The following is a 691,269-nucleotide window of genomic DNA, read 5'->3' on the forward strand; positions in this document are numbered from 1 at the left end:
TGGGTCGTTAGCTCAGTTGGTAGAGCAGTTGACTTTTAATCAATTGGTCGCAGGTTCGAATCCTGCACGACCCACCATTCTTTAAGAATGGCTGCGATAGAGAATCGTAAAGGATGAGAACCGTAAAGGTTCGAGTCTCGCGAAGCGAGACAACATCACTCCGGTGATGGCCCGCAAGGGCGAGGCCAAAGGCCGAGTTATCCTGCACGACCCACCATTCTTTAAGAATGGCAGCTTCAGAATCGGTTTGATGTGGCAAAGTAAAGGTCCGAGTCGAGTACCCGTCGAGTTGTCCTGAACATCCCCATCCTTGTTTTCCGCGAGTCGGTTTTTGTAACCTATTCGCCATCAGCAGTAAACCACATCAGTGGGTCGTTAGCTCAGTTGGTAGAGCAGTTGACTTTTAATCAATTGGTCGCAGGTTCGAATCCTGCACGACCCACCACTCTTTGATAGAGCAAGGTGTTAAATCGTCAGGATGAGAACCGTAAAGGTTCGAGTCTCGCGAAGCGAGACAACATCACCCCGGTGATGGCTCGCAAGGGCGAGGCCAAAGGCCGAGTTATCCTGCACGACCCACCACTCTTTGATAGAGCAGAATGTGAAAAATAGCAGTACCACAGCAGTGGGTGATTAGCTCAGTTGGTAGAGCATCTCCTTTACACGGAGGGGGTCGGCGGTTCGAGCCCGTCATCACCCACCACACTGCGGGTCGTTAGCTCAGTTGGTAGAGCAGTTGACTTTTAATCAATTGGTCGCAGGTTCGAATCCTGCACGACCCACCAATTCAGAAAAAAGCGCCTTTTGGCGCTTTTTTCGTTTCTGTAACATCCAAACCTGACCTCATCTTCTCGCCAACATGGTCACCGAGTCGTGCGGGTGAGATCCTGCGTTCAGGTTCGAGCATCGCGCAGCGATACGACAACGCGCAGCGTTGCCCGCAGGGTGAGGCCACAGGCCGAATCAATCCTGCACGACCCACCCATTCAGAGAAAAGCGCCTTTTGGCGCTTTTTTCGCATCTGCAGCACCCCAACCTGAATCCCTGCTTTCTCGTTTCAACTCTGCGCCAATCGGCATCCGGGTCTTCCCTGGGCGTTATGCGTCTTCGCCAGGTCATTATCCGCTGTGTTCTGCGCGACTCATTCCAGTGTTTTTAATCTATTAAACACTAAGTGCGCAAATTTGAAAATATCAGCGGACTTTTCGCGCAATTTTAGGTATTTTGTTTAGTATATAAAACTAAGGGCGTTGCGGCAGGCGATATTCAAATGGCAGGCGCCCAGCCTAGCATGAGATTGCAGCGATGAGTGAAATGTTTGATGTCAACGCGGCGGTGTATCCTTTCCCGCCCAAACCGGTACCGCTGAACGTAGCGGAAAAAGCCTTTTATCGCGAAAAGATCAAAACCTTGCTCAAGCAGCGCAATGCGGTGATGGTCGCCCACTACTATACCGATCCGGAAATCCAGGCGCTGGCGGAAGAAACCGGTGGCTGCGTGGCGGATTCGCTGGAAATGGCGCGCTTCGGCAGCGCCCATCCGGCTTCCACGTTGTTGGTGGCCGGCGTGCGCTTCATGGGGGAGACCGCCAAGATCCTCAGCCCGGAAAAACAGGTGCTGATGCCGACCCTGTTTGCCGAATGTTCGCTTGACCTGGGTTGCCCGGAAGAGGAGTTCCATGCGTTTTGCGACAGCCATCCCGATCGCACCGTGGTGGTCTATGCGAACACCTCGGCGGCGGTCAAAGCGCGCGCCGACTGGGTGGTGACCTCCAGCATCGCCGTCGAACTGATCGAGCATCTGGATAGCCTGGGCGAGAAAATTATCTGGGCGCCGGATCGCCATCTCGGCAGCTACGTGCAGAAGCAGACCGGCGCCGACGTGCTGTGCTGGCAAGGCGCCTGCATTGTCCATGACGAGTTCAAGACCCAGGCGCTGCGGCGCATGAAGGCGCTCTATCCGCAGGCGGCTATCCTGGTGCATCCCGAATCGCCTCAGGCGGTGGTCGAGCTGGCGGATGCGGTGGGGTCTACCAGCCAGTTGATTCAGGCGGCGAAAACATTGCCGCATCAACAGCTGATCGTTGCCACCGATCGCGGTATCTTTTACAAGATGCAGCAGGCCTGTCCGGACAAGGAGCTGTTCGAAGCGCCGACCGCCGGAGAAGGCGCAACCTGCCGCAGCTGCGCGCATTGCCCGTGGATGGCGATGAATGGCCTGAAGGCGATTGCCGAAGGCCTGGAGCAGGGGGGCGCACAGCATGAGATCCACGTGGATGCTGCGTTGCGTGAAAAGGCGCTGGTGCCGCTGAACCGCATGCTGGATTTCGCCGCTCAGCTTAAGATGCAGGTTAAAGGCAACGCTTAACCGTTTAAAAGGATGACTTCATGAGCTTCTTCAGTACCAGCAATATTCTGGTGCACATTCCGCTTGGCGCGGGCGGTTACGATCTGTCGTGGATCGAAGCCATCGGCACGCTGTTCGGATTGCTGTGCATCTGGTACGCCAGCAAGGAAAAAATCGTCAACTACCTGTTCGGCCTGATCAACGTCACGCTGTTCGCGGTGATTTTCTTCCAGATCCAGCTGTACGCCAGCCTGCTGCTGCAGCTGTTCTTCTTCGGCGCCAATATTTACGGTTGGTATGCCTGGAGCCGCCAGACGCAGGATAATCAGGCTGAGCTGCAGATCCGCTGGCTGCCGCTGCCGAAAGCGTTGGCCTGGGCGGCGGTCTGCGTCATCGGCATCGGCCTGATGACCTTCAACATCGACCGCGTGTTCGCCTGGCTGACGCAGATTGCGGTGGCGGTGATGCAAGGGCTGGGGCTGAACGTGCAGATGCCGACGCTGCAGCCGGACGCGTTCCCGTTCTGGGATTCGGCGATGATGGTGCTGTCCATCGTGGCGATGATCCTGATGACGCGCAAGTACGTGGAAAACTGGCTGCTGTGGGTGGTTATCGATGTCATCAGCGTGGCGATCTTCGCCTACCAGGGCGTGTACGCGATGGCGCTGGAGTATGTCATTCTGACGCTGATCGCCCTGAACGGCTCCTGGCTGTGGATCAAGAGCGCCGGGCGCAACCGTTCCAATCCGCTCTCTTCCGCACCGTAACAACGCAGAGGGCGCCGTGATGGCGCCCTCGTGGCTTAGTGGCGATGCCCCAGGTGCGAATGCGCTTCGGCATGTGAGTGTTCACTCGGCTCCGGCGCCCGGTTGATACCGCAGTCCGGCGTCTCGCAGTGCCGGTACTCCATCTGGATGGTCACGTGGCCGATCTTGTAGTGTTCCAACAGATAAGCCTGGATGCGTTGCAACAGCCCATCGTGGTCATGCGGCGGGATCACCTGCGCATGCAGCGTCATCAGCTTCTGTTCGCCGATCTGCCAGACGTGTACGTGGTGGATATTGCGCACTTCCGGGATGTTCAGGCACAGGTCTTTTTGCAGCTTGGCGATATCGACCTCCTGCGGCGTGCCTTCCAGCAGCTCGTGGAAGCTCTCCTTCAGCAGCCGCCAGGCGCTGCGCAGCACCAGACAGGAGACCAACACCGACAGGATCGGGTCAATCGGCGTCCAGCCGGTGGCGAGAATAACGATGGCCGCGACGATAGCGCCCACCGAGCCGAGCAGGTCGCCCAGCACATGCAGCGCGGCGGCGCGCACGTTGATATTTTTCTCTTCGCTGCCGCGATGCAGCAGCCAGAAGGCGAACAGGTTCGCCAGCAGCCCCGCTATGGCGATGATCAGCATCGGGGTACCCATCACCGGCTGCGGTTCGAAGAAACGCCGTATCGCCTCCCACAGGATGAATACCACGATCACCAGCAGCGCCGCGGCGTTGAGGAAGGCCGCCAGCGTGGTCAGGCGCAGGTAGCCGAAGGTGTGGCGCGCGTTGGGTTTGCGCTGGGAGAAGTGCACCGCCATCAGCGCCACCAGCAGCGCGGCGGCGTCGGTCAACATATGGCCGGCGTCGGCCAACAGCGCCAGCGAGCCGGACAACAGGCCGCCGACCACCTCGGCCACCATAAAGACGGCGGTGACTAAAAAAGCGGTCAGTAGGCGTTTACTATTACTGTTACTGTCTTTCGGCAGGTGTACGTGTGGAGTGTCCGACATTATTCATCCTTATGCATAGCGAAAGAGGGGGCGGCGGCGAGCAGAGCGTCCAGCTCCGGTTCTATCTGCGCCACTAACGCCTTTAATTTAGTATAAGCGGCGGCGGCAAGCTCGCCCCGACGTGCGGTATCCACCAGCTGTTGGCACAGCTGCGCGGCTTCCGGCAGCTGCAGCATCAGCAGGCTGCCCTTGATGCGGTGTGCCGCCTGCTCCAGGCGAGGCCAGTCGTTCGCGGCGACGGCATCCGCGAGCCGCTGCCGGTCTTGCCGCAGCGTATCGCCTAGCGTCTGCGCCAGCCGCTGCAGCATGGCGCGATCGCCGCCCGCCATTTCGGCCAGCGTTTGCCGTAGGTCAGTAAGGACTGACTTTTCTTCCTGAGCCTGCGGTTGCTGAGCCAATACCTGGCCGATCGCCGTCAGCGAAATCGGCTTGGTCAGGAAGTGATCGATCGCCACCAGCCCCGGCGGGATGCGGGTAAACTCCTGCACGTCCGCCGAACAGAGCACGATGCGGCAAGGCGGGCGCTGCAGCCGCTGTTCGTCGCGCCGGATCAGCCTGGCCAGCGTCAGGCCGTCCGGGCGCGGCATGTTATAGTCGATAAACAGCAGGTCAAACGGCTGCCGTCGCTGGGCCTTCAGCAGCGCATAGCCTTGTTCGAAGCGGGCGGGTTGCTGCCCGAAGTGGCGCAGTTGGCGTTCCAGCAGCAACAAATTGGTGGGATGATCGTCGATCAGCGCGGTACGCAAGGCGGAAGACGGCAGAGCAAAGGTGTGTTCCTCCTGCGCGCCAGCCGGCGCGTCGCCGCTCAGCTCGACCGGTATCACTACCTCGACGCGGGTGCCGACGCCCGGCTGCGAGTGCAGCTCTATGCGGCCGCCCATCTGTTCGACGATTTCTTTGCAGATAGAGAGGCCCAAACCGGTACCTTGCACCGAGATGCGTTGCGCGCCGCGCGCGCGGTAAAACGGTTGAAACAGCTTGCCTACTTCATCGGCGGCGATGCCGCAGCCGCTGTCGTTCACCGTTAACTGCAACTCTCCCCGTCGTTCATCCTGCGCGCGCCAGCCGACCTCGACCTGAATGGTTCCGCGCGTCGTGAACTTTATCGCATTGTTTATCAGGTTGTTAGCCACCTGAAGTAAACGCTCACCATCAATGACCACCGCCTCCGGCAGCGCCGGATCTGCCGTCACCTTCAACGTCAACGGCCGTTCGCCGATAAGCGGCCGGTAAAGGGCGTCAATGCGCGCGACCCAGGGGCGCAGCGCCACCGGTTTTGGCGCCAACGTCAACGACCCGGTTTCCAGTCGGGCGTGATCCTGCAGGTCGTTGAGCAGGTTGAGCAGCGATGAGGCCGAACTGTAAATCACCGGCAGGCCTTCCGGCGCCGGTTGGCGTTTGAGCTCCAGTTCCAGCAGGCCAAGGATGGCGTGCATCGGCGTGCGCAGTTCATGGCTGACGGTGGCGAGGAATTTGCTCTTCATGCGGTTTTCCGCTTCGGCGCGGCGGCGCGCCTGCTCGAGCTCTTCGCGTTCGCGTTTTTCACGGCGCTGCAGCATGAAACGGCGCAGCGTCAGCGCCAACAGCAGCACGGTGGCGGCGGCCAATAGCGCCAGCAGCCAGGTGGTCTGCGGCGGCATGCGGTTGTCGTTCACCGCGTCGATAAGGTTGCTGCGGTCGACGATCCACTCGTCGCGCAGCGATTGCAGGGTATCCGCCGGGATCTGCATCAGGTTCTTATCGAGGATCGCCAGCAGCAGCGGCTGATCGCGGCGTACGCCGAAGGCTACCGGATAGGGGATGTTGTTGGCGGCGAAGGCCAGTTTGATGGCGCCGGAATAGCGCGACAGCGCCAAAAAGTTGGCGGAAATGACGTTATCCACCAGCGCATCCAACTGGCCGTTGGCCAGCGCGTCGTACATCGACTTGCTGTCGGCGAAGCTGACGGTCTGTTCCTGCTCCGGCACCAGCCCCTGAGCCAAATCGCCCTGCAGCACGCCGATGCGCTTGCCGGCCAGATCGCTCCAGGTCGAGACACCGTTGGCATACTGGCCGACGTAAACGCCCCACAGCGAACGGTGGATCGGCATGCTGGCGCCATAGCGCGCCTTGACGCCGCGCGCCAGCGGCAGGGCGGCGCGGAAGCTGGCCTGGCCGGATTGCACCAGCTGATCGGCCTGCTCGGCGTTGCGCGCCCACAGCGGCGCGAAACGCAGCCCGGTGTTTTGCGCGATGATGTTGAGAATATCGATGGCGTAGCCGCGCGGCTGGCCGTCGGAACCGCGGTAGGCGAACGGGAAGTTGTTCTCGATGGCGGCATAGTAAACCACGCGGTGGCTCGCCACCCAGTTTTTCTCCATCGTCGTCAGATCGGCATTGCCGGTGTCGAGGTAGCTGGGGATCTTTTTGCTCCAGCGGCTCTGCAGGGCATTCATCAGTTCCATCGGCGCGTCGGCGATGGCGGTGTCCAGTGTGTCTATCAGGCGCGGGTCGGCGGCGGCGAACACGAAGGAGAGGTTGCCCAGGTTCTCGTTGCTTTCAATTTGATAGAGCTGGCCGAGCTGCAGTTGGTCGATGATAAAGCTGGCGCTGGCCTCGTCGGCGATAAAGTAGTCGCTGCTGCCGTTGAGCAGCGAATAGACCGCCTGCAGGTTGTTGTCGTAGCGCTGGATCTGCGACGCCACCGCCTGCAGGGCGCCGCCGGACTGCATGTCGGTCAGCGCGCCGATCGCGACGCGGGCGTTGGCGGAATTGAGCATCACCGGCCTATCGTTGCTGCGATCGCGCAATACGCGCAGGTTGCTGATGTAGTAAGGCTGGGAGATCTCCAGCCCGTGCAGCGCTTCGCTCTGCGGGATGCCGTACAGCAGGTCGACCTTGCCGTCGTGCAGCGCCTGTTCCAGCTGGGTCAGATCGGCGAAGCCGTAAATGGCGAAGCGGATGCCGGTCACCTGCTGGATATAGCCGAGGTAGTCGGCGTTCAGCCCATACAGATCGTCGTCCACGATGATGTTGTACGGGCTGGTGTTCTCACTGATGATACCGACGCGCAGCGTGCGATCGCGCCAGGGATTTTTCTCGCCGACGATCAGCATATTCTCGGGGGTATTCAGGTTGCTGACCAGCTGATAGCGCACCGGCTCCGCCGCCTGCGCCAGGCCGCACCACAGGATCAGCAGCAGCAGGGCGCGGCGCATCATGGCGCCAGCTCTTTAAACACCGCCACCAGTTCCAGCAGGTTGCCGGCGCCGGTTTTGCGCTGGATGTTTTTTTTGTGCGTGCTGACAGTCTTGTTGCTGATGTGCAGCCGGTCGGCGATCTGCAGGTTGGACAGCCCCTGGCTCAGCAAGCCCAGCACCTCGAGCTCCTTAGGGGTGAGCAGCCCGCCGTCCGCCGTCGGCGCCTCTTCGGCCAGCGCGGCGGCGGGGAAGCTGATTTCACCGTCCAGCACCTGTTCGATCGCCTGCACCAACTCCGCCAGCGAGCTGCCTTTATTGACGAAACCGTCGGCGCCGGCGGCATGCGCCATGCGCGCATAGACATCGGCTTCCTGCGCGGTATAGATCAGGATCTTTTGTTGCGGATAGCGGCGGCGGATTTTTTTCAACAGCTGCAGCCCATCGACCTGCGGCAGGCCGATATCCAGGATCACCAGGCCGAAAGCGGCCTCGGCCAGCAGAGCCAACGCCTGGACGTCGTCCTGCGCCGCCTGCAGGCGGTAGGGGCGGGATGATTTCATTAGCGCCGCTTCCAGTGCGACATGAACCACCGGGTGGTCATCAACTAATAACAGAGAAGGCATGTTCAACTCGGGTCGCTGTATATTCCGATCGCTAGCATAGCGAAAAAGGAGGCTCTGCGCTCCCCTGATGAAACAGCACAATCTGCTGTTAATTTGGCGGTTCCAGCGGCGGGGGGCAAAGGTGATTTACAGCGCCATTCTCACAGGCTAGATTGTTGGGATCTACACCGTTACGCACTGCGAAATACCCCACGATACCGAATGGAAAAGCTATGAATTACCAAAACGACGATTTACGCATTAATGATATTAAGGAACTCCTGCCGCCGGTGGCTTTGCTGGAGAAATTCCCGGCCACTGAACGCGCGGCAAAGACGGTGTCCCAGGCCCGCAGCGCAATTCACAATATCCTCCGCGGCAGCGACGATCGCCTGCTGGTGGTGATTGGCCCTTGCTCCATCCATGATACCCAAGCCGCCAAAGAGTACGCGGGGCGCCTGCTGGCGCTGCGTGAAGAACTGAGCGGCGAGCTGGAAGTGGTGATGCGCGTGTACTTCGAAAAACCGCGCACCACCGTGGGCTGGAAAGGCCTGATCAACGATCCGCAAATGGACAACAGCTTCAACATCAACGACGGCCTGCGCCTGGCGCGCAAACTGCTGGTGGAGATCAACGACAGCGGGTTGCCGGCCGCCGGCGAATTCCTCGACATGATCACGCCGCAGTACCTGGCGGATTTGATGAGCTGGGGCGCCATCGGCGCGCGCACCACGGAATCGCAGGTGCACCGTGAACTGGCCTCTGGTCTCTCTTGCCCGGTCGGCTTCAAGAACGGCACCGACGGCACCATCAAGGTGGCGATCGACGCCATCAACGCCGCCGGCGCGCCGCACTGCTTCCTGTCGGTGACCAAATGGGGCCACTCGGCGATCGTTAACACCAGCGGTAACGGTGACTGCCACATTATTCTGCGCGGCGGCAAAGAGCCGAACTACAGCGCGGCGCACGTGAAGGACGTCAAAGCTGGTCTGAGCAAAGCGGGGCTGCCGGCGCAGGTGATGATCGACTTCAGCCATGCCAACAGCAGCAAACAGTTCAAAAAACAGATGGACGTGAGCGCCGATGTTTGCGGGCAAATTGGCGGCGGTGAAAAAGCGATTATCGGTGTAATGATCGAAAGCCACCTGGTGGAAGGCAACCAGAGCCTCGAAAGCGGCGAGCCGCTGGTTTACGGCAAGAGCGTCACCGACGGTTGCATCGGCTGGCAGGATACCGAAACCGTGCTGCGCGATCTGGCGGCGGCGGTGAAAGCGCGCCGCGGTTAATCGCGTAAAGAAGGGGCTCGTCAGCGGGCCCTTTTTCTATTTACCTTAAAATTTTATATCTCCTATCAATTTAAGGCCTACAGTCAATAGGCTTATTAAATCTTTAAGCGGCCGTATTCGCATTATTCCTATTTAATAAAAGAATAATTGTCACCGCTCTCGGCATTGTGCTTATATAAGACGCTTTTTTATTCCACAAACTCCGCATGACGAATAAGCGGGGAGTGGTATGACCTATTCCTTTCAGGACGAAAGAATTATGACAAACAATACCTCGCAGCCGCTGGGGCTGCACCGGATTAAATTCCATGGGAAAGGTGGTGAGTACTTCGCTATTTGGTTAGTCAACGCGTTATTGACCGCTCTGACCCTGGGCATCTATTCCGCCTGGGCGACGGTGCGTCGTCGTCGCTATTTTTACGGCAACACGGAATTGGACGGCGATCGTTTCGATTATCATGCGCAGCCGCTGCAAATTCTGAAAGGACGGCTGTTGGTGATCGGCGGCATCATTGTATTTTATTTCCTGCTGGCGGTGACGCCATTGCTGGGGCTGTTGGCGCTGCTGGTATTGCTTGCCCTGTTGCCGTGGATTGTTATCCGCAGCTGGCGCTACAATGCGATTATGTCGAGCTATCGCGGCGTGCGCTTTAATTATGTCTGCCGCACCGGGCGCGCCTATTGGGCTTTGCTATTCTGCCCGTTATTGCTGATTATCGGACTGTATGTCGGTCTGATCGTCTTGCTCGGCATTGGCAGCGGTCTTGGCAGCATCAACGCCATCGCATTTATGCTGGTGCTGACGCTGATTTTGGCTGTGCCGGCATTTGCGGCGGTAAACGGCATTATTAGCGCACTGCAGCATGATTTGTACGTTAATAACCTGTTTTTCGGGAACACGCCGTTTATTGCCGAACTGAAGAAATCGGCCTTTATCAAATTTGCCTTGATCGGCCTGCTCATATTCCTGCCGTTCATGTTGGTCGCGCTGGTGTGCATCGGTTCGTTCTTCTTTACCCTCTATCAGATGGTGTTGATGGGCCTGTTGACCAACGAAGCCATCGATGTGCTGGTGCTGGACAATATCAGCAGCCTTCTGCTGATGATGGTGGTGCTGCTGATCGGTGCCCTGGTGGCCAGCAGCTACCAGGTTGTCGCCCAACGCAACTACCTGTTTAACCAGGCAAGGCTGAACGGCGACATCAAGCTGCATTCCTCAATGAAAACGCTGCCGTACATGGGATTGTTGATCACCAATACCCTGATTACCCTGTTCTCGCTCGGTTTGGCGGCGCCGGTGGCGGAAGTGCGTCATGCCCGTTATCTGGCGGCGTGCACGGCGGTTGAAGGCGATCTGGCGCTGCTGGACATTACGGCGCATCAGGAAACCGCCAACAGCGCGGTGGCCGAAGAAGCGGTGCAGGCGCTGGATCTGGGCGGCAGCTTCTGAGGCGCCGATGATCCTTGAAGGCGCTTATCAGTTGCCGGGGCGGGCCGCACGTGAGGCGGCTCGTCTGCTGGTGAACGAAAGCGGCGAAGGCGTGACGTTGCAGCGGCAGGATGAACAGCGTTACATCCCGCTGACGGACATCACCGTTTCTGCCGCGCTGGGCAATATTCCGCTGACGCTTACCTTCAAGGGCGGCGGGCGTTTTGTGCCCGATGACGACGCGGCCTTTCGCCGCTGGTTCTATCAGCGCCGTTCGCCGGGTTGGGTGCATCGCCTGGAACGCCATAAACGCGGCGTCGCCCTGGCGCTGCTGATGACGCTGCTGGCGGTAGTGACTTACGTTTACGTGGTGCTGCCGTGGGCGAGCAGCGAGATCGCCATGCGCATCCCCACCTCGGTGGAACAGAAGCTGGGCGAACATACGCAGACGTTCTTGGAGCAGAGTGGCTTCGCGCCCTCGGCACTGCCGGCCGAACGGCAACGGGCGCTGCAGCAGCTGTTCCGGCAGGTGATGCCGGCCGACATGCGCCAAGAGCGCACGCCGCTCTCGCTGAAGTTGATGGCGGCGCCCGGCGCGCCGAACGCCTTTATGTTGCCGGATGGCACGCTGGTGCTCAGCGATAGCCTGGTCACCTTGTCGAAAAACGACGATGGCTTGGCGGCGGTGATGCTGCACGAAATGGGGCATCACGCTTATCGCCATCCGATGCGCATGTTGGTGCGCTCGTCACTGGTGGCATTGACGCTGATGTGGATGACGGGTGACGTCAGCGGCATCGGCGACACGTTGCTGCAGTCCGCATCCTTCGTAAATGAGATGCAGTTTTCTCGCGGGATGGAGCGTGAGGCGGATGCGTTTGCGATAGCGGAAATGCAGCGCCAGGGGCGTTCGCTGGCGGAAATGGCGGCGATCTACCGCGCGTTGGCGCAGGCGCCTGAACGAGAAAAGACCGATGACTGGGCGCTGCCTGCCTGGCTCAGCACTCATCCGGCGATGCAGGAACGGCTGGATGCGGTAAATGAGGCGATGGCGCAGCAGAAATAAAAAAGCCCCCGGTGAAAACCGGGGGCTTTTTCGTGAACCGGCGAAATTACTTCGCTTTACCCTGGTTCGCCACGGCCGCCGCTTTTGCAGCGATCTCATCGGCGTTACCCAGGTAGTAACGTTTGGTTGGCTTGAAGTTCTCGTCGAACTCATACACCAACGGCACGCCGGTTGGGATGTTCAGCTCGAGGATTTCGTCTTCGCTCAGGTTATCCAGGTATTTCACCAGCGCGCGCAGCGAGTTGCCGTGCGCCGCAACGATCACGCGTTCGCCGCTCTTGATGCGTGGCAGGATCTCTTCGTCCCAGTAAGGGATAACGCGATCGATGGTCAGCGCCAGGCTTTCGGTCAGCGGCAGCTCTTGCTCGCTCAGCGAGGCGTAGCGCGGATCGTGGCCAGGGTAACGTTCGTCTTCTTTGGTCAGCTCCGGCGGGGTCACCGCGAAGCCGCGACGCCATTGTTTCACTTGCTCGTCGCCGTATTTTTCAGCGGTTTCGGCTTTGTTCAGACCCTGCAGCGCGCCGTAGTGACGTTCGTTCAGCTTCCAGGATTTTTCGGTTGGCAACCAGGCCTGATCCAGCTCGTCGAGGATGTTCCACAGGGTGTGGATCGCGCGCTTCAGTACGGAGGTGTAAGCGAAGTCGAAAGTGAAACCTTCTTCTTTCAACAGCTTGCCTGCTGCTTTCGCTTCGGTGCGGCCCTTGTCGGACAGATCAACATCATACCAACCGGTGAAGCGGTTTTCTTGGTTCCACTGGCTTTCGCCGTGACGCACCAGAACCAGCTTAGTTACAGCCATAGCTTAACTCCTTAATAATCTGACATTTCAATGATAACGAAAATCATTATATTGCCGCGGGCCGGGGCTCGGCAATCGATAGTGTCTAACCATAGCCAATTTCTTGCCGCAAAGTAAGGGCTGGAGAAAGGAAAAAGCTGAATCGTTCAGGCTGGGGCGGAAGGGGGAGAAACGGCGCGTCGGAATCGCTTCGGACGCGCCGTGGCAGAGGGAAAATCAGGCCGATTTTTTCAGGCAGTTGCTCATGAAGGTTTTACGCGCGTCGCCCTTCAGATCCTTGGTCTTGGCGTCGGCGTTGCAGCTTTTCATCTTCTGCTGCTGCGGCGTCAGGGTTTTGCCCGTTGCAGCGGCGCCTTCGGATTTCAGACAGGTGCTCATAAAGGTGGAGCGGTCCGCGCCTTTCAGCGACTTGGTGGATGCCTGCTGGTTGCAATCGGTCATGCGTTTCTGTTGGGCCGCCTGCGCCGGCGAAGGCGTTTTCGTCGCCGTCGTCGCGTCGGCCGCCATCAGATTGGTGCTCAGCATTAAGCCCGCCAGCAATGGAAGTGCAGTAATCAGACGCATAGGTGTTCCTTCAGCTATTGATTGGCCGCCATCGGCCGAAAATTGTGACGTTGCACAAGGCGTTGTGCTTATCACGGTAGCCTGAGTGTAGTGCGCGCTTTGGAATAAGGGAAGGTGGGCGCCGGCGGGGGGATAGGGCTAAAAGGTAAGCATTTATAACAAATCGCCCCCGGCCGTACGGCGAGGGGCATGGCGGGTTAGATAGGATAAAACTGATAATGCGTGGCGCTGCGGTAGCGGCTCCCCGGCTGCAGCCAGCAATCCGGCTGCGGCCACTCGGGATGGTGCGGGCTGTCCGGCAAAAACTCGCTTTCCAGCGCCACGCCGGCATGGTTGGCATAGCTGCCGCCGTCGCGCGCCGGCGTGCCGGCCAGAAAATTGCCGCTGTAGAGTTGCAGCGCAGGTGCGTCGGTGAACACGCTCATTTGCACCTGCCCGTCGGCGGACCATAAATGGGCCGCCGGGCTTTCCAGCGCGCCGCAGATGCGGTGCAACAGAAAGGCGTGATCGTAGCCGTTGACCCGCTGTTGGTCGCGATCGCGCAGGAAATCCTGCAGCAGCGTTTTCGGTTGACGAAAATCCATGCCGCTGCCGTCCACCGGCGTCAACTCGGCGCAGGGAATGCCCTCGGCGTCGACGGGCAGATAGCGATCGGCGAACAGCTGCAGCCGTTGGGCGCGGGCGTCGGTGCCGGGGCCGTCCAGATTGAAATAGGCGTGGTTGGTCAGGTTGACCGGGCAGGGGCGATCGGCCTGCGCCAGATAGCTGATTTCCAGACGATTATCGGGGGTCAGGCGGTAGCAAACCTGCACGTCGAGATTGCCGGGGAAGCCCTGATCGCCATCCGCTGAATGCAGCGCATAGCAGACCTGGTGCGCATCCTGCTGTACCCGGCGCCAGCGGCGGGCATGAAAACCGTCGGGGCCGCCGTGCAACTGGTGCGCGCCCTGATTGGCGAGCAGCGCATGGGATTTACCGTCGATGGGCAGGCTGGCATTGGCGATGCGGTTGGCGTAACGGCCAACGGTGGCGCCCAGATAGGCGCCCTGACGTTGATAGTCCGCGGCGCTGCGGCAGCCGAGCAGCAGCTCGCGTTTTTCGCCGGATGTGAGCGGTAATACCGCGGACAACCAGGTGGCGCCCCAGTCCATCAGGGTGACGGTCATGCCGCCGGCGTTTTGCAGCCGCGTCAGCTGGTAAGGCTGCCCATCGGGCGCCGCTTCCGTGCTCACCGTCAGCATGTGCCGGCCCCCTGCGAAGCCTGGCAGACGTAAAACGTTTCCCGCAATCCGCCGGTTTGCAGCGGATACTCGTGCGCCACGGCGGCGCGCACCGTTTCCACGAGGTCCTGTGGCATCAGCGCGACGATGCAGCCGCCAAAGCCGCCTCCGGTCATGCGCACGCCGCCGCGCGGGCCGAGGGTCGCTTTGACAATCTCGACCAACCGATCGATTGGCGGCACGGTGATTTCAAAGTCGTCACGCATCGAGGCGTGAGACTCCGCCATCAGCCGGCCCATGCGTTGCAGATCGCCGGCCGCCAGCGCATCGGCCGCCGCCAGCGTGCGGGCATTCTCGCTGATGACATGGCGCGCGCGTTTGGCCACCAACGGATCCAACTCATGTTGACGCGCTGCAAACTGTTCGGGGCTGACGTCGCGCAGCGCCTTGACGCCGAAGAAACGCGCCGCTTCTTCGCACTGTTTGCGGCGGGTGTTGTATTCGCTGTCCACCAGCCCGCGTTGCACATTGGAGTTGATGATCACCACCGCCACGCTGTCCGGCATCGGCACCGCGCGGGTCTCCAGCGAGCGGCAGTCGATCAGCAGAGCGCTGTCGCGCCGGCCGAGCGCGGAGATCAGCTGGTCCATGATGCCGCAGTTGCAACCGACGAATTGGTTCTCCGCCTCCTGGCCGTTCAGCGCCAGCGCCACGCCGTCCAGCGGCAGCTGATAGAGCGCCTGCAGCGCCTGGCCCACCGCCACTTCCAGCGCGGCGGAGGAGCTGAGCCCCGCGCCCTGCGGCACATTGCCGGCGATCACCAGATCCGCGCCGCCGAAATCGGCGTTACGGCGCTGAAGGTGCTTCACCACGCCGCGGACATAGTCGGACCAGCGCTGGTCGGGATGGCTGACGATCGGATCGTCGAGCGAGAATTGATCCTGCTGATTCTGATAATCGGCGGCCAGCACGCGGATCTGACGGTCGTCGCGCTTGGCGCAGGCGATAACGGTTTGGTAATCAATGGCGCAGGGCAGCACGAAGCCGTCGTTGTAATCGGTATGCTCGCCGATCAGGTTCACCCGCCCCGGCGCCTGGATGGTCAACGCCGGCGCGTAGCCGAAGTGTTCGGTAAACAGGGAATGGGTAAGCGGTTTCAGGCTCATGCTTGGGCTCCGGCTTCACGGTAATGAATATCGCTGACGGCGCGCAGACGCTCTGCGGCCTGTTCGGCGGTCAGGTCACGCTGGGTTTCCGCCAGCATCTCGTAACCGACCATAAATTTGCGCACGCTGGCTGAACGCAGCAGCGGCGGATAGAAATGGGCGTGCAGCTGCCAGTGCCGGTTGTCGGCGCCATTGAACGGCGCGCCGTGCCATCCCATCGAATAGGGGAACGAGCACTGGAACAGGTTGTCGTAGCGGCTGGTCAGCTTCTTCAGCGCCAGCGCCAGATCGCGGCTTTGCGCCGCGCTGAGATCGGTGATGCGCTGCACCGCCGTTTTCGGCAGCAGCAGCGTTTCAAACGGCCAGGCGGCCCAGTAGGGCACCACCGCCAGCCAGTGTTCGGTGTTCACCACGATGCGTTCGCCTGCGGCCAGCTCGCGCTGCGCATAGTCCAGCAGCAGCGGGGAGGCATGTTCCCGGAAATAGTCGTGTTGCAGGCGATCTTCGCGTTCGGCCTCGTTCGGCAGAAAACTGTTGGCCCAGACCTGCCCGTGCGGGTGCGGGTTGGAGCAGCCCATCGCCGCGCCTTTGTTTTCGAACAGTTGCACCCAGGGGTAGTGCTTGCCCAGCTCCTCGGTTTGCGCCTGCCAGGCGGTGACCACCTGCTCCAGCGCCGGCAGCGTCAGTTCGGGCAGGGTCTTGCTGTGATCGGGAGAGAAACAGATAACCCGGCTGACGCCGCGCGCGCTCTGGCTGCGCATCAACGGATCGTGGCTGTCGGGCGCCGGCGGCGTATCGCTCATCAGCGCGGCGAAATCGTTGGTAAAGACATAGGTGCCGCGATATTCCGGATTGCGATCGCCGGTGACGCGCGCGTTGCCCGGGCACAGGAAACAGTCGGGATCGTGCGCCGGCAGCGTTGCCGTGGGGACGCTCTCCTGTTGGCCCTGCCAGGGGCGCTTGGCGCGGTGCGGTGAGACCAGCACCCACTGGCCGCTCAGCGGGTTAAAGCGGCGGTGCGGATGGTCGATAGGGTTAAATTCCGTCATACGGTTCCTTTCTTGGCGTCGACGAGGGTGTAATCGCTTCCAATTACCGTCTTGATACGCCCATTGCTGAACAGGGAGTGGTCAATGCGCAAAAAGATAGCATGGCTACAGCGATAAAAAGGTGATCCAACGCGAAAAATGGAATCGTTTACACTTCGGTGAAAAGCGCCGGACAGGCGGCGTAAAGCAGCATGCAAAGCGGTTGATGGCGGGGCGGTGAGGCGCTTGTGATAGCGTTTTCATCCAGCCACCGGCAGAGAAGCGCTCTCTGCCGGCGTCAGACGTTAGGGATGCTGATACAGCGGGTAGGTGAAGAACAGCAGATGGGTCAGGTTCAGTCCGAAATGGAACAGAATCGGCACCCACAGACGGCCGCTCCACATCCACGCCAGGCCGTAGATCACCCCGGCGAGGGTCGCGAAGATCACCATCAGCGTACCGCCCGCCAGATGCGCGGCGCCGAACACCAGGGAGGCGACAATCAGCGCCGGCCAGGCCCCCAGCCACTGGCTGAGGCGCTGCTGCAGGTAGCCGCGAAACAGCGCTTCTTCGGCCATGCAGACGAAGAACAGGTTCGCCATGACGAAGGGCAGGATCCAGGCAGGCGCATGCAGCTCGATTTTTAAGCCGCCCAGCGCCACCGCCAGCAGCAACAGCGCCGGCACGGCCAGCAGCAGCGCAATCCAGCCCGCCTTGCCGCCGTTGCCGCCGCGTTCGGCGGAAAACAATGTGGGCAAGCAGGCGAACAGCAGGAACGGCACCATCGCCTTGTCGAAGTTGTAATACATGGTGAACGGTGCGCTGAGCGGGCCGGCTTTTTCGCCGTCGATCATCAGCTGGTTGTGGATGCCAGGCACCAGATGCAAGAACAGCGCCACGCAGCCGGCGATCACCAACCCTTCGAGCGCGATCGCCAGATTACGCTGCGCGCGAAAATAATGACGTAGACCCGCCAGCGCCACGATGGCCAACAGGCAACCCAGGCTGAGTGGCGTCAGCACCCCATGATAAAGCCCCATGCCCGCCGAGGCGGCCAGGATCACCCAGGCTATCAGCCGGTTAAACGGCAAGAAAAATAACGAAGCAGCCAGTACGCCCCACATAATATGTCCCTTTAAAATATGTACACGGCGCTCAGCGCCTTTGCGGCGTGCGATGATGGCGAAATTGAGCGCTAAAGCGGATAGTAGCACACCAGAATGACGCTAAAGGTCGGGGCAGTGATGCATTCGTGCATTATGCCGGCCGACACAACCGGCGGCGATGCAGGTTAACCTCTCATCCAGGCCTGCGAACGGGTGATTTCGGCCAGATTTTGCAGGGTATCCAGACTCTGCTGGTGGATCTCCTGCGTAGGGGCTGCGCACAGATCGTGCAATACGGTCACCTGAAAGCCGGCGTCGTGCGCCTGACGCGCGGTGCTTTCGATGGCGAGCGGCGTGCTGATGCCCGCCAGCAGCAAATGGTGGCACCGATGTTGCCGCAGCCAGGCTAACAAATTGTTACCGGAGAAGGCGCTAACCGCCGTTTTTTCAAACTGCAGATCGGTCTCTTCCCGGTGCAGTTCGGGCACCCAGCGGCATCCCGGGCCGTTTAGCCGCAGCGCGCCGATCTGCTTGAGATGGTTGAACAGCGGCGAGTGAGGCGGGATGTCATGATAATCGTCGGCGAATCCCACCCGCACCCAAATTACCGGGATTTTTCGCACCCGCGCATAGGCCGCGGCGGCATTGACGTTGGCGAGCAGGTGGGTCGCCGCCACCTGTTCACGGCAGTGGTTGGCGCGGCCTTTGGGCCCGATAAGATCCTCGATCAGGTCGATGATAATCAACGCAGCGGACATGGCGTCTCCAGAAAATGGCCTTCTTTCTTTCTATGATAAAAGGCCAAATGTGATGTGCTGCGGTGAAGTGTTGCCGGATATGTTTACGCCGCGTTTCAGACGGAGGCTGCCTCCAGCCGCTGGTGTTGATAGCCGTAGCCGCCCTCGCCGTCGGGCACGAAGCTGAGGCGATGGGTGATGCACTGCGGCGCATCTTCGGCATGGTGCGAAACGAACAGCAACTGCGTGGCGCCCTGGCCGATCAGCACGTCGATGAAGCGGCGCACCAGCTGGCGATTGAGCGGATCCAGCCCTTGCAGCGGTTCGTCGAGGATCAGCAGCGCCGGGTGTTTCACCAGCGCACGGGCGATCAGCGCCAGCCGCTGTTGGCCCCAGGAAAGGCTGTGGAACGGGGCGTCACCGCGCGCGCCGTTGAGCCCGAGCAGCGCCAGCCATTGCTCTGTCAGCTGCCGCTGGCGATCCGAGACCGCCTGATAAATGCCGATCGAATCGAAGAACCCCGACAGCACCACGTTGCGCACGCTGGTGTTGACGCGATAATCCAGATGCAGGCTGCTGCTGACGTAGCCGATATGGCGTTTGATTTCCCAGATGGTTTCCCCGCTGCCGCGGCGGCGGCCGAACAGCGTCAGATCGTTGCTGTAGCCCTGCGGGTGATCGCCGGTGATCAAACTGAGCAGGGTGGATTTGCCGGCGCCGTTTGGGCCGACGATCTGCCAGTGTTCACCAGGGTTAACCTGCCAGTCGAGATGATTGAGGATCGTCCGATCGTTATAGCTGACCACGCCGTCACGCAGGACGATCAGCGGACGATCCGCCGGCAGGGCCACTTTATGCGCCGGATCCTCCGTTTCCGGCAGCGCCAGCCCGCTGAGGTTTTCGCTGTGCGCAAGCTGCGCCACCAGCGCGTCCGCCATCACCTGGCTGCGCGGCCCGCGGTTGGTCAGGGTGCAGTCCGCCAGCACGCCCACCTGCCGGACAAAATCCGGTATTTCGTCGAACCGGTTGAGCACCAGCACCACGGTTTGGCCCTGGGCGGAAAGCTCGCTCAGCAACGCGGCGAGCTGCGCGCGCGAGTGCACGTCCAGCCCGTCGAAGGGTTCATCGAGGATCAGCAGGTCGGGCTGCGGCATCAGCGCGCGGCACAGCAGGGTTTTGCGCGTTTCGCCGGTGGAGAGGTATTTGAAGCGGCGCGTCAGCAGGGCGGTAATGCCGAACTGCGCGGCCAGTCGCTCACAGCGCGCGGCGTCTTTCACCTCTTCCTGAATGATCTCCGCCGCGGTACGGCCGGTGTCGTCTTCGTCCGCGCTGAGCAGATCGGTATTGTTGCGTTGCCACTCGTCGCTGACCATCTTTTGCAACTGTTCGAAGGAGATGCGCACCGCATGCTGAAAGTCGCTGCGGCGTTCGCCGCGCAGCAGAACCAGTTCGTCGGCCAGCGCGCGCGCCAGGGCGGATTTGCCGCTGCCGTTGGCGCCGACGAAGGCCCAGCTTTCACCGGCCTGGATCGCCAGCGCTTCCAGCGTCAGGGTGCGGGTATCGCTCAAGCGGAATGAACCTTGCGAAATGTGCAACGACGACATCACCTGTTCCTTTTTTTGCAATTATTTTCCTTAGAAATAGGCGCATTGCAGGGTGATGTCAATCAACAAAAACGCAACATCACGTTGCGCTTAACACAACGTGGCGACAATCACCCGATCGGCGTTGAACAGGGCGTATACGGCGTCGCCGACGCTCAGCTGCAGGCGCTGCAGCTCCGCCGTCGTCAGGGTGGCGCACAGGGTTTCGCCGCCCGCCAGCGTCACCAGCACCTCGCTGTGTTCGGCGCCCGGCTGAATGCCGGCCACCACGCCCGCCAGCGCATTCTCCGCGTCGGCGTTATCGGCCGCATCGACGCTCAGACGCACCCAGGGCGCCTTGATCAGCGCCAGCACCTCTTTGCCGGGCGTCAGCTGCAGCCGATCGGCGCTTTGCTGGGTAATGGCCGCCGTCAGGCGAGTGCTGCCGTCGTTCAGCAGGATCGCCAGATGCTGCTGTACCTGCTGGTGGTCGCGTTCGATCACGGTGCCGAAAAACTGATTGCGCGCGCTGGTTTGCAGCGAGAAGCGCGAGATGGCCGCCAGCAGGCTGTCGAGCGGCAGATCGTCCTGCTGCAGCACGTCGAAGGCTTTTTGCTGCACCTGGCCCAGCAGATCGTACAGCTGGATCAGCCGTTGGCCGTAGTGCGTCAAATGCGCGCCCCCGCCGCCTTTGCCGCCGGTGGCGCGTTCCACCACCGTTTGTTCCGCCAGTTGGTTCATCTCATTGATGGCGTCCCAGGCGCTTTTGTAGCTGATGCCCGCCAGTTTGGCGCCCTGGCTGATGGAGCCGGTGTGCTGCACCTGTTTCAGCAGCGCGATGCGGCGCGGATCGGCGAACAGCTTTTGCTGGAGTTTGAGAGTCAGAAGAATTTCGGCCTGCATAGCGCATCCTGTCGGCGGCAAAAATCGTATTGTCGCCGATTTGGCGGCAAAGCGCCAAACGCAGTGCGGTGGAGCGCGGGGCAATAAAGACTGGCATTGCAATATTGTAATAATATAACATAACAAAAAACGATAAAGCTTTATTCCGGCTGCGGCCGATTTTTATTTCACCACAGGGATGCTCCACATGAGTACGACACGCCAGCGCCTTCGCGCGCCCAGGAAATATTTATGCCTCGCCGCCGCTTGGGTCGGCGGCGCACTGGCGCCGCTGGCTTTCGCCGCCGACTGCGATAAAGCCCGCAATGCCACGGGATGTGAAGAACAGCTCACCGTGGAAGCGGCGGCCTCCGCCGGGCGCTACGATGCGTTGAGCGCCGTGAGCCGCAGCGCTTCGCAGCTCGGGCTGAGCGCTCGGGAGACGCCGCGCAGCGTCGATATCATCAGCGCGCGGGCGATCCAACAGCGGGGCGATCGCTCGCTGGCCGCCGCCGTCGAGCATGCCACCGGTCTGTCTGGCGTCGCTTCGCCAACGTTGTCCAACAACTTTTCCGCGCGCGGTTTTCGGCCGATCGCCTGGCTGTATAACGGCGTAGAGATGCCCGGCAGCACGCTGCAACTGGGCGATCCGGCGCATTACGACAGCATCGAGGTACTGCGCGGGCCGGGATCGGCCTTGAACGGGCTGAGCGCCGCAGGCGGCAGCGTCAACCTGATCTCGCGGCGGCCGACCTTCAGCCGCCAGCCGCTCGAGCTTGATTATGGCTTCGGCAGCTACCGCAGCCAGCGTCTGCATCTGGGGGCCGGCGGCGCGCTGGTGGACGATGCGGTGGCGTACCGGTTGGACGTCAGCGGCAACGACAGCGGCAGCAACGTGCAGTATGAACGCGATCGGCAGAAGCGGGTTTCCGGCTCGCTGCTGTTTAAATTGACGGACGAAGCGTTGCTGACGCTGAGCCTGGACCGCATGCTCAACCGCACCAACAACCCTTACTACGGCACGCCGCTGCTGGACGGGCGCATTGCCGGCGAGCTGCGCGACATCAATTACAACAACCTGACCGACAGCCGCATCCAGAGCAACGCCACCGCATTTCAGGCCAGTCTGGACTGGTTTATGACGCCCGAAGTGGAATGGCATAACCAATTCTATTACTACAGCGGCTTTCGCGAATGGCGCAACGTCGAGCGTTTCCGCGTCGCGGCGGCGGCCCGGCCCGGCGACGTCAACCGCGACTCCTTCGGCGCCCTGGCGCACGACGACGATCTGATCGGCAACCGCAGTTCGCTGGTGTTCGATCGCGCCATCGCCGGTTTCGATAACCGGTTGCTGGTCGGCTTCGATCTGAGCAAGCGGCATTTTCAGTACTACTCGAACGGTTTCCCTGGCTCCGAAGACGTACCGCTCGGCGCGCCGCCCAGAGAGCCGTTCGCCCAGGGTACCGACCGCCAACGCGCGCCGGTGCGCCACGTTACCCAGAACCAGTATGCCGCCTTTCTCGAGGATCGCTTCAGCCTGACCGAGCGTTTAGCGTTGCTGGGCCAGCTGCGCTACAACCATATGAACATGGACTGGCGCTTCCAGGGGCCGCAGGAAGAGAGCCGCGCGCACACCTATGTTTTCAGCACCTGGAGCCTGGGCCCCAGCTATGCATTGACCGATAACCTCACGCTCTACGCCAACTACACCACCGGCCAGGAGCCGGGCAACGATTTGTTCTTCCTCAGCCCGGCGCAGACCGATCTGCCGCTGACGCGAGCGCGTCAGTGGGAGGCCGGTGCCAAAGGGGGGTTTTGGGATAACAAGGGCGAGGCGACGCTGGCGCTGTACGAACTGCGCAAGGACAACCTGTTTGTGCCCGACGTGCAGCGGCCGGATGCGTTGAACGCGGTAGGCAGGCAGACGTCGCGTGGCATCGAGCTTGGCGTGGTGCTGCGTCCCGACGATCGTTGGGAGCTGGCCGGCAATGCCACCTACACGCACGCCCGCTACGACGACTATCGCGGCGGTAGCCCGCTGCGCAGCTACAACGGCAATCGCCCGGCCTATATCCCGGACTGGACCGCCAACCTCAGCGTGCATTATCAGGCGACGGCGCGCCTGGGGCTGGCTTCTTCGCTGCGCTACGTCGGCAGCAGTTATAACGACGACGCCAACCAGCGCAAGATGCGCGCGTACACCACGCTCGATCTGGCGGCGGACTATCAGCTGACGCCGATCATCGATGTTGGTTTCCGCATTCGCAACGCCACCAACCAGCTGTACGCCTATCAGCGCACCTACCCGGATCAGGCGCTGATCGCGCCGCCGCGCAGCTATGAAACCTTCGTGTCGGTCAGGTTCTGACGGCGTGAAACGATCGCTCTATCCGTTGTTGTGCGCCCTGGGATTGGGCGGGGGCGTGCCGCTGCACGCTGAGGCCGTCGGCCTGCAAAATTGCGGGGTCATGCGCGATTACCCGCAGCCGCCGCAGCGGGTGCTGGTTTATGCCAATCCGGCGCTGGAAAACCTGCTGGCGCTAGGACTGGCTGGCCGCGCAATCGGCGTGGTCGGGTATGACCGCGCGCGCGATCCCGCGCCGACGGCGTCGGTCGATGCGCTGCGGGTGCCCGTCAGCCCGGCGCCGCCCACGGCGGAAGCGTTGCTGCTGATGCGGCCGGATTTTGTCTATTCGGCCAGCTATTACTGGCTGCACAGCCCGGAAACGCCCGATCGGGCGCGGCTGGCGGAATGGGGCATCGGCACTTATCTCTCTCCCGGCGCCTGCAGCGGCCAGCAAAGCGCGATCGCCGCCGCGCTGACGTTTGAAGACATCTTCACCGAGCTGCGGGAGCTGGCGCGCATTTTCAACGTCAGCCGCGCCGGTGAAGCGCCGATCGCGCGGCTGCGTGGGCAACTGCAGGCGTTTGAGGCGCGCCGCGCGCCGCTGCCGCATTTACGTCTGCTGTGGTGGTATGCCGGCACGCAGACGCCCTACGTGGCGGGCTGCTGCGGCGCACCAGGTTTGCTGAGCCGCAGCGTCGGCAGCGAGAACCTGTTCGGCGATCGGCCCGAGCTGTGGCCGACGGTGTCCTGGGAAGTTATCGCCGCCCGCGATCCGGATGCGATCGTGCTTGGCGATCTGCCGCGCGGCGGCCTCGGCGACAGCGCGGCCGACAAAATCGCCTTTCTGGAACATCACCCGCTGACCGCGACGCTGCGCGCCGTGCGTCAGCGGCGCTACGTGATCCTCCCCGGTTACGACATGGACCCTTCCGCCCGCACCGTGGCGGCGCTGGGCCGTTTGATTCGGGGCCTGGCGGCCTTGCCGCCGCAGGCGCCGACTTTTTCCAACAAGGAACCTTGATATGACTGCCGTTTCATTCTCTTCGCTGCTGGACTCCTGGGATCGCCAGCAGGCGGCCTACATCGCCGAACGGGAAGCGCGTTTTAACGCCCAGCTGGAGGTGCTGGCGCTGGCCGCCGGCCAGGATTTTCACGTGGTGGATCTGGCCTGCGGCCCGGGATCGCTGAGCCTGCGCATTTTGCAGCGCTTTCCGCAGGCCAGGGTGACCGCCATCGATCTCGATCCGCTGTTGCTGGCGGTGGCGCGCGGTGCGCTGGCGGAGTACGGCGATCGGATCCGCATTCTGCAGGCCGATCTGGCGGATCCGGCCTGTTTTGCCGCGCTGTCCGGCCCCGCGCCGCAGGCGGCGGTGTCCAGCACGGCGCTGCACTGGCTGATGCCCGAGCAGCAGCTGGCGCTGTACCGCAACGTTGCCGGGCTGCTGGCCGACGGCGGCGTGTTCCTGAACGCCGATCATCAGCGCTATGACCAGCGTCAGCCGCGGCTGAAAGCGTTGGCGGAGCGGCACGACGAGCAGACCCAACAGCGCGCCTGGGACAACGGCGTCGAGGATTGGGATCGCTGGTTTGCGGGCGCGCTGCAATCGCCGGCGCTGGCCGCTTATCAGGCCGAGCGTGAAGCGCTGTTCGCCGGCCGCCCGGTGCCGCCGCCGACGCCGGTGGATTTCCAGCTCGCGGCGCTTAGACAAGCCGGTTTCAGCGAGGCGGGGACGGTGTGGCAGCTGTTGGACGACTATGTGATCGCAGGCTGGAAATAGCATGATCCGGGGGTTACTGCCCGGCCGTAAGGCCGGTTGGCTGCTGTTGCTGGCGGCGGCGCTGCCGCTGGCCCTGCTGGGCGCCACCCTGTCGGGACCTGCGCCGATCGCGTGGCACGACGCCTGGCGCATCGTGTTCGGCGTCAGCGGCAGTGCGGCGACCGACGCCGAGGTGTATCAGCGCATCATCTGGTCGCTGCGGATGCCGCGCGCGCTGTTGGCGGCGCTAGCCGGCGCCGGGCTGGCGTTGGCGGGCACCGTGCTGCAGTCGCTGACCCGCAACCCGCTGGCCGATCCCTGGGTGCTGGGCATCTCCTCCGGCGCCGGCGTGGGGGCGGTAACGGTATTGGTATTGGGGCTGGGGGGCGGCCTGCTGTCGGTGTCCGGCGGCGCGTTTATCGGCGCGCTGGGAGCATTTGCGTTGGTGATGCTGCTGGCCGGGCGTTCGCTGCAGGGGGAGTCCACGCTGTTTATTCTGGCCGGGGTGGCGGTGACGCAGCTGCTTTCTGCGTTAACTTCGCTGATCACCCTCTGGCAGGCGGACGCCAACGTCACGCGCGGCGTGATGTTCTGGCTGCTGGGATCGTTCAGCGACGCGCGCTGGCCGCAGGTCGGGCTGTGCGGGCTGGCGCTGGCGGCGGCGCTGCTGCTTTGTTGGCTGCGGGCGGGTGAGCTGGACGCGCTGGCGTTCGGCGGCGTGACCGCCGCTTCGTTGGGGGTGGCGGTGGCTCCGCTGAAGCTGCTGCTGTATGTGGTGACTACCGCGCTGACGGCGGCGATCGTCGCGTTCAGCGGCGCGGTGGGATTTATCGGGCTGACGGTGCCGCATGTCGCCCGGCGGCTGGTCGGCTCGCGGCATCGGCTGCTGTTGCCGGCCAGCGCGCTGTGCGGCGCGCTGTTCGCCGTGGCGGCGGACACGCTGGCCAGAACGCTGTTTGCCCCGCGCGAGCTGCCGGTCGGCGTGCTGACGGCGCTGTTGGGGGTGCCGGTATTCCTGCTGTTGTTGTATCGGAAGGTCAATGCATGACGATTGAAAAAGCGCGATCCGGCCTGCGCGCCGAAGCGGTGAGCTGGCGAGCGGGCGAACGCACGGTGCTGGAAAATCTGGATTTCTGCGCCTTGCCCGGTGAGGTCACCGGCGTGCTCGGCGTCAACGGCAGCGGTAAATCCACGTTGCTCAAGCTGCTGGCCGGGTTGCAGCCTGCCGCCGGGGGCCACGTTTGGCTGGAAGGGCGCGAAATTACTGCGTTTTCCGGGCGGGAGCGCGCCAGGCGCATCGCCTTTCTCGAGCAATCCGCCCCCGGCGCCTTCGCGCTGCCGGTGAAGGAGGCGGTGCTGCTGGGGCGCCTGGCCCATATCGGCCGCTGGCGCGGTTTCGGCCCCGAAGATCGCCGTCTCGCCGGGCAGGCGATGGAGCAAGTGGGCATCAGCCACCTGGCCGATCGCGATTGGCAGCGGCTGTCCGGCGGCGAACGGCAGCGGGTGCACCTGGCGCGCGCGTTGGCGCAGCAAACGCCGTGGCTGCTGCTGGATGAGCCCGCCAACCATCTGGATATCGCCCATCAGCAGCAGTTTATGACCTTGCTGCGGCGGCTGAAGCTCAGCGTGGTGGTAACGCTGCACGATCTGAATCTGGCCGCCTGCTATTGCGATCGGGTGGCGCTGCTGCAGCGGGGCAGGGTCTGTGCGGCAGGTGCGCCGCGGCAGGCGCTGACGCCGGAGAACATTCGCGCGGTGTACGGGGTGGAGGCCCGGCTGGCGGCGCCCGCCGGCTATGCGCCGCCGCTGATCTATTACCCCGCACCGGCATGAGCCCGGTGGAAAGGGCACGTTTAGCCGATCACAATTTCGCCCCGCTGGCTAAAATAACTCCGGTTTTACCGATTTTTTTGGGTTAGAATAACCCGATATGCGGTGAAAGGCATTTGCCGCTCAATGGGCAGTTAAGCGAGGCTATCATGTTGGAATTATTGAAAAGTCTGTTGTTTGCCGTGGTCATGGTGCCGGTGGTCATGGCGCTGATCCTCGGCCTGATCTACGGTTTTGGCGAAGTGTTCAACGTCTTCTCCAAAGTGGGCCGTTCGAAAGAAAATCGCACCCAGCACTGACCGTTCCCCATCCTGATACCCGCCGGCATCGCCCGGCGGGCATTCCTCAAGTTATCTCACGCTTTGCCGATAAACCGCATGACAAGCTTTCGCGCAACGTTATATTATTTTTTATATAACGAAGAGTGATAATGCACGTTAACTTGCGGAGAAAAACAATGAAACAGCAATGGACCAAATGGGTTGGCGGGATCGTGTTGGCATCGGGCCTGGTGGCACAGGCTTCGGCGGCGGAAAAGATCACCGTGTTCGCCGCCGCGTCGCTGACCAACGCGCTGCAGGACATCGCCACCCAGTATCAAAAAGGCAAGGATGTGCAGGTGGTTTCCTCCTTTGCGTCCTCTTCGACGCTGGCGCGCCAAATTGAGCAGGGCGCCCCGGCCGATCTGTTCATCTCCGCCGATCAACAGTGGATGGATTACGCCATCGACAAGCAGCAGATGGTGAAAGACACCCGCTATACGCTGCTGGGCAACGAACTGGTGCTGATCGCCGCCAAGAGCGATAAGCAAGATAAGATCGCCATCGACAAGCAGACCGACTGGACCAAGCTGCTCAACGGCGGCCGTCTGGCGGTGGGCGATCCGGATCACGTGCCGGCCGGTATCTACGCCAAAGAGGCGCTGGAACACCTGGGCGCCTGGAGTGCGCTGGAGCCGAAACTGGCGCGCGCCAACAACGTGCGCAGCGCGATGGCGCTGGTGGAGCGCGGTGAAGCGCCGCTCGGCATCGTTTACGGTTCCGACGCGGTCGCCAGCGACAAGGTGAAAGTGGTGGGCGTGTTCCCGGAAGACAGCCACAAACCGGTTGAATATCCGATGGCGATTGTGAAAGATCGTCAAAATCCGACGGTCAGCGCTTTCTATACCTATCTGAAGGGCCCGGAAGCGGCCGCTATTTTCGAACATTATGGATTCACCCCGCGTAAATGATTCTGAGCGAGTACGAGTGGCAGGCGGTTGAGCTGAGCCTGAAAGTTTCCGGTTTGGCGGTAGTCTGCAGCCTGCCGTTCGGCATTCTGATGGCCTGGGTGCTGGTGCGTTGCCGTTTTCCCGGCAAGGCGCTGCTGGATGGCGTCATTCACCTGCCGCTGGTGCTGCCGCCGGTGGTGGTGGGTTATTTGCTGCTGATCGCCATGGGGCGGCGCGGCGTCATCGGCGAGTGGCTGTACGACTGGTTCGGCTTCAGCTTCAGCTTTAGCTGGCGCGGCGCCGCGCTGGCGTCGGCGGTGGTGGCGTTTCCGCTGATGGTGCGCGCTATCCGGCTGGCGCTGGAGGCGGTGGATACCCGGCTGGAACAGGCGGCGCGCACGCTGGGCGCCAACCCGTGGCGGGTGTTTTTCACTATCACGCTGCCGCTGTCACTGCCCGGCGTCATTGTCGGCGTGGTGCTGGCCTTCGCCCGTTCGCTGGGGGAGTTTGGCGCCACCATCACCTTCGTCTCCAACATTCCCGGTGAAACCCGCACCATTCCGCTGGCGATGTATACGCTGATTGAAACACCGGGGGCGGAGGCCGCCGCCGCGCGTCTGTGCGTGATCGCCATCGTGCTGTCGCTGGCTTCGCTGATGGTGTCCGAATGGCTGGCCCGCTGGGGCCGCAAACGGATGGGGGTGTAAATGCTGGAGCTGGATTTCTCGCAGCAGCTGGGCGACCTCAATCTCAACGTCCGCGCCGATTTGCCGGCGCAGGGCATCACCGCGATTTTCGGCCTGTCCGGCGCGGGTAAAACTTCATTGATCAACGCCATCGGCGGCCTGACCCGTTTGCAGCAGGGGCGCATCGCGCTCAATGGCCGCACGCTGGTGGATACCGCCGCGGGCCTCTGCCTGCCGCCGGAAAAGCGCCGTATCGGCTATGTGTTTCAGGATGCGCGCCTGTTCCCGCACTATCGGGTGCGCGGCAACCTGCAGTACGGCATGGCGGCCGGCATGCGCGCGCAGTTCAACACCATCGTCGAGCTGTTGGGCATCGGGCCGCTGCTCAATCGGCTGCCGCTGACGCTCTCCGGCGGTGAAAAACAGCGGGTGGCGATCGGCCGCGCGCTGCTGACCGCGCCGGAACTGCTGCTGATGGACGAACCGCTGGCCTCGCTCGATCTGCCGCGCAAACGCGAGCTGCTGCCGTATCTGGAGCGGCTGGCGCAGGACGTCAACATCCCTATCCTCTACGTCAGCCACAGCCTGGACGAGATCCTGCGCCTGGCCGAGCAGGTGTTGGTGCTGGATCGCGGCGAGGTGCGCGCGTTCGGCGGGCTGGAAGCCGTCTGGGCCAGCAGCGCGCTGCGGCCGTGGCTGCAACGTGAAGATCAGAGCAGCGTGCTGCGCGTCAGCGTGATTGAGCATCATCAACGCTATGCCATGACCGCGCTGGCGCTCGGCGATCAAAGGCTGTGGGTCAGCGGCATCGATGCCGAATTGGGCACTCAGCTGCGCATTCGCATCAATGCCGCCGACGTCTCGCTGGTGCTGCAGCCGCCGGTCAACAGCAGCATTCGCAACGTCTTGCCGGCCAAGGTCAGCGAGTGTCTGGACGTGGACGGGCAGGTGGAGGTGAAGCTGGCGGTCGGGGAACACGTGCTGTGGGCGCGCATCACGCCTTGGGCGCGAGACGAACTGGCGATCCGCCCCGGGCAGTGGCTGTACGCGCAGGTGAAAAGCGTGTCGATCAGCCGCGAGAGCCGTTAAGGCGAGCCCTCCCGGCGGGAGGGCGAAAAGACTACAGCACGCGGGTGCGGATCACCTCGGCGATGCCCGGCTGCAGGTTATCGGCGATCACCAGATCGGCGCGTTCCTTGATCGCGTCATCGGCGTTGCCCATCGCCACGCCCAAACCGACCGCTTCCAGCATGCTGATGTCGTTGTAGTTGTCGCCGAACGCCACCACCTGATCCATGCTCAGCCCCTGCGACTCCACCCATTGGCGCAGGCGTTTGCCTTTGCTGTTGCCGCCTTTGGCGATATCCACCTGATCGTGCCAGGACCATTCGCACGCCAACCCCAGCTCTTTTTCCACCGTGTCGGCAAACTCGCGCAGCGCCGGAATATCGGCGTGCGAGGTGGCGAATTTCCAGATCGCCTGCGCGTCGTCGGCCGCCTGCGCCAGGCTGCCGACCTGCAGCAGCGTCGGGCGCTGCGCCGCAGGCAGGGTTTCGGCCCAGGCCAGCGAGCGAGTCACGTGGCCGCTCGGTTCCTGATACAGCATGGCGTCGTCAACGTACATCAGCCCGTGAATGTCGGTCTGTTTGAGCATCTGCAGCACCTGTTTGGCCTGCTCCTTCGCCAAGGGATCGGCGGCCAGCACTTTTTTCTGCTGAAAATCATATAGGTAAGTGCCGTTGCAGCAGATGGCCGGCGTGTCAATCTGCAGCGCCTGGTAGAACGGATGGATGGCGACGTGATGGCGGCCGGTGACCACCACCACCTGGACGCCGGCGGCGCGCGCCTGCGCCAGCGCTTCCAGCGACTGCGGTAAGATGCGTTTTTGATTGTCCAGCAGGGTGCCGTCAAGATCGAGGGCGATGACGCGGTAGCTCATAGGATTCTCGTTATCGTTAGCCATAAAATTAATCCGATGGTACACCGGATAGCCAATGGAGAAAACCGCGTGAGCTTCCGGTGCTAAGCAGGGTTGCCATGCGACGGATGTGCGGTAAGCTAGGGACAAGCGAACGGCCTGAAACCGGTTCCTCTTTTACCCTTTGCAAGGAGAACACATGAAGCAAATCGTTTATGTCGCCAGCCCGGAGAGCCAGCAGATCCACGTCTGGCAGTTGGACGACGCTGGCGCGCTGACGCTGCTGCAAACCGTTGACGTGCCGGGCCAGGTGCAGCCGATGACCCTTCATCCGGACAAGACTCACCTGTACGTCGGCGTGCGTCCGGCGTTCGGCATCGTCAGCTACCGCATCGAGGCGGACGGCACGCTGCAGCAGGCCGGCATGGCGCCGCTGCCGGGCAGCCCGACCCATATCTCCACCGATTTGCAGGGGCGTTACCTGTTCTCCGCTTCCTACAGCGGCAACTGCGCCAGCATCAGCCCGATCGGCCACGACGGCGTGGTCACGGCGCCGATCCAACAGATCGACGGCCTGAGCGCGCCGCACTCCGCCAACATCGATCCGACCAACCAGCTGGTGCTGGTGCCGTGTCTGAAAGAAGACCGCATCCGTCTGTTCAACCTGAGCCTGGCGGGCCAGCTGACGCCGCACGCGCAGGACGCGGTGGATATCGCCGCCGGCGCCGGTCCGCGCCATATGGCGTTCCACCACAACGACAAGTTCGCTTACTGCGTCAATGAGCTGAACGGCACGGTGGACGTGCTGGCCATTTCGGAAAACGGCGGCAAATACACCGTGACGCAAACGCTGGATATCATGCCGGACGATTTCGACGGCACCCGCTGGGCGGCGGACATTCATATCACGCCGAACGGCCGCTTCCTGTACACCAGCGATCGCACCGCCAGCATTCTGACCCTCTTCAGCGTCTCCGAAGACGGCGGCACGTTGAGCGTGGCCGGCTATTATCCGACCGAAGCGCAACCGCGCGGTTTCAATATCGATCACAGCGGCCGCTTCGTGATTTCGTCCGGCCAGAAGTCCGATCACATCGCGGTGCATGAAATTGATCAGGCCAGCGGTCAGCTGACTATGTTGGCGCGTTATCCGGTGGGCAAAGGCCCGATGTGGGTAAGCGTGCTGGCGAAGTAATTCGGCGGGCAGAGCAGAAAAGCGCGGTTCGGTTGAGCCGCGCTTTTTTATGGGCGGAGATCAATCAGTTGAACATCACCGTCAGCGTGGCGCTGCCGAGGCTGTGGAAATGCACGTTAAAGCCCACCAACGCGCCGCTGGAACCTTCATCCACCTCAATGCTTTCCACGTCCAGCGCATGCACGGTGAACTGATAGCGGTGGCGTTCGCCATTCGGCGGCGCGGCGCCGCCGTAACCGGCCGAGCCGAAGTCGGTGCGGGTTTGCAGCGCGGCGCTCGGCAGCGGCGCTTTGCCGGAGCCTGCGCCCTGCGACAGCTCGCGCACGTCGGCCGGAATATTGGCCACCACCCAGTGCCACCAGCCGGAGCCGGTCGGGGCATCGGGATCGTACAGGGTGACGACGAAGCTTTTGGTGCCGGCGGGCACGCCGTCCCAAGCCAGGTGCGGCGACAGGTTATCGCCGCGGTAGCCCATGCCGTTGAAGACCTGCGTCTGCGGCATTGTGCCGCCGTCCTGCAGATCGTTGCTGTACAAACGAAAAGCCATAATGACTCCCAGTTGTCGATAAACACGGACCCTTAAGCTAGATCTTTTCGGTGGAACAATACAACCCCTTGCGCCAGCGGCGGACGGTTGATCTCGACGGTGACATGCACCAGTTCGGGATGCGCGGCCAACAGTTGGCGCACCCGATCGGCGGTGAGGGTACGATCGGCGCTGCTCAGGGCGAGGACGCAATGATATTTTCCTTTGCCGATGCGGCCTACATGCAAATCGGTCAGCGTGAGCGCGTGGCCGGAAGCGGCCAGGGCCTGGCGGATCTCTTGCGCCACCGGGGCGTCCATTTCGGCATCCAGCAAAATCTTTCCGCTATCGCGCATCAGGCTATAGGCCCAGGCGGCCACCATCGCCGCGCCGACGATGCCCATCAGCGGATCGAGCCAGGCGGCGCCCCAAAGCTTGCCGCCGAACAGCGCGACGAGCGCCAGCACCGAGGTGGCGGCGTCGGCGAGCACGTGAACATAGGCGGAACGCAGGTTGAGGTCATGATGAGTGTCGTCGTGGTCATCCCCGTGATGATGATGGTGGCCGCCGCCGCGCAACAGCCAGGCGCAGAACAGGTTGACGGCCAGCCCGATCGCGCCGATGGCGATGGCTTCGTTGTAATGAATCGGGCTGGGATTCAGCAGCCGCTGCCCAGACTGAAACAGCATCAGCGCCGCCACCAGCACCAACAACACCGCGCTGGTGTAACCGGCCAGCACTTCGATCTTCCAGGTGCCGAGGCTAAAGCGGCGATCCTTGGCCAGCCGGCGTGCGGCGCCGTAAGCCAGCACCGACAGGCCCAGGGCCAGCGCGTGCGAACTCATGTGCCAGCCGTCGGCCAGCAATGCCATCGAGTTAAACAGCCAGCCGCCGGCGATCTCGATAGCCATCATACTGGCGGTGAGTATCACCGCCCATCTGGTGTTTCTTTCGGCCAATGGGTTACCATCGTCAAAAACGTGGCTGTGCTCGCGGTGCAAAACGGGCGCGTGAGACGTCATGGTGAAGTTCCTCAGCAAAAGATAGTGTGCTGAAATATACTATACCCCAGTATAGTAAATAACAATCAGGCGGAAATGATGAGCCATACCCACAGAGATCAAAAGAAGCTGTTGGCGCGGGTACGCCGCATTAAAGGGCAGGCCGAAGCGCTGGAACGCGCGCTGGAGAGCGGCGGCGAATGTTCGGCTGTTCTGCAGCAGATCGCGGCGGTGCGCGGCGCGGTCAACGGTCTGATGGCGCAGGTGCTGGAAGGGCATGTGCGCGAACATCTGGCTGCCGCGGACGCTACGCCGCAGCAGCGCGAGCAGGACATCGAGCAATTGATGACCGTTTTACGTTCTTATATGAAGTAATCATGATTTCACTGAAAAAACGCACGCCGTGGTTCGGCTGGCTGCGCCGTTGGGCCAAAGGCATCAAGCGCGATATCTACGCGCTGTGGCTGGCCGCCCGTGATAAGCGCACCCCGTGGTACGCCAAGCTGATCGCGCTGCTGGTCGCCGGCTATGCGATCTCACCGATCGATCTGATCCCGGATTTTATTCCGGTGCTGGGCTATCTGGACGATGTGATCATCGTGCCGTTGGGCATCATGTTGGCGGTGCGGCTGATCCCCAAACCGCTGATGGCCGAGCTGCGCGAGAAGGCGCAAAAGCGCGTCGATAATCCCACCGGCCGCATGGCGGCGGCGATGATCATTTTACTGTGGCTGCTGTGTTTGGGATTGCTGGCCCGCTATCTGGACCAGCATTGGTAAGGCATTAACGCGCGGCGTCGGCCACGGCGGCGGTCAGGCGGCTGAGCTGTTCCGCTTCGATGATGTAAGGCGGCATCAGGTAAATCAGCTTGCCGAACGGCCGGATCCATACCCCGCGCTCGACGAACCCGCGCTGCAGCTCGGCGACATCCACCGGTTCGCGCATCTCCACCACCCCAATCGCGCCCAGCACCCGCACGTCGGCCACCTTCGGCAGCGCCGCCAACGGCAACAGTTCCCGCTTCAACTGGGTTTCGATGGCGCTCACCTGCGCCTGCCAGCGATTTTCCGCCAGCAGCGCCAGACTGGCGTCCGCCACGGCGCAGGCCAGCGGATTGCCCATAAAGGTCGGCCCGTGCATAAAGCAGCCGGCCGCGCCGTTGCTGATGGTCTCCGCCACGTGGCGGGTGGTCAGGGTGGCGGAAAGGGTCATATAGCCGCCGGTCAGCGCCTTGCCCAGACAGAGAATGTCCGGCACCACCTGCGCGTGCTCGCAGGCGAACAGCTTGCCGGTGCGGCCGAAACCGGTGGCGATCTCGTCGGCGATCAGCAGCACCTGATGGCGATCGCACAGCTCGCGCACCCGCTTGAGGTAGGTCGGATGGTAGATGCGCATGCCGCCGGCGCCTTGCACCACCGGTTCCAGGATCACCGCCGCCACTTCACCGGCGTGCTGCTCCAGCAGCGCGGCGAACGGCGCGATATCCTCTTCACGCCATTCCTCGTCGAAGCGGCACTGCGGCGCGGTGGCGAACAGGTGCGGCGCCAGATACCCCTGATAGAGGCTGTGCATCGAGTTGTCCGGATCGCAGACCGACATCGCGCCGAAGGTATCGCCGTGATAGCCGTGGCGCAGCGTCAGGATGCGCTGCCGGCGCTCGCCGCGCGCCTGCCAGTACTGCAGCGCCATTTTCAGCGACACTTCTACCGCCACCGAACCAGAGTCCGCCAGGAACACGCACTGCAGCGCTTCCGGCGTCATTTCCACCAGCCGACGGCACAACGAGATGGCGGCCGGATGGGTAATGCCGCCGAACATCACGTGCGACATCTTCTCCAACTGCTGGCTGGCGGCCTGATTCAGGCGCGGATGGTTGTAACCGTGGATCGCCGCCCACCAGGAGGACATGCCGTCCACCAGACTCCGGCCGTCCGCCAGCTGCAGTTCGACGCCGCTGGCCGATTCGATCGGGTAACAGGGTAACGGGCGGCTCATGGAGGTGTAGGGGTGCCAGATATGGCGTTGGTCAAACGCCAGGTCGGAAGCGGTGACAGACATTGTTGTAAACCAAATTGGATTAAGATTGGTTGACAGTATATCCACAATATTTAAACTGGCGACACTTTTTCGTTTTGGAGACGCCATGATGGCCGACCGCATTCACTGGACAGTAGGGCAAGCCCAGGCCCTGTTTGATAAACCGCTGCTGGAACTGCTGTTCGAAGCGCAAACCGTACACCGCCAGCACTTCGACCCGCGTCAGGTGCAGGTCAGCACGCTGCTGTCGATCAAGACCGGCGCTTGCCCGGAAGACTGCAAATACTGCCCGCAGAGCTCACGCTACAAGACCGGCCTGGAGTCGGAGCGGCTGATGCAGGTCGAGCAGGTGCTGGAATCGGCACGCAAGGCCAAGGCGAACGGTTCGACCCGTTTTTGCATGGGCGCGGCGTGGAAGAACCCGCACGAGCGCGATATGCCTTATCTGCAGCAAATGGTGCAGGGCGTGAAAGCGATGGGCATGGAAACCTGCATGACGCTGGGCACATTGGATGGCACCCAGGCCGAGCGGCTGGCGGAGGCCGGGCTGGATTACTACAACCATAACCTCGACACCTCGCCGGAGTTCTACGGCAGCATCATCACCACCCGCAGCTACCAGGAGCGCCTGGATACGCTCGACAAGGTGCGCGACGCCGGCATCAAAGTGTGCTCCGGCGGCATCGTCGGGCTGGGTGAAACGGTGCGCGATCGCGCCGGGCTGCTGGTGCAGCTGGCCAACCTGCCAAAGCCGCCGGAGAGCGTGCCGATCAACATGTTGGTGAAGGTGAAAGGCACGCCGCTGGCGGATAACGATGACGTCGATCCGTTTGATTTCATCCGCACCATCGCGGTGGCGCGCATCATGATGCCATCTTCTTATGTCCGTCTCTCCGCAGGCCGCGAACAGATGAACGAACAGACGCAGGCGATGTGCTTCATGGCCGGCGCCAACTCGATCTTCTACGGTTGCAAGCTGCTGACCACGCCGAATCCGGAAGAAGACAAAGACCTGCAGCTGTTCCGCAAGCTGGGGCTCAACCCGCAGCAGACCGCAACCGAACACGGCGACAACCAGCAACAGCAGGTGCTGGCCAAGCAACTGCTGAACGCCGATACCGCCGAGTTTTACAACGCGGCGCCGTGATGAGCTGGCAGCAACGCATCGAGCAGGCGCTGGCTGAGCGGCGCCTGAACGCCGCCTACCGCCGGCGACAGACCACCGAGGGCGGCAACGGCCGCCAGATCCGGCTCGGCGATCGTCTCTATCTGAACTTCTCGGGCAACGACTACCTGGGCTTGAGCCAGGATGCGCGGGTGATCGCCGCCTGGCAGCAGGGCGCGCAGCGTTACGGCGTCGGCAGCGGCGGTTCGGGCCACGTGACCGGTTTTAGCGCAGCGCATCAGGTGCTGGAAGAGCAACTGGCGGCGTGGCTCGGCTATCCGCGCGCGCTGCTGTTCATCTCCGGCTACGCCGCCAACCAGGCGGTGCTGGCGGCGTTGATGCAAAAGGGCGATCGCATTTTGGCCGATCGTCTCAGCCATGCCTCGCTGCTGGAGGCGGCGGCGCAGTCGCCGGCCGAGCTGCGCCGGTTCCAGCACAATCAACCGCAGGCCTTGGCGGCTCTGCTGGCCAAACCTTGCGACGGGCAGCGGCTGGCGGTGACCGAAGGGGTGTTCAGCATGGATGGCGACGGCGCGCCGTTGGCGGAGCTGCATCGCTTAACCCGTGCGGCGGGCGCCTGGCTGATGGTGGACGACGCCCACGGCATCGGCGTGCGCGGTGAGCAAGGCCGCGGCAGCTGCTGGCAGCAGGGCGTGCGGCCTGAACTGCTGGTGGCGACCTTCGGCAAGGCGTTCGGCGTCAGCGGCGCGGCGGTGCTGTGCGATGAGGCGACCGCCGAGTATCTGCTGCAGTTCGCCCGCCATCTGATCTACAGCACCGCGATGCCGCCGGCGCAGGCCTGCGCGCTGCAGGCGGCGCTGGCCCGTATTCGAGAGGGTGATGACCTGCGCGCCCGGCTGCAGGACAACATTCGGCGTTTCCGTCAGGGCGCGGCGCCGCTGGCGCTGACCCTGACGGATTCCGACACCGCCATCCAGCCGCTGCTGGTGGGGGACAATCAGCGCGCGCTCGATCTGGCGACCCGCCTGCGCGAGTGCGGCCTGTGGGTGAGCGCCATCCGCCCACCGACTGTGCCGCCGGGCGGCGCGCGGCTGCGCATTACCCTGACGGCGGCGCATCAGCCGCAGGACATCGATCGCCTGCTGGAGGTGCTGAATGACGTCAGCCAATGACACAGTGAACAAACAGGCGGTCGCCTCGGCCTTCAGCCGCGCGGCCGGCAGCTACGATGCCGCCGCCGCGCTGCAGCGTGACGTTGGCGAGCGCTTACTGGGGATGGGGAGTTCCCACCCGGGCGAACAGCTGCTGGACGCCGGCTGCGGCACCGGCTATTTCAGCCGTATGTGGCGTGAGCGCGGCAAACGGGTGACCGCGCTCGATTTGGCGCCGGGCATGCTGGACGTCGCCCGCCAACGGCAGGCGGCGCATCATTATCTGCTGGGCGATATCGAACAGGTGCCGCTGCCCGATGCGGCGATGGACATCTGTTTCAGCAGCCTGGTGGTGCAGTGGTGCAGCGATCTGCCCGCCGCGCTGGCAGAGCTGTATCGCGTGACCCGTCCCGGCGGCGTGATCCTGTTTTCCACGCTGGCGGCGGGCTCGCTGCAGGAATTGGGGGACGCCTGGCAACAGGTGGACGGCGAACGTCACGTGAACGCCTTTTTGCCGTTGACGCAGATCCGCACCGCCTGCGCCGCCTATCGACACGAGCTGGTGACGGAGTTGCGCACCCTGAACTACCCGGACGTGATGACGCTGATGCGTTCGCTCAAGGGCATCGGGGCGACGCATTTGCATCAGGGGCGTGAGGGCGGCCTGATGTCGCGTGGCCGCCTCGCCGCGCTGCAGGCGGCTTACCCGTGCCGGCAGGGGCAGTTCCCGCTCAGCTATCATCTGGCTTATGGAGTGATTTATCGTGAGTAAACGTTGGTTCGTGACCGGCACCGACACCGAAGTGGGGAAAACCGTCGCCAGCAGCGCCTTGCTGCAGGCCGCCAACCGGGCGGGCTACCGCAGCGCCGGCTATAAGCCGGTGGCCTCCGGCAGCGAGATGACCGCCGAGGGGCTGCGCAACGGCGACGCGCTGGCGCTGCAGGCCAACAGCGGTGTGGCGCTGGATTACGACGAAGTGAACCCTTACGTATTTGCCGAACCGACCTCGCCGCATATCGTCAGCGCCGATGAAGGCCGGCCGATCGACGCGGCGCGGCTGTCCGACGGCCTGCGCCGGCTGGAGCAGCGCGCCGACTGGGTGCTGGTCGAGGGGGCCGGCGGGTGGTTTACCCCGTTGTCGGCGGAGTACACCTTCGCCGACTGGGTGCGGCAAGAGCAACTGCCGGTGATCCTGGTGGTGGGCATCAAGCTGGGCTGCATCAACCACGCGGTGCTGACGGCCCAGGCGGTGCAACAGGCCGGGCTGACGCTGGCCGGTTGGATCGCCAACGACGTGGCGCCGCCGGGGCGGCGGCATCAGGAATACCTGGCTACGCTGCGCCGTATGCTGCCCGCGCCGCTGCTGGGCGAAATCCCGCACCTGCCGCAGGCCGAACGGGCGCCGCTGGGGCAGTATCTGGATATCAGCTTGCTGGCGCAGTGAGAGGTTCTGGCTGATGAATCACAACGCCGGGCCTTATGACCCGGCGTTGGCTTTTACATAGCGGTAATACAGGCGTTATCGAGATAAAGCACGCCATTTTTCGCCAGGGCAAACAGGTTGAACGTCAGGATGACATGGGTCGCCCAGACCGGGACTTTTCGTCGATTGGCGTTGAAACGATATTCGGTGTACTCGGCGTAAGCATCGGCTTTCAAGGCGGCGTCCCAGGCTGCCGGCGCGGCTTTGGCGACGAGCGAGACGCCGTTGTCCGCATGGTCCTGGATACAGGCATATTGCAGCGTCGCGAACAGATTGCCGGTACCGCCGTTGACCGTTTTCAGGGTAAAACAGGCGCCCAGCTGCTCATATTGTGCGGCGGGCACGATCACTCTCACTCCGGCGTTGGTATTGGCGTTGCCCAACTTGGTCACTTTCAGGGCATTGCTGCCGTTGACGCCCGCGCCGGCTTCGATACTGATAGTCACTGCGTCTGAGGTAAAGGGCTCGCTGATCGTGCCGCCTGTCACTTCCCAGCCAAACGGCTTAGCGGAAAAGGCGAACTCACCGTCTTTTAACTTGTTATTCACGGCGCCGACCAGCGTCTGGATCCCGGCGCCACCCCCACCGCCATCCAGTCGGCTATTGACGATGACAAAGTCGCCGGTACCGCTGAAATAGCGGCCGCTGGCGGTTCGTACGCCATAGAACTTCACGCTGTCGACGATAATCCCGCTACTGCCGGCCTCGGCGTAAAACAGCGACGCTTGCGCCAGTCGGCCGCCGGCGACGATGATTTCGCCGCCGTGAATCAACAGCGATGCATTTTGATTGGCGCTGCAACGGAAGGGAATTTCCGTGAGCGGACTATTACCGTTGTTGAATTCCATATGGCAGCCATGCAATTCAATGCTACCGGCCTCAACGTCGGCAATCGAGCCGGCATAGTCGATCGAAGTGCCGAACAGGCGGAAGGCGCCGTTGGGGTTAGCGTTGCGAACGGCCAGCCCCTGGGAATTGCCGAGGGTGCCACCGAAGAAGTTGATGCCTTCGCCGAAGTTTTGGGCGCCGCTGTTCGTTGAAGGCATATGCAGGCACTCAAAACAGCGAATGACTTCACAGGCGTAGTGGTGGGCGATATAGGCATTGGTACCGTAGTACAGGCCGTAGTAGAAGCCGGAAATATAGACGTTATTGACGGAAAAGTTGCCCTGCGGGCCTTCAGGCGAATCGAAACGGACGCCGTCGATATAGGTGTATTCGATCGTCGTTTCATCTTTGCTGTTGTTAATCCTGGCGCCGATGCCCTTTACGGTGAAATCTTTCATGATAGGCGCCGGGCGAATAGGAACGTTGTTATCCAGCGCGCCGTTGCTGGTATAGCAGCGCAGGAAATAGTTATGGTCGCTTTCCGTGCCGTTGGGGATCTCGGTAGTGACGTTGACGCCGTTGCCGTCGATATAGACGAATCCGACATTGATATCGGTTTTAGGCGCCGTCCAAAGGGCAAAAGGCGCGGCGAATCTGACAATCGCAGGGCGTTTTAACGTTTTGATGATAAAGTCTTGTGCGCCGACCAGTTCGTCGCGCGAACTGACGTAAATGCCTTCAATATTAAGACGTTCCTGCAGGCTCCAGTTTTTGTTGTGCAAATCCGCGTATTGAATAAATGCCGCGTTGTTGTCTGTCATGCTTACATCCCTCGATATTATGGTGTCGGTGTGACCCCTATCGAGTATGAAAAGATGGCCGGCCCATGCCTATTGGGCGCAGACCGGCCGTGACTGATACAACAGCAACCTAATCGCTAACCCGAGCACTCACTCCGCCAGCCCGGCGCCGATCAGCGCCTCATCCAGCTGCGCCAGCGCGCCGTGCGCCACGGTGCGCCCGCTATCGAGCAGACAAAAACGATCCGCCACCCGGCGCACGAACGGCAGCTGATGCTCTACCAGCAAAATGGTCATGCCCAACTCATCGTTGAGCCTGCGGATCACGTTGCCGATGTCGGCGGCGATCGAGGGCGGTACGCCCGTTGTCGGTTCGTCGAGGATCAGCAGCGCCGGCTCCTGCGCCAGCGCACGACCAATCGCCAACTGGCGCTGAGCGCCTTCGCACAGATCGCCGGCGCGGCGGGTGCGCATCTGGCGCAAATTGGGAAACAGGCTGTAGATCAGCGGCGGAATGCGGTAAGGGGCGCCGCGCACGGCCATCTGCGCCACTTGCAGATTCTCTTCCACGCTCAGCTGCGAGAAGAGTTGCCGCCCTTGCGGGACGTGGCTGATGCCGAGTGCGGCGCGGCGCTCCATCGGTTGCAGCAGCAGGTTTTGCGGCGGCTGATCCGCCGGCTGCCAGGTCATGCTGCCGCTCACCACCGGCAAATGCCCCATGATGCAGTTGACCAGCGTGGTCTTGCCCACGCCGTTGCGCCCGAGCAGCACGGTGCACTGGCCGCGCGGCAGCTCCAGGTTGATGTCCCACAGGGTATGATTTTGCCCGTAAAATTGATTGACCGATCTCAGACTCAGCATGTGGCATTCTCCTCATAGACATAGGCGCCCGTTCCACTCGTTGGTGGGGTGCTGCAAAGGCCGCATTGGCGGTTGATTTCCCGAGTGTGGCAATGTCCGGAACAAAATGCCGTCCCTCCGATTCACCTGAGCAATGTCTGCGGTGGACGGAAAGACAGTCAATATGTCGTGAAAAACGACGTTTATGACGACTTGGTGTCGTTCTCGCGCTTTTACGAGGCATAGCCAGGCGGCGGTTGCACGCCGCATTCGGCAGCGCATTATGCTGTCGCGCCTCGTTCGCACGCGGGAAGATAAAGCAACTCCCAGGCCAGTTTTGCCACTGGCCGAAAAGGGGGAGTGTTATCGCTTTGTTAACCGCCTGTCAGGCCCGACGCGCTCTGCCGCGGCGGCCTGAAAATACGCCGGGAAGTTAACCCGGACGTTTTTTGCACTCTTGTGGTGCTCTCCGGTGTGGGCGTGGTGCAAGGCGTTGCGCCGCCGTCAAGCGCGATCGGCGTGAAAGGGGGCAATGCGATTTTGGCAATGGGGATTTTTAGTATTAATCGGCATAAACAAAGCGATATTTTTATGAAAAAATAACTAAAAAAGCCATTTTGGCGAGTGTAAAGGGCGAAAAGCTTTCTTTCTGTAACTCCCGCCACGGGCGGGGCGGTGAGAGTTATCCACTATTCCTGTGGATAACCTTGTGCATTAGATTTAGAAAAACGCTGTAAAGCGAGAGCCGACGCGGGTTCTGTTCGCTTTGTCCGCAATCTCGTCTTTTTATTAAAACTATTAATTATCAATAAATTAACTAAAATCAAGACGCCAGGGCATTGATCGGGTTTCTATGTGTGATTTTTCGCCGCGGTGCTATCAATAAGTTAATTTTCGGCAAGTTCTGGGGATAAATCTGTTATTGACAATAAAAATGTCACCCCGCTGTAACCTCACGGTGCAACGGCGTTGCCGCGCTGCCGGGCGCAGCGACGAATCCGCTTGAAGCTGGTTTTATATCCAGTATCATGGGCACTGGCGCAAATCGCCGACACTTTCCATAATTAGGGGCCACGTCCGGCGCAGAGCCGGCTGGCCGCCTGAGCGCGCGCATCTCCACAGGGTAGCCGAGCAATGAGTAAACTTTTCAAACTGCATTCTGATTTCAAACCGGCCGGCGATCAGCCGGAAGCCATCCGCAAACTGGAAGAGGGGTTGGAAGACGGCCTGGCGCACCAGACGCTGCTGGGGGTAACCGGCTCGGGCAAAACGTTCACCATCGCCAACGTGATAGCCGATCTGAATCGGCCGACCATGGTGCTGGCGCCGAACAAGACGTTGGCGGCGCAGCTGTACGGCGAGATGAAAGAGTTTTTCCCGGAGAATGCGGTGGAGTACTTCGTCTCTTACTACGACTACTACCAGCCGGAAGCCTACGTGCCCAGCTCCGACACCTTCATTGAAAAAGACGCTTCGGTGAATGAGCACATCGAGCAGATGCGCCTTTCCGCCACCAAGGCGCTGCTGGAGCGGCGCGACGTGGTGGTGGTGGCGTCGGTGTCGGCGATCTACGGCCTGGGCGATCCGGATCTTTACCTGAAGATGATGCTGCATCTGACCAAGGGCATGATCATCGATCAGCGCTCCATTTTGCGCCGGCTGGCGGAGCTGCAGTATTCCCGCAACGATCAGGCTTTCCAGCGCGCCACCTTCCGCGTGCGCGGTGAGGTGATCGACATCTTCCCGGCGGAATCGGACGAGCTGGCGCTGCGCGTTGAGCTGTTCGACGACGAAGTGGAGCGGCTGTCGCTGTTCGATCCGCTGACCGGGCAGATTGAGCAGGTGGTGCCGCGTTTTACCATCTACCCGAAGTCGCACTACGTGACGCCGCGCGAGCGGATCATTCAGGCGATGGAAGAGATCAAGGTCGATCTGGCGGACCGCCGCAAGGTGCTGTTGGCCAACAACAAGCTGCTGGAAGAGCAGCGCCTGACGCAGCGCACCCAGTTCGATCTGGAGATGATGAACGAGCTGGGTTACTGCTCGGGCATCGAAAACTACTCGCGCTACCTTTCCGGGCGCGCCGAGGGCGAGCCGCCGCCGACGCTGTTCGATTACCTGCCGGCGGACGGCCTGCTGGTGGTCGACGAATCCCACGTCACCATTCCGCAAATCGGCGCGATGTTCAAGGGCGACCGCGCGCGCAAGGAAACGCTGGTGGAGTACGGTTTCCGCCTGCCATCGGCGCTGGACAACCGCCCGCTGCGCTTCGAGGAGTTCGAGGCGCTGGCGCCGCAGACCATCTATGTTTCCGCCACGCCGGGCAAATATGAGCTGGAGAAATCCGGCGGCGATCTGATCGACCAGGTGGTGCGCCCGACCGGGCTGCTGGATCCGATCGTGGAAGTGCGGCCAGTCGCTACTCAGGTGGACGATCTGCTCTCCGAGATCCGCAAGCGCGCGGCGATCAACGAGCGCGTGCTGGTGACCACCCTGACCAAACGCATGGCGGAAGACCTGACCGAATACCTGGAAGAGCATGGCGAGCGCGTGCGCTACCTGCACTCGGATATCGACACCGTGGAACGCGTCGAAATCATTCGTGACCTGCGTCTGGGCGAGTTTGACGTGCTGGTGGGCATCAACCTGCTGCGTGAGGGGCTCGACATGCCTGAGGTGTCGCTGGTGGCGATTCTGGACGCCGACAAGGAAGGCTTCCTGCGTTCCGAACGTTCGCTGATCCAGACCATCGGCCGCGCGGCGCGTAATCTGAACGGCAAGGCGATCCTGTATGGCGATCGCATCACCGATTCGATGGCCAAAGCGATCGGTGAAACCGAGCGGCGGCGTGCCAAGCAGCAGGCTTACAACGAAGCCAACGGCATCGTGCCGCAGGGGCTGAACAAGAAGATCGGCGACATTCTGCAGATTGGCCAGCCGGTCAACCGCGCCAAGGGTAAAGGCAGGGGCAAGGCGGCGGACAGCGGCGCTCAGCTGCAGAACCTCACGCCGAAAGCGCTGGATCAGAAAATCCGCGATCTGGAAGCGCAGATGTATACCCATGCGCAAAATCTGGAGTTCGAGCAGGCGGCTGCGCTGCGCGACGAGATCCACCAGCTGCGCGAGCAGTTCATCGCGATTTCCTGACCGTTGGACGGCGCCCGCGCTGTGGGCGTCAAAATTCCTTGTCGGCCGTGTCAAAGCTGTTATGGTGTGCGGCCCGATTTGACCACGAAGAGTACCGAACATGAGCCAACACCAGTCTAAAGACCCGCTGCACAGCGTGACGTTGGAGCAACTGCTGAATAAACTGGTGGATCACTACGGTTGGTCCGAGCTGGGCGCGCGCATTCGCATCAACTGCTTCCGCAGCGATCCGAGCATCAAGTCCAGTCTGAAATTTTTGCGTCGCACGCCCTGGGCGCGTAAAGAGGTGGAAGATCTGTATATCGATATGGTCAGCCATCCCGCCCCAGCCAGCGATAATCCCTGGCTGCGCGGGCGAGACGGTTAAATTCGGTTAGCGGCGGTCGGCCAGCTCTACCAGCGCTTGATCCAGCGCCTGGCGCAGCAGCTGGCGATCGTGGCGATAAGGGATGTCGCTCGCTTCCAGCGGTTGCTGAATTACCACCCGATCCTGCACTTCACTGGCGTCCACCGCCGGGCCGACGATCAGCGCATCGATCATCCGGCGGCCGATCTTCTCTTCCATCAGCGTCAGCTTGTCCTTTAACGACAGCGCCGCGGCGGCCACGCTCAGCTCGCGGCCGAGGTTGCCGATATAGATCATGCTGGCGCTGCTGCGGCGCAGCGCCTGGGTGAGATCGTCGAGCAGCAGCAGCGGCATCAGGCTGGTGAGAAAACTGCCCGGCCCAATCAGGATCACGTCGGCCTGCGCGATGGCGTCCAGCGCTTCGCGCGTGGCGTTGACCGGGGGAGACAGCATCAGCTCCTGCGGCATATGAGTCAGTTGGTCAACATTCACTTCACCGTAAACATGGTTGCCTTCGTGATCGTGCGCCATCAAATCCACCGGCTGTTCCGACATCGGGATCAACGCCGCGTCCACCTTCAACAGGCTGCGCACCAGGTTGATCGCTTCCAGCGGGCGCACGCTCAGGTGATCCAGCGCTTTCAACATCAGGTTGCCGAGGTTATGGCCGGCCAGTTCGCCGTTGCCGCTGAAGCGGTATTCGAACATCGCCGAGGCGACGCTCGGCTCGGTGATCAGCTGGTTGAGACAGTTGCGGGTATCGCCCCAGGCAATGCCGCCTTCCGAACGGCGGATGCGGCCGGTGGAACCGCCGTTGTCGGTGGTGGTAACGATGCCGGTCAGGCGGGAGCCTAAGGACGACAGGGCCGACATCACACGGCCCAGGCCGTGTCCGCCGCCCAACGCCACCACGCGGTCGAGATCGGCCAGGGTACGATTACGCATAAATTTCCTTACAAAGGGGCTGAACTGCCCGCATAAGGTAGCGGATCCGGCGTAAAAACGCGATATACCCGTTATCCTTGACGTTGCCTCTGGGGGGAGCGGGCTTGCCGTCGGGAGGCGACGCCCATTATTTAGGGGATAAAGAGTGCCATTTGCGTGATTCTGGTCAATTCGCCCGCGTAAGCGATGTTTATCATGGTTTACCCGATTACGCGGCGTCTAAAAACGCTGTATAGACAGTTATATAGCGAATTAACGCGTTGGCTATCGTTGCCGATTAGCGCTAGAATTCTGCTGAAAACCACGGTTTCATTCCGGCTACTCAAGGTAGCGGGAAGAGAAATCAAACTCCTAGCCCCTGCGCCTACGTTGTTCATCCGGAACGATATGGCGCTTGGGCCGTGGCGAAGTCAGCCACCAGGGTGCAGAGGGGAAACGCTCGCATCTCCCGACTTTGGAAAGGTGTTATGGTACCGCAACTCATTGATGCTTATGAGCGCAAGTTCTATTACCTGCGCTTGTCGATCACCGACGTGTGCAACTTTCGTTGCACCTACTGTCTGCCCGACGGCTACAAGCCGAGCGGCAGCCCGAAAAGCTTCCTGTCGCTGGATGAAATCCGCCGCGTCAGCCGCGCGTTCGCCGAACTGGGCACCGAAAAGGTGCGCCTGACCGGCGGCGAGCCTTCGCTGCGCCGCGACTTTACCGAGATCATCGCCGCCGTGCGGGAAAACCCGGCCATCCGTACCCTGGCTGTCACCACCAACGGCTACCGTCTGGCGCGCGACGTCGCCGCCTGGCGTGACGCCGGTCTGACGGCGATTAACGTCAGCGTCGACAGTCTGGATCCCCGCCAGTTTCACGCCATTACCGGTCAGGACAAGTTCCGCCAGGTGATGGACGGCATCGACGCCGCCTTCAGCGCCGGTTTCAGCAAGGTCAAGGTCAACGCCGTGCTGATGCGCGACGTCAATCACCAGCAACTCGGCGCGTTTCTCGCCTGGATCAAGGATCGGCCGATCCAGCTGCGCTTTATCGAACTGATGGAAACCGGCGAGGGGGGCGAACTGTTTCGCAAACACCACGTTTCCGGCGAAGTGATTCGCCTGCAGCTGGAGCAGCAGGGTTGGCAGCGCCAGGCGCGTGGCCGCAGCGACGGCCCGGCGCAGGTGTTCAGCCACCCGGACTACCAGGGTGAGGTGGGTCTTATCATGCCGTATGAAAAAGACTTCTGCGCCAGCTGCAACCGGCTGCGCGTTTCTTCCATCGGCAATCTGCATCTGTGCCTGTTCGGCGAGCAGGGGGTGCCCCTGCGCGATCTGCTGGCGGACGACGGCCAGCTCGACGCGCTGAAGGCGCGCATTCAGAGCGGGCTGCTGAGCAAGAAGCAGACCCATTTCCTGCATCAGGGCAACAGCGGGATCACCCAGAACCTGTCGTTTATCGGCGGCTGACAGCCAATAGGAGCTTATTGAACCATGAGCCATGCGAGCAGCGAGTTTATTCCGGCGCATATCGCCATCCTGACCGTGTCCGACAGCCGCGGCGCGGCGGAAGACACCTCCGGCCAATATCTGCAGGAAGCGGCGCAGGAAGCCGGCCATCAGGTGGTGGATCGCGCCATCGTCAAAGATGACATTTACCAGATCCGCGCACGGGTTTCCGCGTGGATCGCCGATGACAACGTGCAGGCGGTGCTGATCACCGGCGGCACCGGTTTTACCGCGCGCGACAACACGCCGGAAGCGCTGTTGCCACTGTTCGACAGAGAGGTGGAAGGGTTCGGCGAACTGTTCCGCATGGTGTCGTACGAAGAGATCGGCACCGCGACGATCCAGTCGCGCGCGCTGGCCGGCCTGGCCAACCGCACGGTGATTTTCGCCATGCCGGGCTCCACCCGCGCCTGCCGCACCGCCTGGGAGCGGATTATCGAAGAGCAGTTGGACGCGCGCCATCGCCCGTGCAACTTCCAGCCCCATTTGAAGAAGCCCTGAGTCATGACACAGCTAACCCACATTAACGCCGCCGGCGAAGCCCATATGGTCGACGTTTCCGCCAAGGCCGAAACGGTGCGTGAGGCGCGCGCCGAAGCCTTCGTCGACATGCTGCCCGCCACGCTGGCGATGATCGTCGACGGCAGCCATCACAAGGGCGACGTGTTCGCCACGGCGCGCATCGCCGGCATTCAGGCGGCCAAACGCACCTGGGAACTGATCCCGCTGTGCCACCCGCTGATGTTGAGCAAGGTCGAAGTGCAGCTGGAGGCGCAAACGGAGCACAGCCGGGTGCGCATTGAAACCTGCTGCCGGCTGACCGGCAAAACCGGCGTCGAGATGGAAGCGCTGACCGCCGCCTCGGTGGCGGCATTGACCATCTATGACATGTGCAAAGCGGTACAGAAAGACATGGTGATCGGCCCGGTGCGCCTGCTGGCGAAAAGCGGCGGCAAATCCGGTGATTTTAAGGTGAACGCATGATCGATATTCTTTTCTTCGCGCAGGTGCGCGAACTGGTGGGCACCGGCGCGCTGTCGATGCCGGCGGATTACCCGACCGTCGAGGCGCTGCGTCAGGCGCTGTGCGCGCGCGGCGATCGCTGGGCGCTGGCGCTGGAGTCCGGCAAACTGCTGGCGGCGGTCAATCAGTCGCTGGTGGCGGCGGATCACCCGCTGCGCGCCGGCGATGAAGTGGCCTTCTTCCCGCCGGTTACCGGGGGGTAAGCATGGAAAACACCCGCATTCGCGTGGGCGAAGCGCCGTTCAACGTCGGCGACGAGTATCAGTGGCTGGCGCAGTGCGACGCCGACGGCGCGGTGGTGACCTTCACCGGCAAGGTGCGCAACCATAACCTCGGGGACGACGTCAGCGCGCTGACGCTGGAACACTACCCCGGCATGACCGAGAAGGCGCTGGCGGAGATCGTGGCCGAGGCGCGCAGCCGTTGGCCGCTGCAGCGCGTGACGGTGATCCACCGCGTCGGCGCGCTGTATCCCGGCGACGAGATCGTGTTCGTCGGCGTGACCGGCGCGCACCGCGGCATGGCGTTCGCCGCCAGCGAGTTCATCATGGACTACCTGAAGACCCGCGCGCCGTTCTGGAAGCGCGAAGCGACCGGCCAGGGCGATCGTTGGGTGGACGCTCGCGACAGCGATCGTCAGGCCGCGCAGCGCTGGCACGACGCGGCTAAATAACGCCTCAACAGCGGAAACAAATCAAGACCTTTGCCGCTTTCGCGCGGCCTATTCTGTGGTACGCTTATAGCAGGCGAAGCCCCGTTTACGGGGCTTCGGAATCTTGTTTACAACGCAAAAGGTAACCGTCATGGACCGATATCCACGCTCTAATGGTTCAATCGTCGAACGTGCCAACAGCGGCATTCAGGCCTACATGGCGCAGGTTTACGGCTGGATGACCTGCGGTCTGCTGCTGACGGCGTTCGTTGCTTGGTATGTCGCACAAAATCAACAGCTACAAGCAGTTATATTCTCTAGCCAGCTTATTTTCATCGGTCTGATCATTGCTCAGCTGGCGCTGGTGTTCGTGATTTCGGGCATGGTCAACCGCCTGAGCGGCACGGTGGCCACTTCGCTGTTCATGCTGTACTCGGCGCTGACCGGGCTAACGCTGTCGAGTATTTTCTTGATGTATACAGGTGTCTCAATAATGAGCACCTTCGTGGTCACCGCCGGCATGTTCGGCGCCATGAGCCTGTACGGTTACACCACCAAGCGCGATCTGAGCGGCTTCGGCAGCATGCTGTTCATGGCGCTGATCGGCATCGTGCTGGCCTCGCTGGTGAACATCTGGCTGAAAAGCACCGCGCTGATGTGGGCGATTACCTACATCGGGGTGGTGGTGTTCGTCGGCCTGACCGCGTACGACACGCAAAAACTCAAGGCGATGGGCGAGCAGCTGAACGCCGATGATAAAGACAGCTTCCGCAAGTACGCCATCGTCGGCGCGCTGACGCTGTATCTTGACTTCATCAACCTGTTCCTGATGTTGCTGCGTATCTTCGGCAACCGTCGCTAAATCCATGGCCTTTCAAGCAGTAGCTTGAAATCCACAGGACTTACCGGGCTCTGCATGTGACATGCAGAGCTTTTTTTATGCGATCTTGCGGCGGAACAGCGCGTAGGCGGCGCTGCCGGTGGTGGCAGTGATCACCAGCAGCGGCCACAGGCTGCGCCAGATAATGCTGAAGCTGGCGTCCTTCAGGTAGATCTGCTTGGTGATGTCGGTGAAGTGGCGTATCGGATTCACCCAGGTCAGATCCTGCAGCCACACCGGCATATTCTCCACCGGCGAGACGTAACCCGAGAGCAGGATCGCCGGCATCATGAACACGAACACGCCGATGAACGCCTGCTGCTGAGTGGCGCACAGCGACGAGATCAGCAGGCCGAAACCGACCAGCGACAGCCCGTAGATCAGCATGGTGGCGTAGAACAGCAGCAGCGATCCGGCGAACGGGATCTGGTACAGGAAGATGCCGATCAACAGCACGATGCTGGCCTGGAAGCTGGCGACGATCAGCGCCGGCACCGCCTTGCCGATAAAGATTTGCCAGGTGGTGAGCGGCGAGACCAGCAGCTGTTCCAGCGTGCCCTGTTCGCGCTCGCGCGCCACCGACAGCGAGGTGACGATCAGCACGCCGATGGTGGTGATCATGGCGATCAGCGACGGCACCACGAACCATTTGTAGTCCAGATTCGGGTTATACCAGTTGCGTACCACCAGTTCGCTGTTGTTGGGTTTCGCGCGGTTGCCGAGCAGCTCGTTCTGATATTCCTGCACGATCTGCTGCACGTAGTTGGCGGCGATCTGCGCGCTGTTGGAGTTGCGCCCGTCGAGCAGCAGCTGCAGCGGCGCGGTGTTGCCGGTGGCGATATCGCGCGAGAACTGCGCCGGGAAGCGGATCAGCAGCAGCGCCCGCTGGTTGTCGATGGTGGTCTTTATCTCCTGCGGATTGCGCAGCAGCAGGACATGGGAGAAGGCTTTGGCCTTGGCGAAGCGCTGGGTCAGCTCCACCGAGGCCTGGCCGCTGTCCTCGCTGTAGACCGCGATGGTGGCGTTGGTGACTTCCAGCGTCGCGGCGAACGGGAACAGCAGCACCTGCAGGATCACCGGCATGATCAGGATGGCGCGGGTTTGCGGATCGCGCAGCAGCGCCTGCATTTCCTTGATGATGAGCGTCAACAGACGATGAAACATCGCTCTTTCTCCTCAATCCAGCCGGCGCTGGGTTTTCCAGGCCGTCAGGCCGATGAACACCACGGCGGAAGCGATCAGGAACAGCAGATTGATCGCCAGCACGGTGCCGACGTTGCCCGCCAGGAACAGCGTTTGCAGCGTGCTGACGAAGTAACGCGCGGGAATGATGTAGGTCACCGCGCGTACGATGGCCGGCATGCTGTCGATCTGGAAGATGAAGCCGGACAGCATGATCGACGGCAGGAAGGCGGCGTTCAGCGCCACCATCGCCGCATTGAACTGGTTGCGGGTGAGGGTGGAGATCAGCAGGCCCATGCCGAGGGTGCTGGCGAGGAACAGGCTGCTGATCAGCAGCAGGATCGGCAGCGAACCGCGATAGGGCACGCCGAGCACCCAGACCGCCACCGCCATGCACAGCGCCATGGCGATCATGCCGAGGAAGTAATACGGGATCAGCTTGGAGAGCAGCAGCTCGCTGCGCGTCACCTGGGTGGAGAGCAGGGCTTCCATGGTGCCGCGCTCCCATTCGCGGGCGATCACCAGCGAGGTGAGAATGGCGCCGATCACCGTCATGATGATGGTGATGGCGCCGGGAATGATGTAGTGCCGGCTGATGGCCGCCGGGTTGAACCAGTAGCGCATCTGCACGTCAATCAGCGGCTTGTCGTTGCTCCCTCGATCGGCGGCGCGCTGCTGCTGCCAAACTTGCCATACGCCCTGGGCATAGCCCTGCACGAAGTTGGCGGTGTTCGGCTCGCTGCCGTCGGTGATCACCTGGATGGGGGCGCTGTCGTGCGGGCGCGCCATGCGCTGGTCGAAATCCACCGGGATCACCACCAGGCCGCGGATCGTGCCGGCCTGCATCTGCTGGATCAACTGCCGGCGGTTGTCGCTGATGGTCGGTTCGATATAGGGCGAACCGGCGAACGCCTGGGCCAGATCGCGCGCGTCTTCGCTCTGTTGCTCCATCAGAATGCCCAGATGCAGCTTGCTGGAGTCCAGGTTGATGCCGTAGCCGAAGATAAACAGCAGCATCAGCGGGATAACGAAGGCGATCAGGCCGCTGCTGGGATCGCGCAGTATTTGCCGCGTCTCCTTCAGGCACAGCGCGCGCAGTCGGCGCCAGGAGAAGCCGCCGTCGTCGATTGGGGCTCGGTTGTTGCTCACCGCGGTTCCTCCTCGTCGTAGCCCTGCACCAGTTCGATAAACGCCTGTTCCATCGAGGGGTTGGGGTTGTCGTCGCGCGCTACCTGTTGTTTGAGATCGTCCGGCGTGCCGGCGGCGATGATCTTGCCGCGATACACCAGGCCGATGCGGTCGCAGTATTCCGCCTCGTCCATAAAGTGGGTGGTCACCATCACCGTGACGCCCTTGTCGACCATGCCGTTGATGTGCAGCCAGAACTCGCGCCGCGTCAGCGGATCGACACCGGAGGTCGGTTCGTCGAGGAACAGAATATCCGGTTCGTGCATCAGCGCGCAGGCCAGCGCCAGACGTTGCTTGAAGCCGAGCGGCAGGGCATCCGGCGTCTGATCGAGGATCGGCGCGAAGTTGAAGGCGCGGGACATCTCGTCGATTTTGTCGCGCTGCGCCTTGCCGCTCAGGCCGTAGACCCCGGAGAAGAACTTCAGGTTCTGCGCCACCGTCAGGTTGCCATACAGCGAGAATTTTTGCGCCATGTAGCCGAGGCGTTGGCGCGCCTTGCCGGAACTGGTCTTCAGATCCATCCCCAGCACCAGCGCCTTGCCGCCGGACGGCACCAGCAGGCCGCACATCATTTTGAAGGTGGTGGACTTGCCGGCGCCGTTCGGGCCGAGCAGGCCGAAGATTTCGCCGCGCCGTACCTGAAAATCGACGTGATCGGTGGCGGCGAAATCGCCGAATTTCTTGGTCAACTGCACCGCTTCGATCACCGTTTCACCGCCTTTGCCGTCAACGGTCGGCATGATCTCCGCCAGCGCCGAGCGATGGTTGGGGCCGCCGCCGAGCAGATCGATAAACGCATCCTCGAAGCGCGGATCCGCTTCGTCCAGTTCGGCGTCCGGCAGATCCAGCGTCTGCAGCAGCTGCCGATGATCTTCGCCTTCTTTCAGGATCAGGCGCAGGTACTTGCCCTGGATCACGCCGTCGGTGACCGCCGGCAGGCAGATCGCCCGCTGCAGCAACGATCGATGGCTGCCGGGCGGCGCGGCGATCAATACCGTGCGTCCGGCCATGCGCTGGGTCAGATCCTGCGGCGCGCCGCTGAACAGCAGCTCGCCCTCGTTGAGCAGCAGCACTTCGCGACACTGCTCGGCCTCGTCGAGATAAGAGGTGCTCCACAGGATCAACATGCCGTCATTGGCCAGCTCGTGCACCATGCGCCACAGCTCGCGGCGCGAGATCGGATCGACGCCGACGCCCGGTTCGTCCAGCAGCAGCACCTGGGGTTCGCCCACCAGCGTGCAGGCCAGTCCCAGTTTTTGCTTCATGCCGCCGGACAGCTTGCCCGCCAGACGCCCGGTGAAGCGGGTCAGATCGGTGAATTTCAGCAGCCGTTCGAAGGTCTGGCGGCGAAGATCGCCGGTGACGCCGCGCAGATCGGCGTACAGCGTCAGGTTCTCTATCACCGTCAGATCCTCATACAGCCCGAATTTCTGCGGCATGTAGCCGAGGATCGCATGCAGTTGGCGATCCTGGCCGATCGGATCCAGCCCGGCGACCCGCAGTTTGCCGCTGCTTGGCTTCAGCAGCCCGGCCAGCATGCGCAGCAGGGTGGTTTTGCCGGCGCCGTCCGGGCCGACCAGCCCGATGACCGCGCCGCTGCGCAGGGTGGTGGTCAGGCTGGCGACCGCCGGTTTCTCAAGCGACGGGAAGCGCTTTTCCAGCCCTACCAACTCGATGGTGTGCGCCTGTTCCATGGCCGGCCTCAGGGTTTGGCGAAGCGCAGGGTGACCGGCATGCCCTGACGCAGCGCATCGTCGGCGTCGGTGACGATCACCCGCAGGCGGTACACCAGATCGGTGCGCAGATCCGGCGTTTCAACGCTTTTCGGCGTGAATTCCGCGGTCGGCGAGACGAAACCGATCTTGCCGTGGTAAGGCTTGCCGGGGCGGCCGTCGGTGTAGATCTCCAGCTCGGTGCCGGGCACCGCCTGGTTCAGGCTGGTTTCGTTGACGTAGGCGCGCACCCACACCGGCCGGGTCAACGACAGGGTGAACACCGTGCCGCCGGCGCCGAGCATGGTGCCCGGCTCTACCGCACGGGTCAGCACCGTGCCGGCGGAAGGGGAGAGCAGCGTGGCGTCTTGCAGGTTCAATTGCGCCTGCGCCAACGCCGCTTCGCTTTGCGCCACCTCGGCCTTGGCCTGTTCAATCTCTTGCGGGCGATTGCCGCTGCGGTATTGCGACAGTTTGTCTTTCGCCGCTTGCAGGTTGGCCTGCGCCTGGTTGCGGGCGGTGCGCGCATCCTCCAGCGCGTCGGCGGAGGTGGCGTTTTTCGCCCACAGCCCTTGCTGGCGCTTCAGGAAACTGTCGGCGTAGGCGAAAGCGGACTGGCGCTGCGCCATTTCTGACTGCACCTGGGCTATCTCTTCGCTGCGATAGCCGGCCTGCAGCAGCGACAGTTTGGCGCGCGCGCTGCCGACGTTGGCTTCGGCCTGTTGCAGCGCGTTGCGGTAGGGAGCATCGTCCAGTTTGCCGAGCAGCTGGCCCGGCTGAACGGTATCGCCTTCATCCACCGTCAGCGACGCCAGGCGGCCGTCGACGCGAAAGCCGAGGTTGACCGTGCGGATATCGACGTTGCCGTACAGCGTCAGCGGCCGCTCTTGCTGCTGTTGGTAATGCCATACCCCGTAAGCGACGGCCGCGATCAGCAGAATCAACAACACGATCAAGGCACTGCGTTTTTTGTTCATAACACTCCCTGCCTGAATTTACGCGCCGTGACGTTGGCGCAGCCCAATAACTAAAATCTCGATATGCTCGCTCAGCACCGCCGCGATTTGCGCCGCTTCGCCCTCACCAATCTCTTGCCAGCCGGCCTGACGGCGGATGGTCTCCCGCGCTACGCGGAACGACAGCACCTCGCCAATCAGCGCATGGGTATGCAACACGAGGCGGGCGGCGCGTTCGTCGATGCCGGTGGCGGCCGACAGCAGGCGGCACAGCCGTTCGTGCATCGGCGCGATCACCTGGCGGTGGATCAGCGGGTAGGCGTCGGTTGGGGCGAGCTGTTCGCGCGACATGATTTTGCTCAGATTCAGCGTGTGCGGCTGGGTCATCAGCTCGCTGAAGGCCAGTAGGCCACGCTGCAGCAAACGCAGCGCCGCGTCGGGCGATCGCTGTGCGGCAGGCTGCTGCCCAAAGCGATCGACCTCTTCGGCCAGCGGGGCGAACGCCTGCTGGATGAAATCGGCGAGCGACTGCGCCACGGCCAGATACAGCCCCTCTTTGGAGCTGAAGTAGTAGGTGATGGCGGCGATATTCTGGCCGGCGCGCTGGGCGATATCGCGGGTGGTGGCGCCCTGCAGGCCATATTCACCGAACAGGTCGGTCGCCGCGGCGAGCAGTTGCCGGCGCGTTTGCTCGCCGCGCGCCCGGCTGGCGGCCTGATGAGGGACGGAAGCTGGCATAGGTCACGCTCAAAGTTAATCAATCATATGATTAACTTTATGCCAGATTGTTTAAAACGCAACCGCTAACCACAATGAGTTATGTGACCGACTTCAGATAATGCTGAATTTACGGCAGATTGTGCTCTCTGCACGTAAAAGTGCTTTTTATTGCGCGACTTCTGTTACAATCGCCGCCTGGTGCACTGCAGTTTGTGCCAATCCCTCGTGGTCATGCTTAATGCCCCGTCTGATCATCCTCCCAGGAAACTGCACCGAACACTGTTAGGTTAGGGGGGATCTGGAGTTTTTCTCTTTATGTCATTTGAAACCCTCGGCTTAAGTGCTGAAATTGTGCGCGCTGTTGAAGAACAGGGCTATCGCGAACCGACGCCAATTCAGCGTCAGGCTATCCCTGTCGTGCTGGAAGGTCGTGACCTGATGGCCAGCGCCCAGACCGGCACCGGTAAAACCGCCGGTTTTACCCTGCCGCTGTTGCAGCTGCTGAGCAAGCATGACCATCCGGTCAAAGGCCGTCGCCCGGTGCGCGCGCTGATCCTGACGCCAACCCGTGAGCTGGCGGCGCAGATCGGCGAAAACGTCGATGCCTACAGCAAACACCTGCGCCTGCGTTCGCTGGTGGTGTTTGGCGGCGTGAGCATCAACCCGCAGATGATGAAGCTGCGCGGCGGCGTCGATATCCTGGTGGCGACGCCGGGGCGTCTGCTGGATCTGGAACATCAGAACGCGGTTGACCTGTCCAAAATCGAGATTCTGGTGCTGGACGAAGCGGACCGCATGTTGGACATGGGCTTTATCCATGACATCCGTCGCGTGCTGGCCAAGCTGCCGGCCAAGCGCCAGAACCTGCTGTTCTCCGCCACCTTCTCCGACGACATCAAGGCGCTGGCCAACAAACTGCTGCATAACCCGGCCTCGGTGGAAGTGGCTCGCCGCAATACCGCGTCCGAGCAGATCGAGCAGAGCGTGCACTTCGTCGACAAGAAGCGTAAGCGGGAACTGCTGTCGCAGATGATCGGCGAAGGCGACTGGAAACAGGTGCTGGTCTTTACCCGCACCAAGCACGGTGCCAACCACCTGGCGGAACAGCTGAACAAAGACGGCATCACCGCTGCGGCGATCCACGGCAACAAGAGCCAGGGCGCCCGTACCCGTGCGCTGGCCGATTTTAAAGACGGCCGCATCCGCGTGCTGGTGGCGACCGACATTGCGGCGCGCGGTCTGGATATCGACCAGTTGCCGCACGTGGTGAACTACGAGCTGCCTAACGTGCCGGAAGACTACGTGCACCGCATCGGCCGCACCGGCCGCGCGGAGCGTACCGGCGAAGCCATCTCGCTGGTGTGCGTGGATGAACACAAGCTGCTGCGCGACATCGAGCGTCTGCTGAAGCGTGAAATTCCGCGCATTGCGTTGCCGGGCTACGAGCCGGATCCGACCATCAAGGCCGAGCCGATCATCAACGGCCGCCAGGGTGGCGGACGCGGCGCGCCGCGCGGCAACGGCGGTGGCCAGCGTTCCGGTAACGGCGGCGGTCAGCGCAGCAGTAACGCCAACGGCGGCCAGCGTGAAAACCGTGGCAACGGTAACGGCAACGCTCGCCCGCAGGGTGACGGCCAGCGCCGTTCCGGCGCGCCGGCCTCGCGTCGCCCGCGCAACCGCAAACCGGCCGAATAAGCCCGATTGCGCAAAAGCAAGCCGCCTGTATGGGCGGCTTTTTTTTTTGCCTGGCGGAACGGCATTTTCGTACTAGGCTGGACGGTGGCTACCCCTACATTCCAGGAGACGGAGATGAAATTGAAGTGCGCAATTCTTGATGATTACCAGCAGGTGGCGCTCAACATGGCGGATTGGTCAGCGCTGGCCGATCGGGTGGAGGTGTCCGCCATCAGCGCGCACTTTACCGATGAGGCGGAGCTGGCGGTGCATCTGCAGGAATGCAACATTCTGGTCATCATGCGCGAGCGCACGCCGATAACCGCCTCGCTGCTGGCGCGGTTGCCGCAGCTGAAGCTGCTGATCACCTCCGGCATGCGCAATGCCGCTATCGATTTGGCCGCCGCCGCCGAGCGCGGCGTGGTGGTGTGCGGCACCCGCAGCGGGTCGGCGGCGCCGATGGAGTTGACCTGGGCGCTGCTGCTCGGGCTGGCCAAGCATATCGTGCCGGAAAGCGCCGGGCTGCGGAACAACGGCCCGTGGCAGCTGGGCTTGGGCGTCACGCTGCAGGGGAAGACGCTGGGGCTGCTGGGGCTGGGCAAGATCGGCGGCCAAATGGCCAGGGTGGCACAGGCGTTCGGCATGCGGGTGTTGGCCTGGAGCCAGAACCTGACGGCGGAACGGGCAGCGCAGGAGGGCGCACTGCTGGCACCGTCCAAACGGGCGCTGTTCGAGCAGAGCGATTTTGTCTCCATTCACCTGGTGCTGAGCGATCGCAGCCGCGGGCTGGTAGGGCGGGACGAATTGACGGCGATGAAACCCACCGCTTACCTGATCAACACCTCGCGCGCGGGGATCGTCGATCGGGCGGCGCTGGTGGACGTGCTGCAACAGCGGAAGATTGCCGGCGCCGGGCTGGACGTGTTCGAGACGGAGCCGCTGCCGGCCGACGATGTGTTTCGTCAACTGCCCAACGTGCTGGCGACGCCGCATGTGGGTTACGTGGCGGACGATAACTACCGCGCCTACTTCACCGAGGCGGTCGAGGACATTGCGGCGTTTCTCGCCGGTCAACCGATCCGTCGGCTGGGCTGATGGCGTTTTTAATGCCCGCAGAGGCTTGTCTGGCGCGGGCATTCACCCGTATTATTGCGGGTCTTTTTTTAGCTGGGATTGGTCATGCGCGTATTATTGGCTCCGATGGAGGGCGTTCTCGACTCTTTGGTGCGTGAGTTACTCACCGAAGTGAACGACTACGATCTGTGCATCACCGAATTTTTGCGCGTGGTCGATCAGCTGCTGCCGGCCAAGTCGTTCTATCGGCTGTGCCCGGAGCTGCGTCACGCCAGCCGCACGCCGTCGGGCACGCTGGTGCGGGTACAGCTGCTGGGGCAGTACCCGCAGTGGCTGGCGGAGAACGCCGCGCGCGCGGTGGAATTGGGCTCTTACGGCGTCGATCTCAACTGCGGCTGCCCGTCCAAGCTGGTGAACGGCAGCGGTGGCGGGGCGACGCTGCTCAAAGATCCGGAATTGATCTACCAGGGCGCCAAAGCGATGCGCGCGGCGGTGCCGGCCCATCTGCCGGTCACGGTGAAGGTGCGCCTGGGCTGGGACTCTTCCAATCGCAGCTTTGAAATCGCCGATGCGGTGCAGCAGGCGGGCGCCAGCGAACTGACGGTGCACGGCCGCACCAAAGAGGACGGCTATAAGGCGGATCGCATCAACTGGGCGGCGATCGGCGAGATCCGTCAGCGGCTGAGCATCCCGGTTGTCGCCAACGGCGAGATCTGGGATTACCAGAGCGCGCAGGATTGCCTGCAGACGACCGGCTGCGACGCCATCATGCTGGGGCGCGGCGCGCTCAACGTGCCGAACCTGAGCCGGGTGGTGAAATATAACGAACCGCGCATGCCCTGGCCGCAGGTGGTTGAGCTGCTGCAAAAATACGTCCATCTGGAAAAGCAGGGCGACACCGGCCTGTATCACGTGGCGCGCATTAAACAGTGGCTGGGTTATTTGCGTAAAGAATATGATGAAGCAACTGAACTGTTCAGCGAAATACGCGCGTTGACGACGTCCGGGGATATTGCGCGCGTCATCTGCCGCAGCTGAAAATAAACCCGCGCGTGGCGGGTTTATTTAAATCGGCATTATCAGGCGGCTTTATCAAGACGGTTTAATTCTATCTCGATATCCTGAATGGTTTTTTCCAGTCCTTCCAGACAGGCGCCCTGTTTATTCAATAGGTCGTTAATGGCTTCGGCGAATGCCTTATTTTTGCATTCCCCCTGATCGAAGGCCAGCCAGTGTGCGGAGAGCGTCTCGATATTCGACTGCGCGTAGTGGCGCATTTCCTTCAGCTGGGAAGCGACATTGCGTAAATTATCCAGCTGCGCCTGTGCATTTGCATTGTTGCTCATGAATTTCTCCTTGAGTTGGCCGTTAAATAATTTCGACTGCGGGATCAAGCTTACCCTATTTAAATAAAAATATCACCCTGAGTGGTCTGGGTGGTTATTTTTGAGTGGGTGTGGCTATATTTATTTTTCGGCTGAACAAGGACTTGGGTGGAATTGTAAAAATAGATAAATACGGTGTTTTTGGCGATTATTTTCGGCCATCCCGTTCGGGATGGCCGTTATTCTACCCCTTAAGCGTGAGGCCGACTATGCCGCGTCCGCCAGCATAAACATGCCGTAGGGGTGAATTTCCAGATAATACTGCTCGCCGACGTTCGGTTGCAGGCGGGTGGCGTTAACCTGCAGCAAAATCTGTTGCCCGTGCCACGCCACCGTCACCTCATACTGCGGCCCCATGTAGGCGACATGCTGGATCTCGCAGCGCTGGCTTTCATCGCCATGCTCGCTCAGCGTGATCGCTTCCGGCCGCACGCCCACCGTGCCGGCGCCCTGGGCGGCAAAGTGCGCCGGGCTCGGCAGGCGATAGCCGCTGATATCGACATGATCGGCGCTGAAGCTGGCCGGGAACAGGTTGGCGTCCCCCATAAAGCTCGCCATAAAGCGCGAGGCGGGCTGCCGATAGAGATCCTGCGGCGAGCCCATCTGCATGATATGCCCCTTGTTCATCACCAGTACGGTGTCGGAGACTGCAAAAGCCTCGCTCTGATCGTGGGTGACGTACAGCGACGTGATATCAAACTGCTTTTGCAGCTCGCGGATCTTTTCGCGCATGCTGCGGCGCAGGTTGGCGTCGAGGTTGCTCAACGGCTCGTCGAACAGCAGCACTTTCGGCTTGAGGATCAGCGCGCGCGCTAGCGCCACGCGCTGCTGTTGGCCGCCGGAGATCTGATCGACATAGCGATCGTCGAACCCCGCCAAGTCCACCATCGCCAGCGCTTCCTGCACGCGCGCTTTCACTTCGGCGCGCGGAATGCCGAGCATCTTCAGGCCATAGCCGACGTTCTCCCCCAGCGACATGTGCGGGAACAGGGCATAAGACTGGAATACCATGCAGATGTCACGCTGCTGGATGGAACGATGGGTGACGTCTTCACCATCAATGAATATCTGCCCGTCGCTCGGTTTTTCCAGCCCGGCGACCAGGCGCAAAATGGTGGTCTTGCCGCAGCCGGAAGGGCCGAGCAGCGTCACCATTTGCCCCCGTGGGATGGTGAGCGTGATGTTATCGATTACTGTGTTGCTGCCGAACCGTTTGGAGACGTTACGCAGTTCAACGAAATTTTTCTGGCTCATCATGGGCTCCATTACGCCTGGTTTTTGGCTTTTGAACGGGAGATGCGTGCCTCGCCGATCAGCCAGTCAAAGAGGAAAATAATCGCCAGCATCACCACGATCAGAATTGAACCGTAGGCGATCGCCACGCCGTATTCGCCGTCTTCCACGCGGTTGAGGATGTAGGCGGTGGCCACGCGGGTATCGGGGGTGACCAGGAAGACGATGGCGCTGACGGTGGTGATGGCGCGCACGAAGCTGTAGATCAGCGCCGACAGGATCGCCGGGCGCAGCAGCGGCAGCAGGATGTGCGTGATGGTGCGCAGCGAGCCGGCGCGCAGGCTGAGCGAGGCTTCGTCCAGCGATTTGTCTATCTGGCCCAGCCCGGCGATCCCGGCGCGAATGCCCACCGGCACGTTGCGCATCACCATCGAAATAATCACGATGGCGGCCGTCCCGGTGAGGTACACCGGCGCGCCGTTAAAGGCGAGAATGTAAGAGACGCCGGCCACGGTACCCGGCACCGCAAAGCACAGCATGGTGGTGAACTCGATGGTCTTTTTGCCCTTGAACTGTTGGCGCACCACGATCCAGGCGATCAGCAGGCCGAACGCGGCGGTGATCGGCGCGGCGATCCCGGCGTACAGCAGCGTGTCGAGCAGTGAAGGCCACGCGCCGTCGCTCATGCCCTGGCCGAACAGTTTGATGAAGTTATCCAGCGTCAGCGTGTAATCCACTCCCCAGTTGACGGTGAAGCTGCCGTAGAAAATGCTGCCGTAAAGCAGGGCGTTAAAGGCTACCCACACCGCCAGCAGCGCGATCACGCCCCACACCAGCGTGACCGGCAGCGGCTGCACGTCGCCGCGATACGATTTGCCGGACACGGTGACGTAGGAACGTTTGCCGATCCACATATACTGGATGCAGAACACCAGCAGTGAGAACAGCAGCAGGAAGGCGCCGAGGGTGCTGGCGGCCTGATAATCGAGCTGCGAACCGGTGATGTAAAAATAGATTTGCGTCGCCAGCACGTCGAAGTTGCCGCCGAGCACCAGCGGGTTGCTGAAATCAGCCAGCGATTGCACCACCACGATCAAAAACGCGTTGGCCAGCGCCGGTTTCAGCAGCGGCACGAACACGCCGTTAAAGGTTTGCCAGCGGCTGGCGCGCAGGGTGTAGGAGGCCTCTTCCAGCGAAGGATGAATGGTCTTGATCGCGCCGTCGAGGATCATGAACGCCATCGGGGTGAACGCCAGCACCTGCGCCAGCCAGATGCCGGTAAAGCCGTACAGCCAGTTGGTGTTGGTCAAACCGAACCAGGCCACCATCCACTCGGTGACATAGCCGGAGCGCCCCATCATCAGCGTGACCCCCAGGCCGACGACGAACGGCGGCGTGACGATGGGCAAGATGGAGAAGATGCGGCCGATAATGGCGCTGCGCTTGGCGATGCGGGTAGTGTAAATTGCCAGCACCAGGCCGAAAAAGGTGCAGCCGGCGCCCACCGCGATCGACAGGGCGATGGAGTTGAGGATCACCTGAATGATATGCGCCTGCGACAGCACGTTCATAAAGGCCAGCGGCGCGAAAGCGCCCGTCTGGTCGGTGAACATCGGAATGAAAATCGCGATGCTCGGCCAGACGATGAAGACGCCGATCAGCGCCACGATGGTGACCAGCGCGCCGATAACGAAACGGTCGCCGCCCAGCCAGTCGAGGCGGGTCAGCGCCAGCGTCATGATGGCGCCCAGCGCGGTCAACTGCACCAGGGTGGCGTAGCCTAAACCGCGTCCCGCCACCGTGGCGCTGACAACGATAAAGGCCATGCACAGCAGCGCCCAGCCGGCATCGAACGCGTGGCGGCGCCGCTGCTCACGGCCCGCCGCAGCGTAAGGGCGCAACAGCAGCAGGCTCGGCAGCAGGCACCAAAGCCAGCTGATATTGCGGTGTGACCAGCCGTAGGCCGCGAGGATCTCTTCGCCGGTGGACTCCAGCAGGCCGTAATCCAGGCTCCAGCTCGGCAGCAGGGCGAACGCCAGCCAGCCAAGCAAAACCCAAAGGGATATCGCATCTCGTTTTTTCACGAGATGGAGTGCATGTGTATGTGACATAAGTTTCCCGGATGTTCAGGCCGGGCAAGCCGTGAGGCTTACCCGGCAACAGGCGCAGAATGTGGGCTTATTTACCCATCTTGACTTCGCTGACCCATTTATTGATCAGCGCCTTGCGGACGTCGGTCGAACCGTACTTGTCCATGTCGTAGTTGATCAGCTTCAGGTCGTCGAGCTTCAGCGAGTTCGGCGAGGTATCGGCGGTGGTGTTGGTCAGGATCTGATAGGACTTGCCTTGCTTCCACGCCAGCTCCTGCGCCTCTTTCGACAACACCCAATCCACGAACAGCTTGGCGTTGTCGAGGTTGCGCGCGCCTTTGAGGATGCTGACGCCGCCGATTTCGTAGCCGGTGCCTTCACACGGCGAGATAAGCTCAAGCGGCGCGCCCTGTTCCTTTTCGAGCGAGTAATCATGCAGGAAACCGATGCCGATCGCCGTTTCGCCGCGGGCGGCGTTGCGCGCCGGGGCAATGCCGGACTTGGTGTACTGCGAGACGTTGGCGTTCAGCTGTTTGAGGTAAGCGAACGCCTGATCGTCTCCCCACAGCTGGGCAAAGGTCGCCAGCGCGGTGTAGGCGGTGCCGGAGCTTTGCGGATCGGCGATTTGAATTTCGCCTTTGTATTCCGGCTTGGTCAGGTCTTTCCAGCACTTGGGCACCGGCAGGTTTTTCTCTTTCAGGCGCTGGGTATTGACGCCAAAGCCGAGAATGCCGACGTAGACCGCCGAGGAGTAGTTGCCTTTCAGCTTGGCCGGATCGCGGAATTGCGTCATCACCTGGTCGAGATTCGGCGATTTGTACGGCTGCAGCAGCCCCATTTCACCGGCCTGGGATTGCGGATCGAGCGTACCGCCGTACCAGACGTCCGCCTGCGGGTTCTTCTTCTCGGCGTCCACTTTCGCCAGCGTACTGCCGGATCCGTTGCGGATGAACGCGGTTTTCACGTCATATTTCTCGCCGAAGGCTTTGGTTTCCGCTTCGCACATTTCATTGGTGGCGCTGCAGTAGACCACCAGGCGGCCCTTGGCGTGCGCGGCGCCGCTCAGGGTCGCCAGCGCTATGCCGGACGCTATCAGGGTAGTGACCCACGTTTTTTTCATTGTTTTATCCTTCTCTCGGTAGAGGTGGTAACGCTCGCCATCAGCAGCGGCATCAGCAATAAACCCATAAGAACGGCGGCGATCGACAGCAAACTGAACATGCCTGACCAGCCGTAGCCTTCGATGACCCGCGACAGCGGCCAGCCCGCCAGCGCCGCCCCCAGATAGGCGAACAGGCCGAGAAAGCCGGTGATGGAGCCCGCGGCGCCTTTGTGCCCGCATTCCACGGCGGCGAGGCCAATCAGCATCTGTGGGCCGAAGACAAAAAAGCCCACCGTAAAGAAACAGCCCGCCAGCAGCGCGTAGTGGTGCACCGGCGCCAGCCACAGCGCGGCGACGGACACCATCAGCCCGAGCGTGAACAGCAGAATCATCGGCGCGCGCTGCCCGCCGAACAGCACATCCGAGCCCCAGCCGGCGAACAGCGCGCCGAGCAGGCCGCCTATCTCGAACAGCATCACTGTCGCATTGGCGCTGAGCAGGTTGACGCCGTGGCTTTCCGTCAGCCACAGGTTGCCCCAGTCGTTCAACGCAATGCGGATCAGGTAGACCAGCACGTAAGAGACGCCGAGCAACCAGATCATCGGGTTCTTCAGCATCGTGGTGCGCAACATTCGCCACAGCCCCATCGGCGGGCTTTGCTGTTCCTGGCGCAGCTCCAGCGGATCGTGGCGCCACTGGCCGACCGACGGCAGGCCTTCTTCCTGTGGCGTGCCTGTCAGCTGCCGCGTGAGCCAGATGCCCAGCACCATGCTGACGGCCCCCGGGATCAACATCGCCGCCTGCCAGCCCCAGCGCTGGGCGGCGAAGGCGCTGATCAGCGGCACAATCGCGCCACCGAGGTTGATCGACATATTCCAGCAGCCCCACCAGAAGCCGCGCTCGTTGCGCGAATACCAGTGGGTCAGCAGCCGCGCGCAGGGCGGCCAGCCCCAGCCCTGAAAGAAGCCGTTCAGCGCCCAGACCGCCAGCAGCAGCGTCAGCGATTCGCCGAAGGCGAACGCCACGTTCAGCAAACCGGTGGCGAACAGGCCGATCCCCATAAACCCGCGCTGCCCATGGCCGTCGTGCCACAACCCGGCGACGAATTTCGACAGGCCGTAGCTCAGATAAAACAGCGAGCCGAGCAGGCCGATGTCTCCTTTATCCAGCCCCAAATCCGTTTGCAGCGCCGGCAGCACGTAATTCACGCTTTTGCGCGTCAGGTAAAAGGCGGCGTACCCGATGACCATGTACAGCAGCAGCCGCGGGCGCAGCGCGCGGTAACGATGATCGATTTCAGATGCTGAGCGTGCTTGCATAGCCGCCTCCCTGGTGCTGACTATAAGAAGGTGAAAAGGAAAGGGGATGAGATAAAGTCCGGAGTGGCTAAGACTTTTTCCTAGTTAGTCGGCGGTTTGTTGCAAATTTGTGGGCAGGTTAACAATTACCCGGGTGCCGCGCTGCGTTTCCAGCGTCAGTTCGCCGCCGAGCGCGCTGACCCGTTCGCGCATTCCCTGAATGCCGAAGCCCGGCGCGTTGCCCGCATGGATGCCGACGCCGTTGTCCCGTACCTCGAGGTGCAAAATGGCGCCTTGCTGATACAAAACGATGGCGACTTCGCTGGCCTCGGCGTGTTTGCACACGTTGTTGAGCAGCTCTTGCAGCAGCCGGTAGAGGGTGAAGCGCACCGTCTCGCCGGCGGGCGTGTCGGTCAGGCGGTAGTCGAAACGGCAACGGATGCCCCGTTCGCTAAAGGCGAATTCGCTCAGCAGGTGGTGAAGCGCGTCTTTGAACGCCAGCTCGTCCAGCGCGGGCGGGCGAAGTTGGCGCAGCAGCTGGCGCGTGGAGTGATGAATGCGCCGGGCGAGATCGCCTATCTGGTTCGCGGCGGCCTGGGTTTGCGCCGGATCGCGCGCCCGCTTGACCAGCTGCGACTGAATTTGAATGGCGGTGATGTTCTGGCCGATTTCATCGTGCAGCTCGCGCGCCAGGTTCTTTCGCGTGTCTTCTTCGGTGTGGATCAGTTTTTCGGTCAATGCCCGCCGCGCCGCCAACTCTTCTTCCAGGCGTCGGCGATAGTGGTGCAGGTTTTGCGCCAGGTGCTGCTGACGGCTGATGGCAATGCCCAGACCGATGCCGAGCAGCGCCTGGGTCGCCAGAAAGATTTCCAGCTCGACCAGATTGCCGAACCCCACGCCGACCTGCCGCGCGAGGGTGATCATCATGCTGCCGAGCAGGCCGGACAGCACGCCGCCCTGCCAACCGAACTTCCACGCCATCACCACGTTCGGCAAAAACACCACGATCAGCAGCAGGCGCTCGATTTCCGGCGACAGCACCATCTGCGTACCGATGCCGATAACGAAAAACAGGCTGCACCAGATGATTAAGGACGCGCGCAGCGGCGGGTTGGCGGTGTCCAGCCCCAGCAGATGGTAGCGGTGCTGCTGGCGCAGAAATTCAAAGATCAGGTAGACGAACGGGGTCAACAAAACACCGCCGGTAAACGACGCCAGGCCGAGCAGCATCGCCGGGCTCTGCGCGAAAGGCGACAGCAGGGCGGTATTGAGCAGCGAGGCGGCGGTCACTGCGGCCAGCAGCAGCGTCAGCCGTTGCCAGTAGAGCGGAAAACGGCGCCAGACCCGTTGCGCGAGCGCGGCCGGGATCAGGGTGATGAACGGGGCGGCCAGCAGGCCGTAGCCGCTCAGCAGGCGTTCGCCGTGCAGCCAGAACAGCAGCAGCACCGGCGGCGCTATCAGGGCGGGCCAATAGCGCCGCCCCAGCAAGATCAGCAGCGCGAGATAGACGCCGTGGGGCAGAAACAGCGCCGCCTGATTGCCGTTGTGGGTCAGATAGAAACCGAGCGTCCACAGCATCAGCCAGCCGCTGCCCCAGGCCAACAGGATAAACAGCGAGATAACCCAGCGCCGTGAGCGGAGTGACATCAATGCCCCGCCAGCAGCTGATGATCGAGGGCGAAATGCACCAGCTCGATGGTGCTGTTGCACTGCAGCTTGCCCAGGACGTTGGCGCGATGTACGTGTACCGTTTTATGGCTGAGATCGAGCTTGAAAGCGATCTCCTTTACGCTGTCGCCTTTGACCAGCAGCTCGAAGATTTCACGCTCGCGCGGGGTCAGCACTTCCAGCGCCGTGGCCGGCTGCTCGCCGCCGCGCAGCGCCCGCAGCGCGTCGGCGCACAGGTAATGGCCGCCCATATCGACGGAGCGCACCGCCTGCACCAGCTCTTCCGGCCCGCAGCGTTTGGTCAGATAACCGCTGGCGCCAGCATCCAGCGCGCTCTGCACGAAGGTGGGGGAGTCATAAATGCTGAGTATGATCGCGCGAAACTGCGGCTTCTGCGCCCGCAGGCGTTTCAACAGGCTCAGGCCGTTTTCATCCGGCATGGCGATGTCCATCACCGCGACGCTGACGTCGTCGCGCAGCAGCGCCGGCCAGGCCGCCGCCGCGCTGCTGTATTGCCCCGCCACGTCGATGTCTGCTTCGAGGCTGAGCAATTGCGCAAAGCCGGAGCGCACCACCACATGGTCATCGACCAGTATCACACGGATCATTTTTCGCACTCTGTTGCCGAATCATGATCCTATGATGCCTGCCGCCGCGATGCTGGCAATCAGCCAAGCGCGGTTATGCAATCGATGTAACAGAATCGTAATAAAAGGACGCCGCCCGCGCCGTCAACGATCCACATCGATGGCGAAATGCCGCCACAGCGCGGCTCGCCGTTCCTCTTCCGAATGCAGCGTCGTTTCGTGGCGTTGATGATCTTCGGTCACGATCAGCTTCATGTCGCTGAGGGTCACTCGGCCCAGTTCGGTCGGCCGTGAACACACCAGGCGCTGGGTGAAGTGCGACTGCGGCGAGGTGCTGTGGAAGTGGCACATCTCATCGAATTCATGCGGTTCGCGCGGCTGAACGGTAAAGCGATACAGGGTTTTGGCATGCGAGCGCTGGTCGCCGTTGCGGCGTTCCAGCAGGTAATATTCGCCTTCCCGCTCCAGGTGGAAGGTGCCGCTGGCCTGCGGTTGCGGCTCGGCAACGACGATTTTGAGCGGCGTCAGGAAGGAATCGCCGAAACCGACGTCCACCAGCCAGGCCTGGCCCGCCAGATCCACCCGCAGCGCCAGATGGTCGTAGGGTGGGCCGAAATGGCCGTCGCGCGCGCGGATCTCGCCGGAGATAAAGCTCACCCTGAAACCGATCTCCCGCAGCAGCAGGGCGAACAGCGTATTCAGCTCATAACAGAAACCGCCGCGGTTACGCTCGACCACTTTGCTGAACAGCGCTTCGGGCGCCAGCTGAATACCCTGATGATAAATAATGCTCAGGTTCTCGAACGGCACGCTCAGCATGTGGCGATGATGCAGCTGTTGCAACGTGGGGAGATCGGGGCGGGCGACGCCGGTAAAGCCGATATGCTGCAGGTAGCGTTGGGTGTCCACAGGGTGTCTCGCATGAGAAAAAGTAGGCTTAAAATAGCGGGCTTTGTGGCGTTTGTGAGCGCATTACGTGCTGCGCCTCGGCAGCCGGATTACTTTCCCGACGGGCGTCTTAGGTAAAGCGCCGGGTTCAGTGAGCGCAGATGCATTTTCAGTACGGTACCCCGTTGAAAGAGATAGTTGAGTACGGTCAATGACAGCAGTTCGGTCAGCAAGGTGCTGTAAGCGGCGCCCATCATGCCGTATTGCCGAATCAGGCCGTATGACAGAGGAATGTTAATGATAAACACCAACAACATTTTGCGGGAAAGGAAGCCGTAACCGGAAAACAGCACGATGTATTTATAGGCCACGGTCCCCAGGGCGGAGAGCAGGGTGGCGACGGCCAACACCCCCATGGCGGCATAGGCCGCCAGGTATTGCTCGCCGTACAACAGTGCGATGACCGGTTTGCCCAGCCAAACGATCCCGGCGACGATGGCTAAGGCGATGGCCAGCACCAACCCATTCAGTTTGGCCGCGGCGCGCATCGCGTCTTCGCGCCGATAGGCGAATATTTTCGCGAAGAACGAGGTGATGACGGCATCGGTAACGAACATCCAGGCGGTCGCCAGGGTAATGGCGACCGAGTAAATGCCCAGCACCGCGGCGGAAACGAACCACATCAAAAACAGCTGCGCCAGCCGGGTATAGATGGCGATGGAAACATTGGATACCGCCAACGGCAGGCCGCTGGCGAGCAGATAGCGCACATATTTGCGCCGAATACGGCCGGGGGCCGAAAAGCCCGGATGGCGGCGATGATAAAGGTGATGACGGATCAGATAGGGGATGAGGTACACCATCACGATAGGGATGGCCAGAAAGTACAGGTGCAGATCAAAAAACACGATCAGCCAGCGAGCCAACAATGCGCTGGCTAAGCCGGCCACGTTGGCCAGGGTATTGAAACGCGATTCCAGCCGGGCGTCATGGTAAATGGCGAAGACGTCTTTGAGTGAAAAAAACGAGGCCAGGAATGTGGCGGCGCAAAAGTAAAAGGTCGTGAAGTCTTCCCGCAGCCCGGTATAAAGCAAGATGATCGCAGAAAAGGCCAGGAAACAGGCTTGCCTCAGCCGGTTGGTGGAGAACATCAGCGCTGCGCCGGAGCGCGGATTACGGCTAATGCGTTTGAAGAGGATGGTGTCCGACCCCAGCAGCGCCAACGTTTGGGTAATGGCGAAAATCGCCGTGGCAAAGGTAATCTTTCCGAAGCTTTCCGGCCCAATATATTTGGCCATGTAGGCGGTGATGAATATAACGCCGAGGATTGATACCGTCTTTTCCGCTATCATCCAGGAAGCGTTTCTTATTATGCTGAAGTCTATGATCTTTAGTTTCACTGACGCTTCCCTGAATACCTTATGATATAGGATTATTCCGTTTTTTATCCTTTAATAATCACCAAGGCTTTTTTTATATTTTACAATTGAAGTCAATTGCATTTAAACTTTAGCTGGGTCTTTTGTTATGTTGGATTAATGGATGAATCAACGGAATGAGAAAATTCGTAAAATACTTCTATAAGGTTTCGCCTGACTTTATTTATTATCAGCTGTCGCATTATTTTGCTCACGGAAGCTTTGTCAACTTTTTGAATCCTAAAAGTTTTTCCGAAAGGATTTACCACAGAATGCGCTACCCGCGCGAAGAGTTCAGCCTGTTGGCGGACAAGGTGGCGGTGAGGGATTATATATCCAGTCGCGTTTCGGAAAAATACCTAACGCCGGTCATCATGATAACGGAGAACTTCACTGAGCAAGACTATTTGTCGTTGCCTCAATCTTTTGTTATCAAAACAAATAATGCCTCGCAGCAAGTTAAGATTGTCAGAGATAAAGCGCGAGTGAGTTATGATGAGATTGCAAGCACTCTCAAGAAATGGTCAAAAATAACGTATTGGAAGCGCTTTCGTGAGAAGCACTATGCGAAGATCCCACTGCAAATTGTGGTTGAAAACCTGTTGGACATCGAACGCGACGGTGAATTGATCGACTATAAAGTGCATGTTTTTAACGGCAGCCAGCCTTATCTGTTCGTGGAGTTGCTGCGGGGCGGCCCGGAGCCGACGTCGCTGGAGTTTTTGGACCGCCATGCGCATCACTGCTTTTTTACCCAGAAAGATATTCCCCAGATCAACACGTTGCACGCGAAGCCTGACTTTTGGGATGAGATGATTGAAGTCGCCCAAGCCGTTGCCGCCGATCTGGACTACTGCCGGGTCGATTTCTACCTGACGCAAGACAGGCTCTATATCGGCGAGCTGACGCTCACCCCCGGTGCAGGCAATGAAGTGTACCAACCGCGCGCCACGAACCTGCTGCTGGGCGAGCTGATGGCCAAAACCTGAACGCTATGCCGAGCGTTGGGCCAGTTCCCGCAGCCAGCCCAAAAACGCCGCGGCGTTCCTCTTCGAATGCAGTGTCGTTTCGTGGCGCAGGCGATCTTCAGTCATGAAGCGCATCCCAAGTTGGATGCGTTGAAAACAGGACAGGAAAGAAATAGCGGGAAAGCCACCGGCGCGTTCTACTGCATCGACGGCGGTTATTCCACGCATTAACAAAAACAGGCCCCTGATGGGGCCTGTGCAGTTACCAGGATTTATGCGGGTTGCGGGAGACGATGTCGATCTTTTGACACAGCAGTTTGGTAATGTCCACCGAGGTTGGCTGAGCGGCGCTGCCGACAAAGTTTTTCAGCACGATGGCGATGCGGGCGTAATTAACGTAGCCCTCAGGCAGCGGCAAATACTCGGCAACGTCGAGCGCGGTAATGCGATCCGAGGTCATCGTTGCTGAAGTGGTCGGGGTGACTGTGCCGGTGCGGCCCCACTGACAGACTTTTTCCAGCAAGGTGGTGACGCCGGCATCGCCGTTCAGCACATACTTTCCTTGGTAGGTGCCGATTGTGACATCAAGGCTGTTCTGGCCTTTTAGGTTTGCCAACGTGGCGCGCCACAGCACCAGATCATTTTTCGCGATCGGGAAGTAGATCTCGATGCGCTTGTCGGCCGTTGTCGCCGTTTTGGTGGTGGCGGTGAGCACGCCGTTTTGCAGCGTTACTGCCAAATCGGCGGTTTCCGTTTGCGAAACGCGTGCGCCGCCGAAGGCGTAGACATTATTCAGCGCCAGCGCACTGCTCTCTTTCCAGGTGGGTTCCGGCAGATGGTTGACGCCATCGCCCAGATAGAGCAGACGCCACATGTTGACATAGCCAGGCGCGACGATCTTTTTCATTTCGATGTGGTTGTTGGACCAGCCTTTTTTAATGTCGGCGTTCACCAGATCGAACCCATCGATATAACATTTTCCGCTCAGATCGCTGGATTTATCGAAGTAGAAATATTCAACGTATTGATAAGGCACCTTGCTGCCGGTATCGGTGTTGTTAGTCATCACGCTGTGCCATTGGCTGTCTTTGATTTTTACCGTGCCGCCGTTGTCGCTGGTAAATACCGGTCGATAGTTGCGGCAGTTGGCGTTGCCCCATTCGAAGTGGCAGTTTTTAAAGTCAAGCGTGCCGCCTTTGAGATCAAACAAGCCGTAATCGGTATTGGCCAACTGTTCGGTTTCATTGTTAAAGCCGCTGTAATCGAAAGAGCAATCTCGGAAGGCCAAAGTATGCACGCCCTGATAGTAGTTTCGGCTGTCGCCGAACAGGCATTTGTAGAAGACGATTTTTTCGCCGGCGTTGGCGGTGGTTTCCGACCAAATTGGCCACACACAACCGCGCACCATGATGCTGTGCCAGCTCTGAATATAGGCGTTGTTGCCGAAGACGATGCCCTTGTGCAGGTTAGTCAGCCAGACGTTTTGCACCAGCAGTTGGCAGGCCGGCAGGCCGTGCATGTTCGAGGCATCGCTGTAGACGCACAGGCCGCGCAGATTGGCCGCCGCGCCGGGCGCTCCGACGATGCGCAGGTTGTAAATCGCCGGCGCACCCAAAGAGTATTGCACGCGTACGCACTCGATATTGGCCGCGCTGCTGAAATCAAGAATGGTGCCCTTAAAATCGACGGCGTTTTTCCATAGCTTCAGGTTGGCGGTGGTTTTACAAGGGCGTACGCCGCCGGGGCCGACCAGAGTAATCCCCGCAGGGGTCGTCGGGATCGGCAGTTGCCACCACTCTTCGCCTTTGACCTGCAAGAAGTTGCAAGCGCGGGTGATGGTCAGAGAGTAATCCAGCTCATCGCCCGGCAGGTGCCACCAATCGATGCTGTAATCGCCGTCATTGATGATGCGCTTCCAGCGGCGGTTTTGCGCGTCGACGAGCAGGGTAACACCGTTATCCTGACTGGTGGAATCCGCGTCGTCTCGGGTAAATACGCCATGGTGGTAGCGGTTTTCGAGCATCACTGCGGTTTCGCTGCCGGCATAGTTGCGCAGATTGGCATAATCATTTAATGAAATCATGGAATAACCCTCATTTGGTACGATAAGAGGCCGATGCAATATGTGGCAGTTGCAGAGGCGGAGGCTTAAGTAAGTGGCATTGTGACCGAAGAGGGAGCCCGTTCATGATCCCGGTCGGCAGGAATAAATTAACAGGCTAAGGCGAGGGCATTAAGCGTCCAGGGTTGTGTCTGACGCCAGCAAACATCACGTTGCGGATTTTAGGTGCTGGCGGCGAGGGCGAGTGCTTGCAGCCAGCCCAAAAACGCTGCGGCGCCGGGTTTTTCCAGCGTGCGCGGCGGGTAAACCACGTAGTAGGGTTTGCTGAGCGGCAGCGCCGGTTCGGCCAGGGTGACCAGCCGGCCTTCCGCCAGTTCACGGGCGATCAGCCGCCGCTGGCCGAGCAGCACCCCGCGCCCTTGCACGGCGGCGTCGATAGCCAGCGAAGTCAGGTTATAGGTCAGCCCGCGCCGCGCCGGCGGCATTCGATCGGCGGCGGTGAACCACTCGTGCCAGCCCGGCAGAAACTGGCTCTCCTTGCCCCAGTCGACGTGGATCAGCGGTAGCTGCGTCCAGTCGCCGCGATCGCGCAGCGCCGGGCTGCACACCGGCTGCACCCGATCCTGAAACAGCCGCACCTTTTCCAGCAGCGGATAGTCCTGATCGCCGAAGCACAGGGCGAAGTCCGCCGCCGAATGGGCGAAATCGACCGCCGCATGGGTCGCGTGCAGCCGCAGATCGCCGTCGGGGCACTGCGCCAGCCAGTCGCCCAGCGCCGGGTTCAGCCACTTGGAGGCCAACGCCGGCAGGGCGAATACCGTCAGCGCCTGTTTGCCGCGCTGGCGCTCGACGTGCTGCTGCGCCACGCGCAGCGTTTCGAACGCCTCCTGCACGTAGGCCAGGTAGTCCGCGCCCTGTTCGGTCAGCGTGACGCCGCTTTTGGCGCGGATGAACAGCGTGATCCCCAGATGTTGCTCCAGCTGGCGGATCTGCTGGCTGACGGCGGCGGCGGTCAGCGCCAGCGTATCCGCCGCGCGGGCCAGGCTGCCGGTGCGGGCGGCGGTTTCGAACGCCAGAATGGCGCTCAGCTTGGGCAAGCGCGCACGGGACGGTGAGTGCATGAGCAGGGCTTATCGCTAAGAATTCGTTAGCTTATCCATAACGTATTTTTGTTATGGCGGCAATGCGGCATTCGCTACAGTGGGAGGCATCCGGCTTTCGCACACGAGGGGAACGTCATGCCGCAACTTGCCGATATTATCGATCTGTCAGCCCACCCCATCGACGACGCCGCGTTCCGCGTCCGCTGCCGGCAAACGCTGGCGCGCGCCGGCGCGCTGGTGCTGCCGGGATTTCTGCGCGAAGCCGCGCTGGCGACGGTGCGGCTGGAAGGCGCCGAACAGCACCATGCGGCGTTTTACGCCACCAGCAAACACAACGTGTATCTACGGCCACAGGACGACGCGCTGCCGGCCGACCATGCGCGCAACCGGCTGGTGGTGTCGTCCAAGGGCTGTATTACCGACGAGGATATTCCGCCGCAGTCGCCGCTGCGCGCGTTGTACGACGCTCCGGCGTTTCGCGCGTTCCTGTGCGCGGTGCTGGATGAGGCGCAGCTGTATCCCTACGCCGATCGGCTGTCGTCGATCAACCTGCATTACGCCCACACCGGCCAGGAGCTGGGCTGGCATTTTGACAACTCCTCGTTCGCCATCACGCTCCTGATCCAGAAACCGCAGGCGGGTGGGCGCTTCGAATACGTGGAGAACCTGCGCGACGCCGATCGCGGCGAGATGAACTATGCCGGGGTCACGCAGGTGCTGGACGGCGAGCGGGCGGTCAAACAGCTGGCGATGGAGGAGGGGGATTTGGTGCTGTTTCGCGGGCGCAACGCCATGCACCGGGTGACGCCGACCGAAGGCGACACCACGCGCATGCTGGTGGTGCTGGCCTACAATGCGCAGCCGGACGTGATGCTGTCGGAAAGCGCCAGAATGACGTTCTACGGGCGGTTATAGCGGATAAAAAAACCGCCCCGGAGGGCGGTTTGTCGATTCAGTGCGGGTTCTGCTCTTCGTGAGCCTGCTGTTCCAGCTTCACTTCCTGCGCGCGTTTGCGCAGGCCGAACCAGCCCAGCGTCAGCAGCACCGCCAACACAGGAATGGTGGCGATGGTCCAGGTGCCGTTCGGGTAGTCGAAGGCCATCATTACCACCACGATCAGCAGGAACGCCAGCGTTAGCCACGAAGTGAACGGCGCGCCCGGCATTCTGAACGACACCGGCTGAGCGCGGCCTTCGCGCACGGCTTTGCGCAGGCGCATCTGGCAAACGATGATAAACGCCCAGGAGGCGATGATGCCCAGCGAGGCGATGTTCAGCACGATCTCGAACACCTGCGACGGCACCAGGTAGTTGAGCACCACGCCGATCACGTAGATGCCGCAGGTGACCAGGATGCCGGCGTAAGGCACCTGCTGGCTGCTCATTTTGGCCATCAGCTTCGGCGCGGAGCCGCCCATCGCCAGCGAACGCAGGATGCGGCCGGTGGAGTAGAGGCCGGAGTTGAGGCTGGACAGCGCGGCGGTCAACACCACGATGTTCATGATGGTGCCGATGTAAGGCACGCCCAGCTTGCTGAAGAAGGTGACGAACGGGCTTTGGCCGGCCTGATAGGCGTTCCACGGCAGCAGCAGCACCAGCAGCACCACGGAGCCGACGTAGAACAGACCGATACGCCAGATCACGCTATTGATCGCTTTAGGCATCATTTTGGCCGGATCTTTACACTCGCCGGCGGCGGTGCCGATAAGCTCGATGCCGGCGAAAGCGAAGATCACCCCTTGCACCAGCACCAGCGCAGGCAGCAGGCCGTGCGGGAACATGCCGCCGTTTTCGGTGATCAGGTGCATGCCGGTGGTGTGGCCGGCCACCGGCGTGCCGGTACCGAGGAAGACGACGCCGACAATCAGGAACAGCGCGATGGCGGCGACCTTGATCAGCGCGAACCAGAACTCCATCTCGGCGAACCACTTCACGCCGATCATGTTCATGGTGGCGACGATGCCGAGCGCGCCGAGGGCGAACAGCCACTGCGGCACGTCGGCGAAGGTGCCCCAATAGTGCATGTACAGCGCCACGGCGGTGATGTCGACGATGCCGGTCATCGCCCAGTTGAGGAAATACATCCAACCGGCGACGTAAGAGGCTTTTTCACCGAGGAACTCGCGAGCGTAAGAAACGAAGCTGCCGCTGGAAGGGCGATGCAGCACCAGTTCGCCCAGTGCGCGCAGGATGAAGAAAGAGAAGATCCCGCACACCAGATAGACCAGCGCCAGCGCCGGCCCGGCCAGTTCGAGACGGCCGCCGGTACCGAGGAACAAGCCGGTGCCGATGGAGCCGCCGATGGCGATCATTTGGATTTGCCGGTTGCCCATGCTTTTGTGATAACCGGATTCATGAGAGTCTAGCCAGCGTCTTCTGGCGGCGTGTTTTTCATCCGCAGACTGTTTTTGTGAGTGCATTATCCGTCCTGTTTACCTGTCTATGTTAACCCTGCTCTTAGCGAGAGCAAACGATTGCTATGACCAATCGTCATGAGAATGAGGTCGTGGCATCATTCCGCTGTTTATTGTGTATACAGCCATCATTAAAATAACGGCGAAGCATGCTACCTTTTCTCCGTAATGGTGGCAAAAAATACTGCGCATAAAACGTGAACAAGTGTGTTTATTTTTTAATCCAAATATAAAAGGATATATTATTCAAAAAGATGTGATGTTTTATCAAGACGGAAATATCGAGGAATAAAAAGTGATTAAAATCACAAAATAATAATTACCGTGCAAATTACAGGGTGTTGTTCTTATATTTCGCGGTGAGAAATAAGGGGAAAGGAAATGGCGACCCGCGCAGAAAATGGCATCAGCAGCGGGTCGGTGGGCGCGTAACGAGTCTTAGGCCGATTCGCTGGCCGGCAGAGCCGATGCGGGCAGGCCGAACAGCTTGTCGAATGCCCAATTGAACACGAAGGTATAACAGGGAATGATGACGATCAACGCCATATCCAGCAGCAGCGCCTGCCACAGCGTGATGCCCATCCACCAGGCGATCAGCGGGATCAGATACACTACCAGCGTCAACTGAAAGCCGACGGCGTGCAAAATGCGGCGTTTGAGCGTGCGGGCGCGCGACACCTGGCGGCTTTCCCACCACTCGAATACATAGTTGTAAATAAAGTTCCAGCTTACCGCGATGGTGGTGATCACCACTGCCAGCGGCCCGGTGCTGCTTGGCGCATGGCCCGACAGCAGCGCCAGCCCCAACGCCGAGATCGCCATGCCGATGATTTCATAAGCGGTGACATACACCAGTTTGCGTTTGACGCCTTGCATCGTTTTCTCCCGATCTGTTTTTAGTTGCCTCTGTGGCGACGGCGGCTAAGATAACGTCAATCACATTGATAGAAAAAGTCAGGAGTTGTCAGTTAATCTGACAGGTTGAACAATGAATTTTTCCAGCGACAACATCGAACTGTTTTTGGCGGTGCTCGATCGCGGCTCGTTTTCCGCCGCCGCCCGCGCGCTGAGGCGCGTGCCCTCCGCCGTCAGCATGGCCATCGCCAACATGGAGGCGGAACTCGGTTTCGCCTTGTTCGACCGTTCTCACCGTGAACCGACGCCGACCGCGCTGGCGTTGGCCCTGGCGCCGCACGCCCGCCTGATCGCCGGGCAGCTCAAGCAGCTGCAGGTGCATGCCATCGAACTGTCCCAGGGGCTGGAGAGCCGGCTTTCGATCGGCGTGGCGTCGGATATCAACGGCGCCGGCCTGCTGGCAGCGGTGAAAACGCTGTCGCAACGTTATCCGCTGCTGAACATCGAAGTGCTCAGCGCGCCGCAGGACGACGTGTTGCACATGCTGCACGAGGGGCGCATCGGCGTTTGTCTGGCGTTCGGCGGGCTGAACGTCAACAGCGCGGAACAGTTCCACTTCGTGGGCGCGGAATCGCTGGTGGCGATGCTGTCGCCGCAGCACCCGGCGCTGGACGGCGCGGCGGGCGAGCTGTTTCTCGAAGATCTGGTCAACGTGCGGCAGATCATGGTGGCCAGTCGCGATCTGCCGATCGGCGATCTGCGTCCCCAGGTGGCGGAGGCTTACTGGCGCACCGACAGCCTGCCGATGGCGCTGAACATGGTGGAAGCGGGTCTGGGGTGGGGCAATTTTCCGCTGTCGTTGGCCGAGCCGCTGCTGGCGCAGGGGCGGTTGGTGCGGCTGAAGTTCAAAAACACCAAGAACGAGCTGCGCTTGCCGATGCATTTGATCTGGCTTAAGAATCGTCCGTTGGACAAAGCGGCGCGCGAACTGGTCGCGCTGATGCGCGAGGCGCCGCAGGAAAGCTGACGCCCGCTGTGTTTGCTTACTCCGGGTGGCGTTTACGCCACCAGAAACGCACCAGCAGGATGGCGGCGATCGCCAGCGCGACAAACAGCAGGCTGGAGAGCTTTTTGTCGAAGCCGGTAACGAAGCGTTCGAGCGCCTGGCCGCCAAAATAACCGAGCATGACGAAGATCGTCGCCCATAAAATGGCGCCGAGGATGTTCAACGGCACGAAGCGCGACGGCGGCAGACGGCTGGCGCCGATCAACACCGGGCCGATGATGCGGAAACCGTACATGAAACGCACCCCGATAACGAACAGCATCGGGTGGCGGGCGATCAGCCTTCTGGCGCGCGCGATGCGCTTTTCCTGTCCCTTGAGCCGCGAGATGACGCGGCCTTCAAACCGGCGGCCGGCGAAGTACAGCAACTGGTCTCCCATCATGCCGCCCAGCGCCACCACTGCGATCACCCACGGCCAGTGCAACAGCCCTTCATGAGCGGCGATGCCGCCCAGCAGCGTGATGGTTTCCCCTTCCGCCAGGCAGCCGATAAACAACGCCCAGTAACCGTAGTCCGTAATATAGTGGGCTAAATCGGTCATTCCTTACTCCTTATGTGGCTGACGCATAAGGGCAAGTATACGCCCGATTGCTAACCTTGGGCGATCTGGGCCACCAACGCTCTGCGCCGCTGAAGGCTCTCCGCCATCTGCGCCTGTACCCTGGCGTAAATGTGCGGCGGGGCCAGTTCCGGCGTGCCGCCCTCGAACGGCGGCGCCGGGGCGTATTCCAGATAGAGCTGGATCATTTGGGCGGTCTCTTCGCCGTGCAGTTCGGCGATCAGCGCCAGCGCGAAATCGATGCCGGCGGTGACGCCGCCGCCGCTGATCACATTGCCGTCGCGCTCCACGCGCGCTGAGCTCGGCACGGCGCCGAACAGCTTCAGGCTGTCGCGCATCGACCAGTGGCAGGCGGCGCGTTTGCCTTGCAGCAGACCGGCGGCGGCCAGGATCAGCGAACCGGTGCACACCGAGGTCAGGTAGCGGGCATCGGCGCCCAGCCGACGGATCTGCTGCATGAAGGCCTCATCTTGCAGCGCCTGGGTGCAGCCGCTGCCGCCCGGCACGCACAGCACGTCGCAGCGCGCGATCTCCGGCAGCGGGCGCAGCTGGGTGAAGTGCAAGCCTTCCGACTCGACATCCGCGCCGTCTACCGAGGCGACGATGATTTCCGCGCCCGGCATGCGGCGCAGGAACTGCAAGGGGCCCGTGAAGTCGAGCTGGGTGACGCCTTGATAGATGGGAAATACAATCACGAGTGATTCAGACATGATATTCGCCTCATTTTTATCGTTGGACCTGGGTCATAATAGCCGCCCTATTTTTGGCTGATATGACAGATAACCCTCAAAAAGCGCCATCATGAAAACGATCGGTTTTGTGGTTTTTCCCGGTTTTAACCTGCTGGACTTTGCCGGGCCGCTGGCGGCGTTCGATAACGTCAGCCAGTTCACCGACCCGCCGGCCTACCGCTGTGTGGCGATCTCGCCGCAGGGCGGCATGGTCGCCAGCTCGGCCGGGGTGGAAATCGCCACGCAGCCGTGCGGCGACGAGCGTTTCGATACGTTGGTGGTGGCCGGCGGCAGCGGCAACGTGATGGCGGCGCAATCACCGGCGCTGGCGGCGTTCCTGGCCAACCAAAGCCGACGAGCGCGGCGCATCGCCAGCGTATGTACCGGCGCGTTTATTCTGGCGGCCTGCGGGCTGCTGGACGGCAAGCGCGCCACCACTCACTGGTATCACGCGGCGCGGCTGCAGCAGAACTACCCGCGCATTCGCGTCGACAGCAACCGTATCTTCATTCGCGACGGGGATATCTGGACCTCGGCCGGCATCAGCGCCGGCATCGATCTGGCGTTGGCGCTGATCGAAGACGATCTGGGCGCCACCCTGGCGGCGGCCGTGGCGCGGCAGCTGGTGGTCTATCACCGCCGCCCCGGCGGGCAGTCGCAGTACTCACTGCTGCTGGCGCTGAATCCGTCGTCGGATCGCATGCGCACCGCGCTGTCGTACGCGCGCGAGCATTTGCATCTGCCGCTGTCGGTGGCGGATCTGGCCGACGCCGCCTGCCTGAGCGAGCGGCAATTCGGCCGGCTGTTCCGCGCCGAAACCGGGCAGACGCCGGCCAAGGTGATCGAGCAACTGAGGGTAGAGGCGGCCAGAGGGCGTATTGAAGAGAGCGCCGAACCGCTGGAGGCGATCGCCCGCTCGGTGGGGTTCAGCGATCCGGAGCGTATGAGGCGGGCGTTTATCCGCGTATTTGGCCTGTCGCCGCAGGCGATCCGCCGGCTTGGCCGCGCGGGATAACTTTTTTGCCACGCCTGGCGGCGGGGCGCATCAGAGGAGCAACGGATGTATCAGGATTTTGAGAGCGAATTGAGCTGGGCGATGCGCCATATGCCGCGCACCCGGGCGGCGGTAGCGGCGTTGCCGGACCTGCACGGGGTGCGGTTGGCGTGCAATATGCACCTGGATCTGAAAATGGCGCCGCTGGTGGCCGGCCTGCTGGACAAGGGCGCGGCGATCTTTCTGACCACCTGCAACCCCACCACGGTACAGAACGACGTGGTGGCCTGGCTGGAACGGCGGGGCGCGCAGGCTTACGCCTGGCGCGATATGAGCGCCGGCGAATGGTCGGAATCTTTCGATCGCGCGCTGGCCTGGCGGCCGACTCACCTGTGCGAAATGGGAGCGGATCTGACCACCCGTCTGCACCAGTCGCCGAACGGCCCGCAGATCGTCGCCGGGCTGGAGGCCACCGGTTCAGGCATCAGCCGGTTGAACGGCGTGGCGCCGCGCTACCCGATCTTCAATTGGGACGATCTGCCGGTGAAAGAAGGGTTGCATAACCGGCACATGGTTGGGCTGACCGCCTGGCATACCTTCTTCCAGACCACCCATTTGACGCTGCACGAGAAGCGCGTGCTGGTGATCGGTTACGGCCTGGTCGGGCAGGGCACGGCGGCCGCGGCCAGAGCCTACGGCGGCCAGGTGATGGTGGCGGAAATCGATCCGGCGCGTGCGCTGCAGGCGCGTTATGACGGCTGGCAGGTGGTGGATCTGGCGAGCGCGGTCGCGCAGGCGGACGTTATCGCCACCGCGACCGGCGCGAAAAACGTGCTCTCGGCGCAGCATCTGCAACAGGCGCAGGACGGCGTATTTATCCTCAACGTCGGCCACGTGGCCGAAGAGATCGATGTCGGCTTCCTCAAGAGCCTGCCGCACCACGAGCCGATGCCTTATGTGAATGCTTACCAACTGAATGAAAAGACGGTCTATTTGCTGGCCAATGGCTCGATGTTCAACCTGACCGCCGGCTATGGCGACAGCCTTAACGCTTTCGACGTCACGCTGGCGGTGATGGCGGCCGGCATCGGCCATATCGTCGGCGCGGGAGCGCGGCAAACGCCGGGGCTGTACCTGTTGCCGCAGTCGGCGTGGCAGCCGGCACTGTAACTTTTTCCCCGCGGGCGTTCATCCCAGAGCGCCCGCGGGCTGTACCGATTTTCGGCCGACAGAATTTGTCACAAATCCGCCATACAATCCCAGTGCCAAGCGCTGAACCCTCACATATAATTCGCTGAATTCAAGCCCCCATTTCAGAGTAATGCCTGTGAAAATACGTGTTTTGGTTCTGACTCTGCTCGCTTTGCAGGCGGGCGCAGGCTTTGCGCCGCGCGCGCTGGCCAGCGACAACGCCGCCGCCGTGCACGCCACCCAGCCGGAGCTGGCTTCCGGCAGCGCGATGGTCGTCGATATGCAAACCCATAAGGTGATGTACGCGCGCAACCCGGATGAGGTGGTGCCGATCGCCTCGATCACCAAGCTGATGACCGCTATGGTCACGCTGGACGCGCACCTGCCGCTCGACGAGATGCTGTCGGTGGACATCCACCAGACGCCGGAGATGAAAGGGGTGTATTCGCGGGTGCGGCTGAACAGCGAAATCAGCCGCAAGGATATGCTGCTGCTGGCGCTGATGTCGTCGGAAAACCGCGCGGCCGCCAGCCTGGCGCACCACTATCCGGGCGGCTACAACGCCTTCATCAAAGCGATGAACGCCAAGGCCAGGGCGCTCGGCATGACCAATACCCATTATGTGGAACCGACTGGGCTCTCTATTCATAACGTGTCGACGGCGCGCGATTTGACCAAACTGCTGATCGCCACCAAGCAATATCCGTTGATCGGCCAGCTCAGCACCACCACCGAACGCATGGCCAGCTTCAAGGATCCCAACTACACGCTGCCGTTCCGCAACACCAACCACCTGGTGTACAACCCGAAATGGAACATTCAACTGACCAAGACCGGCTTCACCAACCAGGCGGGGCACTGCCTGGCGATGCGTACCGTGATCGGCAACCGCTCGGTGTCGCTGGTGGTGCTGGACGCCTTCGGCAAATACACCCACTTCGCCGACGCCAACCGTCTGCGCAGCTGGATTGAAACCGGCAAGGTGACGCCGATCCCGGCCGCCGCCCGTGACTATCGCCGCCAAAAAGACGCCCGTCTGGCGAAGAACGACAGCGAATAACCCGCCTGGCGGTCCGCCCGTTTGCGGCGGGCCGCTATCGGCCCTCGGGCCGTCTGATGACAAATCCCCGCTCGCGATCGCCGTCGAAGCCCGCTTTCAGGTAGAGCTGGTGCGCGCCGGTGCGTTGCTGCCCCGACAACAGCATCACCTTGTAACAGCCTTTGCGCCAGGCCAGCTGCAGCGCGTATTCGATCATGGCGAGCGCTACGCCGTGGCCGCGGTAGGGCTCCGCCGTCACCACGTGTTCGATGACGCCGAACGGCTGCGCCTGATGCGCCAGCCCTGGGATCAGCGCCAGCATGCAGGTGGCGATCGGGTGTTCTTCTTTCGCCGCCACCACCAGACGGATCGCCGGATCGTCCAACAGGCGTTGCAGGGTACGGCGCGCATCGTCGGCGCGCAGCGGCGCGTCCTGCGGGCGCAGCTCGCGATACAAGGCTAACAGGCCGTTGAGATCGTCCGGCTGCGCCAGGCGATGAATGATGCTCATGGTTGCTCCTTTCCGCCGCTTCAACGGTAATCCGCTATCCTCCATTAATACCACAACGTTTGCCGGAGGGGATGTTATGAGTCAGGTTTCGACCTTTGTCATGTTCCAGGGAGAGGCGCAGCGGGCGATCGATCTCTACAGCCAGGTGTTCGAGCGTTTTCGGCTCATGCAGGTGCAGCATTACGATCCGACGCCGGACGGCCGGCGGTTGATCAAGCATGCGTCCATCGATTTTGATCGGCAGAACCTGGTGTTTACCGATAGCCCGATCAGCCATGACTTCAGCTTTACCCCGGCGGTGTCGCTGTTCATCAACCTGCCTAACGAAGAAGCGTTGGAGCGGGCGTTCCACCGGCTGGCGGAGGGCGGCAAGGTGCTGATGCCGCTTGATGACTATGGCTTCAGCGCCCGTTTCGGCTGGCTCAACGATCGTTTCGGCCTTTCCTGGCAGCTCAATGTGCCGGCGGGCGATCTGCCCTGAGCTCAGCGCGCGGCGTGCAAAAGGGATGGTAGCGCCTACTGTTGTTTCATATGCTTATCGGCATGGCGGCAGGGCTCTCTGCCGTGGGCAATACCGATAACATCATGGAAAGGTGCGCTTTGATTGATTTTGACCGCTATGTTGAGCAAGCGAAGTCTTACGGCGAGTGGCCGGGCGGGCATGTGGACATGTCGTCCGGTTGCGTCGAGGGGTTGAGCTATCGCCTGTATCGGCACACTGCCGAGAGTGAAGACGCGATCGTGATTTATCACGGCGGCGGGGTGAACAGCGCCGCCGGGTATGACGTTCTTGCGCGCCAGCTGGCCGCCGAGCCGACGCTCGCGGTGTGTCTGGTGGATATCCGCGGACATGGCGATTCCACGGGAGAGCGGGGGACGGTTGAGCGGCCTGAGCGTATTTGGCGCGATGTCGATGTCATCCTGGCGGAAATGCGCCGCCGGTTTCCGTTGGCGCGCAGGCACCTGCTGGGCCATTCGAGCGGCGCCGGCATGTTGCTCAACTACCTGACCCGTTACCCTGGCGAACAGCAGGCGGACAGTCTGATCATGCTGGCGCCCGAGCTGGGGCCATTTTCCGGGATGGCCCGCGATCTGGCGGCGACGGCCCGTTTTGCGCAGGTGCGACAATGGCCGTTTGTCGCCAATGCGCTCAGCGGCGGGCGCTGGTTTGGGCACGTTCGGGCGGTCAGCCTGAATTTTCCCCCGGCTGTGCTGGCCGCCGCCCCCGATTTTGTCTGCCAATACAGCGTCAATATGGCTAACGCGTTGACGCCTCGCGCCCCGGCCAGGCAACTGGCGGCGCTGCGATTACCGACCTTGCTGCTGGCGGCAGCGCAGGATGAGTTGTTCAATGCGCAAGCGATGCAGCGCTTCGTCGAACAGCATGGCAACGCCCAAACCGCCTTTGGTTTGCTTGAAGGCAGCACGCATTTATCGTGCGTATTTGATGCCCATCGCCTTGTCCTTCAACATATCTCGCGTGCGGCCGCTACCGGATCCGATGAGGGGCCGGCGGGGGAGGGGGCTTAACGTCGGCGCGGGGCGGCCATTGCTGGCCTGGCGTTTTCCTCTCTCATCCTATATCCCTGCATGGCGCTTAACCGCTATGCTAAACAAATAATAAATGTGAATGTAAAAGGATGAATCATTTTGGCAGGAAGTAGCTTACTCACTCTCATCGACGACATCGCCTCATTGCTGGACGATGTCTCTTTAATGAGCAAGATGGCGGCGAAAAAAACCGCCGGGGTGCTGGGGGACGATCTGGCGCTCAACGCGCAGCAGGTCACCGGCGTTAAAGCCGACCGCGAGCTGCCGGTGGTGTGGAGCGTCGCCAAAGGCTCGCTGATCAACAAGGCGATCCTGGTGCCGTTGGCGCTGCTGATCAGCGCCTTCGCGCCCTGGGCGATTACGCCGCTGCTGATGGTGGGCGGCGCCTACCTGTGTTACGAAGGGTTCGAAAAGGTGTTCCACAGCCTGAGCCCCGGCAAGGCGGCGCAGGAGGAGGCATCGGACGGGCCCGGCGCCAATGAGGACGCCGCGGCCTATGAAAAACGCAAGGTGAAGGGGGCGATACGCACCGATTTTGTGCTGTCCGCCGAGATTATCGCCATCACCTTGGGCACGGTCGCCGGCGCCACCTTCAGCCAGCAGGTGATCGTCTTGTGCGGCATCGCCGTCGTGATGACGCTCGGTGTGTACGGCATTGTCGCCGGCATCGTCCGCCTGGACGATCTGGGGCTGTATCTGAGCCGCAAACGCAGCGCGGTGGCGCGCTCCCTCGGCGGCGGCATCGTGCGCGCCGCGCCTTATTTGATGAAAACGCTGTCGATCGTCGGCACTGTCGCCATGTTTATGGTCGGTGGCGGTATTCTGACCCACGGTTTGCCGCCGGTGCATCATCTGTTCGAAGACTGGGCCTCGTACACCACTGTGGTGCCGACGTTTGGCCATCTTTTGCAGGGGGTGATCCCGGCGCTGTTGAACGTGGCGTTCGGGCTGGTGGCCGGCGGTGTCGTGCTGGCGGTGGTGTCGGCGCTGGGCGCCGTGCGCGCGCGTTTCAAGGCTTGATGAAAAGTCTCGCCCCGGGAGGGGCGGGACGTATCAGACGAATTAAAAGATCAGTTTGAGAACGCCGGTAATCGTCAACAAACCCACGATGAAGATGATGGCGACAATCCACAGAATAATTTTCATTGGCTTCTTCCTTACCGGTTAAAGGTGGGGCGCGATTGGCGCTAACTTAATGAAATCATTCTTCACTATAGACGCTATCTCTCTATCGTGCGTCGTCATGCCTTCACGGGCGGCGCTTGTCGCCCGCGCCCAGCGCGCGCTGCATAATCTGCGTGTCGCGCCATTCCCCCAGCTTGAACCCCACCGCTTTTAACGTCCCTGCACTGGTGAAGCCGAGTGACTGATGCAAGGCCAATGAGCTGCGGTTGGCGGCGGAATCGCCGACGATCGCCAGCATCTGGCGCCAGGGGCCTTGTTCGCAGCGGACGATCAAGGCGCTCAGAAGCGCGCTGCCGATGCCTTTACCCTGTTGCCCTTCGGCGATGTACACCGAGTCTTCCACGGTAAAGCGGTAAGCCGGCCGGGGGCGATAAGGCGTGGCATAACAGTAACCCACAATGACGCCTGCGCTTTTCGCCACCAGCCAGGGCAGGCCGGCCTCCCGCACCTTGCTCAGGCGCAGCTGCATTTCCGCCAGCGTCGGCGGCTGCTCTTCAAATGAGGCCGCGCCGTACAGCACGTGCTGGGTGTAAATACGCAGCACGGCGGCCATATCGTCCGGTGTGGCGTCAAGAAGGCTGAGTGCGGGGGCGGAGAGCGTTGTCACGTGTCTGTTTACCTTGAAAATCAGCGGATAAACGCCATTATGCGCGCCGCTTGCCGCCGGGATAAATCGGGTTTTCTTATGGTGGGATAAGAAAAGGCGATGATGAGCGGGAAGGGGCTCTTTGGGGAGAGCCCCTGTGGCGCTGCGCCTGGTATTACCAGCCTTTCACCGCGCCGCCGTTGAAGATTTTCTCGGCGGCCTTGGCGACTTCGTCCGACTCATAGGCCTTGATGAAGTTCTGCACGTTCGGCGCGTCCTTGTTGTCTTCGCGCGTGACGATGATGTTGGTGTACGGCGAGTCTTTATCTTCGATGAAGATGCCGTCTTTGGTCGGCGACAGGCCGGTTTGGTTGATGTAGGTGGTGCTGATGACGGCGACGGTGACCTTCGGATCGTCCAGCACATGCGGCAACTGCGCGCCTTCCAGCTCCATGATCTGGTAATGATGCGGGTTGGCGCTGATGTCCAGCGCGGTAGGCAGCAATCCTTTGCCAGGCTTCAGGCTAATCAGCCCGGTTTTTTCCAGCAGCAGCAGGGCGCGTCCCAGGTTGGTCGGATCGAGCGGAATGGCGATCACCGCCCCGTCCGGCAACTCTTTCAGCGATTTTATCTTTTTGGAGTAGCCGGCCATCGGGAAGACGAAGGTATTGCCGACCGCCACCAGCTTATAGCCGTGATCTTTGTTTTGCTGTTCGAGGAACGGGCGGTGCTGGAACACATTGGCGTCCAGTTCGCCTTTGTCGGTGGCGTCGTTCGGCAGCAGCGAGCCGCTGAAACCGACCAGTTCGACGTCCAGCCCGTATTTCTCTTTCGCCACCTGCCTGGCGACTTCTGCCACGTCTTGTTCCGCGCCGTTGATGACGCCGACTTTGATATGGTTTTGGTCGGTTTTTTGATCGCAGCCCTGAAGCGCCAAGACGGCGGCGAAGGCCGCCGCCAGAGGGGTGATACGCCAGCGTAAGGTCATCGAACTCTCCCTGAAAAGAACAATAAAATCAGTTGGTTTTTGTTCTTACAGCTAAGCCTGAACCGCCGATGAAGTCAAACGCTCGTTCAGCATAAACGGCTATAGCTTATAGCCGTTATGCGATGGGGGATTATCGGCTGAGCGAACGCAGCACCACGATGCCCGGCGTGGCCATCACATAATCCATAAAGGGTGAATCGACGACCTGCATGTTGGCCTTGCGCGATGAGGCGTTGCGCAGCACCGGGCCGTTGTCGGTCATGACGAAGATGCCGGTATGGGTCACGTCCAGCCCGGCGAGGTTGGTGTAAATGCCGATGTAGTCGCCGGTGCGCAGCTGAGCCAGCACCTTGTCGTCGACGCGGTCGCTGGGAATGTAGGTCACGCTGCGCTGCACGACGGGCAAGCCGGGCAGGTAGCTGCCGCCGTCGGCTTTCTGATTGAGGTTTTTCACGAGGCTGACGGCGTGCGGGCTGAGCTGGGCGGTGATGTCTTCGGCCACTTTTTTCGGCCGCTGCGCCCAGTCGGTGAAGAAGTGTTTGCGCTGCGGGAAGGCGATTTTGCCGTCGACATAGCGGATGTCCACCAGGCGCTGAACGAACTCGGCTTCGCTGCGGGCGGTGCTGAGCGCTTCGACATAATCGATGTAGGTGAAGCAATCCAGCCCGCGGAAGTCGATCACCAACTGCTCGGGCGTGCTCTGCGAACCGATCAGGCGGTTGGCGAGATAGGGCGTGCCGAGGAATTCACGCGAAATCAAATCGACGGTGCGGCCATGCGGCTGCGCGGCGGGCCAACCGGCGCGCAGTGCGAGGATCTCACGCAGCTTGCTGCGGGTGCTGTCATCCATCTGCGGTTGCAGGTTCGGCGGCGAAACGGCGGCGTCGGTCGGCGGCGTTGCGGGGGTGACGGCGGTGGGGCGATCGGCGCATCCGCTCATGGCGATAGCTAACATCAGTAAAACAGCCTTGTTCTTGTTCATACGGCCCTCCATGGGTGTCGCTGGTTTATCAGAGTAAGTGATAACAGTTCTCATCCGATGGTAGGGGTTAAAAAGTAAACATAACCTCAATGGCAATCGATAAATCAGTAACCGATTTCGCTATTGAACGGCAAATACCAGAACAGCGCGATTTCGTGATCGGCGATCTCCGGTTCGGCGCGGTACAGCAAGCGATCGATGCCGCCGAGGATAAACCCATAGTGCTGGTAGCAGCGGCAGGCCGCCAGGTTGTTGTTCTGCGTTTCGAGCATCATACCTGAGGTTTCCTGCTGCCGCGCCCACTGTTTGGCGCAGTCCAGCAGCGCCCCGGCGATGCCTTGGCGGCGCGCGTCAGCGCTGACGGCGATCTCGTCGATCAGGGTGTAGCCGTTCCAGTTTTTGCTCAGCGTGATGTGGCCAACGGCGTCGTTCTGGCGATAAGCCAGGAAGGTCACGCTGTCTTCGTTGGCGAACGGCGCCAGGGGATAGCGTTTGCGAAACGGCGCCACCGGGCGGGTTGGCCAGCTGTCCACCGGGCTGTCGAACTGCGGCAGGGCGTAACAGGCGATGGTGAAGCTGAAATCGCCGCGGGCCAGATAATCGTCGGGCAACGTCTCAATGGCCGCGATGCGGATGGCCGGGTTCATTACGGCAGCTCCCGCAGCAGACGCGCCGGGTTGCCGGCGTAGATCCCCTTGCGGGTGATGTCGCGGGTCACGACCGCCCCGGCGCCGATCACCGCGTCGCTACAGATCGTCACCGCCAGGATCGTGGCGCCGGAACCGATGGACACCCGATCGCCGATGCAGGTGCGCCCCCAGCTGGCCGGATCGGCGTTGGGCGCGCCGTCTTTGAACAGATCGTTGGCGAAGGTGACGCCGTGGCCGACAAAGCACGCTTCGCCGAGGGTAACGTATTCGCAGATAAAGCTGTGCGACTGAATTTTACTGCGCGCGCCGATGCTGACGTGGCGCTGGATCTCGACGAACGGGCCGACGAAGACATCGTCGCCGAGCCGGCAGCCGTAAAGATTGCAGGGTTCTACCACGGTGACATTGCGCCCGGCGTCGACGTCGACGATCCCCGCCTGGCGGGTGATGATAGCGGATGACATAACCTTCCTCACAGCCTGGGTTTAATGGGGGGAGTATAAGACAAAGCGCCGCGCCTTTCGCTTTCCGCACGTTTTTTCGCCAAAAGACTATAATTAGTACAGGGGAGAGAGCCCCGTGGCCGCAATCCTCGCACGGGTAGCTGTCCGTCAGAGGTGTGAAATTCGTTCGCCGATCGCGGCCTACGGCGAGATAGGAGGTGTCTCATGGTCAGTCATGTTTGGGGACTTCTGGCGCATCCCAGCGCCGAGTTCGAACAGATCAAAAGCGAGAATGAAAGCGTCTCGCACCTATACACCCATCACGTGTTGCTCTTGGCAGCAATCCCGGTGGTCTGCGCCTTTATCGGCACCACCCAGTTGGGCTGGCTCTCCGGCGAGGGACATGCCATCAGGCTCGACATGTTTACCGCGTTTTATACCGCCGTGGCGTTCTACCTGCTGATGCTGGCAGGCGTAGCGGCCATGGGGAAAGTCATTCACTGGATGGCGCGGCGTTATGAATCGCGCCCAAGCCTGCACCGCTGCATGGTGTTCGCCGGCTACGTGGCGACCCCGATGTTCCTCAGCGGGGTAGTGGCGCTTTATCCGGTCGTCTGGCTGTGTCTGTTTGTCGGCATTATCGGCCTGTGCTATTCGGGCTATCTGCTGAATCTGGGGATCCCGCACTTCCTGAATATCGACAGTAAGGAAGGGTTCATCTTCTCCAGCTCGACCTTCGCCATCGGCATTCTGTTGCTCGAGCTGCTGCTTGGGGTGACGGTGCTGCTGTGGGGGTACGGTTCCTGGTTGTTCTGAGTTAACGGTTGTTGTTATCGCCCCCGCGCCGGTGGAACGGCGCGGGGGCTTTTGTTTTTAGGCTATGCGCGGCGGAAAACCAGCATCACGCCGAGCACGATGCCCGCCATGCCCAGCAGGCTCAGCGCGGCCAGCGCGTGGCCGAGCAGCAGATAATCCAGCAGAGCGGTGACCGCCGGGATCAGGTAGAACAGGCTGGTCACCTGCACCAGGTTGCCGCGCTGGATCAGCCGATACAGCAAGAACGTCGCCAGCACCGAGATCACCACCGCCATCCACAGCAGCGGCAGCACGAACTCAGGCCGCCATTCGACCCGCAGCGGCTCAAACGGCAGCGCCAACGCACACATCAACAGCCCGACGGCATACTGCAGCGGCAACACCGCCAGCGGCGGCTGCGTCATGCCCTTTTGCAGCAGAGTGCCGGCGGTCATGCAGCCCAAGGCGATAAAGGCGAACAGCATGCCGCTCAGCGAGAAATGGGCCACCATCAGGCTTTGGTACACCACCAGCGTCAGCCCCGCCAACGCCAGCGCCAACCCGAGCGCGCGCAGCCCGGCGCAGCGCCGTTCGGTAATGAACTGGGTCAGGATCGGCTGTACGCCAAGCAGCGTGGCCAGCACGCCGGGGGTAATGCCCCGTTCGAGGGCCAGCAGATAGCAGATCTGATAGCTGCCGATCATCAGCACGCCGATCAACGCGACGCGCCGACGGGTGCCGGCGGCGGGCAGGCACTGGCGCTGCCACAGGCCGATGGCCAACAGCACCGCCAGCGCGATGGCGCAGCGGAAGAACAGAAAAGCGAAGGCGGAGGCGTGCTCCAACCCCCAACGGGAGAAGATCGCGCCGCTGCTCCAAAGCAGGACGAACAGCGTAGCCAGGCCGGCATTGGCCCAGAGAGAAGGTAATCGCATATCAATTTCACCTGTCGTGAAAATTACAGGCTCCGGCGCGCGCGGCGGTCTACGCCTGAACGCAATAAATCAACATAAGCCGGAGGTAAAAGTCGGTGTGGCTTAGCGCACGACCACAAGGCGTGGCGGGTAAGCGGCAACCGCGGAAACGACAGAGAAAACGGCGGGTGGAGCGGAGGAAGCACACAGCAAAACGACGGCCGGAACGGTCGCGTTTGTCGGATCTGTGCTGTGCGCCAGGTAGGTCATGTGAGTTCCTGAAAACCGTGAATGAAACCAATCGCTTCAAACATAGCCAAGTTCAGCGGGGCGCGCAACCGAAAATCACAGAGGCTTAAACGATAATGAAAATCATTATCATTAAATTGAAGGTGTGCTATGTTGCTGCAAAAACGCAGTTTTAACGCCAGCGCGAGGCGCAAGGGGGTAGGCTCCCCGCCGCCGTTTCCCGTCATGCGTGCGGCGAGAGACTTTACGATTCGTTTTTGCAGAGGGCGCGCATTCGTGATAAAAATATTGATATGTTATAATATAACAATTAACGCATGATGAATTCAGCTCACGACATCCTCCATGTTGATGGGGTTAGCCTGACCGGCCACGGCGGGGCCTCGATACTCTACAACATCCATTTCACGCTGCGCGCCGGTGAGAAGCTGGCGGTGATCGGCCCTAACGGCAGCGGCAAATCCAGCCTGTTGCGCACGCTGATCGGCGAAACGCGGCCGGACAGCGGCGAGATTTACTGGCGAGGGCGCGCTTTGTCCGGCTTGTCGGCGGCGGAACGCGCCAGAAGCATCGCCTTTCTGGCGCAAAACGATCTGCCGGATTTGCGGCTGTCGCTGGAGGACTATGTGGCGTTAGGGCGTTTGCCGCATGGCGAACGGCCCGCGGCGGGAAAACGCATCGTTGACGAGATCATCGGGGAAACCGGCCTGGCGCCGCTCAGGCACCATCCGTTGGGGCGGCTCTCGGGCGGCCAGCGTCAGCGCGCTGCGTTGGCCCGGGCGTTGGCGCAGACTCCCGACCTGTTGTTGTTGGATGAGCCGACCAATCACCTCGATCCTCCCGGGCGTTCGGCGCTGCTGTCGTTAGTAAAACATAAAGCCATCGCCGTGATTGCGGTGCTGCATGACCTGCCCGTGGCGGAGGCGTTCGCCGATCGGATCCTGGTGCTCAACGAAAGCCGCCAGGTGGCCTGCGGCTCGCCCGCGGCGGTGTTGCAAACCTCGGTAATTCTGCCGGTGTTCGGCATGCACAGTTTCAGCGTGGCGCATCCCGTCAGCGGGAAAACGCTGCGTATTTTTGAAGTTCCCCATTGCGCTTGATAAACCAGAGAGAAACATGAACATACGCGTATTCCCCTTGCTCCTGCTGTTGGCCGGCGGAGCGGCAGCGGCTGAAAAATTTCCCGTCACCGTAGAAAGCTGCGGGAAGCCGATCACCTTCAATCAGGCGCCGCAGCGCGCCGTCATCAACGACATCAATATGGCCGAGATGGCCTTTGCGCTTCATCTGCAGGATCGGATCGTCGGGCTGACCGGCATCACCGGCTGGTACAAATTGACGCCTGATTTCAAGGCGGCGATGGGCGCCATTCCCGAACTGGCGCCGAAGTATCCCGCTCTGGAAACGTTGCTGGCGGCGCAGCCGGACTTTTTCTTCGCCGGCTGGAATTACGGCATGAAGATCGGCGGCGACGTCACGCCGGAGACGCTCGCGCCGTTCGGCATCAAAACGCTGGTGCTGAGCGAGAGCTGCGTACAGGCCGGCGGTCGGCCGCAGAAGGCCGATATGAACCTGCTGTATGACGATGAGCTGAAGCTCGGCAAGATTTTCGGCAAGCAGCGAGAGGCCGCCGAGCTGGTTGAGGGCTGGCGCCGCCGGTTAGCCGCGCTGCCCGCCAGACCGGCGGGGCAGGCGCCGCTCAAGGTGTTCGTGTATGACTCGGGAGAAGAGAAGCCTTTTACCAGCGGTAAATACGCCATGCCGACGGCGATTGTCGAAGCGGCGGGCGGCCGCAACGTGATGGACGGTTTGGCGGCGAGCTGGACGACGGCATCTTGGGAGGCGGTGGCGGCGGCGGAACCCGACTTCATCATTCTGCTGGATTATCAGACCGGGTCAGGCGCCGAGGCGCTGCGGCGTTTCCTCGAGTCTCATCCGTTGATGAAGTTGACGCCTGCGGTACGGCACCATCGTTATCTGAAACTGCAGTATGCGGAGCTGACGCCGGGGCCAGCCAACATCGGCGCGGTGGAAAAGCTGGCGCGGGCGCTGTACGCGCCGGAGGCTGAATGAACTCGCCGACACGGCGGTTTATGCTGCTCGCGCCGCTGGCGCTGTTGACGTTGTGCGGATTAATGGTCTGGAGCCTGCAATTGGGCAGCGTCGCGCTGTCATGGCGGCAGGCGTTGGCGGCGTTAGGGATAGATTCGGCGCCGCTTTCCGGCATGCTGGACACTATCGTCGTGCAACTGCGCGTGCCTCGGGCCTTGTTGGCGGCGTTGACCGGCGCCGGGCTGGCGATGACCGGCGCGCTGCTGCAGACCACCACCCGCAATGAGCTGGCCGATCCTTTTTTGTTTGGGCTCTCCTCCGGCGCCGCCGCCGGCGCGGTGCTGGTCATCACGCGATTCGGCGATGCGCTGGGCGCGCTGACGTTGCCGCTGTCCGCTTTCGTCGGCGGCATTCTGTCCGCGTTGGCGGTGATGATCCTGTTTCGCGTCAGCCGGGTCAGGCGCGCCGAGCAGCTTATCGTCTGCGGCCTGGCGGTCTCATTTTTGTTCAGCGCGCTCACCAGCTATCTGGTTTTTTCCGGCGATCAGCGGGCGGCCGGTTCAGTGTTGTTCTGGTCGCTGGGCGGCTTGGGGTTGGCGCGTTGGGATAATTTGTTCATTCCGCTGGTGAGTTTCGCGCTGCTGGCCGGGTTTACGGCGCTGCGTTGGCGGGCGCTGGACGCGCTGCTGGCGGGTGAGCAAACCGCCCATTCGATGGGAGTCAACGTGGCGCGCCTGCGCACCGAGACCTTTTTGTGCTGCGCATTGTCTACAGCGTTTCTCGTTTCGCTGACGGGCGTGATCGGTTTTGTCGGGCTGATGGTGCCTTATCTGGCCCGGCGCCTGGTAGGTGTGCGCCACCGCTTGTCCGTGCCGATGTGCGGCCTGCTGGGGGCGATGCTGCTGACCGGCGGCGACATGCTCAGCCGCAGCCTGATCCCCAATCAGGAGCTGCCCATCGGCATCATTACGGCGGGGCTGGGGGGCGCGTTCATCGTCTCCTTGCTGCTGCGCGCGGAGCGGTGAACGCCGCCCTGTCTCAATAGAGCTCCAGGTGCAGCCGCTGCTGCTCAATCAGCGTCTGCCACAGGTTTTCCGTCCCGCAGGCGTGCTCCAGCGCCGTCGCCACGGCATGTTCCAGATACTGGCGATTGCCGCACAGGTAGACATGCGCGCCCCGTTGCAGCAGGCCGCTGACGGCATCGGCGTGATCGTCGATGGCGTGTTGCACGTAATACTTGTCGGCGGCGTCGCGCGAGAATGCCGTGATGAGCCGTGTGAGTACGCCCGTCGCGTTCAGCGTGACCAACTCCTCGCCATACAGGAAGTCTTCATCGCGCCTTTTCTCACCGAAGATCAGGACGGTTTCACGCCGTTCGCCCTGGGCGGCCATTTCGCGCAGTAAGCCAATCAACGGTGCGATGCCGGTACCGGTACCGATAAGCAGCACCGGCAAGGCGGTGTCGCGCGGCAGGTAAAAGCCGGGGTTGGCGCGGCAGAAGAGGCGGAAAGGACCGGGGTGCTTGAGCAGCCAGCCGGTCGCCGTGCCGCGCCGGGTGCGGCCGCCGCGTTCATAATGTACGTCGCGCACGCACAGATCGAGGCTCTCTTCCCGCGTTGCCGAAGCGATGGAGTAGGCGCGCGGCAGGCAAATGGGCAGCAGCGCCAACAGGTTCTCCAGCGTGATCGCGTGCGGCGGGCAAAAATCGTGCAGCACGTCCAGCAGATCGGCGCCGTATAGATAACTCTCCAGGGATTTGCGCTGACGGATCTTGAGCAGGCTTTTGAGCTCTTCGCTGTCGGCCAACTGCGCCAGTTCGCGCAGCGTCGTTTTGCTGATCTGGCGCAGCTCCCGGCGCCGCAGTGCGTCGATGGCCTCCGGCCTGCCGAGCCACTCTGCCAGCCGGATCAATAATCCTTCGTCGTTCTCCGGCAACAGATAGACGGTATCCCCTGCCCGGTAAACGATGCCGCTGCCGGCGATATTCAGCCGCAGATGCCAGGCTTGCGGCGTGCGTGCGCTAAGCGGCCGCCGTTCGAGGAGGGCGGCGTTGAACGCATGGTCTTCACCGTAGGCGGTCACGCGCAGATGCAAATCGCGGCCCGCCTGGGCATCGCCGGCCAGCACCTTATCCAGCGTCGTTAGCCAGGTGGTGAAGAACCGTTCGACGTTAACGTCGGCGTCAACGCGATTGATGATGGCACGGGAGCCGTATTGCGTCAGGCGCGCATCCAGCGCCTGGGTAAACCCGCAGAAATGCGGGTAAGCGGTGTCGCCGAGACCGAAGATGGCGTAGCGCAACCGGTGGCGATCCGGCCATTGCGCCAGCGCGTCGGGGAAACGTTCGGCGTTGGCGGGCGGTTCGCCGTCGCCAAATGAGCTCGAGACGATCAGCAGGGCATCACGCTCGCCCACATCGGCGGGCTGGATGGCGTTGAGTTCTTTCACGACGGGGCGGTAGGGTTGCAGGCTGCTTTGTTCACCCAGGCGCATCGCCAGCGCCCGGGCGTTGCCCGACTCCGAACCGTAACCAATCAGGATGCGTTCGATAAAGTCGGCCATGGCGGTTACTTGTCGTAGTGGTTGTCGAACTGTTCTTTGGCGAATTCCACCGATTCGAAGTCGGTCATCAGATCGTTGATCACGCGGCGGATGCTGATATAGGCCTCGATATTGCCCTGGGCGTCATACAGCGGCTGCACCGTGGTGTCGACCACGTACAAGACGCCGCCCTTGCCGACGTTCGGGATGATGCCGGTCCAGATGCCGCCCGCCTTGATGGTGTCCCACATCGCTTTATAAACCGCTTTCGGCACGGAAGGGTGACGCACGATGCTGTGGGGCTGGCCCACCAGCTCTTCCCGGGAAAAACCGGTCAGCTGGCAAAACAGATCGTTGACGTAGGTGATGGTGCCCTGCAGATCGGTGGTGGAGATCACCATCACTTTATCCAGAGCGGCCAACAGCTGGGCGGAATCGAGGGTCTGACTCATGGTAGGTTCCTTCTCATTAACTTCGCGGTGAATGCCACGGCGGACGTCATGTATCCGTCATGACAGTTTTGTAATTGATTCTCATTTGCGATGAATGGTAATCGGGAATTTTATAAGTTGCAATAAAAATGCATCTTTAAGGGCGCAGAAAGATCGCGATGAGGCAGGCTGGGGGGAGGAAGCCCGCGCCGGGTGCGGCGGCGGGCCTATCGGGCGGTCTTAGCGGGGGTCTTCGGCCCAGCCTTTGCGTTTGCTGGTTTTGCCGATGCCGGGGTTGAAGCTGTTGGTCGGATCGGCGGTGCGGTAGAACGCCTGCAGATCCGCCTTGGCGTGGTACAGGTGGCCGACGTTATGCTCCGCCGGGTACTCGGCGCCGCGCCGGTTGAGGATCTCGAGCATCTTTTCTTTCAGTGCATGGCTGTCCACGCCTTTTTTCACCACGTAGTCCTGGTGGAAGACGTGGCACATAAAGTGGCCGTAATACAGCTTATGCACCAACTGACTGTCGATTTCCGGCGGCAGCGTTTCGAACCAGTCGGTGTCGTTGCGGCGCAGGGCGATGTCCAGCGCCAGAATATCCTCCACCTTGTCGGCGTGCACCGCGTGGTAGCGCACGGCGGCGCCGGCGGCGGCGAAGCGGTGCAGGAAAGCCTTTTTGCCCTCGTCAGGCGTGCAGGCGAAGAAGGCACCTTCGGCCTGGGCGAAATAGTCGGTCAGGTAGCGCTGGGCCTCTTCCACGCCGGGGCCGGCCATCTTCAGCAGCAGATGGTGTTCGAAACGTTCGCGGTATTCCTTCATGCGTTTCGGCAGGTGGCTCGGCGCCAGATGGCTCAGGCCCTGCATCAGCCGATCGGTCAGGTTGTGCGGCAGCAGCGGCAGCTTGTTGAGGCTGGCGTCCATTCTGCCCTTCAGGGTGAAGAAGCGCGGCATCTGATCGGTGCCGAGCTTGTCGATCATCATGAAGGTGTCTTTGCCGTACACCTCGGCGATGTCGAAGATATCGCGGTGCATGTATTCACCGGCCACCGGCAGGTTTTCGAATTTGCTCAGCATGTGGCGGCGCAGTTCGGTCAGCACCGCGGTGTCGTTGGTGCCGATATAGAACACCTGCTCTTTGCCCTCTTTCTCGAAGGTGTCGAGCCGCACCGCGAACACCGCCAGTTTGCCGGCGCAGCCGGAGGCTTCGTACAGGCGGCGTTTGTCGGCGTTGAAGCGGGAAGGGGTGTTGGCGTCGACGTCGCGCACCCGGCTGGCGTACTCGTTATCCGAGGCGCGCAGCTCGCCGTATTCGACGTCGCTCGGGCGATAGTCGCCTTTTTCCAGCCGGGTGAGGATCTCTTCCGGCGTGTCGCCAAGCCGGATGCCCAGATGGTTGACCAGGCGCAGCTGGCCGTCTTCCCCTAACTGGGCGTACAGCGCCATTTCGGTATAGGCCGGGCCGCGTTTCACCAGCGAGCCGCCGGAGTTGTTGCACACGCCGCCGATAACCGAGGCGCCGATGCAGGAAGAGCCGATCACCGAATGCGGTTCACGGCCGTAGGGCTTGAGCAATTTCTCGAGGTGGTGCAGGGTGCTGCCGGGGAAGCCGACCACCTGCTTGCCGTTGTCCAGCACCTGAATATGGTCGAGGCGCAGGGTGCTGACGATGACGATATCGCGATCATAGTCGTTGCCGCTGGGGGTTGAGCCCTCGGTCAGGCCGGTGTTGGCGGCCTGCATGATGACGATTTTATCGGCGGCCACGCAGGCCTGCAGAATGCGCCACAGCTGCAGCAGGCTAGTGGGAAACACCACCGCCAGCGCCTGGCCTTCGCCGGAGCGGAACCCTTTGCGATACCGTTCGGTGTTGCGATCGCCGGTCAACAACTGCGGGCCGCCGACGATGTCCTTAAGCTGGTTGAGAAACGCCTGATTGCCTGACTGCATGCTGCCTGTCTCCCTGTCATCCCCGTCGCTTTAACCGCGGCGCCGGAGTGCCGCGCAGTCAGCTAAGAGGCTATCAATTAAATAACTTATCAAGCAATTAGCTTATTAAGCTAATGGCTTGCGGATTTAGTAGCGTTCGGCGTAACCGGCCCGACGCTCTTCGTCGCGCAGCGTCAGGATTTCCACGCCGTCGGCGGTGACCGCTACGGTGTGTTCCCACTGCGCCGACAGTTTTCTGTCGCGCGTCACCACCGTCCAGCCGTCTTTCTTCTGCTTGATGCGGCGGTCACCCTGATTGATCATCGGCTCGATGGTGAACACCATGCCTTCCTGCAGCGCCATGCCGCTGCCGGGTTGGCCGTAGTGCAGCACCGCCGGCTCTTCGTGCATGTCGCGGCCGATGCCGTGGCCGCAATACTCCCGCACGATGCTGTAGCCGGCCTGCTCGGCGTGGCGCTGGATGGCGTGGCCGATATCCCCCAGGGTCGCGCCCGGTTTCACCGCGCGAATGCCCTGCCACATCGATTCATAGACGTTGTTCACCAGCCGTTTAGCCAGCGGCGTCACCTGGCCGATGCAGTACATCTTGCTGGAGTCGGCGATGTAGCCGCCGTTTTCCAGCGTGATGTCCACGTTGACAATCATGCCGGAACGCAGGATTTTGCTGGCCGACGGCACCCCGTGGCACACCACGTCGTCTACGGAGGTGTTGAGCACATAGGGGAAATCATACTGCCCCTTGCTGGCCGGGCGCGACTTCAGTTCTTCGACGATAAACGCCTCGGCGCGGTCGTTAATCTCCATGGTGGAGATACCTTCGACGATGACCTCATCGAGCATAGCAAACACTTTAGCCAGCAGAGCGCCGGAATGGCGCATTTTGGCAATCTCTTCCGGCGTTTTAATCACAATCTGTTTCACCCGACAATCTCCTTCAGCGTCAGCGCATTATCTTTCATCATTTTTTTTACCAGTTGCGGGTAGGTCAGTTCCGGATGGAACTCCGCCAGCATGCCGATCTTGATCCAGTACTCGGCCTGCGCGTTGATCGAACGCGTCATGGTCAGGCTGGCGAGGCGCAGATCGTCATGCAGCGCGTCCGAAATTTTTACGATGCCCATCGGTGTCTCCATAAATGAACGATATACGAAGTGTATACGCTTTGGATGGTCGCGATGTGGCATTCTGTGGCGTAAGAAGATTCTGGCAACAACGATTGCCGCCGCCAGGCAATGCGTTTATTGTGATGAACGACTTTTTTGCCATGATTTTTCAGAAGGATTTAAGGCGTGACTAAACTACGTGTTGGGGTGATTTTTGGCGGTAAATCGGCGGAGCATGAGGTGTCGCTGCAGTCGGCCAAAAACATTGTGGATGCAATCGACAAAGAGAAGTTTGACGTCACGCTGCTGGGGATCGACAAACAGGGGCAGTGGCACATCAACGACGCCTCCAACTACCTGCTCAACGCCGAGAACCCGGCGCTGATCGCGCTGAACCGCTCGAACAAGAACGTGGCGCTGATCCCGGGCCAGGAAAAACAGCAACTGATCGAAGCGGGCAGCGCCGGCGCGCTGGGCCAGCTCGACGTCATCTTCCCGATCGTGCACGGCACGCTGGGGGAAGACGGCTCGCTGCAGGGGCTGCTGCGCATGGCCAATATGCCGTTCGTCGGCGCCGGCGTGCTCGGCTCGGCGGTCAGCATGGATAAAGACGTGACCAAGCGCCTGCTGCGCGACGCCGGGCTGGCGGTGGCGCCGTTCGTCACCCTGACGCGCGCCAACCGCGCCGGGTTCACGTTTGAGCAACTGAGCGAGCGCCTCGGCCTGCCGCTGTTCGTCAAGCCGGCCAACCAGGGCTCGTCGGTCGGGGTCAGCAAGGTGGAGAACCGCGCCGAGTTTGACGCGGCGGTGGCACTGGCCTTCAGTTTCGATCATAAAGTACTGGTGGAGTCGGCGATCGTCGGCCGCGAGATCGAGTGCGCGGTGCTGGGGAACGACGATCCGCAGGCCAGCGTGTGCGGCGAGATCGTGCTGAGCGACGCTTTCTACTCCTACGACACCAAATACATCAATGAGCAGGGCGCTCAGGTGGTGGTGCCGGCGGCGATCGCGCCGGAAGTGAGCGACCACATCCGTGAGGTGGCGCTGAAGGCGTTCCGCGCGCTGGAGTGCTTCGGGTTGGCGCGGGTGGATGTGTTCCTGACGCCGGATAACCAGGTGGTGATCAACGAGATCAACACGCTGCCGGGCTTCACCAACATCAGCATGTATCCCAAGCTGTGGGCCGCCAGCGGCGTCAGCTACCAGGCGCTGATCACGCGCCTGATCGAATTGGCGCTGGAGCGCCACCAGCAGGATCGCGCGCTGAACAGTTCGGTGTTCGATCGCTAAACGCGGCAGGGGGCGGCGGTGCCGCCCCCGTCCATCACTTCACCGTCACGTCGATATCGCCGAAATACTTCTTCGACAGCGCCGTCACCGTGCCTTGTTGTTTCACTTTGGCGATGGCGGCATCCAGTTTCTTCTTCAGCGCCTCATCCCCTTTACGCAGGCCGAAGGCGATGCCTTCACCGAGGATCTTGTCGTCGCGCACCGCCTCGCCGACGAAGGCGAAGCCTTTGCCGTCCGGCTGTGACAGGAAGCCGCTTTGCCCCGAGGGCGCCATCACCAGCGTGGCGTCGAGCCGACCGGCCGCCAGATCGAGATACACCTGATTCTGATCCTGGTAAGACACCACATCCACGCCCGCCGGCGCCCAATGGGTTTTGGCGTAAATCTCCTGAATTGAGCCTTGCAGCACGCCCACGTGTTTGCCCGCCAGCGCTTTGGCGTCCGGCAGCAGGCCGCTGTCGGCCTTGGCGATCAGGCGGTTCGGCACCTGATAGATGGCGTCGGTAAAGGCGATCGCCTGGCGCCGCTGTTCGGTCACGTTCATCGCCGAGTTGATGGCGTCGAACTTGCGCGCCTGCAGCGCCGGGATCAGGCTGTCGAACGAGGTTTCCACCCAGCTGCATTGCAACTGCGCGGCGGCGCACACCGCGTCGCCCAGTTCAATGTCGAACCCTTCCAGTTTGCCGCTGGCGGATTTGGATTCGAACGGCGGATACAGCGCTTCCAGACCGAAGCGCAGGCTGTTTTCCGCCGCCAGAGAAGAGCCGGCGGCCAGCAGGCATCCGGCGGCGAACAGCGTTTTCAAAGCTTTCATAGGCAGTACCCCTTTCCCATGGTCGGACAAAAAATTACGCCTGGCTCAGGCGGCGCGCGCCTTCCAGCAGGGTCTCGTTATCTTTGGAAAAACTCAGCCGAATAAGGCCGGTATCGGTGCCGTCGCTGTAGAACGCCGAAAGCGGGATCGTCGCCACCTTCGCTTCGCGGATCAAGCGCACGGCGAAATCATTGTCGCTTTCGTGACTGAAGCCGCTAAAGCGGGCCAGCATGAAGAAGCTGCCGCGGCTGGGCAGCAGCTCAAAGCGCGAATCCTGCAGGGCGCTGGCCAGCAGATCGCGCTTTTGCTGGTAAAACGCCGCCAGCCCCAGGTAGCTCTGCGGGTTGGCGAGCGCGGCGGCGAAGGCGTGTTGCATCGGCGTATCGGCGGAGAACACCATAAACTGGTGCACCTTGCGGATCTCGTCCATCAGCGCCGCCGGCGCCAGGCAGTAGCCGACGCGCCAGCCGGTGACGTGGTAGGTTTTACCGAACGACGACACGATCACGCTGCGTTCCGCCAACTGCGGGTAGCGCGCCATGCTGTGGTGAATATCGCCGTCGAACACCACATGCTCGTAGACCTCGTCGGACAGGATCACGATGTCGGTGTTGCGGGTCAGGGCGGTCAGGCGGTCGATATCCTGCGCGTCGAACACTGCGCCGGTCGGGTTGTGCGGCGTGTTGACGATGATCATGCGCGTTTTGCCGTTGATGGCGGCGGCCACTTCATCCCAGTCGACGCGAAAGTCCTGCAGCGACAGTTTGATCGCCACCGGCGTGGCGCCCTGCAGGCGTACGATCGGCGCATAGCTGTCGAACGCCGGTTCGAAATAGATCACCTCGTCGCCGGGATGCACCAGCGCGCTGATCGCCGAGTACAGCCCTTCGCTGGCGCTGGCGATCACCGTGATTTCTTCGTCGGCGTCATAGCGCGCGCCATACAATCGTTCAGCTTTTTCCGCCAGAGCAGCACGTAACGCCGCCACGCCGCTCATCGGCGCGTATTGGTTATGACCTGCGCGCATGGCTTGTGCCGTTGCCTCGATCAGCTGCGGGTCACCGGCGAAGTTGGGCGCGCCCTGAGACAGGTTGAGGGCCTGATGTTCGGCGCTGAGTTGGCCAATGACGGTGAAGATGGTGGTGCCGACGTCCGGCAGCTTCGAGCGGGATGAGCAGGCGCTCTGCATGATGGGCTCCAGGCAAACAGGGAAGTGTTGAGCGATTAAGCATCAGGCGGCGTAGGCGGACAAGGGAAAGTTTGTCATACTTGCCATGCACTACGATCATACCTAATCGAGGCACGCTATGCCGATATCCCTGCCGTCGCTCGACGTATTGAAAACCTTTGTGGTGGTGGCGCAACGCCTCAACTTTACCCATGCCGCCCGGCAGCTGCACCTGACGCAGGGGGCGGTCAGCCGGCAAATTCTCGGGCTGGAACAGCGTCTGGGCTATCCGCTGTTCAGCCGTCAGGCGCGCGGTTTGGCGCTGACGCCGCAGGGCGCGCAGCTGCTGGCGCCGGTACAGCAGGCGCTGGGGCAGTTGGATGAAGCCCTGACGCGGGCCGCCGCTCCGCCGGGGGCGCTGCGCATCAAATGCCCGACCTGCGCCATGCGCTGGGTGCTGCCGCGCATCATTCGCCTGCAAAATGAACGGCCGGACATGCATATCGAGCTGACCGCCTCGGTGTCGCACGGCCTGGATTTCAGTACCGAGCAGTTTGACGCCGCGGTGGTATTCGGCCGGCCGCCGGGTAAAAAGCTGACCGCGCACTTGCTGTTCGACGAAATCCTCACGCCGGTCTGCACGCCGACGTTCCTGCCGCCGGCAGCCCGGTTGACGGACTTGACGGACAAAACCCTGCTGCACCCGACGCGCGATCGGCGCGACTGGCTGCGCTGGCTGAAGGCGGCGGGCGCCGATGCGTTGCCGTCCGGCAAGGCCCAGCATTTCGATACCCTCGATCTGGCGATGAGCGCCGCGCTGCAGGGATTCGGCATCGCCATCGGCGATCTGTGCCTGCTGGAGGAGGATATTCAGGCGCAGCGCATCGTAACGCCGTTCCCGCTCTGCGTCAGCAGCGGCGCGGCCTATTATTTGGTCTATCCTGAACGCACGGTGGCGCCGCCGACGTTAACCGCGCTGATCGATTTTCTGGCGACGGAGGCCGCCGACAGCCGCGCCCGGCTGCAGAATTACCTGCCGATAACCTGTAATGCTTTGTAAACATTACCGATGCGAATTCCCTTGGCGATGAAACAGAGTGTGGCAAACTGTTTCTTCACTCCGATTAAACTCCGCGGCGTTGGCGGCGGAAACACGCCTGAGATAAAACAAGATGAAATGGCTTTGTGTGGTGAGTATGTTGTCCGGTCTGGCCCTCAGCCCGGTTTTTGCGCAGGAAACGCCGATAACGCAGGGCATTCACGCCCAGCAGCGCGACGCCTTCGTGTCCAATTTGATGAAGCAGATGACGCTGGAAGAGAAGATTGGCCAGCTGCGGCTGATCAGCGTCGGGCCGGATAACCCGAAAGAAGCGATCCGCGAGGGGATCCGCAAAGGGCAGATCGGCGCCATCTTCAATACCGTCACCCGGCCGGATATCCGGGTGATGCAGGATCAGGCGATGCAGCTCAGCCGCCTGAAAATCCCGTTGTTCTTTGCCTATGACGTGGTGCACGGCCAGCGCACCGTGTTCCCGATCAGCCTGGGGCTGGCGGCCAGCTTCGATCTGGAAGCCATCGCGCTCAGCGCCCGCGTGGCGGCGCAGGAGGCCAGCGACGACGGCCTGAACATGACCTTCGCGCCGATGGTCGATATCACCCGCGATCCGCGCTGGGGCCGGGTCTCCGAAGGCTTCGGCGAAGACACCTGGCTGGTCTCGAAAATCGCCAAGGTGATGGTCGATGGTTTCCAGAACGGCGATCCGGCCAAACCCGGTTCGGTGATGGCCAGCGTCAAGCACTTTGCATTGTACGGCGCCGTCGAAGGCGGCCGCGATTACAACACCGTCGACATGAGCCCGCTGCGCATGCATCAGGACTATCTGCCGCCTTACAAAGCGGCGGTGGACGCCGGCAGCGGCGGAGTGATGGTGTCGCTCAACTCGGTGAACGGCGTGCCGGCCACCGCCAACCCGTGGCTGCTGAAAGATCTGCTGCGCGAGCAGTGGGGCTTTAAAGGCATCACCATCAGCGACCACGGCGCGATTAAGGAACTGATTAAGCACGGCGTGGCCGCCGACGCGCGCGACGCGGTGCGCCTGGCGATCACCTCCGGCGTCGACATGAGCATGAGCGACGAGTTCTACGACAAATACCTGCCGGGTCTGGTGAAAGACGGGCTGGTGCCTGAAAGCGATATCGACCGCGCCTGCCGCGACGTGCTGAACACCAAGTATGACATGGGGTTGTTCACCAATCCTTACGTGCATTTGGGCCCGGCGGGTTCCGATCCGCAGGACACCAACGCCGAAAGCCGTCTGCATCGCGCCGAAGCGCGGGTGGTGGCACGTAAAACAATGGTGCTGCTGAAGAACGATAAGCAGACGCTGCCGCTGAGCAAACAGGCGACCATTGCGCTGGTCGGGCCGATGGCCGACAGCCAGCGCGACGTGATGGGCAGTTGGTCCGCCGCCGGGGTGGTCAAGCAGTCGGTCACCCTGCGCGAGGGGCTGGAGCGGGCGGTGGGCGATAAGGCGCGCATTCTGTACGCCAAGGGCGCCAACGTCACGCAGGATAAAGGCATCATCGACTACCTGAACGAGTATGAGCCAGCGGTGGCGTTCGATACCCGTTCGCCGCAGCAGATGATCGACGAAGCGGTGCAGGCGGCGAACAAGGCCGACGTGGTGGTGGCGGTGGTGGGCGAATCGCAGGGCATGGCGCACGAGGCCTCCAGCCGCGCCGACATCACGATCCCGCAGAGCCAGCGCGATCTGATCGCCGCGTTGAAAGCCACCGGCAAGCCGCTGGTGCTGGTGCTGATGAACGGCCGCCCGCTGGCGCTGAGCTGGGAGAGCGAGCAGGCGGACGCGATGCTGGAAACCTGGTACAGCGGCACCGAGGGCGGCAACGCGGTGGCGGACGTGCTGTTCGGCGACTACAACCCGTCGGGCAAGCTGCCGATGACCTTCCCGCGCTCGGTCGGCCAGATCCCGATGTACTACAACCACCTGAACACCGGCCGCCCGTTCGGCAAGGAGAATCCGGGCAAGTACACCTCGCGCTACTTCGATTCGCCGAACGGCCCGCTGTATCCGTTCGGTTACGGCCTGAGCTACACCACCTTCAGCCTGTCGGATCTGAAACTGTCCAGCCCGACGATGGCGCGCAACGGCAAGCTAACCGCCAGCGTCACGCTGAAAAATACCGGCAAGTACGACGGCGCCACGGTGGTGCAGCTGTATCTGCAGGACGTGACCGCGTCGGTCAGCCGGCCGGTAAAAGAGCTGCGCAACTTCAAGAAAGTGACGCTGAAGGCCGGTCAGTCGCAGCAGGTTGAGCTGCCGATTAGCGAAGACGATCTGAAGTTCTACAACGCCAGCTTGAAATGGGGGGCGGAGCCGGGCAAATTCAACGTGTTCGTCGGCCTGGACTCCGACAACGTGCAGGCGCAAAGTTTTACGCTGAAGTAACCCTGTCCCCCTCGTTCGCCGCGCTGAGCGAGGGGGCATCCATTCCCGCTAACGTCATCGGAGCTTGCCTCATGAAACGCTATCTGGACTGCAGCGCCAGCGATCTGGCCGATATCGGCAAAGCCGACCTGCTCTACGCCATCCGCGCCAGCGAAGGGCGCATTTTGGTCAGCGAAACCATCGCGGTCACTCAGCCGCTGCTCAATAACGTCACCAATGCCGAGCTGGCGGCCAGCCAGGGCGCCGACCTGCTGCTGCTGAACCTGTTCGACGTCGACCAGCCGCACATCGCGGGCCTGCCTGCCGACGTGCCGCCGCAGGAGGCGCTGCGCACGCTGCAGCGCCTGACCGGGCGGGTGATCGGGGTGAACCTGGAGGCCGTCGATCCGGCTTTCGCCAGCGAACATAACGACTTTTGGCAGATGACGGCGGGCCGCGCCGCCACCGCCGAGAATGCGCGCAAGCTGTATCAGCTCGGCGCGCGCATGCTGGTGCTGACCGGCAATCCGAACAACGGCGTCAGCAATCAGGCGATCGCCGCCGCGCTGAAAGCGATCCGCGATGAAGTGGGCGACGAGATGGTGCTGGTGACCGGCAAAATGCACGGCGCCGGCATTGTGCGCGAAAGCGGCAGCCAACTGATCGGCGAGCAGGACATCGCGCTGTTCGTGGAGAACGGTGCGGACATCGTGCTGTTGCCGGCGCCGGGCACCATTCCCGGCATGTCGCAGGAGAAAGTGGCGGCGCTGATCGCCTTTGCCCAGCGGCAGGGGGCGCTGGCGATGACGGCCATCGGCACCTCGCAAGAGGGGGCCGACGTGCAGACCGTGCGGCAGATTGCGCTGATGAGCAAAATGGCCGGCGCGGATCTGCACCATATCGGCGATACCGGCTATTTGGGGCTGGCGCTGCCGGAAAACATCTTCGCCTACAGCGTAGCGATTCGCGGCGTGCGCCACACCTACAGCCGCATGGCGCGTTCAATTAACCGCTGAAATGGCTGCCGCTTGCGGGCTTTTCTTCCGATAGGCAACACTCGCAACGCATAGCCTAATAACGCCGGCAGACAAAGGTCGGGCTTTGAAGCGTACTGACCACATACAGATTGCCGAGTACGTGTTCGACGGCGACATGGTAGGAGATTCGGGGATCTTCCGACTGCAAAAAGGTCGCCCAAAGGGGGGCGGGAACCGTATCTCCGGCATGTTTACGGTCGGCGGCGAATCGCAGCGTGTACCCATCGCCGCCGCCAACCTCTTCAGCCGCCTCGTCGCCGGGGGTGTCATACACATAGTGAAGTTCGCGGTTCAGCACATAGGTTTTTTCTTGCCGCTCGATAAAACCATTGAGCCTGATAAAGCCAGTGCCGTTGTGGTAGAGGAAAAAATACATCTTTGCTTTTAAAACCGCGGCGGGCTCCATGGCTGGGCCATAGCGGTTGCGCGCGGTGATCTCCGCTTCGCAACGCAGTAAGGTTTTAGGATGGTGCGACAGCTGGGCGACCTGGCTTGCCAGGGGCGCCATCAGCAATAACAAGCCGACGATAAAGCGTGTTTTTTTGTTCATGGCGTCATACCGTCGGTGTTTTTGATCGTGCGGCACCGGCCATATTGACCGGGTTGCGCCAGATTGCAGATGGCGATGAAGGTGACCTGAAAAGGAAGATTGGGGTTGGCGATTTTGGTGTAGAACAGATCGGCGGGCGTTGTGCCGCAGTCGGTCGCTTCAGCTTTCAATGCAGCGGCAATTTGCGCTTGCGTTTCACGCCGGTCGTTCAGCGCGGCGGTTTCCAACGTAAAAACGTTGCACTGCTCATGGCGATAAAAAAAATCGACCTGGGCGTTTTTGAACGCGTGAACCGGCCGGTTGAACCACAATAAAGCGCAGACGAGGCTAAAGCACGCAATCATCATCAATGCTGCGGCAAGGGGCGCTTTATTTGCCTGGCAGATATTCCCACGCCGTTTTAACAGTGCGCCGGCCCGGGTCAACAGGGTGGGAATAACCGCTTTTTGGTTTTCCGGTGAGCGCATGTTTTCGCATGAGGTAATTTCCGCTTCAAGAATGAACCCCAGTTTGGGGATGGTAATAATGATTTGCGGATCCAGCGCCAGCGATTCAAACGCTTTTCTTATCTCACTGATGCAACCATTCAGATTATTGTTTGAACCCACAAAACCATTATCTTCCCAGACCCGCTGCATCAAATGCCTGCGGGTGAGCATCTCTTTATGATGGGTAACCAACTCTAACAACAAGCGGGTGGCAGGGTTAGATAACGGCATAAAAGATTCCCGTTCATTGATGATGAACAATGCGCGTTCGGCAGGTGAGAAAATAATCATCTGATTAATGACGTATTCCATAATGTGCTGCTTGCCCTTATAGCGACGGCGAAATTTAGCGAGGACAGAGTTATCTATTATTTTTCACCCGTCAAGATGATGGCGATTTTTTCATGTTGTGAAATTTTTGGCGAAAGTTCAAACGTACGGGGGGCGCCAGTTTTATAATATTAGGTTTTCTTTGTTTTGGTTTTTAATTCCTTATTTTTATTATCTTTAGGAATTAAAAACTGTTTTTATGGTTAAATTTAATACATATATCTTGATTTTGGCTGCGGCGATACTATGGAACTCGCTGGGAAATGCGACAGGATTTTGCCGGTAATCCACGTTTAAATTGCGGGCTTTCTTTGCTTGAAGCCTGAATGGCCAAGAGGAAAAGGTATGTTTAAAAGAAACTGGACGCTTTTACGCTACAGGCGAAAGCTTTTTGAAACTATTCAATCTGTCGGGATTGTGATGGCGATAATTACCGGGCTGGTGTTGCTGACAGGCATTTCTTTTATTGCAATTGAAAAATGGCTTAGCCTTTTCTGATGATTTTTCAGATAGATATTTTGGGATGAAATTATTATGTCTATTCCATGTTTAAAGTTCATGGTGATGGTCTATGTCAGCGTATTGCTTTTGTTGGGTGGCTATATTTATCACTATGATATGAACTATTTCTCGCTGACGTTTCCATATTCTCTTGTGATTGGGATTGTGCTGTTTGCTTTATTGGGCGTCGGCGGCGCGCTCCTTTTTTTGCGAAAAGCGTGGGGGATGACCCCCGCGTGTTTTTTCTTTGCGCTGGGCGCGGTGATATTGCTGCTGCCCCTTTTTTATTCTCGTGCCGAGTGGGGCGTGCTTACCGTCGGGCGAATGGCCTGCCTGTTTGGCAGTTGGATTATTTACTTTATCCTATTGCAATATCGGGTCATGCAGCACGTGCGTATTGCGTTTATCTATACGCTGGTATTAGCCGCAGCCGTGGGAGGCATTTGGCTTTTTTCCTTCCCGGCCGAGGCGGCGGCAGGCTATGCCGGCAGCGGGGGGCGTTGGCCGGATGCCGCGAGCAGTTTATTGGCGAGCGGATTATTGGCGGGATGGGGGCTGACGGTGTTGCCTCGGTTCCGCATGTTGCGCCGAGATAGCGAGCGATGGCGTATTTTACTCTTGCTGCCGCTCTTGATCGGTTTATCCGCCGCGCTGGGCTGGGGGGCATCGCAGACCGTTTGTCTCAGCGTGGTATTGGGTGCCGCGCTGTTGACCCTGATGTTTGTGCGCAGATACCCGCTGCATTGCGTGCTCGCGCTGCTGATGACGGCATTGGGATTCTGCCTGGCGATATTGGCGGATGAATTGAACGCCGGCGTTCGTTTGTCGAACGCCGCGCCGTGCTGCGATACGCTGCTTGATTCGCTGGCGCTGGTGGTAGAGCGGCCCTGGTTAGGATGGGGCTATGGCCGATTCGAGCATGGCTTTGAGCATTTACAGGCCCATGCGCTGCCCGCGGTGGCGCGGGCAGGCGCAGCGCGGCAACCCTATAATGAGCTCCTGCTGTGGTGGATAGAAGGCGGCGTCGTTGCGTTGGCGGGCATGCTGTGCCTGCTGGCGGGCGTGGCGGCGCTGGTGCACCAAACATGGCGACGGGAGCGCATCGCCGCCCGCTTGCACAGCCCGGCCGCCGGGGAAGAGGCCGCGTTGGCGACGAGCGGCATTCCCTTGCTGCTGTGCGCGCAGTTTTCCTACCCGTTCGGGCTGTCGCTCATCCAATGGGCGGTTTTGACGCTGCTGCTCGTTACGTTGGATGGGCGCAGCAGGCTCAATGCCGGCCGGTTTTGCCGGTTTGTTTTCGCGCGGAGGGAAACGGCGTGAACACGGTCATCAATATCGCCTTCCTGGATATCGACTGCTTTTTTGTCGCCGGGGCGTATCGGGCGTTGAGCGACTATTTTAGTGAACGTGGCATCGAGGCGCGCTGCAGCGAGCCGATGAATGCCGACCTTGTGTTCCAGGCGATCGCCAAAGGCGACATGGCGCGTTTTTGCCATCCTCCCCATGCTCCTCACGCCCTTTATCTCGCCGTTTACGATCTCAGAGAAGCTCGCATTCGCGCCATTTCGGGGTGCCTGAGGGAAGCGGGGAGGGTGTACCGCAATGAAGGCGTCGCAAAGCTGTTGCACACGGTAGCGCGGGTGATAAAAGGCCGAACCGGCGGCGCCTGCGGTTTTTCTTGTTGCGCCTGGTGCCAGCCGTTGCCATTGACGCCGCAGGAAAAACAAGTGATGCGTTACCTGAGTTGGGAAATGACGCCGACCGCCATTGCCCGTCGGCTTCGGGTCAGCATCAAGACGGTGAGCACGCATAAACGGGCGGTGATGAGAAAGATGCATTTTCAGCGCGATGCGGAGCTTTACCGCTGGTTGCGTCTGGGGGAGTTCGGTCAGGGAAATGGCGATAGCCACGTCGTCTGAGCGATGGTATAGCAGGTCCGGGCCTGGCGGCCCGGAGCGACTTACCAAAACAGCGGCGTGGTGCTTTCGGCCAGAAACGCCAGCAGCGTTTCATTGACCGCCGCCGGATTTTCCTTGTTGCTGATATGCCCGGCGTTGGGGATCAGCACATGTCGGCAGCCGAGAAGATCCGCCATGCGCTGGCCTTCCGCCGGCGGGCGCGGCTTATCCTGCGCGCCGGTGATGACGATGCTGGCGGCGGTGATGTGTTCCAGCAGCGCCAGCTTGTCGGGGCGGCCGAAGATCATCCGGCCCAGCGGCACGATGCTTTCGCGCAGGCGCTCGGCGGGCAGGCTTTGCAGATGGGCCAGCAACGGCTGCGACAGCGCAGCGGGCACTTCGTCGGAATAGAACTGCGCGGCGATATATTCCAGCAGCGGCGGCGTGATGGCGCCGGCCTGTTCCACGGCGGCCAGCATGCCCATATAGCGCTGCCGCGCCTCTGGAGTTTCGTCGCCCAGGTAGCTGTCCAGCAGCGCCAGCACTTTCACCCGCTCCGGCGCCAGCGCCGCCAGTTCGGCGCCCCACATGCCGCCGACGGACAGGCCGACGATGCCGAACTCTTCAATATCCAAATGATCCATCAGCGCCAAATGATCGGCGGCGATATCCGACAGGCTGTTTCGCCCGGGTGGCAGCGCCGGTGAATCGCCGTGGCCCCAGAGATCCGGTACGATCAGGCGGTAGCGTTTAGCCAGCGCTTCGAACTGCGGCGCCCACATATTCAGATCGAACAGATAGCTGTGGCCCAGCAGCAATGGAAAGCCTGAACCTACGTCGAGATAATGCAGGGATTTGCCCATCGTTGGCATCTTATCGGTTCCTTATATAAAAAGAGTCCCGGCTGCTTATATCACACTCATATTCAACCCACGGTATTAATTTACCTTAAATTACTCAGGTGGAGGCTTATTTTTAATTATCCATTGCTAACAAGACGTCAATAAAAGGTGACATTAAGGATAATATTCTGGTCGATGCCGGAGCCTTGGTTTATGCTGGCGCTCCTTTCGGTATGGAATAGATAAACAGGGAGTCGCGATGAAAAGACTTTTCAGACTATTAATTATTTTGCTTGTCATTTTGCTGCTGGCGGCGGTGCTGTGGTGGTTCTTCGGGCGCGGCAATCCGAATGCGCTGTGGCAGATAGTCAGCCAACAGTGCGTGCCCAATCAGCAGCAGAACCACGATCCTGCACCCTGCTTAAAGGTGGATTTAACCGAAGGATATGTGCTGTTTAAGGACAGCAAGGGCCCTTACCACGATCTGGTGATGCCGACCGAAAAGGTCAGCGGCATCGAGAGCCCGATATTGCAAGCGGATCGAACGCCGCCTTATTTCGCCCAGGCCTGGAATAACCGCGAACATATATCCAGCGAGCTGGGTAAACCGTTAAAAGACGCATGGGTTTCTCTGGCGGTCAATTCGAAATATGGCCGCTCTCAAAATCAGTTGCATATTCACGTTGCCTGCTTGCGCCAGGATGTCTATAACGCGCTGGAGGAACAGGCTGAGCAATTAGATCAACAGTGGCGGCCGCTGGCGGTGAAATTGGTCGGCCATCAATATCTGGCCAGAAAATTGGCGGGCACCGATTTAACCCAGGAAGATCCTTTCCGCTTGTTGCAAAACTACGTGGTCGAGCAGGGCGACAGCATCGGCAATTACGGCCTGGCGCTGGCGGTCAGCCCGCAGGGCGAGATGCTGCTGTTGGCAAACCGTTTGAAGTTGACCGATCTCAACCTGGGGTCGGCCGGTGAAATTCAGGACTACCGGTGCGAGGTCGCGGGGAACTGAGTTTTTCTTATCGCTCCCCGTCGTTGGGGAGCGTACGCCGTGCGATACAAACTAACCAAATGTATTAAATCGCTTTTATTTTATTCTCCCTCCTCTGCTTGATCCTGTTCTCATGTTCGATCTACTATTTGTTTGCACAAGCAAATAAATAATCGAGAGTAACCCGACATGTCACAACCACGTAAACTTCCTGCTGCACTGGGCATCCATCTGGATGTGACCAATCGCCTGTGGCGCACGGCGATGGACCAGTCGGTGAAAATGACCAATCTGACGCGCCCGCATTGGCTGGCGCTGAGTGCGATTGCCGATCTGGGGGATGGCTGCACGTTGAAAGACGTTTCGCAGCATTTGAACGCCGAAGTCTCGACGATGTCGCGCGCGCTGCTGTTTCTGGAAAAAAATCGGCTTATCGCTCGCGATGCTCTGTCCGAAGATAAGCGCGCCAAAGGGGTGAGAATGACCGAGTCCGGGCAGGAGATGCTGGCGCAGTTGGATCATTCCAGCCAGCAAGCGCGGGAAAAACTGCTCAACGGCATTTCGGCCAACGATCTGGAGGCTTTTTACCGCGTATTGTTTGGCATCAAGCATAACGCGATAGCGATGCTCGAACAGGAAAATCTGTTGCCGGACGAGTTTGCTCTTCTGGCGGAGGAGCGAGCGGGTGCGATGAAGCCGGAAGGTGAAGCGTGAACGGCCGCTGGCGGAGAGCACAACAGCTGTGCGTTATCGCGTTGGGGATCTTCTCCTGCTCGGTCTTCGCCAGCCAGAATGACCAACAGGTCATCGCACGGGGAAAATATCTGGCTACCGCCGCAGATTGCGCGGCTTGTCACCGCGGCAGCAGTCAACAGGACGCCCCCTATGTCGGCGGTTATGCCATCGCGTCGCCGATGGGCGACATCATCGCCAGCAATATCACGCCCGCCAAAGGAACCGGCATTGGCGACTACAGTGAACAAGAGTTTCGCCGCGCGTTAACGCAGGGCATTCGGCGGGACGGCCAACCCTTGTATCCCGCCATGCCTTATACCGCTTATCGGGGGCTGAGTGATGACGATCTGCACGCGCTGTATCGCTATTTTATGGCCGGTGTCGCACCGGTCGATCGTGCGGTGCCTGAGACCCAACTGACGTTCCCTTTTTCCTGGCGTTATGCGATCCACGGCTGGAACTGGCTGTTTCTGAAAAAGACGCCCGTCGATGCAGACGAGAGGAAGGCGCGTGGCCGCTATCTGGTGGATGTGTTGGGGCATTGCTCGGCGTGTCACAGCCCACGTAACGGGATGATGGCGGAACGCGGCGATCGCTATCTGGCAGGAGGAGAAGCCGGCGGTTGGATCGCACCGAATATCACCTCGGATCCCGTGAGCGGCATCGGCGGCTGGAGCCAGAAAGAATTGGTGCAGTATCTGCGTACCGGCCGCAATGACAAAGCTCAGGCTGCCGGCGGCATGGCGGAGGCGGTGGAGCATAGCCTGCGTTTCCTGAGTGACGACGACCTCGGCGCCATCGCCGATTGGCTTAAACAAACGCCGCCGATCGTCACCGTACAAGGAACGAAAGCGGCCTATCAATATCAGGGGGGCGGTAAAGGCCGTGCCGCCGGACAGGCGCTGTATGCCGTTTCCTGCGCCAGCTGCCATCGTCTGGGCGGCGAGGGGGCTTATGACGGCCATTTCCCTTCTTTGACGCACAACACCACCGTAGGCAGCGAACGGGCCAATAACCTGATCATGGTGATGCTGTATGGCGTGCAGCGTCAGGGGGAGACGCTGCAGACCTGGATGCCGGGGTTCGCCGATAGTCTGGATGACCGGCAACTGGCTGAATTGGGCAATTACGTATTGCAGCAATTCGGCAATCCGGCGGTCAGGATAACGCCGGAGCAAGTGGCTCTGCAGCGGGCGGGCGGTGAAAAACCGCTGTTGATTACGTCATTGCCTTATGTGTTCTGGGGCGGCGTATTGCTGGTATTGATCGTCATTGGGGCGTGGGTGAAACGTCGGGTGAAGCACTGATCCAAGAGAGGATGGCATGAAGTTCAATCTGAACGGCCAGGCGGTCGAATTTAACGGCGAGCCGGATACGCCGCTGCTGTGGGTGATCCGAGAACATTTTAAATTAACCGGCACCAAGTTCGGCTGCGGTATCGGCGCCTGTGGCGCTTGTACGGTACATGTCGACGGTAAGGCTGTGCGTTCATGCTGTTATCCGCTGCAATTGGTGCGCGATCGGCAGGTGACCACCATCGAAGGGCTGTCCATCGATCGCCGTCATCCGGTGCAGCAGGCCTGGATTGCGGAGGACGTGCCGCAGTGCGGCTACTGCCAATCAGGCATGATCATGGCGGTCAGCGCGCTGCTGGCGGAACACCCGAGTCCGGACGATCGGCAGATAGATACGGGCCTGACCAATCTGTGCCGCTGCGCCACTTACCACCGGATCCGTGCGGCGGTGCACCGCGCCGCCGACAAGGGAGAACCCTGAGTATGGCGATCACCCGCAGAACCTTGATAAAAGGCAGCGCGTTGGCAGTGGCCGCCATGCTGCTGCCGATATCGACGCGCAGCCTGGCGGCCGTGGTTTCACAGGACGTGGCGCCACCGGACTGTCAGTACGAATTGAACGATTGGATCTGGATCGACCGCGACGGCCGCATCGTTATCGGCGTGTCGCAATGTGAAGTCGGGCAGGGGATTTATACCGGCCTGGCCGAAGTGGTGGCGGCGGAGATGGATGCCGATTGGGCGCAGGTGACGGTGAAATTCGTCACCGGCCGTGACGCTTACCGTCAGGTTGCCGGGGGCGAGGCTTTCGCGCAGTTTGTCGCCGCCTCAACCTCCATGACCAAATTTTATCAGCGTGCCCGGCTGGCCGGCGCGCAGGCGAGAGATTTCTTTCTGCGGGCCGGCGCAAAACATTTCGCGCTTTCACCGTCGCAGTGCCTTACGGAGAAAGGCTGGGTGCTTGAGAAAGGCGGGAAGCGCAAGGTCGCCTACGGCGATCTGGTGCGCTATGCCGCTGAGCTGCCGTTGGATCCGCAGCCTGCTTTAAAGAGTGAGGCGCAAGAGCGAGAGAGTGTCATTGGCAAGCCGCTGTTGCGGGTCGATACGCCGGAGAAAGTAGATGGCAGTGCGATTTACGGTATTGATATCGACTTGCCGGAGATGCTGATCGGCGTCCCCTGGATGGTGCCCGACCTTAGCGGAAAGCTGGTCGCCGTGCGTAATGAACGACAGATTCGGGCCATGCCGGGCGTGGTGGATCTGGTGCTGACCCGGCAGTGGTCGATGAACAACATGGTCGGATTGGATCATGATATGTCGCTCAATACGGTGATCGTGGTGGCGGCGAGCTACTGGCAGGCCAAAAAGGCGGCTGATTTGCTGGAGGTCGACTGGCTGCCGGGCGCAGGAAAAGCGCTGACCGATAGCGCGATTGCGGCAGAGAATCTGGCGATGCTGGATGGCGATACACTGGTGCCGGCGGTCGATCGCGGCGAGGCGTCGGCGTTGATTCGTGGCGTTGAACAAGGTTCGCGCTTGCATGAGGCGCGTTACAGCGCACCTTATGTGGCGCACGCCACCCTGGAGCCTTGCAATGCCACCAGCCATTACGGCGAGGGCCGTATCGAAACCTGGGGCCCCTTCCAGGGGCAGGACATGGTACGCAACGTTCTGGCGAAAATGTTCGGGCTGAAGCCGACGGATGTGGTGGTGAATACGACCTATCTGGGGGGCAGCTTTGGGCGCAAATATCTGCCGGATGCCGTGATGCATGCTACCGCCGCCTCCCGGGCGGTGGGGAAACCGGTCAAAGTGATCTATCCGCGCGAGATCGACATGCGGCATGAATACTATCGTCCGGCCTGCATCAGCCATTATCGGGCGCTGTTGGATGAAAACGGCTACCCGCAGGCGCTGTGGGCGCGCTATGCCGGGCAGTCGCTCTTCTGGCAAATGCGGCGCGAAACGGTCAACGAGGCCGGGGGATGGGATGAAAGTATGGTGGAGTGCGTTTACAGCACGCCGTATCGCATCCCTCATCTGAAGGTGGAGGCCGGCATCGTCGAACAGCCGATCTCCCTGAGCTATCTTCGCGGTGTCGGCAGTGTCGCCAGTCTGTTCTTTTTGGAAAGCTTTATCAGCGAACTCAGCCATAAGGCCAACCGGGACGAGTATTCGTATCGGCGGCATCTGTTGCAGGACAGCCCGGAAGCGTTGCGCGTCCTGGACGCCACCGCCACGGCGGCCGGTTGGCAGCATGAACCGCCGTCGGGCGTTTCTCGCGGTATGGCGTGCAATATTTGGGTCGGCCGCAATAATGCTTTCACCACCTACGTCGGTTTGGTGGTTGAAATCGCCATTCAGGAGGGGCGACTACGGGTGCTGCGCGCGGTATGTGCGATTGACTGTGGCAAGGTGATAAACCCGAACCTGGTGCGCGCCAACGTAGAGGGCGGCATCGGCTTTGCGCTGACCACCTGTCTGCACAGCGAGCTGCATTTTGAACGGGGCGGCGTGGTGGAAGGGAATTTCGATCGCTATCCGCTGCTCGCGATCGCCGAAATGCCCAAGGTGGAGGTCGTGATACTCGACAGCGCGCGTGCGCCGCAGGGATGCGGGGAAGTGTCGACTGCGGTGGTCGCCCCGGCGATGGCCAGCGCGCTGCATAAGGCCACCGGCAAAACCTATCGTACTATGCCGTTCCCACGCGAGTTCTCGTCGGTGTAACGGCCCGCCGGCTCGATCAGCCGGCGGCTGCCGTGCGGTCAGAGCTTTTTCAGCAGCGCTAGCAGTTGCGCTTCGCTTTTCTCCGCCAATCCGTCGATCGCCAGTTTGATGATGTCGGAGCGGGTGATACGCACGATGCCGTTGCGCGCCGCCTGCACGATCACTTCATCGATAGCCTCAATGTGGTTGTCCGTCAGGCTGACGGAAATCGCCTTATAAGTACGCTTGCGGCCGGCCGGCTTGGCTTCCGGCGCGGGAGCCGCAACCGGCAACGTATGCGAGGTGGCGCTGTTGATGAATTCGTCTTCCGACATGCGGTGGGTGGGGGTGCGTTTCTTCACAGGATCACCTCTTTCACCAGGCATTCAATTTCGGTCTGCGCCTTTTCATTGTTCGCTTCGTGCACGGTGATGGCTTCACCCCAGGCGTCGCGGTAAATCTTGCGGTCGCACAGGCGATTGCTCACCAGGGTGAACTCCGGGTATTCACTCAGCACCTGCGCCGCTTCGTTGGCTTCATTAATGAAGATATTGGTCGGGCACATGTTCAATACGATGTAGCCTTTGACCTTCTCGTTGTATTCCTGCGCGGTGGAGAACATCTCCGACAGATAGCCGATGGTGTCGAGATCCATCTGCGAAGGGCGCAGCGGCGATAGGAACAGATCGGCGGCCAGCAGGCCGGAGCGCAGTTCGGCGCTGTCGCGGCCGGCGGTATCGACGATCACGTAGTCGTAATGGCGATCGAGCTCCAGCAGCGTTTCCTTGATTTTACCCGACGCGGCCACCACCGGAATGTGCGGCAGCCCCTCGACGTTCTGACGGTCGTTGTACCAGGTCATGATCGATTTCTGGTCGTCGGCATCGACGATGATCGCCGTCTTGCCTTGCTTAAGAATCAGATACCCGGCGATATTCACTGCTTTCGTCGATTTGCCGACGCCGCCTTTTTGCGAGCCAATCAGAACAATCATGCTGCCATCTCTCAAGTTATTAAGCGGGTAACTTATTAAGTTAATGTGCTTATTAGGTTGATAATCAAACAGGTTAACAAGAACAACTCGCGAACAATATGCACCAACTGCGGCGGCTTGCCAAGCCAGTATGTTGTTAACTGCGCAGCTTATTTTGCGGTGAATGGACCGGATGGGTAAGTAGGAATTCTCTGGGAAGTGGCGGAACGGAAGCGTCTTTTGTTAGTTTAACAGCTTAATAAGTTAGTGGCTCATTAAGCTGTCGATGGCGTTACTTCTTCATCATCGCCTTCAGGTTGGCGAACGGGTTGTGGGTGGCGACGCCGATATCTTTTTGCGCATCTTCACCGGCCACCACCGTCGAACCGTATTGATCGGCCTCGGTGTATTTCGAGTGTTCGTGGTCGTGGCAATACAGACACAACATTTCCCAGTTGCTGCCGTCTTCCGGGTTGTTGCTGTGATCGTGATCGATGTGGTGCACCGTCAGCTCGCGCAGGTTGGAATAAACGAATTCGCGCGAGCAGCGCCCGCATACCCAGGGGAACAGTTTCAGCGCTTTTTCGCGGTAGCCGGTTTCCAGCTTCGCATAGTTTTTGGGGATATAGGCCATGGTGGTCGTTCGTCGGAAATCAATATGCGGCCAATAATACCACAGTGCGTGCGGCTACAACGTGCGGCTCATCACCGTGACGGTTTCACCGGCGACCTGGCGTTGCTCCAGAGGGCGCCAGCCGAGTTTCTGATACAGCGTCTGCTGGTCGGGCGTATACAGATACAGTTCGCTGATGCCCTGGATTCGGCCGTGCTCGATGCAGCGCGCGATCAGGTTGCGGGCAATGCCTTGGCCGCGGTGCTGCGGGTGGGTAAAGACTTCGCTCAGCCAGTATTGGCGCTCCGGTTTATCTGTCAATTCATATAGCGTCAAACTGGCGGTGCCGACGATCTGTTGCTGTGGCGACAGCGCCAGCAACACGACGCCTTGGCTCTCGGGTGCGCAGCGTTCAGCCAGCCGCCGGCTGATGGTATCGCGGCTGCTCCACTGCGCAAAGGCGCCCCATTCCTGGTGCAGCAACGCGGCCAGTTCCTCAATGCGCCGGCGATGGGCGAGCAGCGGTTCGATATGCATGATTTGCCTATTTTTTTAAAGTCGGGAAAAAAGCCGCTCCTGCCTAAGCGGCCGGTTAATGAAACGTCTCCACCGCCCAGTCGATGAACGCCCGCAGCTTGCCGCTGAGGTGGCGATTGGACGGGTAGACCACGTACATCTGCTCCGGCGGCGGCTGCCAGTCGTGCAGCAGGCTGACCAGTTCGCCGCGCTCGAGGTGCGGCTGCGCCATAAACCGATAGATCTGGATGATGCCCAAGCCGGCCAGGCTCGCCGCCAGCAGCGCGTTGCCTTCATTGATGCTGACCGGGTAGCGCTGTTGGATGGCGATCTCTTTGCCGCGCTCGACATAGCGTTGCGGATGGATGCGGTCGTTGACCGGATGGCGGTAGTGCACCATCGGAAAACCCTGTTCCAGATCGCACGGATGGCGCGGGGTGCCGTGGCGCGCCAGATAGGCCGGGGTGGCGCAGCTGACCCAGTCCAGATCGAACAGACGCCGGGCGATCAGGCTGGAATCGGCCAACGGACCGCTGCGGATCACGCAGTCAGCGCTGTCGCTGATCAAATCGATAACGCGATCGCCGATGCTGAGATCGATCTGGATTTGCGGGTAGCGTTCCAAAAAGCCGGGCAGCGCCGGCAACAGCAGTTGGCGGGCGGTGCCGCTGCCGGTATCGATGCGCAGCACGCCCTGCGGAGAATTCTGCGACTCGGTCAGACAGCCCTCCATCTGCTCCAAATCCGCCAGCCATTTCACCGTATTCTGGTAATAGCATTCGCCTTCGCGGGTGACCGACACGCTGCGGGTGGTGCGCTGGAACAGTTTGGTCTGCAGGTGATCCTCCAGATTTTGGATCAGCTTGGTGACCGTCGCTTTCGGCATGCCCAGCGAATCGGCGGCGCGGGTAAAGCCGCCGGTTTCCACGACGCGGTTAAAGACCCGGATAGCGAGCAAATGATGGTCCATAGGTTCTCAACGCCATGCCCCGGCGGTGGCCGGGGCATGTTTCTGCAGATAGATAATGATTAACACTGTTTAGCGCCAATCGCGCCGGAGCGCAAGCTGAGGCCAAATACCAGCGTGGCGGAGAGGATCAGCGCGCCGCCAAACAGCATGGCGCTGCTGACGCCCTGCCAGTCCACCACCTCGCCGCCCAGCAGTGCGCCGGAGGCCAGCGCGATCTGGATGACGCACACCAACAGCGCCTGACCGGCTTCCGGCGCCTGCGGCACGGCGGCGAACATCCAGTTGGTGGCGCAGACCGGCACGGCGCCAAAGGCCAGCCCCCATACCAGCACCATCAAAGTGGCGCCGGCGAGGCCGCTGAGCAGCGGCGAAACGATCAAAATGCCCGCCAGCATGGCGGCGATCAGTATGAAGGTGGCGCGCAGGCTGTGTTCCGCCAGACGCTCGCCGAGAAAGGTGCCCAGCAGGCCGATGGCGCCATAGGCCAACAGCTGCAGCGAGATCGCCGATGGGCTGAGCACGAACACCTGCTGCAGCAGGGGCCGCAGATAGGTATAGGCGGCGAAGTGGCCGATGAACAACAGCACGATGGCGATCAGGCCGATGCGCGCCATCGGCAGGCGCAGCGGCAGCACCAGATCGCGCGGCGTGACCGGTCGGGAAGGCGGTACCGACGTGAGCAAACGCAGCTGCGCCAACAGTACGCCGACTGCCAGCGCCGCACCGCCGAAGAAGGCGGCGCGCCAGCCGAACAGATCGCCGATCAGCGCCCCGGCCGGCACGCCGCATACCGCGCCGACCGAGATGCCGCTGAGGATCAGCGCAGTGGCGCGGCCCTGGCTGGCTTCCGGCACCAGATGGCGGCCGTAGTTGGCGGCGAACGACCAGAAGCCGCCGACGCAGATGCCCAGCAGCACGCGGCCCAGCAGCATCATCGGGAAGTTGATGGCCAGCGCCGCCACCAGGTTGGACACCATCAGCAGCAACGACAGCCCCAGCATCAGCAGGCGTCTGTCCAGCCGGCCGGAAGCCAGACTCAATACCGGCGCGGCCACCGCCGCCACGATGCCGGGCATGGTCACCATCAGCCCGGCGGTGCCGGTGCTGACGCCGAGCGAAGGGGCGATGTTGGTCAGCAGGCCGATCGGCAAAAACTCGGTGGTGACCATGACAAAACAGGCGACCGTCAGCGAGAAGATCGCCGGCCACGGGGATGATGCAGGGTTATCTTTATTATTCAGCATAATGCCGCTCTTCTCAGGTGAATGCGCAGGCCGCGCTCGGGGCGCGGCGTGATCAAAGTCACAATCTACGGCAGGCTGAAGGCGCAGATAAATCCATCTGCGGTGGTTACACTGTTTCTGAGGGGGAACAATGACGGCAGCGAGTTAAAACGCGGCTTGCGCCGCGCCGAGGGGAAAGGAATAAAACGGTATAAGGTTATGACCGGGCCGCGCGCGGCGCTAGAGCCCAGGCGCTTTCCACAATGAGGTGGTCAGGCCGCTATCCACCAGCGTCAGCTGATCGGCGTAAATCCGCCGCCAGTTTTCTTTCTGTTCCTGATACCGCGCATGGTTGGTGAGATCCGGCTGATGCTCGCGCTCCCAGCGCACCAGCTGCTCGCCGGTTTCGGCCAGCGACGCGTAAAGCCCGGCGCCGACCCCGGCGGCGATCGCGCAGCCCAGCGCGGTGGCTTCTTTCACCACCGGCACCCGCACCGTCAGGCCGGTGACGTCGCTGAGGATCTGGCTCCACAGTTTGCCCTTCGCACCGCCGCCGGCGAACACCAGCGAGCGGGCCTGCACGCCGGAGAAGGCGGCGATCTGCTCCAGATTACAGGCTGAGACGATGGCGGCATTCTCCTCCAGCGCGCGGAACAACGTCTGTTTGTTGCAGCGTTCAGGATCGATAGACATGTTGATGAATGACGGCGCCGCGTGATACCAGGTTTTGAAATGCATGGCGTCGGAAAAGATCGGCATCACGCCGTAGGCGCCCGGCGGCACCCTGGCCGCCATCTCTTCCAGCAGGCTGTAAGCGTCGATCCCCAGTCGCTCCGCCAGCAGTTTCTCTTCGGCGCAGAAAGCGTCGCGGAACCAGCGCATGGTCAGGCCGGTAAAGAAGCTGATGGATTCCGCCTGCGCCATGCCGGGAATGACATGAGGGTTAATGCGGATGTTCATTTCCGGATCGATGGCCGGTTCCGGCAGGTTGACGATTTGCTGCCAGAAGGTGCCGCCGAGCACCGCCGTCTGCCCGGCGCGCACGATGCCGAGGCCCAGGCTGCCGAGCTGCACGTCGCCGCCGCCCATCACCACCGGGGTGCCGCGCAGCAGCCCGCTCTCCTGGGCCGCCTGCTCGGTGACGCGCCCCAGCACGACGCCGGTCTCTTTCACCGGCGACAGAATATCGGCGCGCAGCCCGGCCATATCGAGCAGCGCCGGCCGCCAGTCGCGGCTGGTCAGATCCAGCATGCCGGTAGTGCCGGCGTTGGAAGGATCGACCGCCAGCTCGCCGCTCAGCATGTAGGCCAGCCAGTCGCTGATCATGGTCAGCGTCGCCGCCTGGCGATAGATGTCCGGCCGGTGGTGCGCCAGCCACAGCAGGCGCGGCATGGCGCTCAGCGCCAGCGTCTGGCCGGAGTACTGGTAGACCTCACGTTCGAAGCCGTGGTTGTGCAACTCTTTCAGTTCGCTGACTTCATGGCTGGCGCGCGCATCGACATTGGCGCAGGCCCAGATCGGCACGCCGTTGCGATCGTACAGAACGATGCCTTCACGCATCGAGCAGCAGGCTACCGCACGGATCGCCTGCGCGCTCAGCCCCGCGCGCTGCAACGCCTGGCGGATGCACTGGCAGGCCAACTGCCAGTTGCGGTTGAGATCGAATTCCATCGAGCCGGGCACGCCCGGCACCGCGAGGTGTTGCCACTCGGCCTGGCCGTGCGCGATCTGATTGCCCGCCAGATCGAAGATCACCGCGCGAATGCTGCCTGTTCCTGCGTCCAGCGCCATCAAGTAGTTATCCATAGCCTATGCTCTCAGGGGGAGGAATAGTAACTATAGATGCCGCCGTCTTCCCTCGCCGGGGGCGGGGTGGGCATCGCCGGTGCGATTTGTGAGCCAGGCGGCAAAATTGCCGTTGCGGCAGGGCAATCGACGGGAATAAACCTATGGTTGGAAAGCGCCATGCTGCGGCGCGCCGTTTAAACAAGGAGCTGTCATGCACGTCACATTGGTAGAGATCAACGTTAAACAGGACAAGATCGACGAATTTATCGACGTTTTCCGCGCCAATCATCTGGGGGCGATCGAAGAGCCGGGCAACCTGCGTTTCGACGTGCTGCAGGATGAGCATATTCCGACGCGGTTTTACATCTACGAAGCCTATCGCGACGAGCAGGCGGTAGCGGCGCACAAGCAGACCCCACACTATCTGCAGTGCGTGGAGAAGCTGGAAGCGCTGATGACCGGCCCGCGCAAGAAAACCACCTTCATCGGCCTGATGCCGGAATAAACGCCGGCGTTTGCCGGTGTCCATGCGCCCGGTTTGGTTGTAACCTGCAAGGCAAAGCGAATTTTCAATGGGATAAGCGGGGCGAGGATGACATTGCGCGATCGGCTGTTGGCGCTGTTGGTGGTGGTGATCTGGGGCGTGAATTTCGTGGTAATCAAGTTCGGCCTGCAGGGGATGCCGCCGTTCCTGTTGGCCGGGATGCGTTTTTTACTGGTGGCGTTGCCGGCGATCTTCTTTATCCCGCGCCCGACCATCCCGTGGAAATGGCTGTTGCTCTACGGCATGACCATGAGTTTCGCGCAGTTTGCCTTTCTGTTTGTCGCCATCAAGGTGGGCATGCCGGCGGGGCTGGCCTCGCTGGTGTTGCAGGCGCAGGTGTTCTTCACCCTGCTGTTGGGTGTCGTGCTGATGGGCGAAAAGCTGCGCGTCAATCATTTCGTCGGCATCGCCATCGCCAGCGGCGGCATGCTGGCGCTGGCGCAGGCCAGCCTGCATAAGCCGGGCAGCGGCGCGGTCCCCCTGGCGGGCCTGTTGCTGACCCTGGCGGCGGCGTTCTCCTGGGCGCTGGGCAACCTGACAAACAAGAAGATCCTGGCCGGTTTCCCGCAGCGCAATATTTTGTCGCTGGTGGTGTGGAGCGCGCCGATCCCTGTACTGCCGTTCCTGATTTGCAGCTGGCTGTTCGACGGCCCGCAGGCGGTGCTGGCCAGCCTGAGCCATGTGCAGGTCGGCACCTGGCTGGCGGTTGCCTATCTGGCGTTCGCCGCCACGCTGTTCGGTTATTCGGTGTGGGGCAGCCTGCTGGGGCGCTACGAAACCTGGCGCGTCGCGCCGCTGACGCTGCTGGTGCCGCTGGTCGGGCTGTTCGCCGCCTGGCTGCTGCTGGACGAAGCGCTGTCGCCGGCGCAGTTCGGCGGCGCGTTGCTGGTGCTGGCCGGCATGGCGGTCAATACCTTCGGGTTGCCGCGCCGACGGGCCGTCGCGGTGCGCTAAACCTAACAGGGCAATTCTGTTCAATACGTTGTCGGCGCGGCCCGGCATTCTGGCGCCTGTGAATTTTTCCTCAGGTGCCCTCATGAATAATATCTACCTTTCCATGGCCGCATTTGCGCTGGCGGCCTCCATCACGCCCGGCCCGGTCAACATCGTCGCATTGAGCGCCGGGGCGCAGTTCGGCTTTGGCGCGACCCAGCGTCACGTGTTCGGCGCCACGCTGGGGTTTACCCTGTTGCTGGTGCTGCTGGGTTTGGGCATGCACCAACTGCTGATCCTGTGGCCGGCGTTGACCCGCTTGATCCAATGGGCCGGCGTGGCCTTCCTGCTGTTTATGGCCTACCGGCTGGCGTTTGACGACGGTAGGCTGGGCAACGGCGAGGCGCAGGCGCCTTCCTGTTGGTACGGCGCGCTGATGCAATGGCTGAACCCCAAGGCGTGGCTGGCGTCGGTGGCCAGTCTCGGGGCGTTTGTCGGCGACGGTGACATCCGGTTGCTGTGGCAGTTCGCCGGGCTCTACTTCGTGATTTGCTATGCTTCGGTGGCCTGCTGGGCTTACGTTGGCGCGATGTTGCGCGGCCTGCTCAGGCAGGCGCGCAACGTACAGCGTTTCAATCGCGCGATGGCGGCGTTGCTGGCGGCCAGCGCCTGCTATCTGTTGGCGGAGGGTTTTTGATACTGGCCGGGTGTCGCGGCCAGCAGCTGTTTGAAGGTGCGCTGGAAGTGCGCCTGATCGGCAAAGCCGCTTTCGCTGGCGGCTGCGGCGATCGGCAGGCCGCTTTTCAATAGCCGATGGCCGTGCTGCACGCGGCGATTGACCAGATAGGCGTGCGGCGTCATGCCGTAGCGCTGGCGGAAGGCGCGGATCAGGTAGGAGGGCGAGAGCGCGGCGGCGTGGCAAATGTCTTCCAGCGTCAGCGACTGAGTGCAGTGCGCGTCGATAAACGCCGCCGCCGCTTCCAGTCGGGGGTGCGGCGGCGTCTCCGGCTGGCGGCCGCTGCCCAGCGCGAGCTGCAGGGCGCTGAAATACTCCACCAGGGCGATCTGTTTTTCCAGCGCGCCGCACTGCGCGTTCGTCAGCAGCGCGTACAGTTGGTTCAGCCCGTTGAACAGCGCCGGATCGCGGCTGAGCGGCCGGCTGAAGGGGACAAAGCGGTCGCCGTCGCCGCCCATCATTTCCTGCTGCAGCGCGCCGAGCCAGGCGAGATCGAGATAGAACATGATGTATGACCAACGGCGGTCGGCGATCGGGTTGCAGGCATGCGCCTGCTGCGGATTGATGATCACCACATCGCCTGCGCCGACCTGCATGCGCCGCTCGCCGTTGACATAGGTGCTGACGCCGCCGGTGATGGCGCCGATGGAAAAGAATTCGTGGCTGTGCAGGCTGTAGCACACTTTGCGGCCATCATTGATGGCGCGCGCTTCGACAAAAGGCAACTGCGGGTCGCGCCAGAACTGGGGCGTTTTTTCACTCATGCGCTTTCCTTTTCACTGCGGCGGCATCACAGTGTTATAGCCTGAAAGCGACGAAAAGGGGAATGGCGGATGATGATTTTTAACGTGTTCGGCCGCCTGGTAGGCGTGAAGCGTATCGGGGACGAATGGCGGCTGTTCCGCGTGACGCTGCCGGAGCGCAAATATGCCCCCAGCTACGATATCGTGTTGCCGGCGGATCTGCGCGAAGAGGAGATCGCCGGCTATCTGGGGGATATCTATCACGAAGCCGCGACCCCGCAGCGGCCGGACGTGTTTCGCGTCGAGTAGCGCGGGCGTTACTCTTCCGCGTTGCGCGCCATGAGGCGGCGCTGATGTTCCTCGCTGGCGGCCTGGATCTCTTCCAGCACCGAGCCGACGTCGGCGCGCTTCTGAATTTCGCTGAATCGGCCGCTGAGGACGCTGTCCGGCGTCAGCGTGCCTTCCTGATACAGCGCCCAGATCTCTTTGGCATATTGGCTGTCGCGCAGCTCCGGCGCAAATTGGCCGTAATATTCCGCCAGATTGTCGATATCGCGCTCGAACATGCTTTTGGCGTGGTTGTTGGCGGCGGCGTCCACCACCTGCGGCAGATCGATGATCACCGGCCCGTCTTTATCCATCAGCACGTTGAATTCCGACAGATCGCCGTGCACCAAGCCGGCGCACAGCATGCGCACCGCGTAGTTCATCATCAGAGCATGATCGGCGCGCGCCTGTTCCGGCGTCAGGATGACATCGCTCAGACGCGGCGCCACCAGGCCTTCCTCGTCGGTGATCAGCTCCATCAGCAGCACGCCGTCCAGGCAGATGCCCGGCTGCGGCACCCGCACCCCGGCCCTGGCCAGCAGATACAGCGCGTCCACTTCGGTGTTCTGCCAGGCTTCTTCCTGTTGCTGACGGCCGAATTTGGAGCCTTTGCTCATGGCGCGCGCGTCGCGGCTGTTGCGCACCTTGCGCCCTTCCTGGTAGTGCACGGCCTGCTTGAAGTTGCGCTTCTCGGCTTCTTTGTACACTTTGGCGCAGCGGATCTCATCGCCGCAGCGCACGATAAACACGTCGGCTTCTTTGCCGCTTTTCAAACGGCGGATGACTTCGTCGATTAATCCGTCATCCACCAGCGGCTGGAGTCGTTTTGGAATTTTCATGCAGCCTTGTACCCTATTTAGGCTCCGGTGTGAATGGCTTGCGCAGTTGATAGCGTAAGTTAGACCCGAAAGGCAAACATTAGTTTTGCCGCCGCGGCATCATTGCGCGGCGGCGGGCGTTCACAGGCTGCCTGTCGGCACCCAGACGCTGACGCTGCCGGCGTTGACCGGGAAATGGGCGCTGCCCTGGTCGTCGGTGGTGATTTCCTCCTGGCGGTTACCGAGGAAATCGCGCCAGGCGGTGCGCGCCAGATCGGCGCCGAGCGCGACCGTCTTGCCGCTTTCGCCGCCGTTGGTCAACACCACCACGCAGCCGGGGGCGTCGGCGGTGCCGGCGCGGCTGAAGGCCACGCAGTGGCTGTCGTCGAAGTAGTCGGTTTGCGGGCCGTTGGCGAAGCGCTGGCGGGCGGCAATCAGCTTCTCCAGCTCTGGGATCGCCGGCATGTCAATCTGGTACTCGCCGCCGTCACGCCCTTTATCGCGGTAACTGGCGCCATAAAGGTCGGGGTAAAACACGCAGGGCACGCCCTGTTCGCGCAGCAGGATCAGCGCGTAGGCCAGCGGTTTGAACCAGGGTTCCACCGGCGCCTCCAGCGATTGCAGCGGCTGGGTATCGTGGTTGGCGACCAGCGTCACCGCGTGGGCCGGATCGGCGGCGGTCAGGGTATCGGTGAAGATCTGCGCCATGTCGAAGCCGTCGCCCTGTTTTGACGCCTGATGAAACTTCAGGTGCAGCGCCACGTCGAACAGCATCACTTTGCCGTCCACCAACTCGATGTATTGTTGCAGCGCGCTGAGATCGTGCGACCAGTATTCGGCGACGATAAACAGATCGCGCTGCGCGCTGTCGCGCACGTGATCCGCCCACTCTTTGAAGAACCAGGCGGGAATGTGTTTGGCGGCGTCGAGGCGGAAGCCGTCGCACGGCAGCGTGTCCAGCAGCCAGCGCGCCCAGTATTTGAGCTCCTCCGTCACGGCGGTATTGCGGAACTCCACGTCGGCGCCCATCAGGTAGTCGTAGTTGCCTTTCTCGTCGTCGACCTGATCGTTCCAGCCGTCGTCGCCGTAGTCGTTGGCGATTTTAAACACCCCTTTATCGTCCGGCTGCTCAACGTAATCGACGCCGCTGAAGCATTTGTAATCCCAGATAAACTCGGAATGCGCGCCCTGGCGGCCGGGGAAGGTAAAGCGGGTATAGGCCAGCGCGTCGAAGCCCTGGTCGTCAATGTCGTTGCGGTTGTTGGCGTCCACCTTGAACACGTGCACCCGTTCTTTCTCGTCCGCGCCGAGCTTGTGGTTGAACACCACGTCGTAGAGCACCCCCACGCCGTGTTCGCGCAGCGCAGTGGCGGCGTGTTCGAGCGCCGCCTTGTCGCCGTATTTGGTGGCCACGCTGCCTTTCTGGTCAAACTCGCCCAGATCGAACAGATCGTAGGTGTCGTAACCGACGGAGTAACCGCCGGAAGCGCCTTTGTAGGCGGGCGGCAGCCACAGATCGGTAATGCCCAGTTCGGCGAGGTGCGGGGCGCGTTCGGCGGCCTCCTGCCACAGTTTGCCGCCGTCGGGGTAGTACCAGTGGAAGAATTGCAGCAGGGTGGTTTTTTTCGTCATGAGCCAGCGTCCCGGTTAGCCAGAAGGAAAGGAGCAGTTAAAGCATGGGCTACTTTTGGCAAAAGGGACAAGTTTGGCATAGGCGGCCCGAGAAGGCCGCCCGAGAGACTGCTTAACGCTGGCTGGCGTAATGAGGCGAGCGCGGGCCATAAAGAATGGCGCCGTTCTGACCTGTTGCCGACAGGAGGCGAGTGTTGGCGATGGCACCAATGTCGAACCCTTTGTCGCTGATGGTATCCGCGATTTGTGAAATCGCGGCGCTGATCACCATGCCCAGCAGGCCACCGGAATTGTTGTTGCCTTCGTTGCTGGATGCGGTGGCGGTGCCGGCCCACAGCTGTTTGCCGTTGCGCAGGTCAACCAGGCGAGCGGCTACGGTAACGCGAGTTTCGCTGCTGATCACCATGTAGCTGGTACCGTATTGCGTGACATCCAGGTACAGCACGGTGTCGGCGCCGAAAATCTGGTGCAGTTTTTTCGGACTGACGGCGCGGATGTCGTTGGCGTTGGTTAGACCGTTTTGCAGGAAGGTTTCCTCCACTACAGCGACCGGCAGCACATAGTAACCGGCCTCGGCCAGCGGTAAGGTTGCACTGGCGAGCACGCTGTGGCTGGCTTTGACATCCGGCGACTGATTAACCGGCGGCAAGACCAGGATCGACTTCGGCTTGCTCTCATGGAATGCCGCATAGTCATAAGGCGTTTGCTTGGCACAGCCGCTCAGCAACAGGATGGCGGTAACGCTGAGGAAAGTGAGTACACGCTTCATTTAAAGCTCCCCTTATCCTTGGCCATCAGGAAATTCATAAACGGTGCCGATTCCGGGAACAGCGCTTTTTCCGTGTTGAATTCACTCATGGCTTGTCCGTCGTTGCCGGTTTTGCTGTACAGCAGCCCCAGTTGCGCATGCAGCCCCGGCGGTACGGCTTTATCCTTGGCGCGGGATTTCTCGACGATCTCTTTCAGCGTAGCGATCTGCTGCTCAGGGCTTTGCCCATCCTGCTGGTAGTATTGATAAAGAGAAGTTTGGTAGCCATCCCAATTGTAAAGCGTTTTCGGCGCGGCGCAGCCGGCCAACAGGGTCGCTGCAAACAGCGCCCCGCCCATTTTTTTAGTTATCATCTTTCTGCTTCTAGTCCGTTAGTTAGCAGGGCGCCATGCGCCGTTTTCGAGACCGGTAACCAGGTTATTGACGGCTTCACGCACGGCCAGATCCAGCACCTTGCCGTTAAGGGTGGAGTCGTAGCTGGCGGTGCCCCCGAAACCGATGATTTCGCGATTGGACAGTTCGTATTCACCGGCGCCCTGAGAGGAATAGACGACTTCTGAGGTCTGTACGTTCACGACGTTCAGATTAACTTTGGCGTAAGCGACCTGTGATTTACCCCGGCCCAAAATGCCCCACAGCTGATGATCGCCGACTTCTTTGCGGCCGAATTCAGTGACATCGCCGGTAATCACATAGTTGGCGCCTTTCAGCGTTTGTGCTTTCCCTTTAATGCCGGCTTCAGTTTTCAACTCTTCCATGTTGGCGCGATCCAGCACGTTGAAACGGCCAGTCTGCTGCAAATGCGTGATCAGGATAGTCTTGGACTGATTGCCCAGCCGATCGACGCCATCGGAGAAGATGCCATTCATGTAGCTGGAGCGGTTGTCGAATTTACCGACGGCGATAGGGCTGCGTGGGCCCTGATAAGTGGTGTTGTAGGAAGCCACTTTCGGCACTTCCAAAGAGCGGGAGGATTCGGTCGCGCAGCCCGCCAGCAAAGTGACGGAAAGGGCGACGGAACAGACGGCGAGTGATTTTTTCATTGGCATGCGATCTCTCCATGAGCATAAAACGGCGCGGGAGCAACCCGCGCCCGATGTTTCCATAACGAGCATTGTCGCCGTTATGGAAGCGCCGCGATCCTGCCATGAATATGTAACAAATTACAACAAGATATCGGCATTAATGCCGCTATTAACATTGTTGTAACCTATTGTAATGCAATGAATTGATATCGATTTCTTCTCTCATTCGCAGATTTTTTCACGATTGTATGTTTTTTAACTGGTTTATTGTTTTATAAACATTAAATTAATGAATTTTTATTCTGATTTTTTTGAATTAATCAGTTTACTGTATTGGGTAATGTAACGTTTTGCATCAGCTCCTCTGTTATACCGGGGTTCATGGCGGTTTGATGATCCGTTAAGGTAGTGAGAATTAGGTAACACTATCAACTAAATCTCATTTTTTATCGGTAGCTAATTGGGGATATCAATTGTGAACATCAGGGATTTCAGAGCATTGGCGCGCAATTTGGTCAGAGAATTCGGCATGTTGAACAAGCAGAGCAACGGCTCGCGCTTTTCGCCGCTGCAGATCCATCTGATGATCGAAGTCAGCGAGCAGCCGCTGGGCGTCACCGAGCTGGCGGCCCGGCTGTGCATCGACAAGGCCAGCGTCAGCCGGGCGCTGCGCAGCCTGGTGGCCGCCGGCGTGATAGAAACGGTGGATCATCCGGATGACAGGCGGCACAACCTGCATCGGCTGAGTAAACAGGGCGGCAAGACACTGGCCGGCATCGAGAACGACGCCGACGGCTTTATGCAGGCGGCGCTGGCGCAGTTGGACGACGATGAGCTGGCGAGCACCACTGCGGCGATGAAAAAGATGACCGCGGCGCTGCGCAGCGCGCGCAAACAGCGCGACGCCAATCTGCGGGTGCGGCCGATCGCCGAGCGCGATGATGCGGTGATGGCGGCGATCATTCGCGAGGTGTTTCGCGAGTACGGCATGGACAAGATGGAAGGCGTCAGCCTGCACGATCCCGATCTCGATCGGCTGACTGGCCTGTATCGCGACAACGGCGGCCGCTACTGGGTGCTGGAGCGGGACGGGCTGGTGGTGGGGGGCGTCGGCATGGCGCCGCTGGCCGGCGAAGAGCCCGGCTATTGCGAGCTGCAGAAACTGTTCTTCAAACCCGGCGCGCGTGGGTTGGGCATGGCGCGCTATATGGTGGTGCAGGCGCTGAAGGCGGCCCGGGCGGCAGGGTATCGCTATTGCTATCTGGAAACCACCGAACAATTGAAAGAGGCGATCGGGTTGTATTACGCGTTGGGTTTCACGCTGCTGACGGAACGGCGTGGCAATACCGGCCACCACGGCTGCAATGTGTGCATGCTGAAAAATCTGCAGAACGACGATATGTGAGCGGTTTCAAGGTTAACGCCCGCGCCTTGTGTCACCCTGTTAACCGTTTGATAACAATCACAACGTTTTATCAGGGAGGAGAATTATGTTGGGGGATCCCATGGCGCTGTCTGCGCTGGTCACGCTGGTGGTCATCGCGCTATGGGCCAGCGCCCGTTTGCCGGAGTATTTGGTCGCGCTGCTGTTCTTTGCGGCGGTGATGGTATTGCAGCTGGCACCCGCCGCGGTGACCTTTTCCGGTTTCGCGTCTTCCGCATTCTGGCTGGTGCTCAGCGGTTTCGTGTTGGGCACCGCCATCCGCAGCACCGGCTTGGCGGATCGCCTGGCCAACCGGCTCTTGCCGCATCTGGCCGGTTCCTGGCCGCGCCTGGTGGGCGGCGTGGTGGCGATAAGCTACGCGTTGGCGTTTGTCATGCCCTCCAATATGGGGCGCATTACGCTGCTGATGCCGATCGTCATGGCGTTGGCCGAGCGCGCCGGCCTGGCGGAAGGATCGCGCGGCCGCATCGGTTTGGCGCTGGCGGTAGGGTTCGGCACCTTCCAGCTTTCCGCCAGCATCCTGCCGGCCAACGTGCCTAACCTGGTGATGAGCGGTGCGGCGGAAAGCGCCTACGGCAGCCACTTCGCTTATCTCTCTTATCTGCTGTTGCACGCTCCGGTGCTCGGGTTGGCCAAAGGCGCGCTGCTGACGCTGTGCATCTGCGGCCTGTTCCGTGCCCGGCCGCAGCCGGTGGCGACCGAGGCGGGGCAAACGCCGCTCAGTGCCGCCGAGTGGCGGCTGATCGCGCTGTTGGGCATTACGGTACTGCTGTGGATGACCGACAGCTGGCACGGCATCGCCCCGGCCTGGATAGGGTTGGCGGCGGCCTGCTTCTGCCTGTTGCCGCGCATCGGTTTTCTCAACGGCGAGCAGTTCGCCGCCGGGGTCAACGTGCGCACCTGTATTTACGTGGCGGGGATCCTGGGGCTGACCGCATTGGTCAGCCACTCGGGGCTCGGCGATCGGTTGGGCGGCGCGCTGCTGGCGATGATGCCGGATCTGCACGGCAAGCCGTTTACCGCATTCGGTTCGCTGGTGGGGATCACCGCGCTGTTGAATTTCGTGGTGACCGCCAACGGCGTGCCGGCGCTGTTTACCCCGCTGGCGCAGGCGTTGTCCGCAGGCAGCGGCTTGCCGCTGCTGACGGTGCTGATGACCCAGGTGATCGGTTACGCCACGCCGCTGTTGCCGTATCAGGCCTCGCCGATCGTGGTGGCGATGGGGATGGGCAAAGTGCCGGCGCGCGAAGGGCTAAAGCTGTGCCTGCTGTTGGCCGCGCTCAGCTTCGCACTGCTGGTGCCGTTGGACTATCTGTGGTTCAGGCTGCTGGGGTGGATCCCGTAAACAGCCCCGCGCCGCCGGCAAAGCAGTCTTCGTCCAGCGTCAGGGTGGCGATTTTATGCACCGGTCCGCGCATGCTGACCTGAAAATCGCCGCTGAAGGCGATCTGCAGTTCGCCGCCCGGCATCCGCACACTAACCCGCTCGCCGACTCGTCCCAACTTGCGCATCACGCTGGCGGCGGCGCAGCTGCTGCTGCCGGAGGCGAGGGTAAAGCCGGCGCCGCGCTCCCAGATGCCGATGCGCAGCGTCTGGCGATCGACCACTTCCACCAGTTGTACATTGGTGCGTTTCGGGAACAGCGGATGGCGCTCAATCTGCGGTCCGAGCCGATGCACCTGCGCCAGATCCAGTTTTTCCACCGGCACCACGCAGTGCGGGTTGCCCATCGACACCAGCGAAACGCTTAACGTCTCCTCCTTCAGGGGCAGCGGATAGTTCAGCGCCTCCGGCAGATCGATCAAGGCCGGCAGCGCCGCCGGGCTGAAATTGGCGCGCCCCATCTCCACGGTTATCTGATGCGCGTCTTCCGCCACCTGGCAACGCACGTCGCCGCCGGCGGTGTGCACCAGAAACGGCTGATGCGCCACGCGCTTGCTGTCGAACAGATACCGCGCGTAGATACGCAAGCCGTTGCCGCTTTTCTCCGCTTCGGAGCCGTCCGGGTTGATGATGCGCAGGGTGGGATTGACGGCGTCGCCGCTGTCGATCAGCAGGCCGTCGGAACCGATGCCGTAATGCGGGTGGCACAGCAGGCGGATTTGTTCCTGGCTCAGGCGATCGGCGACCGAACGGTGGCATACCAGGTAGTCGTTGCCCAGACCGTGATATTTGTGAAACAGCAGGGGAGTCATGGCGTTGCTCGGCTCAGCGGGAAGAGGTCGCTACAGCTTACAACAGAACGTTGGCGTTAAAGCAAACAAAAGGCGGCCTGAGCCGCCCTTTTGCACGATTGCCGATCCGGCCATTAATTGTAGATGATCGCGGTGCCGTGCAGTTTGTTGTCACCGGTAGTGGCGATGATCTGGAAGGATTTGGCACCCGCCGCGTCGGCTTTGGCCGCCAGTTTGTTTTCCAGGCTGCTCAGGTCGGACGCGCCGCTGACGGTAACGACGCCGGCTTTTTGCAGGTCGGCGGGTTGCGTGTTAACCAGTTCGGCGGCGAAGCTGCCGAAGGAGGCGGAAGCCAGTGCGATGGCTGCGATGGTCATTTTCAGGTTTTTCATGGTCTTATTTCCTATCAGTGTTCTTTACGATGTTTGTTTTGTAAGGTCGTTAAATTAATTAACGATCGATAATTTAATCTTAGATGCCGGTTTGACGGATTGCAAGTATTTTTTTAATGCTCGTTAATTAATTTTTTTTACGCCCTGGCGTTGTGAGCAATAAGGATATGCAGTCCACAGGCTTAATGCTTTGTTATTGATAGATTTCTGCAGTGCCATGCAGCTGGTTGTTGCCGCCGGCGCTGGTGATGCGGAAGGATTTGGCGCCGGCCTGATCGGCTTTGGCGGCCAGGCTGTTTTCCAGCGAGGTCAAATCGGATGCGCCGCTGACGGTGATGACGCCCACTTTTTGCTGGTCGGCCGGTTGGCTAGTGACCAAATCGGCGGCGAAGCTGCCGAAGGAAACGCTGGCCAGAGTGAGGGCGGCTAAGGTTAGTTTTAAGCTTTTCATGATGTTAATTCCTTTTCGATAACGGTCAATAGAGGGTTTTAATCCGGTTCGCTAATTTTTATTAACGATCGATAACTAAATGCTAATCGGTTCTCGACGAGGGCGCAATATTTTTTTATAATGATCGTTAAGTTATTTGTGCTAAGCCTGCTGTGGAGCGGGATAGGAGAGGAACGATGAGCATCAATGAAGCGGTCTGCGGCAAGAAAAGCCGTGGCAGACCCAAACAATTTGATCGCGACCGGGCGTTGGAAAGCGCACTCGATCTGTTCTGGCGGCACGGGTATGAAGCCACCTCGCTGGCCGATCTGGTGGAAGTGACCGGCGCCAAGGCGCCGACGCTATATGCCGAGTTCGGCAACAAAGAAGGGATGTTCCGCGCGGCGGTGGAGCGCTATCTGCAAAAATACACCACCTGCACCAACCAGCTGTTGGAACAGGATGTGCCGGTGGCCGAGATCGTCGAGGCTTACGTGCGTTCTTCGGTTCAGGTCTTCACCGATCCCGATACCCCCTCCGGCTGCTTTATGGTGTGCGCCTCCGCTGCGCTGTCGTCCGCTTCCGACGACGTCGCCCAGATGCTGCGCAAAAAGCATCATGCGCAGGAAGCGGCGCTGAAGGCCTGCTTCGATCGCAAGGTGCAACAGGGCGAGCTGCTGGCGAAAACCGATACCGCGCTGCTGGCGAAATACGTGATTTGCACCATTGAAGGCATGTCGGTGCAGGCGCGAGAAGGGGCAAGCCGGGACGATCTGTTGCGGTTGCTGGAGGCGCTGATGCTGGTGTGGCCGCGGCTCAGCCAGATTGGCAATAAGGTGTAGAAACAGGCCCGGTTTTTACCGCAATGCTGATCAGTTAATCCTGAGTGGCATTTTTTTATCCAGCTTCTGGGCGTTCTGTGCAGGGGAATTGCCGTAAATGTCCTGCATTTCTCTATGGCCAACATGAACGGCAATTGGAGGGGCCGATGGCGCGGCCCCTCCACCCGCGCCTTTGCTTAACACCGTCTGTCCGCTATGCGGATACCCTCGCCGCGCCTGCATTGTCGGGCGGGTCGGCTGCGACAAACGTCCCTGTTAGTCTCGCCTCAACCGGCCTTCCCTGGCCGGTTGCCCCTGACAACGCCGTCTTGCTCGGCAGCCGGTGATGCGCGCCCAAGGTCAACACCTGAGCTGGCAGCTACCGGGAAATCTGTCGCTTATGAGGTTGTGGTAGAGAAGTTGGAGATGAGCGCGGTGTTGGGCGCCCTTGAAGACGCCGAACGCAGACGTAGCGCATTAGGCGAAACCGCCATGGACGGCGGTTTCAGGTGAGACAGGCAGGGACGCCTGTCGCAACCGGCCTCAATGCGGTATGGCGGAGGGAGGGGAGTTGGCAAAGCCAACCGTCTGACAGGGCAAAGGCGCGGGTTGCCAGGGGCCGCGCCTTCGGCCCCTGGCTCGGTCGAGGTGTGGGAGCCACATGGGGCATCTCACTTTTATCGACCGAAAATTTCACGAACGCCTGCATAAAAACGCTAACTGACCAGCATTACGGTTTTTACCGGGCCGTATACAGCGTCACTGGTTGACCGGGATCACCGCGCCCTGGTATTTCTCGCGGATAAAGTCTTGAATCGGCTTGGAGTGCAGCACTTTCACCAGCGCCACGATCTCCGGCTTGTTCACGTCGGCTTTGTGCACGGTGATGATGTTGGCGTACGGGTTGTTTTCGCCGCTTTCGACCGCGATCGGATCCTTGGTCGGATTCAGCCCGGCGTCGATGGCGTAGTTGGCGTTGATCACCACGGCGTCACCTTCGTTGTTGTTGTACATCTGCGGCAGCAGCGCGCCTTCAACGTTAGCCTGGAACTTCAGGTGTTTCGGGTTTTCCACCACGTCGGCGATGCGTGCATCCACCTTGCTCACCCCTGGCTTCAGCTTGATCACGCCTTCCCGTTCAAAGATTGACAGAATGCGGCCTTCTTCCGCCACCGCGTCGCGCATGATGATTTTGCCGTTTTCCGGCAGATCTTTCAGGCTCTTGTACTTCTTCGAGTAGATGCCGATAGGCTCAATATGGATCGCGCCGGCGCTGACGAAGTCGTAGCTCTTGTCGTCGGCGTGGTCTTTCAGCACCGAGTTCAGGTAAGGCACGTGCTGGAAGTAGTTGGCGTCGATGTCGTGGCTGGCCAGCGCGGTGTTCGGCAGGATGTAGTCCTGGAAGCGCTTGATCTGCAGATCGATGCCTTCCTTCGCCAGTATCGGTTTGGCCTGTTCGAGGATCTCGGCGTGCGGCACGTTGGAGGCGCCAACCACCAGCTTGGTCGCCGCGGCGGCGCCGTAAGAGGCGAGGGTGGCGACAGAGGCGAAAGCCAACATCAGTAGGTGCTTTTTCATCATCGTTTTCCTTGGTTAATTAACGTTTATCGAGCGTTCTTGTCAGGGTGTCGCCAATGAACTGAATGACGAAAACGATCAGCAGGATCGTCAGCGTCGCCACCAGCGTCACGTCACTGTGGTTGCGTTGGAAGCCTTCCAGATAGGCCAGGTTGCCCAGGCCGCCGGCGCCGATCACCCCGGCCATCGCGGTGTAGCTCACCAGCGCGATCAGGGTAACGGTGATGCCGGAAACCAGCGCCGGCGAGCTCTCCGGCAGCAAGACGCGGAAAATCAGGGTGCGGTTTTTGGCGCCCATCGAGCGCGCCGCTTCGATTACCCCTTTGTCGACCTCGCGCAGCGCGATCTCCACCAGCCGGGCGTAGAACGGCGCAGCGCCGACGATCAGCGCCGGCAGGGCGGCGTCCGCGCCGAGAATGGTGCCGATCAGCGACTTGGTGAACGGGATCAGCAGCACGATCAGAATGATGAACGGAATGGAGCGGAAGACGTTGACCAGCACGGAGATCAGGGTGTAGACCGTGCGGTTTTGCAGCAACTGCCCCTTCGAGGTTAAAAACAGCAGCACGCCGAGCACGATGCCCAGCACCAGCGTGGCCAAACCGGCGATGCCGGTCATGTACAGCGTTTCCCAGGTGGCGTCCCACAGTTGGTCCAGACGCAGGTGGGGGAACAGGGATTCAATCATGTTGGATAACCTCGACGGCGATGTCTCTTTCGTTCAGCAGGCTGAGCATGTCGGCGACGTGTTGTTCGTTGCCTTCGGCGTGGATGTACAGTTCGCCGAACGAACCGTTGAGGGTGTGGCTGATCTTGCCGTGCAGAATGTTGACGGTGAGTGGGTAGCGCCGAATCACCTCGGCGATCACCGCCTGATGAGTTTGTTCGCCGACGAAGGTCAGCTTGAAGATCGCCCCCGGCAGGTGGGCGGTGAGCTGCGGGTTGAAGCTCTCAGCCGTGTCCGCATACTGCGACACCTGTTTGACGAACTGCCGAGTGATCGGCTGCTGTGGCCGGGTGAACACCTCGAGCACCGGCCCCTCTTCGACGATGCGGCCGTTTTCCATTACCGCCACGCGGTGGCAGATTTTGCGCACCACGTGCATTTCGTGGGTGATCAGCACGATGGTCAATTTCAGCTGGCGATTGATGGCCAGCAGCAGGTCGAGAATGGCGTCGGTGGTTTGCGGATCGAGCGCCGAGGTGGCCTCGTCGCACAGCAGCACGCTCGGGTTATTGGCCAGCGCGCGGGCGATACCGACGCGCTGTTTCTGGCCGCCGCTGAGCTGCGACGGGTAGGCGTTTTCGCGCCCCTGCAGGCCAACCAGCGCGATCAGTTCCGCCACGCGCGGGGCAATCTGCGCCTTGGGGACGCCGGCTATCTGCATGGAAAAAGCGATGTTTTGGCTGACGGTGCGCGACCACAGCAGGTTGAAGTGTTGGAACACCATGCTGATTTTCAGCCGCGCCTGGCGCAGGTGGCTGCCTTTGGCGCGGGCGATATCGAATCCGCCCACGTCAATGCGGCCGCTGGTGGGCTTTTCCAGGCCATTGAGCAGGCGGATCAGCGTGCTTTTGCCGGCGCCGCTGTAGCCGATGATGCCGTAAATTTGCCCGGCTTCTATCGCCAGGCTGACGTCGTCAACCGCCACGACGCGGCCCTGTGCGCTGTCAAAAGTTTTGCAAACGTTCGAAAGAACGATCATAGCGAAGCGGATCCTTGTTGATACATCACAGCATTCCGTCCGGGGCGCGTCGCGCCGGACAAGGATCGTTCGGCTTTTCGGCGGGGCACAACCCGGCGGGAAGTGACGGACGGAACCTCTGTTGCGGGTGAATACCGGGCAATCCTACCGAGGGTTGATAGTGACAGGAAGAATGTAAAATCTATTACTTATTCTGATTTGATATATTAGATAGCGGGCGAGAGAAGGGGGAGAAAACCGGCCGCAGGGCGGCCGGCGGGGGCGGACTAGCGTTTTTCCAGCTTCATGTGCAGCAGCGGGAACGGGTTGCCCTGGCCGTCGAGCGGTGAGCGGCCGGTGATGACAAAACCGTAGTGGCGGTAGAAGCCGCTGGCCTGCGGATTTTGCTCGTTCACGTCCAGCTGCAGCTCATCGTGCAGCGTTTCCGCGTGGGTGAGCAGCGCTTTGCCCACGCCTTTGCCGCGCTGATCGGCATCGATAAACAGCATCTCCACCTTGTTGCCGTTCAGACCGATAAAGCCGCAGGGATGCCCCGGCTGCTCTTCGGCCACCCAAACGTTGACCGCCGGCAGATAGTCGTTCAGCACCAGCGGGAACAGCTGTGCGATGTTGTCTTCGGTTAAAAAGTGGTGAGTGGCGCGCACCGAACGCAGCCAGATATCTGCCAATTGCGCGTTGTCTTCCGCCGCGCGTGCTCTGATGGTAATCATCGAACTCTCTGCTATCTAAGTTGAAGGAAAAGAAACTAGATAGAGGTTTTGTGGGGTTAGTGCCGAATTAACGTGGGTTAACGCCCTGCAAAGCGCCTCTGCAGTGGATCGAATAGGCCCGCCTGGTTGCAAGCGGTATAACAACTGTAATTCAGTAAGTTAAAGCTTTCAACCGCCGCAGGGCGCAATGAGGCGCTCGCCGCGTGATACACTGGCCGCTGAATGAGCAAGAGGGCGGCAGGATGGAAGCGGTACGCGCAGCGATAGAAAAACAGGTGCTCAGCCTGACCGGGTTGGCGCTCGGCGGCGTCGATTTTGAGAATCCGCCCGGCGATCCGGGGCTGTTCGGCCCGCAGTCTGTCATCTGGCAGGTACACCGCGATTTCACCCCGATGCTGTGCGGCGGCGTCAGCGCCTTGCTGTTGCAAATGCTGCACCCGTTGGCGCTGGCCGGCGTATGGGATCACTCCAACTTCCGCGACGATATGATTGGCCGCCTGCGCCGCACCAGCCAGTTCGTGTCGGTCACCACCTTCGGCCCGACCGCCGAGGCGGAGCGGCTGATCGCCAAAGTCAAAGCCATCCACCTGCGGGTGACCGGCGTCGGCAGCGACGGCACGCCCTATGCCGCCAGCGATCCGGCGCTGCTGACCTGGGTGCACGTGGCGGAGAGCAGCCGTTTTCTGGCCAGCCACCTGCGCTACCGCAACCCGCATCTTTCCCGCGATTTGCAGGATCAATACTATCGCGAAGCGGCGCGCGTGGCCGCCGCGCTGGGGGCGACCGCTATCCCTCAGTCCTGCGCGGAGGTAGACGACTATCTGCAGGCGATGCGGCCGCAGCTGGTCTGTGACGAACGCACCCAAGAGGTGGCGCGCATTCTGCTGAAGGCGCCGGCGCCGAGCGCGTTGGCGCGCCCGCTCGGCGGGGTGGTGATGCAGGCGGGCATCGATCTGTTGCCCGATTGGGCGCAGCGGCAGTTCGGCTTTCATCCGGGCGCATTGCGGCGGCGGCTGGTGCGAACGGGGGCTGCAGGCCTCGGCAAAGTGCTGGGCGCGTCGATGCGCAACGGTTCCTATCAGCGCGCGGTGCGGCGCATCACTCAGGCGTCATGAGCCGCAGCCGCTATAATTAACCTTTGTTTATCTTCGTTTACGGCCGTTTTTGAGACTTTTACGGGTGATCCGGCCAGTAATGCGTTTTACACTTGAGGGCAAAGCCACATTCCATTTTTTGCGCGCAGCCGATTCTGCCGCGCCCTGACCCTATTGAGGTGATATGAACGAGTCATACGTACTTGCTGAAGTCAGCAATGAGAACCAGACGCTGGTCGCGGTGGTTCAGCAAGGGAGCAGGGCAGCCTATTTTTACATCTATCCCGCCGAAGCCTACAGCGATCGCTATCAGGTGCGCGCCTGCTGGCTGCGCAATCTGGCCGCCGCGCCGTTGCAGGAAGATCGCGCCGCGCTGGAGCAGGGGCAACCGCCGATGCTGGCGGCGGAATTTTGCCGCAACCTGGAAGGGGAAGCGCCGCTGAACCCGGAAGGGCTGATGGTGGTGTGGAGCGAAAGCGACGACGGCGCGGCCCTGTGGTATTACGGCCAACTGCTGGCGGTGATCCCCGGCTGGAGCCTGTATATCGACCATTCGGTGTGCTATTCGGCCAGCTGCATCAAGGAGAGCCCGTTGGCCTATCCGCTCGGTTCGGCCTCGACCAACACGCAATATGCGCAGGCGGAAAGCACCCGCCAGTTTTGGCGCAGCTGGCAGCGTGAAGAGGGCAATCCGTGGCCGAAGATGCAGCGCGATTTTCAGGCGCGCTATGAGCCGCATTTCGGCCCTTCGGTAAAATACTACGCCATCGATCAGGGCAAGTGGCCGCCGATGGCCATCACTCAGCACGAGCGCGACGGCATCTATTACTTCCTCACCATGGGCGTCAGCATTCGGCCGATGCCGTGGGTGGAGATCCTGTTCAACGATGAGGCTTCGCGCTATCGCCGCATGGAGATGGCGATCGCCATCGACAGCCAATACATGACCGAAGACAACGCGGTGCAGATGGCCAGCGCGCTGGCCGGTTTCGCTCACGCCCCTTGGGCGCGGCTGACCTGGATCGGCGAAGGGCATACGCTGGAGTCCGACGTGGCGCCGTTGGGCTATGAAGGCTATATTTTATCGTCGTCCTTCTACCCGCATCACGCGCACCTGACGTTGCCTCAGCAGTATGGCGACCCGGTGAACCTGTTCTGGGCCAGCCCGGTGTTTACCGCCGAGCGCCAGCTGGCGCACACCACGCCGAACGGCGGGCACGATCTGGTGCACAGGCTGCGCGAGCAGGGCGTCGACCATATTTTCCGCCCGCGCCAGCCGGTGTGCTGACGCGACTTGTCTTGTCTTCTCTTCGGGAGCCGCCATGACCAGCGCGCTGTTGATTATCGATGTGCAGGAAGGGTTGTTTACGCCGCCGCCGGCGGATGCCGCGGGCACCGTTGCGCGCATCAACCAACTGAGCGAGCGCGCCCGCCGGGCGGGCGTGCCGGTGATCGTAATTCAGCACCATACGCCGGACGACGAACTGCCGCACGGCAGCGCCGCCTGGCAAGTGCTTGCGGCGCTGAAGGTGGCGCCGGGCGACCATCGGGTGGATAAAACCACGCCGGACTCGTTCCTGCGCACTTCGCTCGGCGCGTTACTGATCGCCAACGGCGTATCGCAGTTGGTGGTTTGCGGCTACTCCACGCCGTTTTGCATCGATACCACGGTGCGCAGCGCGGCGGCGCACGGTTATCCGGTGACGTTGGCGGCGGATGCGCATACCTGCCACGACAAATCCTATGCCGACGGTTTGCTGATCCGTACCCACCATAACGAGACGTTGTCGAATATCGACAGCTTCGGCGTGCCGATCCGCGCCGTGCCCGCGGCGGACATCGTGTTCTGAGTACGGAAAACGGGGGCCAACGCCCCCGTTCGTTATTTCAGGCCCGCTCGTCGCGCCGCTACCTTGGCCAGCGCCGCCCAGTCCAGATCCGCATCCCCCTGCGCCATCGCGTCGAGGAAATTGTCTTTCAGCACCCCGGCGAACGGCATCGGCGTATGGCTGTCGGCGCCGGCGGCCAGCGCCAGCCCGACGTCCTTCAGCCCCAGCGCCAAGCGGAATCCGGCGGGTGAATACTTCTCGGCGGCGATCAGCGCGCCATAGCCCTGATAGGCCGGGGCGGCGAAGACGGTACCGCTCAGCATCTGCAGGTAGTCGGCGCCGGAAACGCCGTAGTTGCGCACCAGCGCGCTGCCTTCCGCCATCGCTTCAATGGCGCTGGCCAGGGTAAAGTTGGTGGCGATTTTGACCACGTTGGCCTGCGCCGGGTCGGCGCCGAAGTGCCAGGTTTTCTGGCCGAGGGCATCGAACAGCGGCTGCGCTTGCTTCAGTAGCTCGCTATCGCCGGCCGCCAGAATATTCAGCTTGCCGGCGGCGGCCACGTCGACCCGTCCCAGCACCGGCGCGGCGAGATAGCCGATGCCGTGTTCCGCATGCAGCGCCGTCAAACGCTGGGCGAGTTCGACCGAGATGGTCGCCATATTGATATGCAGCGCGCCCGGTTTCATCCGCTGCAGCAACCCGCTGTCCACCACCACCTGTTGCGTGGCGGCATCGTCGGCCAGCATGGTGATCAGCACGTCGGCATCGGCCAACTGCTCCGGCCGTTCGGCCTGCCGCGCGCCGGCACTCACCAGCGGCTGTGCCGCCTGCGGCGAGCGGTTCCATACCGTTAAGGTGAAGCCCGCCTGCAACAGGTTGGCCGCCATGGCGCTGCCCATCCTACCCAGTCCGGCAAATCCGATCTTCATCATGCGCTCCTTTTTCAGGTTGAAGGTTTTACCCTAGCGCGCCGGGCCAGGAACGCAAATGCCGGAGTGTAACGCCGTCTTACGCGCCGGCGGCGGGCTATTGACGCGCTGCCGCTGCGGGTATACCTTGATGGCATGAATATATCGATGCACTCCACCCACAATCAGTCATGGTGGCGCCTCTTCTGAGGCGGCACGAGTATTCACATCTCTTTTTAATGCCGCCGGTTTGGCGGCATTATTTTTTGTGGCGTTGATCCGGCGGTCTACAGACCTTCAGGAGCACTGTCATGAGCTACACCATTCTTACCGGCGATCGCGCCACCGGCCCACTGCATTTAGGTCACTTCGTCGGCTCGCTGCGCCAACGCGTCGAACTGCAGCACCAGCATAACCAAACGGTGATGGTGGCGGATCTGCAGGGCCTGACCGACAACGGCAACAACCCGCAAAAAATCAGCGCCAACGTGCTCAACGTCGTGGCCGACTATCTGGCGGTCGGCATCGATCCGCACAAGACTACGATCTGCCTGCAGTCGGCGCTGCCGGCGTTGGCCGAGTTGACGATGTACTACCTTAATCTGGTCAGCGTGGCGCGGCTGGAACGCAACCCGACGGTGAAAAGCGAAATCGCCGAGAAGGATTTCGCCCGCAGCCTGCCGGCCGGTTTTTTGATCTATCCGGTCAGCCAGGCGGCGGACATCACCGCCTTCGGCGCCACCCACGTGCCGGTCGGCGAGGATCAGCTGCCGATGCTGGAGCAAACCAATGAGATCGTGCGGCGTTTCAACCACATCGTCGGCCAACCGATATTAACGGAGTGCCAGCCGCTGTTGAGCAACGTCGGGCGTCTGCCGGGGCTGGACGGGCAGGGCAAGATGTCGAAATCGCGCGGCAACGCCATCCAGCTTGGCGCCGGCGCCGACGAGGTGCATAAGGCGGTGATGAGTATGTTCACCGACCCCGGCCATCTCAACGTCAGCGATCCCGGCCGGGTGGAGGGCAACATGGTGTTCACCTACCTGGACGCCTTCTGCGAAGACGCCGCGCTGGTGGCGGATCTGAAGGCGCACTATCGGCGCGGCGGGTTGGGGGACGTGAAAATCAAACGGCTGCTGGAGGATTGCCTGCAGAGCCTGCTTGAGCCGATCCGCACCCGCCGCGCCGAGTTCATCGCCGATAAAGGCGAGCTGACGCGCATCCTGCAGCACGGCACCCGCCGCGCGCATCAGGTCAGCCAGCAGACGCTGCAGCAGGTCAAGGCGGCGCTGGGGCTGGACTTCTTTAGCCTGGAATGATGCGTACGCCGGGGCGGCACGCGTCACGCCCCGGCCATAAAACCATCATCCCACTGTCATAAACTTATCCGTTAATAGGTGCCCATAATGATTAGCCACTGAAACCAGAGAAATCATATGGCTCAGGCACTGTTAAAATTGGCGCAGCACGACTTTCCAGGGCAGCACGTCGCCGCATCCCGCAAAGTGTTATCGGTCAAGGGGCTCGGCAAAGCTTACAAAGCGCAGCAGCGCGTGCTGGATGACATCAATTTCGATCTGCACGCCGGTGAATTCGTGGCGGTGATCGGCCGCTCCGGCGCAGGCAAGTCCACGCTGCTGCATACCCTCAACGGCACCATTCCTTCCAGCTGCGGCGAGATGCTGCACTTCGAAGACGATGGCGTGGCGCAGGATATCGCCCAGCTTGCCGGCCGCCAGATGCGCCAATGGCGCGCGCGCTGCGGCATGATCTTCCAGGACTTCTGCCTGGTGCCGCGGCTGGACGTGATGACCAACGTGCTGCTGGGCCGTCTGAGCCACACGTCTACCCTGAAATCCTTCTTCAAACTGTTCGATGACGCCGACCGCGCTCGCGCCATCGAGCTGTTGCAGTGGCTCAACATGCTGCCGCACGCGCTGCAGCGCGCCGAGCACCTCTCCGGCGGCCAGATGCAGCGCGTCGCCATCTGCCGCGCGCTGATGCAAAACCCGCAAATCCTGCTGGCTGATGAGCCGGTGGCGTCGCTCGATCCGAAAAACACCCGCCGCATCATGGACGCGCTGCAGAAAATCAGCGAAGACGGCATCGCGGTGATGGTGAACCTGCACTCGGTCGAACTGGTGAAAGAGTATTGCTCGCGGGTGATCGGCATCGCCCACGGGAAGATCGTGTTTGACGGGCATCCTTCGCAACTGAACGAACGGATCCTGCACCAGCTGTATGGCGAGGAAGCCAATCAGATCCATTGAAGCACTTTTGACCTTTACCCTTTACACACAAGGCACACCTAATGAAAAAAGTATTGAGTCTGACCACCCTGATGGCCGGCGCGATGATGGTATTTAATGCTGCCGCAGCGGATGCGCCGAAAGAGCTGAACCTGGGCATTCTCGGCGGCCAGAACGCCACCCAGCAGATCGGCGATAACCAGTGCGTGAAGCAGTTTCTGGATAAAGAGCTGAACGTCGATACCAAGCTGCGCAACTCGTCCGACTATTCCGGCGTGATCCAGGGCCTGCTGGGCGGCAAGATTGACCTAGTGCTGAGCATGTCGCCGTCGTCGTTCGCTTCGGTTTACATCAAGGATCCGAAAGCGGTGGACATCGTCGGCATCGCGGTTGACGACGTCGACCAGTCGCGCGGCTACCACTCGGTGGTGGTAGTGAAGGCCGGCAGCCCGTACCAGAAACTGGAAGACCTGAAGGGCAAGGCCATCGGCTTCGCCGATCCGGATTCCACCTCCGGCTTCCTGATCCCGAACCAGGCGTTTAAAAAACTGTTCGGCGGCACGGTCGACAATAAATACAACAACACCTTCTCCAGCGTCACCTTCTCCGGCGGCCACGAGCAGGACATCCTCGGCGTGCTGAACGGCCAGTTCGAAGGCGCGGTGACCTGGGCGTCGATGATCGGCGACTACAACACCGGCTACACCAGCGGCGCGTTCACCCGCATGATCCGCATGGATCACCCTGACCTGATGAAACAGATCCGCATCATCTGGCAGTCGCCGCTGATCCCGAACGGCCCGATCCTGGTGAGCAACTCGCTGCCGGCCGACTTCAAGGCCAAAGTGGTCACCGCGATCAAGAAGCTGGATAAAGACGATCACCAGTGCTTTATCAAAGCGATGGGCGGCAAACAGCACATCGGCGACACCACCCTGGCGGAATACCAGAACATCATCGATATGAAGCGCGAGCTGACTAAAGGCGACCGTTAATTCCCGGCTGCCTCGGCCGTCCGAATGAAGGGGTTCAGCGTGCTGAACCCCTTGTTCCATAAAGATGGAAGACCTCTTTTGAATACCGATTTCGCACACTATTACCAACGGATCCGCAGCAAGCAAAAGCGCGAAGCGCTGCTGTGGTCGCTCGGACTGGTGGTGCTGTACCTGGGCGCCGGCAACCTCGCCGAGTTCAACCTGCACACCGTCTGGGTGTCTATTCCGCACTTCTTCGACTACCTGGCCGAAACCATTCCGACGCTGCATTGGCATTTACTGTTCGCCGACGGGCGCACCGAGGGCTCGCTGGCCTACTGGGGTTACCGCCTGAATATCCAGCTGCCGCTGATCTGGGAGACCCTGCAGCTGGCGCTGGCGGCGACCATTTTCTCGGTGCTGGTGGCGACCGTGCTGGCGTTTCTGGCGGCCGGCAATACCTATACTCCGGCCTCGGTGCGGCTCGCGATCCGCACGCTGGTGGCGTTCTTGCGCACCATGCCGGAGCTGGCGTGGGCGGTGATGTTCGTGATGGCGTTCGGCATCGGCGCCATTCCCGGCTTCCTGGCGCTGGCGCTGCACACCATCGGTAGCCTGACCAAGCTGTTCTACGAATCGATCGAAACCGCCTCCAACAAACCGGTGCGCGGGCTGGCGGCCTGCGGCGCCACGCCGCTGCAGCGCATGCGCTTCGGCCTGTGGCCGCAGGTGAAGCCGGTGTTTCTCTCCTACAGCTTCATGCGGCTGGAGATCAACTTCCGTCAGTCGACCATTTTGGGGCTGGTGGGGGCGGGCGGCATCGGCCAGGAGCTGATGACCAACATTAAACTCGACCGTTACGATCAGGTCAGCATGACGCTGCTGCTGATCATCGTGGTGGTTTCCGTGCTCGACTACGTGTCGGGCGAGCTGCGCAAGCGCGTGGTGGAGGGGGCAAAATGACAGCGGGCACTCCGGCATCGGCGGAAACGCTGCGCCAGTTGAAACAGCAGCATCCGGCGATCTTCGCGCAGCAGGGGCGCTACCTGCGCACCGTCGGCCTGATCGCCTTGGCGATCGTGCTGTACTACGTGTTCTTCTTCCTGGTCTTCGGCATTAGCTGGCCGCAGTTTATCAACGGCTGCCAGCAGCTGGGGCGCTATTTCCTGCGCATGTTCGTCTGGCATGACTTCGCCAACTGGCCGTTCATGTACTACTTCCAGCAGATCGGCATCACCATCGCCATCGTGTTCGCCGGCACCATCACCGCGTCGCTGATCGCGCTGCCGCTGTCGTTCTTCGCCGCGCGCAACGTGATGTCGACGCCGCTGCTGCGGCCAATTTCGGTGCTGGTGCGCCGCTTACTGGACGTGCTGCGCGGCATCGACATGGCGATCTGGGGGCTGATCTTCGTGCGCGCCGTCGGCATGGGGCCGCTCGCCGGGGTGTTGGCTATCGTGATGCAGGACGTCGGGCTGCTGGGTAAACTGTACGCCGAAGGCCATGAGGCGGTGGACAAGTCCCCCAGCCGCGGCCTGACGGCGGTGGGCGCCAACGGGTTGCAGAAGCACCGTTACGGCATTTTCACCCAGTCGTTCCCCACCTTCCTGGCGCTCAGCCTGTACCAGATCGAGTCCAACACCCGCTCAGCGGCGGTGCTGGGCTTCGTCGGTGCCGGCGGCATCGGCCTGGTGTATGCGGAGAATATGCGGCTGTGGAACTGGGACGTAGTGATGTTCATCACCCTGATCCTGGTGGTGGTGGTGATGATCATGGACAAGGTCTCGTCGATGCTGCGCAACAAGTACATCATCGGCGAAGATATCCCGCTGTATCAGCAAAAAAGCCAAATCGATTGAGAAACCCCTTGCCGATCCCTATACTGCCGCACATTCAAGGTGTGCGGCCATACCCGTCATACTTGGAGCTGCCTCTTTGTTGGCTGCATTTGCGCGCCCCGGTCACATAGTTAACTATGCTCCGGGGGCTTACAAATTTGCCGCCGCGATGCAACTCCAATTATTTTGGGTATGGGGCATTTTTTTACAATGCGCACGTCCCCGTTAGACAAGTAAAGGCAATGCAATCCCATGATGAACAACGACGTGCTGCGCAGCGTGCGCTATATGCTGAGCATTAACAACGCCAAAATGGTCGAGATTATCAAACTGGACGATTTCGAGGTGGCGGTGTCGGCGATGGACGCTTACGTGATCAAAGAAGGCGAGCCGGGCTACGAGAAGTGCCCTGACGAAGTGATGGCGCACTTCCTCAACGGCCTGGTGTTCTTCAAGCGCGGCAAGGACGACAAGTTCCCGGCGCCGGCGGTTGAACTGCCGATCACCAATAACCTGGTGCTGAAAAAGCTGCGCGTGGCGTTCGAGCTGAAAGACACCGACATGCACCAGATTTTCACCGCGGTGGACTTCCGCATCTCCAAGCCGGAGCTGAGCGCGCTGTTCCGCAAAGAGGGCACCAAGAATTACCGCCCGTGCGGCGATCAGATGCTGCGCTACTTCCTCAAAGGGTTGGCGCAGCGCGTTCGCGGCGAGTAACGCGCAGCGTTCACCGAACATCAGGCGCAATCGCAAGGTTGCGCCTTTTTTATTGTCTCCTCCCTCCTACCTTTGTTGTACTGGCCCTCAGCCACCCGCCATCGATGGAGGGCGTGCCGCCCATCCGGTTACTTTTTCATGGTCAATTCAATCACCCAAACCATGAGGAAAGCAGGATGCCAACCATCACGAAAACCCAATCACTTTACACGTTGACCCGGCCGGTCTGGCTGGATGCGGCAGGCATGAGCAAAGGCATCGATCACGATCGCCAGCACCTGGGCGTCATTCTCGCCGCCGGGCAGGTGCTGCGAGTGCGCCAGACCAACGCGGCGTTTACCGGCAAGCTCACGCTGCGTTTGCTGAATGACGACCGCAAAACGGAGGCGGAATTCAGCGTCGGCGCGAGCTGGGTCGAGGCCCAGGTCAATGCCGTCTCGGTGCCGTTCATCGATACGCCGTATGGGCAGGGCGAGCCGGCGCTGGAGTTCGAGTACCCGGACACGGCGAAAGCGCTGCCGGTTTATCGCCGTGGCGAAAACGAAGCCGCATTCTTTGCCCGCTGGGACGATCGGGACGCCGAGTTTGCCCTGGTCGATGCGGAATACGCAGTGTTGCTGGTGCCGAAAATCAGTAAACCGACGCTGAAGTCGCTGGGCGACGCGAAAAACATCGACGGGCTGATCGCCTACTACGATCGCATTTTCACTTTCTACAATGCGCTGACCGGTGTCTCGTTCGAGGCTGAACACGAATCCGATCGCAATATTCGCAACCGCTACTTTATGAAGGCCGATAAGCACGGCGCCGGCGCCGCGTATTACGGCGGCCGCTGGACGGCGGAAACCAGCAACTCGGTCAGCAGCTTCTGGCTGACGCCGAAAGACAGCAACTGGGGCAGCCTGCATGAGATCGCGCACGGCTATCAGGGGCACTTTATGGGCGACAAATATTTCTCCACCGGTGAGATGTGGAACAATATTTATGCCGCTTGCTATCAGGACGTGATGCTAGGGGAACGCAAATACCAGGAGGGGTGGCTGTATAACTACGGCAACGCGGCCGGCGTCGAGAAGAAAATCATCGATTTGATCGCTCAGGGCACGCCGCTCAACCAGTGGGATCTGCGCTCCAAGCTGTTCTTCGCGATGCTGATGGTCGACAAGGCAGGCAAGAACGCCTTCACGCACTTTAATCAGCAATATCGTCAAAGCTGCAACACGCCGGGCTTCGTGCCGTCGGAACATGCCTTGCTGGATCTGCTGTCGGCAAGCTTCGCCGCGGCCGGTGAGCAGATCGACGTGACGCCGTTCGTCGAGCTGACCGGCGGCGTGATCACCCAAGCGCAGCGCGATCGCAACGCGTTCAGCCACGCCAAGGCGGTGTATCCGCTGTATCAACTGGTGGACGCGCAGAGTCTGCCGGCGGTGCAGGCGCAGCTGAAACTGGATTCCTCGCTGCGGCTGGTCGATTCCTGCCAGCTCAAGGCCAGCGGGCTGAAAGGCGACGTCACCCTGAGTCTGGATATCGATGACTTTGCGCAGATCTACGGTGAAGACCTGATCCTGATGGAAGGGGCGCGCTATGCCCACAAAGTCCGTATCGACACGCCGACCCTGGCGCTGACTGCGCTGCCGATCGGCGTGTATACCTTGCGGTTGCCGACCGGCAAAGATCGTAAATATCGGCCGACGGCGGGTTACCTGACGGTGAAGCAGGGGAAAAACGCGGTGACGCTTCGCTTCGAGCGCAAAGCCGCTTCGCCGATCGTTTCGCAGGAGATCAACCTGTTGGGCCTGAGCGATGCGGTCTTCGCCACCGTGGTCGTCGATCGCGCCAAAGGGGCGGTGGTGGTTGACGTGACCAGCACCACGCCGCACGCCTACTTCCCCGGTGAAACCTATGCCCGGGTGACGTTGCGCGATCGGCAGGGCGCGGTGCGCTTCAGCAAGGAGATTCAGGGCACTCAGGCTACGTTAAGTCATGACGAGCTGCCGTTTGCCGAGGGCGATGACATCGAGATTTACCATGTGGAGCCGAGCCGGGTGCGTTTGAATCCGGCGGCGGCCGACGTCATCGATAACAAAAACAAAACCAACGTACTGCGCATCGAAACCAGCGGGCTGAAAAACCCGGCGTTGCCCGGCGATCCCGAGCAGGCGCTGCTGGCGCGCCTGGAACAGGCGGCGCAGCGTTTGCGTCGCCTGTTGCCGGCTTACTATGCGCCATCGTCGTCGTTCAAGGACGATATTTATCTGGCGATCGGCGCCTTTGCCGAGCCGCAGCGCGAGTCACTGTTGGCGACCTATCGGGATTGCCTGCCGGCCGACAATACGCCGCCGGGCGCTAACGTCGGCAATGCGTTTACCGTGGCGTGCAAAGGGATCGGCGATCGCCAGTTTCTGACCTGCGCCGTCGATCTGGTGAAGAAAACCGTGACCGTGACACTGGCGGCGGGGATTGCTCACCACTACTTTGCCGACAGCTACGCTTTCCTCAGCGTGACGGATGCGGACGGTAATACCTTGCTCAGCTACGACGTCATCGGCAGCCAAAATCAACAGGCTAAAACCTGGGTGCTGCCGCTGTCGGGTTACGGCGGTGAGGTGATCCATCTGCGGCATGAAGAGCCGGACAACCGTCTGACGATCGTCAACGAGATGCAGCACTTGCGGCTGGCGGAGAAGGGCAAGCAACAGACCTACTGCATTACGCCGGTCGGTTTGAAACGCATCAACGACTGATCCCCATCGGCCTGCGGGGCGGCGAGTGTCGTCGCCCCGATTTTTCCTCTGCGTCATCCCGCCATTGCACTCTTTTTGTTCTCCCGCTGCGCGCTGCTGGTGCAGCCCGCTTGCCGCCGCTGTCATAAGTTTTAATTATAATTTATTGAAATCATGAGATTAAAAATTGGCACGCCGGTTGCTCTGTTGAATCCCATCTTGTGTACCAGATGGAATTCAGTCGATGAGCGAACCTGTTGTAGCGTGCGGTTTTACCCTCAGTGAATGGCAACACCATTACCAAACCCGCCCGGCGGGCGAGCGCCTTGCCTGCGTCAGTGCGACGATCGAAACGCTGGTCGCCGGGCTGAACCCAGACGATAACGCCTGGCTGTATCTCGCCACGCCGGCGCAGCGCGAACAGCAGTACCGGCAGCTGGCACAGAGGCTCGAGGCGGTCGCCGGCGATCTCAGCCGCCTGCCGCTGTTCGGCGTGCCCTTCGCCATCAAAGACAATATCGACGTTGGCGGCTGGCCGACCAGCGCCGCCTGCCCGGCGTTCACCTATCAGGCCGCGGCGGACGCCACCGTGGTTGCCCACCTGCGCGCCGCCGGGGCGATCGCCCTTGGTAAAACCAACCTCGACCAGTTCGCTACCGGGTTGGTGGGCACTCGCTCACCGTATGGCGCGGTGGTCAACAGCTTCGACAGCCGCTACGTCAGCGGCGGTTCCAGCTCCGGCTCCGCCTCGGTGGTGGCGCGCGGCCTGGTGCCGTTCGCGCTCGGCACCGACACCGCCGGTTCGGGGCGCGTGCCCGCCGGGTTCAACAACATCGTCGGGCTGAAGCCGACCAAGGGGCGGTTGTCCAACCGCGGCGTGGTGCCGGCCTGCCGGTTGAACGATACGGTGTCGGTCTTCGCGCTGACGGTGGCCGATGCCGCGCTGGTGGCGGAACTGGCGAGCGGCTTTGACGCGGCAGACCCGTATTCCCGCCCCGATCCGCATACCGCGCCGGCGGATATCCCCGCCGCGCCGCGTTTCGCCGTTCCCGCCCAGCTGGAGTTTTTCGGCGATGTTCAGGCCGAGCGGGCGTTTCACCGAGCGCTGGCGCAGCTGCAGGCGGGCGGCGCCACGCTGGAACCCCTCGATTTCGCGCCGTTTCACACTCTGGCGGAACAGCTGTATTACGGCCCCTGGGTGGCGGAGCGCACGGTGGCCATTGAGCAGGTGCTGGAAGCGAGCCCGCAGGCCATCGATCCGGTGGTGCGCGGCATCGTCGGCAACGGCCTCGGCTACAGCGCCTGCGACGCCTACAAGGCGGAATACCTGCGCGCCGAGCTGGCGCGGCAAATCGCCCAGCGGCTGGCGCCGTTCGACGCGCTGGTGGTGCCGACCGCGCCCACTATCCGCACCCTGGCGGAGATGGCGCAGGAGCCGGTGCTGTTCAATTCGCAATTCGGCACTTACACCAATTTCACCAACCTGGCCGATCTGAGCGCGCTGGCGCTGCCGGGGCCGCTGCGTGAAGACGGTCTGCCGGCGGGCATCACCCTGATTGCGCCCGCCTGGCATGACCGGGCGCTGGCGGCGTTTGGCGTGCGCTGGCAACGGCAAAGCGCCTTGCCGCTCGGCGCTATCGGTCGGGCATTGCCGCCGCAGCCTGTGCCTGCGCCGTCCACAGGGCACGTGCGTCTGGCGGTAGTGGGCGCTCACCTTAGCGGCATGCCGCTCAACGTCCAGCTGACACAGCGCGACGCGGTGCAGGTGGAGCAAACCGCTACCGCCCCCTGCTATCGCCTGTATGCGCTGGCCGATACCGAGCCGCCGAAGCCGGGGCTGGCGCGCGCGGCGCAGGGGGCGGCGATCCGCGTTGAGCTGTGGGACATTCCGCTGGCCCGTTTCGGCGAGTTTGTGGCGGAAATCCCGGCGCCATTGGGCATCGGCACTCTGCTGCTGGCGGACGGCCGGCGGGTGAAGGGGTTTATCTGCGAAGCCTGGGCGCTGGAAGACGCCACGGATATCACTGAGTTTGGCGGCTGGCGCGACTATCTCGCCAGCGTTAAGGGGGCATGAACATGTTTACTACCGTACTGATCGCTAACCGCGGCGAAATCGCCTGCCGCGCCATTCGCACCCTGAAACGCCTGGGTGTCACCAGCGTGGCGGTCCACTCCGACGCCGATCGCAATGCGCCGCACGTCACCGAGGCCGACAGGGCGGTGGCGCTCGGCGGCGACAAGGCCGCCGACAGCTACCTGCGCATCGACAAGATCCTCGCCGCCGCCGCCGCCACCGGCGCGCAGGCGATCTACCCCGGCTACGGATTTTTGTCCGAGAGCGCCGAGTTTGCCGACGCCTGCGAGGCGGCGGGCATCGCCTTTATCGGCCCGACGGCGGCGCAGATGCGCGAGTTCGGCCTCAAGCACCGGGCGCGCGAGTTGGCGGCGTTGGCCGGGGTGCCGATGACGCCGGGCACCGGCTTGCTGGAGAGCGTTGAGCAGGCGGTCGCCGCCGCCGCGCGCATCGGCTACCCGGTGATGCTGAAAAGCACCGCCGGCGGCGGCGGCATCGGCCTGACGCGCTGTGACGACGAGGCGGCGCTGCGCGACGCGTACGACAGCGTCAAACGGCTGGGAGAACAGTTCTTCCGCGACGCCGGCGCCTTTATCGAACGCTTCGTCGATCGCGCGCGCCACGTCGAGGTACAGATTTTCGGCGACGGCCAGGGGCGGGTGGTAGCGCTCGGCGAGCGCGATTGCTCGCTGCAGCGCCGCAACCAAAAGGTGGTGGAAGAAACCCCGGCGCCACACTTGCCGGCGGCGACCCGCCAGGCGCTGCATCGGGCGGCGGTGGCGCTGGGCGAGTCGGTGAATTACCGCAGCGCTGGCACCGTGGAATTCATTTACGACGCCGCGCGCGACGAGTTTTACTTCCTGGAAGTGAACACCCGCTTACAGGTCGAGCACCCGATCACCGAGATGGTCACCGGCCTGGATCTGATCGAAGGCATGCTGCAGGTGGCGGCGGGCGACGCGCTGGATTGGGCGGCGCTGCAACGCACGCCGCAGGGTGTGGCGATCGAAGTGCGCCTCTACGCCGAAGATCCGCTGAAAAACTTCCAGCCCAGCCCCGGTGTGCTGACCGAGGTGCATTTCCCCACCGACGTGCGCCTCGACGGTTGGGTGGCGACCGGCAGCGAAGTCTCGGCGTTTTACGACCCGATGATCGCCAAGCTGATCGTGCACGGCGCGGATCGGGCGCAGGCGCTGGAAAAACTGCGCGTGGCGCTGGCGGCGACCCGTTTGCACGGCATCGCCACCAACCTCGATTATCTGCGGCAGGTGATCGCCACGCCGCAATTTCAGCGCGGCGACGTTTGGACGCGTCTGCTGGACGATGTGCGTTTCCAGCCGCACTGCCTCGAAGTGCTGCAACCCGGCACCTACAGCAGCGTGCAGGATTATCCCGGCCGCCTCGGCTATTGGGACATCGGCGTGCCGCCGTCCGGCCCGATGGACGACTTCGCGTTCCGGCTGGCCAACCGCATCGTCGGCAACCACCCGGCGGCCGCCGGGCTCGAGTTTACCCTGCAGGGGCCGACGTTGCGCTTTCACTGCGACGCCACCATCGCGCTGACGGGTGCCAGCTGCCCGGCCGATTTGGACGGCGAAGCGGTCGCTTACTGGCGGCCGATCGCGGTGCGGGCCGGGCAGGTGCTGACGCTGGGGCGCGCCACGCACGGCTGCCGCACCTATCTGGCGGTACGCAACGGCTTTGACGTGCCGGTGTATCTCGGCAGCCGCTCCACCTTCGCGCTGGGCCAGTTCGGCGGCCACGCCGGGCGCACCTTGCGCGTGGCGGACATGTTGGCGATCGCCCAACCGGCGCTGGCGGCCAGCACCACGCCGGCGCCGATCGCCGCGCCGCAGGCGATGGACGACAGCCTGATCCCGCACTACGGCGACCAGTGGCACATCGGCGTGCTGTACGGGCCGCACGGCGCGCCGGACTTTTTCACCGCTGAATCGATAGAGGCCTTTTTCGCCACCGACTGGCAGGTGCATTACAACTCCAACCGCCTCGGGGTGCGCCTGTCGGGGCCGAAGCCCGAGTGGGCGCGGGAGGACGGCGGCGAGGCCGGTTTGCATCCTTCCAACGTGCACGACTGCGAGTACGCCATCGGCGCCATCAACTTCACCGGCGACTTCCCGGTGATCCTGACCCGCGACGGGCCCAGCCTCGGCGGCTTCGTTTGCCCGGTGACCATCGCCAAGGCTGAACTGTGGAAAGTGGGGCAGGTGAAGCCGGGCGACCGCATCCGTTTCCATCCGATCGGCTTCCGGCAGGCGCAGTCGCTGGAGCAGGCGCAGCTCGGCAGCATCGAAGCGCTGGCGGCGGTGAAGGCCATCACCCTGCCGCCGCCGGATCTGGCCCCGGCGGAGACCGTTTCCGCCGCGGTGCTGGCGGCGCTGCCGGCGGCGGAAGGGCGCCCGGCGGTGGCGTATCGCCAGGCGGGGGACGGCTACATCCTGATGGAGTACGGCGACAATGTGCTCGATCTGGCGCTGCGGCTGCGCATTCATCTGCTGATGCAGTCGCTGCGTGAGGGGGCGATACCGGGCGTGGCGGAGCTGGCGCCGGGCGTGCGTTCGCTGCAGATCCGCTACGACAGCCGGCAGATTAGCCAGGCCGACCTGCTGCAGCGCCTGCTGGCGCGCGAACGGGCGCTGGGGGACGTCAGCCGCCTGAAGGTGCCGACGCGCACCGTGTGGCTGCCGATGGCGTTTGAGGATTCGGCCACGCTGGGGGCGGTGGATCGCTATCAACAGACGGTGCGCGCCTCGGCGCCCTGGCTGCCGAACAACGTCGATTTCATTCAGCGCATCAATGGCCTGAGCCGACGCGAGCAGGTGCGCGACATTCTGTTCGACGCCAGCTACCTGATCCTCGGGCTGGGCGACGTCTACCTCGGCGCGCCCTGCGCGGTGCCGCTCGATCCGCGCCATCGCCTGCTGAGCTCCAAATACAACCCGGCGCGCACCCACACCGCCGAAGGGACGGTCGGCATCGGCGGCATGTACATGTGCATCTACGGCATGGATTCGCCGGGCGGTTACCAGCTGGTGGGACGCACGCTGCCGATCTGGAACAAGTTTCTCAAAAACCCGCAGTTCACCGCCGGTGAGCCCTGGCTGCTGCGCTTCTTCGATCAGGTGCGCTTCTACCCGGTCAGCGAGCAAGAGCTGGACGAGCAGCGCGAAGCGTTCCGTGAAGGGCGCATGCAGGTGCGCATCGAAGAGAGCGAGTTCGACTTCGCCGCCTACACCCGCTTCCTGGCCGACAACGCCGAGGCGATCGCCGACTTCCAGCATCGCCAGCAGCAGGCGTTCAGCGCCGAAGTGGCGCGCTGGCGCAGCGATGACGACGAGGCCGAGGCGCAGCTGTTGCCGCCGGAGGAAGAAGACGCCATCGACGGCGATTTGGTCAGCGCCGATCTGAACGGCAGCGTGTGGAAGATCCTGGTGGAACCGGGGCAGGCGGTGGCGGCCGGGCAGCCGCTGATCGTGGTCGAGGCGATGAAAATGGAGCTGGCGGTCACCGCGCCGCGCGCCGGGATCGTTAAACGCATCAGCTGCCGGCAGGGGCGGCCGGTCGGGCCGGGCGACGCCCTGCTGTGGCTGGAAAAGGCGGTCTGAACGGAGGAGCGATGATGCAAATCACCAACGGAGAGCACAAGGCGCGCCCGGAGGGGCTGGCGGAGCGCATTTATCTGCAGCTCAAGGCCGACATCTTCGAGTTTCGCCTGCTGCCGGGCGATCGCTTCAGCGAAAGCGACGTGGCGCAGCGCATGGCGGCCAGCCGCACGCCGGTGCGTCAGGCGCTGTTTCGGCTGGAGCGCGAAGGCTATGTCGAGGTGTTGTTTCGCAGCGGTTGGCAGGTGCGGCCGTTCGATTTCGCCTACTTCGAAGAGCTGTACGACCTGCGCATCGTGCTGGAGCAAGAGGCGGTGAAACGGCTGTGCGAACGCCCGGCCGGGGAAACGCCGGACGCGCTGTCGGCGCTGAGCCGTTTTTGGACCGAAGCGCCGCGCCTGGCGGACGGCAAGGCGGTGTCGCAGCACGATGAGCAGTTTCATCAGGCGTTGGTGGCCGCGGCGGGCAACGGCGAAATGGCGCGCATTCACCGCGAACTGACCGAAAAGATCCGCATCATTCGCCGGCTGGATTTCACCCAGCAGGCGCGGGTGGACGCCACCTACCGCGAGCACGCCGCCATTTTGCAGGCGATCCTGCAGCGGCAAAGCGGGGCGGCGCAAACGCTGCTCGGCGAGCACATCGCCGTCAGCAAGGCAGAAGTGCGAAAAATAACGCTGCACATGTTGCACCAGGCGCGGGCTCAGCAGCCTGCGCGCTCGGCGTAACGATTTTGATTTCATACACATCAGGAGTTTGAACTATGCAACGTCGTCGTTTTATCAAAGCTTTTGCGCTGTCCGCCGCCGCTGTCGGCCTGGGCCTGGCCTGGAGCGCGCAGGCCGCCGACACCATCAAGGTCGGCATTCTGAGTTCGCTCTCCGGCACCATGGCGATTTCCGAGACGCCGCTGAAGGATGTGGCGCTGATGACCATCGACGAGATCAACGCCAAAGGTGGGGTGCTCGGCAAAAAGCTGGAGCCGGTGGTGGTGGATCCGGCCTCCAACTGGCCGCTGTTCGCCGAAAAGGCGCGCCAGCTGCTGAGCCAGGACAAGGTGGCGGCGGTGTTTGGCTGCTGGACTTCGGTGTCGCGCAAGTCGGTGCTGCCGGTGTTTGAGGAGCTGAACGGCCTGCTGTTCTATCCGGTGCAATACGAAGGCGAAGAGATGTCGCCGAACGTGTTCTACACCGGCGCGGCGCCGAACCAGCAGGCGATCCCGGCGGTGGAATACCTGCTGAGCGAGGACGGCGGCGGCGCCAAGCGCTTCTTCCTGTTGGGCACCGATTACGTCTATCCGCGCACCACCAACAAGATCCTGCGCGCCTTCCTGCACAGCAAAGGCGTGCAGGACAAGGATATCGAAGAGGTCTATACGCCGTTCGGCTACAGCGATTACCAGACCATCGTCGCCAACATCAAGAAGTTCGCCGCCGGCGGCAACACCGCGGTGATTTCCACCATTAACGGCGATTCCAACGTGCCGTTCTACAAAGAACTCGCCAACCAGGGCGTCAAGGCCACCGACGTGCCGGTGATCGCCTTCTCGGTCGGCGAGGAAGAGCTGCGCGGCATCGACACCAAGCCGCTGGTGGGCAACCTGGCGGCCTGGAACTACTTCGAATCGCTGGATAACCCGACCAACAAACAGTTTGTCAGCCAGTGGAAAGCCTACGCCAAGGCGCACAATCTGCCGAATTACGCCACTGCGGTCACCAACGATCCGATGGAGGCCACCTACGTCGGCCTCCACATGTGGGCGCAGGCGGTGGAAAAGGCCGGCACCACCGACGTCGATAAGGTGCGCGCGGCGATGGCCGGGCAAACCTTCGCCGCGCCGTCGGGCTTCACGCTGACTATGGACAAGACCAATCACCACCTGCACAAGCCGGTGATGATCGGCGAGATCGAGGGCAACGGCCAGTTCAACGTGGTGTGGCAGACCGAAGCGCCGGTGCGCGCGCAGCCGTGGAGTCCCTATATCGCCGGCAACGACAAAAAACCGGATTACCCGGTGAAAGGCGGCAAGTAACGTCACTCAGCGCCGGCGCGGCTCGACGCGCGCCGGCCCAACAGAAGAGGCAGCTGATGCAATCTCCGTTTTTATCCTCTCTGCGCGCCGGGCTGTGGCTGTTGTGCGCCTGGCCCCTGCTGGCGCAGGCCGGGCCGGCCGATGAGTTCGCGGCGGCCACTCGCGCGCAGCAGGCTAAACTGCTGCAGGCGTGGGCGGCCGAGCCGGACGCCGCGCGCCTGCCGTTGCTGCAGGGGCTGCAGCAGGAAACCGTGGTGATCGACGGGGCGAAACGCGCCTTTATCCGCCAGGGCGACCGCTATCTGCCGCTTGAAGGTGAGGCGGCCCCGGTTGGCGAGCCGAAGAAGGTGTGGCTGAACAACCGGCTGCGCATTCTGATCGCCAACGCGTTGTCGGTGCAGCGGTTGGTTAGCGCGGACGCGGCGGTGCGGCTGCAGGCGGCGACCGCGCTGCAGCGCGAGGCGCAGGGCGAGCAGTTGCCGCTGTTGACCCGGCGGCTGGCGCAGGAGAAAGACCCGCAGGTACGCGACGCGCTGAGCATTGCGCTGGCGAACCTGCAATTGGCCGACGCCAGCCCGCAGGTGCGCTTCAATGCGGTGCGGCTGCTGGGGGAATCGGGCGAGCCGGAAACCCGCGCGCGGCTGCAAGCCTTGACCGACGCGGCCAATGAGCCGGACGCCGCGGTGCGCGCCGAGGCGCAGCGCAGCCTGCAGCGCGTGCAGCACCGCCTGATGATCGGCGATCTGCTCGGCCAGGCGTTCAGCGGCCTGTCGCTCGGTTCGATCCTGCTGCTGGCGGCGCTTGGCCTGGCGATCACCTACGGCCTGCTCGGCGTCATCAATATGGCGCACGGCGAAATGCTGATGCTCGGCGCCTATTCCGCCTATCTGGTGCAGGGGTTGTTTCAGCAATTTGCGCCGCAGTGGCTGGCGCTCTACCCGCTGGCGGCGCTGCCGGTGGCGTTCGCCATCACCGCCGGGATCGGTATGCTGCTGGAGCGCACGGTGATCCGCCACCTGTACGGCCGACCGCTGGAAACCCTGCTGGCCACCTGGGGCATCAGCCTGGTGCTGATCCAACTGGTGCGGGTGCTGTTCGGCGCGCAGAACGTCGAGGTCGCCAACCCGGCGTGGCTGTCGGGCGGCGTGCAGCTGTTGCCGAACCTGGTGTTGCCGTGGAACCGCATCGCGGTGATCGCGTTCGTGCTGCTGGTGCTGGCGTTGACCTGGCTGCTGCTGAACAAAACCCGGCTCGGCATGAACGTGCGCGCGGTGACGCAAAACCGCGCGATGGCGGCCTGCTGCGGCGTGCCCACCGGGCGGGTGGACATGCTGGCCTTCGGGTTGGGATCCGGCATCGCCGGGCTTGGCGGGGTGGCGCTGTCGCAGTTGGGCAACGTCGGGCCGGAGCTGGGGCAAGGTTACATCATCGATTCGTTCCTGGTGGTGGTGCTCGGCGGCGTCGGCCAGCTGGCGGGGACGGTGGCGGCGGCCTTCGGCCTCGGCATCGTCAACAAGATCCTCGAGCCGCAGATCGGCGCCGTGTTGGGCAAGATCCTGATCCTGGTGCTGATCGTTCTGTTTATTCAAAAGCGTCCGCAGGGGCTGTTCGCCCTTAAGGGCAGGGTGATTGACTGATGAGCCAACCATTGACCGTAACCGGCGTGCAGAAAGCGCCCCGGCTGGCGTTGAGCATCGGCGGGCTGGCGTTGCTGGCGCTGCTGGTCATGCCGTTCATGACGTTGTTGCCGGCGGGTCATCCGCTGGCGGTGTCCACCTATACCCTGACGCTGGCGGGCAAGATCCTGTGCTACGCGGTGGTGGCGGTGGCGCTCGATCTGGTGTGGGGCTATGCCGGGCTGCTGTCGCTCGGCCACGGGCTGTTCTTCGCGCTCGGCGGCTACGCCATGGGCATGTACCTGATGCGGCAGGCGGCGGGAGACGGGCTGCCGGCGTTTATGGCGTTCCTCTCCTGGAACGAGCTGCCGTGGTTCTGGAGCGGCACCCAGCATTTCGCCTGGGCGCTGTGCCTGATCGTGCTGGTGCCGGGCCTGTTGGCTTTCCTGTTCGGCTACTTCGCCTTTCGCTCGAAAATCAAAGGGGTGTACTTCTCGATCATGACCCAGGCGCTGACCTATGCCGGCATGCTGCTGTTCTTTCGCAACGAGACCGGTTTCGGCGGCAATAACGGCTTTACCGGTTTCACCACGCTGCTCGGCTTTCCCATCACCGCCGCCGGCACGCGGGTGGCGCTGTTCCTGGCGACGGTGCTGCTGCTGGCCGCCAGCCTGGCCATCGGCTTTGCGCTGGCGCGCAGCAAGTTCGGCCGGGTGCTGACCGCGGTGCGCGATGCGGAAAACCGCCTGACCTTCTGCGGCTACGATCCGAAGGGCTTCAAGCTGTTCGTCTGGACGCTGTCGGCGGTGCTGTGCGGGCTGGCCGGCGCGCTCTATGTGCCGCAGGTCGGCATCATCAACCCCGGCGAAATGTCGCCGACCAACTCGATCGAGGCCGCCATTTGGGTCGCCCTCGGCGGGCGCGGCACCCTGGTGGGGCCGCTGCTCGGCGCCGGCATCGTCAACGGCGCCAAGAGCTGGTTCACCATGGCCATTCCCGAATACTGGCAGTTTTTCCTCGGCCTGATGTTTATCGTCGTCACGTTGTTTCTGCCCAAAGGGGTGATTGGCCTGCTGCGTCGGAGGAAATCCTCATGAAGGCGATGCAAGTGACCGACGAACTGTTTACCCATCCGCTGCCGGCGGACAAATACCGGCAGCAAACCGATCCGGTGTTGCAGCTCGACAACGTCAACGTCAGCTTCGACGGTTTTCGCGCGCTGACCGATCTGTCGCTGCGCATTGGCGTCGGCGAACTGCGCTGCGTGATCGGCCCCAACGGCGCCGGCAAGACCACGCTGATGGATGTGATCACCGGCAAAACCCGGCCGGACAGCGGCAGGGTGTTTTACGACCAGACCGTCGATCTGACCCGGCTGGCGCCGATGCAGATCGCCCATGCCGGCATCGGCCGCAAGTTTCAAAAACCGACGGTGTTCGAGGCGCTGACGGTGTTCGAAAATCTGGAGATCGCCCAGAAAACCCGCAAGTCGGTATGGGCCTGCCTGCGCGCCCGTTTAAGCAGCGAACAGCGAGACCGCATCGACGAGATGCTGAAGACCCTGCGGCTGGGGCACGAGCGCCACCGGCCCGCCGGGCTGCTGTCCCACGGGCAGAAACAGTTTCTCGAGATCGGCATGCTGCTGGTGCAGGAACCGCACCTGCTGTTGCTCGACGAGCCGGCGGCCGGCATGACCGACGCTGAAACCGACTACACCGCCGAACTGTTCCGCGAGCTGGCGGGCAAGCATTCGCTGATGGTGGTGGAGCACGACATGGGGTTTGTGGAAACCATTGCCGATCGCGTGACGGTGCTGCATCAGGGACAGGTGCTGGCGGAAGGATCGCTGGCGCAGGTGCAGGCCGATGAACGGGTGATTGAGGTATATCTGGGGCGCTGAGGAGGCGTAATCATGCTGCAGGTAGAGGAATTGAATCAGTATTACGGCGGCAGCCACATTCTGCGCGGCCTGTCGTTCGAGGCGCGCATCGGCGAGGTGACCTGCCTGCTGGGGCGCAATGGCGTGGGCAAGACCACGCTGCTGAAATGCCTGATGGGGCTGATCCCGGCGCGCAGCGGCAGCGTCCGTTGGCGGGGCGAAACCATCACCGGTAAAAAGCCGCATCAGCGGGTGCAGGCGGGCATCGCCTATGTGCCGCAGGGGCGGGAGATTTTTCCGCGCCTGACGGTGGAGGAAAATCTGCTGATGGGGCTGGCGCGTTTTTCCGGCGCCGACGCGCGCGCGGTGCCGGATCCGATCTATGAACTGTTTCCGGTGCTGCGGCAAATGAAGGATCGGCGCGGCGGCGATCTTTCCGGCGGGCAGCAACAACAGCTGGCGATCGGCCGGGCGCTGGCCTGCCGGCCGCAGCTGTTGATCCTCGACGAACCGACGGAAGGGATCCAACCTTCGGTGATCAAGGAGATCGGCGCGGTGATCAAACAGCTGGCGGCGCGGGGCGATATGGCGATCCTGCTGGTGGAGCAGTTCTATGACTTCGCCGCCGACCTGGCGGACAGCTATCTGGTGATGTCGCGCGGCAGCATCGTGCAGCGCGGCGCCGGCAGCGCTATGGAACAGGACGGCGTACGCGGGCTGGTGGCGATTTAACGTTGGGTCAGCTGAAAAAGGATTGGCTGAGCGGATCGCGGGAATGATGCAGCACTCTGATGATATTCACCTCCCGCCTGTGCTGTCGAGAATAAATCAGGTGGTTGGCGACGGGCAATACCCATAGGCCGGGGCCGATTGCATCGATGTTTTTGCCGAGTTGGTGGTGGCTAAGGTTATCGAAAGCCTGATGCAGGCGGCGCAGATAATCTTCGGCCACCTGCAAGCCAAAGTGCGCCAACCCGTAAAAATAGATCTCTTCCATATCGTCCAACGCTTTTGGACGAACGGTTACTCTCCTGCGCATCCTTTTGCTTTGCTCCGTATTCTTTCCATGAACACATCACGATCCCATTCGACGGCTTCGCCGCTGTTCTCTCCTTCGGCGATCAAGCGCCTAAGCTCTTCCAGTTTTGAGGCGGCGGTACGTTCGCGCAAAGTGCGCACGGATTCGCGGATGACTTCGCTGGGCGTTCGGTAATCGCCGCTGGCCACCAGGTCTTCGACGAAGCTACGCAGTTCGTCACCCAGATCTACCGTTAGTGTTCTGCCCATTGTTCCTCCTCACTTTCGGCTATGCTGCGTCATTGTAAGATTAGTTCTTACATTGTGCACGTCAAACTATCAGGATCTCAATAGCGGTCCCGTCATGAGGACGGGAGCCACCCGTTTATTCATTAAGGATAACCATGAACGAAATCACTGTGTCACGCCTCGGTTGCATCGTCCTGTCCCTGTTTCCGGCCCTGTGGGGGCTGTTCAGTCTGTTGAACAATACGGCGGATTTCGCCGGCACCGCGCGCAATGCGGTGGGGCCGCTGCTCGCCATGCAGGATACTTATCAAACGCCGGGGCTGATGTGGCGCGCGATCAGCGCCGACTGGGCCTGCATGTTGGGGTTGGCGGTCATCACCGCGCTGGAAACGCTGGCCGGCCTATTCGCGACGGCGGGCGTGGCGCTGATGATCGGGCGATTGAAAGGCCCTTACGCCGCTTTCGCCAAGGGCAAAGCCTGGGCGATGCTGGGGGCGCTTTGCGCGATAACGGTGTGGGGCGTCGGCTTTATGGTGGTCGCCGGCGACTGGTTTATGGCCTGGCAGGCCAAGAAGGATCCGCTGGCGGTGCAGCTGGGGGCGCTGATCTACCTGGCGCCCAATGCGTTTGCCTTGCTGTTCCTGATGCTGCAGCGGGAGCCGCGCTAAACGACGGCGGAGCGGGGCGCGGTTACAGCGCCTTGCTCATATACCAAATGCCTATCGAGCCCTGGGCGCTGGTGTAGCAGGTCTCGCCACAAATGCTCAATCCTTGACGCTGATAAAAACGTTGGGCGCGGGTGTTGCGTTGCAGCACTTCCAGCCACAGCGTTTTTTGCCGACGGTCGATAGCCCGCTGCTGCACCTGTTCGTACAGGCGCTGGCCATAGCCGTTGCCGGCATGGCCCGGCAGAAAATAGATTTTCTGCAGCTCTGCGCCGATGTGCTCGGTTGGTGCCAGCAGGCTGTCGAAGTTCACCCGCGCATAGCCGACGAGGGCGTCATCCTCATGGGCCAACAGCCAGCACACGTCGGGATCGCGCAGCGTCCGTTCCAGCGCGGAGACGGAAAAATCCTCCGCCAGAAAGGCCTCCAGCTCGTGCGGGTAGCGCCACAGCTCACCGAAGTGGGCGCGGTAGGTGCGGATGCCGATATCGCGCACTTGCGTTAAATCTTCCAGCAATGCCTGACGAACGGTGAACATCAGTGCCCCTTTGAGTAAGAAAAATTACAGCCGTTGTTCCAGATGGCGGTGAGGCACCATCGCCTGATGCAGAATGGCGAGAACGGTGATGCCGGCAGGGCGGTTGCGGTAGTAGATCCTATGGCTGGCGTAAGGAAAACTGCGTATCTCTTCGCCCAGATCGTGGAAGTGAGCTTTACCCGCTTCCGGCATATCTGCCAAATGATGCATGACCTCTCTCAACTGCTCAAGATAGCGGCGAGATTGCGCTTGGCCCCAGTGCTCGATGGTGAAATGACGAATAGCCAGCAGATCTTGTTGGGCCTGCGGGGTGAGGCGAAACGCGGGTATCTCAGTCTGTTTCATCGGTGAGCAGACGGTTGAAGAAGGCATCGCCGTCTACCGCCTTACCGGCGTCTTCCTCGGCGGTAGCCTGCGCGATTTTTTGCTGCAGTGCGCTTAATTTGAGATCTTCCAGCGCCTGGTAATCTTCTACAGACATGACGACGGCGACCGGTTTGCCGTTGCGATTGATTTGCACCGGTTCACGCTGCGCCTTGAGCAGCAAATCGCCGAATTGGGTTTTGGCCTCGTTCGCGGTGAGTGCGTACATTTAATCGCTCCAGTTAATTAAATCGTTCGATTTAACCATTATACGGCGCGATGAAAAAATCACCAATGCTATTCCGGCGGGCAGGTTTCGTTGGACAGATGCCGCGGTGTTTCACGGCGAAAACCCAGGCCGATGATGCGGCCGAACAGGCGCGGCAGCCAGCGGCTGTTGCCGACGCGGGCGATCAAGCGCGAGCCGCCCGCCGCGCGGCGTTCGCCCGGCTTGCGCTGGCTCATTTTGATCTGCAAAAACTGGATGGCGCGAGTGGGGAATTCGCGCCGGCGCTGCACGCTCAGCAGATGCTTCAGCTGCAGCCGATGCTGGCGCAGCGGCGGGATCAGGGCGTTGGCGGCGGCCACCGCGTCCTGAATCGCCAGGTTGACGCCCACGCCGCCGATCGGCGACATGGCGTGCGCGGCGTCGCCGATGCACAGCACTCCCGGTTTGGCCCAGCGATCCAGACGATCGATGCGAATGCTCAGCAGTTTGACCTGATCCCACTCGACGATCTCCTGCAGGCGATCGTCCTGGAACGGCGCCACCTCGGCGAGGTGCAGCAAAAATTTCTCCAGCCCGCTGCGGCGGATCGCATCGAAGCTGCCTTTGTCGATCGAGTAACCGCACTGCCAGTAGTCGCCGCGATCGATCATGATGAAGTTCTGTTTCGGCCCGGTGTGGCCCATCGACCAGGCCGGATCGCCCGGCTGCTTGCTGAGCTTCATCCACAATACGTCGCGCGGCGCGCCGAAGGATCGGCTGCTGAGCGCCGCCTGTTCGCGCACCACCGAGTTGCGGCCGTCGGTGCCGACCACCAACTGGCTGCGCACGCGGATCGGGCCTTCTGGCGTGTCGGCCAGCACGCCGCACACCTGGCCGCGGTCGTACAGCAGTTGGTGAACCTGCGTTGAGGTCAGCAGCCTGAAGTTGGGGAAGGCGGCGGCCTGCTGGGCCAAAAAGTTGAGGAACTCCCACTGCGGCATAAAGGCGATAAATTTGCAGCGCGTCGGCAGGCGGGTGAAATCCGCCAGCTTGATGTCGCGTCCGGCGACTTCGGCGTGCAGAGATTCCGCGCGCTGATGCGGCAGCGTCAGCAGCTCGTCGAGCAGGCCCAGTTGATGCATGACTTCCAGCGTCGACGGGTGAATGGTGTCACCGCGAAAATCGCGCAGGAAATCGGCGTGCTTCTCCAGCACCGTCACGTCGATCCCCGCCCGCGCCAGCAGATAGCCGAGCATCAGCCCGGCGGGGCCGCCTCCCACGATGCAGCAGGTGGTGGCGTAAGGTGTGATTGGTGATGACGACATGGCGGTTGACCCCGGAGAGCGGCCCGCATCCCGCGAGCCGCAAATGAATATGCAATATTGATAATGATTATCAATATCACATTGAGCTGTCAACCCGCGGCGCAGTGTGGTCAAAGGGAGCGGACAGAGGGGCGGAACCGGCGGGCAGGGTAAAACGGTATTGCATCGCGAGTATAAGGATTCTCCGGAAAGACATTGACCCGGAGAGCGTGACACGCCATCTTTATCAGTAAAATCGGTATTATTTTGATTGATGGTTCAGAAAATCAGGATGGTCAGCATGGGGCGGATAACGTTCGATCTCGAGGATTTGCGCAGCTTCGTCACCGGCGTCGAGCTGGGCAGCTTCGCCAAGGCGGCTGAACGGCTGGGGCGTTCGACGTCGGCGGTCAGCGCCCACCTGAAAAAACTGGAACAGCAGGTTGGCGCGCCGATCCTGCGCAAGGCCGGGCGCGGCATGGTGATGACCGAGACGGGGGAAACTCTGCTTGGCTACGCGCGCCGCCTGCTGGAGCTTAATGACGAAGCCGCCGCCGCGGTGCGCGGGCTGGATCTGCAGGGCACGGTGCGGCTGGGGCTGCAGGAGGATTTCGGCGAGACGTTTCTGCCGCAGGTGTTGGGCAGCTTCGCGCGCGCCAATCCAAAGGTGAGGATCGAGGCGCGCATCGCGCGTAATGCCGAGCTGATCGACTGGGTGCTGAAAGGCCAGCTGGATCTGTCGCTGGCGTGGGATGGCGGTCTGAGCACGCCGTTTCATCAGGCGCTGGGGCAGCGGCAGTTGCACTGGATCGCGTCGTCCGGCTTCGCGCTGGCGCCCTGGCGAGAAGGGGATGAGCCGCTGCCGTTGGTGATGTTCGACGCACCCTGTCTGATGCGCAGCGCGGCGACGCAGGCGCTGGATCGCGCCGGCATACCCTGGCGCATCGCCTTTAGCAGCCGCAGCCTGAACGGCGTGTGGGCGGCGGTGAGCGCCGGGTTGGGCGTTACGGTGCGCACGGCGGCGGGCTTGCCGCCCGGCCTGTCGCCGCTGGCCCCCGATCTGCTGCCCGCTCTCGGCCAACTCGGCGTGGTGTTGCACCGCGCCGAGGATCAGCCTTCGGCCGCCGTGCAGCGGCTGGCGCAGATCGTGGTCGAGCGGATCGAAACTTAATCTTGGGCGATAGGCTGCTTGCCGCTCAGCTGGCCCCATTCGCTCCAGGCGCCGTCATACAACTTGACCTGCGGCGCGCCGAGCGACAGCAGGCCAAACGCCAGCACCGCCGCCGTCACGCCGGAGCCGCAGCTGGTGATGATTGGGCCGTTGATGTCCACCCCCTTGTCGCTGAAGGTTTGGCGCAGCGCTTCCAACGATTTGAAGCGGCCGTTTTCCAGCAGCTCGCCGTACGGAATGTTGATGCTGCCGGGAATATGGCCGCGGTGCAGGCCGGGGCGCGGCTCTGGCGCTTCGGCATAAAAGCGCGGCGCGGCGCGCGCGTCGAGAATTTGCACCGGTGTGCCTAACGCTTGCTCCACTTGCCGCATATCCACCACCGCGTCGGCGTTGAACCGGGCGTTGAACGTCTGCGGGGCAGGCTGCGCCGGGCCGGTTTCCAGCGCTTGCCCCAGCGCGGTCCAGCCGTTCAGCCCTTCATCCAGCACATAAACGCGCTCGGCGCCGAAATTGCGGAAAGTCCACCAGCCGCGCGGTGCGGAGAACTGGTTGCCCTCGTCGTAAATCACCAGGGTATCGCGCTCGCTGATGCCCAATTGGCCCGCCGCCGCGGCGAATTCCGCCGCCGTCGGCAACATGTGCGGCAGCGCGGTGTTTTTGTCCGCCACGTCGTCGATATCAAAATAGACCGCGCCGGGGATATGGCCGCGTTCGAACTCGGCAAGCATGTCTTTTTTCGGCGTCAGCCCGACCGGCGACATCCGAACGTCGATCACCACCAGATTTTCATCGTTGATATGTTGCGCAAGCCATTGGGGAGTCACCAGAAACGGAGAGTTCATCGTCATTGTTCGCCTGTTGTGAAAACGGATTTTCACTATACACCAGGCCGCGCGGGGATGAAGTATGATGTTCAGTCAAAGGCGATGGGGCGGGAGCGGAGAAATCATGACGGACGAGGCGTTTGGCGGGGCCAAGATCGCGCTGCTGTGCGACGGTCTCTTGCTGGTTTACCAACGGGACGACAAGCCGGGCATTCCGTGGCCCGGTCAGTGGGATCTGCCCGGCGGCGGGCGGGAAAACGGCGAAACGCCGCTGCAGTGTGTGCAGCGGGAAACGCGGGAAGAGTTCGGCGTGGCGATCGCCGAACACCAGGTTGTCTGGCGGCGACGCTACGCCGGCATTTTGCCCGGCTCCCCGCCGACCTGGTTTATGGCCGGCGAGATCGCCCCGGCGCAGATCGCCGCCATTCGCTTCGGCGACGAAGGCCAACGCTGGCGGATGATGCCGGTGGCGCAGTTTATTGAGCATCCGCAGGGCATCGAGCATCTGCGCCGCCGGGTGGCGGAGTATTGGCGGCGGCGCGGTTGATGACGGTATTTCAGCGCGTCGCAAGTTGATTGATCTGCGGCGGCTCCAGGATGCGCAAGGCCGTTTCCCGGCGCGCCACCGCCAGCATCGCCAGCCCGATTCGTTCTGTGCTGCTCACCTGCGCGGGAAACAGTCGCAATGCGCCGAGCCACAGCGGCTTGAACAGCCGATAAATCAGATCGTATGCGCGGACTTTGGAGCGAATGCCGTGCAGCGGCACAATGGCGCCGGGGCGGAACATCACCGCGTGGAACGGCAGCGCCAGCAGCGCGTTTTCGGTGGCGCCCTTGACCCTGGCCCACATGCTGCGGCCGCGTTCGCTGCTGTCGGTGCCGACGCCGGAAACGTAGAGGAAGACCATCGTCGGATTCAGCCTCGCCAGCGGGCGGGCGGCGGCCAGCGTCAGATCGTAAGTCACCGCGCGATACTCGGCTTCGCTCAGGCCGGCGGACGAAATCCCCAGGCAGAAGAAACAGGTGTCATAGCCGGCGAGCTGCGGCTCCAGCGCCGACAGATCACGCAGATCGGGCACAGAAAGCTGGCGCAGTTTGGCGTGGCTTTGCGCCACCGGGCGACGGCCGATGCTGAGTACTTCGCTGACCCGCGGATCGCGCAGGCATTCCCGCAGCGCGCCCTGGCCCACCATGCCGCTGGCGCCGAAGATAATCACTTTCATGCTCTGTTCTCCCACTGGCCGGCGGTGCGCTGCATGCGCCAGCGGCTGGGCGTCAGCGCTTCCCACTGAATAAAGGCGCGGCTGAACGAATTCAGCTCTTCGAATCCCAGCACAAAGGCGATTTCCCCTGGCTCAAGATCGGTCTCCGCCAACAAGCGGCAGGCGGTGCGGTGGCGGGTTTTGTCCAACAACTGCTGGTAGCTGTAGCCGTGCCGTTGCAGACGGCGCTGCAGCGTGCGCGGGCTGAGATAGAGCTCCGCGGCCACGCTGTTGACGCTGGGGCGCTGGCCGCGCATGCTGCGGCCGAGGATCGTCATCACCTGTGTGGGCAAATCTTGCTCGGCGCGCGCTTCGGCCAACTCGGCCTCCAGCTCCGGCAGCAGCAGCGCCAGCATGTCCTGGTCGTGGGTGATGAGCGGCTGCTGCATCAGCGCGCGGTCAAATACCAGCACGTCCAGCGGCGCGTCGAATCGCACCGGGCAGCCGAAGTGGCGCAGCAGCGGTGAGTGGGGATCGCGACGGCGGGTCACTTCAAGCGCCTTGGGCTGCAGCGGTAAACCGGTGCCACGGCGGCACAGGGTGGTGATAGAGGCGAACATGGTGTCTATCAGCAATTCCGGCGTATGGTCCTCGATCATCGTCCAACGCGTATGCAGCCGAACGCTGTCGCCATCTTCCTCCAGCATCAGTTCTTCCGGGCACACCAACCGTTTGTAGCGCGCGACTTTACGCAGGGCCTCGCCCATCGTGGCGGAGTGCAGTGCGGCGACCGACGCGATATCGTAATGTTCCGGCGCGACGTCGCCGCCCAACCGCAGACCAAAGGCGGGATCGTCGCTCAGTTGGGCGAGGGCGCGCCAGACGGCGAAGAACTGGTGGGTGGTCAACCGCACTTTTACGCGCCGCTCGCTGAGCAGCCCGGCGGGCAAGCCGGCTAACTGACCGACCCGTTCGAGATCGACGCCTTGCGCCGCGAGGCGCACCGCCAACGCGTTGGAAACCGGAATTTGATCGCTGCTCATGGTTGTTGCCTGCCAGTGGTAAGAGAAGGCATTACTCTAAAACAGCCTGTCCGTGCGCCGATAATCCGATCGCGTCAAGATTTAATCCGATTGCGCCAAACTGTCGCTCGGCATCAGCGCCTGGATGGTGGCGCCGACCCGTTGTACCGCCTGTTCGATCTCCGTCGTCAGCGTCGGCGCATAGTTGATGCGCAGACAGTTGCGGTACTTGCCGGCGGCGGAAAAAATGCTGCCGACGGCGATTTGCACGCCTTGCTGTTCAAGATGGCGGTTCAGCCGCAGGGTGTCGAACGCCTCGTCCAGTTCGATCCACAGCATAAAACCGCCGCGCGGCCGGCTGACGCGGGTGCCGGCCGGGAAGTATTTCAGGATCAGATCGGTCATGCGGTCGCGGTTTTGCTGGTAGCGGGCGCGCATGCGCCGCAGGTGCTTCAGATAGTGCCCGCCGCGGATGAAGTCGGCGATCGCCAGCTGCGGCTGCGTGGCGGTGGCGCCGGAGCCGATGAACTTCATGTGCAGCACCCGCTCCAGATAACGGCCGGGCGCGATCCAGCCCACGCGCAGCCCCGGCGCCAGCGTTTTGGAAAACGAGCTGCACAGCAGCACGCGGCCATCTTCGTCGAACGATTTGATGGTGCGCGGCCGCGGGTAGTGATAGGCGATGTCGCCGTAAACGTCATCCTCGATGATCGCCGCGTCGTGGCGCTGCGCCAGCGTCAGCAGCCGCTGTTTATGGGCGTCGGGCATGATGTAGCCCAGTGGGTTGTTGCAGTTGGGCGTCAGCAGGACGGCCTTGACCGGCCACTGTTCCAGCGCCATCTCCAGTGCCGCCAGGCTCACGCCGGTCAGCGGATCGGTGGGGATTTCCAGCGCTTTGATGCCCAATCCCTTCAGCGTTTGCATGGTGCCGTGGAAACAGGGGGAATCGACCGCCACGATGTCGCCGGGTTGGCAAACGGCGCGCAGCCCGGCGGAGATCGCTTCCTGACAGCCGGTGGTGATCAGCAACTGATCGGCGCCGATTTGGCAGCCGGAATCCAGCAGCAGGCGAGCGATCTGTTCGCGCAGCGCGGTCACGCCCTGGATGCTGTCGTAATACAGGCTGCGCAAGTCGCCGTGACGGGCGGCGTTGCGCAGGGCGACGATCAGCGGTTTCATCGTCGGCTCGGCGATGTCCGGCATGCCGCGCCCCAGTTGGATCAGGCCCTCGCGCGGCCGGGTGCGCACCAGTTCCAGCACCTGTTCCCATTGCGAAATGTCCACCGGCCGCTGCGTCGGCGCCGTCATGGCGGGCAGCTCGGCCTGCGTGCGCTGCGCATGCACGAAGTAGCCCGATTTCGGTCGCGCTTCCACCAGGCGCCGTTCTTCCAGCAGGCGGTAGGCTTGTTGCACCGTGCTGATGCTGACGCCGTGTTCCAGGCTCAGCGCGCGCACCGAAGGCAAGCGGTGGCCGACCGGATACAGCCCTTGCTGAATGCGTTGGCTGAGAATGGCGGCCAGCGTGGCGTAGCGTGTCATACAGATATCCCTCATCAGGAAAAGTAACCGAAAAACCGGTACAGATGCCTCAAAAGTAAACCATTCAGCGCATTTTGGTATGCAGCTGTATGAAAAAAATAACGCTAACGTGCATCTGTATTGTTTTTTGCCCGGCGCGCATCATCACAACAAGGCGAAAACATCAGGGGGAATAATAAGATGGCTCTGTTTGATGGCATGACGACGTGGCGACGGGGAGGCTGGTCACGCTGGCGTTGGTATTTGTTGCGTCGCAGAACGCGCAGAGAGTTACTGCTGCTGAACGACAGGCAACTGGCGGATATCGGCCTGACGCGGGCGGATGCCTGGCGGGAAGGGTATAAACCGTTCTGGAGAGAATAAGGAAAGCGGATGCTGAAATTATTGGGCAAAGCCTCATCGATCAACGTGCGCAAGGTGCTGTGGACCAGCCATGAGCTGGGGCTGACGCTGGAACGGGAAGACTGGGGCAGCGGCTTTCGCTCCACGCAGGAACCCGAGTTTTTGGCGCTCAATCCCAACGGCCTGGTGCCGGTGCTGATCGACGGCGCACGGGTGCTGTGGGAATCGAACACCATTTGCCGCTATCTGGCGGGGCGGGAAGGGCGCCGCGATCTGCTGCCGCAGGAACCCGGCGCGCGCGCGGCGGTGGAGATGTGGATGGACTGGCAGGCCACCGATCTGAACGGCGCCTGGCGCTATGTGTTCATGTCGCGCGTGCGCGGGCATGCGGATTACCAGGATGCCGCCAGCCTGGCCGCCGCCGAGCGCGAGTGGAATCGGCTGATGGGCTTGCTGGATGCGCATTTGGCGCAGCACGGCCCTTACGCTGCCGGCGCTGCCTTCACGCTGGCGGACGTAGTGCTAGGGCTGTCGCTCAACCGCTGGCTGATGACGTCGTTCGAGCGGCCGGAGTATGCGGCGCTGGCGGCCTATCAGCAGCGCCTGCTGCAACGCCCTGGCTACGTTCAGCACGGTGCCAACGGTTTACCGTAATATGAAATAAATGGTTCATTTTACCTTATCCGAATACGGCAACGCCGCGTTCGGATTTTCCTTTTTGCATCATCCTGTCAACGTTTCATGAACGACATCACGAATCCGAACTTTCTTTTTCCGTGCGCTTGTTATTGAAATTTATATTCCATATAAAACCGTTATCAGCTGGCGCGTTTCACTCAGGGCGCCGGGTTTCAGGCAAGATTTCGGTCACGGGAGAGGATGATGAAACAGGTACGCGTTGGGTTAATCGGCACCGGCTATATCGGGCGTTGTCACGCTATCGCTTATGCGCAGGCCCCCACGGTATTTCCCCTTAAAGGGGATCTGGTGCTGGAGATGCTGGCGGAGGTGACGCCCGAGCTGGCGGCGCAGCGCGCGGCCGAGTTCGGCTTTGCGCGTTCGACCGGCGACTGGCGGCAGCTGGTGGCCGATCCGGCGATCGACGTGGTGGACATCTGCGCCCCCAACTTCTTGCACAAAGAGATGGCGCTGGCGGCGATCCGCCACGGCAAGCACGTGTATTCGGAAAAACCGCTGGCGCTGGATGCCGCCGACGCGGCGGAGATGGTGCAGGCCGCCCGCGCCAAGGGGGTGAAAACGCTGGTCGGTTTCAACTACATGAAAAACCCCACCAGCCAGCTGGCGCGCGAGATCATCGCCAACGGCGAAATCGGCGAGGTGGTGCATTTTTACGGCACCCACAATGAGGATTACCTGGCCGACCCGCGCACGCCGATCGACTGGCACTGCCGCCGCGCCAGCGCCGGGCTGGGCGCGTTGGGGGATCTGGCGGCGCACATCGTCAATATGGCGCACTACCTGGTGGGCGATATCGTGGCGGTCTCTGGCGATATGCAGACCGTGATCAAACAGCGGCCGGATCCGCAAGACCCGTCGCGTATGCATCCGGTGGAAAACGAAGATCAGGCCAGTGCGCTGCTGCGTTTCGCCGGCGGGGCGATGGGCACTATCGAAACGTCGCGCATCGCCTGCGGGCGCAAGATGGGGCTGACCTATGTGGTTACCGGCACCAAAGGCACGCTGAGTTATACCCAGGAACGGATGGCCGAACTGAAGCTGTATCGACACGATGAACCGGCGGAGCGGCAGGGGTTCAAGACGTTGCTGGTGGGACCGAAGCACCCGGACTATGCGGCGTTTTGCATCAGCGCCGGGCACGGCATTGGTTTTAACGATCAGAAGACGGTGGAGATCCGCGATCTGGTCAACGGCATCGCCGCGGGCGATCGCATGTGGCCGGACTTTGAAGAGGGCTGGAAGGTGTCGTGCGTGCTGGACGCGATAGCCGCCTCCGCCGAGCAGCGGCGCTGGCTGGAGATCAACCGCGATTGAAAAGGAAATGGCGCTCTCCGCGGACAGCGCCATTAATTTATTATGTTGCCAGCTTAATAGCTTATTAAATTAATTTTATAACAAGTTATTGGCTTGATAACTTAGAACGAGAAACACGAACAGCCGAACGCGCCCCAGAAGGCATTCTCGTCCGACACCGGGATGCTGGAGCGGCGCGCGATGTCATGCTGGTGCGCGTGCACGCCGCACGGGCCGCAGCATTGGTGCGCCTGGCTCACTACCCCGACGCGGGCCGCCGCCGACGGCGGCGCGGAGCGGTAATGGCCCGGCACCTGGGTGACCGGCGACCACTCCGGCAGCACCGGCAGCGGCGGCGGCGCCAGCGGCGAGAAGCTGCCGGCGGCGTAGACCACCTTGCCGTCCACCACCGTCATTACCGACTCGATGCCTTTGATCTGCTCTTCCGGCACGCTGAAGTAGTCCTGCGACAGCACCGCCAAATCCGCCAGTTGGCCGACCTTGATCTGGCCTTTCTTGCCCTGTTCGGTGGAGAACCAGGCGCTGCCCTGGGTCCACAGCATCAGCGCCGTTTCGCGATCCAGCCGGGCGCTGTCGTCGTACATCGCCATGCCGCCGACGGTGCGGCCGGAGACCAGCCAGTACAGCGCCGTCCACGGGTTGTAGCTGGCGACGCGGGTGGCGTCGGTGCCCAGCCCGACCGGCAGCTCGGCCGCCAACATTTTCGCTACCGGCGGCGTATGTTTGGTGGCTTCGATGCCGTAGCGGTCGGCGAAATATTCCCCCTGGAACGCCATGCGGTGCTGGACCGCAATGCCGCCGCCCAGCGCCTTGACGCGCTCGATATTGCGTTCGGTAATGGTTTCGGCGTGGTCGAACAGCCAGTGCAGGCCGTTGAACGGAATATCGCGGTTCACCTTCTCGAACACGTCCAGCATGCGGCTGATGGATTCGTCATAGGTGGCGTGCAGGCGGAACGGCCAGCGGTGCTCGACCAGATGGCGCACCACCCGCTCCAGCTCGTCTTCGGTGCCCGGCGGCAGATCCGGGCGCGGCTGCAGGAAGTCTTCGAAGTCGGCGGCGGAAAACACCAGCATCTCGCCGGCGCCGTTGTGGCGATAGAAGTCGGTGCCCTGGCCCGGCTTGAGCATGTCGGTCCACAGCTCGAAGTCTTCCAGTTCCTGCTTCGGCCGCTGGGTGAACAGGTTATAGGCGATGCGGATGGTCAGCTGCTTTTTCTCGTGCAGCTCGGCGATCACCTGATAATCCTCCGGGTAGTTCTGGAAACCGCCGCCGGCGTCGATGGCGCTGGTGAGGCCGAGGCGGTTCAGCTCACGCATAAACTGGCGGGTGGAGTTGACCTGCTGTTCCAGCGGCAGCTTCGGCCCTTTCGCCAGCGTGGCGTACAGGATCATGGCGTTGGGTTTGGCGATCAGCATGCCGGTCGGGTTGCCGTTGGCGTCGCGCTGGATCTCGCCGCCCGGCGGGTTCGGCGTGTCTTTGGTGTAGCCGACTACCTTCAGCGCCGCGCGGTTGAGCAGCGCGCGATCGTATAAATGCAGAATAAATACCGGCGTGTCCGGCGCCGCCTGGTTGATTTCGTCCAGCGTCGGCATGCGGCGTTCGGCAAACTGGAACTCGGTCCAGCCGCCGACCACCCGCACCCATTGCGGGCTCGGCGTGCGCAGCGCCTGCTCTTTCAACATGCGCAGCGCGTCGGCCAGCGAAGGCACGCCTTCCCAGCGCAGCTCCAGGTTGTAGTTCAGGCCGCCGCGGATCAGGTGCAGGTGCGAGTCGTTCAGGCCCGGAATGGCGGTGTGGCCGTGCAGATCGATCACCTGGGTTTCCGGCCCGGCGTGTTGCATGACTTCGGCTTCGCTGCCGACCGCCAGAAACTTGCCGTCGCGAATGGCGACCGCCTGCGCAGTGAGGTTTTGGCGGTCAACGGTGTGAAATTTGCCGTTGGTGAGGATCAATGAAGCGTGGTGGTTCATAACATTCTCCCGGCGAACCGCCTAGCGGCGGATCAGCCATTGATGAAAAACGCGAGTCACGATGGGCATCCACAGGTACACCACCAGGGCGACCACGGTGGCGTCATTGAGAAAATGGCCGAGCAGCGTGCCGTTCAACTGCGGCAGCGCCAGCCCCCAAAACCAGGGCACCAGATTGGTGGAAGGGAAGATCACCAGCAGGGTGATGATGAACTGCTTCCACTGGGGCGGTTGGCGCACGCCGGGGTTGGGCGGGGTAAACCAGAACTCCGCGCCGGGGCGGATCTCGATATGGTCATTCTCCAGCAACAGCGGAGTGACTTCTTCGATGTATTGCTTGCGCAGCGGCGAGTTGAGCCAGCGGTAGAGATTATCGACATTGTCGAAGCGGACCAGCACCGTATAGGCCTGTTCGCTGTCGGATGGGCGGATGACGTTGACGCCCAGATGGCCGGTGAAGCCCGCGGCGTCCGGCATGATGCGGTTCAGCCAGGCCTCATAGGCCTGCTCGTTCCCCGGCGCCAAACGGTGGGTGATCACCAGCGTGACATGCTGCGGATGGGCCATAAAACCGACTCCTGAAAATACCCCGGCGCGGGGCCGGGGCAGGGGGAATTATTTCACCGTGCGGGCCGGTGCGTGGTGCACCATGGTGTAAGCGTAGTCGACGCCCATGCCGTACGCGCCGCTGTGTTCGCGCACCAGCGCCATCACCGCGTCGTAGGTGTCTTTGCGCGCCCAGTCGCGTTGGTACTCCAGCAGCACCTGCTGCCAGGTCACCGGTACGGCGCCGGCCTGCACCATGCGTTCGATCGAGCGCTCGTGCGCATCGACGGAGGTACCGCCGGAGGTGTCGGTCACCACATACACTTCATAGCCGGCCTCCAGCGCCATCAGCGCCGGGAAGGTCAGGCACACTTCGGTCCACAGCGCGGAGATCACCAGCTTTTTGCGGCCGGTGGCTTCCACGGCTTTGACGAAGGCCGCGTCTTCCCAGGAGTTCATCGAGGTGCGTTCAATCGGGGTGATTTCAGGGTGTACCGCCAGCAGTTCCGGCCAGATATAGCCGCTGAAGCTTTCGGTTTCGACCGAGGTGAAAAGGGTAGGGACGTTGAAAATCTTGCCTGCCTTCGCCAAACCAACAACGTTGTTTTTCAGTTGCTGACGATCAATATTAGCCACGCCGAAGGCCATTTGTGGTTGATGATCGATAAAAATCAGTGCGGAATTGTCTTTATCAAGCAGTTGAAACTTGGACATAATTTACCTTCCCAGTGATATTTCGGTTGAACATCTGATGAGTGTAACGCCGATAAAACCCATGGTAGGCAGAGGGCGATTTCAAAGATACCGCAGAATTTTTGCCGACTTGTTGAGTTTTTTTATACACGGGAGAAAACATGAGATTAAACCTGGAAGCGCTGCTGATTTTGGATGCGCTGGACCGGCACGGATCTTTCGCCGCCGCGGCCGCCGCACTGTTTAAAACCCCTTCGGCACTGAGCTATATGGTGCAAAAGCTCGAGAACGATCTCGACATCACCCTGCTCGATCGCTCCGGCCATCGGGCGAAGTTCACCGATACCGGCAAGCTGATGCTGGAAAAAGGGCGGGTGCTGCTGCGCGCGGCGCAGGATCTGGAACAGCAGGCGCGCTATGTCGAAAACGGCTGGGAAAGCGAGATCACGCTCGGGATCGACGCCTCCTTCCCGTTTGCCCGTTTGTTGCCGCTGATAGAAGAGTTCTACCGGCAGCATCACCATACCCGGCTGCGCTTCAGCCACGAGGTGCTGGCCGGCTCCTGGGAGTCGCTGGTTTACGGCTGCGCTGACATTATCATCGGCGCCATCTGCGAGCCGCCGTCGCGGGTGGGCTATGCGTTCAGCCGCCTGGGGCAGCTGGATTACGTGTTCGCCGTCGCGCCGCAGCATCCGCTGGCCGCGCTGCCGGAACCGTTGCCGAAGGATGAGATCCGTCAGCACCGGGCGGTGGTGGTGCGCGATACCTCGCGCGTCAACGCGCCGCAGAGCCTGAACCTGCTGGAAGAGCAAGACACGCTGACGGTCTTCGGCTTCGACGCCAAACTGCAGGCGCAGTTGGCCGGGCTGGGCTGCGGCTATCTGCCGCGCGCCTTGGCGGAACCTTACCTGAACAGCGGCGAACTGGTGGCGAAACGCGTCGAATCGGAACGTTGCAACGACATCGCCTACTTCGGCTGGCGGGAAAGCGCCAGCGGCCTGGCGGCCAAGTGGTGGCGCGAGCGGCTGCAGCGTTACGCGGATGACGGTGAGGCTTACCCAGCGGCGCAGTAAGGGCGCTCGATAAAGATTAATCCCCAATAAGGACATAGGGAATGAAAAAGACACTAAGCCTGTTGGCGCTGTTACTGTTGAGCGGCTGCGGCGCGGGCGCCGGGCGTCAGGCCGGCACCCCCTTGCCGTCGCCGCAGACCGAGGCGCCGGTTGCGGCGCCGCTCAGCTATCCGGTGCGGGTGCATAACGCGGTGAGCCGCGAGCTGCGTTTGCCGGAGCATGCGCGCGGCCAACGCTGCACCATCAGCATCCGTTTGCGGCCGGACGGGAAACTGGCGAGCAGCAAGATCGTAAGAGGCGATGCGCCGCTGTGCGCGGCGGCCAACGAGGCGGTGCAGCGCGCGCAGTTTCCGCCGATGGCCAGCGCTACCGAATACGCGCTGTTCAACGCCGTGGTGCTCGATTTCGTTCCCTGAAGGGATGTGACCGACGGGCTGCCTGCGCGGCTAATGCTTGTCAGTTAGCGTTTTTTGAAGTACTCGTGACGTTTTCGGTCGATAAATGAGAGGTGCATCATGAGGCTCCTGCGCCTCGACCGAGCCAGGGGCCGAAGGCGCGGCCCCTGGCAACCCGCGCCTTTGCCCTGTCAGACGGTTGGCTTTGCCAACGTTACTCAGCCCATCCCTGGGCCTCGCCCCTTCGGGGCCGCTGCAAGCAGCGTTCAAATCTGCTCCAGGCAGATTTGTCCTCTCTCCGCCATAGCGCATTGAGGCCGGTTGCGACAGGCGTCCCTGCCTGTCTCACCTGAAACCGCCGTCCATGGCGGTTTCTCCTAATGCACTATGCCTGCGTTCGGCGTCTTCAAGGGCGTCCAATACCGTGCTCATCTCCGATTTCTCTTCTCTGTCATAACCTCATAAGGGACAGGTTGCCCGGTAGCTGCCAGCTCGGGTGTTGACCTTAGGCGCGCATCACCGGCTGCCGAGCAAGACGGCATAGTCAGGGGCAACCGGCCAGGGAAGGCCGGTTGAGGCGAGACTAACAGGGACGTTTGTCGCAGCCGACCCGCCCGACAATGCAGACGCGGCGAGGGCATCCGCACAGCGGACAGACGGTGTTAAGCAAGGGCGCGGGTGGAGGGGCCGCGCCTTCGGCCCCTCCAATTGCCGTTCATATTGGCCGCAAATAAATGCGGGACATTTACGGCAATTCAGGCTACACAAAACACACAAAGATGGGATAAAAAATGCCAGTCAGGTTTAACTGACTGATATCACCGCCTGCGCGGCCCGTTTTTTCGCTTTGACGCGTACGCAACCCGCTGAATTTTCACTTAGCTTTGCCATTTTCGTTATTTTGAACGTCACTGCGGCTCACGGATACTGGGGGAAAATCCCCAACCGCGAGCCGCAGCATGTCCCACGCCCACTATTTGCACCCCGAACAACGCGACCGGATCCGGCGGCTTTATCAGCGTTGGCACTGGCGGCTGGAACTGCCCACCTGGGGGATCATAGCGGCAGTGTACGGCGGCTGGTTTGGCGTGGCGCATTATTGGCAGGCGCTGGGCCCGTGGCTTGGCACGCCGCTGCTGATCCTGCTGACCACCGGGTATATGTCGCTGCAGCATGAGCTGATCCACGGCCATCCGACGCGCCGGCCGCGCGTCAATCAGCTGTTCGGCCTGTTGCCGCTGGCGGTGTGGTATCCCTATGGGCTGTATCGCGATTCGCATCTGCGCCACCATCGCAATGAACACTTGACCGATCCGCACGAAGATCCCGAAAGCTACTACTTCAGCGCCGCGCAGTGGCGGCGTTATCCCCGCCTGTTGCCGCTGCTGGCTGCGGTGCGCAATACGCTGATCGGCCGGGTGCTCCTCGGCCCGGCGCTGGATATCGCCGCGACCCTGGCCGCGACGGTGAAGGCGCTTGCCGGTGGCGCATGGCGCGCCTGGGCGATGTGGCTGGTGCACCTGTCGTTGTTGGCGGCGCTGCTGCACTGGCTGCAGACGCAGGGTATCGGTACGGCGTTTTACCTGTTGGCCATCAGCTATCCGGCGCTGGCGCTGACCAAGGTAAGATCGTTTTTTGAGCATCGCGCCGTGGACGCACCGCAGGCACGTTCTATTATTAATGAGGCGGGCTGGCCGTGGCGGCTGTTGTTTCTCAATCTGAACTACCATTTAGTGCATCACGATCTGCCCGGCCTGCCCTGGTATGGCCTGCGTGAAGTCTATCTGGCGGAACGCGAAGCGTATCAGCGCCGCAGCCAGGGATTTGTCGCGCAAGGCTACGGCGAGTGGCTGCGCGATTACGCGCTGACGCCGATCGACGTCGGCGTGCATCCGCTGAGCGCCGGCGAACGGCGGGAGGAACGCGGTGCCCGGCCGAAGAAAAACTTTATTGCGCGCTGGAAGCGCGTTTCTCAGGATTTTCCAACCGAACTGGCCCATGAGCCGGAAAACATATAACCAGAGGAAAAGTATGGCAATCACCTTATCACGTGGACGTTCCTTTGCCATCGCGCTGGCTCTGCTGGCCACCGGCGGCCTGGCGCAGGCGGCCGACTCGGTACGCGTCGGCTCCAAGATCGATACCGAAGGTTCGCTGCTCGGCAACATCATCGTGCAGGTGCTGGAAGCCAACGGCATCAAAACCACCAATAAACTGCAGCTCGGCACTACCAAGGTGCTGCGCGGCGCCATTACCTCCGGCGAGATCGACATTTACCCGGAGTACACCGGCAACGGCGCGTTTTTCTTCTCCGATGAGAAAGATCCGGCATGGAAGAACGCCCAGGCTGGCTTCGAGAAGGTGAAGCAGCTCGACTACGACAAAAACAAAATCGTCTGGTTGGACGCGGCGCCGGCCAACAATACCTGGACTATCGCCATTCGGCAGGACGTGGCGGACGCCAACCATCTCAAAACGCTGGCGGATCTCGGCAAGTGGATTAACGGCGGGGGCAAGTTCAAGCTGGCGGCCTCGGCGGAGTTTATCGAGCGGCCGGATGCGCTGCCGGCGTTCCAGAACGCCTACGGTTTCAAGCTGAATCAGGATCAGCTGCTGTCATTGGCCGGCGGCGACACGGCGGTGACCATCAAGGCGGCGGCGGAGCAGACCTCCGGCGTCAACGCGGCGATGGCCTACGGCACCGATGGCCCGGTGGCGGCGCTGGGGTTGCAAACGCTGGCGGACCCGAAAGGCGTACAACCCATCTACGCGCCGGCGCCGATCGTGCGCGAAGCGGCGCTGAAAGCGCACGCCAATCTGCCTGAACTGCTGAAACCGGTGTTCGCCTCGCTGGACGGGCCGACGCTGCAAAAGCTCAACGCGCAGATCGCAGTGGAAGGCCAGGACGCCAAACAGGTGGCGGCCGCTTACCTGAAAGAGAAAGGATTTGTTAAGGGATAACGCCGAGGTGCCCCCTCTTGCTACGGGAGAGGGGGAAAACCGATGGCGCCGGAGAGTTTCTTTGACTATTGCCGTAAAACATCGCGTGTTGTTAACGCTGTTCGTGCTGTTGCTGCTGGCCGCCTTCGGCCTGCCGTTCCTCAGTTATGCCCCCAATCGTCTGCTGTCGGGTAAAAGCCTGTCCTTATTCTCCCTGTTGCACGGCCCGGCGCTGTGGCTGCTGTTGCCGCTGGCGGCGTTGGCGATCCTCAGCCTGTTGCCGCCGACGCGGGGGCGTGCGCTGTTGACGGCGCTGGCCGCCTGCGGGGTGCTGACGCTGGTCTTTTGGATCGGCGGACAGGCCGCCGAACGCCTGGCGCAGGAGGGATCGCGCCTGGCGCGCACCTCTTGGGGCAGCGGTGCCTGGCTGACGATGGCGCTGAGCCTGCTGATCGCCGCCGACGCCATGACGCGCCTCACCGCGTCGCATCTGCGGCGAATGCTCGGCAACGCGCTGGTGCTGGTGCCGCCGGCGCTGCTGCTGTTCGGCCATCAGCTCGATCAGCTGTCGCTGCTGAAGGAGTACCACAATCGCCAGGAGGTGTTTGACGCCGCGCTGCTGCAGCACCTGACCATTCTGCTGGCGACGATGGCGCCGGCGCTGGCGATCGGCGTGCCGCTCGGGGTGCTGTGTTTTCGCTCCGAGCGCTGGCAGAGGCCGATCTTTTCCGCGCTGAACATTATCCAGACCGTGCCTTCCATCGCGCTGTTCGGCCTGCTGATCGCGCCGCTGGCGGGGCTGGCGGCGGCGGTGCCCTGGCTGGCGGAACACGGCGTCAGCGGCATCGGCATGGCGCCGGCGATCGTGGCGCTGGTGCTGTACGCGCTGTTGCCGCTGGTGCGCAGCGTGGTGGCGGGGCTGCAGAGCGTGCCGGCCGGGGTGATTGAATCCGCCACCGGCATGGGGCTGACGCGCGGGCAGATCTTCCTGCGCGTGCAACTGCCGTTGGCGTTGCCGCTGTTCCTGACCGGCGTGCGCATCCTGGCGGTGCAAACCGTCGGCATGGCGGTGGTGGCGGCGCTGATCGGCGCCGGCGGCTTTGGCGCCATCGTGTTTCAGGGGCTGCTCAGCAGCGCGCTGGATCTGGTTCTGCTGGGGGTGATCCCGGTGGTCATGATGGCGGTCATCGTCGATTCGCTGTTTAAATTTTGGGTTTCAATCCTGGACGTATCGCGCCGATGATTCACTTTGAGCAAGTCAGCAAAATTTTTCAGGGCAAGCCGGCGGTGGACGATCTCACGCTGCACATCGCCGAGGGCGAATTCACCGTGTTGATCGGCACCTCGGGTTCCGGCAAGTCCACGACGTTAAAAATGATCAACCGCCTGATCGAACACGATCGGGGCAAGATTCTCTTTGCCGGCGAAGAGATCCAGTCGTTTAAACCGCAGGATCTGCGGCGGCGCATGGGCTATGCGATCCAATCGATCGGCCTGTTTCCACATTGGACGGTGGAGGAGAACATCGGCACCGTGCCGCAGCTGCTAAAATGGCCGCGCGCGCGCATTCGCGATCGGGTTACCGAGTTGCTGGAGCTGCTGCACCTGGAACCGGATCTGTTTCGCCGTCGCTACCCGCACCAGCTTTCCGGCGGGCAGCAGCAGCGGGTCGGAGTGGCGCGCGCGCTCGCCGCCGATCCCGAGGTGTTGTTGATGGACGAACCGTTCGGCGCGTTGGATCCGGTCACCCGCGCGGCGCTGCAGGCGGAGATCGCCCGCATTCATCAGATCTCGGGCCGCACCATTGTGCTGGTGACGCACGACATCGACGAGGCGTTGAGCCTGGCGGATCGCCTGGTGCTGCTCGATCAGGGGCGGGTGGTGCAACAGGGCACGCCGCTGGCGCTGCTGACCGCGCCGGCCAACGACTTCGTGCGGGATTTCTTCGGGCGCAGCGATCGCGGCATCAAGCTGCTGTCGCTGGGGACGGTGGCGGAGCGGGTGCAGCCCGGTGTCGCCGGGGGCGAACCGATCGCCGCCGCCATGAGCCTGCGCGAGGCGCTGTCGGTGTTCGTGGCGCGCGGCAGCGACTGCCTGCCGGTGGTGGATGAACGGGGCGAAGCGTTGGGGGTTCTGCACTTCCACGATCTGATCGCCGGGCAGGCGCTGTCATGAGCGGGCGTCTCTGGCGCCTGCTGCGCGATCCGCTGCCCTGGACGCTGGCGCTGCTGTTGGCGCTGGTGTTCGGCATGGATCATCTGCGCGGTCTGTTTGCCGCCTGGTTCCCCGATCTGGACCGGCCCATTTATCAGCAGGACAGCTTTATCGCGCTGGTGGGGGCGCACCTGTCGCTGGTGGCGATCTCCAGCCTGATTGCGGTGGCTCTCGGCGTGGCGGCGGGCGTCGCCGTGACCCGACGCGGCGGCCGGGAGTTTCGTTCGCTGCTGGAAACGGTGGTGGCGGTGGGGCAGACCTTCCCGCCGGTGGCGGTGTTGGCGGTGGCGGTGCCGGTGATGGGCTTCAGCGAGCAGCCGGCGATCATCGCGCTGGTGCTGTACGGCTTGCTGCCGATCCTGCAGGGCACGCTGGCGGGCATCGAATCGGTGCCGCCCGCCACGCGCGAGATCGCCCGCGGCGTGGGGATGAGCGCCTGGCAAATACTGTGGCGGGTTGAACTGCCGCTGGCGGCGCCGGTGATTGTCGCCGGGATCCGCACGTCGGTGATCATCAACATCGGCACGGCGGCCATCGCTTCCACCGTCGGTACCAAAACGCTCGGTTCGCCGATCATCATCGGCCTGACCGGGTTTAACACCGCCTATGTGATCCAGGGCGCGGCGGTTGTGGCGTTGTTGGCTATTATCACCGATATGCTGTTCGAACGTTGGGTGCGTTATCTCACCGCCTGGCGTCAGCAGACGCTGGCGGCCACTCCGGCGGGGTAAGGGGGAAATGATGCAGGTGTCTCTACCGATGTACGGCGTTGGCCGGGAGCAGGCCGACGCTTTCTGGCAGGTCTTGCGCGGCAAGCTGCTGCGGCTGGGGCTGCCGGCGGCGCCGGAACGGCTCAGTTGGCCGGACGATTTGGCGCAGCATTGGCGGCGCGAGGATCTCTTGCTCAGCCAAACCTGTGGTTATCCGTTGGTCAGCAGCCTGCCGCAGGTGCAGCTGATCGGAACCTATCATTATCGGGTGGAAGGGTGCGACGGGCCTAATTACCGCAGCTGGCTGGTGGTGCGCGCGGGCGACTCCGGCGAACGGCTGGCGGATTTTCGCGGCCGGACGGTGGCGTATAACAGCACCGATTCCCAGTCCGGCTACAACGGCTTGCGCGCGCTAATCGCGCCGCTGGCGCAGGACGGGAAATTCTTCGGTGCGGCTATCGCCTCCGGGGCGCATTATCAGTCGCTGAAACTGATCCGCAGCGGGCAGGCGGATATCGCCGCCATCGATTCCATCAGCATGGAACTGCTGCGCCGCGCGCAGCCGCAGGCGCTGGAGGGGCTGAAAATCATTGGCCGCACGGCGGCGGTGCCGGGTTTGCCGCTGATCACCGCAGCCGGCACGCCGCCGGAACAGGTGGACATCCTGCGCGCCGGCGCCCGAGCGATGCTGGATGAGGCGGTCAGCGACCGCCTGCTGATCGGCGATTTCAGCCTGGTGCCGCGCTCGGCTTACCAGATTATCACCGTGCTGGAGCAGCAGGCAGCCGCACAGGGCGTAACGGCGCTCTAGCCGTCGTTACAGCAGGCCGCCGCCGTCGATGTCGATCACGCTGCCGGTGACGAAACCGTTCTCCATCGCCAGCAGGTAACCCGCCGCGACGTCGGCCGCCTGGCCGATCCGGCCGACAGGCAGACTGACGCTCACGCGCTCGAACAGCGCCTGACGCTGCGCGGCGCCCATGCCGCCGTAGGCTTCGGTGGCGGTGATGCCGGGGCTGACCACGTTCACCCGCCGCGGCGCCAGTTCCTTCGCCAGCTGTTTACCGACCGCTTCCAGCGCGGCGTTGATGCCGGTTTTGATCAACTGACCGCCGAGGTATTTGCGCGACAGCTGGCCGGAGGTCAGGGTGATGGAGCCCTGCGGCGCCAGCGTCGGTAGCGCGGCCTGCACCGCGCGCAAGCTGCCCCAGAATTTGACGTTGAAGTCGGCCTGCGCCTGCTCAAAAGCAGTCTCCGCCAGCGGTTTCGCCTGCACCAGCGGCCCGGCGGTGATCACCAGATGGTCGAAAGCGCCGACGGCGGCAAACAGCGCATGCAGCGACGCTTCATCGGTCAGATCGGCCTGCATCAGATGCAGCGCGTCGTTTTTCTCCCCGGCGTGGGGAAGGCGGCGCGAAGCCAGCACCACTTCAGCGCCGCGCGCCGCCGCTGCGTAGGCCACCGCGGCGCCAATGCCGCTGGTGCCGCCCAGGATCACCAGCTTTTGTCGTTTCAGGGGGGAGTCAGGAATTGTCATGTTAAGGCCTCTTTTTAGGTAAGTTTCAACGGGATCTATCTTTCCTGATTGAAAATCACCTAACAATCGGCCTTGCTGACAAACTCTTATTAATATTTTTTAAAGATCATGCGGCGCTAAAGCGGGCGTTTAGCTTCTGATCCACGATGATTTCGAAATCGGTAAACAGCGCTCGGGGTTTCACTGAACGCCCCTGTTTTTCCAGTGCCACCAGGCCGTGCCCGCTCAGCGTTTTCAGCGTGGTGGACAGATTGCTGACCTGGCGCCCCGACAGTTCGGCCAACTGGCTGATGGTCTCGGGGCGGGCAGTGTCGATCAGACGCAGCAGGGCAATATTCTCGTTGCTGAGCACCTGGGCCAGCGCAATCATTGACGTAAACCACACTTTGGGCTCACGTTCCTGTGGCTGATATTCCCCTTTTGCGATCGCCAGTGTGCGCTTGCGAATCAGTTCTTCAGGCATCACGCCAATCAGTGCTTTCATCATCAACCTCGGTTTTCTCTCTTGCGTATGACTTCGTCTATCCGGGTAAAAAATCTTCCACCAACTGATAGGCGGAATGAAACTCGTAGGGTGAGCCTTTGTCCGTCGGGGAGTCATGTTGGTGATCGTAAACGACGCGGCCCGAAAATTTACCTTTGCGGGGTGTTTTAATGGTATGCGCGTTGTCTATGCCAAAAACCCGGGTATTGTGGTTATCATGCAAGGTCAAATTGTAACGGATGCCGTGAGGGATAAAGGCCGTTTGGGTCACGGTCCAAGCCTCGATTTTCCACCAATAGCCATCCTCACGATTGACCCGCGTGCCATGCAGGCTAAGGATGTAGTCCAGTCCGTTGTGTTCATCCATTGATCAAAGCTCCATTTATTATGATCTAATCATAACAATTGGGCGTTTTATCGTCAATCCGATACGCCGTGAATCCGGCTCTCTAAGAAGGGAAATACATGACCTCATTTGTCGATCTCGAGGTGTTTGTCCGCACGGTGGACGGCGGTAGTTTTTCCGCCGCGGCGCGCGCGCTGGATATGACGCCGGCGGCGGCCAGCATTGCGGTGAAAAGGCTGGAGCAGCAGTTGGGCGCGCGGCTGCTGGTGCGCTCCACCCGCAGCCTGAGGTTAACGGAGGAGGGGGCTCGCTATCTCGACAGCGCGCGCCTGGCGCTGGGCGCGTTAGCCGAAGGAGAGCAGGCGATCCGCGAGAAGCATCAGGGGCTGTCCGGGGTGCTGCAGATTTCCGCGCCGTCGGATTTTGGCCGCAATTTGCTGCTCTGCTGGCTGGATGAGTTCCGCCTGCAGCATCCGCATATTCAGCTGCAGCTTCTGATCAACGATCGGCAGGCCGACCTGTTCCGCGAACCGGTGGACGTGGCATTGCGCTTCGGGCCGCTGGCCGACTCTTCGCTGGTGGCGCTGCCGATCTTGCCGCAGCATCGGCGGTTGATCTGCGCCAGCCCGGATTACCTGCGGCGTCACGGCGCGCCGCAAACGCCGGCCGATCTGGTTCGGCACAGCATTCTGGTGTATCAGCCCAGCGGCAAACGGCAGGTAGAATGGCGGCTGTGGCGCGGTGAGGAGGGGGTCGAAGTGCCACTGAACGGCAGCTATTTTACCGATGACGGCGAGGTGGCGCGGCGCTGGGCGCTGGCGGGGCACGGCGTGGTGCGCAAGTCGGCGATCGACGTGGCGGCCGACATTCACGCCGGGCGGCTGGTGCAACTGTTGCCGGAATGGCGCAGCGACGCGGTGCCGATCAATCTGGTCTGCCCGCATCGTTCGCAGGTGTCGGAACGCGTCAGGCAGCTGCAGCGCTTTTTACAGCAGCGCTGCCAGCGTTGGATGGACGATCACTTGGCCTGAAGGGTTTCGGTTTGCGCCGGCGTGGCGGCGGTATCCCCGGAAGGCGCGCTTTCTTCGTGCGGGGTGGTGGAACGGGTGTAGATGTTCAGCCCGGCGAGGAATACGCCGCCCAGAGAACCGAAGGCGCACAGGGCGATGACGATGACGAACGCTTTTTTCAGCATAGGAATAATTTCGCAGGTTGCTTGGAACAGCGGGAATTATAGCCCCTTCGCCGGGTGAAACAAGAATCGTTTTTAACGGCGGCCCGCAGACCGCCCTTTGTGATCACCGCCGTTCGCAGTCGATGGCCTGTACGTTGGCCGGGCGGGCGAACAGGTATTTTCCCAGCGTCACCAGCACCACCGCCGCCACGATGATCACCAGCGCCAGCCACTCGCGCGGCGCCAGCGATTCGCCGGCAAAACCGATGCCGAGCAGCACCGCCACCACCGGGTTGACGTAGGCGTAGCTGGTGGCGACCGCCGGGCGCACGTTCTTCAACAAGAACATATAGGCGCTGATCGCCAGCATCGAACCGAAGACGATCAGATAGCCCAGCGCCAGAAAGCCGCCGGTGCTCGGCATCTGAACGAGGCGCTCGCCGCTCAGCTGGCTGGCTGCCAATAACACCACGCCGGCGACCAGCATCTCCGCCGCGCCGGCCATCGGCCCGGCCGGCAGCGAGATGCGCGATCCCAACACCGATCCGAAGGCCCAGCTGGCCGACGCCAGCAAAATCAGCAGCGCGCCGGTCGGATTGCCCACCAGGTTGTTGCCGGTATTAAGCAGCACGATGCCCACCAACCCGAGCGCGATGCCGGCCCATTCCAGCTTGGTGTTGCGCATGCCCCACAGCAGGCTGAAGCAGAGGGTGAACAGCGGCACCGTCGCTACCATCACCGCCGCGATGCCGGACGGCACGTGTTGGTGTTCCGCCACCGTCACCAGGCCGTTGCCCACCGCCAGCAGCAGAATGCCGATGGCGCCGGCGGCCAGCCATTGCTTCGGCGTCGGCAGCGCGTGGCCGCGCCAGGCCAGGAAACTGAACAGTACGATGCCGGCTATCAGAAAGCGAATCCCGGCCATCATCAGCGGCGGCCACTGTTCGACGCCCAGACGAATGACGAAATAGGTGGAACCCCAAACGATATATAACGTGAACAACGCCCCGATCAACGGCAGGACGCTACGGCTTTGTTGGCTAAGCATAGGATTGTATTTTGCGGGAATGATTATTATTAGAACGCTCAGTAAACCCGATCGGGCAACCGATAAGCAATGGCCTGCGGCATTATTTTTCCGGCGGCCGAAAGCCGTTCAATGGCCTTGCTGTTTCCACTGCCGCCAACTGACGGCCGGCAGATAAATCGACCAGCCGATGGCCAGCAGCAGCAGCATGAACTCCGGCGGCACGCCGGGCAGCAGGGCGTCCAGTTTCCAGGACACGGCGTAGGCGAAGGGGCCGAGGGCGGCGCCCAATACCGCCAGCGGCCAGGGCGCCGCTCTGACCACGTCCAACAGCCAATACCACCAGCAGCCGAAGCCGATCCACAGCGCGATGGTCCAGAGCGGCAGGCCGTGTTGCCCGCTGTAATGCAGCACGCCGCTGTAGCTCCACAGACCATCCATGCCGATGCCGCCCAAGGCGGCCAGGGCGGCGCCCTTGCGGCGGGCGGCGGGGGTAAAGATCAGCGCCAGCGCCGCACCGGCCAGCAGTATGCCGTTGAGCCGATCGCGAGTCAGCAGCGCCAGCAGCCAGCAGACGCCCAGCCCCAGCGTCGCCAGCCAGAATCCGGCATGCGGCTTCTTCATCGTTCAACTCCCGTGGGGTTACTCTGCCGCCGCGCGCGCAGCGCGCCGACGGAGGTGTCAGAACGGGCGTGGGGCCCGTTGTTTGCCTGAATATTCGATAATTCAACCTTAGAAGGGAAGGTGCGGGGTGCACAAGCAGAATAATCTGTACCGGTTGAAAACGCGGGCAAAAACCGGTGTTACAAGAGAGAAATCCGGTAGGCGCAGCGGCGAGAGCCGGCCAGAATGTGTTCGGCGCGCTCCACCTGCGCCTGCAGCACTTCGGTGAAGATGCTCAGCTCAGCGCGGCAGAAGCCCTGGCAGACGGTGGCGGCGGCGCAGATCGGGCAGTGGTTTTCCACCAGCAGATAGGCGCCGTCTTCCTCCTGACGCCATTCGGCCATATACCCTTCGCGGCAGCGGATCTCGGTGAGACGCGCCACGCGTTCGCGCAGATCGGTGGCGCCGATCATCGCCTGCTTGTAGTTGATGCGGTTTTCCTGCTCACGGGTCTCGATCAGCAGGTCGATCGCCTGTTCACCCAGCTTGTCACGCACGGTGCGCAGCAGCTGCACCGTCAGATCCGCATGGGTGTCCGGAAAGCGTGCGTTACCGGCGGCAGTCAAATGCCACAGCTGCACCGGGCGGCCCACGCCGCGCGTTTCCGCGATCGCTTCGACCAGCCCCTCTTTCGCCAGCTTGACGAACTGCTGGCGGGCCGCTTCACCGGTGGTGCCGAGCACTTTTCCTGCGTCTGAGGCTTGCTGCGGGCCGCGGGTCTTCAATAGCGTCAGCAAACGGTCACTGACCGATTGTGCGGTGCTGCCGCCATTTTCCAAGTTTATTCTTGACATATTTCTCCGCCTCGCCCTAACTTATTCCAAGATAACTCTTGTTAAATTTAACGCAATCTCATGACCAACTCAATGCCATTCCTCTGAAAACAGGACAACAACCGTGATAACCCATGATGATAGCCGCTGGAGCGACCTTTTCTCCGGCAAAAATGCGGCCAGTGCGATCGCGCTCTCGCTTGGCGTGGCGCTGCATGCCATCAATATTCTGGTCGCCACCACCATTCTGCCCTCGGTGGTGCAGGATATCGGCGGTCTGGATCTCTATGCCTGGAACACCACGCTGTTCGTGGTGGCGTCGATCCTCGGCTCCGCGCTGTCGGCCCGCTTGCTCAGCGGCTACGGCGCGCGCAACGCCTATCTGGTCGCTTCGCTGTTTTTCATCGCCGGAGCGGGGCTGTGCGCGCTGGCGCCGAGCATGCCGGTGATGCTGATCGGCCGCACGGTGCAGGGATTCGGCGGCGGGCTGATCTTTGCGCTCTCCTACGCGATGATCAATCTGGTGTTCGAGCAGCGATTGTGGCCGCGCGCCATGGCGCTTATCTCGGCGATGTGGGGCATCGCCACGCTGGTCGGCCCGGCGGTAGGCGGCATTTTCGCCGAGTTGCACGCCTGGCGTTGGGCCTTCGGCATTCTGCTGCCGATCATGGCGCTGTACGCCGCGTTTACCTTCCTGATCCTGCCCAAGGGCCAGGCGCAGCAGGCGGCCGCGCCGCTGCCGACCGCGCAGCTGCTGTTGCTGACCGTGGCGGTGCTGGTGGTGTCCGCCGGCAGCCTGGCGCACAGCGTCTGGATCAACCTGGCGGGCATCGCGCTTTCGCTGGCGCTGATGGCCTGGCTGATGAAGCGCGAGGCGCGCTCGCTCGCGCGCCTGTTGCCGCACGGTGCGCTGCGGCGCGGCTCATCGTTGGCGGCGCTCTATATTACGGTGTCGTTGCTGGTGATCGGCATGACCAGCGAAATCTTCGTGCCCTATTTCCTGCAGTTGCTGCACGGCCAGTCGCCGCTGATCTCCGGCTATATCGCCGCGACCATGGCCGCCGGCTGGACGTTGTCCGAAATCCTCAGCTCCGGCTGGCGCGGGGCGGGCATTCGCCGGGCGATCGTCAGCGGGCCGCTGTTCGTGCTGGTGGGCCTGCTGGCGCTGGCGATCCTGATGCCGACGCCCTCCGACGGTCACTGGCAGGCGCTGACCCCGATCGTCATCGCGTTGTCGCTGGTGGGATTCGGCATCGGCTTCGGCTGGCCGCATCTGCTGACGCGCATTTTGCAGGTGGCGCCTGAAGCGGACAAAGACATCGCCGGCGCCTCGATCACCACGGTGCAGCTGTTCGCCACCGCATTCGGCGCGGCGCTGGCGGGGATGATCGCCAACCTGGCGGGGCTGAACGATCCGGGCGGCGCGGCGGGCGCGGCATCGGCGGCGCGTTGGCTGTTCCTGGCGTTCGCGCTGGCGCCGCTGCTGGCGGTATTCAGCGCCTGGCGCTGCGCCGCGATCGCGCCGCCGGGCGCCGAGACGGGCAATTTTGTACAAACCCCGCCCTCGCGCGAATGCTAGAATGGCGCTCATTCAGCGGAGGTAGGCAAGATGAAGGTGGAAGGCGCAGCGCGCAAAGCATCCCGGGAACAGGCCCATTTCATGCACGTCGACGATCTCGGCGGGCTGGAAGTGCTGCAGGCCACCTACCGCCGCCAAACCTTCTCGCGCCACAGCCATGAAGGCTTCTGCGTGGGCGTCATCGACGACGGCGCCCAGCGTTTCTACCGCACCGGTGGCGAACACGTGGCGCCGCTGGGCAGCATCATTCTGGTCAACGCCGACGACATCCACACCGGCAGCTCCGCCACCGAAGAGGGATGGTCGTATCAGGCGATGTACCCGACGCCGGAGCTGCTGGCGTTTTTGTCGCGCGATCTGAAAACCGGCGCCGGCGCGACGCCTTATTTCCCCAACCCGGTGGTGCACGACGTCGGCCTGGCCGGCCAGCTGCGGATGGCGTTCAGCCTGCTGCGCAGCGATGAGAACCGGCTGATGAAAGAGACCATGGTGTTCTCGGCGCTGACCTGGCTGATGCTGCGGCACGGCAAAAGCCGCATCGATCCCACGCCGCAGAGCCGGGCGCAAAGCCAGGTGGCGCGGGTGAAAGCCTTTCTCGACGATTTCCCCGAGGCGGACATTTCGCTGCTGGAGCTGGCGGAGCGAGTGGCGCTCAGCCCTTATTACCTGCTGCGGCAGTTTCAGCAGGCCACCGGTCTGCCGCCGCACGCCTATCAAATTCAGGCGCGGCTGCGTAAAGCGCGCGGCATGCTGAAGGCCGGCAGCAGCGTGCTGGACAGCGCGCTGAGCTGCGGTTTTCACGATCAAAGCCATTTCCACCGCCATTTTCGCAAGTCGATGGGCATCACGCCGGGCGACTACGTCAAATCGCTGAAATAACCGGGCAATCGGGTGCAATACCCGTGTGCGCCTGCGCCGTAAGCTGGCTTCTTCAACCGAAGGAGAAGCCCATGACTGATTCAATCCCCCTCATCACGCCGCCGTCTGCCCGCCTGCGCCCCGCGCTGCAGGGTGGGGTGGCGATCTTGCCGCTGTGCCTGGCGGTGGTACCGTGGGGCGTACTGGCGGGCTCGATGGCCCTGCAAAGCGGCCTGACGCCGGCGCAAGGGCTGGGCATGTCGGCTATCGTGTTCGCCGGGGCGGCGCAGCTGGTGGCGATGGGCATGATCAAGGGCGGCGCCGGGCTGCTGGCGATCCTGCTGTCGACCTTTTTCGTCACCGCCCAGCATTTTCTCTATGCGCTGCGGCTGCGGGAGCGCATTGCGCCGCTGCCGTTACGCTGGCGGCTGGCCCTGGGATTCTTGCTCACCGATGAACTGTTTGCGCTGACCGGCGAACAGGCGCCGGCGCGTTTCGACCGCTGGTATGCGCTGGGCGCCGGGCTGACCTTTTACCTGTGCTGGTTTCTCTCCACGCTGCTCGGCATCGTAGCCGCCGGCAGCGCCGGGGATCTGGACGGTTATGGGCTGGATTTTTCCATCGCCGCCACCTTTATCGCCATCGTGGTGCCGCTGGTGCGCAGCCTGCCGGTGTTGGCCTGCGTGCTGACCGCGCTGCTGCTTTCCATTGTGTTGCACTATTTCCAGACGCCGGGCGCACTGGTGATCGCCACCGTGGCGGCGATGCTGGTCGGGCTGCTGTGCAGCGGGGGGCGCCGATGATCTGGCTGACGATAGTCTTGATGGGGCTGGTGGTGTTCTTCAACCGCTACGGCTTTTTGGCGCCGGGATTGCCACTGCGGTTATCGCCGCGCGTCAAAACCCTGCTGAGCTTTTCCGTGCCGGCGGTGCTGACGGCCATTTGCGGGCCGATTATCGCCTTCAGCGGCGACCAGCTGCGCGCCGCGCCGGATAACCCTTACCTGTGGGGGGCGGTGTTTGCGGTGATATTGGCGTTCTTTCTGCGCAACATGCTGGCGGTGGTGTTGCTGAGCCTGCTGATATTTATCGCGCTGCGCGGCATTTTTTAAAATTCGCTTGCTATATCTCTAATTTGAGATTATTTCTCTTATATGGGATTTTTAAGCGGAGTGTGAACGATGGATAACGGTCTGGACAATGCCGACCTGAGGTTGGCGCAGCGGCTGGCGGATTTGCGCCAGCAACGGGCGTGGTCGCTGGAGGAGCTGGCGCAGCGCACTGGCCTCAGCCGGGCGACGCTCTCGCGGGTGGAGCGCGCCGAGACCAGCCCGACGGCGTCGTTGCTGAACCGGCTGTGCGCCGCCTATGGGTTGACCATGTCGCGCCTGCTGAGCGAGATCGAAGACGAGCCGCCGGAGCTGTTGCGGCCGCAGCAGCAACCGGTGTGGGTCGATCGCGCCAGCGGTTTTCACCGTCGCTCTGTTTCTCCCCCCGCTGCGTTGTATAAGGCTGAATTTATCGAAGCCCGGCTTGATGCCGGCGCGCAGATCGATTACGACCTGCCGTCGATTCCGGCGCTGGAGCACCATCTCTGGCTGCTGTCCGGGCAGCTGGAGTTGACGCTGGAAGGGCGCGTTTTCCGGTTATCATCCGGCGACTGCCTGCGCTACCGCCTGTTCGGCGCCTCCCGTTTCCATGTCCCCGGCGATGAGCCGGCCCATTACACCCTCGTTATTTGCAGGCCATAGCCATGATTGAATTGCAACAGTGGGACGCCGGCGCGGCGCAAAGCGCCATTGCCGAATTGGCCGAAATGCTGCACGCCAGCGTGGCGCACGGCGCCAGCATCGGTTTTGTCATGCCCTTTACGCTGACGCAGGCGCAGGCGTTTTGGCAGGGGTTGCTGACGGCCATCGCGCGGGGAGAGCGTGCGATGCTGGTGGCGCTCGCGAACGGCCGGCCGGTCGGCACCGTGCAGCTGTTACTGGCGATGCCGGACAACGGCCGCCACCGGGCGGAAGTGGTCAAGCTGATGGTGCACCCGCAGGCGCGGCGGCAGGGCGTCGCCCGGCTGTTGATGCAGGAAGTGCAGGCGCTGGCGGCGCGTCATCGCCGCAGCCTGTTGGTGCTGGATACCCTGAGCGGCAGCGCGGCGCAGGGGCTGTACCGTCAATTGGGGTTCGAGGCGGCGGGCGACATCCCGCAATACGCCCGCGCCAGCGACGGCGGGGCGTTGGAGGCCACCTGCTATATGTACAAACTGCTGTGAGGGTTAGCGCCCGCGCCAGGCTTTGATCGCCTGCTGGCGCACCTGCAGCTTTTGCTGCGGCGTCAGCTTGTTGTAGTCGCGAGCCAGGCCGCTTTCCCAGTCGCCGTACATCGGGTTGGGCAGCACGATGAATTCGGTGCCGAACTTGGCCTGGTTCTCGCTGACGAACGCCCGGCGCTGCGCATTGTCCTGGTGGTAAGTCGCGGCGCCGAAGTCGTTCAGGTTGTCGCCCGCGTACACCACGATGTCATAGCCGGCTTGTTTGATGGCGTCGAAGCGCGCCTGTTTATTGGCGGTGTCGGTGCTGAGCAGCACGGTTTTTTCCGACAGGCCGGTGAAACCGAGCTTCTGCATGTTGGCCACCGTGGCGGCGTAGTCGCTCTGTTTACGGTTCGACACGTAGAACATGGTCCCCTGATGGGCGTTAACATAGCGGGCGAACGCCACTGCGCCCGGCACCGCGGCGGCCTGTTCGGCCTGCGTCCATTTGGCCCAAGTCGCGCCGTCGTACGGTCGGCCCTGCTGCGCCTGCCAGCCGGAGTAGGCGCTGTTATCCAGCATGGTTTCATCCAGATCGACCACCACCGCCTTTTTACGGCCTGGCGCGGCCCTGGCCTGATCGAAGGCGCGTTGCGCGCTGTTGAACGCCTGATGTGCCAGCGCCTGGTATTCGCCGGACTGTTGGAACCAGTTGACCGCCAGCACCGATTGATCCGCCAACCGCTGCTGGGCCTGGGCCTGGGCGTCGGTGTGCGGCGGCTGCGCGCAACCGGTCAAGGCCAGCAGCGCGACGCCCATCGCCGCGCCGAGGGTGAGTGTGCGTACCTGTTTTCCTGCCATTGTTATCTCTCTTTTTTATTGTGGACTGTCCAGCAGCATATCCATCTCGAACTGACGCAGGGGATCCTGCCGCCAGCCAAGATGCGTAAAGAAGGGGGCGGCCACCTCGGGCACAAAAACGTTGGCGGTCAGCGGCAAAGGGGCGAACTGCGCTTGCAGAGCGGCCAGCAAGGCGCGGGCATGCCCCTGGCCGCGATGCTGCGGCGGCACGTAGATCAGGCGCAGCCAGCAGTGCTCGGCGCCGGGCATCACCACGGCGTAGGCTTGGCGTTCGAGGGTATAAGCGCGCGGTTTGCCCGGCAGTTTGAACAGCGATTCGGGGGCGATCAGCCAGGGCAGGTCGGTGGCGCCTTCCGCCGTCAGGCGATGGCTGACGGTAAGCGGATCGACCGCCTGCAGCACCGCATTGCCTGGCGGCACGGCCGCCGGCGCCTGATGGCCGGTCAGGGTGCGCACGATGCGCAGCCCGGCGCGGTGGTACAGCGCCAGCGCGGCTTCGTTGCCTTCGATCACTTCCAGCGACAGCCGATGATCGCCGCGCTGACGGGCATCCGCTACTACCCGCTGCATCAGCGCCTTACCCAGCCCCTGACCGCGCATCTCGGGGCGTACGGAAAAGGCCGCGATCCGGCTGTGCCGGCCGCGGCGGGCGATCAGCGCCACCGCCACCGGTTCATTGCGATGGGTGACGATCAGGCTGTCGTTCAGGCTGAGATCTTCGGCGCCGAAGCGGGCGGCGAAGGTCGGCCCGTCGAGGACGAAACGCACGATGTAGTTTTCAAAACAGTGGTTGAGGATGTTCGCCAGTTCGTCGCTGCTGTAGCGCACGGCGTTGTGATAGTTAAACCGACCGTCGTTATGCATGGCTGATTCCGCTCGGGGGAAAGCTATACATGTAGACCCGTTTGTTTGGCAAGGCAAGCGGGGGCATTCGCCGGCGGGGAAAATAAAAACAAAAAAGCCGGACGCAGCCGCCCGGCGAAATAAAACTCTGGGTATCAAGTGACGCTAAAGTTTGCAGTGGTGGTTATTCATTCATCACATCAGAACTGATAGGTCAGGGCGACGGCAATCACGTTGTCGTCTTTCAGACCCAGCTTATTATTGCTGTCGAGCTGGTTGATTTTATAATCCACATAGGTCGACATGTTCTTGTTGAAATAGTAGTACGCGCCGACGTCGATATATTTCACCAGGTCGGTATCGCCGATGCCTTCAATATCTTTGCCCTTCTGCTGAACGTAGCCCAGCGATGGACGCAGACCGAAGTCGAACTGATATTGCGCAACCAGTTCCAGGCCTTCGGCTTTATTGGCGAAGCCGCTGACGGAAGTGGAGCGGTTATTGATGGTGGCGGTGCCGGAAATTGGCGCGATGTTGCGGCTTTCCGAGTAGGTCGCGGCCAGGTAGACATCGTTGTTGTCATACTTCAGACCGGCGGCCCAGATATCGGCCTTGTCGCCTTTACCGAAGGTGCCCGCTTTCTGACTGGCGGTGCGGTTGGAAGAGGCATAGGCGGCGCCCACGCTCAGGCCGTCGATGATTTCATAGCTGGAGGAAAGACCCCAGCCGTCGCCGTTAGCCTTGCTGGCGGAGCGGCCGTCGTTTTCGTTCTTGCCCTGATACTGGACGGCGAATTTCAGGCCGTCGACCAGACCGAAGAAGTTGTTATTGCGGTAGGTGGCGACGCCGTTGGTGCGGCCGTTCATGAAGTTGTCGGTTTTGACGTACGCGTCGTCGCCGAATTCAGGCAGCATATCCGTCCAGGCGCCGACGTCGTAAATAATGCCGTAGTTGCGACCGTAGTCGAAAGAACCAAGGTCTTTATATTTCAGACCGGCGAAGCCCAGACGCGTTTTAGTGTCTTTGGTGCCGTCGGATTCAGAATGGTTAGCGGCGATCTGATATTCCCACTGGCCGTAACCGGTCAGCATGTCATTAATCTGGGTGGCGCCTTTAAAGCCGATACGGACGTAGGTTTTATCGCCATCGTTGCCGGCATCATCGGAGAAATAATGCAGGGCTTTCACACGACCGTAAAAATCGAGTTTGTTGCCGTCTTTATTGTAGATTTCTGCTGCCTGTGCCGCTTGCGCAAGTAAAAGTGCCGGAATAATAACGGCCAGAAGATTACGTTTCATGGGTTACCCTGCTTTATTCGATTAAAAGACGCTATCATCAGTTGCATTGCTGCTTTACTGTGCCGTCCGGTTGTTGGCGGCGGAGAATTTTTACCGTAGTAATGTGATCTATTTATGACAAAAAATTCATTTTCATGTCGAACGATTAAAAAAGTCGCGCAAAGGGTGAATTTTTTCTGCAACCGACGGTCGGCGGCTGGTCTACAGTTACCGATAGCCTGATCGGTTTCCGGAGGAATCATGCACGATACTTATACATTGTTCGGTACGCAGGGGTGTGGCTCGACCATCGTGGCCGCCGCGTTGGTGCTGACCGCGTTCCCCTGGGGCTACGAGGAAGTGGATTACACCCAGGAGGGCCCGGAGCGGGATCGCCTGTTGGCGTTGAACCCGCTGGGTCAGGTGCCCACCTTAGTGCTGCCTGATGACGAAGTGATGACGGAGAGCGCGGCGATTATCCTGCTGCTGCACGATCGCGCACCGCATGCCGAATTGGCGCCGCCCGGCGGCTCGCCGCTGTTGCCGCGCTTTTTGCGCTGGCTGTTGTTCATCAACGCGGAGATTTATCCCACTTTCACCTATGCCGATCATCCGCAGCGCTGGCAGCCGAAAACGGAAGGGGCGGAACAGCTGAAAAACGCAGTGATGAGCTATCGCGAGCGTTTATTGCGGCAGTTGAACGCCGCCGCCGGCGCCGCCGGACCGTGGTTTCTCGGCAAGAGCTTCAGCGCGCTGGATCTGTACGTGGCGGTGATGTGCAACTGGCGGCCGGGGCGCGCGTGGTTCCGGCAACACTGCCCGCGGCTTTACGCCATCGCCGAACGGGTGGAGCAGCGGCCGGAGCTGAATGCGCTGCTGAGCGCCCATTTCGACGGCGTTGCGCCGCTGGAATCGTAATATCTCCCCGCCGTCGGCGGGGAACCCTCCCGTTTTTCTGAACCGAGACTGCCGAAAATCCCGATTTTCACTCGCCTCGCTGGCGGGTAGCGTAAGGCTATCCGCAACTGACAGGAGAGTGTGATGCAATCAGAATCCCGGGCCGGACAACAGGCGTTCGGCGATATCGCCCCCAAGCTGGCGCAGCTCAGCGACAGCGTCTTGTTTGACGATGTCTGGCAGCGGCCAGAGCTGAGCCCGCGCGAGCGCAGCTTGATCACCGTCGCCGCGCTGGTGGCGCTCAACCGCCTGGAGCAACTGCCGTTTCATCTGCAGCTGGCGCAGCGCAACGGCGTCGATCGCCCGCAATTGGCGGAGCTCATCACCCACCTGGCGTTTTACGCCGGCTGGCCCGCGGCGGCGTCGGCCGTGGCGCGCTTGCGCGAGCTGGAACCGGAGGCGCCCCATGCCGTTTAGCCGCATCGCCCTGCACCAGGGCAAATCCGCCGACTACCTGCAAACCTTGTCCGACAGCCTGCATCAGGCGCTGGTGGAGGCCTTCGAGGTGCCGCCGACGGACAGGTTTCAGGCGATCGATCAATACCGCCCCGGCGAGCTTATCTACGATCGCGACTATCTCGGCGGGCCGCGCAGCGCGGATTTCGTGCTGTTTTACATCACCGCCGGGCGGCCGCGCGACAGCGACACCAAGCGGCGTTTCTACCGACGGCTGGCGGCGCTGCTGGCGGAAAAGCTGCGGCTGAACCCCGAGGATGTGATGGTGGTGATCGCCACCACCCAGTTGGACGAGTGGTCGTTCGGCGGCGGGCGCGCCTCAATGATCGATCCGCAGGCGTAACTCGGGCTGACGTCGCCGGCGGTCTGTGGGACAATAGCGCCATCATTTCGTTTAGATAAGAGTTGAATGGCGCTCTCCTCCGCAGTTAAAGATCAGATTGGCCAGTGGTACAAAGCCCTGCAGCAGCAAATACCGGATTTTATTTCCCGCGCGCCCCAGCGCCAGATGATCGCCGAAGTGGCGAAGACGCTGGCCGGCGACTACCCGCGCCATCTGGCGATCGAGGCGCCGACCGGCGTCGGCAAAACGCTGTCTTACCTGATCCCGGGCATCGCCGTCGGGCGGGCGGAGAGCAAGCCGCTGGTGGTGAGCACCGCCAACGTGGCGCTGCAGGACCAGATCTACAGCAAAGATTTGCCGCTGCTGAAGAAGATTATCCCCGATCTGAAATTTACCGGCGCCTTTGGCCGCGGGCGTTACGTCTGCCCGCGCAATCTGGCGGCGATGAGCACCGACGTTAGCCAACAGGGCGATCTGACGCTGTTTCTCGACGACGAGCTGGCGCCGTCCAGCGGTGAAGAGCAGGCGCTGTGTCAGAAACTGACCAAGGCGCTGGCCCGCTTTGAGTGGGACGGGCTGCGCGATCACTATCAGCAGAGCATCGACGATCCGCTGTGGGCCAAGCTGAGCACCGACAAGGCCAACTGCCTGGGGCGCAACTGTCACTACATTCGCGAATGCCCGTTCTATATCGCCCGCAAAGAGATCGAGAGCGCCGACGTGGTGGTGGCCAACCACGCGCTGGTGATGGCGGCGCTGGAGACGGAATCGGTGCTGCCGAACCCGAAAGAGCTGCTGCTGGTGCTGGACGAAGGCCACCATTTGCCGGAGGTGGCGCGCGACGCGCTGGAGATCGACGGGGAAATCACCGCGCTGTCGACCAACCTGCAGTTGGACATGATCGTGCGCCAGGTCGAACAGTGCATGACGCAGTACCGGCCGAAGAATCCGCCGGGGCTGGCCAACAGCGAACGGCTGAAAAACCATTGCGAGGAGCTGCGCGAGCTGGTGCAGATCTTCGAGCATCAGGTCAGCGCCTATCTGCCCGGCGACAGCGTGGCGGCCGAGCACCGTTTTGAAATGGGCGAGCTGCCCGCGGAGATGGTGGAGAGCTGCGCGCGGCTGTTCAAACTGACCGATGCGCTGCGCGGGCTGGCGGAGTTCGTGCTTAACGATCTTACCGAACAGACCGGCAAGCACGACATCATGCGTCTGCACCGCTCGATCATTCAGATGAGCCGCACGCTGGGCTATCTGGAGGCGATGAGCAAGCTGTGGCGGCTGGCGGCGCTCGACAAGTCGTCCAACGCGCCGATCTCCAAATGGGTCACGCGCGAACTGCGCGATAACGTCACCCATCTGTATTTGCACTGCGTCGGCATTCGCGTCAGCGATCAGCTGGAAAAGCTGCTGTGGCGCAAGGTGCCGCACGTGGTGGTCACCTCGGCCACGCTGCGTTCACTGAACAGCTTCGCGCGTTTGCAAGAGATGAGCGGGTTGAGCGAGAAGGCCGGCGATCGCTTCGAAACGCTCTCATCGCCGTTCAATCATGTCGAACAGGGCAAGATTGTCATTCCGCAGATGCGCTACGAACCGGCGCTCGCCAATGAGGCGGAGCACCTTGAGGAAATGGCGCGGTTTTTCCGCGCCGAGCAGGCGAGCGGCAAGCACAAAGGCATGCTGATCCTGTTCAGCAGCCACCGGGCGATGCAGACTTTCCTCAGCTACGTGACCGATCTGCGGCTGATGCTGCTGGTGCAGGGCGACCAGCCGCGCTACCGGCTGGTGGAAGAGCACCGCAAGCGGGTGGAGAAGGGCGTCGCCAGCGTGCTGGTGGGGCTGCAATCGTTCGCCGAAGGGCTGGATCTGAAAGGCGAACTGCTGACCCAGGTGCATATTCACAAAATCGCGTTCCCGCCGATCGACAGCCCGGTGATCATCACCGAAGGCGAGTGGCTGAAATCGCTGAAGCGTTATCCGTTCGAAGTGCAGAGCCTGCCGAGCGCCTCGTTCAACCTGATCCAGCAGGTCGGCCGCCTGATCCGCAGCAACCAATGTTACGGCGAGATCGTGATCTACGATCGCCGGTTGCTGACCAAAAATTACGGTTCGCGGCTGTTGGCGTCGTTGCCGGTGTTCCCGATTGAGCAGCGCGCGGTGCCGGAGGCCGACAAGGCGCATCTGGCGGCGCTGAAATCCGCCGCCGACGCGGCTAAAAAAGAGAAGAAGCGCGGCAACCCGTTCGCCCGCAAACGGCGGCGTTGATCAGAGCAGCGGCGGCAGGCGGCGCTTGACCGGCGTGGTTTTCACGATCGAGGTGTTGCTCTGCGCATGCTCGGCCAGCCGATCGAGGGTGTGGTCGAGCTGTTCCATCGAGTGCGCCACCAGCCGCACGATAAAGCAGTCTTCGCCGGTCACCTTATCGCATTCGACCACTTCCGGGATCGCCTGAATCAGCTGTTCGACCTTCTTCAGCATGCCCGGCAGCGGCTTGATGCGCACCAGCGACTGAAAGGCGTAACCCACCGCCTGCAGATTGACGTTCAGGGTATAGCCCTGGATCACGCCGCTTTCCTCCAGCCGCCGCAGTCTTTCCGACGTGCTCGGCGACGACAGGCCCACCTGCGCGCTCAGCGTCTTCAACGATGCGCGCGCATCTTCCGCCAGAATGGTCAGGATTTGGCGATCGATATCATCCATAACGCCTCCGTTAGGTATTTTCTTTATTGTAGCTGCGAGAAAAAGGCAGTTAAGCATATCTGCCTTTTTTATGCTATGGAAAGCCGCCCTGCGAAGCCGCAAGCTATGTCTCTGGGCAAGCTTTGAGGAACGCAGAATGAATGCAGAGATAAAACGCGGCTCGCTGGAGATGGCGGCGGCGATGCTGATTTCCGGCTCCATCGGCTGGTTTGTGCTGATGTCCGGCCAGCCGGTTATCAACGTGGTGTTTTGGCGCTGCGCGGTGGGGGCGCTGGTGCTGCTGGCAGTATGCGGCGCGCTGGGCCAGCTGCGCCGCGATGCGCTGACGCGCGCCACGCTGCTGCTGGCGATCGCCGGCGGCGTCGCGCTGGTGATCAACTGGCTGCTGCTGTTCGCCGCCTATTCCTATGCCTCTATCTCCATCGCCACCGCGGTGTACAACACCCAGCCGTTTATGCTGGTGGGGCTGGGGGCGCTGTTTCTGGGGGAACGGCTGACCGCCCGCAAGCTGCTGTGGCTGGGCTTGGCGTTCGGCGGCATGATGCTGGTGGTGCTGGCGCAGCCGCGGCAGGCGGGGGAGCAGAGCCATTATCTGGCGGGCATCGCGCTGGCGCTCGGCGCGGCGTTTTTCTACGCCCTGATGGCGCTGGCGGCCAAGCGGCTGAAGGGCACGCCGCCCCATCTTATTGCGCTGATCCAGGTAACGGTGGGGGCGGTGATGCTGCTGCCGCTGGTGGATTTTCATGCGTCGGCCAGCGTGGGGCAGTGGGGGATGCTGGCGACGCTCGGCGTGTTGCATACCGGCCTGATGTACGTGCTGATGTACGGCGCGTTGCAGAAGCTGCCGACCCACCTGATTGGTTCGCTGTCGTTCATCTACCCGATCGCCGCCATGCTGGTGGATCGCCTGGCGTTTGGCCACCGACTGTCTGCATGGCAGCTGCTGGGCGCGGCGATCATCCTGCTGGCGGCGGCGGGCATGAACCTGCTGGGCGAGCGGCGAGCGCGACTGCTGCCGGTCTCGGACGGCCGGCGAGCGGGTTGATGCTCAGTTCGGTTTTTTCAGCCGGCGCCATAAGGTGGTGCGGCTGATCCCGAGCAACCGGGCGGCGGCGGCGTGGTCGCCCCCGCACCGCGCCAGGGCTTCGTGGGCGGGGATGGGCGCCGTCTGTGTCTCGGGCGGCGTGGCCGTCGCCAGCTCCGGCAGCAGCCACTGCAGCGTCTCGCCGCTCGGCGCGGCGCCGGTGCTCAGCATCAGCGCCATCCGCTCCATCATGTTGCGCAGTTCGCGCAGGTTGCCGGGCCAGGCGTAATGGCTTAGCGCGGCGTAACACCCGGCCAGGGTGGCGCGCAGCGGCTCCGTCAGCGGCACGTCGAGCGCCGCCAGCGACTGTTTCAGAAAGTGTTCCGCCAGCATTGCGATATCGTCGCCGCGCGCCCGCAGTGGCGGCAGCTGCAGCCGCAGGGCGCTCAGGCGGTAAAACAGATCGGCGCGAAAATCGCCCTGTTGAATCGCCTGCTCCAGGCGGGTGTGGGTGGCGCTGATGACGCGAAAGTCGACCTTTACCGGCTGTTGCCCACCGACCCGAGTGATGGTTTTTTCTTCCAGCGCCCGCAGCAGCCGGGTTTGCAGGTGCAGCGGCATTTCGCCGATCTCATCCAGAAACAGGGTGCCGCCGTTGGCGGTTTCCAGCAGCCCGCGTCGGCCGCCGCGCCGTGAACCGGTGAAGGCGCCTTCTTCATAGCCGAACAGCTCCGCCTCCAGCAGCGATTCGGCGATGGCGCCGCAGTTGATGGCGACGAACGGCGGTGTCGCGCCCCTGGACGGCGCGCCGCGCCGGGAAAAGTATTCGCGGTGGATCGCCTGCGCCGCCAGCTCTTTGCCGGTGCCGGTTTCGCCTTCGATCAACACCGCCGCCGGCGAGCGGGCGTACAGCATGATGGTGCGCCGGGTCTGTTCCATCTGCGGGGAATTGCCCTGCAAATCGCCCAGCCCATAGCGCGGCTGCAGGGTATCGCGCGCGGCGTAGTCGCCGCCGCGTTTGGCGCCGCCCAGCATCAGGCGCGTCACGTCCAGCGCATCGCTGAAGGCGGCGCGCAGGGTGGCGGCGGAATAGAGAAAAATGGCGGTGAGCCCGGCTTCTTCCGCCAGATCGCTGATGAGGCCGGCGCCGACCACGGCCTGAATACCGGCGGCTTTCAGCTCGGCGATCTGGCCGCGCGCGTCCTCTTCGGTGACGTAACTGCGCTGCTCCAGCGGCAGATCGAAGGTTTGCTGGAACTCCATCAGCGCGGGCAGGGGCGTTTTATAGGTGATGACACCGATCCGATCGGCGGTTCTGCGCGCCTGGCTCAGCGCCTGCAGCAGGTCGAAGCCGCCAGGCTTGACCAAAATGACCGGCACCGACAGGCGGCTTTTCAGGTAGGCGCCGTTGGAGCCGGCGGCGATGATGGCGTCGCAAGGCTCGCTAGCCAGGCGAGAGCGGATATGCTGCACCGCCTCCTCGAAGCCGAGACGGATCGGGGTGATGGTCGCCAGGTGGTCGAACTCGAGGCTGATATCCCGGAACAGATCGAACAGGCGGGTGATGGAGACGGTCCAGATCACCGGTTTGTCCGGCGTGCGGGGCGGCGTGATGTGATCGCTCATGGTGGGTTACCGAATGAAAGTGGCTGCATTAGGTGTAGCCTTGTTTCAGTCATGTTTCAAATATGCCGACTGAAACCGAGATTGAAACGTTAACTGAAACGTTTTTTATCGCTTGGTCTGCCCAATGGCGATGCGAATTTTATAACTCACTTATTTTTATCGCTTTTAATTTTTTCCTCGCCAAAGTGCAACCTGGCCCGCCTCTTGCTCTGTCTGTTCCATCTAGCTAATCGGAGAGAACGTCATGACGCTGCGCTCACCCGGGCTCGCCTTTCGTCAGGCCCTGAGTAAAGAAAAACCCCTGCAAATCGCCGGCGCGATCAACGCCAACCATGCCCTGCTGGCCCAGCGGGCGGGGTTCCAGGCCATCTATCTTTCCGGCGGCGGCGTGGCGGCCGGTTCGCTGGGGCTGCCGGACCTGGGTATTTCGACGCTGGACGATGTGTTGACCGATATTCGCCGCATCACCGATGTCTGCCCGCTGCCGCTGCTGGTGGATGTCGACAGCGGTTTCGGCGCATCGGCGTTCAACGTCGCCCGCACGGTGCGCTCGGTGAGCAAGGCCGGGGCGGCGGCGCTGCATATCGAAGATCAGGTCGGCGCTAAGCGCTGCGGCCATCGGCCCAATAAGGCCATCGTCTCCACCGAAGAGATGGTGGATCGCATCAAGGCGGCGGTAGATGCGCGCAGCGATCCGGACTTCGTGATCATGGCGCGCACCGATGCGCTGGCGGTGGAGGGGCTGGAGGCGGCCATCGAGCGCGCTCAGGCTTACGTGGCGGCCGGGGCCGACATGCTGTTCCCGGAAGCGATTACCGAGCTGGGCATGTACCGACGCTTCGCCGAAGCGACGCAGGTGCCGATCCTCGCCAACATCACCGAATTCGGCGCGACGCCGCTGTTCACTACCGAGGAGCTGCGCAGCGCCCAGGTGGATATGGCGCTGTATCCGCTGTCGGCCTTCCGAGCGATGAATCGGGCGGCGGAGCGGGTGTACCGCGCCCTGCGCGAGGAGGGCACGCAGAAAAACGTCATCGACACCATGCAGACCCGCAACGAGCTGTATGAAAGCATCAACTACTATTTGTTCGAAGAGAAACTCGACGCTCTGTTCGCTCGCCAACGCGACGAATAAGCGCCATTCACGCAGAAGCCAAATGAGGACAGTATGAGCCAAGCGATCCCCCCGCAAAGCCCGACTGGCGTTAAGCCGAAAAAATCCGTGGCGTTATCCGGCGTGCCCGCCGGGAATACCGCGCTGTGTTCCGTAGGGCGCAGCGGCAACGATCTGCACTACCGCGGTTACGACATTCTCGACCTCGCGCGCCACTGCGAGTTTGAAGAAGTCGCCCATCTGCTGATCCACGGCAAGTTGCCCAACCGCGACGAACTACATGCCTACAAGCAGCGGCTCAAGGCGCTGCGCGGCCTGCCCGCCAGCGTGCGCACGGTGCTGGAGGCGCTGCCGGCGGCATCTCACCCGATGGACGTGATGCGCACCGGCGTTTCGGCCCTCGGCTGCACGCTGCCGGAAAAAGAGCAGCACGGCGCGGCCGGCGCGCGCGACATCGCCGACCGCCTGCTGGCGTCGTTGGGATCGATGCTGCTCTACTGGTATCACTACAGCCACAACGGCGAGCGCATTCAGCCGGAGACCGACGACGATTCCATCGGCGGCCACTTCCTGCACCTGCTGCACGGCGCAGCGCCTTCCGCCAGCTGGGAGCAGGCGATGCACGCGTCATTGATCCTGTACGCCGAGCATGAGTTCAACGCCTCGACCTTCGCCGGCCGGGTGATCGCCGGCACCGGATCCGATGTCTATTCGGCGATCGTCGGCGCCATTGGCGCGCTGCGCGGGCCGAAGCACGGCGGCGCCAACGAGGTGTCGCTGGAGATCCAGCAACGCTATGAAACGCCGGACGAAGCGGAAGCCGACATTCGCCGCCGCATCGACAACAAAGAGGTGGTGATCGGCTTCGGGCACCCGGTGTATACCGTCTCCGATCCGCGCCATCAGGTGATCAAAGAGATCGCGCTGCGCCTGTCGCAGGAAGCGGGTGCGATGAAGCTGTATGACATCGCCGACCGGCTGGAAAGCGTAATGCGCGACACCAAAAACATGTTCCCCAACCTCGACTGGTTCTCGGCGGTGTCTTATCACCAGCTGGGGGTGCCCACCGAAATGTTCACGCCGCTGTTCGTCATGGCGCGCGTCAGCGGCTGGTCGGCGCACATCATCGAGCAACGGCAGGACAACAAAATCATTCGCCCGTCCGCCAACTATACCGGGCCGGAAGCGCGAGCCTTCGTACCGCTGGATCAGCGCTGAGCGCCGGTCGTTATCGTGTCGTTTTCACTCTGGAGCCTTTGGGAATCATGATGCTTGAGTCTGCCAATACCCGCCGTCCGCCATTCGATCGCGAAATGGTCGATATCGTCGATTATGTGATGAAAGAGGCCGTCGATACCCCGGCGGCGTACCGCACCGCCCATTATTGCCTGCTCGATACCCTCGGCTGCGGGCTGGAGGCGCTGAGCTACCCGGCCTGCAAGAAACTGATGGGGCCGGTGGTGCCGGGCGCCGAGGTGCTGAACGGCAGCCGGGTGCCCGGCACCCGTTTCCAGCTGGATCCGGTGCAGGCGGCGTTCAATATCGGCACCATGATCCGCTGGCTCGACTTTAACGACACCTGGCTGGCGGCGGAGTGGGGCCACCCGTCGGACAACCTGGGCGGGATCCTGGCGGTGGCCGATTGGCTCTCTCGCCAGGCGGTGGCGGCGGGCAAAGCGCCGCTGACCATGCGGCAGGTGCTGATCGCCATGATCAAGGCGCATGAGATCCAGGGCTGCCTGGCGCTGGAAAACGCCTTCAACCGGGTAGGGTTGGATCACGTGCTGCTGGTGAAGGTGGCGTCCACCGCGGTGGTGGCGCAGCTGCTCGGCCTGAGCCGCGAGGCGATCCTGAACGCGGTGTCGCTGGCGTGGGTGGACGGGCAGTCGCTGCGCACCTACCGCCACGCGCCGAACGCCGGCACCCGCAAATCCTGGGCGGCTGGGGATGCGACCGCCCGCGCGGTGCGGCTGGCGCTGATGGCCGCCACCGGTGAGATGGGCTATCCCTCGGCGCTCACGGCGCCGACCTGGGGATTCTACGACGTCTCGTTCAACGGCAAACCTTTCCGCTTCCAGCGGCCGTACGGCGCGTATGTGATGGAGAACGTGCTGTTTAAAATTTCGTTCCCGGCGGAGTTCCATGCCCAGACCGCCGTGGAGGCGGCCATGACGCTGCACCGCCAGATGCAGGCCGCCGGCAAAACCGCCGCCGACATCGCCGCAGTGAGCATCCGCACTCACGAGGCCTGCCTGCGCATTATCGACAAGCAGGGGCCGCTGGATAATCCGGCGGATCGCGATCACTGCATTCAGTATATGGTGGCGATCCCGCTGCTGTTCGGCCGGCTGACGGCGGCGGATTACGAGGACCGGGTGGCCGAAGATCCGCGCATCGACGCATTGCGTAGCAAGATACATTGCCATGAAGATCCCGCCTTCACGCGCGATTATCACGATCCGGAAAAACGCTCGATAGCCAATGCGCTGACGGTGGAGTTCGCCGACGGCAGCCGTCTGGATGAGGTGGCGGTGGAGTATCCTATCGGCCATGCGCGGCGGCGCGAAGAGGGCATCCCGCTGCTGATCGAGAAGTTCAAAACCAACCTGGCGCGCCAGTTCCCGGCCCTGCAGCAGCAGCGCATTCTTGAGGTGTCGCTGGACCGGCAGCGGCTGGCGCAGATGCCGGTCAACGAGTATCTCGATTTGTGGGTGATCTGACGCGAGCGGCGCTGACAAGCCACGTCGGCGTCGCTATGATGGACGCTCCATCCCCGTCCGTCTTCTTATCAGGTGATTCATGATTGATGCCGCAACGCTGTTGTTGTTTTCCGGTGCCTGCGTGGCGCTGGCGCTGACCCCCGGCCCGGATATGCTGCTGATCGCTTCGCGCAGCGTCAGCCAGGGGCGGCGGGCCGGTTTCGCTTCGCTGGCGGGCATTCAACTCGGCACTTACTGCCACGCGCTGGCGGCGGCGCTGGGGTTGTCGCAACTGTTCGTCGCGGTGCCGCTGGCTTACGACGCGGTGAGAATGTTGGGCGCGGCTTATCTGCTCTATCTGGCGTGGAAAACGCTGCGATCCGGCAGCAGTCTGCAGGCTTCCGCCGGGTTGCAGGCGGTGCCGACGGCGCGCATTTTCCGACAGGGGCTGCTGACCAACATCCTCAACCCGAAGATGGCGCTGTTCGTGCTGGCGCTGTTCCCGCAGTTTATCGATCCGCGCGCCGGCTCGGTGGTGGTGCAGATGCTGGCGCTGGCGACGGTGCTGAATCTGGTCGGCTTGCTGATTAACGGCGGGGTGATCCTGGCGGTCAGCGGCATGAAAAGCCGTTTCGCCAGTCGCCGCTTCAGCGCCCGCTGGCCGAACTACCTGCTGAGCGGCGTGTTCGCCGGGCTGGCCTGCAAACTCATTTTCGACAGCCGTCGTTAATCCTCGCGCAGCAGCGCTTCAAACGCCGCGCTGGCCGGTTCGTCCGGCAGCGCGCTGTACATCACCAGCCGCAGATGGTTCTCTTCGTCGACGATGAAAGAGGCATGGTCAAAGGTGACCGGGCCGATCTCCGGGACGACGAAGCTGCGCCGCCCCTGACAGCGTCCGTGAATGTCATGCTGCCGCCAGAGCCGGCGGAACGGCGGCGACACCCGCTCCAGCGCCTGCACCCGTTGGCGCATTACCTCATCCTCCGGCGCGCGGGCGTAGTCGCGGCGGAAGCTGGCCAGGATTTGCGGCGCCTGCGCCTGCCACTCCAGCAGGCGCTCATTGAGCTGCGGATCGGCAAACAGCATCCACAACATGTTGCGCTCTTGCGCCGGGCGATCGCCGATGGCGAACAGCCGCTGTGCCGCCGGATTCCAGGCGATGATGTCCCAACTCAGGTTCATGACGTAGGCCGGACGCAGCGCCAAATCGTCCAGCAGACGCCGCACCAACGGCGAAACCTGGCACCACTGATGCCCAACCGGCACCGGCGGGCGCTGATGCGCCAATAAGAACAGGTGGTAGCGGCCGGCGGCGTCGAGCTGCAGCACCCGCGCCAGATTTTCCAAAAACGTCACCGACGCATTGATTTCCCTGCCTTGCTCCAGCCAGGTGTACCAGGTGAGGCCGACGCCGGCCAGCGCCGCCACTTCCTCGCGCCGCAATCCCGGCGTGCGGCGGCGGCTGCCGCTCGGCAAGCCGACCGCCTCTGGCGACAGCTGTTCTCGCTTTTGCCGCAGAAAATCCCCCAGTTCGTGGCGGGTGCGTTCGAGGGTGCGTGGGGGCATATCGGCCGTCCTGTTGCTGTTAGTAATAGTATAAGTGGCTATATAGTAACAGTTTAAACCTTGTTCCATACTGCGGCCATCATAATCTCTGGAGGTGGTATGGAACATTCATTATCTGGTGAGCGGCGAGGGCTGCCCGGCCTGCCGGTGCTGCTGTTGGGCGGTTTCGTCACGGTGTTCGATCTGTTCGTGGTCAACGTGGCAGCGCCGGTGATCCAGCGGCAGTTCGCCGCCGATTTCGCCGGGGTCGGTTTGATCGTCGCCGGTTACGAGCTGGCGTTTGGGGTGCTGTTGATCGCCGGTGGGCGCCTGGGCGATCGCTTCGGGCGTCGGCGCTTGTTCAGCCTCGGCATGCTGGGATTCACGTTGAGCTCCCTGCTGTGCGGGCTGGCGGGATCGCTCGGCCTGCTGATCGCCGCGCGTATTCTGCAGGGGGCGACGGCGGCGCTGTTGTTCCCGCAAATTTACGCCTTGATGCGGGTGCTGTACGCGCCGCAACAGCGACGGCGCGCCTTCGCCTGGCTGGGCATGACGTTGGGATTGGCGGCGATCTTCGGCCAGATCCTCGGCGGATTTATCATCGAGGCCAACCTGTTCGGCAGCGGCTGGCGCATGATCTTTTTGATCAATTTGCCGATCGGCGCACTGGCGCTGTGGGCGGTGCGGTGCATTCCCGAATCGCGGGTGGCGCAGGCGCAGCGGCTGGACGGCGTTGGCCTGTGGCTGGCGGCGACCGGCCTGTCGCTGTTGCTGCTGCCGCTGCTGGAGGGGCCGGCGCGCGGCTGGCCGTGGTGGATAGCGCCGATGTTGGCGTTGGCGATGCTGACGCTGTGGGGCTTCCTGCGTTGGGAGCGGCGTCTGGCGCAGCGCGGTGACGATGCGGTGCTCGATCCGGCGCTGTTCCGCCAGGCGGGTTTCGCGCCGGGCATGGCGGTGGTGCTGGCGATTTATGCCACCGCCTCCTCGTTTTTCTTGTGTTTCGCGCTGCTGCTGCAGGCGGGGGCGGGGCTGACGCCTTTTCAGGCGGGCAGCCTGTTCGCCCCGGCCAGCGCGGCCTTTATGTTGGCCTCGATGCTGGCGCCCCGGTTGGCGCAGCGGTGGGGCAACGGCGTGCTGAGCGTGGGCGTGGCGATTTACGCCGCCGGGTTGGCGCTATTGATGGCGCAGGCGCTGTGGGGTGAGGCGCTGACGCATCCGCTGCGGCTGCTGCCGGGGTTGGTGGTGCTGGGGTTCGGTCAGGCGCTGAGCATGACGCCGCTGCTGAATCTGGTGCTGGGTTTGGCGCAGGAGCGGCAGGCGGGGATGGCGGCGGGTCTGGTCGCCACCGTGCAGCAGGTGGGAGGCGCGTTGGGCATCGTGGTCAGCGGCGTCGGTTTTGTGCCGCTGTTGGCGAGCGGCGGCGCGGCGGAGCGCTATGCCCAAGCCTTTGCCGGCGCCATGGTATTTAATCTGTTGGCGATGGGCGTGGCCCTGCTGTTGTTAAAGCGGATCACTCGAAATAGCCAGAAAGCGGATCTTAAGTAGGCCGCCGGCGGGTGCTTTACTGTTGTCATCATGAGAGCGCGATAAGGAGCCCCACTGATGTTTCAACCCGCCGCATTTCGCGAAGACGATCTGGATGCCCAACTGGCGTTGATCCGCGCCCACCCGCTGGGGCTGTTGGTCAGCCACGGCGAGCACGGATTGACGGCCGACCCGCTGCCGTTTGTGGCTGATGTCGAGCAGGGGCAGCTGCGGCTGCGGGCGCACCTGTCGCGCGCCAACGAGCACTGGCGGCGGTTGCGGCACGTCGCGGAATGCCTGGTGATCTTTCAAGGCCTGGAAGGTTATGTGTCGCCAGGCTGGTACCCGAGAAAACGCCAGACCGGCAAGGTGGTGCCGACCTGGAATTACAGCGTGGTGCAACTGTATGGCGTGCCGACGGTGACGGACGATCCGGCCTGGCTGCGCCGCCAACTGATCGACCTGACGGCGCAACAGGAAGGGCGCCGCCCGGCGCCCTGGCGGCTCGACGACGCGCCGGCCAACTACATCGCCGCGCAGCTTAAAGGCATTGTCGGTATCGAGATCGCCGTCACCCGGCGCGAAGGCAAATGGAAGATGAGCCAAAACCGCAGCGCCGACGATGCCGGCGGGGTGATCGCCGGGCTGCGCGAGGGCGATGACGCGCAGCGGCGACTGGCGCAGGAGGTTGAGCGGCGGCGCGGATAGGGTATGCTAACTGAAGGGCAGCCAGGGGAACCTTCGGATGGATTACACCAAAATTATCAAAGAAATAGGCCGCGGCAAAAATCATGCGCGCGACCTGGATCAACAGACCGCTTTTCAACTGTATCAGGCGATGCTGGCCGGGGAGGTCCCCGAACTTGAGCTTGGCGGCATTCTGATCGCGCTGCGCATCAAGGGCGAAGCCGAAGAGGAGATGCTGGGGTTCTACCAGGCGATGCAGCAGCAGGTATTGTCGCTGCAGGCGCCGCAAGGGCGCCCGATGCCGGTAGTGCTGCCGAGCTACAACGGCGCGCGCAAGCAGGCCAACCTGACGCCGCTGCTGGCGCTGCTGCTGGCGAAAGTGGGCCTGCCGGTGGTGGTGCACGGCGTCCTGGACGACAGCACCCGCGTGACCAGCGCCGAGATTTTCCGCGCTCTGGGGCTGCCGTGGTCGGAACAGGCCGCTCACGCCCAGCGGCGTCTCGATAACGGCGAGGCGGTATTCATGCCGGTTTCCACGCTGTCGGCGCCGTTGGCGCGGCAGCTCGGGCTGCGTTGGCGCATGGGGGTGCGCAACAGCGCCCATACGCTGGCCAAGCTGGCGACGCCGTTTGGCGAACAGGATGCGTTGCGCCTCGCCAGCGTCTCACATCCGGAGTATGTTGGCCGGGTGGCGTCGTTTTTCCGCCAGATCGGCGCCCGCGGGTTGCTGATGCACGGCACGGAAGGCGAGGCCTACGCCAACCCGCTGCGCTGCCCGCAAATTCACCACATCGTCGGCGGCGAACAGCAGGTGCTGCTGGAGCGCACCTTGCCGGATGAAACACCGGCATTGCCGGCGGCGAAAGACGCTGAAACCACCGCGCGCTGGACTGAACGCTGTCTGGCGGGCGAGGTGGCGATCCCGCAGGCCATCCAGCGGCAGGTCGCCTGTTGCCTGGTGGCTGCCGGCGAGAGCGAGACGCTGGAGCAGGGGCTGCAGCGCCTGCGTCAGGCCTAAGCGCGACTATACTGGGATATTTCCTCATCGGCTGAGAAGGACGGTTATGCAACAGGCTCTCGATTACTTCAATCAATTGAACCAGGATTACCTCGACGTTCACCGCGCCAAAGAAGAGCTGTTCTGGCAAAACTACATGGGCACCGGCGATGAAGACGTCTCGGCGCGCTTTTCCGCCGCGGAAAGCGCCTATAAGCGCTTCGTCGCCGAACCGCGCCGGCTGGCCGAGATCCGCAGTCTGCTTGCCGGGCTGGAAGCGTTGCCGCAGGAGGCGCAGCGCGATGCGCTGATCCATGGCCTGCAAGGTTGGCTGCGTTTCTTCGACTGCAACGCCATTGAAGACTCGCAGGCGCAGGCGCTGTTGGATCAAATCATCCACGCCGAGTCCGATCTCTACTCGCGCCGCAAGGGCTATCAGGTCACGCACCTGAACGCCGACGGGCGGCGGGTGGCGGCCTCGCTCGGCGAGCTGCTGACCAACCAGGCGACCAACCCGAACGAAGACTCTCGCCGCAGCTCGCAGCAGGCGCTGCGCGATCTGGAGCAATGGCTGCTGCATAACGGCCTGCCGGAGCTGATCGGCCTGCGCAACCGCTTTGCGCGCCAGATGGGCTATCGCAACTACTTCGATTACAAGGTGAACAAAACCGAGCACATGACGCCGGAGCAGCTGTTCGCCATTCTGGATCGCTTCGAGCGGGAAACCCGCGAGGCCAACGCGCGCAGCCTGCAACAGCTGGCGGCTGACAAGGGCAGCCAGGCGCTGGAGCCGTGGAATGTGCGCTTTGCCAGCGCCGGCGACGTCACCCGTCAACTGGATCCTTACTTCCCGTTTTCTCGTTCGCTGGAACGCTGGGTCGACAGCTTCAAACGTCTGCACATCGGTTTTGGCGGCGCCGAGATGAATCTCGATCTGCTGGTGCGCAAAGGCAAGTTTGAGAACGGCTTCATGCACGGCCCGGTGCCGCCGTTTGTGCGCCAGGGGGAATGGGTGCCGGCGCGCATCAACTTCACCAGCCTGGCGCAGCCGGGGCAGGTGGGCAGCGGCGCTTATGGGCTCAACACCCTGTTCCACGAGGGCGGCCACGCGGCGCACTTCGCCAACATCCGCCAGAATGCACCGTGCTTCTCGCAGGAGTTCCCGCCGACCTCGATGGCCTATGCCGAAACCCAGTCGATGTTCTGCGACAGCCTGCTGGACGACGCCGACTGGCTGAAACGCTATGCGAAAAACGCCGCCGGCGAAGCGGTGCCCGATGCGCTGATTGAGGCCGGCATCGCGGCGCGCCAGCCGATGCGCGCGTTCAACGAACGCCATATCCTGCTGGTGCCGTACTTCGAGTGGGCGTTGTATCAGTGGGATGACGAGCAGCGCACGCCGGAAGCCATCACCGCGCTGGCGCGCGAGGTCGAGCAAAAGATCCTCGGCATCAGCGGCAGCCCGCGCCCGACGTTGGCGATCCCGCACCTGCTGTCGCTGGAGTCCGCCTGTTCCTATCAGGGTTATCTGCTGGCGATGATGGCGGTGGAGCAAACCCGTCACTTCTTCCTGCAGCGCGACGGTTACCTGACGGACAACCCGGCCATCGGCCCGGATCTGGCGCAACACTACTGGTTGCCGGGCAACAGCGTCAGCCATGACGACACGCTGCGCAGCCTGACCGGCGAAGGGTTTAATCCGGACTCTCTGGCGCAGGCCTGCAACCAGACGGTGGCACAGGCGTGGCATGAGGCGCAGCAGACGATGGCCGCCGCGGCCAAGCGCCCGCAGCCGCCAGCAGATTTCGATTTGCAGGCGCACATCCGGGTGGTGGATGGCGAGACGGTATTGGCGGACAACGCTGAGGGTGACGACCGGATGTGCCGCGACTTCGCTGCGGCGATAGAGGCGCGCTTGGCTTAAGGCGGATAATAAAATCCACGCCGCAGCGTGGATTTTATTTAATGGCTAAACCGGACGCTATTTTATTCGAAATAGACGTCGGGATTATCGGCCAAAGACACGAAGCTCTTGGTGTTTCTATCCAGCGTGCGAATTTCGCCGCTTTCGATGTCGTACACCCAGCCGTGCAGGCGCAGCCCGCTGTTGCGCAGACCCACCGCCACAGAAGGGTGGGTTTTGATATTATTTAGCTGAGCAATAACGTTCTCTTCGACCATAGCGTTAACTTTGTCTGTTTCGCTATTCCACGTTTTCTTCTCGACCACCGCTTTGGCCGCATCCGCGTAGTGCAGCCAGTGAGCTACCGCAGGCATGGGGTCGAGGCACTGGCAGGACGCGATAGCCTTCATGGCGCCACAGTTCGAGTGGCCACAAATCACGATATCGGTAACCCCCAACGCCACCACTGCATACTCGATGGTGGCAGAGACGCCGCCCGGCTCCGGGCCGAAGGAAGGGACGATGTTGCCGGCGTTACGGATAACGAAAAGCTGCCCAGGTTCTTGCTGTGTGACCAGCTCGGGCACTAAACGGCTGTCAGAGCATGAGATAAACAGCGCTTTGGGATTTTGGCTGGAGGCAAGGCTGCGGAACAGTTCCTTGCGCTGCGGGAAAATCTCTTTCTGGAAACTGAGGAAACCTTCAATGATATGTTGCATACAACGCTCTCTGCATCTGTAGTCTGCGTAACATGATAATCATCCTCTCCCGTTAGTCCAGCTATGGGCAGGTAAAAAAATGTGTGTGCAAACCCCATTGAATACAGGGTTTCTGCCTGTTGGCGACAGAATTTTCCGGCTCGTTTACGCGTGGGGGCTGACGAAGCGGACGATAGGAAAATAGCTGTCGTATCTATTTAAAACTCGCTATGAAACCGTGTTACGGTTGTTCATCCAAGAGCCGCGTAACCCAAAGGCAATGAAATGAAAAAACTGACTTTTTTATTGGTGCTGGCATTGCTGAGCGGCTGTGTGCAGGAACGTCCCTGGTTCTATCCGGCAAACGTTAGCGTTAAAAACAATCGCGTATGCATTAGTGTGCCGGACGATATTGACGGAAAACGCGAGCTGGTGGGCATCGGAATTTATCAACCGGGGGCCGGAGGGAAGGCGGAATGGTCCACGTCGGTTGCGCCGGGCCAGCAGCCGATAGCGGTCATGCCTGGCGAATGCCTGACGGAGGCTTTCGACGGGTTCAAGATTGGGCATAGCTATTCGGTTGAGATTGCGACGGTCGGCAACGCGTCAAATGAGGCACCGCGCAAATATTGGACTGAATTTACATTGGTTGCTGACAAAGCGGACGGCAAAAAACTCGCTGTCTTACCCATTCAGCGCTAATGCACTTGAACATAAAAAAAGCCCGCCGGGGTGATAGCCGGCGGGCTTTTTGACGTCTGGGGCGGCGATTATTTGTAGATAACCGCGGTGGCGTGCATCAGGTTATTGCCGCTGGTGGAGGTGATGGTGAAAGCTTTGGCGCCCGCCGCATCGGCTTTGGCGGCCAACTGGGATTTCAGGCTGCTCAGGTCGGTCGCGCCGCTGGCGACGATCACGCCGGCTTTTTCGAATTGGGCGGCATCCTGCGCGCTGACGTGTTCAGCGGCGAAAGTGGTGAAAGAAACGGTAGCCAGAGCGATAGCAGCAGCAAAAGTTTTGATGGTTTTCATGTTCGTCATTCCTGTCAAAGCGGATTAGGGAGAAAGGGAGTGCCTTTCGATGGGAAGATTATTGCGCAGGAGAAGACGTGATGAAATCGGAGAGTGTTGATGGTTTTATTCAGATTTTTTGATTATTAATTCCCCCGTTCATCTTCTGCATAAACGGGGGAGACGATCAGCGCGTCGGGCGCGTCAGATCGAAACGGTGCTGCTCGGAAATGCCGTAGTAGGCGCTCGGGCCGCCGGCGCGCAGGATCGGTTCGGCGGCGGCGGTCTGGTAAACGCCGTGTTCATCCAGCAGCGCCGGATCGAGATGCACCGCCACCACTTCGCCCAACACCAGCCAGGTCTCCACCTGTTCCCCGGCGGCGGTTTGCAACTGAATGCATTGGGTCAGGCGGCATTCGAAGTTCACCGGGCTTTCGGCCACGCGCTCGGCTTTGACCCGACGCCCGGGCAGCGGCGTGACGCCGGCGAAGGCGAATTCGTCCTCACCGCGCGGCAGGGTGATGGAACTGTTGTTCATCGCTTCCGCCAACGGTCGCGTCGCCAGGTTCCAGACGAACTCGCCGGTTTCCACGATATTCGCCACGCTGTCTTTCCAGCCGGTGCTGGCGAAACCGATGATGGGCGGGCGGTAGTTGAAGCAGTTGAAAAAGCTGTAGGGCGCCAGATTACGCAAGCCGGCGGCGCTGCGGGAAGAGATCCAGCCGATGGGGCGCGGGCCGACGATGGCGTTCAGCGGATCGTGCGGCAGGCCGTGGCCGGCGGCGGGTTCATAATAATAACGAGATTCACGGCTCATGGGGGCCCCTGTGGCAATCGATGAAGCTTTCATTGTGCCGGGTTTCCCGCCGCTGCGCCATTCCGGGCCGGATGTGTTATCTTACGCGCCGGAAATACCTTCAAGAGAGCCCGTCACGGTGGAAAAAAAGAAAACCTTCCCGCAGCAGAAAAGCGGCCTGCATCCGCGCAACCGTCATCGTTCGCGCTACGACTTCCCGGCGCTGATCGCCAGCTGCCCGGCGCTGGCGCCGTTCGTAAAACCGAACGCCTGGGGCGATGTCTCGGTGGATTTCGCCGATCCGGCGGCGGTGAAAATGCTCAACCGTGCGTTGCTGCAACACTTTTACGGCATCGAACACTGGGATATTCCGGCTGATTACCTGTGCCCGCCGATCCCCGGCCGCGCCGACTATCTGCACCACCTGGCGGATCTGCTGGCGACCAGCAACGGCGGCGAGGTCCCGCGCGGCAAGGGCGTGGCGATCCTCGACGTCGGCGTCGGCGCCAACTGCATTTACCCGATCGTCGGCCTGCGCGAATACGGCTGGCGTTTCACCGGCTCCGAAATCGATCCGGTGTCGCTGAACGCAGCCAAAATGATCGTCGAAATGAACCCGACGCTGCGCAACAGCGTGCGTCTGCGGCTGCAAAAACAGCCTGAGCTGATTTTTAGCGGCATCATCGGCGCGGCCGAGAAATTCGACGCGACCCTGTGCAACCCGCCGTTCCACGCGTCCGAGCAGGAAGCGCGCGCCAGCACCCGCCGCAAGCTGCATAAATTGGGCAAAGGGGAAGTGGCCGACAAGCCGGTGCAAAACTTCGGCGGCAAGAACAACGAGCTGTGGTGCGAAGGCGGCGAAGAAGCCTTTGTGCGCAAGATGGTGGAAGAGAGCGTCAGCAAGGCCAATAACTGCCTGTGGTTCACCTCGCTTATCTCGAAAAACACCACGTTGCCGGCCATCTACCATGCGCTGAAAGTGGCGGGGGCGGCCGAGGTGCGCACCATCGAGATGGCGCAAGGGCAGAAGATCAGCCGCTTCGTCGCCTGGACCTTCCATGACGCCGAGCAACAGGCCGCCTGGGTAGCTGAACGCTGGCGTTAATCTTCCCGGCGCCGGTTATCCTGCCGGCGCCGACAAAAATCCGCATTTTACCTTTCAATTTTCATCACTTACGTTATTCTCAATACAGTTATTCATAATAAAAATCTTAGGTTGTTGGTTTATTTAAATTCGAATAATTACTTTACTGAATAAATAAATTTAATCCGGTTAAGAGCAATAACCAGAAGGATCGGCGCTGCCCGCTCCTTCCGCGATGGCACGTCTGCGTGTGGGCGCGGCATGTGGCCAGACAAAATAAGAAAAGCGCGATCATCTGCCACAAGGACTACACCCTATGCTGTTACAATTCAGTCAGTTAACTACCCACAAAGGCGCCGAGCTGAGCGCGATAGAACACGCCGTTCCCATGATTGTATTCTCGCCCGACGGCACGGTATTGCGCGCCAACGATCTCTTTCTCAGCACGCTCGGATTTCAACGCGATGATGTGATAGGCCGGCATCACCGTATTTTCTGCGATCCGAACTATGTCGCCAGCCCGTTATATCGCGAACATTGGGAGACGCTGAATAAAGGGCAACCCATCACGGACACGATAAAGCGCATCGCGAAAAACGGCGAGGCGGTGTGGCTGCAGGGCACCTATGCGCCGGTGCTGAATAAACAGGGTAAGGTGGTGGAAATCGTCAAGATTGCCAGCGAAGTGACCGAGCGAGTGACCCAGGCGCAGGAACACCGCAGCCTGCTGGCGGCGCTGAATCGCTCGATGGCGATGATTTCTTTCACGCCGCAGGGCGACATTGTCAGCGCCAACGACAATATGCTGGCGCTGATGGGCTATCGGCTGGATGAGGCGTGCGGGCAGTCGCATGCGGTGCTGTGCCCACCGGCGTTCGCCGCTTCCGACGACTATCGGCGGCATTGGCAGCGCCTGGCGCGCGGCGAGTTCATCACCGGGCGTTTTGAGCGCGTCAACCGGCGCGGCGAACGGGTCTGGCTGGAGGCCAGCTATAACCCGATCCTCGACAACGACGGCCAGGTGGTGAAAGTGGTGAAGATCGCCCAGGACATCACCCGGCTGATACAACAGCAGCAGCATGAAGAAGAGATGGTGCGCAACGCGCATCATCTGTCGCTCGATACCGACCGGCAGGCGGCGCAGGGCGCGGTCATCGTGCAGCAGGCGGTGAAGGGCATGCAGCAGGTCGAAGCGGCGGCGCGCGAAACGTCGGACGTGGTCACCGAGCTTGGCAAGTGCTCTCAGCAGATCGGCACCATCGTCGAAGCCATTCGTAAAATTGCCTCGCAAACCAATCTGCTGGCGATTAACGCCTCCATCGAAGCCGCCCACGCCGGTGAGCACGGGCGCGGTTTTGCGGTGGTGGCCAACGAGGTGCGCACGCTGGCGGAACAGTCGCGCAAGGCGGCGACCGAGATCGAACGCATGACCAAGTCTATCCAGCAAGGCGTGGCGGCGGCGATCGCCGGCATGGCGACCTGCGTGGAACAGGCCGGCGGCGGTGTGGCATTGACCCATGACGCCGGAGAAGTGATCAACCAGGTCAACATCGGCATGCATGACGTCGTGAAACTGATGCAGGCGTTTACGTCGGTGAAGCAGGGCGACGCGCTGCACTGAGTTTGCCGGGCGCCGCCCCTGAAAGCGGGGCGGCGTTTGTCTCTTCCCACCGATCTCTGCGCCGTTGAGCCGCGGTTCAATTTTACCGGTCTATGCTAGACTTGAAAGTGAACGAACGTTCGTTCATTTTTTTGTATCAATTTACGGCGCCCAGCGCCCTCATTGCTTCGGGAGCTGCCGATGGGAAACCGAGAAAAGATTGTCGACGCTGCGCTGCACAGCTTTACCCATAAGGGATTTCACCAGACCAGCATGCGGGATATCGCCCAGGCGGCGGGCGTCAGCGTGGGCAACCTCTATAACCATTTTTCCGGCAAGGAGGCGCTGATCGGCGAGATCGCGCTGCTGGAAAACGGCGTATTCGCCGAGTTCGCCGCCGCATTGCGGGCCGAGAAAAAGCGGCCGAAACAGGCGCTGTCGGCCTTTTTCACCGCCTATCACGCTTTTGTCGCCGAACCGGACAATGTGCAACTGTCGGCGGAGATTGTGGCTGAAGTGGCGCGTAACCCGGCATTGGCCGAGCCGTTCAGCGCCAACCAGCGGCAGTTGATTGAGGCGCTGGCGACGACGATCGCTGAGGCTCAGCAAATCGGCGAGATCGCGCCGGCGATAGCGCCCTTGCCGCTCGCGCAGCTGGTGCTGGACGTGATCGAAAGCCAGGCTTGGCGGCAGGCGATCTTCGCGTCGCCTTCGCCGGAGGCGATCACGCCGGTGCGGCTGTTGGAACAGCTGCTCTACCGCCAACCCTAGTCGAGGTTGATATGTTGCACATTGAGCCTTATCGCGACGCTGACCGCCTGCAAACGGCGGCGTTGATCTACGCCGCGTTCTGCGACAAATTCCAGCGCGCGCGCAGTCTGAGCGCCCGCCTTCAGTGGCGTCTGTTCTATCGGCTGTGGCGTTGGCGGCAAAGCGGCAGCCGGGAGCGCAGCTTCGTGGTGAAACAGGATGAACAGGTGGTGGCGGTCTTTGCCCTGAATGCCATCGATGGCGAGAACCGCGCTGGGCCACGTCCGCGCGCCTTGCCGATTTGGCGGCTGTGTCGCCGCTATGGCTGGCTGAACGTTTGGCGTATGTATCTGCAAATTGCGGTGTTGCAGCACACCCCGGCGGCCGATGAGCTGTATCTTTCCTACCTGGCGGTGGCCGAGAGTCAGCGCGGCAAAGGGGTGGGCAGGCGACTGCTGCAGTGGATGAACGACTACGCCGCCGAACAAGGCGCAGGCCGGCGCCTGAGCCTGCACGTCAGCCGGCGCAACGTGGATGCGCAGCGCCTGTATCGGCGCTGCGGTTTTCAGGTGCGGCGCGAAGAACATTACGCCTCGCTGGGCTTGTTGTTCGGCCAGGCCGATTGGGTGTTGATGGAGAAACGCAGCGGGGAGGCGACGTGCGCAGAATAGGGCTGTGTCTCGTGGCGCTGCTCTTGCCGGTGCTCGGCTGGGTGATTTACGTCAACGACTTTCGCTTTGTCACCGAACCGGTCGTGGTGACCGCCGGTGGCAATCGGCTGACCGGCACGCTGGTGCTGCCGGAGCATGCGCCGGTGAAGCCCGGCGTCGTGGTGTTCGTGCACGGCGATGGGCCGGCCAACGCCAGCCGCGACGAAGGCTATTACGGCATTTGGGAGACGATGGCGCAGCAGGGCTATACGGTTTTATCCTTCGATAAGCCGGGCGTGGGCGGCTCCGGCGGCAACTGGCTGCATCAGACCATGGCGGATCGCGCGCGGGAAACCGTCGATATCATCGACTGGGCCCGGCGGGACGGGCGCTTCGATGCGCGCTGCGTGGGGCTGTGGGGCACCAGTCAGGCGGGGTGGGTGATGCCGGAGGTGGCGCGTTTGCGCCCCGACATCGCGTTTACGCTCGCGGTGGCGCCGGCGATCAACTGGCTGCGGCAGGGGCGCTACAACACCCGGGCGGCGATGGCGGCGGCAGGGGACGATGAAGCGTCGATCGCCGCGCGCGAGGCGCACTGGCGCCACATCCAAACGCTGCTCGAACAGCCGGACGGCTACGAACAGTACCGCCGTGAGTCTGGCGCTGCCGCTGCATTGAGCGCCGGCCGCTGGCGCTTTATTCGCGCCAACATGGCCAGCGACGCGACGGCGGGATTGCGGCATTTCGCCACGCCGGTGCACCTGATCCTGGGCGGGCGCGACGTCAACGTGGACGCGGACGAAACCGAGCGCGTGTATCGGCAAACGATCCCGGCCTCGCTGCTGACGGTGACGCGCATCGACGAGGCCGATCATGTGATGGTCAAGCCGCTGTTCGCGCGCCATCCGTGGCTGATCAACGTGGTGGGCCTGTTTGCCCCGCGCTCGGTGCAATACGACGCCTACCGGCAGGACGTGGCGGCCTTCCTGGCCGCTCAGCCCTGCGGGCGCGGGCGCTAACCTCAGATCGCCGCGGGCGGCGCCTGCTCGTCATGCGGCTGCGGCGCGCGGGAAATCTGCATCGCCTGCTGCGGCATGCCGATGCCGGCCCGATCGAAATGGATTTTCACCAGCCGGTCGAGGGCGTATTGCACCACCCACTGTTTCAGCGCCTGCGTGCGCACCGTCACGCGGGTGGTGAACGAGCGATCGCCCAGCGCCACCACGCCGTTGAAGACCGGCTCGCCAATCAGGAAATGCTTCACCTGTTCATCCTGCTTCAGCGCCTCGATGGCCTGATGCAGCACCGCATTGACCCGATCGATGTCCTCGTCGCGGCTGACGGTGTAATTGGCGCGGTATACCCCGAACTCACGCGCATAGTTGGCCAGCGTGGTGATCGAAGAGTACGGCACGATGTGATAGACGCCGTAGTCGTCGCGCAGGCCGATCGAGCGGATGGTCATGCGCTCCACGGTGCCGGTGATGCCGCTGACGGTCACGTATTCGCCGGTGTTCATGCCGTTTTCAAACTGGATGAACACGCCGGTGATCACGTCTTTCACCAGCGTCTGGGCGCCGAAGCTGATGGCCAGCCCCAGCGCGCCGGCGCCCGCCAGCAGCGGCGCGATGTTCAGTCCGACCTGCGACAGCACGATCATCACGGTGATGGTGCTGATAACGATAGCCAACACGTTGCGAAACAGCGTCAGCAGCGTGCGTTCGCGCGCGCTCGGCCGCACGCCGTTGCTCAGCTCCAGCGCCAGGCGGTGCTCGATGATGCTGGCCATCAGCGTCCAGCTAAACACGGCGATCAACAGGATCAGCAGAATATGCACCAGCCCGCCGAGCGTCCGCTGGCCATTTTCGCTGCCCGCCCATTGATACAGGTTGATCAGATGCCACGCATCAAGCAGAAACAGCGTCACTGCCAGCACCACCATCACCCGCAGTATCTTCAACCCGTTGGGGATGTAAGAGTTGATGCGCCGCTCGAGCATCGGATAGCGTAAATTGACGTCGCTCGGCAGCGAAATGCGGCGGAAAATCCAGCGGGTCAGCATGCCGGACAGCAGGGCGCCGACGCCGACCACCAGCAGGCTTTTTACCGTGGCGTTCATCATAAAGCGCAGGCTGTTGCCGATGTCGAACTGGGACAGCACGAACAGCACCAGAAAATAGGCGATCGCCAGCAGGTGCCAGACATGCCCCAGCCCGCGCAGGATCACGCTGAAAAATGCCATCGACCGTTCGGCCAGCAGGTTGATCTGTTGCTGTATCGGTTTGCGGTTGTGCAGGATCAGCCAAATGGCGTACAGCGTCAGCGCCAGCATCACCACCAGATTGACGGCGGCGGCGGCCGAATAGCTGATCTGCACCGCCACCACCGGCACCACCACCATCAGGCCATAGCCGATCAGGCCGCTGAGCCAGGCGAGGCGGGTGTTCCAATAGCGTGCGCTCCGATCGCTGAAGGGGAACGGGCGCAGATAGTCGAAGCTGGGGGCGAAAATCAGCCGCAGCACCGCCTTGAAAAATTCAATTACCGCGAAGGCGCTGAGAAACAGGGTCTGCAGCCGCAGAATGGTGGCGCTGTCGGCGTGGACGTGGCGGGCAAACAGGTTGCCTGCCGCCAGCGCCAGCAGCAGCACCAGCAGATCGATGGCGAAAGCGCCGAGAATGGCGGCGGGGCGCTTATACCACGGGCCGCGCTGCAGCCTGGCGTTGTGCCCCCAACTGCCCATGCGCTTGTACAGCGGCGCGATCAGCCGGCGGATCAGGTGGAACAGCGCAAAGGTGACCGCCACCGTCAGCAGAAAGTAGCCCAGCGCGCGGAAAAAGCCGGCGGGATTGAAAACGCGCTTCGGGCCGGAATCGATCAGCTTTTGCAGCGCGCCGAGCTTCTGGTTAAAGGTGCCGATGCCTTCCTGCGCCAGCGAGTTCAGGCTGTCGCTCAGCGTAACGGGCGTCGATTCCTCCGGCGTTGCCGGCGCGGCGGCCGCAGCGTCGCCGGCGGTCTGTTTCAGGTGGTCGATGAGTTCCGCGCGCGCTTGGTCGTCTTGCAGTAGATCGGCCAGCGCGGCGTAGGCGGCTTTCTGCTGCTCGCTCTTGTCGGCGGGCGCAGGCGGCGCGTTTTGCGCCAGCGCCGGTGGTGCGAAGACGCTCAGGGTCAACAGCAGCAGCAGGAAAAGCAGGTGTTCTCGCAGATGAGAACCTCGTCGGGAGTCTGCGTTTGGCGGCATGGTTCCTCTCTTTGGCGTTCTGTGATCGGCGGATGTCAGAGCAATACGATGAAAAACAATCAATATAGTAGGAAAGGAAGCGCGATGGGGCGTGGGAGAGCGTGCGGAATGAAAGCGGCGGGCGCGTGGCGCGCCCGCCGTTAAACCGCCAGGATCAGGAAACGTGCTGCAGGAATTCCTGCAGACGCGGGCTCGGCGGATGGTTGATCAGATCGTGCGGGTTGCCGTCTTCGGCAATCCGGCCCTTGTCGATAAAGATCAGGCGCGACGCCACTTTTTCGGCAAAGCCGACTTCGTGGGTGACGATGACCATCGTCATGCCTTCCTCGGCCAGGTCTTGCATCACCTTAAGCACTTCGTGGCGCAGCTCCGGATCGAGCGCGGAGGTCGGCTCGTCGAACAGCATCATTTTCGGCTTCACCGCCAGCGCGCGCGCGATCGCCACGCGCTGCTGCTGGCCGCCCGACAGTTCGGACGGGTAGTGGTGGGCGCGCTCAGCCAGACCGACCTTGGCCAGCAGCTCGCGCGCCAGCTTTTCCGCATCGGACTTCTTCGCGCCGCGCACGCGGATCGGGCCGAAGGCGACGTTTTCCAGCGCCGTCAGGTGCGGGAACAGGTAGAACTGCTGGAATACCATGCCGGCTTCCTGGCGGATCAACCGATCGTCTACTTTCGGATCGTTGGCTTTCAGGCCATCGACGATCAGATCGCCGCTGGTCACTTCTTCCAGCTTGTTGATGCAGCGCAGCAGGGTGGATTTGCCGGAGCCGGACGGCCCGATGATCACCACCACTTCGCCTTTGTCGATCTTCAAATCGATGTTGTGCAGCACCTGGGTTTGGCCAAAATGCTTGGAGACGTTTTTAAATTCAATCACAGGATTTTCATCCTTCTTTCCAGACGACGCAGCACGAAGCTCAGCACCAGAGTAATAATCAGGTAGATAACCGCCACGGCGCTCCAGATTTCCAGCGCGCGGAAGTTACCGGCAATAATTTCCTGACCCTGACGGGTCAGCTCCGCCACGCCGATCACGATGAACAGCGAGGTGTCTTTGATGCTGATGATCCACTGGTTGCCCAGCGGCGGCAGCATGCGGCGCAGCGCCAGCGGCATAATGACGTAGCGGATGGTTTCGCGGCGCGACAGGCCGAGCGCCAGCCCGGCTTCGCGGAAACCGTTATGGATAGACAGCACCGCGCCGCGGGTGATTTCCGCGATGTAGGCGCCGGAGTTGATCATGATGGTCACCACCGCCGCGGTGAACGGATCGATGCGCAAATCGGTGAACGCCATCGGCAGGGCGAAGTAGATGAACATCACCTGCACCACGATCGGCGTGCCGCGGATCACTTCGATAAACACCAACGCGATGTGGTTGGCGATCCATCCGCCGTAGGTGCGGGCAAAGCCGGCGACGAGGCCGATGATCAGGCCGCCAATCAGACCGAGGACCGAAATCCACAGGGTCATTTTGGCGCCCTCTAACAAGATAGGAATGGCGGGCCAGATGGCGCTCCAGTCGAACTGCATGATATTTCTCCCGGTGATCCCAAACGTGGGTATCAGATACAACGAAGCGCAGGGGGTTAAGCGACCCCCTGTGCTTAAGTTAATAGCGTGCCAAGTTCACCGCTTACTTAGGTTCGGTGCCGAACCACTTCTTGTAGATTTCGTTATAGGTGCCGTTCTCGCGCAGGGTTTTCAGCGCGCCGTTCACCTTCTCGCGCAGCTCGTCGCTGCCTTTAGGGAAGGCGATGCCATACTGCTGCGCTTCCAGCGAATCGCCGACGGTTTTGAACTTGCCGGCGCCGGCCGTCTTGATGAAGTATAAGATGTTTGGCGTGTCGTGCAGCACCGCGTCGGCGCGCTTGGTGCCCAGTTCCATATAGGCGTTGTCAATGTTCGGGAACTGACGCAGATCCTTGGTTTTGATGTGCTGCTTGGCGTAATCCACCGAGCCGGTGCCGCTTTTGACCGCCACCACTTTACCGTTCAGATCGTCGATGCCTTTCACGCTGTTGTTGTCGGCATTGACCATGACCAGCAGGCCGCTTTTGTAGTAACCGTCTGAGAAGTCGATGGCTTTCTTGCGCTCATCGGTGATGGTGATGCCGGCCAGCGCCAGATCGACGTTTTTGGTCTGCAGCGCCGGAATGATGCCGCCGAAGTCCATCGGTTTCAGGGTGTAGTCCAGCTTCAGCTCTTTGGCGACGGCGGCCCACAGGTCGATGTCGAAGCCGACGTATTTGTCGCCTTGCTTGAACTCAAAAGGAACGAAAGCGGTGTCGGTGGCGACCACCAGTTTGTCTGCTGCGTGGGAACTTACGGCAAAGGCCAGGGAGAGTGCGGCCAGGGAGACTTTAAAAATCGACTTCATGAGAGGAATTCCTGTACAGGTTGCGGATTACCCATTTTTTATATTGCAGTTGGTGCCATGAAAAAATCGTGCCATGTTTTCAACTAATATAAAAACAAAGAGTTACTGCGTGATGTTGTGCCGTGACGGCGAATAGTTATGGTTATGCACCACAATGAGGCACCGAAATGGTGCGTAAGAATTATCTTGGTGCACGGGGCTATCATTAACCAAATTTTGGCTGTGAAACAACCGTTCTTTAACGTTTTTGCTTCAATATTGATAACTAACTCTAACTTTCATGATCCATTGACGGTGCAAGCGTGGCCGCGAGAGGGGAAAAAGGGGAGCAGATAATGCTAGCGCAACTGGCTGTCTTTGCTGCCGCGCCGGTTGTACAGGCTGCTGGCCGCGTGTTTTTTGTCTTGTTCGGCCTGGCAGGCGACACAAAAACGCACCCCCTTCAGCGCCTTGCGGCGCGCCTCGGGGATCGGTTCTCCACATTCCTGGCAATAGCGCTCGCTCTCGCCATGCCCGAGCGCATCACGCGCACGCTGCACCGCATCGTCGACGGTAGAATCAATCTGATCTTGTACGGCGCCGTCCGCCGCCCAGCCGCTGGCCATCATGACCTCCTGACAAGGGAAACCTACCGTTTAATATGGGCCGTTTTTTGCACAATTCAACGGCCGCGCAAAAGAAAACAGGCCGGGCGAAGCCCAGCCTGTTCTGCCCGGCACGACGGGCGGTCTGCAACGCGCTGCGGCGTTATTCGATGTTGGATTCGATGAACCACAGGAACTTGTCCAGATCGCGCGAGGCGGCGGTGAACATGTCGGCGGTGTCTTCGTCTTCCACTTCGGTAATGGCCTTACGGATGTCATTCGCCACCGCGCCGTAGCGATCGGCCAGCGCTTTCAGGTGTTCTTGCACGCTGTGGATATTGGTCGGATAGCTTTTCAGCGGCGTGCGATCGTTCACCACCTGTACGGTGCCCAGCGCCACGCCGCCCAGCTGCACCACGCGCTCGGCGAAGGTGTCCTGGTGCTCGATGATGGCGGTGCGGAAGCCGTCCAGCATTTCATGAACCGCGATAAAGTTCGCGCCACGCATGTTCCAGTGCGCCTGTTTGGTGATCAACGAAAGATCGATGAATTGCACGACCTGATGGTTCAGCGCCTTGATGGCGGCCAGTTTGATTTTTTCGTCCAGATCGTTACGGGTATACAGCAGATCAGAAGATTTCGTTTTCACCAGTTTAGCGGTACTCATATCAGATATCCTCTTGATTAGTCGTTGTCCTATTTCATTACGGGATCAATTATAGCAGGGCTGTTTATTTTTGCCGGACGAAAATGGCTATTGCACAAATAGGGTTAGCCTACGAATAATGGATCTGGTTGAATTTTTAATTAATGCAACACCATGAAAAATATAATTATTTATCATTCGCTGATTTATTGTTTATGGCTGTGAAAATTTACCCTGGTTATTTTATTTTTTCGCCTGCGGGCTTCGGCTAAATATCCGCTTTGTTATCGTAGTGTTAATTTCTCATCCATTCATATTGATAGCGGTAATTGATGCCGCTACAGTAGGGCAATTATCCTCTCTCTTTATAGGCGAATAATGAAAATTAACGTCGTCGGCACCAGCGGCAGCGGTAAAAGCACCCTGGCACGTCAACTGGCGGAACGGCTTGGCGTGCCCTATATCGAGATGGACAGGCTGTATTGGCGGCCCGAATGGCAGGGAACGCCTGATGACGCGTTCCTGGCGCGGCTTGAACAGACGCTGGCCGAAGCGGGGGATGGCTGGGTGCTGGACGGCAATTACAGCCGCACGCAGCCGATCAAGTGGCGCGAGGTCGATTATATTCTGTGGCTGGACTACGGTTTCGGCCGCACGCTGTGGCAGGCCGTGCGCCGCGCGTGCCGACGCGCGGCCGGCAAAAGCGAGCTGTGGCCGGGCACCGGCAATCGGGAAAGCTTCCGCCGTTCTTTCTTCAGCCGCGAGTCGATCGTGCTCTGGACGATCCGCACTTACTCGAAGAACCGGCGAAAATACCTGGCGGAGATGGCTCGTCCCGACGCCGGACGCCGTTTCGTGCGCCTGCGTTCTCCCCGCCAGGCCGCCGATTTTCTACGGGCGCTGCCGCAGGTTCACAGCAGCAGACGGTGATGGATCCTCACCACCGCTTTCTTGATTTGCTGTGGCCGCTGCCACACGCAGCCGGTCTTGTGCGGCTCCATCTGGAAAAAGAGGGCGAACATGCCGTGCGTCATGTGCAGCGTTTGCGGGTGGCGTTTGATGTCCAGCAGCAGCAGATCGCTATTTTCCGCGTGGGGTTGTTCGCGATGTCCGTTGCCCGCCAGACCGTATTCGATGCGCTCTTCACCGCTGATCAGCAGATGCAGCGCAATGTATTCCTGATGCATTTCGGCGCGCTTTTCCGCCGCCGGCGCGGTGGTCAGCGTCATCACGTCCATAAAGATGTTGTCGCCGTCGATCGGGTGATGCCCCAGCGCCAGTTCTGGCAGGTCGCATCGGCGCAATTCGGTCAGGGTTGAAACCAGCGCCGGCGCGAGTCCGCGGCCGAAGCGTGGGTTGAACAGGCTGTTGTGAATCACTGTTATTCTCCATGTGAGCGAAAGTCCAAAGAGCCTGCGATACAGGCTAAGGGGAAGTATGCCGACTTGTCACGAGGAAAACAGTTAACCCGCCTGCATTCCGACGTTGCGGTCTGCAGGCGAGTCGGGTCATCAGGAAAGGCTTTCGAGGCGAGGTTTGGGGCGAATGGTGAGGGCGGAGCCCATGGAGGCGGCGATGATCGCCGCCAGCGCCAGCCATTGCACGCCGCTCAGGTGTTCGCCGAGGAACAGCATGCCGGATAACGCCGCCATCGCCGGTTCCAGGCTCATCAAGGTGCCGAAGGTGCGCGCCGGAATTTTGGGCAGCGCGATGATCTCCAGCGAATAAGGCAGCGCGGTGGAGAGGATCGCCACCGCCAGCGCTATCGGCAGAATCTCAACGTTGAACAGCACGCTGCCGGTTTGCCAGGCGCCGATCGGGCAGAACACCAACGCGGCGATCAGCGAGCCGAGCGCCACCGTGCCGGGGCCGTGATCGCCGCCGGCCTTCTGGCCGAAGATGATATAGACCGCCCAGCAGGCGCCGGCGCCGAGCGCGCAGGCGGCACCGAACGGGTCGATTCCGCCTACGCCGTGACCAAGCGGCAGCAGGAACCACAGCCCGGCGATCGCCAACGCCACCCAAAGGAAGTCAATCGGCCGCCGCGACGAGAACATGGCCACCGCCAGCGGGCCGGTAAACTCCAGCGCCACGGCGATGCCGAGCGGCACGGTGCGCAACGACAGGTAGAACAGGTAGTTCATCGCGCCGAGCGACAGGCCGTAAATCAACAGCGGCAAGCGGCTGCCGGCGGCGATGCGCATGCGCCACGGGCGGAAGATGATGAACAGAATCAGGGTGCCGATGAAAAGACGCAGCGTCGTGATGCCTTCCGCGCCCACGATCGGGAACAGGCTTTTGGCCAACGAAGCGCCGCTCTGGATCGACACCATGGCGATGATTAACAGACAAATGGGCAGCAGCGCGGAGGGCGCTCTGCCGGCAGTAGATAACGACATCCTTAACGGGCCTTTTATGCGCCGTTCCTCAGCCTTGAGAAAACGGTCGAAACGGGGATGCGAGCAGTGTAAATGAAATGGCGAAAATCTGTCTGAGAAAAGCGCGCATCGCGGTGAAATCCGCCGATCCTCGGATGAGATGTGGCGGATTTGGTCAAAAAGTGCGCTTTTTCTTAAGAATTATCTGGATATTAAATAGGTGATTTTTGTCACAGAAAGTCGTAGAATACGGCCGAAAATAGAGCGAAAAGAAGAAGATACACTGTTCTTGAAATCTTCTGTTACACGATATAAAGCATTAGACACTCATTTCAAGGCAGAGTTTCACGCTAATTTTTGTTATATTTTCAAAGCATGAACAAATGGATGTACTTAATAATAAAACGCGTTTGAGGTGGTTATGAAAAAAATTGCATGTCTTTCCGCAGTAGCAGCTTGCGTATTAGCAGTTAGCGCAGGTACCGCATTCGCTGGTCAGAGCACCGTATCCGCTGGCTATGCGCAGGGTGATTTCCAAGGCGTTGCTAACAAAGCCGACGGTTTCAACCTGAAATACCGTTACGAGTTCGACAACAACCCACTGGGCGTAATCGGTTCCTTTACCCACCTGGAAAAGGACGGTTCTCAGGACGGTTTCTATAACAAAGCTCAGTACAACTCTATCTCTGCCGGTCCAGCATACCGCATCAATGACTGGGCGAGCATCTACGGTCTGGTTGGCCTGGGTTACGGTAAATTCACTACCAACGCTCAGAACGGCACTTCTCGTCACGACACCGCTGACTACGGCTTCACCTACGGCGCCGGTCTGCAGTTCAACCCAATCGAGAACGTTGCCCTGGATGTCGGTTACGAGCAGAACCGCATTCGCAGCGTTGACGTTGGCACCTGGAACGTTGGCGTAGGCTACCGCTTCTAAGTGTGTTCGTGCCTGCGGGCATGAACCTGCGGCCTTGTTTGCCGCACCCATAAAAAATCCGCCTCCGGGCGGATTTTTTTTATCTGTCATTCACCGCCGCGCCCCGTCGGCTGCGTCGAAAAGCGCGCGCTGCGGGCATCGCGCTCGTAGCCTTGCGGCTCGGTCAACAACCCGTACAGCTCGGGGCGCCGCCCGTAGATCCAGCGGCGACCGGTGCTGAGCGGGATTAGCGTCAGATCGAGCTCGGCGCTGACCATCCGGTCTTCCGCCGCCCAGGTCTCCGCCACGATCCGGCCGTAAGGATCGAGGATCATCGCGTTGCCGGTGCGTATTTCATCGTCATCTCGGCCCACGCCGTTGCTGAACAGCAAGAACAGCCCGTTGTCGTGAGCGCGCGACGGCAGCCAGCGCATCAGCCAGCCGCGGCCGTGTTCGCCGCGAAAGGCGGCTTCTATCGCCTGCGGATCTTCCACGCGCCGCTGCCACAGCGCCTGCGGGATCGGCTTCATGCCGTGCGGGCTGCGCGAATGGGTGCCGCCGGTCTGGTGCGGGGCGATCAGCACCTCCGCGCCCAGCAGCGCCGTTGCGCGCACATTCTCCACCAGATTATTGTCCCAGCAGATCAATACGCCCACGCGTACGCCCCAGGGGGTATCGAACACCGTATAGCGGTCGCCGCTGGCGATAGCCGGGTGCTCGAAGGCGTGCAGTTTGCGGTGCACATGCAGTTCGCCGTCCGGCAGACAAACGGCATAGGCGTTGTAACACCGGCCGTCATCGCCCAGCTCGATCAGCCCGACGCCAATCGCCATGTTGTAACGCTCAGCCAGCGGGCGAATGCGCGCCAGCGAAGGGCTGCTCACGATCGGCTCCGCCAGCGCCCGCACTTCGGCGTCGGACAGATGGCGCACGTGCCAATAGCCGGTGACGCACATTTCCGGGAAGGCCAACAGCTGTATCTGTTGTTCGGCCGCTTCCGCGATAAAGCGTTCCATGGTCGACAGGTTGTAATTCTTGTCATTGGCGCGATGCTGGAATTGCACCGTGGCGGCGCGTAATGAGGTGGTCATGGGATCTCTCCGGTTGGGGTATGCATTGATTACAGCAGGCGAATTGATTACTGTATAATCAATTAAATTCCTTATTTGATAACCTAATGGAATGGATATAAAACAACTGCGCGCCCTGGTGGCGCTGGCGGAGCAGGGTAACTATCGGCAGGCGGCGAGCCTGCTGTGCATCAGCCAACCGGCGCTGAGCAAGCAAATTCAGGCGCTGGAAGCCCAGCTTGACGTTCGGCTGTTCGAGCGCGGCCGACAAGGGGCGGTGCTCACTGCCGGCGGGCGGCGGCTTTACCCGGAGGCGCAGGCGCTGGTGGAGCAGTATCAGCAGTTTCAGCGGCGCGCGCGGCGGGTGGCGCTCGGGGAAGCGGGGCGGCTGGCGCTGGGGTTTGGCCTGTCCAGTTTTCATCTGGCGCCGCAGCTGGTGGCCGCCTTTCGCCAACGGTTTCCCGAGGTGGCGATTGGCCTCGAAGATCTGCCGTCGGAGCGGCAGTATCAGCTGTTGCTGCAGGGAGAGTTGCAGGCGGGGTTCGTGCGCTTGCCGGTCAATACGCCGCTGTGCGGTGTGGCATTGCTGAGCGATAGGTTGGTGCTGGCCGCGCCGGGCGCACTGGCGCTGCGCGCCGACGATCTGATGGCGCGTTTCAATCAGCTGCCGCTGTTGCAATTGACCCCTAAACGCGGGCGCGGGCTGAGCGATCAGTCGCTGCGGTTTATCGCCGCTCACCGGTTGACGCCGAACGTGGTGCAGCAGGCCGGCGACATCCAGACGCTATTGGCGTTGGTTGCCGCCGGCGTCGGCGTCGCGCTGCTGCCGCACAGCATCACGCATATCGCGCCGGCCGGCATCGACATTTTACCTCTGAGCGGCGAGGAGACGGAGTGGCAGGTCGGTATCGCCTGGGATCCGCAGCGCACCGACGCGCTGCGGGACAACTTCATTCAGACGGCGTTGGCGGTGCAACGCGCTTAGGCATTCAAAGCGGGCAGTGCATCACCACGATCGGGTTTTGATGGTACTCGCTGCGGTGGCTTTCGCTGAAGCCGACCTTTTTCGCCAACGCCAGCGAAGCCTGGTTTTCAGGTGAGATGATGCAGACGGTTTTTTCCCCCGGCAGGTGCGTTTTCCCCCAGGCCAGCGCCGCCCGCAGCGCCTCGGTGGCATAGCCTTTGCCGTGCGCCGAACTCACCAGCGTCCAGCCCATCTCCGGCGCATCGAGCGCCGGGGTGATGTCGCGCAGGAAGTTAGAGAAGCCGATGCTGCCGAGGTACTCGCCGCTCTGCTTGTCACGCACCGCCCAATACCCGTATCCCAACAGCGCCCAGTGGCCAACGTAGCGCATCAGGCGCCCCCAGGAGTCTTCCCGGTCGCGTGGGGTGCCGCCGATATAGCGCACCACCAGCGGGTCGGCCCACAGCGCGGCCAGCGAGTCGAAGTCGTCCAGCGTGTGCGCGTCCAGCCGCAGGCGTTCGGTGATAAGCGTGGGCGCGGTGTTGATTACGGTCATGTTGCTGCTCCTGCACAGGATGAAAGGCGATGAAAAACAACGGCGTTCAGTATGCCAGAGAAATCACGCCGCCAGCCACAACAGCCAGGTGAACAGGAAGCCGCTCAGGCCGAGCAGGGTGGTCAACACCGTCCAGGTCTTCAGGCCATCGGCCACCGACAGCCCCAGATAGCGCGTGACGATCCAAAAACCGGAGTCGTTGACGTGCGAAAGCCCGAGCCCGCCGAAACAGGTCGCCAGGGTTACCAGCACCAGCTGCAGCTGATTCAAGCCGCTGACCGCTTCCGACAACAGGCCGCCGGTGGTCAGGATCGCCACGGTGGCGGAACCCTGCGAGGCGCGCAGCGCCAGCGAAATGATAAACGCGGCGGGCACCAGCGGCAGGCCGATGGCCGTCAGCACTTCCGCCAGCGCCTTGCCGACGCCGGACTCCACCAGCACCTTGCCGAACACGCCGCCCGCGCCGGTTACCAGGATCACCACCGCGGCGGTCGGCAGCGCGGCCCCCATCACGTCGCCGGCGTGTTGCAGGCTCCAGCCGCGGCGCAGCGCCAGGAAATAGAAGGCCAACAGCAGGGCGATCATCAGCGCCACCGCCGGCGAGCCCAGCAGCGACAGCGCGTCGCGCAGCGCCGAGCCGGCCGGCAGCAGGGTGGCGGAGACGGTGCCGAGCATGATGATGGCGATCGGGATGACGATCAGCGCCGCCACCAGGCCGGCGCCGGGCGGGTTGATGCGATCGCTGAGCGGCGCGTGATCTTCCGGACGCGGCTCCGGCGCCGCCAGCTGCAGCTGTTCCAGCACCTCTATCGATAACGGATAGGTTTTGCGGTTGAGGTAGTTGGCGGCGAAATAGCCGATAACGCCGACCGGAATACAGATCGCGAGGCCGATAATGGTCAGCCAGCCGATGTCGGCGTTGAGCAAGCCGGCGGCGGCGACCGGGCCGGGGTGCGGCGGCAGCGCGACGTGTACCGTCAACATCACGCCGGCCATCGGCAGGCCGAACTTGAGCGGCGACACTTTGGCGACCTTGGCGAAGCCATAGATAATCGGCGCCAGAATGATAAAACCGACGTCGAAGAACACCGGAATGCCGAGAATAAACGCGGCGAGGGTCAGCGCCGCGACGGTATGTTTCGGCCCCAGACCCTGGCTGAAACGCTGCGCCAGCGACTCGGCGCCGCCCGATTGTTCGATCATGCGGCCGAGCATCGCCCCCAGACCGATGATGATGGTCACCGAGCCGAGCACGCCGCCCATTCCGGCGGTCATCACTTTCATCACTTCGCCGGTCGGAATGCCGCTGGCCAGCGCCACCAGCAAACTGACCACCAACAGCGCGACAAAGGGCTGCACCTTCGCCTTAATCACCATCAATAACAGCAGCACCACGCCGAGTACGGCAATCAGCAACAGCAGAGAGGTAGACATGAAAAAAGCCTTTCGTTGGGTAAGCGTTGGGCACCGCGATCGCCGCGTGGCGATACGGGTGCGTTTCATTGTTATAAAATCGATTTCCTGGTGTCGGCGTGCGGCTTTAGCGGTAAGGCTTCAGCCAGCCGAGCCCGGCGGCGGTGTCGCCGCGCGGGCGGTATTCGCAACCGATCCAGCCCTGATAGCCGAGCGCATCCAGTTTGTCGAACAGCCACGGGTAATTCAGTTCGCCCTCGTCGGGCTCATGACGATCCGGCACCGAGGCTATCTGGATATGCGCGTAGCGCCCGGCCAGCGTCTCCAGCAGCCCGCTGATATTGCCGTCCACCAACTGCGCGTGGAAAAAATCGAACTGGATGAACACGTTCGGTCTTTCGATCGCCGCCACCGCTTCCGCCGCCTGATGCTGACTGGCGAACAGGTAGTCGGGCTTGACCGGCGGGCTGAGCGCCTCGATCAGCACCTTGACGCCGTGCGGCGCAAAAGCGTCTGCGGCATAGCGCGCATTGGCGATAAAGGTGTCGAGATGACGCCGCCGATCCGCGCTCGCGGGCACCACGCCGGCCATCAGGTGCACGCAGGGGCAGGAAAGGGCGATGGCGTAGGCCAGCGCGCGATCGATATCGGCGCGCGCATCCCGTTCGCGGCCCGGCAGCGCCGCCAGCCCCCATTCGCCGGCGGCGGCATCGCCGGGCGCGGTGTTGAACAGCACCTGTTGCAGGCCGTGTTCGCGCAGTTTCTCGGCCAACAGATCGGCGGGATGCTCGTAAGGGAACAGGAATTCCACCGCGCTGAAGCCCTGTGCGGCAGCGGCGGCAAAGCGATCGAGGAACGGCACCTCGGTAAACATCATCGACAAATTGGCGGCAAATTTAGGCATGGTTCAGCTCCGTAATTCGGCAATTTCATCAGCGGTCAAATAGCGGATCGGACGATCGCCGAGGGTGAAGATCAGCCGCGCCGCATCTTCCATCTCTTCGGTATTGTCCGCCGCCGCTCGCAGGTCTTTACCCGTCACCACCGGCCCGTGGTTGGCCAGCAAAAAGGCGCGGTGGGTCGGCGCCAGGCGGGCCAGATCCTGCGCCAGCCTTTCGTCGCCGGGCCGGTAGTAAGGCACCACCGGCACCTTGCCGACGCGCATCACCACATAGGGGGTGAACGGTTTGATGGCGTTGTCGGCGTCCAGCCCCTGCAGGCAAGAGAGCGCCGTGAGGTAGGTGCAATGCAAGTGCACGACCGCTTTGCATTCCGGGTTGTTCAGATAGAGCGCCCGATGAAAGCTGATCTCTTTCGACGGTTTGTCGCCGGAGAGCCAGTCGCCGTTCAGGCTCACTTTAGACAGGCGATCGGCCTGCAACTCGCCGAGACAGGAGCCGGTCGGCGTCGCCAGCAGCGCGCCGTCCGGCAGCATCAGCGAGAGGTTGCCGGCGGAGCCGGTGGCGTAGCCGCGTTGGAAAAACGAGGCACCCAGGCGCACCATCTCTTCACGCGCCTGCTGTTCAATCGTCATGCTCATACCGGGAACTCCGTTTGCGCGCGCGCGAAGAAGGCTTCATCGCCAAAATTACCCGATTTCAGCGCCAGGGAAATGGCCCGATCGCTGGCGCGCACCCAGGGAACGCCGGGGGAAATGCTGGGGCCGATATGGAAGCCGCGAATGCCCAGCGCCTGCGTCACCACGCCGGAGGTTTCGCCGCCGGCGACGATAAAGCGGCTGAATCCCAACTGGCGCAGTTGCACCACCAGCTCGGCGAACAAGGCTTCCACCGCCTCGCTGGCGGCGGCGCCATGCCGTTGTTGCGTTTGCTGCAGCGACTCCGGCGATGCAGTGGCGTAGATCAGCGGGGCAAGCGTTTCTCCGGCATGGCGCTGCGCCCAGTGCGCCAACTCGACGGCGTAGGCGGCGCGCGTCTGGGGATCGAAGCAACGGTCGATATCGATGGCCTGCGCCGCCGCGCGTTCGCGATAGTGCGCCACCTGCCGGTTAGTCATGACGGAGCAGGAGCCAGACAGCACCGCCGCCTTTTCCCCCTGCGGCGCGCCGGCCGCCTCTGCCGAACGTTCGCCGTTCTGCGCCCATTGCCGCGCCAGGCCGATCGCCAGGCCCGAACCGCCGGTCACCAGCTTCATCGTTTTCAACGCTTCGCCCTGGGTAAGCAGATGCCGTTCGTTGAGCGTGTCCAGCACCGCGTAGCGCACGCCTTCCTGCGCCAATTGCTGCAGCTTCTCGCTGACTGCCTCGGTGCCGCGATCCATTTCCGCCGCCATCACCAGCCCACAGCGTCCGGCGGCCTGGGATTCCATCAGGCGAAGCAGGTTGCTGTCGGTCATCGGCGTGACTGGGTGATGACGCATGCCGGACTCAGACAGCAGCTGTTCCCCGACGAACAGGTAGCCCTGATAGACCGTGCGGCCGTTTACCGGCAGCGCCGGGGAAACAACCGTGAAATTTTCCCCCAGCGCGGCGAGCAGGGCGTCGGTCACCGGGCCGATATTGCCCTGTGCGGTGCTGTCGAAGGTGGAGCAGTATTTGAAGTAGAACTGGCGGCAGCCCTGTTTTTGCAGCCAGGCCAGCGCTTGCAATGCCTGTTCGATCGCCTGCTCTGCCGGGCAGGAGCGCGATTTCAGGCTGATGACGACCGCCTGAGCGTCGACCGGCGTTTCGTCCTGCGGCACGCCGTTCAACTGCACCGTCGGCAGGCCGTTTTGCACCAGAAAGCTGGCGATGTCGGTCGCGCCGGTAAAATCATCCGCGATTACGCCGAGCTGCATCAGAGCGTCTCCTTTTTCTGCGGCAGATCGATGCCGGCAAAGATTTTGATTACCGCGCTGTCATCTTCTTTACCGTAGCCGGCGTTGCTGGCGGCGGTAAACATGGTGAAGGCGGTGGAGGCCAGCGGCAGCGGGAAATGCAGCGCCTTGGCGGTATCCGCCACCAGCCCCAGATCCTTGACGAAGATATCCACCGCCGATTTGGGCGTATAGTCGCCGTCGACCACGTGGCGCATGCGATTTTCGAACATCCAGGAGTTGCCGGCGGCGTGGGTGACGACGTCATACATGACGTCCAGCGGGATGTTGGCGCGGGCGGCCAGCGCCATGGCTTCCGCCCCGGCGGCGATGTGCACCCCGGCCAACAGCTGGTGGATGATTTTTACCGTCGCGCCCAGGCCGATGGTTTCGCCGATGCGGTAAACCTTGCCGGCGATGGCGTCCAGCACGGGTTGCAGGCGCGCGAAGGTGGCGTCGGCGCCGGCGGCCATCACCGTCATCTGGCCTTCTTCCGCCTTGGCCGCCCCGCCGGAAACCGGCGCGTCCAGCATCGCCAGGCCGTAGTCCAGCAGCCGTTGCTCGATCTGTTTGGCGTCATCGGCGGAAATGGTCGAAGACACCATCACCGCCGTGCCCGGCTTGAGCTGCGGCGCCAGGCCTTGCTCGCCGAACAGGATTTGCTTCACCTGCGCGGCGTTTACCACCAGCAGCAACACGGCGTCCAGCTCGGCGGCGAAGTCGCGCGCGCTGGGGGCCGTTTGTTTCGCGCCGGCCTGTTGCAGCGCCGCCAGCGCCTGCGGATTGAGATCGGCGCCGTAGGTGGTCAATCCGGCGCGGAGGCATGAACGCGCGGCGCCCATGCCCATCGCCCCCAGCCCGATGACGCAAACGGCATAATTCCCTGGGTGTGTCATACTGCACTCCTGTTAATTTTAGTGATAATTTGTTTTGTTGTGTTAAATGTAAGCGCTTGTCGGTCGATTATCCGCGATCGTTATCACAATAATTAACAATGCGTGAAACGGATTTTTCGTGCGATTTCTGGCCTAAATCAACATTACTATTATGTTTTTAAATAAGTTTATGTTTGGCTGGCCTAACTGCGCTGGCCGTCACGCTGCGAGAAATAAGGGCTATCGGCGAACGAAAATTGACGTAAAATCACAATTATTATCACCGCAGCAACGAGAGGGAACCGTGATACCTGTAGAACGCCATCAACAAATTCTTGCGCTGGTATCCGAACGCGGCGTCGTCAGTATCGCCGAGCTGACCGAACGGCTGGGGGTGTCGCATATGACGATCCGCCGTGACGTGCAAAAGCTGGAAGAGCAGGGGGCGGTGCAGTCGGTCTCGGGCGGTGTGCAGGCGCCGGAACGGGTGGCGAGCGAACCTTCTCACCAGACCAAAGAGGGGATGTTCGGCCGGCAGAAAATCGCCATCGGTCGGCTGGCGGCGCGGCAAATTCCCGCCAATAGCTGTATCTATCTGGATGCTGGCACCACCACGCTGGCGCTGGCGAAACAGATCGGAGAACGTGACGATTTGACGGTGGTGACCAACGACTTTGTCATCGCCGGGTTTCTGATAGAGCATAGCCAGTGCCGAATCATCCACACCGGCGGCACCGTGTGCCGGGAAAACCGCTCCTGCGTCGGCGAGGCGGCGGCGCAGGCGCTGCGCGGTCTGTTTATCGATCTGGCGTTCATCTCCGCCTCTTCGTGGAGCATGCGCGGCCTGTCGACGCCGAACGAAGATAAGGTGATGGTGAAGAAGGCCATCGTCGAGGCCAGCCGCCGCCGCATTCTGCTCAGCGATACGTCCAAATACGGCAAAGTCGCCACCTATCTGGCGCTGCCGATCGCAGCCTTTGACGCCATCATTACCGATGAGGGGTTGCCCGCCGCCGCGCGGGAGGCCATTGAGCAAGCGGGGATTGCATTGCTGACGGCGGAAAAAGAAGAAGAAGAATAAGAACGAACCGGAATCAGGATGAAAGTTCGGTATCGATGCTACGTGCGGGCGGTTCACTGGCTTCAACGCCGCCGCGTTCACGCCATTCGCGGCGCCTTTGTTCAGCCCATTCTTCGTGGAAGGCTTGCATCTCTTTTTGGTGCCGTTCCTTCATGCTCATAGGGGTTGGGTGGGATTCTGCCGTTAACAGGCGGGATTTCGATGACATATAATCCGTCCTCAATAAGCGCTTGGTTGTGCAAATAATGTACGCGATGCGCGTGTTTTTTCAAGAGCGAGTCATAAATTCTGGCTAACGCTGGCCTGAGCGGTACGCTGAAAACTAATCTTGCTTGGTATTGCGTCACAAAAGTGACGATCGCCAGGCCGATGCCATTAATGAAGAGTTGTTCTCGTTCATACCGGGTGTAAGCCATCCTGGTATAGGTATCAAATAAGGATCTCGTTACTTCGGCGCGATTTTCCAATGCTCTTACATCGTACAGTTCCATGACGTAAGCATTGTCCAATACTTCCGAGGCAGGATAAGCCCCAATAAGCCATTGACGCATCCTTAACGTCGCTTTTTTAAAATCAAGGTAATACGCAGCAACGCTGCTGGCTTTTTTATAAACCGTTATTCGATACCTATACTCCGTGACAGGCCGTGCATTGATCTCCCTCACATCAATATCCATGATAAAATCCTTTTTACTATTATTTTTCCTATAGTTATCCCCTTTGTGACGAACAGATTATTAACCGCGGCGGAGACGATCCTCCAGCCGCCGATGAAGGTTGTGCGCAGCGCCGCGCAAAACTAAATGCCGCTGAACCAGTTGTAGCCCTGATCCTCCCAATAGCCGCCCGGATTGACGTCGCTAACGAAGATCGCGGCGATATGTTTGGCGTTTTTGAACCCCAGCTTGGTCGGCACGCGCAGCCGCAGCGGGTAGCCATAGTCCGCCGGCAGCGCCTTGCCGCCGAAATCCAACGCCAGGATGGTCTGCGGGTGCAGCGCGGTGGCCATGTCGAGGCTGGCGTAGTAACGGTCGGCGCATTTGAAGCCGACGTAACCGGCATTCAGATCCGCGCCGACGTGCTGCAGAAAGGTGCGCAGCGGCACGCCGCCCCATTGACCAATGGCGCTCCAGCCCTCAATGCAGATCAGACGCGTGATCTGACTTTGCTGCGGCAGCCGCTGCAGCTGTTCCAGCGTCCAGGGCGCTTTTTTCTCCACTTTCCCCGCGACCTCAAGCCGGTAGCCGGCGAGATCGATCTCGGGGACGTTGTATTCCGGGTAAAATGCGTTAAAGGGGAAAGGGTGAGTGATCTGGTCCGGCCGGTAAGTTTGCGCCAACCGCTGGCCGCTGAACAGCCAGGCCTGCACCCGGTCGTTCCAGCGCGACATGGCCCACAGCACCTTATCCACCCGATCGCCGTCTTGCAGATTACACCCGGTCAGCATGGCGATGCCGCCCAGCGTCAGCCCGGAGCGCAACATCAGCCGGCGCTGCAGATTGACCAGCTGCTTTTTTTGGTCCGGTTCCAGCGTCGGCGCGGTTGCCCGCTGTTTTTTCTCATTCATGTTTGCCACCCGTTATCATCGCCCACAGGGTTTTAGGCACGACAGCCACCATAAAGACGTGGATCACCACAAACAGGCCGATGCCGGCCATGGCGAAGAAATGCACGTAGCGCGCGAAGTCGAAGCCGCCAAACAGCGCGACCAATCCCTGCAGCTGAACCGGTTTCCAAATCGCCAGGCCGGACAGCACCAGTAATAGGCCGAGCGCCAGTACGCCGAGGTACATCAGTTTCTGAATGGCGTTGTAGCGGCCATGCCGGTGGTGCAGGCGCAGCGTCATCGCCAGCCAGATATCCTGCCGCAGCGCGTCGGCGCGAAGCGGCAACAGATCGCGGCGAAAATGGCCGCTGAACAGGCTCCACAGCAGATAGCAGACGGCGTTGAGCGCCAATAGCCACATCACCGCCAAATGCCAACCAATCGCGCCGCCCAGCCAACCGCCCAGCGTCATCTGCGGCGGAAAGCGGAAATCGAACAGCGGCGAGGCGTTGTAGATTTCCCAACCGCTCATGAACATGCACACCATGGCGAACAGGTTGATCCAATGAGTGATTCGAACCGGCCAGCGATGCACCGGCCGCGACGCGTTGGTTTTCATGGCTTTCCTCCGGTTACATCGGCGGCACGGTGCCGTCTTTGCCGGCGGAAATGCGGGTGGCGATGCGTTCGCCCTTATCGTTGACGGCGGAGAACAGCACAATGTGCACGCCCGGTTTCAGCAGGCTCAGATCGCCCGGATCCAGCGTCACGATCGGCACGTCTTCCGGCACGACGACGGTTTTCTGCTGGTTACCGTAAGTGACGGTCAGGGTGCGGCCGTTGGATTTCACCAGTTTACCGACGGTGCCGTTAGTCATGGTATCCACTTTGCCGTCGGCGGATTCCCAGGCCGAATGCCCTTCGCCGGTGCCGCGCAGGCTGGCGGCGAACACGTGCACTTCCAGTGCCTTGAGCGTGCCGTCCGGCTGCGGCACGGCGGCGGTGCCGATAAAGCTGTCCGGTTTGATATCGTCCAGCGTGGCTTTGGAAACGCTGAGCACTTTAGTTTGATCGTTCAGCTTGACGCTGAGTGTCTCGCCCTTGCGGTCGGTCAGCTGCAGATTGCCGTCGGCAACTTGCGTGATGGTGCCGCGCAGCGGCGCAATCACCTTGCCCGGCGTTTGGGCGGCGGCGGCCAATCCGCTGGAAAGCAGTAACGTGGACAACAGTAAACCGGCTATACGATGACGGGTAATCATAACGTTCTCCTGAAATGAGTTTGCCGGTTAAGCATGGTTGACCTACTGGGTCAGCGCCATGGCCGTTTGATGACATTAATGTCATCAAGTTTGTCCGCCGAAGCTGCTAGTATTTTTGCAGACGTAACGAGGTGGCGAGCATGCGAATACTGGTAGTTGAAGACGATATCGGCACAGGGGATTACCTGAAGAAAGGGCTGGGGGAAGCGGGCTACAGCGTCGATTTGGCGCGCAACGGCACCGACGGGCTGTTTCGCGCGTTGGAGCAGGACTACGATGCGATCGTGCTCGATGTCATGCTGCCGGGGCTGGATGGCTGGCAGATCATCGAGGTATTGCGTAAGAAAAGCGACGTGCCGATCCTGTTTCTCACCGCCCGCGATGGCGTGCAGGATCGCATCCACGGTCTGGAGCTGGGCGCGGACGACTATCTTATCAAACCGTTTTCCTTTACCGAGCTGGTGCTGCGTTTGCGCACCTTGCTGCGCCGCGGGCCGGCGCGCGAAGCCGATCATTACGCCATCGCCGATCTGCAGTTGGACGTATTGCGCCGCCGGGCGGTGCGCCAGGATCAGGTGATCCCGTTGACCAATAAAGAATTCATGCTGCTGCATCTGCTGGTGCGGCGCGAAGGCGAAGTGCTGTCGCGCACGCAGATCGCCTCTCAGGTGTGGGACATGAATTTCGACAGCGACACCAATGTGGTTGACGTGGCCATCAAACGCCTGCGCGCCAAAATCGACCGGCCGTTCGACGTCAAGCTGATCCACAGCGTGCGCGGCATCGGCTATGTTTGCGAGCCGCGCTCGTGAACGTCCGCGCTTCACGTCGGCCGGTGTCGCTGACGCTGCGTACCGCCATGCTGTTCGCGCTGGTGGCCGCCTGCGTGGTGAGCGGGGCGGGCTGGTATCTGTTCGGCGCGATGCGCCAGGAAATGACGCTCCGCAGCGATCTGCAGGTGACCGGGCGCGTAGAGTATTTCCGCCATTTACTGGGGCAGCGCTTTCCTTTGGCGCGCCTGACCGCCAATAACGGCCTGTTCGAAAATATGCTGGGCAATGAACAGGACGTGTTGATTTTCCAAATTCCGGGGCAAAAACCGCTCATCAATGTGAATCCGGCCAGGGTGGCCCTGCCGCCGATCGCGCCGACGCCGCCCGAACAGGCGCAGACGCTGGCCGCCGTGCGCGGCGGGGAGACGGCGCAGGGGGTGCCGCTGCGCGCGGCATCGGCGATGGTGCGTCTGGAAGACGGCAGTTTGCTGCAGATCTCCGCTGCGCACGTCATGGTCAACGAGCAGAAGATGCTGGCGCGTTACCTGTGGCGCATTGTCGCGGCGGTCATTGTGGCTTTCCTGCTGATTGCGCTGCTGGGCTATGGGGTCATGCGCCGGGGATTGAAGCCGCTATGGCGCATGGCGGCGCAGGCGTCCGAGATCGCGCCCAATACATTGTCCACTCGCCTCAGCGAACAGGGGGCGCCGAAGGAGTTGCAGCAGCTGACCCGGTCGTTCAATGCGATGCTCGATCGGTTGAATGAAGGCTATCAGCGGCTGACGCAGTTTTCCGCCGATCTGGCCCATGAGATCCGCACGCCGGTGGGCGCGTTGATGGGCCAGTGTCAGGTGGCGCTGTATCAACCCCGCAGCGTGGAGGAGTACGAAACCCTATTGTCGAACAATATGGACGAGCTGGAGCGTATTTCGCGCATGGTGGAAAACATCCTGTTTCTGGCGCGCGCCGGTGAGGCGCAGTCCGCGCTGAACTACAGTCGTCTGGAGGTGGCGACCGAGCTGCGGCGGGTGGCGGATTACTTCGAAGGGCTGGCGGAAGAACGCGGCATCGCGCTGAGCTGCGAAGGGGAAGGCGCGCTGAAGGCGGACGCGATGTTGTTCCAGCGGGCGCTGAGCAACCTGGTGGCCAACGCGGTACGTTATGCTGATGAAAACAGCCTGATCGTGTTGCGGGCTGAACGGCGTGCCGATGCCTGGTGGGTGCAGGTCATCAATCAGGGGCCGCCGATCGCGCCGGCGCATCTGGAAAAGCTGTTCGATCGTTTCTACCGCGCCGATCCCGCGCGCAGCGCCGGCAGCCACGCCAGCGGCCTCGGGCTGTCCATCGTGCGCGCCATCATGACGCTGCACGGCGGTGAGGTGCGCGCCGAATGTATCGAGCGCGCGCCTGTCGCCAGCCTCATTTTCAGCCTGCGGTTCCCGCTAGCGCAATAACCGATATGCCGGATTAACGCGGCGGAATGGCAAAGCGGAAGCAGGCGCCGCTTTGTGGTTGTTCTATCAGCTGAATGTCGCTGTCGTGCAGTTGCAGAATGCGCCGCACGATCATTAACCCCAGCCCGCCGGCGGGGCGTCGGGCGCCGCTCAGGACAGACGGCCGCACGAACAGATCGGCGCGCAGCGTCTGCGGAATGCCGGGGCCGCTGTCGCTGACCTGCACCATCACCTGGTCTTCCTGCCGCCACAGCCGCACGCCGATGTCGCCGCCGGGCGGCGTATGGCGAATGGCGTTGTCCAACAGGTTGGTCAGCACCCGCTCAATCATGCTGAGATCGGCGAACACCGGCGGCACGCCGGGGGCGATGTCGGCGTGCAGCCGCTGGTTGCGCGCCTCCGCCGCCAGCTCGAACTTCTGGAACACGTCCTGCAACAGCTCGCTGAGGGAGAAGGGCTCTTTCTGCGGCTTCACCACGCCATACTCTAATCGAGCCAGCTCGAACAGCTCCTGCGCCAGCTTGCCCACCTTGCGGCTTTGCGCCAGCGCGATCTCCAGATAGCGCCGCCGATCGGCGTCGCTCAGGGTGGCGGCCTTGACCGACAGCGTTTCCAGATAGCCGTGCAGCGAGGTGAGCGGGGTGCGCAGATCGTGCGAGACGTTGGCGATGAATTCGCGCCGCAGCCGATCCTGCTGCGCCAGCGTTTGCCACTGTTCGGCGAGGCGCTGCGCCATGCGGTGGAAGGCCTGTTGCAGCTGGCTCACCTCGTCGCGCCCGGCCGGCACCGCCGGCAGCGCCGCGTAGGCCTGCACCGCCTCAATGCCGCCGCTGTCCAGCGCATTGACCTGACGGGTCAGGCGCCGGATGGGGCGAGTGACCCAGTAGAACGCGAAACCGCCGGCCAGCAGGCTGAACAGCACCATCACCCCGGAGGTCCACAGCGCCATCCTGGCCGCCGAGTTGAATTGGGCATTGCTGGCCAGCGCCGTGTACTCTTCACCGAGCAAGACCACATACAGATAGCCCTCGACCCGGCCGTCGACCTTCAGCGGCGCAACGCTGAACACCTTGCGCCCGTCCGCGCTGCGCGGATCGTCGCCGTACACCGGCATCTGCGCGCCATCGAGCAGCGCCTGCAGCGGCGCCAGCGCGACCCGCTGCCGCTTCAGATGTCCGGCCGGCGCGGCGTTGCCGATGATTGCGCCCTGATTGTCGAGCAGATAAACCTCAACGCTGGGGTTCACCGCCATCAGCTGATCGAACAGGGTATGCACCGCCTGTGGATCCGGCCCGTTCACCCCCAGCAGCGGATTGCTGTCGGCGATATGCTGCGCCAGGTTGCCGGACAGGCGCTGGATCACCGCCTGGCTGTACTGGGTATTGCTGCGCACCTGCATCCAGCCGGAAAAGGCGCAGCCGATGACGATCAGCAGCGCGAAGATAATCGTGAGGCGTTGCGCTAACGTAAGGTTTTTCATGGCTCACTCTTGCGGCGCGGCCGCGAATTTATAGCCCATGCCCCACACCGTGAGGATGCGCTCGGGTTCTGCCGGGTTGCGCTCGATCTTGATGCGCAGCCGGTTGATATGGGTGTTGACGGTGTGCTCATACCCCTCGTGCTGATAGCCCCAGACCTGATTCAACAGGCTGAGGCGCGAGAACACCTGGCCCGGGTGGCGGGCGAAAAAGTACAGCAGGTCGAATTCGCGCGGCGTCAGCTCGATCGGCTGTTGGTGCAGGCGCACTTCGCGGGCGATGGGATCGATGGTCAGATCGTTGAAGCTGAGCGCGCCGGCGTCCATGCGCAGGTTGCGGCTCATCGCCTCCTGGCGGCGAAACAGCGCCTTGACCCGCGCCACCAGCTCCAGCATGGAAAAGGGTTTGGCCAGATAGTCGTCGGCGCCCAGCTCCAGCCCCAGCACGCGGTGCACCTCGCTGGAGCGCGCGCTGGTGATGATGATCGGCGTGTAGCGCGTCATGGTGCGCGCCCGGCGGCAAATCTCCAATCCGTCTACGCCCGGCAGCATCAGATCGAGGATCAAGGCGTCCCAGCCGCCCTGTTCCAGCATCGCCATGCCCTGATTGCCGTCGGCGGCGTGGCTGATGGCGTAACCCTCGTCACGCAGATGCAGCTGCAGCAGCTCGGCGATGTCGCCGTCGTCCTCGACGATCAAAATTCGTTTTGGCTTGTCCATTCTCATTACCGCTGATTAGCCTGATTCTCTCTGAAGTCTACACAACCGCCACCGGCGGAGTTATCACATTTTATTTAACTTTGCGTGAGGTCTTGGGGAACAAATCCGGGGAATACTCGGTGCATCGCATCGTTAGCTGGCAGGAATCGTTATGAGCCTCACCCTCACCCCGGAACAACGACAGACCGTACATCCGCTGTGGCTGCGGTTAACGCATTGGCTGAATGCGCTGGCGATGCTGATCATGGTGACCAGCGGTTGGCGCATCTACAACGCTTCGCCGCTGTTCAACTTCAGCTTTTTCAACGAGCTGACGCTCGGCGGCTGGCTGGGCGGCGCGCTGCAGTGGCACTTCGCCGGCATGTGGCTGTTTGGCGTCAACGGGCTGTGTTACCTGCTGCTGAACCTCGCCAGAGGGCGCTTCAAACGCAAATATTGGCCGCTCAGCCCGAAGCAGTTTCTCGCCGATGTCGGCGCGGCTCTGCGCGGCAGGCTGCAGCACGCCGACCTGCGCCACTACAACATGGTGCAGCGCGTGGCCTATCTGTCGGTGATGCTCCTCGGCGTGCTGAGCGCGCTGTCCGGGCTAGTGCTGTGGAAATCGGTGCAGTTTCCGCTGCTGCGCACGCTGCTCGGCGGCTATGAGGCGGCGCGCTATATCCACTTTTTCGCCATGTCGGCGCTGGTGGCCTTCGTCGCGATCCATTTGGTGATGGTGGCGCTGGTGCCCCGCACGCTGCTGGCCATGCTGCGCGGACGTTAAGGAGTTCACGATGAAAAAGGATAAACAGATCATGACGATCGTTGAAGGGCAGGCGATCGTCAAAGAAGCGCAGCGCTTGTTGACCGCGTCGTCCCGCCGCCGCTTTCTGCGCAACGGCCTGACGCTGGGCGGTATCGCTATGCTTACCGGCTGCGATCTCAGCGGCAACGCCAACGTCGAGCAGGCGCTGAGCCGTATTTCGCGCCTCAACGATCGGGTGCAGGGCTGGCTGTTCAACGGCGATCGCCTGGCGCCGGTCTACCCGGAGTCGATGATCACCCGGCCATTCCCGTTCAACGCCTTTTACGCCGAGGAGGACGCGCCCGACATCAACGGCGACGACTATCGGCTGGAAGTGGCGGGGTTGGTGCAGGACAAGCGCGCCTGGAGCCTGCCGCAGCTGCATCGGATGGCGCAGGTTAGCCAGGTGACGCGTCATATTTGCGTCGAGGGTTGGAGCGCCATCGGCAAGTGGGGCGGCGTGCCGTTCGCCAACTTTCTTAAGGTAATCGGCGCGGATCTGAGCGCCCGCTACGTCAGCTTTAAATGCGCCGACGACTACTACACCAGTATCGACATGGCCACCGCGCTGCATCCGCAGACGATTATCGCGCTGACCTACGACGGCCAGACCTTGCCGCGCAAGTACGGCTATCCGATGAAGCTGCGCATGCCGACCAAGCTGGGCTACAAGAATCCGAAGCACATTCAGGTGATCGAGGTCACCAACCGCTTCCCGGGCGGTTACTGGGAAGACCAGGGTTACAACTGGTTTGGCGGCAGCTGAGGCGGCCGCCGGCCATTCTCCGGCACTCCGGTGCCTTTGACATGACGGAAGGAAATACCATGAAAAAGTTATTCGCAATGATGATGTGCAGCGCGCTGATGCTGGGCGTGGCCGGCGCCAACGCCGCGGACGGCATGAGTAAAGACGCGATGAAAAAGGACGGCATGAGCCAGATGTCGCACGACGGCATGGCGAAAGATGGGATGAAGAAAGAGTGCATGGGCAAGGACTGCATGAAGAAAGACAAAATGGGCAAAGACGCCATGAAAAAGGATGGCATGGCGAAAGACAGTATGGCCAAAGACGGCATGAAGAAAGACGAGATGAAAAAGGATGCGATGGGGCACTAAGCCGCCTCACCCCGCGGCCGCAAGCGGCAAACCGCGGCGGCTGCGGGCAACATAAGGAGAGAGGACGATGCTGGCGACATGGCTGCGGCGCTTTCGGCGCTCGAACGGGGACGTTATTTTTATGCGCGCGGCGCTGGTGGTGATCTTCGCCGCCTTCGGCTACGCCAAATGGTTTGATTATGAGGCGCAGGGGCTGGTGCCGCTGATCGGCAACAGCCCGCTGCTGAGCTGGATGCATCAGGCGTTCGGCATTCGCGGCGCCAGTTATGCATTGGGCGTCGCCGAATGGAGCTTCGGTTTACTGCTGCTGGCGGGATTCTGGTCGCGGCGTCTGGGTTTGCTGGGGGCGATCGGATCGACGGTGACCTACCTGACCACGCTGACGCTGATCTTTTCCACGCCGGGCGCCTGGGAGCCCTCCGCCGGCGGTTTTCCCGCCATGGCCGGGGCCACCAGCTTTTTAATCAAGGATCTGGTGTTGCTGGCCGGCTCCCTGGTGCTGCTGAAGGCCGATTTGCCGGCCGAGCAGGCATAAAAAAGGGCGTAGCCTGGCTACGCCCTCTGGATATTTCTCGGCCGTCACATATCCGGGAAGGTCAGGGTGCCCCCCGGCGCTTCGCGATGAATGTGCAGGAAGTTCAGGTGCTTCTCGTACTGGTCGAGAATATCGCCAATCACCTGTTCCTTGCTGTAGTCCATCAGGTCGTTGCCCTGGGTGCCTTCCATCAGGAAGGTTTCCAGCCGGTAGTAGTGCGACTTGCCGGAGCGGGCACGGTAGGTGAAGCCCGGCACCGAGTAGCGCATCGGCCAGATCTGATAGATAAAGTTCTGTTCCTCGCCCAGGTGCACCAGCAGCTCCAGGTGGTTCAGGCGTTCGTCTTCGGTCGGCGGCACTTCGCTGAACTCCACTTTCGCGCCGCGCAACTCCAGCTCGCGCGCCACGTCCTGCATCGCCGGACGGCAAACCTTATCCAACATTTTCTGCGTGTACTGCGTGCCCGGGTAGTTCATCACCCGCGACAGACGCTGTTTCCAGTTGAGCACGTCGTGGCTGGAGACCGGCACCGGCGCCAGGGTGCTGAGCGCGCTGGCCTTGCGGTAGTCCTCCACCCGCAGCGATTTGTACAGCCCGGCCATCACGAAGAAGATCACGAAGCTGAACGGCAGGCCCATGATCACCGTGGTTTTCTGCAGCGCCGGCACGCCGTCGGTCATCAGCATGCCGATGGTCAGCAGGCCGATGGCCACCGACCAGAAAATCCGTAGCCAGTTCGGCGCATCATTATTGATGTCGGCCAGGCGCGAGGTGAAGTTACCCAGCACCAGCGAGCCGGAGTCCGCCGAGGTGACGTAGAACAACAGGCCGGTGATGGTGGCCACCGAGGCGCTGAAGGTGAAGCCGGGGTATTGCGCCAGTAGGCTGTAGAAGCCGCGCTCCGGGAACTGCATCACTTCCTGAGCAAACTCGGCGTTGCCGTGGATGATCTGGTACAGCGCGCTGTTGCCGAAGATAGACAGCCACAGCAGGGTAAACACGAACGGTATGATCAGCGTGCCGACCACGAACTGGCGAATGGTGCGCCCGCGCGAGATGCGCGCCAGGAACAGGCCGACGAACGGCGACCACGCCACCCACCAGGCCCAGAAGAACAGCGTCCAGTTGTTCATCCACTCCACCGGCCGATCGAAGGCGAAGCTGTTGAGCGTCATGCCCATAAAGCGGTTGACGTAATCGCCGACGTTAAGCACCAGCGCGTTGAGCAGGAACTCGGTGTCGCCGAAGAACAGCACGAACAGGATCAGGCCCAGTGCCAGCAGCACGTTCAGCTCGGACAGGATGCGAATGCCCTTGTTGACTCCCGAGGTGACCGAGATGGTGGCCATGATCACCGACAGCAGGATCAGCGAGCCCTGCACCGTCAGGTTTTCCGGGATCTCGAACAGCACCTTGAGGCCGTAGTTGAGCTGCACCACGCCAATGCCCAGCGTGGTGGCGATGCCGAAGATGGTGCCGAGCACCGCGGCGATGTCCACGCTATGGCCGATCGGGCCGTTGATGCGTTTACCGAAGATCGGGTACAGCGCCGAGCGAATGGTCAGCGGCAGATTGTAGCGATAGCTGAAGTAGCCGAGGGCGATGCCCATCAGCGCATACATCGACCAGCCGGTCAGGCCGTAGTGGAACAGCGTCCAGACCATCGCCTGGCGGGCGGCCTCCAGCGTTTGCGCGTCGCCTTCCGGCGGCATCATGTACTGGGTCACCGGCTCGGCGACCGAGAAGAACATCAAATCGATGCCGATGCCGGCGGCGAACAGCATCGCCGCCCAACTCATCAGGCTGAACTCCGGTTTGGACTGTTCCGGCCCGAGCTTGATGGAACCGAAGCGCGAGGCGGCGATAAATACCACGAACACGATGTACAGCGTCGCCGCCAGCAGGTAGTACCAACCGAAGGTGGTCGACACCCAATTCAGCGTGCGGGTGATCCACTGCCCGGAGAAGTCGGTGAAAAAGATGGTCATCAGCGAGAAGGCCAGGATCAGCCCCGCCGAGGTGAAGAAAACCACAGGGTTGAGGCGGTCCTGCTGCGGTTTGGAGGAGGTTTCGCGTGTTGTCATCGTCATCCTCTGAACTGAGTAAAATCGTGCCGCTCCGCATTCTGGGGCGCGTTGGCGCATCCGGAAAACGGGCGAATGAAGGCGGCGGCCATCCCCATGGGAATGGCCTGAACGATGCCGCTTTCGCCTGCTTATGAAGCACCGGAGCGCTTCGCGGCGGGAACCGCTTACAGCCACTGATTTTGGTCAGATTCGTTAATTACCTCACAAAAATCAGCCAGTTCCACAACCAGAAAATACATTTTTTTAACCAGGCGGCAATAAAATATATGCAATTTTTATTGAACGTTCAATCAAAAAAAAGTTTAATAGTCCTCATGATGACCTGAATCACGGGCGAAACGGCAGTGAAATTTGCCCGCTGAGATAAGGCCGAAGTCGGTTTTGTGAGAGTCGAAATATGCCAAAGGTAGGAATGCAGCCAATCAGAAGGCAGCAGTTGATTGATGCCACGCTCGCCGCGGTAAACGAAGTGGGAATGCATGACGCCACCATCGCGCAGATCGCGCGGCGGGCCGGCGTTTCCAACGGCATCATCAGCCATTATTTCAAGGATAAGAACGGCCTGCTGGAAGCCACGATGCGCTATCTGATCAGCCATCTGGGCGAGGCGGTGAAGCTGCGGCTGCAGGCGCTGACCGACAACAGCCCGGCGGCGCGGCTGCAGGCGATCGTCGCCGGCAACTTCGACGACAGCCAGATCAACAGCGCGGCGATGAAGACCTGGCTGGCCTTTTGGGCCAGCAGTCTGTACCAGCCGCAGCTCAACCGCTTGCAACAGGTGAACGGCCGTCGGCTCTATTCCAACCTGTGCGCCGAGTTTCGCCGCGTTATGCCGCAGCCGCAGGCGCGGTTGGCGGCCAAGGGGCTGGCGGCGCTGATCGATGGGCTGTGGCTGCGCAGCGCGCTGCGCGGCTCCGCGTTCAATCAGGCGCAGGCGCTGGCGCTCACGACCGAATACATCACGTTCCAACTCCGGGGGCAAACGCCGCCCGGAGGATAACTCAAGGAGATCCTATGTCCCGTTTTGGCTTGCAGAAGCTCTATATTCATGGCGCCTATGTAGACAGCACCGCTGGAAAAACCTTCAACGCCATTAACCCGGCGAACGGCGAAGTTCTGGCTGAAGTCCAGTCCGCCGGCGCTGAAGACGTCGATCGTGCGGTGGCCAGCGCGGCCAGCGGGCAGAAGGTGTGGGCGGCGATGACGGCGATGGCGCGTTCGCGCATCCTGCGTCGCGCGGTGGATATTCTGCGCGAGCGCAACGATGAACTGGCGGCGCTGGAAACGCTGGATACCGGCAAAGCGATGTCGGAAACCACCGCGGTGGATATCGTCACCGGCGCTGACGTGCTGGAGTACTACGCCGGCCTGATCCCGGCCATTGAAGGCGAGCAGATCCCGCTGCGCGATACCTCGTTCGTCTACACCCGCCGCGAGCCGCTGGGCGTGGTGGCCGGCATCGGCGCCTGGAACTACCCGATTCAAATCGCGCTGTGGAAGTCCGCGCCGGCGCTGGCGGCGGGCAACGCGATGATCTTCAAGCCGAGTGAAGTCACGTCATTGACGGCGCTGAAGTTGGCGGAAATCTACACCGAAGCCGGCCTGCCGGACGGCGTGTTCAACGTGGTGACCGGCAGCGGGGCGGAAGTGGGGCAGTATCTGACCGACCATCCGGGCATCGCCAAAGTCTCTTTCACCGGCGGGGTGAAAACCGGCAAGAAGGTGATGGCCAACGCGTCGGGTTCGACGCTGAAGGAAGTCACCATGGAGTTGGGCGGCAAATCGCCGCTGATTATCTTCGACGACGCCGATCTGGATCGCGCCGCCGATATCGCCATGATGGCCAACTTCTACAGTTCCGGCCAGGTGTGCACCAACGGCACCCGCGTCTTCGTGCCGGCGGCGCTGCAGGCGCAGTTTGAGACGAAAATCCTCGAGCGCGTGAAGCGCATTCGCCTCGGTGACCCGACCGATCCGCAGACCAACTTCGGGCCGCTGGTCAGCTTTGCGCACATGGAATCGGTGCTGCGCTTTATCGAGAGCGGCAAAAACAGCGGCGCGCGCCTGCTGTGCGGCGGCGAACGCGTCACCCACGGCGAATTCGGCAAGGGCGCTTATGTGGCGCCGACGGTGTTCAGCGACTGCCGCGACGATATGGAAATCGTGCGCGAGGAGATCTTCGGGCCGGTGATGAGCATCCTCAGCTACCAGAACGAAGAGGAAGTGGTGCGCCGCGCCAACGACACCACCTTCGGCCTGGCCGCGGGTGTGGTGACCCACGATCTGGCCCGCGCGCACCGCGTGATCCACCAGCTGGAAGCCGGCATTTGCTGGATCAACACCTGGGGCGAGTCGGCGGCGGAAATGCCGGTCGGCGGCTACAAGCAGTCCGGCGTCGGCCGTGAAAACGGCCTGACCACGCTGGAGCACTACACCCAGATCAAATCGGTGCAGGTCGAGCTGGGCGAATACGCCTCGGTATTCTGATCTTCCCGTCGTCTTTCGAGCCGCAGCCGCGTTGGCTGCGGCCGACAATCTCTAGAGCGCCCAAATACACAGCCTGTTGCCGAGCCGCGCTTCGCGTCTTTGCCTGACCAGGCCTCTATAAAGTAAGGAGATAATGAATGGAATTTGACTACATCATTATCGGTGCCGGTTCAGCCGGCAACGTGTTAGCCACCCGATTGACCGAGGACGCCGACGTCAGCGTCCTGCTGCTGGAAGCCGGCGGCCCGGATTACCGGATGGATTTCCGTACCCAGATGCCGGCCGCGCTGGCGTTTCCGCTGCAGGGCCGCCGCTATAACTGGGCGTATGAAACCGATCCTGAGCCGCACATGAATAACCGCCGAATGGAATGCGGCCGCGGCAAAGGGCTGGGCGGTTCATCCCTGATCAACGGCATGTGTTACATTCGCGGCAACGCGATGGACTTCGACAACTGGGCCAAGGCGCCGGGTCTGGAAGACTGGACCTATCTGGACTGCCTGCCGTATTTCCGCAAGGCGGAAACGCGCGATATCGGCCCGAACGATTACCACGGCGGCGATGGCCCGGTGAGCGTCACCACGCCGAAGGCCGGTAACAACGAACTGTTCCACGCCATGGTGGAAGCCGGCGTGCAGGCGGGCTATCCGCGCACCGACGATCTGAACGGCTATCAGCAGGAAGGGTTCGGCCCGATGGACCGCACCGTGACGCCGAAAGGGCGCCGCGCCAGCACCGCCCGCGGTTATCTGGATCAGGCCCGTTCACGGCCGAACCTGAAGATCGTTACCCATGCGCTGACCGACCACATCGTGTTCGAGGGCAAGCGCGCAGTGGGCGTCAACTATCTGCAGGGCGACAGCAATCAGCTGACCCATGCCAAAGCGCGCCGCGAAGTGCTGCTGTGCGCCGGCGCCATCGCCTCGCCGCAAATTCTGCAGCGTTCGGGCGTCGGCCCGGCGGCGCTGCTGAAAAGTCTGGACATCAACGTGGTGCACGATCTGCCGGGCGTCGGAGAGAACCTGCAGGACCACCTGGAGATGTATCTGCAGTACGCCTGTAAGAAACCGGTGTCGCTGTACCCGGCGTTGCAATGGTTCAATCAGCCGAAAATCGGCGCGGAATGGCTGTTCAACGGCACCGGCGTCGGCGCTAGCAACCAGTTCGAGGCCGGCGGTTTCATCCGCAGCCGTGCAGAGTTTGCCTGGCCGAACATTCAGTATCACTTCCTGCCGGTGGCGATTAACTATAACGGCAGCAACGCGGTGAAAGAGCATGGCTTCCAGGCCCACGTCGGTTCGATGCGTTCGCCGAGCCGCGGCCGGGTGCAGGTGAAGTCGAAGGATCCGCGCCAGCACCCGAGCATTCTGTTCAACTACATGTCGACCGAACAGGATTGGCAGGAGTTCCGCGATGCTATCCGCATCACGCGCGAAATCATGGCGCAGCCTGCCCTGGACGAATACCGTGGCCGCGAGATCAGCCCAGGGCCGGAGGTGCAGACCGACGAGCAGCTGGACGCCTTCGTGCGCGAGCACGCCGAAACCGCCTTCCACCCGTCCTGCTCGTGCAAGATGGGCGAAGACGAGATGGCGGTGGTCGACGGCCAGGGCCGGGTGCACGGCATGGAAGGATTGCGGGTGGTGGATGCGTCGATTATGCCGCTGATCATTACCGGCAACCTGAACGCCACCACCATCATGATCGCCGAAAAGATCGCCGACCGCATTCGCCAGCGCACGCCGTTGCCGCGCAGCACCGCCGACTACTACGTCGCCGGCGATGCGCCGGTGCGCAAGCAGTAACCGACACGCCCTCTCGCCGTTGAGGGGGAGGGCCGCCGTAGCAAGCAACCCCTCTCCATATGCTCTTCCCCAAGGCGAGGGGGCAACTCTCTTTTTATTCCTTATCCCATCATGCCGCCGGCAGCGAGATTGCCTGATCGAAACTGTTGGGCGTCGCCATGCGCCACATGCGAGCGTAGAACTCGCTTTTGATCTCCGGCTGCAGCAGCGCGCCCGGCTCCAGGTAGTAATAGATATCGGCGTACACCTTGATCTCGGTCGGCGTGATGCGGCGCAGCATATGGTGTGAGGTCAACTGCTCCGGGCGGCTGACGCCGGCCGCCGCCAGCATGTCCGCCAGCGCTTTCACCGTATTTTGATGGAAGTGATAGACGCGTTCCGCCTTGTTCGGCACCACCAACGCCTTCTGACGCAGCGGATCTTGCGTCGCGACGCCGGTCGGGCAGTGGTTGGTGTGGCAGCTTTGCGACTGGATGCAGCCGACGGCGAACATAAAGCCGCGCGCCGAATTCACCCAGTCGGCGCCGAGCACCAGCACGCTGGCGATGTCAAAGGCGCTGATGATCTTGCCGCTGGCGCCAATCTTGATTTGGTCGCGCAGGCCGCAGCCCACCAGCGTGTTATGCACGAACAGCAGCCCTTCGCGCAGCGGCATGCCCATATAGTTGGAGAGTTCGAGCGGGGCGGCGCCGGTGCCGCCTTCCTTGCCGTCCACCACGATGAAGTCCGGCAGAATGCGGGTGTGCAGCATCGCCTTGACGATGGCGACGAACTCCCACGGGTGGCCGATGCACAGCTTGAAACCGACCGGTTTGCCGCCTGACAGCTCGCGCAGCTGCTGGATGAACTGCATCATTTCCAGCGGGGTGGTGAAGGCGCTGTGCGAGGCCGGCGAGATGCAATCCACGCCTTCCGGCACACCGCGGGTGGCGGCGATTTCCGCATCCACCTTCTTCGCCGGCAGAATGCCGCCGTGGCCCGGTTTGGCGCCCTGGCTGAGCTTGATTTCAATCATTTTCACCTGCGGGCTTTGCGCCTGTTCGGCAAAGCGGCGCGGATCGAAATGGCCGTCGGCGGTACGGCAGCCGAAATAGCCGCTGCCCAGCTCCCACACCAGATCGCCGTTGTTTTCGCGGTGATAGCGGCTGATGCTGCCCTCACCGGTGTCGTGGTAGAAATTGCCTTTGGCCGCGCCGAGGTTGAGTGCGCGAATGGCGTTGGCGGAGAGCGCGCCGAAGCTCATCGCCGAAATGTTGAAGATTGACGCGGAGTAGGGCTGGCGGCAGTCGGCGCCGCCGATGGTGATGCGAAAACTGGTGGGATCGGCGGCTTCCACCGGCCGCATCGAGTGGCCGATGCATTCATAACCGGTTTGGTACACGTCCAGCAGGGTGCCGAACGGCTTGTCGCCCATCTCGTTTTTCGCCCGGCGATACACCAGCGTGCGCTGGGTGCGGGAGAACGGGATCTCTTCATTATCCTGCTCGAGGAAATACTGGCGCAGTTCCGGGCGGATGAACTCGAAGAAGAAGCGCAGGCGGCCGATGATCGGGTAGTTGCGGCAAATGGCGTGGCGCTGCTGCGTGAGATCGTAGATACCCAGCACCATCAGGCAACCGCAGGCCAGGGCCGGCAGCCAGAACCACGGATGGTTGTGCATCATGATCAAGAAAACCAGGGTGAGCAAGATGCTCAGCACAAAGCAGGTATAGCGGCTGAATAAGGACGACTTCATAACATCTCCTGATGTTTATTTTTAATCCACACGACATGACTCACGGATAATCCGTGTGCAAATCGTAGCCAACAGGAGAGGATGTTGTGTGTCTGTTGCTGCTTTGTCGCCGGTTGTTACATTAATTTAACTCGGCGAGGGGGCGGGTTGCCGCGCGGCGTACCGCGCAACAAACCAGGGCGTGTTATTTGCCGGCGACGAAGATGGTGCTCATGCTGCGCAGCCGCAGCTTTTTCATCGCGCTGTATTTCTGCGAGAAGATGGTTTTCGGGTGCGTGCCGCGTTTTTCCGCGATATGCAGCAGGCTGTCGCCGCGCAGCAGATTGAAGATCACGTCGCTTTCCGCCGGGCTTAGCTCGCGGGTTTTCTGCACCCGGATACCGCCCGGCTCTTTGCTTTCCAGCAGCCGCTGGATTTTTTCCTGCAGCGAATAAAGCGGAATGCGGGTGGAGACCAACTCGACGGAAATCCCCAGGATCGACAGCAGTTTCACCACGCGCTCGTCGTCATAGAACACCAACAGGCGCGTTTTGCTGTTGTACTGCTGGTGCAGGGACACCAGGCTTTCGATCACGTTGACGCTCTGCTCCAGGTTTTGCGAGGTGAAAATCAGCGCGATATCGTGCTTGGTGATCTTTTCCGCTTTGGCGCCGCCGTGCATGAAATCGGAAAACAGGCGGATATCGTACGCGCCGTAGTGTTTCTTCAACAGCACCGACAGGCCAACATAGCTGTACTTACACTCACTAATCACAAGAACGTTGTTTTTAGACATAGGGCAAACACCAATACCGAGTTAAAAGTATTCAGCTGTAAGAAGCGAGTTCAAATCCTTGATGCTGGATTCCTTCCACAGCTTTCCCTGCAGTGCGTAATATGGCATTTCATCCAGCCATTTCTTGTGTTCGGGAGTTTCAACTCCTTCGATAATTACCTTGTAATGATTAAGGTAAAAGAAGCGCAGTAACGCGCGCATCAAGCCCTCGCCGCCGGACTTTTTCATAAAGTCCCAAAGCAGAAAACGATCGAGCTTAACGAAGCGGAACTGGCTGTTGTACAACGCGGAAAAACCCGCATAGCCAGAACCAAAATCATCGAGCCAAAATGAATAACTATTCAATGACGGATCGCCGTGCACGCGATCTTTCACCAGCCGGGTTGAATTCTCGCTGATCTCAAAATGAATACAGCGCAGGGCATTAATTCTTTCGGCAAAGTGAGTATTCGCCAGCGATTGCAGGGAATAATCGTCAACATTCAAAGTGGCTATCACTTGGTTTTCATGAAACCAGTGTTTGTATTTATCGATCAGATTTATCTGATCCATCAAAATCTCAATCCGGGTAGCGCTGTCGGCATGGCGAAAGAACTGTTCAGGAGAAAAATGGGCATATTCGCTATTAAACGTAAAGCGAGACAGGCATTCAACGGCCAGCAATTGTCCCGATTTCGCGAACATTGGCTGGAAAACATAATTAATGCCGTTATTTTTCTCTCTGAAAGAACCGCTCATTTCCCAATCCTTGGATTGATATTTAACTTGTTGATTTTAAATGATTAAAAAGAAAGTTACTCCGTATTTTTTGGTAAATTTCTTATTTAAAGCGTCAGGATGGCCGAAACGTGTCGACAGACCATTTAACGCGGAATTCGTGCCAAAGTCCAAACGTCGCAATCTGTTACTAAATGTAAATATTCGGGATAATATTCTGATTTTCAGGCCTTAACGCAAAATGTTGAACTCTGCAGCTTTCCCAAACACAGATTATTCCTATTCATATGAATCGTCAACATCGATCGATAGGTATCCGCCGATAGTTTATTCCTATCAAGAGGGGGCTTATGAATGTTTTAAACGATTTAACATTAAGAATATGCTTAGTCTATATTTCGTCCGGCAATGAGTTCATCGAGGCAACGCTCCTTTTCAGCAAGGGAGTGCTATCGCTGAGTGTATGCTCAGTGGCGGCAATATATATATAAGCCCGCCACTGAATCGATTATTTTATTGTTCTATGGAGCTGGAAATGAAAAAAGTATTATTGCCTTTGGCTGCCCTGGTATTGTCTGCAACTGCTTCCAACGCAATGGCAGCAAACGGCAACGTTAAATTCACCGGTGAAATTGTACAGTCCACCTGTAAAGTTGTTGATAAAGACCAGAATAAAGAAGTTTACCTGGGTAAATATCCTACCACCGCTTTCCCAACTGCCGGTTCTACCAGCGGTGCTAAAGCTTTCGATATTAGCCTGGAGAAATGTGAAGCGGGTAACTACACCCTGCGTTTCGACGGTAACACTCCAGCTGGCCACCCAGAGCTGTTGGCTGTAACTGGCGGCGCAACTGGCGTTGGCGTTGAAATTCTGGATAACAACGGTTCTACTCTGCCAATCTCTCAGGAAGTGGCTACCCCAGCTACCGTAACTGTTGCTGCTGATGGCGATAACCCAGGCGCTGCGACTTTCAACCTGCGCGCTCGTTACAAATCCTTCCAGGATCTGGTAACTGCCGGTCAGGCAAACTCTAACGCTACCTTCACCATCGAATACAAATAATTCGCTGGCAGGATAGATAGAGTTATTGGCCAAGGATGGCTAAATTTTGAGAGTTGAGACATTCCGATGAAAAAAATTCTGACTGGTATTTTATTCGCATTCTCTGTTAATGCCTTTGCCGGCATTCAGGTTGATGCGACGCGTGTCATCTATAACAGTGCAAGTAAATCCGCATCGCTCTCAATCAGCAATGACAGCGACGATACCTACATGGTGCAAACCTGGCTGGATACTGGCGACGCAAGCCAGATGCCTAAGAATTTGCCGATCGTGGTGACACCACCCATTTTGAAGCTGGCTGCCAAGAAAGACGCCATTTTGCGTTTTATTTATTCCGGCAGCGGTTTGCCGCAGGACAGAGAATCTCTGCTCTGGGTTAACGTACAGGAAATTCCGCCAACGCCTAAGCAAGATAACGTGCTGCAGGTGGCGATCCGTACCCGTATCAAGCTGTTCTACCGCCCGGATTCGTTGAAAACCAACCTGCAGCAGCAGGCAGAAGCGCTGAAATGGACGCGCCAGGGCGGCAACTTGGTCGTGACCAACGATGGCCCGCTGTTCGTCACGCTGGGCGTATTGAACCTCAAGAGCGGCGGTAAAAGCTGGAAAGTGAACGCCGACATGGTCAAGCCACACGACAGTCTGCGTATTTCCCTGCCTCAGGGGGCGCAATCAGCCAGCAATATGTCGTTTACCTATATCAACGACTATGGCGGTCACACCGAGATTAAAAACGTCGCACTGAATTGATTTGAAGCACTTCAAGGAATGAAAGAAATGGCACACAAAAGAATAACAACCCTCGCGCCAAAACGTTTGGTGAAGCTGATTAATGGTGTAATTTATTTTTCTGCTGTGCCTTTTTCATTCTCACATATGGCCATGGCGGAGGAGCAGTTCAACACTTCCTTCATCCATGGCGATGACAATATCGCCCAGGTGGCGTCGTTGGCCAGCGGGGATGATATTCTGCCGGGTAAATATCCGTTTGATATCTATCTCAACGGGCAGCGTATCGATCACCGTGAAATCGAGTTCAAGAAAGAATCCAAGGACTCTCCTGTCGCCCCGTGCCTGACGGCGGCGGACTATCAGGATTACGGCGTAAAGCTGCCTGGCGATCTGACCACCGCAGGTGCCGAGCAATGCTACGCATTGCCGCAGCAGATCTCCGGCGCCAAGCTGAACTATGACGCCGCCGTACAGCGTATGGATCTGGAAGTGCCGCAGGTGTTTCTGATCCCGCGTCCGCAAGGCGCCATTTCACCGAAAGTTTACGATCGTGGCATCAACGCCGGCTTTGTAAACTATAACTTTAGCGGTACCCATAACCGCTACGGTAATAATCAGAACGACAAGACCTCAGACTATTACTTTTTGAGTCTCAACAACGGCCTCAATATCGGCGATTGGCGCCTGCGCAACAACTCGACGTTGAACCAACAGTCGGGCGCCGGTACGCATTGGAAGAACATTTCCAGCTGGGCGGAAACGGACATCGTTTCTCTGCGCAGCCGTCTGGTGATCGGCCAGACCAACACCAATAACAATGTTTTCGACAGCATTCAGTTCCGCGGTGTGCAGATGTCCAGCGCCGACGACATGCTGCCGGAAAGCCAGCGCGGCTATGCGCCGGTGGTGCGCGGTGTGGCGACGACCAACGCGCGCGTTGAAGTGCGTCAGAACGGCTATACCATTTACAGTACCAACGTGCCGCCAGGGCCGTTTGCGCTGACGGACATTTTCCCAAGCACCTTGAGCGGTAACCTGGATGTGACGGTCATCGAAGCCAACGGTTCGAGAACCTCATTCGTCGTGCCATTCTCCTCGGTGCCGAACATGCTGCGCGAAGGGATTTGGAACTATCAGCTGACCGCCGGTAAATACCACGACGGCACCAGCCGCTATCAGCCCAAGTTTGTACAAGGTACCTTGTCGCACGGCATGTCGTATGACATCACGCCTTACGGCGGCGTGCTGGTGGCGGAAAACTACCGTTCAGCGGTTGTGGGCCTGGGTAAAAACCTGGGGAACTGGGGGGCCGTTTCCTTTGATATGTCCTATTCCGACACCAACCTGGTGAACGGCGATGACAAGCAAGGGGAAAGTTTCCGTTTCCTGTATTCCAAGTCGCTCAACGATTGGGGGACGGAATTCCGCATTGCCGGTTACCGTTACTCGACCTCCGGCTATTATGATTTCTCCGATGCGGTTGCCGAGCGCGAACGCTATGAGAACGGCTATTACCGTAACGATTACTACGATCAAAACGATCGCAACCTGGGCGTGCCGGACTGGGCGGAGTCGCGCCGTCGCAGTTATTATACCAGCCGGTTCAACAACAAACGCCAGCGCGTTGAGCTGTCTGTCAACCAGCGCATCGCCGGTAATTCGACGCTGTACGCCAACCTCAGCAACCAGTCTTACTGGGGCGGGTCCGGCGAAGATCGCACCGTTCAGACCGGTTTCAACAGCAGCTATAAAAATATCAGCTATGGCGTCTTCTATCAGGACAGCCGCAGCAACTACGGCTATAAAGATCGCAGCGTCAACCTGACCGTATCGATTCCGTTCAGCTTCTTCAGCAAGGATTCGTCGGATATGACCGCCAGCTTCAACGCCGGCCACAGCAAGCAGAGCGGCAATACCTACAGCGCCGGCCTGAGCGGTACCGCGCTGGATGACAACCGCTTGAACTATGCGGTGCAAAGCGGCCATGATCGTTATTCGGGCCAAACCAGCTCGGCCAACGTCGGTTACCAGGGCAGCATGGGGAACATCAATGCCGGTTACAGCTACAGCAAAGATTATCAACAATCTTCGTTGGGCGTGGCGGGCGGCATCGTCGCACACTCCGGCGGCGTGACGTTGACCCAGCCGCTGCAGAACACCTTTGTGCTGGTGGAAGCCAAAGACGCCAAAGGCGTTCGCATCGAAAACCAACCGGGCGTCGCCATCGACCGCTTCGGTTACGCGGTAATGACCTCGGCGTCGCCATACCGTCATAACCGCGTGGCGCTGCGCACCGAAGATATCGGCAACGGCCTGGATATCCCGATGGCGGCGCGAGACGTGGTGCCGACTTACGGCGCAATCACCCGCGTGAAGTTTGAAACGCACACGGGCCAAAGCCTGTTGGTGCACAGCAAGATGGCCGACGGCAGCGTACCGCCGATTGGCGCCAACGTCTTCAGTGCGGACGGCAAGAACAACGGTACTGTCGGTACCAACGGCGATATTTATATTTCAGGGGCTTCCGCAGGGGATCGCCTGCTGGTGAAATGGGGCAACGACGCGGGCGAAAGCTGCTCACTGGTGGTGCCGGAATTGAAAGCGGCGACCGAACAGCTGATGGGTTATCAGGAACTTTCGCTGACCTGCGGAAAACCGTAAAAGGAAAGGATATGTCTTCTTTGTTAAAGCACAAGAATCTCGGGTTGGCGGCTGGGCTGCTGGTCACGCTGGGCGCGTTTTCTCAGAGCAGCTATGCGCTGTCTTGTAAGCAGAACGGCAGCATTCGCCAGGATATCGTGCTGGATAAAGCCATCAAGGTGTCGACCGCCAACACCGCGCCGGGCGCGTTGCTGTGGCGTTCGCAGACTTTTACTTCGACCTTCCAATGTACGGATGACTGGAACAACCCGAAAGGGGAGAACGCCTACCTGTACTGGGATCCGCAGTCCCGGATGAGTCAGATCCATAATTCGATCGAAGTGGGTGTCACTTATCAGGGGATTGATGTCAAACCGACTAAAGGCGCACGTCAGGACGTCGGTCCCGGCACGGAATGTCGCCGTTCGGGCAGCCGTTGTTTGTCTCCGGCCAGATCGCTGACGGTAACCGTGTCTTACGCCATCTACATTAAAGCAACCGGCAAGGCGCCGCCGGCCGGCGGCAAGATCAACGACAACAACTCGTACTCGGTATTTCAGGTTGATGGCGTCGGCGGCTTGAACGGCACGCCGAACAGTAACTTTAACGCCTACATTTCCGGGCTGGGCAACATTCAGTTTATTTCCTGCAACCCAAAAATTACTGTGGTGGCCAACAACGGTTCGACGGTGAATTTCGGTACTATCCCGCGTCAGAATGCGGTGGTGGGTAAAATCGAGAAACAGGTACCGTTCTCGGTGGCCGCCAATATGTCCGATCCGACGACCGGACAGGACTGCCAGGGGGAGACGCTGCAGGCCAGCTTCAGCACCACCTATCCACTGCAGGATAACAGCGTGATCCTGCCGACCAGCGACAGCGGTTTCGGGATTTTGATCTCGCAGGCGGCGACGCCGAATACGCCGATCATGATGAACAGTCCGGTCGATCTGGGCCTGGTCAACGGCACCATCGTTGAAAAGAACTTTATGGCCAGCCTGAAATGGTTGAGCACCAACCCGAAAGTGGGGCCGTTCAGCGCATCGGCGAATATTGACGTCACCTTCAAATAATTCGGTGTCTCGTCAATAAAGAAAGGGTTCAGTTCTCGCGAACTGAACCCTTTTTTGTGCCTTTACCATGAGGATTAACGCAGCCCCATCCAGCTGGTGCATACGCCTTCCGGCAGTTTGCCAGCAAACCAGTGCGGTAAGGCGGGGGCGTCGCGGTGTTGCTCAGTCTGCGTCTGCGCCGGCTGCGCCGGCCATTCTGCGACGTCCCAGCGGGTGGTGCGGCGATACACCGCCGGGGTCTTGCCGAACTGTTTCTTGAAGGCGCGCGAGAACGACGGCTGAGAATCGAAGTGGTATTGCAGGGCGATATCCAGGATCGGTCGTGGGGTGGAGCGCAGTGCCTGCGCCGCCTGCGACAGGCGCCGCTCGCGGATATAGCTGCCGAGCGCGTGGCCGGTGGTGCTGCGGAACATGCGCTGCAGGTGCCATTTGGAGTAGCCTGACTTGGCGGCGACGTTATCCAGCAGCAGCGGTTGGTCCAGATGAGTTTCAATCCAGTCTAGTAAATCGTGAATGATATTGACGCGATCCATGGTTTTAGTTCTCCCGCAAAAACGACATTCAGGTCACAGTGACTTAGCTTAATTATCCAAGAATATACTTTGATAATAGGCGTGACTACGCCGTTACGCAAGGGTAAACCGGGGGTAAATAGGTGGCCAAAAATGCTCTTTGAGCGGCAGGGGTATAGAAAAAAGGCCGCATAAAGCGGCCTTGTCAGCAGGAAACCACGGGGAATCAGTTAGTTTCCGGTTTCACTTCAATGTAGTTCAGACCCAGCACGCTGCTGGTGTAACCGCGGATCTTGTTGGTCATCTCGATATCGCCGTTCAGCTTGTGGCCGTAAGACGGGATGATCTCTTTCAGCTTGCTCTGCCATTCCGGCGTCGCCACTTTGTCTTTGAACACGGTTTCCATCAGATGCAGCATGATCGGCGCAGCGGTAGAAGCACCCGGCGAAGCGCCCAGCAGAGCGGCGATGCTGCCGTCTTCAGAACTGACGACTTCGGTGCCGAACTGCAGCACGCCGCCTTTATCCGCATCTTTCTTGATGATCTGCACGCGTTGGCCCGCGGTCCACAGCTTCCAGTCTTCCTGCTTGGCGTCCGGGAAGTACTCTTTCAGCGCGGCGAAGCGGTCGTCGTCGTTCATCATCAGCTGGCCGACCAGGTATTTCACCAGATCGAAGTTATCCAGACCGACGTGGGTCATCGGCATCAGGTTCGAGGTGCTCAGCGAGTGCATCAGATCGAACAGTGAACCGTTCTTCAGGAACTTGCTGGAGAAGGTGGCGAACGGCCCGAACAACAGCACGCGCTTGCCGTCCAGCATGCGGGTATCCAGGTGAGGCACGGACATCGGCGGTGAACCTACGCTGGCCAGGCCATACACTTTGGCCAGGTGCTGGTTGGCGATCTCCGGGTTGGTGGTGACCAGGAACTGGCCGCCGACCGGGAAGCCGCCGTAGCCGTCGGCTTCTGGGATGCCGGACTTCTGCAGCAGGGTCAGGGACGCGCCGCCTGCGCCGATGAACACGAACTTGGCGTTAACGGTGGTTTCTTTGCCGTCGCGGTTCAGATCGGCAACGGTCACGCTCCAGGTCTGGTCGGCGTTGCGCTTGATGTCGCGCACTTCGTGGCTCAGGTTCAGCTTGAACTTGTCGCTGGCGCTAAGCGCGTCAACCAGCTGGTGGGTGATCACGCCGAAGTTGACGTCGGTACCCAGCGGCATGCGGGTCGCGGCGATTTTCTGCGCCGGATCGCGGCCGTTCATCACCAGTGGCGCCCACTGCTTGATCTGCGCAGGATCTTCGGAGTATTCCATGCCGCGGAACAGGGTGCTGTGCTGCAGCGCCGCATAGCGTTTACGCAGGAAGTTGACGTTGTCGTCGCCCCACACGAAGCTCATGTGCGGCACGCTGTTAATGAAAGATTTCGGATCTTTCAGGACATTGTTTTTCACCTGATAAGACCAGAACTGGCGAGAGATTTCGAAAGACTCGTTGACCTTCACCGCCTTGCTGATGTCGATGGTGCCATCGGCTTTTTCCGGCGTGTAGTTCATTTCGCTGAAGGCGGAGTGCCCGGTACCGGCGTTGTTCCAGCCGTTGGAACTCTCTTCCGCTACGCCGTTCATGCGCTCGTACATGTCGATGGTCCAGGTCGGCTCCAGCTCATGCAGATAGGTACCCAAGGTGGCGCTCATGATGCCGCCGCCGATCAGAACCACGTCGACGGTTTTATTCTTCTCTTCAGCCGCCGCCTGTTGCGTAACGCCAAACAGGCTGAGACTGAAAATCAGGACGAGTAATTTTCTCATTGAATTAAATCTCTTGTGTGTAAATTCTACTCATTGCAGGTGAAAGAATTTAGCGGGAGTTACCCTGGAAATAATGAAGCCGACCGCCCGACGAAAGCCGATAGGCAGCAATAATGCCTTTTTGTTAATAGGGTTTTTAACGAAAAGTGAACTATTGCAGGCCGTCCGGATGCAAATTGATCGGTTCACGTTACTGGCGGGGTATTATTGTTTGCGAGAATGTTAAAAACTACTTTTGTAACTAAAAAAAATGAATATAAGCAAAAAACGGCCGGTTGCTGTCGCAGGAATAAACAGAGAGGGAAGAAAGGCCGTATAACCGCGTTATTTTCATGGGTTAATTGCCGCGTAATTAGACGTTATTTCGTTATCACACAATAATTGCGGTTAAATTGCAAATACCTAGCGGTAACCAATAATAAATGGCCGCCGTGGCGGGCGGCCATCGTTCAGGGGTCGGTTACTTGATACCCATCGCATCGCGCATGGTGAAGAACAGATCGGTCTGATCGGTCAGGCCCACTACGTTGGCGGCGTGCGGGCCGTAGGCCGCGACGCGCAGCTGGGTGCCGGTGTGTCCCTGAGATTCCTCTTCAGAGTTGCCGTAGCTGAGGGTCATCGGCGCGCCGTCCTTGGTGGTCAGCTTTTGGGTCAGGCCCGGCGCTTTGGCGTCGGCGGAGACGATCTGGCTGGCGTGCGCGTGGTCGGCGGTGACGATCACCAGCGTGTTGCCGTCGGCGCGGGCGAAGGCCAGCGCTTTTTGTACCGCTTCGTCCAGATCGACGGTTTCGCCAATCTGCCCGCACGGGTTGGCGGCGTGATCCTGCTTATCGATCGACGCGCCCTCTACCTGCAGGAAGAAGCCGTTCGGGTTGTCTTTCAACAGCGCGATCGCTTTTTCGGTCATCGCCGCCAGCGTTGGCGTGGCGGCGGTGCGCGCCGGGTTGTTTTCGCAGGTCACTGCCGGTTTGTCGAGGTTGCCATGGTAGCTGGCTTTCGGCCCCAGCCAACGCACCGGCATATTGCCGTCGGCGAACAGCCCCAGCAGCGGTTTTTGCTGGTTGGCGAGGGTAACGGCCTGCAGTTCGTCGGCGTTGCTTACCCACTGATAACCCTGCGCCGCCGCCTGGTCCTTCAGCGATTTTCCTTGCCATTCGCCGCTTTTCGCCAGCTGGTTGAACGATTTCGCGCCGCCGCCCAGCGTGACGTCGGCGCGGGTTTTCAGCAGTTGTTCGGTGATGGAGCCACGGCCGCCATTTTCCAGCGCGTTAGCGGCGCATTTCTCGCTGGTTTCCTCCGGGCCATAGCACTTGCGTGAGATGACGTGCGAGACCAGCGCCGCCGGCGTGGCGTCTTGCAACTCGGCGGTGGAGACGTTGCCGGTGGCCTTGCCGGCCGCCTTGGCGATCTCCAGCAGCGTCGGTTGATCCTTGCCGTTCACGTCCACGCCGAGCGCGCCGTTATAGGTTTTCACCCCGGTGGCCCAGGCGGTGGCGGAGGCGGCGGAGTCGGTCACGTAGTCCGGCTTGTGGGTTTTCCTGTCCAGCGAGTAATGGGTGTATTGTCCTGTCAGCGGCAGGGCGTCGATGCCCTTGAAGTAACCGCCTGCGCCTTCGGCGTAGTTGCGCGCGGCGGTGATCTCGGAATCCCCCATGCCGTCGCCGATCAGCAGGATCACGTTTTTCGCCGTTTTGTCCGACAGCGATGCCTTCAGCGCGGTGGTCTGATCGCCGGCCAGACGGCGGGCGCCGCCCGGTTCGACGAGGTTGCCGCGCGCGGCGCGATCGGTCAGGCCATCGGCATTGGCCGAGGTTTCCGCCGCGATGGCGGAGGAACAGAGCAGGGCGGACAGTACGGCGCCGGCGATCAGGGATACAGCAGGTTGCATGGGGTAAGCTCCTTGTCGTAATACAACAATGTAAATAACATCAAATTGTTACGAAAGGAGAGTAGAGCAGAGGGATGACAATTTTATGACAGCGGAAGGCGGGACGGCCCGGCGGCCATCCCGTTTGACGATCAGGCCGCGCGCGCCGGGATAGCGAGCCCACGCTGCACCGCCGGGCGCGCCAGACCGCGCTCCAGCCACTGCGCGACGCGAGGGAAACTGTCGAACTCCACCAGTTCGCGCGCCTCATAGAAGCCGATCAGGTTGCGCACCCAACCCAGCAGCGAGATATCGGCGATGGTGTACTCCGCGCCCATGATCCAGTCGCGGCCTTCAAGTCGCGTTTCCAGCACGCCGAGCAGGCGTTTCGATTCGTTTTTGTAGCGCTCCAGCGGCCGCTTGTCTTCATATTCGCGCCCGGCGAATTTATGGAAGAAACCGAGCTGGCCGAACATCGGGCCGACGGCGGCCATCTGGAAGAACACCCATTGAATGGTTTCGTAACGCTGCGCCGGGTCCTGCGGCAGGAAACGGCCGCTCTTTTCCGCCAGGTAGAGCAGAATGGCGCCGGATTCGAACAGCGGCAGCGGCCGGCCGCCGGGGCCATCGGGATCGATGATCGCCGGGATCTTGCCGTTCGGGTTCAGCGCCAGGAATTCCGGCGTCCAGGTTTCGTTGTTGCCGATGTCGATCAGGTGCGCTTCATAAGGCAGGCCGATCTCCTCCAGCATGATGGAGACTTTGACGCCGTTCGGCGTCGGCAGAGAGTAGAGCTGCAGCCGTTCTGGATGCTGAGCCGGCCAGCGTTTGACGATCGGGAATTGGGTGGAATCGAGCATGGAAACTCCTCGGGTTGGCGGGGTCGCTTAAGCGTACCCCTAGAGTATTGCAGTAAAACTACCCTGTCGCCGGGTTACACCGTGAGGTCAAAATGTGCGGCCAGCGCTTTTTTACCGGCGGGGGTCAGCTGCAGCTCGCGGCTGTCGAGCCGGCGAAGGATCCAGCCGCGTTGGATAAAGGCGGCTAACAGCGCGGCGCCCAGCGCGCCGCCGAGGTGAGATCGGCGTTCGCTCCAATCCAGGCAGCCGCAGGCGAAGCGGCGGCGGGTGGGCGCGGGGGAGCAATCGACGCCCAGCCGCGCCAGCGCGGCCTGACCGATGTCGCTTAACCGGTAGTCTGCCTCGCCGGTCAGCCAGTTCAGCGCATGCAGCCGATCGTGCAGCTTCACCGCCACCTCGCCCGCCATATGGTCGTAGCAGGTGCGAGCATATTGCAGCGAGGTGGGCGTGCGGCTTTTCACCGACGGGCGCGGCACGCCCGCCAGCGCCATCAGGCCTTCCAGCGCTGCGGCCACCGGTTGCCCGGCCAGTCGGAAATAGCGATAGCGCCCCTGTTTGACACAGGCAATCAACTGCTGCTCCAGCAGCTTCGCCAGATGTGCGCTGGCGGTAGACGGAGCGACCTCGACCGCCGCGCTGAGCTCGGTGGCGGTGTAGGCGCGCCCGTCCATCAACAGGCACAGCATGCGCGCCCGGGTGCGGTCGGCGATGGCGGCGCTCAGCGCCGCTAAACGATCTTCTATCTCGATGTTATACATACTTCGAGGTTAGACGAAGTATGGCTGTGCGTCCATTGCTAGCCTGTGGTCATCGCACTTTGGTGCTGTGCGGCCGTATTCGCTGGATATTGATGAGCGGGCGTTGAAACCGGTGCAGTGGCGCCATTCTTACCCTGCGCGCGTACCGTAATTTTACCGTTGAGAGGAGAAGATAATGATCGCCGTGATTTTTGAACTGCAGGCCGCCGATGGGCAGCGCGATACCTACCTGGAGTTGGCGGCGGCGCTGAAGCCGCTGCTGGCGCAGATCGACGGATTCATTTCCATCGAGCGCTTTCAAAGCCTGGCCGATCCTGCGCGCTTGTTGTCGCTCTCCTTCTGGCGCGACGAAGCGGCGGTGCAGCAGTGGCGCAATCTCGAACAGCACCGGGCGGCGCAGGCGCGCGGCCGTGGCGAGGTGTTGGCGCAGTATCGGCTGCGGGTGGCGGAAGTGGTGCGGGACTACGGGCTGGAGAGCCGCGACCAGGCGCCACAGGATAGCCGTTGTTATCACCGTACCTGAGAAAAAGTCCGCCGCCGGCGGGCTTTCACCCGCTTATTTCGCCTCGCTGCCCACCTTCATCGCCCCGGCGTAACGGGCGCCCATCCCCCAGGCGGCGCCGTGGTCGCGGGCGATCTGCAATACGCCTCCCGCCGTGGCTTTGCGGCTCCAGTCCTGCTGCCATTCCAGCATCAACGCCACCCAGTTGATGGGCGTGGCGCCCGCCTGTATCAGGCGCTGCATGGCGTTGTTTTGGCTGTCTGGCGTAATGTCGCCGGTGACGTCCGACAGGATATAAACCTCATACCCCTCGCCCAGAGCGGACAGTGCCGGCAGCATCACGCAGCTGGCGGTCCACAATCCGCCGATGATGATTTTCTTGCGGCCGGATTGTTTAATCAGATCCACTACGCGCCGATCCTGCCAGACGTTGATGGCGGTGCGATCGTACACCTGCAGATCCGGACGTGCCTGCGTCACCTGCTGGAATACCGGCCCGGCGAAGCTTTTGGCGTTGGCCGAGGCCAGAATGGTCGGCACGTTGAACACCTTGGCGGCCTTGGCGATGCCGGCGGCGTTATTCACCAGATTGGTTTGATCGATAGAGGAAATGGTCATGCCGAACATGTCCTGCAGATCGACCAGCAGCAACAGGCTGTTGTCGGCGGTCAGCGGTTGCACATAACCCGTCTGGCGGCTATCGGCGGCGGGGGATTGCGCCAGCGCGGCGACGGGGGCGGTGGCGGCGCTCAGGCCGAGCATCAAGGCGAACAGGGTCTTTTTCATTATTAACTCCATGATTATCAGTAGATTAAATTCACTTCCCACTCAGGGAAGCGGTTGAATAAAGTCTACTGAGGTTGTTGAGGTTAATAATCTGTGTTTTATTGAATTTATAATTAACCAATAGGACATAATGTGGACGTGCTACTGACGATGCGCGCCTTTCGCCGCGTGGTTGAGCGCAACAGTTTTTATAAGGCGGCGGAGGATCTGGCGATCACGCCGGCGGCGTTGAGCAAGCAGATTAAGCAGTTGGAGAACCGGTTGGGGACATTGTTGCTGGTGCGCACCACCCGCAGCATGAGCCTGACCGAAGCCGGGCAGCTCTATTACCAGGAAGCCTGTCGGTTGCTTGGCGAGTTTGACGCGCTGGAGCAGACGGTTGCAGCCAGTGCGCAGCAGGTCTCCGGCACGCTGCGGGTCAATGCGCCGCTCTCGTTCGGCCTGACGGTGCTGTCGCCGCTGCTGCCGCCGTTTATGCAACGCTACCCGCAGCTGCAGGTGGAACTGACGCTGGACGACAGGGTATTGGACGTGGTGGCGGCCGGTTTCGACATTTCCTTGCGCATTCGCCGACGGCTGCCGGATTCTTCCCTCAGTGCCCGGGCACTGGGTGAAGTGCACCAGCGAATTTGCGCCGCACCCGGCTATTTGGCGCAGCACGGCGTGCCGCAAACGCCGAATGACTTGCCGCGTCACAGCTGTCTGGCCTATTCCCTGGCGGAAAGGCCGGGGCAGTGGCAGTTCACCGCCGGCGAGGAGAGCCTGAGAGTGACGTTCACTCCCCGGCTGATCGCCAACAACAGCCTGATGCTGCGGGATATGCTGGTGGCGGGACTGGGCATCGGTTCGCTGCCGTCGTTTGTGGCGGATCCCGAGATCGCTGCCGGCAGACTGGTGCGGCTGTTCCCTGAACAGATTGCCGACGTGCATCAGGTCTTCGCGGTTTACCCGACGCGCCGGCATGTGCAGCAGAAAGTGAGTTTATTCACCGAGTTTGTGCGAGAACAGGGATTGATGACGGCGAATTGACAACGCTGCACGGGTTGTCATATTCATTAGCTATGAAAAAATCCTACCGCCCATTCGCGAAAATTATTATCACCCTTCTCCAGAGGGTGGGATAGCGCGTGTGTCGCCAATAAAAACCCGCCGGCAGGCGGGTTTTTTTATCCCCTTCCGGCAACGACCGGAGAACGTCATGAAAACCTACCCTGCAGTTTTACACCTGATGTGCGGCAAGGCCGGCGCAGGCAAATCGACGTTGGCGCAGCGTTTGGCCCAGCAGCCGCAAACGCTGTTGCTGAGTGAAGATGCGTGGCTGGCGACGCTGTATGAACAGGAGATGGCCAGCCTGCAAGACTACGCGCGCTGTTCCGATCGGTTGCGGCGGGCGCTGGGCGGGCACCTCGTTCAGCTGCTGCGCGGCGGTTGGTCCGTGGCGCTCGATTTCCCGATGAATACGCCGGACAGGCGGCGCTGGGCCAAAGCCTTGGCGGAGGAGGCCGGCGTCGTGCACTGCCTGCACTTTCTCGACGTCAGCCATGCGCAGTGCCTGAACCGGATAACGCTGAGAAATGCGCGCGGCGAGCACCCGTTTACACTGAGTGAGGCGGAGTTTGAGCATCTGGCGCAGTATTTTGTTCCCCCGGCGGAAGAGGAAGGGATGACCGTCTTGCGTTATGGCGAACGGGACTGAAAACCGGCGCCATGACGGCGCCGGCAACAGGGTTAGGCTTCGGCGTTAAACGCGTTGTGGAAGGTGACCTCCGCGCACGGCAGCGCGCCCTGGAAGGCGACGGCGCGGAAGTAGTCTTGCGGCACGCCCGGCAGGGTCAGCGCGCACTGCGCCTGGAAGCCGAAGCGGCCGTAATAGTTCGGATCGCCCAGCACCACGCAGCCTGCGGCGCCGCGTTCCTGCAGCTCGGCCAGCAACTGGCGGATCAGCCGGCTGCCGATCCCCTGGCTCTGACAGGCCGGCAGCACCGACACCGGCGCCAGCCCGTACCACCCGGCGGCGCCGTTGCTGAGTGCGACCGGCGAGACGGACGCGTGCCCGATCGGTGTGCCATTTTGCTCGGCGAGCAGCGACAGGGTGAGGGCTCCCGCCGCGCGCAGCGCATTAACGATAAACTGCTCGGTGTGGCTGCTGTGTTCGGCATGCAAGAATGCGGCGGCGGTCAGGGTGGCGATGGCGCCGACGTCGGCCGGCGTTTCGTGGCGTAAAGTAATGTCCATGGTTGTATCCTGATTAAATAAGGCTGAACCGACCGGGCTGCCTGCCCGGCCGGTATCGATGATTAGCGGTTATCCAGCTGCGCACGCACGGCCTTGAGCCCGGCGAAGGTGACGCGATAAGGGCGCCCCTGGCGAGAGAGGATCAGGCGTTTGGTTTTGAGCTTGGTGAAGACGGCCAGCGAGCAGTCGGCCAGGCCGAGCCCTTCGCGGGTGTAGCATTCGACGTGGGTGACGCGACCGGCGTCGTTGCGGGTGAAGGCGATATAGCCGCCTTTGGCCAACACGTGCAGCACGCGTTGTTCCGCTTTGGAAATGTTCATGTTGGGAGATCCTGTAATAACCCCAGATACGCGCATCCCCGCGCAAACGCGCGTCGGATACGTCAGAGTCCCTCGCCATACGGCAAGGAAGCGACTATCGGGTGGTTACAATCTCCAACATACAGGCCTCGGGCAGTGAAAAACGCCAGGGTGGCGTTTCAGCGCAGATAATGTAGCCAATGGCCGGTTGGCTGTCAATTTGCCGGCGACGCAGGCCGCCGGCGAAAGGCCAATCAGAAAGGCTTGGTCGGCAGGTATTTGCCGTCCAGGGTGATCACCGCGCGTTCGCCGCCTTCCGGATCGGCGACCTTTTTGATATCCAGCTTGAAGTTGATGGCGCTGATGATGCCGTCGCCGAACTGCTCGTGCACCAGCGCTTTCAGCGTGGAACCGTAAACCTGCAGCATTTCATAGAAGCGATAAATGGTCGGATCGGTCGGCACGCCGCCGGGAATGCTGCCGCGCAGCGGGATGGTTTGCAGCAGCAGCACCGCCTCTTCGTCCAGCCCCAGCTTGGTCGCTACCGTGCGCGCCGCCGGTTCCGGCAGCGCATGCTGCCCGAGCAGCGCGGCGGTGACGAACGCCAGGCTGAGACCGGTGCCCTCGGCCAGCGCTTCGAACGTCAGGTTATGGCGAATTTTGGCGGCCATGATGGTGTCGGTGAGCGCTTCGCGCGGGGCGGCGTTATGCAGAGAGTGTGTCATGTTAGCTCCTTATTGTCGGCTTAAAAACGGGCGATCGCCGGGGTGGCGGTCACCTCGGGATGGGTGGCGAGTGGTACGAAGCGGCGGGTTTCGCCGTCCAGCGCCTCGATAGCGCCGCTGGCGATGTCATAGACCCAGCCGTGCAGCGCCAGGCGGCCCTGATCCAGTGCCAGCGCGACGGAAGGGTGCGTTTTGATGTTGTTGAGTTGGGCGATGACGTTCTCGCGCACCATCGACGCGACCCGGGCTTCGTCAGAGGCGTGCGGATAAGCCTGATTGACCGCCTTGGCGGAATCGGCGTAACGCAGCCAGCCGGCGACCGTCGGCAGGTGATCCAGACACTGGCAGGTGGCGATGGCGGTCATCGCGCCGCAGTCGGAATGGCCACAGATCACGATATCTTCCACGCCCAGCACAGCGACGGCGTACTCGACCGAGGCGGTAACCCCGCCGGGTTCGGGGCCGAAAGACGGCACGATGTTACCGGCGTTGCGGATAACGAACAGATCGCCCGGCTCGCGCTGGGTGACCAGCTCCGGCACCAGGCGGCTGTCGGAACACGAGATAAACAGGGTGCGCGGGTTTTGGCGGGTCGCCAGCCGCTGAAACAGCGCCGTGCGTTCAACAAAGGCTTCGCGCTGAAACTTCAGGAAGCCTTCAATCACCTCTTTCATTGTCTTTCTCCCTGGGGGGTAAGCGATGACGGCATGATGAACGCTTCTGGCTATAGGGTCTAAGACCCATTTATAATGCTGGCTATAGGTTTTACTAATAGCTGGGGCGCTATGCTGCTGCGACATATCCGATATTTTCTGGCCGTTGCCGAACAGGGCAATTTCACCCGCGCCGCCGAAGCGCTGCACGTCTCGCAACCGACGCTCTCCCAACAGATCAAACAGTTGGAGGATGCGCTGGGAGCGCCGCTGTTCGATCGCAGCGGCAGAAGGGTGCAGCTGACCGACGCCGGTGAGGCCTGGATGCGCTATGCTCGCCTGGCGCTGCAGGATCTGGACGCCGGCGCGCGGGCGATCCATGACGTGGCGACGCTGGCGCGCGGCCATTTGCGGCTGGCGATGACCCCGACGTTCACCGCCTATCTGGTGGGGCCGACGATCGATGCGTTCTATCGCCGCTACCCGGGGATTACGCTGAGCATTGAGGAGATGGCGCAAGAACGAATCGAGGCGCTGCTGGCGCAGGATCGGCTGGATCTGGGGATTGCCTTTGAGATGGCGCAGTCGGTGGAGGTGGAAGCCTCGGTGTTGTTCAGCGAGACGCTGGAGCTGATGGTCGGCGCCGATCATCCCCTGGCGGCGCGGCGTCGGCCGCTGACGCTGGCGGAGTGGCGACATCTGCCGCTGGCCTTGCTGAGCGGCGACTTCGCCACGCGTCAGTTTATCGATCGCTACTGCACGCAGTTGGGGTTTCGGCCGCAGGTGGCGGTAGAGGCCAATGCGCTGGGCGCCATCGTCGAGATCGTGCGGCGCGGGCAGCTCGCCACGCTGTTGCCGGCCGCGATTGCGCGCGAGAACCGGCAGTTGAAAAAGGTGGCGCTGGCCAACGCCATGCCGGCCCGTCAGGCGGTATTGCTGCAGCGCCAAGGCGCTTACCGCAGCGCCGCCGCGCAGGCGTTTATCGCCGTCTTGCAGCAACAGGGCGTTACGCCAACGCACTCCAGCGCTGCGTCATCCCCAGCAGATGCACCAGCCCGAAGCCGAGGCAAATCAGCGAGCTGACGACGATGAAGCGTTGGCTGCGGCCGGTATCGCGCAGGGCGAAAGGGCCGGCGACACCGCGCAGCAGGTAGATAAAGGTGATAATAAACAGCGCGGGCCGCAGCAGCGGCAGCGGCGCGATCAGGCCCGCGCCGGACAGCGCGTACAGCGCCCAAATAAACAGCACCAGCGCGATGCCGGCGGTGACGACGGCCGGGAACTTTTTACCCGCTTCCGCCGCCTTAATGAAGCGATCGCCGGCGCCGTATAGCCGATAGCCGCGCGGCCCGGCGGCGATCACCCAAATATGCAGCAGGGCGGCGATGGCGCTCAGCGCGGCGCCGATCAGCAGCGCGGTGTTATAGAGGTGTGGCATGGTTCAGCATCCTTGTCCTAAATCAGTCTGGTATCAAGCGTAGACCAGAATGGGTAAGTCAGGCCGGGGGGAGCTCAACGGCCGACATTTGCAGCGCGTCTTCAGGCACTACGTGCGCCTGCGCATCGATAAATGCCAGCTGCACCGGCAGCCCGCTGCGTTTATCCACCAGTTGAACGTGGGGGCTGTCATGCAGAATATGCCGGTGGCCCCATGCCATCAGCGCAACCAGGATAGGCCCCAGGCTGCGCCCCTTGTCCGTCAAGACATATTCATGTCGTTCGCGCTCGCCCGGCTCCCGGTAAGCGCGTTTGGCCAACAGTTCTTGTTCTACCATGGCATTCAGACGGTTGCTCAACGCCTGGCGTGAAGCGCCGATATTCTCGCGCAGCTCTTCAAAACGGCGGACGCCGTAGAATGACTCGCGCAGGATCAGTAACGTCCAGCGATCGCCAAGCAGATCCGCGGCCTGCGCCAGCCCGCACAGGGCAAGAGAAACGGTAGGGAGATCGGGAGATTTTGACATGGGCATTTTCCTTCGCTAATCTAAGTCTTGTTTTTAGACTTATCTATATTCAAGGAGAGTATAATGCCATTTGTTAATGTGCAAACGGTGAAAGGCATGCTGGATGAACGGCAAAAAAGCGAGTTGCTGTCCCGCATTACCGAACTGCTGGTAGAGATAGAAGGGCGAGGCGATCCGGCGTTCAGGCAGTCGGTTTGGGTCCGAATCGATGAACATGCGCCCGAACAATGGAGCCTGGGCGGCGTACAGCCGACGGCGGCGATGATTGCCGCGAAGTTCCCGCCGCGTTAATTCAGCTATGCCGCCTGCGAAAAGGATCGGATGCCGCAGGCGCTCAAAATGTCACCGAAACTTCCCGCGATCTCTGCACCCCGTTGTGGCATAATGCGCGCCAAATCACATTCCCTATGTATAAAGAGCGAGCGCTGTGTTAAGCACTAACAACATCACCATGCAGTTCGGCAGTAAGCCGTTGTTTGAAAACATCTCTGTCAAATTCGGCGGCGGCAACCGTTACGGCCTGATCGGCGCCAACGGCTGCGGCAAGTCCACCTTTATGAAAATCCTCGGCGGCGATCTGGCGCCGAGCGGCGGCAACGTGTTCCTCGATCCGAACGAGCGCCTGGGTAAACTGCGTCAGGATCAGTTCGCCTTTGAGCAGTACAGCGTGCTGGATACCGTGATCATGGGCCACACCGAACTGTGGGCGGTGAAGGAAGAGCGCGACCGCATCTACGCATTGGCGGAGATGAGCGAAGAAGACGGCTATAAAGTGGCCGATCTGGAAGTGGCCTACGGCGAAATGGACGGCTACAGCGCCGAAGCGCGCGCCGGCGAACTGCTGCTTGGCGTGGGTATTCCGGTTGAGCAGCACTATGGCCCGATGAGCGAAATCGCGCCGGGCTGGAAGCTGCGCGTGTTGCTGGCGCAGGCGCTGTTCTCCGATCCGGAAATCCTGCTGCTCGACGAACCGACCAACAACCTGGACATCGATACCATTCGCTGGCTGGAAAACGTGCTCAACGAGCGCAACAGCACCATGATCATCATCTCGCACGACCGTCACTTCCTGAACATGGTCTGCACCCACATGGCGGATCTGGACTACGGCGAACTGCGCGTTTACCCGGGCAACTACGACGAATACATGACCGCCGCCACCCAGGCGCGCGAGCGTCTGCTGGCGGACAACGCCAAGAAGAAGGCGCAGATCAATGAGCTGCAATCGTTCGTCAGCCGCTTCAGCGCCAACGCCTCCAAATCCAAGCAGGCCACCTCGCGCGCTCGCCAGATCGACAAGATCCAGCTGGAAGAGGTGAAAGCCTCCAGCCGCCAGAACCCGTTCATCCGCTTCGAGCAGGACAAGAAGCTGTTCCGTAATGCGCTGGAAGTGGAAGCGCTCACCAAGGGCTTCGATGAAGGCCCGTTGTTCAGCAAGCTGAACCTGATGGTGGAAGTGGGCGAGAAGGTCGCGGTGCTGGGCGCCAACGGCATCGGTAAAACCACCCTGCTGAAAACGCTGGTGGGCGACGCACAGCCGGACAGCGGCACCGTCAAGTGGTCGGAAAACGCCCGTATCGGTTACTACGCGCAGGATCACGAATACGAGTTCGACGACACCCTGACCGTGTTCGACTGGATGAGCCAGTGGAAGCAGGAAAAAGACGACGAGCAGGCGGTGCGCAGCGTGCTGGGCCGTCTGCTGTTCAGCCAGGACGACATCAAGAAGAAAGTGAAGGTGCTGTCCGGTGGTGAGAAGGGGCGCATGCTGTTCGGCAAGCTGATGATGCAGCGCCCAAATATTCTGGTGATGGACGAACCGACCAACCACCTGGATATGGAATCCATCGAATCGCTGAACATGGCGCTGGAGATGTACGAAGGCACGCTGATCTTCGTCTCCCACGACCGTGAGTTCGTCAGCTCGCTGGCGACGCGTATTCTGGAAATCACCCCGAACAAGGTGATCGACTTTACCGGCAACTACGAAGACTATCTGCGCAGCCAGGGCATCGTATAACCCTCGCGGCAACGCATCAGGGCGGGAATTACCCCGCCCTTTTTTTATCCGTCATTCTCCGCCGCACACCTCGCAGTGCGGATCCTTCGGCAGTTTCATCTCGCGGAACTGCATGCTCATCGCATCGAACATCAACAGCTTGCCGCGCAGCGGTTGACCATAGTCGGCCAACAGCTTGATGGCTTCCATCGCCTGCAGGGTGCCGATAGTGCCGACCAGCGGCGCCATCACGCCCGCTTCGACGCAGGTGAGGGCGCTGTCGCCGAACAACCGGCTCAGGCAGCGGTAGCAGGGCTCGCCCGGCTGATAGGTGAACACGCTGAGCTGGCCCTCCATGCGGATCGCCGCGCCGGAAACCAGCGGCCTCTGCTGCGCGTGGCACAGGCGGTTCAGCGCGTCGCGCGCCGCCACATTATCGGTGCAGTCCAGCACCAGATCGCAGGCGGCGATCTCTGCTGCAACCGCATCGTCTTCCAGACGACCGTCGATGGCGTCGATGCGGATATGCGGATTGATGGCGCTCAGTTCCTGCCTGGCGGAGGCGACTTTGCTCTGGCCGATGCGATCGTCGCGGTGCAGGATCTGGCGCTGCAGATTGGAGAGCGAGACGGTGTCGAAATCCACCAGCACCAGATGGCCGACCCCGGCTGCCGCCAGATAAGGCGCGGCGGCGCAGCCCAGCCCGCCCAGCCCGGCGATCAGCACGCGGGCGGCCTTCAGCTTCTCCTGGCCGTCGAAGTCAAAGCCGCGCAGCACGATCTGGCGGTTGTAGCGCAGCGCTTCGGCGTCGGTCAATTCCGGCAACATGTTCAGCTCCTCAGCAGGGCGTTGAACGGCTCGATCTCCACCGTTTCACCCGCCGCCACCGAACCGCGTTCGCGCTCCAGCACGATGAAACAGTTGCCCTGGCTGTAGGAGCTGAAGACGTGCGAGCCCTGGTGGCCGGTGGTGCTCACCTCCAGTTCGCCCGTGGCGTTGCTGCTGAACACGCCGCGCTGAAAATCGAGGCGGCCCGGCGATTTCTTCAGCGGCGTCAGCGCCCGCGCGCGCAGGCGCGGCGGCAGGCGCCAGTCGCTGTGGCCGGCCAGCTTCGCCAGCAGCGGTTGCACCAGTTGGTAGAAGGTCAGGGCGGCGGAAACCGGGTTGCCCGGCAGGCCGCAGAACCAGGCGTGGCCCAGTTTGCCGAAGGCGAACGGTTTGCCGGGTTTGATCGCCAGCTTCCAGAAGCTGACCTGGCCCAGCTCGTCGAGCATCTGTTTGGTGTAGTCGGCTTCGCCGACCGAGACGCCGCCGCTGCTGATCACCACGTCGGCCTGGCTGTCCGCTTGTTCGAAGGCGGCGCGCAGCGCATCGCGATCGTCGCGGATAATGCCGAGATCGAGCACGTCGCAGCCCAGCTGCTCCAGCATCAGGCGCACCGCGAAGCGGTTGGTGTCATAGATTTGGCCCGCCTGCAGCGGCTGGCCGACCGGCTGCAGTTCGTCGCCGGTGGAGAACACCGCCACTTTCAGCTTACGCATCACCTGCACTTCGGCGACCCCGAGCGAGGCCAGCAGTGGCAGCTGCGCGGCGCCCAGCTTCACGCCGGCCGGCAACACGCTGGCGCCTTGGCGAATGTCTTCACCCGCCAAACGGATATTCTGGCCGGCTTCTACCGGGGCGGTAAAACGCACGCCCTGGTCGCTCACTTCGGCCTGTTCCTGCATGACCACGGCGTCCGCCCCGGCCGGGATCGGCGCGCCGGTCATGATGCGCACGCAGCTGTTGGCCGGCCATTGGCCGTCGAACGGCGCGCCGGCGAAGGCTTTCCCGGCGACCGGCAGCGGCGCATTGGCCGCCAGATCGGCGAGGCGCACCGCATAGCCATCCATCGCCGAGTTGGCGAACGGCGGCACGTCGAGGGGCGAGACCACCGGCGCGGCGGTGATGCGGCCGGCGGCGGCGGTCAGCGCGACGGATTCGGTCTGTTGCAGCGGGGCGATCTGCCCGAGCATTTTTTCCAGCGCTTGCTCCAGGGAGATGAGATCGGAAGTATGGCAATGATCCATAAAGGGAACTCCGTAATCAGGGTGCGCATTGATAGCGACAAAGTGCGGGTATTATGGCAGAGAACGCCGGGGGGGAGAACGGGTTATGCCCGCCATCTTTCGCACTGCGGCGCTGGGGCGATCGGGTATAAACTGCGTAAAACAGAGGAGAATCATGATGCATAAACAGGTTATCGAGTTCTGGTTCGACGAGATCGAACCGGTGATGTGGTTCAAAAAGGACGATGATTTCGATCGTCTGCTGCACAGCCGCTTCGGCGAAATCTGGCGGGCGGCGGCGGCGGGAGAGCTGGCGCACTGGCGCGACACCATCGAAGGGCGCCTGGCGGAGGTGATCGTGCTCGATCAGTTCAGCCGCAACCTGTTCCGCGGCACGCCGCAGTCGTTCGCCTGCGACGGCATGGCGTTGATTCTGGCGCAGGAGGCGATCCGCAGCGGCGAGTGCGAACGGCTGAGCCGCGAGCAGCGCGGCTTCCTTTATCTGCCGTTCATGCATTCGGAATCGCCGCTGATTCACCAACAGGCGCTGGTGTTGTATACCGAGCTCAATAACGGCGATCAGCTGGAATTCGAACTGCGTCATAAGGCGATCATCGATCGTTTCGGCCGTTACCCGCATCGCAATGCGATATTAGGGCGCATCAGCACGCCGGAAGAAGAGGCCTTTTTACAGCAACCCGGTTCCGGTTTTTAATCGCGGAGTATCTTCGCCCGGCCGGGAAAAAAACGGCAGGCCGGGCGTCGAAATAATGATTATTCAGCGTGAACGTTTATTTCATGACCCCATGTCGCTATTTCCTCTCGCGAAATTACCAATAATCCCAGCCGCACTCTCAGCGGTTTGCTGCTTTTTATAACCTGCTGTTTTTATTCCAATAAGCTATTTCAAGGTGCGAAACGGTCTAAGCGGACTACGCTAAAAGTGGGGCGTGGACGTTATGCTGTACTTCCACAGTCGGGCTAAATAGCATCGAAAAAAGACTGAATAATAATGATACCGCGCTCAGCTTATTCGCTGTGCTACGGCGGGATTAACACAGGGTGTCAGGCAAATGAGCAAACCAGTGATTGCCATTCATGGCGGCGCGGGCGCAATTACCCGGGCGGCGCTGAGTGCGGAAAAGGAACGGCAGTACATTCAGGCGCTGTCCGAGATCGTGGCCGCCGGTCAGGCGATATTGGCACAGGGTGGCAGCGCGCTGGACGCGGTGACCGAAGCGGTGCGGCTGCTCGAAGAGTGCCCGTTGTTCAACGCCGGCAAAGGCTCGGTGTTTACCCATCAGGGCACCCACGAACTGGACGCCTGTGTGATGGACGGCCGCACCTGCGACGCCGGCGCTGTCGCCGGCGTCAGCCGTGTCCGCAACCCGGTGCTGGCGGCGCGCGCGGTGCTGGAAAACAGCGAACACGTGCTGTTTGCCGCCGAAGGCGCCGAGAAGTTTGCCGCCGCCCACGGCCTGGAAATGGTCGCCCCCGACTTCTTCTTTACCCAAGAACGTTTTGATCAGCTGCACCGCGCCCAGGCGGAGCAGGGGCGGGTATTGCTCGATCACGACGGCGCGGTGCAGGCCGGCGAGCCGCTCGATCCCGATCGCAAATTCGGCACCGTCGGTGCGGTGGCGCTGGATGCGCTGGGCAACCTCGCCGCCGCCACTTCCACCGGCGGCATGACCAACAAGCAGGCCGGGCGGGTAGGCGACACGCCGATCATCGGCGCCGGTTGCTATGCCAACAACGCCACCGTGGCGGTCTCCAGCACCGGCACCGGCGAAATCTTCATGCGCGGCGTGGCGGCCTATGACGTCTCCGCCCTGATCGAATACGGCGGGCTCAGCCTGCAAGAGGCCAGCGATCGGGTGGTGATGGAGAAGCTGCCGGCGCTGGGCGGCAGCGGCGGCAGCGGCGGCATGATCGCCGTCGATCGCCACGGCAATATCGCGCTGCCGTTCAACAGCGAGGGGATGTACCGCGGTTTTGGCTATGTCGGCGATGCGCCGTCCGTCGGGATTTATCGCTAAGCGTTCACCGGGAGGGTGTATGACCGACGTTTCATTCCGGCCCGCCGGCGACGGGCTGTCATTGCCGCCGCAGCGGGTGCTGACGGTGCGCGATCTGAGCATCAGCTTTCCTCAAGCGGACGGCACCGTAGACGCGGTGCGCAACCTGTCGTTCGATCTCGATCGCGGCGAGACGCTGGCGATCGTCGGCGAGTCCGGCTCCGGCAAATCGGTCACTTCGCTGGGGCTGATGCGGCTGGTGGAGCAGGGCGGCGGGCGTATCGTCAGCGGCGCCATGACGCTGCGCCGGCGCGACGGCGCGCTGCTCGATTTGGCGCGCGCCTCGCAGCACACGCTGCGCACGGTGCGCGGCGCCGACATGGCGATGATCTTCCAGGAGCCGATGACCTCGCTCAACCCGGTATTTCCGGTCGGCGAGCAGATCGCCGAATCGCTGCGTTTGCATCAGGGCATGGACCACCGCAGCGCGCGCCAGGAGGCGCTGCGCATGCTCGATCTGGTGCGTATTCCGGAGGCTAAAGAGGTGTTGGGGCGCTACCCGCATCAGCTTTCCGGCGGCATGCGCCAGCGGGTGATGATCGCCATGGCGCTCTCCTGCAAGCCGGCGCTGTTGATTGCCGATGAGCCCACCACCGCCCTCGACGTCACCATTCAGGCGCAGATCCTGCAGCTGATCCGCGTGCTGCAACAGGAGATGCAGATGGGGGTGATCTTCATCACTCACGACATGGGCGTGGTGGCGGAGATCGCCGATCGGGTGTTGGTGATGCGCCGTGGTGAACAGGTGGAACAGAATCGGGTGCGTGAGCTGTTCGCCGCGCCGCAACAGGCCTATACCCGGGCGCTGCTGGCGGCAGTGCCGAAGCTGGGGGCGATGGCCGATCGGCCGCTGCCGGCGAAGTTTCCGCTGCCGGACGGCGGGGGCGATGAAGCGCCGCAGGATACCGTACCGCCAGACGCTGCGCCGATCCTGCGGGTAGAGCATCTGGTCACGCGTTTTGATCTGCGCGGCGGATTGTTTAATCGGGTCACTCGCCGGGTGCACGCGGTAGAAAACGTCAGCTTCGATCTTTACCCCGGCGAGACGCTGGGGTTGGTGGGCGAGTCCGGCTGCGGCAAGTCCACCACCGGGCGCGCTTTGCTGAAGCTGGTGGACAGCCAGAGCGGCACCATCACCTTCGCCGGGCGGCGGATAGACCAATTGAAAGGGCCGGCGCTGCAGCACCTGCGGCGCGATATTCAGTTCATCTTTCAAGATCCTTACGCCTCGCTCGATCCGCGCCTGACGGTCGGTTTCTCCATCATGGAGCCGCTGCTGGTGCACAACGTGATGCGCGGCCGTGAGGCGGAAAGGCGGGTGGCCTGGCTACTGGAACGCGTCGGTCTGCAGCCGGAGCATGCGCGCCGCTACCCGCACGAATTTTCCGGCGGCCAGCGCCAGCGTATCTGCATCGCGCGCGCGCTGGCGCTGAACCCGAAAGTGGTGATCGCCGACGAGGCGGTCTCGGCGCTGGACGTGTCGATTCAGGCGCAGATCGTCAATCTGCTGCTCGATCTGCAGCGCGAGTTCGGCATCGCTTTTCTGTTTATTTCACACGACATGGCGGTGGTGGAGCGCATCAGCCACCGGGTGGCGGTGATGTACCTCGGGCAAATTGTCGAGATCGGCCCGCGGCAGGCGGTGTTCGACAACCCGCAGCACCCCTATACCCGCAAGCTGATGGCGGCGGTGCCGGTGGCCGATCCCGCTCACGCCCACAAACGGCAGCCGCTGCCGGCTGATGAGATCCCCAGCCCAGTGCGCGCGCTGGGCGATGAACCCGTTACCGCACCGCTGGTGCAGGTTGGCGCCGGGCACTTTGTCGCCCGCCACCCGATCGCCGGTGCTTTTTAAAGACCTCAGGAGAGACAAGCGACATGAAGCACACATTCAAACGCAATGCGCTGTTGGCCGCCGTACTGCTGGCGGCGGGAACCGGCCCGGTCTGGGCGGCGAAGGACGCGGTGATCGCCGTGGCCTCCAACTTCACCACCCTCGATCCTTATGACGCCAACGACACGCTGTCGCAGGCGGTGGCCAAGTCTTTCTATCAGGGGCTGTTCGGCTTCGACAAGGACATGAAGCTGGTAAACGTGCTGGCGGACAGCTATGAGGTCAGCAAAGACGGCTTGAGCTATACCGTCAAACTGCGCCAGGGCATCAAATTCCACGACGGCACCGCGTTCAACGCCGAAGCGGTGAAGATCAACCTCGATCGCGCCAGCAACCCGGACAGCCACCTCAAGCGCTATAACCTGTTCAAGATGATCGACAAAACCGAGGCGGTGGACGCCAATACGGTGAAGATCGTGCTGAAGGCGCCGTTCTCGGCGTTCGTCAACAATCTGGCGCACCCGGCGGCGGCGATCATCTCCCCGGCGGCGCTGAAGCAATACGGCAAGGAGATCGGTTTCCATCCGGTCGGCACCGGGCCGTATCAGTTCGTGACCTGGAACCAGACCGATTTCGTCAAGGTGAAGAAGTTCGACGGCTACTGGCAGCCGGGGCTGCCGAAGCTCGACAGCATCACCTGGCGCCCGGTGGTGGATAACAACACCCGCGCGGCGATGCTGCAGACCGGCGAGGCGACCTTCGCCTTCCCGATCCCTTACGAGCAGGCCAAGGTGTTGGAGGGCAACGCCAAGCTGGACGTGGTGGCTGCCCCGTCGATCCTGCAGCGTTACATCAGCATGAACGTCACTCAAAAGCCGTTCGACAACCCGAAGGTGCGCCAGGCGCTGAACTACGCGATTAACAAGGACGCGCTGATCAAGGTGGCGTTCGCCGGTTATGCGGTGCCGGCGGAAGGGCCGGTGCCGCCGGCGATCGACTTCGCCGCCCGCTACAAGCCGTGGCCGTACGATCCGGCCAAGGCGCGTGAGCTGCTGAAAGAGGCCGGTTACCCGAACGGTTTTACTACCACGCTGTGGTCGTCCCACAACCACAGCACCGCGCAGAAAGTGCTGCAGTTCACCCAGCAGCAGCTGGCGCAGGTGGGGGTGAAAGTGACGGTGACGGCGATGGACGCCGGGCAGCGCGCGGCGCAGGTGGAGAGCGTCGGGGTGAAAGACACCGGCGTGCGGCTGTTCTACACCGGCTGGTCGGCCTCGACCGGGGAAGCGGACTGGGCGCTGTCGCCGCTGTTCTCCACCCAGGCGGCGCCGCCGAAGCAGTTCAACACCGCGTTCTACAGCAACCCGCGGGTGGACAAGGATCTGACCGACGCGCTGGCGACCACCGATCGCGCCGAGAAGCAGAAATTGTATCAGGACGCGCAGGATCGCATCTGGGCCGACGCGCCCTGGATCTTCCTGGCGACCGAACGTCTGTTGTCGGCCAACAGCAAACAGCTGAGCGGTTTCTACGTGATGCCGGATACCTCGTTCAACTTTGATAACGCCGATCTGAAATAAGGCGCCCATCCCCGCCTGCGGCCCGACGGCGGCGGGCGGGGGAAGGAATGAGATGCTCAATTATTTTCTGAAACGACTGCTGGGCCTGATCCCGACGCTGCTGATCGTGGCGGTGCTGGTGTTCCTGTTCGTCCACCTGCTGCCGGGCGATCCGGCGCGGCTGGCGGCGGGGCCGGAGGCCGACGAGGCGGTGGTGCAGCTGGTGCGCAAGGATCTGGGGCTGGATAAGCCGCTGCCTCAGCAGTTCGCGCACTTTTTCGTCAACGCGCTGCGGGGCGACTTCGGCATCTCGATGGTGTCCAAGCGCCCGGTGAGCGAAGAGATCGCCTCGCGCTTTATGCCGACCTTCTGGCTGACCGTGGCCAGCATGCTGTGGGCGGTGGCGTTCGGTCTGGCGATCGGCGTGGTGTCGGCGGTGTGGCGTAACCGTTGGCCGGATCGTCTCGGCATGACGCTGGCGGTATCGGGGATCTCGTTCCCGGCCTTTGCGCTCGGCATGCTGCTGATGCAGGTGTTCTCGGTCGAGCTGGGGTGGCTGCCGACGGTGGGCGCCGACAGCTGGCGGCACTACATTCTGCCTTCTATCACCCTGGGGGCGGCGGTGGCGGCGGTGATGGCGCGTTTCACCCGCGCTTCGTTCGTCGAGGTGTTGCAGGAGGACTACATGCGCACCGCGCGCGCCAAGGGCGTACGGGAAAGCGTGGTGGTGATGAAACACGGCCTGCGCAACGCGATGATCCCGGTGGTGACCATGATGGGGCTGCAGTTCGGCTTCCTGCTCGGCGGTTCGATCGTGGTGGAGAAGGTGTTCAACTGGCCGGGGCTGGGGCGGTTGCTGGTGGACTCGGTGGAAATGCGCGATTACCCGGTGATCCAGGCCGAGGTGCTGCTGTTCTCGCTGGAGTTCATCCTGATCAACCTGCTGGTGGATATGCTGTACGCGGCGATCAACCCGGCGATTCGTTACCAATGAGGACGCGGCATGATTAAGCATTGGCGGCGCAGCGCCGCATTGAAGGCGATGCCGCTTATCGACCCTAACGCGGTACGCACGCCGTGGGGCGAATTTTGGCGGCGTTTTCGCCGCCAGCGGGCGGCGCTGGTCGCCGGCCTGTTGGTGCTGCTGCTGATTGCGGCGGCGCTGCTGGCGCCTTATCTGGCGCCGTTCGATGCGGAAAATTACTTCGATTACGACCGGCTGAATGAGGGGCCTTCGCTGATGCATTGGCTGGGCGTAGATTCCCTCGGGCGCGATATCTTCAGCCGCATCCTGATGGGCACGCGTATTTCGCTGGCGGCCGGGGTGTTCTCGGTGCTGGCGGGCGGGGCGATCGGCACCCTGCTGGGGCTGCTGGCCGGTTACTATGAGGGCTGGTGGGATCGCCTCACCATGCGCGTCTGCGACGTGCTGTTCGCGTTTCCCGGCATTCTGCTGGCGATCGGCGTGGTGGCGATCATGGGCAGCGGCATGGCCAACGTGATCGTCGCGGTGGCGATCTTCAGCATTCCGGCCTTCGCCCGCCTGGTGCGCGGCAATACGCTGGTGCTGAAGCACCTGACCTATATCGAATCGGCGCGCAGCATCGGCGCCTCGGACTGGACCATCATCCTGCGGCACATTCTGCCGGGCACCCTGTCTTCGATCGTGGTCTATTTCACCCTGCGCATCGGCACCTCGATCATCACCGCCGCCAGCCTGTCGTTTCTGGGCCTGGGCGCCCAGCCGCCGACGCCGGAGTGGGGGGCGATGCTCAACGAGGCGCGCGCCGATATGGTGATCGCGCCGCACGTGGCGATCTTCCCCAGCCTGGCGATATTCATCACCGTGCTGGCCTTCAACCTGTTGGGCGACGGATTGCGCGACGCGTTGGATCCGAAACTGAAGGGGTGAGGGTATCGCTGAATTGGCATACCCCTGTTTACGAGTATAATTGATGAAAATTTGACCCGCGTATATTACAGGGATGAGGTATGGATATGGCAAATAACAATGTGACGAAAAAGACAGTCAACGTAACCATCGATCGCGATCTTTTCCAGCGCGCAAAATCCCTGGGCGTCAATGTGTCATCCGTATTGACAGACGCATTGAGCGTCCGTGTCAGGGATATTGAGATTCAACAGTGGCGCGAGCAAAATCGCGCGGCGTTAGAAGAACTTAATCGTATCACTGAAGAAAATGGTTTGTTGTCTGATGAATATCGGACATTTTGAATATGCAGTTTACCGTATATGACAATACGTATCCGGCATCAGCCTATCCCTACTTACTGGACGTTCAAAGCGATCTTATTGATGCCTTCTCGACCCGGTTAATGATCCCTCTTTATGCATTGGATAACGTCAGGGTTAAAATTTCTGCACGCCTGTGCCCGGAGATTGAGGTCAACGGCGAAAAGTTTCTCGTTATGACCCATGAGATGGCTGCCGTACGTATTTCACAGCTCGGCAAGGCCGTTGGTAATGCCAATGAGCACAGGAATCAAATAAAGCTGCCATCGATTTTCTGATTGATGGTTTTTAAATAAATCCGGGCGTTTTATTAACCGCCCGGATTTTTTTATTAACGGAACAGGTGCTCGGCGTGGAAGCGCAGGTGATCTTCCACGAAGGTGGCGATGGTGAAGTAGCTGTGATCGTACCCCGGCTGAATGCGCAGCGTCAGCGGCCAGTCGCGCTGGCGCGCCAGCTCCGCCAACCGTGCCGGCTGCAGCTGGTCGGCCAGGAACTGGTCGTCGTCGCCCTGATCGATCAGCACCGGCATTTTCTCCGCGCCGCTGGCCAGCAGATGGCAGCTGTCGTACTGCAGCCACTGGCTTTCGTCGCTGCCCAGATAGGCGGTGAACGCCTTGCGGCCCCACGGCACCTGGCACGGGTTAACGATCGGTGCGAACGCCGATACCGAGCGGAAGCGCTGCGGATTGCGAAACGCCATCATCAGCGCGCCGTGGCCGCCCATCGAGTGGCCGAAGATCGACTGACGATCGCTGACGCTGAAGTGCTGTTCGATCAGCGCCGGCAGTTCGGCGCTGATGTAGTCGTACATGCGGAAATGGCGATCCCACGGCGCCTGGGTGGCGTTCAGGTAGAACCCGGCGCCCTGGCCCAGATCGTAGCCTTCGTCGTTCGGCACCTCGTCGCCGCGTGGGCTGGTGTCCGGCATCACCAGCACCAGGCCCAGCTCGGCGGCGATGCGCTGCGCGCCGGCTTTCAACGTGAAGTTCTCGTCGTTGCAGGTCAACCCCGACAGCCAGTACAGCACCGGCGGCGGGTTGTCATCGCGCGGCGGCGGCAGGTAGATGCTGAATGTCATGTTGCAATTCAGGCTCTGCGCCGCGTGGCGATAGCGCTGCTGCCAGCCGCCGAACATGCGGTGCTCTTCGAGAAGTTCCAATGACAACGTCATCTCTGCCTCCTGGCTTATTGGTCGAAGTGGATGACGGAACGGATCGATTTGCCTTCGTGCATCAAATCGAACGCTTCGTTGATCTGCTCCAGCCCCATGGTGTGGGTGATAAAGTCGTTCAGCGCGAATTCGCCGTCCAGATAGCGCTCGACGATGCCCGGCAGCTGCGAACGGCCCTTGACGCCGCCGAACGCCGAACCGCGCCAGACGCGGCCGGTGACCAGTTGGAACGGACGGGTCGAGATCTCTTCGCCGGCGCCTGCGACGCCGATGATCACCGATTCGCCCCAGCCCTTGTGGCAGCACTCCAGCGCGGAACGCATCACGTTGACGTTGCCGATGCACTCGAAGGAGAAATCGACGCCGCCGTCGGTCAGCTCGACGATCACTTCCTGAATCGGCTTGTCATAGTCTTTCGGGTTGATCAGATCGGTGGCGCCCAGCTTGCGGGCCAGATCGAACTTGCTGGTGTTGATGTCGATGCCGATGATGCGGCCCGCGCCGGCCATCTGCGCGCCGATGATCGCCGACAGGCCGATGCCGCCCAGGCCGAAGATCGCCACGGTGTCGCCCGGTTGCACTTTGGCGGTGTTCATCACCGCGCCCATGCCGGTAGTGACGCCGCAGCCCAGCAGGCACACTTCCTCCAGCGGCGCTTCCTTGTTGATTTTCGCCAGTGAAATTTCCGGCACCACGGTGTATTCGGAGAAGGTGGAGGTGCCCATGTAGTGGAAGATCGGCTTGCCGTCCTTGAAGAAGCGGGTGGTGCCGTCCGGCATCAGGCCTTTGCCCTGAGTGGAGCGGATCGCCTGGCACAGGTTGGTCTTGCCGGATTTACAGAATTTGCACTCGCCGCACTCCGGGGTGTAGAGCGGGATCACGTGATCGCCGACCGCCACGCTGGTGACGCCTTCACCGACCGCTTCCACCACGCCGCCGCCCTCGTGGCCGAGGATCGCCGGGAACACGCCTTCCGGATCTTTGCCGGACAGGGTGTAGGCGTCGGTGTGACAAACGCCGGTGGCGACGATCCGCACCAGCACTTCGCCTTTTTGCGGTGGCATCAGCTCGACTTCTTCGATCTTCAGCGGCTGGTTCGGGCCCCAGGCAACGGCGGCGCGGGTTTTGATCATCTCCATCATAGTCTCCTCAGTGGTTTTCTTTTTAAATCAGGCGATATCGACAACGTCTGATAAATCGTTGGGGGTGCTTTCATCAACAGCGGCGGTTTCCGTCTGTTCAATAATCAATTCTTTCAGCGCGCGCACGTTCGGCCCGAACGCGTCGCGGCGCCACAGCAGCCAGGTGGCGGTGTCGGCCACGTCCGGCGGCAGGGTGTGAACCCGAACCCGCTCATGGCCCGGCAGCAGGCTGAGCACCGAATGCGGGATCATCGCCAGCCCGGCGCCGCTGGCGACGCAGGCCAGCATGGCGTGATAGGACTGGATCTCCATGATCTGCCCCGGCCGCGCGCCTTCGCGCTTGAACCAGGCCTCCAGCCGCAGGCGGTAGGAACAGCTGGCGCGAAAGGCGAACAGCGTTTCGCCGTTGGCGTCTTTGGCGCTGTGGATCGGCGCGTGATCGAGACAGGAGATCACCACCATATGTTCAGGATAGGCGATGCAGCCGTTTAGCTCGTCATAGGGCACCGGGCCGTCGACCAGCGCTGCCGCCAGCGTGCCGGCGCGCACCCGATCGGCGATTTCGCCGGAGGTGCCGGTAGTCAGCGACAGAGACACCTGCGAGAAACGCTGGTGGTAAGCTGCCAGCAGCGAGGGCAGGCGGGTGGCGGCGGTGCTCTCCATCGAGCCGAGAGCAAAGTTGCCCGCCGGTTCGCCGGCATGGGTGATGCTCATCGCCTCGTCGCTCAGCGCCAGGATGCGATTGGCGTAGCACAGAAAGTTATGGCCCATCGGCGACAGGCGCAGGCGCTGTTTTTCGCGGATAAACAGATCGGCGCCCAGCTCCTGCTCGAGCTGGCGCAGCCGGGTGGTCAGATTCGACGGCACGCGGTGCAGCTGCTCGGCGGCGCGGGCGACCGAGCCGGTTTCCGCTACGCAGCAGAACATGCGAAGCTGAGTCAGATCCATAATATTCTCGTTTCGTGATGAACTTGATAACTATTATTCAGTTTTTGTGAGTTTAATACTGCGGCATGATACTGGCAACTTTCTTTTAACCTTTTGGATACCGGTATGGCTTTACGTATTGCCTTGAGCGGGTTTGCCGCGCTGATCGTGGCGATGGGCATTGGCCGCTTCGCTTTCACCCCTCAGGTGCCGCTGATGATCGCTGACCACCAGTTCAGCCTGACCGGCGCTGGGCTGGTGGCGGCGATCAACTATTTGGGATACCTGTGCGGCGCCTACGACGCGATGCGCGCCACGCGCCACGTCGAGCGGCGCCTGTGGCTGGGCGTATGGGGTGCGATGGCGCTGACGCTGCTGTCGGCGTTGGCGCAGGATGAATGGATCCACGGCGCGCTGCGCTTCGTCATCGGCTGGGCCAGCGGCTGGGCGATGGTGCTGGTGGCGGCCTGGACCAACGAGCGGTTGGCGCACTACGGCCGGCCGGCGCTGAGCGCGGCGGTGTTCGCCGGGCCGGGCGCCGGCATCTTCCTCAGCGGCATGCTGGCGGTGGGCATCAACGCGCTGGGGCTGACGGCGGCGCAGGCCTGGCTGGTGTATGGCGGGCTGGCGCTGGTGCTGGTCGGGGGGATTAGCGCCTTTCTGCCGCGCAGCGGCGAGCTGCATCGCCCGGACGTGGCCCCGGAGCCGCTGCTGCTGACGCCGGCGCTCAAGCGTCTGGTGTGGAGCTACAGCCTGGCCGGCTTCGGCTATATCCTGCCGGCGACCTTCTTGTCGCAGATGGCGGCGGCGCGTTTTCCCGACAGCCTGTTCGCACAGTTCGTCTGGCCGGTGTTCGGCGGCGCGGCGGTGCTGGGGATCGTTATCGGCATTGTGACCCGCCATCGGCTGACTACCCAAACCCGGTTGGCGATCACGCTGTGGGTACAGGCGCTCGGCGTACTGAGCGCCGAAGTGGTGCCGGGCGTGGCCGGCCTGGCGCTCGGGGCGTTGCTGACCGGCGGCGGTTTCCTCTGTGTGGTGCAGCTCGCCCTTCAGCACGGCCGTGAACTGGCGCCGCGCCATGCGCGTTACATGGCCGGATTGCTGACCACCGGTTATGCGATCGGCCAGCTGGTTGGGCCGATGCTGTCGGCGCTGTCGACCGCCTTGACCCATCGGTTGGAACCGGCGCTGTATGTGGCGGTGATAGCGCTGTTGGTGGCTGGAGGGCTGGCGGTAAATACCCCGGCGCGGCGGTTGGCGCAAAAAACGGCGACTCGGTGATTAAAATCCATACAAAAAGCGTGGAGACCCGCAGCCGGCCTGATTGTGCTAAATGCGAAGATTTCACCTCTGGATGAAGCACTATCACTGGATAATCGCCGCGCTCTCATCTACAGTGGGGGCAAAATCTTGACCGGGTTCACGTTATCCACCACGAAAACTCTGCCGTCACGAGAGCAAGCAATTCGCCGGCCGCACGCCCTATCAGGCCGCCGGCGGGTTCCGTCCGCAGGAGAACAAATACATGACATCATTAAGTAAAGAAGCCGCGCTGGTGCATGCGGCACTGGAAGAGCGTGGTCTGGAGACACCGCTGCGCGGGGAAGTGCTGGATCGCGAAACGCGCAAGCGTCGCATCAAAGAGCACATGACCGAAATCATGCAGCTGCTGAATCTCGATCTGTCTGACGACAGCCTGGCGGAAACGCCGCATCGCATCGCCAAAATGTATGTCGACGAGATCTTCTCCGGTCTGGACTACGCCAACTTCCCGAAAATCACCGTCATTGAGAACAAAATGAAGGTGGATGAGATGGTGACGGTGCGCGATATCACGCTGACCAGCACCTGTGAACACCACTTCGTCACCATCGACGGCAAGGCCACCGTGGCCTATATCCCGAAAGACTCGGTGATCGGTCTGTCGAAGATCAACCGCATTGTGCAGTTCTTCTCCCAGCGTCCGCAGGTGCAAGAGCGCCTGACCCAGCAGATCCTGGTTGCGCTGCAGACCCTGCTCGGCACCAATAACGTGGCGGTATCGATCGATGCAGTCCATTATTGTGTCAAAGCGCGCGGCATTCGCGACGCGACCAGCGCCACCACCACCACCTCGTTGGGGGGGCTGTTCAAGTCCAGCCAAAATACCCGCCAGGAGTTCCTGCGCGCGGTGCGCCATCACCAGGGGTGATGGCGTTGCGGGGCGACTCGCAAAACGACAACAGGCGCCTGCGGGCGCCTTTTTCATGAGCGGAAGACAGCGATAAAAAATGAACAGTCATCCTCTGCCGCGCATCGCCACGCTGGACTGCGTGCGCGGCATCGCCATCCTCGGCATCTTATTGCTGAACATCAGCGCCTTCGGCTTGCCGAAGGCCGCCTACCTCAATCCGGCCTATCTGGGGATGCCGTCATCGCGCGACGCCTGGACCTGGGCGCTGCTGGATCTCTTCGCCCAGGCCAAGTTCCTGGCGATGTTCGCGCTGCTGTTCGGCGCCGGGCTGCAAATGCTGCTGCGGCGCGGCAAAAGCTGGATCCGCGCGCGGCTGTCGTGGCTGGTGCTGTTCGGCCTCGCGCACGCCATCTTCCTGTGGGACGGCGACATTCTGCTGGCCTACGGGCTGATCGGCCTGGTGTGCTGGCGCATGATCCGCGAAGCCAAAGACACATTCCAACTGCTGAAAACCGGCGTGGTGCTCTACCTGATCGGCGTGGCGGTGCTGCTGCTGCTCGGTTTTGTCTCGCACGGTGAACCGGGCAGCTTCTGGCAGCCGGGCGTGGCGGAATTGCAGTACGAGAAGTTCTGGAAGCTGCAGGGCGGTTTCGAAGCCTGGCGCAGTCGCGCCGATCTGCTCTCGTCCAGCCTGCTGGCCATCGGCGCGCAGTATGGCTGGGAGCTGGCGGGGCTGATGCTGTTCGGCGCCGGGCTAATGCGCAGCGGCTGGCTGCGCGGCAGCTATTCCTCCGGCTATTACCTGCGGCAGGCGGCGTGGCTGTTGCCGCTGTCCATGCTGATCCAACTGCCGGCGGTGGCGCTGCAATGGCAGGTGCATTGGGAGTATCGCTGGAGCGGTTTCCTGCTGCAGGTGCCGCGCGAGCTGGGCGCGCCGCTGCAGGCGCTGGGTTACCTGGCGCTGTGTTACGGTTTCTGGCCCGCGCTGTCGCGTCTGCGCATCGCCCACTGGCTGAGCCAGGTGGGGCGCATGGCGCTGAGCAACTACCTGTTGCAAACGCTGATCTGCACTACGCTGTTTTATCGCTTTGGCCTCTATGAGCAGTTCGACCGGCTGCAGCTGTTGGCGTTTGTGCCGCTGGTCTGGTGGGTCAACCTGGTCTTTTCCGCACTGTGGCTGCGTTACTTCGAACAGGGGCCGATGGAATGGCTGTGGCGCAAATTGACGCAGATGGCCGCCGGTGAAACGGAATCCAAAGCGCTGAAGTGAGCGCCCATCGGCAGGTTAAAAAAATGTATGTAAACGTTTTCTTTCCTGTGACGTAATTCACGCAGCGCTGCGGGTCAATCGGGGTAGGATAGCGCCACCGGCCACTACCCCGATTTCAGGATCCCGCATGCCTCCAGTTCATCCGATCACTATTCGCGACGTGGCGAAACGCGCCGGCGTCTCCGTGGCGACCGTGTCTCGCGTGCTCAATCACAGCGCGCTGACCAGCAAAGAGACGCGCGAACAGGTGCTGCAGGCGGTGGCGGAACTGGGCTACCGCCCCAACGCCAATGCACAGGCGCTGGCGACCCAAAGCAGCGATACGCTGGGCGTGGTGGTGATGGACGTGTCCGATCCGTTCTTCGGCGCGCTGGTGAAAGCGGTAGACACGGTGGCGCAGAAACACCACAAGTATCTGCTGATCGGCAACAGTTATCATCAGGCGGACAAAGAGCGCCATGCGATCGAAGTGCTGATCCGTCAGCGCTGTAACGCCCTGATTGTTCACGCCAAAGCCTTGAGCGACGCCGAACTGATCGGCTTTCTGGAGCAGGTGCCGGGCATGGTGCTGATCAATCGGATTATCCCCGGCTATGAGCCGCGCTGCGTTGGGCTGGACAACGTCTGCGGCGCTGACATGGCGATGCGTCTTCTGCTCTCGCAGGGCCATCGGCGCATCGGTTATCTGGGCTCCAATCACCCGATCGAAGACGGGCCGCTGCGTCAGCAAGGCTATGCGCAGGCGATGGCCGCCGCCGGGCTGGCGACGCCCGACAGCTGGCGCGCGTACGGTTCGCCGGATCTGCAGGGCGGCGAGGCGGCGATGGTCGAGCTGCTGGGGCGCAACTTACAGCTGAGCGCGGTGTTTGCCTACAACGACGCCATGGCCGCCGGCGCCATGGCGGTGCTGAAAGAAAACGGTATCACGGTGCCGCAGCATTTTTCGCTGATCGGCTTCGACGACATTCCCATCGCGCGCTACACCAGCCCTAAACTTACCACGGTGCGTTACCCGATCGTTTCGATGGCCACGTTGGCGACCGAGCTGGCATTACAGGGCGCAGCAGGCCTGGCGGAGCCGCAGGCGAGCCATCTGTTCATGCCGACGCTGGTGCGGCGCCATTCTGTCGCCCCCTGGCAAAGTGAGGCGACGGTCACTCTCTGACGATTTAATCTTGTGTAACCGTTTTCAATCTGTGAGAAAATTCACAGAATATTAACATCACGCCGTCTATGCTCTAGGCGTTTTCAGGCGCAAAGGCCCTTGCCGCTGTAACCGTTTATCTCGCGCTGACACAGCATTTCTCGGAAATAACAAGATCCACGGACGACAGGTGTTGAGTGGAAATCGCCTGGCCTGGGGTGCGCGCACTGCCGGTGACCATTGGCTCAAAGACGAGTAATACCCTACACAGAACCGGAGATTGACAATGAATAAGAAGGTTTTCACCCTGGCCGCCATGGCCGCTGCCATGATGTTTGGCGCCGCAGCCCATGCTGATACCCGTATTGGCGTCACGATTTACAAATACGACGACAACTTCATGTCGGTGGTGCGCAAAGCGATCGAGAAAGACGCCAAGGCTTCACCGGACGTTACCCTGTTGATGAATGACTCGCAGAACGATCAGTCCAAACAGAACGATCAGATCGACGTGCTGCTGGCCAAGGGCGTGAAAGCGCTGGCGATCAACCTGGTCGACCCGGCCGCGGCGCCGGTGGTTATCGATAAGGCGCGCGCAAACGATATCCCAGTGGTGTTCTACAACAAAGAACCTTCCCGCAAAGCGCTGGACAGCTATGACAAGGCGTATTACGTCGGCACCGATTCCAAAGAGTCCGGCGTGATCCAGGGCGAACTGATCGCCAAACACTGGAAAGCCAATCCGGCCTGGGATCTGAACAAAGACGGCCAGATCCAATTCGTGCTGCTGAAGGGCGAGCCGGGCCACCCGGATGCCGAAGCGCGCACCACCTACGTGGTGAAAACGCTGAACGAGAAAGGCATCAAGACCCAACAGCTGCAGTTGGATACCGCGATGTGGGATACCGCGCAGGCGAAAGACAAGATGGACGCCTGGCTCTCCGGCCCGAACGCCAACAAGATCGAAGTGGTGATCGCCAACAACGACGCCATGGCGATGGGCGCGGTGGAAGCGCTGAAAGCGCACAACAAGACCAGTATTCCGGTGTTCGGCGTGGATGCGCTGCCTGAAGCGCTGGCGCTGGTGAAATCCGGCGCGATGGCGGGCACGGTGCTGAATGACGCCGACAATCAGGCGAAGGCCACCTTCGAGCTGGCGAAAAACCTGGCGGCGGGCAAACCGGCCACCGAAGGCACCCAATATAAAATCGAAAATAAAGTCGTGCGTATCCCTTACGTCGGCGTAGATAAAGACAACCTGTCTCAGTTCATTAAATAAGAATTGAGATCCCGCTAAGACCCCGCCTGCGGCGCCAACACCAGGGATACCGCCGGCGGGGATGTTTACGACTGCAAGATCGTTAAGCCAGGTGTATTTATGGCCGATAGCTCACGCGAATTTTTGCTGGAAATGACGGATATTTGTAAGTCATTTCCCGGCGTCAAAGCCTTGGACAATGTCAATTTACGCGTCCGTCCGCACTCCATTCACGCCCTGATGGGGGAGAACGGCGCGGGGAAATCGACGTTGTTGAAATGCCTGTTCGGCATTTACAAAAAAGACAGCGGCAGCATTGTATTTCAGGGCCGGGAAATCGACTTCAAGAGCTCGAAGGAAGCGCTGGAGCACGGCGTTTCCATGGTGCATCAGGAGCTGAACCTGGTGCTGCAGCGCACCGTGATGGACAACATGTGGCTGGGACGCTACCCGACCAAAGGCCTGTTCGTCGATCAGGACAAGATGTTCAAAGACACTCAGGCGATCTTCGACGAGCTGGATATCGACATCAACCCGCGCGAAAAGGTGGGCAACCTGTCGGTGTCGCAGATGCAGATGATCGAGATCGCCAAAGCGTTTTCCTATGACGCCAAGATCGTCATCATGGACGAACCGACCTCTTCGTTGACGGAGAAAGAGGTCAATCACCTGTTCACCATCATCCGCAAGCTGAAAGAGCGCGGCTGCGGCATCGTCTATATCTCGCACAAGATGGAAGAGATCTTCCAGCTGTGCGACGAGATAACGGTGCTGCGCGACGGCCAGTGGATCGCCACCCAGCCGCTGGAAGGGCTGGATATGGACAAGATCATCGCCATGATGGTCGGCCGCTCGCTGAGCCAGCGTTTCCCCGACAGGCAGAACACGCCGGGTGAGGTGATCCTCGAGGTGAAGAACCTGACGTCGCTGCGCCAGCCTTCGATCCGCGATGTGTCCTTCGATCTGCACCAGGGCGAGATCCTCGGCATCGCCGGGCTGGTGGGCGCCAAGCGCACCGACATCGTCGAGACGCTGTTCGGCATTCGCGAGAAGGTGGCGGGCACTATCAAGCTGCACGGCAAGGCGATCGACAACCACAGCGCCAACGAAGCGATTAACCACGGTTTCGCGCTGGTGACCGAAGAGCGCCGATCCACCGGGATTTACGCCTACCTCGACGTGGGTTTCAACTCGCTGATCTCCAACATCCGCAATTATAAAAACAAGCTCGGCCTGCTGGACAACGCGCGGATGAAGAGCGACACCCAGTGGGTGATCGACGCCATGCGGGTGAAAACGCCGGGGCATCACACCCATATCGGCTCGCTGTCCGGCGGCAATCAGCAAAAGGTGATCATCGGCCGTTGGCTGCTGACGCAGCCGGAGATCCTGATGCTGGATGAACCGACGCGCGGCATCGACGTGGGCGCCAAGTTCGAGATCTATCAGCTGATGACCGAGCTGGCGAAGAAGGGCAAGGGGATCATTATCGTCTCGTCCGAAATGCCGGAGCTTTTGGGGATCACCGACCGCATTTTGGTGATGAGCAACGGCCAGGTTGCGGGCATCGTTAACACCAAACAGACCTCGCAAAATGAAATCTTACGTCTTGCCTCCCTGCACCTTTAAGGATTCGAATTATGAACGCGCTAAATAAAAAAACCTTATTTACCTATTTCAAGGAAGGCGGCATTTACGTGGTGTTGCTGGTGCTGTTGGGCATCATCATCATTCAGGACCCCACTTTCCTCAGCCTGATGAACCTGAGCAATATCCTGACGCAGTCTTCGGTGCGCATCATCATCGCGCTGGGCGTGGCGGGGCTGATCGTGACCCAGGGCACCGACCTGTCCGCCGGGCGGCAGGTGGGGCTGGCGGCGGTGGTGGCGGCCACGCTGCTGCAGTCGATGGATAACGTCAACAAAGTGTTCCCGCACATGGAAACCTGGTCGATTCCCGTGGTCATCCTGCTGGTGTGTGCGGTCGGCGCGGTGATCGGTCTGGTTAACGGCCTGATTATCGCCTACCTCAACGTGACGCCGTTCATCACCACGTTGGGCACCATGATCATCGTCTACGGCATCAACTCGCTGTATTACGATTCGGTCGGCGCGTCGCCGGTCGCGGGCTTCGATCCGAAGTTCTCCACCTTTGCCCAAGGCTTTTTGCGCTTCGGCGACTTCAAGCTGTCGTACATCACCTTCTATGCGCTGATCGCCATCATTTTCGTCTGGATCCTGTGGACCAAGACCCGCTTCGGCAAGAACATCTTCGCCATCGGCGGCAACCCGGAAGCGGCCAAGGTCTCCGGCGTCAACGTGCCGCTGAACCTGATCATGATCTATGCGCTGTCCGGCGTGTTCTATGCCTTCGGCGGCTTGCTGGAAGCGGGGCGCATCGGCAGCGCCACCAACAACCTCGGTTTTATGTATGAGCTGGACGCCATCGCCGCCTGCGTGGTGGGGGGCGTCTCGTTTGCCGGCGGGGTGGGGACGGTGTGGGGCGTGGTGACCGGGGTGATCATCTTTACCGTCATCAACTACGGCCTGACCTATATCGGCATCAACCCGTACTGGCAGTACATCATCAAGGGCAGCATCATCATCTTCGCTGTGGCGCTGGACTCGTTGAAATACGCCAAGAAGAAGTAGATTTACCGCAGCACAGACGACAAGGCCGGCCTATTGCCTAATGCTGGTCAGTTAGCGTTTTTTTGAAGTACTCGAGTCGTTTTCGGTCGATAAATGAGAGGTGCATCATGAGGCTCCAGCACCTCGACCGAGCCAGGGGCCGAAGGCGCGGCCCCTGGCAACCCGCGCCTTTGCCCTATCAGACGGTTGGCTTTGCCAACGTTACTCAGCCCATCCCTGGGCCTCGCCCCTTCGGGGCCGCTGCAAGCAGCGTTCAAATCTGCTCCAGGCAGATTTGTCCTCTCTCCGCCATACCGCATTGAGGCCGGTTGCGACAGGCGTCCCTGCCTGTCTCACCTGGAACCGCCGTCCATGGCGGTTTCTCCTAATGCGCTATGCCTGCGTTCGGCGTCTTCAAGGGCGTCCAATACCGTGCTCATCTCCGATTTCTCTTCTCTGTCATAACCTCATAAGGGACAGGTTGCCCGGTAGCTGCCAGCTCGGGTGTTGACCTTAGGCGCGCATCACCGGCTGCCGAGCAAGACGGCATTGTCAGGGGCAACCGGCCAGGGAAGGCCGGTTGAGGCGAGACTAACAGGGACGTTTGTCGCAGCCGACCCGCCCGACAATGCAGACGCGGCGAGGACAAATCTGCCGGGAGCAGATTTGAACGCTGCTTGCAGCGGCCCCGAAGGGGCGAGGCCCAGGGTGGGCCGAGTAATTTCCGCACAGCGGACAGACGGTGTTAAGCAAGGGCGCGGGTGGAGGGGCCGCGCCTTCGGCCCCTCCAATTGCCGTTCATTGTAGTAACAGAGAAATTCGGGGGATTTACGGCAATTCATCCTGCACGTCACGTAAAGAGACTGGATAAAAAATACCAGTCAGGCTTAAGTGACCGGCATTAGGCCTATTTTTCCGGCTTTTTTTTGGGCGTTTGCCGCGTCAGGGCTGTTTGGCTTTCTGCTTCTCTTCTTTCAGCTTGTGCTCCAACTCAACCAGCTGTTCCGGTGACACGGCGGGATAACCCTGGGCGTCTTCCGGCACAGTGTGCATGGCGGAGATCGGGATCAGCGGGCCGAGGAAGCGCGGTTCGCGCTTGAGGATGTACAGATCGGTCAGCGCGCCCAGACGGGCGAAGATCTCGCGGGCGCGCACCGTCATCATGTCCTTTGGCGACGGCACCGCGTAACACTGCGCCTGAATGCCCATGTGCAGGGCGATAAACAGCGCGCGCTCGCAGTGGAAGCGCTGGGTGATGATGATGAAATCGTTGGTGTCGAACACCTTGCGGGTGCGCACGATGGAATCCAGGGTGCGGAAGCCGGCGTAATCCAGCACGATATCGCTCGGCGCCACGCCGGCGGCGATCAGATCGCGGCGCATGGTCATCGGTTCGTTATAGCTTTGCTGGGCATTGTCGCCGCTCAGCAGCAGGTATTTCACCTTGCCGCTGTTATAGGCGTTGATCGCTCCCTGAATGCGGTAACGGTAGTACTGGTTGATCACGCCGGTGCGATAATACTTGGCGGTGCCGAGCACTACGCCGACCTGGCGATGCGGTAATTCCTGCAGTTCGTCGTAGACGTAAGGCGCGGTTTTCCAGCTGATCCAGCGATCGAGCGCAATAGCCGAGCCCATCAACACCGCAATGATGATGAACAGGCTGATTATCAGGCGTTTCCACATGTTGTTGCCTTACGCGCGCCGGGCTGAAAAAGATGGATCAAGGCTACTTTACCTGACCGACCGACGCAAGACGCGAACCGCCTGAAGCACGCGCGTCGCCGCATTTTTCGGCGGTTTTGCCGCACAAAAAAGCCCGGCGAAGCCGGGCTGGGTCATTTCAGCGCGTCAATCAGAACGAGGTGCGCTTATAGCTGCGGTACTGCGGCCGCCAGAAGTTGTGCTCGATGGCTTTCGACAGTGCGTCTTCGGAGGTGACGATCGCCACACCCTGCAGCTGCGCCGCTTTGCCCACTTCCATGGCGATGCACTTCGATACGCCCTGAATATCGTCGATATTCGGCAGCAGCGCGCCGTGGCCGTCGGTCGCCAGCGGCGAACAATCCGCCAGCGCGCGGCTGGCGGCCATCAGCATGGCGTCGGTGACGCGGGTGGCGCCGGAGGCCAGCACGCCCAAACCGATGCCCGGGAAGATGTAGGAGTTGTTGCACTGAGCGATCGGGTACAGCTGCTCTTTGTAGCTTACCGGCGCGAACGGGCTGCCGGTCGCGACCAGGGCGGCGCCGTCGGTCCAGTTAATGATGTCTTCCGGACGGGCTTCCACGCGCGAGGTTGGGTTGGACAGCGGCATCACGATAGGGCGTTCGCAGTGCTTGTGCATCTCGCGGATCAGCTCTTCGGTAAACAGCCCTGGCTGGCCGGAAACGCCGATCAGAATGGTCGGCTTGGCGTTGCGCACCACGTCCAGCAGCGAGATGGCGTCGCTGGCGGTTTCCCAACCGGCCAGGTTGTCGCTCTTCTGCACCAGCTTGCTCTGGAAGTCGAGCAGGTTCGGCAGTTTGTCGGTCAGCAGGCCGAAACGGTCAACCATGAATACGCGGGCGCGCGCTTCGTCTTCGCTCAACCCCTCGGACTTCATCTGCGCGATGATCTGTTCGGCGATGCCGCAGCCGGCGGAACCGGCGCCGAGGAAGGTGACGGTCTGATCGCGCAGCTGGCTGCCGGCGGCGCGGCTGGCGGCGATCAGGCTGCCGAGGGTGACCGCGGCGGTGCCCTGGATGTCGTCGTTAAAGCAGCAGATCTCGTCGCGGTAGCGGTTCAGCAGCGGGGTGGCGTTGTTCTGCGCGAAGTCTTCGAACTGCAGCAGCACGTTCGGCCAGCGGCGTTTGACCGCCTGAATAAACTCTTCGACGAAGGCGTGGTATTCCTCGCCGGAGATGCGCGGATGGCGCCAGCCCATGTACAGCGGATCGTTGAGGCGCTGCGGGTTGTTGGTGCCGACGTCCAACACTACCGGCAGGGTATAGGCCGGACTGATGCCGCCGCAGGCGGTATACAGCGACAGCTTGCCGATGGGAATGCCCATGCCGCCGATGCCCTGGTCGCCCAGGCCGAGAATGCGTTCGCCGTCGGTCACCACGATCACCTTGACGTTCTGCTTGGTGGCGTTTTGCAGCATGTCATCGATGCGATCGCGGTTCGGGTAGGAGATGAACAGCCCGCGCGCGCGGCGGTAGATATCGGAGAAGTGCTCACAGGCCTCGCCGACGGTCGGGGTGTAGATGATTGGCATCATCTCGCTCAGGTGCGAGTCCAGCAGGCGATAGAACAGGGTTTCGTTGGTGTCCTGGATGTTGCGCAGGTAGATGTGCTTATCGTTATCGTTCTTGAAATCCTGATACTGACGGTAGGCGCGTTCCACCTGTTCTTCGATGGTCTCCACCGCTTCCGGCAGCAGGCCGTGCAGGTTGAAGTGGCTACGTTCTTCCTCGGTGAAAGCGCTGCCTTTGTTCAGCAGCGGAAATTCCAGCAGAATCGGGCCGGCGTAAGGGATGTAGAGCGGGCGTTTGCTTTCGTATTCTAGTTCCATCAGTTTTACTCTTCACGTATCAGATAACTGTATTGCCGACGATCCTAAAAGATAAAGAGAAGATGTACAGCATTTGTTGCCCGATGATGAACCAGGTTGGCGTAATTATCGACAATCAAATGATTTTTTAACTAAAGAAAGTGTCTCTGGCGGCGTCGGGGCATTGTATTTGGCGGGCGGTGCTGTTAACGGCGGAACCGGATGGCCCCGCCGTCGTGCGCTTAGAAGGCGGCGCGGCTGACGTTTTGGCAACCCAGCGCCGCCAGGGTGACGCGGGTGGCGTCCCATTGGCTGATGCTCGCGTCCTGCGGCTCGGCCAGGACGGCGCGACGGATAGCTCGGCAGTCGCCGCCGGAGAGGTTCAGCAGGATCAGCGCGGCCTGCAGCGGCGGCAGGCTCGGGTTAAAAGCGGCGTTTTCCGCATAGCGGCCGGCGTAGATATTGCCGTCTGCCGTTTCCAGCGCCACGCCGCTGTGGGCGTTGCTGTACGGCGCGTGGCTCCGGTTGGCCGCCGCCAGCGCCGCTTGCGTCAGCGCATCGTTCAGCGGCAGTTGATGCCCGTGATTGACCTCGTCCATCAGCAGTGAAGCGACATCCAGATCTTTCGGGCCGAAGGCGTCCGGCAGATAGTCCGCCAGCGTGGCCGGCGCGCGGCCAGGTAAACGGATTTGCAGCGCGCCGCCGCTGTTCAGCTCATTCATAAACTGGCGGCAGTGGCCGCACGGCGTATAGTTGACGGTGATCGAGGCCAGCGCTTTTTCGCCGCGCAGCCAGGCGTGAGTCACTGCGCTTTGTTCCGCATGTACGGATTGCTGCAGCGGCGCGCCGCTGAATTCCATATTGGCGCCGAAATAGAGATTGCCGCTTTGCCCGCGCGCGATGGCGCCGACGTGGAAATGCGATATCGGGGTTAACGAGCAGGCCGCCGCCAGCGGCAGCAGCGCGAATGCCAGCGCGTCATCGTCCAACCCGCAACCTGAGCGGATCGCCGCCGCTTGCTCGGCCGTGAACATCGCCGGAAAGTCGGACGCGTCCAGATAGGGCTGCAGGGCGGATTGCAGTGTCGCGGGCAGTGCGCTGAAAGCGGTGTGAAAACGCGGATGCATGGAAGGTCTCTCTACAGGTTAACGGGATCACATTCTAGGCAGGCCAGAGACATTAAAGTGTGATCAATATCTCTTAAATGATGAAATCAATGTAATAAAAGGCGTAAATGCGAGATGTATCGCAAGTTTCATCCTGATCAACCGAACAGATGCAACAGCACCGGAAACACAAACGGCGCCAGCAGCGAGGTGATGATGCCGCAGATCACCAGCGCCAGCGAGCCGAAGGCGCCCTCCTGATAGTCCATCTCCGCGCAGCGCGCGGTGCCCAGCGCGTGGGAAGCCGTGCCCATCGCCAGGCCACGCGCCGAGGGGGTCGTGATTTTCAACAGGTTGAACAGCGTGTGGCCGAACACGGCGCCGAGGATGCCGACGAAAATAACGCAAACCGCGCTGATCGCCGGAATGCCGCCGAGCGAGTCCGCGACGGCCATCGCGATCGGTGTAGTGACCGATTTCGGCAAGATAGAGGCGGCGATTTCCGGCGTGGCGCCCAACCACAGGGCGATGGCGCCGCCGCTGATCATGGCGGTCAGGCTGCCGATGAAGCACACCGTGATAATCGACTTCCAGCGCGCGCGGATTTGGTGCAACTGCTCATACAGCGGGAAGGCCAGCGCGACGACCGCCGGCTGCAGCAGATCGTTGAGGATCCTGCTGCCCTGGAAGTAGCGCTCATAGGAAATGCCGCTGAGCAGCAGCAGCGGGATGATCACCGCCATGGACACTAGCAGCGGATTGAGCAGCGGCATGTTCAACTTGCGCGCCAGCCAGCGCGCGGCGAAATAGACCGCCAGCGTCAGCGGCAGCGACCACCAGATTTCGTGGATCATGAGTTGCCCTCCGTGTCGTCGGGCTTGCCGGCAATGCGGCGCTCGCGGTGAAAATAGTGTGAGGTATAGCCGACCACCACCAGCACCATCAGCGTGCTGATCAGGCAAGAAATGACCAGCGGGCCCAGATGCGCGACGATCTGGTCGTAATATTTCATCACGCCGACGCCGATCGGCACGAACAGCAGCACCATGTAGCGGATCAGCAAATGACAGCCGGGTTTAACCCATTTGGCCGGCAGGATCTGGGTGGAGAGCAGCGCGAACAGCAAGAGCATGCCGATGATGCTGCCGGGAATGGCGAAAGGCAGCAGCGCCGCCACTGCGTTGCCGACGAACAGACACAGGTAGATGAGGAGCAGGGCCCTGAGGTATTTCCAGCACAGTGTGAGCACGTTGGCCATTGTCTTTTCCCGTTTAACTGACGCATTCATCATACAATTAAACTGTGAGCCACGCCACAGATCGCACTATGAATTCTCGCTATGCCTGCCATGCGCGATCGGCGGGTTGACATCCTGCTTTGAGAGTTGCAGGCAGGGTCAGCGCGCGTCTTCGGCCGTTGCCGCAGAACGTTCAGCCAAACGATGGCCGAGGAAGAAAAACAGCAGGCTGAGCAGCGCGGCGACGATCAGCATCACGAACATCAGCGGCGGCGCGGCGTAGCTGAGCATGACCCCGCACAGCACCGGGTTGATGGCGCCGCCCAATGCGCTGAGGTTCTGTACGCCATAGTAGCTGCCTTTCAGGTGCGGCGGCGCGATAAAGTCGATGAACATGTATTCCACCGGGATAACGATGATCTCGCCTAAGGTAAACACCGCCATCGCCGCCAGCCATAGCCAGACCGCCTGGCCGGCCACCATAAAACCGAGCAGCCCGACGATGAAAAACAGCGTGCCCAGCGCCAACCAGCGCAGCATATTCTCCTGGCGCATGCCGCGGCTGAGCAGGTATTGCAGGGCGATGACGATACCGGCGTTGACGATCATCACCAACCCGATGATTTTGTAGGCGAACTCGGCGCTGGAGACGGTGATCAGGTACTGCGACAGATAGCCCGTGAACTGACCGAACACCACCGCGCCCAGCGTGCTGCCGAGGGTGAAGTAGATCAGCCGTCGATCGCTTCGCAAGATGGCCAGCGTTTGACGGAAGTTGGCCAGCGCGGCCGGTGCGGCGGCGCTGGGTGCCGGGCGCTGTTCACCACCGCGCAAGCGCAGGCTCAGCGCCGTCACCGTCGCCAGCGCCAGGCCGCCTGACAGGTAGAACGGCAGCAGCGAACTCAGCCCGGCCACCAGAACGCCGAGCGCAGAGCCGATCGCCCAGCCGACGTTGACCAGCGTGTAGTTGATTGAGAAAGCCTTGATGCGCTGCTCGACCGGCAGCCAATCGGCGAAACAGGCCTTAATGGTGATGCTCAGCACCGAATAACAGGTATGCAGGATCGCCAGCACCACGATCACGCCGCCGGGACGCGGGATCCAGGGAATGGCGAAGAAACTCAGCGCGAACAATAAAATCGACAGCAGGATCAGGCGGTTTTTGCTGAATTTGTCCACCAGATAGCCGCCGTACAGGCTGGCGATGATGCCGAGGGTGAGGCTGACGCCCAGGATCACGCCCACGCTTTTCGGCAACAGCTGGAAGTGCTCGGTGAGGTAGATGGTGATGAACGGCAGCGTGACGCCGCGGCCGATGGTCAACACCAGCGAACTGGCCAGCAGTACGTTGATCAGCGAGGGGAATCCCTTCATTTGAAACCTGTTTATGCATACAGTTATTGGGCGATGCAGATAACATAGCGCATTTTGGCGGGGACGGAAGGGGGCTGCCGATATTTATCTGAAAAACAGAGGCTGCGTCGGCAGCCTCGTGAAAAACAGCATTATTTACCGTGTTCGGCCTGCAGCGTGGCGAACCACGGCTGAACGAAATCGCTGCTGCTGCCCCAGCCGGGGATGATCTTCGCCAGGCCGGCGACGTTGACCGGCCCCGGCTGCGCCAGCAGCAGCGCCTGCGGAATGACCGCCGCTTTGAACTGATAGTTGTCCGGCGTGCTTTCCCCGGCGATCTTGTTGGCCACCAGGCGCAGGTTGACCGCGCCGATCAGCTTCGGATCCACCGCCACGCTGACCTGCCACGGGCTGCCGGCCTCGCGCATCAGCTGTAAATCCTGATTGGAGATATCGATGCTGTACAGCTTGATTTCGGTGCGGCCGTTCTCTTTCAACGCCTTGTAAGCCCCTTGGGTAAAGGCGTCCCAGGTGCCCCAGATGGCGTCGATCTTGCCTTTCGGGTATTTCGCCAGCACCGCGCCCACCTTGTTGGCGGTATCGCCCTGCACGTCGGATGAGACCGCGCCGATCGATTCCAGCTCATGAATGCCCGGATGCTGTTTCAGCAACTGCTGATAAGCGGCCTGACGGCGCTCCATCGGCGGGAAGCCGGCCACCCACAGCTTGACAATATTGGCCTGGCCGTTGAAATCCTTCACCAGTTGGCCGAAGGAGGCATTGGCCAGTGAAGCGTCGTCCTGCTGCGAGACGGTGACGCCGGGAACGCTGCCGCTGACGTCGGTATCGAAAGCCGCGACGGCGATGCCGGCCGCCGCGATGCGCTTGACCAGGTCGGTGGAATAGGGGGCTCGCCCCTGCGAGAGAATGATGCCGTCATATTTCTGGCTGATAGCCTGATTGACGAAGTCCTGGAAGCGCGCGTCGTCGCCATTGCTGAGGAAGGTATCCACCTTAAAGCCCAGCTTGCGCCCTTCCTGAATGGCGCCCGCCAAAAATTGCGTGGTGTTGTCGTCGGATCCGAGGTTGCGGATCACCGCGATGCGCACCGGCCCCTGATGCTGAGCGATGGCGGCGGGTACGGTGGCGTTTTCCGCCGCCTGCAGCGGCAGGGCGGACAACAGACTGAGGGCGAGCAGCGAAGTCTTGAGGTTTTTCATTATTATAGGCTCCAAAAAAGCAGGGAAACGATCCCGGTGAAGGTCTGTTATAGCAGTCTTTCTGTCTGGACGTCTATTTTGGGTTTCGGAGCATCATAGCCGGATGCGGCGGGCAGGGGAATCAGGGCGGTTATGACTTTTTCTTCATGCTTATAACGTGGGGGTTGGGGCAATAAAAAAAAAGGGCCGAGCAAGCTCGACCCTCCCTACGCCGCGCATCTGCGCGATTACTTGACCTGCATGCCAGGCTGCGCGCCGCTGTCCGGGCTCAGCAGGAAGATCTCTTTCCCGCCAGGGCCTGCCGCCATCACCATGCCTTCTGACACGCCGAAGCGCATTTTACGCGGCGCCAGGTTGGCGACCATGATGGTCAGACGGCCTTCCAGCGCTTTCGGGTCCGGGTAAGCGGAGCGAATGCCGGAGAAGATTTGGCGCGATTCGCCGCCCAGATCCAGCTGCAGCTTCAGCAGCTTGTCGGAGCCCTCGACAAAGTCGGCACTCTTGATCAGGGCGATACGCATGTCGACCTTGGCGAAGTCGTCGAAGGTGATGGTTTCCTGGATTGGATCGTCAGCCAGCGGACCGGTCACCGGCTTGGCGGCGGCCATGTCTTCTTTCGAGGCGCTGACCATCGCGTTGACCTTGTCCAGATCGATGCGGTTGAACAGCGCTTTGAATGCGTTCACCTGATGGCCCAGCAGCGGCTGCGGGATCGCGTCCCAGCTCAGCTCGGCGTTGAGGAACGCTTCGGCGCGTTCGGTCAGCGAAGGCAACACCGGCTTAAGGTAAGTCATCAGCACGCGGAACAGGTTGATGCCCATCGAGCAGATGGCCTGCAGATCGGCGTCGCGGCCTTCTTCCTTCGCCACCACCCACGGCGCCTGCTCATCCACATAGCGGTTGGCCAGATCGGCCAGCGCCATGATTTCGCGGATGGCGCGGCTGAACTCGCGGGCGGCGTAGGTTTCGGCGATGCTCTGGGCCGCGTCGACGAAGGTCTGGTACAGCGCCGGATCGGCCAGGGTGTCGGCCAGCTTGCCGCCGAAGCGCTTGTTGATAAAGCCGGCGTTGCGCGAAGCCAGGTTCACCACCTTGTTGACGATGTCGGCGTTGACGCGCTGCACGAAGTCTTCCAGATTGAGATCGATGTCGTCAATGCGTGAAGAGAGCTTGGCGGCGTAGTAATAGCGCAGGCAGTCGGCGTCGAGGTGCTGCAGGTAGGTGCCGGCCTTGATGAAGGTGCCGCGCGACTTGGACATCTTGGCGCCGTTCACCGTCACGTAACCGTGCACGAACAGGTTGCTCGGTTTGCGGAACTGGCTGCCTTCCAGCATCGCCGGCCAGAACAGGCTGTGGAAGTAGACGATGTCCTTGCCGATAAAGTGGTACAGCTCGGTGGTGGAGTCTTTGCGCCAGAACTCGTCGAAGTCCAGATCGCCGCGCTTGTCGCACAGGTTCTTGAAGGAGCCCATGTAGCCGATCGGCGCGTCCAGCCAGACGTAGAAGTATTTGCCAGGCGCATCCGGGATTTCGAAGCCGAAGTAAGGCGCATCGCGGGAGATGTCCCACTGCTGCAGGCCGGATTCGAACCACTCCTGCATCTTGTTCGCTACCTGCTCCTGCAGCGCGCCGGAGCGCGTCCACGCCTGCAGCATTTCGCTGAAGGCCGGCAGGTCGAAGAAGAAGTGCTCGGAGTCGCGCATCACCGGCGTCGCGCCGGAAACTACGGACTTCGGATCGATCAGTTCCGTCGGGCTGTAGGTGGCGCCGCACACTTCGCAGTTGTCGCCGTACTGATCCGGCGATTTGCATTTCGGGCAGGTGCCTTTCACGAAACGATCCGGCAGGAACATGCCTTTCTCCGGATCGTACAGCTGAGAAATGGTGCGGTTCTTGATAAACCCGTTTTCTTTCAAGCGGCTGTAAATCAGGGTGGACAGCTCACGGTTTTCATCGCTATGGGTCGAATGATAGTTGTCATAGCTGATGCCAAAGCCGGCGAAATCCTGTTGGTGCTCCTGGCTCATCTCCGCGATCATTTCTTCCGGTTTAACGCCCAGTTGCTGCGCTTTCAGCATGATCGGCGTGCCGTGCGCGTCGTCCGCGCAGATGAAATGCACTTCGTGGCCGCGCATTCGTTGGTAACGCACCCAGATATCCGCCTGGATGTGCTCGAGCATGTGGCCGAGATGGATGGAACCATTTGCGTACGGTAGCGCGCACGTCACCAATAATTTTTTCGCGACTTGAGCCATAGTGAGAACTTGCTTTCTGTAATGAATAAAAGGGCCTTCGATGTTAACCGATCGCGCCCTTCGCTGCTAGGGCGGTTTCTTACAGGTTATACGCGCCAGCCGCCGCGCAGTTCTGGTATGCTTAGCCGGAAGCTACCCATTCAAAATCAAGGAGCCGGGATGAACGCAAAATCCCCTGAGCAGACCAACCCCGAAGTTCTGCGCGCCCTGGTGACCGGTGTACTGGCCGCCTTTGAACACCCGACGTTGAAAAACAACCTGACCGCATTGAAGGCTATCCATCACTGCGCGTTGCTGGACGATGTACTGCATATCGAACTGACGATGCCCTTTGCCTGGCAGAGCGGCTTTGAAGCGCTGCAGGCGAGCGTCGGCCCTGAACTGCTGCGCGTGACCGGCGCCGGCGCCATCGATTGGAAGCTGAAACACGATATCACGACGCTGAAGCGCGCCAACGCGCAGGCCGGGATCAAAGGCGTGCGCAACATCATCGCCGTCAGCTCCGGCAAAGGCGGAGTGGGGAAATCCAGCACCGCCGTCAACCTGGCGCTGGCGCTGGCCGCCGAAGGGGCCAAGGTCGGCATTCTGGACGCCGACATTTACGGCCCGTCGATCCCCAACATGCTGGGCACCGAACACGAGCGGCCGACCTCGCCGGACGGTCAGCATATGGCGCCGATCATGGCGCACGGGCTGGCGACCAACTCCATCGGTTATCTGGTGACCGACGACAACGCCATGGTGTGGCGCGGCCCGATGGCCAGCAAGGCGCTGATGCAGCTGCTGCAGGATACGCTGTGGCCGGATCTGGATTACCTGGTGCTGGACATGCCGCCGGGCACCGGTGACATCCAACTGACGCTGTCGCAGAACATTCCGGTTACCGGCGCGCTGGTGGTCACCACGCCGCAGGATATCGCCTTGCTGGATGCCGCCAAAGGCATCGTAATGTTCGAGAAAGTGCATGTGCCGGTATTGGGCATTGTCGAGAACATGAGCGTGCATATCTGCAGCAACTGCGGCCACCATGAGCCGATCTTCGGTACCGGCGGCGCCGAGAAGCTGGTGCAGAAATATAACAGCCGTCTGCTGGGGCAGATGCCGCTGCATATCTCGCTGCGTGAAGATCTGGATCGCGGTACGCCGACGGTGATCAGCCGCCCGGAGAGCGAATTCGCCGAGAGGTATCGCCAGCTCGCCGGCCGCGTGGCCGCGCAGATGTATTGGCAGGGTGAAGCGATCCCGACGGAGATTGCGTTCCGCGCGCTGTAATCTGTTTGCGGCAGTGAAAGAACCCGGCTTAACGCCGGGTTTTTTTATGGGGTACGGGTAGGCTTGTGCAGGTCGGCACGGATATAAGGGCGTTCGATCTGCGCCAGCGTTTTGGCGATATGTTCCAGCAATCCCTGGGTGGGGGCCGGCTGCCGCTGCCCCATCAGCGCCAACGGCAAGGCCAGCGCAATGGCCAAATGCGACCAGGCAAGCTGTGGTCGCGCTTTCCCTCGCTGCAACCATAAAAACAGTGCGCTGGCCAGGTAGCCTAAAATCAGCCCGCTGATCACCTCGGATACCGAATGCACGCGGATTTCCAGGCGCGACACGCCGATGGTGAAAGGCAATATCCACCCGGTCAACAACGCGATGCTGCGCACTGGATGGGAAAATCGACCGGTTAAAGCCCAAAGCAGCGGCGGCCAGATGCTCGCGGCGAGGGCCGAATGGCCGCTGAATCCGGTGAAGTCATAACTTGCGCTACCAATGCCCCAGCCCATAAAGGCCAACTTGGACAGGCAGACCAGCCCGCCGGTGAAACCGAAGATCAGCGCCCATTGCCAGCCTGCCGCGCGAGTGGCGGGAAACACGATCAGCAACAAAAACAGAATCAGCGCGCAGGGCAGCAGCAGCATACTGTCGCCGAAAAAAGTCAAAAAATACCAATCCAGCACATCACTCTCCGATGAAAGACTACGGGGTCCCTAAGTCAGCGCAGGAGTGTAACCTGTTGCGGGGCATTGCCCTAGCCGTGAGATTCTTAAAATGTCATATCGCCGGTACGGCGCGATAGCCTGAATTCGCCCGCCGTCGCGCAATATACAGTGGCGCAAACCCCGACGACTCCCTATAATTGTCGCGTTTTAGTTCCCTCCCTTCACATTACGAAATCAGGTCTTTAATTTTATGACTGACAATCCGCATCAGTGCGTCATTATTGGTATAGCTGGCGCATCTGCCTCCGGAAAAAGCCTTATTGCCAGCACGTTGTACCGCGAACTCCGCGAGCAGGTCGGCGATGAGCACATCGGCGTTATTCCAGAAGACAGTTACTATAAAGACCAGAGTCACCTGACCATGGAAGAACGGGTCAAAACCAACTATGACCACCCGAGCGCCATGGATCACAACCTGCTGTTCCAGCATTTGCAGATGCTGAAGGCCGGCAAAGCGATCGAACTGCCGCTGTACAGCTACACCGAGCACACGCGCAAGAAAGAAACCGTCCACCTGAAACCTAAAAAAGTCATTATTCTGGAAGGGATCTTGCTGCTGACGGATATCCGCTTGCGCCAGGAGATGAATTTCTCGATCTTCGTCGACACGCCGCTGGATATCTGCTTGATGCGCCGCATGAAGCGCGATGTCAACGAGCGCGGCCGCTCGATGGATTCGGTGATGGCGCAATACCAGAAGACCGTGCGCCCGATGTTCCTGCAGTTTATCGAACCTTCCAAACAATACGCCGATATCATCGTCCCGCGCGGCGGCAAAAACCGCATCGCGATCGATATTCTGAAAGCCAAAATCAGCCAATTCTTTGAATAATGCCGTTTAATGGCCGGGAATGTGTATTTCCGGCCGGCGGCCAACTATTTGCACCCCGGCGTAGACCTTTCGCCCGTTGTGTGGCAATTTTTGTTTAGTTACGCGTTTTGATGGAGAAGAGAGACATGAGACTGTGCGACCGCGATATAGAAGCCTGGCTGGATAGCGAGAAACTGGTGATTTCCCCGCGTCCGCCGCTCGAACGCATCAACGGGGCCACAGTAGATGTCCGTTTGGGCAACCAGTTCCGCGTATTCAGCGGCCATACCGCGCCTTTTATCGATCTGAGCGGGCCGAAAGACGAAGTCAGCGCTGCGTTGGATCGCGTGATGAGCGACGAGATTGTCCTGCCGGAAGGCGAGGCGTTTTTCCTTCATCCCGGCGAGCTGGCCCTGGCGGTGACGTTCGAATCCGTGACGCTGCCGGACGATCTGGTGGGTTGGCTCGATGGCCGTTCTTCTCTGGCGCGCCTCGGGTTGATGGTGCACGTCACTGCGCACCGTATCGATCCGGGCTGGCACGGACGCATCGTGCTGGAATTTTACAACTCCGGCAAGCTGCCGCTGGCGCTGCGGCCGGGCATGCTGATCGGGGCCTTGAGCTTTGAACCGTTGTCCGGCCCGGCGGCCCGGCCATACAACAGCCGGCAGGACGCAAAATATCGCGATCAGCAGGGCGCAGTAGCCAGTCGAATCGACAAGGACTAACGGCGCGGGATGCACCGTCGGTGTGGCGCTGACAAGAGGGTGGCATGAGAAGATTACTGACGACATTGGCGATTTTACTGGTGGTTGTGGTGGCGGGGATGTCCGCGCTGGTACTGCTGGTCAATCCGAATGATTTTCGCGGTTACATGGTCAAAAAGGTCGAGCAGAAGAGCGGCTATCAGCTGACGCTCGAAGGCGACCTGCGCTGGCATATCTGGCCGCAGCTCAGCATTTTGGCCGGGCGCATGACGCTGACCGCGCCGGGCGCGAAAGCGCCGGTAGTGAGCGCGGAAAATATGCGCCTCGATGTCAAACTGTTGCCTCTGCTGTCGCATCAGCTGTTTGTGAAACAGGTGATGCTGAAAAACGCCGTCATTCTCCTCACGCCCGATAGCGAAGAGCATTCGCAGATGGATGCCCCGATCGCGCCGGCCGGCACTGGCACAGACGCGGCAGATGCAGCCTGGAAGTTCGATATCGATAATCTGCGGGTCGTGGACAGTCTGCTGATTTGGCAGCGCGCCGACAATGAGCAAATTAATGTCCGGGATATCAATCTCACCCTGCAACAAACGCAGACGCGACAGGCGCAGCTGGAACTTTCCAGCCGGGTCAATCGCGATCAGCGCGACCTGACTTTCAGCATGGCGGCCGATGTCGACTTGCAGCAGTTCCCTCGCCAGATTGGCGCCAAAGTCACCCAGTTCAATTATCAACTGGCGGGTGCTGATATTCCGAACGGCGGTATTCAGGGAGAGGGCAATGCGCAGGTGGTCTATCAGCAGACGCCGGCGCAGATTGCCGTCAGCCAGCTGAGCGTCAGTGCCAATAACAGCCAATTGACCGGCGATATCAGCGCCACGCTGGGGGCGGTGCCCGGCTATGTGGTGAACCTCAATTCGGCTAACCTCGATCTCGATGCGCTCTCCGGCTGGCAATCCAGCACCAATACCGCCGAACAACCCGCTGTGACTTCCGCGCCGGTGATCGCCAGCCAGGTTGACGATCGGCAGCAGAATTTAGAGGCGCTGCGCGATTTCAATGCGCAGTTGAATCTGCAGGCCGCGCAGTTGACCTATCGCGGTATGAACGTCACTCAGTTGGCCGTCGTGGCGGACAACCAACGCGGACTGCTGACGCTGCATAAACTCGCCGGACAATTGGCCGGCGGTGATTTCTCCTTGCCGGGCTCGCTGGACGCGCGCGGCAATAAACCGGTGATCAGCGTGCAGCCGGCGCTGAACCAGGTTGAACTGGGCACGGTGCTCAAAGCCTTCGACATGCCGCAGATGTTGACCGGCAAATTCAGCATGAAAGGGGATTTGACCGGCGATCGCCTCTCTTCACAGTCATTTGAGCGCCGCTGGCGCGGTACGGCGCAGCTGGCGATGCAGGATGCGCAGCTGCATGGCCTGAACATTCAGCAGCTGATCCAGCAGGCTGTGGCGCGCAACGATAACAGCGTGCGCGGGCAAGACAGCTATCAGCGTTATACCGAGGTCAAAAACGTCTCGGCGCAGGCCAGTCTGAATCAGGGCACGATCAAGCTCAGCGGTCTGACGGCGGATTCTCCTTTGCTGGCGCTGACCGGCGCCGGCAGCATCGATATGCCGGGCAAACAGTGCGATATGGCGCTTAACGTGCGCGTCACCGGCGGATGGCAAGGGCGCGGCGAGCTGATCGAGCAACTGCAAAAAACGCCGATCCCGCTGCGGGTCTATGGGCCGTGGCAACAGCTCAACTATCAACTGCAGGTCGATCAGGTGTTGCGTAAAACGCTGCAGGATCGGGCTAAAGATGCGCTGAACAAATGGGCTGAAAAGAACAAAGATTCGCGCGAAGGTCAGGATCTGAAGAAGCTGCTCGACAAGCTGTAATATAACCGATAATGGGCTTTTATCTTCTTTATTGTAAGCCTAAATTATTTTTCGGGGTGGTGGTAAGGGTCCTTGAGGTTATAACCGTAAGGGCCCTGTCCACTGAATACCTCAGTTTGCTTACCAGCAGTAGGCATCAAAGCCTAGCGATATTTTTAATCTATTAGGCTGTTTGATGTCAAACCTTAATAATGATGCAGTAGATTTCCATTGCTACTGGCTGGCGACGATTCCTCAGGGGAAGTTTCTCTTGATGAATGGGTGCTGGTAACTAGGCTAATTCTTATTTTTAATGGTGTTATTGTTAATTTATTTATGTCGATATAATATTGAATATTATCAACTCTCATTTGTGTAGGTTATATGCGCTATATTAAAGAACTGGAGGGGTTGCGAGGCTGCATGGCCTTGTGGGTTGTATTGGGGCATGCGTTGGCTGCCTTGCCTCTCATTTCACGCAAAATGCCTCCGGCCATACTAAATTCATACGCCGTGGATGTTTTTATTATTCTAAGTGGCTTTGTTATCTTTTTTATGATTAATAATAAAAGGCAAAGCTACGGCGTTTATTTAGCTCAGCGCTTCTTTAGAATATTCCCCGTATATATTTTTGCGTTGACGGCCTCTATCTTATTAATCAATTTTTCCCAAAGCGTCCTAATCAGCTCTCCTGTATCCCCTTCAACGGCGCATCGCCTTGAACTCATTGATGCGTTTCTGCAGCAACCCGTATGGCATAGCCTTGCCCACTACTCGCTGCTTCAGGGGCTGATTCCCGGTTCTGTCTTACAGGATGCGCCATACACTATCATCGGGCAAGCCTGGAGCGTCTCGGTTGAGTGGCAATTTTACCTTATCGCACCATTGCTTTTTATTTTGATAAATGGCATGCAAGAGAAGAAGAATCTGGTTGCATTGGTCGCTATATTTGTCATCTTGATTGCCGGTGGCTTTATATTGTCTGGTGGCTATTTGGGTAATAACTTGTTGGCCTTCTGCATCGGTTTTATCTCATTCTTTTATTATCGGGATATCCAACCCGGTTTATCTAAAGGGAAAAGCCGTGCCATTTTTGTCACTGCATCGATTATCGCGATGTTGATGTTAAAAAAAGATGCGATTCCAGTCGTTATTTGGCTTGTTGCCTTTAACGTGGCGATTTCTAAACAGCAGTATTTCTCTGCCTCCATATTTACTCGAGTTCTTGATAGTAAACCCATTCTGTTCTTGGGCCGGATCTCTTACTCTGTATATATGATTCATATGATTGTTTTGTATTTAGTCCTTTATGAGGCAAAGCAACTCGGGATCGAAGGTTGGCTGAGCTACGTCGTTGTTCCAGGTGCAACCGTAATCATTTCAGTCGTTCTGTCATACATGACATATACAATCATTGAAAAACCTTTTATTGCTTTAGGTAAACGCCTGACAGCAAGCAAAGAGCGTCAGATCTCCTCCGCGCTGACATAACATCGCATTTCTGGATAAGGTTGTCTGCGTGCAGAAAAAAACTATCTTGCCCATCGGGCAAGATAGTGAACGCTACAATTTTTTGTCCCCTTGAGTCATTTCCTACCGTAGCTTGATGAATGTCATGTCCTTTCGTGCGATGTTTAGGCAGAGTCAATCACAAATTCTGCGTTCATGGCAGACTTCTACAACATGATGAAAAAACAGATTGAGGAAACATGATAGAGCTCCTTATTGGCGCCGCAGTCGCGGCGGGCGTGGGCCGTTATATTATCAAGGGATATTCCGCTACCGGCGTCTTGTTGGTGGGAGGGCTGCTGCTGCTCGGCATCAGCGCCCTGATGGGGAAAACGCTGTTGCCGTCCGGCGCCGCCTCAACCGGCTGGCGCGCGACCGACATGATCGAATACGTCAAGATTTTGCTGATGAGCCGCGGCGGCGATCTCGGCATGATGATCATGATGCTGTGCGGCTTTGCCGCCTACATGACGCATATCGGCGCCAACGACGTGGTGGTCAAGCTGGCCTCACGCCCGTTGCAGATGATCAATTCGCCTTATCTGCTGATGGTGGCGGCGTATTTTGTCGCTTGCCTGATGTCGCTGGCGGTCTCTTCCGCCACTGGCCTCGGCGTGCTGCTGATGGCGACGCTGTTCCCGTTGATGGTGAACGTGGGCATCAGCCGCGGCGCGGCGGCTGCCATTTGCGCTTCGCCGGCGGCGATTATTCTGGCACCGACCTCCGGCGACGTGGTGCTGGCGGCCAAAGCGGCGGAGATGCCGCTGGTGGACTTCGCGTTCAAAACCACGCTGCCTATCTCGATTGCCGCCATTGTCTGCATGGCTGTGGCGCATTTTTTCTGGCAGCGTTATCTCGACAGAAAGAGCAATGAACAGCATCACATCATGGACGTCAGCGAAATCAAAACCCATGCGCCGGGATTTTACGCGATATTGCCGTTTACACCGATCCTCGGCGTGCTGATTTTCGACGGCAAATGGGGACCGGAGCTGCACATCATTACCGTGTTGGTGGGTTGCATACTGTTGGCGGCATTGATTGAGTTCGTGCGCAGTTTCAGCGCGAAACAGGTATTCAGCGGCCTGGAAGTGGCTTATCGCGGCATGGCGGACGCATTCGCCAGCGTGGTCATGCTGTTGGTGGCCGCCGGGGTCTTCGCGCAAGGGTTGAGCACCGTCGGCTTTATCAGCGGGTTGATCGGGCTGGCGCAGTCGTTCGGCACCGGCGGTTTGATCATGATGTTGGTGCTGGTGGTGATCACCATGCTGGCGGCCATGACCACCGGCTCCGGCAATGCGCCGTTCTATGCGTTTGTCGAACTGATCCCGAAACTGGCGGCGCAAATGGGCGTTAACCCGGCTTATCTGGTGATCCCGATGCTGCAGGCGTCTAACCTCGGCCGCACGCTGTCGCCGGTCTCCGGCGTGGTGGTGGCGGTCTCCGGCATGGCGAAAATCTCACCGTTCGACGTGGTGAAGCGCACTTCGGTGCCGGTGATTGTCGGGCTGGTGGTGGTGATCGTGGCGACGGAGTTGCTGGTTCCCCAGTAAAACCAAGGCCGGGCAATGCCCGGCCTCAATGTTAAACCTCGTAGTCCTCCGGTGGGGGAGGCGGGGTGATTTTCACTTTCAGGATACGGTGGCTGTTGACCTCCAACGGCTCGAACAGGTAGTCACCGATCGTGATTTGTTCGCCTTCTTGCGGCACGCGCTGGCTGTGTTCCATCAGCAGCCCCGCCAGCGTGTGGTATTCGCGCTTTTCTTCCAGCGGCATCGGCAGGTACAACACCAGATCTTCCAGCGGCATATAGCCGTTGGCGATCCAGCTGCCGTCCTCGTTTTGCTGAATGTCGTGGCGTGCATCCACCTCTTCGCCGGCCTCCGGTAAGTTGCCGGCGATGGTTTCCATCACGTCCGTCAGGGTGACGATGCCTTCGACGGAACCGAACTCATCGACCACAAAGGCAAAGTGCGTCTGTGCCTGGCGGAATTGCTCAAGGGCGCTCAACAGCGTGAGCTGTTCCGGGAAGATCAACGGTTGGCGTATCAGCGCGCGCAGATCCAGCGGCGCCTGCGCCAGCTGCTGTTTGAGGACGTCGATAGTGTGGATAACGCCCAACGGCTCATCGCTGGCGCTGCTTTCTACCACCACGATGCGCGTGTGTTGATTGCGCTCCAGCAATTGCGTCAGCTTCTCCTGCGGATCGTTCAGCTCAAGGTATTCGACGTCGTGACGCGAGGTCATGATGCTGCTGACCGTGCGCTGCGCCATACCCAGCACGCGTTCGATCATGCGCCGCTCTTGCTGATTGAAGATCTCGCCGTTTTCGCTGTCGCTGTCGGCCAGCAGATTGGCGGAATGACTGTCGACCTCGGCTTCTTCATGTTTGCCGCTCAGCATGCGCAGCACCGCCTCGGCGGTACGCTCGCGCAGCGGCCGCACCTTCGACAGGAAACGACGGCGGTTGAACTGCGCCAGTTGGTTCAATGCTTCGATCATCACCGAGAAGCCGATCGCCGCGTAGAGATAGCCTTTCGGAATGTGGTAGCCGAAGCCTTCCGCCACCAGGCTGAAACCGATCATCAGCAGGAAGCTCAGGCACAGAATGACGATAGTCGGGTGAGCGTTGACGAAGCGCGTCAGCGGTTTGCTGGCCAGCAGCATCAGGCCGATGGCGATACAGACCGCGATCATCATCACCGCCAGGTGGTCGACCATGCCGACCGCGGTGATCACCGAGTCGAGCGAGAAGACGGCATCCAGCACCACGATCTGCGCCACCACCGGCCAGAAGCGCGCGCCTTTGCGTGTGCCATGCTGTTCTTCATCCTTGCCCTCCAGCCGCTCGTTCAGCTCCATGGTGGCTTTGAACAGCAGGAATATCCCGCCTACCAGCATGATCAGATCGCGGCCGCTGAAGGGGTGTTCTGCGACGATGAACATCGGTTTGGTCAGCGTCGCCAGCCACGAGATGGAGGCGAGCAACGCCAGACGCATCACCAGCGCCAGCAACAGACCGACGACACGAGCCTTATCTCTTTGTTGTTTTGGTAGTTTATCCGCCAGAATGGCGATGAAGACAAGGTTGTCTATACCCAGAACGATTTCCAGCACGACCAATGTGGCCAGGCCGGCCCAAATTGTTGGATCAGCGATCCATTCCATACGCCCAATTTCACCTGTAAGTTCTACGGCTTATGCCGTACGGGAATGATGGGCGCTGAGGCGGCAAAATTCAACTCTAATCGAGAGGACGTGGATGAGAGCAGGGGAATGGCTACAAACATCGGCCATCACCTCGTGGCCAAAGGAGGTAAGGGCGGGGAGTAAATATTTACCGTGATGACGTGTGCTCATAAAAGAAACGCCTTATTAAATTTATTTAAATCAAAACATTAAAAAAATTTTCTTAAGCTATGATTCTTATCGGGATGTGGCATGAGTAGTCTTATTCTGAAAACGGCTGACTGGGGGAATCTAAGGCTTGTATCACTTAGACATTAGTATAAGAATCTTAGTCATATAACGGCAGTAACTAGTATTTTTTGGTTATAAAGGCATCGATTTTTTTATTTTTTTGTGAACAGCATTGCAGTTCAAACGAAGAATGAGTGCCGTGTTGCATAAAAATTACTTGTCTCATGCGATGACGTGGGTGGACACGTCGTTAACAGTACTTTGGTAGCTGCAAGCCAAGGGCGGTAGCGTGCCTGATTAAATCCCCTTATTCACGCTGCGCAGATGAATGCAGCGCTACGATGGATTGGAATGAAAATGCAAACAAGACTCAAGGCAGTGATCCCGGTAGCGGGCTTGGGGACCCGTATGTTGCCCGCCACCAAGGCTATCCCTAAAGAAATGTTGCCCGTGGTCGATAAGCCCCTAATCCAGTACATTGTTGCTGAATGTGTAGCGGCGGGGATTAAAGATATCGTATTGGTCACGCATTCATCGAAAAACGCGATTGAAAATCATTTTGACACTTCTTTCGAGCTGGAAGCAGTGCTCGAAGCTCGCGTGAAACGTCAGCTTCTAAGCGAAATACAAAGCATCTGTCCGCCCGATGTCACTGTGATGCAGGTACGTCAGGGGCAGGCGAAAGGCTTAGGTCATGCGATACTATGCGCCAAGCCAATCGTGGGGGATTCTCCTTTCGTTGTGCTGTTGCCGGATGTTTTACTGGATGATTCTACAGCGAATTTACGTAAAGAAAATCTAGCTAAAATGATCCAACGTTTTGATGATACGGGCTACAGCCAAATCATGGTTGAACCGGTGCCGGAACAAGATGTGTCCAAATACGGTGTAGTAGATTGCTCCGGCGCGATGATTGCTGCGGGTGAAAGCGCGCCGATGACGGCGGTGGTAGAGAAGCCGGCTTGTGAGGATGCGCCTTCCAATCTGGCTGTCGTCGGGCGATATGTGCTTGCCGCCGCTATCTGGCCATTGTTGGAGAAAACCCCTCCTGGCGCAGGGAATGAGATTCAACTGACCGATGCAATCGCGATGTTGATGAATGAGCAAACGGTGGAAGCGTTCCATATGAGCGGCAAGTCTCATGATTGCGGTGACAAGCTTGGCTATATGAAGGCGTTTGTGCAGTATGGTCTGCGTCACAGTTCAGAAGGTGAAAATTTCAGCCGCTGGTTGAAGCAGACGTTGGAAAAGTAACAGGCTGTCGCCACTGCGGCTGAAAGCGATCACTAGATTGAATGGGAGGGCTACTATGACGAAGCTGAAAGCGGTTATTCCTGTTGCCGGATTGGGTATGCGCATGCTGCCGGCGACCAAAGCTATTCCGAAAGAGATGTTGCCTATCGTTGATAAGCCTTTGATTCAATACATTGTCAATGAATGCGTAGCGGCTGGGATTAAAGAGATCATCCTGGTGACGCATTCTTCCAAGAACGCGATTGAAAACCATTTCGATACCTCATTCGAGTTGGAGGCGATGCTGGAGGCTCGCGTGAAGCGGCAACTGCTGGATGAGGTGCAGTCGATAACGCCGAAAGGTGTAACGTTGATGCATATTCGGCAAGGGCAGCCTAAAGGACTGGGGCACGCGGTGCTTTGTGCTAAGCCGTTAATCGGTGACTCACCTTTCGTCGTGCTGCTGCCGGATGTGCTGCTGGATGATGCGAAAGCCGATCTGAAAAAAGAGAATCTGCCGCATCTCATCTCTCGTTTTGAGAAGACGGGGTTGAGTCAGGTTCTGATACAACCCGTGGATGAGCATGTTCTGCGTGATTACTCCGTAGTTGAGTGCCAGAACAATAAGTTGCGGCCTGGCGAATCCTCGCGCATCACTGCCATCATTGAAAAGCCAGGCAGCGATGTGCAATTGAAATCAAACCACTCAGCTGTTGGGCGCTATGTGCTTTCCGCCGATATTTGGCCGATTCTGGAAAAAATCGAACCTGGAGCTTGGGGGCGCATCCAGTTGACTGATGCGATCGCGGAATTGCTTAAGCACCAGGCGGTAGAGGCGTCAGTCTTAGTGGGAGAGTCGTTCAACTGCGGCGAGAAAATGGGCTATTTACGCGCTTTCGTTACGCATGGTCTGCGTCACCCAACGCAGGGTGAGGCATTTCGCGAGTGGGCGAAGAGGTTGGCATTTTAAATTTATCGAACGTTTGGATTTTGGGAAAAGATGAAAATGAGGGGGCATGTGGCATGTATCTTGGCCGTGCTCTCTTTTTTGCCGCACAGTTGTGCAATAATGTCTGCAGGGCATTTTATCTTAGCAGATCCCGTTTCAATGTTAGCTCAATGGGCTCATCTTTTTCATTCGTTTGAGTTATTGGTCGATACATCTCTGCTGAGTGCCATATGGAGCGATTCGTTGGCTAAGACTTAGCATGGCAACCGTTTTACTTTGAAAGTGATGATAATTCGATGGCAAAAAGAAACTTAAAAATGATATCCGCGTTGATATCGATAAGCTTGGTCAGTGGCTGCACAGTTTTTCCTGGTCAGCATCTGAGTACGATGGGAAAAGAGACGGTAAAACAAGAAGATAGTGATTTTAATATCAATGAGATGGTTAATATCTATCCGGTTACTCCCAAGTTGCTGCAAAAGTTGCGTCCTGTCAGTGCTGTAGCACAGTCCAATGCATTACTTGATTCATCGCTGAGATCCTACGAGTATCGGATTGGTGTTGGCGATGTACTGAATGTAACCGTATGGGATCACCCTGAACTGACAACACCTGCTGGCCAATATCGCAGCGCAAGTGATACGGGTAACTGGGTCCAATCGGATGGCACCATTTTCTACCCATACATTGGTAAAGTGCGGGTTGTCGGCAAGACGGCCAGTCAAGTTCGTTCCGAAATTGCAAATCGACTCGCACAGTACATCGAAAGTCCTCAAGTTGACGTAAATATAGCCGCTTTTCGTTCCCAAAAGGCTTATGTAACAGGTGAAGTATCAAAATCGGGTCAGCAAGCGATAACTAACGTGCCTCTGACCGTTCTAGATGCTATCAATGCTGCTGGTGGGCTTACGGAAAATGCTGATTGGCGAAATGTTGTTCTGACCCATAACAACAAAGAACATCGAATCTCACTGCAGAGACTCATGCAAAATGGAGATCTGACGCAAAACCATCTCTTATATCCTGGTGATATTCTCTACATTCCGCGCAATGATAATCTCAAAGTATTTGTCATGGGGGAAGTGAGAGAACCAGCCACGCTTAAGATGGATCGCAGTGGGATGACTTTGACCGAGGCATTAGGCAACGCAGCAGGGCTAAATCCTACAGGATCCGACGCGACTGGCGTATTTGTCATACGTCCACTACATGGTACGGAAGGCAACAAATTAGCGAATATTTATCAATTAAATATGGCGGACGCGACAGCAATGGTTATGGGATCTGAATTCCCCCTTCAGCCATATGATATTGTTTATGTGACAGTTGCTCCAATCGCACGCTGGAACCGCCTCATTGGTCAGTTGGCTCCAACCATTTCGAGCTTCAATGATCTTACTGAAGGTGCTTTGCGAGTCCGTAATTGGCCGTAGGGAACAGATAATGTTTGATTCGATACTAGTCATATGCGTTGGGAATATATGCCGCTCACCCACAGGTGAGCGTCTATTGAAACAATATTTGCCAGAAAAGAAAATCAGTTCTGCGGGTCTAGGTGCTATGGTAGGCAAAGCAGCAGATAGCTCGGCTATCCATATTGCAGAATTGAATGGCCTTTCGCTCGATGGGCATATCGCTCAGCAAATTACTAAAGAGATGTGCCGAGAATATTCTCTGTTATTAGTGATGGAGAAAAAACACATTGATGCTGTTTGCCGAATATCGCCAGAGGTCAGAGGAAAGACCATGTTGTTTGGTCATTGGGCTGGGCAAAGAGAAGTGCCAGACCCTTACGGTAAAAGCAATGAAGCTTTTGAATTCGTTTATAGCCTACTCAATGAGTCTGCCCAAAAATGGGCACAGGCATTAAATCGTTAATTAGAGATTAAAATGACTGAAAAAACAAACAACACGAACAGTAGCAGCGAAGAAATCGACTTGGGGCGATTGTTTGGTACGTTACTAGATCATAGATGGTTAATTATCGGTGTAACCACACTGTTTGCTGTTATAGGAATAGTATATTCCTTATTTGCGACACCGAACTATCAATCTGATGCTTTAGTACAGGTTGAACAAAATGCGGGTAATTCGTTACTCAACGATTTATCACAAATGATTCCCAATAGTCAGCCTGGTTCGTCAACTGAAATAGAACTTATCCAATCGCGAATGGTTCTAGGCAAAACGGTTTCCGATCTTGGTCTGGAAACTGTTGTAGAACAACAGTATTTTCCAATCTTTGGCCGCGGATGGGCAAGATTAATGGGACACGCACCTGCTCAAATTGCTTTGTCTCGTTTTAATATATCAGAAGACATGTTGAGTGTGCCGTTTGAACTGGAAGTAATTGATGATAAGCACTATTCACTCAGCCTTGACGGAACCGAAGTTCTTAAAGGAACAGTTGGGCAGCAAGCAAGCAGAGGCTCAGTATCGCTTCTTGTCAGTGACTTGATCGCTGCTCCGGGCACTAAATTCAAAATCGTCAAGCAACCAATTTTAGTGGCAATAAATAGCTTATTGGATTCTTTTTCTGTTGCAGATAAAGGAAAAGATACAGGCGTCTTGGAGTTGAGCTTGATTGGTGAGGATCCGGTCGCTGTAAGAAAAACGCTTGATAGTATTGCCCGAAACTACCTACTTCAGAATGTGGAACGAAAATCTGAAGAAGCCGCGAAAAGCTTGGATTTCTTAAAAGAGCAATTGCCTGATGTGCGAGGTGCTCTTGATACAGCTGAGGATAAATTAAATCAATATCGTCAGATGAATGACTCTGTAGATTTATCTCTAGAGGCAAAATCTGTATTGGACACGATAGTTTCTGTTGAGTCTCAATTGAATGAGTTGACGTTCAAAGAGGCGGAAATATCCAAGTTGTATACAAAGGAACACCCTGCGTATAAAGCATTAATGGAGAAGAGAGCGACTCTTCAAAAAGAGCGTGATAAGTTAAATAAACGTGTCAGTGCAATGCCAAAAACACAGCAAGATATTCTTCGCCTGACCCGGGATGTCCAGGCTGGCCAAGAGATATTCATGCAGTTGCTTAATAAGCAGCAGGAGCTAAGCATTACTAAGGCTAGTACTGTAGGCAATGTACGAATTGTAGACCCCGCAGTAACTCAACCGAAGCCGGTTAAACCGAAAAAAACACTTATAGTGATTTTGGCCACCTTTATTGGCGGTTTGTTGTCTGTTGGTATCGTGTTAATGAAGGCGATGCTGCACAGAGGCATTGAAACTCCAGATCAACTGGAACAAGAAGGAATCAATGTCTATGCAAGTGTTCCTCTCTCTGAATGGCAACAGAAAAAAGATAGGGAGAGCTTGCTGACTAAACGCATCAAAAGTAACACTCGTTCAGAAGCACTGCTTGCGGTAGGAAATCCGGCTGATCTTGCGATTGAAGCGATCAGAAGTCTTAGAACCAGCCTACATTTCGCAATGTTGGAGTCAAAGAACAATGTGTTGATGATCTCTGGTGCTAGCCCAAACATCGGTAAAACGTTCGTTAGCACTAACTTGGCTGCGGTAATCGCCCAAGCAGGGCAGCGAGTGCTCATTATTGATGCGGATATGCGAAAAGGCTATTCACACAGTTTGCTGAATACTACTTGGAAGAACGGGCTTTCAGATATATTGTCACAACAAACGACTATCGAGAATGCTGTTCGTAAAACGGAAATCAGTGGGCTTGACTTTATTCCACGCGGTCAGATCCCGCCGAATCCGTCAGAATTGTTGATGTCCGAGCGTTTGGGGGAATTCCTTAAATGGGCGTCAGATAATTACGATATGGTTCTGGTTGATACACCTCCTATTCTTGCAGTAACTGATGCAGCAATTGTTGGACGTCATGCAGGGACTGCGTTGATGATCGCGCGCTTTGGTATGAATACTGTGAAAGAAATTGAAGTGAGTATTAGACGTTTCGACCAAAACGGGATTGATATTAAAGGTATTATATTAAACGCCGTAGAGAAAAGGGCCAGTAGCTATTACGGTGGTTATGGCTATTATCAATACGAATATAAGTCGTCAGAAAAAGCATAACTCTATAAGTCTCAAGGCCATGCGGCCTTGAGACTTCAACTGTTTTTTTTTACTGACTTTTTACCGCATGGACAGTCAATAAAAAAAGATAGTGCAAATCCTTTCAAATTACGCATCAAGCATGAGCGAAATAGTACGCATGAAGATAATGATTGTTAACACACTTTATTCTCCGTATAAAATCGGCGGCGCAGAAGTTTCAGTTCAGCTTTTAGCTGAAGAGCTTGTGATGATGGGTAATGAAGTTCGAGTAATATGCATACATCAAGAGGAAAATAGAAAGGAAGCTATCATTAATGGTGTGAAAGTGGTTTATCTACCATTAAAAAACATTTATTGGCCATATGGTAGCAATCAAAATCAAAACAAAGTAAGAAAGCTAATTTGGCATTTGATTGATAATTATAATATTGGCATGGCGAAACTATTTCGGAATGAGCTTATTAATTTTTCCCCTGAGGTTGTTCACACGAACAATTTAAGTGGCTTCTCGGTTTCTATCTGGAATGAGATAAAAAAAAGGAAAATAAAATTAGTACACACGGCACGTGACTACTATCTTTTTCATCCTGGTTCAACACTATATGTGAAAGAAAGCAATATTAAAGCCAGCTCGATGAATGTTAAAGCATGGTCATTTTTAAAAAGATTTCAGAGCAAGAACATTGATAGCTTTGTTGGCATTAGCGATTACATTCGGGATTTTCATTCGCAAAATGGTTTTTTTAAAAATGCAATAAAGGAAACGATTTATAATTCAGTTGAAGTTGATTTATGCTATCGATCTCAGCCAGAAAAAAATGTTGTGGTAGGATTTATAGGGCGGTTAACTGAAGACAAAGGATTTAATAAATTCTGTGACATTGCGGAAGAGTTTAGCGGAAAGGATGAAGTCAAATTCATTGCAGCAGGTCGCTTTAATTCAGATAACTCTGGAAGAAAGCTTGAGGGCAGAGCGAAACAAGCCAATATTAATGTTCTCGGATTTGTCCCTGTAACAACGTTTTTGGAGCAAGTCGACTTTGTGGTTCTTCCGATAAAATGGCAAGAACCATTTGGACGCGCTGTCGTAGAATGTGCAATGTCGGGAAAGATTGTACTCACTAACTTAGTTGGTGGGATAAGTGAGTTGGAAAGAATGTTGCCTAATATACACGACCTTGATAAGGCAAATATTAATAATATCTTTTGCCTAAAACCGAGAGATTTTAGTGAGTCGGAAAAGTCTATTTTTAATAAACGTAGGATCGCACAGGCTTATTTTAATATCTATCAGAAGTAAAAATGCTGATAATTTAATTCTATAATAAAGATGTATAAGTTATTTGGAGAAGTATATGGCAGGGTTGATTTTTATTGACTCAATAGTCTTTTTTATCTTTATAGCTATTGCGATGCTAATTCTCTTTTACTTCAAAAAGAGTGAAAAAATTAGCAAATCATTTTTGCTATTGCTGATATTTTATGTTGCATGTTCATACTCATCATATAATATGATGGTGAAGCCGATTCATGACTACAACATGGCGATCGCTCGAACATTCATCTTTCACTTCAAGGTGATCGGCCCTCTGGCACCATTAGATATTATTTTTCTGCTAACATTGATGCTGATTGTGCTGAAAAAAGCACTACAAAGAAACGCATTGACCTTCCGATTGGACATTGATACTTCATTTTTTATTAAGTTTATACTTGTCCAAGGCGTAGTCATCGTTACTATCTCAACATTGGCATTCTTGCTTCATAGCTATGGTGGTGGTAAAGGGCAGCTTACTGATCAACTATTATATTTCAGAGGGATCATCTATTTCTTTGTTGTTGCTTATTTATTTCAGAATGCTGTTGGTGATTTTAAGCGACTGGGGTTTTATAAGTTATTTTCTTTGTTCTTAATTCTTGATTTGATCAACGTGATCTCAGGATTTATATCGACACTGATATATAAAGACTATGTTTGGTCTCGTTATGGTATCAACGTAAGTATTATCGACCAAGACGATGTGTATAATTTCTTAACGATGTATGCACTGCTAACCGTTTCGTTTATTTTTACAAGACCACTAAAAAGAATATATATATATATAGCAATTATCGGTATTGGTTTTTTAATGTATGCAAATATATATAAGTACATTTTTATGCTGGCAGCCTTATTCTTCTTCTATGACACGTTTGTAAATGCGATGAAGGGGCGAGTTGCTGTCTTTAAAATTATGTTTGCGGCTATATCTATCGTCCTCTTAGCATCAACAATAGCAATGTTATCGACAAGTAAATCAATGAACACCCGATCGGGTCAGATAACGGACTATTGGGAATATACAGGAAGTCACTTCCCCGCTTCTATTATCGGTATTGGTCATGGTGGTCAGTTCTATTCTCCGACTGAAACTGATGATGATGGAGAGGTGAAGGCCATCTTAAAAGAGAGTAGTTTGGCGAATTATAAAAGGAATATACAAACCCCTGTGGTATCGTTCATTAAAACTGTAGGGCCGCTTGGAACGATTATTGTTCTTGCCTTCTTGGCGTATGGTTTGTGCAAAATAACATTAATTAATATAAGACTACCTTTCAATCCTCTCTATAACGCAATATTCTTTAATTTAATTTGGATGATGACAGTATCAGTTGGTTTCTTCCAGTCGGGACCATTTGTTATTCTGACGATAGCGAAACTTCTGATATTTGTTACTGCTATAAAACAGTCAGCAAGAGATGAAGAATCACGAAAGTATATTTTTTAATGATTCTTTTAGTAACATCCAATAGGATTAGTAGGATGTTAGAAATGAGTGGCTTGTGAGAGGTTTTTTATGATTTATATTAATGCTAGATTTCTAACGCAAGATTTAACAGGTGTGCAGCGTTTTGCAGAGTCTATCTCTATCTCGCTGAGTAAGATTCGCAACGATCTGGTTTTTGTTTCGCCTGATAATATAAAAAGAAAGGATGTCGCTGAACAGTTAAATGTTAAAGTAGTTGGTAACCATACTGGACATTACTGGGAGCAAATTGAACTACCTGGTTTTCTAAAATCCAACGATAATCCATTGTTGGTGAACTTAGGCAATACATCACCTGTTCGCTATAATAATAAAATATCGACATTGCATGATATAACTTATAAAAAATACCCCAAAAGCTACTCCCTGAAATTCAGACTACTGTACGATATAATTATACCCAGGGTTTTGAAAACTAGTTCAGCACTCATTACGGTAAGTGATTTCTCTAAAAAAGAAATTTCGAACTTTTACCATTACCCGGAAAAAGATATTCACGTTATTTACAATGCTTCTAGTGAGGTCTTTAAAAAAACAAGTGCATTTGATGAACAGTCTTTTTTCATGGCGGTATCGTCAAATAATTATCACAAAAATTTCCATGGATTAATTAGTGCATTTGAGAAGATATCAGAAAACTCGAATGTTAAGTTGAAAATAATCGGTGGAACTAACAGTAGTTTTGCTACCTCAAACTTATCATCTGACTTGTTAAAATCTGGTCGAATCGAACTTTTGGGGCGGGTTTCAGATGACGAGTTAGTTGCGCTTTATAATTCAGCCTTGGCTTTTATATTTCCATCATTTTACGAGGGGTTTGGTATACCTCCTTTAGAAGCGCAAGCTTGTGCTTGTCCGGTAGTTTCATCGAACCAAGCCTCCATGCCTGAAGTATTGCAGGATAGTGCACTTTTCTTTGATCCTTGGGATGAGGCAACATTTGTTCAAGCTCTCGATAGAATTGTACAAGACCAAGCATTGAGAGAGAGTTTGATAAATAAAGGTTCTGACAACGTAAAGCGGTTTTCTTGGGACATATCAGCTAATAAACTGAATCAACTTATTAATTCTCTTAACTCTTAACAAGGCACAGTAAGTATAATGGGAAAGTTATTATCCAATCTCATTTATTTAATCTTTGAGAAGTTCTCTACTACGCTCATTTTGCTCATTTCCAATGTGGTTATTATCCGGTATTTGGGAGTGGAGGACTTTGGTAGACTTGCTATCTTTCAGCTATATTATGCTCTGGCTGTAACGGTTTCAGAGTTTGGTATTAGGCGAGTGTATTCCTCGCTCAAAGATCCTGCACGAGAAGCGCTGATATTCTCTCAGGCATTTTACATAAAAATTGCCAGCTCCCTTTTTTTTCTCTCTTTTGCTGCAATATTCTTATACTATAACAACTATGATGTGATTTTTTATGGTTTGCTAATTGCTTTTATCGCATCTCCATTTGAAATATTCACTTATCATTTTGAAGCTAATTTAAAAAATCAGATCTTAGTTAAAGTTAGACTTACTGTGTCTCTTGCTTTGGCTTTGCTCCGGATTGCAATCTGTTTTAGCGGGCCGGGCAATTTTATTTACCTTCTTTTTACTTATGCATTTAGTAATCTTTTAATAAACATCATTTGTGTTTTTTTGACTAAAAAGCATAAAATGAAGATTACAAAGGTACGCAGCGCGGCATCACGTGGAATAATAAGAAAGCATCTTTTTAGTCGTTCTTTATTTTTTTGGATGTCGGTAGTCGTAGTCCAATTAAACATGAGGACTGATCAGTTTATGTTATCTATTATGGCCGGGACGGCAAGTGTTGGTATTTACGCGGGCGCTTATAAACTGGTTGAGCAGCTATTATCAATTCCATCGTTGCTGGCTGGTGTGTTTCTGCCTTACATCAGTAAAAATAAAGAGATTGATAAAGAGAGTTATTTAGAGAAGCTATATCTCTATGGTATGTTGATTAGCATCCCTATGAGTGTCTTTCTTGCTATAATTTCGCCCATTCTGATCCCGTTTTTGCTAGGCGATGCGTTTAAAGAGTCAATAGCCGTTTTTTCTATGTTAATGCTGGCACTCCCGGTTCTGGTGATTGTTAATCTCAGTGGTTTGTATTATAGCGTCTTCAAGTTGGAACGCTTTGCTATTGTAAGAAATCTATTTGGCTTGGCATTAAGCTTAATTCTTAATGCTGCGCTTATCCCCACCTTGGGTGCGTTTGGCGCGTCGATATCAGTTTTCCTCAGCTACCTTTTTGTTGGTTACTTTGTCGAATGGCTGCTCCCAGCGACTAGACGAAATGCAGAAATAAAAGCTCGTGCATTGATTTTATTGTTCTCATACCACACATATCTGGAATTGTATTCATATGTTAAATTTAAGTTTTTCAAAAAATGATAAAATGCGCAAGCGTGTTTTTTGGTGGGAACCAAAAGATGGTATTCCTAATGCCGGCGATCATTTGGCTAAGGTAATTGTTGAGCAAATGCTTATCCTCCAAGATAAAGAAATTATGGATAAGAAAAGTTCATCTAATAAACTCTTATCAATTGGTTCCGTCATGCATTTTGCCAACCAGGGCGATTGCGTTTGGGGGACCGGTGTTAATGGAAAAATACCTCTAGATAAGTTAGATTTTTCTCGCTTGGATGTTCGTGCAGTTCGTGGACCCAAGACGCGTAAAGTTCTGCAAGACAAAGGGATCGATGTACCTGAGGTTTATGGAGACCCTGCGCTTTTATTACCTAGCATTTTTAGCAAGGAAATTTTAGAAGATGCACGTTTGCAGAGAGAGGTTCTTGTCATTCCTCACATGAATGAAGATATGGGGAAATACGAAAAATATAGACATATGTTATGCTCGCCAAGGCAGGGGGCGTTAAACTTCACTCGTAGAATTGTAAATAGTTCATTCGTCATCTCTAGTTCTTTACATGGCGTTATCATTGCAGAAGCATACGGAATACCTGCTATTTTCCTCGATGGTGAAAGTGGTGAATCAATGTTTAAATACGATGACTACTATCAAGGAACTGGACGGGATTACTATCCAGTGGCCAAAAGTGTTGATGAAGCATTCAAGCTTAAACACGCAGAACCTATAGATATGAATAGCCTTGTGCCAAAGCTCTTCCAAGCGTTTCCATATGACCTTTGGGATGTGACTGAATCATGATTGGGTATATGTGATTATATGAGAATTTTATATTACCCTAAAAATAATGGCGTCAATGAATACAGTAACAGATTTAAAATCCTCCTGTCTAAATTTGGCAGTATCGAAGGGCATACATCAAAAGAGCTATTGCTGAGTCTTGCAAAGTTTAAATTTAGAAAGTTTGATTATGCTTTTGTTAATTGGCTCGAGTCTGGGTTAATTAATAAAAAGGGAAGGATTAGCTTCTATTGTCTCACTAAGTGTTACCTCAAAACGTGGCTATTTAAACTTGTTTCGAGGAGGGTTGTTTATGTGAGGCATAATTTTTATCCGCATGCTGCGGTTGAGTCTGATATTAAACGTGCCAGACAGTATACAGATTTTCTGGAGTCTTTATATGATTCAGTTATCATGCACTCTCCGGTGGCTAGTCAGGATAATAAACGTTATATCCCTCATCCTTTGTATCAATCCGTTATTCCGGTCGTAGCTGTTGAACCACCATTACTTTCTTATGTTTTTTTTGGAAGAATCACGAAATATAAGAAGCTGGATCAGCTTATCGCTGCTGTGCCCAAAAATGTTAAACTAACGATTGCTGGAAGTTGCGATGACACTGAGTACTTAAGTTATTTAACTGGAATAGCCGGAGATAACATTGATATTCGTGCTGGCTTCCTAAGTGATAATGAGGCTCATTTGCTCATTAATAATTCCCAGGGACTTATTATCGCCCATGCTGATAGTGACATGATTGTCAGCGGGAGTTTTTTCTATTCACTCAGTGCTGGTGTAAGAGTTATAAGCGTTGAAAGCGATTTTCTTTTATGGGCAGAAAAGGAATTAGGTCACGATGTTATCGTTTGTTTTAAAGATATCGCATCATTGGGTGAGGGGCTTAGTGCGCTGAAACCAAGAGTTCACTTCGATGGGAAATTAAATGAAGTCATTAGTATGAACTTTAGCGATGAAACCATCTGCAATGCATTGAAAAATAAAATTTTTGATTGACTAAGGCTATATGTTACGCGAGGAAATAATGCTAAATGATAAAATAAGCGTTGGAATTGTAGCTGATTGGTTAGTGACTTTTGCTGGTGCCGAGAAGGTGATAAAAGAGTTTCTTGAGCTCTATCCTGAAGCAGAACTGTATTCTATTATCGATTTTTTATCTGATAAAACCAGAATGGATGCGTTTAAAAACAAGCGTGCTAAGACTAGTTTTATTCAAAAAATGCCAAAGGCAAGATCTAAATATCAAAACTATCTTCCCCTGATGCCTCTTGCTGTTGAACAATTAGATGTTAGTCACCATGACGTTATCCTTTCAAGTAGCCATGCTGTCGCGAAGGGAGTGCTGACCGGACCTGACCAGCTTCACATAAGCTATGTACATTCTCCGATAAGATATGCATGGGATCTGCAACATCAATATTTGAAAGAGTCAGGGTTGAATCGTGGTTTTAAAGGCAGTCTTGCGAAATATATCTTACATAAAATGCGTATGTGGGATTACAGAACTGTAAATGGAGTAGATCATTTCGTCGCCAATTCACAGTTTATCGCACGGAGAATAAAAAAGGTTTATGGACGTGATGCTGATGTCATTTATCCTCCGGTAGATGTTCAGCGCTATGAACTGGTCGATAATAAAGATGATTACTATGTTACGGCATCCCGTTTGGTACCATATAAAAAGGTTGATTTAGTCGTCGAAGCATTTGCTCATATGCCAACAAAAAAGTTAGTTGTTATTGGTGATGGTTCCGAAATGGAGAAAATAAAAAAAGTCGCCGGAAAAAATACAAATATTGAGATATTAGGCTATCAAAGCGATGAGGCTATGAAAAATTTGATGGCAAAAGCGAAAGCTTTTGTTTTTGCTGCTGAAGAAGATTTTGGAATTACTCCTGTTGAAGCACAAGCTTGCGGTACACCCGTGATCGCTTTTGGTAAAGGGGGATCCCTCGAAACTGTGCGACCCTATGGCGAATCTTCTGCGACAGGTATTCATTTCCCACAACAATCCGTTGACTCACTGATTGTAGCGATTGAAAAATTTGATGTAATAAGTGAATCAATCAGTCCATTAGATTGTCGAACTCATGCTGAGAAATTTTCTACTGCAAGGTTTAGAAAAGAGATCGATGCGTACGTTTCGAATAAATGGCAAGACTTCTCAGAGAAAAAACGCATACAATATTAATTACTTTAATGTTTCTGCTTCTATTATTTCTGGTGAATTCAATGCTGTTTATTTTGAATTAAACTGTATCAGACGAGATGATTCAATGGGTACTAAAAAAAATGTAAGTGGCTTTGTTTCAAAGTTCGCTTTAGCTATATCTGATCTTATTATTTTCAATGCGTCATTTTATCTCTCTTGCATTGTGATTTATTTTATTTTTGGAGGGATTGAGCAATTCCTACCACAAACTGAATTTGCCACAAGGGCGTTAGCTCAATTTATACTGTCATTGCTCTGTGTCTTATGGTTTTGGACGCGGTTGCGGCATTATACGTATCGGAAACCATTTTGGTTTGAACTTAAAGAAGTGATTAGAACATTGATCATTTTCTCTGTCCTTGACTTGGCCCTTGTAGCATTTTCGAAATGGGATTTTTCCAGATATATTTGGCTTTTTTCTTGGGTGATGATCATAACTCTTCTGCCTTTAAGCAGAGCATTTACAAAGCGGCTTCTTAACAAATTTGGTATCTGGAAAAAAGATACCGTTATTATAGGCACTGGTCGAAATGCTAAAGAAGCATTTGTCGCACTGCAAAGCGAAGAGGTCTTAGGATTCCAGGTGTCTGCATTTGTATGTACTAGTGAGCCTTGTGATGATACTTTTCTTGGGGTTCCTGTAATTGCGACACAGAAGCAACTTTGGGAAAGAATAGATACGGATAATACACAATTTATCATTGCCCTTGAGTTCGAACAGCATGCAGAAAGAGATTATTGGTTAAAAGAGCTTGCCAAGCATAATTGCCGTTCTATTTCTGTAATACCGACACTGCGTGGTGTTCCTCTTTATGGTACAGATATGTCATTTATCTTCAGCCATGAAGTCATGATTCTGCGTGTCAGTAATAATTTGGCAAAAAGATCATCGAGATTGATTAAGCGCACTTTCGATATATTTGGCTCATTAGCTATATTAATTCTTCTTTCTCCTGTTCTTTTAATTTTGGCATATAAAATTTCTCGCGATGGCGGTAGTCCTATTTATGGTCATGAGCGTGTTGGTCATAATGGAAAGAAATTCAAATGTTTGAAATTTAGGTCTATGGTTCTAAATTCTAAAGAGGTATTGGAAGAGATATTGAGGACGAACGAGGATGCTCGTAAAGAGTGGGCAACTGACTTTAAACTGAAAAATGATCCGAGAATAACAAAGATTGGTTCATTCATTCGGAAAACGAGTTTGGATGAATTACCTCAACTTTGGAATGTTCTCATTGGTGAGATGAGCCTGGTGGGACCTAGGCCCGTTGTTGAAGAGGAACTTTGTCGCTATGCCGGTGATGTTGATTACTATTTGATGGCTAAGCCTGGTATGACCGGCTTGTGGCAGGTCAGTGGTCGAAATGATATAGACTATGATACGCGTGTCTACTTTGATGCCTGGTATGTAAAAAACTGGGCGCTTTGGAATGATATCGCAATTCTTTTTAAAACTATAGGCGTGGTGTTGAAAAGAGACGGCGCGTATTGAAGCGATGACTGAGGGGGAAGTATGAATAGACGAGAGCTTGTTGGCAAGTTTTTGGTAGGTGCTGCTGGACTTTATTCATTTAAAGCTAGTGCAGAACCATTACCAAAAGCAAATCAAGTTGAGTTTGTCAGAGACTCTGTAATGGGAGGGGTTAAAACTATCGAGGGACAAGTTACTTTAAGTCCAGAAATGTTTCTTCCTAAACAAGCTGACAAAGCGAATACTGAGTCAAGTGGTGTGGTATCTGATTACTATACTGCCTTTTCTTTAATGTTTTCTAAAGCCCATGAGCTTTCAGAAAACAACATTGTCAATATTAATATTGAAAAAGAATACCGACTTTCTCGTGCATCATTTGAACTTCCTTCTAATTGCCATATTTTCGGCCATGGATTAATTTACTTGGATTCAGACTCCGATACGGAGTACTTTTTTCGTGCTGTAGAGCGGCGTAATTTTTCTATCAGAGATGTAATTTTAAGTTCCTCAAAGGTGGAGAAGTTATGGAGTAAGTCTGCGAGTGGTGTTTTGATCGAGCGCTGTACTGGGTTCTCATTGTCTAATTTGGATATAAGTTTTAGAACAGATGCAATTGCCATCACTAGCAGCCATTCTTTCAGAGTCATGCACTGCACTTTGCATGATTTAGGAGAAGAGGGGATAGTAGTACGTTCTAGCTCTCGGTGGATGATATTTGATAACCATATTTATAACCACAATGGTGACGGTATTCTTTTGAAAACCGGCAGCCGGGATTCTAGAGATGGTAAAGTTATATATAACCGCGTTCATGGCGGTGCCGATCGTTATGGGCTTAAAGGAACCAATGGCGGTGGGATAACATTAAATGACGAGGTAAAGGGGTCTTCAACTTATTTCCATAATTTGTTAGTGCAAGGGAATACAGTCGAGAATACCTCTTACGGTATTTCTTTTACAAATATAGAAAACCTGAAGGTTGTGGATAATAATATTACGGCAGTGCAAAGATTTGGCATTGTTATAGATAATGCAGTTTATAATAACCCTCAGAGGCATTCTAGCAATAAAACTCTGATTTCAGGAAATTCTGTTCAATATACCCAGCAGGCGGGGATTTCATTTAGTTCACAAAATGGTGTTGATGTAGAGAATACTATTATCTCTCAAAACTTTGTATCTGATTGCGCATTGTCTGAAAAAGCCGATTTCCCTGGCATTTCAGCTAATCATGCAACGATATCAAACAATCGAGTCTCTCGGTGCAGAACCCTTCTGAGCGCAAGAGATTGCGTCATTGAAGGTAATTTTTTTTCTGATAGTTTGAAGTCGAAATCAGGCAAGGATTCTGCTGTGTTGAAAATAGGGGGTGGGACGACTTTCTCAGGAAATGTAGTTTCTGAAAAAAACATGGGGCATATTATGCTGGGTGATGTGTCTGGCAGTATATTTTCCGGAAACAGAATAAGTACCGCCTCAGGTTTTGCTGTTTTTTACTCGGAGGTCAATCTTACGGACACGGTTCTTTTCAAGGACAATATAATAAATAATGACTCTGCTATTGTTTTCAAATTAAACCCGACTTCATTAAGTTACCTTTCTTGCGATCATGAATCTTTGGGGTATAAAACCACGTACTTTGGTCTCCCAAAAAAAGGAAAGTTTAAACGAGGTGATAGAGCGATTAATAAAAATATTTATCCGGGTATGCCTTGTGAATGGGTATGCACTAAGGAAGGGAATCCAGGAGAGTGGCAGATTGATAAATTCCTCGATCTTGTTGTAAAGACAGAAGTATATAAGGTTTCAGTCGCTGTAGGTTCCTCAGGCGAGCTGACGGTGCGAGATGATCGGATAAAGGAGGGGTTTCTTGTTGTCTCTGTTACTCCCGCACTCGGTGTACCAGGTGTGATTTATTCAGCTATCGTTCAGAAGGCAGGTCAGGCTATTATCAATATTGTAAATGTTGGGAAGGAAACCGCATCTATCAATACTGCCTTTATTTTGACCATTAATAGCGGTTACTGATTTGCAGGCTATTACCTAATCCATTCTTGAGTTTGTAATTTGTATGGAACGAAATTTTATTTTGGCGGATGATATGAACAGAGACCTACCTCAGCAGAAAGCTAGTTCCGGGGTCCCTGGGCGATTGGAGTATGTGGATTCCATACGTGGCTTAGCTGCTATTGGTGTCGTTATAGCACATTTTATTGTTCCTTTATATTTGAGTTCTTCGGTCATATTTCATGACTTTATTGATATTGGAAAGATTGGCGTCGTACTTTTTTTCATTATTAGTGGGTTTATTATCCCTTTTAGTTTTAAAGAAAAGAATGGTGGTGTGAAAGCCTTTCTCATCTCTCGTTTTTTTCGTCTTTATCCGGCCTACTGGGTATCGCTTTTTATTTTTTTAGTCGTCAGCTATTTTTGTGGCGCGTCATATCCTATTCTTCAAATATTGTCTAATATCACTATGTTTCAATCTGCTTTTGGGGTTAGAGATATCGTTGGTGTTTATTGGACATTATTTATTGAGTTGGTTTTCTATGCGTTATGCGTATTTCTTTTTGTGATGGGAATATTGAATAATCTCAGGACAAATTTTTATCTTTCTCTGGTAATGCTCGGTTTTGCTTTGTTCTTAGGTGGGGTTCGCTATTTTAGTGGAATTTCTCTTCCTGTTGCTCTGCCACTTGCCTTATCGTTAATGATGTTTGGTGGGATGTGGCGTGCATATATTCTTCATGGTGATTATTACGCGAAGAAGTTATGTGGAAGGTATATTTTTGTTTATGTATTTATGATTCCAGTAATATGTAGTTTTGCATATGGTGGTTTATTTGGTAATGGTATTCGCTATATCATCACTTATCTGTTGAGTGTCGTGCTCTTTTTCATTTTTACAACGAAAGTGAGATTGCAAAATCGTTTCTTTGTTTTTTTGGGGACAATAAGTTACTCTGTTTATTTGATTCATCCTTCAATTCTTGTTTTGTTTGAATATTTTTCCGATACACTCGATTCAAATTGGAAGCTCTTCTGGGCTATCATCGGGGTAATTGTAACAATTCCAATTTCTCATGTGATTTATAAGTTCGTAGAAGAACCTGCTGTCGCTTTCGGCAGAAAGATGAAAAATCATATAGTTAGCAGCTAGCGTTTCTTTATTTATTTCTTGTAACTCGAAACCCAGGGCTCCCTGGGTTTTTTTTTGCTAAAATAATTGCATGATAATAATAATCTTAGTTATTTAATTTATTTTTTAACTGGTTGATTTATAGTTGTTTTTTTAATGGCCCCCTTGTTCTTGACAAGCTTTGATTGGTGAACTTAACTCAAATCGTGAACCTTTATGTTTTCTTTTAGGTTCAATTTTGTCTTTCGTTTCTTCTTATCTTTCGGCTTCTCTAAACAGTTTGCATTTAGCATTGCAAGGGGAACTATAATGGCTGGTTTAGCGTATCAACAAGAAGCAGCAGCTCTTCTTTATGCAGTATTGGGAACAAAATCAACAATCTCTGCTTATGACTCTATCGGGGGACAGTTAGAAAGAGCAGTGGTTACTTCGGATGGTTATGTACAAACATTACTGTCTTCAGCTCAAGGGCAAGCCTTATATGCTGGAAAGACTACCTCGGAAATTGTGCAGAGCGTTTACACCAACGTTTATGGGCAAGCTCCATCAGGGGCCGTTTTGACGGAATTGCTTGGTGGCGGAACGGTTGGCCAGATTCTTTCCAAGATTGTCAATGGGGTGTTGGATTACAGTGGTTTTGATTCGACACAGTTAGCTGCACAAGACTCCTTCACGAATACTATTGATACCATACTTTATCCGTCTGCAAGCGCCGCAGCTTCCTCAGGAAGTGGTGCCGCCGATATTCAGGCTCTGTATTATGTATTAGGTGCAGGTATTACACCAGATATTGTTAATACTTGGGGCAGTGCGATAAGTGCTGGAACAAAAACGCTGTTAGATGCGGCTACGGATGCAATCAAGGGACGAGCTTACTTATCAGGTGTGAGCAATACTGACTTTGTAACCAGACTGTTCGTGCAAGGTTATGAGCGTGCGCCTACGCAAAGTGAACTTAACACTTACCTCAGTGAACTCACGGGGGGGACGTCGCGTGCCCAAGTTGCTTTGGAAGTCATCGCCTCTCTGAGGGGGACGGTATCACCATCCGACGCTCTCGCTCAGACGCATTTTAATGGAGCAAGCAAGGTTTATGCACCTGGCGAGTTGGCGGCGCTTGTTTATCAAGAGCAAGTGGCCTCTATCTATCTCGCCGTTCCTGATCGTGCAATTGATGCCGCGGGCTTGGATCCTTACAGTAAAAAACTTGAAGCTGGCAAGTCTTTTGAAAGTCTCATTACCAGTCTTTTAGGATCTGCAGAATTCCAGCGTAAAGGTGCGCAGCTATCTGGCGATGATTTTATCCAGCATGTCTATACTGCCGTTCATGGCGCAGCTGCCACGGCGGCACAACTTGCACTTTATAGTGGGCTTTCTTCCAAGTCATTGATTACACAGGCAATAATTAATGATCTTCGTACTTCGACTGCTACTGATGCCACAACTGTAACTCAACAGCATGGGTTCGAATTTGATATCGGTACCAGTCTGCTGTACAAAACGGCAGCTTCGCTGACCGCAACGGCTGCGGGCGGTAACGCTACGGGAACAGTAAATACCGGGGCTTCACACCAAATTAGCAACGCCGAAACAGCTGTACTGACGAATGTCCAATTGAACGCCAATGCCGCCAGCCTGGTCAACCTGAAGTTCGCCGATCACTTGGCCAACCTGACCATCAACGGCACCAGCGCGGCAACGGTTAACCTGTCTGACAACGGTGTCAACCCAGGGGTTGCTGTCACCGTCAACAACGGCAACGTGATCCTGAATGCCAGCTCCGGCGCAGACAACGTGGTCGTTACTTCGACGGCAAACATCGCGACCGGCACGGCGAAGTTTAACCTCGGCGCCGGTAACGACAGCCTGCACTGGGCGGGCAACGGTGTTTCCGGTGGGGCGAACACTGTCGCGAACACGGTTAAGGCTGATGGCGGCGCAGGTACCGACTCCATATCCGCCAACTTCATCACCAAAACCGTAGTGACTAACCAGAACGCCCTGGGCGTTCGCACCAGCACAGTGAGCAGCAACGCCAACAACTTCTCGAACTTTGAGCAGATTGATCTGACCGGCTATATCGGTAAGTCTGTCGGTACGCTGATTACGACACCGCTGATTGGTTCACCGACCACCACCAGCGTCACTACGCCAACCAACACCTTCGACTTTGGCCTGACCAACGGCACGTCTACGGTAGAAGGCACTACGGGCGGCACAGTCACCCAGAACGCAGCGGCGACCAACCTGGGGACGCAAGGCTTCGTGATCTCCGGCCTGGCTAACGTCAACGTCATCAACGCTGCCGGCGGTAACGCCGCACAGCTGGAAGTGAAAGGTGACGCGACCTCCGCCAGTACGCTGAACTTTACCTTCGTCCAAAACGCCACCGACCACTTCAACATCAACTTTGATGCGGTGAGTTCTGCCAACGTGAATGCCGGCGCCATCAGCCTGAACAGCAGCAGCAGCCTGATTGGTGGTACTGCATTGAGTACGGTGAACGTGGCTTCGGGCGGGACCGGTAGTTTTGACAATATCTTGTCGTTGGCCGGCACCAATGCGCAGGTTCAGACCATCAACGTGACCGGTGATCACGCGCTGGATCTGACGCTGGGCAGCGGTTTTAGCAACGTGCGTGATATCAATGCATCCACTAACACCGCTGGTCTGAATCTCGACTCCAGCCATGGCGGCACCGGTGACGGCATTATCATTCAACTGCTGAACATTCTGCCGCTGAGCGTCGTCACTACCAACCTGCTTGCGCCTGTGCTGACGGCGTTGGGTCTGAACGGTTATCAACTGACCGTAGAAGGCTCAAGCGCTGCCGACACTTTGGGCGTGATTGGCAACACCACGCTGACCGGCGGTGCGGGTGCGAACATCTACGACATCAAAGCGAGTAATACGCAGGCCGGTGTGACCATCAAAGACTTTAGCAGCCTCAAAGACAAGATTGTCGATGTTAACCATGGCGGCCTGACTATCTCCAATGACGCCAGCGGCACGGCGGTCGCGGACTACGGCACGCGCTCAGCAGATACGCTGGATGCGCTGTTGGGGACCCTGGTGGGCGGTTTGACCAATGGCGTTATCGGCCTTCTGGGCGGTATTCTCGGTCTGGATGGCAACAACTCGCTGACGTCGAAAGTGGGTGTGGCATCCGTTGTATTCAGCGGTGGCGGCAATACCGCCAGCTCCTATGTGATTATCGACAACAATGATAACCACGCGCTGGATCTTAATGATACCGTCGTATACCTGACTGGCCAGAACCACCAGCAATTGGTGGATACTCTGCACTACGCCTAAGGGTAAAGCTGCAAGAACAAATAATTCCACATGGAACTATTTGGGGTTAAATAATGCGGGGGCGTAATCCCCCGCATGTTTAATTTTGTGAGCGGCGTCATTCTCTCTAAGTTATTCCATTTCGTTATCTTCCCTTCTTGCTTTTATTTTCTCATATCGCATTGTTTTATTTGGCTTTTGTCAGGCGCGTTGATCGGCTTTTTTTTTATGGCCCACCTTGCCGGTTTTCACTTTCTCTACCTATAGTTAACGAAAGTATCTGCAGTCTCGGGCATTTCTTTGAGGTGAGCCTTCTCGGGATAATTCTTTTTTTAGGAATTTCTTTAGGGAGGGGGTCAATGCGGATTGGACTGACAGTGCACATGATGTAAGGGCAGAACGTGAATCAATTTATCCCGCGCAACGAAATTGCGGATGTTATACGTACACGCAGCAAAGTCTTCTGGACCGTTGGTATATTTACTGCGTTTATTAACCTGTTAATGCTGGTTCCTTCCATTTATATGCTCCAGGTTTACGACCGGGTGCTGCCTTCGCGCAATGAAATCACGCTGTTAATGCTGACGCTGATCATGCTGGGCATGTTCGGCATGATGTCGCTGTTGGAATACGTGCGCAGCATGGTGGTGATCCGCATCGGCAGCCAGCTGGATATGCGTCTCAACACGCGAGTCTATACCGCGGCCTACGAAGCGAATCTGAAAAACGGTTCGTCTGACGCCGGTCAGATGCTGAGCGATTTGACCAATCTGCGCCAATTCCTCACCGGTAGCGCGCTGTTCGCCTTCTTTGATGCGCCGTGGTTTCCGATCTATCTGTTGGTGATATTCCTCTTTAACCCTTGGTTGGGCCTTTTCGCCCTGGTCGGTGCGCTGTTGCTGATCGCATTGGCGGTAATCAATGAAGTGGTTTCGAAAAAGCCGCTGGGAGAAGCCAGCAAGCTGTCGATCATGTCAGGTAATTTGGCCAGCACCAATCTGCGAAATGCCGAAGTGATCGAGGCTTTGGGGATGTTGCCTAACCTGAAACGCCGGTGGTTCGGTCTGCACCAGCGGTTCTTGAACAGCCAACGCATCGCCAGCGAACGCGCATCGCGGGTCACGTCAATCACCAAGTTCGTGCGTATGTCGCTGCAGTCCTTAGTGTTGGGCCTGGGGGGATGGTTGGCGATTGATGGGCACATCACGCCCGGCATGATGATCGCCGGTTCTATATTGATGGGGCGAACGTTGGCGCCGATCGAGCAGGTCATTAACGTTTGGAAAAGCTATAGCGCGGCCAAACTTTCTTATGGCCGCTTGGTCAAGCTGCTGGAAACGCATCCGCAGCGTGGTACCGGCATGTCGCTGCCGCGTCCGGAAGGTGTGCTCTCCGTAGAAGGCGTGACCGCCACGCCTCCGGGATCGAAAGGGGATGCGGTGCTGCATAACGTAAGTTTTGCCATTCAACCCGGCGATGTGCTGGGGATTATCGGTCCGAGTGCGTCGGGCAAATCAACATTGGCGCGCTTACTGGTCGGTATTTGGCCTGTGAGCGAAGGGATAGTGCGGTTGGATAATGCCGACATCTACCAGTGGAACAAAGACGAACTGGGGCCCTATATCGGCTATCTGCCGCAGGACATCGAGTTGTTCGCCGGCACTATCGCCGAGAACATCGCTCGCTTTAACGACATCGATTCAGAGAAAGTGATTGAGGCTGCCAAGCTGGCTGGTGTGCATGAACTGATTCTGCGTTTCCCTAACGGTTACGATTCGGTGATCGGCAACGGTGGTGCAGGGTTGTCCGGCGGGCAGAAGCAACGTATCGGCTTGGCGCGGGCATTGTATGGCGATCCCGCGTTGGTAGTGTTGGATGAGCCTAACTCCAACCTGGATGATGCCGGCGAGAAAGCGTTGAACCAGGCCATCATGTTCCTTAAACAGCGTAATAAGACGGTGGTCCTGATCACTCACCGCACCAATCTGCTGTCGATGACCAGCAAGCTGTTGCTGTTGGTTAACGGGAACGTCAATGCATTCGGCCCAACGCAGCAGGTGCTGCAGGCGTTGGCGAATGCGCAAAAAGCGCAGGTGCCTCCGCAGGCGGTGCGTGCGGTGAACTCCGAGCCGGATGAAGGCGAAATCCCTAAAACTCAAATTAATTAAGCCGTGAACTTGCCCGGCGGCGCTTTTGCGTCGCCGACAGTCAAAGGAGTTGGTATGTCTACGCATATTGGCGAGCCGCAAGACTCGTATACTGAAGAGATCCCACAAGATGAACGGCGGTTTACCCGTATGGGGTGGCTGGTGGTCGGGATCGGTCTGTTCGGGTTTTTAGCCTGGGCGGCCTTTGCGCCGTTGGATAAAGGGGTGGCGTCGCCGGGATCGGTAACCGTTTCCGGCAACCGCAAAACGGTGCAGGCCCCGGCCAGCGGCATCATTAAGAATATTGCGGTCAGAGATGGCGACAAAGTGAAAGCCGGTGAGGTGCTGGTGCAGCTCAGCCAGGTGCAGGCTCAAGCTCAGGTTGATTCGCTGCGGGATCAGTACTACACCACGCTGGCGACAGAAGGGCGCTTGCTGGCAGAACGCGATGGGTTGAGCATAGTGACTTTCTCACCCATTTTGGACGCGGTGAAAGATAAACCTCGCGTGGCAGAAATCATTGCATTGCAAACGCAGCTGTTCGCCTCCCGCCGCCAAGCGCTGCAAAGTGAAATCGACGGCTATAAGCAGTCAATGGACGGAATCCGTTTCCAATTAAAAGGACTGCAGGATTCGCGCGGTAACAAACAGATCCAGCTTTCCAGCCTGCGTGAGCAGATGAACAGCATGAAGCAGTTGGCGGCGGACGGTTACCTACCGCGTAACCGTTACCTGGAAGTGCAGCGCCAGTTTGCCGAGGTAAATAGCAGCATTGATGAAACGGTGGGGCGGATTGGCCAATTGCAAAAGCAGTTGCTGGAATCACAGCAACGCATCGATCAGCGTTTCGCCGACTACCAGCGCGAAGTCAGAACGCAGCTGGCGCAAACTCAAATGGACGCCAGCGAATTCCGCAACAAGCTGCAAATGGCCGATTTCGATCTGGGCAACACCGCCATCACCTCACCGGTGGACGGCACCGTGGTTGGATTGAATATCTTCACTCAGGGGGGCGTCGTGGGAGCGGGTGACCACCTGATGGACGTTGTGCCCAGCCAGGCGACTTTGGTGGTGGATTCTCGCCTCAAAGTCGACCTGATCGATAAGGTGTACAACGGGTTGCCGGTGGATCTGATGTTTACCGCCTTCAACCAAAACAAAACCCCGAAAATTCCGGGAACCGTCACCTTGGTTTCCGCCGACCGCCTGGTCGACAAAGCCAATGGCGAACCTTACTACCAGATGCAGGTCACGGTCTCGCCGGAGGGCATGAAAATGCTCAGTGGCGAGGACATCAAGCCGGGGATGCCGGTGGAGGTGTTCGTGAAAACGGGGTCGCGCTCGCTGTTGAGCTATCTGTTTAAACCTATTTTGGATCGCGCTCATACTTCATTAACCGAGGAATAATTTTGATTCATTCAAAACGACAGGCTGCCGGTCTGGTTATCGGCACCCTTTTGTTTGCGATGTCTGCGCCGGTTTATTCGATAGGGATTTTAGACGCATATTCGCTGGCATTAGAAAAGGACCCGACCTTTCGGGCGGCTATAAAAGAGAAAGAAGCGGGAGATGAAAACGAAAATATCGGCAGGGCAGGGCTGCTGCCGAAGGTATCGCTGAACTACCAGAATTCGCCGCGCAACTGGCAAACTCAGAAGTACCCGCAAAGCGACTTTTTCGGCAATGTTTCGGAGGTTACCCGGCGGCAGCAATATCGCAGCTATTCCAGTTCGATCACGCTGACGCAGCCGCTGTTCGATTATGAAGCTTACGCCAGGTACAAAGCCGGCGTGGCGCAGACCATGATGTCGGACGAGCGCTATCGCGGTAAGTTGCTGGATTTGGCGGTGAGGGTGATTAACGCCTATGTCGAAGTGGCTTATTCCAAGGATCAAATCGCGTTGGCCGAAGCGCAAAAGGCGGCTTACAAGGAACAGCTGACTTTGAACGATCGCCTGATGAGCGCCGGTGAAGGTACCATTACCGACGTATCCGAAACTCAGGCGCGCTATAGCCTGGCTGAAGCACAGGTGATAGAAGCGCGCGATGCACTGGATGCCGCACAGCGTGAATTGGAAGTAATTATCGGCATGCCGCTGAACCAACTGGATGAATTGCAGGTCTTGCGGCCGGGTAAATTCAAAGTGGCGCCGTTAATCCCGTCCAAGTTCGAAGAGTGGCAAAAGATCGCGTTGGAGAACAACCCTGTATTGGCCGCCTCGCGTCATGGCGTGGATGCTGCTAAGTATGATGTCGAAAGGAACCGGGCTGGCTTTATGCCACAGGTTCAGCTGTATGCTTCGCATTCGGAAAACGACTCCAGCAGCGACAACACGGTTAACCAGAAATACCGTACTGACAGCATTGGCGTGCAGGTCAGCATGCCTATTTATTCCGGTGGCGGTGTTTCGGCATCGACCCGCCAGGCAGCGGCGCGTTACGGGCAAGCGATGTATGAAATGGATGCGCAAACGGGCACCACGCTCAACGATCTGCGCAAACAGTACAATTTGTGTATTAGCAGCAGCGCTAAAGTGGCGGCCTATGAACTGGCGGTTCAATCGGCGACGACCCAGGTGACGGCGACCCGGCAAAGCGTGCTGGCTGGGCAACGTGTCAACGTCGATGTGCTCAATGCCGAACAGCAGCTCTATAGCGCACAGCGCGATTTGGCCTCTGCTAAATACACTTATATCAAATCCTGGATCACCCTATTGAGTGACTCCGGCACGTTAGACGAGAAAGATGTACTGCGCGTGGCGCAGTATTTTACCCGCAGTCGATAACAACATATTCACTATGAGCATTAATCTGAAAGAGCAGCACTATGCTGCTCTTTTTTGCGTTAATACGTTATGTTATCGGCTGGTGGTTCCTTCGATATTTATGCTTGCCTGACTAATTTCTATACATAACTTTCTGTTAAGGAACGGTAGGTTAGAGGGATACATGCTTTTCGCAAAGTGTAACAATCGGTTAATAATTGTACGGTATTTAGTATGATGCTGCTGATACGTGGCGTCGTCCTTATAAGAATGATGACTGAGTAAAGGGTAGATAATGTCCAAACTAATTCCTGTGGTTATGGCCGGCGGTACTGGGAGTCGCTTGTGGCCGATGTCGCGAGAATCGTTTCCTAAACAGTTCTTATCTATTGATGACAGCGGCGTGAGCTTGCTGCAACAGACGTTACAGCGCTTGTCGGGTCTGACCGGTATCGAAGTTGCCGCTCCTTTGGTCATCTGTAACGAGGAACATCGCTTTTTGGTTGCAGAGCAATTACGAGGGATTGGGCAATTAGCGACCAATATTATTTTAGAGCCCGTGGGGCGTAATACCGCGCCGGCAGTGGCGCTGGCTGCTCATCTTGCTGCTGAAAAAGACGAGGGCAGCATGCTTTTGGTGCTGGCTGCAGACCATCTGATCACGAAAGTAGAGAATTTCCATGCGGCGATCCAGACGGCAATGTCTTTTGCCGACAACAATCAACTGGTCACGTTTGGCATCATTCCAGAGCATCCGGAAACCGGATACGGTTACATAAAACGCGGCAGTCACCTATCCAATGATTGCTTTAAGGTTGATTCATTCGTGGAAAAACCACGTTTAGAGAAAGCGATCGAATACCTTGCCAGTGGTGATTACAGCTGGAACAGCGGTATGTTCATGTTTAAGACGGCCAAGTTCTTGCAGGAATTGCAGCAGTTCAGTCCCGACATCTTCAGCACAACCCAGCAGTCTGTATCTAAAAGTCAACGCGACATGAATTTTATCCGGGTTGAACAAGATATCTTCAAACATTGCCCAAGTGATTCCATCGATTATGCGGTGATGGAAAAGACACATGATGCTGTTGTGATCCCTATTGATGCGGGATGGAGCGACGTCGGCTCTTGGTCCTCATTGTGGGAAGTGTCAGAAAAAGACCCGTTGGGCAATGTCAACGTGGGTGAGGTTATCTCGATCGACTCCAGTGACAACTACATTTCGTCTGAATCTGCGTTGGTCGCGACCATTGGATTGGAAAACCTTATCGTGGTTAATACCAATGATGCGCTGCTGATTGCTCACAAAGACAAAGTGCAGGATGTTAAGAAAGTGGTCGATGAGCTTAAAAAGCGCAATCTCCATCATTTTCGCCAGCACTCCACTGCCTACCGTCCTTGGGGCAAGATTTGTGACATTGACAGCGGTACGCACTTCCAGGTGAAGAAAATCATTGTACGGCCGGGGGAAGGACTTTCCGTGCAGAGACATCTCCATCGTGCTGAACATTGGGTAGTTGTGAGTGGGACAGCGAAAGTTAGCGTTGATGATAAAACGTTCTTCTTGTCGGAAAACCAGTCCACCTTTATCCCCGCGGGTAGTGTTCATACGTTGGAGAATCCGGGAAAAATCGATTTGGAAATGATCGAAGTCAGGTCGGGACACTATCTGGAAGAAGATGATATTGAACGTTTGCAAGATCGCTATGGCAGAGTTTAAGAAAGGGTTTGGCAATGCAAAAGTTAACGTGTTTTAAAGCTTATGACATTCGGGGAAAACTGGGTGAAGAGCTGAATGAGGACATCGCGTATCGTATTGGACGCGCCTACGGCGAGTTTTTGAAGCCCAGAAATATCGTGTTGGGAAGCGATGTGCGGTTAACCAGTGAAAGCCTGAAGCTGGCGTTGGCGAAAGGCTTGCAGGATGCGGGTACCGATGTTATCGACATCGGCTTAACCGGCACCGAAGAAATCTATTTTGCCACGACTTATTTGAAAACGGATGGTGGCGTGGAAGTGACCGCCAGCCATAACCCTATTGATTACAACGGCATGAAGTTGGTGCGTGAAGGATCCCGCCCAATTAGCGGCGATACCGGATTACGAGCGATCCAAGAACTGGCGGAGAAAAATCAGTTTCAGGCGCCGGCTGCAACGCGCGGTAGCTATGTTCGCCAGGACGTATTAGGGGCTTATGTAGAGCACATTCTGTCCTACGTCGACGTGAACAACTTCAAGCCATTGAAGCTAGTGATCAACTCGGGCAACGGTGCGGCAGGGCATGTGATCGATGCTATTGAGGCGCAATTGAAGGCGCGGGGTGTGCCGCTGGAGTTTATCAAGGTGCATCACCAGCCGGACGGCTCTTTCCCTAACGGTATTCCCAACCCATTGCTGCCTGAGTGTCGTGCGGATACCGCCGATGCGGTGCGTGAGCATGGCGCTGATATGGGCATTGCGTTCGACGGCGATTTCGATCGCTGCTTCCTGTTCGATGAAAAAGGCGATTTCATTGAGGGCTATTATATCGTCGGCTTGCTGGCGGAGGCCTTCTTGCAGAAACAGCCGGGCGCGAAGATCATCCACGATCCACGCCTGAGTTGGAACACCGTCGATGTGGTCACCGATGCCGGGGGCGTACCTGTGATGTCGAAAACCGGCCATGCTTTCATTAAAGAACGCATGCGTGCGGAAGACGCCATTTATGGTGGAGAGATGAGCGCTCACCACTATTTCCGTGATTTTGCTTATTGTGACAGTGGCATGATCCCATGGCTGCTGGTCGCTGAGCTGGTCAGTGTGAAGGGACAAACGCTGGGACAACTGGTACAGGATCGCATTGCCGCCTACCCGTCTTCCGGTGAGATCAATATCAAGCTGGCTCAGCCTGCCATGTCCATTGAAAGCGTTAAACAACACTATTTACCGCATGCCGATGAGGTGGACTACACCGATGGCATCAGCATGGCGTTCGCAGGCTGGCGTTTCAATCTGCGTTCTTCTAATACGGAACCGGTGGTGCGTCTTAATGTCGAATCGCGTGCCGATGTTGCGCTGATGCAAGAGAAAACTGACGAAATTTTGGCGCTGCTGGCCGCAGGAGCGTAATGTTTGTTTTGAAGGGTTGTGATAAGTCAGTGACGAGAGCGGTTTTACCGCTCTCGCTTCATGCCGTATTCAGAGAGCGGTATGATGTCTTTAGGGGAGGCGATGCAAGCCTGTTTAGGCGGCTTGGTAAGAGGCTTTCTTACAGAACGAAGAGATATTTTTCGGTACATCCGGAGTATAAGGGGTTGGAATGACAATTTTAGTCACCGGCGGCACGGGTTACATTGGTTCTCACACCGTTTTATCTCTGTTGGAACGAGGCGAAGATGTGGTGGTGTTGGACAATCTGTCGAACTCGTCTGCGGAATCGTTGCACCGTGTGGAAAAGCTGACGGGGAAAGCGGCGGTGTTCTATCAAGGCGATGTCCAGGATGAGGAATGCCTGCATCGGATCTTTGAAGCGCACCCGATTACGGCCGTCATTCACTTCGCTGGTCTTAAGGCGGTAGGGGAATCTACGCGTAAGCCGCTGGAATACTACCAGAATAACGTCACCGGAACACTGGTGTTGCTGGACGCTATGCGCCGTGCCCGCGTTCATGCGTTTATCTTCAGTTCGTCCGCCACCGTTTATGGTGCCAACTCGCCGGTGCCCTACGTCGAGACTACGCCAATCGGTGGCACGACCAGCCCTTATGGCACGTCTAAGCTGATGGTGGAGCAGATTCTGCAGGATTTTGCTAAGGCTGAGCCGCAATTTTCGATTATTGCTTTACGCTACTTTAACCCGGTTGGAGCCCATGAATCGGGCTTGATCGGCGAAGATCCGAACGGTATTCCCAATAACCTGCTGCCTTACATCTCGCAGGTAGCGATCGGTAAGTTAGATAAACTGGGGATTTTCGGTGGGGATTATCCGACGAAAGACGGTACGGGTGAGCGTGACTACATTCATGTCATGGATCTGGCCGAAGGCCATCTGAAAGCGATGGATCATCTGCCGAAGATCAATGGGTTTAAGGCCTACAACCTGGGGGCTGGCGTAGGGCATTCTGTACTGGCGATGGTTCAGGCGTTTGAGAAAGCGTCAGGCGTAACGATCCCCTATCAAATTTTGCCACGTCGCGAAGGCGATCTACCCGCGTTTTGGGCGAATGCCGATCTGGCTTACCAAGAGTTGGGGTGGAAAGTTAACCGGGGTCTCGATGACATGATGCGTGACACCTGGAATTGGCAGAAGAAAAACCCGCAGGGCTACCGTTAAGCATATCTGTTACCGGCGCTCAGAGAGGCGTTAGGCCAGCTGCAAGACAATCGAAAGCCAAGAGTGTGAGACTACCTATCGACGAGGGCTGATCACCCTCGTTTTTATGGGCTTTATCTGATAATAATCAGTACTTCCTTATGAAAAATCCGCGCTATCAGATTATACTGGTGCCATTGAAGATACTTTGTTGGGACGATATGTCGTTATGGCATAAAACCGCAGGGTATTGATGGTCACGGTATCTGGTGTGTGAATATGAGATGTTCCCTCCTGGAAATGCCTTGTTGAAGATCTGTTGAGAGAGACAAGAGCAGCGAGTATGTTAGCCTATCAGGCTTGTGAAGCGATAAACTCCACCATTTCTCTTACTTTGCATCAGTAAGGTACACTGAAGTTTTGCGCTAATGGTAGTGAGTATCAAGCCGTTGAGAGGAAGACGCTGTGGTTGGTCACGGATTTTATCAATCGTTTACCTCAAAATGATGCTTCCTGGCTCCCTTGTTTGCCTCTGTTCTCATGTTGTTAACAGGTGGCGATAAGGAGGATTAGGCTTTGTTTACGTTTTTCGCCATCGCGCCAATAAAGCTAAGATGTTGTAAGTGACTGTATTTTGCGAGAATTTTTGAGCACAAATTCTCGCGTCTTATGAGGTACGCAGAATGCAGGTTATCGATACTAAAATCGATGGAGTCAAAGTCATTCAACCAACGGTATTTAGTGATACTCGCGGTTTTTTTATGGAAACGTTCGAGAAGCGTCGCTTTCAAGACATGCTGGATATTGATTTGGACTTCGTCCAAGACAATTATTCACGCTCTTCTCGGGGGGTTTTGCGCGGACTGCACTATCAAGATATCAAGCCGCAAGGCAAGTTGGTTCGTGTGGTGCGAGGCGAAGTTTATGATGTTGCTGTAGATATTCGCCCAGACTCACCCACATTTGGCAAGTGGGAAGGCATTGTGCTATCGGAAGAGAACAAAACTCAGCTTTGGATCCCGCCAGGTTTGGCCCACGGTTTTGTCGTGCTCTCTGAGATCGCGGATTTTGAATATAAGTGCACGGATTACTATTCGCCAGAACATGAAAGGTGCCTGATGTGGAATGATCCCGATGTCGGCGTGGCCTGGCCTGTTCGGCACCCTGTTTTGTCGGAAAAGGACAAGAACGGCAAATTTCTCAGAGAACTGATTTAATGAGAGTTCTTTTAACCGGGGCTAAAGGGCAGGTCGGGCGCTGTTTTATCGATCGGGTACCCGCCGATTGGGTTATTTTAGCGGCCGACCGCAATACGATGGACATTTCCAAATTGGAGCAGGTTAAGGCCGTCGTCCAGGAGTTTAAACCGACGGCGATCATAAATGCTGCAGCCTATACTGCCGTTGATAAAGCGGAACAAGATTGCGAGGCTGCGTTGTTAGCCAACGTTGTGGGCCCAGCCAATTTGGCCTTGGTTGCAAAGGCAATGGATTGCCGACTGCTTCATATTTCTACAGATTATGTTTTTGATGGCCTGGGCAAGCTTCCCTACAATGAGTTGGCTGGTACCCGCCCACTGTGCATTTACGGGAAAACCAAGCGTGATGGCGAATTGGCCATCGTATCAGAAATGCAAGATGCGATAATTCTTCGCACTTCTTGGGTTTTCAGTGAATATGGCGAAAATTTCGTTAAAACCATGCTGAGGCTTGCTCGGCAACGTGAATCTCTTGATATCGTAGCCGATCAACGCGGTTGCCCGACATATGCGGGGGACATCGCAGACGCGATGATAAAAATGTTGCTTTGTGAGGTTCAGGGAGGGATTTATCACTTCTGCGGGGATGAAGAGGTCTGCTGGAGTGAGTTTGCGGAGCACATATTTAAAGTTGCTGCGGAGATGGGGGCGATTTCTCGCATGCCAAAGGTCAGTAAAATAACATCAGAACAATATGTGACTTTGGCTAAACGTCCTAAATATTCAACCTTGAGTTGCAATAAAATCAATGAGATAGGTATTCCTGCTTCCAATTGGCAGTCAGCCCTGGAATACGTGATTTCTCGATTGAGAAAAATGGGTTACTTACAAGAGTAATGTCGGCACCGTGTGGGTGAGCATGATGTATTTTGTTATTTTCATGCTCACCCGACAGTAATTGGCGCATAGCTTATTCGCTATGGAGTTACCAAATTTTCCAGCCGTGAATATTAAAGAAAGTAATCATTGAGCGTGAAAATAGCTTAATATGCGCCCAGCCTTTTCGCGCCGCATGGCCACCGTAATGCACGACTTTGACATCAGGGACATAGGCTATTCTGGTAATTTTTGCCGTACGGATGCTGAGATCGAAATCTTCGAAATAAAGAAAGAATTTAGGATTGAATCCGGATAATTCTTTCAGTACGCTGTAGCGGAAAAACATAAAGCAGCCACTCACGATAGGCGGATCGAAATAAACATCGTGAGGCGTTAGCGTATCAGCCATTTCATAGCGTCGAAGATAACTTTTGAAAAAACGCTTTCCTTTAACCGAGGCAAAGAAACGCAATAAATATACAAATACAGAAGGGTATCGCTTACACAAATATTGTGTTTCCCCGCTCCCCCAGGTTGCATACGGCGTAATTAAGCCACATTCAGGGTGAGCATCCATGAAGGAGAATGCATTCTCTAATGCATTTTTATCCATCTCTAAATCGGGGTTTAAAATAAGGGTGTATTTTGACTTAATAGCTAAGCTTAAATTATGTGACACTCCAAAGCCAGGATTGTCTGGTCGTGATATGTAATTTCCGGGAATAACGTCAAGGAACTCTTTAATTAGCGAAGTGACTGCAGGATCAGTAGTTGGCGAGTTATCAACAACCAATAAATAACAGTCGCGTGCTTTAAAAACGTTTGTCTCAACAAGTGCGGCAAGGGTTTTTCTTAAATCTACAAGATTCGGTTTGAAAATTACTAATGAGATTGTAAGAAATTTTTCATCTTCAATAGCCGGTAAAGACATGAGAGAATCGTCCACTCCATCTTGGGATGTCGTTTGGTTTTTTAGGTGAAGGAAAAACTAGCGTGTTGTCAGGTATAGTAATGCCTAGCGTTGTGTCAGAATTGTAGGCTTCTTCTTTGTGATGCCATAGCATCTCGCCAAATGGAGTCGATAGGATGGCTTTTCCTGCCAACCTGTATTCGTAGAACTTAACAGGATCGACATATTTAGTAATGTCGTTCTGCAAAAATGGAATAATCACATAATCAAATGTGGATATCTTTTTCATTACCTGGGGGTGTGGGATAGGGGGTTCCAGGATGATATTTTGAGGTAAGCTTTCCGGAATTCCGGTTTTTCTTGGCCCTACGAGGTTTATGATTGCTTCCGGATTTTTAGTGGCCAACTCGAACACCCACTTCCAGTCAAACCAGCTTGCGATTGTGCCGATATAGCCAAATGTGATTTTTTCATGCGATGCTTTCGGGATATGAATTTTTTGCATGTCATCTGAACACGCATTCAACACCAACTCAGTTTTGCTGGGGGCGATAGACGAAAATTTCTCAATTAAGGCATGACTTGAACAGAATATGCGGTCAACTTGTTGGGCGATTTCTTTTTCAAGATTAGCCGTGTTTTTCTTTGATAGGCCAGAATAAAACGAAGGGAAATCATCCATGGCGTCATACCACACTTGCCGCCATTTAAATTGCTTGATAAGCATGTTGGCCAGCAGACAGGGTTTGCCGATAACCAGAGTGGTATCTTCAGATATAAAATTCTTTATATCGTCAATGATTTTCTTTATTTTCCCTTGGTTGAGCAGCTTAAACAACGCAGGTATCGGCTCCACGGGGGCTACAAAACCCAACCGAGCCAGTTGCAGACCCTCTATCAAATCCAATCCTGCAGGTTCAGGGGCATGGCGGCCGGGGGTCAGATCGGCGAGGGTGGGAAAACGACTAGGATAAGGCTCAATCCACAAAAGTTCCTGGGTGGCATGGGTCAGCGCATATTTGGCGAAAAAATGAGGGCGCTGACTTATGCTCAACCAGGGAACAGCTGAAAGATAGACGATTTTCATTGGCATTGTTCAGTAAAGAAATTGCGGACGATACGGACGATACGCTGGCTGGACTCACCATCACCGTAAGGAGAGCTTCCTTTTGCCATTTTTTGATAGGCCTGAGGGCTATCAAGCAGCAAAGACGCTTCTCTTACGATGTCCGCTTGTTCCGTTCCGATTAATTTCACCACGCCTTCCGAGACGGCTTCTGGGCGCTCGGTATCGCGACGTAAGACCAAGACGGGTTTGCCCAAGGCCGGAGCTTCTTCTTGCACGCCGCCAGAGTCGGAAAGAATCAGGTAGGCATTCTTCATGGCGGCAACGAAAGGACCATAGTCAAATGGGCTGACCAGCTTAATTCTTTCGTGTTCTTTTAACAGACGATCCGTGACTTCGCGCACGTTTGGGTTGGGATGAACGGGGAAAAGAATATAGATATCACTATACTTTTCGATAAGTTCAAGAGCTGCGTTGCAGATATTGACAATAGGTTGGCCGAAGTTCTCTCTGCGATGAGAAGTGATAAGAAGCATCCGGGCGTCTTGGGGAATATCGACGCCGATATCAAACGTCTTTTGTGCGGTCGTCAGCAAGGCATCAATCACGGTGTTTCCCGTAACGTGAATATGCTCTGCAGGAATGCCTTCGCGCAAGAGGTTGCTTTTAGATACTTCAGTCGGAGCAAAATGCAAGCGTGCTAAATGTCCGGCAAGAATACGGTTTGCTTCTTCAGGAAAAGGTGAATAGAGGTCGTGTGTACGCAGCCCCGCCTCGAGATGAGCGAAAGGCACTTTCTTGTAGAAACAGGCCAGTGACGTCACGAAGACGGTCGTCGTATCGCCTTGTGCGATAACCAAATCCGGTGCTGCCTCTTCGAGAGTTCGGTCGATGCTGGTCATCAGGCGCGCGGTCAACTCTGGCAATGTTTGCCCAGGTGTCATGACATTAAGATCATAATCGGCTTCAATTTCGAAAAGTTGGAAAGCCTGATCCAACAGGTCTCGGTGTTGGGCCGTCGCCAATACGCAAACGTCGAATTCACCGGAGGCATGAAGTGCCTTGATCACCGGCGCCATTTTTATCGCTTCCGGACGAGTACCCACAACGCACATAATTTTCTTTAACATGGTTGTCTCAATAATTAATATCCCCATACTGACGATAAAAATCGGTATGGGGAGGTGGTAATCGAATAGCTATTCGGTTCTGCGTAGCAATTCGTCCCAATCGTTCATAAAGGCATGGGCGGAAAATTTTTCTTTCAGAGCGGCAAGTGATGCTTTAGATTGCGCATAATTGTCAGATATAGAGGCTATTTTTTCTGACAATTGGCGAGCATCATGCAACGAGTAAGTAAACTCATTTTCACGCGTGGCAACTAAATAGTTATGTGCTTCGATATTGGACAAAACAACGGGGACGTCTGCACAAATCGCTTCTGAAGCCGATAAGCCAAATGATTCTCCGGTTGATGGCGACACAAAAATCCCGTTGGCTTGAGAGATCGCCAACAGCAGCTTGTCCACATTCAAGAATGGCACTGGCGGCAAGCATACGGTGTCGCCCACTAGATTTCTGCTCTCCAGCTCGGCGTTGGTGTTGATTTCAGAAGACTGCGGGCCGCACAGAACTAGCATGTATTTTTCCGCGTGTCGTTCTTTTAAAATAACGAATGCGTCCAGTAATTCAGTCAGGTTCTTTAGCTTGTCCATCCGTCCCAGGAAGAGAATAGGTCTTCTCGACCATGTTGGCAGAGAGGGAATCGCATGCGGTTCTTGAGAGACATGATCCCAAGGAACGAAATTACGCAGCAATAACAATGGACAGGCACTTTTTTGCAATTCAGGCTCTAGCTGCTTCATAAAGAACGCGGATGGGCACAATATTGCCGAACAACTGTCCGGAATTTTATTCAAGTAAGCTCTGTTTTCTTTATAGGCTGTATGGCATTCCGCAAAGTATTTCAATTTGTGCGTATGGCAAAATGTCAGAGCCGCAGGGAAATCAATGCAAAAAATGAGGCTGTAATTTTGCGTTAATAAATAATCGAAGTTGATGATTTTGACATCGACATTTTTACAGTCCGAGAGTGCGGCGGTGATCGCCTTCGCCGCACCGGAATCATGAGTAAAAAGAAGGTCAATCTGATAGGTGCCTATATCGTTTAATAAACGGGCACGGGTGAGCATGACTTTCTCAACACCGCCATGCGTCGCCCAAGGATAGATAAATGCTATTTTACGAAGCATATAACTCCCTAATTCCTTTTCTTTTCAGGGTGTTCAACTCCATTTCTTCGAATCGGGCTGCCCAAGTGGTTTCTTGCAAGAAGGTTTCCAACTCGTCAGAGTGGCGCTCGCTATTGATTGTTTTCTCAAACAGATCGACAACGTCGCTGCCGTCAGAGAAATAGGTCATCGGATAGCGTTTAATATGCTCAATGCCGGTCACTAGAGTTGGTAAGCCAAAATAGAGGTACTCATAAATTTTGATCGGATCTACCGCTTGAGCCAGCTCGCCACTTTTGAATGGAATGAGGCCGATCGACCATTCTTTGACATATTGATGAAGGTCTTTTGGCATTACTTTGCCCACCAGTGTGATGTTAGCAATATTTTTCGCTTTATTGACCACCCACTCAGGCTCACCGTAACCAATGATCTCGAAGTGATATTGTGGGAATTTTTCAGCTAATTTAAATACGATATCCCAGTCGAACCACGAGTCCGTTAGATGGCCGAAATAGCCCACTTTGTTGCCGTTGTCTTTCGCTATATTACGTGTATCGCCCAAGACCTTCTCGGAATAGCCATTACCGACTACTTCAATATCACTGCGAAGATAAGCAAATTTGTCACGCAGTGATGGAGCAACGCCACAGACGTAATCGCTTTGTAGAATGAGGGTTTCTTCAATCTCTTTCTGGTACCAAGGAGCTTGTCCGACCTTATGGAAGCATTCCCATTCATCCATAATGTCATAGATGATGTTGCAGCCTTGCGCTCTAAACTCATAGAGCGGAGTGAGGAAGACTTTCGCCGGCATCGTGATGACAAAGAACGCGGTTTTGTCATGCAGATGACACTGACGGGTGTATTTCACAAAATCATACAGCGGAACCTGATAGACATTGTTCCAGACTTGCGAACAACCTTTCGACAACGTTTCCTGTGGCGTCCATTGCCAGGCGATAAAGATAACCTGATAGCCTTTTTCCGAGAAATATTTTGCCGCGTTGATTGGCCGTTGGTTCACCAGCTCATCGAATTCGAAGCTGCATGGAATGAAGACGACTTTCTCTGATTGGTTTACCGCTGCGACCCAGTCTGGAATGTCTTCAGGTGTAGAGGTATCCGTCATCGCGCTATTGCAAGCGTGCTCGAAGTGTTTTTGAACGTAACGGTGCCGCTGGGTCTGTAGTTTTAACCTGACAGACTCGGGCAGTCTCCAATAAAGAGTTTTGGCCAGTTCATAGCGTTTGTCCGCTCTGGTCAGTGATTGAACGGCAACCTGAACCAAATATCGAAGTTTTTGCCCTGCACTCGGTGCAACCGCGTGAGGCAAAGTTCTGAAATAGTCTTCTTGTTTTGCCGCTACCGATGTCAGGAGTTGTACTAACGATTTAACGTCATTCTGCAAAGAGAGATTCTGTTCTTCCAACGCAGCTAACTTGGCGATGACATCATTCCCTGAACTTGCTGCATTAGCATTAACAGGGGTGTCCAGGGGAGCCTGGCTCGCTTTATCTTCCATTTTGACGGTCTCTTTCACGCTATCATCATGAGCGTTGATCTTGATACTGTTGGCGATCAGTTGGTTTGCTAGCGTTTTAAATATAGCGACAGTAAAGGCATTCGCGATCAAAAAACTTTCGTTTTCCTGTGATGATGGTGCCTTACACAGCTGCTGGTAGAGTTGCAGCGAATCACCGTTGTCGTATCGCTCTTTGTCCGGGAGAACCATATTCTCGAGGATTTGGCTCCAACGGCCATCGCTCTGGTATTCAATAAGCAAGTCTGGGGGCAGGGGACGAGCGGCGGCAAATTGCTCTTGAAGCACATCTTCTTCGGCATTGGCCAGATTTCTGCCTGAGAAATTACAGTAAGCGGCATGTTTAAAGGTTTCATCGTCCAGAATGCCTTTAATGCCGTCGTAGCCAACCAGACACACCGGAAGCTGGCTAATGCCGGCTTCCAGTACTCCGCGGCCCATGCCGGCAAACCCCGCGTATTGCGGCATGACGGAAGGGATGTCACTGACAACGCCTTTGAAACCAACCCATTCGTTGAAGTTATTATCGCTAACGTAGGTTTTTATAGTGTCTTCATCACTACCGGTACCGTAAATATCAATACCATGAATCATTTGGCAGCGGCTGGCGAAGTCAATGAACTTCATAATCCCTGCGGATTTATCCTCATCCAGCCTGCTGGCGATAAGCCATCTTTTCTCAACAGTCTCATCCGTGATAGCGGGATGCGTTTGGGCGGTGTCTATCAGGTTAGGAACGATCATCACCGAGGGGTGGTCTATGATCTCCGCCAATTGATCCGCCGTTTCCTGCGAAACGCAAAATATGGTATGTAGCGTTTTGAGAAAATAAATGGCCAACGCCTGATTATAAATATTCCGAGTAAAATGCTGCAGCGACAGAGGGCCGTGCAATGTTAATAGCGACGGTATTTTTTCGCAGTCTGCGGCGATAACGGCAGGGAAAATGCAGTCAAAAGGATGCACATGAATGACATCGATGCCTTTTTCTTTGATAACCTGTCGTATCAGGTCTACGCCTTGAACGAGTTGTTCGATAGAGCCGTTGCTTAAATGAATATTTTCATGGCACGAGCTCAACCCGTCAGGGAGTAATGACGGGTCTGCGACAACGGCGTACATAAGATGAACCTGGTAACCGTGGGCGACCAGATCCTTTACCTGAGTGTTGATATAGGTTTCCAACCCACCGATTGAGTAATACTGAGTTATGATAAGTATTGATTTATTCATGCTCTCCTGACCACTTTTCGAGTGATAAAGAAACAGGCAATGCGGCAATACCTGACATTGTCGTGCGAGGCTCTATAACCTTAAGGACGATCACGTCGGTTTTCTTATCAAGATAGGACATATCGGCGTGGCTGATGGCGTTGGCGATAGCGAGTGAAATAAAATAGCTGCCTTCGCACAGTGCCAGGTCAAGTTCAAACGTTGCCCTAAGAACATCTCCGCCTTTGGCGTTATGCATATTCTTCTTATGGTATAAGGTGCTGGTGCCAAATACCGTAATACCTTCAACGGTCTTAATGACCAAGCCGGCTTGCAGCTCTTCTATCGGCCCAAATACGCTGATATCGAAGCTGATGATGGCTTTTTCACCTACGCGGAATAGATCGCAAGGCTGATCGTGGGCATCTTTGATGATCCAACTTTCAATGAGGGCACCGCTGGTCAGTTCGCTTTCAGCTTGTATCTCGGCTTGTTCCGCGATGGAGGCCTCATGGGCGGCGACGCCGTCCTGGCTTTCTTTCTGGGGCGCGTTGATGGACTGATTGGTGTTTTTAGCAATGTTGTTCAGATAGCGCAGGTAAGTTTTTTCATCTGAGTACAGCAGGGCATGGTATTGGTCGATGATTTCTTTGGCACTGCCAATGGCTTCTACCCGGCCTTTTCGCAACAAAATGGCTCGCTGGCAAAACTTCTCCACGGTCGACGTGGAATGCGTCACCAGGATGATTGAACACCCTTGCGCGCGCAGCGATTCGATATAATCGAAGCATTTGCGTTGGAATTTCTCATCACCGACCGACAGCGCTTCGTCTACGATGAGCACTTCGGGCTTAATGCAAGCCTGAACGGCGAAGGCCAAACGCACATACATCCCGCTGGAGTAGGTTTTGACCGGCTGATCGATATGTTCGCCTATGTCGGCAAAGGCTTCGATCTCAGGGAATTTCTGTTCCATTTCACTGTGCGTCATACCAAGAATGATGCCGCTCAGATAAACGTTTTCACGGCCGGTAAACTCAGGATTGAAGCCAGCGCCGAGTTCCAGCAGCGCAGCCAGTTTGCCATTGACCTCAACGCTGCCCGAGGTGGCTGTCAAGGTGCCGGCAATAATTTGCAGCAGGGTACTTTTGCCTTCGCCATTACGGCCCAAAATGCCAAGCGTTTCACCGCGCTTAACGTCAAAAGAAACGCCGTTTAGCGCCCAGAACTCTTTGAAGAATGTACGGCGGCCTAAAGAAAGCATTTGGTACAAACGATGCTTAGGATTTGCATACATTTCAAAGCGTTTCGAAATATTTTTGACTGAAATTGCGAATTCAGATGACATCAGCAAACCCTTTACGCGTGAACATAAACCAACCATAACCTAACAGCATGATGACGAAAGAGATGAGGGTGTAAATGCCCCAGCTCCCCCAGGCGATATTTTTGCCCAGCATCATGCAATCCCTCGCTTGCTCAATGACATAAGTCAATGGACTGAGTTGCATGAAGATGTGATATGCGTCAGGCAACATGGAGATCGGATAGAAGATCGGCGAAAGATACATCAGAATCATGGTAAGCACGCCAATAACCTGAGCGATATCTTTCAAGTAAACGCCAAGCGAAGAAAGGAACCAGGATACGCCCAGAACCATCATAAGGAACGGTGCGATGATGACGGGTAGCCATAGAATGTGCCACGTAGGGATCCCTACGATAGCGACATAGAACAGCAACCAAACGACGAAGTTAATCACCATTTGGAATAAAGCTGTGCAGAGTGAAACAATGGGGAGTGTTTCAACCGGGAAGACAACCTTTTTGACGTAGTTGACGTTACTGACGATCAAATAGGGAGCGCGGTTAATGCATTCAGAAAAAAGCCCGAAGAAAATCAAACCGATGAATAATGCTAACGCAAATTCTCCTTTGGAATCGACCCCAGCACTCCAGCGAATTTTGAATACAACGCTGAAAACGAAGGTATAAATCACCATCATCAATACTGGGTTAATAAACGACCAAAGAAGCCCGATAAATGACCCTTTGTATTTACTGCCGATTTCCCGTTTAGAAAGTGAAATAACAAGATTCTTATTGGTGGCAAGTGTATGAAGACACCGATAAAAAGTCTTAACAAGAATAGAGAAAATATTCATTTAACACCTAGGCTATTGATTAACTTTTTTGACGTCATGGTTTAACTTTCTTCGCAATATAATCATGTAGAACGGATGCGTTATTGATATGACGGAGGGTGTGAAAATAGCTATAGGGCTAAACACACGTTTCCGTAAGCACTCCATGGAAAATACGCCAACATTTTCTCTCGGAGATTTTCACATCGTAAACAGAATCTGTTTCATTCCCGCGCAACCTGCATGGTATTACCGCGGGCTATTGTCCAGCGTGTTTCTATCTTACTGTAATGCCGGGGAACACATTAGTGATATATAAGGTTTTCTTCTGTTTTTCGATGCGTTCACTTCGGCAAAAAAACACCGCATTTCTCGATGAAACAGAAGTGAACACTGAATTCCCTGCATACAGATTGCCTGATTTTTAGGCTGGACATTGCTCTGCATAAGCGTTTTCAGCCTAAAAAAGCACGCTACCGCCCTTGGTAAGCGAGAACCAATAGAGGGTGGGGTTGTCAGTTTTCATTTATATGCTGAAACTATTTTCAGCAAAAATAGGCTAGAAAACCTTTATTATCCTACCACCAAATCACTTGTAATGCCTCTGGATTTTCAGGGTTTCAGTCTGTTCCTAGTAACCAGTGGTGACATATTCAAATGAGATATGTGCAATTGCTAGGAATTGTAGGATTACAGGCCAAAATGCAAGCGTGGCGCGTCATTGGATGGTTTCTTCCGAGGGTATGGAGCAGGTTCGGCGATGCGGTATCCTCATCTTGGTCCACATATTCTGGTTGATTTTTAACCGTTGACATGATGCGGCAGACCGCACATCCGAACCTTTTCTTTTCTGCAATGTTACCGGTAATGTAGCAATGAGCTCAGGGCGTATACAGAACTGCCAACTGTGCGTGATTTTGTAAAGATTGTTATGGCTGCGATAGGTACATGCTTAGGAATAATCATGTACAATAAAGCAATGCATCCCTACTATGTTGTATAACTATATGATTACAATGTGGTAATTATCTCAGACAGGAGTTCCTAAATGTCCAAGCAACAAATCGGCGTTGTCGGCATGGCGGTAATGGGCCGCAACCTCGCGCTGAACATCGAGAGCCGTGGTTACACCGTTTCCATTTTCAACCGTTCTGGCGACAAGACTGACGAAGTGATCGCTGAGAACCCGGGCAAAAACCTGGCGCCGTATTACACCGTTGAAGAGTTTGTCGAATCGCTGGAAAAACCGCGCCGCATCCTGCTGATGGTGAAAGCGGGCGAAGCGACGGATAAAACCATTGCCTCGCTGACTCCGCACCTGGACAAGGGCGATATCCTGATCGATGGCGGCAACACCTACTATCAGGACACCATCCGTCGTAACCGCGAACTGTCCGACCAGGGCTTCAACTTCATCGGCACCGGCGTTTCCGGCGGTGAAGAGGGGGCGCTGAAAGGGCCTTCCATCATGCCTGGCGGCCAGAAAGAAGCTTACGAGCTGGTGGCGCCGATCCTGGAGAAAATCGCTGCGGTTGCGGAAGGCGAGCCTTGCGTGACTTATATCGGCGCTGACGGTGCTGGCCACTATGTGAAGATGGTGCACAATGGTATCGAATACGGCGACATGCAGCTGATTGCCGAAGCCTATTCTCTGCTGAAGCAGGCGCTGAACCTGAGCAACGAGCAGCTGGCCGAAACCTTCGCCGAGTGGAACAAGGGTGAGCTGAACAGCTACCTGATCGACATCACCAAAGACATCTTCACCAAGAAAGACGAAGAGGGTAAATACCTGGTCGATGTGATCCTGGACGAAGCCGCCAACAAAGGCACCGGCAAGTGGACCAGTCAGAGCTCGCTGGATCTGGGCGAACCGCTGTCGCTGATCACCGAATCGGTGTTCGCGCGCTACCTGTCCTCGCTGAAAGATCAGCGCGTTGCTGCCTCTAAAGTGCTGACCGGCCCGAAAGTGGCACCGTTCACCGGCGACAAAGCTGAGTTCATCGAGAAAGTGCGTCGCGCACTGTATTTGGGCAAGATCGTATCCTACGCGCAGGGCTTCTCTCAGCTGAAAGCCGCGTCCAAAGAAAACAACTGGGATCTGCACTACGGCGAAATCGCCAAGATCTTCCGCGCCGGCTGTATCATCCGTGCCCAGTTCCTGCAGAAGATCACTGACGCTTACGCGGCAGATGCCGATATCGCCAACCTGCTGCTGGCGCCATACTTCAAGCAAATTGCCGACGAGTACCAGCAGGCGCTGCGCGACGTGGTGGCCTATGCCGTGCAGAACGGTATCCCTACGCCAACCTTCTCCGCCGCGATCGCTTACTACGACAGCTACCGTTCAGCGGTGCTGCCGGCTAACCTGATCCAGGCGCAGCGCGACTACTTCGGCGCGCATACCTACAAACGCATCGACAAGGAAGGCGTGTTCCATACCGAGTGGATGGAATAAGCCCGCTCGTTGAGCGATAAAAAAAGCCGCCGAGGTTAACGCCCGGCGGCTTTTTTATTGCGCGTGATTTAATGTCACGCTTTTTTCTGATGCCGCTCGCGCAGCCGGCCGATCACCGCGCTCAGATCCAAATCCTGATCCTGCAGCAGCACCAGCAGGTGATAGATCAGATCCGAGGCCTCGTTGGTCAGCTCTTCGCGATCGTTGACCGTGGCGGCCAGCGCGGTTTCCACGCCTTCTTCCCCGACCTTCTGCGCGATGCGTTTGGTGCCGCTGGCGTACAGGCTGGCGGTGTATGAGCTGTCCGGGCTGGCATGCTTGCGCTCCGCCAACAGCTGTTCCAGCTGATAGAGGAACGTCCAGTCGCTGGCGGCCGGATGGAAGCAGCTGCTGTTGCCCAGGTGGCAGGTCGGGCCGATCGGGTTGGCCAATACCAGCAGCGTGTCGTTATCGCAGTCCGGCGTGATGCTGACCACCTTGAGGAAGTGGCCGGAACTTTCGCCTTTGGTCCACAGGCGCTGCTTGGTGCGCGAAAAGAAGGTGACATTGCCGCTCTGCTCGGTGGTCGCCAGCGCTTCTGGCGTCATGTAACCCAGCATCAGCACTTCGCCGGAAATGGCGTGTTGCACGATGGCCGGCATCAGGCCGTCGGTTTTCTCCCAGTCCAGCTGGTTTCTCTGTTGTTCTGTCAGCACACGCGAATCTCCACGCCTTGTTCGACCAGGAACCTTTTCAGTTCGCCGATATTGATGATTTGTTTGTGGAACACCGATGCCGCCAGAGCGCCGTCGACGTCCGCATCGCGGAACGCTTCCAGGAAGTGCTCCATCGTGCCCGCGCCGCCGGAGGCGATCAGCGGCACCTTGCAGACCTCGCGCACTCGGCGCAGCTGCTGCAGATCGTAACCGTTGCGCACGCCGTCCTGGTTCATCATGTTCAGCACGATCTCACCGGCGCCGCGGCGCTGCACTTCCTGCACCCAGTCGAGGGTTTCCCACTGGGTGACGCGGGTGCGGCTCTCGTCGCCGGTATATTGATTGACGTGATACTTGCCGGTTTCACTGTCGAACCAGGTATCGATGCCCACCACGATGCACTGCACGCCAAAGCGATCCGCCAGGCGGCTAATCAGATCGGGATCGGCCAGCGCCGGTGAGTTGATGGAGATTTTGTCGGCGCCGAAAGACAGGATCTGGCTGGCGTCCTCGGCGCTTTTAATGCCGCCGGCGACGCAGAACGGAATATCAATCACCTCTGCCACGCGCGACACCCAGCTTTTGTCCACCACCCGGCCGTCGCTCGAGGCGGTGATATCGTAAAACACCAGCTCGTCCGCGCCTTCTTGCGCATAGCGCTGCGCCAGCGGCACGATGTCGCCGATGATTTCGTGGTTGCGGAACTGCACGCCTTTCACCACTTGCCCGTCTTTAACATCCAGACACGGGATTATCCGTTTTGCCAGCATGCAATCGCCTCCTCAACGCTAAATTTACCTTCCAGCAGGGCGCGCCCGACGATCACGCCGGCTACGCCGCTGCCGCGCAACTGGGCGATGTCGTCCAGATTGCCGATGCCGCCCGAGGCCTGGAAGGCCACTTGCGGATAGCGGCGGCTGATCTCCTGATACAGCGCCACGTTGGAACCGGCCAGCGTGCCGTCGCGCGAAATGTCGGTGCACAGCACGTGTTTCAGCCCGTAGGGCAGGAACTGCTCTACCACCTGTTCCAGCGTGGCGTCGGAATCTTCCTGCCAGCCGCTGATGGCCACGCGCTTCACGCCCTGCGCGTCGATACGCACATCCAGCGCCAGCACCAGCGCGTCGGCGCCGTAGCGTTCGAACCAGCTTTGCACTAACTGCGGTTGTTTCACCGCGGTGGAGCCGATCACCACGCGCGTGGCGCCGGCCTCCAGCAGGGCGCTGACGTCTTGCTCGTTGCGGATGCCGCCGCCGACCTGCACCGGCACGTTAACCCCCGCCAACAGCTTGCGCAGCAGCGGGATCTGGCGCGCGGCCGGATCTTTGGCGCCGGTCAGATCGACCAGGTGCAGCACCTGGGCGCCCTGTTGTTGATAGTCCTGCAGGCGCAGCAGCGGATCGTTGCCGTAGTCGCGCTGTTGGCCGTAATCGCCCTGATGCAAACGCACCACATTGCCGTCGATCAAATCCAAAGCCGGAATAATCATGCTGCCTACATCTCCAGAAAGTTTTTCAACAGTTGCGCGCCGGCCGCTCCAGATCGTTCTGGATGAAACTGCACGCCGAAGAAGTTGTCTTTTTGCACGGCGGCGGTGAAGGGCTCGCCGTAGTTCGCCTGAGCGATGGTGCTGGGGCATATCGGCATCGCATAGCTGTGAACGAAATAGAAGTAGGCGCCGTCATCGATGCCGCGGAACAGATGGTGGCCCGCCTGCGCGGATACCTGGTTCCAACCCATGTGCGGCAGCGGCAGGCCGAAGTCGGTCATCTGCTTTACCGGCGTATCGATGAGGCCGAGCGTCGTTATGCCGCCGTTCTCTTCGCTGCTGGCCGCCAGCAGCTGCATGCCGAGGCAGATGCCCAGCACCGGCTGAGTGCAGGCCCTGATCAGTTCGATCAGATCGCGTTCGCGCAGCTGATCCATCGCCGCCTGCGCGGTGCCGACGCCCGGCAGGAACAGCTTGTCGGCGCGCAGCACGATCTCCGGATCGCGGCTCACTTCCGGCTGATAGCCCAGGCGCCGCACCGCATAGGTGACGGAGGCCAGGTTGGCGCAGCCGGTATCCAAAATCACCACGTTCATCACAGCACTCCTTTCGAGCTCGGCAGGGTATTGCCCTCGACGCGGATCGCCTGGCGCAGCGTGCGGCCAAACACTTTGAACAGGCTTTCGACCCGGTGGTGGTCGTTTTTGCCTTTGGTCTTCAGGTGCAGCGTGCAACCCATGGTGTAGGAGAGCGAGCGGAAGAAGTGCTCGACCATTTCGGTGCTGAGATCGCCGACGCGCTGATAGTTGAACTCGGCCTTGTACTCCAGGTGCGGGCGGCCGGAGATATCCAGCGCGCAGCGCGCCAGACACTCGTCCATCGGCAGCACGAAGCCGAAGCGGGCAATGCCGCGCTTGTCGCCCAGCGCCTTGTTCAACGCTTCGCCCAGCGCCAGGCCGGTGTCCTCTACGGTGTGGTGATCGTCGATATACAGGTCGCCTTTGACGTCGATCTCCATGCGGAAGCCGCCGTGGGTGGCGATCTGATCCAGCATGTGGTCGAAGAAGCCGACGCCGGTTTTGATTTTGCTGCCGCCTTCGCGATCCAGCCAGACGTTGACATCGATCTGCGTCTCTTTGGTCACGCGGTTAACCCGCGCATGGCGGTCGCGCAGGGTCAGCTGACGCACGATCTCTTTCCAGCCCAGCACGCCGCGCTGGTAGCGCAGCCCCTGAATGCCCATGTTTTCTGCCAGCTGCACGTCGGTCGGCCGATCGCCGATCACGTAGCTGTGGGCGGTATCGAGCACGCCGGGTTCGAGGTAACCCTTCACCAGCGCGGTCTTCGGCTTGCGGCAGTCGCAGTTGTCCGCCGGCAGGTGCGGGCAGATCAACACGTCGGCGAACTGAATGCCCTGCGAGCTGAGGATCTGCATCATCAGGTTGTGCGGCGGATCGAAGGTTTCCTGCGGGAAACTGGCGGTGCCGAGCCCATCCTGATTGGTGATCATCACCAGCTGATACCCCGCCTGTTGCAGCGCCAGCAGGGAAGGGATCACGTCCGGCTCGAGCGCCAGCTTGTCCAGGCGGTCAACCTGGAAATCTTCCGGTGGCTCGGCGATCAGCGTGCCGTCACGATCGATAAAGAGGATTTTTTGGCTCACATTGGCTCCTGGCGAGTCTGGTTGGCGCCGGGCAGGGCGGACAAGGCGTCCACCACGCGTTGACATTCGTCGCGGGTGCCTATGGTGATGCGCAGGCAGCCGGACAACCCGGGCTGTTTGTTTTGGTCTCGTAAGATAATGCCCTGATCCCACAAGCTTTTAAACACATTACTTGAGGCGGTGAAGCGGGCCAGCAGGTAATTGCTGTCGCTGGCGAAAACCTGCTCGACGCAGGCGCATTTTTCCAGCTGTTGCTGCAGCCAGCTGCGGGTGGCGGCGATGTCGGTGACGCGCTGGCGCATGGTGCGGATGCCTTCTTCGCTCAGCGCCTGCGCGGCGATATCCGCCACCGGTGTCGAGAGCGGGTAAGGCGCGATCACCTTCAGCAGCAGGGCAATCAGATCTTCGTTGGCGAGCGTAAAGCCGCAGCGCAGGCCGGCCAGCGCAAAGGCCTTCGACAGCGTGCGCAGGATAGCCAGGTGCGGATAGTCGCTCAGCCAGCCGACCACCGAGGCCTGCGGGCAAAACTCGATGTAGGCTTCGTCCACCGCGACGATCGCCTTGCCTTTGGCCAGCTCCAGCAGGCTGCGCAGAGAGTCAGGGTTGATCAGATTGCCGGTCGGGTTGTTCGGGCTGCAGACGTAGATCAACTTCACGTTGTCCAGGCTGTCTGCGATGGCCGGCAGATCCAGCTGCCAGTCTTCTTTGGCGGCTACGGTGCGGCGCTCCACGCCGAAGGTTTCGGCGCTGACGGCGTACATGCCGTAGGTCGGCGGGCAGAACAGAATGGCGTCTTTACCCGGCTCGCAGAAGGCGCGGATCAGCAGCTCGATGCCTTCATCGGCGCCGCGGCTGACCAGCACCTGCTCTTTCTTCACCCCGGCGTAGGCGGCGTAGCGTTCGATCACCTGCGCCGGCTGGCACTCCGGATAGCGGTTGAAGGTTTGCGCGGTCAGTTGGAATTCAGGCGCGATCGGGTATTCGTTGGCATTGAGCCACACGTCGCCCTTACCGCCGAGGCGGCGCGCCGATTGATAAGGGGTCAGCTCGCGAACGTTGGCGCGCGCCAGTTTTTCGATGCTCATGCTTGCTCCTTCAGGGCGGCGACGCGCAGGGTCACGGCGTTCTTGTGGGCGATCAGTTGCTCGGCGGCAGCCAGCGTCTCGATGGTGGCGGCCAGGTTGCTGAAGCCCTGCGGCGTCAGCTCCTGCACCGTCATGCGTTTTTGAAAATCGGCCAGCCCCAGGCTGGAGCAGGTGGCGGTGTAGCCGTAGGTCGGCAGCACGTGGTTGGTGCCGGAAGCATAATCGCCGGCGGACTCCGGCGACCAGTCGCCGAGGAACACCGAACCGGCGCTGGTGATGCCGTCCACCAGCTCACGCGCATTGCGGGTCTGAATGATCAGGTGCTCCGGGCCGTAGCGGTTGCTGATGGCCACGCACTCAGGAAGATCGCGCGCCACGATAAGGCGGCTGCTCGCCAGCGCCTGACGGGCGGTGTCGGCGCGCGGCAGCTCGGCCAGCTGGCTTTCCACCGCTTCGGCCACCGCCTGCGCCATCGCCGCGTCCGGCGTCAGCAGGATCACCTGCGAATCCGGGCCGTGCTCGGCCTGCGACAGCAGATCGGAAGCGACAAATGCCGGGGTGGCGCCGGCGTCGGCGATCACCAGCACTTCTGAAGGACCGGCCGGCATGTCGATGGCCGCGCCGTCAAGGCGCTGGCTGACCTGCCGCTTGGCTTCGGTCACGAAGGCGTTGCCCGGCCCGAAGATCTTCGCCACGCGCGGCACGCTTTCGGTGCCGAACGCCAGGGCGGCGATCGCCTGCGCGCCCCCGACCTGAAACACTTCCTGCACGCCGCACAGCTGCGCCGCATACAGGATCTCATCGGCGATCGGCGGCGGCGAGCACAGCACTACCCGGCGGCAGCCGGCGATGCGCGCCGGCGTCGCCAGCATCAGCACGGTGGAGAACAGCGGCGCCGATCCGCCGGGAATATACAGGCCCACCGAGTCGATTGGGCGGGTCACCTGCTGGCAGCGCACGCCCGGTTGCGTTTCGACGTCCACCGGCGGCAGTCGCTGCGCGTTGTGGAAAGTTTCCACGTTGGCGACGGCCACTGCCATCGCCTGTTTGATGTCGTCGCCCAACCGCGCGGCGGCGGCGGCGATCTGCTCGGCGCTGACGCGCAGCGCCGAGACTTCCGCCTTGTCGAAACGGGCGCTGTAGTCGCGCAACGCCCGATCGCCGTTGGCCTTCACGTTGTCGAGGATCTCATTCACCGTGCGGGTGATGCTGTCGGAAGCGGCGATCGCCGGACGCATCAGCAGCTCGGCCTGGCGTTCGGCGCTGCACGTCGCCCAATCGATCGGCGTGTTGAAGGTCGACATGGCGTTACTCCATCATCTTTTCAATCGGCAGCACCAGAATCGAGCTGGCGCCGAGCGCTTTCAGTTTTTCCATGGTTTCCCAGAACAGGGTTTCGCTGCTGACCATGTGCATCGCCACGCGGTTCTGCGCACCGGCCAGCGGCAGAATGGTCGGGCGTTCGGCGCCCGGCAGCAGCGCGACGATCTCGTCCAGCTTCTCGCTCGGCGCGTGCAGCATGATGTATTTGGATTCGCGCGCCTGGATCACGCCCTGAATGCGGGTCATCAGGCGGTCAATCAGCTGCTGTTTGGCTTCAGGCATTTCGCCGTCGCGCTGGATCAGGCAAGCTTTGGAGCGGTAGATCACCTCCACTTCGCGCAGGCCGTTGGCCTCCAGCGTGGCGCCGGTAGAGACCAGATCGCAGATGGCGTCGGCCAGGCCGGCGCGCGGCGCCACTTCCACCGAGCCGTTCAGCAGGCAAGATTTGAAGCGCACGCCCTGTTTGTCGAGGTATTGCTTCAGCAGGTGCGGGTAAGAGGTGGCGATGCGGGCGTCCTGCAGGCTTTGCGGGCCGGCGTATTCGGCGTCGAGCGGGGTGGCCAGCGACAGGCGGCAACCGCCGAAGTCGAGGCGGCGCAGGGTGAAGTAACGCGGGTCTTCGCCCTGGGCGCGGCGGCTGAGCAGCTCTTCTTCCAGCACGTTCTCGCCGATGATGCCGAGATCGACCACGCCGTCCATCACCAGACCCGGAATGTCGTCGTCGCGCACGCGCAGGATATCGATCGGCATGTTTTCGGCGAAGGCGATCAGACGCTGCTGCTGCAGGTTAATCTTGATGCCGCAGCGCGCCAGCAGTTCCTGGGATTCATCGCTCAGGCGGCCCGACTTCTGCATTGCGATCCGTAAACGTGTCTTGTCCAGCATGGTAACCTCTGTTTAATCTGTAATTTTATGAATTTATTGTAAAAACTATTCTTTTCTGTCTGTCCGGAGCCAAAAAAAAACCCTCGGAAGAAATCTTCCGAGGGCTCTCTCTTGCGTTCTGCGCGCCACTGGAAGATTAACAAACCGTCTTCCAGCACACATCGCCTGAAAGACTAGTCAGGGTGATGGTGATGATGGTGGTTGAACTGAACGCGTGTCATGGTGTTTTCTCTCAGCAAAAGTCGGTAAAAAACCGTATGGCAATTAAGCTAAACTATCCGCTGTCCGCCGTGCAACTCTTTTTTATCGTCATAAATTTAATTTATTGAAACAGGTTGAGTTATTAGCCACACACGGCTTTACCTAACCTTAAGCCGGTCAGATTGTATCGCCGCGCGCAGTGGCGTAGCCTTAAGGGCAGGGCGCTGCGATCTTCAGGAGAGGAAGAGGATGAAAAAGGTAGCCATTATTGGTCTGGGTTGGTTGGGCATGCCGCTGGCGTTGTCGCTGATGGGCCGCGGGTACGACGTGGTCGGCAGCAAAACCACGCCGGACGGCGTCGAGGCCGCGCGGATGAGCGGCATCGAATGTTATCAGTTGGAGCTGACGCCGGAATTGATCTGCGATCCGGACGATCTGGCGTCGTTGCTGCGCGTGGATGCGCTGGTGGTCACGCTGCCCGCGCGCCGCACCGTCGAAGGCAGCGAGAATTATTTCAATGCGGTGCGCATGCTGGTGGACAGCGCAATGGCTTTCGGCGTGCCGCGGGTGATCTTCACCAGTTCCACCTCGGTGTATGGCGAAACCGCCGGCACGCTGCGCGAAGAGTCGCCGCTGCGGCCGGTCTCGCCGTCCGGCCGGGTATTGGCCGAGCTGGAGCGCTGGCTGCACGAGCTGCCGAATACCTCGGTGGACATTCTGCGCCTGGCGGGGCTGGTGGGCGCCGATCGCCACCCCGGCCGCTTCCTGGCGGGAAAGCTCGATGTGAAGGGGGGCTCGCAGGGGGTGAATCTGGTGCACCAGGACGACGTCATCGCCGCCATCCAACTGCTGCTCAAGCTGCCGAAGGGCGGCCACGTGTACAACCTGTGCGCGCCGCGTCATCCGGCCAAGCGCGATTTCTATCCGGCCCTGGCCGAGCAGCTGCACCTGGAGCCGCCGCAGTTTGCCGACGAAGCGGAACAGGATGAGCGGCTGGTGGACGGCAACCGCATCTGCAACGAGCTGGGTTTTGAATACCAGTATCCCGATCCGGCGCGCATGCCGGTCAGTTAACGTCCGTCAGGCCCCGCGCATGCGGGGCTTTTTTTCGCCGGCGCGCGCCAAATCCGCCAACAGCGCGTTCAACGCCTCGTCGGGTTGGACGGGGCGGCTGACCAGGCTGAGCGTGGCGCGGTAAGAGAGCGCCGTGCCGCCCAACTGCCGCAGCAGCCCTTGCTCCACCCAGCGCGCCGCATAGTGGGTGGGCAGATAACCGAGACAGGTGCCGCTCAGCACCAGATGGGCGACGCTCTCCATGTGGTGGGCCACCGCGGCCAGATGCGGCGGGGCGATCGGGCACAGCTGCTGCGCCAGCAGGTAGCCGCGTTTGACCCAGCGCGCGTTTTCAATCTGCTCGCGCTCGGGTTCTTCCACCGCGAACAGCGGGTGATCCTCACTGCAATAGATCGCCTGCGTCTCCTCCAGCCACGGTTGATAACGCAACGCCTCCAACTGCTGGCCAAAGTAGCCGATGCCCAGATCGAGCTGCCGGTGCAGCAGCCCTTGTTCAATCTCGTTCGGTGAACAGATGCGGCACTGCAATTGCACGTCCTGGTGGCGCCGCTGAAAGTGCTTGATGGCCTGACTGAACGGGTTGCCCGGCAGTGAAACCAGGTTATCCACCAAACCAATTTGCAGATCGCCGGTCAGCAGGCCGTTCAGCGACTGGCTGACCCGGGTGAAGTCGCGGGCGGCGTTGAACAAGGAGCGGCAGGCGATCAGCATGCGTTCCCCTTTTGGCGTCAGCCGGAAGCCGGAGCGCCCGCGCTGGCACAGGCGAAAACCCAGTCGCGTTTCCAGCGAGGCCAGATGGGTGCTGATGGTGGATTGGTTCATCAGCAGCGTTTCCTGTGCGGCGCTGACGCCCTGGGCTTCCGCCACCGCGACGAACACCCGCAACAGCTTCAGATCGATATCGCTTAGGTTAGTGAGCATCGCCCCCTCCGCAGAACGTCGGCCGCTTAACCCATTTTTAACATCGAAGAAATAGGCGCGGCGCTGAAGATATGGCCTTTCTTATGGCATGAGATTGAAATAAAAATCAACGCTTCAATGGGTTAGTTACATCGTGTTTTTCGATGTTTACATGCAAAAGCGGGAATGGTAGCCGGTGCGGTCAACGGGGTAGTCTGCGAATGTTGCTTAAATGTTTCAATTTATCGCAAGCCCAAGACAAGGAAACGCCATGCTGAACCAACCCCAAAGCGGCAACGACATGCCGCGCTTTGCCGGTCTCCCCACCATGATGCGCCTGCCCGCCGCCGATCAGGCGCGTGGTCTGGACGCCGCCTTTGTCGGCATTCCTCTGGATATCGGCACCTCCAATCGCAGCGGCACCCGCTATGGCCCGCGCCAGATCCGCCAGGAGTCGGTGATGATCCGCCCCTACAACATGGGCACCGGCTCCGCCCCATTCGAACGGCTGCAGGTGGCCGATCTGGGGGACGTCGCCATTAACCCCTACAGCCTGGCGGACAGCGTACGGCGCATCGAGGCGGCTTACCGCGAGATCCTGGCGCACGGCTGCACGCCGTTGACGCTTGGTGGCGACCACACCCTGACGCTGCCGGTGCTGCGCGCCATCGCCCGCCGACATGGCCCGGTCGGGCTGATCCACGTCGATGCGCATTCCGACACCAACGAGGAGATGTTTGGCGAACAGCTGGCGCACGGCACCACCTTCCGCCGCGCGTTTGAGGAGGGGCTGCTGGCGCCGGAAAAAGTGGTGCAGATTGGTCTGCGCGGCAGCGGCTATGCGGCGGATGACTTCGATTGGTCACGGCGCCAGGGCTTTCGCGTGGTGCCGGCCGAAGCTTGCTGGCATCGGTCGCTGACGCCGCTGATGGCGGAGATCCGCGAGCAGATGGGCGATGCGCCGGTTTATCTCAGTTTCGATATCGACGGGCTGGATCCGGCCTTCGCGCCGGGCACCGGCACGCCGGAGGTCGGCGGACTGTCGGTTTGGCAAGGGCTGGAGATCGTGCGCGGCTGCCGTGGGCTGAACCTGATTGGCGGCGACGTGGTGGAGGTGTCGCCGCCTTACGATCGTTCCGGCAATACGGCGCTGCTGGCGGCCAATCTGCTGTTTGAAATGCTGTGCGTGCTGCCGGCCCGCTGAGGCCGTCGTACTGACCCTGCCGGCGGAGCGGTTGCGTCGGGCCCCCGATAACAATAACAACGGAGTGGAGGTACCCATGAATCTCGATCTGCTGGTTGTGGTGATTTACTTTCTGGTGATAGGCGCGGTTGGGTGGATGGGCATTCGCCGCGCCAACTCCAAAGAGGCGTATCTGGTGGCCGGGCGCAACCTGGGGCCGGGGCTGTATCTGGGCACGCTGTCGGCGGTGGTGCTCGGCGGCGCGTCGACCATCGGCAGCGTCAAGCTCGGCTACACCTACGGCATCTCCGGCGTCTGGCTGTGCGGCGCGCTCGGGCTGGGCATTGTGGTGCTGAGTCTGGTGCTGGCCAAACCGCTGCTCAAACTGAAGCTGTATACCGTCAGCCAGGTGCTGTCGCGGCGGTATCACCCGGCGGCGCGGGTCACCAGCGGCGCGATCATGCTGGCGTATGACCTGATGGTGGCGGTGACCTCGATCATCGCCATCGGCAGCGTGATGCAGGTGATGTTCGGCCTGTCGTTCAGCGCGTCTATCCTGCTCGGCGGCGGGCTGGTGGTGCTGTATTCGACGCTGGGGGGCATGTGGTCGCTGACGCTGACCGACATCATTCAGTTCATCATCATGACCGTCGGCATGATGCTGGTGCTGATGCCGATGAGCATCGTCAAGGCCGGCGGCTGGGAGGCGTTCACCAGCCTGCTGCCCGCCGATTACTACCAGCTGTCGTCGATCGGGCTGGATACCATTCTGGTGTTCTTCCTGATCTACTTCTTCGGCATTCTGATCGGTCAGGACATCTGGCAGCGGGTGTTCACCGCCCGTAGCGCCAATGTGGCGCGCTTCGCCGGGCTGGGGGCGGGCGTCTATTGCGTGCTGTACGGCGTGACCGGCGCGCTGATCGGCATGGCCGGCAAGATCGTACTGCCGTCGCTCAGTAATACCGACGGCGCCTTCGCCGCCATCGCGCAGGCGGTGTTGCCGGTCGGCGTCAGCGGGCTGGTGGCCGCGGCGGCCCTGGCGGCGCTGATGTCCACCGCCAGCGCCTGCCTGCTGGCCTCTTCGACCATCGCGCTGGAGGACGTGTTGCCGGCCATCCGCCGTAAACCTTCTGGCGGGCTGGCCGCCGGGCGCTTCACCACGCTTTTCATGGGCGCGGTCATGCTGGGGCTGGCGTTTGTGGTGCGCGACGTGCTGGCGGCGCTAACGCTGGCTTACAACCTGTTGGTGGGCGGCATGCTGATCCCGTTGGTGGGGGCTATCTTCTGGCCGCGCGCCACCAGCGCCGGCGCCATCGCCAGCATGCTGACCGGCAGCCTGTGCGTGGTGGGGCTGATGATCTGGCACGGCATCGACGCCAACAGCCCGATCTACGGCGGTCTGCTGGGCGGCGGCGTCGCCTTCGTGTTGGGCAGCTTGCTGAGCCGCCCGGCGCCGCAGCTGCAGACCCAAACCGAGCGTTGAAACGACGAGGTGGGACATGAACAATCGCAATGTGGCGCCACGCCCAAAAATTGAAGTGCGCTCGATAGACTATGTGCCCCGTCACGAGCGGCATGGCAAGGTTTGGCATCAGGCGCCGTTTTGGTTCACCGGTAATTTCGTTTTGACGACGATGGTGGTCGGTTTCACCGGCCCGGCGTTGGGGTTGGGCGCGCTTTATTCGATGCTGGCCATTGTCGTCGGCGTGGGGTTCGGCACGTTCTTCATGGCGTGTCATGCCAATCAGGGGCCGCGCATGGGGCTGCCACAGATGATCCAGTCGCGGGCCCAATTCGGCCTGCGTGGCGCCATCGTTCCCTTTGCCGCCGTGGTGTTTGTTTACATCGGCTTCAACGTGTTCAACGTTATTCTCGCGACCGATGCGATCAACACGGTATTGCCGGGCCACCGTCCGCCTTGGTATGCGTTGCTGATCGCGGTGGCCGTGCTGTTGGCGATCGTCGGCCACGATATGCTGCATGCGGTGCAGCGCTGGCTGACCTATGTGATGATGGCGGTGTTCGGCGTGCTGACGGTCGGTGCCGTGCTGTCGCTGCGGATGGACGCTGTCGTCGGCGCCGGACATTTTTCGTGGGCGGCTTTTTTGATTCAGCTGTCGGCGGCCGCCGGCTACCAGATCAGCTACGCGGTGTATGTCTCCGACTACTCGCGCTATTTGCCGCATGAAACGCCGTCGGCCAACGTGATCTTTTGGACTTATCTGGGGGCGGCCGGATCGGCGCTTTGGCTGATGTCGCTGGGCGCGTTTCTGGCCTCAGCATTACCGGCTCCCGATGCGATCGGCAGCGTACAGGCGGTGGGGAATGGCATCTATCAGGGGTTCGGCACGCTGGCTGTGCTTATCGCCGTGCCTTCGCTGGTCGGCATCATGGCGGTCAACTGTTATGGCGCGATGCTGACCAGCCTCAGCGCGATTGACGCGTTCCGTAAAGTGACGCCAACGTTGAAATTACGCATGGCCGGCATCGGCGTCGTCGCTCTGACGGTGTTCGCGGTGGCGTTGGCTATCCCGGCGAGCTATCTCGCCAGCTTCAATACCTTCGTGCTGCTGATGCTGTATTTCCTGGTGCCCTGGACGGCGGTGAATCTGATGGACTTTTACGTGGTGCGCGGCGGGCATTACGCGATAGGTGAAATCTTCAACCCGGCGGGGATCTACGGCCGTTGGGGCGGCTCCGGTCTGACGGCCTACGCGATCGGCCTGCTGGCGATGGTGCCGTTCATGACGTTGGGCTTTTACACCGGCCCCTTTGCTGTTTTACTGGGCGGCGCGGATATCGCTTTTCTGATCGGCTTGCTGGTGGCCGGGAGCGTTTATGTCGTCATGTGCCGAAAGCTCGATCTCGAAGCCGAACGGCGGGTGGCGTTGCGCTGCGAGGGATTATTGGAAGGAGAACGGGAGTGAAGGAAAAAATCAGCGTCGCATGCTGCCAGTTGGCGCTGCGGGTAGGGGAAGCGGAACATAATCGGGCGCTGTCCGCCCAGGCGATCCGCCGGGCAGCGCAGCGCGGCGCCAACGTTATCGTGTTGCCGGAGTTGGTGAACAGCGGCTATGTGCTGCGCGACAAGGCGGAGGCGCGGGCGTTGGCCGAGGCCGAAGATGGGCCCAGCCTCAGCCTGTGGTGTGCCCTGGCGAGTGAGCTGGATGTGGCGATCGTCGCCGGTTTTTGCGAGCGTCTGCCTGATGGCGAGGTGGCCAACAGCGCGGCGTTGATCGATGCGCAGGGGGTGAGGGCGATTTATCGCAAAGCACACCTGTGGCATGAAGAGAGTTCGATCTTTACCGCCGGCGATCGGCCGCCGCCGGTCGTCGAGACGCGTTTTGGCCGGTTGGCGGTGATGATCTGTTACGACCTCGAGTTTCCGGAGTGGGTGCGCTTGCCTGCGTTGGCCGGTGCTCAGCTGCTGTGCGCGCCGGTCAACTGGCCGCTGGCGCCGCGCCCGCAGGGCGAACGGCCGGCGGAGATGGTGAAGGCCCAGGCCAACGCCGCCGTCAATCGGCTGTTCATCGCGGTGTGCGATCGTTGCGAAACGGAGCGCGGCGTTGCGTGGATCGGCGGTTCGGTGATCGTCGACGCCGATGGCTATCCGTTGACGCAGAGCCTGACAGGCGAAGGCATGGTGCTGGCATCGATAGATATCGGCGCGGCTGATGACAAGCACATCGGCCGCCACAATCACGTGCATCGCGATCGGCGGCCGATGCTGTATTGAAGCAACGGGGGCGGCTGGTGATCCCAGCCGCCCCGCGATCGTTTTCGTCGGCGGGAAAAGCGCCGTTCTGGCGCTTACAGCCAGCCCGATTTCTTCAGTTTCTGATACAGGAAAATGCAGCCGACGGTGGTCACTCCCAGCGTGGCGTGATAGGCCCACGGGAACTTCAGTTCCGGCATGTCGGCGAAGTTCATCCCGTACAGGCTGAAGACCACCGTCGGGATGGCCAAGATTGCCCCCCAACCCGCCAGCCGTTTCACCACTTCGTTTTGTTTGACCGTCACCAGCGCCAGGTTGACGTGCATGGCGTTGGTTAGCATTTCGCGCATGTCGTCGATATTGCTGACCACCTGATGGGCGTGATCTTGCACGTCGCGCACGTAGGCGCGCAGCTCTTTCGGGATCACCTCTTCGTGCAGGCGGATCAGCTGGTTGCAAATTTCATCCATCGGCAGCGCGGCGTTGCGCAGCGCCAGCAGATGGCGGCGCAGGGTATAGACGTTCTCGATCGCCGCCTGATCGAACTCTGACTGAAACATGTTGGCTTCAATGTTCTCGATGGTGCTCTCGAAGCGCGCCACCACGCTGCGGTAGTTATCCACCACGAAGTCCAACACCGAATAGAGGGCGAAGCCCGGCCCGCGGCACATCTGCTTGTGGTTCTCTTCCGCCTTGGCGCGGATCGGCGCGTAACTGGGCGAAGCGCCGTGGCGCACCGTCACCAGAAAGTTTTTGCCGACGAAGAAGTGGGTTTCGCCGTATTCGATTTCGTCGTGCTCGCCCCACTGCGCGGTTTTCACCACGATGAACAGCGAGTCGCCGTAGGTCTCCAGCTTCGGCCGCTGGTGCGCGCACAGCGCGTCTTCGATCGCCAAATCGTGCAGCCCGAACTCCTCCTGCACCTTGCGCATAAACGCCGGCTCCGGCTGCCTTAATCCCAGCCAGATGAAGGTGTCGGGCTGTTTGACCACCTCGCTGATATCGTCGATGGTCACTTCGCCCAGCCGTTGGCCGGCTTTGTACGCCACACAGTTCACCACCATGCTTTTGCTGTCCATCCGTCCATCCATTAATCAGTCAGCGTTTTGGTAAGTAAATAACACTCATGTTCTACCGGATACTCTTTCAGCGTCATTTGCAGCTGATAGCCGAGCTTTTCGTAGAACGGCCGCGCCTGAAAGCTGAAGGTGTCGAGGCGGGCGTAGCGGCAGCCGCGCGCCTGCGCCTCGTGCTCGGCGGCGCGCATCAGCCGACCGCCGAGGCCGCTGCCGCGCTGGGTATCCGCCACCCATAGCCACTCGACGCTCAGCCAGTTGCCCCAGGTTTCGGCGGTCAGGCCGCCGATCACCGCGCCGGCTTCGTCGCGCGCATAGACGCTGAGCGGCTTGCGGTGACGGGCGTCGATATGCGGCAGGTTGTAAGCGCGCAGGCCTTGCCTGATCGCATCGAGGGTTTGTTCGTCGATCGCGTCGGTAACGGTAATGTCCATTTTTCCTCCTGGGTAATGGATTAACTTAAGCACATGGCGGCTAAAAGGCAACCCGTTGAAATGTAATGCAAACGACCGCGGCCGCTGAGTGGGCTACACTAAACGGGTCATTTCATCTTCAGGAGGACGCCATGCCCCGATTGACTCTGCTGGCCGGTTTGCTGCTGTGCAGCGGCCTGGCGCACGCCGCGCCGACGGTCAGCCAATTGCAGGACGGCCTGGAACACCCTTGGTCGCTGGCCTTCTTGCCGGCGGAACAAGGCCTGCTTATCACCGAACGGCCCGGCCGGCTGCGGCTGTGGCAGCAGGATAAAGGGCTGTCGCCGCCGATCGCCGGTGTGCCGCAGGTCTACGCCGAAGGGCAGGGCGGCCTGCTGGAGGTGCTGCCGGCGCCCGATTTCGCCGCCAGCCGCCGGGTGTATCTCAGCTTCGCCGAACCGGGCGAGGGCTGCAAAGCCGGCACGGCGGTCGGCTATGGCCGCCTGAGCGACGATGGCGCGCGGCTGGAAAACTTTAAGGTGATCTTCCGTCAGCAGCCCAAGCTGTCGGTCGGCAATCACTTCGGCGGCAAATTGGCGTTTGATCGGCAAGGCTACCTGTTTATCACGCTGGGCGAAAACAATCAGCGGCCGACGGCGCAAGAGACCGACAAACTGCAGGGCAAACTGGTGCGGCTGACCGCCGAGGGCGCCGTGCCGCCGGACAACCCCTGGGTCGGCCAGGCAGGTAAACGCCCGGAGGTTTGGTCTTACGGCCATCGCAATCCGCAAGGGCTGGCGTTGAACCCGTGGAGTGGCGCAATCTGGGAGCATGAGCACGGCCCGCGCGGCGGCGATGAGCTCAACATCCCGCTGCCGGGTAAAAACTACGGCTGGCCGCTGGCCACCTACGGCATCAACTATTCCGGCCAGCCGATCCCCGAGGCGAAAGGGGAGCGGGTGCCCGGCACCGAACAACCGCTCCACTATTGGCGGGTTTCGCCCGGCCTCAGCGGCATGGCGTTCTATGATGGGCAGCGCTTCCCCGCCTGGCGGCACTCGCTGTTCATCGGCGCACTGGCGCAAAAGGCACTGATTCGCCTGACGCTGAAGGGGGACAAGGTGGTGGCGGAAGAGCGGCTTCTGGGCGATCGCGGCGAACGCATCCGCGAGGTGCGCAGCGGGCCGGATGGTTACCTGTATCTGCTGACGGACGAACGGGACGGCAAGCTGCTGAAGGTCGGGGCGTCGTAACGCCCCGCACGCGTCAGGTGAGTGCGCTCATCACGCCGCGCTGGTAGGCCGGGCGTGCGCGCAGTTGCTGATACCAGCGCTCCATGTTCGGCCGCGGGCGGCGGGCGATCGGCATTTCGAACCAGGCGTAGGCGAAGCTGCCGAGCGGGATATCGCCGAAACCGAACGCGCCGCCGGAGAGGTAAGGCTGGTGCGCCAGCGTCTGTTCGATGACGTCGAAGTGTTTTTCCAGCGTGGCGATCGCCGTTTCGATTTTCGCCATGTCGCGCAGCTCCGGCGCGGTGCGTATCAGGCCCCAAAAGACGATGGTGAAGGCCGGGACAATCGTCGAGGTGGTCCAGTCCATCCATTTCTCGGCGGCGGCGCGCGCCTGCAGATCTTGCGGATAGAACGTCGCGTCGCCGAATTTCGCCGCCAGGTAGCGCACGATGGTGTTGGACTCCCACAGCACGAAGTCATCGTCCTGCAGCAGCGGCACCAGGCCGTTCGGGTTCAACGCGCGGTAACTCTCTTCGTTGACTTTGCCGAACGCCCCGCCGGCGTTGATGTGGGTGTAGTTGAGCCCCAATTCGGCGGCGCACCACAGCACCTTCCTGACGTTGTTCGAATTCTCACGACCCCAAATGGTCAGCATGGGATAACTCCGTTAGCGGATAATAAGGACCCTCTATACCTACGCCACAACGCGCTTTTTGTCACACCGCAGGGCACTTTTTGTCTGCCGCTCAGCGTTCCCAGCGGCACACTTCCCAGCCGCGCTCCGCCGCCAGCGCGCTCAGTTCGCTGTCGGGGTTGATCACCGTGGCGCTGTCGACGAATTGCAGCATCGCCTTATCATTGAGAGAGTCGCTGTAGCCGTGGCTGTGCTCGAACTTCAGGTGCGGGTGCTGCGCCAGCCAGTGCTGCAGGCGGATCACCTTGCCCTGTTGATAGGTCATGGTGCCGTAGGTGTTGCCGGTGAAGCGGCCATCGCTGATTTCCACGCCGATCGCCAGCGCATCGTCGGCGCCGAGCTGTTCGGCGATCGGCGCCACCAGATGCTCGCCGGTGGCGGAGATCACCAGGATGCAGTCGCCGCGTTCGCGGTGCCACTGCAGGCGTTCGCGGGCGGCGGGATAGACGCGCGGCAGGATGTCGCGGCGGATGTAACGTTGCACCCAGCCGGCCACGGTTTGCACGCTCAGGCCGGCCAGCGGCGCCAGCGTGGCCTGCATGTAGTCCTCCATCGACAGCTTGCCCTGATAATAGAGCTGCATCAGCTGCTGCTCCTGCAGTTCCAGCTCCGCCGGCGCGAACCCCTGGCCGACCAGCCAGCGGATCCACAGGCTGGCACTGTCATCGTCAATCAGGGTTTCATCCAGGTCGAATAAGGCTAAATCCATCAGTATTTCTCCGGCAGGCAGGGTATGAGGTCGTTTACAGGATAGCGGATAGCGCACATCGCCAGCCAGCGGCGTCGGCGAAATTGCGCAGAGCATAAGAAACATTGATGACGGTTTTGCGACAGTTTGTTGAACGTTTGCATAACTTAGAACGCAACAATATTGGCCGCTCCGGCGAGCGCGGTGATAACTATGAAGCAAATGCAGCTACCCGCTGGGGAGTGACAATGTTGATTATTCGCCTGTATGGCAGCCCGATCGCGATCGGGGAAGAAGAGGAACCGCATGATGACGCATCTGACGACGCAGAAGACGCTGCCGCTGCTGGATCTTTCGCAGCTTGATGGTGATGCGCGCCAACGGCGCGCCTTTCTCGACGATCTGCGCGCGGCGGCCCGCGACGTCGGTTTTTTCTATCTGCGCGGCCACGGCGTGGACGGCGCGCTGAATGCGCGGCTGCAGCACGCCGCGCGGCAATTCTTCGCCCTGCCGGAAGCCGACAAGCTGGCGGTGCAGATGGTGCATTCGCCGCACTTTCGCGGTTACAACCGGGCGGCGGCGGAACTCACGCGCGGGCAGCCTGACTGGCGCGAGCAGTTCGATATCGGCGCCGAACGCCCGGCGCTGACGCTGTCTGATGACACGCCGCGCTGGGCGCGCCTGCAGGGGCCAAACCAGTGGCCGGCGGCGCTGCCGACGCTGAAACCGCTGCTGCTGCAGTGGCAACAGGCCATGACCGCCATGTCGCTGCGGCTGCTGCGCGCTTTCGCTTTGGCGCTGTCGCTGCCGGAGCAGGCGTTCGATCGTTTGTACGGCGAGAAGCCCAACGAGCACATCAAACTGATCCGCTACCCGGGGCGGGACGCCACCGGCAGCGCACAGGGCGTCGGCGCGCACAAGGACTCCGGGTTTCTCAGCTTTTTGCTGCAGGACGCGCAAAAAGGGCTGCAGGTAGAGGTGAGCGAAGGGCAATGGATAGACGCGCAGCCGCGTGAAGACACCTTCGTGGTGAACATCGGCGAGCTGCTGGAACTCGCGACCAACGGCTACCTGCGCGCCACGGTGCACCGGGTGGAAACGCCGCCGGCGGGGCGCGACAGGTTGTCGATCGCTTTCTTCCTCGGCGCGCGGCTGGACGCGGTGGTGCCGCTGTATCAACTGCCGCCGCAGCTGGCGGCGCAGGCGCGCGGCCCGGCCAGCGATCCGCTCAACCCGCTGTTTCGCGACGTGGGCGACAATTACCTGAAAGGGCGCATCCGCTCTCACCCCGATGTGGCGCACCGTTTTTATCAGGACGTCATCGGCGTCTGAACGCCGGGCGTAAAAAAGCCCGGCGCGTCGGCCGGGCTGATGGTGCGCTGATGCGGCGATTATTCCGCCAGCGCCTGCTGCAGATCGGCGATCAGATCTTCCACATCCTCAATCCCTACCGACAGGCGCACCAGCTGCGGCGTGATGCCGGTTTCCAAGCGCTGTTCCAGCGGAATGGAGGCGTGCGTCATGCTGAACGGCTGGCTGATCAGGCTTTCCACGCCGCCCAGGCTTTCCGCCAGGGTGAACAGGCGCGAACGCTGGATGACCCGGCGCGCATAGGCGTCGTCGCCTTTCAGCCGTACCGAGATCATGCCGCCGAAGCGCGTCATCTGGCGCGCCGCCAGCTCATGCTGCGGATGGCTCGGCAGGCCGGGGTAATAGACGTTTTCCACCTGCGGCTGGCTCTCCAGCCACTGGGCGATGCGCAGCGCGCTATCGCTGTGGCGCTGCATGCGCAGCGCCAGAGTGCGAATGCCGCGCAGCGTCAGGAAGCTGCTGAACGGATCGAGAATGCCGCCGACCGCGTTTTGCAGGAAACCGAGCTGTTCCGCCAGCGCCGGGTTATTCCCCACCGCCGCGACGCCCGCCACCACATCGGAGTGGCCGTTAAGGTATTTGGTGGCGGAGTGCACCACCACGTCAAAGCCCAGATCCAGCGGACGTTGCAGATACGGCGAGGCGAAGGTGTTGTCCGCCACGCTGATGAGCTGATGCTTTTTGGCGATCGCGGCGATGGCGCTCAGATCCGCCAGCTTGAGCAGCGGGTTGGTCGGCGTTTCGACCCAGATCATTTTGGTATCCGGCTCGATCGCCTGTTCCAGCCCGGCGAGATCCGCCGGCGACACGTAAGTCACGCGCAGGCCGGCGGTGCGGCTGCGCACTTTTTCCAGCAGGCGATAGGTGCCGCCGTACAGGTCGTCTACCGCGATCAGGTGGCTGTCTTTATCGAGCAGCTCCAGCACCGTGGAGCAGGCCGCCAGACCGGAGGCGAAGGCGTAGCCGCGGCTGCCGCCTTCCAGTTCGGCGATGGCGCTTTCCAGCGCGGTGCGCGTCGGGTTGGCGCTGCGGGAGTATTCGTAGCCGGTATGTTCGCCCGGTGCCGGTTGGGCGTAGGTGGAGGTGGCGTAAATCGCCGGCATCACTGCGCCGGTCGCGTCCGGGGTGTAACCGGCGTGAACGGTCAACGTATCAAACTTGGCCATAATGGATCCTTATTAACGTAATTTTTGGCGCCAGGCGTTAAGCACGTCTGTGCGGGTAATCAGGCCGAGGAAGCGCTCGCCGTCGAGCACCACCGCGACGTGGCCATGGTTGAAGGTGGCCTGTAATTCCTCGTAGCCGGCTTCCTTTTGCAGCGTCTGGACCTGCTTGGTCATCGCGCTGCCGGCCGGCAGGCTGAAGTGGGCGGCGTCGGCCTGGACGGCGTTCAGCAGATCCCACTCATCGATCAATCCGACCACCCGATCGCCTTCCAGCACCGGTAGCTGCGAGATGTCGTACAGCCGCATGCGGGCGTGCACGATCGCCAGCGTGTCGTCCGGCGCGGCGGAAACGGCGGCGCCTTCGTCGTGGCGATAAGCGATCAGATCGCGGAGATCGCCGTGCTGCGGTTTGCTCAGCAGGCCCTGCTCCAGCATCCAGTGGTCGTTATACATTTTAGACAGGTATTTGTTGCCGCTGTCGCAAACGAAGGTCACGACCCGCTTGGGTTCGGTTTGCGCGCGGCAGTAACGCAGAGCGGCGGCCAGCAGGGTGCCGGTGGAGGAGCCCGCCAGCACGCCTTCCTTGCGCAGCAGATCGCGCGCGGTGGTGAAGGCTTCTTCATCGCCGATGCGGTAAGCGTGGCGCACCTGGTCAAAGTCGCTGAGCGGCGGGACGAAGTCTTCGCCGATGCCTTCCACCAGCCAACTGCCCGCTTCGCCGATTTGGCCGTGGTCGAGATAGTCCGCCAGGATAGAGCCGGCAGGGTCGGCCAGCACGAATTCCGTCTGCGGCGAAACCTCGGAGAAATAGCGGCTCAACCCGCCCAGCGTGCCGCCGGAACCGACGCCGACCACGATGGCGTCCACGTCATGATCCATCTGCCGCCACAGTTCGGGCGCGGTGGTGGTGGTATGGGCCGCCGGGTTGGCCGGGTTATTGAACTGATCGATATAAAAGGCGCCGGGGATCTCCCCGGCCAGGCGTTTAGCGTAATCCTGATAATAAGCCGGGTGCCCCTTGCCGACGTCCGAACGGGTCAGCAACACCTCTACCCCCAACGCGCGCAGGTGGAAGATCTTTTCGCGGCTCATCTTGTCCGGCACCACCAGCAGCAGCTTATAGCCTTTCAGCGCCGCCACCAGCGCCAACCCCAGGCCGGTATTGCCGGCGGTGGCTTCGATGATGGTACCGCCCGGCTGCAGTTTGCCGTCGCGCTCGGCCTGCTCGATCATCGACAGCGCCACGCGGTCTTTGATCGAACCGCCGGGGTTTTGGTTCTCCAGCTTGACGAACAGCCGGCACGGGCCGGTATCAAACTGGGTCAGTTCCAACATCGGGGTATTGCCAATCATCTCGATGACGGAATGGGGGATCGCCATGACTCATCTCCAGGATTATTCGGTATAAAAGTCGTTGTGCGGATGATAGCGCTGAGGATAAGCGCTTTAAAAAGAACAAATAACGGTTCTATATGCCATTATGGAATATATTAATCTTTTTTAGACGTGTGGAAGCGCAGATGTTTAGCGGTGCAGATGCTTGGCCGTTTAGCCGTGGATGGGGGCGAAAGTGCGCGTCTCGATGCTTTTTTGAACGATAAATGCGTGCCTGCGTACAGTTATGTAAAAATGCTGAAAATTCACGCTAAACCCTGCAAAAATAAGATAAATCACATAAACTCACAGCAAGGGCATTTTCGGTGTGTTGTGTTACCCGCTACGGGCGCCGCAGGGGGTTGCGGCCGGCACGCGCGCACCGGGCCACTCTCGCTGGTTGGCTTAAAACGTGAACATGTTTGAAAGTTAACGCTATTTCAATGGTTTTGAATGGACACTCTGGCGACGTCATGATGAAAAAAAACTTATCCACTTCCCTGAAAAAACTGACCTTCAGCGTAGGCATCCTGTTGCTGGCCGCCTCGGCCGTACACGCGGCCGAGCCGCCGGCGCCGCCGCAGGTAGACGCCAAGGCCTTCATTCTGATGGACTACAACAGCGGCAAGGTGCTGACCGAAGGCAATGCCGACACCCGTCTCGATCCCGCCAGCCTGACCAAGATCATGTCCAGCTACGTGATCGGCCAGGCGATCAAGGCCGGCAAGATCAAGCCGGAAGACATGGTCACCGTCGGCAAAGACGCCTGGGCGCCCGGTAATCCGGCGCTGCGCGGCTCTTCGCTGATGTTCATCAAGCCGGGCGATCAGGTGCCGGTGCTGGAACTGAATAAGGGCATCGTGATCCAGTCCGGCAACGACGCCAGCATCGCGCTGGCGGACTACGTGGCGGGCAGCCAGGATTCGTTCGTCGGCCTGATGAACAACTACGCCAAATCCCTGGGCCTGCAGAATACCCACTTCCTGACGGTGCACGGCCTGGATGCGGAAGGGCAGTACAGCACCGCGCGCGACATGGCGCTGTTGAGTCAGGCGCTGATCCGCGACGTGCCGGACGAATACGCGCTGCATAAAGAGAAAGAGTTCACCTTCAACAAGATCCGCCAGATTAACCGCAACCGTCTGCTGTGGAGCAGCAACCTGAACGTTGACGGCATCAAGACCGGCTACACCAGCGGCGCCGGTCACAACCTGGTGGCGTCCGCCACCGACGGCCCGATGCGCCTGATCTCGGTGGTGCTGGGCGCGCCGAGCGATCGCGTGCGCTTTAGCGAAAGCGAAAAGCTGTTGACCTGGGGCTTCCGCTTCTATGAAACCGCGACGCCGATCAAGGCCGATAAACCATTCGTCACCCAGAAAGTGTGGTTCGGCGACGTCAGCGAAGTGCCGCTCGGCGTGGCGAAAGACGCCTCGGTCACCATTCCGAAAGGGCAGATGAAAAACCTGAAGGCCAGCTACAAGCTGACCCAACCGACGCTGGAAGCGCCGCTGGCGAAAAACCAGGTGGTCGGCACCATCGATTTCCAGCTGGACGGCAAAACCATCGAACAGCACCCGCTGGTGGTGATGCAAGAGGTGAAAGAGGGCAACTTCTTCAGCCGCATCTGGGATATGGTGATGATGAAGCTGAGCCAGTGGTTCGGCGGGATCTTCGGCTGAATAGCCTGATGTAAGGAGCGCCCCGGGCGCACCATCCTCGACCAAGCCGCAACGGAGACGTTGCGGCTTTTTTTATTTTCAGTATCCGGCCGAAGCGGCGCTTTAAAAATAGTCCACCAGCATGGTGGCGCCGCTGGAGAAGTCGCCTTCCGCCAGGGTGACGGCGCTGTTTTTCACCGGCACTGCATCAAGCGTCGGCGGATTGGCGTAGTCGATGTTCAGCGGCGTATTGATGGCGAAGGCCTTACCGTTGGCCAACAGCTTGATGCCCAATCCAGTGACGCTGCTGGTCAACACGCTGTTGTCAAAGGCCGCCGCGCTGCCCATGATCTTCATTTTCAACTGGCGGCTGTTATCCAGAAACTCGCATTTGATGCTGTAATCGATGCGTTGCATATAGCGGCTGCCGTCGATGCGTTTGATGCCGACCTTGCCGAAGTCGATATCGATGGTGCGCCCGTCGTTGATCACGCAAGGCGGAGGCGCCACCACGGTGGCGGTGATGTTGACTTTGGTGCCCTGATCGGCGGCCTGAGCGGCCGAGCTAATCAATTCCAGCGCCAACAGCAGGGCGCAGCCCGTTTTTATCGTCATGTTCATTCTGGCTCCCGTCTCAAGGTGCGCTGAAGATCAGCGTGGCCGAGCCCGACAGCGGACCGGTGGCGATGCTGGTGTAAGGGACATTGTTCTTCACCGGCACAAAGGTGACGGTGTCGTTGCCCAGACCGTTGACGATGCGCGTTCTGAAGGCATTGTTGGGCTTTACCACCGCGCCGTTGTGCACCATGGCCACGCCGACGTTGGGGTTGGTGGTCTTGATAAAATCGCTGGAGAAGCCGCTGGCGTCGCTGACCATCCGGATCAGAATATCCTGCGTCGCACTCTGATCGTCGCACTGGTAGCTGAGCGCTTTGTCCTGTTTGATCTGGGCGTCGTTGGCGCTCTGGGTCAGGAAGTCCTGGCGGATCTGACCAAAATCGACATTAATTTGCTGGCCGTTGTTGATGGTGCAACTGGTGGTGACGAAGTAGGCGTCGTTGTCGGCGATCAGGCGCCAGCGATAAACGCCGCACTGTGGGCAGCCCGGTTGATCGTTGGTCTGAATAAAGTTGATTTGGCCGATGACGTCACCCTTATTCACCTTGATGTCCGGCGTTGGGAAACGGTTCAACACGATATAGACCCGGATGGCGACAGACTGGGTCTGCAAGCCGGTGAGGCTGAGTACGCTGATGCCGGCAGGCACCGGGGAGTTATAGTCGCTGCCGTTGATGGTCGTGCCGCTGCCGATCGAGCCAAAAATCGCGCCGTTCATCGACAGCGCCGGGCTATCGGTTTTGAGATAGTCGTACCAGCTCGCGACGTCGTTTTTACAGGTGACCTGGCTGACGTTGACGATTTCGTTTTTGCCATAAGAAAGCTGCGGCCCGATGCGAACCCGGACGTCAACCGGCGTGGCCGATCCCCCCGGGGGAATAAGTCCGCCATCGGACGTGCGGCAAGTAAATGCGTTGGCGTTGCCAAACAGCAGGAAGAAAGAGAGTGCCAGGCAGCAACGTAAAAATAGCAGGGCTGTTTTTCTCACGATAATATCCCGATATATATAAATGGTGTGCGGCGTTACTCCGCAATGAAATATTGCCAATCAGGCCGGCTGGCCATATTTATTCCGTTAAAGGAGAGTGAGATGCATCTTTGTTGGGTATGCCGTTGTTATCGCCACCGCCTAACAACGCGGTGGGATACCACCTCAACGAGTTGTTGATGGAGCCGTCCGTCACAATCACTTCTTGTCGGGCGACAAGATCCAATAACAGCCGTCGAGCCCGGTAAACACCGACGTTGACGGCATTGGCCAGTTGCCGTGTCGAGAGCCACTGCTGCTGTGGCGGCGGCCCGGCGACGGGACATTGACGGGGCGATTGCGCGAATAATGTTTGCAGCAGATCGTGCTGCAATTGCCGTATTTCCTTTTGTTTCGGAGATAACGCTTCCATAGCACTTCCTCTGTATTCCGATTGCCGTATTCCTAAGAAAAAACAAACATTCGCCGTCTACCAACAACGAGGTAAAACGCGAACAAAGAAAATTCCTATCTATTTATCAGGATTGAAAAAAAAGGCGTTGCCCGCCCCGTTTTTACCTATGTTCAGGCAGGGGTGGCGTCACGCAGAAACCTAAAATTTTGGTTTATTATATTCACAAAGAGCCACTTTGCGATCTGATTACTTGTGAATCTCGCAAAAACAGGATATTGCTCTATAAAAGTATTTTTTACGATCTATGAGCCTAAAAATAACAGTAAATTAACTTTAATTAGGAAATAAATTGCGAATGTTCGCCTTGATCAAAAAAAGCCTTTTTTTGCTGAGAGGCATTTGCCAGAATATTCATCGCCGGACAAGAAGGGCGGATTAGAAAGTATTGGCCCCTGCTCGTTGTGGTTTCGTTTATTTTTATAGGGCGAATTCATTAATGGGTGGGCCGCTGCAGACTTACCGTTATCGACTTTTTATTGTCGGTGCCTTTGGGTTTTGGCAGTTAACCAACTAGCAAGATGCTAAAGAATCAGGGCTGCGCACATATAAGCGCGAGCAGGTTTCCTGTTGCTCTTTTTCTTGATTGGAATATGCATTTTTTCTTATAAGGAATATAGGTTCTATGAAACTTAACAAAATCATGATGGCTGCAGTGATTGCATTTGGCGCAAGTTCTTTTGCACAGGCAGCCGATCAGGGACACGGTAAGGTCACCTTCACGGGCTCTATTATTGATGCGCCATGCTCTATTGCGCCTGAGTCGATCGATCAGACCGTTGATCTGGGCCAGGTGTCCAACGTGGCGTTGAAAAACGGCGGCAAATCCAACCCGCGTCCGTTTGAAATCAAGCTGGAGCAGTGCGACATCACCACCCTGAAAACCGTTAAAACCACCTTCAGCGGCGTAGCATCGTCTACCGATAAGGATCTGCTGGGCATCGCGGGCACCGCCAGCGGCGCCGGCGTAGCCATCTCTTACAACGGCCAGCCGATCAAACTGGGTGAAGCGACTACCGCGCAGACTCTGAACACCGGCAACAACACCCTGCATTTCGCCGCCTACCTGCAGGGCGAAGGCGCTTCCGCCGCCATCGTTCCGGGCGACTTCACCGCCGTAGCCGATTTCACCCTGGCTTATCAGTAAGTGAGTCCGAAGGCTTAATCAACCAGGCATGGGGTTCGCCGCATGCCTGGTGAATCTCCCTGTCAAAGGAATGTCGCGATGTTTTTACCAAGGAATCGAGCGGGTGCCGTTCTTTTGGCGTCGTTGGCGTTTGCGCCCGGCTATGCAACTTCCGCCGCGCAGGGGTGGGGCAAGGTCAGTATGCACGGCGCCATTATCGACACCGCCTGCGCCATTGCCGCCGGCAGCCGCGATCAGACGATCGATATGGACACTCTTCCTCTCGGGCAGATCATTCGTGACGGCCAGGGGATGACCAAACCTTTCAGTATTGAATTGGTCAACTGCATTTTGGAACGGCCGGAAAACAAACCTGATTGGAAATTCTTTCAGGTCACGTTTGATGGTTATGCGGAAGGCGCTCTGTTTGGCGTACAGGGCGAGGCGCGCGGCGTCGCATTGAAGATAAAAGACAGCAACGGCACGCCGGTTATTCCAGGGAAACCCTTACCGATGGAAGGAATAATACCGGGAAATAGAGTGCTGAATTATTCCATGACGTTGATGCCGAATCATCAGCCGTTGAAGGCGGGAGCGTATTTTTCCACAGTGCGTTTTAAGCTGGATTATTTTTGATTTTTTCTCGTACTGACGGTTAATTCGTTATTGAAAGGACTTTTATTATGCTTTCACCGGCAGGGAAGTTATTTCGTCTTCAAGCTTTGGGGCTCTGTGTTGCCCTTTCTCTGGGAAATCCGATCGCGTTGGTCTATGCCGCCGACGTTATTCAATTCAATACTGACGTATTAGACATCAACGATCGTAAAAATATCGATCTGAGCCAATTTACGCGCAGCGGCTACATCATGCCGGGCGTTTATACCATGGTGGTGCACGTCAATAAGAACGACCTGCCGGAACAGCCGGTGACGTTTTTGGCGCCTGAGAACGAGCCTAAAGGCAGTGAAGCCTGTCTTTCACCGGCATTGGTCAACCAACTGGGGCTGAAAGAAAAGCTGTTAAGCACGCTTAACTGGACACACGGCGGCCGCTGCCTTGACGCCTCCAGTCTGGCGGGGATGGAAGCGCGCGGCGATCTCGCCAGTTCCGCGCTGTATCTCAACATCCCACAGGCCTATCTGGAGTACAGCTCGGAAAACTGGGATCCGCCTTCTCGCTGGGATGACGGTATTCCCGGGCTGCTGTTTGACTATAACGTCAACGCCCAAACGCAAAAGCACCAGAAAGGCGGCAGCAGCTACAGCCTGAGCGGCAACGGCACCGGCGGCGCCAACCTGGGCGCCTGGCGCCTGCGCGCCGATTGGCAGGCCAACCTCAACCACCAGACCGGATCTTCTCAGCCGACTGACAAACAGTTCGACTGGAGCCGCTATTACGCCTATCGGGCGATCCCGGCGCTGCGTTCGCGGCTGACGATGGGGGAGGATTACCTGAACTCCGACATTTTCGACAGCCTGCGCTTTACCGGCGTCAGTCTGCGATCCGACGACAGCATGTTGCCGCCCAACCTGCGCGGCTATGCGCCGGAAGTGACCGGCGTGGCGAAAACCAACGCCAAGGTGGTGGTCAGCCAGCAAGGGCGCGTGCTGTATGAAACGCAAGTGGCGGCGGGGCCGTTCCGCATTCAGGACATCAACGACGCCGTTTCCGGCGAGCTGGACGTGCGCGTCGAAGAGCAGGACGGCAGTGTGCAGGAGTTCAAGATGAACACCGCCAACATTCCTTACCTGACGCGCCCGGGCACGGTGCGTTACAAGCTGGCGACGGGCAAACCGTCGGAGTGGGGGCATCACCTGCGCGGGCCGATGTTCGGCACCGGCGAGTTCTCCTGGGGCATCAGCAACGGCTGGTCGCTGTACGGCGGTGGCATCGCCGGCGGCGATTACAACGCGCTGTCGCTGGGGATCGGGCGCGATCTGATGGCGCTGGGGGCGCTGTCGTTCGACGCCACGCAGTCGCGCGCGCGTTTGCCGCAGGAGGGCACGCTTACCGGCGGTTCGTATCGGTTGAGCTATTCGAAGAACTTCGATGAATACGACAGCCAGGTCACCTTCGCCGGTTACCGCTTCTCCCAGGAGGACTTCATGAGCATGGGGGACTACCTCGATGCGCGTTACGAAGGGGGACGCAGCGGCAAGAGCAAGGAGATGTACACCATCACTTTCAACAAACAGTTCCGCGATCTGGGGCTCAGCACCTATCTCAACTACAGCCACCAAACCTATTGGGATCGGGCGCCGAACGATCGTTACAACCTGATGGTATCGCGCTACTTCGATATCGGCGATTTCAAGAACGTCAGCGTATCGCTGTCGGCCTATCGCAACCGTTACAACGAGCGCAACGACGACGGGATGTACCTGTCGCTGTCGCTGCCCTGGGGCAGCGCCGGGACGCTCAGTTACAACATGACGCTCGATCGCGAAGAGAACGCCCATCGGGTCGGTTACTACAACCGGGTCGATGAACACAACAACTATCAGATCAGCGCGGGTGCCGCGCGCAGTGGGGCGACCGCCAGCGGGTATTACAGCCATCAGGGCGATATGGCGCAGATCAACGCCAACGCCAGCTACCAGGCCGGCCGCTATAGCGCCGTCGGCATTGGCGCGCAGGGCGGCCTGACGATGGCGGCGGAAGGGGCGGTGCTGCATCGCGTCAATACGCCGGGCGGCACGCGCTTGCTGCTCGATACCGAAGGCGTCGCCGGCGTGCCGGTGCGTGGCTACGGCAGTACGGTGCTGACCAACCGTTACGGCAAGGCGGTGGTGGCGGATGTGAACAGCTACTACCGCAACAAGGCCAGCATCGATCTCAACAGCCTGGGCGACAACGTCGAGGCGACGCGTTCCGTGGTGCAGGCCACGTTGACCGAGGGCGCCATCGGCTACCGCAAGTTCGAGGTGATTGCCGGCGAGAAGGCGATGGCGATCGTCAAGCTGGCGGACGGCAGTGAGCCGCCGTTTGGCGCCACGGTGCTGAATGCCCGCAAACAGGAGACCGGCATCATCAATGACGGCGGCAGCGTTTACCTGTCCGGCCTCAACCCCGGCGAGCGCATGAGCGTGCACTGGAACGGCGCGGCGCAGTGTGAAATCCAGCTGCCGGCGCCGTTGCCGGCCGAAATGCTGATGAACACGTTGCTGCTGCCTTGCCGTCCTCTCACCGGTAACAAGCCGGCGGAGAACGCCAACTGATACCCCCGGCGGAGCGTGCTTCGCCGCTAAACCGCCGGGGCGGAATCGCCCGCCTTCGGCTGACTGGAACCGTGAAGACATGATGAATCTGACTATGACCAGAAAGACCGTTTCCCTTTTGAGCTCGCTCGCCGCCGCGTTGACGATCGGCGCGATCGGCCTGCCCGCCCATGCGGCTATCGCGCTGGATCGCACGCGCGTGATTTTCGACGGCGACCAGAAAACGGTCAGCCTCAACATCAGCAATCAGAATAAGCAATTGCCCTATCTGGCCCAGGGGTGGATTGAAGACGAGCGCGGCAACAAGATCCAAAGCCCTTTCACCGTGCTGCCGCCGGTGCAGCGGGTGGAGCCGGGCAAACCGAGCCAGGTGAAGATCCAGTCGCTGCCGGCGGCGCGTCAGCTGCCGCAGGACAGGGAGACGCTGTATTACTTCAACCTGCGCGAGATCCCGCCGCGCAGCAATAAGCCGAACACGCTGCAGATAGCGTTGCAGACGCGCATCAAAATGTTTTATCGCCCGGCGGCGCTCGCCCCGAAAAAGAACACCGCACCGTGGCAGGAGCAGCTGACGCTGACCCGGCAGGGCGACAAGTACGTGGTGAACAACCCGACCCCGTATTACGTGACGATCGTTGAGGCGAGCGCCGGCAAGGGCGGGAAAGGGGCCGCCGGCTTTGAACCGTTGATGGTGGCGCCGAAGGCCAGCGCCTCGCTGAACGTCTCAGCCGCGAGCCTCGGCAGCGGCCCGTCGCTGGCGTACATCAACGATTACGGTGGTCGGCCGCAGTTGAACTTCCGCTGCGCCGGCAATGCCTGCCAGGTCGTGCCGGTCGCCAAATGACGCGCCGCGCGCAAGCAGGGAAGACCAAGTCATGAACACAGCGGAGTGAACGAATCATGCAACGAAAGAACCCCATGCTGTTGGGAAAGGCCTATGAACGTCATCAGCGACACACTATTGGCCTGACGGTGTTGGCCGCGCTGATGGTGCCGCTGACGGCGGGCACGATGTTGATGCTGATGCCGCCGGCCCGCGCGGTGGATAACTGGGACGTTGAGGGGGCGAACGGCACGCTCCACGTCTACGGCGCGTTAACGGAAAGCGCCTGCAGCCTGGAAATGACCACCGCCCGCCAGGAGGTATGGCTGGGCGAGACGGGAACGGCGCACTTCCAGCGCCCGGGCGATCGCGGCACGCCGGTCGCCTTCGAGCTGACGCTGAAAGACTGCCTGCGGGCGCCGGCGAGCAACCGCGACGCCTGGACCGGGGTTCTGGCCTGGAGCGGCAGCCAGCCTGCGGTGTCCGTCGCATTTTCCGCGCCGACGGATGACGACGCGCCGGGTCTGGTCAGGGTCGCCGGCGTCACCGGTTTGGGGTTGCAGTTGGCGGATGCCCGCGGTCTGCCGGTCCGCCTCGGCGCGCGCAACAAACCGGTATTGCTGACGCCGGGACAAAACACCCTGACGTATACGGTGACGCCGGTGCGCACTCCGGCGACGCTGAGCGCCGGCGCTTACCGCGCGGCGATCGATTTCCGTCTTTATTACGACTAATACGCCGCTTGCGCCTGGCAGGCGCAAGCATAACCAAAGGGAGTGGCGTCATGCGCGCGACAGAGACGAACCGGCGCCGAAGCGCGCTGCTGGGAGCCGGCATGGTGATGCTGGCCGGCATGATGGCGCAGCCGGCGGCTGCGGCGGAAAACATGCGCTTTCACGGTACGCTGGTGGCCGAGCCGTGTGTCATACAACCGGGGGATGAGGACATCCAACTGGATTTCGGCACCATCGTCGACAAATACCTGTACCTGAACACCCGCACCCACAGCCAAACCTTCGCGTTGCACCTGACCGAGTGCGATCTCAGCCTGGGCAATACGGTGGCCATTACGTTTACCGGTACTGAGAACGCCAAACTGCCCGGCCTGTTGGCGTTGGATGGCGGCAGCCTGGCGTCGGGGATCGGCATCGGGCTGGAGGACAGCAGCGGCAAGGCGCTGCCGCTCAATCGCGCCAGCGATAAATTCCGTCTGAACGCCGGCAACACCACACTCACGCTGCAAGCCTATGTGCAGGGAGAGCCGGAAGCCATCCAGACGAAGTCCATCGGCCGCGGCACCTTCAGCGCGGTGGCCACCTTCACGTTGGAATACGAATAAGCGCCTACAAGGACAAGAAACGCAATGATGAGAAAGCACGTCAATCACGCCCTGCGCATGGGGATGCTGTGCCTGTTGGCGTTGAGCGCCGCCGCTTGCCAAAGCCAAAAGCCGGGCAAGCCTGCCGTGAACACCCAAAATCAGGCTGCGCAACCTCCGTCAGAAGAGGTGTTGCGCAAGCAACGTGAGGCCGAGCAACTGCGGCAGTGTCAGGAGCAACTGGGCGCGTTGCGCACGATCAACGAGAAACAGTATCAGCGCTACAAACAGGCGTTCGACAGCCTGATGAGCGGCGCTTCCCAGTACGCCAACCTGCGCGCCCGGGTAAACGGTGACACGCAGGAGACGGTGGATGCGCTGTATCGCTACAAGGTCAACTATCTGTGTGCCGGGGTGAATCAGGCGGTGTTGACCGGGCTGGCGGATCGCGGGGAGCAGGTTAAATGAGGCTGCGTCTGCTGGGCTGTGTCGCTTTGCTGTTCGCCGGCGTAGCGCAAGCGGACGACGGCGTGCCGGCGCTGCTGCAGTTTGCCGAGCAGTATCAACGGCAGAATATCGGTCCGGCGACCGAAAAAACGGCGCCGGACGACCGTGAGTCAGGGAAAAAAAAGCGTGAGCCGGCGAAGCGCCTGTCGGACAACAGCCAATCCACCTCACCGGCCAAAACGTTTACGCTGAGCCAGGAATTATTGGCGCGCGATCAACAGCTGGCGCGCCAGCGAATGGCGCTGACGGCGCTGCGCCAGGAGCTCGCCGCGCTGCGGGCGGAGAAAGCGGCGCCACCCGTCGCGGCGTTGCCGGACTCGTCAACGCTTCAACAGTGGATCGCCGGGCTGGGCGCCGCCTGGCGCGGTTCGCCCGACGCGCAGCGCGCCGAGGCGCTGTTGCGTCAGGCGACGCAGGAAACCGCCAAAAGCAGAGCGACGGCGGCGCAGGCCGAACGGCGCGTCACCGAACTTGAGTCTGCCGCGCAGGCATCGGCACAAACGCTTGCACAACGCCAACGCGAGCACCAGGAGGCGTTGCACGCTCTGCGCGCCGCGTTGGAAGAAAGCGAGCAGAAGCGGGCCGGTGAGCAGAAGGCGACTCAGCAGGCGCGCGAAGACCTGCTGGCGTTGCGTAAGCGGCTGCAATGGGAGATGACGCCGGAGCAGTTGAAGGATGAACGCAAGCGTTTGTCCTATGCGGCGGGCAGTGCGCTGGGGCGGGATATTCAGGGGTTGATGACGGAGCGTCAAAGCTGGGGCGTGCCGGTGGATCGCGACAGCCTGTTGGCGGGCGTTATCGACAGCGTGTCGGGACGTTTGCAGCTGTCGCCGCAGGAACTGAATACGTTGACGGCGCAGGCGGATGCCGCCGCCGTGGCCGCGCGTGAGAAACGCGTTAACCAGCAGCGGCGGCGCGATGACGATTACCTGACGCAGTTCAGTCAACAAAAGGGCGTAAAGCAGTCGGCGATGGGCTTCTGGTATCGGGTGGATTATGCCGGGGAGGGGGCGCTGGCGCCAACGGCGGTGGTCGATGTTGTGGTGAAAGAGAAGCTGACCGACGGCACGGTGATCCAGGATATGGATCTGAGCGGCAAGGTGCTGTCGCAACCGCTGTCCGAATACCCGCCGCTGTTCCGGGAGGCGATAAGTCATCTGCACAACCACGGCTCGTTGACGATGGTCGTGCCGCCGGCGCTGGCCTACGGTGAAACCGGCTACCCGCCGAAGGTGCCGCCCAACGCCACCATGGTTTATGAATTGCGCATCGACAACAGCCAGGCGCCGGCAAAGGGCGTCCAGGCGGTTAAACGGGAAGCCGACACGGCGGGAGAGCAGGGATGAACACGATGATAAAAATCGCGCTATTTGATGAGAATCGATACTTCAGCGCCGGTTGGCAAGAGGCTCTGGCGCTGCACTTCAGCACTTACGGCAAGCGCACGCTGTTAGTGGATGCGCGGCAGGCTCATGAAGCCGATCTGGTGTTCTGCTATTTTCCTCCCGGCGTGCAAAGCTGTTTTTGTCACCTCTCTGAGGCGCAGCCCGTGGGGCGTAAAACGCTGTATTTCTCGTTGCGAACGCCGGAGGGACGGCATAAACGCACCGTCGGTAACCGCTGCTCGCTGGAGGCCGGCGTCATCTACCACGATATGCCGTTGGTTTCGGCGCTGTATCAGGTGAGCGCCGAGCTGGAGCGGCGCAGCAAATGGCCGGGCAGACTGAGCTGTGGCAGGAACTGCGCATGCCAACACCGGGGCTTGACGTTGCGCGAACAAGAGATCATGCGCTGCATGACGCGGGAGATGGGAGTCACGCAAATCGCTCGGATGCTGGATATTAGCGTGAAGACGGTCAGCAATCACAAGATGAGCGTCATGCGCAAAATGGGATTCCGGCGTAATGCCGAACTTTACGGCTGGCTGCGGCACAGCGCTCGTCCCGGGGCTGTGGGGCTTCGCGCGGGCATTCAGCCCGGCGTTGCGGCAGGAAAGGATCGCTATTGAAACGGCGCCGGCCAAGTCACACCGGCCGGCGCCTTAAGTGCCTCGCCGTGGCGATCAGTTGCAGGCCACGACCTTGATCGCCAGCCCGCCCTGTGAGGTTTCGCGGTATTTGGCGTTCATGTCTTTGCCGGTCTCGTACATGGTTTCGATCACCTTATCCAGACAAACCCGCGGTTCGCTGGTCCGGCGCATCGCCATGCGTGCGGCGTTGACCGCCTTAACGGCGGAAATGGCGTTGCGTTCGATGCACGGCACCTGAACCTGGCCGGCGAGCGGATCGCAGGTCAGCCCCAAATGGTGCTCCATGGCGATCTCCGCCGCGATGCACACCTGCGCCGGGCTGCCGCCGAGCAGCTCGGTCAACCCGGCCGCCGCCATTGAACAGGCCACGCCCACTTCCCCCTGACAACCGACTTCGGCGCCGGAGATCGAGGCGTTCATCTTGTACAGCGCGCCAATCACGCCGGACGCCAGGAAATAGCGGGTGTAGGAGTTGGCGTTCACCGGGCGGATGAACTTGTCGTAGTAGGCCAGCACCGCAGGGATGATGCCACACGCGCCGTTGGTCGGCGCGGTGACCACGCGGCCGCCGGCCGCGTTCTCTTCGTTGACCGCCAACGCGAACATGTTGATCCAATCGACCACGTTCATCGGATCGATATTGTTCTTGTCTCCGGTCACCAGAATGCGGCGCAGCGCGGCGGCGCGGCGCGGCACTTTCATCGGGCCGGGCAGCAGCCCTTCGGTGTTGATGCCGCGCTCGATACCGGCGCTCATCACCTGCCAGACATCGGCGAAATGCGCGTCGATATCCGCCTTGCTGCGCAGCGCCAGCTCGTTTTGCATCACCAGGCCGGACAAGGACAGCCCGGTTTCCTTGCAATGCTGCTGCAGATCGTGCGCTGATTTGAATGGATAGGGCACCGGCGTGGCGCCCTCGGCGGACTGGCCGAAGTGCTCTTCGTCGACGATAAAACCGCCGCCGATCGAGTAATAGGTTTTGCTGTGCAGCAGGCGTTCACCGGCGAAGGCGCGGATGCGCATGCCGTTTTCATGCAGCGGCAGGTTGTCGCTGTGGAAGTTCATGCCGCCGTGCAGCGGGAAATCCACCTCGTGGTGGCCGTTGGCCAGCGGCAGGCGGCCGCGTTGCTCAACGTCGCGAATAAAGCCCGGAATGCTGTCGATGTCCACATCGTGCGGCAGGTTGCCGGCCAGGCCCATGATGATGGCGATGTCGGTGTGGTGACCTTTACCGGTCAATGACAGCGAACCGTAGACGTCGACCACCACGCGGGTGGTGTCCTGCAACTGCTGGTGCGCGATCAGCTCGTCGACGAACTGTTTGCCGGCCTTCATCGGGCCAACGGTGTGGGAGCTGGATGGGCCGATGCCGATTTTGAAAATATCGAAAACGCTGACCATGGTCTCGCCTCCTTCTTCAGGTTTCAGGCGGTGAATACGGGAAATGGGGGAGTGCGGGAGGGCCGGCGCGCAAGCGGCGCCGGCCGGGCGTGATTAGCCGAGCAGGCTGAACACGATGGCAGAGATGGCGATCAGACCCATCACAACCACGAACACGTTGCTGATGTGGCCGCTGTACTTGCGCATGGCAGGCACTTTACGGATGGCGTACATCGGCATCAGGAACAGCAGCATGGCGATGATTGGGCCACCCAGGGTTTCGATCATGCCCAGGATGCTTGGGTTCAGGGTGGCGACGATCCAGGTGGTCACCAGCATGAAGATAGCGGTCATGCGGTTCAACTTGGCGGTGCTGACGGTTTTGCCGCGGCTCTTCATCGACTTGGCGACCAGGCCGTTGAAGCCTTCACGGGCGCCCAGGTAGTGGCCCAGGAACGATTTGGTGATGGCGACGAAGGCGATAACCGGCGCGATGTACTCGATCATCGGGTTGTTAAAGTGGTTGGCCAGGTAAGACAGAATCGAGATGTTCTGCGCCTTGGCTTCCGCCAGGTTTTCCGGTGTCAGGCTCAGCACGCAGCTGAACACGAAGAACATCACGGTCAGCACCATCATGATGTGTGCATAAGCCAGAATGCGGGAGCATTTCTTCTCGGCGTCTGCGCCGTACTCTTCGCGTTTGGCGACGGCGAAGGCGGAGATGATCGGCGAGTGGTTGAAGGAGAACACCATCACCGGGATTGCCAGCCACAGGGTCATGATCAGGCCGTGACCCATGCCGGTACCGCTGCCGGACAGCGACACGTTTTCGAAGATGGCGCCGGTCCAGTTAGGGATCAGGTATACCGCCAGCAGCATCAGCACCGCCACGAACGGGAAGACCAGGATGCTCATGGTTTTCACGATGGCCTGCTCACCGAAGCGCACGATGGTCATCAGGCCGACGATCAGGATCAGCGACAGGATGGCGCGCGGCGGCGACGTCATGCCCAACTGGTGGGTAATGAAGCTGTCGACGGTGTTGGTGATCGCCACGCTGTAAACCAACAGAATCGGGTAGATGGCGAAGAAGTACAGCAGAGTAATCAGTTTACCGGCGGTGATGCCGAAGTGCTCTTCTACCACGGCGGTGATGTCTTCACCGGGATTTTTGCCGGACAGAACGAAACGGCACAGGCCGCGGTGGGCAAAGAAGGTCATCGGGAAAGCGATGATGGCCATGATGATCAAAGGAATCAAACCGCCGATGCCGGCGTTGATTGGCAAGAACAGGACGCCTGCGCCGATGGCGGTGCCGTACAGGCCCAACATCCACATGGTATCCGTTTTACGCCAGGTAGTGCTGGAACCCGAAGCCGCAGAGGCAATTGTGCCGGTCTGTGTAGTGTCCATAAATATCTCCGAAGTGAACACGAATTTAAAATTAAAAGGCAAAACTTAAGGTTAAACCGTCAAACGTCCTATTCAGGCAACGCTTGCGGTAAGAATCAGGTGTTGCTTGCGGGGATGTTTTGGCGTCCCCCTGGTTGTTTATTGTGTTCATTACCACAGGCACAGCGCCGGGTAATTCACCAAAGACTTTTCACCGCCACGGGGTGATAAAAGTCGTTACCGCTGCCGACAGGTCTTTGCCTGTCGATTTTTGTTGGCGGCAAGATAACGATTTACAGTAGAAACAACCGTGATCCTGCTCTCAAATGCGTAATGTGTGCAGTTATCTGCTTTTTCATCGATTTTTCGCGCATTTGTTGCACATTTGTGTAAGATTTTGTGCTGAGAACGCTCTCATAAAAATTTCTGCGATTATGCGGCTTGTACAATAATTAGCCGGATAAAGCGCTGTGCTCAGCAGCAAGCCGAGCAATATATTTTATGCGTGGTTTTGGATCTAGCTAAAAACCCGGATTAAGCAGTTTTAGTGACGTAGATCACATTGTATTTTTAAGTCAAATGAGCTGTATTGATTTGTTTTTAAAGGATTTTAATTGAAAAGCACCGCTAGTAACGAAGGGAAATTACTTACGTGGTTAGCGGATAAAAATGCGTAACCATTCATCATATAAATAACAGATAGCTAACAGGTATTGGCGAGATTTGCTGCAATAGCCTAACCGGCCGTTTATTTAAACATCCCGGTCTTTGGCGCGATTTATCATATAAAAGCCATAAATAGTCGTTAATTCATCCAGCTGAAAGCAGGTTTGACCAGAGAGAAAATAATCACTCGGGTGACCTGTTGCATTTTATTAACCTGATGTTGCGTGAGGATAAGCGAAAAATGCGTATCGATTGCGCATTATTTGTTCATCTCGGGCTGTGGGAAAAGAGAGATTTCAGCGGCGCGCCGTCGCTTCCGACGGCGCTGAAGGGGGATCAATAGCGGGTAGCGATGGCGTTATCGTTGAAGAACGCCATGAAGTCGGCGTCCGGCTGGCGATCGGTGATCACCCGATCGAACTGCGTCAGCGGGCCGATACAGGCCGGCTTGATTTTGCCGAACTTGCTGTGATCCGCCACCAGGATCTTTTGCTGCGCCATTGCCATCGCGCGATGCTTCATCTCCAGTTCGTCGAAGTTGAAGCAGGTGGCGCCGTGCCGCAGGCTGAGACCGGCGGCGGAGATAAAGGCGATGTTCGGGCAGATGTGATCGAGCTCATTGCGGCCGCCGACGCTGGAAAAGATGTAGTTGTTCGGTTTGAACTCGCCGCCGCACAGGATCACCTTGCAATTCGGTTTGTCTTGCAGCGCCAGGAAGGTGTTCAGCGAATGGCACACGGCGGTGAAGGTCAGCTCGTCGGCAATGGCGTCGATGATCGTCGGGGTGGTGGTCCCGCAGTCGAAAAACACCGTGTCGTTTTCATTGATCAACGGCGCCGCCAGCAGGCCGATGCGCCGTTTCTCCGTGACCTGTTTGGCTTTTTGATCGGAAACGAAGTAGTTGGTTACGCCGTTGCTGCGCGGATCGGTCACCACATAGCCGCCGAGCAGCACCACCGCCGCCGGCTCGGCGCTCAGATCGCGGCGAATGGTCATCTCCGAGACCCCCAGCAGCGCGGCGGCTTCTTTCAGGTGGATCTTGTCAGCGCGTTTTAACGCCTGAACTAACCGGTTGATACGTTCTTCGCGCCGCGTTTCCATAGATCCGTCTTCCCACAGGTAGTAGAGGTAAAAAAGCGTGCCGCCGTTTCCGGCGCTAAACACAACGATGCGGGGCAATATCGGGCCGCATCGGCCGCCCGTATTGTCCCGCATCGTTGTGTATTGGCTGCGCCCGTCAAGGCGCGCCGACGATCAGTAGCTGCCAGCCGCCGCCTGCGCGCCGGATACGATGGCAACGCCGGAGCTGGTGCCGATACGCGTGGCGCCGGCTTTGATCATCTTCTCGGCGGTGGCGCGATCGCGCACGGCGCCGGAAGCTTTCACGCCCATTTCGCTGCCCACCGTCTCGCGCATCAGTTTGACGTGCTCTTCCCGAGCGCCGCCGGTGCTGAAGCCGGTGGAGGTTTTAACGAAGGCGACATCGAGTTCGCGACACATTTCACAAACCTGGACGATCTGCGCATCGCTGAGCAGGCAGGTTTCCAATATTACCTTCAACGGGATCGCCGCGCAAACCTCGCGCACGGCGGCGATGTCGGCTTTCACTTCGTCCAGCAGGCCGCTTTTCAGCCAGCCGACGTTGATCACCATATCGATCTCTTGCGCGCCGGCGGCGATCGCCGCTTTGGCTTCAAAGGCTTTGGCGACGGTCAGGCCGGCGCCCAGCGGGAAACCGATCACCGAGCAGACTTTCACGGTGCTTTCCTGCAGCAGCTGGGCTGCCAACGGCACGTAGCCGGAGTTGACGCACACCGCATAGAAGTTGTGCTGCTGGGCTTCTTCGCACAGTTTGGCGATCTGCATTTCGGTGGCGTCCATGGCCAGCAGGGTGTGGTCGACATAGCGGGCGTAATCGATGTTTTCGGAGGTCATCGCGGTTCCTTAATGAAGTTGAGAAAAGAGCGTTGATAGAGGATGTGAAAATAATAACATTACAATGCGGGTAAACCTAGCGGGATTTGAAAAATGTCGACGAGATCATAGTTATCTCACTGTTATATGTATAACTTAGGGGAGGTGTATTTGTTATTTAAATAACATTTTCAGCGGCCGCTCGCGGCCTGCGCGGGCGAAATGTCGAGGGAAAACGATGAAAATCAACATTGATCTGGTTCCTGCCGCGTTCGGGGCGCATCGGCAGGCGCTGTTCCGCAATGCGGATTTCGCGGTGAGCGCCCATCGCTGCGCAGAGCGCGGGCCAATGCTGACGCTGGCGAATCGGCGCGGGGCACTGACGGTCTTGCCGTATCAGGGCCTGGCGATTTGGGATGCTGAATTTGACGGTTACTCATTGAAATCGGGCCGCCGCAGCGGGCGGGGCGCCGGAAGAAAGCGCGATGATGTCGCCGCGTTCTGCCCCGCCTGGCCGAGTCACGACGGCGCATCGCTCCAGATGCAACGCGTGTGGCTGCAGCTGGCGGGCGACGAGCTGACGTTGCAGGGCGAAGGCGAGCGGTTGGGCGAGGGATGGCGCATCGGCCCGGCGCTGCGTTTGGCGGCGCAGAGCGCGCAGTTCGCCATTGAGATGAAAGTCACCAATCTGGCCGATCGGCCGCAGCCGCTGCGCTATGTGTGCCGCCTCAACTACGATTGCATTCCTGACGCGGTATTCCGCCAAAACTTGCCGACGCCGGCGCTGTTGGGGGAGGCGCTCGGGCAGGAACTGCTGTGTTCCGAGGATCTGTCTCGCTACGTGGACCGAGCCGAATTCTTTATGCTGGCGCCGCAAGGCCGGCGCTATGTAACGCGTTTCGCCACCGGGCAATTCAACTATGGTCTCCGGCGCATCGCCGTTCAGGGCAACCGGCAGTTGCTTTCCTTTATCCAGCCGGCAAACTGCCGCCCGAATGCGCCAGAGGGTGAGGGAGTGATGCTGGGAGCGGGAAAAACGCGGGCGTTCTGCGTGACCACCGGCGTGGTGTGAAATAAGCAGGGGCGGTAACGCCCCTGTCATGTTGTGCGGTTACTCTTTCACCCAACCGCGGCGAATGGCGAAGGCGAACAGGAAACGATACAGGCGCGACAGCCTGTCGGCGATGACATCGCCGAACAGATTCCACACCAGTTGGGCGAACAGGCAGCCCACCAGGCCGAGCAGGAAACCGCCGACCATATCCAGCGGCCAGTGCACGCCGAGGTAAACGCGTGACCAGGCGATGCCGACGGCGACGATCATCAGCAGCACGCCGGACCAAACGCGGTGCCAGAACAGGAACGCCAGCGCGAAGGTAAAGATGGCGGTGCCGTGATCGCTCGGGAACGAGCTGTCCGGCGCGTGTGGCAGGAAGGTATAACCAACGCCGGCGACGAACGGGCGCTCATGCGGCAGCAGCGCGCCGATAGCGGAAGCGGCAAGCATGGCGAACAGCAGCGCGATAGTGGTTTTCGCTACCACCTGGCGTTGCGAAACCAGCTGGCTTTGCGGCCCCCACAGCCAAAGACCGACGATCAGCAGCGGCACGATGATGATCAGATCGCGCGCCAAAAAGGTGGCGAAATCGATCATCCATTCGGGAGACGCCGGAGTCGCATTGATCCAGGCGAAAAGAAAATGGTTCAACTGTTCCATAACCGTTACCTCGTCTTGCGGCGCCAATAGCCGCTAACCGTCCAATAAATAGCCAACTGGCTTAACCAAACCCACCAACCCGCCCACAGGTTATGGGTAAGAAAATGTGCGCCGCGCATGATCTGACCAAAGCCCATCACCATGCCAAGCGCGATGCCGCCGCACCAACACCACCAGGCGAGGCGCGGACGCTGCGGATAAAACAGGAAAAACAACGCCATCACCGCGAAACCGCTCGAGGCGTGCCCGCCGGGGAAACAGCGGCCGGGGCCCGGCAGCGCCGGTACCGCGCCGAATAGCGGGAAAGACATCGCTTTGCCGCCGTACTCAATCAGATCCCACGGGCAGGAGTGCGCGCTGGTGGCTTTGAGAATGCCCACCACCAGCGGGCCAATGCCAATCAGCAGCATGGTCACGATCAGGCGCGCGCTGCGGCGATAGATGCCCCAAAACAGCGTCAGCACCGCCCCTACGATCACTATCTGCTTCAACAGGCGGTGATTGATCAGATCCAGCCAATAATTGTTTTGCCACGGGAAATGCCCGCTGGCGGCATCGTACCAATAGTTGCTGATCGCCCAATCCAGCTGTTCGTTGCGGGAGAGCCACAGAAACGCCAGACCGCTGATCAGCAGGCCAAAAACCTGCCAACGGTAAAAGGATGTCGACAGGGAGTAAAGGGCGGTTGTCTTAATTTGCGGTGTCGTTGAGGATTGATTTAATGACGATTCTGGATTCACGCGCAGGCTCGGTGACAGGATTGAATGACGTCACTGTAATAATTCTGTCTTAAGAAAACCTTAGTCCGCCGGCAAGAAAACCCTATCTGATACACCCGCTTGTGCGAAGGTAATCGCTTGTTTTTCTCGTCTTAACCCGAGGGTGTGCTGGCTAATTGCTCCGCTTAACGGTTTATATCAGGCGATTGTCACTATTTATTGCCTATTGTAAAGAAGATTAAACCTGTGGCGGGCTTGGCGGTAGTGTATTAGTTTATAGTCGGATTATTTGACAAAGTGTAGGGATAAAACATGAACAAGGCATCCGTTGTATTTTCCGGCCTGCTGATGGCCGTTTCCGCTGGCGCTATGGCGGCGACCTCTGGCGATGACGCAGACATGAGCAAACAGCCGCTGGAAAAAGTCGCGCCTTACCCGAAAGCCGAGAAGGGCATGAATCGCCAGGTGATCTACCTGCCGAAGCAAGAGCACGAAGAGAACTACAAGGTAGAACTGCTGATCGGCAAGACGCTGGAAGTGGACTGCAACCGCCATATGATTGGCGGCACGCTGGAGACCAAAACCCTGTCCGGCTGGGGTTACGACTACCTGGTGCTGGAGAAGCTGTCTGAACCGGCCTCGACCATGATGGCCTGCCCGGACAATACCAAGACCAAGAAATTCATCGCTGCCAACCTGGGCGACGCCGCGATGCAGCGCTACAACAGCCGCCTGCCGATCGTGGTGTATGCGCCGAAAGACGCGGAAGTGAAATACCGCATCTGGAAAGCCGAAGACACCGTAAGCCAGGCTGAGCAGAAATAACCGCCGCCTGACGCCGCTCTGCTGGCCATTCCTGGTTGGCGGAGCCTTTCTCCTTCCTGTCTCCATATCATTCCCGCATCTTTGACACTCGACTGATTGCTTTCGGACGTGGCTTTTAGGCGCGACATGGCAACGAAATACGCAAGCCAATACCTCTTCACAAATGCACAGGAAGCACGCAGCTGCATGGATGGGAGAGGATGCGCGCGTATAGAAATAGAGCAAAGAAATCTTTACTGAAGTGTGATAATTTTGCGCATGCCCTATTAATGGAATGACACAGAAGATAAGGATATCCAATGCGTTATCGTTCGCTAACGCTCGACGAGCCCCGTAAAAGCCGCACACCTGGCGAGTTGCTTGATGATGGTGCGCCTGTGCCGACCACGGAACCCTGCGAGTGGGCAGGCACCGTATGAAACTGATTCATTTCTCCTCTGAACACACGGCGCCGGAAAGCTTTTCCAGGATACTTAACCCGACAGCAGCGCGGCATGAGCTGGAACGGCATTATTTGTTCGGCGGCGCGGCCGGCATATCGATAAGCAGCCGGTATCCGATCACCCGCAATACTCAATCCGGGATTGGCGTCACCGGTTATCGTGAGGACGTGGCTATGAAGCGCAGCGTACTCGATGAGATCAACCGGGGCGGCTTGCTGGCGATTGATCAGGGAATCGGCACCTGGACGCCGACGAAATATGCCTTTTACGTCGACGCGGAAGGCCGATTACAGCGCTACCCAGGCAGCTCTCTTCCCGCCTTTTATCCTACCGGGCGCGTGATCGCCCGCTATGAAGAAATGGTCAGCCGCTATGGCCACCGGGCAAAACCGACGGTGCTGCCGGCGAGGCAGAGTACGACCCGGAATCCCCCTCTGCAACAAGCCATCGCGACCGCAGTGGCAACCGTTGCCGCCACGGTGCAGGCCATCCGTCCACTGACCAAGGCAGAACGCTGGCAAGAACGCCAGTACCTGATAGGGAGAGGCAACCGCAGCATTTACCCGGATGCGCGCCTGGCGGCACAGCGCCTGGCGGAGAACAACATCGCGGTCGAAAAGGCGAAGTTGGCTGAGAATGTCTATAAGACCACTAACCCGCTCAAGGACACGATAGACATCCCTGAAGGCTGGAAGGATATCAGTAACAATGATGGGGCGCTGGGTCAACTCGGTTTAAGCAAAGATATGCTCTATGACGATGAGGATACGCCGGGCTTTCTGGCTCGGGTTTATCAGCCTGATGAGAAGGTCTTTGGCAAAGCGATGAACCCGACGGTGGTGTTCCGCGGATCGCGTGCGCCCGAGTTCCCGGAGGGAATAAGCAAGGCTGCCCAGAAAGCGTTATTGAACGGCGATTTGTCAGGGATTAAAAACCTGAGTGACTGGTCAAATAACGGCGCTCAGGGGTTGGGGTTTAATTCTGAATACTATAAACAAGCCGTTATAATTGGCGATAAAATTTCGAAAGTATCAAATATTGACGTTGCGGGTCATTCATTAGGAGGCGGTATGGCCTCTGCGACCTCCATAGCCAGCGGCAAACCGGCTTGGACGTTTAATGCAGCAGGCCTGAATGCGGGAACCGTCGAAAAATACGGTGGCTCTATAATAGGCAGCGCCGATAATATTCAGGCGTATCGCGTAAAAGGGGAGCTGTTGACCAAGCTGCAGGAGGTTGATTTGTGGGAAGATGCCAAAGACCTTAAATTTTATCCCCCGGCGGTGATGGCGAAAGAGCGGTTGTCCATGTTGGCGCCTGACGCCGTGGGAGTAAAGCACACGCTTCCCGGTGGAACAGGTTCACTGCTGGATAAGCACGGTATAGACCAGGCGATACAATGCATTGAAAATGAGAAAGACGATGACATTGCCACAATCAAGGGACGAATATGAAAAAAATCATACTCATTATCACGATGCTAGTGTCTATGCTCATCATTCAGGGGTGCAAACAAGGTATGGATTTACAACCGCAGGATTATTTTGAAGGGACGCAGCTGGACATCGCCAACATCATCTACGAGGGTGACAGGCAAAAGCTGGATAAGGTTTTACCGACGGTAAGCAAAGAAACGTTAAATCGACCGGGCAAGGCGGAGATGACGTTGCTATTCTGGGCGATAAATAACGCTATCTTTGACAAGAACACGCCAGAGCGGCTTAAGATAATTACAGATCTGGTTAAGGCAGGAGCAGACCCACTGCAGCCAAGGCCGGAAGGGAGAAGTAGTCCCGCTGAATTTGTTATGAAAGCAGATAAGGGAATCTGGATAAAATCCATGTTAGATGGGGGGCTATCTCCTAATGCAAAAGATAAAGTCAACAATAAGCCAATTATATTTAAAAGTATTCTTGCGAAGAACACAGAGACATTAGAGGTCATGTTGGATTATGGCGCTGATATAAATATAAGAAATTCACTGGGTGATACGCTGCTCATCGATGCTTTAGATTATCACTCCTATGACCACGTCATTCTTCTATTAGAAAAAGGCGCCGATAGTGATATAAGAGGCAACTCGGGTTGGACGATGGGTAATCAACTACAACGGCTGATTAATAGAAGTCCGGACGGCAGTGAGGCGAAAGCGTCTCTTGAGCGCATCAAAGACGAGCTAATTAAGCGTGGTGGGAAATGGCCGCCTCTCCCTGTCAGTCAATAAGCCGTTCTCAGTATTCAAGGGCATAGAGGGATGCTGATACGGTGAAAAAGCAAAGTTGAACCGTGGTTACGCTTAAAATGGAGATGGCATGAGGCACAGGGCTCTTATCATTATCATGTTGCTGTCGATGCTCATGATGCAGGGATGCGAACAAGGTAGGGATCTACAGCCACAAGATTATTTTGAAGGGACGCAGCTGGACATCGCCAATATCATCTACGAGGGTGACAGAAAAAAGCTGGATAAGGTTTTATCGACGGTGAGCAAAGAAACGTTAAATCGACCGGCCAAGGCGGAGATGACGTTGTTATTCTGGGCGATAAATAACGCTATCTTTGACAAGAACACGCCAGAGCGGCTCAATATCATTACGGATTTGGTCAAGGTGGGGGCAGATCCACTGCAGCCAAGAACTGAGGGGGGGAGTAGCCCAGCTGAATTTGTTATGAAGGCGAATAACGGCGTATGGATACAAGCTATGTTAGAGGGCGGGCTCTCTCCAAATGCCAGAGATAAGGTTCATAATCAACCCATTATATTTGAAAGTTTTGATGCGGCGAACATAGAAACATTAAAGATGTTAATTGCATACCAAGTTGATGTTAATATCAAAGGGGCTATGAACAAAACGCCATTAATTAATGCGCTGTATAACAGTTGCCCAGAACACATTGAGGTTCTGTTGGCTCATGGAGCTAATCCATTAGCCAAAGATGATTTTAATGACAGCTTCCTCTCGCTGATTTCTGCGGAAATAGCTAAAGGGGATAAGAGCAATGCGTATATAAAGAAACTAATTAAAATTAAAGAAAAAATAAAACAGGTGAATTAGATAGTCTCGACTATCATGGGGGACAATGCTGGTCTTCTTCCAGTGCAGTAACATGACGTTATGATATACAGGAAGATGATGGAATGAGCCACCAAAGAGCACCCAGCCGACGGCGACGAGAGTGCTGTTGTTAAGTCCCGTTTGTGACGCCATCTCTTTGAACAGTGGCGAACCCACAAGCAGCGTTTCTATGTTGAAACCTGCACATTGATAGGGAGGCTGGCGTAAGCGACGCTCAGAGATAGGATGCTTTATGCCTGACGACGAGGCCGCGACAGCAGGTGTTGCGGGCTGCTTCAGGCAACAAAAAACCCGATAATCTTGAACCTAAAAGGCGGGATTATCGGGCTCCACAAAATGGGGACATCAAAGAAAAGCAGTGGCACTAATTCAGACTGCGGCCCCCAACGAAAGTTCTGGCCGGCGACAAAAAAATCAAAATATTTTTATCGCCGATCCATCTCTCTCGCTAATCGATCAGCCGAGTATGCCCGGCCATAGCACCACGATGAGTGAACCCGCCAGCGTTAACAGCACGTTAGCGATGGCGTAGGTGCCGGCGTAGCCCAGCGCCGGGATGTTGCTGCGCGCGGTATCGCTGATGATCTCCATCGCCGGTGCGCAGGTGCGGGCGCCCATAATCGCGCCGAACAGCAGGGCGCGGTTCATGCGCAGCACGTAGGCGCCGAACAGGAAGCAGATAATCACCGGCACCAGGCTGACGATCAGCCCGGCGATCAGCATCTGGCCGCCGACCGCGCCCAGGCTGTGGCCGATGCCGGCGCCGGCGCTCAGGCCCACGCCCGCCATAAACACCATCAGGCCGAATTCTTTCACCATGTTCAACGCGCCCTGCGGAATGTAGCCGAAGGTCGGGTGGTTGGCGCGCAGGAAGCCGAGCATGATGCCGGACATCAGCAGGCCGGCGGCGTTGCCGATGCCGAACGAGAAGTTACTGAACTGAATGGTGATCTGGCCGATCAGCAGGCCGATGATGAAGAAGGCGCAGAACGCCAGCAGATCGGTCACCTGGCTGTGGATCGAGATAAAGCCAATTTTCTCCGCCACGCTCTTAACCCGGCGCGCGTCGCCGCTCACCTGCAACACGTCGCCTTTGTTGAGCACGATGCTGTCGTCGATCGGCATTTCGATCTGGCTGCGGATCACGCGGTTGAGGAAGCAGCCGTGGTCGGTCAGCTTCAGCTGGCTCAGGCGTTTGTTCACCGCGTTGCTGTTCTTCACCACGATCTCTTCGGTGACGATGCGCATGTCGAGCAGATCGCGATCGAACACTTCCTTGCCGTTGCGGAAGCTCGGGTCCAGCCGCGCGTGGGCGTCCGGGTAGCCGACCAGCGAGATCTCGTCGCCCACCTGCAGCACCGCGTCACCGTCCGGGTTGGCCAGAATGCCGTTGCGGCGGATGCGTTCGATGTAACAGCCGGTCTGGCGGTAGATGCCCAGCTCGCGCAGGTTCTTGCCGTCGGCCCAGGCCACCAGCTCGGGGCCGACGCGGTAGGCGCGGATCACCGGCAGGTAGACCTTGCGCTGGCTGTCGGTGTCCAGGCCGCGTTCACGAGCGATTTGCTGGGCGGAGGTGGACAGATCCTGGTGCTGCAGCTTCGGCAGGTAGCGCGCGCCAAAAATCAGGCTGACCAGACCGATCAGGTAGGTGAGGGCATAGCCGAGGCTCAGATGATCCTGCGCCGCCAGCAGCGCCGGGCCGTTGACGATGGTGTTGCGCAGCGTATCGCCGGCCCCCACCAGCACCGGCGTGGAGGTCATCGAGCCGGCCAGCATGCCAGCGGTCAGGCCGATGTCCCAGTGGAACAGCTTGCCGAGACCGATGGCGATCACCATCGCCGAACCGACCATCACCAGCGCCAGCATCAGGTAATTTTTGCCGTCGCGGAAGAAAATCGAGAAAAAGTTAGGCCCGGCTTCCACCCCGACGCAGAAAATAAACAGCATGAAGCCGAGATTCAGCGCCTCGGTGTTAATGGCGAAGTGTTGCTGGCCGAGCAACAGGGAAACCACTAAAACGCCAATGGAATTACCGAGTTGGACGGAGCCCAGACGGAGTTTACCGAGGCACAGCCCCAGCGCGAGTACCACGAACAGTAACAGAATGTAGTTACCGTTTAACAAACTAGCGACGTTTATGTTCACGGAGGATAACTTATTGTTTACCAGTAAGTGCTTGATATAGATAACTATAAGAGATAAATTCAGCCTTAAAACGACGTCATAAATCACCACCAGCAGAAAGCGAAGCGAACCATCGTTCGGCGGCGTTCATTCTAGACGCTATGACCGATGACAGCCAGCACAGAAAGCTGATTTCCTGCGCCGCCGTGCGCATTTAACTCTCTTTTGACCAAGGAAAAAATTCGGTTCAGCGTCACCTGACGGGTGGCCGGGCTGATTTCTATTGATGCGGTAATTGGGCGGGGGAGAATTCGCATGACGAGTTATCGATATTGGCTGGGCATTCTCAGCTGTTTTCTGTTGTTCAACCTGGTGTTTCTCGGCCAGCAAACCGGCCTGTTCGGCAGCACGGATCATGAGCACCACGGGGAAACCGGCCTGCTGCTGTTTGTGATCCCCGGCGCGATCGCCAGCTATCTGTCGAGCCGCAAGCGGCTGCTGTGTCCGCTGCTGGGGGCGCTTTATGCCTTGCCGCTCTGCCTGCTGATCCGTCACTTCTGGCTGACGCCGTCCTATTCGTTCTGGCAGGAGCTGGCTTACGCCACCAGCGCGGTGTTCTGGTGCGTGTTCGGCGCGATGCTGATGCTGTTCGCCCTCGGTCTGTTGCACACGCTCCAGCAGCTGCATCGGCGGCAGCGGCAATAAAAAAAGGCGCGTTAAGCGCCTTTTTTGTCGTTCAAAAACTTACTGGAACAGGTTCAGGTGTTCTTTAGCGTAAGCTTCGAAATCGGTGCAACCGCCGATGTGCTTCTCGTCCAGGAAGATCTGCGGAACGGTTTCAACCGGTTTACCGACGGTTTTTTCCAGATCGGCCTTGGTGATGCCTTCCGCGTGGATGTCAACGTAACGGAAGTTGAAATCGTCGCGTTCTTCAGTCAGTTTTTCCGCCAGTTCTTTAGCGCGGACACAATAAGGACAGCCAGGACGCCCGAAGATTACTGCAAACATGCAACGCTCCTTAATTGGATTTTCAAAAAATTGTTCGCTACCGCAACGACATCCCGTCACCGAAAAAGTCATTACCTGCGTCAGATGGCGCCTACTATGCCCGTTGAGGCGGTGAAAAAAAAGCAGGAATTACCTGTTAATCTGATTCATGTAACCAATTAGTCTGCCGGGGCTGTCGCCGTCGACGGGAATTCACTACACTGGGGGCAGACCTTCTGGAGAAGAAAAATATGCGTTCATTCGGTGACTTACCGCGCCCGGTGCTGGTGTTGGAAGGGCTGGGCATCGTGATGCTGGTATTGGCCTACCTCAGTATTCACGGGCACCTGCAGCTGCCGGGCTGGCTGGCGTCGCAGCAGGCGGCGGTCGGCATGATTTTCCTCGGCGTGGCGCTGATGGTGCCGGCGGCGGCGTTTCTGGTATGGCGCGTGGTGCAGGGGTTCGGGCCGCTGATGCGCGGCGGCCTGCCGCCGGAAAACGATCGCCGCAAGCCGCAAGATGCGGACGCATCGAAAAATCATCAGGACAGCGATCCGCGCGCCTGAGCGCCGCGGCCGCTAACCCGCCTGCGGGGCAGGCGTTGGCCTTTTTGGGGTGACGAGTGAAAATTGCCATTCTTTCTCGCGACGGATCGCTCTATTCGTGCAAGCGGCTGCGTGAAGCGGCGGAAGATCGCGGGCACAGCATCGATATCATCGATCCGCTTTCCTGTTATATGAACATCAACCCGGCGGCGCCGACCATTCACTATCGCGGCCGTCAGTTGGAGCGTTATGACGCGGTGATCCCGCGCATCGGTTCCGCCATCACCTTTTACGGCACCGCGGTGCTGCGCCAATTCGAGCTGCTTGGCAGCTACCCGCTCAACGAATCCGTGGCCATTACCCGCGCCCGCGACAAGCTGCGTTCGCTGCAACTGTTGGCCCGGCAGGGTATCGATCTGCCGATCACCGGTTTCGCCCATTCACCGGACGATACCGGCGATCTGATCGAACTGGTCGGCGGCGCGCCGCTGGTGGTCAAGCTGGTGGAAGGCACGCAGGGCATCGGGGTGGTGCTGGCGGAAACTCGCCAGGCGGCGGAAAGCGTGATCGACGCCTTTCGCGGCCTGAACGCCCATATTCTGGTGCAGGAGTACGTGCGCGAAGCGCAGGGCCGCGACGTGCGCTGCCTGGTGGTGGGCGGCCGGGTGGTGGCCGCCATCGAGCGGCAGGCGAAGCCCGGCGAGTTTCGTTCCAACCTGCACCGTGGCGGCAGCGCCCGCAAAGTGACCATCACCGCCAGGGAGCGGGCGATTGCGGTCAAAGCGGCGAACACGCTGGGGCTGGACGTCGCCGGGGTGGATATCCTGCGCGCCGAGCGCGGCCCGCTGGTGATGGAGGTCAACGCCTCACCGGGGCTGGAAGGGGTGGAAACCACTACCGGGCTGGACATTGCCGGCATGATGATCGAATACATCGAGCAGCGCGGCCGGCCGGGGTTCCGCCTGAAATCGGGCGGCTGACGGTACGCGCGTTGCGCTTTTCCCGCCGAGCAATATCTTAATTAGTGAATTAAGCCGCATTGATCGTGGCGTATCGGGTGAATATTCCGTAAGCTATGCGCCTTTTCGCGTTTTGAATATTGTGAGGCTGGTTATTATGGATTCACTCATTGTCCCCGATTTGGCGCTGTTGCGGCGCTGGCTGGATCAGTCGGGCATTTCTTTCTTTGAGTGCGATTCCTGCCAGGCGCTGCACCTGCCGCACATGCAGAACTTCGACGGCGTGTTCGACGCCAAGATAGATCTGGTGGACAACGTCATTCTGTTCTCCGCGCTGGCCGAGGTGAAGCCGACCGCGCTGATCCCGCTGGTGGCGGATCTGAGCCAGATCAACGCCAGCTCGCTGACCATCAAGGCCTTTGTCGACATTCAGGACGACAACCTGCCGAAGCTGATCGTCTGCCAGTCGCTGAGCGTGGCGGTCGGCATCACCTACGAGCAGTTCACCCACTTCATGCAGCAGGGCGAAGAGCAGGTCTCGATGGTCATCCTCGAGGCGCGGGCGAACGATCTGCTGTTTATGGGGGACGAAGAAGAGATCCCCGCTGGCGCCGTGCGTCAGCCGATGCTGCACTGATCCTCGCTGTACCTTAAGCATGCCGTCGCTCCGGCGGCATGCTGCCGTGACTCCCCTCCGCAATTAAATATTCTGCACTTTGGCCTCTGCCGCCCGATCTTTCTCGGCTTTTACGCCGTTAATGCCGTATCACATAGAGAAAAATTGCATAAAAAATCGATAAATAGCGTTTTTTACCCTGGGGGCTGGCGGGTTGCGATGCCAGCGGCTATGCTGCTGATTCTGCAAAGGGCTTGCGATTTCCCTTGTAACCACGCGAGCAGGGCAGTGCAAAAATGCGCATGCAATCATATGCATAGCCATTCATTTCGCGGTTGCAACGATTGCGCTCAATCAGGAAAGGTTTTGTATCGCTGCAGATACAAGTTCAATTCTATGATTTACCCTGTTTTGGAGGAAGTTACGGATGGTCACCCAACGTAAAAAGTGGTTATCGGGTGTGGTTGCCGGTCTGTTGATGGCCGCGTCCGTCACGGCGTCAGCCGAAGAGAAAACGCTGCACGTGTATAACTGGTCCGACTATATCGCGCCGGATACCCTGGCCAAATTCCAGAAAGAAACCGGTATCAAAGTGGTGTACGACGTCTTTGACTCCAACGAAGTGTTGGAAGGCAAACTGATGGCGGGCAGCACCGGTTACGATTTGGTGGTCCCTTCATCCAACTTCCTCGAGCGTCAGTCGCAGGCCGGCATTTTCGAGCCGCTCGACAAGAGCAAGATCCCCAACTACAAAAATCTCGATCCCGAGATGCTGAAGCTGGTGGCGCATAACGACAAAGACAACAAATACGGCATCCCTTACATGATGGTGACCACCGGCATCGGCTATAACGTCGACAAGGTGAAGGCGGTACTGGGCAAAGACGCGCCGGTCAACAGCTGGGATCTGATCTTCAAGCCGGAAAACCTGGAGAAGCTCAAGAGCTGCGGCGTCTCCTTCCTCGATGCGCCGAGCGAGGTCTACGCCACCGTGCTGCATTATCTGGGCAAAGATCCCAACAGCACCAACGCGGCGGACTACACCGGCGCGGCCAACGATCTGCTGCTGAAGCTGCGGCCGAACATCCGCTATTTCCACTCTTCTCAGTACATCAACGATCTGGCGAACGGTGACATCTGCGTGGCGATCGGCTGGTCCGGCGACGTGATGCAGGCGGCCAACCGCGCCAAAGAGGCGAAGAACGGCGTGAATGTGGCCTATGCGATCCCGAAAGAAGGGGCGCTGACCTACTTTGACATGTTCGCCATGCCGGCGGACGCCAAAAGCAAGGACGCCGCCTACCAGTTCCTGAACTTCCTGCTCAAGCCGGACGTGATGGCGGACATCAGTAATCACATTTACTACGCCAATGCGGTGAAAGATTCCACGCCGCTGGTGAACGCCGAAGTGCGCGATAACCCGAACGTCTATCCGCCGGCCGATTTGCGCGCCAAGCTGTTCACGCTCAACGTGCAGTCGCCGAAGCTGGACCGTGTCATTACCCGCGCATGGACTAAAGTTAAAAGCGGGAAGTGATGATGGGGGAGCCCCCCATCGTCGGTAAACCGGCAGGCGGGTGTTCCCCGCCTGCATTGCCGTTTTGGGCCACGGCGCTCGCCGTGGTTTTGTGCCGCTTTACGCCGGAGAGCACCCCGATTGAACGACGCTATTCCTCGTCCTCAAGCCAAGTCGCAGAAGGTTTTCACCCCTCTGCTGGAAATCCGTAACCTCACCAAAACCTTCGACGGGCAGAATGCGGTCGAAGACGTCAGCCTCACCATCTATAAGGGTGAGATCTTTGCGCTGCTTGGCCCGTCCGGCTGCGGCAAGTCCACCTTGCTGCGCATGCTGGCCGGTTTTGAACCGCCGACGGAAGGGCAGATCGTGCTCGACGGGCAGGATATGTCGCATGTGCCGCCGTACCAGCGGCCGATCAATATGATGTTTCAGTCGTACGCGCTGTTCCCGCACATGACCGTGGAGCAGAACATCGCGTTTGGCCTTAAGCAGGACAAAATGCCGCGGGCGGAGATCGCCGAACGGGTGGCGGAAATGCTGGCGCTGGTGCACATGCAGGAGTATGCCAAGCGCAAACCGCACCAGCTTTCCGGCGGCCAACGGCAGCGGGTGGCGCTGGCGCGCAGCCTGGCCAAGCGGCCGAAGCTGCTGCTGCTGGATGAGCCCATGGGCGCGCTGGACAAGAAGTTGCGCGACCGCATGCAGCTGGAAGTGACCGACATTCTCGAGCGCGTCGGCGTGACCTGCGTGATGGTGACGCACGATCAGGAAGAAGCGATGACCATGGCGGGGCGCATCGCCATCATGAACCGCGGCAAGTTCGTGCAGATCGGCGAGCCGGAAGAGATCTACGAGCATCCGAACAGCCGCTTCAGCGCCGAATTTATCGGTTCGGTCAACGTCTTCGACTGCGTGCTGCAAGAGCGCCACGACGATGCGCTGATCCTGCAAAGCCCGGGGTTGCGCCATGCGATCAAAGTGGATCCGGACGCCTCGGTGGTGGACGGCGTGCCGATCCAGGTCGCGCTGCGGCCGGAAAAGATCCTGCTGTGCGAACAAGTGCCGGAAGACGGCTGCAACTTCGCGGTGGGGGAAGTGGCGCACATTTCCTATCTGGGCGATCTGTCCATCTACCACGTGAAGCTGCATAGCGGGCAGATCATCAGCGCCCAGCTGCAAAACGGCCATCGTTTCCGCAAGGGGATGCCCACCTGGGGCGATGAAGTGCGTCTATGTTGGGAAACCGACAGCTGCGTCGTGTTGACGGTGTAGTGGATCCGGTGAGGAGTAACCCGTATGACCCTGCTTTCTGAACGCGCGCCGGAACCGCCGGCCAAAGCGCCCGGCGCCCTCAGGGCGCTGTTCCATCGCTTGCTGATGGCCCATGGCCGCAAGCTGGTGATCGCGCTGCCGTATTTATGGCTGACGCTGCTGTTTATGCTGCCTTTCCTGATCGTGTTCAAGATCAGCCTGGCGGAGTTGGCGATGGCGGTGCCGCCCTACACCGAGCTGATGAGCTGGGTGGACGGCAAACTGAACATCGCGCTCAACTTCGCCAACTACCTGCAGCTCACCGACGATCCGCTGTATATCGACGCCTATCTGCAGTCGCTGCGCGTGGCGGCGGTTTCGACGTTGTGTTGCCTGATCATCGGCTATCCGCTGGCCTGGACGGTGGCCCACAGCAAGGCGTCGACCCGCAACATCCTGCTGTTGCTGGTGATCCTGCCTTCCTGGACCTCGTTCCTGATCCGCGTCTATGCCTGGATGGGCATTCTGAAAAACAACGGCACGCTGAACAACTTTCTGATGTGGTTAGGGGTGATCGACCAGCCGCTGGTGATCCTGCACACCAACCTGGCGGTGTATATCGGCATCGTCTATTCCTACTTGCCGTTTATGGTGTTGCCGATCTACACGGCGCTGATCCGGCTGGATTACTCGCTGGTGGAGGCGTCGCTGGATCTGGGCGCCCGGCCGCTGAAAACCTTTTTCAGCGTGATCGTGCCGCTGACGCGCGGCGGCATCATCGCCGGCTCGATGCTGGTGTTCATTCCGGCGGTGGGGGAGTTCGTGATCCCGGAGCTGCTCGGCGGGCCGGACAGCATCATGATCGGCCGCGTGCTGTGGCAGGAGTTCTTCAATAACCGCGACTGGCCGGTGGCCTCGGCGGTCGCCACCATCATGCTGCTGTTGCTGATCGTGCCAATATTGTGGTTCCACAAGCACCAGAACAAGGAAATGGGAGGCCAGGCATGAACAACTTGCCGGTAGTACGTTCACCGTGGCGCATCGCCATCCTGACTGTCGGCTTTACCTTCCTGTATGCGCCGATGCTGATGCTGGTGATTTACTCCTTCAACAGCTCCAAGCTGGTGACGGTGTGGGCCGGCTGGTCCACGCGCTGGTATACCGAACTGTTTCACGATTCGGCGATGATTAGCGCGGTGGGGCTCAGCCTGACCATCGCCGCCGCCGCCGCCACTGCCGCGGTGGTGCTGGGCGCCATCGCCGCGGTGGTGATGGTGCGTTTCGGCCGTTTTCGCGGCTCGACCGGCTTCGCGTTTATGCTGACCGCGCCGCTGGTGATGCCGGACGTGATCACCGGCCTGTCGTTGCTGCTGCTGTTCGTGGCGATGGGGCACGCCTTCGGTTGGCCGTCGGAACGCGGCATGTTCACCATTTGGCTGGCGCATGTCACCTTCTGTACCGCTTATGTGGCGGTGGTGATCAGTTCGCGCCTGCGCGAGGTGGATCGCTCAATTGAAGAGGCGGCGATGGACTTGGGGGCGCCGCCGCTGAAGGTGTTTTTCGTCATCACCTTGCCGATGATTGCGCCGGCGCTGATCTCCGGCTGGATGCTGGCGTTTACCCTGTCGCTGGACGATCTGGTGATCGCCAGTTTCGTCTCCGGCCCGGGCGCCACCACGTTGCCGATGCTGGTGTTCTCCAGCGTGCGCATGGGGGTGAATCCGGAAATTAACGCGCTGGCCAGCCTGATCCTGCTGGTGGTGGGCATTCTCGGCCTGATCGCCTGGTGGTTTATGGCGCGCTCGGAAAAACAACGATCGCGTGAATTGCAGCGGGCGGCCCGTAGCTGAATCGTAACAAACCTGCTATTTTTGCAATCAATAAGTATTGCAACTAACTACCTGACTTTACATGCGCCATTTGAATGGCTCCAATGAATTTCACACTGCCGCCAACAACGCGGCAATGTGAAAGGCGAAGGGGCTGTGGCGCGTCGTAGCGGAACACGGATATGTCAGACATGCTGAAAAGCGGGCAGGGAATAAGATCGACTTCGGATGCGCCGGTGCCGGTGATGGTGGCGGGCACCGCCATGGTGGCGATCAAGTGTATCAGCGTGGTGCTGCTGCTGGGTGAGCTGGGCGTCGACGGCACGAAGGAGTTTGTCAGCACCAGCGCGCAGGCGTGGGATTCCACCTTTATCTTTCTGGCCGGGCTGATGCTGCTGTGCCTGCAAATCAGCTGCGGTTTTGCGGTGATGCGCGGCCGCAACTGGGGGCGCTGGGGCTACGTGGCCTGTCAGTGCATCGTGGTGCTTTACCTGCTGTTGGCCACCATCGGCAGCGTCTTCCCCGAGGTATTCACCGTGGAAGGGGAAACCAGCGGCCAAATCCTGCACGTTCTGATCCTGCAAAAGATCCCCGACGCGGTGATCCTGGCGCTGCTGTTCGTCCCCACCGCCAGCCGCCGCTTCTTCACCGCGCGCAAGTGAGATTTTAGGCGCGCGGAGTGGTAAACTCTGCGCCCTTAATTCGTCATCCTGAACTTCACGGTATCTTCATGCATTGCGCTTTGTATACGGCGGGCACCTGCCGTTCCTGTCAGTGGCTGGAAAAGCCCTATCCGCAGCAGCTGGCCGACAAACAGCATCACCTGCAATCGCTGCTGGCCGGGCGCGACGTCGCGCAGTGGCTGCAGCCGGCGGCGGGGGAGCTGAGCGCATTTCGCAATAAAGCCAAGATGGTGGTCAGCGGCAGCGTGGAGCGCCCGTTGCTCGGCATGCTGCACCGCGACGGCACGCCGGTCGATCTGAGCGACTGCCCGCTGTATCCTGCCGGCTTTGCGCCGATGTTTGCGGTGCTGAAAAGCTTCATCGCCCGCGCCGGCCTGACGCCGTATAACGTGGCGCGCAAACGCGGCGAGCTGAAATACCTGCTGCTGACCGAAAGCACGCTCGACGGCGGCGTGATGCTGCGCTTCGTGCTGCGCTCGGAAACCAAGCTGGCGCAGCTGCGCGCCGCGCTGCCGTGGCTGCAGCAACAGCTGCCGCAGCTCAAGGTGATCTCCGCCAATATTCAGCCGGTGCATATGGCGATCATGGAAGGGGAGCGCGAGATCGCGCTGACCGATCAGCAGGCGCTGGAGGAACAGTTCAATCAGGTGCCGCTGTTCATCCGCCCGCAAAGCTTCTTCCAAACCAACCCGCAGGTGGCCGCCGATCTGTATGCCACCGCCCGCGACTGGGTGCGCGCGCTGGGTATCGACAGCATGTGGGATCTGTTTTGCGGCGTCGGCGGTTTCGGTCTGCACTGCGCGCAGCCGCAAACTCGCCTGACCGGCATCGAAATCAGCGCGGAAGCGATCGCCTGCGCGCGCCAGTCGGCGCAGCGATTGGGGTTGCTGCAGATCGATTTTCAGGCGCTCGATTCCACCCGCTTCGCCACCGCCGAAGGGCAGGTGCCGCAGTTGGTGTTGGTCAACCCGCCGCGCCGCGGCATCGGCCAGGCGCTGTGCGATTATTTGAGCCGGATGGCGCCGGATTACATTCTGTATTCCAGCTGCAACGCCGAGAGCATGGCGAAAGATATCGAGATGTTGCCGGGATACCGCATCGAACGGGTGCAGTTGTTCGACATGTTCCCGCATACCGCGCACTACGAAGTGTTGACGCTGTTGGTGCGGCGTTAAAGGCGCTTTTTGGCAGCCGTGTAAGCCGCTGAACGTTCGCGTTTGCCCACAGACAGGACCAGAACCACGATCTCCGTTTCCATGACGCGATATACCAAACGAAAGCCTGAGGCTCTGAGTTTGATTTTGTAGCAATCGGGCAAACCGGCGAGTTTGTTGGCGGGGACGTGGGGATTAACCAGCACCGATGCCAGCTTTTTTTTGAACTGTTCCCGGATCACCGGGGACAGTTTTTTAAATTCCTTCAGCGCATGTTCTTCGAATTCAAGCTTATAAGTCATCCAAATTGACCTTAATGCGTTTGCCGTTCATCCGTGAACGAACGATTTCAGCGAGTTCGATATCTTCCAGGTATTCCGCGATCGCCTCCCAGGTTTCCGGAGAGACGTAATATCCCGAAATCTTACCGTTGGTCAGGACGGCGACCGGTTGCCCTTGTGCCTCTTTAAGGGCGGCGTTGGGCGATTTCTTAAAATCGCTGATGCTGACAGCCGAGTCGGCAAGAATGGGTTGAACCGTCATGATGTTATCCTTGATGCTAAATTTAGTATCAAATTTAGCACTAACCGAATGGGGTGGCAATCGGATGGAGCCGCCGAAGGATGGCGACTCCACATGCGGACTTACTGCGGGAACCATTTGTCGTTGATGGCCTTGTAGGTGCCGTCGGTCTTGATGGCGTCCAGCGCGGCGTTCAGCTTGGCCAGTAGCGCCTGATTGTCCGGACGCACCGCGATGCCGAGGCCGGTGCCGAAGTATTGCGCATCGGTGATATGTTCGCCGACCGGCGCCAGCTGCGGGTTGGTTTTCAGCCACTCGTTCACTACGGCGGTATCGCCGAAGACGCCGTCGATACGGCCGTTTTTCAGCTCCAGAATAGCGTTCTGGTAGCTGTCGTAAGAGACAGTGTTAATCTCCGGGTGTTTGTCCTGCATGTATTTCTGGTGGGTGGTGCCGTTTTCCATGCCGAGCTTTTTGCCTTTCAGATCCGCCAGCGAGCTGAACTTGCCTTTTTGCGCGATCACAATCGCCGAGTTGGCATAGTAAGGTTGGGTGAAGGCGACCTGTTTGCTGCGCTCCGGCGTGATATCCATACCGGAAATCACCGCATCGTATTTTTTGAATTTCAGCGCGGCGATCAGGCTGTCGAACGCCTGATTGGTGAAAGTGCACTGCGCCTGCATCTGTTTGCACAACGCGTTGGCCAAGTCGATATCGAAGCCGACGATCTGGTTGTTGGCGTCCAGCGATTCGAACGGCGGGTAGGTGGCGGAGGCGGCGAAGCGGATAGTCTCGGCCGCGGTGGCGTTAAAGGTCATTCCGGCCAACATCGTCGCGGCAAGCAGCAGTTTTTTCATGCGTAGAGCTCCTGTCTGGATCCTGAAAGTGATTATTTCGCTATCGTTTGTTTTTACTGGTAATCGCCAGAGGTTTTTGCGAGGACACCTGCTGATAACCCTGCCACTGAGTGAATTAAAATGCAATATAAATGATTAAATATTGCAATGGGGATAAAAAAAGCCCCGCGCAATGGCGGGGCTGGAGAGGGGATGGCTTCAGTTGCGGCGCTCAAACGCCAACGCGCGGCGCTCCACCAGCCGCATCAGCAGAGTCAGCAGGCCGTTGACGCACAGATACACCAGACCTGCGGCGCCGAACACCATCACGTCGTAGGTACGGCCGTACATCAGCTGGCTATAGCCCATCACTTCCATCAGCGTGATGGTGTAGGCCAGCGACGTGCTTTTGAACACCAGCACCACTTCGTTGGAGTAAGATGACAGCGCGCGCTTGAAGGCGAACGGCAGCAGAATGCGCAGCGTCTGCCGGCGCGACATGCCAAGCGCTTCGCACGACTGCCATTGTCCGGCGGGGATGGCGCGCACCGCGCCGTAGAACAGCTGCGTGGTATACGCCGCGCTGTTCAGCGCCAGCGCAATCATCGCGCACAGCCAGGGCTGCGACAGCAGGTTCCACAGCCACGGGTAGTCGCGGATCGCCGGAAACTGACCGGGGCCGTAGTAGATCAGGAAGATCTGCACCAGCAGCGGTGTGCCGGTGAACAGCGTCACATAGGCCTGGACCAGCGGCGTCAGAACCGGCGTTTTCAGCGTCAGGATCACCGTCAGCAGCAGCGACAGCAGCAGCGCGACCAGCAGCGCGGCGACGGTTAGCGTCAGGCTGGTATGCAGCCCTTTGAGGATTTCCGGTAAATATTCAATCATCAGACCGGCCCCCGCTCAAAGCGCGTGGCGCGCAGTTCAATGCGCTTGATGACGTATTGGCTGAACAGCGTCACCAGCAGGTAGATGGCCGCCGCGATCACGTACCAGGTAAAGGGTTCCTGGGTGCGGGTGGCGATGCTTTTGGTTTGCAACATCAGGTCGTTCACGCTGATCAGCGACACCAGCGCGGTGTCTTTCAGCAGCACCAGCCACTGATTGCCGAGGCCGGGCAGGGCATGGCGCCACATCTGCGGCATGATCAGGCGAAAGAAGATCGCCGCTTTGCCGAGACCCAGCGCCTGGCCGGATTCCCACTGCCCCTGCGGCACCGCTTTGAGCGCGCCGCGCAGCGTCTGCGAGGCGTAGGCGGAATAGAGCAAGGCCAGGGCGATCACCCCGCACAGGAACGGGCTGACTTCGAAATTATCGATCGCCAGCTGAATCGGCAACTGGAACAGACCGAGGTTAAGGGTAAAGCCGTCGGAGAGCATCAGCAGCAGCTGCGACGAGCCGAAATAGATAAACAGCACCACCAGGATTTCCGGCAGGCCGCGCAGCACGGTCACCCAGGCGGTGCCGAGCCAGCTGACGGCTTTCCAGCGGGACGATTCCCATACGGCGAACAGCATCGCCAGAATCAGCCCGAGGATCAGGGCGCAAACGGCAAGGCCGACGGTCATGCCGGCGGCGCTTGCTAAAGGTTGTAATTCATTCATCGGGGCGTATTACTGCTGGAACCATTTTTTGTAGATGGTTTCATAGGTCCCATCCTGCTTGATCTTGTCCAGGGCGGCGTTGAACTTGCCCTGCAGATCGGTATTTTTCTGGCGTACCGCGATGCCGAGGCCGGTGCCGAAGTAGTCTTTATCCGTTACTTTGGCGCCCACTGTCGCCAGCGCGTCATTCTGCTTCAGCCACTCGTTGACCACCGCAGTATCGCCGAACACCGCATCAACGCGGCCGTTCTTCAGATCCAAAATGGCGTTTTGGTAGCTATCGTAAGGCACGGTGGTGATTTCCGGGTGCTTGTCGGTCAGGTATTTTTGGTGAGTGGTGCCGTTTTGCACGCCGACTTTCTTGCCTTTCAGCGCCGCCACGTCGGCAATTTTGCCTTTCTGCGCGATGAACAGCGCCGAGTTATCGTAGTACGGCTTGGTGAACAGCACCTGCTTTTCACGCTCCGGCGTAATGTCCATACCGGCCATGACCGCATCGAAACGCTTGAACTTCAGGCTTGGGATCAGGCTGTCGAACGCCTGATTGGTGAAGGTGCACTCGGCCTGCATCTCTTTGCACAGCGCGTTGGCCAGATCGACATCAAAACCCTGAATTTTGTTGCCGGCGTCAATAAATTCAAATGGAGGATAGGAGGCTTCGGTAGCGAAACGGATGGTTTCGGCTGCGGAGGCGGAAACGCTGATGCCGGCCAGAACGGCGGCGATTATTAGTTTTTTCATCGCAAACTCCCCAAATTACAGCAAGTTAATTGTTAGTGTGATAAGTAGTTGGCAAACTCGGTGGTCCGCGGCTGCGTGAAGTGGCTGCTGTCGCCTTGCTCCACTACATGGCCGTTTTCCATGTACACCACGCGGCTGGCGGTCTTGCGCGCCACTTCCACTTCGTGGGTGACGATCACCTGAGTGATGCCGGTGCCGGCCAGTTCGCGAATGATGCTGACGATCTGGGCGGTGATTTCCGGATCCAGCGCTGCGGTCGGTTCATCGAACAGCAGCACCTGCGGCTCCATCATCAGGGCGCGAGCGATCGCTACGCGCTGCTGCTGGCCGCCGGAAAGGTGCAGCGGAAAGCGATCGGCGAAGTCGGTCAGGCGCAGACGCTTGAGCAGCTTGTCGGCGCGCTCCATCGCCTGAGCCTTGGTCAGACCCAGCACGCGGCAAGGCGCTTCGATCAGGTTCTGGACCACGGTGAGGTGAGGCCACAGGTTGTATTGCTGGAAGACCATGCCGACATTTTGCCGCAGTTCGCGAATGGCTTTTTCGCCCGGCGCCTGCTTGAAATCGAATTGGTTGCCGGCGATCTTTAGCTGACCCGAACGCGGCATTTCCAGCAGGTTCAGCACCCGCAGCAATGAACTTTTCCCGGCGCCGCTTGGGCCAAGCAGCACCAGGGTTTCCCCGGCTGGACATTCCAGCGTGATGTCAAACAGCGCCTGGTGAGCGCCGTAATAGCAATTGATACCGTTAAGTTGAATACTCATGCGCCAGAATTGAATAGACATTGATGCCGCAAATGTTAACTTCCACAGAATACTTATGCAATCTTTGTGCGTTAAAATTTATGAGTGTGCGGCGAGACAGTAAAAGATTAGCACAAGATACCGCGACTCAGGCCGAGGGAGGGGATTTGTGGCGCAGGCTGTGAGATCGGTAGCGAAATTTTTTCTATCGGACGAAATCTGAGCGGCGCAAGGGGAGACGGGAACGACCGACGCGGCGGGTCCGCGTCGGCCGGGGAGTGCGGGTTATCGGTTTTCCAGCACCTGACGCACGCTGCCGTTGGTGGCGTGTGCTGGAACATTCAGGTAGCGAATATCATCAACCACCCAGCAGGTGCCTTCGCGCACCATCAGCACTTCGTCTTGCCAGTTCACGGTACTGTTGGCGTCTTTCTGGTAGCTCAAGTCAACGCGCAGCGGGATGTTCTTCGCATCGGTGTTGGGAATGGTCGAGGCGCTGGCGACGGACGCGCTGCTTGGCCCTTGCGCGTTGCCGGAGAACAGATCGCCGGTTATCTGATGCTTGCCCGGATTTTGAGCGGCGCTGACCAGATCCTGATACAGCACTTTGCTCAGATAAGGCTGCAGCTGCGCCAGGCGGTTGCTGTCCGGCAGGCTGGAACCTTGCTGGATGCGCAGGTCATAGAACTTTTGCGCGACCGTATCCGGGCCGCCTTCCACACAGCTGCCGCTGCGGGTGCCGATATCCTTGTATGCCGGTTCCACCGTGGTACAGGCACTCAGCAACAGCGCTAAGGGTAAAACAGCCGCAATCGTTTTTGTTTTCATCTTATTACCTTATGTGAAAGTCTCTACCATGAAGACCGATAGCTTACAGTATAAATGCGTTTTTTGGCCTTGCATTCGTACTGCGTGCCATTGATTAAGCGAACATAATGCCAATCTTCTGGTCATAGATACGTTGAATTAATCAAACAAGGAGTTCTGATGCAGCTTTCAACTACCCCGACCCTGGAAGGGTTTACCATCACCGAATACTGCGGCGTCGTCACCGGCGAAGCGATCCTCGGCGCCAACATTTTTCGTGATTTCTTCGCCGGCGTGCGCGATATCGTCGGCGGCCGCTCGGGCGCTTATGAGAAAGAGCTGCGCAAGGCGCGCCTGATCGCATTCGAAGAGCTGGAAGACCAGGCGAAAGAGCTGGGCGCCAACGCGGTGGTCGGCATTGATATCGATTATGAAACCGTTGGTAAAGACGGCAGCATGCTGATGGTGACCGTCAGCGGCACCGCGGTGAAAGTGAGCCGCTAACGCCATGCTTTCTTTTCGCCCCGGCCATTCCGCCGGGGCGACATCCTCTTGATTTATCCCACCTTGTGCTGCTCGACGATTGGGCGGTGTTCCTGCGGCTTCGTGGGCACCGGCTCCTGGCGATGCGGCATCGGCTGAACGGACGTCTGATGGCGCTGCGGCGCCGGGGCCGCATGCGGCATGATGCGCTGTTGCGGCGCCGGCATCGGGCTTATCGCCGCCGGATGCTGCGGCGCTGCCGGTTCGCGGATCACCGGCTGAGCGACGTGTGGGGCCTGCAGAACCTGCGGGCGCGCGACGGCTGGATGCACCGGCGCAGCGGCCGGCATTGGATGCGTCTGTAGCGGCGCTGAATGAATGTACGGCTGTCGGCTGCTGCGGGTGAGGTGCCGTCGGAACGGCATGCGTGAACGTCGGCGTGCTCATCGGCTGCTGTGCATGAGGCGCGATGACCGGCTGTCGCACGTGCGGGACGGCCGCTACCGGCTGGTGTATGGCTACCGGCTGCTGTACGTGAGGCGCCACCGGCTGGGTATGCGCAAAGTTCGGCAACGTCATCGGCGCGTGGGCCGCAGGCGCGACGTGCGGCTGTTGCGGCGCGCCGATGGGCGTCGGTTGAGTGACGCGGGGCGCCGGCGCGGCGGCGGTATTGTAGTTGTTCACCGTGCTGGTGCTGCTGCGATTCACAGTGTTCACGTTGTTATATTGGTTGATGTTGGTGACGCGATTCACCACGGTGGTGGAATGCGATACGTAGGGCGCATCGCGGTAGACCACCGGTTGGCGTCGATCGTCCCAGCGCATATCCCAGTTGTGCCAGCCGCTGTTGTGCTGATTGAACAATGAGGCGACCGCAATGCCGACACCGAAGCTGATCACGCCGGCCGCCAACATGTCGCCGCCGCTGTAGCCCGAAGGTTGATACCGATAGCTCGGATAGGCTGGGATCGGCGTGCCGTAGGCCACCCAGGGATCATAATGCGGGACGTAAACCGTATCCGGCTGGCTGGGTTCGATGACGATGGTTTCGCCCGGCGCCGCTACCACGCGCTGGCGATAGGGCTGCTGTTCGACATAATGCGTCGTCGGCGCCACGACGATGCGCTGCTGCGGGGTGTTTTTCAGCGTGCCTTGGCTGGCCGCCCGTTGACGCATCACCTGAATGGCGTTCATCACGTCGGTGGGATCGTTTAGGTAGGCGCTGCCCAGGGCGGTGGTCCAGGGGATGTTTTTCGCCATTTGATCGAGCACGTCGGGGAATTGCACCAGGCCGCGCACGCTGGGATCCCAGGGCTGAGCGTCGGCCGCTGAGCTGAGCGCCGCCGGTTGCAAGCCGCGGTTTTGCGCCAGCCAGGCATCCGCGGCGCTGATTTGGTCAGGATAGCCCGCGCCGGCCAACACCTGCGCCAGCAGCTTGTCGGGGAACAGCGCCACCGGGCTGACCAACTGGTACAGTTGATCGGCGCTCAGCGGCGTATAGGCCGGCGCGCTGGCACTCGTGACGGGCGCGGCCGAGGGCGGGGCGCTCCCGCCCATCGCATCGGCGACTTTTTGCCGATCGCAGCCGCTGAGCGGCAGCATGGCGGCACAGAGCAACCAGGACAGATAGCGTGGCGTGAACATGTTCGACTCCGCTCTTTCAGCGCAGATGATACTTTGAGACTATCATGGGCGGGAAAGGCCGCCAGCCGGGAGCAACACTCGCTTGCACATCGGCGCTATCTGTCATTATTTCTCGATGAGCGTGATGATTGGATACAGATCAATCGCGTCGCGTTACATCTTTCACGGACGTCAATCAGGAGGATAAGTGAAAATTTGGCCAGGGATCATCGCCGCCGTGCTGTTGGCGGGATGCCAAAATCCGCAGCAGGACACGCTCGTCGATCGTGGCGCTTACCAGCTCGAAACCTTGCATCAGGCGCAGGGCGCCGATCAGCGCATTCGGTTTCTGGTGATGCACTATACGGCGGAAGACTTTCATTCATCACTGAAAACGCTGACCGATGAACACGTCAGCGCACACTACCTGTTGCCGGCGCACCCGCAGCGCGAACACGGCAAACCGACGGTGTACCGGTTGGTGCCGGAGGCGATGCGCGCCTGGCATGCCGGCACCAGCGGCTGGCGCGGGCGCAGCAATCTCAACGACACCTCGATCGGCATTGAAATCGTCAACAAGGGTTTCACCCGCAGCATGCTGTTCACCCACTGGCAGCCCTACACGGCGGAACAGATCGCCGTGTTGATTCCGCTGAGCCGCGACATTATCCAACGCTATGGCATTCAGCCGCAGGACGTGGTGGGGCACAGCGACATCGCGCCGCAGCGCAAACAGGATCCCGGCCCGCTGTTCCCCTGGCGGCAACTGGCGCAGGCCGGCATCGGCGCCTGGCCGGACGAGGCAGACGTGCAGCGGCTGCTGGCGGGGCGAGACAGACAGGCGCCGGTGCCGCTGGCGCCGCTGCTCGAAAAGCTGGCGCGTTACGGCTACGCGATCGACCCGTCGTGGGATGCGCGGCAGCAGCGCAATGTGCTGGCGGCGTTTCAGATGCATTTCCGGCCCGACGATGTTCGCGGCGAGCCGGATGCAGAGAGTGAGGCGATTATCGATGCGCTGCTGTTGAAGTACGGCGCGTGGCGTTGATTACAGGCCGTGCAGTTTGCCGTGATCTTTCAGCCAGCGGGCGGTGCGCGCGATGCCTTCTTCCAGCGAGACGATCGGCTGATAGCCCAGCTCTTGCTGCGCGCGGGTGGTATCGAGCGTGAGATCGAAGTTGAGTTTGGCGACGCCGTAATGGGTCAGCACCGGCTCCTTTTCGCTTTTGCTGCCCAGGCGCTCCATGCCGCGCGCCATCATGTCGAGCATCGGATAGGGGACGGAGCGGATGCGGCACTTCATGCCCAAATCGTCGATCAGCTGCTGCACCACGGTGCGAAGCGGGCGCGGCTGCTGGTTGGTGATGTTGTAGGCGCGGCCGGACGGCGTGTCTTCTTTTAGCGTCGCCAGCCACATGGCCTGCACCGCATTCTCCAGATAGGTCATGTCCACCATCGCCGCGCCGCCGCGCGGCAGCAGCAGGTTGCCGTAGCGTTTGATCATCTGCAGCAACCGCGGCAGCATCACCTTGTCGTGCGGCCCGAACAGGCCCTGCGGGCGCAAAATGGTGAAATGGGTCTGCGGATTGGACAGCGCCAATTGCTGGATCACCTGCTCGCCGGCGGCCTTGCTGCGCGCGAACTCGTTGGCGTAACGCTGCGGGCGAAAGTCTTCGGTTACGTTGCGGTGATGGTGGTAGTCGAAATAGATCGCCGGGGAAGAGATGTGAATGAACTGCGCCACTCCATAGGCTGCCGCCCATTCGCCGAGGCGGCGGGTGGCGCGGACGTTGGCCAGTTCGAAGGCTTCTTCGGTGCCCCAGGGTGAGGTAAAGCTGGAGCAGTGCCACAGCACATCGACGTCCGCCAGCATCGCTTTGGCCTGCGAAGAGATCAGGTTGGTGAGATCGGCATGAATGAACTCCGCGCCCATTTTTTCCAGCAGGCCACCCATCGCCTGGTTACGACCGGTGGCGCGCACTTTGATGCCCTGGCGGCGCAGATATTCAACGGCGTTACGGCCTAACCCACTGGTGGCACCGGTGACCAATACCTTCATAACGGACTCTATTCTCACCCAAAATCGGAATACCGGCGGGCGCTTGCGGCGCTCCCAGCAAATAAGATGCCATTCTTCCGTGATTTCGTGCGCTATGCAATCGGAAAGCCCCGAAGCACAGCGGCAAACTGTGCGGTTGATCGACAAATGAACGGCATTCAGCGCTGTTGGCGGTCCAGGTTCTCGGCCAGCGTCGCGATGCGCTTCGCCATGCCGCGAAAAATGAACAGGTGCGCGGGCATCATGGCGAACCAATACAGCAGCCCGCTGAAGCCGGCCGGATGCCACCAGGCGCGCACGTCCAGCGTGCGGCGATCGCCGCGATCGGTAATGGTGAAGCTCAGCCGCCCCAGCCCCGGCGCCTTCATGCCGAACAGCAGCGCCAGCTGCCGCAGCGGCTTCAGCGTGATGACTTTCCACCCGTCGATCTCGTCGCCCAGCGCCAGGGACGCGCGCGCCGGGCGGCCATAGACCACGCCGTTGCCGATCATGTCGTCCATGCGGGCGCGGATCCGCCACAGGATATTGGCGTAGAAATAGCCTTCCTCGCCCCCCAACTGCTGCACCGTTTGCCACAGCGCCTGGCTGGAAGCGGCGGTGTCGAGCGAACATCCCGCCTGTTTCGGGTAATAGCCGTAGCCGGGGCGCCAGCGGGCCCGCGCCGCCGGATCGTAGCCCCAGTCGGCGGAATCGACCACCTCCAGTTCGCGCTGCAGCGTGGCGGTGACCGCCTGATCGAAGGTGTGCAGACGTTGCGGGATCAGGGCCTGCAACGGTTTGCCGTCGGCGGGCAGATCGTGCTTCAGGCCCTGGATCAGCGCGCGCGCGATCGGCGTCGGCACCGAGGTGATCAGGCTGATGAACCACACCGAAATCAGCCGCGTCGGCAAGGGGATCGGGATCAGCCAGCGCCGCTTGCCGCTGATGGCGATAAAGCGTTTGAACATATCCTGATAGCTGAGGTATTCAGGCCCGGCGACGTCGAAGATGCGGTGTTCCTCCGCCGGGTGCGCCAGCAGATCGGCAAGGTAAACCAGCAGGTTCTCCAGCGCCACCGGCGAGGACTTCGAGCGCACCCAGCGCGGCGGCGTCAGCACCGGCAGGTTATAGACCATGTCGCGCATCACTTCGAACGCCGCCGAACCGGGGCCGACGATGATGCCGGCGCGCAGCTCGGTCACCGGCACGCCGCTCTGGCGCAGGATCTCGCCGGTCAGGCGGCGCGCCGCCAGGTGCGGCGAACTGTCGTCGTTCGGCTGCAGCGCGCCGAGAAAGATCACCTGCTTGACGCCGGTATTGCGCAGCGCGTCGCGCAGGTTTTCCGCCGCCTGGCGTTCCTTCTCGATAAAGTCGTCGCCGTCGCCCATCGCGTGCACCAGATAGTAAAGCGTATCGATTTCCCACAGCGCCGCGCTCAGGGTTTCCGGGCGGTACAGATCGACATACAGGCAGTTGATCTGCGGCCAGTTCTGCTCCTGCAGCCACTCGATGCGCCGCGCGGCGGCGGTAATCTGGTGCCCCTGTTCGATCAGGTGCGGGATCAGGTTCTGGCCTATATAGCCGCTGGCTCCAAGAACCAGTACGCGTTGGGGTGTCATCGGGCCGCCTTGTGCGGTAGAGGATTGGCAGAACGACAGGATGCCAAATTCAGGGTTTAAATGCACTTTTTGTATGGGTATAAGCCGGTTGCATCCGCCGCGGCGCGAGTTCACACTACGCGCCCCTTATCGCACGAAAAACCGAATGCCATGAAACTCAATGTGATTTGTTACGCCCTGCTGGGCCTGGCGCTGATCGCCAGCCTGTTCTCGCCGCATCCGGTGTGGATGTGGCTGCTGTCGGCCAACCTGCTGACGTTTCTGATCTACGGCGGCGATAAGCTGGCGGCGCACAAGGGATGGCGACGGGTGCCGGAGACGACGCTGTTGCTGTTCGGTGCGCTGGGCGGCTGGTTGGGCGCGCTGCTGGCGCAGCAGCTGTTTCGCCACAAGACCCAGAAGCAGCCGTTTAAAACCTGGTTCATCCTCAGCGTGGCGCTCAATCTGGCGGCGGTGCTGTGGCTGTGGTACTGGGTTTACGGCCGCTGGATCTTCTGAGTGCGGGGCGCGGTCTGCGCCCCGAGCGATCAGGCGTGCTGCTGAAGAAACTCCCGCCACAGTTCGACCACCCGCTGCAGATCCTGACGGCTGACGTCGAGGTGGGTCAGAATGCGCGTCAGCGGGCCGCTGCTGATCAGCACGCCGCGTTCGCGCATCCACGGGCCGAGTTTGGCCGCCAGCGCCGGCGTTTGGCGCAGGTACAGCACGTTGGTCTGCGCACCGGGATCGGCGATCTCTACGCCGATCTGCCGCAGCTGTTGCTCCAGCCAGACCGCGTTGTCATGGTCTTCGCGCAGCCGCGCGACGTTATGCTCCAGCGCGTAGAGGCCGGCCGCCGCCAAAATGCCGGCCTGGCGCAGCCCGCCGCCGGTCATCTTGCGCCAGCGCAGCGCGCGTTGGATGAAAGCCTCGCTGCCGCACAGCAGCGAGCCGACCGGCGCGCCCAACCCTTTCGACAGGCAAATGGTGAAGGTGTCGCAGTACTGCACGATCTCTTTTAGCGGCAGGTTCAGCGCCACGGCGGCGTTGAAGATGCGCGCGCCGTCGATATGCAACGCCAACTGCCGCTCGCGGGTAAACTGCCACGCCTGCTGTAGATAGGCCTGCGGCAAGACTCTGCCGCTTATGGTGTTTTCCAGGCTCAACAGCCGGGTGCGGGCGAAGTGGATATCGTCGGGTTTGATGGCGGCGGCGAGCTTGTCCAGCGGCAGCGTGCCGTCGGCGTCGGCCTCGATCGGCTGCGGCTGGATACTGCCCAGCACCGCTGCGCCGCCGGCTTCGTATTTGTAGTTGTGCGCCTGCTGGCCGACCAGATATTCATCGCCGCGCTGGCAGTGGCTCAGCAGCGCCACCAGGTTGGCCTGGGTGCCGCTGGGCAGAAACAGCGCCGCTTCTTTGCCCGACAGACGCACCGCTTCCGCCTCCAGCGCGTTGACCGTCGGATCATCGCCGTAGACGTCGTCGCCGACTTCTGCCTGAGCCATCGCCTGGCGCATGGCGGCGCTGGGGCGGGTGACGGTGTCGCTGCGTAGATCGATAAGCATAGGGTTCCTGGAATATAAGGGAGAGGAAAAGGGTACATGGCATCATATACCCTTTATTTCACCGGGGCAGCTTGCTTAGCGCAGCCAGTTAGTTTTCGCCAGCTCGACCACTTCGTCGCCGCGGCCGTTGATGATGGCGCGCAGCATGTACAGGCTGAAGCCTTTCGCCTGTTCGAACTTGATCTGCGGCGGCATCGCCAGTTCTTGCTTGGCGGTGACCACGTCCAGCAGCGCCGGGCCGGGGTGCGCCAACATCTCCTGCAGCGCGCCGTCCAGATCGGAGGCTTTTTCCACGCGGATGCCCTTGATGCCCGCGGCATTGGCGATCGCCGCGAAGTCCGGATTATGCAGATCGGTGCCGTCGGTCAGATAGCCGCCGGCCTTCATCTCCATCGCCACGAATCCCAGCACGCTGTTGTTGAACACCACGATTTTCACCGGCAGCTTGAGCTGCGCCAGCGACAGGAAATCGCCCATCAGCATGGTGAAGCCGCCGTCGCCGCACATGGCGATCACCTGTTTATCCGGCGCGGTGGCCTGAGCGCCGATCGCCTGCGGCATGGCGTTGGCCATCGAACCGTGGTTGAACGAACCGAGCAGGCGACGCTTGCCGTTCATTTTCACGTAGCGGGCGGCCCACACCGTCGGCGTGCCGACGTCGCAGGTGAAGATGGCCTCGTCGCTGGCATAGTGGCTGAGCTGCTGCGCCAGATACTGCGGGTGGATCGGTTGGTCGTCGCCGGCGGTCGCCAGCCCGTCGAGATCCTTGCGCGCGTTGCGGTAATGCTCCAGCGCCTTGTCTAGGAACGCCCGATCGCGCTTCGGCTCCAGCTGCGGCAGCAGGGCGGTGAGGGTGGTGTGGATGTCGCCCACCAGCGCCATATTGACCGGGCAGTGCGCGCCGATGCTGCCGGGGTTGATGTCGATCTGAATGATGTTGGCGTTGGTGGGGTAGAACGCCCGATAGGGGAACTGGGTGCCGAGCAGCACCAGCGTGTCGGCGTTCATCATCGCGTGATAACCGGAGGAGAAACCGATCAGTCCAGTCATGCCGACGCTGTACGGGTTGTCCCATTCGATATGTTCTTTACCGCGCAGCGCGTGCACCACCGGCGCCTGCAGCAGCTCGGCCAGCTTGACCACTTCATCGTGCGCGCCGGCGCAGCCGCTGCCGCACATCAGGGTGATGTTCTTCGCCTTGTTCAGCGTTTCCGCCAGCTTGTTCAGCTCGCTCATCGGTGGCTGCACCAGCGGCAGCGCCGGGGTATGCCAGGTCAGGGTCGCGTCTTCCGGCGCCATGCGCAGCGCCACGTCGCCCGGCAAGACGACCACCGAGACGCCGCGGTTGAGGATCGCCTTGCGCATGGCGATCTCCAGCACGCGCGGCAGCTGTTCCGGGTTGGAAACCAGCTCGCAATAGTGGCTGCATTCGCGGAACAGCTCCTGCGGATGGGTTTCCTGGAAGTAGCCGCTGCCGATTTCGCTGGAAGGGATGTGTGCGGCGATCGCCAGCACTGGCACATGGTTGCGGTGGCAGTCGAACAGGCCGTTGATCAGATGCAGGTTGCCGGGGCCGCAGGAACCGGCGCACACCGCCAACTGGCCGGTAAGCTGGGCTTCGGCGCCGGCGGCGAAGGCGGCCACCTCTTCATGGCGGGTGCCCAGCCATTCGATGGTGCCCATGCGGTGCAGGCTGTCGCTAAGGCCGTTGAGCGAATCGCCGGTCACGCCCCAAATGCGTTTTACGCCGGCTTGATCCAGCGTTTTGGCGATCAGTGTGGCTACGGTTTGCTTCATGGTTCCCCCAAACATGGTTTGAAAAACGATGTGTACTCGATCCGGTGAGTGGCAGCAGAACAACTGCAAGCATAGCTTACCGGCTGTGGACGAGATGCGGTCAGGAAGGGTAAAGAGCGTAGAACGGGGAAAAGTGTAACCGGGCTGGGCGCGGGGAACTTGCCGATAAATGCCCCATCGCGGTGATGGGGCCAGGGGATCACGCCAGCGTGACGTCACCCTGCAGTTGGCAACTGCAGGCCAGCACGTAGCCTTGCGCTATTTCTTCCGCGCTCAGCGTCATGGTGCTGGTGGTGGTGTAGTCGCCCTCGAGGATGCGGGTTTTGCATGAGCCGCACACCCCGGCGCGACAGGCGGCGTTGACCGGCAGGGCATGGGCCTCCATCGCCGCCAGCAGCGTGCTGCCGACCGGCACGCGGAATTCGCGCAGCGGGCGGGCGGCGCGCAGCGTCAGCCCTTCGGTGGCATCGGCCTGCGCCGTCGGCGTGTGGAACTGCTCTTTATGGAAACGCTCGGCCGGCACGCCGAGCCGGCGACAAAGCTGCTCCACCTGATCCATGTAGGGCGCAGGACCGCAGGTCATCACCGTGCGTTCGGCGATATCCGGCGCCGCCTGCCGCAGCGTCTGTTCATCGATACGGCCGCTGAGGTAGCCGGGTTGCAGATCCTGCTCGGCCATCAGCGTCAGGCGCAGCTGCGGATGGGCGGCGCACAGCGCGCGCCACTGATCGGCGAAAATCGTGTCGGCGGGGGTGCGCACGTTAAAGATCACGGCGATATCGCAGGTTGGACGGTTGGCGGTCAGCCAGCGGCACATCGAGACGATCGGCGTCACGCCGCAGCCGGCCGCCAGCATCAGATAACGATCGGCCGGGTGACGCTCGCAGCTGAACTCGCCCTGTGCGTCGGACAGCCACAGCGTGTTGCCGGGCTTGACCTCTTGCGTCAGCCAGCGCGATCCGGCGCCGTCCGGCAGGCAGCGCACGCTGATGCTGAGAAAGCGGCTCTGGCCAGGCGAGGAGGAGAGCGTATAGGCGCGCAGCGTCTCCTCGCTGTTGCGGATGCTGACCAGCGCAAACTGGCCGGCCTGGTAAGGATAGAAAACGTCGCAGATCAGGTTCAGCGTCCAGACGTCGGCGGTTTCACGCCGGATGGAATGCACCTGCATGCGGTTCGGGCAAAGCGGAGTGGGTTGAGTCATCGGGGCACCTCAAAAAGCAAAGGGGCCGGCGCAGGCGGCCCCATAACGTAACGGCATCAGGCGAGCAGCGCTGCGATATCCTGCTCGACGGTGGTGATCGGACGCAGGCCGAATTTCTCGTTGAGGATCGCCATCAGGTTGTCGGTCAGGAAGCCCGGCGCGGTCGGGCCGGTGACGATGTTTTTCACCCCCAGCGACAGCAGCGTCAACAGAATGACGATCGCCTTCTGTTCAAACCAGGACAGCACCAGGCTGAGCGGCAGCTCGTTGACGCTGCAGCCGAGCGTGTCCGCCAGCTTGACCGCCAGCATGATGGCGGAGTAGGCGTCGTTGCACTGGCCGACGTCCAGCAGGCGCGGCAGCCCTTCCAGGGTGCCGAAGTCCAGCTTGTTGAAACGGTACTTGCCGCAGGCCAGCGTCATGATCAGGCAGTCTTGCGGCACGCTGCGGGCGAAGTCGGTGAAGTAGCTGCGCTCGTCGCGGCTGCCGTCGCAGCCGCCGACCAGGAAGACGTGGCGCAGTTTTTTCTGCGACACCAGATCGATCACCGTGTCGGCGGCGTTCAGCAGCGTCTGGCGGCCGAAGCCGACGGTGATCAGGTGCTCGATCTCGGTGTAAGGGAAGCCGTTCATGCCCTGCGCCTGGCGGATCACGGCGCCGAAGTCGTCGCCTTCCAGATGGTTGACGCCCGGCCAGCCGACGATGCTGCGGGTCCAGATGCGATCGCCGTAGTTGCCGACGTTAGGATCGATGATGCAGTTGGAGGTCATCACGATCGGGCCAGGGAATTTGGCGAATTCCGTCTGCTGGTTTTGCCAGCCGCTGCCGTAGTTGCCCACCAGGTGCTTGAATTTTTTCAGTTCCGGATAGCCGTGCGCCGGCAGCATTTCACCGTGGGTGTAGACGTTGACGTTTTGCCCTTCGGTTTGCTCGAGCAGCATGCGCAGATCTTTGAGATCGTGGCCGGAAATCAGAATGGCTTTCCCGGCCACCGGGCGCACGTTGACTGCGCTGGGCTGCGGATCGCCGTAGGCCTGGGTCTCACCGCGATCGAGGATCGCCATCACGTTGAAGTTCATCTTGCCGATGCCCATGGCGTTGTTCAGCAGGGTATCGACGTCGCGCGGCCGGGTGCCGAGCCAGGCCATAAAGGCGTGGTAGTCGGCATAGAGTTGCTCGTCGAACTGGCCGAGCACGTGCGCGTGTTCCATATAGGCCGCCGCGCCTTTCAGGCCGTACAGGCACAGCATGCGCAAACCGTGTACGTCGTCGCCTACCTCGGCCTTGTCGCTGTTGAGGGCAAACTGCGCCGCCTGTTGCAGCAGCGCAGGCATATCGTCACCGGCCAGCTGCAGTGCCGCCATCGGGTGATCGACGCGCACGCCGGCGTCCAGCAGCCGGCAACGGGCGGCCAGCGAATCGCGCAGCAGCAGGGTTTCCCGCGCGTAGCCGATGATGCGCTGGGAGTCGAAGTTGACGTTGGTCAGGGTGGAGAAGAAGGCGCGCGGGGCGAAGCTGTCGATCTCATGGTCGACGATGCCCAGCGAACGCGCCTGCAGCGCCCAGGCGGAGAGGCCCTGCAGCGCCGCCACCAGCAGATCCTGCAGATCGGAGGTTTCCGCCGTTTTGCCGCACATGCCCTGAGCATACGCGCAGCCGTTGCCTGCCGGGGTTCGAATGGTTTGTTCACATTGCACACAGAACATAGTCGCTTCCTTTTATTTTTAAAGTTGCATTTGTAATGCTTGTTTAAAAGCATAGATCGGCGATCGGGGTTGCAAAAGGCTTTTGTGCGACTACTGCGGGCAAGTTTGATTTAGCGCAATTTTGCCGTGCGGATGGGAATGATTACGCTTTGGGGGCCGGGTGGCCCCCAAGGGGAAAGGATCAGGAGAACAGGGCGATCAGCACCGGCGCCAGCAGGCTCAGCAGGAAGCCGTGCACGATGGCGGGCGGCACCATGTCCAGTCCGCCGCTGCGCTGCAGCACCGGCAGGGTGAAGTCCATCGAGGTGGCGCCGCACAGGCCGAGGGCGGTGGAGCGGCTGCGGCGCACCAGCGTCGGGATCAGCATGATCGCCACCAGCTCGCGTGCCAGATCGTTGAAGAACGCGGCGCTGCCCATCACCGGGCCGTAGGCGTCGGTGATCAGAATGCCGGACAGCGAGTACCAGCCGAAGCCAGAGGCCATCGCCAGCCCGGCCTTGACCGGCAGCCCCAGCAGCTGCGCCGCCAGCGCGCCGCCGGCCAGAGACGCGACGACCACCGCCAGCGCCACCAGCGTGCCGCGGCGGTTGAGCACGATCTGGCGCAGCGTCATGCCGCTGTTGCGCAGCTGAATGCCGACCAGCAACAGCAGGAAGATCAGCGCATATTCGCTGCCTTTATGGGCGAACTGCAGCCATTGCCACTGCGTCAGGCCGAGCAGGAAGCCGCCGAGCACCACGCCGCACAGCTTGAGCGACTCCAGCGCCATATGCACGCGCGAAGGCAGCTTTTCCTGTTTATGGCTGCTGCGCCACGGCATGCGCCGCTCCAGCAGCGCCAGCAACAGCAGATTGGCGCAGAGAATGCAGAAGAAGAACGCTGCGCTGTACTGGAAGATCAGCATCAGATTGCTGCTGAGATTCTCCATAAACGCCAGGCTGATGCCCATGAAAAACAGGATCACATACACCATCCAGCTCAGCAGGCGGTTGATCAGCACCAGCAGCGGGCGATGGCGTAAGGGAATGAGGTAACCGACAATCAACGGTAACAGAATAATCAACAGTCCTGAGTACATGGTGCAACGAGTGTCCTTGAGTTTTGATGCGCGACGAACGGCGGCGAGGAGCACACGCTAACCAAAAGCCCGGCCGGAGTAAAGCGGCAGATTTGACGCTGGCCGCTTGACCTGCAAGGGGTTTTTTGACCATGCTCTGTGAAAGTCGCCTCATTGAAGAGGCGACGGCGCGCACGGGAGGCGGCGGATGTTCTTGGAGCGTATCGAAATTGTAGGTTTTCGCGGTATTAATCGGCTGTCCCTGATGCTGGACGATAACACGTTGTTGCTCGGCGAAAACGCCTGGGGTAAATCCAGCCTGCTGGATGCGCTGACGCTGCTGCTGGCGCCGGAGCAGAAACTGTATCGATTTGAAGCGCACGACTTCCATTTTCCCCCCGGTGAGGAGGCGGCCAAAGAGCGCCACCTGCAGGTGGTATTCACCTTCTGCGAGAAAGACATCGGCCACGCGCACCTGCCGCGCTACCGCCATCTGACGCCGTTGTGGGTCAAGGGGGAAGACGGCCTGAGCCGCATTCACTACCGCTGCGAGGGCGAGCTGGCCGATGACGGTACGGTGTGTACCTGGCGCGGTTTTCTCGACGCCGACGGCAACGCCTTTCAACTGCACCATATCGAACAGCTGGCCCACGCCATCATCCGCATCCACCCGGTTTTGCGCCTGCGCGACGCGCGCTTTATTCGCCGCCTGCGCCCCAGCAGCCTCGGCGATGAACGCAAACCCGATACCCAGGCGTTGGCGCAGCAGCTGGATCAGCTGACGCGCGAGCTGGTGCGCAATCCGCAGAAGCTGACCAACGGCGAGCTGCGTCAGGGGCTGGCGGCGATGCAGCAGTTGCTCGAGCACTACTTTGCCGAGCAGAGCTCGCAGGTGGCGCGGCCGCGCCGCCGCGGCGGTGAACCGGAGCAGGACGCCTGGCGCGCGCTGGACGGCATCAACCGCATGGTCGCCGAGCCGAACAGCCGCAGCATGCGTCTGATCCTGCTGGGCATGTTTTCCACCCTGCTGCAGGCCAAGGGCGACGTCAAGCTGGATCCGCACGCCCGGCCGCTGCTGCTGGTGGAAGACCCGGAAACTCGCCTGCATCCGATCATGCTCTCGGTGGCCTGGGGGCTGCTCAATCAGCTGCCGCTGCAGCGCATCACCACCACCAACTCCAGCGAACTGGTGTCGCTGGTGCCGGTGGAGCACGTCTGCCGGCTGGTGCGCGAGTCGGGCCGGGTCGCGACCTACCGTCTCGGGCCGCGCGGGTTGAGCGCCGAAGACGGACGGCGCATCGCGTTTCACATCCGTTTCAACCGGCCGTCGTCGCTGTTCGCCCGTTGCTGGCTACTGGTGGAAGGCGAGACCGAAGTGTGGCTGCTGAACGAGCTGGCGCGCCAGTGCGGCTACCATTTCGAGGCGGAAGGGGTGCGGGTCATCGAATTCGCCCAGTGCGGCCTGAAGCCGCTGCTGCGCTTCGCCCGCCGCATGGGCATCGAGTGGCATGCGCTGGTGGACGGCGACGAGGCGGGCAAAAAGTACGCCAATACCGTGCGCAGCCTGCTGGACAATCATGAAGACAACGAGCGCGATCGGCTGACCGCGCTGCCGGCGCCGGACATGGAGCACTTCATGTTCCGCGAAGGGTTCGGCCCGGTTTATCACCGGATGGCGTCGGTGCCGCTCAACGCGCAGATGCCGGTGCGCAAGGTGATCCTGAAAGCGGTCCACCACTCTTCGAAGCCGGATCTGGCGATCGAGGTCGCGATGCAGGCCGGCGAATGGGGCACGGACTCGGTGCCGCCGCTGCTGAAGAAAATGTTCTCACGGGTGATCTGGCTGGCGCGCGGCCGGGCGGACTGACGGCCCGCCGGGTGTTATCGGGCGCAGAAGTGCGCCGCCAATCCCTGTTCCAGCTCGTCCAGCAGCTGATAGCGGCGGCGATACTCGGCGCGCTTCTTGCTGGCGATCTCTTCGATCGGCTTGCGGGCGATGCGTTCGGGCAGCAGGAAATAGCCGCTGTCGAGCGGTTTGGCGCCCATCGACAGCCAGAACTGATCGTAATCGGCGTGCAGCTTGTCCTTCTTCTTACTCTGGTAGCGCCAGTTTTGATAGATATGGGTGGCGTTGCCGACCGCCACAATCTGGCGGATGCCGAGGTGCCGCGCCAGCGTGCAGATGCCTTCCAGCACCAGCCGTTTAGGGAACAGGCCGTGACACTCTTTGGTGGTGTGCTGGATCTCGGCGTGCGGCACGTCATGGTTCGCGCCCTGCAGGCCGCCGATGAACAACGTCGGCTGCTGCTGATAATGCATCAGCGCAAAGGTGATCTCCGCCAGCATCACGCCGTTGGCGTTGCGCAGCAGCAGCGTGGCTTCCCCTTCCTTATTCAGTTTGTCGATCGCCGCCAGCTCCAGCGTGATCGGCGCTTCGTTCTTGCCCATCGCGCTGGCCAGCACGAAGGCGTGCGGGCCGAGGTGGCCGAGGCGCATCTTCAGCGGCATGCGCTGTACGATGAGATCGTAATGATCGCGCAGGGCGAACAGGCATTCGATCTTGCTCATGTTGGCCGCCAGGTAGGGACGATGCAGTTTGCACGGCAGGTTCGGCTGCGCGCTCAGGATCTCCTCCAGCAGCGGATTGCTGGCCAGGGTGCTGAGCAGGCCGCTGGTGGTGCGCCAGTTGAGCAGCGAACGGCCGAGAAACTTCAGGCGAAACGAGGTTTTTTTCCAGGCGTTGCTCGGTGCCTTTTCGCCATTGATCAGCGCCGTCATCAGTTGCCAGCCGTTAAGCGGCCGGGCGGAGGCGAGTGGGTAGCTGAGCTGTGACATGATGAAATCCTTGGCTGTGTTGAATGGCGCTATTTCATCAAGGCTTCACTAAACGGGAGTTCAATGCCGAACTGTAACCAAGCGTGTCTCCACATTGTGTTGAGCTAAGGTTTAGTTATTCCCTACGGTGCGTGCTAATTTAGCTCCGCCGCCGCAATGGGCGGTCGATATTCACAAGCACAGGCAGGTCAATTTTGACAGGGTTTAAAGGACATAAACGCCGCTGGATACTCGCACTGGCGGTGATTGCGGCGATTGCCGCGGCGGCCGTTTGGCACTTCCGCCATCCGGCGCCGACCGATTTCAAAACGGTAAAGGTCACCAAGCGCGATCTGCAGCAGAACGTGTTGGCGACCGGCCAGCTGGACGCAGTGCGCAAGGTTGACGTCGGCGCGCAGGTCAGCGGGCAGTTGGAAAAGCTGTATGTCGAGATCGGCGACAAGGTGAAGAAAGGTCAGTTGCTGGGGGTTATCGATCCGCAACAGGCGCAGAACAGCATCCGTGAAGGCGAGGCGACGCTGCGCGAGCTGCATGCGCAGCTGCTGCAGGCGCAGGCGGAACAGCAGCTGGCGGCGGTTACGCTGCAGCGCAACCAGGCGCTGGCCAAACTGCAGGCGGTATCGCGTCAGGATCTGGATCAGGCGGCGACGCAGCTGGCGGTGAAGAAGGCGCAGGTAGGCACCATCAATGCGCAGATCGCCCGCAACCAGGCCAGCCTGGATACCGCCAAGATCAATTTGGCCTATACCCGCATCGAAGCGCCGATGGATGGCGACGTGGTGCAGATCACCACGCTGCAGGGCCAGACGGTGATCGCGGCGCAACAGGCGCCGAACATTCTGACGCTGGCGGATCTCGGCACCATGCTGGTGAAGGCGCAGGTCTCGGAGGCCGACGTCATTAACCTCAAGCCGGGTCAGAAGGCCTGGTTCACGGTGCTGGGCGATCCGACCCGGCGCTTCGACGGCGTGCTGAAAGACATTCAGCCGACGCCGGAAAAGGTCAACAACGCCATCTTCTATTACGCGCGTTTCGAAGTGCCCAACCCGGAAAGGCTGCTGCGCTTGCAAATGACGGCGCAGGTGCACATTCAACTGGCCGGCGTCCAGCAGGCGCTGGTGATCCCGCTGGCGGCGCTGGGCGATCAGATCGCCGACAATCGCTACCACGTTTCGGTGCTGAAACAGGGCAAGGAAGAGAAGCGTGAGGTGGCCATCGGCCTGCGCAACAATATCGATGTGCAGATCCTCAGCGGGCTCGAGGCGGGCGATGAGGTGATCGTCAGCCGCGGCGGCGTGGAGGCCGGCTGATGGCGGCGCCGTTGCAGCTGAACGGCATTCGCCGCAGCTACCGTTCCGGCGAGCAGACGGTGGAGGTGCTGAAGGGGATCAGTCTGAGCATCGACGCCGGTGAAATGGTGGCGATCATGGGGGCTTCCGGCTCCGGCAAATCGACGCTGATGAACATTCTCGGCTGCCTGGACAAGCCGAGCGCCGGCGTCTATCGGGTGGCCGGCCAGGACGTGGCGACGCTGAGCGACGATGCGCTGGCGCAGCTGCGGCGCGAGCATTTCGGCTTTATCTTTCAGCGTTATCATCTGCTGCCTCACCTGAGCGCGGCGCATAACGTCGAGGTGCCAGCGGTGTACGCCGGGCTGGGCAAAGCGGCGCGGCGCGAACGGGCGGAGGCGCTGTTGCGCCGTCTGGGGCTGGGGGAGCGCGTCAACTATCGGCCAAGCCAGCTTTCCGGCGGTCAGCAGCAGCGCGTCAGTATCGCCCGCGCGTTGATGAACGGCGGGCAGGTGATCCTGGCGGATGAACCGACCGGTGCACTCGACAGCCACTCCGGTGAAGAGGTGATGGCGATCCTCAAACAGCTGTGCGCCCAGGGCCACACGGTGATCCTGGTGACCCACGATCCGGCGGTGGCGCGCCAGGCGGAGCGGATCATCGAGATCCGCGACGGCGAAATCATTGCCGACTCGCGTCCGGCGCCGCCGGAGGATACCCAGGCCAAGCCGCTGGCGCTGGCCGCCGCCGCGCCCTCCTGGCGGCAGATGGGCGGTCGTTTTCGCGAAGCGCTGGTGATGGCCTGGCGCGCGATGGCGGCCAACAAGATGCGTACCGCGCTGACCATGCTCGGTATCATTATCGGCATCGCCTCGGTGGTATCGATCCTGGTGATCGGCGACGCCGCCAAGCAGATGGTGCTGGCGGATATTAAATCGATCGGCACCAACACCGTCGATATCTACCCCGGCAAGGACTTCGGCGACGACGATCCGACCTACCGGCAATCGTTGAAATACGGCGATCTCGACGCGCTGCGCGAACAGCCGTACATCAGCGCGCTGTCGCCGAGCATCAGCAGCAGCATGCGGCTGCGGCTGGGCAACGTCGACGCGGCGGCCAACGTCAACGGCGTCAGCGAGCAGTTCTTCCGCGTGTACGGCATGAGCTTTACCCAGGGCGTCGGCATCGACCCGATGCAGGTGCAGTCACAGGCGCAGACGGTGGTGATCGACGCCAATACCCAACGGCGGCTGTTCCCGCACCAAAAAAACGTGGTGGGCGAGGTGATCCTGGTGGGCAACATGCCGGCGACGGTGGTCGGCGTGGCTAAAGAGAAGCAGTCGATGTTCGGCAGCAGCAAGACGCTGAACGTGTGGGTGCCATACAGCACCATGGCCAACCGGCTGATGGGCAACAGCTATTTCGATTCGATCACCGTGCGCATCCGCGACGGCTACGACAGCAAGGAAGCGGAACAACAGCTGTCGCGTCTGCTGACGTTGCGCCACGGCAAGAAGGATTTCTTCACCTATAACATGGACAGCCTGGTGCAAACTGCGGAGAAAACCACTCGCACGCTGCAGCTGTTCCTGACGCTGGTGGCGGTGATTTCGCTGGTGGTGGGCGGCATCGGCGTGATGAACATCATGCTGGTGTCGGTGACCGAGCGCACGCGTGAGATCGGCATCCGCATGGCGGTGGGCGCGCGTTCCGGCGATGTGTTGCAGCAGTTCCTGATCGAGGCGGTCTTGGTCTGCCTGGTGGGGGGCGCGCTGGGGATTACGTTGTCGTTCGCTATCGGTTTGGCGGTGCAGCTGGTGTTGCCGGGTTGGCAGATCAGTTTCCCGCCGGCGGCGTTGCTGAGCGCGTTCCTCTGTTCCACCGGCATCGGCGTGGTGTTCGGCTATCTGCCGGCGCGCAATGCCGCGCGGCTGAATCCGATCGATGCGCTGGCGCGCGAGTAAGTCACAGGCATAAAAAATGCCAGTCACACGGCGGCTGGCATTTTTATCGCAGTCAGAGTCAGTGCAGCGCGACGCTGCCGGAAGCGTTTAGGACAGCGCCTCGCTTTCCACTGGCACAATAAGACTGGCATGGTTGCCTTTGGGCCCTTGATGCACGTCAAAGCTGACCTGCTGGCCCGCCTTCAACGTTCTGTAACCATCCATCTTGATTGTGGAATAATGCGCGAAAATATCTTCGCCGCCGCCGGCTGGGCAGATGAAGCCAAAACCTTTGGCGTTGTTAAACCATTTAACAGTACCCGTCTCCATGCTTTTACATCCCTCGCAACGCTATTTTAAGTGAGATGAATAACTGATTTCGCACTCGCCGTGGGCGAGTAGCAGGGTGGACAAGGGGTGGTTAAAAGACCACCAGCCACGAATTTACACTCTAGAGCAAATGATCGGGGCGTCAAGGGATCGGCTTTTGTCGGCGGGGAGCAGTTCACCAAAGTTTGAAGCAGGTAACGCTATTGCCACGATTCAGTCACAATTGGCCCGTTTTTTTGCGCACGTTACAGTGCGGCGGGACGATGCCGAAGATGATAAAATAGTAACTATCCCCACTTTGAATAACCGAAACCTGTCCCCATATCAGAGGGCAGAGCAGAGAAGATGAGCAGCGATGGGCAATAACAACGATTGGCTAAACTTTGAACACTTGGCCGAAGAAAAACAAATCGATGCGGTAAAACCGCCGTCTATGTATAAAGTTATACTTAACAACGACGATTACACACCGATGGAATTTGTGATTGACGTTCTGCAAAAGTTCTTTTCTTATGATATTGAACGCGCAACGCAACTGATGCTCACGGTCCACTATCAAGGCAAGGCGATCTGTGGTGTTTTTACCGCCGAGGTGGCGGAAACCAAAGTCGTCCATGTGAACCGGTACGCAAGGGAGAACGAGCATCCGTTGCTTTGTACGCTGGAAAAAGCCTGAATAAGGCAATCTATTGGGGAGGTGCTTATGCTCAATCAAGAACTGGAACTCAGTCTCAACATGGCTTTCGCCAGGGCGCGTGAGCACAGACACGAGTTTATGACCGTGGAGCACCTGTTGCTGGCGTTGCTGAGCAACCCTGCCGCGCGAGAAGCGCTCGAGGCATGTACGGTGGATCTGGCCGCGTTGCGCCAGGAGCTGGAAGCCTTCATCGAACAAACCACACCGACGCTGCCCGCTGGCGAAGAAGAGCGCGACACTCAGCCGACGCTCAGCTTCCAGCGCGTGCTGCAGCGCGCGGTCTTCCATGTGCAATCCTCCGGCCGCAGCGAAGTGTCCGGCGCCAACGTGTTGGTGGCTATTTTCAGCGAGCAGGAATCGCAGGCGGCCTATCTGCTGCGCAAGCACGACGTCAGCCGTCTCGACGTGGTGAACTTCATTTCACATGGCACGCGTAAAGACGAGCCGGGCCAAGCGCCGAATGCGGAAAACCCGGTGAACGAAGAGCAGTCCGGAGGGGAAGACCGTATGGAAAACTTCACCACCAACCTCAATCAGTTGGCCCGTGTGGGCGGCATCGATCCGCTGATCGGCCGCGATCGTGAGCTGGAGCGCGCGATTCAGGTGCTGTGCCGTCGTCGTAAAAACAACCCGCTGCTGGTCGGCGAATCCGGCGTGGGCAAGACTGCCATTGCCGAAGGCCTGGCCTGGCGTATCGTGCAGGGCGACGTGCCGGAAGTGATGGCGGACTGCACGCTGTATTCGCTGGATATCGGTTCGCTGCTGGCCGGCACCAAATACCGCGGCGACTTCGAGAAACGCTTCAAGGCGCTGCTCAAGCAGCTGGAACAGGATCAGAACAGCATCCTGTTCATCGATGAAATTCACACCATCATCGGCGCCGGTGCGGCTTCCGGTGGGCAAGTGGATGCCGCCAACCTGATCAAACCGCTGCTGTCGAGCGGCAAGATCCGGGTGATCGGCTCGACCACCTACCAGGAGTTCAGCAACATCTTCGAAAAGGATCGCGCTCTGGCGCGCCGTTTCCAGAAGATCGATATCACCGAACCGACGGCGGAAGAGACCGTTCAGATCATCAACGGCCTGAAGACCAAGTATGAAGCGCACCACGACGTGCGTTATACCGCCAAGGCGATCCGCGCCGCGGTGGAGCTGTCGGTGAAATACATTAACGATCGCCATCTGCCGGACAAGGCGATCGACGTGATCGACGAGGCGGGCGCCCGCAGCCGGTTGATGCCGGCCAGCAAGCGCAAGAAAACCGTCAACGTGGCCGATATCGAATCCGTGGTGGCGCGTATCGCTCGCATCCCGGAGAAAACCGTGTCGGCCAGCGATCGCGACGTGCTGAGAAACCTGGGCGATCGCTTGAAGATGCTGGTATTCGGCCAGGATCAGGCGATCGAAGCGTTGACGGAAGCGATCAAGATGAGCCGCGCCGGTCTGGGCCACGAGCGCAAGCCGGTCGGTTCCTTCCTGTTCGCCGGGCCGACCGGGGTCGGGAAAACCGAGGTCACCGTACAGCTGGCCAAGGCGATGGATATCGAGCTGCTGCGTTTCGACATGTCCGAGTACATGGAGCGGCATACCGTCAGCCGTCTGATCGGCGCGCCTCCGGGCTACGTCGGTTACGATCAGGGCGGGCTGCTGACCGATGCGGTGATCAAGCATCCGCATGCGGTGGTGCTGCTCGATGAGATCGAGAAGGCGCACCCGGACGTGTTCAACCTGCTGCTGCAGGTGATGGACAACGGTACGCTGACCGACAACAACGGCCGCAAGGCGGACTTCCGCAATGTGATCCTGGTGATGACCACCAACGCCGGTGTGCGGGAAACCGAACGCAAGTCGATCGGCCTGGTGCAGCAGGACAACAGCACCGACGCGATGGAAGAGATCAAGAAGGTGTTTACGCCGGAATTCCGCAACCGTCTGGACAACATCATCTGGTTCAACCATCTGTCTACCGAGGTGATCCAGCAGGTGGTCGACAAGTTTATCGTCGAACTGCAGGCGCAGCTGGATGCGAAGGGCGTCTCGCTGGAAGTGAGCGACGAAGCGCGCGACTGGCTGTCGGTGAAGGGCTACGACCGTGCGATGGGCGCTCGTCCGATGGCGCGCGTCATGCAGGAAAACCTGAAGAAACCGTTGGCCAACGAATTGCTGTTCGGTTCGCTGGTGGACGGCGGTTCCGTGAAGGTCGAGCTGGACAAGGACAAGAAACAGCTGACTTACCACTTCCTCAGCGCCGCCAAGCGCAAGGCGGACGAGGGCGCGGTGCACTAAGGCTGCCTTCAGGCAAAGAAAAAGCGATGCTTCGGCATCGCTTTTTTTATGGGTGAGATTCACCGTACAACAGAAACGAGTGAGCCCTCTCAGTTTACCTGCGCACCTGCAACCCGTTGTTTAACGTCGCTGCGGGGGTAAACGGAAAGGGCTCCCGAGGGATTACATCCTCGATGCCGCCAGCGTGTGGCGCGCGGTGAGCCGATTAACGGCTACGGAAGACAATGCGGCCTTTGCTCAGGTCGTACGGGGTCAGCTCTACAGTGACTTTGTCGCCCGTCAGGATGCGGATATAGTTTTTACGCATTTTACCGGAGATGTGTGCGGTTACCACGTGCCCGTTTTCCAATTCAACGCGGAACATGGTGTTGGGCAGCGTATCAAGAACGGTGCCCTGCATTTCAATATTGTCTTCTTTGGCCATCGAATCCTCTAGGTCTAACTACCTTAGTTTTTAACCGGCAAGATAATGCCGAAAAACCCCCATTATGTAAAGATGTGTCGGTGAACATTGCACCGTTTCCATCAATTAGTTTACTGGATAGGGCGGTTCAACCGGCTGTGGGGATATGACTTGCGGCTCCCAGCACGCCGGTGCCAAAGGCCGCCGTTGAAGGGTGCTGAGCTGCTGCAAGAATTGACGGCGCGGAATTTCACGCGCGCCAAGGCGGGCAGTGTGAGCGTTCAGCACCTGGCAGTCAATCAATTCCCCGCCATAAGCGGCAAAATGGCGGCAAAAGGCCATCAATGCGCATTTTGAGGCGTTGGTGACGCGGCTGAACATCGATTCGCCGCAGAACAACGCGCCCTGCGCCACGCCGTACATGCCGCCAACCAGTTGATCATCCTGCCAGACCTCCACCGAGTGCGCGTAGCCGAGGCGATGCAGATGCTGATAGGCGCGCTGCACCTCCGGGCCGATCCAGGTGCCTTCATCCGGCCGGTGGGCGCAGGCGGCGATCACCGCGGCGAAGTCGTGATTGAGCGTGATGCGAAACGGATCGTGGCGCAGAAAGCGTTTCAGGCTGCGGTTAAGATGAAACTCGGCCGGGAACAGCACCGCACGCGGGTCGGGCGACCACCACAGGATGGCCTCTCCCGGCGAATACCAGGGGAAGATGCCGCGCTCATAGGCCGCCAGCAGCCGCGGCGCCGTGAGATCGCCGCCGATCGCCAGCAGGCCATTGGGATCGCGCAGGGCGCCCTCAGGCGAGGGAAACGCCAGCGACTGGGGGGAAAGCTTAACGATGCGCATACAGGGTCTCTGCGTCCTCTACGGGCCGATTAAGGCGCCAGGTTGCTGATACGGTTGCGAAAGCGGGCATAGCGGCCCTGCTGGCGCATCAGGTCCGCGTGATTGCCCTGTTCGACAATCCGGCCGTCGTCCATCACGCAAATGCGGTCGAGATGTTCCAGGCCGTACAGGCGGTGCGTCACCAGGATCAGCGTCTTGCCCTGACAATGCCGGCGCAGCAGCGCCAGGATCTGCTGCTCGGTTTCGGCGTCCAGTCCTTCGGTCGGTTCGTCAAGCAGCAGCAGCGGGGCCGGATGCAGCAGCGCGCGGGCGATGCCCAGCCGACGCTGTTCGCCGCCGGACAGCTGCCGGCCGCCTTCGCCGAGCCAGGCGTTCAGCCCGCCGTCGCTGTCCAGCAATTTGCCCAGCCCCACCTGCTGCAGTACGTCACTCAGGCGAGCGTCGTCGGCATCCGGTGCGGCCAGCCGCAGGTTTTCCCGCAGCGTATCGCTGAAGATATGCACTCGCTGGCTGACGACCGTGGTCATTCGGCGCAGCGTGGTTTCATCATAATCCTCCAGCGGTTCGCCGTTGAGCAGAATTTTTCCGCCGTCGGTGCGCCAGGCGCGGGTCAGCAGCTGCAGCAGGGTGGACTTGCCGCAGCCGGTGCGGCCGAGCAAGGCGATGTGTTCGCCGGCCGCCACCTCAAGCGTGACGTCGCGCAGCACCGGCTGCGGCTGATCGGGGTAGGTGAAACTCAACTGCTGCAGGCTGAGCTGTGCCCGGTCGGCAGCGGCCGGGCCGGCGGCAGGGAAGGTGACTTCCGGTTGGCGATCGATGATCTGTTTGACCCGCGTGGCGGAGGCGATCACCTGACCGAGATGCTGGAAGGCGCCGGCCACCGGCATCAGCGCTTCGAACGACGCCAGCGCGGCGAAGACAAACAGCGCGATCAACGCGCCGGGTTGGGTATCGCCGCCGATGCCCGCAGCGGTCAGCCACAGCAGCAGCGTCACCGTCAGCCCGCTGGCGAGGATCATCAGCGCCTGCGCCTTGCCGCTCAGCGAGGCCTGCTGCCACTGGCGGCGTTGCCACCGCTGTTCGGTGGCGTTCAGCGTCTGGCGGAAGTCGTTGACGGCGCCGAACACCACCAGTTCCGCCTGCCCCTGCAGCCAGGCGGTCAGGTCGGTGCGGTATTGACCGCGCAGCGCGGTGAGTTGGCCGCCGATCGGTTTGCCGGCGCGATAGAACACCGGCGGCACCAGCAGCAGCAGCAGCAGCAGAATGCCGCCCAGCGTCAGGGCGAGTGCAGGATCCAGCCAGCTCAGGCCGTAAGTGACGACCAGGATCACCACCGCCGCGCTGATCAGCGGCGAGATCACCCGCAGATAAAGGTGATCCAGCGTGTCCACGTCCGCTACCAGGCGGTTGAGCAGGTCGGCCTGGCGGAAACGGGCGATGCCGCCCGGCGTCAGCGGCAGGATCTTGCTGAAGGTGAACACCCGCAGGTGCGACAGCACGCGGAAGGTGGCGTCGTGGCTGACCACACGCTCGGCGTAGCGCCCGGCGGTGCGGAAGATCGCCGCGCCGCGCACGCCGGCGGCGGGCAGCATGTAGTTGAAGGTTAGCAGGCCCGCCAATCCGGCCAGCGAAGAGGCGGCCAGGAACCAGCCGGAGAGCGCCAGCAGGCCGATGCTGGCCAGCAGGGTGACGATCGCCAAAATGATGCCCAGGCTAATCAGCAGGCTATGGCGGCGATACAACGCCAAAAACGGCAGCAACACGCGCATGATTAAAGCTCCCCGCGGCGGTGGGCGATCAGAGTGGCGAACAGGCCCGGTTGGGCGCTGAGGGTGGCGTAATCGCCCTGTTGCACGATACGCCCGTTATCCATCACCCAAATCTGATCGTAGTCTTCGGTATCTTCCAGCTGATGCGTCACCAGCAGGGTGGTTTGTTGATGCGAAGCGGCATTCAACGCCTGCATCACCCGTTGTTCGCTATGGGCATCGAGGCTGGCGGCCGGTTCATCGAGCAGCAGCAAGCGGCGCGGGCCGATCAGCGCCCGGGCGACCGCCACGCGCTGCGCCTGGCCGACCGACAGGCGGGCGGCGTTATCGCCCACTTCGGTGTCGAGCCCCTGCGGCAGATACGGCAACAGCTCGCTGACGTAGGCGTGTTCCACCGCCTGCTGCAGCTGCGCTTCGTCGGCCTGCGGGCAGCCCAGCAGGATATTGGCGCGCAAGGTTTGCGCCGGCAGGTGCGGGTTTTGCCCGACCCAGCTCAGCTGCTGCCTCCAGTTCTCTGCGGACAGGTCACGCAGTTCGATGCCGTTGACGGTCAACGATCCACGGTAGGGCAGGAAGCCGAGCAGCAGATTGAGCAGCGAACTTTTGCCGGCGCCGCTCAGCCCGACCAGCGCCACGCGCTGCTGCGGTTGCAGGGTGAAACTCAGCGGCCCGGCCAGCAGCACGCCGTTCGGCGACAGAATTTCCAATTCGTTCGCCTGTAGCGTCAGCGGTTGCTCGGCGGGCAACTTCCGCGTGCCGTTGCCCATCTGCTCGCCTTCGGCGCTGAGGAAGGTTTCCAGCGCTTCCGCCGCGCCGACCGCCTGCGCCTTGGCATGATAGAAGGTGCCGAGATCGCGCAGCGGTTGGAAGAACTCCGGCGCCAGAATCAGCACCAGAAAACCGGAAAACAGCGTTACGCCGAGGCCATAGCTGCCGAAGTTGAGTTCGCCGAGGTAAGAAAAGCCAAAATACACCGCCACTACGGCGATGGAGATCGACGCGAAGAACTCCAGCACGCCGGAGGAGAGGAAGGCCATGCGCAGCACTTCCATGGTGCGGCTGCGGAAGTCTTCGGAGGATTTGGCGATCTGCGCGGTTTCGGCCTGCGCGCGGTCGAACAGCCGCAGGGTGTCCAGGCCGCGCAGGCGGTCGAGGAAGTTACCGCTCAATCGCGCCAGCGCCACAAAGTTGCGGCGGTTGGCGTCGGCGGCCCCCATGCCCACCAGCGCCATAAACAGCGGGATGAGCGGTGCGGTCGCCAACAGAATCAAACCGGCGGCCCAGTTGATCGGGAAGACGGCGATCAAGATCAGCAGCGGGATAAACACCGCCAGATACATCTGCGGCAGATAGCGCGAGTAATAGTCCTGCATATCCTCGATCTGTTCGACGATGATGCTGGTCCAGCTGCCCGCCGGTTTGCCCTGGATCCAGGCCGGCCCGAGCTGCTGCAGCTTATCCAGCACCTGCCGGCGCATGCGCTGGCGGATCACCTGCCCACACAGAAAACCGACCCGTTCCCGCAGCCAGCTCAGCAGCGCCCGCAGCGCGAACGCGATGGCCAGCCAGATAAACGAAGGGATCAGTTGCTCACGCGGGGTGTGTTCGATGATCAGGGCGTGCAGCAGGCTGGCCAGCAGCCACGCCTGCGCCACGATCAGCAGGCCGCTGAACAACCCCAACAGCATGGAAAGGCGCAGCCAACGCTGCGCTAACGAACTCTGGGTTTTAAGCCAACGGGTTAACTGTTGCTGTCTGGTTTTTTTCATCAGATATGCGTCTGCGTCGCCGGCGCCCGTTTGTTACGGGCTGGGTTAACGTACTGTTAAATAATAGTGTTTGGCGCAATCGGCGACAAACAAGCGAGGCCTCATGTTACCTCGTGACCCGGCAGACTGAAAAGAATAAAGCGGGCAAATATGGCTATAACAGATGGGAGGGAGAGATTGCTGAACCCAGAAACAAAAAAAGCGGCTCGAGAGCCGCTTTTGCCGATGATGAAAACGTCTTAGCAGACTTCTGCGCCGGCGATGCCGTCCAGATAACGCTCTGCGTCCAGCGCCGCCATGCAGCCGGTGCCGGCGGAGGTGATCGCCTGGCGGTAGATGTGATCCATCACGTCGCCCGCGGCGAAGACGCCGGGGATAGTGGTTTGGGTCGCATTGCCGTGAATGCCGGACTGCACCTTGATGTAGCCGTTTTCCAGCTCCAGCTGACCGCCGAAGATGCCGGTGTTCGGGCTGTGGCCGATGGCGATGAACACGCCGGCCAGTTCCAGCTCACGGGTTTCGTTCTCCGCTTTGGTGCTGCGGATACGCACGCCGGTCACGCCCATTTCATCGCCCAGCACTTCGTCCAGCGTATGGTCGGTGTGCAGCACGATGTTGCCGCTCTTCACTTTTTCCATCAGCCGGTCGATCAGGATTTTCTCCGAACGGAAGCTGTCGCGACGGTGGATCAGGTGAACCTCGGCGGCGATGTTTGACAGGTACAGCGCTTCTTCAACGGCGGTATTGCCGCCGCCGACCACCGCGACTTTCTGGTTGCGGTAGAAGAAACCGTCGCAGGTTGCGCAGGCGGAAACGCCTTTGCCCTTGAACGCGTCTTCGGAAGGCAGGCCAAGATAGCGGGCGGAGGCGCCGGTCGCGATGATCAGCGCGTCGCAGCTGTATTCACCGCTGTCGCCGAACAGGCGGAACGGACGCTGCTGCAGATCGACGCTGTTGATGTGGTCGAAGACGATTTCAGTCTGGAACTTCTCCGCGTGCTCGCGCATGCGCTCCATCAACGCCGGGCCGGTCAGGCCTTCGGCGTCGCCGGGCCAGTTTTCCACTTCGGTGGTGGTGGTCAGCTGGCCGCCTTGTTCCAGACCGGTGATCAGCACCGGGTTCAGGTTGGCGCGCGCCGCGTAGACGGCGGCGGTGTAACCGGCCGGGCCGGAACCCAGAATCAGTAATTTGCTATGTTTAGCCGTGCCCATGAATAACCTCTTTATTCCACAATGGCGGACAATGAAGCCGATTGTAGGGAAAATGGCGCAGTAAAAAAAGCGCCGGGCGACGTTGTTAACGATTTGTATGATAGTTGTCGCCTATTAATGCATCCGTTGTCGGTAAATCGGTCGTCGAACGCAGAAATTTAACTTATCAAAGCCGCATTCGGCCAGCGAATCGCCAACCGTGCAAAAACGGCGCACTCTGCGGCTTCCGCCGCTCCCGACCGGGGTTTATCAGCCAGCGATTCATAATCAAAAATGGGATGCAGACTTTTCATGACGGTACGTTGTTCTGATTTTGCTTCTTTTACTTTGACAATCCGCTGCGCATTTGCGAAAACATCATAGGAAGAAGAAATTATCCCCGTAACACCAGCAAATCGTACGTATTTGCGCCGCAAGGCGACGATACGCAGCGGGAGTGCGGAGCAGGGCGCGCAAGCGTTTGCTGATTTTTTCTCGACCGAAACATCGTTGCCGGCGCTGCGCGGAGTTGGACAGACAGGCTGCGCGGCGTGGAATGATGGTAGTGAAGAAGCACATGACAGGCATCGGGTCTTCGCTTGGAACGAACCCTTACACATTGACGTTGGCTAGGGTGTGGCAAGTGCACGGAAGAAAATAAGAGAGACAATAATAATGGCAGACAACAAGAAACGCCCGGGTAAAGATCTTGACCGTATCGACCGCAACATCCTGAATGAGCTGCAGAAGGATGGGCGTATTTCGAACGTCGAGCTTTCGAAGCGCGTGGGGTTATCCCCGACACCATGTTTGGAACGCGTGCGCCGTCTCGAGCGCCAGGGTTTCATTCATGGCTATACCGCATTGCTGAACCCGCATTATCTGGATGCGTCCCTGCTGGTTTTCGTGGAGATCACGTTGAACCGCGGCGCGCCGGATGTGTTTGAGCAATTCAACTCGGCAGTGCAGAAGCTTGAAGAGATTCAGGAGTGTCATCTGGTTTCCGGCGATTTCGACTACCTGTTGAAAACCCGCGTACCGGACATGTCGGCTTACCGCAAATTGCTGGGCGAAACCTTGCTGCGTTTGCCGGGGGTTAACGACACCCGTACCTACGTAGTGATGGAAGAAGTGAAACAGAGTAACCGTCTGGTTATCAAAACACGGTAAGGTGCAGGTGCAAAACCTGATTAAATTGGTTACACTCCTGTTTATTCATACAGTTTCGGCGCCGGGGCAGTTTCTCGGCGCTGTTGCTATGTCAGCTAACAGGAACCTGGAGAGCCTTTCTTGAGCCAGGAATATACAGAAGATAAAGAAGTTACCCTGAAAAGACTCAGCAGTGGCCGGCGTTTGCTGGAAGCTGTGCTTATCGTGGTAGCGATTTTTGCCGTTTACCTCATGGCTGCGCTGGTCAGTTTCAACCCGTCTGACCCAAGCTGGTCGCAGACCGCGTGGCATGAGCCGATTCACAATCTGGGCGGCGGTGTCGGGGCCTGGTTGGCCGATACGCTGTTCTTCACCTTCGGGGTGCTCGCCTACGCGATACCGCCGATCATGCTGGTCCTGTGCTGGGCGGCTTATCGCCAACGCAGCAACAGAGACTACATCGACTATTTCGCGCTTTCCCTGCGCCTGATCGGCACCCTGGCGTTAGTGCTCACCTCCTGTGGGTTGGCGGCGCTGAACGTTGACGATCTGTATTACTTCGCCTCCGGCGGCGTGATCGGCAGCCTGCTGAGCAACGCCATGTTGCCGTGGTTCAACGGCATCGGCGCTACGCTGGCGCTGCTGTGCGTATGGGCGGCGGGGTTGACGCTGTTTACCGGTTGGTCCTGGCTGGTGATCGCCGAGAAGATCGGCGGGGCGGTGTTGGGTGTTGCGACGGTGATGACCAATCGCTCACGTCGCGAAGAGCGCTATTTCGAAGATGACGAGCGTTACGTTGACGACGAGCCTGAGCAGGCAGGGAAGGGCGCCGCCGCAGCGGTTGCCGCGACCGCCGCCGGAGCCGCGGCCGCCGATGACGACGTGCTGTTCTCCGCGCCTTCGGTTACCGAAAGCGCCAAAGCGGCGGCGGAAGACGCCGCCGATCCGTTGCTCAGCGGCCTGCGCGCCGACGATGGTGAGCTTGAAGCAGAAGCCGCACCCAGCGCGCCGGTGGCTTCGCCTGCACCGGTGGTGAAGGCAGAGATCCACGAGCCCGTCGCAGCGCCGATCGCCGCTCAGGCGCCGTCGGTAACGGTGGCGCCGGCCGCGCCGGCCTCGGTCAATCAGCACCCGGTAAGTGCGCCGGCGCAAGACGCTACGCCGCCGCTGTATTCCTTCGAGATCCCGGAAGAAACGCCTGCGCCTAAGGCGACGCGTCCCGTCGACCCTTATCGGGACGACGATGAGCCGCGCCTTGGCAACTGGCAAGAGCCGGCTGCGCCGCAGCCGCCGGCGCGTTCTCCCTTTGATTTTACCGCCGCACAGCGTGACAGCGTTGACATCGGCAGTTCGAGCGGTTTCAGCGCCACCGGCGCCAAACCGCAGCCGGATACGGAGGCAGCCGCTGCTGCGGGCGTTGCGGCGGCGACCTTTATGCCGGCCTTCACGGCGACCAGCGACGGCAATCCGCAGGTTAAGCAGGGCATCGGTCCTGAGCTGCCGCGGCCGAACCCGGTGCGCATCCCGACCCGTCGCGAGCTGGCTTCCTACGGTATCAAGCTGCCTTCGCAGCGTGCGGCCGAACAGGAACAGCGCCAGACAGAGGCGGAGCCTCAACAGCTGACGGCGGCGAACCCGCAGGAAGAAGAGGCGCTGCAAGAAGCCGCGCTGCGCCAGGCGTTCGCCGAGCAGCAAAGCCAGCGCTACGGCGAAAGCTACGCGCCGGAGCAGGATGATGAACAGGCTCAGCAGGAGGCTGAGCTTAGCAAAGCGTTCGCCGAGCAACAGAGCCAGCGTTACGGCGAAGACCAGCAGGACGACGAAGCGGCGCGGCAAGAGGCTGCGCTGCGTCAGGCATTCGCCGAGCAGCAGCAGGCGCGTTATGGCCAGCAAGAGCCTGCTCCGCAGGCGCCGGCCGCCAGTCCGGTCGATACCCGCAATGCTTTCAGCTTCTCGCCGATGGCGGATCTGGTGGACGATGGTCCGAGCGAGCCGATGTTCACGCTGTCGCCGCAGCTTGAAGAGCGCATTGAACTGGAAAGCGAACAAGAGGACGACGTGCCGTTCGGCCAGTTTGAGCCTGCGGCGCCGGCTGCTCAACCTCAGCAATCGCACCCGCAGCCTCAACAATACCAGCAGCCGTCGCAGCAGCAATATCAGCATCAGCAGCCGCAGCAACAGCCGCAGGTGCAGCAGCCTCAGCAACCTCAGGCCGAGCAGCATCCGGCGATGGACAGCTTGATTCACCCGTTCCTGATGCGCAACGATCAGCCGCTGCAGAAACCGACCACGCCTCTGCCGACGCTGGATCTGCTGACCGAAGCGCCGAAAGAAGTGGAGCCGGTCGATTCCTTCGCGCTGGAGCAGAAAGCACGCCTGGTGGAGGCCAGCCTGGCCGATTATCGCGTGAAAGCCGACGTGGTGGACATCCTGCCGGGGCCGGTCATCACCCGCTTCGAGCTGGATCTGGCGCCGGGCGTTAAAGCGGCGCGCATTTCCAACCTGTCGCGCGATCTGGCGCGCTCGCTGTCGACTTCGGCGGTGCGCGTGGTGGAAGTGATCCCCGGTAAGCCTTATGTCGGTCTGGAGCTGCCGAACGCCAAGCGGCAAACGGTATACCTGCGCGAGGTGCTGGATTGCCCCGCCTTCCGAGACAACCCGTCGCCGCTGTCCATCGTATTGGGTAAAGACATCTCCGGCGAGCCGGTGGTGGCCGATCTGGGCAAAATGCCGCACTTGCTGGTCGCCGGTACCACCGGCTCCGGTAAATCGGTCGGGGTCAACGCCATGATCCTGAGCATCCTGTATAAAGCCACGCCGAAAGAAGTGCGCTTTATCATGATCGACCCGAAAATGCTGGAGCTGTCGGTTTACGAAGGCATTCCGCACCTGTTGACCGATGTGGTCACCGACATGAAAGACGCCGCCAATGCGCTGCGTTGGTGCGTGGGTGAAATGGAACGCCGCTACAAGCTGATGTCTGCCCTGGGCGTGCGTAACCTGGCTGGCTACAACGAGCGAGTCGATCAGGCCGAAGCGATGGGGCGCCCGATCCCGGATCCGTTCTGGAAGCCGACCGACAGCATGGACATCACGCCGCCGGTATTGGAGAAAGAGCCGTACATCGTGGTGATGGTCGACGAATTCGCCGATCTGATCATGACGGTCGGCAAGAAGGTCGAAGAGCTGATCGCTCGCCTGGCGCAGAAAGCGCGTGCGGCGGGTATCCACCTGGTGCTGGCGACCCAGCGTCCGTCGGTGGATGTGATCACGGGTCTTATCAAGGCCAACATCCCGACGCGTATCGCCTTTACCGTGTCGAGCAAAATCGACTCCCGCACCATCCTCGATCAGGGGGGCGCCGAGTCCTTGCTGGGTATGGGTGACATGCTCTATCTGGCGCCGAACTCCTCAATTCCGGTGCGCGTACATGGCGCATTCGTGCGCGATCAGGAAGTGCACGCGGTGGTCAAGGATTGGAAAGCGCGCGAGCGGCCCCAATATAAAGAGGGTATTCTCAGCGGCGGCGAAGACGGCGAGGGCGGTGCCGGCGGCGGAATGGACGGTGACGAAGAGCTGGATCCGTTGTTTGACCAGGCGGTGGATTTCGTGGTGGATAAACGCCGCGCCTCCATCTCCGGCGTGCAGCGCCAGTTCCGCATCGGTTATAACCGCGCGGCGCGCATCATCGAACAGATGGAAGCGCAGGGCATCGTCAGCGAGCAGGGGCACAACGGCAACCGCGAGGTGTTGGCGCCGCCTCGGCACGATTGATGGTCGTTTAGCCATTGCAATTCAATAAGAAAGGGCCGCTTAAGCGGCCCTTGTGCAAAGAAGCGTAAACCCGTTTCTTCTCGGAACATTGGCCTACCGGCCGATCGCCGGCTTCGGGTAAAGTAAGCGGGTAAAGGGTTGATTTGACCCGCACGGCGTCGCCCTGCGGTTAACGCATTTCATAAGGTATCTGGAATAATGAAAAAACTGTTAGTTGCCTGCTGTCTGCTTTCGGGATTCGCTTCTACCTCCGTGCTGGCCGATGCCGCACAGGATCTGCAAAGTCGCCTGGCGAAGGTGAACAGTTTCCACGCCAGCTTCTCACAAACCGTGACCAGCGCCGACGGCGCCGCGGTGCAACAGGGGGAAGGCGAGCTGTGGGTGAAGCGGCCAAACCTGTTCAACTGGCACATGACGTCGCCCGATGAGAGCGTGCTGGTATCCGATGGCCAGACCCTGTGGTTCTATAACCCGTTCGTCGAGCAGGTGACGGCGACCTGGCTGAAGAACGCCACCGGCAATACGCCGTTTATGCTGATCACCCGCAATAATGCCAGCGACTGGAAACAGTACAACGTGAAGCAAAAGGGCGATGATTTTGAGCTGACGCCGAAGTCCGCCAGCGGCAACCTGAAGCAGTTCGCCATCAGCGTGACCAACAGCGGTACCATTCGCAGCTTCGCTGCGGTGGAGCAGGATGGCCAGCGCAGTTCCTACACGCTGAAAAGCCAGCAGAACGTCGCCGCCGATCCGGCCAAATTCAAATTTACCCCGCCGAAGGGGGTGACGCTGGACGACCAGCGCCAGTGAGGTGCAAGTGAGTAATAATCTGTCGCTCGATTTTTCCCAGAACGAGTTCCAGCCGTTGGCCGCGCGTATGCGGCCGACCACGCTGGCGCAGTATATCGGCCAGCAGCATCTGCTGGCCGCCGGCAAGCCGCTGCCGCGCGCCATCGAGGCCGGGCAGCTGCACTCGATGATTTTATGGGGGCCGCCGGGCACAGGGAAGACGACGCTGGCAGAGCTGATCGGCCGTTACGGTCAGGCGGACGTCGAACGGATCTCCGCCGTGACCTCCGGGATCAAGGAGATCCGCGAGGCGATCGAGCGGGCGCGGCAAAACCGCGACGCCGGCCGTCGCACTATTCTGTTCGTCGATGAAGTGCACCGCTTCAACAAAAGTCAGCAGGACGCCTTCCTGCCGCACATTGAAGACGGCACTATCACCTTTATCGGCGCCACTACCGAAAACCCTTCGTTCGAACTGAACTCGGCGCTGCTGTCGCGCGCCCGCGTCTATTTGTTGAAGGCGCTGACCGCCGAAGACATCGGCCAGGTGCTGGATCAGGCGATGAACGACAAGGCGCGCGGTTTTGGCGGCCAGAACGTCGAGCTGCCGGCGGAAACGCGCCGCCTGCTGTCGGAGCTGGTGGGGGGCGATGCGCGCCGGGCGCTGAACAGCCTGGAAATGATGGCGGACATGGCGGAACTCGACCCCAAAGGCGTACGGGTGCTGACGCCGGAGCTGCTGAAGGAGGTGTCGGGCGAGCGCAGCGCGCGCTTCGACAACAAGGGCGACCGTTATTACGACCTGATTTCCGCGCTGCATAAATCGGTGCGTGGTTCGGCGCCGGACGCCGCGCTGTACTGGTATGCGCGCATCATTACCGCCGGCGGCGATCCGCTCTATGTGGCGCGCCGTCTGTTGGCGATTGCCTCTGAAGACGTGGGCAACGCCGATCCGCGCGGCATGCAGGTGGCGATCGCCGCCTGGGATTGTTTCACCCGCGTGGGGCCGGCGGAGGGCGAGCGCGCCATTGCGCAGGCGATTGTTTACCTGGCCTGCGCGCCGAAAAGCAACGCGGTTTACACCGCGTTCAAGGCCGCCATGCGCGACGCCAAAGAGCAGGCCGATTATGACGTGCCGGAGCATTTGCGCAACGCGCCGACCAAGCTGATGAAGGAAATGGGGCTGGGGGCGGAATACCGTTACGCTCACGACGAACCCAACGCCTACGCCGCCGGCGAGAACTACTTCCCGCCCGAAATGGCCAACACGCGCTACTATCAACCGACCTCGCGCGGGCTGGAAGGGAAAATCGGCGAAAAGTTGGCATGGCTGGCTGAGCAGGATCAAAATAGCCCGACAAAACGCTACCGCTAGCGTGGCCGTTGCGGTAAGGTTAGCGGGTATCACTCTTCTTTTATGCGGCTATAAATCAGCCGCATAGAACAACAACACTTCTTTCAATAACAACAAGCACAGGATTAGCATGCTCGATCCCAATCTGCTGCGTAATGAGCTAGACGCAGTCGCCGTCAAACTGGCTCGCCGAGGCTTTAAACTCGATCTGGATCTGCTGCGTTCGCAGGAAGAACGCCGCAAAGTTCTGCAGGTAGAAACTGAAACGCTGCAAGCGGAACGCAACTCCCGATCGAAATCCATCGGCGCGGCCAAAGCGCGTGGGGAAGACATCGAGCCGCTGCGTCGCGAAGTGAACGAGCTGGGTGACAAGCTGGATGCCGCCAAGGCGGAACTGGATGCGCTGCAGAGCGAGATCCGCGATTATGCCCTGACGCTGCCTAACCTGCCGGACGACGCCGTGCCGGACGGTAAAGACGACAGCGAAAACCTGGAAGTCACCCGCTGGGGTGAACCGTGCCAATACGACTTCGCGGTGCGCGATCATGTCGATCTGGGCGAAATGGCCGGCGGGCTGGATTTTGCCGCCGCGGTTAAGCTGACCGGTTCGCGCTTCGTGGTGATGAAAGGGCAAATCGCCCGCATGCACCGCGCGCTGTCCCAGTTCATGCTGGATCTGCACACCGAACAGCACGGCTACCTGGAGGCCTACGTGCCTTACCTGGTCAACCACGCCACGCTGTACGGCACCGGCCAACTGCCGAAGTTCGGCGAAGACCTGTTCCATACCCGCCCGCTGGAAGAAGAAGCCGACAGCAGCAACTACGCGCTGATCCCAACGGCGGAAGTGCCGCTGACCAACCTGGTGCGCGACGAGATCGTGGAAGAGGAAACTCTGCCGCTGAAGATGACCGCGCACACGCCATGCTTCCGTGCGGAAGCCGGTTCTTACGGCCGTGACACCCGCGGTTTGATCCGTATGCACCAGTTCGACAAGGTCGAAATGGTGCAGATAGTCCGTCCGGAAGATTCGATGGATGCCCTGGAAGAGCTGACCGGACATGCGGAGAAAGTGCTGCAGCTGCTGAACCTGCCTTACCGCAAGGTGCTGCTGTGCACCGGCGACATGGGCTTCGGCGCCTGCAAGACCTACGATCTGGAAGTGTGGCTGCCGGCGCAGAACACCTACCGCGAGATCTCGTCCTGCTCCAACATGTGGGACTTCCAGGCGCGCCGCATGCAGGCTCGCTGCCGCAGCAAGGCCGACAAGAAGCCGCGTCTGGTCCACACGCTGAACGGCTCCGGCCTGGCGGTCGGCCGTACACTGGTAGCGGTGCTGGAAAACTACCAGCAGGCCGACGGTCGCATTCAGGTGCCTGAAGTGCTGCGTCCTTATATGGGCGGCCTGGAATACATCGGTTAAACGGCAAAGCATTTGAAAAAAGCGCCTGCGGGCGCTTTTTTTTATGTTGGAAATTCAGTCTGTCGCCAGCGCGTAGGCCTGTTTAATGTAGTCCGCCAGGTGCTTGCTTTTCACTTCGGCGGGCGTGTGGAGCTTGATGTGCCGCCGATATTGGCCGTTGCCTTCAAGTTGCTGATAGCGATCTTCCAGTCGGTGCCCTTGGCCGAATTCCACCGTGACGTGATTGCGGTAGGCGAAAACGCCGCAGAAAAATTGAGTATGCGAGAACATGATGCCGCCGTATTTGACCGATTCGGTGATGCCACTGCCGCTCGCCGTGGCGACCCGACGCACCTGTTGTACGATCTCCAGCAGCTCACCGTGCGTGCTGCCGATGTCTGCCAGCAAGGTCTCGACCGCCGCATTATTTGCCTGAATCATCTCGCTTCTCCGTCGTTAAATCCGCTCTGCGCTGAGCATAGCGCTTTTTCAGCCGCTTAGCCGGAAACAAATCGTGCGCTGGAATGATAAGAGGCGATTGACTTTTTTATCGCCAGTGGCATGATGCGCGCACTCTCATTGCGCGTTCGGTCACAATTTCACTATGTCCGCTTACTCCCGCCCGGTGCTCTTATTGCTCTGCGGCCTCTTGCTGCTCACGGTATCCATTGCCGTTTTGAATACGTTAGTGCCGCTTTGGTTAACCCATGCTCAGCTGTCGACCTGGCAAGTGGGTATGGTCAGCTCCTCTTATTTCAGCGGCAACCTGTTGGGCACGTTGGTAGCGGGCAAACTGATCCAGCGCGTTGGCTTCACCCGCAGCTATCATCTCTCTTGTTTGCTGTTCGCCGCCGCGACCGCCGGCATGGTGCTGTCGATCGATTTCTGGAGCTGGCTGGGCTGGCGCTTCTTCGCCGGCGTCGGGTGTGCCTGGATCTGGGTGATCGTGGAGAGCGCGCTTTTGCGCAGCGGCAATTTGAGCAACCGTGGCCAGCTGCTGGCGGCCTATATGATTGTCTATTACCTCGGTACGGTGACCGGCCAGTTACTGTTGAGCATGACCTCGACCGAATTGCTGCACGTGGTGCCGTGGGTGACCGCGATCGTGATCAGCGCCATGCTGCCGATGCTGTTTGCGCGGGTCAACCGCCATGAAGACGAGCCGCAGCAGGCGGCGGTATGGACAATGTTGAGACGCCGCAGCGCGCGCCTGGGCATCAACGGCTGCATCATCTCCGGCATCGTGCTCGGCTCGCTGTATGGCCTGATGCCGCTGTATCTCTCTCATCAGGGCATGAGCGACGCTAACGTCGGCTACTGGATGGCGCTGTTGGTCAGCTCCGGCATCGTCGGCCAATGGCCTGTCGGGCGCCTGGCCGATCGTTACGGGCGCCTGCTGGTGCTGCGCATTCAGGTGTTTGTGGTGATCCTCGCCAGCGTGGCGATGCTCGGCAACTACGCCATGGCGCCTTCACTGTTCATCCTCGGCTGCGCCGGCTTTACCCTGTATCCGGTGGCGATGTCCTGGGCCTGTGAGAAGGCAATGCCGCACGAACTGGTGGCGATGAACCAGGCGCTGCTGATGAGTTATACCATCGGCAGCTTGCTGGGCCCATCGATGACGGCGCTGCTGATGCAGAACTATTCCGACCGCGTGCTGTTCGTGATGATAGCCGCCGTGGCGTTGGTTTACCTGCTGATGCTGCTGAAAAAGCAGAAGCCGGATCGCCATCACACGCCGTTCGCCGCCGCCTGAGCATAAAAAAAAACCGGCCATGAGCCGGTTTTTTCTTTGGCGCTGCGTCAGTCAGTAAATCACTTTGTGGCCGTAGCTTTCCAGGATGCCTTTGACGCGATCCATGGTCTCGGCCTTCGGCGGATGTACGCCGTCCAGTTTGTACTCTTCCCCCATCGCTATCCATTTGTGCTTGCCCAGCTCGTGGTAAGGCAGCAGCTCGATTTTCTCGATGTTGGTCATGTCTTTGGTGAACTCGCCCAGCAGGTGCGCCGATTTATCGTCGTCTGACCAGCCCGGCACCACCACGTAACGGATCCAGGTGCGCTGGTTGCGTTTCGCCAGATAGCGGGCGAATTCCAGCGTGCGGTGGTTGGAGACGCCGACCAGATTCTGGTGGATCTCGTCGTTCATCTGTTTCAGATCCAGCATCACCAGATCGGTGGTGTCCAGCAATTCGTCGATCACCGGATCGTAGCGGCGCACGAAGCCATTGGTGTCCAGGCAGGTGTTGATGCCTTCGGCATGACAGGCGCGGAACCAGTCGCGCACGAATTCAGCCTGCAGGATCGCCTCGCCGCCGGACGCGGTCACGCCACCGCCGGAAGCGTTCATGAAGTGGCGGTAGGCCACCGCGTCTTTCATCAGCTCTTCGACGGTCACTTCTTTGCCGCCGTGGGTGTCCCAGGTGTCACGGTTATGGCAATAGAGGCAGCGCATCAGGCAGCCCTGGAAGAAGACGATAAAGCGGATCCCGGGCCCATCGACGGTGCCGCAGGATTCGAAGGAGTGGATGCGACCAGTTACTGACATTGCGGGGTTTTCTCCAATATGGACTGTCAAACGCAGTCTAAAAATAGGCGCGTGGCCGCCGGCCAGGTATCTGCGATGCAGCGGCGGGGGATCCGCCACCGGGGGTAATGATGCCTGTCGGCCGGTCAGTTGCCGGATAACTGTTTTGCCGGCTATCCATTCAGTATAGATGTCCGGCAAAACAGACTCGCACAGAGTCAGGGGAGAGCGGTGGGAGAAAAGGGCCGGCAGAACCGGCCCCGACGTTGGCACCGGGCGGTTTCCCGCCCGGTCGGCGTTATTACATCGTTTGAGTGAAGGTACGAGTAATGACGTCCTGCTGTTGCTCTTTGGTCAGCGAGTTGAAGCGCACGGCGTAACCGGAAACGCGGATGGTCAGCTGAGGGTATTTCTCAGGATTTTCCATCGCATCCAGCAGCATTTCGCGGTTCATTACGTTGACGTTCAGATGCTGGCCGCCCTCGATGGAGGCTTCATGGTGGAAGTAACCATCCATCAGGCCTGCCAGGTTGGCTTTACGCACGTCGTCGTCTTTACCCAGCGCGTTAGGCACGATGGAGAAGGTGTAGGAGATCCCGTCTTTCGCGTAGGCAAACGGCAGTTTGGCTACCGAGGTCAGGGAGGCGACTGCACCTTTCTGATCGCGACCGTGCATCGGGTTGGCACCTGGACCGAACGGTGCGCCTGCGCGGCGGCCATCCGGGGTGTTACCGGTTTTCTTGCCGTACACCACGTTGGAGGTGATGGTCAGTACGGACTGAGTCGGTACCGCGTTGCGGTAGGTGCGCAGTTTCTGAATTTTCTTCATGAAACGTTCCACCAGGTCGCAGGCGATGTCATCGACGCGGGCGTCGTTGTTACCGAACTGCGGATATTCGCCTTCCACTTTGAAGTCGATAGCCAGGCCGTCTTCGTCGCGAATGGTGGTGACTTTCGCGTACTTGATGGCGGACAGGGAGTCGGCCGCAACGGACAGACCGGCGATGCCGCAAGCCATGGTGCGATAAACGTCACGGTCATGCAGCGCCATCAGCGCAGCTTCGTAGCTGTACTTGTCGTGCATGTAGTGAATGATGTTCAGCGCGGTCACGTACTGCTTGGCCAGCCAATCCATAAAGTGGTCCATGCGGGCCATGACTTTGTCATAGTCCAGCACTTCGTCCATCATCGGCGCTTCTTTCGGGCCGACCTGCATTTTCAGTTTCTCGTCAACGCCGCCGTTGATGGCGTACAGCATGGTTTTCGCCAGGTTGGCGCGGGCGCCGAAGAACTGCATTTGCTTACCGACGATCATCGGGCTGACGCAACAGGCGATGGCGTAGTCATCGTTGTTGAAGTCAGGACGCATCAGGTCGTCGTTTTCGTACTGTACGGAAGAGGTGTCGATGGACACTTTCGCCGCGAATTTCTTGAAGTTCAGCGGCAGCTTCTCAGACCACAGGATGGTCATGTTCGGCTCCGGAGACGGCCCCATGGTGTACAGGGTGTTCAGGAAGCGGAAGCTGTTTTTGGTGACCAGGGTACGGCCGTCGACGCCCATACCGGCCAGGGATTCGGTCGCCCAGATTGGGTCGCCGGAGAACAGTTCATCGTACTCAGGGGTACGCAGGAAGCGCACCATACGCAGTTTCATCACCAGGTGGTCGATCAGTTCCTGCGCTTGCTCTTCGGTCAGTTTGCCCGCCTTGATGTCGCGTTCGATGAACACGTCGAGGAAGGTGGACACGCGGCCGAAGGACATGGCGGCGCCGTTCTGGGATTTCACCGCGGCCAGGTAGCCGAAGTAGGTCCACTGCACCGCTTCTTGGGCGCTGGTGGCCGGGCCGGAGATGTCGTAACCGTATTTGGCGGCCATCTCTTTGATCTGAGCCAGAGCGCGATGCTGTTCAGCGATCTCTTCGCGCAGCTGGATGGTCATTTCCAGGTCTTCGCCGTTTTCCAGTTTTTCCTGCAGCGATTTGAACTGGTTCAGCTTGTCGGCCATCAGGAAGTCGATGCCGTACAGCGCCACGCGGCGGTAGTCGCCGATGATGCGGCCACGGCCGTAAGCGTCTGGCAGACCGGTCAGCACGCCGGATTTACGGCAGTTCAGGATGTCTTTGGTGTAAACGTCGAATACGCCCTGGTTGTGGGTTTTACGGTATTCGGTGAACACTTTTTTCAGCTGCGGATCCAGTTCGCGGCCGTACACTTTGCACGAACCTTCGACCATTTTGATGCCGCCGAACGGGATCAGCGCGCGTTTCAGAGGGGCGTCGGTCTGCAGACCCACGATGGTTTCCAGCTCTTTGGCGATGTAACCCGCGTCGTGAGAAACGATGGTTGAAGCAACGTTGGTGTCGAAATCAACCGGCGCATGAGTGCGGTTTTCCAGTTTGATCCCTTCCATAACCTTGTCCCACAAGGTGGTGGTGGCTTGAGTTGCGCCAGCCAGGAAGGATTCGTCACCTTCATAAGGCGTGTAGTTTTTCTGGATGAAGTCACGAACGTTGACTTCATTCTGCCAGTCACCCTTGCTGAAACCTTCCCAAGCGTTGGCTAATTTCTCGTTAAGTTCGGTCATTGTACACCTACCTTTGATTGTGGATTTCTAACTCTGCGCGCGGTAACTCACAGCTTAGTGCTGTTCGCGGCCCCCGCGCAGATAAATTACCCAGTAAGTCAACCCAACCAGCAGACCGCCGCCGATGATGTTACCAATGGTGACCGGAATCAGGTTGTCGATGATGAAATTGCTTACTGTCAGATGAGCGAATTGCTCAGGTACCGCCCCTACGGCTTGCCAGAATTCCGGCGTGGCGAAGTGTTTGACCACGATGCCCATAGGGATCATAAACATGTTGGCGATGCTGTGTTCGAAGCCGCTGGCGACAAACATACCTACCGGCAGCACCATGGCGAGCATCTTGTCGGTCAGGGTACGGCCGGAGTAGCTCATCCAGACCGCCAGGCAGACCATCAGGTTAGCCAGAATGCCGAGGCAGACGGCTTCGATAAAGGTGTGATGCAGCTTGTGGTCCGCGGTTTGCAGAACATTCAGGCCCCACTGGCCGTTGGCGACCATATACTCGCCGGAGAACCAGATCAGCGCCACGAAGAACAGCGCGCCGACCAGGTTGCCGAGATAAACGTTCAGCCAGTTGGCACCCAGTTGGCCCCAGCTGATGCGGCCGCTGGCCTTGGCGATGACGATAAGCACGGTAGAGGTGAACAGGTCGGCGCCCGACACCACCACCAGCATTAACCCGAGAGAGAAACAGATGCCGCCGACCAGTTTAGCCAGTCCGAAAGGCACGCCGGCGGTGCCGGTGGTCGCCGTGATGTAGAAAACGAAGGCGATGGAAATGAAGACACCGGCGGTGATCGCCAAATAAAACGTTTTCAGCGGATGTTTGGTGGCTTTATACACGCCGGCATCTTCAGCGATTTTCGCCGTTGCCGCAGGTAAAATCAGATCGAATGGGCTGTCAGTTTTCAAACTAACTCTCGCTCTTAAGGGTTAAAACAACGCAATGAGATACTAGCAAAGCAGTATAGGGGAAAATTTGATTTGGATCATAAGGCGGGGAAGTAGAGCGCCAAAATGGCATGCTTTCTGTGTGGTTTTTATGGTTAATTTATTGAATTTAAACAAAAAACAATTTTTTAATGTTTGCAATTTTTTTTGAATTCACCCGGTGTGCCGAGGGTGTCAAAGTTAAATTTTTAGGCGTTTTGTCGCCGTTCGTCGCTGAAAGTTTAATTATCGGTTAATTATTATTTCACCGTCCGGCAACAATCGCCGGTTTATTTATTCTTATGCTCGTTTAACCGCCTATTTTCCTGCGGGAAAATAAAACAGAATGCGTTGAAATAAACCGCAAAATGAAAACGCCGCAGCGGAGTGCGGCGTTTGACCGGGGAGGGTACCCCAAAAGTGGCGGTACCCCCAATGGCGATTAGGCCTTGGCCCAGTGACGGCGCTTGGCCGCCTGCAGCTTCTCGTAGGCCGCCAGCAGCGCCTGATGGGCCGGCAACGCCTTCAGATCGGCATCGACGGCGAACAGCCCGTTGAAGCGCTCTTCACCGCTGATGGCGGCCGAGGCCGCGTCCACCGCTTCCTGGCCGTACATTTTCACGAACGCGGTATAGTATTGCGCCGCTTCGCGCTCAGGCTCCTGCGCCAGCAGCAACAGCGTTTGCAGGCAACGGTAGTAGTTGCTGCGCGCCGGGCTCAGCACCGAGGCGTTGAAGTCCTGCGTCCATTCGGTCCAAATCAGCGCCTGATCCAGATCGCCGCCCGCCAGCGCCAGCATCGACTTCAGCTCGCCCACGCGCAGGGTATACCAGGCGTTGTCTTTGCCGCTGGCAATGCCCAGCAGTTCGCGTACGCGGGTGAAATCGTCCAGCCCTTCGTCGTCCAACTGCTCGATCAGCGCCAGGTATTCTTCCGGCTCCCACTCGCTGCCCGGCAACGCCAGCAGCGTATCGCGCAGGTGCGCGCCCATGCTGTTGTTGGCCAGCAGCAGGTCTTCCGCCGGGTAGATATCGGACATGCCCGGCACGATGATGCGGCAAGCGTAGACGCCCAGGTGTTCGTAGTCGGCGATGTACACTTCCGCGTCTTCTTTGTCGAAGATGCTCATCAGGGTGGCGAACTCTTCCTGCGTGCTGCCGCTGAAGTTCCAGTCAACGAACGGATAGTCCGCGTCCTGCTTGAACAGATCCCACGAGATCAGGCCGCTGGAGTCGATGAAGTGCGTTTCCAGGTTGGTGTGTTCCGCCACTTCTTCGTCATCGAAGGTCGGCGCGGTGAACACGTCGAGATCTTTCAGGCTGCGGCCCTGAAGCAGTTCGGTCACCGTGCGCTCCAGCGCCACGCCGAAGTCCGGGTGCGCGCCGAACGAGGCGAAGCAGGTGCCGTTGGTCGGGTTGAACAGCACCACGCAGATCACCGGGTAGTTGCCGCCCAGCGAGGCGTCGTAGGAGAGGATTGGGAAACCTTCCTCTTCCAGCTTGGCGATGGCTTCCACCACGCCCGGGTAGCGGTTCAGCACCTCGTCCGGGATCGCCGGCAGGCTGATGGATTCGGCGATAATGCGGTTTTTCACATAGCGCTCGAACACTTCCGACAGGCCCTGCACGCGCGCTTCGTTGGCGGTGTTGCCGGCGGACATGCCGTTGGAAACATACAGGTTGCCGATGATGTTCATCGGAATGTATACCGTTTGCTGATCGGACTGACGGGTGAACGGCAGCGCGCAGATGCCGCGATCGGCATTGCCGGACTGCAGATCGACAAGATCGCTGGCGCTCAGCTCTTGTTGCGGATCGTAGAAGGCGTGCAGACGCTCGTCGAGGATGCCGGCCGGCAGCGCATCGTCCGCCGGGATCGGGAACCATTTCTCATTCGGGTAGTGCACGAAGTCGCCTTCGGCGATCTGCTTGCCCAGATAGAAATCGGCGAAGAAGTAGTTGGTGGACAGGCGCTCGAAATATTCACCCAGCGCAGAGGCCAACGCGGCTTTTTTGCTGGCGCCTTTGCCGTTGGTGAAGCACAGCGGGCAATCGCGATCGCGAATGTGCACCGACCATACGTGCGGCACCGGGTTCAGCCAGGAGGCTTCTTCGATGTTGAAACCGAGATCGCTCAGTTTCTGCTGGAAACGGGCGATGGAATCTTCCAGGGCGGCGTCTTTACCGGGGATAAAAGTTTGCGTCATTGTCTTCACTTTTTGCGCGTACTAAAAACGCGCAATGATACGGGGTTTTACGCTGGAGCTCCACGTATTCCTAAAGCGGCGGCAAAGTCACAGTTTTTTTAAGGATAAAGGCCATAATTCAGCGAGTTATCTGTCACGGAGAAATCTAATGAAATCAGTGAAACTCAGCGTGTTAACCCTTTTGTTGACCGGCGTCAGCGCCTCGGCGCTGGCGCTGCCCAACATCACCCTGCTGGCGACCGGCGGCACCATCGCCGGCGGCGGCGATTCGGCGACGAAATCCAACTATACCGCGGGCAAACTGGGCGTCGAGGCGCTGGTCGATGCGGTGCCGGCGCTGAAGAACATCGCCAACGTGCAGGGGGAGCAGGTGGTTAACATCGGCTCGCAGGACATGAACGATCAGGTCTGGCTGACGTTGGCGAAGAAAATTGACGCCGACTGCGGCAAAACCGACGGCTTCGTCATCACCCACGGCACCGATACGCTGGAAGAGACGGCCTATTTCCTCGATCTGACGGTGAAGTGCGACAAGCCGGTAGTGCTGGTCGGGGCGATGCGGCCGGCGACGGCGATGAGCGCCGACGGCCCGTTCAATCTGTATAACGCGGTGGTGACGGCGGCGGATCCGCAATCGGCCAACCGCGGGGTGCTGGTGGCGATGAACGACAGCGTGCTGGACGCACGAGATGTCACCAAAACCAGCACCACCGCCGTGCAAACCTTCCAGTCGCCGAACTTCGGCCCGCTCGGGTATATCCACAACGGCAAGATCGATTATCAGCGTTCGCCGCAGCGCAAGCACACCCGGGAGACGCCGTTCGACGTCAGCAAGCTGAACGAACTGCCGAAGGTCGGCATCATTTACAACTACGCCAACGCCTCTGATGCGCCGGTCAAGGCGTTGATCGCCGAAGGGTACCAGGGCATCGTCAGCGCCGGGGTCGGCAACGGCAACCTGTATAAAACCGTGTTCGACACCCTGGCGACGGCGGCGCACAGCGGCGTGGCGGTAGTGCGTTCTTCGCGCGTGCCGACCGGCGCCACCACGGAGGATGCGGAAGTGGACGACGCCAAGTACGGCTTCGTGGCCGCCGGCACGCTGAATCCGCAAAAGGCCCGCATTCTGCTGCAGCTGGCGTTGACGCAAACGAAAGATGCGAAGCAGATCCAGCAAATGTTCAATCAGTACTGATCGTTTTCTCTCCTGCGGGGGCCGTCCGGGCTCCCGCAGCCATCTCGGCTGAATACAGCATAAAACACCGCGTTAACCCGCTGAATTTCCCCATGTCGCAGGGTTTTATCGTCCAAAAAAACGCGCCGACCGCAGAGCCTGTCATCACCCGGCGCGCCTGTTTGCCGCCGGCGGGCGAATAAGCGTTGCAGCCATGGGGCGTGAGTGATAAAACCGAAGGGTTGGTTAACGCGAGCGTTAACTTCGGGCGTCTTTTCGACAGGTCGCTTTTCTGCGGCGAACAGTGAATGTGGTGAGGGGAAATGACTCAGGTTTATAATTTTAGCTCTGGCCCGGCGATGCTGCCGGTGGAAGTGTTGCGTCGTGCGGAACAGGAACTGTGCAACTGGCACGGCCTGGGAACGTCAGTGATGGAGATCAGTCACCGCAGCAAAGAATTCATCGCCGTTGCCGAGCAGGCGGAACAGGATCTGCGCGATCTGCTGAAAGTCCCCTCCAACTATAAAGTGCTGTTTTGCCACGGCGGCGCCCGCGCGCAATTCGCCGCGCTGCCGCTGAACCTGCTGGGCGACAAGGCCACCGCCGACTACATCGACGGCGGCTATTGGGCGCACAGCGCCATCAAGGAAGCGGAAAAGTATTGCACCCCGAACGTCATCGACGTGAAAACCCGCATCGACGGCCTGAGCGGCATCAAGCCGATGAAAGAGTGGCAGCTGAGCAACGACGCGGCTTACGTGCATTATTGCCCAAATGAAACCATCGACGGCGTAGCCATCGATGAAACGCCGGACTTCGGCGACAAAGTGGTGATCGGCGATTACTCCTCGACCATCCTGTCCCGCCCGCTCGACGTCAGCCGCTTCGGCGTGATTTACGCCGGCGCACAGAAAAATATCGGCCCGGCCGGCCTGACGCTGGTGATTGTGCGTGACGATCTGTTGGGCAAGGCGCGTAAAGAAGTGCCCTCGATCCTCGATTACACCGTGTTGGCCGAGAACGATTCGATGTTCAACACCCCGCCGACCTTCGCCTGGTACCTGTCCGGGTTGGTGTTCAAATGGCTGAAAGAGCAGGGCGGCCTGGTGGAGATGCAAAAACGCAATCAGGCCAAGGCCGAGTTGCTGTATGCGACCATCGATAAATCCGACTTCTACCGCAGCCAGGTGGCGATCGCCAACCGCTCGTGGATGAACGTGCCGTTCCAGCTGGCCGATGCAGCGCTGGATAAGGTGTTCCTCAGCGAAGCCGAGGCCATCGGCCTGCAGGCGCTGAAAGGCCACCGGGTAGTTGGCGGTATGCGCGCTTCTATTTACAATGCGATGCCGCTGGCCGGCGTACAGGCGCTGACCGACTTTATGACCGATTTCGAGCGTCGTCACGGTTGATCCCGTCAGCTCGCCGGGCGCGGGCTGACCAGGCTGTTGTCCTTTTGCATTAAAGCGGCTCCGGCATTATTCCGGAGCCGTTTCGTTTATCAGAATTGGAGAGTTTTGTTCACATGGTGGATTCCCTGACGTTACAACCGGTCGCCCTGGTCAATGGCACCGTCAACTTACCCGGCTCGAAGAGCGTTTCTAACCGCGCTCTGCTGCTGGCGGCGCTGGCGGAGGGAACGACCCGGCTGACCAACCTGCTGGACAGCGACGATGTGCGTCATATGCTGAATGCGCTGCAGGCTTTGGGCGTGAACTACCAGCTTTCCGCCGACCGCACCGTGTGTGAAGTCACCGGCGTGGCCGGGCCGCTGGTGGCCGACCAGCCGCTGGAACTGTTCCTCGGCAACGCCGGCACCGCGATGCGCCCACTGGCGGCGGCGCTGTGCCTCGGCGAAGGCGACGTGGTGCTGACCGGCGAACCGCGTATGAAAGAACGTCCGATCGGCCATTTGGTGGACGCGTTGCGCCAGGGCGGGGCGCAAATTGATTACCTCGAACAGACCGATTATCCGCCGATTCGCCTGCGTGGCGGCTTCCAGGGCGGCGACGTCACCGTTGACGGCAGCGTCTCCAGCCAGTTCCTGACCGCGTTGCTGATGACCGCGCCGCTGGCGCCGCAGGATACGCAAATCCACATCAAAGGCGAGCTGGTTTCCAAGCCGTACATCGACATCACGTTGCACCTGATGCGCACCTTCGGCGTATCGGCGAGCCACGACAATTACCGGGTGTTCCATATTCAGGGGCGCCAGACGTATATCGCGCCGGGCGACTATCTGGTTGAAGGCGACGCTTCTTCCGCGTCCTACTTCCTGGCGGCGGCGGCGATCAAAGGCGGCACCGTGCGCGTGACCGGCATCGGTCGCAAAAGCGTGCAGGGTGACACCAAATTCGCCGATGTGCTGGAGAAGATGGGGGCGCGCATCACCTGGGGCGACGATTTCATCGAGTGCAGCCGCGGTGAACTGCGCGGCATAGATATGGATATGAACCACATTCCGGATGCGGCGATGACCATCGCCACCGCGGCGCTGTTCGCCGAGGGGCCGACCACCATCCGCAATATCTACAACTGGCGGGTGAAGGAAACTGACCGTCTGGCGGCGATGGCCACCGAGCTGCGTAAAGTGGGGGCGGAAGTTGACGAGGGCGAAGACTACATTCACGTCGTGCCGCCGGCCAAACTGCAGTTCGCCGAGATCGGCACCTACAACGATCACCGCATGGCGATGTGCTTTTCGCTGGTGGCGTTGTCGGATACCCCGGTCACGATCCTCGATCCGAAGTGCACCGCGAAAACCTTCCCGGACTATTTCGAACAGCTGGCGCGCATCAGCCAGCCGGCGTAACCGTCAGATCATTTCTTTTAAGGCCCCTTTGCGGGCCTTTATCGTTTTTAACCCCCGGCGACCGGCGTTTCTTCTATACTTTTTCGCGGTTGTGCGCTTATTTTCAACAACCGGACAGTTCCAGGGTAACAGATCGCCGTAGGGCAGCGTATAATACGCCACCGTATTTGCCCCTGATTGGGCAGGTGACAGAGCACCCGGGCTTCGAGTCGAAGCGCGCCGTGTCTCTGTGAGGTTTTCTACCTGAAGGAGAGAGAAATGACGGCTACAGCCCCGGTGATAACCGTTGATGGACCAAGTGGCGCAGGCAAAGGCACGCTGTGTAAAGCGTTGGCCGAGTCCCTTGGTTGGCGTTTGCTGGATTCCGGCGCGATCTATCGCGTGCTGGCGCTGGCGGCGTTGCATCATCAGGTGGATATCACTTCTGAGGAAGCGCTGGTTCCGCTGGCCGCACATCTCGATGTTCGCTTCGTTGCCCAGGACGGTAAGCTGCAAGTGATTTTGGAAGGTGAGGACGTCAGCAATGAGATCCGCACCGAAACCGTCGGCAACACCGCGTCGCAAGCGGCGGCGTTTCCGCGCGTGCGCGAGGCGTTGCTGCGCCGCCAGCGCGCTTTTCGCGAGGCGCCTGGCCTGATTGCCGATGGCCGCGACATGGGCACGGTGGTGTTCCCGGACGCGCCGGTCAAGATTTTCCTCGACGCCAGCTCGGAGGAGCGCGCGCACCGCCGCATGCTGCAGTTGCAGGAAAAGGGCTTTAATGTTAACTTTGAACGTCTTTTAGCCGAGATAAAGGAACGGGACGACCGTGACCGTAATCGGCCTATCGCGCCTCTGGTGCCCGCTTCTGACGCCCTCGTGCTGGATTCTACCAGCATGTCGATAGAAGAAGTGATCCGGCAGGCGTTGACGTATGCACAGAAAGTGTTGGCGTTGCCGCAGCAATAAGCGCGGCGGCGCTATTGGCTTTTTGTCATATTTGTCATAGCGGTATCGCAATATATCGGGTAAAATTTTACCCCTGTAACCTTAAACCCTGTCGGCATGGAGCCAATGGCGGGGTATGTGAAACAACCCCATTCGGCGGGACGCTAAATGGACGTTAAACTAAAGAACCCTGAAGATTAACAACATGACTGAATCTTTCGCTCAACTCTTTGAAGAATCCTTAAAAGAAATCGAAACCCGCCCGGGTTCCATCGTTCGTGGCGTCGTTGTTGCTATCGACAAAGATATCGTACTGGTTGACGCCGGTCTGAAATCTGAGTCTGCCATCCCGGCTGAGCAATTCAAAAACGCCCAGGGCGAGCTGGAAATCCAGGTTGGTGACGAAGTTGACGTTGCTCTGGATGCTGTTGAAGACGGCTTCGGTGAAACCCTGCTGTCCCGTGAGAAAGCTAAGCGTCACGAAGCTTGGATCACGCTGGAAAAAGCCTACGAAGAAGCTGAGACTGTAACCGGTGTTATCAACGGCAAAGTGAAGGGTGGCTTCACCGTCGAGCTGAACGGCATCCGCGCGTTCCTGCCAGGTTCCCTGGTTGACGTGCGTCCGGTACGTGACACTCTGCACCTGGAAGGCAAAGAGCTTGAGTTCAAAGTCATCAAGCTGGATCAGAAGCGCAACAACGTTGTCGTTTCTCGCCGTGCGGTTATCGAATCCGAGAACAGCGCTGAGCGCGATCAACTGCTGGAAAACCTGCAGGAAGGCATGGAAGTTAAAGGTATCGTTAAGAACCTCACTGACTACGGTGCATTCGTTGATCTGGGCGGCGTAGACGGCCTGCTGCACATCACTGACATGGCTTGGAAACGCGTTAAGCATCCAAGCGAAATCGTCAACGTTGGCGATGAAATCACTGTTAAAGTGCTGAAGTTCGACCGCGAGCGTACTCGTGTATCCCTGGGCCTGAAACAGCTGGGCGAAGATCCATGGGTTGCTATCGCGAAACGTTACCCAGAAGGCACCAAGCTGACTGGCCGTGTAACCAACCTGACTGATTACGGCTGCTTCGTGGAAATCGAAGAAGGCGTTGAAGGTCTGGTACACGTTTCTGAAATGGATTGGACCAACAAAAACATCCATCCGTCCAAAGTTGTTAACGTGGGCGACGTAGTGGAAGTGATGGTTCTGGACATCGATGAAGAACGTCGTCGTATCTCCCTGGGCCTGAAGCAGTGCAAATCCAACCCATGGCAGCAGTTCGCAGAGACCCACAACAAGGGCGACCGCGTTGAAGGTAAAATCAAGTCTATCACTGACTTCGGTATCTTCATCGGCCTGGACGGCGGCATCGACGGCCTGGTTCACCTGTCTGACATCTCCTGGAACGTTGCAGGCGAAGAAGCAGTACGTGAATACAAGAAAGGCGACGAAATCGCTGCGGTTGTTCTGCAAGTTGACGCAGAGCGCGAGCGTATCTCCCTGGGCGTGAAGCAACTGGCTGAAGACCCGTTCAATAACTACCTGTCTATGAACAAGAAAGGTGCTATTGTTACTGGTAAAGTCACTGCAGTTGACGCCAAAGGTGCTACAGTTGAATTGGCAGGCGGCGTAGAAGGTTACCTGCGTGCATCTGAAGCCTCTCGCGACCGCATTGAAGATGCAACTCTGGTTCTGAACGTAGGTGACGAAGTTGAAGCTAAATTCACCGGCGTTGACCGTAAGAACCGCGTTGTAAGCCTGTCCGTACGTGCTAAGGACGAAGCTGACGAGAAAGACGCCATCGCAACTGTTAACAACAAACAGGAAGAAGGCAACTTCTCTAACGCAATGGCTGAAGCTTTCAAAGCGGCTAAAGGCGAGTAATGACGGGGGGCGGTCTCTGACCGCCCCGATACGGTAGTTTAGCTGCAAAGCTTGGAGGTACTATGACCAAGTCTGAACTTATTGAAAGACTTGCTGGCCAGCAATCTCATATTCCGGCGAAGGCCGTTGAGGATGCAGTGAAAGAGATGCTTGAGCACATGGCCGCTACGCTGGCCGAGGGCGAACGCATTGAGATCCGCGGATTCGGCAGTTTTTCTCTTCACTACCGTGCCCCGCGTGTAGGTCGCAACCCGAAAACCGGTGACAAAGTTGAGCTGGACGGCAAGTACGTTCCTCACTTCAAACCAGGCAAAGAGTTGCGTGACCGCGCCAATATCTATGGCTAGTCGCTGACTGCTCATAGCGTTGTTGCTTGAAAAGAATATAAAACGGTGCCTGTAAGGCGCCGTTTTTTTTGCCTGCAATTCGCCGCGATATGCTAGCGAGTTGCGTACTGCGCCGCATTTACGATGTGGCTCCTGCATAGATCTCTCTTATCCTGCCATGTTCAGCGCATCTTCGTTAAAGCCCGCTGGCGGCGACGTGTCGCCTGAATGATCCTGCTTGCTTGCCGTGACGCGTCTTTGCTCATGGCGGAGCCGATGGGAGAAAAGCGATCAAAATTTCGCTGGATCTGGCGATATTTGCCGTTATCTGCGGCATCCTGCCGCTATTGGTTTTACCGCAGTTGCCTGAGCAATGGCAGCTGTGGCCGCTTTTGCTTGTTGTCTGTTTACTGCTGCGTACGCGCAGGCCATTCTGCCGTTATTTGGCCTGCCTGGGGTTGGGGTTCGCGTGGGCGGTTTTCAATGCCGGAAGCCTGATAGGGCAAATGGAGCGTTTGAGCCGCGGGCCGGAAGTGACGGCGGTGGTGCAGGTAAGCAGCATCGCGTTGAATCCGGCCGCCAGCAAGCAGACGCTAATGCGTATCGAGCGGATCGATGGCCATTGGCTGGCGCCTGCATTGATGTTTACCACACTATGGGCCCCGGAACAGCAGCGGCTGTGCGCCGGGCAGCGTTGGCAATTGAAACTGCGCTTGCGGCCGGTGCACGGCAAGCTCAATGAAGGGGGCTTCGACAGCCAACGTTGGGCGATCGCACAGCGCCAGCCGTTGACGGGCCTGGTCAGGCAGGCCCGTTTGCTGGATGGCGATTGTAGCCTGCGTCAGCGCATAATCAGCCATGCGGAAACCAACATCGGTGAGCTGCGTTACAAGGCGGTATTGTTGGCGCTGGCGTTTGGGGAGCGAACCGCGCTGGAACAGCCTTTACGCACGCTGATGCTGAAAACCGGCATTGCGCACTTAATGGCCATTTCAGGGCTTCATGTGGCGATGGTCGCCATTTTGTTCTGGGCTGCGCTGCGGGCGCTGCAGTTTTTTCTTCCCTCCCATCTGATTGGCTATCGTTTTCCCCTGGTCGCGGGCTGGGTGGCGACGCTGATCTATGTCTGGTTGGTGGGCGCCCAGCCGCCGGCGGTGCGTACCGTGTTGGCCATGACATTGTGGATGTTGCTGCGCCTGCGCGGCGTTCATTGTTCTTCCTGGCAGGTGTGGCTATGGTGTATCGGGCTGATTTTGCTGTGCGATCCGCTGGCGGTATTGTCAGACAGTTTCTGGCTGTCGGTGCTGGCGGTAGGTTGCCTGATTTTTTGGTTTGAATGGGCGCCGCTCGGTGAGCGATTCCGGTCGGCCTGGTATTGGGCGCCGGTGCGCTGGCTGCATATTCAGCTCGGCATGACGCTGCTGCTGGTGCCGATGCAGGCCGCGCTGTTTCTGGGCCTGACGTTGACCTCGCTACCCGCCAATCTGTGGGCGGTACCTATTGTCTCATTGGTGACGGTGCCGCTGATTTTGCTGGCGGTGATATTTGGCTTCTTTCCCTCGTTAAGCTACGGGCTATGGTGGCTGGCGGACTTCACGCTGCACTGGGTGTTTGTGCCGCTGCATTACCTGCAACGCGGTTGGGTGGATCTGGGGGCTGCCTCGCTGCTGGCCAGCGCGGCGGGGTGGCTCATCGTCGTCTGTTGGCGCTTTCATTGGTGGCGGCGTTATGCACCGGGGCTGGCGACGGTAGCGATATGCTGTGTGCTGTGGCGGGAAAAAGAGCCGGGATACCGCTGGCGAGTCGATATGCTCGATGTCGGGCACGGCTTGGCGGTGGTCATTGAGCGAAACGGCAAGGGAATACTGTACGATACCGGCGAGCGTTGGCCGGGCGGCAGCGCCGCCGAACGGCATATTTTGCCAATGTTGAACTGGCGGGGGATTGAATTGGAACAGATCATTATCAGCCATGATCATCTCGATCATACCGGTGGCCTGCCGACGGTGCGACGGGCGTTTCCAGGGGCTACGGTACGCAGCCCGATGCGCGGGGAGGGGCACTTGCCCTGCGTCGCCGGTGAGCGCTGGCGCTGGCAAGGGTTGCAATTCGAAGTGCTGTGGCCGCCGAAAACGCGTAAAAAGCCGGGCAATGACGACTCTTGCGTGATCCGTATCGACGACGGGAAACACAGCCTGCTGCTTACCGGTGATGCGGAAAAAAAGGCGGAGGCGCAGCTGCTCCGATTGCGGCGCGATCGCTTGGCGGCGACGGTGTTGCAGGTAGGGCATCATGGCAGCCGAACCTCTTCAACGCCGCCGTTTCTGCGCGCGGTTAATCCTCAGGCGGCATTGGCGTCAGCATCTCGTTACAACAAATGGCGTTTGCCGGCGCGTAAAGTGGTCGCCAGATACCGGGCAAATGGCATTATATGGCGCGATACGACGCGCTCCGGCCAGTTATCGGTACTTTTTTTCGACAACGATTGGCAAATTAAAGGCTTTCGCGAACAATTAATGCCCCGTTGGTACCATCAGCGGTTTGGCGTAGAGGGTGATAATGAGTAAAATAGGCCGCTATTTCTTCCGATGCTGGTATTTGCATGATGAATGATAAAGATCTCTCGACCTGGCAGACATTCCGTCGACTCTGGCCGATGATCACTCCTTTTAAGACCGGGCTGATTGTAGCCGCCATTGCGTTGATTATGAACGCAGCGGGGGACACGCTGATGCTGTCTCTGCTTAAACCGCTATTGGACGATGGGTTTGGAAAAACCGACAGCAGCGTGCTGGTGTGGATGCCGTTGGCCGTCATCGCGCTGATGTTGATGCGCGGCGTAACCAGCTTTGTTTCAAGCTACTGCATTTCCTGGGTTTCCGGCATGGTGGTGATGCAGATGCGCCGCCGCCTGTTTGGCCACATGATGAGAATGCCGGTGGCCTTCTTCGATCAACAGTCCACCGGGACCCTGTTGTCGCGCATTACCTATGATTCCGAACAGGTGGCTTCCTCCTCTTCCAGCGCGCTGGTGACCGTGGTGCGCGAAGGGGCTTCGATCATTGGCCTGTTCATCATGATGTTCTATTACAGCTGGCAGTTGTCGGTGATCCTGATCGTGCTGGCGCCGATCGTCTCCATTGCCATTCGCCTGGTGTCCAAGCGTTTCCGCAACATCAGCAAGAACATGCAGAACACGATGGGGCAGGTGACCACCAGCGCCGAACAGATGCTGAAAGGCCATAAAGAAGTGCTGATCTTCGGCGGCCAGCAGGTGGAAACCGAGCGCTTTAATTCGGTCAGCAACCGCATGCGTCAGCAAGGCATGAAGCTGGTTTCCGCGTCTTCGATTTCCGATCCGATCATTCAGCTGATCGCTTCGCTGGCGCTGGCGTTCGTGCTGTTTGCCGCCAGCTTCCCAAGCGTGATGGAAACCCTGACCGCCGGTACCATTACCGTGGTGTTCTCGTCGATGATTGCGCTGATGCGTCCGCTGAAGTCGCTGACCAACGTCAATGCCCAGTTCCAACGCGGGATGGCGGCGTGCCAGACGCTGTTCTCCATTTTGGATATGGAACAGGAAAAAGATACCGGCACCCGCGAAGTGAAGCGCGCGAAAGGCGATATCGAATTCCGCAATGTCACCTTCTACTACCCGTCCAAGGAAACGCCGGCGCTGCGTGATATCAACCTGAACATCGCCGAAGGCAAGACCGTAGCGCTGGTGGGCCGTTCCGGTTCGGGGAAATCGACCATCGCCAACCTGTTGACGCGTTTCTATGATATCCAGGAAGGCGAAATTCTGATGGATGGCCACGATCTGCGCGAATACACCCTGGCTTCACTGCGTAATCAGGTGGCCCTGGTTTCGCAAAACGTGCACCTGTTCAACGACACCATCGCCAACAATATTGCCTATGCGCGTGAGAGCGAATACAGCCGCGAGCAGATCGAAAAAGCGGCCGAAATGGCGTACGCGATGGACTTCATCAACAAGATGGAAAACGGCCTGGATACGGTGATCGGTGAAAACGGCGTCATGCTGTCCGGCGGCCAACGCCAGCGCATCGCCATCGCGCGCGCGCTGCTGCGTGACTGCCCGATCCTGATCCTGGATGAGGCGACCTCTGCGCTGGATACCGAGTCCGAGCGGGCCATTCAGGCCGCGCTGGACGAACTGCAGAAAGACCGAACTTCACTGGTGATCGCGCACCGTCTGTCGACTATTGAAAAGGCGGACGAGATCCTGGTAGTGGAAGACGGCCGCATCGTCGAACGCGGTGAGCACGCCGAGTTGCTTGAACGGCAGGGCGCCTATGCGCAGCTGCACCGCATGCAGTTTGGTCAATAATGATTGAGCGCATCTGGTCCGGCGGTTCGCTGCTTTATCTGGCGCTATTGCCGCTCTCGTGGCTGTATGGCCTGTTCAGTTGGCTGATCCGCCTTAGTTACCGCTGCGGCCTGCGTAAAAGTTGGCGTTCGCCGGTGCCGGTCGTGGTGGTGGGTAATCTCACCGCCGGCGGCAACGGCAAAACGCCGATGGTGATCTGGCTGGTGGAGCACCTGCAGCAACGGGGCTACCGAGTTGGGGTGGTGTCGCGCGGCTACGGCGGCAAGTCAGCGGTCTATCCTCTGGTGCTGGGTCAGAATACGTCGACCCGCGAGGCGGGCGATGAGCCGGTGCTGATTTATCAGCGTACCGGGGCGCCCGTGGCGATCGCGCCCAAGCGCGCCGAGGCGGTGCAGGCTCTGCTGCAACAACAGCCGCTGGATGTGATCATCACCGACGACGGCTTGCAGCACTACGCTTTACAGCGTGACTTCGAGCTGGTGGTCATCGACGGTGTGCGTCGGTTCGGTAACGGCTGGTGGTTGCCGGCCGGGCCGATGCGCGAGCGCGCTGCGCGGCTTGGCAGCGTCGATGCGCGCGTCGCCAATGGCGGCGTGGCGCAGGCCGGGGAAATTGCCATGCGTCTGCAGGCGCGTGATGCGGTGAACCTGCTGAGCGGTGAACGTCGCCCGGCGGCCGAGCTGCCGCGCGTGGTGGCGATGGCGGGTATCGGCCATCCGCCGCGTTTCTTCGCGACGTTGGAAAAGTTGAACGTCGAAGTCGTGCAGGAAGTGGCGTTTGCCGATCATCAGGAATATCAGCAGGCGCAGCTGGCGGCGTTGGTTAATGCAGATCAAACGCTGTTGATGACGGAGAAGGACGCGGTGAAGTGTCGCGCCTTTGCCCAGCCCAATTGGTGGTATCTACCGGTTGATGCGGTGCTACCGTCCGCTCAGGCTGAGCAACTGCTGCAGGATATCGAGTCCCTGCTGTCCAAGTAATCTCAGGATGCCAGCGTGACAAGCCCCAAGGCTTGCGCGCAGGCTTCCAGCGAGCGCTGCTGGGTTTGCTGATACAGCGCCAGCTCGTCGATCACCTCACTGCCCAACGCTTGTTCAAACGCTGCCCGGCTTGACGCCGCATTGTACTGTGTATGGCGGCTGTCCCCCAGATTCGATTGGAAAATCCCCGCCGCGCTGACCGGCAGAAAATCTTCATATACCAGTGGCTGGAAGCGAACGTGTTCTTTCTCGATCAGTTGCTCCAGGGTGCTGTGCTTATCCAGTGATTCTTTGGCCGCCAGGCCGCATTCGGTCGGGAAATAGCGGAACCAGGCCAGCTGTTGCTCGCGCAGCGTGGCGTAATCATCCGGAAACGCCCGGAAGTTTTCTTCCAGCAGCTGATAATAGCGTTCGGCATTTTTCTCGCTCGGCGGCGCCTGCAGCGCATCGTTGGTGGCCTTCAGCAGGCGGTCGTAGAGTTCTCTTCCTTTAGTCGTCAGCGCCACACCGCGCTGTTCAATCTCGCCGAAGCGCGCGGTATGATGACCGGCGACGACGCGGCCGTCATGCTCGACGAAATCGACGCGTTCTTCCAACGCCTTGAAGCTGGTCTGGCGCAGCAGGATCGCGCGACGGCGACGCGGCGGGCCCTCGATGACCGCCTTGGGCGTAATGCCGCGGGCGGGCATCGCCTGCTGAACGCGATCGATATCCAGCGTGCGCGGTGTCAGATGATTGATATGCGGCCCTTTAAACGCCACCACGTCGGCGATCAGGCGATGCTGATCGTGCAACTGCCGGTATTCTTCGGCGCTGACCGTCGCCTGGTTGTGCCAGCGGAAGGTTTCCAGCGCTTGTTCGACAAATTCTTGCGCCTGCACCTCATTCAGCCCGCCTTGCGCTTCCTGCAGCGCGATCAGTTCCAACGCGCGATCGGTAAAGATGCGGCGGCGCGCCAGCAAGCGCTCAGCCAGCTCACGCAGCGCGGGATCTTCTATCAGCTCCAGGCGCAGCAGGGAGGTAAACACGCGGAACGGACTGATTTGCAGGGCGTCTTCGTGTACGGCGCGAAAGGCGGTCGAGTGCACGGGAACGCCCGCCACCGACAGATCATAGTAACCGACCGGCGCCATGCCCATCACCCGGAACAGACGGCGCAGGGTGGCCAGTTCGTCCGCCGTGCCGACCCGGATCGCGCCGTGGCGCTCCATCGCAAGGCGTTCGATCTCGCCGGTGATTTGCAGTTGATGAGCCAGTGCGGCATCTTCGCGCAGAACCTGTCGGTTGGTTTCCGCCACCAGTTCCAGCAGATCGCCGTACAGCGGTACCTCCTTTTGGTACATGTCCGACATCGCGTGAGAGAATCTGGCGCGGATTTCATTAGGTGAAACGAACTGCTGGGCGGTCATGCGCATAGCTCCTTGATTCAGCATAATCTGAAAAATAGTGTTTTTAGCGGCAAAAGTGCTGGCGAAAAAGCCGTCTGCCTTGTTTTCCCCTCAAGTTTAGCCATCTGATTTGGGATTTGTTATAGACGTGGCAAGCATATTAGAGTTTTATGCGTTAGCTCTCATTTGCAGCGCACGGACGGACAAATGATGCCCCGGTGAGGAGGGGAATGCGATGGTTCGGTCGCGGCGAGCGTTAAATTAAGTCATGCATATTCAGAGGGATAAAAATAAATTCGGCGTATTTATGAATTTAATGCAATAAACCCCTTGTGCATTCACCATTTTTATGAGTAAATGCAAGTCGGCCTGTAATCCAGACCTATTTATGTTCGAGTTTAGAGTTAAGCAGTTCCTCCAAAAACGTTATCATCCGATTCCGCTTCAAAGACGAACCTTCTAAGTACCTCCCATAAGTAATGTTTCTGAAATGGCCGCAATTGCCTCTTATGGCAGATTTTGTAAATATATTTAAAGGTAAAAGTAATGTCTAAGAAGACGGGTCAAGTTAAGTGGTTCAACGAAAGCAAAGGTTTTGGTTTCATTGAGCAGCACGATGGCGGCAAAGATGTATTCGTACACTTCTCCGCAATCATGACCGACGGTTTCAAGACCCTGGCTGAAGGCCAGCGCGTCGAGTACACCATCCAGGACAGCCCGCGCGGGCCGGCTGCCGCCAACGTAGTTGCTCTGTAAGAAGACAGGGAACGCGTATAAAGAGATCTTAATACAACCATGGTGACGCTTCAGCGCTGAGTCATGCGGAAGATATTAAGTTCAACAAGCCCGCCTTAGTGCGGGTTTTTTAATTTTTTGCTCACGAGAGGTTTGTTACGAAAAACTTTAGGATGGGCTGGTAGCGTCCAGACAATATAAAAAATGACGTTGTCAAGGATGCTCAAGTAAAAGGATATAAGTTATGTTTAAAAATACTGTGTTAAAAATGGGCCGTGTGAAATGGTTTAATCAGGCCGAAGGCTATGGTTTTATTTCACCGGTAGATGGCAGCGACGAAATCTATGTCAATCGCAACGCTATCGCCAACACCAAAAATAAGTCGTTGAACGAAGGTCAGAACGTTGAGTTCTCGATCTATCGCAGCTCGCATGGGCTGTCCGCGGCAGACGTTATCGCGTTCTGATCGCATCCTCCTTCCTCGCCAGTGCCGGTGTCGCCACCCGCAAGCACTGGCGAAGATAAATCCCGCGATATCCACTATTATCAGGCCATTGCCTACTCGCCACGGATATCAGGATGACCACCCCGACCATTTCCCTTACCGCCGCTCGCGCGCTGCACCTTGCCGCCCAGGGGCTGCTTTCTCCGCTTAAACGCCAGGCTCGGCCCGATGATGTCGTGAGTGCGATCCAGCGCATGGGGCTGTTACAAATCGATACCATTAGCGTCGTTGCTCGCAGCCCGTATCTGGTGCTGTTCAGCCGTTTGGGAGCCTATCAGCCGGAGTGGCTTGAGCAGGCGCTCGCCGGCCGCAAGCTGTTCGAGTATTGGGCGCACGAGGCCTGTTTCCTGCCGATCGAAGATTTTGGTCTGCTGCGCCACCGGATGCTGGCGCCGCATGATATGGGCTGGAAATACTCCGCCGACTGGGTGCAGCAGCACCAGGCGGCGATGGACAGCTTGCTGCGGCACATCGAACAACAGGGGCCGGTGCGCTCCGCGGATTTCAGCGCCGAGAAGAAGGGCAACAGCGGGTGGTGGGACTGGAAACCGGAGAAACGGCATCTGGAGATCCTGTTTACCGCCGGCAAGCTGATGGTGGCCGAACGTCGCAATTTCCACCGGGTTTACGATCTGACCGAAAGGCTGCTGCCGGCCTGGGACGATGCGCGGCATGCGCTGCCCGTGGAACAGGCGCGCCGGCAGATGCTGTGCCGCACCTGCCGCTATCTGGGCATTTTCCGCGCCGAGTGGTTGGCGGACTACTATCGGCTGAAGCGCGTGGCGCCAAAAGCCTTGCTGGCAGCGCTGCAGGAGCAGGGCGAGATTATGCCGGTGCGGGTCGAGGGGCTGGAAGGGCCGTTTTATGTGCATGAATCACTGGCGGAACTGCTGCCGCTGGCGGAGCAGGGCAAACTCAAATCGACGGTCACCAGCCTGTTGTCGCCTTTTGATCCGGTGGTGTGGGATCGTCGTCGGGCGCTGGAGCTGTTCAACTTTGACTATCGGCTGGAGTGTTACACGCCGAAAGAAAAACGCCGCTACGGTTACTTCACGTTGCCAGTGCTGCATCGAGGCGACCTGGTGGGGCGGATTGATGCCAAGGCTCACCGACGCCAGGGCATCTTCGAGATCATCAGTTTCCATGCGGAGCCGCAGGTGCGCTTCGGCAAACAGCGAACGCAGGATATCCGGCAAGCCATCGCGCGCACGGCTCATTGGCACGGCGCGCAACGCGTTGCGCTGGGCGACATTCCGGCGGCGTTGGCCGCTGAATGGGGAGCCGGCTGGGAAGTGGGATAACGAGCGACGCCGTCGGTGGGGTAAAACGAAGTTAAGCGCCGCTCGTTACAAAGGGGGCTCAGTGGCTGAAGTTAGCGAACAGAGCGATGATTTTATGCAGACGTTTGATCACGTATTACGGTCTTTTTTGTGATTTTAATCACAAAATTCTACGCCGTGTGGCGCCGCAGTTCAAGCCATTGCGCGGGCGCCATGAGGAAATATCGGCGGCTTGGCGCCGCCGATGATTAACCTGAGGCCGGGCGTTATGCTATCCTCACAGCCTTCCCAGATGACCTATCCCCTTGCGGAGGATGCATGGACCACCGTTTACTCGAAATCGTTGCCTGCCCGGTATGCAACGGCAAACTCTATTTCAATAAAGAAAACCAGGAGCTGGTGTGCAAAGCGGACGGGTTGGCTTACCCGCTGCGCGACGGCATTCCGGTGCTGTTGGAAAATGAAGCGCGTGCGCTGTCGCTGGACGAGAAGCACGCATGAGTTTTATCGCTATTATTCCCGCCCGCTACGCCTCAACCCGTTTGCCGGGCAAACCGCTGGCCGATATTCACGGCAAGCCGATGGTGGTGCACGTGATGGAACGCGCCCGTGAGTCCGGCGCCAGCCGGGTCATCGTGGCGACCGATCACCCTGAAGTCGCCAAAGCGGTAGAAGCCGCCGGCGGCGAAGTGTGCATGACCAGCCCGGATCACCATTCCGGCACCGAGCGTTTGGCGGAAGTGATCGCGCACTACGGCTTTGCCGACGACCAGATCATCGTTAACGTGCAGGGCGATGAGCCGCTGATCCCACCCGTTATCGTGCGGCAGGTGGCGGAAAACCTGGCGGGCAGCCAGGCCGGCATGGCGACGTTGGCGGTGCCGATCGACAGCGCCGAAGAGGCATTCAACCCCAATGCGGTGAAGGTCGTGATGGACGCGCAGGGCTACGCGCTCTACTTCTCGCGCGCCACCATTCCCTGGGATCGCGAGCGTTTCGCCGCATCGAAGGAGAGCATCGGCGACAGCCTGCTGCGCCACATCGGCATCTATGCGTACCGCGCCGGTTTCGTGCGCCGCTACGTCAGCTGGGCGCCGAGCCAGCTGGAGCAGATCGAGCTGTTGGAACAGCTGCGCGTGCTGTGGTACGGTGAAAAAATCCACGTGGCGGTCGCGAAAGCGGTCCCGAGCGTGGGGGTCGATACGCCGGAAGATCTCCAGCGCGTGCGCGACAGCATTCAACCCTGAGCCTGATTTCGTCGGCGCGGCGCGCAACGCGCCGACGATGCAATACCTCCCATTATTGATCCCCGTTTTGTTGATCTGCGTTGAAGAATTTTTCCGCTCACCGTTCGATGATGTTACGCATACCCCCTTATTAGCCTGAGGTGAATGCCTTATGGAGCAGTTACGCGCCGAACTGAGCATCGTGCTGGGTGAGTCCGTCAGCCGGCTGGAGCGGGTGAGCGAGCAGCCTTATGCGCACATGTATTCACTGTACGATCGCCAGGGCAACGCTATCCCGCTGATGGCGAAAAGTTTTATCTGCCAGGGCATCGCCCAGCAGGAGGCGTACAAGCTGTCGATGCTGGCGCGCGACGGGGATATCCGCCTGCCCACGGTGTACGGCGTGGTATGCACCCACCAGGCGCCGTATACGGAAATCCTGCTGATCGAGCGTCTGCGCGGCGTGTCGGCCGAAGCGCCAACGCGTTCGCCGGATCGCTGGAACATGTTAATGGAGCAGATCGTTGACGGGATGTTGGCCTGGCACCGCATCGACAGCCATGGCAGCGTCGGCACCGTTGACAGTACGCAGGAGAATGACTGGTTTTGCTGGTATCAACAGCGGGTCGAAGTGCTGTGGGTGACGGTGGTCAATCTCACTACCCCGCAGCTGACCATGGCAGATCGGCGTTTGCTGTATCGCACGCGCGAAGCGCTGACCCATTTCTTCGTCGGTTTCGACGATCCCTGCGTCCTGGTGCACGGTAACCTGTCGCTGCGCAGCATGTTGAAAGATCCCAAAAGCGATCAGCTGTTGGCGATGCTTAATCCCGGTGTGGTGCTGTGGGCGCCGCGCGAATACGATCTTTTCCGCCTCTGTGAAGCGGGCATGCCCAGCCAACTGTTGTTCAGCTATCTGCAGCGGGCGCCGGTCGCCGACGCTTTCCTGGCGCGGCGCTGGCTGTACGTGGTGTGGGAAGCGGTAGGGCGTTTGATCCATACCGGCAAGCTGGAGCGGCAGCTGTTCGACTATGCGTCGCAACAGCTGCTGCCCTGGCTGGCCGGTTGAACGGGGCCTTACTCGGCGCCGGCGCTATCCGCGCCTTTCAGCCGCTGCCACAGACTGCCCAGCGTTTCATACCAGGCGCGCTCGGTATGGCCGAGGAACATGGACGACGGCGTGGCGCGATCCCAGATATTCAGCGGCGAGTCGATCGCCAATTGGTTGGCCGGGGCCGGGATCGGGTGCAGGCCCTTAGCCTCGAAGAAACGCATGGCGCGCGGCAGATGGTTGGCGGAAGTCACCAGAAGGAAGGGGTGTTCGCCGACCAACTTGGCTACCTGAGCGGCTTCTTCCTCGGTATCGCGCGGTTCCCCCAGGATCACCATGTCGCTGCGCGGCACGCCCAGGCTTTCCGCTACCAGCGCTGCCGTGGCGGCGTTGCTCTGCATGCGTCCGCCGGGCGCGCCGGTAAACACCATCCTGGCGCCAGGGTGCGCCAGATAGAGCCGCACGCCCTCCGTCACGCGCGGCAGACTGTTGCCGAGCAGGTTCGAGCTGGGTGCCCAGTCGGGATTGTAGGTATAGCCTCCGCCCAACACCACGATGTAGCTGACCGCATCGTTGCCGCGATATGTCTGGTATTCGGCTTCGATCGGCCGCAGCAGGCGGTCGGCCACCGGTTGCAGGCTGAAAAGCAGTAAAAACAGCCAGCTCAGCGTGAAAATCGTCTTACCGCTTTTTTGCCAGCGGGTGAACCACAGCAGCAGCAGCGCCAGCCCCATCAGCAGCATCAACAGCGGCAGCGGCATCAGCAGAGCACCAAAGAACTTTTTCAGGTTGAACAGCATCGAAAATCAGATCCTTTTGAGTGAAAAAACGGCATCCAGGCATAAACAGGCCGCAAGAAGATACATTCTAAGCCAGTCTGTGCCAAAATAGCAGGTTTGAATGGGCGTGCGCTTTGCCGCCGACAAGACTGAGATCAGCGGAGCCGTTGTCCATGCAGGATCGTAATTTTGACGATATTGCTGAAAAATTTGCGCGTAATATTTACGGCACCACGAAAGGAAAAATCCGCCAGGCGGTGGTTTGGCAGGATCTGACCGGGCTGCTGGCCCAGTTGCCGCAGCGGCCGCTGCGCATCCTTGATGCCGGGGGCGGTGAAGGCCATATGGCTTGCCAACTGGCAGAATTAGGACATCAGGTGTTGTTGTGCGATCTTTCTGGTGAGATGATCCAGCGCGCCGCGCAGCTGGCGGAGCAGAAAGGTGTGAGCCAGAACATGCAATTCGTACAAAGTTCTGCGCAGGATATCGCTCAACATTTGGAACAGCCGGTTGATCTGATATTGTTTCATGCAGTGCTTGAATGGATCGCTGAACCCGTGGCGGCGCTGCAGGCGTTGTGCGATTGTCTGACGCCGGGCGGCGCGCTGTCGCTGATGTTCTTCAACGCCAACGGTCTCTTGATGCGTAACGTGGTGTTGGGTAACTTCCAATTGGTGGATCCCGAGGTCAGACGGCGCCGCAAGCGTTCGCTGTCGCCGCAATATCCGCACGATCCGCTATTGGTCTACGGCTGGCTGGAACAGCTGGGCATGCGCATCAGCGGCAAAACCGGCGTGCGGGTGTTCCACGACTATCTGCAGAGCAGACAGCTGCAAACCCAAAAATTTGAAGAGTTACTGGCGCTTGAACAGCACTATTGCCGGCAGGAGCCGTACGTGAGTTTGGGGCGCTATATTCACGTCATGGCGCATAAACCAAACCTGAAGGACGAACTATGAGTGAATTTTCCCAGACAGTACCCGAACTGGTCGCCTGGGCACGGAAAAATGATTTCTCTATTTCGCTCCCTACGGAGCGTCTCGCATTTCTGCTCGCTATCGCCACCCTGAATGGCGAACGGCTGGACGGCGAGATGAGCGAAGGTGAGCTGGTTGATGCATTTCGCCATGTCAGCAAGGGTTTTGAACAGACGCATGAAACGGTGGCGATGCGCGCCAACAATGCGATCAACGACATGGTGCGCCAGCGCCTGTTGAACCGCTTTACCAGCGAACTGGCGGACGGTAACGCGATTTACCGCCTGACGCCGCTGGGTATCGGCATTACCGATTACTATATTCGCCAACGCGAATTCTCCACGCTGCGTCTGTCGATGCAGCTGTCGATCGTGGCGCAGGAACTCAAACGCGCCGCCGATGCCGCCGACGAGGGCGGCGACGATTTCCATTGGCACCGCAACGTGTTCGCGCCGTTGAAATATTCGGTGGCGGAAATCTTCGACAGCATCGACATGACGCAACGCGTGATGGACGAGCAGCAGCAGAGCGTGAAAAATGACATCGCGGCGCTGCTGAGCAAAGACTGGCGGGCGGCGATCTCCAGCTGCGAAATGCTGCTGTCGGAAACCTCAGGCACCCTGCGCGAACTGCAGGATACGCTGGATGCGGCGGGCGACAAGCTGCAGGCCAATCTGCTGCGCATCCAGGACGCAACCCTCGGCAACGTGGAGCTCGGCTTCGTCGACAAGCTGGTGTTCGATCTGCAGAGCAAGCTGGATCGCATCATCAGCTGGGGCCAGCAGGCGATCGACCTGTGGATCGGCTACGATCGTCACGTGCACAAATTTATCCGTACCGCTATCGATATGGATAAAAACCGCGTGTTCGCCCAACGCCTGCGCCAGTCGGTGCAAACCTATTTCGACCACCCGTGGGCGCTGACTCATGCCAATGCCGATCGTCTGCTGGACATGCGCGACGAAGAACTGGCGCTGCGCAGCGAGGAAGTGACCGGGGAACTGCCGCCGGATCTGGAGTTCGAAGAGTTCAGCGAGATTCGCGAACAGCTGGCAGCGATGATCGAAGAGGCGTTGAAGGTGTACCAGGAACAGCAGATGCCGCTCAACCTTGCAGCGGTGATGCGCGATTACCTGGCGCAATATCCGCGTGCGCGTCATTTCGACGTGGCACGTTTAGTGGTCGACCAGGCAGTGCGCCTCGGTGTGGCTGAAGCAGATTTCTCAGGGTTGCCGGCGGAATGGCAGGCAATCAATGATTACGGAGCCAAGGTCCAGGCCCATGTCATCGACAAATATTGAACAAGTAATGCCAGTCAAGCTGGCCAAAGCGTTGTCCAACTCGCTGTTCCCGGCGCTGGACAGCCAACTGCGCGCGGGTCGTCACATCGGTATCGATGAGCTGGACAACCACGCCTTTTTAATGGATTTCCAGGATGAGCTGGAAGAGTTTTACAACCGTTACAGCGTCGAGCTGATTCGGGCGCCGGAAGGTTTCTTCTATTTGCGCCCGCGCTCCACCACGCTGATCCCGCGTTCGGTGCTGTCCGAGCTGGATATGATGGTCGGCAAGATCTTGTGTTACCTGTATCTCAGCCCCGAGCGCCTGGCGCACGAAGGCATTTTCAGCCATCAGGAGCTGTACGATGAACTGCTGAGCCTGGCGGATGAGAACAAGCTGCTCAAGTTCGTCAACCAGCGCTCTACCGGTTCGGATCTCGATCGGCAGAAGCTGCACGAGAAGGTGCGCACCTCGCTGAACCGCCTGCGCCGCCTCGGCATGGTCTATTTCATGGGCAATGACAGCAGCAAGTTCCGCATTACCGAGGCGGTGTTCCGCTTCGGCGCCGACGTGCGCAGCGGCGACGATCCGCGTGAAGCGCAGCTGCGCATGATTCGCGACGGCGAGGCGATGCCGGTTGAAACCAGCCTGTCGCTTAACGATGAGAATGACGCTGAGGATCAGCAGGTTGATAACGCTCCTGACGGTGCAGAGGATGAACAGGAATGATTGAACGCGGTAAATTTCGCTCGCTGACGCTGGTTAACTGGAACGGCTTCTTTGCCCGCACCTTTGATCTCGATGAGCTGGTGACCACGCTGTCCGGCGGGAACGGGGCGGGGAAATCCACCACCATGGCGGCCTTCGTCACTGCACTGATCCCCGATCTGACGCTGCTGCACTTCCGTAACACCACCGAAGCGGGTGCCACCAGCGGTTCGCGCGACAAGGGCCTGCACGGCAAGCTGCGCGCCGGCGTATGTTACTCCACCCTCGACGTCGTCAACTCGCGCCACCAGCGCGTGGTGGTTGGCGTGCGTCTGCAGCAGGTGGCGGGACGCGATCGCAAGGTCGATATCAAACCTTTCACCATCCAGGGCCTGCCGACCGCGGTACAGCCGACTGAATTGCTGACCCAGACCGTGGGTGAGCGCCAGGCGCGCGTGCTGTCGCTGCAAGAGTTGAAAGAGCGCGTGGAAGAGATGGAAGGCGTGCAGTTCAAGCAGTTCAACTCGATCACCGATTACCACTCGCTGATGTTCGATCTGGGCGTGATCCCGAAACGCCTGCGTTCGTCCGCCGATCGCAGCAAATTCTATCGTCTGATTGAAGCGTCGCTGTACGGCGGCATCTCCAGCGCCATCACCCGCTCGCTGCGCGACTACCTGTTGCCGGAAAACAGCGGCGTGCGCAAGGCGTTCCAGGACATGGAAGCGGCGCTGCGCGAAAACCGCATGACGCTGGAAGCGATCCGCGTTACCCAGTCGGATCGCGACCTGTTCAAGCATTTGATCTCCGAGGCCACCTCCTATGTGGCGGCGGACTATATGCGCCACGCCAACGAACGCCGCATCCACCTGGACGGGGCGCTGGCGCTGCGCAGCGATCTGTTGGGCAGCCGCAAGCAGCTGGCCGCCGAACAGTATCGCCATGTGGAAATGGCGCGTGAGCTGAGCGAGCAGAGCGGCGCCGAATCCGATCTGGAAACCGATTACCAGGCCGCCAGCGACCACCTGAACCTGGTGCAGACGGCGATGCGTCAGCAGGAGAAGATCGAACGCTATGAAGCCGATCTGGAAGAGCTGACCTACCGCCTGGAAGAGCAGAACGAAGTGGTGGCCGAGGCGAGCGAGCAGCAGGCCGAGAACGAAGCGCGCGCCGAAGCGGCCGAGCTGGAAGTGGACGAGCTGAAGAGCCAGCTGGCCGACTACCAGCAGGCGCTTGACGTGCAGCAGACCCGCGCCATTCAGTACCAACAGGCGCTGCAGGCGTTGGAGCGCGCGCGCGCGCTGTGCCAACTGCCGGACCTGACCGCCGACAACGCTGAACAGTGGCTGGACACCTTCCAGGCTCGCGAGCAGGAGGCGACCGAAGCGCTGCTGATGCTGGAGCAGAAGCTGAGCGTGGCCGACGCCGCGCACGGCCAGTTCGAGCAGGCCTATCAGCTGGTGGGTAAAATCGCCGGCCAGGTCAGCCGCAGCGAAGCCTGGCAGTGTGCGCGCGAATTGCTGCGCGACTGGCCTTCGCAGCAACACCTCGCCGAGCGCGTTCAGCCGCTGCGACTGCGCCTGAGCGAACTGGAACAGCGCCTGCGCTCGCAGCAGGACGCCGAGCGCCTGCTGCAAGAATTTTGCAAACGCCATGGTCAGGAGTACCAGCCGGACGATCTCGACATGCTGCAGCAGGAGCTGGAAGAGCGCCTGGAAGCGCTGTCGCAGAACGTCAGCGAAGCCGGCGAACGCCGCATGGAGATGCGCCAGGAGCTGGAGCAGATCCAGCAGCGCATCCGTGAACTGACGGCGCGCGCGCCGGTGTGGCTGGCGGCGCAGGACGCCCTGAGCCAGCTCAGCGATCAGAGCGGAGAGCCGCTGGAAAACAGCCAGCAGGTGACCGAATACATGCAGCAGCTGCTGGAGCGCGAGCGTGAAACCACCGTCGAGCGCGACGAAGTGGCGGCTCGCAAGCGCGAAGTGGAAGCGCAGATCGAACGTCTCAGCCAGCCGGGCGGCGCGGAAGATCAACGCCTGGTCACCTTGGCCGAACGTTTCGGCGGCGTGTTGCTGTCGGAAATTTACGATGACGTCACCATCGACGACGCGCCTTACTTCTCGGCGCTGTACGGCCCTTCGCGCCACGCCATCGTGGTGCCGGATCTGTCGCTGGTGCGCGAGATGCTGGAAGGGCTGGAAGATTGCCCGGAAGATCTTTACCTGATCGAAGGGGATCCGCAGTCGTTCGATGACAGCGTATTCGCCGTCGAAGAGCAGGACAAAGCTGTGGTGGTGAAGATCGCCGATCGCCAGTGGCGTTATTCCCGCTACCCGGAAGTGCCGTTGTTCGGCCGCGCGGCGCGCGAAAACCGTCTGGAAGTGCTGCATGCCGAGCGTGAAACGCTGGCGGAGCGCTATGCCACGCTGTCGTTCGACGTGCAGAAAACCCAGCGTTCGCATCAGGCCTTCAGCCGCTTTATCGGCACCCATCTGGCGGTGGCGTTCGACGCTGACCCGGAAGCGGAGATCCGCAATCTGAACGCCCGTCGCGGCGAGATCGAGCGTGCGCTGAACAATCACGAAGCGCAGAATCAGCAGCAGCGCCAGCAGTACGAGCAGGCCAAAGAGGGCATTTCCGCGCTCAACCGCCTGATGCCGCTGGTGTCGTTGCTGAACGATGAAACGCTGCAGGATCGCGTCGACGAGATCCGTGAAGAGCTGGAAGAAGCGCAGGACGCCGCGCGCCACATTCAACAGCACGGGGTGTCGCTGACCAAGCTGGAGCCGCTGCTGTCGGTGCTGCAGAGCGATCCGCAGCAGCATGAACAGCTGCAGCAGGACTACGCGCAGGCGCAAAGCGTGCAGCGTCAGGCCAAACAGCAGGCGTTCGCGTTGACAGAGGTGGTGCAGCGTCGCGCGCACTTCAGCTATACCGACTCCGCCGGCATGCAGAATGCCAACAACGATCTCAACGACAAGCTGCGCCAGCGTCTGGAACAGGCGGAAGCCGAACGCGCCCGCGCCCGTGAGCAGCTGCGTCAATATCAAACCCAGTTCACCCAATACAGCCAGGTGCTGGCCTCGCTGAAAAGCTCGTATGACGCCAAGCGCGACATGCTGAAAGAGCTGAGCCAGGAGCTGGTGGATATCGGCGTGCAGGCCGACGCCAACGCGGAAGCGCGCGCGCGTCAGCGCCGCGACGAGCTGCATGCGGCGCTGAGCAACAACCGCGCTCGCCGTAATCAGTTGGAGAAACAGCTGACCTTCTGCGAAGCCGAAATGGATGGCCTGCAGAAGAAACTGCGCAAGCTGGAACGCGACTACCATCAGCTGCGCGAGCAGGTGGTGACCGCCAAGGCGGGCTGGTGCGCGGTGATGCGTCTGGTGAAAGACAACGGCGTGGAACGCCGCCTGCATCGCCGCGAGCTGGCGTATATGGATGGCGACGAGCTGCGCTCGATGTCGGATAAGGCGCTCGGCGCGCTGCGTCTGGCGGTGGCGGACAACGAACACCTGCGCGACGTGCTGCGTCTGTCGGAAGATCCGAAGCGGCCGGAGCGTAAGATTCAGTTCTATATCGCGGTGTATCAACACCTGCGTGAGCGTATCCGCCAGGACATCATCCGTACCGATGATCCGGTCGAGGCCATCGAGCAGATGGAGATTGAGCTGGGCCGTCTGACCGAAGAACTGACCGCGCGCGAGCAGAAGCTGGCGATCAGTTCGAAAAGCGTGGCCAACATCATTCGCAAAACCATTCAGCGCGAGCAGAACCGCATTCGCATGCTGAACCAGGGGTTGCAGGCCGTTGCTTTCGGCCAGGTGAAGAGCGTCCGTCTGAACGTCAACGTGCGCGAAGCGCACGCCACCCTGCTGGACGTGCTCTCCGAGCAACAGGAACAGCATCAGGATCTGTTCAACAGCAACCGCCTGACCTTCTCCGAAGCGTTGGCCAAGCTGTATCAGCGTCTGAATCCGCAGATCGATATGGGGCAGCGCACGCCGCAGACCATCGGTGAGGAGTTGCTGGATTACCGCAACTACCTGGAGATGGAAGTGGAAGTGTATCGTGGCTCCGATGGCTGGCTGCGTGCGGAAAGCGGCGCCTTGTCTACCGGTGAAGCCATCGGTACCGGGATGTCAATTCTGGTGATGGTGGTGCAGAGCTGGGAAGAAGAATCCCGCCGCCTGCGCGGTAAAGACATCTCGCCATGTCGCTTGCTGTTCCTCGATGAAGCGGCGCGTCTGGATGCCAAATCGATCGCCACGCTGTTCGAGTTATGTGACCGTCTGGAGATGCAGCTGATTATCGCGGCGCCGGAAAACATCAGTCCTGAGAAGGGCACCACCTATAAACTGGTGCGTAAGGTGTTCCAGAACCACGAGCATGTGCACGTGGTGGGGCTGCGCGGTTTCGCCAGCGAGCCGCCGGCGCTGGGTACTGCGCCGGTCGAAACGCCGTAACGCAGAAAAACGCCCTAAAAATCTGAAAATAGCCGCCGCAGGGTGGCTATTTTTTTGTGCGCGTGGATGATAGTCCTGCTTTTTTATCCGTTGAAAAGCGGTTAGTTTAATCAGATAAACAGTAATTCGACGTCCGCAGGGCGAAACGGCCTTTCTGTTTGTATACTGAAGCTATATGCAGTTTTTTGACGTTTTTTTGTGAGCATACAGGGGGCAAGGGATGTTGCTTAAAAAGGGAAACTCTCTACGACGTTTGGCGCTGAGTGGCGCTATCGCCTGTAGTCTTGTGTCGTCGTTTTCCGCATTGGCCACCGTAACGGCGTTACCGGTGGCATCAGCAGGCATGTCCGTTGCGCAGAGCCGTTCTGAACTGCTGGCCGCGTTGCCGCGCGGCATGGATCTGCACTACCTTTCCACGCTGGCGCCGCTGTATGCGGCGAATCATATGCAGCCGATGTGGCAGGATCGCGAGGCCGTTCAGCAGTTTCAACAGCAGCTGGCCGAGCTGGCGATGTCCGGCGTGCAGCCGCAGTTCACCCAATGGGTGAAGATGTTGACCAATCCGGCGCTCAATGACGTAGGCCGCGATGTGGTGCTGTCCGATGCGATGCTGGGCTATTTGCAGTTCGTGTCCGCTATCGGCGCCAACGGCACCAGTTGGCTGTACAGCAATATTCCCTACAAGCTTAGCTTGCCGCCCACTGCGGTGATCAACCAATGGCAGCTGGCGGTGCGTCAGGCGCGCACGCTGAGCTACGTGAATTCGCTCGCGCCGCAGCACCCGCAATACGCCAAGATGCATCAGGCGCTGCGCGATATGCTGGCGGATAACCGCCCCTGGCCGCAGGTGGGCAGCGGCCCGAGCCTGCGCCCAGGACAAATGAGCAACGATATTCCTGCGCTGCGTGAGATCCTGACGCGCACCGGCATGTTGGCCGCTTCGGCACCGGAGGCCGAGCCGGAGCCGGCGGTCGTCTCGGCGAAGAGCAATGAGCCTGATGACGGCGGGCTGACGGTAGACGAAGAGAAGGGGCGTGTGACGGTCAGTCCGTCGGCGGCGCCAGTGACGGAGTTGACCGCTGAACAGACGCCGCCGCAGGTCGGCAGCGTGGTGAGCGACAACCTCTACACCAACGAGCTGGTGGAGGGCGTCAAACGTTTCCAGAAATGGCAGGGGCTGACGGCGGACGGCGTGATCGGCGTGCGCACTCGCGAGTGGCTCAACGTGTCACCGAAAACCCGCGCCGCGCTGCTGGCGCTGAATATCCAACGTCTGCGAATTTTACCGGGGCATGTCGGCACCGGCATTATGGTGAATATTCCCAACTACTCGCTGACCTACTACCAGAACGGCAACGAAGTGCTGTCCTCCCGCGTTATCGTCGGGCGGCCGAGCCGCAAGACACCGCTGATGAGCAGCGCGTTGAACAACGTGGTGGTCAACCCGCCTTGGAACGTACCGACTACGCTGGTGCGTGAGGATATCGTGCCGAAGGCGATGCGCGACGGTAACTATTTCCAGAAACACGGCTATACCGTGCTGTCGGGTTGGAGCAACGATGCGGAGGTGATCAACCCGGCGATGATCGACTGGAGCATGGTCTCTGCGCGCAACTTCCCGTATCGTGTGCGCCAGGCGCCGGGCGCCACTAACTCGCTGGGGCGTTTCAAGTTCAATATGCCGAGTTCGGACGCGATCTACCTGCACGATACCCCGAACCACAGCCTGTTCCAGAAAGACATTCGCGCGCTCAGCTCCGGCTGCGTGCGGGTGAACAAGGCTTCCGATTTGGCGAATATGCTGCTGCAGGATGCCGGCTGGAACAATAGCCGCGTTTCCTCCACGCTGAAAGAAGGGAATACCACTTATGTGAATATTCGCCAGCGTATTCCCGTAAAACTGTATTATCTGACCGCCTGGGTTTCGGATGACGGCCAACCGCAATTCCGTACAGATATTTACAATTATGATAATACGGTGAGATCGGGCGCACAAATTTTAGCTCAGGCCAAAAAATTAATGCAGTAAATGCAGTAATTATAAATAAATAACGGTCAGAATGTTTGGCTATACCGCAGGCCCTCTTACCTGGGGGCCTGTAAACCTAGGCGTATCGCGGGTTGACTCAGCATACGCAGGCGGTTATGGTTCGGACAGTGCGCTGCTTTGTGCATTTATTTTGACATTCTTGCCGGGTTTAACAGAGTCATGGACAAAATTGATCATCATCGCCGTAAATGGCTGGCGCTAGGCGGCGCAGCTATGGGCATAGCGCTGCTCCCTGGGCAGGCGTTTGCCAGTCTTTCCACCGCTCGACCGCGTATTTTAGTGTTGAATAACCTGAATACCGGTGAATCTATTAAAGCCGAGTTCTTTGACGGCAAAGGCTACAATAAAGAAGAGTTGGTTCGGCTAAATCATCTGTTCCGCGATTATCGCGCCAACAAGGTTAAATCGATCGATCCCAGTTTGTTTGATCACCTCTATCGCCTGCAGGGGCTGCTGGGTACCAGCAAGCCGGTGCAGCTGATCTCCGGTTACCGTTCCGTAGATACCAACAACGAATTGCGCGCGCACAGCCGTGGTGTGGCCAAGCACAGCTACCATACCAAGGGCCAGGCGATGGATTTCCATATTGAAGGTATCCAATTGAGTAATATCCGTAAAGCGGCGTTAAAAATGCGCGCTGGTGGTGTAGGATATTACCCACGTAGCAACTTCGTGCACATCGATACCGGCCCGGTTCGGAGCTGGTAATCGCGGTGCCCTCAGTGAATAACGCCGCTCCTTGCGGAGGCGGCGTTATTGTCGTTGGAGCCTTATGAAATACCATCTTATTCCCGTTACCGCTTTTAGCCAGAATTGCAGCCTGATCTGGTGTGAAAACACGCAGCAGGCGGCGTTGGTCGATCCCGGCGGCGAAGCGGAAAAAATCAAAGCGGAAGTGGCGAAGCAGGGTGTGACAATCACGCAGATTTTGCTGACGCACGGCCATTTGGATCACGTCGGCGCGGCGGCGGAGCTGGCGGAACATTATCAGGTGCCGATTTACGGCCCGGATAAAGAGGACGCTTTTTGGCTGGATGGTTTGCCGGCGCAGAGCCGGATGTTCGGGCTGGAAGAGTGTGCGCCGCTGACCCCGACCCGTTGGTTGTCGGAAGGCGATGAGATGCAGGTGGGCGAGATGAAGCTCAAGGTGTTGCATTGTCCTGGGCACACACCGGGCCACATCGTCTTTATCAATGAGCAGGCGCGTTTGGCGCTGGTGGGTGATGTGCTGTTTAACGGCGGCGTGGGGCGCAGCGACTTCCCGCGCGGTGACCATCAGGCGCTGATCGCCTCTATTCGCACCAAGCTGTTGCCGTTAGGCGACGACATGCGCTTTATTCCCGGCCACGGTCCAATGTCGACCTTCGGTCACGAGCGCCAGACCAACCCGTTCCTGCGCGAAGAGCCGGCGGTGTGGTAACGATCATTTCCCGGCAGAAATAATTAAGGGGCGCATAGCGCGCCCCTTCAAACTGGTGGCTTTCGCCGACGCGCTTAGAGCACGGCGACGATGGCTTCACACAGCGGCGCCATATTGTCCGGCGTCATGCCCGCCACGTTCACCCGGCCTGAGTTCACGGCGTAGACGCCGAACTCTTCACGCAGACGCAGCACCTGTTCTTTGGTCAGGCCGCTGAACGAGAACATGCCGTTCTGCTGGATGATGAAGCTGAAGTCCTGCTGCGCGCCTTTCTCCTGCAGGGTGTTCACGAACAGCTGACGCATGCGGTGAATACGCTGGCGCATATCGGTCAGTTCCTGCTCCCACATCGCGCGCAGCGCATCGTTGCCCAGAATGGTGGCGACAACGGCGGCGCCGTGTGACGGCGGGTTGGAGTAGTTGGCGCGAATGGCCGCTTTCACCTGGCTGAAGGCGCGATCGGCGGTTTCGGCATCGGCGGCTACAATAGTGCAAGCGCCGACGCGCTCATTGTACAGACCGAAGTTTTTCGAATAGGAACTGGCGACGATCAGTTCTTTATGTTTGGCGGCGAAAATACGCAGGCCCTGCGCATCTTCTTCCAGGCCGTTGGCGAAGCCCTGATAAGCGAAGTCGAAAAGCGGCAACCACCCGTTGGCGACGGAAAGTTCAGCCAGCTGCGCCCACTGTTCCGGCGTTGGATCGATACCGGTCGGGTTATGGCAGCAGCCGTGGAACAGCACGACATCGCCGGCCTGCGCCTGTTTCAGGCTGTTCAGCAGGCCGTCAAAATCCAACGCGTGGTTGGCGGCGTCATAGTAGGCGTATTCCAGCACTTCCAGGCCCACGGCGCTAAAGACGTTCTTGTGGTTCGGCCAGCTTGGGTTGCTGATCCAGATGCGTTTGGCGCTGGTCTGGTTGGCGATAAAGTCTGCCGCCACGCGCAGGCCGCCGGTGCCGCCAGGCGTCTGTGCGGTGCGCGCGCGGCGATCGGCGACGATCGGGCTCTCTTTACCGAACAGCAGTTCTTGCGTGCAGCTGGCGAACGCCGGGATGCCCTCAATGCCGAGATAGTTTTTGGTGGTCTCATTTTCCAACAGATACTGTTCAGCTTTCTTTACGCTGGTCAGCACCGGGGTTTTACCGGTTTCGTCTTTATAAACGCCAATGCCTAAATTGATTTTATTCGGGCGGGCGTCGGCGCGGAAAATGTCGGTCAGGCCCAGGATCGGGTCGGCGGGTGCGGCGGTGATTTTTTCAAACATGTCAGGTGCTTCCAAATCTCGGAGTTAAGCAGACAGAAGCATCAGGGTAGCGCCAGTTATCGGCTTTGCCAACCGTTTGCGATAAAAACACCGCGATCTTATGAACGTGAAGGATTCGACAGAAAAAATGATGGGGAAGGGGGAATCGGCAGGATAAAAAGTTACCGGCTGATACAAACAAAAACAGGGCCGAAGCCCTGTTTTTTTAACTTAGTCGACGGTGAACCGCCGATAAGCGAGACAACTTAGAACTGGTATACCAGACCAACGCCTACGATATCGTCAGTTGCGATGCCGGTTGCTTTGGTGAAGTCGTTGTCATCCAGCAGGTTGATTTTGTAATCAACGTAGGTGGACATGTTTTTGTTGAAGTAGTAAGTGGTACCAACAGAAACATATTTAACCAGATCTTGGTCAGAACCCACGCCTGGGACGTTCAGGTTTTTACCCTTAGACTGCAGGTAAGACACTTCTGGGCGCAGACCGAAGTCGAACTGATACTGAGCAGTCACTTCGAAGTTCTGAGTTTTGCTAGCGAAGCCGCCGCAGTTTTCAGTCGCTGCGCAAGTGTTGGTGAAGTTACCGCCACCGAACGGAGTCATGTTACGGGTTTCTGCATACATTGCCGCCAGGTAGACGTTGTTGGCGTCATATTTCGCGCCCACGGTCCATGCGTCAGCCTTGTCGCCACGCTCGTTTGAACGCAGTTTCTGGTCGTCGGTACGGTTGGAAGAAGCGTATGCAGCGCCGAAGCTTACGCCTTCGCCGATGTCATAAGTAGAGGAAATGCCCCAGCCGTCGCCGTTTTGTTTTTTGACGTCACGGCCGTCGTTCTGGTTTTTGCCCTGGTATTGCAGAGCGAAGTTCAGACCGTCAACCAGACCGAAGAAGTTGTTGTTACGATAGGTCGCAACGCCGTTGGTACGGCCGGTCATGAAGTTGTCGGAGTAGGTGTAAGTATCGCCACCGAACTCTGGCAGCATATCGGTCCAGCCTTCCACGTCGTACAGTACGCCGTAGTTACGGCCGTAGTCGAAGGAGCCGTAGTCAGCGAATTTCAGACCGGCGAAGCCCAGACGGGTTTTGGTGCCTTCGGTGCCCTGAGATTCGGCGTGGTTGGACTGAACGTTGTATTCCCACTGGCCGTAACCGGTCAGTTGGTCAGTAATCTGGGTTTCACCTTTGAAGCCGAAACGAACATAGGTCTGATCGCCGTCATTACCTTTGTCTTTGGAGAAGTAGTGCAGACCGTCAACTTTGCCGTACAGATCCAGCTTGTTGCCGTCTTTGTTGTAGATTTCAGCTGCGTTTGCTGCACCAGCAGCCAACAGAGCCGGGATTACCACTGCAAGAATGTTGCGCTTCATCATTATTACCCTCATTGGTGTTATTCGGACACCTTTGCCACTGCCGCCAATAATTCTTTGGGAACTATTGTTGATAGATTGGTGTCGTCCTGTGTCTGAACGCAGTGTTCCATTCACAGGCGGGTTAATCTAGGACGAAAATGATACCAATGTCCCAATCAGGTTGCAAAAGGAAAGTATGTGTAACCAAATGTAATTTTTCGGGAACTTTGTGACGTGCGTCAATATTAAAAAATGCGAAAGGCCAGCGATGCTGGCCTTTGTTTTGTAACGAAATCGTTTAAAAAACGTGTGATCGTATAAATTAGAAGCTTGCGTTACGCGGCGTGCGCGGGAATGGAATCACATCGCGCACGTTTTGCACGCCGGTGACATAGGCGATTAAACGTTCAAAGCCCAGGCCGAAACCGGAATGCGGCACGGTGCCGTAGCGGCGCAGATCGCGATACCACCAGTAGTCTTCTTTATTCAGCCCCATCTCTTCCAGACGCTGATCGAGCACGTCGAGGCGTTCTTCACGCTGCGAGCCACCGATGATTTCGCCGATGCCCGGCGCCAGCACGTCCATGGCCGCGACGGTCTTGCCGTCTTCGTTCATGCGCATGTAGAACGCTTTGATGTCTTTCGGGTAGTTTTTCACCACCACCGGCGCCTGGAAGTGTTTCTCCGCCAGGTAACGTTCATGCTCGGAAGAGAGATCGATGCCCCAGGAAACCGGGTTTTCGAAGGTTTGGCCCGAGGCCAGCAGGATCTCAATGGCGTCGGTGTAGTCCACCTGGGCGAAATCGGAAGACACGAAGCGCTCCAGACGAGCGATAGCGTCTTTATCCACGCGTTCGGCGAAGAATTTCAGATCGTCGGCACGTTCATCCAGCACCGCCTGGAACACATACTTCAGCATGCTTTCGGCGAGGCCGGCGACGTCGTCCAGCGTAGCGAAGGCCACTTCCGGTTCGATCATCCAGAACTCCGCCAGGTGGCGGCTGGTGTTGGAGTTTTCGGCGCGGAAGGTTGGGCCGAAGGTGTAAACCTTCGACAGCGCGCAAGCGTAGGTTTCGCCGTTCAGCTGGCCGGAAACGGTGAGGAAGGCTTCCTTACCGAAGAAGTCTTCGCTGAAATCGACGGTGCCTTTGTCGGTGCGCGGCAGGTTTTCCAGATCCAGCGTGGACACGCGGAACATCTCGCCGGCGCCTTCGGTATCGGAGGCGGTGATCAGCGGAGTAGAGACCCAGAAATACCCATTTTCATGGAAGAAGCGGTGGATCGCCTGCGCCAGAGTATGACGTACGCGCGCCACGGCGCCGATCAGGTTGGTGCGCGGGCGCAGGTGAGCCACTTCGCGCAGGTATTCGATGCTGTGGCGCTTGGCCGCCATCGGGTAAGTGTCCGGATCGTCGACCCAGCCGACCACTTTGATTGCGGTAGCCTGCAGTTCGAAGCTCTGGCCTTCGCCCGGTGAAGCGACGACTTTGCCGGTGACTTCAACCGAACAACCGGTGGTCAGATGCAGCACTTCATCCTGATAATTCGGCAGAGAATTATTAACGACGGCCTGTAACGGATCAAAGCAGGAACCGTCATAGACGGCCAGGAAGGAGATACCAGCTTTTGAATCTCTCCGGGTACGTACCCAGCCGCGTACGGTGACTTCACTGTCAACCGCAGCACGACCTTGCAGTACGTCGACTACAGGCACTACGCTCATAGATTTCTCTCTTTAATAATTTGGTTTAGAAATAGCTTACAACCCAAGAATATGGGGGTAATGGCTATGTTACTTGCCGCGGTGCAGAGCACAAGCAGAAATCATCGGATTGTCGCAACATTTATCGCGGCTGACTGAAAAGAGGGCGTTCGGGATAAAAACAAAAAAGCCGGCGCGTAAACCGGGCCGGCTTTCTTTCTCTCTATATAGAGAAGGTTCAGCTGGCTTTCTTCACCAGCGGCAGATCGAAGGCCTTGCGCAAGGCCCGCACGAATGCCTGGTCCTGGCAGATGGTCTTGCCGGGGCTGTCGGAGAGCTTAGCCACCGGTTTGCCTTTGCATTCGACCAGCTTGATCACGATATTCAACGGTTTAACGCCCGGAATATCACAGGTCAGGCGCGTGCCGATACCGAAGCTGAGATTGATGCGCTGATAGAAGTGGCGATAGAGCGCCAGCGCTTTTTCCAGATCCAGGTTGTCCGAGAACACCAGCGTTTTGCTCATGGGGTCGATGCCCAGTTTCTGATAGTGGGCAATGGCTTTCTCACCCCACTCGACGGGATCGCCCGAATCGTGGCGCAGCCCCTGATAACGCTCGGCGAACTGCGGGCCGAAGTCGCGCAGGAAAGCATCCATGGTAATGCAGTCGGTGAGCGCGATGCCAAGCTGATCCGGGTATTCATCCAGCCAGGCCTGCAATGCGGCGCGCTGGCTGTTGGCCAGCACCGGGCTTATCTGCTGATGCGCCTGGAACCATTCATGCGCCTGCGTGCCGACCGGCGCCAGGCCGAGCTGATGCGCCAGATCGTAATTGCTGGTGCCCGACAGGTACGGGAATTCGGCCTGCAAGGTGCTGACGATGGCCTGTTGTACGCCCTGGGAGAAACGGCGACGGGTGCCGAAGTCCATCAGCTTGAAGCGTGAAAGATCCAAATCGCCCGCCAGCGTCTTGAACTGCGCCAACTTGGTTTGCAGGTGGGCTACCGCCTGTTCCGGCGTCGCCAGCGGAGAACGCCGGCGGTGCACCACTTCGCTGATCACCGCCAGCAGCGGCACTTCCCACATGATCACTTCACGCCACGGCCCGGCGATGCGGATTTGCAGCTTGCCGTCGCGGTTGTCGATGGTCACCTGCTGCGGATCGTATCGGAACGTGCGCAGCCAGCTCAGGTAATCTTGACGGAAGAAGGGCAGACCCGAAAGGTAAGCGAATTCGGCGTCGGTCAGCGCCAGCTGGCTCATCAGGGCGACCTGCGCGCGGATCTCGTCGGCATATTCGCCCAGCAGTTCGTCGCCGCGGCAGCGGAATTCCGCCGCCACGCTGATCGCGGGATAGCGATGGAACACTGCTTGCTGCATATGAAGCTTGTAAGCATCGGTATCAAGCAGTGATGTCAAAATCGGGGAAGCGTATTGAGTCATAGCGCGTTACAGCATCCTCGTCAGGCGCGTGTCCAAATCCGGATAATCATAAAAGTGGGGGTGGAGTATACCCGGATTATCCTGTTATTGAAGCTGCATCACACCATAAATCACCGAAGCGGGTCGAGGATTAAACGTGCCTTTATGGCGGGCTGGCGACGGCGGCGGGGGAAAAAAGCCAGATATGCCTGTAAGGTGAATGACTTAGCCTAATTAGTCATAAAAATTATAATGTTAATTATTTTAAACAACAAATCAGATAAACCCGGCCTGGGTGTGCACGCTGACCCGATCCTTGCCGTTCTTTTTGCAAAAATAGAGCGCTTCGTCCGCCTGTTTTATCGCCGCCTGCAGCGCAGTGAACGCGTTGACCGGCGCAATGCCGCAGCTGGTGGTGAAACGCACTTGCCGCCCGTCGGCCAGATTCAGCGTCAGGCGATGGGTGCGGGCGCGCAATTGCTCCATGATGTCCCGTGCGTTGTCCAACGAACAGTTGCCCAGCAGCACCGCGAACTCTTCGCCACCGTAGCGGCAGAAGATGTCGCTGGCGCGAAACGCGCGTTGCAACAGATGGCCGAATTCCACCAGCGCCCGGTCACCGACATCGTGGCCGTAGCTGTCGTTGAGCTGTTTGAAGTTGTCGATATCGATCAGGCAAAAGGCCTGCGGGTAGCTACCGTCGCCCAATAGCTGGCATTCGAGGAAGAATTTACGGCGGTTATAAATGTTGGTGAGCGGATCGAGGAAGGAAGAGGCCTCAAGCTCTTTAATCAGCAGCTGTTTCTCGCTTTCCAGCGAGACCTTGTCCAACTGATATTGTCTGAGCTGTTGAATGGCGTCGCTGATGGCGATCAGTTCCCGGCTGTAGAAGGCGTCGTTGCGATCGATATTCATCTCGCCGCGCGACAGCCGCACGATATTGTTGTGGGTTTTGGTCAACCAGCGGTTGATGTTGGTGCAGAACACCAGCGCCGGCAAAATGAACAGCAGCACCCCCAGACCGGCGAGCGCGATCATGCCGTAAATGGTGGTCTGGCTGTCATAAATCTTGTGACGCGAAGCGACGGTTTCCAGCTCGAAGCTGCGTTGATACAGCGTCTGAGAAAGCCCGCTCAACTCGTCGACATAGCGCGAGATCAGCGCGGCGGGATAGGGCTTTTGGGTATTGATGGCGGTGTATAGCCCATCGGTAATCTGCTTGAGGCGTTCGGTAGACACCTGGCTGAGCAACTGATTGACGATGCTGGTGGTTTGCACGTCGTCGTAGTTGAGCTTCATGAAGATCAACCGGGTGCTCAGCGCGTTCAGGACGCCGGTCAACTGAATGGACTTCAGATAGGCGTCTTTGCGATCGAGTGGGCTGACGTTGACGTCGATAATCTGATCGCTTAACTCCGTCAGCGACATATTCAGCCGGTTGTTGAGGCGAATGGCCTCGAGAAACATAAAGGAGTCGGTATCCACCATTCGGGTATCGTAGGTGTAGCGGTAATAGCTCTTGCTGGTTTGCGAGATGTAGTAGGCGCTGTTGATATTGAACAGGTTGGCGTTGGCGTTGTTGACCTGCGAAAGCTGCAGGTTGTCGTTATCCAGCAACTGTTCCATCAGGCCGATCATCGACAGCGCGGCGATTTTTTGCCGCACACCCAGCTCCCTGGCGACCGTGTCGTTCAGATGCTCGCGGATCCGGGCGATTTTCTCGCGCGCCACCCGATCGGCGGCCAGACACTGCGCGCGAGTGATTTGCGGATCGATCAGGCTCAAGCGTTTGAGACGGTGAGCCTGCAGCGAAGCCTGAAAGGCCTCGGAGATTTCTTTGGCGCGATCGATCTTATACAGGTTGAGCTGGTTATCGCGGTACTCGGTATGGGCTTCGAGCAGTTCCTCGACGATGAACAGCGAGAAGGAGGTCATCAGGCACAGGGTGAAAAAATAGATAGCGTATTTGATTTTCATAGTGCGAGTCATCCCTGAGCCTGATTCGGCAATTATACCATCATGCCGCCTGTGCCGCCTCAACAATGCCGGAGCGCCGCGAAGGCGGTTTTTTAGCATTAAATGCTGATTTTTATTTAGCCATTGGTCACCCGCGCTGCCATCTGGTGGGTGAACTATGATTTGCCTCTGATTTCTTTATCGCGCTTGCCCGGCGGATCTGGGCTTTTCAGCCAGCTGTGATACAGTTTATTCACAATCAGGTTCGCCGAGCGCCGCAGGGGAAATCCCCAGCGACGGCGCGGAGGAGAAGAGCGGCCTGGCACCTATAACTCACTGAGACGTTTAAGGGTTTTTATGACACAACAGCCACAGGCAAAATATCGCCACGATTATCGCGCGCCCGATTACACCACGACCGACATCGATTTGGACTTCAGTCTGGACGCGGAAACCACGCGCGTGACCGCCGTCAGTAAAATCAAACGTCAGGGCGCAGCCGGCGCACCGCTGGTGCTGGATGGCGAGGATCTGACGCTGGTGAGCATTCAGGTCGACGGTCAACCGTGGAGCGCCTATCGTCAGCAGGATAACCAGCTGATCGTCGAAGCGTTGCCGGCACAATTCACTCTGACCATCGTCAACGATATTCACCCGGCGAAAAACACCGCGCTGGAAGGGCTGTATCTGTCCGGCGATGCGCTGTGCACGCAATGCGAAGCCGAAGGCTTCCATCATATTACCTATTACCAGGATCGCCCGGACGTGCTGGCGCGCTTTACCACCCGCATCGTGGCCGACAAGGCGCGCTATCCGTTCCTGCTGTCGAACGGCAACCGTATTGGCCAGGGTGAATTGGCCGATGGTCGCCACTGGGTGCAATGGCAGGATCCGTTCCCGAAACCTTGCTACCTGTTCGCGTTGGTGGCGGGGGACTTCGACGTGCTGCGCGACAGCTTCACCACCCGTTCCGGCCGTAAGGTCGCGCTGGAGCTGTTTGTCGATCGCGGCAACCTGGATCGCGCCGACTGGGCGATGACCTCGTTGAAAAACTCGATGAAGTGGGACGAGACCCGCTTCGGTCTGGAATACGATCTCGACATTTATATGATCGTGGCGGTCGATTTCTTCAATATGGGCGCGATGGAGAACAAAGGGTTAAATATCTTTAACTCCAAATACGTGTTGGCGAAGGCGGAAACCGCCACCGACAAAGATTACCTGAACATCGAAGCAGTGATTGGCCACGAATACTTCCACAACTGGACCGGCAACCGCGTCACCTGCCGCGACTGGTTCCAGCTCAGCCTGAAAGAGGGGCTGACGGTGTTCCGCGATCAAGAGTTCAGTTCCGATCTGGGCTCGCGTTCGGTCAACCGTATCGATAACGTGCGCGTGATGCGCGGCGCGCAGTTCGCCGAAGACGCCAGCCCGATGGCGCATGCCATTCGTCCGGATAAAGTCATCGAGATGAACAACTTTTACACCCTGACGGTGTATGAGAAAGGTTCTGAAGTGATCCGCATGATGCACACCCTGCTGGGGGAAGAGAACTTCCAGAAAGGGATGCAGCTCTATTTCGAACGCCACGACGGCAGCGCCGCCACCTGCGATGACTTCGTACAGGCGATGGAGGACGCGTCCAACGTGGATCTGTCGCGCTTCCGCCGTTGGTATAGCCAGTCCGGCACGCCGCTGTTGACGGTGCGCGACGAGTACGATGCGGAAACTCAGCAATATCGCCTGCATGTCAGCCAGAAAACCCCGCCGACCGCCGATCAGCCTGAGAAGTTGCCGCTGCATATCCCGCTGGATATCGAGCTGTACGACAGCGAAGGTAACGTCATCGCGCTGCAGAAGGGCGGCCTGCCGGTCAACAACGTGCTGAACGTCACCGAAGCGGAGCAGACCTTCGTGTTCGACGGCGTGGCGCACAAGCCGGTGCCGTCGCTGCTGCGTGAATTCTCTGCGCCGGTGAAACTGGATTATCCGTACAGCGATCAGCAACTGACCTTCCTGATGCAGCACGCGCGCAATGAGTTTGCGCGTTGGGATGCGGCGCAGAGCCTGCTTGCGACCTACATCAAACTGAACGTGGCGCGGCACCAGCAGAAGCAGCCGTTGTCGCTGCCGCTGCACGTGGCCGACGCGTTCCGTGCGGTGTTGCTGAACGAGACGCTGGATCCGGCGCTGGCGGCGCAGATCCTGACGCTGCCGTCGGAGAACGAAATCGCTGAACTGTTCGCCACCATCGATCCGGAAGCGATCGCCGCGGTGCACGAAGCGATCGTTCGCTGCCTGGCGCGGGAGTTGGCCGATGAGTGGCTGGCGGTGTATCACGCCAACAAGACCGACGGCTACCGCGTGGAGCACGCCGACATCGCCAAGCGCGCCTTGCGCAATGTGTGCCTGGGTTATCTGGCGTTCGGCGAAGATGCGGCGCTGGCGGACCAACTGGTGAGCGAACAGTATCGCCAGGCGGATAACATGACCGACTCGCTGGCGGCGCTGTCCGCTGCGGTTGCGGCCCAGTTGCCGTGTCGCGATGCGCTGTTGGCGGCGTTCGACGAGCGCTGGCATCAGGATGGCCTGGTGATGGACAAATGGTTCGTGCTGCAGGGGAGCAGCCCGTCGGCGGATGTGTTGAGCAAGGTGCGTGCGCTGCTGCAACACCGCTCGTTCAGCCTGAGCAACCCGAACCGCACCCGCTCGCTGATCGGCGGCTTCGCTTCAGGCAATCCGGCGGCGTTCCATGCGGCGGATGGCAGCGGTTATCAATTCCTGGTGGAGATCCTCAGCGATCTCAACCAGCGCAACCCGCAGATCGCCGCGCGCCTGATCGAACCGCTGATTCGCCTGAAGCGTTACGACGCCGGTCGCCAGGCGCTGATGCGCAAAGCGTTGGAACAGCTGAAAGGGTTGGAAAACCTGTCCGGCGATCTGTACGAGAAGATCAGCAAGGCGCTCGACGCCTAATCTTCTCACCGTGAATACCCAAAGGGACGGCCTGCGCCGTCCCTTTTTTCGTTCAATTCGCCGCCTGGCGTGGGCTGGCCGCGGTGACCGGCGGCGATAACACCCGCTCCAGCACTTCAGCTTCCAGTTCCGCCAGCCTGGCTGAACCCTTACGGCGTGGCCGCGGCAGATCGATGCTCAGATCCAGCCCGATGCGCCCCTCTTCGATCAGGATCACCCGATCCGCCAGCGCGATGGCTTCGCTGACGTCGTGCGTCACCAGCAGCACGGTAAAACCGTGCTGTTGCCACAGCGTTTCTATCAGCCCCTGCATCTCGATGCGCGTCAGGGCATCCAGCGCCCCGAGCGGTTCGTCCAACAGCAGCAGGCGAGGGCGGTGGATCAGCGCGCGCGCCAGGGCGACCCGCTGCTTTTGTCCGCCGGACAGCGCCGCCGGCCAGTCGCGGGCGCGATCCGCCAAGCCGACCGCGTCCAGCGCCTGCAGCGCCGCATCGCGCCACTGGCCGCGCAGCCCCAGACCCACGTTGTCGATCACTGTTTTCCACGGCAGCAGGCGCGCATCCTGAAACATCAGCCGGGTATCTTCTTTAACGGCGGCAAGCGGCGCGTTGCCGCTGAGCAGCACGCCGCTGCTGGCCTGTTCCAGGCCGGCCAGCAGGCGCAGCAGGGTGCTTTTGCCGCAGCCGCTGCGGCCGACCACCGCCACGAACTGCCCGGCGGAGATGTGCAGCTGAATAGTGTCCAGCACCGTGCGGTTGCCGTAACCTTTGCCGATGGACTCCAGCGTCACCGGCGTGCCTTGCGCAAGGCGAGCGGGAAGGGTCATAGCGCTTCTCCCTGTTTCAGTTGATAGGCCGGATGCCAGCGCAACCAGACGCGCTCCAGCAGCTGCGCGCCCACGTCCGCCAGCTTGCCGAGCAGGGCGTACAGCACGATGGCCACCACCACCACATCGGTTTGCAGAAATTCACGCGCGTTCATCGCCAGATAGCCGATGCCCGAATTGGCCGAGATGGTTTCGGCGACGATCAGCGTCAGCCACATGAAGCCGAGAGCGAAACGCACGCCGACCATAATCGACGGCAGCGCGCCCGGCAGCACCACCTGTGTAAACAGGCGGAAACCGCTCAGGCCGTAGCTGCGGGCCATCTCCAACAGGCCGCGATCGATGTTTTTGATGCCGTGGTAGGTATTGAGATAAATCGGGAACAGCGTACCGAGCGCCACCAGAAAGATCTTGGCGGATTCATCGATGCCGAACCACAGGATCACCAACGGGATCAGCGCCAGGTGCGGCACGTTGCGGATCATTTGCACCGAGCTGTCCAGCAGGCGTTCGCCCCAGCGCGACAGCCCGGTAATAAAGCCGAGGGTAAGCCCGATGCTGCCGCCGATGGCGAAGCCTAACAACGCGCGCTGGCTGCTGATGCTCAGATGCTGCCACAGTTCGCCGCTTTGGCTCAGGCTCCAGAAGGCGGCCAGCACTGCGCTCGGCGCCGGTAAAATGCGGTTGGACAGCCAGCCGGTTTCGACAGCGATCTGCCAGAGGATCACCAGCGCCAGCGGCAGCGCCCAGGGGGCCAGCCGATACAGGATGCGTTGCGCGTTCTTTGCCATCGGGGCGCTCCTCAGCTCTGCGACACTTTTTGCGGAACATAGATGTTGGCCACTACTTCGCCCTGCGGGCGCACCGGTTGAAGGCGCGCGGGCGTTTCCTCCTGCGCCAGATCGAGGTGCGGAAACAGCAGTTCGCCGACGCGGTAGGCCTCTTCCAGATGCGGATAGCCGGAGAGAATAAAGGTGTCGATGCCCAGATCGGCGTATTCCTGCATGCGTGCCGCGACCGTCGGGCCATCGCCCACCAGCGCGGTGCCGGCGCCGCCGCGCACCAGGCCGATGCCGGCCCACAGGTTCGGGCTGATCTCCAGATTATCCTTCTTGCCGCCGTGCAGCGCCGCCATGCGCCGTTGGCCGACGGAGTCGAAGCGGGCAAAGGCCTGCTGCGCGTTGGCGATGGTTTCCTCATCGAGGTGAGCGATCAGCCGATCGGCGGCGCGCCAGGCTTCTTCGGTGGTTTCCCGCACGATGACGTGCAGACGGATGCCGAAGCGTACCTGCCGGCCCTTCGCCGCCGCTTTGGCGCGCACCTCTTCGATCTTCTCTTTGACCTGTGCCGGCGGCTCTCCCCAGGTGAGGTACATTTCTACCTGCTCGGCGGCCAGATCCTGCGCGGCGGCGGAGGATCCGCCGAAATAGAGCGGCGGGCGCGGTTGCTGCACCGGCGGGAACAGCAGTTTGGCGCCTTTCACCTGAATATGCTTGCCGTGGAAATCGACGGTTTCACCTTCCAGCACCCTGCGCCAGATATGAGTGAACTCGGTCGAGGCTTCGTAACGCTCTTCATGACTGAGATGCAACCCCTCCGCCGCCAGCTCTTCTGGATCGCCGCCGGTGACCAGATTGAACAGGGCGCGGCCGTTGGACAGGCGATCCAGCGTCGCCGCCTGACGCGCCGCCAGCGTAGGGGAGATGATACCCGGCCGCAGCGCGACCAAAAATTTCAGCCGCTGGGTGACCGGGATCAGCGAGGCGGCCACCAGCCAGGAGTCTTCGCAAGAGCGACCGGTGGGGATCAGCACGCCGCCGAATCCCAGCCGGTCCGCCGCTTGGGCGATTTGTTGCAAGTAACCGTGATCGACGCTGCGAGCGCCCTGTGCGCTGCCAAGATAGTGGCCGTCGCCGTGGGTGGGTAAAAACCAGAAAACGTTCAGGCTCATCGTCAATGCTCTCCCGTATTTATTGCGCGCTTGGGCGCCAGATGCGTTGCGAGATGTCGACCTTCACCGGCACCAGCCGGTTGGCGTAAAACAGGTCGGCGGTTTGCTGCTGCGCGGCGATCGTATGCGCATCGAGCGGTGTGATGGCGGTCGGGGGACGGTGATCCAGATAGCTGGCGATCACCGGTTCCGGCAGCCCCATGGCGTTGGCCAGCAAGGTCACGCTTTGCGCCCGGTCGCTGCGGGTGAGCGCATCGGCCTGGGTCAGCACCGTCAGGACCTGGCTGATAAAGGCGCCATTGGCTTCGACATAAGGGCGCGCCGCCAGATAGAAGGAACCGGTCTGGTTCAGATCGGTGCCGTCGCCGAGCACCCGCACGCCGCCCTGCAGCAGCGCGGCGGAATAATAAGGATCCCAGATAGCCCAGGCATCGACGTTGCCCTGCTGGAATGCGGCGCGCGCATCGGCGGGGGTCAGGTAGGCGGGTTGGATATCCGTAAATTTCAGGCCGGCCTTTTGCAGCGATCGCAGCAGCAGGTTGTGTGAGCTGGATCCTTTCTGAAATGCGACCTTATGGCCTTTCAGATCGGCGACGGTTTTGATCGGGCTGTTTTCCGGCACCAGGATCACTTCCGCCTTCGGTTTGGGAGGCTCAACGCCGACATACAGCAGGTCCGCCCCGGCGGCCTGCGCGAAGATCGGCGGAATATCACCGGTGCTGCCCAGATCGATGCTGCCGACGTTCAAGGCCTCCAGCATCTGCGGCCCGGCGGGAAATTCAATCCAGCTGATGCGGGTGGTGGGAAAACGTTCTTCCAGCAGCCGGTGGCTTTTCGCCAGCACCAGACTCACCGATCCTTTCTGGTAACCGATGCGAAATTGCGCCGGATCCTGCGCGACGGCGGCGTTGGCCCAGACCAGCGACAGCAGGCCGGTGAAGGCCGCTGCGCTCAGCCAACGTCGCAAAGCGTTGCGTTGTTTCATTCAGGCTCTCCTTTTCCAGGCATTTCAGGCGGTTTGACGCGCCGTCAGCGGCGAGGCGACGCGCAGCGCGGGCGGTTTGCGGCGCCCAAGCGCCAGATAGAAACTGGCGAGCGCTTCTTCCAACCGGGCGGCCACGGCGTCGGTGAGCGTGGCGCTTTCGCCGGTCAGCTGGATCTGACTGTCGTCGGCGAACACGCCGTGCAGCACCTCTTGCGCTTTGAGCGCCGCCAGCACCGGTTTCAGCGCATAGTCCACCGCCAGCATGTGACCGACAGAACCGCCGGTCGCCAGCGGCAGCACCACTTTATGGTCCAGCGCGCGTTCCGGCAGCAGGTCCAGCAGGGTTTTCAGCGCGCCGGAGAACGACGCTTTATAAACCGGCGTGGAAATCAGCAGGCCGTCGGCCTGCGCCAGCTGGTCGGCAAACGCCTTGATCGCCGGACTGTTGAAGTTGGCGTACAGCAGATCTTCGGCATCGAAGTCGTGCAGGGTATAGGCCGTCACCTCCACCCCTTGTTGCCGCAGCCAGTTCTGACTCAGCGAGAGCAGCGCGGCGGAACGTGATGGGATGCGTGGGCTACCGGCCAGTGATATAACGCGCATTGCCACTCCTTATAACTAAAAGTTAGGTTTAATTAGAAAATTAATGGGAAGTGTTTTAAACCTACCAGCAACCGGGCGCGTTTTTTAAATCTCATTTTTTGATTTGGATATGCGTAAAAGCGGATTGGCGCCGATTTGGCGATGAAGAGGGAAAACGATTGCGTAAAAACGGCTTTTTTTGCCTTTAATCAATTCCAATTAGGCGGGGGATACCGGATAATACGCCCCCGGTTTGCAACCGGGAAATCAGGAGAGTCCATGTACTACCCCCTCATCAGGAAAGCGTTGTTCCAGCTCGATCCGGAGCGCGCGCACGAAGTGACCTTTCGTCAGCTCAGCCGTATTACCGGCACCCCATTAGCGTTTCTTGTCCGTCAGTCCGTGCCGACCAAACCGGTCAGCTGCATGGGGCTGTCGTTTAAAAACCCGCTGGGATTGGCCGCCGGTCTGGATAAAAACGGCGAATGCATCGATGCGTTCGGCGCGATGGGCTTCGGCCATGTGGAAGTCGGCACCGTGACGCCGCGTCCGCAACCGGGCAACGACAAGCCGCGCTTGTTCCGCGTGGTTGAGGCGGAAGGCCTGATTAACCGCATGGGGTTCAATAACCATGGCGTGGACAATCTGGTTGAAAACGTTAAGAAATCCCATTTCGGCGGCATTCTTGGGATCAATATCGGCAAGAATAAAGACACGCCGGTCGAGCAGGGCAAAGACGATTATTTGATCTGCATGGATAAAGTTTATCCGTATGCCGGATATATCGCGATTAACATCTCTTCACCGAATACGCCGGGGTTACGATCCTTACAGTATGGCGAAGCGTTGGACGATCTTTTGGCTGCGATTAAAAATAAGCAGCAGGAATTACATGCGCGCCATCACAAATATGTGCCGGTGGCGGTAAAGATCGCGCCGGATCTTTCTGAAGAAGAATTGATCCAAATTGCCGATAGCCTGGTGCGGCATAATATCGATGGCGTGATCGCCACCAATACCACGTTGGATCGAAAATTGATCCAAGGGCTGAATTACTGCGAACAAGCGGGCGGGTTAAGTGGGCGTCCGTTGCAATCACGCAGCACCGAAGTGATCCGTCGCCTCTCCACCGAACTGCAAGGACGTCTGCCGATTATCGGCGTAGGCGGCATCGATTCGCTGACGGCGGCGCGCGAAAAAATGGAGGCCGGCGCGAGCCTGCTGCAAATTTATTCCGGATTTATCTATCACGGCCCGCGTTTGATTAAAGATATCGTTACCCATATCTAATATTTTTCCTCTCATTTTATTCCGGGGGTTTATTTCTGCCCCCGGCTCGTCTATATTTTGTTCGTTAGCTTAAATATCGTTCGCGGAATTATCCGATGTTTAAGCTATTTCATCGGTGATAAAATCGCCTTTTAGGGTGAGTGCGGCGTTGGCATGGGCAGCGAGAAGGATACGAAATGAAGATAAAACCTGACGATAATTGGCGTTGGTATTTTGATGCCGAACACGATCGGCTAATGCTGGATTTAGCTAATGGTATGATCTTTCGTTCACGTTTCCCGGCCAAAATGTTAACGCCGGACGCCTTCGATGAATGCGCTTTTTGCGTGGATGACGCCGCCCTTTATTTCACCTATGAAGAACAGTGCAAGCAGGTCAAGCTGAGCCATGAACAGCGCGCCGAGCTGGTGTTGAATGCGCTGGTCGCCTACCGCTTCCTGAAACCGCTGATGCCGAAGAGCTGGCATTTCTCGCAGCAGCACTACCCGTTGCAGCCGAAAAACGGCGAGCTGGCGGCGGTGAAAGTGATGGAAAGCGGCGCGGAAGCGCGCCTGCTGGTGGTCGAGGCCGGGGATAACGCCAGCCTGTGCCTGCTGGCGCAAAATCAGCTGACGGTCGCCGGCCGCACCATGGTCTTGGGCGACGCCATCAAGGTGATGCACGATCGGCTGAAACCTTGCGCGCAGGATGAAAGCGCCGCCCCGGCTTACGACAGGGCGGTATAAGGCGGATTACACCAACGTCAAATCAGTTTTCGGGATGCAGCTGCAGCACAGGATGGTGCCGTTGTCGCCCAGCGCGCTTTTCTTCAGGGGCGCGACTTCACCGCTCAGCAATGTAATGCGGCAGCTGCCGCAAATCCCGGCGCGGCACGAGTAAGGCACGCGAATGCCTTGCTGTTCCAGTTGTTCGAGCAGGATCTGCTGGTTATTGCCGGTAAATACCTTTCCTTCATATTCGATCGTGACGCTGTGAGCGCTGTCCTGCGGCGCCTGCACGCTCTCCACCACTTTACCTGCGCCATAAGGGCGCGGCGGCTTGGTTGACAAGACTTCCACCGTATCGCCCACGCGAATGATGCCGCTGTTGCGCGCGGTCATATTCTGGCCGAAATCGATGTCGCCGTTGTCGGCGGAGCGGAATTTTTGCAGCGTGCTGAGCGGTTCGCCGCTCGGGTGCTTGCGGCCACGCTCGGTGCTGACGGTGGTGAGCACGCAGCGGCTGCAGGGTTTCACCAGATCGAACATCACATTGCCGACGCGGATCACCTGCCAGCCGTCTTCAGCCCAGGCGGTAGCGCCGCTCACCACCAGATTGGGGCGGAACTGTTCCAGCTTGATGCTGCCGGGGCAACGCTGCTGCAGGTCGTTGAATGAAGCTTGGTTAATCAGCAGATAAGGGTAGCCGTCGGCAAACGTCAGCGGGATTTCAGGGTGTTTCTTGACCCGGCGGGTCAGCTCCGGCCCCAGCCAGCGCAGCTGCACGTCGCGCTGGAAATAGCCGCTCAGCCAGCGGTTGATCTCATCCGGCGCGATCAGCGCGGTGAAATGGTTGCCCCACACCTCGGTCGGCTGCGGCGCGGCCGCGAAGTCGCTGAAGCGAATGGCGGCGCTTTCACCGTCCGGCGCGGTCAGAAACAGCCCGTCCGGCAACAGCGCCGGCGTGAACAACACCATCTGCGGATATTGGCGCGCGGTAATAAAGGTGCCGTCCGGTTCGGTGATCATAAAGTTGCGGTCAAAGGCCAGACCGCTGCTGCCGACCTGGGCGTAGGAAAGCTGCAAGCCGCGCAGTGATTTAACCGGATGGACGTAGAGTCTGGAAAGCGTGATCACCCTTATCTCCGTACGATGATTAAATAGAAGGGAGCAACTTTATGACAAGCGGTGCGGATTAGCTATAATGCGCAACAATTTTCTTTTTGGTGATAAGTACGATATGAACTCTCTGTTTGCCAGCACGGCGCGTGGATTGGAAGAACTGTTAAAAAGCGAGCTGGAAACGCTTGGCGCTCACGACTGCAAAGTGGTGCAGGGCGGGGTACATTTTCAGGGTGACGATCGTCTTCTGTACCAAAGCCTGCTGTGGAGCCGCCTGGCTTCGCGCATTTTGTTGCCGCTGAACGAATTCCGCGTGCACAGCGACCTGGATCTGTACCTCGGCGTGCAGGCGATTGACTGGCCGAGCATTTTTGGCGTGGATAAAACCTTCGCCGTGCATTTCAGCGGCGTGAACGAAGAGATCCGCAACAGCCAGTATGGCGCGCTGAAGGTGAAAGACGCCATCGTTGACAGCTTCACCCGTAAGCTCGACCAACGCCCGACGGTTGCCAAACAGCAGCCGGACATTCGCGTTAACGTCTTTCTGCAACGCGATATGGCCAGCGTGGCGCTCGATCTGAGCGGCGAAGGCCTGCACCAGCGCGGCTACCGCGATCTCACCGGCCAGGCGCCGTTGAAGGAAAACCTGGCGGCCGCCATCGTGTTGCGTTCCGGCTGGCAGCCGGGCACGCCGATGCTCGATCCGATGTGCGGCTCCGGCACGCTGTTGATCGAAGCGGCGATGATCGCTGCCGATCGCGCGCCGGGCCTGCACCGTCAACACTGGGGCTTCAGCGCCTGGAATGGTCACAACGCCGAACTGTGGCGTGAAGTCACCACCGAAGCGCAGGTGCGCGCGCGTCGCGGCCTGCAGGAAACTACCTCTCGCTTCTTCGGTTCCGATATCGATCGTCGGGTGATTGAGATGGCGCGCGGCAACGCCCGCCGCGCCGGCGTCGCCGAGCTGATCACCTTCAACGTCGGCGACGTCGCGCGCTTGACCAACCCGCTGCCGGAAGGCCCGCACGGCACGGTGATCAGCAACCCGCCGTACGGCGAGCGTCTGGAAAGCGAACCGGCGCTGATCGCGCTGCACAACATGCTGGGCCGCGTGATGAAAAGCGCCTTTGGCGGTTGGCAGCTGTCGCTGTTCAGCGCCTCGCCGGAGCTGTTGAGCTGCCTGCAGCTGCGCGCCGAGCGCCAGTTCAAGGCGAAGAACGGCCCGCTGGAGTGCGTGCAGAAAAACTATCAGCTGGCGGCAAGCCCGGCCGGCAACGCTACCGGCGGCGTGCAGGTGGCGGAAGATTTCGCCAACCGTCTGCGCAAGAATTTGAAGAAGCTCGACAAGTGGGCGAAGCAACAAGGCATCGAATGCTACCGCCTGTACGATGCCGATCTGCCAGAATACAACGTCGCGGTGGACCGTTACGGCAGCAAGGTGGTGGTGCAGGAGTATGCGCCGCCGAAAACCGTCGATGCGCAGAAAGCGCGTCAGCGCCTGTTCGATGTGATCAACGCGACGCTGGCGGTGCTGGAATTGCCGTCGAATCAGCTGATCCTGAAAACCCGCGAGCGGCAGAAGGGCAAAAACCAGTACGAGAAACTGGCGCAGAAGGGCGAGTTCTTGCTGGTGGAAGAGTATAACGCCAAGCTGTGGGTCAACCTGACCGACTATCTCGATACCGGCCTGTTCCTCGATCACCGCATCGCGCGCCGTATGCTGGGCGAGATGAGCGGCGGCAAGGACTTCCTCAACCTGTTCGCCTATACCGGCACCGCCAGCGTGCATGCCGGGCTGGGCGGCGCGCGCAGCACCACCACGGTGGACATGTCGCGCACCTACCTGGAATGGGCGGAGAAGAACCTGCGCGCCAACGGCCTGACCGGCCGCCAGCATCGACTGATCCAGGCCGACTGCCTGTCGTGGCTGAGCAATGCCAATGAACAGTTCGACGTGATCTTCATCGATCCGCCGACGTTCTCCAACTCCAAGCGGATGGAGAACACCTTTGACGTGCAGCGCGATCACCTGGCGCTGATGAAAGATTTGAAACGGTTGCTGCGCCGCAACGGGACCATCATGTTCTCGAACAACAAGCGCGGTTTCCAAATGGATATGGCAGGGCTGAGTGCGCTGGGCCTGGAGGCGAAAGAGATCACCGCCAAGACGCTGTCGCAGGATTTTGCCCGTAACCGTCAGATCCACAACTGCTGGCTGGTGACTCACGCCGGCGAAGGAAAATAATTACTATGTCGTTAATCAGCATGTCCGGCGCCTGGCTCTCTTTCAGCGATGCGCCATTGTTAGACAACACCGAAATTCATATCGAAGACAACGAGCGCGTGTGTCTGGTCGGGCGCAACGGCGCCGGCAAATCCACGCTGCTGAAAATCCTCGGCAAAGAGATCCCGCTGGACGACGGCCGGGTGATCTACGAACAGGATCTGATCGTGGCGCGTCTGCAACAGGATCCGCCGCGCAATATCGGCGGCAGCGTGTTCGATTTCGTGGCGGAAGGCGTCGCGGAGCAGGCGGAACACCTGAAGGCCTATCACGCGATCTCTCACCTGGTGGAAAGCGATCCGAGCGAGAAAAACCTGGCGCGCATGGCGCAAATCATGGAGATCCTCGATCACCAGGGGCTGTGGCAGCTCGACAGCCGCATCAGCGAAGTGCTGCTGCAGCTGGGGCTGAACGGCGACGCCGAGCTTTCCTCGCTGTCCGGCGGCTGGCTGCGCAAAGCGGCGCTGGGCCGCGCGCTGGTGAGCTCGCCGCGCGTGTTGTTGCTCGACGAACCGACCAACCACCTGGATATCGAAACCATCGACTGGCTGGAAGGCTTCCTGAAAGAGTTCGACGGCAGCATCGTCTTCATCTCGCACGACCGTTCGTTTATCCGCAACATGGCGACGCGCATCGTCGATCTGGATCGCGGCAAGCTGGTTTCCTGGCCGGGTAACTACGATCTGTACCTGCAGAGCAAAGAAGAAGCGCTGCGGGTGGAAGAGCTGCAAAACGCCGAGTTCGACCGCAAGCTGGCGCAGGAAGAGGTCTGGATCCGTCAGGGCATCAAGGCGCGCCGCACCCGCAACGAGGGCCGCGTGCGCGCGCTGAAGGCGCTGCGCGTCGAGCGTTCAGAGCGCCGTGAAGTGATGGGCACCGCCAAGATGCAGGTGGAAGAGGCGACCCGCTCCGGCAAAATCGTATTCGAGCTGGAAGACGTCAATTATCAGGTTGGCGAAAAGGTGCTGGTACGCGGTTTCTCCGCCCAGGTGCAGCGCGGCGACAAGATTGCGTTGGTGGGGCCGAACGGCTGCGGCAAAACCACGCTGCTGAAACTGATGCTCGGTCAGCTGAAAGCCGACAGCGGCCGCGTGCACTGCGGCACCAAGCTGGAAGTGGCCTATTTCGACCAGCACCGCGCCGATCTCGATCCAGAGCGCACGGTGATGGACAACCTGGCGGAAGGCAAGCAGGAAGTGATGGTCAACGGCCGTCCTCGCCACGTGCTGGGCTACCTGCAGGACTTCCTGTTCCACCCGAAACGCGCGATGACGCCGGTGAAGGCGCTGTCGGGCGGTGAGCGTAACCGCTTGCTGTTGGCTAAGCTGTTTCTGAAACCGAGCAATCTGCTGATCCTCGATGAACCAACCAACGATCTCGACGTCGAAACGCTGGAGCTGCTGGAAGAGCTGATCGACGGCTATCAGGGCACTGTGTTGCTGGTCAGTCACGATCGTCAGTTCGTTGACAACTCGGTGACCGAGTGCTGGATCTTCGAAGGCAATGGCGTGATCAACGCCTTCGTCGGCGGTTACTACGATGCGCATCACCAGCGCGCGACAGCGAAACCGATTCGTCAGGCGGCGCCGAGCGCGAGCAAACCGGCGGCGGAGAAAAAGGCCGAACAGCCGAAGAAAGCGACGGCCAAGCTGAGTTACAACCTGCTGCGCGAACTGGAACAGCTGCCGCAGCGGCTCGAACAGCTGGAAGCGGAAATCGAAGCGCTGCAGGCGCAGATGAGCGATGCCGACTTCTTCACGCGGCCGCACAGCGAAACGCAAGAAGTGCTGACGGCGTTGGCTAACGCCGAGCAGGCGCTCGAGCAGGCCTTCGCCCGCTGGGAAGAGCTGGAAGCGATGAAAAACGGCTGACCGTTGCGATACCGCCCGCGCGCTGCTGCGGGCGGTATCGACGTGCCGGTGAGCAACGTTATTTAGGAGGAATATGGTGTGTTCCCACAACAATCATCAGCAGCATAGTCATTCCGCACCCTCGGCGGCGCAGCAGGATAACCTGATGCTGTGCCCGCAGTGCGACATGCTGGTGGCGCTGCCGCCGCTGGCCTATGGCAGCAAAGCGGTATGCCCGCGCTGCAAAACCACGCTCAGCGCCCGCTGGGACGAGCCGCGCAAGCGGCCGATCGGTTACGCGCTCAGCGCCTTGTTCATGCTGGTGCTGGCCAACATTTTCCCGTTTATCAACATGCGCGTCGCCGGCCTCGGCAACGAAATCCGGCTGATCCAAATCCCGGAAGTCATGGTGGCGGAAGACTACGCCAGCATGGCCACCTTGTTTATGGTGTTCGTGCAGCTGATCCCGGCGTTTTGCATGGTGGCGATCATCCTGCTGTGCGCCAGGGTGCGCTTGCCGCTGGGTCTCAAAGAGTGGATGGCCCGGGTGCTGTTCCAGTTCAAGACCTGGTGCATGGTGGAAATTTTCCTCGCCGGGGTGCTGGTCAGCTTCGTCAAGCTGATGGCCTACGGCGACATCGGCATCGGCAGCAGCTTCGTGCCTTACTGCCTGTTCTGTCTGCTGCAGGTGCGCGCTTTCCAGTGCGTGGATCGGCGCTGGCTGTGGCAGGATATCGAACCGGCGCCGCGGCTTAATCGCCCGCTGACGGTGGGGCGCACCGGCATGCGCCAGGGCGTGCGCTCCTGCGCGTGCTGCACGGCGATCCTGCCGGCCGATCAGGTGCGCTGCCCGCGCTGCCACACCAAGGGCTACGTGCGTCGCCGCCACAGCCTGCAGTGGACGCTGGCGCTGCTGGTGACCTCTGTCATGCTGTATATTCCGGCCAACCTGATGCCCATCATGGTGACCGAGGCGCTGGGTAACAAGATGAATTCCACCATCATGGCGGGGGTGATCCTGCTGTGGGGGGACGGCTCTTATCCGGTAGCGATGGTGATTTTCATCGCCAGTATCATGGTGCCGTCGCTGAAAATGTTGGCGATCGGTTGGCTGTGCTGGGATGCGAACGGCAGGAAGAAACCGCGCGCCGACAGCGAGCGTATGCATCTGATTTATGAAGTGGTCGAATTCGTTGGTCGTTGGTCAATGATCGACGTGTTTGTGATCGCCGTGTTGTCGGCGTTGGTGCGAATGGGGCAGTTGATGAGCATTTATCCCGCGACGGGCGCCGTGCTGTTCGCGCTGGTGGTGATCCTCACCATGTTCGCCGCCATGACATTTGATCCCCGGCTGACCTGGGATCGCGCAAGTGAAACAATAAACAAGGAGCCGCAAGGTGACGGAAAATAATCATAGCGTCGCGGACGTCGAGAAGATCAAACGCTGGTCGCCGGTGTGGATCATTCCCATCGTGACCGCGCTGATCGGCGCCTGGATCCTGTTTTACCACTTCAGCCATCAGGGGCCGGTGGTGACGCTGGTGACCACGACGGCGGAAGGGCTGGAAGCGGGTAAAACCAAAATCAAAAGCCGCAGCGTTGACGTCGGCGTGGTGGAAACCGTCACGCTGAGCGATGACCTGAGCAAGGTGATGGTGCAGGCGCGTCTCAATTCCGGCATGGAGAAATTGCTGCGCCAGGATTCCGCCTTCTGGGTGGTGAAGCCGCAGATCGGCCGTGAAGGCGTCTCCGGGCTGGGCACGCTGCTCTCCGGCGCCTATATCGAACTGCAGCCGGGCAACAAAGGCAAAGACGGCAAAGACAACTATCAGCTTCTCGATGCGCCGCCGCTGGCTTCCCCGGACGCCAAAGGGTTGCGCATCGTGCTGGACAGCGAGAAGTCAGGCCAGCTCAACGCCGGCGATCCGGTGCTGTTCCGCGGCTATCGCGTCGGGTCGGTGGAAACCAGCTACTTCGATCCTAAAGAGCGCGCCATGCGCTATCAGCTGTTCATCACTGCGCCTTACGATCAGTTGGTCACCACCAACGTGCGCTTCTGGAAAGACAGCGGCGTGGCGTTTGACATGTCGGCACAGGGCATGCGGGTGGAGATGGGCTCGTTGACCACGCTGTTCAGCGGCGGCGTCAGCTTCGATGTGCCGGACGGCTGGGATCGCGGCGAACAGGCGAAAGAAAAGGCGGAGTACCGGCTGTTCGACAACCAGCGCAGCACGCAGGATTCGCTGTATACCGTGCATAAAGACTACCTGCTGTTCTTCTCCGATTCGGTACGCGGCCTGCAGCCGGGCGCGCCGGTCGAGTTCCGCGGCATCCGTCTGGGGACGGTGGCGCAGGTGCCGTTCTATAAAGACGGCATGGCGCAGCGTCTGGATAACGACTACCGCATTCCGGTGCTGATCCGCATCGAGCCGGATCGCTTCCAGAAACAGCTGGGCGGCAACTTCGATATTGAAGGGCACTTGAAAGATGCGGAATCCCGCGGCATGCGCGCCTCGATGAAGTCCGCCAACCTGCTGACCGGTTCGCTGTACATCGATCTCGACTTCTATCCGCAGGAGAAACCGTGGAAAGGGCCGCGCGAGCTGTTCGGTTATCCGCTGATGCCGACCACCAGCGGCGGTCTGGCGCAGATCCAGCAGAAGCTGATGCAGACGTTGGATAAGATTAATTCGATGCCGATCAATCCGATGATCAGCGAAGCGACCAAGACGCTGGCGGAAAGCCAGAAAACCATGAAGTCGACGCAGCAGACCATGAAGTCGTTGAACGACATCATCGCCAGCAAAGAGATGCAGGCGCTGCCGCAGGACATGCAGAAAACGCTGCTGGAGCTGAACCGCAGCATGAAAGGGTTCCAGCCTGGTTCACCGGCTTACAACAAGATGGTGGGCGACATGCAGCGCCTCGATCAGGTCTTGCGTGAGCTGCAACCGGTGTTACGCACCCTAAATGAGAAGAGCAACGCGCTGGTGTTTGAAGCCGCCGGCAGCAATGACCCTCAGCCGAAGAAGGCCACGAAATGATGAAATGGATCCCGGTAGCCCTGGCGCTGTTGCTCAGCGCCTGCAGCAGTTCGCCACAGAAGACTTACTATCAGTTGCCGGCGCTGGGCGCGCCGGCCGCGGCCGGCAGCAGCGGCGCCTCCACGCGCCAGCTGTGGCTGGAGCACGTGAGCGTGGCGGATTATCTGGCGCAGAGCGGCGTGGTGTATCAGACCAACGACGTGCAGTATGTGATAGCCCAGAACAACCTGTGGGCCAGCCCGCTCGATCAGCAGCTGCAGCAAACGCTGGTCACCAACCTGAGCAGCGCGCTGCCGGGGTGGGTGGTCTCTTCGCAGCCGATGAGCAGCGATCAGGATGTGCTGAACGTGACCATCAGCGGCTTCCACGGTCGCTTTGACGGGAAAGCGATCATTCGCGGCGAGTGGGTGCTGAACCGCCAGGGGCGTTTGATCAAAAGGCCTTTCAGCCTGGAGCTGAAACAGGGTGAAGACGGCTATGATGCCCTGGTGCGCACGCTGGCGCAGGGGTGGCAGCAGGAAGCCCAGGCTATCGCAGCACAGATGGGCGGCATTTAGTCATAATTTGGTCTAAAATCGTCTAATCCCTGTCGGCGTGAAAAGTCGTTTTTTCTCGCTGGCAGGGATTTCTATTTAATTTCAATTGGTTAACTCCTTCCTCTGCAGATCAGCCACTTAGCATTTTCCTCGGGCGTAGCTCACAAATATGACATTGGCGTGAATTTTGCGCATTGATCTTCTCTTCTTTTAGCGCTATTGATTACTCGTGGCTGCGCAAAAAGCAGCCATTGTTTTCTTTCCACCAGACCAAAATGAGGGAAACGAGGCATGAAGAGACAGAAACGCGATCGTCTGGAAAGGGCGCATTCGAGAGGGTATCAGGCAGGTATTTTAGGGCGTTCCAGGGAACATTGTCCCTACCAATCATCAGTGGACGCCCGGTCTCAATGGCTGGGAGGTTGGCGAGAAGCCATGGAAGACAGGGCTGTGACCGCTTAAGCGGCTCCCTGTCAAATAAAAGGAATAACCTCCGCCCCTTGGCGGAGGTTTTTGTTTCAGGCGCTTATTCATCCCGCCAGCGTTTCAACAAAATACTCGCATTCACGCCGCCAAAGCCGAAGCCGTTTGATAAGGCGTAGGTCATGTTCATCGATTCCGCCTGTTTCGCGACCAGATGCAAACCTGCCGCCGCCGGGTCGGGGTTATCCAGATTTAGCGTGGCAGGGGCTATCTGATCGCGCAGAGCCAAGGCGGTAAAGATGGTTTCCAGCCCGCCGGCGGCGCCCAGCAGGTGCCCCGTCGCTGATTTTGTTGAGGTCACGGCGACAGTCCCGGCCGTGCCAAACAGGTGTTTGATGGCGTTGATTTCGCCCAAATCCCCTACGGGTGTCGACGTCGCGTGCGCATTTAAATGCTGTACCTCCTCGGGAACGACGTTCGCCTGCTTCAACGCGATTTTCATCGCCCGATAGGCGCCGTTGCCGTCTTCAGCGCCGGATGTCATATGGTAGGCGTCGGCGCTGGTGCCATAGCCGACGATTTCCGCGAGCGGGGTGGCGCCGCGCGCCAGCGCGTGTTCCAGCGTTTCAATGACCAGCATGCCGGCGCCTTCCCCCATGACAAATCCGTCCCGGGCGCTGTCGAAGGGCCGAGAGGCATGTTGCGCCAATTCGGCCGGAGCGGTGGACATGGCGCGCGCGGCGGCGAACCCGCCCAGGCTGACGGTATCTATAGCGGCTTCGGTACCGCCGCACACGGCGATATCGGCTTCATCATTGCGGATCATACGCACTGCGTCGCCAATGGCTTGCACGCCGGCGGCACAGGCGGTGACCGGCGCGCCAATCGGCCCCTTGAAGTGGTGTTTGATTGAAACGTGGCCGGCCGCCAGATTGACCAGGAATGAGGGGATGGTGAACGGCGACAGCCGCTTGGCGCCGCGGCTGTCGGTTGTGCGCACCGCTTGGGCAATCGCCGGGAAACCGCCAATACCCGAGGCAATGACGGTGGCTGTGCGCTCTTGTTTTTCGTCCGTATCGGCTATCCAGCCGGCCTGACGAATGGCTTCGTCCGCCGCCGCCATAGCAAACAGGATAAAGCGGTCCATTTTCTTTTGGTCCTTGGGGGCGACGGAGGCGTCGGGGTTGAAGCCCGCTTCAGCATCTTGCGCCAACGCTGGGACCTGTCCTCCGACCTTGACCGGTAAATCTGCAACGATCTCGTCAGGCAACGCTCGAATGCCGGATTCTCCTTTTAACAAACGTTGCCAGATGGCTTCAACACCGCACCCTAGCGGTGAAACGGCGCCCATGCCGGTAATGACGATACGACGATTGCTCATGATGGCTCCTTGGTAAATTCGGGTAAGTCGGCGAGGCGCCGCTGCCGCATCAGTTCGGCGCGTTGATGTATGCCGTCGCTTGCCGCCGGCCCTGGCGCCAGCGTAATGAACTGCGGCGGCACCGGCTGTTGGGTATCACGATTGACCAACTGGACTTGGATCGGCCGATCGTTGCGTCCGTCGACCAACAGGGCGCTGACGTCCCCGTCGGTCAGATGATTGTTGGCCCATTGTGAGAGCGCCGCCAACACCGGGAGAAAATCGTTGCCGCGCTCAGTAAGCAGGTAGTGATAGCGCACCGGCCGCGTTTGATAACGTTCTTTATACAGAATGCCGTGGGCCACCAAATCCTTCAGGCGACGCGCCAGTAGCGTGGGTGACATCCCCAGACTTTGTTGGAATTCGTCGAACCGGGACAGCCCCTGAAAAGCATCGCGAAGGATCAGGATGCTCCACCATTCCCCCACGCGATCCAATGCACGCGCTACGGGGCAAGGCGCGTCGCTAAAGCGGGTTTTTTGCATACCTTTCTCACTAGGTACAATAATTGTAGTTACTATGCTAGTCATGTTAGAGGATCTTGAGGGGCAAGAGAATAACCGGATGCAAAAAAACCGCTATCGCACTGATGCGGGTATTGAGGGAGGCCGCCTTTCAGGCTGCCTGTTGCTTTGGCCGCTTCGGGTAAGCATAGGGCAGAGAGCGGTGGGGGAAGGCATTTCGGTGTCGGGCGATGAAATAAGGAGCACCCAGCGTCAATGCCAGCGTGATGCGATATTTCATATCGCCCGATAGCGCATCTTCGCTATCGGCCCTAACCCTCTTTGATGAGAACTGAATAATAAGATGATGCTAACGGCGGTTAAAAAGAGGGGCGGGAGTCTTTGAAAGGCCGGGAAAGGATAAGAGAAAGAAATGCCATCACGTCGAACATGACGGCATGCGAAGAACGTTAGAGAGAAGGCAGTGGCCGCCTTCTCGTCAGCGTGATTAGAACGCGGTGGTATCTTTGAACAGGCCCACTTTCAGATCGGTGGCGGTATAGATCACTTCACCGTCAACCAGCACTTCGCCATCGGCGACGCCCATGATCAGCTTGCGGGTGATGACGCGTTTGAAGTTAATACGATAGGTTACCTTTTTCGCGGTCGGCAGCACCTGGCCGGTGAACTTGACTTCACCGACGCCCAGCGCGCGGCCTTTGCCTTCGCCACCGAGCCAACCGAGGTAGAAACCGACCAGCTGCCACATCGCATCCAGGCCCAGGCAGCCCGGCATGACCGGATCGCCGATAAAGTGGCAACCGAAGAACCATAGGTCCGGATTAATATCCAGCTCCGCTTCCACATAACCTTTGTTGTGAGTCCCGCCGTCTTCGGTCATTTTGACCACGCGGTCCATCATCAACATGTTACCCGCCGGCAACGGCGGGCCACCGGCGCCGAACAGCTCGCCGCGGCCGGATGCTTCGAGGTCTTCTTTCGTATAGGAATCGCGTTTATCTACCATGTTCTCAGTAAGCCTTATTTTAATGAAGGAGGCAGGTTAGCTAACACGTGTACGCTGAACAAGTCCGATCAGCCGTGGTTGAACCAGTTGAGCCAGCGTAGCGGCCATGGACGACGGCGTTCCTGCAGGCTCACCTGCGCAATCCGTTCCTGAATGGCCGCCAACAAATTCGGCTGTTGTTCGTCAGAGTAGAGGCAACCGGTGAGCAAAGGCAAGGCTTCCGCCGCGCTCTCTACCGCCCACAGGTGGAATTGTCCCTCGCGCACTGCGTCAACGACATCCTGACGCAGGCACAGGTGGCGCACGTTGGTCACGGGCAGTATGACGCCCTGTTTGCCCGTCAGGCCGCGGCGTAAACAAACCTCGAAGAAACCTTCGACCTTTTCGTTAACGCCCCCTATCGGCTGTACGTTGCCGAATTGGTCAACGGAGCCGGTGACGGCGATCTGTTGTGTGATCGGCTGCTGTGACAGGGCGCTGATCAGGGCGCACAGTTCAGCCAGCGAGGCGCTGTCGCCGTCCACTTCACCGTAAGATTGTTCAAAGACGATCGAGGCGGAGAAGGGCAGCTGCTGATCCAGGTCCAGTTCGGCGATCACGAACGCTTGCATGATCATCATACCTTTAGCGTGCAGGTTGCCGCCTAGCTCGGCCTTGCGTTCGACGTCGGTAAATTCGCCGTCGCCGAGATGCACAACGCAACTGATGCGCGACGGTTCGCCGAAGCTGCGTGGGTGGCCGGGATAATCCAGGACTGACAGGCCGTTGATTTGCCCAACCACTTCACCCTCGGTCTCGATCAGGATCTGACCCAGTTCGATCTCATCCTGCATACGCTCGGCGAGATAGCTTTCACGCCATTCGCGGGCATTCAATGCCGCTTCAAACGCTTTGGCCGTAATGCGGTCTTCTTCGGCATATAGTGCCGCTTCGGACAACTGCTGCCCAAGCCAAACCGGCGAGAGTGGCAGGATGCCCTGATCGCCACTATAACGCACCGCCTGAACGATCAGCGGCAGCCAGGCATCGGCCGCCAACATCGGTAACTGCCGCTCGGCGATCACACCGTTGACGTAGCCGCACCACTGCGCCATATCATCAACTTCAGTCAGTTGCAGATCGTCTTCATATTCGCCATAGACCGCTTGTTCACTCAGTTCTGGCTCGATATCGTGGAAATCGGCCAGGCCGTGGCGGTCGCCGACCACAATCAGCCGCAGGTCCAGCGGCATCGACGGAATGGCGACCGGCAGCGGGCGGGTTTCGTCAGGCGAAACCCAATGGAACTGACGCTGGCCGATCATTTGCTTCAACCGCAGCCATAGCAACGGCTGGGCCAGCAGCGCCCGGGCTGACAGGATCAGAATACCGCCGTTGGCCTGGTGCACCAGGCCGGGCTGCAGAGTGATGTCGCCATTGTGGATCCGCACGCAACCAAACAGCTGCTCCGGTTCAATCCACTCTTGGAACACGCAAGCACCGCCGGCAGCGAAAGGTTCATCGCCATGGCTGGCAGGCTCTACGCTGACCTTGCCATCCTGAATGACATAGTGGCTGCCGAGGCATGCCGTGTTTTGCGGCAGCAGCGGTTTGACGGCGTTAGCGATCAGTTCCAGGTATTCTCGCGTTTCTTGCGCTTTCAACAGCATGAATCGCGGTGGCGATTGGGGGTGACAAAATAGCGTCAGGGCATTTTCCAGCCGAGGCTGAATGGCGGAAAAGGGCACGGGTGCCAACTGAGCGGCGGTATCAAATATCGCCTGATAAGGCGTTACGTCCGGCAATAAAGATTGCCATTCAAGTCGGTTATTGGTCAAAGTGTTAGATGCAATCGTTAAAAAGGGAAAGGGCGATTATACAAGAATAACGGCAGCTTGATACATGTGGAGTGCCAGTTGGCATCAGGGAGTTTGACATCGCGCGATGACTGTGCAAAAAACAGTCTAAAAGACGGCTTAATTGCCGGGGAAATTCGGCGTAAAGCTGTTATGCTTATTTGAAGTTACGCGGTCACTGAAGAGCTCAAGATGAAATATCAGCAACTGGAAAATCTGGAGAGCGGTTGGAAATGGAAGTACCTGGTGAAGAAGCACCGGGAAGGGGAACTCATTACCCGCTACATTGAAAACAGCGCTGCTCAGGAAGCGGTTAACGAGCTGCTGAAGCTGGAAAATGAGCCGGTAAAGGTACTTGCATGGATTGCCGCTCATATGAATCCGGATCTGGATAACCGGATGAAACAAACGATCCGCGCCCGCCGCAAACGTCATTTTAACGCAGAACACCAGCATACGCGTAAAAAATCTATCGATCTGGAGTTTTTGGTTTGGCAACGTTTGGCTGCCCTGGCGCGTCGTCGCGGCGTGACGCTGTCGGAAACCGTCGTGCAGCTTATCGAAGATGCTGAGCGCAAAGAGAAGTATGCGAATCAGATGTCGTCGTTGAAAGAAGACCTGAAGGCGATTCTCGGCAAAGAACCTAAATAAACGGGGCAGAGCGCCTTCGTTGCACCAGGCCTTGAATGCTCTGACAAAAACAGGACGAAAAAAAACCCCGCATTGCGGGGTTTTTTATTAGGCGAGTAAACTTAGCCCTGAGGCTGAGTTACAACGTCTTTGATACCTTTAACTTCGATCTCTACGCGACGATCTGGTGCCAGGCAAGCGATCTGAGCTTTGGTAGCGCGGCCAGATTTGTAGCCACAGGTGTTGCCAGTAACTGGCTCTGCTTCACCCATACCACGTGCAGAGATTTTGTCTGACGGGATGCCTTTGGAGACCAGGTAGTCAACAACGCTCTGTGCGCGTTTTTCAGACAGTTTCTGGTTGTACTGGTCAGAACCAACGGCGTCGGTGTAACCCAGAACCACTACGGAACCGTCTTTAGGATCCATGGAGCTCAGTTGGGTGTACAGCTGATCCAGAGCCTGCTGGCCTTCTGCTTTCAGAGTAGACTTGTTGAAGTTGAACAGCACGTCAGACTTCAGAGTGAAACGCTTGGTTTCAACAACTGGAGCCGGAGCTGGAGCTGGAGCAACTGGAGCAACTACGTCATCCTGACCGAAGCGGTAAGAAACGCCCAGGCTCAGCATGGTGTTGTCTGGACGCGCGCCAACGGTACCTGCGTCACCGATGTTGCTTACGAACTGGTAGTCCAGGCGAGTAGCCCAGTTTTTGGTCAGTGCGTATTCAACACCAACAGCAGCCAGCGGAGAAACGCCGGTGTCGTGGTCGCTCAGACGCTGACCAGTACGGCCGTAGTTCGCTTTGGAGTCTGCGCGCCATACCATACCACCCAGACGAGTGTAGATGTCCAGATCGTCAGCAATTGGGTAGCTCAGTTTAGCGGCCAGTTGAACGCCCTGCGCTTTGAAAGCACCGTTGTTCACGCTGCCTTTGTAAGGCATGCGGCCCAGCCAGTCATAGCCCAGTTCGAAGCCCAGGTATTGGTTTGCCTGGTAGCCCAGGAACGCGCCTGCACCCAGTTGATCTTTATGGGTTGGGCCATTGCCGATACCGTTCTGGTAACCGTTACCGTAGAAACCAGTGTCGTGGTACTGGGACCAGCCCAGTTTAGCACCGGTGTACCAGGTGTTATCTTTTGGAGCGGCTTGCGCTACGGTAGCGAAACCTGCCAGTGCCACTGCTAATGCGATAGCTGTCTTTTTCATTTTGCGCCTCGTTATCATCCAAATAGGCAATGAGCTTTAAAGCTGTTTAAGCCCTTGGTTAAATTCCTTCGCCAAGGTTTAAGCCCTCGTTTGTTACTCGCCAGTTTTTCTGACGTTATAGAGCAACCTTGGCGATGTAAAGTCTACAACGTGGCGCGAAAGTTACAAGTGTGATGTGATAAGGCTCTAAAAAAAAACGCAGAATCGTACATATTTGCTAACATTCTCCGCTCAAAAAAGCGACGATCAACAGGGCGTTTTTCCTTGCCGAACCGCGGCCGGACTAGCTTTTTGCCTTATCCCGCAAAGGTTCCCTTTACGGGGTGCGAAAATGATGGGAAAAATCCTAAATTTACTTAATGATACAAAGAAGAGTGAATTTTTAGGGTAGAACACTGTCCGTGAGTCGGGCTAATGTCACGTTGTGGACGCATGATAAACCCGTATGCGTTACCCAATTCTGCCGCTCGTCTTAATTTTAGACGATCCTCCTCTGTTAGCTCGGGCAACCAGCCGAGAACCACGCTGTAATTCCCCGTTTGCAGCGCTTTTTCCATTGCCTCAACCGTATTCACCGGGCTGATCTGGCTCAATTGCACCACTTTATCCACCGGCAGGCCGGATTGCTGCAGCCACTGTTTGCTTAATTTTTGCTGCGGCGTGAGCCACAGAAGCCAGCGAGACTGCTTGCCCAGTTGCTGCAGCAGGGGCAACAGCAATTGAGCCACTGCGGGCTGGCGCTCGTTGTAAACAAGTTCACTGATCAAGCCATTCTCTTTGCCGACATCCGTGTTCTTCGCAACATTGCGCGTTGTATAAGAGCCATGGCCGAAATGAGGTTGGTAGAGTGATTGAGTACGCATAAAGTTCCCGCCCGTCGTGTTACTGTATGTTTATACAGTATCCCTGATTTAGGATAAGATCAACCCAAATTTTCGTAGCGGCTCGCATAATTGCGATCATTTTTTGTACCGATGGTTTTTGTGATTGGCAGGCGGGCGGATAGTGCGTATTTTTCTAATTAGTTGTTCACGTTACTTTTTTCATTGATGAGAGAAATAATACGGCCAGAACCTAAAGGCCAGAACCTAAAAAGGAGGAACGCTATGAAAAGGATGTCGACGAGAAGAATCGCGCAGGCTAAAAATTGCTTTGCGGCATTGGGGGCCATCACGACTCGGTCGCAGTTCGGCGGTTACGGTCTGCTGGCTGAGGGCGTCATGTTTGCGGTGATAGCGGAGGGGGAGCTGTATTTGCGGGCTACGGCAAGCATGGAACCCGCCTTTCGCGCCCGCGGAATGGTCAATATGGTCTATTCCAAACGCGGTGTGCCCATTACCTTGCGCTATTATTGGGTTGACGAGTCGCTGTGGCGGGAACGCAACGAGCTGGTGGGGCTGGCCTGGCAGGCTGTCAGGGAGGCGCGCCGGGAGCAGCGGCTTAAGGCTGGCGATCATGGCCGACTGAAGGCATTGCCGAATATTGACGTCAATATGGAACGTCTGCTGTGGCGAGCGGGCATTCGCAACGCTTATGACCTGCGGCTGCATGGCGCCAAACGCAGCTATCTCCGTTTATTGAAACAGCAGACTAATTTGGGGCTACGAGTGCTGCTGTCGCTGGGCGGGGCGATAGCCGGTTATCATCAGGCGGCGTTGCCGGCCGAATTACGCAGCGAGCTAGTGCGTTGGTTCGATCATACGATGGCGATGCGCCGCCATGGGCATGAGCCAGTTATTCAGGGCCCATCGATCGGGCCCTGAATAGTTAGGCTGCCTTATTGATTTGGGCATGCAGCGCGGTGAGCTCCGGCAGCAGCTCGAGCACCAATCCCACCTGCTGCAAGACCAATTGTTCTTTGCTTTCAGGTTCCGGAACGGCTTTGCTGATGCGCTCCGCCAGCTGTTCCAACGCCTGCGCAATGCGCTGGCTGTTCCGTTCTTCCTGATGCAGGGCGCCGTCCACGTAACACACGGCGTCATTGAGCAGATCGAGCGTGGCCGGGGTGTTCAGCCGCTCGCGGTGCGCCCCCAATGCGGAGATATAGCTCAGGAGCGTGTGGTTCAGACAGAGCAAGCGGAAGGCGGCTTCCTGCAGCGCTTTGTCGGCCTTGGGATCGGCTGACATGTTGGAGATGACCGAAGCCAGTTCCGCATCGCTGTTATGGGCATCTCGTCGTGCGATGCGGTAAGCGAGGCCGTTATCCTTACCTTGATGATATTGCACCAAAATGGCGTCCAGATAGCGGCAGTTGGCATTCAGCGTTTTATCCACCACCGCCGGCAGTTGGCGGAACTTCCAGTCTGGCCAGATGAAGCTGACGGCCGCCCAGGCGATGGCGCAGCCCAGCAAGGTATCGTAAACGCGCGGGGCGGCCACTTCGAATCCTTCACCCAACAGGTTGAAGCACAGCAACACCAGCAGCGTGATGAACATCGTCGCGTGGGCATATTGCACGGTGCGGAAAGCGAAGAACAGGACGCCGGTGATGACGATCAACACCAGTTGTCCTTCTACGGAAGGCACGAAATAGAGGATTGGCAGGCCGATCAGGATACCTGCCAGAGTGCCGATGATGCGCAGTGCCAGGCGCCGGCGGGTAGCGTTGTAGTTCGGTTGGCAGACGAACAGGCTGGTCAGCAGGATCCAGTAACCGTGCTGCATACCGGTGAACTGGATAAAGGCGTAACCGACGCACAGCACCGCCGACATGCGGATCGCATGGCGGAACAGGGCCGACTGCGGCGTTAAATGGCGGCTGATGCGCAGCCGGATGTCGCTCCAACCGGTCAAGCGATCGTCGGCCAGGCTGTTCTCTTCCGCTTGTCCGCTCGCCAGCGTTTGCTCGGACTCGATATTGGCCAACTGCGCATCTATCGCATGCAGGTTTTTCAGCAGATGCGCCAGCGCCTTGGTCTGTTCGCTATTGCCCTGGGTTTCGGCGATGCGTGCCAAGGCCTCCTGAATGCGGCTGAAAGCCGGCTCAAAACGCGGGTTGTGCTGGTATTTTTGCCGCAGCAGGATCGATTGTGCCAGCTGGCGGCAGGCGCGCGCCTGCATGCTCAGCAAACGCTGGAAGCGGAATAAAATATCGCTGTGACGGAATTGCCGGCTGAGCGCGTGGTACTGAACGTGGGAAGAGCTGGCGCGTTCGTGGATATCCTGCGCGACAAAATAGTAGTGCAAGGTGCGGCGGGTGCCGCGCTGGCCGCGATCGCCTTTCAGGCGCGTCAGCAGCGAGGCTTTGGTCTGGTTGAGTAACGCGACCAACGCGCTGTTGGCCATCGCGACATCCATCCATGGCAGGTCGGCGGCGCGTTCGGCGTCGGGATCGAACAGATTGGCCTTGGCATCCAGATAGTTGGCCAGTTGATCGTAACAGCGCGCCAGGTTCTCTTGCAGCGGCCGGATCGGGAACAGCAGGTGGCCCGCCAGCGTCAGCAGGTTGTACCACAATGCACCGATCACCAGCAGCAGCGGTTGCTGATACCAGGCATCGTACATGGAAGTGCCGAGCATGGTGTAAACCGCGATCAGCAGCGCACCGAAGGCGATGGTGGCGTAACGTTGCCCCAAGGCGCCCAGCAGGATAAAACCGCAGGTCGAGGTGGTTAAGCCAAGCGCGAACAACCAAGGGTAGGGAAACAGCAGCTCAATCGAGGCGGAAGCAATAAAGAAGCATACCAACGTGATCAGCAGATTGCGTAATCTGCCGGCCAGGCGGTCGTCCAAATCAGTCAGGGCGGCTGCCACCACGCCCAGCGTTAACGGGATAGTCAGCTTGGGAATGCCGAGCCACCAGGGAACGGCGGTGGTGCCGATCAGCGCAATGAGGATGCGCAAGTGATACAGCAGGTTGCTGTTGTAAGTATAACGACGAACTGCGGGTGCAAAAGAGAGCACGAAAAACTCCTCAAACGGAGAAAAAATTAACGCTGTTGATAGTGACGGCGAGCATTCTCAATACGGGCTTGCTGAGCCATTTCTACCGAGACGACGCGGCGTCCCACCGGCCACAGTGCGATGGCGGCTATTTTGAAATTGGCGATGCCGACCGGAATGCCGATGATTGAAACGCATTGCACGATACCGGCGGCGATGTGTGACAGACACAGCCACCAGCCGAACAGCACCAGCCAGATAATGTTGAGCAGCGAGCCGCCGGCGGAGAGCAGCGCATTGCTTTTTTCCGGATACAGTTCATCGACGTGTATCGCTTCGTTGCCGAACGGCACCAGCGACAGCTTGGTGATTTCCCAACAGGAGCGGGTAAGCGGCAGTGTGATGACAAGCAGCACGCTGAACACTGTAGCAATAAGCCAGCCTAGCGTGGTGAAGAAACCGCCCAACACAAAATTAAGAATATTCAGTACAGTACGCATAGACGTCATTCTGCTCTAATGATAGCCAAACCGCGATGCGGGCGTATTCACGATAAAAACGCAAAATCTATTCTACCCTTTTTTTAGCGCTAGAGTGCCACTGCTTATCGCAGGTAAACTGGCAGATATCCGTTATTTAATCTCAACATAGTCATGGCGCGACGATATGGAACTTAAAGCGACATCGCTGGGGAAACACCTGGCTCAGCACCCTTATAACCGCGTGCGGTTGCTGCACGCCGGCGTTGAGGTGAGCGGGGAAAAACATGAATACCTGATCCCCTTCAATCAACTGATTCAGGTCAGGTGCAAGCGTGGCATCGTCTGGGGCGAGCTGGAATTTGAATTACCGGACGAAAAAGTAGTGCGGCTGCACGGCACCGAATGGCAGGAAACGCAGCGTTTTTATCACTTTCTTCAGCAGGCGTGGCAGCAGTGGAGCGCCGAAATGAGCGACGTCAGCGCCGGCGTGTTGCAACAGCAGGTGGCGCAGATTAAGCGCATTGAGCAACAAGATAAATGGTTCAAAAAGTCTGAGCTGGGCAAGTTGCAGCAGCAAATTCGCGAGGCTTTCTCCGCGCTGCCGATGCCGGTGGCGCGCCTGGAGGAATTCGATAACTGCCGGGCTGATTACCATCTGTGTTTGCAATGGTTGCAGCAGGGGGAGCGCAGTATCGAGCAACGCAACCGGCAGTGGACCGAGCGCATGCTGGATCAACACCATGATTTCTTCCAGACCGTCGAGAGTTCGCCGCTCAACGACGCCCAGAGCCGGGCGGTGGTCAATGGCGAGGATTCCGTGCTGGTGTTGGCCGGCGCCGGCAGCGGCAAAACGTCGGTGCTGGTGGCGCGCGCCGGCTGGCTGCTGCGTCGTCAGGAGGCTGAGCCGGGTCAAATCTTGCTGTTGGCGTTCGGCCGTCAGGCCGCCGGCGAGATGAACGACCGCATCAAAGAACGTTTGGGTGATGTCGGTATTCAGGCCAAGACCTTCCATGCCTTGGCGCTGCAAATCATTCAACAAGGCAGCCGCAAAGCGCCGGCCATCAGCCGGTTGGAAACCGATGCCAAAGCGCGCAAAGAGCTGCTGATCACCCATTGGCGCCAACAGTGCGCGGAGAAGAAAGCGCAGGCCAAGGGGTGGCGTCAATGGTTGACCGAAGAGCTGGAATGGGAAGTGCCGGAAGGCGACTTCTGGCAGGATAAGCGCCTGGCGGATCGCCTGGCAAGCCGGTTGGAACGCTGGTTGGGGCTGATGCGCATGCATGGCGGCAGCCAGGCGGAAATGATCGAGCAGGCGGATGAAGAAATCCGCGATCTGTTTTCAAAACGCATCAGGCTGATGGCGCCGCTGCTGAAAGCCTGGAAAAGCGCCTTGAAAGAGGAAGGGGCGGTGGACTTCTCCGGCCTTATCCATCAGGCGGTCAACATTCTCGACAAGGGGCGCTTCGTCAGCCCGTGGAAACATATTCTGGTCGACGAGTTTCAGGATATCTCACCGCAGCGTGCGCTCTTGCTGGCGGCATTGCGCCGACAGAACAAGCAGACCTGCCTGTTTGCTGTAGGGGATGACTGGCAGGCGATTTATCGCTTCAGCGGCGCAGAACTGACGTTAACCACGGCCTTCGCCACGAACTTCGGCGAAGGCGCGCAGTGCGCGCTGGATACCACCTATCGTTTCAATGAACGCATCGGCGAGGTGGCCAACCGGTTCGTGCAGCAGAACCCGCACCAGCTGAAAAAACCGCTCAATAGCCTGAGCAAGGGCAATAAAAAGTCGGTGACGATCCTGCCGCACGAGCAGTTGGAGCCGCTACTGGACAAGCTGAGCGGCTACGCCAAGCCGGATGAGAGCATCCTGGTGCTGGCGCGTTACCACCATCTGAAACCGGAAGCGCTGGCGAAAGCGGCCACCCGCTGGCCAAAGCTGGATCTGGAGTTTATGACCATCCACGCCAGCAAGGGGCAGCAGGCGGAATACGTCATCATCGCCGGTTTGCATGAGGGGCGTGACGGCTTCCCCGCCGTGGCGCGCGAGTCGGTGTTGGAAGAGGTGTTACTGCCGCAGCCGGAGGACTTTCCGGATGCTGAAGAGCGCCGTCTGCTGTATGTCGCGTTGACTCGCGCCAAACATCAGGTATGGCTGTTGCAGGATCGTGAACGTCCTTCGGTGTTCGTCGACCACCTGCGTGAGCTTGGCGTTCCGGTGCAGAAAAAACCGTAAGCAGCAGGCCTGGCGGCAGCCAGGCCGAAAGGACTATTTCAGGCGGTCTTGCAGGTAACGCTGATAGTCGGGGATGGCGATCGCCACCTCGCTTTTGAACAGCGGAGAGTCAATCAAAAAATCAGCGGTCGAACGGTTGGTCGCTACCGGAATATTCCAGACGGTCGCCAGCCGCAGCAGCGCCTTCACGTCCGGATCGTGCGGAACCGCGTTCAGCGGATCCCAGAAGAAGATCAGCATGTCTATCTTGCCTTCCGCAATCAGTGCGCCGACTTGCTGATCGCCCCCCATTGGGCCGCTCAGCATGCTGGTGACGGGAATGCCGCTGGCACGCTGGATCAGGTTGCCGGTGGTACCGGTGGCGTACAACTGGTGCTGCGCCAGAATGGTCTTGTGGCTTTCAACCCATTCCAGCAGGGCCTGTTTGCGGTGATCGTGCGCCACCAGCGCAATGTGCTTGCGCTCGGCGATAGTGCGGGTGGTCAATTCCATCTCAGTGTCCTTCGCTAATCGGGGATGTGCGACAGATTACTGAAACTGTTTTTCACTGCCTAGCGTTTGCAGCTGAAAATGCGAAGAAAAGGCGCCTTTGCGGCTAAGGCGCCGGGAGGGATCAGCGAACCGGTTGTTTGTTGGCCCAGTGCAGGAAGCGCTTCTGGGTTTCCTTGTCCGCCTGTTGGAACCAGTATTGCAGCATCTGTTCCGACACGTTTTCACCTTTCAGCGTCACCGTCGGGGCATTCACCGGTGCGCCGGCCGGCAGGGAGGCTATTGTGTTGCCTGTGTTCGGCTGGACGAAAAGCGGGACGGAAGCCGGGCGGTTTTGGCGATTGTAATCCGTCATCACCTTTTCCAAATCGGCATTGAAGGTGACGCTGTCGGGATGCAGCACATCATGCTGGAACGGCAGGGCATTACCCTCTTTATCCACCACCCGATAGTTCAGCGTTTTATCAAAGCGTTGCGTGTCACGATCGTTCTCGATGCGCGGCAGTTCGATTGCCACCTGACTGATCTTTTGCGTATTGAAGGTGGCAACCAGCGGCAGGGACGCATAGGCCTGCGTATGCTGGCCGGAACGTACGGTTTTGGTCACTTTAAACAGCAGCTGGTGCTGTCCGCCATCCAGTTCAAGGCTGTCGGCGCCTTTTAACAACGAACCTGTCATTTTCTTGCCGTCGACCACCAGCAGATCGATGTCCGGGGAGAGTTTCAGGGTCGTAGCCGCGGCAGGCATGCTGATGCTGAGCAACGCCGCAACCACCAGACCAAATTTCATCATTATCTCCTTATAAAGTGACGTAGCTCTAAGTGTTGAACATGGCATAGGTTGTGTCAAAATTTTTCAATCTGGTATTTTATTTACATTTTTACATATTTATTTGTAATTAGACACGTCTGTGCGTGGCTGAACCGCGACAGCCTCAGACCATAAGATTACGCTGAAGTTTCCTGCGCGTAGCGTTTAGCTGCGCGAATGCCGATCGGTTACACTCGAAACGGAAGAGTGACGCAGTGATAAACGGGAGTTGAAGATGCAAGATCAAGAGATTGTTGAGTTATTGCAGCAGGTGAAAACCATCGCGCTGGTGGGCGCCAGCGATAACCCGTCGCGGCCCAGCTATGGGGTGATGGCTTATCTGTTGTCGCAGGGATATCAGGTGATCCCAGTGAGCCCAAAACTGGCGGGGCAGACGCTGTTGGGGCAGCCGGTTTATGCCACGCTGGCCGCCATCCCGCAGCCGGTCGATATGGTCGACGTTTTTCGCAATTCGGAGGCAGCCTACGGCGTGGCGCAAGAGGCGATAGCGATCGGCGCCAAGGCGCTGTGGTTGCAGATCGGCGTGATTAATGATCAGGCGGCAGTGCTGGCGCAACAGGCCGGGCTGCAGGTGGTGATGGATCGCTGCCCGAAAATCGAAATCCCGCGTTTGGGGCTGGAGCGCTAAATAAAAAGAGCCCGGCGCGATGCCGGGCTCTTTCAGGGTTTCTCAGGTCTTGGCGCGGTCAATTGCGCAAGCGTGGCGCCTGTAACTGGTGACGGATGGATTCCGCCAGTTCATCCAGCGATGGTTGCTCGGGATGCGCTTCCTGGGGCTCGCCATCCAGCTGCGCTTCCGCCAGATAGGTATGCACCGGTTGGCCTTCCTCGTCTTCCATCACCACGTGGTACCAAGGAGCGGAACGCAGTTCATCGTTCGCCGCTATCTCGTCAGCTTTGGGTTGTTCCAAAGAGTATTCAGGGTCGATATCGATAACGACGCCCAAATACCCCAGCAGTTTATGCCTAACCTGTTGTCCGATACCGAATTTGCTGGCAATCATGATGACCTCCTGAGAAACAATGCCTTGCTCATATATGGGGGCAAGGCAGCGCATTTCAAGTTACATCACCCGACAAGCGAAGCCTTTCAGATACAGCCCCTCAGGGTACGTGGCGATCACCGGGTGATCGGCAGCCTGGCGGAACTGTTCTATAAATTGTACATCACGTCCGGCATCTACAGCGGCGTCGGCCAAAATTTTCTGGAACAGATCGGTCGGCATCAGCCCGGAGCAAGAGAAGCTGAGCAGAATGCCGCCCGGGTTCAGCAGCTGCAGCGCCAGCATATTAATGTCTTTGTAGCCACGGCAGGCGCTGGCCAGCTGGTTTTTGTTCTCGACGAACTTCGGCGGATCCATGATGATCAGATCGAATTTCTCGCCCTGGGCGCGGTAGTTGCGCAGCAGTTGGAACACGTCATCGCGAACGAACTCTGCCTTGTTCAGCTCCAACTTGTTGAGCTCGACGTTCTGTCTGGCGATATCCAGCGCCGCCTGCGAGGTATCCACACTGATCACTTGCGCGCAGCCGCCCATCAGAGCGGAAACGGCGAAGGCGCCGGTGTAGGAGAAGCAGTTCAGCACCCGGCGGCCGGCAGAGTAGTTACGCGCCGCCAGGCGGCTGTCGCGCTGATCGAGATAGAAACCGGTCTTGTGCCCTTGCTGAATGTCCACCAGCAGTTTCATGCCGTGTTCGGTGATCGGCAGCAGCTCCGGCGGCAGATCGCCCAGCACCGGACCCTGCGCCAGCGGCAGGCCTTCTTTTTTACGCACCGCCACGTCGGAGCGATCGTAAATCGAACATTCCGGGTAACAATGCTGCAGAGCGGAAAGCAGCGCCGGGCGCTGATATTCGGCGCCGGCGGACAGCAGCTGCAGCACCAGGAAATTCTGGAAGCGATCGATAGTGATGCCCGGCAGGCCGTCGGATTCGCCGGCGATCAGGCGGTATCCGTCCAGGCCGTCGCGCTGCGCGACCCAATCACGCCAGCTTTGCGCTTGCTGCAGGCGGCGAATGAAGAAATCGATGTTAATCTCTTCATCCTGCTGGAAAGTCCAGACGCGTGCGCGGATCTGCGACTCGGGCGAATAGGCGCCGCGAGCCAGCCATTTGCCCTGGCTGTCGAGAATATCGATGGTTTCACCGGAGAGCGCTTTGCCCTCGACGCGTTGAACGGCGCCGGAGAATACCCAAGGGTGACGACGGAGTAAGGACTTTTCACGTCCTTTGGCGAGAAACAGGCGTACGGTCATAATTAATAATGCTGCCAGCTAGGATAGAAAGAGTGACACGGCGGTGCAAAGGCACGGCAATGCCATAACGAAAACTGAATTAAGGGGGCGATTATGACACAAGTTTGCATTGCTGCGTATGTGTATGGCGTGGTGCAGGGGGTAGGGTTTCGCTATTCCACTCAGCGGCAGGCTGAGGCGCTGGGGGTGACGGGCTATGCGCGCAACCTTGATGACGGCAGCGTTCAGGTGGTGGCCTGCGGCACACAGGAGCAGGTGGACTCGCTGGTCGCATGGCTGAAGCAGGGCGGCCCGCGCAGCGCGCGCGTCGAACGCGTGCTGGTGGAGCCGCAGGGCGTGACCGACTACGACGGGTTCGGCATTCGCTATTAAGCGCTCGCCTGCAGCGGCGCTGCGGGCGGAGCGGTCAGATGCATTTTACCGGTTTGGGCAATCCGGCGATCTTGGTGGCCTGTTTGGCCGGCCCTTTCGGGAACAGGCGGTACAGATAGCGGCTGTTGCCTTTTTCTTCACCGTATTTCTGCGCCATGGCTTTGACCAGCATGCGAATAGCCGGTGAGGTATTGAATTCCTGATAGAAGTCGCGCACAAAGCGCACCACTTCCCAGTGTGCTTCGGTGAGCACGATCTCTTCCTGCGCGGCCAGCAGCGGCGCCAGGCCTTCATGCCAGTCGGCGCTGTTTTTCAGATAGCCCTGTGCGTCAGTGTCGATAACCCGACCTTCAAACTCCAACATACTGCCTCGATAACGGATAATTCGGAACGGCCGCCAGTTTAGCAAATTTTTTCAGCCGCAAAAAATAAAGCCCCGCCGGAGCGGGGCCTGGAAGGCGGGGTAACACGCGATCAGTTGCTGCGGGCGAAGCCCAGAATGCTCAACAGGCTGATGAACATGTTGTACAGCGACACGTACAGGCTGACGGTGGCGCGAATGTAGTTGGTCTCGCCGCCGTGAATGATGTTGCTGGTTTCCCACAGGATCGCGCCGGCGGAGAACAGAATGAACAGCGCGCTGATCGCCAGGTGTAGAGCAGGGATCTGCAGGAACAGGTTGGCGATCACCGCCACCAGCAGCACCACAAAACCGGCCATCATCATGCCGGACAGGAACGACATGTCTTTACGGGTGGTCAGCACGTAGGCCGAGCAGCAGAAGAACACCGCGGCGGTGCCGCCCAGCGCCAGCATGATCAGATCGCCCGCGCCGGCGTTCAGGAACGAGCTGAGGATCGGGCCAAGGGCATACCCCATGAAACCGGTCAACGCGAACGCCGCCAGAATGCCTGCCGGGCTGTTGGCCAGTTTATGCGTCAGGAACATCAGCCCGTAGAAGCCAACCAGCATCAGCAGCAAGCCCGGCGCAGGCAGGCCCAGCAGGGTACTGGCGGTTGCGGTCAGCGCCGAGAAAGCCAGCGTCAGGGATAACAGGAAATAGGTGTTGCGCAGGACTTTATGCGTGCTGAGCAGGGAGTCGCGCGAGGAAGACGAGACGACAATGCGGTCCATAATGATCTCTCTTATCAGGCCATCACAAAATAATCCCGATGATAGGCAGCGCAAGCGCTTGATTAAAGTTTGTTTACCAATCTTTACCCTTAGTTATCATTGTTGCAACAGCGGGGGGAGCGGCCGCGCGTTTGTTCGCCGGCTTGCATCATTCCGTCGATTTTTCGCGCGGTTGAACGCGCCTGGGCTTTACAAGCGAATAAGCTCTGTTTATAGTGCGCGTCGTTGCGGAGGGGTGGCCGAGTGGCTGAAGGCAACGGTCTTGAAAACCGTCGACGGGAAACCGTTCCAGAGTTCGAATCTCTGCTCCTCCGCCATACATTCTGACCCCGCGCTCTTAGAGCGCGGGGTTTTTTGCTTTTGCGTGCTGAGAACTTGACGGTCGCCCGCAGGAAATGCGAACGGCTATTGATAAGGGCTACGCATCGGTGAGATTATGCGGTCATCAAGGCAGGCCGCTCGGATGCCTGCTGCTGTCAGGCGTGACCGGCACGATAATTAACGCCGCCTTATCGATTTTGCTTAATACTCTTAGGAGACAGAGATGAACTGGTATCAAGTCGCCCTATGGACCATGATTTTTCTCAAGTCCGGCGCTTTCCTGGTGTTCGTATGGTGGTGGATGTTCAAACGTGCGACCAAACCCTATGAGCGTCCGAAAGACGTTGTGGTCGACGAGACGCCGTATGACGATAGCCTTACGATGGAAGAGGTGATGAAGAATCACGGCATCGTACGGACTGAAAAGCCGCTCTGATCGTCGAATATCTGTGTTGCTATCAACCCGAGCCTGTGGCGCTCGGGTTTTTTATTCCCGCCGTTACTCGCGAAGCATCCCTTTTCCCCTATCTTGTTTGACCCCTGTAGCGATTTATTTAAATGAATTATCTTTCAGTATATTTTTTAATATACTTTAAAGGTGGGTTTTATATTGATAGGGAAAGATATATTTTTCTCTGAAAAATTCACCCTTATCGACTGAGCAAAGAAAAATTCGGACGCTGTTTCTTGTGTGTCTGAATATTCATGTGCAGAGAGTATCGCATTTCCGGGCTACTCCTATAGCGGTAGGTCGGATAATTTTTAAGGTAGGGGAAAAGTAAACCTTACGTGGAGGGATGAGGAGGGTTAAGGAATCTAAGATTTTTCTTTGTGTGTTTTTTCTTTTTATATCAATGGCTTTTTGTTTTTTATGCCACAAGCGCTTTTATGAGGAAATGGCGGCCATCATTTAACCCGCGCAGTAAGCAGCCTGCCGTACTCACTCTTTTAAGGCACACATCCTTCCGGTCATTGCTCGATTCATTTTTTTTATTGTCATGAAAATTATTTGATTCGATGTTGCAATTTTTTTGTCTTTGGAATTAATATGTCCTGCATCTGGCGGTGAATGAGATTTTTCCCATTGCCGGATACCTTTTAGAATACACTTGGATATATATAAATATATACCGTCGCATATAAACTTTTAGATGGCAGGATGCTGTCAATACTCTGCTATTGCCTAAGCTTCGTTAGCCTCTAAACGGTTTAATGGTGTAGGTCATTTTATATATGCTCTCTCAGCGAAGAAAGTAATGGGGTTTATTATGATTAAGCAAGGCATCTCTTTGGCGGTATTGGCTGCCGCGTTAACATCTGTGGGCGCAACGGCGGCAGATAATTCCGCCGGTGGCGTTATTTCGTTTAGCGGTGCCGTTACGGATACCACTTGTACCATCAATGGCGGGAAAAGCGCCGATTTTACCGTTGCGCTCAGCCCGATTTCCGTGACTGATGCGGGCACCGTGGTCGGCCCCATCACCAAAAACAAGAAATCTTTCTCGCTGACGTTCTCCGGCTGCACGCCGGCGGCGGGAACGGCCGGTACGCCGCTGAAGATCTACTTCTCTTCGGCGAATAATATCTCTACCGACGGGAAATATCTGCTGAACAGCTCCGTGAATGAAAGCGACGCCGCCGTAGCGAAAAACGTCGGTTTTTCTCTGGCTGAGCCGGGTTCATCCACGCCGATTCCGTTGAACGTGCCTTATGTCACCAAGATCAAAGGCGATAAAACGGCGCCGGATGCCGAAACGCTGACGCTGGACGCCTATTACTACAAGACCAATGCGTTGGAAGCAAAAGTGGGGGAATTGAGTTCCAACGTGACTTACACCATTTCTTACCTGTAATTGCAATTAAGCCAGGCCTGCGCCCAAGGCAAAGGCCTGGCTTCTGGGGTGACTATGAAACAGTGCTTAATCTTTGCTGGATTGTTTCTCAGCAGCTTTTGCGCCGATGCCAATATTGTAATTAATGGAACGCGCGTTATTTATCCGGAAAAAAACAAGGATGTTATCGTTCAGTTAGTCAACAATGGTGACGATCCGGCACTGGTGCAGGCATGGATTGATGACGGTGATATAAACTCGACGCCTGAAACGGCAAACGTGCCGTTCTTGTTATCCCCGCCGGTTGTGAAAGTTGCCGGAAATAATGGCCAGCAATTACGCATACAAAAAATGAACGCTGCGCTTCCCGGCGATCGTGAGTCGGTATTTTATTTGAATGTGCTGGATATCCCGCCTACGCCGGAGAATTTGCAGGGCGTCAATACGCTGCAATTAGCCATCAAATCACGCATCAAGCTATTTTATCGCCCGGCAGGGTTAACCGGCAGTGTCAATAACATCACCGACTTCATTGAACTCCAGGCGGCGGGGAAGGGATTTAAGGTTATCAACAAAGGCCCTTACTATTTTACGTTGGCCAATGTTGATCAGAAAGGCAAAAAGAATCTGTTGGTCGATTCAGTGATGGTCGGGCCATATTCCAGCCTCTTTGCCCCGACCAAAGTTGGCGTGAGCCGGAATATTCCCTACACCCTGCTCTATATCGACGACCTGGGGGCTTATAAATCTAAAGCCATTACAGCCCGCTAACGTGAAGAACGGCCATGAAGCTTAAACTAAAATTGCTTTCGATACTGACCGCATCTGTATTCATACCGTTAAATAAAGCATCGGCGATGAAATTCGACACTTCTCTATTGGCCGGTGCGTCCAGCGAATCCGATCTGTCGCGTTTTTACCTCAATAATGACATGCCGGCAGGCACGCAAACGGTCGACGTGTATGTCAACCAGAGTTGGAAAGGGCGGTTCTTGTTGCAGTTCGGCGAACATAAAGGCGATATTCGCATCGCCCATCGTGACGCCGCCCTGTTGGGCATCGATATGAGTCGTTTGTCCATCGGGGTGGACAAGGGGCCGATCCCCGTCCAAACGTTAGTGCAAGGAGGAAGGGCGGACTTCGATGTGGGGACGTTGAGCCTTAAGCTGACGGTGCCCCAGTCGCGAGTGATTCGCGCAGAGGCCGGCTATGTTGACGCCAAATTTTGGGATCGCGGCGTGCCTGCGTTGCTGCTGGCCTATAACGCCACCTATTACCACGTGCAGTCGTTGCAGGGCGACAAGGCGTCAAACGACGATTTCTATACCGGTTTGGAATCGGGGATCAATCTGGCGGGTTGGCAATTCAGAGACAGCAGCAATTTCCGCAGCAGTTCGCGGCAAGGCAGCGATTGGCAAAATAATACTCGCTATGTGCAGCGTGGCTTCGCCGCCATCAAATCGAACCTGACGATGGGCGATTTCTATTCGCCGGGTGATTTGTTCGACTCGATTCGGGTGCGGGGCGGCGCTTTAGCCTCGGATATCAACATGCGGCCCAATTCGCAGCAGGGCTTTTCGCCGATAGTACGGGGCGTGGCGCAGAGCAATGCCCTGGTGAAAGTATTGCAAAACGGCAACCTCATCTATCAGGAGAACGTGCCGCCGGGCGCCTTTACGCTGGACAATATATTGCCGACCGGTTCTGCGGGGGATCTGTTGGTCGTGGTCAGGGAAGCCGACGGGCGGGAACAATCCTTTACCGTGCCGTTTTCCGCCGTTCCCAACATGTTGAAGCAGGGCGTCAGCAAATATGGCCTGGTGGCCGGTAAGGTCAATCAGGCGGATACCGACTATGCGCCCGCTTTCGTGCAGGGCACGCTGCAGTACGGCTTCAATAATCTGGTCACCGGTTACGCCGGTACGATCCTCAGCGAGGACTATCGCGCCTGGCTGCTGGGCAGTGGCTGGAATCTGCCGTTCGGCGCGGTATCCGTCGATGTGACTCAGGCCTCGACGCATTTGCAGGATCGCAACGAGAATGGGCAAAGTTTTCGGATCGCCTACAGCAAGTTTTTGGACGCTACCGCAACCAACTTCACGCTGGCGGCTTACCGTTATTCGACCAAAGGTTATTACAGTTTCAACGATGCCATCTACACCCATCAAGGCTACCGCGAGCGTGACAAGCGCTTTCACGATTATTGGAACGATCGGGATGACGATGAGCTTGCCCCGCTGGATTTGAATACCTGGGACGCCGTTCGCGCCGCTCGTCCGCGCAATACCTTCAATTTGAACCTGAATCAGAGGCTCGCAGACGGGTGGGGCACGCTCTATTTCTCCGGCACCCAGCGCGACTATTGGTCGGATACGAATAAAAGCCGGGAATACCAGCTAGGGTATTCAAACGCCTTCGCGCGGGTCAGTTACAACATTTCCGCGAGTCGCGTGAGAAATTCCGATCGCAAAGAAGAGACGCGGTTTTATCTCTCTCTGAGCGTGCCGTTGTCGATGTTCGACAACAATGCCTATCTCAGCACCAGCTTATCCGCCACCGATTCGCACTATCAGCAAAGCTCGCTGAGCCTGAGCGGCAATGCGCTGGAGTCAAACCGTCTGAGTTATGCGCTTGCCGGCAGCAATCAAAGCGGCGGCAACAGCATGGCGAGCGTGAATGCCGCCTATCGCGCCAACGCGACGACCGTCGGCGGCTCCTACAGTGAATCATCAGACTATCGACAGTTGGGCATGAGCGCCCGCGGCAGCCTGGTGGCGATCCCTTGGCATTTGCTGGCGTCCAACGAAATGGGCAACACCATGATGGTGGTGGACGCGCCCAAGGCCAAAGGGCTGATGGTGAACGGCGACGAGAGCATCGTCACTAACGACGAAGGGCTGGCTTTGGTGCCTTACGCCACGCCTTACCGGCAAAACTCCGTGACATTGTCGGATACCGGCAACAGTTCCGGCGCCGAGATCGTCGGCAATATCGCCAACAGCGTGCCCTATGCCGGCGCCGTCAACTATTTGAGATTCGAAACCGATCGGCGTCGGCCTTATACGCTGCGCGCCTTTAAGCGCGGCAATAAGCCCCTGCCATTTGGTGCGGAGGTGGCGGATCAAAGCGGGCATGCCATTGGCTTCGTCGGGCAGGCCAGCGTCCTGTATCTGCGGGTGGAGCAGCAGCCAACGTCGCTGGAGGTCAGGCTGAATGACGGTGTCTGCAAGATTGAACGCCCGAAAATCTCGATGGACAGCGCAGCCAACACATGTCGATAAAAGGATAATTACACCATGCTCAGGATACTCGCACTGACCCTGTCCCTGTTGTTCAGCGGTTACAGTTACGCTTCATGCTACGGCAACGGCATCCAATATGCGCCGCCTATCTACGTCGATTTGTCGGATAAGCTCAGCGATAAAACCCCGGTCTGGGAAGGCAGTTTTTATACGCAATACAGCGGTTCATTCAGTTGTTCAACCTCGAGCAGCGAATTCGGCTATACGCGCATCCTGTCAACCGACAGCACAAAGGCGACCATTCTGGGATTCAACAACGGTAAATATTGGATACGCGCTGAAATAACCAACGACATCGCCAACAAAAAACTTAGCGGTTGGGGATCGCACTCCGCTTCGGAATTGAATCAGCCGATGAATATTCGTTTCAGTCTGGTCAGCAAGACGGGCACATCGATACCCGGCGACACGGTTAGCCTTAAGGACGTGATGTTCGTGACCGATCTGAGCGGGATGTCCTTGCTGGAGATCATTTTGTGGCCCGCCAAGCAGTTGGTGAAGATTTTGACCTGGCTGCTCAACGGTTTCAATTGGCCTTACGATCAGCGCGACATGTACGGGCAGCCGATGACCATCAAGTATGCGCCCAAGATGACGACCTGCACTTTCGACAATGCCGGCCTGGCGGTGAAGTTGCCGACGCTGGGGATATCGCAGATTACTCAGGGGGCGCAAAATGGCCTGACGCCCTTTACGCTGAATTTCAGCTGCCAGAATCGGCAAAGTGGCGGCACGGCCGATCGGGATATCAATATGTTTTTATCCAGCAATAATCTGTTGTCTTCGGATAATACGGTTTTGATTGATAAAAGCGCTGAGGCGGCAAAAGGCATTGGCATCCGGCTGGTCAAGACGGCTTCGCCGAATAATCCCGTCACGCTGTCGCTTTCCAGCGTGACGCCAGGCGCGGCGACTTCATTATTTCACGTGGGAACCGGCAATGCCTTGGATGCGCAATTTTCCATCGGCATGGCGGCCTATTATTATCCTTACAGCCCCACCGCAATGAGCAGCGGGGGAATTAACACATCGGCTACGCTTAACATTATATATAAATAATTCTTTTGTTATTTTTAATAATAAAAAACAGGTTGCCACATATAAGAAAAATCTTAACATGGTAATTGGTGGCGAATATTATTTGCTTGAATAATATTGGTGTTTAATCCGGATCTCTATGTTGAGGATGAATTGTATGACGGAACAAATCCAGATCGGTGTCAAAGTGGAAAAATCGCTAAAAGATGAGGTTGACGTCATTCTTCGCGGTTTGGATATTAAGCCGACGACGGCGATAAATGGGCTTTATCAATATATCTCGCAGCATGGAGAGCTCCCTTTTGTCATATCAACCAGCGTGAAAACACCGAAGGATATCGCCGGCGGGTTGTTCAAGAACCTGTTTTCCTTACAAAGCACGCTCAGCGTTTTCCTGGATAAAGTGCAAATGAAGCGGTGTGTCAGCAGGGAGGAAGTATTGATTGTGCTCGATATATTGCGCGATTTTATCGTTGGTTTTCGCCAAAGCGCGCAATATCTCGGCGCTTCGCCTTTCGGTCGGCGCGTAGTTTGGAAGGATGCCGTATGCGCCGTCGAGAGTATTCATGAAATTCTAGATAATAACGTGAAATACAGTGAAGATGGCATTATGAGTTTGGATGAAAAATACCTTTCATCGCTGTCCGCATTGCTGATCTCATTATGTTCTTCACTTAAGTAAGTCGGACCAATAAAGTTAATTGACATGACTGCCATGGGGGCGTTGTTAAAAACGCGCCCATGACAAATAGCAATGGGGTGATCCTGTGCGAGTGGCTATATTTTCTGATGATTACTATTTATTCTATGGCATATCGCAGATCTTAATGTCGTTGGAGGGCGTTGAAGTTATGGGTCTGCATTCATCTGCACGCCGTGGATTACATGCCATGTATTGTCATGCAGAAGTGGTCATCGTCTCTTTCTCGTCTATCTGTCGGGTTATGAATTTCTTATCGCATATTATCGACAGGCCTGACAATACGATCGTCTTAACCGGCGTGGAAACGCCGCGACTGGCGAATTTTAACTGCCTGAAAAAAAACATCGGTCTTACGACGTTCGTTGAGGCAATAAAAATGTTCACCGCGAGCTGCAAAGGGCAGAGCCTGTCGCCGCGCGAGCTTTCGGTGTTGGCCATGCTGCTGGCGGGAAAACCGAATACCGGCGTCGCTAAGGCGTTGGGCATTTCCGAGAAAACCGTCAGCCAGCATAAAATGAACGCCATGCGTAAATTGGAAATCGAACGTTTTCACCAATTTATTGTTGCGGCAGATGAGCGAGTGTAAGCGTGATGCCGTTGGCAGAGTGAGCGCCGTCTGATGCCAGAGTAAAATAAACCCGCCGAAGCGGGTTTTCCCGTCAGTTTTTGCAGCCCATCAACTCCGGCAGAACGCCGGGCTTGTTCTTCAGCGAAGCCTGTACGTCGTCCGGCAGACCAGCCCAGATGATCAGGCCGGTGCGTTTCTCGATCTCGTCCACCGTCACGCGGAATTGGCAAAAATCGGCGCCCTTCGGCGTGTTTTGATCGAATAGGAAAGCGGCATAGTGGTTCACCGCCGGGCTGTTGTTGATGAAAATCACCTTCCAGTAGGCGCTGGGGATAGTGTGCGCTTTCTGGGTGCCCGGCAGTTTGCCCATATCGCGTTCATACAGCGGCCCGGTCACGGTATAGACCGAAGAGATGTCTGCGCGATCGATCAGCTTGCGCTCCTGATCTTCCAGCCGCGCCCAGGCGCCCTGGTTCAGGTCGGACTTTTGCGGCGTGATGTTGGACAGGTAGTTCAGCGATTCCCAGTCGGAAACGCCGGCCAACGAGGCCAGCGGCGCCTGATGGCCGCGATCGACCTTCAGCGCCGCGTTGGCGCCGGTGTAATCGGCAGGGGCCAGGGTATCTGCCGGATTGAGAGCCGGGTCGGTTTTCCAGTTGCGCGTCTTGCCGCTGGCCGGCGTGTCTTTGGTGATGTGATAGGCCACCCAGTTGGCGAATTTGGTGGTGCTGTTATTGTTCAACGTATAAGCATGACGCACGATCGACACATTGCTGCTGCCGCCGGTCGGGCAGCCAACCGCGCAGTTGTCGATAGATTCGAGCGTCTCGGCCGACGCCTGTGCGGCGAACAGCAGGGCGGCCAGGGCCAACATCTTGTTGTTAAAGCGCATATTCATATCCTCAATAAGTTAAAAAAATACTGTATATATTTACAGTAAATTAAACTTATCGCAGTGAAACGAATACAACAATGCAACACATTCATGTTGTGAATGTGTCAGTCATGGTACAGCGATACTGCACGTTAAAGTCGGCAGAAATAAAAGCGGCGTCCAACAGACGCCGTTTCAAAAGGGGGTTATTCCAGCAGGTCGTTGACCGTGCGGCGAACGTAGTGCGTCATCTGCGCCAGATCGTCCGGTGATACCGGCCCGCCGCCGGCGCGCACCACCTGCTGCTCAATTTGGGCGATCTCTTGCTCGACCTTGTTGGCGATCTGCACTTTGACTATCTTGTCCACCGAAGACAGCAGCACCTTCAATACCACTTTCAACGCGATGTTTTCGCAGAACGAGTCGTAGTGATGAACCGGCGGCGGCGGGGCCGGAGCCGGCTCGGGCGCGCGCGGAGCCAGAGCTTTGAAGCTGTCTACATTTTCAATAATAAGATCCATGTCTCTTATTAGTTCATCAAAATCTTTAGACACTGACTTATTCCCTTCGCTGTGCGCAAAAAACAGAACGCCCGTCCTCGGGCTGAAAGCCGATGAGCGACGGGCAGAACGAATTCGGGCCTGGCCTTCAGACGCTGAATGGCCGGGGGAGGGGCATTCTAACCTTGCGGCGGGTCGGCAACAAGATGGGGCCGTGCGAATGCGCGGCCCTTTGAATCACGGGTGCAGGAGGGCGATTAACTTTTCAGCTTGGCGGTGATTTTCGCCACGTGCTCGCCCTGATAGCGGGCAATGGTCAGCTCTTCGTTGCTCGGCTGTCGCGAACCGTCGGCGCCGGCGATAGTGGTCGCACCATAGGGGGTGCCCCCGCGCACCTGCGAAACGTCAAACAGCTCCGGCGTCGCATAGCCGATCGGCACGATGATGAAGCCGTGGTGCGCCAGCGTGGTCCAGGTCGAACTGATGGTTTGCTCCTGGCCGCCGCCGGTGCCGGTGGAGGAAAATACGCTGCCCACCTTGCCGTACAGCGCGCCGGAAGCCCACAGGCCGCCGGTCTGATCGAGGAAGGTGCGCATCTGTCCGGCCATGTTGCCGAAGCGGGTCGGCGTACCGAAGATAATGCCATCATAGTCCGCCAGCTCTTGCGGGGTGGCGACCGGCGCCTGCTGGTGTTGTTTGCCCCCGGCCTTGGCGAAGGCTTCCGGCGTCATGGTTTCCGGCACGCGTTTGACCGTTACGTCCACGTTATCGACCCGATTCGCCCCTTCGGCCACCGCCTGCGCCAGGCGTTCGATGTGGCCGTACATTGAGTAATAAAGCACCAACAGTTTCGTCATGTTTCGTACTCCCGCTCAGATGATTAACAAAAACCCCTGATAAGCATAGAAGCGAATGACGAACTTGGCGTCGTGGCGTTACCTGATGCCGGCGATCGCCAACAGGGCGCCAAAGACAATCAGCAGCCCGCCAAAGGTGCGATCGATGCCGCGGCGCAAACGCAAAAAGCGTGCATTGACGCCCGGCGCGGAAAACAGCAGCGCGACGGCGGCGAACCAGAATACATGGACGGCGGCGATAAAGAGGCCATAGCCGATCTGTACGCCGAGCGCGGTGTGGGGAGAGACCACCTGCATGAACAGACTGACGATGAAGATGGTGGTTTTCGGGTTTAACGCGTTGGTGAGAAAGCCGGTTTTCAGGGCGGCGAGATCGCTGATGGCGGCCGGCGTCGTGGTGGGCGCGGCGTCGTGATGGGTTGCGTTGCGCAGCAGCGTAAAGCCGAGGTAGATCAGGTAGGCGGCGCCGATGCCTTTGAGCAGGTTAAACAACCAGGGCGACTGTTGGATCAACACGCCGACGCCAATCAGCGTATAGCTGACATGGATCAGTACGCCGGCGCCAATGCCGCAGGCGGTGAAGATGCCGGCGCGGCGGGAGAGCAGCAGGCTGTTGCGCGAGACCATGGCGAAATCCGGCCCGGGGCTGATTACAGCGAGTAAAGTAATGGTGACGACAGCGATGAGTTCAGTCATAGTTATCCTTGCGATGTTTATCAATAGAGTGACTGATTTATAAGAGTAATTTTTCTCGGTGACAAACGATGAATAGTGACGATATCGGTGAGAAAAACTCACGCAATAGAGCCAGGCCATTGCCGTTGGGCGGCCTGCGCTGCTTCGAGGCCGCCGCGCGGCTGGAAAGTTTCACCCAGGCGGCGCAGGGGCTGAATTTGACGCATGGCGCCATCAGCCGGGCGGTGAGGGCGCTGGAAGAGGAATTGGGCGTGGCGTTGTTTGAGCGCCGCCATCGGCGGGTACTGCTCACGGCGGCGGGTCGCAAGCTGTTTCAGGCGACACAGCAGGCCTTCGGCATTTTGGACCATACCGCGCTGGAGCTGCGCCAGCAGGCGCTCAATGCGCCGCTGATCTTGTCCTGTGAACCGACCTTATTGATGCGTTGGCTGATCCCGCGTTTGCCGGCTTTTCAGCGGGCGCACCCGGACATCAACTTACAGCTGGTGGCGGGCGGCGGGCCGTTTTCGTTCCATGACGGCATCACGGCGGCGATCCGGCGCAATGACTTCGATTGGGGAAAGCAGGCGCATAGCCTGGCGCTGTTCAATGAAAAGGTCGGGCCGGTGTGCCAACCCGAGGCGCTGACGAGGCTGACGGCCTCTGTGGACGGACGGCGGCTTTTGCGGCCAGGCGCCAAACTGCTGCATGCCGCGACCCGGCCGGATGCCTGGCGGCACTGGGCGCATCAGCAGGGGGTGACATTGGCGGGGCATCCGGAACAGCGCTTTGACCATTTCTATTTCAGTCTGCAGGCCGCGGTAGCCGGCCTTGGTATCGCAATCGGCCCATGGCTGCAGGTGCGAGACGATCTGGCCGCCGGCTTGTTGAGCGCGCCGTTCGGTTTTACGCCCGACGGCAGCGGCTATTACCTGCTGTCGCCGCAGCCTATCGTGCCGGGCAGCGCGTTGGCCCGGCTGGCCGAGTGGCTAACGCTCACGGCAGGCGCCTGAGTTTTTGCGCCAGCCGCTGTTCTTGCCAGCGGCTGAAGACGTTGCGCAGCAGCAGGGTGCGCACCGCCCGCATGATCAGCGCGAGGCTCATGCCGCCGATCGCCCATAGCGCCCAGAGATAGTGCGGGTGGGTAAAGACGTTGACAGCGAGCAATATCGCGCCGATGACGGCGAAACGCACCGCCATGCTCAGCAGCTTGCCCTCTGCCGCAACCTGGCGACGAAGGCGCTGCGCCTCAGGCGTCTCCTCCTGCGGTGTCTGCGGCGGCGCGTTGAGATTGCTGACCTGCACGCCCAGTGCGGCGGCGATCGCGGTCAAGGTTTCCAGGCTGGCCTGTTCGCCGTTTTCAATCCGCTGTACGGTGCGGGTGCTGAGGCTGGCGATGGCCGCCAACTGCTCCTGCGACCAGCCTTTTTCCAAGCGTAATGGTCTGATGCGGTACTTTTGCATGGTGCACTCCCGAGTTCGCTGTCACTGTCATCCAGTGTAGGAGGCGCGGGGTAGCGGCGCCACGACAGCGGCACGACAGCGACACGACATCCGCCGCCGGCGCGGGCCGGCGGGCAGTCAGAAGGCGACGTTGCGGATAAAGCGCAGCGGGAGATCGCCGTGGTTGGCGTAAGCGTAGCGCTGATCGCTGTTGAAGGTTTGCGTGGCGCCGGCGCTGAGCGTCAGCGTGCCTTGTTCCAGTTCCAGCGTCAGGGTGCCGGCAATCACGTAGATGATTTCGCTCCAGCCTTCGGCGTCCGGCGCCGAGTCGTAGCGCTCGCCCGGCATCAGCGTCCATTCCCACAGCTCGGCCCGTTGGCGCGCCGGTACGCTGGCGGCAAACAGCGCCTGGCTGCCCGGCTGTGCGCCTTGCCAGGCCAACTCGCCTACCAGATGGCTGCCGCGAGCCTCTGGCGCCTGAATCAGATCGGTGAACGAAATCGCCAGGGCGGCGGCGATCTTGTCGAGCACCGCCAGACTGACGTTGCGATCGCCGGCCTCGATGCCCGCCAGCATGCGGCGGCTGACGCCGGAAAGTTCGGCCAGCGCCATCTGGCTCAGGCCCGCCTGTTGGCGGTAGCCGCGCAGATTGCTGCTCAGGTACTGCAGCACTTTGGGGGGATCGGTTTTCGCGTTATGCGCCGTATTGCTCATCGCCGGACTTTATCTCATACTGGCAGGATCTGTGCATTATATTGCACTCAGCAGGAAGGGCAAGCCGGTGTCAGCAGCAAAAAAATCCTTTATTTCCGCCATGGTTCCGCAAATCAGGTTGCCGGAAGCGGTGTTGATTTTCATCACCATGATCTGGGGCGGCACCTTTTTGGCCGTGCATCACGCGATGCAAGTCAGCGGGCCGTTCTTTTTCGTCGGTCTGCGTTTCGCCACCGCCACGCTGGCGTTGACGCTGTTTTCGCTGCGCGTGCTGCGCGGCCTGACCCTGTATGAACTGAAGGCGGGCGTACTTATCGGGCTGGCGATCATGTTCGGCTACAGCATGCAAACCGTCGGTCTGCAGACGATTACCAGCAGCCAATCGGCGTTCATCACCGCCATGTACGTGCCGATCGTGCCGCTATTGCAATGGCTGGTGCTGGGGCGGTTCCCCGGCATCATGTCGTGGATCGGTATTCTGCTGGCCTTTACCGGCCTGATGCTGCTGGCGGCGCCGAGCAGCACGGACATGTCGCTGAGCCTCGGCGAAATTCTGACGCTGGCCGGCACGCTGGGCATGGCGGCAGAGATCATTCTGATCGGCGCCTTCGCCGGCAAGGTGAATATCCGCCGGGTGACCATTGTGCAGCTGGCGACCGCCTCGCTGGCCTCATTTTTGATGATGGCGCCGACCGGCGAATCGCCGCCGCCGTATTCGGATTACCTGCTGTACAGCGCCATTGGGCTGGGGCTGGCCAGCGCGTTGATTCAGCTGACCATGAACTGGGCGCAGCGCAGCGTTTCACCCACGCGCGCTACGGTGATCTACGCCGGCGAACCGGTCTGGGCGGGCATCGTCGGGCGGCTCGCCGGTGAGCGTTTGCCGGGCGTCGCGTTGTTGGGGGGCGCGTTGATTGTGATCGGGGTGGTGGTCAGCGAGCTGCGCGTACGGCGCAAGGGGAAAGCGGCGGTGGCGACGGAAGCGGATTAGCGCAGAGGCAAAAAAGAGCAAAGGGGCGGAGATATCCGCCCCTTTTTGCATCACGCGGTTTTCTTCTTGCGCAGGAACACGTAAGACAGGCCGAGCAGGATGAACCACAGCGGGGTGACGATCAGCGCCTGGCGGGTGTCTTCGCGCAGCGACAACAGCACCAACACGAACACGAAGAACGCCATGCACACCCAGCACATCAGTTTGCCGGCCGGCATTTTGTAGATCGATTTCTGGTGCAGCGCCGGGCGCCGTTTGCGGTAGACCAGATACGAACACAGGATGATGGTCCAGACGAACATGAACAGAATCGCCGACACGGTGGTCACCAGGGTGAAGACCGTCATCACGTTCGGGATCAGGTAAATCAGCACCACGCCGCCCAGCAGGCAGATGCAGGAGAAGGTGAGGCCGTTGGCCGGCACCGCGCGCTTGGACAGGTTGGCGAACGATTTCGGCGCGTCGCCTTCCTGCGCCAGCCCGAACAGCATGCGGCTGGTGGAGAACACCCCACTGTTGGCGGAGGAGGCGGCGGAGGTCAGCACCACGAAGTTGATCACGCTGGCCGCGGCCGGCAGGCCAATCAGCACGAACAATTCAACGAACGGGCTCTTGTCCGGCACTACGGAGCTCCACGGTGTCACCGACATGATGACGATCAGGGCGAACACGTAGAACATGATGATGCGGATCGGAATCGAGTTGATGGCGCGCGGCAGTGACTTCTCCGGATCCTTGGTTTCCGCCGCGGTGGTGCCCACCAGTTCAATGCCGACGAAGGCGAATACCGCGATCTGGAAGCCGGCGAAGAAACCGCTGATGCCTTTCGGGAACATGCCGCCGTCATTCCACAGATGGGTGAACGAGGCTACGGTACCGGTCGGCGACTGGAACTGCATGGCGATCATCACCAACCCGGCGACGATCAGCCCGACGATGGCGACGATTTTGATCATCGCAAACCAAAACTCCATTTCGCCGAACATCTTCACCGTCGCCAGATTAAGGCCGAGCAGCAACAGCACGCACAGCAGCGAAGCGATCCACTGCGACAGTTCAGGGAACCAGAACTGGGCGTAGGCGGTGATCGCCACGACGTCGGCGATGCCGGTGACCACCCAGCAGAACCAGTAGGTCCAGCCGGTGAAGAAGCCGGCCCACGGGCCGAGCAGATCCGCGGCGAAATCGCTGAACGATTTGTATTCCAGGTTGGACAGCAGCAGCTCGCCCATGGCGCGCATCACGAAGAACAGCATAAAGCCGATGATCATGTACACGAAGATGATCGAAGGGCCTGCCAGGCTGATGGTTTTACCGGAACCCATAAACAGACCGGTGCCGATGGCGCCGCCGATGGCGATCAGTTGAATATGTCGGTTAGTGAGGTTTCGCCGTAGATGATCTTCTGAAGCGGGCGTCGCGTCAGTCGCTATTTTAGAGTGATCTACCATCTGATGATGTCCTGTTTTACCTGTCATTAGTGAAGTCGTGAGCTCTGAAGTGGCTCTTTTTTATACATTTATCCGGTTGGTCCGGCTTTAGTAAGGTAGTGCAATAACGCCACCTTTGTGCAACATGTTTACAACATTTATACGCGGGATAAAAGTCGATCAATCTTTACACGAGAGGAGGCAAATCGGACGTTCAGGGAGCGGAAGATTACTCTTCAAACGGTGGGATTAACAGACCTTATGCGGCTTATCTCGTTGATTAAACAAAGGGTTGTAAAATTCGCATGAGAAAAAGTAATGGGTGTAAGCGTTTGACAGCGAGGCTGACAAGAAGGGCGATTTATCTCGTTGGGCCGTTAGCTCAGGCGGATGAGCCGTTGACGCCTAATCAACGAGACAGAGGTTTGCCCCCTGTACGGCCCGCCAACCAAATCAGCGTGTTACGCTCAGACATTTCTTTGATCGTGCCCTCATGGCGCCGTTTTAAGCGCGTATTCTGCAAAAAAATTCGCATTTTTCGACTGATGTTCAGAAAGGTGATCTGGCGCAAACTGCGATGTTGCACCGTACTTTATACGGCAAGGGAGGCTGTGCGCTGGCGCAACGTCGGCGCAGGGATGGGGCATTTGCCCAAGAATCTTTCAGGTCAAGAAACGGGGAACACATGCGCGGCCGACATCAAGAGCAGTGCCCAAACGGCGGCTGAGAGTGCGGCGGTGGCATAGACGTGCCTCGCCGGCAGTTGCAGCATGCCGGCCATCAGCGGCACGGTGTAACGCATCACCGCCAGAAAACGCGAGGCGAACAGCAGCGGCAGCCCGCGCTTTTGCAAGGAACGTTGCGCTTTGCGCAGTGGGGCGTGAAAGCGTGCCGGCAGCCGGCGGCCAAGATCGCGACGGCAGAGCAGTGCGCCGCAGTGGAAAGACAGGATTGAGCCCAACGCCGCGCCAAGGGCGATGGCCGCCCAAACCGCGCCGATCGGCAGCGCATGTTTGCCCGCAAGGATGCCCATCAGCAGCGTCACCGAGGCAGGCGGCAGGACGGAGGACACCACGATCACGGATTTTCCCAGCGCGAACAGGAAAATCAGCAGCAGCAACATCTCCGGTTCCGGGCTGTATTTGGCGATAATGTGCGTCAATTCATCCATTTAACACCTGTGGGCGAGAGGGCTGACTGTCAGTGTCCCATCCGCAGGTTCAATAATGGCTAAATAACGCGTCGCTATCCGGTTATCTCTGCGTCTTGCTTGCGTGCCTCAGCATGCCGATGTCTGAGCGCCCCTAACAGCACGGCGCACAGCAGCGAAAAGGCGGCCAGCACCAGCGGCCCGGCATGCGGGCTGTGAAAACGCTGTTCCGCCTCAGTGCGGATCAGCGGGGCTAAAAAGCTGAATGCGGCGCCGAGCGTGGTGCAAAAACCGATGCCGGCCGCCAGCGCCGGACCGGTGAGCAGCTGAGCGGGAAACGTCCAGAAAATGGGTTGTACCGCCAGAAAACTGACTGCGCAACAGCTCAGGGCGACGATAGCGAGCAACGGGCCGGCATAGGAAGAGACGACCAACCCCAGCGCTGCCGCGACCATGCAGCCAACGGCGATCGGCAATCTTCTGGCGGTTTTTCTGTCGGCATAGCGCGGCAGGAAATAGACGCCAAGCGCGGAGCATGCCCAGGGAATGGCGGCCACCAACGAGGCCTTGAAGCCGAGATGGGTGCCCATCAGCGAGGCTATCTGCGACGGCAGAAAAAACATCAGGCCGTATACGCCGATTTGCAGGGTGCCGTAGATCAACGCCAGATGCCAAACTTTGCCGCTTCTCATCGCCGCTTTAACGCTGCTGGTTTCGGTGCGCTGCTGTTCAGCGGCCAGCTGTGTGACCAGCGCATTGCGTTCTTCCTCGGTCAGAAAGCGGGCCTGCCCTGGGCTATCGTCGAGATAGAAAAAAGCGAAGACGCCGAGGACGACGGCCGGCAACCCTTCCAGCACGAACATCCAGAACCAGCCGGGCTTGCCCAACACGCCGTGCATCTCCAGCAATGCCCCCGACAGCGGTGAGCCGAGCGTCAGGGCCGCCGGTACGCCAAGCACGAAAATGCCAATGACCGAGGCGCGCACCTTATTGGGAAAATAGATCGACGCCAGCAGCAGGATGCCGGGGTAAAAGCCGGCTTCGGCGATCCCCAGCAGAAAGCGCAGGACAATAAATTGCTGCTCGTTGGCCACCAGCCCGGTACAGGCCGACAATGCCCCCCACAGCGCGGTGGTGGCGCTGAGCCAGCGTTTGGCGCCCCAGCGATTCATCAACAGGTTGGCCGGAATGCCGAACAGCGCATAGGCGGCAAAGAATATCCCCGCGCCCAGCGCAAAGGCGGATTGCGACAGCGCGATATCGATGGCCATCGCGTCTTTGGCAAAGCCGACGTTGACCCTGTCGATAAACGCAATGAAGTACATGGCGAACATCAATGGCACCAGTCTGCGCCAGGTTTTGCGGATGGCGGCGTTGAGCGCTGGAGCGGCATAGGTGGCGTGATTCACTGGCGGTAACCTCTCTTCTGAGAATGATAAACGTCGGTCATAAGGACCGTCCTGGCGCCGTGGCCCATCATGCGGCGATGACATGGCTTTTCTGCGTGAGCCTTAAAGGTCTAAAGGACTAATGGTCAGGCCTTTAGGGGCGAAAAAAACGCCGCGTATTGCGTCGGCATATCGGTACAGATATCACCATGGTGAATGGTGTGTTGCCTTTTTGTTAATTGAAAGTTCACACAGGGCCAGGAGGCGTTCAAGCGCTTTGATCGAGATCTGTGTGCGCTATCACCGAATTGGGAACCCGAGGACCGACACTGGAGAGTGGCGCTTTCATCTCGCGAGGGAGGGCGATAAGGTGAAGCACGGCACAACAGAACGCAGGAGCGCAACATGCTGAAGGTCATTGCTGGAGATTTCATTCACCCGGAACACATTGACACCGTTATGCCGTGGTATCGCGAGCTGGTGGAGAAAACCCGGCAGGAGCCGCTGTGCATCAGTTATGAACTGTGCATCGACCAGCAGGATCCCGGGCACTTTATTTTTATCGAAAGCTGGCCGGATCGCGCGGCTCTCGAAGTGCATTGCCAGACCGAGCATTTCACCCGGCTGGTGCCGCAGATCAATCAGTATCAGCGCAAGCCTTGCACCTTCCTGTTTATGCAGGCGTTCCCTGAAACAGGCGATAAATAGGCGAAAAAATCCCCGCAGGGGGCGGGGTCAATGGCTTCTCAACACTATCTTGTTGTGATTAAAAAATAGGCTGATAATGATTTTCATTCTCTAAGAATGCTCTTAAATTAATCAATCTGGTGAATGATTCGCCGTCTGCTTTTCGCTGGCGGTTTTAATGGCGCGCAGCATGCGGCGTCTTATCAACCCACTCACCAGGCGAATCGCATACCAGTAGGGGGTAAACCGCCGCCGGCTGGCGCTGTCGGGGCAGAAGATGCGCGTTTCCGTTACCAGACGGCAGCGCCCGCCCTCCAGCGGGCTCGCGGCATACCCCAGCGCCAGTTTGGCGACGCCGGGCTGAGCGAAGGCCTGAAAGTCCGCCCCGTCAGCGACCTTCACCAAACCGTATTCAGCCTGCCAAAACCGGCCGATCAGGCCATAGACCAACGCGGTTTCATCCTGCTCAAGCAGGCAAAAGTTATGCAGGCCAAACGGCGGAGGACGGGGCTTATCGCGTGGCATCAGCCGCGCGGGCAATTCGCGCAGCGCTATCATGCTGCGGAAAAAACGATCGCGCTTGGGATCGTAAGCGGCCACGGCGTCCAACACCCGCGATTGCGGCGCGGTGATGACGATCGTATGCCGCTCAGAGAACTGGTATTGCCCAAGGTATTTATTCAACAGCGTCATGTCGTTCATGCTCCCGCCATTCGCTATGCAGCAGGGCGAAACCGAATTCATCACCCCATGCGCCTTTGAAAAACACGTTTTGCCGCCAACAGGCCTCACGGCGAAAGCCCAGCTTACTGAACAACGCGGCGGCGCGAAGATTACGCGCGTCCACCACGGCGGTAATGCGGTGTTTCGCCAGCGGCCCGAACAGCAGGGCGATGACGGCGCTTAGCGCCTCGCGCGCCTGTCCTTGCCGCTGATGAACCGGATCGAAGGTCACGCCCAGTTCAGCCTGACGCCCTTCATCGAAAAAATGCACCGCGACATCGCCCAGCAACGCGCCGTCCTCGCGGCGCTCGACCGCCAGTTGAAACCAGCTGTCATCACGGTTGAACGCGAGCCGCTGTTGCTGTGCGAAAAAGGCCTGCGCCTGTGCGGCGCTGTAGTCGCTCCAGCTCTGGTAACGCGCCACGTCAGGATGGTTGCGGTAGGCGGTAAAGTGGGGCAGATCGTCGGCGGTGAACGGGCGCAAGATCAGTCTGGGGGTCAGCAGAGGCAAGTGGCGCATTATTTTTCCTTATCAGCGCATGAGGGCTACCGGCAGTGTAGCCCAGCGCCGAGAGGCGGGCTGCGTAAAATGAGCTGTGGCGGGGAGGCGTAGCGGGAAATGCCGGCTCAGGCAAGCCGGCAAGCAATAAGGGGGTTAACGACGAGCGGCCGCCTGACGCAGGCGTTCGACCGGCGCCTGCTGAAAATCGAACGATGGCGCCTCGCGCTGCGTCAGCCCCTGGCGCACGATGGCCTTCACGGCCAGGCTGGCGGCGAGATCCTTCCCGGCGATCTGCTCGGCGATGCGCAGCGCTTCTTCCCGAGCCGAGCCCTCGCTGATGCGGGAAATGGCGCCGTGTGACAGGGCCTCCCGCGCACCGACGGTTCTGCCGGTCAGCAGCCAGTCGAGGGCGACATAGGGAGAAACTCGCGCCGGCAAGCGCGCGCATCCGCCTTGCGCGGCGACCAAGCCGAGCCCGGTTTCGGGAAAGCTGAAGCGCGCGTTCTGGCCGGCGACGATCAGATCGCAAGCCAGGGCGAGCTCAAAGCCGCCCCCGTAAGCGATGCCGTCAACGGCGGCGATGATCACCTTGGCGATCTGCGCATGGATCAGTCCCCCGAATCCCTCCGGCGTGACGATGGGCAGTTCGCCCTGTCGGAACGCGTTGACATCCATGCCGGCGGAAAATACCGCCGGCTGACCGGCCAGGACGATCGCGCGTATCGTATCGTCATTATCCGCCTGCCGCAGGTAACTGCGGATCAACTCGGCCATCTGCAGGTTGATGGCGTTCTTTTTCTCCGGCCGATTGAGGGTGATGACCGCAACCTGCTCGCCATAACGTTCGTAAAGCACCGGCGGTGATTCACTCATCGCTGGCCTCCCCGCGGAAAAAGATCAGCGTCAACAGCAGGGCGATGGCGCCGAGCGGCAGCGAAAACAGTGGCAGATAATGGGCCGGCAACGCATAGAGCGACAGGCCGCCCAGCATGCCGCCGGCCGCGATGCCGGCGTACAGCACCGAGCTGTTGAGCGACACGGTCAGCGCGCCAAAGCGTTTCGACAGCGACAACAGGTGATGCTGGATCGGCACCAGATACATCCAGCCGGTGATGCCCCAGACCAGAAAGATGGCCAGCACCCACCAGGGCGAGGTGACGTAAAAGGCCAGCAGGAACAGGGACAACGTCTGGATCGCCACGGAAAACAGCAGCACGAACTTGCTGCCGAAGGCATCGGTTAGCGCGCCGGAGGCAAAATTGCCGATCACCGCGCCAATGCCGAACACCAGCAGCGCGAGGGGCAGGATCGCCTGCGGGCCGAACTGGGTGTTTTTCAGCAATACGCTGACGTAGCTATACACGATGTGTTCCGAGCAAACGGCAAAAAAGGTGATCAGCAGCGTAGTCAGCACCGCCTTTTGCCGCAGCGGAGCGAGCCGCTCTTTCAGCGAATGCTTGCCCGGTGGCGCAATGGCGCGCAGCGCCAGCGAAAGGCCCAGCAGCGCAATCGCTCCCAGCAGGGCGATGAACAGAAAGATTTCACGCCAGCCGATCAGTTTGGCGAGAAAGGTACCAAACGGAATGCCGAGCGCAATAGCCAACGTCATACCGCCATAGACGATGGAAATGGCCAGGCCGCGACGCTTTTCCGCCACCAGCCCCACCGCAGCGGCGGCGGCCTGTGGCGTGTAACAGGCCGCCCCCAATGCCGCCAGCACTCTGCCAAACGAGATCTGCAGGTAGCTGGTGGCCCAGGCGCAGGCCAGGTTGCCGGCGATGAACAGCACCAGCGCCAACTGCAGGATATGCTTGCGGTTGACGTTGCCCAGCAGCCAGGCGGTCAGAGGCGCAAACAGCATGTAGGCCAGCGCGAATATCGATATCAACTGCCCCGCTTGCGCGGGGCTGACGGCAAAGGTGTCGGAAATGTCGCTGAGCACGCCGGCGACGATAAAGGCGTCGGTGCCGATGGCGAACGTACCGGTCGCCATCAGACAAAGCGTGACCAGATGGCCGTTATAATCCGCTAACTTCATCCCGCCCTCCGCAGATCGTTCGCTGCCCAGACCCGTCCCAGCGCCGCCAGGAACGTCTCCACGTCGGCATGGGAATGCGCCGAGGTCGGCGTCACCCGCAGCCGCTCGCTGCCCGCGGGCACCGTTGGTGCATTGACCGGCTGTACGTAGATATCATGCTCATCGAGCAGCACCTGGCTGATGTGTTTGTTGCGATGGGGATCGCCGACCCGCAGCGGCAGGATATGGCTGTCTGCCGACACCAGCGGGATGCCGGCGGCGCGCAGACCGGTCTTCAGGTGATCGACGATCGCCAGCAGGTGCTTGCGTTGGGTGTCGTGCTCGAGGTTGTATTTAAAGCTGGCCAACGCGGCGGCCACCACCGGCGCCGGCGACGAGGTGCTGAAGACGAATGCCGGCGCCCAGCTGCGCACGGCTTCCACCACCGAACGGGGCGCGGCGATATAGCCGCCCGCCGCACCGTAAGACTTGCCGAACCCGCCCTGGATAATGGTGATTTTATCCAACAGGCCCAGCTGTTCGGCATAGCCCAGCCCCCGTTCGCCATACACGCCGGCCGAATGAATTTCGTCGAGATAGGTCAGCGCCTGATACTGTTCCGCCAGCGCCACAATCTGCGCCAGAGGAGCAAAGTCACCGTCCATGGAATACAGCGACTCAAAGGCGATCAGCTTTGGCCGCGCCGGATCGGCGGCCTGCAGCAGCTCGGCGAGGTGCGCCACGTCGTTATGGCGGAAGATTTTTTTCTCCGCCTTGCTGTAGCGAATCCCGTAAATCATCGAGGCGTGATTCAGTTCGTCAGAGAACACGATCAGATCGGGAATGGCGTCGCACAGGGTGGACAAGGTGGCGTCGTTGGCGCCGAAGCCGGTGGTGAACAGCAGCGCCGACTCTTTGCCGTAGGCGCTGGCCAGCAGCGTTTCCAGTTCAGTGTGATAGACCGAGGTGCCGGAAATGCTGCGGGCGCCGCAGGTGCCTAACCCGACTCGGTTAACCGCGTCGGTGGTGGCCAGCAGCACTTTGGGGTGGTGGCTCATGGCCAGATAGTCGTTTGAGCACCAGACGTTGAGACGGCGCTCGCCTTGCTGCCCGTGGCTGGTGGCCCAGGGTTTGTCCTGCACGCCGCGTTCAAGGTTGAGGAACTCGCGAAAACGCCCCTGTTTTTTGGTTTCCGCCAACTTTTCTTCAAGAATGTTCAGTACGCTCATAGCATGTTCCTTGTGTTAAACGGCTTTAAGGTTTAATGACAGGCCCTGACCGACGCCGACGCACATTGTGACCAATGCGTTGCCGGCCTGCCGATCGCGTAATTCCAGCGCCGCCGACAGCACCAGGCGCGTACCGGACATTCCCAGCGGATGGCCGAGCGCGATGGCGCCGCCGTTTGGGTTGACGCGCGCGTCGCCGGCGTCGATGTGCCAGTGTTTCAGCGCCGCCAGAACCTGCGCGGCGAAGGCTTCGTTAATCTCAATGATGTCGAAGTCGTTCAAGGTGAACCCGCCGCGCTGCAGTAAGCGCTCGGTGGAAGCGATCGGCCCCAGCCCCATCAGCGCCGGCGCGACGCCGGCGGCCGCGCTGTCGCCGATCTCCGCCAGCGGTTGCCAGCCCTGGCGTTTCACGTAGCGTCCGGAGGCCAGCAGCAGCGCGGCGGCGCCGTCATTGATGCCGGAAGCGTTGCCGGCGGTGACCGAACCACCGGCGGCGAAGGCCGGTTTCAGCGCCTGCAACTGCTGCAGCGTGCTGAGCCGGGGGAATTCGTCCTGTGCGAATATGCGGGTGGTTTTACGATCCGCCGGCACATCCACGGGCGTGATTTCCCGCGCCAATCGACCGCTGTCGATCGCCCGGCGGGCTTTTTGCTGCGAGCCCAACGCGAACAGATCCTGTTCCTCTCGCGAGATACTCTGCTGTTGGGCCACGTTTTCCGCCGTGATGCCCAGCGGATCGCTGCCGTAGCGTTCCGCCAGGCGCGGGTTGACAAAGCGCCATCCCAGCGTGGTGTCGTACAGTTTTACTCCCTTGTCGAACGGCGTTTCGCCCTTGCTCAGCACATAGGGCGCGCGGCTCATGCTTTCCACGCCGCCGGCCAGAATCAGTTCGCTGAGGCCGCTGCGGATTTTCGCCGCGGCGTAGATCACCGCATCCAACCCGGAGGCGCAAAGGCGGTTGAGGGTGATGGCCGGCACCGACTGATCCAACCCGGAAAGCAGCGTCGCCATGCGGGCGACGTTGCGGTTGTCTTCGCCGGACTGGTTGGCGCAGCCCAGCACCACTTCATCCAGATCCTGCTGCGCCGCCGGATGGCGCTGAAGCAGGCTGCGAATAATCGTCGCCGCCATATCATCGGGGCGGGTATGCGCCAGGCTGCCGCCATAGGCGCCGATCGCCGTGCGCGTGCCGTCGATCAGATAAACACCGTCATCTTTAATGCTCATCATGGATCCTTAAGGCGTGGTGGTCAGCGCCGGTTGGGCGGCGTGCAGAAGGGTGTAATGCGGCGCATAGCGCGCCGCGTGCAGCAATTGCGCCAGGTTGCTCAGCGTCGTCCTGACATTTTCCTCCCCGAGGCGAGTGAGCCAGCCGAAAATACCGTCGGCGTAGTTCACGCCGGCGACGGCGGCGACATCAATGTCTTCCCGGCTGCAGACGCCGCTTTCCACCATGATAACCGACTCGTTGATCAGGCTGCTGAGCACGCGGGCGACGATCAAGGCCGGGGAATCCTTGATAAATTCCACCTGCGGGATCGCGGTGTGCAGCAGGCGTAAAAACAGCGCCTTATTGGCCGCAGAGGCATGGCGGCTATGCGCCGCCACCAGGTACGCCGTATCGCCGTAGTTCAGGGCGACATCGACGACAAAGGCGTCCGCCGCGGTCTGTTCGGCAAGCTGGTTTGCCGTGCGGCCATCGGTAACGCTGACGGTGAAAGCGTCATTGACCTGAATGGCGGCGCCCAGGCCCGGTAATGTCGGCCGTTGTTCCACGCGCAGCCGCGGCCATTGCAGGGTGGCCCGCTGCTGTAGCAGAGTAAAGAGAGGATGTTCACCGTAAATGCGTAGCGTCTCGACCTCCGCATCGACGGCGGCCGCAAGCGGCGGAGGAGATTCTTCGGCGGAAAAATAGGAGCGGCCGTTCTTTTTGCCCAACAGACCGGCATCGACCAGCGAGCGCTGCAGATGGCCCGGGGTATAGCGCGGATCGTACTGCATGTCCTGCCAAATTTGCCGGCTGACCTGATAGTTGATGTCCTGACCGATAAAATCGGTCAGTTCGAGCGGCCCCATGCGAAAGTGTCCGCCGGCTTTGAGGGCGCGGTCGATCTGCGGCGCACGCGCCACGTGTTCTTCCAACAGGCGGAACCCTTCCAGATAGTAGGGGCGGGCCATACGGTTGACGATAAATCCCGGCGTGGCCTGACAGACGACATCGCGTTTCCCCAACGCCGCCACCAGTTGACGGCAACGTTCGGTGGTAACCTGTGCGGTAAAATAGGCCGGAATGATTTCAATCAGCTTCATCAGCGGCGCGGGGTTGAAAAAGTGCAAACCGATAAAGCGTTCGCTGTGCGTCACCGCCGTCGCCAGCTTATTAAGCGACAGTGAGGAGGTATTGGTGGCGATCAGCGTGTCGGACTTGACCGTCGCGGCGATGGCCGCCAGCACCTCGAGTTTGGCTTGCTCATGCTCTGCGATGGTTTCGATCACCAGATCGCTGTCGGCGATGGCCCCAAATTCCGCGGAGAACGTCAGATTAGCCAGCACCGCGTCTTTGTCCTGCAGCGCGAGCTTGCCCTGTTCCACCTTTTTGTTCAGGTCTTGCACGATAGCGTCGCGAGCTTGATTGAGGGTATTGCCGTTGCGATTATAAAGCACCGTACGAATGCTTTTTTGCGCCAAAAGATAAGCGATGCCTCTGCCCATCGTTCCCGCGCCGATAATCGCAGCCGATTGAATTGCCGCATTACTTTCTGCCATAGAAAATCCCCGTCACTGTATGCCATGCGAAATTCGCAAATGCTTATTATCTCTTTGGATTTACGGCGGCACCGGGTGCCTGTGAGGAAAGTAATTGGCGGTGTCTTGACTGTCTAACGGTAGAAATGACAGGTTTACCTGCAGACGGGGTTATGCTATTCGCGTAGTTTTGCGGCTCAGCCCAATAAAAAGGCTTATTCTGAGGGAAATAAACCGGGGAATAGCTTTTTTCGTTATAGCGTTCGTATTTTTTATTATATGAAACGGCTATTGGCGCCGGGCGGCGATATCCTATAGTGAGTCTGACCTATCGATAAATCGACATCGCTATTTGGAGAACCTGCGTTATGGATACCCGCACTCAACGGCTCATGGCGGAGGTGATTGGCAGTTTGACCGATCGCGAACGTTTTCTGACCCAACTGGGGCGCTGCGTCGAGGCGCTGGGTTTTGATTATTTCTCCTACATCGTTTTTTCCTGTTACCCGGCGAGCCGGCCAAAAATGCGGGTTGAAGGAACGTTTCCAGCGCGCTATCTCGAGGATTATCGGCGGCAGCGGGCATATTTGCAGGATCCTGTCATCGAGCGAGCCCACCATTCCACGCTGCAATTCCAGTGGGACGAAAGTTTTTATCACGAGCGGCCGGCGCTTTGGCAGCGCATGTCGCAGTTTGGTCTGCACACCGGGTGGTCGCAATCGGTCAAGGATTGCTATGGCCGCCTGGGGATCCTGACTTTTGCCGGCAAGGCGCTGCCGCAGCAAACGCCGCAGGCCGGCGCGGTGAATGAACTCTTTTTCCTTTGGCTGGCGCAAACCGCCCACAAAACGCTGCGTGAAGCGTTGATATCGGTGAACGACGAAGCGATAAAAGATGTGCTGACGCTGCGCGAGAAAGATATCTTGCGCTGGTGCAGCGAAGGCAAAACCGCGGAAGAGATCGCGCTGCTGATGGGTGTGAGTGAACGTACGATCAATTTCCATATCGGTAACTCGATTAAAAAACTTTCGGTCGCTAATAAGACCGCAGCCACCGCCAAAGCCGTTTATTTACAGCTGATTTAATTGCGAGAAATAAATAATTAATCGCCTATCAGTTAGCGGCGCGATGTTTATATTTTGTTAAATTAAGCATTGTCCTTATCAGTATTTACCTCCGATCACAAAAGCGTGATAAAGCGGTTCACCGCGCCCGTGCGCGGCAGTACTCTGTAGGCACCCGGTTTACATAGAAAGGATGTGATATGTACAAGACTATTTTAGTGCCGATAGATATTGAAGAGGATCTGTTGACCGAGCATGCGCTGAAGCATGTGGAATATTTGGCGAAGATGTCCGGCGCTAAAGTGCATTTTTTCCATGCGCTGCCGGATGCCTCGGCTTTTGTTACTGCCTATTCGTTCGGTCTCAAGGAGTTTGAGAATCAGGCGGAAGTGAAGGCGGTGGAGAAGCTGAAGAAAATCATGTCGGAAATCGATCTGCCGTTAGATCGCCTCAATTACACCGTCAGCTTTGGCTCTGCGCGCGATCAGGCGCTGGAACTGGCGGAAGAGATCGACGCCGATCTGATCATCATCGGTTCGCGTCGCCCGAGCGTGAAAACTTATCTGTTGGGCTCCAACGCCGCCGCCATCGTTCGCCATGCCAATATATCGGTGATGGTGGTTCGATAATCCTCCTTTAAGCCCGCCGTTTTCATGCGCGTTCTGCGGTCGCCGGTCGGCCGCAGAACGCAGGCTGCTTTATTGCCATCTCAGCCTGAGCTGCTACGATTTTAGCTGACGTTTTTTATGCCGACCGGGCCAGCGGCCTTGCGCATATTCTTTATTTCAGCCAGAAGAGGGGCAGCCATGCCATTAGAAGTCGATGGGATCATCAGAGGCGATCGAGGCAGTGAACCGAGCCATTGGCAACATACGCCAACCAAACCGCTTATCACGCTGACCTGGCATCACACCATCCCCTGGAACTGTTTACGCAATGTCTGGAATGGTCTGGTGGCTGGCGAGCATTGGAACGCGCTCGACGAGTTTATGAATCTGATCGGTGTGCCTAACCGCGCCGAGGTGCTCAAACAGATCAAGAATGAAAATCTGCAGGATCGCGATGGGTTACATACCCTGGTGACCTGGCAAGGCTGGAATATCGTCGAGGGGCCGGGTAACGAATATCGCGCGCAGGGTGACGATCCCGGTGAAAATTTCGACGACTGGTCCGGCAAAGGCATGAGCACGAATCAGCAAGCGACGCTGCAGCAGGTCAAAGTGTTGTATCAGGTGATGGCGCCGCTGGGAAGCCGCGCGCTGGACGCCGCCAGACAGGCGCCGAACATTACTGCGGAAGAAGCGAGCGTCTTGCAACGAACGATTAAACAGACCCGCCCAACGTTGCGCGGAAAGGAACCGATCCGGTGGCAAGAGGGCATGTGGCACAAAGTGCAACCTGGTAAAGAGGCGAAACATTTCGCCCAATGGGACAGCAAACCCGTATGGCGCAAGCGCCTGCACAGCGACTTGGCTCAGGCAGGCTAAACTTCGCCCCGCGCCGGATTGGCGGCGCGGGGGCATCAATTCGGCGCTAATCGCACAGCGCCGCTATCTCGTCGTACAGCGTCCTGGGGATTTCCACGCCGTATTGTTCGCTGTGGCGTCGTTGCCGATAGCGCCGCTCGCCGGGAATGCGTGCGCCTTGCGCTTGCATGTCGGCAAACATCGCCTCCGCGCTGGCGAAATACCGCTCCTTATCCGCGCCGAGAAAACGCTCGGGATCCAACGCGATGATCAGTTCACCGCCGTAGGGCGATGAACCCGTGCCGTCGTCATAGGCCAGCGATTCTTTGCTGGTCATGTCGCCGATCAGCGGCCCAGCCAACAATTCAACCATGGCCGCCAGCGCCGAGCCTTTATGGCCGCCGAAAGTCAGCATCGCGCCCTCCAACACGCTGGCGGCGTCGGTGGAGGGGTTGCCTGCCTTATCAATGCCCCAGCCTTCCGGCAGCGGGGTGCCGGCGCGGCGATGCAATTCGATTTCGCCGCGCGCCGCCGCGCTGGTGGCCATGTCGAACAAAAACGGCGGCCGAGCCGGGCGCGGCCAGCCGAAGGCGATGGGGTTGGTGCCGAATAGCGGGCGTGAGCCGCCGGCCGGCGTCACCCAGGCGTGGCTGGGCGTGCAGGCTAAGGCCACTAAACCCTGTTCGGTCAGCGGTTCGATGTCGGCCCACAGCGCGGAGAAATGCACGCAGCGGTTGATCGCCAGGGCGGCGATGCCGTTGGCGCGCACCTTATCGATAAAGGCCGGCAGAGCGGTGCGGTAGGCGAGCAGGGAAAAGGCGCCGCCGGCATCGGCGCGCAAGATGGCCGGCGCCTGGTCGAAGAGCCTGGGTTTCGCATCGGCAGAGACTTTGCCCGCCCGTAATGAGCGGACGCAGCCCAACAGCCGGTACAACCCGTGCGAAGCACAGCCGTCGCGCTCGCCCTGAATGACATTTTGCGCCACTGTCTCGGCATGCGCCTGATTGAAGCCGTTGCAGCGCAGTGCGCGTAGCGCCAGTTGATAAGCGTGTTCCAGCGACAAAACGTGCATGGTTGTCATTTCGATGTCCTCCCTGGGTCATTCTTCTTCATCGCCGATAAAATTGGCCTGGGGTAAACAGGTATAGGCGCCCCAGTAGTAAATCGCCAGCGCAATCACCGCCATGGTGAGGGTGTCCCACGGATGAGCAATAGCGCCGATGCCGCCGAAACTGCTGAGGTAGGAAAGCGCGATCGTCAGCGCATAGAAGACGATTAGCCACAGCGAGGACCAAATTTGCTGCCTGAGGCTAACGGCGTGGGTCGGCACCTGATTCTTGAACAGGATGTAGATGAAGAACATCAGTATCTGCAAGCCGAGCAGCCAGGAGACGGTGTCCCAGCCGGACCAGAAGACGATTAGCGCCGAAATGATAAATGACAGCGGGCCGAGCACGCAGAAACCGCGCACCCGGAACGGACGCGGCATATCGGGCGCATTGCGCCGCAGCCCGGCGGCGGTGACCGGGGCGATGGCGTAACTCAGCACCAGCGCGGCGGACACCACGCCGATCAGCTTTTCCCACGATGGGAACGGCAGCGTCCAGAAGACCGAGAGGGCGAAGGTGAGCCACAACGCCGGGCGCGGGATACCGGATTTACCATCCACCCGGGTGAACAGTTTGAAGAAGGTGCCAGCGCGCGCCCACCCGTAGATCACGCGAGGCGTGGCGTTCATGTAGATGTTGCCGGTGCCGCTGGGCGAAACGATCGCGTCGCTGACCACCAGAAACGCCAGCCATCCCATGCCGAGCGTGATGGCGATATCGCGGAAAGGCAGGGAAAACTGTTGGCTGATGCCGGCCCAGCCGCCGCTCAGCATCTCGCTGGGGATACTGCCGAGAAACGCTATCTGCAGCAGCACATAGATGATGGTGGACAGCACTACCGACAGGATCAGCGCGATGGGAATGGTGCGCTGCGGTTTTTGCACCTCGCTGGCGACCGAAATGATCGGCGTCAGGCCGAGGTAGGCGAAGATGATGCCGCCGGCGGAAATGGCGGCTTCAACCCCGGCGGAGCCGAAGGGGGCAAAGCCCTGGCTGTGCAGGTTTTCCGGTTTGAAAAAGCTGAACAGCACCACGATCACCAACAGCGGCACCAGAAACTTCAGCACGCTGATGAGATTATTGGATTTGGCGAAGGTTTTGACGCTGTAGTAGTTGAGCGCGAAGAAAAAGCACAGCAGCGCCAACTGCACCAGCCAGCCGAGCGCTGTCGGATCGCCGGAACCCGGCTGGCTGAGGAGCGGGAACCAGGCGGCGGCGTACTGACGGGCGGCGACGACCTCGATAGCGATCAGGCTGGAGAAGGCGATCAGCGTGATAAACCCCAGCAGATAGCCCATCAATTCGCCGTGCGAGAACACCGGATAGCGAATGATGCCGCCGGCGCGCGGCAGGGCGGCGCCCAGCTCGCAGTAGACGATGCCCAGCAGCAGCACCGCCAGGCCGCCGATCAGCCAGGAATAGATGCCGGCGGGGCCGGCGATGGAGGAGACATGGCTGGCGGCGAACAGCCAGCCTGAGCCGAATATGGCGCCCAGACCGATGAACGTCAGATCGGTGAGCGTAAGCTGCTTCTTGAATTTGCCTTGGGTTGTCATGGTATTACCCTTTTGTTATTGAGTGGCAGGCAGATGCGGCCGGGCTAATGTTGGACAGGTGAAACTATGGGATCTCGGGTGTAAACGCCGTTCACCAGCCGCAGCAGGTTGAGCGGGTTGGCGTCCTGCAGCGGCGGCGGCAGCAGCGCCGCCGGGGTGTTTTGCAGGCAGACCGGCCGCAGGAAACGCTCGATGGCCAGCGTGCCTACCGAGGTGCCGCGTGCGTCGCTGGTCGCCGGATAAGGGCCCCCGTGCACCATGGCGTCGCACACCTCTACCCCGGTTGGATACCCGTTGAACAGCACCCGGCCGGCTTTGCGCGTCAGCAATGCCGTCAGCCCGGCGGCCATATCGAGATCGCCGTCTTCCGCCAGCAGCGTGACGGTCAGCTGGCCTTGCAACGCCGCCAGCGCCGCATGCAGCTGCGCTTCGTTATCTACCGTCACCAGCACGCTGGCCGGGCCGAAGACCTCTGTTTGCAGCAGCGGATCGGCCTGCAGCAGCAATGTTTCCTCCGCCTGATAAAGCTGCGCCGCTGCCCGGTGAGGCAGAATCTCGCGCTCCCCCGCCAGATGCCGTATGTGCGGATGGGCATCGAGCGCGGCCAGCCCGCGCCGGTAGTGTTCGAGCGTGCCGGCATTCAGCATCGGCTGTGGGGGGGCGGCGTCGACCAATGCGCTCATCGTCGCGGCCAACCGTTCGAAGGCGACGCCGCGCAGCGCGACGATCACGCCGGGCTTGGTGCAAAACTGGCCACAGCCGAGCGTGAAGGAGGAGACCAGTTCCTGCGCGATGTGCTGCCCGCGCCGAGCCAACGCCTGCGGCAGGATCACGACCGGGTTAATGCTCGACATCTCGGCGAAGACCGGGATCGGCTGGGGACGCTGCGCGGCCAGATCGAACAGCGCCCGGCCGCCTTGCAGTGAGCCGGTAAACCCCACGGCCTGAATCGCCGGATGCTGCACCAGCTCGGCTCCCACACGGTTGCCGAAGATCATGTTGAAGACGCCGGCGGGCATGCCCATACGTTCCCTTGCGCGCTCGATCGCCTGAGCGGTCAGCTCGGCGGTGATCATATGGCCGCTGTGTGCCTTGAACACGACCGGGCAGCCGGCGGCGAGCGCGGCGGCGGTATCACCGCCCGCGGTGGAAAACGCCAGCGGAAAGTTGCTGGCGCCGAACACCGCCACCGGACCGAGCGCCGTGCGATATTGACGCAGATCGGGACGCGGCAGAGGAGAACGCAGCGGCAACGCGCAGTCGATGCGCACGCCCTCGACGTCGCCGCGTCGCAGCAGCGTGGCGAACAGCCGCATCTGGCCGCTGGTTCTGGCGCGTTCGCCGCTTAACCGCGCCGGCGGCAGGGCGGTTTCCTGCATGGCGAAGGCGAAGAAGGTCTCATCCAACGCGTCCAGCTCCTCGGCGATGGCGTCGAGAAAACTCGCGCGTTGTTCGGCGCTGCATTGCGAATAGGGATCAAAGGCCGCCGCGGCGGCTTCGGCGGCGGCGGCGGTTTCTGCCGCCGTAGCCTGGTGGAAGCGGTAGCCGGTCGGCTGACCGTCGTCGGCGCGCAGGCTGAGCAGCGCCGCTTCTCCCGTAGCACGGCGCTGGCCGCCGATAAATTGTTGGCCGCTGATGGCGGTATCGCGAGCGTTGGGCATGGGTCCCCCTGGTAGAGAAAGTGCGCCGCCCGGCGTGGCCGGGCGGCGAAGGCGTTATAGGCCGACGTCCGGCAGCGCGGGACGAGTGGCCAGCGCTTTATCGATCACGGCGTTGATTTCGGAGAGCGTTTCCCCCTGCAGCGCCAGACGCGGCGGGCGAGTGACGGCGCTGCCACGGCCGACCCGCTGTTCGCACAGCTTGATGCATTGCACCAGATCGGGGCGGGCATCGAGATGCAGCAGCGGCATGAACCAGCTGTACAGCGCCAGCGCTTCCTCATAGCGTTTTTCCTTCGCCAAACGGAACAGGGTTTCCCCTTCGCGCGGGAAAGCGTTGGACATGCCAGAGATCCAGCCTTGCGCGCCGACGGCGATGCTCTCCAGCACCACATCATCCAACCCGGCGAACAGTACGAAGCGATCGCCGACTTCGTTGCGCAGATCGATAAAGCGGCGGGTGTCGCCCGACGAGTCTTTGAAACACACGATGTTCTCGCAGTCGACCAGTGAGGTCAGGATGTCGGGCGTGACGTCATTTTTGTAAATGGGAGGGTTGTTGTAGACCATGATCGGCAGATCGGTAGCGCCGGCGACGCTGCGAAAGTGCGCGGCGGTTTCGTGCGGCTTGGCGGAGTAGACCAGCGCCGGCATCACCATAATGCCGTCGACGCCGGCCTTTTGCGCTTCACGCGCCATGTTTTGCGCGAAGGCGGTGGTGAATTCGGCGATGCCGGCGATCACCGGCACTTGGCCGTCGGCGGCGTCCCTTGCCACTTCGATCACCGCCAGCTTTTCCTGTACCGTCATCGAGGTGTTTTCACCGACGGTGCCGCAGACGACCAGGCCGGAGACGCCGTCGCGCACCAGGTTTTTGATCACCGTATGCGTGGCGTCGAGGTCCAGAGAAAAATCGTTGCGGAACTGGGTCGTCACCGCCGGGAATACGCCGCTCCAGCTTAGGGTTTTATGGCTCATCGTGTTTGTCCTGTCGTCCGAAAGTGTTAATAAAAAGTGAATCTTTGGTGAGGCTCACCGACAGATTGACCGGTATTGCACAGGGAGGCTTGACGCTTTTCGCCGATTGCTGCGACGAAATTGGCACAATGGCGCCGGAAAGCGGGCATGCAGAAATCGGGCGCCGGTGCGCCATAAAGAATGCTTTTAATGCGGTAAATCAGCGAATTAAGCGGAAAGCGTCAGGCGGAAATCGCGCGGTGTGGAACCGGTCATCGCTTTGAACTGACGGCTGAAGGCGCTGTGATCGGTATAGCCGCACTGCAGCGCGATGTCGGTGATCGGCAGCTCGCCCGCCAGCAGTTCCGTGGCCTTTTCCAGCCGCACTTTGTGGATCATCTGGCGCGGAGTGAGGTGGAAGATACGTTTGCAGTAGCGTTCTATCTGCGCCACCGATAACCCGGTCAACGCCGTCAGCTCCTCGAGCGCGATCGGCCGGGCGTAGTGGCGGCGGATGTATACGTCGATCGCGGCCAGCCGTTGGTAAGCCGGATGATTGGCTTTGGCCTCTTGCAGATCGTGTGAAATGCCCGCCATTCCGATGATTTTTCCCTGCGCGTCGTACAGCGCCAGCTTTTGCGTCAGGCACCAGCCGGTTTCACGGCCGTTGTACAGGTGCATTTCCAGCTGATCCTGGATCAGCACGCCGTGGCGCAATACCCGCAGATCTTGCTCGGTGTAGCCTGATCCGAGCTGCGCGGGGAAAACGTCGGCGGACGTCTTGCCCAGCAGCGGCGCGACGGTCTTGAAGCCGCAGCGCCTGGCCAGCGTCAGGTTGGCCAACAGGTAGCGCGCCTGGGCGTCTTTGATAAAGAACACCACATTGGGAATCGCGTTCAGCAACGGCGCGATCAGCGCCAGCGTATTGAGCAGATCGCGCAGGTTGTTCGGACGCTGCTGCGCCAGCCCGTCGCACAGGCGCGACAAATGTTCGACGGCGAAAACGTCCTCCTGATCCGGCAGCTCCACCAGGGCAGGCGGTGAGGGAGAAATCTGATGTTGATGGTCTGAAATGGATCGCATAGCAGTCCCTTTTCGGTCGTTAGCCGGAAAAACAGGCGGCCAGGTTGGCGCTTTCGCATCAATATTAACTTTTTTGTAACGAATCAAGCGCTATTTCCGGCTGGCTACCAAATATGCGGATCGCCGCATACTTTTGCCGGACGGCGCGCGCCGGTTGCTTGAAAACTGCGGTATTTCTCGCTACGCGGTGGTCTAGCATGAAAGTAACGTCATGATAAATAAGTTATTATTATGGTTGCGTTAAACGTATGCCCGTGATGGGCCAGGCTAGCCTGTCCTCATTGTGCTGATTTCTTCATTCGCCACGCCGAAACGCATCAAGCCGTCATGCGCGCATTCGTTCAGGCTAACGCCATTGGTAACATCTCATTAACCCTGGAGACGCCGATGGCACTTTCTGCGCATATCACCGCTTTGCGGGCGATCGATTCTCATACCGGCGGGGAGCCGACCCGGCTGATCGTCGAAGGCTTCCCCGACCTTGGCGAAGGCAGCATGGCGGAACGGCGGGCGCATTTCGCGCAACATTATGACGATTGGCGCTGCGCGGTGATGCTCGAACCCCGCGGCAATGACGTGTTGGTGGGGGCGTTGCTGTGTCGGCCTTGTTCGCCGCAGGCTACCGCCGGGGTGATCTTTTTCAACAACACCGGCTATCTGGGCATGTGCGGCCACGGCACTATCGGGCTGATTGCTTCGTTGGCGCATCTCGGGCGCATCCGCGCCGGGCGTCATCTGATCGAGACCCCGGTCGGCCCGGTGAACGCCACGCTGCATGATGACGGCAGCGTTACCGTAGAGAACGTGGCGGCTTATCGTTATCGCCACCAGGTGCGAGTTGAGGTGGCCGGTTACGGCCCGGTGACGGGGGACATTGCCTGGGGGGGAAACTGGTTTTTTCTCATCGGCGAGTCGCCGTTGACCATCGATAAACACAATCTGGAGGCGCTGACCGCGTTCACCTGGGCGGTCCGGCAGGCGCTTGAACAGGCGGGCATTCGTGGCGAAGACGGCGGGGCGATCGACCATATCGAGCTGTTCGGTGACGATCCGCAGGCCGACAGCCGCAGCTTCGTGCTGTGCCCCGGCAAAGCCTACGATCGATCGCCGTGCGGCACCGGCACCAGCGCCAAGCTGGCGTGTCTGGCGGCGGACGGCAAACTGGCGCCCGATATGCACTGGCGCCAGGCCAGCGTTATCGGCAGCGAATTCCAGGCTTATTACCGCTGGAACGGCGAGCGCATCACCCCCTTTATTCGTGGGCAGGCTTATGTATGCGCCGATAGCCAACTGTTGCTCGACGAACGCGATCCTTTTGTCTGGGGCATACGCTGATGGGCGGCGGACGGGGAGTTGATGCCATCGTGGTGGGTGCCGGCATCATCGGCGCCGCCTGCGCCTGGCGGTTGGCGAGGGAGGGGTACCGCGTCTCGGTGGTGGACGACTGTCGCGCTGGCGCCACCGCCGCCGGCATGGGGCACCTGGTATGCATGGACGACAACCCGGCCGAGCTGGCGTTGAGCGCTTATTCGCTGCGGTTATGGCGTGAAGTGACGGGCCGGATGCCGCAAGCCTGCGCCTGGCGCGGCTGCGGAACGCTGTGGTTGGCGGAGCAAGCGAATGAAATGGCCATCGCCGAACAAAAGCGGGCGCGGCTGGCGGAGCAGGGCGTGGCGGCGGAACTGCTGACGGCGGAGCAGGTTGCCGCCATGGAGCCGATGCTGCGGCAGGGGCTCGCCGGTGGGCTGCGGGTGCCGGGCGACGGCATTTTGTATGCGCCGCAGGCGGCGCGTTGGCTGTTGGCCGACGCTGGCGTGGCGATCGATGTGGTGCAGGGTGAAGCGATCGCGCTGGACGAGGCGGCTGTGCGGTTGGCGGACGGCAGAGAGCTGGCGGCGCCGGTGGTCGTCTTGGCCTGCGGCCTGCGGGCCAATGATTTGTTATCGCAGCCGTTGCTGCGTGCCAAGAAGGGCCACCTGGCGATCACCGATCGTTATCCGCCGCGGGTGCGGCATCAGTTGGTGGAGCTGGGGTATGGCGCCAGCGCGCATGCCAGCGACGGCGCTTCCGTGGCGTTCAATGTGCAGGCGCGGCCCACCGGGCAATGGCTGATCGGTTCTTCCCGCCAGTTCGATTCCGTCGATTCGTCATTGGATATGCCGCTGCTGGCGGCGATGCTCATGCGCGCGCAGCATTTCTTGCCCACACTGGCGCAGCTGAACATCATTCGCTGTTGGACCGGGCTGCGCGCCGCCTCTGCCGATGGATTGCCGCTGTTGGGCGCACATCCGCGGCATACCTGGTTGTGGTTGGCGTTGGGGCACGAGGGGCTGGGCGTCACGACCGCCCTCGGCAGCGCCGCGCTGCTTGCTGCGCAGATCGGCCGGCAGGCGCCGGAGATTGATGATTCCCCGTATTTGGCGGCGCGGGCGTTTGCCGCCGAGGAGTTGTCCGTATGAAAGAGAGGCAAAACACGCTCGCGTTGAGCATCGATGGCAAACCCTACCGGGTGCCGGTTGGCATCAGCGTTGCCGCGGCGCTCAGTTTGTGCGGCGGGGATCATTGCCGGTTGTCGATTTCACGCCAGCCGCGCGCACCATTTTGCGGCATGGGCGTTTGTCAGGAGTGCCGGGTAACCATTAACGGTCTGCGCCGCCTGGCGTGCCAGACGTTGTGCCAATCCGGCATGCGGATTGAGAGGAGCGATGATGAGTGACTTCGATTGCGAGGTGCTGATCGTCGGCGCCGGGCCGGCCGGCATGGCGGCAGCGCTGGCGGCGGCGGAAAACGAGGGGCAGATACGGGTGATCGATGATAATCCGCACCCCGGTGGGCAAATCTGGCGTGATGGGCCGCAGGTGGCTTTGCCTGAAGCGGCGAGACGATATCGGCAGGCGATGGCGGCGCGGGAAAATATTGTGCTGCACTCCGGCTGCAAGCTGGTGGCGCAGTGTGGCGCTAACCGATTGGCGTATGAAGACGCCGAAGGCTGCGGCGTGATTCGCTATCAAAAGCTGATTCTATGCAATGGCGCCCGTGAGCTGCTGCTGCCGTTTCCTGGCTGGACGTTGCCGGGAGTGAGCGGCGCCGGTGGTCTACAGGCGCAAATCAAGCAGGGGCTGGCGATCCGCGGTGAGCGGGTGGTGATAGCCGGCAGCGGTCCGTTGCTGTTGGCGGTGGCGAAAAGTGTGAAACAGGCCGGTGGCGAGGTCGTGCTGGTCGCGGAACAGGCGGCGCTGCGGCGATTGGCGGCGTTTGCCGGCGGCCTGTGGCGTTGGCCGTCCAAGCTGCGTCAGTCGTTTTCTCTGATTCAGCCTCATTACCGTGCCGATAGCCGAGTATTGGCGGCATTGGGGCAAGAGCGTTTGACGTCAGTGCGCGTCGGCAACGGCGGGCGGGAAAGTACGGTGGCCTGCGACAGGCTGGCCTGCGGCTTCGGTTTGGTGGCGAATATTGAACTGGCGATGCTGCTGGGATGCCGGATCGCACACGACGCCGTCGCGGTGGATTATTGGCAGCAAACCAGCCAGGCGCAAATTTATGCCGCCGGGGAGTGTACCGGTATCGGCGGCAGTGAACTGGCGCTCACCACCGGCGCCATCGCCGGTTATGCCGCCACCGGGCAAAAGGCAAAAGCCGAATCCCTGACGGCGCAGCGGCGGCGATGGCGGTGTTTCGCCACGTCGACAGCGGCCGCTTTTGCGCTTGATGAACGCATGAGTTATCTGGCCAAACCGCAGACGCTGCTGTGCCGCTGCGAAGACGTCACGCTGGAACAGGTATGCCATCAACCTGACTGGAACACGGCCAAGCTGAGCAGCCGCTGTGGTATGGGAGCCTGTCAGGGCAAGGTTTGCGCGACGGCGGCGCGGCACCTGTTGGGGTGGCCTTTGCCGCCGCCACGCGTCCCTTTAACGCCGGTGCGGACGGAAACGCTGGTTGCTCTGGGAAGGCATTGCAGCGACGACGATAATTGATGGGGCATCGCGGCAGTGGCGTTTCAGTCCAAATCGATTTCGCTGCATCACCACTGCGGCCAATAGTAGGTTTTCTCTCGCCAGCCCTTGCCGTACATACAAGCCTCGATGGTGGCGTTTCGGGCTGACTGATTGCGATCGGTCTGTACCGTTTTGATCGACGGCTCTTTGTCATAGCGATATCCCGATGGACAATCTTTCTTATTCTTCTCGCAAGGGATGTATTTGTTTTCGTAGCTGAACTCTACGTCCCGCACGACGTCTGGCGGGAAGCGATCGTAGCCCCGACTGCGGCATTCGGCATATTCGGCATTTCGGGTGCTCTCAACTGCGCCGGGTCTTTCCCATTGGGTACAGGCAGTCATCATCAATAACGGCAAAACAATCAAACAACGGTAATTCTTCATGGTGTCCCTAACTCTTCCTCTATCCTGGTGATCACTGACTAGGAATCTTCCCAACCAGCGATGCGAAAAAGTGTAATCAACTGACGACACAATTGGAAATGATAATGGTTATTGTTTAGGTGTGATTGAGGCAACGGCACCCTGAAATGCGCCGTCGGCGATAGGGGAGAGGCTTACAAGGGGCAGATCTGACGATGAGAGTGTGTGGGCAGAGCGATTTTATATCTTTTCTCTTTTTGCTGCATGGCCTGGTCATTATCTCAGCGTTATGAGAGGGAATAACAGTATGCAAGCTAAGTATTTTCTTATCCTGTTTAAATGGAATTTTGAGTTAAGATATTTACCCATGGCCAAGTTTTAATGCACGGTATTAATGCTCTATTTTTTTATTTCTGTTTTTTTATTGTGCCTTTATTTTCGGAATTCTTCCATTAAATACTTTTTAGTTACAGGGAATTCATTTGCATTTTAAATTTGGATTTTTTAAATTCAGCTCAGATGAGGGATAACCGTTAGCGACAGGTTCAAAAAAGGAGTTTATTTTGTCTGGGATAAAGAAAACGCCTGAAAGCCATGGCGGTTTGCCTTCACCATCAGGGGATTATGATAATTTTAAGCACCTTTCCGATGTTGGCACCGTGTTGGGATATGGGCGAACTCGCTTTTATCAGTGGTGCCGCGGACGCGGATTTCTAACGCCGATGAATGTTCCTTCGCATGAAATGCTCAGTCTGGGATATATGGTGGCAGTGCTGTCAGAGACCGGTCATACCCGGGTTTACGTCACGCCGGATGGCTTCAGCTACGTCAGTGACGCGTTTGCGGCAGATATCCAACGTGGCATGGTAAAGTTTTAAATTTGTAAAAATCGCCTTTATTTCAAGGTCTTTAATACAGAATCTTCTTATCCGGAAAGACGCGCTGGGCGATGAGTGGGAAGTTATCCGATTTTTTCGTCTCTGCGACATGAGGACTACTGACAGCAGCTATTCTCTTGTTACGATAAGCATTATTTTTTTCAGGAGCCAAGGATGAAGCATTACGCCGCGTTGTTGTTCGCCTCTGCACTGTTGACGGGATGTGCGACCCAAGCCGTACCACCGCAACAGGCTGAATTACCGCCCCCAAGCCGTCTGATGCTTTATCAGAATATCCCGGATACGCCATACGCCACGGTGGTGGTGGTGCGCGACAGTGGAATGCTGGCGGGTAGCTGCCGCACCGGCGTTTATGTGAATGGGGAGTTCGCCGCTTCGCTGGGCGCGAAAGAAAAAGCGGAGTTTCGCGTGCCGCCGGGCAATACTTCGGTGAGCATCGGGCAAGATATGATAGAGAACTCTCTGTGTATTTGGCGAGATACCAGCGGCAGCGTGCCGATGACGCTGCGCGCCGGTGAAAGCCGCTATCTGCGGATCGCCGGCGATCGGCAGCGAGGCTTCGTTTTGCAGGCTGGGCGGCCGTAACCGCCCAGGCAAGGGCGTTAACGCCCTTGCCACCATCCCCACAGCGTAATTAATAGCCACGCCGCCGCAATCCAGCACAGTACCGCCGCCCCCAGCGCTAACGACAGCCGCAGACTGTTAATCAGGAAATACAGCGAAATCAAATACACCAGATAGGGCAACACCGCCCACATGCCGAAAATCAGCGTCGTTTTCAGCGCCGCTATTGAACGTTCGCTGCCGACAACATAATGCGCAATCAAAGCGAAAGTGGGGAAGAGCGGGACTAAACCGGCGATATAATAGTTGCGCGTTTTGGCCAGCAGGCCGATCAGAACCACGACCAGCGCGCCTATCAGCGCTTTGACAAAGATGCCCATAACGGTCTCGGGTGTCGGGGGAAAGCCAACACACTGCCCGAAAGCCTGAGCAGAATCAATGGCGTATTGCGTAGTGCGGGGAAAAACAGACCCGCATGAATCGCGGGTCTGAGCGGCAACGTTTACTGGCGGTAAGCGTGCTTGATTTGCTGAATGCTGTTCTTGAAGATTTCCGCCTGAGTCGGATCTTCAATCTGGGCGATGAAACGTTCCATGTTGATGATGACTTTCCCGGCATCGGCCTGGCCGATCGACTTCAGGATCAGCGTCAGCGTGGCTTTGAGGCAGGCAACCTCGGTCGCCAAGATCTCCGGGTTTGCAGACGTAGTGAAATCAACGTTGCTCATTTTCTCTCCTGATTTTTGAGGCCGTAGCCTGATACAAGCTGCTTTAGCGCACCGCGCGCGGACTATAGGCAAGTTGCCCACGCACGGCGGCGAATTTAACTGGGCGCGGAGTATAGCATAGCATGCGTCAGCCATCTGCACCGGGCTTGCTCTGGCGGCGCTGGTGGGTGAAGTTTGCTCATTGCACGTCCGGGTCATCCATTGTCGGCCAGTTATTTCGAGGCGGTTAACAAGTATTTGCCCGGCTCGTTATTGTTGAACAATCGGGGTTATTATAATTATTAGGGGCGGGTGGCACTGATTTTGCCGGCGTTGGTCGGTAATAATAGTTTTGTACGCCGGCTGTCAGGCTCGCGTTGGCCGCGGCTTTAAATATCAAATGATTACAAACAGCCAACAGCCGTGTTAATATTATTCATGTCGTGATTGCTTACACAGATTTCTCCCTCGCGGCATGATTGTCGCGCTATCCTGTGTCTGACGCAGCGCGACGAAATTATTTTCGTCGCTCGATCTTTTCCGACGTGACGATTTATCGGCGGCATAGACGGCTAAAATTGAAAAATCAGCTATGCTCCGCAAAGTTATTCGGAAGTATGTATTAATCTGTGTTCATTCTTGTCTGAAAAACAAGTAATATCTCTGGCGAAAACAGAGGCTGATTGCGTTACTCCCTTTTTTTGGAGAATTTTCCTTGATTAGCGTTCTTCTTGTTGATGACCACGAACTGGTGCGCGCAGGGATACGACGCATTCTTGAAGATATCAAAGGTATAAAAGTTGTCGGTGAGGCCCAGTGCGGTGAAGACGCCGTAAAATGGTGCCGTGGCAACGCTGTCGATATCGTGCTGATGGACATGAATATGCCGGGCATTGGCGGGCTGGAAGCCACGCGCAAGATTGTGCGTTATGCACCCGACGTCAAAGTCATCATGCTGACTATCCATACCGAAAATCCCTTGCCCGCGAAGGTGATGCAGGCGGGTGCCGCCGGCTACCTGAGCAAGGGCGCCGCGCCGCAGGAAGTGATTAACGCCTTGCGTTCCGTGCATGCGGGGCAGCGCTACATCGCGTCTGACATCGCCCAGCAAATGGCTCTGAGCCAGCTGGAGCCGCAGGCCGAAACGCCGTTCAGCTGCCTGTCTGAGCGCGAGCTGCAGATCATGTTGATGATCACCAAAGGCAAAAAAGTGAATGAGATCTCGGAGCAACTGAGTCTCAGCCCGAAAACGGTGAACAGTTACCGTTACCGTATGTTCAGCAAATTGAATATCAGCGGCGACGTCGAACTGACCCACCTGGCCATCCGACATGGATTGTTCAATGCGGAGACGTTGTTAAGCAGTGAATGACCGTTTTGATGCCAAAGCTTTCCTGAGTACCGTCACCAGCCAACCTGGCGTCTATCGTATGTATGACGCCACTGGCACGGTGATCTACGTCGGTAAAGCCAAAGACCTGAAAAAACGTCTCGCCAGCTATTTTCGGCAGCAGGTCAGCAGCCGTAAAACCGAAACGCTGGTTAAAAATATCGCGCAAATAGACGTAACGGTTACCCATACCGAAACAGAAGCGCTGTTGTTGGAACATAACTACATTAAATTGTACCAACCGCGATATAATGTTCTTTTGCGAGACGATAAATCTTATCCGCTGATTTTTCTCAGCGCCGATACCCATCCCCGTTTAGCGGTGCATCGCGGCGCCAAACACGCCAAGGGCGAATATTTCGGTCCTTTTCCCAACTCTTACGCCGTGCGCGAAACGCTGGCGCTGCTGCAGAAGCTGTTCCCGATCCGCCAGTGCGAAAACAGCGTGTATCGCAACCGCTCGCGCCCGTGTCTGCAGTATCAGATCGGCCGCTGCCTGGGCCCTTGCGTCGCCGGCCTGGTGAGTGAAGAAGAGTACCGGCAGCAGGTGGACTACGTACGGCTGTTTCTTTCGGGCAAAGATCAACAGGTGTTGCACCAGCTGATTGCCCGCATGGAAGAGGCCAGCAAGCTGCTCAATTTCGAAGAGGCGGCGCGCATACGCGATCAAATTCAGGCCGTGCGCCGCGTTACCGAGCGGCAGTTCGTGTCGGGCGACAGTGACGATCTGGATGTCATCGGCGTGGCGTTCGACGCCGGTATGGCATGCCTGCACGTGCTGTTCATCCGTCAGGGCAAGGTGTTGGGCAGCCGCAGCTATTTCCCTAAGGTGCCGGGCGGTACGGATATGAGCGAAGTGGTGCAGACTTTCGTCGGCCAATTTTACCTGCAGGGCAGCCAGGCGCGCACGCTGCCCGGCGAGATCCTGTTGGATTTCAGCTTGCCGGAAAAGGACCTGCTCGCAGAATCGCTCTCCGAGTTGGCGGGGCGCAAGATCCAAATTCAAAGCAAGCCGCGCGGCGACCGCGCCCGTTATCTGAAGCTGGCCCGCACCAACGCGGCAACGGCGTTGACGACCAAGCTTTCGCAACAGTCGACGATCCATCAGCGGCTGGCGGAATTGGCCAAAGTGCTGAATCTGGCGGAAATCAACCGTATGGAATGCTTCGACATCAGCCATACCATGGGCGAACAGACCGTAGCTTCGTGCGTGGTGTTCGACGGAAACGGCCCGGTGCGTTCGGAGTATCGGCGCTACAATATTAGCGGCATCACCCCCGGCGATGACTACGCGGCGATGACGCAGGTGCTGAAACGCCGTTACGGCAAAGCGCTGGAAGAGAAAAAAATCCCGGATGTCATTTTCATCGACGGCGGCAAAGGGCAGCTCGGCATGGCGATCGACGTGTTCAACTCGCTGAACGTCACCTGGGACAAGAATAAACCGTTGCTGATCGGCATCGCCAAAGGCGCCGATCGCAAGGCCGGGTTAGAAACGTTGTTCTTCGTGCCGGAAGGCGAAGGGATTTCGTTGCCGCCGGATTCGCCGGCGCTGCATGTGATCCAACACATCCGCGATGATTCACATAATCATGCGATTACCGGTCACCGGCAGAGAAGGGCGAAAGTCAGAAATACCAGTGCACTGGAACTGATTGAAGGCGTAGGGCCGAAACGGCGCCAGGTGCTGTTGAAGTATATGGGCGGACTGCAACCTTTGTTGAACGCCAGCGTGGAGGAAATTGCAAAAGTGCCGGGTATTTCACAAGCATTGGCAGAAAAGATCTACAATGCATTGAAACACTGAGGGCAATGTAGCAACATACTCTTAATTTCCACTTTAGCCAGATAGTTACCGTAGCATTATGCAATTGAATATACCGACTTGGCTTACCCTGTTTCGCGTAGTTCTGATCCCATTCTTTGTGCTGGCGTTTTACCTGCCGTTCAGCTGGGCTCCGATGGTTTGCGCCGTTATCTTTGTGTTTGCCGCTGTCACCGACTGGTTTGACGGTTTCCTGGCGCGCCGCTGGAAACAAACGACGCGCTTCGGGGCGTTTTTGGATCCGGTCGCGGACAAAGTGATGGTGGCGGTAGCGCTGGTGCTGGTGGCGGAGCACTACCACAGCTGGTGGATCACGCTGCCGGCGGCCACCATGATCGCCCGCGAAATCATCATTTCGTCGCTGCGCGAGTGGATGGCGGAAATTGGCAAACGCAGCAGCGTGGCGGTGTCCTGGATCGGCAAAGTGAAGACCATGGCGCAGATGATGTCGCTGGTGGGTTTGCTGTGGCGCCCGGATCGCTCTGTGGAATATGTGGCGATCGGCTTGCTGTATATTGCGGCGGTGCTGACTTTCTGGTCGATGTTCCAATATTTGAACGCGGCGCGTAACGATTTGCTGGAACCGTGATCGATACGCTGCAAAAAGCGGCAAACGATCGTGATGGGCCAACAATTTTATTGACTCATCACGTCAGGTAAGTAGAATGCATCGCATCAGACGACAACGATGAATTGCCGAAAGATAGCAAAGAAATCAGTCAGTTCTGGTAATGCGGGAATAGCTCAGTTGGTAGAGCGCAACCTTGCCAAGGTTGAGGTCGCGAGTTCGAGCCTCGTTTCCCGCTCCAAACATTAGCCTGTTGAATCCCCGTGATTCGGCAGGTACGAAAAAGGGGCCTTTGGCTCCTTTTTTGTTTTCTAATCCCTCCCGCTTTCTATACCTCACCATCAAGCTTTAATCAGTGACTCTGTTTCTGGTCGTCGATTCGATATACCAAAGCAACAGAATCTCACATTCTTCTTGCATGATGTACTTTTTCTCTCCTCGCAAATAGTCTGGACATTCAAGCGGTCTTTCAGGCTTTATCGCCCCCGGCGATGATGAATCTGCGATTGCAGGAAAGGATATTTCCGTGAGCCTGATAACAAGGACTTAGGCTGTGGGCATGCGCCGCATTTTGTCGATCGTTATGGTAACGATATTGTGGCCTTGGTCAGCGAAATCGACAGCCGGCGACACCGCCGCGTTCAGCGTTAAAACTTCCCCGCTGCGTTATGCCGGCATGACGAGGAGGGAAGCTTAGGCATTGGCTGTGATGGCCGTGTCGACGAATAGCATGTGCCGTTGCTTCCCATCGGTTATTTTGACAACTCGATAATTTGTTGACGTAGCCATATCTGTGCGGGATCGCCGTGAGCTCGCTCATGCCAGATCATCGACATTGAAAATGTCTCGGCCCTCAACGGTAATTCTGTTACTTCAAGGGGGAGGCTCTGCGTGATGTGCATGGCTAGCCGTCTGGGTAGGGAGAGAATGAGATCGCTGCTCGCGACTATCGTTGGCGCGACCAGGAAATGAGGCAGCCGCATCGACACTCGCCGACTTTTACCCAGCGCGGCGAGTGCCGTATCGATCTGAGCATTGCCTTGTCCGGTGATGGTAACGACGATATGAGAGGATGCGGCGAACGCCTCCAGGGGTAACCTGGAAGACAAGAGAGGATGCCCGCGCCGAGTTACGCAGACCAGATCTTCATCATAGAGTTTCCTCTGATGAAACCCCGCAGGCAGCCGTTGACTGTCAAACACGCCTAACGCGATATCCGCATCGCCACGAGCGACGCTATCCACGTTGTTACCGCTAGGAGGCGGTATGTCCAATGTCACTCCGGGGGCAGCTTGTTCGGTTCTCGCCACCAATTTTGGTAGCACTATCGAAGCGATATGGTCCAGGCAGGCGATGGTAAATCGCTGCTGTGCAGTCGCGGGATCAAATTGCGCTGGCGCCACAATACCGCGGATATCCTCCAGCAGTCGTTCCACCAATGGTTCTAAAGCAAGGATTCTGGGCGTCGGTTCAACGCCACTCGATGTGCGCACGACAACTTTGTCCTGGAACAGCTCACGTAGCCGACCCAATGCTCTGCTGGCCGCCGGTTGGCTTAGCCCCATCCTGGCACCCGCTCGCGTGACGTTGCGTTCGCGAAGCAGCGTGCTCAGGAATTTCAATAGGTTCAGGTCAATGGCATTAATATCCGTTTTTTGAATTTTCATAATTCACCTCATGCATTTGACGCATGTTACTACAAAACCTAAAGTGGATTCATCCTTACGCATCCCCGATAACGAGGTTTGAATTGTTATGAAGCGACGTTTATTACTGACCGCAATCCTGAGTACGATCTTGATTTTTCCCACTTTTTCGTCTTTAGCCGATACTTCCGGACAATCGCAGAGCGGTGTGGAGCAGCCGGCTGGGGTGTACAGATTCTTACTGGGTGATGCCAAAGTCACTGCGCTGTCCGCCGGCACAGTGGATTTGGATCTGCACAAGCTGTTGCATGGGGCAACGCCAGAGCATGTCGATCAGCTTTTGAAACGAAATTTCCTGGAAAACCCTGTGCGGACATCGATCAACGTGTTTCTGATCGACATGGATGGGCGGCGCGTTCTGGTCGATACCGGAAGTGGCAAACTGTTTGGCGGCAAGGCCAGCCGGCTGATGGACAGTCTGGCGGCGGCGGGGATTCAGCCCGAGCAGATTGATGATGTCCTGATCACACATGCTCATATCGATCATATCGGTGGGTTGGTCCTGGACGGCAAAAGGGTGTTCCCTAATGCAACCATTCACATCAGCGAGCCGGATCTGGCTTTCTATCTGCAACCGGCGCGTCCTGCCATGCCACATGCAGATGCCGTTTCGTCCGACATTGCAGAGAAGATGTTGCGTCCTTATGCCGATGCGGGAAAGGTCAAATCCTTCACCGGAACCACAGTTGTGCTGCCTGGCATTATCGCTACTGTCTTGAGTGGCCATACGCCCGGGAGTACGGTTTTCACACTCGAGAGGCAAGGGCGTAAGCTTAGTTTCGTTGGCGACATGATTCATTCTCTCGTTCAGTTTGATGAACCGGCTTTGACCATTGGTTTTGATACCGATGCTGTCCGTGCCCGAACGGTGCGTGAACAGAAGTTTGCCAGGATTGCAGCGGGGCGTTCGCTGATGGCCGCACCTCATCTTCCTTTCCCCGGCATCGGTCACCTTCGTAAATCGGGGCATGGATATGTGTGGGTGCCGACTAATTACGACGACCGTCCTCTGGCGCTCCTGGATTAAGCCCTGCCGTGCGGCGGCGTGTCGCTACCGACGTTGATTCCGCCGTCCTTGTCACTGATTAATCGTGAAGTCGTTCAAGCATCTGACGCCCGATGTGTTTTATCGGGCGTTTTTCTATTGCGGCGAGGCGTTCTTTAGACGACAAAAGAGGGGGGACTCATAGGTTTCCATGACGTTTGCTCTCTGGATAAGAGTAAAGTGAGCCAAGTCTGATACGGATAGACCGCAAATGCGAGGAAGGGGGTCCGATGGCTTCAAAACTGAGTACGGTAGCGTTTATCATCGGCAATATTTCGGCGTCGGGTAAGCTTTCGGCGAGTATGGTATTTATTGCGCTGAGAAAATGGTGACGCCGGAGATTACGTGATACCCCCCATAATGATGTTTTATCCGGTACCCCAGCCATAAGCGAGTGAAAAGCTGGGTAAGCTATTCCTGTCGAGAAAAAGAACCGTTTTGCCCGTGAATTCCTGAGCCGATGCATATAATATCAACATTCCGCTTGCCTTTTCGTTGGCATTGTGAACAGTGCGCCCACAAAATAAGCAGTTGAAAGCGTTAGAGAACTTTTTGCTATTTCGGGGGGTTGCCAAGGTGGGGGGTTTAGTCCATAATGCAGTCCATCGATTCGGCAGTAACGAAATAAATTACTTAAGAATCAGATGATTAGGATAAGCGATTTTATCATCGCAATCCCGAAGAACAAAACGAAGTGGGTGATTCACCGGCTTTGGCCTGAAAAGGCAAAACAGAATAAAGGCGCGTTAACAAAGCGGTTATGTAGCGGATTGCAAATCCGTCCAGTCCGGTTCGACTCCGGAACGCGCCTCCAACTTTCCCGAGCCCGGGTGGTGAAATCGGTAGACACAAGGGATTTAAAATCCCTCGGCTTATGGCTGTGCGGGTTCAAGTCCCGCCCCGGGTACCAGGGAACGAAAATACCGAATAATCAAAGCAATAAGTAGTAATGTCGTAGACCGCCGAGAGGCGGTTTTTTTGTGCCTGAAATTCGCATTACGCCTGCATTTTTTTCCTTTTTTGTCATGCCGCCACCCTGCCTGCTGGGAGCCCCGCAGGACTCCACAGTACAGATCATAAGAAACCGAACGCCGCGGCGAGGATCCAGCCGAAGACGCAGGAGACGCTGACGCCGATCAGGCCCGGTAGAATGAAGCTGTGGTTGATCACGAAGCGGCCGATGCGGGTGGTGCCGGAGCGGTCGAACTGAATTGCAGCCAGATCGCTGGGGTAGGTCGGCAAAATATAATAACCGTAGCAGGCCGGCGCCGAAGCGACGATATAGGCCGGGTTGACGCCGATCGCCAGCGCCACCGGCACCAGCGCCGCCAGCGCGGCGGCCTGCGAATTGACGAATTTCGACACCAGCAGCAGGATCAGCGCATAGGCCCAGGGGTACTCTTTCACCAGCACGCCCAGCGTGGCTTCTATCTGCGTCAGGTGCGCGCCGAACATGGTTTCCGCCATCCAGGCGACGCCATACACCGCCACGATGGCAATCATGCCGGAACGGAACACCTCGTTTTTAGAGATAGACGCCGGGTTGGTGCGGGTAATGATGACGATCAGCGCCCCGGCCATCAGCATGCACATCTGGATCACCAGAACCATGGAAAGTGGCTTGCCACCGAAGCTGGGCCGCAGGTCGGAAAAAGCCCCCAGCACCGCCACCAGGGCGATCGTGGCGAGGAAAATCCACATGGCGATCCAGTTGCTGCGCGGCAATACCCGGTCCAGCAGGGTGGCGGCGTCACCATAGACGTAGCGATGGTTCTCCGGCACCGAGATGAATTTCTGGAACTCGGGATCTTTGTCCAGGTCTTTGCCGCGGAACCAACTGAAGATACCGATCGCCAGAATGCCGCACAGGGTGGAAGGAATGGTGATCGACAGCAGATCGAGGAATTCCAGATGGCGGCCATTGAAGGTGTAGCTGCTGAGCATCGCCACCAGTGAAACGACTGCCACCGAGACTGGGCTGGCGATAATGCCCATCTGCGCGCCGATCGAGCTGGCTGCCATTGGCCGTTCCGGGCGGATGTTATTTTTGATCGCCACGTCATAGATGATCGGCAAGATGGTGTACACCACATGGCCGGTGCCGCACAGGATAGTGAGAATGCAGGTGACGAACGGCGCGATGATTGAGACATATCGCGGGTTGCGCCGCAGCATCCGCTCGGCGATCTGGAGCATGACGTCCAACCCGCCTGAGGCCTGCAGGGTGGCGGAGGCCGCCACCACCGCGATGATCACCAGCATCACGTCTACCGGCGGTTTGCCGGGCTGCAGGTGAAAGCCGAACACCAGGATCATCAAACCGATACCGCCCAGCAACCCCAGCGCAATGCCACCTTTACGCGCCCCATACAGCAGGCATGCCAATATAACCGCTAATTGCAGAAAGAAATCCATGATAGATACGCCTTAATAATGTTGAACTTAACTGCGTTCAGTTTCCGGCGGCGTTTACAGCAGAAAGTTGTTTTAAATCTAAAGGCATTAATAAATTGTGGTTATTAACCTTAAAGAGTGATGTCGGTCACATTCAAAGAACATAGAGAGCGGGCGGAAAGCGGCATCAGCACGAAAAAGCAAGCCAAGAGGTCAGACCTCTCCTATATGACGGATTTACCACCAGAGGAGAGAGTTATGGATCCGACAAAAATGACGGGGCTGGCGTTATTACAGGCAGCGATGGCCGGCAAAATTCCACCGGCTTCGATCGCTGAAACGGTGCCCATGAAACCGGCCGCGGTTGAAGAGGGATATATCCGCATCGTGGCGCGGGCCGACGAACGCCACCTTAACCCGCTGGGCGGCGTTCATGGCGGCTTCGCCGCCACGGTTTTGGACTCGGTGACCGGTTGCACGGTGCACAGTACGCTGGGCGCAGGGACGGGTTATGGCACCGTCGATCTGCAGGTGAAAATGTTGCGCCCGGTGCCGAAGGAGATTGATCTGATCGCCGAGGGGCGTCTGGTCTATGCGTCGAAAAACGTCGCTTTCGCGGAAGGCACGCTCAAAACGGCGGAAGGGAAACTGCTGGCTTCGGCAACCGCCACTTGCTTTATCATTCGCCCTACCGAACAGCCGCAGCAATAAACTGCCATTTATCAGGCCCCGGTTCTTCCATCCGGGGCCTGATGCATTTCTCTGTCGGCTGCACCGATCGCCGTGATACGGCCGCAGGCGCGATGCGTCATTGTGGTCTAGTATTCTTGGGTAAAAATTTATCGGGGTGAGTATGCAGCCGTATAAAGAGGTTGAGTTTGATCATGAGCTTTGTCTGGCGATCGGCAGAGCCGTATTGGACGTGGTAGCGCAAGGGGAAGAAACCAGCGCGACGTCGGTGATGAGCGCCATTGAGCGGGCGGTGGAACAGGGGCTGAACGACGACGACACCGCCGTTGCCGACGACGCGCTGGATTTGATGGCTCGTCTCATTCACGGCTGCGGATTTATTAATCTATCGGGTGAAGAGGAGACTTCCCATGCATTGGTTGAATTTCAAGCGCTACAAGAGTGACGTCGCCAAACAGGCCGTGCCGCCGCATCTGAATGCCGCTGAATTTGCGCGGCATTATGCCGATAAGCCGCAGGAGAATACGGAAGAGTATCTTTCGCTCAGCGGGGAGATGTGCTGGGATGCGGTGGTGCTGTGCGCCCACCGTTCCGGCGCGCTCAGTAAGGCGAAATACAAGCAACTGTGGCTGACGGTGTTCGATAAGCAGTACAAACATTTCGTCAGCCCTGACGATACCGAGATCCGCACCATGGCGGATATGCTGCGCGCCCCGCAGGGATGTTTTATCGGGATATTCTCCATGCGCGACGCGGCCTCGCCCCGATTGCTGCATGCCATGATCGGCACCGGCGCGGGATTTGCCGCAGGCAATAAAAATCTTTGCATCGGCGTGGGAGGCGCGGTCGGCTGGGAAAATCTCAATCTGGCGCGCGATCTGCGCTGGCAGCCGGAAGGCGGTTTTCTACGCCAGGGCGACAGTGAAGTGCTGCGTATTTTTTATCGGCCTTTCCCCGCCTGAAACGGTCCGGACGCTTTTAGGGTAAAAAAAAACCGCCGTTGGGCGGTTTTTTGCGTCTTATTTGAACCCGCCGCTGCGGATGAAGTCGAGACCGGCGGCGGTGATCCGCGTTTGGTGCGGATCGATATCATAGTTGTTCTCGTCGATGTCGCTCATCACGTAGGCCTGTATCAGCCCCTTGGTTTTGAGATAGGCGAAGGGATCTGCGAAGGCGTGCGGGCTGGTGGCGTCCTGCTTCCACAGTTCGTAAGTTTTCTCATCCAGCGTGCCGGGATGATTGGCGGCCAGTCGGGTCAGGATCTGATTGTAGAACACATAGTCGGTCATGATGCGGTCCTCTTTATCGCGAGCGACAGTCTCGGAAAATGACGTAACGTCTATCAATCATAGCCGATGTTTGCTCGCCGCCTGCGTTATCGCGAACCCAGGCTATCCACGCTGGCTTTCGAACCAGTGAAACAGGCGCGAAATGGTGAGGCTGAGATCGCCGATGTTGAAGAGCGCGCCGAGCCACAGGGTTAGCATAACCAGGATGCCGATGATGACGGGAAGATCCATTTTGCCCATGATAATGTTTTGCAGAGGTGACGGTGCCACAAGGGTAACACCGTTTCCCGGCAGGATAAAATGTGCCGCCGTTATTTCGATTGTGCCGCTGCGGAATGGCGAAGGCCGGCCATCAGGATGACCGGCCGGGTTTCAACAGCCTATCTTGCCGCCAAACGGTCAGGCATAGTGGCGGGCGATATGCTCGGCGGTGGCGATCGTCGTCACATTAGTGGCGACGGAGGGCACGTCGGGGAAAATGGAGGCGTCGACAACCCGAAGCCCGTGCACGCCGTGCACGCGGCCCTGAAGGTCAACGACCGCCTTCGGGTCGCCGGCATTCCCCATCGGCGCGGAGGAGGTCGGGTGATGATAGGTATCCAACGTCGCCGCCATCGAGGCCAGAATGGCCTCGTCGCTGTCTGCGGCAGGCGCAAGCTCGCTGTGGATAAGCGTAGACAGCGGAGCGGTTTGCCCTATTTTTCGCGCCAGTTTAACCCCCTCCAGCAAGCGAACACGGTCACTCTCTTGCGCCAGGAAGTTAAGGTCAATGTGAGGGGCTGCCATCGGATCGCGGCTTTCCAGCCAGATGCGTCCGGTGGATTGCGGCCGGGTCAGCGCCACCGCCAGGACAAAACCGACGCCGGTGGGGCTTTGGTCATGTGGGAACAGATGCGTCGCGGTAATGTGCAGATCGAGCTCCTCCGGTTCCGCCCGGCTGCTGCGGGTCCACAGCTTGGCGCCGATAACCGGCGATTGGCTGCCGATGACGTCGGGGCGGGCTGCGTAGGCATTGTAATAAAAGGGGTGATCGACCAGGTTTTCACCGACGGGCAAATCGGCGACGACGGGGATCCCCAGACGCTTCGACTGTTGCGCAGGCGCAATGCCGGATCGCATCAAAACGGCGGCGCTGCCGTAGGTTCCGGCGCTCAGGATCACTTCAGCGGCATGGATTTCTTCGCCACTGGCCAGGCGAACGCCGATCGCGCGCTGCCCGTCAAATATCACGCGGTCGACCAGCGTATCGGCACGCAGGATGAGATTGTCTCTGGCGCGCGTTTTCTCATCCAGATAGGCCATGCCGGTGTTAACGCGCACACCGTTGACGATATTCATCGGGTAGGGGCCGACGCCATTCGCTGAAGGGCCGTCAAAATCGTCGATGGCGTCATAGCCGTTGGCGCGCGTGGCGGCGACGAAAGCGCGTTGCATTGGCGTGATGTCATCCAATGTGAGTTGCACGACGGGGAAAGGACCGCTATCGCCATGGATTGCGCGGTCGTGCAGGCCATGACGAGTCTCCAGTTTTTTGAAGGAGGGCAGCAGATCCTGATAGCGCCATCCCGGCAGATCCCAGCGTTTGAAATCTTCCGGGCGGGCGCGGATCGCCACGGCGCCGTTGACGCCTGAACTGCCGCCCAGGACTTTACCGCGGATGGCGCCGATCGCGTGGCTGACATAGCCGGGTTCTGTCCGGTATCCCCATTCGAATTCCGGGTCGCCATTGGCGCCGAGCACGTCGCTGTTCGCGATGAGGCGCGGATAATCGTAGGGCGCGTAACTGTGTCCGGCCTCTATCAGCAGGACCCGGCGCGTTGGGTTTTCGCTGAGGCGAGCCGCCATCACCGCGCCGGCGGAACCGCCGCCGACGATGATCACGTCGAAGGTGGATGGCTCGCTGGCGCGTTGGGCCGGTTGTGTTTGCGCCGCCGACGCGGAACTCGATGCGCAAGCGCTGAGCGTGGCGGCGGCTGAAACGGCCAGCGTTTGGGATATCAGCTGACGGCGTGACAGGTCTTTCATGGCGTAGTCTCCAGAGCGGGCGGAAGGTGTGTTCTGCAGACTAAAACTCGGAGATAAAAGCGACAAGCGGGCGAAATTCGAACCTGCTGTTCGCGTTCTGCGAACCTTTCAGGTTGACGTCAGGAAAGGGGACAGCGCGGTTTCCCAACTGGGCGTATGGCCAATGTGCTCACTCAGAAAGTCCACCAGCGCCTTGATCTTGGGGGATGCGCGTTTTGAACGGCGATAGACGGCGGAAATGTCGCCGCCGTCGGGTGAATAGGCGGCCAGCACAATGCGCAGTTCCCCTGCGCGTATCGCATCGGCGGCGATAAATGCGGGCAGGATGGCGAGGCCCAAACCGGCTTTCGCCGCCGCCAGCAGGTGAAAAGCATTATCGGTGCGCAGGCGTTTGCCGATACGAAACGATCGGATCTCGCCTTCGATGGGGAGTTGCAGCATGCCGGTCGGCTCGCGGTGAATATACAGCAACCCCTGATGCTGTTGCAGGTGTTGCGGGTGCGTCGGCGTGCCTTGACGCGCAAGATAGGCTGGGCTGGCGCAAATCAAGTGACGGTTGACGCAGATGCGCTGCGCGATCAGGTCGGAATCCGCCAAGGCGCCGATACGGATGGCGACGTCGAAATTTTCCTGATTCAGATTGGCCAGGCGATCGCTGTACTCCACGTCCAGATTGAGGTTCGGGTATTGTTCCATAAAGGCGGATAACAGCGGCGCCAGATAGCGGATGCTGAACGCCATCGGCGCGGTTAACCGCAGTGGGCCCTGCAGTTGGCCGTGCAGTGTTCGCACCGACTCTTCGGCATCGCTCACTTCGCTTAATATGAGAACGGCGCGCTGATAGAACAGATGGCCGGCGTCGGTCAGCCCAAGCGTTTTCCCGCGTTCGAACAGCACAGTCCCAAGGCGCGTCTCCAACTGCTGGATGCGTCTGCTGACCACCGACTTGGTGGTGCCCAAGCGGCGGGCGGCGGCGCTGATGTTGGCGGCCTCGACCACGGCGATATAGGTCGCCATCTCCTGAAACTGATTCATTCATCTCTCCTTCGGCATCCGCCGGGTCAAGTTACCACTCTGTGCACGCCAGGCAAAAAAAACCACCCGGGCGGGTGGTTTTTGCTTGTCAGAGCGAATCAGTCCAGTTTGGGGTGCTGGTCGATCAGGATCTGTTTTTTCTTTTCCAGTTCGGCGATCTGCGCGTTGATGTCCTCGACTTTCTGTTCGATGTTGTCGTAGGTTTCCTGCAGCAGCTCTTTTGCCTCGGAGCGGTCAGAGGCGGCCGGCGTCGCGCCGCGTAGCGGCTTGTTGGCGGTTTCTTTCATGTACAGACCGGTGATAAGACCGATCACCGCAACAACCATCAGGTAGTAGGCCGGCATGTACAGGTTGCCGGTTGCTTCCACCAGCCAGGCGGCAACGGTCGGCGTCGCACCGGCGATCAGTACCGAAATGTTGAACGAAATCGCCAGCGCGCTGTAGCGAATGTGCGTCGGGAACATCGCCGGCAGGATGGAGGCCATCACCCCGGTGAAGGAGTTGAGCAGCACCGCCAGCACCAGCAGGCCGACGAAAATCAGGCCGATGACGTTGCTGTTGATCAGAATGAAGCACGGGATCGCCAACGCCAACAGGCCGATGCTGCCGCCGATGATAAACGGCTTACGGCCGATGCGGTCACTGGTCAGGCCGATCACCGGCTGCACGAACAGCATGCCGATCATGATGGCGATGATGATCAGAACGCCGTGATCTTCCGAGTAGTGCAGGTTATGCGACAGGTAGCTCGGCATGTAAGTCAGCAGCATGTAATAGGTCACGTTGGTGGAAATCACGATACCGACGCACACCAGCAAACTTTTCCAGTGTTTGGCCGCGATCTCTTTGAACGAGGTCTTTGGCGGATTCTCGATGGCGTTGCGATCCTCTTTCTCCATCTTGTCCACGTGCTGCTGGAACGCCGGGGTTTCTTCCAGCGCATGGCGCAAGTAGAGACCGATCAGGCCCAGCGGCGCGGCGATGAAGAACGGGATACGCCAGCCCCAGTCGAGGAAGTTGGCTTCGCCGACGATACTGGAGATCAGCACCACTACGCCTGCGCCCATCACAAAGCCGGCGATGGAGCCGAAGTCCAGCCAGCTGCCCATAAAGCCGCGTTTGCGGTCCGGTGAGTATTCGGCGACGAAGATCGCCGCCCCGGAATATTCACCGCCGACGGAGAAGCCTTGCGCCAGTTTGGCCAGCAGCAGCAGGATCGGCGCCCAGATGCCGATCGACGCATAGGACGGGATCAGGCCGATACAGAAGGTGCTGACCGCCATGATGATAATGGTGACTGAGAGCACTTTTTGACGGCCGAACTTGTCGCCCATGGCGCCGAAGAACAGACCGCCGAGCGGACGCACCAGGAAGGGGACGGAGAAGGTCGCCAGCGCGGCGATCATTTGTACGCCGGGAGAGGCGCCGGGGAAGAAGACCTGGCCAAGCGCATAGGCGACAAAGCCGTATACGCCGAAGTCGAACCACTCCATTGCGTTGCCGAGGGCCGCGGCGGTAATGGCCTTCTTGAGTTTGCTGTCATCGATGATGGTGATGTCGTTAATGTGCATCGGTTTATGTCGTTTTTTTCTTAACTTCATATAATCATCCCTTAATGAATTATTCGTTGTTCGTGAAAGCGTAATCTCCGTTCACTGTTGTTTTCGAGTTATCAAATCGGCTAATCGAATCGCGGTTCAAGACGATTCATTATCCACATTTAAGTTGAGATGTGGATCACAAAATAGCGTCGCTCATGCCGATGTTATGTCATTTAGGTGACTAATTATTTTGCATCTATAGCTTAACGTTATATCTTGCGGCGATCAAATCCAGCAGTTTAACTTAAGTGTTTGCACCGATTTGGTGCGAGAATGGTCTGATAATTGTGCGATCTGGCGATTTTTCGGCTGATTGATGGTGTTTCCAGTATAGAGAATACGGGAGATAAAACAGGAAAAATTGATGTGTTCGCCGCTAAAAAAACGCCTGGCCAGGTGGCCAGGCCGGTGAGATTACGGCGCCGATGAACCGCCGAATTCGAGATAGATTTTCGCCAGATTCTGGTACTGCGCGAAGCGGTTCTCATCCACCGCCAGTTCCGCCTGACGGCGTTGTTCCTGAGCGTTCAGCCAGTCGGTAATGGTGACGGCGCCCTGTCGGTAACGCACCTCGTTCAACCGCTCCGATTTACGCGCCAACGCCAATGAGGCGCGCAACTGCGTCTCCTGCGCCAGCAGCTGCGTGCGCAGTGACAGCGCGTTGTTCACATCGCCCATCGCTTTGTACAGCGCCTGCTTGAAGGCCAGAACTTGCTGTTCATAGTCGTTGCGGGCGATCTTGATCTCCACGCCCATTTGCCGCCACTGCAGGAACGGCAGCGTCAGGCCGGCGCTGAGGCTGCCCGTCGGGTTGCGCAGGAATTCCAGCAGCGCGCTGCTGCTGGCGCCCAGTGAACCGGTCAGGCTGAACGCGGGATAGTATTGCAGACGTTTTTCATCGACGTTGGCCAGGGCGGCGCGCAACCGCAGCTCTTGAGCGCTGAGATCCGGGCGACGGCTCAGGACGCTGGCGGGAATGCCGGTGTTGATCTGCGGCATCGCCGTCGTCGGCAGGCGCGCGGGCGCGATGGTGGCCTGGCCTGATGGCGCGCCCAGCAGCACCGCCTGTTCGTTCAGCGCCTGTTGACGATCGTGTTGTAACGCCACCAGGCTGCGTTCCTGCGTCAGCAAGTTTTGTTCCGCATTCACTACGTCCAGCGCCGAGATGCTGCCGGCCTGATAACGGGCGTTGGCCAGCCGCAGCGTCGTTTTGGCATAGGCGATGCTCGCCTGGCTGACGCTGATTTGTTGATTGAGAAAACCGATGCGCCAGTAGTTGGTGGCGGCGTCGGCCAACAGCTTCAGGCGCGCCGCCTGCAGATCCTGCACAGAAGCCTGGCTGCTCCACTCGGCCGCGTCGCGCTGGCGCGCCAGCTTGCCCCACAGATCGACCTCATAGCTGGTGGTGAGCGACGCGTTGCTGGTTTTATTCCACGCGGAGGACTCGGACAGCGGGCGATTAATGCCGCTGCCTAATGAGGCGCTGACGCCGGGCGCGGTGCTGATGCCGACGCGTTCTGCCTCGAGCCGCGCGCGGTAAACGCGCAGCGCGGCGGCGGCCAGATCGTTATTGCTCGCCATCACCTGTTGCAGCCAACGATCGAGCTCGGGATCGTGGAAATCGCGCCAGTCGAACGGCGTCGGCGCGGCGTTGTCGGCAGCGTATTGCCACCCCGCAGGATAGTTGACCTGTGGCGCCCGGTAGTCGCTTTTCAGGGCATTGCCGCAGCCGGCGGTGAGCAGGGCGGCGAGGCTTAACGCCAGGGGAGATAAAATTTTCATGGGTTACTCGCTGGCCAATGAAACGACCGGATCCATCCTTGCCGCTTTGCGGGCGGGGAGATAACCGAAGATCATGCCGATTAAGGTTGAACAGAAAAATGCCGTGGCGGCGGCTTGCCAGGAATAGATGGCGGTGAACATGCCGCCCGCCAGCGAGGTGAACAGCGACCCGGCGGCGAACGACAGCGCGATGCCCAAAGCGCCGCCGATCAGACAGACCAGCACCGCCTCTATCATGAACTGTTGCATGATGTCGCTGCGCCGCGCGCCGACCGCCATGCGCACGCCGATTTCGTGGGTGCGTTCGGTCACCGAGACCAGCATGATGTTCATCACGCCCAGGCTGCCGATCACCAGCGCGATGGACGCCACCATCAGGATCAGCAGGCTAAAAGTCATTGACGTGCGTTCGATGGACTTTCGGATTTTATCGAAGTTGTACAAACGGAAATCTTTTACGCCATGGCGTTGGGTCAACAGCTGTGTGATAGCGGTGACGGCCGATTCGCTGGCGACATTGTCCTTTAGCCGAACGGTGATGCCGCTGAGCGTCGGTTTGCCTACCATGCGATACATCACCGTGCTGTAGGGCATCCAAACAGTGATGCGATTGGGCGCGTAGTTGCGATTGCTTTTCGCCACACCGATCACCCGGGCCGGCACCGAGCCGAGAAACACGATCTGGCCGAGCGGCTCGACGCCGAAATCGCCGAACAGCGCCTGGCGCGCATTGTCGTCGATGATCACTTCCTGCAGCGCATTACGATCGTCGCGGAAAGTCACGCCTTGTAACAGCTCGACGCCGTTAACGCGGAAATAGTCGCGCCCGACGCCGGTGATCGAGGCGGTGGCGGATTTGCTGCGAAAACGGATGCTGTCGGAAGCGTCTACTTCCGGGCTGACGCTGTCGACGAAGCTTTGCTGCGCCAGCGCGTCGGCATCGGCCGGCACCAGGGTGCGGATGCTGTCGATGGCGTCGTCGAAGAAATCGCGGCCCGGATAGATGCTTACCACGTTAGTGCCGAGATCTTTGAGGTTTTCCAGCGTGCGCTGTTTGGCGCCTTCGCCCAGCGCCACTACCGTGACCACGGCGGCGATGCCGAAGATGATGCCGGTCATGGTCAGCGCGGTGCGCAGACGATGAGCGTTCATCGCTTTCAGCGCCATGTGCAGCGATTCGCGGGTGCGGTCGATCAGGCGTTGCCAGCCGCTTTGCCGGCTGCGGTTCGGCGGCGGCAACGATGGGCCGGACGCCGACTTGCGGCCGCTGTCAGCGATGATCTTGCCGTCTTGCAGTTCGATGACGCGCTGCGCATGTTGCGCCACTTTCATATCGTGGGTGACGATCACCACGGTATGGCCGCGCTGATTCAGTTCGCTCAGGATCGCCAGCACTTCCTGGCCGGATTGGGTGTCCAGCGCGCCGGTCGGTTCGTCCGCCAGGATGATCTCACCGCCGTTGATCAGGGAGCGGGCGATGCTGACGCGCTGCTGTTGGCCGCCGGAAAGCTGGCCGGGCTTGTGGTCTTCTCGTCCCTCAAGCCCCAACCGCGCCAGCAATTGCGCCGCCCGCTGCCGACGCTGATCGCGCCGGGCGTTGGCGTAGATGGCCGGGATTTCGACGTTGCCCAGCGCGCTGAGATCGGGCATCAGGTGATAGCGCTGGAAGATAAAACCGATATGTTCGCGGCGCAGGCGGGCCAATTCGTCCGGCGACAGGTGGGCGGCGTTTTGGCCGCTGATGTAGTAATCGCCGCGATCCGGCACGTCGAGGCAGCCCATGATGTTCATCAGCGTCGATTTACCGGAGCCGGAGGCGCCGATGATCGCCACCAGCTCGCCGGCGGCGATGGTCAGATCGATGTCTTTCAACACCGTTAACGCTTGACCGCCGTTGGTGTACGTTCGGCTGATGCCTTTTAGTTCGATGATCGCGTTCACAGGAAGATGCCATCCTCAGCCGATTTGGCGGCGGGCTGCGACAGCACCACGGTTTCACCGGCTTTCAGGCCGCTGAGGATCTGAATGTCGACATTGTTGGTGATGCCGGTGGTCACTTTGCGCGTTTCCAACCGCTGGTCCTGGGTCAGCACCTGCACCTGCTGCTCTTTGCCACCGATTTTATGCACCGCCTGGATCGGCACCAGCAGGGTGTTCTTCGCGTCGCCGAGCAGCAAGGACACCTGCGCGGTCATGGCGATGCGCAGGCGGTTTTCCGGGTTTGGCACGTCCAGCAGCGCGTTGTAATAGACCGAGGCGTTCGAGGTGCCGGAGCCGGAAGCGGAGCTGGTGCCGGCGAGCGAGTCGTCTTTCATCACCGATTCCGGTGCCAGCTCGATAGTGCGCAGCGTGGCGTCGTAGCGTTTATCCGGATCGGAGAAAATAGTGAAGTAAGCCTTTTGTCCCGGCGAAATGCGGGTGATGTCGGCTTCGGAGATCTGCGCCTTGATGGTCATCATATCCAGCCGCGCCAGCTTGACGATGGTCGGCGCACTTTGGCTGGAGTTGACCGTTTGTCCCTGCTGCGTGACCACGGCGATAACAATGCCGTCCATCGGCGCAACCACGCGGGTATAGCCCAGATCGATTTTTTTCTTCTCGACTTCGATCTGCGATTGCACCAACTGCGCATTGAGCGCCTGCAGATCGGCGCGAGTGGTGGCGAGCGAGGCTTCGGCGGTCTCGAAGTCTTCCCGAGAACTGGCTTCGTCGTTCAGCATGCGGCGCTGGCGTTTGAAACGCGACTCCGCCTGTTTCAGCAAGGCCTGTTTGGCTAACATATTGGCTTTGACTACGTTCAGCGCCGCTTCGGCGTTGCGCAGATCGTTGCGCTGTTGCAGATCGTCGATGTCGGCGATCGGTTGCCCTTTGGTGACGCGATCGCCCAGCTTGACCTTCAGCGATTTGACTTCGCCGGAGACGCGGGCGCCGACGTTGACGCGTTCGATGGCATCCAGCCGCCCGGTGGCCAGCACGGCGTTTTCGATATCGCCCAGGCGGGCCGGCGCGGTAACGTAATCCTGCTGCGGCGGGCGTTGCCAAAAGATGGCCAGCGCGACGGCGACGGCGATGAAAACGATGGCGGCGATCAACGCCAGACGGCGGGAGGGGAGTTTCAGTGATGACATACCCAGGTTTTCCATAACGATAAAAGCGGCGGTTCCAGTCTGCCATCATGGCAGCGCCAGCTTGAACTGTCGCTAAACGTGAGGCGCTTTCCCGCTGGAAAGGGGATAGTAAAGGCTTTCCCGTTAAAGATCACGGTGAGTTATTATCCGCCGGGTGTGCAACCGGCTGCGTTGGGCGTTATACTGGGTAAAAAACCAGTATTCATTCATCAGCAGGATAATGCCACCGCCATGATGCCAAACCGCCTCGAGCCAGAACTCGACAGTTATCAATACCCGGAGCACCTGCGCGCCTGCCTGGCGCCGTTGCCTAAAGGGCCGGGCGTGTATGTGTTTCACGGTCAAAGCGAGAGCCTGCCGCTTTACATCGGTAAAAGCGTCAATATACGCAGCCGGGTGATGGCGCACTTCCGCGCGCAGGACGAGGCTAAAATGCTGCGCCAAACCCGACGCATCAGCTTTATCGAGACCGCCGGTGAGTTGGGCGCATTGCTGCTGGAGGCGCAGTTGATCAAACAACAACAGCCGCTGTTCAACAAACGTCTGCGGCGCTCGAAACAGCTGTGCGCGCTGCGCTTGCAGGCTGATGCGGTGACGATTGCTCACGCCAAAGAGATCGACTTCGCCGTCACGCCCCATCTCTACGGGCTGTTTGCCAATCGCCACGCCGCGCTGGAAAAGCTGCGCGCCATCGCCGACGAGCATCGTTTATGTTACGGCAAGCTGGGGATCGACAAGCTGCCGGCGGGGCGAGCCTGTTTCCGCTACAGCCTGCGCAAGTGCGCGGGCGTCTGCTGTGGCGTGGAGTCGGCGCAGGAGCATGCGCTGCGGCTCAGCGCGGCGCTTGAGCAGCTGCGTATCACCTGTTGGCCGTTCGCCGGGCGCGTGGCGCTGGAGGAGCAGGGCGAGACGCTGCGTCAGTACCATGTGATCCACAATTGGTTTTATCTGGGCTCGGTCGGCAATCTGGCGCAGGCGGAGCGGCTACAGAGCGCGGCCAGCCATTTCGACAGCGATGGCTACAAGATTTTGTGCAAGCCGCTTATCGCCGGCGATTACCCGATTATTGAGCTGCTATAAGGCCATAACGCTGGCGATAACCTAAGACTTATCCGTAAAATCAGGGCATTATGCTAAAAAAGCTTGAGTCCATAATGTTGTTATGGATAATAACGCCCCGGAGCGAAGGAACGCGCTATTAACTCAGTTGGCAGAGTGATTGGTTTTATAATGGCTTGTTTTGGCTTGAAAATTGATAGACGCGGGTTCGAGTCCTGCATAGCGCGCCAGCTTTCTTTCACTTCATCTCATCGCGCTTACCGTAAAGCGCACCCGGGTTGATTTGCACTATCGGCTCCTCGTTGGGATTTTCGGGTGTGCTTTACCGTAACCGCTGGCTTTCCTTCCTCTTTCTCTCTCGATCCTTTGCTAAACTGTAATCAGGCAGGCTTGCTGCCCGGCAACAGGAGGTCGATATGTCCCACTCCGAGCAACTGCAGGAACTCGTGCAACGCGTCGCCGCCCTCGAGGCGAGAGAGAAGGCGCTGACCGCCGCGTCCAACGCTTACCAGGCGATTATCACCACCATGTTGGGCAATATGGAGAAGACTGAACGTGATCGCATCATCGCGATGATCGATCAGGCCCATGAAATCGCCTACGCCCGCGCCATTCAACGCAGCAACGAACCGCAAAAGCAGAAAATCAAACAGGCCGACGACGTAGCCCAGCGCATGTTCATGTTTGCGCAAGGCAAAGCCGCTCAACCGCGCTGAAGCCGAACTATAACAGTTGCCGCCATTAAGTTGGTTAACTGATCTACCCTGCAAAACTGTACTTGTGTTACTTTTAGCGGTGAGATTTGATGGCAATGCTGTTTCCAGCATAAGGTTGTAACGATGGACGCGATTAAAAGCATCTTGGTTAAAGAGATTGAACAGATCAATCGGCGCGAAGGGCGCGACGGCAAGCCGCGCTTCAACAGCGAATTCGCCCGCACTCACCGCTATTTGTGCCTTGCCATGTTCGCCGGTTACTTCGCGGTGATCGCCGTGATGTATCAGGTGCCGTACATGGGGATGTATGCCTTCCTCGGCTTCACCGCCTTTGTGCTGTTCATGTTCGCCATGCTGCTGATAGAGATCCGGCCGGTCTACCGCTTTGAAGACATCGGGGTGCTGGATCTGCGAGTGTGCTATAACGGCGAGTGGTACTTCACCCGCGCGCTGTCGCCTTATGCGGTGCAGCAACTGCTGGATGAGCCGTCCATCGGTGCCGCGTTGAAACAGAAGATGCGGGTGATCATCGGCAACAAGGGCGAAATCGACTTCTACGACGTGTACGACATGGCCTACGGAAAAAAGCCGCAGGATGAGCCATCGCAGCTGGCGGCGGCAAACTGAAAGGTTTCCGGCCGGCGGCTTGTCGATTATACTCAGCGTTTGAACGCGAAGCAGAATGAGGACCAAGCGATGAGTGATGATATTTTCGATTTTGATATCGATGCCGAACTGGCGAAAGCCGAAGAAAAAGCGGCGCAGAAGGTAAAAGAGGTCCCTGAATTCCTCGAAGACGAAGCGGACTGCGAAGGTTGCAAGATCTGATCGCCTGACCCATAAAAAAACCGCCGCGGCGGTTTTTTTTATCTCTGAGCGTCCTCGGTATCAATCCAGCATGAATCCCCAGATGAGGAATGCCGCCACCAGAATCAGGCAAAGTGCGGACACCGTCACCAGTATTTTCCCCAGAATGTCTTTTTCTTGTTCCCGCTGCGTCACGTTGAAATTATCCAATTAAAAGTCTATGGACCAAACCGGCGATGCTGAGATCGAGCGCCGCTACGCCCAGCGCCATAATCATCATCACCGAAAGAAATCGAGTCTTGCCGTTCACATCCCTAATCCCCGTTGGCGCCGCTGTTAAATTGTTTTTATATCAAACGGATATAATTCAGCGACGCCGTACTTCATGCATCATGATAGTGATTAAGAACGTTCTTAAGGCCAGAAGTTCCCTCATCTGATAGCGCGGCCGCGTTAGTCGGTCACGATCCTGACGCCTATCTTGCTGACCTGATTGCCCTCCATTTCGGCAATGGTCCAGGTCAGGCCGTCCCATTCCACCTGGTCGCCGATCACCGGTTCACCGCCGATCAGCTGAATGACGAACTGCCCCAGCGTCTGTTGCTCGTCGACATCGTCTTGCAGATTGAGGCCATAAACCTGCGAGATGTCGCTTAAACGGGCGTCGGATTGCAGGATAAAGTCGCCGAAGAAGCGTTCGTCTAGCGTCACGGCTGGCGCTTGGCTAAACAGTTTGCCGAGGATCGGCAGATCGTGCTCATGGCCGATAACGCACAGGATATCGTTCTCGCGCAGCCGGGTACTGCCGCTAGGGTGCAGTAGCTCTTTGCCGCGGAACAGGGCGGCGATGCGGGTATTGGGCGGCATTTTCAGCTCGCGCAGCGCGGCGCCGACGCACCAGTTTTCCGCCGAAAGCTGATACACAAACTGTTCCCACTGGTTTTCCGGGTGCACGTCCAGCCCAACGCGGGAGATCGGCGTCAGCGCCGGCGGCACGATCACCTTGGCCTTTTTGGCGGCGAAAGACAGCGTGGTGCCTTGCAGCAGCAGGGAGACCAGCACCACGAAGAACGCCACGTTAAAGAACAGCTGGGCGTTGGGCAGCCCGGCCATCATCGGGAACACCGCCAGGATCACCGGTACCGCGCCGCGCAGGCCAACCCAGGAAATAAAGCCGCGTTCGCGCAGGGTAAAGCTGCGGAACGGCAGCAGGCCGATAAACACCGACAGCGGGCGTGCGAACAGGATCATCCACAGCGACAGCAGCAGGGCAGGGATGGCGATCGGCAGCAGCTCATGCGGGTTGAGCAGCAGGCCGAGCACCAGGAACATGCCGATCTGGCTGAGCCATGCCAGGCCATCGAAGGTTTGCACGATGCCGTGACGGTTGCGAATTGGACGGTTGCCCAGCAGCAGGCCGCACAGGTACACCGCCAGAATGCCGCTGCCGTCCAGCGCGGTGGTCAGCGCGAAAATAAGAATGCCGCCGCTTACCGCCAGCAGCGGGTAGAGGCCGTCCGCCAGCTTGATGTGGTTAATCAGCGTCAGCAGCAGCCAGCCGCCGCCGAGACCGAAGACGATGCCCATGCCGAACTGCTGCATCAGATGCAGCGGGAAGGTCCAGCTCAGCGCGGTTTCCCCGGCGGCGATCATCGCAATCAGCGTGATGGTGAGAAATACCGCCATAGGATCGTTGCTGCCGGACTCGATCTCCAGCGTGGCGCTGACGCGTTCGTTCAGCCCTTTGCCGCCCAGCAGCGAGAATACCGCGGCGGCGTCGGTAGAACCGATGATGGCGCCGATCAGTAACCCCTGCAGCAGATCGAGATTGAACAGCCAGGCGGCGGCCATGCCGGTCAGGCCGGCGGTGATCACCACGCCGACGGTGGCGAGAGACAGTGCCGGCCACAGGGCCACGCGGAATGAGCTGACCCGGGTGCGCATGCCGCCGTCGAGCAGGATCACCGCCAACGCGAGGTTGCTGACCAGATAAGCGACCGGGTAATTGCTGAAGACGATGCCACCGGGGCCGTCAACGCCGGCCAGCATGCCGATCGCGAGGAAGATCACCAGGATCGGAATGCCGAGCCGGGAAGAAAATGAGCTGAGCAGAATGCTTGCCCCCACCAGCACGGCACCGATGACGAACAAGCTGTTAATGGTGCTGGCATCCAAAATATCGTTCTCCTGAGGCTGGGGGATAGGGGACTCTGCGCGTATTTCGATGATAACGTGTTTAGTGGGTAAAACGCCAAGGCTGATTGCGAAAACAATCGATCAATTATTACCCTTTGGTGCGATTAAACTAAGAAAGTGAGGGGAAGAGGTGAAGTTCTGCCTTTTATCCAACATTATCAGGCTGCTGTATTTCGGTTTTGGCAACAATGCCGGGTTTGCACGGCGGGAAAAACCATTAAGCCCGCGCAGGCAGGCTTAATGGTTTGCAGGCGCGGTAGGGTTAATGGTCGAGCGATTCCAGCGACCGTTTGATCAGCTCGGTGGCCAGTTTGCGTTCCGCTTCGGAAATGCCGTCGAGATTGAAGTTGGAGAGCTCAGCGACCAAAACGCTGCGTTCTTTACCGCTGATCGAAGCATCCAGCGCGGACAGCAACCTGCTGAGGATCTTCAGCAGGGTGGCGTTTTCCGCTACGGCTTCCTGAGCCTGGGTATTTTTATCGGTCATTCAAAATCCTCTCTGTCGTGACGGAAGGGAGAGACAGGTAACGCCATCGAATCAATCAAGCGATCGCGCAGCCCTTCGGGGGTTGAGCCCAATCACTACCGTAAGGCAGGGATCCGGATTTCTACTTATGCATTGCAGTTATAACGGCCATGTTATCTATGCCGCCGTATCACTTTGCCTTAACGGACGACGTCAAGCTGAACAATGTGTGCTCTGCATGCAAACGACCAGTATAGGCTTTTTGCGCGGCGGTAATATGACAGAAAACCCCTGCAAACATTCAGGTTTACAGGGGCCAGGTTTATTGCGGCTTGCCGGAGAACAGGAAGCGCAGCACCGGGATGCGTTTGTGCAGCTCATATAAAGCGAAGGCCAGCGAGAACACAAACAGCAAGCCCAGCAAGAACCCCAACAGGTTGTTGCCGATATAAGGCGTCACGAAAGCGCCATATATCAGGGTCAACGGATGGTGCACCAGATATATAAACAGCGAGGCGTTGACCAGATAGGTGATGCGCGGCGAGTGATAATTCAGCAGGTTATGCCCGAAAGAGAACACCACATTGGTCATCAGGATCCCCATTAGGGTTTTGATCACCACTTCCAGCTCGAACATATAGCTGCTGTGCGCCAACAGTTTCTGGTTCAGCATATATGCGATAAACAGCAGCAGCGAGCCGAGCAGCGCCAGCGGCGAACGGCGCAGAAAAATCTCTTTAAGCCACACATACTTAAACGCATAGGCGCCGAGGATGAAGAACGGCAGGTAGAACATCGTCTCCATCACCACGAAATTGAACAGGCCATTGGATAATAGCTGCGGCGCGAAAATTAAAATAATACGGTGCGCGGCCGAATAGCATACCGCATAAATAAAGAAACACAGTGAGATGTTTCCTAATCCACGCATTCTGTTGATTAACGCTGGAATAGGCTCGCGTGTTTGACGCTTGATTTTGCGGAACAGATAAAAGCAGGCGAAGGTTAACAATGACAGGGTCAATAAGAACCACAGATGAGACACCAATTCCCAAACTGTTACATTTATTTTCTGATAGAGAGAAAACTCGTCCCAGCCGTTTAATTTATCGGTGAAATATTTCAGCATGAAAAATTGCGGCACCGTAATTAGCGGGATGGAGCTCAACAGCGGGATCGCCACCCGCTCCAGCCTGACCTTCAGCCACTGATGGCGCTCGTAACGTTCGTAGAGCATGTAGGAGAAGTAGCCGGAAATCACGAAGAACACCTGCATGCGGAAGGCGTGGATGAAGTCGTTCAGCACCGTGAGTGAGAAGGAGGGCGACGCGCTGTTCACCGCCCAGACGTGGCTGGAATAAATCAGGGAAAGGTGAAACGGAATGCCGAGCAGCATCAAATAGGCTCGGATCGAATCGAGGAAAAACTCGCGCTGTTTGCTGCCTTTAGTCATAGATTACCGCTGGTGATTTAATCGGGTGCTCATTAACACGCTTAATAAGTCGTCAAACGTTAAATTGTTATCCGGAACCCTACTATAGCCCCTCGCATTTTTCCATAGCGTCTTGTTGCGCGGCTTGCTACGCTGGTGCTCCATCAGCTGCTTAAACAATGAGCCGTAAACATGAACCATCCATTTATCATGTTGTCGGAAAGCTGAGTAATCCATTAATATGGATTTAAATGATTTGAGCACACGAATAGGGGGGGATGTGCTAGTTAATATATTATCCGGACAACCACGCGCCGCGAGCGTTCGTTGGTTAGGTGCTACCGTATTGTTCACGCTGTTCAGTTCGCCGGCATGGGCCTTTTCTATTGATGATGTGGCCAAGCAGGCGCAGGATCTGGCTGCGAAAGGTTTCGAAGCCCCGAAGAGCAACCTTCCTTCTCAGTTCCGCGAGATGAAGTTCGCAGACTATCAGCAGATTCAGTTCAATCACGATAAAGCCTATTGGAGCAAGCTGAAAACCCCTTTCAAGCTTGAGTTTTATCATCAGGGGATGTATTTCGATACGCCGGTGAAAATCAACGAAGTCACCTCTACCAGCGTAAAACAGATCAAGTACAGCCCGGATTACTTCAACTTCGGCTCGGTCAAACACGATCCTGAATCAGTGAAGAACCTCGGCTTTGCCGGCTTCAAGGTGCTCTACCCGATCAACAGCGCCGACAAAAACGATGAGATTATGAGCCTGCTGGGCGCGAGCTATTTCCGCGTGGTGGGTAAAGGGCAGGTTTACGGGCTTTCCGCTCGTGGCCTGGCTATCGATACCGCTTTGCCTTCCGGCGAAGAGTTCCCGCGTTTCCGCGAATTCTGGGTTGAGCGTCCGAAGCAGGGCGACAAACACCTGGTGATCTACGCGCTGCTGGATTCCCCGCGCGCCACCGGCGCTTACCGTTTCACGGTGATCCCGGGCCGTGACACCACCGTGGACGTCGAGTCCAAAGTGTTCCTGCGCGATAAGGTGGGCAAATTGGGCCTGGCGCCGCTGACCAGCATGTTCCTGTTCGGCCCGAACCAGCCGTCGCCGACGCTGAACTACCGCCCGGCGCTGCACGATTCCAACGGTCTGTCTATCCATGCCGGCAACGGCGAGTGGATCTGGCGTCCGCTGAACAATCCTAAACACCTGTCCGTCAGCACCTATACCGTTGAGAATCCGAAAGGCTTCGGTCTGCTGCAGCGCGGTCGCAACTTCAAAGAGTACGAAGATCTGGACGATCGTTACGATCTGCGCCCGAGCGCCTGGATCGAACCGAAAGGCGACTGGGGCAAAGGCAAGGTCGAGCTGGTGGAGATCCCAACGGCGGATGAAACCAACGACAACATCGTCGCGTTCTGGACGCCGGATACCTTGCCGGAAGCCAAAAAACCGCTGACGCTGAGCTACCGTCTGAACTTCACCCGCGATGAAGACAAACTGCATTCGCAAGACATCGCCTATGTGGCACGGACCATGCGTTCGACCGGTGACGTGAAGCAGTCCAACCTGATCCGCGAGCCTGACGGCAGCGTCGCCTTCCTGGTCGATTTCGTCGGCCCGGTGCTGAAAGCGCTGGACGCCAATACGCCGGTCGCTTCTCAGATCAGCATCGGCGACAACGGTGAAATGGTAGAAAACAACGTCCGCTATAACCCAGTGACCAAAGGCTGGCGCCTGACGGTGCGTCTGAAAGTGAAAGACGACAAGAAGCCGGTAGAAATGCGCGCGGCGCTGGTCAATGGCGATAAGACACTGTCGGAAACCTGGAGCTATCAGCTACCTGCCAATGAATAAGCCTACTCAACCCGCCCAGGATTATCTTGCGGCGCTGCCTCTGACCGCCGAGCGGTCGGAGGCGCTTACCCCTAAAACGGCGGATGACGCTCAGGCTCTGGAGGCGCTCCATCGGCAGATGGGCGCCGCCGACGCCAACGTCAATAGCTTGTCGGCGGATGACGTGGCGCTGGCCTCGGTCAAACCGCGCATCGAAAGCGCCTGGCCGGATGCGGTCAGCGATGACGACTTCGATACCGACGCCGAAGGGCGCGCCATTCTGAAGGCGACGCCGCCGATCAAACGCACCACCATGTTCCCGGAAGCCTGGCGCACCAACCCGGTGGCGCGCTTCTGGGATTCTCTGCTGGGGCGGTCGCCGCACAATCGGCACGCCACCAAAGAGGAGGCCGAGGCCGAGAACCGCTGGCGTACCGTCGGCTCCATGCGCCGCTATGTGCTGCTGGTGCTGATGCTGGTGCAAACCGGCATCGCCACCTGGTACATGAAAACCATCTTGCCTTACCAGGGCTGGGCGCTGATCGATCCTATCGCCATGCTGGACCAGGATCTGATGCAGTCGGTGCTGCAGCTGCTGCCGTATGTGCTGCAAACCGGCATTCTGATCCTGTTCGCCGTGCTGTTCTGCTGGGTCTCGGCCGGTTTCTGGACCGCGCTGATGGGCTTCCTGCAGCTGCTGATCGGCAAGGACAAATACAGCATTTCCTCCACCATCAAGGGCGATGAGCCGATCAACCCGGCGCACCGCACCGCGCTGATCATGCCGATCTGCAACGAAGACGTCGAACGCGTGTTCGCCGGCCTGCGCGCGACCTATGAGTCCGTCGCCGCGACCGGTCAGCTGGAACACTTCGATATCTACGTGCTGAGCGACAGCTACGATCCGGACATCTGCGTGGCCGAGCAAAAGGCGTGGATGGAGCTGTGCCGCGATGTCGACGGCCACGGCCGCATCTTCTATCGCCGCCGTCGCCGCCGCGTCAAACGCAAGAGCGGCAACATCGACGACTTCTGCCGTCGCTGGGGCGGTGAGTACAGCTACATGGTGATCCTGGATGCTGACAGCGTGATGAGCGGCGAATGCCTCACCGGGCTGGTTCGCCTGATGGAAGCCAACCCGAACGCCGGCATCATCCAGTCCGCGCCGAAGGCGTCCGGCATGGATACCCTGTACGCGCGCGTGCAGCAGTTCGCTACTCGCGTTTACGGGCCACTGTTTACCGCCGGTCTGCATTTCTGGCAGCTGGGCGAGTCGCACTACTGGGGCCATAACGCCATCATCCGCGTGAAGCCGTTTATCGAGCACTGTGCGCTGGCGCCGCTGCCGGGCGAGGGCTCCTTCGCCGGTTCTATCTTGTCGCACGACTTCGTTGAAGCGGCGCTGATGCGCCGCGCCGGCTGGGGTGTGTGGATCGCTTACGATCTGCCGGGCAGTTACGAAGAGCTGCCGCCGAACCTGCTGGACGAGCTGAAACGCGACCGTCGCTGGTGCCACGGCAACCTGATGAACTTCCGCCTGTTCCTGGTGAAGGGCATGCACCCGGTGCACCGCGCGGTGTTCCTCACCGGCGTGATGTCCTACCTGTCGGCGCCGCTGTGGTTCATGTTCCTGGCGCTCTCCACCGCATTGCAGGTGGTGCATACCCTGATGGAGCCGCAATACTTCCTGCAGCCGCGGCAGCTGTTCCCGGTCTGGCCGCAGTGGCGGCCCGAGCTGGCGATAGCGCTGTTCTCCACCACGCTGGTGCTGCTGTTCCTGCCGAAGCTGCTCAGCATCGTGCTGATCTGGGCCAAGGGGGCGAAAGAGTATGGCGGCGCGTTCCGTTTGTTCATTTCGATGCTGATGGAAATGCTGTTCTCGGTGCTGTTGGCGCCGGTGCGCATGCTGTTCCATACCGTGTTCGTGGTGAGCGCCTTCCTCGGTTGGGAAGTGGTGTGGAATTCGCCGCAGCGTGACGACGACGACACGCCGTGGGGCGAAGCGTTCCGCCGCCATGGCTCGCAGATGTTGCTGGGCCTGGTGTGGGCCGGCGGCATGGCGTGGTTGGATCTGCGTTTCCTGTGGTGGCTGTCGCCAATCGTGTTCTCGCTGATCCTGTCGCCGTTCGTGTCGGTGCTGTCGAGCCGCGCGACGCTGGGCATGAAAAGCAAACGCGCCAAGCTGTTCCTGATCCCGGAAGAGTACAATCCGCCGCGTGAGCTGCTGGCGACGGAAGAGTACCTGCATCTCAACCGCAACCGCGCGTTGACCAACGGCTTTATGCACGCGGTGGTCAACCCGTCCTTCAACGCGTTGGCGACGGCGCTGGCGACGGCGCGTCACCACCTGCGCGCGACGCTCGATCGCAATCGCGAGGAGCGGGTAAACGAAGCGCTGCAGCTGGGGCCGGAGAAGCTGGTGAAGGGCAAGCGTCTGGAACTGCTGAGCGATCCGGTCATGCTGGCTCGTCTGCACCAGCGCGTCTGGCTGCTGCCGGAAGGCGCCGCCTGGCGTGAACACTACCAGCAGTTGCCGCACAACCCGCTGGCGCACCCAACGGGTCGGCGTTAATCGCTTAGCGGCAACGCTTAGACGGGGAATGCGCACGGCGCGTTCCCCGTTTTTTTTACCTTTTGCCTGAGCGCGCCGGTGCCGGTGAAAAAAGGGAACTGTGATAGACTGCGGCCGATGCGTTGTTCACTCGCGAAACAACCCCTTTCTCAGAGTCAATGTCGTGAAGCTCTCTTCCTACTTTCGCCTGGCCTGCGTGACGGCCGGCGTGATGGCCCTAACCGGCTGCGGCAGCATCATCAGCCGCACCGTGCCCGGCGCCGGGCACGGTCATCAGTATTATCCCGGCGTGCAGTGGGATCTGCGCGATACGCCCTGGCGCTACGTCACGGTGATAGACGTGCCGCTGTCGATGGTGGTGGACACCTTTATGCTGCCGTTCGATGCGCAGCATGGCCCCTACGAGTAACTTCGTTCAGCGGGTGGCGAACACCACCAGCTGATAGCCTTTCTGCCCGCAATGGAAAGGTGCCAGCGCCGTCATCCCCAGCCCTTGCACGTGAGCGGCCAACGAATGCGGATTGTCGTCGTCGATAAACAGTGCGCCCACGTCGTAATCATGGCGGGTGTGCGCTTTGACTGCGGCGTAGAGGCGCTTTAATACGCCTTTGCCGCGCCAGGCCATGCTGAGGCAGACCGGGCCGTAGAGAAATACCCGCTGCTCACGCAGCGGCCGTCCGGCGAATGAGTGCGTGGCGAGCGTCGCCAGCATCGCATCCACCACCGGCGGCCGCGGCTGCGCGTCGGCGGGCATCAGGCAAACGAACCCCGCCAGTTGGCCCTCCTGTTCCGCCACCCATATGCCGATGCCGCGGTTGATCGCCGTCAGCTGCGCTTCATTCATGCGCGATACGATAAATCCCTGCCGTTTTTGGCGCTCATCGAGCGCTTCCGGCACGTTTTCCGCCTGCAGCTGCAAAATGGCGGGGTAGTCGGTGGGGCGGGCCTGGCGAATGTTCATGCTGCCTCCTTGGCGTTCAAAGCGTCGTGCGGGTTAACGTTCATCCCACTCATCGGCGGCGGCCTGGCCTTCTTCGGTATCCAACGGCGGCTCGAGCTGGAAGTCGCCTTCCTCCCATTCGTACAGGGTGTTTTCGTCTATCCACTCGGCGGTGATTTCCACCTCGTCGTAGTCACCGTCGAAGATCGCCTGCGCCGCCGCACCGCTGCGCAGCGTCAGGCATTCCACCGCCTCGCCTTCTTCTTCGAAGAACTCCGCCTGCCACATCGTGTCGCCATCCTGCATCACGTACTTTTGCAGATTGAACTGCTGCGGCACCGGCGGTTCGTCACCGCCGCCGCCTTCGGCGGTGTCGAGAAACTCTTCGCGTGCGGCCTCGATGGCTTCTTCCAGGGTTGCATACAGGCTCATGTTCGCCTCCGTTGGCAATGAGAGTAAAGCGTCCGGCGTGCTGCCGGCGCGGTGGGGGAAACGTCAAAACTAATTGTTGTCTCACTGGCGCAGGATGCAAATTTTTTTGTTGTCCGCTCTGCGACGACGGTTGTCCGCAAAGCGGGAGAAGCAGGCGCGGAGGCGGGAAATAATGACGGTATCGTTCACTCAGGCATCAGGAGAAGCCCATGTTAATCGACCCTTCAAGCAAATACCGACCGTTCCCGCCGGTGACGTTACCGGATCGCCAGTGGCCTTCGCGTACCCTGCGACAGGCGCCGCGCTGGTGCTCCAGCGATCTGCGCGACGGCAACCAGGCGCTGGCGGAGCCTATGGATAACGCGCGCAAGCGCGAGTTCTATCAGCTGCTGTTGCAGTGCGGTTTCAAAGAGATTGAGGTGGCTTTCCCTTCGGCGTCGCAAACGGACTTCGACTTTGTGCGCGCCCTGATCGACGAGCGGCTGATCCCGGACGATGTCACCATTCAGGTGCTGACGCAGTCGCGCGACGATCTGATCGACCGCACCTTCGAGGCGCTGCAGGGGGCGCCGCGGGCTATCGTGCATCTGTATAACGCCACGGCGCCGATGTTTCGCGACATCGTGTTCCGCCAGGATAAGGCGGCTACCGTGGCGCTAGCGGTGAACGGCGCGCGGCGCATTCGCCGGCATTGCGAGGCGCAGCCTGATACCGTCTGGTGCTTCGAATATTCGCCGGAAACCTTCTGCTTTACCGAATTGGCGTTCGCGCTGGAGATCTGCGAAGCGGTGGCGGATGTTTGGCAACCGGGGGCACAGCGGCCGATGATCATCAACCTGCCGGCGACGGTGGAGGTGAGTACGCCCAACGTGTATGCCGATCAGATCGAATGGTTCTGTCGCCACTTCAGCCGTCGCGCTGATGTGACGATCGGCGTGCACCCGCATAACGATCGCGGCACCGGCGTCGCCTGCGCCGAGCTGGCGCTGCTGGCCGGCGCCGATCGGGTCGAAGGCTGCCTGTTCGGCAACGGCGAGCGTACCGGCAACGTCGATCTGGTCACGTTGGCGTTGAATCTCTATACCCAGGGCGTGGCGCCGGGCCTGGACTTCAGCCGCTTGAAGCAGGTGGTGGAGGTGGTGGAACAGTGCAATCAGCTGCCGGTGCATCCTCGCCATCCTTATGCCGGCGAATTGGTGTTTACCGCCTTCTCCGGATCGCATCAGGATGCGATCAAGAAAGGCTTCGCCGCGCAACGGCAGCGGCAAGATGGCTGGTGGCAGGTGCCTTACCTGCCGCTCGATCCCGCCGATGTCGGCTGCAGCTATGAGGCGGTGATCCGGGTTAACAGCCAGTCCGGCAAAAGCGGCGCCGCCTGGCTGTTGGAGCAGAACCATGGGCTGGCGCTGCCGCGCGGTTTGCAGATTGATTTCAGCCAGGTGGTCCAGCGGGCGACCGACGGCAGCGGTAAGGAAATGAGCGTCGCGCAGCTGTGGCGCTTATTCCGCGACACTTACGGGCTGGTGGAGCAGCCGCGCTTGCAGCTGTTGAGCTATCAAACGGAAAGTCACGGCGTGGAAGCGTACAGTTTCAACGCGCGAGTCGCCTGGCAGGGGGAGCCTCTGCAGCTGCAGGGGGCCGGCAACGGCCTGCTTTCCAGCGCGGTGGATGCGCTGCGCCAACGCTTCGGTTTGCCGTTGGCTATCGAAGATTACCACGAGCATACGCTGGGGCATCAGAGCGACAGCCGAGCGGTGGCTTACATTCGCTGCGTTTTGCCGCACGGCGAGGCGAGCTACGGCGTTGGCATCGACGTCGACTCCGCCAGCGCTTCGCTGCAGGCGTTGTTCAACGTCGCCGGGCGCTATCTGGCGTCAACGTCGGCGCGGCCCGGCTGAAATAGTCGCTGGGCGCTACCCCCAGCACCCGGCGAAACATGGCGCTGAACGCGCTGGGGCTGTCATAGCCGAGATCCAGCGCCACTTCCAACACCGAACGTCCGATCGCCAGCGCGTTCAGCGCCGCCAGTAAACGGGCGCGTCGCACCCAATCGCCAAAACGCAGCCCGGTTTCTCGCTGGAAGCGCCGCGACAGGGTGCGTCCGCTGACATTGAGGCGTTCGGCCGCCTGTTCCAGCGTCCAGGGCTGCGCCAGCGTGACCTGAATATGGCGGCACAGGGCGAGCAGCGAGGCCTCGCGCGGTTCGGGCAGGTGCAGCGGCAGGCTCGGCAGCACCCGTAATTCATCCAGAATCAACTCCATGATGCGCTCGTCGCGCCCGCCGCTGGGGTAGCCGGGCGCAATCTCCATCGCGCTGATAATCAGCTCGCGCAGCAGCGGCGACACCTGCACCACCTGGCACTGAGCCGGCAGATCGGCGCGCGCCAGCGGATCGATGAATAACGTCCTGGCCGCTACCTGGCCGGTGATGCGTAGACTGTGCACCACTTTCGCCGGTACCCAGACGCCGCGGCCGGGCGGCACCACCCAACTGCCGAGCCGGGTAGTGACCTGCACCACGCCGCTCAGGCTGTGGATCAGCTGCGCGCAGTTATGGTAGTGCTCCGGCTCGCTGTCGCCATGATGATAATCCCTGGCTAACGGCCGGACAGGCTGATCGGGCGGCAGAACGTCGTGAAAAAATAGCATCGCTGGCGCCCTCCGCGCGGCAAAAGGATAAGACCAAACAGCATGCCATGCGGCGTTATTTCACGCCAGCCTGTGGCTTTGTGTGCGAATACTTTATAAAATAATATTATATAATTTTATATATTGATGGAGGAGCAATGGATATTGACGCGATGCGTAAGGCGGCGACGCAGGCCGGCACGATGCTGCGTACCCTGGGCAACGAAGATCGGCTGCTGCTGCTGTGCCGGCTCAGTCAGGGCGAGATGGCGGTAAGCGAGCTGGCGCAGGCGCTGGATATCCGCCAGCCGACGCTGTCCCAGCAGCTTGGCGTGCTGCGGGAGGAAGGGTTGGTGTCCACCCGGCGCGCCGGCAAGCAGATTTACTATGCGGTGGCCGATGCCAAAGCGCTGGCGCTGCTCCATACCCTGTATCAGCTTTATTGCCCACAACCGGAGAACCGCGATGACCATTGACTGGCAACACTTCACGCCTTATTCCGCGCTGGCGGGCGGGGCCATTATCGGCGGCGCGGTGGCGCTGCTGCTGCTGTTCAACGGCCGGATCGCCGGCATCAGCGGCATTACCGGCGGTGTATTGAGTGCCGGTGGCCAGGAGCGGGGCTGGCGCGCCGCATTTATTGGCGGGTTGCTGCTCTCTCCCTGGCTGTATGCTGCCGCTGCGGCTTTGCCGTCCGGTGAGATCGCGGTCGGCAACGGTGGGCTGGCGGCCGCAGGGCTGTTGGTGGGATTGGGCACTCGATTGGGCAGCGGTTGCACCAGCGGGCACGGCGTGTGCGGCGTCGCACGGTTGGCGCCGCGTTCGCTGGCCGCCACGGCGGTGTTTATGCTGCTGGGCTTTATGACCGTGTGGTTGATGCGCCACCTGGCGGGAGGTTGAGAATGCTTAAAACGCTGTTGGCGCTGCTGAGCGGCGTCATTTTTGGTCTGGGGCTGATCGTCGCCGGCATGGCCAATCCGGCCAAAGTGTTGGCGTTTCTCGACGTTACCGGCGCGTGGGATCCCTCGCTGGCGTTGGTGATGGCTGGTGCGATCGCGGTGGCGGCGCCGGCCTTCCTGTGGGCGAGGCGACGAGAGCGTAGCCTGTTGGGGGAAACGCTGCAGATCCCGGCCGCCGGGCGTCTGGATCGTCGTTTGCTGGCGGGCAGCGCGCTGTTCGGCATCGGCTGGGGTATCGCGGGTATTTGCCCCGGCCCAGCCTGGGTGTTGGCCGGGGCGGAGATAAGCCGGGTATGGCCGTTCCTGCTGGCGATGCTGGCGGGCATGGCGCTGTATGACGTTATCATGAGGAGGAGGAGGACATGTCGATAGCCAAAGCGGTGTTGCGCATCGCGCGCCCGACCGATCGGTTGCAAGAGATTGCTACGCTGTATTGCCGCGGGCTGGGGTTCGAAAAGCTGGGCGAGTTTGTCGATCATCAGGGGTTCGACGGCATGATGATCGGGCATCCGCAGCATGCCTACCATCTGGAGTTCACGCAGCATCGCGGGGTACGGGTCGGGCAGGCGCCGACGCAGGATCATCTGCTGGTATTTTATCTGCCGGATGAGAACGAATGGCGGGCCGCGTGTGAGCGGATGCGGGCGGCAGGGTTCTTAGCGGTCGCCGCCTATAATCCCTATTGGGATCGGGCGGGGCAAACCTTTGAAGATCCTGATGGCTACCGGGTGGTATTGCAGCATCAGGCCTGGCAGGCATAAAAAACCGACGCATCGAGCGCCGGTTTGCGAGATAAAACGGGCTATCCGTCAGGCGTTGGTCGCCGGTTTTTGCGCGCTCTTGGACTGGGTATTTTCCAGCATGCGGCGAATCGGCACGATCAGCACGATAAGCACGGCGGCGCAGATCAGCAACGCGACGGAGCAGCGGGCGAACAGATTCGGCAGCATATCCAGTTGGTCGGCCTTGACGTGACCGCCGATCAGACCGGCCGCCAGGTTGCCCAACGCGCTGGCGCAGAACCACAGCCCCATCATCTGACCGCGCATTCTCTCCGGCGCCAGCAGCGTCATGGTGGCCAGCCCGATCGGGCTCAGGCACAGTTCACCCAGCGTCAGCATCAGAATGCTGCCCACCAGCCACATCGGCGATACGCCGGCGCCGCCGTTGCTCAGCACATTCTGCGCGGCCAGCATCATCAGGCCAAAACCGCCGGCGGCGCACAGGATGCCGATCACGAACTTGGTGATGCTGCTCGGACGCACGTTATTGCGCGCCAGTGCAGGCCAGGCCCAGCTGAAGACCGGCGCCAGCAGGATGATGAACAGGGCGTTGATCGACTGGAACCATACCGCCGGGATCTCGAAGTCGCCGATCATGCGATTGGTGTAATCGTTGGCGAACAGGTTAAACGAGGTCGGTTTCTGTTCAAACGCTGACCAGAAGAACGCGGCGGAGATCAGCAGGATGAAGCACACCAGCAGGCGTGCGCGCTCTTTGCGGCTCAGGCCGGCAAAGGCGAACAGATAGATGAAGTACAACGTGACCGACGCGGCGATCACGTACACCAGCACGCTGGCCACCTCGACCGGATTGATGACGATAGTGCCTTGGGCGATCAGCACGATGACCGCCACCAGGATGGCCGCCAACGCCAGCAACCAGGCGCCGACGCCTTTTTTCTTCGCGACCGGGCTGTTCCAGGTGGAGTCAAGGCCCACTTCGCGGTCATAGCGTTTCATCGCCGGGACGGCGAACACCCGGAAGATCACCAGTGCCACCAGCATCCCGATACCGCCGATGCCGAAGCCCCAGTGCCAGCCGTGTGACTTGATCAGCCAGCCGGAGATCAGCGGGGCGATGAACGAACCGATGTTGATGCCCATGTAGAACAGCGAGAAACCGCCGTCGCGACGCGCATCGCCTTTCTTGTATAGCGTACCGACCATCACCGAGATACAGGTCTTGAACAGGCCGGAACCGAGCACGATGAACATCAGGCCGATGAAGAACAGATTGGTGCCCATCACTGCGGACAGCGCGATCGACAGGTGGCCGAGCGCGATCAGAATCGAACCGTACCAGACGGCCTTGCGTTGGCCGAGCCAGTTGTCTGCCAACCAGCCGCCCGGCAGCGCCGCCAGGTACATGCTGCCGGCGAAGATGCCGACGATCGCCGACGCGTTCTCGCGCGCCAGGCCCAGGCCGCCGTCGTACACCGTGGCGGCCATAAACAGGATCAGCAGCGGACGGATGCCGTAGAACGAGAAGCGCTCCCACATTTCGGTGAAGAACAGAGAACCCAGCGGATAGGGATGGCCGAAGAAGGTCCGGCTTTCTGACTTATTGACAGAGGATTGCATAACGATTTCCCAATAAAAGGCGCTGCAAGGCTGCAGCCCGTACTGTGGTATGTATGTGTATTTAATGAAGGCGATCCGCCCAATGCGGATTACCCGACAAAACCGCGGCTGCAACGCTGATAAACCGTGGAAAGCGTGCTGACCTTTTCTTCACTTGGCCGATGGTTCACATCTGGCGTGATATTATTTAACCATTTGATAACTGGTCGTTGGTTTTGTCTAGTACCTGTATCCCATTTTTTAGACGAAAAGTCGACAAGCATCTCCTTTTCTGGTTTTTCTGTTGGTTGTGACAGGAATATGATTGACAGCGGGTTTTATGCGCTGAAAGTTAATTATTTGTTTATAAACAAGATGTTGCATTAAGAAGGTTCTGAGTTAGGTGAAAATTCACCGGCGGCGAGAAAGCATTATTAAAAATAGGGGAAACGCGCCGTTGATCCGGCCAATGGCGAAAGCTGGCGATAAATGCAGCTATTGCTCTTCCTGCAGCGTATCTTCCCGCATATAGCCCGGCCGTCGTCGCAGACACCACCAGGAATAGCCGGCGTTGAACAGCACCACCAGCGCGGTGACGCCGAAGACCGCGCGAAAACCGTAACCGGCGGAGACTGCGGCGCCGAGCAGCGGGCCGCTAACGTTGCCGACGTCGCGGAACGACTGGTTATAGCTGAAAATACGGCCGGCCACCTGATTGGTGCAGTTATAAATCAACAGCGTCTGTACCGCCGGCAGCAACGCGCCGTCGGCCGCCCCCAGCAGAAAACGCAGCACCCCGAGTTGCCACGGTGTTTGCACGAACGCCATCGGGATCAGCAGCAGCACCGAAACGATCAGCATGAACACCAGTATGCGTTCCGGGCCGATGCGATCGCCCAGCTTGCCCAGCCGCGGGGCGCTCATCAATGCCGCGACACCGGGCACCGAGGCGATCAGCCCGCTGATAAACGCCAGATTGTGGGTGGCGCCGGCCAAATCGCGCACATACAGCGTCAGGATCGGCGCGATCGAGCCGGTGGCGATCTGGATGATCATGGTGGTGACGAACAGGCTGAGCACCAGCTTCGGGTTTTTCAGCGAAGCGAACACCTGCTTTGCGTGCAGCATGTCGCGCTTTTGCACCGGGGTGAATTGTTCTTTGACATACAGCAGCGTCAGCACGAAGCAGACGAACAGCACCGCGGCGGTGATATAAAACACCGGGCGCAGGCCGTATAAATCGGCCAGCAGTCCCCCGATCAGCGGGCCGATCAGCGCACCGCCGACGCCGCCGGTGGACAGGGTGCCGAGCGCCCAGCCGCTGCGGTTGCGCGGCACCTGGGTGGCGATCAGCGCGTTGGCGTTGGGAATGAACCCGCCGAGCAGCCCCAGCACCGCACGCAGCGCGAGAAACTGCCAGACCGTTTGCGCCATGCCCATCAGCGCCATGACGATCGCCATACCGAGCGCCGAACGCAGCAGCATCAGTTTGCGGCCGCGTCGATCGGCCAGGGCGCCCCAGAACGGTGCGGCGATAGCGGAAAACAGGAAGGTGATGCTGAACAGCAGACCGGACCACATGTTGAGCGCCTGATGGCCGGTAACGCCCAGCGTCTCTACGTACAGCGGCAGAAACGGCATCACCAGGCTGAAGGCGGCGCCGGTGAGAAAACATCCCAGCCAGGCGACGAAAAGATTGCGTTTCCAGTTAACGGGTTCTGCTGCCGAAGCCATAAATGTCCACTGCCGAAAGGTGACGCGTTTTGCCGGTGGCGAGATGATGGGGCAAAACGTGAAAGTTAGCGTGGTAAGTATGCGCCGCAGGCGCGGCGACGGCAAACGAGGGGACGCAGATAGGGCAAAAAATGAAATAAAGTTTTAAAAATGGCGTTTAAACCTTATTCCGCGCTTGGCGCGCGGAATTTACAGCGTTTTATAGTCCGGCCAGCGCCTCGAAACCGGCGGCGGTGGTGGTGGCGCTAAAGTCGGTGACCTCGTAGTGGGCCACGGCGTTGAACGGATCTTCGGCCAGGATGGCGTCCAGCCGAGCACGCTCAATGCCTTTGGCCAGGATCACGCCGCCGGTGCGGGGATTCTTGCGGCCGGAGGCGACGAAGGTGCCGTCCTGAAAATATTTCTTAAGCCAGGCGATGTGCCCGTCAAGGTGGCTGTCGACGTCGGCGATCGGGCGATGGTAGGTCAGGCTGACAATGTACATGGCGGCTCCAAGGGTGGCGGCAAAAGCATTACCATCCCACCCTCGCCGGCGATTCTCAAGGGGCGCGCAATAAAAAACCCGCCGGCGGCGGGTTTGCGTGATCAGTACAGCGAAGGCTCGCCTTCCGGGCGGGTCTTGAAGCGGCGGTGCAGCCACATGTATTGGTCCGGCGCCATCAGGATCTCTTTTTCCACCACTTTATTCATAAAGGCGGCGGCGTCGAGTTCGTTGTCCAGCGGGAAGTTTTCCACCGCCGGCTGCATGATCAGCTCATAGCCTTTGCCGTCCGGCAGGCGACGCGGGGTGAACGGAATGATCGCCGGTTTGCCCATCCGCACCAGCACGTAGCTGCCGGTGGTGGTGGCGGCTTTATCCACCGCGAACAGCGGCACGAAAACGCTGCTGCGCGGGCCGTAGTCGTGATCCGGCGCATACCAGATGATATCGCCCTGTTTCAGGGCGCGGATCATGCCTTTGACGTCTTTACGATCCAGCATCGATTTGTTGGAACGCATCCGGCCCCAGGTTTGCAGCCAGTCCATCAGCTTGTTGTCGTGCGGGCGGTAAACGCCGATGCCCGGGTTGTGAATGCCGAAGATGCGCGCGCCCAGCTCCAGCGTCAAAAAGTGCAGGCCAATCAGCAACACGCCCTGATGGTTGTCGCGCGCTTTTTGAATGTGCTCCAGGCCGCTGACCTTGAACCAGCGCTCGATGCGCCAGTTCGGCCAGAACCACGCCATGCCGGTTTCAAACAACCCCATGCCGACCGATTCGAAATTCTTTACCACCAGCGCATCGCGTTCAGCCTGCGGCATGTCGGGAAAACAGAGTTCGAGGTTACGTTGGGCGATAACGACGCGTCGCTTGAGAAAGCGCATGGAAAATCGCCCGATCGAGGTGCCGAGCCAGTAGATGACGGGATAAGGCAGCAACACCAGCAGATACAGCAAGCCGATGCCTACCCAGGTCAGCCAGTAGCGCGGGTGCAGTAAGGAGCGATTGAAAGTAGGAACTTGAGTCATGGGTTCTCTGTTTTAATACGGTTGTTTAAGTGTAATGACAGAGTCATAGCATGGTCTGACGGCCGGGTGGGCTCGGTCGCTAGGTTCGTTTCTGCCGATTGTTTGCGACTATTGTGGCATTTTTCTGACGATCCGGGAAAACACAACGCATTAAAATCCCTTTTTGGGCGTTAAATATGCATCGAATGCCGAATTTTTCCACAATTTTTCCTGCCAAAAGCCCATGGCGATATCCTTATCAGGAAGGTCAATACGGTGGCATCCGGGATGAGTGCGCGATGCAGGTATGCGCACGCGAGCGCCAGGGCTGCGCGGCGGCGGTTTTTCGGGTATGATGTGCGCCGCGCGCGGGCCGGCTGGCTGCGCGCGGTAATCAGTCACCTCCCGAAAGACAGGAAAGTACACCATGCCAGTGTTACATAACCGAATTTCTAATGAGGAACTGAAGGCGCGCATGCTGGCGGAAACCGAGCCGCGCACCACAGTTTCTTTTTACAAATACTTCTCCATCGACGATCCCAAGGCGTTTCGCGACAGCCTGTACGTTCAGTTCGAAAAACTGAAGGTGTTCGGCCGCATCTACGTGGCGAAAGAGGGTATCAACGCGCAGATCAGCGTGCCGCAGCATAACTTCGACGCGTTCAAAGCCGCGCTGTTCGCCTCGCACCCGGCGTTGGATCAGGTCCGCCTGAATATCGCGCTGGAAGACGACGGCAAATCCTTCTGGGTGCTGCGCCTCAAGGTGCGCGAGCGCATCGTGGCTGACGGCATCGATGACGAGAGCTTCGATCCGAGCAACGTCGGTGAGTATCTGCAGGCCGATCGCGTCAATCAGATGATCGACGATCCGAATACGGTATTCGTCGATATGCGCAACCACTATGAGTACGAAGTCGGCCATTTCGAAAACGCCATCGAGGTGCCGTCGGATACCTTCCGCGATCAGCTGCCGATGGCGGTGGAGATGCTGCAGGACAGCAAAGACAAGAATATCGTCATGTACTGCACCGGCGGCATTCGCTGTGAAAAAGCCAGCGCCTATATGCTGCACAACGGCTTTAAAAACATCTACCACGTGGAAGGCGGGATTATCGAGTACACCCGCAAAGCGAAAGAACAGGGGTTGCCGCTGAAGTTTATCGGCAAAAACTTCGTGTTCGATGAGCGTATGGGTGAGCGCATCTCCGACGATGTGATCGCCAACTGCCACCAGTGCGGCGCACCGTGCGACACCCATACCAACTGCAAGAACGACGGCTGCCATCTGCTGTTCATTCAGTGCCCGAGCTGCGCCGCCAAGTTTGAAGGATGCTGCAGCGAGATTTGCCGCGAAGAGCTGAAGCTGCCGCGCGAAGAGCAGCGCGCGCGCCGTGCCGGCCGCGAAAACGGCGTCAAGATTTTCAATAAATCGAAAGGATTGTTGCAGACCACGATGCACATTCCGGCACCGGAAGAAGAAGGCCCAGCCCGCTGAGCCTGAGGAACCGACAAGCCCGGCCGCCAAGCCGGGCTTTTTTTTTATTTCTCGCGCACGCCTTCTACGGAGATGATCAGCTCAACGTCTTGCGACGCCGGGCCAAGATCGGTGGTGATGCCGAAATCTTTCAGCTTGATCTTGCCGTTGGCTTCAAAGCCGGCGCGGTAGCCGCCCCACGGATCGTTGCCCTGGCCAATCAGTTTGGCATCGAGCGTAACCGGTTTGGTGACGCCGTTCAGCGTCAGGTTGCCGACCACCGCGTAACCGTCGCCGCTTTTCTTCACTTCGGTGGATTCAAACTTGGCTTGCTTGTTCTTCTCCACGTTGAGGAACTCGGCGCTGCGCAGGTGCTTGTCGCGCTCGGCGTGGTTGGTGTCGACGCTGGCGGTATTGATGGTCACGTTGACCTTGTCCTTGGACGGATCTTTCTCGTCGAAGGTGAAGCCGCCGTCGAAGTCTTTAAAGCTGCCGTACAGCCAGCTGTAGCCCAGGTGCTGGATGCGGAATTCGATAAAGGCGTGTTGGCCTTGTTTATCGATCTTGTAGTCTGCCGCCAGTGCGGAACCGGCGCTCAGCAGCAGGGCGCCTGCGGTCAGGCCCAATACGGTCTTTTTCAACATAGCAATCTCCATAAATCCAAAGGTTAATCGGCGCTGCTACCCAGCATCCGTTTCAAAGTGACATCACGATCGATAAAGTGATGTTTAAGCGCGGCCAGCCCGTGCAGTATCGAGAGCACTACCACGGCCCAGGCCAGGTAAAGGTGTATGGCGCCGGCGGTGTCGGCCTGTTCCGCCATGCCGGTCACGGTGGCGGGCACGTTGAACCAGCCGAACACGCTGATCGGTTGGCCGTCTGCGGTGGAGATCAGATAGCCGCTGATCAGAATGCCGAACAACACGGCGTACAGCGCCAGATGCGCGAGAATGGCGCTGACGCGAGTGAGGCGGCCATAGCTGGCCAGCGGTTTGGGCGGCGGTGAGACAAAGCGCCAGACCACGCGGATCACCATCACGATGAACAGCAGCGTGCCGATGCTTTTGTGGATCTCCGGCGCCTGATGGTACCAGACGTCGTAATAGCCCAGCGTGACCATCCATAGGCCGAGTGCGAACATGCCGTACACCGTCAGCGCCACCAGCCAGTGGATCAACACTGACACATGGCCGAAACGATCGGCGGTATTTTTCCAGAGCATCCTGTTTCCTTCGATTACCGATTGGCTGGCTGCAATAATTAAACTTTAGGAAACATAAAATCAATAATAAATTTAACTATGTTACTACTTTGAAATATTAGTCAGTGAATTTGTTCGAGATGTTCGGAGTTAATCAGATAAATCGTTGGAGATAATATTATTTCGCTCACGAGAGGTTCATGCTAGTCATTGAAAAATGGGGCTATTATCTATTAATGTCAGCTTTTGTCATTTTACGTAAACCCCTCGTGAGTTGCCCGGCGAGATTATTTGTTGGCAAAGGTTATGCCTATTTATTGCGGCGCAGGGCAGGGCGGAAAGATTAACTTTGTCGAACGGTTGCGCTAAATCCCCTGCGGTGCAGCGGCGGATTTTGCTACCATTAGCGCCAAGAGCCGGCGCCCTGGCGCCGGTTAACCCAGTGAAATAACAAGGAAACGTCATGGGCCGAACCCGTGTGACCGACAGCAGCCTGCGTCTGGCCGTCCTGCTGGCGATGTTGGTGATCATTTTGGCCGGGGTGAAAGCCGCCGCCGACATTGTGGTGCCGTTTTTGCTGGCGGTATTTCTCGCTATGGTGCTGAATCCGCTGGTGGCGATGCTGGAGCGTAAACGGGTGCCGCGTATCGTCGGGGTGACGCTGCTGGTGACGGCGGTGATCGTGGTCGTGATGCTGTTTATCGGCATGCTGGGGGCTTCGCTGAACGAGTTCGCCCGTTCGCTGCCGCAGTACCGCGGCATGATGATCGAGAAGCTGCGCGAGCTGCAGCATTACGCCGACCGTTTCAATATCAGCCTTTCCAGCGAAGCGATGCTGCAGTATGTCGATCCCAGCGCGGCGATGAATCTGGTCACCCGCATGCTGGGGCACCTGTCTGGCGCGATGACCAACGTCTTCCTGCTCCTGATGACCGTGGTGTTTATGCTGTTCGAAGTGCAGTTGCTGCCTTACAAGCTGCAGCAGGCGCTGGATAAACCGAACGAGGGGCTTGCCGCGATGCGGCGGGCGTTGGATGGCGTGACGCGCTATCTGGTGATTAAAACCATCATCAGCCTGGCCACCGGGGTAATCGTCTGGATCTTCCTGGCGGCGGTCGGCGTGCGTTTTGCCTTTATCTGGGGGCTGCTGGCATTTCTGCTTAACTACATTCCCAACATTGGCTCGGTATTGGCCGCCATTCCGCCGCTGATTCAGGCGCTGTTGTTCAACGGATTGGGTGATGCGCTGGTGGTGGCGGGTGGCTTTATCGCTGTCAACATGGTGATCGGCAATATCCTCGAGCCGCGCGTGATGGGGCGCGGGCTGGGGCTGTCGACGCTGGTGGTGTTCCTGTCGCTGATCTTTTGGGGCTGGCTGCTCGGCCCGGTGGGCATGTTGCTGTCGGTGCCGCTGACGATCGTGGCGCGCATCGCGCTGGAGACTACCGAGGGCGGCTATCGGCTGGCGGTTATCCTGGGGGACGGCCGCCCGCCGCGCCAGCCTCCGGAGTGAGGAAGATTTTGCCATTCACGCCGGGCTGGGCGGCGTGGTGCAGCGCCGCTGCGTACTGACGCAAAGGATAAATCGCGGCGGGTGGGCGCAGCGCCAGCTGGCCGCGTCGCAGCAGCAGGAATAACTGATAAAACGCCGTCTGCCATTGCGCCGGCGCTGCCTGTGCGTTCCATTTGCGCAAGTGGAACAGCGAAGCGCGCAGCTTTAACTCGTCCACCACGCGCCGCCAGTCTACCTGGCGGCCGCTAAGCAGGCCCAGCGCCACAAAATCGCCGCCGGTGCGGACCGCCTGCGCCAACTGCAATCCGTCTTCTCCGCCAATGCAGTCGATGGCCGCTCGGGCGCCAAAATTCGTCATTTCCGCCAGCTGCGGCGCTTCGATAACGCGCCAGGCGCCGGCGGCCAGCAACGCCTGGCGATGAGCGGCATTGCGCACCACGACCGCCAGACGAATGCCGCGCAGCGCCGTCAGCTGCGCCAGCAGCAGGCTGACAGCGGAGCCGCCGCCGTTGAGCAGCAGTACGTCGCCGGCGCTGAGCGGCAGCCATTGGGTCAACAGCACCCAGCAGGTGAGCGGGTTGATATAGATTTGCGCTGCGCAGGCGTCGTCGATGTCGTCCGGCACCCAGACCAACCGATCTTCAGGCAGCGTGACGAACGTTTGCCAACTGCCGTTACCCGCTACCGCCAGCGCGCGTCGGCCCGTTGAATGCCCATTCTGCGGATTGACGACGACGCCCACGCCTTCATATCCCGGCACCTGAGGAAGGGCGATGCGGTGCGCGTATTGGCCGAAGATCGGGATCAGATCGGAAGGGTTGATCGGGGCATAGCGCATCTGCAATAACCGCTGTCCGGGGCGCAGCATCGGTCTGCTCATCTGCTGCAATTCCAGCACCTGGGCGGGATCGCCGAAGCGGCTGAAGCTCAATCGGGGAAATAACGGCGGCATGGCTTACATGACGAAGAAGAAATAGACATCCAACGCCAGCAGCACCAGCCACAGACAAAGGTACAGCACCAGATGCTCACGCACATTGTTGACGATAGCCGCCAGTATTCGGTTTAACATTTCAGCCGCCTGAAGAGAAGGACCCTTGATTATAGTCCTTTTCTCGGCGTCATTTATAGCGCGCCGCGCGTGAGGGGCGGGAAAGTGACGATAAAAAAGCCTGCGTTATCGCAGGCTTGAGGTTACACGGCCAACAGCGCCAGCGGCGTTGAATTCGCCGGCGTGCTCGGCGGGTAGAAATAGCGCAGCACGTTATACAGCGAGTAAAACTCCAGCCGGTTGCGCGCGTTGATCTTTTCCGTGATGTGACGCTTGTGCACATAGACCGTATGGGAGCTGATCTGCAGTTTTTTCGCAATGCGGTAGTTAGGCATCTCTGCCATCCAATACTTCATTACCGTCAGCTCCTGCGGGCTGAACAGGGAACGCTCTTCGCCGTCATCGGCCAGCGCCAGCGGATTCTCGCGCAGCGTGCGTAAGGTGAGCGGCAGAATGCTTTTATTGAACAGAAAAGCGTTATCGGCGATGCGCATTGGCGCTTCGCTGTAAGGGTAAGGTGTGTCGAGATAGATAAATAGCAAGGCGGACTGGCTGGCTTCCATAAAGGCCTGCAGTTGCGCGTCCGCTTCGTTATAGCGGCATTGGTTGCTGAGGTTCACCAGAATGTGGCTCGGCTGAAAGCTGGCCAACAGCGATGTAGCGTATTCAATGCTGTGGCAGCACTTGATCGTCGTGATCCCACTATCAGCAAAGTAGCTGGCTATACCGACCCGGGTGAAGCAGCATTCGTCCACGACAAGTAGTTTCATGGTGACGTCCTTGTTGAAAGCCGATGGAGCATATCTTCTGTAAAATAGGACTTACACTGCAAGTGTTCAATTCGGAAATTCAACTGCTGAATATAAGAAATTTCCGTTATCAGGATTTTTACTTGGTATTTAAAAGAGTTAGCAGGTTAACAAATTGTAACCGCCAAATTTCGCTGTCCAGTGCCTGAGGGGGACTTGGACAGCGAAATCCTTCGGTCAGCTAAATCGTTTCAGACCAAAGCTTGAGACGTCAACCGGCGGCGCTTTGTCCTGCGCGAACAACGCGGCGATCTCGCCCAGTGCACTGGCGAACTTGAAGCCGTGGCCGCTCAATCCGCTGATGACCATCAGGCGATCGCAATCCGGCAGGGTATCGATAATAAAGTCTTCGTCGGGGCTCATATCATAGCTGCAGGCTTCACCGTGTAAACATACGCCTACACCCGGCAAAAATTGCCGCAGGAAGGAGAAAACTTCCGTGCCGTCGCTGGCGTAGCTGCCGAAGGGTTTGCGCTGCTCGGGGGCATCCATCGGCTGGCCGCCGTCGTGTTTGCCCACTTTCAGGCCGTCGTTATCCGCCGGAAAACCGTAATAGTGCGTGCCGTCTTGCGCTTCGACGGTAAAGGCCGGGAAACGATTGTTCACGCTGTAGCGGCCATCTGCCTGATGCCAGGAGAAGACTTTGCGCAGTGGCGCGATCGGCAGTTGCGGCAACAGCGCTTTGACCCAGGTGCCGGCGGCGATCACCGCTTTTCGCGCCGTGAAACGCCCTTCGCCGGTGATGACCTCAACGCCGCCATCGATGGGTTCTACCGCGTTGACCGGGCAGTTGAACAGCTGGCTGCAGCCGGCTTCTTTCGCCAGCTTGATCAGGCTGGTTATCGCCAGCTCGGCACGCAGGAACCCCGCGTCTGGCTCGAATACGCCGACATAGCCTTCCGGTGCTCGGAATTCTGGCCAGCGCTGATTGATCTGTTCGGCGCTGAGGGTTTGCGCGTTCAGGCGGAATTTTTGCGCGCTGAGCTGCGCATTGCGAATGAATTCGGAGTGCTGTGGCCCCAGGTTGAGCACGCCGCACGACTGGAACAGTTCCTCGCCGGATTGTTGAATCAGCGCATTCCACAGCGCCTGTGCGCGCAGCACCAGCGGCACGTACTTTTCGCCTTCGCCGTAAGCGTGACGGATAATGCGGGTATCGCCGTGATGGCTGCCGTTTCGGTGCGGAGGGATAGCGCTGTCGATCATCAGCACTTTCAAGCCGGCTCGCGTGGCATAATAGCCTGCCGCCGCGCCGACGGAACCGCTGCCCACCACAATCAAATCATATTCCACGTGCCAACCCTCTCTGATAGCGATTTCTTATGCCCCCATGATAAAAGGTTGGCGGACGCAATGCACTGATTGAACGGCGAAAGGCGAAGAAAAGGCGCCGGGAAAGGTCGCGGCGCCTTAGGGGGTAGGAGACGATGAATCAATGTTTTCTGCGATCAAGATCCTGGTAATCCGTAGCTTCAATCTTGGCGATGCCGGCCTCTAAGATATTGATTAATTGACGGGCGACATCTGTGGTCAGCCAAAGCGTTCGGTCTACTTGGGCTTCTTCGGGCGTTTGGTCTAGTGAAGACAGGTAATGAAGGCGTATCATCATGGCGTCGTAAACGTCGACAGTACTGATATCCCAACCGACAAGCGGGTGCGTCTGAATTACTTCATCATTTCTGTCCATAAAGACCCCTTATTGAGTAGTAACTACCGTGAGTGACTAACGAGGATCAATGCGGCTCATCATCATGAGAGCAATTACAGTATACGCATCCGCTTTCATCGGTGGAGGGGTTGTCACCTAAAATTGCAAAATAAATATTTATTTGAACAATTATTCTACAAATTCGGGTGCGAACGCGCGATGAGTAAAGCCTGTGGCGTTATTCCGCGCCGCCGGTGGGTGGGGCGGAGCCGTGCAGACATTTTTCCAGTTCTTCTGCCAAGTGCGCGAAATGTTTCTGCGTTTCGGTGTCGCGATTCTGGCTTTGCGATTCCAGCCTCAGGCTGTGGATCAGCCGTTGGTTGGCTTTGTCATCCAGGCTGAAGGCCAGGTAAGAGAAGGCCACTTCCAGTACGTTCAAGCGTCTTTTCTGATCGGCAATCAGCGCCAGCAATTCGCCAAACGTCATTGCGTCTTCGGATTTCACCTTGTCCGGGGCCATGCTTACTCCTTTGCGTTAAATACAGCGCTGAGGCGGATTTGGTTCCAGAGTAAGGGTAAGCGATGAATGGGCAGGGCGCCAGAAACAAAAAAGCCGGAGAGCGACCCCCGGCAAAAACAGCATTGCAGTGTTATTCTGCGCTGAACCATTCGTCCGCGCTTTCCCAGGTTTCCTGAAGGATTTCCTCAATCAGATCCCGGTCGATTTTGGCGCCCCCCAGCACGGAGAGCCCGTTGGCGCCGGCATAACGGACGTGCACGACGGCGTCTGGAAACTGGCGATTGACCCGTTTGCCCAGCTCGCCGGTCAGCGCCTCAATGGCGCCCGACGGCAGCGGCCGGGTTTTATCTATAGTGACTTCAACACGCATAATTGCCCCCGAAGCGATTTACTGTTTATTTATACAGTTAACCGTAAGCGAGGGCAAGAGGGCGAAGCAAAAATATCAGCCTTTCAGCGACCAGTTCAGGGTTTCGCCGGCCAGGAATGGGATCACGGATTCATTGCCCAGGGCGATCTCTTCCGGCTGGGTGGTCGGCACGCGCTGCAGTTCGATGAAATCTTCGTTGATCGGCAGGCCATAGAAGCGTGGGCCGTTGAGCGAGCAGAAGGCCTCGAAGTGCTCCAGCGCGCCGAGCTGTTCGAAGACGGCAGCGTAAGCCGGGATCGCATTCGGCGCATTGAAGCAGCCGGCGCAGCCGCAGCTGGACTCTTTGCGATGCTTGAGGTGCGGCGCCGAGTCGGTGCCGAGGAAGAAACGGTCCGAGCCGCTGGCCACCGCCTGACGCAGCGCTTCCTGATGGACGTTGCGCTTGAGGATCGGCAGGCAGAACAGGTGTGGGCGAATGCCGCCGACCAGCATGTGGTTGCGGTTGAACATCAGGTGCTGCGGGGTGATGGTGGCGCCGAGGAAACGGTTGCCTGCCTGCACGTACTGCGCCGCTTCTTTGGTGGTGATGTGTTCGAAGACGATTTTCAGTTCCGGGAAGTGACGGCGGATAGGCTCCATCACCTGTTCGATAAAGCGCGCCTCGCGGTCGAAAATATCGACGGCAGGATCGGTCACTTCACCGTGGATCAGCAGCGGCATGCCGATTTTTTGCATTTGCTCGAACAGCGGGTAAATGCCGGTCACGTCGCTGACGCCGTGGCTGGAGTTGGTGGTGGCGTTGGCCGGATACAGCTTGGCGGCGGTAAACACCCCTTGCTCGAAACCGCTGACCAGTTCACTGGCCGCCAGAGAGTTGGTCAGGTAACAGGTCATCAGCGGAGTGAAGTTGTGACCCTGCGGCACCGCCGCCAGAATCCGATCGCGGTAGGCGCGCGCGGCGGCCACGGTAGTCACGGGCGGAACCAGGTTCGGCATCACGATCGCCCGGCCAAATACCTGGCTGGTATAGGGCACCACCGTTTTCAGCATCTCATCGTCACGCAGGTGGATATGCCAGTCGTCTGGGCGGCGGATTTTCAGAACTTGAGGTTGTGCGGTCATCTAGCTAGGCTCCGGCGGTCAAATACGTCTAATGAAAAGCGAATAATGGGTTTATTCACGCCGGGGTGTAAGGATAAGCGGAAAGTGCCGCAGATGCATCTGTTTGTTGGCGACAAGTTGAAATCAACGGCGCAGCAGGCGCATAGTGACAATGATTTCAACGATGCCGACGCCAATACCGTCGACTTTCATCAAGTGGAAAGGGAGAAAACAATGGAAGTACGCGTTATCGCCACCCTGCAAGCGAAAGCGGGATTTGAGGCCGCAGTCAGTGAAGCGGTGCACGACATTCTCGAGCCGAGCCGCCAGGAGCTGGGCAACCTGCAATATGATTTGCATCGCGATCTGGAAAAACCGGGCACCTTCGTGTTCTTTGAGCGTTGGGCCAGCAGCGAAGCGCTGGATAAGCATAATGAGACGGCGCATTTTCAGCAGTTCGTCAGTCGACTTGACGGCAAGTTAGATGTTCTGGACATCAAAAAACTGAAAAAGATCGCCTGAGCTTTTTGCAGGCAAGAAAAAACCCGCCGTCGGCGGGTTTTTTTAGGTGTGCAGATTAACTTATTCGTTAACCGGCTGCGGCTTGGTGGCCGGCGCGGTGGCCTGGCTCACTGCCGAGTGACCACCGGCTGAACCTTTGCCTTCAAAGTTGAAGGAAGGGCGCTGCCAGTCGCTGTGCTTGCGTTCTTCCGGCACATAGGCCGGCGCAGGCGCTTTGGTCATCGGTGCAGTGGCGATGTGTTTGTACAGCGCGTCCTGCACGGCTTTCACCGGTGCCGGCTGCTGAGCAACCGCAGGCGCAGTTTCGGCGGCCGTTGGTTCCGGCGCTTTTTCTACCGGAGCGGCTGCCGCTGCAGGTGCGGCTTCTACCACTGGCGCTTCTTCCGTAGGTGCGGCTTCTACCGGTGCAGTTTCGACCACAGGCTCGTCTTCCGCTGGCTTAGCTTCAACCACTGGCTCTGCCGCAACGGTTTCAGCTACCGGCTCAACTTCCACTGCAGGGGCAGTCTCTTCCGCTTTCGGTTCTTCAACCGCAACCGTTGCCGGGGCGGTTTCCACCGGCGCCGGAGTTTCCTCGGCCGGGGTGGCAACAACCGGCGCTACGACTGCCGCTTCTTCCGTTACGGTGACGGCGGCAGTTTCAACGGCGGCTTCTGGTGCCGGTTCGTTGACGCTGGCCGCGGCCTGAGTTTCTTCCACGGCAACGCTGTGCTGTTCAACCGCTGCGGCGACAACCGGCGCCTGCTCTACGGCTTCGGTTTGCACTTCGGCTTCTTCAACCTGAGCGACCGGGTAGCTTACCCAGACTTTGCCTGATGCCATTTCCGGAGAAGCGAACGCGCCCACCAACGGCATTGGGGATTGCAGAGGGTAACGCTCGTCGCGGTAACGACGGCGACGCTGGCCGCTGACGCGCAGGTGACGCGGTGAACGACGGGAACGACGCGGCATGCCTTCGCCGTTGCCGCGGTTTTCGCCCTGGGCATCGTCTTCCGCCTGAGCGGCAACGGTTTCCGGTAGCAGCTTCACGCTGTCGTCGGCGGTTGGCTGCGCATCTTCGGCTTTCGCTACCGGCGCTTTCGGCGCCAACAGCTCTTCCGCTGCGCGCTGCAGCTCTTCTTCCGCGGACAGGATGCGCACTTTCTGCGTCAGAGGGCGGCGCTGACGGCGCTGCATGTTCTGCTGCTGGCGTTCTTCCTGCTCTTCGTCGGTGCTCTCGACCGCGTCAACGCTTTCCAGCGCTTTCACTTCCTGCTGAGCCTGGCGTTTCTCTTCCTGACGACGACGCTGGCGTTCAGCACGCTGTTCACGGCGCTGCTGCTGATCTTCGCGCGGCGCTTTAGCGCTTTCTTCCGAGGCAGTTTCCTCCGCTACCGGCGCGTTCTGCTGCTGGTTGCGGCGGTTACGGCGCTGTTCATCGCGGGATTCACGCGATTCACGGCCTTCACGGTTCTCACGCGGTTCACGGTTGTCGCGTTCGCGATTGTCACGGCCTTCACCGCGCTCTTTACGTTCGCCGCGTTCCGGACGATCGCCACGGTCGCTACGCTCACCGCGCTCTTTACGGCCGGTGCCTTGACGGCGCTGACCGCGACGATCCTGACGACGGTTTTCACCGTTGCCTTCCGCCTTCGGCGTTTCGGCCGGTTTGGCTTCTTCGACGGCAGGTTGCTCTTCACCGGCGAACAGGCTCTTCAAACCACCGAACAGGCGGCCCAGGAAGCCCGGCTTGGCGGCGGCCGGCGCTGCGGCTTTAGCCTTGGCGGCTGCAGCGACAGGTTTGGCAACGGCGACGGGTTCTTCAGCCGGCGGCGGCACATCGGCGGACAGGGAGAAGGAAGCCAGGGCCGGTTGCTCCGGACGCTTGCGTTCCATCGGCGCATCTTCCAGCGGACGCTCCATGTCTTCTTCGTGCAGTTTCGGCAGCAGGTAGCTGAGGGTAGATGTTTCCTCGCCCTTGCGTACGCGCAGCACCGAGTAGTGCGGGGTTTGCATTTCATCGTTCGGCACGATGACGGCTTTCACGCCACCCTGACGTTTTTCGATCGCGCTGACGGATTCACGCTTTTCGTTCAGCAGGTACGAAGCGACCTGAACCGGTACGATAGCGTGAACTTCTTTGGTGTTTTCCTTCAGCGCTTCTTCTTCGATCAGGCGCAGGATGGACAGCGCCAGCGATTCGTTGTCGCGGATGGTGCCGGTGCCGTTACAGCGTGGGCACACGTGGTGGCTGGATTCACCCAGCGACGGGCTGAGGCGCTGACGCGACATTTCCAGCAGGCCGAAACGGGAGATGCGGCCGATTTGGATGCGCGCGCGGTCTTGACGCACGGCGTCGCGCAAGCGGTTTTCCACTTCGCGCTGGTGGCGCACCGGCGTCATGTCGATGAAGTCGATGACGATCAGGCCGCCGAGATCGCGCAGGCGCAGCTGGCGAGCGATTTCGTCCGCCGCTTCCAGGTTGGTGTTGAACGCCGTCTCTTCGATATCGCCGCCGCGGGTTGCGCGTGCGGAGTTGATGTCGATGGCGGTCAGCGCTTCGGTGCTGTCGATGACGATCGAGCCGCCGGACGGCAGGCGCACTTCGCGCTGGAAGGCGGATTCGATCTGCGATTCGATCTGATAGTGGCTGAACAGAGGAATTTCACCGCTGTACAGTTTGATTTTGCTGCTGAAATCCGGGCGGCCCAGCGCGGCGATATGCTCTTTGGCCAGATCGAGAATTTTCGGGTTGTCGATCAGGATTTCGCCGATGTCCGGGCGCAGGTAATCGCGGAAGGCGCGCACGATAACGTTGCTTTCCTGGTGGATCAGGAACGGCGCAGGGCGGCCTTCGGCGGCTTTTTTAATCGCTTCCCAGTGCTTCAGGCGGAAGGAGAGATCCCACTGCAGCGCGTCGGCGGATTTGCCTACGCCCGCGGTGCGAACGATCAGGCCCATGCCGTCCGGCAGTTGCAGCGAAGAGAGCGCTTCTTTCAGCTCGGTGCGATCGTCACCCTCGATGCGGCGAGAAATACCGCCGGCGCGCGGGTTGTTCGGCATCAGCACCAGATAGCTGCCCGCCAGGCTGATGAAGGTGGTCAAGGCGGCGCCTTTGTTGCCACGTTCTTCTTTGTCTACCTGAACGATGACTTCCTGGCCTTCGCGCAGGACATCTTTGATGTTCGGGCGGCCATGGGAAGAGTAATTGCTAGGAAAGTATTCGCGGGCGATTTCTTTAAGAGGGAGGAAACCATGTCGTTCTGCGCCGTAGTCCACGAACGCTGCTTCAAGACTTGGTTCAATGCGGGTGATTTTGCCTTTGTAAATATTCGCTTTTTTCTGCTCATGACCCGGACTTTCGATATCCAAATCATACAGCCGCTGTCCATCTACGAGGGCAACACGCAACTCTTCCTGCTGAGTTGCGTTAATCAACATTCTTTTCATCTTAACTTACTCGTTATTTTTACATTATCGACAAAGCTGCGGGCAAAATAACCTCATGGCCGGAGTTAAACCGAAAGCCCCGTGTCTTCTCGCAAAGCCGTCAACCTCACGGTTGTCGCCTGCATAGGGGCGCATTATCTCGGTAAGCCTGCTTTTCTTTGTGAAAGACAGCACTTTTACTAGGGGAATAGCCTCTGATTTACGTCGACAGATCTGATTCCATTTGCCGGCCAAGCTGCAACCCGCAGCCCGCTAATTGTTTGATTTCGCATTACGTCTTACGCCATTGCTGCGTTTTTGCGCGATCAGACAAATTTTATAATTCCACCGTTTTCCCTGTTTAACGAGAATCAACGCGGAAAGTGACTGCATTATTCCACTGCTGATGCCGTTATAGCAAGGTGACTTTTCCTTAACTGCGGAAGAAATCGCAAACGTTCAAATCGGCTTGCTGCCTTATTGTCCGCTGGGGTTTCGCCCGCCGTCAGAGAGACAGTTAAGCACAGAAAAAGATGTGGCGCTATTCACGCGCTCTATTTAGAATCCCGCACCATGAAAACGAACAATCCAGCAGTACAATTCATCACGATTTCCGACGACGAAGCCGGTCAGAGAATCGACAACTTTCTGCTCGCTCGCCTGAAAGGCGTGCCGAAGAGCATGATTTATCGCATCGTGCGCAAAGGCGAGGTGCGGGTTAATAAAGGGCGCATCAAGGTCGAATACAAATTGGCGGCCGGCGACGTGGTGCGCGTGCCGCCGGTGCGCGTGGCCGAGCGCGAAGAGGCGCCGGTGTCGGCGAAGCTGGATAAGGTGGCGGCGCTGGCCGACTGCATTCTGTATGAAGATGACCACCTGCTGATCCTCAACAAGCCTTCCGGCACCGCGGTGCACGGCGGCAGCGGCCTGAGCTTCGGCGTGATTGAAGGGCTGCGGGCGCTGCGCCCTGAGGCCCGTTTCCTGGAGCTGGTGCATCGGCTCGATCGCGATACCTCCGGCGTGCTGTTGGTTGCCAAGAAGCGTTCCGCGCTGCGTTCGCTGCATGAGCAACTGCGGCTGAAGGGCATGCAGAAGGATTATCTGGCGCTGGTGCGCGGCCAGTGGCAGTCCCACTGCAAGGTCGTACAGGCGCCGCTGCTGAAAAACATTCTGCAAAGCGGCGAACGTATCGTGCGCGTCAACAGCGAAGGCAAGCCTTCGGAAACCCGCTTTAAGGTGGAGGAGCGTTACGAATTTGCCACCCTGGTGAAGGCCAGCCCAATCACCGGGCGTACCCACCAGATCCGCGTGCACACCCTGCATGCCGGGCATCCGATCGCCTTTGACGATCGCTATGGCGACCGCGAGTTCGATCGTCAACTGGCGGGTACCGGCCTGAAGCGTCTGTTCCTGCACGCTGCGGCGCTGCGCTTCGAGCATCCGGCCACCGGCGAAACGATGCGTATCGAAGCGCCGATGGACGAAGAACTGCGTCATTGCCTGCAAGTGCTGCGCCGGCAGGCCGCCAAATAATCCGCGTCACACCAGCGGGTTGATGCCTTCAGCCCGCAACATCTCCAACAGCGCGATCAACGGCAGGCCGATCAGGGCGTTCGGATCCCGGCCTTCCAGCCTGTCGAACAACGCGATCCCCAACCCCTCGCTCTTGAAACTGCCCGCGCAGTTCAGCGGTTGCTCCAGACGCACATAGGCGGCGATCTCCGCTTCGCTCAGCGCGCGAAAATGCACGTGGAAAGGCTCGCACAGGGCCTGCAGCTGCTTGCTGCGGCCGTTGTACAGCGCCAGGCCAGTATAGAAGGTCACGGCCTGGCCGCTGGCCTGGCGCAGCTGTGCCCGTGCGTTCTCCTCGGTATGGGGCTTGCCGGTGATGCTGCCATCTATCACGCAGACCTGATCGGAACCGATGATCAGATGCTCGGGATAGGCGAGGGCCAGTGCCTGAGCCTTCGCCGCCGCCAGGCGCAGCACCAGCGCTTCGGCGCTTTCGCCGGGCAATGGGGTTTCATCCACCTCCGGCGCGGCGCAGTCGAACGGCAGCTGCAGCTTCTCCAGCAGCATTTTTCGATAGGGGGAGGTGGAGGCTAAAAGCAATCTCTGCATAATTTTTTTCGCAAACCGTAGCGTAAATGGGTACGGCATTTTAAACTGTCGGCCGCTGTGGAAGCGAATATTGGTGAAAGGAGCCGTTTTACGGCCTTTTTCTTTGACTCTATGTCGTTACAAAGTTAATATGCGCGCCCTATGCAAAAGGTAAAATTACCCTTGACCATTGATGCGGTACGTACCGCTCAGAAACGCCTGGACTATGCTGGTGTCTACGCGCCTGAGCAGGTTACTCGTGTTGCCGACTCCGTGGTCAGTGTGGACAGTGATGTTGAGGTGTCGTTGTCGTTTAATATCGACAATCAACGCCTCGCGGTGATAACAGGGCATGCGGACGTCACGGTAACGTTGATGTGCCAACGCTGTGGAGTCCCGTTCGAACATCAGGTTCACACAACATATTGTTTTAGCCCGGTCGTCAATGATGAGCAGGCTGAGGCATTACCGGAAGCGTACGAACCGATCGAAGTTGACGAGTTTGGCGAAGTCGATCTGTTGGCAATGATTGAAGACGAAATTATTCTTTCACTGCCTGTCGTTCCGGTACATGAATCTGAACACTGTGAAGTGTCCGAAGCGGACATGGTATTTGGCCAACTGCCTCCCGAGGCGGAGAAACCGAATCCGTTTGCCGTATTAGCCAGTTTAAAGCGTAAGTAATTGAGGAGTAAGGTCCATGGCCGTACAACAGAATAAACCAACCCGTTCCAAGCGTGGCATGCGTCGTTCTCACGATGCTCTGACCACGACTACTCTGTCTGTAGACAAAGTATCCGGTGAAACTCACCGTCGTCACCACATCACTGCCGACGGTTTCTACCGCGGTCGCAAGGTTATCGGCTAAGTAGCGATACCTTGACTCGTCTAACCCTGGCGTTAGATGCAATGGGCGGGGACTTCGGTCCCTGCGTCACAGTGCCTGCTTCGTTGCAGGCACTGGCCTCTAATTTACAGCTTCATCTCTTGCTGGTCGGTAATCCCGACGCCATCTCCCCTTTGCTTGCCCACGCCGATCCGGTTCTTCTGGAGCGTCTGCAAGTCGTGCCCGCCGAGTCTGTGATCGCCGGCGACGCCAAACCCTCACAAGCGATACGCGCCAGCCGCGGCACGTCGATGCGCATTGCGCTCGAACAGCTCAGCAGCGGCAACGCGCAGGGCTGCGTCAGCGCCGGCAATACCGGCGCGCTGATGGGATTGGCGAAGCTGTTGGTCAAGCCGTTGGAGGGCATTGAGCGCCCGGCGCTGATGACGGTGATCCCGAACCAGCAGCGCAGCAAAACCGTGGTGCTGGATCTGGGCGCCAACGTCGAGTGCGACAGCACCATGCTGGTGCAGTTTGCCGTGATGGGCGCGGTGATGGCGGAAGAGGTGATCGGCATTGCGCAACCGCGGGTGGCGCTGCTGAATATCGGCGAAGAAGAGACCAAAGGCCTGGATAATATCCGCGAAGCGGCCGCTGTGCTAAAAAATACTCCGGCAATCAACTATATTGGTTACCTGGAAGGAAACGAACTGCTCACCGGCAAGACCGATGTGTTGGTCTGCGACGGCTTCGTGGGCAACGTCACGCTGAAAACCATGGAAGGGGTGGTCAGGGTGTTCTTATCGCTGCTGAAATCGTCCGGCGATGGAAACAAGCGAGCCTGGTGGCTGAAATTGTTGGGCCGTTGGTTGCAAAAACGGGTGGTCAAGCGGTTCGGCCACCTGAACCCCGACCAGTATAATGGCGCATGTCTGTTAGGATTGCGCAGCACCGTAGTCAAGAGCCACGGCGCTGCGAACCCTCACGCGTTTGCAGTCGCAATCGAACAGGCTGTGCAGGCGGTGCAGCGGCAAGTCCCGGAAAGGATTGCTGCGCGCCTTGAGGCTGTATTACCTAAGAGTGACTGATCGTACATGTATACAAAGATTCTCGGTACGGGGAGTTATTTGCCCGTACAAGTGCGCACCAATGCTGATTTGGAAAAAATGGTGGATACCTCTGACGAGTGGATCGTCACGCGTACCGGTATTCGCGAACGTCGCATCGCCGCTGCGGATGAAACCGTCGCGACGATGAGCTTCCAGGCCGCTGAGAAAGCGCTGGAAATGGCAGGTGTGGCTAAAGAAGACATTGGGCTTATCGTCGTGGCGACCACCACGACGACTCACGCGTTCCCGAGTGCGGCGTGCCTGGTGCAGCAAATGTTGGGCATCAAAGACTGCGCGGCGTTCGACCTGGCTGCGGCCTGCGCCGGCTTTACTTATGCGCTCAGCGTGGCCGATCAGTACGTGAAAAACGGCGCGGTCAAACATGCGCTGGTTATCGGCGCGGACGTCTTGTCGCGCACGCTGGATCCTGAAGATCGCGGCACCATCATTCTGTTTGGTGATGGCGCAGGGGCGGTGGTGCTGGGGGCTTCTGAAGAGCAGGGCATTCTGTCTACCCACCTGCATGCCGACGGCAGCTACGGCAGCCTGCTGACGCTGCCTTACAAGGATCGTCAGAATCAAGACAAGCCGGCCTATGTCACCATGGCGGGCAATGAAGTCTTCAAGGTTGCGGTCACCGAACTGGCGCGCATCGTCGATGAGACGTTGCAGGCCAACAACATGGACCGCAGCGAGCTGGATTGGCTGGTGCCGCACCAGGCCAACCTGCGCATCATCAGCGCAACGGCGAAAAAACTGGGCATGGGGATGGACAAAGTGGTGGTGACGCTCGATCGTCACGGCAACACCTCTGCCGCCTCGGTGCCTTCCGCACTGGACGAAGCCGTGCGAGACGGGCGAATTCAGCGTGGCCAGCTGGTGCTGCTGGAAGCCTTCGGCGGCGGCTTTACCTGGGGCTCGGCGCTGGTTCGTTTCTGATTTGAACAGGAATAAAAAATGACGCAATTTGCTTTTGTTTTCCCGGGCCAGGGGTCACAGGCCGTTGGCATGCTGGCCGAATTGGCCGCACAGTTCCCGATCGTCGAAGAGACTTTCGGCGAGGCCTCTTCCGCGCTGGGTTACGATCTGTGGCAGCTGGTGCAGCAAGGCCCGGCGGAAGAGCTGAACAAGACCTGGCAGACCCAACCGGCTCTGCTGGCGGCTTCCGTGGCGATTTTCCGCGTGTGGCAGCAGCAGGGCGGTAAAGCGCCCGCATTGATGGCTGGCCACAGCCTGGGCGAATACTCGGCGCTGGTCTGCGCCGGCGTGCTGGACTTCAAGGCGGCGATCCGCCTGGTCGAGCTGCGCGGCAAGCTGATGCAGGAAGCGGTGCCGGAAGGCACCGGCGCTATGTACGCCATCATCGGCCTGGACAACGACGCGATCGCCAAGGCGTGCGAAGAGTCCGCGCAGGGACAGGTGGTTTCTCCGGTCAACTTCAACTCGCCGGGCCAGGTGGTTATCGCCGGCAATAAAGAAGCGGTGGAACGTGCAGGCGCCGCCTGTAAAGCGGCGGGCGCCAAACGTGCACTGCCGCTACCGGTGAGCGTGCCTTCGCACTGCGCGCTGATGAAACCGGCCGCCGACAAGTTGGCCGTGGCGCTGAAGGACATCACCTTTAACGCGCCGCAGGTGCCGGTGGTGAACAACGTCGACGTACGCACCGAAAACGATCCTGAAGCGATCCGCAGTGCGCTGGTGCGTCAGCTGTACAGCCCGGTGCGTTGGACCGAGAGCGTAGAATTTATCGCAGCACAGGGAGTGACGTCGCTGCTGGAAGTGGGGCCGGGCAAAGTGCTGACCGGTCTCACTAAACGTATTGTTGACACCCTGACGGCTGCGGCGGTGAACGACACCGCCAGCCTGTCGGCGGCGCTTGAACAATAAAGAGGAAAATGATGAGCTTCGAAGGTAAAATCGTTCTGGTCACCGGCGCGAGCCGCGGTATTGGCCGAGCTATTGCAGAAACGTTTGTGGCCCGCGGCGCCAAAGTGATCGGCACCGCGACCAGCGAGAGCGGCGCTGAAGCGATCAGCGGCTACCTGGGCGCAAACGGCAAAGGGTTTATGTTGAACGTTGTTGATGCGCAATCTATCGACAGCGTGCTGGCATCGATTCGCGCCGAATTTGGCGAAATCGACATTTTAGTGAATAATGCCGGCATTACGCGTGATAACCTGCTGATGCGTATGAAGGATGATGAGTGGGAGGATATCCTCGACACTAACCTGACTTCCGTATTCCGCCTGTCAAAAGCGGTAATGCGCGCTATGATGAAAAAGCGGTTTGGCCGTATCATCACCATCGGTTCCGTTGTCGGCACCATGGGGAACGCAGGGCAGGCGAACTACGCGGCGGCTAAAGCCGGTCTGATTGGTTTTAGCAAATCTTTGGCACGTGAAGTTGCTTCTCGTGGCATTACGGTCAACGTCGTGGCACCTGGCTTTATTGAGACGGACATGACACGGGCGTTGACAGATGATCAACGCGCAGGCATTTTGTCATCAGTTCCAGCCAACCGGCTGGGCGATGCTAAAGAAATCGCCAGCGCTGTTGCATTTTTGGCCTCTGATGAGGCCGGCTATATCACCGGTGAAACGTTACATGTCAATGGCGGCATGTACATGATTTAAAAAATGTGAAAACCATTTGCGTTATTTGAGGCAAAAACCGCAAAATAGCGTAAAATCGTGGTTTGACCAGCCGGGATTTAGTTGCATCTTTTTCAGCATTTTATACACTACGAAAACCATCGCGAAAGCGAGTTTTGATAGGAAATTTAAGAGTATGAGCACTATCGAAGAACGCGTTAAGAAAATCATTGTTGAGCAACTGGGTGTTAAACAGGAAGAAGTTTTGAACAACGCTTCTTTCGTTGAAGATCTGGGCGCTGATTCTCTTGACACCGTTGAGCTGGTAATGGCACTGGAAGAAGAATTCGACACCGAGATTCCAGACGAAGAAGCTGAGAAGATCACTACTGTTCAGGCAGCTATTGATTTCATCAACGCTAGCCAGCAGTAAGAGAACATATCTAGGCGGTCGTTCGACCGCCTAAGTTTTTTCTATCCCTAGTGTCATATTTTTCCCTCCCTGGAGGACAAACGTGTCTAAGCGTCGAGTAGTTGTGACCGGACTGGGCATGTTGTCTCCTGTCGGCAATACGGTAGAGTCCACGTGGAACGCTCTTCTTGCCGGTCAGAGTGGCATCAGCCTGATCGACCATTTCGATACCACTGCCTATGCGACCAAGTTTGCTGGCCTGGTAAAGAATTTTAATTCTGAGGATTTCATCTCTCGCAAAGATGCGCGCAAGATGGACGCCTTTATCCAGTACGGTATCGCTGCCGGCATGCAAGCCATGCAGGATGCAGGTCTGGACATCACCGAGGCTAACGCCAGCCGCATTGGAGCCGCGATCGGTTCCGGCATCGGCGGCCTGGGTTTGATTGAAGAAAACCACAGTTCACTGGTTAACGGTGGCCCACGGAAAATCAGTCCGTTCTTCGTGCCTTCCACCATTGTGAATATGATTGCAGGTCACCTGACAATCATGTACGGCATGCGTGGCCCAAGCATTTCCATCGCCACCGCCTGTACTTCAGGTGTACACAACATCGGCCATGCCGCGCGTATCATTGCTTACAATGATGCGGATGTGATGCTGGCCGGTGGGGCAGAGAAAGCCAGCACCCCATTGGGCGTCGGCGGCTTTGGCGCAGCGCGCGCCCTGTCCACCCGTAATGACAACCCGCAGGCGGCGAGCCGTCCGTGGGATAAAGACCGCGACGGCTTCGTGCTGGGCGACGGCGCCGGCATGATGGTGCTGGAAGAGTACGAACACGCGAAAAAACGCGGCGCGAAAATCTACGCCGAAGTGGTTGGCTTTGGGATGAGCAGCGATGCTTATCACATGACGTCACCACCGGAAAACGGCGCTGGCGCTGCGTTGGCGATGGAAAATGCCCTGCTTGACGCCGGTGTGACCCCGTCACAAATCGGTTACATCAACGCACACGGCACCTCTACGCCAGCGGGCGACCAGGCGGAAGCGCAGGCGGTGAAATCCGTGTTCGGCGCTGATGCCCAGCGTGTGCTGGTGAGTTCGACCAAATCGATGACCGGCCACCTGTTGGGTGCGGCGGGCGCGATCGAGTCCATCTTTACCGTGCTGGCGCTGCGCGATCAGGCGGTACCGCCGACCATCAACCTGGATAACCCGGATGAAGGTTGCGATCTGGACTTCGTGCCTCACGAAGCGCGCCAGGTCAGCGATATGGAGTACACCCTGTGTAACTCTTTCGGCTTCGGCGGCACCAATGGCTCGCTGATCTTCCGCCGAGTGTAACTCGCGCGGTTGTTCGCTGATGAAAAGCCCGGTTTTTTAACCGGGCTTTTTTACGCGTACAATTTGACGGAGAGGGGCATCTGCAGGGGGCTATTTTATATTTTTCGCCGCTTGCAACACGGATTGATTGCCAAGTGAAGCCTGCCACATCTCGAATTGAGTACGCCATTCTTCGAAGGGGGCGCCCAGTGAGCGCGGGTCGCCACTCATGGAATAAGCCATGCCCTCAATCAGCCATGAGGACTTGGTCAACATGGCGAGATTACCGAAGGATTCTGCCTGCCGATAGTGGATCATTTCATGCGTTAAGTAGAACGCTGTCCAACCGCGTGGTGCAACAATCAGACCGAGATCACCAATCGCAGCGGCGGCCCGTTTTCCCATGCCGAACATCTCGGCGCAGGCTGCTGCGCTGCAGAACACGACTCGAGGGCTGCCGATAAATGGTCCGACGGCGTTACTGGCGTGCGCATAGCCGGTTAGATAAAGCTTTTGAGCATCTACTAATTTTGCGACATCATCCGTGCAGAGGGTTGTTGTTGGGCATGTTATTCCCGGCAGCAATGAGGGGAAGGCAACGCGTAGCGGCTTTATGGTCAGCAGCCCGGCAGTTATCAGAATGGTAAATAAAATTATAATTATTGATAATATTTTTTTTGTATTTCATGCGGATAGCCTAATTTTTCCAATGAGCTACCATAACACCAGCCGAGCTGGATGATAAGTGGTCATATTGAGCGCTTTTGCATTAACGGCCGCCTGCTATTCTGCGAGCCTAATGAAATCACCCGGCAACAGGAGAAAGCATGTACTGGATTAACGGACAACGCCACGATGCGCTGGCGCCGAGCGATCGTGGCCTGCAGTTCGGCGACGGCTGCTTTACTACCGCCCGGGTTATCGACGGTAAAATCGAGCTGCTGCCCTGGCATCTGGAGCGGCTGCAGCAGGCGGCCCAACGGCTGATGCTGCCCGCCACCGATTGGCCGGCTTTCGAGCGCGAGATGGCGCAGGCGGCAGAATCAATTTCGCTCGGCGTGGTCAAAGCGATACTGACGCGCGGCAGCGGTGGACGAGGCTACAGCCCGACGGGGTGCGAAAACCCGACGCGCATCGTCGCCCGCAGCAGCTACCCTGCGCACTATTTGCAGTGGCGCGAGCAGGGCATCACGCTTGCGCTCAGCCCGGTGGCGCTGGCGCGCAATCCGCTGCTGGCGGGGTTGAAGCATTTGAACCGCCTGGAGCAGGTGCTGATCCGCGCGCATCTTGACCAGACGGCCGCCGACGAGGCGCTGGTGCTTGACACTGCCGGTATGCTGGTGGAATGCTGTGCGGCTAATTTGTTCTGGCGTAAGGGAAAAGCGGTGTTTACCCCTGACCTGAGCCAGGCGGGCGTCGCGGGCCTGATGCGGCGACGGGTGATCGCGCTGCTGGCGGGATCGGAATACCGTCTGCACTGCGTCAGCGAGCCGCTGGAGACGCTGGCCGATGCCGACGAAGTCCTGGTGAGCAACGCGCTGATGCCGCTGCTGCCGGTAAACGTTGCTCAATCATGGCGTTATCATTCGCGCCAGCTGTATGATTTTTTGCGTCCACACTGTTAACCATGGCTGATTGATGAAGAAAAGAAAGCTGAAGGTCCTGTCTGTTATTGTTGTTCTGGCATTGGCGCTGCTGTTTTGGGGCTACCAGAAGATCGAACGCTTTGCCGATACGCCGCTGGCTATCCAGCAAGAGACTATCTTCAAACTGCCTGCCGGCACCGGCCGGGTGGCGCTGGAAGGGTTACTGGTGCGCGATAAACTGGTGCGCAGCGGCCGCTGGTTCCAGTGGCTGCTGAAACTGGAACCGGAGCTGGCGGAGTTCAAGGCCGGAACCTACCGGTTCACGCCGGGCATGACGGTACGCCAGATGCTGAAACTGTTGGCCAGCGGCAAAGAGGCGCAGTTCACCGCGCGCTTTATCGAAGGCTCACGCCTGCGTGACTGGCAGCAGGTGCTCCAGCAGTCCAAATACCTGAAACACACTCTGGCGGGCAAAAGCGACGCGGAGATCGCCACCGCGCTCGGCATTGCTGCAGGAGAAACTCCGGAAGGGCGGCTGTATCCGGATACCTACCAGTATACCGCCGGCATGAGCGACATCGCGCTGCTCAAACGCGCCCACGTCCGCATGAACAAAGCGCTGCAGGCCGCCTGGGACGGCCGCGACACCAGTCTGCCGTACAAAACGCCGGAAGAGCTGCTGACCATGGCATCGATCGTTGAGAAAGAGACCGCCGTGCCGGAAGAGCGCAGCAAGGTGGCGTCGGTGTTCGTCAACCGTTTGCGTCTCGGCATGCGTCTGCAGACCGATCCGACGGTGATCTACGGCATGGGCGAGAGCTATAATGGCAACATCACGCGCAAGGATCTGGAGACGCCGACGCCTTACAACACCTATGTGATCGCCGGCCTGCCGCCAACGCCGATCGCCATGCCGGGTGAGGCCTCGCTGCAAGCGGCTGCCAATCCGGCCAAAACGCCTTATCTCTATTTTGTCGCCGACGGCAAGGGTGGGCATACCTTCACCACCAATCTGGCGAGCCATAACCAGGCGGTGCGCGTGTACCGTCAGGCGTTAAAGGAAAAGAATGAAAAGTAAATTCGTTGTAATCGAAGGGCTGGAAGGCGCGGGCAAAACCACCGCGCGCGACACGGTAGTCAATGTGCTGCGTGAACATGGCATCAACGACATCGTCTTCACCCGTGAACCCGGCGGCACGCCGTTGGCGGAGAAGCTGCGCGACCTGTTCAAGCGCGGCATAGACGGCGAATTGCCGACCATCAAGGCCGAAGTCTTGATGCTGTACGCTGCGCGCGTGCAGTTGGTGGAAACCGTGATCAAACCCGCCCTGGCGCGTGGCGCCTGGGTGGTGGGCGATCGCCACGATCTCTCTTCACAAGCCTATCAGGGCGGCGGCCGTGGCGTGGATCCGCAGCTGATGACCTCGCTGCGCGACACCGTGCTGGGGGATTTTCACCCGGATCTGACGGTCTATCTCGATCTGCCTCCGCTGGTCGGCCTGCAACGCGCGCAGGCGCGCGGTCAGTTGGATCGCATCGAGCAGGAGGCGCTGCCGTTCTTCGAACGCACCCGCGCTCGCTATCTCGAACTGGCGGCGCAGGACGAAACGATCGTCACCGTCGACGCCGCCCAGCCGCTGGAGCAGGTGACTGCGGCGATCCGCGACTGCGTCAGCCACTGGCTGCGGCAGCAGGAAGGCGCATAATGAACTGGTACCCGTGGCTGAATGGCCCTTATCGCCAGCTGATTGGGCAGTACGCCGACGGCCGTGGCCATCATGCGCTGCTGCTGCATGCGGCGGCAGGCAATGGTGACGATGCGTTGGCCTACGGCCTGAGCCGTTGGTTGATCTGCCAACAGCGCAACGGCGAAAAAAGCTGCGGCGAGTGCCACAGCTGCCGGTTGATGCTGGCGGGCAATCACCCGGATTATCACGTGTTGGCGCCGGAAAAGGGCAAGAGCAGCCTGGGCATCGAACCGATCCGCCAGGTGATTGAAACGCTGTACGCCCACGCGCAACAGGGCGGCGCCAAGGTGATTTGGCTGCCGCAGGCCGAACAGCTGACCGAGGCGGCGGCCAACGCGCTGTTGAAAACGCTGGAGGAGCCGCCGGAGAAAACCTATTTTCTGTTGGGTTGCCGTGAGCCGTCGCGGCTGATGGCGACGCTGCGCAGCCGCTGCCTGTACTGGCATTTGGCCAGCCCGGATGAGCAGCTCAGCCTGCAGTGGTTGGGCCGGCAGGCGGCGGGCTCTCAGACAGACCGAGTCACGGCGCTGCGCCTGCACGACGGCGCGCCCCTGGCCGCCGAGCAGTTGTTGCAACCGCAGCAGTGGCAACAGCGCGGCGCCCTGTGCGCCGCATTGAGCGCCGCGCTGCCGCAACGCGATATGCTGTCGCTGTTGCCGGTGCTAAACCATGAAGACGTCGCCGAACGCCTGCATTGGCTGTGCGCGTTATTGGTGGACGCAATGAAGTGGCAACAGGGCGCGCATCACTATGTATTGAATCAGGATCAGCAGCCGCTGGTGCATCAGCTGGCCAGCCTGCTGAGCAGCTCCTCGCTGCAACAGATTGTGCAGCAGTGGCTGAACTGCCGTCACCAGCTGCTCAGCGTGGTGGGCGTCAACCGCGAGCTGCTGCTGACCGAACAGTTACTTCGCTGGGAACAGATGCTTGGCGCCGCCGGCTATTCCCAACCTCATTCGCTGTAAAGTATAAGAGTTAAAAATTATGTTGTTAGTCGATTCTCATTGCCACCTTGACGGTCTGGATTACCAAACGCTGCACCATAATGTGGACGACGCGCTGGCCAAGGCCAAGGCGCGCGACGTCGGCTATGTGCTGGCGGTCGCCACCACGTTGCCGGGTTACCGTTCCATGACCGAACTGATCGGCGAGCGCAACGATGTGGCTTTCTCCTGCGGGGTGCATCCGCTTAATCTGGAAGAGGGTTATGATTACGCCGAGCTGCGTCGCCTGGCGGCGGCGGAGCGGGTAGTGGCGCTGGGAGAGACCGGGCTCGATTACTTCTACCAGAAAGACAACCTTGAGCTGCAGCAGGACTCTTTCCGCGAACATATCCGCATTGGCCGTGATCTGAACAAGCCGGTGATCGTCCACACCCGCGAGGCGCGCGCGGACACGCTGGCGATCCTGCGTGAAGAGAACGCGCAAGACTGCGGCGGCGTGCTGCACTGCTTCACCGAAGATCTGGCCACGGCCGAAGCCTTGCTGGATCTGGGCTTCTACATCTCCTTCTCCGGCATCGTCACCTTCCGCAATGCCGAACAGCTGCGCGAAGTGGCACGCTACGTGCCGCTGGATCGCATGCTGGTGGAAACCGACTCGCCTTATCTGGCGCCGGTGCCGCATCGCGGCAAAGAAAACCAACCCGCCTATGTGCGTGATGTGGCTGAATACATGGCGGTATTGAAGGGCGTCAGCCTGGAACAGCTGGCCGAAGCGACCACCGCCAACTTTTCACGCTTATTTCACCTCGAACTGTGATCTTTGGCCTAGGCTATAGCGGTAGGTCATTGTCTGCGTAATTTTTTTTAAGCTCGTAATTAATCACTGAAACGGGTAAGGTTCGCTCCCGTTTCAGGGTGACTGGTGCGCGTTTTTTGCTCTGTTTTGCCAAAAAAACGCCGGTTTATGCAAAGTTGCCGCGGCTCGATCATCGAAACGTGATTGTCATCAAACATTGCGCAGACTATTTATTTTACTCTGCGTAATAAATTCAAGGGGTGCTCAGACACCCTGAATTGCAGGGGTTTTTCTCCCCCCCTTGCAGCGCGACCAATCGCGACAAGAAGTAGCAAAGCATTATTACTCAGGAGCACACTCAACTATGTTCAAGAACGCATTTGCAAACCTGCAAAAAGTAGGTAAATCGCTAATGCTGCCGGTGTCCGTGTTGCCTATCGCAGGTATCCTGCTGGGCGTCGGTTCCGCCAACTTTAGCTGGCTACCTGCGGTAGTCTCCCACGTGATGGCGGAAGCGGGCGGTTCGGTCTTCGCCAACATGCCGCTGATTTTCGCCATCGGCGTCGCCTTGGGCTTCACCAACAACGACGGCGTTTCCGCGCTGGCGGCGGTGGTGGCTTACGGCATCATGGTGAAAACCATGGCGGTGGTTGCGCCGCTGGTGCTGCACTTGCCGGCTGAAGAAATTGCGGCCAAACACCTGGCGGATACCGGTGTGCTCGGGGGGATTATCTCCGGCGCCATCGCGGCCTATATGTTTAACCGCTTCTTCCGCATTCAACTGCCGGAATACCTGGGCTTCTTTGCCGGTAAGCGTTTCGTGCCGATCATTTCCGGTCTGGCGGCGATCGTTCTGGGCGTAGTGCTGTCCTTCATCTGGCCGCCGATCGGTACGGCTATCCAGACCTTCTCGCAGTGGGCGGCTTATCAGAACCCGGTCGTGGCCTTCGGCATCTACGGCGTGGTTGAGCGTGCACTGGTGCCGTTCGGTCTGCACCACATCTGGAACGTCCCGTTCCAAATGCAAATTGGCGAGTTCACCAACGCGGCGGGCCAGGTATTCCACGGTGATATCCCTCGCTATATGGCGGGCGACCCGACCGCGGGCAAACTGTCCGGCGGCTTCCTGTTCAAAATGTACGGTCTGCCTGCTGCGGCCATCGCCATCTGGCACTCGGCCAAGCCGGAAAACCGCGCGAAAGTCGGCGGCATCATGATCTCCGCCGCGCTGACCTCGTTCCTGACCGGTATCACCGAGCCGATCGAGTTCTCCTTCATGTTCGTCGCGCCGATTCTGTACGTGATCCACGCTATCCTGGCCGGCCTGGCGTTCCCAATCTGCATCCTGTTGGGCATGCGTGACGGCACCAGCTTCTCGCACGGCCTGATCGACTTTATCGTACTGAGCGGCAACAGCAGCAAAATCTGGCTGTTCCCAATCGTCGGCATCATCTACGGTCTGGTGTACTACACCATCTTCCGCGTGCTGATTGCCAAGTTGGATCTGAAAACGCCGGGCCGTGAAGACACCGCTGCCGAGCAGTCTGCGCAGGGCGGTTCCGAAATGTCCGCGGCGCTGGTTCAGGCCTTCGGCGGCAAAGAAAACATCACTAACCTGGATGCTTGCATCACCCGTCTGCGCGTCAGCGTGGCCGACGTGTCCAAAGTTGACCAGGCGGGCCTGAAGAAACTGGGCGCAGCCGGCGTAGTCGTCGCTGGCTCCGGTGTGCAGGCCATCTTCGGCACCAAGTCCGACAACCTGAAAACCGATATGGACGAATACATCCGTAATCATTGATTCAGGCAGGGGAGTTATCGAGGGAGGCGAAAGCCTCCCTTTTTTTGTTGCCCCTGACCCGTCCTAAATAGCGTTGACACATTTTACTCACGCACAGAGGAAAATGTGATGAACCAGTATATTAAACGCACACAACGCGATTACTCTCTATCCTTTAAACTGGCCGTCGTCGAACAGGTCGAAAAAGGCGAAATGACTTGCCGTCAGGCCACAGACCGTTATGGTATCCAAGGCAACGTCACCGTCATGAACTGGCTGCGCAAATACGGTCAGCTTGACTGGCGGACTTCTCCTTCCACCAGAACGTGCGGAGACAACATGTCCAAACTCCCCCTGACGCCCGAACAGCGTATTAAAGAACTTGAGCAGCAACTGGCTGAATCTGAAGTCAAAGCCCAGTTCTTCGAAGTTGTCGTCAAAGTGATGAACACCGACTTTGGCGCCACGCTGACAAAAAAGCAGCTAACTGCCTTATCGCGCAAACACAAGTACCGGGACTCACAGTAACGCGGGCCTGCCGATGGATGGGCATCAGCCGACAAGCGTGGTATCAGTCCCTGCAGCGTGAAGCAGGCAAAGAGGAGCAGGCCCGGCATCTCGTCGAACAGGTGACGGCCATCCACTTGCACCAGCCCCGGCTGGGGACACGTAAGCTGCATCACCTGTTGCGGCAACGCCCCGAACCGGCATTGCATGCGGGGCGCGACCGGCTGTTCAGTATCCTGCGCTGCGCGCGGTTACTGGTGATGCCTAAACGGGCATATCACAAGACGACGCAGAGCCATCATCGTTTTTATCGTCATCCCAACCTGCTGAAGGCGGGGAAAAATCAGGTCATAGCCAGCCGTCCGGAACAGGTATGGGTGGCGGATATCACCTACTTGCCGCTGAGAACGGGGACGACGTATGTCAGCCTGGTAACGGATGCCTGGTCGAGAAAAATCGTGGGCTATCACGTGCATGACAGTCTGCATACCCGGCATGTCGCCTGCGCGTTCAAAATGGCACTGGCCGGCAGACGCACGGCGTTGTCGTTGGTGCACCACTCGGACAGGGGGATCCAGTACTGCTCACAGGAATATCAGGCGTTACATCAGAGATATGGCATCACCTGCTCGATGACGGACGGGTATGACTGTTATCAGAACGCGCTGGCGGAACGGATAAACGGGATACTCAAAACGGAATACCTGCTCGGCAAACCAGAAGATATCGCGCAGGCAAGAAAGATGGTCAGGGAGTCGGTGAACTTGTACAACACACGGCCGCCGCACCTGTCGCTGAAATACAAAACGCCCGATGAGGTTCATCGGGCGTTATCCGGCTGAAAAGTGTCAATCTATATCAGGACTAGTCAAAGCCTTAAACCACCTACCTAAGGAGGCGGTGATTTATGTAATTTTTTTCAAAATAGAATTCTCATAGATATTTTGATTTTACTTCACCTATATAATTATAAAGAGACTCTTTTTGCTCGGCGCTTATGGTGCCAGGTATAATGAGAACCATAGCAATATCACCGAAAAAACCGTTACTAAGAGGGTTTCCAGCGCCCCCGATGATGAGTTGGCGTGACGCAGAGTTTGCGAATGGTATTGCAGGAACTAACCGTTGCTGTTTAATAATGCCATCTATCTCAATTTGATGCATATCTGTTCTAACTTCCAGCAGTAGGCTATGCCAGAGCCCATCATCATTGAATGTGGAATTTATTGGGTAATTGCTCTGGGTTATTGGCGATGTTGCACCGTGATGCAAAAACAACATATTCCCTCTATACCCATCGTCACGGAAACGTAAGCGAAAAATATTTGGGCTGTTATCATAGTTGCCTAATATGTTTCCTCCTGTACCATCGTATCCTCCTTGTTGCCGCAGAGGAACACGATAAACCATCGCTAAAGCAAAAACTCCGTTGGGGGGCAGTTGTTCATAAGCGTTATTAGATAAGATAGCGCCAGGCGCGGAGGGGCCTCGCCCTAATCCGAAGTTGAGGAACTTATGTCCGTTGGCAGATGTAATTAGCCGAGGCATATAGCCTGATCTCAAGGGTAGCCATATGGCTGCATTTGTGCGATCGCTAATCGCCGTTACATTTATATTGTTGGTAACATTAACGCCTACTTCAGAATCAACCCAGGCTAAGGGTGACATTAACAATATTTTCTCCTCTGTATTGGATATTCCATATGACGGAAGATAATTATTCACAGGTTCATATAAGCTTCTGAATACTCGCATTTTCACCTCAACGATTAACGGGTATTACATAGGATGGGCACCAGTTTGCATGAGTAATTCCCTCATAGAGCGAGATATGCTCACTGCTATCGCGTAAGACACTTCTAGCACCTGCTGCGGGGCCGCTCTGGTTGGTTTCGTTATTTTCGTTGCCTTTAATCCCGCATCCTATACGACATGATAAGTTTTGAGGAGGGGAAGATAATTCGATCTCCACAATAGTTGGAGCAAAAATACTTACGCGAACTATTTGCGGTGGCGTTGATGTATAGTCATCAAAAACATATCCAAGACCTGCGCCCAACCCCTCTGTTTTTATTATCTCATCCGAGGTGTCAAGCACGAGCGGTGCACAGGGAACTTCATGGATAAGGTGTAAAATACGTTCTGTTATCCAAGTGTACCCCGTGCAACGTATACTGTGCCAGCCGGTTGCAAAGCATTCCCAAACAATGGCTCTTGCTACCATTTGCCCTCGTCTGTTCTGCCCAAGAGAGTTTATATGTATTGGATCGGCAGATGGAAGGTGGTATATAGGGCCGCACAATCTCAAGTTACCTATGCCATCAGAACTATACTGTGCTTGCCTTACAGGTTGGTCCCATATATCACGTGTAATGGGCGTGTAGGCGATTTGCGATATTATAATTGGAACTCTGGACTTTTGGTTAAAAATACGTAAGGCCTCTGCCTGAATGTTTCTGTCAAACTGTTGTAACTGGCGTTTATAGCGCTCAACGCTCATGTTTGGCACTTTCATCTCTTCAGAGTCTGATTCTCCGGCCATCACATCTATAGCAAGCAGTACAGGTTTCCACCCCTTTTTTATACAAATATTCCGTGCATCAACCAAGCCTTGAGTTAATTTAGTCCAAGATGATGTACCTTTAGTGAGATCCATATAAGCTTTGCCGCCTTCAGCAGAAACATATGATAGAGTTCTAATTCGATGTCCCGTTTTATTTTCGATTTCATATACCAAGTGAGCGGCGGTACTGCTTGCTGCCGTTTCTTGCCAGCCGCCATTAATACTTTCTTTTAATGGTGCCAAATCCATAACAGAATACTCTGGCCTGTTCGGGTTCTCTTTTCCTTCTCCTCGCTCCGATTTAAACATCCAACAATTATCAGGATAGAGGGGGGTATTTGCAATCAATGTGTCATTTCTTTGATCGCTCCACCCCTGAGCCAAACTTTGTCCCCAAATAGGGATGATGTAGCATATGTTTTCATCGCTGCTAATAGATACTCTCGTGCTAGTGACTCCACAAGTAATACCAACGCTGCTGATATAATTTTCGACTCCTTCAACTACAGATGTGCTATCAGTTCTCCGTAATCCCATTGATGTTGCCACATAATGACCTCCATCTTCGGTATAGGCCTCAGTAATTAACATTTCCTCTGTAATATATATGTCTGTGCATATGGCACCGTCGGGAAGTGTATAGGGTAATGTTTCATAGAGTAAATCACTAAATTCATTTTCTTTTTTGGTTGATTCTTTCATACAATCCTCTCAAAGAAAAATACTGGTTTTAGTTCACGTTAGGATTATGCAAAGGTGTCTTTTTTATGCGAAAAGATAAACATAGCACTGAGAACGATTATGGTCGTTAAAATCTTAACTTTTCTAGTTTGACGCAATAACGAGTGGCTGCATAGATAAGGTGTTTGTTGTATTCACAAATAAACATTAAAGAAGGGGGAGATTAAACTAATTTATACTGAAAAAATTTTTGGTTTGGCTCGCGGCCTCAATTAATTTTTTAGAAGGGGAATGATGAGAGCAAACATCATGATAATCAATAAATTATCATGTTTGCTCTGTCTGGCAAGTGACTTTCTTGGTGTCAGGGTTAGAGGGGGGGAATTATGAGTGTCCTTATTTCATACGGTGTTTGAGCAGGTATTGTTCGAACACCGCCAGCGTTTCGTCCGAGATATGGTGTTCAATCCCTTCGCTGTCCAGCTCGGCGGTTTCGCTCGGCACCCCGAGGCACATCAGCAGATCGACCACGATGCGGTGACGGCGGCGCACCTTCTGCGCCAGCTGTTCGCCTTCCTCGGTTAAAAACACCCCGCGATAAGGGCGCGACTCCACCAGCCCGGCGCTTTTGAGCCGTGCGATATTTTTGATCGCCGTCGGGTGAGAGACGCCGAAGCGGCGCGCGATATCGGTGGTTCTGGCTTCGCGGGTGCTTTGCAGCAAATCGGCGATCAGCTCAACGTAATCTTCGATCAGCGCATTGGACTGCGCTTCGCGGGCGCGGCTAAAACGCATGGCGTGCTCGGCCTCGTCCGGCATGTCGGTCTGGGCGTGGCGGTCGGCGTTATCTGGCGCGCGGGTAACCATAGCGTAGGGCGTCCTGTAAGAATAAAAAAGGCGTCTCCCGGCAATAGCGGGAGGGTTGCCCTAAGTTAGTCCAAATAGCACACATTATCAATTCGATGCCATGCATTGTGGTAGTTAGAAATATCTCTACACAAAGCCCATTAATTTCGCCTGTTGCATAAAGTGTAGCCGATGCTACATTGTCAGCATGATCGGTGGAAAAATAACCAGTAAAAGATTAAGGGTACTTCATGCGAGACGCGGCAACCCCCTCATCGTTAACCGAACGGACCAACATCGCGATTGGCGCCGCCCTTGCCGGGCGCAAGCGCGGCGCCTTTACGCCGCTGCTGTTCGCCGGCCCGGCGGTGATTGCCTCGATCGCCTATATGGACCCCGGTAACTTCGCCACCAACATCCAGGCCGGGGCGAAATACGGCTATAGCCTGCTGTGGGTGGTGGTGATGGCCAACCTGATCGCCATGCTGTTCCAGGCGCTGTCGGCCAAACTGGGCATCGTCACCAACCGCAATCTGGCGGAGATGTGCCGCGACCAGTTTTCACGGCCGGTGGTGATCGGCATGTGGCTGCTCAGCGAAGTGGCGGCGATGGCCACCGATCTGGCTGAGTTTCTCGGCGGGGCGATCGCGCTGGCGCTGCTGTTCCATATGCCGCTGCTGGCGGGCATGGGGGTGACGGCGGTGATCACCTATGCGCTGCTGATGGTGGAGAAAAAAGGTTTTCGTCCGGTTGAGCTGATGATCGGCGGCCTGGTGGGCATCATCGCGCTGTGCTACCTGGTGGAAATGTTCATCGTGCCGGTGGATTGGCAGGCGGCCGGCATCGGTATGGTGACGCCGCAGTTGCCGGATGCCCAAGCGCTGACCATCGCCGTCGGCATTATCGGCGCCACCGTGATGCCGCACGCCATTTTCTTGCATTCGGGGCTGACCCAGCACCGCAGCCCGGCCAGCGACAACGGCGAGCGGCGCAAGCTGCTGCGTTTTTCCAATATTGAAGTGGTGATCGCGCTGGCGCTGGCCGGGCTGGTGAATATTGCGATGGTGATCATGGCCTCGAGCGCCTTCCACGCCGGTAACAGCGACGTGGCCGAAATTGGCACCGCCTACCATACGCTGACGCCGCTGTTCGGCGCGGCGGCGGCCGGCATCTTCCTGGCTTCGCTGATCGCCTCCGGTATTTCCAGCTCGGTGGTGGGCACCATGGCCGGGCAAATGATCATGCAGGGCTTCGTCGGTTTCCGTATCCCGGTGTGGGTGCGCCGTCTGGTCACCATGGTGCCGGCGTTCATCGTGGTGGCGATGGGCGTCAACGCCACCGACGCGCTGGTCTACAGCCAGGTGGTGTTGAGCCTGGCGCTGCCGGCGCCGATGATTGCGCTGGTAATGTTCACTCGCCGCCGCGACATCATGGGCGAGTTCGCCAACGGCCGCTGGACCAGCCTGGCGGCGGTGGTCGGCACGGTGGTGATTGTGCTGCTCAACGTGGTGTTGCTGCTGCAGACTTTCGGTGTCGATATCCCCGGGTTGGGATGAGCTGCGCGGTCAGTGCCCGGCGGATTTACCGGCGAACAGTTCGCTGATGAAGTCGACGAAAACCCGAATTTTATGGCTGCGATCCCGCAGGCGCGGATAGAGAATATTGATCGGCGCCCCAGGGGGCGCCCACTCCTGCAGTATCGGTTCCAGTTCGCCCGCCTTCAGATAGTTTTCCAGCGTGCAGTCCAGCAAGTAAACCAGGCCGAGATGGTTCCTGGCCACCTCACACAGCGATTGTGAATGGTTGAAGCTCAACAGCGGGCTGGGCGCCAGACGGTAGCGCTCGTCATCACGAATGAACTGCCAGTCGTCCGCCGCCGCCGCGCCTGAACGGATAAATCCCAGCCGCTGATGGCGTTGCAACTGCTCCGGGTGTTCCGGCCGGCCGTGGCGCGCAAAATAATCGGGAGACGCACAGCACAGATAACGGGGTTGCAGCAATGGGCGGCTGACCATCTCGGGGATGTTGCCGGCGCCGATGCGAATAAACACGTCGGCGCGATCTTCCGCCGGATTGACCAAGCGATCGCTGACCGACACGCTGAGCTGCAACTCTGGGTATTGCGCCAAAAAAGCCGGGAGCGCCGGGGCGATATGCATGCTGCTGAGCATCGAGGCTATCTCGACCCGCAGCGGTCCTCGTGGTTGTTCAAAATCGCACGACATGTCGTTTTTCAGCCGGTCAAACTGCTGCAGAATTTCTTGCGCGGTGCGATAGCAACGCTCCCCGGCGCTGGTCAGCGAGAAGCGCCGGGTTGAACGCTTGAACAGGCGTTGCCCGAACTGTTTTTCAAGCTGATTGATGCTGTATGTGACGCTGGCCGGGGAGAGCCCCATTTTGGTTGCCGCCTGGCTGAACCCCTCCATTTCCACCACCTGGCAGAATACGCGCAGCGCGTGCAGTTCATTCATGTTAACGGCTTCCATTATTTAAATTATTAAAAGAGTATTTTTAAATATGCCGGCTGTCAATTTAACGCGGCATTGGATAATTTATTTCCAGCGTTTTTATTTATCTGAAATCGCATCCTGTATTGCCATAATGAAATAACGCCTGAGAGGATATTTATATGAAAAAATTAACTGTCGTATTGTTATTGGCGGGCGTGGGCTTGTGTGGCCAAAGTTATGCCGCAAGCAGCGAGGCCGCATCGCAAAGTTACAGGGTTTCCGCTGAGGCGGGCGTCGCGGCCGAGCAGAAGGCGGTGTATAACCTGATAAACCGCTACCAGGCAGCGCTTAACGCCGGCGATACGCAAACAATTTTGTCACTTTTTGCCCCGGAAAGTTACTCGCAATGGAACGAAAAACCGACGGCGGACAGCAATGAAAAACGCCGACAACAATATGACAATTTATTTAAAAACGAGAAATTTGAAACCGAGTTTGCTTATGACAGCATCAGTGTGAACGGGAATATGGCCTATGTGCGCACGCACCATCATCGCGGCGCGACGGTAACCCGAATAAGCGACGGAGCCACCTTGATCGATTTAAACCGTGAAGTATTTGTATTGGAGAAACAGCAGGGCCAGTGGAAGATCGTGGTCTACACCTTTAATACCAACCCGATTCAAGGGGTGAGTTGAGTGACACTGACAAAGGCCGCGCAAGCGGCCTTATTGTGTCGCGCGACGGCTAAAGATTCCCCACGCCGCCGTCCATCTGCAGCTCCGCGCCGACCATAAAGGCCGACTCATCCGCCGCCAGAAACACCGCCGCTTTGGCCAGCTCCAACGCGCTGCCCATGCGGCCGATCGGCACCAGCGCGCGGATATCGTCGCGCAAGGCCCGCTCATCCGCTTCCGCCAGCCCCAGCTTACCCAGCGCCGGGGTTTCGGTCGGGCCGGGGCTGAGGCCGTTGACGCGAATGCCGCGCGCGTGCAGCTCGCCGGAGAGCGTTCTGGCCAAAGACAACAAACCGGCTTTGCTGGCGGCGTAGGCGCTGCTCTGCGGCAGGCCGATATGGGCGCTGACCGAACCGCACAGGATCACTGAAGAAGGGTTGGCCAGCAGCGGCAGCAGCGCCTGGATCAGAAAGAACGGCCCCTTCAGGTTGATGTCCATCAGCCGCTGGTAGCTCTGCTCATCCCACTCCTGCAGCGGGCGATGCGTGACGTCGCCGGCGTTAACGTACAGCACGTCCAGCCGCGGCCACCGTTGCTCCAACTGCTGCGCCAGCGCGCGCTGCTGTGGGATGTCGCCGGCGTCGCTCAGCAGCAGCAGCGCGTTGCCTGCCAATGCCTGGCCCGCCGCGTCCAAGGCGCGTTGGCTGCGGCCGGTGATCGCCACCGTTGCGCCCTCGGCGATGAATTGGCGGGCGGTTTCCAGCCCGATGCCGCTGGTGCCGCCGGTAATCAATGCGTATTTGCCTTGCAGTCGTGACATAACCGATTCCTCTTTAGCGTCTGTTGCGGCATTATTTGCGCTATAGTTCCTTTTGCATAGTAGGCACCTTTTGGATACTAAAGGACGAGGAGGGATGAAATGACGACGCAAGCGCCCTTAACGGCGGAAAATAATTTGTCGGCGCTGCCGACGGCGGGCGAACCCTGCCCGATGGTGGACTTCGTCAATCTGGTGTCGGGCAAATGGGCGATACCCATCCTGTACCGGCTGATCATAATCGATGGCCCGGTGCGATTCAGCGAGCTGCAGCGGGCGGTGGCGCCCATCGCGCAGAAAGAGCTGACGCGCCAGCTGCGGCTGTTCGAACAACGCGGTCTGGTGACGCGGCAGGTGTATCCCGAAGTGCCGCCGCGGGTGGAGTATCAGGTCACTGCGCTGGGCAAATCGCTGCGGCCGACGCTGGACTCGTTGGCCGAGTGGATGCGTCGGCATGCCCCGCAGCTGATCGGTGGTTAGTCGCCGATGCCCGGCGGGTTGATGGTTGAACGCTCGACCTTTTCGTCGCCTTCGCCCCAGCGTTCCAGCACCTGCGCGTATTCGCCGCTGACGATCGCGCCATTGATCGCGGCGTTGACGGCGTTCACCAACCCGTTGCCTTTTTTGGTGGTGACCGCGACGTAGGCCACGTTGGGGCCGATGCCGACCATTTTGGTTTTGCCGGTCAGCGCCGCCTTGTAGGCGCCGGTGGAGTGGGGGCCGAAGAACGCATCGGCGCGCCCGGACTGAATGCTGAGGTTGGTGGCGGCGTCGTCGGTCACGTAGATCGGCTGTACCGGCGGCAGCCCGGCGGCGCGATTCTGCTTATCCCATCCCAGCAGAATGTTTTCCTGATTGGTGCCGGATCCGACGATGATCCGCAGCCCGGCCACGTCCTGCGGGCGATTGATCGCGGTGATGTGGCTGGTGGATTTGACGTAAAAGCCCAGCGTGTCCACCCGGTAAGTGGCGAAGTCGAATTTGGTTTTACGCTGTTTGGTGACGGCGATATTGAAGATCGCCGCATCGTATTTGCCCGCGCTGATGCCCAAGGGCCAATCTTCCCAGGAGGTGGGCACCAGATTCAGCTCCAGCCCGAGGCTGTCGGCCACCAGGCGGGCGATGTCCGGATCGCTGCCGATCAGCGTTTTATTGTCTTCGGCGAACAGCGCCAGCGGCGGGGAGTTCTCGAATGCTACCGCCACCGTCAGCTTGCCGGGCACCGCGAAGTGAAAGTTCGCCGGGATCAGCGCGATAGCGGCGGGATTTTTCTCTGTGTGTATCGGCTCTCGGTTAGCCTGCAGATCGATACCGCCCGTCGTGGCCGCCTGCACGGCAGCGCTCAGCAACAGCGCGCACAGCGCCGCAATCTTCAGTGGCATAGTGCCCTCTATCCTTTGTTAATCATGGGGTTACTATTGGCGGCGGTGCGGGGCAAGTAAAGCAACAATAGTGAATAACCAAAGTGAAAAGATGCACAAGCGGGGCGACGGCCTGCGCGAATCTGCAGCACTCGACGTGGAAAGTGCGCAATCAGGTTGAAAGCAGTAGAATTTGTCACTCATACTGCGTACAGCTAATTGTGTAAAACAAGGAACGCCAGATGGCCGAAGAAACGATTTTCAGTAAAATTATCCGCCGCGAAATCCCTGCTGATGTGGTTTACCAGGATGAACTGGTCACCGCTTTCCGTGACATCTCCCCCCAGGCGCCTACCCATGTGCTGATCGTTCCCAACGTGCTGATCCCAACCGTCAACGACGTGACCGTGGAGCATGAGGCCGCATTGGGCCGCATGATCACCGCCGCGGCGAAAATCGCCGAACAGGAAGGCATCGCCGAGGACGGCTACCGCCTGATCGTCAACTGCAACCGCCACGCCGGTCAGGAGGTCTATCATATTCATATGCACCTGGTCGGTGGCCGCTCGCTGGGGCCGCTGCTGTCACGTTAAGCGAGGAAATCATGCGCGGTAAAAAAACTCTGCGTTGTCTGATGGCGTTGGCGCTGCCCGCCGCGTTGCTGATGGGGTGCAGTTCGCCATCCGGCATCGCGGTTAACCGGGGGCAAACGGTGGTGATGGATCCTTCGGTGCTGACCGCCGGCATTTTTGCCGATACGCCCTCTGTCTCGAACGCTTCCGGGCGGGTGATGGCGACTTCGGTGCTCAATAACAGCCAACCGACGCCGGTCACCGTGCATTATCGTTTCTATTGGTACGACGCGCAGGGGCTGGATATTCGCCCCTTCGAGAAACCGCGTGAGATCGTCGTGGCGCCTAACTCGGACGCCAAAATCTACTCGATTAACGGTAATCTGGAAGCTAAAAGCGCGCGTCTGTATCTGTACCTGTAAGCGCTTGCCAGGTTTGGAGAAAAAGCATGAAAAAGTACGTCTTAGTGGCGCTGGCCGCATTCACCCTGAGCGGCTGTCTGTCGCGCCCGCCTGAGCCGGATCAGCCGTTGCCGCCGGTCACCGTCGAACCGGAACAGCCGACGCCGCCGGTCGAGCAACCGCAGCCGCCAACCACCGAGCCGGTGCCGCAGCCGCCGAAAATCCAGCAGCTTGACTGGCTGGGCAGCGTTCAGCCGCTGGTGAATCAGATGCTGAAGGCCGATGGCGTCACGGCCGGCAGCGTGCTGCTGCTGGACAGCGTCAAGAACAACACCAACGGCTCGCTGCAGATGGGCAAAGCCACCGCGGCGCTGTATAAGGCGCTGGCATCGAACTCCACCTTCAGCGTGGTGCCGGAAGCGAAGCTGACGAGCGCCAGACAAACGCTGGGCCTGTCGGCGGATGACAGCTTCGGCTCGCGCAGCAAGGCGATTGGCCTGGCGCGCATCGTCGGCGCGCAGTACGTGTTGTATAGCGACGTCAGCGGCGACGTGAAGTCGCCGGCGTTGGATATGCAGCTGATGCTGGTGCAAACCGGCGAGATCGTCTGGTCGGGCAATGGCGCCGTTAAACGCTGAGGCCGCGCTGCGACAATTGATGGAAACCAGACTGCCGGCGGTGAATACCGCCGGTTGTCATTTCAGCCCGGTGCAGGGGCTGACCGGCGAGAGCTGGCGCATCGACGGATCGGGCATTACGCTGCTGGCGCGGCAAAACAGCGCGGAGAAACGCGCGCTGGGCGTGAGCAGACGGCGGGAAGCGCAGGTCTTGCGTCGCTGCGCGTCGGGGCTCGGGCCACGGGTTTTCGCACAGAATAATCAGTGGCTTGTCCTCGAATGGCTCGAAGGTGACATCGTCACAGAAGCTGAGTTTGACATGCTGAATCAACGCGGCGAGCTGGCGGCGATGGCGACGACGCTGCACCGGCGGCCGCTCAGCGGTTACCGGCTGGATCTGCGGCGGCAGTTCCTCCGCTACTGGCAGCAGCTGGATACGCGGCGTTTAACCCCCGCCTGGCTGCGTTGGCAGCGTCATTTCTTACGCTGCGCGCCGCCGCGGCCATTACGCCTGGCGCCGCTGCACATGGACATCCACCCGGGCAATTTGCTCGCGACTGGCGAGGGGCTGCGGCTGATCGACTGGGAGTATGCCGCCGACGGCGATGTGGCGTTGGATATCGCCGCGCTGTTTCGCGGCAACGGCTGGGCGGCTGAGCCGCAGCAGCGCTTTTTGCAGCACTACGCGCGTCAGGGCTATCACGACGTCGCCCGGCTGCAGGCGCAGGTGCAGCGCTGGCTGCCGTGGGTGGATTATCTGATGCTGCTGTGGTTTGAAGTGCGCTGGCAGCAGAGCGGCGACGTTGAATTTTTGCGCTGGGGCGCGGCGCTGCGCCGGCAATTCTGTTTATCATCATCCGAATTCTGAACGAACAATATGAAGTGAGGTGCCCGTGGGCCCAGTAATGCTAGATGTCGCCGGCTACGAGCTGGATGCAGAAGAACGCGAGATTCTGAAACACCCGCTGGTTGGCGGATTGATCCTGTTTACCCGCAATTTCCACGATGCGGAGCAGCTGCGTGAGCTGGTGCGCCAGATCCGCGCCGCTTCGCACGATCGGCTGGTGGTGGCCGTGGATCAGGAGGGCGGGCGCGTGCAGCGCTTCCGCGAAGGCTTCACCCGCTTGCCGGCGGCGCAATCGTTCGCCGCCTTGAACGATGCGCAAGAAGGTGGCCGCCTGGCGCAGGAGGCCGGCTGGCTGATGGCGGCGGAGATGATCGCGCAGGATATCGACATCAGCTTTGCGCCGGTGCTGGACATCGGCCATGCCAGCGCGGCGATCGGCGAGCGTTCGTTCCACAGCGATCCGCAGCAGGCGTTGGCGATGGCGGAGCGCTTTATCCTCGGCATGCACAGCGCCGGCATGAAAACCACCGGTAAGCACTTCCCGGGGCACGGCGCCGTCAGCGCCGATTCGCACAAGGAAACCCCGCGCGATCCGCGGCCGCTGGCGCAGATCCGCGAGCATGACATGGCGATCTTCCGCGAGCTGATCAATCGTCAATTGCTGGACGCCGTCATGCCGGCTCACGTCATCTATACTGAAGCGGACCCGCGTCCGGCCAGCGGCTCGCCGTACTGGCTGCAGCAGATCCTGCGTCAGGAGCTGGGCTTCGACGGCGTGATTTTCTCCGACGATCTGTCGATGGAAGGCGCCGCCATCATGGGCAGCTATGCCGAACGCGGCCAGGCGGCGCTGGATGCCGGTTGCGATATGATCCTGGTGTGCAACCACCGCGCAGGCGCGGTCAGCGTGTTGGATAACCTGTCCCCGGTCAAAGCAGAGAAGGTGAAGCGGTTATATCATCGCGGTCAGTTCACCCGTCAGGAACTGCGCGACTCCGAGCGCTGGCAGCAGGCGCACAAGGCGCTCAGCGCGCTGAGCGAACGCTGGGAGGAGCACAAGCAGCTTTCGCAAGGGTGAATCCAGGCGCCGCATCGCGGCGCAGAGCGGAAATGATGAGGGCCGCGCCCGCGGCCCTTGGCTTGTTGCGAGGATCCACATGATTATCTATTTGCACGGCTTCGATTCCACCAGCCCCGGCAATCATGAAAAGGTGTTACAGCTGCAGTTTATCGATCCGGATGTGCGCTTTATCAGCTACAGCACGCTGCACCCGCGTCACGACATGCAGCATCTGTTGAAAGAGGTGGACAAGGCGGTGCAGCAGGGCGGCGATGCGCACCCGTTGATCTGCGGGGTCGGCCTCGGCGGCTTCTGGGCGGAGCGCATCGGCTTCCTGTGCGGCATTCGCCAGGCGATGTTCAATCCCAACCTGTACCCGGAAGAGCACATGCACGGCAAGATAGACCGGCCGGAAGAGTATCGCGATATCGCCACCAAGTGCGTGGAGGATTTCCGCGAGAAAAACCGCGATCGCTGTCTGGTGGTGCTGTCGCGCCACGACGAGGTGCTGGATAACCGGCGCAGCGCCGAATTGCTGCATCACTACTACGAGATCGTGTGGGATGAACAGCAGACGCACAAGTTCAAAAACATCTCGCCGCATCTGCAGCGGCTCAAGGCGTTCAAGGCGCTGGGTTAACAGTTTCATAACGCTGCCGCGAGCCGCGCTCCCCGTTTTTCACCGACGGAAAGTGCGGCTTTTTTGTGCGCCAAAGCCAGATTTTGCGTGGCAATCGGCAAAATTTAAAACTGTGACTCAGCGCTAACTATTTGAATCGCAATCCCCAAAAAATGCCCTCGTCCAGCCTTTAACCAAAAAAAATTGATGTACGTCAATTTTGGTATGACCAAATAACCTCACATGCTATTCTGGCTGCAGAGAGCCGATTTATTTTACGCGAACCCTATGTATTCTAAGGATATTATTTATTTACCCTGGGATAACAAATGGTTCACATTTAGGGGGTTATTTTGACAACGCCAAAGAAGAAAATCGTTATTGTCGGCGGCGGCGCCGGTGGTCTGGAGCTGGCGACCAGCCTGGGCCATAAACTTGGCCGTAAGAACAAAGCCGAGATCACGCTGGTGGATCGCAACCACAGCCATTTGTGGAAACCGCTGTTGCACGAAGTGGCGACCGGCTCCCTCGATGACGGCGTGGATGCGCTCAGCTACCTGGCGCACGCGCGCAATCACCATTTCAGTTTCCAGCTGGGGTCGTTGACCAACATCAACCGCGAGATGCAAACGCTGCAGCTGGCGCAGATCTGCGACGAGCAGGGCGGCGAGCTGGTGCCGGCGCGTGAACTGCCGTACGACATCCTGGTGATGGCGCTGGGCAGCACCTCAAACGATTTCGGTACGCCGGGCGTGAAAGAGCATTGCATCTTCCTGGATAACCCGCATCAGGCACGTCGTTTCCACAACGAAATGCTTAACCTGTTCCTGAAGTTCTCGGCGCAGCCGGGGCAAAAAGAGCGGGTCAACATCGCCATCGTCGGCGGCGGTGCCACCGGCGTTGAACTGTCCGCCGAACTGCACAACGCGGTGAAACAGCTGCACAGCTACGGTTTTGAAGGCCTGGACAACAGCGCGCTCAACGTGACGCTGGTCGAAGCCGGCGAGCGCATTCTGCCGGCGCTGCCGCCGCGCATTTCCGCTGCGGCGCACCAGGAGCTGATCAAGCTGGGCGTGCGCGTGCTGACCAACACCATGGTGACCAGCGCGGATGCCAAAGGCCTGAATACCAAGGGCGGCGAGTTCATCGACGCCGATCTGATGGTGTGGGCGGCGGGCATCAAAGCGCCGGACTTTATGAAGGACATCGGCGGCCTGGAAACCAACCGCATCAACCAGTTGGTGGTGGAGCCGACGCTGCAGACCACGCGCGATCCGAACATCTTCGCCATCGGCGACTGCGCCTCTTGCCCGAAAGAGGGCGGCGGTTTCGTGCCGCCGCGCGCCCAGTCGGCGCACCAGATGGCCTCACGCTGCGCCACCAATATTCTGGCGCTGATGAACGGCCAGACGCTGAAGCCTTACGTGTACAAAGACCACGGTTCGCTGGTGTCGCTGTCGCGCTTCAGCACCGTCGGCAGCCTGATGGGCAACCTGATGCGCGGCTCGATGATGGTGGAAGGGCGCATTGCGCGTTTCGTCTACATCTCGCTGTACCGCATGCACCAGGTGGCGCTGCACGGCTACATCAAAACCGGCCTGATGATGCTGGTGGGCGGCATTAACCGGGTGATCCGCCCGCGTCTGAAGATGCACTGATCCCGCCGTTGTCGATCAACCCGCGCCGGTTCGCCCGCGCGGGTTTTTTTATGGCGGGGCGAGGCTAACGGCGGCGGTTGCTTGATTCTTCAGCATAAGCTGTCGCCGACATGGGTAAAATTCTTAAGATTCCTCCTAAACAACGGCAAAACGGCCGTTTTCCCGCATTTTTGGTCCCCTTGTCTTATTGCGAGCCCTCAAATCATTGTGCAGACTTTACCTCGTTTACAGACGGCGCGTCGCGCACGCCGTAAACCGGGATACCGCAAGCCGCCCATGCGCAAAATAATAAGCGCGGTGCCATGCCGGTAACAGACCCGGAAAAAATGCGTGGTAACACTTTCAGGAGGTTTCCTGTGAACAAGTCAATGTTAGCCGGTGTTGGGATTGGCATCGCTGCCGCTCTGGGGATTGCCGCGGTAGCCAGCCTGGACGTCTTTTCTGCCGGTCCGCAATATGCGCAGGTGCTCGCCGCAACGCCGATTAAAGAAACCATCAAAACGCCGCGTCAGGAATGCCGCAACGTCACCGTCACGCACCGTGCACCGGTGCAGGATGAAAACCGCATCGCCGGTTCTGTGCTGGGCGCAGTGGCGGGCGGCGTGATCGGCCACCAGTTCGGCGGCGGTCGCGGACGCGACGTGGCGACCGTGGTGGGCGCTCTGGGCGGCGGCTACGCCGGTAACCAGGTGCAAGGGGCGATGCAGAATAACGACGTCACCACCAGCGTTCAGCAGCGTTGCAAAACGGTCTACGACAAGTCTCAGAAAATGCTGGGCTATGACGTGACCTACAAGATCGGCAATCAGCAGGGCAAGATCCGCATGGATCACGATCCGGGCACCCAAATCCCGTTGGACAAAAACGGCCAGCTGGTGCTGAACAGAGCCTGATCGACGCATTCGAATTAAACCCGCGGGCAGTGTTAGTTCTGATCGTTTAACTCGGTTAAGCGAGCGGCGTTAACATTGACGCGGGTTTCTGCTTTTTGTCTGCCCGCGAATTCGACGATCGTTCTAATGTCTGCGTGCGATATCACTGGGCAAAACTTCAAAAAAGCCCCCGCGTTTGTTATATTATTGTGCGATTAAGCGGTGTGTTCGGCGCTAATCGCCGCACCGGCCAAACCCGAGTATTTCGTCTCGCAGAGATAACGACATGTTAGATTTTCGCTTTCCGACAGCGTTGCAAATGGTCCTTAGCGTCGCCGTAGCTGAGAAGCAGGGCATGCGTTCGACGAGCGCCACGCTCGCCGCCACTCTGGAAGCTAACCCGAGCTTTATCCGCAAACTGATGGTGCCGCTGACCAAAGACGGCATCATCGTTTCCACCCTGGGCCGAAACGGCTCTATCCACCTTGGCCGCCCGGCGGAAGAGATTACCCTGCGGGATATCTACCTGGCGGTGATCGACGACAAGCGCATCTGGGCCTCACGCCCTGAAGTGCCGGCCCGTTGCCTGGTGAGCGCCAACGCCTGTTGGTATTTCAAATCGGTGGTGAACGAGGCCGAGCAGGCTTCGCTCGCGGTGCTGGCACGCCATACCGTGGCTGACTCGCTGGCCGAACTGGAGCGGGGCGACAAGCGCGCCTGTGCGGAATACGTCGCCGCGCAAGAGGCCGAAACCGCCGATAAATAATCGCGGTTCGCATGCATAAAAAAAGGTCGGGCAATGCCCGACCTTTTTGCATGTTAAGACGAGGATTACGCCGTCTGCGTCTGCGTTTTGCGTGCCACCAGGCGACGCAGGGTGACGTAGAACACCGGCGTCAGGAACAGCCCGAACAGCGTGACCCCCAGCATGCCGGAGAACACCGTGATGCCGGTGACGCCGCGCACTTCGGCGCCGGCGCCGTGGCCGAGGATCAGCGGGATGGTGCCGGCGATGAAGGCGATGGAGGTCATCACAATCGGTCGCAACCGCAGGCGACAGGCTTCCAGCGCCGCCTCGACGATGCCTTTGCCCTGCATTTCCAGCTCGCGGGCGAACTCGACGATCAGAATAGCGTTCTTGCAGGCCAGCCCCATCAGAACGACCAATCCGACCTGCACGAACACGTTGTTGTCGCCGCCGGTCAGCCACACGCCGAACAGCGCCGACAGCATGGTCATCGGCACGATCAGGATCACCGCCAGCGGCAGCGTCCAGCTTTCATACAGCGCCGCCAGCGCGAGGAACGCCAGCAGCACCGCGACCGGGAACACCACCAGCGCGGCGTTGCCCTGGGTCGATTGCTGGTAGCTCAGATCGGTCCACTGGATGTTCATGCCGTTCGGCAACAGCTTGTCGGCCATTTGCGTCAGCGCGCTCATCGCCTGGGTAGAGGAGAGGACGCGCGGATCGGCGTCGCCGATCAGGTCCGCCGCCGGGAAACCGTTGTAGCGGATCACCGGATCCGGGCCGTAGGTCGTGCCGATGCTGACCATACTGCCGATCGGCACCATTTCGCCTTTGTCGTTGCGGGTACGCAGGTTGGCGATGTCTTCCACGCTGTCGCGGAACTGGCCGTCGGCCTGCGCCATCACCTTCCAGGTGCGGCCGTAACGGTTAAAGTCGTTGATGTAAGACGAACCGAGGTAGGTCTGCAGCGTGCTGAACAGCGCATTGAGCGGCACCCCCTGAGCTTTGGCCTTGTCGCGATCGATTTTGGCGTCCAGCTGCGGCACGTTGGCCTGATAAGAGGAGATCGGGAACCCCATGCCCGGCGTTTGCATAATGGCGCCGGACATCGTGTTGATCGCGGTCTGCAGCGCGCCGTAACCCAGCCCGCCGCGATCCTGCACGTACAGCGAATAGCCGGAACCCTGGCCGATGCCGAGGATCGGCGGCGGCATGATCGAGAAGGCGAAACCTTCCTGGATCTGCGAAATGCGCGCGTTAATCTCGGCGTTGATCTGCGCCGCGGTGCGGGTACGGGTGCTCAATGACTCCAGCGCGAAGAACACCGTGCCGGTATTCGGCGTATTGGTGAACTGCAGCGCGTTCAGGCCGGGGAAGGCCACCGCATCGGTGACGCCGTCCACGCTCAGGCCGATGGCGCTCATCTTGCGGATCACCGCATCGGTGCGCTCCAGCGAGGCGCCTTCCGGCATCTTCACGCCGCCAATCAGATACAGCTTGTCCTGCGTCGGGATAAAGCCGCCCGGCACGGTCTTGAACATCATCCCAGCGGCGACCAGCAGCAGCAGGTAGACGACGAACACTGCGCCGCGTCGGCCCAGCACGCGGGATACCCCGTGCTGATAACGCTGCGAGCCGCTGGCGAAGAAGCGGTTGAACGGCCGGAACAGCCAGCCGAACAGCCGGTCGATCAGGCGCGACGGCAGATCTTTCGGCGCGCCGTGCGGCTTCAGCAAGCGCGCCGCCAACGCCGGCGACAGGGTCAGCGAGTTGATGGCGGAGATCACCGTCGAGATGGCGATGGTGACGGCGAACTGTTTGTAGAACTGGCCGGTAACGCCGGAGAGGAACGCCATCGGCACAAACACCGCGCACAGCACCACGGCGATGGCGATGATCGGGCCGGAGACCTCGCGCATCGCCTGGTGCGCTGCCGCCAGCGGCGACAGCCCCTCTTCGATGTTGCGCTCGACGTTCTCCACCACCACGATGGCGTCATCCACCACGATGCCGATCGCCAGCACCAGCCCGAACAGGCTAAGGGTGTTGAGCGAGAAGCCGAGCAGATACAGCGCGGCGAAGGTGCCGACCACGGAGATCGGCACTGCCAACAGGGGAATGATCGAGGCGCGCCAGGTCTGCAGGAACAGAATGACCACCAGCACTACCAGGATCACCGCTTCCAGCAGGGTGTCGACCACCGCGTGGATCGAATCGCGCACGAACACCGTCGGATCGTACGGCGATTTCCAGCTCATGCCGTCCGGGAAGCGGGTCGCCAGCTCGGCCATCTTGCCGCGCACCGCATCCGACAGCTCGATGGCGTTGGCGCCCGGCGACTGGAAGATGCCGATGCCGACCGCATCCTTGTTGTTGAGCTGGGCACGCAGCGCGTAGCTGCCGGAACCCATTTCGATGCGCGCCACGTCGCGCAGCCGCACGATCTCGCCGTTATCACCGCTCTTGAGAATGATGTTGCCGAACTCTTCTTCGGTTTGCAGGCGGCCCTGGGCGTTGATCGACAGCAGATAGTCGCTGCGCGTCGGCATCGGCTCCGCGCCGAGCTGGCCGGCGGAGACCTGCACGTTCTGCTCCTGCATGGCGCTCACCACGTCGGAGGCGGTCAGCCCGCGCGCGGCGACCTTGTTCGGATCGAGCCAGATGCGCATTGCGTATTCGCCGGCGCCGAAGATCTGCACCTGGCCGACGCCCGGCAGGCGAGCCAGTTCATCCTTGACCTTCAGGGTGGCGTAGTTGCGCAGGTACAGCGAGTCGTACTTGCCGGAAGGCGATACCAGATGCACCACCAGCGTCAGCGCCGGAGACTGTTTCTGGGTAGTGATGCCCTGGCGGCGCACATCTTCCGGCAGGCGCGCTTCGGCCTGCGCCACGCGGTTTTGCACCTGTACCTGCGCCTGATCGGGATCGGTGCCCGGGCGGAAGGTGACGGTGGTCACCAGCACGCCGTCGGAGCCGGCGACCGATTTCATGTACATCATGTTTTCGACACCGTTGATCGCTTCTTCCAGCGGCGTCGCCACCGTTTCAGCAATCTCTTTCGGGTTGGCGCCCGGGTATTCGGCGCGCACCTGTACGCTGGGCGGCACCACGTCCGGGTACTCGCTGATCGGCAGCAGCGGAATGGCGATCACCCCGGCGACAAAAATCAGTATCGACAGCACCGCGGCGAAGATCGGCCGGTCGATGAAAAAACGGGAAAAGTCCATGGGTCAGAATTCTCTGCTGGGAGCTTAGTTAAGGGCGGAGGCGGTGGTGGTCATGGCGACGCTTTTCGCGTCGACCGGCATGCCCGGCATAAACACTTTCTGCATGCCGTCGACGATCACCCGATCGCCGTTCACCAGGCCTTTTTGCACAATGCGCAATCCTTCGGCCATCCGGCCCACGTCGATGTCGCGGCGCTGCGCCTTGCCGTCTTTATCGACGATGTAAACGAACTTGCGGTTCTGATCGGTCATCACCGCTTTGTCGTCGATCAGCATGGCGTTGAACTCGGCGCTGCCGGGCATCTGCACGCGGGCGAACAGCCCCGGCGTGAAGCGGCGATCGCGGTTGTCGAGCAGGGCGCGCATGCGGATGGTGCCGGTACCGGCGTTCAACTGGTTGTCGGTGAAGTCCACCAGCCCCTGATGCGGAGTGCCGTCTTCGCCCACCAGGCCCACCTTCACCGGCAGGCGCGCGTCGTGTCGGCCCTGCTGCTGATAGCGCAGGAAGGTGGCTTCATCCACGTCGAAATAGACGTAGACCTTGTCGAGCGACACCAGCGTCGTCAGCACGCTGGCGCTGTCGCCGGCGGTGACCAGGTTGCCGGCGGTGATCATCGCGCGGCTGGCGCGCCCGTCAATCGGCGCGGTAACGCGGGTAAAGTCGAGATTAAGCTGCGCCATATCGAGCTGGGCCTGCGCCGCCAGCACGTTGCTTTGCGCCTGCGCGGCGGACGAACGGCGCTGTTCCCACACCTCTTGCGAGATGGCCTGAGTGCCGATCAGTTTCTCGGTTCGCGAAGATTCGCTGCGCGCGAGGGCTGCCTGATTGCGCGCCCGCACCAGCTCCGCCTGCGCCTGTTCGCGCGCGGCGCGGTAGGTGCGATCGTCAATGGTGAACAGCACCTGACCTTTCTTCACCTCGTCGCCTTCGGTGTAGTTGACCCGCTCGATGTAGCCGGAAACCCGCGGGCGCAGCTGTACGCTTTGCACTGCTTCGACCCGGCCATTAAACGCATCCCACTGGCTGATCGGTTTGACCACCACGCTGGCGGCGCTGACCACCGGCGGCGGTGGCGGGGCGTTGTGCGCGACGCTGTTGTCACACCCGGCGAGCAGGGCGGCCAGCAGCGCCACCCCGGAGAGCCGCTGGCCCAGAGCGAAGGCGCGCGTGCGGCCGCCGGCGTTGAACGATGAGTTTGGTTGATTTGGCATTATTTTTATTCCGATAAGTAAGCGCTGTCTGGCCCCATACCCAGCCCTGTTTTCCGGGCTTTTCCCTTCATGCCGGCGTTCGGCGGAAGGGGCGCCGCGCTTTGTCATGGCGCAACGTTAGGTTTTGAAACATATTGGTGTCACATTAATGTATCAATATCGGTTACATTAATTGGGTGGAGTATAGAGGCGGCTTTCTGGTAAATGCAATAATAAAAATTGCATTTAAAGCAAAACTGTTGCAACGTATGCGCACTGGGCAGAGGGGGACCCTGCCGACATGATGGGAGCATCAGCATGAACACGACGGGTTTCATTACCGATTTGAAGACGTGGATCGACAACAATCTGGAAGAAAAACTGGATATCAACACCGTAGCGGACCGCGCGGGCTACTCCAAATGGCATCTGCAGCGCATGTTCAAGCGCCAGACCGGCTATGCGTTGGGGGAGTATATCCGCATGCAAAAACTGAAGGTGTCGGCGGAGCGCCTGGCCAACAGCGGCGAACCGATCGTCAGCGTGGCGATCTCGCTCGGCTTCGACTCACAGCAGTCGTTCAACCGCAGTTTCAAACGCCAGTTCGGCCAAACGCCGGGGGACTGGCGCCGCGCACTGGCGCAGCCGACGGCGGTGAGATGCACGCACCACTGAGCGGTTTGGCAGTGGGAATAAAAAAGCCTGAATTTGCGTTCGGGCTTTTTTGTTAGCATCTAAATGACTTTTTGAGTAACTCGAAATTTTTACAGTTAAGTTTTGATATTAGTTTGTCTCGTTTTTCCAGTTTATATATTTACAGAGCCCTTCCAAATCAGGGAATAAGGTTCGGCTACTGACACCATGTCTGTCTAGAGATTTTAATAGTTTTTCCCTGGTATCTTCTGGGATTTTTATTTCTTGAACTGACTCTGATATTTCATTGTTTTTTTCCAGGGGAACGAACTTCTTAGAGGATTTTGAGTACTTATGTGCAGTAAACCAACCATGCTGCGCGATAATTCTAGGGTTATTTAACTTTGGCCTTATAACCTGTGTTCTTCCTGTGTCAAATGGTCCTTTTTGCGGCTCTTTCAGATATCGATTTGCATCCAGTGCATAAACATAAACATCCCCTTTTTTCCAATCATTACATGCAAAGAATAAGGCTGCAAGTGGATTGCTAGTCCAATCTAATAACCGAGTCTTCATGCCGAAGTGTTGTGCTATTACTAAGAGATCCCAATCATCAAGATCATTTTTAGGTAGAATCGATGCGCCCATTCGCTTTAACTCTTTTATTAATTCTTGCTCAGCACTTGTTGAGTCGGTTTTTGGATTTTTTCGCGCTATACTTGGCAGTAAATTACCTTTTTCTGCTTGCCCCCTGAATAGCATCAGCTCCGAGTCATTGCCAAGTCTCTCCACTATATCGACAAATTCAGAAAAATTTTTTGCTGTTTGTGATTTCATTTCTAACCTATTTTTATTTTTTGTTGAGTTGATAATGCATATATTTATCTAATCATCTAAGTAGAAAGATGCTAATGGGGATAAATATATCTCTACATTTACTCTAAGTAAATACGTTTGACGTGATTGCCGAGACGTTCTCAAGAAAATAGAGTTTAATTTAAGTGGTTTTTAAATTAAACCCATCAGGAAAGTGATGGTAGGCTTCTTCGTAGAATATGGCGGTAAGGGAGGGATTGATTCGCTGCGCTCACCCTGCGGGCCGCCGTTGGCGGTCCAAAACGCGAGCGTTTTGTCGAACCCTGTCGAGGATTCTCACCCTCCCG

Annotated in this window: 660 protein-coding genes, 10 tRNA genes, 4 other RNA genes, 2 pseudogenes, 1 riboswitch and 1 other annotated feature; of the genes and pseudogenes, 359 read left to right on the plus strand and 317 right to left on the minus strand. The window is 59.1% G+C overall.

Annotation, left to right across the window (positions count from 1 at the left end; genetic code table 11):
- Window position 1: 1 nt before the first annotated feature.
- The 9 genes from HWW83_RS00005 (at window position 2) to pnuC (ending at window position 3,113) form a co-directional block, all read left to right on the plus strand.
- Window positions 2-77, plus strand: a tRNA-Lys gene (locus HWW83_RS00005).
- A 15-nt stretch (window positions 78-92) separates the two neighbouring features.
- Window positions 93-217, plus strand: a non-coding RNA gene (locus HWW83_RS00010) — RtT sRNA.
- A 152-nt stretch (window positions 218-369) separates the two neighbouring features.
- A tRNA-Lys gene (locus tag HWW83_RS00015) sits at window positions 370-445 on the plus strand.
- Window positions 446-458: 13 nt separating this feature from the next.
- Window positions 459-582, plus strand: a non-coding RNA gene (locus tag HWW83_RS00020) — RtT sRNA.
- Between the two features lie 45 nt (window positions 583-627).
- Window positions 628-703: transfer RNA gene (locus HWW83_RS00025), tRNA-Val, on the plus strand.
- Between the two features lie 6 nt (window positions 704-709).
- Window positions 710-785 (plus strand) — tRNA-Lys (locus HWW83_RS00030).
- A gap of 74 nt (window positions 786-859) precedes the next feature.
- Window positions 860-984: non-coding RNA, RtT sRNA (locus HWW83_RS00035), on the plus strand.
- A gap of 321 nt (window positions 985-1,305) precedes the next feature.
- Window positions 1,306-2,367 carry a quinolinate synthase NadA gene (gene nadA, locus HWW83_RS00040; protein ID WP_089196730.1) on the plus strand — a complete coding sequence of 354 codons (1,062 nt, stop codon included), beginning with the start codon at window positions 1,306-1,308 and terminating at the stop codon, window positions 2,365-2,367.
- 20 nt (window positions 2,368-2,387) lie between these two features.
- Window positions 2,388-3,113 (plus strand): nicotinamide riboside transporter PnuC, encoded by a 726-nt coding sequence (gene pnuC / locus HWW83_RS00045; RefSeq protein WP_122016430.1) that lies wholly within the window; start codon window positions 2,388-2,390, stop codon window positions 3,111-3,113.
- A 35-nt stretch (window positions 3,114-3,148) separates the two neighbouring features.
- Here pnuC and zitB read toward each other — a convergent pair whose 3' ends face one another.
- From zitB to HWW83_RS00060, 3 genes are read right to left on the minus strand one after another with little or no spacing between them, the layout of a single operon-like run.
- Window positions 3,149-4,117, minus strand: coding sequence for a CDF family zinc transporter ZitB (gene zitB, locus HWW83_RS00050; RefSeq protein ID WP_089191306.1), 969 nt, complete (start codon window positions 4,115-4,117; stop codon window positions 3,149-3,151).
- The gene (locus HWW83_RS00055) at window positions 4,117-7,317 is read right to left on the minus strand and encodes an ATP-binding protein (protein ID WP_176588900.1); all 3,201 of its coding nucleotides are present in this window, start codon (window positions 7,315-7,317) and stop codon (window positions 4,117-4,119) included. Before HWW83_RS00055 ends, zitB begins: the two co-directional genes overlap by 1 nt.
- The gene (locus tag HWW83_RS00060; protein WP_033642206.1) at window positions 7,314-7,919 is read right to left on the minus strand and encodes a response regulator; all 606 of its coding nucleotides are present in this window, start codon (window positions 7,917-7,919) and stop codon (window positions 7,314-7,316) included. The genes HWW83_RS00055 and HWW83_RS00060 overlap by 4 nt, the downstream gene beginning before the upstream one ends.
- Window positions 7,920-8,131: 212 nt before the next feature.
- On the opposite strand from HWW83_RS00060, the gene aroG reads away from it, so the two are divergent.
- The 3 genes from aroG to HWW83_RS00075 all read left to right on the plus strand — a co-directional run bounded on the left by aroG (window position 8,132) and on the right by HWW83_RS00075 (window position 11,679).
- Window positions 8,132-9,184 (plus strand): 3-deoxy-7-phosphoheptulonate synthase AroG, encoded by a 1,053-nt coding sequence (gene aroG, locus HWW83_RS00065; protein WP_025301893.1) that lies wholly within the window; start codon window positions 8,132-8,134, stop codon window positions 9,182-9,184.
- A 259-nt stretch (window positions 9,185-9,443) separates the two neighbouring features.
- Window positions 9,444-10,634, plus strand: coding sequence for a YjgN family protein (locus HWW83_RS00070; RefSeq protein ID WP_072628163.1), 1,191 nt, complete (start codon window positions 9,444-9,446; stop codon window positions 10,632-10,634).
- Between the two features lie 7 nt (window positions 10,635-10,641).
- Window positions 10,642-11,679, plus strand: coding sequence for a M48 family metallopeptidase (locus tag HWW83_RS00075; RefSeq protein WP_046686585.1), 1,038 nt, complete (start codon window positions 10,642-10,644; stop codon window positions 11,677-11,679).
- A 46-nt stretch (window positions 11,680-11,725) separates the two neighbouring features.
- Here HWW83_RS00075 and gpmA read toward each other — a convergent pair whose 3' ends face one another.
- The 9 genes from gpmA to modE form a co-directional block, all read right to left on the minus strand.
- Window positions 11,726-12,478 carry a 2,3-diphosphoglycerate-dependent phosphoglycerate mutase gene (gpmA, locus tag HWW83_RS00080; protein ID WP_016928714.1) on the minus strand — a complete coding sequence of 251 codons (753 nt, stop codon included), beginning with the start codon at window positions 12,476-12,478 and terminating at the stop codon, window positions 11,726-11,728.
- Between the two features lie 216 nt (window positions 12,479-12,694).
- Window positions 12,695-13,042 (minus strand): PsiF family protein, encoded by a 348-nt coding sequence (locus HWW83_RS00085; protein WP_033642211.1) that lies wholly within the window; start codon window positions 13,040-13,042, stop codon window positions 12,695-12,697.
- A 197-nt stretch (window positions 13,043-13,239) separates the two neighbouring features.
- Complete coding sequence (galM, locus tag HWW83_RS00090) at window positions 13,240-14,283, minus strand: galactose-1-epimerase (RefSeq protein WP_042783871.1); 1,044 nt, start codon at window positions 14,281-14,283, stop codon at window positions 13,240-13,242.
- On the minus strand, window positions 14,277-15,428 hold the full coding sequence (gene galK, locus HWW83_RS00095; protein ID WP_046686587.1) for a galactokinase: 1,152 nt from the start codon (window positions 15,426-15,428) through the stop codon (window positions 14,277-14,279). Before galK ends, galM begins: the two co-directional genes overlap by 7 nt.
- Complete coding sequence (gene galT, locus HWW83_RS00100) at window positions 15,425-16,477, minus strand: galactose-1-phosphate uridylyltransferase (protein WP_176588901.1); 1,053 nt, start codon at window positions 16,475-16,477, stop codon at window positions 15,425-15,427. Before galT ends, galK begins: the two co-directional genes overlap by 4 nt.
- A gap of 284 nt (window positions 16,478-16,761) precedes the next feature.
- Window positions 16,762-17,580 (minus strand): CPBP family intramembrane glutamic endopeptidase, encoded by an 819-nt coding sequence (locus HWW83_RS00105; protein WP_033652347.1) that lies wholly within the window; start codon window positions 17,578-17,580, stop codon window positions 16,762-16,764.
- A gap of 167 nt (window positions 17,581-17,747) precedes the next feature.
- Window positions 17,748-18,320 carry a cysteine hydrolase family protein gene (locus HWW83_RS00110; RefSeq protein WP_033642216.1) on the minus strand — a complete coding sequence of 191 codons (573 nt, stop codon included), beginning with the start codon at window positions 18,318-18,320 and terminating at the stop codon, window positions 17,748-17,750.
- 95 nt (window positions 18,321-18,415) lie between these two features.
- Complete coding sequence (gene modF / locus HWW83_RS00115; RefSeq protein WP_176588980.1) at window positions 18,416-19,903, minus strand: molybdate ABC transporter ATP-binding protein ModF; 1,488 nt, start codon at window positions 19,901-19,903, stop codon at window positions 18,416-18,418.
- Window positions 19,904-19,993: 90 nt separating this feature from the next.
- Window positions 19,994-20,785, minus strand: a complete 792-nt coding sequence (gene modE, locus HWW83_RS00120; protein ID WP_046686590.1) for a molybdenum-dependent transcriptional regulator — start codon at window positions 20,783-20,785, stop codon at window positions 19,994-19,996.
- Between the two features lie 187 nt (window positions 20,786-20,972).
- Between modE and HWW83_RS00125 the strand changes: the two genes are divergently transcribed.
- The 9 genes from HWW83_RS00125 (at window position 20,973) to modC (ending at window position 29,683) form a co-directional block, all read left to right on the plus strand.
- Window positions 20,973-23,132, plus strand: coding sequence for a TonB-dependent siderophore receptor (locus HWW83_RS00125; RefSeq protein WP_176588902.1), 2,160 nt, complete (start codon window positions 20,973-20,975; stop codon window positions 23,130-23,132).
- Between the two features lie 4 nt (window positions 23,133-23,136).
- Window positions 23,137-24,132 (plus strand): ABC transporter substrate-binding protein, encoded by a 996-nt coding sequence (locus HWW83_RS00130; RefSeq protein WP_176588903.1) that lies wholly within the window; start codon window positions 23,137-23,139, stop codon window positions 24,130-24,132.
- Window position 24,133: 1 nt separating this feature from the next.
- Window positions 24,134-24,889: a class I SAM-dependent methyltransferase gene (locus HWW83_RS00135; RefSeq protein ID WP_033642220.1), complete on the plus strand. Its 756-nt coding sequence runs from the start codon at window positions 24,134-24,136 to the stop codon at window positions 24,887-24,889.
- A 1-nt stretch (window position 24,890) separates the two neighbouring features.
- Complete coding sequence (locus HWW83_RS00140; protein ID WP_033642221.1) at window positions 24,891-25,916, plus strand: FecCD family ABC transporter permease; 1,026 nt, start codon at window positions 24,891-24,893, stop codon at window positions 25,914-25,916.
- Window positions 25,913-26,701: an ABC transporter ATP-binding protein gene (locus HWW83_RS00145; RefSeq protein ID WP_103101849.1), complete on the plus strand. Its 789-nt coding sequence runs from the start codon at window positions 25,913-25,915 to the stop codon at window positions 26,699-26,701. Before HWW83_RS00140 ends, HWW83_RS00145 begins: the two co-directional genes overlap by 4 nt.
- Window positions 26,702-26,847: 146 nt before the next feature.
- Window positions 26,848-26,997 (plus strand): AcrZ family multidrug efflux pump-associated protein, encoded by a 150-nt coding sequence (locus tag HWW83_RS00150; RefSeq protein WP_004939813.1) that lies wholly within the window; start codon window positions 26,848-26,850, stop codon window positions 26,995-26,997.
- A 158-nt stretch (window positions 26,998-27,155) separates the two neighbouring features.
- A complete protein-coding gene (modA, locus tag HWW83_RS00155) occupies window positions 27,156-27,929 on the plus strand; it encodes a molybdate ABC transporter substrate-binding protein (protein ID WP_038870956.1) in 774 nt (257 codons plus the stop codon).
- The gene (modB, locus tag HWW83_RS00160) at window positions 27,926-28,615 is read left to right on the plus strand and encodes a molybdate ABC transporter permease subunit (protein WP_015377003.1); all 690 of its coding nucleotides are present in this window, start codon (window positions 27,926-27,928) and stop codon (window positions 28,613-28,615) included. The genes modA and modB overlap by 4 nt, the downstream gene beginning before the upstream one ends.
- On the plus strand, window positions 28,616-29,683 hold the full coding sequence (modC, locus tag HWW83_RS00165) for a molybdenum ABC transporter ATP-binding protein ModC (RefSeq protein ID WP_046686592.1): 1,068 nt from the start codon (window positions 28,616-28,618) through the stop codon (window positions 29,681-29,683). It abuts the gene before it with no gap.
- 31 nt (window positions 29,684-29,714) lie between these two features.
- On the opposite strand, the gene HWW83_RS00170 is transcribed toward modC, so the two are convergent.
- A complete protein-coding gene (locus HWW83_RS00170; RefSeq protein ID WP_033652412.1) occupies window positions 29,715-30,533 on the minus strand; it encodes a pyridoxal phosphatase in 819 nt (272 codons plus the stop codon).
- Between the two features lie 178 nt (window positions 30,534-30,711).
- On the opposite strand from HWW83_RS00170, the gene pgl reads away from it, so the two are divergent.
- A complete protein-coding gene (pgl, locus tag HWW83_RS00175; protein ID WP_176588904.1) occupies window positions 30,712-31,707 on the plus strand; it encodes a 6-phosphogluconolactonase in 996 nt (331 codons plus the stop codon).
- Between the two features lie 64 nt (window positions 31,708-31,771).
- Here the strand turns inward: pgl and HWW83_RS00180 are convergent, their stop codons facing one another.
- Together HWW83_RS00180 and dmeF are read right to left on the minus strand one after the other, a co-directional pair.
- Window positions 31,772-32,254 carry a kinase inhibitor gene (locus HWW83_RS00180; protein ID WP_176588905.1) on the minus strand — a complete coding sequence of 161 codons (483 nt, stop codon included), beginning with the start codon at window positions 32,252-32,254 and terminating at the stop codon, window positions 31,772-31,774.
- Between the two features lie 32 nt (window positions 32,255-32,286).
- Window positions 32,287-33,255: a CDF family Co(II)/Ni(II) efflux transporter DmeF gene (gene dmeF / locus HWW83_RS00185; RefSeq protein ID WP_176588906.1), complete on the minus strand. Its 969-nt coding sequence runs from the start codon at window positions 33,253-33,255 to the stop codon at window positions 32,287-32,289.
- A gap of 78 nt (window positions 33,256-33,333) precedes the next feature.
- Between dmeF and HWW83_RS00190 the strand changes: the two genes are divergently transcribed.
- Entirely contained in the window at window positions 33,334-33,609 is a 276-nt protein-coding gene (locus HWW83_RS00190) for a metal/formaldehyde-sensitive transcriptional repressor (protein ID WP_025301915.1), read from the plus strand.
- Window positions 33,610-33,611: 2 nt separating this feature from the next.
- Window positions 33,612-34,013 (plus strand): YkvA family protein, encoded by a 402-nt coding sequence (locus tag HWW83_RS00195; RefSeq protein WP_025301916.1) that lies wholly within the window; start codon window positions 33,612-33,614, stop codon window positions 34,011-34,013.
- 4 nt (window positions 34,014-34,017) lie between these two features.
- Here the strand turns inward: HWW83_RS00195 and bioA are convergent, their stop codons facing one another.
- Complete coding sequence (gene bioA / locus HWW83_RS00200) at window positions 34,018-35,292, minus strand: adenosylmethionine--8-amino-7-oxononanoate transaminase (RefSeq protein ID WP_047572302.1); 1,275 nt, start codon at window positions 35,290-35,292, stop codon at window positions 34,018-34,020.
- Window positions 35,293-35,380: 88 nt separating this feature from the next.
- On the opposite strand from bioA, the gene bioB reads away from it, so the two are divergent.
- From bioB to bioD, 4 genes are read left to right on the plus strand one after another with little or no spacing between them, the layout of a single operon-like run.
- The gene (gene bioB / locus HWW83_RS00205) at window positions 35,381-36,418 is read left to right on the plus strand and encodes a biotin synthase BioB (RefSeq protein WP_031299723.1); all 1,038 of its coding nucleotides are present in this window, start codon (window positions 35,381-35,383) and stop codon (window positions 36,416-36,418) included.
- The gene (gene bioF / locus HWW83_RS00210; RefSeq protein ID WP_176588907.1) at window positions 36,418-37,569 is read left to right on the plus strand and encodes an 8-amino-7-oxononanoate synthase; all 1,152 of its coding nucleotides are present in this window, start codon (window positions 36,418-36,420) and stop codon (window positions 37,567-37,569) included. Before bioB ends, bioF begins: the two co-directional genes overlap by 1 nt.
- Window positions 37,553-38,320 (plus strand): malonyl-ACP O-methyltransferase BioC, encoded by a 768-nt coding sequence (gene bioC / locus HWW83_RS00215; protein ID WP_142002075.1) that lies wholly within the window; start codon window positions 37,553-37,555, stop codon window positions 38,318-38,320. Before bioF ends, bioC begins: the two co-directional genes overlap by 17 nt.
- Window positions 38,313-38,993: a dethiobiotin synthase gene (gene bioD, locus HWW83_RS00220; RefSeq protein ID WP_033642233.1), complete on the plus strand. Its 681-nt coding sequence runs from the start codon at window positions 38,313-38,315 to the stop codon at window positions 38,991-38,993. The genes bioC and bioD overlap by 8 nt, the downstream gene beginning before the upstream one ends.
- 53 nt (window positions 38,994-39,046) lie before the next feature.
- Here bioD and HWW83_RS00225 read toward each other — a convergent pair whose 3' ends face one another.
- Window positions 39,047-40,681 (minus strand): hypothetical protein, encoded by a 1,635-nt coding sequence (locus tag HWW83_RS00225; RefSeq protein ID WP_047572298.1) that lies wholly within the window; start codon window positions 40,679-40,681, stop codon window positions 39,047-39,049.
- A gap of 129 nt (window positions 40,682-40,810) precedes the next feature.
- Window positions 40,811-41,521, minus strand: coding sequence for an ATP-binding cassette domain-containing protein (locus HWW83_RS00230; protein ID WP_176588908.1), 711 nt, complete (start codon window positions 41,519-41,521; stop codon window positions 40,811-40,813).
- Window positions 41,522-41,974: 453 nt separating this feature from the next.
- Between HWW83_RS00230 and HWW83_RS25620 the strand changes: the two genes are divergently transcribed.
- The 3 genes from HWW83_RS25620 to HWW83_RS00240 all read left to right on the plus strand — a co-directional run bounded on the left by HWW83_RS25620 (window position 41,975) and on the right by HWW83_RS00240 (window position 45,014).
- Window positions 41,975-42,103 (plus strand): hypothetical protein, encoded by a 129-nt coding sequence (locus HWW83_RS25620; protein ID WP_255326645.1) that lies wholly within the window; start codon window positions 41,975-41,977, stop codon window positions 42,101-42,103.
- A 531-nt stretch (window positions 42,104-42,634) separates the two neighbouring features.
- On the plus strand, window positions 42,635-44,647 hold the full coding sequence (uvrB, locus tag HWW83_RS00235; RefSeq protein ID WP_033642236.1) for an excinuclease ABC subunit UvrB: 2,013 nt from the start codon (window positions 42,635-42,637) through the stop codon (window positions 44,645-44,647).
- 100 nt (window positions 44,648-44,747) lie between these two features.
- Entirely contained in the window at window positions 44,748-45,014 is a 267-nt protein-coding gene (locus tag HWW83_RS00240; RefSeq protein ID WP_176588909.1) for a VF530 family protein, read from the plus strand.
- Window positions 45,015-45,020: 6 nt separating this feature from the next.
- Here HWW83_RS00240 and yvcK read toward each other — a convergent pair whose 3' ends face one another.
- Window positions 45,021-45,938 carry a uridine diphosphate-N-acetylglucosamine-binding protein YvcK gene (yvcK, locus tag HWW83_RS00245; protein WP_033642237.1) on the minus strand — a complete coding sequence of 306 codons (918 nt, stop codon included), beginning with the start codon at window positions 45,936-45,938 and terminating at the stop codon, window positions 45,021-45,023.
- 336 nt (window positions 45,939-46,274) lie between these two features.
- A riboswitch (molybdenum cofactor riboswitch) is annotated at window positions 46,275-46,419 on the plus strand.
- Here yvcK and moaA point away from each other — a divergent pair.
- From moaA to HWW83_RS00275, 6 genes are all read left to right on the plus strand, one after another.
- Window positions 46,406-47,392: a GTP 3',8-cyclase MoaA gene (moaA, locus tag HWW83_RS00250; protein ID WP_025301927.1), complete on the plus strand. Its 987-nt coding sequence runs from the start codon at window positions 46,406-46,408 to the stop codon at window positions 47,390-47,392. It overlaps the preceding riboswitch by 14 nt.
- Window positions 47,393-47,416: 24 nt before the next feature.
- On the plus strand, window positions 47,417-47,932 hold the full coding sequence (gene moaB / locus HWW83_RS00255; protein WP_033642238.1) for a molybdenum cofactor biosynthesis protein B: 516 nt from the start codon (window positions 47,417-47,419) through the stop codon (window positions 47,930-47,932).
- A gap of 3 nt (window positions 47,933-47,935) precedes the next feature.
- Complete coding sequence (moaC, locus tag HWW83_RS00260; protein ID WP_025301929.1) at window positions 47,936-48,415, plus strand: cyclic pyranopterin monophosphate synthase MoaC; 480 nt, start codon at window positions 47,936-47,938, stop codon at window positions 48,413-48,415.
- Complete coding sequence (moaD, locus tag HWW83_RS00265) at window positions 48,412-48,657, plus strand: molybdopterin synthase sulfur carrier subunit (RefSeq protein ID WP_004939768.1); 246 nt, start codon at window positions 48,412-48,414, stop codon at window positions 48,655-48,657. Before moaC ends, moaD begins: the two co-directional genes overlap by 4 nt.
- Window positions 48,658-48,659: 2 nt before the next feature.
- Window positions 48,660-49,127 carry a molybdopterin synthase catalytic subunit MoaE gene (gene moaE, locus HWW83_RS00270; protein ID WP_033642239.1) on the plus strand — a complete coding sequence of 156 codons (468 nt, stop codon included), beginning with the start codon at window positions 48,660-48,662 and terminating at the stop codon, window positions 49,125-49,127.
- Window positions 49,128-49,257: 130 nt separating this feature from the next.
- Complete coding sequence (locus tag HWW83_RS00275) at window positions 49,258-49,968, plus strand: Bax inhibitor-1/YccA family protein (protein WP_033652361.1); 711 nt, start codon at window positions 49,258-49,260, stop codon at window positions 49,966-49,968.
- Window positions 49,969-50,043: 75 nt separating this feature from the next.
- Here the strand turns inward: HWW83_RS00275 and HWW83_RS00280 are convergent, their stop codons facing one another.
- From HWW83_RS00280 to HWW83_RS00300, 5 genes are read right to left on the minus strand one after another with little or no spacing between them, the layout of a single operon-like run.
- Window positions 50,044-51,150: an ABC transporter permease gene (locus HWW83_RS00280; RefSeq protein ID WP_033652362.1), complete on the minus strand. Its 1,107-nt coding sequence runs from the start codon at window positions 51,148-51,150 to the stop codon at window positions 50,044-50,046.
- A gap of 12 nt (window positions 51,151-51,162) precedes the next feature.
- On the minus strand, window positions 51,163-52,317 hold the full coding sequence (locus HWW83_RS00285; protein WP_033652363.1) for an ABC transporter permease: 1,155 nt from the start codon (window positions 52,315-52,317) through the stop codon (window positions 51,163-51,165).
- The gene (locus tag HWW83_RS00290; protein ID WP_122016864.1) at window positions 52,314-54,050 is read right to left on the minus strand and encodes an ATP-binding cassette domain-containing protein; all 1,737 of its coding nucleotides are present in this window, start codon (window positions 54,048-54,050) and stop codon (window positions 52,314-52,316) included. The genes HWW83_RS00285 and HWW83_RS00290 overlap by 4 nt, the downstream gene beginning before the upstream one ends.
- 8 nt (window positions 54,051-54,058) lie before the next feature.
- The gene (hlyD, locus tag HWW83_RS00295; protein WP_033652365.1) at window positions 54,059-55,045 is read right to left on the minus strand and encodes a secretion protein HlyD; all 987 of its coding nucleotides are present in this window, start codon (window positions 55,043-55,045) and stop codon (window positions 54,059-54,061) included.
- 18 nt (window positions 55,046-55,063) lie between these two features.
- Complete coding sequence (locus HWW83_RS00300) at window positions 55,064-55,762, minus strand: CerR family C-terminal domain-containing protein (RefSeq protein WP_176588910.1); 699 nt, start codon at window positions 55,760-55,762, stop codon at window positions 55,064-55,066.
- 297 nt (window positions 55,763-56,059) lie between these two features.
- Between HWW83_RS00300 and rhlE the strand changes: the two genes are divergently transcribed.
- From rhlE to dusC, 3 genes are all read left to right on the plus strand, one after another.
- A complete protein-coding gene (gene rhlE / locus HWW83_RS00305) occupies window positions 56,060-57,439 on the plus strand; it encodes an ATP-dependent RNA helicase RhlE (protein WP_033642246.1) in 1,380 nt (459 codons plus the stop codon).
- 114 nt (window positions 57,440-57,553) lie between these two features.
- Window positions 57,554-58,513: a D-2-hydroxyacid dehydrogenase family protein gene (locus HWW83_RS00310; RefSeq protein ID WP_060659815.1), complete on the plus strand. Its 960-nt coding sequence runs from the start codon at window positions 57,554-57,556 to the stop codon at window positions 58,511-58,513.
- A gap of 84 nt (window positions 58,514-58,597) precedes the next feature.
- Window positions 58,598-59,530, plus strand: a complete 933-nt coding sequence (dusC, locus tag HWW83_RS00315; RefSeq protein ID WP_033652368.1) for a tRNA dihydrouridine(16) synthase DusC — start codon at window positions 58,598-58,600, stop codon at window positions 59,528-59,530.
- Between the two features lie 41 nt (window positions 59,531-59,571).
- Here the strand turns inward: dusC and HWW83_RS00320 are convergent, their stop codons facing one another.
- The 9 genes from HWW83_RS00320 to HWW83_RS00360 all read right to left on the minus strand — a co-directional run bounded on the left by HWW83_RS00320 (window position 59,572) and on the right by HWW83_RS00360 (window position 70,143).
- On the minus strand, window positions 59,572-59,838 hold the full coding sequence (locus HWW83_RS00320) for a hypothetical protein (protein ID WP_033642249.1): 267 nt from the start codon (window positions 59,836-59,838) through the stop codon (window positions 59,572-59,574).
- Between the two features lie 246 nt (window positions 59,839-60,084).
- Window positions 60,085-61,131: a ferric ABC transporter ATP-binding protein gene (fbpC, locus tag HWW83_RS00325; protein ID WP_176588911.1), complete on the minus strand. Its 1,047-nt coding sequence runs from the start codon at window positions 61,129-61,131 to the stop codon at window positions 60,085-60,087.
- 11 nt (window positions 61,132-61,142) lie between these two features.
- Entirely contained in the window at window positions 61,143-63,221 is a 2,079-nt protein-coding gene (locus HWW83_RS00330) for an ABC transporter permease (protein WP_033642251.1), read from the minus strand.
- A 67-nt stretch (window positions 63,222-63,288) separates the two neighbouring features.
- Window positions 63,289-64,320 (minus strand): ABC transporter substrate-binding protein, encoded by a 1,032-nt coding sequence (locus tag HWW83_RS00335; protein ID WP_046686604.1) that lies wholly within the window; start codon window positions 64,318-64,320, stop codon window positions 63,289-63,291.
- Window positions 64,317-65,645 (minus strand): MFS transporter family glucose-6-phosphate receptor UhpC, encoded by a 1,329-nt coding sequence (uhpC, locus tag HWW83_RS00340; protein ID WP_226772964.1) that lies wholly within the window; start codon window positions 65,643-65,645, stop codon window positions 64,317-64,319. Before uhpC ends, HWW83_RS00335 begins: the two co-directional genes overlap by 4 nt.
- Before the next feature lie 60 nt (window positions 65,646-65,705).
- Window positions 65,706-67,247, minus strand: a complete 1,542-nt coding sequence (locus tag HWW83_RS00345) for an MASE1 domain-containing sensor histidine kinase (RefSeq protein WP_176588912.1) — start codon at window positions 67,245-67,247, stop codon at window positions 65,706-65,708.
- Window positions 67,247-67,876: a response regulator transcription factor gene (locus tag HWW83_RS00350; RefSeq protein WP_033642255.1), complete on the minus strand. Its 630-nt coding sequence runs from the start codon at window positions 67,874-67,876 to the stop codon at window positions 67,247-67,249. Before HWW83_RS00350 ends, HWW83_RS00345 begins: the two co-directional genes overlap by 1 nt.
- A 123-nt stretch (window positions 67,877-67,999) precedes the next feature.
- Window positions 68,000-68,764: an arylamine N-acetyltransferase family protein gene (locus HWW83_RS00355; RefSeq protein ID WP_033642256.1), complete on the minus strand. Its 765-nt coding sequence runs from the start codon at window positions 68,762-68,764 to the stop codon at window positions 68,000-68,002.
- A gap of 89 nt (window positions 68,765-68,853) precedes the next feature.
- Entirely contained in the window at window positions 68,854-70,143 is a 1,290-nt protein-coding gene (locus HWW83_RS00360) for an oligosaccharide flippase family protein (protein WP_046686607.1), read from the minus strand.
- A gap of 155 nt (window positions 70,144-70,298) precedes the next feature.
- Here HWW83_RS00360 and HWW83_RS00365 point away from each other — a divergent pair, with 155 nt between their 5' ends.
- Together HWW83_RS00365 and HWW83_RS00370 are read left to right on the plus strand one after the other, a co-directional pair.
- Window positions 70,299-71,150 (plus strand): ATP-grasp fold amidoligase family protein, encoded by an 852-nt coding sequence (locus HWW83_RS00365; RefSeq protein WP_060659810.1) that lies wholly within the window; start codon window positions 70,299-70,301, stop codon window positions 71,148-71,150.
- Between the two features lie 66 nt (window positions 71,151-71,216).
- Window positions 71,217-71,360 carry a hypothetical protein gene (locus tag HWW83_RS00370; RefSeq protein WP_154582435.1) on the plus strand — a complete coding sequence of 48 codons (144 nt, stop codon included), beginning with the start codon at window positions 71,217-71,219 and terminating at the stop codon, window positions 71,358-71,360.
- Between the two features lie 31 nt (window positions 71,361-71,391).
- On the opposite strand, the gene HWW83_RS00375 is transcribed toward HWW83_RS00370, so the two are convergent.
- Both HWW83_RS00375 and HWW83_RS00380 read right to left on the minus strand, forming a co-directional pair.
- Window positions 71,392-73,212, minus strand: a complete 1,821-nt coding sequence (locus HWW83_RS00375) for a putative phage tail protein (RefSeq protein ID WP_047572275.1) — start codon at window positions 73,210-73,212, stop codon at window positions 71,392-71,394.
- Window positions 73,213-73,412: 200 nt separating this feature from the next.
- Window positions 73,413-74,312 carry a LysR substrate-binding domain-containing protein gene (locus tag HWW83_RS00380; protein WP_069100572.1) on the minus strand — a complete coding sequence of 300 codons (900 nt, stop codon included), beginning with the start codon at window positions 74,310-74,312 and terminating at the stop codon, window positions 73,413-73,415.
- Between the two features lie 117 nt (window positions 74,313-74,429).
- On the opposite strand from HWW83_RS00380, the gene HWW83_RS00385 reads away from it, so the two are divergent.
- Complete coding sequence (locus tag HWW83_RS00385) at window positions 74,430-75,209, plus strand: HalD/BesD family halogenase (RefSeq protein ID WP_046686611.1); 780 nt, start codon at window positions 74,430-74,432, stop codon at window positions 75,207-75,209.
- Window positions 75,210-75,246: 37 nt separating this feature from the next.
- Here the strand turns inward: HWW83_RS00385 and ansP are convergent, their stop codons facing one another.
- Window positions 75,247-76,713 carry an L-asparagine permease gene (ansP, locus tag HWW83_RS00390; protein WP_033642262.1) on the minus strand — a complete coding sequence of 489 codons (1,467 nt, stop codon included), beginning with the start codon at window positions 76,711-76,713 and terminating at the stop codon, window positions 75,247-75,249.
- A gap of 432 nt (window positions 76,714-77,145) precedes the next feature.
- Window positions 77,146-77,583, minus strand: a complete 438-nt coding sequence (locus tag HWW83_RS00395; protein ID WP_033642263.1) for a PACE efflux transporter — start codon at window positions 77,581-77,583, stop codon at window positions 77,146-77,148.
- Between the two features lie 112 nt (window positions 77,584-77,695).
- Here HWW83_RS00395 and HWW83_RS00400 point away from each other — a divergent pair, with 112 nt between their 5' ends.
- Window positions 77,696-78,589, plus strand: a complete 894-nt coding sequence (locus HWW83_RS00400; RefSeq protein ID WP_033642264.1) for a LysR family transcriptional regulator — start codon at window positions 77,696-77,698, stop codon at window positions 78,587-78,589.
- A 16-nt stretch (window positions 78,590-78,605) separates the two neighbouring features.
- Here HWW83_RS00400 and HWW83_RS00405 read toward each other — a convergent pair whose 3' ends face one another.
- Both HWW83_RS00405 and HWW83_RS00410 read right to left on the minus strand, forming a co-directional pair.
- Window positions 78,606-79,169 carry a DedA family protein gene (locus HWW83_RS00405; protein ID WP_069100571.1) on the minus strand — a complete coding sequence of 188 codons (564 nt, stop codon included), beginning with the start codon at window positions 79,167-79,169 and terminating at the stop codon, window positions 78,606-78,608.
- A 50-nt stretch (window positions 79,170-79,219) separates the two neighbouring features.
- Window positions 79,220-79,897: a DJ-1/PfpI family protein gene (locus HWW83_RS00410; RefSeq protein ID WP_033652379.1), complete on the minus strand. Its 678-nt coding sequence runs from the start codon at window positions 79,895-79,897 to the stop codon at window positions 79,220-79,222.
- A 91-nt stretch (window positions 79,898-79,988) separates the two neighbouring features.
- On the opposite strand from HWW83_RS00410, the gene HWW83_RS00415 reads away from it, so the two are divergent.
- The 3 genes from HWW83_RS00415 (at window position 79,989) to pbpG (ending at window position 83,163) form a co-directional block, all read left to right on the plus strand.
- Window positions 79,989-80,933 carry a GlxA family transcriptional regulator gene (locus HWW83_RS00415; protein WP_033642266.1) on the plus strand — a complete coding sequence of 315 codons (945 nt, stop codon included), beginning with the start codon at window positions 79,989-79,991 and terminating at the stop codon, window positions 80,931-80,933.
- A gap of 45 nt (window positions 80,934-80,978) precedes the next feature.
- Complete coding sequence (locus HWW83_RS00420; RefSeq protein ID WP_072628133.1) at window positions 80,979-82,082, plus strand: adenosylhomocysteinase; 1,104 nt, start codon at window positions 80,979-80,981, stop codon at window positions 82,080-82,082.
- A gap of 151 nt (window positions 82,083-82,233) precedes the next feature.
- Entirely contained in the window at window positions 82,234-83,163 is a 930-nt protein-coding gene (pbpG, locus tag HWW83_RS00425; protein ID WP_099785302.1) for a D-alanyl-D-alanine endopeptidase, read from the plus strand.
- A 34-nt stretch (window positions 83,164-83,197) separates the two neighbouring features.
- On the opposite strand, the gene HWW83_RS00430 is transcribed toward pbpG, so the two are convergent.
- Window positions 83,198-83,653 (minus strand): GNAT family N-acetyltransferase, encoded by a 456-nt coding sequence (locus tag HWW83_RS00430; RefSeq protein WP_046686614.1) that lies wholly within the window; start codon window positions 83,651-83,653, stop codon window positions 83,198-83,200.
- Window positions 83,654-83,729: 76 nt separating this feature from the next.
- Between HWW83_RS00430 and HWW83_RS00435 the strand changes: the two genes are divergently transcribed.
- From HWW83_RS00435 to HWW83_RS00445, 3 genes are all read left to right on the plus strand, one after another.
- A complete protein-coding gene (locus tag HWW83_RS00435) occupies window positions 83,730-84,134 on the plus strand; it encodes a VOC family protein (protein WP_033652382.1) in 405 nt (134 codons plus the stop codon).
- A gap of 119 nt (window positions 84,135-84,253) precedes the next feature.
- Complete coding sequence (locus HWW83_RS00440; RefSeq protein WP_230358652.1) at window positions 84,254-85,183, plus strand: alpha/beta fold hydrolase; 930 nt, start codon at window positions 84,254-84,256, stop codon at window positions 85,181-85,183.
- 120 nt (window positions 85,184-85,303) lie between these two features.
- Entirely contained in the window at window positions 85,304-86,224 is a 921-nt protein-coding gene (locus HWW83_RS00445) for a DUF808 domain-containing protein (protein WP_046686615.1), read from the plus strand.
- Window positions 86,225-86,266: 42 nt separating this feature from the next.
- Here HWW83_RS00445 and HWW83_RS25890 read toward each other — a convergent pair whose 3' ends face one another.
- The 6 genes from HWW83_RS25890 to HWW83_RS00470 form a co-directional block, all read right to left on the minus strand.
- Window positions 86,267-86,350: a small membrane protein YohP gene (locus tag HWW83_RS25890; protein ID WP_016928643.1), complete on the minus strand. Its 84-nt coding sequence runs from the start codon at window positions 86,348-86,350 to the stop codon at window positions 86,267-86,269.
- Window positions 86,351-86,453: 103 nt separating this feature from the next.
- Window positions 86,454-86,996, minus strand: a complete 543-nt coding sequence (locus tag HWW83_RS00450) for a GNAT family N-acetyltransferase (RefSeq protein WP_089196746.1) — start codon at window positions 86,994-86,996, stop codon at window positions 86,454-86,456.
- A gap of 154 nt (window positions 86,997-87,150) precedes the next feature.
- Complete coding sequence (locus HWW83_RS00455) at window positions 87,151-87,963, minus strand: MetQ/NlpA family lipoprotein (protein WP_033642272.1); 813 nt, start codon at window positions 87,961-87,963, stop codon at window positions 87,151-87,153.
- 130 nt (window positions 87,964-88,093) lie between these two features.
- A complete protein-coding gene (locus tag HWW83_RS00460) occupies window positions 88,094-88,945 on the minus strand; it encodes a DUF1460 domain-containing protein (RefSeq protein WP_033642273.1) in 852 nt (283 codons plus the stop codon).
- Between the two features lie 104 nt (window positions 88,946-89,049).
- Window positions 89,050-89,592 (minus strand): GNAT family N-acetyltransferase, encoded by a 543-nt coding sequence (locus HWW83_RS00465; protein WP_033652386.1) that lies wholly within the window; start codon window positions 89,590-89,592, stop codon window positions 89,050-89,052.
- The gene (locus tag HWW83_RS00470; protein ID WP_033642275.1) at window positions 89,592-90,059 is read right to left on the minus strand and encodes an acyltransferase; all 468 of its coding nucleotides are present in this window, start codon (window positions 90,057-90,059) and stop codon (window positions 89,592-89,594) included. Before HWW83_RS00470 ends, HWW83_RS00465 begins: the two co-directional genes overlap by 1 nt.
- A gap of 204 nt (window positions 90,060-90,263) precedes the next feature.
- On the opposite strand from HWW83_RS00470, the gene HWW83_RS00475 reads away from it, so the two are divergent.
- Window positions 90,264-90,854 carry a Yip1 family protein gene (locus HWW83_RS00475; protein ID WP_019453944.1) on the plus strand — a complete coding sequence of 197 codons (591 nt, stop codon included), beginning with the start codon at window positions 90,264-90,266 and terminating at the stop codon, window positions 90,852-90,854.
- A 62-nt stretch (window positions 90,855-90,916) separates the two neighbouring features.
- Here the strand turns inward: HWW83_RS00475 and HWW83_RS00480 are convergent, their stop codons facing one another.
- The gene (locus HWW83_RS00480; protein ID WP_033642276.1) at window positions 90,917-91,768 is read right to left on the minus strand and encodes a DMT family transporter; all 852 of its coding nucleotides are present in this window, start codon (window positions 91,766-91,768) and stop codon (window positions 90,917-90,919) included.
- 545 nt (window positions 91,769-92,313) lie between these two features.
- Here HWW83_RS00480 and HWW83_RS00485 point away from each other — a divergent pair.
- Genes HWW83_RS00485 through HWW83_RS00495 form a run of 3 tightly spaced genes read left to right on the plus strand, consistent with a single transcriptional unit; the run spans window position 92,314 to window position 95,073 of the window.
- Complete coding sequence (locus tag HWW83_RS00485) at window positions 92,314-93,096, plus strand: ABC transporter ATP-binding protein (RefSeq protein ID WP_218035796.1); 783 nt, start codon at window positions 92,314-92,316, stop codon at window positions 93,094-93,096.
- A 16-nt stretch (window positions 93,097-93,112) separates the two neighbouring features.
- The gene (locus HWW83_RS00490; protein WP_047572261.1) at window positions 93,113-94,069 is read left to right on the plus strand and encodes an ABC transporter substrate-binding protein; all 957 of its coding nucleotides are present in this window, start codon (window positions 93,113-93,115) and stop codon (window positions 94,067-94,069) included.
- Window positions 94,066-95,073, plus strand: coding sequence for a FecCD family ABC transporter permease (locus HWW83_RS00495; RefSeq protein ID WP_047572259.1), 1,008 nt, complete (start codon window positions 94,066-94,068; stop codon window positions 95,071-95,073). The genes HWW83_RS00490 and HWW83_RS00495 overlap by 4 nt, the downstream gene beginning before the upstream one ends.
- 13 nt (window positions 95,074-95,086) lie before the next feature.
- On the opposite strand, the gene HWW83_RS00500 is transcribed toward HWW83_RS00495, so the two are convergent.
- The 5 genes from HWW83_RS00500 to HWW83_RS00520 form a co-directional block, all read right to left on the minus strand.
- A complete protein-coding gene (locus tag HWW83_RS00500; protein WP_176588913.1) occupies window positions 95,087-96,610 on the minus strand; it encodes a flavodoxin domain-containing protein in 1,524 nt (507 codons plus the stop codon).
- A 5-nt stretch (window positions 96,611-96,615) separates the two neighbouring features.
- Window positions 96,616-97,041: a PAS domain-containing protein gene (locus tag HWW83_RS00505; RefSeq protein WP_023447580.1), complete on the minus strand. Its 426-nt coding sequence runs from the start codon at window positions 97,039-97,041 to the stop codon at window positions 96,616-96,618.
- Between the two features lie 219 nt (window positions 97,042-97,260).
- Window positions 97,261-98,967 (minus strand): D-lactate dehydrogenase, encoded by a 1,707-nt coding sequence (gene dld, locus HWW83_RS00510; protein ID WP_033642281.1) that lies wholly within the window; start codon window positions 98,965-98,967, stop codon window positions 97,261-97,263.
- Window positions 98,968-99,093: 126 nt separating this feature from the next.
- Window positions 99,094-99,888 (minus strand): type I methionyl aminopeptidase, encoded by a 795-nt coding sequence (map, locus tag HWW83_RS00515; protein ID WP_096242033.1) that lies wholly within the window; start codon window positions 99,886-99,888, stop codon window positions 99,094-99,096.
- On the minus strand, window positions 99,885-100,088 hold the full coding sequence (locus tag HWW83_RS00520; RefSeq protein WP_006324220.1) for a ParD-like family protein: 204 nt from the start codon (window positions 100,086-100,088) through the stop codon (window positions 99,885-99,887). The genes map and HWW83_RS00520 overlap by 4 nt, the downstream gene beginning before the upstream one ends.
- Before the next feature lie 168 nt (window positions 100,089-100,256).
- Between HWW83_RS00520 and ddlA the strand changes: the two genes are divergently transcribed.
- Window positions 100,257-101,360: a D-alanine--D-alanine ligase gene (gene ddlA, locus HWW83_RS00525; protein WP_015377061.1), complete on the plus strand. Its 1,104-nt coding sequence runs from the start codon at window positions 100,257-100,259 to the stop codon at window positions 101,358-101,360.
- 34 nt (window positions 101,361-101,394) lie between these two features.
- Here the strand turns inward: ddlA and HWW83_RS00530 are convergent, their stop codons facing one another.
- Together HWW83_RS00530 and HWW83_RS00535 are read right to left on the minus strand one after the other, a co-directional pair.
- The gene (locus tag HWW83_RS00530) at window positions 101,395-102,174 is read right to left on the minus strand and encodes an ABC transporter substrate-binding protein (RefSeq protein ID WP_033633826.1); all 780 of its coding nucleotides are present in this window, start codon (window positions 102,172-102,174) and stop codon (window positions 101,395-101,397) included.
- A gap of 34 nt (window positions 102,175-102,208) precedes the next feature.
- Complete coding sequence (locus HWW83_RS00535; RefSeq protein ID WP_163964688.1) at window positions 102,209-103,363, minus strand: methionine aminotransferase; 1,155 nt, start codon at window positions 103,361-103,363, stop codon at window positions 102,209-102,211.
- A 118-nt stretch (window positions 103,364-103,481) separates the two neighbouring features.
- Here HWW83_RS00535 and HWW83_RS00540 point away from each other — a divergent pair, with 118 nt between their 5' ends.
- The 3 genes from HWW83_RS00540 to HWW83_RS00550 all read left to right on the plus strand — a co-directional run bounded on the left by HWW83_RS00540 (window position 103,482) and on the right by HWW83_RS00550 (window position 107,807).
- The gene (locus HWW83_RS00540; protein WP_046686621.1) at window positions 103,482-104,402 is read left to right on the plus strand and encodes a LysR substrate-binding domain-containing protein; all 921 of its coding nucleotides are present in this window, start codon (window positions 103,482-103,484) and stop codon (window positions 104,400-104,402) included.
- A 112-nt stretch (window positions 104,403-104,514) separates the two neighbouring features.
- A complete protein-coding gene (bglX, locus tag HWW83_RS00545) occupies window positions 104,515-106,812 on the plus strand; it encodes a beta-glucosidase BglX (protein WP_033642286.1) in 2,298 nt (765 codons plus the stop codon).
- A gap of 71 nt (window positions 106,813-106,883) precedes the next feature.
- On the plus strand, window positions 106,884-107,807 hold the full coding sequence (locus HWW83_RS00550; RefSeq protein ID WP_033642287.1) for a DUF7916 family protein: 924 nt from the start codon (window positions 106,884-106,886) through the stop codon (window positions 107,805-107,807).
- A gap of 55 nt (window positions 107,808-107,862) precedes the next feature.
- On the opposite strand, the gene HWW83_RS00555 is transcribed toward HWW83_RS00550, so the two are convergent.
- Together HWW83_RS00555 and HWW83_RS00560 are read right to left on the minus strand one after the other, a co-directional pair.
- On the minus strand, window positions 107,863-108,378 hold the full coding sequence (locus HWW83_RS00555; RefSeq protein ID WP_060659797.1) for a hypothetical protein: 516 nt from the start codon (window positions 108,376-108,378) through the stop codon (window positions 107,863-107,865).
- Window positions 108,375-109,178 (minus strand): winged helix-turn-helix domain-containing protein, encoded by an 804-nt coding sequence (locus HWW83_RS00560; protein ID WP_050594407.1) that lies wholly within the window; start codon window positions 109,176-109,178, stop codon window positions 108,375-108,377. Before HWW83_RS00560 ends, HWW83_RS00555 begins: the two co-directional genes overlap by 4 nt.
- A gap of 363 nt (window positions 109,179-109,541) precedes the next feature.
- Between HWW83_RS00560 and HWW83_RS00565 the strand changes: the two genes are divergently transcribed.
- Genes HWW83_RS00565 through HWW83_RS00575 form a run of 3 tightly spaced genes read left to right on the plus strand, consistent with a single transcriptional unit; the run spans window position 109,542 to window position 111,616 of the window.
- Window positions 109,542-109,694, plus strand: a complete 153-nt coding sequence (locus HWW83_RS00565; protein WP_176588914.1) for a hypothetical protein — start codon at window positions 109,542-109,544, stop codon at window positions 109,692-109,694.
- A 36-nt stretch (window positions 109,695-109,730) separates the two neighbouring features.
- The gene (locus tag HWW83_RS00570) at window positions 109,731-111,017 is read left to right on the plus strand and encodes an O-antigen ligase family protein (protein ID WP_158524114.1); all 1,287 of its coding nucleotides are present in this window, start codon (window positions 109,731-109,733) and stop codon (window positions 111,015-111,017) included.
- The gene (locus tag HWW83_RS00575; protein ID WP_047572241.1) at window positions 111,014-111,616 is read left to right on the plus strand and encodes a helix-turn-helix transcriptional regulator; all 603 of its coding nucleotides are present in this window, start codon (window positions 111,014-111,016) and stop codon (window positions 111,614-111,616) included. The genes HWW83_RS00570 and HWW83_RS00575 overlap by 4 nt, the downstream gene beginning before the upstream one ends.
- 41 nt (window positions 111,617-111,657) lie before the next feature.
- Here the strand turns inward: HWW83_RS00575 and HWW83_RS00580 are convergent, their stop codons facing one another.
- Window positions 111,658-112,458 carry an alpha/beta fold hydrolase gene (locus tag HWW83_RS00580; RefSeq protein WP_080280887.1) on the minus strand — a complete coding sequence of 267 codons (801 nt, stop codon included), beginning with the start codon at window positions 112,456-112,458 and terminating at the stop codon, window positions 111,658-111,660.
- 238 nt (window positions 112,459-112,696) lie between these two features.
- Here HWW83_RS00580 and HWW83_RS00585 point away from each other — a divergent pair, with 238 nt between their 5' ends.
- The 5 genes from HWW83_RS00585 to HWW83_RS00605 all read left to right on the plus strand — a co-directional run bounded on the left by HWW83_RS00585 (window position 112,697) and on the right by HWW83_RS00605 (window position 118,188).
- Window positions 112,697-113,452 carry a CDP-diacylglycerol diphosphatase gene (locus HWW83_RS00585; protein WP_172428000.1) on the plus strand — a complete coding sequence of 252 codons (756 nt, stop codon included), beginning with the start codon at window positions 112,697-112,699 and terminating at the stop codon, window positions 113,450-113,452.
- A 168-nt stretch (window positions 113,453-113,620) separates the two neighbouring features.
- Window positions 113,621-114,145, plus strand: a complete 525-nt coding sequence (locus HWW83_RS00590) for a MarR family winged helix-turn-helix transcriptional regulator (protein WP_083223796.1) — start codon at window positions 113,621-113,623, stop codon at window positions 114,143-114,145.
- Window positions 114,142-115,473 (plus strand): c-type cytochrome, encoded by a 1,332-nt coding sequence (locus tag HWW83_RS00595; protein WP_089191336.1) that lies wholly within the window; start codon window positions 114,142-114,144, stop codon window positions 115,471-115,473. The genes HWW83_RS00590 and HWW83_RS00595 overlap by 4 nt, the downstream gene beginning before the upstream one ends.
- 16 nt (window positions 115,474-115,489) lie before the next feature.
- Window positions 115,490-115,942: a (2Fe-2S)-binding protein gene (locus tag HWW83_RS00600; RefSeq protein ID WP_046896859.1), complete on the plus strand. Its 453-nt coding sequence runs from the start codon at window positions 115,490-115,492 to the stop codon at window positions 115,940-115,942.
- 2 nt (window positions 115,943-115,944) lie between these two features.
- Window positions 115,945-118,188, plus strand: a complete 2,244-nt coding sequence (locus tag HWW83_RS00605; RefSeq protein ID WP_176588915.1) for a xanthine dehydrogenase family protein molybdopterin-binding subunit — start codon at window positions 115,945-115,947, stop codon at window positions 118,186-118,188.
- Window positions 118,189-118,226: 38 nt separating this feature from the next.
- Here the strand turns inward: HWW83_RS00605 and HWW83_RS00610 are convergent, their stop codons facing one another.
- The 7 genes from HWW83_RS00610 to lsrK all read right to left on the minus strand — a co-directional run bounded on the left by HWW83_RS00610 (window position 118,227) and on the right by lsrK (window position 124,268).
- Window positions 118,227-118,529 carry a hypothetical protein gene (locus HWW83_RS00610; RefSeq protein WP_033642294.1) on the minus strand — a complete coding sequence of 101 codons (303 nt, stop codon included), beginning with the start codon at window positions 118,527-118,529 and terminating at the stop codon, window positions 118,227-118,229.
- Window positions 118,526-119,161 carry a division plane positioning ATPase MipZ gene (locus HWW83_RS00615; protein ID WP_016928620.1) on the minus strand — a complete coding sequence of 212 codons (636 nt, stop codon included), beginning with the start codon at window positions 119,159-119,161 and terminating at the stop codon, window positions 118,526-118,528. The genes HWW83_RS00610 and HWW83_RS00615 overlap by 4 nt, the downstream gene beginning before the upstream one ends.
- Before the next feature lie 271 nt (window positions 119,162-119,432).
- The gene (yajD, locus tag HWW83_RS00620) at window positions 119,433-119,774 is read right to left on the minus strand and encodes an HNH nuclease YajD (protein WP_004939576.1); all 342 of its coding nucleotides are present in this window, start codon (window positions 119,772-119,774) and stop codon (window positions 119,433-119,435) included.
- Between the two features lie 54 nt (window positions 119,775-119,828).
- Window positions 119,829-120,290, minus strand: a complete 462-nt coding sequence (locus HWW83_RS00625; RefSeq protein WP_033652401.1) for a GNAT family N-acetyltransferase — start codon at window positions 120,288-120,290, stop codon at window positions 119,829-119,831.
- Between the two features lie 55 nt (window positions 120,291-120,345).
- Complete coding sequence (locus tag HWW83_RS00630) at window positions 120,346-121,239, minus strand: LysR family transcriptional regulator (protein WP_033652403.1); 894 nt, start codon at window positions 121,237-121,239, stop codon at window positions 120,346-120,348.
- A gap of 59 nt (window positions 121,240-121,298) precedes the next feature.
- A complete protein-coding gene (locus HWW83_RS00635; protein ID WP_033642297.1) occupies window positions 121,299-122,483 on the minus strand; it encodes an MFS transporter in 1,185 nt (394 codons plus the stop codon).
- Between the two features lie 219 nt (window positions 122,484-122,702).
- Window positions 122,703-124,268 carry an autoinducer-2 kinase gene (gene lsrK, locus HWW83_RS00640; protein WP_033642298.1) on the minus strand — a complete coding sequence of 522 codons (1,566 nt, stop codon included), beginning with the start codon at window positions 124,266-124,268 and terminating at the stop codon, window positions 122,703-122,705.
- Window positions 124,269-124,461: 193 nt separating this feature from the next.
- On the opposite strand from lsrK, the gene lsrG reads away from it, so the two are divergent.
- From lsrG to HWW83_RS00655, 3 genes are all read left to right on the plus strand, one after another.
- Entirely contained in the window at window positions 124,462-124,755 is a 294-nt protein-coding gene (lsrG, locus tag HWW83_RS00645) for a (4S)-4-hydroxy-5-phosphonooxypentane-2,3-dione isomerase (RefSeq protein WP_033642299.1), read from the plus strand.
- A gap of 87 nt (window positions 124,756-124,842) precedes the next feature.
- Window positions 124,843-125,748 carry an EamA family transporter gene (locus HWW83_RS00650; RefSeq protein WP_033642300.1) on the plus strand — a complete coding sequence of 302 codons (906 nt, stop codon included), beginning with the start codon at window positions 124,843-124,845 and terminating at the stop codon, window positions 125,746-125,748.
- 82 nt (window positions 125,749-125,830) lie between these two features.
- Window positions 125,831-126,424, plus strand: a complete 594-nt coding sequence (locus HWW83_RS00655) for a LysE family translocator (RefSeq protein WP_033642301.1) — start codon at window positions 125,831-125,833, stop codon at window positions 126,422-126,424.
- Here HWW83_RS00655 and HWW83_RS00660 read toward each other — a convergent pair.
- Window positions 126,400-127,227 (minus strand): AraC family transcriptional regulator, encoded by an 828-nt coding sequence (locus HWW83_RS00660; RefSeq protein ID WP_033642302.1) that lies wholly within the window; start codon window positions 127,225-127,227, stop codon window positions 126,400-126,402. The two genes, HWW83_RS00655 and HWW83_RS00660, sit on opposite strands and share 25 nt — an antisense overlap.
- 69 nt (window positions 127,228-127,296) lie before the next feature.
- Here HWW83_RS00660 and HWW83_RS00665 point away from each other — a divergent pair, with 69 nt between their 5' ends.
- On the plus strand, window positions 127,297-127,515 hold the full coding sequence (locus tag HWW83_RS00665; RefSeq protein WP_033642303.1) for a DUF7661 family protein: 219 nt from the start codon (window positions 127,297-127,299) through the stop codon (window positions 127,513-127,515).
- Between the two features lie 8 nt (window positions 127,516-127,523).
- Here the strand turns inward: HWW83_RS00665 and HWW83_RS00670 are convergent, their stop codons facing one another.
- The 5 genes from HWW83_RS00670 to HWW83_RS00690 all read right to left on the minus strand — a co-directional run bounded on the left by HWW83_RS00670 (window position 127,524) and on the right by HWW83_RS00690 (window position 131,795).
- Window positions 127,524-128,372, minus strand: a complete 849-nt coding sequence (locus HWW83_RS00670) for a PA4780 family RIO1-like protein kinase (protein ID WP_069100133.1) — start codon at window positions 128,370-128,372, stop codon at window positions 127,524-127,526.
- A 120-nt stretch (window positions 128,373-128,492) separates the two neighbouring features.
- Window positions 128,493-129,983, minus strand: a complete 1,491-nt coding sequence (gene amyA, locus HWW83_RS00675) for an alpha-amylase (protein ID WP_033642305.1) — start codon at window positions 129,981-129,983, stop codon at window positions 128,493-128,495.
- A gap of 112 nt (window positions 129,984-130,095) precedes the next feature.
- Window positions 130,096-130,752, minus strand: a complete 657-nt coding sequence (locus HWW83_RS00680) for a DUF799 domain-containing protein (protein ID WP_033642306.1) — start codon at window positions 130,750-130,752, stop codon at window positions 130,096-130,098.
- The gene (locus HWW83_RS00685) at window positions 130,749-131,105 is read right to left on the minus strand and encodes a DUF4810 domain-containing protein (RefSeq protein WP_047572235.1); all 357 of its coding nucleotides are present in this window, start codon (window positions 131,103-131,105) and stop codon (window positions 130,749-130,751) included. Before HWW83_RS00685 ends, HWW83_RS00680 begins: the two co-directional genes overlap by 4 nt.
- An 18-nt stretch (window positions 131,106-131,123) precedes the next feature.
- A complete protein-coding gene (locus tag HWW83_RS00690) occupies window positions 131,124-131,795 on the minus strand; it encodes a CsgG/HfaB family protein (RefSeq protein WP_033642307.1) in 672 nt (223 codons plus the stop codon).
- A 481-nt stretch (window positions 131,796-132,276) separates the two neighbouring features.
- Between HWW83_RS00690 and HWW83_RS00695 the strand changes: the two genes are divergently transcribed.
- The gene (locus tag HWW83_RS00695; protein WP_122004576.1) at window positions 132,277-133,182 is read left to right on the plus strand and encodes a bifunctional helix-turn-helix transcriptional regulator/GNAT family N-acetyltransferase; all 906 of its coding nucleotides are present in this window, start codon (window positions 132,277-132,279) and stop codon (window positions 133,180-133,182) included.
- An 85-nt stretch (window positions 133,183-133,267) separates the two neighbouring features.
- Window positions 133,268-134,566 (plus strand): SLC13 family permease, encoded by a 1,299-nt coding sequence (locus HWW83_RS00700; protein WP_122004577.1) that lies wholly within the window; start codon window positions 133,268-133,270, stop codon window positions 134,564-134,566.
- Here HWW83_RS00700 and dapF read toward each other — a convergent pair.
- The 3 genes from dapF to bhsA (HWW83_RS00715) form a co-directional block, all read right to left on the minus strand.
- Window positions 134,541-135,416 carry a diaminopimelate epimerase gene (gene dapF / locus HWW83_RS00705; RefSeq protein ID WP_033642310.1) on the minus strand — a complete coding sequence of 292 codons (876 nt, stop codon included), beginning with the start codon at window positions 135,414-135,416 and terminating at the stop codon, window positions 134,541-134,543. The genes HWW83_RS00700 and dapF overlap by 26 nt on opposite strands.
- 113 nt (window positions 135,417-135,529) lie before the next feature.
- Entirely contained in the window at window positions 135,530-135,787 is a 258-nt protein-coding gene (gene bhsA, locus HWW83_RS00710; RefSeq protein ID WP_033642311.1) for a multiple stress resistance protein BhsA, read from the minus strand.
- Window positions 135,788-135,980: 193 nt separating this feature from the next.
- Window positions 135,981-136,238, minus strand: a complete 258-nt coding sequence (bhsA, locus tag HWW83_RS00715; RefSeq protein ID WP_033642312.1) for a multiple stress resistance protein BhsA — start codon at window positions 136,236-136,238, stop codon at window positions 135,981-135,983.
- 176 nt (window positions 136,239-136,414) lie between these two features.
- Here bhsA (HWW83_RS00715) and HWW83_RS00720 point away from each other — a divergent pair, with 176 nt between their 5' ends.
- The gene (locus tag HWW83_RS00720; RefSeq protein WP_033642313.1) at window positions 136,415-137,059 is read left to right on the plus strand and encodes a TetR/AcrR family transcriptional regulator; all 645 of its coding nucleotides are present in this window, start codon (window positions 136,415-136,417) and stop codon (window positions 137,057-137,059) included.
- 738 nt (window positions 137,060-137,797) lie between these two features.
- Here HWW83_RS00720 and HWW83_RS00725 read toward each other — a convergent pair.
- The 4 genes from HWW83_RS00725 to HWW83_RS00740 form a co-directional block, all read right to left on the minus strand.
- A complete protein-coding gene (locus tag HWW83_RS00725) occupies window positions 137,798-138,616 on the minus strand; it encodes a MetQ/NlpA family ABC transporter substrate-binding protein (protein WP_033652662.1) in 819 nt (272 codons plus the stop codon).
- A 19-nt stretch (window positions 138,617-138,635) separates the two neighbouring features.
- The gene (locus HWW83_RS00730; RefSeq protein WP_033642316.1) at window positions 138,636-139,304 is read right to left on the minus strand and encodes a methionine ABC transporter permease; all 669 of its coding nucleotides are present in this window, start codon (window positions 139,302-139,304) and stop codon (window positions 138,636-138,638) included.
- Entirely contained in the window at window positions 139,297-140,322 is a 1,026-nt protein-coding gene (locus HWW83_RS00735; RefSeq protein ID WP_033642317.1) for a methionine ABC transporter ATP-binding protein, read from the minus strand. Before HWW83_RS00735 ends, HWW83_RS00730 begins: the two co-directional genes overlap by 8 nt.
- Before the next feature lie 266 nt (window positions 140,323-140,588).
- Window positions 140,589-141,032, minus strand: a complete 444-nt coding sequence (locus HWW83_RS00740; protein WP_033642318.1) for an acetyltransferase — start codon at window positions 141,030-141,032, stop codon at window positions 140,589-140,591.
- Window positions 141,033-141,274: 242 nt separating this feature from the next.
- Here HWW83_RS00740 and HWW83_RS00745 point away from each other — a divergent pair, with 242 nt between their 5' ends.
- From HWW83_RS00745 to HWW83_RS00755, 3 genes are all read left to right on the plus strand, one after another.
- A complete protein-coding gene (locus tag HWW83_RS00745) occupies window positions 141,275-142,147 on the plus strand; it encodes an oxygenase MpaB family protein (protein ID WP_046686638.1) in 873 nt (290 codons plus the stop codon).
- 163 nt (window positions 142,148-142,310) lie between these two features.
- On the plus strand, window positions 142,311-143,414 hold the full coding sequence (locus HWW83_RS00750) for a suppressor of fused domain protein (RefSeq protein ID WP_176588916.1): 1,104 nt from the start codon (window positions 142,311-142,313) through the stop codon (window positions 143,412-143,414).
- Window positions 143,415-143,448: 34 nt separating this feature from the next.
- Window positions 143,449-143,976 carry a cysteine hydrolase family protein gene (locus tag HWW83_RS00755; protein ID WP_042783932.1) on the plus strand — a complete coding sequence of 176 codons (528 nt, stop codon included), beginning with the start codon at window positions 143,449-143,451 and terminating at the stop codon, window positions 143,974-143,976.
- A gap of 32 nt (window positions 143,977-144,008) precedes the next feature.
- Here the strand turns inward: HWW83_RS00755 and HWW83_RS00760 are convergent, their stop codons facing one another.
- Window positions 144,009-144,884, minus strand: coding sequence for an NAD(P)-dependent oxidoreductase (locus HWW83_RS00760; protein ID WP_176588982.1), 876 nt, complete (start codon window positions 144,882-144,884; stop codon window positions 144,009-144,011).
- A 290-nt stretch (window positions 144,885-145,174) separates the two neighbouring features.
- Here HWW83_RS00760 and trpS point away from each other — a divergent pair, with 290 nt between their 5' ends.
- The 15 genes from trpS (at window position 145,175) to urtE (ending at window position 165,317) form a co-directional block, all read left to right on the plus strand.
- On the plus strand, window positions 145,175-146,182 hold the full coding sequence (gene trpS, locus HWW83_RS00765; protein WP_060659787.1) for a tryptophan--tRNA ligase: 1,008 nt from the start codon (window positions 145,175-145,177) through the stop codon (window positions 146,180-146,182).
- Window positions 146,183-146,299: 117 nt separating this feature from the next.
- Complete coding sequence (gene phnC, locus HWW83_RS00770; protein ID WP_069100206.1) at window positions 146,300-147,133, plus strand: phosphonate ABC transporter ATP-binding protein; 834 nt, start codon at window positions 146,300-146,302, stop codon at window positions 147,131-147,133.
- A gap of 41 nt (window positions 147,134-147,174) precedes the next feature.
- Window positions 147,175-148,107: a phosphonate ABC transporter substrate-binding protein gene (gene phnD / locus HWW83_RS00775; RefSeq protein ID WP_019454696.1), complete on the plus strand. Its 933-nt coding sequence runs from the start codon at window positions 147,175-147,177 to the stop codon at window positions 148,105-148,107.
- Between the two features lie 78 nt (window positions 148,108-148,185).
- Complete coding sequence (gene phnE, locus HWW83_RS00780) at window positions 148,186-149,049, plus strand: phosphonate ABC transporter, permease protein PhnE (RefSeq protein WP_019454695.1); 864 nt, start codon at window positions 148,186-148,188, stop codon at window positions 149,047-149,049.
- Window positions 149,046-149,945 (plus strand): phosphonate ABC transporter, permease protein PhnE, encoded by a 900-nt coding sequence (gene phnE / locus HWW83_RS00785; RefSeq protein ID WP_033642327.1) that lies wholly within the window; start codon window positions 149,046-149,048, stop codon window positions 149,943-149,945. The genes phnE (HWW83_RS00780) and phnE (HWW83_RS00785) overlap by 4 nt, the downstream gene beginning before the upstream one ends.
- A 231-nt stretch (window positions 149,946-150,176) precedes the next feature.
- A complete protein-coding gene (locus HWW83_RS00790; RefSeq protein WP_004939471.1) occupies window positions 150,177-150,641 on the plus strand; it encodes a YehS family protein in 465 nt (154 codons plus the stop codon).
- A gap of 176 nt (window positions 150,642-150,817) precedes the next feature.
- Window positions 150,818-153,385: a putative mucin/carbohydrate-binding domain-containing protein gene (locus tag HWW83_RS00795; protein ID WP_176588917.1), complete on the plus strand. Its 2,568-nt coding sequence runs from the start codon at window positions 150,818-150,820 to the stop codon at window positions 153,383-153,385.
- 223 nt (window positions 153,386-153,608) lie between these two features.
- Window positions 153,609-155,438 (plus strand): allophanate hydrolase, encoded by a 1,830-nt coding sequence (gene atzF / locus HWW83_RS00800; protein WP_176588918.1) that lies wholly within the window; start codon window positions 153,609-153,611, stop codon window positions 155,436-155,438.
- A 2-nt stretch (window positions 155,439-155,440) separates the two neighbouring features.
- On the plus strand, window positions 155,441-159,061 hold the full coding sequence (uca, locus tag HWW83_RS00805) for an urea carboxylase (RefSeq protein ID WP_176588919.1): 3,621 nt from the start codon (window positions 155,441-155,443) through the stop codon (window positions 159,059-159,061).
- A gap of 14 nt (window positions 159,062-159,075) precedes the next feature.
- Complete coding sequence (locus HWW83_RS00810) at window positions 159,076-159,786, plus strand: GntR family transcriptional regulator (protein WP_176588983.1); 711 nt, start codon at window positions 159,076-159,078, stop codon at window positions 159,784-159,786.
- Window positions 159,787-159,821: 35 nt separating this feature from the next.
- Window positions 159,822-161,090 carry an urea ABC transporter substrate-binding protein gene (gene urtA, locus HWW83_RS00815; protein WP_025302020.1) on the plus strand — a complete coding sequence of 423 codons (1,269 nt, stop codon included), beginning with the start codon at window positions 159,822-159,824 and terminating at the stop codon, window positions 161,088-161,090.
- A 56-nt stretch (window positions 161,091-161,146) separates the two neighbouring features.
- Window positions 161,147-162,727, plus strand: a complete 1,581-nt coding sequence (gene urtB / locus HWW83_RS00820) for an urea ABC transporter permease subunit UrtB (protein ID WP_176588920.1) — start codon at window positions 161,147-161,149, stop codon at window positions 162,725-162,727.
- Window positions 162,727-163,803: an urea ABC transporter permease subunit UrtC gene (gene urtC / locus HWW83_RS00825; protein WP_033642333.1), complete on the plus strand. Its 1,077-nt coding sequence runs from the start codon at window positions 162,727-162,729 to the stop codon at window positions 163,801-163,803. The genes urtB and urtC overlap by 1 nt, the downstream gene beginning before the upstream one ends.
- A complete protein-coding gene (gene urtD, locus HWW83_RS00830) occupies window positions 163,800-164,606 on the plus strand; it encodes an urea ABC transporter ATP-binding protein UrtD (RefSeq protein WP_015377102.1) in 807 nt (268 codons plus the stop codon). The genes urtC and urtD overlap by 4 nt, the downstream gene beginning before the upstream one ends.
- Before the next feature lie 12 nt (window positions 164,607-164,618).
- Window positions 164,619-165,317, plus strand: coding sequence for an urea ABC transporter ATP-binding subunit UrtE (gene urtE / locus HWW83_RS00835; protein ID WP_033642334.1), 699 nt, complete (start codon window positions 164,619-164,621; stop codon window positions 165,315-165,317).
- Between the two features lie 7 nt (window positions 165,318-165,324).
- Here urtE and HWW83_RS00840 read toward each other — a convergent pair whose 3' ends face one another.
- Both HWW83_RS00840 and HWW83_RS00845 read right to left on the minus strand, forming a co-directional pair.
- Window positions 165,325-165,624, minus strand: coding sequence for a type II toxin-antitoxin system RelE/ParE family toxin (locus HWW83_RS00840; RefSeq protein ID WP_033642335.1), 300 nt, complete (start codon window positions 165,622-165,624; stop codon window positions 165,325-165,327).
- Window positions 165,609-165,872: a type II toxin-antitoxin system ParD family antitoxin gene (locus HWW83_RS00845; RefSeq protein ID WP_004939442.1), complete on the minus strand. Its 264-nt coding sequence runs from the start codon at window positions 165,870-165,872 to the stop codon at window positions 165,609-165,611. Before HWW83_RS00845 ends, HWW83_RS00840 begins: the two co-directional genes overlap by 16 nt.
- 134 nt (window positions 165,873-166,006) lie before the next feature.
- Here HWW83_RS00845 and HWW83_RS00850 point away from each other — a divergent pair, with 134 nt between their 5' ends.
- Window positions 166,007-166,519, plus strand: coding sequence for a DUF2165 family protein (locus HWW83_RS00850; RefSeq protein ID WP_033652676.1), 513 nt, complete (start codon window positions 166,007-166,009; stop codon window positions 166,517-166,519).
- 22 nt (window positions 166,520-166,541) lie between these two features.
- Here HWW83_RS00850 and HWW83_RS00855 read toward each other — a convergent pair whose 3' ends face one another.
- From HWW83_RS00855 to HWW83_RS00870, 4 genes are all read right to left on the minus strand, one after another.
- Complete coding sequence (locus tag HWW83_RS00855; protein WP_033642337.1) at window positions 166,542-167,054, minus strand: GNAT family N-acetyltransferase; 513 nt, start codon at window positions 167,052-167,054, stop codon at window positions 166,542-166,544.
- 24 nt (window positions 167,055-167,078) lie between these two features.
- A complete protein-coding gene (locus HWW83_RS00860) occupies window positions 167,079-167,426 on the minus strand; it encodes a type II toxin-antitoxin system RelE/ParE family toxin (RefSeq protein WP_080273376.1) in 348 nt (115 codons plus the stop codon).
- Window positions 167,386-167,646 (minus strand): type II toxin-antitoxin system Phd/YefM family antitoxin, encoded by a 261-nt coding sequence (locus HWW83_RS00865; RefSeq protein ID WP_016928576.1) that lies wholly within the window; start codon window positions 167,644-167,646, stop codon window positions 167,386-167,388. The genes HWW83_RS00860 and HWW83_RS00865 overlap by 41 nt, the downstream gene beginning before the upstream one ends.
- Window positions 167,647-167,714: 68 nt before the next feature.
- On the minus strand, window positions 167,715-168,950 hold the full coding sequence (locus HWW83_RS00870) for an FAD-dependent oxidoreductase (RefSeq protein ID WP_033652678.1): 1,236 nt from the start codon (window positions 168,948-168,950) through the stop codon (window positions 167,715-167,717).
- A gap of 280 nt (window positions 168,951-169,230) precedes the next feature.
- On the opposite strand from HWW83_RS00870, the gene HWW83_RS00875 reads away from it, so the two are divergent.
- Window positions 169,231-170,100 carry a LysR substrate-binding domain-containing protein gene (locus HWW83_RS00875; protein WP_089196767.1) on the plus strand — a complete coding sequence of 290 codons (870 nt, stop codon included), beginning with the start codon at window positions 169,231-169,233 and terminating at the stop codon, window positions 170,098-170,100.
- Here HWW83_RS00875 and sseA read toward each other — a convergent pair.
- Window positions 170,097-170,942, minus strand: coding sequence for a 3-mercaptopyruvate sulfurtransferase (gene sseA / locus HWW83_RS00880; protein WP_033652690.1), 846 nt, complete (start codon window positions 170,940-170,942; stop codon window positions 170,097-170,099). The two genes, HWW83_RS00875 and sseA, sit on opposite strands and share 4 nt — an antisense overlap.
- A 106-nt stretch (window positions 170,943-171,048) precedes the next feature.
- Here sseA and HWW83_RS00885 point away from each other — a divergent pair, with 106 nt between their 5' ends.
- Window positions 171,049-171,471 (plus strand): NUDIX hydrolase, encoded by a 423-nt coding sequence (locus HWW83_RS00885; protein WP_033642342.1) that lies wholly within the window; start codon window positions 171,049-171,051, stop codon window positions 171,469-171,471.
- A 10-nt stretch (window positions 171,472-171,481) separates the two neighbouring features.
- Here HWW83_RS00885 and HWW83_RS00890 read toward each other — a convergent pair whose 3' ends face one another.
- From HWW83_RS00890 to HWW83_RS00900, 3 genes are all read right to left on the minus strand, one after another.
- Entirely contained in the window at window positions 171,482-172,147 is a 666-nt protein-coding gene (locus tag HWW83_RS00890; RefSeq protein ID WP_176588921.1) for a Rossmann-fold NAD(P)-binding domain-containing protein, read from the minus strand.
- Complete coding sequence (locus HWW83_RS00895; RefSeq protein ID WP_033642344.1) at window positions 172,144-173,169, minus strand: AraC family transcriptional regulator; 1,026 nt, start codon at window positions 173,167-173,169, stop codon at window positions 172,144-172,146. The genes HWW83_RS00890 and HWW83_RS00895 overlap by 4 nt, the downstream gene beginning before the upstream one ends.
- Window positions 173,170-173,250: 81 nt before the next feature.
- Complete coding sequence (locus HWW83_RS00900; protein WP_176588922.1) at window positions 173,251-174,687, minus strand: aminotransferase-like domain-containing protein; 1,437 nt, start codon at window positions 174,685-174,687, stop codon at window positions 173,251-173,253.
- A gap of 180 nt (window positions 174,688-174,867) precedes the next feature.
- Here HWW83_RS00900 and HWW83_RS00905 point away from each other — a divergent pair, with 180 nt between their 5' ends.
- The 3 genes from HWW83_RS00905 (at window position 174,868) to HWW83_RS00915 (ending at window position 177,042) form a co-directional block, all read left to right on the plus strand.
- Entirely contained in the window at window positions 174,868-175,050 is a 183-nt protein-coding gene (locus tag HWW83_RS00905; protein ID WP_071845081.1) for a DUF1127 domain-containing protein, read from the plus strand.
- Window positions 175,051-175,059: 9 nt separating this feature from the next.
- Entirely contained in the window at window positions 175,060-175,683 is a 624-nt protein-coding gene (locus HWW83_RS00910; RefSeq protein ID WP_046686652.1) for a glutathione S-transferase family protein, read from the plus strand.
- Between the two features lie 228 nt (window positions 175,684-175,911).
- Window positions 175,912-177,042: a Gfo/Idh/MocA family protein gene (locus HWW83_RS00915; protein ID WP_033642347.1), complete on the plus strand. Its 1,131-nt coding sequence runs from the start codon at window positions 175,912-175,914 to the stop codon at window positions 177,040-177,042.
- A 101-nt stretch (window positions 177,043-177,143) separates the two neighbouring features.
- Here the strand turns inward: HWW83_RS00915 and HWW83_RS00920 are convergent, their stop codons facing one another.
- The 3 genes from HWW83_RS00920 to HWW83_RS00930 are packed head-to-tail and all read right to left on the minus strand — an operon-like array spanning window position 177,144 to window position 180,275.
- The gene (locus tag HWW83_RS00920; protein ID WP_033652684.1) at window positions 177,144-179,015 is read right to left on the minus strand and encodes an amidohydrolase; all 1,872 of its coding nucleotides are present in this window, start codon (window positions 179,013-179,015) and stop codon (window positions 177,144-177,146) included.
- Window positions 179,016-179,036: 21 nt separating this feature from the next.
- The gene (locus tag HWW83_RS00925) at window positions 179,037-179,582 is read right to left on the minus strand and encodes an antibiotic biosynthesis monooxygenase (protein ID WP_033652685.1); all 546 of its coding nucleotides are present in this window, start codon (window positions 179,580-179,582) and stop codon (window positions 179,037-179,039) included.
- A 48-nt stretch (window positions 179,583-179,630) separates the two neighbouring features.
- Window positions 179,631-180,275, minus strand: a complete 645-nt coding sequence (locus tag HWW83_RS00930) for a hydrolase (protein ID WP_046686653.1) — start codon at window positions 180,273-180,275, stop codon at window positions 179,631-179,633.
- A 140-nt stretch (window positions 180,276-180,415) separates the two neighbouring features.
- On the opposite strand from HWW83_RS00930, the gene HWW83_RS00935 reads away from it, so the two are divergent.
- From HWW83_RS00935 to HWW83_RS00970, 8 genes are all read left to right on the plus strand, one after another.
- Entirely contained in the window at window positions 180,416-181,327 is a 912-nt protein-coding gene (locus HWW83_RS00935) for a LysR substrate-binding domain-containing protein (protein ID WP_033642350.1), read from the plus strand.
- A 41-nt stretch (window positions 181,328-181,368) separates the two neighbouring features.
- A complete protein-coding gene (locus HWW83_RS00940) occupies window positions 181,369-181,743 on the plus strand; it encodes a cell envelope integrity TolA C-terminal domain-containing protein (protein ID WP_033642351.1) in 375 nt (124 codons plus the stop codon).
- Between the two features lie 938 nt (window positions 181,744-182,681).
- The gene (locus HWW83_RS00945) at window positions 182,682-183,740 is read left to right on the plus strand and encodes a fatty acid desaturase (protein WP_176588923.1); all 1,059 of its coding nucleotides are present in this window, start codon (window positions 182,682-182,684) and stop codon (window positions 183,738-183,740) included.
- Window positions 183,741-183,753: 13 nt separating this feature from the next.
- Complete coding sequence (osmF, locus tag HWW83_RS00950; protein WP_033650522.1) at window positions 183,754-184,683, plus strand: glycine betaine ABC transporter substrate-binding protein OsmF; 930 nt, start codon at window positions 183,754-183,756, stop codon at window positions 184,681-184,683.
- 61 nt (window positions 184,684-184,744) lie between these two features.
- Window positions 184,745-185,905 carry an ABC transporter permease gene (locus tag HWW83_RS00955; protein ID WP_072628081.1) on the plus strand — a complete coding sequence of 387 codons (1,161 nt, stop codon included), beginning with the start codon at window positions 184,745-184,747 and terminating at the stop codon, window positions 185,903-185,905.
- Window positions 185,902-186,837, plus strand: coding sequence for an ABC transporter ATP-binding protein (locus HWW83_RS00960; RefSeq protein WP_149542581.1), 936 nt, complete (start codon window positions 185,902-185,904; stop codon window positions 186,835-186,837). Before HWW83_RS00955 ends, HWW83_RS00960 begins: the two co-directional genes overlap by 4 nt.
- Window positions 186,834-187,607 carry an ABC transporter permease gene (locus tag HWW83_RS00965; protein WP_046896907.1) on the plus strand — a complete coding sequence of 258 codons (774 nt, stop codon included), beginning with the start codon at window positions 186,834-186,836 and terminating at the stop codon, window positions 187,605-187,607. The genes HWW83_RS00960 and HWW83_RS00965 overlap by 4 nt, the downstream gene beginning before the upstream one ends.
- Before the next feature lie 28 nt (window positions 187,608-187,635).
- Entirely contained in the window at window positions 187,636-188,397 is a 762-nt protein-coding gene (locus HWW83_RS00970) for a phosphate/phosphite/phosphonate ABC transporter substrate-binding protein (protein WP_080273377.1), read from the plus strand.
- A 6-nt stretch (window positions 188,398-188,403) separates the two neighbouring features.
- Here the strand turns inward: HWW83_RS00970 and HWW83_RS00975 are convergent, their stop codons facing one another.
- The 3 genes from HWW83_RS00975 to HWW83_RS00985 form a co-directional block, all read right to left on the minus strand.
- Window positions 188,404-189,123 (minus strand): SDR family oxidoreductase, encoded by a 720-nt coding sequence (locus HWW83_RS00975; protein ID WP_033650527.1) that lies wholly within the window; start codon window positions 189,121-189,123, stop codon window positions 188,404-188,406.
- A 106-nt stretch (window positions 189,124-189,229) separates the two neighbouring features.
- Window positions 189,230-189,610, minus strand: coding sequence for an HVO_A0114 family putative DNA-binding protein (locus HWW83_RS00980; RefSeq protein ID WP_004939357.1), 381 nt, complete (start codon window positions 189,608-189,610; stop codon window positions 189,230-189,232).
- Between the two features lie 34 nt (window positions 189,611-189,644).
- Window positions 189,645-189,974 carry a toxin-antitoxin system TumE family protein gene (locus tag HWW83_RS00985; RefSeq protein WP_046686656.1) on the minus strand — a complete coding sequence of 110 codons (330 nt, stop codon included), beginning with the start codon at window positions 189,972-189,974 and terminating at the stop codon, window positions 189,645-189,647.
- A 98-nt stretch (window positions 189,975-190,072) separates the two neighbouring features.
- On the opposite strand from HWW83_RS00985, the gene HWW83_RS00990 reads away from it, so the two are divergent.
- Entirely contained in the window at window positions 190,073-190,984 is a 912-nt protein-coding gene (locus HWW83_RS00990) for a LysR family transcriptional regulator (RefSeq protein ID WP_033642361.1), read from the plus strand.
- Here the strand turns inward: HWW83_RS00990 and HWW83_RS00995 are convergent.
- From HWW83_RS00995 to HWW83_RS01010, 4 genes are all read right to left on the minus strand, one after another.
- Window positions 190,972-191,148 (minus strand): YohO family small membrane protein, encoded by a 177-nt coding sequence (locus tag HWW83_RS00995; protein ID WP_162997235.1) that lies wholly within the window; start codon window positions 191,146-191,148, stop codon window positions 190,972-190,974. The two genes, HWW83_RS00990 and HWW83_RS00995, sit on opposite strands and share 13 nt — an antisense overlap.
- Window positions 191,149-191,251: 103 nt before the next feature.
- Window positions 191,252-192,175: a drug/metabolite exporter YedA gene (gene yedA, locus HWW83_RS01000; RefSeq protein ID WP_089194435.1), complete on the minus strand. Its 924-nt coding sequence runs from the start codon at window positions 192,173-192,175 to the stop codon at window positions 191,252-191,254.
- A 108-nt stretch (window positions 192,176-192,283) separates the two neighbouring features.
- The gene (locus tag HWW83_RS01005; RefSeq protein ID WP_089194436.1) at window positions 192,284-192,778 is read right to left on the minus strand and encodes a DUF2878 domain-containing protein; all 495 of its coding nucleotides are present in this window, start codon (window positions 192,776-192,778) and stop codon (window positions 192,284-192,286) included.
- 179 nt (window positions 192,779-192,957) lie between these two features.
- Window positions 192,958-193,611, minus strand: a complete 654-nt coding sequence (locus HWW83_RS01010; RefSeq protein ID WP_033642364.1) for a helix-turn-helix transcriptional regulator — start codon at window positions 193,609-193,611, stop codon at window positions 192,958-192,960.
- Between the two features lie 103 nt (window positions 193,612-193,714).
- Between HWW83_RS01010 and HWW83_RS01015 the strand changes: the two genes are divergently transcribed.
- From HWW83_RS01015 to HWW83_RS01040, 6 genes are all read left to right on the plus strand, one after another.
- Entirely contained in the window at window positions 193,715-195,169 is a 1,455-nt protein-coding gene (locus HWW83_RS01015; RefSeq protein ID WP_176588924.1) for an MFS transporter, read from the plus strand.
- A gap of 30 nt (window positions 195,170-195,199) precedes the next feature.
- Complete coding sequence (locus HWW83_RS01020) at window positions 195,200-196,048, plus strand: AraC family transcriptional regulator (protein ID WP_049200955.1); 849 nt, start codon at window positions 195,200-195,202, stop codon at window positions 196,046-196,048.
- A 71-nt stretch (window positions 196,049-196,119) separates the two neighbouring features.
- Window positions 196,120-196,830: an AzlC family ABC transporter permease gene (locus tag HWW83_RS01025; protein ID WP_087762164.1), complete on the plus strand. Its 711-nt coding sequence runs from the start codon at window positions 196,120-196,122 to the stop codon at window positions 196,828-196,830.
- Complete coding sequence (locus HWW83_RS01030) at window positions 196,827-197,138, plus strand: AzlD domain-containing protein (RefSeq protein ID WP_123061482.1); 312 nt, start codon at window positions 196,827-196,829, stop codon at window positions 197,136-197,138. Before HWW83_RS01025 ends, HWW83_RS01030 begins: the two co-directional genes overlap by 4 nt.
- 69 nt (window positions 197,139-197,207) lie before the next feature.
- Window positions 197,208-197,777: a helix-turn-helix domain-containing protein gene (locus tag HWW83_RS01035; protein WP_033642366.1), complete on the plus strand. Its 570-nt coding sequence runs from the start codon at window positions 197,208-197,210 to the stop codon at window positions 197,775-197,777.
- A 2-nt stretch (window positions 197,778-197,779) separates the two neighbouring features.
- Window positions 197,780-198,298 (plus strand): GNAT family N-acetyltransferase, encoded by a 519-nt coding sequence (locus HWW83_RS01040; RefSeq protein ID WP_176588925.1) that lies wholly within the window; start codon window positions 197,780-197,782, stop codon window positions 198,296-198,298.
- Window positions 198,299-198,301: 3 nt separating this feature from the next.
- Here the strand turns inward: HWW83_RS01040 and HWW83_RS01045 are convergent, their stop codons facing one another.
- The 3 genes from HWW83_RS01045 to ompC (HWW83_RS01055) all read right to left on the minus strand — a co-directional run bounded on the left by HWW83_RS01045 (window position 198,302) and on the right by ompC (HWW83_RS01055) (window position 201,279).
- Window positions 198,302-199,138: a 5'-nucleotidase, lipoprotein e(P4) family gene (locus HWW83_RS01045; protein ID WP_142002125.1), complete on the minus strand. Its 837-nt coding sequence runs from the start codon at window positions 199,136-199,138 to the stop codon at window positions 198,302-198,304.
- 15 nt (window positions 199,139-199,153) lie between these two features.
- Window positions 199,154-200,002: a GNAT family N-acetyltransferase gene (locus HWW83_RS01050; protein ID WP_033642369.1), complete on the minus strand. Its 849-nt coding sequence runs from the start codon at window positions 200,000-200,002 to the stop codon at window positions 199,154-199,156.
- A 179-nt stretch (window positions 200,003-200,181) separates the two neighbouring features.
- On the minus strand, window positions 200,182-201,279 hold the full coding sequence (gene ompC / locus HWW83_RS01055) for a porin OmpC (protein ID WP_033637639.1): 1,098 nt from the start codon (window positions 201,277-201,279) through the stop codon (window positions 200,182-200,184).
- Window positions 201,280-201,519: 240 nt separating this feature from the next.
- Between ompC (HWW83_RS01055) and HWW83_RS01060 the strand changes: the two genes are divergently transcribed.
- The 4 genes from HWW83_RS01060 to dinG all read left to right on the plus strand — a co-directional run bounded on the left by HWW83_RS01060 (window position 201,520) and on the right by dinG (window position 205,279).
- Entirely contained in the window at window positions 201,520-202,176 is a 657-nt protein-coding gene (locus HWW83_RS01060) for a glutathione S-transferase family protein (protein ID WP_042783963.1), read from the plus strand.
- A gap of 123 nt (window positions 202,177-202,299) precedes the next feature.
- Window positions 202,300-202,632: a carboxymuconolactone decarboxylase family protein gene (locus HWW83_RS01065; RefSeq protein WP_089194442.1), complete on the plus strand. Its 333-nt coding sequence runs from the start codon at window positions 202,300-202,302 to the stop codon at window positions 202,630-202,632.
- The gene (locus HWW83_RS01070) at window positions 202,622-203,014 is read left to right on the plus strand and encodes a tautomerase family protein (protein WP_096242062.1); all 393 of its coding nucleotides are present in this window, start codon (window positions 202,622-202,624) and stop codon (window positions 203,012-203,014) included. The genes HWW83_RS01065 and HWW83_RS01070 overlap by 11 nt, the downstream gene beginning before the upstream one ends.
- A 66-nt stretch (window positions 203,015-203,080) precedes the next feature.
- Entirely contained in the window at window positions 203,081-205,279 is a 2,199-nt protein-coding gene (gene dinG, locus HWW83_RS01075; protein WP_033642371.1) for an ATP-dependent DNA helicase DinG, read from the plus strand.
- On the opposite strand, the gene HWW83_RS01080 is transcribed toward dinG, so the two are convergent.
- Window positions 205,280-205,714 carry an Lrp/AsnC family transcriptional regulator gene (locus HWW83_RS01080; RefSeq protein ID WP_042783967.1) on the minus strand — a complete coding sequence of 145 codons (435 nt, stop codon included), beginning with the start codon at window positions 205,712-205,714 and terminating at the stop codon, window positions 205,280-205,282. It lies immediately after the preceding gene.
- A 136-nt stretch (window positions 205,715-205,850) separates the two neighbouring features.
- Between HWW83_RS01080 and HWW83_RS01085 the strand changes: the two genes are divergently transcribed.
- A complete protein-coding gene (locus tag HWW83_RS01085) occupies window positions 205,851-206,759 on the plus strand; it encodes a DMT family transporter (RefSeq protein WP_176588926.1) in 909 nt (302 codons plus the stop codon).
- A 3-nt stretch (window positions 206,760-206,762) separates the two neighbouring features.
- Here HWW83_RS01085 and prpR read toward each other — a convergent pair whose 3' ends face one another.
- Window positions 206,763-208,364 (minus strand): propionate catabolism operon regulatory protein PrpR, encoded by a 1,602-nt coding sequence (prpR, locus tag HWW83_RS01090; RefSeq protein WP_176588927.1) that lies wholly within the window; start codon window positions 208,362-208,364, stop codon window positions 206,763-206,765.
- Window positions 208,365-208,608: 244 nt separating this feature from the next.
- Here prpR and prpB point away from each other — a divergent pair, with 244 nt between their 5' ends.
- From prpB to HWW83_RS01110, 4 genes are all read left to right on the plus strand, one after another.
- Complete coding sequence (gene prpB, locus HWW83_RS01095) at window positions 208,609-209,499, plus strand: methylisocitrate lyase (RefSeq protein ID WP_033642375.1); 891 nt, start codon at window positions 208,609-208,611, stop codon at window positions 209,497-209,499.
- 33 nt (window positions 209,500-209,532) lie between these two features.
- Entirely contained in the window at window positions 209,533-210,696 is a 1,164-nt protein-coding gene (gene prpC / locus HWW83_RS01100; protein ID WP_015377141.1) for a bifunctional 2-methylcitrate synthase/citrate synthase, read from the plus strand.
- 50 nt (window positions 210,697-210,746) lie between these two features.
- Window positions 210,747-212,198, plus strand: coding sequence for a bifunctional 2-methylcitrate dehydratase/aconitate hydratase (locus HWW83_RS01105; protein WP_046688443.1), 1,452 nt, complete (start codon window positions 210,747-210,749; stop codon window positions 212,196-212,198).
- Window positions 212,199-212,277: 79 nt separating this feature from the next.
- A complete protein-coding gene (locus HWW83_RS01110; protein ID WP_047572190.1) occupies window positions 212,278-212,907 on the plus strand; it encodes a LysE family translocator in 630 nt (209 codons plus the stop codon).
- On the opposite strand, the gene HWW83_RS01115 is transcribed toward HWW83_RS01110, so the two are convergent.
- Window positions 212,904-213,743, minus strand: coding sequence for a helix-turn-helix transcriptional regulator (locus HWW83_RS01115; RefSeq protein ID WP_033650544.1), 840 nt, complete (start codon window positions 213,741-213,743; stop codon window positions 212,904-212,906). The two genes, HWW83_RS01110 and HWW83_RS01115, sit on opposite strands and share 4 nt — an antisense overlap.
- 99 nt (window positions 213,744-213,842) lie before the next feature.
- Between HWW83_RS01115 and HWW83_RS01120 the strand changes: the two genes are divergently transcribed.
- From HWW83_RS01120 to HWW83_RS01135, 4 genes are read left to right on the plus strand one after another with little or no spacing between them, the layout of a single operon-like run.
- Window positions 213,843-215,267, plus strand: coding sequence for an MFS transporter (locus tag HWW83_RS01120; protein WP_176588928.1), 1,425 nt, complete (start codon window positions 213,843-213,845; stop codon window positions 215,265-215,267).
- A 57-nt stretch (window positions 215,268-215,324) separates the two neighbouring features.
- Window positions 215,325-215,954: an FMN-binding negative transcriptional regulator gene (locus tag HWW83_RS01125; protein ID WP_176588929.1), complete on the plus strand. Its 630-nt coding sequence runs from the start codon at window positions 215,325-215,327 to the stop codon at window positions 215,952-215,954.
- Window positions 215,955-215,991: 37 nt separating this feature from the next.
- Window positions 215,992-216,951, plus strand: a complete 960-nt coding sequence (ybiB, locus tag HWW83_RS01130) for a DNA-binding protein YbiB (protein ID WP_176588930.1) — start codon at window positions 215,992-215,994, stop codon at window positions 216,949-216,951.
- A gap of 46 nt (window positions 216,952-216,997) precedes the next feature.
- On the plus strand, window positions 216,998-218,854 hold the full coding sequence (locus HWW83_RS01135) for a M3 family metallopeptidase (RefSeq protein ID WP_176588931.1): 1,857 nt from the start codon (window positions 216,998-217,000) through the stop codon (window positions 218,852-218,854).
- Between the two features lie 62 nt (window positions 218,855-218,916).
- Here HWW83_RS01135 and HWW83_RS01140 read toward each other — a convergent pair whose 3' ends face one another.
- On the minus strand, window positions 218,917-219,552 hold the full coding sequence (locus tag HWW83_RS01140) for a carbonic anhydrase (protein ID WP_004939270.1): 636 nt from the start codon (window positions 219,550-219,552) through the stop codon (window positions 218,917-218,919).
- A 264-nt stretch (window positions 219,553-219,816) separates the two neighbouring features.
- On the opposite strand from HWW83_RS01140, the gene HWW83_RS01145 reads away from it, so the two are divergent.
- A complete protein-coding gene (locus HWW83_RS01145) occupies window positions 219,817-220,233 on the plus strand; it encodes a putative T6SS immunity periplasmic lipoprotein (protein WP_103101890.1) in 417 nt (138 codons plus the stop codon).
- A 68-nt stretch (window positions 220,234-220,301) separates the two neighbouring features.
- On the opposite strand, the gene bhsA (HWW83_RS01150) is transcribed toward HWW83_RS01145, so the two are convergent.
- Entirely contained in the window at window positions 220,302-220,562 is a 261-nt protein-coding gene (bhsA, locus tag HWW83_RS01150) for a multiple stress resistance protein BhsA (protein WP_015377148.1), read from the minus strand.
- A 166-nt stretch (window positions 220,563-220,728) separates the two neighbouring features.
- A complete protein-coding gene (locus HWW83_RS01155) occupies window positions 220,729-221,358 on the minus strand; it encodes a flavin reductase family protein (RefSeq protein WP_047025039.1) in 630 nt (209 codons plus the stop codon).
- 118 nt (window positions 221,359-221,476) lie between these two features.
- Between HWW83_RS01155 and rlmF the strand changes: the two genes are divergently transcribed.
- The 5 genes from rlmF to HWW83_RS01180 all read left to right on the plus strand — a co-directional run bounded on the left by rlmF (window position 221,477) and on the right by HWW83_RS01180 (window position 226,440).
- Window positions 221,477-222,442, plus strand: a complete 966-nt coding sequence (gene rlmF / locus HWW83_RS01160; protein WP_176588932.1) for a 23S rRNA (adenine(1618)-N(6))-methyltransferase RlmF — start codon at window positions 221,477-221,479, stop codon at window positions 222,440-222,442.
- Between the two features lie 295 nt (window positions 222,443-222,737).
- A complete protein-coding gene (locus tag HWW83_RS01165; RefSeq protein ID WP_176588933.1) occupies window positions 222,738-224,042 on the plus strand; it encodes a methyl-accepting chemotaxis protein in 1,305 nt (434 codons plus the stop codon).
- 180 nt (window positions 224,043-224,222) lie between these two features.
- The gene (locus tag HWW83_RS01170; protein ID WP_033642384.1) at window positions 224,223-224,792 is read left to right on the plus strand and encodes a TetR/AcrR family transcriptional regulator; all 570 of its coding nucleotides are present in this window, start codon (window positions 224,223-224,225) and stop codon (window positions 224,790-224,792) included.
- A gap of 11 nt (window positions 224,793-224,803) precedes the next feature.
- Window positions 224,804-225,442: a GNAT family N-acetyltransferase gene (locus HWW83_RS01175; protein ID WP_033642385.1), complete on the plus strand. Its 639-nt coding sequence runs from the start codon at window positions 224,804-224,806 to the stop codon at window positions 225,440-225,442.
- Window positions 225,430-226,440, plus strand: coding sequence for an alpha/beta hydrolase family protein (locus HWW83_RS01180; RefSeq protein ID WP_176588934.1), 1,011 nt, complete (start codon window positions 225,430-225,432; stop codon window positions 226,438-226,440). The genes HWW83_RS01175 and HWW83_RS01180 overlap by 13 nt, the downstream gene beginning before the upstream one ends.
- A gap of 2 nt (window positions 226,441-226,442) precedes the next feature.
- Here HWW83_RS01180 and ybiO read toward each other — a convergent pair whose 3' ends face one another.
- The 6 genes from ybiO to dps all read right to left on the minus strand — a co-directional run bounded on the left by ybiO (window position 226,443) and on the right by dps (window position 232,293).
- A complete protein-coding gene (ybiO, locus tag HWW83_RS01185; protein ID WP_176588935.1) occupies window positions 226,443-228,662 on the minus strand; it encodes a mechanosensitive channel protein in 2,220 nt (739 codons plus the stop codon).
- Between the two features lie 154 nt (window positions 228,663-228,816).
- Entirely contained in the window at window positions 228,817-229,539 is a 723-nt protein-coding gene (gene glnQ / locus HWW83_RS01190) for a glutamine ABC transporter ATP-binding protein GlnQ (RefSeq protein ID WP_004939230.1), read from the minus strand.
- On the minus strand, window positions 229,536-230,195 hold the full coding sequence (gene glnP / locus HWW83_RS01195) for a glutamine ABC transporter permease GlnP (RefSeq protein ID WP_004939229.1): 660 nt from the start codon (window positions 230,193-230,195) through the stop codon (window positions 229,536-229,538). The genes glnQ and glnP overlap by 4 nt, the downstream gene beginning before the upstream one ends.
- Window positions 230,196-230,298: 103 nt before the next feature.
- Window positions 230,299-231,042, minus strand: coding sequence for a glutamine ABC transporter substrate-binding protein GlnH (glnH, locus tag HWW83_RS01200; protein WP_033642388.1), 744 nt, complete (start codon window positions 231,040-231,042; stop codon window positions 230,299-230,301).
- Between the two features lie 338 nt (window positions 231,043-231,380).
- Window positions 231,381-231,647: a DksA/TraR family C4-type zinc finger protein gene (locus HWW83_RS01205; protein ID WP_033650555.1), complete on the minus strand. Its 267-nt coding sequence runs from the start codon at window positions 231,645-231,647 to the stop codon at window positions 231,381-231,383.
- Window positions 231,648-231,789: 142 nt separating this feature from the next.
- The gene (dps, locus tag HWW83_RS01210) at window positions 231,790-232,293 is read right to left on the minus strand and encodes a DNA starvation/stationary phase protection protein Dps (protein WP_016928514.1); all 504 of its coding nucleotides are present in this window, start codon (window positions 232,291-232,293) and stop codon (window positions 231,790-231,792) included.
- Between the two features lie 357 nt (window positions 232,294-232,650).
- Here dps and HWW83_RS01215 point away from each other — a divergent pair, with 357 nt between their 5' ends.
- Window positions 232,651-233,202 (plus strand): shikimate kinase, encoded by a 552-nt coding sequence (locus tag HWW83_RS01215; protein WP_069101078.1) that lies wholly within the window; start codon window positions 232,651-232,653, stop codon window positions 233,200-233,202.
- On the opposite strand, the gene nanQ is transcribed toward HWW83_RS01215, so the two are convergent.
- Window positions 233,184-233,651 (minus strand): N-acetylneuraminate anomerase, encoded by a 468-nt coding sequence (nanQ, locus tag HWW83_RS01220; protein ID WP_033642391.1) that lies wholly within the window; start codon window positions 233,649-233,651, stop codon window positions 233,184-233,186. The genes HWW83_RS01215 and nanQ overlap by 19 nt on opposite strands.
- A 132-nt stretch (window positions 233,652-233,783) precedes the next feature.
- Window positions 233,784-234,671, minus strand: coding sequence for a threonine/homoserine exporter RhtA (gene rhtA, locus HWW83_RS01225; RefSeq protein ID WP_033650558.1), 888 nt, complete (start codon window positions 234,669-234,671; stop codon window positions 233,784-233,786).
- Between the two features lie 400 nt (window positions 234,672-235,071).
- Between rhtA and ompX the strand changes: the two genes are divergently transcribed.
- Entirely contained in the window at window positions 235,072-235,590 is a 519-nt protein-coding gene (ompX, locus tag HWW83_RS01230) for an outer membrane protein OmpX (RefSeq protein WP_019454480.1), read from the plus strand.
- Window positions 235,591-235,676: 86 nt separating this feature from the next.
- On the opposite strand, the gene HWW83_RS01235 is transcribed toward ompX, so the two are convergent.
- Complete coding sequence (locus HWW83_RS01235) at window positions 235,677-236,660, minus strand: nitrilase family protein (protein ID WP_033650559.1); 984 nt, start codon at window positions 236,658-236,660, stop codon at window positions 235,677-235,679.
- Window positions 236,661-236,751: 91 nt separating this feature from the next.
- Between HWW83_RS01235 and HWW83_RS01240 the strand changes: the two genes are divergently transcribed.
- Window positions 236,752-237,624, plus strand: a complete 873-nt coding sequence (locus tag HWW83_RS01240; RefSeq protein WP_047025033.1) for a LysR family transcriptional regulator — start codon at window positions 236,752-236,754, stop codon at window positions 237,622-237,624.
- 4 nt (window positions 237,625-237,628) lie between these two features.
- Here the strand turns inward: HWW83_RS01240 and HWW83_RS01245 are convergent, their stop codons facing one another.
- The 6 genes from HWW83_RS01245 to ltnD all read right to left on the minus strand — a co-directional run bounded on the left by HWW83_RS01245 (window position 237,629) and on the right by ltnD (window position 243,282).
- On the minus strand, window positions 237,629-238,159 hold the full coding sequence (locus tag HWW83_RS01245) for a GNAT family N-acetyltransferase (RefSeq protein WP_033650561.1): 531 nt from the start codon (window positions 238,157-238,159) through the stop codon (window positions 237,629-237,631).
- A 63-nt stretch (window positions 238,160-238,222) separates the two neighbouring features.
- Window positions 238,223-239,593, minus strand: coding sequence for a GntP family transporter (locus HWW83_RS01250; RefSeq protein WP_033642396.1), 1,371 nt, complete (start codon window positions 239,591-239,593; stop codon window positions 238,223-238,225).
- 106 nt (window positions 239,594-239,699) lie between these two features.
- Complete coding sequence (gene otnI, locus HWW83_RS01255; RefSeq protein ID WP_176588936.1) at window positions 239,700-240,476, minus strand: 2-oxo-tetronate isomerase; 777 nt, start codon at window positions 240,474-240,476, stop codon at window positions 239,700-239,702.
- A 3-nt stretch (window positions 240,477-240,479) separates the two neighbouring features.
- Entirely contained in the window at window positions 240,480-241,112 is a 633-nt protein-coding gene (gene otnC / locus HWW83_RS01260) for a 3-oxo-tetronate 4-phosphate decarboxylase (protein ID WP_089194452.1), read from the minus strand.
- Complete coding sequence (gene otnK, locus HWW83_RS01265) at window positions 241,109-242,368, minus strand: 3-oxo-tetronate kinase (RefSeq protein WP_080273378.1); 1,260 nt, start codon at window positions 242,366-242,368, stop codon at window positions 241,109-241,111. Before otnK ends, otnC begins: the two co-directional genes overlap by 4 nt.
- Window positions 242,368-243,282 (minus strand): L-threonate dehydrogenase, encoded by a 915-nt coding sequence (gene ltnD, locus HWW83_RS01270; protein ID WP_033642399.1) that lies wholly within the window; start codon window positions 243,280-243,282, stop codon window positions 242,368-242,370. The genes otnK and ltnD overlap by 1 nt, the downstream gene beginning before the upstream one ends.
- A 283-nt stretch (window positions 243,283-243,565) precedes the next feature.
- Here ltnD and ygbI point away from each other — a divergent pair, with 283 nt between their 5' ends.
- Window positions 243,566-244,342 carry a DNA-binding transcriptional repressor YgbI gene (gene ygbI, locus HWW83_RS01275; RefSeq protein ID WP_033642400.1) on the plus strand — a complete coding sequence of 259 codons (777 nt, stop codon included), beginning with the start codon at window positions 243,566-243,568 and terminating at the stop codon, window positions 244,340-244,342.
- A gap of 101 nt (window positions 244,343-244,443) precedes the next feature.
- Here ygbI and HWW83_RS01280 read toward each other — a convergent pair whose 3' ends face one another.
- The 4 genes from HWW83_RS01280 to HWW83_RS01295 all read right to left on the minus strand — a co-directional run bounded on the left by HWW83_RS01280 (window position 244,444) and on the right by HWW83_RS01295 (window position 247,147).
- Complete coding sequence (locus HWW83_RS01280; RefSeq protein WP_033650564.1) at window positions 244,444-245,019, minus strand: hypothetical protein; 576 nt, start codon at window positions 245,017-245,019, stop codon at window positions 244,444-244,446.
- A gap of 122 nt (window positions 245,020-245,141) precedes the next feature.
- Window positions 245,142-245,909 (minus strand): molybdopterin-dependent oxidoreductase, encoded by a 768-nt coding sequence (locus HWW83_RS01285; protein WP_033650565.1) that lies wholly within the window; start codon window positions 245,907-245,909, stop codon window positions 245,142-245,144.
- Window positions 245,902-246,507, minus strand: coding sequence for a cytochrome b/b6 domain-containing protein (locus tag HWW83_RS01290; protein ID WP_033642403.1), 606 nt, complete (start codon window positions 246,505-246,507; stop codon window positions 245,902-245,904). The genes HWW83_RS01285 and HWW83_RS01290 overlap by 8 nt, the downstream gene beginning before the upstream one ends.
- 13 nt (window positions 246,508-246,520) lie before the next feature.
- Window positions 246,521-247,147, minus strand: coding sequence for a hypothetical protein (locus tag HWW83_RS01295; protein WP_046686683.1), 627 nt, complete (start codon window positions 247,145-247,147; stop codon window positions 246,521-246,523).
- A 140-nt stretch (window positions 247,148-247,287) separates the two neighbouring features.
- Here HWW83_RS01295 and HWW83_RS01300 point away from each other — a divergent pair, with 140 nt between their 5' ends.
- A complete protein-coding gene (locus tag HWW83_RS01300) occupies window positions 247,288-247,959 on the plus strand; it encodes a heavy metal response regulator transcription factor (RefSeq protein ID WP_047025026.1) in 672 nt (223 codons plus the stop codon).
- A complete protein-coding gene (locus HWW83_RS01305) occupies window positions 247,956-249,374 on the plus strand; it encodes a heavy metal sensor histidine kinase (protein WP_176588937.1) in 1,419 nt (472 codons plus the stop codon). The genes HWW83_RS01300 and HWW83_RS01305 overlap by 4 nt, the downstream gene beginning before the upstream one ends.
- 13 nt (window positions 249,375-249,387) lie before the next feature.
- Here HWW83_RS01305 and HWW83_RS01310 read toward each other — a convergent pair whose 3' ends face one another.
- Together HWW83_RS01310 and HWW83_RS01315 are read right to left on the minus strand one after the other, a co-directional pair.
- Entirely contained in the window at window positions 249,388-250,854 is a 1,467-nt protein-coding gene (locus HWW83_RS01310) for a sensor histidine kinase (RefSeq protein ID WP_042784003.1), read from the minus strand.
- A gap of 3 nt (window positions 250,855-250,857) precedes the next feature.
- The gene (locus HWW83_RS01315) at window positions 250,858-251,571 is read right to left on the minus strand and encodes a winged helix-turn-helix domain-containing protein (RefSeq protein WP_016928494.1); all 714 of its coding nucleotides are present in this window, start codon (window positions 251,569-251,571) and stop codon (window positions 250,858-250,860) included.
- 151 nt (window positions 251,572-251,722) lie between these two features.
- Between HWW83_RS01315 and HWW83_RS01320 the strand changes: the two genes are divergently transcribed.
- The 4 genes from HWW83_RS01320 (at window position 251,723) to HWW83_RS01335 (ending at window position 254,006) form a co-directional block, all read left to right on the plus strand.
- A complete protein-coding gene (locus HWW83_RS01320; protein WP_176588938.1) occupies window positions 251,723-252,334 on the plus strand; it encodes a cytochrome b/b6 domain-containing protein in 612 nt (203 codons plus the stop codon).
- A 10-nt stretch (window positions 252,335-252,344) separates the two neighbouring features.
- Window positions 252,345-253,121 carry a molybdopterin-dependent oxidoreductase gene (locus tag HWW83_RS01325; RefSeq protein WP_046686687.1) on the plus strand — a complete coding sequence of 259 codons (777 nt, stop codon included), beginning with the start codon at window positions 252,345-252,347 and terminating at the stop codon, window positions 253,119-253,121.
- 59 nt (window positions 253,122-253,180) lie between these two features.
- Window positions 253,181-253,471 carry a pentapeptide MXKDX repeat protein gene (locus HWW83_RS01330; RefSeq protein WP_015377176.1) on the plus strand — a complete coding sequence of 97 codons (291 nt, stop codon included), beginning with the start codon at window positions 253,181-253,183 and terminating at the stop codon, window positions 253,469-253,471.
- Window positions 253,472-253,538: 67 nt separating this feature from the next.
- Window positions 253,539-254,006, plus strand: a complete 468-nt coding sequence (locus tag HWW83_RS01335) for a YkgB family protein (RefSeq protein ID WP_016928490.1) — start codon at window positions 253,539-253,541, stop codon at window positions 254,004-254,006.
- A 44-nt stretch (window positions 254,007-254,050) separates the two neighbouring features.
- Here the strand turns inward: HWW83_RS01335 and HWW83_RS01340 are convergent, their stop codons facing one another.
- On the minus strand, window positions 254,051-256,090 hold the full coding sequence (locus HWW83_RS01340; RefSeq protein ID WP_004939112.1) for a choline transporter: 2,040 nt from the start codon (window positions 256,088-256,090) through the stop codon (window positions 254,051-254,053).
- Window positions 256,091-256,490: 400 nt separating this feature from the next.
- On the opposite strand from HWW83_RS01340, the gene betI reads away from it, so the two are divergent.
- The 3 genes from betI (at window position 256,491) to betA (ending at window position 260,385) form a co-directional block, all read left to right on the plus strand.
- A complete protein-coding gene (gene betI, locus HWW83_RS01345) occupies window positions 256,491-257,093 on the plus strand; it encodes a transcriptional regulator BetI (protein ID WP_033642409.1) in 603 nt (200 codons plus the stop codon).
- Between the two features lie 14 nt (window positions 257,094-257,107).
- Complete coding sequence (betB, locus tag HWW83_RS01350; RefSeq protein WP_129993292.1) at window positions 257,108-258,580, plus strand: betaine-aldehyde dehydrogenase; 1,473 nt, start codon at window positions 257,108-257,110, stop codon at window positions 258,578-258,580.
- A gap of 137 nt (window positions 258,581-258,717) precedes the next feature.
- Window positions 258,718-260,385 (plus strand): choline dehydrogenase, encoded by a 1,668-nt coding sequence (gene betA / locus HWW83_RS01355; RefSeq protein WP_176588939.1) that lies wholly within the window; start codon window positions 258,718-258,720, stop codon window positions 260,383-260,385.
- 109 nt (window positions 260,386-260,494) lie between these two features.
- Here the strand turns inward: betA and HWW83_RS01360 are convergent, their stop codons facing one another.
- The 3 genes from HWW83_RS01360 to HWW83_RS01370 form a co-directional block, all read right to left on the minus strand.
- A complete protein-coding gene (locus HWW83_RS01360; RefSeq protein WP_004939096.1) occupies window positions 260,495-262,120 on the minus strand; it encodes an FMN-binding glutamate synthase family protein in 1,626 nt (541 codons plus the stop codon).
- Window positions 262,121-262,304: 184 nt separating this feature from the next.
- Window positions 262,305-262,895: a LuxR family transcriptional regulator gene (locus tag HWW83_RS01365; protein ID WP_004939094.1), complete on the minus strand. Its 591-nt coding sequence runs from the start codon at window positions 262,893-262,895 to the stop codon at window positions 262,305-262,307.
- A 21-nt stretch (window positions 262,896-262,916) separates the two neighbouring features.
- On the minus strand, window positions 262,917-263,633 hold the full coding sequence (locus HWW83_RS01370; protein ID WP_016928483.1) for an EAL domain-containing protein: 717 nt from the start codon (window positions 263,631-263,633) through the stop codon (window positions 262,917-262,919).
- A 514-nt stretch (window positions 263,634-264,147) separates the two neighbouring features.
- Here HWW83_RS01370 and HWW83_RS01375 point away from each other — a divergent pair.
- From HWW83_RS01375 to HWW83_RS01390, 4 genes are all read left to right on the plus strand, one after another.
- Window positions 264,148-264,675, plus strand: a complete 528-nt coding sequence (locus tag HWW83_RS01375; protein WP_004939088.1) for a fimbrial protein — start codon at window positions 264,148-264,150, stop codon at window positions 264,673-264,675.
- A gap of 66 nt (window positions 264,676-264,741) precedes the next feature.
- Window positions 264,742-265,425 (plus strand): fimbrial biogenesis chaperone, encoded by a 684-nt coding sequence (locus HWW83_RS01380; protein ID WP_033642410.1) that lies wholly within the window; start codon window positions 264,742-264,744, stop codon window positions 265,423-265,425.
- A 27-nt stretch (window positions 265,426-265,452) separates the two neighbouring features.
- A complete protein-coding gene (locus HWW83_RS01385; RefSeq protein WP_033642411.1) occupies window positions 265,453-268,068 on the plus strand; it encodes a fimbria/pilus outer membrane usher protein in 2,616 nt (871 codons plus the stop codon).
- Window positions 268,069-268,079: 11 nt separating this feature from the next.
- Window positions 268,080-269,120 (plus strand): fimbrial protein, encoded by a 1,041-nt coding sequence (locus HWW83_RS01390; protein WP_033642412.1) that lies wholly within the window; start codon window positions 268,080-268,082, stop codon window positions 269,118-269,120.
- A 74-nt stretch (window positions 269,121-269,194) separates the two neighbouring features.
- Here HWW83_RS01390 and HWW83_RS01395 read toward each other — a convergent pair whose 3' ends face one another.
- The 5 genes from HWW83_RS01395 to HWW83_RS01415 all read right to left on the minus strand — a co-directional run bounded on the left by HWW83_RS01395 (window position 269,195) and on the right by HWW83_RS01415 (window position 274,924).
- Window positions 269,195-269,653: a helix-turn-helix domain-containing protein gene (locus tag HWW83_RS01395; RefSeq protein ID WP_033642413.1), complete on the minus strand. Its 459-nt coding sequence runs from the start codon at window positions 269,651-269,653 to the stop codon at window positions 269,195-269,197.
- A 205-nt stretch (window positions 269,654-269,858) separates the two neighbouring features.
- Entirely contained in the window at window positions 269,859-271,439 is a 1,581-nt protein-coding gene (locus HWW83_RS01400) for a malate:quinone oxidoreductase (protein WP_033642414.1), read from the minus strand.
- Window positions 271,440-271,899: 460 nt separating this feature from the next.
- A complete protein-coding gene (gene phoA, locus HWW83_RS01405) occupies window positions 271,900-273,327 on the minus strand; it encodes an alkaline phosphatase (RefSeq protein ID WP_046686693.1) in 1,428 nt (475 codons plus the stop codon).
- 131 nt (window positions 273,328-273,458) lie between these two features.
- Entirely contained in the window at window positions 273,459-274,166 is a 708-nt protein-coding gene (locus HWW83_RS01410; RefSeq protein ID WP_033642416.1) for a glutathione S-transferase N-terminal domain-containing protein, read from the minus strand.
- Window positions 274,167-274,240: 74 nt separating this feature from the next.
- On the minus strand, window positions 274,241-274,924 hold the full coding sequence (locus tag HWW83_RS01415) for an ArsR/SmtB family transcription factor (RefSeq protein WP_047572153.1): 684 nt from the start codon (window positions 274,922-274,924) through the stop codon (window positions 274,241-274,243).
- Window positions 274,925-275,099: 175 nt separating this feature from the next.
- On the opposite strand from HWW83_RS01415, the gene HWW83_RS01420 reads away from it, so the two are divergent.
- Entirely contained in the window at window positions 275,100-275,447 is a 348-nt protein-coding gene (locus HWW83_RS01420) for an antibiotic biosynthesis monooxygenase family protein (RefSeq protein ID WP_046686695.1), read from the plus strand.
- Between the two features lie 33 nt (window positions 275,448-275,480).
- Here the strand turns inward: HWW83_RS01420 and HWW83_RS01425 are convergent, their stop codons facing one another.
- Window positions 275,481-276,212 carry an isochorismatase family protein gene (locus HWW83_RS01425; protein ID WP_060659750.1) on the minus strand — a complete coding sequence of 244 codons (732 nt, stop codon included), beginning with the start codon at window positions 276,210-276,212 and terminating at the stop codon, window positions 275,481-275,483.
- 132 nt (window positions 276,213-276,344) lie between these two features.
- Here HWW83_RS01425 and HWW83_RS01430 point away from each other — a divergent pair, with 132 nt between their 5' ends.
- Window positions 276,345-277,241, plus strand: coding sequence for a LysR family transcriptional regulator (locus HWW83_RS01430; protein ID WP_129993293.1), 897 nt, complete (start codon window positions 276,345-276,347; stop codon window positions 277,239-277,241).
- A gap of 169 nt (window positions 277,242-277,410) precedes the next feature.
- Window positions 277,411-277,908 (plus strand): P-loop nucleotide/nucleoside kinase family protein, encoded by a 498-nt coding sequence (locus tag HWW83_RS01435; RefSeq protein WP_033650581.1) that lies wholly within the window; start codon window positions 277,411-277,413, stop codon window positions 277,906-277,908.
- A gap of 32 nt (window positions 277,909-277,940) precedes the next feature.
- Here HWW83_RS01435 and HWW83_RS01440 read toward each other — a convergent pair whose 3' ends face one another.
- The 4 genes from HWW83_RS01440 to HWW83_RS01455 form a co-directional block, all read right to left on the minus strand.
- Window positions 277,941-278,447: a GNAT family N-acetyltransferase gene (locus HWW83_RS01440; protein WP_033650582.1), complete on the minus strand. Its 507-nt coding sequence runs from the start codon at window positions 278,445-278,447 to the stop codon at window positions 277,941-277,943.
- A 62-nt stretch (window positions 278,448-278,509) separates the two neighbouring features.
- Window positions 278,510-278,767 carry a YjhX family toxin gene (locus tag HWW83_RS01445; RefSeq protein ID WP_004939031.1) on the minus strand — a complete coding sequence of 86 codons (258 nt, stop codon included), beginning with the start codon at window positions 278,765-278,767 and terminating at the stop codon, window positions 278,510-278,512.
- Between the two features lie 233 nt (window positions 278,768-279,000).
- Complete coding sequence (gene cynS / locus HWW83_RS01450; protein WP_042784021.1) at window positions 279,001-279,471, minus strand: cyanase; 471 nt, start codon at window positions 279,469-279,471, stop codon at window positions 279,001-279,003.
- A gap of 20 nt (window positions 279,472-279,491) precedes the next feature.
- Window positions 279,492-280,145, minus strand: coding sequence for a carbonic anhydrase (locus HWW83_RS01455; protein WP_042784023.1), 654 nt, complete (start codon window positions 280,143-280,145; stop codon window positions 279,492-279,494).
- A gap of 111 nt (window positions 280,146-280,256) precedes the next feature.
- Between HWW83_RS01455 and cynR the strand changes: the two genes are divergently transcribed.
- Entirely contained in the window at window positions 280,257-281,207 is a 951-nt protein-coding gene (gene cynR / locus HWW83_RS01460; protein ID WP_033642427.1) for a transcriptional regulator CynR, read from the plus strand.
- Here the strand turns inward: cynR and HWW83_RS01465 are convergent.
- Window positions 281,131-281,562: a hypothetical protein gene (locus tag HWW83_RS01465; protein ID WP_176588940.1), complete on the minus strand. Its 432-nt coding sequence runs from the start codon at window positions 281,560-281,562 to the stop codon at window positions 281,131-281,133. The genes cynR and HWW83_RS01465 overlap by 77 nt on opposite strands.
- A gap of 58 nt (window positions 281,563-281,620) precedes the next feature.
- Entirely contained in the window at window positions 281,621-282,088 is a 468-nt protein-coding gene (locus HWW83_RS01470; protein ID WP_033642428.1) for a winged helix-turn-helix transcriptional regulator, read from the minus strand.
- Window positions 282,089-282,151: 63 nt separating this feature from the next.
- On the opposite strand from HWW83_RS01470, the gene HWW83_RS01475 reads away from it, so the two are divergent.
- Both HWW83_RS01475 and HWW83_RS01480 read left to right on the plus strand, forming a co-directional pair.
- Window positions 282,152-282,379 (plus strand): tautomerase family protein, encoded by a 228-nt coding sequence (locus HWW83_RS01475; protein ID WP_033650586.1) that lies wholly within the window; start codon window positions 282,152-282,154, stop codon window positions 282,377-282,379.
- A gap of 136 nt (window positions 282,380-282,515) precedes the next feature.
- The gene (locus HWW83_RS01480; protein ID WP_033642430.1) at window positions 282,516-284,108 is read left to right on the plus strand and encodes an ABC-F family ATPase; all 1,593 of its coding nucleotides are present in this window, start codon (window positions 282,516-282,518) and stop codon (window positions 284,106-284,108) included.
- 51 nt (window positions 284,109-284,159) lie between these two features.
- Here HWW83_RS01480 and moeB read toward each other — a convergent pair whose 3' ends face one another.
- A complete protein-coding gene (gene moeB, locus HWW83_RS01485; protein WP_060425569.1) occupies window positions 284,160-284,915 on the minus strand; it encodes a molybdopterin-synthase adenylyltransferase MoeB in 756 nt (251 codons plus the stop codon).
- 2 nt (window positions 284,916-284,917) lie between these two features.
- Window positions 284,918-286,156: a molybdopterin molybdotransferase MoeA gene (gene moeA / locus HWW83_RS01490; protein ID WP_122004020.1), complete on the minus strand. Its 1,239-nt coding sequence runs from the start codon at window positions 286,154-286,156 to the stop codon at window positions 284,918-284,920.
- A gap of 157 nt (window positions 286,157-286,313) precedes the next feature.
- Here moeA and HWW83_RS01495 point away from each other — a divergent pair, with 157 nt between their 5' ends.
- The 8 genes from HWW83_RS01495 (at window position 286,314) to HWW83_RS01530 (ending at window position 294,137) form a co-directional block, all read left to right on the plus strand.
- Entirely contained in the window at window positions 286,314-286,850 is a 537-nt protein-coding gene (locus HWW83_RS01495; RefSeq protein WP_033650589.1) for a DUF924 family protein, read from the plus strand.
- A gap of 358 nt (window positions 286,851-287,208) precedes the next feature.
- Entirely contained in the window at window positions 287,209-288,174 is a 966-nt protein-coding gene (locus tag HWW83_RS01500) for an isoaspartyl peptidase/L-asparaginase family protein (protein ID WP_176588941.1), read from the plus strand.
- A 19-nt stretch (window positions 288,175-288,193) separates the two neighbouring features.
- Complete coding sequence (locus tag HWW83_RS01505) at window positions 288,194-290,068, plus strand: dipeptide ABC transporter ATP-binding protein (protein WP_176588942.1); 1,875 nt, start codon at window positions 288,194-288,196, stop codon at window positions 290,066-290,068.
- 23 nt (window positions 290,069-290,091) lie between these two features.
- Window positions 290,092-291,627, plus strand: a complete 1,536-nt coding sequence (gene gsiB / locus HWW83_RS01510; protein ID WP_129993296.1) for a glutathione ABC transporter substrate-binding protein GsiB — start codon at window positions 290,092-290,094, stop codon at window positions 291,625-291,627.
- Between the two features lie 52 nt (window positions 291,628-291,679).
- Complete coding sequence (gene gsiC, locus HWW83_RS01515; protein WP_025302141.1) at window positions 291,680-292,600, plus strand: glutathione ABC transporter permease GsiC; 921 nt, start codon at window positions 291,680-291,682, stop codon at window positions 292,598-292,600.
- Window positions 292,601-292,609: 9 nt separating this feature from the next.
- A complete protein-coding gene (gene gsiD / locus HWW83_RS01520) occupies window positions 292,610-293,518 on the plus strand; it encodes a glutathione ABC transporter permease GsiD (RefSeq protein WP_015377211.1) in 909 nt (302 codons plus the stop codon).
- 80 nt (window positions 293,519-293,598) lie between these two features.
- Window positions 293,599-293,841: a type II toxin-antitoxin system CcdA family antitoxin gene (locus HWW83_RS01525; protein WP_078061989.1), complete on the plus strand. Its 243-nt coding sequence runs from the start codon at window positions 293,599-293,601 to the stop codon at window positions 293,839-293,841.
- 2 nt (window positions 293,842-293,843) lie between these two features.
- Window positions 293,844-294,137, plus strand: a complete 294-nt coding sequence (locus HWW83_RS01530; RefSeq protein WP_373270214.1) for a CcdB family protein — start codon at window positions 293,844-293,846, stop codon at window positions 294,135-294,137.
- Between the two features lie 53 nt (window positions 294,138-294,190).
- On the opposite strand, the gene fghA is transcribed toward HWW83_RS01530, so the two are convergent.
- Genes fghA through ptrR form a run of 3 tightly spaced genes read right to left on the minus strand, consistent with a single transcriptional unit; the run spans window position 294,191 to window position 297,123 of the window.
- Window positions 294,191-295,033: an S-formylglutathione hydrolase gene (gene fghA / locus HWW83_RS01535; protein ID WP_015377214.1), complete on the minus strand. Its 843-nt coding sequence runs from the start codon at window positions 295,031-295,033 to the stop codon at window positions 294,191-294,193.
- A 14-nt stretch (window positions 295,034-295,047) separates the two neighbouring features.
- Window positions 295,048-296,172, minus strand: a complete 1,125-nt coding sequence (locus HWW83_RS01540; RefSeq protein WP_033642438.1) for an S-(hydroxymethyl)glutathione dehydrogenase/class III alcohol dehydrogenase — start codon at window positions 296,170-296,172, stop codon at window positions 295,048-295,050.
- Between the two features lie 30 nt (window positions 296,173-296,202).
- On the minus strand, window positions 296,203-297,123 hold the full coding sequence (gene ptrR / locus HWW83_RS01545) for a putrescine utilization regulator PtrR (protein ID WP_016928453.1): 921 nt from the start codon (window positions 297,121-297,123) through the stop codon (window positions 296,203-296,205).
- Window positions 297,124-297,228: 105 nt separating this feature from the next.
- Between ptrR and HWW83_RS01550 the strand changes: the two genes are divergently transcribed.
- The 7 genes from HWW83_RS01550 (at window position 297,229) to mglC (ending at window position 305,601) form a co-directional block, all read left to right on the plus strand.
- On the plus strand, window positions 297,229-298,386 hold the full coding sequence (locus HWW83_RS01550) for a YbfB/YjiJ family MFS transporter (RefSeq protein WP_046686702.1): 1,158 nt from the start codon (window positions 297,229-297,231) through the stop codon (window positions 298,384-298,386).
- Window positions 298,387-298,630: 244 nt separating this feature from the next.
- The gene (gene folE / locus HWW83_RS01555; RefSeq protein WP_004938969.1) at window positions 298,631-299,296 is read left to right on the plus strand and encodes a GTP cyclohydrolase I FolE; all 666 of its coding nucleotides are present in this window, start codon (window positions 298,631-298,633) and stop codon (window positions 299,294-299,296) included.
- 79 nt (window positions 299,297-299,375) lie between these two features.
- Window positions 299,376-300,548: a DUF418 domain-containing protein YeiB gene (gene yeiB / locus HWW83_RS01560; protein WP_269474679.1), complete on the plus strand. Its 1,173-nt coding sequence runs from the start codon at window positions 299,376-299,378 to the stop codon at window positions 300,546-300,548.
- Window positions 300,549-300,675: 127 nt separating this feature from the next.
- A complete protein-coding gene (gene galS, locus HWW83_RS01565) occupies window positions 300,676-301,713 on the plus strand; it encodes an HTH-type transcriptional regulator GalS (RefSeq protein ID WP_033642442.1) in 1,038 nt (345 codons plus the stop codon).
- A gap of 265 nt (window positions 301,714-301,978) precedes the next feature.
- On the plus strand, window positions 301,979-302,971 hold the full coding sequence (mglB, locus tag HWW83_RS01570; protein ID WP_033650594.1) for a galactose/glucose ABC transporter substrate-binding protein MglB: 993 nt from the start codon (window positions 301,979-301,981) through the stop codon (window positions 302,969-302,971).
- 99 nt (window positions 302,972-303,070) lie between these two features.
- Complete coding sequence (gene mglA, locus HWW83_RS01575; protein WP_004938959.1) at window positions 303,071-304,579, plus strand: galactose/methyl galactoside ABC transporter ATP-binding protein MglA; 1,509 nt, start codon at window positions 303,071-303,073, stop codon at window positions 304,577-304,579.
- Window positions 304,580-304,590: 11 nt separating this feature from the next.
- Entirely contained in the window at window positions 304,591-305,601 is a 1,011-nt protein-coding gene (gene mglC, locus HWW83_RS01580; RefSeq protein WP_033650595.1) for a galactose/methyl galactoside ABC transporter permease MglC, read from the plus strand.
- A gap of 921 nt (window positions 305,602-306,522) precedes the next feature.
- Here mglC and sanA read toward each other — a convergent pair.
- The 8 genes from sanA to metG form a co-directional block, all read right to left on the minus strand.
- Window positions 306,523-307,266, minus strand: coding sequence for an outer membrane permeability protein SanA (gene sanA / locus HWW83_RS01585; protein WP_004938948.1), 744 nt, complete (start codon window positions 307,264-307,266; stop codon window positions 306,523-306,525).
- A 169-nt stretch (window positions 307,267-307,435) separates the two neighbouring features.
- Window positions 307,436-309,133, minus strand: a complete 1,698-nt coding sequence (locus HWW83_RS01590) for an NAD-dependent malic enzyme (RefSeq protein WP_004938945.1) — start codon at window positions 309,131-309,133, stop codon at window positions 307,436-307,438.
- 221 nt (window positions 309,134-309,354) lie between these two features.
- On the minus strand, window positions 309,355-310,239 hold the full coding sequence (cdd, locus tag HWW83_RS01595) for a cytidine deaminase (RefSeq protein ID WP_033642446.1): 885 nt from the start codon (window positions 310,237-310,239) through the stop codon (window positions 309,355-309,357).
- A 137-nt stretch (window positions 310,240-310,376) separates the two neighbouring features.
- Window positions 310,377-311,072 carry a CidB/LrgB family autolysis modulator gene (locus tag HWW83_RS01600; protein ID WP_033642447.1) on the minus strand — a complete coding sequence of 232 codons (696 nt, stop codon included), beginning with the start codon at window positions 311,070-311,072 and terminating at the stop codon, window positions 310,377-310,379.
- A complete protein-coding gene (locus HWW83_RS01605) occupies window positions 311,069-311,476 on the minus strand; it encodes a CidA/LrgA family protein (protein WP_033642448.1) in 408 nt (135 codons plus the stop codon). Before HWW83_RS01605 ends, HWW83_RS01600 begins: the two co-directional genes overlap by 4 nt.
- Before the next feature lie 138 nt (window positions 311,477-311,614).
- The gene (locus HWW83_RS01610) at window positions 311,615-312,829 is read right to left on the minus strand and encodes an MFS transporter (RefSeq protein ID WP_033642449.1); all 1,215 of its coding nucleotides are present in this window, start codon (window positions 312,827-312,829) and stop codon (window positions 311,615-311,617) included.
- A gap of 131 nt (window positions 312,830-312,960) precedes the next feature.
- Entirely contained in the window at window positions 312,961-314,028 is a 1,068-nt protein-coding gene (locus HWW83_RS01615; RefSeq protein ID WP_047572131.1) for a sugar ABC transporter substrate-binding protein, read from the minus strand.
- Window positions 314,029-314,255: 227 nt separating this feature from the next.
- Window positions 314,256-316,283, minus strand: coding sequence for a methionine--tRNA ligase (gene metG, locus HWW83_RS01620; protein ID WP_176588943.1), 2,028 nt, complete (start codon window positions 316,281-316,283; stop codon window positions 314,256-314,258).
- A gap of 159 nt (window positions 316,284-316,442) precedes the next feature.
- Between metG and apbC the strand changes: the two genes are divergently transcribed.
- Window positions 316,443-317,555 (plus strand): iron-sulfur cluster carrier protein ApbC, encoded by a 1,113-nt coding sequence (apbC, locus tag HWW83_RS01625; RefSeq protein WP_069100909.1) that lies wholly within the window; start codon window positions 316,443-316,445, stop codon window positions 317,553-317,555.
- Between the two features lie 44 nt (window positions 317,556-317,599).
- On the opposite strand, the gene HWW83_RS01630 is transcribed toward apbC, so the two are convergent.
- A complete protein-coding gene (locus tag HWW83_RS01630; protein WP_033642453.1) occupies window positions 317,600-318,229 on the minus strand; it encodes a phosphatase PAP2 family protein in 630 nt (209 codons plus the stop codon).
- A 232-nt stretch (window positions 318,230-318,461) separates the two neighbouring features.
- Here HWW83_RS01630 and udk point away from each other — a divergent pair, with 232 nt between their 5' ends.
- From udk to dcuC, 5 genes are all read left to right on the plus strand, one after another.
- Window positions 318,462-319,103 carry a uridine kinase gene (gene udk, locus HWW83_RS01635; RefSeq protein ID WP_033642454.1) on the plus strand — a complete coding sequence of 214 codons (642 nt, stop codon included), beginning with the start codon at window positions 318,462-318,464 and terminating at the stop codon, window positions 319,101-319,103.
- Between the two features lie 125 nt (window positions 319,104-319,228).
- The gene (gene dcd / locus HWW83_RS01640; RefSeq protein WP_019454407.1) at window positions 319,229-319,810 is read left to right on the plus strand and encodes a dCTP deaminase; all 582 of its coding nucleotides are present in this window, start codon (window positions 319,229-319,231) and stop codon (window positions 319,808-319,810) included.
- Window positions 319,811-319,854: 44 nt separating this feature from the next.
- Window positions 319,855-321,687, plus strand: coding sequence for an outer membrane assembly protein AsmA (asmA, locus tag HWW83_RS01645; protein ID WP_046686709.1), 1,833 nt, complete (start codon window positions 319,855-319,857; stop codon window positions 321,685-321,687).
- 363 nt (window positions 321,688-322,050) lie between these two features.
- Entirely contained in the window at window positions 322,051-323,157 is a 1,107-nt protein-coding gene (locus tag HWW83_RS01650) for an acyltransferase family protein (protein ID WP_047572126.1), read from the plus strand.
- A 218-nt stretch (window positions 323,158-323,375) separates the two neighbouring features.
- Window positions 323,376-324,728 carry an anaerobic C4-dicarboxylate transporter DcuC gene (gene dcuC, locus HWW83_RS01655; protein ID WP_033642456.1) on the plus strand — a complete coding sequence of 451 codons (1,353 nt, stop codon included), beginning with the start codon at window positions 323,376-323,378 and terminating at the stop codon, window positions 324,726-324,728.
- A gap of 31 nt (window positions 324,729-324,759) precedes the next feature.
- Here dcuC and HWW83_RS01660 read toward each other — a convergent pair whose 3' ends face one another.
- Window positions 324,760-326,343: a TerC family protein gene (locus HWW83_RS01660; protein WP_046686711.1), complete on the minus strand. Its 1,584-nt coding sequence runs from the start codon at window positions 326,341-326,343 to the stop codon at window positions 324,760-324,762.
- A 609-nt stretch (window positions 326,344-326,952) separates the two neighbouring features.
- On the opposite strand from HWW83_RS01660, the gene galU reads away from it, so the two are divergent.
- The 24 genes from galU (at window position 326,953) to rfbD (ending at window position 360,217) form a co-directional block, all read left to right on the plus strand.
- Window positions 326,953-327,849: a UTP--glucose-1-phosphate uridylyltransferase GalU gene (gene galU / locus HWW83_RS01665; protein WP_047575284.1), complete on the plus strand. Its 897-nt coding sequence runs from the start codon at window positions 326,953-326,955 to the stop codon at window positions 327,847-327,849.
- A 55-nt stretch (window positions 327,850-327,904) separates the two neighbouring features.
- Complete coding sequence (locus tag HWW83_RS01670) at window positions 327,905-328,798, plus strand: sugar phosphate nucleotidyltransferase (RefSeq protein WP_176588944.1); 894 nt, start codon at window positions 327,905-327,907, stop codon at window positions 328,796-328,798.
- A 275-nt stretch (window positions 328,799-329,073) separates the two neighbouring features.
- A complete protein-coding gene (locus HWW83_RS01675) occupies window positions 329,074-330,210 on the plus strand; it encodes a polysaccharide export protein (RefSeq protein WP_072022481.1) in 1,137 nt (378 codons plus the stop codon).
- 10 nt (window positions 330,211-330,220) lie between these two features.
- Window positions 330,221-330,655 (plus strand): arsenate reductase/protein-tyrosine-phosphatase family protein, encoded by a 435-nt coding sequence (locus HWW83_RS01680; protein WP_072022480.1) that lies wholly within the window; start codon window positions 330,221-330,223, stop codon window positions 330,653-330,655.
- 12 nt (window positions 330,656-330,667) lie between these two features.
- Window positions 330,668-332,833, plus strand: coding sequence for a tyrosine-protein kinase Wzc (gene wzc / locus HWW83_RS01685; RefSeq protein ID WP_047572122.1), 2,166 nt, complete (start codon window positions 330,668-330,670; stop codon window positions 332,831-332,833).
- A 121-nt stretch (window positions 332,834-332,954) separates the two neighbouring features.
- The gene (locus HWW83_RS01690) at window positions 332,955-334,115 is read left to right on the plus strand and encodes a glycosyltransferase family 4 protein (protein WP_226772984.1); all 1,161 of its coding nucleotides are present in this window, start codon (window positions 332,955-332,957) and stop codon (window positions 334,113-334,115) included.
- A 55-nt stretch (window positions 334,116-334,170) separates the two neighbouring features.
- Window positions 334,171-335,583 (plus strand): hypothetical protein, encoded by a 1,413-nt coding sequence (locus tag HWW83_RS01695; protein WP_047572118.1) that lies wholly within the window; start codon window positions 334,171-334,173, stop codon window positions 335,581-335,583.
- Window positions 335,584-335,652: 69 nt separating this feature from the next.
- A complete protein-coding gene (locus HWW83_RS01700) occupies window positions 335,653-336,705 on the plus strand; it encodes a glycosyltransferase family 4 protein (protein WP_072022479.1) in 1,053 nt (350 codons plus the stop codon).
- Window positions 336,706-336,723: 18 nt separating this feature from the next.
- Window positions 336,724-338,025: an oligosaccharide flippase family protein gene (locus HWW83_RS01705; protein WP_069100908.1), complete on the plus strand. Its 1,302-nt coding sequence runs from the start codon at window positions 336,724-336,726 to the stop codon at window positions 338,023-338,025.
- Window positions 337,997-338,803: a polysaccharide pyruvyl transferase family protein gene (locus HWW83_RS01710; protein WP_176588945.1), complete on the plus strand. Its 807-nt coding sequence runs from the start codon at window positions 337,997-337,999 to the stop codon at window positions 338,801-338,803. Before HWW83_RS01705 ends, HWW83_RS01710 begins: the two co-directional genes overlap by 29 nt.
- An 18-nt stretch (window positions 338,804-338,821) precedes the next feature.
- Window positions 338,822-339,796, plus strand: a complete 975-nt coding sequence (locus tag HWW83_RS01715; protein ID WP_069100907.1) for a glycosyltransferase family protein — start codon at window positions 338,822-338,824, stop codon at window positions 339,794-339,796.
- A gap of 28 nt (window positions 339,797-339,824) precedes the next feature.
- Entirely contained in the window at window positions 339,825-340,991 is a 1,167-nt protein-coding gene (locus HWW83_RS01720) for a glycosyltransferase family 4 protein (RefSeq protein ID WP_047575279.1), read from the plus strand.
- Window positions 340,992-341,076: 85 nt separating this feature from the next.
- Window positions 341,077-342,507 carry an undecaprenyl-phosphate galactose phosphotransferase WbaP gene (gene wbaP, locus HWW83_RS01725; RefSeq protein ID WP_047572113.1) on the plus strand — a complete coding sequence of 477 codons (1,431 nt, stop codon included), beginning with the start codon at window positions 341,077-341,079 and terminating at the stop codon, window positions 342,505-342,507.
- A 21-nt stretch (window positions 342,508-342,528) separates the two neighbouring features.
- Complete coding sequence (locus HWW83_RS01730) at window positions 342,529-344,514, plus strand: right-handed parallel beta-helix repeat-containing protein (protein ID WP_176588946.1); 1,986 nt, start codon at window positions 342,529-342,531, stop codon at window positions 344,512-344,514.
- A 43-nt stretch (window positions 344,515-344,557) separates the two neighbouring features.
- Complete coding sequence (locus HWW83_RS01735) at window positions 344,558-345,646, plus strand: acyltransferase family protein (RefSeq protein ID WP_226772986.1); 1,089 nt, start codon at window positions 344,558-344,560, stop codon at window positions 345,644-345,646.
- A 288-nt stretch (window positions 345,647-345,934) separates the two neighbouring features.
- Window positions 345,935-348,940, plus strand: coding sequence for a DUF4214 domain-containing protein (locus tag HWW83_RS01740; protein WP_047575273.1), 3,006 nt, complete (start codon window positions 345,935-345,937; stop codon window positions 348,938-348,940).
- 380 nt (window positions 348,941-349,320) lie between these two features.
- On the plus strand, window positions 349,321-351,087 hold the full coding sequence (locus tag HWW83_RS01745) for a type I secretion system permease/ATPase (RefSeq protein ID WP_033642470.1): 1,767 nt from the start codon (window positions 349,321-349,323) through the stop codon (window positions 351,085-351,087).
- Between the two features lie 54 nt (window positions 351,088-351,141).
- Entirely contained in the window at window positions 351,142-352,473 is a 1,332-nt protein-coding gene (locus tag HWW83_RS01750; protein WP_033642471.1) for an HlyD family type I secretion periplasmic adaptor subunit, read from the plus strand.
- 2 nt (window positions 352,474-352,475) lie between these two features.
- Window positions 352,476-353,852: a TolC family outer membrane protein gene (locus HWW83_RS01755; protein ID WP_046686724.1), complete on the plus strand. Its 1,377-nt coding sequence runs from the start codon at window positions 352,476-352,478 to the stop codon at window positions 353,850-353,852.
- 274 nt (window positions 353,853-354,126) lie between these two features.
- A complete protein-coding gene (locus tag HWW83_RS01760; protein ID WP_046686725.1) occupies window positions 354,127-355,551 on the plus strand; it encodes a mannose-1-phosphate guanylyltransferase/mannose-6-phosphate isomerase in 1,425 nt (474 codons plus the stop codon).
- Between the two features lie 14 nt (window positions 355,552-355,565).
- On the plus strand, window positions 355,566-356,939 hold the full coding sequence (gene cpsG / locus HWW83_RS01765; RefSeq protein WP_046686726.1) for a phosphomannomutase CpsG: 1,374 nt from the start codon (window positions 355,566-355,568) through the stop codon (window positions 356,937-356,939).
- A gap of 190 nt (window positions 356,940-357,129) precedes the next feature.
- Window positions 357,130-358,143, plus strand: coding sequence for a UDP-glucose 4-epimerase GalE (galE, locus tag HWW83_RS01770; RefSeq protein ID WP_033642475.1), 1,014 nt, complete (start codon window positions 357,130-357,132; stop codon window positions 358,141-358,143).
- 662 nt (window positions 358,144-358,805) lie between these two features.
- Entirely contained in the window at window positions 358,806-359,339 is a 534-nt protein-coding gene (gene rfbC, locus HWW83_RS01775) for a dTDP-4-dehydrorhamnose 3,5-epimerase (protein WP_033642476.1), read from the plus strand.
- On the plus strand, window positions 359,339-360,217 hold the full coding sequence (gene rfbD, locus HWW83_RS01780; RefSeq protein ID WP_033642477.1) for a dTDP-4-dehydrorhamnose reductase: 879 nt from the start codon (window positions 359,339-359,341) through the stop codon (window positions 360,215-360,217). The genes rfbC and rfbD overlap by 1 nt, the downstream gene beginning before the upstream one ends.
- Before the next feature lie 88 nt (window positions 360,218-360,305).
- Here rfbD and HWW83_RS01785 read toward each other — a convergent pair whose 3' ends face one another.
- The 7 genes from HWW83_RS01785 to HWW83_RS01815 form a co-directional block, all read right to left on the minus strand.
- Window positions 360,306-361,130, minus strand: coding sequence for a glycosyltransferase (locus HWW83_RS01785; RefSeq protein ID WP_046686728.1), 825 nt, complete (start codon window positions 361,128-361,130; stop codon window positions 360,306-360,308).
- Window positions 361,111-362,196, minus strand: coding sequence for a glycosyltransferase family protein (locus tag HWW83_RS01790; RefSeq protein WP_103101101.1), 1,086 nt, complete (start codon window positions 362,194-362,196; stop codon window positions 361,111-361,113). The genes HWW83_RS01785 and HWW83_RS01790 overlap by 20 nt, the downstream gene beginning before the upstream one ends.
- Window positions 362,193-363,305 (minus strand): non-hydrolyzing UDP-N-acetylglucosamine 2-epimerase, encoded by a 1,113-nt coding sequence (gene wecB / locus HWW83_RS01795; RefSeq protein WP_046686730.1) that lies wholly within the window; start codon window positions 363,303-363,305, stop codon window positions 362,193-362,195. The genes HWW83_RS01790 and wecB overlap by 4 nt, the downstream gene beginning before the upstream one ends.
- Before the next feature lie 69 nt (window positions 363,306-363,374).
- A complete protein-coding gene (locus HWW83_RS01800; RefSeq protein WP_176588947.1) occupies window positions 363,375-364,427 on the minus strand; it encodes a glycosyltransferase family 4 protein in 1,053 nt (350 codons plus the stop codon).
- Window positions 364,417-367,182, minus strand: a complete 2,766-nt coding sequence (locus HWW83_RS01805; RefSeq protein ID WP_122004028.1) for a glycosyltransferase family 4 protein — start codon at window positions 367,180-367,182, stop codon at window positions 364,417-364,419. Before HWW83_RS01805 ends, HWW83_RS01800 begins: the two co-directional genes overlap by 11 nt.
- Window positions 367,175-368,509, minus strand: a complete 1,335-nt coding sequence (locus HWW83_RS01810; RefSeq protein WP_033642481.1) for an ABC transporter ATP-binding protein — start codon at window positions 368,507-368,509, stop codon at window positions 367,175-367,177. Before HWW83_RS01810 ends, HWW83_RS01805 begins: the two co-directional genes overlap by 8 nt.
- Entirely contained in the window at window positions 368,499-369,326 is an 828-nt protein-coding gene (locus HWW83_RS01815; RefSeq protein WP_033642482.1) for an ABC transporter permease, read from the minus strand. The genes HWW83_RS01810 and HWW83_RS01815 overlap by 11 nt, the downstream gene beginning before the upstream one ends.
- 1,027 nt (window positions 369,327-370,353) lie before the next feature.
- Between HWW83_RS01815 and gnd the strand changes: the two genes are divergently transcribed.
- Window positions 370,354-371,760: an NADP-dependent phosphogluconate dehydrogenase gene (gnd, locus tag HWW83_RS01820; RefSeq protein WP_004938815.1), complete on the plus strand. Its 1,407-nt coding sequence runs from the start codon at window positions 370,354-370,356 to the stop codon at window positions 371,758-371,760.
- Between the two features lie 74 nt (window positions 371,761-371,834).
- Here gnd and hisIE read toward each other — a convergent pair whose 3' ends face one another.
- From hisIE to hisL, 9 genes are all read right to left on the minus strand, one after another.
- Entirely contained in the window at window positions 371,835-372,455 is a 621-nt protein-coding gene (gene hisIE / locus HWW83_RS01825) for a bifunctional phosphoribosyl-AMP cyclohydrolase/phosphoribosyl-ATP diphosphatase HisIE (protein WP_089194486.1), read from the minus strand.
- Window positions 372,449-373,225, minus strand: coding sequence for an imidazole glycerol phosphate synthase subunit HisF (gene hisF / locus HWW83_RS01830; protein ID WP_033642483.1), 777 nt, complete (start codon window positions 373,223-373,225; stop codon window positions 372,449-372,451). Before hisF ends, hisIE begins: the two co-directional genes overlap by 7 nt.
- The gene (hisA, locus tag HWW83_RS01835) at window positions 373,207-373,944 is read right to left on the minus strand and encodes a 1-(5-phosphoribosyl)-5-[(5-phosphoribosylamino)methylideneamino]imidazole-4-carboxamide isomerase (protein ID WP_033650627.1); all 738 of its coding nucleotides are present in this window, start codon (window positions 373,942-373,944) and stop codon (window positions 373,207-373,209) included. Before hisA ends, hisF begins: the two co-directional genes overlap by 19 nt.
- A gap of 5 nt (window positions 373,945-373,949) precedes the next feature.
- The gene (gene hisH / locus HWW83_RS01840; protein WP_021504315.1) at window positions 373,950-374,540 is read right to left on the minus strand and encodes an imidazole glycerol phosphate synthase subunit HisH; all 591 of its coding nucleotides are present in this window, start codon (window positions 374,538-374,540) and stop codon (window positions 373,950-373,952) included.
- A complete protein-coding gene (hisB, locus tag HWW83_RS01845) occupies window positions 374,540-375,607 on the minus strand; it encodes a bifunctional histidinol-phosphatase/imidazoleglycerol-phosphate dehydratase HisB (RefSeq protein WP_015377254.1) in 1,068 nt (355 codons plus the stop codon). The genes hisH and hisB overlap by 1 nt, the downstream gene beginning before the upstream one ends.
- Window positions 375,604-376,692 (minus strand): histidinol-phosphate transaminase, encoded by a 1,089-nt coding sequence (gene hisC, locus HWW83_RS01850; protein ID WP_176588948.1) that lies wholly within the window; start codon window positions 376,690-376,692, stop codon window positions 375,604-375,606. The genes hisB and hisC overlap by 4 nt, the downstream gene beginning before the upstream one ends.
- Window positions 376,689-377,996, minus strand: a complete 1,308-nt coding sequence (hisD, locus tag HWW83_RS01855) for a histidinol dehydrogenase (protein WP_176588949.1) — start codon at window positions 377,994-377,996, stop codon at window positions 376,689-376,691. Before hisD ends, hisC begins: the two co-directional genes overlap by 4 nt.
- Window positions 377,997-378,000: 4 nt before the next feature.
- The gene (gene hisG / locus HWW83_RS01860) at window positions 378,001-378,900 is read right to left on the minus strand and encodes an ATP phosphoribosyltransferase (protein ID WP_015377256.1); all 900 of its coding nucleotides are present in this window, start codon (window positions 378,898-378,900) and stop codon (window positions 378,001-378,003) included.
- A gap of 71 nt (window positions 378,901-378,971) precedes the next feature.
- Window positions 378,972-379,098: a sequence feature (His leader region), on the minus strand.
- Complete coding sequence (hisL, locus tag HWW83_RS01865) at window positions 379,074-379,121, minus strand: his operon leader peptide (RefSeq protein WP_100396937.1); 48 nt, start codon at window positions 379,119-379,121, stop codon at window positions 379,074-379,076. Its footprint overlaps the feature before it by 25 nt.
- 229 nt (window positions 379,122-379,350) lie before the next feature.
- Here hisL and HWW83_RS01870 point away from each other — a divergent pair, with 229 nt between their 5' ends.
- Complete coding sequence (locus tag HWW83_RS01870) at window positions 379,351-380,175, plus strand: SDR family oxidoreductase (RefSeq protein WP_033642487.1); 825 nt, start codon at window positions 379,351-379,353, stop codon at window positions 380,173-380,175.
- Window positions 380,176-380,181: 6 nt separating this feature from the next.
- On the opposite strand, the gene HWW83_RS01875 is transcribed toward HWW83_RS01870, so the two are convergent.
- A complete protein-coding gene (locus tag HWW83_RS01875; RefSeq protein WP_176588950.1) occupies window positions 380,182-381,096 on the minus strand; it encodes a LysR family transcriptional regulator in 915 nt (304 codons plus the stop codon).
- 250 nt (window positions 381,097-381,346) lie between these two features.
- On the opposite strand from HWW83_RS01875, the gene speB reads away from it, so the two are divergent.
- From speB to HWW83_RS01895, 4 genes are all read left to right on the plus strand, one after another.
- A complete protein-coding gene (speB, locus tag HWW83_RS01880; RefSeq protein ID WP_033642489.1) occupies window positions 381,347-382,279 on the plus strand; it encodes an agmatinase in 933 nt (310 codons plus the stop codon).
- 76 nt (window positions 382,280-382,355) lie between these two features.
- Entirely contained in the window at window positions 382,356-383,741 is a 1,386-nt protein-coding gene (locus HWW83_RS01885) for a sodium:solute symporter family protein (RefSeq protein ID WP_129993303.1), read from the plus strand.
- Window positions 383,742-383,757: 16 nt separating this feature from the next.
- Window positions 383,758-385,185 (plus strand): purine-cytosine permease family protein, encoded by a 1,428-nt coding sequence (locus HWW83_RS01890; protein WP_122016369.1) that lies wholly within the window; start codon window positions 383,758-383,760, stop codon window positions 385,183-385,185.
- Window positions 385,182-385,994, plus strand: coding sequence for a nitrilase-related carbon-nitrogen hydrolase (locus HWW83_RS01895; RefSeq protein WP_176588951.1), 813 nt, complete (start codon window positions 385,182-385,184; stop codon window positions 385,992-385,994). Before HWW83_RS01890 ends, HWW83_RS01895 begins: the two co-directional genes overlap by 4 nt.
- 74 nt (window positions 385,995-386,068) lie before the next feature.
- Here HWW83_RS01895 and HWW83_RS01900 read toward each other — a convergent pair whose 3' ends face one another.
- The gene (locus tag HWW83_RS01900; protein ID WP_176588952.1) at window positions 386,069-387,052 is read right to left on the minus strand and encodes a magnesium and cobalt transport protein CorA; all 984 of its coding nucleotides are present in this window, start codon (window positions 387,050-387,052) and stop codon (window positions 386,069-386,071) included.
- An 11-nt stretch (window positions 387,053-387,063) separates the two neighbouring features.
- A complete protein-coding gene (locus HWW83_RS01905) occupies window positions 387,064-387,483 on the minus strand; it encodes a GNAT family N-acetyltransferase (protein WP_149543027.1) in 420 nt (139 codons plus the stop codon).
- Window positions 387,484-387,614: 131 nt separating this feature from the next.
- Between HWW83_RS01905 and HWW83_RS01910 the strand changes: the two genes are divergently transcribed.
- Complete coding sequence (locus HWW83_RS01910) at window positions 387,615-388,715, plus strand: PQQ-dependent sugar dehydrogenase (RefSeq protein WP_176588953.1); 1,101 nt, start codon at window positions 387,615-387,617, stop codon at window positions 388,713-388,715.
- A 13-nt stretch (window positions 388,716-388,728) separates the two neighbouring features.
- Here HWW83_RS01910 and HWW83_RS01915 read toward each other — a convergent pair whose 3' ends face one another.
- Both HWW83_RS01915 and HWW83_RS01920 read right to left on the minus strand, forming a co-directional pair.
- Window positions 388,729-389,349, minus strand: a complete 621-nt coding sequence (locus HWW83_RS01915; protein WP_033642496.1) for a glutathione S-transferase family protein — start codon at window positions 389,347-389,349, stop codon at window positions 388,729-388,731.
- 91 nt (window positions 389,350-389,440) lie between these two features.
- Window positions 389,441-390,097: an HAD family hydrolase gene (locus tag HWW83_RS01920; protein ID WP_033642497.1), complete on the minus strand. Its 657-nt coding sequence runs from the start codon at window positions 390,095-390,097 to the stop codon at window positions 389,441-389,443.
- A gap of 107 nt (window positions 390,098-390,204) precedes the next feature.
- Between HWW83_RS01920 and HWW83_RS01925 the strand changes: the two genes are divergently transcribed.
- Together HWW83_RS01925 and HWW83_RS01930 are read left to right on the plus strand one after the other, a co-directional pair.
- A complete protein-coding gene (locus HWW83_RS01925) occupies window positions 390,205-390,441 on the plus strand; it encodes a hypothetical protein (RefSeq protein WP_142002179.1) in 237 nt (78 codons plus the stop codon).
- Complete coding sequence (locus tag HWW83_RS01930) at window positions 390,386-391,408, plus strand: isopenicillin N synthase family dioxygenase (protein ID WP_033644235.1); 1,023 nt, start codon at window positions 390,386-390,388, stop codon at window positions 391,406-391,408. Before HWW83_RS01925 ends, HWW83_RS01930 begins: the two co-directional genes overlap by 56 nt.
- 59 nt (window positions 391,409-391,467) lie before the next feature.
- On the opposite strand, the gene HWW83_RS01935 is transcribed toward HWW83_RS01930, so the two are convergent.
- Complete coding sequence (locus HWW83_RS01935) at window positions 391,468-392,613, minus strand: trans-sulfuration enzyme family protein (protein ID WP_033642498.1); 1,146 nt, start codon at window positions 392,611-392,613, stop codon at window positions 391,468-391,470.
- A 12-nt stretch (window positions 392,614-392,625) separates the two neighbouring features.
- Entirely contained in the window at window positions 392,626-393,993 is a 1,368-nt protein-coding gene (locus HWW83_RS01940; RefSeq protein WP_033642499.1) for a pyridoxal-phosphate dependent enzyme, read from the minus strand.
- A 467-nt stretch (window positions 393,994-394,460) separates the two neighbouring features.
- On the opposite strand from HWW83_RS01940, the gene HWW83_RS01945 reads away from it, so the two are divergent.
- Window positions 394,461-395,666, plus strand: a complete 1,206-nt coding sequence (locus HWW83_RS01945) for a serine hydrolase (RefSeq protein ID WP_060659727.1) — start codon at window positions 394,461-394,463, stop codon at window positions 395,664-395,666.
- 102 nt (window positions 395,667-395,768) lie between these two features.
- Here HWW83_RS01945 and HWW83_RS01950 read toward each other — a convergent pair whose 3' ends face one another.
- The 3 genes from HWW83_RS01950 to HWW83_RS01960 all read right to left on the minus strand — a co-directional run bounded on the left by HWW83_RS01950 (window position 395,769) and on the right by HWW83_RS01960 (window position 397,663).
- Window positions 395,769-396,260 (minus strand): fimbrial protein, encoded by a 492-nt coding sequence (locus HWW83_RS01950; RefSeq protein ID WP_226772988.1) that lies wholly within the window; start codon window positions 396,258-396,260, stop codon window positions 395,769-395,771.
- 19 nt (window positions 396,261-396,279) lie between these two features.
- Complete coding sequence (locus HWW83_RS01955) at window positions 396,280-397,251, minus strand: fimbrial protein (RefSeq protein ID WP_223524044.1); 972 nt, start codon at window positions 397,249-397,251, stop codon at window positions 396,280-396,282.
- Window positions 397,252-397,330: 79 nt separating this feature from the next.
- On the minus strand, window positions 397,331-397,663 hold the full coding sequence (locus HWW83_RS01960) for a hypothetical protein (RefSeq protein WP_046686743.1): 333 nt from the start codon (window positions 397,661-397,663) through the stop codon (window positions 397,331-397,333).
- Between the two features lie 664 nt (window positions 397,664-398,327).
- Here HWW83_RS01960 and HWW83_RS01965 point away from each other — a divergent pair.
- The 9 genes from HWW83_RS01965 (at window position 398,328) to HWW83_RS02005 (ending at window position 406,702) form a co-directional block, all read left to right on the plus strand.
- The gene (locus HWW83_RS01965; protein WP_025302212.1) at window positions 398,328-398,849 is read left to right on the plus strand and encodes a fimbrial protein; all 522 of its coding nucleotides are present in this window, start codon (window positions 398,328-398,330) and stop codon (window positions 398,847-398,849) included.
- A gap of 78 nt (window positions 398,850-398,927) precedes the next feature.
- Window positions 398,928-399,464 carry a fimbrial protein gene (locus tag HWW83_RS01970; RefSeq protein WP_033642500.1) on the plus strand — a complete coding sequence of 179 codons (537 nt, stop codon included), beginning with the start codon at window positions 398,928-398,930 and terminating at the stop codon, window positions 399,462-399,464.
- A 47-nt stretch (window positions 399,465-399,511) separates the two neighbouring features.
- Window positions 399,512-402,046, plus strand: a complete 2,535-nt coding sequence (locus tag HWW83_RS01975; protein ID WP_080376437.1) for an outer membrane usher protein — start codon at window positions 399,512-399,514, stop codon at window positions 402,044-402,046.
- Window positions 402,047-402,125: 79 nt separating this feature from the next.
- Window positions 402,126-402,890 carry a fimbria/pilus periplasmic chaperone gene (locus tag HWW83_RS01980; protein ID WP_122016373.1) on the plus strand — a complete coding sequence of 255 codons (765 nt, stop codon included), beginning with the start codon at window positions 402,126-402,128 and terminating at the stop codon, window positions 402,888-402,890.
- A 74-nt stretch (window positions 402,891-402,964) separates the two neighbouring features.
- Window positions 402,965-403,603 (plus strand): fimbrial protein, encoded by a 639-nt coding sequence (locus HWW83_RS01985; protein ID WP_047572095.1) that lies wholly within the window; start codon window positions 402,965-402,967, stop codon window positions 403,601-403,603.
- Between the two features lie 50 nt (window positions 403,604-403,653).
- On the plus strand, window positions 403,654-404,208 hold the full coding sequence (locus HWW83_RS01990; RefSeq protein ID WP_033642504.1) for a fimbrial protein: 555 nt from the start codon (window positions 403,654-403,656) through the stop codon (window positions 404,206-404,208).
- Between the two features lie 24 nt (window positions 404,209-404,232).
- Window positions 404,233-404,655, plus strand: coding sequence for a YuaE family lipoprotein (locus HWW83_RS01995; protein WP_046686746.1), 423 nt, complete (start codon window positions 404,233-404,235; stop codon window positions 404,653-404,655).
- Window positions 404,652-406,040 carry an FKBP-type peptidyl-prolyl cis-trans isomerase N-terminal domain-containing protein gene (locus tag HWW83_RS02000; RefSeq protein ID WP_176588954.1) on the plus strand — a complete coding sequence of 463 codons (1,389 nt, stop codon included), beginning with the start codon at window positions 404,652-404,654 and terminating at the stop codon, window positions 406,038-406,040. The genes HWW83_RS01995 and HWW83_RS02000 overlap by 4 nt, the downstream gene beginning before the upstream one ends.
- Complete coding sequence (locus HWW83_RS02005) at window positions 406,037-406,702, plus strand: response regulator transcription factor (protein WP_033650640.1); 666 nt, start codon at window positions 406,037-406,039, stop codon at window positions 406,700-406,702. Before HWW83_RS02000 ends, HWW83_RS02005 begins: the two co-directional genes overlap by 4 nt.
- A gap of 54 nt (window positions 406,703-406,756) precedes the next feature.
- Here HWW83_RS02005 and HWW83_RS02010 read toward each other — a convergent pair whose 3' ends face one another.
- From HWW83_RS02010 to deoC, 4 genes are all read right to left on the minus strand, one after another.
- Complete coding sequence (locus HWW83_RS02010) at window positions 406,757-408,124, minus strand: L-serine ammonia-lyase (RefSeq protein ID WP_033642507.1); 1,368 nt, start codon at window positions 408,122-408,124, stop codon at window positions 406,757-406,759.
- Between the two features lie 93 nt (window positions 408,125-408,217).
- Window positions 408,218-409,516 carry an HAAAP family serine/threonine permease gene (locus tag HWW83_RS02015; protein WP_033650641.1) on the minus strand — a complete coding sequence of 433 codons (1,299 nt, stop codon included), beginning with the start codon at window positions 409,514-409,516 and terminating at the stop codon, window positions 408,218-408,220.
- 981 nt (window positions 409,517-410,497) lie between these two features.
- Window positions 410,498-411,262, minus strand: coding sequence for a DNA-binding transcriptional repressor DeoR (gene deoR, locus HWW83_RS02020; RefSeq protein WP_042784074.1), 765 nt, complete (start codon window positions 411,260-411,262; stop codon window positions 410,498-410,500).
- Between the two features lie 153 nt (window positions 411,263-411,415).
- Window positions 411,416-412,096, minus strand: coding sequence for a deoxyribose-phosphate aldolase (deoC, locus tag HWW83_RS02025; RefSeq protein WP_033642510.1), 681 nt, complete (start codon window positions 412,094-412,096; stop codon window positions 411,416-411,418).
- 217 nt (window positions 412,097-412,313) lie between these two features.
- On the opposite strand from deoC, the gene HWW83_RS02030 reads away from it, so the two are divergent.
- Entirely contained in the window at window positions 412,314-413,147 is an 834-nt protein-coding gene (locus HWW83_RS02030) for an aldose epimerase family protein (RefSeq protein ID WP_033642511.1), read from the plus strand.
- Between the two features lie 39 nt (window positions 413,148-413,186).
- Here HWW83_RS02030 and ybjG read toward each other — a convergent pair whose 3' ends face one another.
- Together ybjG and HWW83_RS02040 are read right to left on the minus strand one after the other, a co-directional pair.
- Window positions 413,187-413,792 carry an undecaprenyl-diphosphate phosphatase gene (gene ybjG / locus HWW83_RS02035; RefSeq protein WP_033642512.1) on the minus strand — a complete coding sequence of 202 codons (606 nt, stop codon included), beginning with the start codon at window positions 413,790-413,792 and terminating at the stop codon, window positions 413,187-413,189.
- A 5-nt stretch (window positions 413,793-413,797) separates the two neighbouring features.
- Window positions 413,798-414,532, minus strand: coding sequence for a phosphatase PAP2 family protein (locus tag HWW83_RS02040; protein WP_033642513.1), 735 nt, complete (start codon window positions 414,530-414,532; stop codon window positions 413,798-413,800).
- A 291-nt stretch (window positions 414,533-414,823) separates the two neighbouring features.
- On the opposite strand from HWW83_RS02040, the gene eco reads away from it, so the two are divergent.
- The 4 genes from eco to HWW83_RS02060 all read left to right on the plus strand — a co-directional run bounded on the left by eco (window position 414,824) and on the right by HWW83_RS02060 (window position 418,835).
- Window positions 414,824-415,336 carry a serine protease inhibitor ecotin gene (gene eco, locus HWW83_RS02045; RefSeq protein ID WP_033642514.1) on the plus strand — a complete coding sequence of 171 codons (513 nt, stop codon included), beginning with the start codon at window positions 414,824-414,826 and terminating at the stop codon, window positions 415,334-415,336.
- Between the two features lie 415 nt (window positions 415,337-415,751).
- Window positions 415,752-417,233 (plus strand): Tle-like phospholipase domain-containing protein, encoded by a 1,482-nt coding sequence (locus HWW83_RS02050; RefSeq protein ID WP_047572087.1) that lies wholly within the window; start codon window positions 415,752-415,754, stop codon window positions 417,231-417,233.
- On the plus strand, window positions 417,230-418,003 hold the full coding sequence (locus tag HWW83_RS02055) for an ankyrin repeat domain-containing protein (RefSeq protein ID WP_033642516.1): 774 nt from the start codon (window positions 417,230-417,232) through the stop codon (window positions 418,001-418,003). The genes HWW83_RS02050 and HWW83_RS02055 overlap by 4 nt, the downstream gene beginning before the upstream one ends.
- 88 nt (window positions 418,004-418,091) lie before the next feature.
- Complete coding sequence (locus HWW83_RS02060) at window positions 418,092-418,835, plus strand: ankyrin repeat domain-containing protein (RefSeq protein WP_176588955.1); 744 nt, start codon at window positions 418,092-418,094, stop codon at window positions 418,833-418,835.
- A gap of 477 nt (window positions 418,836-419,312) precedes the next feature.
- On the opposite strand, the gene HWW83_RS02065 is transcribed toward HWW83_RS02060, so the two are convergent.
- Entirely contained in the window at window positions 419,313-421,001 is a 1,689-nt protein-coding gene (locus HWW83_RS02065; RefSeq protein ID WP_004938680.1) for an aspartate:alanine antiporter, read from the minus strand.
- 294 nt (window positions 421,002-421,295) lie between these two features.
- Here HWW83_RS02065 and HWW83_RS02070 point away from each other — a divergent pair, with 294 nt between their 5' ends.
- On the plus strand, window positions 421,296-421,685 hold the full coding sequence (locus HWW83_RS02070; RefSeq protein WP_033642521.1) for an inner membrane protein YbjM: 390 nt from the start codon (window positions 421,296-421,298) through the stop codon (window positions 421,683-421,685).
- 39 nt (window positions 421,686-421,724) lie between these two features.
- Here the strand turns inward: HWW83_RS02070 and HWW83_RS02075 are convergent, their stop codons facing one another.
- Window positions 421,725-421,988 carry a GrxA family glutaredoxin gene (locus HWW83_RS02075; protein WP_004938676.1) on the minus strand — a complete coding sequence of 88 codons (264 nt, stop codon included), beginning with the start codon at window positions 421,986-421,988 and terminating at the stop codon, window positions 421,725-421,727.
- Between the two features lie 230 nt (window positions 421,989-422,218).
- Here HWW83_RS02075 and HWW83_RS02080 point away from each other — a divergent pair, with 230 nt between their 5' ends.
- The 9 genes from HWW83_RS02080 to rlmC all read left to right on the plus strand — a co-directional run bounded on the left by HWW83_RS02080 (window position 422,219) and on the right by rlmC (window position 430,544).
- Window positions 422,219-422,533 (plus strand): YbjC family protein, encoded by a 315-nt coding sequence (locus HWW83_RS02080; RefSeq protein ID WP_033642522.1) that lies wholly within the window; start codon window positions 422,219-422,221, stop codon window positions 422,531-422,533.
- Window positions 422,534-422,589: 56 nt separating this feature from the next.
- Window positions 422,590-423,492 (plus strand): 30S ribosomal protein S6--L-glutamate ligase, encoded by a 903-nt coding sequence (gene rimK / locus HWW83_RS02085; RefSeq protein ID WP_033642523.1) that lies wholly within the window; start codon window positions 422,590-422,592, stop codon window positions 423,490-423,492.
- 136 nt (window positions 423,493-423,628) lie between these two features.
- Entirely contained in the window at window positions 423,629-424,108 is a 480-nt protein-coding gene (locus tag HWW83_RS02090) for a type III secretion system chaperone family protein (RefSeq protein WP_004938666.1), read from the plus strand.
- A 406-nt stretch (window positions 424,109-424,514) separates the two neighbouring features.
- Window positions 424,515-425,624, plus strand: coding sequence for a spermidine/putrescine ABC transporter substrate-binding protein PotF (gene potF, locus HWW83_RS02095; protein ID WP_033650647.1), 1,110 nt, complete (start codon window positions 424,515-424,517; stop codon window positions 425,622-425,624).
- Between the two features lie 120 nt (window positions 425,625-425,744).
- A complete protein-coding gene (gene potG / locus HWW83_RS02100; protein ID WP_103101138.1) occupies window positions 425,745-426,878 on the plus strand; it encodes a putrescine ABC transporter ATP-binding subunit PotG in 1,134 nt (377 codons plus the stop codon).
- 24 nt (window positions 426,879-426,902) lie between these two features.
- On the plus strand, window positions 426,903-427,865 hold the full coding sequence (gene potH, locus HWW83_RS02105) for a putrescine ABC transporter permease PotH (RefSeq protein WP_176588956.1): 963 nt from the start codon (window positions 426,903-426,905) through the stop codon (window positions 427,863-427,865).
- The gene (potI, locus tag HWW83_RS02110) at window positions 427,862-428,707 is read left to right on the plus strand and encodes a putrescine ABC transporter permease PotI (protein ID WP_033642528.1); all 846 of its coding nucleotides are present in this window, start codon (window positions 427,862-427,864) and stop codon (window positions 428,705-428,707) included. Before potH ends, potI begins: the two co-directional genes overlap by 4 nt.
- Window positions 428,708-428,868: 161 nt before the next feature.
- Window positions 428,869-429,348 (plus strand): YbjO family protein, encoded by a 480-nt coding sequence (locus HWW83_RS02115; protein ID WP_069100890.1) that lies wholly within the window; start codon window positions 428,869-428,871, stop codon window positions 429,346-429,348.
- Between the two features lie 68 nt (window positions 429,349-429,416).
- On the plus strand, window positions 429,417-430,544 hold the full coding sequence (rlmC, locus tag HWW83_RS02120; RefSeq protein WP_060659719.1) for a 23S rRNA (uracil(747)-C(5))-methyltransferase RlmC: 1,128 nt from the start codon (window positions 429,417-429,419) through the stop codon (window positions 430,542-430,544).
- On the opposite strand, the gene HWW83_RS02125 is transcribed toward rlmC, so the two are convergent.
- From HWW83_RS02125 to HWW83_RS02160, 8 genes are all read right to left on the minus strand, one after another.
- Entirely contained in the window at window positions 430,541-430,825 is a 285-nt protein-coding gene (locus tag HWW83_RS02125) for a type II toxin-antitoxin system RelE family toxin (protein WP_033633469.1), read from the minus strand. The two genes, rlmC and HWW83_RS02125, sit on opposite strands and share 4 nt — an antisense overlap.
- Window positions 430,815-431,066 carry a type II toxin-antitoxin system Phd/YefM family antitoxin gene (locus HWW83_RS02130; protein ID WP_004928423.1) on the minus strand — a complete coding sequence of 84 codons (252 nt, stop codon included), beginning with the start codon at window positions 431,064-431,066 and terminating at the stop codon, window positions 430,815-430,817. The genes HWW83_RS02125 and HWW83_RS02130 overlap by 11 nt, the downstream gene beginning before the upstream one ends.
- A 101-nt stretch (window positions 431,067-431,167) precedes the next feature.
- Window positions 431,168-431,902 (minus strand): arginine ABC transporter substrate-binding protein, encoded by a 735-nt coding sequence (artJ, locus tag HWW83_RS02135; protein ID WP_089196840.1) that lies wholly within the window; start codon window positions 431,900-431,902, stop codon window positions 431,168-431,170.
- Window positions 431,903-432,100: 198 nt separating this feature from the next.
- Window positions 432,101-432,769, minus strand: a complete 669-nt coding sequence (gene artM, locus HWW83_RS02140; protein ID WP_122004042.1) for an arginine ABC transporter permease ArtM — start codon at window positions 432,767-432,769, stop codon at window positions 432,101-432,103.
- The gene (gene artQ / locus HWW83_RS02145; RefSeq protein ID WP_025159684.1) at window positions 432,769-433,485 is read right to left on the minus strand and encodes an arginine ABC transporter permease ArtQ; all 717 of its coding nucleotides are present in this window, start codon (window positions 433,483-433,485) and stop codon (window positions 432,769-432,771) included. The genes artM and artQ overlap by 1 nt, the downstream gene beginning before the upstream one ends.
- A gap of 9 nt (window positions 433,486-433,494) precedes the next feature.
- The gene (gene artJ, locus HWW83_RS02150) at window positions 433,495-434,226 is read right to left on the minus strand and encodes an arginine ABC transporter substrate-binding protein (RefSeq protein WP_033642533.1); all 732 of its coding nucleotides are present in this window, start codon (window positions 434,224-434,226) and stop codon (window positions 433,495-433,497) included.
- A 32-nt stretch (window positions 434,227-434,258) separates the two neighbouring features.
- Entirely contained in the window at window positions 434,259-434,987 is a 729-nt protein-coding gene (artP, locus tag HWW83_RS02155) for an arginine ABC transporter ATP-binding protein ArtP (protein WP_089192582.1), read from the minus strand.
- A 264-nt stretch (window positions 434,988-435,251) separates the two neighbouring features.
- Window positions 435,252-435,794: a lipoprotein gene (locus HWW83_RS02160; protein WP_033642535.1), complete on the minus strand. Its 543-nt coding sequence runs from the start codon at window positions 435,792-435,794 to the stop codon at window positions 435,252-435,254.
- 159 nt (window positions 435,795-435,953) lie between these two features.
- On the opposite strand from HWW83_RS02160, the gene HWW83_RS02165 reads away from it, so the two are divergent.
- A complete protein-coding gene (locus tag HWW83_RS02165) occupies window positions 435,954-436,277 on the plus strand; it encodes a heavy metal-binding domain-containing protein (RefSeq protein ID WP_004928400.1) in 324 nt (107 codons plus the stop codon).
- A 798-nt stretch (window positions 436,278-437,075) separates the two neighbouring features.
- Here HWW83_RS02165 and HWW83_RS25625 read toward each other — a convergent pair.
- Window positions 437,076-437,900 (minus strand): annotated as a pseudogene (locus HWW83_RS25625) (DUF3300 domain-containing protein); the annotation flags it as partial.
- A gap of 187 nt (window positions 437,901-438,087) precedes the next feature.
- Between HWW83_RS25625 and HWW83_RS02175 the strand changes: the two are divergent.
- Window positions 438,088-438,924 (plus strand): N-acetylmuramoyl-L-alanine amidase, encoded by an 837-nt coding sequence (locus HWW83_RS02175; protein WP_046686759.1) that lies wholly within the window; start codon window positions 438,088-438,090, stop codon window positions 438,922-438,924.
- On the opposite strand, the gene HWW83_RS02180 is transcribed toward HWW83_RS02175, so the two are convergent.
- Together HWW83_RS02180 and HWW83_RS02185 are read right to left on the minus strand one after the other, a co-directional pair.
- A complete protein-coding gene (locus HWW83_RS02180; protein ID WP_176588957.1) occupies window positions 438,925-439,935 on the minus strand; it encodes a 3-beta-hydroxysteroid dehydrogenase in 1,011 nt (336 codons plus the stop codon). It abuts the gene before it with no gap.
- 158 nt (window positions 439,936-440,093) lie between these two features.
- The gene (locus HWW83_RS02185) at window positions 440,094-441,533 is read right to left on the minus strand and encodes a DUF2867 domain-containing protein (protein ID WP_176588958.1); all 1,440 of its coding nucleotides are present in this window, start codon (window positions 441,531-441,533) and stop codon (window positions 440,094-440,096) included.
- Between the two features lie 150 nt (window positions 441,534-441,683).
- Between HWW83_RS02185 and HWW83_RS02190 the strand changes: the two genes are divergently transcribed.
- On the plus strand, window positions 441,684-442,031 hold the full coding sequence (locus HWW83_RS02190; protein WP_047572068.1) for a DUF1294 domain-containing protein: 348 nt from the start codon (window positions 441,684-441,686) through the stop codon (window positions 442,029-442,031).
- A 29-nt stretch (window positions 442,032-442,060) separates the two neighbouring features.
- On the opposite strand, the gene ltaE is transcribed toward HWW83_RS02190, so the two are convergent.
- The 5 genes from ltaE to HWW83_RS02215 form a co-directional block, all read right to left on the minus strand.
- The gene (gene ltaE, locus HWW83_RS02195) at window positions 442,061-443,077 is read right to left on the minus strand and encodes a low-specificity L-threonine aldolase (RefSeq protein WP_122016383.1); all 1,017 of its coding nucleotides are present in this window, start codon (window positions 443,075-443,077) and stop codon (window positions 442,061-442,063) included.
- Between the two features lie 75 nt (window positions 443,078-443,152).
- Window positions 443,153-444,874 carry a ubiquinone-dependent pyruvate dehydrogenase gene (gene poxB / locus HWW83_RS02200; RefSeq protein WP_046686762.1) on the minus strand — a complete coding sequence of 574 codons (1,722 nt, stop codon included), beginning with the start codon at window positions 444,872-444,874 and terminating at the stop codon, window positions 443,153-443,155.
- Window positions 444,875-445,073: 199 nt separating this feature from the next.
- Entirely contained in the window at window positions 445,074-446,075 is a 1,002-nt protein-coding gene (gene hcr / locus HWW83_RS02205; protein WP_122016384.1) for an NADH oxidoreductase, read from the minus strand.
- Between the two features lie 56 nt (window positions 446,076-446,131).
- Window positions 446,132-447,781 (minus strand): hydroxylamine reductase, encoded by a 1,650-nt coding sequence (gene hcp / locus HWW83_RS02210; RefSeq protein ID WP_033650659.1) that lies wholly within the window; start codon window positions 447,779-447,781, stop codon window positions 446,132-446,134.
- 181 nt (window positions 447,782-447,962) lie between these two features.
- Window positions 447,963-448,859, minus strand: coding sequence for a LysO family transporter (locus HWW83_RS02215; RefSeq protein ID WP_033642544.1), 897 nt, complete (start codon window positions 448,857-448,859; stop codon window positions 447,963-447,965).
- A gap of 187 nt (window positions 448,860-449,046) precedes the next feature.
- On the opposite strand from HWW83_RS02215, the gene HWW83_RS02220 reads away from it, so the two are divergent.
- Window positions 449,047-450,705, plus strand: coding sequence for an ATP-dependent endonuclease (locus HWW83_RS02220; RefSeq protein ID WP_033642546.1), 1,659 nt, complete (start codon window positions 449,047-449,049; stop codon window positions 450,703-450,705).
- A gap of 14 nt (window positions 450,706-450,719) precedes the next feature.
- On the opposite strand, the gene HWW83_RS02225 is transcribed toward HWW83_RS02220, so the two are convergent.
- Entirely contained in the window at window positions 450,720-451,673 is a 954-nt protein-coding gene (locus HWW83_RS02225) for a VirK/YbjX family protein (protein ID WP_033642547.1), read from the minus strand.
- A 194-nt stretch (window positions 451,674-451,867) separates the two neighbouring features.
- On the opposite strand from HWW83_RS02225, the gene macA reads away from it, so the two are divergent.
- Both macA and macB read left to right on the plus strand, forming a co-directional pair.
- Window positions 451,868-452,983: a macrolide transporter subunit MacA gene (gene macA / locus HWW83_RS02230; protein ID WP_033642548.1), complete on the plus strand. Its 1,116-nt coding sequence runs from the start codon at window positions 451,868-451,870 to the stop codon at window positions 452,981-452,983.
- Window positions 452,983-454,929 carry a macrolide ABC transporter ATP-binding protein/permease MacB gene (gene macB, locus HWW83_RS02235; RefSeq protein WP_176588959.1) on the plus strand — a complete coding sequence of 649 codons (1,947 nt, stop codon included), beginning with the start codon at window positions 452,983-452,985 and terminating at the stop codon, window positions 454,927-454,929. The genes macA and macB overlap by 1 nt, the downstream gene beginning before the upstream one ends.
- Window positions 454,930-455,016: 87 nt before the next feature.
- On the opposite strand, the gene cspD is transcribed toward macB, so the two are convergent.
- Complete coding sequence (gene cspD / locus HWW83_RS02240) at window positions 455,017-455,238, minus strand: cold shock-like protein CspD (RefSeq protein WP_004928349.1); 222 nt, start codon at window positions 455,236-455,238, stop codon at window positions 455,017-455,019.
- Window positions 455,239-455,593: 355 nt separating this feature from the next.
- Here cspD and clpS point away from each other — a divergent pair, with 355 nt between their 5' ends.
- Together clpS and clpA are read left to right on the plus strand one after the other, a co-directional pair.
- Window positions 455,594-455,914, plus strand: a complete 321-nt coding sequence (clpS, locus tag HWW83_RS02245; protein ID WP_004928347.1) for an ATP-dependent Clp protease adapter ClpS — start codon at window positions 455,594-455,596, stop codon at window positions 455,912-455,914.
- Window positions 455,915-455,941: 27 nt separating this feature from the next.
- Window positions 455,942-458,221 (plus strand): ATP-dependent Clp protease ATP-binding subunit ClpA, encoded by a 2,280-nt coding sequence (gene clpA, locus HWW83_RS02250; RefSeq protein ID WP_025302261.1) that lies wholly within the window; start codon window positions 455,942-455,944, stop codon window positions 458,219-458,221.
- A gap of 205 nt (window positions 458,222-458,426) precedes the next feature.
- Here the strand turns inward: clpA and infA are convergent, their stop codons facing one another.
- From infA to HWW83_RS02280, 6 genes are all read right to left on the minus strand, one after another.
- Window positions 458,427-458,645 (minus strand): translation initiation factor IF-1, encoded by a 219-nt coding sequence (gene infA / locus HWW83_RS02255; protein WP_002211347.1) that lies wholly within the window; start codon window positions 458,643-458,645, stop codon window positions 458,427-458,429.
- Between the two features lie 105 nt (window positions 458,646-458,750).
- Window positions 458,751-459,476: a leucyl/phenylalanyl-tRNA--protein transferase gene (aat, locus tag HWW83_RS02260; protein WP_033650663.1), complete on the minus strand. Its 726-nt coding sequence runs from the start codon at window positions 459,474-459,476 to the stop codon at window positions 458,751-458,753.
- Window positions 459,477-459,505: 29 nt separating this feature from the next.
- Window positions 459,506-461,245, minus strand: coding sequence for a heme ABC transporter ATP-binding protein/permease CydC (cydC, locus tag HWW83_RS02265; RefSeq protein ID WP_103101144.1), 1,740 nt, complete (start codon window positions 461,243-461,245; stop codon window positions 459,506-459,508).
- A 2-nt stretch (window positions 461,246-461,247) separates the two neighbouring features.
- Window positions 461,248-463,014 (minus strand): heme ABC transporter permease/ATP-binding protein CydD, encoded by a 1,767-nt coding sequence (gene cydD, locus HWW83_RS02270; protein ID WP_069100880.1) that lies wholly within the window; start codon window positions 463,012-463,014, stop codon window positions 461,248-461,250.
- A 239-nt stretch (window positions 463,015-463,253) separates the two neighbouring features.
- Window positions 463,254-464,225 (minus strand): thioredoxin-disulfide reductase, encoded by a 972-nt coding sequence (gene trxB, locus HWW83_RS02275; protein ID WP_019454557.1) that lies wholly within the window; start codon window positions 464,223-464,225, stop codon window positions 463,254-463,256.
- Window positions 464,226-464,383: 158 nt separating this feature from the next.
- Window positions 464,384-464,824, minus strand: a complete 441-nt coding sequence (locus HWW83_RS02280) for a hypothetical protein (RefSeq protein WP_129993320.1) — start codon at window positions 464,822-464,824, stop codon at window positions 464,384-464,386.
- A gap of 55 nt (window positions 464,825-464,879) precedes the next feature.
- On the opposite strand from HWW83_RS02280, the gene lrp reads away from it, so the two are divergent.
- The 5 genes from lrp to serS all read left to right on the plus strand — a co-directional run bounded on the left by lrp (window position 464,880) and on the right by serS (window position 472,693).
- Window positions 464,880-465,374 carry a leucine-responsive transcriptional regulator Lrp gene (gene lrp, locus HWW83_RS02285; RefSeq protein ID WP_004928318.1) on the plus strand — a complete coding sequence of 165 codons (495 nt, stop codon included), beginning with the start codon at window positions 464,880-464,882 and terminating at the stop codon, window positions 465,372-465,374.
- A gap of 120 nt (window positions 465,375-465,494) precedes the next feature.
- Entirely contained in the window at window positions 465,495-469,127 is a 3,633-nt protein-coding gene (locus tag HWW83_RS02290) for a DNA translocase FtsK 4TM domain-containing protein (RefSeq protein WP_176588960.1), read from the plus strand.
- A 198-nt stretch (window positions 469,128-469,325) separates the two neighbouring features.
- Entirely contained in the window at window positions 469,326-469,937 is a 612-nt protein-coding gene (gene lolA, locus HWW83_RS02295; protein WP_019454555.1) for an outer membrane lipoprotein periplasmic chaperone LolA, read from the plus strand.
- Between the two features lie 67 nt (window positions 469,938-470,004).
- Window positions 470,005-471,291, plus strand: a complete 1,287-nt coding sequence (locus HWW83_RS02300; protein ID WP_050594446.1) for a replication-associated recombination protein A — start codon at window positions 470,005-470,007, stop codon at window positions 471,289-471,291.
- 109 nt (window positions 471,292-471,400) lie between these two features.
- Window positions 471,401-472,693 (plus strand): serine--tRNA ligase, encoded by a 1,293-nt coding sequence (serS, locus tag HWW83_RS02305; protein WP_176588961.1) that lies wholly within the window; start codon window positions 471,401-471,403, stop codon window positions 472,691-472,693.
- Between the two features lie 54 nt (window positions 472,694-472,747).
- Here the strand turns inward: serS and HWW83_RS02310 are convergent, their stop codons facing one another.
- On the minus strand, window positions 472,748-473,113 hold the full coding sequence (locus HWW83_RS02310) for a DUF1801 domain-containing protein (protein ID WP_033642557.1): 366 nt from the start codon (window positions 473,111-473,113) through the stop codon (window positions 472,748-472,750).
- 163 nt (window positions 473,114-473,276) lie between these two features.
- Here HWW83_RS02310 and HWW83_RS02315 point away from each other — a divergent pair, with 163 nt between their 5' ends.
- Window positions 473,277-474,428: an MFS transporter gene (locus HWW83_RS02315; protein ID WP_033642558.1), complete on the plus strand. Its 1,152-nt coding sequence runs from the start codon at window positions 473,277-473,279 to the stop codon at window positions 474,426-474,428.
- Between the two features lie 51 nt (window positions 474,429-474,479).
- On the opposite strand, the gene pflA is transcribed toward HWW83_RS02315, so the two are convergent.
- The 4 genes from pflA to ycaO all read right to left on the minus strand — a co-directional run bounded on the left by pflA (window position 474,480) and on the right by ycaO (window position 480,922).
- Window positions 474,480-475,220, minus strand: coding sequence for a pyruvate formate lyase 1-activating protein (gene pflA, locus HWW83_RS02320; protein WP_031299859.1), 741 nt, complete (start codon window positions 475,218-475,220; stop codon window positions 474,480-474,482).
- Between the two features lie 280 nt (window positions 475,221-475,500).
- Window positions 475,501-477,783: a formate C-acetyltransferase gene (gene pflB, locus HWW83_RS02325; RefSeq protein WP_004928286.1), complete on the minus strand. Its 2,283-nt coding sequence runs from the start codon at window positions 477,781-477,783 to the stop codon at window positions 475,501-475,503.
- 54 nt (window positions 477,784-477,837) lie between these two features.
- Window positions 477,838-478,698 carry a formate transporter FocA gene (focA, locus tag HWW83_RS02330; protein WP_019454548.1) on the minus strand — a complete coding sequence of 287 codons (861 nt, stop codon included), beginning with the start codon at window positions 478,696-478,698 and terminating at the stop codon, window positions 477,838-477,840.
- Between the two features lie 460 nt (window positions 478,699-479,158).
- On the minus strand, window positions 479,159-480,922 hold the full coding sequence (gene ycaO / locus HWW83_RS02335) for a 30S ribosomal protein S12 methylthiotransferase accessory factor YcaO (protein ID WP_033642559.1): 1,764 nt from the start codon (window positions 480,920-480,922) through the stop codon (window positions 479,159-479,161).
- 148 nt (window positions 480,923-481,070) lie between these two features.
- On the opposite strand from ycaO, the gene ansB reads away from it, so the two are divergent.
- From ansB to lpxK, 9 genes are all read left to right on the plus strand, one after another.
- A complete protein-coding gene (gene ansB / locus HWW83_RS02340; protein WP_033642560.1) occupies window positions 481,071-482,117 on the plus strand; it encodes an L-asparaginase 2 in 1,047 nt (348 codons plus the stop codon).
- A 302-nt stretch (window positions 482,118-482,419) separates the two neighbouring features.
- Entirely contained in the window at window positions 482,420-483,505 is a 1,086-nt protein-coding gene (gene serC, locus HWW83_RS02345) for a 3-phosphoserine/phosphohydroxythreonine transaminase (RefSeq protein ID WP_028127991.1), read from the plus strand.
- Between the two features lie 113 nt (window positions 483,506-483,618).
- Entirely contained in the window at window positions 483,619-484,905 is a 1,287-nt protein-coding gene (gene aroA, locus HWW83_RS02350) for a 3-phosphoshikimate 1-carboxyvinyltransferase (RefSeq protein ID WP_033642562.1), read from the plus strand.
- A gap of 258 nt (window positions 484,906-485,163) precedes the next feature.
- Window positions 485,164-485,853 carry a (d)CMP kinase gene (cmk, locus tag HWW83_RS02355; RefSeq protein ID WP_004928270.1) on the plus strand — a complete coding sequence of 230 codons (690 nt, stop codon included), beginning with the start codon at window positions 485,164-485,166 and terminating at the stop codon, window positions 485,851-485,853.
- Between the two features lie 184 nt (window positions 485,854-486,037).
- On the plus strand, window positions 486,038-487,711 hold the full coding sequence (gene rpsA / locus HWW83_RS02360) for a 30S ribosomal protein S1 (RefSeq protein WP_004928267.1): 1,674 nt from the start codon (window positions 486,038-486,040) through the stop codon (window positions 487,709-487,711).
- A gap of 62 nt (window positions 487,712-487,773) precedes the next feature.
- Entirely contained in the window at window positions 487,774-488,058 is a 285-nt protein-coding gene (gene ihfB, locus HWW83_RS02365) for an integration host factor subunit beta (protein ID WP_004928264.1), read from the plus strand.
- Window positions 488,059-488,327: 269 nt separating this feature from the next.
- A complete protein-coding gene (locus HWW83_RS02370) occupies window positions 488,328-490,604 on the plus strand; it encodes a ComEC family protein (protein WP_405051586.1) in 2,277 nt (758 codons plus the stop codon).
- A gap of 35 nt (window positions 490,605-490,639) precedes the next feature.
- Window positions 490,640-492,388: a lipid A ABC transporter ATP-binding protein/permease MsbA gene (gene msbA, locus HWW83_RS02375; RefSeq protein WP_033642563.1), complete on the plus strand. Its 1,749-nt coding sequence runs from the start codon at window positions 490,640-490,642 to the stop codon at window positions 492,386-492,388.
- Window positions 492,388-493,368, plus strand: a complete 981-nt coding sequence (gene lpxK, locus HWW83_RS02380; RefSeq protein ID WP_042784110.1) for a tetraacyldisaccharide 4'-kinase — start codon at window positions 492,388-492,390, stop codon at window positions 493,366-493,368. Before msbA ends, lpxK begins: the two co-directional genes overlap by 1 nt.
- Before the next feature lie 2 nt (window positions 493,369-493,370).
- Here lpxK and hglS read toward each other — a convergent pair whose 3' ends face one another.
- Complete coding sequence (gene hglS / locus HWW83_RS02385; RefSeq protein ID WP_033642565.1) at window positions 493,371-494,777, minus strand: 2-oxoadipate dioxygenase/decarboxylase HglS; 1,407 nt, start codon at window positions 494,775-494,777, stop codon at window positions 493,371-493,373.
- A gap of 525 nt (window positions 494,778-495,302) precedes the next feature.
- Between hglS and cspE the strand changes: the two genes are divergently transcribed.
- The 6 genes from cspE (at window position 495,303) to HWW83_RS02415 (ending at window position 499,571) form a co-directional block, all read left to right on the plus strand.
- Window positions 495,303-495,512 carry a transcription antiterminator/RNA stability regulator CspE gene (cspE, locus tag HWW83_RS02390; protein ID WP_004928244.1) on the plus strand — a complete coding sequence of 70 codons (210 nt, stop codon included), beginning with the start codon at window positions 495,303-495,305 and terminating at the stop codon, window positions 495,510-495,512.
- A 223-nt stretch (window positions 495,513-495,735) separates the two neighbouring features.
- On the plus strand, window positions 495,736-495,957 hold the full coding sequence (locus HWW83_RS02395) for a cold-shock protein (RefSeq protein ID WP_004928241.1): 222 nt from the start codon (window positions 495,736-495,738) through the stop codon (window positions 495,955-495,957).
- A 113-nt stretch (window positions 495,958-496,070) separates the two neighbouring features.
- Window positions 496,071-497,297, plus strand: a complete 1,227-nt coding sequence (locus tag HWW83_RS02400; protein ID WP_089196850.1) for a winged helix-turn-helix domain-containing protein — start codon at window positions 496,071-496,073, stop codon at window positions 497,295-497,297.
- Between the two features lie 297 nt (window positions 497,298-497,594).
- Complete coding sequence (locus HWW83_RS02405; RefSeq protein WP_004928237.1) at window positions 497,595-497,777, plus strand: Trm112 family protein; 183 nt, start codon at window positions 497,595-497,597, stop codon at window positions 497,775-497,777.
- On the plus strand, window positions 497,774-498,523 hold the full coding sequence (gene kdsB, locus HWW83_RS02410) for a 3-deoxy-manno-octulosonate cytidylyltransferase (RefSeq protein WP_033642567.1): 750 nt from the start codon (window positions 497,774-497,776) through the stop codon (window positions 498,521-498,523). The genes HWW83_RS02405 and kdsB overlap by 4 nt, the downstream gene beginning before the upstream one ends.
- A 151-nt stretch (window positions 498,524-498,674) precedes the next feature.
- The gene (locus tag HWW83_RS02415; RefSeq protein ID WP_160204153.1) at window positions 498,675-499,571 is read left to right on the plus strand and encodes a YcbJ family phosphotransferase; all 897 of its coding nucleotides are present in this window, start codon (window positions 498,675-498,677) and stop codon (window positions 499,569-499,571) included.
- A gap of 8 nt (window positions 499,572-499,579) precedes the next feature.
- On the opposite strand, the gene elyC is transcribed toward HWW83_RS02415, so the two are convergent.
- Window positions 499,580-500,353 (minus strand): envelope biogenesis factor ElyC, encoded by a 774-nt coding sequence (gene elyC / locus HWW83_RS02420; protein ID WP_042784114.1) that lies wholly within the window; start codon window positions 500,351-500,353, stop codon window positions 499,580-499,582.
- Between the two features lie 152 nt (window positions 500,354-500,505).
- Here elyC and cmoM point away from each other — a divergent pair, with 152 nt between their 5' ends.
- From cmoM to HWW83_RS02455, 7 genes are all read left to right on the plus strand, one after another.
- Complete coding sequence (cmoM, locus tag HWW83_RS02425; protein WP_033642570.1) at window positions 500,506-501,291, plus strand: tRNA uridine 5-oxyacetic acid(34) methyltransferase CmoM; 786 nt, start codon at window positions 500,506-500,508, stop codon at window positions 501,289-501,291.
- A complete protein-coding gene (mukF, locus tag HWW83_RS02430; protein ID WP_004928228.1) occupies window positions 501,288-502,610 on the plus strand; it encodes a chromosome partition protein MukF in 1,323 nt (440 codons plus the stop codon). Before cmoM ends, mukF begins: the two co-directional genes overlap by 4 nt.
- On the plus strand, window positions 502,591-503,319 hold the full coding sequence (gene mukE / locus HWW83_RS02435; protein WP_004928226.1) for a chromosome partition protein MukE: 729 nt from the start codon (window positions 502,591-502,593) through the stop codon (window positions 503,317-503,319). The genes mukF and mukE overlap by 20 nt, the downstream gene beginning before the upstream one ends.
- Window positions 503,316-507,764 (plus strand): chromosome partition protein MukB, encoded by a 4,449-nt coding sequence (gene mukB / locus HWW83_RS02440; RefSeq protein ID WP_089196851.1) that lies wholly within the window; start codon window positions 503,316-503,318, stop codon window positions 507,762-507,764. The genes mukE and mukB overlap by 4 nt, the downstream gene beginning before the upstream one ends.
- 220 nt (window positions 507,765-507,984) lie before the next feature.
- On the plus strand, window positions 507,985-509,793 hold the full coding sequence (gene ldtD, locus HWW83_RS02445) for a L,D-transpeptidase (RefSeq protein ID WP_072022477.1): 1,809 nt from the start codon (window positions 507,985-507,987) through the stop codon (window positions 509,791-509,793).
- A gap of 180 nt (window positions 509,794-509,973) precedes the next feature.
- Window positions 509,974-510,522 carry a peptidoglycan L,D-endopeptidase MepK gene (gene mepK, locus HWW83_RS02450; RefSeq protein WP_004928217.1) on the plus strand — a complete coding sequence of 183 codons (549 nt, stop codon included), beginning with the start codon at window positions 509,974-509,976 and terminating at the stop codon, window positions 510,520-510,522.
- Between the two features lie 64 nt (window positions 510,523-510,586).
- Entirely contained in the window at window positions 510,587-511,234 is a 648-nt protein-coding gene (locus tag HWW83_RS02455) for an MBL fold metallo-hydrolase (protein ID WP_033642573.1), read from the plus strand.
- Between the two features lie 74 nt (window positions 511,235-511,308).
- On the opposite strand, the gene HWW83_RS02460 is transcribed toward HWW83_RS02455, so the two are convergent.
- From HWW83_RS02460 to HWW83_RS02480, 5 genes are all read right to left on the minus strand, one after another.
- Window positions 511,309-512,499, minus strand: coding sequence for an amino acid aminotransferase (locus HWW83_RS02460; protein WP_033642574.1), 1,191 nt, complete (start codon window positions 512,497-512,499; stop codon window positions 511,309-511,311).
- A 245-nt stretch (window positions 512,500-512,744) separates the two neighbouring features.
- On the minus strand, window positions 512,745-513,869 hold the full coding sequence (gene ompC / locus HWW83_RS02465) for a porin OmpC (protein WP_046686781.1): 1,125 nt from the start codon (window positions 513,867-513,869) through the stop codon (window positions 512,745-512,747).
- Between the two features lie 301 nt (window positions 513,870-514,170).
- Window positions 514,171-515,571 carry an asparagine--tRNA ligase gene (gene asnS, locus HWW83_RS02470; RefSeq protein WP_033642576.1) on the minus strand — a complete coding sequence of 467 codons (1,401 nt, stop codon included), beginning with the start codon at window positions 515,569-515,571 and terminating at the stop codon, window positions 514,171-514,173.
- Between the two features lie 217 nt (window positions 515,572-515,788).
- The gene (pncB, locus tag HWW83_RS02475) at window positions 515,789-516,994 is read right to left on the minus strand and encodes a nicotinate phosphoribosyltransferase (protein WP_033642577.1); all 1,206 of its coding nucleotides are present in this window, start codon (window positions 516,992-516,994) and stop codon (window positions 515,789-515,791) included.
- Window positions 516,995-517,249: 255 nt separating this feature from the next.
- Complete coding sequence (locus HWW83_RS02480; RefSeq protein WP_033650680.1) at window positions 517,250-518,950, minus strand: GGDEF domain-containing protein; 1,701 nt, start codon at window positions 518,948-518,950, stop codon at window positions 517,250-517,252.
- Between the two features lie 336 nt (window positions 518,951-519,286).
- Here HWW83_RS02480 and pepN point away from each other — a divergent pair, with 336 nt between their 5' ends.
- Entirely contained in the window at window positions 519,287-521,905 is a 2,619-nt protein-coding gene (pepN, locus tag HWW83_RS02485; protein WP_047572033.1) for an aminopeptidase N, read from the plus strand.
- 52 nt (window positions 521,906-521,957) lie between these two features.
- Here pepN and ssuB read toward each other — a convergent pair whose 3' ends face one another.
- From ssuB to ssuE, 5 genes are read right to left on the minus strand one after another with little or no spacing between them, the layout of a single operon-like run.
- Window positions 521,958-522,731 carry an aliphatic sulfonates ABC transporter ATP-binding protein gene (gene ssuB / locus HWW83_RS02490; RefSeq protein ID WP_122016398.1) on the minus strand — a complete coding sequence of 258 codons (774 nt, stop codon included), beginning with the start codon at window positions 522,729-522,731 and terminating at the stop codon, window positions 521,958-521,960.
- The gene (gene ssuC / locus HWW83_RS02495) at window positions 522,728-523,522 is read right to left on the minus strand and encodes an aliphatic sulfonate ABC transporter permease SsuC (RefSeq protein WP_122016399.1); all 795 of its coding nucleotides are present in this window, start codon (window positions 523,520-523,522) and stop codon (window positions 522,728-522,730) included. The genes ssuB and ssuC overlap by 4 nt, the downstream gene beginning before the upstream one ends.
- 11 nt (window positions 523,523-523,533) lie before the next feature.
- Window positions 523,534-524,682: an FMNH2-dependent alkanesulfonate monooxygenase gene (gene ssuD / locus HWW83_RS02500; protein WP_016928301.1), complete on the minus strand. Its 1,149-nt coding sequence runs from the start codon at window positions 524,680-524,682 to the stop codon at window positions 523,534-523,536.
- Between the two features lie 19 nt (window positions 524,683-524,701).
- Window positions 524,702-525,667, minus strand: coding sequence for a sulfonate ABC transporter substrate-binding protein (locus HWW83_RS02505; RefSeq protein WP_122016400.1), 966 nt, complete (start codon window positions 525,665-525,667; stop codon window positions 524,702-524,704).
- A 24-nt stretch (window positions 525,668-525,691) separates the two neighbouring features.
- On the minus strand, window positions 525,692-526,270 hold the full coding sequence (gene ssuE / locus HWW83_RS02510) for an NADPH-dependent FMN reductase (RefSeq protein ID WP_033642583.1): 579 nt from the start codon (window positions 526,268-526,270) through the stop codon (window positions 525,692-525,694).
- Window positions 526,271-526,528: 258 nt separating this feature from the next.
- Between ssuE and pyrD the strand changes: the two genes are divergently transcribed.
- Window positions 526,529-527,539: a quinone-dependent dihydroorotate dehydrogenase gene (pyrD, locus tag HWW83_RS02515; protein WP_019454516.1), complete on the plus strand. Its 1,011-nt coding sequence runs from the start codon at window positions 526,529-526,531 to the stop codon at window positions 527,537-527,539.
- 176 nt (window positions 527,540-527,715) lie between these two features.
- Window positions 527,716-528,264 carry a cell division protein ZapC gene (locus HWW83_RS02520; protein WP_004928171.1) on the plus strand — a complete coding sequence of 183 codons (549 nt, stop codon included), beginning with the start codon at window positions 527,716-527,718 and terminating at the stop codon, window positions 528,262-528,264.
- A gap of 6 nt (window positions 528,265-528,270) precedes the next feature.
- On the opposite strand, the gene HWW83_RS02525 is transcribed toward HWW83_RS02520, so the two are convergent.
- Window positions 528,271-529,374 carry a YcbX family protein gene (locus HWW83_RS02525; protein ID WP_096242115.1) on the minus strand — a complete coding sequence of 368 codons (1,104 nt, stop codon included), beginning with the start codon at window positions 529,372-529,374 and terminating at the stop codon, window positions 528,271-528,273.
- Window positions 529,375-529,477: 103 nt separating this feature from the next.
- Here HWW83_RS02525 and rlmKL point away from each other — a divergent pair, with 103 nt between their 5' ends.
- The 6 genes from rlmKL (at window position 529,478) to rmf (ending at window position 537,535) form a co-directional block, all read left to right on the plus strand.
- Entirely contained in the window at window positions 529,478-531,604 is a 2,127-nt protein-coding gene (rlmKL, locus tag HWW83_RS02530) for a bifunctional 23S rRNA (guanine(2069)-N(7))-methyltransferase RlmK/23S rRNA (guanine(2445)-N(2))-methyltransferase RlmL (RefSeq protein WP_089192583.1), read from the plus strand.
- A 5-nt stretch (window positions 531,605-531,609) separates the two neighbouring features.
- Complete coding sequence (locus tag HWW83_RS02535; RefSeq protein WP_033642586.1) at window positions 531,610-533,514, plus strand: ABC transporter ATP-binding protein; 1,905 nt, start codon at window positions 531,610-531,612, stop codon at window positions 533,512-533,514.
- A gap of 76 nt (window positions 533,515-533,590) precedes the next feature.
- Window positions 533,591-534,904, plus strand: a complete 1,314-nt coding sequence (gene pqiA, locus HWW83_RS02540; protein WP_369825817.1) for a membrane integrity-associated transporter subunit PqiA — start codon at window positions 533,591-533,593, stop codon at window positions 534,902-534,904.
- Window positions 534,891-536,537: an intermembrane transport protein PqiB gene (pqiB, locus tag HWW83_RS02545; RefSeq protein WP_033642587.1), complete on the plus strand. Its 1,647-nt coding sequence runs from the start codon at window positions 534,891-534,893 to the stop codon at window positions 536,535-536,537. The genes pqiA and pqiB overlap by 14 nt, the downstream gene beginning before the upstream one ends.
- Entirely contained in the window at window positions 536,534-537,094 is a 561-nt protein-coding gene (pqiC, locus tag HWW83_RS02550; protein ID WP_089194512.1) for a membrane integrity-associated transporter subunit PqiC, read from the plus strand. Before pqiB ends, pqiC begins: the two co-directional genes overlap by 4 nt.
- A gap of 270 nt (window positions 537,095-537,364) precedes the next feature.
- Complete coding sequence (rmf, locus tag HWW83_RS02555) at window positions 537,365-537,535, plus strand: ribosome modulation factor (RefSeq protein ID WP_004928150.1); 171 nt, start codon at window positions 537,365-537,367, stop codon at window positions 537,533-537,535.
- A gap of 64 nt (window positions 537,536-537,599) precedes the next feature.
- Here rmf and fabF (HWW83_RS02560) read toward each other — a convergent pair whose 3' ends face one another.
- The 4 genes from fabF (HWW83_RS02560) to HWW83_RS02575 form a co-directional block, all read right to left on the minus strand.
- On the minus strand, window positions 537,600-538,877 hold the full coding sequence (gene fabF, locus HWW83_RS02560) for a beta-ketoacyl-ACP synthase II (RefSeq protein WP_102948073.1): 1,278 nt from the start codon (window positions 538,875-538,877) through the stop codon (window positions 537,600-537,602).
- On the minus strand, window positions 538,874-539,401 hold the full coding sequence (locus HWW83_RS02565; RefSeq protein WP_176588962.1) for a winged helix-turn-helix transcriptional regulator: 528 nt from the start codon (window positions 539,399-539,401) through the stop codon (window positions 538,874-538,876). Before HWW83_RS02565 ends, fabF (HWW83_RS02560) begins: the two co-directional genes overlap by 4 nt.
- A 466-nt stretch (window positions 539,402-539,867) precedes the next feature.
- A complete protein-coding gene (gene fabA, locus HWW83_RS02570; RefSeq protein WP_004928144.1) occupies window positions 539,868-540,386 on the minus strand; it encodes a bifunctional 3-hydroxydecanoyl-ACP dehydratase/trans-2-decenoyl-ACP isomerase in 519 nt (172 codons plus the stop codon).
- Window positions 540,387-540,454: 68 nt separating this feature from the next.
- Window positions 540,455-542,203: an AAA family ATPase gene (locus tag HWW83_RS02575; protein WP_072055814.1), complete on the minus strand. Its 1,749-nt coding sequence runs from the start codon at window positions 542,201-542,203 to the stop codon at window positions 540,455-540,457.
- Window positions 542,204-542,413: 210 nt separating this feature from the next.
- On the opposite strand from HWW83_RS02575, the gene matP reads away from it, so the two are divergent.
- Window positions 542,414-542,872, plus strand: coding sequence for a macrodomain Ter protein MatP (gene matP, locus HWW83_RS02580; RefSeq protein WP_033642591.1), 459 nt, complete (start codon window positions 542,414-542,416; stop codon window positions 542,870-542,872).
- 101 nt (window positions 542,873-542,973) lie between these two features.
- Here the strand turns inward: matP and ompA are convergent, their stop codons facing one another.
- Window positions 542,974-544,056: a porin OmpA gene (ompA, locus tag HWW83_RS02585; protein ID WP_033644244.1), complete on the minus strand. Its 1,083-nt coding sequence runs from the start codon at window positions 544,054-544,056 to the stop codon at window positions 542,974-542,976.
- Window positions 544,057-544,412: 356 nt separating this feature from the next.
- Window positions 544,413-544,919, minus strand: coding sequence for an SOS-induced cell division inhibitor SulA (sulA, locus tag HWW83_RS02590; RefSeq protein ID WP_033642592.1), 507 nt, complete (start codon window positions 544,917-544,919; stop codon window positions 544,413-544,415).
- 243 nt (window positions 544,920-545,162) lie between these two features.
- Here sulA and HWW83_RS02595 point away from each other — a divergent pair, with 243 nt between their 5' ends.
- Window positions 545,163-545,819: a TfoX/Sxy family DNA transformation protein gene (locus tag HWW83_RS02595; protein WP_046686788.1), complete on the plus strand. Its 657-nt coding sequence runs from the start codon at window positions 545,163-545,165 to the stop codon at window positions 545,817-545,819.
- 4 nt (window positions 545,820-545,823) lie between these two features.
- On the opposite strand, the gene yccS is transcribed toward HWW83_RS02595, so the two are convergent.
- Both yccS and HWW83_RS02605 read right to left on the minus strand, forming a co-directional pair.
- Window positions 545,824-547,959 carry a YccS family putative transporter gene (gene yccS, locus HWW83_RS02600; RefSeq protein WP_046686789.1) on the minus strand — a complete coding sequence of 712 codons (2,136 nt, stop codon included), beginning with the start codon at window positions 547,957-547,959 and terminating at the stop codon, window positions 545,824-545,826.
- Window positions 547,960-547,985: 26 nt separating this feature from the next.
- A complete protein-coding gene (locus tag HWW83_RS02605) occupies window positions 547,986-548,438 on the minus strand; it encodes a YccF domain-containing protein (protein WP_025302313.1) in 453 nt (150 codons plus the stop codon).
- A 166-nt stretch (window positions 548,439-548,604) separates the two neighbouring features.
- Here HWW83_RS02605 and helD point away from each other — a divergent pair, with 166 nt between their 5' ends.
- Window positions 548,605-550,659, plus strand: a complete 2,055-nt coding sequence (gene helD, locus HWW83_RS02610; protein WP_176588963.1) for a DNA helicase IV — start codon at window positions 548,605-548,607, stop codon at window positions 550,657-550,659.
- 33 nt (window positions 550,660-550,692) lie between these two features.
- On the opposite strand, the gene HWW83_RS02615 is transcribed toward helD, so the two are convergent.
- Both HWW83_RS02615 and HWW83_RS02620 read right to left on the minus strand, forming a co-directional pair.
- Window positions 550,693-551,151 (minus strand): methylglyoxal synthase, encoded by a 459-nt coding sequence (locus HWW83_RS02615; RefSeq protein WP_033642596.1) that lies wholly within the window; start codon window positions 551,149-551,151, stop codon window positions 550,693-550,695.
- Window positions 551,152-551,272: 121 nt separating this feature from the next.
- Window positions 551,273-551,938, minus strand: a complete 666-nt coding sequence (locus tag HWW83_RS02620; protein ID WP_046686791.1) for a DUF2057 family protein — start codon at window positions 551,936-551,938, stop codon at window positions 551,273-551,275.
- A gap of 256 nt (window positions 551,939-552,194) precedes the next feature.
- On the opposite strand from HWW83_RS02620, the gene HWW83_RS02625 reads away from it, so the two are divergent.
- Window positions 552,195-552,608 (plus strand): CoA-binding protein, encoded by a 414-nt coding sequence (locus tag HWW83_RS02625; RefSeq protein ID WP_033642598.1) that lies wholly within the window; start codon window positions 552,195-552,197, stop codon window positions 552,606-552,608.
- Between the two features lie 58 nt (window positions 552,609-552,666).
- Here HWW83_RS02625 and hspQ read toward each other — a convergent pair whose 3' ends face one another.
- Together hspQ and rlmI are read right to left on the minus strand one after the other, a co-directional pair.
- Entirely contained in the window at window positions 552,667-552,984 is a 318-nt protein-coding gene (gene hspQ, locus HWW83_RS02630; RefSeq protein WP_004928104.1) for a heat shock protein HspQ, read from the minus strand.
- Window positions 552,985-553,044: 60 nt separating this feature from the next.
- Window positions 553,045-554,235: a 23S rRNA (cytosine(1962)-C(5))-methyltransferase RlmI gene (gene rlmI, locus HWW83_RS02635; protein WP_072627929.1), complete on the minus strand. Its 1,191-nt coding sequence runs from the start codon at window positions 554,233-554,235 to the stop codon at window positions 553,045-553,047.
- 93 nt (window positions 554,236-554,328) lie between these two features.
- On the opposite strand from rlmI, the gene yccX reads away from it, so the two are divergent.
- Window positions 554,329-554,607 (plus strand): acylphosphatase, encoded by a 279-nt coding sequence (gene yccX, locus HWW83_RS02640; protein WP_033642600.1) that lies wholly within the window; start codon window positions 554,329-554,331, stop codon window positions 554,605-554,607.
- Between the two features lie 34 nt (window positions 554,608-554,641).
- Here yccX and tusE read toward each other — a convergent pair whose 3' ends face one another.
- Window positions 554,642-554,971: a sulfurtransferase TusE gene (gene tusE, locus HWW83_RS02645; RefSeq protein ID WP_033642601.1), complete on the minus strand. Its 330-nt coding sequence runs from the start codon at window positions 554,969-554,971 to the stop codon at window positions 554,642-554,644.
- Window positions 554,972-555,081: 110 nt separating this feature from the next.
- Entirely contained in the window at window positions 555,082-555,741 is a 660-nt protein-coding gene (yccA, locus tag HWW83_RS02650; RefSeq protein WP_033642602.1) for an FtsH protease modulator YccA, read from the minus strand.
- A 229-nt stretch (window positions 555,742-555,970) separates the two neighbouring features.
- Between yccA and HWW83_RS02655 the strand changes: the two genes are divergently transcribed.
- The 8 genes from HWW83_RS02655 (at window position 555,971) to HWW83_RS02690 (ending at window position 563,523) form a co-directional block, all read left to right on the plus strand.
- Window positions 555,971-556,058: transfer RNA gene (locus HWW83_RS02655), tRNA-Ser, on the plus strand.
- A 227-nt stretch (window positions 556,059-556,285) separates the two neighbouring features.
- Complete coding sequence (locus tag HWW83_RS02660) at window positions 556,286-556,498, plus strand: hypothetical protein (RefSeq protein WP_004928089.1); 213 nt, start codon at window positions 556,286-556,288, stop codon at window positions 556,496-556,498.
- Window positions 556,499-557,318: 820 nt separating this feature from the next.
- Window positions 557,319-557,915, plus strand: a complete 597-nt coding sequence (locus HWW83_RS02665) for a fimbrial protein (RefSeq protein WP_369825806.1) — start codon at window positions 557,319-557,321, stop codon at window positions 557,913-557,915.
- A 54-nt stretch (window positions 557,916-557,969) separates the two neighbouring features.
- On the plus strand, window positions 557,970-558,665 hold the full coding sequence (locus HWW83_RS02670; protein WP_033644245.1) for a fimbrial biogenesis chaperone: 696 nt from the start codon (window positions 557,970-557,972) through the stop codon (window positions 558,663-558,665).
- Window positions 558,666-558,679: 14 nt separating this feature from the next.
- Window positions 558,680-561,175: a fimbria/pilus outer membrane usher protein gene (locus HWW83_RS02675; protein ID WP_176588964.1), complete on the plus strand. Its 2,496-nt coding sequence runs from the start codon at window positions 558,680-558,682 to the stop codon at window positions 561,173-561,175.
- Window positions 561,176-561,190: 15 nt separating this feature from the next.
- On the plus strand, window positions 561,191-562,255 hold the full coding sequence (locus tag HWW83_RS02680) for a fimbrial protein (protein WP_004928073.1): 1,065 nt from the start codon (window positions 561,191-561,193) through the stop codon (window positions 562,253-562,255).
- Between the two features lie 136 nt (window positions 562,256-562,391).
- Window positions 562,392-562,916 carry a hypothetical protein gene (locus HWW83_RS02685; RefSeq protein WP_099782765.1) on the plus strand — a complete coding sequence of 175 codons (525 nt, stop codon included), beginning with the start codon at window positions 562,392-562,394 and terminating at the stop codon, window positions 562,914-562,916.
- 169 nt (window positions 562,917-563,085) lie between these two features.
- Entirely contained in the window at window positions 563,086-563,523 is a 438-nt protein-coding gene (locus HWW83_RS02690) for a helix-turn-helix transcriptional regulator (RefSeq protein WP_197751833.1), read from the plus strand.
- A 73-nt stretch (window positions 563,524-563,596) separates the two neighbouring features.
- Here the strand turns inward: HWW83_RS02690 and HWW83_RS02695 are convergent, their stop codons facing one another.
- The 4 genes from HWW83_RS02695 to HWW83_RS02710 form a co-directional block, all read right to left on the minus strand.
- Window positions 563,597-564,397 (minus strand): DNA/RNA non-specific endonuclease, encoded by an 801-nt coding sequence (locus tag HWW83_RS02695; RefSeq protein ID WP_033650698.1) that lies wholly within the window; start codon window positions 564,395-564,397, stop codon window positions 563,597-563,599.
- A gap of 188 nt (window positions 564,398-564,585) precedes the next feature.
- A complete protein-coding gene (locus HWW83_RS02700; RefSeq protein ID WP_016928271.1) occupies window positions 564,586-564,900 on the minus strand; it encodes a hypothetical protein in 315 nt (104 codons plus the stop codon).
- Window positions 564,901-565,136: 236 nt separating this feature from the next.
- Window positions 565,137-565,736: an NAD(P)H:quinone oxidoreductase gene (gene wrbA, locus HWW83_RS02705; RefSeq protein WP_033650699.1), complete on the minus strand. Its 600-nt coding sequence runs from the start codon at window positions 565,734-565,736 to the stop codon at window positions 565,137-565,139.
- Between the two features lie 78 nt (window positions 565,737-565,814).
- Entirely contained in the window at window positions 565,815-566,432 is a 618-nt protein-coding gene (locus tag HWW83_RS02710) for a LysE family translocator (RefSeq protein ID WP_033642607.1), read from the minus strand.
- 68 nt (window positions 566,433-566,500) lie between these two features.
- Between HWW83_RS02710 and HWW83_RS02715 the strand changes: the two genes are divergently transcribed.
- On the plus strand, window positions 566,501-567,424 hold the full coding sequence (locus HWW83_RS02715) for a LysR family transcriptional regulator (protein ID WP_046686794.1): 924 nt from the start codon (window positions 566,501-566,503) through the stop codon (window positions 567,422-567,424).
- On the opposite strand, the gene HWW83_RS02720 is transcribed toward HWW83_RS02715, so the two are convergent.
- Together HWW83_RS02720 and HWW83_RS02725 are read right to left on the minus strand one after the other, a co-directional pair.
- On the minus strand, window positions 567,408-567,875 hold the full coding sequence (locus tag HWW83_RS02720) for a helix-turn-helix domain-containing protein (RefSeq protein WP_176588965.1): 468 nt from the start codon (window positions 567,873-567,875) through the stop codon (window positions 567,408-567,410). The two genes, HWW83_RS02715 and HWW83_RS02720, sit on opposite strands and share 17 nt — an antisense overlap.
- A gap of 117 nt (window positions 567,876-567,992) precedes the next feature.
- Window positions 567,993-568,568 carry a helix-turn-helix domain-containing protein gene (locus tag HWW83_RS02725; RefSeq protein WP_089196865.1) on the minus strand — a complete coding sequence of 192 codons (576 nt, stop codon included), beginning with the start codon at window positions 568,566-568,568 and terminating at the stop codon, window positions 567,993-567,995.
- Window positions 568,569-568,635: 67 nt separating this feature from the next.
- Here HWW83_RS02725 and HWW83_RS02730 point away from each other — a divergent pair, with 67 nt between their 5' ends.
- On the plus strand, window positions 568,636-569,559 hold the full coding sequence (locus HWW83_RS02730) for a DMT family transporter (RefSeq protein WP_142002260.1): 924 nt from the start codon (window positions 568,636-568,638) through the stop codon (window positions 569,557-569,559).
- Window positions 569,560-569,609: 50 nt separating this feature from the next.
- Here the strand turns inward: HWW83_RS02730 and cycA are convergent, their stop codons facing one another.
- Entirely contained in the window at window positions 569,610-571,010 is a 1,401-nt protein-coding gene (gene cycA, locus HWW83_RS02735; RefSeq protein WP_033642613.1) for a D-serine/D-alanine/glycine transporter, read from the minus strand.
- Window positions 571,011-571,360: 350 nt separating this feature from the next.
- Here cycA and HWW83_RS02740 point away from each other — a divergent pair.
- Window positions 571,361-571,436 (plus strand) — tRNA-Arg (locus HWW83_RS02740).
- A 220-nt stretch (window positions 571,437-571,656) separates the two neighbouring features.
- Here HWW83_RS02740 and HWW83_RS02745 read toward each other — a convergent pair.
- A complete protein-coding gene (locus HWW83_RS02745) occupies window positions 571,657-572,160 on the minus strand; it encodes a DedA family protein (RefSeq protein WP_033642614.1) in 504 nt (167 codons plus the stop codon).
- Between the two features lie 74 nt (window positions 572,161-572,234).
- Window positions 572,235-573,548: an MFS transporter gene (locus HWW83_RS02750; RefSeq protein ID WP_046686798.1), complete on the minus strand. Its 1,314-nt coding sequence runs from the start codon at window positions 573,546-573,548 to the stop codon at window positions 572,235-572,237.
- Window positions 573,549-573,932: 384 nt separating this feature from the next.
- On the opposite strand from HWW83_RS02750, the gene HWW83_RS02755 reads away from it, so the two are divergent.
- Entirely contained in the window at window positions 573,933-574,235 is a 303-nt protein-coding gene (locus HWW83_RS02755) for a putative quinol monooxygenase (protein WP_176588966.1), read from the plus strand.
- A 111-nt stretch (window positions 574,236-574,346) separates the two neighbouring features.
- On the opposite strand, the gene HWW83_RS02760 is transcribed toward HWW83_RS02755, so the two are convergent.
- The 7 genes from HWW83_RS02760 to HWW83_RS02790 form a co-directional block, all read right to left on the minus strand.
- The gene (locus tag HWW83_RS02760; protein ID WP_226886057.1) at window positions 574,347-574,916 is read right to left on the minus strand and encodes a hypothetical protein; all 570 of its coding nucleotides are present in this window, start codon (window positions 574,914-574,916) and stop codon (window positions 574,347-574,349) included.
- Window positions 574,891-575,457, minus strand: a complete 567-nt coding sequence (locus HWW83_RS02765) for a GNAT family N-acetyltransferase (protein ID WP_060659691.1) — start codon at window positions 575,455-575,457, stop codon at window positions 574,891-574,893. The genes HWW83_RS02760 and HWW83_RS02765 overlap by 26 nt, the downstream gene beginning before the upstream one ends.
- Window positions 575,458-575,592: 135 nt before the next feature.
- Window positions 575,593-576,312 (minus strand): enoyl-CoA hydratase-related protein, encoded by a 720-nt coding sequence (locus tag HWW83_RS02770; protein ID WP_176588967.1) that lies wholly within the window; start codon window positions 576,310-576,312, stop codon window positions 575,593-575,595.
- A complete protein-coding gene (locus tag HWW83_RS02775) occupies window positions 576,305-577,477 on the minus strand; it encodes an MFS transporter (protein ID WP_176588968.1) in 1,173 nt (390 codons plus the stop codon). The genes HWW83_RS02770 and HWW83_RS02775 overlap by 8 nt, the downstream gene beginning before the upstream one ends.
- Complete coding sequence (gene hemA, locus HWW83_RS02780) at window positions 577,474-578,685, minus strand: 5-aminolevulinate synthase (protein WP_176588969.1); 1,212 nt, start codon at window positions 578,683-578,685, stop codon at window positions 577,474-577,476. Before hemA ends, HWW83_RS02775 begins: the two co-directional genes overlap by 4 nt.
- 15 nt (window positions 578,686-578,700) lie before the next feature.
- Window positions 578,701-579,912 (minus strand): acetyl-CoA C-acyltransferase, encoded by a 1,212-nt coding sequence (locus HWW83_RS02785; RefSeq protein WP_060659687.1) that lies wholly within the window; start codon window positions 579,910-579,912, stop codon window positions 578,701-578,703.
- Between the two features lie 9 nt (window positions 579,913-579,921).
- The gene (locus HWW83_RS02790; RefSeq protein WP_176588970.1) at window positions 579,922-581,451 is read right to left on the minus strand and encodes a 3-hydroxyacyl-CoA dehydrogenase NAD-binding domain-containing protein; all 1,530 of its coding nucleotides are present in this window, start codon (window positions 581,449-581,451) and stop codon (window positions 579,922-579,924) included.
- A gap of 347 nt (window positions 581,452-581,798) precedes the next feature.
- Between HWW83_RS02790 and HWW83_RS02795 the strand changes: the two genes are divergently transcribed.
- From HWW83_RS02795 to HWW83_RS02805, 3 genes are all read left to right on the plus strand, one after another.
- Window positions 581,799-582,515, plus strand: a complete 717-nt coding sequence (locus tag HWW83_RS02795; RefSeq protein ID WP_047024917.1) for an autoinducer binding domain-containing protein — start codon at window positions 581,799-581,801, stop codon at window positions 582,513-582,515.
- 179 nt (window positions 582,516-582,694) lie between these two features.
- Window positions 582,695-583,123, plus strand: a complete 429-nt coding sequence (locus tag HWW83_RS02800) for a universal stress protein (protein ID WP_033642623.1) — start codon at window positions 582,695-582,697, stop codon at window positions 583,121-583,123.
- Window positions 583,124-583,300: 177 nt separating this feature from the next.
- The gene (locus HWW83_RS02805; RefSeq protein WP_033642624.1) at window positions 583,301-583,981 is read left to right on the plus strand and encodes a hypothetical protein; all 681 of its coding nucleotides are present in this window, start codon (window positions 583,301-583,303) and stop codon (window positions 583,979-583,981) included.
- Window positions 583,982-584,027: 46 nt separating this feature from the next.
- On the opposite strand, the gene HWW83_RS02810 is transcribed toward HWW83_RS02805, so the two are convergent.
- The 5 genes from HWW83_RS02810 to HWW83_RS02830 form a co-directional block, all read right to left on the minus strand.
- Window positions 584,028-585,041, minus strand: coding sequence for an Ldh family oxidoreductase (locus tag HWW83_RS02810; RefSeq protein ID WP_033642625.1), 1,014 nt, complete (start codon window positions 585,039-585,041; stop codon window positions 584,028-584,030).
- 18 nt (window positions 585,042-585,059) lie between these two features.
- Window positions 585,060-586,625, minus strand: a complete 1,566-nt coding sequence (locus tag HWW83_RS02815) for an APC family permease (RefSeq protein WP_047571999.1) — start codon at window positions 586,623-586,625, stop codon at window positions 585,060-585,062.
- A 44-nt stretch (window positions 586,626-586,669) separates the two neighbouring features.
- Window positions 586,670-588,286 (minus strand): aldehyde dehydrogenase (NADP(+)), encoded by a 1,617-nt coding sequence (locus HWW83_RS02820; protein ID WP_176588971.1) that lies wholly within the window; start codon window positions 588,284-588,286, stop codon window positions 586,670-586,672.
- A gap of 54 nt (window positions 588,287-588,340) precedes the next feature.
- Complete coding sequence (locus HWW83_RS02825; RefSeq protein WP_089194524.1) at window positions 588,341-589,261, minus strand: dihydrodipicolinate synthase family protein; 921 nt, start codon at window positions 589,259-589,261, stop codon at window positions 588,341-588,343.
- Between the two features lie 207 nt (window positions 589,262-589,468).
- A complete protein-coding gene (locus HWW83_RS02830) occupies window positions 589,469-590,323 on the minus strand; it encodes an AraC family transcriptional regulator (protein WP_033642629.1) in 855 nt (284 codons plus the stop codon).
- Between the two features lie 387 nt (window positions 590,324-590,710).
- Here HWW83_RS02830 and HWW83_RS02835 point away from each other — a divergent pair, with 387 nt between their 5' ends.
- From HWW83_RS02835 to HWW83_RS02850, 4 genes are read left to right on the plus strand one after another with little or no spacing between them, the layout of a single operon-like run.
- On the plus strand, window positions 590,711-591,658 hold the full coding sequence (locus tag HWW83_RS02835) for a 4-hydroxyproline epimerase (protein WP_033642630.1): 948 nt from the start codon (window positions 590,711-590,713) through the stop codon (window positions 591,656-591,658).
- Window positions 591,658-592,782, plus strand: a complete 1,125-nt coding sequence (locus HWW83_RS02840; protein ID WP_033642631.1) for an NAD(P)/FAD-dependent oxidoreductase — start codon at window positions 591,658-591,660, stop codon at window positions 592,780-592,782. Before HWW83_RS02835 ends, HWW83_RS02840 begins: the two co-directional genes overlap by 1 nt.
- Window positions 592,779-593,039 (plus strand): (2Fe-2S)-binding protein, encoded by a 261-nt coding sequence (locus HWW83_RS02845; RefSeq protein ID WP_033642632.1) that lies wholly within the window; start codon window positions 592,779-592,781, stop codon window positions 593,037-593,039. Before HWW83_RS02840 ends, HWW83_RS02845 begins: the two co-directional genes overlap by 4 nt.
- The gene (locus HWW83_RS02850) at window positions 593,032-594,300 is read left to right on the plus strand and encodes an FAD-dependent oxidoreductase (protein ID WP_123061573.1); all 1,269 of its coding nucleotides are present in this window, start codon (window positions 593,032-593,034) and stop codon (window positions 594,298-594,300) included. Before HWW83_RS02845 ends, HWW83_RS02850 begins: the two co-directional genes overlap by 8 nt.
- Window positions 594,301-594,347: 47 nt before the next feature.
- Here the strand turns inward: HWW83_RS02850 and HWW83_RS02855 are convergent, their stop codons facing one another.
- On the minus strand, window positions 594,348-594,707 hold the full coding sequence (locus HWW83_RS02855; protein ID WP_033642634.1) for a hypothetical protein: 360 nt from the start codon (window positions 594,705-594,707) through the stop codon (window positions 594,348-594,350).
- Window positions 594,708-595,249: 542 nt separating this feature from the next.
- Here HWW83_RS02855 and HWW83_RS02860 point away from each other — a divergent pair.
- Window positions 595,250-595,564, plus strand: coding sequence for a hypothetical protein (locus HWW83_RS02860; protein ID WP_033642635.1), 315 nt, complete (start codon window positions 595,250-595,252; stop codon window positions 595,562-595,564).
- A gap of 174 nt (window positions 595,565-595,738) precedes the next feature.
- On the plus strand, window positions 595,739-596,170 hold the full coding sequence (locus tag HWW83_RS02865; RefSeq protein ID WP_033642636.1) for a hypothetical protein: 432 nt from the start codon (window positions 595,739-595,741) through the stop codon (window positions 596,168-596,170).
- 17 nt (window positions 596,171-596,187) lie between these two features.
- Here the strand turns inward: HWW83_RS02865 and HWW83_RS02870 are convergent, their stop codons facing one another.
- A complete protein-coding gene (locus HWW83_RS02870; RefSeq protein WP_033642637.1) occupies window positions 596,188-596,529 on the minus strand; it encodes a GlpM family protein in 342 nt (113 codons plus the stop codon).
- A gap of 122 nt (window positions 596,530-596,651) precedes the next feature.
- Window positions 596,652-596,876 carry a DUF2594 family protein gene (locus tag HWW83_RS02875; protein ID WP_004927950.1) on the minus strand — a complete coding sequence of 75 codons (225 nt, stop codon included), beginning with the start codon at window positions 596,874-596,876 and terminating at the stop codon, window positions 596,652-596,654.
- 694 nt (window positions 596,877-597,570) lie between these two features.
- Here HWW83_RS02875 and uvrY point away from each other — a divergent pair.
- The 4 genes from uvrY to HWW83_RS02895 all read left to right on the plus strand — a co-directional run bounded on the left by uvrY (window position 597,571) and on the right by HWW83_RS02895 (window position 600,879).
- Window positions 597,571-598,227, plus strand: a complete 657-nt coding sequence (gene uvrY, locus HWW83_RS02880; RefSeq protein WP_004927947.1) for a UvrY/SirA/GacA family response regulator transcription factor — start codon at window positions 597,571-597,573, stop codon at window positions 598,225-598,227.
- Window positions 598,220-600,052: an excinuclease ABC subunit UvrC gene (gene uvrC, locus HWW83_RS02885; RefSeq protein WP_071845073.1), complete on the plus strand. Its 1,833-nt coding sequence runs from the start codon at window positions 598,220-598,222 to the stop codon at window positions 600,050-600,052. The genes uvrY and uvrC overlap by 8 nt, the downstream gene beginning before the upstream one ends.
- A gap of 58 nt (window positions 600,053-600,110) precedes the next feature.
- On the plus strand, window positions 600,111-600,659 hold the full coding sequence (gene pgsA, locus HWW83_RS02890; RefSeq protein ID WP_033642639.1) for a CDP-diacylglycerol--glycerol-3-phosphate 3-phosphatidyltransferase: 549 nt from the start codon (window positions 600,111-600,113) through the stop codon (window positions 600,657-600,659).
- 144 nt (window positions 600,660-600,803) lie between these two features.
- A tRNA-Gly gene (locus tag HWW83_RS02895) sits at window positions 600,804-600,879 on the plus strand.
- A gap of 511 nt (window positions 600,880-601,390) precedes the next feature.
- Here the strand turns inward: HWW83_RS02895 and HWW83_RS02900 are convergent.
- Window positions 601,391-602,305: a LysR family transcriptional regulator gene (locus tag HWW83_RS02900; protein WP_197774146.1), complete on the minus strand. Its 915-nt coding sequence runs from the start codon at window positions 602,303-602,305 to the stop codon at window positions 601,391-601,393.
- A gap of 88 nt (window positions 602,306-602,393) precedes the next feature.
- Between HWW83_RS02900 and HWW83_RS02905 the strand changes: the two genes are divergently transcribed.
- From HWW83_RS02905 to HWW83_RS02915, 3 genes are all read left to right on the plus strand, one after another.
- Window positions 602,394-603,371 (plus strand): MBL fold metallo-hydrolase, encoded by a 978-nt coding sequence (locus HWW83_RS02905; protein ID WP_176588972.1) that lies wholly within the window; start codon window positions 602,394-602,396, stop codon window positions 603,369-603,371.
- A 758-nt stretch (window positions 603,372-604,129) separates the two neighbouring features.
- A tRNA-Cys gene (locus HWW83_RS02910) sits at window positions 604,130-604,203 on the plus strand.
- A 10-nt stretch (window positions 604,204-604,213) separates the two neighbouring features.
- Window positions 604,214-604,299: transfer RNA gene (locus HWW83_RS02915), tRNA-Leu, on the plus strand.
- A gap of 164 nt (window positions 604,300-604,463) precedes the next feature.
- Here the strand turns inward: HWW83_RS02915 and HWW83_RS02920 are convergent.
- Window positions 604,464-605,804: an anaerobic C4-dicarboxylate transporter gene (locus HWW83_RS02920; protein ID WP_033642641.1), complete on the minus strand. Its 1,341-nt coding sequence runs from the start codon at window positions 605,802-605,804 to the stop codon at window positions 604,464-604,466.
- Between the two features lie 237 nt (window positions 605,805-606,041).
- On the opposite strand from HWW83_RS02920, the gene HWW83_RS02925 reads away from it, so the two are divergent.
- The 3 genes from HWW83_RS02925 to HWW83_RS02935 all read left to right on the plus strand — a co-directional run bounded on the left by HWW83_RS02925 (window position 606,042) and on the right by HWW83_RS02935 (window position 607,435).
- Window positions 606,042-606,494 carry a PaaI family thioesterase gene (locus HWW83_RS02925; RefSeq protein WP_176588973.1) on the plus strand — a complete coding sequence of 151 codons (453 nt, stop codon included), beginning with the start codon at window positions 606,042-606,044 and terminating at the stop codon, window positions 606,492-606,494.
- Between the two features lie 142 nt (window positions 606,495-606,636).
- The gene (locus HWW83_RS02930; RefSeq protein WP_033642643.1) at window positions 606,637-606,918 is read left to right on the plus strand and encodes a hypothetical protein; all 282 of its coding nucleotides are present in this window, start codon (window positions 606,637-606,639) and stop codon (window positions 606,916-606,918) included.
- Window positions 606,884-607,435, plus strand: coding sequence for a hypothetical protein (locus HWW83_RS02935; protein ID WP_033642644.1), 552 nt, complete (start codon window positions 606,884-606,886; stop codon window positions 607,433-607,435). The genes HWW83_RS02930 and HWW83_RS02935 overlap by 35 nt, the downstream gene beginning before the upstream one ends.
- Window positions 607,436-607,492: 57 nt before the next feature.
- Here the strand turns inward: HWW83_RS02935 and HWW83_RS02940 are convergent, their stop codons facing one another.
- From HWW83_RS02940 to etsA, 8 genes are all read right to left on the minus strand, one after another.
- Window positions 607,493-607,762, minus strand: a complete 270-nt coding sequence (locus tag HWW83_RS02940; RefSeq protein ID WP_033642645.1) for a hypothetical protein — start codon at window positions 607,760-607,762, stop codon at window positions 607,493-607,495.
- 102 nt (window positions 607,763-607,864) lie between these two features.
- Window positions 607,865-608,032 carry a hypothetical protein gene (locus tag HWW83_RS02945; RefSeq protein WP_159085273.1) on the minus strand — a complete coding sequence of 56 codons (168 nt, stop codon included), beginning with the start codon at window positions 608,030-608,032 and terminating at the stop codon, window positions 607,865-607,867.
- 129 nt (window positions 608,033-608,161) lie between these two features.
- Window positions 608,162-609,787 (minus strand): GMC family oxidoreductase, encoded by a 1,626-nt coding sequence (locus tag HWW83_RS02950; protein ID WP_046686837.1) that lies wholly within the window; start codon window positions 609,785-609,787, stop codon window positions 608,162-608,164.
- A gap of 108 nt (window positions 609,788-609,895) precedes the next feature.
- Window positions 609,896-610,822 (minus strand): LysR family transcriptional regulator, encoded by a 927-nt coding sequence (locus HWW83_RS02955; protein ID WP_103101169.1) that lies wholly within the window; start codon window positions 610,820-610,822, stop codon window positions 609,896-609,898.
- A gap of 98 nt (window positions 610,823-610,920) precedes the next feature.
- Entirely contained in the window at window positions 610,921-612,423 is a 1,503-nt protein-coding gene (gene proP / locus HWW83_RS02960; RefSeq protein ID WP_025302375.1) for a glycine betaine/L-proline transporter ProP, read from the minus strand.
- Between the two features lie 414 nt (window positions 612,424-612,837).
- Window positions 612,838-614,205: a macrolide efflux RND transporter outer membrane subunit EtsC gene (gene etsC / locus HWW83_RS02965; RefSeq protein ID WP_103101170.1), complete on the minus strand. Its 1,368-nt coding sequence runs from the start codon at window positions 614,203-614,205 to the stop codon at window positions 612,838-612,840.
- Window positions 614,206-614,208: 3 nt separating this feature from the next.
- On the minus strand, window positions 614,209-616,146 hold the full coding sequence (locus HWW83_RS02970; protein WP_033642649.1) for a MacB family efflux pump subunit: 1,938 nt from the start codon (window positions 616,144-616,146) through the stop codon (window positions 614,209-614,211).
- Window positions 616,143-617,333 (minus strand): macrolide efflux RND transporter periplasmic adaptor subunit EtsA, encoded by a 1,191-nt coding sequence (gene etsA, locus HWW83_RS02975; RefSeq protein ID WP_458296274.1) that lies wholly within the window; start codon window positions 617,331-617,333, stop codon window positions 616,143-616,145. The genes HWW83_RS02970 and etsA overlap by 4 nt, the downstream gene beginning before the upstream one ends.
- 231 nt (window positions 617,334-617,564) lie before the next feature.
- On the opposite strand from etsA, the gene cho reads away from it, so the two are divergent.
- The 5 genes from cho (at window position 617,565) to HWW83_RS25630 (ending at window position 619,936) form a co-directional block, all read left to right on the plus strand.
- Window positions 617,565-618,413, plus strand: a complete 849-nt coding sequence (gene cho, locus HWW83_RS02980; protein WP_176588974.1) for an excinuclease Cho — start codon at window positions 617,565-617,567, stop codon at window positions 618,411-618,413.
- A 112-nt stretch (window positions 618,414-618,525) separates the two neighbouring features.
- Window positions 618,526-618,622: transfer RNA gene (locus HWW83_RS02985), tRNA-OTHER, on the plus strand.
- Between the two features lie 186 nt (window positions 618,623-618,808).
- Window positions 618,809-619,108 carry a sigma-S stabilization anti-adapter protein IraP gene (locus tag HWW83_RS02990; RefSeq protein ID WP_096242127.1) on the plus strand — a complete coding sequence of 100 codons (300 nt, stop codon included), beginning with the start codon at window positions 618,809-618,811 and terminating at the stop codon, window positions 619,106-619,108.
- Between the two features lie 123 nt (window positions 619,109-619,231).
- Entirely contained in the window at window positions 619,232-619,735 is a 504-nt protein-coding gene (locus HWW83_RS02995) for a YlaC family protein (protein ID WP_047026308.1), read from the plus strand.
- Window positions 619,736-619,804: 69 nt separating this feature from the next.
- Window positions 619,805-619,936 (plus strand): hypothetical protein, encoded by a 132-nt coding sequence (locus tag HWW83_RS25630; RefSeq protein WP_015377413.1) that lies wholly within the window; start codon window positions 619,805-619,807, stop codon window positions 619,934-619,936.
- Between the two features lie 60 nt (window positions 619,937-619,996).
- Here HWW83_RS25630 and HWW83_RS25635 read toward each other — a convergent pair whose 3' ends face one another.
- From HWW83_RS25635 to mdoC, 4 genes are all read right to left on the minus strand, one after another.
- A complete protein-coding gene (locus HWW83_RS25635) occupies window positions 619,997-620,125 on the minus strand; it encodes a hypothetical protein (RefSeq protein WP_033642652.1) in 129 nt (42 codons plus the stop codon).
- A gap of 243 nt (window positions 620,126-620,368) precedes the next feature.
- Window positions 620,369-622,090 (minus strand): potassium/proton antiporter, encoded by a 1,722-nt coding sequence (locus tag HWW83_RS03000; protein WP_004927894.1) that lies wholly within the window; start codon window positions 622,088-622,090, stop codon window positions 620,369-620,371.
- Window positions 622,091-622,373: 283 nt separating this feature from the next.
- A complete protein-coding gene (locus tag HWW83_RS03005) occupies window positions 622,374-622,598 on the minus strand; it encodes a hypothetical protein (protein ID WP_033642653.1) in 225 nt (74 codons plus the stop codon).
- A gap of 301 nt (window positions 622,599-622,899) precedes the next feature.
- Window positions 622,900-624,030: a glucans biosynthesis protein MdoC gene (gene mdoC, locus HWW83_RS03010; RefSeq protein WP_047026307.1), complete on the minus strand. Its 1,131-nt coding sequence runs from the start codon at window positions 624,028-624,030 to the stop codon at window positions 622,900-622,902.
- Between the two features lie 259 nt (window positions 624,031-624,289).
- Between mdoC and mdoG the strand changes: the two genes are divergently transcribed.
- The 3 genes from mdoG to HWW83_RS03025 all read left to right on the plus strand — a co-directional run bounded on the left by mdoG (window position 624,290) and on the right by HWW83_RS03025 (window position 628,818).
- Window positions 624,290-625,858 carry a glucans biosynthesis protein MdoG gene (mdoG, locus tag HWW83_RS03015; protein ID WP_169539530.1) on the plus strand — a complete coding sequence of 523 codons (1,569 nt, stop codon included), beginning with the start codon at window positions 624,290-624,292 and terminating at the stop codon, window positions 625,856-625,858.
- Window positions 625,851-628,409: a glucans biosynthesis glucosyltransferase MdoH gene (gene mdoH / locus HWW83_RS03020; RefSeq protein WP_033642657.1), complete on the plus strand. Its 2,559-nt coding sequence runs from the start codon at window positions 625,851-625,853 to the stop codon at window positions 628,407-628,409. Before mdoG ends, mdoH begins: the two co-directional genes overlap by 8 nt.
- Window positions 628,410-628,572: 163 nt before the next feature.
- A complete protein-coding gene (locus tag HWW83_RS03025; protein WP_033642658.1) occupies window positions 628,573-628,818 on the plus strand; it encodes a YceK/YidQ family lipoprotein in 246 nt (81 codons plus the stop codon).
- 6 nt (window positions 628,819-628,824) lie between these two features.
- On the opposite strand, the gene HWW83_RS03030 is transcribed toward HWW83_RS03025, so the two are convergent.
- Both HWW83_RS03030 and HWW83_RS03035 read right to left on the minus strand, forming a co-directional pair.
- Entirely contained in the window at window positions 628,825-629,370 is a 546-nt protein-coding gene (locus HWW83_RS03030; RefSeq protein WP_033650724.1) for a GNAT family N-acetyltransferase, read from the minus strand.
- 33 nt (window positions 629,371-629,403) lie between these two features.
- Window positions 629,404-629,781, minus strand: a complete 378-nt coding sequence (locus HWW83_RS03035) for a MysB family protein (RefSeq protein ID WP_015377419.1) — start codon at window positions 629,779-629,781, stop codon at window positions 629,404-629,406.
- Between the two features lie 209 nt (window positions 629,782-629,990).
- Between HWW83_RS03035 and leuA the strand changes: the two genes are divergently transcribed.
- Window positions 629,991-631,679 (plus strand): 2-isopropylmalate synthase, encoded by a 1,689-nt coding sequence (gene leuA, locus HWW83_RS03040; RefSeq protein WP_046686841.1) that lies wholly within the window; start codon window positions 629,991-629,993, stop codon window positions 631,677-631,679.
- On the opposite strand, the gene HWW83_RS03045 is transcribed toward leuA, so the two are convergent.
- Window positions 631,630-632,430 (minus strand): AraC family transcriptional regulator, encoded by an 801-nt coding sequence (locus tag HWW83_RS03045; RefSeq protein WP_103101172.1) that lies wholly within the window; start codon window positions 632,428-632,430, stop codon window positions 631,630-631,632. The two genes, leuA and HWW83_RS03045, sit on opposite strands and share 50 nt — an antisense overlap.
- A 137-nt stretch (window positions 632,431-632,567) precedes the next feature.
- On the opposite strand from HWW83_RS03045, the gene HWW83_RS03050 reads away from it, so the two are divergent.
- Genes HWW83_RS03050 through HWW83_RS03065 form a run of 4 tightly spaced genes read left to right on the plus strand, consistent with a single transcriptional unit; the run spans window position 632,568 to window position 634,129 of the window.
- Complete coding sequence (locus HWW83_RS03050; protein WP_033642663.1) at window positions 632,568-632,885, plus strand: ArsR/SmtB family transcription factor; 318 nt, start codon at window positions 632,568-632,570, stop codon at window positions 632,883-632,885.
- Window positions 632,875-633,309, plus strand: coding sequence for a YeeE/YedE family protein (locus HWW83_RS03055; protein ID WP_033642664.1), 435 nt, complete (start codon window positions 632,875-632,877; stop codon window positions 633,307-633,309). Before HWW83_RS03050 ends, HWW83_RS03055 begins: the two co-directional genes overlap by 11 nt.
- A gap of 2 nt (window positions 633,310-633,311) precedes the next feature.
- Window positions 633,312-633,740, plus strand: a complete 429-nt coding sequence (locus HWW83_RS03060; RefSeq protein ID WP_033650730.1) for a YeeE/YedE family protein — start codon at window positions 633,312-633,314, stop codon at window positions 633,738-633,740.
- A complete protein-coding gene (locus HWW83_RS03065) occupies window positions 633,731-634,129 on the plus strand; it encodes a VOC family protein (protein WP_047026302.1) in 399 nt (132 codons plus the stop codon). The genes HWW83_RS03060 and HWW83_RS03065 overlap by 10 nt, the downstream gene beginning before the upstream one ends.
- Before the next feature lie 48 nt (window positions 634,130-634,177).
- On the opposite strand, the gene HWW83_RS03070 is transcribed toward HWW83_RS03065, so the two are convergent.
- From HWW83_RS03070 to HWW83_RS03085, 4 genes are all read right to left on the minus strand, one after another.
- The gene (locus HWW83_RS03070) at window positions 634,178-635,731 is read right to left on the minus strand and encodes a peptide MFS transporter (protein ID WP_042784184.1); all 1,554 of its coding nucleotides are present in this window, start codon (window positions 635,729-635,731) and stop codon (window positions 634,178-634,180) included.
- 474 nt (window positions 635,732-636,205) lie between these two features.
- On the minus strand, window positions 636,206-637,444 hold the full coding sequence (gene mdtG, locus HWW83_RS03075) for a multidrug efflux MFS transporter MdtG (RefSeq protein WP_046686848.1): 1,239 nt from the start codon (window positions 637,442-637,444) through the stop codon (window positions 636,206-636,208).
- 199 nt (window positions 637,445-637,643) lie between these two features.
- A complete protein-coding gene (locus tag HWW83_RS03080; RefSeq protein ID WP_033642669.1) occupies window positions 637,644-637,928 on the minus strand; it encodes a YciI family protein in 285 nt (94 codons plus the stop codon).
- A gap of 101 nt (window positions 637,929-638,029) precedes the next feature.
- Window positions 638,030-638,950 carry a Kdo(2)-lipid IV(A) acyltransferase gene (locus tag HWW83_RS03085; protein ID WP_025159951.1) on the minus strand — a complete coding sequence of 307 codons (921 nt, stop codon included), beginning with the start codon at window positions 638,948-638,950 and terminating at the stop codon, window positions 638,030-638,032.
- Window positions 638,951-639,356: 406 nt separating this feature from the next.
- Between HWW83_RS03085 and trhO the strand changes: the two genes are divergently transcribed.
- Window positions 639,357-640,424, plus strand: coding sequence for an oxygen-dependent tRNA uridine(34) hydroxylase TrhO (gene trhO / locus HWW83_RS03090; protein WP_033638032.1), 1,068 nt, complete (start codon window positions 639,357-639,359; stop codon window positions 640,422-640,424).
- Between the two features lie 44 nt (window positions 640,425-640,468).
- Here trhO and HWW83_RS03095 read toward each other — a convergent pair whose 3' ends face one another.
- Together HWW83_RS03095 and HWW83_RS03100 are read right to left on the minus strand one after the other, a co-directional pair.
- Window positions 640,469-641,047: a YceI family protein gene (locus HWW83_RS03095; protein ID WP_016928208.1), complete on the minus strand. Its 579-nt coding sequence runs from the start codon at window positions 641,045-641,047 to the stop codon at window positions 640,469-640,471.
- A 23-nt stretch (window positions 641,048-641,070) separates the two neighbouring features.
- Window positions 641,071-641,625: a cytochrome b gene (locus HWW83_RS03100; RefSeq protein ID WP_046686849.1), complete on the minus strand. Its 555-nt coding sequence runs from the start codon at window positions 641,623-641,625 to the stop codon at window positions 641,071-641,073.
- Between the two features lie 442 nt (window positions 641,626-642,067).
- On the opposite strand from HWW83_RS03100, the gene HWW83_RS03105 reads away from it, so the two are divergent.
- A complete protein-coding gene (locus HWW83_RS03105; RefSeq protein ID WP_033650735.1) occupies window positions 642,068-643,117 on the plus strand; it encodes an AI-2E family transporter in 1,050 nt (349 codons plus the stop codon).
- Here HWW83_RS03105 and HWW83_RS03110 read toward each other — a convergent pair.
- The 8 genes from HWW83_RS03110 to pyrC form a co-directional block, all read right to left on the minus strand.
- Window positions 643,074-644,069, minus strand: a complete 996-nt coding sequence (locus HWW83_RS03110; RefSeq protein WP_176588975.1) for a zinc-dependent alcohol dehydrogenase family protein — start codon at window positions 644,067-644,069, stop codon at window positions 643,074-643,076. The two genes, HWW83_RS03105 and HWW83_RS03110, sit on opposite strands and share 44 nt — an antisense overlap.
- Window positions 644,070-644,072: 3 nt before the next feature.
- Window positions 644,073-644,189, minus strand: coding sequence for a DUF2770 family protein (locus HWW83_RS03115; protein ID WP_004927822.1), 117 nt, complete (start codon window positions 644,187-644,189; stop codon window positions 644,073-644,075).
- Between the two features lie 122 nt (window positions 644,190-644,311).
- Window positions 644,312-644,938 (minus strand): LuxR C-terminal-related transcriptional regulator, encoded by a 627-nt coding sequence (locus HWW83_RS03120; RefSeq protein WP_033642674.1) that lies wholly within the window; start codon window positions 644,936-644,938, stop codon window positions 644,312-644,314.
- Window positions 644,939-645,154: 216 nt separating this feature from the next.
- Entirely contained in the window at window positions 645,155-646,270 is a 1,116-nt protein-coding gene (gene solA / locus HWW83_RS03125; RefSeq protein ID WP_060659670.1) for an N-methyl-L-tryptophan oxidase, read from the minus strand.
- A 139-nt stretch (window positions 646,271-646,409) separates the two neighbouring features.
- Entirely contained in the window at window positions 646,410-646,664 is a 255-nt protein-coding gene (bssS, locus tag HWW83_RS03130) for a biofilm formation regulator BssS (protein ID WP_004927812.1), read from the minus strand.
- A 199-nt stretch (window positions 646,665-646,863) separates the two neighbouring features.
- Window positions 646,864-647,145 (minus strand): hypothetical protein, encoded by a 282-nt coding sequence (locus tag HWW83_RS03135; RefSeq protein WP_033642676.1) that lies wholly within the window; start codon window positions 647,143-647,145, stop codon window positions 646,864-646,866.
- Window positions 647,146-647,275: 130 nt separating this feature from the next.
- Complete coding sequence (gene dinI / locus HWW83_RS03140) at window positions 647,276-647,515, minus strand: DNA damage-inducible protein I (protein ID WP_033642677.1); 240 nt, start codon at window positions 647,513-647,515, stop codon at window positions 647,276-647,278.
- Between the two features lie 75 nt (window positions 647,516-647,590).
- Entirely contained in the window at window positions 647,591-648,637 is a 1,047-nt protein-coding gene (pyrC, locus tag HWW83_RS03145) for a dihydroorotase (RefSeq protein ID WP_033642678.1), read from the minus strand.
- A 213-nt stretch (window positions 648,638-648,850) separates the two neighbouring features.
- Here pyrC and HWW83_RS03150 point away from each other — a divergent pair, with 213 nt between their 5' ends.
- A complete protein-coding gene (locus HWW83_RS03150; RefSeq protein WP_025302406.1) occupies window positions 648,851-649,138 on the plus strand; it encodes a putative quinol monooxygenase in 288 nt (95 codons plus the stop codon).
- A gap of 60 nt (window positions 649,139-649,198) precedes the next feature.
- On the opposite strand, the gene rne is transcribed toward HWW83_RS03150, so the two are convergent.
- Window positions 649,199-652,567, minus strand: a complete 3,369-nt coding sequence (gene rne / locus HWW83_RS03155; RefSeq protein ID WP_176588976.1) for a ribonuclease E — start codon at window positions 652,565-652,567, stop codon at window positions 649,199-649,201.
- Between the two features lie 552 nt (window positions 652,568-653,119).
- Here rne and rluC point away from each other — a divergent pair.
- Window positions 653,120-654,079 (plus strand): 23S rRNA pseudouridine(955/2504/2580) synthase RluC, encoded by a 960-nt coding sequence (gene rluC / locus HWW83_RS03160; protein WP_149542831.1) that lies wholly within the window; start codon window positions 653,120-653,122, stop codon window positions 654,077-654,079.
- A gap of 6 nt (window positions 654,080-654,085) precedes the next feature.
- Here the strand turns inward: rluC and HWW83_RS03165 are convergent, their stop codons facing one another.
- Window positions 654,086-654,667, minus strand: a complete 582-nt coding sequence (locus HWW83_RS03165; RefSeq protein WP_176588977.1) for a Maf family protein — start codon at window positions 654,665-654,667, stop codon at window positions 654,086-654,088.
- A 141-nt stretch (window positions 654,668-654,808) separates the two neighbouring features.
- Here HWW83_RS03165 and yceD point away from each other — a divergent pair, with 141 nt between their 5' ends.
- From yceD to fabF (HWW83_RS03205), 8 genes are all read left to right on the plus strand, one after another.
- On the plus strand, window positions 654,809-655,330 hold the full coding sequence (gene yceD, locus HWW83_RS03170; protein WP_004927780.1) for a 23S rRNA accumulation protein YceD: 522 nt from the start codon (window positions 654,809-654,811) through the stop codon (window positions 655,328-655,330).
- Between the two features lie 16 nt (window positions 655,331-655,346).
- Window positions 655,347-655,514 (plus strand): 50S ribosomal protein L32, encoded by a 168-nt coding sequence (gene rpmF, locus HWW83_RS03175; protein ID WP_004927778.1) that lies wholly within the window; start codon window positions 655,347-655,349, stop codon window positions 655,512-655,514.
- Window positions 655,515-655,525: 11 nt separating this feature from the next.
- Entirely contained in the window at window positions 655,526-656,560 is a 1,035-nt protein-coding gene (gene plsX / locus HWW83_RS03180; RefSeq protein ID WP_071841648.1) for a phosphate acyltransferase PlsX, read from the plus strand.
- Between the two features lie 6 nt (window positions 656,561-656,566).
- Complete coding sequence (locus HWW83_RS03185; protein WP_033642683.1) at window positions 656,567-657,520, plus strand: beta-ketoacyl-ACP synthase III; 954 nt, start codon at window positions 656,567-656,569, stop codon at window positions 657,518-657,520.
- A gap of 18 nt (window positions 657,521-657,538) precedes the next feature.
- Window positions 657,539-658,468, plus strand: a complete 930-nt coding sequence (fabD, locus tag HWW83_RS03190; RefSeq protein WP_033642684.1) for an ACP S-malonyltransferase — start codon at window positions 657,539-657,541, stop codon at window positions 658,466-658,468.
- A gap of 11 nt (window positions 658,469-658,479) precedes the next feature.
- Window positions 658,480-659,214, plus strand: a complete 735-nt coding sequence (gene fabG / locus HWW83_RS03195; RefSeq protein ID WP_004928729.1) for a 3-oxoacyl-ACP reductase FabG — start codon at window positions 658,480-658,482, stop codon at window positions 659,212-659,214.
- A 154-nt stretch (window positions 659,215-659,368) separates the two neighbouring features.
- Window positions 659,369-659,605 carry an acyl carrier protein gene (gene acpP / locus HWW83_RS03200; RefSeq protein WP_004719003.1) on the plus strand — a complete coding sequence of 79 codons (237 nt, stop codon included), beginning with the start codon at window positions 659,369-659,371 and terminating at the stop codon, window positions 659,603-659,605.
- A gap of 82 nt (window positions 659,606-659,687) precedes the next feature.
- Entirely contained in the window at window positions 659,688-660,929 is a 1,242-nt protein-coding gene (fabF, locus tag HWW83_RS03205) for a beta-ketoacyl-ACP synthase II (RefSeq protein ID WP_033642685.1), read from the plus strand.
- Window positions 660,930-661,019: 90 nt separating this feature from the next.
- Here fabF (HWW83_RS03205) and HWW83_RS25595 read toward each other — a convergent pair whose 3' ends face one another.
- The gene (locus tag HWW83_RS25595) at window positions 661,020-661,352 is read right to left on the minus strand and encodes a hypothetical protein (protein ID WP_197774147.1); all 333 of its coding nucleotides are present in this window, start codon (window positions 661,350-661,352) and stop codon (window positions 661,020-661,022) included.
- Window positions 661,353-661,735: 383 nt separating this feature from the next.
- Here HWW83_RS25595 and pabC point away from each other — a divergent pair, with 383 nt between their 5' ends.
- The 7 genes and pseudogenes from pabC to HWW83_RS03245 all read left to right on the plus strand — a co-directional run bounded on the left by pabC (window position 661,736) and on the right by HWW83_RS03245 (window position 669,134).
- Window positions 661,736-662,533 carry an aminodeoxychorismate lyase gene (pabC, locus tag HWW83_RS03215; RefSeq protein WP_033642686.1) on the plus strand — a complete coding sequence of 266 codons (798 nt, stop codon included), beginning with the start codon at window positions 661,736-661,738 and terminating at the stop codon, window positions 662,531-662,533.
- A gap of 13 nt (window positions 662,534-662,546) precedes the next feature.
- Window positions 662,547-663,572 (plus strand): endolytic transglycosylase MltG, encoded by a 1,026-nt coding sequence (mltG, locus tag HWW83_RS03220; protein ID WP_163965018.1) that lies wholly within the window; start codon window positions 662,547-662,549, stop codon window positions 663,570-663,572.
- Window positions 663,562-664,200, plus strand: coding sequence for a dTMP kinase (gene tmk / locus HWW83_RS03225; protein WP_033642688.1), 639 nt, complete (start codon window positions 663,562-663,564; stop codon window positions 664,198-664,200). The genes mltG and tmk overlap by 11 nt, the downstream gene beginning before the upstream one ends.
- Window positions 664,200-665,207: a DNA polymerase III subunit delta' gene (holB, locus tag HWW83_RS03230; protein WP_033642689.1), complete on the plus strand. Its 1,008-nt coding sequence runs from the start codon at window positions 664,200-664,202 to the stop codon at window positions 665,205-665,207. The genes tmk and holB overlap by 1 nt, the downstream gene beginning before the upstream one ends.
- 19 nt (window positions 665,208-665,226) lie before the next feature.
- Window positions 665,227-666,003: a metal-dependent hydrolase gene (locus HWW83_RS03235; protein WP_046686858.1), complete on the plus strand. Its 777-nt coding sequence runs from the start codon at window positions 665,227-665,229 to the stop codon at window positions 666,001-666,003.
- A 343-nt stretch (window positions 666,004-666,346) separates the two neighbouring features.
- A complete protein-coding gene (ptsG, locus tag HWW83_RS03240; protein WP_033642691.1) occupies window positions 666,347-667,780 on the plus strand; it encodes a PTS glucose transporter subunit IIBC in 1,434 nt (477 codons plus the stop codon).
- A 108-nt stretch (window positions 667,781-667,888) separates the two neighbouring features.
- Window positions 667,889-669,134 (plus strand): annotated as a pseudogene (locus tag HWW83_RS03245) (IS3 family transposase).
- 65 nt (window positions 669,135-669,199) lie between these two features.
- Here the strand turns inward: HWW83_RS03245 and HWW83_RS03250 are convergent.
- From HWW83_RS03250 to mntR, 3 genes are all read right to left on the minus strand, one after another.
- Window positions 669,200-670,021 (minus strand): LamG domain-containing protein, encoded by an 822-nt coding sequence (locus tag HWW83_RS03250; RefSeq protein WP_127897188.1) that lies wholly within the window; start codon window positions 670,019-670,021, stop codon window positions 669,200-669,202.
- A 7-nt stretch (window positions 670,022-670,028) separates the two neighbouring features.
- Window positions 670,029-671,531: a hypothetical protein gene (locus HWW83_RS03255; protein WP_127897189.1), complete on the minus strand. Its 1,503-nt coding sequence runs from the start codon at window positions 671,529-671,531 to the stop codon at window positions 670,029-670,031.
- Between the two features lie 375 nt (window positions 671,532-671,906).
- Entirely contained in the window at window positions 671,907-672,377 is a 471-nt protein-coding gene (mntR, locus tag HWW83_RS03260) for a manganese-binding transcriptional regulator MntR (RefSeq protein ID WP_176588978.1), read from the minus strand.
- Window positions 672,378-672,607: 230 nt separating this feature from the next.
- Here mntR and HWW83_RS03265 point away from each other — a divergent pair, with 230 nt between their 5' ends.
- On the plus strand, window positions 672,608-673,912 hold the full coding sequence (locus HWW83_RS03265) for an Nramp family divalent metal transporter (RefSeq protein WP_033642695.1): 1,305 nt from the start codon (window positions 672,608-672,610) through the stop codon (window positions 673,910-673,912).
- Between the two features lie 9 nt (window positions 673,913-673,921).
- Here the strand turns inward: HWW83_RS03265 and HWW83_RS03270 are convergent, their stop codons facing one another.
- Window positions 673,922-674,827 carry a LysR family transcriptional regulator gene (locus HWW83_RS03270; protein ID WP_096242138.1) on the minus strand — a complete coding sequence of 302 codons (906 nt, stop codon included), beginning with the start codon at window positions 674,825-674,827 and terminating at the stop codon, window positions 673,922-673,924.
- A gap of 158 nt (window positions 674,828-674,985) precedes the next feature.
- Here HWW83_RS03270 and HWW83_RS03275 point away from each other — a divergent pair, with 158 nt between their 5' ends.
- Window positions 674,986-675,504: a YybH family protein gene (locus HWW83_RS03275; protein ID WP_069100828.1), complete on the plus strand. Its 519-nt coding sequence runs from the start codon at window positions 674,986-674,988 to the stop codon at window positions 675,502-675,504.
- Between the two features lie 49 nt (window positions 675,505-675,553).
- Here the strand turns inward: HWW83_RS03275 and HWW83_RS03280 are convergent, their stop codons facing one another.
- Complete coding sequence (locus HWW83_RS03280; RefSeq protein ID WP_060659656.1) at window positions 675,554-676,303, minus strand: SDR family oxidoreductase; 750 nt, start codon at window positions 676,301-676,303, stop codon at window positions 675,554-675,556.
- A gap of 99 nt (window positions 676,304-676,402) precedes the next feature.
- Here HWW83_RS03280 and HWW83_RS03285 point away from each other — a divergent pair, with 99 nt between their 5' ends.
- Window positions 676,403-676,780, plus strand: a complete 378-nt coding sequence (locus HWW83_RS03285) for a winged helix-turn-helix transcriptional regulator (protein WP_080273385.1) — start codon at window positions 676,403-676,405, stop codon at window positions 676,778-676,780.
- Here the strand turns inward: HWW83_RS03285 and HWW83_RS03290 are convergent.
- Window positions 676,777-677,682 carry a transporter substrate-binding domain-containing protein gene (locus HWW83_RS03290; RefSeq protein WP_033642700.1) on the minus strand — a complete coding sequence of 302 codons (906 nt, stop codon included), beginning with the start codon at window positions 677,680-677,682 and terminating at the stop codon, window positions 676,777-676,779. The two genes, HWW83_RS03285 and HWW83_RS03290, sit on opposite strands and share 4 nt — an antisense overlap.
- Before the next feature lie 221 nt (window positions 677,683-677,903).
- On the opposite strand from HWW83_RS03290, the gene hinT reads away from it, so the two are divergent.
- The 9 genes from hinT to HWW83_RS03335 all read left to right on the plus strand — a co-directional run bounded on the left by hinT (window position 677,904) and on the right by HWW83_RS03335 (window position 685,073).
- Entirely contained in the window at window positions 677,904-678,254 is a 351-nt protein-coding gene (hinT, locus tag HWW83_RS03295) for a purine nucleoside phosphoramidase (protein ID WP_004928776.1), read from the plus strand.
- 11 nt (window positions 678,255-678,265) lie between these two features.
- Window positions 678,266-678,655: a YcfL family putative periplasmic lipoprotein gene (locus HWW83_RS03300; RefSeq protein WP_025302428.1), complete on the plus strand. Its 390-nt coding sequence runs from the start codon at window positions 678,266-678,268 to the stop codon at window positions 678,653-678,655.
- A gap of 26 nt (window positions 678,656-678,681) precedes the next feature.
- The gene (gene lpoB / locus HWW83_RS03305; RefSeq protein ID WP_025302429.1) at window positions 678,682-679,272 is read left to right on the plus strand and encodes a penicillin-binding protein activator LpoB; all 591 of its coding nucleotides are present in this window, start codon (window positions 678,682-678,684) and stop codon (window positions 679,270-679,272) included.
- Window positions 679,253-680,119 (plus strand): thiamine kinase, encoded by an 867-nt coding sequence (thiK, locus tag HWW83_RS03310; RefSeq protein ID WP_033650751.1) that lies wholly within the window; start codon window positions 679,253-679,255, stop codon window positions 680,117-680,119. The genes lpoB and thiK overlap by 20 nt, the downstream gene beginning before the upstream one ends.
- 37 nt (window positions 680,120-680,156) lie before the next feature.
- Window positions 680,157-681,176 carry a beta-N-acetylhexosaminidase gene (nagZ, locus tag HWW83_RS03315; RefSeq protein ID WP_116286458.1) on the plus strand — a complete coding sequence of 340 codons (1,020 nt, stop codon included), beginning with the start codon at window positions 680,157-680,159 and terminating at the stop codon, window positions 681,174-681,176.
- A 79-nt stretch (window positions 681,177-681,255) separates the two neighbouring features.
- Window positions 681,256-681,798, plus strand: coding sequence for an alpha/beta hydrolase YcfP (gene ycfP, locus HWW83_RS03320; RefSeq protein WP_015377468.1), 543 nt, complete (start codon window positions 681,256-681,258; stop codon window positions 681,796-681,798).
- A 332-nt stretch (window positions 681,799-682,130) separates the two neighbouring features.
- Window positions 682,131-683,435: an NAD(P)/FAD-dependent oxidoreductase gene (locus tag HWW83_RS03325; RefSeq protein ID WP_072627812.1), complete on the plus strand. Its 1,305-nt coding sequence runs from the start codon at window positions 682,131-682,133 to the stop codon at window positions 683,433-683,435.
- 356 nt (window positions 683,436-683,791) lie between these two features.
- Window positions 683,792-684,328, plus strand: a complete 537-nt coding sequence (locus HWW83_RS03330) for a glycine zipper 2TM domain-containing protein (RefSeq protein WP_004928798.1) — start codon at window positions 683,792-683,794, stop codon at window positions 684,326-684,328.
- A gap of 265 nt (window positions 684,329-684,593) precedes the next feature.
- Window positions 684,594-685,073, plus strand: coding sequence for an RrF2 family transcriptional regulator (locus HWW83_RS03335; protein ID WP_046899281.1), 480 nt, complete (start codon window positions 684,594-684,596; stop codon window positions 685,071-685,073).
- A 65-nt stretch (window positions 685,074-685,138) separates the two neighbouring features.
- Here the strand turns inward: HWW83_RS03335 and sdeB are convergent, their stop codons facing one another.
- Together sdeB and sdeA are read right to left on the minus strand one after the other, a co-directional pair.
- Window positions 685,139-688,282, minus strand: a complete 3,144-nt coding sequence (gene sdeB, locus HWW83_RS03340) for a multidrug efflux RND transporter permease subunit SdeB (RefSeq protein WP_176588979.1) — start codon at window positions 688,280-688,282, stop codon at window positions 685,139-685,141.
- Window positions 688,283-688,306: 24 nt separating this feature from the next.
- Window positions 688,307-689,494 carry a multidrug efflux RND transporter periplasmic adaptor subunit SdeA gene (gene sdeA / locus HWW83_RS03345; RefSeq protein ID WP_099782650.1) on the minus strand — a complete coding sequence of 396 codons (1,188 nt, stop codon included), beginning with the start codon at window positions 689,492-689,494 and terminating at the stop codon, window positions 688,307-688,309.
- Window positions 689,495-689,791: 297 nt separating this feature from the next.
- On the opposite strand from sdeA, the gene HWW83_RS03350 reads away from it, so the two are divergent.
- The gene (locus tag HWW83_RS03350) at window positions 689,792-690,148 is read left to right on the plus strand and encodes a helix-turn-helix domain-containing protein (protein ID WP_033642706.1); all 357 of its coding nucleotides are present in this window, start codon (window positions 689,792-689,794) and stop codon (window positions 690,146-690,148) included.
- A gap of 108 nt (window positions 690,149-690,256) precedes the next feature.
- Here HWW83_RS03350 and HWW83_RS03355 read toward each other — a convergent pair whose 3' ends face one another.
- Both HWW83_RS03355 and HWW83_RS03360 read right to left on the minus strand, forming a co-directional pair.
- Window positions 690,257-690,943, minus strand: a complete 687-nt coding sequence (locus tag HWW83_RS03355) for an FRG domain-containing protein (protein WP_089196927.1) — start codon at window positions 690,941-690,943, stop codon at window positions 690,257-690,259.
- A gap of 219 nt (window positions 690,944-691,162) precedes the next feature.
- Window positions 691,163-691,268: non-coding RNA, RtT sRNA (locus HWW83_RS03360), on the minus strand.
- Window position 691,269 lies beyond the last annotated feature (1 nt).

It is taken from the genome of Serratia ureilytica (genome assembly GCF_013375155.1).
Lineage (GTDB): Bacteria > Pseudomonadota > Gammaproteobacteria > Enterobacterales > Enterobacteriaceae > Serratia > Serratia ureilytica.

Bases quoted from the DNA above. Each gene is read 5' to 3' on its own strand.
- HWW83_RS00540 (WP_046686621.1), top strand. From the start codon at position 103,482: ATGCCGATATCCCTGCCGTCGCTCGACGTATTGAAAACCTTTGTGGTG.
- HWW83_RS00195 (WP_025301916.1), top strand. From the start codon at position 33,612: ATGATTTCACTGAAAAAACGCACGCCGTGGTTCGGCTGGCTGCGCCGT.
- HWW83_RS00430 (WP_046686614.1), bottom strand. From the start codon at position 83,653: ATGAGCATCATTCATCGCCTGGCGCAGCCGGACGATCTCAACGGCCTG.
- HWW83_RS00945 (WP_176588923.1), top strand. From the start codon at position 182,682: ATGTCCCACGCCCACTATTTGCACCCCGAACAACGCGACCGGATCCGG.
- HWW83_RS02125 (WP_033633469.1), bottom strand. From the start codon at position 430,825: ATGACTTATAAGCTTGAATTCGAAGAACATGCGCTGAAGGAATTTAAA.
- cdd (WP_033642446.1), bottom strand. From the start codon at position 310,239: ATGCATCCGCGTTTTCACACCGCTTTCAGCGCACTGCCCGCGACACTG.
- modA (WP_038870956.1), top strand. From the start codon at position 27,156: ATGAAACAGCAATGGACCAAATGGGTTGGCGGGATCGTGTTGGCATCG.
- HWW83_RS01340 (WP_004939112.1), bottom strand. From the start codon at position 256,090: ATGACAACACGCGAAACCTCCTCCAAACCGCAGCAGGACCGCCTCAAC.
- phoA (WP_046686693.1), bottom strand. From the start codon at position 273,327: ATGCAACCTGCTGTATCCCTGATCGCCGGCGCCGTACTGTCCGCCCTG.
- HWW83_RS01465 (WP_176588940.1), bottom strand. From the start codon at position 281,562: ATGCCACACCTCTATAACACCGCGCTGCTGATCGGCGCCGCGCTGAGC.
- HWW83_RS00935 (WP_033642350.1), top strand. From the start codon at position 180,416: ATGAGATTAAACCTGGAAGCGCTGCTGATTTTGGATGCGCTGGACCGG.
- HWW83_RS03135 (WP_033642676.1), bottom strand. From the start codon at position 647,145: ATGGCCCCGGACAAGGTGAAATCCGAAGACGCAATGACGTTTGGCGAA.
- HWW83_RS00110 (WP_033642216.1), bottom strand. From the start codon at position 18,320: ATGTCCGCTGCGTTGATTATCATCGACCTGATCGAGGATCTTATCGGG.
- HWW83_RS00415 (WP_033642266.1), top strand. From the start codon at position 79,989: ATGAAAACGATCGGTTTTGTGGTTTTTCCCGGTTTTAACCTGCTGGAC.
- galU (WP_047575284.1), top strand. From the start codon at position 326,953: ATGCAAACAAGACTCAAGGCAGTGATCCCGGTAGCGGGCTTGGGGACC.
- moaD (WP_004939768.1), top strand. From the start codon at position 48,412: ATGATCGATATTCTTTTCTTCGCGCAGGTGCGCGAACTGGTGGGCACC.
- HWW83_RS00150 (WP_004939813.1), top strand. From the start codon at position 26,848: ATGTTGGAATTATTGAAAAGTCTGTTGTTTGCCGTGGTCATGGTGCCG.
- HWW83_RS01370 (WP_016928483.1), bottom strand. From the start codon at position 263,633: ATGAGCGGTTCTTTCAGAGAGAAAAATAACGGCATTAATTATGTTTTC.
- otnC (WP_089194452.1), bottom strand. From the start codon at position 241,112: ATGAGCATGACGATTGAACAGCAGGCGCGTGAAGAGATGGTGCGCCTG.
- HWW83_RS00320 (WP_033642249.1), bottom strand. From the start codon at position 59,838: ATGAGCAACAATGCAAATGCACAGGCGCAGCTGGATAATTTACGCAAT.
- yccA (WP_033642602.1), bottom strand. From the start codon at position 555,741: ATGGACCGCATTGTCGTCTCGTCTTCCTCGCGCGACTCCCTGCTCAGC.
- HWW83_RS01915 (WP_033642496.1), bottom strand. From the start codon at position 389,349: ATGCTGACCATTTGGGGTCGTGAGAATTCGAACAACGTCAGGAAGGTG.
- moaC (WP_025301929.1), top strand. From the start codon at position 47,936: ATGACACAGCTAACCCACATTAACGCCGCCGGCGAAGCCCATATGGTC.
- HWW83_RS00055 (WP_176588900.1), bottom strand. From the start codon at position 7,317: ATGATGCGCCGCGCCCTGCTGCTGCTGATCCTGTGGTGCGGCCTGGCG.
- potH (WP_176588956.1), top strand. From the start codon at position 426,903: ATGACCCTGCTTTCTGAACGCGCGCCGGAACCGCCGGCCAAAGCGCCC.
- nadA (WP_089196730.1), top strand. From the start codon at position 1,306: ATGAGTGAAATGTTTGATGTCAACGCGGCGGTGTATCCTTTCCCGCCC.
- ybiB (WP_176588930.1), top strand. From the start codon at position 215,992: ATGGATTACACCAAAATTATCAAAGAAATAGGCCGCGGCAAAAATCAT.
- ompA (WP_033644244.1), bottom strand. From the start codon at position 544,056: ATGAAAAAGACAGCTATCGCATTAGCAGTGGCACTGGCAGGTTTCGCT.
- HWW83_RS02825 (WP_089194524.1), bottom strand. From the start codon at position 589,261: ATGAGCCATAAAACCCTAAGCTGGAGCGGCGTATTCCCGGCGGTGACG.
- HWW83_RS00995 (WP_162997235.1), bottom strand. From the start codon at position 191,148: ATGCTGAAAAAAGCGTTCGTCATCGTCATCGCCCTGTGCGCCTTCGGT.
- cho (WP_176588974.1), top strand. From the start codon at position 617,565: ATGATGCCAAACCGCCTCGAGCCAGAACTCGACAGTTATCAATACCCG.
- HWW83_RS01385 (WP_033642411.1), top strand. From the start codon at position 265,453: ATGGCACACAAAAGAATAACAACCCTCGCGCCAAAACGTTTGGTGAAG.
- eco (WP_033642514.1), top strand. From the start codon at position 414,824: ATGAACAAGGCATCCGTTGTATTTTCCGGCCTGCTGATGGCCGTTTCC.
- tmk (WP_033642688.1), top strand. From the start codon at position 663,562: ATGAAAAGTAAATTCGTTGTAATCGAAGGGCTGGAAGGCGCGGGCAAA.
- HWW83_RS00975 (WP_033650527.1), bottom strand. From the start codon at position 189,123: ATGACAATTCCTGACTCCCCCCTGAAACGACAAAAGCTGGTGATCCTG.
- HWW83_RS03300 (WP_025302428.1), top strand. From the start codon at position 678,266: ATGCGCGGTAAAAAAACTCTGCGTTGTCTGATGGCGTTGGCGCTGCCC.
- HWW83_RS02625 (WP_033642598.1), top strand. From the start codon at position 552,195: ATGCAAGATCAAGAGATTGTTGAGTTATTGCAGCAGGTGAAAACCATC.
- HWW83_RS01170 (WP_033642384.1), top strand. From the start codon at position 224,223: ATGGGAAACCGAGAAAAGATTGTCGACGCTGCGCTGCACAGCTTTACC.
- HWW83_RS02620 (WP_046686791.1), bottom strand. From the start codon at position 551,938: ATGAAATTTGGTCTGGTGGTTGCGGCGTTGCTCAGCATCAGCATGCCT.
- HWW83_RS00405 (WP_069100571.1), bottom strand. From the start codon at position 79,169: ATGACCGATTTAGCCCACTATATTACGGACTACGGTTACTGGGCGTTG.
- uvrB (WP_033642236.1), top strand. From the start codon at position 42,635: ATGAGTAAACTTTTCAAACTGCATTCTGATTTCAAACCGGCCGGCGAT.
- HWW83_RS02675 (WP_176588964.1), top strand. From the start codon at position 558,680: ATGAAGCTTAAACTAAAATTGCTTTCGATACTGACCGCATCTGTATTC.
- HWW83_RS02725 (WP_089196865.1), bottom strand. From the start codon at position 568,568: ATGAGCAATACGGCGCATAACGCGAAAACCGATCCCCCCAAAGTGCTG.
- HWW83_RS00930 (WP_046686653.1), bottom strand. From the start codon at position 180,275: ATGTCCAAGTTTCAACTGCTTGATAAAGACAATTCCGCACTGATTTTT.
- HWW83_RS00555 (WP_060659797.1), bottom strand. From the start codon at position 108,378: ATGAACAAAAAAACACGCTTTATCGTCGGCTTGTTATTGCTGATGGCG.
- galS (WP_033642442.1), top strand. From the start codon at position 300,676: ATGCCTCCAGTTCATCCGATCACTATTCGCGACGTGGCGAAACGCGCC.
- HWW83_RS02400 (WP_089196850.1), top strand. From the start codon at position 496,071: ATGACCACCCCGACCATTTCCCTTACCGCCGCTCGCGCGCTGCACCTT.
- HWW83_RS00580 (WP_080280887.1), bottom strand. From the start codon at position 112,458: ATGGGCAAATCCCTGCATTATCTCGACGTAGGTTCAGGCTTTCCATTG.
- HWW83_RS01010 (WP_033642364.1), bottom strand. From the start codon at position 193,611: ATGTCAAGAATAAACTTGGAAAATGGCGGCAGCACCGCACAATCGGTC.
- HWW83_RS01335 (WP_016928490.1), top strand. From the start codon at position 253,539: ATGCTGGCGACATGGCTGCGGCGCTTTCGGCGCTCGAACGGGGACGTT.
- hlyD (WP_033652365.1), bottom strand. From the start codon at position 55,045: ATGAACAAAAAACGCAGTGCCTTGATCGTGTTGTTGATTCTGCTGATC.
- HWW83_RS01525 (WP_078061989.1), top strand. From the start codon at position 293,599: ATGGATATGGCAAATAACAATGTGACGAAAAAGACAGTCAACGTAACC.
- HWW83_RS01045 (WP_142002125.1), bottom strand. From the start codon at position 199,138: ATGGCAGGAAAACAGGTACGCACACTCACCCTCGGCGCGGCGATGGGC.
- HWW83_RS02870 (WP_033642637.1), bottom strand. From the start codon at position 596,529: ATGGGCATCTTTGTCAAAGCGCTGATAGGCGCGCTGGTCGTGGTTCTG.
- HWW83_RS00940 (WP_033642351.1), top strand. From the start codon at position 181,369: ATGAAAAAGACACTAAGCCTGTTGGCGCTGTTACTGTTGAGCGGCTGC.
- phnC (WP_069100206.1), top strand. From the start codon at position 146,300: ATGGCTCAGGCACTGTTAAAATTGGCGCAGCACGACTTTCCAGGGCAG.
- HWW83_RS00790 (WP_004939471.1), top strand. From the start codon at position 150,177: ATGATGAACAACGACGTGCTGCGCAGCGTGCGCTATATGCTGAGCATT.
- HWW83_RS01980 (WP_122016373.1), top strand. From the start codon at position 402,126: ATGATGAATCTGACTATGACCAGAAAGACCGTTTCCCTTTTGAGCTCG.
- HWW83_RS02995 (WP_047026308.1), top strand. From the start codon at position 619,232: ATGGACGCGATTAAAAGCATCTTGGTTAAAGAGATTGAACAGATCAAT.
- HWW83_RS00060 (WP_033642206.1), bottom strand. From the start codon at position 7,919: ATGCCTTCTCTGTTATTAGTTGATGACCACCCGGTGGTTCATGTCGCA.
- HWW83_RS01290 (WP_033642403.1), bottom strand. From the start codon at position 246,507: ATGAAAACCAACGCGTCGCGGCCGGTGCATCGCTGGCCGGTTCGAATC.
- HWW83_RS01495 (WP_033650589.1), top strand. From the start codon at position 286,314: ATGCATAAACAGGTTATCGAGTTCTGGTTCGACGAGATCGAACCGGTG.
- HWW83_RS02930 (WP_033642643.1), top strand. From the start codon at position 606,637: ATGCAGCCGTATAAAGAGGTTGAGTTTGATCATGAGCTTTGTCTGGCG.
- rne (WP_176588976.1), bottom strand. From the start codon at position 652,567: ATGAAAAGAATGTTGATTAACGCAACTCAGCAGGAAGAGTTGCGTGTT.
- urtA (WP_025302020.1), top strand. From the start codon at position 159,822: ATGCAACGTCGTCGTTTTATCAAAGCTTTTGCGCTGTCCGCCGCCGCT.
- gsiB (WP_129993296.1), top strand. From the start codon at position 290,092: ATGAAGCACACATTCAAACGCAATGCGCTGTTGGCCGCCGTACTGCTG.
- fabF (WP_102948073.1), bottom strand. From the start codon at position 538,877: ATGAGCAATCGTCGTATCGTCATTACCGGCATGGGCGCCGTTTCACCG.
- artM (WP_122004042.1), bottom strand. From the start codon at position 432,769: ATGATTGAATATTTACCGGAAATCCTCAAAGGGCTGCATACCAGCCTG.
- glnH (WP_033642388.1), bottom strand. From the start codon at position 231,042: ATGAAGTCGATTTTTAAAGTCTCCCTGGCCGCACTCTCCCTGGCCTTT.
- artJ (WP_089196840.1), bottom strand. From the start codon at position 431,902: ATGAAAAAACTGCTGCTTGCCGCGACGATGTTGGCCGGAATGACCTTT.
- HWW83_RS01735 (WP_226772986.1), top strand. From the start codon at position 344,558: ATGGAACGAAATTTTATTTTGGCGGATGATATGAACAGAGACCTACCT.
- gsiC (WP_025302141.1), top strand. From the start codon at position 291,680: ATGCTCAATTATTTTCTGAAACGACTGCTGGGCCTGATCCCGACGCTG.
- modB (WP_015377003.1), top strand. From the start codon at position 27,926: ATGATTCTGAGCGAGTACGAGTGGCAGGCGGTTGAGCTGAGCCTGAAA.
- HWW83_RS03120 (WP_033642674.1), bottom strand. From the start codon at position 644,938: ATGAAACTACTTGTCGTGGACGAATGCTGCTTCACCCGGGTCGGTATA.
- HWW83_RS02115 (WP_069100890.1), top strand. From the start codon at position 428,869: ATGTCAGACATGCTGAAAAGCGGGCAGGGAATAAGATCGACTTCGGAT.
- HWW83_RS02160 (WP_033642535.1), bottom strand. From the start codon at position 435,794: ATGAAAACAAAAACGATTGCGGCTGTTTTACCCTTAGCGCTGTTGCTG.
- HWW83_RS02015 (WP_033650641.1), bottom strand. From the start codon at position 409,516: ATGGACACTACACAGACCGGCACAATTGCCTCTGCGGCTTCGGGTTCC.
- otnK (WP_080273378.1), bottom strand. From the start codon at position 242,368: ATGCAGCTCGGCGTAATCGCGGATGATTTTACCGGCGCGACCGACATC.
- HWW83_RS02395 (WP_004928241.1), top strand. From the start codon at position 495,736: ATGTTTAAAAATACTGTGTTAAAAATGGGCCGTGTGAAATGGTTTAAT.
- HWW83_RS01800 (WP_176588947.1), bottom strand. From the start codon at position 364,427: ATGCTTCGTAAAATAGCATTTATCTATCCTTGGGCGACGCATGGCGGT.
- HWW83_RS01920 (WP_033642497.1), bottom strand. From the start codon at position 390,097: ATGGATTTAGCCTTATTCGACCTGGATGAAACCCTGATTGACGATGAC.
- yvcK (WP_033642237.1), bottom strand. From the start codon at position 45,938: ATGCGTAATCGTACCCTGGCCGATCTCGACCGCGTGGTGGCGTTGGGC.
- HWW83_RS03350 (WP_033642706.1), top strand. From the start codon at position 689,792: ATGAACACGACGGGTTTCATTACCGATTTGAAGACGTGGATCGACAAC.
- HWW83_RS02090 (WP_004938666.1), top strand. From the start codon at position 423,629: ATGGATTCACTCATTGTCCCCGATTTGGCGCTGTTGCGGCGCTGGCTG.
- HWW83_RS01240 (WP_047025033.1), top strand. From the start codon at position 236,752: ATGGATATAAAACAACTGCGCGCCCTGGTGGCGCTGGCGGAGCAGGGT.
- HWW83_RS03100 (WP_046686849.1), bottom strand. From the start codon at position 641,625: ATGCTCTGGAAAAATACCGCCGATCGTTTCGGCCATGTGTCAGTGTTG.
- HWW83_RS03265 (WP_033642695.1), top strand. From the start codon at position 672,608: ATGCGAGACGCGGCAACCCCCTCATCGTTAACCGAACGGACCAACATC.
- hemA (WP_176588969.1), bottom strand. From the start codon at position 578,685: ATGAGCGTACTGAACATTCTTGAAGAAAAGTTGGCGGAAACCAAAAAA.
- pflB (WP_004928286.1), bottom strand. From the start codon at position 477,783: ATGACCGAACTTAACGAGAAATTAGCCAACGCTTGGGAAGGTTTCAGC.
- mdtG (WP_046686848.1), bottom strand. From the start codon at position 637,444: ATGGCTTCGGCAGCAGAACCCGTTAACTGGAAACGCAATCTTTTCGTC.
- mntR (WP_176588978.1), bottom strand. From the start codon at position 672,377: ATGGTTACCCGCGCGCCAGATAACGCCGACCGCCACGCCCAGACCGAC.
- HWW83_RS00345 (WP_176588912.1), bottom strand. From the start codon at position 67,247: ATGTCACTCCGCTCACGGCGCTGGGTTATCTCGCTGTTTATCCTGTTG.
- HWW83_RS02300 (WP_050594446.1), top strand. From the start codon at position 470,005: ATGCGGCCGACCACGCTGGCGCAGTATATCGGCCAGCAGCATCTGCTG.
- HWW83_RS02940 (WP_033642645.1), bottom strand. From the start codon at position 607,762: ATGACCGACTATGTGTTCTACAATCAGATCCTGACCCGACTGGCCGCC.
- HWW83_RS03150 (WP_025302406.1), top strand. From the start codon at position 648,851: ATGGAAGTACGCGTTATCGCCACCCTGCAAGCGAAAGCGGGATTTGAG.
- rhtA (WP_033650558.1), bottom strand. From the start codon at position 234,671: ATGTCGTTATCTACTGCCGGCAGAGCGCCCTCCGCGCTGCTGCCCATT.
- HWW83_RS02760 (WP_226886057.1), bottom strand. From the start codon at position 574,916: ATGAACGACATGACGCTGTTGAATAAATACCTTGGGCAATACCAGTTC.
- thiK (WP_033650751.1), top strand. From the start codon at position 679,253: ATGGCGCCGTTAAACGCTGAGGCCGCGCTGCGACAATTGATGGAAACC.
- HWW83_RS00230 (WP_176588908.1), bottom strand. From the start codon at position 41,521: ATGCTGAGTCTGAGATCGGTCAATCAATTTTACGGGCAAAATCATACC.
- HWW83_RS02720 (WP_176588965.1), bottom strand. From the start codon at position 567,875: ATGCAAAAGTACCGCATCAGACCATTACGCTTGGAAAAAGGCTGGTCG.
- HWW83_RS01715 (WP_069100907.1), top strand. From the start codon at position 338,822: ATGAGAATTTTATATTACCCTAAAAATAATGGCGTCAATGAATACAGT.
- acpP (WP_004719003.1), top strand. From the start codon at position 659,369: ATGAGCACTATCGAAGAACGCGTTAAGAAAATCATTGTTGAGCAACTG.
- HWW83_RS01540 (WP_033642438.1), bottom strand. From the start codon at position 296,172: ATGGAGATGATCAAAACCCGCGCCGCCGTTGCCTGGGGCCCGAACCAG.
- HWW83_RS02660 (WP_004928089.1), top strand. From the start codon at position 556,286: ATGAACTGGTATCAAGTCGCCCTATGGACCATGATTTTTCTCAAGTCC.
- bhsA (WP_033642312.1), bottom strand. From the start codon at position 136,238: ATGAAAAGCTTAAAACTAACCTTAGCCGCCCTCACTCTGGCCAGCGTT.
- etsC (WP_103101170.1), bottom strand. From the start codon at position 614,205: ATGAAAATTTTATCTCCCCTGGCGTTAAGCCTCGCCGCCCTGCTCACC.
- ssuC (WP_122016399.1), bottom strand. From the start codon at position 523,522: ATGGCAAAGAACGCGCAACGCATCCTGTATCGGCTGGCCCCCTGGGCG.
- HWW83_RS01815 (WP_033642482.1), bottom strand. From the start codon at position 369,326: ATGAATATTTTCTCTATTCTTGTTAAGACTTTTTATCGGTGTCTTCAT.
- HWW83_RS02000 (WP_176588954.1), top strand. From the start codon at position 404,652: ATGAGGCTGCGTCTGCTGGGCTGTGTCGCTTTGCTGTTCGCCGGCGTA.
- HWW83_RS01005 (WP_089194436.1), bottom strand. From the start codon at position 192,778: ATGAAGAAGCCGCATGCCGGATTCTGGCTGGCGACGCTGGGGCTGGGC.
- lsrG (WP_033642299.1), top strand. From the start codon at position 124,462: ATGCACGTCACATTGGTAGAGATCAACGTTAAACAGGACAAGATCGAC.
- HWW83_RS01125 (WP_176588929.1), top strand. From the start codon at position 215,325: ATGTTTCAACCCGCCGCATTTCGCGAAGACGATCTGGATGCCCAACTG.
- HWW83_RS03235 (WP_046686858.1), top strand. From the start codon at position 665,227: ATGTTGTTAGTCGATTCTCATTGCCACCTTGACGGTCTGGATTACCAA.
- hisG (WP_015377256.1), bottom strand. From the start codon at position 378,900: ATGCTGGACAAGACACGTTTACGGATCGCAATGCAGAAGTCGGGCCGC.
- HWW83_RS03115 (WP_004927822.1), bottom strand. From the start codon at position 644,189: ATGTTAAACCGAATACTGGCGGCTATCGTCAACAATGTGCGTGAGCAT.
- HWW83_RS01295 (WP_046686683.1), bottom strand. From the start codon at position 247,147: ATGATTACCCGTCATCGTATAGCCGGTTTACTGTTGTCCACGTTACTG.
- ycfP (WP_015377468.1), top strand. From the start codon at position 681,256: ATGATTATCTATTTGCACGGCTTCGATTCCACCAGCCCCGGCAATCAT.
- HWW83_RS01910 (WP_176588953.1), top strand. From the start codon at position 387,615: ATGCCCCGATTGACTCTGCTGGCCGGTTTGCTGCTGTGCAGCGGCCTG.
- HWW83_RS00990 (WP_033642361.1), top strand. From the start codon at position 190,073: ATGACCTCATTTGTCGATCTCGAGGTGTTTGTCCGCACGGTGGACGGC.
- HWW83_RS00330 (WP_033642251.1), bottom strand. From the start codon at position 63,221: ATGTCACATACACATGCACTCCATCTCGTGAAAAAACGAGATGCGATA.
- HWW83_RS03095 (WP_016928208.1), bottom strand. From the start codon at position 641,047: ATGTTGAAAAAGACCGTATTGGGCCTGACCGCAGGCGCCCTGCTGCTG.
- aroA (WP_033642562.1), top strand. From the start codon at position 483,619: ATGGTGGATTCCCTGACGTTACAACCGGTCGCCCTGGTCAATGGCACC.
- mglB (WP_033650594.1), top strand. From the start codon at position 301,979: ATGAATAAGAAGGTTTTCACCCTGGCCGCCATGGCCGCTGCCATGATG.
- sdeB (WP_176588979.1), bottom strand. From the start codon at position 688,282: ATGGACTTTTCCCGTTTTTTCATCGACCGGCCGATCTTCGCCGCGGTG.
- HWW83_RS02080 (WP_033642522.1), top strand. From the start codon at position 422,219: ATGCGTTCATTCGGTGACTTACCGCGCCCGGTGCTGGTGTTGGAAGGG.
- HWW83_RS00550 (WP_033642287.1), top strand. From the start codon at position 106,884: ATGAAACGCTATCTGGACTGCAGCGCCAGCGATCTGGCCGATATCGGC.
- HWW83_RS00310 (WP_060659815.1), top strand. From the start codon at position 57,554: ATGAAATTGAAGTGCGCAATTCTTGATGATTACCAGCAGGTGGCGCTC.
- HWW83_RS00670 (WP_069100133.1), bottom strand. From the start codon at position 128,372: ATGAAAATTCCAAAACGACTCCAGCCGCTGGTGGATGACGGATTAATC.
- HWW83_RS01500 (WP_176588941.1), top strand. From the start codon at position 287,209: ATGAGCAAACCAGTGATTGCCATTCATGGCGGCGCGGGCGCAATTACC.
- HWW83_RS00905 (WP_071845081.1), top strand. From the start codon at position 174,868: ATGGCTCTGTTTGATGGCATGACGACGTGGCGACGGGGAGGCTGGTCA.
- HWW83_RS03110 (WP_176588975.1), bottom strand. From the start codon at position 644,069: ATGCCGCCGTTATTTCCCCGATTGAGCTTCAGCCGCTTCGGCGATCCC.
- HWW83_RS01675 (WP_072022481.1), top strand. From the start codon at position 329,074: ATGGCAAAAAGAAACTTAAAAATGATATCCGCGTTGATATCGATAAGC.
- HWW83_RS01300 (WP_047025026.1), top strand. From the start codon at position 247,288: ATGCGAATACTGGTAGTTGAAGACGATATCGGCACAGGGGATTACCTG.
- mukE (WP_004928226.1), top strand. From the start codon at position 502,591: ATGTCATCGACAAATATTGAACAAGTAATGCCAGTCAAGCTGGCCAAA.
- HWW83_RS00300 (WP_176588910.1), bottom strand. From the start codon at position 55,762: ATGCCAGCTTCCGTCCCTCATCAGGCCGCCAGCCGGGCGCGCGGCGAG.
- HWW83_RS00680 (WP_033642306.1), bottom strand. From the start codon at position 130,752: ATGAAGCGTGTACTCACTTTCCTCAGCGTTACCGCCATCCTGTTGCTG.
- HWW83_RS00380 (WP_069100572.1), bottom strand. From the start codon at position 74,312: ATGCACTCACCGTCCCGTGCGCGCTTGCCCAAGCTGAGCGCCATTCTG.
- HWW83_RS00750 (WP_176588916.1), top strand. From the start codon at position 142,311: ATGAACGAGTCATACGTACTTGCTGAAGTCAGCAATGAGAACCAGACG.
- dps (WP_016928514.1), bottom strand. From the start codon at position 232,293: ATGAGTACCGCTAAACTGGTGAAAACGAAATCTTCTGATCTGCTGTAT.
- HWW83_RS00485 (WP_218035796.1), top strand. From the start codon at position 92,314: ATGATGAATTCAGCTCACGACATCCTCCATGTTGATGGGGTTAGCCTG.
- trhO (WP_033638032.1), top strand. From the start codon at position 639,357: ATGCCAGTGTTACATAACCGAATTTCTAATGAGGAACTGAAGGCGCGC.
- HWW83_RS00225 (WP_047572298.1), bottom strand. From the start codon at position 40,681: ATGACAGACAACAACGCGGCATTTATTCAATACGCGGATTTGCACAAC.
- deoC (WP_033642510.1), bottom strand. From the start codon at position 412,096: ATGACCTCCGAAAACATCGATTACGCCCGCTATGTCGACCACACCCTG.
- HWW83_RS01105 (WP_046688443.1), top strand. From the start codon at position 210,747: ATGCTTGAGTCTGCCAATACCCGCCGTCCGCCATTCGATCGCGAAATG.
- HWW83_RS02130 (WP_004928423.1), bottom strand. From the start codon at position 431,066: ATGACGGTTCAACCCATTCTTGCCGACTCGGCTGTCAGCATCAGCGAT.
- mukF (WP_004928228.1), top strand. From the start codon at position 501,288: ATGAGTGAATTTTCCCAGACAGTACCCGAACTGGTCGCCTGGGCACGG.
- HWW83_RS01390 (WP_033642412.1), top strand. From the start codon at position 268,080: ATGTCTTCTTTGTTAAAGCACAAGAATCTCGGGTTGGCGGCTGGGCTG.
- nagZ (WP_116286458.1), top strand. From the start codon at position 680,157: ATGCTAGATGTCGCCGGCTACGAGCTGGATGCAGAAGAACGCGAGATT.
- rfbD (WP_033642477.1), top strand. From the start codon at position 359,339: ATGAGAGTTCTTTTAACCGGGGCTAAAGGGCAGGTCGGGCGCTGTTTT.
- HWW83_RS01935 (WP_033642498.1), bottom strand. From the start codon at position 392,613: ATGGCCAAGTTTGATACGTTGACCGTTCACGCCGGTTACACCCCGGAC.
- HWW83_RS00140 (WP_033642221.1), top strand. From the start codon at position 24,891: ATGATCCGGGGGTTACTGCCCGGCCGTAAGGCCGGTTGGCTGCTGTTG.
- HWW83_RS01360 (WP_004939096.1), bottom strand. From the start codon at position 262,120: ATGAAGTCGTCCTTATTCAGCCGCTATACCTGCTTTGTGCTGAGCATC.
- HWW83_RS02415 (WP_160204153.1), top strand. From the start codon at position 498,675: ATGGAGCAGTTACGCGCCGAACTGAGCATCGTGCTGGGTGAGTCCGTC.
- HWW83_RS00970 (WP_080273377.1), top strand. From the start codon at position 187,636: ATGTACGGCGTTGGCCGGGAGCAGGCCGACGCTTTCTGGCAGGTCTTG.
- bioB (WP_031299723.1), top strand. From the start codon at position 35,381: ATGGCCGACCGCATTCACTGGACAGTAGGGCAAGCCCAGGCCCTGTTT.
- trxB (WP_019454557.1), bottom strand. From the start codon at position 464,225: ATGGGCACGGCTAAACATAGCAAATTACTGATTCTGGGTTCCGGCCCG.
- galK (WP_046686587.1), bottom strand. From the start codon at position 15,428: ATGAGCCTGAAACCGCTTACCCATTCCCTGTTTACCGAACACTTCGGC.
- rlmI (WP_072627929.1), bottom strand. From the start codon at position 554,235: ATGACCGTACGCCTGTTTCTCGCCAAAGGACGTGAAAAGTCCTTACTC.
- HWW83_RS00655 (WP_033642301.1), top strand. From the start codon at position 125,831: ATGAATAATATCTACCTTTCCATGGCCGCATTTGCGCTGGCGGCCTCC.
- HWW83_RS01145 (WP_103101890.1), top strand. From the start codon at position 219,817: ATGAAAAAACTGACTTTTTTATTGGTGCTGGCATTGCTGAGCGGCTGT.
- HWW83_RS00590 (WP_083223796.1), top strand. From the start codon at position 113,621: ATGTCACAACCACGTAAACTTCCTGCTGCACTGGGCATCCATCTGGAT.
- fbpC (WP_176588911.1), bottom strand. From the start codon at position 61,131: ATGAGCCAGAAAAATTTCGTTGAACTGCGTAACGTCTCCAAACGGTTC.
- HWW83_RS02180 (WP_176588957.1), bottom strand. From the start codon at position 439,935: ATGAAGGTATTGGTCACCGGTGCCACCAGTGGGTTAGGCCGTAACGCC.
- HWW83_RS02185 (WP_176588958.1), bottom strand. From the start codon at position 441,533: ATGACACCCCAACGCGTACTGGTTCTTGGAGCCAGCGGCTATATAGGC.
- udk (WP_033642454.1), top strand. From the start codon at position 318,462: ATGACTGACAATCCGCATCAGTGCGTCATTATTGGTATAGCTGGCGCA.
- HWW83_RS00625 (WP_033652401.1), bottom strand. From the start codon at position 120,290: ATGCATATCGAACCGCTGCTCGCCCATCGCCGGCGCATTGAGGAACTG.
- prpR (WP_176588927.1), bottom strand. From the start codon at position 208,364: ATGAGCGATCACATCACGCCGCCCCGCACGCCGGACAAACCGGTGATC.
- cynS (WP_042784021.1), bottom strand. From the start codon at position 279,471: ATGACACACTCTCTGCATAACGCCGCCCCGCGCGAAGCGCTCACCGAC.
- HWW83_RS01420 (WP_046686695.1), top strand. From the start codon at position 275,100: ATGATCGCCGTGATTTTTGAACTGCAGGCCGCCGATGGGCAGCGCGAT.
- HWW83_RS02010 (WP_033642507.1), bottom strand. From the start codon at position 408,124: ATGGTCAGCGTTTTCGATATTTTCAAAATCGGCATCGGCCCATCCAGC.
- HWW83_RS00925 (WP_033652685.1), bottom strand. From the start codon at position 179,582: ATGGCCCATCCGCAGCATGTCACGCTGGTGATCACCCACCGTTTGGCG.
- dusC (WP_033652368.1), top strand. From the start codon at position 58,598: ATGCGCGTATTATTGGCTCCGATGGAGGGCGTTCTCGACTCTTTGGTG.
- HWW83_RS01750 (WP_033642471.1), top strand. From the start codon at position 351,142: ATGTCTACGCATATTGGCGAGCCGCAAGACTCGTATACTGAAGAGATC.
- HWW83_RS02755 (WP_176588966.1), top strand. From the start codon at position 573,933: ATGCTGAAGGTCATTGCTGGAGATTTCATTCACCCGGAACACATTGAC.
- HWW83_RS03250 (WP_127897188.1), bottom strand. From the start codon at position 670,021: ATGCGAGTATTCAGAAGCTTATATGAACCTGTGAATAATTATCTTCCG.
- HWW83_RS01985 (WP_047572095.1), top strand. From the start codon at position 402,965: ATGCTGTTGGGAAAGGCCTATGAACGTCATCAGCGACACACTATTGGC.
- HWW83_RS01380 (WP_033642410.1), top strand. From the start codon at position 264,742: ATGAAAAAAATTCTGACTGGTATTTTATTCGCATTCTCTGTTAATGCC.
- sseA (WP_033652690.1), bottom strand. From the start codon at position 170,942: ATGAACTCTCCGTTTCTGGTGACTCCCCAATGGCTTGCGCAACATATC.
- wrbA (WP_033650699.1), bottom strand. From the start codon at position 565,736: ATGACGAAACTGTTGGTGCTTTATTACTCAATGTACGGCCACATCGAA.
- tusE (WP_033642601.1), bottom strand. From the start codon at position 554,971: ATGTTGGAGTTTGAAGGTCGGGTTATCGACACTGACGCACAGGGCTAT.
- HWW83_RS01925 (WP_142002179.1), top strand. From the start codon at position 390,205: ATGACGGTTTTGCGACAGTTTGTTGAACGTTTGCATAACTTAGAACGC.
- HWW83_RS00635 (WP_033642297.1), bottom strand. From the start codon at position 122,483: ATGCTGAATAATAAAGATAACCCTGCATCATCCCCGTGGCCGGCGATC.
- matP (WP_033642591.1), top strand. From the start codon at position 542,414: ATGAAATATCAGCAACTGGAAAATCTGGAGAGCGGTTGGAAATGGAAG.
- HWW83_RS01135 (WP_176588931.1), top strand. From the start codon at position 216,998: ATGCAACAGGCTCTCGATTACTTCAATCAATTGAACCAGGATTACCTC.
- rfbC (WP_033642476.1), top strand. From the start codon at position 358,806: ATGCAGGTTATCGATACTAAAATCGATGGAGTCAAAGTCATTCAACCA.
- yceD (WP_004927780.1), top strand. From the start codon at position 654,809: ATGCAAAAGGTAAAATTACCCTTGACCATTGATGCGGTACGTACCGCT.
- HWW83_RS00530 (WP_033633826.1), bottom strand. From the start codon at position 102,174: ATGAAAGCTTTGAAAACGCTGTTCGCCGCCGGATGCCTGCTGGCCGCC.
- HWW83_RS02455 (WP_033642573.1), top strand. From the start codon at position 510,587: ATGAAATACCATCTTATTCCCGTTACCGCTTTTAGCCAGAATTGCAGC.
- mukB (WP_089196851.1), top strand. From the start codon at position 503,316: ATGATTGAACGCGGTAAATTTCGCTCGCTGACGCTGGTTAACTGGAAC.
- HWW83_RS00915 (WP_033642347.1), top strand. From the start codon at position 175,912: ATGAAACAGGTACGCGTTGGGTTAATCGGCACCGGCTATATCGGGCGT.
- HWW83_RS02220 (WP_033642546.1), top strand. From the start codon at position 449,047: ATGTTCTTGGAGCGTATCGAAATTGTAGGTTTTCGCGGTATTAATCGG.
- HWW83_RS01050 (WP_033642369.1), bottom strand. From the start codon at position 200,002: ATGCATAACGACGGTCGGTTTAACTATCACAACGCCGTGCGCTACAGC.
- HWW83_RS01720 (WP_047575279.1), top strand. From the start codon at position 339,825: ATGCTAAATGATAAAATAAGCGTTGGAATTGTAGCTGATTGGTTAGTG.
- HWW83_RS02030 (WP_033642511.1), top strand. From the start codon at position 412,314: ATGAAAATCAACATTGATCTGGTTCCTGCCGCGTTCGGGGCGCATCGG.
- HWW83_RS02950 (WP_046686837.1), bottom strand. From the start codon at position 609,787: ATGAAAGACCTGTCACGCCGTCAGCTGATATCCCAAACGCTGGCCGTT.
- HWW83_RS02715 (WP_046686794.1), top strand. From the start codon at position 566,501: ATGAATAGTGACGATATCGGTGAGAAAAACTCACGCAATAGAGCCAGG.
- prpC (WP_015377141.1), top strand. From the start codon at position 209,533: ATGAGCCAAGCGATCCCCCCGCAAAGCCCGACTGGCGTTAAGCCGAAA.
- hglS (WP_033642565.1), bottom strand. From the start codon at position 494,777: ATGACCGCCCAGCAGTTCGTTTCACCTAATGAAATCCGCGCCAGATTC.
- HWW83_RS01395 (WP_033642413.1), bottom strand. From the start codon at position 269,653: ATGGATCGCGTCAATATCATTCACGATTTACTAGACTGGATTGAAACT.
- HWW83_RS01020 (WP_049200955.1), top strand. From the start codon at position 195,200: ATGAAGGTGGAAGGCGCAGCGCGCAAAGCATCCCGGGAACAGGCCCAT.
- modE (WP_046686590.1), bottom strand. From the start codon at position 20,785: ATGCAGGCCGAAATTCTTCTGACTCTCAAACTCCAGCAAAAGCTGTTC.
- bssS (WP_004927812.1), bottom strand. From the start codon at position 646,664: ATGGACAGAAATGATGAAGTAATTCAGACGCACCCGCTTGTCGGTTGG.
- HWW83_RS01900 (WP_176588952.1), bottom strand. From the start codon at position 387,052: ATGGACAGCAAAAGCATGGTGGTGAACTGTGTGGCGTACAAAGCCGGC.
- hcr (WP_122016384.1), bottom strand. From the start codon at position 446,075: ATGACTCAACCCACTCCGCTTTGCCCGAACCGCATGCAGGTGCATTCC.
- atzF (WP_176588918.1), top strand. From the start codon at position 153,609: ATGAGCGAACCTGTTGTAGCGTGCGGTTTTACCCTCAGTGAATGGCAA.
- HWW83_RS00500 (WP_176588913.1), bottom strand. From the start codon at position 96,610: ATGGCCGACTTTATCGAACGCATCCTGATTGGTTACGGTTCGGAGTCG.
- ssuE (WP_033642583.1), bottom strand. From the start codon at position 526,270: ATGCGCGTTATATCACTGGCCGGTAGCCCACGCATCCCATCACGTTCC.
- HWW83_RS01250 (WP_033642396.1), bottom strand. From the start codon at position 239,593: ATGTCTACCTCTCTGCTGTTGCTGATTGCCGTACTCGGCGTGGTGCTG.
- cmoM (WP_033642570.1), top strand. From the start codon at position 500,506: ATGCAGGATCGTAATTTTGACGATATTGCTGAAAAATTTGCGCGTAAT.
- zitB (WP_089191306.1), bottom strand. From the start codon at position 4,117: ATGTCGGACACTCCACACGTACACCTGCCGAAAGACAGTAACAGTAAT.
- HWW83_RS02875 (WP_004927950.1), bottom strand. From the start codon at position 596,876: ATGAGCAACGTTGATTTCACTACGTCTGCAAACCCGGAGATCTTGGCG.
- HWW83_RS02615 (WP_033642596.1), bottom strand. From the start codon at position 551,151: ATGGAATTGACCACCCGCACTATCGCCGAGCGCAAGCACATTGCGCTG.
- HWW83_RS00365 (WP_060659810.1), top strand. From the start codon at position 70,299: ATGAGAAAATTCGTAAAATACTTCTATAAGGTTTCGCCTGACTTTATT.
- lpxK (WP_042784110.1), top strand. From the start codon at position 492,388: ATGATTGAGCGCATCTGGTCCGGCGGTTCGCTGCTTTATCTGGCGCTA.
- HWW83_RS00600 (WP_046896859.1), top strand. From the start codon at position 115,490: ATGAAGTTCAATCTGAACGGCCAGGCGGTCGAATTTAACGGCGAGCCG.
- HWW83_RS01965 (WP_025302212.1), top strand. From the start codon at position 398,328: ATGAAACTTAACAAAATCATGATGGCTGCAGTGATTGCATTTGGCGCA.
- HWW83_RS02905 (WP_176588972.1), top strand. From the start codon at position 602,394: ATGAAGCGACGTTTATTACTGACCGCAATCCTGAGTACGATCTTGATT.
- HWW83_RS00565 (WP_176588914.1), top strand. From the start codon at position 109,542: ATGTTTAAAAGAAACTGGACGCTTTTACGCTACAGGCGAAAGCTTTTT.
- HWW83_RS00280 (WP_033652362.1), bottom strand. From the start codon at position 51,150: ATGTTTCATCGTCTGTTGACGCTCATCATCAAGGAAATGCAGGCGCTG.
- HWW83_RS00860 (WP_080273376.1), bottom strand. From the start codon at position 167,426: ATGCCTTCTTCAACCGTCTGCTCACCGATGAAACAGACTGAGATACCC.
- HWW83_RS00570 (WP_158524114.1), top strand. From the start codon at position 109,731: ATGTCTATTCCATGTTTAAAGTTCATGGTGATGGTCTATGTCAGCGTA.
- HWW83_RS01990 (WP_033642504.1), top strand. From the start codon at position 403,654: ATGCGCGCGACAGAGACGAACCGGCGCCGAAGCGCGCTGCTGGGAGCC.
- ycaO (WP_033642559.1), bottom strand. From the start codon at position 480,922: ATGACGCAAACTTTTATCCCCGGTAAAGACGCCGCCCTGGAAGATTCC.
- artJ (WP_033642533.1), bottom strand. From the start codon at position 434,226: ATGAAAAAACTAATAATCGCCGCCGTTCTGGCCGGCATCAGCGTTTCC.
- hisA (WP_033650627.1), bottom strand. From the start codon at position 373,944: ATGATTATTCCGGCTTTGGATTTGATCGACGGCAATGTGGTGCGTTTG.
- HWW83_RS03165 (WP_176588977.1), bottom strand. From the start codon at position 654,667: ATGCAGAGATTGCTTTTAGCCTCCACCTCCCCCTATCGAAAAATGCTG.
- HWW83_RS03355 (WP_089196927.1), bottom strand. From the start codon at position 690,943: ATGAAATCACAAACAGCAAAAAATTTTTCTGAATTTGTCGATATAGTG.
- HWW83_RS01285 (WP_033650565.1), bottom strand. From the start codon at position 245,909: ATGAATGAGAAAAAACAGCGGGCAACCGCGCCGACGCTGGAACCGGAC.
- HWW83_RS02535 (WP_033642586.1), top strand. From the start codon at position 531,610: ATGTCGTTAATCAGCATGTCCGGCGCCTGGCTCTCTTTCAGCGATGCG.
- HWW83_RS03045 (WP_103101172.1), bottom strand. From the start codon at position 632,430: ATGCTATTTTTTCACGACGTTCTGCCGCCCGATCAGCCTGTCCGGCCG.
- HWW83_RS01805 (WP_122004028.1), bottom strand. From the start codon at position 367,182: ATGAATAAATCAATACTTATCATAACTCAGTATTACTCAATCGGTGGG.
- HWW83_RS00240 (WP_176588909.1), top strand. From the start codon at position 44,748: ATGAGCCAACACCAGTCTAAAGACCCGCTGCACAGCGTGACGTTGGAG.
- pabC (WP_033642686.1), top strand. From the start codon at position 661,736: ATGTACTGGATTAACGGACAACGCCACGATGCGCTGGCGCCGAGCGAT.
- mglC (WP_033650595.1), top strand. From the start codon at position 304,591: ATGAACGCGCTAAATAAAAAAACCTTATTTACCTATTTCAAGGAAGGC.
- HWW83_RS02520 (WP_004928171.1), top strand. From the start codon at position 527,716: ATGAAGATAAAACCTGACGATAATTGGCGTTGGTATTTTGATGCCGAA.
- HWW83_RS01470 (WP_033642428.1), bottom strand. From the start codon at position 282,088: ATGTCAAAATCTCCCGATCTCCCTACCGTTTCTCTTGCCCTGTGCGGG.
- deoR (WP_042784074.1), bottom strand. From the start codon at position 411,262: ATGGAAACGCGGCGCGAAGAACGTATCAACCGGTTAGTTCAGGCGTTA.
- HWW83_RS02775 (WP_176588968.1), bottom strand. From the start codon at position 577,477: ATGAAGTTAGCGGATTATAACGGCCATCTGGTCACGCTTTGTCTGATG.
- HWW83_RS03005 (WP_033642653.1), bottom strand. From the start codon at position 622,598: ATGACCGATAAAAATACCCAGGCTCAGGAAGCCGTAGCGGAAAACGCC.
- folE (WP_004938969.1), top strand. From the start codon at position 298,631: ATGACATCATTAAGTAAAGAAGCCGCGCTGGTGCATGCGGCACTGGAA.
- serC (WP_028127991.1), top strand. From the start codon at position 482,420: ATGACTCAGGTTTATAATTTTAGCTCTGGCCCGGCGATGCTGCCGGTG.
- poxB (WP_046686762.1), bottom strand. From the start codon at position 444,874: ATGAAGCAAACCGTAGCCACACTGATCGCCAAAACGCTGGATCAAGCC.
- HWW83_RS03070 (WP_042784184.1), bottom strand. From the start codon at position 635,731: ATGCAATCCTCTGTCAATAAGTCAGAAAGCCGGACCTTCTTCGGCCAT.
- HWW83_RS00335 (WP_046686604.1), bottom strand. From the start codon at position 64,320: ATGAAAAAAACGTGGGTCACTACCCTGATAGCGTCCGGCATAGCGCTG.
- HWW83_RS02480 (WP_033650680.1), bottom strand. From the start codon at position 518,950: ATGAAAATCAAATACGCTATCTATTTTTTCACCCTGTGCCTGATGACC.
- HWW83_RS01590 (WP_004938945.1), bottom strand. From the start codon at position 309,133: ATGGAACTAGAATACGAAAGCAAACGCCCGCTCTACATCCCTTACGCC.
- HWW83_RS01945 (WP_060659727.1), top strand. From the start codon at position 394,461: ATGATGAAAAAAAACTTATCCACTTCCCTGAAAAAACTGACCTTCAGC.
- HWW83_RS00435 (WP_033652382.1), top strand. From the start codon at position 83,730: ATGAGTCAGGTTTCGACCTTTGTCATGTTCCAGGGAGAGGCGCAGCGG.
- galE (WP_033642475.1), top strand. From the start codon at position 357,130: ATGACAATTTTAGTCACCGGCGGCACGGGTTACATTGGTTCTCACACC.
- glnP (WP_004939229.1), bottom strand. From the start codon at position 230,195: ATGCAGTTCGACTGGAGCGCCATCTGGCCCGCCATTCCTATCTTGTTA.
- HWW83_RS02800 (WP_033642623.1), top strand. From the start codon at position 582,695: ATGTACAAGACTATTTTAGTGCCGATAGATATTGAAGAGGATCTGTTG.
- HWW83_RS00810 (WP_176588983.1), top strand. From the start codon at position 159,076: ATGCAAATCACCAACGGAGAGCACAAGGCGCGCCCGGAGGGGCTGGCG.
- HWW83_RS01035 (WP_033642366.1), top strand. From the start codon at position 197,208: ATGGATAACGGTCTGGACAATGCCGACCTGAGGTTGGCGCAGCGGCTG.
- moeB (WP_060425569.1), bottom strand. From the start codon at position 284,915: ATGTTGCCGGAATTGACCGACGCCGAAGCGCTGCGCTACAACCGCCAG.
- HWW83_RS03290 (WP_033642700.1), bottom strand. From the start codon at position 677,682: ATGCCACTGAAGATTGCGGCGCTGTGCGCGCTGTTGCTGAGCGCTGCC.
- HWW83_RS01215 (WP_069101078.1), top strand. From the start codon at position 232,651: ATGAAAATTAACGTCGTCGGCACCAGCGGCAGCGGTAAAAGCACCCTG.
- clpS (WP_004928347.1), top strand. From the start codon at position 455,594: ATGGGCAATAACAACGATTGGCTAAACTTTGAACACTTGGCCGAAGAA.
- HWW83_RS03065 (WP_047026302.1), top strand. From the start codon at position 633,731: ATGTCGATAGCCAAAGCGGTGTTGCGCATCGCGCGCCCGACCGATCGG.
- rhlE (WP_033642246.1), top strand. From the start codon at position 56,060: ATGTCATTTGAAACCCTCGGCTTAAGTGCTGAAATTGTGCGCGCTGTT.
- dinG (WP_033642371.1), top strand. From the start codon at position 203,081: ATGGCGCTCTCCTCCGCAGTTAAAGATCAGATTGGCCAGTGGTACAAA.
- HWW83_RS02060 (WP_176588955.1), top strand. From the start codon at position 418,092: ATGAGGCACAGGGCTCTTATCATTATCATGTTGCTGTCGATGCTCATG.
- pnuC (WP_122016430.1), top strand. From the start codon at position 2,388: ATGAGCTTCTTCAGTACCAGCAATATTCTGGTGCACATTCCGCTTGGC.
- HWW83_RS00740 (WP_033642318.1), bottom strand. From the start codon at position 141,032: ATGATTACCATCAGAGCACGCGCGGCGGAAGACAACGCGCAATTGGCA.
- HWW83_RS02900 (WP_197774146.1), bottom strand. From the start codon at position 602,305: ATGAAAATTCAAAAAACGGATATTAATGCCATTGACCTGAACCTATTG.
- HWW83_RS02605 (WP_025302313.1), bottom strand. From the start codon at position 548,438: ATGCGTACTGTACTGAATATTCTTAATTTTGTGTTGGGCGGTTTCTTC.
- urtE (WP_033642334.1), top strand. From the start codon at position 164,619: ATGCTGCAGGTAGAGGAATTGAATCAGTATTACGGCGGCAGCCACATT.
- HWW83_RS00125 (WP_176588902.1), top strand. From the start codon at position 20,973: ATGAGTACGACACGCCAGCGCCTTCGCGCGCCCAGGAAATATTTATGC.
- HWW83_RS00370 (WP_154582435.1), top strand. From the start codon at position 71,217: ATGCAGTGTCGTTTCGTGGCGCAGGCGATCTTCAGTCATGAAGCGCAT.
- yccX (WP_033642600.1), top strand. From the start codon at position 554,329: ATGACACAAGTTTGCATTGCTGCGTATGTGTATGGCGTGGTGCAGGGG.
- HWW83_RS00700 (WP_122004577.1), top strand. From the start codon at position 133,268: ATGTTGGGGGATCCCATGGCGCTGTCTGCGCTGGTCACGCTGGTGGTC.
- HWW83_RS02840 (WP_033642631.1), top strand. From the start codon at position 591,658: ATGGGCGGCGGACGGGGAGTTGATGCCATCGTGGTGGGTGCCGGCATC.
- HWW83_RS00685 (WP_047572235.1), bottom strand. From the start codon at position 131,105: ATGATAACTAAAAAAATGGGCGGGGCGCTGTTTGCAGCGACCCTGTTG.
- pbpG (WP_099785302.1), top strand. From the start codon at position 82,234: ATGCCTGTGAAAATACGTGTTTTGGTTCTGACTCTGCTCGCTTTGCAG.
- HWW83_RS00470 (WP_033642275.1), bottom strand. From the start codon at position 90,059: ATGTCATCCGCTATCATCACCCGCCAGGCGGGGATCGTCGACGTCGAC.
- moaE (WP_033642239.1), top strand. From the start codon at position 48,660: ATGGAAAACACCCGCATTCGCGTGGGCGAAGCGCCGTTCAACGTCGGC.
- HWW83_RS00105 (WP_033652347.1), bottom strand. From the start codon at position 17,580: ATGTGGGGCGTACTGGCTGCTTCGTTATTTTTCTTGCCGTTTAACCGG.
- HWW83_RS00985 (WP_046686656.1), bottom strand. From the start codon at position 189,974: ATGGATGAACACAACGGACTGGACTACATCCTTAGCCTGCATGGCACG.
- HWW83_RS02315 (WP_033642558.1), top strand. From the start codon at position 473,277: ATGTCCGCTTACTCCCGCCCGGTGCTCTTATTGCTCTGCGGCCTCTTG.
- HWW83_RS03105 (WP_033650735.1), top strand. From the start codon at position 642,068: ATGGGCCGAACCCGTGTGACCGACAGCAGCCTGCGTCTGGCCGTCCTG.
- apbC (WP_069100909.1), top strand. From the start codon at position 316,443: ATGAACGCAAAATCCCCTGAGCAGACCAACCCCGAAGTTCTGCGCGCC.
- holB (WP_033642689.1), top strand. From the start codon at position 664,200: ATGAACTGGTACCCGTGGCTGAATGGCCCTTATCGCCAGCTGATTGGG.
- HWW83_RS03255 (WP_127897189.1), bottom strand. From the start codon at position 671,531: ATGAAAGAATCAACCAAAAAAGAAAATGAATTTAGTGATTTACTCTAT.
- HWW83_RS00420 (WP_072628133.1), top strand. From the start codon at position 80,979: ATGTATCAGGATTTTGAGAGCGAATTGAGCTGGGCGATGCGCCATATG.
- HWW83_RS00135 (WP_033642220.1), top strand. From the start codon at position 24,134: ATGACTGCCGTTTCATTCTCTTCGCTGCTGGACTCCTGGGATCGCCAG.
- HWW83_RS00075 (WP_046686585.1), top strand. From the start codon at position 10,642: ATGATCCTTGAAGGCGCTTATCAGTTGCCGGGGCGGGCCGCACGTGAG.
- bioF (WP_176588907.1), top strand. From the start codon at position 36,418: ATGAGCTGGCAGCAACGCATCGAGCAGGCGCTGGCTGAGCGGCGCCTG.
- potI (WP_033642528.1), top strand. From the start codon at position 427,862: ATGAACAACTTGCCGGTAGTACGTTCACCGTGGCGCATCGCCATCCTG.
- dcuC (WP_033642456.1), top strand. From the start codon at position 323,376: ATGATAGAGCTCCTTATTGGCGCCGCAGTCGCGGCGGGCGTGGGCCGT.
- HWW83_RS03080 (WP_033642669.1), bottom strand. From the start codon at position 637,928: ATGTACATTGTCAGCCTGACCTACCATCGCCCGATCGCCGACGTCGAC.
- HWW83_RS01030 (WP_123061482.1), top strand. From the start codon at position 196,827: ATGATCTGGCTGACGATAGTCTTGATGGGGCTGGTGGTGTTCTTCAAC.
- dld (WP_033642281.1), bottom strand. From the start codon at position 98,967: ATGCAGTCAGGCAATCAGGCGTTTCTCAACCAGCTTAAGGACATCGTC.
- HWW83_RS01110 (WP_047572190.1), top strand. From the start codon at position 212,278: ATGATTGATGCCGCAACGCTGTTGTTGTTTTCCGGTGCCTGCGTGGCG.
- HWW83_RS00495 (WP_047572259.1), top strand. From the start codon at position 94,066: ATGAACTCGCCGACACGGCGGTTTATGCTGCTCGCGCCGCTGGCGCTG.
- rlmC (WP_060659719.1), top strand. From the start codon at position 429,417: ATGCATTGCGCTTTGTATACGGCGGGCACCTGCCGTTCCTGTCAGTGG.
- HWW83_RS00085 (WP_033642211.1), bottom strand. From the start codon at position 13,042: ATGCGTCTGATTACTGCACTTCCATTGCTGGCGGGCTTAATGCTGAGC.
- phnE (WP_033642327.1), top strand. From the start codon at position 149,046: ATGACAGCGGGCACTCCGGCATCGGCGGAAACGCTGCGCCAGTTGAAA.
- yajD (WP_004939576.1), bottom strand. From the start codon at position 119,774: ATGGCCTATATCCCCAAAAACTATGCGAAGCTGGAAACCGGCTACCGC.
- HWW83_RS01140 (WP_004939270.1), bottom strand. From the start codon at position 219,552: ATGCAACATATCATTGAAGGTTTCCTCAGTTTCCAGAAAGAGATTTTC.
- dmeF (WP_176588906.1), bottom strand. From the start codon at position 33,255: ATGACGTCTCACGCGCCCGTTTTGCACCGCGAGCACAGCCACGTTTTT.
- HWW83_RS00070 (WP_072628163.1), top strand. From the start codon at position 9,444: ATGACAAACAATACCTCGCAGCCGCTGGGGCTGCACCGGATTAAATTC.
- uca (WP_176588919.1), top strand. From the start codon at position 155,441: ATGTTTACTACCGTACTGATCGCTAACCGCGGCGAAATCGCCTGCCGC.
- ptsG (WP_033642691.1), top strand. From the start codon at position 666,347: ATGTTCAAGAACGCATTTGCAAACCTGCAAAAAGTAGGTAAATCGCTA.
- HWW83_RS02990 (WP_096242127.1), top strand. From the start codon at position 618,809: ATGTCCCACTCCGAGCAACTGCAGGAACTCGTGCAACGCGTCGCCGCC.
- HWW83_RS01680 (WP_072022480.1), top strand. From the start codon at position 330,221: ATGTTTGATTCGATACTAGTCATATGCGTTGGGAATATATGCCGCTCA.
- macB (WP_176588959.1), top strand. From the start codon at position 452,983: ATGGCGGCGCCGTTGCAGCTGAACGGCATTCGCCGCAGCTACCGTTCC.
- HWW83_RS02055 (WP_033642516.1), top strand. From the start codon at position 417,230: ATGAAAAAAATCATACTCATTATCACGATGCTAGTGTCTATGCTCATC.
- dinI (WP_033642677.1), bottom strand. From the start codon at position 647,515: ATGCGTGTTGAAGTCACTATAGATAAAACCCGGCCGCTGCCGTCGGGC.
- fghA (WP_015377214.1), bottom strand. From the start codon at position 295,033: ATGACGTTGTCATTGGAACTTCTCGAAGAGCACCGCATGTTCGGCGGC.
- amyA (WP_033642305.1), bottom strand. From the start codon at position 129,983: ATGACGAAAAAAACCACCCTGCTGCAATTCTTCCACTGGTACTACCCC.
- mepK (WP_004928217.1), top strand. From the start codon at position 509,974: ATGGACAAAATTGATCATCATCGCCGTAAATGGCTGGCGCTAGGCGGC.
- rmf (WP_004928150.1), top strand. From the start codon at position 537,365: ATGAAGAGACAGAAACGCGATCGTCTGGAAAGGGCGCATTCGAGAGGG.
- betI (WP_033642409.1), top strand. From the start codon at position 256,491: ATGCCAAAGGTAGGAATGCAGCCAATCAGAAGGCAGCAGTTGATTGAT.
- HWW83_RS02005 (WP_033650640.1), top strand. From the start codon at position 406,037: ATGAACACGATGATAAAAATCGCGCTATTTGATGAGAATCGATACTTC.
- moaA (WP_025301927.1), top strand. From the start codon at position 46,406: ATGGTACCGCAACTCATTGATGCTTATGAGCGCAAGTTCTATTACCTG.
- HWW83_RS02165 (WP_004928400.1), top strand. From the start codon at position 435,954: ATGCAGCTTTCAACTACCCCGACCCTGGAAGGGTTTACCATCACCGAA.
- HWW83_RS02670 (WP_033644245.1), top strand. From the start codon at position 557,970: ATGAAACAGTGCTTAATCTTTGCTGGATTGTTTCTCAGCAGCTTTTGC.
- HWW83_RS03280 (WP_060659656.1), bottom strand. From the start codon at position 676,303: ATGTCACGACTGCAAGGCAAATACGCATTGATTACCGGCGGCACCAGC.
- rlmKL (WP_089192583.1), top strand. From the start codon at position 529,478: ATGAACTCTCTGTTTGCCAGCACGGCGCGTGGATTGGAAGAACTGTTA.
- HWW83_RS00660 (WP_033642302.1), bottom strand. From the start codon at position 127,227: ATGAGTGAAAAAACGCCCCAGTTCTGGCGCGACCCGCAGTTGCCTTTT.
- betA (WP_176588939.1), top strand. From the start codon at position 258,718: ATGGAATTTGACTACATCATTATCGGTGCCGGTTCAGCCGGCAACGTG.
- HWW83_RS02835 (WP_033642630.1), top strand. From the start codon at position 590,711: ATGGCACTTTCTGCGCATATCACCGCTTTGCGGGCGATCGATTCTCAT.
- ompC (WP_033637639.1), bottom strand. From the start codon at position 201,279: ATGAAACGTAATCTTCTGGCCGTTATTATTCCGGCACTTTTACTTGCG.
- HWW83_RS02050 (WP_047572087.1), top strand. From the start codon at position 415,752: ATGAAACTGATTCATTTCTCCTCTGAACACACGGCGCCGGAAAGCTTT.
- HWW83_RS01760 (WP_046686725.1), top strand. From the start codon at position 354,127: ATGTCCAAACTAATTCCTGTGGTTATGGCCGGCGGTACTGGGAGTCGC.
- HWW83_RS00865 (WP_016928576.1), bottom strand. From the start codon at position 167,646: ATGTACGCACTCACCGCGAACGAGGCCAAAACCCAATTCGGCGATTTG.
- HWW83_RS02770 (WP_176588967.1), bottom strand. From the start codon at position 576,312: ATGAGTGAATCACCGCCGGTGCTTTACGAACGTTATGGCGAGCAGGTT.
- lsrK (WP_033642298.1), bottom strand. From the start codon at position 124,268: ATGGATAACTACTTGATGGCGCTGGACGCAGGAACAGGCAGCATTCGC.
- HWW83_RS01670 (WP_176588944.1), top strand. From the start codon at position 327,905: ATGACGAAGCTGAAAGCGGTTATTCCTGTTGCCGGATTGGGTATGCGC.
- gnd (WP_004938815.1), top strand. From the start codon at position 370,354: ATGTCCAAGCAACAAATCGGCGTTGTCGGCATGGCGGTAATGGGCCGC.
- bioC (WP_142002075.1), top strand. From the start codon at position 37,553: ATGACGTCAGCCAATGACACAGTGAACAAACAGGCGGTCGCCTCGGCC.
- HWW83_RS01810 (WP_033642481.1), bottom strand. From the start codon at position 368,509: ATGTCATCTGAATTCGCAATTTCAGTCAAAAATATTTCGAAACGCTTT.
- ssuD (WP_016928301.1), bottom strand. From the start codon at position 524,682: ATGAGCCTGAACGTTTTCTGGTTTTTACCCACCCACGGCGACGGCCAC.
- wbaP (WP_047572113.1), top strand. From the start codon at position 341,077: ATGGGTACTAAAAAAAATGTAAGTGGCTTTGTTTCAAAGTTCGCTTTA.
- cynR (WP_033642427.1), top strand. From the start codon at position 280,257: ATGCTGCTGCGACATATCCGATATTTTCTGGCCGTTGCCGAACAGGGC.
- HWW83_RS02070 (WP_033642521.1), top strand. From the start codon at position 421,296: ATGACGAGTTATCGATATTGGCTGGGCATTCTCAGCTGTTTTCTGTTG.
- pgl (WP_176588904.1), top strand. From the start codon at position 30,712: ATGAAGCAAATCGTTTATGTCGCCAGCCCGGAGAGCCAGCAGATCCAC.
- HWW83_RS03055 (WP_033642664.1), top strand. From the start codon at position 632,875: ATGACCATTGACTGGCAACACTTCACGCCTTATTCCGCGCTGGCGGGC.
- asnS (WP_033642576.1), bottom strand. From the start codon at position 515,571: ATGAGCGTAGTGCCTGTAGTCGACGTACTGCAAGGTCGTGCTGCGGTT.
- bhsA (WP_033642311.1), bottom strand. From the start codon at position 135,787: ATGAAAAACCTGAAAATGACCATCGCAGCCATCGCACTGGCTTCCGCC.
- HWW83_RS01435 (WP_033650581.1), top strand. From the start codon at position 277,411: ATGAAAACCTACCCTGCAGTTTTACACCTGATGTGCGGCAAGGCCGGC.
- pgsA (WP_033642639.1), top strand. From the start codon at position 600,111: ATGCAATTGAATATACCGACTTGGCTTACCCTGTTTCGCGTAGTTCTG.
- pflA (WP_031299859.1), bottom strand. From the start codon at position 475,220: ATGTCAGTAACTGGTCGCATCCACTCCTTCGAATCCTGCGGCACCGTC.
- HWW83_RS02920 (WP_033642641.1), bottom strand. From the start codon at position 605,804: ATGGATTTCTTTCTGCAATTAGCGGTTATATTGGCATGCCTGCTGTAT.
- mdoC (WP_047026307.1), bottom strand. From the start codon at position 624,030: ATGACTAAAGGCAGCAAACAGCGCGAGTTTTTCCTCGATTCGATCCGA.
- HWW83_RS01040 (WP_176588925.1), top strand. From the start codon at position 197,780: ATGATTGAATTGCAACAGTGGGACGCCGGCGCGGCGCAAAGCGCCATT.
- HWW83_RS25630 (WP_015377413.1), top strand. From the start codon at position 619,805: ATGAGTGATGATATTTTCGATTTTGATATCGATGCCGAACTGGCGAAA.
- wzc (WP_047572122.1), top strand. From the start codon at position 330,668: ATGACTGAAAAAACAAACAACACGAACAGTAGCAGCGAAGAAATCGAC.
- moeA (WP_122004020.1), bottom strand. From the start codon at position 286,156: ATGGATCATTGCCATACTTCCGATCTCATCTCCCTGGAGCAAGCGCTG.
- HWW83_RS01615 (WP_047572131.1), bottom strand. From the start codon at position 314,028: ATGAAAAACCTCAAGACTTCGCTGCTCGCCCTCAGTCTGTTGTCCGCC.
- moaB (WP_033642238.1), top strand. From the start codon at position 47,417: ATGAGCCATGCGAGCAGCGAGTTTATTCCGGCGCATATCGCCATCCTG.
- HWW83_RS01950 (WP_226772988.1), bottom strand. From the start codon at position 396,260: ATGACGATAAAAACGGGCTGCGCCCTGCTGTTGGCGCTGGAATTGATT.
- HWW83_RS01890 (WP_122016369.1), top strand. From the start codon at position 383,758: ATGAACAATCGCAATGTGGCGCCACGCCCAAAAATTGAAGTGCGCTCG.
- HWW83_RS01070 (WP_096242062.1), top strand. From the start codon at position 202,622: ATGCCGTTTAGCCGCATCGCCCTGCACCAGGGCAAATCCGCCGACTAC.
- mdoH (WP_033642657.1), top strand. From the start codon at position 625,851: ATGAATAAGCCTACTCAACCCGCCCAGGATTATCTTGCGGCGCTGCCT.
- HWW83_RS01550 (WP_046686702.1), top strand. From the start codon at position 297,229: ATGGCTTTACGTATTGCCTTGAGCGGGTTTGCCGCGCTGATCGTGGCG.
- HWW83_RS01365 (WP_004939094.1), bottom strand. From the start codon at position 262,895: ATGTCTAAAAACAACGTTCTTGTGATTAGTGAGTGTAAGTACAGCTAT.
- HWW83_RS00385 (WP_046686611.1), top strand. From the start codon at position 74,430: ATGCCGCAACTTGCCGATATTATCGATCTGTCAGCCCACCCCATCGAC.
- HWW83_RS03185 (WP_033642683.1), top strand. From the start codon at position 656,567: ATGTATACAAAGATTCTCGGTACGGGGAGTTATTTGCCCGTACAAGTG.
- HWW83_RS00615 (WP_016928620.1), bottom strand. From the start codon at position 119,161: ATGATTGTTCTGATTGGCTCGCAAAAAGGCGGCGTCGGCAAATCGACG.
- HWW83_RS01690 (WP_226772984.1), top strand. From the start codon at position 332,955: ATGAGCGAAATAGTACGCATGAAGATAATGATTGTTAACACACTTTAT.
- ansB (WP_033642560.1), top strand. From the start codon at position 481,071: ATGAAATCAGTGAAACTCAGCGTGTTAACCCTTTTGTTGACCGGCGTC.
- HWW83_RS00850 (WP_033652676.1), top strand. From the start codon at position 166,007: ATGAACGAAATCACTGTGTCACGCCTCGGTTGCATCGTCCTGTCCCTG.
- ompC (WP_046686781.1), bottom strand. From the start codon at position 513,869: ATGATGAAGCGCAACATTCTTGCAGTGGTAATCCCGGCTCTGTTGGCT.
- dapF (WP_033642310.1), bottom strand. From the start codon at position 135,416: ATGACTCCCCTGCTGTTTCACAAATATCACGGTCTGGGCAACGACTAC.
- galM (WP_042783871.1), bottom strand. From the start codon at position 14,283: ATGCTGACGGTGAGCACGGAAGCGGCGCCCGATGGGCAGCCTTACCAG.
- bioA (WP_047572302.1), bottom strand. From the start codon at position 35,292: ATGTCTGTCACCGCTTCCGACCTGGCGTTTGACCAACGCCATATCTGG.
- HWW83_RS02665 (WP_369825806.1), top strand. From the start codon at position 557,319: ATGGGGTTTATTATGATTAAGCAAGGCATCTCTTTGGCGGTATTGGCT.
- HWW83_RS02685 (WP_099782765.1), top strand. From the start codon at position 562,392: ATGACGGAACAAATCCAGATCGGTGTCAAAGTGGAAAAATCGCTAAAA.
- cspE (WP_004928244.1), top strand. From the start codon at position 495,303: ATGTCTAAGAAGACGGGTCAAGTTAAGTGGTTCAACGAAAGCAAAGGT.
- HWW83_RS02700 (WP_016928271.1), bottom strand. From the start codon at position 564,900: ATGGATCTTATTATTGAAAATGTAGACAGCTTCAAAGCTCTGGCTCCG.
- trpS (WP_060659787.1), top strand. From the start codon at position 145,175: ATGAGCTACACCATTCTTACCGGCGATCGCGCCACCGGCCCACTGCAT.
- HWW83_RS00535 (WP_163964688.1), bottom strand. From the start codon at position 103,363: ATGCAGAGCGCCTGCTCATCCCGCTCGAAGCTGCCGGACGTCGGCACC.
- HWW83_RS00840 (WP_033642335.1), bottom strand. From the start codon at position 165,624: ATGCGCAGGAGAGTAACCGTTCGTCCAAAAGCGTTGGACGATATGGAA.
- HWW83_RS00755 (WP_042783932.1), top strand. From the start codon at position 143,449: ATGACCAGCGCGCTGTTGATTATCGATGTGCAGGAAGGGTTGTTTACG.
- HWW83_RS03270 (WP_096242138.1), bottom strand. From the start codon at position 674,827: ATGAATGAACTGCACGCGCTGCGCGTATTCTGCCAGGTGGTGGAAATG.
- HWW83_RS00920 (WP_033652684.1), bottom strand. From the start codon at position 179,015: ATGAACCACCACGCTTCATTGATCCTCACCAACGGCAAATTTCACACC.
- hisH (WP_021504315.1), bottom strand. From the start codon at position 374,540: ATGAACGTGGTGATTTTGGATACCGGCTGCGCCAACCTGGCCTCCGTC.
- ltnD (WP_033642399.1), bottom strand. From the start codon at position 243,282: ATGACACACCCAGGGAATTATGCCGTTTGCGTCATCGGGCTGGGGGCG.
- HWW83_RS01065 (WP_089194442.1), top strand. From the start codon at position 202,300: ATGCAATCAGAATCCCGGGCCGGACAACAGGCGTTCGGCGATATCGCC.
- lrp (WP_004928318.1), top strand. From the start codon at position 464,880: ATGGCAGACAACAAGAAACGCCCGGGTAAAGATCTTGACCGTATCGAC.
- HWW83_RS01790 (WP_103101101.1), bottom strand. From the start codon at position 362,196: ATGAAAATCGTCTATCTTTCAGCTGTTCCCTGGTTGAGCATAAGTCAG.
- HWW83_RS01660 (WP_046686711.1), bottom strand. From the start codon at position 326,343: ATGGAATGGATCGCTGATCCAACAATTTGGGCCGGCCTGGCCACATTG.
- etsA (WP_458296274.1), bottom strand. From the start codon at position 617,333: ATGTCATCACTGAAACTCCCCTCCCGCCGTCTGGCGTTGATCGCCGCC.
- HWW83_RS02215 (WP_033642544.1), bottom strand. From the start codon at position 448,859: ATGTACTCAGGACTGTTGATTATTCTGTTACCGTTGATTGTCGGTTAC.
- HWW83_RS01325 (WP_046686687.1), top strand. From the start codon at position 252,345: ATGAAAAAGGATAAACAGATCATGACGATCGTTGAAGGGCAGGCGATC.
- HWW83_RS02865 (WP_033642636.1), top strand. From the start codon at position 595,739: ATGAAGCATTACGCCGCGTTGTTGTTCGCCTCTGCACTGTTGACGGGA.
- HWW83_RS03060 (WP_033650730.1), top strand. From the start codon at position 633,312: ATGCTTAAAACGCTGTTGGCGCTGCTGAGCGGCGTCATTTTTGGTCTG.
- artQ (WP_025159684.1), bottom strand. From the start codon at position 433,485: ATGAATGAATTACAACCTTTAGCAAGCGCCGCCGGCATGACCGTCGGC.
- clpA (WP_025302261.1), top strand. From the start codon at position 455,942: ATGCTCAATCAAGAACTGGAACTCAGTCTCAACATGGCTTTCGCCAGG.
- HWW83_RS01605 (WP_033642448.1), bottom strand. From the start codon at position 311,476: ATGGCCAACGTGCTCACACTGTGCTGGAAATACCTCAGGGCCCTGCTC.
- urtC (WP_033642333.1), top strand. From the start codon at position 162,727: ATGAGCCAACCATTGACCGTAACCGGCGTGCAGAAAGCGCCCCGGCTG.
- hspQ (WP_004928104.1), bottom strand. From the start codon at position 552,984: ATGATTGCCAGCAAATTCGGTATCGGACAACAGGTTAGGCATAAACTG.
- proP (WP_025302375.1), bottom strand. From the start codon at position 612,423: ATGAAGTTAAGAAAAAAACGACATAAACCGATGCACATTAACGACATC.
- HWW83_RS03030 (WP_033650724.1), bottom strand. From the start codon at position 629,370: ATGAACATTCGCCAGGCCCGCCCCACCGACTACCCCGCCATTTTGCAG.
- HWW83_RS01445 (WP_004939031.1), bottom strand. From the start codon at position 278,767: ATGAACATTTCCAAAGCGGAACAACGCGTGCTGCACGTGTTGGCCAAA.
- fabG (WP_004928729.1), top strand. From the start codon at position 658,480: ATGAGCTTCGAAGGTAAAATCGTTCTGGTCACCGGCGCGAGCCGCGGT.
- HWW83_RS02745 (WP_033642614.1), bottom strand. From the start codon at position 572,160: ATGGATGAATTGACGCACATTATCGCCAAATACAGCCCGGAACCGGAG.
- urtB (WP_176588920.1), top strand. From the start codon at position 161,147: ATGCAATCTCCGTTTTTATCCTCTCTGCGCGCCGGGCTGTGGCTGTTG.
- HWW83_RS01505 (WP_176588942.1), top strand. From the start codon at position 288,194: ATGACCGACGTTTCATTCCGGCCCGCCGGCGACGGGCTGTCATTGCCG.
- HWW83_RS01905 (WP_149543027.1), bottom strand. From the start codon at position 387,483: ATGGACATTACCGTTACCGACGCGATCGACGAACAAACCCTCGATGCG.
- yedA (WP_089194435.1), bottom strand. From the start codon at position 192,175: ATGCTTAGCCAACAAAGCCGTAGCGTCCTGCCGTTGATCGGGGCGTTG.
- speB (WP_033642489.1), top strand. From the start codon at position 381,347: ATGCTGAACCAACCCCAAAGCGGCAACGACATGCCGCGCTTTGCCGGT.
- HWW83_RS02405 (WP_004928237.1), top strand. From the start codon at position 497,595: ATGGACCACCGTTTACTCGAAATCGTTGCCTGCCCGGTATGCAACGGC.
- HWW83_RS00795 (WP_176588917.1), top strand. From the start codon at position 150,818: ATGCCAACCATCACGAAAACCCAATCACTTTACACGTTGACCCGGCCG.
- mglA (WP_004938959.1), top strand. From the start codon at position 303,071: ATGGCCGATAGCTCACGCGAATTTTTGCTGGAAATGACGGATATTTGT.
- HWW83_RS01650 (WP_047572126.1), top strand. From the start codon at position 322,051: ATGCGCTATATTAAAGAACTGGAGGGGTTGCGAGGCTGCATGGCCTTG.
- HWW83_RS02765 (WP_060659691.1), bottom strand. From the start codon at position 575,457: ATGCGCCACTTGCCTCTGCTGACCCCCAGACTGATCTTGCGCCCGTTC.
- HWW83_RS01600 (WP_033642447.1), bottom strand. From the start codon at position 311,072: ATGATCCACGAAATCTGGTGGTCGCTGCCGCTGACGCTGGCGGTCTAT.
- cydD (WP_069100880.1), bottom strand. From the start codon at position 463,014: ATGAAAAAAACCAGACAGCAACAGTTAACCCGTTGGCTTAAAACCCAG.
- bglX (WP_033642286.1), top strand. From the start codon at position 104,515: ATGAAATGGCTTTGTGTGGTGAGTATGTTGTCCGGTCTGGCCCTCAGC.
- HWW83_RS00875 (WP_089196767.1), top strand. From the start codon at position 169,231: ATGGGGCGGATAACGTTCGATCTCGAGGATTTGCGCAGCTTCGTCACC.
- hcp (WP_033650659.1), bottom strand. From the start codon at position 447,781: ATGTTCTGTGTGCAATGTGAACAAACCATTCGAACCCCGGCAGGCAAC.
- HWW83_RS00170 (WP_033652412.1), bottom strand. From the start codon at position 30,533: ATGAGCTACCGCGTCATCGCCCTCGATCTTGACGGCACCCTGCTGGAC.
- betB (WP_129993292.1), top strand. From the start codon at position 257,108: ATGTCCCGTTTTGGCTTGCAGAAGCTCTATATTCATGGCGCCTATGTA.
- serS (WP_176588961.1), top strand. From the start codon at position 471,401: ATGCTCGATCCCAATCTGCTGCGTAATGAGCTAGACGCAGTCGCCGTC.
- HWW83_RS01025 (WP_087762164.1), top strand. From the start codon at position 196,120: ATGACTGATTCAATCCCCCTCATCACGCCGCCGTCTGCCCGCCTGCGC.
- HWW83_RS01330 (WP_015377176.1), top strand. From the start codon at position 253,181: ATGAAAAAGTTATTCGCAATGATGATGTGCAGCGCGCTGATGCTGGGC.
- pepN (WP_047572033.1), top strand. From the start codon at position 519,287: ATGACACAACAGCCACAGGCAAAATATCGCCACGATTATCGCGCGCCC.
- HWW83_RS00190 (WP_025301915.1), top strand. From the start codon at position 33,334: ATGAGCCATACCCACAGAGATCAAAAGAAGCTGTTGGCGCGGGTACGC.
- ybjG (WP_033642512.1), bottom strand. From the start codon at position 413,792: ATGGAACAGTTGAACCATTTTCTTTTCGCCTGGATCAATGCGACTCCG.
- cpsG (WP_046686726.1), top strand. From the start codon at position 355,566: ATGCAAAAGTTAACGTGTTTTAAAGCTTATGACATTCGGGGAAAACTG.
- mltG (WP_163965018.1), top strand. From the start codon at position 662,547: ATGAAGAAAAGAAAGCTGAAGGTCCTGTCTGTTATTGTTGTTCTGGCA.
- hisF (WP_033642483.1), bottom strand. From the start codon at position 373,225: ATGCTGGCAAAACGGATAATCCCGTGTCTGGATGTTAAAGACGGGCAA.
- HWW83_RS02695 (WP_033650698.1), bottom strand. From the start codon at position 564,397: ATGCGCTTTAACAACAAGATGTTGGCCCTGGCCGCCCTGCTGTTCGCC.
- HWW83_RS00410 (WP_033652379.1), bottom strand. From the start codon at position 79,897: ATGTCTGAATCACTCGTGATTGTATTTCCCATCTATCAAGGCGTCACC.
- HWW83_RS02225 (WP_033642547.1), bottom strand. From the start codon at position 451,673: ATGTCACAGCTCAGCTACCCACTCGCCTCCGCCCGGCCGCTTAACGGC.
- HWW83_RS01400 (WP_033642414.1), bottom strand. From the start codon at position 271,439: ATGAGAAAATTACTCGTCCTGATTTTCAGTCTCAGCCTGTTTGGCGTT.
- HWW83_RS00465 (WP_033652386.1), bottom strand. From the start codon at position 89,592: ATGAACCCGGCCATCCGCATCGCGGCCATTGAGACGTTGCCCGACGAT.
- HWW83_RS02785 (WP_060659687.1), bottom strand. From the start codon at position 579,912: ATGAGCATTAAAGATGACGGTGTTTATCTGATCGACGGCACGCGCACG.
- metG (WP_176588943.1), bottom strand. From the start codon at position 316,283: ATGGCTCAAGTCGCGAAAAAATTATTGGTGACGTGCGCGCTACCGTAC.
- HWW83_RS01870 (WP_033642487.1), top strand. From the start codon at position 379,351: ATGAAAAAGGTAGCCATTATTGGTCTGGGTTGGTTGGGCATGCCGCTG.
- HWW83_RS00730 (WP_033642316.1), bottom strand. From the start codon at position 139,304: ATGATTGAATCCCTGTTCCCCCACCTGCGTCTGGACCAACTGTGGGAC.
- HWW83_RS01205 (WP_033650555.1), bottom strand. From the start codon at position 231,647: ATGGCCAGCGGCTGGGCGGCGGACGGCGCCGTACAAGATCAGATTGAT.
- lolA (WP_019454555.1), top strand. From the start codon at position 469,326: ATGAAAAAACTGTTAGTTGCCTGCTGTCTGCTTTCGGGATTCGCTTCT.
- rluC (WP_149542831.1), top strand. From the start codon at position 653,120: ATGAAAACGAACAATCCAGCAGTACAATTCATCACGATTTCCGACGAC.
- HWW83_RS00290 (WP_122016864.1), bottom strand. From the start codon at position 54,050: ATGGAACAGGCGCACACCATCGAGTTGGTAGGGCTGGAAAAGCGCTTC.
- HWW83_RS01155 (WP_047025039.1), bottom strand. From the start codon at position 221,358: ATGAGCCGTGAATCTCGTTATTATTATGAACCCGCCGCCGGCCACGGC.
- HWW83_RS02075 (WP_004938676.1), bottom strand. From the start codon at position 421,988: ATGTTTGCAGTAATCTTCGGGCGTCCTGGCTGTCCTTATTGTGTCCGC.
- helD (WP_176588963.1), top strand. From the start codon at position 548,605: ATGGAACTTAAAGCGACATCGCTGGGGAAACACCTGGCTCAGCACCCT.
- yeiB (WP_269474679.1), top strand. From the start codon at position 299,376: ATGAACAGTCATCCTCTGCCGCGCATCGCCACGCTGGACTGCGTGCGC.
- kdsB (WP_033642567.1), top strand. From the start codon at position 497,774: ATGAGTTTTATCGCTATTATTCCCGCCCGCTACGCCTCAACCCGTTTG.
- HWW83_RS01115 (WP_033650544.1), bottom strand. From the start codon at position 213,743: ATGCCCCCACGCACCCTCGAACGCACCCGCCACGAACTGGGGGATTTT.
- HWW83_RS00605 (WP_176588915.1), top strand. From the start codon at position 115,945: ATGGCGATCACCCGCAGAACCTTGATAAAAGGCAGCGCGTTGGCAGTG.
- leuA (WP_046686841.1), top strand. From the start codon at position 629,991: ATGTTAATCGACCCTTCAAGCAAATACCGACCGTTCCCGCCGGTGACG.
- HWW83_RS03275 (WP_069100828.1), top strand. From the start codon at position 674,986: ATGAAAAAATTAACTGTCGTATTGTTATTGGCGGGCGTGGGCTTGTGT.
- HWW83_RS00650 (WP_033642300.1), top strand. From the start codon at position 124,843: ATGACATTGCGCGATCGGCTGTTGGCGCTGTTGGTGGTGGTGATCTGG.
- ybiO (WP_176588935.1), bottom strand. From the start codon at position 228,662: ATGCCGCCAAACGCAGACTCCCGACGAGGTTCTCATCTGCGAGAACAC.
- cycA (WP_033642613.1), bottom strand. From the start codon at position 571,010: ATGGTAGATCACTCTAAAATAGCGACTGACGCGACGCCCGCTTCAGAA.
- HWW83_RS01310 (WP_042784003.1), bottom strand. From the start codon at position 250,854: ATGAAAAACCTTACGTTAGCGCAACGCCTCACGATTATCTTCGCGCTG.
- HWW83_RS01455 (WP_042784023.1), bottom strand. From the start codon at position 280,145: ATGAAAGAGGTGATTGAAGGCTTCCTGAAGTTTCAGCGCGAAGCCTTT.
- galT (WP_176588901.1), bottom strand. From the start codon at position 16,477: ATGACGGAATTTAACCCTATCGACCATCCGCACCGCCGCTTTAACCCG.
- HWW83_RS00630 (WP_033652403.1), bottom strand. From the start codon at position 121,239: ATGGACCATCATTTGCTCGCTATCCGGGTCTTTAACCGCGTCGTGGAA.
- HWW83_RS00480 (WP_033642276.1), bottom strand. From the start codon at position 91,768: ATGCGATTACCTTCTCTCTGGGCCAATGCCGGCCTGGCTACGCTGTTC.
- HWW83_RS02595 (WP_046686788.1), top strand. From the start codon at position 545,163: ATGAAAAGGATGTCGACGAGAAGAATCGCGCAGGCTAAAAATTGCTTT.
- HWW83_RS00845 (WP_004939442.1), bottom strand. From the start codon at position 165,872: ATGGGCAGAACACTAACGGTAGATCTGGGTGACGAACTGCGTAGCTTC.
- pqiC (WP_089194512.1), top strand. From the start codon at position 536,534: ATGATGAAATGGATCCCGGTAGCCCTGGCGCTGTTGCTCAGCGCCTGC.
- HWW83_RS00690 (WP_033642307.1), bottom strand. From the start codon at position 131,795: ATGAAAAAATCACTCGCCGTCTGTTCCGTCGCCCTTTCCGTCACTTTG.
- HWW83_RS01280 (WP_033650564.1), bottom strand. From the start codon at position 245,019: ATGGATATTGATGTGAGGGAGATCAATGCACGGCCTGTCACGGAGTAT.
- HWW83_RS01710 (WP_176588945.1), top strand. From the start codon at position 337,997: ATGTTAAATTTAAGTTTTTCAAAAAATGATAAAATGCGCAAGCGTGTT.
- HWW83_RS02850 (WP_123061573.1), top strand. From the start codon at position 593,032: ATGAGTGACTTCGATTGCGAGGTGCTGATCGTCGGCGCCGGGCCGGCC.
- HWW83_RS01060 (WP_042783963.1), top strand. From the start codon at position 201,520: ATGCACGATACTTATACATTGTTCGGTACGCAGGGGTGTGGCTCGACC.
- HWW83_RS01995 (WP_046686746.1), top strand. From the start codon at position 404,233: ATGATGAGAAAGCACGTCAATCACGCCCTGCGCATGGGGATGCTGTGC.
- HWW83_RS02810 (WP_033642625.1), bottom strand. From the start codon at position 585,041: ATGACAACCATGCACGTTTTGTCGCTGGAACACGCTTATCAACTGGCG.
- HWW83_RS00520 (WP_006324220.1), bottom strand. From the start codon at position 100,088: ATGGGCATCGTAAAAATTTCGGACGCGCTGCATGACGATCTGCGCCTC.
- ltaE (WP_122016383.1), bottom strand. From the start codon at position 443,077: ATGCTTATCGATCTACGCAGCGACACCGTCACCCGCCCCAGCGCCGCC.
- potF (WP_033650647.1), top strand. From the start codon at position 424,515: ATGGTCACCCAACGTAAAAAGTGGTTATCGGGTGTGGTTGCCGGTCTG.
- HWW83_RS02680 (WP_004928073.1), top strand. From the start codon at position 561,191: ATGCTCAGGATACTCGCACTGACCCTGTCCCTGTTGTTCAGCGGTTAC.
- HWW83_RS00960 (WP_149542581.1), top strand. From the start codon at position 185,902: ATGATTCACTTTGAGCAAGTCAGCAAAATTTTTCAGGGCAAGCCGGCG.
- HWW83_RS01085 (WP_176588926.1), top strand. From the start codon at position 205,851: ATGAATGCAGAGATAAAACGCGGCTCGCTGGAGATGGCGGCGGCGATG.
- pyrD (WP_019454516.1), top strand. From the start codon at position 526,529: ATGTACTACCCCCTCATCAGGAAAGCGTTGTTCCAGCTCGATCCGGAG.
- HWW83_RS00910 (WP_046686652.1), top strand. From the start codon at position 175,060: ATGCTGAAATTATTGGGCAAAGCCTCATCGATCAACGTGCGCAAGGTG.
- cmk (WP_004928270.1), top strand. From the start codon at position 485,164: ATGACGGCTACAGCCCCGGTGATAACCGTTGATGGACCAAGTGGCGCA.
- HWW83_RS25890 (WP_016928643.1), bottom strand. From the start codon at position 86,350: ATGAAAATTATTCTGTGGATTGTCGCCATCATCTTCATCGTGGGTTTG.
- HWW83_RS01975 (WP_080376437.1), top strand. From the start codon at position 399,512: ATGCTTTCACCGGCAGGGAAGTTATTTCGTCTTCAAGCTTTGGGGCTC.
- HWW83_RS01440 (WP_033650582.1), bottom strand. From the start codon at position 278,447: ATGGACATTACTTTACGCCACGAAACGCCGGCCGACGTCGGCGCCATC.
- HWW83_RS02505 (WP_122016400.1), bottom strand. From the start codon at position 525,667: ATGAAACAACGCAACGCTTTGCGACGTTGGCTGAGCGCAGCGGCCTTC.
- HWW83_RS00505 (WP_023447580.1), bottom strand. From the start codon at position 97,041: ATGAGTCAGACCCTCGATTCCGCCCAGCTGTTGGCCGCTCTGGATAAA.
- gpmA (WP_016928714.1), bottom strand. From the start codon at position 12,478: ATGGCTGTAACTAAGCTGGTTCTGGTGCGTCACGGCGAAAGCCAGTGG.
- HWW83_RS03085 (WP_025159951.1), bottom strand. From the start codon at position 638,950: ATGACTCAAGTTCCTACTTTCAATCGCTCCTTACTGCACCCGCGCTAC.
- sulA (WP_033642592.1), bottom strand. From the start codon at position 544,919: ATGCGTACTCAATCACTCTACCAACCTCATTTCGGCCATGGCTCTTAT.
- HWW83_RS00455 (WP_033642272.1), bottom strand. From the start codon at position 87,963: ATGACCTTACGCTGGCGTATCACCCCTCTGGCGGCGGCCTTCGCCGCC.
- HWW83_RS01700 (WP_072022479.1), top strand. From the start codon at position 335,653: ATGATTTATATTAATGCTAGATTTCTAACGCAAGATTTAACAGGTGTG.
- fabA (WP_004928144.1), bottom strand. From the start codon at position 540,386: ATGGTAGATAAACGCGATTCCTATACGAAAGAAGACCTCGAAGCATCC.
- HWW83_RS01785 (WP_046686728.1), bottom strand. From the start codon at position 361,130: ATGTCTTTACCGGCTATTGAAGATGAAAAATTTCTTACAATCTCATTA.
- HWW83_RS02925 (WP_176588973.1), top strand. From the start codon at position 606,042: ATGGATCCGACAAAAATGACGGGGCTGGCGTTATTACAGGCAGCGATG.
- hinT (WP_004928776.1), top strand. From the start codon at position 677,904: ATGGCCGAAGAAACGATTTTCAGTAAAATTATCCGCCGCGAAATCCCT.
- HWW83_RS01320 (WP_176588938.1), top strand. From the start codon at position 251,723: ATGAGCCTCACCCTCACCCCGGAACAACGACAGACCGTACATCCGCTG.
- HWW83_RS03050 (WP_033642663.1), top strand. From the start codon at position 632,568: ATGGATATTGACGCGATGCGTAAGGCGGCGACGCAGGCCGGCACGATG.
- dcd (WP_019454407.1), top strand. From the start codon at position 319,229: ATGAGACTGTGCGACCGCGATATAGAAGCCTGGCTGGATAGCGAGAAA.
- HWW83_RS01610 (WP_033642449.1), bottom strand. From the start codon at position 312,829: ATGAAGGGATTCCCCTCGCTGATCAACGTACTGCTGGCCAGTTCGCTG.
- HWW83_RS01530 (WP_373270214.1), top strand. From the start codon at position 293,844: ATGCAGTTTACCGTATATGACAATACGTATCCGGCATCAGCCTATCCC.
- msbA (WP_033642563.1), top strand. From the start codon at position 490,640: ATGATGAATGATAAAGATCTCTCGACCTGGCAGACATTCCGTCGACTC.
- HWW83_RS00885 (WP_033642342.1), top strand. From the start codon at position 171,049: ATGACGGACGAGGCGTTTGGCGGGGCCAAGATCGCGCTGCTGTGCGAC.
- HWW83_RS01175 (WP_033642385.1), top strand. From the start codon at position 224,804: ATGTTGCACATTGAGCCTTATCGCGACGCTGACCGCCTGCAAACGGCG.
- HWW83_RS02805 (WP_033642624.1), top strand. From the start codon at position 583,301: ATGCCATTAGAAGTCGATGGGATCATCAGAGGCGATCGAGGCAGTGAA.
- sdeA (WP_099782650.1), bottom strand. From the start codon at position 689,494: ATGCCAAATCAACCAAACTCATCGTTCAACGCCGGCGGCCGCACGCGC.
- rpmF (WP_004927778.1), top strand. From the start codon at position 655,347: ATGGCCGTACAACAGAATAAACCAACCCGTTCCAAGCGTGGCATGCGT.
- HWW83_RS02795 (WP_047024917.1), top strand. From the start codon at position 581,799: ATGGATACCCGCACTCAACGGCTCATGGCGGAGGTGATTGGCAGTTTG.
- HWW83_RS01245 (WP_033650561.1), bottom strand. From the start codon at position 238,159: ATGACCGTAATCAACACCGCGCCCACGCTTATCACCGAACGCCTGCGG.
- HWW83_RS01080 (WP_042783967.1), bottom strand. From the start codon at position 205,714: ATGGATGATATCGATCGCCAAATCCTGACCATTCTGGCGGAAGATGCG.
- HWW83_RS00560 (WP_050594407.1), bottom strand. From the start codon at position 109,178: ATGGAATACGTCATTAATCAGATGATTATTTTCTCACCTGCCGAACGC.
- HWW83_RS00760 (WP_176588982.1), bottom strand. From the start codon at position 144,884: ATGAAGATCGGATTTGCCGGACTGGGTAGGATGGGCAGCGCCATGGCG.
- gsiD (WP_015377211.1), top strand. From the start codon at position 292,610: ATGATTAAGCATTGGCGGCGCAGCGCCGCATTGAAGGCGATGCCGCTT.
- pncB (WP_033642577.1), bottom strand. From the start codon at position 516,994: ATGACTCAATACGCTTCCCCGATTTTGACATCACTGCTTGATACCGAT.
- HWW83_RS00855 (WP_033642337.1), bottom strand. From the start codon at position 167,054: ATGTTCACCGTTCGTCAGGCATTGCTGGAAGATTTAACGCAAGTGCGC.
- HWW83_RS01410 (WP_033642416.1), bottom strand. From the start codon at position 274,166: ATGCTCGATTCCACCCAATTCCCGATCGTCAAACGCTGGCCGGCTCAG.
- HWW83_RS01315 (WP_016928494.1), bottom strand. From the start codon at position 251,571: ATGGACAAGCCAAAACGAATTTTGATCGTCGAGGACGACGGCGACATC.
- ompX (WP_019454480.1), top strand. From the start codon at position 235,072: ATGAAAAAAATTGCATGTCTTTCCGCAGTAGCAGCTTGCGTATTAGCA.
- ptrR (WP_016928453.1), bottom strand. From the start codon at position 297,123: ATGGATCTGACTCAGCTTCGCATGTTCTGCTGCGTAGCGGAAACCGGC.
- hisC (WP_176588948.1), bottom strand. From the start codon at position 376,692: ATGAGCATCGAAAAACTGGCGCGCGCCAACGTTCGCGAGCTGACCCCT.
- otnI (WP_176588936.1), bottom strand. From the start codon at position 240,476: ATGCCTAAATTTGCCGCCAATTTGTCGATGATGTTTACCGAGGTGCCG.
- ssuB (WP_122016398.1), bottom strand. From the start codon at position 522,731: ATGACCCTTCCCGCTCGCCTTGCGCAAGGCACGCCGGTGACGCTGGAG.
- HWW83_RS01940 (WP_033642499.1), bottom strand. From the start codon at position 393,993: ATGGCGATCCCCCATTCCGTCATCGAGATGATTGGCAATACCCCGATG.
- HWW83_RS02565 (WP_176588962.1), bottom strand. From the start codon at position 539,401: ATGCAAAAAACCCGCTTTAGCGACGCGCCTTGCCCCGTAGCGCGTGCA.
- bhsA (WP_015377148.1), bottom strand. From the start codon at position 220,562: ATGAAAACCATCAAAACTTTTGCTGCTGCTATCGCTCTGGCTACCGTT.
- lpoB (WP_025302429.1), top strand. From the start codon at position 678,682: ATGAAAAAGTACGTCTTAGTGGCGCTGGCCGCATTCACCCTGAGCGGC.
- HWW83_RS00275 (WP_033652361.1), top strand. From the start codon at position 49,258: ATGGACCGATATCCACGCTCTAATGGTTCAATCGTCGAACGTGCCAAC.
- HWW83_RS00895 (WP_033642344.1), bottom strand. From the start codon at position 173,169: ATGAGCAGCGATCAAATTCCGGTTTCCAACGCGTTGGCGGTGCGCCTC.
- HWW83_RS00870 (WP_033652678.1), bottom strand. From the start codon at position 168,950: ATGTCGTCATCACCAATCACACCTTACGCCACCACCTGCTGCATCGTG.
- HWW83_RS03285 (WP_080273385.1), top strand. From the start codon at position 676,403: ATGACGACGCAAGCGCCCTTAACGGCGGAAAATAATTTGTCGGCGCTG.
- HWW83_RS01475 (WP_033650586.1), top strand. From the start codon at position 282,152: ATGCCATTTGTTAATGTGCAAACGGTGAAAGGCATGCTGGATGAACGG.
- HWW83_RS02815 (WP_047571999.1), bottom strand. From the start codon at position 586,625: ATGACAACCCAAGGCAAATTCAAGAAGCAGCTTACGCTCACCGATCTG.
- rpsA (WP_004928267.1), top strand. From the start codon at position 486,038: ATGACTGAATCTTTCGCTCAACTCTTTGAAGAATCCTTAAAAGAAATC.
- HWW83_RS01730 (WP_176588946.1), top strand. From the start codon at position 342,529: ATGAATAGACGAGAGCTTGTTGGCAAGTTTTTGGTAGGTGCTGCTGGA.
- HWW83_RS02790 (WP_176588970.1), bottom strand. From the start codon at position 581,451: ATGGCAGAAAGTAATGCGGCAATTCAATCGGCTGCGATTATCGGCGCG.
- HWW83_RS00400 (WP_033642264.1), top strand. From the start codon at position 77,696: ATGAATTTTTCCAGCGACAACATCGAACTGTTTTTGGCGGTGCTCGAT.
- wecB (WP_046686730.1), bottom strand. From the start codon at position 363,305: ATGTTAAAGAAAATTATGTGCGTTGTGGGTACTCGTCCGGAAGCGATA.
- asmA (WP_046686709.1), top strand. From the start codon at position 319,855: ATGAGAAGATTACTGACGACATTGGCGATTTTACTGGTGGTTGTGGTG.
- HWW83_RS01740 (WP_047575273.1), top strand. From the start codon at position 345,935: ATGGCTGGTTTAGCGTATCAACAAGAAGCAGCAGCTCTTCTTTATGCA.
- HWW83_RS03035 (WP_015377419.1), bottom strand. From the start codon at position 629,781: ATGAGCCTGTATGCAACCCTGGAAGAAGCCATCGAGGCCGCACGCGAA.
- HWW83_RS01120 (WP_176588928.1), top strand. From the start codon at position 213,843: ATGGAACATTCATTATCTGGTGAGCGGCGAGGGCTGCCCGGCCTGCCG.
- HWW83_RS01960 (WP_046686743.1), bottom strand. From the start codon at position 397,663: ATGGAAGCGTTATCTCCGAAACAAAAGGAAATACGGCAATTGCAGCAC.
- HWW83_RS00725 (WP_033652662.1), bottom strand. From the start codon at position 138,616: ATGAAAAAGCACCTACTGATGTTGGCTTTCGCCTCTGTCGCCACCCTC.
- HWW83_RS00585 (WP_172428000.1), top strand. From the start codon at position 112,697: ATGAAAAGACTTTTCAGACTATTAATTATTTTGCTTGTCATTTTGCTG.
- HWW83_RS01425 (WP_060659750.1), bottom strand. From the start codon at position 276,212: ATGAAAAAGACCCTGTTCGCCTTGATGCTCGGCCTGAGCGCCGCCACC.
- HWW83_RS01235 (WP_033650559.1), bottom strand. From the start codon at position 236,660: ATGACCACCTCATTACGCGCCGCCACGGTGCAATTCCAGCATCGCGCC.
- pyrC (WP_033642678.1), bottom strand. From the start codon at position 648,637: ATGACCGCACAACCTCAAGTTCTGAAAATCCGCCGCCCAGACGACTGG.
- HWW83_RS00665 (WP_033642303.1), top strand. From the start codon at position 127,297: ATGATGATTTTTAACGTGTTCGGCCGCCTGGTAGGCGTGAAGCGTATC.
- cspD (WP_004928349.1), bottom strand. From the start codon at position 455,238: ATGGAGACGGGTACTGTTAAATGGTTTAACAACGCCAAAGGTTTTGGC.
- HWW83_RS01375 (WP_004939088.1), top strand. From the start codon at position 264,148: ATGAAAAAAGTATTATTGCCTTTGGCTGCCCTGGTATTGTCTGCAACT.
- HWW83_RS00395 (WP_033642263.1), bottom strand. From the start codon at position 77,583: ATGCAAGGCGTCAAACGCAAACTGGTGTATGTCACCGCTTATGAAATC.
- HWW83_RS00980 (WP_004939357.1), bottom strand. From the start codon at position 189,610: ATGATGAAAGCACTGATTGGCGTGATGCCTGAAGAACTGATTCGCAAG.
- HWW83_RS02310 (WP_033642557.1), bottom strand. From the start codon at position 473,113: ATGATTCAGGCAAATAATGCGGCGGTCGAGACCTTGCTGGCAGACATC.
- HWW83_RS00350 (WP_033642255.1), bottom strand. From the start codon at position 67,876: ATGATCCGTGTGATACTGGTCGATGACCATGTGGTGGTGCGCTCCGGC.
- osmF (WP_033650522.1), top strand. From the start codon at position 183,754: ATGGCAATCACCTTATCACGTGGACGTTCCTTTGCCATCGCGCTGGCT.
- aroG (WP_025301893.1), top strand. From the start codon at position 8,132: ATGAATTACCAAAACGACGATTTACGCATTAATGATATTAAGGAACTC.
- HWW83_RS00490 (WP_047572261.1), top strand. From the start codon at position 93,113: ATGAACATACGCGTATTCCCCTTGCTCCTGCTGTTGGCCGGCGGAGCG.
- HWW83_RS02830 (WP_033642629.1), bottom strand. From the start codon at position 590,323: ATGCGATCCATTTCAGACCATCAACATCAGATTTCTCCCTCACCGCCT.
- HWW83_RS02855 (WP_033642634.1), bottom strand. From the start codon at position 594,707: ATGAAGAATTACCGTTGTTTGATTGTTTTGCCGTTATTGATGATGACT.
- sanA (WP_004938948.1), bottom strand. From the start codon at position 307,266: ATGTGGAAACGCCTGATAATCAGCCTGTTCATCATCATTGCGGTGTTG.
- HWW83_RS02710 (WP_033642607.1), bottom strand. From the start codon at position 566,432: ATGACTGAACTCATCGCTGTCGTCACCATTACTTTACTCGCTGTAATC.
- HWW83_RS01970 (WP_033642500.1), top strand. From the start codon at position 398,928: ATGTTTTTACCAAGGAATCGAGCGGGTGCCGTTCTTTTGGCGTCGTTG.
- HWW83_RS00375 (WP_047572275.1), bottom strand. From the start codon at position 73,212: ATGATTTCATTAAATGATTATGCCAATCTGCGCAACTATGCCGGCAGC.
- HWW83_RS00720 (WP_033642313.1), top strand. From the start codon at position 136,415: ATGAGCATCAATGAAGCGGTCTGCGGCAAGAAAAGCCGTGGCAGACCC.
- HWW83_RS02190 (WP_047572068.1), top strand. From the start codon at position 441,684: ATGAAACTCAATGTGATTTGTTACGCCCTGCTGGGCCTGGCGCTGATC.
- artP (WP_089192582.1), bottom strand. From the start codon at position 434,987: ATGAGTATTCAACTTAACGGTATCAATTGCTATTACGGCGCTCACCAG.
- HWW83_RS02845 (WP_033642632.1), top strand. From the start codon at position 592,779: ATGAAAGAGAGGCAAAACACGCTCGCGTTGAGCATCGATGGCAAACCC.
- fabD (WP_033642684.1), top strand. From the start codon at position 657,539: ATGACGCAATTTGCTTTTGTTTTCCCGGGCCAGGGGTCACAGGCCGTT.
- modF (WP_176588980.1), bottom strand. From the start codon at position 19,903: ATGTCGTCGTTGCACATTTCGCAAGGTTCATTCCGCTTGAGCGATACC.
- HWW83_RS00965 (WP_046896907.1), top strand. From the start codon at position 186,834: ATGAGCGGGCGTCTCTGGCGCCTGCTGCGCGATCCGCTGCCCTGGACG.
- HWW83_RS00180 (WP_176588905.1), bottom strand. From the start codon at position 32,254: ATGGCTTTTCGTTTGTACAGCAACGATCTGCAGGACGGCGGCACAATG.
- HWW83_RS00735 (WP_033642317.1), bottom strand. From the start codon at position 140,322: ATGATCGTTCTTTCGAACGTTTGCAAAACTTTTGACAGCGCACAGGGC.
- prpB (WP_033642375.1), top strand. From the start codon at position 208,609: ATGACGCTGCGCTCACCCGGGCTCGCCTTTCGTCAGGCCCTGAGTAAA.
- HWW83_RS00900 (WP_176588922.1), bottom strand. From the start codon at position 174,687: ATGACACGCTACGCCACGCTGGCCGCCATTCTCAGCCAACGCATTCAG.
- HWW83_RS01165 (WP_176588933.1), top strand. From the start codon at position 222,738: ATGCTGTTACAATTCAGTCAGTTAACTACCCACAAAGGCGCCGAGCTG.
- modC (WP_046686592.1), top strand. From the start codon at position 28,616: ATGCTGGAGCTGGATTTCTCGCAGCAGCTGGGCGACCTCAATCTCAAC.
- HWW83_RS01875 (WP_176588950.1), bottom strand. From the start codon at position 381,096: ATGCTCACTAACCTAAGCGATATCGATCTGAAGCTGTTGCGGGTGTTC.
- HWW83_RS00890 (WP_176588921.1), bottom strand. From the start codon at position 172,147: ATGAAAGTGATTATCTTCGGCGCCAGCGGCATGGTGGGCCAGGGCGCG.
- HWW83_RS00145 (WP_103101849.1), top strand. From the start codon at position 25,913: ATGACGATTGAAAAAGCGCGATCCGGCCTGCGCGCCGAAGCGGTGAGC.
- phnD (WP_019454696.1), top strand. From the start codon at position 147,175: ATGAAAAAAGTATTGAGTCTGACCACCCTGATGGCCGGCGCGATGATG.
- HWW83_RS02820 (WP_176588971.1), bottom strand. From the start codon at position 588,286: ATGCCCAACGCTCGCGATACCGCCATCAGCGGCCAACAATTTATCGGC.
- infA (WP_002211347.1), bottom strand. From the start codon at position 458,645: ATGGCCAAAGAAGACAATATTGAAATGCAGGGCACCGTTCTTGATACG.
- HWW83_RS01705 (WP_069100908.1), top strand. From the start codon at position 336,724: ATGGGAAAGTTATTATCCAATCTCATTTATTTAATCTTTGAGAAGTTC.
- HWW83_RS01885 (WP_129993303.1), top strand. From the start codon at position 382,356: ATGAATCTCGATCTGCTGGTTGTGGTGATTTACTTTCTGGTGATAGGC.
- HWW83_RS02460 (WP_033642574.1), bottom strand. From the start codon at position 512,499: ATGTTTGAAAAAATCACCGCCGCACCCGCCGACCCGATCCTGGGCCTG.
- HWW83_RS00745 (WP_046686638.1), top strand. From the start codon at position 141,275: ATGGAAGCGGTACGCGCAGCGATAGAAAAACAGGTGCTCAGCCTGACC.
- HWW83_RS03335 (WP_046899281.1), top strand. From the start codon at position 684,594: ATGTTAGATTTTCGCTTTCCGACAGCGTTGCAAATGGTCCTTAGCGTC.
- HWW83_RS00475 (WP_019453944.1), top strand. From the start codon at position 90,264: ATGGTCAGTCATGTTTGGGGACTTCTGGCGCATCCCAGCGCCGAGTTC.
- urtD (WP_015377102.1), top strand. From the start codon at position 163,800: ATGAAGGCGATGCAAGTGACCGACGAACTGTTTACCCATCCGCTGCCG.
- HWW83_RS00460 (WP_033642273.1), bottom strand. From the start codon at position 88,945: ATGAACAAGAACAAGGCTGTTTTACTGATGTTAGCTATCGCCATGAGC.
- HWW83_RS02690 (WP_197751833.1), top strand. From the start codon at position 563,086: ATGGGTCTGCATTCATCTGCACGCCGTGGATTACATGCCATGTATTGT.
- HWW83_RS02935 (WP_033642644.1), top strand. From the start codon at position 606,884: ATGCATTGGTTGAATTTCAAGCGCTACAAGAGTGACGTCGCCAAACAG.
- elyC (WP_042784114.1), bottom strand. From the start codon at position 500,353: ATGCTGTTCAACCTGAAAAAGTTCTTTGGTGCTCTGCTGATGCCGCTG.
- ansP (WP_033642262.1), bottom strand. From the start codon at position 76,713: ATGCACTCACAAAAACAGTCTGCGGATGAAAAACACGCCGCCAGAAGA.
- HWW83_RS01415 (WP_047572153.1), bottom strand. From the start codon at position 274,924: ATGTATAACATCGAGATAGAAGATCGTTTAGCGGCGCTGAGCGCCGCC.
- HWW83_RS01930 (WP_033644235.1), top strand. From the start codon at position 390,386: ATGACGCATCTGACGACGCAGAAGACGCTGCCGCTGCTGGATCTTTCG.
- aat (WP_033650663.1), bottom strand. From the start codon at position 459,476: ATGCGCATCGTTAAGCTTTCCCCCCAGTCGCTGGCGTTTCCCTCGCCT.
- HWW83_RS02955 (WP_103101169.1), bottom strand. From the start codon at position 610,822: ATGAATCAGTTTCAGGAGATGGCGACCTATATCGCCGTGGTCGAGGCC.
- HWW83_RS02280 (WP_129993320.1), bottom strand. From the start codon at position 464,824: ATGTGTAAGGGTTCGTTCCAAGCGAAGACCCGATGCCTGTCATGTGCT.
- hisD (WP_176588949.1), bottom strand. From the start codon at position 377,996: ATGTCGACCTTCAACACGCCGATCGATTGGGCGACGTGCAGCGCCGAA.
- ihfB (WP_004928264.1), top strand. From the start codon at position 487,774: ATGACCAAGTCTGAACTTATTGAAAGACTTGCTGGCCAGCAATCTCAT.
- HWW83_RS01695 (WP_047572118.1), top strand. From the start codon at position 334,171: ATGGCAGGGTTGATTTTTATTGACTCAATAGTCTTTTTTATCTTTATA.
- cydC (WP_103101144.1), bottom strand. From the start codon at position 461,245: ATGCGCGTGTTGCTGCCGTTTTTGGCGTTGTATCGCCGCCATAGCCTG.
- ldtD (WP_072022477.1), top strand. From the start codon at position 507,985: ATGTTGCTTAAAAAGGGAAACTCTCTACGACGTTTGGCGCTGAGTGGC.